At 63.9% G+C, this 899,344-nt stretch carries 883 protein-coding genes, 11 tRNA genes, 3 rRNA genes, 1 other RNA gene and 20 pseudogenes (2 of these 918 only partly in view); 470 read left to right on the forward strand and 448 right to left on the reverse strand.

The window, feature by feature from the left end; genetic code table 11:
• The 9 genes from NATOC_RS02650 to NATOC_RS02690 form a co-directional block, all read left to right on the forward strand.
• Positions 1-707 carry the end of an IucA/IucC family protein gene (locus NATOC_RS02650; protein ID WP_049888629.1) on the forward strand. 1,432 nt of this gene lie to the left of the window's left edge, so 707 of the gene's 2,139 nt are visible here — the last part of the coding sequence; its start codon lies off the left edge, out of view; the stop codon is at positions 705-707.
• Between the two features lie 73 nt (positions 708-780).
• Positions 781-1,983: a bifunctional phosphopantothenoylcysteine decarboxylase/phosphopantothenate--cysteine ligase CoaBC gene (gene coaBC / locus NATOC_RS02655; RefSeq protein WP_015319870.1), complete on the forward strand. Its 1,203-nt coding sequence runs from the start codon at positions 781-783 to the stop codon at positions 1,981-1,983.
• A 152-nt stretch (positions 1,984-2,135) separates the two neighbouring features.
• Positions 2,136-2,702: a hypoxanthine/guanine phosphoribosyltransferase gene (hpt, locus tag NATOC_RS02660; protein WP_015319871.1), complete on the forward strand. Its 567-nt coding sequence runs from the start codon at positions 2,136-2,138 to the stop codon at positions 2,700-2,702.
• A 202-nt stretch (positions 2,703-2,904) separates the two neighbouring features.
• Positions 2,905-4,842 carry an ABC transporter substrate-binding protein gene (locus tag NATOC_RS02665; RefSeq protein WP_015319872.1) on the forward strand — a complete coding sequence of 646 codons (1,938 nt, stop codon included), beginning with the start codon at positions 2,905-2,907 and terminating at the stop codon, positions 4,840-4,842.
• 45 nt (positions 4,843-4,887) lie between these two features.
• Entirely contained in the window at positions 4,888-5,844 is a 957-nt protein-coding gene (locus tag NATOC_RS02670) for an ABC transporter permease (protein ID WP_015319873.1), read from the forward strand.
• On the forward strand, positions 5,837-6,886 hold the full coding sequence (locus NATOC_RS02675; RefSeq protein ID WP_015319874.1) for an ABC transporter permease: 1,050 nt from the start codon (positions 5,837-5,839) through the stop codon (positions 6,884-6,886). The genes NATOC_RS02670 and NATOC_RS02675 overlap by 8 nt, the downstream gene beginning before the upstream one ends.
• Position 6,887: 1 nt before the next feature.
• Complete coding sequence (locus tag NATOC_RS02680; protein WP_015319875.1) at positions 6,888-7,973, forward strand: ABC transporter ATP-binding protein; 1,086 nt, start codon at positions 6,888-6,890, stop codon at positions 7,971-7,973.
• Entirely contained in the window at positions 7,970-9,346 is a 1,377-nt protein-coding gene (locus tag NATOC_RS02685) for an ABC transporter ATP-binding protein (protein ID WP_015319876.1), read from the forward strand. The genes NATOC_RS02680 and NATOC_RS02685 overlap by 4 nt, the downstream gene beginning before the upstream one ends.
• A gap of 39 nt (positions 9,347-9,385) precedes the next feature.
• Complete coding sequence (locus NATOC_RS02690; RefSeq protein WP_015319877.1) at positions 9,386-9,928, forward strand: hypothetical protein; 543 nt, start codon at positions 9,386-9,388, stop codon at positions 9,926-9,928.
• 51 nt (positions 9,929-9,979) lie between these two features.
• On the opposite strand, the gene NATOC_RS02695 is transcribed toward NATOC_RS02690, so the two are convergent.
• Entirely contained in the window at positions 9,980-10,849 is an 870-nt protein-coding gene (locus NATOC_RS02695; protein WP_015319878.1) for a hypothetical protein, read from the reverse strand.
• A 168-nt stretch (positions 10,850-11,017) separates the two neighbouring features.
• Here NATOC_RS02695 and NATOC_RS02700 point away from each other — a divergent pair, with 168 nt between their 5' ends.
• From NATOC_RS02700 to NATOC_RS02730, 7 genes are all read left to right on the forward strand, one after another.
• Positions 11,018-12,811, forward strand: a complete 1,794-nt coding sequence (locus NATOC_RS02700) for an ABC transporter substrate-binding protein (protein ID WP_015319879.1) — start codon at positions 11,018-11,020, stop codon at positions 12,809-12,811.
• A gap of 130 nt (positions 12,812-12,941) precedes the next feature.
• Positions 12,942-14,000: an ABC transporter permease gene (locus NATOC_RS02705; RefSeq protein ID WP_015319880.1), complete on the forward strand. Its 1,059-nt coding sequence runs from the start codon at positions 12,942-12,944 to the stop codon at positions 13,998-14,000.
• Positions 13,997-15,730 (forward strand): ABC transporter permease, encoded by a 1,734-nt coding sequence (locus NATOC_RS02710; RefSeq protein ID WP_015319881.1) that lies wholly within the window; start codon positions 13,997-13,999, stop codon positions 15,728-15,730. The genes NATOC_RS02705 and NATOC_RS02710 overlap by 4 nt, the downstream gene beginning before the upstream one ends.
• Positions 15,730-17,085, forward strand: coding sequence for an ABC transporter ATP-binding protein (locus NATOC_RS02715; RefSeq protein WP_015319882.1), 1,356 nt, complete (start codon positions 15,730-15,732; stop codon positions 17,083-17,085). The genes NATOC_RS02710 and NATOC_RS02715 overlap by 1 nt, the downstream gene beginning before the upstream one ends.
• Positions 17,082-18,422 (forward strand): ABC transporter ATP-binding protein, encoded by a 1,341-nt coding sequence (locus NATOC_RS02720; protein ID WP_015319883.1) that lies wholly within the window; start codon positions 17,082-17,084, stop codon positions 18,420-18,422. The genes NATOC_RS02715 and NATOC_RS02720 overlap by 4 nt, the downstream gene beginning before the upstream one ends.
• A gap of 2 nt (positions 18,423-18,424) precedes the next feature.
• Positions 18,425-18,859 (forward strand): DUF7555 family protein, encoded by a 435-nt coding sequence (locus tag NATOC_RS02725; RefSeq protein ID WP_015319884.1) that lies wholly within the window; start codon positions 18,425-18,427, stop codon positions 18,857-18,859.
• A 56-nt stretch (positions 18,860-18,915) separates the two neighbouring features.
• Positions 18,916-19,419 (forward strand): DUF7529 family protein, encoded by a 504-nt coding sequence (locus NATOC_RS02730; protein ID WP_015319885.1) that lies wholly within the window; start codon positions 18,916-18,918, stop codon positions 19,417-19,419.
• 177 nt (positions 19,420-19,596) lie between these two features.
• Here NATOC_RS02730 and NATOC_RS02735 read toward each other — a convergent pair.
• The 3 genes from NATOC_RS02735 to NATOC_RS02745 form a co-directional block, all read right to left on the reverse strand.
• A tRNA-Met gene (locus NATOC_RS02735) sits at positions 19,597-19,671 on the reverse strand.
• Between the two features lie 66 nt (positions 19,672-19,737).
• Positions 19,738-20,184 carry a GtrA family protein gene (locus tag NATOC_RS02740; RefSeq protein WP_015319886.1) on the reverse strand — a complete coding sequence of 149 codons (447 nt, stop codon included), beginning with the start codon at positions 20,182-20,184 and terminating at the stop codon, positions 19,738-19,740.
• 58 nt (positions 20,185-20,242) lie between these two features.
• Positions 20,243-20,509 (reverse strand): HAH_0734 family protein, encoded by a 267-nt coding sequence (locus tag NATOC_RS02745; RefSeq protein WP_015319887.1) that lies wholly within the window; start codon positions 20,507-20,509, stop codon positions 20,243-20,245.
• A 118-nt stretch (positions 20,510-20,627) separates the two neighbouring features.
• Here NATOC_RS02745 and NATOC_RS02750 point away from each other — a divergent pair, with 118 nt between their 5' ends.
• The 8 genes from NATOC_RS02750 to NATOC_RS02785 all read left to right on the forward strand — a co-directional run bounded on the left by NATOC_RS02750 (position 20,628) and on the right by NATOC_RS02785 (position 25,010).
• Positions 20,628-20,909, forward strand: coding sequence for a 50S ribosomal protein L44e (locus NATOC_RS02750; RefSeq protein ID WP_015319888.1), 282 nt, complete (start codon positions 20,628-20,630; stop codon positions 20,907-20,909).
• Between the two features lie 5 nt (positions 20,910-20,914).
• Positions 20,915-21,088 carry a 30S ribosomal protein S27e gene (locus tag NATOC_RS02755; protein ID WP_015319889.1) on the forward strand — a complete coding sequence of 58 codons (174 nt, stop codon included), beginning with the start codon at positions 20,915-20,917 and terminating at the stop codon, positions 21,086-21,088.
• Complete coding sequence (locus tag NATOC_RS02760; protein WP_015319890.1) at positions 21,085-21,885, forward strand: translation initiation factor IF-2 subunit alpha; 801 nt, start codon at positions 21,085-21,087, stop codon at positions 21,883-21,885. Before NATOC_RS02755 ends, NATOC_RS02760 begins: the two co-directional genes overlap by 4 nt.
• Complete coding sequence (locus NATOC_RS02765) at positions 21,882-22,061, forward strand: RNA-protein complex protein Nop10 (protein WP_015319891.1); 180 nt, start codon at positions 21,882-21,884, stop codon at positions 22,059-22,061. The genes NATOC_RS02760 and NATOC_RS02765 overlap by 4 nt, the downstream gene beginning before the upstream one ends.
• Before the next feature lie 6 nt (positions 22,062-22,067).
• On the forward strand, positions 22,068-22,838 hold the full coding sequence (locus tag NATOC_RS02770) for a proteasome assembly chaperone family protein (RefSeq protein ID WP_015319892.1): 771 nt from the start codon (positions 22,068-22,070) through the stop codon (positions 22,836-22,838).
• Positions 22,839-22,934: 96 nt separating this feature from the next.
• Positions 22,935-23,114, forward strand: a complete 180-nt coding sequence (locus NATOC_RS02775; RefSeq protein WP_015319893.1) for a hypothetical protein — start codon at positions 22,935-22,937, stop codon at positions 23,112-23,114.
• 80 nt (positions 23,115-23,194) lie between these two features.
• Positions 23,195-24,565 carry a flavin monoamine oxidase family protein gene (locus NATOC_RS02780; protein WP_015319894.1) on the forward strand — a complete coding sequence of 457 codons (1,371 nt, stop codon included), beginning with the start codon at positions 23,195-23,197 and terminating at the stop codon, positions 24,563-24,565.
• 247 nt (positions 24,566-24,812) lie between these two features.
• Positions 24,813-25,010 carry a hypothetical protein gene (locus tag NATOC_RS02785; protein WP_015319895.1) on the forward strand — a complete coding sequence of 66 codons (198 nt, stop codon included), beginning with the start codon at positions 24,813-24,815 and terminating at the stop codon, positions 25,008-25,010.
• A gap of 44 nt (positions 25,011-25,054) precedes the next feature.
• On the opposite strand, the gene NATOC_RS02790 is transcribed toward NATOC_RS02785, so the two are convergent.
• The gene (locus NATOC_RS02790) at positions 25,055-25,834 is read right to left on the reverse strand and encodes a DUF7839 domain-containing protein (RefSeq protein WP_015319896.1); all 780 of its coding nucleotides are present in this window, start codon (positions 25,832-25,834) and stop codon (positions 25,055-25,057) included.
• Positions 25,835-25,923: 89 nt separating this feature from the next.
• Between NATOC_RS02790 and artA the strand changes: the two genes are divergently transcribed.
• The 3 genes from artA (at position 25,924) to NATOC_RS02805 (ending at position 28,172) form a co-directional block, all read left to right on the forward strand.
• Entirely contained in the window at positions 25,924-26,919 is a 996-nt protein-coding gene (artA, locus tag NATOC_RS02795) for an archaeosortase A (protein ID WP_015319897.1), read from the forward strand.
• The gene (locus NATOC_RS02800; RefSeq protein ID WP_015319898.1) at positions 26,916-27,638 is read left to right on the forward strand and encodes a metallophosphoesterase; all 723 of its coding nucleotides are present in this window, start codon (positions 26,916-26,918) and stop codon (positions 27,636-27,638) included. Before artA ends, NATOC_RS02800 begins: the two co-directional genes overlap by 4 nt.
• A 69-nt stretch (positions 27,639-27,707) precedes the next feature.
• Complete coding sequence (locus tag NATOC_RS02805; RefSeq protein ID WP_015319899.1) at positions 27,708-28,172, forward strand: hypothetical protein; 465 nt, start codon at positions 27,708-27,710, stop codon at positions 28,170-28,172.
• Here the strand turns inward: NATOC_RS02805 and NATOC_RS02810 are convergent.
• The gene (locus NATOC_RS02810) at positions 28,169-29,458 is read right to left on the reverse strand and encodes an NAD(P)/FAD-dependent oxidoreductase (protein ID WP_015319900.1); all 1,290 of its coding nucleotides are present in this window, start codon (positions 29,456-29,458) and stop codon (positions 28,169-28,171) included. The two genes, NATOC_RS02805 and NATOC_RS02810, sit on opposite strands and share 4 nt — an antisense overlap.
• 129 nt (positions 29,459-29,587) lie before the next feature.
• On the opposite strand from NATOC_RS02810, the gene NATOC_RS02815 reads away from it, so the two are divergent.
• The 3 genes from NATOC_RS02815 to NATOC_RS02825 all read left to right on the forward strand — a co-directional run bounded on the left by NATOC_RS02815 (position 29,588) and on the right by NATOC_RS02825 (position 31,854).
• Entirely contained in the window at positions 29,588-30,379 is a 792-nt protein-coding gene (locus NATOC_RS02815; protein WP_015319901.1) for an N-acyl homoserine lactonase family protein, read from the forward strand.
• A 105-nt stretch (positions 30,380-30,484) separates the two neighbouring features.
• Positions 30,485-31,459, forward strand: a complete 975-nt coding sequence (locus NATOC_RS02820; RefSeq protein WP_015319902.1) for a DUF368 domain-containing protein — start codon at positions 30,485-30,487, stop codon at positions 31,457-31,459.
• Positions 31,460-31,659: 200 nt separating this feature from the next.
• Entirely contained in the window at positions 31,660-31,854 is a 195-nt protein-coding gene (locus tag NATOC_RS02825) for a cold-shock protein (protein ID WP_008421723.1), read from the forward strand.
• Positions 31,855-32,310: 456 nt separating this feature from the next.
• Here the strand turns inward: NATOC_RS02825 and NATOC_RS02830 are convergent, their stop codons facing one another.
• The 4 genes from NATOC_RS02830 to gatB all read right to left on the reverse strand — a co-directional run bounded on the left by NATOC_RS02830 (position 32,311) and on the right by gatB (position 36,775).
• Positions 32,311-33,828: an amidase gene (locus NATOC_RS02830; protein WP_015319903.1), complete on the reverse strand. Its 1,518-nt coding sequence runs from the start codon at positions 33,826-33,828 to the stop codon at positions 32,311-32,313.
• Positions 33,829-33,934: 106 nt separating this feature from the next.
• A complete protein-coding gene (locus NATOC_RS02835) occupies positions 33,935-34,945 on the reverse strand; it encodes an MBL fold metallo-hydrolase (RefSeq protein WP_015319904.1) in 1,011 nt (336 codons plus the stop codon).
• A gap of 74 nt (positions 34,946-35,019) precedes the next feature.
• Positions 35,020-35,178: a hypothetical protein gene (locus tag NATOC_RS22190; protein ID WP_015319905.1), complete on the reverse strand. Its 159-nt coding sequence runs from the start codon at positions 35,176-35,178 to the stop codon at positions 35,020-35,022.
• 100 nt (positions 35,179-35,278) lie between these two features.
• Positions 35,279-36,775 (reverse strand): Asp-tRNA(Asn)/Glu-tRNA(Gln) amidotransferase subunit GatB, encoded by a 1,497-nt coding sequence (gatB, locus tag NATOC_RS02840; RefSeq protein WP_015319906.1) that lies wholly within the window; start codon positions 36,773-36,775, stop codon positions 35,279-35,281.
• 185 nt (positions 36,776-36,960) lie between these two features.
• Between gatB and NATOC_RS02845 the strand changes: the two genes are divergently transcribed.
• From NATOC_RS02845 to NATOC_RS02860, 4 genes and pseudogenes are all read left to right on the forward strand, one after another.
• Positions 36,961-37,539: a LutC/YkgG family protein gene (locus NATOC_RS02845; RefSeq protein WP_015319907.1), complete on the forward strand. Its 579-nt coding sequence runs from the start codon at positions 36,961-36,963 to the stop codon at positions 37,537-37,539.
• Positions 37,536-39,758: an LUD domain-containing protein gene (locus tag NATOC_RS02850; RefSeq protein WP_015319908.1), complete on the forward strand. Its 2,223-nt coding sequence runs from the start codon at positions 37,536-37,538 to the stop codon at positions 39,756-39,758. The genes NATOC_RS02845 and NATOC_RS02850 overlap by 4 nt, the downstream gene beginning before the upstream one ends.
• A pseudogene (locus NATOC_RS02855) lies at positions 39,713-39,964 on the forward strand (cation:dicarboxylate symporter family transporter); the annotation flags it as partial. The gene NATOC_RS02850 and the pseudogene NATOC_RS02855, both read left to right, overlap by 46 nt.
• Positions 39,965-40,048: 84 nt before the next feature.
• Positions 40,049-42,088, forward strand: a complete 2,040-nt coding sequence (locus tag NATOC_RS02860; RefSeq protein WP_015319909.1) for a primary-amine oxidase — start codon at positions 40,049-40,051, stop codon at positions 42,086-42,088.
• Between the two features lie 9 nt (positions 42,089-42,097).
• Here the strand turns inward: NATOC_RS02860 and NATOC_RS02865 are convergent, their stop codons facing one another.
• The 3 genes from NATOC_RS02865 to NATOC_RS02875 form a co-directional block, all read right to left on the reverse strand.
• On the reverse strand, positions 42,098-43,114 hold the full coding sequence (locus NATOC_RS02865) for a PhnD/SsuA/transferrin family substrate-binding protein (RefSeq protein ID WP_015319910.1): 1,017 nt from the start codon (positions 43,112-43,114) through the stop codon (positions 42,098-42,100).
• Positions 43,115-43,198: 84 nt separating this feature from the next.
• The gene (locus tag NATOC_RS02870) at positions 43,199-45,316 is read right to left on the reverse strand and encodes an AMP-binding protein (RefSeq protein WP_015319911.1); all 2,118 of its coding nucleotides are present in this window, start codon (positions 45,314-45,316) and stop codon (positions 43,199-43,201) included.
• Positions 45,317-45,324: 8 nt separating this feature from the next.
• Positions 45,325-46,182 (reverse strand): SDR family oxidoreductase, encoded by an 858-nt coding sequence (locus NATOC_RS02875; protein ID WP_015319912.1) that lies wholly within the window; start codon positions 46,180-46,182, stop codon positions 45,325-45,327.
• A gap of 131 nt (positions 46,183-46,313) precedes the next feature.
• On the opposite strand from NATOC_RS02875, the gene NATOC_RS02880 reads away from it, so the two are divergent.
• The 4 genes from NATOC_RS02880 to NATOC_RS02895 all read left to right on the forward strand — a co-directional run bounded on the left by NATOC_RS02880 (position 46,314) and on the right by NATOC_RS02895 (position 52,082).
• Entirely contained in the window at positions 46,314-47,030 is a 717-nt protein-coding gene (locus NATOC_RS02880) for a helix-turn-helix domain-containing protein (protein ID WP_015319913.1), read from the forward strand.
• Between the two features lie 85 nt (positions 47,031-47,115).
• The gene (locus NATOC_RS02885) at positions 47,116-47,430 is read left to right on the forward strand and encodes a DUF7518 family protein (RefSeq protein ID WP_015319914.1); all 315 of its coding nucleotides are present in this window, start codon (positions 47,116-47,118) and stop codon (positions 47,428-47,430) included.
• Positions 47,431-47,491: 61 nt separating this feature from the next.
• Positions 47,492-51,073 (forward strand): chromosome segregation protein SMC, encoded by a 3,582-nt coding sequence (gene smc, locus NATOC_RS02890; RefSeq protein WP_015319915.1) that lies wholly within the window; start codon positions 47,492-47,494, stop codon positions 51,071-51,073.
• Entirely contained in the window at positions 51,066-52,082 is a 1,017-nt protein-coding gene (locus tag NATOC_RS02895) for a segregation and condensation protein A (protein WP_015319916.1), read from the forward strand. Before smc ends, NATOC_RS02895 begins: the two co-directional genes overlap by 8 nt.
• 52 nt (positions 52,083-52,134) lie before the next feature.
• Here NATOC_RS02895 and NATOC_RS02900 read toward each other — a convergent pair whose 3' ends face one another.
• The 4 genes from NATOC_RS02900 to NATOC_RS02915 all read right to left on the reverse strand — a co-directional run bounded on the left by NATOC_RS02900 (position 52,135) and on the right by NATOC_RS02915 (position 55,434).
• On the reverse strand, positions 52,135-52,746 hold the full coding sequence (locus tag NATOC_RS02900; protein WP_049888632.1) for a DUF7344 domain-containing protein: 612 nt from the start codon (positions 52,744-52,746) through the stop codon (positions 52,135-52,137).
• Between the two features lie 412 nt (positions 52,747-53,158).
• The gene (gene mtnP, locus NATOC_RS02905; RefSeq protein ID WP_015319918.1) at positions 53,159-54,013 is read right to left on the reverse strand and encodes an S-methyl-5'-thioadenosine phosphorylase; all 855 of its coding nucleotides are present in this window, start codon (positions 54,011-54,013) and stop codon (positions 53,159-53,161) included.
• 71 nt (positions 54,014-54,084) lie between these two features.
• Entirely contained in the window at positions 54,085-54,732 is a 648-nt protein-coding gene (locus NATOC_RS02910) for an HD domain-containing protein (protein WP_015319919.1), read from the reverse strand.
• Positions 54,733-54,738: 6 nt separating this feature from the next.
• Positions 54,739-55,434 carry a phosphoribosyltransferase gene (locus tag NATOC_RS02915; RefSeq protein ID WP_015319920.1) on the reverse strand — a complete coding sequence of 232 codons (696 nt, stop codon included), beginning with the start codon at positions 55,432-55,434 and terminating at the stop codon, positions 54,739-54,741.
• A gap of 127 nt (positions 55,435-55,561) precedes the next feature.
• On the opposite strand from NATOC_RS02915, the gene NATOC_RS02920 reads away from it, so the two are divergent.
• The 6 genes from NATOC_RS02920 to metG all read left to right on the forward strand — a co-directional run bounded on the left by NATOC_RS02920 (position 55,562) and on the right by metG (position 64,252).
• The gene (locus tag NATOC_RS02920; RefSeq protein ID WP_015319921.1) at positions 55,562-56,869 is read left to right on the forward strand and encodes a chymotrypsin family serine protease; all 1,308 of its coding nucleotides are present in this window, start codon (positions 55,562-55,564) and stop codon (positions 56,867-56,869) included.
• A 95-nt stretch (positions 56,870-56,964) separates the two neighbouring features.
• On the forward strand, positions 56,965-57,864 hold the full coding sequence (locus tag NATOC_RS02925; RefSeq protein ID WP_015319922.1) for a PhzF family phenazine biosynthesis protein: 900 nt from the start codon (positions 56,965-56,967) through the stop codon (positions 57,862-57,864).
• A 151-nt stretch (positions 57,865-58,015) separates the two neighbouring features.
• Positions 58,016-60,361: a phosphoenolpyruvate synthase gene (gene ppsA, locus NATOC_RS02930; RefSeq protein ID WP_015319923.1), complete on the forward strand. Its 2,346-nt coding sequence runs from the start codon at positions 58,016-58,018 to the stop codon at positions 60,359-60,361.
• Positions 60,362-60,473: 112 nt separating this feature from the next.
• On the forward strand, positions 60,474-61,571 hold the full coding sequence (gene mfnA, locus NATOC_RS02935) for a tyrosine decarboxylase MfnA (protein ID WP_281170493.1): 1,098 nt from the start codon (positions 60,474-60,476) through the stop codon (positions 61,569-61,571).
• Positions 61,571-61,897, forward strand: a complete 327-nt coding sequence (locus NATOC_RS02940; protein WP_015319925.1) for a hypothetical protein — start codon at positions 61,571-61,573, stop codon at positions 61,895-61,897. The genes mfnA and NATOC_RS02940 overlap by 1 nt, the downstream gene beginning before the upstream one ends.
• Positions 61,898-62,155: 258 nt before the next feature.
• Positions 62,156-64,252: a methionine--tRNA ligase gene (metG, locus tag NATOC_RS02945; RefSeq protein ID WP_015319926.1), complete on the forward strand. Its 2,097-nt coding sequence runs from the start codon at positions 62,156-62,158 to the stop codon at positions 64,250-64,252.
• A gap of 179 nt (positions 64,253-64,431) precedes the next feature.
• Here the strand turns inward: metG and NATOC_RS02950 are convergent, their stop codons facing one another.
• On the reverse strand, positions 64,432-64,719 hold the full coding sequence (locus tag NATOC_RS02950) for a GYD domain-containing protein (RefSeq protein WP_015319927.1): 288 nt from the start codon (positions 64,717-64,719) through the stop codon (positions 64,432-64,434).
• A gap of 118 nt (positions 64,720-64,837) precedes the next feature.
• Here NATOC_RS02950 and pyk point away from each other — a divergent pair, with 118 nt between their 5' ends.
• The 6 genes from pyk (at position 64,838) to NATOC_RS02980 (ending at position 70,758) form a co-directional block, all read left to right on the forward strand.
• Complete coding sequence (gene pyk / locus NATOC_RS02955) at positions 64,838-66,598, forward strand: pyruvate kinase (RefSeq protein ID WP_015319928.1); 1,761 nt, start codon at positions 64,838-64,840, stop codon at positions 66,596-66,598.
• Positions 66,599-66,644: 46 nt separating this feature from the next.
• Entirely contained in the window at positions 66,645-66,989 is a 345-nt protein-coding gene (locus NATOC_RS02960; RefSeq protein ID WP_015319929.1) for a DUF7312 domain-containing protein, read from the forward strand.
• Between the two features lie 62 nt (positions 66,990-67,051).
• Complete coding sequence (locus NATOC_RS02965) at positions 67,052-67,633, forward strand: membrane protease regulator (protein ID WP_015319930.1); 582 nt, start codon at positions 67,052-67,054, stop codon at positions 67,631-67,633.
• Positions 67,634-67,692: 59 nt separating this feature from the next.
• The gene (locus NATOC_RS02970; RefSeq protein WP_015319931.1) at positions 67,693-68,901 is read left to right on the forward strand and encodes an SPFH domain-containing protein; all 1,209 of its coding nucleotides are present in this window, start codon (positions 67,693-67,695) and stop codon (positions 68,899-68,901) included.
• Between the two features lie 90 nt (positions 68,902-68,991).
• Positions 68,992-70,059, forward strand: a complete 1,068-nt coding sequence (locus NATOC_RS02975; RefSeq protein ID WP_015319932.1) for an SPFH domain-containing protein — start codon at positions 68,992-68,994, stop codon at positions 70,057-70,059.
• A gap of 81 nt (positions 70,060-70,140) precedes the next feature.
• Entirely contained in the window at positions 70,141-70,758 is a 618-nt protein-coding gene (locus tag NATOC_RS02980) for a winged helix-turn-helix transcriptional regulator (RefSeq protein ID WP_015319933.1), read from the forward strand.
• Between the two features lie 56 nt (positions 70,759-70,814).
• On the opposite strand, the gene NATOC_RS02985 is transcribed toward NATOC_RS02980, so the two are convergent.
• Together NATOC_RS02985 and NATOC_RS02990 are read right to left on the reverse strand one after the other, a co-directional pair.
• Positions 70,815-71,051, reverse strand: coding sequence for a DUF7123 family protein (locus tag NATOC_RS02985; protein ID WP_015319934.1), 237 nt, complete (start codon positions 71,049-71,051; stop codon positions 70,815-70,817).
• 167 nt (positions 71,052-71,218) lie between these two features.
• Positions 71,219-71,749: a DUF84 family protein gene (locus NATOC_RS02990; protein WP_015319935.1), complete on the reverse strand. Its 531-nt coding sequence runs from the start codon at positions 71,747-71,749 to the stop codon at positions 71,219-71,221.
• Between the two features lie 206 nt (positions 71,750-71,955).
• Between NATOC_RS02990 and NATOC_RS02995 the strand changes: the two genes are divergently transcribed.
• On the forward strand, positions 71,956-72,936 hold the full coding sequence (locus NATOC_RS02995) for a transcription initiation factor IIB (RefSeq protein WP_015319936.1): 981 nt from the start codon (positions 71,956-71,958) through the stop codon (positions 72,934-72,936).
• Between the two features lie 48 nt (positions 72,937-72,984).
• Complete coding sequence (locus tag NATOC_RS03000; protein ID WP_015319937.1) at positions 72,985-73,689, forward strand: type I 3-dehydroquinate dehydratase; 705 nt, start codon at positions 72,985-72,987, stop codon at positions 73,687-73,689.
• An 18-nt stretch (positions 73,690-73,707) separates the two neighbouring features.
• Here the strand turns inward: NATOC_RS03000 and NATOC_RS03005 are convergent, their stop codons facing one another.
• Positions 73,708-73,941: a helix-turn-helix domain-containing protein gene (locus tag NATOC_RS03005; protein WP_049888633.1), complete on the reverse strand. Its 234-nt coding sequence runs from the start codon at positions 73,939-73,941 to the stop codon at positions 73,708-73,710.
• A 132-nt stretch (positions 73,942-74,073) separates the two neighbouring features.
• On the opposite strand from NATOC_RS03005, the gene NATOC_RS03010 reads away from it, so the two are divergent.
• Positions 74,074-74,283, forward strand: a complete 210-nt coding sequence (locus NATOC_RS03010; RefSeq protein ID WP_015319938.1) for a hypothetical protein — start codon at positions 74,074-74,076, stop codon at positions 74,281-74,283.
• Positions 74,284-75,145: 862 nt separating this feature from the next.
• Here NATOC_RS03010 and NATOC_RS03015 read toward each other — a convergent pair.
• The 3 genes from NATOC_RS03015 to NATOC_RS03025 all read right to left on the reverse strand — a co-directional run bounded on the left by NATOC_RS03015 (position 75,146) and on the right by NATOC_RS03025 (position 78,701).
• Complete coding sequence (locus tag NATOC_RS03015; protein WP_083866555.1) at positions 75,146-75,766, reverse strand: DUF1102 domain-containing protein; 621 nt, start codon at positions 75,764-75,766, stop codon at positions 75,146-75,148.
• Between the two features lie 502 nt (positions 75,767-76,268).
• Positions 76,269-77,486 carry a DUF5305 domain-containing protein gene (locus NATOC_RS03020; RefSeq protein WP_169330922.1) on the reverse strand — a complete coding sequence of 406 codons (1,218 nt, stop codon included), beginning with the start codon at positions 77,484-77,486 and terminating at the stop codon, positions 76,269-76,271.
• Positions 77,487-77,537: 51 nt separating this feature from the next.
• A complete protein-coding gene (locus tag NATOC_RS03025) occupies positions 77,538-78,701 on the reverse strand; it encodes a signal peptidase I (protein ID WP_049888875.1) in 1,164 nt (387 codons plus the stop codon).
• A gap of 415 nt (positions 78,702-79,116) precedes the next feature.
• Here NATOC_RS03025 and NATOC_RS03030 point away from each other — a divergent pair, with 415 nt between their 5' ends.
• Genes NATOC_RS03030 through NATOC_RS03040 form a run of 3 tightly spaced genes read left to right on the forward strand, consistent with a single transcriptional unit; the run spans position 79,117 to position 80,668 of the window.
• A complete protein-coding gene (locus NATOC_RS03030) occupies positions 79,117-79,686 on the forward strand; it encodes a DUF7344 domain-containing protein (RefSeq protein WP_015319942.1) in 570 nt (189 codons plus the stop codon).
• Complete coding sequence (locus tag NATOC_RS03035; protein WP_015319943.1) at positions 79,683-80,186, forward strand: hypothetical protein; 504 nt, start codon at positions 79,683-79,685, stop codon at positions 80,184-80,186. Before NATOC_RS03030 ends, NATOC_RS03035 begins: the two co-directional genes overlap by 4 nt.
• A gap of 50 nt (positions 80,187-80,236) precedes the next feature.
• Positions 80,237-80,668 carry a DUF7575 domain-containing protein gene (locus tag NATOC_RS03040; protein WP_015319944.1) on the forward strand — a complete coding sequence of 144 codons (432 nt, stop codon included), beginning with the start codon at positions 80,237-80,239 and terminating at the stop codon, positions 80,666-80,668.
• Between the two features lie 15 nt (positions 80,669-80,683).
• Here the strand turns inward: NATOC_RS03040 and NATOC_RS03045 are convergent, their stop codons facing one another.
• Positions 80,684-81,898: a 3-dehydroquinate synthase II gene (locus tag NATOC_RS03045; RefSeq protein ID WP_015319945.1), complete on the reverse strand. Its 1,215-nt coding sequence runs from the start codon at positions 81,896-81,898 to the stop codon at positions 80,684-80,686.
• 150 nt (positions 81,899-82,048) lie between these two features.
• Here NATOC_RS03045 and NATOC_RS03050 point away from each other — a divergent pair, with 150 nt between their 5' ends.
• The gene (locus NATOC_RS03050; RefSeq protein ID WP_015319946.1) at positions 82,049-82,723 is read left to right on the forward strand and encodes an HAD family hydrolase; all 675 of its coding nucleotides are present in this window, start codon (positions 82,049-82,051) and stop codon (positions 82,721-82,723) included.
• A 6-nt stretch (positions 82,724-82,729) separates the two neighbouring features.
• Here the strand turns inward: NATOC_RS03050 and NATOC_RS03055 are convergent, their stop codons facing one another.
• Together NATOC_RS03055 and NATOC_RS03060 are read right to left on the reverse strand one after the other, a co-directional pair.
• Positions 82,730-83,269, reverse strand: a complete 540-nt coding sequence (locus NATOC_RS03055; RefSeq protein WP_015319947.1) for a hypothetical protein — start codon at positions 83,267-83,269, stop codon at positions 82,730-82,732.
• Between the two features lie 45 nt (positions 83,270-83,314).
• The gene (locus tag NATOC_RS03060; protein ID WP_015319948.1) at positions 83,315-83,884 is read right to left on the reverse strand and encodes a SprT-like domain-containing protein; all 570 of its coding nucleotides are present in this window, start codon (positions 83,882-83,884) and stop codon (positions 83,315-83,317) included.
• A gap of 82 nt (positions 83,885-83,966) precedes the next feature.
• Here NATOC_RS03060 and NATOC_RS03065 point away from each other — a divergent pair, with 82 nt between their 5' ends.
• On the forward strand, positions 83,967-84,890 hold the full coding sequence (locus tag NATOC_RS03065) for a phosphorylase family protein (protein ID WP_015319949.1): 924 nt from the start codon (positions 83,967-83,969) through the stop codon (positions 84,888-84,890).
• Positions 84,891-84,901: 11 nt separating this feature from the next.
• Here NATOC_RS03065 and NATOC_RS03070 read toward each other — a convergent pair whose 3' ends face one another.
• The 5 genes from NATOC_RS03070 to trpC form a co-directional block, all read right to left on the reverse strand.
• Entirely contained in the window at positions 84,902-85,498 is a 597-nt protein-coding gene (locus NATOC_RS03070) for an HdeD family acid-resistance protein (protein WP_015319950.1), read from the reverse strand.
• A gap of 117 nt (positions 85,499-85,615) precedes the next feature.
• Positions 85,616-86,410 carry a 2-amino-3,7-dideoxy-D-threo-hept-6-ulosonate synthase gene (locus tag NATOC_RS03075; protein ID WP_015319951.1) on the reverse strand — a complete coding sequence of 265 codons (795 nt, stop codon included), beginning with the start codon at positions 86,408-86,410 and terminating at the stop codon, positions 85,616-85,618.
• Between the two features lie 24 nt (positions 86,411-86,434).
• A complete protein-coding gene (trpA, locus tag NATOC_RS03080; RefSeq protein ID WP_015319952.1) occupies positions 86,435-87,313 on the reverse strand; it encodes a tryptophan synthase subunit alpha in 879 nt (292 codons plus the stop codon).
• Positions 87,310-88,617 carry a tryptophan synthase subunit beta gene (gene trpB, locus NATOC_RS03085; RefSeq protein ID WP_015319953.1) on the reverse strand — a complete coding sequence of 436 codons (1,308 nt, stop codon included), beginning with the start codon at positions 88,615-88,617 and terminating at the stop codon, positions 87,310-87,312. Before trpB ends, trpA begins: the two co-directional genes overlap by 4 nt.
• The gene (gene trpC, locus NATOC_RS03090) at positions 88,614-89,387 is read right to left on the reverse strand and encodes an indole-3-glycerol phosphate synthase (RefSeq protein WP_015319954.1); all 774 of its coding nucleotides are present in this window, start codon (positions 89,385-89,387) and stop codon (positions 88,614-88,616) included. The genes trpB and trpC overlap by 4 nt, the downstream gene beginning before the upstream one ends.
• 96 nt (positions 89,388-89,483) lie before the next feature.
• Between trpC and NATOC_RS03095 the strand changes: the two genes are divergently transcribed.
• On the forward strand, positions 89,484-89,954 hold the full coding sequence (locus NATOC_RS03095) for an MGMT family protein (RefSeq protein ID WP_015319955.1): 471 nt from the start codon (positions 89,484-89,486) through the stop codon (positions 89,952-89,954).
• Positions 89,955-90,572: 618 nt separating this feature from the next.
• On the opposite strand, the gene NATOC_RS03100 is transcribed toward NATOC_RS03095, so the two are convergent.
• The 3 genes from NATOC_RS03100 to lonB are packed head-to-tail and all read right to left on the reverse strand — an operon-like array spanning position 90,573 to position 94,101.
• Positions 90,573-90,917, reverse strand: a complete 345-nt coding sequence (locus NATOC_RS03100) for a hypothetical protein (RefSeq protein WP_015319956.1) — start codon at positions 90,915-90,917, stop codon at positions 90,573-90,575.
• A 25-nt stretch (positions 90,918-90,942) separates the two neighbouring features.
• Positions 90,943-91,893 carry a CPBP family intramembrane glutamic endopeptidase gene (locus NATOC_RS03105; RefSeq protein ID WP_015319957.1) on the reverse strand — a complete coding sequence of 317 codons (951 nt, stop codon included), beginning with the start codon at positions 91,891-91,893 and terminating at the stop codon, positions 90,943-90,945.
• Positions 91,894-94,101, reverse strand: a complete 2,208-nt coding sequence (gene lonB, locus NATOC_RS03110; RefSeq protein ID WP_015319958.1) for an ATP-dependent protease LonB — start codon at positions 94,099-94,101, stop codon at positions 91,894-91,896. It abuts the gene before it with no gap.
• Positions 94,102-94,324: 223 nt separating this feature from the next.
• Between lonB and NATOC_RS03115 the strand changes: the two genes are divergently transcribed.
• Complete coding sequence (locus tag NATOC_RS03115; RefSeq protein ID WP_015319959.1) at positions 94,325-94,840, forward strand: nicotinamide-nucleotide adenylyltransferase; 516 nt, start codon at positions 94,325-94,327, stop codon at positions 94,838-94,840.
• A gap of 84 nt (positions 94,841-94,924) precedes the next feature.
• Positions 94,925-95,737, forward strand: coding sequence for an SAM hydrolase/SAM-dependent halogenase family protein (locus tag NATOC_RS03120; RefSeq protein WP_015319960.1), 813 nt, complete (start codon positions 94,925-94,927; stop codon positions 95,735-95,737).
• 11 nt (positions 95,738-95,748) lie between these two features.
• Here NATOC_RS03120 and NATOC_RS03125 read toward each other — a convergent pair whose 3' ends face one another.
• Both NATOC_RS03125 and thsA read right to left on the reverse strand, forming a co-directional pair.
• Complete coding sequence (locus NATOC_RS03125) at positions 95,749-96,096, reverse strand: HalOD1 output domain-containing protein (RefSeq protein WP_015319961.1); 348 nt, start codon at positions 96,094-96,096, stop codon at positions 95,749-95,751.
• A 79-nt stretch (positions 96,097-96,175) separates the two neighbouring features.
• Positions 96,176-97,720, reverse strand: coding sequence for a thermosome subunit alpha (thsA, locus tag NATOC_RS03130; RefSeq protein ID WP_049888876.1), 1,545 nt, complete (start codon positions 97,718-97,720; stop codon positions 96,176-96,178).
• Between the two features lie 358 nt (positions 97,721-98,078).
• Between thsA and NATOC_RS03135 the strand changes: the two genes are divergently transcribed.
• Positions 98,079-99,041, forward strand: a complete 963-nt coding sequence (locus tag NATOC_RS03135; protein ID WP_015319963.1) for a DUF368 domain-containing protein — start codon at positions 98,079-98,081, stop codon at positions 99,039-99,041.
• A gap of 16 nt (positions 99,042-99,057) precedes the next feature.
• On the opposite strand, the gene NATOC_RS03140 is transcribed toward NATOC_RS03135, so the two are convergent.
• Positions 99,058-99,957 carry a glycosyltransferase family 2 protein gene (locus tag NATOC_RS03140; protein ID WP_015319964.1) on the reverse strand — a complete coding sequence of 300 codons (900 nt, stop codon included), beginning with the start codon at positions 99,955-99,957 and terminating at the stop codon, positions 99,058-99,060.
• A 52-nt stretch (positions 99,958-100,009) separates the two neighbouring features.
• The gene (locus tag NATOC_RS03145) at positions 100,010-100,717 is read right to left on the reverse strand and encodes a class I SAM-dependent methyltransferase (protein WP_015319965.1); all 708 of its coding nucleotides are present in this window, start codon (positions 100,715-100,717) and stop codon (positions 100,010-100,012) included.
• Between the two features lie 269 nt (positions 100,718-100,986).
• Here NATOC_RS03145 and NATOC_RS03150 point away from each other — a divergent pair, with 269 nt between their 5' ends.
• Positions 100,987-101,268 carry a MarR family transcriptional regulator gene (locus NATOC_RS03150; RefSeq protein WP_015319966.1) on the forward strand — a complete coding sequence of 94 codons (282 nt, stop codon included), beginning with the start codon at positions 100,987-100,989 and terminating at the stop codon, positions 101,266-101,268.
• 36 nt (positions 101,269-101,304) lie between these two features.
• Positions 101,305-102,111 (forward strand): MBL fold metallo-hydrolase, encoded by an 807-nt coding sequence (locus NATOC_RS03155; RefSeq protein ID WP_015319967.1) that lies wholly within the window; start codon positions 101,305-101,307, stop codon positions 102,109-102,111.
• Here NATOC_RS03155 and NATOC_RS03160 read toward each other — a convergent pair.
• Complete coding sequence (locus NATOC_RS03160; RefSeq protein WP_015319968.1) at positions 102,095-102,358, reverse strand: hypothetical protein; 264 nt, start codon at positions 102,356-102,358, stop codon at positions 102,095-102,097. The genes NATOC_RS03155 and NATOC_RS03160 overlap by 17 nt on opposite strands.
• Before the next feature lie 122 nt (positions 102,359-102,480).
• Here NATOC_RS03160 and NATOC_RS03165 point away from each other — a divergent pair, with 122 nt between their 5' ends.
• The 3 genes from NATOC_RS03165 to treF all read left to right on the forward strand — a co-directional run bounded on the left by NATOC_RS03165 (position 102,481) and on the right by treF (position 105,645).
• Positions 102,481-103,194: a YkgJ family cysteine cluster protein gene (locus tag NATOC_RS03165; protein ID WP_015319969.1), complete on the forward strand. Its 714-nt coding sequence runs from the start codon at positions 102,481-102,483 to the stop codon at positions 103,192-103,194.
• A gap of 84 nt (positions 103,195-103,278) precedes the next feature.
• Complete coding sequence (locus tag NATOC_RS03170) at positions 103,279-104,043, forward strand: heptaprenylglyceryl phosphate synthase (RefSeq protein ID WP_015319970.1); 765 nt, start codon at positions 103,279-103,281, stop codon at positions 104,041-104,043.
• A 105-nt stretch (positions 104,044-104,148) separates the two neighbouring features.
• Complete coding sequence (treF, locus tag NATOC_RS03175; RefSeq protein WP_015319971.1) at positions 104,149-105,645, forward strand: alpha,alpha-trehalase TreF; 1,497 nt, start codon at positions 104,149-104,151, stop codon at positions 105,643-105,645.
• A gap of 108 nt (positions 105,646-105,753) precedes the next feature.
• On the opposite strand, the gene NATOC_RS03180 is transcribed toward treF, so the two are convergent.
• Positions 105,754-106,161 carry a TRAM domain-containing protein gene (locus NATOC_RS03180; RefSeq protein WP_015319972.1) on the reverse strand — a complete coding sequence of 136 codons (408 nt, stop codon included), beginning with the start codon at positions 106,159-106,161 and terminating at the stop codon, positions 105,754-105,756.
• Between the two features lie 108 nt (positions 106,162-106,269).
• Positions 106,270-108,009, reverse strand: coding sequence for a radical SAM protein (locus NATOC_RS03185; protein WP_015319973.1), 1,740 nt, complete (start codon positions 108,007-108,009; stop codon positions 106,270-106,272).
• Positions 108,010-108,219: 210 nt separating this feature from the next.
• On the opposite strand from NATOC_RS03185, the gene NATOC_RS22200 reads away from it, so the two are divergent.
• Complete coding sequence (locus NATOC_RS22200) at positions 108,220-108,378, forward strand: DUF7559 family protein (protein ID WP_015319974.1); 159 nt, start codon at positions 108,220-108,222, stop codon at positions 108,376-108,378.
• A 161-nt stretch (positions 108,379-108,539) separates the two neighbouring features.
• Entirely contained in the window at positions 108,540-108,983 is a 444-nt protein-coding gene (locus NATOC_RS03190; RefSeq protein WP_015319975.1) for an Hsp20/alpha crystallin family protein, read from the forward strand.
• Here NATOC_RS03190 and NATOC_RS03195 read toward each other — a convergent pair.
• The 7 genes from NATOC_RS03195 to NATOC_RS03225 all read right to left on the reverse strand — a co-directional run bounded on the left by NATOC_RS03195 (position 108,980) and on the right by NATOC_RS03225 (position 116,352).
• Positions 108,980-110,167 carry an NAD(P)/FAD-dependent oxidoreductase gene (locus NATOC_RS03195; RefSeq protein ID WP_015319976.1) on the reverse strand — a complete coding sequence of 396 codons (1,188 nt, stop codon included), beginning with the start codon at positions 110,165-110,167 and terminating at the stop codon, positions 108,980-108,982. The genes NATOC_RS03190 and NATOC_RS03195 overlap by 4 nt on opposite strands.
• A complete protein-coding gene (locus tag NATOC_RS03200) occupies positions 110,164-110,928 on the reverse strand; it encodes a creatininase family protein (protein WP_015319977.1) in 765 nt (254 codons plus the stop codon). Before NATOC_RS03200 ends, NATOC_RS03195 begins: the two co-directional genes overlap by 4 nt.
• A 405-nt stretch (positions 110,929-111,333) precedes the next feature.
• Positions 111,334-112,056 carry a hypothetical protein gene (locus NATOC_RS03205; RefSeq protein ID WP_015319978.1) on the reverse strand — a complete coding sequence of 241 codons (723 nt, stop codon included), beginning with the start codon at positions 112,054-112,056 and terminating at the stop codon, positions 111,334-111,336.
• Positions 112,057-113,185: 1,129 nt separating this feature from the next.
• A complete protein-coding gene (locus tag NATOC_RS03210) occupies positions 113,186-113,965 on the reverse strand; it encodes a DUF7388 family protein (protein ID WP_015319979.1) in 780 nt (259 codons plus the stop codon).
• Positions 113,966-114,091: 126 nt separating this feature from the next.
• Positions 114,092-114,682, reverse strand: coding sequence for an NUDIX hydrolase (locus NATOC_RS03215; RefSeq protein ID WP_015319980.1), 591 nt, complete (start codon positions 114,680-114,682; stop codon positions 114,092-114,094).
• A 4-nt stretch (positions 114,683-114,686) separates the two neighbouring features.
• Positions 114,687-115,184: a DUF7109 family protein gene (locus NATOC_RS03220; RefSeq protein ID WP_015319981.1), complete on the reverse strand. Its 498-nt coding sequence runs from the start codon at positions 115,182-115,184 to the stop codon at positions 114,687-114,689.
• A 40-nt stretch (positions 115,185-115,224) separates the two neighbouring features.
• On the reverse strand, positions 115,225-116,352 hold the full coding sequence (locus NATOC_RS03225; protein WP_015319982.1) for a glycosyltransferase family protein: 1,128 nt from the start codon (positions 116,350-116,352) through the stop codon (positions 115,225-115,227).
• Between the two features lie 129 nt (positions 116,353-116,481).
• On the opposite strand from NATOC_RS03225, the gene NATOC_RS21670 reads away from it, so the two are divergent.
• Positions 116,482-116,649, forward strand: a complete 168-nt coding sequence (locus NATOC_RS21670) for a hypothetical protein (RefSeq protein WP_157224580.1) — start codon at positions 116,482-116,484, stop codon at positions 116,647-116,649.
• A 5-nt stretch (positions 116,650-116,654) separates the two neighbouring features.
• Here NATOC_RS21670 and NATOC_RS03230 read toward each other — a convergent pair whose 3' ends face one another.
• Positions 116,655-117,842 carry a DHH family phosphoesterase gene (locus NATOC_RS03230; protein WP_015319984.1) on the reverse strand — a complete coding sequence of 396 codons (1,188 nt, stop codon included), beginning with the start codon at positions 117,840-117,842 and terminating at the stop codon, positions 116,655-116,657.
• A 62-nt stretch (positions 117,843-117,904) separates the two neighbouring features.
• A complete protein-coding gene (locus tag NATOC_RS03235) occupies positions 117,905-118,789 on the reverse strand; it encodes an SDR family oxidoreductase (protein WP_015319985.1) in 885 nt (294 codons plus the stop codon).
• A 154-nt stretch (positions 118,790-118,943) separates the two neighbouring features.
• Here NATOC_RS03235 and NATOC_RS03240 point away from each other — a divergent pair, with 154 nt between their 5' ends.
• Together NATOC_RS03240 and NATOC_RS03245 are read left to right on the forward strand one after the other, a co-directional pair.
• Positions 118,944-119,594 (forward strand): helix-turn-helix domain-containing protein, encoded by a 651-nt coding sequence (locus tag NATOC_RS03240; RefSeq protein ID WP_015319986.1) that lies wholly within the window; start codon positions 118,944-118,946, stop codon positions 119,592-119,594.
• Positions 119,595-119,648: 54 nt separating this feature from the next.
• A complete protein-coding gene (locus NATOC_RS03245) occupies positions 119,649-119,945 on the forward strand; it encodes a HalOD1 output domain-containing protein (protein WP_015319987.1) in 297 nt (98 codons plus the stop codon).
• A gap of 3 nt (positions 119,946-119,948) precedes the next feature.
• Here NATOC_RS03245 and NATOC_RS03250 read toward each other — a convergent pair whose 3' ends face one another.
• The gene (locus NATOC_RS03250; RefSeq protein ID WP_015319988.1) at positions 119,949-120,371 is read right to left on the reverse strand and encodes a DUF5791 family protein; all 423 of its coding nucleotides are present in this window, start codon (positions 120,369-120,371) and stop codon (positions 119,949-119,951) included.
• A 375-nt stretch (positions 120,372-120,746) separates the two neighbouring features.
• Between NATOC_RS03250 and NATOC_RS03255 the strand changes: the two genes are divergently transcribed.
• The 5 genes from NATOC_RS03255 to NATOC_RS03275 all read left to right on the forward strand — a co-directional run bounded on the left by NATOC_RS03255 (position 120,747) and on the right by NATOC_RS03275 (position 126,315).
• Positions 120,747-121,628 carry a coiled-coil protein gene (locus NATOC_RS03255; RefSeq protein ID WP_015319989.1) on the forward strand — a complete coding sequence of 294 codons (882 nt, stop codon included), beginning with the start codon at positions 120,747-120,749 and terminating at the stop codon, positions 121,626-121,628.
• A gap of 209 nt (positions 121,629-121,837) precedes the next feature.
• On the forward strand, positions 121,838-123,139 hold the full coding sequence (locus NATOC_RS03260; RefSeq protein ID WP_015319990.1) for a carboxylate--amine ligase: 1,302 nt from the start codon (positions 121,838-121,840) through the stop codon (positions 123,137-123,139).
• A 68-nt stretch (positions 123,140-123,207) separates the two neighbouring features.
• The gene (sppA, locus tag NATOC_RS03265; RefSeq protein WP_015319991.1) at positions 123,208-124,203 is read left to right on the forward strand and encodes a signal peptide peptidase SppA; all 996 of its coding nucleotides are present in this window, start codon (positions 123,208-123,210) and stop codon (positions 124,201-124,203) included.
• A 37-nt stretch (positions 124,204-124,240) separates the two neighbouring features.
• Entirely contained in the window at positions 124,241-125,530 is a 1,290-nt protein-coding gene (locus tag NATOC_RS03270; protein ID WP_015319992.1) for a DUF373 family protein, read from the forward strand.
• A gap of 59 nt (positions 125,531-125,589) precedes the next feature.
• Positions 125,590-126,315, forward strand: a complete 726-nt coding sequence (locus tag NATOC_RS03275; RefSeq protein WP_015319993.1) for a diphthine--ammonia ligase — start codon at positions 125,590-125,592, stop codon at positions 126,313-126,315.
• A 77-nt stretch (positions 126,316-126,392) separates the two neighbouring features.
• Here NATOC_RS03275 and NATOC_RS03280 read toward each other — a convergent pair whose 3' ends face one another.
• Positions 126,393-127,076: a helix-turn-helix domain-containing protein gene (locus NATOC_RS03280; RefSeq protein WP_015319994.1), complete on the reverse strand. Its 684-nt coding sequence runs from the start codon at positions 127,074-127,076 to the stop codon at positions 126,393-126,395.
• Positions 127,077-127,275: 199 nt separating this feature from the next.
• A complete protein-coding gene (locus tag NATOC_RS03285; protein ID WP_015319995.1) occupies positions 127,276-128,250 on the reverse strand; it encodes a sugar phosphate nucleotidyltransferase in 975 nt (324 codons plus the stop codon).
• 96 nt (positions 128,251-128,346) lie between these two features.
• Between NATOC_RS03285 and NATOC_RS03290 the strand changes: the two genes are divergently transcribed.
• Together NATOC_RS03290 and NATOC_RS03295 are read left to right on the forward strand one after the other, a co-directional pair.
• The gene (locus NATOC_RS03290) at positions 128,347-128,637 is read left to right on the forward strand and encodes a transcriptional regulator (RefSeq protein ID WP_015319996.1); all 291 of its coding nucleotides are present in this window, start codon (positions 128,347-128,349) and stop codon (positions 128,635-128,637) included.
• 135 nt (positions 128,638-128,772) lie between these two features.
• Positions 128,773-129,138 carry a DUF7344 domain-containing protein gene (locus NATOC_RS03295; RefSeq protein WP_015319997.1) on the forward strand — a complete coding sequence of 122 codons (366 nt, stop codon included), beginning with the start codon at positions 128,773-128,775 and terminating at the stop codon, positions 129,136-129,138.
• Here the strand turns inward: NATOC_RS03295 and NATOC_RS03300 are convergent.
• Positions 129,135-129,551 (reverse strand): Rieske (2Fe-2S) protein, encoded by a 417-nt coding sequence (locus tag NATOC_RS03300; protein WP_015319998.1) that lies wholly within the window; start codon positions 129,549-129,551, stop codon positions 129,135-129,137. The two genes, NATOC_RS03295 and NATOC_RS03300, sit on opposite strands and share 4 nt — an antisense overlap.
• 84 nt (positions 129,552-129,635) lie before the next feature.
• Here NATOC_RS03300 and NATOC_RS03305 point away from each other — a divergent pair, with 84 nt between their 5' ends.
• Both NATOC_RS03305 and NATOC_RS03310 read left to right on the forward strand, forming a co-directional pair.
• A complete protein-coding gene (locus tag NATOC_RS03305; RefSeq protein WP_015319999.1) occupies positions 129,636-130,718 on the forward strand; it encodes a saccharopine dehydrogenase family protein in 1,083 nt (360 codons plus the stop codon).
• A 77-nt stretch (positions 130,719-130,795) separates the two neighbouring features.
• Entirely contained in the window at positions 130,796-130,981 is a 186-nt protein-coding gene (locus NATOC_RS03310; protein ID WP_015320000.1) for a hypothetical protein, read from the forward strand.
• Positions 130,982-131,013: 32 nt separating this feature from the next.
• On the opposite strand, the gene NATOC_RS03315 is transcribed toward NATOC_RS03310, so the two are convergent.
• The 6 genes from NATOC_RS03315 to NATOC_RS03340 all read right to left on the reverse strand — a co-directional run bounded on the left by NATOC_RS03315 (position 131,014) and on the right by NATOC_RS03340 (position 136,588).
• Positions 131,014-131,367 carry a hypothetical protein gene (locus NATOC_RS03315; RefSeq protein ID WP_015320001.1) on the reverse strand — a complete coding sequence of 118 codons (354 nt, stop codon included), beginning with the start codon at positions 131,365-131,367 and terminating at the stop codon, positions 131,014-131,016.
• Positions 131,368-131,691: 324 nt separating this feature from the next.
• Complete coding sequence (locus NATOC_RS03320) at positions 131,692-132,558, reverse strand: aminotransferase class IV (RefSeq protein WP_015320002.1); 867 nt, start codon at positions 132,556-132,558, stop codon at positions 131,692-131,694.
• Positions 132,555-133,241 (reverse strand): anthranilate synthase component II, encoded by a 687-nt coding sequence (locus tag NATOC_RS03325; RefSeq protein WP_015320003.1) that lies wholly within the window; start codon positions 133,239-133,241, stop codon positions 132,555-132,557. Before NATOC_RS03325 ends, NATOC_RS03320 begins: the two co-directional genes overlap by 4 nt.
• A complete protein-coding gene (locus NATOC_RS03330; RefSeq protein ID WP_015320004.1) occupies positions 133,234-134,862 on the reverse strand; it encodes an anthranilate synthase component I family protein in 1,629 nt (542 codons plus the stop codon). Before NATOC_RS03330 ends, NATOC_RS03325 begins: the two co-directional genes overlap by 8 nt.
• A 114-nt stretch (positions 134,863-134,976) precedes the next feature.
• A complete protein-coding gene (locus NATOC_RS03335; protein ID WP_015320005.1) occupies positions 134,977-135,711 on the reverse strand; it encodes a helix-hairpin-helix domain-containing protein in 735 nt (244 codons plus the stop codon).
• 76 nt (positions 135,712-135,787) lie between these two features.
• Entirely contained in the window at positions 135,788-136,588 is an 801-nt protein-coding gene (locus NATOC_RS03340) for a shikimate dehydrogenase (RefSeq protein ID WP_015320006.1), read from the reverse strand.
• A gap of 103 nt (positions 136,589-136,691) precedes the next feature.
• On the opposite strand from NATOC_RS03340, the gene NATOC_RS03345 reads away from it, so the two are divergent.
• From NATOC_RS03345 to ftsZ, 4 genes are all read left to right on the forward strand, one after another.
• Positions 136,692-137,642 (forward strand): calcium/sodium antiporter, encoded by a 951-nt coding sequence (locus tag NATOC_RS03345; protein ID WP_015320007.1) that lies wholly within the window; start codon positions 136,692-136,694, stop codon positions 137,640-137,642.
• A gap of 52 nt (positions 137,643-137,694) precedes the next feature.
• The gene (locus NATOC_RS03350) at positions 137,695-138,162 is read left to right on the forward strand and encodes an NUDIX hydrolase (RefSeq protein WP_015320008.1); all 468 of its coding nucleotides are present in this window, start codon (positions 137,695-137,697) and stop codon (positions 138,160-138,162) included.
• A gap of 47 nt (positions 138,163-138,209) precedes the next feature.
• A complete protein-coding gene (locus NATOC_RS03355) occupies positions 138,210-139,529 on the forward strand; it encodes a D-aminoacyl-tRNA deacylase (RefSeq protein ID WP_015320009.1) in 1,320 nt (439 codons plus the stop codon).
• A 157-nt stretch (positions 139,530-139,686) separates the two neighbouring features.
• Positions 139,687-140,880 carry a cell division protein FtsZ gene (ftsZ, locus tag NATOC_RS03360; RefSeq protein ID WP_015320010.1) on the forward strand — a complete coding sequence of 398 codons (1,194 nt, stop codon included), beginning with the start codon at positions 139,687-139,689 and terminating at the stop codon, positions 140,878-140,880.
• 54 nt (positions 140,881-140,934) lie between these two features.
• Here ftsZ and NATOC_RS03365 read toward each other — a convergent pair whose 3' ends face one another.
• Positions 140,935-141,261 (reverse strand): 2Fe-2S iron-sulfur cluster-binding protein, encoded by a 327-nt coding sequence (locus NATOC_RS03365; protein ID WP_015320011.1) that lies wholly within the window; start codon positions 141,259-141,261, stop codon positions 140,935-140,937.
• A 162-nt stretch (positions 141,262-141,423) separates the two neighbouring features.
• Between NATOC_RS03365 and NATOC_RS03370 the strand changes: the two genes are divergently transcribed.
• From NATOC_RS03370 to NATOC_RS03385, 4 genes and pseudogenes are all read left to right on the forward strand, one after another.
• Positions 141,424-142,830 (forward strand): geranylgeranyl reductase family protein, encoded by a 1,407-nt coding sequence (locus tag NATOC_RS03370; protein WP_015320013.1) that lies wholly within the window; start codon positions 141,424-141,426, stop codon positions 142,828-142,830.
• 6 nt (positions 142,831-142,836) lie between these two features.
• Positions 142,837-143,643 (forward strand): annotated as a pseudogene (locus tag NATOC_RS03375) (RNA-guided endonuclease InsQ/TnpB family protein); the annotation flags it as partial.
• A 184-nt stretch (positions 143,644-143,827) separates the two neighbouring features.
• Positions 143,828-145,570: a gamma-glutamyltransferase family protein gene (locus NATOC_RS03380; RefSeq protein WP_015320014.1), complete on the forward strand. Its 1,743-nt coding sequence runs from the start codon at positions 143,828-143,830 to the stop codon at positions 145,568-145,570.
• A gap of 186 nt (positions 145,571-145,756) precedes the next feature.
• Positions 145,757-146,602 carry a DUF4397 domain-containing protein gene (locus tag NATOC_RS03385; RefSeq protein WP_015320015.1) on the forward strand — a complete coding sequence of 282 codons (846 nt, stop codon included), beginning with the start codon at positions 145,757-145,759 and terminating at the stop codon, positions 146,600-146,602.
• Positions 146,603-146,617: 15 nt separating this feature from the next.
• Here the strand turns inward: NATOC_RS03385 and NATOC_RS03390 are convergent, their stop codons facing one another.
• The 4 genes from NATOC_RS03390 to NATOC_RS03405 all read right to left on the reverse strand — a co-directional run bounded on the left by NATOC_RS03390 (position 146,618) and on the right by NATOC_RS03405 (position 150,678).
• Entirely contained in the window at positions 146,618-148,240 is a 1,623-nt protein-coding gene (locus tag NATOC_RS03390; protein WP_015320016.1) for a M48 family metallopeptidase, read from the reverse strand.
• Between the two features lie 192 nt (positions 148,241-148,432).
• A complete protein-coding gene (locus NATOC_RS03395) occupies positions 148,433-149,713 on the reverse strand; it encodes an amidohydrolase (protein WP_015320017.1) in 1,281 nt (426 codons plus the stop codon).
• Between the two features lie 69 nt (positions 149,714-149,782).
• Positions 149,783-150,253 (reverse strand): hypothetical protein, encoded by a 471-nt coding sequence (locus NATOC_RS03400; RefSeq protein WP_015320018.1) that lies wholly within the window; start codon positions 150,251-150,253, stop codon positions 149,783-149,785.
• Positions 150,254-150,342: 89 nt separating this feature from the next.
• On the reverse strand, positions 150,343-150,678 hold the full coding sequence (locus tag NATOC_RS03405; RefSeq protein ID WP_015320019.1) for an uS10/mL48 family ribosomal protein: 336 nt from the start codon (positions 150,676-150,678) through the stop codon (positions 150,343-150,345).
• A gap of 110 nt (positions 150,679-150,788) precedes the next feature.
• Between NATOC_RS03405 and NATOC_RS03410 the strand changes: the two genes are divergently transcribed.
• Positions 150,789-151,229: a bis(5'-nucleosyl)-tetraphosphatase gene (locus tag NATOC_RS03410; protein WP_015320020.1), complete on the forward strand. Its 441-nt coding sequence runs from the start codon at positions 150,789-150,791 to the stop codon at positions 151,227-151,229.
• A 140-nt stretch (positions 151,230-151,369) separates the two neighbouring features.
• Positions 151,370-152,428 (forward strand): DUF5787 family protein, encoded by a 1,059-nt coding sequence (locus NATOC_RS03415; protein ID WP_015320021.1) that lies wholly within the window; start codon positions 151,370-151,372, stop codon positions 152,426-152,428.
• A 40-nt stretch (positions 152,429-152,468) separates the two neighbouring features.
• On the opposite strand, the gene NATOC_RS03420 is transcribed toward NATOC_RS03415, so the two are convergent.
• Positions 152,469-152,969, reverse strand: coding sequence for a DUF5797 family protein (locus NATOC_RS03420; protein WP_015320022.1), 501 nt, complete (start codon positions 152,967-152,969; stop codon positions 152,469-152,471).
• Between the two features lie 63 nt (positions 152,970-153,032).
• On the reverse strand, positions 153,033-154,319 hold the full coding sequence (locus tag NATOC_RS03425; RefSeq protein WP_015320023.1) for an MFS transporter: 1,287 nt from the start codon (positions 154,317-154,319) through the stop codon (positions 153,033-153,035).
• A 114-nt stretch (positions 154,320-154,433) separates the two neighbouring features.
• Here NATOC_RS03425 and NATOC_RS03430 point away from each other — a divergent pair, with 114 nt between their 5' ends.
• Together NATOC_RS03430 and NATOC_RS03435 are read left to right on the forward strand one after the other, a co-directional pair.
• Positions 154,434-154,688 (forward strand): DUF5789 family protein, encoded by a 255-nt coding sequence (locus tag NATOC_RS03430; protein ID WP_015320024.1) that lies wholly within the window; start codon positions 154,434-154,436, stop codon positions 154,686-154,688.
• Positions 154,689-154,757: 69 nt separating this feature from the next.
• Positions 154,758-155,066, forward strand: coding sequence for a transcription factor S (locus NATOC_RS03435; RefSeq protein WP_015320025.1), 309 nt, complete (start codon positions 154,758-154,760; stop codon positions 155,064-155,066).
• Between the two features lie 242 nt (positions 155,067-155,308).
• Here NATOC_RS03435 and NATOC_RS03440 read toward each other — a convergent pair whose 3' ends face one another.
• The 3 genes from NATOC_RS03440 to NATOC_RS03450 form a co-directional block, all read right to left on the reverse strand.
• Positions 155,309-156,043, reverse strand: coding sequence for a methyltransferase domain-containing protein (locus tag NATOC_RS03440; RefSeq protein WP_049888636.1), 735 nt, complete (start codon positions 156,041-156,043; stop codon positions 155,309-155,311).
• Between the two features lie 3 nt (positions 156,044-156,046).
• Positions 156,047-156,436, reverse strand: a complete 390-nt coding sequence (locus tag NATOC_RS21570; RefSeq protein ID WP_015320027.1) for a nascent polypeptide-associated complex protein — start codon at positions 156,434-156,436, stop codon at positions 156,047-156,049.
• Positions 156,437-156,513: 77 nt separating this feature from the next.
• On the reverse strand, positions 156,514-157,002 hold the full coding sequence (locus tag NATOC_RS03450) for a PUA domain-containing protein (protein ID WP_015320028.1): 489 nt from the start codon (positions 157,000-157,002) through the stop codon (positions 156,514-156,516).
• 134 nt (positions 157,003-157,136) lie between these two features.
• On the opposite strand from NATOC_RS03450, the gene NATOC_RS22205 reads away from it, so the two are divergent.
• Positions 157,137-157,310: a hypothetical protein gene (locus NATOC_RS22205; RefSeq protein WP_015320029.1), complete on the forward strand. Its 174-nt coding sequence runs from the start codon at positions 157,137-157,139 to the stop codon at positions 157,308-157,310.
• Here NATOC_RS22205 and NATOC_RS03455 read toward each other — a convergent pair.
• Positions 157,307-157,804 carry a LabA-like NYN domain-containing protein gene (locus NATOC_RS03455; RefSeq protein ID WP_015320030.1) on the reverse strand — a complete coding sequence of 166 codons (498 nt, stop codon included), beginning with the start codon at positions 157,802-157,804 and terminating at the stop codon, positions 157,307-157,309. The two genes, NATOC_RS22205 and NATOC_RS03455, sit on opposite strands and share 4 nt — an antisense overlap.
• Positions 157,805-157,996: 192 nt before the next feature.
• Here NATOC_RS03455 and NATOC_RS03460 point away from each other — a divergent pair, with 192 nt between their 5' ends.
• The gene (locus tag NATOC_RS03460; RefSeq protein WP_015320031.1) at positions 157,997-158,440 is read left to right on the forward strand and encodes a hypothetical protein; all 444 of its coding nucleotides are present in this window, start codon (positions 157,997-157,999) and stop codon (positions 158,438-158,440) included.
• Positions 158,437-158,643 (forward strand): helix-turn-helix transcriptional regulator, encoded by a 207-nt coding sequence (locus NATOC_RS03465; RefSeq protein ID WP_015320032.1) that lies wholly within the window; start codon positions 158,437-158,439, stop codon positions 158,641-158,643. Before NATOC_RS03460 ends, NATOC_RS03465 begins: the two co-directional genes overlap by 4 nt.
• A 45-nt stretch (positions 158,644-158,688) precedes the next feature.
• Here the strand turns inward: NATOC_RS03465 and NATOC_RS03470 are convergent, their stop codons facing one another.
• Positions 158,689-159,513 (reverse strand): M48 family metallopeptidase, encoded by an 825-nt coding sequence (locus NATOC_RS03470; protein ID WP_015320033.1) that lies wholly within the window; start codon positions 159,511-159,513, stop codon positions 158,689-158,691.
• A gap of 413 nt (positions 159,514-159,926) precedes the next feature.
• Between NATOC_RS03470 and dapA the strand changes: the two genes are divergently transcribed.
• The 5 genes from dapA (at position 159,927) to NATOC_RS03495 (ending at position 164,156) form a co-directional block, all read left to right on the forward strand.
• Positions 159,927-160,850, forward strand: coding sequence for a 4-hydroxy-tetrahydrodipicolinate synthase (dapA, locus tag NATOC_RS03475; RefSeq protein ID WP_015320034.1), 924 nt, complete (start codon positions 159,927-159,929; stop codon positions 160,848-160,850).
• Positions 160,847-161,614, forward strand: a complete 768-nt coding sequence (gene dapB / locus NATOC_RS03480) for a 4-hydroxy-tetrahydrodipicolinate reductase (RefSeq protein ID WP_015320035.1) — start codon at positions 160,847-160,849, stop codon at positions 161,612-161,614. Before dapA ends, dapB begins: the two co-directional genes overlap by 4 nt.
• Positions 161,611-162,447, forward strand: a complete 837-nt coding sequence (locus tag NATOC_RS03485) for a 2,3,4,5-tetrahydropyridine-2,6-dicarboxylate N-succinyltransferase (protein ID WP_015320036.1) — start codon at positions 161,611-161,613, stop codon at positions 162,445-162,447. The genes dapB and NATOC_RS03485 overlap by 4 nt, the downstream gene beginning before the upstream one ends.
• A 493-nt stretch (positions 162,448-162,940) precedes the next feature.
• Complete coding sequence (locus tag NATOC_RS03490) at positions 162,941-163,690, forward strand: enoyl-CoA hydratase/isomerase family protein (protein WP_015320037.1); 750 nt, start codon at positions 162,941-162,943, stop codon at positions 163,688-163,690.
• A 55-nt stretch (positions 163,691-163,745) separates the two neighbouring features.
• Positions 163,746-164,156: a universal stress protein gene (locus tag NATOC_RS03495; RefSeq protein WP_015320038.1), complete on the forward strand. Its 411-nt coding sequence runs from the start codon at positions 163,746-163,748 to the stop codon at positions 164,154-164,156.
• Between the two features lie 23 nt (positions 164,157-164,179).
• On the opposite strand, the gene NATOC_RS03500 is transcribed toward NATOC_RS03495, so the two are convergent.
• Positions 164,180-164,644 (reverse strand): MaoC/PaaZ C-terminal domain-containing protein, encoded by a 465-nt coding sequence (locus tag NATOC_RS03500; RefSeq protein WP_015320039.1) that lies wholly within the window; start codon positions 164,642-164,644, stop codon positions 164,180-164,182.
• Between the two features lie 252 nt (positions 164,645-164,896).
• Between NATOC_RS03500 and NATOC_RS03505 the strand changes: the two genes are divergently transcribed.
• The 4 genes from NATOC_RS03505 to NATOC_RS03520 are packed head-to-tail and all read left to right on the forward strand — an operon-like array spanning position 164,897 to position 169,234.
• Positions 164,897-165,394 (forward strand): hypothetical protein, encoded by a 498-nt coding sequence (locus NATOC_RS03505; protein WP_015320040.1) that lies wholly within the window; start codon positions 164,897-164,899, stop codon positions 165,392-165,394.
• Positions 165,391-166,878: a UbiD family decarboxylase gene (locus NATOC_RS03510; RefSeq protein ID WP_015320041.1), complete on the forward strand. Its 1,488-nt coding sequence runs from the start codon at positions 165,391-165,393 to the stop codon at positions 166,876-166,878. The genes NATOC_RS03505 and NATOC_RS03510 overlap by 4 nt, the downstream gene beginning before the upstream one ends.
• Positions 166,875-168,281 (forward strand): UbiD family decarboxylase, encoded by a 1,407-nt coding sequence (locus NATOC_RS03515; RefSeq protein ID WP_015320042.1) that lies wholly within the window; start codon positions 166,875-166,877, stop codon positions 168,279-168,281. Before NATOC_RS03510 ends, NATOC_RS03515 begins: the two co-directional genes overlap by 4 nt.
• A complete protein-coding gene (locus NATOC_RS03520; RefSeq protein WP_015320043.1) occupies positions 168,278-169,234 on the forward strand; it encodes an MBL fold metallo-hydrolase in 957 nt (318 codons plus the stop codon). The genes NATOC_RS03515 and NATOC_RS03520 overlap by 4 nt, the downstream gene beginning before the upstream one ends.
• A 137-nt stretch (positions 169,235-169,371) precedes the next feature.
• On the opposite strand, the gene NATOC_RS03525 is transcribed toward NATOC_RS03520, so the two are convergent.
• The 6 genes from NATOC_RS03525 to NATOC_RS03550 form a co-directional block, all read right to left on the reverse strand.
• Complete coding sequence (locus tag NATOC_RS03525; protein ID WP_015320044.1) at positions 169,372-170,211, reverse strand: enoyl-CoA hydratase/isomerase family protein; 840 nt, start codon at positions 170,209-170,211, stop codon at positions 169,372-169,374.
• Positions 170,212-170,328: 117 nt separating this feature from the next.
• Positions 170,329-170,505 (reverse strand): PaaD-like zinc ribbon domain-containing protein, encoded by a 177-nt coding sequence (locus NATOC_RS03530; RefSeq protein WP_245549677.1) that lies wholly within the window; start codon positions 170,503-170,505, stop codon positions 170,329-170,331.
• A gap of 2 nt (positions 170,506-170,507) precedes the next feature.
• Positions 170,508-171,269 carry a Phenylacetic acid catabolic protein gene (locus tag NATOC_RS03535; protein WP_015320046.1) on the reverse strand — a complete coding sequence of 254 codons (762 nt, stop codon included), beginning with the start codon at positions 171,267-171,269 and terminating at the stop codon, positions 170,508-170,510.
• Positions 171,262-171,474, reverse strand: a complete 213-nt coding sequence (locus tag NATOC_RS03540) for a phenylacetic acid degradation PaaB family protein (protein ID WP_015320047.1) — start codon at positions 171,472-171,474, stop codon at positions 171,262-171,264. The genes NATOC_RS03535 and NATOC_RS03540 overlap by 8 nt, the downstream gene beginning before the upstream one ends.
• The gene (locus NATOC_RS03545; RefSeq protein ID WP_015320048.1) at positions 171,471-171,866 is read right to left on the reverse strand and encodes a metal-sulfur cluster assembly factor; all 396 of its coding nucleotides are present in this window, start codon (positions 171,864-171,866) and stop codon (positions 171,471-171,473) included. Before NATOC_RS03545 ends, NATOC_RS03540 begins: the two co-directional genes overlap by 4 nt.
• 1 nt (position 171,867) lies before the next feature.
• A complete protein-coding gene (locus NATOC_RS03550; RefSeq protein WP_015320049.1) occupies positions 171,868-172,788 on the reverse strand; it encodes a Phenylacetic acid catabolic protein in 921 nt (306 codons plus the stop codon).
• 309 nt (positions 172,789-173,097) lie between these two features.
• On the opposite strand from NATOC_RS03550, the gene NATOC_RS03555 reads away from it, so the two are divergent.
• Together NATOC_RS03555 and NATOC_RS03560 are read left to right on the forward strand one after the other, a co-directional pair.
• Positions 173,098-173,595, forward strand: coding sequence for a GNAT family N-acetyltransferase (locus NATOC_RS03555; protein ID WP_015320050.1), 498 nt, complete (start codon positions 173,098-173,100; stop codon positions 173,593-173,595).
• Between the two features lie 3 nt (positions 173,596-173,598).
• Positions 173,599-173,883, forward strand: coding sequence for a 2Fe-2S iron-sulfur cluster-binding protein (locus tag NATOC_RS03560; RefSeq protein ID WP_015320051.1), 285 nt, complete (start codon positions 173,599-173,601; stop codon positions 173,881-173,883).
• 312 nt (positions 173,884-174,195) lie between these two features.
• Here NATOC_RS03560 and NATOC_RS03565 read toward each other — a convergent pair whose 3' ends face one another.
• From NATOC_RS03565 to NATOC_RS23025, 4 genes and pseudogenes are all read right to left on the reverse strand, one after another.
• On the reverse strand, positions 174,196-174,807 hold the full coding sequence (locus tag NATOC_RS03565) for a GNAT family N-acetyltransferase (RefSeq protein WP_015320052.1): 612 nt from the start codon (positions 174,805-174,807) through the stop codon (positions 174,196-174,198).
• 120 nt (positions 174,808-174,927) lie between these two features.
• A complete protein-coding gene (locus NATOC_RS03570) occupies positions 174,928-176,586 on the reverse strand; it encodes an acyl-CoA synthetase (RefSeq protein ID WP_015320053.1) in 1,659 nt (552 codons plus the stop codon).
• Positions 176,587-176,658: 72 nt separating this feature from the next.
• Positions 176,659-176,925, reverse strand: coding sequence for a hypothetical protein (locus NATOC_RS22655; protein ID WP_049888638.1), 267 nt, complete (start codon positions 176,923-176,925; stop codon positions 176,659-176,661).
• Between the two features lie 44 nt (positions 176,926-176,969).
• A pseudogene (locus NATOC_RS23025) lies at positions 176,970-177,161 on the reverse strand (CoA transferase subunit A); the annotation flags it as partial.
• Between the two features lie 156 nt (positions 177,162-177,317).
• On the opposite strand from NATOC_RS23025, the gene NATOC_RS03585 reads away from it, so the two are divergent.
• The 10 genes from NATOC_RS03585 (at position 177,318) to fdhF (NATOC_RS03630) (ending at position 189,135) form a co-directional block, all read left to right on the forward strand.
• The gene (locus tag NATOC_RS03585; protein WP_015320054.1) at positions 177,318-178,562 is read left to right on the forward strand and encodes an ABC transporter substrate-binding protein; all 1,245 of its coding nucleotides are present in this window, start codon (positions 177,318-177,320) and stop codon (positions 178,560-178,562) included.
• Between the two features lie 86 nt (positions 178,563-178,648).
• Positions 178,649-179,518: a branched-chain amino acid ABC transporter permease gene (locus tag NATOC_RS03590; protein ID WP_015320055.1), complete on the forward strand. Its 870-nt coding sequence runs from the start codon at positions 178,649-178,651 to the stop codon at positions 179,516-179,518.
• The gene (locus NATOC_RS03595) at positions 179,519-180,598 is read left to right on the forward strand and encodes a branched-chain amino acid ABC transporter permease (RefSeq protein ID WP_015320056.1); all 1,080 of its coding nucleotides are present in this window, start codon (positions 179,519-179,521) and stop codon (positions 180,596-180,598) included.
• 1 nt (position 180,599) lies between these two features.
• The gene (locus NATOC_RS03600; RefSeq protein WP_015320057.1) at positions 180,600-181,400 is read left to right on the forward strand and encodes an ABC transporter ATP-binding protein; all 801 of its coding nucleotides are present in this window, start codon (positions 180,600-180,602) and stop codon (positions 181,398-181,400) included.
• The gene (locus NATOC_RS03605) at positions 181,384-182,145 is read left to right on the forward strand and encodes an ABC transporter ATP-binding protein (RefSeq protein ID WP_015320058.1); all 762 of its coding nucleotides are present in this window, start codon (positions 181,384-181,386) and stop codon (positions 182,143-182,145) included. Before NATOC_RS03600 ends, NATOC_RS03605 begins: the two co-directional genes overlap by 17 nt.
• A gap of 27 nt (positions 182,146-182,172) precedes the next feature.
• Complete coding sequence (locus NATOC_RS03610; RefSeq protein ID WP_015320059.1) at positions 182,173-182,700, forward strand: gamma carbonic anhydrase family protein; 528 nt, start codon at positions 182,173-182,175, stop codon at positions 182,698-182,700.
• Complete coding sequence (locus NATOC_RS03615) at positions 182,697-183,512, forward strand: enoyl-CoA hydratase/isomerase family protein (RefSeq protein ID WP_015320060.1); 816 nt, start codon at positions 182,697-182,699, stop codon at positions 183,510-183,512. The genes NATOC_RS03610 and NATOC_RS03615 overlap by 4 nt, the downstream gene beginning before the upstream one ends.
• 31 nt (positions 183,513-183,543) lie before the next feature.
• The gene (locus NATOC_RS03620) at positions 183,544-184,320 is read left to right on the forward strand and encodes an enoyl-CoA hydratase/isomerase family protein (RefSeq protein WP_015320061.1); all 777 of its coding nucleotides are present in this window, start codon (positions 183,544-183,546) and stop codon (positions 184,318-184,320) included.
• Between the two features lie 82 nt (positions 184,321-184,402).
• The gene (locus NATOC_RS03625; RefSeq protein WP_015320062.1) at positions 184,403-185,947 is read left to right on the forward strand and encodes an NADH-ubiquinone oxidoreductase-F iron-sulfur binding region domain-containing protein; all 1,545 of its coding nucleotides are present in this window, start codon (positions 184,403-184,405) and stop codon (positions 185,945-185,947) included.
• Positions 185,944-189,135, forward strand: a complete 3,192-nt coding sequence (gene fdhF, locus NATOC_RS03630; RefSeq protein ID WP_015320063.1) for a formate dehydrogenase subunit alpha — start codon at positions 185,944-185,946, stop codon at positions 189,133-189,135. The genes NATOC_RS03625 and fdhF (NATOC_RS03630) overlap by 4 nt, the downstream gene beginning before the upstream one ends.
• 99 nt (positions 189,136-189,234) lie before the next feature.
• Here fdhF (NATOC_RS03630) and NATOC_RS03635 read toward each other — a convergent pair whose 3' ends face one another.
• From NATOC_RS03635 to NATOC_RS03660, 6 genes are all read right to left on the reverse strand, one after another.
• Positions 189,235-190,041 (reverse strand): enoyl-CoA hydratase/isomerase family protein, encoded by an 807-nt coding sequence (locus tag NATOC_RS03635; protein ID WP_015320064.1) that lies wholly within the window; start codon positions 190,039-190,041, stop codon positions 189,235-189,237.
• Positions 190,034-190,924, reverse strand: coding sequence for a 3-hydroxyacyl-CoA dehydrogenase family protein (locus tag NATOC_RS03640; RefSeq protein ID WP_015320065.1), 891 nt, complete (start codon positions 190,922-190,924; stop codon positions 190,034-190,036). Before NATOC_RS03640 ends, NATOC_RS03635 begins: the two co-directional genes overlap by 8 nt.
• Before the next feature lie 73 nt (positions 190,925-190,997).
• A complete protein-coding gene (locus tag NATOC_RS03645) occupies positions 190,998-192,518 on the reverse strand; it encodes an amidase (RefSeq protein ID WP_015320066.1) in 1,521 nt (506 codons plus the stop codon).
• A gap of 57 nt (positions 192,519-192,575) precedes the next feature.
• Positions 192,576-192,953, reverse strand: coding sequence for a DUF7344 domain-containing protein (locus NATOC_RS03650; protein ID WP_015320067.1), 378 nt, complete (start codon positions 192,951-192,953; stop codon positions 192,576-192,578).
• A 95-nt stretch (positions 192,954-193,048) separates the two neighbouring features.
• Positions 193,049-194,455 carry an OB-fold domain-containing protein gene (locus NATOC_RS03655; RefSeq protein WP_015320068.1) on the reverse strand — a complete coding sequence of 469 codons (1,407 nt, stop codon included), beginning with the start codon at positions 194,453-194,455 and terminating at the stop codon, positions 193,049-193,051.
• The gene (locus tag NATOC_RS03660) at positions 194,452-195,624 is read right to left on the reverse strand and encodes a thiolase domain-containing protein (RefSeq protein WP_015320069.1); all 1,173 of its coding nucleotides are present in this window, start codon (positions 195,622-195,624) and stop codon (positions 194,452-194,454) included. The genes NATOC_RS03655 and NATOC_RS03660 overlap by 4 nt, the downstream gene beginning before the upstream one ends.
• Positions 195,625-195,732: 108 nt before the next feature.
• On the opposite strand from NATOC_RS03660, the gene NATOC_RS03665 reads away from it, so the two are divergent.
• From NATOC_RS03665 to NATOC_RS03700, 9 genes are all read left to right on the forward strand, one after another.
• The gene (locus tag NATOC_RS03665; RefSeq protein WP_015320070.1) at positions 195,733-197,184 is read left to right on the forward strand and encodes an aldehyde dehydrogenase family protein; all 1,452 of its coding nucleotides are present in this window, start codon (positions 195,733-195,735) and stop codon (positions 197,182-197,184) included.
• A gap of 62 nt (positions 197,185-197,246) precedes the next feature.
• Positions 197,247-198,404, forward strand: a complete 1,158-nt coding sequence (locus NATOC_RS03670; RefSeq protein ID WP_015320071.1) for an acyl-CoA dehydrogenase family protein — start codon at positions 197,247-197,249, stop codon at positions 198,402-198,404.
• A 43-nt stretch (positions 198,405-198,447) separates the two neighbouring features.
• Complete coding sequence (locus NATOC_RS21675; RefSeq protein WP_157224581.1) at positions 198,448-198,588, forward strand: hypothetical protein; 141 nt, start codon at positions 198,448-198,450, stop codon at positions 198,586-198,588.
• A gap of 617 nt (positions 198,589-199,205) precedes the next feature.
• The gene (locus NATOC_RS03675) at positions 199,206-199,970 is read left to right on the forward strand and encodes an aldo/keto reductase (protein ID WP_015320072.1); all 765 of its coding nucleotides are present in this window, start codon (positions 199,206-199,208) and stop codon (positions 199,968-199,970) included.
• A 314-nt stretch (positions 199,971-200,284) separates the two neighbouring features.
• Positions 200,285-200,728 (forward strand): DUF4870 domain-containing protein, encoded by a 444-nt coding sequence (locus tag NATOC_RS03680; protein WP_015320073.1) that lies wholly within the window; start codon positions 200,285-200,287, stop codon positions 200,726-200,728.
• A gap of 143 nt (positions 200,729-200,871) precedes the next feature.
• Positions 200,872-202,107 carry a diaminopimelate decarboxylase gene (gene lysA / locus NATOC_RS03685; RefSeq protein ID WP_015320074.1) on the forward strand — a complete coding sequence of 412 codons (1,236 nt, stop codon included), beginning with the start codon at positions 200,872-200,874 and terminating at the stop codon, positions 202,105-202,107.
• An 85-nt stretch (positions 202,108-202,192) separates the two neighbouring features.
• Positions 202,193-202,606 carry an SPW repeat domain-containing protein gene (locus NATOC_RS03690; protein ID WP_015320075.1) on the forward strand — a complete coding sequence of 138 codons (414 nt, stop codon included), beginning with the start codon at positions 202,193-202,195 and terminating at the stop codon, positions 202,604-202,606.
• Between the two features lie 87 nt (positions 202,607-202,693).
• Complete coding sequence (locus NATOC_RS03695; RefSeq protein WP_015320076.1) at positions 202,694-203,770, forward strand: M20/M25/M40 family metallo-hydrolase; 1,077 nt, start codon at positions 202,694-202,696, stop codon at positions 203,768-203,770.
• Positions 203,771-203,820: 50 nt separating this feature from the next.
• Positions 203,821-205,725: a PAS domain S-box protein gene (locus NATOC_RS03700; protein ID WP_015320077.1), complete on the forward strand. Its 1,905-nt coding sequence runs from the start codon at positions 203,821-203,823 to the stop codon at positions 205,723-205,725.
• 177 nt (positions 205,726-205,902) lie between these two features.
• Here NATOC_RS03700 and purB read toward each other — a convergent pair whose 3' ends face one another.
• Complete coding sequence (gene purB, locus NATOC_RS03705; protein ID WP_015320079.1) at positions 205,903-207,288, reverse strand: adenylosuccinate lyase; 1,386 nt, start codon at positions 207,286-207,288, stop codon at positions 205,903-205,905.
• A gap of 168 nt (positions 207,289-207,456) precedes the next feature.
• Here purB and purH point away from each other — a divergent pair, with 168 nt between their 5' ends.
• Complete coding sequence (purH, locus tag NATOC_RS03710; protein WP_015320080.1) at positions 207,457-209,094, forward strand: bifunctional phosphoribosylaminoimidazolecarboxamide formyltransferase/IMP cyclohydrolase; 1,638 nt, start codon at positions 207,457-207,459, stop codon at positions 209,092-209,094.
• Between the two features lie 384 nt (positions 209,095-209,478).
• Here purH and NATOC_RS22210 read toward each other — a convergent pair whose 3' ends face one another.
• The 5 genes from NATOC_RS22210 to carA form a co-directional block, all read right to left on the reverse strand.
• The gene (locus tag NATOC_RS22210) at positions 209,479-209,727 is read right to left on the reverse strand and encodes a HalOD1 output domain-containing protein (RefSeq protein WP_015320081.1); all 249 of its coding nucleotides are present in this window, start codon (positions 209,725-209,727) and stop codon (positions 209,479-209,481) included.
• A 56-nt stretch (positions 209,728-209,783) separates the two neighbouring features.
• On the reverse strand, positions 209,784-210,458 hold the full coding sequence (locus NATOC_RS20875; RefSeq protein ID WP_245549678.1) for a helix-turn-helix domain-containing protein: 675 nt from the start codon (positions 210,456-210,458) through the stop codon (positions 209,784-209,786).
• Between the two features lie 740 nt (positions 210,459-211,198).
• Positions 211,199-212,059, reverse strand: a complete 861-nt coding sequence (locus tag NATOC_RS03715) for a universal stress protein (RefSeq protein WP_015320083.1) — start codon at positions 212,057-212,059, stop codon at positions 211,199-211,201.
• Positions 212,060-212,150: 91 nt separating this feature from the next.
• Entirely contained in the window at positions 212,151-212,696 is a 546-nt protein-coding gene (locus NATOC_RS03720) for a hypothetical protein (protein ID WP_015320084.1), read from the reverse strand.
• 70 nt (positions 212,697-212,766) lie between these two features.
• On the reverse strand, positions 212,767-213,843 hold the full coding sequence (gene carA / locus NATOC_RS03725) for a glutamine-hydrolyzing carbamoyl-phosphate synthase small subunit (protein ID WP_015320085.1): 1,077 nt from the start codon (positions 213,841-213,843) through the stop codon (positions 212,767-212,769).
• A gap of 101 nt (positions 213,844-213,944) precedes the next feature.
• Here carA and NATOC_RS03730 point away from each other — a divergent pair, with 101 nt between their 5' ends.
• Entirely contained in the window at positions 213,945-214,358 is a 414-nt protein-coding gene (locus NATOC_RS03730) for an Lrp/AsnC family transcriptional regulator (protein ID WP_015320086.1), read from the forward strand.
• A gap of 6 nt (positions 214,359-214,364) precedes the next feature.
• Here the strand turns inward: NATOC_RS03730 and NATOC_RS03735 are convergent, their stop codons facing one another.
• A complete protein-coding gene (locus NATOC_RS03735; RefSeq protein WP_015320087.1) occupies positions 214,365-215,075 on the reverse strand; it encodes a CehA/McbA family metallohydrolase in 711 nt (236 codons plus the stop codon).
• Positions 215,076-215,128: 53 nt separating this feature from the next.
• Here NATOC_RS03735 and NATOC_RS03740 point away from each other — a divergent pair, with 53 nt between their 5' ends.
• Entirely contained in the window at positions 215,129-216,115 is a 987-nt protein-coding gene (locus NATOC_RS03740) for a diacylglycerol/lipid kinase family protein (RefSeq protein ID WP_015320088.1), read from the forward strand.
• A gap of 63 nt (positions 216,116-216,178) precedes the next feature.
• A complete protein-coding gene (locus tag NATOC_RS03745; RefSeq protein WP_015320089.1) occupies positions 216,179-216,745 on the forward strand; it encodes an NUDIX hydrolase in 567 nt (188 codons plus the stop codon).
• A 191-nt stretch (positions 216,746-216,936) separates the two neighbouring features.
• Here NATOC_RS03745 and NATOC_RS03750 read toward each other — a convergent pair whose 3' ends face one another.
• The 3 genes from NATOC_RS03750 to NATOC_RS03760 form a co-directional block, all read right to left on the reverse strand.
• The gene (locus tag NATOC_RS03750; protein ID WP_015320090.1) at positions 216,937-217,464 is read right to left on the reverse strand and encodes a CAP domain-containing protein; all 528 of its coding nucleotides are present in this window, start codon (positions 217,462-217,464) and stop codon (positions 216,937-216,939) included.
• 145 nt (positions 217,465-217,609) lie between these two features.
• A complete protein-coding gene (locus NATOC_RS03755; protein WP_015320091.1) occupies positions 217,610-217,909 on the reverse strand; it encodes a hypothetical protein in 300 nt (99 codons plus the stop codon).
• Positions 217,910-217,965: 56 nt separating this feature from the next.
• Complete coding sequence (locus NATOC_RS03760) at positions 217,966-219,006, reverse strand: zinc-binding dehydrogenase (RefSeq protein WP_015320092.1); 1,041 nt, start codon at positions 219,004-219,006, stop codon at positions 217,966-217,968.
• 93 nt (positions 219,007-219,099) lie between these two features.
• On the opposite strand from NATOC_RS03760, the gene NATOC_RS03765 reads away from it, so the two are divergent.
• Positions 219,100-219,642, forward strand: a complete 543-nt coding sequence (locus NATOC_RS03765) for a MogA/MoaB family molybdenum cofactor biosynthesis protein (RefSeq protein WP_015320093.1) — start codon at positions 219,100-219,102, stop codon at positions 219,640-219,642.
• Between the two features lies 1 nt (position 219,643).
• Positions 219,644-220,366 carry a 5-formyltetrahydrofolate cyclo-ligase gene (locus NATOC_RS03770; RefSeq protein ID WP_015320094.1) on the forward strand — a complete coding sequence of 241 codons (723 nt, stop codon included), beginning with the start codon at positions 219,644-219,646 and terminating at the stop codon, positions 220,364-220,366.
• 385 nt (positions 220,367-220,751) lie between these two features.
• Here the strand turns inward: NATOC_RS03770 and NATOC_RS03775 are convergent, their stop codons facing one another.
• The 4 genes from NATOC_RS03775 to NATOC_RS03790 form a co-directional block, all read right to left on the reverse strand.
• Positions 220,752-221,078 carry a DUF7126 family protein gene (locus NATOC_RS03775; RefSeq protein WP_015320095.1) on the reverse strand — a complete coding sequence of 109 codons (327 nt, stop codon included), beginning with the start codon at positions 221,076-221,078 and terminating at the stop codon, positions 220,752-220,754.
• Positions 221,075-221,992 carry a glutamine-hydrolyzing GMP synthase gene (guaA, locus tag NATOC_RS03780; RefSeq protein ID WP_015320096.1) on the reverse strand — a complete coding sequence of 306 codons (918 nt, stop codon included), beginning with the start codon at positions 221,990-221,992 and terminating at the stop codon, positions 221,075-221,077. Before guaA ends, NATOC_RS03775 begins: the two co-directional genes overlap by 4 nt.
• Complete coding sequence (locus tag NATOC_RS03785; RefSeq protein ID WP_015320097.1) at positions 221,992-223,638, reverse strand: CTP synthase; 1,647 nt, start codon at positions 223,636-223,638, stop codon at positions 221,992-221,994. The genes guaA and NATOC_RS03785 overlap by 1 nt, the downstream gene beginning before the upstream one ends.
• Before the next feature lie 130 nt (positions 223,639-223,768).
• Complete coding sequence (locus NATOC_RS03790) at positions 223,769-224,191, reverse strand: hypothetical protein (protein ID WP_049888640.1); 423 nt, start codon at positions 224,189-224,191, stop codon at positions 223,769-223,771.
• A gap of 130 nt (positions 224,192-224,321) precedes the next feature.
• Between NATOC_RS03790 and NATOC_RS03795 the strand changes: the two genes are divergently transcribed.
• Together NATOC_RS03795 and NATOC_RS03800 are read left to right on the forward strand one after the other, a co-directional pair.
• A complete protein-coding gene (locus NATOC_RS03795; protein WP_015320099.1) occupies positions 224,322-224,711 on the forward strand; it encodes a cyclophilin-like family protein in 390 nt (129 codons plus the stop codon).
• 52 nt (positions 224,712-224,763) lie between these two features.
• Positions 224,764-225,696, forward strand: a complete 933-nt coding sequence (locus NATOC_RS03800) for a hypothetical protein (RefSeq protein ID WP_015320100.1) — start codon at positions 224,764-224,766, stop codon at positions 225,694-225,696.
• On the opposite strand, the gene infB is transcribed toward NATOC_RS03800, so the two are convergent.
• The gene (infB, locus tag NATOC_RS03805; protein ID WP_015320101.1) at positions 225,697-227,496 is read right to left on the reverse strand and encodes a translation initiation factor IF-2; all 1,800 of its coding nucleotides are present in this window, start codon (positions 227,494-227,496) and stop codon (positions 225,697-225,699) included. It lies immediately after the preceding gene.
• Positions 227,497-227,673: 177 nt separating this feature from the next.
• Between infB and NATOC_RS03810 the strand changes: the two genes are divergently transcribed.
• On the forward strand, positions 227,674-227,919 hold the full coding sequence (locus NATOC_RS03810; RefSeq protein ID WP_015320102.1) for a PRC-barrel domain-containing protein: 246 nt from the start codon (positions 227,674-227,676) through the stop codon (positions 227,917-227,919).
• Positions 227,920-227,923: 4 nt separating this feature from the next.
• Positions 227,924-228,382, forward strand: a complete 459-nt coding sequence (locus tag NATOC_RS03815; protein ID WP_015320103.1) for an NOB1 family endonuclease — start codon at positions 227,924-227,926, stop codon at positions 228,380-228,382.
• Here the strand turns inward: NATOC_RS03815 and NATOC_RS03820 are convergent.
• Together NATOC_RS03820 and NATOC_RS22745 are read right to left on the reverse strand one after the other, a co-directional pair.
• Complete coding sequence (locus tag NATOC_RS03820) at positions 228,379-229,476, reverse strand: CPBP family intramembrane glutamic endopeptidase (RefSeq protein WP_015320104.1); 1,098 nt, start codon at positions 229,474-229,476, stop codon at positions 228,379-228,381. The genes NATOC_RS03815 and NATOC_RS03820 overlap by 4 nt on opposite strands.
• A gap of 106 nt (positions 229,477-229,582) precedes the next feature.
• A complete protein-coding gene (locus NATOC_RS22745) occupies positions 229,583-230,389 on the reverse strand; it encodes an RNA-guided endonuclease InsQ/TnpB family protein (RefSeq protein WP_245549679.1) in 807 nt (268 codons plus the stop codon).
• 129 nt (positions 230,390-230,518) lie between these two features.
• On the opposite strand from NATOC_RS22745, the gene NATOC_RS03825 reads away from it, so the two are divergent.
• Positions 230,519-231,175 carry a helix-turn-helix domain-containing protein gene (locus NATOC_RS03825; protein ID WP_015320105.1) on the forward strand — a complete coding sequence of 219 codons (657 nt, stop codon included), beginning with the start codon at positions 230,519-230,521 and terminating at the stop codon, positions 231,173-231,175.
• Between the two features lie 21 nt (positions 231,176-231,196).
• On the opposite strand, the gene NATOC_RS03830 is transcribed toward NATOC_RS03825, so the two are convergent.
• Together NATOC_RS03830 and NATOC_RS03835 are read right to left on the reverse strand one after the other, a co-directional pair.
• The gene (locus tag NATOC_RS03830) at positions 231,197-232,498 is read right to left on the reverse strand and encodes a hypothetical protein (RefSeq protein WP_015320106.1); all 1,302 of its coding nucleotides are present in this window, start codon (positions 232,496-232,498) and stop codon (positions 231,197-231,199) included.
• 54 nt (positions 232,499-232,552) lie between these two features.
• A complete protein-coding gene (locus NATOC_RS03835; RefSeq protein ID WP_049888641.1) occupies positions 232,553-233,701 on the reverse strand; it encodes an FAD-dependent oxidoreductase in 1,149 nt (382 codons plus the stop codon).
• A gap of 164 nt (positions 233,702-233,865) precedes the next feature.
• Here NATOC_RS03835 and NATOC_RS03840 point away from each other — a divergent pair, with 164 nt between their 5' ends.
• Entirely contained in the window at positions 233,866-234,336 is a 471-nt protein-coding gene (locus tag NATOC_RS03840; RefSeq protein WP_015320108.1) for a DUF5812 family protein, read from the forward strand.
• Here NATOC_RS03840 and NATOC_RS03845 read toward each other — a convergent pair.
• A complete protein-coding gene (locus tag NATOC_RS03845) occupies positions 234,333-234,674 on the reverse strand; it encodes a hypothetical protein (protein WP_049888879.1) in 342 nt (113 codons plus the stop codon). The two genes, NATOC_RS03840 and NATOC_RS03845, sit on opposite strands and share 4 nt — an antisense overlap.
• A 147-nt stretch (positions 234,675-234,821) precedes the next feature.
• On the opposite strand from NATOC_RS03845, the gene secF reads away from it, so the two are divergent.
• Entirely contained in the window at positions 234,822-235,700 is an 879-nt protein-coding gene (secF, locus tag NATOC_RS03850) for a protein translocase subunit SecF (RefSeq protein WP_015320110.1), read from the forward strand.
• Positions 235,697-237,319, forward strand: a complete 1,623-nt coding sequence (locus NATOC_RS03855) for a preprotein translocase subunit SecD (protein ID WP_015320111.1) — start codon at positions 235,697-235,699, stop codon at positions 237,317-237,319. The genes secF and NATOC_RS03855 overlap by 4 nt, the downstream gene beginning before the upstream one ends.
• Before the next feature lie 19 nt (positions 237,320-237,338).
• Here NATOC_RS03855 and NATOC_RS03860 read toward each other — a convergent pair whose 3' ends face one another.
• On the reverse strand, positions 237,339-238,349 hold the full coding sequence (locus tag NATOC_RS03860) for a sodium:calcium antiporter (RefSeq protein ID WP_015320112.1): 1,011 nt from the start codon (positions 238,347-238,349) through the stop codon (positions 237,339-237,341).
• A 71-nt stretch (positions 238,350-238,420) separates the two neighbouring features.
• The gene (gene rnhB / locus NATOC_RS03865) at positions 238,421-239,095 is read right to left on the reverse strand and encodes a ribonuclease HII (RefSeq protein ID WP_015320113.1); all 675 of its coding nucleotides are present in this window, start codon (positions 239,093-239,095) and stop codon (positions 238,421-238,423) included.
• A gap of 171 nt (positions 239,096-239,266) precedes the next feature.
• Here rnhB and NATOC_RS03870 point away from each other — a divergent pair, with 171 nt between their 5' ends.
• Complete coding sequence (locus NATOC_RS03870) at positions 239,267-241,378, forward strand: alpha/beta hydrolase family protein (RefSeq protein ID WP_015320114.1); 2,112 nt, start codon at positions 239,267-239,269, stop codon at positions 241,376-241,378.
• 12 nt (positions 241,379-241,390) lie between these two features.
• Here the strand turns inward: NATOC_RS03870 and NATOC_RS03875 are convergent, their stop codons facing one another.
• Positions 241,391-242,746, reverse strand: a complete 1,356-nt coding sequence (locus NATOC_RS03875) for a tRNA pseudouridine(54/55) synthase Pus10 (RefSeq protein WP_015320115.1) — start codon at positions 242,744-242,746, stop codon at positions 241,391-241,393.
• A gap of 113 nt (positions 242,747-242,859) precedes the next feature.
• Between NATOC_RS03875 and NATOC_RS03880 the strand changes: the two genes are divergently transcribed.
• The 3 genes from NATOC_RS03880 to NATOC_RS03890 all read left to right on the forward strand — a co-directional run bounded on the left by NATOC_RS03880 (position 242,860) and on the right by NATOC_RS03890 (position 244,593).
• Positions 242,860-243,969, forward strand: a complete 1,110-nt coding sequence (locus NATOC_RS03880) for a S1C family serine protease (protein ID WP_015320116.1) — start codon at positions 242,860-242,862, stop codon at positions 243,967-243,969.
• A gap of 228 nt (positions 243,970-244,197) precedes the next feature.
• Positions 244,198-244,401 (forward strand): DUF7511 domain-containing protein, encoded by a 204-nt coding sequence (locus tag NATOC_RS03885; protein WP_015320117.1) that lies wholly within the window; start codon positions 244,198-244,200, stop codon positions 244,399-244,401.
• Positions 244,402-244,404: 3 nt separating this feature from the next.
• On the forward strand, positions 244,405-244,593 hold the full coding sequence (locus tag NATOC_RS03890) for a hypothetical protein (protein WP_015320118.1): 189 nt from the start codon (positions 244,405-244,407) through the stop codon (positions 244,591-244,593).
• A 22-nt stretch (positions 244,594-244,615) separates the two neighbouring features.
• Here NATOC_RS03890 and NATOC_RS03895 read toward each other — a convergent pair whose 3' ends face one another.
• Complete coding sequence (locus NATOC_RS03895; protein WP_049888642.1) at positions 244,616-244,795, reverse strand: HVO_A0556 family zinc finger protein; 180 nt, start codon at positions 244,793-244,795, stop codon at positions 244,616-244,618.
• Between the two features lie 138 nt (positions 244,796-244,933).
• Between NATOC_RS03895 and trmY the strand changes: the two genes are divergently transcribed.
• From trmY to NATOC_RS03910, 3 genes are all read left to right on the forward strand, one after another.
• Positions 244,934-245,530 carry a tRNA (pseudouridine(54)-N(1))-methyltransferase TrmY gene (gene trmY, locus NATOC_RS03900; RefSeq protein WP_015320119.1) on the forward strand — a complete coding sequence of 199 codons (597 nt, stop codon included), beginning with the start codon at positions 244,934-244,936 and terminating at the stop codon, positions 245,528-245,530.
• A gap of 172 nt (positions 245,531-245,702) precedes the next feature.
• A tRNA-Pro gene (locus tag NATOC_RS03905) sits at positions 245,703-245,775 on the forward strand.
• A gap of 265 nt (positions 245,776-246,040) precedes the next feature.
• Positions 246,041-246,769: a hypothetical protein gene (locus NATOC_RS03910; protein WP_015320120.1), complete on the forward strand. Its 729-nt coding sequence runs from the start codon at positions 246,041-246,043 to the stop codon at positions 246,767-246,769.
• Positions 246,770-246,934: 165 nt separating this feature from the next.
• Here NATOC_RS03910 and NATOC_RS03915 read toward each other — a convergent pair whose 3' ends face one another.
• Positions 246,935-247,210 carry a PadR family transcriptional regulator gene (locus NATOC_RS03915; protein ID WP_015320121.1) on the reverse strand — a complete coding sequence of 92 codons (276 nt, stop codon included), beginning with the start codon at positions 247,208-247,210 and terminating at the stop codon, positions 246,935-246,937.
• Positions 247,211-247,437: 227 nt separating this feature from the next.
• Here NATOC_RS03915 and NATOC_RS03920 point away from each other — a divergent pair, with 227 nt between their 5' ends.
• Positions 247,438-247,992, forward strand: coding sequence for an NUDIX hydrolase (locus NATOC_RS03920; RefSeq protein WP_015320122.1), 555 nt, complete (start codon positions 247,438-247,440; stop codon positions 247,990-247,992).
• Positions 247,993-248,039: 47 nt separating this feature from the next.
• Here the strand turns inward: NATOC_RS03920 and NATOC_RS03925 are convergent, their stop codons facing one another.
• Positions 248,040-249,404, reverse strand: coding sequence for a hypothetical protein (locus NATOC_RS03925; protein ID WP_015320123.1), 1,365 nt, complete (start codon positions 249,402-249,404; stop codon positions 248,040-248,042).
• A 297-nt stretch (positions 249,405-249,701) separates the two neighbouring features.
• Complete coding sequence (locus NATOC_RS03930; RefSeq protein WP_049888643.1) at positions 249,702-250,973, reverse strand: midas domain-containing protein; 1,272 nt, start codon at positions 250,971-250,973, stop codon at positions 249,702-249,704.
• Positions 250,974-251,202: 229 nt separating this feature from the next.
• Here NATOC_RS03930 and tgtA point away from each other — a divergent pair, with 229 nt between their 5' ends.
• Complete coding sequence (tgtA, locus tag NATOC_RS03935; RefSeq protein WP_015320125.1) at positions 251,203-252,684, forward strand: tRNA guanosine(15) transglycosylase TgtA; 1,482 nt, start codon at positions 251,203-251,205, stop codon at positions 252,682-252,684.
• 74 nt (positions 252,685-252,758) lie between these two features.
• Here tgtA and NATOC_RS03940 read toward each other — a convergent pair whose 3' ends face one another.
• Positions 252,759-253,013, reverse strand: coding sequence for a hypothetical protein (locus NATOC_RS03940; RefSeq protein ID WP_015320126.1), 255 nt, complete (start codon positions 253,011-253,013; stop codon positions 252,759-252,761).
• Between the two features lie 100 nt (positions 253,014-253,113).
• Here NATOC_RS03940 and NATOC_RS03945 point away from each other — a divergent pair, with 100 nt between their 5' ends.
• Together NATOC_RS03945 and arcS are read left to right on the forward strand one after the other, a co-directional pair.
• Positions 253,114-253,527 carry a hypothetical protein gene (locus NATOC_RS03945; RefSeq protein ID WP_015320127.1) on the forward strand — a complete coding sequence of 138 codons (414 nt, stop codon included), beginning with the start codon at positions 253,114-253,116 and terminating at the stop codon, positions 253,525-253,527.
• A gap of 47 nt (positions 253,528-253,574) precedes the next feature.
• A complete protein-coding gene (arcS, locus tag NATOC_RS03950; protein WP_015320128.1) occupies positions 253,575-255,326 on the forward strand; it encodes an archaeosine synthase subunit alpha in 1,752 nt (583 codons plus the stop codon).
• A 112-nt stretch (positions 255,327-255,438) separates the two neighbouring features.
• Here arcS and NATOC_RS03955 read toward each other — a convergent pair whose 3' ends face one another.
• The 3 genes from NATOC_RS03955 to NATOC_RS03965 all read right to left on the reverse strand — a co-directional run bounded on the left by NATOC_RS03955 (position 255,439) and on the right by NATOC_RS03965 (position 260,228).
• On the reverse strand, positions 255,439-258,282 hold the full coding sequence (locus NATOC_RS03955) for a M14 family zinc carboxypeptidase (protein WP_015320129.1): 2,844 nt from the start codon (positions 258,280-258,282) through the stop codon (positions 255,439-255,441).
• Positions 258,283-258,526: 244 nt separating this feature from the next.
• Positions 258,527-259,432 carry an NmrA/HSCARG family protein gene (locus NATOC_RS03960; RefSeq protein ID WP_015320130.1) on the reverse strand — a complete coding sequence of 302 codons (906 nt, stop codon included), beginning with the start codon at positions 259,430-259,432 and terminating at the stop codon, positions 258,527-258,529.
• 235 nt (positions 259,433-259,667) lie between these two features.
• Positions 259,668-260,228 (reverse strand): GMP synthase subunit A, encoded by a 561-nt coding sequence (locus tag NATOC_RS03965; protein ID WP_015320131.1) that lies wholly within the window; start codon positions 260,226-260,228, stop codon positions 259,668-259,670.
• Between the two features lie 90 nt (positions 260,229-260,318).
• On the opposite strand from NATOC_RS03965, the gene NATOC_RS22215 reads away from it, so the two are divergent.
• Positions 260,319-260,456 (forward strand): hypothetical protein, encoded by a 138-nt coding sequence (locus NATOC_RS22215; RefSeq protein WP_169330923.1) that lies wholly within the window; start codon positions 260,319-260,321, stop codon positions 260,454-260,456.
• A gap of 45 nt (positions 260,457-260,501) precedes the next feature.
• Here NATOC_RS22215 and pan1 read toward each other — a convergent pair whose 3' ends face one another.
• The gene (pan1, locus tag NATOC_RS03970; RefSeq protein WP_015320132.1) at positions 260,502-261,719 is read right to left on the reverse strand and encodes a proteasome-activating nucleotidase Pan1; all 1,218 of its coding nucleotides are present in this window, start codon (positions 261,717-261,719) and stop codon (positions 260,502-260,504) included.
• A 125-nt stretch (positions 261,720-261,844) separates the two neighbouring features.
• Between pan1 and NATOC_RS03975 the strand changes: the two genes are divergently transcribed.
• From NATOC_RS03975 to rad50, 3 genes are all read left to right on the forward strand, one after another.
• Positions 261,845-262,114: a MarR family transcriptional regulator gene (locus NATOC_RS03975; RefSeq protein WP_015320133.1), complete on the forward strand. Its 270-nt coding sequence runs from the start codon at positions 261,845-261,847 to the stop codon at positions 262,112-262,114.
• Positions 262,115-262,237: 123 nt separating this feature from the next.
• Complete coding sequence (gene mre11, locus NATOC_RS03980; RefSeq protein WP_015320134.1) at positions 262,238-263,602, forward strand: DNA double-strand break repair protein Mre11; 1,365 nt, start codon at positions 262,238-262,240, stop codon at positions 263,600-263,602.
• Entirely contained in the window at positions 263,599-266,277 is a 2,679-nt protein-coding gene (gene rad50 / locus NATOC_RS03985) for a DNA double-strand break repair ATPase Rad50 (protein WP_015320135.1), read from the forward strand. Before mre11 ends, rad50 begins: the two co-directional genes overlap by 4 nt.
• A 6-nt stretch (positions 266,278-266,283) precedes the next feature.
• On the opposite strand, the gene NATOC_RS03990 is transcribed toward rad50, so the two are convergent.
• The 3 genes from NATOC_RS03990 to NATOC_RS04000 are packed head-to-tail and all read right to left on the reverse strand — an operon-like array spanning position 266,284 to position 267,526.
• Positions 266,284-266,769 (reverse strand): DUF7346 family protein, encoded by a 486-nt coding sequence (locus tag NATOC_RS03990; protein WP_015320136.1) that lies wholly within the window; start codon positions 266,767-266,769, stop codon positions 266,284-266,286.
• The gene (locus tag NATOC_RS03995) at positions 266,766-267,278 is read right to left on the reverse strand and encodes a DUF7322 domain-containing protein (RefSeq protein ID WP_015320137.1); all 513 of its coding nucleotides are present in this window, start codon (positions 267,276-267,278) and stop codon (positions 266,766-266,768) included. The genes NATOC_RS03990 and NATOC_RS03995 overlap by 4 nt, the downstream gene beginning before the upstream one ends.
• Positions 267,279-267,337: 59 nt before the next feature.
• Positions 267,338-267,526, reverse strand: a complete 189-nt coding sequence (locus NATOC_RS04000) for a DUF7331 family protein (protein ID WP_015320138.1) — start codon at positions 267,524-267,526, stop codon at positions 267,338-267,340.
• 119 nt (positions 267,527-267,645) lie between these two features.
• Between NATOC_RS04000 and NATOC_RS04005 the strand changes: the two genes are divergently transcribed.
• From NATOC_RS04005 to NATOC_RS04035, 7 genes are all read left to right on the forward strand, one after another.
• Entirely contained in the window at positions 267,646-270,372 is a 2,727-nt protein-coding gene (locus tag NATOC_RS04005) for a DNA-directed DNA polymerase (RefSeq protein WP_015320139.1), read from the forward strand.
• Between the two features lie 232 nt (positions 270,373-270,604).
• A complete protein-coding gene (locus NATOC_RS04010) occupies positions 270,605-271,513 on the forward strand; it encodes an ABC transporter ATP-binding protein (RefSeq protein WP_015320140.1) in 909 nt (302 codons plus the stop codon).
• Positions 271,514-271,574: 61 nt separating this feature from the next.
• Positions 271,575-273,005, forward strand: coding sequence for a Fe-S cluster assembly protein SufB (gene sufB, locus NATOC_RS04015; protein ID WP_015320141.1), 1,431 nt, complete (start codon positions 271,575-271,577; stop codon positions 273,003-273,005).
• Position 273,006: 1 nt separating this feature from the next.
• Positions 273,007-274,227 (forward strand): Fe-S cluster assembly protein SufD, encoded by a 1,221-nt coding sequence (gene sufD, locus NATOC_RS04020; protein WP_015320142.1) that lies wholly within the window; start codon positions 273,007-273,009, stop codon positions 274,225-274,227.
• Positions 274,228-274,290: 63 nt separating this feature from the next.
• A complete protein-coding gene (locus NATOC_RS04025; protein ID WP_015320143.1) occupies positions 274,291-275,061 on the forward strand; it encodes a hypothetical protein in 771 nt (256 codons plus the stop codon).
• 21 nt (positions 275,062-275,082) lie between these two features.
• The gene (locus NATOC_RS04030) at positions 275,083-275,577 is read left to right on the forward strand and encodes an ATP-dependent Zn protease (RefSeq protein ID WP_015320144.1); all 495 of its coding nucleotides are present in this window, start codon (positions 275,083-275,085) and stop codon (positions 275,575-275,577) included.
• 61 nt (positions 275,578-275,638) lie between these two features.
• Positions 275,639-276,070: a metal-dependent transcriptional regulator gene (locus tag NATOC_RS04035; protein WP_015320145.1), complete on the forward strand. Its 432-nt coding sequence runs from the start codon at positions 275,639-275,641 to the stop codon at positions 276,068-276,070.
• Between the two features lies 1 nt (position 276,071).
• Here NATOC_RS04035 and NATOC_RS04040 read toward each other — a convergent pair whose 3' ends face one another.
• From NATOC_RS04040 to NATOC_RS04050, 3 genes are all read right to left on the reverse strand, one after another.
• On the reverse strand, positions 276,072-277,844 hold the full coding sequence (locus NATOC_RS04040; protein WP_015320146.1) for a phospholipase D-like domain-containing protein: 1,773 nt from the start codon (positions 277,842-277,844) through the stop codon (positions 276,072-276,074).
• A gap of 33 nt (positions 277,845-277,877) precedes the next feature.
• Entirely contained in the window at positions 277,878-279,323 is a 1,446-nt protein-coding gene (locus NATOC_RS04045) for a HEAT repeat domain-containing protein (RefSeq protein WP_015320147.1), read from the reverse strand.
• A gap of 66 nt (positions 279,324-279,389) precedes the next feature.
• A complete protein-coding gene (locus NATOC_RS04050; RefSeq protein WP_015320148.1) occupies positions 279,390-280,121 on the reverse strand; it encodes a protein sorting system archaetidylserine synthase in 732 nt (243 codons plus the stop codon).
• Positions 280,122-280,337: 216 nt separating this feature from the next.
• On the opposite strand from NATOC_RS04050, the gene NATOC_RS04055 reads away from it, so the two are divergent.
• Positions 280,338-280,784 (forward strand): cupredoxin domain-containing protein, encoded by a 447-nt coding sequence (locus tag NATOC_RS04055; RefSeq protein ID WP_015320149.1) that lies wholly within the window; start codon positions 280,338-280,340, stop codon positions 280,782-280,784.
• Positions 280,785-280,853: 69 nt separating this feature from the next.
• A complete protein-coding gene (locus tag NATOC_RS04060; protein ID WP_049888880.1) occupies positions 280,854-281,441 on the forward strand; it encodes a DUF3179 domain-containing (seleno)protein in 588 nt (195 codons plus the stop codon).
• Positions 281,442-281,485: 44 nt separating this feature from the next.
• Here NATOC_RS04060 and NATOC_RS04065 read toward each other — a convergent pair whose 3' ends face one another.
• The 6 genes from NATOC_RS04065 to NATOC_RS04090 all read right to left on the reverse strand — a co-directional run bounded on the left by NATOC_RS04065 (position 281,486) and on the right by NATOC_RS04090 (position 287,555).
• Positions 281,486-282,127 (reverse strand): 30S ribosomal protein S3ae, encoded by a 642-nt coding sequence (locus NATOC_RS04065; RefSeq protein ID WP_015320150.1) that lies wholly within the window; start codon positions 282,125-282,127, stop codon positions 281,486-281,488.
• Positions 282,124-282,390 carry a KEOPS complex subunit Pcc1 gene (locus NATOC_RS04070; RefSeq protein WP_015320151.1) on the reverse strand — a complete coding sequence of 89 codons (267 nt, stop codon included), beginning with the start codon at positions 282,388-282,390 and terminating at the stop codon, positions 282,124-282,126. Before NATOC_RS04070 ends, NATOC_RS04065 begins: the two co-directional genes overlap by 4 nt.
• Positions 282,387-283,562 (reverse strand): hypothetical protein, encoded by a 1,176-nt coding sequence (locus NATOC_RS04075; protein WP_015320152.1) that lies wholly within the window; start codon positions 283,560-283,562, stop codon positions 282,387-282,389. The genes NATOC_RS04070 and NATOC_RS04075 overlap by 4 nt, the downstream gene beginning before the upstream one ends.
• Positions 283,563-283,565: 3 nt before the next feature.
• Positions 283,566-284,033 carry a 30S ribosomal protein S15 gene (locus tag NATOC_RS04080; protein ID WP_015320153.1) on the reverse strand — a complete coding sequence of 156 codons (468 nt, stop codon included), beginning with the start codon at positions 284,031-284,033 and terminating at the stop codon, positions 283,566-283,568.
• A 203-nt stretch (positions 284,034-284,236) separates the two neighbouring features.
• Positions 284,237-285,859, reverse strand: a complete 1,623-nt coding sequence (locus NATOC_RS04085) for a long-chain-fatty-acid--CoA ligase (RefSeq protein ID WP_015320154.1) — start codon at positions 285,857-285,859, stop codon at positions 284,237-284,239.
• 100 nt (positions 285,860-285,959) lie between these two features.
• On the reverse strand, positions 285,960-287,555 hold the full coding sequence (locus NATOC_RS04090) for a long-chain-fatty-acid--CoA ligase (RefSeq protein ID WP_049888881.1): 1,596 nt from the start codon (positions 287,553-287,555) through the stop codon (positions 285,960-285,962).
• Positions 287,556-287,600: 45 nt separating this feature from the next.
• On the opposite strand from NATOC_RS04090, the gene NATOC_RS20885 reads away from it, so the two are divergent.
• Together NATOC_RS20885 and NATOC_RS04095 are read left to right on the forward strand one after the other, a co-directional pair.
• Positions 287,601-287,945: a hypothetical protein gene (locus NATOC_RS20885; RefSeq protein ID WP_083866559.1), complete on the forward strand. Its 345-nt coding sequence runs from the start codon at positions 287,601-287,603 to the stop codon at positions 287,943-287,945.
• Positions 287,936-288,007 (forward strand) — tRNA-Ala (locus NATOC_RS04095). The genes NATOC_RS20885 and NATOC_RS04095 overlap by 10 nt, the downstream gene beginning before the upstream one ends.
• 220 nt (positions 288,008-288,227) lie before the next feature.
• Here the strand turns inward: NATOC_RS04095 and NATOC_RS04100 are convergent.
• The 5 genes from NATOC_RS04100 to NATOC_RS04115 all read right to left on the reverse strand — a co-directional run bounded on the left by NATOC_RS04100 (position 288,228) and on the right by NATOC_RS04115 (position 290,993).
• Positions 288,228-288,407 (reverse strand): hypothetical protein, encoded by a 180-nt coding sequence (locus NATOC_RS04100; RefSeq protein WP_015320156.1) that lies wholly within the window; start codon positions 288,405-288,407, stop codon positions 288,228-288,230.
• A gap of 76 nt (positions 288,408-288,483) precedes the next feature.
• Complete coding sequence (locus NATOC_RS04105) at positions 288,484-289,278, reverse strand: HFX_2341 family transcriptional regulator domain-containing protein (protein ID WP_015320157.1); 795 nt, start codon at positions 289,276-289,278, stop codon at positions 288,484-288,486.
• A gap of 45 nt (positions 289,279-289,323) precedes the next feature.
• Positions 289,324-290,256: a DMT family transporter gene (locus tag NATOC_RS04110; protein WP_015320158.1), complete on the reverse strand. Its 933-nt coding sequence runs from the start codon at positions 290,254-290,256 to the stop codon at positions 289,324-289,326.
• Positions 290,257-290,321: 65 nt separating this feature from the next.
• Entirely contained in the window at positions 290,322-290,489 is a 168-nt protein-coding gene (locus NATOC_RS22220) for a hypothetical protein (RefSeq protein WP_015320159.1), read from the reverse strand.
• The gene (locus tag NATOC_RS04115) at positions 290,490-290,993 is read right to left on the reverse strand and encodes an SWIM zinc finger family protein (RefSeq protein WP_157224583.1); all 504 of its coding nucleotides are present in this window, start codon (positions 290,991-290,993) and stop codon (positions 290,490-290,492) included.
• 171 nt (positions 290,994-291,164) lie between these two features.
• Here NATOC_RS04115 and NATOC_RS04120 point away from each other — a divergent pair, with 171 nt between their 5' ends.
• Together NATOC_RS04120 and NATOC_RS21685 are read left to right on the forward strand one after the other, a co-directional pair.
• Positions 291,165-291,410: a helix-turn-helix domain-containing protein gene (locus NATOC_RS04120; protein ID WP_015320161.1), complete on the forward strand. Its 246-nt coding sequence runs from the start codon at positions 291,165-291,167 to the stop codon at positions 291,408-291,410.
• A gap of 312 nt (positions 291,411-291,722) precedes the next feature.
• On the forward strand, positions 291,723-292,376 hold the full coding sequence (locus tag NATOC_RS21685) for a hypothetical protein (RefSeq protein ID WP_015320162.1): 654 nt from the start codon (positions 291,723-291,725) through the stop codon (positions 292,374-292,376).
• Positions 292,377-292,790: 414 nt separating this feature from the next.
• Here the strand turns inward: NATOC_RS21685 and NATOC_RS04125 are convergent, their stop codons facing one another.
• Positions 292,791-293,798: a tyrosine-type recombinase/integrase gene (locus NATOC_RS04125; RefSeq protein WP_015320163.1), complete on the reverse strand. Its 1,008-nt coding sequence runs from the start codon at positions 293,796-293,798 to the stop codon at positions 292,791-292,793.
• A 413-nt stretch (positions 293,799-294,211) separates the two neighbouring features.
• On the opposite strand from NATOC_RS04125, the gene NATOC_RS04130 reads away from it, so the two are divergent.
• Both NATOC_RS04130 and NATOC_RS21690 read left to right on the forward strand, forming a co-directional pair.
• Positions 294,212-295,195, forward strand: a complete 984-nt coding sequence (locus NATOC_RS04130) for a hypothetical protein (RefSeq protein ID WP_015320164.1) — start codon at positions 294,212-294,214, stop codon at positions 295,193-295,195.
• Between the two features lie 233 nt (positions 295,196-295,428).
• Positions 295,429-296,385, forward strand: a complete 957-nt coding sequence (locus NATOC_RS21690; protein ID WP_015320165.1) for a hypothetical protein — start codon at positions 295,429-295,431, stop codon at positions 296,383-296,385.
• A 93-nt stretch (positions 296,386-296,478) separates the two neighbouring features.
• On the opposite strand, the gene NATOC_RS04135 is transcribed toward NATOC_RS21690, so the two are convergent.
• From NATOC_RS04135 to NATOC_RS04145, 3 genes are all read right to left on the reverse strand, one after another.
• The gene (locus NATOC_RS04135; protein WP_049888646.1) at positions 296,479-297,186 is read right to left on the reverse strand and encodes a site-specific integrase; all 708 of its coding nucleotides are present in this window, start codon (positions 297,184-297,186) and stop codon (positions 296,479-296,481) included.
• A gap of 35 nt (positions 297,187-297,221) precedes the next feature.
• The gene (locus NATOC_RS22665; RefSeq protein WP_217255555.1) at positions 297,222-297,545 is read right to left on the reverse strand and encodes a site-specific integrase; all 324 of its coding nucleotides are present in this window, start codon (positions 297,543-297,545) and stop codon (positions 297,222-297,224) included.
• A gap of 91 nt (positions 297,546-297,636) precedes the next feature.
• On the reverse strand, positions 297,637-298,329 hold the full coding sequence (locus NATOC_RS04145; RefSeq protein WP_245549680.1) for a site-specific integrase: 693 nt from the start codon (positions 298,327-298,329) through the stop codon (positions 297,637-297,639).
• A 55-nt stretch (positions 298,330-298,384) separates the two neighbouring features.
• On the opposite strand from NATOC_RS04145, the gene NATOC_RS04150 reads away from it, so the two are divergent.
• From NATOC_RS04150 to NATOC_RS20890, 4 genes and pseudogenes are all read left to right on the forward strand, one after another.
• On the forward strand, positions 298,385-298,714 hold the full coding sequence (locus tag NATOC_RS04150) for a ribbon-helix-helix domain-containing protein (RefSeq protein ID WP_015320166.1): 330 nt from the start codon (positions 298,385-298,387) through the stop codon (positions 298,712-298,714).
• Entirely contained in the window at positions 298,711-298,887 is a 177-nt protein-coding gene (locus tag NATOC_RS22750; protein WP_245549681.1) for a hypothetical protein, read from the forward strand. Before NATOC_RS04150 ends, NATOC_RS22750 begins: the two co-directional genes overlap by 4 nt.
• 39 nt (positions 298,888-298,926) lie before the next feature.
• Positions 298,927-299,178, forward strand: a complete 252-nt coding sequence (locus NATOC_RS22755) for a hypothetical protein (protein WP_245549682.1) — start codon at positions 298,927-298,929, stop codon at positions 299,176-299,178.
• 198 nt (positions 299,179-299,376) lie between these two features.
• A pseudogene (locus NATOC_RS20890) lies at positions 299,377-299,730 on the forward strand (IS6 family transposase); the annotation flags it as partial.
• A 187-nt stretch (positions 299,731-299,917) separates the two neighbouring features.
• On the opposite strand, the gene NATOC_RS04160 reads toward NATOC_RS20890, so the two are convergent.
• Positions 299,918-300,826 carry a hypothetical protein gene (locus tag NATOC_RS04160; RefSeq protein ID WP_015320167.1) on the reverse strand — a complete coding sequence of 303 codons (909 nt, stop codon included), beginning with the start codon at positions 300,824-300,826 and terminating at the stop codon, positions 299,918-299,920.
• A gap of 807 nt (positions 300,827-301,633) precedes the next feature.
• Here NATOC_RS04160 and NATOC_RS20900 point away from each other — a divergent pair.
• Entirely contained in the window at positions 301,634-301,948 is a 315-nt protein-coding gene (locus NATOC_RS20900) for a PhiH1 repressor (protein WP_083866622.1), read from the forward strand.
• A gap of 315 nt (positions 301,949-302,263) precedes the next feature.
• On the opposite strand, the gene NATOC_RS04165 is transcribed toward NATOC_RS20900, so the two are convergent.
• The 4 genes from NATOC_RS04165 to NATOC_RS04180 form a co-directional block, all read right to left on the reverse strand.
• Positions 302,264-302,659 carry a PIN domain-containing protein gene (locus NATOC_RS04165; protein ID WP_015320169.1) on the reverse strand — a complete coding sequence of 132 codons (396 nt, stop codon included), beginning with the start codon at positions 302,657-302,659 and terminating at the stop codon, positions 302,264-302,266.
• Positions 302,656-302,859, reverse strand: a complete 204-nt coding sequence (locus NATOC_RS04170) for a DUF7557 family protein (protein WP_015320170.1) — start codon at positions 302,857-302,859, stop codon at positions 302,656-302,658. Before NATOC_RS04170 ends, NATOC_RS04165 begins: the two co-directional genes overlap by 4 nt.
• A gap of 105 nt (positions 302,860-302,964) precedes the next feature.
• On the reverse strand, positions 302,965-303,840 hold the full coding sequence (locus tag NATOC_RS04175; protein ID WP_015320171.1) for a hypothetical protein: 876 nt from the start codon (positions 303,838-303,840) through the stop codon (positions 302,965-302,967).
• Between the two features lie 134 nt (positions 303,841-303,974).
• On the reverse strand, positions 303,975-306,635 hold the full coding sequence (locus NATOC_RS04180; RefSeq protein WP_015320172.1) for a DUF1156 domain-containing protein: 2,661 nt from the start codon (positions 306,633-306,635) through the stop codon (positions 303,975-303,977).
• Positions 306,636-306,965: 330 nt separating this feature from the next.
• On the opposite strand from NATOC_RS04180, the gene NATOC_RS04185 reads away from it, so the two are divergent.
• The 4 genes from NATOC_RS04185 (at position 306,966) to NATOC_RS04200 (ending at position 310,668) form a co-directional block, all read left to right on the forward strand.
• Positions 306,966-308,054, forward strand: coding sequence for a thiamine pyrophosphate-dependent dehydrogenase E1 component subunit alpha (locus NATOC_RS04185; RefSeq protein ID WP_015320173.1), 1,089 nt, complete (start codon positions 306,966-306,968; stop codon positions 308,052-308,054).
• Complete coding sequence (locus NATOC_RS04190; protein ID WP_015320174.1) at positions 308,051-309,061, forward strand: alpha-ketoacid dehydrogenase subunit beta; 1,011 nt, start codon at positions 308,051-308,053, stop codon at positions 309,059-309,061. Before NATOC_RS04185 ends, NATOC_RS04190 begins: the two co-directional genes overlap by 4 nt.
• 3 nt (positions 309,062-309,064) lie before the next feature.
• Positions 309,065-310,096 (forward strand): NAD(+)/NADH kinase, encoded by a 1,032-nt coding sequence (locus tag NATOC_RS04195; protein ID WP_015320175.1) that lies wholly within the window; start codon positions 309,065-309,067, stop codon positions 310,094-310,096.
• Between the two features lie 62 nt (positions 310,097-310,158).
• Positions 310,159-310,668, forward strand: coding sequence for a VOC family protein (locus tag NATOC_RS04200; protein WP_015320176.1), 510 nt, complete (start codon positions 310,159-310,161; stop codon positions 310,666-310,668).
• A 16-nt stretch (positions 310,669-310,684) separates the two neighbouring features.
• Here the strand turns inward: NATOC_RS04200 and NATOC_RS04205 are convergent, their stop codons facing one another.
• Positions 310,685-312,490: a 2-oxo acid dehydrogenase subunit E2 gene (locus NATOC_RS04205; RefSeq protein WP_015320177.1), complete on the reverse strand. Its 1,806-nt coding sequence runs from the start codon at positions 312,488-312,490 to the stop codon at positions 310,685-310,687.
• A 263-nt stretch (positions 312,491-312,753) separates the two neighbouring features.
• Here NATOC_RS04205 and NATOC_RS04210 point away from each other — a divergent pair, with 263 nt between their 5' ends.
• Both NATOC_RS04210 and NATOC_RS04215 read left to right on the forward strand, forming a co-directional pair.
• The gene (locus NATOC_RS04210) at positions 312,754-314,658 is read left to right on the forward strand and encodes a 2-oxoacid:acceptor oxidoreductase subunit alpha (RefSeq protein WP_049888648.1); all 1,905 of its coding nucleotides are present in this window, start codon (positions 312,754-312,756) and stop codon (positions 314,656-314,658) included.
• Positions 314,659-314,661: 3 nt separating this feature from the next.
• Complete coding sequence (locus NATOC_RS04215) at positions 314,662-315,597, forward strand: thiamine pyrophosphate-dependent enzyme (protein WP_015320179.1); 936 nt, start codon at positions 314,662-314,664, stop codon at positions 315,595-315,597.
• A gap of 394 nt (positions 315,598-315,991) precedes the next feature.
• On the opposite strand, the gene NATOC_RS04220 is transcribed toward NATOC_RS04215, so the two are convergent.
• Positions 315,992-316,327, reverse strand: coding sequence for a hypothetical protein (locus tag NATOC_RS04220; protein ID WP_015320181.1), 336 nt, complete (start codon positions 316,325-316,327; stop codon positions 315,992-315,994).
• A 121-nt stretch (positions 316,328-316,448) separates the two neighbouring features.
• Between NATOC_RS04220 and lrpA1 the strand changes: the two genes are divergently transcribed.
• The 5 genes from lrpA1 (at position 316,449) to NATOC_RS04245 (ending at position 319,902) form a co-directional block, all read left to right on the forward strand.
• Complete coding sequence (lrpA1, locus tag NATOC_RS04225) at positions 316,449-316,877, forward strand: HTH-type transcriptional regulator LrpA1 (protein WP_015320182.1); 429 nt, start codon at positions 316,449-316,451, stop codon at positions 316,875-316,877.
• 110 nt (positions 316,878-316,987) lie between these two features.
• Complete coding sequence (locus NATOC_RS04230) at positions 316,988-317,647, forward strand: HAD family hydrolase (protein ID WP_015320183.1); 660 nt, start codon at positions 316,988-316,990, stop codon at positions 317,645-317,647.
• A gap of 50 nt (positions 317,648-317,697) precedes the next feature.
• The gene (locus NATOC_RS04235; RefSeq protein ID WP_015320184.1) at positions 317,698-318,177 is read left to right on the forward strand and encodes an SRPBCC family protein; all 480 of its coding nucleotides are present in this window, start codon (positions 317,698-317,700) and stop codon (positions 318,175-318,177) included.
• 54 nt (positions 318,178-318,231) lie between these two features.
• Positions 318,232-318,855: a nitrous oxide reductase accessory protein NosL gene (locus tag NATOC_RS04240; RefSeq protein WP_015320185.1), complete on the forward strand. Its 624-nt coding sequence runs from the start codon at positions 318,232-318,234 to the stop codon at positions 318,853-318,855.
• A 141-nt stretch (positions 318,856-318,996) separates the two neighbouring features.
• The gene (locus tag NATOC_RS04245; protein ID WP_015320186.1) at positions 318,997-319,902 is read left to right on the forward strand and encodes a DMT family transporter; all 906 of its coding nucleotides are present in this window, start codon (positions 318,997-318,999) and stop codon (positions 319,900-319,902) included.
• A gap of 1 nt (position 319,903) precedes the next feature.
• Here NATOC_RS04245 and NATOC_RS21695 read toward each other — a convergent pair whose 3' ends face one another.
• On the reverse strand, positions 319,904-320,119 hold the full coding sequence (locus tag NATOC_RS21695; protein ID WP_015320187.1) for a hypothetical protein: 216 nt from the start codon (positions 320,117-320,119) through the stop codon (positions 319,904-319,906).
• A gap of 393 nt (positions 320,120-320,512) precedes the next feature.
• Between NATOC_RS21695 and NATOC_RS04250 the strand changes: the two genes are divergently transcribed.
• Together NATOC_RS04250 and NATOC_RS04255 are read left to right on the forward strand one after the other, a co-directional pair.
• Positions 320,513-321,499 carry a ring-cleaving dioxygenase gene (locus NATOC_RS04250; RefSeq protein WP_015320188.1) on the forward strand — a complete coding sequence of 329 codons (987 nt, stop codon included), beginning with the start codon at positions 320,513-320,515 and terminating at the stop codon, positions 321,497-321,499.
• Between the two features lie 73 nt (positions 321,500-321,572).
• Positions 321,573-322,796, forward strand: a complete 1,224-nt coding sequence (locus NATOC_RS04255) for an iron-containing alcohol dehydrogenase family protein (protein ID WP_015320189.1) — start codon at positions 321,573-321,575, stop codon at positions 322,794-322,796.
• A 292-nt stretch (positions 322,797-323,088) separates the two neighbouring features.
• Here the strand turns inward: NATOC_RS04255 and NATOC_RS04260 are convergent, their stop codons facing one another.
• A complete protein-coding gene (locus NATOC_RS04260; protein ID WP_015320190.1) occupies positions 323,089-323,550 on the reverse strand; it encodes a hypothetical protein in 462 nt (153 codons plus the stop codon).
• A gap of 144 nt (positions 323,551-323,694) precedes the next feature.
• Here NATOC_RS04260 and NATOC_RS04265 point away from each other — a divergent pair, with 144 nt between their 5' ends.
• A complete protein-coding gene (locus tag NATOC_RS04265) occupies positions 323,695-324,696 on the forward strand; it encodes a zinc-binding dehydrogenase (protein ID WP_015320191.1) in 1,002 nt (333 codons plus the stop codon).
• 19 nt (positions 324,697-324,715) lie between these two features.
• Here NATOC_RS04265 and NATOC_RS04270 read toward each other — a convergent pair whose 3' ends face one another.
• From NATOC_RS04270 to NATOC_RS04280, 3 genes are read right to left on the reverse strand one after another with little or no spacing between them, the layout of a single operon-like run.
• Positions 324,716-324,979: a lipoyl domain-containing protein gene (locus tag NATOC_RS04270; protein ID WP_015320192.1), complete on the reverse strand. Its 264-nt coding sequence runs from the start codon at positions 324,977-324,979 to the stop codon at positions 324,716-324,718.
• Entirely contained in the window at positions 324,976-326,007 is a 1,032-nt protein-coding gene (locus NATOC_RS04275; RefSeq protein WP_015320193.1) for an alpha-ketoacid dehydrogenase subunit beta, read from the reverse strand. Before NATOC_RS04275 ends, NATOC_RS04270 begins: the two co-directional genes overlap by 4 nt.
• Positions 326,007-327,020: a thiamine pyrophosphate-dependent dehydrogenase E1 component subunit alpha gene (locus tag NATOC_RS04280; RefSeq protein ID WP_049888649.1), complete on the reverse strand. Its 1,014-nt coding sequence runs from the start codon at positions 327,018-327,020 to the stop codon at positions 326,007-326,009. The genes NATOC_RS04275 and NATOC_RS04280 overlap by 1 nt, the downstream gene beginning before the upstream one ends.
• A 138-nt stretch (positions 327,021-327,158) precedes the next feature.
• Here NATOC_RS04280 and NATOC_RS04285 point away from each other — a divergent pair, with 138 nt between their 5' ends.
• Both NATOC_RS04285 and NATOC_RS04290 read left to right on the forward strand, forming a co-directional pair.
• Positions 327,159-327,815 (forward strand): helix-turn-helix domain-containing protein, encoded by a 657-nt coding sequence (locus tag NATOC_RS04285; RefSeq protein WP_015320195.1) that lies wholly within the window; start codon positions 327,159-327,161, stop codon positions 327,813-327,815.
• Positions 327,816-327,900: 85 nt separating this feature from the next.
• Entirely contained in the window at positions 327,901-328,248 is a 348-nt protein-coding gene (locus NATOC_RS04290) for a DUF7344 domain-containing protein (protein ID WP_015320196.1), read from the forward strand.
• 10 nt (positions 328,249-328,258) lie between these two features.
• On the opposite strand, the gene NATOC_RS04295 is transcribed toward NATOC_RS04290, so the two are convergent.
• Positions 328,259-328,468 carry a hypothetical protein gene (locus NATOC_RS04295; RefSeq protein WP_015320197.1) on the reverse strand — a complete coding sequence of 70 codons (210 nt, stop codon included), beginning with the start codon at positions 328,466-328,468 and terminating at the stop codon, positions 328,259-328,261.
• A 113-nt stretch (positions 328,469-328,581) separates the two neighbouring features.
• On the reverse strand, positions 328,582-328,824 hold the full coding sequence (locus NATOC_RS04300; RefSeq protein ID WP_015320198.1) for a hypothetical protein: 243 nt from the start codon (positions 328,822-328,824) through the stop codon (positions 328,582-328,584).
• Positions 328,825-328,914: 90 nt separating this feature from the next.
• Between NATOC_RS04300 and NATOC_RS04305 the strand changes: the two genes are divergently transcribed.
• The 6 genes from NATOC_RS04305 to NATOC_RS04330 all read left to right on the forward strand — a co-directional run bounded on the left by NATOC_RS04305 (position 328,915) and on the right by NATOC_RS04330 (position 335,220).
• Positions 328,915-329,667 carry a prephenate dehydrogenase/arogenate dehydrogenase family protein gene (locus NATOC_RS04305; RefSeq protein WP_015320199.1) on the forward strand — a complete coding sequence of 251 codons (753 nt, stop codon included), beginning with the start codon at positions 328,915-328,917 and terminating at the stop codon, positions 329,665-329,667.
• Positions 329,664-331,133 (forward strand): small ribosomal subunit Rsm22 family protein, encoded by a 1,470-nt coding sequence (locus tag NATOC_RS04310; RefSeq protein WP_015320200.1) that lies wholly within the window; start codon positions 329,664-329,666, stop codon positions 331,131-331,133. The genes NATOC_RS04305 and NATOC_RS04310 overlap by 4 nt, the downstream gene beginning before the upstream one ends.
• A gap of 49 nt (positions 331,134-331,182) precedes the next feature.
• Positions 331,183-331,989: a 5'/3'-nucleotidase SurE gene (surE, locus tag NATOC_RS04315; RefSeq protein WP_015320201.1), complete on the forward strand. Its 807-nt coding sequence runs from the start codon at positions 331,183-331,185 to the stop codon at positions 331,987-331,989.
• Positions 331,990-332,315: 326 nt separating this feature from the next.
• The gene (locus NATOC_RS04320) at positions 332,316-332,711 is read left to right on the forward strand and encodes a helix-turn-helix transcriptional regulator (protein WP_015320202.1); all 396 of its coding nucleotides are present in this window, start codon (positions 332,316-332,318) and stop codon (positions 332,709-332,711) included.
• Between the two features lie 178 nt (positions 332,712-332,889).
• Positions 332,890-334,833: an aldehyde ferredoxin oxidoreductase family protein gene (locus NATOC_RS04325; RefSeq protein WP_015320203.1), complete on the forward strand. Its 1,944-nt coding sequence runs from the start codon at positions 332,890-332,892 to the stop codon at positions 334,831-334,833.
• 51 nt (positions 334,834-334,884) lie between these two features.
• Complete coding sequence (locus NATOC_RS04330) at positions 334,885-335,220, forward strand: hypothetical protein (protein WP_015320204.1); 336 nt, start codon at positions 334,885-334,887, stop codon at positions 335,218-335,220.
• Between the two features lie 140 nt (positions 335,221-335,360).
• Here the strand turns inward: NATOC_RS04330 and NATOC_RS04335 are convergent, their stop codons facing one another.
• Positions 335,361-336,197 (reverse strand): hypothetical protein, encoded by an 837-nt coding sequence (locus NATOC_RS04335; RefSeq protein WP_157224585.1) that lies wholly within the window; start codon positions 336,195-336,197, stop codon positions 335,361-335,363.
• Between the two features lie 350 nt (positions 336,198-336,547).
• The gene (locus tag NATOC_RS04340) at positions 336,548-337,333 is read right to left on the reverse strand and encodes a CHRD domain-containing protein (protein ID WP_015320206.1); all 786 of its coding nucleotides are present in this window, start codon (positions 337,331-337,333) and stop codon (positions 336,548-336,550) included.
• A 272-nt stretch (positions 337,334-337,605) separates the two neighbouring features.
• On the opposite strand from NATOC_RS04340, the gene NATOC_RS04345 reads away from it, so the two are divergent.
• Genes NATOC_RS04345 through NATOC_RS04355 form a run of 3 tightly spaced genes read left to right on the forward strand, consistent with a single transcriptional unit; the run spans position 337,606 to position 344,234 of the window.
• A complete protein-coding gene (locus NATOC_RS04345; RefSeq protein WP_015320207.1) occupies positions 337,606-339,786 on the forward strand; it encodes a PD-(D/E)XK nuclease family protein in 2,181 nt (726 codons plus the stop codon).
• Positions 339,779-340,768: a hypothetical protein gene (locus tag NATOC_RS04350; protein WP_015320208.1), complete on the forward strand. Its 990-nt coding sequence runs from the start codon at positions 339,779-339,781 to the stop codon at positions 340,766-340,768. Before NATOC_RS04345 ends, NATOC_RS04350 begins: the two co-directional genes overlap by 8 nt.
• Positions 340,755-344,234 (forward strand): ATP-dependent helicase, encoded by a 3,480-nt coding sequence (locus NATOC_RS04355; RefSeq protein WP_015320209.1) that lies wholly within the window; start codon positions 340,755-340,757, stop codon positions 344,232-344,234. The genes NATOC_RS04350 and NATOC_RS04355 overlap by 14 nt, the downstream gene beginning before the upstream one ends.
• 46 nt (positions 344,235-344,280) lie before the next feature.
• On the opposite strand, the gene aroC is transcribed toward NATOC_RS04355, so the two are convergent.
• Entirely contained in the window at positions 344,281-345,432 is a 1,152-nt protein-coding gene (aroC, locus tag NATOC_RS04360; protein WP_015320210.1) for a chorismate synthase, read from the reverse strand.
• Between the two features lie 178 nt (positions 345,433-345,610).
• Between aroC and NATOC_RS04365 the strand changes: the two genes are divergently transcribed.
• Positions 345,611-346,348: a hypothetical protein gene (locus NATOC_RS04365; protein WP_015320211.1), complete on the forward strand. Its 738-nt coding sequence runs from the start codon at positions 345,611-345,613 to the stop codon at positions 346,346-346,348.
• 249 nt (positions 346,349-346,597) lie between these two features.
• Positions 346,598-347,143: an FxLYD domain-containing protein gene (locus NATOC_RS04375; RefSeq protein WP_015320212.1), complete on the forward strand. Its 546-nt coding sequence runs from the start codon at positions 346,598-346,600 to the stop codon at positions 347,141-347,143.
• A 6-nt stretch (positions 347,144-347,149) separates the two neighbouring features.
• Here NATOC_RS04375 and NATOC_RS04380 read toward each other — a convergent pair whose 3' ends face one another.
• Both NATOC_RS04380 and NATOC_RS04385 read right to left on the reverse strand, forming a co-directional pair.
• Positions 347,150-347,362 carry a hypothetical protein gene (locus NATOC_RS04380; RefSeq protein ID WP_015320213.1) on the reverse strand — a complete coding sequence of 71 codons (213 nt, stop codon included), beginning with the start codon at positions 347,360-347,362 and terminating at the stop codon, positions 347,150-347,152.
• A 41-nt stretch (positions 347,363-347,403) separates the two neighbouring features.
• A complete protein-coding gene (locus NATOC_RS04385; protein ID WP_015320214.1) occupies positions 347,404-348,678 on the reverse strand; it encodes an alkaline phosphatase family protein in 1,275 nt (424 codons plus the stop codon).
• A 114-nt stretch (positions 348,679-348,792) separates the two neighbouring features.
• Here NATOC_RS04385 and NATOC_RS04390 point away from each other — a divergent pair, with 114 nt between their 5' ends.
• The gene (locus NATOC_RS04390) at positions 348,793-349,524 is read left to right on the forward strand and encodes a GNAT family N-acetyltransferase (RefSeq protein ID WP_015320215.1); all 732 of its coding nucleotides are present in this window, start codon (positions 348,793-348,795) and stop codon (positions 349,522-349,524) included.
• A 34-nt stretch (positions 349,525-349,558) separates the two neighbouring features.
• On the opposite strand, the gene aroA is transcribed toward NATOC_RS04390, so the two are convergent.
• Together aroA and NATOC_RS04400 are read right to left on the reverse strand one after the other, a co-directional pair.
• Positions 349,559-350,848, reverse strand: a complete 1,290-nt coding sequence (gene aroA, locus NATOC_RS04395) for a 3-phosphoshikimate 1-carboxyvinyltransferase (protein WP_015320216.1) — start codon at positions 350,846-350,848, stop codon at positions 349,559-349,561.
• Positions 350,849-351,260: 412 nt separating this feature from the next.
• Positions 351,261-353,033, reverse strand: coding sequence for a carbamoyltransferase family protein (locus NATOC_RS04400; RefSeq protein ID WP_015320217.1), 1,773 nt, complete (start codon positions 353,031-353,033; stop codon positions 351,261-351,263).
• A gap of 248 nt (positions 353,034-353,281) precedes the next feature.
• Between NATOC_RS04400 and NATOC_RS04405 the strand changes: the two genes are divergently transcribed.
• Positions 353,282-354,466, forward strand: a complete 1,185-nt coding sequence (locus tag NATOC_RS04405) for a M24 family metallopeptidase (protein ID WP_015320218.1) — start codon at positions 353,282-353,284, stop codon at positions 354,464-354,466.
• A gap of 164 nt (positions 354,467-354,630) precedes the next feature.
• Here the strand turns inward: NATOC_RS04405 and NATOC_RS04410 are convergent, their stop codons facing one another.
• From NATOC_RS04410 to NATOC_RS04430, 5 genes are all read right to left on the reverse strand, one after another.
• A complete protein-coding gene (locus NATOC_RS04410; RefSeq protein ID WP_015320219.1) occupies positions 354,631-355,680 on the reverse strand; it encodes an NAD(P)/FAD-dependent oxidoreductase in 1,050 nt (349 codons plus the stop codon).
• Between the two features lie 116 nt (positions 355,681-355,796).
• Positions 355,797-356,570 carry a DUF5518 domain-containing protein gene (locus NATOC_RS04415; protein WP_015320220.1) on the reverse strand — a complete coding sequence of 258 codons (774 nt, stop codon included), beginning with the start codon at positions 356,568-356,570 and terminating at the stop codon, positions 355,797-355,799.
• Positions 356,571-356,646: 76 nt separating this feature from the next.
• Positions 356,647-357,384 (reverse strand): 7-cyano-7-deazaguanine synthase QueC, encoded by a 738-nt coding sequence (gene queC / locus NATOC_RS04420; RefSeq protein ID WP_015320221.1) that lies wholly within the window; start codon positions 357,382-357,384, stop codon positions 356,647-356,649.
• Positions 357,385-357,400: 16 nt separating this feature from the next.
• The gene (locus tag NATOC_RS04425) at positions 357,401-358,177 is read right to left on the reverse strand and encodes a 7-carboxy-7-deazaguanine synthase QueE (protein ID WP_015320222.1); all 777 of its coding nucleotides are present in this window, start codon (positions 358,175-358,177) and stop codon (positions 357,401-357,403) included.
• A 1-nt stretch (position 358,178) separates the two neighbouring features.
• Positions 358,179-358,649 (reverse strand): 6-pyruvoyl trahydropterin synthase family protein, encoded by a 471-nt coding sequence (locus NATOC_RS04430; RefSeq protein WP_015320223.1) that lies wholly within the window; start codon positions 358,647-358,649, stop codon positions 358,179-358,181.
• A gap of 755 nt (positions 358,650-359,404) precedes the next feature.
• Here NATOC_RS04430 and NATOC_RS04435 point away from each other — a divergent pair.
• Positions 359,405-360,598, forward strand: coding sequence for a Cdc6/Cdc18 family protein (locus NATOC_RS04435; protein ID WP_015320224.1), 1,194 nt, complete (start codon positions 359,405-359,407; stop codon positions 360,596-360,598).
• Between the two features lie 175 nt (positions 360,599-360,773).
• Positions 360,774-361,463, forward strand: coding sequence for a competence/damage-inducible protein A (locus NATOC_RS04440; protein WP_015320225.1), 690 nt, complete (start codon positions 360,774-360,776; stop codon positions 361,461-361,463).
• Between the two features lie 16 nt (positions 361,464-361,479).
• Here the strand turns inward: NATOC_RS04440 and NATOC_RS23030 are convergent, their stop codons facing one another.
• The gene (locus tag NATOC_RS23030; protein WP_015320226.1) at positions 361,480-361,605 is read right to left on the reverse strand and encodes a hypothetical protein; all 126 of its coding nucleotides are present in this window, start codon (positions 361,603-361,605) and stop codon (positions 361,480-361,482) included.
• Positions 361,606-361,701: 96 nt separating this feature from the next.
• On the opposite strand from NATOC_RS23030, the gene NATOC_RS04445 reads away from it, so the two are divergent.
• The 4 genes from NATOC_RS04445 to NATOC_RS04460 all read left to right on the forward strand — a co-directional run bounded on the left by NATOC_RS04445 (position 361,702) and on the right by NATOC_RS04460 (position 368,245).
• Positions 361,702-362,808: an ATP-NAD kinase family protein gene (locus NATOC_RS04445; protein WP_015320227.1), complete on the forward strand. Its 1,107-nt coding sequence runs from the start codon at positions 361,702-361,704 to the stop codon at positions 362,806-362,808.
• Positions 362,809-362,912: 104 nt separating this feature from the next.
• Positions 362,913-363,944 carry a phosphate signaling complex PhoU family protein gene (locus tag NATOC_RS04450; RefSeq protein WP_015320228.1) on the forward strand — a complete coding sequence of 344 codons (1,032 nt, stop codon included), beginning with the start codon at positions 362,913-362,915 and terminating at the stop codon, positions 363,942-363,944.
• An 87-nt stretch (positions 363,945-364,031) separates the two neighbouring features.
• Complete coding sequence (locus NATOC_RS04455; protein ID WP_015320229.1) at positions 364,032-367,727, forward strand: bacterio-opsin activator domain-containing protein; 3,696 nt, start codon at positions 364,032-364,034, stop codon at positions 367,725-367,727.
• A gap of 173 nt (positions 367,728-367,900) precedes the next feature.
• A complete protein-coding gene (locus NATOC_RS04460; protein WP_015320230.1) occupies positions 367,901-368,245 on the forward strand; it encodes a hypothetical protein in 345 nt (114 codons plus the stop codon).
• A gap of 100 nt (positions 368,246-368,345) precedes the next feature.
• Here the strand turns inward: NATOC_RS04460 and NATOC_RS23035 are convergent, their stop codons facing one another.
• Positions 368,346-368,474, reverse strand: a complete 129-nt coding sequence (locus NATOC_RS23035; RefSeq protein WP_281170478.1) for a hypothetical protein — start codon at positions 368,472-368,474, stop codon at positions 368,346-368,348.
• Between the two features lie 30 nt (positions 368,475-368,504).
• Here NATOC_RS23035 and NATOC_RS04465 point away from each other — a divergent pair, with 30 nt between their 5' ends.
• From NATOC_RS04465 to NATOC_RS04485, 5 genes are all read left to right on the forward strand, one after another.
• Positions 368,505-369,281: a bile acid:sodium symporter gene (locus NATOC_RS04465; protein WP_281170494.1), complete on the forward strand. Its 777-nt coding sequence runs from the start codon at positions 368,505-368,507 to the stop codon at positions 369,279-369,281.
• 93 nt (positions 369,282-369,374) lie between these two features.
• Positions 369,375-369,560, forward strand: coding sequence for a DUF7525 family protein (locus NATOC_RS04470; protein WP_015320232.1), 186 nt, complete (start codon positions 369,375-369,377; stop codon positions 369,558-369,560).
• A gap of 69 nt (positions 369,561-369,629) precedes the next feature.
• Positions 369,630-369,854 (forward strand): DUF7123 family protein, encoded by a 225-nt coding sequence (locus NATOC_RS04475; protein ID WP_015320233.1) that lies wholly within the window; start codon positions 369,630-369,632, stop codon positions 369,852-369,854.
• 121 nt (positions 369,855-369,975) lie between these two features.
• Positions 369,976-370,410, forward strand: a complete 435-nt coding sequence (locus tag NATOC_RS04480; protein ID WP_015320234.1) for an SRPBCC family protein — start codon at positions 369,976-369,978, stop codon at positions 370,408-370,410.
• Positions 370,407-371,222: a carbon-nitrogen family hydrolase gene (locus tag NATOC_RS04485; protein ID WP_015320235.1), complete on the forward strand. Its 816-nt coding sequence runs from the start codon at positions 370,407-370,409 to the stop codon at positions 371,220-371,222. Before NATOC_RS04480 ends, NATOC_RS04485 begins: the two co-directional genes overlap by 4 nt.
• 212 nt (positions 371,223-371,434) lie before the next feature.
• Here the strand turns inward: NATOC_RS04485 and NATOC_RS04490 are convergent, their stop codons facing one another.
• The gene (locus NATOC_RS04490) at positions 371,435-372,136 is read right to left on the reverse strand and encodes a hypothetical protein (RefSeq protein ID WP_015320236.1); all 702 of its coding nucleotides are present in this window, start codon (positions 372,134-372,136) and stop codon (positions 371,435-371,437) included.
• A gap of 128 nt (positions 372,137-372,264) precedes the next feature.
• Between NATOC_RS04490 and NATOC_RS04495 the strand changes: the two genes are divergently transcribed.
• Positions 372,265-372,597, forward strand: coding sequence for a 2Fe-2S iron-sulfur cluster-binding protein (locus NATOC_RS04495; RefSeq protein WP_015320237.1), 333 nt, complete (start codon positions 372,265-372,267; stop codon positions 372,595-372,597).
• A 109-nt stretch (positions 372,598-372,706) separates the two neighbouring features.
• Here the strand turns inward: NATOC_RS04495 and NATOC_RS04500 are convergent.
• From NATOC_RS04500 to NATOC_RS04510, 3 genes and pseudogenes are all read right to left on the reverse strand, one after another.
• Positions 372,707-374,243: pseudogene (locus NATOC_RS04500) on the reverse strand (aldehyde dehydrogenase family protein).
• A gap of 143 nt (positions 374,244-374,386) precedes the next feature.
• Positions 374,387-375,103 (reverse strand): helix-turn-helix domain-containing protein, encoded by a 717-nt coding sequence (locus NATOC_RS04505; protein WP_015320238.1) that lies wholly within the window; start codon positions 375,101-375,103, stop codon positions 374,387-374,389.
• An 83-nt stretch (positions 375,104-375,186) separates the two neighbouring features.
• Positions 375,187-376,359: a M24 family metallopeptidase gene (locus NATOC_RS04510; RefSeq protein ID WP_015320239.1), complete on the reverse strand. Its 1,173-nt coding sequence runs from the start codon at positions 376,357-376,359 to the stop codon at positions 375,187-375,189.
• Between the two features lie 90 nt (positions 376,360-376,449).
• On the opposite strand from NATOC_RS04510, the gene NATOC_RS04515 reads away from it, so the two are divergent.
• On the forward strand, positions 376,450-377,859 hold the full coding sequence (locus NATOC_RS04515; protein WP_015320240.1) for a sodium:solute symporter family protein: 1,410 nt from the start codon (positions 376,450-376,452) through the stop codon (positions 377,857-377,859).
• A 79-nt stretch (positions 377,860-377,938) separates the two neighbouring features.
• Here NATOC_RS04515 and NATOC_RS04520 read toward each other — a convergent pair whose 3' ends face one another.
• Both NATOC_RS04520 and NATOC_RS04525 read right to left on the reverse strand, forming a co-directional pair.
• Positions 377,939-378,496: a hypothetical protein gene (locus NATOC_RS04520; protein WP_015320241.1), complete on the reverse strand. Its 558-nt coding sequence runs from the start codon at positions 378,494-378,496 to the stop codon at positions 377,939-377,941.
• Positions 378,497-378,578: 82 nt separating this feature from the next.
• Positions 378,579-379,391 carry a phosphotransferase gene (locus NATOC_RS04525; protein ID WP_015320242.1) on the reverse strand — a complete coding sequence of 271 codons (813 nt, stop codon included), beginning with the start codon at positions 379,389-379,391 and terminating at the stop codon, positions 378,579-378,581.
• 152 nt (positions 379,392-379,543) lie between these two features.
• Here NATOC_RS04525 and NATOC_RS04530 point away from each other — a divergent pair, with 152 nt between their 5' ends.
• The 3 genes from NATOC_RS04530 to NATOC_RS04540 are packed head-to-tail and all read left to right on the forward strand — an operon-like array spanning position 379,544 to position 382,182.
• Positions 379,544-380,767 (forward strand): DUF7544 domain-containing protein, encoded by a 1,224-nt coding sequence (locus NATOC_RS04530; protein WP_015320243.1) that lies wholly within the window; start codon positions 379,544-379,546, stop codon positions 380,765-380,767.
• A 56-nt stretch (positions 380,768-380,823) separates the two neighbouring features.
• On the forward strand, positions 380,824-381,966 hold the full coding sequence (locus NATOC_RS04535; RefSeq protein ID WP_015320244.1) for an acyl-CoA dehydrogenase family protein: 1,143 nt from the start codon (positions 380,824-380,826) through the stop codon (positions 381,964-381,966).
• A 3-nt stretch (positions 381,967-381,969) separates the two neighbouring features.
• Positions 381,970-382,182: a hypothetical protein gene (locus tag NATOC_RS04540; protein ID WP_015320245.1), complete on the forward strand. Its 213-nt coding sequence runs from the start codon at positions 381,970-381,972 to the stop codon at positions 382,180-382,182.
• 28 nt (positions 382,183-382,210) lie between these two features.
• Here NATOC_RS04540 and NATOC_RS04545 read toward each other — a convergent pair whose 3' ends face one another.
• The 4 genes from NATOC_RS04545 to NATOC_RS04560 form a co-directional block, all read right to left on the reverse strand.
• Positions 382,211-382,735 carry a DUF2062 domain-containing protein gene (locus NATOC_RS04545; protein WP_015320246.1) on the reverse strand — a complete coding sequence of 175 codons (525 nt, stop codon included), beginning with the start codon at positions 382,733-382,735 and terminating at the stop codon, positions 382,211-382,213.
• Between the two features lie 84 nt (positions 382,736-382,819).
• Positions 382,820-384,076, reverse strand: a complete 1,257-nt coding sequence (locus tag NATOC_RS04550; RefSeq protein ID WP_015320247.1) for a Glu/Leu/Phe/Val family dehydrogenase — start codon at positions 384,074-384,076, stop codon at positions 382,820-382,822.
• Positions 384,077-384,148: 72 nt separating this feature from the next.
• A complete protein-coding gene (locus tag NATOC_RS04555) occupies positions 384,149-385,030 on the reverse strand; it encodes an HpcH/HpaI aldolase/citrate lyase family protein (RefSeq protein ID WP_015320248.1) in 882 nt (293 codons plus the stop codon).
• An 82-nt stretch (positions 385,031-385,112) separates the two neighbouring features.
• Positions 385,113-385,766 (reverse strand): helix-turn-helix domain-containing protein, encoded by a 654-nt coding sequence (locus NATOC_RS04560; protein WP_015320249.1) that lies wholly within the window; start codon positions 385,764-385,766, stop codon positions 385,113-385,115.
• A gap of 211 nt (positions 385,767-385,977) precedes the next feature.
• Here NATOC_RS04560 and NATOC_RS04565 point away from each other — a divergent pair, with 211 nt between their 5' ends.
• The gene (locus tag NATOC_RS04565; protein ID WP_015320250.1) at positions 385,978-386,115 is read left to right on the forward strand and encodes a DUF7560 family zinc ribbon protein; all 138 of its coding nucleotides are present in this window, start codon (positions 385,978-385,980) and stop codon (positions 386,113-386,115) included.
• 55 nt (positions 386,116-386,170) lie between these two features.
• Here the strand turns inward: NATOC_RS04565 and NATOC_RS04570 are convergent, their stop codons facing one another.
• Positions 386,171-386,635, reverse strand: a complete 465-nt coding sequence (locus NATOC_RS04570; RefSeq protein ID WP_015320251.1) for a pyridoxamine 5'-phosphate oxidase family protein — start codon at positions 386,633-386,635, stop codon at positions 386,171-386,173.
• 54 nt (positions 386,636-386,689) lie between these two features.
• The gene (locus NATOC_RS04575; RefSeq protein WP_015320252.1) at positions 386,690-387,337 is read right to left on the reverse strand and encodes a helix-turn-helix domain-containing protein; all 648 of its coding nucleotides are present in this window, start codon (positions 387,335-387,337) and stop codon (positions 386,690-386,692) included.
• Positions 387,338-387,454: 117 nt separating this feature from the next.
• Between NATOC_RS04575 and NATOC_RS04580 the strand changes: the two genes are divergently transcribed.
• From NATOC_RS04580 to NATOC_RS04595, 4 genes are all read left to right on the forward strand, one after another.
• On the forward strand, positions 387,455-387,652 hold the full coding sequence (locus NATOC_RS04580) for a DUF7560 family zinc ribbon protein (protein ID WP_015320253.1): 198 nt from the start codon (positions 387,455-387,457) through the stop codon (positions 387,650-387,652).
• 79 nt (positions 387,653-387,731) lie between these two features.
• The gene (locus NATOC_RS04585; protein WP_015320254.1) at positions 387,732-388,103 is read left to right on the forward strand and encodes a helix-turn-helix domain-containing protein; all 372 of its coding nucleotides are present in this window, start codon (positions 387,732-387,734) and stop codon (positions 388,101-388,103) included.
• Between the two features lie 50 nt (positions 388,104-388,153).
• Complete coding sequence (locus NATOC_RS04590) at positions 388,154-388,753, forward strand: DUF420 domain-containing protein (RefSeq protein WP_015320255.1); 600 nt, start codon at positions 388,154-388,156, stop codon at positions 388,751-388,753.
• Between the two features lie 74 nt (positions 388,754-388,827).
• Positions 388,828-389,361 (forward strand): hypothetical protein, encoded by a 534-nt coding sequence (locus NATOC_RS04595; RefSeq protein ID WP_015320256.1) that lies wholly within the window; start codon positions 388,828-388,830, stop codon positions 389,359-389,361.
• A gap of 43 nt (positions 389,362-389,404) precedes the next feature.
• On the opposite strand, the gene NATOC_RS04600 is transcribed toward NATOC_RS04595, so the two are convergent.
• Genes NATOC_RS04600 through NATOC_RS04610 form a run of 3 tightly spaced genes read right to left on the reverse strand, consistent with a single transcriptional unit; the run spans position 389,405 to position 392,392 of the window.
• Entirely contained in the window at positions 389,405-390,646 is a 1,242-nt protein-coding gene (locus NATOC_RS04600) for a cytochrome P450 (protein ID WP_015320257.1), read from the reverse strand.
• A 40-nt stretch (positions 390,647-390,686) separates the two neighbouring features.
• Positions 390,687-391,460 carry an ABC transporter permease gene (locus NATOC_RS04605; protein ID WP_015320258.1) on the reverse strand — a complete coding sequence of 258 codons (774 nt, stop codon included), beginning with the start codon at positions 391,458-391,460 and terminating at the stop codon, positions 390,687-390,689.
• On the reverse strand, positions 391,457-392,392 hold the full coding sequence (locus NATOC_RS04610; RefSeq protein ID WP_015320259.1) for an ABC transporter ATP-binding protein: 936 nt from the start codon (positions 392,390-392,392) through the stop codon (positions 391,457-391,459). The genes NATOC_RS04605 and NATOC_RS04610 overlap by 4 nt, the downstream gene beginning before the upstream one ends.
• 158 nt (positions 392,393-392,550) lie before the next feature.
• Between NATOC_RS04610 and NATOC_RS04615 the strand changes: the two genes are divergently transcribed.
• The 4 genes from NATOC_RS04615 to NATOC_RS04630 all read left to right on the forward strand — a co-directional run bounded on the left by NATOC_RS04615 (position 392,551) and on the right by NATOC_RS04630 (position 395,326).
• Positions 392,551-393,504 carry a TIGR03557 family F420-dependent LLM class oxidoreductase gene (locus NATOC_RS04615; protein ID WP_015320260.1) on the forward strand — a complete coding sequence of 318 codons (954 nt, stop codon included), beginning with the start codon at positions 392,551-392,553 and terminating at the stop codon, positions 393,502-393,504.
• Positions 393,505-393,631: 127 nt separating this feature from the next.
• A complete protein-coding gene (locus tag NATOC_RS04620) occupies positions 393,632-393,877 on the forward strand; it encodes an antitoxin VapB family protein (protein ID WP_015320261.1) in 246 nt (81 codons plus the stop codon).
• Positions 393,874-394,263, forward strand: coding sequence for a type II toxin-antitoxin system VapC family toxin (locus NATOC_RS04625; protein ID WP_015320262.1), 390 nt, complete (start codon positions 393,874-393,876; stop codon positions 394,261-394,263). The genes NATOC_RS04620 and NATOC_RS04625 overlap by 4 nt, the downstream gene beginning before the upstream one ends.
• Positions 394,264-394,315: 52 nt before the next feature.
• Positions 394,316-395,326 (forward strand): aldo/keto reductase, encoded by a 1,011-nt coding sequence (locus NATOC_RS04630; protein ID WP_015320263.1) that lies wholly within the window; start codon positions 394,316-394,318, stop codon positions 395,324-395,326.
• A 59-nt stretch (positions 395,327-395,385) separates the two neighbouring features.
• Here the strand turns inward: NATOC_RS04630 and NATOC_RS04635 are convergent, their stop codons facing one another.
• The 5 genes from NATOC_RS04635 to NATOC_RS04655 all read right to left on the reverse strand — a co-directional run bounded on the left by NATOC_RS04635 (position 395,386) and on the right by NATOC_RS04655 (position 399,560).
• Positions 395,386-396,036: a phospholipase D family protein gene (locus NATOC_RS04635; RefSeq protein ID WP_015320264.1), complete on the reverse strand. Its 651-nt coding sequence runs from the start codon at positions 396,034-396,036 to the stop codon at positions 395,386-395,388.
• A gap of 69 nt (positions 396,037-396,105) precedes the next feature.
• A complete protein-coding gene (locus NATOC_RS04640) occupies positions 396,106-396,882 on the reverse strand; it encodes an endonuclease/exonuclease/phosphatase family protein (RefSeq protein WP_015320265.1) in 777 nt (258 codons plus the stop codon).
• Positions 396,883-397,003: 121 nt separating this feature from the next.
• On the reverse strand, positions 397,004-397,651 hold the full coding sequence (locus NATOC_RS04645) for a thioredoxin domain-containing protein (protein ID WP_015320266.1): 648 nt from the start codon (positions 397,649-397,651) through the stop codon (positions 397,004-397,006).
• Positions 397,652-397,701: 50 nt separating this feature from the next.
• A complete protein-coding gene (locus tag NATOC_RS04650) occupies positions 397,702-399,135 on the reverse strand; it encodes a heme o synthase (protein ID WP_015320267.1) in 1,434 nt (477 codons plus the stop codon).
• Between the two features lie 134 nt (positions 399,136-399,269).
• Complete coding sequence (locus NATOC_RS04655) at positions 399,270-399,560, reverse strand: DUF7111 family protein (RefSeq protein ID WP_015320268.1); 291 nt, start codon at positions 399,558-399,560, stop codon at positions 399,270-399,272.
• A gap of 87 nt (positions 399,561-399,647) precedes the next feature.
• Between NATOC_RS04655 and NATOC_RS04660 the strand changes: the two genes are divergently transcribed.
• Genes NATOC_RS04660 through NATOC_RS04670 form a run of 3 tightly spaced genes read left to right on the forward strand, consistent with a single transcriptional unit; the run spans position 399,648 to position 401,138 of the window.
• Positions 399,648-400,580: a DUF3267 domain-containing protein gene (locus NATOC_RS04660; protein ID WP_015320269.1), complete on the forward strand. Its 933-nt coding sequence runs from the start codon at positions 399,648-399,650 to the stop codon at positions 400,578-400,580.
• Between the two features lie 31 nt (positions 400,581-400,611).
• A complete protein-coding gene (locus NATOC_RS04665) occupies positions 400,612-400,908 on the forward strand; it encodes a PadR family transcriptional regulator (protein ID WP_015320270.1) in 297 nt (98 codons plus the stop codon).
• 20 nt (positions 400,909-400,928) lie between these two features.
• On the forward strand, positions 400,929-401,138 hold the full coding sequence (locus tag NATOC_RS04670; RefSeq protein WP_015320271.1) for a hypothetical protein: 210 nt from the start codon (positions 400,929-400,931) through the stop codon (positions 401,136-401,138).
• A gap of 9 nt (positions 401,139-401,147) precedes the next feature.
• Here NATOC_RS04670 and NATOC_RS04675 read toward each other — a convergent pair whose 3' ends face one another.
• Together NATOC_RS04675 and NATOC_RS04680 are read right to left on the reverse strand one after the other, a co-directional pair.
• A complete protein-coding gene (locus NATOC_RS04675; protein WP_015320272.1) occupies positions 401,148-402,293 on the reverse strand; it encodes an acyl-CoA dehydrogenase in 1,146 nt (381 codons plus the stop codon).
• An 89-nt stretch (positions 402,294-402,382) separates the two neighbouring features.
• Entirely contained in the window at positions 402,383-403,018 is a 636-nt protein-coding gene (locus NATOC_RS04680; RefSeq protein WP_015320273.1) for an SDR family oxidoreductase, read from the reverse strand.
• A gap of 163 nt (positions 403,019-403,181) precedes the next feature.
• Between NATOC_RS04680 and NATOC_RS04685 the strand changes: the two genes are divergently transcribed.
• Positions 403,182-404,228: a phytoene/squalene synthase family protein gene (locus NATOC_RS04685; RefSeq protein ID WP_015320274.1), complete on the forward strand. Its 1,047-nt coding sequence runs from the start codon at positions 403,182-403,184 to the stop codon at positions 404,226-404,228.
• Positions 404,229-404,469: 241 nt separating this feature from the next.
• On the opposite strand, the gene NATOC_RS04690 is transcribed toward NATOC_RS04685, so the two are convergent.
• Positions 404,470-405,324 carry a 3-hydroxyacyl-CoA dehydrogenase family protein gene (locus NATOC_RS04690; RefSeq protein WP_015320275.1) on the reverse strand — a complete coding sequence of 285 codons (855 nt, stop codon included), beginning with the start codon at positions 405,322-405,324 and terminating at the stop codon, positions 404,470-404,472.
• Between the two features lie 211 nt (positions 405,325-405,535).
• Between NATOC_RS04690 and NATOC_RS04695 the strand changes: the two genes are divergently transcribed.
• Entirely contained in the window at positions 405,536-406,324 is a 789-nt protein-coding gene (locus tag NATOC_RS04695) for a class I fructose-bisphosphate aldolase (RefSeq protein WP_015320276.1), read from the forward strand.
• Positions 406,321-407,196 (forward strand): class 1 fructose-bisphosphatase, encoded by an 876-nt coding sequence (locus NATOC_RS04700; RefSeq protein ID WP_015320277.1) that lies wholly within the window; start codon positions 406,321-406,323, stop codon positions 407,194-407,196. Before NATOC_RS04695 ends, NATOC_RS04700 begins: the two co-directional genes overlap by 4 nt.
• A gap of 80 nt (positions 407,197-407,276) precedes the next feature.
• On the opposite strand, the gene NATOC_RS04705 is transcribed toward NATOC_RS04700, so the two are convergent.
• Entirely contained in the window at positions 407,277-407,516 is a 240-nt protein-coding gene (locus tag NATOC_RS04705; RefSeq protein WP_015320278.1) for a hypothetical protein, read from the reverse strand.
• Positions 407,517-407,541: 25 nt separating this feature from the next.
• Positions 407,542-408,714, reverse strand: a complete 1,173-nt coding sequence (locus NATOC_RS04710) for a hypothetical protein (RefSeq protein WP_049888652.1) — start codon at positions 408,712-408,714, stop codon at positions 407,542-407,544.
• Between the two features lie 250 nt (positions 408,715-408,964).
• Between NATOC_RS04710 and NATOC_RS04715 the strand changes: the two genes are divergently transcribed.
• The gene (locus tag NATOC_RS04715) at positions 408,965-410,743 is read left to right on the forward strand and encodes an acyl-CoA carboxylase subunit beta (RefSeq protein ID WP_015320280.1); all 1,779 of its coding nucleotides are present in this window, start codon (positions 408,965-408,967) and stop codon (positions 410,741-410,743) included.
• 193 nt (positions 410,744-410,936) lie between these two features.
• A complete protein-coding gene (locus NATOC_RS04720) occupies positions 410,937-411,287 on the forward strand; it encodes a DUF5658 family protein (protein ID WP_015320281.1) in 351 nt (116 codons plus the stop codon).
• Positions 411,288-411,328: 41 nt separating this feature from the next.
• Here the strand turns inward: NATOC_RS04720 and NATOC_RS04725 are convergent, their stop codons facing one another.
• From NATOC_RS04725 to NATOC_RS04735, 3 genes are read right to left on the reverse strand one after another with little or no spacing between them, the layout of a single operon-like run.
• Positions 411,329-411,982, reverse strand: coding sequence for a PH domain-containing protein (locus NATOC_RS04725; protein WP_015320282.1), 654 nt, complete (start codon positions 411,980-411,982; stop codon positions 411,329-411,331).
• Positions 411,979-412,761 (reverse strand): PH domain-containing protein, encoded by a 783-nt coding sequence (locus NATOC_RS23165; protein WP_015320283.1) that lies wholly within the window; start codon positions 412,759-412,761, stop codon positions 411,979-411,981. Before NATOC_RS23165 ends, NATOC_RS04725 begins: the two co-directional genes overlap by 4 nt.
• A gap of 2 nt (positions 412,762-412,763) precedes the next feature.
• On the reverse strand, positions 412,764-413,225 hold the full coding sequence (locus tag NATOC_RS04735; protein WP_015320284.1) for a MaoC family dehydratase: 462 nt from the start codon (positions 413,223-413,225) through the stop codon (positions 412,764-412,766).
• Positions 413,226-413,479: 254 nt separating this feature from the next.
• Here NATOC_RS04735 and gdhB point away from each other — a divergent pair, with 254 nt between their 5' ends.
• Positions 413,480-414,754 (forward strand): glutamate dehydrogenase GdhB, encoded by a 1,275-nt coding sequence (gene gdhB, locus NATOC_RS04740; RefSeq protein ID WP_015320285.1) that lies wholly within the window; start codon positions 413,480-413,482, stop codon positions 414,752-414,754.
• Positions 414,755-415,090: 336 nt separating this feature from the next.
• On the opposite strand, the gene NATOC_RS04745 is transcribed toward gdhB, so the two are convergent.
• Positions 415,091-416,374, reverse strand: a complete 1,284-nt coding sequence (locus tag NATOC_RS04745; protein WP_015320286.1) for a Cdc6/Cdc18 family protein — start codon at positions 416,372-416,374, stop codon at positions 415,091-415,093.
• Between the two features lie 1,149 nt (positions 416,375-417,523).
• On the opposite strand from NATOC_RS04745, the gene NATOC_RS04750 reads away from it, so the two are divergent.
• The 5 genes from NATOC_RS04750 to NATOC_RS04770 all read left to right on the forward strand — a co-directional run bounded on the left by NATOC_RS04750 (position 417,524) and on the right by NATOC_RS04770 (position 425,245).
• Entirely contained in the window at positions 417,524-418,816 is a 1,293-nt protein-coding gene (locus NATOC_RS04750) for a P-loop NTPase (RefSeq protein ID WP_015320287.1), read from the forward strand.
• A gap of 316 nt (positions 418,817-419,132) precedes the next feature.
• Positions 419,133-422,642, forward strand: a complete 3,510-nt coding sequence (locus tag NATOC_RS04755) for a molybdopterin-dependent oxidoreductase (protein WP_015320288.1) — start codon at positions 419,133-419,135, stop codon at positions 422,640-422,642.
• Positions 422,643-422,658: 16 nt separating this feature from the next.
• Positions 422,659-423,867, forward strand: a complete 1,209-nt coding sequence (locus NATOC_RS04760; protein WP_015320289.1) for a 4Fe-4S dicluster domain-containing protein — start codon at positions 422,659-422,661, stop codon at positions 423,865-423,867.
• Between the two features lie 2 nt (positions 423,868-423,869).
• Entirely contained in the window at positions 423,870-424,658 is a 789-nt protein-coding gene (locus NATOC_RS04765; RefSeq protein WP_015320290.1) for a TorD/DmsD family molecular chaperone, read from the forward strand.
• A 218-nt stretch (positions 424,659-424,876) separates the two neighbouring features.
• A complete protein-coding gene (locus NATOC_RS04770) occupies positions 424,877-425,245 on the forward strand; it encodes a winged helix-turn-helix domain-containing protein (protein WP_015320291.1) in 369 nt (122 codons plus the stop codon).
• Between the two features lie 51 nt (positions 425,246-425,296).
• Here NATOC_RS04770 and NATOC_RS04775 read toward each other — a convergent pair whose 3' ends face one another.
• Positions 425,297-425,803 carry a GNAT family N-acetyltransferase gene (locus tag NATOC_RS04775; RefSeq protein ID WP_015320292.1) on the reverse strand — a complete coding sequence of 169 codons (507 nt, stop codon included), beginning with the start codon at positions 425,801-425,803 and terminating at the stop codon, positions 425,297-425,299.
• Positions 425,804-425,981: 178 nt separating this feature from the next.
• Here NATOC_RS04775 and NATOC_RS04780 point away from each other — a divergent pair, with 178 nt between their 5' ends.
• Positions 425,982-427,025: a twin-arginine translocation signal domain-containing protein gene (locus tag NATOC_RS04780; RefSeq protein WP_015320293.1), complete on the forward strand. Its 1,044-nt coding sequence runs from the start codon at positions 425,982-425,984 to the stop codon at positions 427,023-427,025.
• Between the two features lie 204 nt (positions 427,026-427,229).
• Here the strand turns inward: NATOC_RS04780 and NATOC_RS23345 are convergent, their stop codons facing one another.
• The 4 genes from NATOC_RS23345 to ribH form a co-directional block, all read right to left on the reverse strand.
• Positions 427,230-427,334 carry a hypothetical protein gene (locus NATOC_RS23345; protein WP_015320294.1) on the reverse strand — a complete coding sequence of 35 codons (105 nt, stop codon included), beginning with the start codon at positions 427,332-427,334 and terminating at the stop codon, positions 427,230-427,232.
• Between the two features lie 273 nt (positions 427,335-427,607).
• A tRNA-Gln gene (locus NATOC_RS04785) sits at positions 427,608-427,710 on the reverse strand.
• Positions 427,711-427,846: 136 nt separating this feature from the next.
• Positions 427,847-428,995, reverse strand: a complete 1,149-nt coding sequence (locus NATOC_RS04790) for a pyridoxal phosphate-dependent aminotransferase (protein ID WP_015320295.1) — start codon at positions 428,993-428,995, stop codon at positions 427,847-427,849.
• Positions 428,992-429,411 (reverse strand): 6,7-dimethyl-8-ribityllumazine synthase, encoded by a 420-nt coding sequence (gene ribH / locus NATOC_RS04795; RefSeq protein ID WP_015320296.1) that lies wholly within the window; start codon positions 429,409-429,411, stop codon positions 428,992-428,994. Before ribH ends, NATOC_RS04790 begins: the two co-directional genes overlap by 4 nt.
• A gap of 213 nt (positions 429,412-429,624) precedes the next feature.
• Between ribH and NATOC_RS04800 the strand changes: the two genes are divergently transcribed.
• The 18 genes from NATOC_RS04800 to NATOC_RS04885 all read left to right on the forward strand — a co-directional run bounded on the left by NATOC_RS04800 (position 429,625) and on the right by NATOC_RS04885 (position 448,188).
• Positions 429,625-430,788: a 5-(carboxyamino)imidazole ribonucleotide synthase gene (locus NATOC_RS04800; protein ID WP_015320297.1), complete on the forward strand. Its 1,164-nt coding sequence runs from the start codon at positions 429,625-429,627 to the stop codon at positions 430,786-430,788.
• Between the two features lie 15 nt (positions 430,789-430,803).
• A complete protein-coding gene (locus NATOC_RS04805; protein WP_015320298.1) occupies positions 430,804-431,436 on the forward strand; it encodes an AIR carboxylase family protein in 633 nt (210 codons plus the stop codon).
• A 341-nt stretch (positions 431,437-431,777) separates the two neighbouring features.
• Positions 431,778-432,191 carry an NADH-quinone oxidoreductase subunit A gene (locus NATOC_RS04810; protein ID WP_049888885.1) on the forward strand — a complete coding sequence of 138 codons (414 nt, stop codon included), beginning with the start codon at positions 431,778-431,780 and terminating at the stop codon, positions 432,189-432,191.
• Positions 432,188-432,895, forward strand: coding sequence for an NADH-quinone oxidoreductase subunit B (locus NATOC_RS04815; protein ID WP_015320300.1), 708 nt, complete (start codon positions 432,188-432,190; stop codon positions 432,893-432,895). Before NATOC_RS04810 ends, NATOC_RS04815 begins: the two co-directional genes overlap by 4 nt.
• Positions 432,892-434,544: an NADH-quinone oxidoreductase subunit D gene (locus NATOC_RS04820; protein ID WP_015320301.1), complete on the forward strand. Its 1,653-nt coding sequence runs from the start codon at positions 432,892-432,894 to the stop codon at positions 434,542-434,544. The genes NATOC_RS04815 and NATOC_RS04820 overlap by 4 nt, the downstream gene beginning before the upstream one ends.
• Entirely contained in the window at positions 434,541-435,626 is a 1,086-nt protein-coding gene (locus tag NATOC_RS04825; protein WP_015320302.1) for a complex I subunit 1/NuoH family protein, read from the forward strand. Before NATOC_RS04820 ends, NATOC_RS04825 begins: the two co-directional genes overlap by 4 nt.
• Positions 435,623-436,084 (forward strand): NuoI/complex I 23 kDa subunit family protein, encoded by a 462-nt coding sequence (locus NATOC_RS04830; protein WP_015320303.1) that lies wholly within the window; start codon positions 435,623-435,625, stop codon positions 436,082-436,084. The genes NATOC_RS04825 and NATOC_RS04830 overlap by 4 nt, the downstream gene beginning before the upstream one ends.
• 40 nt (positions 436,085-436,124) lie before the next feature.
• Positions 436,125-436,409 carry an NADH-quinone oxidoreductase subunit J gene (locus NATOC_RS04835; RefSeq protein WP_015320304.1) on the forward strand — a complete coding sequence of 95 codons (285 nt, stop codon included), beginning with the start codon at positions 436,125-436,127 and terminating at the stop codon, positions 436,407-436,409.
• Positions 436,406-436,867: a hypothetical protein gene (locus NATOC_RS04840; RefSeq protein WP_015320305.1), complete on the forward strand. Its 462-nt coding sequence runs from the start codon at positions 436,406-436,408 to the stop codon at positions 436,865-436,867. Before NATOC_RS04835 ends, NATOC_RS04840 begins: the two co-directional genes overlap by 4 nt.
• On the forward strand, positions 436,867-437,172 hold the full coding sequence (gene nuoK, locus NATOC_RS04845; protein ID WP_015320306.1) for an NADH-quinone oxidoreductase subunit NuoK: 306 nt from the start codon (positions 436,867-436,869) through the stop codon (positions 437,170-437,172). Before NATOC_RS04840 ends, nuoK begins: the two co-directional genes overlap by 1 nt.
• A 1-nt stretch (position 437,173) precedes the next feature.
• Positions 437,174-439,213 (forward strand): NADH-quinone oxidoreductase subunit L, encoded by a 2,040-nt coding sequence (gene nuoL / locus NATOC_RS04850; RefSeq protein ID WP_015320307.1) that lies wholly within the window; start codon positions 437,174-437,176, stop codon positions 439,211-439,213.
• On the forward strand, positions 439,210-440,739 hold the full coding sequence (locus NATOC_RS04855; protein WP_015320308.1) for a complex I subunit 4 family protein: 1,530 nt from the start codon (positions 439,210-439,212) through the stop codon (positions 440,737-440,739). Before nuoL ends, NATOC_RS04855 begins: the two co-directional genes overlap by 4 nt.
• On the forward strand, positions 440,739-442,268 hold the full coding sequence (locus tag NATOC_RS04860) for an NADH-quinone oxidoreductase subunit N (protein WP_015320309.1): 1,530 nt from the start codon (positions 440,739-440,741) through the stop codon (positions 442,266-442,268). The genes NATOC_RS04855 and NATOC_RS04860 overlap by 1 nt, the downstream gene beginning before the upstream one ends.
• 67 nt (positions 442,269-442,335) lie before the next feature.
• The gene (locus NATOC_RS04865; RefSeq protein ID WP_015320310.1) at positions 442,336-443,811 is read left to right on the forward strand and encodes a DHH family phosphoesterase; all 1,476 of its coding nucleotides are present in this window, start codon (positions 442,336-442,338) and stop codon (positions 443,809-443,811) included.
• A 43-nt stretch (positions 443,812-443,854) separates the two neighbouring features.
• Positions 443,855-444,661, forward strand: a complete 807-nt coding sequence (locus NATOC_RS04870) for a CBS domain-containing protein (RefSeq protein WP_015320311.1) — start codon at positions 443,855-443,857, stop codon at positions 444,659-444,661.
• A 64-nt stretch (positions 444,662-444,725) separates the two neighbouring features.
• Positions 444,726-445,463 carry an NAD(P)-binding oxidoreductase gene (locus NATOC_RS04875; RefSeq protein WP_015320312.1) on the forward strand — a complete coding sequence of 246 codons (738 nt, stop codon included), beginning with the start codon at positions 444,726-444,728 and terminating at the stop codon, positions 445,461-445,463.
• 46 nt (positions 445,464-445,509) lie between these two features.
• Positions 445,510-447,210: a methylmalonyl-CoA mutase family protein gene (locus tag NATOC_RS04880; protein WP_015320313.1), complete on the forward strand. Its 1,701-nt coding sequence runs from the start codon at positions 445,510-445,512 to the stop codon at positions 447,208-447,210.
• Between the two features lie 63 nt (positions 447,211-447,273).
• Positions 447,274-448,188, forward strand: coding sequence for a cation diffusion facilitator family transporter (locus NATOC_RS04885; protein ID WP_015320314.1), 915 nt, complete (start codon positions 447,274-447,276; stop codon positions 448,186-448,188).
• Here NATOC_RS04885 and NATOC_RS04890 read toward each other — a convergent pair whose 3' ends face one another.
• Together NATOC_RS04890 and NATOC_RS04895 are read right to left on the reverse strand one after the other, a co-directional pair.
• Complete coding sequence (locus tag NATOC_RS04890; protein WP_015320315.1) at positions 448,189-448,467, reverse strand: hypothetical protein; 279 nt, start codon at positions 448,465-448,467, stop codon at positions 448,189-448,191.
• A gap of 75 nt (positions 448,468-448,542) precedes the next feature.
• Positions 448,543-449,607 carry a polyprenyl synthetase family protein gene (locus NATOC_RS04895; protein WP_015320316.1) on the reverse strand — a complete coding sequence of 355 codons (1,065 nt, stop codon included), beginning with the start codon at positions 449,605-449,607 and terminating at the stop codon, positions 448,543-448,545.
• Positions 449,608-449,775: 168 nt separating this feature from the next.
• Between NATOC_RS04895 and NATOC_RS04900 the strand changes: the two genes are divergently transcribed.
• Both NATOC_RS04900 and NATOC_RS04905 read left to right on the forward strand, forming a co-directional pair.
• Positions 449,776-451,086, forward strand: coding sequence for a M28 family peptidase (locus tag NATOC_RS04900; RefSeq protein WP_015320317.1), 1,311 nt, complete (start codon positions 449,776-449,778; stop codon positions 451,084-451,086).
• Between the two features lie 50 nt (positions 451,087-451,136).
• Complete coding sequence (locus NATOC_RS04905) at positions 451,137-451,907, forward strand: NAD(+)/NADH kinase (protein WP_015320318.1); 771 nt, start codon at positions 451,137-451,139, stop codon at positions 451,905-451,907.
• A gap of 128 nt (positions 451,908-452,035) precedes the next feature.
• Here the strand turns inward: NATOC_RS04905 and NATOC_RS04910 are convergent, their stop codons facing one another.
• Together NATOC_RS04910 and nth are read right to left on the reverse strand one after the other, a co-directional pair.
• The gene (locus NATOC_RS04910) at positions 452,036-452,281 is read right to left on the reverse strand and encodes a hypothetical protein (RefSeq protein WP_015320319.1); all 246 of its coding nucleotides are present in this window, start codon (positions 452,279-452,281) and stop codon (positions 452,036-452,038) included.
• A gap of 88 nt (positions 452,282-452,369) precedes the next feature.
• Positions 452,370-453,053, reverse strand: a complete 684-nt coding sequence (gene nth / locus NATOC_RS04915; RefSeq protein ID WP_015320320.1) for an endonuclease III — start codon at positions 453,051-453,053, stop codon at positions 452,370-452,372.
• A gap of 106 nt (positions 453,054-453,159) precedes the next feature.
• Between nth and mvaD the strand changes: the two genes are divergently transcribed.
• The gene (gene mvaD, locus NATOC_RS04920) at positions 453,160-454,137 is read left to right on the forward strand and encodes a phosphomevalonate decarboxylase MvaD (RefSeq protein ID WP_015320321.1); all 978 of its coding nucleotides are present in this window, start codon (positions 453,160-453,162) and stop codon (positions 454,135-454,137) included.
• A gap of 91 nt (positions 454,138-454,228) precedes the next feature.
• Here mvaD and NATOC_RS04925 read toward each other — a convergent pair whose 3' ends face one another.
• From NATOC_RS04925 to NATOC_RS04935, 3 genes are all read right to left on the reverse strand, one after another.
• Complete coding sequence (locus NATOC_RS04925; RefSeq protein ID WP_015320322.1) at positions 454,229-454,543, reverse strand: hypothetical protein; 315 nt, start codon at positions 454,541-454,543, stop codon at positions 454,229-454,231.
• A gap of 241 nt (positions 454,544-454,784) precedes the next feature.
• Complete coding sequence (fen, locus tag NATOC_RS04930; protein WP_015320323.1) at positions 454,785-455,762, reverse strand: flap endonuclease-1; 978 nt, start codon at positions 455,760-455,762, stop codon at positions 454,785-454,787.
• Between the two features lie 78 nt (positions 455,763-455,840).
• Complete coding sequence (locus NATOC_RS04935) at positions 455,841-456,371, reverse strand: GNAT family N-acetyltransferase (protein ID WP_015320324.1); 531 nt, start codon at positions 456,369-456,371, stop codon at positions 455,841-455,843.
• Between the two features lie 110 nt (positions 456,372-456,481).
• On the opposite strand from NATOC_RS04935, the gene NATOC_RS04940 reads away from it, so the two are divergent.
• From NATOC_RS04940 to NATOC_RS23260, 3 genes and pseudogenes are all read left to right on the forward strand, one after another.
• Entirely contained in the window at positions 456,482-457,030 is a 549-nt protein-coding gene (locus NATOC_RS04940; RefSeq protein WP_049888653.1) for a hypothetical protein, read from the forward strand.
• Between the two features lie 67 nt (positions 457,031-457,097).
• Positions 457,098-457,373 (forward strand): amphi-Trp domain-containing protein, encoded by a 276-nt coding sequence (locus NATOC_RS04945; RefSeq protein ID WP_015320326.1) that lies wholly within the window; start codon positions 457,098-457,100, stop codon positions 457,371-457,373.
• A 348-nt stretch (positions 457,374-457,721) separates the two neighbouring features.
• Positions 457,722-457,874, forward strand: a pseudogene (locus NATOC_RS23260) (MBL fold metallo-hydrolase); the annotation flags it as partial.
• Positions 457,875-457,899: 25 nt separating this feature from the next.
• Here the strand turns inward: NATOC_RS23260 and NATOC_RS04950 are convergent.
• The 4 genes from NATOC_RS04950 to NATOC_RS04965 all read right to left on the reverse strand — a co-directional run bounded on the left by NATOC_RS04950 (position 457,900) and on the right by NATOC_RS04965 (position 460,500).
• On the reverse strand, positions 457,900-458,370 hold the full coding sequence (locus tag NATOC_RS04950) for a hypothetical protein (RefSeq protein ID WP_015320327.1): 471 nt from the start codon (positions 458,368-458,370) through the stop codon (positions 457,900-457,902).
• Between the two features lie 264 nt (positions 458,371-458,634).
• Positions 458,635-458,705, reverse strand: a tRNA-Gly gene (locus tag NATOC_RS04955).
• A gap of 98 nt (positions 458,706-458,803) precedes the next feature.
• On the reverse strand, positions 458,804-459,745 hold the full coding sequence (locus NATOC_RS04960) for a beta propeller repeat protein (RefSeq protein ID WP_015320328.1): 942 nt from the start codon (positions 459,743-459,745) through the stop codon (positions 458,804-458,806).
• A gap of 95 nt (positions 459,746-459,840) precedes the next feature.
• Positions 459,841-460,500 (reverse strand): class I SAM-dependent methyltransferase, encoded by a 660-nt coding sequence (locus tag NATOC_RS04965; RefSeq protein WP_015320329.1) that lies wholly within the window; start codon positions 460,498-460,500, stop codon positions 459,841-459,843.
• A gap of 168 nt (positions 460,501-460,668) precedes the next feature.
• Between NATOC_RS04965 and NATOC_RS04970 the strand changes: the two genes are divergently transcribed.
• The 4 genes from NATOC_RS04970 (at position 460,669) to NATOC_RS04985 (ending at position 464,526) form a co-directional block, all read left to right on the forward strand.
• Positions 460,669-461,136 (forward strand): DUF5793 family protein, encoded by a 468-nt coding sequence (locus tag NATOC_RS04970; RefSeq protein ID WP_049888654.1) that lies wholly within the window; start codon positions 460,669-460,671, stop codon positions 461,134-461,136.
• 84 nt (positions 461,137-461,220) lie between these two features.
• Positions 461,221-462,405, forward strand: coding sequence for an ABC transporter ATP-binding protein (locus NATOC_RS04975; RefSeq protein WP_015320331.1), 1,185 nt, complete (start codon positions 461,221-461,223; stop codon positions 462,403-462,405).
• Between the two features lie 101 nt (positions 462,406-462,506).
• On the forward strand, positions 462,507-462,785 hold the full coding sequence (locus NATOC_RS04980) for a UPF0058 family protein (RefSeq protein ID WP_008426477.1): 279 nt from the start codon (positions 462,507-462,509) through the stop codon (positions 462,783-462,785).
• A gap of 37 nt (positions 462,786-462,822) precedes the next feature.
• The gene (locus NATOC_RS04985) at positions 462,823-464,526 is read left to right on the forward strand and encodes a DUF7527 domain-containing protein (protein ID WP_015320332.1); all 1,704 of its coding nucleotides are present in this window, start codon (positions 462,823-462,825) and stop codon (positions 464,524-464,526) included.
• 51 nt (positions 464,527-464,577) lie between these two features.
• Here NATOC_RS04985 and NATOC_RS04990 read toward each other — a convergent pair whose 3' ends face one another.
• A complete protein-coding gene (locus tag NATOC_RS04990; RefSeq protein WP_015320333.1) occupies positions 464,578-464,883 on the reverse strand; it encodes a hypothetical protein in 306 nt (101 codons plus the stop codon).
• Positions 464,884-465,187: 304 nt separating this feature from the next.
• On the opposite strand from NATOC_RS04990, the gene NATOC_RS04995 reads away from it, so the two are divergent.
• The 3 genes from NATOC_RS04995 (at position 465,188) to NATOC_RS05005 (ending at position 467,507) form a co-directional block, all read left to right on the forward strand.
• On the forward strand, positions 465,188-466,600 hold the full coding sequence (locus NATOC_RS04995) for an adenylosuccinate synthase (RefSeq protein WP_015320334.1): 1,413 nt from the start codon (positions 465,188-465,190) through the stop codon (positions 466,598-466,600).
• Between the two features lie 92 nt (positions 466,601-466,692).
• Positions 466,693-466,887: a methytransferase partner Trm112 gene (locus tag NATOC_RS05000; RefSeq protein WP_015320335.1), complete on the forward strand. Its 195-nt coding sequence runs from the start codon at positions 466,693-466,695 to the stop codon at positions 466,885-466,887.
• 14 nt (positions 466,888-466,901) lie between these two features.
• On the forward strand, positions 466,902-467,507 hold the full coding sequence (locus NATOC_RS05005) for a DUF7524 family protein (RefSeq protein ID WP_015320336.1): 606 nt from the start codon (positions 466,902-466,904) through the stop codon (positions 467,505-467,507).
• Here NATOC_RS05005 and NATOC_RS05010 read toward each other — a convergent pair.
• The 3 genes from NATOC_RS05010 to NATOC_RS05020 form a co-directional block, all read right to left on the reverse strand.
• The gene (locus tag NATOC_RS05010) at positions 467,504-468,622 is read right to left on the reverse strand and encodes a DR2241 family protein (RefSeq protein ID WP_015320337.1); all 1,119 of its coding nucleotides are present in this window, start codon (positions 468,620-468,622) and stop codon (positions 467,504-467,506) included. The genes NATOC_RS05005 and NATOC_RS05010 overlap by 4 nt on opposite strands.
• Positions 468,623-468,624: 2 nt before the next feature.
• The gene (locus NATOC_RS05015) at positions 468,625-469,536 is read right to left on the reverse strand and encodes a CbiX/SirB N-terminal domain-containing protein (protein WP_015320338.1); all 912 of its coding nucleotides are present in this window, start codon (positions 469,534-469,536) and stop codon (positions 468,625-468,627) included.
• A gap of 110 nt (positions 469,537-469,646) precedes the next feature.
• Positions 469,647-469,994 carry a BsuPI-related putative proteinase inhibitor gene (locus NATOC_RS05020; RefSeq protein ID WP_015320339.1) on the reverse strand — a complete coding sequence of 116 codons (348 nt, stop codon included), beginning with the start codon at positions 469,992-469,994 and terminating at the stop codon, positions 469,647-469,649.
• A 93-nt stretch (positions 469,995-470,087) separates the two neighbouring features.
• Between NATOC_RS05020 and NATOC_RS05025 the strand changes: the two genes are divergently transcribed.
• Positions 470,088-470,693, forward strand: coding sequence for a class I SAM-dependent methyltransferase (locus tag NATOC_RS05025; protein WP_015320340.1), 606 nt, complete (start codon positions 470,088-470,090; stop codon positions 470,691-470,693).
• Between the two features lie 46 nt (positions 470,694-470,739).
• Entirely contained in the window at positions 470,740-471,492 is a 753-nt protein-coding gene (locus tag NATOC_RS05030; protein WP_015320341.1) for a DUF2797 domain-containing protein, read from the forward strand.
• Positions 471,493-471,541: 49 nt separating this feature from the next.
• On the opposite strand, the gene NATOC_RS05035 is transcribed toward NATOC_RS05030, so the two are convergent.
• The gene (locus tag NATOC_RS05035; RefSeq protein WP_015320342.1) at positions 471,542-472,174 is read right to left on the reverse strand and encodes a hypothetical protein; all 633 of its coding nucleotides are present in this window, start codon (positions 472,172-472,174) and stop codon (positions 471,542-471,544) included.
• A 303-nt stretch (positions 472,175-472,477) separates the two neighbouring features.
• On the opposite strand from NATOC_RS05035, the gene NATOC_RS05040 reads away from it, so the two are divergent.
• Positions 472,478-472,840 (forward strand): hypothetical protein, encoded by a 363-nt coding sequence (locus tag NATOC_RS05040; RefSeq protein ID WP_015320343.1) that lies wholly within the window; start codon positions 472,478-472,480, stop codon positions 472,838-472,840.
• A 51-nt stretch (positions 472,841-472,891) separates the two neighbouring features.
• On the opposite strand, the gene NATOC_RS05045 is transcribed toward NATOC_RS05040, so the two are convergent.
• Genes NATOC_RS05045 through NATOC_RS05060 form a run of 4 tightly spaced genes read right to left on the reverse strand, consistent with a single transcriptional unit; the run spans position 472,892 to position 478,182 of the window.
• A complete protein-coding gene (locus NATOC_RS05045; protein WP_015320344.1) occupies positions 472,892-473,734 on the reverse strand; it encodes a phosphatase PAP2 family protein in 843 nt (280 codons plus the stop codon).
• Positions 473,734-475,482 (reverse strand): ABC transporter substrate-binding protein, encoded by a 1,749-nt coding sequence (locus NATOC_RS05050; RefSeq protein ID WP_015320345.1) that lies wholly within the window; start codon positions 475,480-475,482, stop codon positions 473,734-473,736. Before NATOC_RS05050 ends, NATOC_RS05045 begins: the two co-directional genes overlap by 1 nt.
• 59 nt (positions 475,483-475,541) lie before the next feature.
• Positions 475,542-476,405, reverse strand: a complete 864-nt coding sequence (locus tag NATOC_RS05055; protein WP_015320346.1) for a phosphatase PAP2 family protein — start codon at positions 476,403-476,405, stop codon at positions 475,542-475,544.
• A 4-nt stretch (positions 476,406-476,409) separates the two neighbouring features.
• Positions 476,410-478,182, reverse strand: coding sequence for an ABC transporter substrate-binding protein (locus NATOC_RS05060; RefSeq protein WP_015320347.1), 1,773 nt, complete (start codon positions 478,180-478,182; stop codon positions 476,410-476,412).
• Positions 478,183-478,342: 160 nt separating this feature from the next.
• On the opposite strand from NATOC_RS05060, the gene NATOC_RS05065 reads away from it, so the two are divergent.
• Genes NATOC_RS05065 through NATOC_RS05075 form a run of 3 tightly spaced genes read left to right on the forward strand, consistent with a single transcriptional unit; the run spans position 478,343 to position 479,814 of the window.
• The gene (locus tag NATOC_RS05065) at positions 478,343-478,621 is read left to right on the forward strand and encodes a ribonuclease P protein component 4 (protein WP_049888886.1); all 279 of its coding nucleotides are present in this window, start codon (positions 478,343-478,345) and stop codon (positions 478,619-478,621) included.
• 54 nt (positions 478,622-478,675) lie between these two features.
• Positions 478,676-478,924, forward strand: coding sequence for a YhbY family RNA-binding protein (locus NATOC_RS20910; protein WP_015320349.1), 249 nt, complete (start codon positions 478,676-478,678; stop codon positions 478,922-478,924).
• On the forward strand, positions 478,921-479,814 hold the full coding sequence (locus tag NATOC_RS05075) for a mechanosensitive ion channel family protein (protein WP_015320350.1): 894 nt from the start codon (positions 478,921-478,923) through the stop codon (positions 479,812-479,814). Before NATOC_RS20910 ends, NATOC_RS05075 begins: the two co-directional genes overlap by 4 nt.
• A gap of 46 nt (positions 479,815-479,860) precedes the next feature.
• Here the strand turns inward: NATOC_RS05075 and NATOC_RS05080 are convergent, their stop codons facing one another.
• The 7 genes from NATOC_RS05080 to NATOC_RS05105 form a co-directional block, all read right to left on the reverse strand.
• Entirely contained in the window at positions 479,861-480,847 is a 987-nt protein-coding gene (locus tag NATOC_RS05080) for a Kelch repeat-containing protein (protein ID WP_015320351.1), read from the reverse strand.
• A gap of 112 nt (positions 480,848-480,959) precedes the next feature.
• Positions 480,960-481,273: signal recognition particle sRNA (gene ffs / locus NATOC_RS19490), an RNA gene on the reverse strand.
• A gap of 200 nt (positions 481,274-481,473) precedes the next feature.
• Positions 481,474-482,166: a DUF2270 domain-containing protein gene (locus tag NATOC_RS05085; RefSeq protein ID WP_015320352.1), complete on the reverse strand. Its 693-nt coding sequence runs from the start codon at positions 482,164-482,166 to the stop codon at positions 481,474-481,476.
• 91 nt (positions 482,167-482,257) lie between these two features.
• On the reverse strand, positions 482,258-483,901 hold the full coding sequence (locus NATOC_RS05090; RefSeq protein WP_015320353.1) for a potassium channel family protein: 1,644 nt from the start codon (positions 483,899-483,901) through the stop codon (positions 482,258-482,260).
• A 176-nt stretch (positions 483,902-484,077) separates the two neighbouring features.
• Positions 484,078-484,590 carry a hypothetical protein gene (locus NATOC_RS05095; protein ID WP_015320354.1) on the reverse strand — a complete coding sequence of 171 codons (513 nt, stop codon included), beginning with the start codon at positions 484,588-484,590 and terminating at the stop codon, positions 484,078-484,080.
• A 94-nt stretch (positions 484,591-484,684) separates the two neighbouring features.
• The gene (locus NATOC_RS05100; protein WP_015320355.1) at positions 484,685-486,931 is read right to left on the reverse strand and encodes a CDC48 family AAA ATPase; all 2,247 of its coding nucleotides are present in this window, start codon (positions 486,929-486,931) and stop codon (positions 484,685-484,687) included.
• An 87-nt stretch (positions 486,932-487,018) separates the two neighbouring features.
• Positions 487,019-487,390, reverse strand: a complete 372-nt coding sequence (locus NATOC_RS05105) for an Hsp20/alpha crystallin family protein (RefSeq protein ID WP_015320356.1) — start codon at positions 487,388-487,390, stop codon at positions 487,019-487,021.
• 115 nt (positions 487,391-487,505) lie between these two features.
• On the opposite strand from NATOC_RS05105, the gene NATOC_RS05110 reads away from it, so the two are divergent.
• Both NATOC_RS05110 and NATOC_RS05115 read left to right on the forward strand, forming a co-directional pair.
• Positions 487,506-487,805 (forward strand): DUF5798 family protein, encoded by a 300-nt coding sequence (locus NATOC_RS05110; RefSeq protein WP_015320357.1) that lies wholly within the window; start codon positions 487,506-487,508, stop codon positions 487,803-487,805.
• Positions 487,806-487,914: 109 nt separating this feature from the next.
• The gene (locus NATOC_RS05115; RefSeq protein ID WP_015320358.1) at positions 487,915-488,895 is read left to right on the forward strand and encodes a PLP-dependent cysteine synthase family protein; all 981 of its coding nucleotides are present in this window, start codon (positions 487,915-487,917) and stop codon (positions 488,893-488,895) included.
• 33 nt (positions 488,896-488,928) lie between these two features.
• Here NATOC_RS05115 and NATOC_RS05120 read toward each other — a convergent pair whose 3' ends face one another.
• From NATOC_RS05120 to NATOC_RS05140, 5 genes are all read right to left on the reverse strand, one after another.
• Positions 488,929-489,108, reverse strand: coding sequence for a hypothetical protein (locus tag NATOC_RS05120; protein WP_008426423.1), 180 nt, complete (start codon positions 489,106-489,108; stop codon positions 488,929-488,931).
• Between the two features lie 101 nt (positions 489,109-489,209).
• Positions 489,210-489,620: a CoA-binding protein gene (locus NATOC_RS05125; RefSeq protein ID WP_015320359.1), complete on the reverse strand. Its 411-nt coding sequence runs from the start codon at positions 489,618-489,620 to the stop codon at positions 489,210-489,212.
• 42 nt (positions 489,621-489,662) lie between these two features.
• Positions 489,663-490,274 carry an RAD55 family ATPase gene (locus NATOC_RS05130; protein ID WP_015320360.1) on the reverse strand — a complete coding sequence of 204 codons (612 nt, stop codon included), beginning with the start codon at positions 490,272-490,274 and terminating at the stop codon, positions 489,663-489,665.
• A 112-nt stretch (positions 490,275-490,386) separates the two neighbouring features.
• On the reverse strand, positions 490,387-491,241 hold the full coding sequence (locus NATOC_RS05135; protein WP_015320361.1) for a geranylgeranylglycerol-phosphate geranylgeranyltransferase: 855 nt from the start codon (positions 491,239-491,241) through the stop codon (positions 490,387-490,389).
• 41 nt (positions 491,242-491,282) lie between these two features.
• On the reverse strand, positions 491,283-491,474 hold the full coding sequence (locus NATOC_RS05140) for a hypothetical protein (protein WP_015320362.1): 192 nt from the start codon (positions 491,472-491,474) through the stop codon (positions 491,283-491,285).
• Between the two features lie 180 nt (positions 491,475-491,654).
• Here NATOC_RS05140 and NATOC_RS05145 point away from each other — a divergent pair.
• Positions 491,655-491,729, forward strand: a tRNA-Arg gene (locus tag NATOC_RS05145).
• A gap of 718 nt (positions 491,730-492,447) precedes the next feature.
• On the opposite strand, the gene NATOC_RS05150 is transcribed toward NATOC_RS05145, so the two are convergent.
• Positions 492,448-493,572, reverse strand: coding sequence for a tyrosine-type recombinase/integrase (locus NATOC_RS05150; protein ID WP_015320363.1), 1,125 nt, complete (start codon positions 493,570-493,572; stop codon positions 492,448-492,450).
• Positions 493,573-494,066: 494 nt separating this feature from the next.
• Here NATOC_RS05150 and NATOC_RS05155 point away from each other — a divergent pair, with 494 nt between their 5' ends.
• The 5 genes from NATOC_RS05155 to NATOC_RS05175 all read left to right on the forward strand — a co-directional run bounded on the left by NATOC_RS05155 (position 494,067) and on the right by NATOC_RS05175 (position 496,889).
• Positions 494,067-494,729: a hypothetical protein gene (locus tag NATOC_RS05155; RefSeq protein ID WP_015320365.1), complete on the forward strand. Its 663-nt coding sequence runs from the start codon at positions 494,067-494,069 to the stop codon at positions 494,727-494,729.
• Positions 494,726-494,977: a hypothetical protein gene (locus NATOC_RS05160; protein WP_015320366.1), complete on the forward strand. Its 252-nt coding sequence runs from the start codon at positions 494,726-494,728 to the stop codon at positions 494,975-494,977. The genes NATOC_RS05155 and NATOC_RS05160 overlap by 4 nt, the downstream gene beginning before the upstream one ends.
• Positions 494,978-494,988: 11 nt before the next feature.
• Positions 494,989-495,609, forward strand: coding sequence for a hypothetical protein (locus NATOC_RS05165; protein WP_015320367.1), 621 nt, complete (start codon positions 494,989-494,991; stop codon positions 495,607-495,609).
• Positions 495,610-495,681: 72 nt separating this feature from the next.
• Entirely contained in the window at positions 495,682-496,131 is a 450-nt protein-coding gene (locus NATOC_RS05170) for a hypothetical protein (RefSeq protein WP_015320368.1), read from the forward strand.
• A 332-nt stretch (positions 496,132-496,463) separates the two neighbouring features.
• Positions 496,464-496,889: a CBS domain-containing protein gene (locus NATOC_RS05175; protein WP_015320369.1), complete on the forward strand. Its 426-nt coding sequence runs from the start codon at positions 496,464-496,466 to the stop codon at positions 496,887-496,889.
• Between the two features lie 276 nt (positions 496,890-497,165).
• Here NATOC_RS05175 and phoU (NATOC_RS05180) read toward each other — a convergent pair whose 3' ends face one another.
• The 6 genes and pseudogenes from phoU (NATOC_RS05180) to NATOC_RS20925 all read right to left on the reverse strand — a co-directional run.
• On the reverse strand, positions 497,166-497,834 hold the full coding sequence (gene phoU / locus NATOC_RS05180; RefSeq protein ID WP_015320370.1) for a phosphate signaling complex protein PhoU: 669 nt from the start codon (positions 497,832-497,834) through the stop codon (positions 497,166-497,168).
• A gap of 270 nt (positions 497,835-498,104) precedes the next feature.
• On the reverse strand, positions 498,105-498,833 hold the full coding sequence (locus tag NATOC_RS05185; protein WP_015320371.1) for a magnesium transporter: 729 nt from the start codon (positions 498,831-498,833) through the stop codon (positions 498,105-498,107).
• A gap of 898 nt (positions 498,834-499,731) precedes the next feature.
• Positions 499,732-500,166: a universal stress protein gene (locus NATOC_RS05190; protein WP_015320373.1), complete on the reverse strand. Its 435-nt coding sequence runs from the start codon at positions 500,164-500,166 to the stop codon at positions 499,732-499,734.
• 60 nt (positions 500,167-500,226) lie between these two features.
• A complete protein-coding gene (gene mgtE / locus NATOC_RS05195; protein ID WP_049888657.1) occupies positions 500,227-501,252 on the reverse strand; it encodes a magnesium transporter in 1,026 nt (341 codons plus the stop codon).
• Positions 501,253-501,531: 279 nt separating this feature from the next.
• Positions 501,532-501,957, reverse strand: a pseudogene (locus NATOC_RS20920) (transposase); the annotation flags it as partial.
• Positions 501,958-502,229: 272 nt separating this feature from the next.
• Positions 502,230-502,414: pseudogene (locus NATOC_RS20925) on the reverse strand (IS6 family transposase); the annotation flags it as partial.
• A 229-nt stretch (positions 502,415-502,643) separates the two neighbouring features.
• Between NATOC_RS20925 and NATOC_RS05200 the strand changes: the two are divergent.
• Positions 502,644-503,444, forward strand: a complete 801-nt coding sequence (locus NATOC_RS05200; protein ID WP_245549684.1) for a tyrosine-type recombinase/integrase — start codon at positions 502,644-502,646, stop codon at positions 503,442-503,444.
• Between the two features lie 173 nt (positions 503,445-503,617).
• On the opposite strand, the gene NATOC_RS05205 is transcribed toward NATOC_RS05200, so the two are convergent.
• Both NATOC_RS05205 and NATOC_RS05210 read right to left on the reverse strand, forming a co-directional pair.
• Positions 503,618-504,499 (reverse strand): hypothetical protein, encoded by an 882-nt coding sequence (locus tag NATOC_RS05205; protein ID WP_015320377.1) that lies wholly within the window; start codon positions 504,497-504,499, stop codon positions 503,618-503,620.
• 179 nt (positions 504,500-504,678) lie between these two features.
• Positions 504,679-505,688, reverse strand: a pseudogene (locus NATOC_RS05210) (tyrosine-type recombinase/integrase).
• Between the two features lie 441 nt (positions 505,689-506,129).
• On the opposite strand from NATOC_RS05210, the gene NATOC_RS05215 reads away from it, so the two are divergent.
• From NATOC_RS05215 to NATOC_RS05225, 3 genes are all read left to right on the forward strand, one after another.
• On the forward strand, positions 506,130-506,810 hold the full coding sequence (locus NATOC_RS05215) for a nucleotidyltransferase domain-containing protein (RefSeq protein ID WP_015320378.1): 681 nt from the start codon (positions 506,130-506,132) through the stop codon (positions 506,808-506,810).
• A 2-nt stretch (positions 506,811-506,812) separates the two neighbouring features.
• Positions 506,813-507,307, forward strand: a complete 495-nt coding sequence (locus NATOC_RS05220) for a hypothetical protein (RefSeq protein ID WP_015320379.1) — start codon at positions 506,813-506,815, stop codon at positions 507,305-507,307.
• A 443-nt stretch (positions 507,308-507,750) separates the two neighbouring features.
• Positions 507,751-508,383 carry a hypothetical protein gene (locus tag NATOC_RS05225; protein ID WP_015320380.1) on the forward strand — a complete coding sequence of 211 codons (633 nt, stop codon included), beginning with the start codon at positions 507,751-507,753 and terminating at the stop codon, positions 508,381-508,383.
• A 4-nt stretch (positions 508,384-508,387) separates the two neighbouring features.
• Here NATOC_RS05225 and NATOC_RS05230 read toward each other — a convergent pair whose 3' ends face one another.
• From NATOC_RS05230 to NATOC_RS22230, 5 genes are all read right to left on the reverse strand, one after another.
• The gene (locus tag NATOC_RS05230) at positions 508,388-509,011 is read right to left on the reverse strand and encodes a MaoC family dehydratase (RefSeq protein WP_015320381.1); all 624 of its coding nucleotides are present in this window, start codon (positions 509,009-509,011) and stop codon (positions 508,388-508,390) included.
• Between the two features lie 88 nt (positions 509,012-509,099).
• Entirely contained in the window at positions 509,100-509,924 is an 825-nt protein-coding gene (locus NATOC_RS05235; RefSeq protein WP_015320382.1) for an alpha/beta fold hydrolase, read from the reverse strand.
• Between the two features lie 94 nt (positions 509,925-510,018).
• A complete protein-coding gene (locus NATOC_RS05240) occupies positions 510,019-511,596 on the reverse strand; it encodes a uracil-xanthine permease family protein (RefSeq protein ID WP_015320383.1) in 1,578 nt (525 codons plus the stop codon).
• Between the two features lie 162 nt (positions 511,597-511,758).
• A complete protein-coding gene (locus tag NATOC_RS05245) occupies positions 511,759-511,980 on the reverse strand; it encodes a hypothetical protein (protein ID WP_015320384.1) in 222 nt (73 codons plus the stop codon).
• Positions 511,981-512,045: 65 nt separating this feature from the next.
• Positions 512,046-512,210 (reverse strand): hypothetical protein, encoded by a 165-nt coding sequence (locus NATOC_RS22230; RefSeq protein WP_015320385.1) that lies wholly within the window; start codon positions 512,208-512,210, stop codon positions 512,046-512,048.
• Positions 512,211-512,435: 225 nt separating this feature from the next.
• Here NATOC_RS22230 and NATOC_RS05255 point away from each other — a divergent pair, with 225 nt between their 5' ends.
• The 9 genes from NATOC_RS05255 (at position 512,436) to gfo6 (ending at position 521,292) form a co-directional block, all read left to right on the forward strand.
• The gene (locus NATOC_RS05255; protein ID WP_015320386.1) at positions 512,436-513,752 is read left to right on the forward strand and encodes a cobyrinic acid a,c-diamide synthase; all 1,317 of its coding nucleotides are present in this window, start codon (positions 512,436-512,438) and stop codon (positions 513,750-513,752) included.
• An 81-nt stretch (positions 513,753-513,833) separates the two neighbouring features.
• Positions 513,834-514,754 carry a glycosyltransferase gene (locus tag NATOC_RS05260; protein WP_015320387.1) on the forward strand — a complete coding sequence of 307 codons (921 nt, stop codon included), beginning with the start codon at positions 513,834-513,836 and terminating at the stop codon, positions 514,752-514,754.
• A gap of 245 nt (positions 514,755-514,999) precedes the next feature.
• Positions 515,000-516,154, forward strand: coding sequence for an outer membrane protein assembly factor BamB family protein (locus tag NATOC_RS05265; protein ID WP_049888659.1), 1,155 nt, complete (start codon positions 515,000-515,002; stop codon positions 516,152-516,154).
• Positions 516,155-516,262: 108 nt separating this feature from the next.
• Complete coding sequence (locus NATOC_RS21705) at positions 516,263-517,453, forward strand: hypothetical protein (protein ID WP_015320389.1); 1,191 nt, start codon at positions 516,263-516,265, stop codon at positions 517,451-517,453.
• Positions 517,454-517,455: 2 nt separating this feature from the next.
• Positions 517,456-517,932, forward strand: coding sequence for a hypothetical protein (locus NATOC_RS21710; RefSeq protein ID WP_015320390.1), 477 nt, complete (start codon positions 517,456-517,458; stop codon positions 517,930-517,932).
• Positions 517,933-517,974: 42 nt separating this feature from the next.
• Entirely contained in the window at positions 517,975-518,730 is a 756-nt protein-coding gene (locus NATOC_RS05280; protein WP_015320391.1) for a hypothetical protein, read from the forward strand.
• Positions 518,731-518,754: 24 nt separating this feature from the next.
• On the forward strand, positions 518,755-519,720 hold the full coding sequence (locus NATOC_RS05285) for a hypothetical protein (protein ID WP_015320392.1): 966 nt from the start codon (positions 518,755-518,757) through the stop codon (positions 519,718-519,720).
• Between the two features lie 40 nt (positions 519,721-519,760).
• Complete coding sequence (locus NATOC_RS05290) at positions 519,761-520,189, forward strand: universal stress protein (protein WP_015320393.1); 429 nt, start codon at positions 519,761-519,763, stop codon at positions 520,187-520,189.
• Between the two features lie 35 nt (positions 520,190-520,224).
• Entirely contained in the window at positions 520,225-521,292 is a 1,068-nt protein-coding gene (gene gfo6 / locus NATOC_RS05295) for a D-xylose 1-dehydrogenase Gfo6 (protein WP_015320394.1), read from the forward strand.
• A gap of 670 nt (positions 521,293-521,962) precedes the next feature.
• Here the strand turns inward: gfo6 and NATOC_RS05300 are convergent.
• The 3 genes from NATOC_RS05300 to NATOC_RS05310 all read right to left on the reverse strand — a co-directional run bounded on the left by NATOC_RS05300 (position 521,963) and on the right by NATOC_RS05310 (position 524,125).
• Complete coding sequence (locus NATOC_RS05300; protein WP_015320395.1) at positions 521,963-522,724, reverse strand: IclR family transcriptional regulator; 762 nt, start codon at positions 522,722-522,724, stop codon at positions 521,963-521,965.
• Positions 522,725-522,803: 79 nt separating this feature from the next.
• Positions 522,804-523,397 (reverse strand): HD domain-containing protein, encoded by a 594-nt coding sequence (locus NATOC_RS05305; protein WP_015320396.1) that lies wholly within the window; start codon positions 523,395-523,397, stop codon positions 522,804-522,806.
• A gap of 5 nt (positions 523,398-523,402) precedes the next feature.
• Entirely contained in the window at positions 523,403-524,125 is a 723-nt protein-coding gene (locus NATOC_RS05310; protein ID WP_015320397.1) for an EthD domain-containing protein, read from the reverse strand.
• 188 nt (positions 524,126-524,313) lie between these two features.
• On the opposite strand from NATOC_RS05310, the gene NATOC_RS05315 reads away from it, so the two are divergent.
• Genes NATOC_RS05315 through NATOC_RS05325 form a run of 3 tightly spaced genes read left to right on the forward strand, consistent with a single transcriptional unit; the run spans position 524,314 to position 527,336 of the window.
• On the forward strand, positions 524,314-524,634 hold the full coding sequence (locus tag NATOC_RS05315; RefSeq protein ID WP_015320398.1) for an EthD family reductase: 321 nt from the start codon (positions 524,314-524,316) through the stop codon (positions 524,632-524,634).
• Positions 524,631-526,325: a thiamine pyrophosphate-binding protein gene (locus tag NATOC_RS05320; RefSeq protein ID WP_015320399.1), complete on the forward strand. Its 1,695-nt coding sequence runs from the start codon at positions 524,631-524,633 to the stop codon at positions 526,323-526,325. The genes NATOC_RS05315 and NATOC_RS05320 overlap by 4 nt, the downstream gene beginning before the upstream one ends.
• A 45-nt stretch (positions 526,326-526,370) precedes the next feature.
• Positions 526,371-527,336, forward strand: a complete 966-nt coding sequence (locus NATOC_RS05325) for an NAD-dependent epimerase/dehydratase family protein (RefSeq protein ID WP_015320400.1) — start codon at positions 526,371-526,373, stop codon at positions 527,334-527,336.
• Between the two features lie 64 nt (positions 527,337-527,400).
• On the opposite strand, the gene NATOC_RS05330 is transcribed toward NATOC_RS05325, so the two are convergent.
• A complete protein-coding gene (locus tag NATOC_RS05330) occupies positions 527,401-527,604 on the reverse strand; it encodes a hypothetical protein (RefSeq protein WP_049888660.1) in 204 nt (67 codons plus the stop codon).
• 89 nt (positions 527,605-527,693) lie between these two features.
• On the opposite strand from NATOC_RS05330, the gene NATOC_RS05335 reads away from it, so the two are divergent.
• Positions 527,694-528,968, forward strand: a complete 1,275-nt coding sequence (locus NATOC_RS05335; protein ID WP_015320402.1) for a M24 family metallopeptidase — start codon at positions 527,694-527,696, stop codon at positions 528,966-528,968.
• Between the two features lie 157 nt (positions 528,969-529,125).
• A complete protein-coding gene (locus tag NATOC_RS05340) occupies positions 529,126-530,133 on the forward strand; it encodes an LLM class flavin-dependent oxidoreductase (RefSeq protein WP_015320403.1) in 1,008 nt (335 codons plus the stop codon).
• 20 nt (positions 530,134-530,153) lie between these two features.
• On the opposite strand, the gene NATOC_RS05345 is transcribed toward NATOC_RS05340, so the two are convergent.
• The 8 genes from NATOC_RS05345 to paaA all read right to left on the reverse strand — a co-directional run bounded on the left by NATOC_RS05345 (position 530,154) and on the right by paaA (position 536,133).
• The gene (locus NATOC_RS05345; protein WP_015320404.1) at positions 530,154-530,585 is read right to left on the reverse strand and encodes a PaaI family thioesterase; all 432 of its coding nucleotides are present in this window, start codon (positions 530,583-530,585) and stop codon (positions 530,154-530,156) included.
• A 67-nt stretch (positions 530,586-530,652) separates the two neighbouring features.
• Entirely contained in the window at positions 530,653-531,894 is a 1,242-nt protein-coding gene (locus NATOC_RS05350; RefSeq protein ID WP_015320405.1) for an RNA-guided endonuclease InsQ/TnpB family protein, read from the reverse strand.
• Positions 531,895-532,038: 144 nt separating this feature from the next.
• Positions 532,039-533,322: a phenylacetate--CoA ligase PaaK gene (gene paaK / locus NATOC_RS05355; protein ID WP_015320406.1), complete on the reverse strand. Its 1,284-nt coding sequence runs from the start codon at positions 533,320-533,322 to the stop codon at positions 532,039-532,041.
• Between the two features lie 112 nt (positions 533,323-533,434).
• Positions 533,435-533,605 carry a 1,2-phenylacetyl-CoA epoxidase subunit PaaE gene (paaE, locus tag NATOC_RS22235; protein ID WP_015320407.1) on the reverse strand — a complete coding sequence of 57 codons (171 nt, stop codon included), beginning with the start codon at positions 533,603-533,605 and terminating at the stop codon, positions 533,435-533,437.
• The gene (gene paaD, locus NATOC_RS05360) at positions 533,602-534,021 is read right to left on the reverse strand and encodes a 1,2-phenylacetyl-CoA epoxidase subunit PaaD (protein WP_015320408.1); all 420 of its coding nucleotides are present in this window, start codon (positions 534,019-534,021) and stop codon (positions 533,602-533,604) included. Before paaD ends, paaE begins: the two co-directional genes overlap by 4 nt.
• Positions 534,018-534,872: a 1,2-phenylacetyl-CoA epoxidase subunit PaaC gene (gene paaC / locus NATOC_RS05365; RefSeq protein WP_015320409.1), complete on the reverse strand. Its 855-nt coding sequence runs from the start codon at positions 534,870-534,872 to the stop codon at positions 534,018-534,020. Before paaC ends, paaD begins: the two co-directional genes overlap by 4 nt.
• Entirely contained in the window at positions 534,872-535,189 is a 318-nt protein-coding gene (paaB, locus tag NATOC_RS05370; protein WP_015320410.1) for a 1,2-phenylacetyl-CoA epoxidase subunit PaaB, read from the reverse strand. The genes paaC and paaB overlap by 1 nt, the downstream gene beginning before the upstream one ends.
• A 2-nt stretch (positions 535,190-535,191) precedes the next feature.
• Positions 535,192-536,133, reverse strand: a complete 942-nt coding sequence (gene paaA, locus NATOC_RS05375) for a 1,2-phenylacetyl-CoA epoxidase subunit PaaA (RefSeq protein WP_015320411.1) — start codon at positions 536,131-536,133, stop codon at positions 535,192-535,194.
• A gap of 96 nt (positions 536,134-536,229) precedes the next feature.
• Here paaA and NATOC_RS05380 point away from each other — a divergent pair, with 96 nt between their 5' ends.
• The 9 genes from NATOC_RS05380 (at position 536,230) to NATOC_RS05420 (ending at position 547,550) form a co-directional block, all read left to right on the forward strand.
• On the forward strand, positions 536,230-536,868 hold the full coding sequence (locus NATOC_RS05380; protein ID WP_015320412.1) for a helix-turn-helix domain-containing protein: 639 nt from the start codon (positions 536,230-536,232) through the stop codon (positions 536,866-536,868).
• Positions 536,869-536,939: 71 nt separating this feature from the next.
• The gene (locus NATOC_RS05385; RefSeq protein ID WP_015320413.1) at positions 536,940-537,401 is read left to right on the forward strand and encodes a MaoC family dehydratase; all 462 of its coding nucleotides are present in this window, start codon (positions 536,940-536,942) and stop codon (positions 537,399-537,401) included.
• 420 nt (positions 537,402-537,821) lie between these two features.
• The gene (locus NATOC_RS05390) at positions 537,822-538,310 is read left to right on the forward strand and encodes a universal stress protein (protein WP_015320414.1); all 489 of its coding nucleotides are present in this window, start codon (positions 537,822-537,824) and stop codon (positions 538,308-538,310) included.
• 72 nt (positions 538,311-538,382) lie between these two features.
• On the forward strand, positions 538,383-540,359 hold the full coding sequence (gene acs / locus NATOC_RS05395; protein WP_015320415.1) for an acetate--CoA ligase: 1,977 nt from the start codon (positions 538,383-538,385) through the stop codon (positions 540,357-540,359).
• A 128-nt stretch (positions 540,360-540,487) separates the two neighbouring features.
• Entirely contained in the window at positions 540,488-542,734 is a 2,247-nt protein-coding gene (locus tag NATOC_RS05400) for a bacterio-opsin activator domain-containing protein (RefSeq protein ID WP_015320416.1), read from the forward strand.
• A 262-nt stretch (positions 542,735-542,996) separates the two neighbouring features.
• Positions 542,997-544,970: an acetate--CoA ligase gene (gene acs / locus NATOC_RS05405; protein WP_015320417.1), complete on the forward strand. Its 1,974-nt coding sequence runs from the start codon at positions 542,997-542,999 to the stop codon at positions 544,968-544,970.
• Positions 544,971-545,023: 53 nt separating this feature from the next.
• Positions 545,024-545,431, forward strand: coding sequence for a DUF4212 domain-containing protein (locus NATOC_RS05410; protein WP_015320418.1), 408 nt, complete (start codon positions 545,024-545,026; stop codon positions 545,429-545,431).
• The gene (locus tag NATOC_RS05415) at positions 545,428-547,092 is read left to right on the forward strand and encodes a solute symporter family protein (RefSeq protein ID WP_015320419.1); all 1,665 of its coding nucleotides are present in this window, start codon (positions 545,428-545,430) and stop codon (positions 547,090-547,092) included. The genes NATOC_RS05410 and NATOC_RS05415 overlap by 4 nt, the downstream gene beginning before the upstream one ends.
• A gap of 2 nt (positions 547,093-547,094) precedes the next feature.
• Positions 547,095-547,550, forward strand: a complete 456-nt coding sequence (locus tag NATOC_RS05420) for a universal stress protein (protein WP_015320420.1) — start codon at positions 547,095-547,097, stop codon at positions 547,548-547,550.
• A gap of 36 nt (positions 547,551-547,586) precedes the next feature.
• On the opposite strand, the gene NATOC_RS05425 is transcribed toward NATOC_RS05420, so the two are convergent.
• On the reverse strand, positions 547,587-547,802 hold the full coding sequence (locus NATOC_RS05425; RefSeq protein ID WP_015320421.1) for a hypothetical protein: 216 nt from the start codon (positions 547,800-547,802) through the stop codon (positions 547,587-547,589).
• A gap of 106 nt (positions 547,803-547,908) precedes the next feature.
• Between NATOC_RS05425 and NATOC_RS05430 the strand changes: the two genes are divergently transcribed.
• Together NATOC_RS05430 and NATOC_RS21715 are read left to right on the forward strand one after the other, a co-directional pair.
• Entirely contained in the window at positions 547,909-548,454 is a 546-nt protein-coding gene (locus NATOC_RS05430; protein WP_015320422.1) for a tRNA (cytidine(56)-2'-O)-methyltransferase, read from the forward strand.
• Positions 548,455-548,637: 183 nt separating this feature from the next.
• The gene (locus tag NATOC_RS21715; RefSeq protein ID WP_015320423.1) at positions 548,638-549,126 is read left to right on the forward strand and encodes a hypothetical protein; all 489 of its coding nucleotides are present in this window, start codon (positions 548,638-548,640) and stop codon (positions 549,124-549,126) included.
• Positions 549,127-549,431: 305 nt separating this feature from the next.
• Here NATOC_RS21715 and NATOC_RS05440 read toward each other — a convergent pair whose 3' ends face one another.
• A complete protein-coding gene (locus NATOC_RS05440; protein ID WP_015320425.1) occupies positions 549,432-550,091 on the reverse strand; it encodes an inorganic phosphate transporter in 660 nt (219 codons plus the stop codon).
• Between the two features lie 124 nt (positions 550,092-550,215).
• Here NATOC_RS05440 and NATOC_RS05445 point away from each other — a divergent pair, with 124 nt between their 5' ends.
• The 3 genes from NATOC_RS05445 to NATOC_RS05455 are packed head-to-tail and all read left to right on the forward strand — an operon-like array spanning position 550,216 to position 552,186.
• Positions 550,216-550,740, forward strand: a complete 525-nt coding sequence (locus tag NATOC_RS05445) for a transcription factor TFIIE subunit alpha (protein WP_008426300.1) — start codon at positions 550,216-550,218, stop codon at positions 550,738-550,740.
• Positions 550,740-551,411 (forward strand): DUF2110 family protein, encoded by a 672-nt coding sequence (locus NATOC_RS05450; protein ID WP_015320426.1) that lies wholly within the window; start codon positions 550,740-550,742, stop codon positions 551,409-551,411. The genes NATOC_RS05445 and NATOC_RS05450 overlap by 1 nt, the downstream gene beginning before the upstream one ends.
• A gap of 1 nt (position 551,412) precedes the next feature.
• The gene (locus tag NATOC_RS05455) at positions 551,413-552,186 is read left to right on the forward strand and encodes a DUF5803 family protein (RefSeq protein ID WP_015320427.1); all 774 of its coding nucleotides are present in this window, start codon (positions 551,413-551,415) and stop codon (positions 552,184-552,186) included.
• A 66-nt stretch (positions 552,187-552,252) separates the two neighbouring features.
• Here the strand turns inward: NATOC_RS05455 and NATOC_RS05460 are convergent, their stop codons facing one another.
• The 7 genes from NATOC_RS05460 to NATOC_RS05490 are packed head-to-tail and all read right to left on the reverse strand — an operon-like array spanning position 552,253 to position 559,103.
• On the reverse strand, positions 552,253-552,963 hold the full coding sequence (locus NATOC_RS05460; protein ID WP_015320428.1) for a DUF7289 family protein: 711 nt from the start codon (positions 552,961-552,963) through the stop codon (positions 552,253-552,255).
• Positions 552,960-553,427, reverse strand: a complete 468-nt coding sequence (locus NATOC_RS05465) for a DUF7266 family protein (RefSeq protein WP_015320429.1) — start codon at positions 553,425-553,427, stop codon at positions 552,960-552,962. The genes NATOC_RS05460 and NATOC_RS05465 overlap by 4 nt, the downstream gene beginning before the upstream one ends.
• Complete coding sequence (locus tag NATOC_RS05470; RefSeq protein ID WP_015320430.1) at positions 553,424-553,885, reverse strand: hypothetical protein; 462 nt, start codon at positions 553,883-553,885, stop codon at positions 553,424-553,426. Before NATOC_RS05470 ends, NATOC_RS05465 begins: the two co-directional genes overlap by 4 nt.
• Complete coding sequence (locus NATOC_RS05475; RefSeq protein ID WP_015320431.1) at positions 553,879-554,517, reverse strand: DUF7288 family protein; 639 nt, start codon at positions 554,515-554,517, stop codon at positions 553,879-553,881. The genes NATOC_RS05470 and NATOC_RS05475 overlap by 7 nt, the downstream gene beginning before the upstream one ends.
• Positions 554,514-555,002, reverse strand: coding sequence for a DUF7287 family protein (locus tag NATOC_RS05480; protein ID WP_015320432.1), 489 nt, complete (start codon positions 555,000-555,002; stop codon positions 554,514-554,516). The genes NATOC_RS05475 and NATOC_RS05480 overlap by 4 nt, the downstream gene beginning before the upstream one ends.
• A 1-nt stretch (position 555,003) precedes the next feature.
• Positions 555,004-557,043, reverse strand: coding sequence for a type II secretion system F family protein (locus NATOC_RS05485; RefSeq protein WP_015320433.1), 2,040 nt, complete (start codon positions 557,041-557,043; stop codon positions 555,004-555,006).
• Positions 557,040-559,103, reverse strand: a complete 2,064-nt coding sequence (locus tag NATOC_RS05490) for a type II/IV secretion system ATPase subunit (protein WP_015320434.1) — start codon at positions 559,101-559,103, stop codon at positions 557,040-557,042. Before NATOC_RS05490 ends, NATOC_RS05485 begins: the two co-directional genes overlap by 4 nt.
• Positions 559,104-559,216: 113 nt before the next feature.
• On the opposite strand from NATOC_RS05490, the gene NATOC_RS05495 reads away from it, so the two are divergent.
• Positions 559,217-559,981: an SDR family NAD(P)-dependent oxidoreductase gene (locus NATOC_RS05495; protein ID WP_015320435.1), complete on the forward strand. Its 765-nt coding sequence runs from the start codon at positions 559,217-559,219 to the stop codon at positions 559,979-559,981.
• A 333-nt stretch (positions 559,982-560,314) separates the two neighbouring features.
• Here the strand turns inward: NATOC_RS05495 and NATOC_RS05500 are convergent.
• Together NATOC_RS05500 and tatA are read right to left on the reverse strand one after the other, a co-directional pair.
• Positions 560,315-560,387, reverse strand: a tRNA-Arg gene (locus tag NATOC_RS05500).
• A gap of 14 nt (positions 560,388-560,401) precedes the next feature.
• Complete coding sequence (gene tatA, locus NATOC_RS05505; protein ID WP_015320436.1) at positions 560,402-560,728, reverse strand: twin-arginine translocase TatA/TatE family subunit; 327 nt, start codon at positions 560,726-560,728, stop codon at positions 560,402-560,404.
• A gap of 390 nt (positions 560,729-561,118) precedes the next feature.
• Between tatA and NATOC_RS05510 the strand changes: the two genes are divergently transcribed.
• The 3 genes from NATOC_RS05510 to NATOC_RS05520 all read left to right on the forward strand — a co-directional run bounded on the left by NATOC_RS05510 (position 561,119) and on the right by NATOC_RS05520 (position 562,839).
• Complete coding sequence (locus tag NATOC_RS05510; RefSeq protein WP_245549686.1) at positions 561,119-561,334, forward strand: hypothetical protein; 216 nt, start codon at positions 561,119-561,121, stop codon at positions 561,332-561,334.
• Between the two features lie 96 nt (positions 561,335-561,430).
• Complete coding sequence (locus NATOC_RS05515) at positions 561,431-561,910, forward strand: redoxin domain-containing protein (RefSeq protein WP_015320438.1); 480 nt, start codon at positions 561,431-561,433, stop codon at positions 561,908-561,910.
• 113 nt (positions 561,911-562,023) lie between these two features.
• Positions 562,024-562,839 (forward strand): HD domain-containing protein, encoded by an 816-nt coding sequence (locus tag NATOC_RS05520; RefSeq protein ID WP_015320439.1) that lies wholly within the window; start codon positions 562,024-562,026, stop codon positions 562,837-562,839.
• A 4-nt stretch (positions 562,840-562,843) separates the two neighbouring features.
• Here NATOC_RS05520 and NATOC_RS05525 read toward each other — a convergent pair whose 3' ends face one another.
• Complete coding sequence (locus NATOC_RS05525) at positions 562,844-563,062, reverse strand: helix-turn-helix domain-containing protein (protein WP_015320440.1); 219 nt, start codon at positions 563,060-563,062, stop codon at positions 562,844-562,846.
• Positions 563,063-563,177: 115 nt separating this feature from the next.
• Between NATOC_RS05525 and NATOC_RS05530 the strand changes: the two genes are divergently transcribed.
• On the forward strand, positions 563,178-563,372 hold the full coding sequence (locus NATOC_RS05530) for a XapX domain-containing protein (protein WP_015320441.1): 195 nt from the start codon (positions 563,178-563,180) through the stop codon (positions 563,370-563,372).
• A gap of 24 nt (positions 563,373-563,396) precedes the next feature.
• Here NATOC_RS05530 and NATOC_RS05535 read toward each other — a convergent pair whose 3' ends face one another.
• From NATOC_RS05535 to NATOC_RS05565, 7 genes are all read right to left on the reverse strand, one after another.
• Entirely contained in the window at positions 563,397-564,701 is a 1,305-nt protein-coding gene (locus tag NATOC_RS05535) for a 5'-deoxyadenosine deaminase (protein ID WP_015320442.1), read from the reverse strand.
• A 50-nt stretch (positions 564,702-564,751) separates the two neighbouring features.
• A complete protein-coding gene (locus NATOC_RS05540) occupies positions 564,752-564,937 on the reverse strand; it encodes a hypothetical protein (RefSeq protein ID WP_015320443.1) in 186 nt (61 codons plus the stop codon).
• Between the two features lie 64 nt (positions 564,938-565,001).
• Complete coding sequence (locus NATOC_RS05545) at positions 565,002-566,837, reverse strand: FAD-binding protein (RefSeq protein ID WP_015320444.1); 1,836 nt, start codon at positions 566,835-566,837, stop codon at positions 565,002-565,004.
• A 1-nt stretch (position 566,838) separates the two neighbouring features.
• Complete coding sequence (locus NATOC_RS05550; RefSeq protein WP_015320445.1) at positions 566,839-567,726, reverse strand: succinate dehydrogenase/fumarate reductase iron-sulfur subunit; 888 nt, start codon at positions 567,724-567,726, stop codon at positions 566,839-566,841.
• Position 567,727: 1 nt separating this feature from the next.
• Entirely contained in the window at positions 567,728-568,093 is a 366-nt protein-coding gene (locus NATOC_RS05555; protein WP_015320446.1) for a succinate dehydrogenase hydrophobic anchor subunit, read from the reverse strand.
• Position 568,094: 1 nt separating this feature from the next.
• Positions 568,095-568,523 carry a succinate dehydrogenase, cytochrome b556 subunit gene (sdhC, locus tag NATOC_RS05560; RefSeq protein ID WP_015320447.1) on the reverse strand — a complete coding sequence of 143 codons (429 nt, stop codon included), beginning with the start codon at positions 568,521-568,523 and terminating at the stop codon, positions 568,095-568,097.
• A 103-nt stretch (positions 568,524-568,626) separates the two neighbouring features.
• On the reverse strand, positions 568,627-569,727 hold the full coding sequence (locus NATOC_RS05565) for a succinylglutamate desuccinylase/aspartoacylase family protein (protein WP_015320448.1): 1,101 nt from the start codon (positions 569,725-569,727) through the stop codon (positions 568,627-568,629).
• 180 nt (positions 569,728-569,907) lie between these two features.
• On the opposite strand from NATOC_RS05565, the gene NATOC_RS05570 reads away from it, so the two are divergent.
• The 4 genes from NATOC_RS05570 (at position 569,908) to katG (ending at position 576,281) form a co-directional block, all read left to right on the forward strand.
• Entirely contained in the window at positions 569,908-570,660 is a 753-nt protein-coding gene (locus NATOC_RS05570; protein ID WP_015320449.1) for a GNAT family N-acetyltransferase, read from the forward strand.
• 215 nt (positions 570,661-570,875) lie between these two features.
• The gene (locus NATOC_RS05575; RefSeq protein WP_015320450.1) at positions 570,876-572,345 is read left to right on the forward strand and encodes an oligosaccharide flippase family protein; all 1,470 of its coding nucleotides are present in this window, start codon (positions 570,876-570,878) and stop codon (positions 572,343-572,345) included.
• Between the two features lie 69 nt (positions 572,346-572,414).
• Positions 572,415-573,758, forward strand: coding sequence for an ATP-grasp domain-containing protein (locus NATOC_RS05580; protein WP_015320451.1), 1,344 nt, complete (start codon positions 572,415-572,417; stop codon positions 573,756-573,758).
• A 339-nt stretch (positions 573,759-574,097) separates the two neighbouring features.
• The gene (gene katG / locus NATOC_RS05585) at positions 574,098-576,281 is read left to right on the forward strand and encodes a catalase/peroxidase HPI (protein ID WP_015320452.1); all 2,184 of its coding nucleotides are present in this window, start codon (positions 574,098-574,100) and stop codon (positions 576,279-576,281) included.
• A gap of 37 nt (positions 576,282-576,318) precedes the next feature.
• Here katG and NATOC_RS05590 read toward each other — a convergent pair whose 3' ends face one another.
• The 3 genes from NATOC_RS05590 to NATOC_RS05600 all read right to left on the reverse strand — a co-directional run bounded on the left by NATOC_RS05590 (position 576,319) and on the right by NATOC_RS05600 (position 580,118).
• Positions 576,319-577,548, reverse strand: a complete 1,230-nt coding sequence (locus NATOC_RS05590) for a hypothetical protein (RefSeq protein ID WP_015320453.1) — start codon at positions 577,546-577,548, stop codon at positions 576,319-576,321.
• 47 nt (positions 577,549-577,595) lie between these two features.
• Positions 577,596-578,186, reverse strand: coding sequence for a DNA-3-methyladenine glycosylase family protein (locus tag NATOC_RS05595; protein ID WP_015320454.1), 591 nt, complete (start codon positions 578,184-578,186; stop codon positions 577,596-577,598).
• 75 nt (positions 578,187-578,261) lie between these two features.
• On the reverse strand, positions 578,262-580,118 hold the full coding sequence (locus tag NATOC_RS05600) for an L-aspartate oxidase (RefSeq protein WP_015320455.1): 1,857 nt from the start codon (positions 580,116-580,118) through the stop codon (positions 578,262-578,264).
• Positions 580,119-580,271: 153 nt separating this feature from the next.
• Between NATOC_RS05600 and NATOC_RS05605 the strand changes: the two genes are divergently transcribed.
• From NATOC_RS05605 to NATOC_RS05610, 3 genes are all read left to right on the forward strand, one after another.
• Positions 580,272-580,808 (forward strand): metal-dependent hydrolase, encoded by a 537-nt coding sequence (locus NATOC_RS05605; protein WP_015320456.1) that lies wholly within the window; start codon positions 580,272-580,274, stop codon positions 580,806-580,808.
• Positions 580,809-581,026: 218 nt separating this feature from the next.
• Positions 581,027-581,170, forward strand: a complete 144-nt coding sequence (locus tag NATOC_RS21720; protein ID WP_015320457.1) for a DUF2080 family transposase-associated protein — start codon at positions 581,027-581,029, stop codon at positions 581,168-581,170.
• The gene (locus tag NATOC_RS05610) at positions 581,171-582,403 is read left to right on the forward strand and encodes an RNA-guided endonuclease InsQ/TnpB family protein (RefSeq protein WP_015320458.1); all 1,233 of its coding nucleotides are present in this window, start codon (positions 581,171-581,173) and stop codon (positions 582,401-582,403) included.
• 74 nt (positions 582,404-582,477) lie between these two features.
• Here NATOC_RS05610 and NATOC_RS05615 read toward each other — a convergent pair whose 3' ends face one another.
• The 6 genes from NATOC_RS05615 to NATOC_RS05640 all read right to left on the reverse strand — a co-directional run bounded on the left by NATOC_RS05615 (position 582,478) and on the right by NATOC_RS05640 (position 592,762).
• The gene (locus tag NATOC_RS05615) at positions 582,478-585,525 is read right to left on the reverse strand and encodes a type IV secretory system conjugative DNA transfer family protein (protein WP_015320459.1); all 3,048 of its coding nucleotides are present in this window, start codon (positions 585,523-585,525) and stop codon (positions 582,478-582,480) included.
• Position 585,526: 1 nt separating this feature from the next.
• Complete coding sequence (locus tag NATOC_RS05620; RefSeq protein ID WP_015320460.1) at positions 585,527-586,879, reverse strand: hypothetical protein; 1,353 nt, start codon at positions 586,877-586,879, stop codon at positions 585,527-585,529.
• On the reverse strand, positions 586,879-587,157 hold the full coding sequence (locus NATOC_RS05625; RefSeq protein ID WP_015320461.1) for a hypothetical protein: 279 nt from the start codon (positions 587,155-587,157) through the stop codon (positions 586,879-586,881). Before NATOC_RS05625 ends, NATOC_RS05620 begins: the two co-directional genes overlap by 1 nt.
• Entirely contained in the window at positions 587,157-590,630 is a 3,474-nt protein-coding gene (locus NATOC_RS05630; RefSeq protein WP_015320462.1) for a VirB4 family type IV secretion system protein, read from the reverse strand. The genes NATOC_RS05625 and NATOC_RS05630 overlap by 1 nt, the downstream gene beginning before the upstream one ends.
• On the reverse strand, positions 590,627-592,267 hold the full coding sequence (locus tag NATOC_RS05635; RefSeq protein ID WP_157224589.1) for a hypothetical protein: 1,641 nt from the start codon (positions 592,265-592,267) through the stop codon (positions 590,627-590,629). The genes NATOC_RS05630 and NATOC_RS05635 overlap by 4 nt, the downstream gene beginning before the upstream one ends.
• 117 nt (positions 592,268-592,384) lie before the next feature.
• Positions 592,385-592,762: a hypothetical protein gene (locus tag NATOC_RS05640; protein ID WP_245549687.1), complete on the reverse strand. Its 378-nt coding sequence runs from the start codon at positions 592,760-592,762 to the stop codon at positions 592,385-592,387.
• A gap of 358 nt (positions 592,763-593,120) precedes the next feature.
• On the opposite strand from NATOC_RS05640, the gene NATOC_RS05645 reads away from it, so the two are divergent.
• Both NATOC_RS05645 and NATOC_RS05650 read left to right on the forward strand, forming a co-directional pair.
• On the forward strand, positions 593,121-593,420 hold the full coding sequence (locus NATOC_RS05645; RefSeq protein ID WP_015320465.1) for a hypothetical protein: 300 nt from the start codon (positions 593,121-593,123) through the stop codon (positions 593,418-593,420).
• A 500-nt stretch (positions 593,421-593,920) separates the two neighbouring features.
• Positions 593,921-596,782 carry a restriction endonuclease gene (locus NATOC_RS05650; RefSeq protein ID WP_015320466.1) on the forward strand — a complete coding sequence of 954 codons (2,862 nt, stop codon included), beginning with the start codon at positions 593,921-593,923 and terminating at the stop codon, positions 596,780-596,782.
• A 419-nt stretch (positions 596,783-597,201) separates the two neighbouring features.
• Here the strand turns inward: NATOC_RS05650 and NATOC_RS05655 are convergent, their stop codons facing one another.
• The 4 genes from NATOC_RS05655 to NATOC_RS05670 form a co-directional block, all read right to left on the reverse strand.
• Positions 597,202-598,023, reverse strand: a complete 822-nt coding sequence (locus tag NATOC_RS05655) for a coiled-coil domain-containing protein (RefSeq protein WP_015320467.1) — start codon at positions 598,021-598,023, stop codon at positions 597,202-597,204.
• A gap of 151 nt (positions 598,024-598,174) precedes the next feature.
• Entirely contained in the window at positions 598,175-598,693 is a 519-nt protein-coding gene (locus NATOC_RS22765; RefSeq protein ID WP_015320468.1) for a hypothetical protein, read from the reverse strand.
• On the reverse strand, positions 598,693-599,004 hold the full coding sequence (locus NATOC_RS05665) for a hypothetical protein (protein WP_015320469.1): 312 nt from the start codon (positions 599,002-599,004) through the stop codon (positions 598,693-598,695). The genes NATOC_RS22765 and NATOC_RS05665 overlap by 1 nt, the downstream gene beginning before the upstream one ends.
• A complete protein-coding gene (locus tag NATOC_RS05670; RefSeq protein ID WP_015320470.1) occupies positions 599,005-599,298 on the reverse strand; it encodes a hypothetical protein in 294 nt (97 codons plus the stop codon).
• Between the two features lie 588 nt (positions 599,299-599,886).
• Between NATOC_RS05670 and NATOC_RS05675 the strand changes: the two genes are divergently transcribed.
• On the forward strand, positions 599,887-600,915 hold the full coding sequence (locus tag NATOC_RS05675; RefSeq protein WP_015320471.1) for a tyrosine-type recombinase/integrase: 1,029 nt from the start codon (positions 599,887-599,889) through the stop codon (positions 600,913-600,915).
• Between the two features lie 451 nt (positions 600,916-601,366).
• On the opposite strand, the gene NATOC_RS05680 is transcribed toward NATOC_RS05675, so the two are convergent.
• On the reverse strand, positions 601,367-602,884 hold the full coding sequence (locus NATOC_RS05680; RefSeq protein ID WP_015320473.1) for a hypothetical protein: 1,518 nt from the start codon (positions 602,882-602,884) through the stop codon (positions 601,367-601,369).
• 357 nt (positions 602,885-603,241) lie between these two features.
• On the opposite strand from NATOC_RS05680, the gene NATOC_RS05685 reads away from it, so the two are divergent.
• Positions 603,242-607,489 carry an Eco57I restriction-modification methylase domain-containing protein gene (locus tag NATOC_RS05685; protein ID WP_015320474.1) on the forward strand — a complete coding sequence of 1,416 codons (4,248 nt, stop codon included), beginning with the start codon at positions 603,242-603,244 and terminating at the stop codon, positions 607,487-607,489.
• Positions 607,490-607,522: 33 nt separating this feature from the next.
• The gene (locus tag NATOC_RS05690) at positions 607,523-607,753 is read left to right on the forward strand and encodes a hypothetical protein (RefSeq protein ID WP_083866563.1); all 231 of its coding nucleotides are present in this window, start codon (positions 607,523-607,525) and stop codon (positions 607,751-607,753) included.
• Between the two features lie 676 nt (positions 607,754-608,429).
• Here NATOC_RS05690 and NATOC_RS05695 read toward each other — a convergent pair.
• Both NATOC_RS05695 and NATOC_RS05700 read right to left on the reverse strand, forming a co-directional pair.
• Positions 608,430-610,253, reverse strand: coding sequence for a Xaa-Pro dipeptidyl-peptidase (locus NATOC_RS05695; protein WP_245549688.1), 1,824 nt, complete (start codon positions 610,251-610,253; stop codon positions 608,430-608,432).
• A 269-nt stretch (positions 610,254-610,522) separates the two neighbouring features.
• Positions 610,523-611,911, reverse strand: coding sequence for an ATP-binding protein (locus tag NATOC_RS05700; protein WP_015320476.1), 1,389 nt, complete (start codon positions 611,909-611,911; stop codon positions 610,523-610,525).
• Between the two features lie 871 nt (positions 611,912-612,782).
• Here NATOC_RS05700 and NATOC_RS22240 point away from each other — a divergent pair.
• Positions 612,783-612,923: a hypothetical protein gene (locus tag NATOC_RS22240; RefSeq protein WP_015320477.1), complete on the forward strand. Its 141-nt coding sequence runs from the start codon at positions 612,783-612,785 to the stop codon at positions 612,921-612,923.
• Between the two features lie 489 nt (positions 612,924-613,412).
• On the opposite strand, the gene NATOC_RS05705 is transcribed toward NATOC_RS22240, so the two are convergent.
• From NATOC_RS05705 to NATOC_RS05720, 4 genes are all read right to left on the reverse strand, one after another.
• Positions 613,413-614,759 carry an FAD-dependent oxidoreductase gene (locus tag NATOC_RS05705; RefSeq protein ID WP_015320478.1) on the reverse strand — a complete coding sequence of 449 codons (1,347 nt, stop codon included), beginning with the start codon at positions 614,757-614,759 and terminating at the stop codon, positions 613,413-613,415.
• Positions 614,760-614,776: 17 nt separating this feature from the next.
• Positions 614,777-615,019 (reverse strand): hypothetical protein, encoded by a 243-nt coding sequence (locus NATOC_RS05710; protein WP_245549690.1) that lies wholly within the window; start codon positions 615,017-615,019, stop codon positions 614,777-614,779.
• 139 nt (positions 615,020-615,158) lie between these two features.
• Complete coding sequence (locus NATOC_RS05715) at positions 615,159-616,016, reverse strand: DUF2250 domain-containing protein (RefSeq protein ID WP_015320480.1); 858 nt, start codon at positions 616,014-616,016, stop codon at positions 615,159-615,161.
• Positions 616,017-616,962: 946 nt separating this feature from the next.
• Complete coding sequence (locus NATOC_RS05720) at positions 616,963-617,802, reverse strand: hypothetical protein (protein ID WP_015320482.1); 840 nt, start codon at positions 617,800-617,802, stop codon at positions 616,963-616,965.
• Positions 617,803-617,917: 115 nt separating this feature from the next.
• Between NATOC_RS05720 and NATOC_RS05725 the strand changes: the two genes are divergently transcribed.
• The 4 genes and pseudogenes from NATOC_RS05725 to NATOC_RS05740 form a co-directional block, all read left to right on the forward strand.
• On the forward strand, positions 617,918-618,556 hold the full coding sequence (locus NATOC_RS05725; protein ID WP_015320483.1) for a hypothetical protein: 639 nt from the start codon (positions 617,918-617,920) through the stop codon (positions 618,554-618,556).
• A gap of 340 nt (positions 618,557-618,896) precedes the next feature.
• Entirely contained in the window at positions 618,897-619,148 is a 252-nt protein-coding gene (locus tag NATOC_RS20940; RefSeq protein ID WP_015320484.1) for an AbrB/MazE/SpoVT family DNA-binding domain-containing protein, read from the forward strand.
• Between the two features lie 7 nt (positions 619,149-619,155).
• Positions 619,156-619,536, forward strand: coding sequence for a type II toxin-antitoxin system VapC family toxin (locus NATOC_RS05735; RefSeq protein WP_015320485.1), 381 nt, complete (start codon positions 619,156-619,158; stop codon positions 619,534-619,536).
• Between the two features lie 85 nt (positions 619,537-619,621).
• Positions 619,622-619,918 (forward strand): annotated as a pseudogene (locus tag NATOC_RS05740) (hypothetical protein); the annotation flags it as partial.
• A 160-nt stretch (positions 619,919-620,078) separates the two neighbouring features.
• On the opposite strand, the pseudogene NATOC_RS05745 reads toward NATOC_RS05740, so the two are convergent.
• The 3 genes and pseudogenes from NATOC_RS05745 to NATOC_RS20945 all read right to left on the reverse strand — a co-directional run bounded on the left by NATOC_RS05745 (position 620,079) and on the right by NATOC_RS20945 (position 621,916).
• Positions 620,079-620,755, reverse strand: a pseudogene (locus NATOC_RS05745) (IS6 family transposase).
• 107 nt (positions 620,756-620,862) lie between these two features.
• Positions 620,863-621,327, reverse strand: a complete 465-nt coding sequence (gene lrp / locus NATOC_RS05750) for an HTH-type transcriptional regulator Lrp (RefSeq protein ID WP_015320487.1) — start codon at positions 621,325-621,327, stop codon at positions 620,863-620,865.
• 238 nt (positions 621,328-621,565) lie between these two features.
• The gene (locus NATOC_RS20945; RefSeq protein WP_083866564.1) at positions 621,566-621,916 is read right to left on the reverse strand and encodes a hypothetical protein; all 351 of its coding nucleotides are present in this window, start codon (positions 621,914-621,916) and stop codon (positions 621,566-621,568) included.
• A 581-nt stretch (positions 621,917-622,497) separates the two neighbouring features.
• On the opposite strand from NATOC_RS20945, the gene NATOC_RS05755 reads away from it, so the two are divergent.
• Positions 622,498-624,477 carry a primary-amine oxidase gene (locus tag NATOC_RS05755; protein ID WP_015320488.1) on the forward strand — a complete coding sequence of 660 codons (1,980 nt, stop codon included), beginning with the start codon at positions 622,498-622,500 and terminating at the stop codon, positions 624,475-624,477.
• A gap of 55 nt (positions 624,478-624,532) precedes the next feature.
• Here NATOC_RS05755 and NATOC_RS05760 read toward each other — a convergent pair whose 3' ends face one another.
• Positions 624,533-625,489 carry a transcription initiation factor IIB gene (locus tag NATOC_RS05760; RefSeq protein WP_049888887.1) on the reverse strand — a complete coding sequence of 319 codons (957 nt, stop codon included), beginning with the start codon at positions 625,487-625,489 and terminating at the stop codon, positions 624,533-624,535.
• Between the two features lie 390 nt (positions 625,490-625,879).
• On the reverse strand, positions 625,880-627,847 hold the full coding sequence (locus NATOC_RS05765) for an acetate--CoA ligase (protein ID WP_015320490.1): 1,968 nt from the start codon (positions 627,845-627,847) through the stop codon (positions 625,880-625,882).
• 390 nt (positions 627,848-628,237) lie between these two features.
• On the opposite strand from NATOC_RS05765, the gene NATOC_RS05770 reads away from it, so the two are divergent.
• A complete protein-coding gene (locus NATOC_RS05770; RefSeq protein WP_015320491.1) occupies positions 628,238-628,774 on the forward strand; it encodes an Rrf2 family transcriptional regulator in 537 nt (178 codons plus the stop codon).
• A gap of 144 nt (positions 628,775-628,918) precedes the next feature.
• Here the strand turns inward: NATOC_RS05770 and NATOC_RS05775 are convergent, their stop codons facing one another.
• The 3 genes from NATOC_RS05775 to NATOC_RS21735 form a co-directional block, all read right to left on the reverse strand.
• Complete coding sequence (locus NATOC_RS05775; RefSeq protein WP_049888888.1) at positions 628,919-629,890, reverse strand: deoxyhypusine synthase; 972 nt, start codon at positions 629,888-629,890, stop codon at positions 628,919-628,921.
• A gap of 230 nt (positions 629,891-630,120) precedes the next feature.
• Positions 630,121-630,252 carry a hypothetical protein gene (locus tag NATOC_RS23040; protein ID WP_015320493.1) on the reverse strand — a complete coding sequence of 44 codons (132 nt, stop codon included), beginning with the start codon at positions 630,250-630,252 and terminating at the stop codon, positions 630,121-630,123.
• A 155-nt stretch (positions 630,253-630,407) separates the two neighbouring features.
• The gene (locus NATOC_RS21735) at positions 630,408-630,584 is read right to left on the reverse strand and encodes a DUF5786 family protein (RefSeq protein WP_015320494.1); all 177 of its coding nucleotides are present in this window, start codon (positions 630,582-630,584) and stop codon (positions 630,408-630,410) included.
• 491 nt (positions 630,585-631,075) lie between these two features.
• On the opposite strand from NATOC_RS21735, the gene NATOC_RS05780 reads away from it, so the two are divergent.
• The gene (locus tag NATOC_RS05780) at positions 631,076-631,360 is read left to right on the forward strand and encodes a hypothetical protein (RefSeq protein ID WP_015320495.1); all 285 of its coding nucleotides are present in this window, start codon (positions 631,076-631,078) and stop codon (positions 631,358-631,360) included.
• A gap of 107 nt (positions 631,361-631,467) precedes the next feature.
• Here the strand turns inward: NATOC_RS05780 and NATOC_RS05785 are convergent, their stop codons facing one another.
• Positions 631,468-632,268 (reverse strand): IclR family transcriptional regulator, encoded by an 801-nt coding sequence (locus tag NATOC_RS05785; RefSeq protein WP_015320496.1) that lies wholly within the window; start codon positions 632,266-632,268, stop codon positions 631,468-631,470.
• 474 nt (positions 632,269-632,742) lie between these two features.
• On the opposite strand from NATOC_RS05785, the gene NATOC_RS20950 reads away from it, so the two are divergent.
• Positions 632,743-633,300, forward strand: coding sequence for a TATA-box-binding protein (locus NATOC_RS20950; RefSeq protein WP_015320497.1), 558 nt, complete (start codon positions 632,743-632,745; stop codon positions 633,298-633,300).
• A 916-nt stretch (positions 633,301-634,216) separates the two neighbouring features.
• The gene (locus NATOC_RS05790) at positions 634,217-634,627 is read left to right on the forward strand and encodes a TRAM domain-containing protein (protein ID WP_015320498.1); all 411 of its coding nucleotides are present in this window, start codon (positions 634,217-634,219) and stop codon (positions 634,625-634,627) included.
• 383 nt (positions 634,628-635,010) lie between these two features.
• On the opposite strand, the gene NATOC_RS05795 is transcribed toward NATOC_RS05790, so the two are convergent.
• The 4 genes from NATOC_RS05795 to NATOC_RS22775 form a co-directional block, all read right to left on the reverse strand.
• A complete protein-coding gene (locus tag NATOC_RS05795) occupies positions 635,011-637,056 on the reverse strand; it encodes a primary-amine oxidase (protein ID WP_015320499.1) in 2,046 nt (681 codons plus the stop codon).
• 417 nt (positions 637,057-637,473) lie between these two features.
• Positions 637,474-637,647, reverse strand: a complete 174-nt coding sequence (locus NATOC_RS21740) for a hypothetical protein (RefSeq protein ID WP_157224590.1) — start codon at positions 637,645-637,647, stop codon at positions 637,474-637,476.
• A 132-nt stretch (positions 637,648-637,779) separates the two neighbouring features.
• The gene (locus tag NATOC_RS05800) at positions 637,780-639,180 is read right to left on the reverse strand and encodes an amidase (RefSeq protein ID WP_245549703.1); all 1,401 of its coding nucleotides are present in this window, start codon (positions 639,178-639,180) and stop codon (positions 637,780-637,782) included.
• Positions 639,105-639,512: a nitrous oxide reductase accessory protein NosL gene (locus NATOC_RS22775; protein ID WP_157224591.1), complete on the reverse strand. Its 408-nt coding sequence runs from the start codon at positions 639,510-639,512 to the stop codon at positions 639,105-639,107. The genes NATOC_RS05800 and NATOC_RS22775 overlap by 76 nt, the downstream gene beginning before the upstream one ends.
• A gap of 255 nt (positions 639,513-639,767) precedes the next feature.
• Between NATOC_RS22775 and NATOC_RS05805 the strand changes: the two genes are divergently transcribed.
• The 3 genes from NATOC_RS05805 (at position 639,768) to NATOC_RS22250 (ending at position 641,428) form a co-directional block, all read left to right on the forward strand.
• Positions 639,768-639,983: a hypothetical protein gene (locus NATOC_RS05805; RefSeq protein WP_015320501.1), complete on the forward strand. Its 216-nt coding sequence runs from the start codon at positions 639,768-639,770 to the stop codon at positions 639,981-639,983.
• Positions 639,984-640,712: 729 nt separating this feature from the next.
• Positions 640,713-641,285 carry a winged helix-turn-helix domain-containing protein gene (locus tag NATOC_RS22610; RefSeq protein ID WP_174299195.1) on the forward strand — a complete coding sequence of 191 codons (573 nt, stop codon included), beginning with the start codon at positions 640,713-640,715 and terminating at the stop codon, positions 641,283-641,285.
• A gap of 2 nt (positions 641,286-641,287) precedes the next feature.
• Positions 641,288-641,428 carry a hypothetical protein gene (locus NATOC_RS22250; protein WP_169330918.1) on the forward strand — a complete coding sequence of 47 codons (141 nt, stop codon included), beginning with the start codon at positions 641,288-641,290 and terminating at the stop codon, positions 641,426-641,428.
• 44 nt (positions 641,429-641,472) lie between these two features.
• Here the strand turns inward: NATOC_RS22250 and NATOC_RS05815 are convergent, their stop codons facing one another.
• Positions 641,473-641,814 (reverse strand): cupin domain-containing protein, encoded by a 342-nt coding sequence (locus NATOC_RS05815; protein WP_015320502.1) that lies wholly within the window; start codon positions 641,812-641,814, stop codon positions 641,473-641,475.
• A gap of 90 nt (positions 641,815-641,904) precedes the next feature.
• Between NATOC_RS05815 and NATOC_RS05820 the strand changes: the two genes are divergently transcribed.
• From NATOC_RS05820 to NATOC_RS05855, 8 genes are all read left to right on the forward strand, one after another.
• On the forward strand, positions 641,905-642,801 hold the full coding sequence (locus NATOC_RS05820) for an ABC transporter substrate-binding protein (protein WP_015320503.1): 897 nt from the start codon (positions 641,905-641,907) through the stop codon (positions 642,799-642,801).
• 5 nt (positions 642,802-642,806) lie between these two features.
• On the forward strand, positions 642,807-643,808 hold the full coding sequence (locus tag NATOC_RS05825) for an ABC transporter substrate-binding protein (RefSeq protein WP_015320504.1): 1,002 nt from the start codon (positions 642,807-642,809) through the stop codon (positions 643,806-643,808).
• 3 nt (positions 643,809-643,811) lie between these two features.
• Positions 643,812-644,777, forward strand: a complete 966-nt coding sequence (locus NATOC_RS05830; protein WP_015320505.1) for an ABC transporter substrate-binding protein — start codon at positions 643,812-643,814, stop codon at positions 644,775-644,777.
• 2 nt (positions 644,778-644,779) lie between these two features.
• Positions 644,780-645,208, forward strand: coding sequence for a VOC family protein (locus NATOC_RS05835; protein WP_015320506.1), 429 nt, complete (start codon positions 644,780-644,782; stop codon positions 645,206-645,208).
• A 146-nt stretch (positions 645,209-645,354) separates the two neighbouring features.
• A complete protein-coding gene (locus NATOC_RS05840; RefSeq protein ID WP_015320507.1) occupies positions 645,355-645,972 on the forward strand; it encodes a class I SAM-dependent methyltransferase in 618 nt (205 codons plus the stop codon).
• 388 nt (positions 645,973-646,360) lie between these two features.
• Positions 646,361-647,236, forward strand: a complete 876-nt coding sequence (locus tag NATOC_RS05845) for a ParA family protein (RefSeq protein WP_049888889.1) — start codon at positions 646,361-646,363, stop codon at positions 647,234-647,236.
• Positions 647,233-647,703 carry a hypothetical protein gene (locus NATOC_RS05850; protein ID WP_015320509.1) on the forward strand — a complete coding sequence of 157 codons (471 nt, stop codon included), beginning with the start codon at positions 647,233-647,235 and terminating at the stop codon, positions 647,701-647,703. Before NATOC_RS05845 ends, NATOC_RS05850 begins: the two co-directional genes overlap by 4 nt.
• Positions 647,704-648,210: 507 nt before the next feature.
• Entirely contained in the window at positions 648,211-648,846 is a 636-nt protein-coding gene (locus NATOC_RS05855; protein ID WP_015320510.1) for a vitamin K epoxide reductase family protein, read from the forward strand.
• Between the two features lie 576 nt (positions 648,847-649,422).
• On the opposite strand, the gene NATOC_RS05860 is transcribed toward NATOC_RS05855, so the two are convergent.
• From NATOC_RS05860 to NATOC_RS05870, 3 genes are all read right to left on the reverse strand, one after another.
• Positions 649,423-650,637 (reverse strand): Cdc6/Cdc18 family protein, encoded by a 1,215-nt coding sequence (locus NATOC_RS05860; RefSeq protein ID WP_015320511.1) that lies wholly within the window; start codon positions 650,635-650,637, stop codon positions 649,423-649,425.
• A 706-nt stretch (positions 650,638-651,343) separates the two neighbouring features.
• A complete protein-coding gene (locus tag NATOC_RS05865; RefSeq protein WP_015320513.1) occupies positions 651,344-651,670 on the reverse strand; it encodes a TRAM domain-containing protein in 327 nt (108 codons plus the stop codon).
• 125 nt (positions 651,671-651,795) lie between these two features.
• Positions 651,796-653,322 (reverse strand): FGGY-family carbohydrate kinase, encoded by a 1,527-nt coding sequence (locus NATOC_RS05870; protein ID WP_015320514.1) that lies wholly within the window; start codon positions 653,320-653,322, stop codon positions 651,796-651,798.
• Between the two features lie 197 nt (positions 653,323-653,519).
• Here NATOC_RS05870 and NATOC_RS05875 point away from each other — a divergent pair, with 197 nt between their 5' ends.
• Positions 653,520-654,485, forward strand: a complete 966-nt coding sequence (locus tag NATOC_RS05875; RefSeq protein WP_015320515.1) for a transcription initiation factor IIB — start codon at positions 653,520-653,522, stop codon at positions 654,483-654,485.
• A 71-nt stretch (positions 654,486-654,556) separates the two neighbouring features.
• Here NATOC_RS05875 and NATOC_RS23265 read toward each other — a convergent pair.
• Positions 654,557-654,825: pseudogene (locus NATOC_RS23265) on the reverse strand (EamA family transporter); the annotation flags it as partial.
• A 681-nt stretch (positions 654,826-655,506) separates the two neighbouring features.
• On the opposite strand from NATOC_RS23265, the gene NATOC_RS05880 reads away from it, so the two are divergent.
• Both NATOC_RS05880 and NATOC_RS05885 read left to right on the forward strand, forming a co-directional pair.
• Complete coding sequence (locus tag NATOC_RS05880; RefSeq protein ID WP_015320516.1) at positions 655,507-656,844, forward strand: polysaccharide deacetylase family protein; 1,338 nt, start codon at positions 655,507-655,509, stop codon at positions 656,842-656,844.
• A gap of 70 nt (positions 656,845-656,914) precedes the next feature.
• Positions 656,915-657,136, forward strand: coding sequence for a DUF7130 family rubredoxin-like protein (locus NATOC_RS05885; protein ID WP_015320517.1), 222 nt, complete (start codon positions 656,915-656,917; stop codon positions 657,134-657,136).
• Between the two features lie 102 nt (positions 657,137-657,238).
• Here the strand turns inward: NATOC_RS05885 and NATOC_RS05890 are convergent, their stop codons facing one another.
• Positions 657,239-658,078, reverse strand: a complete 840-nt coding sequence (locus tag NATOC_RS05890; protein WP_015320518.1) for a VOC family protein — start codon at positions 658,076-658,078, stop codon at positions 657,239-657,241.
• Positions 658,079-659,171: 1,093 nt separating this feature from the next.
• On the opposite strand from NATOC_RS05890, the pseudogene NATOC_RS05895 reads away from it, so the two are divergent.
• A pseudogene (locus tag NATOC_RS05895) lies at positions 659,172-659,860 on the forward strand (site-specific integrase); the annotation flags it as partial.
• A gap of 139 nt (positions 659,861-659,999) precedes the next feature.
• On the opposite strand, the gene NATOC_RS05900 reads toward NATOC_RS05895, so the two are convergent.
• The 7 genes from NATOC_RS05900 to NATOC_RS05925 all read right to left on the reverse strand — a co-directional run bounded on the left by NATOC_RS05900 (position 660,000) and on the right by NATOC_RS05925 (position 667,264).
• Positions 660,000-660,830 (reverse strand): DinB family protein, encoded by an 831-nt coding sequence (locus tag NATOC_RS05900; RefSeq protein WP_015320519.1) that lies wholly within the window; start codon positions 660,828-660,830, stop codon positions 660,000-660,002.
• Between the two features lie 125 nt (positions 660,831-660,955).
• A complete protein-coding gene (locus NATOC_RS20970; RefSeq protein ID WP_157224673.1) occupies positions 660,956-661,963 on the reverse strand; it encodes a succinylglutamate desuccinylase/aspartoacylase family protein in 1,008 nt (335 codons plus the stop codon).
• A gap of 117 nt (positions 661,964-662,080) precedes the next feature.
• Positions 662,081-662,881, reverse strand: a complete 801-nt coding sequence (locus tag NATOC_RS05910) for an NAD(P)-dependent oxidoreductase (protein WP_015320521.1) — start codon at positions 662,879-662,881, stop codon at positions 662,081-662,083.
• Positions 662,882-662,966: 85 nt separating this feature from the next.
• The gene (locus NATOC_RS05915) at positions 662,967-664,313 is read right to left on the reverse strand and encodes an MmgE/PrpD family protein (protein WP_015320522.1); all 1,347 of its coding nucleotides are present in this window, start codon (positions 664,311-664,313) and stop codon (positions 662,967-662,969) included.
• A gap of 384 nt (positions 664,314-664,697) precedes the next feature.
• Entirely contained in the window at positions 664,698-665,117 is a 420-nt protein-coding gene (locus NATOC_RS20975) for a universal stress protein (protein WP_015320523.1), read from the reverse strand.
• Positions 665,118-665,159: 42 nt separating this feature from the next.
• A complete protein-coding gene (locus tag NATOC_RS05920) occupies positions 665,160-665,924 on the reverse strand; it encodes an IclR family transcriptional regulator (RefSeq protein ID WP_015320524.1) in 765 nt (254 codons plus the stop codon).
• A 134-nt stretch (positions 665,925-666,058) separates the two neighbouring features.
• Positions 666,059-667,264: an MFS transporter gene (locus NATOC_RS05925; RefSeq protein WP_015320525.1), complete on the reverse strand. Its 1,206-nt coding sequence runs from the start codon at positions 667,262-667,264 to the stop codon at positions 666,059-666,061.
• Positions 667,265-667,411: 147 nt separating this feature from the next.
• On the opposite strand from NATOC_RS05925, the gene NATOC_RS05930 reads away from it, so the two are divergent.
• From NATOC_RS05930 to NATOC_RS20980, 6 genes are all read left to right on the forward strand, one after another.
• On the forward strand, positions 667,412-668,209 hold the full coding sequence (locus NATOC_RS05930) for an SDR family oxidoreductase (protein ID WP_157224674.1): 798 nt from the start codon (positions 667,412-667,414) through the stop codon (positions 668,207-668,209).
• A 52-nt stretch (positions 668,210-668,261) separates the two neighbouring features.
• On the forward strand, positions 668,262-669,347 hold the full coding sequence (locus NATOC_RS05935) for a mandelate racemase/muconate lactonizing enzyme family protein (RefSeq protein WP_015320527.1): 1,086 nt from the start codon (positions 668,262-668,264) through the stop codon (positions 669,345-669,347).
• 287 nt (positions 669,348-669,634) lie between these two features.
• Complete coding sequence (locus NATOC_RS05940; protein WP_015320528.1) at positions 669,635-670,639, forward strand: Bug family tripartite tricarboxylate transporter substrate binding protein; 1,005 nt, start codon at positions 669,635-669,637, stop codon at positions 670,637-670,639.
• 97 nt (positions 670,640-670,736) lie between these two features.
• Complete coding sequence (locus NATOC_RS05945; protein WP_015320529.1) at positions 670,737-671,258, forward strand: tripartite tricarboxylate transporter TctB family protein; 522 nt, start codon at positions 670,737-670,739, stop codon at positions 671,256-671,258.
• An 85-nt stretch (positions 671,259-671,343) separates the two neighbouring features.
• On the forward strand, positions 671,344-672,855 hold the full coding sequence (locus NATOC_RS05950) for a tripartite tricarboxylate transporter permease (protein WP_015320530.1): 1,512 nt from the start codon (positions 671,344-671,346) through the stop codon (positions 672,853-672,855).
• A gap of 467 nt (positions 672,856-673,322) precedes the next feature.
• The gene (locus NATOC_RS20980; protein WP_015320531.1) at positions 673,323-674,630 is read left to right on the forward strand and encodes an MFS transporter; all 1,308 of its coding nucleotides are present in this window, start codon (positions 673,323-673,325) and stop codon (positions 674,628-674,630) included.
• A gap of 202 nt (positions 674,631-674,832) precedes the next feature.
• Here NATOC_RS20980 and NATOC_RS05960 read toward each other — a convergent pair whose 3' ends face one another.
• From NATOC_RS05960 to NATOC_RS05985, 8 genes and pseudogenes are all read right to left on the reverse strand, one after another.
• The gene (locus tag NATOC_RS05960; RefSeq protein ID WP_015320532.1) at positions 674,833-676,350 is read right to left on the reverse strand and encodes a tripartite tricarboxylate transporter permease; all 1,518 of its coding nucleotides are present in this window, start codon (positions 676,348-676,350) and stop codon (positions 674,833-674,835) included.
• Positions 676,351-676,905 carry a hypothetical protein gene (locus tag NATOC_RS05965; RefSeq protein ID WP_015320533.1) on the reverse strand — a complete coding sequence of 185 codons (555 nt, stop codon included), beginning with the start codon at positions 676,903-676,905 and terminating at the stop codon, positions 676,351-676,353.
• A 27-nt stretch (positions 676,906-676,932) separates the two neighbouring features.
• Complete coding sequence (locus NATOC_RS05970; protein WP_015320534.1) at positions 676,933-677,943, reverse strand: Bug family tripartite tricarboxylate transporter substrate binding protein; 1,011 nt, start codon at positions 677,941-677,943, stop codon at positions 676,933-676,935.
• A gap of 136 nt (positions 677,944-678,079) precedes the next feature.
• A complete protein-coding gene (locus tag NATOC_RS20985) occupies positions 678,080-679,588 on the reverse strand; it encodes an amidase (protein ID WP_015320535.1) in 1,509 nt (502 codons plus the stop codon).
• Positions 679,589-681,624: 2,036 nt separating this feature from the next.
• Positions 681,625-681,981 (reverse strand): annotated as a pseudogene (locus NATOC_RS20990) (transposase); the annotation flags it as partial.
• 54 nt (positions 681,982-682,035) lie between these two features.
• Positions 682,036-682,713 (reverse strand): IS6 family transposase, encoded by a 678-nt coding sequence (locus tag NATOC_RS05975; protein ID WP_015320536.1) that lies wholly within the window; start codon positions 682,711-682,713, stop codon positions 682,036-682,038.
• Between the two features lie 935 nt (positions 682,714-683,648).
• Positions 683,649-685,301: a WD40 repeat domain-containing protein gene (locus tag NATOC_RS05980; RefSeq protein ID WP_015320537.1), complete on the reverse strand. Its 1,653-nt coding sequence runs from the start codon at positions 685,299-685,301 to the stop codon at positions 683,649-683,651.
• Positions 685,302-685,431: 130 nt separating this feature from the next.
• On the reverse strand, positions 685,432-685,716 hold the full coding sequence (locus NATOC_RS05985) for a hypothetical protein (protein ID WP_015320538.1): 285 nt from the start codon (positions 685,714-685,716) through the stop codon (positions 685,432-685,434).
• A 1,040-nt stretch (positions 685,717-686,756) separates the two neighbouring features.
• Between NATOC_RS05985 and NATOC_RS06000 the strand changes: the two genes are divergently transcribed.
• Entirely contained in the window at positions 686,757-687,095 is a 339-nt protein-coding gene (locus tag NATOC_RS06000) for a transcriptional regulator FilR1 domain-containing protein (protein ID WP_015320540.1), read from the forward strand.
• A 103-nt stretch (positions 687,096-687,198) separates the two neighbouring features.
• Here the strand turns inward: NATOC_RS06000 and NATOC_RS06005 are convergent.
• From NATOC_RS06005 to NATOC_RS06035, 8 genes and pseudogenes are all read right to left on the reverse strand, one after another.
• Positions 687,199-687,477, reverse strand: a pseudogene (locus NATOC_RS06005) (hypothetical protein); the annotation flags it as partial.
• A gap of 6 nt (positions 687,478-687,483) precedes the next feature.
• Positions 687,484-689,019 (reverse strand): FGGY-family carbohydrate kinase, encoded by a 1,536-nt coding sequence (locus NATOC_RS20995; protein WP_157224592.1) that lies wholly within the window; start codon positions 689,017-689,019, stop codon positions 687,484-687,486.
• A 22-nt stretch (positions 689,020-689,041) separates the two neighbouring features.
• Positions 689,042-690,370, reverse strand: a complete 1,329-nt coding sequence (locus tag NATOC_RS22780; protein WP_015320542.1) for a class II aldolase/adducin family protein — start codon at positions 690,368-690,370, stop codon at positions 689,042-689,044.
• A gap of 72 nt (positions 690,371-690,442) precedes the next feature.
• On the reverse strand, positions 690,443-691,621 hold the full coding sequence (locus NATOC_RS21005) for an ABC transporter ATP-binding protein (protein WP_015320543.1): 1,179 nt from the start codon (positions 691,619-691,621) through the stop codon (positions 690,443-690,445).
• Entirely contained in the window at positions 691,621-692,691 is a 1,071-nt protein-coding gene (locus tag NATOC_RS06020) for a 2-hydroxyacid dehydrogenase (protein ID WP_015320544.1), read from the reverse strand. Before NATOC_RS06020 ends, NATOC_RS21005 begins: the two co-directional genes overlap by 1 nt.
• An 85-nt stretch (positions 692,692-692,776) precedes the next feature.
• Positions 692,777-693,649: a carbohydrate ABC transporter permease gene (locus NATOC_RS06025; RefSeq protein WP_015320545.1), complete on the reverse strand. Its 873-nt coding sequence runs from the start codon at positions 693,647-693,649 to the stop codon at positions 692,777-692,779.
• Complete coding sequence (locus tag NATOC_RS06030; protein ID WP_015320546.1) at positions 693,646-694,572, reverse strand: carbohydrate ABC transporter permease; 927 nt, start codon at positions 694,570-694,572, stop codon at positions 693,646-693,648. The genes NATOC_RS06025 and NATOC_RS06030 overlap by 4 nt, the downstream gene beginning before the upstream one ends.
• Before the next feature lie 27 nt (positions 694,573-694,599).
• The gene (locus NATOC_RS06035; protein ID WP_169330924.1) at positions 694,600-696,024 is read right to left on the reverse strand and encodes an ABC transporter substrate-binding protein; all 1,425 of its coding nucleotides are present in this window, start codon (positions 696,022-696,024) and stop codon (positions 694,600-694,602) included.
• A 214-nt stretch (positions 696,025-696,238) separates the two neighbouring features.
• Here NATOC_RS06035 and NATOC_RS21010 point away from each other — a divergent pair, with 214 nt between their 5' ends.
• The 3 genes from NATOC_RS21010 to NATOC_RS06050 all read left to right on the forward strand — a co-directional run bounded on the left by NATOC_RS21010 (position 696,239) and on the right by NATOC_RS06050 (position 699,987).
• Entirely contained in the window at positions 696,239-697,753 is a 1,515-nt protein-coding gene (locus NATOC_RS21010) for an FGGY-family carbohydrate kinase (RefSeq protein ID WP_015320548.1), read from the forward strand.
• Between the two features lie 151 nt (positions 697,754-697,904).
• Positions 697,905-699,056 carry a galactonate dehydratase gene (gene dgoD / locus NATOC_RS06045; protein ID WP_015320549.1) on the forward strand — a complete coding sequence of 384 codons (1,152 nt, stop codon included), beginning with the start codon at positions 697,905-697,907 and terminating at the stop codon, positions 699,054-699,056.
• A 148-nt stretch (positions 699,057-699,204) separates the two neighbouring features.
• Complete coding sequence (locus NATOC_RS06050) at positions 699,205-699,987, forward strand: IclR family transcriptional regulator (RefSeq protein ID WP_015320550.1); 783 nt, start codon at positions 699,205-699,207, stop codon at positions 699,985-699,987.
• Positions 699,988-700,331: 344 nt separating this feature from the next.
• Here NATOC_RS06050 and NATOC_RS21015 read toward each other — a convergent pair.
• Together NATOC_RS21015 and NATOC_RS06055 are read right to left on the reverse strand one after the other, a co-directional pair.
• Positions 700,332-700,926: pseudogene (locus NATOC_RS21015) on the reverse strand (IS6 family transposase).
• Between the two features lie 237 nt (positions 700,927-701,163).
• A pseudogene (locus NATOC_RS06055) lies at positions 701,164-702,511 on the reverse strand (hypothetical protein).
• A 451-nt stretch (positions 702,512-702,962) separates the two neighbouring features.
• Here NATOC_RS06055 and NATOC_RS06060 point away from each other — a divergent pair.
• Positions 702,963-704,651, forward strand: coding sequence for an ion channel (locus NATOC_RS06060; RefSeq protein ID WP_049888680.1), 1,689 nt, complete (start codon positions 702,963-702,965; stop codon positions 704,649-704,651).
• Between the two features lie 268 nt (positions 704,652-704,919).
• On the opposite strand, the gene NATOC_RS06065 is transcribed toward NATOC_RS06060, so the two are convergent.
• Complete coding sequence (locus tag NATOC_RS06065; protein WP_049888681.1) at positions 704,920-705,228, reverse strand: hypothetical protein; 309 nt, start codon at positions 705,226-705,228, stop codon at positions 704,920-704,922.
• Positions 705,229-705,849: 621 nt separating this feature from the next.
• Between NATOC_RS06065 and NATOC_RS06070 the strand changes: the two genes are divergently transcribed.
• From NATOC_RS06070 to NATOC_RS06080, 3 genes and pseudogenes are all read left to right on the forward strand, one after another.
• Positions 705,850-706,629, forward strand: coding sequence for a hypothetical protein (locus tag NATOC_RS06070; RefSeq protein ID WP_157224594.1), 780 nt, complete (start codon positions 705,850-705,852; stop codon positions 706,627-706,629).
• A gap of 43 nt (positions 706,630-706,672) precedes the next feature.
• Positions 706,673-707,347 (forward strand): IS6 family transposase, encoded by a 675-nt coding sequence (locus NATOC_RS21020; protein WP_015320552.1) that lies wholly within the window; start codon positions 706,673-706,675, stop codon positions 707,345-707,347.
• Positions 707,348-707,354: 7 nt separating this feature from the next.
• Positions 707,355-707,528: pseudogene (locus tag NATOC_RS06080) on the forward strand (HVO_A0114 family putative DNA-binding protein); the annotation flags it as partial.
• Between the two features lie 1,261 nt (positions 707,529-708,789).
• On the opposite strand, the gene NATOC_RS06085 reads toward NATOC_RS06080, so the two are convergent.
• Together NATOC_RS06085 and NATOC_RS22680 are read right to left on the reverse strand one after the other, a co-directional pair.
• Entirely contained in the window at positions 708,790-710,133 is a 1,344-nt protein-coding gene (locus tag NATOC_RS06085; RefSeq protein ID WP_015320554.1) for a cytochrome P450, read from the reverse strand.
• A gap of 30 nt (positions 710,134-710,163) precedes the next feature.
• Complete coding sequence (locus NATOC_RS22680) at positions 710,164-711,312, reverse strand: helix-turn-helix transcriptional regulator (protein ID WP_015320555.1); 1,149 nt, start codon at positions 711,310-711,312, stop codon at positions 710,164-710,166.
• A 112-nt stretch (positions 711,313-711,424) separates the two neighbouring features.
• On the opposite strand from NATOC_RS22680, the gene NATOC_RS06095 reads away from it, so the two are divergent.
• The 3 genes from NATOC_RS06095 to NATOC_RS06105 all read left to right on the forward strand — a co-directional run bounded on the left by NATOC_RS06095 (position 711,425) and on the right by NATOC_RS06105 (position 714,222).
• Positions 711,425-712,273: a geranylgeranylglycerol-phosphate geranylgeranyltransferase gene (locus tag NATOC_RS06095; protein ID WP_015320556.1), complete on the forward strand. Its 849-nt coding sequence runs from the start codon at positions 711,425-711,427 to the stop codon at positions 712,271-712,273.
• 406 nt (positions 712,274-712,679) lie between these two features.
• On the forward strand, positions 712,680-713,258 hold the full coding sequence (locus tag NATOC_RS06100; protein WP_174299197.1) for a hypothetical protein: 579 nt from the start codon (positions 712,680-712,682) through the stop codon (positions 713,256-713,258).
• Positions 713,259-713,412: 154 nt separating this feature from the next.
• Entirely contained in the window at positions 713,413-714,222 is an 810-nt protein-coding gene (locus tag NATOC_RS06105; protein ID WP_015320558.1) for a hypothetical protein, read from the forward strand.
• 278 nt (positions 714,223-714,500) lie between these two features.
• Here the strand turns inward: NATOC_RS06105 and NATOC_RS06110 are convergent, their stop codons facing one another.
• The 7 genes from NATOC_RS06110 to NATOC_RS21030 all read right to left on the reverse strand — a co-directional run bounded on the left by NATOC_RS06110 (position 714,501) and on the right by NATOC_RS21030 (position 719,968).
• Entirely contained in the window at positions 714,501-714,767 is a 267-nt protein-coding gene (locus tag NATOC_RS06110) for a hypothetical protein (protein ID WP_049888683.1), read from the reverse strand.
• Complete coding sequence (locus NATOC_RS06115) at positions 714,733-715,197, reverse strand: hypothetical protein (RefSeq protein ID WP_049888684.1); 465 nt, start codon at positions 715,195-715,197, stop codon at positions 714,733-714,735. The genes NATOC_RS06110 and NATOC_RS06115 overlap by 35 nt, the downstream gene beginning before the upstream one ends.
• A gap of 192 nt (positions 715,198-715,389) precedes the next feature.
• The gene (locus tag NATOC_RS22785; RefSeq protein ID WP_015320559.1) at positions 715,390-716,808 is read right to left on the reverse strand and encodes an HNH endonuclease; all 1,419 of its coding nucleotides are present in this window, start codon (positions 716,806-716,808) and stop codon (positions 715,390-715,392) included.
• A 336-nt stretch (positions 716,809-717,144) separates the two neighbouring features.
• Positions 717,145-717,702 (reverse strand): hypothetical protein, encoded by a 558-nt coding sequence (locus NATOC_RS21750; protein WP_157224595.1) that lies wholly within the window; start codon positions 717,700-717,702, stop codon positions 717,145-717,147.
• Entirely contained in the window at positions 717,699-718,367 is a 669-nt protein-coding gene (locus NATOC_RS21755) for a hypothetical protein (protein WP_015320560.1), read from the reverse strand. Before NATOC_RS21755 ends, NATOC_RS21750 begins: the two co-directional genes overlap by 4 nt.
• Positions 718,368-718,447: 80 nt before the next feature.
• On the reverse strand, positions 718,448-719,521 hold the full coding sequence (locus tag NATOC_RS21760; RefSeq protein ID WP_015320561.1) for a hypothetical protein: 1,074 nt from the start codon (positions 719,519-719,521) through the stop codon (positions 718,448-718,450).
• Between the two features lie 201 nt (positions 719,522-719,722).
• Positions 719,723-719,968 (reverse strand): MarR family transcriptional regulator, encoded by a 246-nt coding sequence (locus tag NATOC_RS21030; protein ID WP_245549691.1) that lies wholly within the window; start codon positions 719,966-719,968, stop codon positions 719,723-719,725.
• A 160-nt stretch (positions 719,969-720,128) separates the two neighbouring features.
• On the opposite strand from NATOC_RS21030, the pseudogene NATOC_RS23270 reads away from it, so the two are divergent.
• The 3 genes and pseudogenes from NATOC_RS23270 (at position 720,129) to NATOC_RS06135 (ending at position 722,949) form a co-directional block, all read left to right on the forward strand.
• Positions 720,129-720,428, forward strand: a pseudogene (locus NATOC_RS23270) (hypothetical protein).
• A complete protein-coding gene (locus NATOC_RS06130; RefSeq protein WP_049888685.1) occupies positions 720,425-720,790 on the forward strand; it encodes a hypothetical protein in 366 nt (121 codons plus the stop codon). The pseudogene NATOC_RS23270 and the gene NATOC_RS06130 overlap by 4 nt, the downstream one beginning before the upstream one ends.
• Positions 720,791-721,224: 434 nt before the next feature.
• Entirely contained in the window at positions 721,225-722,949 is a 1,725-nt protein-coding gene (locus NATOC_RS06135) for a hypothetical protein (protein WP_245549692.1), read from the forward strand.
• 752 nt (positions 722,950-723,701) lie between these two features.
• Here the strand turns inward: NATOC_RS06135 and NATOC_RS06140 are convergent.
• Positions 723,702-724,043, reverse strand: a complete 342-nt coding sequence (locus NATOC_RS06140; protein WP_015320563.1) for a hypothetical protein — start codon at positions 724,041-724,043, stop codon at positions 723,702-723,704.
• Between the two features lie 88 nt (positions 724,044-724,131).
• Positions 724,132-724,650, reverse strand: a complete 519-nt coding sequence (locus NATOC_RS06145; RefSeq protein ID WP_015320564.1) for a DUF7342 family protein — start codon at positions 724,648-724,650, stop codon at positions 724,132-724,134.
• A 1,430-nt stretch (positions 724,651-726,080) separates the two neighbouring features.
• On the opposite strand from NATOC_RS06145, the gene NATOC_RS22790 reads away from it, so the two are divergent.
• Positions 726,081-726,932: an SWIM zinc finger family protein gene (locus tag NATOC_RS22790; protein WP_245549693.1), complete on the forward strand. Its 852-nt coding sequence runs from the start codon at positions 726,081-726,083 to the stop codon at positions 726,930-726,932.
• 64 nt (positions 726,933-726,996) lie between these two features.
• On the opposite strand, the gene NATOC_RS21040 is transcribed toward NATOC_RS22790, so the two are convergent.
• Positions 726,997-727,242 carry a hypothetical protein gene (locus tag NATOC_RS21040; protein ID WP_394296439.1) on the reverse strand — a complete coding sequence of 82 codons (246 nt, stop codon included), beginning with the start codon at positions 727,240-727,242 and terminating at the stop codon, positions 726,997-726,999.
• Positions 727,243-727,417: 175 nt separating this feature from the next.
• Between NATOC_RS21040 and thiC the strand changes: the two genes are divergently transcribed.
• The 3 genes from thiC (at position 727,418) to NATOC_RS06165 (ending at position 730,387) form a co-directional block, all read left to right on the forward strand.
• Positions 727,418-728,842, forward strand: a complete 1,425-nt coding sequence (thiC, locus tag NATOC_RS21045; protein ID WP_083866569.1) for a phosphomethylpyrimidine synthase ThiC — start codon at positions 727,418-727,420, stop codon at positions 728,840-728,842.
• Between the two features lie 171 nt (positions 728,843-729,013).
• A complete protein-coding gene (locus NATOC_RS21765) occupies positions 729,014-729,157 on the forward strand; it encodes a DUF2080 family transposase-associated protein (RefSeq protein ID WP_015320457.1) in 144 nt (47 codons plus the stop codon).
• Positions 729,158-730,387, forward strand: a complete 1,230-nt coding sequence (locus tag NATOC_RS06165) for an RNA-guided endonuclease InsQ/TnpB family protein (RefSeq protein WP_015320567.1) — start codon at positions 729,158-729,160, stop codon at positions 730,385-730,387.
• A 13-nt stretch (positions 730,388-730,400) separates the two neighbouring features.
• Here NATOC_RS06165 and NATOC_RS06170 read toward each other — a convergent pair whose 3' ends face one another.
• Positions 730,401-730,826, reverse strand: coding sequence for a hypothetical protein (locus tag NATOC_RS06170; RefSeq protein WP_015320568.1), 426 nt, complete (start codon positions 730,824-730,826; stop codon positions 730,401-730,403).
• A 434-nt stretch (positions 730,827-731,260) separates the two neighbouring features.
• Here NATOC_RS06170 and NATOC_RS06175 point away from each other — a divergent pair, with 434 nt between their 5' ends.
• The gene (locus NATOC_RS06175; protein WP_015320569.1) at positions 731,261-731,518 is read left to right on the forward strand and encodes a hypothetical protein; all 258 of its coding nucleotides are present in this window, start codon (positions 731,261-731,263) and stop codon (positions 731,516-731,518) included.
• A 3-nt stretch (positions 731,519-731,521) separates the two neighbouring features.
• Here NATOC_RS06175 and NATOC_RS06180 read toward each other — a convergent pair whose 3' ends face one another.
• The 4 genes from NATOC_RS06180 to NATOC_RS06195 all read right to left on the reverse strand — a co-directional run bounded on the left by NATOC_RS06180 (position 731,522) and on the right by NATOC_RS06195 (position 737,624).
• Positions 731,522-734,041: a heavy metal translocating P-type ATPase gene (locus NATOC_RS06180; protein WP_015320570.1), complete on the reverse strand. Its 2,520-nt coding sequence runs from the start codon at positions 734,039-734,041 to the stop codon at positions 731,522-731,524.
• A 56-nt stretch (positions 734,042-734,097) separates the two neighbouring features.
• Positions 734,098-734,859 carry a helix-turn-helix domain-containing protein gene (locus tag NATOC_RS06185; protein WP_015320571.1) on the reverse strand — a complete coding sequence of 254 codons (762 nt, stop codon included), beginning with the start codon at positions 734,857-734,859 and terminating at the stop codon, positions 734,098-734,100.
• Positions 734,860-735,059: 200 nt separating this feature from the next.
• On the reverse strand, positions 735,060-736,385 hold the full coding sequence (locus tag NATOC_RS06190; RefSeq protein WP_015320572.1) for a lactate racemase domain-containing protein: 1,326 nt from the start codon (positions 736,383-736,385) through the stop codon (positions 735,060-735,062).
• A gap of 87 nt (positions 736,386-736,472) precedes the next feature.
• Positions 736,473-737,624, reverse strand: a complete 1,152-nt coding sequence (locus NATOC_RS06195; RefSeq protein WP_015320573.1) for an acyl-CoA dehydrogenase family protein — start codon at positions 737,622-737,624, stop codon at positions 736,473-736,475.
• Between the two features lie 115 nt (positions 737,625-737,739).
• Between NATOC_RS06195 and NATOC_RS06200 the strand changes: the two genes are divergently transcribed.
• Both NATOC_RS06200 and NATOC_RS06205 read left to right on the forward strand, forming a co-directional pair.
• Positions 737,740-739,716, forward strand: a complete 1,977-nt coding sequence (locus NATOC_RS06200) for a 3-hydroxyacyl-CoA dehydrogenase/enoyl-CoA hydratase family protein (protein ID WP_015320574.1) — start codon at positions 737,740-737,742, stop codon at positions 739,714-739,716.
• A 120-nt stretch (positions 739,717-739,836) separates the two neighbouring features.
• Positions 739,837-740,397: a HalX domain-containing protein gene (locus NATOC_RS06205; protein ID WP_015320575.1), complete on the forward strand. Its 561-nt coding sequence runs from the start codon at positions 739,837-739,839 to the stop codon at positions 740,395-740,397.
• Positions 740,398-740,442: 45 nt separating this feature from the next.
• On the opposite strand, the gene NATOC_RS06210 is transcribed toward NATOC_RS06205, so the two are convergent.
• The gene (locus tag NATOC_RS06210) at positions 740,443-741,594 is read right to left on the reverse strand and encodes an acyl-CoA dehydrogenase family protein (RefSeq protein ID WP_015320576.1); all 1,152 of its coding nucleotides are present in this window, start codon (positions 741,592-741,594) and stop codon (positions 740,443-740,445) included.
• 65 nt (positions 741,595-741,659) lie between these two features.
• On the reverse strand, positions 741,660-741,842 hold the full coding sequence (locus NATOC_RS23175; RefSeq protein ID WP_342664412.1) for a hypothetical protein: 183 nt from the start codon (positions 741,840-741,842) through the stop codon (positions 741,660-741,662).
• Between the two features lie 129 nt (positions 741,843-741,971).
• Here NATOC_RS23175 and NATOC_RS22795 point away from each other — a divergent pair, with 129 nt between their 5' ends.
• Complete coding sequence (locus NATOC_RS22795) at positions 741,972-742,175, forward strand: hypothetical protein (protein WP_245549694.1); 204 nt, start codon at positions 741,972-741,974, stop codon at positions 742,173-742,175.
• Between the two features lie 75 nt (positions 742,176-742,250).
• Here the strand turns inward: NATOC_RS22795 and NATOC_RS06220 are convergent, their stop codons facing one another.
• Positions 742,251-742,769 carry a helix-turn-helix domain-containing protein gene (locus NATOC_RS06220; RefSeq protein ID WP_015320577.1) on the reverse strand — a complete coding sequence of 173 codons (519 nt, stop codon included), beginning with the start codon at positions 742,767-742,769 and terminating at the stop codon, positions 742,251-742,253.
• Between the two features lie 212 nt (positions 742,770-742,981).
• On the opposite strand from NATOC_RS06220, the gene NATOC_RS06225 reads away from it, so the two are divergent.
• The 5 genes from NATOC_RS06225 to NATOC_RS06245 all read left to right on the forward strand — a co-directional run bounded on the left by NATOC_RS06225 (position 742,982) and on the right by NATOC_RS06245 (position 745,849).
• Positions 742,982-743,066: transfer RNA gene (locus tag NATOC_RS06225), tRNA-Leu, on the forward strand.
• Between the two features lie 165 nt (positions 743,067-743,231).
• A complete protein-coding gene (locus tag NATOC_RS06230; RefSeq protein WP_015320578.1) occupies positions 743,232-743,795 on the forward strand; it encodes a DUF420 domain-containing protein in 564 nt (187 codons plus the stop codon).
• A 44-nt stretch (positions 743,796-743,839) separates the two neighbouring features.
• The gene (locus NATOC_RS06235; protein ID WP_015320579.1) at positions 743,840-744,244 is read left to right on the forward strand and encodes a hypothetical protein; all 405 of its coding nucleotides are present in this window, start codon (positions 743,840-743,842) and stop codon (positions 744,242-744,244) included.
• An 80-nt stretch (positions 744,245-744,324) separates the two neighbouring features.
• Positions 744,325-745,209, forward strand: coding sequence for an SDR family oxidoreductase (locus NATOC_RS06240; RefSeq protein ID WP_015320580.1), 885 nt, complete (start codon positions 744,325-744,327; stop codon positions 745,207-745,209).
• A gap of 58 nt (positions 745,210-745,267) precedes the next feature.
• Positions 745,268-745,849, forward strand: coding sequence for a methyltransferase family protein (locus NATOC_RS06245; RefSeq protein ID WP_015320581.1), 582 nt, complete (start codon positions 745,268-745,270; stop codon positions 745,847-745,849).
• A gap of 3 nt (positions 745,850-745,852) precedes the next feature.
• Here NATOC_RS06245 and purF read toward each other — a convergent pair whose 3' ends face one another.
• Positions 745,853-747,325 (reverse strand): amidophosphoribosyltransferase, encoded by a 1,473-nt coding sequence (gene purF / locus NATOC_RS06250; RefSeq protein WP_049888691.1) that lies wholly within the window; start codon positions 747,323-747,325, stop codon positions 745,853-745,855.
• A gap of 348 nt (positions 747,326-747,673) precedes the next feature.
• Between purF and NATOC_RS06255 the strand changes: the two genes are divergently transcribed.
• Positions 747,674-748,033 carry a rhodanese-like domain-containing protein gene (locus tag NATOC_RS06255; protein WP_015320583.1) on the forward strand — a complete coding sequence of 120 codons (360 nt, stop codon included), beginning with the start codon at positions 747,674-747,676 and terminating at the stop codon, positions 748,031-748,033.
• A gap of 21 nt (positions 748,034-748,054) precedes the next feature.
• Here NATOC_RS06255 and NATOC_RS06260 read toward each other — a convergent pair whose 3' ends face one another.
• Positions 748,055-748,828, reverse strand: coding sequence for an MOSC domain-containing protein (locus NATOC_RS06260; protein ID WP_015320584.1), 774 nt, complete (start codon positions 748,826-748,828; stop codon positions 748,055-748,057).
• 65 nt (positions 748,829-748,893) lie between these two features.
• A complete protein-coding gene (locus NATOC_RS06265) occupies positions 748,894-749,403 on the reverse strand; it encodes a DUF6735 family protein (protein ID WP_015320585.1) in 510 nt (169 codons plus the stop codon).
• Between the two features lie 155 nt (positions 749,404-749,558).
• On the opposite strand from NATOC_RS06265, the gene NATOC_RS06270 reads away from it, so the two are divergent.
• Positions 749,559-750,209, forward strand: coding sequence for an HAD family hydrolase (locus NATOC_RS06270; RefSeq protein ID WP_015320586.1), 651 nt, complete (start codon positions 749,559-749,561; stop codon positions 750,207-750,209).
• A 7-nt stretch (positions 750,210-750,216) separates the two neighbouring features.
• On the opposite strand, the gene NATOC_RS06275 is transcribed toward NATOC_RS06270, so the two are convergent.
• On the reverse strand, positions 750,217-750,654 hold the full coding sequence (locus NATOC_RS06275; RefSeq protein ID WP_245549695.1) for a polyketide cyclase/dehydrase: 438 nt from the start codon (positions 750,652-750,654) through the stop codon (positions 750,217-750,219).
• Positions 750,655-750,736: 82 nt separating this feature from the next.
• On the opposite strand from NATOC_RS06275, the gene NATOC_RS06280 reads away from it, so the two are divergent.
• The 7 genes from NATOC_RS06280 to NATOC_RS06310 all read left to right on the forward strand — a co-directional run bounded on the left by NATOC_RS06280 (position 750,737) and on the right by NATOC_RS06310 (position 758,227).
• The gene (locus NATOC_RS06280; protein ID WP_217255556.1) at positions 750,737-751,279 is read left to right on the forward strand and encodes an AAA domain-containing protein; all 543 of its coding nucleotides are present in this window, start codon (positions 750,737-750,739) and stop codon (positions 751,277-751,279) included.
• A 625-nt stretch (positions 751,280-751,904) separates the two neighbouring features.
• Positions 751,905-753,376: ribosomal RNA gene (locus NATOC_RS06285) — 16S ribosomal RNA — on the forward strand.
• Positions 753,377-753,540: 164 nt separating this feature from the next.
• Positions 753,541-753,612 (forward strand) — tRNA-Ala (locus NATOC_RS06290).
• A gap of 224 nt (positions 753,613-753,836) precedes the next feature.
• Positions 753,837-756,759, forward strand: a 23S ribosomal RNA gene (locus NATOC_RS06295).
• 119 nt (positions 756,760-756,878) lie between these two features.
• Positions 756,879-757,000: ribosomal RNA gene (gene rrf / locus NATOC_RS06300) — 5S ribosomal RNA — on the forward strand.
• Together the 16S, 23S and 5S rRNA genes with 1 tRNA gene alongside form the textbook arrangement of a ribosomal RNA operon.
• Positions 757,001-757,153: 153 nt before the next feature.
• Complete coding sequence (locus NATOC_RS06305) at positions 757,154-757,954, forward strand: NAD-dependent epimerase/dehydratase family protein (RefSeq protein WP_015320587.1); 801 nt, start codon at positions 757,154-757,156, stop codon at positions 757,952-757,954.
• 54 nt (positions 757,955-758,008) lie between these two features.
• Positions 758,009-758,227 carry a DUF7535 family protein gene (locus NATOC_RS06310; RefSeq protein ID WP_015320588.1) on the forward strand — a complete coding sequence of 73 codons (219 nt, stop codon included), beginning with the start codon at positions 758,009-758,011 and terminating at the stop codon, positions 758,225-758,227.
• A gap of 231 nt (positions 758,228-758,458) precedes the next feature.
• Here NATOC_RS06310 and NATOC_RS06315 read toward each other — a convergent pair whose 3' ends face one another.
• Complete coding sequence (locus NATOC_RS06315) at positions 758,459-759,466, reverse strand: glutathione S-transferase family protein (protein ID WP_015320589.1); 1,008 nt, start codon at positions 759,464-759,466, stop codon at positions 758,459-758,461.
• A 204-nt stretch (positions 759,467-759,670) separates the two neighbouring features.
• Between NATOC_RS06315 and NATOC_RS06320 the strand changes: the two genes are divergently transcribed.
• The 3 genes from NATOC_RS06320 to NATOC_RS06330 are packed head-to-tail and all read left to right on the forward strand — an operon-like array spanning position 759,671 to position 762,604.
• Complete coding sequence (locus tag NATOC_RS06320) at positions 759,671-761,239, forward strand: Na+/H+ antiporter NhaC family protein (RefSeq protein WP_015320590.1); 1,569 nt, start codon at positions 759,671-759,673, stop codon at positions 761,237-761,239.
• Positions 761,236-761,511, forward strand: coding sequence for a DUF7513 family protein (locus tag NATOC_RS06325; RefSeq protein ID WP_015320591.1), 276 nt, complete (start codon positions 761,236-761,238; stop codon positions 761,509-761,511). The genes NATOC_RS06320 and NATOC_RS06325 overlap by 4 nt, the downstream gene beginning before the upstream one ends.
• A gap of 52 nt (positions 761,512-761,563) precedes the next feature.
• On the forward strand, positions 761,564-762,604 hold the full coding sequence (locus NATOC_RS06330) for a DNA methyltransferase (protein ID WP_015320592.1): 1,041 nt from the start codon (positions 761,564-761,566) through the stop codon (positions 762,602-762,604).
• Positions 762,605-762,738: 134 nt separating this feature from the next.
• Here the strand turns inward: NATOC_RS06330 and NATOC_RS06335 are convergent, their stop codons facing one another.
• Positions 762,739-763,401, reverse strand: a complete 663-nt coding sequence (locus NATOC_RS06335; protein WP_015320593.1) for a potassium channel family protein — start codon at positions 763,399-763,401, stop codon at positions 762,739-762,741.
• A gap of 159 nt (positions 763,402-763,560) precedes the next feature.
• Here NATOC_RS06335 and NATOC_RS06340 point away from each other — a divergent pair, with 159 nt between their 5' ends.
• Positions 763,561-764,958 carry an NCS2 family permease gene (locus tag NATOC_RS06340; RefSeq protein WP_015320594.1) on the forward strand — a complete coding sequence of 466 codons (1,398 nt, stop codon included), beginning with the start codon at positions 763,561-763,563 and terminating at the stop codon, positions 764,956-764,958.
• Positions 764,959-765,020: 62 nt separating this feature from the next.
• Positions 765,021-765,266, forward strand: a complete 246-nt coding sequence (locus tag NATOC_RS06345) for a glutathione S-transferase N-terminal domain-containing protein (RefSeq protein ID WP_015320595.1) — start codon at positions 765,021-765,023, stop codon at positions 765,264-765,266.
• A 37-nt stretch (positions 765,267-765,303) separates the two neighbouring features.
• On the opposite strand, the gene NATOC_RS06350 is transcribed toward NATOC_RS06345, so the two are convergent.
• On the reverse strand, positions 765,304-766,473 hold the full coding sequence (locus NATOC_RS06350; RefSeq protein WP_015320596.1) for an MBL fold metallo-hydrolase: 1,170 nt from the start codon (positions 766,471-766,473) through the stop codon (positions 765,304-765,306).
• 84 nt (positions 766,474-766,557) lie between these two features.
• Entirely contained in the window at positions 766,558-767,745 is a 1,188-nt protein-coding gene (locus tag NATOC_RS06355) for an MFS transporter (protein WP_015320597.1), read from the reverse strand.
• Positions 767,746-768,392: 647 nt separating this feature from the next.
• Here NATOC_RS06355 and NATOC_RS06360 point away from each other — a divergent pair.
• The 3 genes from NATOC_RS06360 to NATOC_RS06370 all read left to right on the forward strand — a co-directional run bounded on the left by NATOC_RS06360 (position 768,393) and on the right by NATOC_RS06370 (position 771,200).
• Positions 768,393-769,253 (forward strand): ParA family protein, encoded by an 861-nt coding sequence (locus tag NATOC_RS06360; protein ID WP_015320598.1) that lies wholly within the window; start codon positions 768,393-768,395, stop codon positions 769,251-769,253.
• Positions 769,250-769,630, forward strand: a complete 381-nt coding sequence (locus NATOC_RS06365) for a hypothetical protein (protein WP_015320599.1) — start codon at positions 769,250-769,252, stop codon at positions 769,628-769,630. Before NATOC_RS06360 ends, NATOC_RS06365 begins: the two co-directional genes overlap by 4 nt.
• Before the next feature lie 307 nt (positions 769,631-769,937).
• Positions 769,938-771,200 (forward strand): MFS transporter, encoded by a 1,263-nt coding sequence (locus NATOC_RS06370; RefSeq protein WP_015320600.1) that lies wholly within the window; start codon positions 769,938-769,940, stop codon positions 771,198-771,200.
• 8 nt (positions 771,201-771,208) lie between these two features.
• Here the strand turns inward: NATOC_RS06370 and NATOC_RS22615 are convergent, their stop codons facing one another.
• The 4 genes from NATOC_RS22615 to NATOC_RS06385 form a co-directional block, all read right to left on the reverse strand.
• Positions 771,209-771,361, reverse strand: a complete 153-nt coding sequence (locus NATOC_RS22615) for a hypothetical protein (RefSeq protein WP_174299198.1) — start codon at positions 771,359-771,361, stop codon at positions 771,209-771,211.
• Between the two features lie 148 nt (positions 771,362-771,509).
• A complete protein-coding gene (locus NATOC_RS06375) occupies positions 771,510-772,046 on the reverse strand; it encodes a cupin domain-containing protein (protein ID WP_015320601.1) in 537 nt (178 codons plus the stop codon).
• Positions 772,047-772,156: 110 nt separating this feature from the next.
• Positions 772,157-772,825 (reverse strand): helix-turn-helix domain-containing protein, encoded by a 669-nt coding sequence (locus tag NATOC_RS06380; protein WP_015320602.1) that lies wholly within the window; start codon positions 772,823-772,825, stop codon positions 772,157-772,159.
• Positions 772,826-772,963: 138 nt separating this feature from the next.
• The gene (locus NATOC_RS06385) at positions 772,964-775,165 is read right to left on the reverse strand and encodes a bacterio-opsin activator domain-containing protein (RefSeq protein WP_015320603.1); all 2,202 of its coding nucleotides are present in this window, start codon (positions 775,163-775,165) and stop codon (positions 772,964-772,966) included.
• A 164-nt stretch (positions 775,166-775,329) separates the two neighbouring features.
• Between NATOC_RS06385 and NATOC_RS06390 the strand changes: the two genes are divergently transcribed.
• A complete protein-coding gene (locus tag NATOC_RS06390; RefSeq protein ID WP_015320604.1) occupies positions 775,330-775,605 on the forward strand; it encodes a DUF7344 domain-containing protein in 276 nt (91 codons plus the stop codon).
• A 123-nt stretch (positions 775,606-775,728) separates the two neighbouring features.
• Here NATOC_RS06390 and NATOC_RS06395 read toward each other — a convergent pair whose 3' ends face one another.
• Together NATOC_RS06395 and NATOC_RS06400 are read right to left on the reverse strand one after the other, a co-directional pair.
• Positions 775,729-775,992: a HalOD1 output domain-containing protein gene (locus tag NATOC_RS06395; RefSeq protein WP_015320605.1), complete on the reverse strand. Its 264-nt coding sequence runs from the start codon at positions 775,990-775,992 to the stop codon at positions 775,729-775,731.
• Positions 775,993-776,110: 118 nt separating this feature from the next.
• A complete protein-coding gene (locus NATOC_RS06400) occupies positions 776,111-777,076 on the reverse strand; it encodes a transcriptional regulator (protein WP_015320606.1) in 966 nt (321 codons plus the stop codon).
• A 161-nt stretch (positions 777,077-777,237) separates the two neighbouring features.
• Here NATOC_RS06400 and NATOC_RS06405 point away from each other — a divergent pair, with 161 nt between their 5' ends.
• A complete protein-coding gene (locus tag NATOC_RS06405; protein WP_015320607.1) occupies positions 777,238-778,527 on the forward strand; it encodes a tRNA(Ile)(2)-agmatinylcytidine synthase in 1,290 nt (429 codons plus the stop codon).
• 24 nt (positions 778,528-778,551) lie between these two features.
• Here the strand turns inward: NATOC_RS06405 and NATOC_RS06410 are convergent, their stop codons facing one another.
• Positions 778,552-778,755 carry a VNG_1110C family protein gene (locus NATOC_RS06410; RefSeq protein WP_015320608.1) on the reverse strand — a complete coding sequence of 68 codons (204 nt, stop codon included), beginning with the start codon at positions 778,753-778,755 and terminating at the stop codon, positions 778,552-778,554.
• Positions 778,756-778,972: 217 nt separating this feature from the next.
• Here NATOC_RS06410 and NATOC_RS06415 point away from each other — a divergent pair, with 217 nt between their 5' ends.
• The 8 genes from NATOC_RS06415 (at position 778,973) to NATOC_RS06450 (ending at position 788,287) form a co-directional block, all read left to right on the forward strand.
• A complete protein-coding gene (locus NATOC_RS06415; RefSeq protein ID WP_015320609.1) occupies positions 778,973-780,088 on the forward strand; it encodes an OBG GTPase family GTP-binding protein in 1,116 nt (371 codons plus the stop codon).
• 66 nt (positions 780,089-780,154) lie between these two features.
• On the forward strand, positions 780,155-781,828 hold the full coding sequence (locus NATOC_RS06420) for a Na+/H+ antiporter NhaC family protein (protein WP_015320610.1): 1,674 nt from the start codon (positions 780,155-780,157) through the stop codon (positions 781,826-781,828).
• A gap of 48 nt (positions 781,829-781,876) precedes the next feature.
• Positions 781,877-782,671 carry a VOC family protein gene (locus tag NATOC_RS06425; protein WP_015320611.1) on the forward strand — a complete coding sequence of 265 codons (795 nt, stop codon included), beginning with the start codon at positions 781,877-781,879 and terminating at the stop codon, positions 782,669-782,671.
• Between the two features lie 95 nt (positions 782,672-782,766).
• Positions 782,767-783,516 (forward strand): phosphatase PAP2 family protein, encoded by a 750-nt coding sequence (locus NATOC_RS06430; RefSeq protein WP_015320612.1) that lies wholly within the window; start codon positions 782,767-782,769, stop codon positions 783,514-783,516.
• A gap of 5 nt (positions 783,517-783,521) precedes the next feature.
• Positions 783,522-784,139 carry a hypothetical protein gene (locus NATOC_RS06435; protein WP_015320613.1) on the forward strand — a complete coding sequence of 206 codons (618 nt, stop codon included), beginning with the start codon at positions 783,522-783,524 and terminating at the stop codon, positions 784,137-784,139.
• Positions 784,123-784,635, forward strand: coding sequence for a metal-dependent hydrolase (locus NATOC_RS06440; protein ID WP_015320614.1), 513 nt, complete (start codon positions 784,123-784,125; stop codon positions 784,633-784,635). The genes NATOC_RS06435 and NATOC_RS06440 overlap by 17 nt, the downstream gene beginning before the upstream one ends.
• Positions 784,636-785,150: 515 nt before the next feature.
• Positions 785,151-787,619, forward strand: a complete 2,469-nt coding sequence (locus NATOC_RS06445; RefSeq protein WP_015320615.1) for a BGTF surface domain-containing protein — start codon at positions 785,151-785,153, stop codon at positions 787,617-787,619.
• Between the two features lie 470 nt (positions 787,620-788,089).
• Positions 788,090-788,287, forward strand: a complete 198-nt coding sequence (locus tag NATOC_RS06450) for a hypothetical protein (protein ID WP_015320616.1) — start codon at positions 788,090-788,092, stop codon at positions 788,285-788,287.
• Between the two features lie 20 nt (positions 788,288-788,307).
• Here the strand turns inward: NATOC_RS06450 and NATOC_RS06455 are convergent, their stop codons facing one another.
• Together NATOC_RS06455 and NATOC_RS06460 are read right to left on the reverse strand one after the other, a co-directional pair.
• Positions 788,308-789,708 carry an FAD-dependent oxidoreductase gene (locus tag NATOC_RS06455; protein ID WP_015320617.1) on the reverse strand — a complete coding sequence of 467 codons (1,401 nt, stop codon included), beginning with the start codon at positions 789,706-789,708 and terminating at the stop codon, positions 788,308-788,310.
• 68 nt (positions 789,709-789,776) lie between these two features.
• The gene (locus tag NATOC_RS06460; protein ID WP_015320618.1) at positions 789,777-791,072 is read right to left on the reverse strand and encodes a TIGR00341 family protein; all 1,296 of its coding nucleotides are present in this window, start codon (positions 791,070-791,072) and stop codon (positions 789,777-789,779) included.
• A gap of 97 nt (positions 791,073-791,169) precedes the next feature.
• Here NATOC_RS06460 and NATOC_RS06465 point away from each other — a divergent pair, with 97 nt between their 5' ends.
• The 4 genes from NATOC_RS06465 to NATOC_RS06480 all read left to right on the forward strand — a co-directional run bounded on the left by NATOC_RS06465 (position 791,170) and on the right by NATOC_RS06480 (position 793,444).
• Entirely contained in the window at positions 791,170-791,457 is a 288-nt protein-coding gene (locus tag NATOC_RS06465; RefSeq protein WP_015320619.1) for a DUF357 domain-containing protein, read from the forward strand.
• Between the two features lie 174 nt (positions 791,458-791,631).
• On the forward strand, positions 791,632-792,609 hold the full coding sequence (locus tag NATOC_RS06470) for a transcription initiation factor IIB (protein WP_015320620.1): 978 nt from the start codon (positions 791,632-791,634) through the stop codon (positions 792,607-792,609).
• A gap of 141 nt (positions 792,610-792,750) precedes the next feature.
• Positions 792,751-792,930, forward strand: a complete 180-nt coding sequence (locus NATOC_RS06475) for a DUF7836 family putative zinc-binding protein (RefSeq protein ID WP_015320621.1) — start codon at positions 792,751-792,753, stop codon at positions 792,928-792,930.
• A gap of 277 nt (positions 792,931-793,207) precedes the next feature.
• Entirely contained in the window at positions 793,208-793,444 is a 237-nt protein-coding gene (locus NATOC_RS06480) for a UPF0058 family protein (RefSeq protein ID WP_049888693.1), read from the forward strand.
• Positions 793,445-794,090: 646 nt separating this feature from the next.
• Here NATOC_RS06480 and NATOC_RS06485 read toward each other — a convergent pair.
• Complete coding sequence (locus tag NATOC_RS06485; protein WP_015320623.1) at positions 794,091-794,552, reverse strand: DUF555 domain-containing protein; 462 nt, start codon at positions 794,550-794,552, stop codon at positions 794,091-794,093.
• A gap of 112 nt (positions 794,553-794,664) precedes the next feature.
• On the opposite strand from NATOC_RS06485, the gene NATOC_RS06490 reads away from it, so the two are divergent.
• Entirely contained in the window at positions 794,665-795,546 is an 882-nt protein-coding gene (locus tag NATOC_RS06490; protein ID WP_015320624.1) for a DNA-3-methyladenine glycosylase family protein, read from the forward strand.
• A gap of 35 nt (positions 795,547-795,581) precedes the next feature.
• On the opposite strand, the gene NATOC_RS06495 is transcribed toward NATOC_RS06490, so the two are convergent.
• Positions 795,582-795,836 carry a hypothetical protein gene (locus NATOC_RS06495; RefSeq protein ID WP_015320625.1) on the reverse strand — a complete coding sequence of 85 codons (255 nt, stop codon included), beginning with the start codon at positions 795,834-795,836 and terminating at the stop codon, positions 795,582-795,584.
• 95 nt (positions 795,837-795,931) lie between these two features.
• Between NATOC_RS06495 and NATOC_RS06500 the strand changes: the two genes are divergently transcribed.
• Positions 795,932-796,210: an acylphosphatase gene (locus NATOC_RS06500; RefSeq protein ID WP_015320626.1), complete on the forward strand. Its 279-nt coding sequence runs from the start codon at positions 795,932-795,934 to the stop codon at positions 796,208-796,210.
• Here NATOC_RS06500 and NATOC_RS06505 read toward each other — a convergent pair whose 3' ends face one another.
• Entirely contained in the window at positions 796,211-796,729 is a 519-nt protein-coding gene (locus NATOC_RS06505) for a hypothetical protein (protein ID WP_015320627.1), read from the reverse strand.
• A 75-nt stretch (positions 796,730-796,804) separates the two neighbouring features.
• Between NATOC_RS06505 and NATOC_RS06510 the strand changes: the two genes are divergently transcribed.
• Together NATOC_RS06510 and moaC are read left to right on the forward strand one after the other, a co-directional pair.
• On the forward strand, positions 796,805-798,232 hold the full coding sequence (locus tag NATOC_RS06510) for a bifunctional ADP-dependent NAD(P)H-hydrate dehydratase/NAD(P)H-hydrate epimerase (RefSeq protein ID WP_015320628.1): 1,428 nt from the start codon (positions 796,805-796,807) through the stop codon (positions 798,230-798,232).
• Positions 798,225-798,764 carry a cyclic pyranopterin monophosphate synthase MoaC gene (gene moaC / locus NATOC_RS06515; RefSeq protein WP_015320629.1) on the forward strand — a complete coding sequence of 180 codons (540 nt, stop codon included), beginning with the start codon at positions 798,225-798,227 and terminating at the stop codon, positions 798,762-798,764. Before NATOC_RS06510 ends, moaC begins: the two co-directional genes overlap by 8 nt.
• A 30-nt stretch (positions 798,765-798,794) precedes the next feature.
• Here the strand turns inward: moaC and NATOC_RS06520 are convergent, their stop codons facing one another.
• From NATOC_RS06520 to NATOC_RS06560, 9 genes are all read right to left on the reverse strand, one after another.
• Positions 798,795-799,484, reverse strand: a complete 690-nt coding sequence (locus NATOC_RS06520) for a TOBE domain-containing protein (protein WP_015320630.1) — start codon at positions 799,482-799,484, stop codon at positions 798,795-798,797.
• A gap of 37 nt (positions 799,485-799,521) precedes the next feature.
• Positions 799,522-800,286 (reverse strand): amino acid ABC transporter ATP-binding protein, encoded by a 765-nt coding sequence (locus NATOC_RS06525; protein WP_015320631.1) that lies wholly within the window; start codon positions 800,284-800,286, stop codon positions 799,522-799,524.
• Positions 800,286-801,002: an ABC transporter permease gene (locus NATOC_RS06530; RefSeq protein ID WP_015320632.1), complete on the reverse strand. Its 717-nt coding sequence runs from the start codon at positions 801,000-801,002 to the stop codon at positions 800,286-800,288. Before NATOC_RS06530 ends, NATOC_RS06525 begins: the two co-directional genes overlap by 1 nt.
• A 9-nt stretch (positions 801,003-801,011) precedes the next feature.
• On the reverse strand, positions 801,012-801,932 hold the full coding sequence (locus NATOC_RS06535) for a substrate-binding domain-containing protein (protein WP_015320633.1): 921 nt from the start codon (positions 801,930-801,932) through the stop codon (positions 801,012-801,014).
• Positions 801,933-802,203: 271 nt separating this feature from the next.
• Entirely contained in the window at positions 802,204-802,947 is a 744-nt protein-coding gene (locus NATOC_RS06540) for a beta-ketoacyl-ACP reductase (protein WP_015320634.1), read from the reverse strand.
• Positions 802,948-803,079: 132 nt separating this feature from the next.
• Positions 803,080-804,501, reverse strand: a complete 1,422-nt coding sequence (gene phaC, locus NATOC_RS06545; protein ID WP_015320635.1) for a class III poly(R)-hydroxyalkanoic acid synthase subunit PhaC — start codon at positions 804,499-804,501, stop codon at positions 803,080-803,082.
• On the reverse strand, positions 804,498-805,043 hold the full coding sequence (locus NATOC_RS06550) for a poly(R)-hydroxyalkanoic acid synthase subunit PhaE (RefSeq protein ID WP_015320636.1): 546 nt from the start codon (positions 805,041-805,043) through the stop codon (positions 804,498-804,500). Before NATOC_RS06550 ends, phaC begins: the two co-directional genes overlap by 4 nt.
• Positions 805,044-805,085: 42 nt before the next feature.
• The gene (locus tag NATOC_RS06555; RefSeq protein WP_015320637.1) at positions 805,086-805,571 is read right to left on the reverse strand and encodes a hypothetical protein; all 486 of its coding nucleotides are present in this window, start codon (positions 805,569-805,571) and stop codon (positions 805,086-805,088) included.
• The gene (locus tag NATOC_RS06560) at positions 805,568-805,888 is read right to left on the reverse strand and encodes an AbrB/MazE/SpoVT family DNA-binding domain-containing protein (protein WP_015320638.1); all 321 of its coding nucleotides are present in this window, start codon (positions 805,886-805,888) and stop codon (positions 805,568-805,570) included. Before NATOC_RS06560 ends, NATOC_RS06555 begins: the two co-directional genes overlap by 4 nt.
• 231 nt (positions 805,889-806,119) lie before the next feature.
• Here NATOC_RS06560 and NATOC_RS06565 point away from each other — a divergent pair, with 231 nt between their 5' ends.
• The 7 genes from NATOC_RS06565 to cdd all read left to right on the forward strand — a co-directional run bounded on the left by NATOC_RS06565 (position 806,120) and on the right by cdd (position 813,671).
• Positions 806,120-806,743 (forward strand): MaoC family dehydratase, encoded by a 624-nt coding sequence (locus NATOC_RS06565; RefSeq protein WP_015320639.1) that lies wholly within the window; start codon positions 806,120-806,122, stop codon positions 806,741-806,743.
• A gap of 43 nt (positions 806,744-806,786) precedes the next feature.
• Positions 806,787-808,154 (forward strand): phosphohexomutase domain-containing protein, encoded by a 1,368-nt coding sequence (locus NATOC_RS06570; protein ID WP_015320640.1) that lies wholly within the window; start codon positions 806,787-806,789, stop codon positions 808,152-808,154.
• A 103-nt stretch (positions 808,155-808,257) separates the two neighbouring features.
• Positions 808,258-809,310: a BMP family lipoprotein gene (locus tag NATOC_RS06575; RefSeq protein WP_015320641.1), complete on the forward strand. Its 1,053-nt coding sequence runs from the start codon at positions 808,258-808,260 to the stop codon at positions 809,308-809,310.
• A 7-nt stretch (positions 809,311-809,317) separates the two neighbouring features.
• Entirely contained in the window at positions 809,318-810,940 is a 1,623-nt protein-coding gene (locus tag NATOC_RS06580) for an ABC transporter ATP-binding protein (protein ID WP_015320642.1), read from the forward strand.
• Positions 810,940-812,166, forward strand: coding sequence for an ABC transporter permease (locus NATOC_RS06585; RefSeq protein ID WP_015320643.1), 1,227 nt, complete (start codon positions 810,940-810,942; stop codon positions 812,164-812,166). The genes NATOC_RS06580 and NATOC_RS06585 overlap by 1 nt, the downstream gene beginning before the upstream one ends.
• Positions 812,159-813,235: an ABC transporter permease gene (locus NATOC_RS06590; RefSeq protein ID WP_015320644.1), complete on the forward strand. Its 1,077-nt coding sequence runs from the start codon at positions 812,159-812,161 to the stop codon at positions 813,233-813,235. Before NATOC_RS06585 ends, NATOC_RS06590 begins: the two co-directional genes overlap by 8 nt.
• 46 nt (positions 813,236-813,281) lie before the next feature.
• The gene (gene cdd, locus NATOC_RS06595) at positions 813,282-813,671 is read left to right on the forward strand and encodes a cytidine deaminase (protein ID WP_015320645.1); all 390 of its coding nucleotides are present in this window, start codon (positions 813,282-813,284) and stop codon (positions 813,669-813,671) included.
• A gap of 15 nt (positions 813,672-813,686) precedes the next feature.
• On the opposite strand, the pseudogene NATOC_RS06600 reads toward cdd, so the two are convergent.
• Positions 813,687-814,431: pseudogene (locus tag NATOC_RS06600) on the reverse strand (glucose 1-dehydrogenase).
• 68 nt (positions 814,432-814,499) lie between these two features.
• Complete coding sequence (locus NATOC_RS06605) at positions 814,500-814,937, reverse strand: DUF488 domain-containing protein (protein ID WP_015320646.1); 438 nt, start codon at positions 814,935-814,937, stop codon at positions 814,500-814,502.
• Between the two features lie 58 nt (positions 814,938-814,995).
• Between NATOC_RS06605 and NATOC_RS06610 the strand changes: the two genes are divergently transcribed.
• Positions 814,996-815,820: a nucleoside phosphorylase gene (locus tag NATOC_RS06610; RefSeq protein ID WP_015320647.1), complete on the forward strand. Its 825-nt coding sequence runs from the start codon at positions 814,996-814,998 to the stop codon at positions 815,818-815,820.
• Here NATOC_RS06610 and NATOC_RS06615 read toward each other — a convergent pair.
• The 5 genes from NATOC_RS06615 to NATOC_RS22260 form a co-directional block, all read right to left on the reverse strand.
• Entirely contained in the window at positions 815,817-817,202 is a 1,386-nt protein-coding gene (locus NATOC_RS06615; protein ID WP_015320648.1) for an APC family permease, read from the reverse strand. The two genes, NATOC_RS06610 and NATOC_RS06615, sit on opposite strands and share 4 nt — an antisense overlap.
• A gap of 228 nt (positions 817,203-817,430) precedes the next feature.
• Entirely contained in the window at positions 817,431-818,195 is a 765-nt protein-coding gene (locus NATOC_RS06620; RefSeq protein ID WP_015320649.1) for a mechanosensitive ion channel domain-containing protein, read from the reverse strand.
• Position 818,196: 1 nt separating this feature from the next.
• Positions 818,197-819,021 (reverse strand): diadenylate cyclase DacZ, encoded by an 825-nt coding sequence (dacZ, locus tag NATOC_RS06625; RefSeq protein WP_015320650.1) that lies wholly within the window; start codon positions 819,019-819,021, stop codon positions 818,197-818,199.
• A gap of 332 nt (positions 819,022-819,353) precedes the next feature.
• Positions 819,354-819,438 (reverse strand) — tRNA-Leu (locus tag NATOC_RS06630).
• Positions 819,439-819,484: 46 nt separating this feature from the next.
• Positions 819,485-819,658: a hypothetical protein gene (locus NATOC_RS22260; protein ID WP_169330925.1), complete on the reverse strand. Its 174-nt coding sequence runs from the start codon at positions 819,656-819,658 to the stop codon at positions 819,485-819,487.
• A 244-nt stretch (positions 819,659-819,902) separates the two neighbouring features.
• On the opposite strand from NATOC_RS22260, the gene NATOC_RS06635 reads away from it, so the two are divergent.
• Positions 819,903-820,211, forward strand: a complete 309-nt coding sequence (locus NATOC_RS06635; RefSeq protein WP_015320652.1) for a transcription initiation factor IIB family protein — start codon at positions 819,903-819,905, stop codon at positions 820,209-820,211.
• Positions 820,212-820,326: 115 nt separating this feature from the next.
• On the opposite strand, the gene NATOC_RS06640 is transcribed toward NATOC_RS06635, so the two are convergent.
• On the reverse strand, positions 820,327-820,821 hold the full coding sequence (locus NATOC_RS06640; RefSeq protein WP_015320653.1) for a phosphopantetheine adenylyltransferase: 495 nt from the start codon (positions 820,819-820,821) through the stop codon (positions 820,327-820,329).
• Between the two features lie 126 nt (positions 820,822-820,947).
• Here NATOC_RS06640 and NATOC_RS06645 point away from each other — a divergent pair, with 126 nt between their 5' ends.
• From NATOC_RS06645 to NATOC_RS06655, 3 genes are all read left to right on the forward strand, one after another.
• Positions 820,948-823,206 carry an NADP-dependent malic enzyme gene (locus NATOC_RS06645; protein ID WP_015320654.1) on the forward strand — a complete coding sequence of 753 codons (2,259 nt, stop codon included), beginning with the start codon at positions 820,948-820,950 and terminating at the stop codon, positions 823,204-823,206.
• Between the two features lie 247 nt (positions 823,207-823,453).
• Positions 823,454-824,869 (forward strand): outer membrane protein assembly factor BamB family protein, encoded by a 1,416-nt coding sequence (locus NATOC_RS06650; RefSeq protein ID WP_015320655.1) that lies wholly within the window; start codon positions 823,454-823,456, stop codon positions 824,867-824,869.
• A 72-nt stretch (positions 824,870-824,941) separates the two neighbouring features.
• Positions 824,942-825,313: a 30S ribosomal protein S8e gene (locus tag NATOC_RS06655; protein ID WP_015320656.1), complete on the forward strand. Its 372-nt coding sequence runs from the start codon at positions 824,942-824,944 to the stop codon at positions 825,311-825,313.
• Positions 825,314-825,368: 55 nt separating this feature from the next.
• Here NATOC_RS06655 and NATOC_RS06660 read toward each other — a convergent pair whose 3' ends face one another.
• Positions 825,369-825,581, reverse strand: a complete 213-nt coding sequence (locus tag NATOC_RS06660; RefSeq protein WP_015320657.1) for a DUF7511 domain-containing protein — start codon at positions 825,579-825,581, stop codon at positions 825,369-825,371.
• A gap of 122 nt (positions 825,582-825,703) precedes the next feature.
• On the reverse strand, positions 825,704-826,699 hold the full coding sequence (locus tag NATOC_RS06665; protein ID WP_015320658.1) for a phosphate signaling complex PhoU family protein: 996 nt from the start codon (positions 826,697-826,699) through the stop codon (positions 825,704-825,706).
• A gap of 190 nt (positions 826,700-826,889) precedes the next feature.
• On the opposite strand from NATOC_RS06665, the gene NATOC_RS06670 reads away from it, so the two are divergent.
• The 5 genes from NATOC_RS06670 to phoU (NATOC_RS06690) all read left to right on the forward strand — a co-directional run bounded on the left by NATOC_RS06670 (position 826,890) and on the right by phoU (NATOC_RS06690) (position 831,728).
• Positions 826,890-827,864 carry a PstS family phosphate ABC transporter substrate-binding protein gene (locus NATOC_RS06670; RefSeq protein ID WP_015320659.1) on the forward strand — a complete coding sequence of 325 codons (975 nt, stop codon included), beginning with the start codon at positions 826,890-826,892 and terminating at the stop codon, positions 827,862-827,864.
• The gene (pstC, locus tag NATOC_RS06675; protein WP_015320660.1) at positions 827,861-828,871 is read left to right on the forward strand and encodes a phosphate ABC transporter permease subunit PstC; all 1,011 of its coding nucleotides are present in this window, start codon (positions 827,861-827,863) and stop codon (positions 828,869-828,871) included. Before NATOC_RS06670 ends, pstC begins: the two co-directional genes overlap by 4 nt.
• On the forward strand, positions 828,868-829,800 hold the full coding sequence (gene pstA / locus NATOC_RS06680; RefSeq protein WP_015320661.1) for a phosphate ABC transporter permease PstA: 933 nt from the start codon (positions 828,868-828,870) through the stop codon (positions 829,798-829,800). The genes pstC and pstA overlap by 4 nt, the downstream gene beginning before the upstream one ends.
• A gap of 254 nt (positions 829,801-830,054) precedes the next feature.
• Positions 830,055-830,927, forward strand: a complete 873-nt coding sequence (gene pstB, locus NATOC_RS06685) for a phosphate ABC transporter ATP-binding protein PstB (RefSeq protein ID WP_049888894.1) — start codon at positions 830,055-830,057, stop codon at positions 830,925-830,927.
• A 129-nt stretch (positions 830,928-831,056) separates the two neighbouring features.
• Positions 831,057-831,728: a phosphate signaling complex protein PhoU gene (phoU, locus tag NATOC_RS06690; protein ID WP_015320663.1), complete on the forward strand. Its 672-nt coding sequence runs from the start codon at positions 831,057-831,059 to the stop codon at positions 831,726-831,728.
• Here the strand turns inward: phoU (NATOC_RS06690) and NATOC_RS06695 are convergent.
• The 5 genes from NATOC_RS06695 to NATOC_RS06715 all read right to left on the reverse strand — a co-directional run bounded on the left by NATOC_RS06695 (position 831,722) and on the right by NATOC_RS06715 (position 837,344).
• Positions 831,722-832,105: a hypothetical protein gene (locus tag NATOC_RS06695; protein ID WP_015320664.1), complete on the reverse strand. Its 384-nt coding sequence runs from the start codon at positions 832,103-832,105 to the stop codon at positions 831,722-831,724. The two genes, phoU (NATOC_RS06690) and NATOC_RS06695, sit on opposite strands and share 7 nt — an antisense overlap.
• Positions 832,105-833,784, reverse strand: coding sequence for an FAD-dependent monooxygenase (locus NATOC_RS06700; protein ID WP_015320665.1), 1,680 nt, complete (start codon positions 833,782-833,784; stop codon positions 832,105-832,107). The genes NATOC_RS06695 and NATOC_RS06700 overlap by 1 nt, the downstream gene beginning before the upstream one ends.
• The gene (locus tag NATOC_RS06705; RefSeq protein WP_015320666.1) at positions 833,781-835,340 is read right to left on the reverse strand and encodes an electron transfer flavoprotein subunit alpha/FixB family protein; all 1,560 of its coding nucleotides are present in this window, start codon (positions 835,338-835,340) and stop codon (positions 833,781-833,783) included. The genes NATOC_RS06700 and NATOC_RS06705 overlap by 4 nt, the downstream gene beginning before the upstream one ends.
• 2 nt (positions 835,341-835,342) lie before the next feature.
• On the reverse strand, positions 835,343-836,206 hold the full coding sequence (locus tag NATOC_RS06710) for an electron transfer flavoprotein subunit beta/FixA family protein (RefSeq protein ID WP_015320667.1): 864 nt from the start codon (positions 836,204-836,206) through the stop codon (positions 835,343-835,345).
• A 268-nt stretch (positions 836,207-836,474) separates the two neighbouring features.
• Positions 836,475-837,344, reverse strand: coding sequence for a polymer-forming cytoskeletal protein (locus NATOC_RS06715; protein WP_015320668.1), 870 nt, complete (start codon positions 837,342-837,344; stop codon positions 836,475-836,477).
• Between the two features lie 123 nt (positions 837,345-837,467).
• Between NATOC_RS06715 and NATOC_RS06720 the strand changes: the two genes are divergently transcribed.
• Positions 837,468-837,671, forward strand: a complete 204-nt coding sequence (locus NATOC_RS06720) for a DUF5800 family protein (protein WP_015320669.1) — start codon at positions 837,468-837,470, stop codon at positions 837,669-837,671.
• Positions 837,672-837,754: 83 nt separating this feature from the next.
• Here NATOC_RS06720 and NATOC_RS06725 read toward each other — a convergent pair whose 3' ends face one another.
• Positions 837,755-838,321 (reverse strand): DUF7097 family protein, encoded by a 567-nt coding sequence (locus NATOC_RS06725; protein ID WP_015320670.1) that lies wholly within the window; start codon positions 838,319-838,321, stop codon positions 837,755-837,757.
• A gap of 103 nt (positions 838,322-838,424) precedes the next feature.
• On the opposite strand from NATOC_RS06725, the gene NATOC_RS06730 reads away from it, so the two are divergent.
• Positions 838,425-838,778, forward strand: coding sequence for a DUF192 domain-containing protein (locus NATOC_RS06730; protein ID WP_015320671.1), 354 nt, complete (start codon positions 838,425-838,427; stop codon positions 838,776-838,778).
• Here the strand turns inward: NATOC_RS06730 and hpt (NATOC_RS06735) are convergent, their stop codons facing one another.
• Positions 838,779-839,339, reverse strand: a complete 561-nt coding sequence (hpt, locus tag NATOC_RS06735) for a hypoxanthine/guanine phosphoribosyltransferase (RefSeq protein WP_015320672.1) — start codon at positions 839,337-839,339, stop codon at positions 838,779-838,781. It abuts the gene before it with no gap.
• Between the two features lie 246 nt (positions 839,340-839,585).
• Here hpt (NATOC_RS06735) and NATOC_RS06740 point away from each other — a divergent pair, with 246 nt between their 5' ends.
• Complete coding sequence (locus NATOC_RS06740) at positions 839,586-841,112, forward strand: (R)-citramalate synthase (protein ID WP_015320673.1); 1,527 nt, start codon at positions 839,586-839,588, stop codon at positions 841,110-841,112.
• Positions 841,113-841,213: 101 nt separating this feature from the next.
• On the opposite strand, the gene NATOC_RS06745 is transcribed toward NATOC_RS06740, so the two are convergent.
• From NATOC_RS06745 to NATOC_RS06755, 3 genes are all read right to left on the reverse strand, one after another.
• Positions 841,214-841,411 (reverse strand): hypothetical protein, encoded by a 198-nt coding sequence (locus NATOC_RS06745; RefSeq protein WP_015320674.1) that lies wholly within the window; start codon positions 841,409-841,411, stop codon positions 841,214-841,216.
• A 46-nt stretch (positions 841,412-841,457) separates the two neighbouring features.
• On the reverse strand, positions 841,458-842,879 hold the full coding sequence (locus NATOC_RS06750) for a 4Fe-4S ferredoxin N-terminal domain-containing protein (RefSeq protein WP_015320675.1): 1,422 nt from the start codon (positions 842,877-842,879) through the stop codon (positions 841,458-841,460).
• Between the two features lie 445 nt (positions 842,880-843,324).
• Positions 843,325-843,409 (reverse strand) — tRNA-Ser (locus NATOC_RS06755).
• Positions 843,410-843,535: 126 nt separating this feature from the next.
• On the opposite strand from NATOC_RS06755, the gene NATOC_RS06760 reads away from it, so the two are divergent.
• Entirely contained in the window at positions 843,536-844,486 is a 951-nt protein-coding gene (locus NATOC_RS06760) for an AAA family ATPase (RefSeq protein ID WP_049888895.1), read from the forward strand.
• Positions 844,487-844,612: 126 nt separating this feature from the next.
• Here NATOC_RS06760 and ppc read toward each other — a convergent pair whose 3' ends face one another.
• From ppc to NATOC_RS06780, 4 genes are all read right to left on the reverse strand, one after another.
• The gene (gene ppc / locus NATOC_RS06765) at positions 844,613-847,303 is read right to left on the reverse strand and encodes a phosphoenolpyruvate carboxylase (protein WP_015320677.1); all 2,691 of its coding nucleotides are present in this window, start codon (positions 847,301-847,303) and stop codon (positions 844,613-844,615) included.
• A 231-nt stretch (positions 847,304-847,534) separates the two neighbouring features.
• Positions 847,535-848,506: an electron transfer flavoprotein subunit alpha/FixB family protein gene (locus NATOC_RS06770; protein ID WP_015320678.1), complete on the reverse strand. Its 972-nt coding sequence runs from the start codon at positions 848,504-848,506 to the stop codon at positions 847,535-847,537.
• The gene (locus NATOC_RS06775) at positions 848,503-849,276 is read right to left on the reverse strand and encodes an electron transfer flavoprotein subunit beta/FixA family protein (protein WP_015320679.1); all 774 of its coding nucleotides are present in this window, start codon (positions 849,274-849,276) and stop codon (positions 848,503-848,505) included. Before NATOC_RS06775 ends, NATOC_RS06770 begins: the two co-directional genes overlap by 4 nt.
• A 2-nt stretch (positions 849,277-849,278) precedes the next feature.
• A complete protein-coding gene (locus tag NATOC_RS06780) occupies positions 849,279-851,810 on the reverse strand; it encodes a GcvT family protein (RefSeq protein WP_015320680.1) in 2,532 nt (843 codons plus the stop codon).
• A 303-nt stretch (positions 851,811-852,113) separates the two neighbouring features.
• On the opposite strand from NATOC_RS06780, the gene NATOC_RS06785 reads away from it, so the two are divergent.
• A complete protein-coding gene (locus NATOC_RS06785) occupies positions 852,114-853,829 on the forward strand; it encodes a formate--tetrahydrofolate ligase (RefSeq protein WP_015320681.1) in 1,716 nt (571 codons plus the stop codon).
• 6 nt (positions 853,830-853,835) lie between these two features.
• Here the strand turns inward: NATOC_RS06785 and NATOC_RS06790 are convergent, their stop codons facing one another.
• The gene (locus NATOC_RS06790) at positions 853,836-854,408 is read right to left on the reverse strand and encodes a hypothetical protein (protein WP_015320682.1); all 573 of its coding nucleotides are present in this window, start codon (positions 854,406-854,408) and stop codon (positions 853,836-853,838) included.
• Positions 854,409-854,530: 122 nt separating this feature from the next.
• Here NATOC_RS06790 and fdhF (NATOC_RS06795) point away from each other — a divergent pair, with 122 nt between their 5' ends.
• The 5 genes from fdhF (NATOC_RS06795) (at position 854,531) to NATOC_RS06805 (ending at position 858,271) form a co-directional block, all read left to right on the forward strand.
• The gene (gene fdhF, locus NATOC_RS06795; protein WP_015320683.1) at positions 854,531-856,666 is read left to right on the forward strand and encodes a formate dehydrogenase subunit alpha; all 2,136 of its coding nucleotides are present in this window, start codon (positions 854,531-854,533) and stop codon (positions 856,664-856,666) included.
• A 238-nt stretch (positions 856,667-856,904) separates the two neighbouring features.
• The gene (locus tag NATOC_RS06800) at positions 856,905-857,342 is read left to right on the forward strand and encodes a universal stress protein (protein ID WP_015320684.1); all 438 of its coding nucleotides are present in this window, start codon (positions 856,905-856,907) and stop codon (positions 857,340-857,342) included.
• A 75-nt stretch (positions 857,343-857,417) separates the two neighbouring features.
• Positions 857,418-857,588 (forward strand): hypothetical protein, encoded by a 171-nt coding sequence (locus tag NATOC_RS21775; protein ID WP_015320685.1) that lies wholly within the window; start codon positions 857,418-857,420, stop codon positions 857,586-857,588.
• A gap of 37 nt (positions 857,589-857,625) precedes the next feature.
• Complete coding sequence (locus NATOC_RS22265; RefSeq protein WP_015320686.1) at positions 857,626-857,781, forward strand: hypothetical protein; 156 nt, start codon at positions 857,626-857,628, stop codon at positions 857,779-857,781.
• 67 nt (positions 857,782-857,848) lie between these two features.
• Positions 857,849-858,271: a universal stress protein gene (locus NATOC_RS06805; protein WP_015320687.1), complete on the forward strand. Its 423-nt coding sequence runs from the start codon at positions 857,849-857,851 to the stop codon at positions 858,269-858,271.
• Between the two features lie 81 nt (positions 858,272-858,352).
• Here NATOC_RS06805 and NATOC_RS06810 read toward each other — a convergent pair whose 3' ends face one another.
• Positions 858,353-860,149 carry a BCCT family transporter gene (locus tag NATOC_RS06810; protein ID WP_015320688.1) on the reverse strand — a complete coding sequence of 599 codons (1,797 nt, stop codon included), beginning with the start codon at positions 860,147-860,149 and terminating at the stop codon, positions 858,353-858,355.
• Positions 860,150-860,442: 293 nt separating this feature from the next.
• Positions 860,443-860,748 carry a hypothetical protein gene (locus NATOC_RS06815; RefSeq protein WP_015320690.1) on the reverse strand — a complete coding sequence of 102 codons (306 nt, stop codon included), beginning with the start codon at positions 860,746-860,748 and terminating at the stop codon, positions 860,443-860,445.
• A gap of 281 nt (positions 860,749-861,029) precedes the next feature.
• Here NATOC_RS06815 and NATOC_RS06820 point away from each other — a divergent pair, with 281 nt between their 5' ends.
• The gene (locus NATOC_RS06820) at positions 861,030-861,896 is read left to right on the forward strand and encodes a methylenetetrahydrofolate reductase (protein ID WP_049888896.1); all 867 of its coding nucleotides are present in this window, start codon (positions 861,030-861,032) and stop codon (positions 861,894-861,896) included.
• A 4-nt stretch (positions 861,897-861,900) separates the two neighbouring features.
• Here the strand turns inward: NATOC_RS06820 and epsC are convergent, their stop codons facing one another.
• A complete protein-coding gene (gene epsC, locus NATOC_RS06825; RefSeq protein WP_015320692.1) occupies positions 861,901-862,758 on the reverse strand; it encodes a serine O-acetyltransferase EpsC in 858 nt (285 codons plus the stop codon).
• An 88-nt stretch (positions 862,759-862,846) separates the two neighbouring features.
• Here epsC and NATOC_RS06830 point away from each other — a divergent pair, with 88 nt between their 5' ends.
• The gene (locus NATOC_RS06830; protein ID WP_015320693.1) at positions 862,847-863,710 is read left to right on the forward strand and encodes a bifunctional 5,10-methylenetetrahydrofolate dehydrogenase/5,10-methenyltetrahydrofolate cyclohydrolase; all 864 of its coding nucleotides are present in this window, start codon (positions 862,847-862,849) and stop codon (positions 863,708-863,710) included.
• A gap of 10 nt (positions 863,711-863,720) precedes the next feature.
• On the opposite strand, the gene NATOC_RS21780 is transcribed toward NATOC_RS06830, so the two are convergent.
• Positions 863,721-863,885, reverse strand: coding sequence for a hypothetical protein (locus NATOC_RS21780; RefSeq protein WP_157224597.1), 165 nt, complete (start codon positions 863,883-863,885; stop codon positions 863,721-863,723).
• 290 nt (positions 863,886-864,175) lie between these two features.
• Here NATOC_RS21780 and NATOC_RS06835 point away from each other — a divergent pair, with 290 nt between their 5' ends.
• A complete protein-coding gene (locus tag NATOC_RS06835) occupies positions 864,176-864,631 on the forward strand; it encodes a hypothetical protein (RefSeq protein WP_015320695.1) in 456 nt (151 codons plus the stop codon).
• Here the strand turns inward: NATOC_RS06835 and NATOC_RS06840 are convergent.
• Both NATOC_RS06840 and NATOC_RS06845 read right to left on the reverse strand, forming a co-directional pair.
• Positions 864,616-865,308 carry an O-methyltransferase gene (locus NATOC_RS06840; protein ID WP_015320696.1) on the reverse strand — a complete coding sequence of 231 codons (693 nt, stop codon included), beginning with the start codon at positions 865,306-865,308 and terminating at the stop codon, positions 864,616-864,618. The genes NATOC_RS06835 and NATOC_RS06840 overlap by 16 nt on opposite strands.
• Positions 865,309-865,359: 51 nt before the next feature.
• Positions 865,360-866,625, reverse strand: coding sequence for a Zn-dependent hydrolase (locus NATOC_RS06845; protein WP_015320697.1), 1,266 nt, complete (start codon positions 866,623-866,625; stop codon positions 865,360-865,362).
• Between the two features lie 90 nt (positions 866,626-866,715).
• On the opposite strand from NATOC_RS06845, the gene NATOC_RS06850 reads away from it, so the two are divergent.
• Positions 866,716-867,183, forward strand: a complete 468-nt coding sequence (locus tag NATOC_RS06850) for a dCTP deaminase/dUTPase family protein (RefSeq protein WP_015320698.1) — start codon at positions 866,716-866,718, stop codon at positions 867,181-867,183.
• 9 nt (positions 867,184-867,192) lie between these two features.
• Here the strand turns inward: NATOC_RS06850 and NATOC_RS06855 are convergent, their stop codons facing one another.
• From NATOC_RS06855 to NATOC_RS06865, 3 genes are all read right to left on the reverse strand, one after another.
• Positions 867,193-869,181: a hypothetical protein gene (locus NATOC_RS06855; protein ID WP_015320699.1), complete on the reverse strand. Its 1,989-nt coding sequence runs from the start codon at positions 869,179-869,181 to the stop codon at positions 867,193-867,195.
• Between the two features lie 155 nt (positions 869,182-869,336).
• Complete coding sequence (locus tag NATOC_RS06860; protein WP_015320700.1) at positions 869,337-870,407, reverse strand: DMT family transporter; 1,071 nt, start codon at positions 870,405-870,407, stop codon at positions 869,337-869,339.
• Between the two features lie 167 nt (positions 870,408-870,574).
• Entirely contained in the window at positions 870,575-872,152 is a 1,578-nt protein-coding gene (locus tag NATOC_RS06865; RefSeq protein WP_015320701.1) for a long-chain-fatty-acid--CoA ligase, read from the reverse strand.
• A 158-nt stretch (positions 872,153-872,310) separates the two neighbouring features.
• On the opposite strand from NATOC_RS06865, the gene NATOC_RS06870 reads away from it, so the two are divergent.
• Positions 872,311-872,925, forward strand: a complete 615-nt coding sequence (locus NATOC_RS06870; RefSeq protein ID WP_015320702.1) for a universal stress protein — start codon at positions 872,311-872,313, stop codon at positions 872,923-872,925.
• A 54-nt stretch (positions 872,926-872,979) separates the two neighbouring features.
• Here the strand turns inward: NATOC_RS06870 and NATOC_RS06875 are convergent, their stop codons facing one another.
• Positions 872,980-873,603, reverse strand: coding sequence for a DUF7344 domain-containing protein (locus NATOC_RS06875; RefSeq protein ID WP_015320703.1), 624 nt, complete (start codon positions 873,601-873,603; stop codon positions 872,980-872,982).
• A 233-nt stretch (positions 873,604-873,836) separates the two neighbouring features.
• On the opposite strand from NATOC_RS06875, the gene NATOC_RS06880 reads away from it, so the two are divergent.
• Positions 873,837-874,238, forward strand: coding sequence for a MoaD/ThiS family protein (locus NATOC_RS06880; RefSeq protein ID WP_015320704.1), 402 nt, complete (start codon positions 873,837-873,839; stop codon positions 874,236-874,238).
• On the opposite strand, the gene NATOC_RS06885 is transcribed toward NATOC_RS06880, so the two are convergent.
• Complete coding sequence (locus tag NATOC_RS06885; protein WP_015320705.1) at positions 874,222-874,575, reverse strand: Htur_1727 family rSAM-partnered candidate RiPP; 354 nt, start codon at positions 874,573-874,575, stop codon at positions 874,222-874,224. The two genes, NATOC_RS06880 and NATOC_RS06885, sit on opposite strands and share 17 nt — an antisense overlap.
• 151 nt (positions 874,576-874,726) lie before the next feature.
• On the opposite strand from NATOC_RS06885, the gene NATOC_RS06890 reads away from it, so the two are divergent.
• The gene (locus tag NATOC_RS06890; RefSeq protein ID WP_015320706.1) at positions 874,727-875,815 is read left to right on the forward strand and encodes a radical SAM protein; all 1,089 of its coding nucleotides are present in this window, start codon (positions 874,727-874,729) and stop codon (positions 875,813-875,815) included.
• Between the two features lie 38 nt (positions 875,816-875,853).
• On the forward strand, positions 875,854-877,074 hold the full coding sequence (locus tag NATOC_RS06895) for an FAD-dependent oxidoreductase (RefSeq protein ID WP_015320707.1): 1,221 nt from the start codon (positions 875,854-875,856) through the stop codon (positions 877,072-877,074).
• 24 nt (positions 877,075-877,098) lie between these two features.
• Here NATOC_RS06895 and NATOC_RS06900 read toward each other — a convergent pair whose 3' ends face one another.
• The gene (locus tag NATOC_RS06900; protein ID WP_015320708.1) at positions 877,099-877,767 is read right to left on the reverse strand and encodes a type 1 glutamine amidotransferase; all 669 of its coding nucleotides are present in this window, start codon (positions 877,765-877,767) and stop codon (positions 877,099-877,101) included.
• A gap of 215 nt (positions 877,768-877,982) precedes the next feature.
• Here NATOC_RS06900 and NATOC_RS06905 point away from each other — a divergent pair, with 215 nt between their 5' ends.
• Positions 877,983-878,189, forward strand: coding sequence for a dodecin family protein (locus NATOC_RS06905; RefSeq protein WP_015320709.1), 207 nt, complete (start codon positions 877,983-877,985; stop codon positions 878,187-878,189).
• A 55-nt stretch (positions 878,190-878,244) separates the two neighbouring features.
• On the opposite strand, the gene NATOC_RS06910 is transcribed toward NATOC_RS06905, so the two are convergent.
• The 4 genes from NATOC_RS06910 to NATOC_RS06925 form a co-directional block, all read right to left on the reverse strand.
• Positions 878,245-880,083, reverse strand: a complete 1,839-nt coding sequence (locus NATOC_RS06910) for an acetyl-CoA carboxylase biotin carboxylase subunit (RefSeq protein WP_015320710.1) — start codon at positions 880,081-880,083, stop codon at positions 878,245-878,247.
• A 109-nt stretch (positions 880,084-880,192) separates the two neighbouring features.
• Positions 880,193-880,945, reverse strand: a complete 753-nt coding sequence (locus tag NATOC_RS06915) for a hypothetical protein (RefSeq protein WP_015320711.1) — start codon at positions 880,943-880,945, stop codon at positions 880,193-880,195.
• A gap of 205 nt (positions 880,946-881,150) precedes the next feature.
• A complete protein-coding gene (locus tag NATOC_RS06920) occupies positions 881,151-881,477 on the reverse strand; it encodes a hypothetical protein (RefSeq protein ID WP_015320712.1) in 327 nt (108 codons plus the stop codon).
• Between the two features lies 1 nt (position 881,478).
• Positions 881,479-883,023: an acyl-CoA carboxylase subunit beta gene (locus NATOC_RS06925; RefSeq protein WP_049888897.1), complete on the reverse strand. Its 1,545-nt coding sequence runs from the start codon at positions 883,021-883,023 to the stop codon at positions 881,479-881,481.
• A 156-nt stretch (positions 883,024-883,179) separates the two neighbouring features.
• Here NATOC_RS06925 and NATOC_RS06930 point away from each other — a divergent pair, with 156 nt between their 5' ends.
• A complete protein-coding gene (locus NATOC_RS06930) occupies positions 883,180-884,553 on the forward strand; it encodes a sodium-dependent transporter (RefSeq protein WP_015320714.1) in 1,374 nt (457 codons plus the stop codon).
• Positions 884,554-884,667: 114 nt separating this feature from the next.
• Positions 884,668-885,918, forward strand: a complete 1,251-nt coding sequence (locus NATOC_RS06935; RefSeq protein WP_015320715.1) for an ABC transporter substrate-binding protein — start codon at positions 884,668-884,670, stop codon at positions 885,916-885,918.
• A gap of 56 nt (positions 885,919-885,974) precedes the next feature.
• Here the strand turns inward: NATOC_RS06935 and NATOC_RS06940 are convergent, their stop codons facing one another.
• From NATOC_RS06940 to NATOC_RS06965, 6 genes are all read right to left on the reverse strand, one after another.
• The gene (locus NATOC_RS06940) at positions 885,975-886,679 is read right to left on the reverse strand and encodes an ABC transporter ATP-binding protein (RefSeq protein WP_015320716.1); all 705 of its coding nucleotides are present in this window, start codon (positions 886,677-886,679) and stop codon (positions 885,975-885,977) included.
• Entirely contained in the window at positions 886,679-887,521 is an 843-nt protein-coding gene (locus NATOC_RS06945; RefSeq protein WP_015320717.1) for an ABC transporter ATP-binding protein, read from the reverse strand. The genes NATOC_RS06940 and NATOC_RS06945 overlap by 1 nt, the downstream gene beginning before the upstream one ends.
• Positions 887,514-888,905, reverse strand: a complete 1,392-nt coding sequence (locus NATOC_RS06950; protein WP_015320718.1) for a branched-chain amino acid ABC transporter permease — start codon at positions 888,903-888,905, stop codon at positions 887,514-887,516. The genes NATOC_RS06945 and NATOC_RS06950 overlap by 8 nt, the downstream gene beginning before the upstream one ends.
• Positions 888,902-890,041 carry a branched-chain amino acid ABC transporter permease gene (locus NATOC_RS06955; RefSeq protein ID WP_015320719.1) on the reverse strand — a complete coding sequence of 380 codons (1,140 nt, stop codon included), beginning with the start codon at positions 890,039-890,041 and terminating at the stop codon, positions 888,902-888,904. Before NATOC_RS06955 ends, NATOC_RS06950 begins: the two co-directional genes overlap by 4 nt.
• 84 nt (positions 890,042-890,125) lie before the next feature.
• Complete coding sequence (locus tag NATOC_RS06960; RefSeq protein ID WP_015320720.1) at positions 890,126-890,848, reverse strand: SDR family oxidoreductase; 723 nt, start codon at positions 890,846-890,848, stop codon at positions 890,126-890,128.
• A 93-nt stretch (positions 890,849-890,941) separates the two neighbouring features.
• Entirely contained in the window at positions 890,942-891,442 is a 501-nt protein-coding gene (locus tag NATOC_RS06965) for a response regulator (RefSeq protein WP_015320721.1), read from the reverse strand.
• Between the two features lie 173 nt (positions 891,443-891,615).
• Here NATOC_RS06965 and NATOC_RS06970 point away from each other — a divergent pair, with 173 nt between their 5' ends.
• Positions 891,616-892,275 (forward strand): glycerophosphodiester phosphodiesterase, encoded by a 660-nt coding sequence (locus NATOC_RS06970; protein ID WP_015320722.1) that lies wholly within the window; start codon positions 891,616-891,618, stop codon positions 892,273-892,275.
• Here the strand turns inward: NATOC_RS06970 and NATOC_RS06975 are convergent.
• The 5 genes from NATOC_RS06975 to NATOC_RS06995 all read right to left on the reverse strand — a co-directional run.
• Positions 892,272-893,285 (reverse strand): HEAT repeat domain-containing protein, encoded by a 1,014-nt coding sequence (locus NATOC_RS06975; protein WP_015320723.1) that lies wholly within the window; start codon positions 893,283-893,285, stop codon positions 892,272-892,274. The two genes, NATOC_RS06970 and NATOC_RS06975, sit on opposite strands and share 4 nt — an antisense overlap.
• 72 nt (positions 893,286-893,357) lie before the next feature.
• Positions 893,358-895,382: a SpoVR family protein gene (locus NATOC_RS06980; RefSeq protein ID WP_015320724.1), complete on the reverse strand. Its 2,025-nt coding sequence runs from the start codon at positions 895,380-895,382 to the stop codon at positions 893,358-893,360.
• Entirely contained in the window at positions 895,375-896,706 is a 1,332-nt protein-coding gene (locus NATOC_RS06985) for a YeaH/YhbH family protein (RefSeq protein WP_015320725.1), read from the reverse strand. The genes NATOC_RS06980 and NATOC_RS06985 overlap by 8 nt, the downstream gene beginning before the upstream one ends.
• Positions 896,697-898,982 (reverse strand): PrkA family serine protein kinase, encoded by a 2,286-nt coding sequence (locus NATOC_RS06990; protein ID WP_015320726.1) that lies wholly within the window; start codon positions 898,980-898,982, stop codon positions 896,697-896,699. Before NATOC_RS06990 ends, NATOC_RS06985 begins: the two co-directional genes overlap by 10 nt.
• Position 898,983: 1 nt before the next feature.
• Positions 898,984-899,344, reverse strand: partial view of a PrkA family serine protein kinase gene (locus tag NATOC_RS06995; protein WP_015320727.1) — the 3' end only. Its footprint extends 1,712 nt past the window's final position; the window shows 361 of its 2,073 coding nt (coding positions 1,713-2,073); its start codon lies off the right edge, out of view; it ends in the stop codon at positions 898,984-898,986.

The raw sequence follows: 899,344 nt of genomic DNA on the forward strand, positions 1-899,344 counted from the left end.
GGCTCGTCCCCGAGGACGGGATTCCGGTGGTGGCCTCGAGCCTCGTCGCCGACCTCCCGACGACCGGGCGCCCGCTCGTCCGGGAGCTGCTCGAGCGCTACGGCGAGCGGATCGACGCGGCGACCGTCGCCGACGCGGCGCGCGCCTTCCTCGAGCGCTACGTCGCGGTCGTCGTCCCCGAGCAGCTGCGCCTGCTCTCGGCGTACGGCGTGGCCCTCGAGAGCCACCTCCAGAACAGCCTGGTCGTCTTCGACGGCCCCGAACCGGTCGCGACGCTGATTCGGGATCTCGGGGGCATTCGGATCCTCCGGAGTCGGCTCGCCGAGCGCGGGCTCGCGGTCGACCCCTACCCCGACTCGGACGTCGACGCCGCCGACGAGGCGGCCCTCTACCGGAAGCTCTACTACGCGCTCTTCCAGAACCACCTGGCGGAGCTCGTCGCGACGGTCGCCAGCGAAACGCCCGTCGACGAACGGGACTGCTGGACCCTGGTCCGCGAGCGGTGCGATCGGGCCTTCGAGCGACTGCGGGCCGAGGACGCGGCCTCGTCGGCGCGACTCGACCGCGACCGGGCGGCGCTGCTCGAGCAGCCGACGGACCACAAGGCCCTGACGGCGATGCGCCTGCGGGGCAAGCGCCACGAGTACGTGACCAGCCAGATCTCGAACCCGCTCGCCGCGGCTGGCCGGGAGCGGATCGTGCCGTGAGCCGAGGCCGTGGCTGTGGTCCCGTCGCGACGCCTCGCTACGCTTAACACACCCCGGGCGTGAATATCAGCCAATGCTGGAGGGAGTCAACGTCGCACTCGGGGTGACGGGGTCGATCGCAGCCGTCAAAACGGTCGAACTGGCCCACGAACTGCGGCGCCGCGGCGCCGCGGTTCGCGGGGTGATGACCGACAGCGCTCAAGGGATCATCCACCCCTGGGCTGTCGAGTTCGCCACCGAGAACGATGTCGTCACCGAGATCACGGGCAGCGTCGAGCACGTCGAGCTCTGTGGCTACGAAGGGTGGGCCGACGTCTTGCTGATCGCACCGGCGACGGCGAACACCGTCGGCAAGATCGCAGGCGCGGTCGACGACACGCCCGTGACGACCTGCGCGACGACGGCGCTGGGCGCCGACACGCCGGTCGTGATCGCCCCCGCGATGCACGAACCGATGTACGACCACCCCGGCGTCCTCGAGGCGATCGACACCGTTGAGGCGTGGGGCGTCGACTTCGTCGAACCCCGGCTCGAGGAGGGGAAAGCCAAGATCGCCAGCGAGGACGCGATCGCCGCGAGCGCCGCCCGCGCGGCCGGGACTCGTCCGCTCGCGGACCGCCATGTCGTCGTCACCAGCGGCGCGACGAGCGAGTCGATCGACCCTGTTCGCGTGCTGACCAATCGCTCGTCGGGCAAGACCGGGCGGGCGGTCGCCGAGGCGTGTGCGGCCCGGGGCGCCGACGTGACGCTGGTCCACGGCGTCGTCGGCCCCCACGCCCTCGAGACGGGCAGCGGCTCGGACTGGGAGTCAATCCCCGGGATCGACGTTCGCCGGGTCGAGAGCGCACGCGAGATGCTCGCGGCGACGGCGACGGCCTGCGAGGACGCCGACGCCCTGGTCTCGGTCGCCGCCATCGGCGACTACACCCTCGACTCCAGTCCGGAGAAGATCCGCTCCGGCCAGGAGCTGACCCTGGAGCTCGAGCCGACGCCGAAACTCATCGACGAGATCCGCGCGGATCACCCCGATCTACCGATCGTCGGCTTCAAGACCGAGACGTCGGGCGACGACGAGGCGATGGTCGACCGCGCCAGGGAGACCCTCGAGCGGGCCGACCTCGCGTTCGTGGTCGCGAACGACGCGAGCGTGATGGGGGCAGAGCGGACCCGGGCGCTGCTGGTCGAGGACGACGCGGCGCGGACCTACGACGGCTCAAAGACGGGGCTTGCCGTCGAGGTCGCCGACGCGCTCGCGGCCGAGTTCGGCGTCGCCTGATCGTCGGCTTCGCGCCGGCTCCGAGACGTCCTCGGACGTGCGGTTCGGTCACAGTGGTCGATATCGAACGGAGAGGCCCGAAACGGCCCGATCTCGGTCTCGGAGCCGACGTGTATCGTCAACTTTTACTCGCCCACCGTCTGACCCACGACATGGACCAGTTGAAGCGGTCGCTCCTCGAGGCGCCGATCATCGAGAAAGACGGCTACCACTACTTCGTCCACCCGATCAGCGACGGCGTCCCGAAGCTCGACCCCGGGCTGCTTCGCGAGATCGTCGTCCGCATCATCCGGAAGGCCGACCTCGAGGACGTCGACCGGATCGTCACGCCCGCGGCGATGGGGATCCACATCTCGACGGCGGTATCGCTGATGACCGACATCCCGCTGACGGTCATCCGCAAGCGCCAGTACGGCCTCGACGACGAGGTCGCGATCTTCCAGGAGACCGGCTACTCGGAGTCGGAGATGTACATCAACGACGTCCGCGAGGGCGAGCGCGTCCTCGTCCTCGACGACGTCCTCTCGACGGGCGGCACCCTCACGGCCGTCCTCGATGCGCTCGACGATATCGGCGCCGAGGTCATCGACACGGTCGCGGTGATCAAGAAAGCCGGCGGTGAGAACAAGGTCGCCGACGCCGGCTACGATGTCAAGACGCTGATCAACGTCGACGTCGTCGACGGCGAGGTCGTCATCGTCGACGAAGAAGGCGATTAACTGACAGGAACGTCCTCGGAAGATTGAAACTCCCGATACGTTCTCTATTCTTTCAAGGGGAAACAGTTCATTTCCAACGATCGTTGCCTATAGGATTCGGTTATGGACGCCCATGCGGTGAGATAACGTCGAATTAGACGGGGTAAGTATTGCACTGTCGTGAAGCAATACATATATATGTGTGTTTTACACATGAAGAATCATGGTGCAGGATCACAAGCAATCTTCCATTGACGTCGATCGGCGACGATTACTGCAAGGTGCTGGTGGGGTAAGTATCGCAGCGGTTGCCGGTTGTCTGGGCGGGGACAACGGCGACGAGGACGCGCCGATCCACGTTCGGCTGGAAGTCAACTCCGACAACGACGATCGGGTTCAGATGATCGACCTGATCTCGAACTCGCTGGAGGAGTCGGGCTACTTCACGACCGAAATCGAGACCTACGAGTTCAACGACTACACCCAGCGGGTGATGGACCCCGACTACGCCGAGAACGGCTACGTCCCCTGTATCGGGCTGTCGGGCACGTTCAACCCCGAGAGCTTCTGCCAGGCGCTTCACCACAGCGACAACATTGGGCAGTGCTGTAACTTAAACGGGATCAGCGACGACGAGCTCGACCAGATGATGGACGACGCTCGCTACGGTATCGACGTCGCCGACGACGACGAGGAGCGACGCGAGCGCTACGACGAGATCTGGGAGTACCTCGCCGAGGAACGGTACAGCTCGATCACGCACTTCGACCTGCAGGCCGGCGTGATGAACACCGACGTCCACGGGTTCCGACAGAACCCCTTCACCGAGAGCACGTTCGAATACGGGCTCTACGCCCCCCAGGACGAGGTCGTCACCTGGATCGACGAGGACGCCCATCCCGACGAGACCGACCTCTCGGACCTCGAGGAGGGTGGCACCCTCCGGGCCGGCCTCACCGAGGACCCCGAGCTGTTCGATCCGCCGTACACGACCGGCGCGAACTCGACGATCGTCCAGGTGCTGATCTTCGAGCAGCTGGTCGTCAGCGACAGCGAGGGGAACCTCTACCCGTGGCTCGCCGAGGACTACGAACTCGTCGAGAGCCAGGACATCGACCGGACCGACTACGAGGAGTACATGATCGAGGTCGACGCCGACGAGGAGGGCGTCCTCGACACCGACGAGCAGGTCGTCGTCACTCACCCCGAGGACAGCCCGATCGAGGACGATACGGTCCGGGTCCTCACGCCCGAACAGGCCGGCGAGGCCGTCGAGGACGGCACCTTCGGGATGCAGTTCCAGTACGACCTCCACGAGGGAATCGAGTTCACCAACGGCGAGGAGCTCACGGCCGAACACGTCGTCGCGACCGCCGAGCGCTACGAGAACTCCGATCTGGAGGCCCAGACCTACGACTCGCTTTTGTACGCCGAGGAGGTCGACGAGTACACCGTCAACCTCTACGCCCAGATTCCCGACGCCGAGGCCGAACGCGAGCTGCCGGGACTGTACATCCATTCGCTCGAGCAGGCCGACCTCGAGGGCGGCGAGCTCGACCCCGACGCGGGCAACGAGCCGATCGGGACCGGCCCCTACGAGCTCAGCGAGTACGAAGAAACCCAGTACATCGAGTACACCAAAAACGACGACTACTGGCTCGAGGAGCTCGGCCTCGAGAGCAAGGAGTGGTTCGACGGCTCCGAGGAGTTCCCGGACGGCCCCGTCATCGACGAACTCGAGTTCGAGATCGTCCCCGACGACTCGAGCCGCGCCGGCGCGCTCCAGAGCGACGAGATCGACATGACCTACGGGCTGGCCACCGACGTCCTCGACGACTTCGAGGAGGACGACGACTACGTCATCGACAGCGTCGAGGCCGGCGGCTACGAGTACATCCAGTACCCGATGCACGTCGAGCCGTGGGACGACGAACGGCTCCGCCAGGCGGTCAATCATCTCATCCCGCGCGAGGAGATCGTCGACAACGTCCTCAACGGCTGGGCGCGTCCGGCCTGGACCGACCTGCCGGAGCTCGCCGAGGAGAACGGGACGACCGACGCCGAGGCCCTCGAGGAGGACATCCGGCCCCGCAACGAGTACGATCCCGAAACCGCAGCGGAGTTACTCGAAGAAGTGATCGACGACTACGACCTCGAGTGAGGTCGCACCGGTATCCGTTCGCAGTGTTTGATAAATGATTTCATCATGAGTTTACGACGTTTCATACTGAAGCGACTGTTGTCGATCGTTCCGATCCTGTTCGGCGTCTCGGTGATCACCTTCGCGCTGGTGCATCTCACGCCGGGTGATCCGATCAGCCAGATGGTCGCGACCAACCCCCACGTGACCGCGGCCGACGAGGCCCAGATGCGCTCCCGGTACGGGCTCGACGGCCCGATCTGGGAGCAGTATCTGACCTGGATGGGGAACGTCCTGACCGGGGACTTCGGCGAGGTCATCAGCTCCGGCCAGGACGTCTCCTCGGTTATCATCGCGCGACTTCCCGAGACGATCGTCCTCGGGCTGTTCGGCTGGGTGTTCGGTCTCGTGATCGCGATCCCGACCGGGATCTACGCGGCCATCAACAAGGACCAGCTCGCCGACACCGTCAGCCGCTTCGTCGCGCTGTCGGGCATCTCGATCCCGAACTTCTGGCTCGGCCTGATGTTGATCCTGATCGGCGCGCTCTGGCTGGAGATCTGGACGGTGCTACCGCCCTCGCGCCTGCCGCTGTACCATCCCGAGATGCTGTTCTATCTGATCCTCCCGGGGATCACGATCGGGACCGCTGCAGCGGCGAGTATCATGCGCGTGATGCGGACCTCGATGGCCGAGGAGCTGAACAAGGAGTACGTCACCGCGGCGCGAGCGAAGGGGCTTCCCGAGCGACAGGTCATCCTCAAACACGTGCTGCGGAACTCGCTGATCTCGGTGGTGACGCTGGCGGCGACGCTGACCGCGAGCATCGTCGCCGGTTCGGTCGTCGTCGAGATGGTGTTCAACTGGCCGGGACTTGGCCGGGAGCTCATCCAGGCGATCAACCAGCGCGAGATCAACCTCATTATGGCGATCACGCTGTTTACCGGCGTGTTCATCGTCCTGGCGAATCTGCTAGCAGACATTCTGTACGCGGTTCTGGATCCGAGGATCAGATATGAGTAGCAAGGAACACACCGAACGCGGACGCATCCGAATCACCGGGTTCGACCCGGACCAGGTCCGGCAGCGCGATCCACTATCGGACTGGACCGAGGAGAGTGGCGGCGAAACCGAGGGCCGGCTCGAACGGGCCTGGAAACGGTTCAAGCGCAACCGCTCCGCGCTGATTGGACTGCTCGTGGTCGGCGTCCTCACCCTGCTTGCGATCTTCGCTCGCCCGATATCGGTGATGGGGATGACGGTCCAACCGTTCTCGATCGCACCCTACGATCCGACGGCGATCATGTACATGAACCCCGACTCGTCGGCGGGCGTCTACGACTCGCCGTCGCTTTCCCATCCGATGGGGACCGACGGCGACGGTCGTGACCTGTTCTCGCGGGTCCTGTACGGCGGCCGCTACAGTATCTCGATCGGCTTCATCGTCGTCGGGCTCAGCGCTACCTTCGGACTGGTATACGGGGCGATCTCGGGCTACTACGGCGGCTGGACCGACGAGATCCTGATGCGAATCGTCGACACCGTCTACGCGTTCCCGGGGCTGATCCTGGCGCTGATCATCGTCGCTACGCTCGGTGGCGGCTACTGGCAGCTCGTCGCCGCGTTCGCGATCCCGGGCTGGATCACCTACGCCCGCCTCATCCGCGGCGAGGTCCTGACGATCAAGGAAAACGAGTACGTTATGGCGGCGAAGGCGCTAGGTGCCCGCGATCGATCGGTGATTTTCAAACACATCGTCCCGAACGCGATGCCGCCGATGATCGTCTACGGGACGCTCAATATCGGGACCGTCGTCATCGGCGTTGCGGCGCTTGGCTTCCTCGGACTCGGGATGCCGCCGGGCACCGCCGAGTGGGGAACGATGCTCGACCAGACCCGGGAGACGCTCATTCAGGGGCCCGGCGGTTCGATCCCCTGGTGGGCGACTGTCTTCCCCGGCGGGGCGATCTTCCTGTTCGTGATGGCGATGAACATGATCGGCGACGGAGTCAACGACGCACTGGACGCCCAGGAAACCGGTATCGAAGGGCAGGGAGGTGGATAAGATGGCACTACTCGAAATCAATGACCTCACGGTGAAGTTCTACACGCAGGAAGGTGTCGTCACCGCCGTCGACGACCTCTCCTACCGCATCGAGCGCGGCGAGAAGTTCGGCGTCGTCGGCGAAAGCGGCGCCGGAAAGAGCGTCACCGCCCTCTCGTTGATGCGGCTCATCGAGAGTCCGGGTCGTATCGAGAGCGGCGAGATCCTGTTCAAAGGCGAGGACTTGCTCGCGATGAGCGAGGAGGAGATCCGGACGATTCGAGGCAACGAGATCGCAATGATCTTCCAGGACGCCCAGACGGCGTTGAACCCCGTCTACACCGTCGGCGAGCAGATCGCCGAGGCGATCCGTCACCACCTCGACTACGACGAGGCCGAGGCCCGCGAGCGGACGATCCAGTTGCTCGACACCGTCGGCATCCCCGAAGCCGAGTCGCGCTACTCCGACTACCCTCACGAGTTCTCCGGCGGGATGCAACAGCGAGCTGTGATCGCAATGGCGCTGTCCTGTGACCCCGACCTGTTGCTCTGTGACGAGCCGACGACGGCGCTCGACGTCACGATCGAGGCCCAGATCCTGGAGGAGCTCGAGGAACTCGCCGACGAGTTCGACACCGCGATTCAGCTCATCACCCACGACCTTGGTGTCGTCGCCGAGGTCTGTGACCGGGTGATGGTCATGTACGCGGGCAGTCCCGTCGAGAAGGCGCCCGTCGAGGAGCTGTACTACGACCCGAAACATCCCTACACGGTCGGGCTGATGAGCTCGATCCCCCGTGTCGGCGACGAGCGCGAGCGATTACAGACGATTCCGGGAACGATGCCGGACCTCGTCGAGCTCCCGCCTGGCTGTAGCTTCCATCCCCGGTGTCCGTACGCCGAGGACGTCTGCACCAAGCGCGAGCCGCCGCTGCTTGATCCCGAGACGGGCCGGGACGCGTCGGGCACGGACGCCGACCGCGCGGCCGCGTGTCTCGAGTACACCGGCGAGCTGCAGGAGGGGCTGGACTATTCCGTCGAGGTCGGCGACGGCCACGAGACCCGTACCGACGCGACCGCGCCGAACCCGGAGGGTGAACGACGATGACCCGGCCGGACGAGGAGCCGATCCTGCGGGCCGAGAACCTGACGAAGTACTACGACGCGAGCAGCGGATTCATCGACGGCCTGCTCGGCCGCACGAACTGGGTCAAGGCCGTTGACGGGATCGACCTCGAACTGTACGAGGGTGAGACGCTGGGCGTCGTCGGCGAGTCGGGCTGTGGGAAGAGTACGCTCGGCCGGTCGCTGTTGCGTCTGCTCGAGCCGACCGACGGCTCGGTCTACTACCACCAGCAGGTCGACGGCGGCGACCGACGCGAGGAAGTCGAGATCACCGAGCTCTCGAGTTCGGAGCTGCGAGATCTCCGCACCGACGTCCAGTACATCTTCCAGGATCCGTTCTCGAGTCTGAACCCACGGCTGACGGTCGGGGATATCATCGGCGAGCCACTGGACATCCACGACATCGCCGAGGGTGAGGACCGAACCGAACGGATCTACGAACTGCTCGAGACCGTCGGGCTCAGCCAGAGCCACGCCCACCGCTACCCCCACGAGTTCTCCGGGGGTCAGCGCCAGCGCATCGGAATCGCCCGCGCGCTGGCGGTCGACCCGGAGATCATCGTCTGTGACGAGCCCGTCTCGGCGCTCGACGTCTCGGTCCAGGCCCAGATCCTCAACCTGCTCGAGGATCTCCAGGAGGAGTTCGGCCTCTCGTATATCTTCATCGCCCACGACCTGAGCGTCGTCGAGCATATCTCCGATCGGATCGCCGTGATGTATCTCGGGGAGTTCGCGGAGGTCGGGACGACCGAGGAGGTGTTCTCGCCGCCCCACCACCCCTACGCCGAGGCGTTGCTCTCGGCGATCCCCGAACCGGATCCGCTCTGGCAGGGCGAACAGATCCTCCTGCCAGGAACCGTCCCGTCGCCGATGAACCCGCCCTCGGGCTGTCGGTTCCACACCCGCTGTCCCCGCATCATCCCGCCCGAGGACGTCGACCTGCCACAGGACGTCTGGCGGTCGATCGTCGACTTCAAGCTGCGGGTTCGGGGCGCGGAGGAGCTCGGGGCGATCACCGCCGTCGACGACGTCGATGACGAGGCGACCGATCCCAACGCGCTCTCCCGCGAGGCGTTCGCGTCCTCGGTCCGCGAGGAGTTCGGCCTTCCGGAGCCCGTCGCCGATCGGAGCGCCGAGCAGGCGTTGAGCGAGAGTATCGACGCGCTTCACGCCGGCGAGTTCGACGCCGCCCGCGAGCGCCTCGAGGAGGCGTTCACCTCGCCTTGCGAGACCACCGACCCCCACCAGGTTCCAACCGGCGAGACCCACGAGATCGCGTGTCTGCTGTACGACGACCGGTACGCCGAGGGCGAGTTCCGGACCGACGACGACGCGGGCGCCGTCGCCGACGACTGACCCCAGAACCCTTTAGTTTTCCTCGCCCCTGTCTCCGCTATGCGCCGGATCTACGAGTCCTCGGCCCTCCAGCGGGACGACGACGACCAGTTCACCCCGCGGGAACGAGAGACCGAACCCCAGTCGCTGCGGTCGATCGACAGCACCGGGCTGAGCCGGCGGCTCGTTCCGGCGTGGCTCTCCCACCGAGCGATCTCGGTCGACGTCTCGACGCCCCGATCGACCTACCCTGTCGACACCGCCGTCCCCTTCCGGGTGACGATGCGAAACGCGATGCCGTTCCCGATCACGATTACGACCCGGTCGCCGATCCCCTGGCACTGGACCGTCGATGGGCTCACCGACGCCGCCGAAATATCGCTTCACGATCCGCCCGCGGAGCCCCAGGGGTTCCGGTTCGACCGCGGCGAGCGAAAGCGGTTCACGAAACGATGGCACCAGCGCTTTCGCGTCGCCGACGACGAGTGGGAGGCGGCCGAGCCCGGCACCCACACGATCGGCGCCGGGCTGAACGTCGCCGACGCCGCCAAGAAGGGACTGTACGACGAGACGACGATTACCATCGAAGCCGACGACGCTTGATCCGGACCCCAACTCCGGTGGTCCCACGATCGCCGGGCGAGGACGCCGGTGCTACGGCTGGAACCCACCGCCCGTGCCGTGGTCGACGTCGTTCGGATCGAACTCGAGGAGCGGCTGGCCACAGTCCCGACACTCCAGTGCGTGGACCTCGTAGCGCTGACAACAGGACTCGACGGTGTCCTCGGTCAGCGAGAGCGGGCCGCCACAGGCCGGACACGCTCCGTGGAACGATCGCAGCGCCTCCAGCAGCTCGATCCGCTGGCCCTGGGGAACCTCGTGCCAGCGGTCCGTCAGTTCCGCGAGCGCCCGGTGGGTCGCGACGTCGGCCCGCAGGGCAGCCGTCGACGGCCACTTGTGGATCCGCCGTCCGATCCTTACGGCGGGGTACGGGCGGTCCTCGATCGAGACCGCGCCGGGCTCGATCCCGTACAGCTCGGCGACGGGCGCTGGCTCGAGGGGGTCGTCCGGGAGCGAGCGGAGTCGGTCGTCGATCAGCTCGGCGAGCGCCTCGGTGAACGCGACGTCTCCGTCCCGGGGCTCGACGGCGCCGACCTCGAGGAGAAACCGCTCGGGATCGACCGCCTGCTCGCGCTGGCGCTCGTACTCCGCGATCGTCTCGGTCGTCGCTTCCCGGTCGTCGCCGTCCTCGAGCGGGTGGGTGTCGAACCGCTCGAGGACGGCCGCCGGCAGATACCGCTTCGTTAGCGTCGGCGTTCCGGGAACGAGATACCCCCGCAGTCCGATCGCCGCGAGCGATCCCGCGAACGCGGCGACGCCGCCCGCCCGCGAGACCTTTCCGACGACGACGCTCCCCGCCGCAGCGAGGGCGACGTTGACGGCTGTACACGGCAGGCAGCGGTTCTCGCCGGTGTAGGCCGGCTTTCGGACGCGATCGAGCGTCTCCCGGATCGACTCTCTCATAGCTCTCGGTTGTGACGGGGCGGTCAAAAACGGGGAGGCTTCTCCGTTTCAGAAGCGACATAAAATACGGTCGATCTAATGCCGACAGATATATACAATAGCATTTTGTAACAGTTTTTCATGTCCGATAGTTCGGATGGTCAAGGTGTAGATCGGTCGCGTCGGAAGATGCTGGGGCTTCTCGGGGGAAGCGCCACCGTGGGGCTCGCGGGCTGTTCTGCTCTGCTCGATGGAGACGGGGGCGACGACGATGAGGTCGACGGTGGGGATCACGAAGTCGCCGAGCACGCCGACAAGGCACAGGCTGCCTGGGAGACCGTCGTCGAGAACCCTGGGCCGGACGAGGAAGACACCCGGAACGATGCCTACATCGAGATCGAGGAGGCCGTCAGGGACGACATGGTGTTGCTCCCGCTGTACCACAGCAAGGGCGAGCGCTGGTGGTACGACTACGTCGACATTCCGGAGCTGGGTGCGCTCGGTAGCCACCACCAGCAGTACAACGAGGTCGAGATCGACGGTGACGACGAGCTGAACCTTCTCAACAGCACGTTCGACGAGCTGGATCCGATCATGTCGACCGACACCGCGTCGGGAACGGTTATCAACCAGCTGTACGAGACCCTAACTCACTACCCGAACGGCGTCGCCGAGGTCGAAAACCAGCTCATCGAGGACGTCGAAACGTCCGAGGACAGCCTGGTCTGGACGTTCACCCTCCAGGAGGGGGTCCAGTTCCACGGCGGCGAGGAGCTGACGGCGGACGACGTCGTCTACTCGTTCCGGCGGCTGGCCGAGTCCGAGTACAGCGAACGGGCGAACTTCATCCTCGGGACACCCGACGGGCTTGGAATCGAGTACGAGGAGACCGATGACGGCGGCGTCGAACCGGACTCCCTGGGCGTCGAGGCCGTCGACGATCGGACCGTCGAACTGACGCTTCGCGAGCCGAACCCGGCGGTGCTCGACATTCTGACTTACGACGGGTTCGCGATCGTTCCGGAGGGGATCGTCGGCGACGTCGAGGGGTACGACGGCGAGGTCGACCACGACGAGTTCCAGACCGAGATGGCAAACGGGACCGGTCCCTTCGAGTACGACGAGTTCAATGTCGGCGAGGAGATGCGGGTCGTTCGTAACGACGACTACCACGGCACCGTTCCGAGCGTCGAGGCGGTCCACTGGGAGATCAACGAAGACCCCGAATCCATGTTCACTTACGTCATGGAGGGGAACGCCGACGTCTTCGAGAACAGCCAGATCCCCACCTCCCAGTACGACGCGGACCTGATCGACGCCGAAGAGGACGACATGGGCCGCGAGGTCGGGACCTACGGTCCGTTCGAGAACGACGAGGAAGCCAACTACCTCGCGGTTCCCGAACTCGGGACCTACTACTTCGCCTTTAACGTCACGAACGTCCCTCGTCCCGTCCGGCAGGCGATCGCGTACGTCGTCGATCACGAGGAGCTCATCGAGGACATCCTCGAGGAACGCGGATTCGAGGCCTTTAGCTTCACGCCACCCCGGATGTGGCCGACCGGCGACGACGGCTACGACGACTGGGTCGACGAGTGGCCCTACGGCGCCAACGAGACCGACATCGAAGGTGCCCAGGACGTCCTCGACGAGACGGAGTACACGGAGGACGACCCCTTCGAGCTGACGGCCTCGACCTACGAGTCCGCTCCCGAGTACGGCGAGATGGCCGAACTGATTCGACAGAAGCTCGGCGATCTGCCACTCGAGATCACCAACAACGAGACGCAGTTCTCGACGCTGCAGGACCGCGGCGAGGACGGTGACCTCGAGATGTACTCGCTGGGTTGGGTCTGGAGCTGGCCGGACGTCGCGTACGGTCACTTCGGGTTCGAACCGAAAAACACCGACACCTCCGAGATGCCGACCGACGCGACCGGCTACTACCTGGACTGGCAGGCGAACCTGGACGAACAGGCCTGACGGCTCGGCCACAGCCGTCGGTACTCCGATATTTCGAAGCGAAATGTTTAGATACCCTTAGTTGGGCAATTATTGATGTAAGTATGGGCGACTATCTTCGAAACGTGTCTCGGATTGTTCGTGGTGTCTCATGAGTCGGTGGGGATACTTCGTTAGACGGCTTCTGTTGTCGATCCCCGTCCTGTTCCTGGTGTTGACGTTCATCTTCGCGCTGTTGCGGATGGGTCCGGTCGATCCGGTCGCCGCCAGGCTCGGTCCAGAAGCGACCGGGGCGGAAGCCGAGCGAATGCGCGAGCGACTCGGTCTCAACGATCCGCTCTGGGAGCAGTACGTCGACTTCGTCACCGACTTCCTGGTTCTCGATCTGGGCCAGTCCTGGGTCGTGTTCGCCGGCTGGGATGTCTCGTCGATCGTGATAAACTCGGGGCCACCGACGCTCTGGCTGGGCTTCTGGGCGATCCTGCTCCCGCTGTTTATCGGCATCCCGCTGGGGTTCTACGCGGGGCTTCGGCCGAACAGCTGGGGTGACTACACCGCCTCGGTCAGTGGCATCCTCTGGCAGGCGATGCCGAACTTCTGGCTGTGTATCATCCTGCTTGCCGTGTTGCGCCAGACCCAGGGTGGCGGCTGGTTCGGCTTCGACTGGTATACGTTCGGGCCGGAGATCAGGAGTATCACCGGAACGCCGGATCTCGCCTTCCTCTCCTGGTCGAACCTGGTCGGTCCCGTTCCGTATCCGACCGGAGTCGACTGGGGGGCACTCGCCGTCGACATCAAACTCATCCTGCCGCCCGCGCTGGTGCTTGGCTCCGCGTCGATGGCGGCCGAGTTACGTATCGGGCGGACGGCGATCCTCGAGACGATCAACTCGAACTTCGTCGAGACTGCCAGAGCGAAGGGGCTCAAAGAGCGGGCTATCGTCTGGAAACACGTCTTCAGGAACGCGCTAATCCCGCTGGTGCCGGTCATCACCAACGAGGCGTTCCTGCTGATCGGCGGCTCGGTCATCGTCGAATCGATCTTCAACATCAACGGTCTCGGCAGGATCTTCTTCCTCGCGATGATCCAGGGTGATCTGCCGCTTGCCGGTGCGTTGCTGTTTATCTTCACGCTGATCATCATCTTCCTGAACATCCTGCAGGACTTCCTGTACACGATCATCGATCCGCGAGTGGGGTACGAACGATGAACACGAGAGCTACGACCGACGCGAGTGAATCGGATCCCGAAGAGACGCTGCTTCGCGAACGGGTCGTGGAGAACCCGGGCCCGGCCCTGTACTGGCTGGCCGGAGCCGCGGTGCTTGTCGCGCTCGAACTGGGACGTCTCGCCGGCTGGCTGACGGGGATCGGGTCGGCTATCGAGTTCGTGTTCGACATGATCGCCGCGATCCCCGGCTGGATCGCCGGCAACGTCGCCGACGCGACGACGCCGCTGGTCGGCTACCTCGTTAACGACGCGGTAACGCTGCTGTTGCTGTTCGGGATCGCCGCCGTGTTGCTCCGACTCGTTCCCTGGAGTCTCAGGGACCGGTTCGACGTCGGGACGCCACGAACGCGGGCCGTCCTCGAGCAGCTCGGCGTGACGGTCCTCCTGGCGGTCGTGCTGGTCGCGCTCCTGTTTACGCCGATCGGGGGACTCCTCAGAACCGCCGTCGTCACCCCCGTCGACCTGCTGTCGTCGCTTCCGTCGCTGACCAGCCACGAACTCATCTCGAATCAGGGCCACCGAACGCCCGACGGCGGGTGGGACGGAACCTTCCTCGGACTCTCGCCCGCAGTCGCGTGGGGCATTCGGGTCCTGCTCGTCTACGGCTATGCCTTCGCCGTCCTCGCCTGGGTCTGGAAGGGGTACAACGTCTTCCGCGATCACTACCGCCAGGCCGACTGGACGCCCCGGGACGACACGTTCGCCCGGTTCCGGAACCACTACTGGGGACTGTTCGGTCTGCTCGTCGTAGTGTTGTTCATCGTCACTGCTCTCTGGGCACCAGCCGTAAGCCCGGCCACGGCCGAGCAAAACATCTACTCGCCGTACTCCTACGAGGTACAGTACCTCGAGGACGGCGAGGTCGCCACGACGACGGTCGGGGACGCGAACCTCGGCAGCCAGTCCGACGGACAGAACACGATCGGGCCGATGAGCTACGACGACTACGATCGCTGGGCACCGTTTGGCACCACGCCGAACGGACAGGACTTGCTCACACACGTCGCCTACGGGGCCCAGACCTCGCTCGTGATCGGGCTGCTGGCGATCGGTCTGGGCGGACTGATCGCGGTCACGATGTCGCTGCTGACCGCCTACTACAAGGGTGCCGTCGACGTCCTGACCGTGGTCGCAAGCGACACGATCATCTCGATCCCGGCGTTCCTGCTGGTGATGATGCTGTCGGTGATCTTCGATCAGGGTGATCACGTCCTCGCGGAGCCGCTCAACGGGGGTGTGCTCCTCGGGTTGATCTTCGCGTTCGTCTACTGGCCCGGGATGTGGCGCTCGATACGGGGGCCCTCACTCCAGGTCGCCGAGGAGGAGTGGGTCGACGCCGCCAAGAGCTACGGCCAGACGCCGGCGAACACAATGCGTAAGCACATGGCTCCGTACATCGCCGGATACATCATGATCTACGGCTCGCTGCTGCTCGGCGGCGTTATCATCTTCACCGCCGCTCTCTCGTTCCTCGGCCTGGGTATCAACGCACCCACTCCCGAGTGGGGGCGGCTCATCAGCGACGGCGAGGCGTACGTCTCGACGTCGTCGTGGCACGTCGCGACGATCCCGGGACTGATGATCGTCCTCGTTGTCACTGCCTTTAACGCGCTCGGTGACGGGCTTCGCGACGCGATCGATCCCGAGACCGCAGCCGGCGACGCCAACACGGACGACACCGGTGCCGCGGCAGCCGGAGGTGGTGGCTGATGTCCCTCGAACAGTCCGCCACGGAGACCTCCGAGCGCGGAGAGCCGATCCTCGAGGTCCGGAACCTGCAGACCGCCTTCTTCACCGAGAAGGAGACGATCCGAGCCGTCGACGACGTCGGCTTCGCTATTCGACCAGGAGAGACCGTCGGGATCGTCGGCGAGAGCGGTTCGGGCAAGAGCGTCACCGCCCGCTCGATCATGGGGCTGGTCGACTCGCCCGGTCGCGTTCTCGACGGGAGCAGCATCCGGTTCTCTCATCTCGAGACCGTCCGGGAGTACGCCGAGGCGTTCCCCGACCGGACCGTCGACCTCGAGTCGCTGCGAGCCGAGTACGACCCGGTCGAGCTGTTCGACCGGTCGGACGTCGACGTCGAACCGACGGACCTCGGACACGAGCGAGCCAACGAGGTTCCCCTCGAGGACGTCGTGGCCGCCGGCTACGGCGACGTCCTCGGCGTCGACGGCGACGACTGCGTGTTCGTTACGGACGGCTCCCCGGCGTCGCCGTCCTCGATCGCGGAGGGGTTCGTCGAGCTCACGCGACTCAGCGGCGAGTCACAGCGACGCATGCGCGGTGGGCGGATCGCGATGGTGTTCCAGGATCCGCTAACGAGCCTCAACCCCGTCTACACGGTCGGCAACCAGATCAAGGAAGCGCTCCGTCTGCATCAGGGACTGCGCGGCGAGGCCGCGACGCGGGAGGCCGCCGAGCTGCTCGAGGACGTTGGCATCCCGGACGCCAGACGGCGGGTCAACGAGTACCCCCATCAGTTCTCGGGCGGGATGCGCCAGCGGGCGGTGATCGCGATGGCGCTGGCCTGCGATCCGGAGCTGTTGATCTGTGACGAGCCGACGACGGCACTCGACGTGACGATCCAGGCCCAGATTCTCGATCTACTCGCGGAACTACAGGAGAAGCGAGATCTCGCGATGATGTTTATCACCCACGACATGGGCGTCATCGCGGAGATCAGCCACCGCGTGAACGTCATGTACGCCGGCGAGATCGTCGAGACTGCGGGCGTCCACGACCTGTTCGCGGATCCGAGACACCCCTACACCCAGGGGCTGTTGCAGTCGATCCCGGGCCGACAGGAGGGTGATCGACTGCAGACGATCGAGGGGAACGTGCCGACGCCCAATCAGCCGGCGACGTCCTGTCGGTTCGCGCCGCGCTGTCCGAAGGCGTTCGAGGACTGCGAGGCGGTCCATCCCGTCTCCGTCCCCGTCGAGGAGGGAGCGACCGACCACACCGCGGCCTGTCTGCTTTACCCCGAGGAGCTGCCGACCGAGGAGGCGGTCGCCAGACACCAGCGACGAACCGACGCCGAAACTCGAGGCGATACCGAATGAGCCAGGAAGCGATTCGATCGGAGACCGACGCACCGACCGGAAGCGACGAGGAGACGCTGATCTCCGTCCGGGAACTCAAGACCTACTACGATGACGGCGGACTGTTCGGCGGGACGCCGGTCAAGGCCGTCGACGGCGTCAGCTTCGACGTCCGTCGCGGCGAGACGCTGGGACTGGTCGGCGAGTCCGGCTGCGGGAAGACGACGCTCGGCCGGACGCTGCTCCAGCTCGAGGAGGCGACTGCGGGCGACGTTCTGTTCGACGGGACTGACGTCACGACGCTTAGCGGCGACGAGCTCCACGAGTGGCGCCGGAACGCCCAGATGGTGTTCCAGGACCCCGAATCGAGCCTCAACGATCGGATGACGATCGGCGAGATCGTTCGCGAACCGCTCGACGTCCACGACTGGAAGACGCCCCGCGAGCGGCGCCAGCGGGTCAAGGAACTGCTCGCGACCGTCGGCCTCCAGCGCGAACACTACTACCGCTACCCCCACCAGTTCTCCGGGGGGCAACGTCAGCGGATCAGCATCGCCCGAACGCTGTCGCTCGAGCCCGACTTCGTCGTTCTCGACGAGCCCGTTTCGGCGCTCGACGTCTCGGTTCAGGCCGAGATCATCAACCTGCTCGAGGACCTCCAGGAGGAGTTCGGCCTGACCTACCTCTTTATCGCCCACGACCTCTCGGTTGTCAGACATATCTGCGACCGGGTCGCCGTGATGTACCTCGGAAACGTTATGGAGATCGGTCCGACCGAGGAGCTGTTCGCGAATCCCTCGAACCCCTACACTCACTCCCTGCTGTCGGCGATCCCCGAACCCGATCCGACGAGCGATCGCGAGCGAATCACGCTCCACGGGACGCCGCCGAACCCGCGGTATCCACCCTCTGGATGTCCGTTCAGCACCCGCTGTCCCGCCCGGATCCGCCCCGAGGAGTACCGGGATCTCGACGACGAGCTGTGGACGCGGCTGAACGCGCTGAAGAACACGCTCAACGAGCGCCAGCGGGCCGAGCTCTCGGTTCGCGAGCGCGTTCGCGCCGCGGTCGGGAAGGACACCCGTTTCGGATCGATCGACGAAATGTACGAGGACCTGTTCGGCGATCTCGAGATCCCCCCCGACGTACAGTCCACGCTCGACGAGATCGAAACCCACGCCCGAAACCACGACGAGGAGGACGCGATCACCGTCTACCACGAGGCGTTCGGCGCCGCCTGCGAGGCCGAGACGCCGGCGTACCACTCGACGGGCGAGGGCGGTCACCGCAGCTACTGCCACCGCCACACCGAGGAGTACCGGGATCCCGAGGCCGTCCTCGATCGCCGCCACCGGTGACGATGGCGGCACGCGAGTCGGCCGGGCGGCTCCGGCGGTGGGTCCGGATCTGGATCGACGGGCTCACCTACGCGCTTGCAGTCACGCTGTGTGCCGGCGTCGCGAGCGTCGTCGTCGGCGTCGCGACCGGGGGCGGTCTCGTGCGCGCGAAAGAACTCCTGTTTCTGGGCGGGTGGCTCCTCCTCGCGTACGCGACGTTCCGACTGTGGCCGTCCTCGCCCGAGGACGTCGCCTCCGAACGGGACGTCGACGGCGAGTCGATAGCCGGGGGCCGGCCCTCGACGCGGTTCCGACGGTTCGTCCGGGCACTGCCTCCCGCCCGGTGGGTCGCGATGCCACACCCGAAACGCCGCATGACGACGGCGACGAAGCTGTTGCTCAGCGGGGTGTCGGTCCTGTTGCTGTCGCTGGTGATGGAGGTCGGGTTCGGGATCTGAGCCGAGCCGTCAACGATCGGAAAAGAATTAACCGCCCGCTCTCCAGACCGTAGACTATGACCGACGACAGTCGCGCTGTCGACCCCCGACGTGACTCCAGCGGCGCGAGGACGGAGGCCTGGAAACAGACCCTCGAGGATATGCACGCGGTCGCCGACAGTCGACGCGACGAGGGATGGGACGTCCTGACGATCCCGGCCGCACAGACCGACACCGTGAGCCGCGACGTCGGCGAGGACGACCGGTTCGGACTGGTCCACGTCGTACCCGACAACTACGCCGACGAGTTCACCGAGACGTACGACGCGGACGCGTTCACCGAGTATCTGGCCTACGGCACCTCGATCGGCGGCTACGCGTATCTGGTCACGGAGCTCATCGATCCGTCCGCGGAGCGGTCGATCCTGATCGCCGGTCGGTACAACCTGGCGTTCGCGCGCGGGATGATCACCGCTGCCAGAGCGGAGGACGTCCTCTACACCCACTGGAAGACGATCGACGGGACGGATCTTGGTACGTTCGAACACGAGGAGTACGAGCCGTTGCTGCCGGACACCTAGGGCGTCCGCTGTGCCCGTCACCAGTTGGCTGCAAAGCGCCGAGAGTGCTACGGCTGTCGTTCGGGAGCTCGTTCGTAGCAAAACACGGCGGCCGAGAGAGTTAAACCACGCCGACGTCGGTTGTCCAGTTCAGACCTGCTATACTCGCCGCTTGCGAACTTGCTCGCGGCAAAAATATAGCGGGAGGTAGATTTGAACTACCGGTCTGCGGGTTATGAGCCCGCCGGAATCTCCTGGCTATCCCATCCCGCTACTTCTTCGTAACGCGGTGCACTAATTAAGGGTTGTGATTCGGACGCCGTATGTGGGTTTCTGCCGTCACCCCCTGTGGACCTTCCAGGTGTAGAGGCTCTCACAGGTGTAGTTGACGAAGAAGCCGATCCCCATCCCCACGACGTTCGCCGCCAGATACCAGACGTCGAAGCCGTAGACCAGCACAGTCAACACGCCAAGCGTCACGAGAAAGCCCGCGAACCGCACCAGGTTCGAGCGGAGAAAGCGCCAGCCAAGCGCCCGTCCCGTCCAGGCGCCGTGGCTCGCGAACGTCCAGCGTTCGTTGATCACAAAGATCACCGCGATCGCGAACTCCCAGGCGATCACCTTCGCGAGGACGGGCCCCAGAACGGTCAGCTCGACCAGCAAAACGAGGACGGCGTTGTCGACGGTCGCGCCGACGAGCCCGACGCTGGCGAACTGGGTAAACCGGGTCGCCGACAGCAGCGCCCGGGCGCGAACGCGAAGCGCCTCCGAGAGGGAGCCTGACATCGTCGGAGTCGAGGATCGCCGCGAGCACGACCGACACGTCGTCGACCGGTCGCTGGCGTTACAGCTCCAGGTCGGCCGTCGCGCGGACGACCTCGACGTCCTCGGCGTCGACGCGGTCGACGTCGAGGAAGTGGGGCGTGAAGTTTCGTCTCTCGAAGTCCTCGAACTCGTCCTGGGTGCCGACGGTACACCACAGCTGGACCTCCTCGGGGCCGTGCCACTCGCCGTTTCGGCTGACGCCGAAACAGACCACTTCGGTCCCGTCGTAGTCGACGATCGCCCCCTTCCGGATGCCGGGATCTCCGTGGATGATGAGACGCTTCATGCGGGTGCGTTCACGCGAGAGGGGATTAAACGCTTCGAAGGTCCGAGGAAGCGCCGACGGCGACGAACCAAACGGGTTTTAAACAGCGCTGTCTTAGCCCACGTCAAGTGAGCTAACGATGCAGATGCCACGCCGATTCAATACGTACTGTCCGCACTGCAACGAACACCACGAGCACGAGGTCGAGAAGTCCCGTACCGGCCGCTCCTCGGGGATGAAGTGGGACGCTCGCCGAACCCGTCGCAACACCGCGACGATCGGTAACTCCGGTCGCTTCTCGAAGGTGCCCGGCGGCGAGAAGCCCACCAAGAAAACCGACCTCAAGTACCGCTGCAGCGAGTGTGGCAAGGCCCATCTCCGCGAGGGATGGCGCGCCGGCCGAATCGAGTTCCAGGAGTGATTACAATGGCAGGAAATTTCTATTCAGTTCGCTGTGGTGACTGCGAGAACGAACAGACCGTCTTCGGCAAGGCCTCCTCGGAGGTCGCGTGTGCCGTCTGCGGAACGACGCTGGCGCGACCGACCGGCGGCAAAGCCGAAATCGACCACGAGATCCTCGAAACAGTCGAGTCACGATGAAATACAGCGGCTGGCCCGACACCGGCGAGCTCGTCGTCGGCAAGATCGACGAGATCGAGGACTTCGGCGTCTTCGTCGACCTCGAGGAGTACCAGGACCAGCGCGGGCTGATCCACATCTCCGAGGTCGCGAGCGGCTGGATCAAGAACGTCCGCGATCACGTTCGCGAGGGCCAGATCGTCGTCTGCAAGGTACTCGACGTCGACACCGAGTCCCAGCAGATCGACCTCTCGCTCAAAGACGTCAACGACCACCAGCGCTCGGAGAAGATCCAGCAGTGGAAAAACGAACAGAAGGCCGACAACTGGATGGCCCTGGCGCTCGGCGAGGACGCCGACGACGAGACCTACACCGCCGTCGCCAACGAGCTGATCGGCGCCCACGGGAGCCTCTACGACGGGTTCAAGCAGGCGGCGATCCACGGCGAGGAGGCCCTCGAGACCACCGATCTTTCGGCCGAGGAGGTCGAGGCGATCGTCGACACCGCCCGCGAGAACGTCTCGGTGCCGTACGTCAACGTCACCGGCTACGTCGACCTCGAGAACGCCTCCCCTAGCGGCGTCGACGGGATCCGAACCGCCCTGGAGGCCGCCGAGGGCAACGGCGAGGTTCCCGACGAGGTCGACCTCGAAGTTAGCTACGTCGGCGCCCCGGAGTACCGGATCAACGTCCAGGCGCCCAACTACAAGACCGCCGAGGCCCAGCTCGAGGAAAGCGCCCAGCGCGCGGTCGCCGCGATCGAGCAGGAGGGGGGCTCCGGCGAGTTCCACCGCGAGCGTCGCACCGACGACGAATGAAATCCGACATCCGGGTCTGTTCGGCGTGGCGCGACGCCCACGACCGCCCGGTGTACACCCTTTTGTCGACCTGTCCCGACTGTGGCGCCGACGCCGTAAACAGCGCGCCGGCACCGTTCGATCCCGAGGACGCCCACGGCGAGTACCGACGCGCTCTTAAACGTCGCAGTCGCTGATACGGTATGGACGAACTCGAGATCGACGCGGTCGCCGAGGCGGAGCTGGACGACCCCGTACTCGTCGAGGGGCTGCCCGGCGTCGGACACGTCGGCAGTCTCGCGGCCGAGCACGTACTCGAGGAGCTCGAGGACGAGAGCACGCTCGTGCGGCGGATCTACTCCCGGGAGTTCCCGCCGAAGGTGAGCATCGAGGACGGCGTCGCCGACCTGACCTGCGCCGAGATCCACGCCGTCTCGGTGCCCGACGGTCGCGACCTGCTCGTGTTGACCGGCGACCACCAGGCCCAGACGAACGACGGCCACTACGTACTGGCGTCGGCGTTTCTGGACGTCGCCGAGGAGTTCGGCGCGAGCGAGCTGTACGCGCTCGGCGGCGTCCCGACCGGCGAGCTGATCGAGGAGTACGCCGTCGTCGGCGCCGTCACCGACGAGTCGCTGATCGAGCCACACGAGGACGCAGGCGTCGAGTTCCGCGAGGACGAACCCGCGGGTGGCATCGTCGGCGTCTCCGGACTTCTGCTGGGACTTGGCGAACGTCGCGGGTTCGAGGCCGCCTGCCTGATGGGCGAGACGAGCGGCTACCTCGTCGATCCCAAAAGCGCCCGCGCTATCCTCGACGTCCTCGAGGAGCTGCTCGGCTTCGAGCTCGACTACGAACGGCTCGACGAACGGGCCGACGAGATGGAAGACGTCATCGGCAAGATCCAGGAGATGGAACAGCAACAACAACAGATGGACGTGCCGACCGACGACGACCTGCGGTATATCGGGTAGCGGCTTCGAGTCGGGTCCCGGGATCGGACGCCAAGCGGTGTGATCGCGGAAGATCCACACTCGCACTATATTTTTCTGGCCGGCGTAGTTCCGTACATGGCACACACCCCCGAACTCCCGGAAAAGTACGTCTGCGTCGACTGTCAGACGGTACACGCCGGTACGGTCGTCGAACGTACCGACGTCAGTCGCCGGTACGAGGCACCCAACGCGTGTGGCTGTTGCGGAGGAGTCGAGTTCGTCGTCGAGGTGGACTGGCCCCACGTCGACCGGTAGCGCGTTCCGCGTGTCGTCCCGGGTCGGCCGCGGACTGGGAAACCGCGAACGATATTTTCCCCCAGGTCCACGACCCACATATGGCTGACTCTCGAACGGTCGAGCGCTACGACGTCGGCGTCGTCGGGGCGGGACTGGCCGGACTGACGGCGGCACGGGAGCTGACCGAGGCCGGCCTCGACGTCGTCGTCCTCGAGGCCAGGGACCGGGTCGGCGGTCGGACGGCGGCAGGATCGCTGTCGACCGGCGACGCGATCGATCGCGGCGCGGAGTGGATCGGCGCCGACCACGACCGCGTTCTCGCGCTGGTCGAGGAGTTCGACCTCGAGCTGTGCGAGCAGTACGACGGGGGCACCGACCGGGTCGCCGTCGCGGGCGAGCTGTTCGACCACGAGAATCGGTTCCGGGCGCTCCCCGAGGACTCGGCCGCGGAGCTGCGGGAGGCACTCGAACGGATCGAGGAGCTCCGCCGGGACGTCCCCCTCGAGTCGCCCTCCGAGGCGCCCGACGCCGACAGGTGGGACGCGACCACCCTCGAGTCCTGGAAGCACGAGGCGATGGCGACCGAGGCCGCCCGGGAGGCGTTCGACGCGTTCGTTCGGGCCGAGTTCACCGTCGAACCGAACGCGGTTTCGCTGCTGTACCTCCTCGCGGCCGTCGACGCCGCCGGCGGACTCGAAGTAGACGAGGAGTCGGTCAGTGTCTTACAGGAGTACCGCCTCGCCGGCAGCACCCAGCAGCTCTCGCAGGGACTCGCCGACGTCCTTGGCGACGCGATCCGGCTGAACGAACCGGTCCGACGGATCGATCGACGCGGCGAGGACGTCACCCTCGTCTCCGACGACGAGAGCTACGCCGTCTCGGACGCGATCGTCGCCGTTCCACCGCCGCTGATCGGACAGATCGACCATGAGCCCGCGCTGCCCGCCCGTCGACGGGGACTGGTCCAGCGGATGCCGATGGGGGCGGTGATCAAGTGGGTCGCCGCCTACGAGGAGCCGTTCTGGCGCGAGGACGGCCTCTCGGGATCGGTGCTTTCGGCCGACGGGATCGTGACCGAGGTCGCGGACGGGACAGTTCCCGACGGGGAGCGGGGACTCCTCGTCGGGTTCGTCGCCGGGGCCGACGCCCTCGAATGGAGCGATCGACCGACGGCCGAGCGCAGGGAGCGAGTGCTTGACGAACTCGAGCGGTACTTCGGGCCGCGAGCGACCGAGCCCCTGGCGTACGCCGACGAGGCCTGGTCGAAAACCCGGTGGTCGACGGGCGGGTACAACGCCGCGATGACGCCGGGGACGCTAACGTCCTGTGGCGACGCGCTCCGCGAGCCCGTCGGCCGCGTCCGCTGGGCCGGCTCGGAGACCGCCCTCGAGTGGCGCGGCTTCATGGAGGGCGCGATCAGCTCGGGAGAGCGAGTCGCGAACGAAATTCTCGACGATCGCGGGGCTTGAGGAAGCTGACGTACCGATAGTCGGTAGTACGGGCTCTCTGGCGAAGGTCGAGTCCGAACGGAGGAGTTCGCGACGCATCGATTCGGGTCTCCCACGGATCCATCGATCAACCGGTAGTGGTGGTGTCGAAGCACGGAACGGGGAAGACGACGCCTCGCCGGTCCGCCTCCGCGGAAATCGCGAGCCCCGCGTGCGTCAGTCGGCTCTCGACCGACGGGCCTTTGATTCTCTCCGGAATGGTGCACGTATGGCAGCGAAAGGCGCTCTCGGAAGCGGTCTCGTTGCGTTCGTCGTTGCGGCCGCCGTCGCCGGCGCGGTCGGCGGGAAGCAACGCGGGCTGCGAATCGGCGTTCTGACCGGAGTCGCAGTGGCTCTGAGCACCTGGTTGTCCAGCCGCTCGAACGCAGCGGAAACCGACCTCACAGACGAAACGACCGCCGCGTGATCTGACGGGGTGAGTTGGAAGACGATGTGTCCTCCTCTCTACCGTTACCCCTCGAGGACCTCGTAGGAGACCGCTGCGTCCCGGAGCGTGTCGGTGACCCGACCGACCGCGTCGATCGTCGCGACGACGGCGACTGTGAGTCCTCGCTCGGCCGCGTCGGCCGCGACCTCGCCGACGGCGAAGGTGGCGGCGGGCTCGGCGTCGGCCTGCCGGCAGGCGACGACCGCCTCGACGCCCGTCGCGAGGACGAGGTCGGCGCCCGCACAGTGGTCAGTAACGGTCTCGGCGTCGACCTCGCGGCTGCCGCCCGCGCGAACCGCGGGCACCTGCAGGACGGTGACGGAGCCGGGCTCGAGGTCGATGACGCCCTCGAAGCTCGTGACGCCGACGTCGGTGCCGGCCTCGGCGTCGGTCGTCGCGACCCCCGTCGCCGGCCCGGCCTCGCCGGGCGCGGCGTGGAGGAGGCCGTCTTCGATCGACAGCGAGACGATGTCGCCCTCCTCGAGGTCGTCGGTCGCGATCGCGGTGTCCTCGCCCATCGCGCCCAGGACGTCCTCGGTGACGTGGTCGGCGAACCGCCGCACGTCGCCGGCGGCCTGAAAGAGCCAGTCGACGCCCTCCTTGGTGACGCGGTATCGGGAGCGGCCCTCCTTCTCGACGAGGCCGTCGTCGACGAGCTCCCGGATGTATTCGCTGACGGCCTGGCTCGTGACGCCGACTTCCTCGGCGATCTCTCCCTGGCTGACGGCGGGCTGGCGCTCGGCGATCTGGACGAGGATCCGAAACCGCGTCGCGGCCCGCTTGTTGTCGAGGACGTCGACCATACGGGCAGTTTCCGCCAGCACGGCAAAAAAGGTACGCAGTCACCGAGGCAACAAACTCATGCCGGACGCGTTCCTCGGACAGGACGATAATGTCGCCCTCCGTGCCGTCGGTCGACGTTCCCGGAGTGCTGGCGAGCGGTCCGACGTTCGCGTCGACGCTGCAGGGTGTCGTGCCGATCGACGCGCTGGCCTGGATCGCGATCGCCGCCTTCGGCCTCGCCCTGCTCGGTCGCCGGTTCGACGTCGCCGTCCCCGCCCGCCCGCTTGCGGGCGTCGCCTGGCTCCTCTTTGGCACCTACTGGCTGACGATGGTGCCGTACTACTACGTCGACGCCCAGAGCCCCCTCCAGACCGTCCTGGCGCTTGCTGCCCTGCCGCTGTGTGTTTACACCGGCTACCTGCTGTGGAGCGGCCGGGAGTCGCTGTTCGTGCTGACAAAGGCCGTCGCCCTGATGGGCCTGATCTACCTGCCCGCGGAGACGATCCCGATCGTCCGCCAGTGGCTGATCGAGACCACCGCGGTCCAGACCCACTACGGGATGGAGCTGCTGGGTCACAGCCCGGGGATCAACGAGGGCGTGAACGGGTACGAGAGCCGCTTCAACTTCGACTCCGAGGAGACGGCGACGGGTCGAACCACCTACATCGTCCTCGCCTGCACCGGGCTCGGGAGCATGGCTATCTTCGGCGGGCTGATCGCCGCGGTGGCGGCTCCCCTCCGACGAAAGCTGACGGCCTTCGCGCTCGCGATCGGCGTCATCTGGCTGCTGAATCTCGCCCGGAACGTCTTCATCGGCCTGGCGACCCCCCACGGCTGGTTCCAGCAGGACGTCGTCGTCTCCCTGATGACGACCTACATGGGTGCCGAGGAGACCCGGGTCTCCTATCTGGTCGCGCACAACTACATCTCTCAGCTGCTGGCCGTCGTCGCCCTGATCGGCGTCACCTACCTCGTCGTCAAGATCCTTCCCGAGATCCTCGACCCCCTTGAGGAAGTGCTGTTCGTGCTGACCGGGACCGAATACGACCTCGAGACGGCCCTCGATGCGGACGCCCGGACCGACGGCGGTTCCCGGGAGCCATGACCGACGCCGTCGATGTCCCCTTCGAACTCGACGACCGGGCGGTCTATTTCCCGCGCGCCGAGACGCTCGTCCTTGCCGACGTCCATCTCGGACGAGCGGCGTCCTCGCCGGTCGAGGCGCCACTTGGCGAGGCAACCGACGTCGCCGAACGGCTCGAGGCGCTGCTGGCCGCGCGGAACCCCGAGACGGTCGTGATCGCCGGCGATCTGTTACACTCGTTCTCCAGGATCCCCCGGGGCGTCGAGCGTTCGCTCGCCGAACTCGTCGACCGCGTCGAGGACGCCGGCGCGTCGCTCGCCGTCACGCCGGGCAACCACGACGCGATGCTCGCGTCGGCGTTCGACGGCGAGACAGCGTCGAGTTACCGGCTAGCGGACGAGGAGACGGTCGTCTGTCACGGCCACGAACGGCCGTCGGGGGCGACGACTGGGACGAGCCGGTACGTCCTCGGTCACGAGCATCCGGCGATCGAGATCGACGGCCGGAAGCGACCGTGCTTTCTGTACGCACCTCCGACGGCCGACCGGGCGGGGGTCCTGGTCCTCCCGGCGTTTACCCGCCTCGCGGATGGGCGGACGATCAATCGGCTCCGGTCGACGGATCTCCACTCGCCGCTGATCGAGAACCTCGAGGACTGCTATCCCGCCGTTTACGACGACTCGAGCGGCGAGGCGCTGTGGTTTCCGCCGCTCGGCGAGTCCCGTCGCTTCCTCGACTGACACATAAAATTCAGTGACTGTAACTGGAAGAAGACATATACCGATACGTTCAGATGGTTCGATATCACGATGGCCGAACGCGCGGACCCCCACCACGTCGCGGACCGACTCGTCTGTCCGAACTGTCCGGCGGACTATCCGACGCCGTTCTCGAAGCGCTATATTAGCTGCCGGCGCTGTGGCACCGAGTTCCTGGCTCCCGACGAGGCCCGCGACGAGGACGACGGAACCGAACCGGACCCCGAGAGCGGACACGAACCGATCCGCCGGACCGACGGCGGAGGCGCCGAACGGGTCGACGGACGGGAGAGCGCCCGACGAATCGATCGTCGACTCGATCGAGGAACCGTAGAAGGGGACGGAGACCGGATCGGACGCTCCCTGCGAGCGATCCGGAGGAGCGCTCCGGTGATCGCACTGGCGTTCAACGTCGCGGCGCTCTCGCTGTGGGGGCTCGGACTCGCCTCCTTCGAGATCGCCGTGCTGACCGTCCTGCTCGTGATGAACGGGGTCGCCGTCCAGGATCGCCTCTAGGCGACGTCCTCGAGGACGGCCCGTGCAGCCGTTCGGCCACTTCGTATCGCAGCCTGGATCGACGACCAGCGGGTGTAGTCGCCCGCCAGGTAGACGGGACCGTCGGGATCCCGCGGATCGGGCAGTCGCTCGTAGATTCCGGGTGGCTGGGCGAACTGAGCGAACTCGATTCGATCCGTGCGGCGGGGCTCGAGCGCGTCGAACCGTCGCTCGGGGTACCACGCCTCGAGGGTCTCGCGGGTGATCGCCGCGAGCTCGTCGTCGCTCTCCTCGCGCTCGCCCAGGTACGTCGCGCTGAGCAGTTCCGCGCCGTCGGGCGCGTACTCCGGGGCGACCGCGCTGTGGGGGACGACGTGGTTGGGTCCGTCCTTGGTCGCGTTCAACAGAAGCCGCTTTCCGGTCTCGAGGTCGGTTCCACCGGGCAGCTCGTAGTACTGAGTGACACAGGAGCGCGCGTCGGTCGGGATCGATTCGACGCCCGTTAGCTCACTGGCCGCGAGCGGGTCGGTCGCGACGACGACCGCGTCGGCGGCGTCCTCGCCGTCCGCGGTGGTCACCGTCGCCGACTCGCCGTTCGTCCCCTCGCTCGAGACGTCGGTCACTTCGGTCCCGAGCTCGATGCTGGCGCCGGCGACCCGCGCCTCCTGGGCGAGCTGGGCGGGGATCGCGGCCATCCCGGTTGCGGGCACGGCCACGCGGCTCGTCAACAGGGTCCGGAACGTGTACTCGAAGACCCGACTCGAGGTCGACAGCGACCGATCGAGACAGATCCCGCCGTAAAAGGGTGCGACGAAGTTCCCGATGAACCGATCCGAGAACCCTCGTTCGCGGAGATACTCCTCGATCGTCGTGTCCGAACCGGCGGTCTCGAAGATCGCCTCCGGATCCCGCCGTGCGAGTTCGGCGGCGAGGCGAGCGACTCGAAGCTTGTCACCCGTCGAGACCTCCCGGCTGGCGAGGGTCGCGGGCAGCGCCTTCGGCTCCCGGATCGGATCCGAGAGCGTCGATCGGCTCCCCGGTCTAGCGATACAGGCGCCGGGAGCGAACCGACGCAGGTCGAGGGCGTCGAGGTCCAGTTCCGCTCGGACGGCGGGGTAGGACGGGAAGAGAACCTGGAATCCGCGATCGAACCGGAACCCCTTCCGCTCGTGGGTCCACACCCGGCCGCCGACGTTCTCGGCTCGTTCGAACAACGTTACGTCTAGCCCCGCCCCGGCGAGATGTCGGGCGGCGACGAGTCCGGCGAGTCCGCCGCCGGCGACGGCGACTCGCGGCGTCTGGGTCATACCCCCTGGTTGGAAACCGAGACGGAAAGTCGTACCCGTCGCGGTAGCCGGCTCGAGGGGCGGCGATCGGAGTCTGCTCACGTCCTCCGATACCGGACAGCTATAACGGGTGCCGACCGTGGAGCCGGTATGGTCGACGCGACCCTCATGCCGATCGAGCGCGGCACGATCACGACCGACTTCAACCATGTTCTCGAGGGCCACACGGTGGGGACGGCCGACGACCCCAACCCCGAGGCGACGATGGGCGACGGCCCCGTCTATAACGTCGTGATCGATCACCCCGAGGCGACGATCCTCTGGGACACCGGCTCTCACCCCGAAGCCGATTCGGGTCACTGGCCAGCAGAGCTGTATGCCGCCTTCGAACACACCGGGCTCCGACCCCTCGAGGACGACCTCGAGTCGGCGGGGTACGTCCTCGAGGATATCGACTGCGTGATCCAGAGCCACCTCCACCTCGACCACGCGGGCGGGCTGTACGCTTTCGAGGGAACCGACGTCCCGATCGTCGTCCACGAGCGGGAGCTGAAACACGCCTACTACAGCGCCAAGACCGACGAGGGCGACGAGGCCTACCTCGCGGGCGACTTCGACCGGGACCTCAACTGGGAGCTCGTTCACGGCGACCGCGAACAGCGCTTTCGCGACCTCGAACTCGTTCGCCTGCCGGGGCATACGCCCGGTCTGCTCGGGGTTCGGCTCGAACTCGAGGACGCGGGCACCGTCCTGATCGCGGGCGACCAGGCCTACGTCCGGGAGAACTACGAGGACGAACACCCGATGGGCGGGAGTCTGCTGTGGTCCAAACGCGCCTGGTTCGAGAGCCTCCGGCTGCTCGAGGAGGAACAACGGCGCCACGACGCCACGATCGTCTGCGGGCACGACGAGCGGGATCTCGAACGGTTGCGGGAGCTGTAGCACACCGATCGTCGTTCCTGTCCGATCGTGACAACGAATTTGTAGTATCGGACAGTAGCGGTCGATGATGAACCGACGGTCGACGCCTCGAGGCCGATCCGACGGATGACGGACGAGCAGACTCGCTCCGCGAGGGACGGATCGTCGTCGCTTCGCGACTGGCTCCGGATCTACCTCACGGGGATCTGTATGGGCGGGGCCGATATGGTGCCCGGAATCTCGGGCGGGACGATCGCGCTCGTCGCGGGGATCTACGAACGGCTCGTCACCGCGCTTGCGGCCCTCGATCCGCGCGCGTTCGCGTCGGTTCGGTCGGCGCGAGCGGGCCAGCGCCGGCGACGGCTCGTTACGATCCTCGAGTCGATGGACGTCCCCTTCCTGCTGGCACTGGGTGCCGGTATCGCGACCGCCGTCCTCGCGGTGTCGCGGGTGGTTCCCCTCGCGTTCGAGCGGTATCCCGTCGCGATGAGCGCCTTCTTCTTCGCTCTCATGGCCGCCTCGGCGATCGTCATCTACCGGAGCGTCCCCGTCGAGACGGCGGGCCAGCGCGCCGTCGGCGTCGTCGGCGCCGTCCTGGCGTTCGGCGTCAGCGGCGTGACGGCCGCCGGAGGCGGCGGAAGTCTCCCGGTCGTGGTTCTCGCCGGCGCGATCGCGGTCTCGGCGATGGTGCTCCCGGGGATCTCCGGCGCGGCGTTTCTCTACGTTCTGGGCCAGTACCAGTACCTGATGGCGTCGCTGAACGACTTTTTGGACGCCGTCGCCGCAGTTCCCCGAGGTGGCGGCGTCGGCCCCGTAATCGACACCGGTCCAGTCATCGCCGCCTTCGTGGTCGGAGCCGTCCTCGGACTGCTGACGATGGCCAGGGCAGTGGCGTGGGCGCTCGACCGGTACCGCGTCGCGTTGCTCGTCTTCTTGGTCGGGCTGATGGTCGGCGCCTTGCGGCTCCCGATCGAACAGGCTGCCGCCGAGACGATCCCCCGGACGCCGGGACGGCTCGCCGTGGTCGTCCTCGCGCTCGTCGTCGGTGCCGGCGCGGTGTTCGTCCTCGATCGGCGGACGGATTCCCTCGAGTACACGTGACGATCGCTCACTGCCAAATCCGAACGGACCGAGTCGTTATGCACAGTTAGGCAGGTAACGGAGAGACAATCCATCTCTCGGATATCTATTCCCGGACTTCGGTCGGAAGCAGTGTGTGCTTCCTCTGACCGGGGAGAGATGATCATGGTACTGCCACTCTCGGAATCGTTATCTGTCTCCCTCCCATCCGTTTAGAAGCAATGGCAAACGGTAAGGTTGATTTCTTCAACGACACTGGCGGTTACGGTTTCATTTCGACTGAGGACGCGGACGAGGACGTTTTCTTCCACATGGAGGACGTTGGCGGCCCCGATCTCGAAGAAGGACAGGATATCGATTTCGACATCGAACAGGCCCCCAAGGGCCCGCGTGCGACCAACGTCGTCCGCAACTAACACCGAGTTTCAACCGTCGCCATACGGCGACGTGTGATTGACTCCATTTTTCGAACGCTACGCCCAGTAGCTGGCGCTCTCGTACTCTTTGAACTGCCGTAGAGAGAATCAAGCTGATGGGTGTGCTGAATGCACGCTGTGAGTCCAGCACGACGACTTCGGTTGTTTCACGCCGAAACCGGTAACCACTCGCTCAATACACGTGCGAACCGGGTAGTGCATACTGAGTGATAAGCACTCCTGCCTTTTCTTTCCACATATTTGGTACGATCGCCCGTATATATTTCCCATGTCCAAGTTATATTGCTATCTCTGGGTGATTGAGCATGTACAGCGCCGTCGTTTGTTAACTGATTTACATTCCTACGTGACGTGGGTTGTACGAGCGGTCTAGGCGATCCCACGAGCTGACTCCGAAGCGGTACCCGAAATCGAACACCGAGGACGCTCTCGCCGCTACGTTCCGGCTTCGCCCCGGGCCTGCTCGACCGCGTAGCCGGCGTTGAGTACTGTCGCGTCCTCGAACCGCGCGCCGACCAGCATCAATCCGATCGGGAGCCCGTCGACCTCGCCCGCGGGGACGCTGATGGCGGGGTGGCCGGTGCGGTTGAACGGCGAGGTGTTGGCCGGCACGTCGGTCTCGAGGAGCCGATCGAACGCGTCCCGGTCAGGGTCGTGTTCGGGCGCGGTCACGTCCGTCGTCGGCATCGCGAGGACGTCGTACTCCTCGAGGGCCGCGTCGTACTGTTCGGCCAGCTCGAGCATCAGGTTCATCCCGGCCGCGTAGTACCGGGAGTGGTAGCGGCTGAGGGTGTACAGCCCCTGGAGCAGCTTGAGCTTGAGGTTCGGGGGGAAGTCATAGCCCTGTGCGCGCTGGAACTTGCCGAAGGCCTCGACCCACGAGGTGCTGTACCAGGCCTTCCAGCCGTGGCCGATCCCCTGGCCCATCATCGCGGCCACCAGCCCCTCGTTCGTACAGATCTCGTGGATCGTGTCGGCGTCGGCATGCAGCGGGATCGAGACCTCCTCGACGGTCGCGCCGCGCTCCTCGAGGTGATCGATCGCGTCCCGGACCTGCTCGTCGACGCCCGGGTCGCCGTTGGGTTTGTCGAACCCCTCCTCGAGGACGCCGACCGAGAGCTCCGAGACGTCGCCGTCGAGCGCGTCCTGGTAGCGTTCGGTCGGGACGTCCGTCGGCCGCCGGAGGTGAGCCGCGTTGCTGCCGGCGATTTCGGTGAGCATCTCCGCGGCCGTCTCGACGTCGGGGGTCATCGGGCCCGGGTGGTCGATGGTGTGCTCGAGGCCGACACAGCCGGTGTAGGGAACCAGCCCGTAGGTCGGTTTGTGGCCGACGATGCCACACAGTGAGGCGGGGATCCGGATGCTCCCGCCCTGGTCGCTCCCGATCGCGGCGTCGACCTCGCCCTCGACGACCGCGACCGCGCTGCCGCCGCTCGACCCGCCCGCGAGGTAGTCGTCGTCGCGGGGGTTCGTGATCGGGCCGAACGCTGTATGGCCGATCCGGGTGACGGCCATGTCGTCCATGTTTGCCTTCCCGACGATATCGGCGCCGGCCTCGAGCAGCCGACTGACCACCGTCGCGTCGGCGTTCGGAACGTACCCCTCGACGACGTTCGATCCGCAGGTCATCTCGACGCCGGCGACCGCGACGTTGTCCTTGATCGCGACCTCCCAGTCCGACAGCGGCCCCTCCGCGTCGCCCTCGACCTCACATTTGGTGACCCAGGCGTTGTGTGGGTCCTCGTCGTCGTCGAGCCGGGTTCCCGGGCTCCGGGGCCGGGTTCGCGTGATCGGCCCGCGAGGCTCGGGATCGTACGCCTGGATGGTCTCGTACTCCTCGAGATTGTCGGTGAGCTGCTCGTGGTAGAACTCGACTTCGTCCGGCGTGAGATCGAGGAACAGCTCCTCGCCCAGCTCCCGGACGTCGTCCTCGGACGGCGGACGGATTGGCATACCCACCCATCACCGCTACAACAAAAAGGGATTCAGCATGACCCTGCGCAGTCGATTCCGTCGCGAGAGCCGATCGCGGGGAGCCACGGTCCGAGGACGCGACGAGCTAGACGAGCGCCTCGAGATCGGTCGGCCGCTCGAGCAGCCGGTACTCGCCGTCGTCGTACGCGACGACGTCCTCGTGGCGGAGGTGATCGAGGTGGGCGTAGGCCTCGCCGGGGCCGTGGACGATGTGGATCCCCTCGAGATCGCCAAAGAGGTGAGCGCTGACCGTCCAGGCGTCGGCTGGGCCGTGTTCCTCGAGGACGTCCAGGACGTTTCCGGTTCGCTCGCGGTGGTGGTCGAGGATCGTCCGCGCGCGCTCGGAGGGGTCCTCGATGGGATCGCGGTGGCCCGGCCAGACCCGGTCGTACTCCCGGTCGATAAACGACCGCAGCGTCTCGGCGTACTTCTCGAGGGGGCGCTCGACTCGAACGTCCGCGCCACCGACGTTGGGGGTGTAGACGGGGAGGACGGCGTCGCCGACGAACGCCTCTCCGCCGGTTCGTGAGGGCACGTCAGCCGCCGCTCCGCGGTCCGACTCCGCACCGTCGCGGATCTCGAAACAGCACAATCCAGCCGCGTGGCCGGGCGCGTGGACCGTCTCGAGGGTCGTCCCACCGACTTCCAGGACGGTTCCGTCCTCGATGGGGGTCGGTTCTGCGGGCAGCCCCTCGATGTGGACCGAGCCGTCGAGAAACGCGAGCAGCTCTTCGCGGGCGTCCTCGGGGAGCCCCCACTCCTCGAGCAGCGTCTCACGGCGGTCGTCGAGGGCGGCGACGGCCGCCTCGTCCTGCTCGACGAGGGGAGCGTCTGCCTCGTGGACGTACACCGTCGCGTCGCTCTCGCGTTGAATCTCGCCGGCCAGTCCCGCGTGATCGACGTGAAAATGCGTGAGCACGATATCGTCGACGTCGGCGAACTCGTAGCCCCGTTCGGCGAGCCCGTCCCGGAGGTCGGCCCGGATGTCGTCGGTCGCGACGCCGGTATCGACCAGCGCGAGCTCGTCCCCGTCGGCGAGGACGTAGGCGTTGTTCCGTCCCTCGAACTCCTCGTTCCCCAGCGTGATCCTGTCCATACGGGGGTGTCACTCGTCGGTCAGTGATAACTCGACTGGTACCGGAACCGTCGCTTCCGCCCCTTCGACGCGAGCTACGCGTCCCCGTCGGCGCCCGCCGCGGATCGGCCTTTCGCCGTCGGCAACCGTCGGCGCCGCGGCGACGTGACCGCGTCGCCCGCCCCCCGAATGCGCCCGTCGGGGTCCTCGACGGCGAGCCACTCGCGGAGTCGGTCGAGACCGGCTTGCAGCATACTGACGCCTTTTAGGGCAACGGCCAAAAGTGTTGTTGCAGCGACCGTTTCGAACGGTTCGAACGCCCTGACTCCCGGAGGACCGTTTGGGAACCAGATCTCAGTCGTCGAGCTCGGCCCGCAGCAGCTGGTTGACGTCGCCCGGATCCGCGCTGCCGCCGGTCTTTTGCATCACCTGGCCGACCAGGAAGTTGATCGCGCCGTCGTCGCCCGACTCGTAGTCCGCGACCGCGTCGGGGTTCTCCTCGACGGCCTCGACGACCGCCCGCTGGACCTCGTCCTCGCCGGTTTTGCCCAGCCCTTCCTCGGCGACGACCTCGTCCGGCGTTCGGCCGTCGTCGAGCATCGACCGCAGCACCGTCTCGCGGGCGTTTTTCGCCGTGATCTCGTCCTCGGCGACGAGCTCGACCAGGCGCGTGACCTCGTCGAGCCGCCCCTCGATGTCCGTAATCGCCATGTCGCGGTAGTTGAGCTCGCCGAGCAGGTTGTCCGCGACCCACGTCGCCGCCAGATCGGGGTCGTACTCGCCGGCGACGTCCTCGTAGAAGTCCGCGACCTGTTTCGTCGAGGTGAGCTTCGAGGCGGCCTCCTCGCTCAACCCGTACTCCGCTTCGAAGCGCTCGCGGCGGGCCGAGGGCAGTTCCGGGATCGCGATCTCCTCTTTCCAGCCCGAGACCCGCAGCGGCGGCAGGTCGGCCTCCTCGAAGTACCGGTAATCTTTCTCCTCTTCCTTCGAGCGCATCGAGACCGTGATCCCCCGCGACTCGTCCCAGTGGCGGGTCTCCTGCTCGACGGCCCGGCCACGCTGGATCGCGTTCTTCTGGCGGGTCTCCTCGTAGGCCAGAGCCTTCTGGGCGCCCTTGTGACTCGAGATGTTCTTGACCTCGGTGCGGTTGGCCGCGGCGAGCGCGTCCGGGCCGATCTCGGTGGCGTCCTCGCCCTCGATCTCCTCGGCGGGAATGATCGAGAGGTTGGCGTCGATCCGGAGGCTGCCGTCCCGCTCGGGCTCGAAGACGCCCAGATACTCGAGGACGTCCTCGAGTTCGGCCAGGAACGCGCGCACCTCGGCGGGGCTGCGGAAGTCCGGCGCCGTGACGATCTCCATCAGCGGCGTCCCCGCGCGGTTGTAGTCGACGAGCGTGTACTCCGCGGAGTCGATCCCGCCGCCACCGCCGACGTGTTGCAGACTTCCGGGGTCCTCCTCGAGGTGGGCCCGCTCGATGGTTACCGTGCGGCGGTCGCCCTCGACGCTGATCTCGAGTTCGCCGTCGGCACAGATCGGCTCGTCGTACTGGGTGATCTGGAAGTTCTTGGGCAGGTCGGGGTAGTAGTAGTTCTTCCGGTGGAAGCGGGTCTCCTCGGGGATGTCGGCGTCGATCGCCTTCCCGACCTTGACCGCGCCCTCGACGGCGGCCTCGTTGAGGACGGGGAGGGCACCCGGCAGGCCGAGACAGACGGGACAGACGTTCTCGTTGGGATCGTCGGTCTGGTCGGTCGAACAGCCACAGAAGATCTTCGTGTCGGTCTCCAGCTGGACGTGGACCTCGAGCCCGATGACGGTGACGAGGTCGCCCTGCTGGACGGTCTGGGCAGTCATTGACGGCGATTCGGGCCCGCAGGGGTAAAACGTAACGGGACGTCCTCGACGGGACGCCGACCGGCGACGGAAGGCGACGAACGCCGACCCCGGGCCGAACGGGCGCACGACACCGGGGCGGTTCTCCCTATCATATCACTTCTCTGAACATAATAGCCAAATGGACGCGGACGAACACCCAACTGATGAGCGTCGAATCTGTTCCCGCCGTCGAGCGGTTCGCGGCCGCGCTCGCCGACCTCGACGTCCCGATCACTCGCACGGCACCGACCGAAGAGGCGTTCGAGGACGCCCTCCGAACCGTCGTCGCCGAGCCCGATCCCGAGGCGGTCGTCGGAACACCCCTCCCGTTCGGGACGGTGTCGCTTCCCGGCTGGGTCGACGACGAGCCGACGCCGGCCGTCCTCGAGTCGGCGACAACCGGCGTCACCGCCGCGTCGCTCGGGATCGCGGAGTACGGCAGCGTCGTCCTCCCCGGGACGCCGGACGGATCCGAGCCGGTGAGCCTCTTTCCGGAACACCACGTCGCCGTGCTTCGGGAGCGTGATCTCGTCGCCGACATGCCGACGGCGATCGAGCAACTCGGCCCCCAGCTCCGGGACGGCGCCAGCGCGATCGTCGCGACCGGTCCCAGCGCGACCGCGGATATGGGGGCGCTCGTGAAAGGCGCCCACGGGCCGAAGGCGGTCCACGTCGTCCTGATCGAGGACGGCGCGACCGATTCGAGCGACGCGACGGACCCGATTGGGGGTGAGGACTCGTGAGCAGCGACGCCCGCGAGGCGAAGGCAGCCCGGATTCGACACCTCCTCGAAACCGAGGGTGACGCCGTCGAGGCGAACACGATCAAGTTCAACGAGGGCCGCTACGAGTCGGTCGCCGATCTCGAGGAGTACGAACGGCTGAAATCGGAGGCGCGCGCGATCAAGGAGGACGCGATCGAGCGGCTCCCGGAGCTGATCGAGGCGGTTCGGGAGACCGTCGAGGCGAACGGCGGCACTGTCTACCTCGCCGACGACGCGGCCGACGCGAACCGCTACATCCGCGAGGTCGCGGACAAGACGGCGGCCGACCGCCTCGTCAAGTCCAAATCGATGACCAGCGAGGAGCTCGAGGTCAACGAAGCGCTCGAGGCCGACGGCGTTGACGTCGTCGAGACCGACCTCGGCGAGTGGGTGTTGCAGGTCGCCGACGAGGCGCCCTCTCACATCGTCGCACCGGCGATCCACAGGTCCGAGGCCGAGATCGCCGAGCTGTTCAACGCGCAGTTCGATCCCGAGGAACCCCTCGAGACCGCCCAGGAACTGACGATGTTCGCCCGCGAGCGGTTGGGAGAACAGATCGCCGACGCCGATATCGGAATGACGGGGGCGAACTTCATCACGGCCGACTCGGGCTCGCTCGTGCTCGTCACAAGCGAGGGCAACGCCCGAAAGACGGCCGTCGTTCCGGACACCCACGTCGCCGTCGCCGGGGTCGAGAAGATCGTCCCCTCCGTCGAGGACCTGTCCCCGTTCATCGAACTGATCGGCCGCTCCGGAACGGGCCAGGATATCACCTCCTACATCTCCCTGCTGACCCCGCCCGTCGACTCACCTGTCGTCGACTTCGAGGACGCCGACGTCGCGTTCGCCGACCGCGACGACGACCGGGAGTTCCACCTCGTGCTCATTGACAACGGCCGCATGGCGATGCGCGAGGACGACCAGCTCCGGGAGACGCTGTACTGCATCCGGTGTTCGGCCTGCGCGAACACGTGCGCGAACTTCCAGTCGGTCGGCGGCCACGCCTTCGGCGGCGAGACCTACTCCGGCGGGATCGCGACGGGCTGGGAGGCCGGCGTCCACGGCCAGGACTCCGCGGCGGAGTTCAACGACCTCTGTACCGGCTGCTCCCGGTGTGTCGAGGCCTGTCCCGTCGAGATCGACATTCCCTGGATCAACACCGTCGTCCGCGATCGGATCAACCGCGAGGACGACGGCCAGTTCGACTTCCTCGTCGAGGGGCTCACGCCCGACGCGGAACCCGGCGGCGTCGACCTCCAGAAGCGGCTGTTCGGCAACTACGAGACGCTCGCGAAGCTGGGCTCCGCGACCGCGCCGCTCTCGAACTGGGCGACGACGCTCGGTCCCGTGCGCACGCTCATGGAGAAGACGGTCGGCGTCGACAGCCGTCGCCCCCTCCCTGAGTTCGAACGGCAGACGCTGGTCGACTGGTTCGAGGACCGCGGCCCGGGGGTCTCGGCCGCCGACGCCGAGCGCGAAGCCGTGCTCTACCCGGACACCTACACCAACTACATCGACGTCGAACGCGGGAAGGCTGCCGTCCGCGTCCTCGAGGCCCTCGACGTCCACGTCAGGATTCCGTCGGTTCCCGGCAGCGGCCGCGCGCCGCTCTCCCAGGGGATGATCGAGACGGCCGACGAGACGGCGAGCCGGGTGTACGCCGGCCTCGCGGAGCACCTGGACGCGGATCGCGACGTCGTCGTCGTCGAACCCAGCGACCTCGCGATGTTTCACAGCGAGTACGAGAAGCTGCTGCCCGAGCGCTCGTTCGAACGGCTTCGGGATGGGAGCTACGAGGTGCTCGAGTACGTCTACGGCTGTCTCGAGAACGGCGCCGAGGGATCGCGACTGCGAACCGGCGACCGCGGTCCGGAGCTGGCCTACCACTCCCACTGCCAGCAACGGACGCTCGGACTGGACCGGTACACGCGGGCCGTCCTCGAGCGCCTCGGGTACGACGTCCTCGAGAGCGACGTGGAGTGTTGCGGGATGGCCGGCTCGTTCGGGTACAAGGAGCAGTACTACGAGCTGAGCATGGACGTCGGCGAGCGGCTGGCCGCCCAGTTCACGACGTCCGAGGCGAGCGATCGACTGGTCGTCGCGAGCGGGACCTCCTGTGAGGACCAGCTCGAGGACTTGCTCTCCCGCGACGCGGTGCACCCGGTCGAGGTGCTCGATCCTCGATCCCGCCACCACTGACGTTCCCGCTCGCGGTGGTCGGGTTCGTCGCCGGCGTCGACCCCATCCTGGATCGGCTTCGGACGATGACCAACGTCACCGGCGACCTCGCGGTCACGACGGTCGTCGCCCACTGGAACGACGGGATCGACTTCGAGAGCGGATCGTGGGCCGATCCCACTCGCGGACTGGAAATCGGCGAGGAGAGCGCACCGAGCGACGACTGAGTTTCTGGTCGCTTTTTTTTATCCGTTCGTCGCCTGTCCCGACCCCTGAGGGTATAAACCGGGGCGGATCGTATGTGGGAGAGAATGTCTGTCGAAGATAGCGCCGCTGGCGGACATCCGCTGGATCCGCTAGCACCGTCCGAGATCGAACGGAGCTGGGAAGTCGCGACCGAAGAGCGCGGGCTCTCCGAGGACGCACGTGCGATCGAGATCACGCTCGCCGAACCGCCGAAGGCGGCGCTTCGGGCGTTCGAGGACGGCGACTCGAGACCGGAGCGACGGGCGCGGATCGTCATCCGCGACAAGGCGGAGGGGGCCTCCTACGAGGGGATCGTCTCGCTCGAGGACGACGCGATCGTCGAGTGGACCGAGATCGAGCGCGGCCAGCCGCGGATGATCGGCGAGGAGTTCGTCGAGGTCGAACAGACGGTAACAGCCGACGAGGAGTTCCGCGAGGCGGTGTGCCGACGGGGTGCCGATCCAGATCTGGCGATCGTCACGGCCTGGTCGGCCGGCTACGACTTCGTTCCCGAGGACGTCGACCGGAATCGGCGACTGGCACACGGTATCGCCTGGGTACAGGGCGACGCTGAGGACGAGGGTGCGGAGGCGTACAACCGACCGCTGTCGGGAATCCACGCGTGGGTCGATCTCGACGACCGCGAGGTGGTAACGGTCGTCGACACGGGCCCGAAAACGGAAGACGTCGTCGGGAACCTCCGGACGAGCTACTACCGCGAGGACAAACGCGATCTGCGCGAGGACCTCAAGCCGTACAACGTGGTCCAACCGGAGGGGCCGAGCTGGGAGGTCGACGGCCACACCGTCGAGTGGCAGAACTGGCACGTTCGAGTGGGGTTCAACCACCGCGAGGGGCTGGTGCTTCACGACGTCAGCTACGAGGACGACGGCGACGAGCGGACGATCCTCCGGCGGGCCTCCTGGCCGGAGGTCGTCACCGCCTACAACGACCCCGATCCCGACCACGACTGGAAGGCCCCCTTCGACGTCGGCGAGTACGGGCTCGGCCGACTGGCGAACTCGCTGACCGAGGGGTGTGACTGTCTGGGCTATATGCACTACTGGGACGCCGCGCTCAACGACGCCGACGGAAACGCGCAGGTGATCCCGAACGCGATCTGTCTCCACGAGGAGGACTACGGCCTCCTCTGGAAGCACTACGACTGGCGGGTCGGCGACCACGAGGTGCGACGCAACCGGCGGCTCGTGATCTCGTTTATCTCGACGATCGGGAACTACGACTTCGGGTTCTACTGGTACTTCTACCAGGACGGCAGTATCGAGGGCGAGGTCCGACTGACGGGATGTAACGCGACGGGACTGCTCGGCGAGGACGACCGGGAGACGGGGTACGCCGAGACGATCGGTCCGGGCCACAAGTCGATGCTCCACCAGCACGTGTTCAACTGTCGGCTCGATTTCGAGGTCGACGGCCCGACGAACACCGTCCGAGAGGTGAACCTCCGGGAAGTGCCCTACGGGCCCGAGGGGTACGATCCGACGCCCCACGCCGACGCCGACCGAGAGCACCTGAACCCGCACGGGAACGCCGCCTACGTCGACCGCACGCGGTTCGAACGGGAGTCCGAGGCCAAACGGCTGACCGACACCCACGCGGGTCGCTACTGGGAGATCGTCAACGAGGACGTCCGGAACGACGCGACGGGCGAACCGGTCGGCTACCGGCTGGTGGGCGGTGACGGAACGAACACCACGTTCCCGATGCAGGCCGGCTCCGGCGTGGTGAAGCGGGCGGGCTTCGCGAAAAAACACCTCTGGGTCACACAGTACGACGACGACGAGCGCTACGCCGCGGGTAAGTATCCCAACCAGAACCCCGGTGGCGAGGGGCTGCCGGCCTGGACCGAGGCGGACCGATCGATCGCGGACGAGGACGTCGTCGTCTGGTACAACCTCTGCCAGACCCACGTCTCGGTACCCGAGGACTGGCCGATCCTGCCCGCGAAGATGGTCTCGTTCAAGCTTCAGCCCGCCCACTTCTTCGAGGAGAACCCGGCGATCGACGTCCCCCCGGAGCACGCGATCAAGGACATCGAGCAGTGGTCGACCGACCGCCAGGAGTCGATGGAGCTCGACGAGTGAGGACTGCCCCTACTCGTCTTCGAAGTCCTCGAACTCGAGATCCAGCTCGTCGAAGAGCTCGACGACGAGCTCGTAGTCACTCCGGTCGGCCTCCTCGATGCCGGTAAACCAGAGCTCGTACTCCTCGTCGACGTCGTCGGGGATGAGATCCTCCTCCTCGGCGTCGAGCAGCGCTTCCCTGACGTCGTCGCGAACGGGCTCGTCCCAGTCGCTCCGGGCCGCAATCGGCGCTCGCGGGAGCGGATCCGAGACGGCGATCAGCTGCAGTTCCTCCGCCCCGTCCTCGAGTTCCGATCCCGCGTCCTCGTACTCCGCGGAGTGTTCGACGAACTCCTCGTGTTCGTCGAACTGCTCCTGGGGGATCTGCGGCGCGGAGGCGAACGCACCCGTCGCCGCGGCCGCGACGGTGTCGTCGTTGATCATCTGTTCGCGGGTCGTATCGTGGTCGTCCGCGGTCTGGATCTCCAGATCGTTCGCGTCACCCTGCGGGAAATCGCCGATGTCTAGCCCGGCCTCGCTCAGCATCATCGCCGGCGCGAGCGTTCCGCTGAACGACAGGAGTGCGCCGGTGGCCATCGTCTCCCCCGCGAGGTCGTCGATGCTCTCGATGTCGCTGTCCGGCGTGGTGATGATCGTCGAAAAGTACAGCGGCCCGCCGAAGGCCGTCCGCATCCCGAGGACGTCGGCGAACTCCTGGCTCCCCGGGAGCCCCGTCGGCGACGTATCCGCGATCTCGGCCTGGTTGGTGTTGAGCGCCTCGAAGGTCTCGACGTAGCTACCGGCACGGATGAGTTCGATATCGGCGCCGGTTTCGGCCTCGAGGTACTCCTTCATCGGGGTGTACTCCTCGACGATGTCGGTCTGTTCCTCCGCCGGATTGAGAACGAACCGAACCGGATCGTCGCTCTCCCTGCCGCCGCCGTCTCCCTCCCCGAGACAGCCGGCCAGTCCCGCGAGTGCGGCCCCGCCGGTCGCGGTCAGAAACGTTCGCCGAGTGTTGGTACCACGACGTGGTTGCTTCACCATATCTCGTACCGAGAGTTAATAATTATAAAACCAACGAGATTCGATCGCGAGCGATTCGTGACGGGTTTGCCGTTGATACTGGGCCTACCGCGCGTCCTCGAGGTCCTCGAGGGCTTCGGGGTTCTCGATGCTGCTCATGTCGCCCAGCTCCTCGCCCGTGTAGGTCGCTTCGATCGCCCGACGGATGATCTTACCCGACTGTGTCTTGGGGAACTCGTCGACGAACAGCACCTCTCGGGGACGGAACGGCTTGCCGAGCTCCTCGCCGACCTGTGCGCGAAGCTCCTCGCGGAGCTCGTCGCTTTCCTCGTGTCCGTCCTCGAGAATGGCGTAGGTGACGACCGCGGTTCCGGTCGTGTCGTCGGGAGCGCCGATCGCCGCGGCCTGGTTGACCGCCTCGTGGTCGATCAACGCACCCTCGACCTCGGCGGGGCCAACCTTGCGGCCCGCGACGTTTAAGGCGTCGTCGGCCCGCCCGTGGAGGAACCAGAACCCGTCCTCGTCTTGTTGGGCCCAGTCACCGTGGTTCCACATGTCCTCGAACCGCGACCAGTACTCCGTGAGGTAGCGCTCGTCACCCGACCACAGCGACTTGGTCATCGACGGACACGAGTCGCGGGCGACGAGATAGCCCCGTTCGTTCTCGTCTTTGATCGACTCGCCGGCGGCGTCGACGATGTCGATATCCATACCGAGGCCGGGACCACCCAGCGTACAGGGCTTGAGCGGCTCGGTCGGCATCGGCATCAGGAAACAGCCACAGATCTCGGTGCCGCCGGAGATGTTGATAATCGGGGCCTCGCCGTTGCCCACGTTCTCGTAGAACCACCGCCAGGATTCGGGATCCCAGGGTTCGCCCGTCGAACCCAGCAGGCGCAGCGAGGAGAGGTCATGGCCGGAGAGCCAGTCGTCTCCGTGCTTTCGCAGCGCCCGGATCGCCGTCGGCGAGATGCCAAACTGGGTCAGCTCGTGGCGGTCGATCATCTCCCAGAACCGATCCGGCTGCGGGTAATCGGGCGCGCCCTCGTACATGAAGACAGTACCGCCGAAGGTGTGGGTACCGATCAGCGTCCAGGGCCCCATCATCCAGCCGATGTCCGAGACCCAGAAGAACCGGTCCGAGGGCTTGAGATCCATCCCGAAGTAGACCTCCTTCGGACACTGGACCTGGACGCCAGCGTGGGTGTGGACGATCCCTTTGGGCTTGCCCGTCGTCCCCGACGAGTACAGCAGCATCGACTCCTGATCGGAGGCCAGCGACTTCGTCTCGTACTCGTCGGACCGACTCTCGACGGCGTCGGTCCACCACTCGTCGCGGCCGTCAGTCCAGGGAACGTCGCCGTCGTCCTCGCTTCCCTGCTCGCGGGCCTTTGGCCCGCTCGCACGGTCCGAGGGACGCTCAGCGTCCCTCGCTACTCGCTTTCCCGAGGCGCTTTGGGCCTCGCTACCGAGTCGATCGAAAACGATCACGTCCTCGACGTAGCCGGCCTCCTCGATCGCCTCGTCGGCCGACCCCTTGAGACGGACGGGGCTCCCCCGCCGGTAGAAGCCGTCGCCGGTAAACAGCACCGAACACTCCGAGTCGGCGATCCGGGTCGCGGTGGCGTCGACGCCGAACCCCGAGAAGATCGGCACTGCGATCGCGCCGACCTTGAAACAGCCGTAGAGGATCGCGGCGACCTCGGGAACCATCGGCATGTAGAGCCCGACCGTATCGCCCGTCTCGATACCCCGTTCCTCGAGGGCGTTTGCAACCTGGTTGGACTGGCGGCGCAGCTCGTGGTAGGTAATCTCACGAACCTCGCCGTCCTCGCCCTCCCAGATCGTCGCGACCTTGTTGCGCCGTTCCTCGTCGCGGGCGGCGTGGCGGTCGACGACGTTGTGCGCGAGGTTGAGTTCCCCGCCGGGGTACCAGTCGGTGAACTGCGGTCCCCCGCGATTCGCAGTTTCACCGTCGTCCCGAACCTCGTCGTACTCCTCGTAGAACTCGATTCCGAGATAGTCGACCAGCTCGTCCCAGAACCAGTTGACCCCGCTCTCGGGTTCGTTCTCGAGCTCGGTCGTCGTCCGCTCGATCAGCTCCTCGTAGTCGTCGATCCCGTACTCCCGCATGAACGCGGCGACGTTGGTCGATTCGACGAACTCCTCGCTCGGTTCGTGAACGACCTCGTCGACGTCTTCCAGACTGGTGTTTCCTCCCATCGTCACTCTCACTCGTAGGTTAGCGTCATACCCCCATCAAACAACAGGTCGCCACCGTCGAGGTGTCGGCCGAGATCCGAAAAGCCGAGGACGAAGAGGTTGCCGACGTCGATCGGCTCCATCATCTCCTTGACCCGGGACTGGCCGACCATCACGTCCTCGATCACCTCCTGGACGCTGATACCGCGTTGCTCGGCGGTGTCCTCGAGCTGGGCGGTCACGAGTGGGGTCTTCACGTAGCCCGTACTCACCGAAAACGAGCGGATCTTGCCGTCGCCCTCGGCGGCGATCGACTGGGTGAGCCCGCGCAGCCCGAACTTCGAGACGTTGTACGCGACCTTGTCGCTGGTGACGTAGTGGGCGTGGACCGACGCCATGTTCCCGACACAACCCTGTCCGTTCTGGGTGTCCCGAAAGTGGGGCATACACAGCTTCGAGAGGTAGATCGGCGCCCGAAGCATGATCCGGTGGAGCCGATCGTAGGTCTCCATCGGGAACTCCTCGATCGAGTCGATGTGTTGCATCCCCGCGACGTTCGCGAGGTACTTGAGGTCGCCGAGATCGGCGGCCTCGGCGACGATCCGTTCGATGTCGTCGTCGACCGTGAGATCGCCCACGATCGGGACGATCTCCCCCTCGAGGCCCAGCTCCTCGCCGCGAGCAACGGTCTCCTCGAGTCCCGTCTCGTCGATGTCCGTGATCGCGACCGTGAGCCCGTTGCCCGCAGCCGCCAGCGCGGTCGCCCGGCCGATACCCGATCCGCCTCCCGTGACCAGACAGACGTTCCGTCCGGTGAAGGCGTCGTCCGCGATGCGATGGATGTCCTCGTTGGTGATCGTTGGCGGACTCACCTGCTCCTGAGACATACCATGTAGCTGTACCGCAACCCGCTAAAGCGGCCCCGTTAACATATCAACAGGCACCGACCGTCGACGGGTCACGGGGCGACACAAATGCAAACGATTAATATTCTTATTATGCTATTCCGTCTCGTGCTATGATCGACCTCGACCTCGACATGCGGCAGTACGACTGCCCGTTTATCGACACGACCGACGACGTCGATATCTCCTTCTCGGCGGTTCAGTGGCAGCTCGACACCGACGCCGAGAAGCTCGAGACGCGCCTCATCGCGAGGGGGGACTCCACGGGGGCGCTGGACCAGGGGCTTCAGGAGCTTCAGTCACATCCGAACATGCGGGAGTGTTACATCCTCTCGAAGCGCGAGGACGTCGCCGAGATCGGAACGACGATCGAGCAGACCAACGCCATGCGGGCGATTCAGCGAAACGACGGCTACATCACCGGGCCGTTCCGGATCGAGGACGGCCGCGAACGCTGGCACGTCGGTTTCGACGACGACGAAGCCGAGGACCGAACGCTCGCGGAGCTCGAACGCCACAACGACTTCGCGGTCGAGGACCGGGATCAGTTCGGGCCGACGACGCTGTTCGACCTCCTCGAGAACTCCGACAGCGCGCGACAGCTGCTCGAGGGGTGTCGGTCGCTGACCGACACCGAGCGGGAGACCTTCGAGGTGGCCTCGCGGAACGGCTACTACGAGACGCCCCGCGAGACGACCCTCGAGGAGCTGGCCGACCACTTCGAGATCTCGAAGACCGCCGTCTCGATGAACCTGCGACGTAGCGAGCGGAAGATCCTCAAGGCCGCGCTGGGCGCGATCGAGGGGTTAGCGGATCGCGACGAGCTCTGATCGGGACGGCGGTCGCCGACGAGTTACCAGAACTGTGAGTTGTGTCTGACGTACGTTTATGGTTCCGGACCCTTCCCTAGAAGGTATGTCGAACAACCGCGTGGAGCAGCTCGAGTCGACCGTCGCCGAACTCGAGTCGACCGTAGAGGGACTGACGAGCGAACTTATCGAAGCGAAAGAACGAATCCGCGTCCTCGAGGCGGAGCTCGACGCGGACACGCCGACGCGCGTGCCGGAGCGACGCAGCGAGGACGACGCGGCCGCCGAGCCAGCCGAAAGCGAGAGCGCGGACGCGGAGCCGTCCGACGACACCGAGGCCGAGGAGACGGCCGCGGCAACCGACGAGGAGGCCGACGACGAAGCGGAAGACTCAGGTAGCGACGACATCATCGTCGCATAACCGCGCGACCGCACGCCGATCGAGCCGCGACGGCCGAGCCGACGGAGGATTCGAGAAGGGTATGTACATCAAGGCGCTCGTCTTAGATAATTTCAAGAGTTTTGGCAGGAAGACAAAGATCCCGTTCTACGAGGACTTCACGGTCGTCACGGGGCCGAACGGCTCCGGCAAGTCGAACATCATCGACGCCGTGCTGTTCGCGCTGGGGTTGGCCCGGACCCGAGGGATCCGCGCCGAGAAGCTGACCGATCTCATCTACAACCCCGGTCACGAGGACGGTTCGACCTCCGAGGGCCCCCGCGAGGCAGTCGTCGAGGTCGTCCTCGACAACTCGGACCGGACCCTCGAGCGCTCCCAGGTCGTCAACGCCGCCGGCAGCGACGACGTCGGCGACGTCGACGAGATCCGCATCCGTCGCCGCGTCAAGGAAACGGAGGACAACTACTACTCCTACTACTACCTGAACGATCGGTCGGTCAACCTCTCGGACATCCAGGATCTGCTCGCACAGGCCGGCGTCACTCCGGAGGGGTACAACGTCGTCATGCAGGGCGACGTCACCGAGATCATCAACATGACTCCCCACGCTCGCCGGGAGATCATCGACGAGATTGCCGGCGTCGCGGAGTTCGACGCCAAGAAGGAAGACGCCTTCGCGGAGCTCGAGACGGTTCAGGAGCGGATCGACGAGGCCGAACTCCGCATCGAGGAGAAGCGGGATCGGCTGGGCCAGCTCGAGGACGAACGCCGCGAGGCGCTTCGGTACCGCCGGCTGCGCCGCGAGAAAGAGGAGTACGAGAGCTACCGGAAGGCCAGCGAGCTCGAGGAGAAACGCGAGGAGCGAGACGTCCTCGAGGACGCGGTCGGCGACCTCGAAGACGAGCTCGAGGACCTCCGGCGAACACTGGACGAACGCCAGGGGACGGTCGTTCGCCTACAGGAGGATCTCGAGGATCTGAACGCGGAGATCGAGCGGAAAGGCGAGGACGAACAGCTCCGGATCAAAGGCGAGATCGAGGAGCTCAAGGGAGACATCTCGCGGCTCGAGGACAAGATCGAGGCCAGCGAGGACCAGATCGAGGCCGCCGAGTCCGACCGCCGGGAGGCGTTCGTCGAGATCGACCGCAAGCAAGAGGAGATCGACGAGCTCGAGGACGAGATCCGCGAGCACAAACTCGAGAAGGCGTCGGTCAAAACGGAGATCCAGGAGCGAGCGAGCGAGCGCGACGAGCTCGAGGCCGAGATCGAGGCCGTCGACACCGAGTTCGACGAGCTAAAATCCGATCTCGCCGAGCGCAAGGACGACCTCGAGGTGGCCAAAACCGAGCGCAACGACCTGCAGCGCGAGCAGGATCGCCTGCTCGATGAGGCCCGGCGACGCTCGAACGCCATCGAGGATCTCGAGGCCGAGATCGAAGCGAAACGCGAGGAGCTTCCCGAGCTCGAGCAACGGGAGTCCGATCTCGAACGCGAGCGACGGAAGGCCGAGGCGAACCGCGAGAACATCGCGGACGTCGTCGACGATCTGAAAGCCGAGAAGCGAGACGTCCAGTCCGAACTCGAGGACGTCGACGACGAGATCCAGTCGAAACAACAGGAGTACGCAGAACTCGAGGCCAAGGCCGGCGAGAGCGGCGACTCCTCGTTCGGTCGGGCGGTGACGACGATCCTCAACGCGGGGCTCGACGGCGTCCACGGCGCGGTCGCCCAGCTGGGGTCGGTGTCGGGCGAGTACGCGGTCGCCTGTGAGACCGCCGCTGGGGGCCGACTCGCGAACGTCGTCGTCGACGACGACGGCGTCGGCCAGCGGTGTATCGAACACCTGAAATCGCGCAACGCCGGGCGCGCGACCTTCCTTCCGATGACCGACATGCACGAGCGCCGACTCCCGTCGGCTCCGACCGACCCCGGCGTCGTCGGCTTCGCGTACGACTTAGTCGAGTTCGACGAGCAGTACGCCGGAGTCTTCTCGTACGTGTTAGGCGATACGCTGGTGGTCGAAGACCTCGAAACGGCCCGCTCGTATACGGGCGACTACCGGATGGTCACGCTCGACGGCGATCTGGTCGAAAAGAGCGGCGCGATGACCGGAGGCTCCCGGAAGGGATCCCGGTACTCCTTTACCGGTGGCGGCGAGGGCCAACTCGAGCGCGTCGCGAGCCAGATCACCGAGCTCCAGGACGAACGGGAGTCGCTGCGCGAGGAGCTACGGAGCGTCGAGGAACGCCTCGACGACGCCCGGGACCGCCAGACCGACGCGGCCGACGAGGTCCGCTCGATCGAGAACGAACTCGAACGGATCGAGGACGACCGGGAGACGATCCGGGAATCGATCGCCGACCGCGAGGACGAACTCGAGGAGCTGCGCGAGGAACGCGACTCGGTCGACGAGCGCATGACCGAGATCTCCGAGGAGATCGAGGAGCAAACGGAGACGATCGCGGAGATCGAGGCCGACATCGAGGAGCTCGAGGCCGAGCTCGAGGACTCGAAGATCCCTGAACTCACCGAACAGATCGAGGCCCTCGAGGCCGAGATCGACGACCGCGAGGATCGAATCGACGAGCTCGACGGGAAACTCAACGAGCTGGGCCTCCAGAAGGAGTACACCGAGGACGCGATCGAGGAGCTGCGCGACGACATCGAGGAGGCCCAGAACCGGAAGGCCGACCACGAGGACCGGATCGCCGAGCACGAGGACCGGATCGCACAGAAACGCGAGGAGCTCGAGGCCAAACACGAGGCCGTCGCGGAGCTCGAGGAGGAGCTGACCGAGCTCAAGGAGGACCGCAGCGAGCTCAAGGAGGAGCTCGCCGACGCCCGGACGAAACGCGACCAGCAACAGGACCGGGTCAACGCCGTCGAGAGCAAACTCGAGGACCGACGCGATCGGCTCGCGGACCTCGAGTGGGAGATCGAGAGCCTCGAGGACGAGGTCGGCGACTACGATCCCGAGGACGTGCCGGACCACGAGACCGTCCTCGAAATGATCGAGCTCCTGACCGCGGACATGGAGGCAATGGAGCCGGTGAACATGCTCGCGATCGACGAGTACGAGGAGGTCCGCGAGGACCTCACGGAGCTCGAGGAGGGGAAAGCCATCCTCGTCGAGGAGGCCGAGGGAATCCGCGACCGGATCGAACAGTACGAGACCCAGAAGAAACGGACGTTCATGGACGCCTACGAGGCGATCTCGGGACACTTCACCGAGATCTTCGAGCAGCTGTCGGAGGGGACCGGGTCGCTACATCTCGAGGACGAGGACGACCCCTTCGAGGGCGGGCTGACGATGAAGGCCCAGCCGGGCGACAAGCCGATCCAGCGCCTGGACGCGATGTCCGGCGGCGAGAAGTCCCTGACCGCGCTCGCTTTCATCTTCGCGATCCAGCGACACAACCCGGCACCGTTCTACGCGCTCGACGAGATCGACGCCTTCCTCGACGCCGTCAACGCCGAACGGGTCGGCCAGATGGTCGAGGAGCTGGCGGGTCGAGCCCAGTTCGTCGTGGTCTCGCATCGCTCGGCGATGCTGGATCGCTCGGAGCGGGCGATCGGCGTGACGATGCAACAGGACAACGTCAGCGCGGTGACCGGGATCGACCTGAGCGACGGGGACCACGACGAGGTGCCCGCGGATGACTAGCGGACCGAACGAGGACCGGACCGACCCGCGAGACCGCGGGGAGGACGGGTCCCGTTGTCCCGTGCGAACCGACGGCGGGAACACCGACGACGAGATCCCGCTCGACATCGCTGGCCACGGCGACCGCGACCGGGAGTCGGTGTTCGAGTTCGACGGCCTCGAGTCGGGGGAGGACGGCCCCGACCCGGTCGAGAGCGAGGACGGGGACGACGCGGAGGTCGAGCCCGTCGAGTTGCTCGTCCAGCTCGCCGAGGACGGCGAGATCGATCCCTGGGACATCGACATCGTCGAGGTGACCGATCGGTTCCTTGAGGCGCTCGACGACGTCGACCTGCGGACTTCGGGCCGGGCGCTGTTTTACGCGAGCGTCCTGTTGCGGATGAAAAGCGACGAGCTGTTCGGTCCCGACGAACCCGAGGAAGAGGAGCTCCCCCCCTGGGAGGCCCCCTTCGCCGACGAGAGACCGGCTCCGGAGTCGGGCGAGGAGCCGGCGTTCGATCCCGTCGAGGGGCTCGAGGCGGAGATGGAACGCCGGCTCGAGCGCAAACACGCCCGCGGGAAACCGGAAACGCTCGACGAGCTGGTCCGCGATCTCCGGGAGGCCGAGCGGGACACGTGGTGGAAAGACTCTCGGAGCTACGATACGAGCGACTCCCCGCGGGGATACGATCGGGGCGTTCAGGAGCTGAGCTATCACGCTGAGGATCAGTTCCGGGTCGACGACGAGCCGACCAGCGACGACGTCACGCATACGACCCACGAGGAGGATATCGAACGCGTGATCGACGATGTCGAGGCCGAACTCGAGTCCCGGTACGAGCGAGGACGCGACGAAGTGTTGTACGCCGAGATCGACGACGCCGGCGGCTCCCGCGTGATGACGTATCTCGCCGTGCTCTTTCTGTCACACCGTGGAACGATAACGCTCGAGCAGGACGAGCTGTTCGGCGATCTCTGGCTACAGCGGGTCGAGCCGGACGGCGATCGGGTCGAACCGGTCGCGAACTGAGCGGGCGGGGAAGGCGGGCGGCGACCCACTCACACGGACGAGAGAGAAGAGGTTACGACGCGGTGAGGCTGCTGGCCGACTCCTTGAACTGCGAGAGATTGGTCACGAGCGTAATCAGTGCGAACAGCGCCGTGATGATCGCCGCGAGGGCGACGCCGGGGATCGAGAGCAGGCCGACCGCGGAGGCGACCAGCAGGCTTGCGCTCGCCGCGACTGCGGTGACGTAGTACTCCCGTACCGCGCGGTCGTTTGCGAGCTGGGAGTCGAGTTCCCCGGTCCCCTTGTCGGTCGCCTCGATGTAGGGCGCGAAGATCTCGAGCTGGTCGGTCGGCTTGACGATTCCACGGGGCTGGTTGTATTCGACGACGCCTTCCTCGTCGAGTTTCGGCAGGTGGGACTGGTACAGGGGGATGTAGACCCGCTGGCGCTCGGTCGAGGACAGCTCCGCGATCGTCGTGTCGTTCTCGCGGGCGGCGACGTACTCGGCGACGTCGCGCATCTTGACGGGACCGTCCTCCTCGAGGAGATACCGGATCGTATCCCGACGTCGGTTCGTCTGAAGAAGGTGGAAGATATCGTCGCTGGAGAGCTCCGGCGTCTCGTCGGACTCCATCTCCTCCGCGTCGTCCGATGAGTGGGCTGAACGGTCAGTTTCGAGGGTCATGCTCTTCACTCCAACACTGGTATCCGAATACACATAAAACTTTCCGTGACAATCTGAATATCTGAACATATTTCTATAACTCGCCGCTCTATGGAAAATTAATGAGTTAAAAAGTGCACAACTGTTGCACTTCGTGATCGGCGATCGGTCGCCGACTGCCTTCCGAGCGTATCGTCGGGTAGCGTTCGTCTCTTACTCGAACGAAAGGGGGGATACAGTGATAGGGGTTGTTCCAACGATATTTGGTATGGTACTAGCTCGCAGGATTCGGATAGGATTACCATAACGACGGCTCTCACCGTCCGCTGGTCGATACCGAATCGAGAACTCAGTATCCGGTCGTTACGCTTCGGCTACTCGGTTGATAATGGACCGATTGTCGATCCAAAACCGTTCCAGCAGGCAAACGACTCTAGTCGAGGTACTCGCCGGCCAGCAGATCGACTCGCTCGCGGGTCTCCTCGGGGATCGCTTCAGAGGGCGTGTTGATCGTTCCCTCGAGGGCGTTCCAGGCCTCGCTCTCGAAGTCCTCGGGCATCGTCCGGATCGCGTGCTCGATGACGGCGTTGATCGACTCCTGGTTGGCCTCGGCGTTCTCGAGGACCTCCTGCAGGGTGACCTCGCTGTCCTCGTTCCAGACGTCGTAGTCCGTGACGCCCGCGACGGTCGCGTAGCTCAGCTCGGCCTCACGGGCCAGTTTCGCCTCCGGGATAGTCGTCATACCGACGATGTCCCACCCCTGGTCGCGGTAGAACTCGCTTTCGGCCCGGGTCGAGTACTGCGGTCCCTCGATGCAGACGTAGGTCCCGTCCTCCGAGACCTCGGCGTCGGTAGCCTCGCGTGCGGAGTCCGCGAGGTGGGCAGCGAGCGCCGGACAGTACGGCTCGGCGAAACTCATGTGGACGACCATCCCGTCGCCGAAGAAGGTCGGCGTTCGGTGTTTCGTCCGATCGTAGATCTGATCCGGAACGACGAGCGTCCGGGGCGGCAGGTCCTCGCGGAGGCTTCCGACGGCGTTCGTCGAGATGACACGATCGACACCGACGGACTTCAGCGCGTAGATGTTCGCCCGGTAGCTGGCCCCCGTCGGCGTGTGCTGGTGGTCTTCGCCGTGTCGCGGGAGGAAGGCGACCTCCTTCCCGCCGAGTTCGCCGAGGGTGACGTCCTCGCTTGGCTCCCCGTAGGGCGTCGAGACCGACTCCGTGGTGACGTTCTCGAGTGGCAGTGCCTCGTAGATACCGCTCCCGCCGATTACTCCGATCGTCATGAAGAACCGTCGAACCGGCGGGGACGTAAACGGTACGATACGAACGAATCGGGGTGACGGTCCGGGGGCGCTCAGTTCCCGTCGCTCGCTCGTGTGTCCCGCGCGGTTTCGTACCGTCGACGTGCGTCCTCGAACAGGACGCGGCCAACGTCGGTCCGGATCCGGGGCTCGGCCGTCGCGAAGAACTCGTCGAGGTGATCGTACTCGCGGAAGGCGTCGTCGGGATCGTCAGTCGGGTCGTACCGTCGCTCGCGTTCGTACCTGACCGCCTGCAGGCACATGTCGACGAGATCCATGTCCTTGACGAACCGCGCGACGTCGTCCTCGCGGCGCTCGTAGCGCTCCCAGAGGGTGCGTAGCTCGTCGCCGAACGGCTCGAGCAGCGCTGCGATCGCCGTTCGCTCGCGGCGTTCTTTCGTCTCCGGATCGACCGTCTCGGCGGTCGAGTCCGCGCGGGTCGGGACGTCGCCGATCTCGGCCTCGGCGAGATCGTGAACGACCGCCATCCGGAGTGCGCGATCGGGATCGATGCCCGCCGCGGGCGCGTAGCACAGACAGAGCAGCGCCACGCCCCAGGAGTGTGCGGCGACCGATTCGGGGTCCTCGACGCCGCGGAGCTGCCATCCCGTCCGGCGTTCGTCTTTGAGCGCGAGCGACCGGAGGACGGCCTCGGTACCGTTCGGAACGCCGGCCGTCCCGTCGCGGTCGGCGTCGTCCACGGTCGGCTACTCGACCAGCGTCCACTCGCCGTGGTCGACCATCTCGACGACTTCACGACGGTCCATCTCTCGCAAGACCTCCTGCAGGCGATCGGGCTGAGCGATCTCCATCTCCATGCGCTCGATGCCGTGGTACTCCGAAAGGTAGTGACGGAGCTCCTCGCTGGTGAACACGTCTTGGTCGGCTCGCTCCATCGCTCCCGAGATCAGGTCGACCATATCCTCGATGAAGTTCCAGGGGTAGACGACCCAGGTCCACTCCCCGAGCCGTTCCCCGATGTAGTCGGGTTCGTACTCGCTGGTCTGGAGGAGCTGGAGCGTCGCGGTGCGGACCTCGTCGGCACCCCGTTCGTCGACGTACTCGTAGGCTCGCTCGATCGAGCCACCCGTGTCGGCGATGTCGTCGATGATGAGGACGTCTTTCCCCTCGACGCTGCCCTCGGGCATCGGGTAACGAACGGTCGGCTCGCCGCTTTTCTCCGCGGTGCCAACGTAGTGTTCCATCTTCAGGCTCGTCAGATCGTCGAGTCCGAGGAAGTCACAGATACAGCGGCCCGCGAACCAGCCGCCACGGGCGAGCGCGACGATGACGTCGGGCTCGAAGTCGTCCCGTCGAACCTCGTCGCTGACGTCGCGACAGAGGCTGTAGATGTAATCCCAGTTCGTTATGGTACAGTCGAAATCGTCCGGTAGGTCGGACATCTGGTGGCCACCTACCCGAAGGAACTCGTCCCGTCCCCATAAGTGGGCCTGAATCGAGCGCCTCGGTGTGGGAAAAACAGCCACACACCTAAGGTAGTTCAGTACGAATGTGTTGTAGGTTCAACTTATGCCCACGACACAGGATTTCGAGTACCTGCTCGAGTGTGAGAACGTAATCGGCGTCGACTACGACGAGGACGCGAAGGAAGTTCGGGTGTTCGTCTCCCGGAAGGTACCGCCCGATACGCTCGAGGACGAGGACGACGTCGAGAAACGCGTTCGCGAGGTCGGCGACACCGAGATCACCGTCGACGTCGTCGACGCCGGCTACGGCGAGGAACGGCAGGGGTTCGATCCGCTGTCGACTCTCGAGCCGGTTCCCGAGGCCGCGGAGGGACGGAGCGACCGCAAACGGCCAGTTCCCGCCGGCGCGAGCGAGGCAAACGCGGCGCTGTCGGCGGGCACCGGTGGTCCCTACCCCGCGCGGGTCACGGGAGACGCCGAGGACGCTGTCTGGGACGAGGCGGTCGAACCCGACGACCTCGTCCGCCTCTCGAACAATCACGTCTACGCGCGCTCGAACGAGGCCGAGCTCGGCGAGTCGATCCTCCAGCCCTCACCCCACGACGGCGGCGACCGGGGCGACGAGGTCGGCGAGCTCGTCGGCTACGTTCCCATCGAGGACGGCGTCCGGGTCGACGTCGCCGCGCGATCCGCCGATCCGGAGCGAGAGTCCGACCGGTATCACGAACTCGACGAGGCGTGGCCGACGGGCGTTCGCCGGGACGGGTACGGCGAACTCCGCGGCGAGGCGCTGACCAAGACGGGACGGACGACGGGGGTCACGAGCGCGACCGTCGAGGCCACGAGCGCGACCGTCGAGGTCGAGTTCGGCGCCGAGCAGGGGACGGTGCGGCTTCGGGATCAGCTGATCACGGACTACATGTCCGAGGGTGGAGACAGCGGCTCGTCGGTCTTCTGCGAGGACGGCGAGCTCGTCGGCCTGCTGTTTGCCGGCTCGTTCCAGCAGACGATCTGTAACCGGATCGAGAACGTCGAGCGCCAGCTCGGAGTCGAGATCCTCCTCGAGGACGACGGAGACGACGAGAACGGGGACGACCCGGGCGACGGATCGGACGTCCCCGTCTACACGACCACCGTCGCGACCGATCTCGAGGTCGACCTCCAGACCGCCGTCCTCGAGCTCGAATCAATCACGTTCGACGAGCGGCCCCGACCGGGGGCGACCGTCGCCGCGACGGTGGTCGTCAAAGCCGACGATCCCGGCGAGTACTGGCTCGAGGCCGGCGGCGACCGCCGGACGTTCGACCTCGGGGACGCCGACCGCGAGCGCGAGATCGACGTCGAGGTTCCGATCCCCGAGGATTCAGGAGCGACCGCCACGGTTTCGCTCCGCGGCGGCGTCCTCGAGTAAGCGGCCGACGGCGGGGACAGTCCGTTCGGCGCGCCAACACCGTCCGAACCGGTGACGGCGATGGTTTGATACCGCGGCCGTTCGAGGCCGACGGTATGGAGACGATTCGGGTCCTGCAGGTCGACGCCTTCACCGACGAACCGCTGACGGGCAACCCCGCCGGCGTCGTCCCCGACGCCGACGGGCTCACCGACGACCAGATGCAGGCGATCGCCCGGGAGCTGGGGCTAAGCGAGACCGCGTTCCTTCGCTCGAGCGACGACGCCGACCGTCGAGTTCGGTACTTCACCCCCACGCAGGAGGTCGACCTCTGTGGCCACGCGACGATCGGCAGCTACGCCCACCTCTGCGACGAGGGGCTCGAGCCGGGGACGACGACCCTCGAGACGAACGTCGGCGTCCTCGAGATCGAGGTCGAGACCGACGGCACCGTCTGGATGACCCAGAACGACCCTCGGATCCGTGAGATCGAGGTCGGCTACGATCGGGTCGCCGACGCGCTCGGTGTCGAGGCGGCTGCCCTCGAGGGTGCCAGCGACGACATCCCGCTGGCGGTCGCCTCGACGGGACTCCCCTTCCTGATCGCCCCGATCACGTACCTCTCGGATCTCGGTGCGGCCGAGCCCGACATGAGCGCGATCGAAGAACTGACCGCCGACGTCGACGCGACCGGGATCTACCTCTTTACGTTCGACACGCTCGAGCGCGAGTCGACGCTGCACGGACGGATGTTCGCTCCCGGTGCGGGCGTCCCCGAGGACCCGGTTACCGGAACCGCAAGCGGCGCCGTCGGCGCGTACCTCGATCGGTTCGGTGCGTTCGACGACGACCTCCCAGAGGAACTGCGTCTCGAACAGGGCCACTACGTCGACCGTCCCGGAACCGTCTCGGTCCGGGTCGACGATCAGGTTCGGATCGGTGGTCGCGGCGTGACGGCTCTCGACGGTAGCCTCGTCGTTCCGGACGCCGAGGACGACGAGATCCTCGAGCCCTAGCCCGCCCATATCCCGGAGTGTTCCACAACTGGTCGCTCTCCTGACGTGCCAAAGTTGCCGTCGAGTCGGCAAACTCATTCGGCTACGAGTTGTGAATCGTGTGTTCCGTTCGCAACCTTCTTTAGCTGGTCGCGTGACGTTCCAGCTACAGATGGCTGTACTCTGGTTGGACGAAATCAGCGCCGGTGACCTCGAGCAGGTCGGCGGCAAGGGAGCTTCTCTGGGCGAGCTCACGGGCGCTGGACTTCCCGTCCCACCTGGATTCGTCGTAACTGCGGGCACCTACCGATCGTTCATCGAGAACGCGAACATCGACGAGGAACTGTTCGAGGCCGTCGACGTCGACGTCGACGACTCGAGCGCGCTCGCCGAGGCGGCCGAACGCGCACAGGACCTCATTCTCGAGACGCCGTTTCCCGACGAGCTTCGCGCGGAGATCCTCGAGTCCTACCGGCAGGTCGGCGAGGACGGCGAGGAGGCGTTCGTCGCCGTCCGCTCCTCGGCGACCGCCGAGGACCTCCCCGACGCCTCCTTCGCGGGGCAACAGGAGACGTTCCTGAACGTCACCGAGTCGGATCTGCTCGATCGCGTTCGGGAGTGTTGGGCCTCGCTGTTTACCCAGCGGGCGATCTACTACCGCCAGGAGAAGGGGTTCGATCACTCCGCGGTCAACATCGCGGTCGTCGTCCAGCAGATGGTCGACGCCGAGAAATCGGGTGTGATGTTCACGAGCCACCCCTCCACGGGCGATCCGACGATGATCATCGAGGCCGCGTGGGGGCTCGGCGAGGCCGTCGTCTCCGGCGCCGTCTCTCCCGACAACTACGTCGTCTCCCGCCAGGACCGCTCGGTCGACGTCACCGTCGCCGAAAAGAAGGTGATGCACGCCAAAGACGAGGAGACCGGCGAAACCCGCGAGATCGACGTGTCGGAGGCAAAACGGAACGCCCGCGTCCTCGCCGACGACGAGATCGATCGGCTCGTCGATCTGGGCGAGCGCGTCGAGGACCACTACGACACGCCCCAGGACGTCGAGTGGGCGATCCTCGATGGAGAGGTCTTCATGCTCCAGTCCCGTCCGATCACGACGATCGACGAGGGCGAAACCGACGTGGCCGGAAGCGGCGAAACCGGCGACATCTCGGCGGGGCTCACCGACGGAAGCGGCGTCCAGACGGCCGACAGCTCCAGGAGCGACTCCCGATCGGGGTCGGACGGTGCCGGCGACGTGCTAGTCGACGGGCTGGGCTCGAGCCCCGGCCGGGTCAGCGGCGCGGCTCAGATCGTCACCAAGCTCGACGAGCTCGACAAGGTCGGCGAGGGCGACATCATCGTCACCGAGATGACGATGCCCGACATGGTGCCCGCGATGAAACGCGCCGCGGGGATCATCACCGACGAGGGCGGGATGACCAGCCACGCAGCCATCGTCTCCCGCGAACTCGGCGTCCCTGCGATCGTCGGTACGACCAACGCCACTAGCGTCCTCGAGGACGGCCAGGTCGTCACCCTCGACGGCGACAAGGGCTCCGTCCTCGAGGGCGATACGGTCTCTCCCGAGGAGGAGGCCGAACCTGTCGAGGAGGTGCGCCCGCAGTCCCCCGTCAAGCCGATGACCGCGACCGAGGTCAAGGTCAACGTCTCGATTCCGGAGGCCGCCGAACGTGCTGCCGCAACCGGAGCCGACGGCGTCGGACTCCTGCGAACGGAGCACATGATCCTCTCGCTGAACCAGACGCCCGCGAAGTTCATCGAGGAGAACGGCGAGGACGCCTACATCCAGGAGCTCGTCCAGGGGGTCCGGGGCGTCGCCGACGAGTTCTACCCCCGACCCGTCCGGGTCCGGACGCTTGACGCCCCGACAGACGAGTTCCGCCAGCTCGAGGGCGGCGACGACGAACCCCACGAGCACAACCCGATGCTGGGCTACCGTGGCATCCGCCGCTCGCTCGACCGACCCGACGTCTTCGGTCACGAGCTCGAGGCGTTCCGCCGGCTCTACGAGATGGGCTACGACAACGTCGAGATCATGTTCCCGCTGGTCAACGACGCCGAGGACGTCTACCGGACCAAACAGCTGATGACCGAGGCGGGGATCGATCCCGAGAAGCGAACCTGGGGCGTGATGATCGAGACGCCCGCCTCCGCGCTTGCCGTCGAGGAGATGGCCGACGCCGGAATCGACTTCGCCTCCTTCGGGACCAACGACCTCACCCAGTACACGCTCGCGGTCGATCGCAACAACGAGCACGTCGCCGACCGCTTCGACGAGCTGCATCCCTCGGTACTCCGGTTGATCGGCGACGTCATCGAGACCTGCCGCGAACACGACGTCGACACGAGCATCTGCGGTCAGGCCGGCTCGAAGCCGGAGATGGTCCAGTTCCTCGTTAACGAAGGCGTAAGCTCGATCTCGGCGAACATCGACGCCGTTCGCGACGTCCAACACGAGGTCAAACGCGTCGAACAGAAACTGCTGCTCGATTCGGTGCGGTAAACTACCCTCCCCTACTCCCTCAGCGCATACGCGCCCTGTAGCGCTCCCGGTGGAGCCCGACCCTCGAAGACGGCCGTTCGGAAAGAACGCAACTACTAAGCGGCTGACCCGACTGCTGAGTGATATGCAAGCGGAGCCGCAGGCGTTCGACCGGGTTCTCTCGTCGATGTGTACGAAGCCGCACCCGGATGCACGCGATGCGGCCGAACGGTTTCTCGCGACGAACCCCGGCGATCCCGCCACCTACCAGCGGGTTGCCGAGCTCGAGGACGAGGCCGTCGCCCTGCTGGGCGAGGTCGCGGGCCTCGACGATCCCGCCGGCTACGTCGCAAGCGGCGGGACGGAGGCGAACATCCAGGCGGTTCGGATCGCCCGCGAGCGAACCGACTCGCCGCGGCCGAACGTCGTCGTGCCCGAGTCGTGTCACTTCAGCTTCCGGAAGGCCGCCGACGTCCTCGAGGTCGAGCTGCGGGTCGTGCCGACCGACGACGACCACCGCGCAGATCTCACGGCGGTTCGGGCAAGCGTCGACTCCGACACCGCCCTGGTCGCCGGCGTCGCCGGAACCACGGAGTACGGGCGCGTCGACCCGATCCCCGAACTCGGCGAGATCGCCGACTCGGTCGGGGCGACGCTCCACGTCGACGCCGCCTGGGGCGGCTTCGCCCTCCCCTTTACGGACTACGAGTGGCACTTCGGCCACGCGCCGGTCGACACGATGGCGATCGACCCCCACAAGATGGGCCAGGCCGCGGTTCCAGCGGGCGGACTGCTCGCACGCTCCGAATCGCTGCTCGATGAGCTCGCCGTCGATACGCCCTATCTCGAGTCGACCTCCCAGGCGACGCTGACGGGTACCCGGTCGGGCGCGGGCGTCGCAAGCGCCGTCGCGGCGATGCGGACGCTGTGGCCCGAGGGATACCGCGAGCAGTATGCCCGCTCGCAGCGCAACGCCGAGTGGCTGGCCGACGCCCTGGAGAAGCGCGGGTACGATGTCGTCGATCCGACGCTCCCGCTGGTCGCCGCGACGGTTCCCCGACCCACGTTCGAGGCGCTCCGGGCGGAGGGATGGCGCCTCTCCCGGACCGCGACGGGAGAGCTCCGGGTCGTCTGTATGCCCCACGTCACCCGGGAGATGCTGGCGTCGTTCGTCGCCGATCTGGATCGGCTCGAAGTGCGTGCGAGCGTCCCCGTCGTCGGCGACGACTGATGGACCGACTCGACGGTGTCACGCTCGTCGGCGTCCTCGTCCTCGTCGCGTCCTCGGCGCTGCTAGAAGGTGCCGTCGTCGCGGCGATGCTCGGTGGGTTCCTCCTGTCGCTGTCGACCTGGCGGCTCCACGGGGGTCGGCCCTGGGAGGCGCTTGCCTGGTTGGCGTGGGTCGTCACCGCCGTCTCAGTGGTTTTGCCCCTCGGAAGCGTGGCGTTTGCCGTCGTCTTCTTCGGATCCATGCTCGTCGGTCTCGGATTGCTGTTCGGCAGTCGAACCGATCTGTTGCCGGACGTCTGGACCATGGAGACAGCGCCGGGAGAGTGACTCGAGCGAGTTCGCGGTAGGTTTTTGGCGGCTCCGGGAGTATGCCCGAGTAGGATGACGGCGACCGCTGCGTACCAGGCTCGTTCTATGCGGATGCAGCGCTAGCGCCGTCCGGGAGGAGAGCCGCGAACCGCCGGTCATACGGTCGTCGCGCGGACTCGAAACCCGGCTACCCGTTCCGACGCCCGACGGATCGTCCCGTTCGAACGATCGACCGAAACCGGCGGGTTTTACGCCCGCCACCGACAGATCACAGATATGAGCAACGACGACTTTCCGACGGACAGTCCCGCGGTCGTGACCTGCGGGTTGCCCTACGCGAACGGCGACCTCCATATCGGTCACCTGCGGGGATACATCGGCGCGGACGCGTTCTCGCGCGCGCTCGAGACGCTCGGCCAGGAGACCGCGTACGTCTCCGGCTCGGACATGCACGGCACGCCCGTCGCGGTCAACGCCGAGCAGGCGGGCGTCGACCCCGCGGAGTTCGCGCTGGAGTGGCACAAGCAGTACGAGGAGACGTTCCCGAAGTTCAACGTCGAGTTCGACAACTACGGTCACACCCACGACGAGACCAACACCGAACTCACCACGGAGATCGTCCGCACCCTGGACGAGGAGGGGTACGTCTACGAGAAGGAGATCCAGGTCGCCTACGATCCCGACGCCGACCAGTACCTGCCCGACCGCTACGTCCAGGGGACCTGCCCGTACTGTGGCGCAAAGGCCCGCGGCGACGAGTGTGACGAGGGCTGTCAGCGCCACCTCGAACCCGGCGAGATCGAGGACCCGACGAGCACGATCACCGGTAACGACGCCGAGTACCGCGAGCGCACCCACAAGTTCTTCCGGGTCTCGGAGTTTTCCGACTACCTCACCCAGTTCCTCGACGGCCTCGAGGGAACCTCGAACGCCCGCAACCAGCCCCGCCAGTGGATCGAAGAGGGGCTCCAGGACTGGTGTCTCACCCGCGACATGGAGTGGGGGATCGACTACCCCGGCGACGAGGAGGAAGACATCGTCCTCTACGTCTGGGTCGACGCGCCCGTCGAGTACATCTCGAGTACGAAACAGTACAGCGAGCGAGTCGGGCCCGAGGAGTACGACTGGGAGCGCGTCTGGAAGGACGACGGTGAGATCGTCCACGTCATCGGCCGGGACATCATCCAGCACCACACGATCTTCTGGCCCGCGATGCTCGAGGGTGCCGACTACAACGCGCCCCGCGCAGTCGCCGCGACCGGTTTTATCACGATCAACGGGAAGGGGCTCTCGACGAGCCGCAACCGTGCGGTCTGGGCCGAGGAGTATCTGGAAGAAGGGTTCCACCCGGACCTGCTGCGGTACTACCTGACGACGACGGGCGGACTCCAGCAGGACGTCGACTTCTCCTGGGACGCCTTCCAGGAGAAGGTAAACGGCGAGCTCGTCGGTACGGTCGGAAACTTCTGGTACCGCTCGCTGCTCTTTGCCTACCGGAACTTCGAGGGGACCCCGGACGCGGACGTCTCCGAGGAGGTCCGGGAGCGCATCGAGGGTGCGATCGGCGACGTCCGCGAGGGGGTCAACGACTACTCGCTGCGAGACATCGGACAGGCCGCCACGCAGTTAGCGCAGTTCGGCAACGAGTACATCCAGCGCAACGAGCCCTGGAAGCTCACCAACGACGACCCCGAGCGCGCTCAGCAAGTGATCCGCGACTGCGTCCAGATCGCCAAGGCCGTCGCCGTCCTGTTCGAGCCGATCACGCCCGGGAAGTCCCAGCAGCTCTGGGAGCAGATCGGCGAGGACGGCGCGATTGCCGACGCCCACCTCGAGGACGCCCTCGAGGCCCCGCCCCGGAACTTCGCGGAGCCCGGTGAGCTCTTCGAGAAGATCGAGGACGACCGCGTCGACGAGCTAAACGAGAAGCTCGAGGAGCGCGTGGCTGCGGCCGGCGACGATGGGGACGAGGAAACCGAAAGCGACGACACCGATTCGGACGAATCCACGGACATGGCAGATACAGACACCGACGCCCTCGAGCCGTTGCTCGAGGACCGTATCGGGTTCGAGGAGTTCCAGGAGCTCGACATCCGCGTCGGGCGGATCGAGGCGGCCGAGGGGATCGAGGGCGCCGACGACCTCGCGCGACTCGAGGTCGACATCGGCTTCGAGACCCGCCAGGTCGTCGCAGGAATCAAGCAACTGCACGACCTCGAGGAGCTGCCCGGCGAGAACTGTATCCTGCTGGCGAACATGGAGCCCGCCGAGCTGTTCGGCGTCGAGTCGAACGGGATGGTCCTGGCTGCCGGCGAGCAGGCGGACCTGCTGACGACTCACGGCGATAGCGAGATCGGCGAGAAAGTTCGATAGCCCGCCGACGCTCTCGACGGCTGCTGTGTCCGCCGACGACCGCGCTGTGGCGTCGGTCCGTCCCTGTTCGCGGACCGATCAGCACCTTCCTGTCGGTGAGTATCGATCCCGCTCTCGCTGGTCGATCACAGTCCGGAAAGCGACGGTCATGTTCCGACGCAGCGATTCACCGTTCCGATTCAGACCTCGTCGACGAGGTCCGCGAAGTCGTCGGTATCCTTCAGCGCCATCGTCTGTGCGTCGAGTCCGTGGCGGTGTAGCGTCAGCGCGGCCTTGAACGCCGCCTCCTGATCGGGCGCCTCGAAGATGACCAGGAAGTCGTGCTCGCCCAGCATCGCGTAGGAGTCCTCGAGCGTGGTGTCGTGTTCCTCGAACTCCGTCCTGATCTCCCCCCAGATCGAGGCGAGTTCCTGCATGTTCTGGACGTCCCGATCGGTGAGCTCTACGACGGACGCGAAGGTAGGCATACCTGGAACGAGGCATGAGAGCCGGAAAACCGTTCCCGTGGCATATGATGGGGCGACTGTAAACTCGGGACCGAGTAAACCAAGCAGTTTTTTGACGGTGCTCGCGCTAGCAGACGGCATGAGAAACGCGAAGATCGTCTGTACTCTGGGTCCGGCCTCGGACGACCGGGGAACGATCGCGTCGCTCGCCGACGCAGGGATGTCCGTCGCACGGCTGAACGCGAGCCACGGCAGCCTCGAGGACCGGGCGACGCTGATCGACCGCGTGCGTGCAGTTGACGAGCAAAGCGACGACCCGGTCGCCGTCATGCTCGACATGAAGGGGCCGGAGGTCCGGACCGCACCGCTTCCGGACGACGAAACCGTCACCCTCGAGACCGGCTCCGAGATCGAGTTCGTCGAGGGCGAGGACGCCTCGCCCGACCGGGTCGGACTCTCCCTACCCATCGAGGAAGTCGAGGCGGGAGATCGCATCTTGCTCGACGACGGGCTGATCGAGACGACCGTCCTCGAGCGCTCGGCGGGCGTCGTTCGGGCCCGCGTCGACACCGGCGGTGAGCTCGGCGGCCGCAAGGGCGTCAACGTTCCCGGCGTCGACCTCGATCTCGACATCGTCACCGACTCCGACCGGAAGGACCTCGAGCTCGGCGCCGAGAAGGAAGTCGACTTCGTCGCGGCGAGTTTCGTCCGCGACGCCGAGGACGTCTACGAGGTCAGCGAAGTCCTCGAGGAGCTCGGTGCCGAGGATGTGCCGATCATCTCGAAGATCGAGCGGGCGGGTGCCGTCGAGAATCTAGACGAGATCATCGACGCCTCGTATGGAATCATGGTCGCCCGGGGGGATCTGGGCGTCGAGTGTCCGATGGAGGACGTCCCGATGATCCAGAAACGGATCATCCGCAAGTGCCACGAGGCGGGCTCGCCAGTCATCACGGCGACGGAGATGCTCGACTCGATGGTCCACGCCCGTCGGCCGACCCGTGCGGAGGCCTCCGACGTCGCAAACGCCGTGCTGGACGGCACGGACGGAGTCATGCTCTCGGCGGAGACGGCGATCGGCGACCACCCGACCGAGGTCGTCGACGCCATGGACAGCATCGTCCGCGAGGTCGAGAACTCCGAGGAGTACGCCGAAACGCTCGAGCAACGCGTCCCGACCGCGGGCGAGGCCCGGACGGACGCGCTGGCCCGGTCCGCGCGGTACATGGCTCGGGACGTCGGTGCCGACGCGATCGTCGCTGCGACCGAGTCCGGCTACACGGCGCTGAAGACGGCGAAGTACCGACCGGGGGTTCCGGTGGTCGCCTCGACGCCGAACGACGACGTTCGGCGTCGGCTCGCGCTCTCGTGGGGCGTGACGCCGCTGTACGCCCGCGTCTCCGACCAGGGGGCCGACGCCGTCGTCGAGAAGGCGGTCCAGGCGGCGCTCGACGCCGGCGTCGCCGACAGCGGTGACACCGTCGTCGTCCTCTGTGGGATGATGACCGACCTCGAGGGGGCCAACACGACGAACATGATGAAGGTCCACGTCGCGGCCGACGCGTTGACGACGGGTCGAGTCGTCGTCGAGGGGCGAACGACCGGACCGATCGCGCGTCTCCACAGCGGCGACCTCTCGACGATCCCCGACGGCGCGATCGTCGCCCTCGAGTCGGAGTTCGACGACGAGTTCGAGGGCGACCTCGACCGGCTCGGCGGAATCGTCAACGCCCAGCGGGGGATGACCGGGTATCCGGCGCTGGTTGCCAGGGAGATGGACGTGCCGATGATCAGCGGCGCCGACGTCGACGAGCTCGAGGACGGGGCGACCGTCACGCTCGACGCCGAGCGCGGCGTCGTCTACGGCGGCTCCATCGGCGATCGAACCGAACGGAACTGACCGCGTCGACCGCGGGTTTTTGACCGCGGCCACACAAGACGTCGGTATGGCAGGCGACGCCTCCGGTGATCGGCACGAGGGAGACGACGGGACGCGGGAGCGGTCGGCGAGCGGTTCGGCCGACGAGCACACGACGGTTCGGAACGTCCGCGACACCGCTCGCGCGACCGACGACGACCGGATCCCGATCGATCTCTCGAGCTACGACGCCGGCGCCGGAGCCGACGGAACGACCGAAACCGAGGACGAAGAAGACGACCCCTACGCGCCCGAGCCGAGCTCGACGCCGATCCATCCGGGGACCCCCTCCCTCGAGAGCGCCGTGTTCGTCCTGCTCGGCGCGGTCGCGATGTTGCTCGTGATCGCCCGCGTGGTCTCGCTCGTCTTCTGACCGACCCGATCCACCCCCGGGCCCACTAAACATTTAATCGCGGCGAGACCTTACGGTCGGACATGATCGAAGTTCTCTTCGAGAACGTGCCCCTCGTGTTGCTGGCGACGGGCCTCGTGTTGATGGGGCTCGAGGCGCTGTCGCCCGGGGCACACCTCATCGTCATCGGCGTCGCGCTCGCCGGGGCCGGACTGCTCGGGCTGTTGCTCCCGCTACCGGGCGGGCTGTTCGTGCTGGCGGCGCTTACCCTCGTTATCGGGATCGCCGCGACCTACGTCTACCGAGAGTTCGACTTCTACGGCGGGAAGGGGACACAACAGACGTCCGACTCGTCGTCGCTGGCCGGGACGACCGGGTACGCGACCGAGACGATCACCAACCGGGGCGGCGAGGTCAAACTCGACGAGGGCGGGTTCGCCCCCTACTACAGCGCCCGCACCGCCAGCGGTAGCATCGAGGAGGGCGAAGAGATCATCGTCCTCGATCCCGGCGGCGGGAACGTCCTGACCGTCGAGTCCCTCGACGCGCTCGGCGAGGACGAGATCGACCGCGCGCTCGCCAGGGAATCCACGACGCCGGAAGAGCCCGACGACTCGAGCACCGACGACTCGATTCGCGAACCCGAAACCGAGAAGTCCGACTGATCGATCGGGACATGTTGACTGGGGGAACGTTTTTCCCCTCACCGCCGTAAGATCGACGTATGGCGATCGAACTACTCCCACTGCAAACCGGCGGTGCATTGCTGTTTCTCGGTGCGCTCGTCCTCGTGGTCGTCGTCGCCGCGCTACTCAGCGCGATCGAGATCGTCGACGCCTACGAGAAACGAGCACTGACCGTCTTCGGCGAGTACCGCAAGCTGCTCGAACCCGGGATCAACTGGGTCCCGCCGTTCGTCTCGAACACCTATCGGTTCGATATGCGAACCCAGACCTTGGACGTCCCCCGGCAGGAGGCGATCACCCGGGACAACTCCCCGGTGACCGCCGACGCCGTCGTCTACATCAAGGTGATGGACGCCAAGAAGGCCTTCCTCGAGGTCGACGACTACAAGAAGGCCGTCTCGAACCTCGCCCAGACCACCCTGCGTGCGGTGCTTGGTGACATGGAGCTGGACGACACGCTGAACAAGCGCCAGGAGATCAACGCCAAGATCCGCAAGGAGCTGGACGAACCCACCGACGAGTGGGGGATCCGCGTCGAGAGCGTGGAGGTCCGGGAGGTCAACCCCTCCAAGGACGTCCAGCGCGCGATGGAACAACAGACCTCTGCCGAACGGAAGCGCCGTGCGATGATCCTCGAGGCGCAGGGTGAACGCCGCAGCGCCGTCGAGAAGGCGGAAGGTGACAAGCAAAGCGAGATCATCCGTGCCCAGGGAGAAAAGCAGAGCCAGATCCTGGAGGCCCAGGGTGACTCGATTTCGACGGTCCTGCGGGCAAAATCCGCCGAATCGATGGGCGAACGCGCCATCATCGATCAGGGAATGGAGACGCTCGAACAGATCGGCCAGAGCGAGTCGACGACGTTCGTCATGCCCCAGGAACTGACCTCGATGGTCGGCCGCTACGGCAAACACCTCTCGGGCAGCGACGTCAAAGAGGACGGCGACCAGCTCGAGAGCCTCGAGTTCTCCGAGGAGACCCGCGAGCTGATCGGCCTCGACGACATCGCCGAGATCATCGGCGAGATCGATCAGGAAGCCGAGATGGACGTCGAGGCGATGGAACAGGAGGCCCAGGCGATCAAAGAGGGCGAGGACCCGGCCGAGATCACGGATCCGGACGAAGTGATCGAGGAGATGGACCAGGAGTTCCAGCAGACCGACGGCGGGACGCCGGAGGCGACGGACGATACTGACACGTCCGCGACGGCGGACGCCGACGCCGCGACCGACGACACGAACGCGAACTAACTGGCTCGCCGCGGCGGAATTTCACCCGTTCTCGCATTAGCTATCAGTATAACGGAAACACTTTTAGAGTGTCAACTCACTGGTGGGCGTATGTCTCCGCTTTTCGTGACGACGGCTGCCGGACTGGCGATCGGCGCGCTGTTGATCGTGCTAGTGCCGATCGTGTTGCGAAGCAGTATCGTCGTCGTCGACGCCTACGAAAAGAAAGCCCTGACCGTCCTCGGCGAGTACCGCAAGCTGCTCGAGCCCGGAATCAACGTGGTCCCGCCGTTCGTCTCGAACACCTACAGCTACGATATGCGGACCCAGACCGTCGACGTTCCCCGCCAGGAGGCGATCACGAGGGACAACTCACCGGTAACTGCCGACGCCGTCATCTACATGAAGGTAACGGACGCAAAGAGGGCCTTCCTGGAGGTCGACGACTACGAGGGAGCCGTCTCGAACCTCGCCCAGACCACCCTGCGGGCCATCATCGGTGATATGGAGCTGGACGATACGCTCAACAGGCGCCAGGAGATCAACGCCAGGATCCGCCAGGAGCTCGACGAACCCACCGACGAGTGGGGGATCCGGATCGAGTCGGTCGAAGTCCGGGAGGTCAACCCTTCGAAGGACGTCCAGCAGTCGATGGAGAAACAGACCTCCGCCGAGCGACGGCGGCGAGCGATGATCCTCGAGGCCCAGGGCGAGCGCCGCAGCGCCGTCGAGGCGGCCGAGGGTGACAAACAGAGCGAGATCATCCGCGCCCAGGGCCAGAAGCAGAGCCAGATTCTGGAGGCCCAGGGTGACGCCATCTCGACCGTGCTGCGGGCTCGTTCGGCCGAATCGATGGGCGAGCGCGCGGTCATCGACAGGGGGATGGACACCCTGGCCGAGATCGGGCAAAGCGAGTCGACCACCTTCGTCATGCCCCAGGAGCTCACGTCGATGGTCGGCCGGTACGGCACCCACCTCTCGGGCAGCGACGTCGCCGAGGACGGCGACCAGCTCGAGAGCCTCGAGTTCGACGAGGAGACCCGCGAGCTGATCGGTCTCGACGACATCAGCGAGATCATCGGCGAGATCGACGCGGAGATCGAATCCGATTCCGAGCTCGACATCGAGGCGGAGCCGGATACGGACGAACCGATCGAACCCGCCACAAACACCGACTGACGGCCCGGAGCGGCCGATCCTACTGGGCGAGACGGAGCGAAACCTGTTTTACCGCGGATCACATTACGGACGGTAGACGTTATGACACCGTCCAAAGGGGTCGACGACGACAAACGCTCGACCCTCCGCCGGTTCGCCGCGCTCGGAGCCGCCGCGCCGGTGGCCGGACTCTCGGAGTCCGCGAGCGCCGACACCGGCGAGAGCGACGCCCGCGACGCGATCACGGGCTATCTCTCGACGACCCCCGGAGCGCACTTCTCGAAGATCCGGGACGACCTGCAGCTCGGCACCGGCGAGACCCAACATCACCTCCGTCAGCTCGAAGAGCAGGGTGTCGTCGAGCGCTACCGCGACGGCGACTACAAGCGGTTCGTGCCGGCCGACCGGTTCGACGACTTCGAGAAGCGCGCGCTTGGATACCTCCGCCGGGACACCCCGCGAGGGATGCTGATCGAACTCCTGCTGGTCCCGGAGTCGACGGCCGGCGACCTGGCGGACTCGCTCGGCGTCTCGGCGCCGACGGTGAGCAAGTACGCCGGCGAACTCGAGAACGCCGGCTTGCTCTCCCGCGAGGACGGGTACGCCGTCGAACGACCCGAGACCGTCCTCGTGTTGGCGGTCCGACACGCCGACTCCTTCGGCAACCGCGCGCGGCGGCTGGCGCGAAACGCCGATCAGTACGTCGCCTACGACGGGTAGCGAGATCGCTCCCCCCATCGTTTTCGAAAAAAGCGTGACTCGAGAGCGACGACCGATCAGAGACAGGTGACCTTCCAGGTCGTGCTCGAGGAGTAGCCCCACTTCTCGATCTCGATCCCCGAGTCGGCCCCCTGTAGCGCGGTGATGTTCGAGCCGACCTCCTTGGCCGTCATCCCCAGCTCCTGGCCGATGACGCGGGACTTGAAGTACGTCTTCGTCGCCGCGTGTTCGCGCAGGTACCGGAGGATCCGGCGCTGTTTGCTCGTGAGGTCGGTTGCCGTTGCGGTGCTCATACGAGCGCAGACGACGGGAACGCTCTTAGGGGGTTTGGTACGGGTAGTTAACTCCCTGCCGGCATGCGATTCTTCGCGGGAGTAAGACGAGAATACCGGGGGCGAAACGGGGTGTTGGTACGGCCGGTTAATCGGTCCGAACCGGCGACTGTCCGCGAAAGGAGTGATTAGCGACCGGCCTCCGACGCGTACTCGGAGGATAGCAGCGCTCCGACGCTGCAGGCGACCGCCTCGCCGAGGGCAGCGGTGCGGTCGGTGAGTCCGCCGGTGAGCGCGCCGGCGGCCCCGTCGGTCTCGGCGACCCCCTTCCGCCCGAGGACGTCGTCCATCACCGGGCCGAGCTCCTCGCCGTCCTCGATCCGGCGCGCGACCGACTCGGGAAGCCGCAGCGTCGGCCCGCCGCCCCGCTCGAGTCGGTTGCCGTCGGTCGCCGCGCTCCACATGATCAGCGAGAGCCCGGGGACGTCCTCGATCCGGGCGACGCCGCCTTCGAGACCGATCCCGTACTCGGCGTCGGCGTTCTCGAGGGCACGTTTCGCCCGGTTCTCGGCGCCCGTGACGGTTTCGGCGATCGACCGGGGCTGTTCGGAGACATCGGAGTCGACCGCGACCGGGATAACCGTCGGCTCGTACCGCGCGAGGGTTCGCTCGACCGCTTCGACCTTGACCGGGTTCGTGCTCCCGACTGCGACGTCCATACCGTCCTTTCGGATCCGGCCCGTTTGGAACTCTCGTTTCGTTTCGAGTCGTGAGTTCGGTCCTACACGGATTTTGACGAAAAACCCCGTCTCGGCCCCGAAAACGGGGGCGATTCCGAAACCATTAACTCCGGTGTCTCGCAACCAGGTAGGTAACAACTCCGTCCGGATTCTGCACGCGACCCAGCCGGGCAGTAGTCGCCACCATGACTAACGCATCACCGAACACGAGAGTCCGACGTAGCGAACACGAAACCAACGAGGAGACGACCGAGAGCGAGGACAGCGACGTCGTCTGTCCCGAGTGTGCCGGCCAGCTCGTCGTCGACGACGAGCACGGCGAGACCGTCTGTGAGGATTGTGGCCTCGTCGTCGAGGAAGACTCCGTCGACCGAGGACCCGAGTGGCGCGCCTTCGACGCCACCGAGAAAAACGAGAAGTCCCGCGTCGGCGCGCCGACGACGAACACGATGCACGACAAGGGGCTGTCGACGAACATCGACTGGCGCAACAAGGACGCCTACGGCAACTCGCTGGGCTCGCGCCAGCGCGAGAAGATGCAGCGCCTGCGCAAGTGGAACGAGCGGTTCCGCACCCGCGACTCCAAGGAACGCAACCTCAAGCAGGCGCTTGGCGAGATCGACCGCATGGCGTCGGCGCTGGGGCTGCCGACGAACGTTCGCGAGACTGCAAGCGTGATCTACCGGCGGGCTCTCGAGGAGGACCTGCTGCCCGGTCGATCGATCGAGGGCGTCTCGACGGCCTGCGTCTACGCCGCCGCCCGACAGGCCGGCGTTCCGCGCTCGCTCGACGAGATCGCCGACGTCTCCCGCGTCGAGAAAAACGAGATCGCCCGCACCTACCGCTACGTCGTCCGCGAGCTCGGTCTCGAGGTCCAGCCCGCCGACCCCGAGAGCTACGTCCCCCGTTTCGCGTCGGGACTCGAACTCTCCGACGAGGCCGAACACCGCGCGCGCGGACTGCTCCAGAACGCCAAGGAGAAAGGCGTTCACTCGGGGAAGTCGCCCGTCGGCCTCGCGGCCGCCGCAGTGTACGCCGCTGCACTGCTCACCAACGAGAAGACGACCCAGGCCGCGGTGAGCGATGTCGCCGACATCTCCGAAGTTACCATCCGGAATCGGTACCACGAGCTGCTCGAGGCCGAGGAAACCCTCGGGATGGCCTGAGTCGTCGGAACGACACCGTTTTTCGCCGCCCCGTTCTCACAATCGGCTATGGGCATCGATTTCGACTCGTTCACGCTTACGGCTGCGACCGCCGATCTCGCCGACGCCGACGAGCCGACGGCTCGCGAGCACGCCGACGCTGTCGAGTTTCGGATGGACCTGACCGACGACCCCCTCGAGTGCCTCGAGGGCTACGACGCTTCTCTCCCGATCATCGCGACCAACCGCGCCGCCTGGGAGGGCGGCGAGTGGGATGGTACTGACGAAGATCGGCTCGAGGTTCTTTCGGCGGCGACCGCGTTCGACGCCGTCGGCGCGATCGACGTCGAACTCGAGTCGATCCTCGCAGGTGAGGCAGAGGACGTCCTCGAGACCGCCCGCGAGCGTGACGTCTCGATCGTCGCGTCGAGCCACGACTTCGAGGGGACGCCGTCTCGGGGCGAGATGGTCTCGACGCTGACCGAGGCGGGCAAGTACGCCGACGTCGCGAAACTGGCCGTCACCGCGGAATCGAAAGCCGACACGATCGCGTTGCTGTCGGCGACCGAGCAGCTCGCGTACCACGGCGACAGGGTGGCGACGATGGCGATGGGCGAACTCGGCCGCCACACGCGGGCCGTGGCGCCGGTGTACGGCTCGAAGATCGGCTACGCGCCCGTCGATCCCACCGAGGCGACGGCGCCGGGCCAGTACGACCTCGAGACGCTCTCGAGGCTCGTGGCCGATCTCGACGGACCGACAGCGGAGAACTAAGCGGGCGGAGCTCGCTGCTTACGAGAGGCGGCGCTTCCAGCGCTCGAGCAGCGTCGTCCCGGAGCCGTCGGACGCCGCTCGATCGTCACCGATCAGATTCCGGTCGAGAACGCGCGCGAGGCGACGACCGTCCGCAGTCAACCCGACGCGTCCGCGTCCTCTGTCATATCGGATGAACCCCCCGTCCCGAAGCGTCCCCAGGTGGATCTGAATGATCGCCTTGTCGTCCGTCTGGCTCCGCTTGAACGCCACGAAGGAACGGTTAAACAGCCGAACAGTATCGGGTGAGCGCTAGCAGTGTGGTTCGACGACCCCGTACGGGAGGGGCGCGACCGGGCCCGGTAGAGCGGTCATACATATCTCTCTGAGGACCCAAACGAGCGTATGACGGGGGATACGCCGCTCGAGCGGGCCACCCGCTGGGAGCATGCCGACGAGAGCAGGTGTATCCCGTGTACTGTCCTCAGCCTGGCAATCGCAGCGGTGGCGGCGGTCGTCGTCGGCGTCGCCGTTCCGAGCGCCGGTATCGTGCTGTTCGTCGTCGCCGTGACCTGTGATGAATGTAGCGATCGGGTCCTCGAGTTCGGGGTCTGAGCCGTCATCGTACCGGTCGCGGCCCTGTGGCTGTCCTCGCGGGGCGACGGTGGCGGGGCTGCGGAGTACGATGACGCGGTCGACGCGGCGCCCGACCGAGTCGAACAACAGGAGCCGGGGATGGACCGCTGACCGCGCGACGCTGTCCCGTGCTCGCGCTGGTGGTCGCCCCCGCGTTCGTGGGTGGCTATCAAACGGTCGCACTGCTCTCAGCGTCCGGGGACGCAACTGGAACGTTCGCAACTGGGTCGGAGTCCGGCGATGAGGTTTCGGGGGTCGACACCGCTCTACAGAGATACAGCGAGAGTGCCTCGGGGCTTGACCCCGGGGAGAATCGCGTAAGCTATATGACGCATCCCACCGTATTGACGAGAACAGTTGCGACGTGGATTAAAGACCGTAATCCGAAGCAACTGCGCGCAGTTGCGAGGAATGCGACACCTCTCAAAACCCGCGTCCTTGACGTGGTGAGACGGGTGTTGTCGGGTCGTGGTGGAGCGACCGACCCCCACGGACGCACCGAGCGTTCGGGTGTTAATTCCAACCGACCCATTTCGGGAAGGTCGAGGGGAATTAAATTCGCCTGCGCCCACCCGTCCGTTTCTGGACGGCATGGGCAAAACGGTGAAGCCTCGGGGCTTGTCCCCGAGGTACTTCACCGAGCGAGCTTCCCGAGAAAAACGAGACCGATAGCAACGAGACCGAAGCGACCGACACGGTCACGACGAGTGGGGGTGGCGAGGACCTCAAGCCGATCCACGACGAGGAAAAACTCTCGACACTGACGGGAACGAACTCGAGACAAACGTCTGATATAGAGCAGAATTATAAAGTAGCGAGGGGCAACCGGACGTTGATAGTCCTACTCGTTCAGTTCGTCATCTGGAACTTCCTTGTTTGCCTCAGCGTCGTCCGGTGCGAGGTCTCTTGCAGCAGCCTCGTGATCACCGCCTTCCGGATTGTCCTCTCCAACAGCAACGATGATCATATCATTGACTAACTGTGCAGGATCGCTAGAATCGACTCCGAACGTATTGGTGAGCAACCCAACGTCCTCGTATTCGCCCACTTCAAGTGTCGTGGCCCAAAGCGGCGATGTGGTGCCACCGTTGAAGAGCCCGACGTTGCCCGTTTTTGGACCCACCAGGAAGACAAACACGTGGATTGTTTGCTTCCCCTGGTTACGAATCCTGAAGAGGTCCTTGAAGATGGTAACTGAATTGGAGTTGACCCCAGTGCCACCACCCTCCGTCTCATTGTCCTCGTCCATCCGGATTCGGAGATGGCCCTCATCTTCGTCAACGTAACTACTGTTAGGGCTGTCAGGAACCTCTTTGAGGCCGAGGTATGCATTTGCGTCATTAACGGCCCGAACACTCATCTCACGTGTAGACGTGACCGAACTGAACGCGCCCGTGCCGACAAGCGCACTTGCTCCGATAGCTGTACTCCCCGCACCGATCAGGAATTTACGTCGTTCCATCGTGATTCACCGTTATTGCGCGCTCGAGCCGCCGACCGCCCGTCGCTCGCCATCGTGGCGTCGTCTTCGAGCGCAGGCATTCTCCCCATGGACAGCACCCCCCTTTTGTATACACTGGCAGCAGATTCGGCATACCGGGCCTGTAGAGCGGTAGTAGTGTCGTGCAGGAGTCTCGTCGAAAAGTACGGGCGGTCAGGAGGTCTATAGCCGGGACGTACAGAGGCGAGTGGGGCGACCTGCAGTCCGGATCGGTCGCGTCCTCGCTCGAGCAAACTACCACAGGCTCTCCATGAAGGGCTGTTAACAACAATTGTGACTAACAGGTAGGTCCGATTGATGCAGCTTGAGCAGCACTCTCGAGCGTGCGACGGCCCGCGATCGAAGAACGAGCTATCCGAACCGTCGGCACGTCACGAGGACGCGAACACGGACAACGAGCGACCCCACTCCTCGATCTCCTGTTTCCCGTCACTCGAGCGAAGTAAGCAAAAGAGGACCGTCGCTACGAGCCGGAGTCGTCGCTGTCGTCCTCGAGGGCGTCTCCCCCCTCTCCCGATCCGTCACCGATCACCGTCGGCTCCTCGGCTTCCTGCGCGTCGGGTTCGAGGACTCGGTCCTCGTCCTCGCTCTCTTCATCCTCCAGCCCCTCGGGCGCGTACACGTACAGCGAGTCGTCGTCGAGGACGTAGTACCGCCCGTCGCGCTCGTCCTCGATCACGCGCCGATCGCAGTCGACGGCGACGTCGACGAGGTCCTCGAGGGTCGCGATCTCGATCCGCGAGCGCTCGCGGACGTCGGCCGGAAGCCGTCCTCGCGAGATCCAGTCGTCGAACGCCTCGCGCTTGTAGCGGGCGTCGATGCGCTCGAGTTCAGCCGCCGAGGGCGCGAGGGTCCCCTTTCGGCGGGCGACCCCGAGGACCCCGAGGGCCGCGACCGAGCAGATCCCGAGCAGGGCAAGGACAACAGAACTGAGCCCGCTAAAGCCAGAGCTCCCCGCAACCGCGACCGCTTCGGTTCGTTCCTCGGTCCGTTCCTCGGCCGCGGGCGCCTCGACCGTGTAGGTCGTGTCGTCGGGCTCGACGACCAGCTCGTAGCTGTCGACGCGATCGACCGACTCGCCGTCGATCGTCCCCTCGATCGCCATCTGCACCTCGACGACCGTCTCGAGCTCGCCCACGGATTCGTTGAGATCCTCCTGGATCTCCTCGGCCTCCGCAGCCGTTTCGGGCACGTCGACGCTGAACGACGTCGCCTGCTCCTCACCAGGCGCGAGGGACTCGGTCTCCTCCTGGGCGGTCGTCTCGTTGACCGCCCAGTGCTCGACGCGGTCGTCCTCGTCGTCTACGTCCTCGACCGAGCGGATCACGCGGTCGGCCTTGAGGACGACCGCGACGTCGCCGTCGGGCGCGTCGTACGCGTACGTGAAGGTCGCCTCGAGCTCGGGTGCGACCTCGGCGAAGTACATCGAGCGATCCGAGAGCTCGGTGCCGACCGGGAACACCTCGTTTTCGGCCTGGACGGTCGCGCTATGGTCGAAGCCGCCAGTCGTCGACCACGCCTCGACCGTTCGTTGTTCGAACTCCTCGTCACTATCGTCGGCGACCGCGCCGTAGGCGCCCCACCCCCCGAGCAGGGCGAGTGCGAGCAGGGCGACGACCACCACGACGAACCACTCGTCGAGCGCGGTGCGAAGCCGCACGCGCCGTCGGTCACTGATCACGGTCGATCCCCTCTCCGTTCGGATTGCTGTATCGATATCGGAACATGATTCTCAGTCGTTCAGACCACCCGGGGAACGCGATCTCGCTCGCGAACGCGTCCTGATCGTACCGGTGCCGATCAGGAGAGCCAGCGGCGCGACAATTATCCCCGTCAGCACCGCCGTCACCGACGCCATCGCCGCCCAGGGGTGGATCGCGTGCAGGGTCGCGATTATCGGCTCAGGCAACACCGCGAAGTACGTGCGTTCGCTCACGGACCGGAGGTAGTACCCCGTCTCGGGCGGCGCGGTGTAGGCGACGGCCGCCGTCGCGTTCTCGCCGTAGCCGAGCGTCGTCCGCTCGTCGACGGCGACCCCCTCGCTCGCCGGTTCGACGATCGTCACGGTCGGCAGGACGCCGCCGTTGTACAGCTCGTACTCGTGGCTCTCGGTCTCGCCCATCGGAATCACGTCGGGGCGATCGGAGTCGAACTCCGCGCTCACGATCCCCGTCTCGGTCGTCCCCGACATCGCGACCATCGTCGCCAGCGAGACGACGATCAGCAGCGCGGCCAGCCCGAGGACGAGCGTCCGCGCGTCGTACACGTCCTCGCGCGAGCGCTCCCGGTTGCGCTCGCGGGTCGCACCGCTCCATCGCTCGAGCGCGAGCGAGACACCGAGGACGACTAGGCCGAACGCGAGCAACAGAGACGACAGCCCCTGCGTGCCGAGTACGGCAGTCGTCCCGAGCGTCGACGCCAGCCACCGCTGGCTCGACTCGAGGCCGTTCTCGACGCCCATTACCGCCGTCCCGAGGTGCGGGATCGTCACTGGCTCGCCGTTCACCTGATGCGCCGTCGCGGCGACCTGGCCGTCGGTGACGACGGGTTCGCCGGAGTCCTGATCGGTAAACGGGTTCGCGTCGCCCTGGGTGACGTAGCCCTGCTCGGTAACCTCGACGACCCGGTGGGTCGTGAGTCCGCCGCCCTCGATCTCCTGGGCGTCGAAGACGATCACGTCGCCCTCCTCGGCCGGGCCGGCGACGGCAGACGGAACCGCGACGAAGCCGTCGCCGGTCTCGATCGTCGGCTCCATACTCCCCGTTTCGACGTAGCTGAGCGCGATCGGGATCCCGAGGACGTGTCCCGCGACGATCGCGAGCAACGCGAGCGCGGCGACGCCGATCGCGACGAGCGTGACGACACGCATCGGTCCCCCCTGCTGTCCTGTTCCCATCGTTCCCCTCGTCCGTCCGAACGCCCACAGCCGAGCGATCGGCCGTCCGGAATCGACCACACTCCGTCGGCCCCTTACTATAGGCACGTTAGGGAACGTCTGGCATCGTCTGCAGGTCGACAAGACGACCCTGAAGCGTCCCGACAGCGTCGCGAGGGTCGTCAAGGCAGCCTTGAACTGTAGTGGCAGTGTCAAACGGACCGACAAGTAGTGCCAGAACGTCGCTTCTATTCCTTCCACTAGAACTATCGGTGACGTGCTTCTATAGGCTTAGAAGCGCTTTTGACGGGTATCTGGAAAGAGTAGTATCCGTCGAGTGATAGCTACACTGTCAATAATAAAAACCATCGGTAGAGACGTGAGATGTACCTCGCGCTCACCGGGGGGTGGCGTCGGAGGTGGAAGGGGGATCAGAATGAGTGTCAGCAAGCTAGACGAGGAGGAGCTCGAGCCGGAGGAACTGAATCGAGACGAGGTCTTCGAGATGTTGAGCAACCAGCGCCGGCGCTGGGTGTTGCACTACCTGAAACAACAGAACGAGGACCGTGTCGACCTCCGATCGCTCGTCGACTCGGTGTCGTCCTGGGAGTACGAGACGCCTGCAGACGAACTCCCGTGGAAGAAACGCAAGCGCGTGTACACGTCACTGCGCCAGTCACACCTGCCACGGCTCGACGAGTCCGGCGTCATCGAGTACGACCGCAACCGCGGCGAGGTCGCGCTTACCAACGAGGCACGGAAGCTGCAGCTGTACCTCGAGTACGTTCCCGAAGACGACATTCCCTGGAGCCACTGCTATCTCGGTCTATCGGGGGTCAGCGCCGCCATCACGGCGCTGGCGTGGTATCCGGTGTACCCGATCGGGGAGCTCTCGGCCGTCGCGCTCGGCGCGTTGGTCACCGCGATGTTCGGCCTCTCGGCGGTCGTCCACACCTACCACTCGCGGCGGAACCGGATCGGCCACCAGGGGCCGCCGAAACGATGAGCGCGCGAGTCGGAGTCGGGCTGATCGTCGTCGCGATCGCACTGCTGATCACCGCAAGCGCCGGTGCGAGCGTCGCCTCGGTGGAGCGCCCACTCTCCGTGGAGGTCGTCGATGGTGACGAGGCGGGCGTCGCCGTCGAGGCCGTCGAGGCTGAACTGCTCGACAACGCCGGATCGGAGACCGCAGCCGAAAGGGCGGACGAGAACGCGACGGATGCGGCGCCACCACTGGGCGAACGAGAGCTGCTGGTCGTCACGAACCAGCTCGGCGAGGAGATCACAGTAACGGAGATCGAGGTTCCGGACGGAATCGACCAAGAGGACGCGTCGGGCTGGGTCGGCACCGAGATCGAGACCGGCGAAAACGCCACCCTCGAGGGAACGGTCGACTGCAGCGAGCTCGAGCCGGTGCCGGAGGTGTCCGTCGAACTCTCCGGGAGCGACGTCACGATCTCTCAGACAGTCGAACTCGCAGTGACGTGTCCGTCCGAATCGGTCTGACGAGAAACCGGAATGTTAACGGCGACAGTTCCCAACTGAACGGACGTACAATGACTTGGATCCGCGCGCTCGCGGCTGCCGGACTCTCCGTCCTCCTTCCCGGCGCGGGCCACGTATTTATCCGTGATTGGGTTCGTGGTCTCGCCTTTGGCGGTATCTTTCTCGCGTCGCTGGCGATCTTCCTCCCGCCGACCGACCAGATCATGGCCGCTGACTCGGTCACCGGAATGATCGGCGTCGTCACGACCGAAACCGACACGATAAGTCAGTTTGTCGTCTCGTTTATCGTCCTCTTCGCCGCGATCGACGCGACGTTTCGCTCGATGGGGTTCCCGCCGGGCTCGACCAACGGCGCCGATCAGGATGGCCCGAGCTGTCCCGAGTGTGGGAAACCGCTCGACGAGGACCTCACGTTCTGTCACTGGTGTACGACTCGACTCGAACCGGCCGAGCCCGAAGAAGAGGAACCGACGAACACGTGACGTCGGGCCGGGGCGTTACTTCTCGATAATACTTTCCTCGACGGCTTCCCCGAAGTGCCGCGCCGTGTCCTCGTAGTACAACAGGAGCTCGTCGCCGGCCTCGAGCTCGGTCACCGCCTTCCGCCCCTCGCTCGTGGGTACCTTGATCGTCTCGGCGTTCTGGAGCAGGGTCTCGACGCGATCGCCGTCCGCGGTCTCTAAGGCGATCCGGAACATCGGTCGCTGCTCGATTTTGACGCGGCCGACGATCGCCTCGCGGGTGTTGCCGTCGGTGTCGACGACCTGGACCTCGTCGCCGCTCTGTAGCTCCGAGAGGTACTTCGTGCCGCCGTCGGGCGTGCGGACGTAGGCGTGGACTGCGCCCGCGTTGACCCGGAACGGACGGGAGGCGACGTACGGCGATTCGGCGGTCTCGGCGTGGACGAAGACGAGCCCGCGGGCCATCGAGCCGACGAGCATCCCCTCGTCGTGTTCGAGCAGGGAGCCGGTGTCGACACAGACCCGGTCGGCGCTGCCGATCTGCTCGATATCGAGGACGTCGGCGTACTCCAGCTCCAGGGACTCGCGTTCGGCCTCGTCGCGCACCTCGACGGTACGGCGGATCTCGTCGGGGTCGTCCGAATCCAGCAACACGGCGTCGGCGCCGAGCTCAAGGGTCTCGAAGGCGGTTCTGGCCTCGTCGGCGGAGGTGACCCCCGCGACGAGTTCGGTCTCGTCGCCGATGCGTGCGATCAGGTTCTCCAGCGGGATGATCGTCCAGTCCTCGCCGACGACGATCGTGTGGTCGGCCTCCTGGGCGGCCGACTCGGCGAAGGCCTCGTACTCCTTTCCGAGGATGCGGACGTACGCGCCCCGATCCAGCTCGCCCTCGCGGCGCAGCGTCGAGAGATCGGCCGAGCCCGAGAGGTCGCCCGGAAGATCGATCGTTCCGTCACCCTCGCCGTCCTTGCCGACGACGACGGCGTCGGGTTCGGCGGTCGACTCCGGCTCCGATTCGGTCTCGGCCTCGTCGACGACGTCGACGTCGTCGACGTCGTCGACCAGCGTGACGTCCCCGTCGGTGCGAAACGCCGCGACGTTGATCTCGCCGAGTTCGCGGACGCGTTCGACGTCGTCCTCGTCGACCAGTACCCAGTCCGCGCCCGCCTCGAGCGCGGCCGTGATCCGTGCGCGGCGGGCGTCCCAGTCGCCGACGGCGTCGTCGGCTTTGACCCAGACAGCTCTCGTCATAGCTCGAGTCTCGAAGGGGAGTGGCTTGAACGTGGCGAATCCGACAGCAGTCGTGGGGATCGAAACTCCGCGTACGACACCAACTGTCACGTGCCACCATCTGTCGTGGTACGAAACGTTCAGAACGATCGACCCCGTACGAGGAGTCAGATGGCTGCCTACGACGCGATCTGTTTCGATCTCGACAGCACCCTCTGCGAGCCCACGCAGGATCCGGACGTCGTCCTCGAGCGGGCCTTCGAGGACGTCGACCGCGATCCCTTCTGTACGCCTGCCGATCTCCGCGCGGCCGTTCCCGAGGTGCCGACCGTTCAGACTGCCGAGCAGTTCTACACGGAGCTGTTCAAAGCAGTCGCCGAACGGACCGACGCCGACTCCGCACTCGCACCCGATCTGGCACAGCGGTATCTCGAGGTGCAGGATCCGACCGCCGTCCGGTTTCGCCCCGGCGCCGAGGACGCCCTCGAGTACGCCCGTGCCCGCGGACGGGTAGGACTCATTACGAACGGTGGCCGGAAGACCCAGATCCAGAAGCTGCGGGCACTCGGAATCGCGGACGCCTTCGACGTTCGGGTGTACACGGATCCGAACGCCGGCGTCTACCCGAAACCCGACGCCGCGCCGTTCGAGCGGGCGCTGGGCGCGCTCGAGACCAGCCCCGAGCGGGCGATCCACGTCGGCGACTCCCTGCGGGCCGACGTCGCGGGCGCCAACGCGATGGGGCTCGACTCGGCGTGGATCGATCCCGGGCGCGACGACGTCGCCCGCGAACACGAGCCGACCTACGAGCTCGACACGCTCGAGCGCCTCGAGTCGATCGTCTGATCGCGACTACGCCTCGGGCAGTAGATCGGTGTGGACGACCGCGCGATACCGGCTGTCGGTCGTCTCGCCGAGTCGAGCCAGTAGGGCGGCGACGGCGGGCATCGACTCCGGGAGTTCGAACTCGTCGTACCGCTCGTCGCGGTCCGTGCAGCGTTTGACGAACGCGCGGATCGCCTCGAACTCGGCCTGCTGGACGTAGACGACTCCGATCCCGTCGTCGTCCTCGGGAACCTGCTCGCGCCAGGTCTCCAGGACGCGTTCGACCGTCCCGCGGGCCTCCCGCTCCCGGTCGGCGACGGCGGTCGCGTCGGGACCGTCGCCGTCGAACAGCTCGTCGAATGTATCCTGGAGCTCGTCGGCGTTGTCGGCAAGCGACGGCGCCGCCTCGTCGGCCGCGAGCAGCGCTTCGAGCGCCTCGAGCTCGATCCGTCGGACGGCGACGGGGTAGACGAACTCGTGGTTCTCCTCGGGCAGCTTGTAGGAGTGGCCCTCGATTCCCTGTTGGCCCTCGCCCGACCGACCGAACATCAGATCGAGTAATCCCATGGCTGGACCTGTACTCGGTCTCCGGATAAGTGTTCCGCGCTCCGCTCACCAATCCTTGCCGAGCGCGGCCTTCGCGCCGCCGTACCCGCTCGCGGCGTTCCAGGTTCGGCCGCTGTCCGTGTGCTCGACCTCGAGGACGTCCCCGCAGTCGCCACACCGGTACCGGTCTGGCGCCTTCACCGGCTTCGACGCGCGATGACGCGTCGCCGTCCACGCGCAGTCGTCCGCGAGACAGCGGAGCACGTACCGGGGCTCGGTGAACGACCGACAGCGACGCGGCGCCTCGAGCCGGGCCGCAAGCTCGAGAAACCGCTCGCCGTGGCCCGACTCGCCGGTGCGCTGGAACTGCAGGGCGTGGACGAGCTCGTGGCGCACGCCCGCCGCGAACTCGGCCCACTCGTAGCGCTCGTAGGCCCGGCGGGCGAGGACGATCGTCGCCACCTCGCGATCTGCGTCCCACCGACACAGCCCCGCGCGGCGACGCGCCCGTCCCGACACCGCCCACTCGAGCGCGTCGAACTCGAGGGCGAGGTCGTGGTCGTCGATCACCTCGCGGGCGTGGATCCGCGCCCGGGCGCGGATCTCGTCGTCGATTGTCAGTGACTCCTCGATCACGGCTCGACGGACGACCCCCCGTTCCGAAACGGTTTCGACGCGCCGCCGGCAGGCCTTTTCCCCCACGCTGCGATCCTCGACCATGAGCAAACTCTCGCTGCCGACGCCGCGTCCCCTCGATCCGAACGACCCCGTCCGCCTCGCGGGGCTCGTCCTCGTCGCAGTTGCCGAACCGCCCCTTGACGAGCGCCGGCCCTGGATCGAGCGCGCCGCGATCGCCGACGCGCTGACCGTTCCGGGCGCCGACGCGCCGCTCTATCTCACCGACGACGGGATCGCGATTGCGACCACCGGAATCGGGAAAAGCGACGCCGCGACGACGACGGCCGCATTGCTCGCGACCCCCGGGCTCGACCTCGAGTCGGCGTACGTCCTCTCGGCGGGGATCGCCGGCGGTCCGCCGAACGGGGCCCCGCTGGGGTCGGTCGTCCTCGCGGACGCGGTCGTCGACTGGGATCGCAAACACCGCTGGGACGGCAGCGATGCTCCGGGCGAGCGGATCGACACCCTCGCCTACCGCCCGCGGGACTACGTCCACCACCTTGCCGATCGCGTCCTCGAGCCCGCGCTGGCAGCCGCCGAGGAGACGCCCCTCGAGGACGACCCCGAGGTCCGGGCCTACCGGGAGCGGTACCCGACGTCGCCCGACGCCGAGCCGACCGTCGCGGTCGGAACGACCGTCTGTGGCGACGAGTTCTGGCACGGCCCGCGACGCGCCGAGGAAGTGGCGTGGCTCTGTGACGCCTACGGCGTCGGTCCCTACGCGACGACCCAGATGGAAGACGCCGCGACGGCGACCGCCCTCGAGCGGTTCGGCCTGCTCGATCGGTACCTGAGTGTGCGTGCGGTCGCGAACTACGACCGTCCGGCACCGGGCCAGTCCGCTGCGGAGAGCTTCGACGGCACCGACGCCAGCCTCGCGCTGGCGATAGAGAACGCCGAGCGCGTCGGATCGACGGTTCTCGAAAAACTGCTCGAGACGGATCCGCTCGGGATCCGTCCGTAATCGGAACGCGGTCAGGCGCGCCGGGGTTCGGTCGCGCCAGCGACGTCCTCGTCGAGACGACGGCCGCCGTAGGCGACGGCGACCATCGAGAGCCCGGTCGTCAGGAGACTGATCCCGACGAGCAGTCCGATCGCCCAGGCCGCGTCGGCGGGGAAGCCGGCCCAGAGCAGCCCAGCGAGGACGATCGACGCCACTCCGCTGGCCGCGATCCACCCTCGTCCGCTGCCGTCGCTCATCCGCAGGCTCGCCGCGAGCTCCGCGATCCCCTCGACGAGCAGGTAGGCGGTTGCCAGGATCGTCAGACTCAGCAGTCCGACGATCGGATCCGCGAGGATGACGATCCCGGCGACGGCCGAGACGGCCGCCAGGGCCAGCTGCCAGAGCGACCCCCGCCAGCCGCGTGCGGTGAACGCGTGTCCGGCGTGGACGACTGCGCCGACGAGCAACAACGCGCCCACGAGGACGCCCATCGCGATTCCGGTCGCGAACGGAAGGGTCATCGCGAGCAGTCCGAGCAGTGCAACGACACCCCCCGCGAGGGCGAGCGTTCGCCAGTTGCGTCGCAGGGAGAACGCATCGGGTTCGGTGGAAGTTTCGGTTTCGCTCATACCGCTACTGAGTAGGCGCCGCGAGGAGATAGCGGTTGTTCACGAGCTGACAGTAACTCCGAAAACCGGACCGGTCGGCGCGTGAGAGGGTCGAGCGCAAGCGAGACGGACGACCGATCAGACCTCGAGTGCCAGCCCCGACTCGGTCAGCGCCTCGTCGACCGAGAGATCGTCGTGGACGATCCCTGCGACGGCCGTCGCGATCGCCTCTGGGTCCTCGTGCTGGAAGATCGAGCGCCCCATCGAGATCCCGTCGCCGCCGGCGTCCATGGCGCCCCGGACCATCTCGAGAGTGTTTCGGTCGGTGCCTCGCGAGCCGCCGGCGATGACGACCGGGAGGCGGGTCGACTCGACGACGTGTTTGAAGCTGTCAGCGTCGCCGCTGTAGCCCGTCTTGACGACGTCGGCGCCGACCTCCTCGGCGAGGCGGACGGCGTGGCCGAGCGACTCGGGGTCGGCCGAGTCGATTCCCGGACCGCGGGCGTAGGCCATCGCGAGGACGGGGATACCGAACCGGTCGGCCTTCGCAGTGATCTCCGCGAGCTGGCTGGTCTGATCGGGCTCGTAGTCCGAGCCGACGTTGATGTGGAAGGAGACGGCGTCGGCGCCGACGCGGATCGCCTCCTCGACGGTGCCGGTTACCCGTTTGTCCTGCTCGTCTGGGCCGATCGTCGTCGACCCGTTGAGGTGGACGATGTACCCCTTGCCGTTCTTGTTGTCGTGGACCCGCGGGGCGATCCCCTTCTGGGTGAGGACGGCGTCGGCGCCGCCGCGTGTCACGCCGTCGATCGTCGATTCGATGTCTTTCAGCCCCTGGACGGCACCCATCGTGATGCCGTGGTCCATCGGGACGATTACGTACGATCCGTCTGTACCGATCCGCTCGAGTCGTGCCTCGGTGCCTGTAGTCATTGCGAGTGTCTAGCAATCAGGTGGTTATGGCTGTTCTGGTTCCGGTACATCTACCCCGGCGCCGCGGACCGCGCCGCGTTTGAGCTCTGCCGCTTTGGCCTCGAGGGCGTCGGCCGCGGGGACGTCGCCCTCGCCGTGTTCGGCAATAATGTCGACGAGCGCGCTGCCGACGATGACGCCGTCGGCGCCGGCCTCGACGATCTCGGCCGCGTGGTCGCCCTCGCTGACGCCGAAGCCGACCGCCTTGGGCACGTCGTACTCCTCGAGTCGCGCGAGGCTGTCGTGGGTGGCGTTCGAGACGTCCGCGCGCGCGCCAGTCGTGCCGAGACGAGCCTGGACGTACGCGAAGCCCGAGATTTGGGACATAATCCGATCAAGGCGCTCGCCCTCGGTCGTCGGCGCGACGATGAAGACGAGGTCGAGCCCGTGGTCGTCACAGGCCGATCGCAGCGGGCCGGCCTCTTCCGCGGGCAGGTCGGGGACGATGATTCCGGAGAGCCCGACCTCGGCGGCGCGCTCGACGAACGGCCGAACGTCGGCTTCGTTCCGCGGTTTTGCCGCGTCACCTTCCGAGGCGCGTTGCGCCTCGCTTGGCCCATACTGGAGCAGCATGTTGTAGTAGGTCATCACCAGCAGCGGCGCCTCGGTCTCGAGGTCCTCGACCAGCTCGAAGAAGCCCTCGGGGGTCGTCCCTGCCTCGAGCGCGCGGTTGATTGCCGCCTGGATCGTCGGCCCCTCGGCGATCGGCTCCGAGAACGGCAGCCCCAGCTCGATCAGGTCCGCGCCACCACGGTCCAGGGCCTCGACGTACTCTTTGGTGTCCTCGAGCGAGGGATCGCCCGCGGTGATGTACGTGATCAGGGCGGGATGGTTCTCGCGGATGGCGTCCTCGATCTCGCTCACCGGTCGAACACCTCCACGTCCGGCGCGGCCTCGAGATCGCGCTTCTCGGTCTCCTCGAGGACGGTTTCGAGATCCTTGTCGCCCCGGCCGGAGACGTTGACGACGACGAGCTCGCCGAGCTCCTCGTGGTTCGCGTCTCGCGGCTTCGCCGCTCGATCATCCGCGGCGGGGCCCGCCGCGCGCTCCAGGTACCCGAGGGCGTGGGAGGACTCGAGCGCTGGGATGATCCCCTCGAGGTTCGAGAGGCGGTGGAAGCCGTTCAGCGCCGCCTCGTCGGGGACGCTGACGGGCGTCACCCGTCCGGTGGCGACGAGATGGGAGAGTTCGGGGCCGACACCGGCGTAGTCCAGTCCCGCGCTGACGCTGTGGGATTCGACGATCTGGCCCTCCGTACTCTGGAGCAGCTTGGTCATCGCGCCGTGGAGCACGCCGTCGGTCCCCGTCGACAGCGTCGCGGAGTTCGGCGCGACGCCCTCTGCCTCGTCGATCTCGAGGCTCGAGCCGCCCGCCTCGACGGCGACGAGGTCGACGTCGTCGTCGGGCACGAACTCGTGAAAGGCCCCGATGGTGTTCGACCCCCCGCCCGCACACGCGAGGACGCTGTCGGGGAGCTGGCCCGCCTGCTCGCGGATCTGCTCGCGGGCCTCGCGACCGATCACCGACTGGAACTCCCGAACCAGCTTCGGGAAGGGGTGGGGACCGACGATCGAGCCGATCACGTAGTGGGTTCGCTCGACGGTCGTCGCCCAGTCGCGCATCGTCTCGTTGATCGCCTCCTTCAGGGTGCCGCTGCCGGCGTCGACGGGATTTACGTCGGCGCCGTTCATTCGCATCCGGTAGACGTTCGGGCGCTGGCGGTTGATGTCGGTTCGGCCCATGTAGATCTCGCAGGGCATATCGAGGTGGGCCGCGGCCATCGCCGTCGCGGTGCCGTGCTGGCCGGCCCCGGTCTCGGCGACGATCCGTTCTTTGCCCATGTACTTGGCCAGCAGGACCTGCCCCAGCGCGTTGTTGAGCTTGTGAGCGCCGCCGTGGACCAGATCCTCGCGCTTGAGGTAGATCTCGCGGTCGTAGCGCTCGCTGAGCCGATCCGCGCGCTGCAGTGGGGTCGGTCGGCCGCCGAAGTCCCGCATCCGCTCGCGGAACTCGTCCATGAAGCCGTCCTCGTTCTCGAGGACGTAGCGTTCGAAGGCGTCCTCGAGCTCCTGGAGGGCAGGCATCAGCGCCTCGGGGACGTACTGGCCGCCGTACTCGCCGAACGTCGCCTCGCTGTCTCGGTCGCGGTTTCGTTCCGGTTTACTCATTGTGTTGTCTCCGTCAGTCGTCGCACGTTCTCGGTCACGTCGCTCTCCTCGCCGTGGTCCATGATCGCGCTGCCGACGAGCAAGGCGTCGGCGCCCGCCGCACGCATCCGCCGGACGTCCGCCGGCGAGGAGACGCCGCTTTCGGCGATCACGGTCACGTCGTCTGGCACGTGGGGCGCCACGGACTCGAACGTTCCGAGATCGACCTCGAGGCGCGCGAGATCCCGGTTGTTGATCCCGACGATCTCGGCGCCGGCCGCGAGGGCGTCCTCGAGCTCGTCGCGATCGTGAACCTCCACGAGCGGCTGGAACCCTCGCTCGCGGGCGGCGGTTACCAGCTTCTCCAGATCGTCCACGAACCGCGCGATGAGCAGGAGGAGGTCGGCCTCGACAGCGTCTAGCTGGGCCTCGCGGAGCAGGAAGTCCTTCCGCAACACGGGGACGTCGACGGCCTGTCGGATCCGTCGCAGGGCCTCGGGGGAGCCCCCGAAGTGGTCGGGTTCGGTCAGCACCGAGATCGCCGCCGCGCCGCCCGCGACCATCGCCTCGGCCAGCTCGACCGGGTCGTCCGCGCGTGTGCCCTCGGCGGTCGGGCTCGTCGGCTTTACCTCCGCGACGATCGGCACGCGGCCCTCGCGCTCCGCCCGGGCCAGCGCGTCGGGCAGCGATCGCGCGTCGACCGACACCCGCTCCCGGCCGTCGGTCGAGCGCTCCCGCGCGGCCGCGAGGATCTCCCGGACCGCGGAGTCGAGCTCCGTTTGAGAGGTCATTATTGTACATCGACGTACTGTTGTGTACATAAGACTTGCGTCCGTGGCGTCCGACCGACCGGCGAATATTCAAGCCCGTCGCCCGTATCGCCGTCCATGGAGGATGTCACCGACGCCGGGATCTACGCGCGGGAGTCGTCGTACCTCGACCGATACGTGCAGGTCGGCGTCGCGGGCGGACGGGTGTTGCGTGTCACGTTCCCCGAGACGCCCGAGGACGACGCCGAGGACGCCCACCCCGTCCTCGATCGGATCTTCGAATATCTCGACGGGCTCGAGGAGATCGCGTTCGACGACGTCCAGGTCGCGATGACGATGCCGACCGACCAGCGCGCGGTGCTCGAGGGGGTTCGGGAGATCCCGTACGGCGACCAGGTCGACGTCCGGACCCTGACACGGATGACTCCGGAGCTCGATCACGAGGACGATGCGGATCTGACGCTGGTCCGGACGGCGCTCGACAGCAACCCCGCACCGATTCTCGTCCCGGACCATCGGGTCCGCGACGGACCGAGCGCCGCGCCCCCGCCGATCGAGCAGAAGCTGCGCTCGCTCGAGGGGCTGTAGCAGTAGTTGGTACTACGTATTTTTATCAGAACGAGGAACTCGGATCGGCTGAATCGTTACGTAGAGCGTACTTAGCTATCGTCAGACAGTTCATCCTTTTTAGTGAAGAGAAGTATCGCTATTACCGCTCCGAAAACTGCATGAGACAGTCTAAGAGTGTTGGTATCGACCGTATCCGAAAACTGGGTTAACACGATTACGAAGGCAGTTCCATAGAGGACACACGGAACAATGAGATATACTGTGAGCGCCCTACTTCGTTCCATACCACTAGTTTTCATATGCTTATTCATGTACTCTTCGACAAGAGATATGTTTACTCTACTGATTGGTTCGTGGGCCACTATATGTAGCGGCTGTCGCTCTTGAGTACAATTGCGCTTGAAATGAACAGGCGTTACGCAGAGATGCCCACGTACCTTTTTCTCGTCGGGTTCGATCGCGTGGCTCGCTCACCACTCCTCCAAAAATCTACGCTAAAAAACCGCTCGCTCCCGATGGTCGCTCGCGGGTGCCGTACTTGAACCGCACCGCAGCGTTACCTGTTCCGCCTGTATGTGACACTGATGTCACAAAACATTCCGTGGGAATAATTCGTACTACTCTCTACTGGGATACCTAGCTGTTCCAGGCCGCGTAGATGTAGCACCCGATACCGGCATAGACCAGCAGCGTGCTCGCCAGATCGACGACCACCAGCCCGCTGGCCAGGTGCGCGAACTGGAGCACCCCGCCCGCGATCAGACAGACCGCCGCAGCCATCACCACCGACCGCGTCTTCTCGGCCTCCCCGTAGAGGATCGCGCCGATCCCGACCGCGATCACGCCGAAGGCAAACTCCGTCGCGAGCATCGCCAGCGCGTCCTCGGCGAAGGTGGCGTACGCGAACAGCGCGAAGTAAAGCAGGATTCCGTAGACGATCAACCGCCGCATCGACGCCGAGAGCTCGATCGTATCGCTCATACCCGACCCCAGCGGCCGGGGACCCTTAGCTTTCGAGGGTTCGGGCCCACTCGAGCTCGATCCCCTCGTGGACGACGAACTCGAAGGCATTGATCAGGTAGTGGGCAACGACGACCACCAGGAAGCTCCCGGTTACGATAAAGACCGCCGCCAGCACGAATCCGAGCAGTCCGGTGACGACGACGCCGACGTCGCCCTGCATCCCGTGACCGAGCGCGAACGCGACCGAGGACGCCACCGCGAGCAGCCACGGCGAGACTCCGAACCCGACCGAGAGCGCGCCGATCAGCGCCGCCCGAAACAGAAGCTCCTCGAAGACGGCGATCAGCGGGAGCACGCCTCCGAGCAGGGCGACCCACCCCCGCCCCGTGTCGGGTGCGAGCAGCTCCCGGAGCTGTTCGTCGTGGTCAAACCCCAGTCGCGTCGCGAGCGCGGCGCCGACCTCGTTGGCGAGATAGAGGACGATCCCGACTGCGGTGCCGACGATCAGCCCCGTTTCGAGGTACGCCCGCGAGAACTCGATCCCGAGCGCGTCGGCCGGCACGCCGGTGTAGACGACGGCACCCACCAACACGAGCGCGAACAGCCCCTGGGAAACCGCGACGTTGGCAAGCACCGCCCCCGTGGTCAACGCGTCGGGATCGATGCCGTCCTCGCGCGTCTGCGGACGCCGCTGTCTGTTCGGCTCGGTCGCGTCGGGTGCGACGTTCTCGTCGGGGTCGATCCCGCGGCGATCGGCTGCCGGCTCCGGCGCTGTCGGTGCGGTGTTCGTCGTCGCGGGTTCGCCTTCGGCGTCACGCTCGACGGCGTCGTCACGTTCACGCTCGGCGACCGACGTGTCGTCCGCGTCGCTGGAGTCGTCGGTGACGTCCTCGAGATCGATCTCGTCGAACGCGGACTGCGTGAAATGCGAGAGAACGAGAAGGACGATGAGGACGACGCCCGTGATCGCCGCGAACGCCGTCCAGCTGGTCATCTACTGGGGACTCGGGTTCGAGCCGCTGGCCGAGCCGACGGCCTGCTGGTCGAACGCCGATCCGGTGATCGACTTGAGCCGATCGACCAGCGAGTCCTTCTTGGGTTCGCCCATCAGGGCGACGTCCAGAACCTCGCTGATGTTCGAACAGGGGATGATCTCGATCATCTCGTCGTACTCGTCTTCGATCATCACGTCCTGCTCGTTCGCCTTGGGGATGATGACCTTGGTGCAGCCAGCCTTGGCGGCGGCCTCGATCTTGTGGGTGACGCCGCCGACCGGGAGGACGTCGCCCCGAACCGACAGCGACCCGGTCATCGCGACCGACTGGTCGACCGGAATGTCCTCCAGGGCGGAGATGACGGCCGTCGCCACCGTGATGGAGGCGGAGTCGCCGTCGACGCCCTGCTGACCGGCCTGGACGAACTGGATGTGGACGTCCTTCTCCGAGAGGTTGACGTCGGAGAACTTCTTGATGATCGCCGAGACGTTCTGGACCGACTCTTCGGCCATCTCCTGGAGTTTACCGGTGGCGATCACCTGGCCCTGGCCCTGGGCGGGTGCGATCTCGGCCATCACGGGGAGCATGATCCCCGAGTCCTCGCCCATGACCGCGAGGCCGTTGACGCGTCCCTCCATGCCGTCGTGAGTGACCTGGAGCTCGTAGTCCTTGCGCCGTTCGATGTAGTCGTCGGCGAGCTGTTGCTCGATCGAGCGCGAGCGGCCCTTCGCCTCGAGGACGTCCTCTCGGGTCGTGTGCTCGGCGTCCTCGGCTCGGGCGATGTCGCCGGCGACCCGAACCAGTCCGCCGAGGCTCCGGAACTCGAGGGTGAGATGCTCCTTGCGGCCCGCGCGGCGCTTGGCCTCGAGGATGACTTCCTGGACGGCCTCGCGGGTGAAGTGGGGGAGCCGCCCGTCGCGGTCGACCTCCTGGGCGATAAACCGGGCGTACTTCCGGCGCATCTCGGGGGTGTCCTCGATAGTGTCGTCCATGTACACCTCGTACCCGTACCCCTTGATCCGCGAGCGCAGGGCGGGGTGCATGTTCTCCATCGCGTCGAGGTTCCCCGCAGCGATCATGACGAAGTCACAGGGGACGGGCTCGGTCTGGACCATCGCGCCCGAGGAGCGCTCGGACTGGCCCGTAATGGAGAACTCGCCCTCCTGGATCGCCGTCATCAGCTTCTGCTGGGTGCGGACGTCGAGCGTGTTGATCTCGTCGACGAACAGCACGCCCTTGTTGGCCTTGTGGATGCCGCCGGGCTCGACCCGGTCGTGACTGGGCGTCTCCATCCCGCCGGACTGGAACGGGTCGTGGCGGACGTCGCCCAGCAGTGCACCGGCGTGGGCGCCGGTGGCGTCCTCGAAGGGCGCCTGGCGCTGGTCGCCGTTGTCGACGATCATGTTCGGCACCATCGCGTCCGTGCCCCGCGAGGTGTACCGGAAGATAAACCAGATGATACCCGCCGCGAGGATCCCGATCAGGATCTGGCCGGAGAGGATCGCGTACCCGACGACGATCGCGATGATGATCCACATCAGGATCGAGCGCATCTGGTTGCGCTTGCGGGCTTCTTCCTTGTGGGCGTCGATGATCTGTTCGCCCTTCCCCGCCGGAACCGTCCGGACCTTCGGCTCGTTGCCGTCGTCGGGGTTGTGGTAGACTAACACGTCCTGGAGATCTTCCTGGGGGAGCAGCTGGCTCATCGCCTTGGCCAGCATCGACTTCCCGGTCCCCGGCGAGCCGATCATCATCACGTGGCGCCGTTGCTTTGCGGCCTTGATGATGATGTCACGCGCCTCGTCCTGTCCGATGACCTGGTCGACGAGCCGATCCGGAACCTCGATGTCTGCCGTCGAGTCGATCTTGAGGCCGCCGAGCAGGTCGTCCTCGGCGTTTTCCTCGTCGATCTCGACACCGGGATCGACGTCAACCTCGCTGCCGAGGTCCTCGACCGTCTCGATGTCGTCCTCGTCGTCGGGTTCCTCGTCGAACCCGTCGGACGGACGTTGCTCGGACTCGTCAGGCCCCGATTCGCGGCCGAACTCCTCGTTCGACCGTTCGTCGGACTCGTCGGGCCGATCGCCGGACTCGGTCACTGGCGACCGATCCTCCTGGCGGTCCGGGACCTGCTCCCGTTCGGCCTCGCCGGGAGCGGCCTCAGATGTGCCTTCGGAGGAGTCGTCAACGTTCGTATCGTTACTCATAGAACTCTGTTCAGTACCTGATTCGAAGGGATTGCGACTGATATACTTTCCCCATGCGGATCGCAACGGGTAGTGCCGAAATCGGTAGCTACGGGGCTCGAAGCGCCCGATCGGTCCGGCGGGGACGGTGCCGACGTTCGCGATCGACGGTAAATACCGACCGTACGCCGACCCGCGAACGAACTACGCCACGCTTAAGCGGGATCCCAAAACAGTACTCGCCATGAGGGGGTTCTACATCGGTCGCTTCCAGCCGTTCCACAACGGCCACCGCAACATGGTCGCCCAGATCGCCGAGGACGTCGACGAGCTCGTTCTGGGAATCGGAAGCGCCGACGACTCACACTCCGTGCGCAACCCGTTCACTGCCGGCGAGCGGATCATGATGATCACCAAGTCGCTGGTCGACACCGACCTCGTGACCTACGCCGTCCCGATCGAGGACCTGGATCGGAACTCGGTGTGGGTGAGCCACGTCCGCAGCATGAGCCCACACTTCGACGTCGCCTACTCGAACAACCCGCTTGTCATCCAGCTGTTCCGCGAGGCCGACTTCGAGGTGCGCCAGTCGCCGATGTTCAACCGCGACGTCCTCGAGGGGACCGAGGTTCGCGAGCGGATGATCAACGGCGGCGACTGGGAGTCGCTGGTCCCGGAGGCCGTCGTCGAGGTTATCGAGGAGATAGACGGGATCGAGCGGATCCAGATGGTCAGCGGATCGGACTCGAACGGCGAGTAGCGCGACGGCATCCGACGACGACGCCCCGCCTCGTGACGTCCGCGAGCCGTATCCGTTTTCATCGACCGTGCCCTACCCCAGCCCATGATTACGCTCGCGTCAGACTTCGGAACGCCGTATCCCGCCGCGATGAAAGGCGTCCTGCTCCGGCGGGCCGACGCGCGACTGGTCGACGTCGGCCACGACTTCCCGCGCCAGGACGTCCGCACCGCGGCGTTCTGGCTCCGGGAGACGCTGCCGTACTTCCCGCCGGCGACCCATCTGGTCGTCGTCGATCCAGGCGTCGGCACCGACCGCGCGGCGATCGCGATCCGGGCCGGCGACCATGCGCTCGTCGGTCCCGACAACGGCGTCCTGGTTCCTGCGGCCCGGCGTCTCGCCGGCGACGAATCGCTCGAAACGTACGCGATCGACGAGCGTGCGCTCGACCCGGTCGTCCCCGCGGGCGAGTCGGCGGCGAGCTCCGGCGCCGGCCCGCGAAGCAACACCTTCCACGGGCGGGACGTCTTCGCGCCCGCCGCGGCCGCGGTCCACGGGGCCGACCGCGATCGGCTCGGCTCGCTCGCGATACTCGAGGACACCGACGACCGCGTCGAGCTCGCGTTACCCGAGGCGACAGTCGAGGACGGACGGGCCGACGGCGAGGTGCTGGTCGTCGACGATTTCGGCAACGTCGTCACGAACGTCCCCGGGAGCTACCTCGAGGGCCGCGAGCGCGTCCTCGCGAACAGCGAGCCCGTCCCCGTCGGCGATACCTTCGCGGCCGTTCCGGTCGGCCAGCGGCTCGCGACCGTCGGGAGCCACGGCTACGTCGAGCTCGACGTCAACCAGGGCCGGGGCGAGACGGCGTTCGAACTCGGGGTCGGCGACCGGGTCGTCCTCGAGCCCGAGTCGTGATCGCCGTCGGCTCAGTCGCTGTCGGGGAGTTCGATACGGAACTCGCCGGAGGCGTACCCGGTGACCGAACAGCGGGCAAACTGAAAGGAGACGCGTCCGCTCTCGAGACCGTGGCGCGCCCAGTGGGAGAACAACGCGTCGAGCGCGTCGGGATCGACCCGTCGCGACAGGGCCTCGAGCTCCGCCGGATCGGTTTCGAGGACCGCTCCGACGGCCAACACCAGCGCCGTGCTCGCTGACTGGGGCCCGTCGTCAGTCCACCACACGTGGTAGGTGTCGCGGTCCGCGTCGTAGTAGACGGTTCGGCCGGCCGCGTCGTCGATCGGGGTCAGCCGATCCGAGGGAGGTGAGACGGACATACTACAGCCTGTTCGTACATTATTCCTTAACTCTATCGTCAAAAATACAATTAGTTCGGGGAGAGATACGACTGCGACCTTACTCGGCGGCGATGACGTCGTCGATGCGGACGATCATCGTCGCGGCCTCGGTCGCGCTCTCGATGGCCTCGCGTTTGACGTCGGCGGGGTCGACGACGCCGTACTCGAAGGGGTCGTCGATGGTGACGGTCTCGCCGTCGGTGATGAGACCGGCGCGCTCGCCACCCTCGTGGGCCGCACGCAGGTCGACCAGGGTGTCGATCGGGTCCTGGCCGGTGTTGGTCGCCAGCGTCCGCGGAACGACGTCTAAGGCGTCGGCGAAGGAGGTGACCGCGAGCTGCTTGCGGCCCTCGATGCCGGCGGCCTCCGAGCGGATCTTGTCGGCGATGGCGATCTCGGTCGCGCCGGCGCCGGGGACGACCTCGCCCGAGTCGAGCGCCGTCGAGACGACGTCCAGGGCGTCGCCGATGGCCCGCTCGAGTTCGTCGACGACGTGTTCGGTGCCGCCGCGGACGAAGACGGTGACGGCCTCGGCGGCCGCCCCACCCTCGACGAACGCGAGATCGTCGTCGCCGTAGTTCTGTGCACGGACGCGGTCGGCCGCGCCGAAGTCCGCCTCTTCGAGGTCCTCGAGGGCGCCGACGCGGTTGGCGCCGGTCGCGGAGACGATCTGTCGGGCGTCGGAGTTACCGATGTTGTCGAAGACGAGCACGCCTTCCTTCGCGAGGTGGGCGCTGACGCGGTCGTCGACGTCGTCGGTCGTGAAGACGACGTCCGCACCGCTCTCGGCCAGCGTCTCGGCGTACCCCTGTACTTCGCTTTCCTCGGCGTCGATGGCCTGGTTGAGCTGGTCGATCGAGTCGATGGCGTACTCGGCGTCGATCTCGCCGGTGCGGACGCCGAGCTCGACGTCCAGTACGGCGATCGAGGCGTCCTCGACCTCGCCGGGCATCGAGTCGTGAGCGGCCTCCTCGTCGATGACGATGCCGGGGACGAGCTCGGTCGCGTTCGAGGACGCACCGATCTGGGTGTGGACGGTGACGTTGTCCCGGTGGACGCCGTCGTCGTCCTCGACGTGGCGGATGGCCTCGACGACCGTCTCGCCCAGCGACTCGGCGGTCAGGCCGCCGGTTCCCTTGCCCGTCATGCTGGATTCGGCGACCTGCTTGAGCACCTCGTCGTCGACGGTCTCTTCGCTGACCTGCTCGGCGATCGCCTCGAGGGCGATCTCGGCGGCCTCGTGGTAGCCCTCGACGATCGTCGTCGGGTGGACGTCCTGTTCGATGAGGTCCTCGGCCTCACCGAGCAGGTTGCCGGCGATCACGGCCGCCGTCGTCGTTCCGTCGCCGACCTCCTCCTCCTGGGAGTCGGCGACCTCGACGAGCATCTGGGCCGCGGGGTGTTCGATGTCCATCTCGTTGAGGATGGTCGCGCCGTCGTTGGTGATGACGACCTCGCCGCCCGAGTCGACGAGCATCTTGTCCATCCCGCGGGGGCCGAGTGTCGTCCGTACCGACTCGGCGACGGCCTTGCCGGCCATAATGTTCGACGACTGGGCGTCTCGGCCCTGGGTTCGCTGGCTGTCCTCGCTCAGAATAAACATCGGCTGTCCGCCCATGCGTTGCTGTTGTGCCATTGTGGATCCTCAGTAACCATGTCGTTAGCACTTCTATATAACTTTTTTGCTACCCGGCGCACTCCCGTCTTGCGATTTTCCCTGGTACTGGTCGACACACCCTCGCTCCAGGGGGAACCGGGCGCCGTCGCTTCCAGCATCGCCGATTCCGTTCGAAACGACGTCGCTGACCCCGTCGAACCGCCGAACCGGGGCTGTGTCGGGTTCGCATCCGCCGGACCGAGTGAGTCGATTTATGTCGGAGCCGAAACGTTCGCTACGTATGGTCGCGAAACGGGCGGTCGGTGCGCCGCCGTCGACGACGATCGGACGGTGACTCTCAGGTATGTTACACGCTCTCGAACAGCGGCTCGGACTGCGCCTCTCCGTGTTGCGGGTCTACTGCTACGGGCTCTGTATGGGGACCGCCGACGCCCTCCCAGGCGTCTCCGGCGGCACCGTCGCCTTGCTGCTTGGCTTCTACGGCCGGCTGATCGCCGCCGTCACCGCGCTCACGCCGGGCCGAGCGATCGACGTCCTCAGAGGGTACGATTCCGATCGACGAGGGCGCGCCAAGGAAGCGCTCCTCGAGATGGATCTCCAGTTCCTGCTTCCCCTCGGTGTCGGGATGGTCACCGCCGTCGCGCTCATCGCGGGCGCAGTTACGGCACTGGCGGAGTCGAACCCGATCGCGCTCTTTGGCTTTTTCATCGGGCTGATCGCCGCCTCCGCCGTCGTGCTCTTCCGGAGTCTCACCTTCGCCTCGGCCCGACACGCCCTCGCGGCCGCCGCCGGCACCGTCCTCGCCCTGCTGGTCGCGGCCAACGTCCTCCAGCTGCCGGGCAGTGGCGCCGTCCTGATCTTTCTCTCGGGCGGGCTGGCGATCAGCGCGATGATCCTTCCCGGGGTCTCGGGCTCGCTCATCCTGATCCTGCTGGGCCAGTACGTCTTCCTCTCCTCGGAGCTGACCGCCTTCCTCCAGTCGCTCCGGGATCTCGCCTTCGGCAACGGCAGCCTCGCGGGCGTCCTCGATCCCGGAACGACGGTCGTCGTCTTCGTCGCCGGCGGCGTCGTCGGCCTCGTCACGATCGCGCGGGTGGTCCGGTTCGCGCTGGATCGCCACCGGGAGCTGACGCTGCTCTTTCTGGTCGGGCTCATCGCCGGCTCGATTCCTGCGCCGCTCCACGAGGTCGCCGCCGCACACGCCCTGACGGGCGACGTCCTGGCACTGACCGCGGCCTGGGCGGTGGTCGGTGCGGTCGCGCTGTTCGCGCTCGATCGGCTCGCGGGCGGGTTCGATCCCGAGTGAGAACTGTACGCGTGGACTACCGGCGGTCGTAGATCCGAACCGCCCGATCGTGCCGAACCGACACCCCGTTGGGGTTCCGCCGGGTCGATCGGTCGGCGTATCGGGCTCGGACTCCGTCTTTGAGACCGACGGTGGCGTTCGTGACGACGTCGACGCCGTCGGAGAACCAGCCCGTCGGCGTCGCGTCGCCGGTGACGATTTCCCGAACTCCGGCGGCCCCGTCCCGGATCGCGCTGCCGACGGTCCGCCCGAGGACGGTCGGTCGGGGTCCGTAGTTCTTCCCGAGCCCGTAGGCCAGCGCTCGGTAGGTCGTCCCCCAGTCGGGGTCGGCCCGTCCCCCGTCGGCGCCGACGTCGCTGCGGGCGGCCATCGACGGCTCCCAGGCGACCTCGAAGCCGAGCCCGCCCACGCGGTGGGCGCAGTCGCGTGCGCCGTCGTCCTCGAGGTACTCGTCGAACCCATCCAGGGCCTCGAGCGAGGTGCGATCGAACGCGACGTTCCCCCCGTCGAACAGCGTCACGTCTCGGCCGGCGATCGATCGGCTGCGTTCGGCGCCGTCGGTTCCGTCGACGTCGCCGGTCGGGCCGGCGACGACGTCGGCGCCGTCGGCGACCGCGTCCGCGAGGGCGCCGTACCACCCCGGCTCGATCGCGTACTCGGCGTCGAGGAAGGCGACGATATCGCCCGTCGCCGTCTCGAAGCCGGCGTTACGGGAAACGTTGGGGTTTCGCTCGGAGATCTCGACGAGGACGTCGACGTCCTCGCGCTCGCGGACGACCCCTGTGGTGCCGTCGGAGGAGGGGCCGTTGACGACGACGAGCTCCGTCTCGTCGGGAGTTTCGGCCTCGAGCGCGTCGAGACAGGACAGCAGTCGCTCCCGGTCGTTGAGCGTCGAGACGACTACCGAGAGCTCCATACCGTATAGTAGCCGCGTCCGAGGATAAAAAGAGGGTGGGATTCGATCCCGACTACCTGACCCGGGTGTTCCAGTAGGAAACCGACGCGAAGTGGTCGGTCACCGGATGCCCGCCGACCGTCTCGTCGAGCGTGCGGATCGCGGTCGCCAGTCGGTTCGGGATCGACCGGTAGAGTCCGTACGGCGCCAGGAAGTCGTCCTCGACGTCGACCAGCGTTAGGTCGGTCTTCGCGAGCAACACGCTGACCTCGCTTTTCGAGTAGAGCCGCGATCCCATCGGTAGCGCCCAGTTGTAGACGCTGCGGGCCGAAAAGCGGTTGAACGTGTCGAAGACGATCTGGTCGCGCGAGACCCGGCGCATCTCCCGGAGGAACGCCTCGGGGTCGTCCGCCAGGTGGAAAAACCGCATCGCGATGACGGTGTCGAAGTGATCGTCCGGAAACGGTAGCCGTCCGGCGTCGCCCCGCAGGAACTCGAGGGTTCCCTCGAGGGTTGCCGACTGCGCTTTCTTGCGTCCCTGTTGCAGCATCGCCGCCGAAATGTCCAGCCCCACGACGTCTGCGCCGCGTTCGGCGAGCATGACCGTAAACCGCCCGGTACCACAGGCGATCTCGAGGACGTTGCGGCCCTCGACGGGCATGATCGCGTCGAGTACGGCCTCCTTCTCCCGGCGGTCGATCAGCTGTCCGCCCTGGGAGAAGCGCTTGTCGTCGTACTCGGCGGCGACGTCGTCGGCCTGGTACCACTCCTGTCCTTTCACACTGGCTCCAACTACAGCGGCGATGGGATAAAACGATACTGGAGTCGCCCGGGGACCGTCCGATATCTGACAGCTCCACACAGCACGGAAACGACGCCGATGGCGGCGCTGTCCGACGCGTTCGGTTCCTCGGCGAGCTGATCGGTCCGTTCGCGGGCGGACCCGTCGCTCGAGGGTGGTAATATGACGTCTAGACACCTTATACAAACTGGATTGTTCGTATCCACATATAGGGAAGCTTTACCACTACTGACTCCGCTGTGAGTGGTATGAGCATGAGTACCGCAGAGGAACGTGCTGCCGCTACCGAGGAGTCACTCTCCGACGAAGAGTACCGCGACCGCCTCCGTGACCTGCCTCCGAGCGCGAAGCTCGTCGCCAAGGTCCTCGAAACCGAATCGCCGCTCTCCCAGGGCCAGCTCGCCGAGGAGTCGCTGCTGCCCGACCGGACCGTCCGCTACGCGCTCAACCGCCTCGAGGACGTCGAGCTGATCGGCTCCCGGTACAGCTTCCGGGACGCACGCAAGCAGGTGTACTTCCTGAAACGGTAACGACACCTCCTTTTCCCTCGACCGTAACGTCCGCCTGTGAACGTCGTTTCCAGTGCCGTCTCCGTGCCGACCCGCGCGCCCGGCGGTGAGACCAACGCCTACCTGCTCGGCGAGGAGCCGTCGGTCCTCGTCGATCCCGCGGCCCGAACCGACGCGCTCGATGCCCTGGTCGCGGCCCGATCCGTCGACCACATCGTCGTCACCCACACCCACCCCGACCACGTCGGCGCGGTCGCGGCCTACGCGGCCGAGACCGACGCGACCGTCTGGGCGCGGTACGGCCGCACCGAGCGGTTCCGCGAGGCGACGGGAGTCGACCCCGACCGACAGCTCCGTCCCGGCACGACGATCGGTCTCGGCGACGAGCGGGTGCGGGTCCTCGACGCCCCGGGTCACGCGCCGGACCACCTCGCGTTCGAGGCGGGCGAGGACGGCCCGATCGTCTGTGGCGACTGTGCGGTCCGTGAGGGCAGCGTCGTCGTCGGCGCCCCCGAGGGCGATCTGCGGGCGTACCTGACGACGCTGCGTCGGCTCCGGGCGATCGATCCACCGACGCTGTACCCGGGCCACGGCCCCGTCATCGAGACTCCCCGGGAGACCCTCGAACGGCTCATCGCCCACCGGAACCGGCGTGAGCGACGCGTCCTCGAGGCAGTCGAGGACGGCGCGCGCACGCTCCCGGACGTCCTCGAGGCGGCCTACGAGAAGGATCTCTCGGGTGTCCGCGACCTCGCGCGGGCGACGGTACGAGCCCACCTCGAGAAGCTCGCTGTCGAGGACCGCGTCGAGTGGAACGGCGAGGACGTCGCAGCCACCGGATCGGGAGCTACTCGGTCGAGGTGAACTGGAACTCGAAGCTGAGCTGGTCTTCCGTTTTGACTCGGACGCCGCCGAACTCCTCGGCGATCTGTTTCTGGGCCTCCGAGCTCGGTTCGACGGTACACGCGACGCTGTTGTGGTTCGCGTTGTACTCGATCGCGGTGACGGTAACGTCGAACGCGAACAGCTCGGGCACCTCCATCCGAAGCCGTTCCCGGACGCGATCGATCTCGGTCTGGACGTCGGCCATCTCCTCGTTGAGCGTTGCCATGTGGTAACGTAGAACTCGATCGATCCTAACGGTTCGTTCCCGTTCGAGACGACACTCCGGTCTGTTGAGTAAAGGGAACTCCCAAGCGACCGGCTTTTGCCCCTCGAGGCGTACGAACTGGTGTGCAATCGCTTGAGTCCGAACTCGAGACCGCCCGCGAGCTCGCCGTCGACGACCTGGCCGACGCCATCGAGTCGATCGGTTTCGAGTGCACCCGCTGTGGCGCCTGCTGTACGGGACACGGCGACGAGGAGCATACGGCGACGGTGTTCCCCGACGAGGTCCGCCGGCTCGAGGACGCAGAGACCGCCTCGGTCGGAGCTGACGGAGGCGAGGACGACGCGGTCTCCGAGGCCGACGAGCGGGACTGGCGCGACGTCGCCAGACCGATGCCGTACGGACTCACGGAGGGCAAGGACGGCCTCGAGGGCGAGACCTTCGAGTGGGCGCTCCAGAACGACGGCTGTGGCGACTGTGCGTTTTACGCCGAGGACGACGACGGCGTCGGCGCCTGCACCGTCCACGACGACCGCCCGCTGATCTGTCGTACCTACCCCTTTAGCGTCGGACTCGCGGGCACGAGCCAGCCGATGGGCGAGGCGGTTGACGAGGAGGGTGTCGTCCGCGCCCACGAGTGTGAGGGGCTCGGCCGGGAGATCTCCCGCGAGGACGCCGAGGAGCTCGCCCGGACGCTGAAGGAACGCGCTGTTCGAGAGCTCGAGGAGGCGATCGGCGTCCGAGACAACTACGAGCCCGCCGATCCGGAGCCGGGCGAGATCGTCGTCCACGACTCCGAGGGAGCCAAACGGATCGACGGAACCTCTCTCGAGGACTAACCCGGTAGTGCCCGCGGACCCGTGCCCCGAGACGGCCGCGCCCGAGACCGACAGGATTTTGCGCCGACCGCGGGATCCGTGGCTATGGACATCGACTGGGACGCGATCAGCCACGTCACCAAGGTCGATCCGGCGAAACCCCTCCCGTCGGATCTCGGCGCCCTCGAGGGGACGGATCTGGTGCTCGTCGGCGGCTCTGACGACGTCACCGAGGCAAACAGCCTGGCTGCGATCGAACGGGTCGCCGACTCGTTTCCGTCGCTGCCGGTCTGCCAGGAACCCTACAGCTCCGACCACGTCTCCCGGGAGACCGTCGAGGCGGCCGACGCCGTCTCGATCCCCGCCGTCTACAACGGCGACCGGGACCACTTCGTGGGCAAACACCTCGAGCTGTTCACCGAGGTCGGAAAGAAACCCGACGAGCTGCTGGGCTCGAGCGTCCCGCTCGTCGGCGAACTGATCGCCTCGAAGGGCGTCGACGTAGTCGCCGAACTCGCGGACAAACTCGTCGGCGAAGGGTACGTCGTTCAACACCTCGACTCGACCGCCGCGGCCGTCTCGGGGGTCAACGCGAAGTACACCCCCGAGGAGGTCGCCGGCGCCGCACTGGCGACCGAATCGTTCTACGGCTTTCCGATCTTCTACGTCGAGTACTCGGGCACCTACGGCGGGACCGAAGACGTCGAGGCGGCCGCACGCTATCTGGAGGAAACGACGCTGCTTTACGGCGGCGGGATCGACAGCGCCGAGAAGACCCGCGAGGTCCTCGAGGCCGGCGCGGACGCCGTTGTCGTCGGTGATTGCTTCCACGACGACCCCGAGACGTTCCGGGAGACGATCCCTCGATAGGTCCTCCGTCCTCGCCGTCGTTCGGAACGAATCTCCGACGTTGATCGTTCTACGTAACGTTCGAAATCATAACCGAAATAAAACCGGTCCAGCTATCGCGACCGTATGGGCTCGCTTTCTTCGTACCCGCAACTCGCCGGAGAGCTCTTCGAGACCGTCCAGCTGTCGCGGACGCTCGAAGACTCGAAGACGTTCGTCGACGCGATCCCCCGCGGTGAGAGCGAGGCGATCAGGAAGCGCTTCGAGCAGCGACGCGGCGAGCCCGACTTCGATCTCGAGGCCTTCGTTTCCGACTCGTTTGCCCTCCCGGAGGATCCCGTCACCGCCGCCGACCCGTCGCGGCTCTCGATGGAGCGCTACATCGACGAGCTCTGGGAGTACCTCATCAGGGAGCCCGCCGAGGAGGTCGACGGAAGCACGTTGCTGTCGGTTCCGAGTCGGTACGTCGTCCCCGGCGGACGGTTTCGCGAGAGCTACTACTGGGACACCTACTTCACCGCGACCGGGCTCGCCGTCACCGGGCGGCTCGATCTCATCGACGAGCTCGCGGAGAACTTCGCGGCGCTTATCGACCGGTACGGCTGCGTTCCCAACGGAAACCGCATCTACTACTCGAGCCGATCGAATCCGCCGATGTTCTGTCACCTCCTCGACATCCTCGAGAACGAACGCGGGTTCGAGGCGGTCCGGCCGTACCTGCCGGCGCTTTGCCGCGAGTACGAGTTCTGGATGGACGGCCGGAGCGACGTCTCCGAGGACGACCGTGCCGTCCGACGCGTCGTCCACACCGACGACGGACCACTGAACCGATACTGGGACGATCGCGCGGCCCCGCGCGAGGAATCGTACCACGAGGACGTCGCACTCGCCGAGTCGACCGCGCGTCCGGACCGGGAGCTGTTCCGGGACGTCCGGGCGGCCTGCGAGTCGGGCTGGGACTTCAGCAGCCGGTGGCTCGCGGGCGACGAGCTGGCGACGATCCGGACGACCGAGCTGCTCCCGGTCGACCTGAACGCCCTCTGTTACGCCCTGGAGCACAACCTCTCGCGGTGGGAGCGGGCCCGCGGGAACCTGGGCGAGGCCGACCGGTACGCCCGGGCCGCACGGCGGCGCCAGCAGGCGATCGACGCCTCCTGCTGGGACGCCGAGGCGGGTTTTTACTTCGATTACTGCTGGACCGAGGAGCGGCGAACCGACAGCTGGTCGCTCGCCGCGGCGGTGCCGCTGTTTTGCGGGCTGGCAACCGAGGACCAGGCGGCCGCGGTCGCCGCCCACCTCGAGGAACGGTTTCTCCACCCCGGCGGGCTGGTGACGACGCTGACCGAGTCGGGCGAGCAGTGGGACTCCCCGAACGGGTGGGCGCCGCTGCACTGGATGACTGTCGTGGGTCTCCGCCAGTACGGCCACGACGAGCTCGCGGAGACGATCGCCGGCCGCTGGCTCGATCTCAACCGCGACGTCTTCGATCGCAGCGGGCTGATGCTCGAGAAGTACGACGTCGCCGGGGGCTCTGGCGTCGGCGGAGGCGGCGAGTACCCGCTGCAGTTCGGCTTCGGCTGGACGAACGGCGTCGCGCTGGCGCTCCCGGCACTGTTTTACTGAGCAGCGCCGCTCGCGGACCGACCCTTTCTGCGTACCGACGGCTCGAGCGGTTCGTCGCGACGGAGCGGACCTGGTTGGCGCGGTCCGTCGACCGCGCTCGAACCCCCCTCAGAACGTGTCTTCGATGATCTCGCCGACCGCGAAGTTCGACTTGACCTCGGTGATCTCGACTTTGACGCGCTCGCCGACCTCGGCGCCGGGCACGATGATCACGTACCCCCGCTCGACGCGGGCGATGCCGTCGCCCTGTTTGCCGATGTCCTCGATCTCGACGTACCGGGTCTCGTTGACGTCGACCGGCGGCTGGGGCTCGGACGGTGCGGTCTGGGGTTGGGACGCCGAGCCCGAGGCGTCCTCGGTTGCTTCATCACGAGAGATGAGTGCGACGCGGTAGACGTCACCGGCGTCGATATCGCCGGTTTCGACTTCCTGTCGTGGCACCTCGATGACGTACCGATCCTCCTCTTCCGAGACTTCCGTACTGAACAAACACAACAGTTTTTCAGATATTTCCACAGGTAGACCCTCGAGTGTGACTCTGCGTGCCGACCGTAATAGAACTACCGAACGACTACCGTGGTGGACCGTCCCAGTCCCGGGTCGTCTCGTCCGGCACAGAACCGGTCAGTCGGCGTGTTCGAGCGGCCGTGCCGTCGCGAACCCCTCGATATCGACCTCGCCGCCGAACTCGGCGTCGGCCACCGACTCGTAGGGCCGGTTGACGACGATGTCGCCCGCCGTCGAGTCGCCGATTCCCGGGATCGTCGTCAGCTCGTCCATCGACGCTGCGTTGAGATCCAGCGGGTACGGTACGCCCGTTACGGAGCGGTACCCGTGGTCGACGACCGCGATGTCGGTCGTCTCTCCGAGCGGACGCTCGCCGGGAATGCCAACGAGCAGCGGGTACGTGCCCAGCTGGCGGCCGAACGTCTTCCCGTCCTGGTGGTACTCGAGGTGGACGTCCGGCAGGACGGTGCCGCGGGGCGCGACCCGAGCGAGCATCGGGTTGTCGATCTCCTTGCGGACCTGCTGCTTGTAGCGCTTGAACAGTTTCTTGTGGTCGTTTGCAATCTCCGCACCCGTATCGCTCATCTCGGTGCCGTCAAACGACATCACCTGCCGGATGTTCACCCGGCGGAGCATGTACCCCTCGTCGTACACCCGGTGGAGAAAGTCGAGGTTGCGCTGGTAGGTCTCCTCGCGCTCGCCCTTGAGCCCGTGCAGGAGGTTGATCCCGGGTAGGAGCTTGGGGAGACGCGTCGGGGCGTCCTCGGCCGCACTCGCGTGGTCGGCGGGCTTCGGATCTCTCGGCCCTCCCGGCCTCCAGCCAGCCTCCTCGTTGACGATCTTGACGGCCTCGAAACACTCCTTGGCGGTGACGTTGAGGTTGTTCTCTTCCTGGACCAGCGGGTCGGCCGACTCGAGCCCGAACGCCGCGGTGTCACCGGGCGTGTTGTGCTCGGCGATGATTCGGATCCCCTCACGAGATTTTTCGGGCCACTCGACGATCGTGATGGGGTTCATGTTGTCCAGATGCAGCGTCTCGAGGTCGGGCGCGACCTCGCGGATCCCGCCGTACAGCGAGCGCAAGGCGTCGGGGTTGGGCGCCTCGCCGTCGCCGCCGTAGGCGAGGATGTCGGCCTGGCGGCCGATTCGGAAGTGTCTCACCCCCAGATCGGAGAGGGCGTCGACCTCGCCGACGACCGACGGCGGCGGGCGGAACGTCGGGTTGCCGTACAGCGGTTCGGTACAGAACGAACACCGGTAGGCACACCCTCGAGAGGTTTCGAGCTCGGCGATCAGGTACTCTGGGTGGTTGGGGTGTTGCTCGACGATAAAGGCGCCCTCCTGTGCCCACCGGGAGACTTCGTCGATATCGCGCATCCGGTTGTTGAACCCCTCGAGCCCGCTCTCGACGAGATCGTGGACGGCAGCCTCGACGTCACCCTTGGCGACGAAATCGAAGTCCAGATCCTGCCGTTCCGTTTCCGTGGCACCGGCGTTTTCCTCGCCGACGCCGAACTTGACGGGCCCGCCCATCAGGCTCGTTCCGCTTGCGGTCCAGGCAAGCTTGCGTACCTCGTCGGGCTCGGCGGGCGTGCCGCCGACGTACTTCCCGGGGACGGTCATCCCGCCCAGGTAGATCAGGAGATCGGTCTCGTCGACGTCGCGCCACCGATCGGGCTCATCGCGCAGTCCGTCGATCGTGTGGTAGGTGATCCCCTCGCGGGGGACGCCCGCGTCGACAAGCGCTCCCGCGGTGTAGCGGGGGTACGTCGAGATGTACGGCGGCACCCCGAAGTGAGCGGGCTCGTCGACGTAGCCGTCGACGATCGTCACCGACAGCGTCTCGGGGTCAGTCATAGCGGCAGGTAGCGCCTCGAGCGGTAAAACGGTGACTACACGAACGCCCTCCGCAGTCGCGTCGCGTTGTTGCGGCCGGCGACCTGGAAGCCAACGCCCTCCGCAGTCGCGTCGCGACCGCCGTCCCCGTTCGATCCCGCCCGAAATCCCCGACGCACCCACCGTGCCGTAACCCCGACGTTGATGGTCGTGCTGACGGTACGCTCTCGTATGCCACCGACCGAGGAGATCGTCTGCACCGCCGAGGACTGCTTTCTCGACCTCTTCGAGAACCACTACACCTACGACGTTCCCGAGGAGTTCGACGTCTCGGAGCTCTCCTGTCCCGTCTGTGGGGGGACCGACTGTCTGCGGCCCGTCGAGCTCTGATCGGTCGCTGTCGCCGCCGACCCATATTTTTCACGGGCACAATCACTAAGAGCGAGCCGATCGTACCGTTCGAACCTGACGATGACCAGGATCTCCCGACCGGTCGCCGCCCCGTCGTTCGGGCGTCCCCGTCCGAACCGTTCGCGTGGAGGACGGCGCCGATGAGCCTCTCGGATTTCGCGGGTGCGGTGAGCGCGGCCCTCTACCGACAGATCGGACGCGCCAACGGACGCATGCAGCGCCACCGCCCGCTCGCGGTCGACGTCCTCGAGGACGAGACCAGCTACCTCGTCGTCTTCGACGCGCCGGGGGCCGGCCCCGACGACGTCCAGGTCCGCTACCTCGAGGGAACCGTCAAGGTACAGCTCGACCGGTTCCGGCAGTTCCACGACGGCTACGAGATGCGGTTTCCAGGCCGCGGGATGGAACTGGAGGGCGAGGCCGAGCTCCCGGGTGACGCGCTCGTCGAGCCCGACGCGGGAATGGCAACTCTCACCGAGTCGGGCGCCCTGCAAATCGAGATTCCGAAGCGATCAGCCGTCGACGACGTCGATATCGAGGACACGACCGAATCCGGAACCGACGGGATCGCGATCGACGACTAGTTCTCCCGAAGCGACATTCCCTCGGCGACGGAAAACGCCTCGTCCCCGTCGAACCGCGTCGGATCGAACGCGTCGATCCCGTCGCCGCCAAGCACCTGGTCGGCAACGCGCTCGCCGATCGCGGGCGCGCGCATGAACCCGTGGCCCTGGAACCCGGTGGCGACGTAGAGCCCGTCCTCGAGTTCGCCGACCAGCGGGTCCCGGTCCGGCGTCGCCGTACACAGCCCCGCCCAGGCGCGAACGAGGTCGTCGTCCTCGAGGTGGATTCCCGAAACTCGGTGGTCGACGCGCTCGAGTAAGTCCGTCGCGAACCCCGGCGAGGCGTCGCGGTCGTACGCGTCGGGGTCGGCCTCGACGTACTCGGTGCCGTCGCCCGCCAGCACGCCGTCGGCGTGCGGCCGCAGATAGAACTCCGCGGTCGCGTCGTAACACATCGGCTCGGCGAGCTCGCAGTCGGCGACCAGCGCCTGGACGCGGTAGGGTTTCATCGCGATCGCAACTCCCGCGTCCGCGAGCAGCCGTTTCGTGTGGGCGCCCGCGGCGACGAGGACGCGGTCGAACTCGCGGCTGGCGCCGTCGGCGTCACGGACGACCCGTGTGGGATCGGTCCGAACCCGAACGGGCGTCTCCGGGCGCAACGTCGCGCCGGCGCCGTCGGCAGCGGCTGCGAGACAGGCCGTATACTCGGCCGGGTCGGTGTAGCCCGCGGCGCCGGCGATCCCCGCGACAGCGACATCGTCGGTTCGAAACGCCCGAAACCGCTCGGCCAGTTCGTCGCCGTCGACCTCGAGCGCGATCGTCCCGTTTTCCTGCATTCGCGTGATCTGGTCGCGAAGTGCCTCGGCGTTTCGTTCGTCGCCCTCCCGAGCGAGCCAGACGTAGGGACACTCGACGAACGGGAACGTGTCGTCGCCCGACAGCGAGCGAAAGCGCTCGATCGCGTCACTGCCGATCTCGGCGTCAAGCGGGTCGGCGAAGGCGTCGTAACAGACCCCCGCCGCGCGACCGCTCGAGCCGGCCGCGATCGTCCCGCGGTCGTACAGCGTCACGTCGGCCCCCTCCCGGGCCAGGTCGTAGGCCGCGGTCGCCCCGATCGCGCCCCCGCCAACGACGGCCACCTCGAGGTCCCGACCGCGCTCGGTGAAGGCGTCCGCACCGACCGCGAGCTCGGGCTCTCCGCTCATCGGCCATCACGAGGCCAGCAGGCCTCGAGCGGGCGCTCGGCGAGCCAATCGAGCAGCGCGTGGAGCCGATCCCGCCCGGTCTCGAACAGCTGCCGCCCCTTCTCGGGATCGGCCTGGGTCGGTCGCCCGACCGCGCCGCTCTCGGAGAAGTCGATCGTGTCGAACCCGAGGACGGCGCCGTGGATCGACTCGCCCCAGCGCTCGCTCGCGCCGGCCTCGGCGGCCTCGAGCGCGTCGGGTCGCACGAGGTCCTCGCGGAGGTGCCACAGCAGGCTCGACTCCGCCGCGTCGGCGTGGCCGCCGTCCTCGTCGAACAGCTCGTCGGCGAGCTCGTCGACGGCGTCCCACCAGTTCCAGGGCGGGGCGAACGCCGTTCGCTCCTCGCGCAGCCGACGGGCGGCCCGGCGGAGCGCCTCCGAGTTGCCGCCGTGGCCGTTGACTACGACGACCTTCCGGACGCCGTGGGCGGCGAGGCTCGAGATCGTCTCTCGGACGTAGTCCTCGAAGGTCTCCGGGCCGACGTACAGCGTCCCGTCGAACTGGCGGTGGTGTTCGCTGACGCCGACCGGCAGCGTCGGGAGGACGACCGCGTCCTCGCGGTCGGTCGCCGTGTGAGCGAAACCTTCGGCTGCCATGTGGTCCATCCCCAGCGGGAGCGCGGGGCCGTGCTGTTCGGTGCTTCCGACGGGAAGGACGGCGACGTCGGCCGCGTCGACGTCCTCGGCGGCCGCCGTCGTCGTCCGTTCGGCGAGCAATGTCATACCCGTCGGTGGGCGCCGGAGGAACTTATTTACACGGGGAAGAATCGAAAAAGAGAGCGGACGAAACCACTTGGGGTGGTCGAACGCGTCTGCCTGAGTGTGTGTGGTCGTAGTCACGTTGATACCAAACCGAGACACACCGCCGTTTCAGCAATTCTGGAAGACGACCCTCTTATCCCACCCACCACCGTTTCAGCAATTCCGAAAGGTAGACTGCTTGCCCACCCACCACCGTTTCGTGAATTATATCAGTAGATAGTATCACGTTTTCTTTCTTCAGGATCTTGTCTGAAACTCGCGTTACGTCCAGGAAAAGCAGGTAACGCCGCAACAATTGACTCCTTTGATAGCTGTCAAAAGAACCCTGCTGAATATAGAGGATGGATTCAGCACGTAGCTTTTGATTCACCACGTCAGATTGCCGTCTTCATCCCACTGACAAAATGGCGTCTCATCTCTCACGTAGAGTGCTTCAAAGCGTAACTCCTCATCAGAAGTAATCCACAGACCTTTCGTTGAAGCGTTTTCGTGGACGCGCCACGTTTCTTCGGTTGAGAGGTTCAATTCCGAGACTGCGAATTCTCCGGTATATTCTCCAAAATAGTCAGTATTGGAAACAGTAGTCTGACTCCTTGCTTCAATCTTGATCTGCTCATCTATGAGAACCGGGTCATCCAGCAATTTGCCTTCGCTATGTTCATGTTCGATCCGAATATCAATACTCACATCCTCCTTCAGTCGGTTCTTTACCGTCAGTTCTCTCCCTTCTCTGGGAAGCGTTTCCTCTACCTGAAGTTGACTCACTTCCCCGTCTTCTGTAACAGCAGGTTCGTAGTACGCACCACTGTCGGTAATATATGTCGTACCAATATCAATTAACTCCGGCAATAGTAGCTCGTCGGTGGTTTCGTATTTTCCCCCTTCAATCGCGGCAACCGTCTCTTCCTCAGCAGGCTCCGGCAACCGATTGACGGGTGCCCATTCGTGATCGCACACTTCATAATCGCTATACTTGACCTCATTATCACCGCTACTTGTGTTTCCACCATCCTGTTCATCATCGCTTAGACAACCAGCAACCACAGACGTTCCCAGACCTATGCTGGCGAGGAGTTTCCGGCGTTTCATATCAATAATCTTTCAACTACTGTGCAAGTACTTTCTGGTGTGATGATTTCTCAGTGCCTCACGTGTTCAGGATGAGGTCTGATACATTCGCGCTCTGTATTCAGCACGACTCTCTCTCTCTCTCTCAACATCTCGCCTTCCTGATGGAAGTATCCGCATTACGTACGCACGCTCTACGTAACGATCCGACCGACTCAGATTCACGATCCAGAGTGAATAAAAAACCGGACTACCAACTACTGTTACTACCGGGGACTGATTGAGCCCACCCACCTGCGTCTCCTCCCCACTCCATTTTCCGAGAGGAACGCTACTCGTGGGGTCGCGGCGGGAAGAAAACTCCGCGATGACCCGTCGAGAGAATCGTCTCTCACACCTCGGTTCATCACTGTACCACCCATTCGAGAACAGTGTGATTGGACCGCCGTCGTGCCATCTCTCTAGCTAGCAGACTCTATTCTATATTATATACAATACATTTATTAAAGATGCTGTGAAACCACAACCGAAGAGTACGTCGTCGTAGGATGACGCGGAGTACTGGTACTCCGCCACGAGAGTCGAAGATGCCCCTTCGCACACTTGTTCCGTTTTCCCGCCTTTCGCTCTTGGACAGTTGCTCTCAACTGTCCGCTCGATGGTTCACCCTTCCTTTCGATTGGACCAACATGGAGGTACCTCCACTCTTGTACCCGCCGGTATAGTCATGAACCGAAGTGCGTGCCGTGTTCCCAGTCATGAACTGAGGTGCACGCTTTGGACGAGAGGACTCTGCAGAACTCTCAGGTCGGGAATCATGGGGACTCTGACTTCACGCGTAGAACGAGTCTCTCGTCGGATGATGCTATCGAATTCAATATGTTGTATAATTGCTACTATCCTAATTATGAATATTGTTGTGGTCGAGCCTTCCTAAACAGAGGAAGAGTAAGTAACGCTGTGGAAGACATCGAGCGTAGCATCCGCAAGCAACCAACGGGAGCGAATGGCCTTTTTCATCGAAGTTTTTGCACCGAGTGGTTCCACGCTTCGCGCGGAATCCCGAGGCGGAAAAACTTCGGTTCGCATCTCTCCGTAACGATTCGCTGTCAGCAATTCTTGAGAACTGAGATCCGGAGACGGAACGGCGTTACTCGAGGACGCGATCGATCCCTCGCGCGGGGTAGCCGACGACGGTCGTCGCGCCGGCCTCCCGCAGGGCGTCGGTCTGCTCGTTGACCTCTCGTTCGGTGCCGACCAGCGCGTAGTCGTCGACGGCCTTGAGCAGTACCTCGCGTGCGCGCCCGGTAGCGCTCGCGTCGGTGGCGGCGTCCTCGGGGAGCGCGCGGGCGACGGGGCGTCGCCGGGCGACGTAGTCGCCGACGGCGTCGAGGACGGCGTCGTCGTCCTCGGCGAACACCGCGGGTGCGTAGACCGCGAGCTCGCCCTCGAAGCCGGCCGCCCGAAGCGCGCGCAGCTCGTGGGGGGTGGACCGCGAGAGCAGGTCGTACTGGGTCGCTCCGGTGGCCATCGCGATCCGTTCGACGCTTTCGGTGCCGACCCAGGCGTCGGGGTCGTCCTCGAGGGCGGCGCCCAGCCGGGGCGCGACCGCTCGCTCGCGTTCCTCGTCGGTGAGGTAGGCGGGGTGGCCGGCGACTAGCACGCGGCTCACGCTCGCGGGGAGTTCGGCAAGCAGTGAGTCGTCGCCGAGCGGATCGAAGCCGTCGGCCCGGACCGGGGTCGTCACGAGGACGTCGGCGTCGGCCGACAGCGACTCGAGGACGTGGGGCGCCGGGACGTGGTCCCGACCCTCGTAGTCGATCGCGAGCGTCTCGGCGGGGATCGATTCGGCTGCCGAGACCTCACATTCGGTGGGTTTCAGTGCGATGGCGTCCAGTCCGGCGCGGGCGACGGTGCTCGTGGTTAGCATTGGAACGTACTTCGCGCGACGAAAAGACGGCTACGATCGGTGCGGAACTCGATCACTCGTCTGCGCGATCATGGCCGTTCTGGGTGGGCCGCGAGCAAAAAGCTGACGTTCCGCGCAGGGCTTTCCTCACGGCGTCGAGCGGTCGATCCGCTCGGGGGCCTCGAACTCGGTGGTCAGCTCGAGCAGCTGGACAAGCATCCGTCCCGTCGCCCCCCAGACGGTGTAGCCGTCGACGTGGAAGTAGTGGATGACGATGTCGCCATAGTAGGGGTGCTCGCGGCGCTCGCACTCGTAGTTTTCGGGGTCGAGAAACCCCGACAGCGGGAGGACGACGATTTCGGCGACCTCGACCCCGTCGCGCTCGTACTCCCGGTCGGGGACCCGGGTGACGAAGGGGGTGACGGCGTACTCCGAGATCGTCCGGATGTCGTCGAGCTGGCCGACGACCTCGGTCTCGTCGGGCTCGAGCCCGATCTCCTCGTTGGCCTCCCGGAGCGCCGTCGCGAGGATCGACTCGTCTTCGGGTTCGGCACCGCCACCGGGGAAGCTCATCTGTCCAGGGTGGTTGCCCAGGTCGTCCGATCGGCGGGTAAACAGCAGGTAGTCCTCGTCGGCGCGCTCGATGACGGGAGCGACGACGGCCGCGTCGTGTTCCTGGTCGTCGATCCCGACGGGCGGGTGATCCGCGATCGGCGCGAGGTTCAGTCTCGGTCCCATCTGATCACTCGAGGACGTCCTCCAGGCGCGCGCGTTCGTCGGCGAGCTCGACGGGCGCCCAGGTTTCGACGTCGTAGCTCGCGTCGAGCAGCGTCTCGATACGGTCGTGGTCGCTGTCGGCGATCGCCTCCTCGGCCGTCGCGACGAACGACTCGCGGACCGTCTCCCCGAGGGCCTCGCGGTCGAACCGCCTGGGTTCGATATCGAGGATGTGGGGGACGTCCTCGGCGCCGTCGGGGACGGTCGGAAACGCGGTCGGGCCGGCGACCAGCAGCTCCTCGCCGGGCTCGACCCCGTCGGGAGCCGATCCTGCAGGAGGCTCGTAGGCGACGAGAGAGAACGACTCGAGGGCTCGATCGATCCGCGCCTCGAGGACGTCGGGATCGACCTCGCTGCCGCCGTCGCGAAACGCCGCCTCGGCGAGGGCCCGGTCCAGCTCGGCCCGGGTGAGCCCGCCGAAGAGGTCGACGACGCCAGCGAGTTCGTCGGCGGTCGCGTTCATACGCCGTCCAACGGACGGTACGCTGATAAAGGTTGAGAGGTCAGTCGCCGCCCGCGGAGCCGATACGGGGTTCGAGCCACGGTCGAGCCCGTTCGCGGACGAACTCGGGATCGATCGGAGCGTCGCGCCACCGGGGGAGTCGGCGGTCGGGGCCGGGCGGAGCGATCGCCTCGGCGTAGCGATCGAGCTGGTCGCGCTCGCCCTCGGGGTCGTACGCGAGCCCGTTGAACGCCGCGTCGGCCCGGTACTGGGAGATCAGCGCCCGACCCGTCTCCCGGTAGCGCGCTGGCAGGGTCTCGTAATCGGGATCGACCCCACCCGCCTCGAGGACGCGAAGCAGCTCCGCGCCGACCGTGTGGCTCATCCCTTCGAGTCCCGCCTCGCCGGCGACGGCACGGTGGTCGTGCTCGTGGACGCCGAGGTCGACCTGGGCGGTTCCCTCGAAGCCGGCGTGCTCGAAGGCGTCGCCGAGGGTCCCGACCTCGAGACCCCAGGTACGGGGCGGGCGAAGCTCGCGGGCCAGCTCGGCGGTCATCGCGAACTCGCCGGCCAGCGCGTACCGGAAGGCGCCGCAGTACTCGAGGATCGGCTCGTCGTGGCGCGCCGCGAGCGTCCGGACCAGCGGCTCGTAGAACAGCCGGAACAGGCGGCCGTAGAGCCGACCCCGCTCGACGCGCGCGTAGTACCCCTTCGAGAAGGCGAAGTCCATCGTCAGGGGCGCGAGCAGGCGACGGACGTGGTCGGCCCCGTAGCTTCGGGCGTCAGCGTCGTGGACGACGACGTAGTCGCCGGCCTCGGCAGCGGGGCCGAGCGCGAGCCAGACGTCCCGCCCTTTCCCCGTCTCGCCCTCGAGGCCGACGGCCGCGAGCCCGTCCTCGAACGTCGGCGCGTTACACCACAGCACCTCGATCGGCAGGGCAAACGACTCGAGCCACTCGCGAAAGGGACCGATCCGTTCGGACGAGGCCCGGACCGGGACGACGACCGCTGCGGGATCGAGCGCTTCGAGCTCGCCGAGGACGCGGGCCGCGGCGGGGCTCTCGTGTTCCCGGTCGGTCATCGGGACGACGACGGCCGTCTCGGCGACGGGGTCGTCCCCGAGGCCGTCGGGAAGTCCCGCGTCACCGAGATCGTGGAGCGTCGTGATCCGCTCCTGGACGTACTCCATCGATCAACTGTTGGAGCGAACCGATAAAACGGCCACGACTCCGGCGAGCCGGGCGCGGGCTCCCGTCGGGCCCACGGGCCGGCGCGAGCACCGCGTACCCTTTTGTCGGCCTCGGTCCCAGTGTGGCCCGTGACCGACGCGCTCGTCGACCGACTCGAGGACGACCCCGACGGAGCGCCGCGGATCGTCTCCCCGCCCGACGGGAGCGTCGACTACTGCTACCAGGTCGCGGGACGCGAGGGCGAGCGCTTCGAGTCCGGGGCGGCGCTGGCGGCGTTTCTGCGCGAGCGGGACTGACCGCACTACCGCCACTTGCCGGCCATCGCCGCGAACAGCCGCTCGTCGAACCCCTCCCGCCCGCTGCCGTCCTCGGTCTCGATCGCCTGGAGGTGGTCGACCGGAATCTGACCCCCGCCCATCCTGGCGTGGCCGCCGGCGTTGGCCATCGGAACGTCGCTGACGGCGTGGCGAAGCGTCTCGCCCATGTGGACCCGATCGTCGCGGGACCGACCCGAGACGTGGATCGTCCCGTCGTACTCGCCGTAGACGGCGACCGCGGTGACCCCTTCGAGCTGGAGCAGCTCGTCGGCGGCCTGGGAGATCGCGTCGACGTTGTCGACCGCGCCGACGTCGCAGACGGCGAAGGAGCCCTCGACCCGGCGCTCGGTGATCGCGCGGGCCTTCGTCTTGAGGACGTCGTCGCTGACCTGGGGGTTGGCGATCCGATCGAGGACGTCCTCGTCGATCCCATCGTAGAGGTATCCGCAGGCGTCGAACTCGGCCCACGAGCAACCGCGGGTCAGCCGGTTCGTATCCGACTGGATACCGTAGAGCAGCCCCGTCGCCAGCGCGGGCGAGAGCGCTGGTCCGGCCTCGCGTTCGGTCTCGCCGGCGAGGACGTCCAGTTCCTCGAAGTACTCGGCGACGATCGTCGAGGCCGCGCCGTAGTCGGTCCGGACGTCGGTGAACTCGGTTCCGGTGCCGTTCCCGGGATGGTGGTCGACGACGGCGACGGGTTCGACGAGCTGGGCTCCCGTGAACCCGCGTGGCGTGTTGTGATCGACGAGGACGACGGCGTCTGCAGCAAGCTCCGAGGCCGCCTCGACTCGCTCGAGGTCGAGTTCGAGAACGGTCCGAAACGCGCGGTTCTCCTGGTGGCGGATCTCCCCGGGGAACTGCAGGGTCGGATCGGTGCCGACCGACGAGGCGATCTCGGCGATCCCCATCGCACACGCCATCGCGTCGGGGTCGGGGTTGGGGTGTAACAGCACCGCGACCTCGTCGTAGCTCTCGAGCAGGTTCCGGAGCCGCACGCCGGGCGGTCGGCGAACCCAGCGAAAGAGCCACCAGCCGGCGACGGCGACGCCACAGACCGCAAGGACGAGTAGCGAGACCGCGAGCGGATCGAGCGATCGAACCGCCTCCGCGACGGGGTCGAGCGCGAGGACGGCGTCCCCGAACCCGTCGCCGTCGGCGCCTCGGCGTCGCATATCGCACCATTCCATCGGACCCCCAAGAACTTTCGCCCCGAACCCCCTCCCGTAGCCGGCCCCTACTCGCGGGCGGCGAGGACCTCGCGGTACCCCTCCCGGAAGGTCGGGTACGCCAACTCGTATCCCAGCTCCCGGAGCTTCGCGTTCGAGCAGCGCTTGCTCGTCAGGATCCGGCGGCGCGCCGTCTCGGAGAGCTCGTCGTCCTCGAGTCGCTCCGCTTTCGTCCGCTTGGGCGGTCGCTCGACCCCGGCCTCGTCGGCCAGCCAGTCGGCGAACGCCCACTTCTCGACGGGCTCGTCGTCGACGACCTGAACGATCTCGCCGCGGGCGAGGTCGTCCTCGAGCAGGTAGCGGACGGCGCCGGCGGCGTCGTCGCGGTGGATCATGTTCAGATAGCCCGCCGTAACCGGCCCCTCGAGGTAGCGATCGAGTCGGTAGCGGTCCGGGCCGTACAGTCCCGCGTAGCGCGCGACGGTGCCGTCGAACCCGTACTCCGCCGGGAGCTCGCGGGCGACCCGTTCGGCCTCGGCCAGCACCTCGGTCTTTGCGGTCGTTGGCTCGATCCGCGTCGACTCGTCGACCCAGTCGCCGTCGTGGTCGCCGTAGACGCCCGTCGAGGACGTGTAGATCACTCGGTCGGGCGCGTCCTCGCGCTCGCCGAACGCCGCGATCGCCGTCTCGAGCCCCTCGACGTAGATCTCGCGGGCGGCCTCCGCGTCGCGACCGCCGCTGCTGGCCGCGAAGACGATCGCGTCGACGTCGGGGACCGCCTCGAGCTCGCTCGGGTCGGTGAGGTCGGCCCGGACCGCGTCGATGCCGTCGTCCTCGAGCCGTTCGATACCGTCCTCGGAGCGACGCACCCCGATCGCCTCGTGCCCGCGCTCGAGGAGCTGGCGGCCCAGTTCGCGACCGACGTAGCCACAGCCGAGAATCGCAACTCGCATACTCCGTCTCGGGGCCGGGCGCCCATAACCGCACCGACGGCACCGGGGCGCGTGGCCCGATCGGGAACCTCGAACGACGACCGCCGAAGCTCCGGATGCGATCGGGAACCCGGCGTCGGAGAGAACCTATCCCGCTCGAGGTCGAAAAGCGGGTATGAGCTTCATCGTCGAGTTCGAGCTCTCGACGCCGGTCCTTCGGGAAACGGCGACCGCGAGCGCGAAACTCGTCATCGAGCAGGTGTACCGCTCGGAGGACGGCGCCACGAAACTCGTCTTCTGGGCCCACGGGGACGACCCCGAACCGATCGAGGCGGCCCTCGAGGACGACCGCACCGTCGCCGACTCCTCGCTGCTCGAGGTGCTGTCCGAGCGCCGGCTCTACAGCGCGGCGCTGAGCGACTGGGGAGCCGACCTGCTGATCTACCCCGAGGCCGCGGTCAACGATATCACCTTCCGCGACATTACCGTTGCTGGGGATGGGGAGACGCGGATCCGCGCCCGCGTCCCCTCCCGGGAGGCCCTCCAGGACTACCGCGAGAGCTGCCGGGAGCGAGATATTCCGTTCCGGCTGCAGCGGATCTTCGAGGAGTCCGACAGTGGTCGGGACTACTACGGCGTCTCCGAACGCCAGTGCGAAGCGCTGCTGACTGCCCTCGAGGACGGCTACTTCGACGTGCCCCGGGAGACGACGCTGGCGGCGGTCGCCGAGGAGCTCGACATCTCCGACCAGGCGCTGTCGGCACGGCTCCGGCGGGGGCAGGCGACGCTGCTCCGGAACACGCTCGTGACTGCCGACCCCACTTGAAACGTTGGCGCTCCAATCAGTGCCGTTTCACCGCTCCCGACGATACGGGAAGGTATGAGTTCGATGACAGCATCCGAGGAGACGAACCAGACACCGACGACCTACCAGGCCGACCCCGACCAGTCGCTCAGCCAGGCGGTCCTCGAGGCCGTCGGCGAGGCCACCGGCATCGACCAGCTCGAGCTGGCCGACGAGTACGGCCCGCTGTATCACGCGATCGATCCCTCGGCGCTGGACGCGTTGTTCCACGACCGTGCCGAGACCGACCGTCCAGTCGGCTCGGTAACCTTCGAGTACGCCGGCTACCTGGTCTCGGTCGACCGAACCGGACAGGTAACGCTGACGTCCTAACCGCTACATACGGCCGGCGATAACGTGTTGAAGGTGGACGTACTCCTCGAACGACATCGGCGCACGCCGTTCGATCTTCTGTTGAACCTCCTTGGCGTCGAGCTCCATTTCGAGGTGACTCTCGACGGCGTCGACGTCCAGTACCGCCGTCGTCATCCCGAGTAGCAGGTGTTCGCAGGCCATCGTCTCGATCGTCTCGGCGTCGGGCTCGTCGTCCTCGAGGGCCTGGATCTCGGCGGCGTCTGCGAGCGAGAGGTCGGGGGATCCGTCCTCGAGCAGCGCCTCGAGGACGGCCGGGTCGACGTCGGTTCGGTCAGCGGTGTCCTCAAGGCCGCGTTGCTCGACGATCGAGGCGAGCTGATCGTCGTACTCCGCGCGGAGGTCGGCCGGCGTCTCGGGGACGGTCGTCCGCTGTTCGTAGAACATACCCGACACCACAGCGGTCGGCCACAAGTGAATTGCCTTTCCGGCGGCGTCGATATTTATATCTCTCCTTCGTGCTCCCCGAACCGTTCGAGCTCGCTCCACGCGCCCCCTGCTAACGGTTTTCACGGGTTTGATGACCGGTACATTTAAATTATCGGCGGCAGTAGATGTGGGTACCAGAACGCCACCGGGGCGCGTATCGCTCGACGATCGATGACAGGAAATCTTATTCACCGAGGTTTCGCAGGTCGTGAGCGAACGCTGTATGCGGCGAAGCGACGAGCCGGCAACTCGCCGAACGCGCGGGTCGACGCCGGTGACGAGCCGCTTCGACCGCTCCCCGGTGCGGGTATGGCACAGAGGTTTGACTAACACATGGTAGACGAATCGAAAAACATCGAACTGACAGAGGACGACCTCGAAAACAACTCCAAAGGACAGCTCATCAAGAAGGCCGGACAGCTCCGAGATCGGCGAAACGAGCTGAACCAGATGGCCTCCGAGCGCGCTTCCGAGCGCGACGACCTCAACGCGAAGACTCGCGAGAAGGTCGACGAGGCCCAGGAGCACCGCGAGAAACGCGACGAGTTAAACGAGCAGGTCCAGGAGCACAAGGACAAGCGCAACGAACTCAACGCCGAGGCCAACGAACTGTTCGACCGCGTCGAGGAGCTCAAATCCGACATGGAGCTCGACGACGGGAAGGACCTCGAGGAGCTCGAGGAGGAGATCGAGCAACTCGAGTTCAAACAGCAGACCGAAGTCCTCTCGAGCGAGGAAGAGCAGGAGCTCATCGAGAAGATCGAGTCCAAACGCGAGGAGTACGAGGAGCGCAAGCAGAAGCTCGACCAGAACGAGGACTTAGAGGAGCTCGTCGAGGAAGCCGAGGAAGTGCGCTCGGAAGCCTCCAAACACCACCAGAAGGTCACGGAGCTTGCGGACAAGGCCCAGGAACACCACAACCAGATGATCGAGGCCTACCGCGAGGCCGACGACATCCGTGACGAGGCCGACGAGATGCACGAGAAGTTCGTCGAGGCCCAGGAGGCTGCCGACCGCCACCACGAGGACTTCGTCCGCGTCCAGAAGCGTCTGCGCGAGCTGGACAAACAGGAGGAAGAGGAGCGCAAGTCCCAGCGCGACAAGAAGAAAGAGGAGGCCAAAGAAGAGGCCGAGGAGATCTATCAGAAGTTCAAGGAGGGCGAGACCCTCGACACCGAGGACCTGATGAAGCTCCAGAAGACGGGACTGCTGTAGGCCGATTCGTCAACCTGTGTCTGCTGCCGTTCGTGTCTGTCGGTAGCGGCCGCGATTCTGTTCTCTCTTCGTCGCCGGGCCGAGCGCGTTTCCCAAAACCCCGGTAACCGCGACTTACAGCGCCGTTCGGACCGCATTCTCACGCGTCGAAATTGACCGGCGCCGGTAGTTCAGCAATAACAATGCGTCCATCTCGTGGCCCGACGTACATGCACGAGTCCAGCGCGGACGTCGCCGTCTTCGTACCCGGGATCGACGCCCCGAGTACGGTCGCCTGTCTTCGCTCCCTCCGTCCGCGGGGGATCCGGACGATCGTCGGCTCCGAGACCGCGACCACGCCCGGCGCGGTCTCGCGGTACTGTGACGAGTTCGTCCGCCTGCCGGATCCGGGCGAGGACCTGGCCGCCTACGGCGACGCCCTCCTCTCTGTTGCCCGTCGGCCCGACGTGAAGACGATCGTTCCGGTCCGCGAGGAGGACGTCTATACGCTCGCGCGCCACCGGGAAACGTTCGCGGCGTCGATCGCGACGCCGTGGCCGACGTTCGAGACGCTCCGGACGGTACAAGACCGGATCGAGCTGTTCGAAGCGGCCGATCGGGCCGGTGTCGCCGCCCCCGAGACCGCCCTCCTCGACGAGTGGGACGACTGGGATCGCGAGACGATCGTCAAACCACGCTACTCGGTCGCCACCCCGGAGTACCTCGGCCCGACGTACGATCGGGTCGCGGTCGGCTCGACGGCCTACCAGACCCCCGGGACGCCACCGAACGCGGCCGCGGAGATCGAGAGACGGGGGCATGTCCCGCTGGTCCAGGAGCGGGTCGCCGACTCCAGGGAGTACGGCTTCTTCGCGCTGTACGACCGCGGCGAGGCGGTCGCGACCTTCCAGCACTGCCAGCGCCGGGGCTGGGAGTACTGCGGGGGACCCAGCGCCTACCGCGAGTCGATCTACCTCCCCGAACTCGAGGCCGACGGCCGGGCGCTGCTGGACGAACTCGAGTGGCACGGGCTAGCGATGGTCGAGTTCCTGCGAGACCCTACCACGGGCGAGTTCAAACTGATGGAGATCAACCCCCGGTTCTGGTCGTCACTTCCCTTTACCGTGCAGGCCGGCGCGGACTTCCCGTTTTACTACTGGCAGCTGGCGGTCGACGAGCCGATCCCGGGGAACCCGACTTACGAGACGGGGCTGGGTGGCCACCTCCTTCGAGGGGAGCTGAGCTACCTCCACAGCGTCCTCGCCGAGGAGTACCCCGCCGTCGAGCGCCCCTCACCCTGGCGTGCCGCCCGCGATGTCGGGCTGTCGCTGGTCCGTCAACCCCGGTTCGACTACGCCGTTCGGGACGATCCGCTCCCGTTTCTGCGGGACGGGCTGAACGTCCTGCGGGAGTGGGTCGAGGACTGGACCGCTGACCCCGACGGTGAACTCCCCGCCGGGTTCGACGCCGACGGACGAGTCCCCGACGATGGGGACCCCGCCGACGCGCCCGGGGGCGTCACCGCCGAGTGACGACGTCGGATCGCCAATCCTTAACGGGGTTGCGTCGTCACTCACGGGTATGACTCGAGGTGTCCGGAGTGGTCAGTAGCGAAGGTATCGGTCGACTCGCCGTCCTCGCGGTCGGCGCCGCGGTGTTCGCCGCGATCGGCGTGGCGCTGTTCGTGCTCTATCCCGACACGCTCGCCGATCTGCTCGGCGTGCTGGTCGCGCTGGCTGTGGTCGTCCTCGGGGTCCGGATCGCGGGCTCAATCGCCGGCAGCCTCTTTCCGAACTACGACGTCGCCGAGGTCGCCGTCGAGGGACCGATCACCCGCGACGGCGGCGGCGGACGCTTTCCGTCGGGTCCGCGGTCGACGCCGGCCGACGACATCGTCGAGCAGATCGACCGGGCCGACGAGGACGACACCGTCGACGCCCTCCTGTTGAAGCTGAACACCCCTGGAGGCGAGGTCGTCCCCAGCGACGACATCAAACTCGCCGCCGAACGGTTCGACGGGCCGACGATCGCGTACGCGACCGACGTCTGTGCCAGCGGCGGCTACTGGATCGCCAGCGGCTGCGACGAACTTTGGGCGCGGGACGGCTCGATCGTCGGCTCGATTGGGGTTATCGGCTCGCGGGTCAACGCCAGCGATCTCGCCGACAAGGTCGGGCTCTCTTACGAACGGTTCGCCGCGGGGAAGTTCAAGGACGCCGGCAGCCCACTGAAGGAGATGGACGACGACGAACGGACCTACCTCCAGGGGCTGATCGACGACTACTACGAGAACTTCGTCGAACGGGTCAGCGAGGGGCGGGATCTCGACGCGGCGTTCGTCCGCGAGACCGAGGCCCGGATCTACCTCGGCGAACAGGCCGCGGAGATGGAGCTGGTCGACGAGCTCGGCACTCGCCGCGAGATCGAGGACGAGCTCGCCGATCGGCTCGACCGCGAGGACGTGACCGTCGAGGAGTTCGAGCCCGAGCGCCCATTGATGGCCCGCGTCGGCGGAGGCGCCCGGAGCCTCGCCTACGCCTTCGGCGCCGGGATCGCAAGCGTCGTCGGCGACCGCGAGTTCCGGCTGCGATTCTAGCCGTGGTTTTATCGTCGCACGGGATCGAACGCCTACCGTGACAACGCTGGTGGTCTGTCTCGACCGGACCGACGACGTCGGGCGCAAGACCGGGCTCCGGTCGCCCGTCGTCGGCTGGGAGGCAGTTCGCGCGCTGGTGACCGACGTCGGCCTCGCCGACCCCGAGGACTCCGGCGTCAACTCGCTGCTCGAGACGCTCCGGGTCGCCCAGGACCTCCGCGACGACGGCGAGGACGTCGTGGTTGCGGTCGTCTCGGGGGACCGCGAGTCGATGGTGTCGGCAGACCGATCGGTCGCGAGCCAGCTCGACGAGCTGATGGCGACTCACGACCCCGAGTCGGCGGTCGTCGTCATCGACAGCGCCGAGGACGAGCGGCTGGTGCCAATCGTCGAGAGCCGGGTCCGGGTCGACTCCGTCGACCGCGTGGTCGTCCGCCAGGCCAGAGACATCGAGTCGACGTACTACCTGCTCAAGCAGTTCCTGGCCGACGAGGAGCTGCGCCAGACCGTGCTGGTCCCGATCGGGCTGACGCTTTTGGTGTTTCCGATGCTCGCGTGGTTCGTCGGCCCCGCGGAAGGCGCCGCGGCGATCACGACCGTAATCGGCCTCTTCCTGCTCTACAAGGGCTTCAACGTCGACGAGCTCGTCACCGGGCTCGCCCACCGGGTTCGCGAGTCGCTGTACTCCGGGCAGGTCTCGGTCGTCACCTACGCCGTCGCGGCCGGGCTCACTCTCGTCGGGATCTTCGTCGGCGTGCTGGGCGTCTCGAACCTCGAGGACGCATCCGGGATCGCGCTCCCGGCGGTGCAGTTCGCCTTCGACAGCGCCCCCTGGCTCGCCGCGGCCGCCCTGACCGCGAGTGCCGGACGGCTACTCGACGAGGCGATCGGCGAGGAGCCGATCCGCAGCTCCTATCTCAACCTGCCCTTTATCGTCGTCGCCGTCGGGCTGGTCGTTCGGGGGTTCTCGGCGTACTTCCTCGAGCAGCAGGCGGCGATCGACTCGGTTCAGGTGCCCGCGATCGAGCTGGGCGTGCTCTCGATTGACAGCTTCGGAATCACCGCCGGCGAACGGCTGGCGGTCTACGTCCTCGGTGCGATCGTCATCAGTCTCGTCGGCGCCAAGGTCGCCGCGACCTTCAGCGGCGACGACGACCGAACCGTCCTCGAGGACGTCACGTCCGAGTCGGGGCTCACCGACGGCGGTCCCCAGGGAATCGACGAGTGGCGGTCCGACGCCGGGTCGGACGCGAACACGAACGCGGACGCCGACTCCGAGAACTCGACGCGCGACGAGGACGGATCGGGTCCCGACTACCCCCGGTAGCAGTAGCGGTAGCGCCTGGAACTCGTCACCCCTATAGTTCTCTCGGTCCAGGTGTCGGTATGAGCGACGCAGACGGCGCCTGGGTCAGTCTCTTCTCGGGCGGCAAGGACTCGGCGTGGGCGCTGTACCGGGCTCTCGAACGGGGGCTGAACGTCGAACGGCTCGTCACCGTCCACCCGACGGGCGACTCTTATATGTACCACGTTCCCGCGACCGAGCTGGCGGGACTGGCCGCCGAGAGCATCGGCATTCCGCTGCTGGAGGTCGAACCCGAGGACTTCGGAGCCGATACCGCGACCGACTCGAGTGTGCAGGGCGACGACGAGCTCGAACCCCTCGAGGCGGCTCTGCGGGAGCTCGACGCCGAGCTCCCGGGCGGGATCGCGGGCGTGACCGCCGGCGCTGTCGAGAGCGAGTACCAGACCAGCCGGATCGAGGCGATGTGCGAGCGACTGGACTGCGATCTGTTCGCGCCGCTGTGGCGCGAGGACCCCCGCGAGCTCGCCGACGCGATGCTCGCCGCGGGCTTCGAGATTCGGATCATCCGGGTCGCGGCCTACGGCCTCGAGGAGTCCTGGCTCGGTCGCACGATCGACGCGGACGCTCTTGCGGAGCTCGAGGAACTCAACCGGGAGTACGGCGTCCACGTTCTGGGGGAGGGTGGCGAGTTCGAGACGTTAGTCGTCGACGGCCCGCATATGGATCGTCGCATCGATCTCGCGTACGAGACCGAGTGGGACGGGACTCGCGGGACGCTGCGAGTGACCGACGCGCGACTGGAGTGAGCGTCCCGAACCGCGAGTGAGCGGAGAGAGCGGGTCCAGATTTTTCTCAAGAGGTTCGACCGAACGAAGGTGCTGTCCTACTCGGCCGGCATCGAGGACTCCCGCGGTCCCTGGCCCGGCGGCGTCACCGCCAGGGCGTTCTCGATCAGCGCCTGGTGGCCCCGCTGGAGGCGTTCGGACAGCGACTGCGGCGTGATTCCGAGCTCGTCGGCGACGTCCGCGAGCGAGACAGACTGCGAGGAGAAGTAGCCCATCTCCCAGGCGGTCACCAGCGCCTCGTGTTGTTTCTTGCTCAGCCCGTACTGGCCGACGCCCCGGGAGTGTGCGCGGGCGAACAGCTGCGTGAGCCGGTAGGGGACATCGAACTCACTGCAGTAGGACTGGAACTCGTCGAGACTCTCCCGATCGGTAAACCGCATTCGAAGCTCCCACTCGTCGCGGTGTGCGGACGCCTCGAGAATCGTCGCCCCGAGCTCCGTGTACGCATAAACAAGCGAGTCGACATCCGACGCCCACTCCCCGCGGTACAGCATCGAGCGCTCGTAGTCGTCGATGTGTTCGACGTTTCGGATCGACGGGTCGGCGTCGGTCGCGTGTTCGAACGCGCCGTGGTCGACGCCCGAGACCCACAGGTACGGCGTGAGCACCTCGTCGGCGGCGACGACGCGCTCGATTTCGATGACCAGCTCCGGTAGCGACCGGAGGGTCTCGTGGAGCGCGAACGCGTCGGCCGGAATACGAAACTCCCCGAACAGACTCATAGAACTTACTTTTCTCGCGGTGTCATAAGTGAACCGGGAGCCACCCCGCCGGCGCGTTCCGAATCCGTTCCCCGGATACCTGCCGGCGGAGATCGTCGACTCGCTCGAGGAGACGAAGGCCGAAGCCGAGGACGGCCCCGGACAGCTCCGGGAGCTGTCCGAGGATCCGAGCGGCGCGCCCGGGAGGCCGGGATCGCGATCAGTCGTCCGACCCGTTCGTGATCGTCGTGTGCGCGCCGATCAGCGCGCCGGCGAGATCCAGCTCCTCGATGCGAGTCCCCTCGTCGATGATCGACCGCCGGACGGTCCCGCGTTCGACGGTCGCCTCCGGGAAGATGACGGCGTGGTCGAGGTCGGTCTCGACGAGCGTGGCGTCGTCCATCACGTGGACGTTCTCGCCGATCGTCGCGTCCTCGAGGGTGGCTGACTCGGCGACCAGCGACTCGCCCTCGAGATGCCAGGCGACGGCCTCGAGGTAGCTCTCGGGGGTCCCGATGTCGAACCACGCCCCCTCGAAGGTGAAGGCGTAGGTCGGCTCGCGGTCCTGGAGCCACTGGACGAACCAGCCCGGCTCGTCGGGGTTGTTATCGCCCTCGAGGTAGGTGTCGAACAGCGAGAGCAACCCCTGCGGGAAGGCATAACAGGCGATCGAGACCAGCGTGCTGTTGGGATCGTCGGGTTTCTCCTGGAAGTCGACGACCCGATCGCCCTCGAGCTCGACCAGCCCGTAGGAGGTCGCTTTCTCCCTTGAGCCGACGTCGTAGGCCGCAAGCGTCGGGGCCTCCCGCTCGAAGAAGTCGTCGACGAACGCGGAGAGGTCGAAGCTCATCAGGTTGTCGCCCGCGACGACCAGCAGGTCGTCGTCGACGTCCTCGCGGTCGATCAGCTGGGCCAGCGCGCCGACGACGCCGAACTTGTCGTCTTCCTCGGTGGTCTCCTCGACCGACAGCGTCGGCTTCTCGAACTCGCTGTCGGCGAGGTGGGACTCGAACTCGGGGGCGAACCGCTCGTTGGTGCTGACGTAGACCTCGTCGATCCGGTCGTCGTCCTCGAGTTCAGCGAAGATCCGATCGATAACCGTGGCGTCGCCGATCGGGAGGAACATCTTCGGACGATGTTTCGTGATCGGCCACATCCGTGTCGCGTACCCGCCTGCAAGAACGACGGCTTTCATGCACCCGATTTCACCGACGCGACGTAAGTGGTTTGTCCCTGTACACCCCGACGGCGTCGGGAAACACATATGCCGGTCCGGACGATCCCCCTACGTATGCGGGAAGCAGACGAGACGACCCGACAGCGACTCGCCGACGCGCTCCGAGCCGAGCCGGCGACCCCGAGCGAGCTCGCGGTCCAGTTCGAGCTGACCCCGGAGACGATCGTTCGCCACCTCGAGCACGTCTCGCGGTCGGTTGAGGGCGGCGACGAGCAGTTTCTCGTCGCGCCCCCGACCTGCCGGGAGTGTGGGTTCGACGACTTCGACGAGCTGTTGAACCGTCCGTCGCGGTGTCCCGACTGCAAGAGCGAGGCCGTCGACGAACCCGCGTTTACGATCGAGTAGCCGGCGACGAACCGTCGCGTCGGTTTCGACACGCCTATCTGTCGCCGTGGCAAGGATCCGATATCGACGCCTCGAGCGGGCGGATCGCCGGTCCGCGACGGACGCCGCCGGCGCGGGGCCCGACGCAACATACGTATGTCCACCTCTGATTCCGATTCCGATCTCGACTCTCCCGGGCTCGCCCTTGCCGTCCTCGAGTGGCTCGAGGACCGCGAGGAGGGCCCCGAGGACGTCGACGCCTGTCTCGAGTTGCTGGCCGATCGGCGCCGCCGGCTGCTGCTCGAGGTCATGCGCACCTACGGCGAGGAGCTGACCCTCCCCGACGCCGCCGAGGAGGTCGCCGTCCGCGAGAGCGGCCGCAAGGTGACGGAGCTGTCGGCCGAACGGGTCGCGAACGTCTACATCTCGTTGTACCACGATCACATGCCGCGGCTCGTCGAGGCCGGCCTCATCGAGTACGACCAGGAGCGGGATCTGGTGCACCCGCTCGAGTGTCGCTAGAACTCGACGTTCGAGGTCGAGGTCAGATCGTCGCCGTCGTCGATCGGGCCCGGACCGACGAACTCGTACTCGTCGTCGGTCAGATAGACCGATCCGTCGGAGACGGTAACCTCGAGCGCCGAGAGGTACGCCCCCTCACAGGGGCCGAACGTACACTCGCCGGAGCCGGCCTCGAAGTACGCACCGTGGTTGGCACAGATCACCTCGCCGTCTCGCATCGGCGCGCCGTCGCCCTTGTCCAGTTTGATATGCGTGAAGTGCTGACAGTAGTTGAGCCAGCAAGCGACGTCGCCGTCCTCGGTCGCGACGAGAATCGCCTCCTGCTGGTCGCCCAGCTCGTCGGCGACGCGAAACAGAAACGTCGACTCCGCGGGGACGTCCTCGAGGGTCGTAATCCGCTGTGTAGCCGCCATCGATTCCCGGTTACGAGTCAACCGTCGTGAACGTTTCGAGACCGTCTGACGGAGTTTTAACAGGCCGAGTCCCCAACGGCTGCCATGGACTCCCTCCTCGTCTACGGCTCGTACGGCTACACCGGCCGGCTGATCGCGCGCGAGGCCGTAGCGCGCGGCGGTTCGCCGACGCTCGCGGGCCGGGACCACGACAGCGTCACCGAGCAGGCGGCCGACCTCGGCCTCGAGGGACGGGTGCTCGACCTCTCGGAAGGACCGCTCGAGGACGAGCTCCGCGAGTTCGACGCGGTGTTGAACTGCGCCGGGCCGTTCGAGCGCACCGCCGAGCCACTCGTGTTGGCCTGTCTCGAATCGGACACCGACTACCTCGACGTCACCGGCGAGTTCCCGGTGTTCGAACGGCTTCGCCAGTACGGCGAGACCGCCCGCGCGGCCGGGATCGGGATCCTGCCCGGCGTCGGCTTCGACGTCGTTCCGACGGACTGCCTGGCGGCGATGCTCCACGAGGAGCTGCCGACGGCAGATCGGCTCCGGCTAGGGATCAAAAGCGACTACGGCTTCTCGCCGGGGACCGCACGGACGTTCGTCGAACTCGCCGGCCAGGGCGGGGTCGTCCGCCGAAACGGACGCCTGCTCACCGTCCCTGCAGCCTACCGAAGTCGAAAGATCGACTTCGGCGACGGCCCCGAACACGCCGTGACGATCCCGATGGGCGACGTCGTCACCGCAGCCCACACGACCGGGATCGGCTCCATCGAGGTCTACGGCGCCGTCCCGGAGTGGAGCGAGCCGCTGCTGTCGGCCGCCGACTCGCTGCGCTGGCTCCTCGAGCGCCCGTCGATCGAACGGGCGGCGACCCGCGCGATCGACGCCTTCGTGGACGGTCCCGACGGGAAGACGCTCGCGACCGGCTCCGCGACCGTCTGGGGCGAGGTTGCCGACGAGGACGGCGGGCGCGCCATCGGGCGGCTATCGACGCCCAACCCCTACGCGCTGACGGCCGACGCCGCGGTCAGCGCCGCCGAGCGCGTCCTCGAAGACGGTCTCGAGGCCGGGTTCCGGACGCCCGCAACCGCGTTCGGCGCCGAGTTCGTCACGGAGCTTGCGGGAGTCGGACTGGACGTCCTCGAGTCGAGCGCGGCGTCGACGCTCGAGCCCGCCGACTGAGCGGGAGCGTCGGCTCGGGCGGAACGGAGGCCGTCGTTCCGAACGACTATTGGGTCTCGATCCGTCGGCACGACCCGATGGTCGCCCCGTTCGCTCGCACGGTCGTCGGCTGGACGCTGGTCGCGTTTCTCTCCATCTCCGTCATCGAACTCCTGTTATTCGGTCGGCTCGAGCCGATTCGCTACCTTCCGGGGGCGATCGGCGGCGGGATCGGGCTAACCGCCGCCGATCGGCTCGTCGGGGTTTCTCTTCCCCGAGTCTGATGACGCGGTTCGACCCTCCGGGCTCGCGGCTCTCAGGAGTTCGAATCGTCTGCCGACTCCGCGGCGCCCGTCTCGTCCGACTCCATGTACGCGCGAAACTCCTGGAACCCGTCCGACGTGGGCACGAGGACGTCCTCGCGAATACCACCCGAAAGCGCCCTGTATAGGTCATGGAGATCCTTGTAGTGAACCGCGACGACCGGGAAGTCCTCCGTCGTCAGGTCCCGTGCCTTCGCCTTCGTGACGCCCTCCTCCTTCGCCGCTTTGCGGGTGAGAAACGTCCCGACGACCCGGTTCTGGCCCGTCGCGTCGACGAGACACCAGATAACCCCGGGGACCGGATCGTCCGGTTCGACGCGTCTGTGGGGGACTTCGTCCTCACCCATCGTTCGGCTCACCTCTTCGTCTCCGGTCGTGTCCCCGGGATCGCTCTCGGACGCTTCGGTCCGACCGTCCAGAGCCGCGTTGCGGGACGCTCGCACGTTCGGGGGACGGCCGATCGCGTCCTCGGGTGAACGGATCCTGTTTTTCGGAGAGTCGCTCCCGACCCATCGCGTTCGAGAGGAAACAGTAGCGTCGCATCGGATCGTTCTGTAGTATCAGCCCCCTTCATACTATCCGTTTCGGCCGCTAATCTACGGCCATATCCCCAGTATCGGGTGTTTCTTTCCGATCGCCGTTCGCGGCGGGCGACGAGCCCGGAGAACGGCTCACCGGTAACAGCGTTCCTCGACGCGCTCGTCGTACAGCCCCGAGAGCCGCTCGGTCACCGGGCCGCCCCCGAGTTCGACCCCGTCGAGGACGTCGATCGGTCGCAGCTCCCAGGTGCGGTTCGTGAGGAACGCCTCGTCGGCTCCGAGGACGTCGGCGAGGCCGTACCGTCCCTCCTCGACCTCGATCCCTGCCCCCCGGGCCAGCTCGAGGACGGTCGCCCGGGTGATCCCGGGCAGGACGTCGGCGTCGGTCGTCGGTGTGTGGAGACAGCCGTCGCGGACGAAAAACAGGTTGCTCGTGGCGCCCTCGGCGACATCGCCCTCGACCGTCGAGAGCAGGGCCTCGTCGGCGTCCTCGAGTTCGGTCCGCGCGAGGATCCCGTTGAGGTAGTTGTGCGTCTTCGCGCCAGAGGGAAGCGCTGCGTCGGGGATCCGTCGGGTCTCGACGCTGCGGACCGTCGCGGGCTCGTCCCAGACGGGGTCGCCCTCGAGCCCGCCGCGGGGGAGCGGTTTGGCGTAAACGACGACCGTCGGCTCGACCTCGGGACGAGGGGTCAGCTTCCCGGGCTGGACGCCGCGGGTGATCGAGAGGCGGACGTAGGCGTCCACGAGGGCGTTCGCGTCGAGGGTCTCGTCGATTCTCGCCCGCAGGTCGCCCCCCGAGAGGCCGTGCTCCAGGGAGAGGGCCTCGCAGGTCTCCGCGAGGCGCTCGCGGTGGGCGTCCCACCCGAGGACGGAGCCGCCGTAGGCCCGTAGGGTCTCGAAGGCGGCGTCGCCGTACCGGAAGCCCCGGTCGTCGACGCTGACGGTCGCCTCTGCGGCGGGGACGAGCTCGCCGTCGACGTGGTACAGTCGGTCGCTCATCGCTCGCCCTCCGAGTCGGACCGCGAGGCGGCGAACCGACAGAAGTTCTCGATCATTCGCTTGCCGACCGACAGCGAGATCTCCCCGTCGGCGTCCTCGCCGGGATCGCGCGTGAGGATGCTCTCGGGGTGAAACTGCACGCCGAGCTGGGGTTTCTCGCGGTGGCGCACCGCCATCAGGACGCTTCGCTCGTCGGCGGTCCGGGCGGTCTCGACGAGGCTCTCGGGCAGGTCGCCTCGCTCGACGGCCAGCGAGTGGTAGCGCCCGACCTGGAACCGCTCGGGAAGCCCGTCGAACAGCCCCGAACCGTCGTGAGAGACCTGTGAGGGTTTGCCGTGAACGACGTGGGGTGCGTGCTCGACGGGCGCGCCCTCGGCGGCACACAGCGCCTGGTGACCCAGACAGACCCCGAGGATCGGGTACTCGGTCTCGGCAAACAGCGGGATCGAGATCCCGGCCTCCTGGGGCGTGCCGGGACCGGGCGAGACGACGATCCCCGTCGGATCGAGCTCGCGGACGTCCGCGAGATCGAGCTCGTCGTTGCGCCTGACGAGGACGGCGTCGGCGTCCTCGCTCCGGTTGCGGGCCGACGTCGCAGCGACCGCTTCGCCGACGTACTGGACGAGGTTGTACACGAAGGAGTCGTAGTTATCCACGACCAGTATTCGCGTTCGCTCAGTCATCGCCGTCACCTCCGTCGCGTGCCTCGAGGCCCATTCCGGCGCGCTCCCCGAGCGCGTCGTCGACGGCGGTGATCAGGGCCCGTGCCTTGTCGAGGGTTTCGTCGTACTCGCCGTCGGGATCGGAGTCGTGGACGATCCCCGCGCCGACCCGGAGGTGGTACTCCTCGGCCTGGCGGACGAGGGTCCGGATGATGATGTTCAGCGTCGCCCGCCCGTCGAAGCCGAAGAGCCCGACGCTGCCGGTGTAGGGGCCCCGACGGGTCGCCTCGAGTTCGTCGATGATCTCCATCGTCCGGGGTTTGGGCGCGCCCGTGATCGTCCCCCCGGGGAACATCGCCGCGATCGCGTCGGCGAGCGACCGATCGGGGCGGAGCCGACCGGTGACGTCGGAGACGAGGTGCATCACCTCCGAGTAGCGGTCGATCCGGCGGTACTCCTCGACTGCGACGCTGCCGTACTCACTTACCTTCCCCAGATCGTTGCGCTCCAGGTCGACGAGCATCGCGTGTTCGGCACGTTCTTTCTCGTCGGCGAGCAGGTCGGCCTCGAGGGCCTCGTCCTCCTCCGGGGTCGCTCCGCGGGGACGGGTGCCCGCGATCGGCTCCGTCCGGAGGAACGTGGCCTCACCGCCTCGCGGACCGCGAGACTTCGAGGACGTCTCGTTCGAGGCGGTTCCATCGCCTCGCCGTCCGTTCGCTGACTCCGGGGCGCGTGGCGCCCCGCGCTCGAGCAGCAGCTCTGGGCTCGCGCTCACCAGGTCGGCGCTGCGGAACTCGAGCAGCCCCGAGTACGGCGCGGGGTTGACCCGACGCAGGGCGTCGTAGGCCGCGACGGGGTGGACCGCGGCGGGCGCGGCCAGCCGCTGGGAGATGTTCGCCTGGAAGGTGTCGCCGTCCCGGACGTACTCCTTGACCCGCCGCACGCGGTCGGCGAAGGCCTCGCGGCCGCAGTCGCTCTCGAATGTCGCCTCGTCGGTCGCGACGGGCGGGGCGCCGACTTCGGGATCGCCGCCGAGACACGCCCGGGCGAGCTCGAGGGCCCGCTCCCGCCCCCGTTCGTAGGCGTCCTCGAGGTCGTCGCCGGGTTCGACGCGCGGACAGGCCGCGATCCGGAGCTCGGTCGGTTTGGCGTCGTCGGTCGGCTCCTCCCAGGCCGCCAGTCGGTCGTAGACGCCGACCTCGAGGTGGGGCAGGCCACGGTCGTCAACCGCTGACTCGGGGAGCTCCTCGAGTTCGCGGGCGATGTCGTAGGAGAGCCAGCCGACGGCGCCACAGGGGTAGGGGATCGAACACTCCCCGCGGGCGAGCGACTCACCGTCGAGGACGCCCTCGAGGGCGGCAAGCGTCGGGGACTCGCCGTCGGTTAGTCCGACGGCCTCTGGACCGACGGTGAGCCCGTCGACGGGATCGGTACCGAAGTACCCCCAGCCGGGCTGGCCGCCGGTGGTCTCGAGGTAGATGCCCCCGGAATCGTCGCGGGCTCGGCGGTACGCGAGAAAGGGATCGGAGACGTCGAGTCGAACGGTGATCGGAACGCGGACGGCCGTGGCGCCGGACGAAAACTCCTCGCGGACGGCGGCGCGAACGGCGTCGACCGCGGTGACGACGCGCGGATCGCTCATACCCCAGGGTGGGGCGTTGGCCTAATCAGTGTACGGTTTCGATCGGTTCGGGCGGCTGCAGCCGATCGATTCGGGTCCGTGCTGACCGGGTGGGCCCGGAGAAATCGGTCCGTCTCAGCGAACTTTCGCGCGGTCGATCCAGCCCTGGATGCGCTTCTCGGAGATTTCGGTCTCGGACTCGAGGACGGTGGCGTCGGCGTCGGCGAGCTCGGCGACGGTTTCGACGCCCGCGTCGGCCAGCCGGTCGGCGTAGGCGGGACCGATTCCCTTGATGACGTCGACCGGCTCGTCGGGAACCTCGGCGGAATCGGCGTCGTCGTCGGCTGCTGCAGTCGAGTCCTCCCCGTCGGACGCCGCCGCGGGTTCGGCCTCGTCGACGACGTCTTCGTCGACCGCGTCCTCGCTCTCGGCCGCGGGGTCGTCGGCCGGTTCGGGCTCGCTCGCCGGTTCGCTTTCGGCCACCGGCTCGTTCTCGGCTCCGTCCTCGTCCGTGTCGTCCGACTCGGCCGGATCCTCGAGCTCGACGTCCTCGGCTTCCGGCTCGGCGTCGTCGACGAGCTCCTCGTCCCGGACGCCCGCCTCTCCGGGTGCTTTCGATTCGGTCGGCGTCGCGTCCGACTGGGTGGGTCCCGTCGCCTCGGCCGGTTCCGCCGCCGTATGCGGAGAGTCGTCGGCCTCGGTCATCGACCCCGTCGACGCCGATGCCGTGGTTCCAGCGGCCGCCGACTCCTCGTCGGGATCGGCCTCTCGTTCTCGTTCGACCGTTACCCCGACGTCCCGGCTGTCCCCACGCTCCGGGTCAGAGTCGTCGAACCCCAACAGCGACTTCAGCTTTTGGAGGATTGCCATTAGCTGGATATAGTTGACTCACGGCACTTAAATTCGCCTGATACCCGAGCTGAACGACAGGTTCGGCGGCCGAACGCTACAGTCGCGAACGCAGCGCCTCGTTCATCTCCTCGACCGGGGCGGTTCGGTCCGTCCACAGCTCGAACGCCTCGACGCCCTGGTAGAGCAGCATCCACGCCCCGTCGACGGTCGTCGCGCCGGCGTCCTCGGCGTCCCGAAGCAGGCGGGTCTCGAGGGGGCGATACACCGCGTCTAACACCGCCAGCTCACCGTGGAGAGCCTCGGCTGGCACCGGCGTCGCGTCCTCCTCCATCCCGACGCTGGTCGCGTTGACCAGGACGTCGGCGTCGGCGAGGACGTCCCCGAGGTCCTCGAGACCCCGCCCGTCGGCGCCGGGAACGTCGGCGGCGAGCTCGCGGGCCGTCGAAGCGGTGCGGTTGGCGATCGTCACCGCGGCCCCGGCGTCCGCGAGCCCGAACGAGATCGCCCGCCCGGCGCCGCCGGCCCCAACCACGAGGACGTCGGCGTCCTCGAGGACGACGCCGTCCTCGCGCAGAGCCCGCAGGGCGCCGGCAGCGTCGGTGTTGTGGCCGGTCGGCTCGGGGCCCGAGAAGTCGATCGTGTTCACCGCGCCGATCCGACCCGCCAGCTCGTCGGGCTCGACGAACTCGAGGACGTCCCGCTTGAACGGGATCGTCACGTTCAGTCCGCAAACGCCGAGCGCCTCGGCGCCGCGGATCGCCGCCTCGAGCTCGTCGGGGGCGGGTTCGAAGGTGACGTATCGGGCGTCGATACCGAGTTCGTCGTAGGCCGCCTCGTGCATCGGCGGCGACAGCGAGTGACCGACGGGGTTGCCGATCAGTCCGTACACGTCCATGGGCTCACTCGCCGCGCGGCAGGGATAACCGGTGTGACTCCGGCAGCGTTTCCCACCGTCCGGTTCCGGGTCGCTTATCCGTCGTTCGCGAGTAGCGGTCGCCATGCTGTCGGAAACCGGGGTTTCGCTGCTCCTGCTGGTCGCCGGGGTCGTCGCGCTGTACGCCGGGGCCGAGCTGCTGGTCGCCGGTGCCGGTCGCCTCGCACTGGGAATCGGGCTCCGGGCGGCGACCGTCGGCGTGACCGTGATCGCGTTCGCGACGACCGCCCCCGAGCTGTTCGTCGCGACGATCGGCGCCCTCGACGTCTCGACCGACATCGGGCTGGGCGCCGTCCTCGGCTCGAACATCGCCAACGTGGGGCTGGTGCTGGGCGTCGCCGCGCTCATCAAGCCGCTGTCGGTCAGCGAGACCGTGATGAAACGCCACGTCCCGTTTATGGTGTTCGCGGCGCTGTTGCTCGCCGCCTTCGGCGTGAACGGCCGAATCGGACGACTCGAGGGCGCGATCTTCCTGCTGGTGCTTGCCGGATTTACCGCCTACCTGCTGTACTACGTCAACGCCGATCCGATGCCCGTCGACGAGACACCCGAGGCCGGCGACCGCGACGGGGTCTCGGCCCGGGACCTCGCACTCGTCGGTGGGGGGCTGCTCGCGCTGGTCGTCGGCTCGCGGTGGCTCGTCGCCGGCGGCACCGACCTGCTGCTCGAACTCGGCTTCTCGGAGCTGTTCGTCGGGCTCACCGTGCTGGCGCTTGGCACCTCATTACCCGAACTCGCCGCCTCCGTCGTCGGCGCCGTCCGCGGCGAGACGGGGTTTGCCATCGGGAACGTCGTCGGCTCGAACATCTACAACGTCCTCGCGGTGCTCGGGATCGTCGCGCTGATCACGCCCATCGAGATCGCCCCGAGCACGCTTCGGTTCGAGCTTCCGATGCTGGTCGGCTTTACCGTTCTCCTGGTCGCAATGATGGGGTACGGGCGTCGTCTCTCCCGGCTCGACGGCGCGACCCTCCTCGCGGCCTACCTCGGTTTCGTTTACCTGCTCCTCCCGTAGCACCCAAAAGATTTGGGAGTGGACTTTACGGAATACCCATTGTACGAAACGTATGAGCGAAACGGAAGAAACCACGTACGTCGGGAAGGCCTGTGCGTACATTACCCGGGAGACGGGCGAGTTGCTCGTCTTCGAAGGGCCGGGGCATGAAGGCCTGCAGATTCCGAAGGGCACCCTCGAGGGCGACGAATCCCCTCGAGAGGGGCTGTTCCGCGAGGTACGCGAGGAGAGCGGTCTGGCGACGCTGCAGGGAACGGACCACCTCACGACTGACATCTGGGTGCGATACCAGTCCCCGCCGAAGTACTACGTCCGTCATTTCTTCCACGCGACCGTCCACGAGCCCCGCGACAGCTGGACGCATACGGTCCAAGACGGCGGCGACGAGCACGGTGCCGAGTTCGAGTTCAGCTGGATCGAGCCGACGGGCGACCGCAAGTTCGCGCTGGATCTCGACGACTACGTCGGCCTGTTGCCATCCTCGACGGCCGGCCCCGATCGACGCGTCGCCTCCGACTGAGGGACGAAAGCGGAGGGTATTCGAGGCGCCGCCACCGAACGGTTCTCGTGATCGCAATCGTCGAGAGCCGCGCCGACAGCGCCTCCGTCCACATCTGCGAGCAGCTCCGTGAGCTCGCCGACTGGACCGAACGCGAGGACGACGCCCGTCCTGCGGGCGACGGCGGCGGCACGTACTACCGGCTCGAGGACGCCGAGCTGCGCTCGTTCGACGACCTCCACCTCGAGCTCGACCGTCCCGCCGAAGCCTTCGACTGTGACCCGGAGCTGCTGGTGTTTGCCTCCCGGCACTCGGGGGACACCGGTGCCCTGCTGACGGGACATTTCACGGGAAGCTTCGGCTCGGCCGAGTTCGGCGGCGAGGACGACGCCCTCGCGGCAGCCTGTCCGAACGCCCTCGCCCGGCTGCTCGCGGCCTTCGAGACCCACGCGCCCGAGGAGTACGAGGTCGGGATGGAGTGTACCCACCACGGTCCGAGCGACGTCGGCTGTCCGTCGCTGTTTGCGGAGCTGGGCAGCGACGAGCCCCAGTGGGCAGACCCTGACGGCGCCGCGGCCGTCGCGCGGGCGATCCTCGACCTCCGGGGGGTCGACGCCCACCGATCCAGGCAGGTCGTCGGCTTCGGGGGCAACCACTACGCGCCCCGCTTCCAGCGGATCGTCGAGGAGACCGAGTGGGCGGTCGGCCACATTGCCGCCGACTGGGCCCTCGAGTCGATGGGCCACCCCGAGAGCCACCGCGAGGTCATCGAGCGCGCCTTCGAGGCGAGCCGCGCCGAACTGGCGGTGCTCGACGGCGAGTGGCCCGTCCTCGAGGACGTCCTGGCCGACCTCGATCGCCGGATCGTCGGCGAGACCTGGCTGCGCGCGGTCGGCGATCGCTCGCTCGAACTCGTCGACGCAGTCGAGTCCGAGCTCGGTCGCGTCGCCAAGGGCGTTCGCTTCGGCGACCGCCGCGAGGACGCGTTCGTCGTTCGCGAGCTGCCGGCCGACCTGCTCGAGACCGCCCAGGGGATCGACCCCGACCGGGTCCGGAAGCTGGTCGAACGCCACGCGGTCGCCTTCGAGACCGAAAACGCCGGCAGCCGCGTTGGGAGCCGTGTCGCCCTCCCCGACTCCGGAGCGAAACGGGAGCTTATCGAGGCCGTCGCCGGCGTCCTCGAGGCGAAGTTCGAGACCGTCGCGGTCGAGGACGACGCCGTCGTCGCCGAGGAGCTGGCGTTCGACCCCGAGCTCGCCCGAACCCTCGGCGTTTCCGAGGGGCCGGCGTTCGGCGCGCTTGCGGACGGGGAGGCGGTAACGGTCAACGGCGAGGAGATCGACCCCGAGGCCGTCCACCGCGAGCGAACCCACCGGTTCGAGTTCTGACCGGTTCGATCCCGGAGGGAAGTCCTTGGTTGTTCGGCCGTGTCCGCCGGTCCACCCGTTCTCGAGTCGTGACACGTAACTCCGCCTTATCCCGCCTCCGGGCGCCTGACGTGTAGGGGAAAGGTAATTATGCTCCATCTACTACAGGCTCCCAGGAATGGACTCTCTTATCGAAGACGCGATCGACGAGGCCGAGAACGCGGAGGGGGACGTCCCCGACGCGGCGGGGTCGGACCGGTCGAGCGCGAACGCCGTCGACAACAGCGGCACGATGACCGACGACGAACTCGAGGACGTTCTGCAGGATCTGCAGACCGATATTACGGTCGTCGGCTGCGGTGGCGCCGGCGGCAACACCGTCAATCGGATGCACGAAGAGGGGATCCACGGCGCGAAGCTCGTCGCGGCCAACACCGACGTTCAACATCTCGTCGAGATCGAGGCCGACACCAAGATCCTGATGGGTGAGGACAAGACCGGCGGTCGCGGTGCGGGCTCGCTCCCCCAGGTCGGCGAGGAGGCCGCCCTCGAGAGCCAAGAGGATATCGCCGGCGCGATCGACGGCTCCGACATGGTCTTCGTCACTGCGGGACTGGGCGGGGGTACCGGAACCGGCTCGGCGCCCGTCGTCGCGAAGGCCGCCCGGGAGTCCGGAGCGCTTACCATCTCGATCGTCACCACTCCCTTCACCGCTGAGGGCGAGGTCCGTCGAACCAACGCCGAGGCCGGCCTCGAGCGCCTGCGTGACGTCTCCGACACGGTCATCGTCGTCCCCAACGACCGCCTGCTGGATTCGGTCGGCAAACTGCCGGTCCGGCAGGCGTTCAAGGTCAGCGACGAGGTGCTAATGCGCAGCGTGAAGGGCATCACCGAGCTGATCACCAAGCCCGGCCTCGTCAACCTCGACTTCGCCGACGTCCGTACCGTCATGGAACGGGGCGGGGTCGCGATGATCGGTCTCGGCGAGTCCGACTCCGAGGCGAAAGCCGAGGACTCGGTCAAGACCGCGCTGCGATCGCCGCTTTTGGACGTCGACATCTCCGGGGCGACCTCCGCACTGGTCAACGTCACGGGTGGCAACGACATGTCCATCGAGGAAGCGGAGGGCGTCGTCGAGGAGATCTACGACCGGATCGACCCCGACGCCCGCATCATCTGGGGGACCTCGATCGACGAGACCCTCGAGGGAAGCATGCGGACGATGATCGTCGTCACGGGCGTCGAGTCGCCCCAGATCTACGGCAACGGCGACGAGCAGCCGACCCAGCCCGAAGGCGGCTCCCAGGCCGGAGGCCGAGGACGTGGCCGTGGCGGCGCTCGCGGCGACGACGATATCGACTTCGTCAACTGATCGGCGGACGCGGTTCGCCGGACGCTTTTCGAGAATGCAGGATCGACAGCGCCGTCAGTCGTCGGCCCTCGCCGGTTCGCCGCCCGCGAGGTCCCCTTCGATGCTCGGGGGGTACTTTCCGCGCTCGAGTTTCAGATCCGACTGGGGGCGGGCCATGCAGGTCAGCGCGTAGTTCTCGGCTTCCTCCTCGGTAAAGCCTCGCGCTGCGGGCTGGGTGACTTCTCCCTCGACGATCTCGGCCGAACAGGCCAGACACATCCCGACCCGACAGGAGTACTCCTGGGCGATCCCCTCCTCGAGACAGCGGCTGAGGATCGTCTCCTTGTCCGTGCAGGTGATCGACTCCCCCGTACCGACGAACTCGACCGTGTACTCAGTCATACCGAACGGTACGGAAGACCGCACTAAAACTCTTTATTACATTTCGTGGCCGCCGCGCCGACGAAATCGACCGGCGCGGGGTCGTGCTCGTATATCGCGAGCCGGTCGAGCGAGGGCGTGCACATAAAACGTTTTCTTACCTCGCACTTCACACTGTCTTATATGAGTACGCAGGAGCAGTCGGCCGCCGATGCGGTCTCCAAGACTCGGTCGTCCGACGTGGTCGTCGTCGGCGCCGGAACCGCCGGCAGCTACGCCGCAGCGACCGTCGCGAGCGAGGGGTACGACGTCGTCCTCCTCGAGCGCAAGTCCGAGCAGGAGGCGGGCCACATCGCCTGCGGGGACGCCCTGAAGGGCGCAGCGGACTTCCCCGACGCGATCCCCAAGTCACAGCTCGAACCCGCCTTCACGAACACCGACGTCGACCACGGCCGCTTCGAGATCCCACAGGAAGACACCGTCCTCGAGATCCCGATTCCGGGAGAGCTGGCCGTCGTCGACCGCTGGGAGTACGGCAAGCTCGTCATCGAGGGCGCCGCGAAGGCGGGCGCGGAGATCCACTACGACACCGTCGTCCAGGACGTCACCCAGGCCGAGGACGGTCGGGTCACGGGCGTCCGGGCGGTGCGGAAGGGCGACCCCGTCGAGTACGAGGCCGAGGTCGTCATCGACGCCGCGGGCTCGCTGTCGGTGCTGCAGGATCACGTCGACTTCTCGGGGTCGACGTTCGACACCAACGTCAACTACACCCACTTCTGTTCGGGCTACCGCGAGGTCGTCACCGTCGACGACCCCGTGGAGTGGTCCGACGCCCTCGTCTTCAAGCCGACCGATCGGGCCGCGGGCTACCTCTGGTACTTTCCGCGGACCGAGACCGAGATCAACGTCGGCCTGGGGTTCCAGATGACCGAGCAGCCGATGCAACTCGTCGAGAGCCTGAAACGCGACCTCCGGAGCCGCCCGGAGTTCGAGAGCGCGCAGGTCGACGACAAGCTCGGCGCCGCGCTCCCGACGCGTCGGCCCTACGACTCGGCGATCCATCCGGGCTACATGGCCGTCGGCGACGCCGCAGGTCACGTCAACCCGACGACGGGCGGCGGGATCGCGGGCGCGGCCTACGCCGGCAAGTACGCCGCGGAGGCCGCCGTCGACGGGATCGAGGACGGTGACGTCGGCGAGCGAGCCCTCTGGGAGTACAACCAGCGTGTGATGGACCACTTCGGCGCCCGCTACGCTGCCCTGGACGTCTACAACGTCCTCTCGACGGCTGTCGACGTCGACGAGCTGATGGGGCTGCTCGCGGCGATGCCCGGCGACAAGCTCGCCGAGGCGCTGTACTCGGGCAGTACGGACATCGGAACGAAGCTCAAGCTCGAGGCGCTGCTCAAGAGCCGCGACCACTGGGGGACGATCTGGACCCTCTACAAGACCAAGCGCTGTGCCGACGACCTGCTCGACCACTACGGCAACTACCCCTCCCATCCGGGCGCGCTCGACAGCTGGCAGGACCGACGCGACGACCTGATGGACGCGGTTTACGAGACGACCGGGGCGGACCCGAAGTACTAACACCGACCGTTTACTTTCCACCGCGACCTGCCCGACGACGCCACCATCAAGACCGTCACTGTCAAACGCGAACCCACCGACAAGTGGTACGCCATCCTCGGCGTCGAAACCCCCGACGACCCACCCGAGAAGCCCGACGAGGTGACTGACGCTGTTGGTATCGACGTGGGTATCCTAAAATACGTCCACGACAGCGACGGGACCGCCGTCGAGTCGCCTGACCTTTCCGACGAACGCGAGCGGTTAGAACGCGCCCAACGTAACCTCTCGCGGAAGGAACACGGCTCGAACAATTGGGAGGAACAGCGCAAGACGGTCGCTCGACGCCACGCTGACCTGAAGCGCAAGCGTCGAGACTTCTTGCACAAACTCTCGGCGTACTACGCCCGCGAGTACGACCTTGTCGCGGTCGAGGACTTGGATACGAAAGGGCTGGTCGAGCTTCCGGACAACTCTCGGAACCGCGCCGGGGCCTCGTGGGGGACGTTCCTGCGAATGCTCGAATACAAGTGCGAGCGGGAAGGAACGTACTTCGTCGCCGTGGACCCCCGAGGCACGACCAAAGAGTGCGCGTCATGTGGCGTCGAGACGGACAAGCCGTTGTGGGTACGCAAGCATTCGTGTCCATCGTGTGGGTTCGAGGCAGACAGAGACGCGAATGCGTCGTGGAACATCCTTTCTCGCGGTCTCGAACAAGTAGGGGCGGGCTGTCCCGAATCAACGCCTGTGGAGACTGCGCTCCCTACGGGAACCCATTCGGTTCCTGCAAAGCGCGTCATCGAAGCAGGAAGCCCCGAACCGCGTCAGCGGTGAGCGAGTAGGGTGGGGAGGAAGTCACTCTGCGCGGTTGTTCGCGCTGACGGCAGCGTCGCTGCCCCACAGTGCGGCGTCCTCCCATGACTGACGTCGTGGGGGTTCGCGCTGTTCAGCGGGTAACCTCCTGCTACGTCCCGAACCGTCCCCGTCGCTTTTGGTCGCCCGTCGCCGGTGTCCGGGCATGGATACGACCGTTCGCCGTCGCGAGGTACTGCTGGCGAGTGGCGGCGCCGGAGTCGCGAGCGTCGCCGGCTGTGCCGACCGTTCGACCGAGGACGTCGGCGGCGTTGCGCCGGGGGAAGCACGGGCCGTCGTCTCCCAGCACCACCTCGCGACCGAAGCCGGGCTTGAGGTCCTCGAGGACGGCGGGACGGCCGCCGACGCCGCCGTCGCGGTCGCCTGCGCCCTGAGCGTCGTCGAGCCCTGGTTCTCCTCGGCGCTGGGCGGGGGCACCTGGGCGCTGTACTACGACGCCGACACCGACGAGGTGACCAGCCTGGACGGCGTCGGTCCCGCCGGGCTGGAGGCGACACCCGACGATTACGAGGACCGCGCCGACGAGGCGGGGATCCACCAGGCCGTCGTCCCCGGCGCCTGGGACGGCTGGATGCTGTGGCTCGCCGAGTACGGCGACCTGGCGCTACCGGACGTCCTCGAGCCGGCGATCGCGCTCGCCCGGGAGGGGTACCCGGTCAGCCCGGAGATGGCGGGCTGGCTCGAGGGCGAGGCAGAACTGATCGCGAACCGACCCGCGGCGGCCGAGATTTACCACGACGACGGGGAACTCCTCGGAGAGGGCGACACCGTCACCCAGGACGCGATGGCCGACACGTTCGAATCGCTCGCCGACGCCTACGCCGACGAGGACGACCGAGCGGACGGGATCCAGGCCGCACGGGACTACTTCTACCGCGGTCCGATCGCCGAGGCGATCGTCGACCACTCCGACGAGCACGGCGGCTACCTGACCCGCGAGGGGTTCGAGGAGTTCGCGGCCGAGATCGTCGACCCACTCTCGATCGAGTACGACGAGGACGTCGAGGTCTACCAGAACCCGCCAAACAGCCAGGGGATCACCCAGCTGCTGGCGCTGAATATCCTGAAGGAGTACGACCTCTCGGACCTCGAACCCGACGACGCCGACGCGGTCCATCTCCAGGCCGAGGCGATCAAGCTCGCGTTCGCGGATCGGTACCACCACGTCGGCGACCCCGACCGCGTCGCGGTCCCCGTCGAGGAGCTCCTCGAGGAGGAGTACGCCGCCGACCAGCGCGACCGGATCTCGATGGACGAGGCGATGGAGTGGCCGATCGACACCGGCCTCGAGGACGTCGAAGCCGACCACACCACGACCTTCCACGTCGTCGACGACGACGGCAACGCGGCGGCGGTGACGACCAGCCTGGGCGCGCAGTTTCTCGTCGTCGGCGACACCGGGATCCACATCAACAACCGGATGCGGATGCTCTCCGTCGAGGACAACGATCCGAATCGGCTGACGCCCGGGTACAAGGTACGACATACCTCGAACCCGTACATGGCGATCCGGGACGGCGACCCGTACGTGCTCGGCGGCGTCACCGGCGTCGACACCCAGCCCCAGGGCCAGACCCAGCAGTTCCTCCACGCCGTCGAGTTCGGGCTCGACGCCCAGGCGGCGGTCGACCATCCGCGGTTCGTAAGCACCGCCTTCCCCTCGACGGACTACCCCTACGACGCCGACGATACCCTTCAGATCGAGACCGAGTTTCCCGAGGCCGTCCGCGAGGAGCTCGCGGAGCGGGGCCACGACCTCGAGGAAGGGGTCGGCATGTTCGGGACCGGGAACGTGATCGTCCTCGAGGACGACGAGCTCCAGATCGGCGCCGAGCCGCGACACTCTACGGCCGAGGGAACGGTCTCGCGGACGGACGACTCGGGTTGAGCGTGTCCGGCTGTGTCGGACCGCGTGCCAGACTGGTGGGTCGGATCCCGTCGATGGGGGCAAACGCGCCCGCTCGCCTCGCCCGACGATTGATCCCGTCGACGGGGGCGGGCGAAGCCGGTGACCGTCCGCTTTCCTACGCTGTTAGGGACTATCGACAATCTCGTCGGATGACAACGGATGCCTATGTCGCAAGGACATACCCGAAGACGCGCGCTGACGCTGCTCGGAGCCACCGGAGCCGGACTGATCACGGCCAGTTTCAGCGGGACGAGCGACGACCACGGGGGAGACGACTACGACGACGATCACGAGGACGACCACGACGGCGTCGACGGGCTCGCACAGGTGCGGGCGGCCCACCTCTCGCCGGACGCGCCGAACGTCGACGTCAGCGTCGAGGGCGAGCCCGTCCTCGAGGACGTCCCCTTCCGCGCGGTCAGCGAGTATCTCGAGCTCCCGGTCGGCACCGCGAACGTCGCCATCGCGGCGACGGAAGACCCCGACACCGTGGTCTTCGACGAGGACCTCGAACTCGCCGAGGGCGCGTTCACGATCGCCGCGCTGGGCGAACTGAGCGGGGAGACCCAGCCCTTCGCACCGGCCGTCCTCGAGGACGACCTGAGCGATCCCGGCGAGGACGCCCGGGTCCGACTCGTCCACGCCTCGCCCGACGCCCCGGCGGTCGACGTCACCGCTGACGGCGGCGAGACGGTCCTGTTCGAGGACATCGCGTTCGGCGACGCCGGCGCGATCGAGGTTCCCGCGGGCGAGTACGTCCTCGAGGTGCGGCCCGCGACGGAGTGCAACGACGGCGATGTCGTCGCCGAGTTCGACGTCAGTCCGGCCGCCGGCACCGTCTACACGGCCTTCGCCGTCGGCTACCTCGACCCGGAGAACGCCCCCGCCGACGAGCCGTTCGATCTGAAGGTCGTCGCGGACGCGGAGGCCGACGAAGACGCGGCCGACACGGAGGCCGACGGCGACGAGGACGGAGCCGACAACCACGACGGGTACGACGAGGACGACTGATCGACTCGCGAGGGATCACCGATCGTTCGAGACGGCCGCCCGGAGGCGGTCGATTCGCTTTTCCGTCGACGGATGAGTCCCGAACACGCCTCGCTCGAGCAGCCGTTGCGTTCGATCGAAGAAGCGGTGTTTCTCCCACGGCGGCGGCACGATCGAGAACGCCGTTGTCGGCTCCCGACTCCGGAGGTCGGTCGACGGTCGGCGCTCGAGTTCCGCGTCCAGCGTCTCGAGGGCGCCGGCGAGCGCGGCCGGATCGCCCGTGATCGCGACGGCGCCGTCGTCGGCAGCGTACTCCCGTCCGCGAGCGACGACGGCGACGGCGGCGCGACCGAACCGGCTCGCGAGGATCGAAAGCGGCTCGAGGACGGGATTGAACCCGTACCGCCCGGTAGCCGCCCGCGCGACAGCGCCGGGGGTTGCAAGCGCTGTCAGTACCGCCGCGTCGCGGTTGGCCACGTGTGCGAGCTCGTGTGCAACCACGGCCTCGAGCTCCCGATCCTCGAGAGTGTCGACCAGTCCCCGCGAGAGGACGATCGTCGACGAGGACGGACGGTAGCCGACGGTGAGTGCTGCGGGCGCCTCGGTTTCCGCGAGCCGGAGTTCGGGAACCGGAACGTCAGCCTGTCCGGCGAGTCGTGCGACCGTGGTCTGCAGCTCCGCGAGGGCGGGATCGTCTTCCCGCGCGTCCGCGAGGGACTCGAGTTCGACCCGTTGCTCGAGGTTCCGGACGACGGCGGCCTCGCCGTCGAACTCGCTCCGGACGACGCTCGCGACGTGGCCGCCGACGAACGCTAGCGCGAGGATCGTGCCGACGACGGCGGCGATCGCCGCGGTCGACAGCGCCGTCGTCGCCACGGAGACGACGACGAGCCCGACGAGGACGCCGAAACCCGCGAGGATCACCGGCGGTGCGTCCTTGAGGCGGGCCGCGAGCCGTCGACGCTCGTCGGTGATGCCGTAGTACTCGTGTTCGGAATCGGATTCACTGTCGTCCTCCGCGCGGGCCACGAGGCGGGCGCGAACGTCGTCGAGGCGGTCGGGGACGATCGCCGCCGCGAGTCCGATCCCGACCAGCGCGATCACGAGGACGCCCGCGAACAGCTCCGAGACGGAGAAACTCAGGTAGCCGACCCCGAAGACGCCGGCCACGAGCCAGTTGCCGGCGGCGCTTCGCTCGAGGCGGTCGTCCGCGTCGCTCCTCGACCGGGTCCACTCCCGGGCGGCCCAGACGTACGATATCGTCAGGAGGTAAAAGCCCGCGGCGAGGACGAGCGCGGCGAAGACGGGTCCCGGAAGCGCCGCGCTGACGACGGGTGCGAGCGCCAGCGCGACCAGCAGCGACGAGAGCAGAAGGACGTACGCGGCGAACTCGACGACCCCCTCGGCGAGCGGGCCGGGACGGGCTGTGTCCGGGTTCGTCCGTGCGGTCCGGAGCGCCCGAAGCGCCCACTCGACACAGAGCACGGCGAGGACGGCAGCAACGACCGCGAGCACCGTCGCGACGGACGTCGACAGGACGGGCCCGAGGAGAGCGACCGCGTACCAGACGAAGCCGGCGATCGGCGCACCGACCAGCACCAGGCCGGCGACGGCGACGACCGCGACCAGCGCCAGCGAGAGCGTCGACGCGATCGCCATCCGCGCCCAGAGCGCCGGACGGCCGTGGCTCGCGGTCACGGCCCGCTCACCACCGGGAACCGTTCTCGGGGCCGATACGGCCGACGGGAAACTCGCGTGGCGGGTCGCATCGCTACCCGACAGTTTCGGTCGGCGAACCAAATAGTTCACCCTCCGGACAGGTACTGCTCCGCCCCGATCCGACCGGAGACGTCAGGGGCGGCTGTGGCCGAGCCGTTCGATAGCGCCCGCGACCGTCTCGATCCCGTGTCCGATGCTGTCCTCGTCGACGTCGAACGTCGAGGTGTGGTGGCCGCCGGGGTGGTCGGTGCCGACGCCGACGTAACACGCTAGCCCACCCTGTTGCTGGACTTCCCGCATCAGGAAGGTCGCGTCCTCGCTTCCCCCGAGCTGGTCGCGCTCGAGGACGTGCTCGACGCCCTCGACGCCGCCGGCGACGTCGGCGACGACGTCGACCAGCTCCTGGTCGCTCGTCGCGCTGGGCGCGTCGGCGCCGATCTCGAGGTCGACCTCGCAGTCGTGCATCTCGGCTGCGGATCGCATCACGCGTTCGGCCTTCTCGTACATGTACTCCATCAGCTCGGTCGTCTCGCCCCGGACCTCGGCGACGATGCGGGCCTCCTCGGGGATGACGTTTGCCGCGGTGCCGCCCTCGACGACGCCCGCGTTGATCCGGGTCTGGCCGTCGCTGTGGCGCGGAATGCCGTAGCAGTTCTGGACGGCCGTCGCCATCGCCTGGACGGCGTTGCGACCCTGCTCGGGGTGGCCGCCGGCGTGGGCCGGCTCCCCGGTGAAGGTGGCCTCGAGGTGTCGAACCGCCAGGAAGCCGTCGATCCCGGCGACGATCTCGCCAGTGGGGTGGTCCAGCCCGACGTGGAGCGCGAGCAGGTAGTCGACGTCCGCGATGTGGTCGCTTTTGGCCATCGACTTCCCGCCGCCGACGACCTCCTCGGCGGGCTGGAAGAAGACCTTCAGCGTCCCCTGAAAATCACTGTCCGCGATCGCCTCGAGGACGCCGACTCCGATCGTCGCGTGGGCGTCGTGGCCGCAGGCGTGCATCGCCTCGTCGTGTTCGGAGCGAAACCCCTCCGCGACGGGCAGGTGGTCCGGATCCTCGGACTCGGGCTGGGGGAGGCCGTCGATGTCGACCCGCAGCCCGACCGTCGGCCCCTCGCCGCGCTCGAGGACGGCGACGGCGCCCGTGTACCCGCCCTCGAGGTCGGTGAGGACGTCCTCGTCGGCGCCGTGGTCGCGGGCCTGCTCGTACCAGCTCTCGAGAGCGTCCTCGTCGGGGACGCCCATCCGGTGGTCGCTCGCGAGGGCCTCGGGGCCGACGTGGAGCTCGTCGAGGTCGAGACGGGACTGGAGCTCCTCGACGATCCGTGCGGTGGTGTAAAACTCCCGCCAGGCGGGTTCGGGTTTGCGGTGCAGCTCTCGGCGCAGCGAAACGAGGTCCGGATCGGTGGTGGACATAGCGCCGTATTGGAAGGGGTAGCTCAAAGCAGTGGCGGGTTTCGGTCGTCGGTCCGCGAGACGGCACCGTCAGTCTCGGGTCGGCTCCGAGTTCGCCGGCCGAGCGACCGGGGCCTCTAGCTCGCGGAGCGCCTGCGTGACCACGTGGGCCTGGACGAGCTTCCGATCCGACGGCGGGTACTCGGTGTCGCCGGCGAGGACCCGTTGGCTCTCCCGCCAGAACCGCTCCTCGATCGGTTGCTGGTCGGGCTTCTCGCGCGTGCGACCGGTAAAGGCCTCGAAGTCCGCCCGCAGATCGAACGACGCGCGGGCGACGTTGCAGCGAGGGAGCGGCGACAGTCCCGTCTCGAGGACGAGCTCCCGGACCATCTCCCAGTCGGACTCGCAGAAGTGGATCGACACCTCGCCGACGACGTCCCGCCAGGCGACGGCCTCGCTGTGTCGCAGCCGCTGGATGAGCCGTGGCGGGAAGTCGATCCGGCGGTGGATCTCGGGATCGTCACAGAGACAGCATGGTTTCTCGACTTTGCCCGTGTACATCGCTCGCCCCTTCGAGCGAACGGAGAAAAGCCCCTCGCTCGGACGGGCGGTTCCCGGTCGCTGCCTCCCGCTTCGTCGCCCGTCTGCCGTCAGTTCCCCTGGCCGGCGCCGTGGATCTGCTCGACCTCGGCCTCGATGTGGACCGAGTCGGGGAAGTTCTGTTCGGCGATGTTGCGCGCGAGGTTGTCGTGGCCGTGGATCTCGAGTTCGCGAGTGAAGACGGTGTAGGTCCACGACGAGAAGCGGCGGTCGTCGTCGCTGTGGAGGCGGGCGTGCTGGGGGACCGTCAGCTTCTCCGGGGGGTGGGAGTGGGGCCCCTTCAGCGCCGCGCCCTTGCGCTCGGCGGTGGATTTGATGTCGTCGACGATGCCGTCGAGTGCGGCTCGATCGCCGCTCTGAAGCGTGAGCCGGGTGACGAAGGTCATGCTGGTACTGTACAACTGTGAACGGTCAGCGCGTAAAAACCTGCTGAGATACGGCGCCGGCGGACGCACAGTCCGATATTCTCTTAACGTCGGGGGCGTTACTCGAGGTAATGGCAGTCGAAGCTACGAGCGCAGGCGCGATCCTCTTCCGCGATACGCGGGGCCGGCGCGAGTATCTTCTACTCAAGAGCCGCCCGGGCGACTGGGAGTTTCCGAAGGGCGGTGTCGAAGGAGATGAAGAGCTACAGCAGACGGCGATCCGCGAAGTAAAGGAAGAGGCAGGTATCGACCAGTTCAGACTACTCGACGGGTTTCGCGAGGACTACGACTACGTCTTCGAGGCGAACGGAAAGACGATCCACAAGACCGTCCACCTCTTTATCGCGAAGTCGTTCGAGGCAAGCGCCGAACTCTCGAACGAACACCGCGACCTCCAGTGGCGCGACTACGAGCAGGCGATAAACACCGTCACCCAGGACGGGCCACGAGAGATCCTCGAGGAGGCCCACGAGTACCTGGACGAGATCCTGGAGGACGAGGACGAAGCGTAGCCCCACGACGAACTGAACCGCGACGCGAGCGGCGGTCCGAAAGCTCCGGCTGTACTTCTCCCGACGGCCGATCGGCGCCCGCGCTCTCGACCCGCCGCCGGACCGCAGCGCACTTGTCTCCGATCGCCCTACGGCCGGCAGTGACGCGACCGCGAGCGACCGACAGCGAGTTCGCCTTCGAGCTGCGGAGCTGCCGGTGGGCCGAACGGGCCTGGCCGCCGGCCGAGGACGTCGAGACCGACCGCGCCGTCCTCGTCGCCCGCCAGCTCGGCACCAAGCGCCGACGCTGGGATACGATCGTCCTCGAGTGCGATCGGGAGGCCCTCGAACGCCGCGCGAACTTCGGCCCCGAACGCCTCGATAGCGACCTCTTGCACGTCGTCCGGAACGCCCCCGCCGACTGGCGCTACTACCGCGACGCGCTTCCGGATCCGGGCTACCCGTGGCGGTACGTCCGCGAGGCGATCCACGCCGCCGACGACCGGGGGATCCTCGAGACCCGCAAGTCGGGCAACCGGATCGAGATCCGCCGGGAGTGGGCCTACCCGGACTGGGTCGACCGGATCGTCGCGATCGAGAACAAACCGGACCTCGACGCCAGCGCCGCCCGGACCCTGGCCGCCCAGCTCGAGTACGACGTCGCGCTCGGGCTCGCCGACGAGGTCTGGGTCGCCACCCGGGCGACCGGCGAGCGGGTCGAACCCGTGCTGTTCGAGGACCTCCCTGTCGAGGCCGGCGTCCTCGCGCTCGAGCCCGCGTCGCTGTCGGCCGAGGTCGCGTGGTATCCCCGATCGCTCGCGGTCGACGAGCCCGGGACGCGCGTCCTCGAGCGCCCCGAGGGCGGTCGACGGGACGGGTCGGCCGCCCGGTTCGAGTACGTCCCGCCGGAGACGAAAGCCGAGAAACGGCTCGCGATCGCCGAACGGGCCTACGAACGGGGGTGGCGCTCGTTCGTCGACACGATGCGACCCGACTGCCGACAGTTCGCGCTTCGAGGCACCGACGGGAGCCAGCTGCGTCCCTACTGCGAGGCGAACGGACGCTGCCAGACGGCCGCGGAGTGTTCGGGCTCCTGCCCCGAGTTCGAGCCCGAACCGCCGAGCTGGCGGACGAAGGGGTGGCCCATCGAGGGCGGCCCCGGAAAACGGTGCAGACGGCTCCTCGAGGATCGGCGCCGCCGTCGTCGCCCCGGACTGTAGCCGCGGCGAGGGGTGCGGGTCGGGACGGGGCGCCGATCGCTCAGTCGGTCGTCGAGACCTCGAGCTCGTCGCGGTCGACGGCCAGCCGGAACGTCGGGACGGTGCGGTACTCGATCTCGACGACCCCCTTCCGGCGCAGGCTCTGGAGTCCCGCACGAACGTCCTCGGAGTCGGGGTCGACGTCGTAGGCGTCCCGGAGCTTGTGCAACACCGAGACGACGCTCTCGGACTCCTCGTCGGGCCCGGCGAGTACGTCGACGATTCGGGCCTGGAGCGCCGGCACTCGGATCTTGCTCGGAGTGCCGTCGTCGGGATCGCTCTCGACGCCGGGCTCGACATCGACGAGGTCGGCCGCCTCGCTCGTCGCGCGGATCAGACTGTTGTCGTCCCGGAAGTAGTAGTCGCCCAGTTCGTTCTCGAGGTACTGGTGAACCTCGCTGCCGCTTTCCAGTCCCCACCGGTCTTGCAGCTCCGAGTTCTTCGTCGGCTGTAGTTCCACCACGTCGGCCAGCCGTTCCCTGGCCTCGTCCGAGAGCGTCATCGTCCGGAGGTACGCGGATCCGATACTTTTGCGTTGTGTCCCGCCGCGACGGCTTCGGTTCGCTCAATCCCCGAGTACCGGCACGGGAGCGGTCGTCTCGAGGGTTTCCTCGACCTGGGTGTAGACGAGGACGGCCCCCAGTGCCGCCAGGACGGTACCGAAGGCGAAGGGGACCCAGAACCCGTACCCGATCAGCGCGCCCGAGGAGAACGGGCCGATCGCGATCCCGAAGCCGAAGGCCATCGTCAGCACGGAGAGCTTCGAACCGGACTCGCCGTCGCCGGCGAGATCCCCAGCCAGGGCGAGTGCCGGTGCGAACACCATCGCGCCGGCGATTCCCTGGACGAGACGGGCCAGGAACATCGCCTCGGAACTCGTGACGAGCCCCTGGGCCATCGTCGCAGGAACGAGTACCACCATCCCGGCCAGGATGAAGGGCCGTCGGCCGTAGCGATCGCAGGCCCGGCCGATCGGCGTCTGGAGGAGGATCTGGGCGAGGATGAACGCCGCGAACTGGAGCCCGAACCAGGTCGACCCCTGATCGAGGTGATCGTTGACCTGGGGCTGGATGGTCGCAAAGAGGGCGATCGCCGCTGCCATGAACAGCGAGACGACGCCGAGGGTGAAGATCGGATCGAGCAGGTTCTTGCCCGACGAATCGAAGACGTCGATCGAGAGGTCGGCGCCCGCGGTCGCGCCCGTCGAGTCGGGATCCGTGATCAGGATCGTCACCAGCAGGTAGCTCAGCGCGGCCGTGATCGCGGCGACGTAGAAGGCGGCGTCGAAGCCGCTGATCGACAGCCCGCCGGGAAGCGGGTAGGGGCCGGCGCTGACGACCGCACCGGCGGCGACGGGGCCGGCGCCGAACCCGACCAGTCGGAACGTGTTGTAGACGCCCATGTTTCCGCCCCGGTCGCCCGTCGTCGCCAGCTCGTTGACCAGCGCGACCGACGCGGGGATAATGAAGGCGACGCTGATCCCCTGGAGTCCGCGGATCACCAGCAGGGAGTGGTAGGTCTCGGCGAAGACGTACGCCAGGTTCGTCGCCGCGAGACCGCCCAGTCCCACCAGGATGAACGTCTTCCGGCGTCGCATCCGGTCGGAGAGCCGTCCCGTCAGCGGCTGGAAGGAACTGTTCAGAAAGCCAAACAGCGAGAGGATGATGCCGATGATCATCGACTCGCCGAGGCCGAACGTCGGCCCGCCGACGACGTCGTCGGCGATGTACAGCGGGATCACGATGATCAGAAAGGAGTTCCCGACGCCGTCGGCCATCCGCGCGAACGCGAGCGCGAGCACCCGCCTGTCGACGGCAAACTGCGCGAGAATCCACCGAACGAGACGCCGCATCGACTCGACGTGTGTGGCCCTCCCCGATTATCGTTTCGAATCGAAATGCCGACCGAGCTGACAGTCCGTTTCTGCTGCAGCGCACTACAAGACTTCGGCTCGCGTCTCTCGGGTATGGAGGAAGTCAAACTCAGTCGAATCGACGACACGTTCGAACGCCTCGAGTACCCGGTCGAGGCCGACGCGGCCGCAAGCGAACTTGAGGACGTTACCCTACTGTTGGCCGACGGCGAACGAAACCTGGGCGAGCTGATCGAACGGAGTACGAGCGATCGGTTCGCGTCGGCCGACGACCTCGAGACCGAACTGCACAACGTCTTGCCCCGGGAGGCCGTCGGCGAGCCCTACCAGTCGGAAGGAGAAGGGTAGCTCGCCACGAACGGGAGAGCGGTCCAAACGGGTCGCTTAAGTCACTCCGTCGACGTATGCCGGACAACGATGGAATTCTGCGACGAATGCGGCTCGATGATGAAAGCCGAGGACGGCACGTGGGAGTGTGGTAGCTGCGGGTTTACGAAACCGAAAGGCGACGCGGCAGAGTACACAGTTACGGAGGACCAGGAGGCAAGTGAGGTGATCGAGTCCTCCGAGGAGACGTCGCTGCCCGAAACCGACGCGACCTGTCCCGAGTGCGGTAACGACCGGGCCTACTGGTACATGCAACAGATCCGGGCGGCCGACGAGTCCGAGACACGGTTTTTCATCTGTACCGACTGCGAGTACAAGTGGCGCGAGGACGACAACTAGCGCTCTGAGAGCGTCGAACGAAGGGGGGTGGGGAGAACGGTGGGGGTCGAACGGCAACGACGCCTCTGACACCTGCGGTCGCCCCGTCGGGGCAACCGGCCTGCACGCCATACATATCGCTCCGAAGACAAAAGCCCGGTTCCAATATCGTTTGGTACGTCAGACGATCTCCTGTAACTGTTTCTCGCAGCGACTGGGCAGCGTCCCGCAGTCGCTCCGGAGATGAGTTCCAGCAGTCCGTCTCACTCGTTCCTGGCGAGGGTCAGGTACCCCGTGTGGCCGACCGGCGCCGTCGACGGCCGCGAGCCGCGGTCGTCGAACTGCATCTCCCGCTGGATCGTCTCCCGGGTACGGATCTCCGAGAGGTCGGCCTCGCGGGCGGCCGCGACGACCTCGCGGGTCGACTCGACGAACGGGCTGTAGACCGCGAGGAACCCGCCCTCGACGAGCAGCTCCGGAACGTGCTCGACGACGTCCGGCGCGTCGCCCGTATCGAGCGTGACGACGTCGAACGACGACGGCTCGAGCTCGCCGACCGAGTCGGTGAGATCGCCGGTACGAACGTCGACATCGTCGGCGACTCCGCCCAGGCGCATGTTCTCCCGGGCGACCTCGGCGAACTCGGGATCGCGCTCGTAGGTCACCACCGACGCGCCCGCACGGGCCATCAGCGCCGTCAGGACGCCCGTGCCGGTTCCGGTGTCGAGGACGCGGTCGCCACGCGAGATTCCGGTTTCGCCGATCACCAGACCGACGTCCCGGGGGACCATCGGGGCGCCCGTCCGCTCGAAGTGATGGAAGAGATCGGGCCCCCGGAGTCGCCGCACCCGGAACGCTTCGTCCAGATGGGTCTCGATGGTCGTGCCGGGCTCGACGTCCTCGGGCACCTCGAGGACGCCCAGATCGGTTCCCATCTCCTCGCCGGGCTCGACGAGGAACTCGCGGTCGCCACGAACCAGTAGCACGGGTCGGCTCACGCGTTACTCGAGAGCCTCGACCGCGGCGGCGAGATCGCCGTCGTGTTCCTCGAGAGCCTCACGGGCCTCGCTCTCGCTGACGCCCGTTCGGGTGGCGACGATCTCGACGTCGTCGTCGGGGATCGCGCTGCCGGCGTCCTCGCTGGCTCCGGCGCCAGCGGCGTCGGCGCCGCCGGCCGCACCGGACTCGACCTCCTCGGGCGAACCGATGACCTGGTAGGTCTCCTGGCCGCGGGCGTCCATCTTCGTGACCTCGGCGTCGTCGAAGACGAGGTCGTACTCCGAGGTCCGGATGATGACTTCCTCGGCGTCGACGTCCTCGACGTCGATTCCCATCTGTTCCATCATCTGTTCCATCTTGCGCGGGTTCATGCCGCCGCCTCCTCCGAACATACCCGGTACGTCGCCACCCGCAACCTTTTACTTTGTCGTTCGAGAGACGTCGAGCGTTCTGCAGTAGCCCAGCGACGTTAGCGCTCCGCGGGAACGCCCTCGCGGACGCTCACTGCCATTCCCGTCTCGAAGTCGCCCATCGCCGCGCCGTCGAGTTCGGCCGTCCCGACCGCAAGCACCTCGCCGCGCTCGTGGACGACGACGACCTCATCGCCCGGGCGGATCTCGGCGCCCGCATCGAGGACGAACTTCGCGAAGACGTTCTTCTCCTCGCGGACGAAGGGCTCGCTCTCGTCGTCGACGACGACCCGGTAGGCCGGGACGGGAAGCGCGTCGTCGAGGCGCCGTCCGCCCTCGATCCCCAGGGTGAACCGGCCGTCGGTTCCAAACGAGACCAGACGGCCGTCCTCGCAGTGGACCTGCTGGGGTCGTCCCGAGGACGTCCGCTTGATCGTCAGCGATTCGGTCGGCGGGAACAGACTCGCACCCGCGCTCGCCCCGAACTGGTAGTCGGCGATCGTCCGCAGCGCCGGCAAGCCCGCGTTTCCGTCGGCTGGATCGCTCATAGCCCGCGTTCGCCGCGGGCGGTCGAAAGCCCTTCGACCCACGGCGACGCCCGTCGTTCGTGGATCGGTGACAGCCAGTGTCCCGCGACTGTCATCAGGAGCGTTATATAGTCCGGGACCGACTGGACGATCGAATGGATTTCACGCAGATCGTTCTCGGACTGGTGGTGCTGGCCGTGAGCAGCCTCACCTTCGCCGGCCCGTCCGCACTCGACTCCCACGTCCTCGTCTACGCGCTGACGGGCGCGGCGCTGGCGATCGGAATGGGTGCGCTGTTCCTCGATCGCGCCCGCGACGCGCGCCCCTAGAGCAGGAACGTCTCGTGGCGCGACTCGAGGTCCAGAAACGAGTCGGCCTCCGCGATGAGCTCCTCGGCGGTCGAGGACTCAAAGGCCATTACCTCGACGCGGACGCCCTCGTGGCGCAGGTGCGAGCAGAGCCGCGAGAAGTCGCCGTCGCCCGTACAGAGCACGACCGTATCGACGTGGTTGGCAAGCGTCACCGCGTCCAGGCTCATCCCGACGTCCCAGTCGGCTTTCTTCGACCCGTCGGCGAACGTCTTGATGTCCTTGATCTTCGTCTCGAACCCGATGTCGACCAGCGCGTCGAAGAAGCTCTCCTCCTCGGGCGCGTCGGCGCGGATCACGTACGCGATCGCGCGCGTGAGCTGGCGGCCCTGGACCGCCTTCTCCAGTAGCGACGAGTAGTCGATATTCCGGCTGTGGAGGCTCTGTGCAGTGTGGTAGAGGTTCTGCGCGTCGACGAGGACGGCGACGCGCTGACCCGGGTGGATCTCGGTCATACGATATCTTGGGTCGACGGCACTTAAAAAGTCGTGCCGTTTCCGCCGGCGGAGCACCCGTTTCCGTCGCTCGTACTCGGACAGCGCTCTCCTCCGAGAGCGGACGTTCACGGTGACTGAGAGTGAGAACTAAGTACCGGTGTAAAGTACGCTTTACTGTAAAGGGAGCTTTCCATAGCTTCCTTCCCAGCTATGACCGAACCAACTACTGCGGAACGGGAAACCGCCGCACGACGGGAACAGTACAGGGAGTGGATGGGACGCTCGGTCGGCGTCGGGCTCGCGGGATTCTTCGCCGCGGTCGGCGCCTGGCTCTTCGTCGTCCAAAGCGACGTCATCCTGCTCGCGGGACTCGCACTCTACTACCTGGGGTTCGTCGGCTACCTCCTCGTCTGGGGGCTGACGTCCGTCGCACTGTTCGACGAGCGCGAGCAACGGATCGAGAACGAGGCGGGCGGGATCGTGGCGACGGTCACCATGATCGTCGTCATCTTCGGCGTTCCGGGAGACGTCGTCCTCGAGACGACCGGTCTGGTGGCGGTTCCGGACGCCGTTCGCGGCGCTATCTACGGCTACTTCCTGCTCGTCGTCGGCTACCTACTGGTGTACGGCTACGTGAGCAGACGCTACTCATGAAAAACGACCTTCGGCAGTACCGGGAGACCCGCGATCTGAGCCAGGCCGATCTCGCGGCGGCCGTCGGCGTCTCCCGACAGACGATCAACGCTATCGAACGCGAGCGGTACGATCCCTCGCTCGAGCTCGCGTTCAAGTTGGCCGCGTACTTCGACTGCCGGGTCGAGGAGCTGTTCGATCCGCGGTTGAACGGGACGGCGTAAGCGTCCGGATCGTTCGAAACGGCCGCAAAAACGAGTCGACGGACGTTAGCTACGCAGCTTCTCGATGCGCTTCTCGGTCGGCGGGTGGGTCGCGAACACCGTCTCGAGCAGTCCGCGCTCGGAGTTGAAGATACAGAGCGCGGCCTGGCCCTCGTCGATGGTCGACTCGCGGTTCTCGGCGCCCTTCGAGATCTTCTCGAGGGCTCGCGCGAGCGGGTCGCCGCTGCCGATATACTGGCGAGCGTCGTCGTCGGCGACGTACTCGCGGTACCGCGAGATGGCCATCACGAGGATCGTTACGAGCATCTGGGCGACCATCGAGAGGATCCAGCCGACGATGAAACCGCCGGGGTTGTCCTCGCCACCGAAGACGTAGACGAAGTAGACGGCGTAGCCGACCATCATCCCGATGGAGCTGCCGACGGTCATCATCAGGACGTCGCGGTTCTTGATGTGGGCCAGTTCGTGGGCGACGACGCCCTCGAGTTCGTCGCGGTCGAGCATCCGGATGAGCTCCTCGCTGACGACGACGACGCCGTTACCCTTGCGACCGGTTGCGAAGGCGTTCGGGACGCCCATCTGCTGGACCATCAGCTTGGGCTTTTTGATTCCCATATCACGGCTCAACGACTCGGTCATGCGGTGGATATCGGCGTACTGTCCCTCCTCGGGCATCTCCTCGGCGCCGCGGGTAGCCATCCAGGTCCCGAGCTTGTACTGGATGAACGGGAACGTGATCAGCAACGCCAGGACGATCGGCCAGGCGCCCATCCCCAGGAACGCGAGGCCGACAGCCCCCACGAACAGGTACAGCGCCGCCAGCAGCGAGCCGACGACGAACATTCGTACTTTCAGTCCGAAGTCTGTCATAGGCGTCGTTAGGGAGTCACGATGTATAAATTTCGCGGGATAATTCGACAGACGGCGCAGGGTGATCGAGCGTTCGCTCCGTCGCGGGAAGCGGTCGCCGAACGTGTCGAGAGCCGCTTCGATGCCGACGAGGACGGCTCTGGTCAGCGATACCGGAGAGCCCCGGGCGTCCACAAATACGAGAGAGAGCGAAATTCATAAGTCCGTCCCCGTCGCTGTTCCGCGTATGCCACGCACCGCTCGCGTCACCGACTCGGTTTCCGTGAGCGGAGCGAGCGCGGTTCCTTTCTCGAAAAAACGCGTCTGAACGGTGTGCTCGTGGCGAGCGTAGCGACCTCGTCTCGGGCGCGGTTCGGGCGCGGACCGGCTTCGCGGGATCGTTCGACGAACGACCGACCACTACGCAATCCACCATGACAGACACCATCGACCTTTCGGGCGTCTTCCCGGCCATGTGTACGCCCTTCGACGAGGACGAACAGATCGACTTCGAAACCCTCCGCACGGACGCCCAACGGCTCGAGGAGGCGGGCGTCGACGGGCTCGTTCCCGTCGGCTCGACGGGCGAATCGGCGACGCTGACCCACGACGAACACGTCGAGGTCGTCGAGGCGGTGATCGACGCCGTCGACGACGTTCCCGTCATCGCGGGCTCGGGCTCGAACAACACCCGCGAGGCCCTGGAGCTCTCCGAGCGCTCGGCCGACGCCGGCGCCGACGGCCTGCTGTTGATCTCGCCGTACTACAACAAGCCCGAGCAGCGCGGCTTCGTCGAACACTACGAGAGGATCGCCGACGCCGTCGACCTCCCCCAGATCGTCTACAACGTCCCCTCGCGGACGGGCCAGAACATCGAGCCAGACACGGCCGTCGAACTGGCGAGCCACGAGAACATCGCGGGCTACAAGGCCGCCAGCGGCGACCTGGGCCAGATCGGCGAGATCGCCGAACGGACGACCGACGAGGAGTTCGCTGTCCTTTCGGGTGACGACGCGCTGACGCTGCCGACGATCTCGGTCGGCGGCACCGGCACGATCAGCGTCTCGGCGAACATCGAGCCCGAACGAACGTGTGCGATGGTCGGGGCCGCTCTCGAGGGCGACTACGACCGGGCCCGCCAGCTCCACCACGAGCTCGGCCCGCTGTTCCGGACGCTGTTCATCGAGACGAACCCGATCCCGGTCAAGGAAGCCATGGAGATCCGCGGCTACGGCCCCGCCCGTATGCGCTCGCCGATGACCCGCCTCTCGGCGGAGAACCGTGACGTTCTCGAGGACGTCCTCGCCGACCTCGAGGACGAACCGACGGCGGTCGCAGACGCAGAGGCCAGTCCATGACGGTCGGGATCGGCGTCACCGGAGCGACGGGACGGATGGGACGGGAGGTCGTCGCGGCTGTCGCCGGTCGCGAGGACTGCGAGGTCGCGTTCGCGGTCAACCGCGACCCCGACGACGAGCGCGTCGACGGCGTCGAACTCGAACCCGCCGACCGGTTCGACGCGCTGCTCTCCGAGCGCGAGCCCGACGCCGTGATCGACTTCACCGGGCCCGAGTCGGCTGCGGACTACGCCCGGGCCTGCGCCGAGACCGGCGTCGCCTTCGTCACGGGCACGACCGGGTTCGACGACGGCGGGCTCGCGGCGCTCGAGGACGCCGGCGACGAGGTTCCGATCCTCCACGCGCCGAACTTCGCCCGCGGGGTCCAGGCGCTGGTCAACGTCGTCGGCCAGGCGGTCCGGAACCTCCCGGGGTACGACGTCGAACTCGTCGAGACCCACCACAACGGGAAACGCGACGCACCCAGCGGCACCGCGAACAGACTGCTCGACGAGATCGAGGCAAACGGCGACTTCGCCGGGCGTGCGCACGGCCGCGAGGGCGAGGCCCCCCGCGAGGACGGCGAGATCGGCGTCCACGCGCTTCGTGCTGGCAGTATTACGGGCGAACACGAGGTCGTCCTCGCGGGCAACGACGAGGAGGTCCGGCTCACCCACCGCGCCGAGGACCGAGGCGTGTTCGCGGCCGGCGCGGTCGACGCCGCGGTCTGGATCGCAGGACGGAAGGCGGGGAACTACGACTTTGCGGACGTGATCGACGAATGAGCACGCTCGAAAGCGAGATCGGCGAGCTGTGGGATCGCAAGCAAAACGGCGAGGTCGACGCGGCGTCGGCCGGCGAGGACGAACACGCGACCCTGGAGGCCTTTCTCGAGGCCCTCGAGGACGGCGAGGTCCGCGCCGCCGAGAAGTCGGGCGGCGAGTGGGAGGCAAACGAGTGGGTCAAGCAGGGGATCCTGCTGAACTTCGGCCTGCGCGAGAACGAGGCCTACGAGTACGGCGGCGTCGATCACTACGACGTCCTCCCGCTGCGCGAGACCGACGACCTCGGCGAGCGCGGGACCCGGAACACGCCCGACGGGACGACGATCCGACGGGGCGCCTACCTCGGGTCGGACTGTATCATGATGAGCCCGAGCTTCGTCAACGTCGGCGCCTACGTCGGCGACGGCACCCTCGTCGACTCCTGTGACACGGTCGGCTCCTGCGCTCAGATCGGCGCGGACGTCAAGCTCGGCGCGAACACGCTGATCGGGGGCGTCCTCGAGCCCGTCGAGTCGGCGCCCGTCGTTGTCGAAGACAACGTTTCGCTCGGTGCCGGCTGCCGGGTGACCTCCGGGTTCGTCGTCGGCGAGAACAGCGTCGTCGGCGAGAACACCCTTCTGACGCCGCGGATCCCCGTCTACGACCTCGTCGAGGAGGAGGTCGTCTACGGCGAACTGCCCGCGAACCGGCGCGCCTTCACGCGGTTCGTTGAGTCCTCGGTCAGCGACCACGACCTCTTCGAGGGCGGCGCCTACAAGCCCGCCGTCGTCGCCACCGACCTCGAGACCGAGACCCTCGAGGCCACCGAGCGCGAGGACGCACTGCGGGAGTAAGATCCGACCGCCGTTCCGTTCCCGATCTTTTCATCCGACAGACACCGGTTTCGCTCGTTCTTTCGAGAAGTAACAGGAGAATATATATCTAATTATACCGAGGGTAGTTCGATAAAGTGTCGGCCAAGGGGTTCGGCATCGAATGGGAAGTTGCTGAGCCATAGTCGGTTTATTCACTGTTTTAGCGGCATCTGGGGCTACTTCTGAGATTGAGCGTCCGTCCTTCTGTTACCGATCGCCAGCTGTGGCCACTACCTGGTTAGCCGCTATCTTCGGCTCGCATACCTTTATTCGCTCGATACACTGGATCTGGTCGATACTAACGAGTCACGTTTCGGGACGAGGTCGGAGATATACGGAATCCGATATAAGGTCCAAATGATATTCGATCCGATATGCGTTCGGACCTGCGTATCGTAGCCCGTCTCCTGACGAGCGCAGCCGCCGGAGCGAACATGAGAATCGTTATTGTACTCGACGCTGTCGCCAGCGTATGCGCATCGACGACGAGGACGGAGTGCGAACGATCACCTTCGATCGGCCCGAACAGCTGAACTCGTTTACGGCCGACGAAGCCAGCGAGCTGGCGGCGGCCATCGAGGACGTCGACGAGGACGAGTACGACGCGATAGTGCTCACCGGCGAGGGCGAGGCGTTCAGCGCCGGAGGCGACCTCGAGGCGATGGACGAACGCGAGGAGACGCCCAAGGAGTCCTACGAGCGGACGACCGAGACGCTGGGACGGGTCGTCGAGACCGCGCTCACCTCGCCCGTTCCGGTCGTCGCGAAGGTAAACGGTGACGCCGTCGGCGCCGGACTGGCGGTCACTGCGGTTAGCGACTTCGCCTACGCCGCGGAATCGGCCGCGTTTAGCTGTGCGTTCGTCCGCGTCGGGCTCGTTCCTGACACCGGCGGGACCTTCCTGCTTCCGCAACTGATCGGGCTCCGGGACGCCAAGCGACTGGCACTGACCGCCGAGTTCGTCTCCGCCGAGGAGGCCGCGGAGCTGGGGCTCGTCAACGAGGCCGTTCCGGACGAGGAGCTCGACGACGCGGTCGCCGACCTCCTCGAGACGCTCCGGGAGCGCCCGACCGCGACGCTCGGGCTCACCAAGCGGGCGATCCACGAGAACATGGGCCGCTACTGGCAGGAGGCGCTGGATCACGAGCTACTCACCCAGTCGCTGGCGTACGGAACGCCGGAACACGAGGACGGCGTGCGGGCGTTTCTGGAACGACGCTGAGACGACACGTCGCTCGATCACCTAGCTATTTGGCGTTCCGTGAGTATGTCTCGGTATGCCAACCGTACTGCTCGCCATCGACGACGACGAGTCACACGTCGAACGCCAGATCGAGACGATCGCCGGACTACCCTTCTCCGGCGAAGCGCTCACCGTGACGATCCTGCACGTCTTCTCGGAGAACCCCTCGGGTGCGTCCGTCAACCAGCTCAAGACCGCGCGACTCGCACGAGACCGGCTGGAGGAGGCGGGTCTCGAGACGACCTTCGCCGAACGGAGCGGGGATCCCGCTGCGGAAGTCCTCGAGCACGCCAAGGACGAGGCCGTCGAACTGATCTGTGTCGCCGGACGGAAACGATCACCGACGGGGAAGGCCCTGTTCGGCAGCGTCACCCAGGACGTGATCCTCAACGCCGAGTGTCCGGTACTCGTCGCGGGCGACCTCGAAACCGAGTTCGAGACGTAGCCGTCTGGAGCCGGCGAAAACTGTTAGCTCGGGCGACGCTCGAGCAGTTCGTGGTTCTCGAGTGTCAACACCTCGACGCCGTCCTGGTTCGTGACAGTAATCGACTCACGAACGACACCCGTCTCGGGGTTGCTTTCGGAGACCCGCGTCTCAGTGATCGTGGTCGCTACCGAGAGGGTATCCCCCGGTCGAACGGGTTCGTGCCACCGGACGTCGTCGATCCCGAGTCCCGCGACGACCGCCCGATCCTGTCGCACTTCCTCGACGAGTAGCCGCACCGAAAGCGAGAGCGTGTGATAGCCGCTCGCGATGAGCCCTTCGTACCGGCTTTCAGCGGCCGCGGACGGATCCGTGTGGATCGCCAGCGGATCGAACTGTTCCCCGAAGTCGGTGATCTCCTCTTCCGTAACCGTAACTGATCCGCACTCGATCGTCTCGTCGACCGGAACGTCCTCGAGATAGACGACATTCGCGTCGCTGTCACACATATCGCCTTCCACCACGCCGAAACTGATGTGTGTTACTATTAGGCCAGGAGCGTCGAGATCGGCCGATTCGAACAGTGCTTCGGATCGGTAGCCGCCTTATCCCGCAGAAACCACGTATGTGGCGAAGCGACACGATCTATTACCGCTACTCACTCGCACCACCCGTTGCGTTGCTCCGTGAGGACCGAGACTCCACTCGAGAAAGTTGAATAGAGTTTTTGTGATAGAGCCCCCTACTTACTGATAGCAAGTATGACAGGGAAATACATGACGTCCGAGAGCAACTTGCCGGAGAAGCCGGAGGGGGAGGAGATCCAGCTCCAGGTCAGCGACGAGCGGACCAAGGAGATCTTCAATATCCGGGCTCGCGTCGGTCGGGATCCGGACGAACTGAGCGATCCCGACCGGTTGACCGTCGTCAAGGGGCCACACGAGAACACCGAGGAGGAGTGGTACATCGACGTCCTCGAGACCGATCCGGACGACGGAATCGATAGGGAGCTACTCGAGGCGACGATGGCCTCGATGGAGGACAAGTCAACGGTCATCAACACCCGTTCGAAAGAGGTCAAGACGCTGCTTCGATATCTTACCGAAACGGACGAGTTCGAGTCGGTATCCGAGGCGAGCCGGACGATCATGCTGGAGTATCTCTCGGATAACTACGCCGATCTCGTCGAGGAGTACATCGACCTCAAGGTTCAATCGGAGCGGAGCGAGTTGGCCGACGAGCTGTACGATTACAAATGACTGCGGGTAGCCTCCGGCAGTACCTCCAGACGCTGGAGACGAGGAAGGATCTCCACCGGATCTCCGAACCCGTCTCCTGGAACCTCGAGGCCAGCGCCGTTACGATGCTCGCGAACACGGAGGACAGCCGGATCCCGCTGTTCGAGGACGTCGACGGCGCCCGACTCGTCGGGGATCCGTACCGGGGTAGCCAGCGACGGCCGTGGGACCGAATCGCGCTCGGGCTGGGGCTCCCGTCGGATCTCTCCTACGAGGAGTACTACGAGATGGTGATCGAACGGTTGAACGACCCGAAGCCGCCGACGACTGTCGGGACCGAGGACGCACCGTGCAAGGACGTCGTCGAGACCGGAGACGACGTGGATCTACTGGACTTTCCCTGGCCGTACATCCACGCGGGCGACGGTGGACGCTACTCGAATCTCCATACGCTGATCGCACCCGATCTCGACTCCGAGTGGGTCGACTGGTCGTACCACCGGTCGATGATTCACGACGGTGAGACCGCGAGCGTACTGTTGCTCGCCGGCGAGCAGACGCCGAACCTCTACTACTACAAGTACGAACAGCACGACGAGCCGATGCCAGTCGCGATCGCCATCGGCGTCGAGCCCGCGGTACAGTACACCTCCGTCATGTGGATCCCGACCGGACGAAACGAGGCCGAGTTCGCGGGCGGGCTGAAAGGGGAGCCGATCGAACTCGTCGAGTGTGAAACGAACGATCTTCGGGTGCCGGCGACGGCCGAACTCGTCATCGAGGGAGAGATCGTTCCGAACGAGCGCCGCGACGAGGGACCGTTCGGCGACTACTTCGGCTACGTCCACGGGCCACGGCGATCGATGCCGCTCCTGCGAGTGACGGGAATCACCCACCAGCAGGATCCCATTATTCCATTTTGTGTCGAAGGAACCGGCGTCGGTTACACCGAGAACACCACCAGCTCCATGGAAGTCGGCTGTGTCGGTCCGGACGCGACGCTTGGTCTTCGCACCGCCGGGTTCGACGTCGAGTGCTGTGCGCCCTGGAAGTCGACGCCACGAACGGTGTACACGATTGCGACGCCGTCGAACGACGACGGCTACCTCCATGAACTCGCGAATTTCATCTTTACGACCTGGGGAATGCTTCACGTCGACTTTTTCATCTTCGTCGACGCCGACGTCGATCCGCTCGATCAGCGCCAGGTACTCGAGGCGCTTGCGTTACACGCGGATCCGGACGAGGACTTCCACCAGTTCGGGGTCGAAACGATGCCGAAGGTGCCGCTGAACATCTACCAGACGCCGACAGAGAAGGGAGACGTCCAGACGGGAACCTCGAAAGCCAAGACCGCGAAAGCCTACATCGACGCGACCAGCGACGGCGACGGGACGCGAGACGACGACGTCGAGATAGAGTACCGCGCCCAGGAGATCCTCGAATCCGCGGGGGTTGACCCGGAGAAGCTCCCGTTCGTCGATCCCGGGGAGGGAGGACGATGACGACGCTCCGGCAGCAACTCGAGAGGCTCCGGGAGACCGACGACCTGGTCCCGGTTGCCGAACGGGTCCACTGGGACGCGACGGCTGCGTCGGTCGCCGCCGAAGCGACGCGACACAACTGTCCGGCGACGCTGTTCGAGGACACACCCGGCGAGGTACGACTCGCGAGCGGCGTCTTCGGCGGTCCCGATCAGTTCACGAGCCTCGATCGACACCCCTGGCAGCGAACCGCGCAGGCGCTTGGGTTCGATCCGGACTGTTCGTACGAGACGGTGGTCGAACGGCTGGCCAGCCGAACCACCGCCCCGACCGAGGGCTCGCCCGACGGAGAGCCGGATGCGACGCCTCTCGAGAACGTCGACCTCTACGGGCTGGGGCTCCCGACGAGCGATGACGGCAGCCCGCTGGTTTCCCTCGGGGTACTGGCAGCGACGCGGGACGGCGTCACGACCTGGGTGCCGATTCGGGGAGTCGCGCTGCGCAACGCGACGCTTCGCCTGGTGGTTCCCCAGGTAGCGGCCGACTGGCTCGGACCGCAGGCCGACGCGAGCGTCGTTCTCGGTGTCGGGGCCGTCCCGCTCGTGGCGGCGCTTCAGGGGTGGACACAGGATCGAATCACTCCCGACGTTCCCGGCCTGACTGCGGGCATCGGCGACGTCTCGATGGCGACCGTCGACTCGCGAACCGTCCCGTCGAGTGCGGACGTTCGAATCGACGGTGGGATGACAGTCGATCGGACGGCTCCCGAGCCGAGCGGACCGAAAGCGGCGTGGGAACGGTCCTGTGAGACGGCGGTGATCGACATGAGCGTCGATCGGATCGCGACCCGCGAGGAGCCGGTCGTCGCGTTCACGCCCCTCGGAGAACCGCTGACTGACGACCTCCATCTCGTGAGTCTCGTCGAGGCTGCACAGCTGTTCCGGCGAGTCAACAGCTACTGGGGCGTCTCACCCGTCGAGTGGATCCGACTTCCCGTCGAGTCGCGCCTCGGGCTCTGTATCGTCTCGAGCGAGATCCTCTATGCGGGGTTCGAGTGGCAGCTCGCGAACACGCTGTTTTCGTTCTCGAAGCTGTTCGACAAGGTGCTCGTTCTGGACGAGAACGCCGATCCGACGAACCTCGCGAGATCGATCGACGACATGTGGGTGAAGGCCCACCCCGGAAACGACTGGATCTTCAGCGAGCCGAACGCACCGAGCGCGACCGCGCCACGGTACCGACAGGACGGCGAGACCGGTTCCAGGCTCTATATTAACGCGACGTGGGACCCCCACTGGGACGAGGAGTATATCGCCCCCCAGGTCACCTTCGAGACGTCGTTCTCGGAGAACGTCAAGGAGGCTCTCGAGGAGCGATGGGAAGAGTTAGGGCTCGACGAACTCGTCGAATCAAACGACCGATGACAGCAATCGTTCGCGTTCCGGTCGGCGGCGGAACCCCTGAAGGAACGAACAGCGCGTACCTCCTGCCAGATCGGGGCGTCCTCGTCGACCCCGGTCCACCCTCCGAGCGAGCGTGGGCCGATCTCCGGGATGGAATCGGCGCCCACACGGCGATCGAGGATCTCGAACACGTTTTCGTCACGCACTGGCACATCGACCACGCCGGGCTGGCCCATCGGCTCGCGGACCGGGCCGGGGCGGCGATCCACGTCCACCGCGAGGACGCACCGTTGATCGGCGACTACGCTGACGCGCGAGCCAGCCGGCTCCGTCGGGACGAACGAACCCTGGAGCGGTGGGGCGTTCCGAAGTCGGTTCGCGAGTCGGTGATCGATCGCGACGAACCGTCCCCGCTTCCCGACGCGGCGCCGGTGAACCGACACGACGACGGTGATGTCGTCGCTGGCGTCGAGTTCGTCCACACGCCGGGCCACACGAAGGGACACGCTTCAGTTCGGATCGACGGGACGATCCTTCTTGGCGATCTGCTGTTGCCCACGTACACGCCGAACGTCGGCGGGAGCGACACGCGGCTCGACGATCCCCTCGGCGCGTACCTCTCCTCGCTCGAGCGCGTCGCGACCCACGAGGAGGGGGAGCCGGGTCACGGAACGACGATGTCGATCGACGAGAGCATCGCGGACGTGCGGCGCCACCACCGTGATCGGGCGGCGTCCTCGTTCGAAGCCATCGCCGCGGCGGACGAGACGGCGGTGACACCGTGGACGGTCGCGCGCCACCTGTTCGGAGAGATGGCAGGCGTTCACGCGAAGTTCGGCGCGGGCGAGGCGGCCGCACATCTGGCCCGGCTCGCCGAGTTGCGGATCGTCGAGCGGTGGACGGACGATCGCGGCCGAACGCGATACCGACCCGCTGTCGATTCGTATCCAGCCGAGCTTTCTCTCGGACGGTAACACTTCTAACGTCGCTCTTTCGGTGTGTGCGTCGGCGAAAAAACCGCTACGGATGAACTATGGGAGTGACACTTGGGACAGCTACTGATGGGCTGTCCCGAGCCGCGCCACGGGAGTGTCCCAGTCCGAGAGGTGCCTTACTCGCTGCCGGGGTCTTTCTCGCCGAGCTCGACGCCCAGGAAGTCGGGCTCGCGGTCGTTGAGGAAGGCGTCGACACCCTCCTCGGCGACGTCGGAGCCGAGCAGGCGGTTCTGCAGTTCGCGCTCGTGGGCAAGCGCGTCCGAGAGCGGCATCTCGAGGCCCTCGTTGACGGCCAGCTTGTTGTTGCCGACCGCGACGCTTGGCTTTTCGACGATCTCCGCGGCGAACTCCTGTGCTTTCTCCTCGACCTCGTCGGGCGGGTGGATCTCGTCGAAGATACCACGGCCGGTCGCCTCCTGGGGCGTGAGCGTGTCGCCCGTGATCATCATGCGAAGCGCCTCCGAACGGTCGATGTAGCGCGGGAGCAGCTGCGTTCCGGCCTCTCCTGCGATCATACCCAGGTGGATCTCGGGCATGCCGACGTTGTAGCTCTCGTCGTCGCCGATGTACCGGAAGTCACAGGCGAGCGCAAGCTCGAGGCCGCCACCCATACAGTGGCCGTTGACGACGGCGATGAAGATGGTGTCGGTCGTCCGCATCTTCATGATGATCTCCTTGCTCGTCTGGCTCGCATAGCCGACCTGACGGCCCGATTTCTCCTGAAGCTCCTGGATGTCGAATCCGGTCGAGAAGAATTTCTCGTTCGAGCTTCCGAAGATGACGGCGCGGACGTCCTCGTCGAAGCGGACGGCTTCGACCGCGCGCTGGAGGTCCAGCAGGACCTCGATGTCGTGTGCGTTTGCCGGCGGGCGGTCGAGACGCAGCTCACCGATGTGGTCGTTGACCTCCGTCGTGAAGTACTCTAGATCCAACTCGTCGAACGCTTTGAGTTCCATACAGTGTCCCAGTCACGCCCGCCACATATGAATGTTTTCATTATGTCCACTAATAAGGAGATATATTGGATATACTAAACTCTAATCGGGTGTTTTCACCCGCAGCGTTTGGTCTAACTACCGCCCAGTATCCGGATTTTCACCGTCGTACTTGATTCGCTCGAACACGGTGTTGCAGCCGTTGCAGTAGTACTGGGTCTTCGAGATCTCGCTCCCGAACGCCGATTCCCGTTCCGTATCGGTCGACTCACAGAACGGACACCGGACCGCTGACTCCGGAGCGTGGTCGGTCATCATCAGCTCAGGGCAAACTCCGCGTTGCGCTCACCGCGGAGCTGTTTGACGTCGTTCGCCGTGATCGCGTCCGTCCCGGTTCGTCGCCGGGTCTCGTTCCAGTCGTCGGCTGGTGCGTCCCAGTCGACGTCCTCGAGTGAGACGTCCGTCTCGGCGAACAGTTCGCGGTAGTGGTCGATAAACGCCGTTCTGATCTCCGAGATCGGACGATCCGTGAACCCGGCCTCGTACAGCGGATCCTCGCTCTCGTCGTAGCTCGCCGGCCCGATGAACGCAAGCGCCTGCGGGAGCGTCCGTTCCAGCGTCGCCTGCACCGTCCCGGGATCCTCCTCGGCCAGCGTCTCGAGGCGAGCGTCGTGGTACTCCAGGTGGAAGTACTCGTCCTCGCCCATCTTCGTGATCAGCCCCTCGAGGTCGTCCCGGTCGATCGCGTCGAGCAGGTACCACGCGGCTCGGTCGGCGGGGGCGATCGAGGCGACGTACTCGGTCCAGTCGCCGTCGATCCGATCGAGGCAGGCGGCGTTGGCGAACTCGTCCGGGTCGCGCTGGCCCTTGGTCCACTCGAGGTCCCGTCCCTGGGCCTCGAGCTTGCTCGCGAGCTGTCGGACGTGGCCGATCTCCTCCTGGGCCGCACTGGCGCCACCGATGTCGTCCTCGAGCGAGGGTCCCGAGAGCGCCCACTGGGCGTACCGGTGTCCCAGGACGAGCTTGGTGTCCGTGATCGCCTGGACGTAGTCGACGGCGGGCTCGGGCCACTCACTCATTGGTGCTCACCCCGACGGTCGGCTTCGGGTCGTTGCTCACTTGCAGGTAGTCGTCCTCGCGGACGACCGCGAGCATGTCCCAGTCTTCCTCGTCGAACGTGTTGTACGCGTACATCTTTGCTAGTTTATCACTCTTTGCGGTGACGTTGCCGATGTGTTTGATCTCGTCACCTTGGTTGATTCGTGCGAACACTTCGTACTTCATAGGCTGATTCCTGCTTCGCGGATCTTTTTGCGAACCGATTCCGTGAGCATGTCCTTCGACCAGACGGGATCCCAGACGACGTCGATGTCGACCTCGTCGACGCCGTCGACGACGGTGAGACAGCTCCGAACGTCGTTGTGGATCATGTCGTAGGCCGGACAGCCCATACAGGGGAACGACATCTCGACGGTGACGTGGCCGTCGTTCTCCGTGACGTCGTAGATCATCGCCATCTCGACCAGACTCACCGGAATGTGGGGATCCGGAATCTCGTCGAGGACGTCCCACAGCTCCCGCTCGAACGGCGTCGTATCGGCACGCCGTCCCTCGACGAACTCACTGGTCTGGGAGATGTCGGTCAGTTCGTCGCCGTTTCGCTGTGCGCTCGACATGTTAGACCTCGACCTCGAGGGTGCCGGACTGGATCAGGTTGACGTACTTCTCGTTGGCCGGTCCGCGGTCGCGCCAGCGGTCGATCGTGTCGGACCACGAGATCGGTTCGTCGAACCGCCACTCCTTGTTCGCGGCGTCGAACGCGACCGGGAAGTCGTACTCGAGGACGTACTCGTCGGCGTCCTCGTCGTAGTGGGCGGGCACGTCCAGATCGAGCTCGTTCATCAGCGGCATCGTCCGCGAGAGCCAGTCCTGACGGAGCTCGTCGTTGGACTTGCCCTTGATGCGGTACTCGAGCTGGTCGTCGTGTTTCTTCTTATCGTCGGGCATCCCGAACCACTCGACGCCGATCGGGAACATCCAGTCGACCGCCCCCTGGAGCTGCTGTTTGGTCTTCTCGCTGTTGTTCGCGAGCCGGCGCATCCACGTCTCGCCGTGGCGGAGGTGGAACTGCTCTTCCTTGCTGACCTTCGTCAGCGCGCGCTTCCAGGGCGCATAGGAGGTGTTCTCGTGAATGTCGCCCAGGAGCACGATCCCTGCGCGGTCGAACATCCCGTGGGCCGTCACGAGTTCGGCGAAGTTGTCGATATGCTGGTCGAACCCGTACGTGTTGCGGAACTCGTGGGGCTCGCGCTCGTAGATGAGTTCCTCGCGGTCCTCGCCGAGGTCCTCGAGCAGGCGGTAGGCGATGTGGCCGTGGCCGAGCTCGTCCTGGATCACGCTGATACACGACGCGCGGGCGTCCAGCGACGGCGCGTTGAGCGACTGGTCGTAGTACGCCGGCGCGCTCATCAGCTCGGTGTCGCCCGAGACCAGCAGGATCTGCTTGAGCGCCTTCTTGTAGCCGTCGGTCATCTCTTCGGTCGATTCGATCATCCGCCCGTTCTGGAGTTCTTGCTTGAACTGCTTTTCTGAGGGCATGGTGGTAATCGTCCATCTATCTCTTACTCGTCCAGGGTTATAATTGTTTTCTGTATACGCTCAGTGTATCTATCGGCGGTTTTGCGGGTGTTTCCGCGAAGCGGCCTCGCCTGTAGCCGCCGGAGTAAGCCGCTGCGGACCGCTCTGGATTTTGGTGTGACCGTATACGCCCCGACCGACGACTGGAACCCCCCCTCGATCAACTGCGGTTGTTTCCGACGAAGTATCGTGTCCTATACAGCCCGACAAATAAGCTACCCGACCGATACAACAGTGCCTTTTTTAGTAATCCGATCCAGATGGTAAGCTATGACGTACGACGTACGACAGGCGATCAGCGAGGACGGCGAGGACCTCCTGGAACTGTGGCACGGATTTACCGACCACCTCTCGGAGCACGACGACCGGTACCGCCACAAGGAAAGCGCCAACGATCGGTGGCTCCAGTACTTCGAAAACCAACTCATCGACTCGAAGTACGGGACGGTGTTCGTCGCCGAAGCCGAGGAGAGCGGCGAACTCGTCGGCGTCCTCGAGGCGCGGATCATGGGCAACCACCCGATCTTCCGCCTGCAGGATCACGGCTACATCAACGGACACTTCGTCAAAGAGGATCACCGAGGTGAGGGCGTCGGTATCGCGCTGCTGGAGGCCGTCCACGAGTGGTTCGACGAGTCCGATCGCGAGATCGACTTCTACCGCGTCGACGTGATCCAGGGCGACGACGACTCGGCTGGGTTCTACGAGTCCAACGAGTTCGAACCGGTCGAACACGTCTTCGAAAAGTCGATCGAATCGAACGGGTGACCCATGGTAGAGACCCACACAGTCGAGTTCGTCGACGAAGGTCGCACGCTCGAGATCCCGGAGAACCAGCCGATCCTGGAGGCGGCGGAAGAAGCGGGCCTGACGCCGCCGTACCAGTGTCGGATGGGGGTCTGTGGCGTCTGCTGCGGGATGATCGTCGAGGACGGCGTAGTCGAACAGACGGAAGGCATGTTCCTCTCCGATAGCGAGAAAGAGGAGGGATACGCGCTGACGTGCGTAGCAAAGCCCCGGTCCGATCTCCGGATTCGCACCGACGAGAGTCCCTGATCGGATAGTTTCGGAATTTCAGTACGTGTTTTTTCGAGTCCCCCTGTAGCCACGCGACTCGCTCGTTCTCGAGTAGCGTATACGTATACAGTATACGCTTCGAGCACCGCTCCCTCGGTCGGTCGACAGAAGGTTTACCTCCGTACCTATGTAAAGCAATCCGTTTACGAAAGTACAGATGTAACTACAGTCCGAACGGCAGGTAACTCCGAGCCAAGAAAGGTGAATGGGACGTATACACACCCCGTATCTGGAGGGCGATTACGTGGTGCGTATACACTCGTTTGGGAGCGGAAGCCGTAGTGGCGCGTCTCAGTCGCGTTCCGCGGGCGGTCGCTGCAGCCGTTCTGCGAGCGGGGACTGCAATTCTAGGCTCATCGACAGTTCGGAGAGTCCGCGCTCGACCACCTCGAACCCGATGTTCTTGTACACCGTGATCGCACGTTTGTTCCCGGTCGAGACCTCCAGCGCCAGCTCGTTGCCGTCCTTCTCGTCGGCGTAGGCGACGAGCTGCTTGAGCATCTCGGAGCCGACCCCCTCGTTCTGGTACTCCTGATGGACGTAGATCAAGAACTTCCACCTGTGGTCGACCGACTCGGACGGGACGACCGCAACGTGACCAATGGCCCGGTCGCCGTCGAACGCGACGAGGTTCCACCCCGTCGACGTCAGCTGGTCCAGCCAGCTTTCGATCTTCGACACGCCGTTGGGTGGCAACCCCATACTCCGGCTGTACTGATCGAACTCGTCGTACATTCGGACGAGCGGATCGAAATCGCCCGCTTCGTAGGATCGAACGAGGAGTGCAGCGCCGGTCTTGCTCTCGAACCGAGGACACCGCGGCGGACAGTACGGCGTCCCCCGACACTCGGAGTTATCCCACGCTGTACAGACGCCGGTCGCCTGGCTGTCGCTTGAGGACATACGAAACTGTTCCAGTGGAGACAGCATAACTACTGCGCCGAACATGTTTCGACGCGGCGAAAAGCGGGGTCGTGTCGGAGTAACGTCGGTGAGTCGGGGTTCGATCGCGGACGGCTTCGATCAGCTACTCTGTTCCTGCTCGCGAAGCTCGGTTCGGCGGATCTTTCCGGTTTCCGTTCGCGGGAGCGACTCCGTGAACTCGATCTCGCGGGGGTACTTGTACGGGGCGAGCGTGTTCTTGACGTGGTTCTGGATCTCGGTCACGAGCTCGTCGTCGGGAGTCGTCCCGTTCGATAGCACGGTAAACGCCTTCACGATCTCGCCGCGTTCCTCGTGGGGGCTTCCGACGACGGCGACCTCCGAGACGGCCTCGTGTTCCTCGATGACCGCTTCGACCTCCGGACCGGGGATGTTGTACCCGCTCGAGATAATGAGATCGTCGCTCCGGGACTTGTACTCGAGGCGGCCGTCCTCGCGCTGGACGTAGATGTCGCCAGGGATCGACCAGCCATCCTCGGTCGTCGACTCCACCTGTTTTTCGGGGCGATCCCAGTACTCGACGCCGGTCGGGCCACGAACCGCGAGTAGGCCGGATTCGCCGCGCTCGAGTTCCTCGCCGGTATCGGGATCGATGATCTTGCACTCGTAGCCCGGTACGGGGAAGCCGGTGGCGCTCGGGTCGATATCCCCGTCGTGGCAGTGGCTGATGAAGATGTGGAGCATCTCCGTCGTCCCGATCCCGTCGAGCAGGTTGATCCCGTACTCCTCTTTGAAGTTCTCGAACGTCGTCGGCGTGAGCGGTTCGCCCGCGCTGAGACCGACCCGGAGCGAGGAGACATCGTACTCCTCGGGACCGTCGGGGTAGTTCGAGAGGATTTGGTTGAAGCCGGTCGGAATCGAACACAGCACTGAGATCCCGTGGTTCTCGACAGCCTCGAGCAGATCGCCCGGGCTCGCGTCCTCGACGAGGCTCGTACTCGCGCCGAATCGAAGCGGGAACGTGACCAGGTCGCCGTAGCCGTACGCGAACGGGAGCGGCGGGTTTCCGCCGAAGACGTCCTCCTCGGTCGGCTCGATGCAGTACCGGGCGTACGTGTCCGCGGTCGCGAGGACGCTCCGGTGGCTGTGAACTGCGCCCTTCGGGCGACCGGTCGTCCCGCTCGTGTACAGCATCAGTGCCAGGTCCTCGCGCTCGGTTTCGTAGGCTTCGAGTTCGTCGTCGGCCGACTCGAGGAGATCGTCATAGCTGTGGTGGTCGTGGTCGACGCCGTTGCGCTCGGCGACGATGACGTCCTCGACGGTGTCGAGCTCCGGCAGCGCGTTCTCGACTTCCTCGAGAAGATCGTCGTAGACGACGACGGTCGTCGCCTCCGCGTTGTTGATGATGTAATCGAGCTCCTTGGCCCGCAGCAGCTTCATCGACGGGAGCGCGACGCCGCCGATCTTCTGGACGGCGAGACACGTTACGATCGCTTCCGGACGGTTCGGGAACCGGACGACGACCCGGTCGCCGGCCTCAACGCCGAGGTCCCGGAGCGCGTTCCCCATCCGATCGACCTGTTCCTGGAGCTGCTCGTAAGTGAACGTTCGATCCTCGAAGTAGATCGCGACGTTGTCGCCACGTCCCTCCTGAACGTGGCGGTCGACGAGTTCCTCTGCGACGTTGATTCGCTGGGGGTAATGGGCTTCCGGGGTCGGATGGATGTAATCCGGAGCGTTCGATTCGTCCGGTAGATACTCCTCTGGGACGTTCGGCTGCATGTACGAGTAATCCATCATAGCTTTAAATCATATAGTTATCGGTTCGTGCACTCGGGGATTGTTAAGGAAAAAACATTTCCGGGGGAGTAGCTACGTCCAGAACCCGTCCGGATCGAACGTTCGGACCAGTTCGAGTTCCTCGGACGTCGGCGCGGGATCGGTAACGACGACGCCCGCGCCGACGTCCTCGGCGGTTCGCAACGCCCAGGGAAAGTCGTCGAACACGTCCTCGACTTCCACGCCGGGATGGACGCTCCGGGGGTAGAGTTCGCCGGCGTCGTCGAAACCGAACGTCGCCTTCGAAGTGACGAGCGCGCTCGGCCAGCGACCGGTGATGGGTGGGCGCCGAACGGACACCCGACGACGCCTGTCACCTGCTTTCGAGTGATCGCGACGCGGCTGGGGTCGCTCTTTGCGACCGCAGGATCGACGATCTCCTCGACGATAACCAGAACGTCCTCGGCCGCGCCGACTGCGGGATCGACGGTCCCGGAGTTTCCCCAGGAGTGGGCGTCCCCGTCCGGACTCGCGCGCTGGACGTGGACGATTGCTAAGTCCGGTTCGATCGCGGGTACGAGAACGATTCGCTCGCCGTCGAACGGATCGGTCGTTCAGACTCTCTGTACGTACTGATGTTCACCGTAACTATTCAGTAGCAGCATATGAGATCAGCTGTCGGTCTCCGCAGTACCGTCGATATTGGGTCGCCAACATAAATTATAAATAGGGACAGAGCGCACTGATTGGATATGTCTGGCAAAGACGTGGGTAGCTCCCACAGTCATACGACCAGCAGGAGTTCCATTTCGAGGCGTTCGCTCCTCGCGAGTGGTGCCGCTGTCGGGGCAACGACGGCACTTGGAGGGTGTCTCAGCAGCCACGACGACGAACTAACGATCGGGTTCGCGCTCCCGTTTACCGGCACGTACGCGCTGCTCGGCGAGAGTATCGTCGCCGGGTTCGAGCTGTTCGTCGAGCAACAGGGCGGGGAGATAAACGGAGAGGACGTCGAGTTCGTCCGGCGGGATACCGAGGCCGAGACGAGCCGCGGCGTCGACGTTACTCGGGAGCTGTTGCTCGAGGCCCGAGCCGACGCCATCGTCGGTCCCGTCTCGAGTGCCGTCGCGATGGCGATGATCCAGCCGATCCAGACCGAATCGAGCGCGCTCTGGTTCAACGCGAACGCGGGCGACTACCGGGTGACCGCCGAGGGCTGTCCGAAGTACCACTTTCGGACGTCGTTCAACGACTGGCAGACGAGCGCACCCCTCGCGCAGTTCGTCTACGAGGAGATCGCCGACAACGTCTGCCTGGCGTACGCCGACTACGCGTTCGGCCAGAACTCGAAGGAGTTCTTCAAGGAGGCGTTCGAGGAACTCGGCGGCGAGGTCGTCGAGGAGGTGGGTGCGCCGCTCGGCACCGACGACTTCTCGCCGTATCTCGGCGACATTCAGGGGTCCGGCGCCGACGCCGTCTACTCCTTTTTCGCCGGGGACGACGCTGTCAACTACGTCAACGCCTTCAGCGACTTCGGCCTCGACGAGGAGATGGTACAGACCGGGAGCGGGTTCATGCTCGCAAACGACACGCTTCCAGCGCAGGGTGAGTCGGCGCTCGGAATGTACTCACTGCTTCATTACACGACCACACATGATACCGAACGTAACCGAGAGTTCGTCGAGAACTACGTCGAACTGTACGACGAGACGCCGAACGTCTACGCCTGCCAGGGGTACGACTCCGCACAGGCGTTCGCCGGCGCCGTCGAAGAAACCGGTGGCACCGATCCCGACGAGATGGCCGAGAGTCTCGTCGAAATGGAGTTCGACAGCCCACGTGGTGAGTTCGAGTTCGATCCCGAGACCCACGAGGCGGTCCAGAACCTGTACGTCCGGGAGGTCGTCGAAGCCGACGGTGACGAGGCAGTCGAAAACGAGGTCGTCGAAACACTCGAGGACGTCGAGGGGCCCGACTGGGGGTGTAGTCACCGGTAACATGTCGTCGCTCGACCGTTTCACTCCGACGGCGTTCCGACTCGCACCGACAGCCGAAAACCGATCCGAAGCGGGGGGTTCGTACCATGGTTGAGGCGGTGCTCCGTGCGACGCTTCTCGGACTCCAGCTCGGGATGACGCTGGCCCTGATCGCTGCCGGGCTGACGCTCATCTTCGGGATGCTCGACGTGATCAACTTCGCTCACGGCGCGTTGTACATGCTCGGAGCGTACTTCGGGACGGTGATCGCGGGCCAGTTCGGAAGCTTCTGGCTCGCACTGGTGCTTGCACCCCTGATGGTCGGTCTGGTCGGCGCAGCGATCGAGATCTTCTCGTTGCGTCCGCTGTACGACCGGAATCCGCTGTACCACATCCTGCTCACGTTCGGGATCGCGATCATGATCCAGGGGGCGATCATCCAGATCTGGGGGGCACAGTCGAGACAGATCCCGATCCCCGACCTGCTCTCGGGAACGGTCGCAGTCGGTCCGGTCAACTATCCTGTCTACTGGCTGTTCGTCCTCGCTGTCAGTACGACGTTGATCGGGCTGGTCTGGCTGGCGATCGAGCGAAGCGACCTGGGTATTCTGATGCAGGCGAGCGCTCACGACACCGAGATGGTCAGCGCGCTCGGTATCGACGTCTCGAAGGTGTTTACCGGCGTGTTCGTCTTCGGTGCGATCCTGGCCGGCATCGCGGGCGTGTTGCTCGGCGGCTCACGGTCGGTACATCCCGGGATGGGCTTTGGTATCATCATCGAGGCGTTCATCATCGTCGTCATCGGCGGCCTGGGCAGCTTCCGGGGCGCCGTCTACGCAGCGCTGTTGATCGGTCTCGTCACCGCCTACGGGGCGTTGATCGCGCCGACGCTGACTGAACTGTTCCTGTTCATCATGATGGCAATCGTACTCATGGCAAAGCCGAGCGGACTGTTCGGCACGACGGAGGCAGCATAGATGAAATCCGTAGTCGAGTTCTTCGACCGGAGCCAGGCGTCACCGACCGGAAACGAACTCCTCTCGGGACAGGGACGGCTCGCAGTGGTCCTCGCGATCGTCGTCCTCGCGTTGTTCGCCCCGATCGCGAACGCTTACGAGCCGTTCTGGCTGAACATGCTCGTCCGGATGATGATCTTCGCGCTGCTGGCGTTGAGCCTCGATTTCATCTTCGGCTACGCTGGTTTGCTCTCGTTCGGCCACGCGGCGATGTTCGGCGCGGGCGGCTACGCCGCGGCGATGCTCATCACCGACGTTACCGCGAACGCGTTGATCGTGCTCCCGATCGCGATGGTCGTCGGCGCGGTCGTCGCCGGTATCATCGGCTGGTTCAGCGTTCGGGCTCACGGGATCTACTTCGCGATGCTGACGCTGGCGTTCGCGCAGATGTTCTACGTCATCGCCTTTACCGATCTGCCAGCGACCGTCCTGGGACTGGAGTCGTTCACCGGTGGCGATAACGGCCTGTTCGGGATTCAGCGCTACGAGACGTTCGGGATCGACTTCACGTCGACGCTGCTGTACTTCTATCTGACGCTGGCCACGGTCGCACTCTCGTTCGTGGCCCTGCTCCGGCTCTCGAACTCCCCGTTCGGACGCGTCCTCCAGGGGATCCGCGAGAACGAGGAGCGGATCCAGTTCCTCGGGTACAACGTCCAGCGGTACAAGGTGCTCGGCTTCGCGCTCAGCGGCGCGTTCGCCGGGCTGGCCGGGGGACTGTACGTTCCGTTCCAGAGCGTTTCCCACCCCGGACTGCTTCACTGGATGATCAGCGGCGAACTCGTCGTCATGCTCCTGCTCGGCGGACTCGGGACGCTCTGGGGACCGATGCTGGGCGCTGGCCTCGTCATCTTCCTCGAGGAGCAACTCGCCGGCTTCGCGAGCTGGGAGATCATCCTCGGCGGGATCTTCGTCGTCGTGGTGATCTTCGCACCGCAGGGGCTGGCCGGTGCGATCGTCTCCGTTCGGAACGATCCAAAAAACGTCGTGACGAACGCGAAACGTGCGATCCGCAACTACATCGACAAGGTGAGGAAATAATATGAGCGAAACCGTAACCGCGACTTCGAGCGACGTATCGGAAAACGACGCGATCCTCCGGACCGAGGGCGTCACCAAGAAGTTCGGCACGCTGACCGCGATCGACGACGTCTCGATCGAGATCCCCGCCGACGAGATCACCTCGGTCATCGGGCCGAACGGCGCCGGCAAGACGACGCTGTTCAACCTCCTGACCGGAAAGCACGAGCCGACCGAGGGACGTATCGAGTTCCGGAACGAGTCGATCGGCGGACTCGCCCCACACACGATCGTCGACAGGGGGATCGTCCGCTCGTTCCAGATCACGAACTTCTTTGCCGACCTCAGCGCGCTCGAGAACGTTCGGATCGCCACACAGGCCCACTACACCGGGTTCAGCCCGGGCGATTTCACCAGACACCACGCCTCGCTGGAGGAGCCGATCGAGGACGCCCGGGAGGTCCTCGAACGCGTTCACCTGACCGACGTCGCCCACCGGTCCGCGGCGAACCTCTCGTACGGTCAGCGGCGCCACCTCGAGATCGGAATCGCGCTCGCGGCCGATCCGGAACTGCTGTTGATGGACGAACCGACCGCCGGAATGAGCCCCGAGGAGACCTACGAGGTGGTCGATCTCATCGAGACGATCGCCGAGGACGTCACGCTGGTCCTGATCGAACACGACACCGACATCGTGATGGAGCTCTCGGACCAGATCGCGGTGCTCAACGAGGGCGAGTTGCTCTCGTGGGGCAGCCCGGAGGAGATCAAGGCCGACGAGCGCGTCCAGAAGGCGTACCTCGGAGGTGGTGGCCGTGAGTGAGACGCCGGCCACCGGCCAGCAGGCGGCCGCCGAGGAGCTGATCGCGGTCGACTCGATAAACACCTACTACGGACAGAGCCACATCCTGTTCGACCTCTCGCTGTCGATCGATCGCGGCGAGATCGTCGCGCTTGTCGGCCGAAACGGGGCAGGGAAGACCACGACGCTACGGAGCATCATGGGACTTACCGCTCCGGCCGACGGCACGATCACGAAAAGCGGTGATCCGATCCAGGGGCTCGAACCGTACGAGATCCGCAAGCGCGGAATCTCGTGGGTGCCCGAGGAGCGCCGCGTGTTCGGTGGTCTCACCGTCGAGGAGAACCTCCGGCTGGCGGCCAACACCGGCGATCGAGACCAGTCCGACGAGTTCGGAGAGATCTACGACCGGTTCCCCCGCCTCGACGAGCGACGCGACCAGAAGTCGGGGACGATGAGCGGCGGTGAACAACAGATGCTGGCGATCGCTCGCGCTCTGCTCGGGCCGGAGACCGATATCCTCCTGCTCGACGAACCCAGCGAGGGGCTCGCGCCACAGATCGTCGACGACGTTGCCGAGATCATCCGAGAGCTCAACGAGGAATCGGACGTGACGATCCTCCTCGTCGAACAGAACGCCGAGATGGCCCTCGAACTCGCCGACCACGCCTACGTCCTCGAGAACGGACGGATCGTTCACGACTCGCCAGCGACGGAGCTACTCGAGGATCGCGAGGCGATGGAAAGTTACCTGGGGGTCAAATAATAACTTGTCGGCGCACACAGCGGGAGTATGCAACGCGCATTCGAAGGCACGACGCCGTCGATCGCCGACTCGGCGTTCGTCTCGGAGATGGCCTACCTGATCGGGGACGTCACCCTGGAGGAGAACGCAAGCGTCTGGCCGTTTACCTGCTTGCGAGGGGATTACGGTCCGATCTCGGTCGGGGAGGGTTCGAACGTGCAAGATTTCACGATGCTTCACGAGGCGACGGTCGGCTCCGGCGTCACGATCGGTCACAACGTCGTCATCGACCGGGCGACCGTCGGCGACGACGTCCTCGTGGGGATCTCGAGTACGATCCTGCCCGGCGCGACGGTCGGAGACGACTGTATCGTCGCCGCCGGTACGTTGCTTCGCGAGGAACAGGAGGTGCCAAGCGGCCACATGGCCTACGGCGCTCCGGCGGAGGTCCGTCCGCTCTCCGAGAAGCACCGCGAACAGATCCGGTGGTACTGCGAGGAGTACCTCGCCCTCAGCGAGCGATACCGTAATGACGGTTCGATCCGTGGCGACGGGTACGAGGACGATACCCAATGATAGCAGACACCGAACGCGTACACGAGGAGGTTCGAATCGAACACCTCGAGGAGTCAGGAATCGCCCGTCTCGTCATGGAGGAGGGAGACTCGTCGCTGAACACGTTTCGTCCGTCGAAGGTCGAAGCGATGGCGACGGCGGTCGAAGCGCTCGCCGGCGAGGTCGACTGTTTGATCGTCTACGGCGAGCCGGTGTTTTCCGCCGGGGCGGATCTGCGCGCGATCGAACAGCGACCCCAGGAGATGCGCTCGGCGAAGATCGACGCCATCGCGGCAGCGTCGAACCGGTTCATCCGGACCGTTCGGACGTTTCCGGCGCCGGTGATCGCGGCGGTAACCGAGGTCGCCGCCGGCGGCGGACTCGGGTTCGCGCTGGCGTCCGACCTGATCTACATGCACGAGGACGCCGTCTTCGACACCGCCTACGCGCGGATCGGGCTGACGCCGGACAACGCGACGCCGTTTTTCCTCGTGAAGACGATCGGGCCGTACAAGGCCCGCGAGCTGCTGTTCGACCCGCAGCCGATCACCGCGGCCGAGGCGGTCGAACTCGGCCTCGCCAACGGCTGCTACGAGACGCCGAGCGCGGAGTTCGTCGACGAAGTGACGAGGGATGCGACGAAGTACGCCGAGGGGCCGACCGAAACCCACGCCCGAACTAAGGAGCTCGTCGACACGGTGTTTGCGGGGCGGCTCGACGAACACCTCGAGCACGAGCGAACCGCGATTAAACAGATGAGCGACTCGAACCTCTTCGACGAGGGGTTGGCGGCGTTTTTCGCCGATCGCGAACCCGAGTGGGCGAGTCAGTAGAATCAAGACGGTTCCACTCGTCTACCGACGCATGACGTTCGACACGCTCGATGTTACCGTCGACGACGGCATCGCGACCGTCAGAATCGACAACGATCCCGTCAACGCGATCGACCAGGAGATGCGCCACGAACTCGCCGAAGCCGTCGACGTGCTCCGGGAGGATCGGGTTCGGGTCGGCGTGTTCGCCGGGAACGCCGACGTCTTCTCGGTCGGCGCCGACGTCGGTCTCTTCGAGACGGCACAGGACTGGACGACCGCCGAGTTCCGCTCGAACTCGCGAGTCCTCGGGCGGGCGTTCGACGGGATCGAGACGATGGAGAAACCGGTTCTGGCGGCGATCGAGGGGACCTGTGTCGGCGGCGGCCTCGAACTCGCGCTCGCCTGTGACGTCCGTATCGCCAGCCCCGACGCGACGCTTGGCTTTCCGGAGCACAACATCGGCCTCATCCCCGGACTCGGCGGCTGTTCGCGCTTCGTCCAGCTCGTCGGCCCGGGGACCGCCAAGGACCTGATCTTCAGCGGCGAGCTGATCGACGGCGAGCGCGCCCGCGAGATCGGGCTCGTCGAACGCGTCACGGACGATCCCGACGCCGCGGCACAGTCTTACGCGGAGTCGCTGCTCGAACAACCCCCACAGGCGCTTGGCCTGGCCAAGCGGGTTGTCAACGCCGCCCGCGACACCGACACCCAGACCGCGGGCGTCCTCGAGTCGCTCGCACAGAGTACGCTCATCGAAACTGCGGACCACCGCGAGGGACTCGACGCGTTCCGCGAGAACCGCGACCCCGAGTTCACCGGCGAGTAACCGAGCCGGCCACCCAACCACAGCTGCGTGCGCTCGGCGCGGAAAACAACACTTACACCGAACGACTCGAGATACGTAATCGATGGAGCGAAAGAGCGCGTTCGACGCCCGGGCGGTCCTTCGCATACCCGCGGGTTCGCGATCGATCGAGACGGACGCCGTACGTGTGAACGCGAGCGAGAACCGAACCCAATCGCCGTCGATCGTCGCTGTGGGTCCGACCGGGCTTGCAGCGCTTGATCCCTGCCTCACGGCGACACTCGGCGATCGAACAGCGTTTTTCGCCGATCCCGACCAGGCGTGCGCCGAGGACGTCGCCGAGTCGCTGGCACGGAACGAACTCCCGACGGCCGACGCGACGGCCGTCGTCGAACACGATCCCGGAGCGACGACGCTTCCGGGAGGCGAGGACGCCCCGTTCGCCGTCGGTCGGGAGCGGGTGGTAGGCGCCTGCGGATGGACTCGTCCGACCGCGATCGCCGACTACGCCGCCAGGGGGCCCGTCCTCGCCGACGGAGCCGGCGAGGCGCTCGAGCGAGCCGTCGCGAGCGGTCTCCGGGGGCGCGGCCGAGGTGACATCGCGTCGGACGACCCGGTCGGCGAGTACTGGGAAACGGCGGCGAGCGCCGACGGCGAGCCCGTCGTCGTCGTCCACGCCAACGAGGCCGATCCGCGCGTGAACGTCGATTCGCTGTTGCTCGCCGCGGATCCGCTGGCCGTCCTCGATCCCGCGGTCGCGGTCGCCGACCGCGTCGGCGCCTCGGAGCTGGTCGTCTACTGTAACGAGGACGCCGAGCGCGTCCACCGAACCGCGGCCGACGCCGCCGCGCGCCTCGAGGGAGTCGTCGACGGCGACGTCTCGATCGACGTCGTCGCCGGTCCCGACGAGTACGCGGCCGGCGAGCCGACGATGGCCCTCGAGGCCCTCGAGGGTGCGGAGCGGCTCGAGGCGCGACGCCGTCCGCCCGGTCCGGCCGAGTACGGACTGCACGGGCGTCCGACCGTGATCCACACGCCGCGAACGCTCGCGCAGCTGCGAGCGATCGCACTCGAGGACGCACCCGTCGGTGCCGACGACGACCCCGGAACGCGGCTGTTCGAGGTCGGCGGCGACCTCGCCGACTCGACCGTCCTCGAGGTGCCGACCGACGAGTCCCTCGCGACGGCGATCGAGCCGCTCGTGGTCGACGACCCCGTGCTGGCGTGTGTCGGCGGCGTCTTCGGCGGGCTAACCGAGACGCTCGACGTCTCCGCGAACGCGACCGACCTCGCGGCCGCGGGACTCGGCACGAACGGCGCGATCGAGCTGTTCGGCGAGGATCGCTGCCCCGTCGCGCTCGCGGGACGGCGCGCGGCGTTCGCCCGAGAGACGAACTGCGGCCGCTGCGTTCCCTGCCGCGAGGGAGCGACGCAGCTGACCGAGCTACTCCGGTCGACCTACGAGCGCGAGGACGCGATCGACGAGGCTCGAGAGCTGGCCCGCGTGATGGAGCGCTCGAGCCTCTGTGGATTCGGCCGGGACGCCGCCCGCCCGACGACGACGGCGCTCGAGGCGTTCGAGCCCGAGTTCGTCGCCCACGCGAACGGCCGCTGTCCCGCCGGGGAGTGCAACGGAGAGAACGCATGAGTTTACAGGATCACCGCCAGAGCCACCGCGACCGAGCCGAGGTATCGGACGAGCAACCGCTGCCGAGCGTGCCGGACGTCGACGATCCGCAGCCGGACACCCCGCTGACCGAGGAGTTCACGACGGGGACGGCGAACGATCCCGACCCCGCGGGCGCCGACGGCCGAACCACGGTCACCGTCGACGGACGAGCGGTCACCGTCGACGACGGCGCGACGATCCTCGAGGCCGTCGAGGCCGCCGGGGCCGACGACGACGTGCCCGCGCTGTGTCACTACGAGGGGAGCGAGGAGATCGGGCCCCGGAGCACCTGCCGGACCTGCGTCGTCGACACCGACGAACACGGGATCGTCCCCGCGTGTAGCCACCCCGCCGAGGAGGGGCTCGAGGTCCGAACCGACGAGGAGGAAGCCGCGGAGGCCCGGGATGTCAATCTCGATCTGGTGCTCTCGAATCACAACCTCCGGTGTACGACCTGCGGCCAGAACGGGCGCTGTGAGCTCCAAGACACCGCGATCGAGAACGAAGTCGAGGAGCCGCGCTACGGCGTCTTCGACGACCGCGAGGAGTACGAACCGCTCGACGACACCTCGCCGTTCATCCAGATCGATCGGAACAAGTGCATCCTCTGTAATCGCTGCGTCGAGGCCTGCAACGACGTCCAGGTCGAAGGCGTGCTCCGGATCGAGGGGACCGGCGAGGACACCCGCATCGCCTTCCAGAACGACGCCGAGGCGATGGTCGACTCGGCCTGTGTCTCCTGTGGCCACTGCGCGACGGTCTGTCCGACGGGGTCGATCACGGAGAAGGGACTCGCCGACAGCGCGACGCTGCCGGTTCCCGGCTTCACCCAGAAGAACTCCATCGGAAAGACCGTCGACCCCGAGGACGCGGGCGATCCCGTTGAGCCCGACGACAGCGAACTGTCGGGCGTCGCCGGCGTCATGGAGCGGGCGAAGCGACAAGCGACGGAGACGGTTCGGAACGCCGGCGAGCGCGCGCTCCTCGAGGCCGAACACGCCGGCGAGAGCGTCGCTGCGAGTATCCTCTCGGAGGGACAGATGTTCGACATCGCCGAGTTCGTCGCCGACCGTCGGCTCGACGATCTCGACGTTACCGAGACGACCTGTGGCTACTGCAGCGTCGGCTGCCGGTTCGACGTCTACACCGACGACGAGGAGGTGCTGGGAGTCCGACCGACCGACGCCGACCACGCCCCCGCCAACGACGGGTTCTCGACCTGCGTGAAGGGGAAGTTCGGCTACGACTTCGTCGACAGCGAGGACCGCCTCGAGCAACCGCTGGTGCGAGACCGTGAGAGCGGCGAGCTCCGCGAGGCCGGCTGGGAGGAGGCCCTCGAGCGCCTCGTCGACGGACTGACCGGAATCCGCGAGGAGCACGGCGCCGACGCGCTGGCCTGCTTTGCCTCCTCGAAGTGTACCAACGAGGAGAACTACCTGCTACAGAAGTTCGCCCGCCAGGTCCTGGGGACGAAAAACGTCGACAACTGCGCGCGGCTCTGTCACTCCTCGACGGTCGCGGCGCTGAAACAGACGGTGGGCTACGGCGCGATGACGAACCGCATCGAGGACGTCGCCAACGCCGACTGCTACCTGATCACCGGTTCGAACACGACCGAGAGCCACCCCGTGCTCGCCACCCGCATCAAGCAAAACGTCCGCGACGGCGCGGATCTGTTCGTCTTCGATCCGCGACGGGTCGGCATCGCCGAACACGCCGACCAGTACACCCGGGTCGAGCCCGGCTACGACGTCGCCTGGATCAACGGGTTGACTCGGTACGTCCTCGAGCACGACCTCCACGACGAGGCGTTCGTCGCCGAACGAACGAAGAACCTCGAGGAACTCCGGGAGAAGGTCGAGCCGTTCACACCCGCGGAGGTCGAGCGCCTCTGTGGCGTCGCGCCGGACGAACTCGCGAACGCGGCCGAGACGATCGCGACCGCCGACAGCTGCGTGTTCGGCTGGGCGATGGGGATGACCCAACACTCCCACGGCACCCAGAACGTGCTGGCGCTGGCGAACCTCGCGCTCGTCACGGGCCATATCGGCAAACCGAACTCGGGGCTCTCGCCGTTCCGCGGCCACAACAACGTCCAGGGCGGGGGCGGCGACATGGGCACGCTGCCAAACAGCCTGCCGGGCTACCAGCCCGTCGACGACCCCGACGTCCTCGAGGTCTTCGAGGAGGCCTGGGGCGACCGACCGCCGAGCGAGCCCGGGCTAACCGTTCCCGAGGTCTTCGATGAAGCCCACGAGGGCGCCGTCCGCGGGATGTACGTGATGGGCGAGAACCCCGCGCTCTCCGAACCCGACATCGATCACGCCGAGGCGGCGCTCGAGGAGCTTGACTTCCTCGTCGTCCAGGATATCTTCCCGACCGAGACCGCCGAACACGCCGACGTTGTCCTGCCGGCTGCAAGCTTCGCCGAAAAGGACGGTACGTTCACCAACACCGAGCGTCGGGTCCAGCTGGTCCGCCAGGCGCTGTCCCCGCCCGGGGAGGCCCGCCAGGACTGGCAGATCCTCCAGACGATCGCGAACCGGCTGGGCTACGACTGGAGCTACGACGCGCCCGCCGAGATCATGGACGAGATCAGCGATCTCGCGCCGATCTACGGCGGGATCAGCCACGAGCGCCTCGAGCGCGAGGGCGGACTGCAGTGGCCCTGTCGGGACGCGGACGATCCCGGAACGCCGTACCTCTACGACGAGGCGTTCAACTTCGACGACGGGAAGGCCCGGTTCGTCCCCGCCGACCTGGGGGAGCCCGGCGAGCTTCCCGACGAGGAGTATCCGCTGACGCTGACGACCGGGCGCGTCCTCTATCATTTCCACACGGGGACGCTCACCCGCCGCGTCGAGGGGATCATGTCCCACGTCGGCGAGAGCTTCGTCGAGGTCCACCCCGAGACGGCCGCCCAGCTCGGCGTCGCCGACGGCGAGGACGTCCGCCTCGAGTCCCGGCGCGGCTCGATCGAGGTGACCGCGCAGGTGACCGACCGTCCCGATCGGGGCGTCGTCTTCATGCCGATGCACTTCGCCGACGGCGCAGTCAACGAACTCACCCAGGAGACGTTCGATCCGATTAGCGGGATTCCGGAGTTCAAGATATCGAGCGTCCGGCTCGAGGCCGCAAGCGGGATGGCGACACCTGCAGACGACTAAGACGGCACCGAGAGCGGGCGGTTCAGTCGGGACGTCGCCGTCGCTTGCGGCTCAGAACGCGAAATCAGAAACGGAGGCGAGGACGTCGCGTCGCGTCGACTATTCGCCGGTGAACTCGGGGTCGCGTCCCTCGAGGAACGCCTCGATTCCCTCGTCTTTGTCCTCGGTGGCAAAGAGCTGGACGAACAGTTCCGCCTCGTAGTCGAGCCCCTCCTCGAGGCCGGTCCGGGAGCTGGCCTTGATCGCCCGCTTGGCGAACTCCAGCGCGATCGGGCTCTTCGCGGCCATCTTCCCGGCGAGTTCGTAGACGCGGTCGTCGAGGGCCTCGGCGTCGTGGACCTCGTCGACCAGGCCGATCTCTTTCGCTTCGGCGGCGTCGATCAGCTCGCCCGAGAGCACGAGCTTCATCGCCTGGCCCTCGCCGACCAGCCGGGTGAGTCGCTGGGTGCCGCCGCCGCCGGGCATGATCCCGAGGTTGATCTCGGGCTGGCCGAGCTTCGCGCCTGCTTGCGCGATCCGGACGTCGCAGGCCTGTGCGAGTTCACAGCCCCCGCCGAGCGCGTGACCGTTGACGCGGGCGATCACGGGGATCGAGGCGTCGTCGACGGTCTCGTACACGCGGGGTCGCTCGCTGGCCTCGCGCTGTTCGACGACGCCGCGGTCGGCGAACTCGGTGACGTCGGCGCCGGCGACGAACGCGCCCGACCCATCGCCCCCGGTGAGCACGAGGACGCGAACCTCGTCGTCGGCGTCGGCCGCGGCGACGGCCGCCTTGAGTTCGGTGCGGACCTGGCCGTTGAGCGCGTTGCGCGCGTCGGGGCGCTCGATCGCGACGGTCGCGACCCGGTCGGCGCGCTCGCCGACCTCGACCGACAGCAGCTCGTACTCGTCTTCGAGCTCACTCATCGTCCTCACCCCAGTCGCCGCTCATGCCGACGCGCTCGCCGTCCTCCCAGACGTAGAACCCCTCGCCGGACTTCTTGCCGAGGTTGCCCGCCCGGACCTTCCGGCGCAGCGTCTGCGGGGGCTTGAACCGCTCGCCGAGTTCCTCGCGGAGGTGCTCGGCGATGTGCAGGCGGACGTCGAGCCCGACGAGGTCGGTCAGCTCGAGGGGCCCCATCGGGTAGCCGTAGCCGACCTTCATCGCCTCGTCGATGTCCGCCGGGCTGGCGACGCCCTCTTCGACCATCCGGATCGCCTCCAGCCCCGTCGCGACGCCGAGTCGCGAGGACGCAAAGCCTGCCGTATCCCGGACCACGACGTCTTCCTTCTCGAGCCCGCGGACGTACTCGATCGCCGCCTCCTCGGTCCGGTCGTCGGTCTGCTCGGCGATCACGATCTCGACCAGGTCCATGATGTGAGGCGGGTTGAAGAAGTGCAGCCCGACGGCGCGCTCGGGACGCTCGAGCGCGCTTGCCATCTCGGTCACCGACAGCGAGGACGTGTTCGAGGCGATGATCGTCTCCTCGTCGGCCGCGTCCTCGACGTCGGTGAAGACGTCTTTCTTCAGCTCCATGTCCTCGGGAACCGCCTCGACCACCAGATCGGCGTCGGCGACGGCGTCCGCGAGGTCGGTCATTCCCTCGATCCGCTCGAGGGCCGCTTCCATCTCCGCCTCGGTGACCTTCTCCCGGTCGACCCCGCCCTGGAGGTTCTCGCGGATCCCCTCGAGGCCGTCCTCGACGAGGTCCGCTTCGATGTCCCGCAGAACGACCTCGTGGCCCGCCATCGCGGACACCTGCGCGATTCCGTGTCCCATGCTTCCGGCTCCGAGTACCGTGACGTGCATACGCGAATCCACTCGCGAGACGATGAAAAGTGTTCCCATCCCACCTCCCGTCCGTTCGGATCGGCGAGGGAGATCAGGCGGTCCAGTCGACGCTTCGCTCGAACGCACGGCCCGCCCGTAGCACGGTCGCGTCCTCGAACGCCTCGCCGACGAGCATCAACCCGACCGGGAGCCCGTCGCTCGAGCCCGCGGGTACCGAGAGCGCGGGATGGCCGGTCGCGTCGAACGGCGCGGTGTTTGCGAGCATGTTCACTGCCCGATCGAGGAGCTGGAGCCGCGAGGGGTTCGCGAGACGTTCGTGGGCCGTCTGGGGCGTCGTCGGCATCGCGAGGACGTCGACGTCGGCGAGGGCCTCGTCGTAGGCGGCCGCGAGGTCCAGCGCGAGGTTCCGGGCTCTGGCGTAGAACCGGCCGTGATACTCCTCGGCGAGGTACTCCCCGAGCGCGACCACGAGCTTGACCGTCGGCGGGAACTCGTCGGCCCGCTCCCGACGCGCCCGGCCGAACGCCGCCATCAGCTCGGCGTCGTAGTAGCCGTTCCCGAAGGAGCCGATCCCCTCGCCCGCGACCGTGGCAGTCGTCTCCTCGATGGCGATCCCGTTCCAGATCGCGAGCCCGTCGCGGTGCATCGGTACCGACACCTCGCGGAGTTCGGCGCCCGCGTCGGCGAACTCGTCGAGCGCGTCGCTGACGGTCTCGTCGACGCCTGCCTCGCTCTCCTCGCGGTCGAACCCCTCCTCGAGGACGCCGATCGTGAGATCGGCGGGGTCGGTTTCGAGGTCCTCGGCGTACGGCTCCGTCGGGACGGCGCCCTGGCGCGGGTCCAACCCGTCCGCACCGGCGATGGCCTCGAGCGTGCGGGCGCAGTCCTCGACCGAGCGCGCGAGGGGGCCGGCGTGGTCGAACGACCGGCCGAGCCCGACGATCCCGGTGTAGGGGACGAGCCCGTAGGTCGGCTTGTGGCCGACACAGCCACACCACGCAGCCGGAATGCGGATCGAGCCGGCCTGGTCGGTACCGATCGCGACGTCGACATCGCCGGTGACGACCGCGGCGCCTGACCCGCTCGAGGAGCCACCGGCGAGGTGGTCGGGGTCCCGCGGGTTCGGGACGGGACCGTAGGCAGACAGCTCGCCGCTGCCCGAGAACGCCATATCCTCCATGTTGAGTTTCCCGGTGATCGTCGCACCCGCCTCGAGCAGCCGCGTCGCGACCGTCGCGTCCGTCGAGGGCACGTACTCCGAGAGCACCGCGGAGCCACAGGTCAGCCCGATCCCGGCGAGGGAAACGCTGTCCTTCAGTCCGACGTCGTACCCCTCGAGGAGGGCGCTGCCGTCCGCGGCGCCGGATATCGAGCAGCGCCTGACGAAGGCGTTGTACGGGTTCTCGTCGTCGTCCGGGACGGTTCCGGACCGATCGGGGTCGGTAGGCGTCGTCGGTTCCGACGGCGAGAGCGCTGCGAGCCGCTCGTAGGCGTCCAGAAGCTGGGCGGCCGCGGCCGCGAGGTCCTCGCGTTCGTCGTCCGAGAGATCGACGTGGTGGACCGCGGCGTACCGCTCCAGTTCGTCCGGGGTCGGCGTTTGAGGGTCGTCCATACGTCATTCTCTCGCACGATACCGATAAGCACACCGATGGCGAGGCCGGACCACCGCTCACTCCTCCTCGAGCGCTCTGATCCGCTCGTACAGTTGCTCCAGACGCTCGTGGCCGTGGACCCGTACCGTTTGACTTCGGGAATCGTACTCGAGGACGCCGACGTCGGCCAGTCGCGGCAGATGTCGATGCCGGAGGTCCGCAGCGAGCACCTCCCGCTCCGGCCGTCTGCGCTGGCGCCGTTCTAGCTCCACGAGGACGCCGTCAGTGACAGCCTCGAGCGACGCGGTGGCTGCGTCGCGGTCCAGCAGGTACGCGAGCAGGCACCGTCGTCGCTCGTCCGCCAGCACCTCGAGGAGGGAATCGAGCGAGCGCGCCTCCGATCCGTGCGGGCTCCCCGAACTCGTTCTCCTGCGATCGTCACAGTCGTCTGTCATGTATCTCCGTGTACAACGTCTCCTGTTGCCGCGGTAAAGGCAGCGGTTTCGTCGGTTCTTGCAGCTGGTACGAACGGCCGAGCGGGTTCGGGGCGCTACTCGACCGGTTCGAACTTCACGCCGTACCGGGGCACCCCTTCCTGCGTGTAGATCTTCCGGATCGTCGTCCGGACCTCGTCGCCGACCGCGACCGACTCCGGATCGACGTCGGTGAGCTGGGCCGGCAGCGTCACCGTTCCGCCGTCGGCCTCGAGCTCGACGATCGCGACGGCGTAGGCGCCGTCTCGCTGTTGTAGCTCGGCGAACTCGGGCGGCGCGCCGCCCTGGCCGATGACCGTCACCGCGCGGGTCGTTCCGGTTCGAGCGGCTTCGACGGGCTCGAACTCGACGCGAGCGTGACACTCCTGGCAGGCGCCCTCGGGCGGGAAGCTGATCCCGCCACAGTCCGGACAGTTCCCGGCGACGAGCCGGTAGCGCTGGTCGAGCGAGCGCCGCCAGTTCGGCAGGCTCACGTTCGCGCCCCCGCCGGCGACCTCGCCGTCGACGACGTAGCCGCGCTCGCGGAGGTACGTCGCGTACTCGACGGGCTCGCCGTTCTCGAGGTCCTCGAGACCCGAGACGGGGAGGTTCCCCTTGCAGGCGAGCGCGGCTGCGGTACCGCCGCCGACGAAGACGCCGAGCGTCGCGTCGTCCTCGGCCTCGGCGAGGGCCGCGAGCAGCCCGATCGGCACCGTTGCCGCGCCGGCGTCGCCGATGCGGTCGACAACGGTTCCGGCCGCCACCGCCTCGCCGGAGACGGGGATATCGCCCGTGATGCGGTAGGGGAGCCCGCCGTCGGGCTGGTGAACCGCCGCGGCGCCGACGTCCTCGAGCTCGACCGCGAGCGACGAGGACGCCTCGGTGACGGCCTCGCGGACCGCCGTTCGCTCGTAGGTCGTGATGTCGAGCCCCTCGACGTTCCGGTCGCCCCGTTCGCGGAAGCGGACACCGGGCGCGTGGTCGCTGTGCCAGGCGACGTCCTCGATCGCGACCGCGGGATCGTCGTCGATCACGAACGCCGCCGCGCCGGCGCCGAGCGCGTGGTCGGCGTCCGCGGCGTTACCTTCGGGACAGTCCGAAGCCACGACGAGGGCGGGGCCGTCGGCGTCCAGTGCCCGCGAGAGTGCCTCCGCGCCGCCCGCGGCGTGCTGGGTGAGGGTCGCGCTCGCGACGTCCGACGGGAGCTCCAGCGCCCGCACCAGCTGCGGGACGACGTCGCCCTCCTCGAGGGGTGGGTTCGTCGTCGCGACCGCGATGGTCTCCAGCTCCGCGCGGTCGAGCGCGGCGTCCGCGAGGACGCGCCGGGCCGCCGCGATCGCCATCGTCAGCGCGTCCTCGTCGGCCGCCGGGACGGCTTTCTCCTCGACGCCCGAAGCGTGGTTCGTTCCCCACGCGGCCTCGACTTTCTCGCTTTCGAGTCTGAACCGGGGGACGTAGACGCTGCCCGCGACGATCCCCCTCATGCTTCCACCTCCTCGCGCTCGAAGACGTGAACGGTGACTCCGCCCCCGCTGCCGCCGACGTTGTGGGTGAGTCCGTACCGCGGGTCGTCGACCTGGACGTAGGCCTCGCCGCGGAGCTGCTTGAACGCCTCGACGACCTGCCCGGTTCCGGTGGCACCGATCGGGTGGCCCTTCGATTTGAGCCCGCCGCTGGTGTTGGTCGGCAGCTCGCCGTCGGGATCGGTGACGCCCTCCCGCAGGAGTCGGCCGGCCTCGCCGCGCTCGCAGAAGCCAAGGTCCTCGTAGGCCAGCAGCTCGGCGATGGCAAAGCAGTCGTGGACTTCGGCGAAGTCGAGCTCCTCGGGGCCGATCCCGGCCTCCTCGTAGGCGTCCTCGCCCGCGCGGACGCTGGCCGGGATCGAGGTCAGCGACTCGCGCTGGAAGAGCCCGACCCGACCGCTCGAGGCGCCGGCGCCGGCGACCCGGACGAGCGCGTCGCCGTACTCGCGGGCGACGTCCTCGCTGACCACGAGGACGGCGCTTGCGCCGTCGGTCGTCGGACAGCAGTGATAGAGGTTCAGCGGGTCCGCGACCGCCGGGGCGGAGACGGCGTCCTCGAGCGAGCACTCGAAGCCGAGGTGGGCCTTCGGGTTCTGTGCGCCGTTGCCGTGGTTCTTGACCGCGACGCGGCTCAGGTCCTCGGTGGTCGTGTCGTACTCCTCCATGTGGGCGCTTGCCATCTGGGCGTAGACGCCGGCGAAGGTGGTTCCACTCATCCGTTCCCACTCGGTCTCGCCGCTAACGCCGAGCCACCAGCGCGTGTGATCGGAGCTGGCGTCGGTCATCACCTCGTAGCCGCCGGCCAGCGCGACGTCGGCCATCCCGGATCTGACCGCGGTGACGGCCTGGCGGAACGCGTAGCCGCTGGCGGCGCAGGCGTTCTCGACCCGCGTCGTCGGGACGCCGTGGAGGCCGAGGTGTTCGGTCACGGCCGGCCCCGAGAGGCCGATCTGACGCCCGCCGACGCCGAGCGTGCCGAGGAACGCTTCGTCGATCTCGTCGGGTGAGAGGTCGCCGTCGACGCTGTCCATCGTCGCGTCGAACGCGTCGTCGAACAGCGAGAGGTACGATCGTTCGGGGAAGGAGCCGAACGCCGACTGTCCGGCACCGAGTATGTATGCGTCTCGCATGGAACGAACTATCTGCCGGGGTAACTTATAGCTACCCACCGCTGCCCGAGCGGCGAGGCCTGACCGTACCGGACGTTTTTTATCTGGATGTCCACAACCCACAGCCGCATGAGCTACGACGGTCCGACAGACCTGTTTATCGACGGCGAGTGGACCCCCGCCGAGGCGGGCGAAACGTTCGAGACCGAGGACCCGGCGACCGAGGAGCGCTACGCGACCGTCGCCGAGGGAGCGGAAGCGGACGTCGACCGCGCGGTCGACGCCGCGGCCGCAGCCGTCGAGCGCGACGCCGAGTGGCGCTCGCTGGCTCCCAAGGAGCGAGCCGCACACCTTCGCGCGATGGCCGACGCGATCGAAGACCGCAAGGACGAGATCGTCCAGGTCGAATCCCACGACAACGGGAAGACCCCCTTCGAGGCGACGCTAGACGTCGACATGGTGATCGACACGTTCCGGTACTACGCGGGCTGGGCCGACAAGGTCGAGGGCGACGAGGTTCCCGTACCCGGCGATCGACTGAACTACACCGTTCGCGAACCCGTCGGCGTCACCGGCCACGTGATCCCGTGGAACTACCCGTTCCAGCTCGCGGGTCGCAGCCTCGCGCCGGCGCTGGCCTGCGGGAACACGGCGGTACTGAAACCCTCGAGCACGACGCCGCTGTCGGCGCTGTACTACGCCGTCGCCGCCGAGGAGGCGGGGCTTCCGGACGGCGTCGTCAACGTCGTTCCGGGTCGGGGAAGCACCGCCGGCAACCGGCTGGCCGAACATCCCGACGTCGACCACATCGCCTTCACCGGCAGCACCGGGATCGGCAAGGGCGTCATGGAGCGAGCCGCTCAGAACGTCACCGGCGTCACCCTCGAACTCGGCGGGAAAGGGCCGAACATCGTCTTCCCCGACGCCGATCTCGATGACGCCGCCGCGGGCTGTCACTACGGCATCTTCATGAACGCGGGACAGATGTGCTGGGCGGGGTCGCGGCTGCTCGTCCACGAGTCGGTCCACGACGAGGTCGTCGAGAAGGTCGTCGAGCGTGCCGAGGGGACGCCGCTTGGCAGCGGGATCGACGACGACGGTCGGATGGGGCCGACGGTCAGCGAGGACCAGCAACAGGAAGTCCTCGACTACATCGAGACCGGGAAGGCGGAAGGCGCCACCGTCGCTACCGGCGGCGGCGTTCCGGAGAACAAGGACGTCGGCCACTTCGTCGAGCCGACGGTCTTTACAGACGTCACCAACGACATGACGATCGCCCGAGAGGAGATCTTCGGCCCCGTCCTCGCGGTCATCGAGTTCTCGGACCGCGAGGAGGCGATCGAGATCGCCAACGACTCGCCGTACGGACTGATGGCGGGGATCTGGACCTCGGATCTCGAGACCGCACACGGGGTCGCCGACCATCTGGATTACGGGATGGTGAGCATCAACGAGTTCCCGGTCACCCAGCCCCAGACGCCGTTCGGCGGCTTCAAACAGAGCGGCTACGGCCGCGAGCAGGGCACCGAGGCGATCCACGAGTACACCCAGACCAAGAACGTCAACGTCAACCTCGAGTAGCGGACCGCGGTTCCGACCGCCTCGAGAACTTTTATAGTGGTGTGTGCCGCGTGTAGAGGTGTATGACGCTTATCGAGAACGCCCTCTCCGAGGAGCACCGGGAGTTTCGCGACCGGGCCGCGACCTTCGCCGAGGAGGTCGTCGAACCCGAGGCCGAACGGATCGAGAACGAGGACGAGTTCCCACGTGAGGTGATCGAGGCCGCGGGCGAACGCGGACTGCTCGGAATCCTGCTGCCCGAGGAGTACGGCGGCGAGGGGTCGGACTTCCTCTCGTACTGTCTCGCGGTCGAGGAGATCGCCCGCGCCAGCGGGGCCGTCGCCGAGACGATTCAGGGCCACACGTTCGCTGCACTGCCGATCGCGAACTTCGGCACCGAGGCCCAGAAAGAGGAGTGGCTCGAACCGATGGCCCGGGGCGAGTCGGTCGGCGCGATGTTGCTGACCGAACCCGACGCGGGCAGTTCGCCGACCGAGCTGTCGACGGTCGCACAGGCGGACGACGACGGCGGCTACCTCATCAGCGGCGAGAAATCCTTCGGCACGAACGCGGGCGTCGCAGACGTCCACCTCGTCGTCGCGCGCAAGCGCCCCGCTCCGGAGGAGAGCCACGGCGTGAGCGTGTTTCTGGCACCGAGCGCCGACGAAGCCGACGGGTTCGAGTTCGACCGAACGGAGTTCATGGGGATGCGCGGCCACGTCACCGGCGATTCGACGTTCGAGGACGTCCGCGTCGACGAGGGCGCGCTGCTGGGCGAGGTCGGGCACGGCTTCCGCATTGCTATGGGTACGATCGACATGGCCCGGACCGGACTGGGCGCCATCGGGACGGGAATCGCCAGGGCGGCCTTCGAGGAGGCAGTCGACTACGCCGGCGACCGCGAGCAGGGCGGCCAGGCGGTCGGCGAGTACCAGGCGGTGCAGGTGCTGGTCGCCGACATGGACGCCCAGCTCGATTCGGCTCGCCACCTCGTCTACGACTCCGCGACGGCGATCGCCGACGGGGAGGGCAACACGCGCAAATCGAGCAAGGCGAAGTACGTCGCCAGCGAGGCCGCGGAGTTTGTCACCCGAAACGCGATCCAGATCTACGGCGGGAAGGGGTACCGGACCGACCTCCCCCTCGAGCGCTACTACCGGGACGCGAAGATCCTGAGCATCATCGGCGGCACGACCGAGATCCAGAAGACGACGGTCGCGGGCGAGGCGCTGGGACTGTAGCCTCGCCGCGAGACTTCTGTCCCGGAGCTCCGACACCGGGAGTATGAGCGAGGCCTCGACGCGCGGGAACGGCTGTACGAGCGCCGTGGTGGCGCGTAACGTTTCGGTGCCGATCACGAGCATCGTCTCGACGGGACGCAGATCCGAGGCCGACCGACGTCACCACGCTCGCGGCGCTCCCTGAGACGACGCTAGACCGGCACCGCCGAACGCGCGGTCGCTGTTCGGGCTGGCGATCGATCCGTAGTCACGAAGCGTATACGGGTATCGTATACGGCAGGGCAGAACCGACGATAGGACCCACTCCCGGCGACACGGCCGACGGCGACCAGCCCTCCCGTCGGATGAATTTTACAAGTATACGGATGTATTACGAGAGGCGTATACGGTATCTCTCGAGACGAACGACGACCGTCCTCGGACCTCCTCGAATAGCATCTTTTCCTGGTAGCTAGCTAAATATACCAGGATAGAAATATAACAGCGATATCTGTAGATGTTCGGTAGAAAACAGCCCTGACCGGGCGTTTTGTGTACATAGACCGTTCTACTCGCCCGAACCGCTCTAGTAGTTCGAGGCGTGGAACGATTGGATCGTTCGTTCCTGAAACTCCGATACAATTCCTATGGCGGCTTCTCGCGATCGAATAGCTGGAATCCGTGCCGTTCGAAGAACCTCATCCTGCTTCAGAGCTATCGTATTTGATAGTATCTTCTATTTGTTATGATTTTCGAATCCTCCGAGGACGGAGCGGTGACACGAATACGAGGACTCTTCCGGTCGCCCCGAGAACTCCCACTATGCAGCTTCCGCCGATCGGCCTCGGCACGATGGGAATCGAGGACGCCGAGACGATCGCAACGGCGCTCGAGTGTGGCTACCGACACCTCGATACCGCCCAGGTCTACGGGAACGAGGACGTCGTCGGCGAGGGGCTGGCCCGCAGCACGGTCCCTCGCGAGGACGTCGTCGTCGCGACGAAGGTGTGGGCCGACAGCCTCGCGCCCGGTTCCGTCCGCGAGACGACCGCTGAGAGCCTCGAACGGCTCGGTCTCGACGGCATCGACCTGCTGTACGTCCACCGTCCGATCGAGGCCTACGAGCCCGACCGGACGCTGCCGGCGTTCGACGAACTGTGCGACGAGGGCACGATCGGCGGCGTCGGGCTGAGCAACTTCTCGGTCGCCGAGCTCGAGACCGCCGCCGACGTCCTCGAGGCGCCGATCGCGGCCCACCAGGTCGAGTACCACCCGCTGTTCCAGCCCGTGGACGTCCTCGAACACGCCCGGGAGAACGAGTACCCGCTGGTCGCGTACTCGCCGCTGGCGAACGGCCGCGCGGGCGAGATCGACGCGGTCGTCGATATCGCGAGGCGCCGCGAGACCAGCCCCGAAGCGGTCTGTCTCGTCTGGCTGGCCGCCAAGGACGGCGTCGTCACGATTCCGAAAGCAAGCAGTCGCGAGCACCTCGAGGCCAACCTCGAGGCGCTGGAGCTCGAACTCGATGTCGACGAGCTCGAACGGATCGACGCCGTCGAGCGAACCGAGGAGCTGTTTCCGGAGTAGGAATCCGAAGACGACGGTCAACTGCGTGCGGTGGCGCGCGCTGGGCGGCGACGAGCGAACAGCGAGTCGGCGTTCGACGTTGCGCGAGGGATGAGTGAGTGGGGTCACGAACGAATCGGCTGGGGAGGACGTGGAGACCCTTGTGTCGACGAGACGTAGCACGCTTCCTTCGATCGCTCTCCCGGAGTTACGCGAACCGGACAGCAACGAACGAGTAACTCACGATTCGATTATCTGAATCGGCTGATTCGTTACGTAGGAAGGCGAACTGAGCAAGAAAAGATATACAGGGCGAGACAGGTCATCAAAATATAATGCCCTCTACAGCAACACTATCCGGCTCCGACCAATCCGAGAACCGTTCTTTAGGCGGCATTCTCGTCCACGTGTTGGCGCTTTTCACCAGTTTCGTTGGCCCTGCCATCATGTATGCCATCTCAGACCACGAATTTACGCGAGAGAACGCTCGAAACGCGATCAAGTGGCATATCTCCATTATTGTTCTGGCGGTTGCTGCGTTCGTGACAGGCTTCCTTGGTGCCGACGAAGTAACAATCAATGGTGAACCGACTGAACTACTGGCGGTACCGTCACCCCTCGATACAGTGTTTACCTTCATTGGAATTCCCTTGCTACTTGCACTGGTGGTCGCGGTTTTCGCTACATTCGTATTTGCTGTCATTGCCACACAGAAAGCGGCGTCCGGGTCAGCGTGGTCGTATCCCGGTTCGATTAATATCATCGAACGGTTCCGATAGTCGCTCTATTGAGCGGTGAGTTCTTGCCCTGTACGTAGCGGTGGACCACTAGCAATCTCAACTACCAGAACCGTTCTTCCGACTGCTGAGACACGGACGGCAAACCCAAACCCTTGTTTCGCCGCGGTCACTTGGACCGAACGATGACCGATCTCGCCGACTCGCCGGCCGTGCGCCGGCTCGCCGACTGGGACCACGAGCGACTCGAGGCCCTCGCCGACGAGCACGGCACGCCGCTGTACGTCATGGACCTGGACCGCGTCAAGGAAAACTACACGCGCTTCGCCGCGGCCTTCCCCGACGCCGAGGTCATGTACGCCGCGAAGGCCCACACCGGGAAGGCCGTCCTCGAGGCCGTCCTCGAAGCTGGCGCCGACATCGAGTGTGCGGCCTGGGGGGAACTCCAGCGTTCGATCGACGCCGGGGCGGATCCGAACACCCTGCAGTACACCGCCGTCAACCCGCCGGACCACGATCTGGATTACGCCGTCGACCTCGCCGAGGACGCGCCCGGGCTGACGATCACCATCGGCGCGACGGACACGCTCGAGCGACTCGCCGAGCGCGGCTACGACGGCCGGATCGCCATTCGAATCAACCCCGGGATCGGGACGGGCCACCACGAGAAGGTCGCCACGGGTGCGGACGCGAAGTTCGGCATCCCCTACGAGCGGGTGCCCGAAGTCGCCGACCGCGTCCGCGAGGAGTTCGAGCTCGTCGGGCTCCACGCTCACGCCGGCAGCGGCGTCCTGACCGAGGGGCTCGAAGAGCACTGCCAGGCGATCGAGCGGGTCGGCAAGATGGCTCGCCGCGTCGGCGACGCGGACCTCGAGTTCGTCGACGTCGGCGGCGGCTACGGCGTCCCCTACCGCGAGGACGAGGACCCCCTCGACCTCGAGAAGACCTCGAACATGGTTCGGGACGCCGTCGGCGAGCTGGAGGCGACGCTGAAGCTCGAGCCCGGACGCTACGTCGTCGCCGACGCCGGCCTCATCTTGAGCGAGGTGAACACGATCAAGGACGCTCCGGACACGACCGTCGTCGGGATCGACGCCAGCCTGGCGACGCTGATCCGCCCGGCGATGTTCGGCTCCTACCATCCCATGCTGAACGTCAGCGCGCCCGACCGCGAGCCCGAACCGGTGACGGTCGGCGGTCCGGTCTGTACCAGCGCGGACGTCTTCGCCCACGACCGCCCGGTCGCCCGACCCGAGCGCGAGGACGTCCTCGCGATCGGTAATGCGGGCTCGTACGGCTACGAGCTGGCCAGCCAGTTCCACTCCCAGCCCCGGCCCGCCGAAGTGGCACTGGAGGACGGCCAGTCCCGCGTCGTCCGTCGGCGCGAGAGCCTCGAGGACGTGACGCGGGTCGAACAGTAGCCCCGACCGCAATCGAAATCGGACTGTACGCCCATCCTACCGGTCCCCTGATAGCTTTAGGCGACTGGAGCCCGTCGATCGGCGTATGAGCACTGTGACCGATCGACAGTCGAGTCGAGAGACGAGACTTCCTATCCCCCGGGTGGCCGGACTCGCGGCGGTGGTCGGCGCCTGGATCTTCTGGTCGGGCGTCTTCCTGACGGGCTTTGGCTGGATCGTTACGAACAACGTTCTGGTCGGGGCCGTCATCGCCACGCTGGCGGCCTACACTGCGGCCCGTCCGACGGGCGGGCGGCTCCCGTCGCTCGCGGGACCGCTGGTGATCGCGATCCTCGGCGTCTGGACCGTGGCGGCGCCGTTTTTCTTCGGGATCGAGACGGGAGTCTTGTTCTGGAGCAACATCGTCGCGGGCGCGCTCGTGGCGGTGCTTGCGGTCGGTAGCCTCTACGGCGTGGTCACGGGAACGGGGACGTCGGCGAGCCCGGCGGGCCGTTCGTGAAGCGTCACCGTGCCGAACCGCGAACGCGGGGCTTATGGCCTGTCGTTCGGAACCTGTCGGTAGCGACGTACCGTCGCCCGACACCCTATGAGCTTCGATATCACCACCTTCCATGCCGAGGCCGTCCGCACCCCCTCCCACGAGGACGTCGGGGCGATGCGCGACCTGCTACTCGAGACGCTTCGCAAGGCCGGCCACGAGCCCGAGGTCGACGCCCGCGGGAACGTGTTGGCAACCCGCGGGGACGACGACGGCCCCCACTACGTGCTCAACACCCACTTCGACACCGTCGCCCCCCACGTCCCTTACGAGCGCGACGGCGACGTCGTCTCCGGACGTGGCGCCTGCGACGCGAAAGGACCCCTCGCCGCCCTGCTGGCGGCCTTTCTCCGCGTGGAGCCGACCGCGGGGCGGCTCACACTGGCGCTGACCCCCGACGAGGAGACGCTGATGACCGGCGCGGCCTCCCTGCAGGAGACGCTGTCGGCGGACGGCTACGTCGTCGGCGAGCCGACGGACCTCGACGTCTGTACCGCCGCCCGTGGACAGTGTGAAGGGACCGTAACGATCGAGGGGGAGGCCGGCCACGCGGCGAGCGTCCCCGCCGAGCGAAACCCGGTGTTCGGCGCCGCCGACGTCCTCGAGGCCCTGCGGTGTTACGACGAGGACGTCGGCCCGGACGCCGACCCGGTGCTGGGCGAGCCGAAGCTCACGGCGTCGGGACTCGAGGCCGGCGACGCGCCCAACCGCGTCCCGGAACGCTGTCGGATCACGTTCGACCGACGGAACGTCCCGCCCGAGACCAGTGACTCGTTTCGCGAGAATCTCGAGTCGCACCTCGCGGCGCGCACACCCGAGGGGCGCTCCGTTTCGGTCGAGCTGATCCGGCCCGACACCCCGTTCCCGGATCCGTTCGTCACCGACGAGGACGAGCCGCTCGTCCGAACGCTCGCGGACGCCAGTGGGGGAGTGGTTCGCCCCTTCGGGGCGGCGACCGAGGCTTCCTTCTTCGCGACGGACGCGCCGACGGTCGTCTTCGGACCGGGCGTGCTGGCCGACGAGGCGGGTGCGGTCGCTCACGCCGAGCGAGAGTACGTCCGACTCCCCGAGCTCGAGGCCGCGGCCGACGCCGTCGAACGGACCCTCGAGACGCTGCTGGGGTGAGCGTTCGGACATAACACTATTTGTCGTCGACGAGAAAGGGAAGATGTCAAATGAGTGGCGAGAAGGGGAACGGCGTGACTGTCAGCGGTTCCGAGCGCGACGGAGTTCGCGGGGCGCTGTCGCTGCGGGAGCAGGCGATGGACGAAGCTCCAGTGGGGATCCTGATTACCGATCCGAGTCAGCCTGACAACCCGATTACGTACGCCAACCAGGGGTTCGTTCGACTCACCGGCTACCCCCGTGAGGAGGCGGTTGGTCGGAACTGCCGGTTTCTGCAGGGGGACGAAACCGCCCAGGAGCCGGTCGACCGGATGCGGACGGCGATCGACGCCGGCGAGCGCGTCACCGTCGAGCTGTTGAACTACCGTCGCGACGGCGAGCCGTTCTGGAACCGGGTCACCGTCGCCCCGCTTTTCGACGGCGACGAGCTCACCCACTTCGTCGGAATCCAGCAGGACGTCACCGAGCGCAAGCGACGAGAGCGCGACCTCGAGCACGAGCGGGAGTTCGTCGAACAGGGACTCGACGTCCTGGACGACGTCTTCTACGTGATCGGAACCGACGGCCAGCTCCGGCGCTGGAACGAGCGACTCCGGACGGTGACCGGGTACACCGACGCGCAGATCGCCGAGATGGACGCCGTCGAGTTCGTCCCGCCAGCAGAGCGTGACCGGATCCGGGAGTCGATGGCGGAGACGCTGGACGGCGACTCCAACCCGATCGAGTCGGCGCTGCTGACCGCCGACGGCGAGCGGATCCCCTACGAGTTCACCGGCGCGCGACTGACCGGTCCCGACGACGACCTGATCGGGATCGTCGGCATCGGACGAGACGTCACCGAACGAACCCGTCGCCGGACCGTTCTCGAGTCGCTCCACGGGATCGCGACCGCGCTCCAGACCGAGGACTCGGTCGACGCCGTCTGCGAGCGAACGGTTGACGCGGCGGCCGACGTCCTCGAGTTCGACCTCTGTTCATTGCTGTTGCGTGAGGGCGAGTGGCTGGTGCCGCGGGCGACCTCGGCCGATGCCCCCGCGGACGGCAGCCGACCGATGCGGCTCGATCAGGGGCTTGCCGGCAAGACCGTTCGAACCGGAGAGTCCTACCTCGTTGGCGAAATCACTCCCGAGGACGATGTCGATCCAGCGAAGGAGTACTATCGGTCGGGCTTTAGCGTTCCCGTCGGCCAGGACGGCGTCTTTCAGGCGGCAAGCGCCGAACCGGACGCGTTCGACCGCCAAGACGTCGAGTTCGCCGAACTGCTCGTGAGCCACGCCGCAAACGCGATCGATCGGATCGAGCGCGAGGACGCCCTCGAGCGTCAGAACGAACGGCTCTCGGAGTTCGCAAGCATCGTCTCCCACGACCTCCGTAACCCGCTGAACGTCGCCACTGGGCGGCTCGAGCTCGCTCGCGAGGAGGGCGAGGACGACCACCTCGAGGCCGTCGAGCGGGCCCACACACGCATGGCGACGCTGATCGACGACCTCCTGGCGCTCGCCCGAGAGGGCGAGGCCGTCCTCGAGCCCGAACCCGTCGACGTCGCCGAACTCGTCGCCGACTGTTGGCAGACCGTCGAGACCCGGGACGCCGACCTCACCGTCGAGACTGATCGGACGATCCTGGCCGATCCGGACCGACTCAAGCGGCTGCTCGAGAACCTCGTCCGCAACGCCGTCGAGCACGCCGGGCCCGACGTGACCGTGACGGTCGGCGAGCTCGAGAACGGGATCTACCTCGAGGACGACGGCCCCGGAATCGCACCGGCCGAACGCGAGGCGGTCTTCGAGACGGGATACTCGAACTCGCGGGACGGCACCGGGTTCGGACTGGGGATCGTCGAGCGGATCGCCGACGCCCACGGCTGGACCGTTACTGCGACGGAGGGTGCCGACGGCGGGGCGCGCTTCGAGCTGACGGGCCTCGAGTTCGCGGAGTCGTCGTCCGGAGTGTGATCGCCGACGCCTACACGATGGAACGACTTACCACTGCGTCGAGATGTACAACAGGATGATCATACAGACGATCCCGATCAGAAAGAGCAGGACCGTCGCGATTTCCGGAAAGAGCGCCTCGAACATAGCCGAGGGTTCGCGGCCACCGCCCAAATCAGTACTGATCGGGGCGCGGTACTACTGGCGGGTCCCGACCAGGTCGTCGGCGACGCCCGTGTAGCCGGCAGGTGTCAGCTCGCGAAGCTCCGTCCGGACGTCCTCGTCGACCTCGAGGTCGTCGAACAGGTCCTGAAAGTCCGCGAGGGTCACGTCTCGCCCACGGGTGAGGTCCTTGACCCGCTCGTAGGCGTCTTCCTGGCCCTCCCGACGCAGAATCGTCTGGACGGCCTCGCCGATGATCTCGGGGGTGTCCTCGAGCTCCTCGCGAATCACCTGCTCGTTGGGAACGACCTTCTCGAGGCCCGCGGCGGCCTTCTCGTAGCCGATCAGACAGTGAGCGAGGGCGGCGCCCATGTTTCGTTTGACCGTCGAGTCCGAGAGATCCCGCTGGAGTCGCGAGGTCGTCACGTAGTCCGCGAGGAAAGTTAGATCGGCGTTGGCCTTCGAGAGGTTCCCCTCGCTGTTCTCGAAGTCGATCGGGTTGACCTTGTGGGGCATCGTCGAGGAGCCGGTCTCGCCCGCGACGGCCTCCTGGCCGAGGTAGCGATCGGAGACGTAGAGCCACATGTCCAGATCGAGATCCAACAGGACGTCGTTGGCGCCGCGGACGGCGTCGAACAGCGCCGCGAGGTCGTCACAGGGGTTTACCTGGGTCGTCAGCGGCGTGAACTCGAGGCCCAGCCCCGTAACGAACTCCTCGGCGAAGGCGGGCCAGTCGACGTCGGGGTAGGCCGCGACGTGGGCCGCGTAGGTGCCCGAGGCCCCGCCGAGCTTGCCCGCGAGGTCGTCCGCCGCGTCCCGAATCCGCCCCGTCGCCCGACCCAGCCGGGCCGCGTAGACGGCCAGCTCCTTGCCGAACGTCGTCGGCGTCGCGGGCTGGCCGTGGGTGCGAGCGAGCATCGGCAGGTCGCGGTGCTCGCGGGCCATCCCCGTGAGCGTCTCCCGGACGTCGTACAGGGTCGGCAACAGCACCTCGTCGACGGCCTCGGCGAGCAACAGCCGGTGGGCGAGGTTGTTGACGTCCTCGCTCGTCAGCCCGAAATGGATCCAGGGGCCGGCGTCGCTGCCCTCGGGAAGGCGATGTCGAACGAAGTACTCGACAGCCTTCACGTCGTGGTTCGTCGCCTCGAACTCGCCGTAGCCGTCGGTCTCGAGGGTCTTGATCAGTCGGGCGTCCTCCTCGGCGAAGTGTTTGTACAGGCCCCGCAGGTGTTCGCGCTCCTCCAGGGAGAGCGCTAGCGGTGTCGCCTCCAGCTCCGCGAGGGCGATCAGGTACTCGACCTCGACGCGGACTCGGGCCCGCATCAGCGCGGCCTCGCTGGCGTACGGCGAGAGTCGCTCCGTTCGGCCCGCGTAGCGGCCGTCGATCGGCGAGACGGCGTACAGCGCGTTGGTGTCGGTCATCGTTCCGACCCTTTCCAGCGCGGTGCAAAAACGTATCGAAACGGGGAGCCACGACTGTGCATACTTCGGAGGTTCGAAGCCGAAATACTGCCGTAGTAATCCTCGATTGTGCATAACTCGACGGCCGAGACCGCAACGGCTTTCCCCTTCGCGGTCAGGGATTCGACCATGACCAGAATCGCCGGACTGGCCGGCAACCGAGGACGGAACCTGTTGAACGTCGCCGACCGTCGCCCCGGCGGGGCCGAGCTGGCGGTCGTCCTCACCGACGACGAGGACGCACCCGTCCTCGAGGACGCGGCCGAGCGCGGGATTCCAACCGAGGTCGTCCCTCTCGAAGACGGAATGGGCCGTCGCGAGCACGAGCAGGCGGTCACCGAGGCGCTCGCCGACCACGCGTTCGACCTGGTCTGTCTGGACGGCTACATGCGGATCCTCTCGGATACCTTCCTCGAGGCCCAGCCGACAACGTTGAACGTCCACCCCTCGCTGCTGCCTGCCTTCCCCGGCACGGACGCCTGGGGCGACGCGCTCGAGGCGGGCGTCTCGGTCACGGGCTGTACGGTCCACGTCGTCACCGACGCAACCGACGCGGACGGCGAGGTCATCGAGACGGAGGTCGACGCGGGCCCAATCGTCACCCAGGAGCCGGTCCCGATCTACGAGGGCGACGACGAGGACCAGCTGAAGGAACGCGTCCTCTACGAGGGCGAGTTCCGGGCGTATCCGCGGGCGGTGAAGTGGTTCGCCGAGGACGCCGTCGACGTGGACCTCGAGGCGGGCGAGGTGACGGTCGACGCCGACGTCTCGAGCCCGGAGGACGCGGCCCACGACGGACTGCCCGCGCGGCGACTCGTCTCGAACGACCGCGCTGCCACGCTCCGGTACGGCGAGAACCCCCACCAGAACGCCGCGGTGTACGCCGACTACACCTGCGACGAGGCAAGCGTCGTCCACGCCGACCAGTTGAACGAGGGCGCGAAGGCGCTGTCGTACAACAACTACAACGACGCCGACGGCGCCCTGAACCTCGTCAAAGAGTTCGACGAGCCCGCGGCCGCGGTGATCAAACACACGAACCCTGCGGGCTGTGCGACGGCCGACACTCTCACGGCGGCATACGAGCGAGCGCTCTCGACGGATCCGATGAGCGCTTTCGGGGGTATCGTCGCCCTCAACCGGGAGTGTGACGCCGCGACCGCCGAGCTAGTGATCGACTCGTTCAAGGAGGTCGTCGTCGCGCCGGGCTACACCGAGGACGCCCTCGAGGTCCTCCGCGAGAAGGAGAACCTGCGGGTGCTGGACGTCGGCGAGATCGGGGCGTCGACCGAGCGGTTCACCGAGAAGCCGCTGGTTGGCGGTCGCCTCGTCCAGGAGCGGGACTTCCAGTCGATCTCGGCCGAGGACTTCGAGGTCGTCACCGAGCGCGAGCCGACCGAGGTGGAACTCGAGTCGATGGTGTTCGCCTGGCAGACGCTGAAACACGTCAAGTCAAACGGGATCCTCCTCGCACAGGGCACCGAGACCGTCGGCGTCGGGATGGGACAGGTCTCCCGGGTCGACGCGGTCCGGCTCGCGGCGATGAAGGCCGACGAGCACGCGGAGGGGAAAAACGCCGAGGGCGCCGTGATGGCCTCCGACGCGTTCTTCCCGTTCCCCGACGGCATCGAGGAGGCCGCCGAGGCGGGGATCGAGGCCGTGATCCAGCCCGGCGGCTCGGTCAACGACGAGGACGTCATCGAGGCCGCAGACGAGCACGGGATGGCGATGGCGTTTACCGGCCAGCGCAGTTTCCGCCACGATTAGCAGCCGCGAGCGAGCGAAGCGAGTGAGCGGATTTTTGGTCCAGATTTTTCGGCGAGTGGCGGACGAACGAAGTGAGGGAGCCCGAGTCGAAAAAGGTGGATGCCGCGATGGCGTTTACCGGCCAGCGCAGTTTCCGCCACGATTAGCAGCCGCGAACGGGGCTAGGTTTTTGCGCGGGCGCGGAACTGGAGACGCGGGCCGCGCGAACGAGAGCGTTTGAACAGCGGGATGCTGAACGTGAACGGAGGCTACTTTCCTGGCTCAGCTGAGGCCAGAACGGGAGTCCACGCTGAGTCTCACCGCTTTAGCGGTGGGTAGCTCAATCAGTAAGGCTGAAAAGCCAACAAATTTCCACCAGCTCTGTGTTGAAGTCGAACACCTGAATCAGAGCTCTCCCTGAAGTGGTTCTACTTCCACCTCTTCCCCCTGTACGACCACCTCCAAACCTGCGTATTCGAACGCCACTTGGGTGCCTGTTTCGGATCCATTAAAAAGCGTATTCAATGCGTCTGGATCCACGGATTCGTATAGTGGCGGGAGGTTCAGTGGGTCACTGTCGGTTGCTCCTGCTACGGCTTCGATTACAGCGATTACTGGCGTACTTTGGTTGTGCTCTACCAATCCCGTTGTCATCACTTGATAGTCGACCGTGGTCGTCCGTATTTCGCGGGCCTCACCCTCTTCGGTGTTTATATAGACCCTTCTTGGGCCAACGTCTGAAGAAGCAGTGTTTGCTGTCCACGCCGAAGACGAGTTGACAGAGCAGATGTAGAGATACCGAGTTCCTCGGCGACCTCATCCATCGTTGTCTCCCTCGGTATATGGAAATACCCTTTCTCGAGGGCAGTAAGAAGAGCCTCCTTTTGCCCGGACGTAATACCGTATCGGCTTTCAAATCCTCCGTCACTTTCCGACGGTTTTTCTTCGTAGAGGTTGAGTAATTCGAATCGGCGATCTCGTTCGAGACAGGCCTCTCGCAACCGCACAATGGCATCGCGTGATGGAAATCGAGCTAAAACCTCTTCCCGTTCAGCCGTCGCAGTAATACTAATAAGCGTTATGTCGTGTTCTACTGAAACTGAATGGACTGTTTGGCGCTGCCCCTCATCCGACAGCTTTAGCCGATAGAGACGTTTCTCCGGCAATTCGGTTAGGGAATCATAGCTATCGATTGTCGGATCCGCAGCGAGCGCGTTTTCAAACTTTTTAAAATCGCCTCCCGTTGCCCAGACGATAATCTTCCACGGTTCGTCACCTTTCGAACGGATGTCTTCGAAAAGCAGTTCCATCTCAGGAACGCGTTCCAGAGCAGCCTGTCCCGGCGGTGGACCTACTTCCGCTTTCCCTATAAGGCCCATCAGCATTCGACTGTGTCTTCTTCGTAGATAGAGTTTTCCTAACGTGGTATAAATATGTAATTTCCGTTGTTGAACATACTTTCTATTCTTCGTGCGAGAAATTGATAGATGATAGAGGAATTGTAAGCGCTGCTGGTAACGCTATCAGGAGTACGGAGCGCGATTGTCCCGACGATATCGAGTCCTCAAGAGGAACTTAGCGAGCAATCCAGTCAGCTCAGACTCGCGGCTGAATACTACCCCCGAATTAAAACGTTTGTCACTCACTGAGCTAAATTATATAAGAGGAAGATAACAAGCTTGTGAGGAACATCTCTCCCAGGCTCGTGGACATCGGGCGGACTTTGGGAAGATGTTCCTCAGCTTTCATTTTGGCACCCGATCGTCACGGGGGAGAGACGAACTTGAGAAGAACAGCGGACGCGGAGGGTCGGCTACCCAGGGGTTCACTCGTGGGTTTGTCGGTCGGCTCTCGCACTTGGTGGGCCCACACGGAAGCCCCCGCCACTGACGTTCCAATCGAGGACTTCCAACACGAGAGTCGGAGCGATACGTTCGACTCCCCGATTTCGAGGCTGGCTGACGGACAGTCCGTCCCATCGGCGCCCTCTGCGCCCGTGAGACGGATTGGATATCTCCACACGGAGTCAGCTCACGCTTCCGCACTTCCTCACCTTCGTTTTCGTGTCGTGTCGTCGTTGACACCGTTCGGTCGAACTGTGTCCGGATCCGAACCGCGAGTTCCCTCAGCGGAGCCGATCCCGCAGCCGCCGCCACAGCGCCTCCGGAACGGCCTGCGTTCGCTTGGCCATCAACACCGCGCCTTCGGCGTCGCGAGCGATCGCCTCGGGGACGTCTCCGACCAGCGCCCGGCGGAGAAACCCGCCCTCGGCCGCGCCGACGACGGTCACGTCGTGCTCGCCCGAGCGGTCGACGATCGTCTCGACGACCGACCCCTCGAGGACGTTCTGTGTGACCGATTCGACGGCACCCAGCGCGGGCGCGGTGCGATCGAGCAGCGTCCTCGCCTCGGCGACGGTCTCCTCCTCGCGGTCGGGGACGACGGTGACGAGTTCGATCCGGGCGTCGTGGGCGCGGGCCAGCGAACCCGCGGTTTCGGCGGCGAACGCCGTGTTGGGGCCGCCGGCGACGGGGACGAGGACGGAGGCGACGGCGTGGCGATCCCGATCGATACGCTTGACGAGGACGTCACACGGCGCGTCCGCCAGGACGTCGTCGATGTGGCTCCCCAGGACGACGTCCCGTCGGCGGGGGCGACCGCGCCAGCCAAGCAGGATCGTCGCGACGTCCTCGGCGTCGGCAACCCCGCGGACGCTCTCGGCGACGCTCCGGCCAAACTGGATCCGACCCGTCGCGGAAACGCCGTCGCTCCGGGTTCGCTCGACGGCCTCGTTGACCAGGTCCTTCTGATCGTCGACGTCGAACCGGCGTCGTGCCTCCCCGAGGGGGACCTGCATCGGAACGGTGACGACCGAGAGGACGAGGATCTCGAGGTCGCGATCGGTCGCGATATCGATCGCGGTATCGAGCAGGCGATCCGCGGTTTCGGGGTTGGCGACGGGAACGAGCAGACGATCTGCCGGCATGGCAACTATCCGCACCGTCCTCGCGCAGCGACAAGTAGCCTCTCCCAGCAGCGCGAGCGGGTGTTCGCGAGTCGGAGCCGGTCTCTTGCGGTCATCGGTCGCGGGAGCGCTCCTCGTCGACGAACGCCTCGCGGAACGCCTCGGGGAGGTGGCGGCGTTCCCACGCCCGTCGGTCCGTGTCGTCGAGCACTGCCGCCCAGACAGCCAGTACGGTCACGAATGCCCCGAGCCCGGGGAACACGATCAGCGCGGCGGTGAGAAGCGGCTCGAGGACGAAGACGCCGACGAACCGAGCGGTCAGGCCGGCGAGGTCGGGACCGAACAGGAGCCACCGACCGAGGAAGGGAGCGAGCAGGACGATCGCGAGAGGGTAGGCGACGGCGTTCAGGACGGGCCCGCCGTAGCCACGGATGAACGCGATCCCGAAGTAGGTCCAGACGGCGATCGAGCCGGCGACGCCGCCGACCCGCTGTTGGTCGACGCTCGTCGCGGGTGCCAGCACCGAGAGCTCGCCGTAGACCGCGCCGACAGCACCGAAGTACGCGAGCCAGAAGACGATCACGGCGCCGACGACCGTCAGCGCGTGCTCGAGACGGCGCTGGTGGACGAAACTCGCAAGGCCGAGCGGACGCTCCATCGGTCGAATCCCCGGGCCCGGAGCTGTTCAACGTTCCGGGTTCGAATCCCGACGGGCGAAACGACGTGTCTCAGTCGTCCGCGGGAACGGCTCGCTGGCTTCGGTCGCCGGCCATCGCGAGGACGTCGTCGAAGAAGTCGAGGGTGTCCTCGGGGCCGGGGTTGGCTTCGGGGTGGTACTGGCGGGTGAGGATGTCGTGTTCGATCCCGTCGAGCCCCTCGGGCGTGTCGTCGTTGACGTTGATCTGCGTGACCTCGAGGTGCTCGCCCGGCTCCGCGACAGCGTAGCCGTGGTTCTGGGTCGTCATAACAACGCGACCCGAGTCGAGATCGAGCACGGGCTGGTTGACGCCGCGGTGGCCGAAGGCCATCTTCTCGGTGCTGCCGCCGAGCGCCTCGGCGACGATCTGCTGGCCGAGACAGATGCCGGCGATCGGTGCCTCGCCGACGTACTCCTCGACGAGTTCGATGGTCGGCTCGAAGTTGACCGGATCACCCGGGCCGTTCGAGATGAACAGGACGTCGGGGTCGACGGCCGCGACGTCCTCGACGCCGGCGTCGTAGGGCAGGACGTGGACCTCGGCGTCGCGCTCGACCAGCGAGCTGACGATCGAGCCCTTCGCACCGCAGTCGATCAGCGTGACGGTCGCGCCGTCGTTGCCGGCGCCGTGGACCTCGGGCTCGTCGACGCTGACCTGGGCGCCGATCTCGGTGTGCTCGCTCATCTCCTTGCAGGCCTCCAGTTCGGCCAGGGCGTCCTCCTCGGAGACGTCCTCGCCGACGGCGATGCCGCACTTCATTGCGCCCTCGTCGCGGATGTCGGTGACGACCTCACGGGTGTCGAGGTGGTCCATGGCGGGAACGCCCTCGCTCTCGAGCCAGTCGGCGACGTCCTCGGTGAGCTCTCGGGAGAGGACGGCGCGGGGGTGAACGCGGTCGTCCTCGAACCGCTCCTCGCGGACGCCGTAGTTTCCGATCAGCGGGTACGAGAAGGTAAGGACCTGCTCCTCGTAGGACGGATCGGTCAGACTCTCCTCGTAGCCGGTGTAGGCCGTCGTGAAAACCAGTTCGCCACGGGCCGTTCCCGGAGCGCGACCACGGCCCTCGATCACGTGGCCACCCTCCAGCGCAACGTAGGCAGCTGTCATTACGAACTACGTATTGGATAACGGGTCATAAGTGTTGCCTTCGAAACTCAGTTACGAATTTCGTAATCGGTAAGTGCGGGTCGGTGGTACTCACGCATCTCATGGACGAGCTGGACCGACAGATCCTCGATACGCTGCGGCGGGACGCCCGGACGCCGTACACCGAGATCGCCGACGAGGTCGGGACGAGCGAGGGAACGGTACGAAACCGCGTCGAACGGATGATGGAGGAGGGGGTGATCGAGCGGTTTACGATATCGACCCATACGGGCAACGTCAAGGCGATGATCGAGGTCAGCGTCGCCGTCGACGTCGACACCAAGGTCGTCTCGGAACGGATGGCCGAGTGGGAGGAGGTCGATTTCGTCTGGATGGTCTCGGGCGAGCAAGACATCGTACTGGTCGTCGACGCCGCCGACACCCGCGGGGTCAACGACCTCATCACGCAGGCTCGCGACCAGGAAGAGGTCGTCAGCACCCAGACGCGGCTGATTCTGGACGAGCAGCTCGGTTGACGGCGGTCATGGATCGTCGGGCTCCGGAGGGTCGCCCACGCCGGGGGACGGATCCGACAGCAGTCCGTCGGGATGTTTCCGGGCATGAATCGTGCGGTAGAGCCGCCGCAGCGCGCGGTCGGACCGTCCAGTTGCGACTCGAGGCTCGACCCGGCCGTCCCGGATCGCCTCGACGACCGCCTCGGGTGTGAGCTCGGCGGCGTCGATCCGCGTGTACGCCCGCCCCGCCTCGAAGGGGTAGTGGGCGTCGCTGCCCCCGACCAGGGGCAGCTCGTGGCGTTCGGCCAGTTGCTGGACCAGTCGCTCGGTCCGGGGGTGTTTGCCGTTGATCTCGATCGCGTCGAACGGCAACTCATCGAGTTCCCTGATCGTGCTGTCGCGGTAGGGGTGAGCGACGATCGCCGCACAGCCCCGGTCGTGGGCCAGCTCGACGACCTCCGCGGGCGTGTACTCACCCGGCACCGTCTCGGCCGGCGGATCGGGGCCGACAACGAGGACGTGCCCGCGGGTCGTCGACACCTCGATTCCGGGGATCACCGTCACGCGCGCGGACGAAAACGGCGTGTAGTAGTCGTGGTTCGTCGTGGCGACGCCGTCGAGTCCGCGGACGTCGATCGCTCGTGCGAGCAGCCGGAACCCGTAGGGGTCGAACCGATCCCCGAGACGGCGATGGCCGTGGAAGAACCGCGTGTGAGCGTGGAGGTCGACAGCGAACATATCTAGGGAAACGTGAACTGGCCGTTTTGATCTTCTGACTCATAGCGCCACGTATGAACGGAGACGCCGAGCGAGTCGGACGGACGAGCGGACCGGACACAGCGCCTGACGCGAAGCACGTCGTCGTCTGTAACCCGGCAAGCGGAACCGAAGACCACGTCGATCAGGTCCGTGCGCTCGCCCGCGAGCGAGACTTTGTGGTTCGAATCACCGAACAGGAGGGGGATGCGGTTCGATTCGCCCGGGAGGCCGCGGCCGACGGCGCCGAACTCGTCGTCGCGTCCGGCGGCGACGGAACGATCAACGAGGTCGTCAACGGCGTCCTCGAGGCCGACGCGTTCGCGGAGACGACGCTGGCAGTCGTTCCGACGGGAACGGGCAACAACTTCGCGTCGAACGTTGGCGTCGACAGCGTCGAGTCGGCCTTCGAGGCGATCGATACGGGTCGGCGACGACGGATCGATCTCGGCACCGCGAACGGGCGGGCGTTCGTCAACTCCTGTGTGGGCGGCCTCACGGCGGAAGCAAGCGCCGCGACGACGCCGAGCGAGAAGCGACGGTTCGGCGTGCTCGCGTACGTCGGCCGAACACTCGAAACGATCACCTCGTTTGACTCCCTGCCGATCCGAGCAACGCTCGATCCGAAGCCCGAGGACTGCGGCGGGAGTAGCCGTCGCACGTGGACCGGCGAGGCGATGCTCGTCCTCGTCGGGAACTGTCGGCGCTTCGGCGGCACTGGCCACACCCAGGCCCACGTCGAGGACGGTCTGTTCGAGGTGACGATCGTCGAGAACGCCTCGACGACCGACCTCGTCGGCGAGGCGGCACTCGCGAGAGTGTTCGAGCGCGACGAGCGCCGTATCGTCCGTCACCGGGTGCCGTCGCTGACCCTCGAGAGCCTGCGCGACGAGCCGATAGAGTACAGTCTCGACGGCGAGATGCTCGCCGCGGAGACGCTCTCGCTGGAGACGACCGCGACGACGCTCGAGGTCGTCGTCGGCGATCGCTACCGGCCGGATCCAGACGTCAGCGGGGAGTGACACGGCTGAGACCGGACGGTCGGAGACGATACTGGTTTCAGGAGCCGCTGTGATTGTGTCGGTATGAGTACGCCACAGGACGAGGACGCCCACGAAAACGCACGGCAGGACGTGATCGCCGTCGACGAGGACGACACCGAACTCGAACTCGTCAACCGCCTCGAGGCCCACACCGGTGACGGGATCCGCCACCGGGCGTTTACCGCGCTCGTTTTCGACCGGGACGACAACATCCTACTGGCCCAGCGCGCGCCGGGCAAGCGCCTCTGGGGGACTCACTGGGACGGCACCGTCGCCTCCCACCCCGTGCAAGGACAGAGCCAGGAGGAGGCGACCCGCCAGCGCCTCGAGGAGGAACTGGGCGTTACACCCGACCAGTACGACGATCTGCGGATCACCGACCGCTTCGAGTACAAGCGCTACTTCGAGAACGCGGGCGTCGAACACGAGGTCTGTTCCGTCCTGAAGCTGACGCTGTCGGATCGCACGCTCGATCCCGACAGGGACGAGGTCGCCGGCCTGTTGTGGGTTCCCTACGAGCGACTCCACCAGAACCCCGAGTGGTACCGACAGCTCCGTCTCTGTCCGTGGTTCGAGATCGCGATGCGTCGGGACGTCCGTTCGGAGTAGTACCGAGGACGGTTTCGGATCTCGAAACTCGCCTTACGGTCGGCCGAACCGCGTTTGCCTGTCCGAACGCGGGTTAGCGGCGGCGTAGCAGTCGCCCGGTTCGTCGGGCCGTCCGGATGGGAACCGCTGTGAGCATCCGTGACGCTCCCGGGCCTCGAAAAACGAGTGGAGCTGTCGAGTGACGACGGCCCTCAGCGGCAGTTCGAGCCGAAGTTCTGGGTCACGTACAGCCGTCCGTCGTCGGCGACTGCGGCGCCGATCCCCTCGGCGGTCCAGGACGTCGAGAGAACGTTCCGGCGGTGGCCGTCGCTTCCCATCCACTGGTCGACGCTCCGTCGTGCGGCCGCCGTCGGTGACTCGTCGCTCGCGTAGTTGTACAGGACGTTCTCGGCCCGTCCCCAGCAGTCGACGTCGAACCGCTCGTACCGGTCGGTCATCGTCTCGCCCTCCGGCGAGGTGTGTGACAGGTAGCTGCGCTCGGCCATATCCTGGCTGTGGGAGGCCGCGGCCGCCGCGAGGTCCTCGCGGTAGGAGAGGGGGTCGAGCCCGTGCTCGGCGCGAACGGCGTTGACGCGGTCGTGGATCGCCGTCTCGACGGCGGCCTCGTACTCGCGGTCGCTCGCGGCGACCCCGCTCGCGCCGGCGGCACCGAGCGCGGCGCTTCCGGCAACGAGGGTAGCTGCGTTCCGTACGAACGATCGGCGTGTGTCGCGTACCATACTTACCCACCGATCGCTACTGGATATTTACTATATTCGAGCTAACATCAATGGGATAACCATAAGATTCGACGATAGTTGCAACTCGGAGAAAGTGGTGATGCGGCGGGACTGCGACGATCGATGGACCGGTGTCGCCGAGTTCTCAGGGCCGGGTCGTCGCCCAGACGGCCGTCACTGCAAGCAGGACTGCAGGGATCAGCGGCAGGACGATTAGCGCGAACAGGTAATCGGTCGCCGGGGGCCACAGCAGGATGATCCCGGGCGCGATGATGAACGCGAAAACGATGACGGCGACCAGCGTCCAGCCGCGCCAGTCGAACTCCCGGTCGGCCGTCTCGGGGTGGGCGGGCGTCTCGACCCAGTCGGCGTCGTCGCTGGTCTCCCCGTCGTCGTCGAACGTCGAGGGGTCGTGAACGTAGCCGCCGTCGTCGCTCGATGTCACGTCCGGAGCTTGCGAGCCGACCGCCAAAGCAGTCACGGTTCGTGGCCGTCGGCCGACTACAGCTCGCTGTCGGGGCGAACGGCGACCTTGCCAAAGCCCTCTCGGGACTCGATGATCTCGTGGGCGCGGGCGGTCTCGCTCATCGGGAGCACCTCGCGGATCGCGGGCTCGAAGGTGCCGTCCCAGACGAGTTCCATCACGTCATCGACCTGCCCCGGCGTGCCCATCGTCGAGCCGATGATCTGGAGCTGGTTCCAGAAGATCCGCGGGATGTCCGTCTCGGGGTTCCCGCCCGCGGTCCCCCCGCAGGTGACCAGCCGCCCGTTCTTCGCGAGGCTCTTGATCGAGTCCCGCCAGGTGCCCGCCCCGATGTAGTCGACGACGACGTCGACACCCCGGTTGCCCGTCTCGCTGCGGACCCACTCCGCGAAGTTCTGTTGCTCGTAGTTGACGACGTGGTCGGCGCCGAGGTCGCGGGCGTGCTGGAGCTTCGCCTCGGTGCTCCCGGTCGCGTACACCTCCGCGCCCGCGTAGTCGGCGATCTGGACCGCAGCGTGGCCGACGCCGCCGCTTGCCCCCAACACGAGGACCTTCTCGCCGGCCTCGATGTCGGCGCGGTCGATCAGCAGCCGCCAGGCGGTCTGGAAGACGAGCGACGTCGAGCCCGCGGTGACCCAGTCGACGTCCGCCGGGACCGGGATGAGGTTGTCCTCGGGGACCGCGGCGTACTCGGAGTGGACTCCGGGGACGTGCTCGCCGATCAGGTGGAAGTTGACACACAGGGTCGGATCCCCGCTCCGACAGAACTCACAGTCCCCGCAGTGAACCCCCGCGGTGACCGCGACGCGGTCGCCCGGCGCGAACCGGGTGACGTCCTCGCCGACGTCGTCGACGACGCCCGCGGCGTCGCTGCCGGGGACGTGGGGCATCTCGAGGTCCAGCGTCGGCAACCCACGGCGAACCCAGACGTCGAGGTGGTTCAACGCACCCGCCTTGACGTCGACCAGCACCTCGTCGCGGCCGACCTCGGGGTCGGGGTAGTCGCCGTACTCGATGACGTCGGTCCCGCCGTGCTCGGTTACTTTGACCGCTTGCATACACGCCATCCGACGGAAACGACCGGCATAACAGTTGGGCCGGCTTCGGTACGGTCCGCGATTCCTTTACCGCTTGCCCGCACAACTGCCGGTATGGAGATGACCGAGCCCGCCGACGAACTCCCCAGAATTGGCGTCGTCACGATCGCGACGGATCGATCGCTCAGTACCGACGCGGCCGGCGAGACGATCGAGGACGTCCTCGAGGAACGCGGCCACGAGGTACCGATGCGAGAACACGTTGGCTCGGACCACGACAAGGTCCAGTCGATCGTCTCGCGGATGATCGATCGCGACGACGTCGATCTGGTGGTCACGAGCGGGGCGACCAGCATCGAACCCGACGATATCACCCTCGAGGCGGTGCGACCGCTGCTCGACAAGGAGCTGTCGACGTTCGACGATCTGTTCGCGACGCTTTCCTACGAGGCCTTCGGCTCCCACGCCGTCGCGGCTCGAACGCTCGCGGGCGTTTCCGGTGGCGTTCCGGTGTTCTGTCTCCCCGGAAACCGCGACGCCGTCCGGCTCGGACTCGAGAAGCTCCTCCTGCCGGAGGCCGGGCATCTCGTCTCGCTGGCGCGGTCCGAGGCGACGGTCGCCGACCCCGGGATCGAAAAGGAGATCCAGGAGGAGTAGCATGGCCGAGGACAAACAGGCGATCCGCGAGCGGATCTGGGACGATCTCGAGGAGAGCGGCGTCGCCCGGTTCCCGTTCCCGCCCCACGGCCGGATCCCGAACTTCGCCGGCGCCGAGGAGGCCGCCGACAGGCTGGCCGACCAGCCCGAATGGGAGGCCGCAACGGCGATCAAGGCCAACCCCGACGCTCCCCAGCTCCCGGTTCGTCGCCGTGCGCTCCGGGCGGGCAAGACCGTCTACATGGCCGTCCCGCGCCTGCGCGACGAGCGGTGCTTCCTGAAGCTCGACCCCGACGTTCTCGAGGACTACGACGCGGCGACGACGGTCTCGGGCTCCTCCGAGCATGGCCAGCAGGTCGGCCCGGAAGCCGTCGAGGAGATCGATCTCGTCGTCTCCGGCAGCGTCGCCGTCACGTCCTCGGGCGATCGGATCGGCAAGGGTGAGGGGTACAGCGACCTCGAGTACGCCGTCCTCCGGGAGCTCGACCTCGTCGACGAGTCGACGACGGTCGCGACGACGATCCACGACCGCCAGCTGATCGCGGACGCGGTCGCGACCGGCGACCACGACGTCACGATGGATCTGCTGATCACACCCGAGACGGTCCGTCGACCGGAGCGTGGCTCACAGCCCGGCGGGATCGACTGGGAACTACTTTCGGACGAACGGCTCGAGGAGATTCCGGTGTTACAGCGGCTTCGGGACGGTCGACTCGAGGAGTAGGTCGCGAAGAGCCATACTGGGACACGATACGTGTCCCGACAGCAACGCAACGGTGACGCGGGCCGGTGCAGGGAACCCGCGTCACCCATCAAGCGGATAACGGTATGGCAATGTGGGGGAAGGGTGCTGTGGTGGGGTTGCTGGAAGTCACGGGTTGGCAGATCAGTGCCACTTGGTGGGGTCTGCCCGTCGACCTCCATCCGTCCATAGCGTCGGGAACCACTTGAACGGGGGAGTCGGTATAGCTGTCTTATATCGAATTCCCGCGGACTTAACTCGAGTTTATCCACACGAAACCGCGACGGAGACAGTTCACGGCAGCTGTACTGGTGGTAAGGTGTTGTTTCGACCCTGGTTGCCGTCGGTTCGATCCCCCGGAGACGGGTCAGCCGACCAGCTCCTCGGCGACCAGCGCCGCGTCCATCAGCTGCGGGTCGAGTGCCAGATCGAGCTGCCCGCGGACGAACTCCGGCACCGTCCGCTCGCCGTACGCGACCGTGCGAACGTCGTCGTTGAGGTCACAGACGATCGGAATCGTCGTCGCCTGATCGATATCGGTCAGCACGTACAGGTCCGCCTCGAGGACGCCCGCCTCCTCGAGGGTCGGTCGCGAGAGCACGCCGTTGACTCGAGCGACGTCGACGCCCTCGGCCTCGAGGGCGTCGCCGATCCCGTCCTCGTCGGGGCCGGCGACGATGGCCGTCGTGCTCATTCGTACTCGATGGTCGCGGGCGGTTTGTGGGTGACGTCGTAGACGACCCGCGCGACGTTCTCGTTCTCGCCGGTGATCCGGGACTGGATGCGCTGGAGGGTCTCCCAGTCGAGCTCCTGGGCGCGGGCGGTCATCCCGTCGCGGGATTCGACCGACCGAACCGAGACGACCCAGCCGTGGACTCGGTTGTCGCCTTTCACGCCCGTTGCCTTGCCGATCACCGCGGCCAGAGCCTGCCAGGGCTCGTACTCCTCGAGCTCCTCCTCGACGACATGGCAGGCGTGACGAGCGACCTCGAGTTTCTCCTCGGTGACCTCGCCGATCACGCGCACGGCGAGCCCGGGACCGGGGAACGGCATCCGCTCGGCGACGATCTCCTCGAGCCCGAGGTGACGTGCGACCTCACGGACCTCGTCTTTGTACAGATCGCGGACGGGTTCGACGATCCCCTCGAAGTCGACGACCTCCGGCAGACCGCCGACGTTGTGGTGGGACTTGATCCCGCCCTCGCTCTCGATTCGGTCGGGGTAGATCGTCCCCTGAACGAGGTAGTCCGCGTCCGCGTCTGTGGCCTCGCGCTCGAACTCCCGGATGAACTGTTCGCCGATCGCGGCGCGTTTCTCCTCGGGGTCGGTGACGCCCGCGAGCTTCTCGAGGAAGCGGTCTTTCGCGTCGATGACCCGCAGGGAATCCATGTAGTCGAACGTCTCGCGAATCCCATCGGTCTCGCCCTTTCGCATCAGCCCCGTGTCGACGTAGACGGGGGTGAGTTGGTCGCCGATGGCCTCGTAGGCCAGTGCGGCCGCGACGGAGGAGTCGACGCCGCCCGAGAGGGCGATGACCGCGTTCGCGTCGCCGACTTCGTTTTCGATCTCTTCGACTGCTTCCGGAACGAACGTATCTGTATCGACCATCAGTGGGTTGCCTCGGTTTCGGATTTGGTTCGATCGACCGCGGCCTCGAGCAGGCCCACGAATGGCGGGCTCGGCTGGCCGGGTCGAGACGTGTACTCGGGGTGGAACTGCGTCCCCAGGAAGTACGGATGGGTATCGAGCTCGAGGATCTCCATCCGGTTGCCCGCAGTCCCCGAGAACTGCAGGGGTTCGTCCTCGAACCGATCGAAGTACTCGGGGTTGACCTCGTAGCGGTGGCGGTGGCGTTCCTCACAGGACGTGTCGCCGTACAGCTCGTAAGCTAGCGTCTCGGGCTCGATCACCGTCGTGTGCTCTCCCAGCCGCATCGTCCCGCCCATATCCTCGACCTCGTACTGCTCGGGCAGGATGTCAATGACCGGGTGGGGCGTCTCCTCGTTCATCTCCGCGGAGTGGGCGTCCTCGAGCCCCAGCACGTTCCGGGCGTACTCGACGACCGCCATCTGGAAGCCGAGACAGAGCCCGAGGAACGGGACGTCGTTCTCGCGGGCGTACTGGACTGCCTCGATCTTCCCCTCGGAGCCGCGCATCCCGAATCCGCCGGGGACGATGATCCCGTCGACGTCGGCGAGCTGGCCGTCGTGACCGTCGGCGACGTCGCCGGCGGCCACCCAGCGGACGTCGACGTCGGCGCCCAGCTCGAAGCCGGCGTGTTTCAGCGACTCGTGGATCGACATGTATGCGTCCTCGAGATCGTACTTGCCGACCAGCGCGATGTCGACCGATTCGGACTTCTCGGTCGTGACGATCTCCCGCCACTCGTTTGCCCGCTGGCCCTCCGGCAAGGCCTCGCTCGCGAGTCCGAAGTGCTCGAGGACGTACTGGTCGAGCCCCTCCTCCTCGACCATCAGGGGCACCTGGTAGACGTCCTCGACGTCGGGGTTGGAAAACACCGCGTCGGTCGGAATGTCACAGAACAGCGCGATCTTTTCTTTCGTTTTGGGCTCGAGCCGGTTCTCGCAGCGCCCGACGATCACGTCGGGCTGGAGCCCGATCGAGCGGACCTCCTTGACCGAGTGCTGGGTCGGCTTCGTCTTCTGTTCGCCGTTTTTCGAGTACGGCACCAGCGTGACGTGGGTAAAGAGGATGTCGTCCTCGTCTTCCTCGTGAGCGAACTGGCGCAGCGCCTCGAGGTAGGGCATCCCCTCGATGTCGCCGACGGTGCCGCCGACCTCGACGATACAGACGTCGGTCCCTTCCGCCGCTTCACGAATGCGTCGCTTGATGTCGTCGGTGATGTGGGGAATGATCTGGACCGTCTTTCCCAGGTAGTCGCCGGCCCGTTCCTTCTCGATGACGTGCTGGTAGGTCTTCCCGGTGGTGATGTTGTGGTCGGAGGTCATATCGACGTCGAGGAACCGCTCGTAGTTCCCCAGGTCGAGGTCGACCTCCCCACCGTCTTCCAGAACGTACACCTCGCCGTGCTGGTAGGGGTTCATCGTCCCCGCGTCGACGTTCAGGTAGGGATCGACCTTGACCGCTGTCACGTCGAACCCGGCGTTTTTCAGGAGCCGGCCGGTGCTGGCGGCCGTGATCCCCTTCCCGAGCCCCGACATAACCCCGCCGGTGACGAAAATGAACTTGTTCCCCAGCGAGGGATCATAATGAGTGTCCGATTCCGTCGGCATACCGAGTGTCCGCGCGAACGGTTGAAAACGATTTCGGGAGCGGATCGTCCCCGACAGCCGCTGTCATTACCGCGCGTGACAGGTTCCGAGACTCCGAGCCGACGGTATGACTCGATACCCACGTGCGCGGCTACGGCTCCTCGTCCATCGTCGCCTTTCCCTGGGGATCGTCCTCCTTGGAGACCTTCCCCTCGGCTTCCTCCCCCGGATTCATGTCCTGGACCTCGACGATTTTGGCCTGGTCGACGTACTCGATCCCCCCGCCCATCCGAAGCTGGATCGTCCGCCCGGGGAGAGCCGGATCGTCCTCGTCGGTGGGTTCCTCGGGAACGGAGACGGCCGTCACCCCGTCGACCGAGACGTCCCGGCGCTGGATCGGATCGTCCTCGTACTCGATCGTCTCCCAGGTCTTGAGGTCGAAGTCGTCGATGTTCTCGCCGAAGTACTCCTCGGGCTCCTTGTCGACCGAGTCCTCGGTCTGGGACTCTCCGGTCGTCCGGTTGTCGTCGAACTGGACCTCCTCGTGTTTGTACTGCTGGAGATGAACAAGCACGTCAGAACCCACCACAAACACCCAGTTAATGATTGGAGTGGAAGGAGCAACCCCTTCATCAGTGTCGCCGGCCGCTCGACGATCTGTGGCGACCGATAGCTCGAAGGAACCCTCACCCGACTACTCCGGCATGGACTCCCGATCCGATCTCCGAGTCGTTGTCGGCGACCGCGAGCTGGTCGCGAGCTGGACGGACGGCGCGCCCAAGACCCGGGCTGCCCTCGAGGACGCCCTCCCCGTCTCGGGCGATGCAACCCGCTGGGGAGACGAACTGTATCTCTCTGCGTCGCTTGACGCTCCGCTCGAGGACGGCCGGGAAGTCGTCCCCGAGGGGGCGATCGCCTACTGGCCCGCGGGCGAGAAACTGTGTCTGTTCTGGGGGCCGACACCGGCGAGCGTCGACGACGAGCCCCGCGCTGCCGCAGCCGTCACCGTCGTCGCCCGCCTCGAGGAGACGGCACCGCTGGCGGATCTCGACGGCGGCGCCGAGTTGCACTTCGAGCGCACCGACGGCTTCTGACCGAACACGTCAGACACGTATCTTTTTGCTGGCACGCCACGTATCGGGAACCATGTCCCACGAACGCCGGCAGCCGGTCGCGAGCGCCGGACGGCCGGATCTCGGCTTCCAGGCCGCGTTCGGCTTCTACTTCGGGGTCGTCGCCGGCGGGCTCGTCGCCCTCGTCGGGCTGGCGGCCGACGTGACGACCGCGACGCTGCTCGGCACGATTCCGACCGTCGTCACCGCCGTCACGCTCGTCGGTCACGTCCTCGCGAAGCGGTCCTGCGGCCTTCCCGAGCGGATCGGCCGTCGCCGTCGTCTGCGACTGGCCTGCTATCTGCCGGCCGTGGCCTTCGCCGCGGCGGCTGCCGCGGCGAGCGTGACCCTGGTCGAGCCCACGTCCCGGTCCCTCGCGTTGCTGATCGGTTTTGCGCTCGTCCTCGGTGTCACCGCCTTCGGACTCGCGAGCCTGTGCCGAAACCGGTTCGTCCGGGCGGTTACTACTGACGAGCCGACGGCGACGTGGGCCTATCGACCAGCGGGGCTGCTCCACGCGGGAGGCGTGCTGGTCGCACTGTCGCTGGCGTTCGTCTTCGTGGCCGGTATCGTGAGTGTCGCTGCCGGAAGCGTGCGCGGGCTGTTCTGGATCGCGTTCGGCGCCGTCATGGTCATCTGGACGTGGGCTGTCGGCGAGGGTGACGACAGCGGCAAGAAGTACTACGGCAACCGATTCTCGCTTGACGTCGACCAACAAACCCAGCAGGGCACCCTCCGGGCGCACGAACGCGGCGTCCGTCACGACGTGGGCCGCTCGAAGAAGCTGATCCCCTGGGAGAAGATCGAGGACGTTCGACTCACCGAGGACGAACTCGTTCTCGAACGGCGCGTTCGAAACCTGCGCTGTGACCGGGAAGCGATCGACGACCCCGAGTCGGTGTACGAGACCCTCGAGGAGCTGCACTCGCGCGCCGAAAACCGAGGTCGAACCGCGGACCGACGGTAGCTACTTGCCCCAGAACGGGTCCCGGCTGCGCTGCTTGTCTAAGTACATGTTCAGTGCCTCGAGCTCATCGGCCGGAATCTCGTTCGAGAGCTCCTGTTCTAAGATCTTCGCGTGTTTCTCGGGCAGTTCGGTCCAGAGCTCGTCGTCCTCCTCGATCTGGCGGCCGACGGTGGGACCGTCGATGGCGACCGAGACGCGGTTGCCCGCGCGGGCCTCGTCGACGTCCTCACCCTGTTCCTGGATCCCCTTGATCTGGCCGACTCGTTCGGGCTCGTTCCCCTCGAACTTGACGACGTTCGTGTTGTTCTGGACCGTCCCGGAGTTTACCTCGACGCCGACGACCGCGGGATCGTTCTGCCGGAAGGTGTGATCGGGCAGGATCCGGAACCGTGCGGGGCGGACGATGTTCTCGAGGATCGTGTCCTGCTGGGCCCGCTCGAGCTCGTCGACGAACTCCTCGTACTCCTCGATCAGCTGGTAGATGACCTCGTCGGTAAAGACTCGGACGTCCTCGATCTCGGCTCGCTGCTCGGCGTCGCCCAGCACGTCGACGTTGAAGCCGAGGATCACCTGCTCTTTCTGTTCCTCGGCCGTCGAGGCGACCGAGACGTCACGCGGCGCGACGTCGCCGACCTCCGCGCGGACGATCGGGACCTCGGCTTCCTCCAGGGCGTCCGCCATCGCCTCCAGACTGCCGAGCGTGTCTGCCTTGACGACGACGCCGGTCTCCTCGGTGTCGACGGCGATGCTCGCGAGTTCGTCCTCGACCTCCGCGATGACGTCGGCGCGCTCGCGGTCGCGGACGACCCGGACCGGGGCGCCAGCGATCGCGTCGCCTAGATCGGGCGCGGCGACCTTGATCCCGGTCGCAGCCGACACCTCGTCGACCTTCTCGAACCGACTCTCGGTGCGGATCTCCTCGAGCGGACGGGGCTGGAGGAGCGCGCGTACGTCGGTGACGATCGGCTCGTTCGTGCCGCCGACAACGATCGTGTCGTCGGCCCGCAGCGTCCCGTCGTAGAGGACGAGGTCGACGGTCTTCCCGAACCCCTTCTCCTCTTTGACCTCGAGGACGGTCCCGACGCCGGGCCCCTCTACGTCGATCTCCATCTCCTCTTTCATGTAGCGCTGGGAGAGCCCCATCATCACGGCAAGCAGGTCCGGCACGCCCTCGCCGGTCATCGCCGAGACGGGGACGACGCCGACGTTGCGCTGGAAGTTCTGGACCCGCCAGTATAGATCCGCCGAGAACCCCTCGTCCGAGAGGTTCCCGATGATCTCGTAGAGGCTCTCGTCGAGCCGCGAGCGCACGCGGTCCGACTGGGCCTCGTAGGTCGCGTTGATCGGCGAGTCCTCGTTTGCGTTCCAGCCCGGAACGGTGTCGATCTTGTTCGCGGCGACGATAAACGGCGTCTGGGAGCGCTGGAGGATGTCCAGTGCCTCCAGGGTCTGGGGCTGGAAGCCGTCGTTGACGTCGACGACGAGGATCGCGATGTCGGCCAGCGCGCCACCCCGCGAGCGCAGCGTCGTAAAGGAGTGGTGGCCCGGCGTGTCGATGAACAACAGCCCGGGCAGGTCGAAGTCCTCGGGATCGACGAGCTCGCCGGCGATCGAGGAGATGACGTCCAGCGGCACCGCGGTGGCGCCGATGTGCTGGGTAATCGCGCCCGCCTCGCCCTCGATGACCGCGGAGCCGCGGATCTTATCGAGGAGGCTGGTCTTTCCGTGATCGACGTGTCCGAGGACGGCGACGATCGGCGTTCGCAGAGATGTGGGGTCGTGTGTATCCGAATCAGACATGGTGACCACCCGAGAAGGTCTTGGGTAAACCGTCCGTAGGACGGTAGTTAAACCCATCGTCACGGCGCTCGCCGCGGGGGTGAGACGACATGGAGCGATCGGCGCGGGCACGGCGCACGAAGACGCTCGGCCGATCCGCCCGTGGAGTTTAATAGCAACTAGTAAGTACGGGGTAGCATGAGCGAAGTGCTCGCCGAGAACCTCTCGGGGAAGTCCGTCATGGGTTCTGACGGGACTGAACTGGGAATGCTCTACAACATCACGACCGAGATCAAGTCGGGAACGCTCCACGACCTCGTCATCGAGCCGAACGAGGAGCTACCGAACCAGACCGTCGACTTCGACACCGACGACGACGGCCGGTTTCGCGTCCCCATCAACCGGGTTCGCGCCGTGAAAGACTACATCGTCGTTCAGCGCTAACGGTATGCACGTTCTCGACTCCTCGGCTTTTATCCACGACTATCACACGACCGAACAGATCGCGACGATTCCGCTCGTCCGCGAAGAACTCGAAGACGAGAGCGCCTATCGCTACGACGCGATGGAGGGCTCGGGGATGCACATCCACATCCCCAACGAGGACACGACCGAGAAGGTTCGTCGCGCGGCGAGCGAATCGGGCGATCTCGACGTCCTCTCCGAGACCGACGTTCGGCTGGTCGCCGCCAGCTTCGAGCTCGATGCCGTGCTTGTCACCGACGACTACGCGATGCAAAACGTCGCCGAGAAGCTAAACGTCGACGTCGAGGTGATCGCCCGGGAGGGGATCGAAGAGCAGCGCAGCTGGCGGTTCCAGTGTCAGGGCTGTGGCCGCGAGTTCGACGAGGAGAAAGAGCGGTGTCCGATCTGTGGCACGGAGCTGGCGCGCAAAAACCCGACCTAAACGACCAGGAGAAGCATCTGAATCGCGTTGTACGCGCCGTGGACAAGCGCCGGGACCACCAGGTTCTCGGTCCGTTCGTAGATGAATCCCAGCACCAGCGAGAGGCCGAACAACACGGCCAGGCTCGCGAGGATCTGTCCGGGACCCGCGGTCGCGTACGCGGAGACGTGGACGCCGGCGAAGATCACGCTCGTGACGACGACGGCGCCGTACCGCGAGAACGTCTCGTACAGCGACTTCTGGATGACGTTTCGGTAGAGCAGCTCCTCGAAGGGACCGACCACCAGCAGCATGCCGGGAACGATCACGACGAGCAGCTCGGGGTTCTGTTCGACCTGCTGGGTCGTCCCGTGGTCGGCGGTATCGACGCCGACGGCGGTCATCGCGATCGAGATCACGATCAGCGCACCGAACAGCAGGACCAGCCCGCCGACCGTCCAGCCCACCGTCCGCAGGCTCGGAACCTCGAGATCGAGAAACGACAGGTCGTACCCGCGAAACGCCATCGTAATCGCGGCGACGGCACCGAGTCCGAGCGCCGTCGAGAGATACTGCAGGAGCTGCCCCTGGACGCCGTCGAACCCGAGCAACGGGGCGAGGACGATACTGACGATCGCCATCGCAATCAGTCCGGCGAAACCGACCCCGGCCATCGTCGAGAACCGAAGCGTCCGTTCGATCAGGCCACGGGCCGATACTCCGCCGTAGTCGGCGGCGGCGACGCCGATCGAGCCGCCAGCCGCAGCGAACGCCAGAAAGAGTAGTGACACCGTTCCGTCGAGTCCCGGAACGGCAGTCGAGCCGGTGATCCCCTGGTTGAGCGCGTACCCGGTCAACAATACGACGCCCAGACTGGAGCCTGCGGCCAGGACGGCGCCCGACGCTGGAGCGAGCACGCCGTGACGACGGGTGAGGAAGGCGACGACGGAGACGACTGCGAGCGCCCCAGCCAGCTGGACAAACGGGTCCTCGACCCCGCCACGGACGGGAACGAGAACGGCGGCCATGGCGACGACTGCGGGAACGACGCCGAGCGACGGGACGAACGACTCGCCGGTCGCGTCCTCGTCACCGGCGCGTGCTGTCTCGGTCATACGCGTGTATTCGATCGGGCACTCATAGGGCCTCCGCAATTGATTACCGGCGTACCAACGTCGCCGCGCGACCACGTCGGTGAACGAAGAGGTGAACTACCCCACCCTACTGACTCGCGGTTATCGCCGCTCGTTTCTTGAGGGTGGGGCTTCCTGTGTCAACGACGGCACTTGCAGGAACCACGTCTCTAGACGAGCTAGAGCGTGACCCCGCAGCGTCCACGAGAACTCCGTTCTCGTGTGCCCCATCAGAACCGTCGGTTCTGAGGACGGTGCCAGTCTCAGCAGATCGTTCGAAAGGCGCTTTGCGCCTTTCGTGATCACGAGAGAGCGGAGCTCTCTCGAACGACGTTGATTCGGCCAGTTCCTGACCTACTCCAGAAGAGTCCTCAACCACTCCCAGTTCGACCAACCCAAGACGCTGCACTTCCAATACAGCGTTCTGGTCACGGTCTGTCTCGAACCCGCACGACGGACACGAATGCTCGCGCACCCACAACGGCTTCTCCGACTCGACACCACACTGGACGCACCGCTTCGTCGTTCCCTCTGGTGGCACACGGATAACGTGACAGCCGTTTTTCTCGCCGAAGCGTTGGAACGTTTGCAGTGTTTCGTACCATGACATCGACGCGATGTTCCGACTATTACCGTTCTGTTGCATCATGCTGCCGACGTTCAGGTCTTCGAGGAACACGGCGTCGTATCGTTGCGTGTATGCGTTGGCGAGAGCTTCTCGATACGCCTGACGCTTATTCGACAACCGCTCGTATGCCCGCGTTAAGCGGTGGCGTGCCTTGTTCCAGTTGTTCGACCCATGTTCCTTGCGAGAAACAGCTTGCTGCCGTTGCTCCTTGAGGACGGAGACTAACCCTGCAAAAGTTAACTGCCGGGATATGGAACCCACGCCCATGGATCGTGAGAGCGCACGACGACTCGAGCGCCGCGTCGGTCGGCGATCGGTAGCGAGCACTCGCCGAGCCGCGTCCGTCGGGAGCGCTCGCGAGTCTCGAGGCGGGACCGAACGCGGGGGGTGAGCGCGATGAGTTTCATCGCCGAGTACTCGCTGTCGAACCAGCCGATCATGCAAACCGTATGCCGGCAAGTACCCGAGGTGACGGTCGAGGTCGAGGACGAACAGCCGGACCGCCACGACGGCTCCCACCTGACCTTTCGGGCGATCGGCGAGGAGCCGGAGCTCGAGCGATTCTTCGAGAGACTGGCGGACGATCCGTCGGTCGAGGCGTTCGAACGGCTCTCGACGCTCTCGGAGCGGTGTCTGTTTCGCGTTCGGCTCACCTCCGAAGGGGAGCGGGGGATGACCTACGTCGACGCCGTCGAGTTCGGCGTCACGCTTCTGGACATCGAACTGCGAGCGGAACAGGCCCGCTACCGGGCGCACTTTCCGAGCCGGGAGGCGCTGTCGGCCTACCGGGAGTGTTGTGAGGAGCGGGATCTGGCGTTTTCGCTCCGTCGGCTCTACCGGAGCGAGGACGACGAGACCGCAAAGTACGATCTCACGCCTCGCCAGGCCGCAGTCCTGCGTCGCGCGCTGGAACGGGGCTACTTCGACGTCCCCCGGAACGTCTCCACGGAGGAGCTGGCCGAGGAATTCGAGGTCTCAAGCCAGGCGCTCTCGGCGCTGCTCCGGCGCGGCCAGCGGACGATTCTGCGGGATACGTTCGGTAACGAGGAGTAGGTTCGACCGTCTTGTGAATTGTTATCGTTCAACTCGAAGTTCGGTCTTCTCCGCGACGGCGTCGGCCTCCTCGAACTCGCCCCCGCCGAGCAGACCGCGAGTCGCCTTCTTGGCCCACTCCACGGCGGGCTGTTCGAACGTGTTGACGCCGTACAGCTCGCCGGCGAGGACGCAGGCCGCCTCCATCCCGTACAGCAGGCCCCCGAGCTCGTACTCGTCGACCCGCTCGAGTTCGATCCGGACGTTCGGTCGCCCCGCCGCGGCGAGACTGGCCTCCGTCGCCTCGAACTCCGCGTCGAGTAACTCGCCCAGCGTCGCGTCGCCGAGGTAGGCGAGGTCGTCGACCTCGGTGTCGGGGATCGCCCGGTCGTCGGTCTCGCGCGGGGTAACGAACGTGACGACCTTGTCCCGCGGCCCGGCGCGGTAGAGCTGGAGCTGGGAGTGTTGGTCGGTGACACCTAGGGCACGAAGCGGGGTCTGCCCGAGGTCGTCTTTCCCGAGACTCTCGGCCCACAGCTGGGCGAACCACTCCGAGTAGGTCTCGAGGGACTCGGCGTAGGGGACCATCGCGTTCATCCCCGCGCCCCGGGCGTCCAGCGCGTAGCTGGTCGCGCCGTAGGCGTAGGCCGGACAGTCGAACAGCGAGCCCGACAGGGTCTCGGCCTCGGCTGCAGCGCCCTCGAGCAGGGCCTCGAGGTCGTGGCCACAGACCGCGGCGGCGACCATCCCCACCGCGGAGAGCGCCGAGAAGCGACCCGGGACGCCGTTGGGCACCTTCAGCGACGGCAGGTCGTGGCGATCCGACAGATCGCGGAGGGGGCCGGACTCGCCCGTCGTCACGATCGTCCGCTCGGTCCAGTCGACGCCCGCGTCCTCGAAGGCCTCCCGGACCGTAAGGAAGTTCGCCAGCGTCTCCGCGGTCGTCCCCGACCGGGAGACGACGTTGATAGCGGTGTCCTCGAGGGGGAGCCGATCGAGGTGGTTCGAGACCCATTCGGGGTCGATGTTGTCGAGGGAGACGGCCTCGGTCTCGCTGTCGTCAGCGAGCGCGTTCGTGATCGTCGCCGCGCCCAGCGCGCTGCCGCCGATGCCGACAGTGAGCAGCGCCTCGGCGTCGGCGACGGGTTCGACGGTTCGGCGGATCTCGTCGGGGTCGGTTCGCCGCGGAAGGTTCAGCGCCTCGTAGCCGTGCTCTCCGTCGGCCATCCCGTCTTCGATGCGTTCGTGCGCGTCGGCGACCTGCTCGTCCAGGCGCTCCAGCGACTCGCGGGAGACGCCCGGCGAGGCGACCGACGCGAGCGCGTTACCGATGTCGACGTCCATGCTCGTGAGGGCACCCGCCTGCGGTAAAGGCGTTCCGTCACGCAGCGAAGCGGGTTAGGCCGCGAGCTCGCGCAACCGTCGCTCCAGCACCCGCTCGAGCACCGGCGTCGCGGTCAACAGCCCGTCCCTGATCGCACGGAGGAAGCGCGACTCGGCGAGGACGAATCGCTCCATCAGCGCGGCGTCGCGCTGGACGGCCCGAACCGGCTCGCGCCGCGTCAGGTAGTACTGATCGACCGCCGCGGGAACCGTTGCCAGACTCGCCAGCCAGCGCGAGAGCGCCCGCGCGTCCTCGAGGGCAAGCGCGGCACCCATCCCGGCGATCGGGTGGACGGCGTGGGCCGCGTCGCCGACGAGCGCGATGCGATCGCTCACCCACCGGTCCATCGAGACCTCCCGAACCGTGTCGGCGAACAGCTCGCCGCGTCGCCGCTCGAGGGTCTCCGGGAGGATCCATCCCAGATCGGAGAGGGCGCGCCGGAGCTCGGTCGTCGTCGGCTTCTCGTCGGCCTCGACGCCGCGTTTCGTCCCGACGTTGACGAGTCCGCGGTCGCCGATCGCGACGAGAAACGCCTCCGTCGACGGTCCCGAGACGCTCGTCATGACCTCGGGGAACGATCCGTCCGCGTCGGTCCAGAACGACCAGACCGCCGTCTCGCTGTGTCGGAGCTGCTCGCCCTCGAAGCAGTGCTCGCGCACCGCCGATCGAATCCCGTCGGCGCCGACGACGAGGTCGTACGTCCGGCGTTCGCCGGTCGTCAGCTCGACGGTCACCGCGTCCGGCTCCTCCCGGACGGCCGTCACCGTCGTTCCGAACTCGATTCGCTCGCGGGGGATCCCCACCAGCAACGCGTCGTGCAAGTCCGCTCGGTGGACCGCGACCAGCTGCGGGCCGGCTCCGATCGCCGGGAGCTCGAGCGTCGAATCAGCGCGGCCCGACGCGGTCCGGAGCCGGATCTTCTCGGGGGTGGTTCCGCGCTCGGTGACGTCCTCGAGGACGTCGAGGTCGTCGAGGACCGACACGCCGTTCGCCCAGAGCGAAACGCCGTAACCGATTCGTTCGAAGGCGTCGGCTACCTCGACGACGTCGTACTCGATCCCAGCCCGTTCTTCCAGGAACGCCGCGAGCGCTCCGCCGGCGATTCCGCACCCAACGACGAGGACGCGGGTCCGCTCCTCGCTCCCCGTGTCGTGTCGTGCCATGGCGTTCATCGATCGTACGACGAACCGCGTCCTGTGTCTTGGGGGTCCGGTACGCGGCGCTCCTCCAGATCGCCGTCTCCGCGACCGGTCGCGGCCGGGACGTCGCGAGTCACTCAGCGTCTGGATCCGAAACCCCGAAACCCGACAGGGCCCTACGAGCGGCCATGACCGAACGAACCGGAACCTTCGTCGTCACCCACGCCGAGGACGAGTCGGCCGTCGTCCGCGACGTCGAGACCGCACAGGTACACACCCTCTCCTCGAACCCCGGGCTCGAGGTTCACGACGTCCTCGAGGGGACCGTCGCCCCCGAGCCACCCCTGGAGGTCGCCTGGGAGGTCGTCGACGTCGCCGAGCGGCGGACGATCGAACTCGTCGACAGCGATCTGGAGCCGACCACCCACGAAAAGGAGCTCGCCGCTGGCGCCGAGGTCGGCGAACTGATCCAGGAGGAACGGGCTGGAACCGGCGAGATCCACGTTTTCAACCTCGAGTCCGATATCGAAGACGCCGCACAGGACGTCCTCGAGGACGAGGAGACGGTCGCGCGAGCCGCGCGGCTCGAGGCGGTCCGCGTCGAAGTGCGTCGCTCGGCCGACGACGGCGTGTTGAGCGTTCGGTACCTTCCGGACTAGCTGCTCGGTCCGCCCTTGCTCTGGACGCGCCAGCTGCCCTGGATGCCACAGGCCTCGCGGACCTCGTACTCGATCTCGGTGTCGTCGACGATCCGCGAACCGCCCGCGACGTCCTCGACCCGCAGCGGGACGTCGAGGGTGTTGCCACAGCAGCCGACGCCGACGAACTCCTCCCAGACGTCACCTTTTGTGGCGGTATCGCGCGTTTTCCGGAGGAATGCTCGGAACGAGGGTTTCTCGACCTGGAACCGACCCCACTCCGAGAGGTCTTCGGGATAGGAGACGACGATCCGCTGGGCAAAGGCGTCCCGTGCGGCGTCGGCCGGCTCCTCGACCATCGTGGACGATCGGGGTGTTTCGGCGGTCATACTCCGGCGTACGTGATCGAGGGATTTCAGACCGTCGTCGATCCCGCATTATTCTCACTATCGCACGGCGCAGAAATTAGGAAGGCTTACACGCCCCGACGGCCAGATGGGTGGTATATGGGGTATTTCGACGTACCGGAGATCGATTACACCCGGTACAGCAACCGCCAGCTGGCGGCGGTGCCGCTTGCGGTTCTCGGGGTCGCACTGCTCGTTCTCACCGGGTCGTTTCTGCTGTTCGGAACGCCGGTTCAGCTCGGAATGGACTTCGCCGGCGGGACGGAGTTGACGGTTCAGACGACCGCAACGGAAGGAGAGATTCCGGAGGCGTTCGAGGAGGAACCCGAGTCGGTCCAGTCCGTCGCCTCGGAGGAGAACCAGTACATCGTCCAGTTCACCTCGACCGATCAGGAGGCGTTGAGCGAGCAGGCCGAGGCGAACTTACAACAGGACGGGGACGCTGAAATCATCCAACAGGTGTCCTCGACGTCGGCGAGCTTCGGCGAGCAGACCCAACAGACCGCGCTGCTCGGGATCGCCGTCGCCTTCCTCGGGATGAGCGTCCTCGCGTTCGTGCTGTTTCGGACGTTCGTCCCCTCGATCGCGATCGTCGCGTCGGCGTTTTCCGACATCGTGATTCCGCTCGCATTCATGTCGATCGTCGGAATCCCGCTCTCGCTGGGGACCGTGGCCGCACTGCTGATGTTGATCGGGTACTCGGTCGACTCGGATATCCTGTTGAACAACCACGTCCTCCGTCGCAGCGGTGACTTCTACGAGAGCACTCACCGCGCGATGCGGACCGGCGTCACGATGACCGTCACGTCGATGATGGCGATGCTCGTGATGGGGGTCGCCGCGTGGCTGTTCGGCGTCGAGTTGCTGTCCTCGATCGGTATCATCCTCTTTGTCGGCCTCGCCGCGGACCTGATGAACACGTACATGCTGAACCTGAGCCTGCTTCGGTGGTACAAGTTCCACGGGGTGGCACGATGAACCCGATCGCGTTCGTCAAGGAGTACTGGCGGATCCTCCTGCTGGTGCTTTTCGTCAGCGTCGCGCTCGTCGCGCTGTTCGTTCCCGGCGGCGTCATGGACGACGACACGCTCGTCGAGGAGGAAAACGAGACCGTCAACGAGGGCCCGACGAACCTCGAGTACGGCCTCGGACTGGACGGCGGGACACGGATTAGCGCCCCACCCGTCGGAATGAGCGCCGACATCGATATCGAACCCGAACAGGAACGCGAGGTCGAGTCGACGCTCCAGGACGAGCTCGAGATCGACGCCGCCGACGCGATCGTCCGGTTCCACGAGGACGACAACCGCTTCACCGCCGAGGTGTTCGCCGAGGACGTGACCGCCGCGGAGTTCGCCGCGGCCCTCCAGGAGGCCGGCGTCGACGTCGACGAGGACGATATCAACGGCGAGGTCACCCAACAGACCCGCGACGAGATCATCCAGACGATCGAGCTGCGGATCAACGAGGCGGGGCTCTCGGGGGGGACCGCCTACCAGGAGGCGACCGTCGGCGACGGCTACTTTATCGTCACCGAGGTCCCCGGCATGAGTCCCGCGGAACTGCGCGAGATGCTCACCGAACGCGGTGACGTCCAGATCGTCGCCTACTACCCCGACGAGAACGGCACCCAGGCCAACGAGACGGTCCTCCAGGGTGAGGAGTTCGCCAACGTCGGTTCGGCCTCCTACGACGAGCAGCGCGACCAGAACTACGTTCCCGTCACCGTCGACGACAGCGAGGATGCGGACGGGTCCAGTCCCGCCGCCGACTACCAGGAGGCGATGAACGAGTACGGCTTTACCGGCGAAGGGGTCGGACAGTGTACGGTCCACGACCGCGAGGCCGGCGAGTTCGACTTCGACCCCGAGAACCCGCAGTGGTGTCTGCTCACCGTGGTCGACGACGAGGTCGTCGACGCCCACAGCATGAGCCCCGACCTCGGCGAGAGCATGGCCTCCGGGAACTGGGTGAACGATCCCGTCTTCCAGATGATCGTCCCGACCCAGCAGGACGCCCAGAACCTCGCGGTCAACCTCCAGTCGGGCGCTCTGACCGCGCCGCTCGACTTCGAGCAGGAACAGACGTTCTCGCTCGAGCCCGCGCTCGCGGATCAGTTCAAGACCTACTCGCTGCTGATCGGCGTCCTCTCCGTGCTGACCGTCAGCGGGATGGTCTACCTGCGATACAGCGATCGTCGCGTCGCCGCGCCGATGATACTCACGGCGCTGGCGGAGGTGGTCATCCTGCTTGGCTTCGCCGCGGCGATCCGCATGCCGCTGGACCTCTCCCACGTCGCCGGCTTTATCGCCGTCGTCGGGACGGGAGTGGACGACCTCATCATCATCGCCGACGAGGTGATGGACGAGGGCGACGTCAGCTCACAACGGGTCTTCGAGTCGCGGTTCCGCAAGGCGTTCTGGATCATCGGCGCCGCCGCCGCGACGACCATCATCGCGCTGTCGCCGCTTGCCGTGTTGAGCCTCGGCGACCTCCGTGGCTTTGCGATCATCACGATCCTCGGCGTGCTGATCGGCGTCCTCATCACCCGTCCTGCCTACGGAGACATCCTCCAGCGCCTGCTGACCGACAAGTAGGGTCCGTCGACGCCGCTTTTCACGTCGGAACGACGTTCGAGAGCCCGAGACTCTCGAGGACGAGCCAGCCGACGAATATCCCGTACGAACCCAACAGTAGCCAGGCCTCTCGCTCCGAGAGCAGCATATCGGTCCGGGCGATCGCGAAGAAGACGACCGTCGCGAGGACGAGAAACGCCATCATCGGGACGATGTGAGCGAACGTAATCGCAAGCGAGCCCGCGACCAGCACGCCGGCCGGAACCGCGACCAGCAGGTCGAAGACGTTGCTCCCCAGGACGTTCGCGAGACTGACCGACGGGCGATTCGCGCGGGCTGCGGCGATGCTGACGAAGACGTCGGGCACGCTCGAGCCCGCGGCGACGACGATCATCCCCCAGAGGAAGGCGGGGGTGCCGAAGGCGTCGCCGAGCCCGATCGCGGCCCGGACGAGTCCCTCGACGCCGACGACGATGACGACCAGCCCGGCCCCGAACCACAGCCAGGTTCGGCGACGGTTCACGGAGCGATCGGCCGCGATCGCGTCCTCGGTCGCGTCGAGGTACTGGGTGAACACGTAGAGCCCGTACAGCGCGAGGGGAAACAGCGCGAGCCACCGCGTGACCTCCCCCTGCAGTCCGGCCCCCTCGAGGGGGTAGTAGATCACCGCCAGCGAGAACGTCAACAGGAGCACGGCGACCGCGAGCATGTAGAACAGCGCCTCCTTGTAGACGAGCTTTCGGCTCGTTTCCATCTCTCCGGAACCAACCAGTACGGCGAGCCCCGGGATCACGAGCAGGTTGAAGACGGCCGAGCCGACGATCGCGCCGACGCCGAGTTCGAACTCGCCGTGGACCAGGGTCGCAAGCAGCACGCTCACCAGTTCGGGCATGCTCGAGCCGACCGCGGCGATCACCGCTCCCTGGACGACCGGGGGGACGCCGTAGCCGACCGCGAGCCGATCGGCCGCGTCCTCGAGCCAGACACTGCCCTTCCAGACGACGCCGGTCGCGACTGCAGCGAGGCCGAGCAGTAAGACGACATCGAGCACGACGTATCAGCTACGACGTAGGTCGGGACCGCGCATAAAACGGCGACATGCAGCCGACAGGGATCGATCCATCAGAACTGCCCGAGACCCGTCTGCTCGGCGTCGGCGAGGACGTCCGCACAGGTCGACCACGACTCGCGGGCGAAGGGCGGCAGCTCGCCGTGGTCGGCGACGTAGGACTCGAGGAACTCCCGCGTGGTCGGATCGCTCGGGTAGCCGCTGCCGACGGAGCCGTACTCGTCGGCCAGCGCGGCCATCGAGGCGTCGCGTTCGACCTTGGCGACGACGCTGGCCGCGCCGACGATCGGGTCCTCGTCGTCGGCGCCGTGTGCGGCCGTCAGTTCGAGCTCGAGGTCGCGTTCGGGCTCGCAGGTGTCGGCGACTCGCCGAGCGAAGCGGTCGGCGTCGGTGTCGCAGGCGTCACAGCGGCCGGACGCCGACGGATCGGCAGGAAGCTCGGCGGCCTCGAGGGCCCCTTCGATCGCCTCGGCGTGGGCCCTGACCGCCAGCGAGTTCATGTCGGTCTCGGGGTCGTCGATCAGGGGAGGCGTGATCTCGCTGACGCCGACGGCGATTCGGTCGTCCTCGCGCAGGGTCGCGTCCAGCTCCTCGCGGCGCTCGGGTGCGAGGCGCTTCGAATCCGCGATCCCTTCCGGGAGCGCGTCGGGCTCCGAAACGTGGACGGCTGCGGCGAACATCGAGCCCAGTACGGGCCCCTTCCCCGCCTCGTCGACGCCGAATGGCATGGCTCGACGATCCGTCGCGACCCGCTAAACCGTTTCGTTGTTCGAACACCGAATTCGTCCTCCGAATGCCATCTCGCCCGCGGTCGTCCCCCGAGACGGTCGAACAGCTCCTGCGAGACGGTTCCGGGTGGGCCCGCAACACATATTGCAGGTCGATGAAACGTAGTTGGCGTGACCGAACGAACCGAGCTTCCACTAGAAGCGTTTTACGACCTCGCGGAGATCACCGACGTCGCGGTCTCGCCCGACGGCGATCGGGTCGCGTTCACCGCGACCGAGTACGAACAGGACGCCGACGAGGCCGTCGCCTCGCTGTTCGTCGTTCCGACGGACGGCGCGAGGGATCCCCACCGGTTGACGACCGTCGCCGGCGCCTCGAGTCCGGCCTGGAGCCCATCAGGAGACGAACTCGCGTTTCTGGCCGCGCGAGAGACGGATGTCGAGCGGCGAGTCGGATGGCAGGATCGGGCGGCGGACGAGGACGACTCGAGTGCGCCGAACGGAGACGCGGAGACCGGTCCGGCGGACGATGATGCGAACGATTCCGGGTCGGATGACGAGCCGAAACGACAGGTGTGGCTGTTCGACCTCGCTCGAGGCGGTGACGCCCGGCAGGTGACCGACCGAGAGGAGGGCGTCGCGGAGTTCGACTGGAGCCCGGACGGCGACCGATTCGTGATCGCCGCGCGAGATCCGACCGACGACGAGCAAGAGTATCTCGAACAGGTGCGCGAGGGTGGCCCGATCGAGGCGACGCGCCTCCAGCACAAGGTCGACGGGACCGGCTGGACCGACGACGTAACGAGCTACCTGTTCGTCGTCGACCGCGAATCGGGCAAGTCCGAGCGTCTGGACGACGCCTACGGCGGCGGTGCGTTCCAGGATCTTACGGGGATGGAGCCCCGCTGGGGTCCGACCGACCGCATCGCCTTCACGTCGTGTCGACTCGAGCGGCCCGACGACACGCTGGTCCGGGACGTGTACACGATCGCTCCCGACGGCTCGGACCTGCGGCGGCTGACCGACGGCGAGTGGTCGTGTACGCGACCGTCCTGGCGCGAGGACGGGACGCTCGGTTTCGTCGTCCGCGATCCGGAGGACTGGTCGAAGCCCGACGAGGTCTACTACCACGACGGCGAGGAGCCGCGGTCGCTGACGGCCGACCTCGACAGGGGCGTCGCCCGCTCGGGAACGATCGACTGGGTCGAGGACGCGGCCTACACCCTCGTCGGCGACGAGGCCAGGACGAGGCTCGTTCGCGCCGGAATCGACGGCCCGGCCGAGCGAACCTTCGAGGCCCAGGGCGACGACCGGGCGATCCTCGCGTTCGACGTCGCCGACGACGGCTCGACGGCCGCGGTCGTGTTCTCGCATCCTCAGGAGGGGACGGACGTCCACTCGGTCGCGGTCGACGATCTCGGGGCGGACGAGCCGCCCGCGTCGCTCCGGCGGCTCTCCGCGGTCAACGCGGATCTCACCGACTCGTACCCGATGCCGGAGGCGCGCCGGGTCGAGTGGGAGTCCGACGGCTGGACCATCGACGGGGTCGTCTACCACGACCCGGAGATCGACCTCGAGGACGGCTCCCACCCACTCGTGGTGGCGATCCACGGCGGGCCCCTGTCCTACGACGAGCCGGTGTTCAGCTTCGCCCACGCGGCGCTGACGAGTCGGGGCTACGTGCTCTTCCGCCCGAACTACCGGGGCGGCACCTCCCGCGGACGGGAGTTCGCCGACGTGTTGCGCGGCCGCTGGGGCACTGCGGAGGTCGACGACGTCGTCGCAGGGGTCGAGGATCTCGCCGATCGGGGCTGGGTCGACCGCGACCGCGTCTTCGGCTACGGCTTCTCCTACGGCGGCATCGCTCAGGGCTACCTCGTCACACAGACAGACCTGCTGACCGCGGCCGCGCCGGAGCACGGCATCTACGACCTGCGCGCGGACTTCGGAACCGGCGACTCGCACAACTGGATGGAGGCCGACTTCGGCCTCCCCTGGGAGAACCCGGAGAACTACGACGCGGCCTCGGCCATCCTCGACGCCGGTGAGATCGATACGCCGCTGCTCGTGACCGCGGGTGGCGAGGACTGGCGCTGTCCGCCCAGCCAGTCCGAACAGCTCTACACCGCTGCGCGCAAGCAGGGGGTCGACGCGAAGCTGATCGTCTACCCCGACGAACACCACAACATCGGCGACCCCGATCGGGCGATCCACCGCCTCGAGCAGGTGCTAGCGTGGTACGAAACCCACGATCCGGGGGTCGAGAACCGAACGGATGGCTGATCGACGGTCGCGCTATTCGGTGCCGGCCCGGGGCTCGTCGCGGAAGTACGCCTCGAGTGCGAACGGCTCGTCCTCGCCCTCGACGCCGGTGACGTCGAGTGCCGTCACGTCGGCGTCGGTCCCGAGCAGGCCCGCCAGACTGGGTTCGGTGCGGCCCTCGTCGCTGCTGATGAGCTCCTTCACGTAGAGGCCGCCCTCGCCGTGGAGGCGGACCTCCGCCCGGGTGGGCTCGCGGAGGTCGCCGTCGATCTCGTAGACGGTGCGCTCGCGGGTCAGGCCCGCACGTCGGTGGTCGACCCGCTGGGGCGTGTACTGCTCGACGGTCGTTCCCGAGAGCTCCTCGAGTGCGGTCTCGAACGCGTCCTCGGCGACGGGATCGGCGAACTCGACGTCGGCGCGGTACCGTTTGCTCGCGTCGTGTTCTTTCACCCGTTCGACCATCTCGTAGGTCGCGAGTCGCAGCCCCTCGACCGCCACCGCGCCGTCGGCCGCGTCGTTGATCGTCGCTTCGAGCTCGGCGGGATCGGGGTCGCGACGCTTCGGCCGCTTGACCTCGAGGACGAACGGCCGACCCTCCTCGAGCATCCGGGCGTCGACGTCCTCCCGGCCCGCGCCGTGGAAGGTTCCCTCCTCGCCGTCCATCGCCGCGACGACGTGGGGACGGACGACCTGCTCGACGCTGGTGTCGTACATGTAGCCCGAGCCGCCACAGTAGTCACAGGGCTCCTCGCCGTCGTCGCCGAGCTGGACGCCGCTGCCGCCACACTCCCGGCAGGGCCACTCCGTCTGGGGGATGTCCCGCTCGAGCTTGCGGTAGCGACCGTAGACGAACGCGGGGTTGATCTGGACGTCGACCGCGTGGCTCGTGACCGTTTCGTCGGCGGCGAACTCGAGAGGGTCGAACGCCTCGAGGTCGACGACCGCGAGGACGTCCGGGCGATCGAAGTCGACCTCGGCGCCCGTTTTCGAGCCGACCCGGCGACCGACCTCGCGGTTCATCTCGCGTTTGAGCGACTCGCCGACGTCGGGCTCGAGACTCGCGTCCTCACGGAGGAGCCGATCGTTCTCCTCGACGAGCGGGGGGACGCGGGTGCCGACCTGGTAGGTGGCGAAGTCGACGCCCTCGAGCTCGTCAACGATCGTCTCGGCGATCGCGTCGAACGCGGCACAGTACCCCTCGCAGACCCAGCAGGCGTCGGGGTCGACGGGTTCGAAGTCGGTATCGTCCTCGATCGCAATCGTCGTCCGCAGTGCCCGCCCTCGCTCGGCGTTGGTCAGCCCGAAGCTCCGCTCGGCGAACGGACGGCCGAGACAGGAGTCACAGACCGATCCCGTCGAGAGCAGCGCGCGGGCGTCCTCGGTACTCATATGCGTCCACTCGGGAGGCCGCGGGTAACACGTTTTCCATTCGACGAATCGGAACGGATCACCGCGCCGGACCGTCCCACGAGGTTCAAATACGCTCGGTACGACCCGTCAGTATGGACCAGTATCGACCGAGCCGCCGCGGCGTCCTCGCGGCCGCGGGCGCCGGAATCGCCGGACTGGTCGCCGGCTGCGCCGAACCGCGAACCGAGAGCTCGATCGAGGGCGGCTCCGCCCACGAGATCGACCGCGAGAACCGCGCGGACGGATCGACCTACACCGACGTCTACGAGGGACTTATCGACTCGGTAACGCAGATTCGCGTCCTCGGGATCGAGAACCCCTACACCGAGGAGGAGGGCCAGGGACAGGGATCGGGGTTCGTCGTCGACGACGACTACATCGTCACCAACGAACACGTCGTCGCCGGCGGAACGGAGATCGATCTCCAGTACATCAACGGCGACTGGTCGGGCACCCGACTGCTGGGAAGCGACCGGATCAGCGACCTCGCCGTCCTCGAGGCCGACCACGTTCCCGAGGACGCAACCCCGCTCGGTCTCTCCGAGACCCGTCCCGTCGTCGGACAGGAAGTCCTCGCGATCGGCAACCCCTACGGGCTCGAGGGGTCGATGTCCGCTGGGATCGTCAGCGGCGTCGATCGGACGGTGCCGGCACCCCACGGCGAGTTTACCTTCCCGAACGTCGTCCAGACCGACGCGGCTGTCAACCCCGGAAACAGCGGCGGCCCGCTGGTCGATCTCGACGGGAACGTCGTCGGGGTCGTCAACGCCGGCGGCGGGGACAACATCGGATTCGCGATCTCGGCCGCCCTTTCCAGACGGGTCGTTCCTGCACTCATCGAGGACGGCGAATACGAGCATCCGTTCCTCGGAATCGCGCTCGCGACCGTCGATCGTTTCGTCGCCGAGGAGAACGACCTCGAGGAGGCGGCGGGCGTGATCGTCACCGAGACGATCCAGGAACCCGCGCTCGGCGCTCTCGAAGCCGCCGACGGGACGGTTGAACGGGGCGGAGAGCCCGTTCCGGTCGGCGGTGACGTCATCCGCTCGATCGACGAGGAGCCGATCCCGGACCGCCATGCGCTCTCGACGTACCTCGCACTCGAGACCAGTCCCGGTGAGACCGTCAGCGTCGAACTGCTCCGCGACGGCGAACCCCGGACGGTCGACCTGACGCTCGGATCGCGCCCGCAGCCGAACTGATCGGTGCCGCCACGGACCGTTCTTCGCTGCGAACGGAGCTCTCAGTGCCGGACGTATCGGATAACTGCTCCATACCTGTATTTGATAGGTACGTTCTTTTACAAGTGATTAAACGGACCGAAAGAGGTCTGAGGCCCACGCTACCGCTTCGGACCGAACGGTTAAATCCTCGATAACAATGGTGGGATCCGCAGTAGACGATACCGGCGCGACGGCCGCCTGTTCACCATGACTGACAACACACACGACGTCGATACCAGCCAGTCCGCTCTCGAGGACGCCAGCATCGAACTCGACAGCGTCACGATCCAGCACAGCGACGCTCCCAACGAGTGTGCGATGTTCCCCCGGGACGCGAGCGATATCGAACTGATGACGAACTGGATCGCCGCTCACGACGACGGGTTCGTCAGGCTCGAGTCGATGCGATAACCCATGTACGCCTGGAGTACCGTCACCGCGATCGGGTTCTGGATCGGGACCCTCCTCCCGATCGTCTACCTGCCGGTGTTTATCACCGGCATCGATTCGGTGCAAGCGCTGTCGCTACTGTTCGGTCTGCTGGTCGTTCACGCGCTCGCGCTGATCGTCGGTCACGGGTACGACGGATCCCGGATCCGGTGACGTCCGTCGGTCCCCGTAACGGTTACTCGGAGGGGCGCCAGACCTGCGCCTGTGGCGTCCCGCACTCGTCGCAGATCGCGGCGGCGTTGTCCTTGTACTCGCCGCGTTCGAGTTCGCCGTCCGAGCAGACCGGACACGGACGTCCCGCCAAGATCGCGAGCAGCTGCCGCTGATTCCCGACGCCTGACTGCGGTTTCGACATACTACCCATCACTGCCGCCTGTCGGAGGTGTAACAGTTCGCCCTGAGCATGCAACGTCCTGTTGCGAGCGAGGATGAGTTCGTCCCGTTCGGTGGTCGGAATCGCCGTCCCTATGACTTCGGCCCGCGTCGATCCGGTATGCGCCAGTTCGTACTCATCGGTCACGAGATTCCGACCGACCCTTCCTTTTCCCTCGACGACCTCGCGGGCGGGGCCGGACGACTCGACGCGCTCTGTCGCTCGATCACCGCGGCGTTTGTCACCTCTCATGGTATCCGCGAGGACGTCCGGGTTCATCTCGTCGCACGCGACGAGTTCACGATCAGCTTCGACGGGAGTGAGCTCAGGCGGCTCAACCCCGACGAGCGGAGCACGGCCGCGCTCGTCCGGAAGGCCCTCGAACACCGCGAGGAAGCGATCGGCGCGATGCCGGCCGAACCCAGCCCCGGCGTCGAGCTCTACCGCCGCGGGTTCGAGGCGACCCTCGAGGACGTCGCCGACGACGGAGCCGTCGTCCAGCTCCACGAGGACAGCGACCCGGTCACCGACGCCGACCCGCTCGAGGATCCGATCTTCGTCCTCTCGGATCATCTGGACTTTACGCCCGAGGAAGCCGAGTTGCTGGAGTCCGCAGCCGACCGACGGCTTCGGCTCGGACCCGAGCTCCTTCACGCCGACCAGGCGGTCACCGTCGCTCACCACTGGCTCGACACCGACGGCTACGAGCGGTTTTAGGTGGGTGTTAGCCGACGGTTGCGAACGTATCCCAGGACTTCGGAAGTTGATAACCGGTCCGAGCGGGAGCGATCGAGAGACGGGACCGAACGTGGCCTCGGGACCAGCATACAGCCGATCCGAGGCTCGCTTTCGGAAGCGTTAAACGAACGGCCATCCACAATCCAGTTGCGGGCCGGTGGGGTAGCTTGGTATCCTTCGGCCTTCGGGTGGCCGTAACCGCGATTCGAATTCGCGCCGGCCCACTTTTCCCCACGTTCGTCCTCGATAGCGACGGCCTTCGGGTGGCCGTAACCACGTTCTCACGAGCGAAGTGAGCGAGAGCAAGCGGGATGGGCGAAGCGAGTCCTCCGTGGGAGGAGGAATACAGCGCATGGGTTTGTCGGTTCGGTCCCGAGGTAAGGACGAGTCACGGCGGCCGCAAGCGAGGACGTGCCGTCCTCGTGGGGCGAGTCGTCGAGAGCGGTCGAAACCCAAACCGTTACTGGACTCGGACCCCTCGGACGGACGATGACCGACGCATTCGACGATGTCGTCTCGGCCGACAACGTCGCGACACGACGCGACGAGGTCGCCGCCAGCGTTCGCGCCCACGCCGGTGAGATGGCCCGTCAGCTGGCCGTCATCCAGGGCGGAGACTACGGCCAGCGAACCTTCGAGACTGCCGACGGGGAGTGGACGCTGAAGTACGAGGCCGGCGACGTCCAGTATCTCCGGTTCGAGCCGGGTTCGGGCTCGGAGATCTACGCCGTCTCGAGCAAGCAGCCGCCCGAGCCGGAGGCGCTCGAGCGAGCGCTTGCGGATTACGACGCGTTCGTCGAGACGTTCAACGAGTACGTCGAGTCGTTCGACGGGCTGTTCGACGACGCGGCCACGTCGTTCCCGCCGGTCGCGAGCGCGGCGGAGCTGGCTGCCGAGCGTGATCGCATCCTCGAGCGGATCCGGGAGGCCGCGACCGCGATGGCCCAGGAGCTCCACCGCTACGACGGCGAGTACGGCACCTACCGGACGACCGTCTCGGGCACCCGCTGGGAGCTGAAGTGGGACGGCGACGCGGTCTCTTACCTGCGGGTCGGCGGCTCGGACGGCACCTACCTGCTCTCGCAGTACGGCCCCGCGCCGGCGCCGGAGGTCCGTCGGCTCGTCGACGACGTCGGCGCCTTCGTCGAATCCTTCAACGAGGACGTCGCCGACCTCGAGGCCGACCTCTCCCGCGTCGCCTTCGAAACGACGCCGTAGGGTGTGCCTACGACGGACGCGACGGGCTGTAAGCTCCCCGTTCCGTCCTCGTCGGTGCGAGTCCCGACGAGCCCGCGGCTTCGGCGTCGGCCCTCCGATCGCGGACCGTCGCGGTCGCGTCGCTCGAGGACCGTCGTTTCCGGAAGCACCACAGGCTGGGCGGGGTCAGACGTCGACGTACTGGTCGACCCACTCCTGGCGCCGCTGGAGTTCGCGACGCCCGTTCGGCGTCAGAGCGTAGTAGTTCGTCCGACGGTCGAGCTGGCCCTTCTCGATGAGCTCTTTCTCGACGAGCGCGTCGAGGTTCGGGTACAGCCGACCGTGGGTGACGGGCTGGTCGATGTACTCGTTGATGTCGTCGAGAATCTCCTGTCCCGACGGTCGATCCTTCCCTGCGATGACGTACAGCAGGTCGCGCTGGAAGCCGGTGAGTTCGTCCATGGGGGTTCCTCTGAGTGGGGACGTTCACCCATTCGTGGCTTTGTTATACACTGAACAGCCGCGAGACTGTAGCCGTTAAGCGACGGATACATCCACCACTCGAGCCCGCGAGGACGCTCGCCCGGCGTCGGAACGAATCGCGCACGGTCGGGGAAGACACCCGGTTCGGGGAGCTCGTCTAGTCGCGTTGCGGGGTGTTTTTGATGCGGACGATCCTACGCCGAGGTATGTCGACCGATCCGCTCGCCTGGGAGACCCTCGAGGACCGAACATCGTACTCCTGTCCGGGATTCGACGTGATCACCGAGACCGTTCGGCTTCCGGACGGGACCGAAACCGAGTTCGACTACCTCTCGGAGCCCGCGAGTGTCTGCGTCCTCCCCTTTACGCCCGATGGCGACGTCGTCTGCATCGAGGAGTGGCGCCAGGCGGTCTCGCGGGTTAGTCGCGGCGTTCCCGTCGGGAGCACCGAACCGGACGACGACGACCTTGAGACTGCGGCCCGGCGCGAGCTCGCCGAGGAAACCGGTCACGAGGCCGACCGCATCGAGCCACTCGTGACGGTCGAACCGGCAAACGGGCTCGCGGACTCGGTTATGCACTTTTTCGTCGCCGACGGCTGCCAGCCGACGGCCGAGCAGCGACTCGATCACAACGAGAGCATTCGGGTCGCTCCGACGAGCTTCGCGGAGCTCACGGAGGCTGTCCGGGAGGGCGAGATCCGCGACGGTCGAACGGTCCTGGCGCTGTCGTACTACCGCTTGTTCGAGGACGGGCAGTAGCAGTTCCAGCCTCGACAAAAAAGTGACCGACCGGTCTCTCGCGCCGTTCAGGCGATAATCGAGAGCTCCTCGTCGTCGCCGTCGTTCTCGTCGTCCACGTCGTTATCCTCCTCGGGCTCGTCGTCGATCTCCTCGTCGAGGGCCTCCTCGAGTTCGTCCATATCGAGGGTGATCGTCTCGGCGGTCGAGTCACCGACCGTGAGCACCGACGCGGAAGCCTGCGTGACGACTTCGTCCGCGGCCTCGTCGTTCTCTTCATCATCGTCGTTGGCGATTTCGTCGTCCTCGTCGTTAGCGACCCCGTCGTTCTCCTCTTCGTCGTCAGCAATGTCGTCGTCTTCTTCCTCGACGTCCTCGAGGGATTCGATGGTCATCGAGTCGAACGTGATCTCGTCGACGTCGAACTGCTCGATGGTTAGCTGCTCGATCTCCTGTGTCTCGACCTCGTCGTCCTCGTCATCGACTACCTCGTCATCGTCGTCGTTAGCGACGTCGTTCTCTTCGTCGTCAGCGACATCGTTCTCGTCATCGGCGATGTCGTCGTTCTCGTCGTCAGCGACATCGTTCTCTTCGTCCTCGTCATCGTCGTCGAAGATACCCTCGAACCAGTCGCCGATCTGGTCGATAATGCCATCGTCCTCGACGGTCAGCTCGTCGATGTTCATCTCCTCGACGTCCATCGTCTCGATGGTGAGGTCCTCGACGACGAGTTCGTCAGCTTCCTCGTCGATCAGGTCGACGTCCTCGTCGTCAGCGACGTCGTTCTCTTCGTCGTCAGCGACATCGTTCTCTTCGTCGTCAGCGACATCGTTCTCGTCATCAGCGACGTCGTTGTCCTCGTCATCGGCAACGTCGTTCTCTTCGTCATCCATCATCTCATCGTCGTCGTTCATCTCGTCGTCAGCGACGTCGTTCTCCTCGTCGTCGGCGACATCGTTCATTTCGTCCTCTTCGAGTTCGAGGTCTTCCATCGTCACGTCCTCGAGTTCGAGCGACTCGATCTCGACGTCGGTAAGCATGAGTTCCTCACCAACGTCATTGTCCTCGTTAGCGATATCGTTCTCCTCGTCGTCGACGACGTCATTCTCTGCATCGTCGGCAACGTCGTTTTCTTCGTCGTCAGCGACGTCATTTTCCTCCTCCTCGACGTCGTTCTCCTCATCGTCGTCGAGTTCCGCCTCGAGTTCCTCTTCGTCGACGTTGAACTGTTCGACGTTGAGTTCCTCGATCGTCGCGTCCTCGACGGTAACGCTATCGAGGTCGAGTGTCTCGACCTGTACGTTCTCGAGTGTTACGCTCGTGTCTCCGGCGTCGCTCGTGCTTACGGACGCTCCGGCGAGGCTAGCTCCTCCCGAAAGAGCGACCATGAGTACGACGAACACCACGCCAAATTGCTGCAGTCGTGGGACCATGCACCTCGGCCTACAGCCAGACCGAGACTAAAGCGAGGGGACTGTTACATCATTATTTTCGGGAAAATATCGATTAGTGCCGGCGACGGACGGCCGGGCTGTGAGAGAAGAAAGTTAGTGGAAATCAGCCACTTTGTGGAGCAGAATCCTTGTTGTGCTTGCGATTGCTGCAATATTATTTCAGAGCAATGTGAACGAGAGCTTACCAGGATATTCGATCGGCGAAAAACGAACGACAGGTTCGATCGAGGACTCGATCGAACCGCGAACGGCGATCCGCGCTTGGGGCCGTCCCGATTAGCTCAGGATCGACGGCAGTCCGTCGTCGTTCTCGTCATCGTCGTTGAGCAGGCCATCGTCTTCATCTTCGTCCTCGTCGTCATCTAGCAGGTCGTCGTCATCCTCGTCGACATCATTTTCTTCAACGTCGTCGAGTTCGTCGGCGTCGGCGAGTGTGAGCGACTCGACGGTCGCGTCACCGATCTCGATCATCGACGCGGAGGCCTGCGAGATGGTCTCCTCGTCGTCAGCGACGTCGTTCTCCTCGTCATCGGCGACATCGTTCTCCTCGTCGTCAGCGACGTCGTTCTCCTCGTCGTTGGCAACGTCGTTCTCGTCGGCTTCTTCGACCGACTCGACGGTCATCGAGTCGACGTCGATCTCGTCGACGTCGAACTGCTCGATGGTGAGTGACTGCATCTCCTGGACGTCGTTGTTCTCGTCGTCGGCGACGTCGTTCTCCTCATCGTCGGTAACGTCGTTGTTCTCGTCGTCAGCGACATCGTTCTCGTCATCGGCGACATCGTTCTCTTCGTCGTCATCCACCATCTCGTCGTCAGTTTCCTCGTCGTCAGCGACGTCGTTCTCCTCGACGGTCAGATCGTCGACGGTCAGCTGTTCGACGTCCATCGATTCGATGGTGAGCTCTTCGATGGTGAGCTCGTCAGCGTCCTCGTCGAACACGTTCGTTTCGTCGTTCTCGTCATCGGCCATCATCTCGTCGTCAGTTTCCTCATCGTCAGCGACGTCGTTCTCCTCGTCATCCATCATCTCGTCATCATCCATCATCTCATCGTCGTCGTTCATCATCTCGTCGTCAGTTTCCTCGTCATCGGCGACGTCGTTCTCAGCGTCCTCCTCGAAGTCCTCCATCGTCACGTCCTCGAGTTCGAGCTGGTCGAGCTCGATATCGGTGATGGTGACCTCGTCGGCCTCCTCGTCGTCAGCGACGTCGTTCTCCTCGTCATCGGCGACATCGTTCTCCTCGTCATCGGCGACGTCGTTCTCCTCGTCGTCCGCTTCATCGGCGTCGTTCTCCGCATCGATAGCGTCCTGGAGTTCCTGGACGTCAGCGTCGAACTCCTCGACGTTTAGCTCCTCGATAGTCGCGTCCTCGACGGTAACGCTATCGAGTTCGAGTGTCTCGACCTGTACGTTCTCGAGTGTTGCGCTCGTGTCTCCGGCGTTGTCGGTCGCGCTCGTGGACGCTCCGGCGAGGGCAGGACCCCCCGAGAGAGCGACCATGAGTACGACGAATACCACGCCGAGTTGCTGCGGTCGTGAAACCATGCGTAACGGGGTACACCCAACCCGAGAGTAAAACGAGACGACTGTTACGCCATTATCGTCGAGAAAAGACTACTTAGAACCGTGCAACCGTCCCTAATCTCTCGTTCATCGTATCGCCTTCCGTGACCGTAATCGATACCGCCACTATCACGGATCGAGCACCGTCGACTACAAGGACGCCCGATCGCGGAACGGAACGTTTACCGACGCCCTCGCCAACAGTCGGTCGATGCGCGAGTGCTTCGAACTCCGGGACGTCGACGCCGGCGGCCGAATCGGCGAACTCACCGTCCCGCGTGCCGACGTGACCGTCGAAACGCCGGCGCTGCTGCCGGTGATCAACCCGAATCTGGACACGATCAGTCCCCGCCGGCTCGCCGAGGAGTTCGGCGCCGAGATCCTCATCACCAACTCGTATATCATCTACGGCACCGACGACGTCCGCGAGGCCGCCCTCGAGGACGGCCTCCACGACGTCCTCGATTTCCCAGGCGCGATCATGACCGACTCCGGCTCCTTCCAGCTCGCGGAGTACGGCGAGATCGACGTCACGACCGAGGAGATCCTCGAGTTCCAGCACGCGATCGGATCCGACATCGGGACGCCCGTTGACATCCCGACGCCACCGGACGTTTCCCGCGAGCAGGCCGAAGACGAGCTCGCGACCACCCAGGAACGCCTCGAGATCGCTGCGGACGTCGACACCGGCGAGATGCTGGTCAACGCGCCCGTCCAGGGCTCGACCTACCCCGATCTCCGGGAGGACGCGGGTCGCCACGCGGCCGAGACCGACCTCGACGTCTTCCCCGTGGGTGCGGTCGTGCCGCTGATGAACGACTACCGCTACGACGACATGATCGACGCTGTCGCGGGCGCCAAACGCGGTCTGGGCGCCGACGCGCCCGTTCACCTCTTCGGCGCCGGCCACCCCATGATGTTCGCGCTCGCGGTCGCGATGGGGTGTGATCTGTTCGACTCGGCCGCCTACGCACTGTACGCCCGAGACGACCGCTACCTGACGGTTCGCGGAACGCGCCACCTCGATGATCTCGACTACATGCCGTGCTCGTGTCCGGTCTGTGTCAGTCACTCGCCCGACGAGTTACGAGCGCTGCCCGACCGGGAGCGCGAGGAGGAGCTGGCCGCCCACAACCTCCACGTCACGTTCGAGGAGATTCGCCGCATCAAGCAGGCGATCCGCGCGGGCAACCTCCTCGAGCTGGTCGAGCAACGCGCCCGCGCCCACCCGACGATGCTCGACGGCTACCGGGCGCTGCTCGATCACGCCGACCAGCTCGAGCGCTCCGACCCGGTCTCGAAGGGCGCGTTCTTCTATACGTCCCACGAGAGCGCTCGCCGACCCGAAGTGCGTCGCCACCACCGGCGTCTCGAGCGGCTCGCGGTTCCCGACGCGCTCTTTCTCACCGAAGGGAGCACCGACGGCGGCGACGCGTACGACGACACCTGGCGGGTTCAGCCGCCGTTCGGACCCTTCCCCCGCGAGCTCTCGAAGAGCTACCCGCTGACCGCCGAGGTTCCCGACCGAACCGACCGCGGCGCGCTCGCGGCCGCGGCCGACGGCGTGGCCCGCCTCGTCGAGGACAACCCCGACACCGAGTTCGCGCTGGGCCACCGCGGGTGGCCAGCGGACGTCCTCGCCCGCGTTCCGGACCGCGTCGAACGGGTCGGTCTGTCGAGCGACGCGGAGTAGTACCTCCGTTTCCGATCCCGTTTGCGGTTTTGTTTACGTCCGAAAGGAACGTCGAGGCGACCGTGACTGCGGTCCTATCTCTCGAGTTCCTCGTCGATCGAGAGCCACCAGAGGTACCCCTCGCCGACGACCTCGTGACCTTCGAGCCGTCCGTCCTCGACCAGCGACTCGAGACGCTCGAGCAGCACTTTCGGAGGAACGTCGAACTCCCCGGCGAGATAGGTCGTGTTCACGACGGGTTTCGGCGCGGTGCGGATCGCCTCGACGATTCGGTCGTCGTCGATCGAGTCGACGCCGTCCCCCGGCTCGTCGCTTGACGGTGGCGACATACGGGCGGTACGGGTTCGGTCGAATTGAATCTGCGGGGGCACCCGGTGGCGATCGGACCGCACGGTACGGGTTTTTCTCCGTCGCCGGCGTACCGAGGGTATGCTTCGGCCACTGTTGCTCGTGTTCGCCGCGATCGAGATCCTCGTTCCCGCCCGACTCGTCGCCTGGGGCGAACGACGAGCCTTCGAGGATCCAAACGCCGGTCGACTGCGGCCGTGGACGCTCCCGCTGGCGCGACTCGAGGGCGTCGCCGCAATCTGGCTGGTCCGAAACTGGGGGGCCACCTGGTCCGGACTCAAACCGCTGTTCGGCGTCCTCGGGCTGCCGGCCGCCTTGCAGCCCCGGGCGTTTCTGGAGGTCGCGCTCGAGGCGGCATACGAGAACCCCGACGCGATCGAGCCGAAGCCGTGGGTCGTTCCCGCCACGCGCGTCCTTGGGTGCCTCTCCCTCGCGGTCGCGCTGTGGCCCGGACGGTCGGGATCGATGTCGGACGCTCGGACCGAGCGCCCGTAGCCGACGGCTATCGACAGCCTCTTTCGCGCTCCGGCGCGAGATGCGGTATGACCGACTACTTCGAAGTACACGCACGCGACGGGGCCGCGCGCGTGGGCGAGCTCCGCCTCGAGGACTCGCTGACGACACCCGCGCTCGTCGACGACGTCCTCGAGGACGCGGGCTCGCTGTGGAGCGCCGACCGTGCGGTACCGGAAGGTGACGACTCGCAGCTCACCGTACTCCCCCACCGCGGTTTCCCGGGCGGGACCGCCGAGGAGGTCAGGGAGTCGTTCGCCGTCGAGTATCCCGACGTGGACTACCCGAGCGTCGCCGTGATCTCGAGCGAGGACGCGGCCGACGAGGGGACCGACGCCTACGCCGTCTCGGACGTCCAGTCGATCACGGGCCACGGCGCGGCGCTGGTCGAGGCGACCGTCGACGTCCGCGAGGGGGTACCGACCGACACCGCCGTCTACTTCTCTGGCGTCGCAACACCCCGGAATGTCGCCGTGTTAGCCTACGCCGGCGTCGATCTCTTCGACAAGACCGCAGCCGTCGTGCGGGGAACCCAGGGGCGATACCTGACGACCGACGAGGCGTACTTCCTGGAGGACCTGGAAGAGCTGCCCTGCTCCTGTCCAGCCTGCCAGCAACCCCGCGAGGAGTTCACCCGCGAGGACTGCGTCGTACACAACGTCAACGCCTTGGAGGCGGAGCTGGGGATCGTCCGTCGGCGGATCCGCGACGGCCGACTGCGCGACTACGTCGAGGGGCAGGCCCGCCAGGACCAGTGGCTCACCGCCGCCGTGCGCGAGCTCGACTCGCAGTGGGGCTACCTCGAGGAGCGGACGCCGATCCTGCGGGACGCACAGATCGACGCCGCGACCGAGGACACCCTCCGCCGGGTCGAGATCCAGCGCTACGCCGACCGCGTGACGACCCGGTACCGCAACCGCTTCGACAACCCGCTCGTGCTGGTGCCCTGTTCGGCGGCGAAACCCTACAGCGAGTCTCAGAGCCACCGCCAGTTCCACGACGCGATCCAGTGGCGCGCCCACCTGGTCTCGATGACCAGCCCGATCGGGGTCGTCCCCCAGGAACTCGAGACGACCTACCCCGCCCAGCACTACGACACCGTCGTCACGGGTCGCTGGTCCGAGGACGAAAAGCGGTTCGTGAGCGCCGTCCTCGAGCGCTATCTCGAGCGTAACGACTACCCGTCCATCATCGCCCACGTCCCCGACGAGGGCTACCGCGACATCGTCGAGCGCGTCGAGGACGAACTCGACCTCGAGGTGACCTACACCGTCGAGGAGCACCCGACCGACACCGAGTCGCTGGCGAACCTCCAGCGGGCGCTGTCGGGCGAGCTGAAGTACTCGAAGCGCGAGCGCGAGCACAACACCGTCCGCGCGATCGCGGACTACCTGCTGGGCGACGGCGCGGGCGACGAGCTCTTCGAGGACATTCAGACCACGAGCCGCTACCCGAAGATCCAGGTTCGGGACCGCGAGGACACCCAGTTGGCGACGATGGTCCCCCAGTACGGCACCCTCTCCTTTACCCTCGAGGGCGCGAAGCGGTGGGTCGACAGCGACGCCCCGACGAAGCGCGTCGAGATCGACGGCTTCGTCCCCCACGGCAGCGTCCTCGCGCCGGGGATCGTCGACGCCGACGAGGAGATCCGCGTCGGCGACGAGGTCGTCGTCGAGGGGCCGAAGGCCTTCGGCGTTGGCCGCGCCGAGATGTTCGGCCGCGAGATGGCCGAGAGTACGCGGGGGATCGCCTGCGAGATCCGCCACGTCGAAGAGAAGTGACCGTCGAGTAGCGGTTCGACGGTCGTTCGCTCACGGAGAAGCCGATTGCTCGTGGGCAGGTACGTTGGGTCGATCCCGCTATACGAAAGAAATCGTCTCGATTGTGGGTTCGTCAGCCGCTCGAGGACTCACCGCGCGGTGTTCCGACGCTTGCAGCCAGCTCGCCGTCGACGTAGCGGCGCTGTTCCCCGCCGATCGCGTTGCAAAGCACCGTATGCCCCATCGTGGAGACGGCGTGATCGGCCATGCCGAACTGGTGGAGATACTCCTGGTTCGCCGGAGGCAGGATCGAGGCGATGACGTAAATCGTGCAGTCGCCGACGGTCAGCGTCCCGAGTCCGACTCCGGAGAGTTCGTCGTCTTCCGCCTCGTCTCCGAAGGTTCCGACGATGTGACCACCGGCAGCCTCGAAGGCGTCCTCGTCGACCGCGTACACGGGCTGGTCGTCCTCGTCGGGTGTGTATCCGACCTGCGGTGCCTTCCAGAGTTCGTGTTGGATCTCTCGTACCCCGTCGAGAAGCGGGTGATCGAGATCACGATCGTAGACGTTGACGAAGTCCAGACCGAACGAGTCGATGGCACCGTCGCCGATCTCCGCGGCGTCTCCGATCTCGAGTGCCCCTAGCAAGCGTACACCGGCGTCCGTGAGTACGAGGTCGCCGCCCGCCTCGACGAACGATTCGATAGCACGGACGTACGACGGATCGTCACAGGCCATCTCCCCGGACACGACCAGTGTATCGTACTGACGGTGTTTCCTGTCGACGAGGCCGCTGGTACGTACGTCATCGACCGACAGCCCGTTCACGTCGGCGTCCTCGACGAATTCATCGAGTTCGGCGAAGAACTCCATCGGGTTGGCCGAGTACTCGCGCTGATAGAATCCCATGATCTCTTCGGGGTCGAGATGGCCGTCGTCGCTGTCGATGATGACGACTTCGACGGTGATCTCTCCGTCACCGTCGAATTTGATCACCCACGTCCCCTCCGGGGGGTCGGAGATGTAGAACTCGGTGTTGCCGCTGTGACAACACTCCGAGTGACCCAGCTCGCCGACGTCGAGCTTGCGGACCACTTCTCCGTTCGGGTTCACGATTTCCACGACACCCGCCGCGTCGTCGTCGGGCTCTACGTGTACCGACAGACACCGCGTCTGTGGATGTACGGTTTCTTCGAGGCGACCGTCGAAACCCGGCAGGACTTCTGCCTGCTCCCGCGTGATTTCGACCGGCGTTTCGTGACCGGGGCCCTCCTCGTGATCCGGGCTCTCGTCGGTGTGTGTGAGGTCCGCCGACGACCGCGTGAGTTCGTCGGAATCCACGTAGGCGACGTCCCGACCCCCGGTGTGGACCGTCGCGTCGACATCTGCCGCAGTCAACTCGGCGAAGACCTCCATCTGGATACGGTACGCCGTCTCCAGGTGGCGGTGCATGTACGGGTACCACTCCTCGCCGCCGCCGGCGAAAACCATCTCCGGGACGACGGCGACGGCGTCGAGTCCACCGTCCTCGAGTGGTTGGCCGGCCCAGTCGAGCAATCCACCGGAGATGTTGTACCCCAGCGTGTCGTCGACGGTGCCGTAGTCGAACAGGTCCTGCAGCTCCTGGTCCGGCTCGTCGAACCAGTCTTCGAGCGCGCGCTCGACGTCAGCTTCGAATCCCTCGAATCCCAGTTCGGCCTCCATCCGCTCGCCGACCCGAACGTTGCTCTCCTCGAGGAGGTGAACGCCGCGGTGATCCCGCTGGGCGTTGGCTTCGAGATTCCAGACGAAGTCGAACTCCTCTCGCGTCCCCATCTGATGGTAGTCGACGAGATACCGGACGTTCTCGTACTGACGGAGGAACTCGACGGTCGCGATCGCGTCGGGAACGATATCGTAGTACTCCTCCGGTGCGTCCTCGGGTTCACCGGGGTAGTTGTTCGGATCGATCCAGCCGATCGTGGGATACTGACGGTTCGTGTCGTTGCTCGAGGCGTTGCCCCGGGTGAACTCGAGATACTCCGGATCGACCAGTTCTGGAAGCCGGCTGAAGTAGCCGTCCGGATTGACGAACAGGAACAGGATCGCGATGTCGTCGAGCAGCTCCGCCTGATCGGCCTCACCGGTCACGAGGTCCTCGATGTATCGCGTCCCGGTTTCCTCACCCGCTCGCTCGCGTCCGTGGATGTTGACCTCGTAGATCGCTTTTTCCTTCTGCTCGAACACGTCTCGATCCTGGACGTTGTTGGTTACCTCCGCGATAAACACGTCTTTCGGGTCGGTTTCGTCGCCGGTGCGGACGTTCTCCCAGCCGGGACTCTGCCCGACTTCGCGGAGGTTGATCCGATCCGGATACCGCTCCTGGAGATACGAGAGGCCCGCGTACGACTCCGCGTTGTTCATGTAATCGCGTGCGTTCTCGACGGCCGGGAACACCCGGTCGCTGTAGGTGTCGTCTTCGGGCCAATCGTCGAGTTTCCAGAACGGATTGGCGCCGATCGAGTGATCGATGTGCTCGATGCTGTCCGGATCGACGACGCTCTCGAACACGGTTTCGAGTTCCTCGGCGGTGAGGTAGGCGTGTGCCGCGGGAGTCGGGTCCTCGCGAGTAACCGCCTTCGGCGGTGCGCTGTCCGTTTCGATGTTCCATCCGGGCTCACAGAACTCGCTCCCGAAGGCCGATACGGAAGCGACGTCGGTGAACTCGAGAACGAGATGGACTTCGTACTCCTGGGGGGTCGCATTGACGGCAAACTGCGCTTCGGCCGTCATGCTGTCGTGAGTGACATCGCCGGAAACGACGCTCGGGAGCGCGAGGGCAGCGCCGGTCGCCGCTGCGACGCTGAGGAACGTTCGGCGGTTTACGCCCCCGTCCTCGAACGCGTCCGATTCGAGTTCTCTGGCCTCTCGGTACGTGTACCGCTCCGGATCGTCGTGCGATTCTCCCCGCTCGTTCCGTGATTTTCGGCTGACCATGATTTATCACTCCCAGTATGCCTGCTATTGGCACACAAGAATTACACCCATTGAATACTATTTAATCACTGGTCGTTTGCACGGAATTTCTGGCGACGGAGCATTCAAGTAGCTATCGGGCGAAGAGATTATTTCGGATTACTGGACCAATCAGTAGAGCGGTGGCATCACTCCGCTCGGTGTTCCGTGTCCCGAGTCGGATTGTCGGGAGCGGGCGATCGGTTCTGACCGATAGTCGGCCGAGCTACTGCATCGCCTTGACCCAGCCCGGAACCGACGCCATCCCTTCCTTCTCCTCCCAACCGTGTTCGCGGAGGTAGCGCTCGAAGTCGGTAAACTCGAAGCCGAAGCGGTCCTCGAGCTCTTCGAGATCCGCGCCGTAACCGACCTCGTTGAACCACTCGCACATGACGGTGAACTCCTCGCCGAAGGAGTCGTAGGCGTCCTCGATCGGGACGTGGACGGGTTCGACGTCCCGCCCTGTCACGTCCGCGAGGACGTCGGCTGCCTCCGACAGGGTGAGTTCGTCGCCCGCAAGCTCGATCCGCTCACCCAGGAACGCCTCGGGGTTCGCGAGGACGGTCGCGGCAGCCCGACCGACGTCGCCGGTGTCGACCATCTGCAGGGCAACGCCCTCCTCGAGGGGGAGCGCGATCTGGCCGTCCTCGACGACGTCCTCGGCGAAGGCCTCGAAGTTCTGGAAGAAGAACACGGGTCCGAGGACGGTTATCGGAAGCTCGAGGTCCTGTGCGTACTGGTCGATCTCCTGGGCCGAATCGAAGTGGGGGACGCCGGTGTCCGCCCAGTGGCTGCCGACGCCGCTGAGGACGAAGTGCTCGACGCCGGCCTCGCTCGAGACGTCCGCGAGGTTCTTGCCCTGCTTTACCTGCGCGTCGTACCCCTGGGTCCAGAAGTTCGTGACGGCGAAGACGGCGTCGACCTCGGCGACGTGTGGTTCGAGGGACGCTTTGTCGTCCAGGTCGCCCTCGACCATCGTTACGCCCCGCTCGGAGAGTGTCTGGGCCGTCTCGCCCGAGTCGTCTCGCGTGAGCCCGCGGACGTCGAACTCGGTATCGCTCTCGAGGAGGTGCTTGACGACGGCACCGCCCTGGTTGCCCGTCGCGCCGGTGACGAGGACGCTGGTGGCCATCTCAGTTCACCTCGTGTCCGTCGGCGGCGGTCGTCGGGACGGTCTTCGCGGTGACGTCGGTTCGTGGTTGCATTACGTTACCTCGTTCGCTGCGTAACCATATACGCGTTTGGCGACGCCGGAGATACCACGTAACACCGGTGTTATCGGGCGCCTCGTGGCCAGGGCTGTCGCTACTCGAAATCGGACTCGACAAAAAGAACGCAAACGCGAAACCGGCGGGGTAGGGGGTCGGTTACGCGCCGTTTCGTTTACAGATCTCGAGGAAGTTCTCGAAGATCTGTTCGCCCTCCTCGGTGTGGGCGACCTCGGGGTGCCACTGGACGCCGTAGAGGTCCCGATCGGTGTCGCTCATCGCCTCGACGTCGCAGACGTCGCTGCGGGCGGTCAATTCGAACCCCTCAGGTAGGGTCGTGACCTCGTCGGCGTGGCTCGCCCAGACCCGCGTCTCGGGGTGAAGGCTTCCGGTGAGGGGGTCGTCCTCGTCGACGATCTCGACGTTCACGTCGGCGTAGCCGCCGTAGTCGCCGCCCCCGACCTCACCGCCCAGCTCCTCGGCGATCAGCTGCATCCCGAGACAGATCCCCAGGACGGGGACGTCCCGCTCGAGGTAGTCGGCCGAGCGACCGATTCGATCCATGTCGGGGCCACCCGAGAGGACGACGCCGTCGGCGTCGACCTCGGCAGGATCGGTGTCGTTATCGATCAGTTCGGCATCGACGCCGAGATCCCGAAGCGCCCGTTGTTCGAGGTGGGTGAACTGTCCGTGGTTGTCCACCACAGCGATTGTCGTCATTACGACGGTATAGCCAGCCGGTCGGTAAAAGCGGACCGGAACCGCGAGTGCGTCGGTACGTTTATGAACGTTTCCCAGGTTCGTACCGATATGGCAGTCGATACGAGCGGGTTCGATCACCCCGCCTGGCTCACCGCGGGCAGTACCGTCGTCGGATACCTCCTCATTCTCGCCGTACTGACAGCAGCGCTGTTCGTGGTGCCGTGGCTCGTCTTCGCAGCGTTGTAGTCGAAAAAACCGAGCGCGGACGAGCCGACCCAGCGACGAGACGCCTTACGCGAACGTCTTCGAGACTTCCTCGGTCTCGTCGGTTTCGGCCTGGACTTTCTCCCAGGCGCCATGGAAGTCTTCCATCCGGATCTCGGTACGGTCGTCGCGGATGGCGAACATTCCGGCCTCGGTACAGATCGCCTTGATGTCGGCACCGGAGGCCTCCTCGGCCTCGGCTGCCAGCTCCGAGAAGTCGACGTCGTCGGCGACGTTCATACCGCGAGTGTGGATATCGAAGATGATCTCGCGACCTTCCTGGTTTGGCTTTGGCACCTCGATGAGGCGATCGAACCGGCCCGGCCGGAGGATCGCGCGATCGAGCATGTCGAAGCGGTTGGTCGCGGCGATGATGCGGATCTCACCGCGGTCCTCGAAGCCGTCCATCTCGCTGAGCAGCTGCATCATCGTCCGCTGGACCTCGGCGTCGCCGGAGGTCTTCGACTCCGTTCGTTTTGCGGCGATGGCGTCGATCTCGTCGATGAAGATGACGGCGGGCTCGTGCTCTCGTGCGACCTTGAACAGGTCACGGACGAGCTTGGCGCCCTCGCCGATGAACTTGTGGACCAGCTCGGAGCCGGCCATCTTGATGAAGGTAGCGTCGGTCTGGTTGGCGACGGCCTTCGCGAGCATCGTCTTCCCGGTCCCCGGCGGACCGTACAGCAAGACGCCGCTCGGGGGTTCGATCCCGACGTCGTCGAACATGTCGGGCTTCTCGAGGGGCATCTCGACGGTTTCCCGGACTTCCTGCATCTGCTCTTCGAGGCCGCCGATGTCCTCGTAGCTGACGTCGGGACTTTCGGTAACCTCCATCACGCGGGCGCGGACGTCGGTCTCGTTCGAGAGGGTCTTGACGATCGACAGCGAGTTGTTGACCGCCACCCGGGCGTCGGGCTCGATCTCCTCGCGCATCTCCTCGGTGACCTCGGTCAGCGCCTCCTGGTTGTTTCCGTGCTGTTTGATGATGACGCCTTCGTCCGTCATCTCCTGGACCGTGGCGACAAACAGCGGGGACTGCTTGAGCTTCTTGTTCTCGTGGGTAAGCCGCTCGAGCTTCTGCTGGTACTTGTTGTTCTCGGCGTTCGCGTCGAGGAGTTTGTCGCGCATCTCCTCGTTTTGGGACTCGAGAATCTCTAACCGATCCTCGAGCGCCTGGATTTTCTCCTGTTGGGACGCCTCGTCCTCGTCGTAGGGGAGGTCGACGTCGTCCACAGTGTCGCTCATCACTCGTGAGTTGGGTGTTGGCTCATAAGAGGCTTCGGGTAACTACAGCCGGCTCGGAATATTACCATAGGGCATTGATCGAAACAGAAAATATTATCTGGCCGTATTCGAAATGGGTGTGTACGATGAGTTCTCTAGAGTCGCCACAGCCCGAAACCACGAACCGCGGATCGTGGGACGATGTCCGCGAGCTCCCGCCGAGTGCGAAACTCGTCGCGAAGGTCCTCGAGTACAACGACACCATGACCCAACAACAGATCGCCGACGAGACGCTACTTCCGTCGCGGACGGTCCGGTACGCACTCAACCGTCTCGACGACGAGAACGTCATCGACTCCCGATTCTCGTTCTCGGACGCCCGCAAACGTCTCTACAGCCTCGACATCGAGTCGTAGCGGACCGCCGCTCGTTCTCGAAGCGTCCTCGCCGTCGGCGCGGTCCACTCGTTCGGTCGGTACGCTTCACTTTCAGTTCGGTCGCGGAATCCATTTAGGGGGCGGTAGCCAACGTCCCGACAGATGACGCGGGTGATACACACGGGCGACACCCACATCGGGTACCAGCAGTACAACTCGCCCGAGCGACGACGGGACTTTCTGTCGGCCTTCCGGAGCGTGGCCGAGGACGCGATCGACGACGACGTGGATGCGGTGATCCACGCCGGCGACCTCTTTCACGACCGCCGGCCGAACCTGGTCGACCTCCAGGGGACTGTCGAGATCCTCCGGGACCTCGAGGAGGCCGACGTCCCCTTCCTCGCCGTCGTCGGCAACCACGAGGGGAAACGCGACGCACAGTGGCTCGACCTCTTTTCTGATCTCGGGCTCGCGATCCGGCTGGGTGCCGAGCCGTACATGCTCGACGACGTCGCGCTCTACGGCCTGGACTTCGTGCCCCGCTCCCGACGCGAGAATCTCGAGTACGAGTTCGATCCGGTTCCCGACGAGGCCGACCACGCCGCGCTCGTGAGCCACGGGCTCTTCGAGCCGTTCCCCCACGCCGACTGGGACACCGAACGCCTCCTAACGGAGGCGACCGTCGAGTTCGACGCCGTACTACTTGGGGACAACCATCACCCTGACACCGCCGAGCTGGAGGGAACGTGGGTCACGTACTGCGGCTCCACCGAGCGGGCGAGCGCAAGCGAACGCGAGGACCGTGGGTACAACCTCGTCGAGTTCGAGCCCGGTGAGGAGCCGGCGATCCGTCGCCGCGGGATCAAGGCGACCCGCGAGTTCGTCTTCGTCGACGTCGATCTCGCCGAGGGCGAGGGCGTCGACCGGGTGCAAGAGCGGGTTCACCAGCACGACCTCGAGGACGCGGTCGTCATCGTGACCGTCGAGGGCGAGGGGAGGCCGATCACGCCCGCAGCCGTCGAGGAGCTCGCGCTCGATCGCGGCGCGCTCGTCGCCCGCGTCAACGATCGCCGGGAGCTGCCCGACGAGGACGCCGACGTCTCGGTCAGTTTCGCGAATCCGGACGACGCGGTCCGCAAGCGCGTCCGCGAGCTGGGGCTCAGCGACGCCGCCCGCGAGCTCGACCGCACGGTTCGAAACGACGACCTCGCCGACGCGAACGTCCGCGAGCGCGTCGAGCGACGGGTGCGGGAGCTCCTCGAGGACGACGACACCGCGTTCGAACCCGCTCCCAACCGGGAGCCGGACGACGCCGACACGACGGCGGTCGCGGCTCGGGAGGGCGAGACCGACGCCGACCTCGAGGAGTCCGCGTCCGCAGCCGACGGCGACGCGGACGACGACGACGCGAGCGCGGGCAAGGACGACGCGACCGATCCGTCCCCCGCGGATTCCGAGGCCGGTTCCGAGTCGGGATCGACGCCGAGTGCCGACAGTGAGTACGCCTCGCTGGGTGATTTCGAATGAGGGTCGAGCGCGTCCGCCTACGGAACTTCAAGTGTTACGGCGAGGCCGAGCTCGACCTCGACCGGGGCGTGACGATCGTCCACGGCGTCAACGGCAGCGGAAAGTCGACGCTGCTCGAGGCCGTCTTCTTCGCGCTGTACGGCTCGAAAGCGCTGGACGAGCGCACGCTCGACGACGTGATCACGACCGGGGAAGAGGAGTGTGAGGTCGCGGTTCGCTTCACCCACGACGGTCGCGAGTACCGCGCCGAACGCCGGCTCAAGCTACGGGGCGACCGCGCGACGACGACCAAGTGCGTCCTCGAGACGCCGACCGAGACGATCGAGGGCGCCCGTGACGTCCGCACGGAGGTCACCCGCCTGCTGCGGATGGACGCCGAGGCGTTCGTCAACTGCGCGTACGTCCGCCAGGGCGAGGTAAACAAGCTGATCCACGCCTCGCCGGGCGAGCGCCAGGACATGATCGACGACCTCCTGCAGCTGGGCGCGCTCGAGGAGTACCGCGAGCGCGCCAGCGACGCCCGGCTCGGGGTCAAGTCGGTGCTCGACGGCCAGCGGGAAGTCCTCGAGGATCTCCATGGACAGATCGAGCGCAAGGAAGCCCAGGACCTCCACGAGCAGCTCAACGAGCTCGAGTCGCGCCACGCCGACGTCGTCTCGAAGATCGATCGCTTCGAGTCCCAGCGCGAGGATGCACGCGACAGCCTCGAGACGGCGACGGACGTCCTCGAGCGTCACGAGGAGACCCGCGAGGAGCTGGCCGAGCTCGCCGAAGAGATCGAGACGCTGCGCTCGAAGATCGACGACACCGAGCGAAAGCGCGAGGACGCCGGACAGCGACTGCGCGAGCGCCGCGAGCGCCGCGAGGAGCTGACCGACGAGCGCGACGAGCTGCTCGCCGAGACCGACCTCGGAACGGACGACGCCGGGGTCGTCGAGAACCGTATCGAGAGCCTCGAGGACCGCGACGAGGAGCTGCGCGACGAGCTCGAGGACGCCCGCGTCGCGATCACGGAGCGCAAGGGGGGCGTCGAGCGGCTCCGCGAGGAGGCCGACCAGCTCGACTCCCGTGCCGAGACGAAACGCGAGGAAGCCGACGAGCTCGACGCCGAGCTCGAGGACGCGGTCGAATCGATCGAACAACGGGAGGCGAAACTCGACGAGCTCGACGCGGAGATCGACGCCGCTCGCGACGCGTTCGACGACGCACCGATCGCGTTCGGCGAGGCCGAGAGCTCCCTCGAGGACCTCGAGGACGACCGCGAAGAGCTCGTCTCGACGCACAACGACGTCACCGCCGAGATCAGGTCCGTCGAGAACGCGATCGCGGAGGGCGAACGACTGCTCGAGGAGGGGAAGTGTCCCGAGTGTGGCCAGGACGTGACCGACTCGCCCCACGTCGACGTCCTCGACGAGAAACGCGACCGGCTCGCCGAGCTCGAGGAGCGCCGCGAGGAGCTGACCGACGAGCGTGCCGACCTCGAGGAGCGCATCGAGCGCACCGAGGCGCTCCGCGAGGCCGAACGGCGGGTCGATCGGCTCGAGGAGAACCGCGAGAACGTCGCCCAGCTGGTCGCGGAGAAGCGAGACGCACTCGAGGAGCGCCGCGAGCAGCGCGCGGCGCTCCGGGAAGAGGCCGACGAGCACGAGCGCGAGGCCGAGACGAAACGCGAGGAGGCCGCCCAGCTCGAGGACGAGCTCGCGGACGCACGGACCGAGCTCGGGGAGATAAACGCCGAGCGTGGCGATATCAAAGCGGAGCTCGAGACGCTCCGCCGCGTCTCCGAGATCGAAAGCGAGCGAAGCGAGCTCGAACGCGAGCTGGAGAACATTCGGGAGCGACGGGCCGACTGGGAGACGATGAACGAGGAGCGTCGCGACCAGCTCGCCTCGAAACGTGAGCGAAAGCGCGAGCTCGAAAGCGAGTTCGACGACGAGCGGATCGAGCAGGCCCGCAGCGAGAAACAAAATGCCGAGGACTACCTCGAGCGGGTCGACGAGAAGCTCGCGGAACTCGAGGACGATCGCGACGAACTCCAGGGCCGAATCGGTGGCGTCGAGGAGAAAATCGAGGAGCTCGAACGGCTCCGAGAGCGTCTCGAGGCCGTCGAAAAGCGTTGCGAGCGGCTCGGCTCGCTGTACGACGAGGCCGAAACCCTCCAGACGACCTACGGCGAGTTGCGCGCGGAGCTGCGCCAGCGAAACGTCGAGACCCTCGAACGGCTGCTCAACGAGACGTTCGATCTGGTCTACCAGAACGACTCCTACGCCGCGATCGATCTGGACGGCGAGTATCGCCTGACGGTCTACCAGAAGGACGGCGAACCCCTCGAGCCCGAGCAGCTCTCGGGCGGAGAGCGGGCGCTGTTCAATCTCAGCCTGCGGTGTGCGATCTACCGACTGCTTGCGGAGGGCGTCGAGGGGACCGCACCGATGCCGCCGCTGATCCTGGACGAACCGACCGTCTTCCTCGATTCGGGACACGTCACCCAGCTCGTCTCGCTGGTCGAGTCGATGCGAGATCTGGGCGTCGAGCAGATCGTCGTCGTCAGCCACGACGAGGAGCTGATCGGCGCGGCGGACTCGCTGGTTCGTGTCGAGAAAGACGCCACCACGAACCGATCGCGGCTCGTGCGGGACGAACCGTCCGAGGCCGCGCTGCTGGCTTCGGAGTAGGGGGAGTCAGGAGTCGGCGGCGAACTCGCGGTCGTCGTCCGATCGCTTCGTGGCCGCCTCAGTGTCGGTATCCGCACCGACGGCTTCGAGGGCAGCCTCACCGTCGTCGGTGAGTCGGTACCCCCGTTCGCCGGCGACCTCGGTCTCGGCGATCAGCTCCGCGGCAGTCAACACCGTGAGCCGCCCGTGGAGGTCGCTCTCACAGCAGTCGTAGCCGTCGAGCATCTCGCGAACGCCGAGGGGGCCCCGTTTGCCGAGTTCGACGAGCAGTCCGAGCGCCGTCTCGTCGTGGACGGTCGTCAGCAGTGTTCGAACCGGATCGTCGACGGTCCGGGCGGCCGTCTCGAGGACGGAGGCGTCCTCGAGCTGTTCGAGGCGGTCGTTCTGGACGTAACACTCGTTTCCGGTTTCGGGATCGCGAACGAGACTCGCGTGCTCGGAGCGTTTGAGAAGGACGTATCGCTTCCCGGTGTCGTCTTGGACGGGTTTCATGATCGGTCGGGGTCGTCGCTCGATCGGTGTTCGGACGCCGGTTCCGAAGGCGTTTCGCCGGGTGATGACTGCACCGTGTCGTCGTCGTTCGCCTCGGCGCCGGTCGACGCGCCGTCGTCGCTCTCCGACGCCCGGTAGCTCCGGTAGCGGTAGCCGGCAAACCCGAAGAGGATGATGCCACCGACGATCAGGCCCACACTGTTCGTCGAGGGGCCCTCGAAGAGCAGGAACAGGATACCAAGCGAGAGCGCGAGGACGGCGGCGTTGACCACGAGAACGACCGCCCAGAACGTCTGTAACAGCTCGCTCGGGACGTCGGTCTCGGCGGGGACCCCGTCGGCGTCGGTCTCGATCTCGGAGCCAAACTCCGAGCGCAGGTCCGAGCCGAGACCGGATCCGGCGTCCTCGGTCGATACCTTCGGGATCGTCAGCGAGTCGCTGTCCGGGTCGTCCAGCTCCTCCTCGGGGTCCCACTCCTCGGGCTCGTGCTCGGAGCGATCGAACACCACACGTACGCAGACGGGGACCGCAAGGAAAAGGATTCGCGTTCGCGGGCCGCGTCCTCGGCTCAGACGAACTCCTCGAGCACGAGCGTTCGGTTCGTCTCGACCCACGCGAGGGGGTTCTCCGCGTCGTAGAACACCACGCCGTCCTCGATCTCGTAGGCCTCGACCGTCGCTGTGCCCTCAGGTTCGCTACTCGGTTCGCCTCGATGCGTCATCTCGTCGTCGTTGGCGCGGGTGGACACGTCGGTCACCTCGTTCCTTGCTATGTGTTACCACATTATATGTCTTGTTGCTGCACCGCGTTTTCTCCGGTACCGGTAGCGAACCGGGAATGGTGGGTTTTTAACCGACGGCGCCAAACTCCGGTACCATGACTGAGGCGGGCCAGAGCGGACTCGCGGATTTCGGATCCGAATCCGACACACCCAGCGATCGACCGGACGCGGAGGCCGCACACATCGCAGGTAACGGCGGCTCCAGCGCGGCCGACGTGATCGATGTCGTCGAGGAAACGCTCCCCGAACCGAAGGGAGAACTCGAGCTCGCCGTGATGCAGGTCGACTACACGATCGCCGGTTACGGCGACGACGAGCGACCGATCATGCACGTCTTCGGCCGGACGGCCGAGAACGAGCTCGAACACGTCCAGGTCGTCGGCTTTCGGCCCTACTTCTATGCGCCGACGGAGAGCCTCGAACGTCCGCCCGAGGAGGTCTACGACCGTCTTACCGGGAGCCGCGAGGAGGACCGAAACGGCGAGCCCTACGAGAGTATCCGTGGCGAGAAACTAACGAAGATCTTCGGCCAGACGCCCCGAGACGTCGGCCAGGTCCGCGACGAGTTCGAACACTACGAAGCCGACATCCTCTTCCCGAATCGGTTCCTGATCGACAAGGACGTCCGCTCCGGGATTCGAGTTCCCGAACGGCGCGCCGAGGACGGATCGCTGGTCGTCGAGAGCGAGGAGGTCGAGGCGGCCGAGGTCGACGCCGAGCCCCGTGTCCAGACGTTCGACATCGAGGTCGACGACCGCTCCGGGTTCCCCGAGGACGGCGAGGAGCCGATCGTCTGTCTCACCAGCCACGACTCCTACCGCGACGAGTACGTCATGTGGCTCTACGAGGCGCCGATCGGCGACGGACCGATTCCTGACGCGGTCGAGGAGTACGAGCCTATCGAGGGTCCGATCGACCACGAAGTGCGTCAGTTCGAGAGGGAAGAGGCGATGCTCGAAGCGTTCGTCGATTATATTCGTAAAACCGATCCAGATATTTTAACCGGTTGGAATTTCGAAGACTTCGACGCACCCTACCTCCTCGACCGCCTCGAGGAGCTTCAGGGAGGACACGACTACGACCTGAAGATCGATCGGCTCTCGCGGGTCGACGAAGTCTGGCGCAGCAACTGGGGCGGTCCCGACATCAAGGGCCGGGTCGTCTTCGACCTGCTCTACGGCTACCAGCGGATGGTCTTCTCCGAGCTCGACTCCTACCGGCTGGATGCCGTCGGCGAGTCCGAGCTCGGGGTCGGCAAGGAACGCTACGCCGGCGACATCGGCGACCTCTGGGAGGACGATCCGACCCAGCTGCTCGCGTACAACCTCCGGGACGTCGAGATCTGCGTCGAGCTCGACCGCCAGCAGGAGATCATCCCGTTCTGGGACGAGGTCCGCGCGTTCGTCGGCTGCAAGCTCGAGGACGCCCCCACTCCCGGCGACGCGGTCGACATGTACGTCCTTCACCAGGCCTACGGCCAGTTCGCCCTCCCCTCGAAGGGTCAACAGGAGGCGGGCGAGGAGTACGAGGGCGGGGCCGTCTTCGAGCCGATCACGGGCGTCAAGGAGAACGTCACCGTGCTGGACCTGAAGTCGCTGTACCCGATGTGTATGACAACGATCAACGCCTCGCCCGAAACGAGGGTCGATCCCGACGAGTACGACGGCGAGACCTACGAAGCGCCGACGGGAACCCACTTCCGGAAGGAGCCAGACGGCGTCAACCGGGAGATGATCACGGAACTTCTCGCCGAACGCGAGGAGAAAAAGAAACTGCGCAACCAGCACGAGCCCGGCACCCCCGAGTACGAGCAGTACGACCGCCAGCAGGGTGCGGTAAAGGTTATCATGAACTCGTTGTACGGCGTGTCGGGATGGGAACAATTCAGGTTGTATGACAAGGAAGCAGCATCCGCTATCACCGCCACTGGGCGCGAAGTGATCGAGTTTACCGAGACTGCTGCGAACGAGCTGGACTATCAAGTTACGTATGGAGACACCGATTCGGTCATGCTCGAGCTCGGGCCCGAGGTTTCGAAAGAGGAGGCGATCGAGCGATCCTTCGACATCGAGGAGCACATCAACGGCCGGTACGACGACTTCGCGCGCGAGGACCTGAACGCCGATCAACACCGCTTTCAGATCGAGTTCGAGAAGCTCTACCGGCGGTTCTTCCAGGCGGGCAAGAAGAAACGCTACGCCGGCCACATCACCTGGAAGGAAGGGAAGGACGTCGACGACGTCGACATCGTCGGCTTCGAGTACCAGCGCTCGGATATCGCGCCGATCACCAAGGAGGTCCAGCACCGCGTCATCGAGATGATCGTCAAGGAAGGCGACGTCGAGGGCGCCAAGGAGTACGTCCAGGGTGTCATCGAGGACGTCCGTACGGGCGAGGTAAGCCTCGATGACCTCGCAATCCCGGGGGGGATCGGCAAGCGGCTGGACAACTACGATACCGACACCGCCCAGGTCCGGGGCGCGAAGTACGCCAACCGACTGCTCGGGACGAACTTCCAGCGCGGGAGCAAGCCCAAGCGGCTCTACCTCGAGCGCGTCGATCCGGCCTTCTTCGAGCACATCGAGGACGAGGAGGGGCTCGACGCACGACGGGATCCCGTCTACGGCGCGTTCAAGCGCGATCCCGACGTCATCTGCTTCGAGTACGAGGACCAGATTCCCGAGGAGTTCGAGATCGATTACGATACGATGCTCGAGAAGACCCTGAAGGGACCGATCTCGCGGATCCTCGAGGCACTGGACGTCTCCTGGGAGGAAGTAAAGTCGGGCCAGGAACAGACCGGACTCGACCAGTACTGGTAGGCTGTCGCCACGAGAGGACGGCCGCCGTCTGCCGACGCCCGTTTTCTGCCCCCGTTCGCGACGAGCCGCGTCACTGACCGCCGTCAGGCCGTTCTCGGTCGGGTTGTGTCCTCGTGCAGTCGTCGTCCCCGGTTCCGGTTCGAGAAAATATTCTTCGTCATTCGAAACCGTATCCAACCGCATACGAAACCGTTATCAGGTAGACGACCCACGGTTCACACGACAGACTACTATGGCACGCCTCGAACTACGCAACCTGCACGCGGAAGTGGCGGACGGAGACGAGAAGATCCTCGAGGGCGTCGACCTCGAGGTAGAGTCGGGCGAGATCCACGCCCTGATGGGTCCCAACGGCTCCGGGAAGTCGACCTGTGCGAAGGTAATCGCCGGCCACCCGGCCTACGACGTCACCGAGGGAGAGGTCCTCCTTCACCTCGAGGACGACGAGTTCGGCGACGACGTCGAGATCGACGAGGACCAGCGCACCTGGAACCTGCTGGAGCTCGAGCCCAACGAGCGCGCCGCGCTCGGGGTCTTCCTGGGCTTCCAGTACCCCGCCGAGATCGAGGGCGTCACGATGACGAACTTCCTGCGGACGGCGCTGAACGCCAAGATCGAGGAGCGCGAGGAGCTCTTCGAAGACGAGGACGACGTCGAAGAGGAGGAGGAAGACGAAGGCTTCGAGACGTCGCCGATGGAGGGAGACGTCGACGAGGGCGAGGTCGGCGTCGCCGAGTTCCAGGAGATCCTCCAGGAGAAGATGGAGCAGCTGGACATGGACGAGCGGTTCGCCCAGCGCTATCTCAACGCCGGCTTCTCCGGTGGAGAGAAGAAACAGAACGAGGTCCTCCAGGCCGCCATCCTCGAGCCGTCGGTCGCCGTCCTCGACGAGATCGACTCGGGGCTCGACATCGACCGCCTGCAGGACGTCTCGAACGGGATCAACGCGCTGCGTGACGAGCAGGGCACCGGGATCCTCCAGATCACCCACTACCAGCGCATCCTCGACTACGTCGAGCCCGATCACGTCCACGTGATGCTCGACGGCCAGATCGCCAAAAGCGGCGACGCCTCGCTCGCCGAGGAGCTCGAGGATAAGGGGTACGACTGGGTCCGCGAAGAGGTCTACGGCACGGCGTAACCGAATCCGACTAGAACAACCGTAATAACGCTGCAGCCGTAAACACGAATACATACCAATCATGAGTTCCGAACAAGACCACCTCAAAGAAACCGACACCGAGGCGCGCTTCGAGTTCAAGAAGGAGCAAAACGCCGCCGTCAAGTCCGACAAGGGCCTGACCGAAGAGGTCATCCGCATGATCTCCGAGGACAAGGACGAGCCCGACTGGATGCTCGAGCGGCGTCTCCGCGCGCTCAAGCAGTACCAGAACATGCCGATGCCGACGGACTGGCCCGGTCAGCCGGACCTGACCGAGCTGGACATCGAGGAGATCGTCCCCTACATCCGCCCGGACGTCGACAAGCGCGAGGGCGTCGACGACTGGACCGAGCTCCCCGACGAGATCAAGGACACCTTCGACAAGCTGGGCATTCCGGAAGCCGAGAAGAACGCCCTCTCGGGCGTCGGCGCCCAGTACGAATCGGAGGTCGTCTACCAGAACATGCAAGAGCAGTGGGAGGAGAAAGGCGTCATCTTCATGAACATGGACAAGGCGGTTCAGGAGCATCCTGAACTCGTCAAGGAGCACTTCATGACGACCTGTGTCCCCCCGAGCGACAACAAGTTCGCCGCACTCCACGGCGCCGTCTGGTCGGGCGGCTCGTTCGTCTACGTCCCCGAGGACGTCACCGTCGAGATGCCCGTCCAGGCGTACTTCCGGATGAACTCCGAGGGGATGGGCCAGTTCGAGCACACGCTCATCATCGCCGAGGAGGGGTCGGAGGTCCACTACATCGAGGGCTGTTCCGCGCCGAAGTACGGCACCCACAACCTCCACAGCGGGGGCGTCGAGGTGTTCGTCGGCGAGGACGCCCACGTCCAGTACTCGACGGTCCAGAACTGGTCGAAGAACACGTTCAACCTCAACACCAAGCGCGCGATCTGTGAGGAGAACGGCACGATGGAGTGGGTCTCGGGCTCGATGGGCTCGAAGGCCACCATGCTCTATCCGTGTACGATCCTCAAGGGTCGCGGCGCGACGGACACCCACATCACCATCGCCTTCGCGGGCGAGGGTCAGGACATCGACACCGGCGCGAAGGTCTACCACAACGCGCCCGAGACGTCCTCGACCATCGAGTCGAAGTCGATCTCGAAGGACGGCGGCCGCACCAACTACCGCGGTCTCGTCCACATCGCCGACGGCGCCGAGAACTCCTCGACCGCCGTCGAGTGTGACGCGCTGATGTTCGACAACGAGTCGACGTCCGACACCATGCCGTACATGGAGATCGAGGAGTCGAAGGTCGACGTCGCTCACGAGGCGACCGTCGGCAAGATCGGCGACGAGGACATCTTCTATCTCCAGAGCCGCGGTCTGGACGACGACGACGCCAAGAAGATGATTGTCGCCGGCTTCATCGAGCCGATCACGGAGGAACTGCCGATCGAGTACGCGGTCGAACTCAACCGCCTCATCGAACTCGAGATGGAGGGGAGCCTCGGATAATATGAGCGCAGGAACGCAGGTACACGCCAATCTGACGGAGGAACAGGTACGCGAGATTTCCGACGAGCTGGAGGAGCCCGAGTGGCTGCTCGAGACCCGTCTCGAGGCCCTTGAGGCCCTCGACTCCCTCGAGATGCCCGACGTCATCCGAACGCCGGGTCGGGACTGGACGAACCTCCACGAGCTCGACTTCGAGTCGCTTGTCGATCCGCTGAACGCGGCGGAGAACAAAGACCAGGTCGGGCCCGACGAGGTCGAGGTCCTCCCCTGGAGCGAGGCCGTCCAGGAACACGAGGAGCTCATCGAGGAGCAGTTCGGCTCCGTCGTCGACCCCCAGGAGAACTACCTGACGGCGCTGTCGACGGCGCTGTTTAGCACCGGAACGGTCGTCTACGTCCCAGAGGGCGTCGACGCCGAGGACGTCACGATCCGGACCGAGCAGAACTCCAGTTCGCTGTTCAACTACACACTCGTCGTCACCGAGGAGTCGTCCTCGGTCACGATCCTGGAGCGCCAGTCGACCGGCGAGGAGCAGGACGAACAGTACTACAGCGGGATCGTCGAGGTCGTCGCCGGCGAGAACAGCAACGTCCAGTACGGCAGCCTCCAGAACCTCTCGGAAGAGGCGTACAACTTCGCCACCAAACGCGGCGACGCCGACACCTACGCGACGATCGACTGGATCGAGGTCAACTTCGGGACGCAGCTGACCAAGTCCGGCGTCTCGACGGAGCTCAACGGCGACGGCTCCGAGACCCAGATCGTCGGCGCCTTCTACGGCCACAACGATCAGCACTTCGACCTCGACGCGAAGGTCTGGCACAAGGCCGAGCACACGACCGCCGATCTGGTCACCCGCGGTGTCACCGACGATATCGCCCGCTCGGTCTACGAGGGCGTCCAGGACGTCGGCCGCGAGGCCTGGGACACAAGCTCCTACCAGCGCGAGAACACGCTGATGCTTAGCGACGAGAGCGAGGCCGACGCCTCGCCGAAGCTGATCATCAACAACCACGACACCGAGGCCAGCCACTCGGCGACGGTCGGCCAGATCGACGAGGAGGAGCTGTTCTACATGATCTCCCGTGGCGTCAACCCGCGGGCCGCACGCAACATGCTCGTCGAAGGGTTCTTCGTCCCCGTCCTCGAGGAGATCGCGGTCGACGAGCTCCGCGAGGATCTCGAGGGACTGGTCGCCACCCGACTCCGACAGCGCGACTAGCTCCGTCCGCGGTATCGTTCGTCTGACGAGCTTTTTTGTATCAAACCCCGCTACCGACGGGTGATGCGTGAACTGTCCGTCGCGTTCGACGCCGATACGCTCGCGACCCTCGAGCGGGAGCGACGGCAGCTCGGCTTCGAAAGCCGAAGCGCGTACGTTCGGTGGCTCGTCGGCCGCCGGGACGAGCTCGAGGACGGCGAACCCGGCCGCTCACTCTCCGCCGAGACCGAACGCGAGGACGGAGCCGACGTGACTGAACGCGGAGTCACGACCCGAGCGACCGAGTCCTCGTCGGCGACGGAAACCGAACTCGAGACCCTCGAACCCGCGGCGTCACTCGTTCCGGATCGGGTCGTCCGCGTCTCCGAGGACGGGGTCGGCGCTGACGCTGCCGTCCTCGAGACCGTCCAGATCGATCGGCTCGACGCGTTCTCTCGGCGAGCGGTCGCACAGACTCGCGATCGCCTGGATCGCACCGTCGAGACGGGACTCTCCTACCGATCGGCGACCGATCTCGACGGGGAGACGCCCGGCGCGGATCTCGTCGACCTGGAGTCGCTTTCGGTTCCGGGCCGTTCCGAGAACCGACGCGAGCAGCGACGGGCCGTCGCGGGTCGCGCCGTCGCCTTCCTGCGCGACGAGGGGCGGGCGAGGAAGGCAACGGTCGTCGAGGCGCTGTACGACGCCCACCCTGCGGGGTACGAGACGGCCGACGGCTGGTGGCGGTTTCTCAAGGGCGTCTTCGACCAGGTCGACGCGATCGAGGGCGGAGCTGGAAGCCGCGTCTGGCAGTACGCCGGCCGACCGAACGGAAAGATGCCTGAAGTTAAGTAGCACGCTCACCCACGAACTGGTATGAGTTTGGGACAGCGCGTCTCGAGCGACCACCAGCTCGCTCGGCTCCTCCAGATCGGCGTCGTTCTGGAGGAGGTAGTCGAGTCGCGCGCCGCCCACCACCTCGAGTCGCTGCCCGCCGACGAGCGCGAGGCGATCGACGAGGAGGTACGGGCGCTGCTCGCCGAGGCCGCCGAGGAGTCGGCCGAACACCGCGAGCGGCTCGAGGCGCTGGTCGACGATCTCGAGGCCGAAACCGTCGCCTACGAGGAGATCAACGCACTGGTCGACGCGCGATACGGGCCACCGGAGGACACCGATGGCGTGCTCTACGATCAGCTCTGTAACGAGGAGACCGCCTACAAGTTCTACGACGACCTGATCGAGGCGGTCGAGGCCTCGGACGCCGAGTTCGCCATCGACCGCGATCGGCTCCTCGAGACGCTGTACGGTATCCGCGAGGAGGAGCGGGAGGGGGTCGAAGAGGTAACCGAGATCATGGAGCGCAGAGCATGATCGGCGGCCGGAACGCGCGGCGACGCTCGGCGACCGACACTCACATCGACGGAGGACCGCGATGAACACTGCAGACCAGTATCTCAAGGCGATCTACCTCGCACAGCGCATCGACGACGGGCCGGCCTCGACCGGGACTCTCGCCGATCTGCTCGAGGTCAGCCCCGCGAGCGTCAACGAGATGATCGGCAAACTCGAGAGCAGGGAGCTCGTCGAGCACGAGAAGTACAAGGGGGCCAGCCTCACCGACGAGGGGCTCGAACGCGCCCACGACGCCCTGCAGACCTACTGTATCATCGAGCGGTTCCTCGCGAACGTCCTGGAGGTCGAGGAGTTTCGAGAGGAGGCCCACGCCCTCGAGGCAGTGATCGACGACACCGTCGCCGACCGGCTCGACACGATCATCGACCGTCCCGAGGAGTGTCCCGACTGTTTCGACCCCGAGGAAGACTGCTGTAAGTACCTCGAAGTCGGTCAGAGCCGCGCAGATTAGCTCACTCTGAGCCGAACTCCACGTACCGGTGGCCGACGACCGCCGCACAGACGAGCGCGACGAGGACGGCCGCCGAGAGCTCGATCGGTAGCGACCACGTCTCGCCGTCCCAGTCGTCCTCGAAGACAGCGGCGTAGTAGCTCGCCGCCTCCGAGCCGTGGATGGCGAGCAACACCTCGCGATTGTTCCGCAGCGAGTTCTCGGTCCAGTTGGCGCTGCCGACGACGGCGATCTCGCGGTCGACGACGATCCCCTTCGCGTGGATCTTCTCGAAGGCGTCGGTGTCGTCGACGAGTTCGACGTCGAGCGACAGCTCCTCCTCGTCGGCCGTGCGCTCGAGCTCCCGAGCCAGCGCCTCGTGGTCGTCCTCGACGTACCAGCTCGAATCGACCAGGATCCGCACGTCGACGCCCCGGCGCGCTGCCTCGACGGTCGCCTCGAGCAGACCGACGTCGTCGGCGATGCTGGCCTGCTTGATCAGGAGCTCGTCGTCGGCCCCGTCGATCAGATCCCGGAGCCGCGGCTCGGCGTTCTCCGGTGCGAGCAGTAACTCGACCGCCTCGATCGGGACCGTCTCCGGCTCGTGGCTCGTCGGAAACTCCTGTGGCGGCGCCCCGTCGTCCTCGACGAACGAGGCGTTCTCCCGGAAGCTCGACCCCGATACCGTATCCCGGCCGTCGAAATCGGTACGGAAGACGGCGGCCAGCTCGGCGGCGAGATCGGCGTCCTCGACGTGGACGCCCCAGCCGCGGCTCGACTCGCCGCCGATCCCGGCGGGTTTCCAGTTCTCGGTCGTGACGAGGACGTCGTCGTCCGCGACCGCGTACTTCGGGTGGTGGAACCGGTACCGCGCGCCCTCGCCGCCGAGGACCCTGACGTCGACGCCGCCGCGGTCGAGCTCGGCGAGGACGTCCTCGGTCGTCGACGGGACGCCGCCGACGGGGCCCGACTCCAACACGACGTTTACCTCGACGCCCCGTTCGGCGGCCGCGACGAGGTCGGCGGCGATCGCCTCGTCGGTAATCGTGTACCCCGCAAGCAGGAGCCGCTCGTCGGCCCCGCGGATCGTTTCTCGCGGCAGATCGGGGCTGTCGGGGAGGACGAACGGAGTGGCGTCGTCGACGTCGGCGGTTGCGACCGGACGACAGGTCGCGCCGCGGGGCCACCACTCGCCTCGGACGGGGGCGTCGGCGGTGCCGTGCTCGTCGTCCGGGGTGCGGTACCAGCGTTCGGCCGTCGAGGCGCGATCGTACGCCACGGCGTCGACCACCCCGTTGCCGTCCCGGAGCTCGAGTTCGTCGCCGTCGGCGGCGAGCCGAACCGTTCCCTCGAGTTCGAGGACGGGATCGTCGGTTAGCTCGCGGGTTTCCTCGGGGGCGGTCGTGAGGGCGACCCGACCGGAGACCGTCTCGTTCGGGAGGGCGGCGGTGGTGTGGCCGTCGGTGAGCGAGAGGTTCCCGAGGTCCGTGGCCGTGGACGTCTCGAGGACGAGGTACTCGCCGACGTTCCCGTAGGTGGTCGGGTTCGGGTACAGTTCGACGATCCGGGGTCGGGATCCGACGTCGGGGTCACGGTCCCCAACCGAGCCGTTCGGAATCGGGCAGGCGAGGTCGGCGTCGACCCCGTCGGACGGCTGCGTGTGTTCTCCGTGAGAATCAGCGACGCCCGGCTCGGGGGCCGCGCCGGCGCCGAACGCCGTCGCGAGCGGAAGCCCGAGGCCGGCAACGAGCACCAGCGTCGCGGCAAGTGCGAGCGCGACTCGTCGACGGACCATCGGTCCGTCTGGCCGCGGCTTCGTACCTAAAGGTCAGGCTGCGGGCTCGAGATCGGCGCGCTCGGCCTCGGCCTGGACGAGGTAGGCGCGGTCGTCGGCGTAGTCGGCGACGACCTCGAGGGCCTCCGCCGTGCTGATCTGGTTGAGTGCCCAGGCGGCGCTGGCCCGGACGCGGTCGGCGTCGTCGTCCTCGAGGACGTCGGCCAGGGGCTCGATGGCTCGGGTGTCACCGATTAGCCCGAGCGCGCGGGCGGCGTTGCTGCGGACCGTCGGGTCGTCGTTGGTGGCAAGCTCCTCGGCGATCGGTTGGACGGCGTCCTCGGCGCCGATCTCGCCCAGCGCCCTGAACGCGGGGCGCTGGAGCTGGACGTTCGAGTCGACGTAGTCGAGCAGCGTGTCGACGACCTGCTCGTCGTCGACGCCGATCTTCCCGAGGATGCTCATCGCCGTCGTATCCCGGCGGTTTGCCTTCTGGACCATCGGCTCGATCGCTTCCTCGGGACCCATCCGCTCTAGGGACTCCAGGCAGTGTTCCTCCATGAACTCCGAGCCAAGCGAGTCCAGCGCGAGCAGGATCATTTCGACGTTCCCGCGCTTCTCGTGGACCTTCAGGGCGTGCCACTCCGGCGGGAAGTCCTTGACGTGATCGAGCACGTCGTAAAAGCCCTCGCGGCGGAGCTGCTCGCGGACCTTCAGATCGGTCCACTCGGTGGCGTCGTCGACGTCGCTCTCGAACTCGTCAGTCGCCTCGAGCAGGGCGGCGATCGTCCCGGCGTCCTCGTCGGGGTCGAGGTCGGCGGCCTCGACGGCGTCGGTGACCTCCTCGAGCGTCGCCGCGAGCCGTTCGGGGACGCCTTCGTCCTCGTCGAGGACGTCCTCGCGGAGTTCGGCGCACTCGGTTGGCTCCAGGTCCTCGGGAGCCGTGACGGAGGCGCCGAGGAGGTCGTTCGTCTCCCCGAGGAAGTCGTCGACGGCGTCGATCAATTCCTCCTCGCCCTCGATCGTCCAGCGGGTGCCCGTGATCGTGCCGCTGACGCCCTCGATCTCGCCGATCACGTCCTCGGCGTAGGGGCCGCGTTGGTCCTCAAGGTCGTCCTCCAGCTCCTCGAGGTCGCTTTCGATCTCGTCGTAGCGGTCCTGGAGCTCCTCTTCGGGGTAGACGACGTCTTCCTCGTCATCCTCGTCGTCTTCCTCGTCTTCGGGAGGGTCGGGGATCTCGAGCCCCTCGAGCTCCTCGCGGAACGCCTTGAGCTTCGGCTCGACCTCGTCGAGATCGTCCTCGGTCTCGGCAGCCTCGAGCTCGGCATCGAACTCCTCGATCTGGGTCTCGAAGGCGTCGAGCTGGCCGCGGATCGCCTCGAGCTCGTTTGCGTCCTCGTCCAGGTCTGGCTCGTCTTCCGCTTCGACCTCGTTGGCAGCCTCCCGCTCGTCCGGCTCGTCGGCCGGCTCCTCGTCACCGTTCGCTTCGTCCTCGCTCATGGAATCACCCGGGGACGACACCGACGCGTGACTTCGTTCATACGTACTGATCGTGTCAGCACGTTCCTAAGCGTTTCCATGCAGGTCGGTTTCGGTCCGTCTGGGCTCGGGCCGCCAGTAGAGCCACGGGCTCAGCGTCATGTACGCGATTCCAAGCGTCAACAGGGCGTAGGGAAACGTTCGGCCCGCAGCCGTCGGGACGAGGATCGCGAGCGCGTGAACGACGCCCATGATGGCAGCGTCTCGAGCGAGCAGGTCGGGGTACCGGATCGGTGAGACCATCAGGTAGGTGAACGCAGCCGTGACCGCCAGGATGAGGACGGGGATCCCGGCGGGATCGCCGGCGAGGATCGCGGCGCCGATGATCGTCGCGGCCAGCGTCGTCTGAACGCCCTCGGTGTAGCTGCCGGTCGTGTCGTAGGCCGTGTACAGCCCCAGCCGGGTGACCGCCATCGCGACGAACAGCGCACAGATCGCGGTGACGACGAGCAGCTCGGCGGTGACGGCCTCGAAGCCGATCCCGAGCCCGTCGGTGACGACGACGAACGCGAGGACGGCGGGGGCGACCGAGAAGGAGGCGACGTCGGCAAGCGAGTCGAGGTACGGGCCCGCCTCGGTGCCGCCGTAGCGACGCGCGAGCAGGCCGTCGAGTCCGTCGGCGATCGCCGCTAGCAAGATCAGTCGTGCGGCGAGTTCGATGTCGACGAACGCGACGACGATCGCGACGAAGCCAAGCGTCGCGTTGGCGATCGTCACCGCGTCCGCGATACCCAGTCGTCCGACGAACCGCGGAAGCATACGTTCGATACGGGAGGCCGATACCTTACGTGTTTTCGTTTCGGCGGAATACTCGCTGATTCGAAGTGGCGAGTGTCCGCCCCCGTCGACTCCGACGTCCTCGATTCGAACGTCGTCGATGGGAGCTCCGCGGTTCGCGAACGTGTTCGCCATTGAGCCGCCCCGTTCGAGAATCGAACCGGGGCCGTTATACCGCGACCGTCCCAAGGCTCGCGCATGAACCGGCGCGTCTACCTCGCCGCCGTCGGAACCGGTGCCGCGGCCGGGCTGGCCGGCTGTACGTCCGTCCTCAGCGTATTCGACGATGACGACGACGGCCCGTGTGCCGGCGAGGACTGTGACATCGGCATGAGCCGCAACGAGTTCCTTCCCGAGACCTACGAGGCCAGCGTCGGCGAGACCGTCGTCTGGAAAAACACCAGCGGCGCCGACCACACCGTCACCGCCCTCGAGAATCAGATCCCCGAGGAGGCCGAGTACTTCGCCAGCGGCGGCTACGACGACGAGGAGACGGCGATCGACGCCTGGCACGAGTACCGCGGCGGTCGGCTCGGTACCCGCGACACCTACGAACACACCTTCGAGGTACCCGGCACCTACACCTACATCTGCGAACCCCACGTTAAGGGCGGGATGATCGGCGAGGTCGTCGTCGTGGAGTAGTCCCGGTTCCGTTCGCGGGACCGATCTTTCGTCGGGAGTGTTTTGCGCGAGCCGTTCCTCGAGTCGTCCATGAACGTCCGACAGGTCGTTCCGAAGGACGCGATTCCCAGCATCGACGCGCCGACGTTCGGCCCGGACCACGCCGGCGAGCCCGACGGCGAGGTGATCGTCCTCGAGGGGTCTCGGCCGAAAGCGTACCCGCTTCGCATCCTTCCCTATCACGAGATCGTCAACGATACGATCGCCGACTACTTCGACGGCGAGGGGTTCGGACTCGCGGCCCACCGCGGTACGGACGGCGAGCGGTCGTGGGATCGTGAGGACCTCGATCCCAAGACGGTCGTCCTCGGCGTGGCGTTCGAGGACGAGGCGCTCGGATTCCCCCTGCCCCGAGTCGAGGACGACGGCGGCGTCGTCCACGAGACCGTCGGCGGGACTGACATCGTCGTCCTCGCGACCGACGACGGCGTCCACGCCTTCGAGAACCCGGGCTACGAGTTCGAGCGAACCGACGACGGACAGGTTCGAGCCGACGGGACGACGTGGGACGGCGTGACGGGCGCCGCGGCGGACGGACGCGAACTCGACCGAGTGCCGGCGCGGCGGCTCTTCGCGTTCGCCTGGCGGGACGATCACGGCGCCGACGCCTTCTACTGAAAAATCGAGAGGTTTCGAGCCGCGAACCGCGGTCGACGGCTGCGTTACTCGTCGGTCGCGACGTCTTCCTCGTCGACGTCGACGGAGGTCGCTTCCTCTTCGGCGACTTCCTCGGGGTAGGCCTCGAGGGTCGTCTTCTGGATCTCGACGCGGCGCAGCGGGTAGATCGTCTTGGCCTCACCGTAGATCGCCGAGGAGAGCCGTCCCTCGACGATGCTGTCGATGAGCTCCTCGAAGGTCCGCTCGGCGGCGGCCTCCTCGATCATCTGGACCATCTGTTCGCGGATGGCCTTCTCCTGGCTCGCGTCGGCCTTTTTCGTCGTGAAGGCGACGGGCTGGACCTGGACGCGGTAGTCGTCGGTCGTCAGGATGGTGACGTAGGCCTCGATCTTCGAGGCACCGCGACGGACCAGCGAGCGCAGGTAGTCACGGGTCAGGGCGTGTTCCTGGAACTCCGTGTACGCCGCGTCGCTGCCGACGTCGGTGATCTTGAAGGTCAGCTTCGTGTTGTTCTCGCTGGCGTTGTCGGTCAGCTCGCCGAGCGTCGTCTCGATGGTTCGGTCGTAGACCTTTTCCGGTTCGTCAGCGGGGGTTTCACCGAGCTCCTTGCGGTCGAACTGCTCGGGAGCGTGGATGGTGTACCACCGCTTTTCCTGTTTCGCGCGTGAAACTGAACGTTCACTCATGATTCTGTGTTATCTGGGGTGTCGGACGCAGTGCCCGCGTCCGTCGGGTGTGTCTGCTGTGCGACCTCGAGCGCGACCGCGAGGTTGACCGCGTAGTCGTCGACCGTCGAGTGAAGCCCGGCGGTCGTCTCGCGTTCGATCCGCGTGACGACCGCGTCGGCCTCCGTCGTCGTCTCCATCTCGTCGGTGTTGTCGGGCGCGAGCGCCCGCGCGATCAGCTCCGGATCGTCGTGGGTCGTTCGGATCGTCGCCCGCCGACTCATCGGAACTCCCTCACTGTCGCGGTGATCGTCGACTCGTCCATATCCGGGTCGTACCGCAGGTAGCCGCGTCGCGGACCGTCGTCGTACGCGACGGCGTCGCCGGTTTCGTCGGCGAGCGTCCGCGCGATCGCCTCGATCGACACGTCGACGACGTCGGCCGCGACCAGGGCTGCCTCGCCGTCGCCCAGCGCCAGCACGGCGGGTTCGGGCGATCGGTAGGCGACCGCGAGCTCGGCGACCGTCTCGACGGGGCCGTCCTCGAGCTCGAGGACGACCAGGCCGTCGTGGCGACTCGCCGCGGCCGAATCGAGCGCCGCGTGGGCGTTACGGCCGTGCGTTCGCCAGGCCTCGAGCGCGGCTCGATCGACGCCGTGACCCATCCCGAGCGCGACGCCGGTACCGGGTTCGGTCCGGGCCGTCGCCGTCAGCACGTCGGCGTAGCCGCCGACGGTTGCAAACGGCGACTCGGGGGTCGCGTACGGCTGTAACGCCTGCCCGATCGCCTCGGCGCTCCGGTCGGTCGCGTCCTCGGCGCCGACCGTCTCGAGCGCGACCAGCGAGCCGATCGCGCGGCGGTCGTCGGTCCCGAGCGCGCCGGGTTCGGGGAGATCGAGCCCCGCAAGCGCGTCACTGACCGCGTCCGAATCGCCGGACCACGGCGCGCGAAGGCGGGTCGAGTAGGCGAGCCCCTCGACGGGATCCGCGGTCGGCACCGCGACGCCCGGGCGGGACTCGACGAGGCCGCGATCGCGTGCGGTCTCGAGGAGCCACTCGCTCTCACCGGCGCCGGGATCGCTCCCGGCCGCGACGAGCCCCGCGAGCGCGAGGACGTAGTCGGGCGTCTCGCCGAACTCGCGGACGAGTTCGACGGTCTCGAGCGTCGCTGCCCTGTCGGTCGCGTCGAGCCGGACGGCGTCGCCGTCAGCGTCGGCGCTTCCGACGACGATCGTCGCGTCGTCGGCCTCCGGCTCGGTGGCGCTCGCCCGCTCGGTGCGTTCCGTGACCGTGTGGCCGACGGTGACCTGGAACGGGGTTCCCCGTTCGCGGAGTGCCCGGGCGAGCAGCCCGGCTGCAGCGAGCGCGTCGCCGTCGGCGCGGGCGACGATACGAACGAAGCCCGCGCTCTCGAGGGGGGCGATCGACGCCTCGGCGGTTCGACCCTCGGTGGACATCGCTTACTCCTCGAGGATCTCGACTGCCACGTCGTAGGAGTACTGGAAGTCGGCCTCGAGTTCGTCGCCGCGGTAGTAGTCGACGAGGCGGCGAACCTTCGACTCGGTGTTTTGCAGGGCGCGTTTGTTCTGGTAGTCCTGGGGGTTCTCCTGGACGTGCTCGCGCAGGCGCACCGCACGCTCCATCAGACTGCGCAGGTCCTCGGGGATGTCGGCTTTCGCGTCGTTCTCCTCGAGGATCTCGGTGATCTTCTTTCCGGTCGCCAGCTTGACGTCCGGAACGGGCGTGCCCGTGACGCCCTCGTCACGCAGCTTGAGCCCGATCTGGCTGGGATCGTAGCCCTGCTCTGCCAGTTCGACGACGCGGGCTTCGATGTCGTCCGCGTCGACGTCGCTCCACTCCGGCGGTTCGTCTGCCGTCGGCTTGTCCGATCCGGACGAGCCGCGACGGCGGGTGTGCATTCGTGCCATTGGTGAGGATAGGAACCGCACTGACCGCTCGAGTGTTCGGCAGCCGGATCTCCGGCTGCCCGTGCACTTCCGCAATCCCAAGCTGCCCGAAAGGGTGGACAGCGAGTCGGATTTGCGGCCGTGCGCTTCCCACCGTCGCTACCGGGAGCAACGACTAAAGGGTTGCGTCCTGAGGCGGCCATCGGCCGCGCTCGCAGGAAGCGTCAGCCCTGTCCGACCATCGACTCCTCGTCCTCCCACTCCTGCTCGCGGAGTTCGTACTTCTGGATCTTCCCCGTCGCGGTCTTTGGCAGTTCGTCGACGAACTCGACGCGGTGGACGACCTTGTAGCCCGCGAGCCGTTCGCGGGTGTAGGCCGTCAGGTCGTCCTCGGTGACCTGCGGGTTCTCGGGGTCGCCGTTCGCGGGCACGACGAACGCCTTCGGCGTCTCGCCCCACTTCTCGCTGGGTGCGGGGATGATCGCGACGTCGCCGACGTCGGGGTGGTCGAAGAGGGCGTCCTCGAGTTCGATACTCGAGATGTTCTCCCCGCCAGAGACGATGATGTCTTTCTTGCGGTCCTGAATCGCCATCAGGCCGTTCTCGTTGACGACCGCCAGGTCGCCGGTGTGGAACCAGCCCTCGCGTTTGTCGTTGAACGCCGCCTCGGTCTCCTCGGGTTTCTCCCAGTAGCCGTCCATCACCTGGTTCCCCCGGACGACGATCTCGCCGATCGTCTCGTCGTCCCAGGGGACTTCGGTTCCGTCGTCGTCGACGACCTCGACCTCGGTCGCCAGCGGGGCGATCCCCTGGCGCTTCTTCAGCGCGAACCGCTCCTCGCTGTCCTCGTCGATCAGCCGCCGGGTCGCGGAGGTGCCGATCAGCGGGCCGGTCTCGGTCGCCCCGTAGAGCTGGCGGAAGTGCCAGCCGAACTCCTCCTCGACGGTCTCGATGATGCTCTCGGGTGGCGCTGCGCCGGCCGCGGTGACCCGCATCGGCGCGTCGCCCGTCGTCGGCACGTCGGCCTCCTCGAGGTACTCCTCGAACAGGGTGAGGACGGTCGGCGCACAACAGAGGAAGGAGACGTCTTCCTCGCGGATCTGCCGGAGGTTCGTCTCGGCGTCGGTCCCGCGGGTACAGACGTGTTTCGCGCCCATCCCCGTGATCGCGTAGATGTGCCCCCAGCCGTTGACGTGGAACATCGGCAGCGTCCAGAGGTAGACGTCGTCGTCGCTGATCTCGTGGTGGATCGTCACCAGCTGGGCGTGTAAGGACTCGGTCCGGTGGGTCCGCATGACGCCCTTCGGATCGCCCGTCGTCCCCGAGGTGTAGTTGATCGTGATGACGTCGTCCTCGTGCATCTCGGGGCGGTCGTAGTCGGCGTCGGCCTCGCCGATCAGCGCCTCGAAGTCGAGCCACTCGCCGTCACAGTCCTCGAGGGCGTCGGCGTCGGTCGCGATAAAGGTCTCCGTGGGCACCTCGTCGCGAACGGCGTCGATCTTGTGGGCGTACTCGTAGTCCGCAACGACGGCGTCGACGCCGGCGTCGTCGAGCATGTACGCGTAGTCCTCGGGGGTCAACCGGTAGTTCAGCGGCGTATGGACCGCCCCGAGCTGCATGATTCCGTAGGCCGACTCGAGGTGGTAGTGTGTGTTCGGGTCGAGTACTGCGACTCGATCGCCCTTTTCGATGCCCCGCCCCTGGAGTACCGAAGAGAGCCTGTCGGCGCGGTCGCCGAACTCGGCGTAGGTGTAGCGGTCACCCGTCGTGGCGACGATAGCCTCCTCGTCGCCGTAGTACTTGCGCGCCCGGTCGAGAAAGTCGGTTACGAGGAGCGGAACCTCCATACACGTGGTCCTTGAGTATCGTTCATTATACTCCTTGCGGATGGGTCAATCGGTGCCAAGACCGAAACCCGCCTGCGGGAGGTGGACCGAACCGGCTCGCTTACTGCTGGCCGACGCGTCGCTCGGCGTCGTCCCAGTACTGCTCGCGGAGCTCGTACTTCTGGACCTTCCCCGTCGCCGTCTCGGGGAGATCCTCGACGACCTCAACGCTCGTCGGCTTCTTGTAGCCCGCGAGGTGATCCGTGACGAAGTCGACGATCTCCTCCTCGGTCGGCTCGGCGTCGGCTCCGGGGACGATCAGCGCCTTCGGCGTCTCGCCCCACTGCTCGCTCGGAACGGGGATCACCGCGGCCTTCTGGACGTCCGGGTGGTCGTAGAGGACGTCCTCGAGCTCGATGCTCGAGATGTTCTCCCCGCCGGAGATGATGATGTCTTTCTTGCGGTCCTGAATCGCGACCATCCCGTCCTCGTCGATCGTCGCGAGGTCGCCGGTGTGGAAGTAGCCCTCGAGGCGCTCGGAGAAGGCCTGTTCGGTCGCGTCGGGTTTGTTGAGATAGCGATCCATCACCTGGTTCCCCCGGACGACGATCTCGCCGATCGTCTCCCCGTCGCGGGGGACGTCCTCGCCGTCCTCGTCGACGACACGGACGTCCGTACACAGCGTTTCGGCGCCCTGCTTGACCTTGAGCTCGCGCCCGCGCTGGGCGAGCCGTCGCGACGAGTTGCTGGTCGCGATAATCGGTGCCGTCTCGGTCAGCCCGTAGATGTGGATAATCCGCCAGTCGAACTCGTCCTCGACGGTCTCGATGGTGGCGGTCGCGGGCGCGCTGCCGGCGGTCGCGATCCGGACGTCGCACTCGCCGGTGGTCTCGACGTCGTGTTCGTCGTGGTACTGGATGAGGGAGTTGAGCACCGTCGGCGCCCCGCACATGAACGTCACGTCGTACTCCCGAACCCGATCGAGGACGCCCTCGGCGTCGAAGGTGCGCTGGCAGACGTGGGTGCCGCCGGTGCCCGTGATCGCGTACGTGTGGCCCCACCCGTTGCAGTGAAACATCGGCAGCGTCCAGAGGTAGACGTCGTCGTCCCGGATCTCCATGTGTTGGTTCAGCACGAGGGCGTGCCAGTGTTCGGTGCGGTGGGTGCGGACGACGCCTTTCGGGTCGCCCGTCGTCCCCGAGGTGTAGTTGATGCTGGCGTCGTCGTCCTCGCTGATGTCGGGCCTGTCGGGCTCGTCGGTCGGCTGGTCGGCGAGGACGTCCTCGTAATCTTCCCACTGGCCGTCGATCTCGTCGGCACGGTAGCCGACGAACGTCTCGGCGGGGATCGAGTCCCGAATCGGCTCGATCTTGTCGGCGTAGTCGTAGTCGGCGATCAGGGTGGTCGCGGCACAGTCGCCGAGGATGTACTCGTACTCGTCGGGCGTCAGGCGGTAGTTCAGCGGGACGAACACCGCCCCCAGCTTGTTCGTCGCGTACAGCGTCTCGATGAAGTAGTGGGTGTTCGGCGCCAGCAGGGCCACCCGGTCGCCCCGCTCGACGCCTCGCTCCGCGAGGGCGTGAGCGAGCCGGTTCACCCGCTCGTTGACCTCCGCGTAGGTGTACTCGGTGCCGTCGTGGGCGACGATCCCTGTCACGTCGTCGTAGAGGTCGACGGCCCGATCGAGGAAGTCCGTGGTCCGCATTGCCGTTTTCATGGTGTCCATTCACAGCCAATGGCAGTATCTGCCTAATCTTTTGTCATGGACATGATCGCCTGCCGGCGGTTCGACCGACGCGACGGTTCGAGGAGCCGTTTCGAGCGACTCTCGAGGACGGGAGCGCGAGGACGAGCGGGGATCGAGGCCGAGGACGTCCTCGACGGCGACGGCAAGCGCTGTCTCGAGGACGGGGACAGTCTCGAGGTGGTGGGGACGTCCTCGGGAGCGACGGCACGGCGAGACGGCGCGATCGGATCGACGACGTACGCTCGGACCGACAACGAGGTTCGGGACCACGTACCGTGTCCTGCCCCGGCGCTGTCGCCCGATATCGAGGGGTTTATACCGGTGTGTACGAAACGAAGAAGTGCAGGCGAGGGCTCGTAGATCAGTGGTAGATCACTCCCTTGGCATGGGAGAGGCCCCGGGTTCAAATCCCGGCGAGTCCATACCCCTACTACGTTCTTCCCAATCGCTATACGGCGCAGGGTACTATATAACTATCTGCCGCTGAGAGGGTTGTGAGTTGCTGTACTTTACCGGCAAGATAGCGCGTCGTGAGTTGATGTAGGATGATACAGTTGGGTCTGCCGTATGGCGGTTTTCGGCATTGGAACGCTTCTGGTGGTTCACGCGCTCGGGGCTGCGTGGAGAAAGAATGGCGATGTTCTACTCTGAGCTTTCGTCTGGCCCGTTCTGCGTCCACGACCAACTGTAATACTGCTCGGGGTCTTCTTCTTTCATCATCTCCGCGAACTCGGCGTCGTTTTGTGCTAACTCCGACCAGTACGGGTCGTAGCCGGCGCGCATCCAATTCGAGTCCTCGTCCTCCTTATTTTTATCACACATCTATCGTCCAATCCTGTAATATGTGTTTTTGCGGTACGTAAGCCAAATCGAAACACTTCAGAAGCTACGGTCTTGCTCAATCTTCGGTTTCTATCCGGTCAACTGCATATCGAAATGCTCGTAGCGCGTTCTCGCCGTCTTCGGTTAGTGTGACGTACTTTTTACGCCCAATCTTCTCGATTTCAAGATACTCTTTCTCTTGAAGCGGTTTCACGACATGTCTATCTAACAATCTATAATATCCCTTCTCCGTCGAGGCTTCAGACTCGATGATGAAAGGGAACTCTTGGTCTAATGCAAATTCGATTAGTTCCTTTTTGCTGACTCCCCGGTAGCGCCCATTAGCCTCCTCTGTCGTCCTCTCATCGATAAATGCGAGGAAAGAAATGTGAAAGTCAGAGGGGCGCTCAATTGGGTATCGTGGAAGCTCAAAAACTTCTGCTACCTCATCGTGGAGTGGCTCATCAGGAATCCGTGATTTCTCTGGTTTGTATGACGGTCGGGCATAGATAGGTCGTGCGCCGGTTGCCATACACGCAATCATTCCCGCGATTGCAGTTATTTTACTTCCGGCGGAGAGGTTGACAAACACCTCCTCGTTGGAATAATCCATAATCGCTTTCGATATTGTTCCGAGGGTGTCATAGAGGTCGAATATATCACACGAACGCTTATCAACCTCGATACGGTCGTTTTCTTCTAATTCTGCCAGAAATTCCTCTATAAATTGAACTGTATGGTCACTATCTCGGTATTCAATTGGGACAACAATATCTGCTTTCCATTGAAAGATGGGCTCTTTTAATCGAGCATATTCAAATCCGAGGGGGAAAATATGAACTCGATTACTGACTGGCGGTGCGTTATTCATGGAGCAACCTACACCTCTTGCAGTAAAAATAGTTCGTTACCATCGTTACCCTTTTCGAGCCAATTGAAAAAGTAGCGCAGCTATCATAACAACGGTCAAGCCGATAATGTCGGTCAGAGAGAGGGTTTCATCAAGAAACACCCATCCCAAAATGGCTACCTGTGCCAACATTGTATTGTTGATAACGCTGGATTCCGTTGCAGATAGCGTCTGTAATGTCCGATTCCAGAGCGTGAACGCGAAGGCCGTATTGATAACTGCCAGCCACAAAACGATGAACCAGCTCTGGAGACTTAATGGTGGTAATCCTTGTACTGCTACTCCCGTTCCAAGAAGGATAGCCGACCCGAATCCCATACTGACCGTCGTTACAGCCACCGCAGATAACGTTCCGTCGCGATTTGCATCCCGTCCGAGAATCGAGGCGAGAGAGTTCGAGAGGAGCCCAACCGCCATAATACCGAGTCCGATTAGCACAAAGGTTCCGAAATCAAACGGATAAAAATAGATTACAACCCCGATAAACAAAATCCCCATCCATGCCCATTGCCGGCGCGATGCTCGCTCACCGAGCAATGGGATGCTGAAAATAGCAACAATAACAGGGGTAAATGTCAAGAACAGGCTAACGGTGGCCGCTTTGAGGTACTGAAGCGCGACGAATTGCGCTCCCTGAGTGACAGCATACATGAAAAGGCCGAGTATTAGAAGAACGCCAAAATCTCTGCGATTCAGCCTACGGACAGACTGATATCCTCCATTATGTAGAAAGAGTGGGAACAGTACGACTGCCGCTATCCCGTACCTCAATCCTGCGAACGTCAGCGCAGGTATCTCCTCAAGTCCGATTTTGATTAGAACATACGAGGACGACCACAAAAGGGTCACAAACAGCGCCTCAAGAACAGCCCGAGTATGCTTTGAAACGAAGGGAATCGAACCTCTTATCTTTCGTGCTGTGTCCTGCCAACTTGTCATCACCGGAAAACAGCGGTCGAAGTTAGTAACGTTATATCCGTTACTATCGTTACTGTTGAATTACTTTATTCATCTCTGTCGAGAAGGGCCGCGCACTCCTCATGCAACCCCGCTGCCGTCCGTCGGTCGCTCGTGTGCCGGCTCTCGTCACGGACGGCTTCCTGACTCAGGTCGTAGATGAGCGCGAGTTCGCGGAGGTCAACCACCAGTAGCGCCTTCGGTGACTCCATCATTTACTCGGCCTCCCCGTCACGAAAGCACGGCCAGCACGGAAAGCCACCTTCACGGGTGCAATCACACTCTGCCGGTTCCTCGGTCTCGGCGGGAACGCCCCCGTCAGCTTGGAGCTTGTCTGCTGCCGTGTTCGCGGTCTCGACGGCGTCGGGGTCGGGGTCGGTGTCGGACTTCGGGGTCTCGCAGGCCACCGCCGCGTTCAGCACGGTCGGGCCGCCGATGGCTGCCAGCGCAACGCGGTGCTTGCAGGCATACTCCTCACTGAACTGGTCTGCCGGGCAGTCGCATTCGACGGGGACGGGCCGACCATTCCGCACCTCAACCCCGACCACGTAGGCGTGGTCGTCTTTCAGGTAGCCGTAGCTCGCGTTCGTGACCTTGACTTGGTGCGGGCCAACCACCGTAAATTCCCACGACTCCCACGCCACGCGCTTGGCGGTCTTCTTGCCGAAGTTGAGTTCGTCAACGATGCTCTTTTCGCCGCTGGTTTCGATAGCTTCCATTGCTTCTCTCCACGGAGAAGCCGGCTCCGGGTGCTGCAACACCCGGACGCTTTCACACATCCCGAGGGAACCGTGCTTCTCTACCAGTTACCACGTAGTAAGAGGTGATAAAGCTACCTCCTTTTACCACGTAGTAACAGGAGTTAAGCCGCTGTACCTCGAAATCGGGATATGGAACGCGAGCGCGATGAGGGCGGGAGATACACCGAGCAACTTACTCTTGAGAGTGTGCTGGAGGTCTTCGAGTTGGCGGAGGTTCCCGTCTTGACTGCGACCGAAGTAGCTGAAGAACTCGGGTATTCACGTCCTGCCGCATACCACAAACTGGAGGAGCTTGTTGAATCCGGCGAGTTACACAAGAAGACAGTCGGAGCGCGGGCTGTTGTCTACATACGGCTGAATGATGGCACGAAGTAGACGAGAAGGGGGGCGGGTTAGTACACGGTCAGGCAGGGGTGGGGGGCTCTATGACCGTCGTTACCCTCACAGAATTTTTCGGAATCCGCTCTCGCGTTAGGGTCTCGAAGCCGGCGAGAAGGCGGGGGAGACGAAAGTATGATTTGCCATATCTCGGCATATTAGGCGTCTATACTTGCTCAAGCGCAACAGCTAAGCTCTCAGACGTTGTCTAATCAATGAGAAGCACGGACTCTGAGCTGCCGTGACCTTTTGCGGGGAATATCACGCCACTTACTCAGAGAGTTCTTCGTGCATCTCAGGTGACAACATATGAGTGACTACTCTAATCCTGAAGAAATCAACTGGACGTATGATGACGATGGACGTATCTCGTGGGAAAAAACTTCCCTTCAACCGAATCGGACATATCTCGACCTCGATAGAGAAAAAGAGGACGTGAAGGCGCGGAATATTCCATACAAGATGACTGCGCCGGCATGGCAGCGTCATCCGCCCTTCCCGAATTACAAGCGCCTAAATCTGTATAACGATGGCACATGGGTCGGAAAGTTCGAGGACAACACATTAGCGAACGAGAAAGAAAAGTGGCACGCTCGCCAAGCAGTTGCTACTCAAATCGGACTGACCGACCTGCAACTTCAGCGGGTGCATGGGTATGGGATTCGGAAGGCAGCGAGAATCCGAGGGCTTCGGAGCGAGGTCGTCTATCTCTGCTTGTGTGGCATCGTCTGCTACGAGGACGGAGCAAGAACACATCCGAACCACAAACCGCGTGACCCGTGGTTCGAGACTGTACGAGAATCCGTCGGCGTGTCAGAGAAGGAATACAGGAGGTGGTATGGAAAGCTATGCAATCGGTTGGATATTACGCTCCAACAACGACGAAAACCGCCCGCAGCACCGACTGCACCTCAATGGTGGAGCCTCTGGAATCAAACCGCTTCCGAGGGAGCGACGGCCTGAGAGGCCCTTTATATAGATTGTTGTATACTAATAAGTGTAGGAGAGAGACCAACGAAACCTGTCAATCAGGCCTACGAGTTCGTCGGGAAGGTCGGTGACTGATGAGAGCAAGGTCGAAAACCTCGTCGGAACCACCTACCCACCGAGTAGCAGTCAGAGACGACCAGCCTCCAAATCGGTTTCTCGCTCTGGTGGATTGGTGTAGGCGGGGTTCCCGTCCACTTCGAGTTCTACCAATTACTGTTGGCCCTCCGTATGGCTCTCACACGGCCCGTGACTGCCGCTGGCTCATTCCAGAATGCTCCGAGGGTATAGATTGTACGTTGGTTACTCAAAGCCGCGATATGGGGCTTATAGGCGGTCGGAGAACAGGGGCCAAGGAAAATAACTGCGGGTAATAAAATATTGTATATTTTAGAACTTATCGAGACTCCGTCGTCTCCGTCGCTGGAGTTCCCGCTTGTCCCCCGTGTCGTAGTGCTTCTTCAGCACTTCTCGGCTCACGTTCGCCCGACCAGACACGTCCTCAAGCTCGGCGTCGTTGTTCAGGAACCGCTGGATTGCCCCGCGCCTTCCCGCGTGGGGAGACCGCGACGACGGGCACTTACTGGCTCCGTGGTGCGTTCGAGCTTCGCACTCGCTCACCTTCACGTCGTGCGGGCACTCGTTGGAGTACCAGCAGGGCCGAGTCATCACGTAGAAGTTCCGCTGTAGCGCACCCTTCGAAATACGGCCTTGGCTGGTGGCTATCAACGGTTCTCGCCCGTATTCGTCTTCGACGGGCGGGCGGTGGTACTCCAGCCACGTCTCGATAATCTCCGTGGCCTCGTCGTTGAGCGAGATAATCCGCTCGCCCTTCTCCTTGTTCTTCAGCGGCGTTCCCGCGTGGGGCCTGTGAAGAACGTGAAGCTCCGGGCCGTCAGGGCCATAGGTGAAGTCCTGCACGTCGAGCGCCCGGAGACTACCGGAACGGCACCCGGTGTGCCACACGAGGTAGAATATCAGATGCCGTCGGTCGGCGTACTCGAACTTCTCCAGATAGTCGAGAATCGCCTCGGCCTGCTTCTCGGTCACGCGCTCGTCGCGGGCCTCGTCCTTCCCGGCCAGTTGGGGCGAGATGATTTTGTCCGCGATACCCTCGGGGACGGCGTCGATGCTCTCACAGAACTGCATGAGCCGGCGCACGCGGTCGAGGTCAGTCTTCAGCGTGGCGGGCTTGACATTCTGTTTCCGGTCTTCGGCGAAGTCGGACACCAATCGGCCCGTCATCCGGTTCATGTCGCTGACGTTCTGCTCGTCCAGCCACTCGATGAATCGGTCGAGCGAGTACCCGTACTCCTGTAGTGTGTTCGCGGAGTATTCCGATTCGTGGTGGTTCAGGAATCTGTTCTTGGCTTCCCGTGGTGACATTGACTCTGTCATTTGCGTTCGCACCTGTGTGCGGGAAGAAGGGTTCGGGGGTCGGATGCCGGCATCTGGCTTCTTCCTCCTGCGGTGTGCAATCGCCCTTGACAGCACGGGAGGGTGGTGGAGAGGCCCCGGGTTCAAATCCCGGCGAGTCCATATTCGTTCTACTCGGACGCTATTCGACCGATAGAGCAGGGTTTCGTGTTTTCCGACTTATACCCCTGAACTCTGATTTGGGCGATTTGAACTGAGTCCTCGGAAAGGGACTCGTTCTCGATTTGATTGTGGGTTGACTCGCCGGGCGAACCCGTCCGTCGGTTTTTCATATTGGACAACCCCGGGGATAGAGAAATAGCTTAGTTCTCGGCTGGAAGTGAAAACGCTTCATCGGAGTCATTACATAACAAGGTTACAGACTGTCCGTGGTAATGGGAAGGTGGCCTGATCGTTCAACTGTGGTAATAGCAGTCATCGTAGTGATAGTAGCAATAGCGATCATCTCGGTGACTATCGGACTATATCTGGAGTTTGGCGATTCGGGATTACAAGCCGCTTCAGTCATCGTTTCCGGCTTTCTCAGTCTCGCTCTTGTGGTGCTCTACTACCAGCAGTACTCTACTCAAAGCAAACAAACGGATCTCATGGAAGACCAGCAGTCCGTTCAGAAAAGGCAGACGGACATCATGGAGGAACAGCAATCTATCTGGGAAAAACAGGCTGAGATTCTGGATCAGCAGAGATCAATCCAAGAGACACAAAATGAGTTGATCGAACGCCAATTTGAGTCGGATGTGAAATTTGCAGGCCCGGTCGCTGCTGACGGAAATAATGTCTATATCAAACTCCGAAATGACGGACCGGGTGCTGTGGGATTTATACGGCTCAAATGTAAGATCAAGAATAATACAGACGGATCAACAGTGATCGGACCGGGGTACGTACAACTCACCAGTATTGAAGACGGCAAGTCTCGGTTACCCCCTCTCTCTGCTTCTGAGATGTTCAAAGCGCGTATAGGATTCCCACCAGAGAGAGAGTTTGGAACAAAAATAGACTCTTACGAACCAAGGGTTCAAACTTATGATAATATGCGGTCGTTTAGCAGCATATTGGAAGAGGTAGCTGCAGAAGTTAGGAATCAGTGTTTGCTATGTTTAACAGTCGAAATAATTGACGAGAGGGGGAAATTAGATGAGGAGACTAACAATGAGCTCACGATTGAACAACCTATTCGAGTTCCACATTACCTCTCGGATGCTGTAGAAAATGGCAATGTTCGGGATGTTCCCACACAGAACCTAATAGAAGGTCTCCCTGAATCCCCTCGAGAGATCCATCCTGTCGAGAATATCTTACAGTATCAGCATCTCATTGATGACGAGATAGAATCCGAAGCGGACAGCCAACACTGATGAAAACTACAAGCTATGCTATGTCTTGATGTCGGCCGACTATTCTTACCTTGGACTCCGGCTAAGCGATAACCTTGTCGAGAGAGGCTCAGATTCGTCCGAGAACGATTCCTCGGGAGACACTATGATAGTCCGGACTCGCCTGAGGAGCCTGAGATAGCCGTCTTTGGACCCGGAAACAAGAGTAGTGAGTCGGAGCCATTACATAATCCGGCTTCAGAATGTAGCTGGTAATGGGAAGCTCGCCTGATCGTTCGGCTGTAGTTAGGTGGGTCTCAACGGCCACCGTAGGGTTAGCAGTTCTTGGAGCTATAGTAGCGATCGTTTCTCTTCCTTTCGTGTACCGGGAATTCGGAGAAGCAGGGATTCAGGCATCCTCAGTTGTCACCACCGGACTCCTCACTCTCGCTCTCATCGTTCTGTACTTTCAGCAATATTCCACTCAAAGTAAGCAAACGGATCTGCAGAGGTCGCAGAAAGAAATTATGCAAGTACAGTATGAACCGCAGATACGAATTCATGGTGCTACGTTTACAGAAACAGAGGTTTCGTTGGTGTTATCAAACGGAGGAAACGGCTCAGCAGAGAATATTCGTATAAGATGCGATCTTCTCGTCAATTTTGATGATTACGACGATCCGGAATATGCTCGAATGGAGCAACACAAATATGAGTTAGATGATTATGATTATGAATTAGCGCCTGCTCCGTCCGGTCTGAGAAGGCACAGAAATACCTCTGCAGAGGGCATTAGTTACCGGGATGCTATTGAGACGGTCCAAGGAGGATACTTAGACTCTGACAATACAGTAGTACACTTCAAAGGGATTCCCCAAGTAACGGAAATTCGGAGTTCTGAACATAATACAGGAAAGCCGCTTCCTGAAGTTTTGAACCAACTCTATAATTCTGGTGTAACATCGGTCTCCATCTATCTAACATTGGTTTGCAATGACCTGAAAGAAGAGTCCTTTTCTTTCTTTGTCTACGGTGCTCGGAATATAAAGTTGGATGGAAGTTTTGAGTCCTTTGAAGCTTTTGAGACATTTAACAGAAAAGAGGAGGGATGGGGTCAAACTCGACTACCAGAAGAAATCCAGAAAGAGGTAGATGGGTCATCAGAGAACCCTCACAATCCATATGAGTATTTCGCTTGTGGGCCTCAGTTATCCGATTTAGAAGGAACATAGACTGATAGCGAAAACAGCTGAGAACAGAAGCCAGCAGTCTTAGAATCGATTGCAGTAGTTAGTCGTTTATCCTGAAACGACGGGAAAAGAGAGCTACAGGTTATTCAGGAACTCTTTCCGTCGCTCCCGCTTCTCCGATTTGGTTCCCTTATCGTAGTGCCGATCAAGTACCTCTTGGCTCACATCGGCTCGATCACTCACAGCTTTCGCAGGCCACCCGTTGTTCCGGTGGTAGGTGATCGATCCCTTTCGGATGGCGTGAGGAGACACCGATGAGAGACACTTCGAAGCGAACCTACTGTTCGCTGCCTCACACTCTTCCTGATCTCTCTCATGAGGACACTTATTCAGATAGTGACATGGGCGAGTGACCCGGTAGATGTGATTCCGGATCGTTGTGTCATGTGCCCTCCCTTTCTTAGTCCCGATGAGCGGCATACGTCCGTTCTCATCCTCCACTTGAGGATGATTCATCTCAAGATAATCTTCGATCACGGTAACGACTTCATCGTTGAGATTGATCTCCCGCTCTCCCTGTGTTCTGTTTTTCAGCGGCGTACTTGATCTGTGAACGGCTTCGATGTAGTTCTCCGATCCACTGAAGTCATCTACATCGAACGCTCTGAGCGTACTTGTGCGGATTCCTGAGTGCCATAGAAGGAGGAAAATCACATGGCGAATAGTGGCGTACTCGTACTTCTCGAGGTAAGGAAGGATCTTCTCAGCTTCCTCAGGAGATAGCATCGTATCGCTCACATCCTCTTTGAATCCGAGGTCCGGTAGCTCGAGTTTCTCGCTCAAACCCGGAGAGACAGCATCGATGGACTCACAGAACGCTAAGACTGTCGGACGGTCCCGAGTTGATTCTTGAGAGTGACGTTATTCACGTCCTGAGAGCGCCATATCTTGTGCTGGTGTAGATTCCGTCCGGTGAGATCGTTCATGTCATCTATCCCTTCTTCCTCACACCACTCGAGGAATCGCTCAAGCCGATACTCGTGGTTCTCCTTAGAGGAGGGAGAGAGGTCTGTTCTACCGTCAAGGTAGGTCTGTACGGCTTCCGTCGGATGCATCGGTTCTAACGTGGTCATGGCTTCCACGGAAAACCGACGGTAGCAGGCCTGAGGAGAGGCCCCGGGTTCAAATCCCGGCGAGTCCATACAATTCTGGAGTTTCAGGAGTTGTAATACCTGAATTTCGTATTTGAGCAATCAGCGGTTGACGCTGATTGCCGTCACTGGACTCCTACAGTTACTCGATGAAGTCGCGTCGCTGTTCCATCTTCATTCGGTCGGTTCGTCGATCATAGTGGTGTTCGAGCCCTTCCGATGAAACGTCACATCGATCGCTGACGATTCGTTCCGGAACGCCCTCTCGGAGCTGATGGGTGATCGCACTGCGTCGGATAGTATGAGGCGAGAGACTGCTGGGACACTCCGAGTAGTGTTCGTACTCGCGTGCCTCACAATCCATCGGCTTGCGATCATGGGGACAGTGCCCGACTATACAGGGCTGAGTAAGACGGTAGATCTCCGTGCGGATCTGACTGGCACTCAATCGCCCCTGATCGCTCGTTACGAGCGGCTGCCGTCCGTGTTCGTCAGCAACATCGTGTCGGTGGAACCGGATGTATTCGTCGAGGACGTCGCAGTAGTAGTCGTCGAGTGCGATTGCGCGCTCAGCTGGTTGCTGATTCTTGAGTGGCGGCCCCGTTTCGGGACGATGCCGGAGCCAGAAACACTGCTCTTCGGGCTCGTAGTCATCGAGATCGATCGCACCGAGACTTCCGAGTCGAATCCCTGTATGCCAGCGGATCGCGACGAGGACGTGGTCGCGGCTCGCACGCTTGTACCGCTCGAGATAGCCGATGATCGTCTCGGCCTGCTCGGAATCGAGCAGTTCGTCACGTGCGTCCTCGTTGCGGCCAACTTCGGGAGGCTTCACGCATTCCCGACTCGGCGCGAACACCTTTATTGGTCTGTGCTACTATAGTATTACCATGAAGTACGCCAACGTCAGCGTCAAGTTCCCCGAAGAACTCGATCGGGAACTCGAGCAGTTCCTCGAGGAGACGGGCGTCTACACGAACAAAAGCGAGTTCATTAAGGAGTCAGTCCGTCGTCACCTGATCGAACTGAACGACGAGCCGGCGATCGCGGCGCTGCGCGTCGAGCAGTTACTCGCTCGCGCCGAACAGAATTCAGTGAGCGACGACGAACTACACGCCCGGCTCGACGAGCTTCGCCAGCACGTCGACGAAGCGGAAGTCGCGGACGCGATCGAAGCCGCTCGCGAGGACGCAGCCGACGAGTACGTCGATCACGCGTGAAGATCCTCGATACGAACCTCTGGGTTTTCGGAACGCTCGGGACGAACGACCGGGCGGAACGGCTCCTCGACGACATCGAACGGGGCGAGACGGTGTCGGCGATCAATGCGTACATGGTACAGGAAGCACTCAACGCGTTCGATCGCACGCCCGGCCTGACAGCGAGGGAATGAGACGAGCTGCAGACGCTGTTCCTGACCCGTCTCACTCGGATGACCGGGCTGATCGAAGCCCCCTCGAGTCGCGATTTCGCCGACTCGCTACTCGATGAGCGTCGAGCGAACGTTCAGACCCAGCTCCTCGCCAGAATTACCGGTGTTCAGCCGAAAGATATCCCGATCGTCGTCCTCGCGTTCGAACATCGCGACCGGGAACCGACGATCTGTACCAACGATGCTGACTTCGCTGCGTTTCCTCCAGCCGAGCACAACCTCCCGGAACTCGCTCTCGAGTACGTCGGCTGAAGTCCTGCAACCTCTCCGCGCTTGGTACTAGGTATCACCCAGCTATGCCAGTTCGAGAGCGCGCAGATCGGGGATCCAGGGGGCCGACGCTCGCAGCTCTCGTCGGTACGATGCGGAGAACGGTGCTAGTCGGGGCGGAAAACCGGACAGTCCCAAGTACAGTTTCGGTTCCCTCGTAACGCTCTCAGCCCGTCGTAGTTCTGGCTGTACGCGGCTATTAATCCTCAGACGAACGAATTCTTGCATGCACGGCTCTTTATGACGACTACAACAGCACTGACGCAACGATTCTTGGGAGAGCTTCGTGAGAAACACGACGTCGAGGACGCCGTGTTTCTCGTCGATCATGCCCAGCATCTAGCAACAGCACTCCAGCGAACCGGGCTCCGATTTCGACCCGAACGACACGGAAATCGGAATGCTGTCGAACGTGTCTTCAGAAAGGTGAAATAACGTACCTCTTCGTTCAGTGATAGCTTCAGTTACGTCGATCCAACAACCGCCGAAACGTGGTTACGAGCCTTCGCCGTTTGGTGGAACTCGCTTAACTAAACACGATGGACAGTTGTCGTCCACAGACACTACTGTATCGACTGTCTTCGACGTTGACCGCCGATGACCGCTCGAAAAACGGACCAACCGCTACCGACCCCATCAAACAACCGCTGTCGGCTGCAATGCCGATATTCAGGCGAGAGATGGGACCTCTCTCGAGGGACAGATGAACGTGGGGACGCCCCTATCCGTGGACGGCAGCTGTCTCCGGATCTGTCGATGGACGCTGATCTGAACGAGTCCCCTCTCCCGGAATTGCCGCGTCGTCGGGGAGGATCACGCGCCGTTCGGTATACTCGAGGCCGTTCTTTCGCTCGGTGGCTCGCCGCACGCCGAGCCGGTTCTTCGAGAGGTCGAGGATCGCGTCGATCGTCCTCGAGACGAGTTTCTTTGCGTAGCTCTCGCTAACACCGGACTCTTTCCGTCGGATCCAGTGTTTGAGTTCGCTTGCGGAAACGTACTCGGCGATATCCTTGCAGCCTTGCTTCCAGGGATTGTCACCGACGCTCGGATCGGCGCGGGCCTGCCAGAGCTTCGCGGCTAGTCGCATCGGGAGGGAATTTGCCGCTGAGCGACGCATGTCTTCGTCCATCCGTGCGAGTTGCTGGATCGGAAGCAGGTCACCGTAGGCGAGCGACACGCCACCGCCGCGCTCGAGCGGGTCGGCACTCTCGGGCAGTCGATAGTAGGCGTTTCCGTCATCCTTTTCGATCCGCTCGAGGCGGCCGTCGACAACATCGATCGTGTGTTCGTCGACGTTGTCCGCGTGGAGGTGGGCACCTTTCTCGAGTTCTCGGGACTGGAGTTCGGTGATTCGTTCCTTGTTGGTATTGGCCTTGTTGAGCGCTGCTTCGGCGAGGTTCTCGAGACGATTACAGTCGGCCTCGAGGTCCGCGACGCGCGTCTCGAGGACGGCGACGGTGTCGGTGAGTCGATCGCGGTCGTTCTCGAGTTGCTGGATACGGTCGTCTTTGCGCTCGAGTTCGGTCTCGAGTTGGTCGAGACGTTCGTGGAGGGACTCGAGGTCGCTTCGGGACGGCTGGTGCTGGTTGGTTGACGAGGCGTCCATCTCGGTGGGTATGTCTGCTGACATCGATCGGGAGGGGAGGCAGGACTGGCTAGCGAGCGATACTGGCCGATCGTGACCGTCGGAGACCGCCTGCTGGCACGCTGGCCAGCGCAGCAGTAAGCAGAGCAGTCGTAGGCGAGGACGGAACACAGTCCGTCGGCACGGGGAGCGCAGCGTCGTGACTGGCTCACCTAGTCGCGTCGCCGTCCTCGAGACAGCTGCCCACTCAGTCGTCGGAGTCCCCGGAGTGGCTGCCACTATGGCCCTGCGAAGTAGCCGCCGGATCGCCCGGTAGGGCCGTTCATGCGGGCGGCAAAGTCCTGACAGTGGGAGCCGTCGTGCGTGACGGCCACTTTCCAGTTCGTACAGCCCGACGTGTCACAGGAAGAGAGCACGTGTCCGTTCACGGGCCCGGCTGATCGTCTCGAGCCTGTGCGTCGATCGTCGTGGTCACCGCGGCTGCCCGACCGCTCGTCCTCTCGTTGCGGATGTCGGTTCCCACAGTGCGAATCGTAGTCGTCCGGATCCGCACCGCAGGCGCAGCGAGCGTCAGATCTTTTGACCGGTGATGCCTCTTGCCGTCTGTGGGGCGTGGTCCCCACGGAAGCTTCGGAATTCATGCGTTGGGTGACGGAGCTACCTTCTGGGCGGCGTGCCAGCGCCGCCCGGTCTCACGTACCGACAAGAGTCATCTTCAGGCGAGTCGGTAACTCCTTACTATCACAATCACTCGAATATTGCATAAATGCAACGGTTAGGTATAGTCAGCAAATCCAGTCTTTATCAGTAGATTCAGTGGTATTAGGCACCTCTATACTGAAATAGGATATGATGCGATTATCTGGGACGTGGATGACGATCTGGGATGACCGCATTCTCGAGATAATTCGAAAGGAGGATGCAGGTCGGGTTGGCGATCTCGCTGAACGAGATGCGATCCGTATTTCTCAGTCCTCGGTTTCCCGTCGTTGCAAGAAATTAGCTGAAAACGATCTGCTCCAGCCGCTTGGGAACGGTGTTTACACGATTACCGGGAAAGGGGAAGCGTATCTTAACGAAGAGTACGACGCTGAGAACGATATCTTCCTGAACGGAAACGGTTCAAAAGACGGTCCAACTGCAAGCGAAACCTCCGAATTGCGATGAGCCAAGCTGGTGTCGTGCTCGAGGACTGGATACTCGAGCACCTCGAAGGGGGTTTGTAGTCAACCCCTCGATAGATGGAGCAGGTTATTGGATCCAATGCCTCTCGACGGGGGATCCAAGAGCGGTGTCGAATGTTCGCTCTGCCTGATCTCACTATGCCAGTGATCACCTTCTGTACGAGATTACGAGGAGCAGGCAGGAGTATCCCGGGAGTGATCACGACAGCGAGAATTTTCCCCGACCCTCACACAACGAAATCGGCTACCAGTAGCCGCGATAGCCGCATAGGGAGTGGTGTGCCGAGTCGTTGGCAGGTTAGGCCTCCCGAAGGTTCGTCACGTCCATCGTCTCCTCGAGTGCCGCCGTTTGGAAATCGGAGTCGGCGACGACGAGCCGGTCACCGGTCGAGCGAGCGGTCGCCGCGATCATGAGATCCCGAACGGCCATCCGTTCGACGTCGGCAAGCAACCGGTCCTGTAATTCGGCGGCCTCGAGTGCGATCTGCTCGTTGAACGCGAGCGCACGAACGCCCCCGAAGCGCTGGCGCTCCTCTCGGAGATCCGTCTCCTCGTGGCCGAGTGTCCCCGCGAGGACTTCGTAGACACAGATCGAGGACGTGAGATACGGCGTCGATTGGGATTCGACGTAGGCCACGGTATCGTCGACCCCTTCGAGCATGTCGATGATGACCGACGAATCGAGGAACGTCATCGCTCGAAGCTGTCTCGGGAACGGTCGATAGCGTCACGGGCTCGATCAGCGGTGTCCGAATCCCAGGAGCCGACGGCGATCGGCTCCTCGTCGCTCGCCAGTCGCGCCAGTAACTCGTCGGAGCTCTCGTCGTCGCGCTTCAACCGGTCGAGTTTCTCTTTCGTCTCTTCCGAGACGCGAATGGACGTACTCACGTGCATGCATTGTGTATGCAAGAAGGGATCCCTTTCGCCGGGCACGCGGGGTACGTGTTGCGAGGACGCCGCTGAGAGATCACTGCAATTCCGCCGGGATCTGTGCCCGTCTCACTCGGGTTCGAGTTCGACGGTCAGCTCGTGGTCGCCGTCGTGGGTGTGCTCGACCGTCGTCGGCTCGTAGTCGGAGTGGTCGATCTCGATCGAGTACTCGTTTTCGTAGATCAGGTTGTAGTGGTAGCCGTCCCCGCCCGTGATGCCGGTGAACTCCAGCGGAATGTCGGCCTCGTGGGGCTCGCCCTCGCCCCTGACGACCGCGCCCTGGATCGGGTCGCCGTCGGGGTCGACGGCCCGGAGGACGAGCTCCGCGTGGTCGGGCTCCTCGGCTCCAGTCGGGTCGTCGTCCTCGGCGGAGTCGCCCTCGGCGGAGTCGTCCACCACGACGTCGAGCTCGACGGTAACCTCGCTCGGACCGTCGTGGCTGTGTTCGATCGTGGTCCCCTCGTAGTCGGGGTGGTCGATCTCGATCGTGTACTCGTTCTCGTAGATCCGGTTGTGATGGTACCCCTCCGATCCAGTCACGCCCGTGAACTCGAGGGGGATGTCGGCCTCGTGGGGCTCCCCCTCGCCGACGACGAGCATCGCCTCGGCCGGCTCGCCGTTGGCGTCGACGACCCGAAGGGTGAACTCCGACAGGTCGGGTTCCTCGACTTCCGAGTCCTCGTCCGCCTCCGAATCGTCCTCGTCGGGTTCCGAGTCCTCATCAGACTCGGGCTCCAGTTCGTCCTCGTCGGTGTCGTTCTCGTCGGGCTCCGAACCGTCGGCCTCGGGTCCGTCCTCGTCGGGTTCCGAATCATCGGCTCCGTTCTCGGAACCGTCGTCCTGGCCGTTCGACGCCGAGTCGTCGTCCGTACTACACCCCGCGAGGACTGCCGTCCCGCCCGTCGCGACAAGCACTCGCCGTCGGCTCCAGCGGTTGTAGCTCATGAGTAGCTCCGGTTGCGAACGGTTTCGTCACTCACGACTAAAATCGTGGGATTTCCGGACGGTCGCGTCGTCCGACGCGTCGGCGGGTACCGTCGTCCCGCGTCCGCCTGTATATCGTCGACCCACGTCGCAACTCAGCCGAACTCCTCGAGACCCCGCTGGGTATCCGACCGATCCCGGACGTAGTCGGCGATTTCGGCGTAGGCGTCCTCGTTTTCGATCTCGGCCAACTGTTCGAGAGCCGCGATCGCGCCGTCGTCGGTCCAGGGGCCGAACTCCCGAACCAGGCGGTCGGTCTCGGCGAGGTGGAAGAGGTAGTGGGCCCTGTCCACGGCGAGGGGATCGTCCTTCTCCTCGATCAGCTCGACGCGGTCGCTCGGCGCCACTACCAGGAGCTGCTCGCCGTCCCGCTCGAGAAGTCCCTCCGCGACGAGATCGTCGACGTCGACCGCGCGCCGTCGGAGGTCCTCGCGCAAGGTATCGGCCGCGATCGTCCCCCCGCGACCCAGGACGGTGGCCAGGTAGACGGCGGTCGTCGGCTCGGTCGCCTCGCTCAACAGCCGAACCCGTTCGCTCAGCAGTCGCTCGACGACGACGTCGCGGATCGTCGCTATCGCGTCGTCGACCGAGACGCGCTGGCCGTCGCGGGTCACGTTCGGGTAGTGCTCCGAAAAGGCCTCAAGGCACGTCCCCATCGCGACGGCGAAGACGTCGCCCCGCGCGAGCCGCGGTCCGTCGGCCTCGAGTCGTTCGATCGCCTCGCTGGCTCGGTCGTGGATCTCCTCCAGGAGGGTCTCCCAGCGCACCGCTTCCGGCTCCTCGCGGCGGGAGCGACAGACGACGATCACGTCGTACTCGATGCTGTCCTTGTTATGGATGTGGGTGCTGCCGCGCATCTCGCCGCGGATCGGATGGACCGCCGTCACCGTGAACCCGGCCTCGAGGACGGCCGTTAGCACCGTGCTCCAGCCCGCGGTCTCGGTATGGTGGAACGTAAACGCCATGACGCCGTCGTCTTTGAGCGCACGGTTTGCCTCCTCGAAGACGCTCGTCAGTCCCGCAACGAAGTGCTCCTCGTCGCGGTAGGTCTCGACGCTGTCGGCGCTGGCAGGGTCGCTGACGACCTCGCTGGCCTTGGGCGTGCGCTCGGGGGCAAACTGGTCGTACTCGTCCTCGAGGACCTGTGTGAGCCAGACGTAGTAGAAATCCGCCGTCTCGGCGTACATGACGTTGTCGAGGTAGGGCGGGTCGGTGATGACCGCGTCCACGCTGTCGTCCGCGACGGGCAGCTGCTCGGAGCTGCCACACCGCAGGAAGACGTTCCCCTCGCTACCGAGGTCGGCGGGGTCGTCGACGAGGCGGCCCTCGATCTCGCCGACGCCGTTTTGCTGTTTCGTCTCGCCGTCCTCGACGTACTTCTCGTAGGGGTTCCGACAGAACTCCTTGCCGGCCCGCATCTTCTCGAACGCCGTCGAAAACGTCGCGGCGCCCTCGCTGGCGCCCCAGACGTTGTTCTCGACCGGCGTGTGGCGGGCCGTGATCGTGTGGCGCTTGTACAGCCCCTGGATCTTGTTCTCCGAGCTGTGGTACTCGCAGAACATGTTGTTGAAAGCCAGGCTGTCCGAGAACGCGAGCAAGAGAAACTCCCTGACGTTGCGGTCCTCGAGATCGGCGATGGCCGCGAGCAGCTTGCCGAGACAGAGCAGCTGGCGGTCGTTGAACATCTGGTCGTACCGCTCGAACCCGTACTTCCGGGCGCGGTCGGAGCTCCCCCGATAGCGCTCGGTGGTGGGGATCGGCAGCGAGTCGCGCGTCTCGGCCAGCTCCGCCTGCGCCGTCGCGAACAGCTCCCGATCGAACGAGCTCGCCGGTTTGTACCCTTTCTCGCCGCTCTCCGAACAGTAGTACTCGACCGCGTAGAGCGCGCGCTCGGGTGCCCCGTACCGGTCGACGGCTTCGACGATCGACATTCCAGTGCCCGCCTCGCAGTGCGGACAGGTGTAGCTCCCGCCGTCGACGGTCCCCGCGGTCTCGGGGACGAACTCCCAGGAACAGTCGGGACAGGCGGTCTCGGTTCGGTAGTCGTCGGTCTCGAAGACGTGCCGGCAGCCGGGACAGACGACGATATCGCGGTCGTTCGCCGCGGATCGGGCCTCGGCGAGCCGGTAGTCGTTGAAGAGGGCGACGGGCTCTGCACACTCCAGGCAGGGAACCTCGTTGACCCAGAACTGGTACATCGACGCCGCGCGGTGGTCGTCCTCGCAGTCCGGACAGTCGGTGCGGTAGTAGTCCCGGATCTCGCGGCCGACGGTCGCCTCCAGCTGCTCGAAGGCCGCGTCGAGGACGTCGAGGTCGACGGGTTCGACCTCCTTTTTCACGACGAACCACGCGACGGGGTTTAGCTCGCTCCCGATCGCGGTACAGCCCAGCCGGAGCGACTCGACGACGCTCGTCCCGCCGCCCATAAAGGGGTCCAGGACGGTCTTCCCGTCGAAGTCGACGTCCTCGAGGTAGTACTGCCAGAGTGCCTCGGGGTCGTCCCAGTCGATCTTCGGGAGGCCGTCGTCCTCGCCGAGGGTTGACTGGCGCGTGCCGGTCACGCTCAGCTCCCGGTCGGCGAGCGAGTACAGCACCATCGTCCGGAACACGCTACCGAGGCGACGTGCCCACCACTTGTGCATCGTGTAGACGGGTCGGTAGTAGCGCTTCGCGTGGGCCTCCCGTTCGGCGATCTCGTTGACCCGATCCGTCGGGAACGTGAGCTCGATCGGTCGCTCGGGCTGCTCGTCGGACATGAGCTACCGAGTGACGGATCCGAACCGAGGACGAACGATCGACAGTCGCTCACGACGTCGGGGGACGGCACGGGCCCGTCCCGCGGTCGCCGTCCTCGGGCGCATGTGGGATTCGGCGAGAGTCATACCGTAGGTTCGACAGCTGGGACACTTCACCCTTTCTACAGGCAGACCACGTGTGTTTCGCTGCCGGTCCGCGAGGCGAGGTCTCGGAGCGAGCGATCCGAGCTCTGGGTCGACCACCGATATCGGCGATCCGGACGCTTCGGTGGTACCGGTTCGTGGTGGCTGCTAGCACTTATTGTGGATGTCGTGTAATCCTAACCTGCCATGGGAGGATTTGACATAGAGACGGAAGCGGGACGACGGGAGGCGTTGCGACGAATGCTGACGATCCGCGCGTTCGACAGCGAGGCCGGAGATCGGTTCGCGGACGGCGAGATCCCCGGCTTCGTTCACCTCTATATCGGCGAGGAGGCGGTCGGCGTCGGCACCTGCGCCGCCCTCGAGGACGACGACTACATCGCCAGCACCCATCGCGGTCACGGCCACTGCATCGCGAAGGGGCTGGATCCGAAGTACATGATGGCCGAGCTGTACGGGAAAGCCGAGGGCTACTGCAACGGCAAGGGTGGCTCGATGCACATCGCCGACGTCGACGCGGGGATGCTCGGCGCCAACGGGATCGTCGGCGCGGGACCACCGCTTGCGACCGGCGCGGCGCTGTCGATCGACTACCAGGACCGCGACCAGGTCGCGGTCGGCTTCCTCGGGGACGGCGCGGTCGCCCAGGGCCAGGTCCACGAGGCGATGAACCTCGCGGCGACGTGGGATCTACCGGCGATCTTCGTCATCGAGAACAACCAGTACGGCGAGGGGACGCCCGTCGAGGACCAGCACAACGTCGACAACCTGAGCGACACCGCTCAGGCCCACGACATCCCGGGGCTGACCGTCGACGGGATGGACGTCACCGCGGTCGCGGAGGCCGTCGGCGAGGCCCGTGCCCGCGCCAGGGCCGGCGACGGGCCGTCGCTGATCGAGGCCGAGACCTACCGCTACCGGGGCCACTACGAGGGCGACGAGGAACCCTACCGCGACGAGGACGAGATCGAGCGCTGGAAGGACCGCGACGCGATCGACTCGTTCAAACAGCGGCTGATCGACCGGGGTGAGCTCACCGACGAGGAGTTCCAGGAGCTCGAGCACGAGGTCGAGGCCGAGATCGAGGCGGCGGTCGAGTACGCCCGGGAGGCAGAGCCGCCGGCGCCCCACGAGGCCTACGACGACATGTTCGCCGAGACGCCCCCCGAGATCGAGCGCTTTGCGACTGCCGCGCGGACCGACGGCGGTGAGCGAATCGACGATTCGCGATCCACACCGGATCGTTCGCGATCCGAGGGAGGTGAACGACAATGACTGCCCAGACCGAACGCGAACTCGAGACCGAGACCGAGACGATGACCGTTCGGGAGGCCGTCCGCCAGGCGCTGCGCGAGGAACTCGAGCGCGACGAGGACGTCTACCTCATGGGCGAGGACATCGGCGTCTTCGGGGGCGTCCTCGAGGTCACGAGCGGTCTGTACGACGAGTTCGGCGCCCAGCGCGTGCGGGATACGCCGATCAGCGAGGCCGGCTTCATGGGCGCGGCGACGGGTGCGGCGGCGACGGGCACCCGCCCGGTCGTCGAGCTCATGTTCTCGGATTTCGCGGGCGTCTCGATGGAACAGATCATGAACCAGATGGCGAAGATGCGCTACATGTTCGGCGGGAAAGCCGAGATGCCCGTCACGGTCCGCACCACCGAGGGCGGCGGGATGGGCGCCGCCAGCCAGCACTCGGGGACGATCCACACCTGGATTAGCCACTTCCCCGGGCTGAAGGCCGTCGCACCCGGCACCGCCGCGAGCGCGAAGGGGCTGACGAAGGCCGCGATCCGGTCGGACGACCCCGTCTTCGTCTTCGAGAACAAGATGATCTACGAGCAGGAGGGCGCGGTGCCGACCGACGAGGAGTTCACGATCCCGATCGGCGAGGCCGCGATCGAGCGCGAGGGCGAGGACGCCACGGTCGTCGCCACCCAGCGGCTGGTCGGCGAGTCGCTCCAGACCGCCGAGAGCCTGGCCGAGGCCGGCGTCGAGGCCGAGGTGATCGATCCCCGGTCGCTGTACCCTCTCGACACGGAGACGATCGTCGAGAGCGTCCGGAAGACGGGACGGCTCATCGTCGCCGACGAGAGCCCGCTGTCGTACGGCACCCACGCGGAGATCATCGCCCGCGTCCAGGAGGAGGCGTTCTTCAGCCTCGACGCGCCGATCCAGCGGGTCGGCACGCCCGACACGCACATGCCGTTTAGCACGCCCCTGGAGCAGGAGGTCCTGCCGGACGGCGACGACGTCCGCGAGGCGATCGAGCGGGTGACCTGAGCGGTGGATCGTGTCGGCCTGGTCGTCAACCCCGCCGCCGGGCGCGACATCCGGCGGCTCACCGGCGGCGCCAGCGTCGTCGACGACTACGCGAAGCGACGGGTCGCCGACTGCGTCCTCGAGGGGCTGACCGCGGTCGCCGACCCCCTGGCCGTCCGGCTGATGCCCGACCGGTCCGGGATCGCCGACCACGTCCTCGAGGAGGCGCCCGACGAGCTCGAGGCCGCGGCCCTGGAGATGTCCGTCGAGAATACGGCCGCGGACACGCGTCGAGCGGCCGCGCAGTTTCGCAAGCAGGGAGTCGGCGCCGTCGTCGTCCTCGGCGGGGACGGGACGACCCGCGACGTCGCGAGCGAGATCGGCTCGGTTCCGGTCGTCGCCGTCTCGACGGGGACGAACAACGTCGTCCCGTCGGCCGTCGACGGCACCGTCGCGGGCGTCGCCGCAGCGCTGCTCGCGACCGACGTCGTCCCGGCTGCCGACGTCACCGAGCGCCACGGCGTCGTCGAAGCACGGGCCGAGACCCCGAACGGCGAGCGAAACCTGTCCGCGCTGGCGGCCGCCGAGGTGTCCTCGCGGTCGTTTATCGGCTCGCGGGCGCTGCTCGATCCCGGCGACCTCCGTGGGGGCGTCGTCTCGCGGGCCCACCCGGGAGACATCGGCCTCCCCGCAGTCGCCGGAGCACTCGAACCCGTCGCCCCCGCCGCGCCCGGCGGCGTGGCGCTCCGGCTGACCGATCCCGAGGACGCCCCGCGGACCGCGCGGGCGACGCTGGCACCCGGCGTGGTGGCGACCGTCGGGATCGAGTCGTGCGAGCGTGTCGAGCCCGACGACCCGGTTCGGTTCGAGGTTCCGGACGGCGTCGTCGGCGCCGACGGCGAGCGCGAGCTCGAACTCACGGATACGACCGTCGAGTTCCGGGTCCGCGCCGACGGCCCGCGGCTGGTCGACGTCGACGCCGTCCTCGCGGCCGGGAGCGAAGCGGGCGCGTTCGTGATCGAGAGGGCCGACCACCCGCCCGCTCGGGAGGACTGAGACGGCGAGCGGTCGCCCGGGACGAGCCAAAACGCTATCTTCCCGGCCGTCGACGGCATGGTATGGTTGGTGAAGACATACCACAGATCGGCGTCGAGCTCCCCGAACTCTCGCAGGTCGCGTTCGTTGTCGAGGACATAGAGGACGGGATAGACCGGTTCGACGGACTGCTCGGGATCGGTCCCTGGGAGATCCACCGGTTCGAGCCGCCCGCAATGACCGACCGGACCTTCCGGGGCGAGGACGGCGAGTTCTCGATGCTGCTCGCGCTCGCACAGCTCGGGGACACGATGATCGAGCTGATCGAGCCCCTCGAGGGGCCCAGTATCTACACCGAGCACCTCGATGAGCACGGCGAGGGGCTCCACCACGTCGCCTGCTTCGCGTTCGAGGACCCTCACGCCGTCGTCGAGGCGTTCGAGGACGCGGGGATGCCGGTGCTCCAGAGCGGGAACTACGAGGGCGTCGAGTTCTGGTACGTCGACACCGCGGACGAACTCAACGGGACGATCTTCGAGACCGCGGCGAACGTCGAGTCGCTTCCTGAACCCGACGCAACGTACCCGGAGTGAGCGATCCCAGCGACCCTTAGAGACGCTCCCAGGAGAGCTCCAGCGACAGGTCCTCGCGAAGCAGCTGCGAGACGTGACAGCCCCGCTCGCCGAGATCGACGATCCGCTCGAGCGTGTCGTCGTCGGCGTCGCTCTCGAGGCGAATCGTCGCGGCGAGCTGCTCGACGGCGCCGTGCTCGGGTTCGGCGTCGGTCGTGACGTCGATCTCGCCGACTGCGGCGTCGCGCTTTTCGGCCTGGAACCGAACCGAAAGCGAGAGGCAGGCCGCCAGTCCGCCGAGGAAGACGTCGACCGGGGTGGGACCGGTCTCCGAGCCGCCGGCGTCCTCGGGCTCGTCGTAGGACCACTCGAACGAGCCCGCCTCGATCCGGCCGGCCATCCCTTCGGGATTAGAGGCGGTGACGGTTCGGCCGGGCATCTCGGTTTCGGTCCCGTCCGCGCGGTCGACGTCCTCGGGGAGCAGCGACCACGGCTCCTCGACGCGCTCGATCAGCGTCTCGAGGAACCTGGCGGCGTCAGCGCCGTCGACGACCCGGTGGTCGAAAGAGAGGTCGAACGGGAGGTGACGGCGCCACTCGACCCCGTCGTCGGGGTCCCGCGTCGGTCGTTCGGCGACGGCGTCGACTCCGAGGATCGCGACCTGGGGCGGATTGATAACCGGATCGAACGACTCGACGCCCAGCACGCCGAGGTTCGTCACCGTGAACGTCCCGCCCCGCAGGTCGTCCATCGTGTACTCGCCCTCGAGGGCGGCCCCGACGAGCTCGCGGCGCTCGCGTGCGACCGTCTCGAGGGACTTCTTCTCGACGTTCCGGAGCACCGGGGCGATGAGCCCCTGTTCGATGTCGACGGCGACCCCGAGGTTGTGGTCCGCCCAGAGGCGGTGGGTGTCGTCCTCGAAGGTCGCGTTGAACGCGGGATGGTCCTCGAGAGCCGCCGAGACCGCGAGCAGGAGGACGTCCTGGACGGAGACGTCGGCGTCGAGGACGTCGTTCGCGGCGTCGGCCGCGGCGAACAGCGCCTCGGCGTCGGCCTCGCGGTGGGTCGTGACGTGGACGGCCTCGCGGTAGCTCTCGCCGAGCCGCGAGGCGATCGTGCGGCGCATCCCGTCGAAGGGCCGCTCCTCGCGGAGCGTTCGTCCGGCGTCGTCGACCGATTCGGCCGCACGCTCGACGTCGTCCTCGGTGACCGATCCCTGGTACCCCGTCCCTTCGACGGTCGCGAGGTCGACACCCAACTCCTCGGCGCGCTTGCGGGCCCGCGGAGAGGCCTGGACCGCCGTCGCTACGCCCTCGTTGGTCTCGGCCGCACGCTCGACGTCGTCCTCGGTGACCGCGCCCTGGTACCCCGTCCCCTCGATTCCCTCGAGCTCCACGCCGAGCTCCTCGGCCCGTTTCCGTGCGCGTGGCGAGACCTTGCCCGTGTCGGCGGCCGCCCCCGCCCCGGTCGCCGCCTCCGAGGTGGCACCGTCGGTCGCGGCTTCGGCACCCGAGTCCGCGTCCGCGGTCGCAGCAGGCGTCTCGCCGGCGTCAACGTCCTCGAGTTCGGCCTCGACCTCGGCCTCAAGGTCGCCGATATCCGCGTCGGCGGGAGCGACGATCCCGATCGGCGTCCCGGGCGGCACCGACTCGCCCGGCTCGAGGTAGGTTCGCCGGAGGACGCCGTCCTCGCGGGCGTCGATCTCACCGATGCTCTTCTCGGACTCGACCTCGGCGACGAGTTCACCCTCTTCGATCGTCTCGCCTTCCTCGACCGCCCACCCCAGCAGCTCCCCGCGTTCCATCTCCAGCCCGAGCTTCGGCATCTTGATAACATAACCCATGACCCATGATCGCACGACGAGCGAATAAAGCGTATCGGTGGCCGGGCCCGGAGCCGTCAGCGGTCGAACGCCGACGGACCGCCCGCCCGGTACCGGATCGTTCGTTATTTGTCGAATCGAACACTGGTAACGACCGCAGAAGCTCCTCCTAAATTGGATGGTTGTACATTCTTCACGATAGATGCATGGCAATCTATAGCAAAGGCTTTAGGCACGGTGAGACAAAAATTCGGATACGGCTGGCCACCTGGCCACTGATTTCAATGAGCGATGACGAACTCATCTGGCGAGTCTCAGGCGGTTCCGGAGACGGGATCGACTCGACGAGTCAGAACTTCGCGAAGGCGCTGATGCGCTCGGGGCTCGACGTATTCACACACCGCCACTATCCATCGCGGATCCGTGGCGGCCACACCTACGTCGAGATCCGGGCCGCAGCCGACGAGGTACAGTCACGGGGCGACGGCTACAACTTCCTCCTCGCGCTCGGGGACTCCTTCGCCCGGAACCCCCAGGAGGAAGCCTACTACGGCAACGAGGAGATCAAACCCCTCTCGGAGAACCTGGACGAACTCCGCGAGGGCGGTGTCATCGTCTACGACGAAGGGCTGCTCAGCGAGGACGACGTCGAAGAGCTCGAGTTAGAGGAGCGCGCCGAGGAGAACGACTGGCACGTCTACCCGGTCGACCTGCGCGGTCTCGCCAAGGAACACGGCCGCGAGGTCATGCGAAACACCGCCGGTATCGGCGTGACGGCGGCGCTGCTCGACATGGATCTCGAGCACATCGAGGACCTGATGTCCGACGCGATGGGCGGGGACGTCCTCGAGTCGAACCTCGAGATCCTCCACGAGGCCTACGAGATGGTCGACGACGACTTCGAGACGACCCACGACCTGCGCGCCCCCGAGGGGGACCACGACACCGAGCAGGCGCTGCTGTCGGGCTCGAACGCGATCGCCTACGGCGCGATCGACGCCGGCTGTCGGTTCATCGCCGGCTACCCGATGACGCCGTGGACGGACGTCTTCACGATCCTCAGCCAGAACTTCCCCGATATGGGCGGCGTCTCCGAGCAGGTCGAAGACGAGATCGCCGCGGCCGCGCTCGCAGTCGGTGCGAGCCACGCCGGCGTCAAGGCGATGTCCGGCTCCTCGGGCGGCGGGTTCGCGCTGATGAGCGAGCCGCTCGGCCTCGCCGAGATGACCGAGACGCCGGTCGTGCTCATCGAGTCGATGCGCGCCGGTCCCTCGACGGGGATGCCGACCAAACCCGAACAGGCCGACCTAGAGCACGTCCTCTACACGAGTCAGGGCGACTCCCAGCGCGTCGTCTTCGCGCCGGGTAACATCGAGGAGGCCTACGAGCAGACCCGACTGGCCTTCGACATCGCCTGGGACTACCAGATTCCGGCGATCGTCATCTACGACCAGAAGCTCTCGGGCGAGAACAAGAACGTCGACGTCGACTTTTTCGACCGCGAGCCCTCGCCGGATCTCGGCTCGACGCTGACCGAGGAGGAACTGAAGGAGGCCGCCCACGACGCCTCCGGGAAGTTCAAGCGGTTCGATTACAAGGAGGCGACGGACGGCGTCGCCTCGCGATCGATCCCCGGCCAGAAGGGCGGGCGCTACCTCGCGACCGGCAACGAGCACTCGCCGGTCGGTCACATCAGCGAGGACCCCGACAACCGCGTCTTCCAGATGGAGCGACGCCTCGAGAAACTCGAGCAGATCCGCGCGGAGCTCGACGAGGAACGTGACTCCACTCAGACCTACTTCGGGCCGGAGGAGGCCGACTACGGGATCATCACGTGGGGCTCCTCCCAGGGTGCCGTCGAGGAAGCGATCGAGCGCCTGAACGAGCAAGGCCACTCGGTAAAGGGCATCAGCGTCTCCGATATGATGCCTTTCGCCGAGACGGAGGTCACGGAGTTCCTCGAGAGCGTCGACGAGGCGATGGTCGTCGAGATGAACGCCACCGCGCAGTTCCGCGGCCTGATCCAGAAGGAGCTGGGTCGGTTCGGCGACAAGATGACCAGCCTCCTGAAGTTCAACGGCAACCCCTTCGAGCCCGCCGAGATCGTCGAGGGCTACGAAGTCAACCTGGCCGACGAGGACCGGCAGCCAGAGGCACAGGTGCGAATCGAACCCGCTGCAGGTGACTGAACAATGAGTGCATTCAACGCAATCGGTGAGGAACGAGAGATCGACCGGGACGAGTTTACGCCCGGTGTGGAACCGCAGCCGACCTGGTGTCCGGGCTGTGGCGACTTCGGCGTACTGAAGTCGCTGAAGCAGGCACTCCCCGAACTCGGCAAGAACCCGGAGGAGGTCCTGACGGTCACCGGAATCGGCTGTTCCGGCAAGCTCAACAGCTACCTCGACACGTACGGATTCCACACGATCCACGGCCGCTCGCTGCCCGTCGCCCGCGCGGCGAAGCTGGCCAACCCCGAGCTCGAGGTCATCGCCGCCGGCGGTGACGGCGACGGCTACGGGATCGGCGGCAACCACTGGATCCACTCGGCCCGCGAGAACCACGACATCACGTACATCGTGTTCAACAACGAGATCTTCGGGCTGACGAAGGGCCAGACCTCGCCCACCAGCCCGAAGGGCCACAAGTCCAAGACCCAGCCCTCCGGCAGCGCGAAGACGCCGCTGCGACCGCTGTCGACGTCGCTGAACGCCGGTGCGAGCTACATCGCCCGCACCGCCGCGGTCAACCCCAACCAGGCAAAGGAGATCATCAAGGAAGCCATCGAACACGACGGCTTCGCCCACGTCGACTTCCTGACCCAGTGTCCGACCTGGAACAAGGACGCCCGCCAGTACGTCCCCTACATCGACATCCAGGACTCCGAGGACTACGACCACGACATGAACGACCGCGCCGAGGCCGCCGAGATCATGCGTGAGACCGAGGACGTCCTCAACGAGGGGACCGTCCTGACGGGTCGGTACTACGTCGACGAGGACCGTCCGTCCTACACCGAGGAGAAAAAGGCCGTCGGCGAGATGCCCGACCAGCCCCTGGCCGAGCGGTACTTCGACGAGGACGCCGAGTGGGAGCGCAGCTACGACCTGCTCGAGCGCCACAAGTAGACCGACACCCCGAGCGATCTTTTTCGAGGTTGTATCCGAGCCGACAGAAATATCGTTCGAGAGGGTGACGTATCGGGTATAGATCCGGCTCGACGGTACCGGCTCTCGATGCTCGTCCTCGGGGGCTGTGCGTTCGTCTACGGGGGCGTCGGGTTCGTCCGTGACGGATGGGTGGCGCGATTCCGGGGCCCGGGCGAACGCTGCTCGTCGCCGGCGGCGCCGTGACCCTCGTCACCTTCGCGACCGGAATCGACGGGACGGAAGCGGAAACCGCCAGACAGAACGCCGGAATCGCTACGTCGGGGCGTCGATGGCCGCGGTCGGGACGGGGGTGGTCCTGCTCGGGACGGTCCTTGGAGTGTTCTGAGCACGCTCCGGTCTCGCTTCGACTCGCTCACTCCATCGCGTCGTCGTCGTCCGGCTCGTACCCCCACCCCTGCGCGAACCGCTTCGTGAGCGAGCTCAGGACCAGCAGGGCGACGAGCAGACCGCCGAACGCCGTCGAGGAGAACCCGTACAGCAGCTGGTGGACGCCGTAGGCGACGGTCGCCAGTCCCATCAGCAGGGCCGTCGTCCCGGCCCGTCGCGAGACGTAGTCGGGATCGACGTCCTCGTCGTAGTGAACGTGCAGATCGGCCCGCCCGCCGAACGCGATCAGGACGGCGGGGGCGAGGATGACGAGCCCACAGCAGATCCAGAACGCTCCTAGCAGGACGTTCGCGTCGACCATCGACGGCCATCGGCGGAGCGAGCGAATAAATCCGGCGATCGTTCGACCGGAAGCTTCACTCATGGGAGCCGACGTTTTCGAATACAAAAGTTATTTTCCGCCCGGAGCAAAACTATACCGTATGAGCACCCAAGCGACGGAAGACCGCATCCTTGCGGTCCTCGAGGAGGACGCACAGGCGTCCTACGCCGAGATCGCCGAGCGGGCCGACGTCTCGAAGCCGACGGTTCGCAAGTACATCAACCAGCTCGAGGAGGAGGGGGTCATCGTGGGCTACTCGGCCGACGTCGACCCGAAGAAGCTCTCCAGCCAGACGATCGCGTTGGTCGGGCTCGACGTGGCCAGCGAACGCTACGTCGAGGCGACGAAGACGATCAAGGAACTCGAGGAAGTCGAGGCCCTCTACAGCTCCAGCGGCGACCACATGCTGATGGCCGAGGTCCGCGCCGAGGACGGCGACGCGCTCGGCGAGATCATCTCCGAGGAGCTGCTCGAGATCGAGGGCGTCACGGCCGCCCACCCCTCGTTCCTCCAGGAACGGCTCAAGTAACGGCCTCGAGTGCACCGTCGGCTCCGTCGCTTTTCGCCGTTCGCCCTGCTACGTTCTCCCGACTCACCCGGTCCGTCGGATCAATATGCGCTCGGCGCGTAGCTGCCGCCGTGACCGAGACGATACTGCTGGATATGGACGGCGTCGTCCTCGAGGGACCGGGGACGCCGCAGTCGGTCTACGACCGCGCGGCCGACACGGCTGCGGCCGAGCTCGGGCTTGAGCCGACGGACCGACAGCGTGCTGATCTCCGCGCCCACGGCTACGAGACCGTCGAGTCCGCCTGTTGCGCTCTCGGCGCGGATCCCCGGGAGTTCTGGCGGCGAAAGGAGGCCGCGGCCTCCCGGCTCGCAGCCGATCGAATCCGTTCGGGCGAGCGGGCCCGCTACGAGGACGTCGCGGCCCTGGAGTCGCTCGCCGAACGGGCGACGCTCGCGCTCGTCAGCAACAACCGCCACGAGACCGTCCGGTTCGTCGCCGACCACCTTCCGGTGCCGTTCGCGGCCGCCAGAGGACGGGATCCCACGCCCGAAGGGTTCTGTCGTCGCAAACCCGACCCCCATCTCCTCCGGGAGACCCTCGACGAGCTGGGGATCGAGGCGGGGCTCTACGTCGGCGACCGCGAGACCGACGTCCTCGCCGCCGAGGAGGTGGGCCTCGAGGCCGCCTACCTCAGACGCCCCCACAACGCCGACGTACCGCTGCCCGAGGACGCGGCCTACGAGATCGAGTCCCTCGGGGAGCTGGGCAACGTCCTCGAGAAGCGGTAAGCAGCGGCCGATAGGCGCGCGCTTTTCCCCTCGACGCCCCTACCGAGGGCATGGCCACCTACGAGCGCGAGACGCGCGTCGACGCGCCGCTCGAGGACGTCTGGCAGTTCTACTCGCGAGTGTCGGGGCTCGAGGCGGTGACGCCGGGCTGGATGGGACTGACCGTCGACTCGGTCGTCGGTCCCGACGGGGAGCCGGAGCCGGGCGTCCTCGAGGCCGGCTCGCGGGTCACGCTGTCGACCCGCCCGTTCGGCGTCGGACCGCGCCAGCAGTGGACGTCGGTGATCACCGAGCGCGAACGGGCCGACGGGACGGCCTACTTCCGCGACGAGATGGTCGACGGCCCGTTCGAGCGGTGGGTCCACACCCACGCCTTCTACGGCGACGGCGACGAGACGCTCCTGCGGGACCGCGTCGAGTACGAGCTCCCGCTGGGTCCGCTCGGCAGGGCGGCGACGCCGTTCTCGCGGGTCGGCTTCGAGACGATGTTCCGGGCTCGTCACCGGCTGACGAGGGACGAACTCGAGTAGCCGATCGACGGACGAACCACGCCTGTTTTGATCGCGGCGTCGCTACCCTGCTCTATGAGTTCGCACGATCGCCGACCGGTCGCTCGCCGACGGCTACTGGGCGTCCTCGGCGCGGGCGTTTGCGTCGGCACCGCGGGGTGTCTGGACGATGACGACGGTGACGACGATGGCGACGGGGACGGGGACGAGGACGCGGACGACGGCGAACACCCGAACGCGCCCCACATCGAGGAGTCGGGCGACAACCCCCTCGAGTTCCAGCAGAGCCAGAGCTGTGTCGTCTGTGCGATGACGCCGACGGACTACCCCGACTGGCACAGCCAGCTCGCCCACGAGAACGACGAGCGGGCGATCTTCTGTTCCTCGGGCTGTATGACCGCCTACCTCGCCGACGTCCCGGTCGACTCGGAGATCGTCGGCGCCTGGACGGTCGACTACGAGACCGGCGACTTGATCGACGCCACGGAGGCCCACTTCGTGATCGTCACCGACGAAGACGGCGTCGACGACGAGGTGATGGGGCTGAACCCCCGCGCGTTCGCCGACGAGGACGACGCCCTGGACTACCTCGAGGAGTGGGACGCCGAGGAGCTCACGGCGGACGACGTGGTCGGCTTCGGCGAGATCGACGCCGACGTCGCCTCGATCTACCGGGACGGGCGGTTTCCGGAGAGTTGAGCCAGTTCGAGCCCCGCAGACGGCGAGCACGAACCGCGCCGCGAGGACGGTCGGGATCGGTGCCGACTTCGAGGATCCGACAGCGGCCCCGCTGAACGGGCACCGGAAGGCGTTTGTGCCGCTCACGTATTGTGACACGACGTGAACGGGTACGGGTCCGATCTCGAGGTGACGCCGCTTGGCGCCCTCGCCTTCGCGATCTTCGCTGCGAGCACGAGCGCCATCCTGGTGCGCTGGAGCGGTGCCCCCAGCTCGGTCGCCGCCTTCTACCGGGTCCTGTTTACGACGGCGATCGTCGCGCCGATCGCTCTGGTGTGGTACCGCGAGGAGTTCGCCCGCCTCTCGCGGCGGGATCTGGGGTTTGCGATCGTCGCCGGCGTCGCGCTCGCGGTCCACTTCGCGGCCTGGTTCGAGAGCCTGAATCACACGAGCGTCGCCGCCAGCGTGACGCTGGTCCAGACCCAACCCATCTTCGTCGCCCTCGGTGCAGCGCTGGTGCTGGGCGAGCGCGTCAACCGCGAGACCGTCGTCGGCATCGTCGTTGCCCTGCTCGGGGCGACCGCGATGTCGCTTGGCGACGCCGGCGAGGCGCCGATCTCGGACGCGACCATGTACGGCAACGCGCTGGCCGTGCTCGGGGCCGTCACCGTCGCGGGCTACGTCCTCGCGGGGCGGTCGATCCGGCAACGCGTCTCGCTGTTTCCGTACGTGACCGTCGTCTACGCGGCCTGCTCGCTGACGCTCGCGCTCCTCGTGGGCGCGCAGGGCCACGCGTACCTCGCGTACCCCCCACGGGAGTGGCTGCTCTTTCTCGGGATGGCGATCGGTCCCGGCATCTTCGGGCACACGATCGTCAACTGGGCGCTGAAACACCTCGAGTCGGTCGTCGTCAGCGTCACCTGGCTGGGCGAACCGATCGGCGCGACGCTGCTGGCGCTGGTCTTGCTCGCGGAGGTCCCCGACGCGATCACGGTCGGCGGCGGGCTCGTCGTCCTCGCGGGCATCTACGTGACGACGATCGAACGGGAACGGCGCCGGAGCTCGTAGCTCACTCCGAGAGCGTCTCGAGGTAGGCTCTGCCGTCGTCGGTGATCACGTAGACGCCGCCCGAGATCTGCCGGACGTGACCCTCGGACTGGAGCTCGTAGCAGCGTTCGGTGATCGTCACGGGGTGGGTCTCGAACTCGTCTGCTAGCGTCACCATCTCGGCCGGTCCCCGCTCGGCAAGCGTAGCTAACAGCGCTTGATCCGAGCAACCTTGCATGTGTGCTATTACCTCACACAGCAATAAGGAATATAAGGATTTCGACGCGGACGGCGATCGCTCGCGCCGCCACGGGCGGCAGCCGTTCTCCGAAGCGAATCTGATCGGTAGCTAGCTCCTCCCGAGCTAGGTTATCGTCGTCGCCGTCGTAGCTCGTATCGGTGAGTCAGCGATGGCCACGAGAGAAGAAACAACGAGAGAGCGCGTCGAGCCTACCTCGCCGCTGCTGGACGTCATCACGAACGAGGTGCCGGTCGTCACCCGACTCGAAATCGAGTGAGACACCGTCTTTCGGAACGACCTTTTTCGACGGCCCTACCCCGGTAACGTCGCCGTCACCGCGTGACACCACCGTGAGGGAAGCGTCTCAAGGACCGAGCTCGTAGCGGCGGTATGGCACCCGAAACCCCCGGCCTCCACCACGTGACCGCGATCGCGGGCGATCCGCAGCGCAACGCCGACTTCTACGTCGGTACGCTGGGACTGCGCCTCGTCAAGCGGACCGTCAACCACGACGATCCCGGCACCTACCACCTCTACTTTGGCGACGGGGAGGGGACGCCCGGGACGAACGTCACCTTCTTTCCGTGGACCGACGAGGGCCGTCCCGGGCAGTTCGGCGCGGGTCAGACGAAGACGACCGCCTACCGCGTGCCGTCGGCGTCGGTCGACTACTGGCGCGATCGCCTCGAGTCGCGGGGCGTCGCGGTCGACGTCGCGGAGCGGTTCGGCGAGACGGTCCTCCGGTTCGAGGACCCGGACGGGATCGAGTTCGAGCTCGTCGCCACAAGCGAGGCGCATTCGGTCTCGGACAGCGCGAGCGGCGGCTCGAACGCGACGCCGTGGACCGACGGCCCGGTCCCGACCGACCACCAGCTCCGGGGCTTTCACGGCGTGACCCTCGCGGTCGACTCGATGGCGCCGACCGCGGCCGTGCTGACCGACGTGCTGGGGTACGAGCTCGCGGACGAGGCCGAGGGCCGACGGCGCTATCGGAGCGCGGCGGGCGGTCCGGGATCGATCGTCGACCTCGTCGAGACCGACGCCGGACGCGGTCGGATGGGCGTCGGCACGGTCCACCACGTCGCGTTTTCGGTCGCCGACGTCGAGGAACAGGCGGCGTGGCGCGAGGCCTTCGCCGACCACGGGCTCTCGCCGACCGAGGTGATCGACCGGAAGTACTTCCGCTCGATCTACGTCCGCGAGCCCGGCGGCGTCCTCGTCGAGATGGCGACGACGGGCCCCGGGTTCGCCGTCGACGAGGACGCCGCGGAACTCGGCTCCGAGCTCGTTCTCCCCGACCACCTCGAGGACGAGCGCGAGCGGATCGAGGCCCAGCTGCCGCCGTTTGACGGGCCGACCGTCGACGCGGACGACTGAGCCGGGCCGCACCGCGACCGGGCCGGCTGACGCCGCTGGTCCTTTTTACTGCGATCCCGTCCTACGGGGAGCCATGACCGCACCCGACGCGACGACGCGCGATCCGGCCTTCCGGTTCGAGTACCACCCCGCGACGATCAGGTTCGGCGCGGGCTGTGTTGACGATCTCGCGGACGAACTCGAGCGACGCGGCCTCGAGCGCGCGCTGGTGGTCTGTGGCTCCACTGTCGGGAGCACGCCCGACGTGATCGACCCAGTCCGCGAGGGGCTGGGCGATCGGCTGGCTGGCGTCTTCGACGAGACGACGCCCGACAAGCGCCTCGGGACCGCCTTCGACGGGCTCGATCGCCTCGAGGACGCCGGCGCCGACGCCATCGTCGCCCTCGGAGGCGGGAGCAGCCTCGACGTCGCGAAGACGATCGCCGTCCTCGCGGGGAGCGACCGCCCGCGCGATCGGATCGCCGAGGAGTTCGCCCAGACGGGGACGATCGACGTCCCCGACGATCCGACACCGATCGTCGCGATCCCGACGACGCTGGCCGGCGCCGACCTCTCGACGGGCGCCGGGATCACCGCCGCGCCCGACTCGGGGCTGGTCGACGAGGAGCTCGGCGGCGGGATCTCCGACCCCGGGCTGATGCCGACCGCGGCCGTCTACGACCCCGAACTGGTCGCAACGACGCCGGACTCGATCCTCGCGGGCTCGGCCATGAACGGGTTCGACAAGGGTCTCGAAACGATCTACGCGGCCGACGCGACCCCGGTGACCGACGCGACGGCCAGGCACGGCCTCGAGAAACTCGAGGACGGACTTGAGGCGTTCGGGCAGGGCGAGCGCGACCGCGAGGTCTACGAGACGCTGCTCGAAGGACTCGTCCTCGTCCAGTACGGGATCTCCCGTCCCGACGGAACGACGCTGTCGGTCGTCCACGCCTTCGGCCACGGGCTGCGGGACGCCTACGACCTCCAGCAGGGGGTCGCCCACGCCGTCGTCGTCCCTTACGTCCTCCGCTACCTCTTCGAGCACGAGGACGTCGACGCGCGGGCCGGGCTGCTCGCGAACGCGCTGGGGGTCGGCGAGGCCGCGGACCACGGCGCCGCGGTCGTCGACCGGGTCGCGACACTGCGCGACGAGCTCGGCCTCCCCGCCCGCCTGCGGGACCTCGAGCCCGTCACGGACGACGACTTCGCCGCCGTCGCGGAGGCGATCCTCGCCGACGGCTTCATGGCCAACGCGCCGCCGGGACTGGACCCGACCGCCGAGGAGATCGAGGACGTCCTCGAGAAGGCCTGGTAGTTCGTCAGTAGCTGGGAGTACGCGTTCTCTGTTCGGGCGAGTCGGAATAGCTCGAACTGTTACGTAGAGCGTGCGTATGGAACGGAGCGGGTCGGAGAAGCGTACGCCGAGCGAAGCGAGGCGTTTCACCGACGGCGAGCCTGACGGGCGAGCCGTCGGCCTTTTTTCATCGAACTTTTTTGCCGGGGGTTGAGGCTGACGCCGAAGGCGTCAGCCGATGCCCCCGGTAAAAAAGTTCGCTGTACGTAACGCGAGTTTCGTTCGAGAGTGCGAACTGTGCTACTATCTACTGCTATCGCTCGAGGTCGGCCGACGCGGGCGGTTCGACGCCCCGTCGTTGCGGTTCCATCCCGTCGTGGAGCGGCGAGACGAGCCTGAGCAGGGAGACGACGAGCACCGTTGTTCCGGCCGCGAGGACGAAGAGGACGGTCGGCGCAGCGAGGTGGACGACCTCGAGGACGGAGAGTCCGAACCCCCCGGTGGCAAGCGAGACGACGGTCCAGCCGCCGAGCTCGTCGGGGACGGCCGCGAGCAGCCACTCCCGGAAGAGGATCGCGTAGGCGAACCCGGCCCAGACGCCGACGGCGAGCGCGAGCCAGCTCTCGCCGGGCGCGAGCCCGCCCAGATCGCCGGCCGCGAACCAGGCGAACAGCGGCAGTCCGACGAGCAAGACGAGGAACTCGCCCACCCGTCCCGACGGGGTGATCCAGTCGCCGTCCTCGTCGCGGCACCGGTCGAGCGGGGTCCGCGTCATCACTCGTCGGTTCGACGACGACCAGGTTGAATGTTTCCCGCACCGACACCTCTCTCGGCGACGGACCGCGAACCCCCTCGCATACCAGCACGCCTCTCCGGAAGCGCGGGATACTCCGGTCCGGAGCCCGTCCGTCGAAATACGATGAGCGAGATGACCGCCCACGTGCTCGAGGAGTACGGCGATCCGGACAACTTCGCAGAGACGACCGTCGAGGTCCCCGATCCCGGCCCGGAGGAGATCCGCGTCGAGGTCGCCGCGACCAGCCTCAACCCGGTCGACTACAAGATCCGCCGGGGCGACCTCGCCGATATCGGTCCCGAGATGCCCGCCATCTTGCACTGTGACGTCTCGGGGGTCGTCGACGCCGTCGGCGAGGACGTCGAGGACTTCGAGGCGGGCGACGAGGTTTACGGGATGCCCGGCGGCGCGGGCCGCCAGGGCGCGCTCGCGGAGTACGTCGTCGGCCACGCGGGGACGTTCGCACACGCTCCCGAAGCGATTTCGCTCGAGGAGAGCGCGGCCCTGCCCGTCGTCGCGCTGACCGCCTGGGAGATGCTCGCCGACAAGACGACCGTCGACATCGACGAGGAGGTGCTGGTCTACGGCGCCAGCGGCGGCGTCGGCCACATCGGGGTGCAAGTCGCGAAGTGGTTCGGCGGCGAGGTGACCGCGACGGGCTCGAGCGACGCCAAGCTGGAGCTGGCGGCGGAGCTGGGCGCCGACGCGACCGTCGACTACACCGAAACAGACGTCGAGCGCTACGCCGCCGAGCACGCCAGCGGCGACGGGTTCGACACCGTTTTCGACCCGATCGGCGACGACCACCTCGAAACGGCGTTCGAGGCGGTGCGGCCGTTCGGGACCGTCGTCACGACCGAATCGAGCGCGGCCGGGGAGCTCGACCTCTCGCCGATGCACATGAACTCCCTCGAGCTCGGCGTCGTGCTGGTCATCCTCCCGGTGATACTCGGCGAGCGCCAGGAACGGATCGGCGAGGAGCTCGCCGACATCGCGGCGCTGGTCGACGACGGCGCGGTCGAACCGCATATCGACAAGCGGTTCGGGTTCGACGAGGTTGCCGACGCCCACCGCCTGGGCGAGGACGGCGACTTCGTCGGAAAGCTGCTGCTGGTCAACGAGTAGGTCCCGTCGACCCCCGCTGTCAGCCGGGGGCGACGTAGGCGAGGACGTCTCCGGAGCTGATCTCGTCGTCCTCGTCGCGTTCGACCGCGACCAGCTCCCCATCGGCGGGGGCGGGCACGTCGACGCTGACTTTCTCGACCTGGATCTCGCAGATCGCCTCGCCTTCCTCGACGTGTCGGCCCTCCCGGGTGAACCAGTTGACGACGACGCCTTCCTCCTCCTCGACGTCCTCGGGCCAGGCGTCGCTCGCGGCGACGGCGACGCGGTCGTCGGTCCCGCTCATGCGTCGTGGGCGGAGCGAACCGCGCTCTCGATGTCCTCGCTATCCGGAACGACCTCGTTTTCCATCGGGCGGGCGTACGGCAGCGGCACGTCCGGCACTGCGACCCGCTCGACGGTCTCGAGGTCGGCGAGGCCGCCCTCGGCGACGCTGGCGATTATCTCGCCGGTGACGCCGTAGGACTGGTAGTCCTCGTCAACGACGACCAGCCGGCCCGTCTTCGCGACCGACTCGCGGATCGTCTCCGTGTCGAGCGGTACCAGGGTCCGGAGGTCGATCACCTCGGCGTCGATCCCGTCTTCGGCGAGGGCGTCGGCGGCCTCGAGCGCCCGGTGGACGTGCAGACCGAGCGTGACGACGGTGACGTCTTCCCCCTCGCGTTTGACGTCGGCGCTGCCGAAGGGGATGGTATACTCCTCCTCGGGCACCGGCGTCTTCGGCCCATCGGGGGCGGGCAGCCAGCCGATCCCCATCAGGCGCTTGTGGAAGAGGTAGACGACGGGGTCGTCGTCCCGGATGGCGTTGTGCATCAGCCCCTTCGCGTCGTAGGCCGTCGAGGGAACGACGACCTTCATCCCCGGCAGGTGGGCGAAGGTGCCGTACAGCGTCTGGGAGTGCTGGGCGGCGTCGTTGTACGTGCCCCCGACCGCGGCCGTCAGCACCATCGGGACGTTGACCGCCCCGCCGCTCATGTAGGTGTTTTTCGCCAGCTGGTTGTAGATCTGGTCCATCGCGACCCCGAAGAAGTCGACGAACATCAGCTCCGCGATGGGGCGCATCCCCTCCTGTGCGGCGCCGACGGCCGCCCCGAGGTAGGCCGTCTCGCTGATCGGCACGTCCATCACCCGATCGCGGCCGAACTCCTCGAGCAGTCCCTCGGTGCTGTCGAAGATGCCGCCGTAGTCGGCGACGTCCTCGCCCATGTAGAAGACCTCGTCGTCCTCGCGCATCTCGTGGGCGATGCCCTCGACCATCGCGCGGCTCATCGTCAGTTCGCGCTCGACCGCCTGCCGTCGTTCCTCCTGGGCCATCAGTCGTCACCCCCGGCGAGTTCGTGGCTCGGCTCCTCGCTCGTCACGCCCGACGGCGGGTTGACGAAGACGTCCTCGTAGGCCGCGTCCGGATCGGGCTCGGGCTGCTCTTTCGCCCACTCGATGGCCTCGTCGACGCGCTCGCGGGCGTCCTCGCGGATCGTCTCGAGCTCGTCGTCCGGGACGTCCTCGTTCCGGAGCTCGTCGGCGAGCCGCTCGATCGAGTCCCGCTGCTCGGCGGCCGCGACGTCCTCGTCCGGGCGGTAGCTCTCGGGGTCGCCCATGAAGTGGCCCATCCGCCGGTGGACCTGCACCTCGAGTAGCGTCGGCCCGTTACCGGCTCGCGCCCGGCCGACGGCATCCCTCGCGGCGTCGTAGACCGCCGTCGCGTCGTCGTAGTCGACGCGGACGCCCGGCATGTCGAACCCGCCGGCACGCTGAGAGCCGTCGGCGACGTCGGTGACCCGTTCTTTGGGCATGCTGATCGCCCAGTCGTTGTCCTCGATGACGAAGACAACGGGCAGCTGCTGGACGGCCGCGAGGTTCAGGGACTCGAGGAAAGCGCCCTGGCTGATCGCCCCTTCACCGAGGTAGGCGACGGCCACGCTGTCCTCGTTGCGCTTTTTCGCCGCGAGCCCCGCGCCGACCGCGGGCGGACAGCCCTGGGCGATGATGCCGCTGCAGGCAAAGCCCGCGTCGGGGTCGAACAGGTGCATGTGACCCCCTTTCCCGCTGCTCAATCCGGTCTCCCGGCCGAATATCTCCGCGGTCATCCGTTTCAGATCGACACCCTTCGCGATCGCGACGTGGTGAGGACGGTGGGGTGCCGTCACGGTGTCGTCGTCGCGCAGGTGTTGGCAGACGCCGACGGCGGCGGCCTCCTGGCCGGCCGCGAGATGTAACTCGCCGGGGATCGGCCCGGCCGAGATGTCGAACGCCGGCTGTTTTCCCTCGAGGTACTCCTCCTGGAGCCGTTCCTCGTAGTACCGTGCCGTCACCGCGTCCTCGAACATTTCACGTAACTCGCTAACAGCCACCATGATGTACGCTACCACTATCGAGGCGAATTGACATATAGGTAGCGTCCGTCGAGCCGCCGAAACCGCAGGAGACGGCAGACAACGTATACTCGGGCGCACGAATACGATCGCATGAGCGTCATCGTCGAGTTCACCATTGCAACCGAGGAGTTCGTCTTCGGTTCGGCGCTCGAGACGGTCGAGCACATGGAGATCGAACTCGAGGCGATCGTCCCCGTCGGGGGGCAGGTCGTGCCGTACTTCTGGGCGACCGGGGAGGGGTTCGAGGCGTTCGAACACCACGTCGGCTCGGACTCGGATATCGAGAGCATCAGCCAGATCGATCGGCTCGACGGCACCGCGCTGTACCGGGCAGTGTGGTCCAGCGGCGCCGACGGACTCCTTCGAGGACTCGCCGAGACGGAAGCCGTCGTCCTCGAGGCGATGACGACGGAGGCGGGCTGGTACTTTAGAGTCCGGTTTCCGGGCAACAAGGAGGTAAAGCGCTTTTCGGAGTACTGCACCGAGCGGTCGATCTCGATTCGCGTCGGTCGGGTCCACCCGCTCGCAGAGGCCTCGCGGGCGGGGCGGCGCTTCGAGCTCACGCCCGGTCAGCACGAGGCGATCGTCCTCGCCGTCCGGCGCGGATACTTCGAGGTGCCGCGAGAAACCGATCTCAGCGCGATCGCCGACGAGCTGGGAATCTCCCAGCAGGCCGCCTCCGAGCGCGTCCGCCGTGGCGCCAACGCGGTGCTTCGGGCCGCCCTCCCGATCCCGCGGTCGGAGTGAGCGACTCTCGACCCGGTCCCGCTATAAACTGGTTGTCGTAACTACCCGACGTTGGAAATCGAACGACGCTCTTGTCCGAGTTGCGATGGCTCCCAACCACGACGTCTCCGACGCGGTCGACGGTCTCCACGACGTCTGCTCTCACCGGACTCGGCGACGGCTCCTCCGCGTGCTCCGGACGCGCTCCGAGACGACGCTCGAGGACGTCGCCGCGGAGCTCGCCGAGGGCGGGGACGACACACAGGCTCGAGAACGAGCCCGGATCGAAGTCGCGCTCTACCACTGTCACTTGCCGAAGATGGCGGACCGGGACGTGATCGAGTACGATTCCGAGAGCGGGAGGATTCGAACGACAGAGGCCACACGCGTCGCCTGGAGGCTGCTCCAAGCGCGAGAGGAAGCGATTCGTTCGAACCGCGACGACGACCGGTGATCGACCGGCGCTACCGGAGGCCGGCGATCACGAGGACGATCCCTAACAACGCCCCGACCACGACGAGCCCGACGCCCGTGGCGCCGATCATCTCGGCCGACGTCCAGCCGGTGATCTGCTCCTCGTAGAGCATCGCTCCCGCCGAGACGACCAGCGAGAGTCCCGCGCCGAAAATAGTCGTCGCCAGATCTACGCCGAACGGGTTTCCGATATCGACCATACCGACGGTGGACTGTCGGCGCGGATACGGTTCGGGCCGTCTCTCGCAGACGCTATTTATATCCTGTTGAGCGATCTTTCAGCGCGGACGAACGAGACCGTCGACGGGTCGCGTCAGGGTTCGTCCTCGTCGTCGCGCTCGTCGGGGCCGCCGCCAGTCTCGTTTTCCTCGTCGATCGGGCCACCGCCCCCGCCGTTGGAATCGTTCGCTTCGTCCGGGTGGTCGGGCTGTTCGTCGTCGCCGTTGCCGTCGTCGTCGCCACAGCCGGCCAGCGCGGCCAGCGAGCCGACGGCGGCCAGGCCGGTGAGTCGCATCGCGTCTCTGCGTTCGAGGGTCGACTGTGAGTCCTCGGTCATCGGATACGTCGAGGTTCTCGACTCGTGGGGATAGCCCTCCTGCTTGCGGGATCGAACGCCTTTTGCGACGGGGTCGGGTATATTTCCCCGATGGACGTACTGATCGTCGGTGCGGGCGCCATGGGAACGTGGTTCGGCGACGCCGTCGACGCCGAGGTCGCCTTCGCCGACGTCGATCCCGCAGCCGCGACCGCGGCCGCGAACACCGTCGGGGGTGAGGCCGTCCCCCTCGAGGACGACACGACCTACGACGTCGTCTGTATCGCGGTGCCGCTCTCGCACGCCGACGGGGCGATCGCCGACCACGCCCCGCGGGCCGACGCGGCGATCGTCGACGTCTCGGGGGCGATGGTCGACCCGCTCGCGGCGATGGCCCGCCACGCCCCCGACCGCGAGCGCGCGAGCCTCCACCCGCTGTTTGCTCCCGAGCGGGCGCCCGGCTCGATCGCCGTCGTCCGCGAGGACGCGGGGCCGACGATCGAGACGCTGCTCGCGGCCCTCAAGGACCGGGGCAACGAGCTCGTCGAGACGACCCCGCAGGAACACGACGAGGCGATGAAGACGGTCCAGTCGGCGACCCACGCCGCCGTCCTGGCGTTCGCGCTGTCGGCCGAGGACGTTCCCGAGGGGTTCGAGACGCCGGTCTACGAGGAACTGCGCGCGCTCGCACGGCAGGTGACCGCGGGGACGCCGCGGGTCTACGCCGACATCCAGGAGGCGTTCGACGGCGCCGAGGCCGTCGCCGACGCCGCCCGGGCGCTCGCGGAGGCCGATCACGACGAGTTCGAGACGCTGTACGCCGAGGCCGCACGCAAGCTACGCGAGGAGGCTGATCAGGAATGACCGACCAACGCGAGGCGATCCGTTCGAACGCGAAGTACCTGCGAAACGTCCGCCCGATCGACCCCGAGGAGATCTGTGACTACGTCGAGGGCAACCCCCACCCGGCGGTCGTCCGCCAACACCTCCGGGAGGAGGCCGTCTCGCTGGGCCTGCTCGAGCGCGAGGACGGCACCTTCGTCCCCGTCGACGACGAGCCCGTGAGCCCACGCCGGGGGCCGGTCGAACGCTTCCCCGCCCGCTACGAGGAACGACTGGAGGACCTGCTCGTCGACCGGTACGGCGTCGACTGGCACCGCGACGCAACGGGCCAGCTGCTTCGGTCGACGATCCGTCGGTTCAAATCCCGCTACCTCGAGGGCCGTCCCGTCGAGTACGACGACGACGTCGCGGCGGGGTACGCGATCTATCACCTCCCGGGCTACTACGCCGCAATCCAGTACGCGCTCGACGACCTGGCCGAGCGGAGCCTGCTGGACCGGGAGCTGCGCGTCCTCGATATCGGCGCCGGGGTCGGCGGCCCCGCGCTCGGGCTCTGTGACTACCTCCCCGACGACGTCGTCGTCGACTACCACGCGATCGAACCCAGCGCAGCCGCCGACGTCCTCGAGGGGTTGCTCGCGGAAACGGGTCGGAACGTCCACGCGACGATCCACCGCGACCCCGTCGAGGACGTCGACCTCGGCGCGCTCGGCGGCGACGACGGGTTCGACCTCGTCCTCGCCTGCAACGTACTGAGCGAGGTCGCCGATCCCGAGGCGGTCGCCCGCTCGGCGCTTTCGGCGCTGACGCCCGACGGGACCTTCCTGGCGATGGCGCCTGCGGACAAGAACACGAGCGTCGAGCTCCGGGCGCTCGAACGGGAGCTCGAGGGGACGACCGTTCCCGGGGCGGCCGGCGAGAGCGAGGACTCGGACCGGGAGGTCACCGTCTACGGCCCGACAGTCCGGCTCTGGCCCGGGGCGACGCCGACCGACCGCGGCTGGTCGTTCGACGTCCGGCCCGATCTGGCGGTGCCGTCGTTCCAGCGCCGACTCGACGAGGCGACGCCGGCGGACGACGACGACCACGCCCCCGGCGAGTTCGTCAACGTCGACGTCCAGTTCTCCTACTCGCAGCTGCGCCTCGACGGACGGCGCCGCGTCGAGATCGCCCTCGAGACCAGCGACTGGGCGAAGCTGGCCGAGACCGAGCGCCACGTCACCAACCGGATCGATCTGGCCGCGGCGAAGCTCAGCCGCTCGCTGTCGGACGCGGGCGCGAACCCCCTGTTCAAGATCAGCGACGGCAGCGAGGACGTCGATCACTACGCCGTGCTCACCCGGGAGAGCGCGCTCAACCGTGCGCTGCTCGAGGCCGACTACGGCGAGGTGCTCACGTTCGAGGGCGTCCTCGCGCTGTGGAACGACGACGAGGAGGCGTACAACCTGGTCGTCGACGAGGAGACGGTCGTCGATCGGATCGGATAACGGTGCTCGTTCCGGAGCGCTTTTCGCGACCCCGTTCGAGGACGCCGACATGAGCGAGCCTCTCGAGATCCTGTTGACCAACGACGACGGGATCGACAGCACGGGGATTCGGGCGCTGCACGACGCCCTCGCCGAGCACGCAAACGTCACCGTCGTCGCGCCCGCGAACGACCAGAGCGCCTGCGGGCGATCGATCTCCCACGCGGTCGACGTCCGGGAGCACGAGCTCGGCTACGCCGTCGAGGGGACGCCCGCCGACTGCGTCGTCGCGGGACTCGCGGAGCTGGGTCCCGACCCCGACCTCGTCGTCGCGGGCTGTAACGAGGGGGCCAACCTCGGCGAGTACGTCCTCGGGCGATCGGGGACGATCAGCGCGGCCGTCGAGGCCGCCTTCTTCGACGTGCCGGCGATCGCAACCTCGCTGTACGTTCCGCTCGGGGACATCACGTTCGACGAGATCGACCTCGAGCCCGCCGACTTCGCCGAGGCCACCCGCGTTACCTCCTACCTCGCCGAACACGCCCTCGACGCGGGCGTGTTCGACCACGCGGCGTACCTGAACGTCAACGTCCCGCTTCCGGACACGGACCCGGCCCCGGTCGAGATCACCAGACCCTCGAAGCGCTACGAGATGGACGCCGAGCGAAACGGCGACGCCGTCCACCTCACCGACCGGATCTGGGAGTCGATGGATCCCGAGACAATCCCCGATCCGGAAGGGACCGATCGGCGTGCCGTCGCCGAGGGGCGGATCAGCGTCTCGCCGCTGACGGCGCCTCACTCGACGAACCACCACGAAATTCTCGAGGCACTGGCCGAGACCTACCTCGAGACGGTCGCAACAGCCGACGACTGATACGGTTTGCTGTCCGTCAGTTCCGGCGCGACCGCGACTCGAACGGCGGTTGCGCCGGGAGATCGTTACAGTAATCCGTCTGACTCCCGCCTCGTCGATCGAGTCAACGAATCAAGGGACGGCAGGACGTTCGATCGCAGCGACTACGGGGATAGCGCGATCGACCGGGTAGAACCGGCTTGCGCTTCGCAAGGACGGTGCTATTCTACCGGGATCGCATGAGCACGAATCGAACCCGACAGCAGACCAAGTATATAACGGACCGGACACAACTACACGGTAGACCAACGGTCAGGCAGCGCTGCTCTCAGCGGAGGAAATCAAAGATGGGATTTAATACGCTCTGGACACGACTCTCGTCGCTCTGGTCGACAGAACCGACCGACGACGACGAAACCGATTCCGAAACCGAATCGGTGACAGAATCGACCGCGGAACAAGAAAACGAGACGTTGAGCTACGCCGAACAGATCGAGTACGGGACCGACGACCGACAGCTGGCCGACGACGACAAGGTGCTCCGACTGCTCGTCAAACGCGGCGGGCGCGTCGACGAGTCGGCCGTCCTCGAGGAAACCGGCTGGTCGGAACAGCACCTGCGCGAGGTCGTCGACCGGATGGAAGACGAGGATCAGGTCAGCGCGATCACGGTCGGTCAAAAGCGAGTGATCTGTCGGCGCGGGTTCGAGCCGAAGGGGTACCGTTCTCACCTCAACGAGTAACTGTCGTTCGACGCGACTGTCCGCTCTCACGCTCGCGTTCGAGCGTGTCATCCGTCCTCGAACCGACGACGTCCCGTCACGGGGTTTTCTCCACGACAGTTCCCGTAACCGATACCCGTTACGCTAACACGGCAACACCTAACACGGGTCGGCACGAATGCACTAGTCGAACGTTACAATGACCGAGATCGGCGGATTCCAAGACAACGTGGCACGTATCGACCTCACCGACGGTGAGGTAAACTACGAGGGGATCGACGAAGAGGACGCACGAAAGTATATCGGGGCACGCGGACTCGGCGTCAAGTACGTCTTCGAGAAGGGAGCCGACGTCGACCCGCTCGGCCCAGACAACCTGCTCGCGTTCATGAACGGCCCGCTGTCGGGCACACAGGTGACGATGAGCGGCCGGATCGCCATCTGTACGAAGTCGCCCCTGACCGGGACCGTTACGGACAGCCACCACGGCGGCTGGTCGGGCGCCCGGCTGAAGTGGGCCGGCTTCGACGGCCTGCTGTTCGAGGGGCAGGCCGACGAACCGGTCTACGCCTACATCGAGGACGGCGAGGTCGAGCTCCGTGACGCCTCCCACCTCTGGGGGAAAGGCGTCCACGAGACCCGCGACACGATCGAAGAGGAGGTCGACGGCCAGTACGGCAAGAACCTCTCGATCATGGCGATCGGTGACGGCGGCGAGAACCAGGTCCGGTACGCCTGTATCATGAACGAGGACGACCGGGCCTCCGGACGGGGCGGGACGGGCTGTGTCGCCGGCTCGAAGAACCTCAAGGCGGTCGTCATCAAATCCAACACGCAGATGCCCCAGCCTGCGGACCCGGAGACGTTCAAGGAGGGCCACCAGCAGGCGATGCAGGCGATCACCGAGTCCGACGTCACCGCGCCCAACGAGGGCGGGCTCTCGATGTACGGGACCAACGTCCTGATGAACATCACCGAGGAGATGGACGGCCACCCGACGAAAAACGGCGAGTACACCTCCTCGCGGTCCTACAACGAGGCCGAACACGACGGCGAGGAAGTCCTCGACGCCGAGCGGATCAGCGGCGAGAACGTCCGCGAGAACATCCTCGTCGACGAGCCGACCTGTCACTCCTGTCCGGTCGCCTGCAAGAAGGAAGTCGAGGTCGACGTGATGCACAAAGGCGAGGAGATGAACGTCCGGATGGAGTCGTTCGAGTACGAGTCCGCCTGGGCGCTCGGAACGAACTCGCTGAACGACGACCGCGACAAGATCGCGGTGATGATCGATCGCTGTAACGACGTGGGGATCGACACCATCGAGGTGGGCAACATCCTCGCGATGGCGATGGACGCCACCGAGGAGGGCTACCTCGACGACCTCGAGGAGGGTGTCGAGTGGGGCGACGCCGAGGAGATGATCGAGATGATCGAGCGCATCGCCAACCGCGACGGCGAGCTGCCGGACCTGCTCGCGGAGGGCCAGGCCCGGTTCGCCGACGCCGTCGACGCCCACGACTGCCGACTCGACGTCAAGGGCCAGGCGATCGCGGCCTACGACCCTCGCTGCATGAAGGGGATGGGGATCGGCTACGCCACCTCGAACCGCGGCGCCTGCCACCTGCGCGGCTACACACCCGCTGCCGAGATTCTGGGCATCCCGGAGAAGGTCGACCCCTACGAGCACGAGGGGAAGGGTGAGCTCACCGCCGAGTTCCAGGACCTCCACGCCATCTCCGACTCGTTCGACATCTGCAAGTTCAACGCCTTCGCCGAGGGGATCGAGGAGTACGTCTCCCAGTACAACGGGATGACCGGCTTCGACGTCACCGAGGACGAGCTGATGGAAACCGGCGAACGCATCTACAACCTCGAACGATACTACAACAACCTCGCCGGCTTCGACGGCGACGACGACTCCCTGCCAGAGATCTTCCTCGAAGAGGGCGAGACGCCCGGCCAGGGCGCAAGCGAGGGCGAGTTCTGCGAACTCGAGGAGATGAAAGAAGAGTACTACGAGCACCGCGGCTGGGTCGACGGCGTCGTCCCAGACGAGAAACTCGAAAAGCTCGAGATCGAGATCGGCCCCGGAACCGGCGTCAGTGCCGGCGACAGTGGTGCTGCGGCGCCGAGCGACGACTAACGACCGAAACCGTTCGCGACCGCCGATTTTTCGCGGCCCCGTCTTCGACCAATGACCGACACCGAACTGCCGCGTCTCGCCGAACTCGACCCGTTAGCTACCCGACTGCTCGAGCATGCCGCCGCCGAACTCGAGCCCGCCCGGACGACCCTCGAGCTAACGGGATACGCCGACGGCGACTACGAGCTTCGGGCTTACGAGACCGTCTCGATCCGCTCGGCTCCCGACGGTGACGGGGACGTCTGGGAGCGGATCGAGATCCGGTACAACCGCCAGCTCGAGTGGATCCAGCGCTGTCACTACCGCGAGAACGATCGGGGTCGGTTCGACGAGACGGTTACCGACCTCGAGGCCTATCCGGACCCGACGACCGTCGCCAACGAGTGAGCCGACCGTCGGTCCACGTCCTCGCGGTGTGACGTCGTATCGGCGACAGAAGACGCTACTCGGACGGCCGAGAGAACGGCGTTATTCGTACAGTTGCGCAAGAAAGAGAGCGGCAACGACCCGAGAGCTGCTGGCTGGGATCAGCAGTAGCAGCTCTTCTTCTTGTCGTCGTGCTTGTCGGTCTTCTTGTCGTCGTGCTTGTCCGTCTTGTCGTCCTTCTTGTCGTCCTTCTTATCGTCGTGCTTGTCCGTCTTGTCGTCCTTCTTGTCGTCCTTCTTATCGTCGTGCTTGTCCGTCTTGTCGTCCTTCTTATCGTCGTGCTTGTCCGTCTTGTCGTCCTTCTTGTCGTCCTTCTTATCGTCGTGCTTGTCGCACTTGTCCGACTTCTCGTCAACCTTGTCGGCGAACTTATCGGCGAACTTGTCCGTCTTGTCGTCCTTGTCCGCGTGCTTGTCGGTCTTCTTATCGTCGTACTTGTCCGTCTTGTCGTACTTGTCCGCCTTCTCCTCGTACTTGTCCGCTTTGTCCGCGTACTTGTCCGCCTTCTCCTCGTACTTGTCCGCCTTGTCAGCGTACTTGTCGGCTTTGTCCGTGTACTTGTCCGCCTTCTTATCGTCGGCTTTGTCCGTGTACTTGTCCGCCTTCTTATCGTCGGCTTTGTCCGTGTACTTGTCCGCCTTCTTATCGTCGGCTTTGTCGTCCTTCTTGTCCGTCTTGTCGTCAGCTTTGTCGTCCTTCTTGTCGTCGTGTTTCTCGTCGGCTTTGTCGTCAGCTTTCTCTAGTTTCTCTTTGTCGACGTCGTCGTCGACTTTCTCGTCGGCTTTGTCGTCGTCCGTCGCGATCACACCGGCACCACTAACGACGGCGACCGCCATCATCAGTGCCATCACGAGCGCGATCGAGCGTTTCGATATGTTCACCATGGGTATCTCCGCACACCCGCGGCGGCTATCGGCGATCCACCGCTCCGGGTGCACACGAGCAGCTAACTATCGATCGGATAGTAAGTATCTGCCAGCTACTCGTTTTCAACCGGTGCCGAACCTGTAGCTCTACACCTCCACTTCCCCTTACATTCCGTGGGGCGATCGTTTGTAGCGACAAACAGTTCCGCAGCCGTGACTTCATCGACAGTCGATACGCCTGGGAAGCCACTCTCGGCTCGCTGTCCGAATCACACCGAGGACGTCCGTCGTCAGTTCATGACCGTCCAGTAATCGGTACATACACCTCACGAGGACGTCAGGGTGAGCAAGACAGTCGTCGTCGCCGAGCGCCACGAGGGGCGGGGCGAGCGCGTCGTCGACGCGGCTCGCTCCGTCGGCGACTACTCGTCGTCGGGATCTTCGGGGGCACCGTAGACCGTCTCCGTTTCGTCCTCGCGACCGTCGGCGGATTGCTCGGTGTCGTCGTCCTCGGGCGGGTCGTCGGTTTCCGTCTCGGCGTCGTCGTCGGGATCCGCCTCCGCCGTCTCGTCGTCGCTCTCTTCCGCACGGTCTGCCTCCGACGCCTCGTCGGTCGACTCCGTCTCGGGGGCCGATTCGGCGATCGGCTCCGCCTCGCGGCTCGAGTCGGGGACGATTCGTCCGCGGATCTCTCCCGTCGGACAGGACTCGGTGGCCACGGTGACGTACAGCTCCGTTTCGGTCAGCGCGGTCGCGACCGCCTCGAGATCCGTTCTGTCAGCAGCGTCGAGGAGGTCAGTTACGGGAAGCGTCCCCTCCGTGAGCGTCCCGTCGAACCGACCCTCGATATCGTCGGTCGACGCCGCGTGGGAATAGAGCTGGACCAGTTCGTGGCCCGCCTCGTCCTCGGTCCCGTAGCGGATCTCGACGGCAGTCGGGTCGCAAAGCCACTCGACGTCGACCGAGTAGCGAACCGTCCGCGCCTCGAGGTCGAGTTCGAACGCGGCGGTTCCGCTGGCGTTCGTGTCGACCTCGCGCGGAATCTCCTCGTCGGTCATCGCCGCCGAAAACGCCGTCGGCAGCTCGTCGGTACCGTCCTCGTCGTGTTCCTCGGCGTCCGCACCAGCGGTCCCCGCCGCGAGTCCGCCGCCGATAGCAACGCCCGTCGCCTGTAACACCCGTCGTCTGGATCGAAGCTCGTCACTCATGCGTCGTTGAACTACTCTTGAGTACGTATTTCCCCAGACCCGATAAATTCATTTTACGGAATAGTTTGAATTTCATAAAATCCAATACAATTCGTACGAGAACCCGACTAGGGGTTTGGTGCGGAGTCCGGGTGGGCACCGTCGCCTAGTACGTCGTCGCCCTGAGAGTAGCTCACGACCGAGACGGCGTCGCAGCTCTGATTCGTCGGCATCGCGACGAACATACCGCCATTTAAATACGTTTGCGACGCGAGACGACGATACCAACCAGCATGACGGCCCAGACAGATTCCCCGGGCGGAACGCTCCATATTCTCCCGTTCGACGGCGGGTCGCTCGCTGCACGCGTCGCCGACATCTATGCGGACGCGTTCGACGCCGGCAGAGAGCCGGAGGATATCTTGGTGCTCAAACGGCTTCCGACCGGCGTGCCCGAGTTCACTGCCGACCTCCGCGAGCAGGCCGACCTCCAAACTCGGCCGAACGTCAAGTCCCTCCCTCGCCACGCGACGACGGTGCTCGAGGAAGCGCGGCCGGACGCGACCCGGCTCTCCTACGAGGAACGGATCGAGTTTCTCGCGCGGATCCTCGACGGCTACAACTGGTCCTCGTACTTCGAGGGGGCCAGCGATCACGACTCCTTCGGCCGCGACGTTGGACAGCTCCTCCTGGAGGCCACGTGGCAGGGCGGGTTCGACGTTCCCGAGGACGGCGGCGAGTACGACGACTATCTCCGGGAACTCGAGGCGGTAAACGAGTTCTTCCACGAGAAGCTACGAGAGCGGGGACTGATCGAACAGGCGGAGACGATCTCGGAAGCGATCGACGCACTCGAGCGGCCGTCGGTTCGTGAGCACATCGAGCGGGAGTTCGACGTCGTGGTCGTCGTCGAGTTCGAGGAGTGTTCCCCGATCGATCGCCGCTACCTGCACGCGCTCGCTCACAACGCCGAGCTGATCTGCGTGGCCGAAGAGCACGCGAGCATCGAGCGGCTCCGGACGGAGTCCGGAAGCGTTCGTCAGCTCGCTGCGGGACTCTCCGTCGTCGATCACACGACCGACGGCGCCGAGACGGCGGTCTCGATCCCGACTCCGGAATCCGAATCGGCCGGACGGGCGTTCGGCAGATTCCTCGCGACGGGGACGTGCGACGATCTCGAGGGAACCGCCCGCCAGATTCGTACGACCACGCTCGACGGGCAGGTCGAGGAGGTCGCTAACGAGATCGAACACCTCCGTCGGAGCCGCGGGTGGGAGTACGACGAGTTCGCGGTGTTGCTGCGGACGATCGGTGACCCGATGCCCCGCGTGCGGCGGATCCTCCGGCACTCGGGCGTTCCGACCGCCTCCGCCGGGGTCAGCGGCCTGGCACAGGACCTCGCCGTCCGGGAGCTCCACGCGCTCGCCCAGTATCACATCGACGGTCGGGAGCGAGCGTACGAGCTGCTCGAGTCGCGGGTTCCGGCGTTCGACACGGAGCTGGTGGAAGACTGCGTCGTTCGAAACTCCATCTCGAAGAGCCTCAAGCGGTGGATCGTCACCACGGATCTCAAACGCCGCATCGCAGCCGACTCTTCGGATATCGACGCGAGAGAGCAGTTCCAGAACGTTTCCCGACTGCTTTCGATCGCCGAGTTCGTCGACGCACAGGACATCCTCGACAACGACTGGACGCAGTTCGCGACGATGCTCGAGCGCGCGATCACCTACGACGCCCCCTACGCACACACCGCCGAGGTGAACGTCCCCGAAGGCGGCGTTACCGTCGGCGACGTCGGGATCGTCAAAAACGACAGTCGGAAGGCCGTGTTTCTGCTCAACGTCGTCGACGCCGAGTACCCCGGCACCGAAACGCTCTCGCCGCTGTTTCCGACCGCCTGGATCAAGCAGATGGAGGGGTATCCCGCAGTTACGAACCCCACCGCCGAGGACGTCGCGGCGACCTACGCGACGGCGTCCGAACCCGACGGAAACGAGTTCGAGCGCTACTACGATGAGCTGGCGCGCCGCCAGCTCGCGATCGGGGCCCGAGCCGCCGAGGACGTCCTCTACTTCTGTACCTACCGCCGGGCCGACGGCTCGATGGGTCGGCTCCAGCACCGATCGCGGTACCTCCACGAGATCGAGTCCCACCCCTCGCTGACCCTCGAGGAGGTCGAGGGAGCCGGCGTCGATCGGGACCTCCACACGCTCGGCAGCGCCTCGAGCGAGATCCTGGCCCAGCCCTGGACCGAACTCGAGCGGATCCAGGCGGAGGCGAGCACGGGCGGCGAGGTCGCCCTCGAATCCGCCGAGGAGACCCTGGCCGCCATCCAGGCCGTTCTCGAGGAGGGCAACGACGTCGACCCGCGGTTCGAACGGGCCGTCGAGACGCAGTTCGACTTGGCCCGCGGCGCGATCCGACCCGAGGTCGACCGAACGCGCGGTCCCGAGGAGGTGGTGGACGATGACTGACCGTCGAACGGACGAACACGGCGACAGCGCGGGAACGAACGACGCCGACGAGCCGCCGGTCGTCACCGCGAGCCAACTCGCTACCCACGTTGTCTGTCCCCGCCAGCACGAGTTCGAATACGATCGCCCGATCACGCCGCGGGCGACCAGCGACGACAGGGTCCGTCGACGACGACGCGAACTGCTGCGGCGATCGATCGTCGCCGGCCTGCAACTCGAGGACGTCACCCCCGACGAGCGCGTCGCCGCCGCACTCCGTCGGCTCGATCGGCTGTGGACGTCCTCGGAGGCGTCGTACCTGGCCGACGAACAGGCCCAGTACGACGAGCAGGCGATCCGGACAGCGATCGAGCGCTATCTCTCGACCGACGGCCACGACCACGCCGAGGACGTGGTCGACACCGACGTGACGGTCGGGTACGAACGTGATGGGATTCGATACGAGACTACTGTCGACGCCGTCACGAAGCGCGACGGACAGTATCTCGGTATCAAGTACCTGCCGGATATGAACGGCGTCCTACAGGTAACGTGGTACGACAACAACGTCGAGCGATTTCACAACGGTGAGGGGTACTATCCTCGACAGATCGGAAGCTTCGTCGAGGCGGGGGTTGCGATTCAAGGACTCATCAACGAATACGGGCTTTCACCAGACTACGACTTCGCCTATACTGGGCTGCTCGAAACGACTCGACCGGCGTACGAATCGACAGGCGAGATCCACGTCGAGACTGAACAGCGCCGCTTCAAGAGCGCGTTCGAAACGGAGCGAGACGAACTCAACGAACTGATCGAGGACCGTGCCGACGCGATCATAGACGGAAAGACCGATCCCAAAGACTGGCGATTTAGCCGCATAGCCGAGAGGTCTTGTAAGTACTGTGCGTATCGCGATGGGTGTCCGGATTGGATGGAGTCGGAGATGTCGTTTACGGATCGACGACTGAGCGAGAAAGACGGGGGCGATGACGGTGACTGACAGAAACGGCGCTGAAAGCGGGCCGTCTGGATTGGAACCGACATCGGCGACGGAAGCCGACGCCGAGGACGTCGTCCCCAAGGGCAACCAGCCCGCGGTCATCGAGGCTACCGGCGGCGCCCACAAGGTCGAGGCCGTCGCGGGCTCGGGGAAGACGACCACGATGGTGTTGCGCCTCGAGGAGGAGATCCGGGAGCGCGACACCGCGCCGAACCGCCTGCTCGTGTTGACCTTCGCCAACGAGGCTGCCCACGCGGTTCGAGAGAAACTGCGCGACGTCCTCGGTCCGGAGGACGCGTTCGACGTCGACGTCTACACCTACCACTCCTTTAGCTACCGGCTCCTGCGGGAGTACGCCTACTACATCGGCGTCTCACCGGAGTTCGAGCTCGTGACCGACGAGGATCGCCCGCAGTTGATCGAGTCGGTCTACGACGAGATCGACGTCTCGTTCGTGGCGCCGGGATCGCCCGCAAACGGCGGCACGCACGAGGGAACGTTCCGGTCGCTGAAGGGATTCATCGAGGCGATGCGCCGCGAGGACGTCGCCCCCGACGAGATTCGCGCGTACCTTCCGTCCGACGAGGAGCTGCGCGAGTTGCTCTCGCTGGTCGACTCGCTGGGCCGAATGGCGTCCGATCTGGTCGACGTCGACGCGAACGACCTCATGTGGGACGCGGAAGCGCTGGCGGACCGCTGTGAACGGCTCGCGATCGTCTACGGCGCGAAAGCCGACGAGTTCGACGGCGCCGGCAGGGTACAGAGTGCCGTCAGCGACCACCTGAACGCGATGTGCGAGACGGCCACGGCGCTGGCCGAGTACCTCCACACTGCGGACGACCTCGAGTGGCAGGAGTACAAACTCCCGCAGGCGATCTTCGGCGACGATACCGGCGGCGGTCTCGGTGCCGTCTCCCAGACGCCGATGGGACGGCTCGAGAACTACGTCCACATGCTCCGGCGCTCGCGGGCGTTCGTCGGCGCGTACGAGGCCTACCTGGCCGAACTCGACGCCCGCGACGCGTTCGACTACGACGAGCTGATCCACCGGACCGTCGAGCTCCTGCGAGACGAGGACGTCCGGGACGACGTCCTCTCGGAGTGGGACGCCGTCTACTGCGACGAGTTCCAGGACACCGACGAGTCCCAGCTCCGGCTGGTCGAAGAGCTTCGCGACGAGCTCGAGATCATGGTCGTCGGTGACAGCGACCAGGCGATCCACGAGTGGCGCGGCCAGGATCCGGAAAACATGTCGAATCTCCCCGACTCGTTCGAGGAGATCGATCTCGAGACGAACTTCCGGTCGCGACAGCCGATCCTCGATCTGGCGACGACCATCGATTCGGCGAAAGACGAGATCGAGGCTCACCGCGATCCCGCACCACCGAACGTCTTCAAAGTGAACAGCGAGGGGATCGGCACCGCCGAGCAGGTCAGCACGTCGATCTCCCATCTCCTCACCGGACGTTTCGAGGACGTCCCGGCGCGGGAGCTCTCCGACGTCGCCGTCCTCGTTCGCCGGAACGAGGACGTCCGCAGGATTGCAGCCCAGCTCGACCGAGACAGCGTGCCGTACGCGCTGTCGAACGAGACGACGGAGGGGCTCGGCCAGGGTGTGCGGACCGTCCTCTCGTACTTCCGGATCCTGGTCTCACCGGAAGACGACGTGAGCTGGCAGCGGGTCCTGCTCCATCTCTACCGGGTTCCCGAAGCCGATGTCGACGCGTTGCTGGCCGCCGGCGAGACGGTTCCGGAGGGGTACGACGCGGTTCGGGAGTCGGCGCTCGCGGCGCCCGACCGGGTCGCCGAGGCGATCGCGGAGTACGAACGGCTCGGCGACGTCGCGACCACCCACTCGATCTCCGAGCTCTACCGCCACTTCAAGCGGGAGACCCGCGTCGAGTGGTTCCTCCGGGAGACCGACCGCGAGGCGTTACACAACGTCGACCGGCTGATCTCGTCGTTCAGCGATAGTCCGGTCCAGTCGGGGCTCTCCGAGGAGTTCGTGGGCTACCTCGAACGGCAGGCACACCTGCTGTCGACCGACGACGGCGCTGCGACCGAGACGGGATCCCAGTCCGAGGACGCCGTCGACATCATGACGATCCACCAGGCGAAGGGGCTGGACTTCGATACCGTCCTCCTGCCGTATCTCACCGAGGAAGAGTTCGGCCACATCACGCTCGCGAACTACCAGCGAAAGCTCTACGGCTACGACGTGCTGGTCGAGGACGTCAAGGGCGAGCTGTCCGATCCGCTCCGTGCGGACTGTAGCGACGACCAGATCGCCGAGGAGTGGCGGATCCTCCACGTCGCGCTCACGCGGGCGAAAGAGCACCTCTTCCTGTTCGGGAACGACGCCTCTGACGACGATCCCGCACCCGCGATGCTAGACGCGCAGCTCCCCGGTGCCGAAAGCGAGACGCCGATCGAGTGGTCGTCGGAGGGGCCGCGGATGCGGGTGTGGGAGGCGTTGATGGACGGCTACGACGCGATCGAAGCGGAGACCCCCGACGCCGTCCGCGACTACACCGACGTCGTCAACCGGGGCGTCGACGAAGACCCCGGCACGATCACGTACTACCAGCGCGAGCTCTCGACGGCGGAGGCCCTCGAGACGCTGCTCGAGTTCGCCGACGACGTGGCTGCGGGAACGCTGGCCGACGAGGCAGCCTCCTCGCAGTTCGCCGACGCCCCGCTCGGCGAGAGGGTGGCCCGCGAGCTAGCACGGCAACACAGCCACACGTCGCTCGAGGCGGCAAGAGCCTGCGAACGAAAACACGTCCTGGATCACGTCGTCGGCGCGTTTCCGGATCCGCGGACAGACTCCGAGGCGGAGGTCACTCGAGCCGACGTCGGGACCCTGTTTCACGACGTCGCCGAACTCGCGTACTGGCGAGGGTACGACGGACCGGCGGAGTGGAAGGAGGCGTGTCGGTGGCTCGCCCGCAGTGACGACCGGTCGGCGGCCCTCGAGCCCGCGCTCGAGTGTATCGATCGGTACTTCGAGACCGAGGCCGCAGCGTGGCCCGTCGTCGTCGCCGAGCTCCCGATCGAGCTGGACGGGCTCGCTGTCGACGGCGACGTGACCGGGTACGTCGACTCGGTTCGCGAACACCCCGACGGCGGGCTCGTCGTCCTCGATTACAAGGCGACCCGCGCCCGGAAATCGATCGAGGAGAGCCACCAGCTCCAGCTCTACGTGCGGGCCTGCCAGGAACGGTTCGACGAACCGGTGACCCACGCCGGCTACGTCTACGTCGGGGAGGCCGGCCCCGACACGCAGCTGTTCGAGGCCGCCGAACTGGCCAAGATGTGGGAGTCGCTGCTCGAGGACGTCCGGAGTGCAGAGCGGTCGGCGTTCGAGAACTACACGCCGGGACCACACTGCGAGTACTGCAGCCACCGGTCGCTTGGCTGTGCGCCCGACGAGTTCGCGGACGCGGACGACCACAGCCTCCGGTAGGGTGTCGCCGTCGGCGTCGAGTCGAAGACGACCGTTCGATCTCCCGTTACTCGTTGTTGGGGTTGCTCGGGTGGTAGTCGGTGTCGTACTCGCCGGGCTGGTCGTCGACGCGGTCGGGATTGATCCGACCCGACAGCAGCATGAAGTCCACGAGGGTCAGCGCGAGCATCGCCTCGACGACGGGAACGCCCCGCGGCGGGAGGACGGGATCGTGGCGGCCGATAACCTGCTCCTCTTTGAGCTCGCCGGTCTCCCAGTCGGCCGTCTGCTGGCTCTTGGGGATCGAGGTCGGCGCGTGGAGGGTGACCTCGCCGTAGATCGGCTCTCCCGAGCTGATCCCGCCCTGAATGCCGCCGTGGTCGTTCTCGACGGGCGTCGGGTTCCCATCGGAGTCGAACTCCCAGTCGTCGTTTCGCTCCTTGCCCGTCCACTCGCGGGCCTCGCGGCCGAGCCCGAACTCGAAGGCCGTCGTCGCGGGAACGGCCATCATCGCCTGGCCGAGCCGCGCCGACAGCGAGTCGAACCGGGGCGCGCCCAGTCCGACCGGGACGCCCTGCGCCTCGAAGTAGATCGAGCCACCGATGGAGTCGCCCTCCTCCTGGTACTGGGCGATCAGCTCCTGCATCTGCTCGGCGGTTTCGGGGTGGGCACAGCGGACGTCGTTTTCCTCGCTGTGCGCTTTGATCTCCTCGAAGCTCACCTCGGGCGCCTCGATATCGCCGATCTGGTTTACGTGAGCCTTGAGCTCGATCCCCTCCTGCTCGAGGAGTTTCTTCGCGATGGCGCCCGCGGCGACCCAGTTGACCGTCTCCCGGGCCGAGGAGCGGCCGCCGCCACCCCAGTTGCGGGTGCCGAACTTCGCGGAGTAGGTGAAGTCGCCGTGGCTCGGCCGAGGTGCGGTGATGAAGGGTTCGTACTTGCCCGAGCGGGCGTCCTTGTTCTGGATCACCATTCCGATCGGCGTCCCCGTAGTGTAGCCGTCCTGGATCCCCGACTTGATCGAGACGTCGTCGGGCTCGCCCCGAGAGGTCGTGATCATCGACTGGCCCGGCTTGCGTCGATCGAGGTCGGCCTGGATATCCTCCTCCGAGAGCTCGAGGCCAGCGGGACAGCCCGAGACGGTACAGCCCATCGCCTCCCCGTGGCTCTCGCCGAACGTGGTCACCTGGAAGAGGCGACCGAAGCGGTTGCCGTTCATTGCCACTCTCTCGGTAGCGCGCGTACTTATGGGTGCAGGATTGGCGCAAGTTCGATCGGGCCGATCGCTCGAGCGACGTCCTCGATCCGGTTCGCCGACGCGAGGACGCGATCGCCGACTCCCGTCGTTCGCTGGCAGCTGCAAATAGTTTCATACTTCTTGAGTGTATCGTCTTCGTATGGGTGGGACGTTACGAGATATGGGTGACCGGACGACGCCTGCCGAGTGTGCCGCGATCGAGAGTCGACTACCAGCGTCCGTACGAACGGGGTCCGATCGTGACCGCGAACACGTCTACTGGCACGTGGTGCTCTCGCTCAGGCGGTGGATAAACGGAACCGAGGACGTCTCCGAGGCGACCGTCGAGCGACAGCTTCGGCGCTCGATACGGCGCGACCTGCGGCGGCTGGGACATCCGTCGGCGGCCGGCTCGATCACGCGGCCGAAGGAAACCGACTACTGCGACGTCGTCGTCGACGAACGGATCGGTCTCAAGGTCGTGCACAACCTGACCAGCCGATCCAGAGAGTGGATGCACAAACAGCTCCGTTCGCTACTCCGGGAGTATGACTACCTGATCCTGTACGGACACGGGATCTCGCCGGAGACGATCGACGTCTGGCGGCAGTTGAAACGAACGCTCACCAGAGCGGCAAGCGACGAGCGACGGTTCCACGCGATCGGGACGATCCGCTGGGGAAAGCATCGGACGGCGACCGAGCCAGCCGTTTCGCGGGCGCGTCGCTGGTCGGTCGCTCTCGGGCCAGTCACGGTCGTCGGCGCCGTGACCGCCACCTTCGCCGCAGCCGGGACCGTGGGGGCGGAAGCGCCGATAGCGGTGGTCGTCCTCGGGTCGGCCGCCACGGCGGTGTTCGTGGCACTGCTCGCGAGCCGTTTCGTGGATCGGTCGTCGTGAGCCGATGTCGGCACCGCGTGCGTGCCATCGAGTTTCGGCAGGCGTTCCGATCGAGAAGGGGTCGCCTACGACAGGGATCGAACCGAGGACGTTATGGGGACCGCTCTCGCCGTCCCGAGCCGATCGAGAACGGGTGCGATCTCGACGGGCCGATAGGCGCAGCGTACGCCGACGGTTCCCGTTGCGAGCGGTTCCGAACCGATAGATAGGCAGCGTATACTCAACTCGTCGAACGCGATACGCTCGCTCATGCACAGACGAACGGTGCTACTTGGAACGGGCGTTGTGAGCTCGGCCGTCCTCGCGGGCTGTGCCACCGAGGACGAAGCCGACGAGACCGGAGCCGACGACGCGGACGACGACGCCACAGCTCCCGACGAGAACGGCGACGACAACGGCGTCGACGACGAGGACGCGACGGACGACGAAGGCGAGGACGACGCGGACGACGAGGAGCCCGAAACCGACGCGGACGGCGACCTCGAGGAGCGCATCGAGGACGAGCCGCCGATGGAGGGGCTCGCGGTCACGGACCACGAGCTCGTCGAGGACGACCTCTCGGCGACCGTCGAGGGGATCGTGGCCAACGAGACCGGCGAGGACCTCGGACCCGTCGAGGTTGGCGCGGTCTTCTACGACGCGGACGGCGAGGTGGTCGACGAGTCGGTGACCAGCACCTCCGAGCTGGAGGACGGCGAGGAGTGGGCGTTCGGAATCATGAGCGTCGCGGACGACGTCACCGGCTACGCGGTCGACGTCGTGGCCGCCGAGCCGATCGAGCGCTCGCCGATCTGAGACCCATCAGTCGGCGAGGTAGTATCGATTGTAAATCGCCAGCAGTCCGACGAAGACGGCGACGAACGCGGGCACCGCCACGGCGTAGGCGAGGACGCCTTCGAGCCCGCTGCGGCCGACGATTGTCGTCGTCGCCAGCCCGGTAAGCAAAACGGCAGCGACCAGATACAGGAAGTTCCCCAGGTACGGCGGGTCCTCGCCCGCTCCGGGTGCGCTCATGCGCCAACCAGGCGAAAGCGACGGCATATGTTTTCCCCCCGCTATCGGCCCGCGCGCAGCGCGTCGAGCCGCGCCGCGGCCAGCGGCACCAGCATCTCCTGGTCCGTGAGTCCGCCGTGCATCCCGATCGAGTCCATCTCCGCCCACCAGAGTCCGCGGTTCCGGTGGACCGCGATCAGCTCGCCACAACGCCGTTCGAACAGCGCGGACGGCTCGCCGGGGCCGAACAGCCCGCACTCGAGGGCCTCCTCGCGGGTGAACGTCCGTCCGTCGAGGTTCGCCTCGACGATCCCGCGGGCGTCCTCGAGACGGTCGGGACGGACGTGAAAGTGGACGTTGCGGGGGCTGCCCGTCGGTAGGCGCGGATCGCCGTCCGCGCCGCGGCGAAACGTCTCGCGCAGCGACGGCCACGCCTCCCAGTCGGTCATCACGACGTTCTCATCTGGGGCGGTGTCGACGATTCCGTGATCCGCGGTCACCACGAGCAGCGTCCGTTCCGCGAGCTCGGGATCGAGCCGCTTGATCAGTTCGTGTTGCAGGCGCTCAAGGACGGCCGCGAGGTTCTGTCGGTAGCGCTCGGTGCCGGTTCCCTCGGCGTGGGAGATCGCGTCGATCGTCGGCTCGTAGGCGTAGACGTAGGCCGGATCGGCCGACACCTCGAGGGCACGCCGGATCGACAGCGCGAGGTCGGTCGCGGTGTCGTACCCGACCCGGGTGGCGCCCGCGGTCGTCGCGCGGGTGTACCCCGACTCGACGAACTCGGCGGGCTGGATCGCGTACGTGTCGATCCCCGCCCGCTCGGCCCGCTCGTAGATCGACCGCCCGGTACACAGCTCGGTCGCCGACGACGACGGCGAGACGTCCGCGAGGGGATCGCCTTCGAGGGTTCGAAAGGGGAGCGTCTCGACGATCCGCCCGGCCGACTCGAGGTACTGGAACCAGCCCAGCAGACCGTGTTCGACGGGTACGGAGCCGGTGCTTACCGTCGTCAACGCCGCAGCGGTCTCCGAGGGGTAGATCGTCGTCAGCGGCGCCACCGTCCCGGCGTCCTCGAGCCGGCGAAGGAACGGGTGGGCTCCGCGGTGGCGCTTCCAGTGCTCGTAGCCGAACCCGTCCAGCAGGAAGACGACGACGTTGTCGACATCGGTCGCGACGTCCCCGAGGACGTCCTCGGGTAGCCGTCGCTCGAATCCGTCGGCGAGGAGGGAGAGGGCCGTCTCGGGGACGTTCGCGACGCAGTATTCATCGTAGTCGGGGACGACGACGCCGTCCTCGGCGGTGCGCTCGCGGAGTCGCGACTCCAGGGACGCGCGCATACCGGTTCCGACGCCCCCGTGTGAGATAGTACCACCGCCTGGTCGCGCCGACGCCGGTAGGGGTGTGTTACTCAATGCCAAGGACTATACTCGTTCCGCGCGATGACATCCCGTATGCGCGCACCCGAGCGGCCGACGTTCGAAAGCGAGGCGAGCAAGACGATCTACCAGTACGTCGAGCGACACGGGACGGCGGCGCGACACCGGATCCGGGAGATGACGTCGCTGTCGCCCGAGGAGTTCCGGTCGGAGCTCGAGGGGTTGGAGTCCAAGGGCTACCTGGAGGAAAGCGGCGGGACGGTTCGGCTCGCGCTCGACGTCGGCTCGGTCGAGGAGTACGAGACCGACGCGGAGACGTACCTCATCCGTCCCGGGCGGAACCGGGACTTCGACGGGCTCGTGGAGACGATCCGCGAAGTGACCTCGAAGGAGTCGTACGTCGTCGCCGAGAGCGTCGCCGAACAGCTGCTCTACGAGGACGCCGTCACCCGCCACAACACCGTCGAGTCGCGGGTGTTTTTCGTCGCCACGATCGACGACGAGGTCGCGGGCTGGGTCCACCTCGATCTCCCGCAGGTCGAGAAGCTCCGCGAGACGGCCCAGCTCACCGTCGGCGTCCGGCCCGACCACCGCAGGCGCGGCGTCGGCGACGCCCTGCTCACCCGCGGGGTCGACTGGGCGGAGGCGAACGGCTACCGGAAGGTGTACAACAGCGTTCCGGCGACCAACGACGAGGCGCTGGCCTTTCTCGAGGGTCACGGCTGGAACACCGAGGGGATCCGCCGAAACCACTACACGATCGACGGCGAGTTCATCGACGAGGTGTTGATGGCCTACACGTTCTGAGCGCGCTCGATCGTCCGAACCCGGCGAGCCGCGCTCAGTCGTCGCGCTCGAGGGCAACGCCCAGCTCCTCGAGGACGTCGAAGAATGTCGGGAACGAGACGTCGACGTGTTCGGCCCCTGCGATCGTCGTCTCGCCGTCGGCGACGAGCCCGGCGAGGGCCAGCGCCATCACGATCCGGTGGTCGCCGCGGCCGTCGACCGCGGCGCCCTCGAGGGTCGACTCGCCGCCGTGAACGGTTAGCGACGCCTGCTCCTCGGTCGTCTCGACGCCCAGCGTGCCGAGCTCCTCGGCCATCGCGCTCACGCGGTCGGTCTCCTTGTAGCGGACGTGCTCGGCGTCGACGATCCGGGTGTCGCCGTCGGCGACCGCCCCCAGCGTCGCGATCGTCGGCAGCAGGTCGGGCGTGTCCTCGACGGAGACCTCGATCCCTTCGAGATCCCCCGCGGCGACGTCGATCGTTCCCGCCTCGCGGTCCCAGTCGACGTCGGCGCCCATCGCCGAGACGATCTCGACGATCGCCGTGTCCCCCTGGGCGCTCGGCCGGGCACCCTCGATCCGGACGCCGTCGTCCCCGGCGATCGCACCCGCCGCGAGCAGGTACGAGATCGAGGAGAAATCGCCGGGAACGCGGTACTCGCCGCCCGCGGGCTCGTAGCGCTGCCCGCCTGCGACGGCGAACCCGCGCTCGGTCTGCTCGGCCGCGACGCCGAAGTCGTCGAGGACCTCGAGGGTGATGTCGACGTACGGCGCCGACTTGAGCTCGGTCTCGAGTTCGATCTCGAGGCCGTCCTCGGTGACCGCGCCGGCCATCAGCAGGGCCGTGATGTACTGCGAGGAGACGTCCCCCGGAATCGAAACCTCGTCGCCCGAGATCGGCCCGGTAACCACGAGCGGGGCCTGGCCGTTGCCGCGGGTGCTTTCGGCCTCGCCGCCCAGGTCTGCGATCGCCTCGAGCAGCGGCCCCTGGGGGCGGCTGCGCAACGATTCGTCGCCCGTGAGAACGGTCGTGCCGTCGGCCAGTGCCGCCGCGGCCGTCACCAGCCGCATCGTCGTCCCGCTGTTCTCGCAGTCGATGACGTCGGCCGGAACGCCCGGCTGGCCGTCGAAGCCCGTAATCTCGAGTGTGTCCTCGTCACGGTCGACGCTCCCGCCGAACAGCGAGACGGCGTGGGCGGTCGCCTCCGTGTCGGCGCTCCAGAGCGCGTCGCGGACGGTCGTCTCCGAGGCGTAGCCGGCCGCGAGGATCGCGCGGTGAGTGTAGCTCTTCGAGGGCGGCGCTCGCGCCCGTCCCGCGACGCGGGACGGGGTGATGGTGACGTCCATACTGGTCCTGGGTAGGGGCGCCCTATCACGGTACCGATGGTGGCCGTATTGCAGCCGCGCGTCTCCGAGCGATCGGACGGTCCCTGGAGAGCTCGAGACGACGACCGTACTGGCGACGTCGGCGCGCGAAATATCGTCGCGGTACTCGAAAGGCACCGAGACGCGGCCCGTCCCCTCGTCGTCGGTCAGCGCCGTCGGCCGGAGGATCGTCGCGTCCAGCGAGGGAGTCGTCGGCACAGCACCTGGCCACCCGGTAGGGGCGGATCGCCTCGGGATCGGCCAGCGGTTCGCTGGCCCGGGAGGCCCTGCACATCACGGCGTCGTCAAAAGACGCTGCGGTCGGCGAACCCCGGGCGAACGGGTTCGAGTGAGCGGGCCCCCGTCGTCGAGGCGCGCCGCAGACGCGGCGTGGTCACTCGCTCGCCGTTCCGGCCACGGCGTCGCCCTCGAGGACGTCGTCGAGCCTCTCGACTTGCTTCTCGACGACGACGTCCTCGAGAACGAGGACGTCCAGCCCCATCCCGTAGAAGTCCTTGATCGCCTCGGTCGGCGTGTTGACGATCGGTTCGGCGTGGTCGTTGAAGGAGGTGTTCAGGAGGACGGGGACGCCCGTGATGGACTCGAACTCGGAGAGCAGCCGGTGGTAGCGGGGGTGTTGGTCCTCGCGGACGGTCTGGGGTCGGGTCGAGTCGTCGGCGGGGTGAAGCACCGCCTCGAGCTCGTCGACCTTCTCCGGGCGGACGTCGAAGGTGTCGATCATGAAGGGTGCGGGCTGGCCGTCGATCAGGTACTCCTCGGCGGCGTCCTCGAGCATCGAGGGGGCGAAGGGGCGCCACTCCTCGCGGTGTTTGACGTACCTGTTGACCCGATCCCTCGACGCTTCCGTCCGGGGGTCGGCGAGGATGCTCCGGGCGCCGAGCGCCCGCGGCCCCATCTCCATGCGCCCCTGGAACCAGCCCACGAGGGCGCCGTCGGCGAGCCGCTCGGCGACGTAGGCTTCGAGGTCGTCGGGTTTCCCGTACCGGATCTTGTTGGTCTCGAGCAGCGACTCGATCTCGTCCGTTTCGTACTCGGGGCCGAGGTAGACCGTCGTCTGGGGCTCGACGGCGTCGGGACGGCGATCGAGCCAGCCGGCGCCGAGCGCGAGTCCGGCGTCGTGGGCCACCGGCTGGATGAACGTGTCGTCGACGGCCTCCAGCTCCCGCACGTGCTTGTTGAGCTTGCAGTTCAGGGCGACGCCGCCGGCCAGCGCGACGTCGTTCGAACGGCAGGCGCCCAGGTAGGCCTCAACGATCTCACAGACCGTCTCTTCGAGGAGCTTCTGGGCGGTGTGGGCGAGATCTTTCTCCCACTGGTCGAACTGGCCGGGACTGTCGTTGCGCGGCCGGGCGAACGCGTCCTCGAGCTTCTCGACGCCGTATCCCGTTCCCCAGCGCTTCGTCAGCGGCGTGACGTCGTAGTCGACGCCGGTGTCGATCAGCTCCCGCAGGGTGTGTTCGATCTCGGGGCGGCGCTCGCCGTAGGGCGCGAGCCCCATCACCTTCCCCTCGCCGTTGAACATCCGGTAACCCAGGTACTCCGTGATGATCGCGAAAAAGAGCCCGAGACTGTTGGGGTGCTCGTAGGTTCGGACCCGCGCCAGCCCGTCGGGGGTTCCCCGCCAGATCACCGTCGAATCGTACTCGCCTTTCGCGTCGATGGTCAGGATCAACGCGTCGTCGAACCCCGAGGGGTGGAACGCGCTCGCCGCATGACAGCGGTGGTGGGAGCGACAGTCGACGGGCGGCACCGGTGTCCCGATCGACTCGAGGCGGGTCTCGACCTGCCGGGTCGGGAAAAAGCGGCTCCGGATCTCGTCGACGACGGTCTCCTCGAGGGCCGACACTTTCCTGGCGATCCCGGGGGCGCTGACCGCGTCGCTGACGTAGTGGCGTCGGATTCGGGAGCGAAGCTGGGGATCGTAGGGGAGCAAAATGCGATCGAGATCGGGGAGCTCGAGGTCGCGATACTCGAGACAGGCGCGGATCGCACGCTCCGGAAACGTGTCGACGGCGTGTTTGTCCCGCGTCAGCCGCTCCTCCTCGATGCCAAACACCGGTCGACCGTTTTCGAAGAGGACGGCGCTTGGATCGTGCTGACCGTACAGTCCGATCGCGGGTTTGCAGGCGAGAATATACGAACTCATTAGCGGGGACTCGTTCACTTACTCCGTGAAGAGGGGTCAAAACGTTCCCGAAAAGTATCTCGTTTATCGGAACCGGGGCGGTCTGCGAGGGGATCTGGCCGGGCTCTCGATCTCCTCGGCTGGACTCGTCCAGGTCGTCCTCATCTCCGCGGGAACGGTACCGATTCCGTTCTCGGTGCGGTCGCACCTCCGGTCCCGACCGGTTGCAACCCACGCAATTATGTGCGGGGGTTCCCCAACCACCCGACATGGAAACCGATCTCGATCCCTTGCGGTCCGTCCTCGAGGACGAGGGTCACGACGGCTACCTCATCAGTGACGACGACTCCGACTCCGACCAGCGGTACGTCTCCGGGTTCACGGCGCCCGACGCCTATCAGACGCTCGTAACCGCGGCCGGCGAGGTCCACCTGCTCGTCTCGGGCCTAGAGTACGGCCGGGCGCAGAAGGAGGCCGACGCCGACTCCGTGAGCCGACGGGCCGCCTACGACTATCAGGAGCTGGTGGCCGAACACGGCTCCTACGAGGGCACCCTGCGAACGATCGCCGCGTTCCTCGCCGACCACGGTGTCGACTCGATCGCCGTCCCGCGAAACTTCCCGACGGGGACCGCCGACGGGCTCCGGGAGCTCGGTCTCGAGGTCGCGGTCGAGAGCGAGGACGTGGTCGAGGAGATCAGGTCCCGGAAGACCCCCTGGGAGACGAACCAGATCAGCGCGACCCAGTCGGCCAACGAGGCCGCGATGGCCGCCGCCGAACGGCTCATCGCCACCGCCGAGATCGAGGACGGCGCGCTCGTTTTCGACGGCGAGGAGCTGACCAGCGCGCGCGTCAAAGAGGAGATCGAGATCACGCTGCTTCGCCACGGCTGTGGGCTCGACGAGACGATCGTCGCCTGCGGCGCCGATGGCGCCGACCCGCACAACCGCGGCAGCGGCACCCTGGAGGCCGGGAAACCGATCGTGATCGACATCTTCCCGCGGGACAAGGGGACCGGCTACTTCGGCGACATGACCCGCACCTTCGTCCGCGGCGAGCCGACCGCGGAGGCGAAACGTCGCTACGAGGTCACTCGCGAGGCGTTCGAGACTGCCCTGGAGACCATCGAGGCCGGCGTCACGGGCGCGGCGGTCCACGACGCGGTCTGTGACGTGATCGAGGACGCCGGCTACGAGACGCTGCGAAGCGATCCGAGCGCCGACATTGGCTTCATCCACAGCACCGGTCACGGCGTCGGGCTCGACCTCCACGAGCAGCCGAGCCTCTCGCCGACGGGCGAGGAGCTCGAGCCGGGCCACGTCGTCACCGTCGAGCCGGGGCTCTACGACCCCGAGGTCGGCGGAATCCGTATCGAGGATCTCGTCGTCGTCACCGAGGACGGCTACGAGAACCTGACCGAGTATCCGGTCGCGTTCGAACCCCGGGCGAACTGAGGAACTCGCGCCGCCACGAAAATTCAGGTATGTTTACCCAGAAAGTATTTATTATTCGTATATCTATGAAAAGATAGCCGGGATCGATCACCCCCCACAACCGCGTCCGGATCGCTGGTACGCCGTCCCGGCTGAACCACCCCCTCTTCCCCCTTTCTCAACCGTCAGCACCGACAGTCAGCGGCGATCCGCTCGCCGACCTCGAGACCGCTTCGCAGTGCCGCGTGGATCCGTCCCTCGCCGACGGTCCAGTCACCGACACAGTACAGCCCCGTGGACTCGGCTCGCACCAGCGGTTCGCTCGGCGCGCCGTCTTCGGGAATCGCATAGCGCCACCCCTGGTGGTCGGTCCAGTCGGGTTCGGTGAGACGGTCGTCCTCGAGCAGTCCGGCAGTCACGGCGGCGAGTTCGGCGAGATTGCGCTCCGGATCGCGACCGTCGTTGGCGACCGACCACTCGTGGTTGGCCTGGACGATCAGTAGCGACTCCCCGTCGGGGACGTGGCCCGGTTTGCACTCCTCGCGGCTGATCCAGCCCACCGCGTGGTCCTTGTCGGTGTTGACGAGCGCGTAGTAGGGCCGATCGAGTTCGAACGGATAGTGGTAGACCCCGGTCCAGACCCGACGGTAGGAGACGTCTTCGAGCGTCGCCACCAGCGAACCGCGCCACCCCGCGTCCCACGAACTCGCCTCGAGTATCGCGGCCGTCTGAGGCGCCGGCGGGTTCAACACGACGACGTCGTACGGTCCCCACGGGTTGCCCGCGGCGTCCTCGAGGGTCCACGTTCCCGCTTTGTCGTCCCGCACCAGGCGCTCGACGCGGGTCTCCCGGTGGATCGTCGCGTCGGTGCGAGCGAACAGCCGCTTCGCGAGCTGGGTGAGTCCTCGCTCGTAGCTCCACTTGTGGTCGTCGGCGTCCCGACCCGGTTTGATCTCGCCGTCGCGGTCGAACGTCCAGACGGGGTCGGTGACGTCGACGAGCCCGCCGGTCGGGAGCTGCTCCGTTACCAGCTCGACGATTCGCTCGTCGGCGGCCTTCAGATAGTTCGCGCCGTAGTCGTAGACGAGGCCGTCCCGCCGTCGCGTCGCGGCTCGCCCACAGAGCCCGCCCGACTTCTCGAGTACCGTCACCGACGTCTCGGCGGTCGCGTCCTCGAGGGCGAACGCCGCGGCGGCCGCGCCGGCGCCGGCGCCGACGATTCCGATCCGTTCCATACGCGGCGTTCGAGGTCAGTCCTGAAGTACCCTCCCGCAGCCGGCGCGGATTGCCGGCTCGTCGCCGAACCGTTTCCTGCCGGGTTCCGCCAGCGGGTAGCAACGCAGCGATTGCGCTACTGACGCCCGTCGCTCGCAGGCCGGCGTGCATCGGACGGACGATCGCGACGCGCCGCGAGCCGTCCCCCGACGTACCCGCCGAGCGCGCCGAGGACGCCGGCGAAGGCCACGACGAACAGCGCCGACAGGAGCAGGGTCGCGCCGACGACGACGGCTTCCCCGGTCTGGCCGACCGTCAGCAGTCCCGAGAGCACGCCGCCCGCGACGAAGACGAGCATCGCCAGCACCGGTATCGCCGGGAGCAACCCCGCGAGCGTGCCGACGCTGACGGTCCGATCGGACTCGGCGCGCTCGAGGTAGCCCGCCAGCGCGCCCCCGAACGCCGGCGAGAACGGCAGGAACGACAGCGCGACGGTGACGACGGCGCCGAGGACGGCGTAGGTTCCGTACGAGCTCGCGGGTTCGCCCGCCTCGCTCCGACGGCGGGTGCGTCGTCTCGCGACGAGGTAGCCGACGGCGGCCAGCACCGTTCCGACGCCGACGAGCGCGAGCCCCGTTCCGGTCCAGGAGACGACGGCGTCGGCCACCGCGAGTGCCTCGGCGTCGGTTAGCTCGGTCGTGCCGACCGTCACCGTCACCGCCTCGTCCTCGATCCCCGCGGCGAGCGCGTCACGATCGACGAAGACGAGGACGGCGCTTCCGGCGACGAGCGCGAGCGTGCCGACCAGCGCGACGATAACGGCGAGAATCCAGTCGACGAACGCCGGCAGCGGTCGGTCGGCGGTCGAACGACCCTCCCGATCCACCCCTTCGGTCGGTGTCGATCCCATACGGATAGTATGCGGTGTGGTACCTTATATCTGGGTCCGGCGAGGAACGCGGCGCGAACGCGGTTTCGGCCGATCGCTACGTCGACGCGTCCTCGCGATAGGAGGGACGCTCGTCGTACGCGATCGGGTCCCGGACGTCCAGTCGCTGGAACGCCTGCAGGCGGTAAGCGCAGGCGTCGCAGGTGCCACAGGCCGGTTCGTTCTCACGGTAGCAGCTCCAGGTGTGCTCGTAGGGTACCTCGAGTTCGAGCCCCCGCTCGGCGATGTCGGTCTTCGAACACTCGACGAACGGCGCCTCGATCGCGATCTCGGCGTCGGGTTTCGTACCGACGTCGACGACCCGCTCGAAGGCCTCGAAGAACTCGGGTCGGCAGTCGGGGTACCCCGAGAAGTCCTCGCTGTGGGCGCCGATGAACACCGCCTCGCAGCCGTTGGCCTCGGCGTAGGAGACCGCCATCGCCAGCAGGTTCGCGTTCCGGAACGGGACGTAGGACGTCGGGATCTCGTCGCTTTCCATGTCGGCGTCCTCGACGTCGAGTTCGTCGTCGGTGAGACTCGAGGCGCCGATCGCCGAGAGGTGGCCCGTCTCGATCCGCAGGAAGTCGGCGGCGTCGAACGCGTCGGCCAGCCGGCGGGCGCACTCGAGTTCGCGCTCGGCAGTGCGCTGGCCGTAGGAGGTGTGCAAGGCGTAGATCTCGTAGCCTCGCTCTCGGGCGACGGCGGCGGCGGTGGCGCTGTCCATCCCGCCCGAAAGGAGGACGACGGCGCGTTTCTCGTTCGGTTCGTCGGTCGTCGGCGTGGTGTCGTCGGTCATCGTGTGGATCAGTTGACTACGTTTCGGGGGCGTCGTTCCAGAGGTCGACGTGCAGGCGGGGCGTGTACCGGAACCCGTACTCCATCGCCAGCTCGGCGACGCGCTCGCGAGTCTCGGCGAGGCGCTCGCGAGTAGCACCCTCTGGCATCAGGAGCACGTCCTCGTCGTGGATCGGCTCGCTCGTAACTCTACGGAGGTCCGCGAGCAGCCCGCGGATCTCGGGCATGTCGTCGGCGTCGGTAACGACGAACTTCAGCTGGAACGCGTAGTCCTCGACGAGCGCGGACAGCGCCTCGAGATCGATGCGGGCGTCCTCGTGGCGCTGGGCCCACTCACCCTCTCCTTTCGGGTCGCGGTCGGCGGTGGGCGTGGAGCTCTCGAGCTTCGGGCTGATCGAAGCGAGGTCGATCGGCGCCTCGCGGTGGATCGTCCCGTTGGTTTCGACGGTGGTGTGGTACCCGCGCTCGTCGAGGGTTTCGAGGAGCGCGACGCTCTCCTCGTGAAGCAGCGGTTCGCCACCCGTGAGGACGACGTGGTCGGCCGGGTGGGACTCGATCTCGGCGACGATCTCCTCGAGGCCCATTCTGGCGTGGGTCGGCTCCCAGGAGGTGTGATAGGAGTCACAGAACCAGCACCGCAGGTTACAGCCGCTGGTGCGGACGAACACCGACGGGACCCCGGCGAGAGTTCCCTCGCCCTGCAGCGAGTAGAACAGCTCGTTGATCGGGAGCCCCTCCCCGCCCGGATCGCGGTCGGCGACACACTCGCGGTCCGGAGAGTCGGAGACGGGCATCTCAGACCCCGCCGCCCCCGCAGAGTTCGCTCGTCTCGTTGACCTGGACGGCGACGTCGGTCACGGTCTCGGGGAGCGCCGCCGCGAGTTTCTCCTCGAGGACGACGCTCATCACCTCCGCGGTGGGCGGGTGCTCGAGGACGACGACGCCGTCGGCGTCGCCCGCGTCCTCGAAGGCCTCGATCAGGGGGTCGCCCCGCTCGAGCAGGAACATGTGATCCCACTCGTCGATTACCGCAGTAATATCGCCCTTGTCGGCGACCCACCCTTCCTCGGTGAGTTCGCCCTCGATCCTGACCGACACCTCGTAGTTGTGGCCGTGCGGGCGGGAACACTTGCCGTCGTGGTGGAGCAGTCGGTGGCCGGTGCTGATCCGGATCGGCCGATCCCGACCGATCTGAAGGACCCGACGGCTGCCGACGACGTCGGCGTCGGCGTCGGCGTCCTCGCGAGTGGAGAGCGTCTCGGTCATACTGGGATATTCGTAGCCGAATACTTAGGGCGGTCGGTCCGTCCTCGGGCCGACGGATCAAACGTGAGAAGAGTACGTTTCCGCTGTTCTTCGCTCCCTGGTGGAGGGGGGAGAGTACATTTCCGCTGTTCTTTGTTCTGCAGTGGGTGTGAGAGAGTACGTTTCCGCTGTTTTCGCTCCTTGGTGGAGGTGAGAGAGTACGTTTCCGCTGTTCTTTGTTCCGCAGTGGGTGTGAGAGAGTACGTTTCCGCTGTTCTTTGTTCCGCAGTGGGTGTGAGAGAGTACGTTTCCGCTGTTCTTTGTTCCGCAGTGGGTGTGAGAGAGTACGTTTCCGCTGTTCTTTGTTCCGCAGTGGGTGTGAGAGAGTACGTTTCCGCTGTTCTTTGTTCCGCAGTGGGTGTGAGAGAGTACGTTTCCGCTGTTCTTCGCTTCACGAGCGTAGACAGTATCCTATCAAATGCGAATCTTTATAGTGAATTGTTGGAAATAAATCCCGTATTGGGTTTTCCAGGGAGCAAAGGGAAAGAATTGACCGACCGCGACCAAGGTCCTGCTCCGTATTTCCTTGAGCGGTTCGAGTATGCGTCTGACGGACGCTCTCCACTACTCTCAGTCCTGCTATCCCACACCTTTCGCGGAGCCGAGAACAGCGGAAATATACTCTCCCTCTTCGTATAAAGAATCTCGAACAGAGGAAACAGAGGAAACAGAAGAAACCCGGTGATTTATGTAATATGGGGTGAATACCTGACGCAATGACCAAGTCTAGAGATAACCCACTCATGGATTTTGGAGACAGTGTCTTCACTAATCGGGATGCACTATCCGAGTCCTACGAACCTGATCGGCTCCTCGAGCGAGACGAAGAGATCAACGAGTATGCAGCCGCACTCCGGCCGGTAGTTGAGGGTGACACGCCAGACAACATCATGGTGTACGGTACGACTGGTGCAGGAAAGACGGCGGTCACTCGATACATGGCCGAGATGACGGATGAAGCGTGTGAAAACAACGGAAATGTACTCTCTATTGCCGAGCTGAATTGCAACGAGATGTCCGCATTCAAGGTCGTTCGGACACTCGTGAACATGCTGCGGGATGACGGCGAGAAGAATTTTCCCGCCCGTGGACTCTCGACACGAGACGCTCTTGACGCCCTCTACGAAGAAATCGACTCTCACAAAGGGACGTTTCTGCTGATCCTTGACGAGATCGACCACATCGAAAACATCGATACGCTGTTGTACGATCTGAGCCGGAGCCAGTCGACCGGTCGACTCGAAGACACCAAAGTCGGTATCATCGGTATCTCGAACGACTACACTTTCCGAGACGTACTTTCGGCAAAGACGAAGGGCTCATTTGCTGAAATCGAGATCGATTTCAAGCCCTACACTGCCGACGAACTCGAGTCTATTCTTTCCGATCGGGCGACTGTCGCGTTCGCCGATGGTGCCATCTCCACCGAAGCGATCCGTCTTTGCGCTGCGCTGTCAGCCCAAGATAGCGGCAACGCACGCCAAGGGCTCGATATCCTTCGAGCTGCCGGAAAGACCGCAGACGATCAGAACGACGACGCCGTGACCGTTGAGCATATCCGAGAAGCACAGGGAAAGATCGAGCGCGGCAACCTCAAGAAGCGGATCGGCAATCTTACCGTTCAACAGCGGCACATTCTCCATGCGCTCGCTCTCCTCGAAGCCGACGAGAAGACGCCTGCGAGAACAAAGGAAATCTACTCTCTCTACGAGCAGGTATGCGACCAATCTTCGCTAGATCCCCTGTCGACTGTGAGAAGCGTCCGTGATCATCTCGACGAGCTGTCGATGCAGGGATTCGCTGATCAGATCACTCGGAACGAGGGGCGTTCTGGCGGCAAGTATCATGTCTACGAGTGTTCGATGCGCTCCGATCTCGTGCTCTCGACAGGCCCGCGGGACAGCTACTGATTTTCACGAGACGTCGGCGAGGCGGAACGGTTGTCGCCTCGTCTCTGGTTGTGAGCCGTTCACACCAGAGTCGACGGCAAGTATTGTGAGTCGATGAGGGGTTCTTCGTCTGCGATCGAAGCTGGGTCGACAGGTCGGCGAGACGCATTTCAACTGCGGGTTCGAAGTCACGGGTATGAACGCCGCGGTCGTGACGGTCGGAGACGAACTGCTCGCCGGACGGACGACGAACACCAACGCCACCTGGCTCTGCGAGCGCCTCGCCGAGCGCGGCGTTACCGTCGAACGGGTCACGACCGTCCCTGACCGAATCGGGGACATCGCGACCGTCGTCGGCGACTACAGCGCGGCCTACGACGCCGTCCTCGTCACGGGCGGGCTCGGCCCGACCCACGACGACGTGACGATGGCGGGGATCGCCGCAACGTTCGATCGCGAACTCGAGACCGACGAGGACGTCCTCGAGTGGCTCGAGGAGCACGGCTACTCGCGGGCGGACCTGACGTCCGGAACCGCCGAGATTCCCGCGGGCGCGCGGCCGCTGCACAACGAGGCGGGGGTCGCACCCGGGGCCGTCTGCGAGAACGTCTACGTCCTCCCCGGTGTCCCGGGCGAAATGCGGGCGATGTTCGAGTCCGTCGCCGACGAGTTCGTCGGCACTCGGACGTACCGGAAGACGGTCGTCGCCGACGAACCCGAGAGCGCGCTGCTCGATCGCTTCGAGACGCTACGTGAGGAGTTCGACGTCGCCGTCGGGAGCTACCCCGGCGAGTCGGTCAGGGTCGAGCTCTCCGGACCCGACGAGGAGACGGTCGCGGCGGCCGAAGCGTGGCTCCGCGAGCGGGTCGAGACGGTCGAGGAGTGAGCGCTTCCGAGCCGTTCTACCGGTAGAGGTACGCGACCCAGGCGACCGTGACCGCGAGACTCACTAGCAGTGTTCCCCAGCCTGCGATACCCATCGGCAGCGTCGTTTCGGCCTCGAGCACGATGGCAAGTAGTTCGTTCATAGGTCGCGGTCGGTGCCGATCCCTCTTAATTGTTCAGAAAGCGTGTCGTTCGGTGGAAAGCCACACGGCTTTTGTCGGCGCCCCCGAAGAGCCGCTATGGACACGATCGGCGTCGTCGTCAACCCGATCGCCGGCATGGGCGGGCGGGTCGGACTGAAGGGGACCGACGGGAAGGTTGCGGAGGCACGCCAGCGCGGCGCGACCACGCGAGCACCCGAACGAGCGCGACAAGCCCTCGAGGTGCTGGCCCGCGAGACCGACGGGCTGACGGTGTACACCGCCGCGGGGCCGATGGGCGAGGACGCGGCCCGGGACGCCGGCTTCGACCCCGCGGTGGGGTACGACCCGTGGGCGGAGTTGGCCGAGGGGCCGCCCGAGGATCCCGGCGAGGCCGAGACGACCGCGGCGGACACGCAAGCGGCCGTCCGCGAATTTCTCGAGCGCGAGGTCGACCTCGTCCTCTTCGTCGGCGGGGACGGGACGGCCGTCGACGTCGCCGAGGTGCTCGAGGACGGCGACGGCGAGACGCCGATGCTCGGCGTGCCCGCAGGGGTCAAGATCTACTCCTCGGTGTTCGCCGTCACGCCGCGGGACGCCGGGCGGATCGCGGCCGGGTTCGACGCGGTCGAACCCCGAGAGGTCAACGATATCGACGAGGACGCCTACCGCGAGGGCGAGGTCCGGTCGGAGCTGCGGGCGGTCGTCCCGGTGCCCGTCGCGCCGGACGTCCAGTCGGGCAAGCAGGTCTCCGGCGGCAGCGTCGACTCGCTGGCCGCGGGCTTCGCTCGCGAGATCGAAGACGGCCGCACCTACGTCTTCGGCCCGGGCGGGACGGTCGGCGCGATCGAGGCCGAGCTCGGGATCGACGCCTCCCCGCTGGGGGTCGACGTCTGGCGCGATGGCGACGTCCTCGCGACCGACGCCACGGAGACAGAGATCCTCGACGTCCTCGCGGAGCCGGCGACGATCGTCGTTTCGCCGATCGGCGGACAGGGATTCGTCTTCGGTCGGGGCAACCACCAGCTCTCGCCCGCGGTTATCCGGCGAGCCGACGAGATCGCGGTCGTCGCTGCCGACGAGAAGCTAGACGGGATCGACTCGCTCCGGGTCGACACCGACGACGACGCCGTAGACGAGGAACTCCGGGGCTGGATGAAGGTGCGAACGGGGCGGTTCACGACCCGACTCGTGAAGGTTGTTTAAGGTAGCCCGGATATTCGCCCCGATCGGAGAACAATATTACCACTAGTGCCGAATATAATGTGTGTATAGTCAGGATTAAGGCGCACTCTCGCCTACCCCCTGCCATGGAAACGCGGAAAGTCCAGCGGCTCGGTCCCTCGACGCTCGCGATGACCCTCCCCGCGGAGTGGGCGGGCGAACACGACGTCGAGAAAGGCGACGAGGTGACGATTCGAACCAGCGGCAAGGGAACGCTGACGGTGATGCCCGAATCGGCGAACACCGAAGAGACGGAGGCGACCATCCACGTCGACAACCTCGACGCGCTGGCCGTCGAGCGCGCGATCGTCGCCCAGTACGTCCTCGGGCGGCGCGTCATCCGCATCCAGCGCGAGGACGGCGCGCTCGACTCCGAGCACATCAACGCCGTCTACCAGGCCGAGACCCAGCTGATGGGGCTGGGCGTGATCGAGGAGACCCCGGAGAACATCTCGATTCGCTGCTCGGTCGATCCCGAGGACTTCACGCTCGATAACCTGCTCGAGCGCCTCGAGCGAACCGGCAGCACGATGCGCGGCGAAGCGATCAAGGCCCTCGCTCACGGCAACCCCGACCTCGCTCAGCGGGCGCTGAACCGCGAGCGTCAGGCGAACAAGATCTTCGTGCTCCTGTTGCGGCTGATCTTTACGGCCTACCAGAACCCCAACCTCGCGCGGGCGGTCGGGCTCAACAGCGGCTTCCCGCTGATCGGCTACCGCTCGATCGCGAAGAACCTCGAGCTGACCGCCGACAACGCCGAGGACATCGCCGACATCGTCATGGAGACCGAGGGCCACACCCTCGACGTCGATAGCGCGATCATGCGCGACATTCGCGAGCTGAACGAGATCGTCGACGAGATCACCGCGCTGGCGGTCGAGGCCGCCGTCGAACGGGATTACAACAAATCTAACGAAGTCCGGGCGCTGTTCCACGAGATCGCCGACCGCGAGGACGAGATCCTCGCCGAGCTGCCAGAGATGGCAAACGAGGACCTGCTGCGGGTGCGGGAGGTGCTGGTTGGTCTCCAGCAGACCGCCCAGTACGCGATGCGAAACGCCGAAATCGCAGCGAACCTCGCGCTCAACGAGGAGTCCGAGCACACGACGATCCACTGATCGATTCGGCCGCCGGTGGGATCGGCGCCACCGGCTTTCCGTTGACGGAAACCTTTTATTCGGCCCTGGCGAGTTCCCGCCAACGCAATGAGTCCGTCAGCCCCGACGCCGACCACGGTCCTCGAGGCGTTCGATGCGCTCGCGGGGCCGGGGACGCCCCTGACAACGACCGAGGTCGCCGGCGAGTTCGACTGTACGAACCGGACGATCTACAACAAACTCGACGCGCTCGCCGAGGACGGGCCGCTCGAAACGAAGAAGGTCGGTTCCCGCGGCCGAGTGTGGTGGCGACCGTCGAGTGATCCGTACCGGGCCGACGGGAGAGCCAAACCCGAACCTGCCGAAGCGTCGGGTCGCCGGCTGTTCGAGAACACGGACGACAGCCCGCCCGAGACCCCGGAGCCGGACGGCTTCGATCTCGCCGCGGACGCCACGGTCCGCAGTGACGGACGCCAGCGAGCCGAAAAGCAGGTGGCCGAACTATCGCGCGAGAGCCCAGAGCAGTATCGCGCGCTGTTCGAATCGATCGACGAGGGGTTCTGTGTCGTCGAAACGGCCGGCGACCGAGCGGAACCGGCCGAGTACCGCATCGCTGAGGCGAACTCCGCGTTCGAGGAGCTAAGCGGTCTCGAGGATCCAGTGGGAAAAACCATCGGCGAGATGGACGTGGCCGTCGACCGGTTCTGGGACGAGCGGTACGATCGGGTGGCCCGCACCGGAGAGACTGTCCGCTTCCAACGCCGGATCGAGGACGTCGGAGGGTGGTTCGAGGTGTGTGTGGCCCCCTTTGGCGACCGGCAGAAGCGACGCGTTGCGATCCTGTTCGACGACAGTACCGAGCGCAAGCGGCGAGCACAGTTGCTGGCCGAACAGCGGGAGCTCCTCGAGCGGATCGCCGCGGGAGCTCCGCTCGAGGCGTGTCTCTCGGAGCTGTGTACCGCCGTTTCGCGGCTCGGCTCGGGCGTTCGGGCGAGTATTCTGCTCGCCGACGACGACCGCGAGGCGTTCCAGTGCCCGATCGCTCCGGACCTCGAGTCCTCGTGGGACGAGGGACTGGCAGGCGCCCCGATCGACGATCTCATGCTGGGCACGTGCGGCGAGGCGGTGTTTCAGGGAGTGTCCGTCACCTGCGAGAACGTCGCCGACGACGACCGGTGGTCGGAGGAGTGGCGGGAGCTGTGTCTCGAAAACGGCGTCCGTGCGGGTCGTTCCGAGCCGCTCCGCGGACCGGACGGCACTCCCGTCGGGTCGTTCATGCTCTGTTTCGACGAACCGCGGACGCCAACCGAGTGGGAGCAGCGGCTGGTCGAGTTCGGCACGCACGTCGTAGAGATCGCGCTCGAACGGGAGCGATCGCGTTGTGCGCTCCGCGAGAGCGAACGGCGACTCGACGCGTTCGTGACCACGACCACCGACATCACCTACCGCATGAGTCCCGACTGGACCGAACTGTACGAACTCGACGGCCAGGGGTTCATCGCCGATACGGACGACCCGTTCGACTCCTGGCTCGGCGAGTACATCCCGGAAGACGAGCAAGAACGCGTCGGGGATGCGATCGACGAGGCCGTCGAGACCGGGAGCAGCTTCGAGCTGGAACACGAGGTCCTGCGGGTTGACGGGACGCGAGGATGGGTCCACTCTCGAGCCGTCCCGGTCCGCGACGAGGACGGCGAGATCACCGAGTGGTTCGGGACGGGGACCGACGTGACCGAGCGCAAACGGATCGAACACGAGCTCCGCGAGAGCGAAGAGCGGTTCCGGGCGATCGCGAACCTCGTCCCCGATCTCATGTGGAGTAACGATCCGACCGGTTCGGTAACCTGGTACAACCAGCGGTGGTTCGAGTACACCGGTAAATCGCCCGAGGAGGCTACCGGAGACGGCTGGCTGGACCCCGTCCATCCCGCGGATCGCGAGCGATCACTCGAGACCTTCCGGAACGCCGTCGAGGCGGGGGAACCGTTCCAGCGGGAACACCGTATCCGCCGCCACGACGGCGAGTACCGCTGGTTTCTCGTTCGAGCACGCCCGGTCGAAGACGACGACGGAACGATCACCCACTGGTTCGGTACGGCGACGGACATCCACGACGAACACGAGACGCAAGCGTCCCTCGAGCGACTCAGTGCGGCGAGCCAGGAGCTGATCGACGCCGACAGCGGGGAGATCGCCGATCACGTTGCAGCGCTCGCCTGCGAGATCTTCGGCGCCGAGCACGCCGCGCTGTGGCGGTACGACGAGACCACCGGCGATCTCGAGCGCTACGACGACCGAATCGAGGCCGGACCGGACGTCGACGCCGTCGCATACCCCGACGATCTCTTCGAGATGGCCTGGGACGTGTTCGTCGGCGACGAGGTCGTGGTTGCTCGCGATCCATCCGTTTCCGAACCGGCCCCCGACGTACTCCCCCTCCGGAGCAAGGTCCTGATTCCCCTCGGGCGACATGGGGTGCTCTGTGCCGGCTCGCCACACCCCGACGGGATCGACGAGCGAACGATCGACCTCGCCGAGACGGTCGGGGCGACCGTCGAGTCGGCGTGGGACCGCGCCGAGGGCGAACGCCAACTCGCGAACCGGAACGAGGAACTCGAGCGACTCGACAGCCTCAACGCTCTCATCAGGGGGATCGACCGGGCGCTCGTGGACGCCGACAGTCGCGAGGCGATCGACGGTGCCGTCTGCGAGCGCCTCGCGGAGTCGGAGCGCTACGAGTTCGCCTGGATCGGCGATCGCGATCCCAGGACGGGCGCGATCACGCCACGGGAGTTCGACGGCGTCGACCGAGGCTACCTCGAGACACTCCCGTTCGGCGCCGACGAAACGCCGCCTGACGAGGACCCGATCGCCGAGGCAGCACGAACGGGCGAGCTGCGGATCGTCTCGGACGTCGCCATCGACCCGCGAGCCGCCTCCTGGCGGGAGACGACCCTCGATCGGGGAGGCCGCTCGTGTATCGCCATCCCGCTGGTCTACAACGGCTCGCAGTACGGCGTCCTCGCGGTGTACGCCGACCGGCCCCAGCCGGACACACACGACCACGCCGTGTTCGAAGAACTCGGACGGACGATCGCACACGCGCTCAACGCCGTCGAAACCAAACGAACACTCCTGACCGATAGCGTAATCGAGTTGACGATCGACGTCCGGGATGCCGACAGCGTCCTCTCGCGGTTCGCTCGGGAGGCGGAGTGCGAGATCGAGTTCGAGGGGCTCGTCCCCCAGCAGGCCGAGACCGACCGCCTGTTCTTCCGCGCGGCGACGGCCGATCCGGAGCCGATTCGGAGCGCCGCGTCTCGGATCCCCGCCGTCGCCGAGATCGATCCCCTCCGAAGCGAGGACGGCAGCTTCGAGTTCGAGGCCGCGATCACCGGACGAACCCTCGCGTCGAACGTCGTCGAGAACGGGGGGATCGTTCGGTCGCTGACTGTCACCGACGAGACGACGCTTCTCGTCGTCGACCTCCCCGCGGCAGCGAGTGCCCGAACGTTCGTCGAAACCCTTCGGGAGAAGTATTCCCGTACCGACCTCGTCTCACGACGGACTCGGGACCGTCCGATCACGACCCGGCAGGACCTCCGGAACGCGCTCGAGGAACGGGTCACCGACCGCCAGCGGGAGGTCCTCGAAACCGCGTACCGGAGTGGGTTCTTCGAATCGCCGCGTGTACGGACGGGGCGAGAGCTGTCCGAGACGCTGGATATCACGCAGCCGACCTTCTCGCATCACCTCAGGGAGGCCCAGCGTCGTCTCTGCGAGGTGGCGTTCGAGAACGCCTGATCGGAAGCGCCGTCGGCGCGTCCCCGGCAGCATCGCGGAGCGGACGAGGGCGCACATCGCGGAGCGGAAGGGGCGCTTCGGACCGCTGATCTAGATGGTTCAGTTTTCGTTCGTCGGCTATCTAGATAGTTCGAAACCAGGCTTTCGTTCGAAGCACGCCCATCGCGGAGACAATGATCGACAACCGCACCGACCTCTCCGGCAGTCTCTCGGCGGACGAAGCCTTCGAACTCCTTTCGGACGGGAATCGTCGGGAACTCCTGCTGGCGCTGCTCGACCGTGATCTGCGGGTCGGTACCGACCCACAGCTCTCTGTGGACACCATCGTCGAGTCGGGGAATCGGGAGTCCGAGCTCTGTCTGTACCACGCACACCTACCGAAGCTCGAGTCGGTAGCGGTTATCGACTGGCAACGGGAAAGAGACGAGATCCGAACGGGTCGGCGGTTCGACGAGCTCCGGCCGCTGTTGGAGCTCCTGCGCGATCACCCGGATGCGGTCCCGGGCGAGTTCTCGTAGCTGCCGCGAGTTCCCGTCGTCGATCGCGGACGACGGGCACGATCGATCATGTTAAATCTACGAGCGAGTCGCTTGAAAAGATTCATACACGTCCATTCCATTACTCGCCGCCATCGTCCGACTCATCGCTCGTCTCCGGAACGCGGTTCGATCGCAGCGCACCCTCCTCGTCGTCATCGGGGCGACGTTCGCCGGGGTTGCGTTCCCGGCGCTTTCGGCCCCGCTCCAACCGCTGCTCCCGGCACTCGTCGCCGGACTGATCTTCACGGGGTTCTACGGGTTCAGCGTCGGCGAGGTCGCAGGCCAGCGCGTCTCGACACCGGTTGTCGTCTCGCTCGCCTGTCTCTATCTTCTCGTCCCGATCGCGCTGTATCCGCTGGCCTCGGTCGCGCTCTCCGGGGAGATGCTGCTGGGCGTGCTCATCGTCCTCTCCGCACCGCTTGCCGCCGGGAGCTCGATCATCTGGACGCGACTGAGCGGCGGGAACACGGTCCTGACGACCGTCGTCGTTCTCGCCTCGATGGGGCTCGCACCGCTCGTGATGCCCGCTCTCATCGCGGTGCTTGCGGACTCGGCGGTCGAGGTCTCCGCGACCGAACTGATCGTCGAACTCGCCGCGATCGTCCTCGCCGGGGGCGTCCTCGCGTACGTCGTTCCCGAGGGATCGGTCTCCGAGGGGAAACTCGACGGGTTCTCGGTCGCGACGATCGGCGTCCTCATCTACGCGGGCGTCGGGGGTTCGACCCTCTCGGTCGAGGCGACCCAGCTCGCGGTCGTCGGCGGGATCGCGGTCGCCACCATCGGACTCAGCGCAGCGGTCGCGTACGGGCTGTACGCCCGTGGGATGCAAAGCGACGACTGTGTCACCGTGCTGTTCTCGAGCTCGATGAAAAACATGAGCGTCTCGGTGATGGTCGGTGCTGTCGTCGGTGGCGGAACCGTCGTCGCCAGCATCACCGCTTTCTACGTCGTCCAGCAGGTCGTCAGCAGCTCGCTGGTCCGTCACCTCGACGCGTCGGTTCCGAGCGGCTCGTGAACCGACCAGACTAGGTCCGACCCGAGCCGCAGTTGCAGCCGTCGCCTTGCGCGAATGGATGCAATTAAGGGGCCCTGTTCAGAACCCTCGAGCATGGCTGAACATTCGGAGTCGACGGATAAGGGTCTGGGACTGGCGATCGCGCTGGGCGCGGTCGCGACGATCGGCGCGGGCGGAATGCTGGTCGGCGCCCCCGACATCGAAGCCGCCTGGGGGTTCGCCGGGGCGATGCTGTTTAGTGCGCTGGCGGTCGTCGCTATCCACCTCTATTGGGACTAACAGTCCGGATCCCGTACCGACGGCGCCGCCTGGGTTTAATACTGCCGACATCGTAAACCGAGACGGACGATGACGGACTACTCCGACGAAGAGCAGCGGATTCTCTCGTACCTTCGCGAGAGCGCCGCCCGCGGCGAGCAGTACTTCCGGGCGAAAAACATCGCCGACGCCATCGGGCTCTCGTCGAAGCAGGTCGGCGCTCGTCTCCCCCATCTCGCCGAGAAATCCGAGGACGTCGACATCGAGAAGTGGGGCCGGGCCCGGTCGACGACCTGGCGGGTCACCGTCAGCTGAGATGGGCCGCTGTCCCGAGTTCCCGAGCAGCTGCGTGCCGTCCCCGGTCTTCGGAACTGACGGACAGTCGTTCGTACGAGGGTTCGTGGTCTTTTTACCCGCGAACGCCTCAGGTAGTGGCATGACTGTACGCGTCGACCGGTCGTTCGAGGTCGCGGCGCCGCCGGATCGGGTCTGGGAGTTCATCTCGGAGCCGGAGAACCGCGCCCGGGCGATCAGCGTCGTCCGGGAGTACTCCGTGGACGGACCGGAGGGTCGGCAAGCGACCTGGCAGGTAGAGCTTCCGATCCCGCTGGTCCGCCAGACGGTCGCCGTCGAAACCGAGGACGTCACCCGCCGTCCCCCCGAGTACGTCAAGTTCACCGGACGGTCGAAGGGGTTAGACGTTACCGGCGAACACCGGATCGTCGAGACCGAGACCGGGAGCCGCCTCGAGAACGAGTTCGTCGTCGACGGGAAACTGCCTGGCGTCGAGAAGTTCTTCAAACGGAACTTAGACGAGGAGCTCGAGAACCTCCGTCGGGCGCTCGAGCGGGAGCTGGAGGGATCGCCGTGACCAGCGGAGTCGAGCTCGCGCTGGCCCAGCTCGAGATCGAGGCCGGCGACGTCGAGGGCAACGTCGAGCGCGCGCTCACGGCGGTCGAACGGGCCGCCGACCGGGGCGCCGACCTGGTCGCGCTGCCGGAGCTGTTCAACGTCGGCTACTTCGCGTTCGAGCTCTACGAGCGCCGCGCGGAGCCGTTCGAGGGGGAGACGTTCCGACGCCTTCGCGAGGCCGCCGCCGAGCACGGGATCGCCGTCCTCGCGGGCACCATCGTCGAGGACCTCGCCGAGACCGAGACCGTCGAGACCCCCGCCGACGAGGGGCTGGCCAACACCGCCGCGCTGTTCGACGCCGACGGCGAGTTGCAGCTGGTCTACCGGAAACACCACCTCTTCGGTTACGAGTCCGCCGAGGCGGAGCTGCTGGTTCCCGGCGAGCGGATCGAGACCGCCTCGATCGGCGGCGTAACGATCGGCGTGACGACCTGCTACGACCTGCGGTTCCCGGAGCTGTACCGCGAACTGGTCGACGCTGGCGCCGAGCTGCTGGTGATCCCGAGCGCCTGGCCCTACCCCCGGATCGAGCACTGGGAGACGCTCTCGCGGGCCCGCGCGATCGAGGACCAGTGTTACGTCGCGACCGTCAACGGGGCCGGAGAGTTCGAGGACGCCACCCTGCTGGGACGGTCGACGGTCTACGACCCCTGGGGCGTGACGCTCGCTTCCAGCGGCGACGACCCGGCCCTCGTGACGGCCACAATCGAGCCCGAGACGGTCGCCGACGTCCGCGAGGAGTTCCCCGCGCTCCGGGACCGCCGACTGTAGTCGAGCTCGACCGCTGTTTTTTTATCCACCGACGGCATTGTCTTCGATGCCGGTTACAGGCGCTTTTCACGTCAGACCGGCACTGCGCGTCGCTCCGGCCGCGCTCGCTCGATTCCCGGGATCGAGCGATCCCACTCCCGTCGGCTCGCCTTCGTCCACGCCACTCCTTTCGCCCACGCCTTTCGCTACCCGTCTTCGACTCGAGCAGCTGGTCACCGTTTCTCGAGGACGACCCGCCACTGGACGTCGCCGTACCGGGCCGCGGCGACCGTCCACGGCGTGCCGACGGTCGCTTCCCGAAGCCGATCGACGCTGAACAGCCGAAACAGCAGCGTCCGACCGACCGCGCCGTCGTACTCACAGTGGTACACTCTGTAGGCCAGCCCGGGCGCGGCGTCCTCGCGGTAGCCGAAGACGTCCACGGTCGCCGCCAGCTCCGGGGCGTAGTTGTCGAGGACGGCGGTGGCGCCGGGGGTCGTCACGAACGCGAGATCGGTGAGGAACTCCCGAACGGCGCCCATCGAGCCGGCCAGTCCGACCTGCGTGCCGATCGCGTGGGCCGACCGGAACCGATCGTGATCGAACGCCGCCCGGAGCGAGAACATGTCGGCGAGCCTGGCGTCCTCGACGCCCCGGTCCCGCATGAGCTCGACGAGCGGTTCGCTCACCTCGATGGCGACGGTCTCGAACCGCCCCTGGTAGTAGACGGCGTCCCGCCCCGCGCCGGCACCCATATCGAGCAGCGGGCCCTCCAGCCACGCGTCGCGCCAGGCGTCCTCGTCGTGGGCGCCGAAGTACCACTCCTCGATGGCGTGCTCGCGAGTCGCCTCGCCGTCGCGATCGAGCAGCGGCGCCGTCCGCTCGTCGCGGTAGTGGTCGCGCACGGCTCGACCGAACGGATCGTGGTCCGTCATACTGTGTGACGCACTTTCAACTCTCGTAAGCGTGAGTGAGAGTTGGTACCGAGGAATGAGGAGGTTGAAACCAAGGTCCGTGGTGTATGGTCGCAAACATCTTTTGTCCCGCGCCGCGTACGAAGCCCATGCCGACGGTTACCTACGAGGCGGAGGAGATCGACTGCGAGGACGGCGCGATCCTTCGGGACGTCCTGCTCGAGGCGGGGCTGTCGCCGCACAACGGGCGGGCGGCCCTGCTCAACTGCCGGGGCCACGGAACCTGTGGCACGTGCGCGGTGGAGATCGACGGCCCCGTAAGCGAGCCGACGACGCGCGAAAAACGCCGGCTCTCGGTGCCGCCACACGATCCCGACGGCGGGCTGCGACTCTCCTGTCAGACGGAAGTACAGGGTGATCTGGCCGTCGAGAAACACGGCGGGTTCTGGGGACAGCACCGAGCGGAGTCGTCCCGCGACTAGCGTCGGCGCGTGACGGCCGCGACGGTCGCTGGCTCCCCGGCGTCGTCACCGTCCCCGGGTGCGAGAGATATGAACGTCGTCGAAATCGGCCGACGGCTGTGGACGCCGCTCAGTCGTCGCGAGTGAGGATGTCCGCGGACAGTCCCTGGGCCATCTCGATATCTTTGGAGTTGTTCATCGTCCAGGCGGTGCGCTCGGTGACGGCCTCGATGGCCTCGCGGGCGCTGGGGTAGCCGTTGCCCGACTTCTTGACGCCGCCGAACGGCAGCTGGACCTCGGCGCCGATACACGGCAGATTCGCGTACGCCAGGCCGATCTCGGCGTGGTCCCGGAAGTAGTTGATCTGGCGGTAGTCCTCCGAGACGATCGCCCCCGCCAGCCCGTAGGGAGTGTCGTTGTGGATCTCGACCGCGTCCTCGATGTCGCCCGAGTACTCGAGCAGAGCGACGTGGGGGCCGAAACACTCCTCTTTCAGACAGCGCAGGTCGGTGTCGTACTCGATCTCGTAGACAAAGGGACCGACCCAGTGGCCGTCCTCGTGGCCGTCGGGAATCTCGTCGTCCTCGAGCTCGAAGCGGTCGACGAGGACGTCGGCGCCCTCCTGGCGCGCCAGCTCGTTGTGTTTCTCGATCTTCTCGAGGATGCTGGGCCTCGATGGCCGGTCCCATGAACGTCGACTCCTCGAGGGGGTCACCGACGGCGACGTCCTCGGCGATGTCGACGAACCGCTCCGTGAACTCGTCGTAGATCTCCTCGTGGACGATCAGGCGCTCGCTCGAAACACAGCGCTGGCCCGTCGTCTTGAACGAGGACATGATCGCCGAATGGACAGCGATGTCGAGGTCCGCCTCCTCGGTGATGACGATGCCGTTCTTCCCGCCCATCTCGCAGGCCGCGAGCTTGCCGGGTTCGCCGCCGACCTTGCTGGCGATCTCCTGGCCGACCTCAGCCGATCCCGTGAAGAGGACGGTGTCGACGCGCTCGTCGTCGGTGATCGCGGCGCCGGCGTCGCCGTACCCCTGGATCATGTTGAAGACGCCGTCGGGGATGCCCGCGTCCTCGAACATCTCCGCGATGATCTGGCCACACCACGGCGTCTGCTCGGCTGGTTTCCAGACGACCGTGTTCCCCTCGACCAGCGCGATCGCCATGTGCCAGAACGGAATCGCGACCGGGAAGTTCCAGGGGGTGATACAGCCGATCACGCCCCGCGGTTTCCGGCGCATGTAGGCGTCCTTGTTCGCGACCTCGCTGGGGACGACGTCGCCGTGGGGGTGGCGGGCGTTGCCCGCCGCCCACTCGACCATGTGCCAGGCCTCCGTGACGTCGGCTTTCCCCTCGCTGATCTCCTTGCCACACTCCTGGCTGACGATCTCGCCGAGCTCCTCGTGGCGCTCGCGCAGCTCGTGGTAGATGTCCCAGAGGTACTCCGCCCGGTCGATGTAGGACAGATCGCGCCACTCCTCGAAGGCCTCGTTTGCCTCCTCGAGGGCGGCGTCGACGTCCTCGGCGGTCCCGCGCCGGAACTCCGCGAGGGTCTCGCCGGTGGCCGGGTTCTCGCTGGCGAACGTCTCCGAACCGTTCCCCTCGGTCCACTCGCCGCCGATGTAGTGCTGGTACGTTTGCGTCCCGGTTTGCTGCGACATAGTCGAACGTTACGCTCCGAACCCATGTAAGCCCCACCGATCATGGTCCCCCCTCCCCTCATCTCCGATCGCCGGCGGAGTCGGCGCCGGTGTTCGGAACAATGTCCCGTTTCGGGTCGCCCGAGCCGCGCGTCCGACGCCCGCTACGGATCCAGTAGCTTCGACTCCGCCCGCCGCAGGTGCTCGAGCAGCGTCGACTTCGCGATCCCGAGGTCGTCGGCCAGCTCCTGGGTCGTGGTCTCCCGTGGCCACTCGTAGTAGCCGGTCTCGCGGGCGTGCTCGAACGCCCGCCGCTGTGCCGCCGTCAGCGTATCGAGGCGCTGCTCGCGGGTCGACCGATCCTCCGAGGACGTGATCGCGGTCACCGTCACCTCGGCGCCGGTCTGGTCGCGAACGTCGTCCAGCGAGGACTCGATCGCCGAGCGATCCCCGGCGAACCGGAGCTGCCAGCGCTCGCTGCCGTCCTCGATGCGAACCGGTGCGCTGTGGACGAACCCGTGCTCGAGTAGCGCGGGACAGATCATCTCGTCGGGATCGTACTCGAGGAAAAACTCGCGGACGACGTTGCCCGGCGCGTTGCGGGCCCGACCGAACCGCTCCTGGAGTTCGAACAGGTCTCCCGCGTGTTCGGAGTCCCGGATCGCCTCCAGCAGCCGCTCGACCTCCGCGGACGTCTCGCCGAACGCCGTGAACAGTCCGGTGACCGTCCTCGGACCGCCGCCGTCGGTTCGGGGCGAGTTGTAGACCGCGTGAGCGAGCACGCCACCTCCCGTCCGGTCGGTCGCTTCGATCGCCCAGCAGTCGGGGTGCCAGAGCTCGAGCGTCAGTCCGACGCTCGACGGCTCGCCCTCCAGACTCATGTGGAATCCTCTCTCAAGGATCGGCTTCTATGTTGTGCTCGACGGCCAGCAGCGAGAGTGTATCGCAGACTCCGCCACTCCGACTACACGATCAGGCTCTCGAGGTCGCGGGGATAGTACGTGAGCGTCTTCGTTCCGTCCTCGGTCACGAGCACCGTATCGGAGTGGCGGAATCCGCCCAGGTCCGGCATGTAGAAGCCGGGCTCGACGGTAAACAGCTCCCCGGAACGGATCTCGCCGTCCTGATCGACGTCGAGGAACGGCCGTTCGTGGCCCTCCATCCCGATGTTGTGGCCGACGTGGTGTTGGGTGTACTTCGCAACACCCTGTTCTTCGTAGTAGTCGACGACGGCCTCCTCGACGGCGGCGTATTCGACGCCCGGTTCGATCGCGTCGATCGCGATCTCCTGGGACTCCCGCATGATCTCGAAGTACGTTCGCTGCTCGTCGGAGACCTCGCCGACGAACATCGTTCGCTCGAGTTCCGTCGTATAGCCGCCGACGTTGGGCTTGACGATAGTTACGATGTTGTCGCCTCGTTCGATCCGCGTCGTTTGGTCCATGCTGTGGGGAAGCTCGGTAACCTCGCCGGTCGTGAACAGACACTGCATCGGGTTCGCCCACGAACGCATTTCGTAGCGATCGCCGAGAGTATCGAGCATCGTCTTCACCGCGTCGGCCTCGACCTCCGCGCGAACTTCGATCGGCCGCCGTCCGACCTCGATCCGCTCCTGGAGGAGACGGTGCCCGAGGTTCGCCCAGACGCTCGCTTCCCGGATGAGTTCGACCTCCGCGTCGCTTTTCGTCTCCCGCATGTCAGTGATGTAGTCCTCGACGCCGACGTTCGCGGGAACCAGCTCCGAGAGTGACGGCCCGGCGTACCCGTTTCGGGACGGGCTCCCGTCAGAATCGACCGCGACCGTCCCATTCGCGAGCCCGAGTCGCTTGCACATCTCGGCGACGCGGTCCATCGGATCGTCCTGCGGGTACTCGAAGTACGTCGTCACGTCGTCGATCGGGAAGTCCTCCCGCGAGGCGTGTTCCTGTTCGAGTCGTGGAACGACCGCTTCGACGCGCTCGTCAGTAACGCCGAGCGCAACCGGTCGTTCGGTCGGAAGGTGATACATTCCGCTGATGTAGTGAATATTCAACGCTCCGAAAAGGACGAGCCCGTCGTAGCCGTCCTCCTTAGCGCGTTCGACCAGCTCCCGTTTCCGATTTCGATGTTCCGATTCGGGAATCGCGAGATTTTGCATCGGTTGACACCAGACGGCTCTCGGTATTAAAACCGGATCCGTCGAACGTTCAGTGGTGTATTTAAGTAGGGCGTGTCGAATTTCCACCACATGGCAGTCGAAGCTAACGCAACGTTGCTCTACATCGTCGTCGGCTACCTGATCGTGATGCTCGGCGTCGGGGCCTGGGCCTACGGGAAGACCGAGACCGCCGAGGACTTCATGGTCGCCGGCCGGAGCCTCGGCGCGGTGGTCATCGCGGGAACGCTGATGGCGACGTGGATGGGCTCCGGGACGGTCACCGGGGGCGCAAACTCCATTGCGTACGACAACGGGTTGTGGCCCGCGCTCCTCTTCGGAACGGCTGCACTCATCGGCATCGGGATCCTGAAAGCGCTCGCGCCCCGGATCCGCGGGTTCGACAAGCTGACGGTTCCCGAAATGATCGAGGAGGAACTCGGGCGAGAAGGCCGTATCATTAGCCTGGTCGTTATCGCCTTCGCGTACGTCGGCATCGTCTCCTACCAGTTCATCGGCCTCGGGTTCGTCCTGAACGTCACGACCGGAATTTCTGTCACGCAGGGGACGATCATCGGGACGGTCGTCATCATCGCGCTGGCAGCGATGGGCGGACTCATGTCCGTCGCGTACACCGACGCGATCAGCGCCTTTCTGATGCTGATCGGACTCGTCGTCGCCGTCCCGTTCGTCGTCCTCAACGCCGGTGGCGTCGAGGGGATCGCGGCGAACGTCCCCGAGACCCACTTCGATGCGCTCGGGAATCTCTCTTTCCTGCAGTTTTTCGCGCTGTGGGCCCCTCCGCTCCTGTTGATTCTCGCCGACCAGAACATGTACCAGCGGATCATCGCTGGCGAAAGCGACGAGGGAACGAACACCGGGTTGATCGCCTGGTTCGTCGGGGTTGCAGCGGCCATGACGCTCGTTCCAGTGATCGCGTTCGCGTCGAGAGCGATGTTTCCGGAACTCGATCCTGGGATGGCGCTGATCGCGACGACGACCGAGATTCCGGTCTGGGTCGGTGGCATTCTCCTCGCGGCCGCGGCGGCGTTTATTATTACAACCGGTAGCTCCTACCTGTTGTCCGCCTGTACGAACCTCTCGCAGGACCTCTACAAGGGGTTCATCAATCCGAACGCCTCGGACCAACGGGTCTTCTGGCTGACGCGGCTCTTCGTGATCGTGCTCGGCGTCTTTGCGTTCGTCCTCGGACAGTACTTCCCGACCATTCTCGAGGTCCAGATGTATTCGTATACGGCCTACGGTGCTGCGATCACGCCGCCACTCCTGGCGATCTTCCTGATGCGTGATCGGCTGACGAAGCGCGGCGGTCTCACCGGAATGATCGTCGGTGCGCTGCTTGCGGTGACGTGGGATACGGTACTCGCGAGTCCCTACGGACTGGACGCGGTGATCGTTGCCGCACCCGTCGGTGGACTGCTCATCGTCGCCGTTAGCTATCTCACAACCGACACGTCGACTCCGACCGCGAGTCGTACCTGACGGAAACGACAGCCCATCGAGAACTGCAGGGTTTCCGGACTGAACACCCCGAAACGAGTGTTCTACACTCGAGGGTCCGTCACCGGTCTTCTTTTTCCCCGCGATCCTTCGTCACGGTCCGATCCCCGTGGGGTGGTGCCTCCTCGGTGTCCGGGTGGCGTTCGTCGCCGGCTTCGTCCATCTCCTCGGTTTCGGGCTCGAGGGCCTCGCCGGAGCGGCCCTCCTCGTCCGGGAGGTCGTCGGCCGGTTCCGTCCCCTGTCCGACCTCGCGCTGTTCGCCCCACGATTCCGACTCCTCGCCGGTGCTCTCGTCGCGTTCGATCACCGGCTCGCTCTCGACGTCCTCGACGTCGTCGGCGTTCGCAGCGGCGTCGGGTTCCGCGCCGCCGTCGTCGCCAGCCCGCTCGAGCTGAACCGTCCCGTCGGTGATCCCGCCGATATCGTCCTCGCCGAACGAGACGGTATTCTCGGCGTCGTCGACGTTCTGGCCGAGTGCACCTCTAAGCGCATCGGTCGCGTCGGGGTCGCGGTCGATCTCGGCCGTCGCTCCCTCGACGGAGGCGACGACGCCGACCCGCTCCCCGTCCGCAGTCTCGACTGGTTTGCCGACGTCGTCCTCAGTGAGTTGGGTTCCCATAGGCACACTAGCGGTGAGCGGGAAAAACGGCCAATGCCTGCACTCGCGGGGCCGCGGAGCCGTCGGTCGGAGACCCCGCTCGTCAGCGCTGACGACCCAGATCCGCCGCCTTCTCGATCTCGCTTCGCAGCGTCGTCGAGTCGAACTCGTGGTCGGGCCGCAGCCGGACGAAATCCAGGAACCGACGCGCCGACAGCAGCGTCTCCGGATCGTACACCGAGAGGGCCGCCGACACAGCCTCCCGGGGTCCGAGCCGTGGTTCCAGTACCGCGAGCGCACAGGCCAGGTCGTAGGCGGTCGTCTCCTCGACCCTGTCGGCGTGGACGCTGGTCGCGTCGATGAAGTAGAGCTCGCCGCCGCGAAGCAGGATGTTCTCGGCTCGCAGGTCACCGTGGGCCATGTCGTGGTCGTGCAGCGTCGCCAGCATCTCGAAGAGCTCGCCAGCCTGCGCGGCGACGACCGCGTCGGAGGTCTCCCCGAGCGTCTTGAATTCCGGGAGGTACTCGAGAACGAGGACGCCCAACCCGTTGACCTCGAAGGCGTCGATCGGGCGGGGCGCGTTGATGCCGATCTCGCGCATCCGTCGGGTCGCCTCGTACTCGTGTTCGACCATCTCTCGGGGCGTGTCGAACCGGTCGAAAAACCCCTCGGTACCCGAGGAGAAGGCGCCGACGTTGCGCCCGGTCGTCAACAGGGCGTGGACCAGCGCGTTCTGCCGGGAGACGATCTTGACGAACCACTCCTCGTCGATGACACACGGGGTCGACAGCCAGTTGTCGGCCTCGAGGAACTCGACGCGGACGTCCTCGCGGCCGTACCGATCCGCCAGCGTCCGGACGACGCGCTCGATGCGGTTCCACTCGACGGTTCCGCGAGCGAGCTGGCGGATGTCCATACCTCGAACGGAGGACGCATAGCGTTAAATGCCTCTCGAACTGTCGCCGTCGAGACCTGTTCTCGGGGCGGCTGTCGGGCGTCGACGCCGGTCGCGGCCGGACCGTCGGAACAACATTATTATCAGCAGTGCTACGGTACGATTCGGTATTCATGGACGCTGTCGACGATCTCGGCGACGCGATCGACGCGACGCGGAACTTCCTGACGCCAGTTCGAGCGGGGCTGTGGCTTCGGCTGGCGATCCTCGCGCTGTTCGTCGGTGGGTTCGGGAGCGGAGCCCAGTCAGCTCTGTCGGGTGACGCCGGTCCGATGGCCGAGCAGGCGCCTGGCCCCGGCCTCGAGGACGTCCCCGAAGAGGCGCTGCTTGCCGTCGCCGTAGCGGTCGGCTTCCTGCTTCTGTTGTGGCTCGGCTACGCGTTCGTCGCGGCTATCATGGAGTTCGTCTTCATCGAGTCGCTTCGCTCCGAGGACGTCCGCGTGCGACGGTACTCGAACGCGAACGTGGGGCGCGGGATCCGGCTGTTCGGGTTTCGGGTGGCGCTGATCGCCGTCGCCGGGGTCGTCGGCGCGACACCCGTCCTCCTGTCGATCTTCGGGGTCGGGACGATCGACGGCGGGACGGCCGCGGTCGGCGTCGCCGCCCTGTTCGCGACCGGCGTCTACCTCGTCTACGCCGTCGTCAACCGCTTCACCTCGGAGTTCGTCGCGCCCGTCATGCTGCTCGAGGACCGCGGGGTGCTCTCGGCGTGGCGTCGGTTCTGGGGCACGTTTCGGACGAACTGGCTCGAGTACGTCGTCTACCTCGTGCTCGTCTGGATCATCCAGGCCGCAGTCGGGATCGCCGTCAGCATTCTCACGCTGATCGCCGGGATCGTGGTCGCGATCCCGTTCGTCGTCCTCGCGGTCCTGCTGTTCACCCTCGGCGATATCGGCGCCGTCCTCGCCGCGGTGGTGTTGCTCGTCGCCGTCCTCGGGTTCGTCCTCGTCGCGTTGCTGATCCAGGTGCCCGTCGTCTCCTACTTCAAGTACTACGCGCTGTTGTTGCTCGGGGATACGAACGCCGACCTCGATCTAATCCCCGACCAGCGGGCGTCGATCCGGGCCGACGGCGGCGAGGATGCGTTCGAGTCCGGTCGATCGGAGTCGGGCCAGCCAGCCGGGACGGAACGGGACCGGGAATCGGACGAGCCCGAACGCGACGAGAACGATGCGAGCGATGAGAGCGACTGGACGGACGACTACGGCTGGAACGACGACGAGGACGAGATCGACGACTGGGACGACGTCGGCTGGGGTGAGGAGAACGACCGTGATCGCGACGATCACGCGGACGGTGACGACGCCGAGGACGACGACCGGGACCGCAGCTGGTAGCGTAGTTGATCATTTTTCCGGAGCGTTTATTCCGGGGCCCATGGCAAGTATTGCACATGGAGTTCGAGCTACCGGACGAACACCGGATGATTCAGGAGACGGTCAGGGAGTTCTGCCAGGGTGAGATCGAGCCGATCGCCCAGGAGATCGAGGACGAACACCGGTTCCCCGAGGATATCTTCGATCAGCTCGCCGAGCTGGATATGATGGGCGTTCCCATCTCCGAGGAGTACGGCGGGCTCGGTGGCGACACCTTGATGTACTCGCTGGTCGCCGAAGAGATCGGCCGGGTCTCGGGCTCGGTGGGTCTTTCCTACGTCGCCCACATCTCGCTGGCCTCGAAGCCGATCGAGCTGTTCGGTACCCCCGAACAGAAGGAGCGCTGGCTGCGCCCGCTCGCGGAGGGCGAGTACATGGGCGGCTGGGCGCTGACCGAACCCAGCAGCGGCTCGGACGCCTCCGACATGGACACCGTCGCTGAGAAAGACGGCGACGAGTGGGTCATAAACGGCACCAAGCAGTTCATCACGAACGCCTCCGAGGCGGGCTCGGTGCTGGTCAAGGCCGTCACCGACCCCGGCGCCGGCTACGACGGGATCTCGACGTTCATCGTCGACCCCCGTGAGGACGACGGGTTCGAGGTGACGACGATCTGGGACAAGATGGGACTGAACGCCTCCCCGACCTGCGAGATCCAACTCGAGGACGTCCGCTTGTCCGAGGATCGCCTGCTCGGCGAGGAGGGCGAGGGGTGGAACCAGACCAAAAAGACCCTCGACGGCGGCCGGATCTCGATCGCGGCACTGTCGACGGGGCTGGCCCAGGGTGCCTACGAGCACGCCAAGGCCTACAGCCAGGAGCGCGAGCAGTTCGGCCAGCCGATCTCGGAGTTCGACGCCGTCCGCGACAAGGTCGTCGACATGCACCGCAAGACCGAACGCGCGCGCTTGCTCACCCATCAGGCGGCCTACCGCTACGATCAGGGCGAGCCCGTCACCCGCGAGTCGGCGCTGGCGAAGCTAGACGCCAGCGAGGCCGCCCGCGAGGTCGCCGAGGACGCCGTTCAGGTGCTCGGTGGCTATGGGTACACGACCGACTTCGCGCCCCAGCGGTTCTACCGGGACGCCAAGCTGATGGAGATCGGCGAGGGAACCAGCGAGATTCAACACCTCGTCATCGGCCGCGAGCTCGGACTGTAGGCGATGCTCGCGATCGCCGTCGGCGTCGTCTTTCTGACGGTCGGGCTCGTCGGGGTCGGGTACGCGCCCGCGATCGTCGAGGCCCAGCGCCGGGAGGGGATGACGCCGTTCGATGACAGCGAGCTCGAGGAGTCGGATCGGGTGACGGTGACGCGGGCTACCGGCGCCGTCGCCGCCCTGATCGGACTCGCCTTGCTCGGCTACGGACTCGTGTAGGGACCGCCGTCGAGTCGCGTCGATCGAATCAAAAACGTCGGAACAGTCCGAGGACGGCCGAGGCCGTCGAACGATCGGTACGCTCCTCGACACGCTCCCGGTGGGCCCGCGTCAGCCGCGTCACGACCGCGTAGCTCGAGATCGACAGCACCACGGCGATCAGCACGTTGCCGACGAGCAGCTGTCTGATCGCGGCGCCGGCGACCTCGGTGAGCGAGCCCTCGGCGAGCGCCGCGGTCGTCTCGTCCGGGCGGAGCGAGCCGGTTCCGAGGGCGACGCCGCCGAGCTGGTAGCTCGCGACGTAGACGGCCGGCTTGATGACGGGGTTGAGAACGGCGATGGCGGCGACGACGGCGGCCTTACTGATCCAGGACTTCCAGGCCGCGAGCCCGGCGAGCAGGCCGACGCCGAGCCCGCCCGAGGGAAGCGCCGTCACGAGAATGCCGATCGCGAAGCTCAGTCCAATCTCGTGGGGCGTATGTTCCTCGCGGAAAGCGGTCGTCAGCTTCCCGCGGACGCGGTCGCGGTACCGGGCGAGCCGTTCTCGGATCACGCTCTGTGGATCGGTCCGTCCGGCCGGACAAAAGGATATCGACGCGCGTCTACCAGTCTCAACACGGGGCGATGTCCTCGGTGATCAGGGGAAGCTCCCGGCTTCCTCGAAGGCGCCGGCGACCCGCTCGATCGCGACGACGTACGCTGCGGTCCGGGGGTTCTGAATGTCGTTCTCCTCGATCGTCTCGACGAGGGCGTCGAAGGCGTCGACGATGTGGTCCTCGAGCTCCTCGTTGACCTTCTCTTCCGACCAGTAGAACCGCTGGCGGTTCTGGACCCACTCGAAGTACGAGACGGTGACGCCACCGGCGTTCGCGAGGATGTCCGGGATCACGAAGACGTCGTCCTCGGCGAGGATGGCGTCGGCCTCCGGGGTGAGCGGGCCGTTGGCGGCCTCCGAGACGACGTCGGCCGAGACGTCCTCGGCGAGGTCGGCGTCGATCGCGTTCTCGAGGGCCGCGGGGATCAGCAGGTCGACGTCCAGCGTCAGGACGTCCTCGTTGGTGAGTTCCTCCTCGCTTTCCTCGTAGCCGACGATGCTGCCGGTCTCGTTTTTGTGTTCCTTCGCGGCGACCGGGTCGAAGCCGTCGGCGTTGTAGATCCCGCCGCTAGAGTCGCTGGCGGCGACGACGGTCGCGCCCATCTCGTCGATCAGCTTCGCCGCGATCCAGCCGGCGTTCCCGTATCCCTGGACCGCGACGGTCGCGTCCTCGAGGTCCTTCTCGAGGTAGTCGAAGGCCTCGCGGGCCGCGATCACCGTCGAGCGCCCGGTCGCCTCGACGCGGCCCTCGCTGCCGCCGCTGGCGAGGTTCTTTCCCGTGACGACGCCCGGCTCGGTGGTGTTCTCTAAGGTCTCGTAGGTGTCTTTGATCCAGTTCATCTCCCGCTGGCCCGTGTTCACGTCGGGGGCCGGGATATCCCGGTCCTCGCCGACCAGCGGGCGCAGCTCTTTCGCGAACGCACGGGTGAGCCGCTCGAGTTCGGCTTCGGAGTAGTCGCTGGGGTTGACGACGATCCCGCCCTTCCCGCCGCCGTAGGGGATGTCGACGGTCGCACACTTGTAGACCATCCAGCCCGATAGCGCCTTCACCTCGTCGCGGTTGACCTCCGGGTGGTAGCGGATCCCCCCCTTGTAGGGGCCGCGGTCGCCGTTGAACTGCGAGCGGAAGGCTTTGAACCGCTCGAGCGAGCCGTCGTCGCGCTCGATGGTGAGGTTGGTCTCGAGGACGCGCTCGGGATGTTTGAGCCGCTCGAGGACGTCGTCGTCGACGTCGAGGTAGGCGGCAGCCTCGTCGATCTGTGATTGGAGACTCTCGAATGGGTTCGCCTGCCCGGTCATAAGAGGTATGTTTCGGCGACTGGTGGATAAACGTAGCGAATACCAGTCACAATTTAATGCGTCTGAGATATTTTAGGACGTTTTAGGTCCTTTGTCGAATTCGGCCGACACCTCCGCTCGCTCCAGGATCCGCTCGGCCTGAGCGATCAGCGGCGCGTCGATCATCTCGCCGTCGACCTCGAAGACGCCCCGTCCCTCCGTGTCGGCCTCACGGGCGGCCTCGAGGACGCGTCGGGCCCAGTCGACGTCCTTGGCGTCGGGGGTAAAAGCCTCGTTGATCGGTCCGACCTGCGCGGGGTGGATCGCGAGCTTGCCGTCGTACCCCAGCTGCACCGAGGTGGCCGCGTCCTCGCGCAGCCGCTGTTCGTCGTCGAAGTCGGTCACCAGCGTGTCGATCGCCTCGACCTCGCGGGCTGCGGCGACGAGGACGACCCGCTGGCGGGCGTAAGACACCTCGGTCCCGTCCCGGGTCCGGGTCGCGCCGAGATCCGCGGCCAGATCCTCTGCCCCGAAGACGAGCGCGTCGGTCGCGTCGGCGGCGGCGATCTCCGGGGCTGCAAGCACGCCCGCGGCGTTCTCGAGCAGCGCCAGCACGGGACGGGTGAGACCCCGCTCGGCGAGGCCGTCGGCCAGCTCGCGGACGTCCGCGGCCGTCGTCGCCTTCGGGAGCATGACGCTGTCGAGACGAAGCGAGTCGGTGTCGGCGCCCGCGAGCGCGTCGAGATCGCGCTCGATCGCATCGGACGTGGCGTTGACCCGAACGCAGACCTCGGGCTCGGGTTCGAACGTGGGGTCGGCAAGCACCTCGCGGACGGCCTCGCGGGCCTCGTCCTTGCGACCCGGGGAGACCGCGTCCTCGAGGTCGAACACGATCACGTCGGCGCCGGCGTCGGGCGCCTTTCGGAGCATCTCCGGACGGTCGCCCGGCGTAAACAGCAGACTTCGGCGTACCATACCTGCGTGTGTGCGGACCGACACTGTGAATGTGGGGGTCCGATCGTGTCGCCCCGTCTCCGACCGCGGCGTCGCGACGGAGTCAGGCCTCCAGAATCGAGTCGAGGAGTTTCGTCTGGGCGGCACCGAGGTGTTCCGAGAACGTCGACCGTGAGATCCCGATCGCCGCGGCGACGTCGCCCGCGTTCGCCCGCTTCGGGTACTCGAAGTACCCCATCTCGTGGGCAGTCTCGAGAACCTCCCGCTGGCGGTCGGTCAGCTGACTCCGATCGACAAGCGCCAGGTCGGCCGACTCGTCCTCGCCGGTACGCAGCAGCTGCTGGAGCTCGACCCCGTCGAACCGCTCGCGGAGCCGCCCGACGATCGCCGACAGCGTCTCGACGTCGGTGGCGCGGACGGTCAGATACAGCGCCCCTTCTTCGGCCCGGATCGACGAGACCGGCGTTCCCTCGACCTCGACGAGTTCGCAGGCACAGGCGTCGTCGATCGGTCGGTCGAACCGGTAGACGTCGCCGTGTTCGTTCGAGGAGATCCGGGACAGCTCGACCCCAACCACCTCGTCGTCGAGCGGTGTCGGCTCGCCCCCGATCGAGAACTCTTCGACCGGTGGTGCCTCCCCGCCTACGGGCGAGGACCGGGAAACGTCCTCGATCGACTCACCGGTAGCGCTCGTGGCGCGGGCGACCGGACAGTTCTCCGGGTCGGAAAGGACGACCGTGGCAGACAATCCACTCATACCCGATCGTTCGTTACGGACCCGCATTACTTCGGCCGTCGGTTCCCATCCCATGAAAAGAAGGGGAGAGCTTCGGGTCCACGCGGTCGGATCGGACGGTCCCCCGCGGCCGCGGTTCGAGCCGAACTCGACATTCTCTTAAACCTACCCGGATATGTTGGAGGCGACGACTTCCCTACCGCGAGCCAGCGTTTACAGGAGCACACGAGGAATGTCCGAATACGAGTTCACCTGCCCGGACTGTGGGCAACAGATCGAGGTCAATACGCCGGTTCGAGAGGCGACGCTGTCACACGGCTGTCCGGTCTGTGGCGCGTCGGTCTCGCAGGAACACTTCGCAGAACAGTGAGACGGGCCGCGGGTCGGATTACCGACACCGAGACGCATCACCGACGGACGGTCGGCTACTCCTCTCGTTCGATCTCGGTCCGTCGACCGCTTAGCTCCGACGGCTCGAACTCGTAGAGCTTGATATCGAGGTTCTCTTTCGAGTCACCCCAGATCTCGAACAGCGGTCGTCTCGCCTCGCCGTACTGTTCGATGTGGGAGGCGGTGAGCTCCGACGGATCGATCTCCTCGAGCGAACCGACCGCGACGACGCTCCGGTAGGTCTCCCCGCCGTCGGTTTCCTCGTAGACGACGAGACGAGCGTTCGGCGACGAGGCGAGGAACCGCCGCTTCTCGCTTTCGGGCGTCGAGACGAGACGCATGTAGAAGCTGCGATGGTCCGCGTCGTAGCCGTACGAAATCGGGATCGCGTACGGGCTCTCGCTTTCCTCCTCGGCCAGCGCCAGAACACCCGTCTCGTGGCGACTGAGGAACGCGTCGATCTCGTCGGCGGTCATCTCGGTCTCCTCGGCAAGTGCCATTGTCGTATCTCGTGGCTTCCGGACACTAAACTACTTCCGTTCTTGCGACTGCACCTACGCGTCGGCCTCGAGGACGTCCCCAAGGAGTTTTCGCTGTGCCGCGCCGAGGTGTTCGGTAAACGTCGACTGGGAGATGCCGAGCGTTTCGGCGATCTCCGTGGCGTTCGCTCGTTTCGGCCGCTCGAAGTAGCCCATCTCGTAGGCGGTCTCGAGGACCTCGTACTGGCGGTCCGTGAGCTTCCCACGGTTGACGAACACGCGCTCCTCTGGGGCCCCCGACAGCGGCGGCTGGAGGAGACTCCGAACGTCGACGCCGGGAAACCGCTCGCGGAACTCGTCCATGATCGCCTGGAGCTGGTCGAACCCGTCGGCGTGAAAGACGAGCGTTACGTCCCCGTCGGTCGCTCGGTAGCGGTGGACTGGGCAGTCGTACGCACCCAGACACTCGCAGGGACAGTGACTGTCCTCGCCGTGGGAACACCGATAGAGGTTGGTCGTCCCGTACGAGAAGACGGGACCGGTGACCGCGTCGTCGAACTCGACGTCGACGTCCGCCAGAAACTCTGTCGTCGATCCCTTCGTTCCGCAGGCGACGCTCGTCGAAACCTGATCGATCGTCGTCCCGGTTTCCCGTGAAAACCGCGCGATCGGGCAGGCTTCGGGGGAGTCGATCGTGACGGTGGCGCGAATTCCCGACGACATAGATACTACAGACAGCTTCGAGCTACGGTATATTTAAAGTGGGTAGCCGAGTGCCGATATTCCCAGGCCCTCGGAACGAGAGTCGGTACCTTATGGGACGTCGTCGTAGTATGCAGTATGAGTCCCCCCGAAACCGTGTGCTTCGTCTGTCCGGCCTGCACCCGGTCGATCGAGGTCACCGAATCCGTGCGTGAGGCGTTGATCGAGAGCGGGTGTGTCATCTGTGGCACGGACGTGGACGACGATGCGTTCGACCAGGAGTCGGCGACGTCTCGAGAGGACGGCGTGGCGAACGCCGAACACAAGCGTGCGTGACCATCCATAGCACGGGGTTATAAAGGGGCCCTGATATCGGTGGTCCACACTGGTGGCCCTCCAGTGCCCACGGTGTAGTATGAGCCAATCGCTGACGGGAACGCCACGAACGTACAGGACGGAGACACTCGCAGACGAGCCGCGGATCGTCTCCGAGGAAGACGACGTCAGGTCGATTCTCACCGCACTCAACGACGCCGACTGCCGAACGATTCTCGAGGAACTCGGCGACAGCGACGCCTACCTCTCGGCTTCGGAGCTCTCCGATCGCTGTGACGTTCCGCTCTCGACGACCTACCGCAAGCTCGAGCTGCTCGAGGACGCCGACCTGCTCGAGGAGAAGCTCCGGATCCGTCAGTCGGGCCGCCACGCAAGCGAGTACGATCAGCGCGTCGACGGCATCCGGATCTCCGTTGACGGCGAGGACGGGGTCGCGCTGGAGCTCTCGTAGCGGCCGTCGAAACGGCAAGACAGATAGGCGGGTGCTCCTAACCTCGAACGATGGCAACCGCCGACGCGAGAGAACGACTCCGAGAGCGGCCGATCGGCGTAACGATCCTGTTGACGGTCGTCGGCTACGGACTCGTCATCGGAACCTTCATCGCGGACATTCCGATCTACCCCGATCTGACGAACGCACAGGTCAACCTGTTCACCCACGCGATCGCGGTGATCAACTCCGTGACGACCGTACTGATCGTCGCCGGCTGGTACTGGATCCGTGCGGGCGAGATCGACAAACACCGCGCGGCGATGACGGGCGCGTTCGCGACGATCATCCTGTTTCTGGTCGTCTACCTGATTCGGGTCGGCGGGGGCGGGACGAAGGAGTTCGTCGGCCCCTCCCCGGAGTACGAGCTCTACCTCGCGATGCTGGCGATCCACATCGTGCTCTCGATCGTCGCGGTGCCGGTCGTGTTGTACGCGCTGATCCTGGGCCTTACCCACACCCCGTCCGAACTTCGGGAGACTGCTCATGCACGCGTCGGCCGCATCGCCGCTGGAAGCTGGGTCCTGAGTCTCGTGCTGGGCGTCGTCACCTACCTCATGCTCAACCACATCTACGGCTACGAGTTCGCGATGCTCGTTCCGATTCTCTGAGGGCGTCCGCCCCGTGGCCGCGGGCTCGTACCGTCGGGGCGTAGCTTGGTATTCCCGGCGACCGTACGCTCGGTATGAAGCTCCGAGGCTCGCGCTCCCGCGAGGACGTCGCGGCGTTTCTCGACGACCGATCGATTCCGATCAGACTCGGCTGTCGAACCCCCGCGGACCACCCATGGATGGTATCGTTGTGGTATCGCCGACGAACCGTCGAGACGGGACCGACGGGCGACGGCAGCGGTGACGAGGGCGACGGCAGAAGCGCCGAAGACGACGAAGGGAACGGAGCTGCCGACGAACACGACGGCTGGGTCCTCGAGTGTGCGACCTCGGCCGAGGCTAACGTCGTCGACTACCTCCAGGAGACCCCCGCAATCTCGTTCGAGGTCTCGACGAACCGTCCGCCGTACGCGGGGGTTCGCGGCCGGGGCGAGGCGTCGATCGAGCCCGATCCCGAGAAGGCGGTGCTGCGGGACCTCCTCGAGCGCTACCTCGGCGGCACCGACTCGGAGCTCGCACGGACGCTACTGCGCGAGGATCGCGAGGAGGTGACGATCACGATCGAACCCGCTGTCGTCTACGGCTGGGACTTTTCCGATCGGATGTAGACGCCAGCCCGGCGGGGATTCATCCTCGCCGTCCGCGACCCGCTCAGCGCTCGGCCGCACGCTCGTACCGGATCGGCAGCGATTCGACGCCGTAGACCAGCGAACTGCGAACCGGCTGCAGATCGGTGTCGACCGTCTCGATCGTCGCGGTTCGGGCACAGAGCTCCTCGAAGGCGACCCGCGCCTCGAGGCGAGCCAGCGACGCGCCCAGACAGTAGTGGGTCCCGTGGCCGAACGCGAGGTGCTGGTTGGGCGATCGGTCGGGAACGAACGCGTCCGCGTCCTCGAACTGCCGTTCGTCCCGGTTCGCGGAGCCGAGCCAGACGACGAGCCGATCCCCCGCTTCGATCTCTGCGTCCCGGAGCGTCACGTCCTCGGTCGCGACGCGGGACATCGCCTGAACCGGGGCCCGGTAGCGCAGCGCCTCCTCGATCGCTCGACCGATCGCGTCCGGCTCCGCGCGGAGATCGTCGAACAGCTCGTGGGCGTCGAAACAGCGGACGGCGTTCGCGATGAGGTTCGTCGTCGTGATGTTGCCGGCGATGAGCAACAGCATACAGGTTCCGAGCGCTTCCTCCTCCGAGAGCCGGGAGCCGTCCTCGAGCTCCCGGGTAACGATCTTCGTCATGAGATCGTCCTGGGGCGACTCGCGGCGGTCGGCGATCATCTCGAAGAAGTAGTTCGCCATCTCCATCTGGGCCTCCCGCTGTCGCCGGGCGAACGCTTCGCTCTCATCGTCCGCGCTCGAGGACTCGACGAGCGTGTCCGACCACCGCTTGAACTGGTCGCGATCCTCGGCGGGGACGCCGAGCAGCTGGGCGATGACGACGACGGGAAGCGGGTACGCGACGTCCTCGACGATGTCCAGTTCGCCCCGGTCGTCGGCAAGCGCATCCGAGAGCAGGTCGATCGCCAGCTCGCGGATCTCGGGCTCGAGCTCCCGGAGCGCCCGCGGTTCGAACGCGTCGTCGACGACGCCGCGAAGCTCGTCGTGGCGGGGCGGATCCTGGAAGAGCATCGTCTCGAAGAGCAGCCCCTCCTCGGGCCGCTCCGGTTCCTGGAAGTCGTCGGCCAGCCGCGGGTTCACCGAGAACGTCTCGTCGTCGTCGAGGACGCGCTTGACGTCCGCGTACCGAAAGACATCCCAGGTTCGACGGTCCGGATCGTACCGGACGGGTGCGTCCTCGCGCATCTGTCGGTACCAGTCGAACGGTTCGAGCCACGCTTCTCGGGACGCGAGCTCGTCGGGAAACACCTGCAATCCCTGTGGATCTGCGCTACTCATGGGTACCGGACCACGAGGACGGACAAAACGTTCGGGGTGGTCAGTCGGTCGTCGGGATCGAGCGGGCGCCGAGCGCGAAAAAGACTACCGCGAGGACGGCGAGGATCCCGAGGTTCGCCAGCGCGGGATCGACCCCCGCAATCGCGGACGTCGCGGCGTTGGGATCGGTCGCCGCGCGCACCCCGCGGGCGAAGTACGTCAGCGGCGAGAGGTTCACGAGCGGTTCGAACCAGCCGGGCAGCTGCTCGAGCGAGATGAACGTCTCGGAGAGAAAGAGCAGCGGCAGCCCGATCGCGTTGCTGGCGGCGACGGCGCCGTCCTGGGAGTCGGTGTAGCTACCCAGCATCGCGCCAACGCCACAGAAGCAGACGACGCCGACGAGGATGTACGGCACCAGCAGCGGCGAGAAGGCGATCTCGGCGCCCGTCAGGACCACCACGAGCGCGAGGATCAGCAGGCTCGCCAGCCCGATGATGACGGCGTTGACGACCGTCTGGGCGAGCAGCCACTCGGCTCTGGTCTGGGGTGTCGTCGCGAGCTTCTCGAAGCGACTCCCCTCGCGGTGGCGCGCGACCTCGCTGCCCAGCCGCGACAGCGGGGTAAAGAGGACGACCACGGCCAGATAACCCGGGACGTAGTACGCCGGGGGCTCGGCGAACAGTCCGCCCCCGCCCGGATCAGTCCGGACCAGCGCGCCGAAGATGACGATCAGGATCACCGGAAAGAAGAAGGTAAAGAAGACCGCGGTCCGGCGACGGACAAAGGCCCGCCAGCCCGCGGCGGTCTCGGCGCGGACGCGACCGAGGCGGCTCACGCCGTCTCACCTGCGGGGGCGAGTCCCGCGCTGTCGGTCCGCTCGAGCTCGGTCCGATCCGCCAGCTCGAGGTAGACGTCCTCGAGGTCGGGCTCGGCCCACGAGAGCCCGGAGTAGTCGATCCCCCGATCGGCGAGGTAGTCGACGACGCGGCCGATCTCGGCGGGGGAGACCTCGCGGACGACGACCGCACCGTCCCGGGACGCGACGGGAAACGGGAGGTCCTCGAACGCGGCCGGCTCGGCGGGCGTCTCGATCGTCAGTCGGCTCGAGCCAGCGTGGTCGGCGACCAGCCCGGCGGGCGTCCCGCGGGCGACGAGCTCGCCGTCGGCCAGCAGCCCGACGCGGTCGGCCAGGCGCTCGGCCTCGGCCATGTCGTGGGTCGTCAGGAAGACGGTAGTTCCCGCGTCGGCCAGGTCCTCGATCAGCCGCCAGACGGTCCGCCGACCCGCAGGGTCGATGCCCGTGGTCGGCTCGTCCAGAAAGAGGACGTCGGGGTCGTTGACCAGCGCGGTGCCGACACAGACCCGGCGCTGCTGGCCGCCCGAGAGGTCCTCATACCAGGTGTCGCCGGCGTCGGCCAGCCCGACGTCAGCCAGCACGGTCTCGGGATCGCGGTGGTCGTCGTACAGCCCCGCGTAGTAGGAGAGCAGCTCGCGGGCGGTGAGCCGACCCGGCGGCGAGAACGACTGCGGGAGCACGCCCAGACGGTCGCGGTCGACGGCCGTCGGCGCGGCATCCAGAACGCGCGCGCCGCCGGAATCGGGGTCGGTCGTCCCGGTGAGCGCGCGGACGAGGGTCGTCTTGCCCGCGCCGTTGGGGCCGATGAGCGCGAAGACCTCGCCGCGCTCGACCGACAGCGTCACGCCCGCCAGCGCCGTCGTCCCGTCGTATCGTTTCTCGAGTCCCTCGGCAACGACCGGGGTGTCCATGCGGATCGCTATCGGCGCGGCCGGCGTAAGGGGTTCGATTTCGGCACCGACGCGATCGACGATAGTCGTTTGCGTTTGCGTTTGCGCTTTTGGAAGCGACTCGCCTCTTGCTTTCGCAGGGCCAACGGTTAGACGCACGTTCGTGGTACCACGGGTAGATGGTACAACTCGGATACACGCTCTCGAGCGAGGAACACGAGCCGAACGAACTCGTTTCCATCGCACAGCGGGCGGAAGCAGCCGGCTTCGATTTCCTCTCGATCTCGGATCACTTCCACCCGTGGGTGCCGGCCCAGGGTGAGTCCCCGTTCGTCTGGTCGACGCTGGGCGGGATCGCGACCGCGACGGACGACATCGAGGTCGGGGTCGGCGTCACCTGTCCGACGACCCGGATCCATCCGCTCAACGTCGCTCACGCGGTCGCGACCGTCGACGAGATGTTCGGCGACCGGTTCACGTTCGGGGTCGGCACGGGCGAGAACCTGAACGAACACGTCACCGGCGAGCGCTGGCCCGAACACGACGTCCGTCTGGAGAAGCTCGACGAGGCAATGGACGTGATGGAACAGCTCTGGACCGGCGAGACGACGAGCCACCACGGGAAACACTACACGGTCGAGAACGCCCGCCTCTACACCTGCCCCGACGAGCAGCCGACGACGATCGGGAGCGCGTTCGGCCCCCAGACAGCCCGGTGGGTCGCGGACAACGCCGACGGGCTCTGGTGTTCCGGACCGAAGGAGGAGCCGGTGGAGGCCTACGAGGACGCCGGCGGCGACGGGCCGAAGTACACCCAACTGCACGGCTGTTACGCCGACACCGAGGACGAGGCCGTCGAGACGATCTACGAGTACTGGCCGAACGGCTCGGTTCCGGGCGAGCTCGGCCAGGAGCTCCCGATGCCGGCCCACTTCGAACAGGCCGCCCAGATGGTCGAGAAGGAGGATATCGCCGAGTCGGGGACGACGACCAGCCCGGACCCGCAAGACCACATCGACAGCATCGAGCAGGCGATCGACGCGGGCTACGACCACGTTCACTACCACCAGGTCGGCCCCGACCAGGAGTCGGCGATCGAACTCTACGAGGAGGAAGTGCTGCCGTCGTTCTGAGGAGCGTTCGAGGTGTCCGACCGTCGGGTCGCCGACCGACGTTCCGTCCCGCTGCTCGCTTCACTTCCGATCCTTTGGGTCGGGTGACGACAGCTATTTTGCGTACACGTACGTACACAGTTTTGGGATGGGAACGAAAACGATCTCGCTCGCCGACGACGCCTACGAACGACTCAAAGCCGAAAAGAGGGAGGGAGAGAGCTTCAGTGACGTCGTACGCCGACTGACCGATGGCGTCACTCTCGAGGAGTACTACGGTGCGCTGAGTGACGAGACGGCGGACGAACTCGAGGAAATCATTACCGACCGACGAGCGGAGCGGACGAAAGACCGCCGCGCTCGTGTCGAGCGAATCGCGGACGCCTTCGAATGATACTCGACACGTCGTTTCTCATCGACGTACTTCGGGGAAACGAGGAGGTGGAAACGACCGTCCAACGGATCGATTCGGCCGGCTCTGCGCACGTGAGTACGGTGACCGTAATGGAACTCTGGGAGGGTATTCACCGCTCGAGCGCGTCCGAGCGCGAGCAAACGGCGGTCGAAAACCTGCTCACCGACGTCCGCGAACTCCCGTTCGATCGCGACTGTGCGATGACCGCCGGCGAACTGAACGCGACGCTAAGCCGAGCAGGAACACCGATCGAGGATCCCGACGTAATGATCGCTGCGACCGCGCTCGTTCACGACGTTCCCATCGTGACGAACAACGTCGATCATTTCGATCGGATCGACGAGCTCGATATCTTGACCTACTAGATCGAACTTTCGCAGCCCAATCCGTTTTACCGCTCCAGTGAAATCCTCGAGCATGGAGTACACGACGCTCGGTAACACGGGCACGACCGTCTCGCAGCTGTGTTTCGGTACCTGGCGGTTCGGCCGCTCGACGGGCGACCTCGAGAACGAGACCGACCACGAGGAGGCCCGCGAGCTGCTCGATGCGGCCTGGGACCACGGCATCAACTTCATCGACACCGCGAACGTCTACGGGGATCCCAACGGCACCAGCGAGCAGTGGATCGGCGAGTGGCTCGCCGACCGCGATATCGACCGCGAGGACGTCGTCCTCGCCTCGAAGGTCTACTTCCCGTTCGACGGTCGGGGCGAGCCGGGGCCGAACGACTCCGGGCTCGGCCGCAAACACATCCGCGCCCAGATCGAGGGAACCCTCGAGCGGCTCGGCACCGACTACCTCGATTGTTACTACATCCACCGCTGGGACGAGGACACCCCGATCGAGGAGACGATGGCGGTGCTGACGGAGCTCGTCCGCGAGGGAAAGGTCCACTACCTGGGCGCCTCGACGATGGCCGCCTGGCAGCTGACGAAGGCGCTGTGGACGAGCGACGCCGAGGACCTCGCGCGGTTCGACGTCACCCAGCCGATGGTCAACGCCACACATTACGACGCCGTCGGCGACTACCTCGACGTCTGTGCCGACCAGGAGCTTGCGGTCTGTCCGTACTCGCCGCTGGCTGGCGGGTTCCTGACGGGCAAGTACGAGCGCACCGACGACGGCGGCGTCGAGGCGCCCGACGGCTCGCGGGGCGCCCTCGACGACATGTTCGAGGACCTGTACGCGACCGACCGCGCCTGGGACGTCCTCGAGGCCGTCGAGGACGTCGCCGACGAGCTCGACGCCTCCCCTGCGCAGGTGTCGCTGCGCTGGCTCGTGGAGCAGGACCGCTTTACCTGCGTCCCGATCGTCGGCGCGCGCTCGCCTGATCAGCTCGCGGAGAACGTCGGCGCGGTCGAACTCGAGCTCAGCGACGAGCAGTTCGAACGGATCGACGCGGCACGGACGGCCACTAAGGACTAACCTCCTCAAACCGGAGTCGTAGGCCTTCGCGCTGCATCCGTGGAAACGAGCACGAGCGTTCAAACGAAGCGAAAGACACTCGCGAGCAACACGACGAGGAGCAAGACGGGGACGACCCTGAGCGCAACGTTTCGAAGCGGGAGTAGCCGCGCCTTGTTCGACCAGTTGACGAACGAGCTTCCGATCTGAACGGGGCCCAAGATATCGCGCCGCCGCAGGGGTTGAGACGCCGCGACCGCGTCCTCGAGCCACTCGTAAAACGGCCGGAGATCCGGGTGATCGATGCTCGATCGCGTCAGCTCGACGTTGAGTTCGATATTGTACTCGAAGGCGACCTGCGTGATGTTTCCGGAGCCGACGATACACGTCGGGTTCGGGCCGTCGCGCAGGTAGAGCTTCGCGTGAAGTCCCTTCGGCTGTTTGTACAGCTGTACCTGATCGTGGTCGTCGAACGACCAGAGATCGTGAGCGATCCGGGCCGAGAACTGGTCCGACGCGGGACCGACGATCGCGATCAGCTCGTTGTCTCTGGAGCGCTCGAGAAACGAAACGATGTCATCGCGAATCGAGAGATATCCCTGATAGGTGAAGTAGCCGCTGACCAGATAGATCGTCCCGTTGCCGGTAAACAGCTCGGAGAGAGCGTCCTGAAACCGTCGGTCGGAGGAGTCGGTCGCTAGAATGCCGACACTCGATTCGGCTTCGATCATACCACTAGTGGTATTTTTACTTCCGATACTATTGAAATATCGGTATCGTTTCAGCTCCCCGGGAAGCGGTTAGCCGGTCGTCTCGAGGACGATCGGTCGGTGATCGGACAGCTGTACGTCGAGGACGTCACACCGCTTGACGTCGATCGACGGTGAACAGCAGAACAAATCGAGGCTGCGCGAGTCGACGAACAGGTCGTCGAGCGGCCGCGACGGAACGGTTTCGCCGGGAACGCGAAGCTCGAGTCCTGTCTGGTCGGTGAAGTCGGCCAGCGCACCGTTCTCAGCGAAGGTGTTGAAATCACCGGTAACGACGACGTCTCGGTCGTCGGTTCGGCGCGCGATTAGCTCCGAGAGCTGGTCGAGCTGGCGGGCTCTGCTTCGCGCGCCGAGCGAGAGATGAACCGCGAACAGGACGGTGTCGCCGAGGTCAGCCTCGATGACAAGCCGTTTTCGCCCGGTGGCGAGGTAGTGTGTCGACACCGCCGAATCGAACCGCGAGAGGACCGCGTTGCCGAGGTGACTGTAAAACGGCAGCGACTCCACGATCGTTCCCTCGCCGTACTTGTTCGCAGCGGCGCCCTCGTAGGAGAGATTCCGCTCGCGAAGTGACTCAACGAGCGTCCGAAACTGGCTGTCCGTAGCCGTCCGGTGAGAGCCCCGATCGACCTCGAGCAGCGAAACCACGTCGGGTCGCTCGCGGTCGATGATCGACACGAGTTGCTCGAGCTTCCGGCGTTCGATTTCGGTATCACCGAGCAGCGAGGTTATCGGCGGCGGGACGTACCCCCCGAGAACGTTCTGGTATCCAAGCAGGTAGCCAGCGTTACAAGTGAGGATCTTCATGCGAGACGAACTGGCCGAGAGCCAGATATCGCGCATTAGCACTGGACCGATATGAGCGTTTCACCGCTTTTCGCTCGGCGCGAACCGTCTCGGGACTACACCGTGACAGTGACAGTTCGGCTCAGTCGGCGTCTTCGACCATCGCGACGATCTCGTCGGCGTCGAGCGGATCCTCGACCTCCTCGTCGTTGACGAACACCGTCGGCGTACGGTCGATCCCGCGATCGTCAGCAGCCTCCCACTCGGCCGCCAGCGTCGGGTAGTAGGTCCCCTCCTCGAGGGCGTCCGCGACGATCGATGGATCGACGTCGGTCTCCGCCTCGGCGATGGCGACCAGCTCCTCGTCACCTGGCGTCCCCGCGTCCATCGCGAGCCCCTTGTAATCGAAGAACTGCCCGCTCGGCTCGTCGTCGGTTCCCGTCGCCGCCTGGACCGCGCGGGCGGCGTTTGCCATCGGAACCGAGCGCTCCTCGTCGGCCGGGAGCGGGAAGTCGTGGTGGCGGTAGGTCGCCGTCTCGTCGTCGAGGACGCGAGCCTCGAGCTCGGGGAAGACCGTTGCCTGGAACTCCTGGCAGCTGGGACAGGCGAGGTCTTCGTAGACGTCGATACTGACGTCGTTCGAACCGATCGTCGGCGTCGACAGCTGGTCGGGGTCGGGATCGACGCCGTCGAGCTCGTCGGGGAGCGACGCGCCGAACAGCGCCGTACACCCCGCGAGCGCGACCGAGCCGGTCGCGGCAGTGAACGTGAGAAACGAACGGCGGTTCATTCGCCCGAACGTAGGTAGTCGGCCCTGTTATCGGTGACGTTTCGACTCGCTCAGAACAGCGGCGTCGTCACCACGAGCGCGTCGACGAGGATCGCGACCAGCACCGCCCCGAGGAACGCGTTCGAGGCGTGGAAGGAGCGAAACGCCGCGTCCTCGGTCTGCTCGAAATGAAGCTGGACGGCGGTCCACAGGAAGATCCCGCCGAAGACGACGACCGTCGCCGCGTAGAGTGCGCCAAGCCCGGTGATCCAGGCCAGCGCCACGGTTCCGGCGAGCGTCGCCGCGATGTAGTAGACGATGTGTTTCCGGGTCTCGGTCTCGCCGCGGACGACGGGCATCATCGGGAACCCGCCGCGGGCGTAGTCGTCCTTGTACGCGAGCGCGAGGTTGTAGAAGTGCGCCGGCGTCCAGAGGAAGATGACACCCGCAAGCGCGAGCGCTGGAAGGCCGATCTCGTTGGTGACTGCGGCCCAGCCGATCAGTGCGGGCAGCGCGCCTGCGGCACCGCCGATGACTGTGTTCTGAACGGTGTTAGGCTTGAGCAACAGCGTGTAGACGACGCTGTAGAAGACGATCGCGGCCAGCCCGAGCGCGGCCGCCAGCGTGTTGATCGTCAGGAAGACGGCCATCGACGCCGCCGAGAGGAAAAACCCGAACAGCAAGGCGTTGCGAACCGGAACCAGCTCGGTCGCCAGCGGCCGATCCGCGGTGCGGGACATCTTCTGGTCGACGTCCCGCTCGAGGACGTGGTTGAACGTTCCCGAGGCGCCGATCGCGAGGACGCCACCGCCGAGCGTGGCGACGATCGTCGCGGCGTCGAGCGCGGGGCCGGCGGCCAGGGCCATCCCCGCCGCGGCGACGAGACAGAGCAGCCACATCAGCCGCGGCTTCATCATCTTGAAGTACGCGAACGCGGTCAGACGGGCGCGGGCGAGGCGGCTCTCGGGCAGCGTTCGGCCGCCCTCGGGGGTCGGCTCGGGATCGATCGGGTCGGGCGACTCGATGGCGTCGTCCTCGCTGCCGGTCGCGAGCTCGAGGTCCCAGGCCAGCGCGAGGACGATCGCCGTGAAGATCACGACGCCCAGCGCGAGGTGGAGGCCGGGAACGATCGCGGCCGGACCCAGCGTCGCGGTCGCGGCGCCGACCCCAACCTGGACGACGTAGAGGACGGCGCCGACGAGCAGGGCTGCCGTAACCCGGCCCGAGGCGGTTCCGAGCAGGGCGGCGACCGTGGACGCCGCCACGAGCAGGCCGACGACGACGGCGGCAATCCGGTGACCCCAGGCGATCGCCAGGTCGGTCTGGCTCAGGGGATCGACCGGCGCGTGACAGAACGGCCACGTCGAACACGACGTGGCTGCGTTCGTGATCGAGGTCGTGGCACCGATGATCAACAGCAGATAGACGCCGAGCGCGGTCGCTGCAAGCAGTGCTGAGAAGCGACGCCGCGTTCGAATCGGACGGGGGAACGAGTCGGTTGCCACGGCTACTCTCGTCTACACCGTTCGACTCGGCGTATTTAGGGTTCCCGCTTTTCCCGCCCGCGATCCCCGCTCCCCGGAACGTGCGATCGGGGAACCGAACATCTCCAGTCGGCGCCGCGTCGAAGCCCCCGACGTCACATTCCCATATCGGCGGCCGCATCGGGAATCGGAAGCTTGTGCGGCGAGACCCCCAGCAGCTCGCCGACGTGATCGAGCGCCATGTCGAACCCGTAGTAGCGCTCGAGTTCGTCACCGTCCGGCGTCGGTCGCACCTTCAACATCGCGTACCCCTCGAGGTTCTGGGCGACGGTCGCGGTGCCCCCGGCACCGTCGGTCCGTTCGAACGAGAGGCGTCGCTCCCCGTCGGTTTCCTCGTAGCTGGCGGCGATCCCGTCGGCTTCGGCGGTTCGGTCCTCGTCGGTCATACCCGTTGCTCGAAGGCCGACCACCGGGAAGCTGTCGGTTTCGGCGACACCGACACCCCTTTGCCCGCACTCCCGCGAAAGTGAACCGTGGCAGCCGCGACGTCGGAGGGAGTCACACCGGACGAGGACGCCGTCGAAGAGCCGATCGAGACGGTCCGGCTCACGCGGTCGGTCGCCGCCGGGCTGGTCCTCGTCTCGGTCGTCGGCTTTTTCGCGTCGGTCTACGCGTTCGGCGCCGTCCTCGCCGCGAGTTATGGAACCAGTCTCGAGCCGATCGTCCTCTCGGCAGACGCGCTCTCGAGCGGGCGGCTCCTGCTTGGCGCCGTCGGACTGGGGCTGCTCTCGGTCGTCGCCCACGAGCTCCTCCACGGGCTGTTCATGGCCCGCTACGGCGACGCGCCGTCCTACGGCGTCGGCGTCTCCCTGATCTTTCCCTACGCCTACGCCCGCGGCGACGCGAGCTACGGGCGCAACCAGCTGCTTGCCGTGCTGCTGGCACCCCTCGCGATCGGGACCGCCGGGGGCATCGTCGCGATGGCGATCTTCCCCTCTCCGGTCTGGATCGTTCCGCTGGCGGTCAACGCCGCCGGCTCGGTCGGCGACCTCTGGATGGCGCTCGCGCTCTGGCGGCACCCCGCGGACGTTCGGATCGGCGAACATCCGCGGCCGAACGCCCGCGGGTTCGGTATCTACGCTCCCGACTCCGAATCCGATCCCAACGACACCGTCGAGAATCGGCGACGACCCCTGGCCGACTTCCTCTCACGGACGCTCGCGGGAACCGCCGTCGTCGCAGTCGCGCTCGCGGCGCTCCTGAGCGGGCTGGTCTTTCGCTCGCTCGCGGTCGGCACTGGAACCGTCGTCGTCGACGTCGGCCCGTGGACCCTGCTTCGCCACGAACTCCACACCGGCGTCGTCGTTCTCGAGATCGGGGCCGGCCCCCTCACGGTCCTCGCGGTCGGGGGCGGGCTCGTCTGGGCGCTGGTCGGAACCGTCTGGGACGTCCTCGGGAAACCGTAACGCTCGAACGGATCCAGGTCGACGCTCCGGTATGAGCAAGTGGCTTCGGAGCGGTCGCCGTCGGGATATCTGTTTCCTGCTTGCGGCCGAGGACGAACTGCGCGGCCAGCGGCTCAAGTCCCGGCTCGAGTCCCACTACGACGATCGGCTCGAGCCGAAGTCGTTCTACGGCTCCCTGTCGGCGCTGGTCGACGCCGGGCTCGTCGAGAAGCGGACGGAAGGTCTCCACGACGTCTACGCGCTGACCGAGGCGGGCAAGAAGCGGGTCCGCGACCACGGCGAGTGGGTGCGGGAGTGTCTCGAAGGGACCCCCGAAAAAGACATGTAATATCGGCTGAATGTGCCGTTATGACCGACCGACGACTGCACCGAAAGCTGAACGCGATCGTCCTGCTGCTGGTCCTCCTGACGGGCGCTGTGTTCGGTATCGCTACTGTGTTCGCTCCGGCAGCGCTGCTTGCTGCGGGTCTGGGTACCGTGATGATCGGCGCGATACTGATCCCCTACGCAATGAGTTCTCCCGACGGGAACGCGGAGGCCGAACCGAGCGCCGAGTAGCGCTTTTGGCTACTCGTTGAGGACCTGCTCCCCGATCGTGTTGCGCAGCACTTCGCTGGTCCCCTCGTAGATCTCGTTTAACTTGGCGTCGCGGTAGAACCGCTCGGCGGGGAAGTCCTTCGTGTAGCCGTAGCCGCCGTGGATCTGGATCCCCTCGTTTGCGACCTCGCGGCTCACCTCGGAGGCGTACAGTTTGGCCTGCGCCGAGGCCTTGATGTAGTCCTCGCCGCGGATCTTCTTGTCCGCGGCCTTGTGCATGAGCAGCTTCGCGGCCTGGATCTTCGTGTCCATGTCCGCGAGCTTGTGTTTGATCGACTGGAACTCGCCGATCGGCTGGTCGAACTGCTCGCGCTCGGTGGCGTACTCCCGGGCCTCGTCTAAGGCCGCGCGGGCGATGCCGACACCGCGGGCCGCGATGGTGATCCGGCCGCCGTTCAGGGTTTTCAGCGCCTGGACGAACCCCTCGCCCTCCTCGCCGAGCAGGCGGTCCTCCGGAATTCGGAGGTCGTCGAATCGGAGTTCGGCGGTGGGACAGCCCTTGTCGCCGAGCTTCTCCTCGGTGCCCTCGACGATGAACCCGTCGTCCTCCTCGGGACGGACGACGAACGACGAGATGCCCTTGTTGCCCGCGTCGGGGTCGGTCTTGGCGAAGACGGTGACGGTGTCGGCGACCGACCCGTTCGAGATCCAGAGCTTGCCGCCCTCGAGGACGTACTCGTCGCCCTTCTTTTTTGCACTCGTCTCCATCGCGGGCACGTCGCTACCCGCGCCGGCCTCCGAAAGCGCGAACGCGCCGACGTCGCGACCCTCCGCCAGCGGCGTCAGGTACTCCTCTTTCTGGGCCTCGTCACCGAACTCGTAGAGCATGTTGCCCGCAAGCGAGGTGTGGGCGGCGACGACCGTTCCCAGGCCGCCCGAGCCCCGCGAGATCTCCTCGAGGCCGATCGCGTAGGAGTGATAGTCCAGTCCGGCGCCGCCGTACTCCTCGGGGAACGGCATCCCCATCAGGCCCAGCTCGGCCATCTCGTCAACGAGGTCAGCTGGGAACTCGTCGTCGTGATCGATCTCGCTCGCGACGGGGACGACCTCCTCGTCGACGAACTCCGAGACCATATCCCGAATCTGGCGCTGCTCGGCCGAGAGTGCGAACTCCATACGCGAATATTGCGAGGTTGATTATTTATGATTGTCTCTTGACCGACCGGGCGGCAGTCTCGACGCACGGTCCGGTCGCAGTTCCCCCGTTAGCTCGAGCCGAGCCGATCGAGGACGCTCTCGATCGGCTCCTGGCCCGACAGGAGCTCGAAGGTCTCCCCCACCAGGGCGTCGCGATCGAGGACGGCGACGAGGACGGCGGCGACGTCCTCGCGGGGAATATCGCCCGAGCCGAGCTCGAGGTCCGAGCCGACCCGGATCTCGCCGGTGCCGGGTTCGTTCGTCAGCTCTCCTGGTCGAACGATCGTATGATCGAGCGGACTCCCCCGGAGGTACTCGTCGGCCTCGGCCTTCGCGATCAGGTAGTCCCGGAGCGGCTCGGGGCCGGCCTCCGGGTCGTCGGCGCCCATCGAGCTGAGCATCACGAACCTGTCGGCGCCCGCCTCGGCCGCGGCGTCGATCAGCCGGATCGCGCCGTCCCGATCGACGCCGAAGACGTCCTCGCCGCCCGAGCCGGCGGCGAAGACGACGGCGTCACAGTCCTCGACCGCGTGGTCGACGGACTCGGTCAGGTCCGCGACCACCGCCGTCGCGCCAGTTTGTTCCATCTCCTCGACCTGGGAGTCGTCGCGAACCATCGCCCGAACCTCGCGATCGCTCTCGGCGAGCCGTTCCGTAACGTGTCGGCCGACCTGTCCGTGAGAACCCGCAATCAGTACGGTCATCGTTCCGACTTCACAAGCGAGACGGGAAACTGTTGGCCCGTTTGACGCCGGGATTGACAGGGCGTGCGAACCGAAACGATCGGTTCGTCGGGACGTCCCAAACGGAACAACGCGCCGCGACCGCGGCGCTTTTCCGGGATGAAAACGAAAGGATATCGAGTAGATGACAACGGGCCAGCCTGAAACAAACCTCGGTACCGACCTCGAGTGGTGTTACGAGGCGGTGCACGGGGTCTCGCGGACCTTCTCGATCACGATCGAGCGCCTCGACGAGCCGATGGCGAGACATATCTGCCTCGGCTATCTCCTCTGTCGCGTCGCCGACACCATCGAGGACGCGGGTCACATCCCTCCCGAGACCCAGACCGAACTGTTGAACGCGTACGATCGCCTGCTGGATCCGGCCGACTCCCTCGAAGCCGAGGCGTTCATGGCCGAGGTCGAGCCCTGGATCCCCGACGATCCCGACGCCGACTGGGAGGTCGTCGCCGAGACGCCCCGCGTGCTGCGTACCTTCGAGGCGATCGACGAGGAGCCCCGGGAGATCATGCGCGACCCGGTCCGGGAGCTCGTCGACGGGATGGCGATGTTCACGGACCGGTACGCCGACGAGGGTGGACTGCGCCTCCAGACCCTGGAGGAGCTCGAGGAGTACTGCTGGTACGCCGCCGGCACTGTCGGCACCCTCATCACGGGGCTGGTCGCCCGCAGCGCCTCGCCCGACCGGGCCGAGGAGATGCGCAAGAACGCCCGCTCTTTCGCCCTCCTCCTGCAGCTCGTTAACATCGCCAAGGACGTCGAGAACGATTATCACGAGGAGAATAACGTCTACCTCCCCGCGGAGTGGCTCGCCGAGGAAGACGTCGACGTCGACGCCGTCACCGCCGCGGACAACCAGAGTGGAGTTACCAACGTCATCCAGCGAGTGACCGGTCGCGCCGAGCAGTACCTCGACGACGCCCACCGCTATCTCGAGGTCGTTCCCGAGCGTCACGGCAACCGGCTCTCGGCGTGGGCGATTCCCTACCTGCTCGCGGTCGGGACGATGCGCGAGCTCCAGGAACGACCCGAGGACGTCGTCCGCGAGGGCGACGTGAAGATCTCGCGCGCGGAAGTGTTCGCGGTCATCCAGCAGTTCGAGGACGGCGTCTCCCGGGCCCAGCTCCGGGAGCTCCGCAAGGAGATGGCCGAGAAGCCGCTCCACCACTGACGGCCCGACCCGTGCCGCGGTCACCGATCGCGGCTCCACCACCGTGCTGTCTGTGTCGGTCCGCGAAGCGCTCGCCGATCCCGCTGGCCCGGTTCGCGAGCGTCCTTCTCGTCTCTGTTCCCGTCGACGCCTACCGGAGCGTCGCGGGTATCCGTCTCGAGAACGGTCTCGTCTCCCCAAACTGGCCGTCGACGGATCCGTCGAAAAACTGCCGCGTCGGAGCGCGTTCGGCTCGCGACGGTTAGTCGTACTCGTAGAACCCCTGGCCCGTCTTCTTCCCGAGGTCGCCCGCCTCGACCTTGCGCTTGAGCAGGTAGGCCGGTTTGTACCGGTCGCCCAGCTCCTCGTGAAGCGTCTCGGAGGCGTGGAGACAGATGTCGAGGCCGATGTGGTCGGCCAGCGTCAGCGGCCCCATCGGAACGTTCGTCCCCAGCTCCATCCCCGCGTCGATGTCCTCTTTCGTCGCGACGCCCTCGTCGTAGGCCCGGATGCCCTCGTTGATCCAGGGCATCAGGATTCGGTTGGTGACGAACCCGGGTTTGTCGTCGGACTCCCAGGTCGTCTTTCCGAGCTCCTCGGCGACGTCGTGAGCCAGTTCGGTCGCGGCGTCGGTCGTCTTCTCGCCGACGACGACCTCGACGCCCTCCATGATCGGCACCGGGTTCATGAAGTGCAGCCCGATCACGCGCTCGGGACGGTCGAGCTCGGCGGCGATCGTCGTGATCGAGAGCGTGCTCGTGTTCGTCGCCAGCACGACGTCCTCGTCGCAGACGTCCTCGAGATCCGCGAAGATCTCCTGTTTGACGTCCATCTCCTCGAGGGCGGCCTCGACGACGAGGTCGCAGTCGGCGAGCTCGTCGATCTCGGTCGTCCCCTCGATTCGCTCCTGGATGCGCTCGGGATCGTCCTCGAGGGCGTCCCGGTCCGCGAGCCGTCCGAGGCTGTCCTCGATCGTCTCGAAGCCGCTTTCGACGAACTCCTGGTCGATGTCCCGGAGGACGACGTCGTAGCCGGACGTCGCGGCGACCTGCGCGATCCCGCTGCCCATCGTTCCTGCGCCGACGACGCCGATCCGATCGATCTGATCGCGTACCATACGCCCGCCTTCACTCATCGACGCCGTAAACGTGCCGATCGACCGTGTAGGTTCGACGCTCGACTGGCCGGAACTGTCTTATCTGTGATGGTTGGAAGCAGGAATAGTACTCGAGTGCCACCGACCGAGAGCGTCGCTTACTACGACTGTAAGTAATTTATATCAGGCAGACCATCAGAGATATATACCGACACGGTGGACCGTCTAACAGATGATTCCGATCGACGACTCTCCGATCGTTCGCGACGGCAAGTCACTGATCCTCGCGATGGACCACGGGCTCGAGCACGGCCCGGTCGACTTCGAGGACGTCCCGGAGAAGCTCGACCCGTCGACGGTGTTCGAGACGGCGACCCACGACGCGGTCTCGGCGATGGCCGTCCAGAAGGGGATCGCGGAGGGGTACTACCCCAGCTACGAGGACGACGTCAACCTCCTGTTGAAGGTAAACGGAACCTCGAACCTCTGGATGGGCGAGTACGACTCGGCGGTGAACTGCTCGGTCGACTACGCAGCCGAACTCGGCGCCGACGCCATCGGCTTCACCCTCTACGGCGGCTCGAACCACGAGGTCGAGATGGCCGAGGAGTTCCGCGACGTTCAGGAGCAGGCCCGCGAACACGACCTGCCCGTCGTCATGTGGTCGTACCCGCGCGGTCAGGGACTCAAGAACGACACCAAGCCCGACGTCATCTCCTACGCGACCCGTCTGGGCCTCGAGCTGGGCGCCGACATCGCGAAGGTCAAATATCCCGGGAGCCCCGAGGCGATGGAACACGCCTGCAAGGCCGCCGGCGATATGAACGTCGTCATGAGCGGGGGCTCGAAGACCTCGGACTACGAGTTCCTCTCGACGGTCGAGGCCGCCATCAACGCCGGCGCGACGGGGCTGGCCGTCGGCCGTAACGTCTGGCAGCGCGAGGACCCCACCCAGCTTCTCGACGCCCTCGAGAAAGTCATCTACGAGGAGGAGACGGCCGACGCCGCCCTCGAGGAATGAGTGACACAGACGACGACCACGAACAGGTCGTCGACGAGGTGATCGAGACGATCGCGGGGTCGGCAAACGAGATCAGGCGGGGCCTCGTCGGCCGACGCGAGGACGCCGACGCCGAGAACCCAAGCGGCGAGACCCAGGCCGAAGCCGACGTCTGGGCCGACGACCTGCTGGCCGATCGCATCTCGTCGATCGACGGCGTCTGCCAGTACGCGAGCGAGGAGCGTCGGGAGACGATCGACTGCGGCGACGACGACGGCCTCTCGGTCGGCGTCGACCCGCTCGACGGCTCCTCGAACCTCAAGTCGAACAACACGATGGGGACGGTGTTCGGAATTTACGACGAACCCCTTCCCGCGCCGGGAACTGCCCTCGTCGCCTCGGGCTGGATCCTCTACGGACCGATCACGACGATGGCGCTCGCCCGCGACGGCACCGTCAAGAAGTACGAGCTCACGAGCGACGATCGCACTCTCGTCGACGACGACGTCGTCCTCCCCGAGGACCCGCTCGTCTACGGCTTCGGCGGACGCGTCCCCGACTGGCACGCCGATTTCGAGGCGTTCGTCCGTGAGGTCGAATCCGACGACTCGCTGAAGCTCCGCTACGGCGGCGCGATGATCGGCGACGTCAACCAGGTGTTGACCTACGGCGGGATCTTCGCCTACCCCGCCCTCGAGGACGCCCCCCGCGGGAAGCTCCGGCTGCAGTTCGAGGGGAACCCGATCGCACACCTCATCGAAACCGCCGGCGGTAGCTCCTCGGACGGGACCCGGTCGATCCTCGAAGTCAAGCCGGACGAGCTCCACGACCGAGTGCCGCTCCACGTCGGCAACGACGAGCTGATCGACCGCCTCGAGGACGTCCTCGAGTAGGGCTCCGTCGGATTTTTTGAGGCGTCCGGGCGAGCGAGAAGTCGTTCGAACCAGTCGTCGACGGAAGACAAGCGGCGCGGTCAGGATCCCGACGTCGACCCACCCCACCAGGCGGTGAACTGGACGTAGAGTCCGACCCCGCCGAGCAGAAGGGCGTAGAACAGCCACCGCGGCCAGTTCGTCGAGAGAAACAGCAGCGTCAGAAACAGGACCCAGAGACCCACGACGAGCGCGTCGAGGACGAGACGGGTACCGACGCCGACGACCGCCGCGAGGCTGGCGAGGACGCGGCGGGGCCGTGAGCGTCGGTCGTCGGACATCGCTGGCGTGGTGTCGGATACCATCTCAGAAGTGATAACCGTACTGCTCGGTGACCCGGTAGGCCGCGACCCCCCAGACGTAGCTCTGGCCGGGCCACCAGGTGCGGGCGTTGTTGAACCCGGCGACGAGGACGTCCTCGGCCTCGCCCTCGGGATCCGAGTAGTAGCTGACCGAGCCGCTGTCGCCGTCTGTCAGGTCCATCTCGCCGCCCCAGCGGATCTGACCGCGCCGACAGAAGTCGTCAGTGAAACAGGTCACGGCGTCGAACCCCTGGACGCGCCCGGTCGTATGGCCCGTCAGCGCGCCGACCTTCTCGAGGTTCTCGTCGCGAGCGATGAGGTCCGCGAGCCCCCAGCGGGTGAGCTGGCCGCGGACACGAACCGGTTCGGGCGCGTCGATCCACGTCGACGGCGAGAGCTCGCCGTTGGGCTCGATAGCGGCGACGTCCTCGACCGGATAGGCGCTTCTGACCGGACCGAGCTCGACGGGTTCCTCGGACGAGACCGGAAGCGACAGCGACGCGCCGGCGACGTCGTCCTGTTCCTCGAAGGCGTGCTCGGCCGTCACGAAGTACTCCTGTTCGTCCTCGGGGTCGAACAGGGCAGGCCCGAGCGTCGCGAGACTCGAGGGGGTCTCGCAGGCGATCCCTGCGGGAACGCGACTGGCGGTCACTGACTCGACCATCCGCGGTTCGTAGTGGTCGGAGTTGTCCTCGACCGCGTCGACCTCGAGGACCGAACGGAGATCCAGCGAGACGCCGTCGCCGAGCTCGCCGATCGTCTCCCGGACCGAGTCGAGGTCACCGGAGACGCCGACCGAGACCGCAGCGCCGCCGTCGTCGTAGCTCTTGGGGACGACCGCGCTGCCGAGATACCCGGTGAACGCCACCCGGGAGAGCCGGTCGTTCAGCTCGATGGCCTTCTGGACGGCCGCGTACCAGTCGGCGGGGACGTACTCCGTGCGTTCCTCGAGCGACCAGGGGTCGTCGGGATCGCTTCTGACGAGTGCGGTGACGACCGGGACCTCGTCGTCGTCGGCCGCCAGGAAGTCCTCGACGCCGAGGAAGTGAGCCATTCCGACCGCGTACCCGCCGGTAACGAGAGTGCGAACGAACTCGCGGCGATCCATTCCCTGCTCTACCCGATCGCGGATCGAGGCGAGTCTGGTTGCGGAACTGGAACGGGTCGCGTCGGACATGCTACGGATCTATCGAGCGCTGGGCTCCGTCGTACTCCCCGGGAACGCATAGCTAATCTTCACGTACACCCGTGGGTTCGGCAGTTACTACGTGGTTGGGCTAATTAGAGCATACCGGTTCTGCCTGCAGGTGCTACACCGGTTTCGGACTGTGACAGTCATCGAACGTGGCGTTTCGACGTGGTCGCTGATCTGATCCCGCCGCCCGCGAGTGAAAACGGTTTTGGGACCCCCCGTCGCAATTTTTGTCATGAAAGTTCGTATCACCGAGACGGCGTCCGACGACGAGGCAGCCGCGATCGCGGCCGCGCTGGCCGAGCACGTCGGAAACGATGTCGAGGTGTACGTCGGCGACGAGGACGAACCGGCAGCGACCCACGAGGAACCGCCCGAATCCGAACCGACGGCGGATCGGTCGGCGGACGATCGAACCGCGGAGTCGCTCGGCCCAACTGACCGCGAAGAGCTGCTGTGGGAGGAGATCGAGGACATTCTCGAGGGCGGGCCGAAGAAGTACCGCGAGCAACTCGAGGACGGCGAGAAGCTGTTCGTCCGGGATCGACTCGACCTGTGGTTCGGCGGCGACGACGGCGACCTGCTGTTCGAGGACGGAAAGTTCGCGGCGTTTGACGACTGGCACCCCCGCGGAGCCGACGCCGACGAGGAGACCGACGATCGGCTGCCGGCGGACGGGCTCATCACCGGCGCCGCGGAATTCGAGGGGCGGGACGTCCACTTCATGGCCAACGACTACACCGTCAAGCGCGGCAGCATGGCCGCAAAGGGCGTCGAGAAGTTCCTTCGAATGCAACAGCGGGCGCTGAAGACCGGCCAGCCCGTGCTCTACCTGATGGACTCCTCGGGCGGACGGATCGACCAGCAGACGGGCTTTTTCGCCAACCGCGAGGGGATCGGGAAGTACTACTACAACCACTCGATGCTCTCGGGTCGGGTGCCCCAGATCTGCGTGCTCTACGGCCCCTGTATCGCCGGAGCGGCCTACACGCCCGTCTTCGCCGATTTCACGATCATGGTCGAGGGGATGTCCGCGATGGCGATCGCCTCCCCGCGGATGGTCCAGATGGTCACCGGCGAGGACATCGATCTCGAGGAGCTCGGGGGGCCCGCGGTCCACGCCCGCGAGTCGGGGTCGGCGGATCTGGTTGCACGGGACGAGGAACACGCCCGCGAGCTCGTCGCCCAGCTGATCACCTACCTCCCCGACAGCGCCGACGAGAAACCGCCGAAACAGGAGCCGAAACCCCCGGCCGCCTCTCCCGAGGGGATCGACGCGATCGTGCCCCAGGAGCCGAACAAGGGGTACGACATGACCGACGTCATCGATCGCGTCGTCGACGACGGGTCCTACTTCGAGTTACGGCCCGACTACGGCGAGGAGATCATCACGGCCTACGCCCGGATCGACGGCCGCCCCGTCGGGATCGTCGCGAACCAGCCGGCCCACCGCGCGGGCGCGATCTTCCCCGACGCCGCCGAGAAGGCCGCGGAGTTCATCTGGAAGTCCGACGCGTTCGATATTCCCTTGCTCTATCTCTGTGACACGCCCGGCTTCATGGCCGGCTCGCAGGTCGAGCAGGAGGGGATCTTAGAGCAGGGCAAGAAGATGATCTACGCGACCTCGTCGGCGACGGTGCCGAAACAGACCGTCGTCGTCCGCAAGGCCTACGGCGCCGGGATCTACGCGATGGGCGGCCCCGCCTACGACCCCGAGAGCGTCATCGGGCTCCCCTCCGGCGAAATCGCCATCATGGGCCCCGAGGCCGCGATCAACGCCGTCTACGCGCGCAAGCTCTCGGAGATCGACGACCCCGAGGAGCGCGAACGCCGCGAGCAGGAACTGCGCGAGGAGTACCGCGAGGACATCGACGTCCACCGGATGGCCAGCGAGGTTGTCATCGACGAGATCGTCCCGCCGAGCACGCTCCGCGAGGAGCTGTCGGCCCGCTTCGCGTTCTACGAAGGTCTCGAGAAGGAACTCCCCGACAAGAAACACGGCACGATCCTGTAGTCGGTCCCTGTCGTTGCGAGTCGCCGTTGCGCTCCGGGCTGCTCGGTCTGTAGGAACGCGGCGTTCGGGATCGGCAACCGTTTAGCAGGCACCTATCGAGTTCATATCGCTGGCATAACAAAATCGCTCTCGCCCGTCGAGGTTACACGCTCCCGCGGGCGCGAGGACCGGTTCGACTCCGGTCGGGGGTCTCATGGGTGTCGACCAGGGACGGGCCTCCCAGTGGCTCCCCGACGAGATGTCGCCGAGGACGCTCGAGCGCGCGCTCTGGCTGCTTGTCGCCCTCTCGCTGGTCGGCGACGTCGTCACGACGTTCGTCGGGCTCCAGCTCGGGCTGGCCGAGTCGAACCCGATCGCCAGAAACGTGATCTACAGCCACGGGCTGACCGGAATGCTCGCAATGAAAGGTGCCGCCGTCGGCGTCGGCCTCGCCTGTCGGCCCCTCCTCCCGCAGGCGTACCGGATGATCGTCCCCGCCGGGCTCGCGGTCCCCTGGACCGTCGCGGTCGGGATCAACCTCTACATGATCTCGCAGGTCGTCTGAGCGGGCACCGACCGCGAGGTCAGCGTCGTTTTTCCGGATCGTCAGCGATCTTCGCACGGGTCGGTCGCGTCCTCGATCGTCACTCGCCAGTTCCGAACCTCGTCCCGAACCGCCTCCCACTGCGCTCGCGTTCCGGGGATCTCACCGACCGCGTCGCCCGTCGCGGCCCGCTCGAGGACGCGCCGGACGACAAGCGGGTCGTCGATCGAGCGAAACGCCAGCGTCGATCCGCTGGCGGTCTCGACGGCGACCGTGCCGGCATCGATCACCGTCTCGATCGCCCCCTGAGTAACGGTCGTGTTCTGGGTCCGTTCGAGCGCGACCGCACGCACTGAAACCCCGAGGACGCCCCGCCTGATCGCCACTCGACGATCCGTGATCACGAACGCCGTCCTGGCGACCCGAACGTAGCGCCACAGTGGCAACGCCGAAAGCACCGGGAGCCAGCCAAGCGCCAGCGGCGAGAGCCACCCGACAGCGACGGCGACGGCGATCCCAGCCATGCCGAGGACGGCGACCGCCAGCCAGGGGACCACCGTCTGGATCCGCGGGCGACCGTGCCACCGGACCGTCTCGTCGTCCGCGAGCGCAAGCCAGGCGTCGATCCGCTCCCGGTCGGTCGGCTCGTCGACTCCCGGGTGGGTGTCGGCCGCTGGATCCGAGTCGGGGTCGGAATCGGACGTCGCGGTCGTCATCGGCGGGATCGCTCGTCGTTCGTTGCGGGTCCGTCCCCGGGCGACCGCTCCTCGGGCAAGTCCGTTTCGGGGACGTCCTCGTCGGTCGCGATCGAGTCGCCCGGCGGTCGCTCCCGACGAACGGGTGATCGCCGCTCCGACCCGGACCGTTCCGTCCCGGAGTCCGGTTCGCGCGTGGACTCCGAATCGGGGCCAGGATCGGGTTCGGGCAGCCGTTCGCCCTCGATCGTCGGCACGTCGCCGCGTTCGTCCTCGACCGCCGCACCGTTGCTCTCCTCGAGGAGCGTGCGGATCGCCCGCAGCTCGGCGAGGATCTCCTCGAGGACGTCGTCCTCGCCCCGATCCGGGTCGCGGTGGCTCGCAACCTGTTCGCTGATCCGTTGCTGGACCGTCCGTGGGTCGGTGACCGATCGGAAAGCCATTTCGACGCCGGCCCCGCCCGCGGTCGTGAGCTCGACGGTACCGTAGCCGAAGGCAGAGCCGAGCGCGGACTGACTGTAGGAGATGTCCTGAACTTTCTCGTGGTCGATACGTTTGACGTCCCTGGAGAGCACGCCCGTCTTCCTGTAGATCGCCTCGTCGGTGATCACGTAGTCCGTGTTGCGAACGCGGAGATACTCCCCGACGATGATGAGGATCCCGATCAGCACGATCGAGAGGGGGATCCCGATCGCGAGCGTCGGCACCAGCGTACGGCGATCGGGGCCGCCGGCCCAGACGATCGTCTCGTCGTCCTCCAGCGAGAGCCACTCGAGGGCGTCCTCACCGGAGGCCGACATCCTCACTCCGCCTCCGCGTGCTCGCGTTTCAGCGAGAGAACGGTGCGATCGAACTCGCAGACGAGTTCGTCGTCCTGGTTGAACGCCTCGACGCGCATCGTGACGATCCCGCGCTCGCCGTCACTGGTCTCGCGCTTGTCGGTTACCGTCGACTGGACCCGGATCGTATCGCCGTGAAATACGGGCTGTGGGTGTTCGACGTTGTCGTAAGAGAGGTTCGCGACGATCGTCCCGTCGGTCGTCTCCGGGATCGAGATCCCGACCGCAAGCGACATCGTGTAGAGCCCGTTGACTAGCCGGTCGCCGAACTGCGTCTCGTCAGCGAACTCCGCGTCGAGGTGGAGGGGCTGCTGGTTCATCGTCATATCACAGAAGCGCTGGTTGTCGCTCTCGGAGACCGTCCGTCGGCGCTCGTGTTCGATGGTCTCGCCGACCTCGAACTCCTCGTAGTACAGTCCCGTCATGGGTTCGACCTCCACGAGATCGTACAAAAACGCGTCGGGATCTCGAGACGTCGACTGCAGGTGCCATACCGAGAACGCGGGACGTCGGGATCGAATCGAAGCGGGCGCTCGACCGTTCGTAGTTGCAAGTATTGCTCGAATTAGCCCGAAGTGACAAGGGTTATTGTTCGACGCACCGATCAGTCGGATCGAGCCTGCACTGCGATCCGGGTCGACGGCTCGTCGATCCGTCGCGGTACAGCAACCGTCTCACAATGACAACAGCCGAACCCACAGCGGAATCCGAACCGGAAAGCGCCGTCGAAACCGCCCGCCGTCAGCTCGAGCGCGCGGCCGCTCACCTCGAGGTCGACGACGGCGTCGTCGAGCGGCTTCGCTATCCGAAGGACGTCTACCGGGTGACGATTCCGCTCGAGCGCGACGACGGCACTACCGAGATGTTTACCGGTTACCGCGCCCACCACGACAGCGTTCGGGGGCCGTTCAAGGGCGGACTGCGCTACCACCCGGGCGTCACCGAAGACGAGTGCGTCGGGCTCTCGATGTGGATGACCTGGAAGTGTGCCGTGATGGATCTCCCCTTCGGCGGTGCGAAAGGCGGCGTCGTCGTCGATCCCAAGGAGCTGAGCCGGGGCGAGAAGGAACGGCTCACGCGACGGTTCGCCGAGGAGCTCCGCCCCGTGATCGGGCCGATGAAGGATATCCCCGCCCCCGACATGGGGACCGATCCACAGACGATGGCGTGGTTCATGGACTCCTACTCGATGCAGGTCGGTGAGACGACGCCGGGCGTCGTCACGGGGAAACCGCCCGTCATCGGCGGCTCCAAGGGCCGCGAGAAGGCACCTGGACGCAGCGTCGGGATCATCACCCGGGAGGCGATCGACTACTACGACTGGGAGCTCGAGGACACGACGGTCGCGGTCCAGGGGTTCGGTAGCGTCGGCGCCAACGCGGCCCGCTACCTCGACGAGCGCGGAGCGACGATCGTCGCGGTTTCGGACGTCGACGGCGCAATCTACGACCCCGACGGGTTCGACACGAACGACGTCGAGGATCACGACAAGACGCCGGGGATGGTCTCGACCTACGACGCCCCCGAGACGCTCTCTAACGCGGAGCTACTGGAGCTCGATGTCGACGTGTTGATCCCGGCCGCGGTCGGGAACGTGTTGACCGCCGAGAACGCCAGAAACGTCCAGGCCGACATGATCGTCGAGGGCGCGAACGGTCCGACGACGTCGGCGGCCGACCAGGTCTTCGAGGACCAGGGCGTCCACGTGATCCCCGACATCCTCGCGAACGCCGGCGGTGTGACGGTGAGTTACTTCGAGTGGCTCCAGGACATCAACCGCCGTGCCTGGAGCTTAGAGCGGGTCCACGAGGAACTCGAGACCGAGATGCTTCGAGGCTGGAACGCAGTTCGTGAAGAGTACGACACCCGCGACGTGACCTGGCGAGACGCTACCTACCTGGTCGCGCTCTCGCGAATCGCGGAAGCCCACAACGCTCGCGGTCTGTGGCCCTGACAGTCGTCGACGAGCCGCTATAGCGGCAGGTATGGGCCGGACCCACACCCCTCGTTCAGAGTGAAAGATTTGTGAGAGAGCCCTCGCCCCCTTTTCCGTCGTCGGTCGACTGTCTTCGCTCCGTCTCGGCTCTCTTCGCTCCGTCTCGGCTCTCTTCGCTCCGTCTCGGCTCTCTTCGCTCCGTCTCGGCTCTCTTTGCCTTCATCGATTGATCGATCGAGTCACTACAAGGACGTCGAGCGACGCGAACCGCTACGGAACCGTCGAGAGGCTCGAACCGATACGAGAACGTCGAGAAGCTCGGATCAATACGGGAACGTCGAGAACCGCGAATCGCTACGAAAACGTCGAAAGATCGACGCGGCCGCGGGTCGAGCCGTCGGTGTCGGTGAGTTTGTCGTACGGCGGCAGCTCTCCGAGCGAGTCGTCCCGCCGAACCGCCTTGACGATGTGTTTCGGATCGGTCACCAGCCGGTGGAGAAGGTAACTCCCCTGAGAGCGACCACCACCCGTCTTCTCCGACTCGATGACACCCAGGAACGCCTGCTCTTTGAGCTGGCGGTAGAGGCCGTTCTCGGTGATCGGATCGGTCGCGACCAGCTCGCAGATATCGGCGTAGCGCTCGTAGATCTCGCGGGTCTTGTAGGTCTCGCGATCCCCAGTGACGATACAGCTTGCCAGCGCGTACAGTGCCAGCTTCGCGTGGACGGTCGCTCCGCTGGTGAGCTCCTCGATCCGATTGATCTCGGCGACCTCCTGGGCCTGCTTGATATGACGTTCCGAAACCGCTTCCGAGGTCGTCCGACGGGCGAGCTCGCCGGCCTCCTTGAGGATCTCGATTGCCTTGCGCGCGTCGCCGTGTTTCTTCGCCGCCAGCGCCGCACAGAGCTCGATCGTTCCGTCCTCGAGGACGTCGGGCTGGAAGGCGTCCTCGCGGTTGCGCATGATCTCTCGGAGCTGGGCGGCGTCGTAGGGGTGGAAAAACAGCTCCCGGTGGCCGAAGCTGCTGTCGATGCGCTCGTCTAAGGTCTCGCGGTACTGGACCTTGTTACTGATCCCGATGACACCGATGTAGGTGTCGGTCTTGCGTGCCTCGCGGGCCCGGGAGAGCTGCATCAAAATGTTGCTGTTGTCGAGCTTGTCGATCTCGTCGAGGATCACGATCACCGAGTCGAAAAACTCCTCGAGGATCGACCAGATGTGCTGGTAGTACTCCATCGTTCCGACCCCGCGGACCGGGATGTGGTCGTCGTAGCTGGTCTGGTCGGCGAGACTGAGCGCCAGCTGGCGGGTCGCCCGCGTCTCGGTGTTGGCCTCCGAGCAGTCGACGTAGAGGACGTCGCAGTCGATCTCGTTGTCCTCGGCAGCGTCCCGGGCTCGCGTCGCGACGTGGCGGGAGATGAGGCTCTTCCCGGTCCCGGTCTTGCCGTAGATCATTACGTTGTTCGGTGGGTCGCCCCGCGTGATCGCCCCGATTTCGGCGGCGACGGACTGGATCTCGTCGTCCCGACCGACGATCCGGTCCTCCTCGGGGACGTGGCCGACGTGCAGGAGTTCTTTCCGATTGAAGATCGGATCCTGCGACTGGAAGAGAGGATCCCCACCGGCCTGTTCGGTCATATTCTCCCCTTGGAGAGTTATCTAATAAAGCTATGGAAGGTAGCTCAGACTGATAACGAGTGGGCAACAGCCCTGAACCGGTACGTTTCGAGGATCTGCCGTCTCGCCGTCTCGAAACCGGATGCAGACTGAATACGACCCGACGGTCGATGGTGACTGGCTGGTCGGCAGGGATCGTCGACTCGGGAGGGACTGCCAGTTCGGTTCGGACTGCGGGGTACGGTCGCCACCAGTCCGGTCGGCCCGTCGAGTACGATCACTACCGAGCCGGACGGTTCGTCCGGACCGACACTGTCGTGACTACTCATCCACCCCTTCATCTCTCCTACCCCACCCCACCCCCACCCCTCGTTCAGACTGAAACGGCCCGAGAAGGTGGGGGGTGGGGGTGGGGCGGGGGTCCGAAGGTGGATCGAGACCGTGGTACTTCATTCGCGCACAGAAGACAGACGTATTCCAGATATCCGATAGAGAGATTCCAGACGTCCGATAGAGCTTCCATCGTTGTTTGGCGCCGTCGATAGCAGCCGGGTGTACTGCCTGTGGAAATCGAATGGAAATCCAACGTGGTGCGAGAATTGACAGGAGGGAAAAGCTCGGAACGACGCTCTCCGAGAGGAAACGCCTCATGGTCAACGCTGCCGTGATTTGGCAGTTTCTCGACTAATCCCTCACACACTGCTCCAAGGCCTACTAGCTAGTATTATATCTTATGGTATAGGTAGTAGCTTCCTATACCACAGTTATAATAATATACAAAATATCCAAATGTGTTGTTTAGTGTTACCTATCTAGATCTAGCTCTTTCTAGGTTACTAGCGGTCCAGCCGCTCAGCTCCTCGAATACGCGGCTTCGTCCCTGTCGAGGATTTCCCTTCCTTCCCTTCCCCCTCCCCGGGGTGGGGATTCTCGTTCGGCCGTTTTCACTCTGAATCGGGGGTGGGGGTGGGAAGGGTCGTCTCGAGACGGATCCGCCGCTTCTCCCCCCCACACCCAACTCAGAGTGAAATCACCACCCACTCCGTCGCTCGATCTCGCTTCACTCTGAACGAGGGGACCGAGTGCCAGGATTCCGATACCGAGCGAGCGTGTTCCCAGGCCCTGGGAAGAGCCGCCGGGTGAAAGACCATCCGTTCCGAACTGACGCCTATGGAAGACGAGACACCGCGGACCGACGAGGAGATCAAACGCGCAGTCATCGACAGAACCCGAGAGGTACAGCTGGCCGACGGTGACCCGGTCAGCGAGCAGCTCCTCGAGGACGTCTCCGTCGAGGACGGGGTCGTCACGTTCACGGTCGTCTTCGATCGGCTCAACCGACGGTTGAGCGAGCGCCTCTCGGATCAACTCCGGGGTGCAGGCCTCGCGACCGAGGGGATCGACCACGTTCGGATCGAGGCGACCGACGCCGAGGCACCCGAGAGCGGTCTTCCCGTGACGGGTGTCGACTCGCTGATCGCGATCGGCAGCGCGAAAGGCGGGGTCGGCAAGACGACGATCACCGCCGCGCTCGCGCGGGCGCTCAACGAGTCCGGACTCGACGTGGCGGTCTTCGACGCGAACGTCTACGCGCCGGACATCCCTGACCTGCTGGGTGCGGAGGGACCGGTCCAGAACACGCCCTCGGGACGGCCTAAGCCGATCGAGGCCGACGGAATCGAGGTCGTCAGTCTCGATCTGATCGCTGAGGACGGCCCCGTCGCCTGGCGCGGCGCGATGGTCCACGACGTCCTGAAGGACCTGCTCGGGGACGCGACCTGGGACGACCGGGACGTCCTGCTGGTCGATCTCCCGCCGGGGATCGGCGACGCCGTCTACACGATCGTCCAGCAGGCACCGCTCGACGGCGCCCTGCTCGTCAGCACGCCGACCGACGCCGGCGTCCGGGCGACCGAGCGCACCGGCGCGTTGTTTACCGCCAACGACGTCGAGACGATCGGCGTCGTCCCGAACATGACCGCGACGGGAGCCGAGTCCTCTCCCTACGAGGGGGATGGACGCGAGCTCGAGGACGCGATCAACGAGGAGGCGATCGCGTCGATCGACCCCGTCCCCTTCGACTCCGCGCTCCGGACGCCGACGGCGTGTTCGTTCGGCGAGGACGGCTCGCCCGGCGAGCGGGCGGTCGCCGCGCTCGGCGAGACCGTTGCCGAGTTCGTCGCGGGCCGCGGCGGGAGTCGGGCGCCCGCGGACGCGATCGATCTACGCGGGCTTCCGCCCGAGACCTGTAAGCGACAGGCGATCACGGAGCTGGCCGTCAGTGACGGCGAGCTCACGCTGCTCTGTCGACACGACCCCGAGGAGCTGCGTGAGTCGATCGAGGAGACTCTCGCGTCCGACGGGAAGCGACTCGACCGGGTAGACATCGAGGATATCGGTCAGGAGGGCTGGGTCCTCGAACTCGAGACCGAGCTACTCGCGCGGTCGGAGCCGCTGGCCTGAGTCATCGACCCGATCTGATCTGGCTCGATCCCACGTTTGCGTCCTCGATTCGGACGCTGTCCGGAACGGTTTTCGAACGATCCGAAACGGTGTCTCGTTCCATCTTCCTCACCCCGTTATAAACTCCCCGCTATACCGTGGTTTCCGGGCCGTTCGTACCCATTCGGTGGGAACAGACGTGTCTGGTTAAAGAATAGCCTCCCAACGGTATCCTGTATGAAACACGGACAATCGGAACCCACGGAACGCCATCCGTGCCGGGCAACGACTGCACCGTCCGTCGGCTCTCTCCGGGCGACGGTTACGGGGTGGTACCATGGCTGAGGACGACGCCGGCATCGAGATGACCCGCCGCGAACTCGGCGCCGCGGCGGCCGGGGTCGCCGGTGCCTCCGGACTCGGTCTGCTTGGTTACCGACGGCTCTCGGGTGATGCGGACGAGACGGCCGAGGACGGCCCGATGAACCCCCTCGAGGAGTATCCGAACCGGGAGTGGGAGGAACACTACCGCGACGTGTGGGAGCCCGACGACTCCTACATGCTCACGTGTACGCCCAACGACACCCACAACTGCTACCTCGAAGCATCCATCAAGAACGGCCAGGTTACCCGCCTCGGTCCCTCGATGAACTACGGCGAGGCGACGGACCTGGACGGCAACCAGGCGACCCAGCGCTGGGACCCCCGCGTCTGTAACAAGGGTCTGGCGATGATCGAGCGGTTCTACAGCGACCAGCGAGTCCAGGCCCCGATGGTTCGAGAAGGGTTCAGACAGTGGGTCGAGGACGGCTTCCCCCGCGAGGACGACGGCTCGATGCCCCAGGAGTATGCCAACCGCGGCGAGGACGACTGGGTCGAGATGGAGTTCGACGAGGCGTACGAACTCGCTGCGGAAGCGATCTACAATATCGCCGAAAACTACAACGGTGACGCGGGCGCACAGCGGCTCCTCGAGCAGGAGTACGACGAGCGCGTCGTCGAGGAGACCGAAGGGATCGGCACGCAAGTGCTGAAGTTCCGCGGCGGGATGCCCCTGCTCGGGATGATCCGACTGATGGGGATGTACCGCGTCGCGAATCAGATGGCGCTGGTCGACCAGCACATCCGCGATGTCGACGAGACCGAAGCCGTCGGCGGCGTCGGCCTGGACAACTACTCCTGGCACACTGACCTGCCGCCGGGACACACGATGGTTACCGGCCAGCAGACCGTCGACTTCGACCTCGTGAACGTCGAGTACGCGGACCACGTCATCCTCGCGGGGATCAACTTCCTGACGACGAAGATGGCCGACTGCCACTGGCTGACCGAGGCCAGACTCAAGGGCACGAAGGTCACCGGCGTCTTCACCGACTACAACGCGACGGCCTCGAAGTGCGACGAACTGGTCGTGCTCCGTCCGGCGACCGACTCCGCGCTGTTCCTCGGTGCGGCCAAGATCATCATCGAGGAGGAACAGTACGACGAGGACTACGTCCGTCGCTTTACCGACCTCCCAATGCTCGTCCGCATGGACGATAAGTCGCTCCTGCGTGCGAGCGACGTCGTCGAGGGCTACGAGCCCGCCGACCTCGAGAAGACGATGGTCGTCGAGGACGACGAGGACCGACCCCGGGAGGGGACGACCGAGGTCTGGGAGAACGTCCTCACTGAGGACCTTCGCGACGAGTGGGGTGACTTCGTCGTCCGCGACGAGGAGAGCGGTGAGCTCGAGCCCGTCACGCGCGACGAGATCGGTGACGACTTCGACGTCCCGGCGAGCCTCGAGGGTAGCTTCGAGGTCGAGACCGTCGACGGCGAGACCGTCGAGGTCCGTCCCGTCTTCGACTTGATCAAGCAGCACCTGATCGACACCTGGGACGCCGAATCCGTCGCGGAGGTCACCGGTAGCTCGCCGGAGGCCGTCGAGAATCTGGCCGCGGACGTCGCGGACAACCACGAGAAAACGCTCATCCTCACGGGGATGGGACCGAACCACTACACGAACCAGGACCAGAAGGACCGCGCCGTGTTCCTGCTGGCCTCGCTGACGAAGAACGTCGGCCGCCACGCCGGCAACGTCGGCAGCTACGCAGGTAACTACCGTGGCGCATACTTTAACGGCCGCGACCAGTGGATCTACGAGGATCCGTTCGATCCCGAACTCGATCCCGACTCGGACGTCGACATCCGGAATACGACGACGGCCCAGTCGGCCCACTGGTACTCCAACGGCGACCGTCCGCTAAAGATCGAGGGCGAGTACCACATGGGTGACTCGCATATGCCGACACCGACGAAGCTGCTGTGGGTGTCGGGTTCGAACTCGATCCTGGGCAACGCGAAGGGTTCCTACGATATCATCGAGAACATGCTTCGTAACGGCCGGATCGAGGCCTTTTTCACCAACGAGTGGTGGTGGACGGGGACCTGCGAGTACTCCGATATCGTCTTCCCGGCCGACTCGTGGGCCGAGCACAACATGAACGACATCACGGCCGCGGTGACGAACCCGTTCGTGATGGCGATCCCCACGACCGAGATCGACCGGATCTACGATACCCGTAACGACGCGGAGATCTACGCGGGCGTCGCCGAGAAGCTCGGCGAACTTCTCGACGACGACCGGTTCGAGGACTACTGGGCCTTTATCAATGAGGAGGACACGGCCCGGCCGTACCTCCAGCGGATCATCGACCACTCGAACACCGTCAAAGGGTACGACATCGACGACATGCTCGACGAGGCCCGCGACGGGACGCCGAAGCTCATCCAGACCCAGACGTACCCGAAGAAGGTCGGTGGCCGTCAGGCCGTCGACGGTGACCCCTGGTTCACGAAGACCGGTCGGATGGAGTTCTTCCGCGAGGAGGAGCTGTTCACCGAGGCCGGCGAGAACATCCCGCTCCACCGCGAGCCGATGGACGGGACGTTCTACGAGCCCAACGCCATCGTCTCCGGCGACGATCACCCGATCATCGATCCCGAGACCCCGGAGGACTTAGACTGGGACGAGGATCGCCGCGACGGCGACGCCCGACAGGTCCGTAACCGGATCTACACGCCGGAGGAGCTCACCGACACCGAGCACCCGCTCAAGGAGCTCGACGAGGGGTACGACTACAGCTACATGACACCGAAGTACCGCCACGGTACCCACACCTTCGCGAACTCGCTACCGAACATCGCGGTCTGGTGGGGTCCCTTCGGCGACATGGAGCGCCACGACGAGCGCAAGCCCTACTACGGCGAGGGGTACGTCGAGATGAACCCAGAGGACATGGAAGAGGAGGGCTTCAACGACGGCGACTACGTCTGGGTCGACGCCGACCCCGAGGACCGGCCGTACCGCGGCGCCGACTCCGAGGACGAGGACAACTACGCCCGCGCGAAGATGCGCGTTCGTAGCCAGCCGGCGATGCCACGGGGCGTCACCCGCAGCTGGATGAACCTGAACGGCGCCTCCCACGGTACCGTCGAGGCCCACAACGACGAGGACGGCGACGGGATGGCGGTCAACGAACAGACCGACTACGCGTCGCTGTACCGGCAGGGGAGCCACCAGAGCGCGACCCGAACCTGGTTCCGGCCGACCCTGCTGACCGACGACATGGCCCGGAAGAACTACGGTGGGCAAAACATCGACGTCGGCTTCGAGATGGACGTTCACGTCGCTAACGGCGCGCCAAAGGAGTCGTTCGTCAAGATCGAGAAGGCCGAGGACGCGGCCCACGAAGAGGACGAGGAACAGTGGATGCCCGACCGGAAGGGAATGCGACCCGCGGGCGAGGACGAATCGATGGAAGAGTACCTGAGCGGTAACTTCGTGACGACTTCCGACGACTAACACAAGGTGATTACAAATGGCTGAAGTATACAACTGGCAGATCGGACGCGAGATGGAGTACCCCTACGCAGAGTCCCGACCGGAGAAGCAGTGGGGGGCCGTCTTCGACATCAACAAATGTATCGCGTGCCAGACATGTACGCTGTCGTGCAAGACGACCTGGACCCACGGCGAGGGCCAGGAGCACATGTTCTGGAACAACGTCGAGACCAAACCCTACGGCTCCCATCCCATCGGCTGGGACAAGGAGATACTCGAGGAGCTCGGCGTCGGCGAGTGGACAGAACAGGACGGCGAGTACGTGTACGAGGGAGACACGATCTTCGAGGCCAACGACGTCGACTGGGAGGATATGGAGCCCGACGACGATCCCCAGAACATGCACGGCGAGGGGATCGAGGGCTACCTGCCCGACAGCGAGGACTGGGCCTACCCCAACCTCGGCGAGGACGAGCCGGCCGGCGAGCAGTTCCAGGCGGACACGCATATCTCGGAGGATCAGGAGACCCACCCGATGTGGTTCTTCTACCTCCCGCGGCTGTGCAACCACTGCTCGTTCGCGGGCTGTGCCGGAGGGTGTCCGGTCCAGGCGGTCTACAAGCGCGAGGAAGACGGGATCGTCCTGATCGACGAGGAGAACTGCGAGGCGTACCAGGAGTGCGTTCGGGCCTGCCCGTACGGCAAGTCCGTCTTCAACACCGAGAAGAACGTCTCCCAGAAGTGTGTCGGCTGCTACCCGAAGGTCGAGGAAGGGCTCGTCCCGCAGTGTTTCGAGAACTGTCTGGGCAAGATCCGCCAGCACGGCTGGATCAACCCGCCCGAAGAGGCCGACTCCTCGAACCCGATCGACTACCTCGTCCACGACGCCGAGGTCGCGCTGCCGCTGTACCCCCAGCTCGGCCTCGAGCCCAACGTCTACTACATTCCGCCGATCAACGTCCCGGACGATTACCTCGTCCAGATGTTCGGTCCGCGGGTCAAAGAGGCCAAGGAGACCTACCAGGCCGCCCGTCGCGGCGACGAGGAGTACCGCAAGCTCCGCGGCCTGCTCCACCTGATGGGGTCGACCGAGTGGCGCGTCGAGGAGTTCGAGGTCACCGACGAGGAAGCCATCGGCTACGACGAGGACGGCTCGACGGTTGCTCGCGTCCCGATGGAGGAACCGCAGTACGAACGCGACCTCTACGACGAGGAGAACGACGCCTACCGGCTCGACATCACGTAACCATGACCGCAATCACTCACGTTCACCGCGCACGACTGTACAAGCTCGCCTCGATGGCGTTCGACCGCCCCGACGAGCAGTTCGAGGAGGCACTGCTCTCGGGAACCTTCGAGCAGCAGCTGCTCGAGTCCGCCGAAGCGCTCGGTGGTGAGGACCTCGAGGAACACGCCACGACGGTAGCCGAGGCGGCACCGTCCGACGAGGACGGCATCGACGACCTCTACTCGGACTGGGCCACGCTGTTTGGTTTCGAGGAAGGTGGAAACATCTCTCAGTACCAGATCGAGTACAGTCCGGGAACGCTCGTCACCAGTACGGATGTGCTGGCCGACATTTCGGGCTTTTACGGCGCGTTCGGCCTCTCGATGGACGAGGGGAACCGCGATCGCGTCGACCATCTCTGCATCCAGCTCGAGTTCCTCTCGCACCTGGCTCTGCAGACGGCCTACCTCGAGAACGAGGGCGACGAGACCGGTGTCGAGGTCGTGACCGACGCCCAGGGGAGCTTCCTCGAGGACCATCTCGGACGCTGGACCGGACGGTTCCGCGAGACGCTTTCGGAGGACGCCGACATCGAGTTCTACCGAGCGCTCGCGTCAGTGGTCGACGTGCTCGTCGCCGACGACACCGACCGGTTCGACGTCGAACCGAAGGAGTTCGACGAGACGCAGCCCTCGCCCCTCGAGGGACTTAACGACGGAGAGGGTGACTTCCGCTGTGGGACCTGTGGTGCGACGCCCTCGGGATCGACCGCCGAGATGCCGATGGGTGACCGAAAGGGTCCCTACTAACTATCCGTTCAGTTCCATCCGATCTCGCGTTCTTTCGATCCGAGTCACCTTCGAGCCCGGCTCCAGCTCGACCGTTTGCCGACGGCACGCGGACCGGCTCCGAACCCGAGATGGTTCACGGATTTTCCCGTCCGTCTTCACTCCCCGTTATAAACGCCCCCGTATATTTTGGGCGTCAATTGGTACGAATCCCACCAAAAGAAGGGAGTAGAACGACGATGTCCGCGACGAACTCCACTACTGATTCCGCTTCCCCGCTATCGACCGAGACCAACGCCGACACCGGCACCGTCCTCGCGGCCCTCGAGGACGGCGATTGCCGAGCGATCCTCGAGGCGACGGCCGACGAGGCCCTGACCGCCGCCGAACTCGCGAGCCGCTGTGAGATCCCATCCTCGACAGTGTACCGCAAGCTTGAGCTGTTGACCGACGCCGGCCTGCTCGAGGAGCGAATCCGCATCCAGATGGGTGGCAAACACGCCAGCGAGTACTGCCAGTGTTTCGACGAGATCTCGATTTCCGTGTCGGATATCGACGGCGTATCAATCGACGCTTCCGGGGCGGGATCGAGTGCGCTCTCCGACTAATACGACGCTTCTTTGGCCGTCGAGCGACCGAACCGCGTTATCCCACTCGGCTCACAGAACGAGTTCCATCTCGTGTTCGCCCCGTCCGCTGGCGGTCGTCTCGAACCCGGCCGACCAGTAGAGGTTCATCGCGATCCGATTGCTCCGGGAGACGGTCAGCCAGACGTGGCCGACCCCGTTCTCCTGTCCCTGGCCGAGCAACCCGCGGATGAGCTGGGTTCCGATTCCCGCGGCCTGGTACTCCGGCCGGACGAAGATCGCCAGTTCGTACAGCTCGCCGGAGGGCACGAGCACTGCGTGGCCGACCACGTCCTCGCCGTGGCGCGCGATGGTGTTGAGCCCCTTCTCGAGTAGCCCCTCGAGCCACTCGCGGGTTCGGGAGTCGGATCGAGGTGGCAGTCCCTGCGATCGCGACGCCTCCTCGAAGTGGCCGTACATCTCGACGAGCGGGTCGGCGTCGCCGTCGTAGGCTTCGACCGTTATCGTTCGGCCCTCGTTGTCGTCGGCCGTCGTCGGCGGACGCGGGAACCGCGGCTGTTGGTCGGGCGGGAGGGTCATATGGAGTCTTCGAACCGGACGTTCCTAAGCCTGTCTCGTGTTCCTGGTAACTGGGAGCGATGGACGGTCGTCGTCCGGGATGAGAACCAGTATCGAAGGATGTGACCGGCACGCCCGGGTCAAAACCGGCGATTCGCTCGCGTCACGGTTTTGCCGCTTCGGCCCGGACGTTCGTCCGATGAATCGACGCCAGTTGCTCTCCGCGGGCCTCGCTACTGCCGGAGTCGCGACGGTCGCCGGGTGTTCCGGTACCGACGACGCCGGCACTGGGGGCTCGTTTCCCGCCCTCGACGTTCCGGCCTACGCCGACTGGATCCCCGAAGCGAGCCGCGACGACGCGGGCGCGTTTTTCGCTCACCTCGATTGGACGAGCCTCGGGGGGTTCGACGAAGACGACGGGCCCAGAACTGACGGCGAAGAAACCGAGGCGCTCGTCGAGGACGTCCCGATCCTTGGACTCCCGATGTACGGCGGTCTGATCGCCCCGTTCGCGGTGTTCGGAATCATGTTCTACCCGTTCTCCGGCGAGATCCTCCCCGACGACGAGCGGGAGATCGACGGGATCGCGACGGAGTCGATGACCTGGACCGAGGACGCGATCGTGTTCCGCGGGGAGTACGATCCCGAGCTGTTCGTCGCCCGGTACTCCGAGGGGTTTGAACAGGTCGACGAGCGCGACGGGTTTACGGTCTACGTCGCCCCCGAGGAGCTGGCCTACGCCGTCTCCGAGGACGCGGTGGTCGTCGCGATCCAGCCCGGCGACGACGACGTCTACCGTCCCGAGGACGTCGTCGACAACGCGCTCGAGCGAACGCTCTCGACGGTCGACCGGATCGTCGACACCGACGACGGCCGGTGGCTCTTCGAGACGACCGGCGACGCGGCGATGGCGTTCGGCGTCTGGGACGCCGACGACGTCGACGCCGTTCTCGATCCGGCCGAGAAGATCGACACCGGCAACGAGCCCGAGGCCGAGATCGAACTGGGCGACGATCCCGTCCTCGACGGCGCCAGGGGTTTCGTTACCAGCCTCGTCGTGTCCGCCGAGGACGGCGAGCTGCTCGAAACCGAGGCTCGGTTCTCGGGGCTCTACCCGGAGGACTCGGCCCCACCCGAGGACGTGGTCCGGGACCGGCTTCTTGCCGAAGACGTCTCTCATGAGATCGTCCTCGAGGGGGATCGAGTCCACGCGTCGGCGACGTTCGAGGAGCTGCCGTCGTAGGCTGGTCGCGCCGCACGCTGGCGAGTGGCCGTATCGCGAGTTCGCAGGCTGGCGCTCACGGGACCACTTCCGAGAACCGCGGCTGTTGCTCGACGCGTATTGTTAGGCGATAATAACGTGATCCCGACTGGATCCGAACCGCCGGGATAGTTCGCGTTCGTGGACGCCGCTCCCGTCGGTCGACGATCGGTGCGACGGGGCGGCTCAGTACCCGAGCTCTTTGCGGTGTTCCTGCAGGGAGTGTTCCTCGAGGTCGTCTCTCGAGTCGAACGTGTCCTCGCGGATCGGGCACTCGTGGTTCCCAGACATGGGCGATATTCGTGCCCGCCAGCGGGCAATACTTCGGCCCTTCGTGTGCTGCCGCTTGCGGCGTCTCGGGTTCGTAGTACGACTGGCCGCCGTGCGGTGGTGGCCTTCGCTTCGCGCTGCTCCCCAATTCGGACCGGGAGAGTGGTTTATTTCAGCTACCAAATTTAGAAATATAGTCTCGGGCGGATTCGAACCGCGAGGACTCGATCCTCTCGTCCTCTGGGTTCGAACCGACGAGGATATCTGCTGCTCACGAATTTATTCGCAGCAGGATAGTCCCGGGCGGATTCGAACCGCCGTCGTGGGCTGTCTTCCGTGACGGACTGAACCGAACACGTCCAAAGGCCCATATGATTGGCCACTACACCACGGGACTTCTCACGTCGTTCGAAGCTCCCGCGTACCTCGCGATTCCTTCGGAACCGCTTACTACTGCGGGACTTCACTCGCAGGTTAGACTCCCGTCGCACAATAGTGTTACTTTTCGTCGCGAGGTACTCGGTCGAGACTGACTAGAGGTATCCTTCGTCGACCAGTCGCTCGATACCCTCCTGCAGTCGCTCCTCGCTCGCGGCGTAGGAGATCCGGGCGTAGCCCGGCGTGCCGAACGCGCTGCCGGGAACCGTGGCGACGTGGGCGTCCTCGAGCGCGCCCTCACACCACTCCTGATCGTCCTCGTCGACGGGCAGCATCATGTAGAACGCCCCCTCGGGGACCGCGACGTCGACACCGTGGCCCTCGAGCAGGTCGACGACCAGGTCCCGACGCTCGGCGAAGGCGGCGACCATCTCGGCGACGGCCTCGTCGGTGTTCTCGAGGGCTTCGACGCCGGCGTGCTGGACGAAGTTCACCGCCGAGGACACCGAGTGGCTGTGGAGCTTGCCGGCCTGGTCGATCAGCTCCTCGGGGCCGGCGAAATAACCCAGTCGCCAGCCGGTCATCGAGTACGCTTTCGAGAAGCCGTTGACCGTGACGGTGCGGTCTTCCATCCCCTCCAGGGTCCCCAGACTCGTTGGTTCGACGCCGTAGGTGATCTCCTTGTAGATCTCGTCGCTGATGACGGTGATATCGTGCTCGACGGCGAGGTCGCGCACGCCCTCGAGCGCTTCGTCGGAGTAGACGGCGCCCGTGGGGTTCGACGGCGAGTTGACGATCAGCAGCTCGGTCTCGTCCGACACCGCGGCCTCGAGGTCCTCGAGGGCGGGCTCGAGCTGGAAGTCGGTTTCGGAGAGGTCGACTCGCGACAGCGAGCCGCCGGCCATCTTGACCATCGCCTCGTAGGAGACCCACGCGGGATCCAGGAGCACTACTTCGTCGCCTTCGGCGACCAGGGCCTGGACGATCTCGTAGAGTGCCTGCTTCGCTCCGGGCGTGACGATGATCTCGTCGGTACCGTGCTCGAGACCGTCATCGGCGAGCTTCTCGGAGATCGCTTCGCGCAGTTCGAGGATCCCCGCCGAGGTTGTGTAGCCGGTGTGGCCGGCGTCCATCGCGTCCTTGCCGGCCTCGACGACGTTCTCGGGCGTGGGGAAGTCGGGCTCGCCGACCGAGAGGTCGACGACGTCGGCGCCGTCGTTCTCGAGTTCGGTCGCGAGCGCGGAGATGGCAAGCGTTGCGGACGGTTCGACTCGGGTCAGGCGGTCGGTGAATTCCATCGTCATTGTTGGGTAGCTTCCGGCAGCTCGGCGACGAGATCCAGCGCGCCGTCGACTGCTTTCGCCGCGTTGTCGACCCGTTCGCGGGCCTCCGCGGCGGACATGCCGGGGCCGGTGACGCCGAGCGTTACGGGAGTGTCACGCTCGAGACTGACGTCGGAGAGTCGCTGTGCGGCCGCGTCGGTGATCACCTGGTCGTGGTCGGTGTCGCCGGTGATGACCGTGCCGATCACGGCGACGGCGTCGACGTCCTCGCGGCGAGCGAGTCGGTCGGCCGCGAGCGGGGCGTCGTAGACTCCCGGAACGCGAACCGTCTCGTACACCTCGGCGCCGGCGTCGTCGGCGGTCTCGCGGGCAACGGTCTCCATCTGCTCGGTGATCTCTCGGTTGAACTCCGCGACCACCAGTCCGAGCGTGGTCATACTCGAGCGGTCGGGTGGGGAGTTCAAAGAGGTACCGTTCTCGGCGGACGTCGCGGCTTCTGCGACGAGGACGCGACCTCGTTGTTGACCGCAACGGTCAGTCGGTGGCTGCCCGCTCGAGTACTCACGAACGTGCTGATCGATACCGGGACTTCGTCGCTAAATCGACAGGATTGAGAATACTTAAACGACGGCCCGTCCAACCCACGCCCGATGACGACGCTACGGACGCCGGGGCCGACCCTCGGCGTGGTCGGTGGCGGACAGCTCGGACGAATGCTCGCCGAGGCGGCCGCGCCGCTTGGCGTCGAGGTCGTCGTGCTCGATCCGACGCCGGACTGTCCGGCCGCGCCCGTCGCGCGTGACCAGATCGTCGCCGAGTTCGACGACGAAGCCGGCATTCGGGAGCTCGCCGCGCGGGCCGACGTCCTCACCTTCGAGATCGAACTGGCCGACCAGGACGTCCTCGAGCGGGTCAGCGAGGACTCGGGGACGCCCGTCCACCCCGATCCCGCGACCCTCGAGACGATCCACGACAAGCTCGTCCAGAAGCGAACCCTCGAGGACGCGGGCGTTCCCGTCCCGCCGTTTCGGGCGGTCGATGGTCCTGACGACGTCCGCGAGGCGATCGACGACTACGGCGCGCCCGTCATGCTGAAGGCCCGGACTGGCGGGTACGACGGTCGCGGAAACGTCCCCGTCGAGTCGAAAGCCGACGCGGCCGAGGCCCTCGAGTCGGTCGCCGGCCCCGCGATGGTCGAATCGTTCGTCGACTTCAAACGGGAGATCTCGGTGATCGCGGTCAAGGGCGACGACGAGACCGCTGCGTTCCCGATCGGGGAGAACGTCCACGAGGACGAGATCCTGCGGGAGACGATCGTTCCTGCGGGCTCCGAGGAGGCCGTCGAGCAACGAGCCCGCGAGGTCGCCGAGGACGTCCTCGGGGTGATGGAGGGACGGGGCGTGTACGGGATCGAACTCTTTGAAGCACCCAACGGCGACGTCCTGCTCAACGAGATCGCCCCCCGCCCGCACAACTCCGGCCACTGGACCATCGAGGGCGCACAGAGCTCGCAGTTCGAACAGCACGTCCGTGCGGTGCTTGGCTGGCCGCTGGCCGCGACCGACCTGCGCTCGCCGACGGTGTCGGTGAACCTGCTCGGCGACGTCGATAAGTCGCGAGACGCCGAGCTCCGGAACGTTGACCGCGTCCTCGAGACGCCCGCGGCGAACCTCCACTGGTACGGAAAGCGACAGGTTCGGCCGCTGCGGAAGATGGGCCACGTCACGCTCGCCGGACGCGAGGGCGAGACGACCGAGGAGTTGCTCGAGACCGCCCGGGAACTCGAGCGTGCCGTCACGTTCACGTCGGAGTAAGCAACACTGCCTACCATGAGCGACACCGTCGAGGAGCTGATCGACCGCCTGCACCGCGAAGCCGACCAGGATCGCCCGGACGCCGAGACGCCCGACGTCGGGATCGTCATGGGCAGCGACTCCGACCTCGAGGTGATGTCGACTGGTGGCCGTCGCCGCGGCGCTTACGACGCCCTCGTCGACGAACTCGGTTTCGAGGAACAGACCGACTACGAGACTCCGCCCGAGGCCCGGTTTACCTTCGAGACGTACGTCACCTCCGCCCACCGCACGCCGGAGCTGATGACCGCCTACGCCGAGACGGCCGAGGACCGCGGGCTCGAGGTGCTGATCGCGGGCGCGGGCGGCAAGTCCGCCGACCTGCCGAATATGACCGCCTCGATCGCCTACCCGCTGCCGGTGATCGGCGTTCCGGTCCAGGAGAAGTCCGTCGACAGCGTCATCGGGATGCCGACTGGCGCGCCGCTGGTCGCGGTCGACGCCGGCAAGTCGTTCAACGCCGCACTCTCGGCCGCCCAGATCCTCGCCCGTCGACACGAGCCCGTTCGAGAGCGACTCCTCGAGTATCACGAGCGCTTGCGAGACGAAGTCGGCGCGGTCTCACGCCGGCTTCACGACGAGGGAACCGCGGCGTTCTCGGAAGAGTGAGCTGACTGACGCGGGAGCGCGTGGGAAACGCCCTCTACAAGTAGAGCAGGGCGAGTACCGGGATCGTTCGAGAGAGCTTTGCTCTCTCGTGAGGACGAGGATCGGCGATTCTCGAACCACTTGCCCCGAGGTAGTTCACTGCAGTCGGTCGACGAATACCCGTTGGACGTCCCTCGGCTGTCGATCGGACCGATTCTTCGTGACGAACGGGGTAGTCGTTGTGCTGACGATCGTTTGCGGGCGTCCTCGCGCGACGAAAACGGATGCTGGTGCTCCTACGGGCCGAAACGGGAAGAATCACCCTTATATGCGTGGACTCTGAAGCCTCGAACGTTATCGAGATGAATGACTGGATCGCTATCGGCGCGCTCGCGCTCGTGGGACTGCTGATACCGCTCGGGATGATGGCGGTATCGTACCTCCTGCGGCCGAGCGTCCCCGAAACGAGCAAACGTGCCACCTACGAGAGTGGCGAGGTGCCGACCGGCGGGACGCGCATCCGATTCAATATCCAGTACTACATGGTTGCGCTTCTGTTTCTCGTCTTCGACATCGAAACCGTCCTGCTGTTTCCGTGGGCGGTCGTCTACCAGGATGCGCTCGCAGCCGAGGAGTACGGACTCGTCCACGCCCTCGGTCCGATGGTCGCGTTCGTCGTCATCCTGCTGATCGGCTTCGCCTGGGCGTGGCGAACCGGTGCCGTCCAGTGGGCGAGGACGCAGGAACAAGTCGAAGCTGGAGCTGATCGATCATGAGCAGCGACAAACCACGGCAAGACATCTACGAGAGTACCGCTCCGTCGACCGACACTCGCGAGGCACGGATGGGGGCCGGTCCCGACGACCGATTCAACTCGAAGCTTCGGGAGGCGTTCGGATCGACCCCGTTCATCCTCACGAAGTTCGACCAGTTCATGAACTGGGTTCGGGGGAACTCGATGTTCATGCTACAGTTCGGGATCGCCTGCTGTAGCATCGAGATGATGCACACGTACGCGATCAAACACGACCTCGACCGGTTCGGCGCGGGCGTTCCCCGAGCCTCGCCGCGCCAGGCCGACGTGATGATCGTCCCGGGAACGATCGTCTCGAAGTTCGGGCCCCGGATGAAGCGGGTCTACGACCAGATGCCCGAACCCAAGTTCGTCGTCGGGATGGGGTCGTGTACGATCTCCGGGGGGCCGTTCCAGGAGGGATACAACGTGGTCAAGGGAGCCGAGGAGATCATTCCCGTCGACATCCACGTTCCCGGCTGCCCGCCCCGACCGGAGGCGCTGATCTACGGCGTCGCCAAACTGCAAGAACGGATCCGCAACGGCGAGACCTCGCCCGTCGTGGTCAAACCGTACGAACTCGAACAGTTCGGCGACCTGCCGAAGGACGAACTCGTACAGAAACTCGCGGACGACATCGACGAGGACGATCTCGTCATGCGGTACAACTGGGCTGATTCACCATGAGCACGGGCGTCGAACGAGAGGCACGGGAGCTCACAGAGGACGAACTCGAGGCGTTGATCGGTGATCGTGCGCTCAGACGCGACGATCACCTCAACGCGCCCGGCTTCGTCATCCGCCCGGACGATGTGCAGGACGTCCTGTTCGATCTCCGGGACCAGGCAGGGTTCGATCACCTCTCCTGTCTGACCGCACAGCAGTACGAGGACCGATACGAGTCGATCTACCACCTCCGGAAGTACGCCGACCCGACCCAGGAGGTGTCGGTCATCGTTCCGACGAGCGTCGACGACCCGGTCAGCCAGAGCGCCGAGCCGGTCTACCGGACCGCCGACTGGCACGAGCGGGAGGCGTTCGACCTCGTGGGGATCGACTACGAGGGACATCCGGACCCGCGCCGGATCCTCCTGCCCGAAACCTGGCAGGGCCACCCCCTCTCGAAGGACTACGATCAGGAACAGCCCCAGGTCGTCACCCTCACCGAGCACGCCAACCCGATCCAGCCCGACCACCACGACGAGGAGTCGGACACGATGTTTCTCAACATCGGTCCCCACCATCCGGCGACCCACGGCGTGCTCCACGTCAAGACGGTGCTCGACGGCGAGACCGTCGTCGACATCGATCCCGACATCGGCTACCTCCACCGCTGCGAGGAGCAGATGTGCCAGCAGGGGACCTACCGCCACCAGATCATGCCCTACCCCGACCGGTGGGACTACGTCTCGGCCGGCCTGTTGAACGAGTGGGCCTACGCCCGCACGGCGGAGGATCTGGCCGACATCGAGGTCCCCGAGTACGCCCAGATCATCCGAACGATGGGCGCCGAACTCTGCCGGATCGCCTCGCATTTCCTGGCGCTCGGGACCTTCGCGCTGGACGTCTACGGCGACTTTACCGCCGTCTTCCAGTACGCGTTCCGCGACCGGGAAGTCGTCCAGGACATCCTCGAGGACCTCACCGGCCAGCGGCTGATGTTCAACTACTTCCGGCTCGGGGGGGTCGCCTGGGACCTGCCCGAGCCCCGCGAGGAGTTCTTCGAGAAGACGCGGGACTTCCTCGACGGCCTCCCCGCGAAGACAAACGAGTACCACAATCTCCTCACCGGCAACGAGATCTTCCAGATCCGGTGTAACGACACGGGCGTCCTCGAACCCGAAGTCGCCAAGTCCTACGGCTGTACGGGCCCCGTCGCTCGCGCCTCGGGAGTCGACTACGACCTCCGGCGTGACGACCCCTACGGCTACTACGAGAACCTCGAGTGGGACGTCATCACCCGCCAGGGCTGTGACAACTACGCCCGCGTTCTCTGCCGGATGGAGGAGGTCGAGGAGTCGGCAAAGATCATCGAGCAGTGTCTCGACTTACTCGAGGACTGGCCCGAGGACGACCGTGAGATTCAGGCCAACGTTCCCCGGACGCTCAAACCCGATCCCGACACGGAGATTTACCGGGCCGTCGAGGCCGCGAAGGGCGAGCTGGGCATCTACATCCGGTCGGACGGTACCGACAAGCCGGGCCGGTTCAAGATCCGCAGCCCGTGTTTCCACAACCTCTCGGCACTTGAGGAGATCAGCGAAGGGGAGTACATCCCCGACCTGATCGCCTCGCTCGGAAGCCTCGATATCGTGCTCGGTGAGGTGGATCGATGATCGAGGGGCCGTTCCTCCAGACCGGTGATACCGTGTTGCTCCCCGAGCGGCTCGGCGACCTGCTCGGCCTGGATCAGTTCGGGCTCGCCGGTGAGCTACTCGCGGCGTTTCTCGCCGCCTTCATTATCGGCAATCTGATGCTGGCGATGACCGGCGTCGCCGGCCCGTGGGCGAAACGGAAGATCACCGCCGCGTTCACGGACCGGATCGCCGTCAACCGGCTCGGGCCCGCCGGCCTGTTTATCATCGTTGCCGACGCGGTGCGACTGCTCTCGAAGGAAAACATCATTCCCGAGAACGCCGACCGCCCGGCCTACGACCTCGCGCCGATCGTGGTCGCGTCCTCGGCGCTTTTGGGCTTCGCGGTGATCCCGATGGGAAGCGGGATCCACCTCGCCGACCCCGAGGTCGGTCTGGTGTTCGTCTTTGCGGTCGCCGGCATCGCGAGTCTCGGTCTGGTGATGGCCGGCTACTCGTCGGCGAACAAGTACTCGATGCTCGGCGGATTGCGTGCGGTCGCACAGAACGTCGCCTACGAGATCCCGCTCGTCGTCACCGGGATGTCGGTCGTGATCTTCACCGGCTCCCTGCAGATGAGCGAGATCGTCGCCGTCCAGAACCAGCCGCTGGTCGATCTCGGTGTGGTCGCGATCCCGCAGTGGTTCGCGATCGTCAACCCGTTCGCGTTCGTGTTGTTCCTGGCGGCGAACTTCGCGGAAGTCGGTCGCAACCCCTTCGACACGCCGGAGGCCCCGACCGAGATCGTCGCGGGATATCAGACCGAGTACTCCTCGGTCTACTTCGTGTTGATGTATCTCGGCGAGTTCCTGCATATCTTCCTGGGCGGGGCGATCATCGCGACGATCTTCCTCGGCGGCCCCGCCGGACCCGGCCCCGAGGCGATCGGGATCGTCTGGTTCATCATCAAGATCTGGGGCGTCTTCCTGCTGACCCAGTGGATGCGGTCGGCGGTGCCCCGGGTTCGGATCGATCAGCTGATCGAAATCGGCTGGAAGGGACTGCTCGTCCTTTCGTTTGCCAATCTCATACTGACCGCGGTAATCGTGGGGATCATCCAATGATCGGACTACTCAAATCGATGGCAACGACGATGAAACACGCGTTAGACGGCTCGACGTTCACCGTCGAGTACCCCGAAACCGCGCCGGACGTCTCGCCGCGCTTTCGGGGAGTCCACAAGTTCAGCCAGGAGCGGTGTATCTGGTGTCGCCAGTGCGAGAACGTCTGTCCGAACGATACGATCCAGATCGTGATGGACGACCAGCGCAACGGCGAACAGTACAACCTCCACATCGGACAGTGTATCTACTGTCGACTCTGCGAGGAGGTCTGTCCAGTCGACGCCATCCTGCTCACCCAGAACTTCGAGTTCACGGGCGATACCAAACACGATCTGGTGTACAACAAAGAGCAGCTGAAAGCGGTACCGTGGTACAAGGATATCGATCCGCTCGAGTCACGCGAACCCGACCGGGGTGCGTGGATCGGCGAGGGTGACGGAGAGGTCGATTACCAGTAATCGGGCCGCCCGTCCCGAGAACGGGCAGACACATCCAACAATGACATACGAGCTGATCGCGTTCGCGCTGTTCGCGTTCGTCACGCTCACCAGCGCGCTCGGCGTCGTGTTGCTTGCCGATCCGTGGCACTCGGCACTGATGCTCGGCGTGACGCTGGTCAGCGTCGCGGTGTACTACGTGATGCTGGCGGCGGAGTTCGTCGCCATGATGCAGGTCCTCGTCTACGTCGGCGGAGTCCTCATCCTCATCACGTTCGCCGTGATGCTCACCCAGCGCGAGGAGCCGGACGCGGAAACCGAGTCCGACGAGGTGGTACAGACATGAGTAACAGACCCCAGCTCCGGCTGGGCGAGTCGCTGGTCCCGGGCGTTCTGGCCGTCGCGCTGTTCGGCGCGATGGCGATGATCGCGCTGAATACGGGCTTTGCCGACGAAATGGTCGGCTTTCCGGACGGCATCTCGGTAACCTCCGAGATCGGCTACGCGCTGTTTGACTTTACGGCCCTGCAGTCGACCGAGGGATCGATCGGCAACACCGAGCCGTTCCTCGCTTCGTTCCTGCTCATCGCAGTCGTTCTGGACGCCGCGCTCGACGCCGCGCTCGTCCTCGCGAAACGCGAGACGGAGGGCCAGCCCGTCGCTCCCCTCGCGAGCGTTACCGGGTCCGGTCCGGGAACGACGGGCAGCGACCAGATCGCCGCGGCGGACGGCGGCGACCTCGAGCGCGGGTCGCGCTCGGAGTCGACGGAGTCGACCGACGCCGAGGACGGAGGTGACGCCTGATGGACGTCCCTATCGAGTACTTCGTCCTGCTGTCGATGGCGCTGTTTTCCATCGGCCTCTTTGGCATTCTGACGCGTCGCAACGCACTGATGTTCCTGATGTCCGTCGAGATTATGGTCAACGCGGCGAACATCAATCTGATCGCGTTCGCACTGTATCACGGTAACCTCACGGGACAGGTGTTCGCGCTGTTTGCGATGGCGCTTGCCGCCGCGGAGGTCGCGATCGGGCTCGGGATCATCCTGGTGTTGTACCGTAACTTCCGTGACGTCGACGTCACGGTTCCGACGACGATGAGGTGGTAAGATGGAAGGGTTATTCGACTACGCACCGGCGATCGCGCTGTTCCCGCTTGCGGCGTTCGTTATCGCTCTCGCCTTCGGGCCGAAGCTGCCCAAGAAGGGGGCGATCCCGGGCATCGTCGCGACGGGTGGCTCACTGGCCCTCTCGCTTGCGATGCTCGCGGCCGTCGCGGGCGGCGAAGAAGGATACTACCACGAGACGCTGTTCACCTGGGCGGCCGGCGACGCCGCCGGCGAGATCGGCACCGACGCCATCGAGTTCACGTTCGGCATCCTGATCGATCCGCTGGCCGCGCTGATGCTCGTGATCGTCTCGCTGATCGCGTTTCTCGTTCACGTCTTCAGCCTTGAGTACATGAACGCCGAGGGCGAGACCGGACTCCCGCGGTACTACGCCGGGCTCGGCCTCTTTACGTTCAGCATGCTCGCGTTCGTCTACGCGGACAACCTGCTGATGGCGTTTATGTTCTTCGAGCTGGTGGGGCTGTGCTCGTTCCTGCTGATCGGGTTCTGGTTCCGCACCCGCTCGGCGCCCTCGGCCGCGAAGAAGGCGTTCCTGGTCACCCGCTTCGGTGACTACTTCTTCCTGATCGGGGTCGTCGCCATCGCCGCAACCTTCGGCACGCTCCAGTTCGCCGGTGACGATTCGTTCGTCGCCGCGGCCGAGACGGCAATCGACGACGGCGGCCAACTGTTCGGTTTCGACGCCGAGACTTGGGTGACGATCACCGGACTGCTCGTCCTCGGCGGGGTCATCGGGAAATCCGCCCAGTTCCCGCTTCACACCTGGCTGCCCGACGCGATGGAGGGTCCCACCACCGTCTCCGCGCTGATTCACGCGGCGACGATGGTCGCGGCCGGGGTCTACCTGGTCGCCCGGATGTTCGGCTACTACGCCCTCTCGCCGACGGCGCTTGCGATCATCGCCTTCGTCGGCGGTTTCACCGCGCTGTTTGCGGCGACGATGGGCGTCGTCAAAGACGACATCAAGCAGGTGCTGGCGTACTCGACGATCAGCCAGTACGGCTACATGATGCTCGGGCTCGGCGTCGGCGGCTACGTCGCCGGGGTCTTCCACCTGATGAACCACGCCTTCTTCAAGGCCCTGCTGTTCCTGGGGGCCGGCGCCGTCATCATCCTCATGCACCACGAACAGGACATGTGGAAGATGGGCGGCCTGAAGAACAAGGCGCCCGTCACCTACTACACGTTCCTCGCGGGCGCGCTCGCGCTCGCCGGGATCATTCCGTTCTCGGGCTTCTGGTCGAAAGACGAGATCCTCTACGACGCCCTGATCGTCGGCGTCGAACAGCCCCTGATCATGGCAGCCTACGCGATGGGACTGCTCGCCGTCTTCTTCACCGGCTTCTACACCTTCCGGATGGTGTTCCTGACGTTCCACGGCGAACCCCGCTCGGACGTCGCCGAGGACCCACACTCCGTCGGCTGGGCGGTGAAGTTCCCGCTCGCGTCGCTTGGTGTCCTCGCGCTGGTGGCCGGCGTCGCCAATCTCGCGCCGGTCGCGAAGCTCACCGGTGCGGAGATCGAGTTCCTCAACGAGTGGCTCAGCGGCGGCGTCGAGGGAACGACGTACGCTGCCTACACCGACGCGCTCGCGGCGGTCTACGACACCGGCTACATCGGCACCGAGTCGACGACGGTGCTGGTCGCGGCGGGACTGTCACTGCTGCTTGCCTTCTCGGGTGCCGGACTAGCCTGGAAGCTGTACAACGTCCCCGAACCGGTCGCCCACAAGGAGCGACTCGGGAACGTCCGCGAGACGATCGAGTCCAACTACTACCAGGACGAGTACCAGGTCTGGCTCGCCGAGGGGCTGACCCTGCCGCTGTCCCGTGCCGCGGATCGATTCGACCAGACCGTCATCGACGGGACCGTCGATGGCGTCTCGTCGGTGAGTCTGTTCGGTAGCGACCGCGTCAAGCGGATCCAGACAGGCATCGTGACCAACTACGCGGCGTTGATCGTCGCCGGGTTCATCGCCTTGCTTGTCGTCCTCGGCGTCCTCGGAGGGTGGTTCCTATGATGATCGAAGCACTTCTCGCGGTTACACTGATCGGTGCACTGGTAACCTTCGTCGCGCCGAATCGTCTCGCCGGTAAACTGGCCTTCGCGATCAGTCTGATCCCCGCCGGGCTCAGCCTGTGGATGTTCTCGGCGTTCGACGGCAGCGGGAACGCCTTGCTCGACGGCGAACTCGCCTTCGAGTCCCAGTACGAGTGGATCCAGCTGGGCGAGTACACGATCTCGTGGCTCGTCGGCCTCGACGGCATCAGTCTACCGCTTGTCGTGTTGACGACGATACTGACCTCGCTCGCGATCATGAGCTCCTGGACGCCGATCGACGACCGCGAGTCCCAGTTCTACGGGCTTGTGCTGTTCATCGAGGCGAATCTGATCGGCGTCTTCGCGGCGCTTGATTTCTTCGTCTGGTTCATCTTCTGGGAGGCCGTGCTGATCCCGATGTACCTGCTTATCGGTGTCTGGGGCGGCCCACGCCGGAAGTACGCGGCGATCAAGTTCTTCGTCTACACGAACGTCGCCTCGCTGTTGATGTTCGGTGCCTTCATCGTGCTGGTCTTCAGTCTCGGCGACGCCGTCACGAGCTTCGCGCTGCCGGAGGTCGCGACGGCGATGCTAAATGGCGGGCCCGAGGCGTTCATGGGCGTTGCAGGCTCGACGATCGCCGCGGCGGTGTTCGTGGCGATGTTCCTCGGGTTCGCCGTGAAGGTCCCTATCGTCCCCTTCCACACCTGGCTGCCCGACGCCCACGTCGAGGCACCCACGCCCGCCTCCGTGCTGCTGGCGGGTGTGTTGCTGAAGATGGGGACCTACGCTTTGCTGCGGTTCAACTTCACGATGTTCCCCGATCAGGTCGAAGCCTACGCGGTGCCGATCGCGGCGATCGCGGTTATCAGCGTCATCTACGGTGCGATGCTGGCGCTGGCCCAGACCGACCTCAAGCGAATCGTCGCCTACTCCTCGGTGTCGTCGATGGGCTACGTCATCCTCGGGCTGATCGCCTACACCCAGTTCGGGGTCGGTGGCGCCACCTTCCAGATGGTCAGCCACGGGCTGATCTCCGGCCTGATGTTCATGGCCGTCGGCGTCATCTACAACGCGACTCACACCCGGATGGTCACCGACATGTCCGGGATGGCAGACCGGATGCCCGTCGCCGTCGGCATCCTCGTCGCCGGTGCCTTCGGCTACATGGGGCTGCCGCTGATGAGTGGCTTCTTCGGCGAGTACGCGATCTTCTTCGGCGCCTTCGGCTCCGGGCTGCTCCCGTACTCGCAGGTGTTTACCCCGCTGGCGATGTTCGGTATCGTCATCGTCGCCGGCTACCTGCTGTTTGCCCTCCAGCGGACCGTCTTCGGACCGTACCACCTGGAAACCGACTACGATGTGGGCCGCGCGCCGCTGCACGACGTCGCACCGATGTTCGTGCTGCTTGGCATCATCATCGCCCTCGGCGTCGCGCCCGAACTGATCTTCGAGATGATTACCGACGCAGTCGATCCGATCCTGGAGAACGGAGGTGAGCTGTGATGGCGGTGTTCGAACTTCCCGACTGGGCCGCCCTCGCTCCGGCGTTGATCCTCGTGGCGACGGCGCTCGCGCTGTTCGTCATCGACAGCATCAACCCGCACACGAGAAACCGCTCGCTGCTGGCAGGGACGACCGCCGTCGGCTCGCTCGCGGCACTCGCCGTCGCGGTCTGGTTTATGCTCGCCGGCGTCGGCACTCCGACAGCCGAGGGTGGCCGCGGCGTCGTCGAGCTGTTCGGCGGCCAGTTCGTCGTCGACCAGATGGCGCTGTTCTTCATGACCGTCGTCTCGGTCGTCACCGCACTCGTCGCCGTGGCGAGCTACGACTACATGGCCGACCACGCCTACCAGGCCGAGTACTACTCGCTGATGATGCTCGCGGCGACCGGGATGGCCACGATGGCCGCCGCGAACAGCCTCGTGACCATCTTCATCGCTCTCGAGCTGGCGAGTCTCCCTTCCTACGCCCTCGTGGCGATCCTCAAGAACAACCGCGGGAGCGTCGAGGCCGGCCTGAAGTACTTCCTGATCGGCGCGCTCTCGTCGGCGATTATGGTTTACGGGATCTCGCTTGTCTACGGTGCGACCGGGCACCTCCAGCTCGAGGCGATCGCTGCCAACCTCGAGGGTGCCGGCGAGTACGGCGGCCTGCTTGGACTGGGGATCTTGATGCTGATCGGCGGTTTCGCGTTCAAGACCGCCAGCGTCCCCTTCCACTTCTGGGCGCCTGAAGCCTACGAGGGTGGGCCCGCACCGGTGGCCGCGTTCCTCTCCTCGGCCTCCAAGGCGGCAGGCTTCGTGATCGCGTTCCGCGTGTTCACGACCGCGTTCCCGATCGAGCCGACGACTGCCGTCATCGGCGTCGACTGGACGGTCGCCTTCATCATCCTCGCGATCGTCACGATGACACTCGGGAACTTCGCCGCAGCGACCCAGGACAACGTCAAGCGGATGCTCGCGTACTCTTCGGTCGGCCACGCCGGCTACGCCCTGATCGGGCTCGCCGGTCTCTCGGCCGACGGGGGCGAGATCGTGATGGGCGCGGCGATGATGCACCTGCTGGTCTACGGCTTCATGAACACCGGTGCCTTCCTGTTCGTCGCGCTCGCGGAGTACTGGGGCGTCGGCCGCACGTTCGAGGACTACAACGGACTCTCGAACCAGGCGCCGGTCGCCTGCTTCGCGCTCGGTATCTTCATGTTCAGCCTCGCCGGCATCCCGCCGCTGGGCGGGTTCTGGAGCAAGTACTTCCTCTTTACCGGCGCGATCGAGGCCGCGGCGGCAAACAGCGCCATGTTGGTCGTCGCGGCTGCGCTCGTGGTAAACAGTGCACTCTCGCTGTACTACTACGCGCGACTTGTGAAGGCCGTCTGGATCGAGGACCCGGTCGTCGACCGGGACACCCTCACACAGCCGACGGGGCTGTACGCCGCGATCGTCGTCGCTGCCGTGCTGACCGTCGTTGCGCTGCCGGTGTTTGGCCCGATCGCCGACGCGGCACAGCAGGCCGCGACCGTCGCGATCAGCTAACCGCCGGGTCCGGTTCGTCCTCTCCAAGCCGGTAGCTTTTACCCGACGGGGTTGCAAGCCGCACCGTATGGTTTTCCGGCTCGTACTCGGGTGCGGAACCGTCGGTCGCCAGACGATCACACAGCTCCCCGAGTGCGACGGCCGGCTGCTGGTCGTTACCGAGGACGACCAGACCGTCGAGACGCTCCGCGACGAGAGCGTTCCCGCCCGTGAGGGGGATCCGACGGCGCCCGAACTACTTGCAAGCGTCGACCGACCGGAGCTCGTTTTCGTCGCTGGCGACCGCACCGACCGCAACCGACTCGCCCTCGAGCGGGCCCGGGAGCGGTTTCCGTCCGCGACGATCGTCGCCTACCTCGGGGGGAAGCCGACGCCCGAGGACCGCGCGGCGTTCGACGAGCTCGCCGACCGTGTGATCGACCCCGAGCGGGCGCTTGGCGACGCCGTCCTCGAGGCGACGACGAGTGCACCCGCCGACGCCGCGATCCGGCTGCGGCAACACCTCCAGGGGATCGACGGCCGCCTTGCGGTCGTGATGCACGACAATCCCGACCCCGACGCGATCGCGAGCGCGGTCGCGCTGGCCGGAATCGCCGAGTCGGTCGGCGTCCGGGCCGACCCCTGTTACTTCGGCCAGATCTCCCACCAGGAAAACAGAGCGATGGTCAACGTCCTCGGGTTGGACCTGCGCAATCTCGAGCCCGGGGAATCCCTCGAGGAGTACGACGCCTTCGCGCTGGTCGATCACTCCAGACCGGGCGTCAACGATCAGCTTCCCGAGGACCTCCACATCGACGTCGTCATCGACCATCACCCGCCCCGCGGTCCGGTACCAAGCGACTACGTCGATCTGCGGGAACACGCCGGTGCAACGAGCACGGTGTTGACCGAGTATCTCGACCAGTTCGGCTCGGCGTTCGATCGGGCGACTGCGACGGCACTGCTGTACGGTATTCGAGTCGACACCGACGAGTTCACCCGGGAAGTGTCCTCGGCGGACTTCGAGGCCGCGGCGACGCTGTGGCCCCACGTCGATACCGACGTCCTTCGTCGGATCGAACAGCCCTCCCTCGAGGGCGAAACGCTGGATACGATCGCTCGCGCGATCAAGAGCCGGGAACAGCGCGGCTCGGTCGCGGCAGCCAGCGCCGGACGGATCGGCGACCGCGACGCGCTCCCGCAGGCGGCAGACCGGCTGCTCACGATGGAGGGTGTCGACACGTCGCTGGTGTTCGGGTTCATCGACGAGATGGTGTTCGTCTCCGCACGTTCTCGAGCGAGCGACGTCGATCTCGGCGAAGCGCTCCGGGACGCCTTCGACCGGATCGGGAGCGCGGGCGGCCACGCCGACATGGCTGGGGCCCAGCTCGAGATCGGCATCCTCGGCGCCGCAGACGACGACCAGGTCGACTCGATCGTCAGCGTCGTCGAGGAAGTCATCACCGATCGGTTCTTCGAGGCGATCGAGACCCAGCCCGGGACGCCCGTCGGCTCCTACACCCAGACCAGCGAGGTGCTGTTCGAACTCGAGGACGGGGAGTGACCGCGACGGCAGTGCTTTTGGACCGGGGTCGCGTTGGTCCAGTATGGACGTTGCGTCGGATCGGACCAAGCCCCAGGTCGAAGACTACATGACCCGCGACGTGGCGACGGTCTCGCCGGAGACGACCGTCGGCGAGGTCGCCAACCGGATCGCCGAGACCGACAACCACAGCGGGTTCCCCGTCTGCGAGCGCCGGCGCGTGGAGGGGTTCGTCAGCGCGCGTGATCTGTTGTTGGCCGACGACGGCGACCCCATCTTCAAAGTGATGACGACGGATCTGCTCGTCGCCCACCCCGAGATGAAAGTGACCGACGCCGCGCGGGTGATTCTTCGCTCGGGAATCCAGAAGCTGCCCGTCGTCGACGACGCGGGCAACCTCGTAGGGATTATCTCGAACGCCGACGTGATCCGCAGTCAGATCGAGCGTGCGACGCCCAAGAAGGTCGGGAAGCTCGTCAACACCCTGGAGCAGATCCACGACGTCGAACTGCGCCAGGAGCGACGGACGGTCCCCCTCGCCGACCTCACGCCGACCCAGGGACGAGTCTACGCCGACGAGCTCGAGGGGCGACGGTACGAACTCGAGCACGGCCTGGCCGAACCTCTCGTCGTCATCGACAACGCCGGGACCTTGCTGCTTGCCGACGGCCACCACCGCGTGCTGGCGGCCGACCGCCTCGAGATCGACGAGATGGACGCCTACGTCATCGTCATCGATCAGCCGATCGACCTCGGGATGGCCCGCACGGCGAAAAAGGAGGGGCTCGAACGGATCGACGACATCGAGGTCGTCGACTACGCGCGCCACCCGCTGGTTCAGACGACCGAACGGCTCCAGTCGGAGAAGTAGGGCGAACCGTTCGCTCCGTTGATCACTGGTCAGGGTTTTCCCGCTCGGCCGAGTACGCGATCCGATGACCGATGACAGTTCAACGCGCGTACTCATCGCGGGCGCGAGCGGCGACACTGGGACGGAACTGCTCGCCGTGCTCCGTCCGACGGATCTCACCGTCCGCGCAACGACTCGCTCGCACGCCAGCGTCGATTATCTCGAACGGCTCGGCGCCGACGACGTCCTCGTCGCCGATTTCTTCGAACCAGGCGACGCGGTCGCAGCGGTCGAGGACTGTGATCTCGTCTACTGTGCGCTCGGGACGCCCCCCAGCTACCGTCACACCATCGGCGGCAAGCTGGTCGATCGAACCGGGGTCAGCAACCTCCTGACGGCCGCCGTGGGCGAGGACGTCTCCCACTTCGTCCACCAGAGCGCGATCGGCGTCGGGAGCTCGAAGGCGGGACTCTCCGTGCCGGCCAGGCTGGCCCTCCGGGGCTCGCTGAAGGCAAAGGCCGACGCCGAGACCGCGATCCGTCGGTCGGGGATCGACTACACGATCCTCAGACCGGGACGGCTCACGAACGAGCCGCCGAACGGCGATATCGTCGTCGGCGAGGGTGGGGATTCGGTCGCCGGTTCGATCCGCCGGACCGACGTTGCCCGCGTTATGGCCGCAGCGCCGTTCACGCCGGCAGCACGAAATCGGACGCTCGAGGTCGTCAACCGTGACGGGCTCTCCGGCTCGCCGAAACGGGTCGTCGACGTCGACTGGGCGTTCGACCGGGTCAAGGCCGACCGGGATCGGATGCGCCTGTAGAGGACACCCGGAATCCTTAATGGATCGTCCGGCAAAAATTACGATCATGTACGACGATGAGGATCTGGAGTCGATCCAGGAGGCCAGCGAGGAGTGGACCGAAGAGACGCTCGAGCCGACGCTGGAGGCCCACGGCGAGCGCCAGGATCGGTTCGCGACGGTGTCGAACCTCGAGGTCGATCGGCTCTACACGCCCGAGGACGTCGCCGACCTCGACTATCTCGAGGATCTCGGATTCCCCGGCGAGGAGCCCTACACTCGGGGCCCGTATCCGACGATGTACCGCGGACGGACGTGGACGATGCGCCAGTTCGCCGGCTTCGGCACCGCCGAGGAGACCAACGAACGGTTCCACTACCTGATCGACGAGGGTCAGACCGGGCTGTCGGTCGCGTTCGACATGCCGACGCTGATGGGGCTGGACTCCGACGACCCGATGAGCGAGGGCGAGATCGGGAAGGAGGGCGTCGCGGTCGACACGCTGCGGGACATGGAGATTCTGTTCGACGGGATCGACTTAGAGGAGATCTCGACCTCGTTTACGATCAACCCCTCCGCGCCGGTGATCTACGCGATGTACGTCGCACTGGCCGACCAGCAGGGCGTCCCCCGCGAGGAGATCCGCGGCACCCTCCAGAACGACATGTTCAAGGAGTTCATCGCCCAGAAGGAGTGGGTGATCCCGCCGGAACCCTCGCTGGAGCTGGTAACGGACACGATCGAGTTTTCAACCGAGCAGACCCCGAAGTTCCACCCCGTCTCGATCTCGGGCTATCACATCCGCGAGGCCGGCTCGACCGCGGTCCAGGAGCTTGCCTTCACGCTGGCGGACGGCTTCGGCTACGTCGAGGACGCGATCGATCGCGGGCTCGACGTCGACGACTTTGCCCCTCGCCTCTCCTTTTTCTTCAACTGCCACAACTCCTTCTTCGAGGAGATCGCGAAGTACCGGGCGGCTCGCCGGATCTACGCCCGGGTGATGGACGACTGGTACGACGCCGAGCGTGCGGAGTCGAAGCGACTGAAGTTCCACACCCAGACCGCGGGCCAGTCCCTGACCGCCCAGCAGCCGCTGAACAACGTCGCCCGCGTGACGATCCAGGCACTAGCGGGCGTCCTCGGGGGGACCCAGTCGCTGCACACCAACAGCTTCGACGAGGCGCTCGCTCTGCCCGGCGAGAAGGCGGTACGGGTGGCGCTTCGCACCCAGCAGATCATCGCCGAGGAGTCCGGCGCCGCCGACATCGTCGACCCGCTGGGCGGGAGCTTCGCCGTCGAGGCGCTGACCGACGAGACCGAACGGCGCGCGATGGAGTACATCGAGGAGATCCGCGAGATGGGCGACGGCTCGGTCCGTGACGGCATCCTCACCGGAATCAACGAGGGCTACTTCCTCCGGGAGATCCAGGAGGCCTCCTACGAGTACCAGGAGCGGGTCGAACGCGGTGAGGAGGTCGTCGTCGGGGTCAACGAGTACACCATCGAGGAAGACACCAGCCCCGATATCCTCCAGGTCGACGAGGACACCGCCGACCGCCAGCTGAGCCGGCTCGCGGACGTCAAGGCGGACCGCGACGACGACGCCGTCGAGGACGCCCTCGACGAGCTCCAGGGGGCGATCGATCGCGGCGAGAACACGATGCCGTACATCGTCGACGCCGTGAAGGCCTACGCGACGATGGGCGAGATCATGGACGTCTTCGAGGCCGAGCACGGCGCCTACAGCGAGCAGATCGGGCTGGCCTGAGCGCCGTCCGGCCGCCCGACGATTCCCCGCGTTCTTAGTGGTGCGCCAAGAGATGGCTACCGAATGGTCTCGACGCGTGTCGTCGTCCTCGTCTCGCTGGTCGCGAGTACTGCGATCGCGATCGCGAAGTTCGTCGCCTATCTGCTGACGGGCAACGTGAGCATGCTGAGCCAGACCTACTACTCGCTCGCCGATGTCGCCAACCAGGGGCTGTTGTTGCTTGGCTTCCGGCTCAGCGAGGAAGGCGCGAGCCGCAAACACCCGTTCGGCCGCGGGAAAGAGCAGTACTTCTTCGCGTTCGTCGTCACCGTGCTCCTGTTCGGGATCGCCGGCTTCGCCTCGGTCCGGGAGGGGTACGCCGCGCTCGAAGCCGGCGGCGGAGCCGCCGACGTCAACGTGACGATCAACTACGTCGTCCTCGGCGTGGCGCTGCTCTTCGAGTCCTACGCGCTGTACACCTCCTACGGCGGGATGCAAACCGAGCGCGAGGCGAAGGGGTTCGGCTCCATGTTCGAGACGTTCCGTCGTTCCAAGGACCCCTCGTTGCTGACCGCGGCCACGGAGAACTTCGTCGCGGTCGTCGGCGTAGGTGTCGCGATCCTCGGGATCTACCTCACCGACCGCACCGGCGCGGTCGTCTACGACGCGGCGGCGAGTATCGTCATCGGACTCCTGTTGATGGGGCTGGCGCTGGCGCTGGCCTGGGAGAGTCGCAGTCTCATCGTCGGCGAGGGCGTGACCCGTCGCGAGCGGATCGCCATCGTCGACGCGATCCGCGCGGTCGAGGACGTCGAGGAGCTGCTCGATCTGCGGACGATGCATCTGGGTCCGGAGTCGGTACTCGTGGCGTGTGACGTCCGGTTCCGGCCGGATCTCGAGACGACTGAGCTCGAGCGAACGGTCGACGCCGTCGAGGACGCGATCCGGGAGCAGGTCCCCGAGGCCGACCGGATCTACGTCGAGGCCGAGTCGGTCTGATCAGCTGTCCTCGAGGCGCGAGATCGACGCGAACACGAACGCCAGCGTCACCAGAAAGACGCCGACGGCCACGCCGGCGTACAGCGCCCCCGTCGTCGGCGAGACGACGAACGTGATCCCGAGGACGGTGACGTCCTCGAGGGCGGTCCCCACCGACAGCGCGTATCCGAGCGCCGCGCCGACGGCGGCCGACGCGGCGACGGTGGCAGCGAGGAGCCCGAGCAGCGAGGTCGGGATCCACCGAGAACGGCGAGTTCGGCGATCCGATTCGGTAGTCACGCTCGAGGGTTGGACGGGGCGGTATACAGGAATACTGGTTCCGATCGGCGTCGGCGAAACGGCGGCGTCGCCCGCTCAAACGTCGCGATCGATGACGAACTCCGTGAACTCGCGGAGCTGGCGTTCGATCTCGGGATCGAACCCGAGGCCGTCGATCTCTCCGCGGGCCTGGGCGGCCAGCTCGAGGGCGTGGTCGCGGGCGTACTCGATGCTACCGGCCTCCTCTAAGATCGACAGCGCCTCGCCGATCTCCTCGTCGGTGTTCTCGTCGGCCTCCAGAATGGCCTCGAGCCGACGAGCCGTCTCGGGGTCGCTCTCTTCGATGGCGTGGATCACGAGCAGGGTCTTCTTTCCCTCGCGGACGTCGTTACCGAACTCCTTGCCGAACTCGCCGGCCCGGCCAAGCGAGTTCTCGACGTCCAGGATGTCGTCGCCGATCTGGAAGGCGACGGCGGTCAGCTCGGCGTAGCTGGCGACTGCCTCCTCGACGTCGGCGGGCTGATCGGTGAGAATCGCCGCCAGCCGGGCGACGATCCGCCCCAGACAGCCCGTCTTGCAGGCACACATCTCGAGGTACTGCTCCGGCGTGACCCGCACCTCGCTCTCGTTGTGCCAGCAGATGTCCATCCCCTGGCCGAGGTGGGTCCGATTGAGCTCGTCCATCAACATATCGTACGCGGCCAGCCGCCGATCGGCCGGCAGGTCGGTCTGTTCTCGGGTCAGGATCTTCAGGGGCAGGAAGTACATCGCGTTGCCCGCGTTGAGCGCGACGTCCTCGTCGAAAACGTGGTGTAAGGCGGGCTCCCCCCGACGCATCGCGGCCTCGTCCTCGACGTCGTCGACGATGATCGTCCCGTTGTGCAGGATCTCCGGAATGCAGGCGTAGTGCAGGTACTCCTCGGGATCCTCTCCGAACGCGTCAATAAAGACCAGAAACAGCACGGCTCGCCACCGTTTTCCGCCCCGATCGAGCAGCTCCCAGAGCGGGTCCGACAGCGCCCGCTGGATCCCCTCGGGATCGTACTCGTAGGTTGGCTCACCGAAGAAGTCCTCGAGGTACTCCCCCTCGACCTCGCGCGGTACGAGATCGGCGATCGCCTCGTCGATGGCCGGCCGCCACTCGCCAAGCGTCTCCCGCATACCACCTCCGAGAGGGAGCGGAGTGAAAAAGATTCAGTTCTTCGTGTCTGCCACCGTTCGTGGAGGGTCGCGCTCGACGGACTACCGCACCGTGACGAACTGTCAGCCAGTACACCCGTCGCCGCCGAAGCCGATACCGTTACACGGCGGCGGGGAGACGATGTGGGCATGAGTACGTGGATCGGCGACCTGTTTACCAGTGACGTCGGATGGACCCACCTCGAGGACCTGGTCGACATCGGGAACCGGATGGCCGGCAGCCCGGGCGAGCGCGAGGCCGCCGAGCTGACCCGCGACGTCCTCGCGGACATCGGCGCCCGGAACGCCCGCCTCGAGACGTTCGAGATCCAGGGATGGACTCGCGGCGAGAGCTCGATCGCCGCAGGCGAGACGAGCCAGGACTGCATCGCGTTGCCGCGCAGCCCCGCCGACGCCGTCGAGGCACCGCTGGTCGATCTCGGCTACGGCCTCCCCGAGGACTTCGAGGACGCCGACCTCGAGGGGACGATCGTCATGGTCCGCAGCGACATTCCCAGCTACGCGGATCGGTACGTCCACCGCCGAGAGAAGTACTACCACGCCGTCGAGAACGGCGCCGTCGGCTTCGTCTACCGTAACCATGTCGAGGGCTGTCTGCCGCCGACGGGCAGTGTCGGGACGAAGGCGGACCCGATCGGCGAGATTCCGGCCGTCGGGGTCTCGAGCGAGGTCGGAGCACGGCTGGCTCGTCGGTTCGAGGACGAGCCGATCGAGGTCACGGTCGACGCCGACGTCCACGACGCCGAGAGCCAGAACGTCCACGCCGAGCTCGGGCCCGACACCGACGAGCGCGTCCTTGTGACGAGCCACCTCGACGCCCACGATATCGCCGAGGGAGCCCTGGACAACGGCGCTGGGACCGCGATGGTCGTCGAACTGGCGAACGCGCTGGCCGAGCGCGAGGACGAGCTCGAGACCCGCGTCGAGTTCGTCGCCTACGGCGCCGAGGAGGTCGGGCTGGTCGGCTCGAGCTACCACGCCGACGAGGTCGACCACGACGCGATCGCGGCGATCGTCAACAACGACGGCGTCGTCCGGGATCGCACCCTCGAGTTCACGACCCACGGCTTCGACGAACTCGCAGACGCCGTCGAGGCGGTCGCCGATCGGTACGAGCACCCGGTCGACATCGTTCCCCGACTCGGGCCACACAGTGACCACTGGCCGTTCGTCCAGTGGGGCGTTCCGGGCTACCACGTCATGTCCACGTCCGGCGACGTGGGTCGCGGCTGGGGCCACACCTTCGCGGACACCCTCGACAAACTCGAGCAACGCGACCTGCGCGAGCAGGCGATCCTCCTGACCGACCTCGTCGTGGAGATGGCGAGCGAGGACTGCACCGTCGAACACCGCTCGCCCGACGAGATCGTCGCCGACCTCGAGGCCCAGGATCTCGCCGAGGGGATGAAAGTCACCGGCGACTGGCCCTACGACGGGTAGCGAGCGCTCGCAACCGTACCCTTTTGATCGGGCCGCGTCAACGTCGAGGTATGGACGACGCGTGGGAACCGCCGGACGAGAAGCCCGTCGTCGGCGTCGTCGGGCACGAGGACGCCGACCGCGGGCCGTCCGTCGCCGAGACGCTCGCAGACGTCCTCGGAACGGAGGGGCGGCTCCGCGAGGGCTCGGCTGCGACGCGTTCCGACGGCGACCGCTCGCTGGTGGTCGCCGTCGGCGAGGCCGCGGTCTCGACGGCCGTTCGCGGGGGCGTCGACGCGCCCGTCCTTCCGGTCGGCGAGGTCCCCGGCCTCGAGACGGTCGCACTCGACGATGTCGGGGTGGCTCTCGAGGCGGCGCTTTCGGGTGACGCGCGGCTGTGCCCGCAGCCAATCCTTGAGGCTCGGCTGAACGGCCAGCGCTACCGCGGACTGTTCGACGTCTCCATGGTGACCGCGGAGCCGGCCAGGATCTCGGAGTACAGCGTTCGGACCGACGGCGAGCTCGTCGACTCGGTCCGCGCGGACGGCGTCGTCGTGGCGACGCCGGCGGGCACCCACGGCTACGCGGGAGCCGTCGACGCGCCCGCGCTCTCGCCCGCGCTCGAGGCGGTCGCCGTCGCGCCGATCGCCCCGTTCGCGACGCGCGCCCGGCAGTGGGTGGTTCCGAACGAGGGGATCGAACTCCGGGTCGAACGCGACGAGTGCTCGATCACGCTCGTCGTCGACGACCGAGCTGTCGGTTCCGTTCCAATCGGTTCGTCCGTCGGGATCGGCGTCGACGGGCGACTGCGGATGCTGGTCGTTCCCTCCGGGTGCCGATAACGAGTCTGATTCACCTCGAGCGATGGTGTTCGTGGCGTTCCGTCTCGGGCGACGCAGTCGTCACTATCCGATCGACGAGCGTCGAGCGTCGAAAACGACGGGCGGCAACGTGAGGACTGCGGGAACGGTTAGCTCTCGAAGGGCTCTTCGTCGCGGTGGTTGTCCGGGTTGACGTGTTCGCGGGCGTCGTCCTCGCGGTCGTCCGATTTGTGTTCGATATCCTGGCGCCGCTGTTCCTCGTCCTGTCGCTCGCGGGCTTCCTGCTCTTCCTCGGTCAGCCCCTCCTCGTCCTCGTCTTCGGCGTCGGTGTCCTCGTGGGTCAGCTCGACGTCCCGCCCGTGCTCGTCCTTGCCGCTCTCGTTGTTGTCGGACATAGTGATCTCATCTCCGGCTTGACACGGATCGAGAAAAGACGTTGGGCTTGCAACGGACGGCGACGATCGGTCGGCTCCGGCGATGCGGCTACCAGGGCTCGCCGGACGCGAGGTCGATATCGCTGTCTCCTTTCTCCGAGGGACAGATATCCGCCAGCACGCAGTCGCTACAGTCGGGGTTGCGGGCCGTACAGACCGCCCGGCCGTGGTCGATACAGAGGTGGGTGAACTGTTGCCAGTACCCCTCGGGGACGATCTCCATTAGCTCCTGCTCGATCGCCTCCGGGCGTTCCTCTTCCGTGAGCCCGAGTCGCCGGGAGAGCCGCTGGACGTGCGTGTCGACGACGATCCCCTCGACGACGTCGTGACCGTGCTGGAGCACGACGTTGGCGGTTTTCCGCCCGACGCCCGAGAGTTCAGTCAGCTCGTCCATCGTGTCCGGCACCTCGCCGTCGTGTTCCTCGAGGATCGTCTCACAGGAGCTCTTGATGTAGCCGGCCTTGCTGTTGTAGTAGGTGATCGAGTTCAGATCCTCGGCGAGCTCCTCCTCGTCGACGGCGGCGTACTCCTCGGGCCCGTCGTACTTCTCGAAGAGATGTTCGGTCTCGGCGTTGACCCGCTCGTCGGTACACTGCGCCGAGAGGATCACCGCGATCAACAGCTCGAGCCGATCGGAGTACCGCAGCGAGATCGTCGAGTCGGGGTACTCGTCCTCGAGTCGGTCGACGACCTCGGTGGCCTGGCGGTCGGGGGTCTCGAGAGGGGTTCCCATTACGCTGGGCTTTCGACGGAGTCCATTTCAGGGGTTCGGTTCGGGGCGCAGACGGCACACACCCGGATGTCGTGGGTTTTAAGCTCGCTTCAGCCGGCTATCCGGTATGAAAGCGACCGCGATCGCCCACCCCATCCAGGGACTCGTCAAGTACCACGGGATGCGCGACGACGAAAAGCGCCTGCCGTACCACGACAGTATCAGCCTCTGTACGGCGCCGAGCCACACGAAAACGACCGCCGAGTTCTCCAGCGAGTACGACGCCGACACCTTCGTCGTCGACGGCGAGACCCTCGAGGGTCGGGCCGCAGAGCGGGTCGACAGCGTCCTCGCGAAGGTCCGCGAGCGGGCCAACGCCGACCGCGCCGACGAGCCGGTGCGCCTCGAGAGCGAGAACAGCTTCCCGACGAACGTCGGGCTGGGCTCTTCGTCCTCGGGCTTTGCGGCCGCGGCGATGGCACTCTCCGAGGCTGCGGGTCTCGAGGCCGATCTGGAGACGGTGTCGACGATCGCCCGCGTGGGCTCGGCCTCGGCCGCCCGTGCGGTGACCGGATCGTTCTCCCAGCTTCACACCGGACTCAACGACGAGGACTGTCGCTCCAGGGAGATCCCCAGCGACCTCGACGAGGACCTGCGGATCGTCGTCGGACTCGTGCCCTACCACAAGGAGACCGAGGACGCCCACGACGAGGCCGCGGACAGTCACATGTTCCAGGCGCGAAACGCCCACATCCACGGCCAGATCGCCGAGATGCGCGACGCGCTCCGCAGTAACGACTTCGAGCGGACGTTCGAACTCGCCGAGCACGACTCGCTCTCGCTGGCTGCGACGACCATGACCGGGCCGTCGGCGTGGGTCTACTGGCAGCCGGCGACACTCGAGATCTTCAACACGGTCCGCGAGCTGCGCGAGGAGGAGGAGATTCCGGTCTACTTCTCGACGGACACCGGCGCCAGCGTCTACGTCAACACCACCGAAGAGCACGTCGACCGGGTCGAAGCGGCTGTAAGCGACTGCGGCGTCGAGACGATGGTCTGGGAGGTCGGCGGTCCGGCACGGCTCGTCGACGACCATCTGTTCTGATCGGCCGTTCGCTCCCGCCGATCCGTGGCTACCGCTGGCGAGGACGGCGTCGGAAAGAAGCGGGGAGGCTACGCCGATCGCACTCGTCGGGTCACCAACGAGGCCGCGCGACGCTCATCGCTCGCAGCGCCGCGATGACGAGGATCAACGCCAGCACCGCCACCGCGAGCCACTGTCCGGTCTGGGTCGCAAGCGCCTCGCCGACCATGCCGAGGAGGTCGGCGCCGACCGCTTGCCCGACCGCGAACAGGACGACTGCGAGGCCGACGAGGATGACGGCCGTCTGGACGACGGTCGACGCCATCCACGCCCCGGGAGCGAACCGGGAGCCGCGCGGCTCTTCCTCCGGCGGACGACTCTCCTTCGGCTCGGAGCGTGACGTGCCGCGTTCGGTCTGGTCGGACATAGCGATTACCCCGGGGACGGCTACCGCCAGCTCACGGATTATTATGGCTCAGGTAAGCCCGGTCGCCGGGCTGGACGGTCGCGGGCTATCCGATACCTAACGAAAGATTGTCCGTCTTGCGACTGTACCGATCTCGATCACAGCGAACGGCGTCGTCCTACTCGCGGCGGTGCCGTCGGCGAAAACGACCGTTCGACTGACAAAACGGAACGGGTCAGCTCGCTGCGGGCGTCCGCGCCGCCTACGTCCAGCGGTCCAACCCCGTCTGCGTGGCGTGTTCCTCGATGCGCTCGAAGCTGCGCTCGACCTCGTCGGCCGCGACGCCCCACTCGTCGGTGACGTACGCACGGGCGTCCTCGAGGTCCGGTTCGAGGCTCGTCTCGAAGCTGTAGTCGTCGGTGACGTCGGGGTCCCGAAACAGCTGGCGGACCCGGTCGCCGTACTCGACGGTGTCGCCGCGGGCCTCCAGGACGCTCCAGAGGTCGCCGTGTTCGGTGATTTCGCTGATCGCCGTCTTCGGCCCGATCCCCGAGACGCCCTCGTTGAAGTCCGTCCCGATGAGGATCGCGGCGTCGATCAGCTGCTCGAGGGTCAGCTCGTGGCGCTCGAGGGTCGCCTCGAGGTCCATCAGCTCCGGATCGCCCTTGCTGGTCAGCTGTCGCAGCGTCAGCGGCGCACCGAAGAGCAAGGCGTCGTAATCCTCCGAGCCGACGTAGTCGGCGTCGCCGCGCTTGACGATGTGGGCGGCCTGTGCCTCTCCCTCCGCGGGCGCCTCGACGACCGGAACGTCGAGTAGTTCGAGCAGTTCGCGGCTGGTCTCCTGGATCGTCGGCGTCAGCCGCTGGGTCCGGGACTCCAGCTGAGCGATGGCGACCTCGTCGCCCTCCTCGCGGGCGGTCTCGAGCTGCTCCTCGTAGCTCCGGCGCTGCTCGCGGCGGGACTCGATCTCGTCCGCTTTCAGCTGGGAGGGACCGCCGTCGAACACCATCACCGGGGTGACGTCGTGTTCGAAAAAGCGCGCGACTCCCTGGACGATCCCGATGAGGTTCGCGACCTCGGTACCGTCTCCGGTGGTGTACTTCTCGCTTGCGGTCCACTTGACCGTCGTCGTCAGATACCGGTAGAGCCAGTTGTGGGCGTCGACGGCGATCGTTCCCTCGATCTCGTCGAACGGCACGTCCTCGATGACCGCGATGTCACGCAGCGCAGCGTTACCCATTGTGGGACCTTGGGCGCGTTAGGATTTGAATCGTTGGCTTCCGAGACGTCCCTTCCCGGACCGAATCGAGGACGCTTCTCAGCCGTCGGACGGGTCCTTGCCGCGGCGAGCCTCGAGAAACGCCTCCTCCTCGGTCGAGAGATCCCGCTCGCGAAACTCCGCGAGACCGCCGCGGTACCGCTCGCCCCTCGAACGGCCGTCTCTCGCCTCGTCCGCGGGGTACTCGAGGACGAGTTCAGCGATCCCAGTCCGCTCGCCGGTGTAGCCAAACCCCGCCCGGTACAGCGCCTCGTAGGCGAAGGGGTTGTTGACCGCGATCCGCAGCCGATCGTACCCCCGCTCTGTCGCGCGGTCCCGAACCAGGCCGACGAGCTCCGGGCCGATCCCCTCGCCGCGGCGGTCGCCCGCGACCGTCACGTACCGCAGCCAGAGGGTCGCCTCGTCCGTGCGGTCCTCGTTGAATGCGATCGCCGCGACGAGGTCATCGCCGTCGCGCGCGACCGCCTTGCCGGTGTTCGTCATGACGAACTTTCCGGCGTAGCTGAACCGCTCGTGGTCGAGGCGCAGCTTCGGTCCGTCCGGCGGCCAGCCGAGCAGTTCGTACTCCACGGATGACCGTTCGTCCACGTGGGTACTAAGGCTCACGCCTCGATCGTCCCGGGATGGTGGCCCGTTCCGGGGGTCCCTTTTTGGCGTTGTTCGTGGGAGCACGCGACGCTATGAGCACCGAACGAAGCGAAACGACGGTAGCCGACGTCGGCGGCGTCGGCTGGGTAGTCGGCGGCGCGGTGGGCGGCGCGATCGGTTCGATCGCGTTCGGCGCGATCCTCTGGCTTCTGGATCCGGCCGTCGTCGAAATAACGATCCCGGAGTTCTACGGTCTCGAGCCCGTCGGCGCCGTCGGCTGGGGGATCCACGCCGCACACGGGATCGTTCTCGGACTGCTGTTTGGATTCCTCGTCACGCGCGACCCCATCCTCAGGACGCTCCGGATGACCGTCGATACCGACGCGCTCTCGCGAACGGACGTCTGGATCCGCGTCGTTGGCGCCGGGTTCGTCTTCGGCCTGGCGATCTGGGCGATCCTTCCCGTGATCGTCCTTCCCGTCTGGGCCGACACCCTCGGCGCCGGCGGGGCCGGCGAGTTCCCCGCCTTCGCTGCGGAGAGTCTGCTGGGACACGTGCTGTTCGGCACCGTCCTCGGGCTGGTCTTTGCAACGGTGGTCGATCTCACCGATCGCGTGGCCGCCGTTCCCGCCGCGTCGTAGTCTCCGATTCCCACGATGGCGAATTCAACGGGCGAATTTTTCTGGTGTCGGCACCTCGTTAGAGGTGATGACAGACGAAGAAGACCACGAAGAGGAACTTCTCGAGGCAGAGCTCGACCAGTCGCCCGACCAGGCCGCCGACTGGCTGCGAAATCTCGCCGACGAGCTCGAGGACGGCGAGGAGCTGACCGTCTCGACCGACGACGACTCCGTGACGGTCGCGCTACCCGAGGACAACCTCGAGTTCGAGGTCGAACTCGAGCGCGAACCAGAAGACGACGAGTACGACGAGATCGAGCTGGAGATCGAGCTCGAGTGGCTCGTTCCGAGCGACGAGGAGTAACCGATCGCTTCGTTTTCCCGAGCCGTTTTCACGCCCCGTTGCACGTCGCTCCCCAACTCCGTTCGTTTCGAGCAGTGTCGACGCCGGGAAAAGCACGCGAGAGCCGACGGCTGCCGGCTCTCACGGTGCCGTCGCTGCTGGGGAACTCGAAGTGGTTATGAAGAGGTGGGAGCTCGTAACTCCGCACTCGGAGAGATGGGCCGTTGTCCGATATCTTTGGCCCCAAAACAGATTGGTTCCGTTCGCTCGGCCGAAACGAGCGTAGCGCCACGTCCGCCGATTTTCGGACCACGGCGGACGTGCGTCGACTCGGGCTGACCGTCGAACGAAGAGACGCTGCGGGACGGGATCGACCGGGCTGGGCTCGATCCGACCGATATCGATCGCGTCCTCGTGACCCACTACGACGCCGACCACGTCGGCGCCCTCGGAAGACTCTCGTCGGAACTGGACGCGCCGGTTTTCGTGCACGAACTCGACGCGCCGTACGTCGCCTCCGAGGCGACGATCCCCAAAATGAGGCCGTTCAGAACCGGTTCCGCCAGCGCTCGCTCCGGATCACCTCGTCTTTCATCGCCGAGCAGTGTTCCTTCGCGCGCTCCTCCTCGAACTCGTCGGTTAGATCGTCGACGCAGGACTTCCAGGAGCCCCCGATCGACGACCAGTACTCGAGGACGCTGTCCCGATCCCAGCCCTCGGGCAGACCGTCAAGCCCGTTGACATCCTCGTCGACGACCTCGGTCAGCGCCTCGTCGTCGGTCTCCCGGGTCGCGTCCTCGTCCTCGAGGTCGCTGGTCTCGAGCGCCGAGGCGCGGTAGACCGCGGAGCCAACGTCCTCGAGGCCGACGACGTACGCGGGCTGGTCGTCGCTCGCGGAGACGTCGGTGAGCTCGTCCCCTTCCTGGGGGAACTCGACGGAGTCGGTCAGGACGGCCGCGACGACGCCGCGACCGTTGGGCGTGGCGACGACGTCTCCCTCCTCGTATCTGGTACCCATATCGGCTCTCTGACTGCCGATCCGGTAGGATCGCTGCCGGGAGTTGCAAGGGCTCTCGAGTGGACGCGAGCGCGGGTGTCCGAGTGGTGCGTCCGCTACTCGGGTAGCGTCCTCGGGAGACGGTGCGGACCGGGGAGAGAAGGCGCGGACCGGGATTTGAACTACGCGAAGACGGTCGCGCTCGCTTCGCTCGCGCGCTGCGTCTTCTCTACTTCAAATCCCTCGTACGATTTCTGCTGCTCGCGGGATTGCTCGCAGCAGAAATGCGCGGACCGGGATTTGAACCCGGGCCATGAGCTTGGAAGGCTCAGGTCCTACCACTAGACCATCCGCGCGCACTCTCCGGTTTTCGCTCCTGGTTTAAGGCTATTCCGTTTCAATCCGAGGACGGTTCCGCCGCGTCTCGACCGCCGCCCGGACGGTCGAGTCGACGCTATCGCTCGAGGACGTCCCCGCCGGCGCCGACGGCGATATCGACGTCGCCGCGTGCGATCGCCTGCAGGTTCTCGCCGGTGGGCGTCTGGGTGCGCGTCCAGTCGCCGGCGTCGTACTCGAAGATCGTGCCGCCGCCGCCGACCGCGTAGCCGTCGCCGTCGTCGGTGTCGACGTCGAAGAGATCGGCGTCGCCGAGGCTCTCGGGTACCCACTGGCTGCCGTCGTACTCGAAGATCGTCGCGTTACCGCCGCTGACCGTGACGTCGTCCGAGCCGTCGCTGTCGAGCCCGTAGAAGGTGACGTCCGCGTCCTCGATCCCGATCGGCTCCCAGGTGGTGCCGTCGTCGGTCTCGTAGACGCGGCCGTTGGTATCGACGGCGTGGCCCGAGCGGGCGCCGTGGAACTCGATCGCGGGGATCCCGGAGCCGCTGCCCGGAACGTCGTCCTCCCAGCTCCCCTCCTCACCGTTCTCGAAGCTGTAGTGGATCGACCCGGAGTCGTCGGCGACGTAGACGTCCGCGTCGCCCGCGGGACCGGTGACGGCGACGTCGTTGAAGTTCGCCGTGATATCGTTCGGTGCGGACCGATCGACGAGGTTCCCGGTCGTCACGTCGTACTCGCCGATCGCGCCGCTCGCGCCGACGAGCCAGAGCCGCTGCCCGTCGTCGGTGACGGCCGCACCGAACAGGTCGTTCCCGTTCCCGGTGGGGCCGCCCTGCAGGACGACCTCCCAGCCCTCCGCGCGGCGTTCGACGACGACGCCGCCGTCGCCGACCGCGTGTGCGTTGGTCGCCGTGTGGGCGACGTCGTGAAGCGTGCTGTCGACCGGTGTCTCGACGGACGTCCAGCCGTCCTCGCCGGCGGTGACGGCGGGAACGGTAGCTGCGGCGAGCGATGCGCCTGCGAGTTGCAGCGTCGAACGACGAGTGAAACGCGCCATAGCGCACTCGGGAGTTCGAAGCGTGATTTTCATAAAAGCAGGACATTATTTTTACTGCCCAGTAATTGTGGGAAACGATGCGGGGAGCGTGACGATTATCGCCCCGTCGGTTTCCCGCCCGCGACGGTCGCGTAGCAGTTCCCGCTCGAGAGCTCCCACTTGAGGACGTCGAGGTCGCTGTCGGCGAGGTCTCGCTCGAACTCCGCGGGGTCGTAGATGTGGTAGAACCGATCGACTGGCTCCCCGCCGGGGAGGGTCCACTCGACGGTCGTATCGAACCCCTCGTCCTCGTCGAACCGATCGTGGGCGGTCGACCAGGCGCTGACGAGCGCGCGCCCCTCGGGAGCCAGCACGCGCGCAAGTTCGTCCAGGCTCGCCAGCCGGCTCGCTCGCGTCGGCAGGTGGTGCAGCGTCGCGACGTAGACCACGACGTCGACGGCGTCCGCGGCCAGGGGGAGAGTCGCAGCGTCGCCCTGCACTAGCGAGACGTCGAACTCGCGTTCGCGGGCCCGCTCGCGCCCGGTCTCGAGCAGGCCGCGGCTGACGTCGAGACCGATCGTCCGTTCGACGCCCGCGTCCTCGGCCAGTAGCTGGGCGTGACGGCAGTTTCCACACCCGAGATCGAGCCCGACGGCCCGCTCGCCCTCGAGCTCCCTGAGAAACGACTCGACCTCCGGCCAGGCGTACTCCCGGGTTGAGGCGAAGTGGGTGGCGATCCGGTCGTAGGTGTCGCGAATGGCCTTCCGACGGTCCATCTCGGTCGGTTCGAGCACGCGAGCGGGCAAAAGGCGTTCGATGAGACGACCGGTCGGCGACACCGACTACGTTTGCCCACGCGAACCGCGTCCGCCAACCGATCTATCGAACTTCCGATGTGTTTTGCGTTACGTTCATACGGCGGGAGTGCCAAGCGACGGTACGGAATGAGGCGTGAGCACTTCACACTGGACGTTAGCAATGTCGACTGGGTCGAGACCGACGGCGAACCGGCGAAACCATCGGTATCGATCGACTTCACCGGCCCAGCGACGGATCTCCGCGAGCGCCTTACCGGCTCGGACGGCGACGTCCTCGAGGCGAGCGAGACCGACGCAGCCCTCCGTCTACAGGGGCCCCTCGGCAAGGACACAGACGGCGTCGTGAGCCTTGCCAACCGGACGACTGGCGAGTTCCTCCTCGAACTCAACGAGGACGCCGACAACGTCCTGCGGTTTATCCGCGCGGCGCGGGGGTACGGTGAGGACAAAACCGACGACGGTCGGTACGAGATCGAGATCCTGTTCGACGGCGAGGAGTTCATCAGGTACGATAAGGAGACCTTCCTGGTCTACGACGAGGATGGAAACCTCCTCCGCCAGCATAGTCTCATCCCCAGCGGCATCGAGCTCTAGCCAGCGGCTGGGAATCGACCGGCAGTTATAAGTGTTTTAGGGACGCCTAAATCGAATGTACGCCGGCACACGCCGGAAATCGATATGGCGAACGGACAACTACTCACGTCGGCGACCGACGAAGCGCAGTCGAGAACTCCATCTCCAGAGCCGGAGCCGGAGTCGGACGAGGAGACCGTTCTCGAGCTCGAGGACGTCGCGAAACGGTACGGTACCGAGGACGTGATCTCGGAGCTCTCGCTGTCCGTTCGTGACGGCGAGATTCTCACCCTGCTGGGCCCGTCGGGCTGTGGCAAGACGACCACGCTGCGCCTGATCGCGGGACTGGAGCGACCCAACGCGGGCGCGGTCCGACTCCAGCAGACTCCGGTCGCGGGCGAGGGTCGGTTCGTTCCACCCGAGGAGCGCGGAACTGGTGTCGTCTTTCAGGAGTTCGCGCTGTTTCCCCACCTCACCGCCCGCGAAAACATCGCGTTCGGACTGCAGGAGTGGGCCGAACCCGACCGCGAGGCCCGCGTTGCGGAGCTGCTCGAGCTGGTCGGCCTCGAGAACCACGGCGAGGACTATCCCGACGAGCTCTCGGGCGGCCAGCAACAGCGGATCGCGCTCGCCCGGTCGCTGGCGCCCGAACCCGAGATGCTGTTGCTCGACGAGCCGTTTTCGAACCTCGACGTCGACCTGCGCGTCGAGATGCGCGAGGAGGTTCGTCGGATCATCAAGGAGGCGGGCGTCACCGCGGTTTCGGTGACCCACGACCAGGAGGAGGCGCTGTCGATCTCCGATCGGGTCGCCGTGATGAACGACGGCGACATCGAGCAGATCGACACCCCCGAACAGGTGTTCCAGCAGCCCGAGTCGCGGTTCGTCGCGGGCTTTCTGGGCCACGCCAGTTTCCTCTCCGGGGAGGTCCGGGGCGACCACGTCGACACCGCGCTCGGTCGGGTCCTGCGGGACAACGTCAACGGGCTCGCCCACCAGTACGACGGCACCACCGTCGACCTGCTCGTCCGTCCGGACGACGTGACCGCCTATCCGGCCGCAGAGACCGACGCCGCGGCCGACGGCACCGTCGTCTACCGGCGCTATCTCGGCCCGACCGTGCTCTACCGCGTCGAACTCGACACCGGCGAGACGATCGAGTGTATGCACAACCACTCGGATCGGATCGACCTGGACGAACGCGTCGCGGTGCGGGTCACTGCCGACCACGAACTCGCCTGGTTCCCCGCCGAGCAGCGCGACCGGACGTCCGCGGCTGCCGACGACTGACCGACAGCACCGATCCGTTCCGCCCGATTTTCCGGCGACGCGGCGGTTTTGCGACGCGTCGCCACACAATGCTTAAACCGAAACCGTCCCTACGGACGGGTATGCACAAGGACGAACTCCTCGAACTCCACGAAGAACTCGTCGTAATTATGGAGTACTTCTCGGAGCGCGAGGAGGTCGACGAGGAGTTGTTCGATCCGTACCGCCAGCTCGACGTCGATCCCTCGCACGTCCACAAGTCGAAAAGCGAGCACAAACACGCCGTCTTCGTGCTTGGCAACGCGTTAGCGAAGGCGATGAGCGAGGACGAGTTCTCGAGTGCCGGCCGGATCGGCAAGCGCATGAAAGAACTCGCCGAGGACGCCGAGTCGAAGATATAGACGAAACGTATTTGTCTCGGATCCTGGTTGTTCATGCATGGACTCGCGCACGCAAGAGCGCGTCGAACGCTGGGACGCTCGCCCGTTCGACGGTGATCTCCGCGCGCTGGCCGGAGCCGATTTTTCCGGTGCCGTCGCCGACGACGGTAGCTGGCTGTTCCTGCTTGGCGGGCGCATCGTCGGCGTCGTCGACGGCGCCCCAGCGGAGTTCGCGGGCGGCTCGGGGACGGTCTACGAGGCGCCCCACCGTGCGCTTCCGTTGCTCTGCTCGATGGAAACACAGCGTGACACACCCCGCGGGACGTACTACACGAACGAGACGCCCCTCGAGGAGGTCGATCGCACCCTCCAGGAGGGATCGTTCACGGGCTTTGTCGAACTGAGCGAGAACGTCCACAGCGGCGACTACTATCTCGTTTACTACGGCGGCCGCCGGATGGCGATCGCCTACGTCGGCAACGCCGAACGTCTGCTCGTCGGAACGGAGGCGTTCGAACGGGCGGCCGACGAGGTCGGCATCTACGAGGTCGTCGACGTCGACATCGAGGTCACCGACGTCGACGAGCTGGCCCTCGCCGGGCGCGACGCCGAACCTGCGACACGAACGGACGGCGACCTGGAGCATGCCGCAAGCGCCGAAACCGCTCGGGCGACCGCGAGCTCGGCGTCGGTAGAGTCGTCCTCGGATACGGCCGAGGCGACGTCCGGAGTGGATCGTTCGGACGACGGCGACGAGCCCGAATCGACGATCCAAGACGAACCCGCGTCCCGAGACGAGGCCGACGACGCCACAGCCGAGTCGACACAGTCGTCCGGGACGACCGAGCCGGAGCCCGACGCCGACCGCGCTCCCGAGAACGCGTCCGGGCCGGCGGCCGTCGCGTCCGAGGACGAAGACCGCACGAACGAGCTGGAGACGCTTCGAACCCGCAATCAGGAGCTGTCAGCGACCGTCGACCGACTCCGGTCGCGGGTGCGAACGCTCGAGTCGGAGCTCGAGAGCGCCCGTGCGGGCACCGAGCGGTCGGCGCCCGGCCCCGACCTCGATCTCGACGAGGCGCTCTCGCAGACGAACCTCTTCGTTCGGTACGACTCCCGGAGCCAGCCGACCCTCGATACGGCCCATGAGAGCCACGTCGACCGCGCGGAGGTCGACGCGAACCTTCGCCTGGAGTACCACACCCAGTTCGACGACGTCGGCGCCACCGTCGACGGCGACCCCTTCGAGGACGTCCTGGCCGAGACGATGGCGTTTCGGTTCCTCGAGTGGCTCACGACGGAGCTGTTCTTCGAGATCCGCGACACCGGCCGTGCGGACGCGCTCGGCGAACTCTACGAGGGGATCTCGCGGATCGATCGCGTCGAGCTCGACTCCTCGATCCCGATCGAGGACGGCGACCGGGAGGCCGTCGCGTTCGACGTCGTCGCCTACGACAAGATGGGGAATCCACTGCTGGTCGCGACGCTGAACGACTCCCGGGAGCCGATCCCGCGGGACGTCCTCGAGGGTGTGGCGACGGACGCCGCGGCGGTCGCCCGCCGTCACTCGGAGCTTGCGGCCGCGCTCGTCGTGACCCGGAGCTACTTCGAGCCCGGGGCGCTCGAGGTCGTCGAGGAGGCGACGAAAAGCGGCTTTCTCAGCCGCGGCTCGCGGCTGAGCTACGTCAACAGTCCGGGCTACCACCTCTGTCTGGCGGAGCTGCGATCCGCGGGCTTTCACGTGACGGTTCCGGAGCTCTGAGATCGGAACTACCGCTGGCGCCCTCGGGAACGAAACGACGAAAAAGAGAGACTACCCTTCGATCTCGGCGGCGTCTTCGATCTTCATCCCCTCGAGCTTGTCGACGATGTCGTCAATCTTCCCGTCGAGGTCGTCGACGAACTCCGCGGTGCGTTCGGTCTTGATCGCACCCTGGCTCGAGGGCTCGATGAGGTTCTCCTCCTCGAGGACTCGCAGAGAGTACCGGACCTTGTGGTGAGGGTATCCCGTCTCGTTCGACATCTTGACGATCCCGATGGGCTCGTTCTCGATAACCATCTTCAGGACCTGCAGATGACGTTCCAACATATCGACTTCCTTCTCAAGTCTGTCTATCATGGCATTTGTTAACTTGTCTTTGGACCCTTTAAAAGTTACTCTCCGCGAGTGAAACGACCACTCTCAACCATGTGTCAATTCCTGTCAGTAGTTAACGCTTCCGGTCGCACGTGCATGCAGGGGGGTCGCCGTCACGAACGGATTCGTCACGCCGAATCGGTTCGGCCAGGCTGCGGTTGCACGGAGCTGGTCTCACACCGGCGCTGGATGCCGATTAGTATCCACGTCCGTGAACATCTCCCCCCGTCGATCGTCCGCACAGACCGTAATCTGTTTATCGACCGGGCAAGAATCCGCCGCTGTTATGACCGTCACCATCGTCGGGTCGCAACTCGGCGACGAAGGCAAGGGCGGGGTCGTCGATCTCTTCGGCGACGCCGCCGACGTCGTGGCCCGGTATCAGGGCGGCGACAACGCAGGCCATACCGTCGTTCACGACGGCAAGAAGTACAAGCTGTCGCTCGTCCCCTCCGGGGCCGTCCGCGGGAAGGTCGGCGTGCTCGGCAACGGCTGTGTCGTCAACCCCGAGACACTGTTCGACGAGATCGACACGCTCCGCGAGCGAGGACTCGAGCCCGACGTGCGGGTCGCCGAGCGAGCCCACGTCATCCTCCCGTACCACCGGGCGCTGGACGGGATCGAGGAAGACGAGAAGGAAGACCTCGCGGCCGGCACCACCAAACGCGGGATCGGGCCGACCTACGAGGACAAGGCCGGACGGCGCGGGATCCGCGTCGGCGACCTGCTCGACCCCGATACCCTCCGGGAACGCCTCGAGTACGTCGTCCCCCAGAAGCGAGCGATCGCCGAGGACGTCTTCGAGGCCGACACCGGCGAGGCGTTCGACGTCGACCACCTCTTCGAGACCTACCGCGAGTACGGCGAACGGCTCCGCGAGGAGGGGATGACCGTCGACTGCGGCACCTACCTCCAGGATCGCATCGACGACGGCGATAACGTCATGCTCGAGGGCGCGCAGGGTACCTCGATCGACATCGATCACGGGATCTACCCCTACGTGACGTCCTCGAACCCCACCGCGGGCGGAGCGACGGTCGGCACCGGACTCGGCCCGACCGTCGTCGGCCAGGGCGAGGTCATCGGCATCGTCAAGGCCTACCTCTCGCGGGTCGGCACCGGTCCGCTGCCGACCGAACTCGGCGGCGTCGAGGACCAGACGCCCGAATACGATCCTAGCGAGGCGCAACGCGCCTCGGAAAACCGAGCGGCGGAGCCGCGAGGCGACGCGGGTGCAAGCGAGGACGAGGAAGAGCTCGCCACCTACATCCGCGACGAGGGCGGGGAGTACGGAACCGTCACGGGCCGCCCGCGACGGGTCGGCTGGCTCGACATGCCCATGCTGCGCCACGCCGCGCGCGCGAACGGCTTCACGGGACTCGCGATCAACCACATCGACGTCCTCGCGGGGCTCGACGAGGTTCAGGTCGGTCACAGCTACGAGCTCGAGGGGGAGGAGGTCCTCACGATGCCGCCGACGACGGAGAAGTGGGGCGACTGCGAGGCGAACCTGCGATCGTTCGACGGCTGGGACGACGTCGACTGGAGCGCGGTCGCCGACGAGGGGTACGAGGCGATCCCCGAGAACGCCCGCACCTACCTCGAGTACGTCGCCGACGAGCTCGAGGCCGAGATCTACGCGGTCGGCGTCGGTCCGGGCCGCGAGGAGACCGTGGTCGTCGAGAACCCCTACGAGTAGCGGTTCGGAACCGGACCCACCATCGCGAGAACGCCGTCCCGTCGCCGCGGCGTTCCCGAAGCCTTTTGCTGAATGCGTTCGCCTGTCGTAGTATGAAGGAGTCGCTGCTGGAGATCCTCTGTTGCCCACTCGACAAACACGATCTGGAACTGGAAGACGCCGAGTACGACGGCGACGAGGTCGTCGACGGAGCCCTCGTCTGTACCGAGTGTGGCGAGCGCTACCCGATCGAGGACGGGATCCCGAACCTGCTGCCCCCGGACATGCGCGAAGAGTCCCCCGCCTGAACGTTTCCTGAACCGTGTTCACCCCAGCGGTCACCGTCCACGTCAACCGCGGTTCGCCCGAGCGCCTCGAGGCAGCGACCGCTACCTTCGAGACGGCCGAGCCGTTCACCCTGCTGCTCGAGGGCCACGACACGCCGACCCACGTCCACTGCCGGCTCGACGAGAACCTGGCCCGCGTCGCCTCGCTGCCCCAGTCGAACTACTACGTTGAGGCCGACGCGCGGACGCCGGTCCCGATCGACATCGACCCGAGCGCCATCGACGACCCTGTCCAGGGGTATCTCGAGGTATCGACGGGGTACGGTGCCGAGTCGGCGGCGATCGCCGTCACGATCGAGCCCGGGCCTGACAGGGTCGAGGTCGACGAGTCCCTCGCCCAGCCCAACCGCTCGCCGACCGAGAACACCCGGTCGGCGGAGTCATCGAAGCCGCTGTTCGAGGACGTCGAGCTGCCCGGCGGTCTCCAGCCGACGACCCTCGCTGCGCTCGCGCTCGGCGGGGTCGCGCTCGTCCTCGCACTCGCCGTCGCCGCGATCGCCGGCGGCACGACTGCCGTCGCCGTCTTTGCGATCGTCGCCGTCGCCGTCGTCGCCGCGGTCGCGGTCCGTTTTCGCAACTAGTTCTCCCGTTCGACCGTCTCGAGGCCGCCGTCCTCGTCGAAGCGCTTCGCACGGAGGTACCGCGCACGGTAGCGGTTCGCGCCGTCCCCGACGTCGGCCTCCCGGATCTCGTCGGTGCGGCCGTCCGCGACGGCGTCGATCAGTTCCGAGAGCTGGTTGCGCTCGCTCGTCGTCAGCTCGAGTTCGTACGTGCGCTCGTCCTCGGACTCGAGGATCGTCCACTGGCGGGCGGCCGCGATCACGAGCGAACAGGGCTCCCGGCAGGGGAACGGCCCCTCGCCGCCCTCGGGGGCGAGCGCGTCGCCGTCCTCGTACTCCCACTCCCGGCGGCGCAGACACTGGGAGTCGACACAGCAGGCCTCGGCCATCCAGTCGACGGCCTCGCGGGGCAGCTCGTCGATTACGTCGTAGATCCCCGTCTGGCGCGTGGCCGTCTCGGTCCAGTGGTCGACGTCGAGCTCGCCGCGCAGCTCCCGGTACCAGTTGGCGATCGTCGCGGGGTAGAAGAAGTCGACCGCCTCGACGAGCTCGCGGCCCGTCAGCTCGGGAAAGACCCAGCCCGAGCGCAGCGAGGGGGCGGTTTTCAGCGGTCGGTAGCGGCCGTCCTCGTCGTTCGTCGCGAGCTCGCGGGCCTCGCGGGGATCGTCGTGAGTCTCGAGCTCGCCCCGAGGACGGTCGGCGTCGTCGACGTGGCGAAGTTCGTAGCCGCGCTCGTCTTCCGCGAGCAGCTCGGTCGTAACGAGTAGCTCGCCCCACTCCCGCTCGATCCCGTTTGCAAGCGCGTCGTAGCGGGCGGGAACGTCGAGGGGATCGCCTTCGATCGTCCGGTGGTCGATCGTCGCCGCGGCGATCGGCGCTCGCTCACACCACCGCAGGAAGGCTCGCCGGGCCGTCCCCTCGCCGCCGATCGCGTCCCAGTAGCGCCAGTTCGAGACGTACCGCGGGTGCGTGTCGAGGACGTCTCGCAGTTCCGCGCCGTCGAGGCCCGTCCGTTCGGCGTCGGGTGTCTCGAGGACGTACGTGCCGTCGCTCGCCTGCTCGAGGACGAACCCGTCGAACGCGAGGCCGTCCTCGGTCTCGACGGCGGCGAGCAGGTCGGATGGCGAGTCGGACACGGTCAGTCACCCGCCCCCGCGCTCGGTCCGCGCTCGTCTCCGCGTTCGCTCCCGCCGGCGAGGGCCGTCGCGTCGCGAACGCGCTCGCGGGCGTCGCCGACGGCCGCACCCGCGTCGGCCGCCCGTTCGAGGACGACGTCGGCCATCAACCCCTCGGTGCCGACCGCGCCGGCGTACCAGATCCGGTGGCCGTCGACCTCGGCCGGGACCTCCCAGCCCAGCCGGTAGTCCTCGGTCAGTCCCATATCCTCGGGGATGTCCTCCTGGGTGTGGTAGCCGTCGGCGATAAACAGCGGGACGACGACCACGTCCTCGGTCTCGAAGAACTCAGTAACGTCGTCGACCTCCGGCTCCTCGTCCATGAACAGCGCCTTCACCTCGTCGAAGCGGTCCCGCTGGCGGACGCGCTCGGCGTGGTACTCGACGGCCTTCGCGGAGTTCGCGTTGCGCTCGGTGCCGTGGCCGACGACCGCCAGACCGAACCCGTCTCCGACGTCTGGATCTTCGGTGACGCTTTCGGCCCGCTGGACGATCACGTCGGTCATCGCGTCGTGGGTGCCGACGGGACCGCAGTAGTGGATCGTCTTCCCGACATCGGTCGCCTCGAGAGTGGCGTGGGAGGCGTCGGTGCCGTCGGAATCCCACTTCGCGGGATCCCAGTCGTCGAGGCGCAGCTCTCGGGGAATGACCTGCTCGGTGAAATATCCCTCGCTGATAAACAGGGGCACGACGAACACGTCCTCGGACTCGAGAGTGCGGATCACCTCCCGGAAGTGAGGCTCTTCCTTCCAGAAGGCCTCGCGAACCTCGTCGAACGCTTCGGTCTCGCGGACGGTGTCGGCGTGGGCGTAGGTGGGGTCCGATGCGTTCGGATTCAGATGCGACCCGTGGGCCGCGACGACCAGCGCTTGCATGCGCGGCCGTTAGAAGGGGTCCCGTTTAGGGACTTCGCTGGGGGCACGGGTCGCCGACGTTCCGGACGACTCGGGCGACGACCCGTCGAGTGCGAGCTGCGAGCGGTCGGCTACGGCACTGTGACGTCGGTCCGGGCCTCGCACCTGCCCTCCTGGGCGCGCAGCTCCGCGACAGCGGTGTACTCCCCCGACCGGGGATTCTCCCACTCGGCCTCGTAGGTCGCCGTCTCGTCGGGGGCGATCCGTTCGGAGCTGATCATCTGGGCGAACATTCGGCCGTCGGTGTAGCGCCAGACCTCCCGTCCCTCGTCCTCGACGACGAACTCGGCCTTGCAGGCGTCGGAGAACTGGAGCTCGACGGGATCGGTGCCCTCGTTCGCGACGGTAAACTCGAACCGAACCGCGTCCGTTCCCGCGCCGGACGATACCTCCGCCTCGAGTCGTCCCTCGAGTGCCATACTCGCCTCTCGGCCTGCTCGCCGTATAGTTCTTCAGCCGGCAGCGACCGATTTGAGCGGAACGCCTACCACCGAACGGAACCGAGGACGGACATGGATCCGTTTCGAAACACGAGCCAGCCCGACTGGGACTGGTGGGGAAAACTCTGGCCGACGCCGGGGGCGACGCTTCGCCGGCTCGGCCTCGACCGCGGAACGTCCCTCGCCGAGGTCGGCTCGGGCAACGGCTACTTCGCGCTGCCGGCCGCCCGGATCACCGCTCCCGCACCGGTGTACGCCGTCGACCTCGAGGGCTCGCTCCTCGCCGAACTCGAGGAGCTCGCGGCCCGACAGGAGATCGAGAACGTCCGACCGATCCGCGGCGACGCGCGGGAACTCGATCGGCTGCTCCCGGAACCGATCGACGCGGTCCTGCTCGCCAACGCCTTCCACGGGATCGCTCCCGAGGATCGAGCGACGGTTCTCGGGGCCGTCCACGACTCGCTCCGGCCCGGCGGGACGTTCGTCGTCGTCAACTGGGCGGATCGCCCGCGCGAGGAGACGACAGTCGACGGCGAGACCCGCGGTCCGCCGACCGAGCTCAGGGTCGGTCCGGAGGAAACGCGCGAGGCGGTCCGCGAACACACTGATCTCGGGTTCGATCGGGCCGTCGAGCTCCCCCCGTACCACTACGGGCTGGTCTTCGAGCGCGAGCGGTAGCCCGCGGAGCAGTACGCCTATCCCTGTTCGCCACTAACCCCGCGGCGTGCAACTCGTCGGGTACGAGCCGAGCGGACGGGGGTCAGCACTGGTTGTCGCCGACGGCGACAGCGTCGAGGACGTCCCGCTCGAGTCCGGCACGGAGCTCTCCTACGTCCTCGGCTCGCGGCGCTGTGCGGGGACGATCGACGACGGCGAGCACGTCGCCTGTAACCGCTCGACGGCGCCGTACTGCGAGTACCACACGAGCACGTGGGTCTGTGCCCGCTGTACGGGCGACTGTCTCAAACCGGAGATGGACTGCTACCAGGAACACGCCGTCTACGTCGCCGCCTTCGCCCCGGACACGTTCAAGGTCGGGGTCACCAAGTCCCGGCGCCTCGGGACCCGCCTCCGCGAACAGGGCGCGGACCGGGCAGCCCACGTCCACACGGTCTCGAACGGGCGAATCGCCCGCGAGCTCGAGGCCGAGATCGCCGACTGGCTGGTCGATCGCGTCCGAACGCGCCCGAAGGTCACAGCCCTCGCCGAGACGGTCGACGAGGACGCCTGGGAGGCGGTTCTGTCGGAGTTCGACGTCCTCGACCGGTTCGATCTCGACTACGGCCTCGACCTCGAGACTCGCCCCGTCCGGGAGACGATGGCCTCGGGCACCGTCGTCGGCGTGAAGGGGCGACTCCTGGTCCTCGAAACGAGCGGGACGACCTACGCTGTCGATATGCGCGACCTCGTGGGCTACGAGATTGCGGAGGGGGAGACGAGCCGGAACCTCCAGTCATCGCTTGGCTCGTTCGGTTGATCGGGCCCGACTGTCGTACTCCGACGTGGCGCTTTGCTCTCGAGAGCGGTCAGTACTCCAGCTTCGTGTCGCCCGTCTCGCCCCAGCGCTCGAGGCGGTCGTCCTCGACGTCGTAGTCGATGTCGTAGGGCGTTCGCTCCGTCCACCCCTCGCCGGTCAAGTGGCTCGTGACAGCCGTAGCCGCCTCGCCGTAGCGGTCGCCCCGGTGGAAATGCGAGGACGTCAGATCGACCACGTCGAGGTGGGCGTGGATCGCGGCCCGGTCGTCGTCGACGCGCCAGACGTGGACGTGCTCCCAGCCGTCGCTCAGCTGCGGCCGTCGGTAGGAGGCGTCGGGCGAAACGAGTTCTTCGGCGTCGCGGTCCCAGGCCTTCGCGGTTGCGTCGGGAAGCACGGGCGTCCACTCGAGGTTGCCCAGTCCGGTGAAGGCGTCCTCGACTGCCTCGAGCGCCGACGCCGAGCCGTCGGCGCGGGCGTGGAGGTTGATCGGCAGAGCGGGGTGCCACTCGCCGTCGTCGTTCGGTTTGTACAGACACAGCGGGTAGTCGTCCTCGCCGTCGCGGTCGGCGTCGACGACTGCGTCGGTCGGTTCCGCGCTCGCGCTCGTACTCGCGACGGTGCCGACGGCGACCGCGCTCCCGGCCCCGGCGATCACTTGCCGTCTGGTGGGTTCTCGATCCATGGACGATCACCGGCGTTCCGGGTCGACTGCGTCGGTTTCGAGAGCGGCGTTCGCTTGCACGCCCTCCCTTTCGGAGACGTCCGATAGAAGGGTTCGGCCTGAATGTTCGTGGCTCGGTCCTCGCGGACGCAGCTTCCGGTCGGAGACCGGTTCCCTCGACGGGGAACGCCGTTTCGCGAGCAGGGTGGGCTACGGGTTCGGCCTCGGACACGAAGCAGCCGACAGGCTCCACAGTGCCAGATAAACGCGTCGGCGGTCGGGAACATGGCAATCCTTTTCCGCTGCGCTACGGAACCGGAAGGTATGGCTGACGAAAACGAACCCGAGGACGCCGGCGACGAGGGCGAGGAGAAGTCCTTCCGAGAGCGAGTCGAGGAGATCCGCGAGAAACGCGCCGAGGAAGGCGAAGGCGAGGGTGAGCCACCCGAGAGCCCGTTCGGCGGCGGCGGTGGCGGCCCCGGCGGCATGGGCGGGGGTGGCGGCAACCCGTTCGCACAGATGATGGGCGGCATGATGGGCGGCGGCCCCGGCGGCGGTCCGGGCGGTCCGGGCGGCCAGGACGAGAGCAACGAGGAGCTTGTCCGCGAGGTCCGACAGCTTCGTGACGAGATGCGCGACCAGACCCGCGCGCTGAAGCGCATCGCCGACGCGCTCGAGGACCAGTAACCGACCGCTTTTCGACGGTTTTTCGAGAGCGACAGCTGGCCGTTCGTCCCGTCAGCGCCACCGCGAGAACGGGAGCGGGTTCCGAACGTCGAACCGGTCGGCCAGCGACCAGCGCCCGACGAGGACGCCCGCGAGCTTGACGCAGACGTACGCGAGGACGATTCCTGCGACGACGTCGATCGCCCAGTGGATCCCGAGATACATCGTCGAGATCGCGACGCTGATCGCGAGCGGGATCGCGACGATCGCCCACCGCGGGTAGACGTCCCGAGTCTGGTAGGCGAGGACGCCGACGGTGGCGGCAAGCGAGGTGTGCAGCGAGGGGAAGACGTTGGTGTTGCGGTTGACCTGTCGGGTGAGGTGCTGGTAGCGCGGGTAGGTGTCGTACATCAGGGCGTCGACGAGCTCGGGCATCATGTTCCGGGGGCCGTAGGCGATGACGAAGGTGTACAGCACCAGCCCGAGCACGTAGTTGAGGGTGTAGGCGGTCAGCAGCTCCCGCAGCGGTCGCGTGTTCGACAGCGCGAAGTACGCGACCACGGGAAAGACGAGCAGGAAGACGTAGCCGTAGATGTAGACGAACGAGAAGACGGCCGTCAGCGCCGGCGTCTCGTAGGACTGCAGCCAGAGGATGAACTGTCCCTCGATGTCGTAGATCGCCCAGGTGAGGTTCCAGCCGATCATCCAGGAGAGGTCGGGAACGACCTGCCTGGCGACGCTGTTTGCCAGCAGGACGACCGCGAGGACGACCGTGATCGGGGTGGCCGCACGCAGCCTGGCGAGCCACTCCCGGCGCGTGTCCCGAAGCCGGTAGCGGCCGACGACGACGCCGATCCCCAGCAGCGTTAGCAGGCTGACGACGACCGCGAGCTGAACTAGCACCTGAACCAGCATCAGCGTCTCACCCGGAGCGTGCCGTCGTCGTAGTTGAAGCCGGCGTCCTCGAACGCGTCGACGGCGGCCGCGACGTCAAGGTCGCCGTCGGTACCGAAAAACGGGGTCGCCGGATCCTGCCCGTCCCAGGCGAGCTCCGCGGGGGTCCACTCCTCGGTGACCGGCGTCGCGGTCGGCGCGGCGTAGCCGTCGAAGACGTCCTCGGCGATCCAGGCCTTGTCGATCAACCGCGCGACGAGCCGACGGAACCGCGGGTTGGCGAACGGGGCCCGCCGCGCGTTGAAGCCGAGGTGGTAGAACCGCCAGGACGGCGACTCGAGGATCGCCGTCTCCGGGTCCGGCTCGACGTCGTCGAGGACGTACGTCTCGAGGGGGGCGCTCGTGACGTCGGCGTCGTCGCCGGTCACGAGCTCGATCGCCGACGTGCTCCGGGGGTCGATCCCCACCCGGAACTCCTCGACGGGCGGTTCCGGCAGGGCGACGTCCTCGCGACGGGTGAAGTGGTCGTCGAACCGCTCGAGGGTGAGGTGTTCGCGTTCGGTCCGGCTCTCGAAGCGGAAGGGGCCGCTGCCGATCGGCGGGACGTTGTCGGTCGTGATCGCCTCGGTCGTCCCCTGGGCGACGCGCACGCCCGGGACCGTCGCGGACTCGGCCCGTTCGGTCCAGACGTGTTCGGGAAGGATCGGAACGGTGAGGGCCCGTTCGGCGACGGCCTCGCCCGCGTCGAGCTCGAGTTCGAGCTCGAGTTCGTCGTCGACGTCGATCGCGTCGACGGCCGCCGCCAACCCCCTGTACCGGGGCGGGGGCGACGTTCCTTCCTCGTCCTCGAGTTCGGTATCTTGCAGCAGTCGGTAGGTAAACGCGACGTCCTCGGCCCTGACGGGTTCGTCGTCGTGGAACCGACAGTCCTCGCGCAGCCGCACGCGGAGGGTGCCGTCGTCGTAGGTCCAGTCCTCGGCGAGCCAGGGTTCGATCTCGCCGTCGCGTTCGGTCGCCAGCGAGTCGTACACCAGTTCGAGGAACGGCTCGTCGTCGCGGTACTCGGCCGTCAGCGGGTTGAGGTTCTCGGAGGGGCGCGCGTCGGTGTGGGCGGTCCGCAGCCGCTCGACGTCCGACCCGGGCTCGAGTTCGAGATAGCCGAGCCGGGTCGCCGGGTGGGCCTCGCCCCAGCCGTCGAAGCGGTCGGTTCTGACGAAGCGGTGCTCCTCTGGGACACAGATCGGAACGAACGGCTGCTCGCGGGCGACCGTCTCGAGCAGGTCGGCGACGATCGCCTCCCGCTCGTCGCCGTCGGCGCGGCGCTGGTCCTCGAGCAACTCGTCGACCTGCATGTTCGCGTAGCCGAAGGGGTTCTGCCAGCCCGATTCCTCGGCGTACCGCGAGTGCAACGCCTCGTAGAGAACGTCGGGATCGGTGCCGCCGGGGTGGACGCCGACGGAGAGATCGAACTCGTGGTTGATCAGGACCGCCCGCAGGTACTCCTCGTTCGAGCGCATGTCGATCGCGACGTCGACGCCGACCGCCTCGAGGACGTCCGCGATCGCTCGCGCCAGCCGGATCCCCTCCCGGTCCCCGTCCGCGGGGCGGGTGACGATCGTCACCGAGAGCTGGTCGACGTCCTCGCGGTTGACGACGGTCCGGACCTGGCGAACGCAGCCGCTGGTCGCGACGGCGAGCCCGGCCGCGCCGGCGAGAACCGACCGCCGGCTTCGGGGCCGATCGGTCGGCGCCGTGTCCGCTTCGGTCATTCGGTGGATACCTTCAGTTCAGCCAGTCGCGATATAACAGTATTGCGTTGCCGATCGGTTCACTCTCGGTCGTCCCGATCCGGCAGTCGGCGAGCGACGTCTCGTCGAAGTTCGGCGATCGATCGCCGGCCGACGAGGACGTTCGAGAGCCAGACGGAGCCCACTGCCAGCGCGAGCCCGGCGACGACGTCGATCGCCCAGTGGATCCCCAGGTACATCGTCGAGAGCGCGACGCTGACCGCGAGGACGACCGCGATCGGAAACCACTTCGGGTAGCTCGAGCGCGTCTCGTAGGCGAAGATGCCGACGGTGGCGGCAAGCGAGGTGTGCAGGGAGGGGAAGACGTTGGTGTTGCGGTTGACCTCGCGGGTGAGGTGTTGGTACTCGGGGCTGTTGTCGTACAGCATCGTCACCGTCAGCTCCTCGGGCATGACGTTTCGCGGCCCGTAGGCGATGACGAGCAGGTAAAACGCTAGGCCGATCACGTAGTTCAGCGAGTACGCCGTCAGCAGCCGACGGAAGGCCCGGGTGTCCGACAGCGCGAAATACGCAATTCCAGGGAAGATCAGCAGGAAGGCGTAGCCGTAGACGTAGATGAACGAGAAGTACGCCGTCAGCTCCCCGGTCGCGATCGACTGGAAGACGAGGACGAACTCCCCCTCGAGATCGTAGAACGTCTCGGTCATGTGGACCCCGATCCGTTCCGAGATGCCCGGTCCGGCCTGTCGCATGACGCGGTTGAGCCACAACACGACGAGCAACACCGCGAACGCGGGTGCCGACGCCCGAACGCGGGGTCGCCACTCACGGACCGTCGCCACGAGGCGCTCGCGGCCGACGAACGCCGCGACCGACACCACGAGCAGGAACGCGACGACAGCGGCGACCTGTGTCAGGACCTGCGTGAGGACCTCGGCGTACATCGGGTTACAGGCGGAGCCGCCCCTGGTCGTCGTACTGGTACCCTGCGGACTCTAACGCCGCCCTGGCGGTCTCGACGTCGAGATCGCCGTCGGAACCGAAAAACGGGGTCGCCGGATCCTGGCCGTCCCAGCCCAGCTCGTCGGGCACCCACTCCTCGGGCAACGGCGCCGCGGTCGGGGTCGCGTGACCGTCGAAGATCGCGTCGACGATCCAGGACGGATCGAGCAGTCGTGAGACGATCCGTCTGGCGTGGGGGTTGCTGAACGGTTCGGCCCGGGTGTTGTACCCCACGTGGTAGAACGTCCGGGACGGCGCGGCGAGGTGGTCGACGTCGGGCTCGTCCGGAACGGAATCGAGCGCGTGGGCCTCGAGCATCGACGCCGTGAAGTCGGCGCCGTCGTTGGCGACGCGCTCGATCGAGGACGCACTGCCCGGATCGATCCCGAACTGGAGTTGCTCGACGCCGACCGCAGGCAGGTCGACGTCCTCGCGACGGGTGAAGTGGTCGTCGAACCGTTCGAGAGTGAGGTGCTCGCGCTCACTGTTGCTCTCGAAGCGGAAGGGACCGCTCCCGACCGGCGGGACGTTGTCCATCGTGACAAGTCCCCACTCGCCTTGCGTGGCGGTAAACGACGTCGTGTCCTCGGCACGGGACCGGATCTGGTCGCGCCACCGGTGTGCCGGAAGGATCGGGACGGTCAGTGCGCGTCTCGCGGCCTCGACGCCCGCAGCGAACCCGAGGCGGAGCTCGCGGTCGTCCTCGACGTCGACGGTGTCGACGGCCGTGGCGTGACCCCGGTACCGGGGCGGTGGTGACTCGAACTCGGCCCGACCCAGCGACGTGTCCTCGAGAAAGCGGTAGGTGAAGGCGACGTCCTCGGCTCTGACGGGTTCGTCGTCGTGAAACCGGCAGTCCTCCCGGAGCGTGATCCGGGCTCTGGCGACGTGGTCGTCGTCCGCGTCGGCGCGTTCTAGCGTTACGTCCTCGGCCAGCCAGGGGACCAGTTCGCCGTCGTGTTCGGTCGCCAGCGAGTCGTAGACGAGATCGATCGTCGACCCGCGTTCACGCAGCGTCGCCGATAACGGGTTCAGGTTCCGTGAGATCCGGGAGTCGGTGACCAGCACGCGCAGCCGATCGACGTTCTCGGCGGGTTCGAGCCCGAGGTAGCCGTGACGACTCTCGGGGTGGTCGGCGCTCCAGCCCTCGAAGCGATCGGTCCGGGCCACGCGGTGTTCCTCGGGAAAGCAGATCGGATCGAAGGGTTTCTCCTCGGCCAGCGTTTCGAGCAGGTCGGCGACGATCGCCTCCCGCTCGTCACCGTCGGCGCGGCGCTGGGCCTCGAGGGCGTCGTCGAACGGGATGTTGGCGAACCCGAACGGGTTCTGCCAGCCTGCTTCGTTCGCGTACGCCGAGTGCAGCGCCTCGTAGAGGAAGTCGGGATCGAACCCGGCGGGGTGGCGTCCGACGTAGAGATCGAAGTCGCGATCGATCAGTATCGTCTCGAGGAACTCCGATCGCGAGCGCATGTCGATGGAGGCGTCGACGCCGACGTCCTCGAGGTTGGCCTCGAGTTCGCGGGCGATGCGGACGGCTTCTCTGTCGCCGTCGGCGGGGACCGTGGTGATCGAGAGGGCAAGGCGGTCCATCTCCTGGTCGACGGCGCTCTCGACGCGATCGACACAGCCACTCGTCGGGAGGACCAGGCCGGTCGCGCCGGCAGCCAGCACCGCTCGCCGGCTGACGCCGTCGCCAGGATCGGTTGAGTCACAATTCATTCCGCTCTGATGATCAGATTCGGGACAGCTACATAACAATCTTCTGTTCTATGAGGCCGATAAATCGGACGGGAGAGGCGCTATACACTCCATAACACCCGTTTCATTCTATCTCGATCGTTCCGTAACATCAATGTGGAGACGGTCGAAACACGCGGCCGTGACCGTCGCCGCCGAGCGGATCGACCGACTTCACGAGCTGGCTCGAGCGGCGGCCGCGGACGGCGATGACGACCGCGCTCGATACTACGTCCGGCTCGCGCGACGGGTCGCAGAGCGGAATCGGCTCGCGTTACCCCGGGAGTTCCGTCGGTTCACCTGTGACGCCTGTGACGCGTACCTCCGACCCGGGCGAAACGCCCGCGTCCGAACCCGCGGGGGCCACGTCGTCATCACCTGTGACTGTGGCGAGCAGGCACGATACCCCTACGAGCCGTAACCTGACCCGGTCCGTTTGCTAAGATTCAAACGGGTTGCGTTGTTATGCGGTGATATGGATACCGAAGAGCGCAAGCGGCGAGCTCACGATCTCGATGTCACCGTCTGGGTCGGCAAGAGCGGTCTCGAGGCCGTCGTCGACGAACTTGACGACCAGCTCTCGAACGCCGATCTGGTCAAAGTGAAGTTCCTGCGAGCCGCCCGTGCCGGGGATCCGACCGAGGAGCAGGCAGCCGAACTCGCCGACCGGGTCGATGCCGAACTCGTTGACACCCGCGGCCACACCGCTGTTTTCTACCGATGACGGCCGAAGCGACGCTCGTCCAGCTCGGAGGGATCGACGCCCTCGAGACGGCGACCCTCGTCGGTCTCGCGATCACGGGACTTCGGTTCGTCGTGGCGTTCGTCGCCGTCGTCGCGATCGGACGGCTCGCCGTTCTGCCGCTGGTAAACCGCGCGTTCGATCAGCGCGAACTCGACGAACACGTCCGAAATCCGCTGTTGATGCTGACGCGGTTCGGCGTGCTGTTCGTGGCCGTCGCGGCCGCGTTCGGGTTCGCCGGCTTCGAGAACTTCCTCGTTTCCCTGGCCGGGATCGCCGCGGCCGGGGCGCTCGCGGTCGGGCTGGCGATGCAAAACGTCATCTCGAACTTCGTCGCGGGCGTGTTCATCTACATCGACAAGCCGTTCCGGATCGGCGACTGGATCGAGTGGGACGGCGGCGACTACGCCGGCGTCGTCGAGGACATCAGCCTCCGTGTTACGAAGGTTCGGACCTTCGACAACGAGCTGCTGACGGTCCCGAACTCGGCGCTCACCGAGAGCGTCGTCAAGAACCCGGTCGACGGCGACAAGCTCCGGTTGAAGTTCGTCTTCGGAATCGGCTACGACGACGACATCCAGGAGGCGACTGACATCATCGTCGAGGAGGCAAAGCGCCATCCCGAGATCATGGACGAGCCCGAGCCGGCCGTTCGCCTGACCGAACTCAACGACTCCGACGTCGGGCTGCAGTCCCGGATCTGGATCGCCGACCCCTCGCGGGCCGACTTTGTCCGCACCAAAGGCGAGTTCATCACGGCGGTCAAACGCCGATTCGACGAGGAAGGGATCGACATCCCCTACCCCGTCCGTACGCTCGAGGGCGGGCTCGAACTCGAGGACCGACAGGCGGTCGGCCAGGCGGCCGAATAACCGACGCCCCGGGCGGCAGACGGGATCGCAGCGGTTCTCTCGTTCTTCACGGTTCGTAGACAAACGTCCGGTCGCTCCAGGCCGTCGCTGACAGCGCGCCCTGTCGCCACGCGCCGCCGACGACGTAGAAGGCGCCGTCGTAGGAAACGGCGGTCGGTCCGTGTAGCGAGAGCGGGAGCTCAGGTACGGTCGTCCACTCCTCGCCGTCGAAGACCTCGTGGCTGTCGGTCGTCCAGCCCGTGACGACCGCGGGGTCCTCGCCCCCGCCGAGGTGGAACCGGCCGTCGACGACGGTGCCGGCGGTGCCGCTTCGCGGCGTCGGTGCCGCGTCGATCGCCTCCCACGCGTCGGCGTCGGGGTCGTAGGCCTCGACGGTCGGGTCGTTGTCGCCGTCCCAGCGCCCGCTGACGGTGAGGACGCGGTCGTCGAGGGCCCCCGCCGCGAGGTGGTCCCGCGGCGTCGGGATCGGCTCGCCTCGGTCCCACGTCTCGCCGTCGAAGATCAGCACGTCGTGGCTGTCGGTCGTATGCCCCCCGACGAGGTACAACCGGCCGTCGTACGCGACGAGTTCGTGGCCCCACCGTCCCTCCGGCAGGGGGCCGCGTTCGGTCCACGCGTCGGCGTCGGGATCGTACTCGAAGACGTGGTCCTCGGGCGGATCGTCGAACTCGCGGTTGCCGCCGACGACGTAGAGGACGTCCTCGATGGTCGCCGCCGCGTGGTGGTTCAACGGTTCGGGCATCGACGCCGCGTTCTCCCACTCGTCGGCGACGGGGTCGTAGATGTCCATTCGGTCCGTCGTATCGCCCAGTCCCGTCAGTCCGCCCGGGACGTGGATTCGGTCCTCGAGGACTGCGCCGTTCATCTCGCCGCGTTCGGTTGGCATGGTCGCGCGCTCGCTCCAGCCCTCGCTGTCGTCGACCGGAGCGGGCCGGAACGCCCACGCTGTCGCGCCGCCGAGCGCGAGCAGGCCGCCGCCGGCGATTGCGCGCCGCCGCGTCAGCAGGGTGCGGTCGCCGTCGTCTTCGCTCACGTGTGAACGGTCGACGAACTGAGTGAAAGTCGTTGTCGCTACCGAACCTAACGGTCGGTGGGCGCGACGCGTCACGGCGCCGTGGCTCACGGAACAGGTGAAATGAAGTATGAGTGTGGAGAGCCACGGTTGCCCGGCGTTCCGGCCGGGGGAATCCCGGTTGCCTTCTCCACCCCGCGACCCGTCGAGCGACAGGTGTCCGGCGGTCCACTGCTCGCTTCCGCGCCTGATGGGCTGTCGCCGGCTAACCACGATGGGACGTCCCTGCGGACGGCCACCGTAGACCGCTGTCCCCGACGGACGAGGCTTCTCTGTTGGCTCCCGGGGCCCCGGCCGGTCTGACCGGACGCCCGCGGCGTTCGGTCCCCGCTAATGACCATAGCGCGGGTTACGAGCAGGGCCAAACTGCCCGACCTATCCATTACTCCGTAGGGGGTTGGAACTTAAGGACCTTTCGTCTCGAGCACCGCCCGAGAACCGCTCGAGGGAGCGACGATCGCGGAACGGCTCGTGGTTGCCCAGTCGATCGTTATCGCAACCGTCCCATACGGTTTCCTGTCCGTCAGTTCTGGCGCAACCGCGACCCGGGCGATGGTTGCGCCGGGAACTCGGTGCAGCAATCCGTATCAGTCGATGTCGCCGTGGTCGGCCTCGCCGGACTCGCCGCGCTCCTTCGACGAGAGCGGTACCGCGAGGACGAGCAGGGTCGCGTAGTAGAGGGCGACGGCGGCGGTGACGAGGGTGCCGCTGACGCCCGGAAGGGTGGCACCCTCGAGGAACGTCTCGTCGGGGTTGAACGCCCAGACGTGAAACACCCAGCCGACGAGCATCGCGGTGATAAGCGGGAGGTACACCCGGCGAAGCCGGTGGCTGAACGCACCGCGGTAGCTGATATTTCGTTCGGGCTCGCGGTAGTCCCGACTCAGCTCCGCCCGCCACGCTTCGCGTTCGATACCCTGGGAGGGATCGAGCGCGTTCGCGAACAGGTTCTCCTGAATCACCCGGACCCGTGAGCGCCAGATGTCGTAGTCGCGAAACCGTCTGGCCTCGATGAACAAGAATACGGTTCCCATAATGAGTCCGGCGAGGATCACCGCGTGGGAGACCTCTCCGGAGAAGGCGTAGGCGACGATCGCCGACATCACCGTCACGGCCCAGTTCGTCGTCGTATCAAGTCGGTCGCGCCACTCGACCATCCGCTCCATCTCCCCGCGGTAGAGGTGGGCCGCGACCGAGCCGAGGCCGGTGCTCTCATCGACCATCTCGCGGCCGATCTCTGCCTGCTCCGGATCCTCGGGATCGAACTCCGAATCGCCCATACCGTCCGTACGCTCCCGAGCGGGATCGCTGTTCGTACCGTCCCCGACCCGTGACTGTCAGTCGCGGCTGCCGTCGCCACGGCCAGTGCGATCACGACTCCTCGTCTGCGTACGTCTCCTGAAACCGATCGATCTGTCCGTCGGTTCCGGCGATCACGATCGAATCACCGCGCTCGAGACGCGTTCCGTCGACGTCGGAGTGGTACTCCCCGTTTCGCTCGAGGCCGACGACGATACAGTCCGTCTGCTCGCGGACTGTCGCCGTCTCCAGTTTTGAGTCGACGAGCCCCGGAGCAGCGAGCTGTCGCAACCGGAGCTGGTCGCCAAGCGGCATCACCTCCCGTTCGAACGCCCGCAGCGCGATCATCCGTCCCGCGACGTTCGGCAGGGCGAGGACGTGATCGGCACCCGCCGCTCGCAGCGCTCGCAGGCTGTCCGTGGTATCGGCGCCGACGATGATCTCGGCGTCCGGATGCAGGGCGTCCGCGGTCAGCGTTACCAGGACCGCGTCGTCGTCGCGTTCGACCGCGATGACGACCGTCCCAGCGTCCTCGATTCCGGCCGCAAGCAGCGTCTCCTCCTCGGTTGCGTCGCCAACGACGTCGACGATCTCGTCGTCCTCGCGGTCGACGACGGTGGTCTCGAGCCCGGCGCGTTCGAGAGTGCCGGCGGCCGTCCGCCCGACGAGTCCGGCGCCGACGACGACGACCGGCTCCTCGGTCGTCCGGTACGGGCTCCCAGGGGAGCCGGTCCGGTCCGCAACAGCCTCGAGTGCCGATTCGGTACCGGCGATCAGCAGCGAGGTGTTCTCGTCGACGTGGACCTGCTCCGAGAGCTCGGTAACGAAATCCCCTCGGACCCACGCGCCAACGACGGTCGCGCCGGTCTCCTCGAGGGACTGCGTTTCGGCCATCGTCTCGTCGAACAGTTCGGCGTCGGCATCGACGTAAAACTCGGTGAGATCGAGGCCATCGCCGAGCGTGATCTCCCCTTCGGGTGCGGGGGCGATCACCGTTCTGATCCGATCGCCCAGCGCCTTCCCGAGGCGGTGTTTCGGCGAGAGCACCTCGTCGACGCCGGCGTACCGGAAGTACCGCGCCCGCGAAGGGTCGGTGACGAGGACGAAAAGAGCGGCCCTCGGATCGCGGCTCTCGATCGCGAGTACGGTGGCGACGAACTCGCGTTCGGTCGCGTCGACGACGACGGCCGTTGCCTCCTCGAGTCGTACCGCCTCGAGCACGCGGTCGTCGTCGGGTTCCCCGTACAGTACCGCGAGCCCGTCCTCGTGAAGCCGCTGGGCGCGATCCTCGTCTCCCTCGAGGATCACGTACGGCGTTCCGTCGGCCTCGAGCTCGTCGACCAGCGTGTCACAGAGTGCGGTGTAGCCGACGACGACGACGTGATCCTCGATCCGGTCGATCTCCTCGGGCGGCGACGGCTGAACGAGCGTCTCGAGCCAGGGGACGACGAACTGCGGGATCGCGACGGCGATGTAGGCGATTCCGGTGACCTGTACCAGCAACACCAGCGCGGTCATCTCGAGAGTTGTCCAGGGAGCGTCCTGGCCGTACCCCGTCGTCGTCATCGACTGGACGACGAGCTCGAGGGACTGGTACCAGGTCCGGGATTCGCCCTCGTAAACGGCCATCCCCCACCGGTAGGTGAGCGTGTACAGCGCGATCAGAAAGAGGAGCGAGCCGACGTACACCGCCAGTCGCCGGGTGAGTTTTACCACGACCGTTCACCCGTGGCTCGTCTAGAGAGGGCGCGACCGGGGCAGCACACGCGAAGCATACGGGACCGATCACTCCAGGGAATATCGTTCTTGCCCGCTGAGACGGATCGGCCCGGCAGAAGACTCTCGAAGCGCGATTCGCTTTCGACCTCGAGGACGTCGAACGGCGACGGAGATCAGTCGCTTTCGGCGCCGCGAACCCGGGTCAGGACGTTTCGCTCCCGGAGTATCGTGACGACAGCCCAGCCGAGAACGATGACCTCGAGCGCCAGCACGACCGGGTGGAGCGTGTGCGTAATGTCGGTCACGGGGAGAACGATCGTTACCGTCTCGAACGCCTCCCGCTCGCCCGGGGGCGGCCCGAGAAAGAGCACGTAGTACGGCGTCGCGGAGAGCCCCTGGGTCGTCGCCACGTTCAGGAAGTCGGTCGCGATGTGGACCAGCCAGCCAAGCGACAGCGCCGCGCCGCGACGGCCGAACAGGCGCGTGAGAACGAGTCCGGCGGGAACGGCGACCGCGATCGAGTGGGCGACGGTGTGGGAAAACGGCGTCAGGCCGAGCCAGTAGAGGGGCCGATCGACGAGGTCGGGAAGCGCCGAGCCGACGACGAGGTACGCGATCGGAAACCGCGTGTAGACGCCCAGCAGGTACCCCATCGCCAGGTGCGTCGGAAAGGTAAGGTGGAGCATCGTGGAGGCGACTACGGGATCGCAGGCGCTCGCGGGACTTCAACCGTCGGTGCGCAATCGAACAGGAGAAATCGAACCGGTCGGGTCGTGTCGATCAGGCCACGTCGTTCGGGCCGAACTCGTCGACCCCGCCCGTCTCGAGTCCGGACTCGAGGTCGGCGACCGCGTCGGGCGCGATCTCTTCGAGCGCGCGCTCGAAGTGGTCAGCAGTGAGTTCGATCGCCTCGACGTCGGAGTCCTCCCCGGTAGTCTCGCGTTCGACGTGTTCGCGGACCGCGATCGTCGCGGCCTCCCGGCAGACGGCCTCGATGTCGGCACCGGTATAGCCCTCGGTCTCTTCGGCTAGCGTATCGAGGTCGACGTCCGCGGCCAGCGGCCGGTTCTGGGTGTGGATCCGGAAGATCTCACGTCGGGCGTCCGTGTCTGGCTCGCCGACCTCGACGTGGCGGTCAAGCCGGCCAGGCCGGAGCAGGGCGTCGTCGATCAGCTCCGGCCGGTTCGAGGCCGCGACGACGACGACGTCCTCGAGCTCCTCGAGGCCGTCGAGTTCGGTCAGCAGCTGGGAGACGACCCGCTCGCCGACGTTGGAGTCGCCGCTCCCGCTGCCGCGTTTGGACGCAATGGCATCGATCTCGTCGAAGAAGATGATCGTCGGGGCGTTCGCGCGGGCCTTCTCGAAGACCTCGCGGACCCCCTTCTCCGACTCGCCGACGTACTTGTCGAACAGCTCCGGCCCCTTGACCGAGATGAAGTTCGACTGGGACTCGTTCGCGACGGCCTTGGCGAGCAGCGTCTTCCCGGTGCCCGGCGGCCCGTGTAGCAGGACTCCCTTCGCGGGGCTGAGACCGACCTGCTCGTAGGCGTCGGCGTGTTCCATCGGCCACTGGATCGCCTCGCGGAGCCGTCCCTTCGCCTCCTCGAGCCCACCGACGTCCTCCCAGGTGACGTCCGGGACTTCGACGAACACCTCCCGCATCGCCGAGGGTTCGACCCCACGGAGCGCGCTCCGGAAATCCTGTGCGGTGACCTCGATTTTCTCGAGGACCTCGGCGTCGATCTCGTCGGCTTCGAGGTCGAGTTCGGGCCGGAGCCGACGCATGGCGGTCATCGCCGCCTCCTTCGCGAGGTTCTCGAGGTCGGCGCCGACGAAGCCGTGGGTGTTCTCGGCGAAGCGCTCGAGGTCGACGTCCTCGGCCAGGGGCATGCCGCGGGTGTGGATCTGGAGGACCTCCTCGCGGCCGGCGGCGTCGGGGACGCCGATCTCGATCTCCCGGTCGAACCGACCCGGTCGACGCAGGGCGGGGTCGATCGCATCGACGCGGTTCGTGGTGCCGATGACCGTGATCTCGCCGCGGTCCTCGAGGCCGTCCATCAGCGAGAGCAGCTGGGCGACCACGCGGCGCTCGACGTCGCCCTGGACGTCTTCGCGTTTGGGCGCGATCGAGTCGAGCTCGTCGATGAAGACGATCGCGGGCTCGTTCTCGGCGGCCTCCTCGAAGATATCTCGAAGCTGCTCCTCGCTCTCGCCGTAGTACTTCGACATGATCTCCGGGCCGGAGAGCGTCACGAAGTGGGCGTCGACCTCGCTGGCGACCGCCCGCGCGATGAGGGTCTTCCCGGTTCCCGGCGGACCGTGGAGCAACACGCCCTTCGGGGGCTCGATGCCCAGCGTCCGGAACAGCTCGGGGTGGCGCATCGGCAGCTCGATCATCTCGCGGACCTGCTCGAGCTCGTCTTCCAACCCGCCGACGTCCTCGTAGGCGACGTCCGGGCTCTCGATCTCGCTTCCGTCCTCGATCGGTCCGTCGGCCTCGATCTCGAGGCGGTCAGCGTCGCGCTCGACGAGTTCGACGTCGGTCCGGTTACCGACGACAACCGTGTCGCCGGGCTCGGTGTCGACGACGGTGATCGGCAGGCGGCGACCCGAGCGACTCGAGAGCAGCCCGAACCCCAGCGACACCGAGAGGGTATCGCCGGGGCTGACGGCTCGCTCCGAGAGCTTGTCCTGCAGGTAGGATCCGATGTCGCCTTGAATGCGGACGTTCTCCGGAAGCGCGACCCGTACTCGCTCGGCGGGTTCGACGTTCGCGGGCTCGACCGAAACCGGGTCGTCGATTCGGGCGCCGACCGCCTGCCGCAGCTCGCCGTCGATCCGGACGATCCCGTGACCGACGTCCTCGGAGCGACCCGGCCACACGCGGGCGATCGCGCGTCCGTCGCGTCCCTCAATCGCGACGAACTCGCCGCTCGAGACGCCCATCTCTTTCATCGTCTCTCGGTCGATCGATGCGAGTCCACTCCCAGCGTCCTTTCGCTTGAGTGGTTTGACTCGGAGTCGCATGGTAACGAATGGGACGAAAAACGACCGCGTTACGCGGTCACCGGTTCGCCGGCGGATGCCGGGTAGCGATCCGCTTCCGACGACCGCTTACTCACCCTCGAGGGGAATCTCCTTTCCGCGGGTGTCCGGTGCCGCGGTCGGGAGCGTCACCTCGAGGACGCCGTTGGTGTACTCGGCACTGATCTCGTCGTCGTCGACGGTCTTGGGGAACCGGAACCGACGGTGGTAGGTCTTCTTCCGTCCGCGATCCTCATCGACGTGTTCGGCGGCGACATTAAGGACGCCGTCGTCCCACGCCAGGTCGATCTCCTCGTGTTCGAACCCTGGCATGTCGATCGTGAGGACGAACTTGTCGTCCTCCTCGTACAGTTCGTAGTCGTCGCTTCCGCGGTCGCCGAACAGCTGGGACGGCATATCAAGGCTCTGTGTCCAGGTGCTTGCGGTCGGTCGGAGCACCATGGGTGATTCACCTCGCGTGCAGTAGATGATTGCGTGCGGTTCGTAATAAGTATTTCGCCAATAGGGGTGGCCCCGAGTGAAAAGGACCAACTGGAAGCACCTCCAAGAACCACCTATGGGACTTGGAAGCACTGCAAAGAAGCTCCAGGGGATGTCCGAACGCGCCGAAGCGCTGTACAAGCAGGTACAGGAGCTCCAGCAACGGATCACCAACCTCGAGGAGGAGGTCGACGACACCCACGACACCGTCAACCGGATAGACCACCAGCTGACCGAACAGCGCGAACTGCTGCTCGCGATGGCCGAACAGCAGGGGATCGACGGCGAGGAGATCCTCGCTGACACCGCGATCGACCAGGCCGAACTCGAGTCGGATGACGAGCCGGCCGAACCTGGCGAGACGACCGCCGAGTAGCCGAGGTCGCGTTCCGTCGATTCGATTTTCCGCCCGAACAGTGGCGAAACCGCCCTCCGGAAACGGGGGATAGCAAGAACTAACAGTGGGGGCAACATTTGCCAGCACGATGACGACCCACGAGCGACCGGTGGACTCGGTGCTCGAGACGATCGGTCGGACGCCGCTCGTTCGCCTCCAGGAGAGTCCGGGCGACGTACAGATCTACGCCAAACTCGAGTCGTTCAACCCCGGCGCGAGCGTCAAGGACCGAATCGGCCGCTACATGCTCGAACGGATGCTCGAGCGGGGCGACCTTCCCGCCGGCGGGACGGTGATCGAACCCACCGCCGGCAACACGGGGATCGGCCTCGCGATCGCCGCCCAGCAGCTGGGTCTCGACGCGATGTTCGTCGTTCCCGAGCGCTTCAGCGTCGAGAAACAGCAGCTCATGGACGCCCTCGGCGCCGAGGTGATCAACACCCCGACCGACGACGGGATGGGTGGGGCGATCGACCGCGCCCACGAACTCGCCGCGGAGCTAGACGACGCCGTCGTCCCCCAGCAGTTCTCGAACCCGCTGAACACGGAGGCCCACTACGAGACGACCGCGCCGGAGATCTACGAGGCCCTCGATGGGGAGGTCGGCGCGGTCGTCGCCGGCTGTGGCACCGCCGGGACGCTGATGGGGCTGGCTCGCTACGCCCTCGAACACGACGACTCGACCCACGTTGCCGCCGTCGAGCCCGAGGGGTCAGTGTACGGCGAACTGCTCGAGGACGACCGCGAGGAAGGCGAGTACAAGATCGAGGGGATCGGCACTCACGACCCCTCGACCAACGAGCTGTTCGATCCGGAGCTGGTCGATGCGGTCCACGCTATCTCCGACCGGGCGGCCCACGAGGAGCTCGCCCGGCTCGCCCGCGAGGAGGGCCACCTGGTGGCCTCGAGCGCGGGCGCGGCGAGCGTCGCTGCCGAACGGGTCGCTCGACGGATCGACGAGGGCGACCTCGAGACGCCCCACAACACCGTCGTCACGGTGTTTCCCGACTCGAGCGAGCGCTACCTCTCGAAGGGAATCTACCGCTCGTTCGAGGAGTGGTCGTCGTGACGATCCCAGCCCACCACCCTACCACGTAGCCGGCTACTGGTAGAGCTTCTTGGCGTCGACGACGTCCAGGGTCTCGTCCTGCTCGGCCTCCCAGACCCGCACGACGAGATGCGCCTTGCAGTGGTACTCCACCATTTCCATCCCCGTCCGCTCGTTTCTGAGCACGAGCTGGCAGGTCCCCTCGTTCGAACAGTCCCCGGACCGGTCACACATTACCTTCCCGTATTCCTCTGGTCGGTAAGTCTTTGTCGGTGGTTGGGGATTCTGCAGCCACCAACAGCGTCGCCCGCGAGGCGACGGAATTCGGGCTCCGGTCAGGCGACGTGCCGTCGGTGCTCGACCTTCATACACCGGTCCTGAACGACGGCTCGGCCGCTCTCCTCCGCGCGAGCGGCGGCCTCGTCGTCGCTGATCCCGAGCTGGGTCCAGATCACCGGGACGTCCTCGCGCTCGAGAACATCGTCGACGATCCCCGCGACCTCCTCGCTGGGACGGAAGAGACAGACGACGTCGATCTCCCGATCGACGTCCGACAGCGAGGCGGCGGCCGGCCGATCGAAGATCTCCGTGGCGTTCGGGTTGATCGGGATTACGTCGTACCCCTGCTCGAGGAGGTACCGGGGCACGTCGTGGGCGGCCTTCCCGGGCGTGCTCGAACAGCCGACGACCGCGATCGTCTCGTACTCGAAGATCTCTCGGAGTCGGTCGGCGTCGGTAACTGGCATACCCGTCCTAGCGGGGCCGAACGTAAACCTCGTACGGCCCGATCAGCGCGCGAGCCCGGTCGTCCGGACCGTCGGCTCGCCGTCCTCGGCGGCTTCGACCTCAACCAGCCCGTCGAACAGCTGTTTGAGCGTGTTCATCGTCTGCTCGTCGTGGGCCGTCGCGTCGATGACGTAGACCCCCAGCGCGTCGGCGCTCTGGAGGCGACCCGTAAAGACGTGGAGGAACCGAAACACCGTCTGCAGATCGCCGTAGGTCAACAGCGTCGAGACCGACGATAGGAGCACGCGGTTCCGGGCCAACTCCCGATCCTCGTAGAACTCCTGGAGAAACGCCGAGAGCTCGACTCCGATGCCGGTCATGTCGACCGGCGAATCGGCGTAACTGACGCGGGGATCGTCTTCGGCAGTTCCGACGCCGCGTTGCTCGGTTACACAGTCGACGATCCCGACGTTCGCCTCGTCGGGAAAGTGCGGGAGCAACGTCTCGGCGCCGTCTTTCGTCGACACGACGATCGTTCCCTCCCCACGGGCCGCTCCCGCCTTCAACACGTCGAGCGCGAGCTCGTGTTTCCCCGTCAGCGGCGGTCCCGACACGAGGACGTTCGTCCCGGGCTCGACTTCGACGTCCGGCCCGACGGTAGCGAGATCATACATAGCTGCTGGGCATCCGGTGGTACGCCCCCTCGAATCGCACGACGCGAGCGTTCGATAGGAAGATCGACCAACCTACGTATAGTACTTTTGATCCTCCCGATCTTCCGCCCGATCAGACGATACCGCCGGTTACCTCGACCGCGCGTCCGAGGATGAACGCGACGGCCGCGAGGAACATTCCGTACTTCAGCCTGGACTGGCCGGCCGCCGGGTTCCCGAAGCTCTCGTAGGCCGCGTACAGCATGATCGCGTTCGCCGGAACCACCGCAGCCAGATAGACCGCGCCGAACTCGTCGAGGACGTACGGCAGCGGGCTCGCCAGGACGGCCGCGACCAGCAACGCGGTGGCGACCCACAGCGCGGGCCGTTCGCCGATCGCGATCGGCAGCGTGTTCAACCCCTCCTCGCGGTCGCCCGCGACGTCCTCGACGTCCTTGATGATCTCGCGGGTCAGGGTCGCGACCCCGGCCAGGAGAAAGAGGACGGCCGCGGGGCCGATCTCGCCGACGGCCGCGGCCCCGAACAGGAACGTGCTCCCGACGAGGTAGGCCACCAGCGCGTTGCCGAGCCCGGGCAGGCCCTTGAACAGCTCCGTGTACGCGACCAGCGCGACGAGGTTGATTGCCGCGATTGCGATCGCCAGCCAGGGCAACAGTAACGCGAGCACGACGGCGGCCCCGAACAGCACGACACTGAACGCGAGCGCGCCGCGAGGACTGACCGCACCGCGCGGGATCGCCCGCTCGGGCTGGTTGATCCGATCGATCTCTCTGTCGAAGTAGTCGTTGATCGCGTTCCCGCCCCCGACGGCAAGCCCCGTCGCCGCGACGGCCGCCGTCACCTCGACGGGATGGTTCGTCACGCCACCGGCGACGAACGCGCCGATAAACGTCAGGACGCTCGCGGCGATCACGTTCACCGGCCGTGTCAACTCGAGCACTCCCCGGAGCGTCTCCCCCGCAGTCATACCCCGATCTGCTCAGGCAGCGAGGATAAACGGTCCGATCTCTACCGCCACTCCTCGAGATCACAGAGATCCGCGTCGGCGACCGAGAGCCAGGCTCCAGCCCGCTCGTCGGCGTCGGCTTCGAGGGGAACCGCCATCCAGACGTCCTCGTCCTCGTCGCCGCACAGCTCGAGGGGCTGGCCCTCGGACGATTCGTCGTCGACGCCGGATTCGGGCGACTCGTGTACCGTCATATCCGTGTGTATGGCCTTCGGGTATAAAGAGGGCTCGAGCCGATTGCCAACAAGTGGGAACGCGTCCTCGTCGACCGCGGGTTGGCGGTCGTAGGTGCGTCGGTCGTAGGTGTGACGACGCGTCTCGCGGCAGCGAAAAATCGAGTGACTTATACGGAGCCGACGGGAACGAACGGGTGAGGGCGCTTAGCTCAGTCTGGACAGAGTACTTGGCTTCGGACCAAGCTGTCGCGGGTTCAAATCCTGCAGCGCCCATCACATTCTGTTACGGTCCACATCCGACAGACGGCGTCGGGTTCCTTTTAATGACCGGGGCCGTGGTCCACGTTGATTTCATCACGGACTGTTACGCGGGTCCGTCCCCTCCTGTGATTCCGTACATCCAACTTCCACGGCATCCTACATAGAAGCCCGTATCCCTCCACGACCTGCTACTATAGCAATTGAAAGAAACCAGCGAACGAGAACTAGCATCGACCTTGTGATTGTCTTCAATGCGGCCCGTCCGACAATGACCAGTAGTTGGTAATACAATTTTCTTTACTCAAAGTAAAGCATGAAACCCGTGTTACGTACAGGTAAAAGACTGAGCGGTGAGGTTGTTGTCATTCACATCCTCACATAGCATCTATGAAGGCCTCAGATTAAGAGTCAGGAGATGCCCGACGGGGAGAGTGAAAGAGCGGTGGCCCAGTGTACGTCCTGTGGGTCGGCCTATGCTGCCGAAATATGGTCTGATGGGACGGTCCAACCTATTGGAACAAAAGATGGCTGTCAGTGCGGTTCAACCGATTTCCAAGTTATCGAAGATTCCACTGACACTACTCCAAAAACGGACACCACTGATTGACGATTAATGGTCAGTTCGCACCTCTACGTAACGATTCGACCGAGTCAGATATAGCACCAGATCTGAATAGAGAATCCCGTGTTTCCAACTACTGCTGTAGAACGGTTCAGGAGCGGTGGCGCGTTAAATGTAGCCGTCGTCGCTTCCTCGCTTCTCCCGGACTTCCTCCAACAAGTCTCTGTGGAGTTTGCGCCGCTCCTCTTCGGATCGCTCATCGTAGTGCTTCTCGATGATCTCTTCTGAGACATCACACCGCTCGCTGACCACCGACTTTGGGAGACCCAACCGCCGGAGCTGTGTGATATGGCCGTGCCGCGCTGCATAGCTGGACTGGCTTGATGGGCACTTGCTTGCCTCGTGCTTCTTTTGTGCTGCCGAACATGCATCGATCTGCTTCCCGTGCGGACAGTTTTCGGTCACCGCACACGGGCGACTCCATTCGTAGAAATACAGCCGCATCGCCGTTTTCGATAACCGGCCATGCCTCGACGTCAACAGTGGATCCCGTCCATGCTCATCAGTCACGGATTCCCGGGTGTCTTCGATGTAGTCGGCGAGGACGGTGGCGACTGCCTCATCAATCGGGATTTCTCGCTCGCTGTTCTGCCCATTTTTCAACCGGGTTCCCTGGTCTGGCCGGTGCCGGAACGCCAGATATGGGGCATCTCCGAGGTGGACATCGGCGACGTCCAGTGAATGGATTGCTCCGGGGCGTCGGCCGGTCCGGCAGTGTAGCAGCCATACCACGTGTTCGCGGCTGGCATACCGGTATGTTCCGAGGTAGTCCAGAATCTCCGTGACCTGCTCCGGTGCAAGTTCGATGTCGCGGACCCCGGTATCCGGCCCGAGGTCTGGGATCAGTACGGTCTCTGTCACCCCGGGCCGTACCGCGTTGATTGCCTCAAGGTACCGGAGGAACGATTGAAGTAGATACATTTCATCCCGCATCGTCTTCACTCCCAGTGACTCCACCGCGTCCGTCGCCTCGTCCCGCCGCCATACCCGATACTCGTCCACGAAGCGGCCATCGATATCGTTCAAGTCCTCGACTCCCTGGATCGCACAGAACTCCACAACGTAGTCCAGCTTGCGGCGGTACTCGTCAACGGTCCCTGGCGTGAGTTCGGATGCACGCCGGTCCAGATACCGGTCAACACCCGCGGACGGTGCAAGCGGCTGAAGCGACGGCGATCTTTCCCGCAGCAGGCGGTGAAGCTCGTCCCAGGGAGGCTCCTCTTGACGAGACATGTGTTCGCGGACTACTGGTCCGGTACGGCAGCCAACCCGAAAAGTGGCTCATTCCGAGATACCTCTCGGCAGCATCGATACCGCCGCCGGGAATCGGTACAGAGTTCTCGGATAGGGACGGCTCTGACGGTCCTGTTAACCGCGCGACAATCGCCACCATCGTGGCGAATTGCGACTCCTATACTACGACTGAAATGTCTCAAGGCGATAGCCGTCGTTTCTTCCACTTGTCCTCGGAAGCCCGAGGACGGTGACACCGATGGCAGGTGAATACGGAACCAGTTACAGCAAGTTCGAGTACGACTACGGGACGCATCGCTACGTCAATCCGTACCACGAGGAGGAAGAGTACGACTGCGACCTCCTGGACATCTGATCCAGAGGCCATCCGGTCGTACTTTCCAGATTGACTGATCAAACACCTTCCCTCATATTTTGGGAAAAACCATGTCCGTGAACTATCAGGACACGCCGGGACCGTACCGCTACGAAACATGGCCCGACCGGTCGGGTTGCCCGCACTGTACGCCTCGCCGTCGATGCTGGCGGCACCGCAAGACCAGTCGATGATCAGCATTCCACTCCACACAATGTTCGTTTCATTGGTGTTCTCGAACGAACTGTTCGTCGCCATTCTTCTCCTCAGTACGGCTGTTATCTTCCTCGCACCACGGTGGATGGCTGCCACCGTCTACGGCGGCGTTGGGAGCTGGCTTATTATTTCCAAGCTTACGGCGGTCACCTCTGGAACAGCTACCGAACAGTTCGTCGTCATGGCCCAGATGCTGCTCTGGCTCCTGCCTGGTATCATCCTGCTTGCCCGCACCGTGTTCGAACCTGTGGATGCCGATCACACTACCCCTGGCATGAAGGACCCACGCTGGATCGTCAGAACCGTCGAATTCCTCGGACGACTGCTCGATGGCCCGGCCCCACCACAGCACCGGGGCGGGCACCAACCAGACCCAGATCCCGGCAACGAACAACCGCCGATGCCGCAGCCACCCGCACCAAACGGTCCCGTGGACCACGAGCAGGACCCGTCAGATGACGACCATACCGGGCCGATCGACGTAATGCGGAACGATGTCCAATGGCTTGCCGGTGTTCTCGCCCCGGGGTCTGACCGTCGCGACGATGACACGGACCGACCATGAATCCGACAGAACCTCAGCTCCGTGACTGTGGCCACGTCGGGCAGATGGCGGGGATCTGCCAGTACAACGGCTGTGCCAAACAGCTGTGTCCGTACTGTCTCCAGCAATGCGAGACCTGCGGTCGCATCCTGTGTCCAGCCCACCAGTACTGGCGAGACGGCGGCCGCCGCGTCCTCTGTGAGCCCCACAACCGTGCCTACCTGATCAGGACCGTTGTCCGCTACGTGCTCCCCGGCATCCAAAACTAACGAACAATACAATGACCAACGATACACCATTCGACCGCACCGATACCTTCGAACAGACCGAGCAGACCCGGGTCGGGGAACGCGGCAGTCCCGTCCTCGAAGAAGAACGGACCGCGACCGATCTCGCGTCCCTGACCGAAACCACCGAACAGACCGCTGTTGCCCTGTGCACCTGTGGCGCACCGTACACTGCGGCCCCGGAGGTGCATCGCTGCGTCCAGTGCGATGCCCTGGCCTGTCCCCGGTGCGTGCTTCGGTTGCACCGCCGCCAGTACTGTCCCCGCTGCGCCGAACACGTCTACGAACTGGACAAACGGGTGTTCCTGTCCCTGCTGTTCCTGCAGCAGGAGGTGATCGCACTGGAGGATCTCCTGCAGGTCGAGACCGTTGCCGAGGCCCCCGTCGAAATCGCGGTGGATCATGCGGCCACCGTACTCACCAACAACAACTACGTCGATACCGACACCGGGACCCTCACCCCAGACGGCCAGGAAGCCCTCCATGTCGGCAAACAGCTGTACGGGGAAGACGGCGACGTCCAGTCCGTAGTCCAGCAACTCCGCGTCCAGGACGTTTCCAACACCGACAGTCCCTCTCCCACGCTCTACGATCAGCTAGCTCCCGGACCATGACTGGGTGCACATCGTACACGGCGTGGAAACACCATCCACTGGTAAAACACTCGGTTCCCCAGCCGGCCCGGTATGGTTAACACAGCGGCTATCCCGTCGAAGTTACAGGACCGGGCCCAGTGGGTCTGCTGGCGGATCGTCCACCGTAACAATCGCCCGGCCAAGATCCCGATCGACCCCGGAACCGGCAACTATGCCACCGTCACCGATCCGGCGACCTGGACCGAGTACTCCACGGCACAGGACTACTACCACTGCGAGGACGTGGACGGACTGGGGTACGTGTTCACCGCGGACGGACCATACGCCGGTGTCGATCTTGATGACGTCCGCAACCCGGACACCGCCCTAGTCGAAGAATGGGCGCTCGATGTGCTGTTGACACTGGACTCCTACACCGAACGCAGCCCCAGCGGCCGCGGCTACCACGTTCTCGTCGAACGCTTGACGTATACAACGTTTTATTTCAATCTTGGTGCAATGCCTCTCGGCTGGCGCGTGATTATCAGACATCACGCCTGAGGAGAAACTTGAAAAGTTCCTCCTGTTCAGCCCCAAATCCGGTTTTCAGGATGTTTTTTATATACTTCTCCAGTCCGAGATCCTGCCCAGGCCCCAGGAACTGTATGTTCCAAGCCTTGATTGGTGACCCATTACACGATCACCTGCGCGTGTAACTTAACCTGGATACGCTTACAACGGCCTAGGCTCTGTTGAAATCCTCTTCTTTGGACACTTACTTCCACGAAATAACAATGCCCTGCACCTGCACATGTAACATTAAGTATGGATGTGATTGGCACGAAATCGACATGCCCTGTGAGCTTTATTTTCCTCGCTGCTGGCCTCTATTCATGGCTCAACCCACACTTCACGCTATCAGTAGCGAGCAGACGGTGAGTGTCAATGCGGGGGCAACCGTCGATCAGGTGATCACTGAAGTACGGGAGTTTACACCTGTTGATGACGGCGTTTCCGTCTATTATGTCTACGTGCGAAACAACGGGGAACTCGTGGGCGTCGTCTCGATGCGGGAGCTACTGAACGCAAAGGGCAGCGATCCAGTCTCCGAGATCATGACGGTCGATCTCGTGACCGTCACCACGTCGGACTCGCTCCAGCACGCGGTTCATCAATTCACCGCAAACAGGTTTGCCGTCCTTCCCGTCGTCGATGAATCGGGGCAGTTCAGCGGCGTCCTCAGAGCGAATGACGTCATCGACGCTCTCGACGAACAGACGACCAAGCAGATCCTCAAACAAGCAGGGCTCTGTCTGTGAATGAAGCCCGGAGATACCAGAACGGCATCTCAGACAGTATTTTGTCGGGCAAACGACGGTGACGTGAACGGGTGATCTGCGACCGACGGTTTCGGCGACGCTGCCGAACAGAACGTGTATGGTTCCCCGTTTGCCGGACTACGCTTACAATGTGACCACATCGTTCGCGTCAACATAGCAAAGATCGATTAGCCGGAAGTTCGGCTTCAGCCGTCACTGTTTCGGTGCGTGGCATAGGTTGCATTACACAGGTGCCTAAAACCCAGTGAGGTGATTTTATTCGAGGAGACTGTCGTCCCCGGTCGCCATATAGACCGTCCGAGCGGCGACGTTGGTCGCGTGGTCAGCGACCTGTTCGATGTCAGTGACTGTAAGCAGCAACCGGAGCACGTCGTCGTGGTACTCGTCGGGATTGACGGCCTCGGTGTCGAGGGTGATCGTTTCGCCGAATATCTGTCGGCTCGCGTGGTTTGCGAGCTGATCTATCTGGTCGTCGCGGGCGATGATTTCTCGACATGCGTTCGTGTTGGCCTCTTCGAAGGCGTCGATTGCATCGGCGACCATCGTCGCACTCTCCTGAGCCATCGATGGAATATCGACGTCAGTGTCCATCGCCGGGAGGCCGGCTTCCGTTCGCTCGGCAATCTTCACCGCGATGTCACCAATACGTTCGAGTTCGGTGCTAATCTTGAACGACGCGGCGACGAACCGAAGGTCGCCGGCAACCGGTTGTTGAAGTCCCAGCAGGTCAATGCATTTGCGTTCAATCTTGAGATAGCGCTCGTTTATTCGTTCTTCGCTTTCGATGACTTGGCGGGCTAACTCCGTATCGTGGTCAGCGAGGGCTGTTACAGAGCGGTCGAACTGCATGTGGACGAGCTCGCCCATCTCGATAACCCCCTTACGGAGCTTTTTGAGTTCTTGTTGGTAGCTTTCTCGTGCCATTGTGTCGGTTTGTGCAATTGATTCGATGGAATGATCAAAACTGTTGGTATGATCTTTCAGTATTGGGCTACACCAAATGTGATCGTCAGTAGCGCCAAGGCAGACGGATCTCACTATGTCGTGCCCATCTGATACCGGCAGAACAGCCATCAGGATCAGTGTTCAGCTGGTGCATATTCACGACGCTATCAGTGGTGAAACGCCACCCCCGAATAGGTCGGCGGGGTGCGTTACCCCAGAAGCCGGCTTCGAAGAGGTACCGGCTATCGCTTACAGCGCACCTGGGAGCAGCCAGATCGCCAGGCCGAAGTAGATGAGCACGGCGGTAAGGTCTTTGAACGTCGTCACGACGGGGTCGGAAACCGCAGCAGGATCGAATCCCAGCTTGTGTGCGACCCACGGAATCAGGTACCCAAACACACTGGCGATCGTACAGACCGCCACCAGGGCGGTGAACAGCACCATCGACAGCGCTGCGTTACCCTGCCAGACCAATGCGATGGTTGCGGCGATGCCACCGATAATGAGACCGATGACGAGTCCAAAGACTCCCTCTCGGGCAAGATGTTTCACCGCATTCTTGTCATCGATATGACCGGTAGCGAGCCCACGCACGAAGATTGTGGACGCCTGGGTCCCGACGTTGCCACCCATGTCCATAATCACCGGGACGAAAATGGCCAGCAGCGCGATCTCGGCTGCTTCCAGTGACCCTTCAGCTCCACCAATAACTCCGCCGGCGAGCAGGCCGCCTGCCAGTGCAACCAGCAACCAGGGAAGGCGGAGCCAGATTTTCTTTGGGAGTGACGAGGTGAGAATGAGTTCACTGCGCGTCAGCTCTGCGTCCTTGATATTCTCACCACGAATGGCGATCCCGCCACCAGTGGTCTTGGTCCCGGTATCCGTGACTCCGCCGTCCGGACGCAGTTCCGCATCTTCGTTTGCTGTCGATTCTTCGGTCTCGTTCTCGAACTCGTCTGCGGGTGTTTTAGCAGTCATAGTGTTCCTCCTGAGCTGGCGAGAAGACGCCGGAGAACGCGCTGTCGAGCAGGCTGCGAATTTGTTCTTCGAGAGTCGGGATTGTGGAGCTCTCCGCGCTGTTCAGTTGTGAGTGGTGATTGGATTCCCACATACGGTTTGGGATGGGAAGTTTTCCGTATTAAATACAACGATTTAGTATTTGAAATAAATACGCGAGGGGTGCCCTACAGGGCGGACGCGAGGCCCGCTGAGGGCGTACAATGGGGCGGCTCTGCCGTTCAGCGGAGGTGGTCAGATCGACATCGCAGCAGCCGCGTGGCTCTTCGTGTCACCTCCTACCCGATCCAACATGTCCGGGGTAGCAGTCGCTGGCAAAGCTGGACACGTCGCTCAAGAGACATTGGTTACTCTGGAACGACGTGTCTGTGGTCGTGACTTTCAGATCCGAAGGCGTGCTCGATCCGCAAGGAAGCGGCTTGCTCAGCGTGCCTTGCGTTCTCCATATCGGTTCCTCCGTTCAGACCCGCAGAGGACGCCGGCAAAGGCGCTGTCGAGCAGGCTGAGCACTAGTTCGGAAAGAGGCTGGCCACGGATATCCCTGATAGTACTGCCACTCTGATTCGTCTCGAAAATTGCGTCTTGATTACGCATACAGCCGAATACGGTTTTCCAGCGACCATTAACGTTTTCATGACGAGACCATGTTGTGGTAAAATGTCACGCAATACGTTCCCACACACTGTTGGGCGATTCTCACTACACTCATCTTTGGTCCATGAGACAGCGCATTTCTCGGCGTCGTGTAGGCCAATGACGTGGTCGATGCACTCATTGAACTGAAAACTAAGTAAATTCCTTAACCAAGCGGGTTCTGGCTGTTAGCGAAGCCCAGAATACCAGAACGACATCTCAGACGTCACTCGGTCGGGCGAACGACGGTGACGGGAACGGGCGATCTACGAACGACGGTTTCGGAGACGCTGCCGAGCAGAAAGCGGGCGATTCCCTGTTTTCCGTGACTCCCAATTACGATTTGGCTCACATCGTTTGTCTCCGCGTACCTAATGATCGTTTGAGCAGGGTTTCCGGCTTCGATTTCAGTGACAACGGATACCTCATCAGGGAGTGTTTCGCGGGTTGTGCCAAGGATGTGTTCACCCTTTTCGCGTTCGTTCGAAAACTCGTCATCTTGCGTGTAGCCGGGATAGGCCCGCTTTCGGCTGTAATCGACCATCGGAATTATCACGTACAATAGAGTCAATGAATCGTCTGGAAACTGTTCGGAGGCGTACTCAGCGGCGCTTTGAGCCGCCGGCGATCCATCGACCGGGACGAGAACGCAGTCGGTCATATGTTCCCCTTTGACGCGGATGACGAAGAAATCGAGGGCACACCGCGACAAGCGGTGTCCTTACAGCAGTTCGGCGAGCAGAACTGTCGCAAGTCCGAAGTAGATCAGGAGCGCAGTAACGTCTTTGACTGTGGTGATCAACGGGTCGGATGCTGCCGCCGGGTCGAAGCCGAGTTTGTGCATCAGCCACGGGATGACGTAGCCGACGACCGAGGCGACAATACACACAGTGAGGAGGCCGACGAAGACGACCATTGCCAATTCGAACGCGTACGGCTCGTCGATCTGCCAGATGTAAGCGGCGGCAGCACCGACCGAACCGATCATTAGGCCAATGAGGAACCCAATAAAGCCTTCGCGCAAGAAATGTTTGACCGCGTTCCGATCATCGATATGACCGAGTGCAAGCCCCCGTACGAAGATCGTCGAGGCCTGCGTCCCGACGTTCCCGCCCATATCCATGATCACGGGAACAAAGAAGGCGAGCGCGACAACGGCTTCGAGGGTGTCCTCGTAGGCTTCAATAACGCCACCTGCGAGGAGCCCGCCTGCGAGTGCGACCAACAACCACGGCATTCGGAGCCGGAGGATGCGTGAAATCGACGATTCGAGGATGGCGGAACTACGCGAGACTTCGACGTCGGTGAAGGTGAAGCCGGCGCTCTTCAGGATGTCCTCGGTTGCTTCCTCTTCGACCACTTCGAGCATCTCCTCGGTGCGGATGATCCCCTCCAATCGCCCGCGGTCATTGATGATCGGGAGGGCAGAGAAGTCCGTATCGGCTAACTCATGTGCAACGAGTTCGGGATCTGCCTCCTCGTTGATTGTAATGAGATCCGTCTCCATGTGATCGGAGACGAGGTCGTCTTCAGGGGCGTTGAGCAGCTCCCGCATCGACATAACACCGACGAGTCGGTCGGCGTCGTCAACGATGTACAGGTAGTAGACGGTCTTCTCTTCGTCTTCCGGTTCGAACTCTCGGAACTTGTCGATCGCTACCCCGATGAACTCGTCGTCTTTCACAGCGACGTATTCTTCGTCGGCCACCTCACCAACTTCGTCGGCGTGAAACTCAGCGTCCTCCATACGACTCACCTCGGATGTGCGACCGAATGACGCCCGCAAATTCGCCCTCAAGGAGGGCGAGAACGAGTTCTTCGAGTGTACGACCGCGCTCACGGGTTGCTTCTTTAACTGGCGTTTCTGCGTGACGCGTGGAATGGTGTATTTCCAGCATACACAGACGGGTTTTTAATTGGTACAAATATAAGTTATGTGGGCATAGTACCGCTTGTGATTAAATGACGTGGAGAGAGTAGCGAATCTCTCATGCTGAAACGATACATGTGCTTCCGGTACTGATAGTTAGAGGGCTCGGTCGAGATTGTGGATGAGGCACGCAAGGCCGAGTTCTCGAAATTGCTTCCACCAGCGTCGTGAACGGACGAACGCACCGTATTTACGCTTGAGTCGAAAGTTCACCGTTTCGCTCTGGTACCGTTGGACGTAGAGGTCTGAATCCAGCCGAGTGTTCCACGCTTTTTACAGTGATGAGAACTCACGGTGTTTGATGAGTGGCCGAATCCTGTTCTCGCAGGCCGTTGCTCGAATCTGCTGATCGTCGTAGCCTTTGTCTCCAAGAAGAACATCAACTTCAGCCGTGTTGCGGTTGATGAGTGAAGGTGCGATCTGTGTATCGTGCTTGCGGGTCGTTGTAATGTGGAGATCAAGGACAGCGTTCGCTCTGGTATCGACTAAGAGTGTGACTTTCAGTTGCTGAATCGTCAGCCTCGTTGAATACCGAGAAGGGACCCACGATTTCAAATGGACCAACGATAGCTAGTAACGAAAATTAGTACAGCGGGATGACTTCATTTGTTGCACGATCAAACCAGTAAATTATCGATTCACTATCTGTGTCTGCTGATCAATCTATCTTCAGATGTGGTTCGTACCCTTCCTGAATACTAATCCACTTGTTCCATCCTGCTTTTATTCCTTGTTCTTGTGAGAACCCCTTCAAATGATCAGCCAATTTCTCTGGCTCATCCCAATGAGAATATCGGCTGTAGATCGGCCTTGTGAATCAGTTATGAACGGTCGATCGAGCTCGATCAACACCGAATATCTCGAGAGCTCGAACAGTATTCGAAAGCAAGAGTCCAGCAAGATGAAGCTGAATACTGAGCTTCATCACCAGTCGCGGTGTTGCTTCTCGCTCCACAAAATCCAAGTCGAACTGGCCGATACTAGGAGTGAGACGTGCGTTTTCGGGCGTGAATTACTCAGAAAACGCACGTCTCACTCCTTCAACCTTATCTGAACACCACCACTCGCACCGATCAAGACTCGGCTTCTTTGTCGACTGGTGTGACGACTGCAGGATCGAAAACCTCAACGACATCACCGCCCGGGATCTCCACGAGTACCGTGTCTGGCGACGGAAGGATCTCAACGTTACCAGCGAGAAGACTCAGATGGACACGCTCCGTGTCTTCTTCGAGTGGTGCGAGACCATTGACGCCGTCCAACCTGGACTATTCAAGAAGATCAAGTCGCCCGTGATCCCCGACGGCGGGAGCGTCGACGATACGGTCATCCATACCGATGAGGCCAACGAGATCCTCGAGCATCTCGGACGGTACGAGTACGCCACGGTCGAGCACATGGTCTGGCTCATCCTGGCCAAGACGGGCATGCGAATGGGCGCAGCCCACGCGCTCGACGTCAAAGACTATCGCCCCGGCGAGGAGCAGCCACACCTGAGTATCGTTCACCGGCCGGAGACCGCCACTCCCATCAAGAACGGACGGAAGGGGGAACGCCCGGTCAGTATCGAGCCCGACGCCTGCGAGATCGTCGACGATTATCTCGAGCAGCGACGACCGGACGTGACGGACGAGCACGGACACGACCCGCTGCTCGCATCTCAACAGGGGCGTCTCTCCAAGTCAACTATTCGGAGATACGTCTACAAGTGGTCTCGTCCGTGTGCAGCCGGTCAGCGGTGCCCTCACGATCGGAATCCGGAGGAATGTGAGGCTGCGACCGACCTCGACCAGGCGTCGAAGTGTCCGTCCAGCGTGACGCCACATCCGATTCGACGCGGGTACATCACTCGACTCCTGCAGGCTGGTGTGCCCGTGGACGTCGTGAGCGATCGGTGTAACGTCTCACCAGCTGTCATCGAGGAGCACTACGACGTGCGAACCGAGGACGAGAAGATGCGACAACGGCACCAGGTCCTCCGAGAGACGCTGGGTAACGCCGATACTTAGTCTTCTATGATTGCAACCCCTACACCACCGGTGGATTTATGACTCCTAGTGAGCGACCTAGAGGTATGACCCTCGAAGACAACATCCGAGAATTAGAGCAGCGTCTCGGAATGAGCCGGAGCGAGGAAGTGGAAGAGACCGGCCGGACCGTCGCTCGTCTTCAGGACTGATGCTCATCCGAGCTCTTTGAGTTCGTCCGCGAACTCGTGTTTTGTGAGTCCGTCAGTATCGAGTAACTCGGTCATCCCCGCACGTCGAACGGCTTCCTCAGTAAATCTGATCCACAATTCTTCGTGCCGTTCTGCGTACCGTCTCCACCGCTCACTTCGCTGGAGATCTAACTCGTACTTCTCGAGAGGGATTTCGATATCGTGCTTTCGCACGAGCACGTCGCAACCGAACTCCTCGAGATACTTGAACCGGCCACCTTTTCGCCGAACCGTCAACAGTCGCTTGGATTCGTTAATGTAGTCGTTTACCCACTCCATCCAATCGTACTCGTCAGATCCATCGGGCTGTATCGCCGTCTCCGGCATCGAGAAATCTGGATTGACTCGTCTGAGGTAGAGCTGGCTCATCCCGATACCCGTTCGATGGTTCGCGTTGGGAAGCGCGTGCTTGAGGATCAAGTTCGATACCAGTCGCCCCGCCACTTCGACCGCTGTTCCGTTCCAATCGACCTGGTTGAGCGCGGGTTCGATTTCTTCGGCCGCGATGTCTTTGTACGCCTGTACTTGCTTCCCTTCTTCCTCGTAGTTCCCCTCCAGAACGTTTCTGAAGACGTCGATCAGCCTGGTCGCGATTACGCTGTTCGCCGACTCCATCGAGTCGATGTATTCGACGAGATCGTAGTCGATTTCGTCCGCAGCCCCGCTCGCCCCGGACGCGGTATAGACGACATAGACGGTACGATCTAACTCGTACGCCTCGACCTTGACCGATTTGTGTCCCTCGTACCCGACCACGCGTTCCCCTACGTCCTCCAGATCAGGGCTGACGAAATCCACCGAGAACTGTTTGTCCAGTTCGTGGTGGTAGCGGACTCGGTTTACCATCTGGTTACTGGCTATACGTGCCCTCCCTAGTAATCACAACGATCCATAACTGTCTATGACGCCAGTGCGTCTTCGGAACGGCACGATCGGTTAGCTGTCGGATCGACCCTACAGTTCACGATCGAGATGGCTCCGACCGTCCTCAGCGAAAGACGAGAGTAGTTTTTTGAAGATGTGCTTCAGATGTTATCCAGATACTGCCGACGTTGTTCCATCTTCTCCTTTTTCGTCCGCTGGTCGTAGTGCTTCTCGATCACCTTAGTGCTCACGTTGGCCCGATCGCTGACGGCCGTCTCCGGGACATCGCTCGTCAGGTGGTGCGTGATGTTGCCGCGCCGGATCGCGTGCGGACTAACGCTCGACGGACACTTCGAGAGGTGATCGGCTCGAGTCGCTTCGCAGTCGTCCGGATCCCGTCCGTGCGGACACTCCTATCCGTACTGACACGGCTGCGTATACCGGTAAGCGTACGCTCGAATCGCCGACTTCGATGTCCGCCCCTGCAACGTCGTAGGAGCGGTTCACGATCGTGCTCGTCGGTCACGTCTGGCCGACGGTCTCGAAGCCAGTCGTCGAGGAGCATACACAACTGGCCGGAGAGTCCGACGAGACGCTCGCCGCGAGTGCCGTTTTTGATCGGCGTCCCCTCGTCGGGCCGGTGAACGACCGCTACGTACTGATCCTCGGACGAGTAATCGTCCACATCAAGCGCGTGGGCCACGCCCATTCGCATCATCGTGTGCCACAGCAACGCCATCGTCACGTGGGGGAGTGAGGCGTACTCGTAGCGCTCGAAATAGCCAAGTGCCGCCTCGGCGTCCTCGCTATCGAGCATCACTTCCCGGACGTTGTCGCCCGGGCGCAGGTCCGGCGACTGGATCTTAACATGGAGCTCCGGATCGACTGCGTCGATGGTTCCGAGCCACCTGACGAACACCCGGAGGGTGTCCATCTGCGTCTTTAGGGAGACCTTCGAGAGGTCGCCGTTGTTTCGGCGCCAGAGTCGGTACTCGTGGATCTTCCGTCCCGTCAGCTCGTTCAGGTTGGTGATCTCCCGGTCGTCGCACCATCTGATGAAGTAGCCGAGACGCGACCGGTGCGACCGAAGCGTCGCGACCGCAACTTCCGTCTCTTTCTGGTCAAGGTACAATTCGAGCGCGGTCTCAGGATCGATTGGTTCGAGTGTCATGGTTCGCTCGGATGCGAACCTCACGATGCCTACAAATCGAGATATTGAACGGTGGTCTAGGCGGTTGTATCTGCGAGAAACCGGTGTCTTACCATTCTTCTCGCAATCTGATCTATTTCCTGCAGCGCCCATGATTTTATACACTGCAGTAATGCCAGAAATCGATAGACGGCGTCGACTTTCCGCCCATTTCAGCCACCGCACGCCATGCGCTGCATTTCGTGAGGCCACCGCACGATCTCTCCTCGAACCGGTGTCTGTAGGTATCGGGGCTGATCGCAGGAGCGTCTCACTGACGACTTTGACGTATTTGCGAGCGTATTCGAGCGCGCCAGCTATGTCGTCTAGTCCGTGACGATCGATGTCGCCGGGCTGGCGATCGCCTCAACCAACTTCAGTGTGATCCAAACTATTTTCATAGTGTGCAAATAGTTGCAGAACATGCAAACCACGAAAGTCCTCTTCGATTTCCCGTTTCCGGAGGAGCGAATTTTCCGGTACCAGGCGATGCAGGATATCCTTCACCACCTCGCGAACAATCCCTTCGAAGAGTTCACACAGCAGGAACTCGCATCGATCACAGGTGCGGACGTATCGTCGATTTCGCGTTCGGTCGACCTTCTCGACAAACTTGGTGTGATCGCAGTAAGTGAACAACGCCCCGCCCGCATTACGATCGACATGGATCATCTTCAGCGCCCGGATCCCGTTTTCATGATACCACAGTCCGAATTTCGCAAGCCAGTCCAAGCCTATCTCGATGAACTCGAGACGTGCATCCGGGAAAGCGATGAACTCGACGAACTTGCTGAAGCCGTTCTCTTTGGGAGCGTCGCTCGCGGAACAGCAGACCGCCGAAGTGACATCGATCTCCTCATCATCGTTGACGGCGACCTCACCTACGGACGGCGTATTTGCACGTCCCTCGCGCGTGACATCGAGGAGCAATCGTTCGATGGCCACCGGTACGAGTTCGAGGTCCTTGTCGAAACGCCGGACACCGCCGTCTCTCACGGAGGAGAACTGAAAGAGATCTTCGACGAAGGGCTGGTGCTCGACCGTTCCGACCAACTACAGAAGCTCCGGCAGAACATCTACACCTCGTCAGGAGGTGGTGCGTAGAGATGCCGATTAACCACGACGACATCGAGCCGGAGCTGTCGAACGCACGGGAAACGTTCCGTCGTGGTGGGCAAACTCCCGAGGAGGGATTAGACGTCTCGAGCGCCGACCTTCTCCAACTTCGAAAGGCATGTCGACTGCTCTCCGGAGCAGAGCGATTACTCGAAGACGAATATTATACGCTCGCGATCGAGGCCGCCTTTATATCGATCGAACGAACGCTGCTCTTCTGGCTGCTTACCGAGGGGCACCACGATCCATCCCAGCCGCCACAATCACACACCACCGCGATCAACCGAAGCGCCGAAGTTGGATTCCTCACCGACGAGGTTGCGACCGAACTCGAAGATCTCTGGAACGAAAACCGGGCGCACACGTACTACCAGGACGGGATGACCACAGATGATCGTGCAGATGCCATGGTCGCGCTCACTAACGAGATCCATTCACAGATCGTCAACCTCGTTGGGCAGTCTCACGAATGTATCTGTGAGTGATTTCGGCGAAAATACGACGAGAGATAGAATCAACTACAGATCACCACAGCCAGGATGTCGTGGTATAATCTGTCCAGGTACTCTCTCCGCTGTTCCATTTTCTTTCCCTGTGCGTTGGTCGTAGTGCATCTCGATTACCTACTCGGAGACGGTTGCTCGATCGCCGACTGCCTTCATCGGCCAGTCTTGTTGGATCGGGCGCGTGATCTCACCGCGACAAAGTGCATGTGGGCTCTTGCTCGATGGACACTCCGAAACACGTTCGTATTCAGTCGCTGGATAGTCGTCGATCTCACGTTCATGTGGACACTCTCCAGTCCGAATGCATGGCCGCGTATACCGATACTAGTCTCCTCGAAACGTCGTGACGACAGCTACCGAGATAGCTGCGAGGAACGTGGGGTATCTCAACGCCTTTGTGCGTCGATCCCTCGAACGGGCGTATGACCGAGCGCAGCGGCTTCGATCCCGACCGTCGAACCGTTCTCGGAACGACGGCCGGGGTACTCGCGGTCGGCGCGGCCGGCTGTACCGCCCTCGAGGACGACACCCATCCGCAACTCGAGGAGCTCGACGTCGGTGCCCTCCAGGAGACGGTCGCCGAGCAGTCCGAGGCCGGCGACGGTGCGGTGACGCTGGGGGTCGGGTTCGCCGATGACAACCTCCCGATCACGAGCGAGCTCTACGAGCCGAACCCGGCGGCCGAGATCAGCGACACCGAGCAGTACGACACCCAGGAGCTGTCGGAGATCGACCTCCTCGAGGAGCCCACCGAGGAGCTGCCGACGATCGATACCGACGAGATCGAGCTGTACGCCCTCGAGCTGTCGCCGGGCGAAACCCGAACGATGGGGCTGACGGTCCGCAGCGACGAGGACGTCGGCTTCGACGCCCATCTCCCCGAAGGGGAGCCGTACGACCCCGACGATGGGCTCGTGCTCAACTGCTACTGTATCGACGAGGTGTGGAACGTCCCGGCGGACGGAACCTGGACCCGCGTGATCGAGATCGGACTCGAGGACGGGATCGAGGATCCGGAATCGGCTGCGATGGTGTACGGCGTCTTCGAGGAGTAGTCGGCTACTCGGGTTCGTCCTCGATCAACACGACGGCCTCGCCGTCGACGACACGGTCATCCTCGGAGTCGACGGTCGTTCGGAGCCGGTACCGACCGCCGCCTAACTCCTCGACGATCTCGCAGTCGGCAGTGATCGTTGAGCCGATCTCGACAGGTCCCTGGAACTCGAGGTCTTGGGAGAGATACACCGTCAGCCCGGGGAACCGAGCGAGCGCCGCGCTGATGGCGCCGGCGACGAGGGTTCCGTGGGCGATCGAGCCTCCGAAGCGGGTCTCCTCGGCGAACTCCTCCTCGAGGTGGAGGCGATTGGTGTCGCCCGAGACCTGCGCGAAGGCGGCGACGTCCGCGTCGTCGACGGACTTGGTGAACTGTACGGTGTCGCCGACCGACAGCTCCGCGAGACTGTCGGTCGAGCGTTCGGTTGTCCAATCGGTGTCGCCGTAGCTGACTTCCGGCACCGCGGGTTCGGTTCCGCTCGACTCGTCGGCGGACTGTAGCCCCATCGCGGCCAGCATCGCGCTGTTGGCCTCGGCGTAGCTGTTGATGACGTGGCGCGAGATGGTTGCCCAGCGTTCCGGAGTCGGTACGACGTCGGTTGCGTCGGTGGGGATCGAGTTCGAGCTCATGGGGTTTCGGCCGTAGCTTGCGTGTGTGTACCATCCCCACCCTCTTGACAGCACTGCTTACCACTCCGAGGTCGAGACGGTCACGCGATCAGTACCCTCGCTCCTCGAGGAAGGCCGCGGCGGCCTCGTTGAACGCCGTCGGGCGGTCCTGGTTGACGAGGTGACCCGAGTTCTCGAGTTCGAGCCACGCGCCGTCCTCGACCTCGGCGGCGATCTCGCGGCTCTGCCGTTTGACCGGGGGTGCCTCCTGGTCGCCGTGGACGACGAGCGTCGGCGTCTCGACGTGGCTCAGTTCGGGCGGGTCGAACCGGTAGAGCGCGTTGAAAATCTTCCGGTACTCGGCGGAATCGACCTCACCGACGGCCTCCATCGCTGTCTCTCGGACTTCGGGCTCGACCGAGAGCCACCGCTGACCCGTCGTCGCCCGGATCGAGGTCAGCATCGAGCGAAACGTCGCCTCGGGCCCGGTCATCGATAGCGAGGCCGTAAGCGCGGGCATCGGTGAGAGCAGCGGCTTCGCTCCGGGCGGGAGTTCGACGGGTGGCATCGATCGAACGGCCCCGCCGAGAATCGCGCCCGCCGCGCGGTCGGGGTGGCGGTCGAGGTAGTTCTGGACGACCATCGAACCCAGCGAGAGCCCACAGAGTACCGGTTCCTCGAGGTCGAGGTGATCGAGCAGCGCCTCGAGGTCGTCGGTAAAGAGGTCGATCGAGTACTCGTCGACGTCGGTCACGCCGGTGTTGCCGTGACCGCGCACGTCGAGGGTGATCGGGCGGTGTGTCGAGTCGAACCGGTCGACCTGGGGCTGCCAGGCGCGGCCGTTCTGCCAGCCGCCGTGGACGAACACTAGCGGCGAGCCGTCGCCGCAACTGTCGTACCACAGCGTCGCGTCGTCGAGCGAGAGTTCTGCCATGGTCCGTTCTGTGCTCCCTCGGTTATAGGCCTGTCTCCAAATCGCTACGTATCGCGGGCCGACGACTGCGGCCCGACTCTCGGGTCGGCGACGGCTACTCGCGGCCGGAACCCACCCACCGATCCCAGAAGCTATCGAACTCCGCGTCGTCCTCGGTGAGACGTTCCCACTGGGCGAGACCGCGTTCCTCACGGGTACCGGGAATGGTGTTGTCGAGGACGAGCGCAGCCAGTCCGCCGACGGCCATCCCCGTCGAGCCGATGATAAACACCGAATCGACGAGCGCCTGTGCGGTCGCCTCGATCCAGACCGCAGCCGCGGTATCGGCGACGAGGTCGGCCTCGATCAGCGGAGCGATCGTCGACGCGAGATCGATCGCCTCCCGGAACGCGATCGGGTCCGCGAAGTTCGCCATATACTCGGGGATCGCGAGGCCGACGAACAGCGCGAAGCCGACGACGAACACGTTCCGCGAGGACTCGAGGTCGACGTGTCTCAGGTTCGCGATCCCGACGGCGACGATCTGGGCGAACATCGCGACGAACAGCCCGCCGACGATCGGATCGGGGATCGTCGCGATCAGCTGGCCGAAGTAGCCGATAAAGCCCGCGACGATCATAACCGCGGCGCCGATCTGGACGACGTACCGCGAGGCCACGCCCGTGAGCCCGATCGCGCCGACGTTCTCGGAGTAGGAGGTCGACCCGCCGGTCCCCATCACGCCCGAGAAGACGTTCATCAGCCCCTCCATACCGATTCCGTGGTTGATCCGTCGCTCGCTTGGTGCCGCCGACCCGGTCAGGTTCGCCACCGCGTAGTAGTCGCCGATGCTCTCGACGATCGAAGCGAGGACGCCCGCGAACATCCCCACGATAAATGCGGTCGTGAACTCGGGGACGCCCCACTGCAGCGGGTGGATCGGCAACAGCGGGTCGACGTCGGTGACGTCGCCGAGCGGGACGTGACCCGGGTGGCCGCCGCCGAGGACGCCGGTCGCCGAGAGGGCCGCGGCGACGACCCAGGCGATGCCGATCGCCAGCAGGACGGGATACAGTCTGAACGCCCGGTGTCTGAGCTCGAGGTACTGCGAGAACAGCAGGATCAGCCCCAGGGTAAACCCCAGTAGCAGCCAGCTCTGGTCGGTAGCGGTGATCTGGTCGGCGTCGAACAGCGCCAGGCCGATCAGGGCGATCGTCGGCGCGATGACGACCGGAGAGAGGTAGCGACGGAGCTTCCCGACCAGGCCGAAGTACCCCATCGCGACCTGGACCGCCGCGGCGACGATGATCGCTCCCTGAAGCTGGAGCAACGCGGCCTGCCAGTCGGGCTGGCCCTGGACGCCGCCCGCGGTCACGACCGCGATGACCGCAAGCGCCGGCGCGAGCATCGAGAAGGGCGCCCCCTGGACGATCGGGTACCGGTTCCCGAAGGTCGTCTGGGCCAGCGTCGCGATCCCCGAGACGACGAAGAACGTCCCGATGAACTGGGCCGTGACGTCCTCGGGCATCCCCATCGCTCCGGCCAGAATCAGCGGCACCGCGATGTTGGCGCCGACCATCGTCAGGTAGTGCTGGATTCCGAGCACCGTCGACTCGCCAAGCGGCGGTCGGTCCTCGATCCCGTACTCGATCCCCTCGGCCCGCTCCCGGTCGACCGCGTCGTCGTCGGTCATCCGTCTCTGTTGGATAACGCGGCAGCCGGCTCAAATGGGTATTGATCCGGATCGTCCGACTCCTTCGGTCGGAAGCCTGTCACGCGGTCTGCCGTACACGCCCCTCGAAACGAGCTCAGAGACGGTCACGGATATGCCGTCGCTGACCGACGGCGACCCGTCTCACTCCTCGCCGATCGGCTCGACGCGGAATACGTAATCGTCGTACGCCCCGTCGAGATTCGTCGGGCTCTCCTCGTCGGTGTGGGTCCGACAGAGGGCCGCCTCGGCCTCGACGGCACCTTTCCCGGTCTCCTCCTGGTAGCGCTCGAGGACGACGAACGCCGCGGGCTCGTCGCAGTCGCGCCGGTGGCACTCGCCGTCGGTCGCTGTCTCCTCACTCATACGGTCCCCTTGTGGGGAGGCGACAAAACGCTGTGGTCGTCGCTCGAGCGGAAGCGTCCCGGAGGTCACTCCTCGTCGTCCTGCTCGTGGAGGATCGTCGACACGGTGTCCGAGACCTCCTCGAGGGCGACCGCGTTCGTCTTCCGGAGATCGCCGTCCTGTGCCTCACTGAGGTGTCGGACCGCCTCCCGAAGGTGGTGCTCGGTCTCCTCGTTTCCGTTCTCGGTCATGGGGACCAGCAGCGGGCGTACGAACCTGAAGCTGTTAAGCTCGTCGCCGATCGACTCCGGACTGCGTCGGTTGTGTACGGCGTTCCGTGGCGCCCACTCGACGCGACGACGCGAGCGTCCTCGCGCTCCCACCTCCCTCGCCACCGACGGATTCAAGTCTGGTTGCGGTAACGCAATCATAATGATCCGAGGCGAACGACCGACGCGCCGTTCGGGGGCCGAGCGATGAAGGGGTTCGTCCTCGGCGGCGTCAGCTCCGGCGTCGGCAAGACCGTCGCGACGCTGTCGGTGATCCGGGCCCTCGAGGACGCGGGCCACGACGTCCAGCCCGCGAAGGCGGGGCCGGACTTCATCGATCCGAGCCACCACGAGGCAGTCGCGGGACGGCCCTCCCGCACGCTCGACCTGTGGCTCTGCGGCGAGGACGGCCTCCGCCGGAACTACCGTCGCGGCGAGGGCGACGTCTGTGTCGTCGAGGGCGTGATGGGACTGTACGACGGCGACGGCTCGAGTACGGCGATGGTCGCCGAGGCGCTCGACGTTCCCGTCGTCCTCGTCGTCGACGCCAGCGCGGGGATGGAAAGCGTCGCCGCGACGGCCCTCGGCTTTCGCGAGTACGCCGACCGGATCGGCCGCGACGTCGAGGTCGCGGGGATCGTCGCCCAGCGGGCCCACGGTGGTCGCCACGAGCAGGGGATCCGGGACGCGTTGCCCGCCGACCTCGAGTACTTCGGTCGGATCCCGCCGAGAGACGACCTCGAGATCCCCGACCGCCACCTGGGACTCGAGATGGGCGAGGAGGCGACGCTGCCCCGTGCGGCGCTGCGGGAGGCCGCCGAAACCCTCGAACCGGAACAGCTGGCCGCGGTCGCCAGCGAGCCTCCCGCGCCGGCGTCCTCGCCGGAACGTCCATCGCGCCCAAGAGCCGTCGACGCTCGCGTCGCGATCGCCAGCGACGCGGCCTTCTGTTTTCGGTACCCCGCGACGATCGAACGCTTTCGCGAGCGCGCGGAGCTGGTGACGTTCTCCCCGGTCGCCGACGATCCGGTTCCCGACTGCGACGGCGTCTACCTCCCCGGCGGCTACCCCGAACTCCACGCGACGGAACTTGCGGGCGGCGACACCCTCTCGGAGCTCGGCGAGCGAGCCAGCGAGGGGCTTCCCGTCTTCGGGGAGTGTGGCGGGCTGATGGCCATGTCGCGGTCGCTGACGACCGCCGACGGCGAGCGCGCCGAGATGGCCGGGATTCTGCCGGCGGACGTGACGATGCACGACCGCTACCGGGCGCTCGACCACGTCGAGCTCGAGGCGATCGACGGCACCCTGACCGCCCGCGCCGGCGAGTCAATCCGAGGCCACGAGTTCCACTACTCGAGCGCCGACGTCGACGGCGACGCCCGCTTTGCCTTCGAGACGGTCCGGGGTGAGGGAATCGACGGCGAGCGCGACGGCCTCGTCGAACACGAGTCGCTCGGCACCTACGCCCATGTCCACCCCGAGAGCGGGGCGTTCGACCGGTTCCTCGAACTGCTCGGGGACTGAGACCGATCGGTATCTCGTCGGACGCGTCGCCGTCCTCGGACCGTCCTGTCGTTTGATGACAATTGACGCGAATGGATGGGTATGGACGCGCCGACGCCGATCGCCGTCATCCTGCCGACGACGGGGTGGAACGACGTCTGCGAGCAGATCGCCGACCAGCTCCAACCGGACGACGAACTGCTCGTCGTCTGTGACGAGTTCCACGAGTCGGTCGCCGATCGTGCCGAAGCCCGTGACGGCGTCCGTTCGATCGTCGCGGGCGAACCCGAGGACTGCTCCGGGAAGGCCAACGCGATCGCGGCCGGGATGGAGGCTGCCGACGCCGAGCGGATCGTCTGGACCGACGACGACTTCTCCCACCCGTCCGGCTGGCTCGAAAAGCTGCGGATCGACTACGACCGCCGAGGGCCGACCTCCGAGCTGCCGGTGTTCGTCGGTCGGGACCCGCTTGCCGCGGTGCTCGAACCGACCCACGCGATCAGCGGAACGCTCGCCGTCTCCCTCGCGAACATCCCGTGGGGTGGGTCGCTCGTCTTCGAACGCGACGATCTCGACGACGAACAGCGGTTTCTCGACGAGCTTCGACAGACGGTAAGCGACGACGGCCTCCTCTCGGAGCACGTCGAGTTCACGACGATCAAACGGCCACGCCACGTCGAAATCGGCGGTTCGACCCGCGAAACTCTCGAGAACCAGGCCCGGTTCGTCAAGATCGTACGATACCACGATCCGACGGGAACCGCCGCTCAGGGGATGCTTGCGGCCGTGTTGACCGTCGCCTGCCTGCTGTTTCCGCTGCCGATGCTCGCACTGACGACGCTCTCGATGGCCGCGATCTACGCCGCGTTCGGCATCCACCGGTGGACGTTCCTCGCGGCCTACCCCGTGGCGCTGGCGGCGATCCCCCTGCTCGTCTACGGGCTAGCACGTCGAACGTTCGTCTGGGGTGGGCGACGCTACCGATGGGACGGGAAGTTCGATGTCACGATCGAACCGCTCTAACAGCTTTCCCCGTCGAACCCAGGTGCTCGTGCCCTGTCTCCTGAAAGCAAACTTGTCCTACGACAACCAAAATTGTTTTAGTATCGACCATCCATCCCTCGGACGATGATAGCTGCTGTCTCGCTCGGCGAGCGGGTCGGGCCGCGGACCCGCGACGTCGGTCGATCGAAACGTTCGCTCGAGGACTCGACCGGGCCGTGCCCTGCGATCTGCGGGACGGGTTTCGAAGCGGCGGAGGCGCGAGCGTGAGCGGAACGAACACCGGTCCGGAGGCGACGTTTCGACGGCGGTCGCTGGGCGAGACCGATCACCGATCGGCGCCGTGCCTCGCCGTTGCTGGCGTGTTCGTCGTCGTCGCTCGGCGGGACGGCACCGTCACGGCCTTCGAGGACGACTCCCTCGAGTCCCGGTGGACGACCGCCACCTCGGGCCGGATCCACGAACTCGCCGTCTGCGGAGACGTCGCGGTCGTCGCGACCGGCTGCGAGGGAACGGCGACGGTCGCGGCCTACGCACTCGAGGACGGCCGTCGTCGCTGGCAGTACGACGTGTCACCGCCCGACGGCGACGACGTCGGGGCCTCTCGTGTCGTCGCGCTCGAGGACGGCGCGACCGATCGGCTGTACGCGGCCGTCCGTCGCGTCGGCGACGGGAGACGGTCGGGGACCGTCCTCGCGTTCGACCGCGACGGGCGGGTCCGCTGGCGCTACGGGACCGACGCCTCGCCGGTCGCGCTCGCCGCGACCGAGCGGGGCGATCGGCTGGCGGTTGGCTACGATCGCTGCCCGGGCGCCCACGACAACGGGTTGGTCGTCCTCGAGACCGATGCCGGCGAACTCGCCTGGACCTGGGATCCCGGAACCGCGGGCGACCGCCGCGTGAGCGACGTTGCGTTCGACGGCGACACTGTCGCGGTCGCGAGCTGTGGCGACGGCTGTGGCTACCTGCTCACGGACGGCGGTGCCGAACGCTGGCGAGTCCCGTTTGGAACCGAGGACGGAGCCAGGGCTCCGACCCATGCGTACGCCCACGACGGCCGAGCGGTCTTTGCCGTCGAACCCATCGAGCACCGCGACACCGACCACCGAATCGTCGCTGTCGACGGCGACGGCGGTGCGCTGTGGACCGCTTCCGGACGGGGCCGTATCGACGGATTCGCGACGAACGGCGACGTCCTCGTCCCCCGTCCCGTCGGGGCCGACGTCGACACCCACGCGGTTCGTCGGTTCGTCCTCGAGACCGGTTCCGCCGAGGACGTGAGACTCGACGGAACCGTCACCGCCGCGACCGTCGGCGAGGGGACGATCGCGGTGATCGAACGCCGCCGTTCGTTCAGTGACGGGGAAACGACGCGCGCCGAGGACACTCTCCTCGTCGGAGCAGTCATGCAGCAGGACTGACTCTATCACGGGAACGGTTCGGTTCGTCGCGTTCCGTCGAGACGAGTCGACGGTCGCATACGCAAGGCAAACCACCACAACGGACACTCTCGTCTGTTTTTCCAGATAATGACAGAGACGAGAGAGTACGATGACTCGGCGGAGCGTTCGGATTCAGCGGACGACCGACCGGGCTTTCGTTCGGCACTGACCGACGACGAAGGTCGACCACGCCGCGTGATGACCGACGGCGGAGAGGAAGAAGCTGAGGAAGAGGAGGACGAGGAAGCCGAAGAAGACGAGGAAGCCGAAGAAGACGAGGAAGCCGAAGAAGACGAGGAAGAAGCTGAGGAAGAGGAGGACGAAGAAGCCGAAGAAGAGGAGGATGAAGACGAGGAAGAAGGTGAGGAAGGGGAGGACGAGGAAGCTGAAGACGAGGAAGAAGCTGAGGAGGACGAAGAAGCCGAAGAGGACGAGGAGGAAGCTGAGGAAGGGGAGGACGAGGAAGCTGAAGACGAGGAAGAAGCTGAGGAGGACGAAGAAGCCGAAGAGGACGAGGAGGAAGCTGAGGAAGGGGAGGACGAGGAAGCTGAAGACGAGGAAGAAGCTGAGGAAGAGGACGAAGAAGCCGAAGAGGACGAGGAGGAAGCTGAGGAAGAGGACGAAGAAGCCGAAGAGGACGAGGAGGAAGCACCCGTCGGACACGAACAGGGCGCTGAGGAGTCCTACGAGGACGACGACGCCACGAACGTGCTCCACCTCGATCTCGATGGACTGTTCCTCGACCTGCTGGGTCTCGAGGTCAACCTGGATCCGGTCGTCCTCAACCTGTCGGCCCGGCCGGGAGAGGGGAACCTGCTCGGCAACCTGCTGTCGGCGGTCTCCGGACTGCTCGACGGCTCCCAGGAGCTGCTGGGCGGCGTCCAGTCGCTGCTCGAGCGACCGGCCGAGGCGCTCTCCTCGATCGTCGACCGCTCCCAGGAAGCGCTCGCCTCCCTGGTGAGTAGGCCACAGGAGTTCGTTAGCGAACTCCTGGGCGGCGACGAGGAAGACGAGGAGGGTGATGAAGACGAGGGCGACGAGGCCGAAGACGGCGAGGACGAACAGGGCCGGATTTCGTCCGCGGCCGGGGCGGCAAGAGAGCGGATCTCGTCCGCGATCGAGACGATGACCGACAGTCTGCGCGGACTGATTCCGGATCTCCCCGTCGAGGAGTTCATCGCCACGGTAGTCCGTGAGATCCTCCAGGCGCTGATCGACCAGCTCGAGGGCGACGAAGAGGCCGACGACCAGAACGGCAACGCGGAGGCGAGTGCATAACAATGAGTGAAGCATCCGAGTCACTGACGGAACAGATCGACTACGACAAGATTACCGAGAGCCTCGAGCTCGACGACCTCCTCGAGGGAACCCAGTGGGAAGACGAGATCGACGAGGACGAGCCCCTCGGCGAGACCCTGGGAGGACTGATCGGTGCGATCATCGGTCGGAAGATCGGCGAGCAGGTCGGACAGCGGATCGGCGAACTCGTTGTCGAGGAGTTGCTGAGCGCCGACGAGGACGAAGCCGAAGATGGCGAAGACGAGGACGAAGCCGAAGATGGCGAAGACGAGGACGAAGTCGAAGATGGCGAAGACGAGGACGAGGAATCGGAGGGCGAGGACGAATCGTCCGACGGTGACGACGACGGCGAAGGGGACGAGGAGGACGAAGCCGAAGACGACGAAGGTGAGAACGAGGACGAGGAGACGGACGAAGCGGACGACGGGAACGAAGACGACGAGGACGGAGGAGAGTAGTCGTGGTGCCGAGTTCTCTACCAGCGACTCGAGGTGAGCGCGATGAGTGAGGACTCCGGACTGAAACAGATGGTCACCGACGAGGTCACCGAACAGGTCGACGTCGCCGATCTGCTCGGGGACGGCGACCTCAAGGACAACCTCGACGGCGGCGAGGTCGGTGCGGCCGTCGGCCGCCAGTTCGGCGAACAGCTCGGTCGCGAGATCGGCGCGACGGTCGGTCACGACGTCCAGGACACCCTCAGAGAGGGGCTCGAGAGCGGCAAGAGCCTCCGGGAGCTGCTCTCCGATCTCGTGGAGGCGATCCGCGCAGCGATCAGCAAGGCGATCGGTAACGTCCTCGGACAGGACGTCCTCTCGTCGGCGACCGGCGCGTTGACGGACGGTGAAACCGAGGCCGAGGACGACGAGTCGCCGGAAGCGGACACCGAGGACGAAGCGGACGAAGAGTTAGACGAAGACGAGCCGGAAGAAGCGGACACCGAGGACGAGTCGGAGGAAGAACCCGAGGACGACGACTCCGACGCCACAGACGAGGAGGCCGACGAAAGCGACAAGGCCGACGACGACGAACCCGAAAGGGAGGAGCCCGACGAGCCGTCGGTCGAAGAGCTCGAGGACCTGCGCCAGGAGACCCTCGAGGACTTCCTCGGCGTGATGTCCTACCAGGATCTCCAGTCGGTCGCCAAGGACGTCGGCGTCAAGGCCAATCTCAGCCGCGAGGAGATGACCGACGGGATCATCGAGGCCGTCGCTGACGACGACGCCGGGGCCGACGATTCGGACGACTCCGAGTAGCCTCACCGCTACCCCCATCCGACCATGACCGACGAACTCTACGACCGTATCACGGAGATACTCGACGACGCCAGCACGGAAAGTGGCGCCCTCGCCGTTCCAGACGAGGACGACGGCGCCGACGACGACCTGCTCGAGCTGGCCGAGGAGGCGGCCGACATTCTCGAGGAGACCGACCCCAAGGAGCTGCTCGAGGCGGTCGGACTGGGCACCCTCGAGGACGGTACCGAGCCCGAGACCGTCCCGGAGGCGATCACCGAGGGCAAGCCCGAACACGTCGAGGAGCTCCAGCGGCTGGTCCGGCTCGCGAAGCTCGCCGACCGGTCGGAGGAGGACGAACTCGGCGACGTGATCGCTGGACTCCGCGAGGCGACCGGCGAGGACGGCGATGCCGACTCCGAAGCCGATGACGAGGAAGAGACGGACGACGAGGACGCCGAGAGCGAGGGAGATGCAGACGATGAGGACGCCGAAAGCGAAACGGACGACGACGCGGACAGAGATGACGACGAGGCCGCGGACGAGGAGTCGGCGGACGCGAGCGACGAACTCGAGGATCGCCTCCGGGACGCCGTGGGTTCGTCGTTCGAGGAGTTCGGCGCCGACCTCGAGTCGGTTCGGGACCAGCTAGAAGCGGCGGCGGGTTCCGACGACGGGTCGGACGAGGCCGAGGAGGAAGAGGGGCTCCTCGAAGCCGCCGACGACCTCCTGGACTCCGAGGACGAGGACGACGAACTCCTCGAAGCCGCCGACGACCTCCTGGACTCCGAGGCCGAGGACGACGAACTCCTCGACTCCGACGACGAAGACGAGGAGGAGGCGGACAACGATGAGGACGAAGACGACGAGGACGATGGCCTTCTCGGCTCCGACGAGGGACTCGGCTCGAGCGAGTCCTCCCGCCACTCGACGATGGCGCCACCGCCCAACGAGCGGGCGGACATGAACGCGGTCAAGCGCCACTCGACGATGCCGAAACGAAACCGGTAGCGGTCCGTATCTCTTTGACGCTTGCTCGCGTAGCTCCGGTATGTACGATTCGATCCTCGTGGCGACCGACGGGAGCGAAGCGGCCTCGGTGGCGGTCGAACACGCGATCGACCTCGCGAGCGGACTCGGAGCGACGCTGTACGGCGTCGCCGTCGTCGAGACCCGAACCGAGTACGACAACGCCATCGTCGATCCCGACGAAGCCGAAGACCACCTCTGCGAGCGAGCGGAGGCGACACTGGCGTCCCTCGAGGAGCGAGCCGCCGGGGCCGACGTCCCCGTCGAGACGGCGGTTCGGGTCGGGGTCCCCCACGACGAAATCGTCACCTACGCCGACGACTGCGGCGTCGACGCGATCGTCGTCGGCGCCCGCGGCCGCTCCTCGTTCAAGGGCGCCCTGCTCGGCAGCACCGTCGACGCCGTCGTCAGGCTCGCAACTCGCCCGGTGCTGGTCGTCGGTGACAGGTGAGGAGTTTTGTTCCTCCTTCGAGTACCCGTTCGTGAATGCACGACTGGATCGACGGCTACGACGAGCGAGACTGGCAGACTACCGAGGAGGGAACCGTCCGCTACGCGCTGATCGGACTCGGCTGGTGGACCGTCGACGTCGCGATCCCGGCGATCGAGCACTCGGATCTCGGGGAGGTGTCGGTGCTGGTCAGCAGCTCGACGGAGAAGGCGGAACGGCTCGCCGCGGAGAACGACGTCGAGCGCGGAATCAGCTACGATCAGTATCACGACGGGGCGGCGAGCGACGCCTACGACGCCGTCTACGTCGGCACGCCGAACGCCTTCCACCTCGAGTACGCCGAAACCGCCGCCGAGCTCGGCAAGGCCGTCCTCTGTGAGAAGCCGATGGAGGCGACCGTCGAACGGGCCGAGCGACTGGTCGAGGCCTGCGAGAACGAGGTGCCGCTGATGATCGCCTACCGGATGCAGACCGAACCCGCGGTCCGACGGGCCCGAGAGCTCGTCGAGTCGGGCTTCCTCGGCGAACCAGTTTCAGTCTACGGCGCGAACGGCCAGCCGCTGCTCGAGATGAACCCCGATCACGACCAGTGGCGCCTCGACCCCGACCTGTCGGGGTACGGCACCTCGGTGATGGATCTGGGAATCTACTCGATCAACACCACCCGATACCTGCTCCGGCGGGAGCCGGTGAGCGTCGCCTCGCGCATGTCGTCTCACCACGTGGCCTTCGCCGACGTTCCCGACGAGCGTGCGTCCTCGTCGCTGCTGCTCGAGGACGACGTCCACGTGATCACGACCTCGAGCCAGCGGGCCCACGAGGACACGCACCTGAAGCTCACCGGAACCGAGGGGACGATCGAGCTCGATCCGGCGTTCCACGGCGAGGCGACCCTGAAACTCTCCCGTAGCGCCGTCTCGGTCGAGGTCGATCACGGCGAGTTCGACGCTCAGCGGGAAGTACGGGAGGTATTCGACTACTTCGCGGATCGCGTGCTGACCGACGCCGAGATCTATCCCGACGGTCGCCACGGTCTCGTCGACATGCGGATCATCGAGGCGATCCACCGGGCCGCCGAGGAGGGTGAACCGGTCGAGCTCTAGGGTTGGCTGGGGAGCTCGTAGCACGCTGCGTAGAAGATATCAAATTTAGAGAGAAAGACCGATCTATATAGTTCTATATCTCATCCCACAGAAGTGGGATCGATTTCACGAAGTAATACCTCGAATTCTCCATCGAACGTCGTATTTACGGTCCTGAGACGTCCCTCCAGAGAAGTCGATCAACAGTAGGTAGAATGACGCCATGGGGAACGTGAGAAAAGCTGAGAGCCGCTGAACCGGGCCATATAACGCGGAAAACTCCTATAGAATATAGAACTCGTGAAATTATATAGATATTGTGGCTCGGGGATAACAGTCTATATCCTGATATCAGTACTATCGATTCGAAACGAACCGTTCATCGCCAGGAAGCGCAGTCTCGGTCGAGCAACCCGGCCCGACCGAGACGACGCGGGGAATCCGTCGATCCCGAATGCGGCTCTGACAGGGGAGGAAGTTCGCGAACGGTAGCGCTGACCGATGGCGTTCGAACTGCGGAAACAGCGATCGGTTGATCGTGGTAGCCGTCCTGCCCTCCAATAATTTATACAGATGTATGGGTGTAATAGATTTGAGGTCGCTCGAACGTCCCTTTCGAACAGGAAGCTCTTCTCGCCCGTGCGTTCGAAAGAGCCGAACGGAGGTGCGACGATTGCGCAGCGCCCCGTCGCTACCCGTGGGCGAAGTTGATCTCCACCTCGTTGGTCGCGCCGAGCAGCAGCGCCGGGAGCTCGTCAGTTAGCCGGTCGCCGCGCAGCCGGTTGGCCGGTCCCGCGACGCTAATCGCGCCGATCGCGGTCCCGGACTCGTCCCTTATCGGCGCGCCGACGGCGTGTACTCCTCGAACCGACTCCTCTCGGTTGAAGGCGTACCCCCGCTTGCGGATCGTTGCTAGCTGCTCGGCCAGCTCGCTGCGGTCGGTGATCGTCCGATCGGTCGTTGCAGCGAGTCCCCGCCGGTCGACGATTTCCTCGACCCGTTCGTCGGGGAGATTCGCGAGGATCGCCTTCCCCGCGGCGAACTGGTGGAGCGGGGTTCGCTTGCCGATACGGGCGTGGGTTCGCACCGAGTGGCGTCCCTCGGCGCCGTAGATGTGGACGCCGACCCCGTGCTCCTCGATCACACACCAGACCTTCTCGTCGGTTTCGTCGGCGAGTTCGTCGACCTTCGGCTGGACGAACTCGTACAGCGGATGGCGGTTCCGGACGTAGACCCCGTAGTCGAGAAAGCGCATGCCGATGCGGTAGGTATCTCCGTCCCGGACGAGCAGCTCCCGGGCCTCGAGGGTCTTGACGTGGCGATAGACCGTGCTCTTCGCGAGCCCGAGCTCGTCGGCGATCGCGGTGATTCCGGCGCCGTCCCGTCGTTTCAGGAGGTCGACGATCTCGAACGCCGTGTCGACGGTTTCGACCGGTCTGTGTCCCGATTCCATACCGAACCCACCGTGCGGACCTCCAAAAGCATTGTTCCCGTTATTCGAACGGCGCCGTCTCGCCGGCAGCGTCGCCCAGCTAGGTGGTCTGGGAGTACTCTTCGATCCACTCCTGGAGCGTGATTCCCATCGTCGCCTGCGTGATCGCGTTCGAGGACGCCGAGTTTGCGCTCTTGACGAGCTCCGCTTCGAGGGTGCGCGTCGGCACCTCCCCGAAGAAGTGGGGGATCGCCCGCTGGACGGCGAGCGGACAGCCGACCTCGTGGGCCAGCGCGTACCCCGAGATGGAGTGGGGAATCTCCTCGCTGACGTACCGCGGGTCGGGATCGTCGAGGAGCGTCTCGTCGACGTGAGCGGGGTACTCGTAACACTTCCCGACGTCGTGGAGGAGACACGCGGCCGCGATCGTGTCCGTATCGGGGTCGGCGCCGTGGAACGTCCGCTGTTCGGCGGCGCTCTCGAGCGCGATACGGGTGACTCCGCGGACGTGCTCGACGTTCGTCACCTCCTGGATGTTCCAGGCGTAGGGGACGTCCTCGATATCGCGCCAGCCGCCGCGTTCCAGCCCGAGCACCCACGCCTCGACGACCCGCTCCCGGAGGTCGTCGCTCTCGATGCGCTCGAGTTCGGGGAACGCGTCACGGACTTGCTCGCCGAAATCGACGTCTGTCATCGCGATCAGCGCTCGTCCTCGCGCTTGACGAGTCGTTCCCGCCCGATGAACCGGGGGCGCTCGCCGATCGCGAGGAAATTGTCGACGTCCTCGCGGGCTTCCCTGGCCGTCCCCTTCTCTGGGTTGTAGTCCCGCGACCCTTCGCTGCCAAGCGCGTCGTACAGTTTCTCGACGTCCTCGAAGTAGAGCTCGGCGACGCCGTCGAACTCGGCGCTTTCGGGATCGGTCGGGGCGACCGTGTTGTACTTCACGACGCCGTCGATCTCGCGGGCGATCGGGGTGTGTTCGGTCTGCCAGTAGTCGACGAACTCCTCGTGGCTCATCCCCTCCTTCCGGACGAGGAAGGCGGAGTGTTTGTAGAGCCCGTCCGTGTCGCCGTCGACCTCGTCCTTCTGGACGGTCTCCTCGCCGATGATCCGGGGTCGCTCGTCGATGGCGAGGAAGTGTTCGACGTCCTCGCGGGCTTCCCTGGCCGTCCCCTTCTCGGGATCGTAGTCCCGCGACCCCTCGCTGCCCAGCGCGTCGTACAGTTTCTCGACGTCCTCGAAGTAGAGTTCGGCAAGCCCGTCGAACTCGGCGTTTTCGGGGTCGGTCGGCAGCACCTGCTGGTAGCGAACGACGCCCTCGATCCCGCGGGCGATCGGGGTGTGTTCGGTCTGCCAGTAGTCGACGAACTCCTCGTGGCTCATCCCCTCCTTCCGGACGAGGAGGGCGACGTGTTTGTACATCGGAACGACGGTTCTCCGCACAGACAAATAAAGCATGAGGGGAGTGACCGTTTCCCACTGATGGGACCATCTGTCGGCTACGAACGGTATCTCGACCGTAGCTCTCCCACCTACGGATGAGATTTGTGGGGTACGAGACCGTACCGCACCGATAGAACGAAGTCGAGGGATCACGACGGTACGGCTGCATGATCAAACAGGTCGAGTTTCTGGTTCGCAGAGACGAGTACGATCACGAGGAGTTCGTCGAGTGGTGGCAGGGCGACCACGCCGACCTCGCGCGCGACCTGCCCGGACTGAAACGCTACAGCACGTCCGTTCCGACGAACCCCGAGGCCGTCGCGTACGACGGCGTCCTCGAACTGGCTTTCGACGATATGGCAGCGCTCGAGGACGCCTTCGACTCCGAGACGGGCCAGGCAGTCATGGCCGACGCAGCCGACTACATCGATTTCGACGCCGGCGAGCGCATGATCGTCGAGGAGACGGTTCACGTCGACGAGAGATGACGACCACCGCCGCCGCGATCGTCGAGACCCTCGAAGCGCTCGAGGTCGAGTACGTCTTCGGCTACCCCGGCGGGCGCGCGATCGAGCTGCTCGAACACGTCCCGGACTCGGAGATCGACCTCGTCCGACCCCGCGACGAGCGCGAGGCCAGCGTCATGGCCGAGACCTACGGCCGACTCACCGGGAATCCGGGAGTACTCACGGGGCAGGGACCGTGGATCGGCAGTCTGGGGCTGATGGGCCAGCTGGAGGCCCGCCTCGGCTCCTCGCCGATGGTCGTGCTCACCGAGGCCTCCGAACGGGGCGAGTACTCGACGCTGGCGCCGTACCAGCAGGCCCGCGGGGATTACGGGGGGTTCAGTCTCCCGAAGATCCTCGACGGCGTCAGCAAGGAGTGGTGGTTCCCCCGGACGCCGACCGAGACGCTGCGAAGCGTCCAGCTCGCGTTCAAACACGCCGTCGCGGGCCGTCCCGGTCCCACGGCGGTCGTGCTGGACGGGGACGCGATCACCGACGCGGTGCCCGACGACCCGACCCCGCCCGCGTGGGAGGCGAGCGAACAGGTCCGGAGCTGGGACGCCGCGCCGACCGCGACAGACGTGGCCTCGGCGGCTGAAGCGTTCGAGGACGCCGACCGACCGGTAATCGTCGCGGGCAACGGGGTCCACGCCGCCCGAGCCTACGACGAACTCGCCGCGGCCGCCGACGCCTACGACTGCGCCGTCGTCACCTCCTACCTGGGGAAGTCGACGTACCCGGAGACCGACGACCGCGCCGCGGGCGTCATGGGCTCGTTCGGCCACGAGGGTGCCAACCGGGTCGTCAGCGAGGCCGACGCGTTGCTCGTGGTCGGCTGCCGACTGAACCCGATGGACACCAACTGGCAGGCGCCCGACTTTATTCGTCCGGGGGAGCAGACGATCGTCCACGCCGACGTCGACGCCCGCAACGCCGGCTGGGTCTACCCCGCGGATGTGGGACTGATCGGCGACGCGAAAGCGAGCCTCACGGCGCTCGCCGAGGCCGGCGGCGCCGAGAACGGCTGGGCGCTCGAGCGAGCGGCCCAGGCCCGGGAGTGGTTCACCGCACCCGAATGCGAGGACGACGCGGCGCCGATCAAGCCCCAGCGCGCAGCGACGGAAATCCAGGCCGTCGTCGACGAGGACACCGTTGTCACGGCAGACTCCGGCAACAACCGGTTCTGGCTGCTGTACTACCTCCAGACGCCCGCGGTTCGCACCTACTTCGGCAGCGGCGGCGTCGGCGGGATGGGGTGGGCGAACCCGGCGGCAGTGGCCGCGGCGCTTGCCACCGAGAAGGACGTGATCGCCGTTGCGGGCGATGGGGGGTTCTCGATGACGATGAACAGCGTCGAGACGGCCGCCGAGTACGGCGTTGCACCGATGTTCGTCGTCCTGAACGACACCAGCCTCGGGATGGTCCGCCAGATGCAGGGCGAGGACGAGATCGCCGGCGTCGAGTTCCACGACACGGACTTCGTGGCCGTCGCCGAGGCGTTCGGCGCGGTCGGAACTCGCGTGACCGCTCCCGACGAGTTCGCCGACGCGCTCGCCGAGGGGAAGGCGGCGGACGTCCCCCACGTCCTCGACGTGCGAATCGACCGCGAGGAGGAGATGGCGGAGACGCTTTCGTCCTCGTTCTACGAGTCGGTCGGGGGGCTCCACGAGTAATCTCACCGCGAACTTATACGTGAACGATCGACATACCACGAACACATGAACGACGACACAACGGTACTGGTAACCGGCGGCACCGGCTTCATCGGTTCCTACGTGGTACAGGAGCTGCTCGAACACGACCGCGACGTCGTGGCCTACGACCGCTCGACGGAGACGGAGATCCTCGAGAAACTCGGCGTCGCCGACGAGGTCGCGGTGCGACGCGGCGACGTCTCCGAACCGACCGACATGATTCGTGCGGTCAAGGAGACGGGGGCGACCCACGTCATCCACCTCGCCGCGTTGCTGACGACGACCGCCCGGGAGCACCCGCGGGCCGCGGCCGAGGTGAACATTATGGGGACGAACACCGTCCTCGAGGCCGCCCGCGTCCTCGACGACCAGGTCGAGCGCGTCGCCTGGGCGTCCTCGGCGGCGGCGTACGCCCCGCCGCATAACTACGACGCCGAGTGGGTCGACGAGGACGAGCTCCTCTATCCGGAGACGCTCTACGGGGCGACCAAGGAGTACAACGAACACCAGGCACGGGTCTACCACGAGGAGTACGGACTCGACCACGTCGCGCTCCGGCCGACGGTCGCCTACGGGCCCTACCGCGAAACCGGTGGATCGGCCTTTCTCGCGAACATTATCGAGAAACCCGCGCTCGGTGAGTCCTACAGCGTCGAGTACGGCGACCAGGCGATCGACTGGCAACACGTCGAGGATATCGCCCAGGCGTTCCGGAAGGCGGTCTTTACCCCGGAGTCGGAGCTCACCCAGCGCGTCTACAACGTCCGCGGCGTGCTGGCGACGGTCCGTGAGGCCGCCGAAACCGTCGAATCGATCGTGTCCGACGCCGAGGTCGAGGTTTCCGACGACGGCGAACTTCCCTGGACACAGAACCTCGACATGACGAAGGCACGGGAGGATCTCGGCTACGAGCCCGAGTACGACCTCGAGTCGGGCTTCCGGAAGTACGTCAACGTGCTTCGCGAGGAGGCGGGGCTCGAGTCGGTGTAGTCGCTCGGGTCGAGCGACCGGACACTGATCGTCCGCTCCTTTCGAGCCGGATCAGCGGTCGAACTCAGTCCGGGACGTCGATCGGCGCGTCCTTGCGCTCGAGGATCCCGTGGATCTCTTCGCCCTCGAGGAGATCGACCAGGCTCTCCTCGCCGGCTCGGTAGGAGGCGAGCTCCGAGTCGCTCAGGTAGGTTTCGATCTCTTCGTCCTCGAGGAGTGCTTCGAGGGTGTCGTCGACGTCTTCCGGATCGTAGCCGGGAACTGGCATGCGATAGCACATGCCGTCGACGCTCTTATACTATGGCGTCGACACCCGCCAGCGGTACGGTTTAGTGGATTGCACTGATATGTCACCCCATGACGTTCCATGAGCGCGATTACATGCAGGGGACGCTGGGAACCCAGGCCGTCGACTGGGAGGAGCGGATCAATACCCAGCGGCTGCGCGAGGAGCGCAGGGAGCGGGCGCTCGCCCGGCTGCAGGAGACCGACCTCGGCGCGATGTTGCTTCTCTCGGATCCGAACATCCGGTACGTGACCGGGCTGGCGATGACCGGCGGGAGCGGCGCGGACCACTACACGCTGCTGACCGAGGACGGCGATATCGTCCACTGGGATACCGCCGACCACGCGAGCAACCAGCGGGCGAACTGCCCCTGGCTCCACGACATCCGGTACGCCTGCCCCGGTCTCGGCAACGTCCCGCGGGCTTCGGGCAGTCCCTCCGCCCGGCAGTTCCTGTTGTCGACGATGGCCGAAACGGTCCACGAGGCCATGGAGGAGTACGGCGTTGCCGACGAGAAATTGGGGATCGACGTCGGCAACCGGAGACTGCTCGAGGCCTTCGAGGACCGCGGGGTCGAGACCGACCACGGAACGGCCCAGTCGGTGATGGAAGACGCCCGGAAGATCAAGACCGACGAGGAGATCGAGTGTCTGCGACAGGTCGCGGCGATCTGCGAGGCCGGCTTCCAACGGATCACAGAGTCCGCAAGGCCGGGAAAGCGCGAGAACGAGGTCTGGGGCGACGCCGTGCAGGAACTCTGGCGCCACGGCGCGTTCGTCGGCGGCGGCTATCTTACCTCGGGGCCGAACACTTGGCCGAAACACCAGGCCAACACCACCGATCGGGCGATCCGACCCGGCGACCTCGTCTACGCCGATTTTTACAATATCGGCTACCTGGGCTACCGGTCGTGTTACTACCGCACGTTCTCGATGGGCGAGCCCACCCAGGAACAGCGGGAGGCCTACGAGACCGCTCGAGATAACCTCTACGACGTCCTCGAACGGATCGAACCCGGCGCAACGACCGACGAGATTGCGCAGGGATTCCCGGACATGGAGGGCGAGCATGCCGACTACTACGACGCCGACGAACACTGGCAGCTGACGACCAACCACTGGGCCCACGGGCTCGGTCTACAGCTGTACGAGGTGCCGCTGATCTGGCGAGGACTCTCCCCCGACCATCCAATCGAGATCGAGGAGGGGATGACGATGGCCGTCGAGACCCAGGAGCCTGCCGGTCGGCAGGGCGTCCGCGTCGAGGAGATGGTCGTCGTCCGATCGGACGGCGTCGAGATCCTGAGCCAGTGGCCCGTCGAGGAGATCACTGTTATCGACTACTGAACGCGCTGTAACGTCTGCCGGCCTCTGTACTCGAGGTAGCATGCGTCGCTCGTTTCGACAACTCGCTCAACGGCGGTAGAGTGACTCACATCGAACCGGAGTCCCATCACTAGCTGGTTCGCCAACAGTTATGCCGAGTCCCGGTGATACGGTGAGTATGAAACTCGGGACCGGCCTGTTCACCGCCCAGCAGCGGCCCGACGACGACCGCGAGCCCAGCGCGCTGTATGACGAGCTCCTGGGGCTGACCCGCGAGATCGAGGACGCGGGACTGGACAGCGCGTGGGTGTCCGAACACCACTTCGAGGCGGACGGCTACCTCTCGGGAACGATGCCGACGCTGGGGGCGATGGCCGCCGAGAGCGAGGAGCTCGAGATCGGCAGCTGCGTCGCGCTCGGGCCGCTGTACGATCCGATCCGACTCGCCGAGGACGCGGCGACGGTCGATCTCCTCTCGGACGGGCGGCTCACGCTCGGGCTCGCCATCGGATCGAACCCGCGGGAGTTCGACGTCTTCGGCGTTCCGCGCGAGGAACGCGCCGAGCGCCTCGAGGACCTGCTGTCGTTCCTGCGGGGCGCCTGGAGCGACGGCTCACTCGAGTACGACGCCGACTTCCACGACGTGTCGACCGACGTCTCGATCACACCGAACCCCGTCGACGGGGACGTCCCGGTTATGCTCGGCGGCGCGGCCAAACCCGCGGTCCGTCGCGCGGCCCGGATCGCGGACGGCTGGTGTGCTCCCTCTGCGCTATCGGTCGCGGACGTCCGGAAGCGCGTCGAGGACGTCCGTCGGGTCCGGAACGAGGAGGACGCCTCGGGCGAGTTCACGATCTACGTCCTCCAGCACGGCTGGGTCGGCGACTCCCGCAAGGACGCCTGGGAGACGATGCGCGACGGCTACTTCTACCTTCAACGGCGGTACGCGGAGATCTTCTCGGGCGACTCGGTCGACGAACTCGACGAGAAGCGCAAACAGGAACTGAAGGAGCAGGCGATCTTCGGCACGCCCGAGCAGGTCCGCGACGAGCTCGAGACCTACCGCGAGGCGCTCGGCGACGACGTTCACTTCATTCTCCGGACGTACTACCCCGGCGTCGAGACCGAGGCGACGGTCGACTGCGTCCACCGTCTCGGCGAGGAGGTCGCGCCGGAGCTGCGATAGCCCGACTGCAGGAAACGGCGTTATCCTGTCTTGTACACGCCGCGGGCGTCCGCGATCAGCGTTCCGACGGCTTCGCCGTCTTCACGGGACTCTCTCGGAGTCTCGCTGTCGTCTTCCGCCGCGTAGACCTCGACGTCGACGGTCCCGACGTCGCCCCCACAGCGCACCACGTCGGCCTCGGCGTAGAGATCGCCGGTCCCCGCGCTGAGGTAGTCGATGCGCATATCGATCGTCGGGACGGGCTGGTCGACCAGCGAGACCAGCGCCGCGCCGCCGACGGTGTCGGCCAGCGTGAACGTGACGCCGCCGTGAGCCATCAACTCCTCGTCGTTCCAGGAGAGCTCCTCGCGCATCTCGAGGCGTCCCTCGGCGCGACCGTCGGCACACTCCGTGAGCTCGATTCCCAGCAGGGACGCAAAGGGCATCCCCTCGAAGAACGCTTCGATATCCATGCAACACGGTGCCGTACGAATCCCATTGAATGTTACCCCGCGCACGGTGGCGCGGGGAATCCTGCTCTCACGAGGGCAGGCTTCCTGTTTCGATGACGTGACTTGCAGAGACCTCTCGAAAGTCATCGGCGTCCGTAGCGGTCACAGTCTCCACAGGCGTTTCTTCGGGCCATCCCAGTCCTAACTCAGCAAAGCCGCGCTTGAGGACGTTCATCGCCGCGTTCGCGTCCCTGTCCGTCTCGAATCCACAACTCGGACAGGAGTGTTCACGAATCCAGATGGGCTTCGCTGTCTCCACACCGCACGATGCACATTCTTTGGTGGTGCCTCGTGCTTCGACCTCTACGACGTGCGTCCCGTACAGGTCGGCCTTGTAGTCAAGGAGGGTAATGAACTGTCGCCACGCCGCGTCCTGCTTGTTCCGAGCGTTCCCATCCTCTTGAAGCATTCCAGCGACGTTGAGGTCTTCCACGAACACGGCATCGTACTCTTTGACGAGCCACGTCGTACTCTTGTGCTGGTAGTCCAGCACTTTCCGCTTGATGTGACGCTTGACCTTCGCCACTTCTCGGCGGTGCTTCTCGTAGTTGTTTGACCCCTTCTCCTTGCGAGACAACTTGCGTTGTTCGCGGCGCAATCGCTCGTAGTCGTCTTCAAGATCGAGCCAATCCACGGTCTTGCCATCGCTGGTGTGGACGTAGTTCTGGATGCCGAGGTCAATTCCGACGCTGTTACTCGCGTCCAGCGAGTCACCGTCGGGTTTCTCCGGTAGGCCAGCTTCGTCGGTTTCCAACCCGAACGAGACGAACCACTCGCCGGTCGTCTCCTTTTTGAACGAGACTTCTTTGATGGTGGCGTGGTCGGGAATCGGACGGGAATACCGGATTTTCACCCACCCGATTTTGCTGAAGCGGACGTAAGCGTAGTTGTCGTGGCCCCTCTTTTCATCGAGGTCGAAACCAGACTGGTTGTACGTCACGCTTCGGTACTCGCTGGGTGCTTGCCGCTTGAGCCGACCGACGGTGTATCCCTTCTCTTTGAGTTCGCTGAGGACGGTGAGGTTGTGGTGGAAGCGTGCGACGGTGGCTTGCGCGGCCTTCGAGTGTAGTTCACCGAATAGTGACCACTTTTGCTTCCACTCGGGAAGCTTGTTGTTCTGGTCGTATTCACTCGGTTTGTCGTCCTGTGGGCTGTTCTGGTAGTCCCAGCGGACGTGGTTGTAGAGTTGGCGATGAACGTCGAGATGGTGTTCCAGTCGCTCCGCTACCTCTTGTGTCGGGTAGGCGCGGTAGCGGTGACTGTATTCCATCGCTGTCTGTTGGGTAGAGATATGTTTACTTAATGGATTGTGTCACGAGTTGTCGGCTTCATCCCCGACCACGGTGGGTCGGGGTATTCGCCTCGGTGACCAATATAAAAGTAACAGGCCGCTCCGATTTCCGGCGCGAGCGCGTCAGCGGTGATCGTAGACGCGCTTGACCTTCCCCACCTCCGTCCGCTCGATCGTATCGTGCTCGACCAGCTCGAGGACGTCGGGTCGGATGGAGAGGACGTTCGTCAGCCGGTCGAGGACTGCCTCCCGGAGCGACTCCCGGTCGCCGTCGAACCCCGTCGTCAGCTCGACGGTCAGCGCCATCCGATCCAGTTCGTCCTCGCGGGAGAGATCGATCCGGTAGTACGGCGCCACCGCGTCGAACTCGAGGACGACGTCCTCGATCTGGCTCGGATACAGGCTGACCCCCCGGACGACGAACTGGTCGTCGGCCCGGCCCGTAACGCTGTCCATTCGGGCCGTCGTTCGGCCACAGCCACACTCGTCGGTAGTGAGCGAGGTGAGATCACCGGTTCGGTAGCGCAACACGGGGAGCGCTTCCTTCGACAGCGAGGTCAGTACCAGTTCTCCCTCCGCTCCCTCCGGGAGCGTCTCGCCCGTCTTCGGATCGATCACCTCGGGGTAGAAGTGGTCCTCCCAGACGTGCATCCCGTTCTGGGCCTCGCGACACTCGACGGCGACGCCGGGGCCGATCAGCTCCGAGAGGCCGTAGTTCTCGATCCCGACCGCGCCGAGCCGCTCCTCGAGTTCCGCGCGCATCGGTTCGGTACAGGGTTCGGCGCCGTACAGCACCGTCGAGAGCGGCAGCTCGCGGGGATCGACGCCCATCTCGTGGGCGGTCTCGGCGAAGTACAGCGCGTACGACGGCGTGCAGGCGAGGACGTCGCTCCCGAGGTCGCGGGCGAGTTCGACCTGTCGCCGGGTGTTCCCGCTTCCCGACGGGATCACCGTCGCGCCGAGCTCCTCGGCCCCGGCGTGGAACCCCAGGCCACCGGTGAAAAGGCCGTAGCCGTAGGCGTTCTGGACGGTATCGCTCGAGTCGATCCCCGCCGCGGCCATCGAACGGGCCATCACCTCGTCCCACAGCTCAAGGTCGCGTTCGGTGTAGCCGACGATCTTGGGTTTGCCCGTCGTGCCCGACGAGGCGTGGATACGCAGGAGCTCGTCGTCGTCCACGGCGAAGAGGCCGTCGGGGTACTCGTCGCGGAAGTTCTCCTTCGTCGTGAACGGCAACAGCTCGATGTCCTCGACTGACTGTACGTCCTCGGGCGAGATTCCGGCCTCGTCCAGCCGTTCGCGGTAGAAGGGGACGTTCTCGTAGGCGTGGGCGACGGTCTCGTTGAGCCGCTCGGCCTGCAGCTCACGGCGCTCCTCGCGGGCGGCGCGCTCGGTGGTCCCTGCCATGGCTCGTCCCGAGTCCACGACACCGAATACCAAAGCTCTTGGCTCCCGGTCGTCGACGAGCGTGGACGCTCACACGTCGACGGCTGCGGAGCGGAAAACGAACGGCCGCTCGCTACTCGAACTTCTCGAACGGTTGCTCGCAGGCGTTGCAGTAGTGCATCGACCGACAGAGCGACGGCCCCTTCGGGTGTTCGCGGACGGTGTCCGTCGACTCGCAGTACGGACACTCCGCGCCCGCGTCCTCGCCGCCGGTCGTGACACTCGGGTCCCGGCTCCGTCTCATATGCTCAGTCCGAACTCCCGGAGATCGTCTTTCCCCTGCTCGGTCACCATCTCGATCGTCCACTCGGGGCTCCAGACGAGCCGCACCTCGGCGTCGTCGACGTCCTCGACGTCGGCCGCCGTCTCCTGGACCTGCTCGGTGAGCATGTTTCTGGCCGGACAGCCCGAGTAGGTCAGCGTCATGTCGACGAGCGCATATCCGTCCTCGACGGTCACGCCGTAGATCAGCCCGAGGTCGACGACGCTGATCGGCATCTCGGGATCCTCGATCCCGTAGAGGGCCTCCCAGACGTCGGCCTCGACGCCCGTTGCGTCCTCGCCGGTTGCCGGCAGTTCCTCGGCGCCCTCGCCCTCTCGGTACTCCGTGTACGCACACGGCGTCGCGTCCGCGTCCGGATCCGGAATCTCGCTGCTCATTCTGGTTTGTCCATGATTTTGGTGGTCTCGCTGCGTCCAAGGTCGCGGTACGTGTGGGTGAGTTCGTCGTGGAGGTCGAACCACGCGTCGGTGTGCCCCCCATCCCGGCCGCGCTCCTCGGGGAGCATGTCTTCGGTGATCTCGAACGTGTCGTCGTCGACCTGCGCGCTGACCGGGGGTTCGAGGTCGAGGGACTCGAGGGAGGGCACCACGATCGAGAGCCACTCCTCGCCCAGCTCCTCGAGGGTCGCGTCCCGTAGCCCCAGCTCGACGATGTCGTCCTCGACGTCGGGGTCGACCGGTTCGAACAGCGTCAACGCGTACGGGAACAGCCGATCGAGGGCGTCCTGCAGGCGCTCGTGACCCTCGTCGCCGTCGGCGAGCCGCTCGACCCAGTTCTGGGCGTGTTCGAGGTGGTACTCCTCCTCGCTTCGGATCTTGCCGACCCGGTCGGCGATTTTCGGGTACGCCGAGTCCTCCAGCGCCTCGAGCCGGAGCTTTTCGGCGGCGTCGTAGAGGTACGATCGGAGCACGGCGTCGGCCCAGTCCCCCTCCTCGAAGGGGCGCTCGACGAGCGTCGCGTGGCGGAAATCGGCGGGATCGCGCTCGTAGATCAGCGCCTGTTCCTCGAAGCCCAGATCCTCCAGCACGTCGTACCACAGCCGCGCGTGGCCCAGTTCGTCCTGGGCGTTGTTCGCCAGCGCGAGATCCGACTCGAGGGTCGGCGCGCGGACCTGCCACTCGGTGTAGCGCTCGGCCAGCACGAACTCGTCGTCCGCGAGCCGCTTCAGCAGCGTCTCGAGGGCGTTGCGCTCGCGGGCGTCGAGCTTCCCGGGGTCCAGCGCCGCCATCAGTCGTCACCCCGCTGTCGCTCGGCGGTCGCCTGTTCGTCCTCGCTCTCGACGACCTCGCGGGCGTCCTTCCCGCTGGTGTTGTAGGCCGTCGCCCACCGGTAGCTCTTGTCGGTCGTTCCGCCGAAGGCGACGTCCTCGGTGTCGATTTCGCCGATCTCCTCTTTGGGGACGACCCAGAGGCTGTTCGTCGGTTTCCGGCGGCCGTGCTGGATCGCGGCGAACTGCGTTGCCATCTCCCGGTCGGGCGCGTGAACGTTCCCACAGTGGGTGTGGTAGTTGCCAGCTTTCTCCTGGCGGAACACTTCCCAGATCATGGTCAGTCGGCCGCCTGCGGCGCCGTTCCGCCGGCGGCTGTGGCGTCGTCCTCGATCGTGTCACGAACCCACTGAACGGCCTCCTGGGCGCGTTTGCGACCGTTGATCTGCCCGAGACCGGGCTCGTAGTCGTTCTTCGCGATCGTGAAGAACTCGTCCCAGTCGAGGTCGTTCTCCTCGACCGCGTAGGTGCCGTCCTCGCGCTCGCGGATGCGTGGCTCGTCGGGGATCTCGAGGCCGTACTTCCGGGCCTTCGGGATGTACTGGTCGAGGAAGGCGTCCCGGAGTTCGTCGTTGGACTGCTGTTTGAGCCCGACCGAGGCGGCGAAGTCGTGGTGGGTGCTCTTGTCGTCGGTCGGCCCGAAGAACTGGATGATGCGGGGCCACCACTCCTCGAACGCCTCCTGGGTCCGTCGCTGTTCGGCGCGCGACCCGGTCATGAGTTCGCGAAGGATGTCCTCGCCGTGCTTGACGTGAAATCCCTCCTCGAAGCAGACCTTGTCCATCGCGTGAGCGTAGGGCTCCCAGCTGGTTCGGCGAAGCGTCGCCTGCCGGCGCATCGCCGCCCCGTCGACGAAAAACGAGATCATCGGTATCTCGACCCAGCTCTTCAGCGGGTAATGGAAGCAGTTGAGGAACTTCCCGTCCCCGTTCGCGAGGTCGTCGATCATCTCGTCGCGGCTCTTGACGCCCAGTGACTCCGCGGCGCGGTACAGTAGCTGGGCGTGACCGATCTCGTCCTGGACCTTCGCCGAGAACGCCAGCTTCCGGTCGATACTCGGCGCCTGTCGGATGAACGGGCGCTCGAGGTACGCGCCCATGATCTCACTGTTGGCGTGGAACTCGATCATCCGCGTTGCTGCCTCCCGATACTCCCGCGGAAGGTCGTCCGCGGGGCTGAACTCCCGTGGCCCCGCGCGTGCTTTGACTGCGTCAAGATCCATAGTTCATTATAAAGAACGATAGTTCTACCCTTAGCAGTTGACCGCTACATAACGGGGTTTTAAATAAGGCACGAGTTAATCATGTCACAGTCTCGCATGATCGACGACTGTCTCGCCGTGGAGTTTCGGGTTCGAAACGACGACTGCCCGCTCGCGGAGGCGAGTCGTGACGTCGGCGTCGAGATCGACGCCCGGGCGCCCCAACGGCGCAGCGACGGCTACGATCTCCTGCAGTTTCGCTCGACGAGGACGGACCGGCTCACGACGCACCTGGACGAGGACGATCGGATCTCGCACCTGTACGTCTCCCGGACTGACGGTCGCTCCCGGTACCGGTGTCTCTCGAAACAGCCCTGCGTCGTCCGACGGCTGATCGACGGCGGTCTCATCGTCGAGACCCTGCGATACCGCGAGGGGGAGGCGCGGATCTTCGGGACCGTCGTCGGGCGCGACGTACTGAAAGGCGTCATGGAGGCGGCGGGCGAGACCGTCGGCGTCAAACTCGAGCGGGTCTTTCCCCTCGAGTCGGAGGTCACGGAGTCGCCCGGTCAGCGGTGGGAGCTCACGCCGGCCCAGGAGGAGTGTCTCCGGACGGCCCTCGAAGCGGGCTACTTCGAGATTCCGCGACGGACCAGTTCTGAGGCGGTCGCCGCCGAGCTCGGGATCAGCAAGTCGGCGTTTCTCGAGCGGCTCCGTCGAGCCGAGGCGGCGCTGTTCGAACAGATGTTCGGGTAAACGGTTGCTTTCCGTTTCGACCGGCGATTCTCGCGGTAACTTATTTATGATACGGTTTTGATGAGTATCGTATGGCCTACAGCTACGAACCGCACTACTTCGAGGACTTCGAGGAAGGCCAGACCTTCGAGAGCGTCGGCCGCACGGTAACGGAAGCCGACTTCGTCATGCACTCGGCGCTCGCGGGAGACTGGACGGAACTCCACACCAACAAGGAGTACGCCGAGGACAGCCCCTTCGGCGAGCGGATCGCCCACGGACCGATGACGTTCGTTCAGGCGACCGGGTTCGTCTACCGGACCGGGATCGTCGAACGGACCGCCTTCGCCTTCCTCGGGATGAACTACATGGATCTGCCGAACCCGGTCTACATCGGCGATACGCTCTCGCTGGAGATCGAGGTCACCGAGGTCGAGGACACCGCCAGCCGCGACGACGCCGGACTGGTCGTCCTCGACACGGAGATGACGAACCAGGACGACACCGTCGTCTTCCAGGGCGACATGAAATTCCTCATCAAAACCGCCGAGTGATCGCGGCGGTCTCGATCGGGATCGAAGATTTCTCTGCTACTATTTCATACCAACCATTCGAGATGCGACAGTCAGACTGTTTTGCCATCGGTAGATCGAACTCCCGGCATACCAGACCAGTTAGCGTTGTACCCGGCGGTCCGGATCCAGCCGTATCCGAGGCAAATCACTGGCGCCGAACTCGGTATCTGTCTGTCTGTGGGAGTCTGGCGTGGCTTCGACGGAGATCTCTGTGACGAACTGGAAAACTCTACAGAGTGATCTGTTAACTGGTACTTATCCGAAAGCATAACCTATCCGATTGGTAAAGCGACACCGCGATTCGGCGGCTTCGTCCCCGGCCGGCCCGGACGACACCGTCGTTTCGATCGGTTGTTCGAGACCGAACATTTACTGTCGCTCTCAGTGTGGGTAGGCGTAATGTCACTGCTCGTTCCGTTCGACGGTTCGGTGCTAGCCCGCAAGGCCCTCGAGCGCGCCTCGACGTTCGGCGACCTCCTCGAGGAGGAACTCGTCGCCCTGACCGTGATCCCCGACGACGAGGACTACGCCCGCGACAGAGGCTGGATCAGCGAGGGAGAGCCGTTCGATCCCGAGGCAATCGCCTCGGGGATGCAACGACGCGTCGAGGACGTCGCGCCGGAGGCGACGTTCCGTGTCGAGCGCGTCACCTCCGACGAGCCGACGGCGACGGCGACGACGAACGTGGTTCGGGAGATCAGACGGTTCGCCGGCGAGCTCGGCGCCAGCGTCGTCTTCATCGGATCGGAGAACGCCGGCTCGGTGATCTCGCCACAGTCCAGCGTCGGCAGTCCCGTCGCCAACGACCACCGCTACGACGTCTACGTCGTCCGCCACTCCGAGTCCGAGGCCGGCGACGTCGAGGACGTCGACTCCGTGCGGTCGTAGCGTTCCGTCCCGACTCCGCCTGCCGATCGGAGGAACGTTTATTCGCTTGAACGACCTCGGGTCAACCAAGACATGGTCGACCGCAACGGGTGGGACGCCGACGCGTCGGTGCCGGCGGGACCATCCCACGACCCGCCCGCGTCGTTCGTCGAACAGGCGAACGTCACGGACGAGGCCGTCTACGAGGCGTTCGAGGAGGAGTGGCCCGACTGCTGGGAGCGGGCGGCCGACCTGCTCTCCTGGGAACGACCGTACGACGACGTCCTCGTAGACGACGACGCCCCGTTTTACGAGTGGTTCTCGGGCGGTCGGCTCAATGCCTCGTACAACTGTCTGGATCGACACCTCGAGGCGGGCCGGAAGACCCACGCGGCGATCCGGTGGGAGGGAAAACGCGGCGAGCGCGAGACCTACACCTACCAGGATCTGGCAACGGCGGTAAACGAGTTCGCGGCGACGCTGTTGGATCTCGGTGTCGAGGAGAACGATATCGTCACGCTGTATCTGCCGATGATCCCGGAGCTACCGATCGCGATGTTGGCCTGCGCGCGGATCGGCGCGCCCCACTCGGTGGTCTTTGCGGGGCTGTCCGCGGACGCGCTGGCGACCCGGATGGACGCGGCCGACAGCGAGTATCTGGTGACCTGTGACGGCTACTATCGCCGCGGTGACGCCTTCAACCAGAAGAGCAAGGTCGACAACGCCCTGATCTCGCTCGACCAGGACGTCGAGACCGTCGTCGTCGATCGGCTCGGCGACGACCTCCCGCACGTCCTCGGCGAGCGGGAGTACGACTACGACGAACTGGTCACAGCCCACGCCGGCGAGACCGTCGAGCCGGTGACCCGTAACGCCGAGGATATGCTGTTTCTGATGTACACCTCGGGTACCACGGGCGAGCCGAAAGGCGTCGTCCACACGACGGGCGGCTACCTCGCACACGTCGCCTGGAGCTCGCGGGCGGTGCTCGACATCAAACCCGAGGACACCTACTGGTGTGCGGCCGACATCGGCTGGATCACGGGTCACTCCTACATCGTCTACGGCCCCCTCGCGCTGGGGACGACGACGGTGATGTACGAGGGCACCCCCGACTACCCCGATCGGGATCGGCTCTGGGAGATCGTCGAGAAGAACGCGGTCGACGTCTTCTACACCGCGCCGACCGCGATCCGGGCGTTCATGAAGTGGGGCGAGGAGTACCCCGAGCGCCACGATCTCTCCTCGCTGCGCCTACTCGGAACCGTCGGCGAGGCGATCAGCGCCCGGCCGTGGCGCTGGTACCGCGAGCATATCGGCGGCGGGGACGCACCAATCGTCGACACCTGGTGGCAGACCGAGACGGGCGCGATCACGGTCTCTACGTTACCGGGCGTCGACGCGATGAAACCCGGCTCCGCCGGCCCCGGCCTGCCGGGGATCGACGCCAGGGTCGTCGACGCCGACGGCGAGGACGTCGATCCCGGCGAGACGGGGTATCTCACGATCGCTCGACCGTGGCCCGGGATGGCCCGCACCCTCTACGACGGCGACGACCGCTTTCGCTCCGAGTACTGGAGCCAGTTCTCCGATCCCGACGACGGTCGCTGGTGGTACTTCAGCGGCGACGCGGCGACGATCGACGAGGACGGCTACATCACCGTCCTCGGTCGGGTCGACGACGTGATCAACGTCTCCGGGCGCCGGCTGAGCACGATGGAGATCGAGAGTGCGATCACCGGCGTCGACGGCGTCGTCGAGGCCGCGGTCGTCGGGCGCTCGGGTGAGGGCGGCGGCACCGAGATCTACGCCTACGTCAGCACCGAGGCCGACTGCGAGCCTGACGCCACCCTCCGCGAGCGGATCGTCGAGGGTGTCGAGTCCTCGATCGGCCCTATCGCTACCCCCGCCTCCGTGGTGTTCACGCCGGAGCTTCCCAAGACCCGGTCGGGCAAGATCATGCGCCGCCTGCTCGAGGACGTCGCGAACGGCGACCAGCTGGGCGATACGAGCGCGCTGCGAAACCCCGAGATCGTCGGCGAGATCCAGACCGAGATCCAGACCGAGTAGTACGGTTCGCGATCACGAGAATCGCGAAACGCACCTCAGTGCAGCTAGGCTGGATCAAGACCGAGTAGCCGTCGACTATCCGACCGATCCCGATACAGTTATTTTCGCTCACCCAAAACACTCGAAGCGTGAGTCTCGAGGAGCCCGAATCCGCGTCCGCCACGCTCTCCCGCGAGGAGTACGAGTCGCTTCTCGACGCCGCCGAGACCTACCGGGAGGCGCTTGTCGTCCGCTGTTGTGGCGAGGTCGGGCTCCGGCCGACCGATCTCGCGTCGGTGACCCTCGCCGCCATCGATCAGGTACGAACCGATCCGCCTCGCTACCTGCTTCGCCTCCCGGAGTCGCGGGTCGCGTACCTGCCGACCGAGATCGAGCGGGAGCTGCGGCGGTACGCCCGGAGCAACGGGATCTCGAGCGACGAGTCCGTGTTCTCGGTCTCGGCTCGACGGCTCCAGATGCTCGTCGCCGAGGTCGCCGAACGCGCGAGCGAGCGGTTCGACGACCCCGTCCTCGAGTCGGTCTCGACGGAGGATCTCCGGCGATACTTCCTCGAGACCGCGCTGACCGACCACGGGATCAACCCGCTGGTCGTCAAACGCGTCGGCGGCTGGAGCAGCTTCGAGGCCCTCGAACCCTACCTCTCGAGTCCGACCGACGAGGAGATCGTCGAGGAGTTCGCTACGGTCGAGGCCGGACCGGGGACGCGATCGGGCGGCGAGCGCGCGGTCAGCGACGGCAGCGTCGTTCGATCCTTGCTCGCGGCAAGCGACCGCTGCGGACTGGTTCGTCTCGATCCCGACGGCTACGTCGACCGGTGGAACCGCAGCGCCGAGTCGACGTTTGGCTACCGCGCCGGCGAGATCGTCGGCACCCACGTCTCGGCGCTGTACGCCGACGAGGCGGTCGAACGGGGGCAGCCCGATCAGACGCTGACCCGGGCGCTCGAGGACGGCGGCTACGAGGGCGACTGCTGGCTCGTCCGCGAGGGCGGAAGCCGATTTCGCGCACTCGAGCTCGTCACGCCGCTGCGCGACGAGCGACACCGCCTCCAGGGGTTCGCACTGCTGGTCTGTGACGTCTCCCGGTACCAGGAACGGCTCGAGGAGGCTCGCTCGGTCCGCGAGGACCTCGAGCGGGTCCACAACGTCGCCGCCCGCCACCGGGCGCTGACGGACGCGTTGCTCGAGGCGACCAGCCACGAGGAAGTCGAGACCGCGACCTGTTCCGTCCTCGCGGACGGTCGGACCTACGACGCCGCCTGGATCGATCGGACGACCCACTCGGACCGCCACGGCGGGTGGCGAACGGCAAGCGGGCTCGAGGCCGAGCAGGTCGATCGGCTCGTTCCCGAGGGGTGGAACGAGCCGGGGGCGGCGGCACCCGGTCGTCGTCCGGACGACGACTACGGCGCGATCGGGTCGGAGCTCGAGGATCCGGAGGCCGGAACCCCCGAATCGGCGGGGCCACGAACGGTCTCGGTCGCGACCGGAATCGAGGCGACGATCGGCGACGGGGACGCCTTCGCGGGTCGTGTCGCGGCCGTCCCGATCTGGTACGGCGACACGGTGTACGGACGGCTGGCGGTCGCGACCGAGCGCGCGGCCGCGTTCGACGAGCGCGAGCGAGCCTGGCTCGGGACGATCGGTCGGCAGGTCGGATACGCGATCGCCGCGATTCGGCGCCGAAACCTCCTGCTGTCGGATCGGGTAGTCGAACTCGAGTTCGTCTGCCGGGACGAGGACTCCTTTTTCGTCGAGACGAGCCGTCGACTCGACTGTCGCGTCGAACTGGACTCGCTGGTGCCGCTGTCGGACTCGACGCAGCTGTACTACGTCCGACTGGAGGGAGCGTCGCCGGCCGATGTCTTCGAGCGCGCGGAGACCGATCCGGGGATCGACGACTGTCGGCTCATCGAGACCTACGAGGACGCCTGCCGGCTCGAGTTCGTCGTCGAGGGCTCCTCGCCGACGCTGACGTTGACCGAGTACGGCGTCACCGTCCGCGAGGCCCGCTTCGAGGAGGGGACCGCGACGATCGTCGCCGAGTGTGCGGCCGACGCCGACATCAGGACGATCGTCGCCGGGCTGCGCTCGGCGTTTCCCGACTGCGAGCTGGCCGGCAAACGCGAGACCGAACGGCCGGTCCAGACCGGACGCGAGTTCCGGGAGGGGTTAGAGGAGCGACTGACCGACCGCCAGGAGGCCGCCCTGCGGGCCGCCTACTCCGGCGGGTACTACGACTGGCCCCGGGAGAGCACTGCCGAGGAGATCGCCGACGCGATGGGCGTCTCCTCGCCGACGCTGCACAGCCACCTCCGGAAGGGTCAACACGAGCTGTTACGGACCTTCTTCGACGACCCGACGGCCGACGAGTAGCCGCGAGCGACCGCGGTCGACGATCGACGAACGGATCCACGACGCCGACCTAGGTCTTTAGCCCTCCGTCGGCTTCGTGGACCGTCCCGGCGACGATTCCCCCGTCGCGCGCCCGAATCGGGACCGCTGACCGCCGCTATTTCTGTCCGATACCCCCGTCGATCAGTTGGCTGCCTGTCACTGAACCCCCTGTGTTCGGGGGTCGTTTTGTACAACTAGAGGCGGGCTTTACTATGGCTGTTGTACACTGAGTGGTTGTACCATGTCACAGGACGACGTCAGTCTGGAGGCACGGCTCGAGGAGCAGGATACCTTCGAGCCGCCCGAATCGTTCGTCGAGCAGGCGAACGTAACAGACGAGGGGATCTACGAGGAGTTCGAGGAGAACTGGCCGGAGTGTTGGGAGGGTGCTGCCGATCTGCTCTCCTGGGAGCAGGAGTACGACACCGTTCTCGACGAGGGGGGCGCACCGTTCTACGAGTGGTTCACGGGCGGGGAGCTCAACGCCTCGTACAACTGCATCGACAGACACGTCGAATCGGGCGACGGCGACAGAACCGCCGTCGAGTGGGAGGGTGAACTCGGCGAGACCCGTTCCTACACCTACGAGGAACTCCTCGAGGAGGTCCAGGCCGTCGCCGCGACGCTCCGGGAGCTCGGCGTCGAGGAGGACGACGTCGTCACGCTGTACATGCCGATGATCCCGGAGCTGACGGTCGCGATGCTCGCCTGTGCCCGGATCGGCGCACCCCACTCGGTGGTGTTCGCCGGCTTCTCCGCGGACGCGCTCGCGACGCGGATGAATTCGTCCGACAGCGAGTACCTGATCACCGCCGACGGCTACTACCGGCGCGGCGACAGCCTCGATCATCTCTCCAAAACCAACGAGGGTCTCGAGGACGTCGAGCACGAGACGGCGACGATCGTCGTCGACCGGCTCGGCGACGACCTCGATCACTCCCTCGCGGACGGCCAGCACGACTACGAGGAGCTGGTCGACGAGAACCGCGGCGAGACCGTCGAGCCGGTAACCCGCGACGCCGAGGACATGCTGTTCCTGATGTACACCTCGGGGACGACGGGCCAGCCCAAGGGGGTCAAGCACACGACCGCGGGTTATCTCGCCTACACGGCCTGGACTTCCCAGGCCGTCCTCGATCTCGAGCCCGGCGACACCTACTGGTGTTCGGCCGACATCGGCTGGATCACGGGCCACTCCTACATCGTCTACGGTCCCCTCGCGCTGGGGACGACGACGGTGATGTACGAGGGCACTCCCGACTACCCGGACAAGGACCGGTTCTGGGAGATCGTCGAGAAAAACGAGGTCGACGTCTTCTACACCGCGCCGACGGCCATCCGCGCGTTCATGAAGTGGGGCAAGGAGTACCCGGAGAAACACGATCTCTCCTCGCTGCGCCTGCTCGGGACCGTCGGCGAACCGATCAACCCCCGCGCCTGGAAGTGGTACTACAAACACATCGGGGGCGAGGAGTGCCCGATCGTCGACACCTGGTGGCAGACCGAAACCGGCGGGCACATGATCACCACGCTGCCGGGCGTCAACGAGATGAAGCCCGGCTCCGCCGGCCCGGGTCTCCCCGGCGTCGACACGCGGATCGTCGACGCGCAGGGCGAGGAGGTCGACGCCGGCGAGGCCGGCTACCTCACCGTCCAGAAGCCGTGGCCCGGCATGCTCCGGACGCTCTACCAGAACGACGAGCGGTTCATCGAGGAGTACTGGGAGGAGTACTCCGACCCCGACGCCGACGAGTGGGTGTACTTCCCCGAGGACGGCGCGAAGATCGACGAGGACGACTACATCACCGTCCTCGGTCGGGTCGACGACGTGATCAACGTCTCCGGTCACCGGCTGGGAACGATGGAGATCGAGAGTGCGATCGTCGGCGTCGAGGGCGTCGCCGAGGCCGCGGTCGTCGGCGGCGACCACGAGGTGAAAGGCGAAGCCGTCTACGCCTACGTCATCACCGAAGACGGCTACGAGGGCGACGACGAACTCGCCGAGGAGATCGTCGAGGGCGTCGTCGACGCCATCGGTCCGATCGCAAAGCCGGAGGACGTCGTGTTCACGCCCGAGCTCCCCAAGACCCGCTCGGGGAAGATCATGCGTCGCCTGCTCGAGGATATCGCCAGCGGCAACGAACTCGGTAACACGTCGACGCTCCGGAACCCCGAAGTCGTCGACGAGATCGCAGCGCAGGTACAGGACGAGTAGTCCTGTCCCTTCCTTTCGTAATCGACTACCAACCACCAGAATGACGCGTTAATATGACAGAGAATACCACTCAAGAAACGGACGACGCCGTCGAGACCGACGGTGGCGTGAAAACCGAGGCGTACCTCGACAAGGAGATCAACATCTTCAAACCGGCGACCCCGTTCATGCGGGATCACCTGAAGGTGATCTGGATCTCGTTTGCCGCGTGGGTCCTGGTCGTCTTCGGACCGACGACTGCCACCGTCCTCGCACCGGATCTGATGACCGAAACAACGATCCTCAACGGGTTCCCGCTGCACTTCTTCCTGGCAGCGATCTTCACGCCGCTTGCCGCGCTGTTGCTGTCGGTCGGCTACGCGATGCAACGCGACCGGCTCGACACCAAGTACGGCATCTCCCACGAGAGCGAGGAAGAGACCGACTCCGGTACCGTCGCTGCCGACGGAGGTAACGAATGATCGAGGCTATCGATCCGATCGTCCTCCAGGAGACGGCGCTGGACGTCGGTGAGTTCAAGCTGATTCCGGCGCTGACAGTCGTCGCGATGCTGGTGTTGTTCCTCGGCGTCGGCTACTTCTTCCGAGTCGCCGCCGTCGACGAACTGTGGGTCGCCGGCCGCTCGATCGGTTCGATCGAGAACGGGATGGCGATCGGCGCCAACTGGATGAGCGCCGCCTCCTACCTCGGCGTCGCCTCCCTGATCGCGCTGTCGGGGTACTTCGGGCTGGCGTACGTCGTCGGCTGGACAACGGGGTATTTCATCCTGCTGATCTTCCTGGCCGCGCAGTTCCGCCGGTTCGGGAAGTACACGGCGCCCGACTTCGTCGGCGACCGCTTCTACTCCGACTGGGCTCGGGGCATCGCGGCGTTTACGACCCTCGCGATCGCCTTCACCTACGCGATCGGCCAGGCAAGCGGGATGGGGCTGATGGCCCAGTACATCTTCGGGATCTCCTACGAGGTCGGCGTGATCGGGCTGATGGCCGTCACCATCGCCTACGTCGCCCTCTCCGGGATGCTGGGGACGACCAAGAACATGGCGATCCAGTACACCATCCTGATCATCGCCTTCACGCTCGGGCTGTACGCCGTCGGCTGGACCCAGGGCTGGTCGACGGCGCTGCCGTACCTCGAGGCCGGACCGCAGGTCGCCGAGGCCGCCAGCATCGAGGCCCAGTTCGTCGAGCCGTTCGCGAACGCGAGCTACTACGCCTGGATCGCGCTCGCCTTTAGCCTGATCGTCGGTACCTGCGGCCTGCCACACGTGCTGGTGCGGTTCTACACCGTCGACAACGAGCGAACGGCCCGCTGGTCGACCGTCTGGGGGCTGTTCTTCATCTGCCTGCTGTACTGGGGAACGGCCACCTACGCGGCCTTCGGTGGGCTGCTCTACGACAGCGAGGTCACCGGCGGCGACGGCTTCGCCCAGATGCTCGGCATCGAGGCCGACGCGCTCGTCGTGTTGACCGCACAGCTCGCGGATCTCCCGACCTGGCTCGTCGGGCTGGTCGCCGCCGGTGCCGTCGCTGCGGCGCTGGCGACGACCGCCGGACTGTTCATCACCGCCTCCTCGGCGGCCGCACACGACATTTACACCAACCTCTACAAGGAGAACGCGACCCAGCGCGAACAGATGATCGTCGGCCGCTCGACGATCGTCGGCGTCGGCGTCCTCGTGGCGCTGATCGGGCTCAACCCGCCCGCGCTGATCGGCGAACTCGTCGCGATGTCGTTCGCGATCGCCGGCACCGTCTTCTTCCCGGTGTTCTTCCTCGGCCTCTGGTGGGAGAACACGACCCGGGAGGGAGCCCTCGCCGGCATGCTCATCGGCATCGCCATCTCGTTCGGCGCGATTCTGAACGACACCGCGATCCCGATGTACACCGGCGTCGAGGAAGCCGTCATCCCCGGGCTGGCGACGTGGGTGCCGGGAACGTCCTCGGCGCTGGTCGGCGTGCCGGTGGTGTTTGGCGTGATCATCGTCGTCTCGCTGATCACGGACGAACCGCCCCAGCACGTCAAACGTCTCGTCCGCCAGTGTCACAGTCCCGAACCGATGAGCAAGATGGAATCGGCCGAAGACGCCGCCGCTGATGGTGGCACTCCCGCAGACGACTAACCATGTACGATACAATACTCGTCCCGACCGATGGAAGCGACACCGCCGAGTACGCGGTCGAACACGCCGTTGACCTCGCCGAGAAGTACGACGCCGACATCCACGCGCTGTACGTCCTCGACACGAGCGCGATCGACGTCAGCCTCGGCACCGAGCAGGTCGACCGCATCCAGCAAGGCCAGTTCGAGGATATGCCCGAGCTCCAACAGCGAGCCAACGACGCGACCGGCGCTGTCGCGTCGAGAGCCGAGACCCACGACATCGACGTGACCGAGGCGGTCGTCGCCGGACAACCCCACAAACAGATCAACAGCTACGCGACGGACAACGATGTCGACCTGATCGTCATGGGATCGGCGGGCCGCAGCGGCGTCCGACGGGCCCTGCTCGGTAGCGTCGCCGAACGGACGCTGCGCTCGACACAGATTCCGGTGTTGGTCGTCGATAGACAGGACTGACTCGACAGCGGTTCGCCACGTTCGTTTTCGTCGTTCTCACCGATCGTCCGTCGCTACCTCGAGGCTCGTGACGAACCCGAAGTACGCGACGATTCCTGCGAGCATGAGCATGTAGTACGCCCAGGTCGGTCCCTCGAGGACGCGAAAGATGATCTCGACCATCGTCACCCAGCCGATGGCAAAGACCAGATCGACGAAGATCCCCCATCGCTGTTCGCGTGCGTCCTCGAGCCACTCGCCGATGTTCGTCATCGGACGGAGGGTTCCGTCGGCGCGTCGAAAAGTCTGCCGCTGTCGGTCCAGTGACTCTTACTGGCAAAGCGAAACCCCCTAACCTCGTCCGGGACTGAACTGCGGTATGAACGAGACAGCCGAGGTCGCCGTTCTCCGGCTCGGTCACCGCCCCGGCCGGGACGAGCGGATGACGACCCACGTCGGGCTGACGGCGCGTGCGCTCGGGGCCGACCGCGTCTGGATCCCCGACAACGCCGGCCAGTCCCTCGAGACCGTCGCCGACATCACCGACCGGTTCGGCGGCCCCTTCGAGGCCGAACTGACCGATTCGCCACAGGCGCTGATCCGGAACTGGGAGGGGCGAGTCGTCCATCTCACGATGTACGGTGAGCGGATCCAGGACGTCGAGGACAAGATCCGTTCGGCCCGGGAGGACGACGGGGAGCCGCTGTTGGTTGTCGTCGGCTCCGAGAAGGTTCCCTTCGACGTCTACGAGGCGGCCGACTGGAACGTCGGCGTCACCAACCAGCCCCACTCCGAGGTAGCGGGGCTTGCGGTGTTTCTCGACCGGCTGTTCGAGGGTCGCGAACTCGACCGCGAGTGGGTCGACGCCGACCGCGAAGTGATCCCGATGGAGACGGGCAAGCGCGTCGAACCCGTCGAAGAATAGAGCAGCCCTGTCCCCCAGAGGATCGTCAGTACGGAGCCCGAGTAACCAGCCACAAGCCTTCCGCGAGTCATCTACACGACCGGTATATTCACGGAACGGTGTATGTAAGCATCCATAGGGACGTTCCTCGTTCCGATCACCCCCATATCTTTTACCCCCTTCGGAAAGTTGTTGATAGACAACATGAATCGACGACACGTTCTCGGCAGTGTCGGTATCGGCATTCTCGGCGCGGGGTGTACGGGAAGTGTGGTATCTTCCTGTCCTGACCCGGATATAGACGAGGAGTTGGCTTACGAAGCACGCAACGCCGAGCAATTCACAGATGGAGAGGAGACAATACTGGTTACGTCTCCCGACGACGTTGGGCGGTTCAACGAGCGACTAATGGATATTCAGGATGAGGGGTGGGTTCGGGAAACCGACTTCCGAACCGAATTCGTTCTCGGAATTCAGGCCACGACATCCAGCGAATCGTCGGAGATCGAATCTCTTGGTGTCGAACGGGTGGACTCGAGCGAGGTTCGCGCGTACACCTGCATCGAGAACCGGGGTCGAACCGACGACGCCGCACCGCATCCGATTCTCCTTCGTGTTGTTCACGACGGCACCGTACCAGAGGATGTGTCCGCCATTCACTGGGAAGACGGCGACGAGCGGACGATCGAGTAGCGACGAGCGCCCAATCTTCGGTCGGGGTACGACGAGTGAGCAGACGCGGATCGAGAAGTGATTTTTTGATGGAGGTGGTCGCTGCGACGGCGGAGCGCTCGAGGACCGCTAAATGATCCCGCTGCCCCATAGAATCGTCAGTACGGAGCCGAGAATCCCGAGCAGTCCCGCGATGAGTCCCTTCCGCGAATCGTCCATACCGTCGCGTGAGACCGCAGTGGTATATGCTTTGTCTCTGTTGGTGTGGGGGGTGAATTTATCTCTGGATTCGGTGCATGAAGCGACGTCTCGCGAGGACGGGGCACCTATCGCCGGAGCGAGCCCAAGAGTCTCAGCGGTCGAAGCAGGCGGCCACCGACCGCCCGAACGACCGATCGAGTCATCGCCGTCGTCCCGGTCTCGGACTCGTCGAGGACGTAGCCCGTCCCGACCCGCTCGATCGGCCCCGAGTCGCCGACGGTCTCGAGGACGCGTTCGAAGTCCTCGTTGGGCAGCCCCGTTCGATCCTGCAGTTCCGCGCGCGACAGTGGGCGGTCGGCCTCGCGAAGCTCCCGGAGGACTGCCCAGCCGTGGGCCGAGACCAGGTAGTACTCCGCCTCCGAAATATCCTCGTCGGGTTCGCTCGAGCGGTCGATCCCGAGACGAAGGTCGTACAGCGAGTCAAGACAGAGCCACGCGGCGACGGCGGCGAGGACGCCGAAGACGACGGCGCCGTCACCGATCGCGAGGGACGCGAACACGAGGACGCCGACTGCGCCGAGAACGGCCCCCGCGATGGCGTCCGGATACCCGCGTGCGGTACAGACGGCCCTGAGCGCGGCGATCCCGACGAGCCCTGCTGGAATCGCGATCACCGTCCCCGCAGAGAGATCCGCCAGAACGGCGAAAACGGCGAGGACGGCCGTGACTCCGAGGATCGCTCCCGGGTCGAGCTCGTCGCCCATCGCCGCTCGAAACGACGTCATCGGTCGGTCGTACGTCATATCAACCCATATACCTTTGTGAGTCGCCGGGATTCGAACCGGAGCCGTCGGCTCGGTACGGCGTCGCTCAAAAGACTTAATGGGCCGATCGCGCTACGTGTAGGCAATGGCTTTTGAGGACCTGCTCGAGGATCCGGTCATCCAGAAGTACTTGCACGAGCTGGTCGGTCCCACGGGGATGCCCGTCGCGGCGGCGCCGCCGGACGGGGAAGTGACCGACGAGGAGCTCGCCGAGGAGCTGGATCTCGAGTTGAACGACGTCCGGCGCGCGCTGTTTATTCTCTACGAGAACGACCTCGCCAGCTACCGCCGGCTGCGCGACGAGGACTCGGGCTGGCTGACCTACCTCTGGACCTTCGAGTACGACAACATCCCCGAGAACCTCGAAGAGGAGATGTACCGGCTCCACGACGCCTTAGAGGACCGACGCGAGTACGAGCGCAACCACGAGTTCTACCTCTGTGAGATCTGCTCGATCCGCTTCGAGTTCGGCGAGGCGATGGACTTCGGATTCGAGTGTCCCGAGTGTGGCTCGCCCGTCGAATCGATGGACAACGACCGCCTGGTCGACGCGATGGACGACCGCCTCGACGCCCTCGAGGACGAACTGAACATCGACGCGGACGCCTGATGGTCACACTCGCAACCAAACTCTACGTCGAAGGCGACGCCCGCGAGCGGTCGCTGGACTCGCTTCGCTCGCTGATCGGCAACGAGATCGGCGAACTCGACGTTGCGTTCGAGCTGACGGTCCGGGACGACGACTTCCCCGAAGTCGACCTCGAGGGCGAAGACGCCGTCGTCGCGGGCAACGTCCTCCGCGAGGAGTTCGGCGAGATCGTCCCCGAGCTCGAAGCCGGCGAGACCTACGTCGGGACGCTCGACTCCTGGAGCGACGAGGGGTTCGTCCTCGACGCGGGCCGTCCGGTCGAGATTCCGGCCGACGAAATCGGGCTCGGCCCCGGCTCGCCGACCCAGATCCGCGATCGCTACGGCCTCGTCCAGCACCTGCCGATGCGGTTCGTCTACCGCGAGGACGACCCCTCCCGACTGGCCGACGAGGAGCGCGATCGCCTCTACGAGTGGACCCGCAGTGACGGCCGGCTCAACGTCAACAGCGCCACCCGAGCCGAGGTTCGGGCGACGCTCAACCGCGCGGGCCACGCCCAGGACTACGTCACCGTTGAGCGTCTCGGCCTGCTCGAACAGAGCGTGATCTGTACCGAAGGAACCGATCCACCGGGGCTGCTCGCGAGCGTCGGCGAGTACCTCCCGGCGGAGCTGCGGTGTGTCGTTCCCTAGCATGAACCGACGGCTCGCTCTCGCGGTGATCGCGGTCGCGTTGCTCGCGACGACGGCCGGCTGTTCGGCGATCTTCGGCGGCATCTCCGACGAGGAGCTCGACCGCGAACAGGAGTACGACGACCTACAGGACAGCGACGCCGACGTCGCCGTCGACATCGAGGGCGGCTCCATCATCACCAGCGGCGAGTTCCGCGCGGTCTATGACCTCAACGAGACCGAGGAGCTGTCGCTGTACCGCTCGAGTTTCTACACCGAGGACGCACTCGACATCCACAGCGTCCGCTACTGGTATCCGAACGGAACCGAGGTAACCGGCTCCGACCTCGCGATCGACCAGGGTCGCTCGAGCACCGAGGTCGAAGTGCCGGACGGCAACGGCACCCTCGCCTTCTCGGGTAGCGCCGGAGGCCGAACCTTCCAGCTGCCGGCCTACGTCTCCGGCTCCTACGAGGTGACGTTGCCCGAGGACTACCGAACCTCGAACTTCCTGTTCGGCGACGTCAACCCCGGCGGCTACGAGCGGGAGGTGATCGACAACCGCGAGCAGCTGGTCTGGGACGACGTCGACAGCACGATCTCGCTGCGGTACTACCAGACCAGGGATATACCGCTGTTTGCCGGGCTCGTCGGCACCGTCGTCCTGCTTGGCGGTGGCGCGATGGCCTACTACTACCGGAAGGTCAAGAAGTTAAAGGAGCAACGCGAGGAGATGGGTCTCGACGTCGAGATCGAGGACGACTCCGACGACGGCCCGCCGCCGGGAATGAAGTAGTCCGGCGTCGCCCTCGGCCGAACCACCGCCCACACCCGCGGTCCTTCACCGTCCGTTTTTCGTCCGTCAGTTCGCGATCGAGACCGTCGTGACCGTCAGTCGCAGGCGGTCCGCCTCGCAGTCCTCTAGATCGGCCGCGGCGGTCCGCCACGCCCGCTCGTAGTCGGTCTCGACGACCGTCATCGACACGGCGTCCTCGACCGCGTAGCTCTCGACGGTTCGGTCCTCGACCCGAGCCGTTACCACCGCTTGCCCGCCCGTCCGGACCGTCGGGTCGGCCGACTCGACCTGGACCAGCGAGACCGTCGCGGTCCCGCCGCGACAGCTCACGGGCGGTCGCGTTCGGAACCGACTGGTTTCCTCGTCGGCTCGAACCACCGCACCGCCGTCGTAGGCGACCGTCTCGTCTCCCGACCGGTAGGCGACCGCTCCCAGCTCGATCGGATCGCCGACGGGATCACCGTCGACCACGAGGCCGAGCTCGGTCCCCCCGCCGACGGTCAGGCTGCCGTCGCCGAGCGGGACGACGCCGCTTCGGCGCTCGAGGCCGGGGTTCCGGGCGAGATCCTCGAGCTCGGCCGCGAGGCTCGTCACGCCCCGTTCGGCCGTTCGGAGCTGCTCGGCCTCCCGGTGGTCGTCGACGATCCCCAGCCCCGCGACCGAGAGGACGGCGACCGATCCGAAAACGAGCCCAAAGACGAGCACGAACGAGAGCAGTTCCGAGACGGCCCTGTCGTCGGCTCCGGACCGCCCCGACCGATCCCGGTTCCGGATCACGCCTCGCTCACCTCGAGTGCGAGCCGTCCGTCCGCGGCGACGACCTCGAGGGGACCACCCGGGACGGTTCCCGTCTCGAGGACGGCCTCGGTTCGGATCGGGACGACGACCGCGTCCTCGAAGCCGTGTGCCGTCAGCCGGAGACAGCCCGTCTCGCCCGGGCGCCCGTCACACTCCTGCCGGAGTTCGACGTCGTACCCCGTCTCCACGACCGTCCGTGGCGCGTCGACGCGGACGACGGCTGCGTCTCCGTCGCCGGCGACACGATCCGCGGCCTCGATCTCGCCGGCCAGCTCCTGTCCGACCGTCTCGAGCGAGCGCTCGGCGGCCCGTTCAGTTTCGGCCTCGAGCACGGCTCCGGCGCCCGCCAGCAGCGTCGCGAGCAGCGCCGCCGAGATCCCGAGCGCGAGGACGTACGTAATCGTCATCGAGACGCCCCGCTCCGCGCCGTGGCCGTCGATCACGGTCCGCCCTCCGGACAGCCCGCCTCGATCGATCGCGTTCGCTCGGCGTGCCGATCGGGGGCGTCGCTCGTCACCCGAACGGTCGCGCGATCGACCGCGGCGGTTCCGTCGCCGCCGCGCTCGAGGACGACGTCCTCGAGCTCGATCGTCGTCGCCGTCGATCGAACGGCGCCGTAGCCGGCCGCGAACGCCTCGAGATCCGTCTCGACGGTCCGCTCGAGCGTTTCGGGATCGGTCGTCGCCGATCGCTCGTTCGCACGTACGAGCAGACAGCCGATCCCGCGCTCGAGTTCGGCCTCGACGACCGCGTCCGGACCCGTCCCGGGCGAGGACGCGGTTCCGATCGTCCCGACGGCGGCGACGAACCCGAGCACGACGATCGCGAGCGCGACGGCCCCGAGGACGAGGAGCTGTCCGCGGTCGCGGGGCGTTCGCTTACGTCCGATCGGATCTACCATACGGTAACCCGCACCTCCACGACGGCGTAGACAGCGCCGTCCTCAGCGGTCGGCGTGATCGGGTACCCACGGGTCTCGTGGGCCGTCTCGAGGTCGATCGGATCGCCCGCGGTCAGGCGGTCGTCCGCGAACAGCGTCACCGCGTAGCTCGCGGTGACGGCCTCGGTCGACGGCGACTCCTGATCGACGAGCACCGTCGAGTCCTCGTCGCCTCGAGTGACGAGCTCGACGTTGTAGCTCCGGTCGCGCTCGGCGAACCGCGCCTGCAGGATCTCTCCGAGGACGGACTGCTCCGCGAAGGCGTCGACCCCGTAGGTCCGCTCGTCGCCGTCTCCCGCGGGCGGACGGTCGGTGCCGTAGAACGCGCTTTCGTTCGGCTCGGCGCTCCCGTTCCACGCCGTCGCGTCGCCGTGCCAGTTCCGTACCGTCGCCGAGAGCCCGTCGTCGCCGGCGACGACCAGCGCGTCCCGGGTCTCCTGCTGGAGCTGGGACTGGGTCTGGGATCCCCGGTCGTCGATCCCGTGGGGTGTGACCGCCGCCGACTGGGCCGCGATCAACAGCGCCGTCAGCAGGATCGTCGCGGCGACCGCCCCCTCGAGGGCATACGCCTGGCCCCTGTCGGGTCGGGTCACGTCCGGGTCACCTCCACGACGAGCCGATAGGCCGGATCGTCTGCACTGTCCTCGAGTTCGATCGACGAATCGAGCGAGACGATTCGGGCTGCGCTCGCCGCGGGTCGGCCGTCGCGGTCGGCCGGTTCCGTCGCGAGTTCGAACCCGCCGTCGGCGAGCTCGAGCTCCCCTCCGTCGAGTCGCTCGAGGCGGACGTCGACGCCGTCGTCCGCGATACCAGAGGGTCGGTCGCGGTCGCCTCCCTCGGTGCCGACGGCGGCGACGAACCGCTCGCCGTCGAGCTCGCCGTGGGTCGCAAACTCCGCGACGAGCCGATCAGCGATCCGTTCGGCCCGCTCGCGCTCGGCCTCGGCAGCGTCCGACGGCGCCGCGAGCGTTGGGAGCGCGGCAAAGACGAGCGCGACCGCGAGCAGGAAGATACTGATCCCGACCGCGAAGTCCTGGGCCGTCTGTCCGCGATCGGTCGCCCGGAAGTCGCCAGCCACGCTAGCTCACCACCGTCCAGCCGACGAGCGCCACCGTAGCCAGCCCGATCGCGTACTTCAGCCCGCTCGCGAGAGCGCCGTTCCGGACGTAGCCACAGAGCATCCCCGAGACGACCGCCTGCAGCGTCACCGCGTGGAACAACAGCAAGCCGAGGACGTCCGTCCGAACCCCGCCGTCGGCAGCCGGGCCGGCGCTCCCGCCCGTCGCTCCGAGCTCACCGACGCCGGACCCGGCCATCGAGTCGAGGAACCGCGCCTCGAGGATCGCGATCACGGCGAACACCGTCAGGAACGTCATGACGATGACCACGACCTGCATCCGGGTGCGGGAGCGACGTTCGCGCTCGAGTTCGTCGTGGATCTCGCTCGTCCGGGCGGCCGTCCGCAGGACGGGCGCAATCCGGTTCGACGCCGCCTGGCTCTCCGCGATCAGCCGCGTCGTCCTCGCCAGGAGGGGCAGCCGGTAGGCGTTGGCGAACTCGACGAGCGCCCGTTTCAGGGTCGTTCCGTAGTCGACCTTCCGTCGGATCCGCGCGAACTCGCGGCTCAGTTTCCCGGTGCCGGTCTCGGCGACCGACTCGATCGACTCGAGCAGCGTCAGCCCCGTCTCGTTCGCACTCGAGAGTTTCCACAGCTCCTCCGAGAGCGTCTCGCGAACGGCGACGCGGTGACGACGGTTCCACTCGTGGGCGACCGCGAGCGGTCCGCCGACGACGTACAGCGGGAGGTAGGCGTAGAGGACGGTTCCGGAAAGTGGTCGCTCGACCAGTCCGCTCCAGGTCGTCGGTGCGGCTCCGCTCGCGACCGCGACCCCGAGGACGGCAAGCGACGCGGGAACGGTAAGCGCGAGGGTGTAGCGGGGGTTGTCCCGGAAGAAGACGTGGGGTCGACGAAGCGCCGTCGCGATCCGGTGACACCGCTCGCGGAACGCGATTCGATCGAAGACGGCGTCCTCGCGCTCGCAGCGCTCGAGGACGTCCGGCTCGAACGCCCGCCCTCCGTCCTCGTTGCGGGCCCGCCCGTCGCCGGTATCGAGCGCGAGCGTCCCGTCCCCGGGATCGTCGTGAGTGACCGTCGAGATCAGAACGAGGAAGGCGATTCCGATCAGCGGCACCAGCCCGTAGACGGTCAGGTACAACACGCCGTCCGGAACGGCGGCGTTCGGCAACAGCTGCATGACGACCGTGACGATGAGCAACAACAGCGGGAACAGCGAGAGGGTCATGTACAGCTCTCCGAACAGTTCGAGCGTCTCGAGGGTGCGTTTCTGCTCGGCGTTCGCGGCTCGCTCGAGTTTCGTCCGTTTCTCCTCGAGGAACCGCTCGACGTCGCCGCCGCTGTCGACGACCGAGAGCAGATCTGTCAGGAACTTCGAGAGGTCGTCGCTGGGTGTCTCCCGGGCTCGGCGGCGGATCGCGGTCCGGTAGTCGCCGTCGGCGTACGTCGCCTCCCGGTGGATCGTCCGGAACTCCCGGGCGACCTCGCCGTAGGCGTCCTCGGCTCGCGCCGTCGCCGCGACGATCTCAAGACGGTTCAGCCCGCCGACTGACAGCGCATACATAAACGAGACCGTGTCGGGAAGCAACATGTTGATCTCCCGTCTGCGGGCCCCGGCTCGCATGTAGGGGCGGCCTACCACCGTCCCGAACCCGGCCAGAAACCCGATCGAGCCGAACGCGAGACCGGTTGCGGCGACGAGCGACGGAACCTTGAGCGTCTCGACGACCCCGACGACGGTTCGGTTCGGAAGCGGGACGCCGACTACCTCGCCGACGTCGACGAACCCGGTCCCGAACAGCCCGTAGCCGACGACGACGCCAAGTGCTGCCAGCCAGAGGCCGGCGACGACGCCGATCCCGACCGCTCGCGAGAGATATCGCTCGACGGGAACGGCGATCCGGGCCTTGGTGAGCGTTCGTTCGAGGCGGGCGACGAACCGGCCATCCTCGGCGAGTCCCTGCGCGTACAGCGGGGAGAGCCGGTCGCCGATCCGAACGCAGAGCGAGCCGGTTCCGGGAAGCGACTCGCCGTCGTGACTCATTCGGCTGCCTCGCTTCGATACCGGTCGAAAAGCGACTCCTCGGCCCGATCGAGTACCGTCGCCGCTGTGCGTGCCGTCTTCGCCGACGGCTCCGGGCGGGTAACGCGCTCTTCGATCGCCGGATCGACGTCGATCGAGACGCTCTCGAGTCCTCGGAGCGCGGGAAGCCGCGCCTCCAGCTCGCCGTCGGCGATCGCCGCGAGGATCGTTTCCGGCTCGTTCATGTACGCCTGGAGGGTCGCGGCGACGTCGGCGTAGCCGTCGATCCCGTTCGCGACGAGGGCGGCGAGGACGGCCCGGCGCTCGAACAGCTCCTGTTCGAGGCGACGCTCGCTCCAGCCGCGGTCGAACGCGATCTCCTCGAGAACGTTCGAGGCGCCGACCCGTCGGAAGTCGTCGCTTTCGGCCTCCCAGCGGTAGACGTCTTCGACGTTGATCTCGTCGCGCTCGGAGTCGTAGCGGTTGATCTCGGTCAGCGCCCGGTTCCGCCGGACCGTCGCCCCGTCGACGCGGGTCTGGGTCTGGACCGCGACCAGGTCAAGCGCCGGGAACATCGTCTTCGAGACGTCGATCGGCGCCGTTGTGAACCGCTTGAGCACCTCGTCGACGGAGTCGGCGTGGAAGGTCGTGTGGGTGGTGTGGCCCGTCGACATCACCTGGAACAGGGTCCGACCCTCCTCGCCGCGGACCTCCCCCATCACGATGTGGTCGGGACGTTGCCGGAGCGTCGCCTCGAGCAGGTCGAACTCGTCGACCGCGTCCGCGCCGTCGTCGGCGAACGAGGGGCGGGTCACGCTCGCGATCCAGTTGCGCTGGGGCAGCTCGAGCTCGCGGGTGTCCTCGATCGAGACGACCTTCGTGCTTGCGGGGATAAACAGCGAGACGGCGTTCAGGCTCGTCGTCTTCCCCGAGGCCGTCCCGCCGGCGAACAGCAGGCTCTTGCGGTTCTCGATCGCGAGCCAGAGCAGCGCCATCTGCTCGAGTGAGAAGGTGTGCCAGTTGACGAGGTCGATCGGCGTGTACGGAACGTCCGTGAACTGGCGGATCGTGTAGTTGCTGCCGTGATCAGAGACCTCCCGACCGAGGGTCAGCTGGGCCCGGGATCCGTCGGGCAGCGTCGCGTCGACCTGCGGTCGGCGCTTGCTGATCCCCGCGCCCGAGCGCTGGGCGAGCGAGACGACGAACTCGTCGAGCTCGTCCGTGCCGTGTCGAACGTTCGTAACGAGCTGTTCGTACTCGGTGTGGTAGACGAACACCGGCGACTCGTAGCCGTCACAGGAGATGTCCTCTACCGCGTCGTCGCGGGTGATTCCGTCGATCCGCTCGTAGCCGACGAAATCCCGAGTCAGGTAGTACCGCAGCTTCGCGACCTGGCGGTCGCTCAGCGCCGCCGAACCGGCGGCGAGGACGGTCCGGCCGGAACCGGCGTCGACATCGGTGCCGGCGTCTTCAGGTTCGATGTCGTTTCCACCGCCGCCGACGGCCCCGAGCGCGCTCGCTACCCGCGCGACCAGTCCGACGGGGTCAGTCGTCGACTTCCCGACGAGTCCGTACCGCTCGAGCAGGTCCTCGAGTTCGGACTCGACGACCCGTCGTCGACCGTGCTCGCCGTTCTCGGAGGTTTCATCGTCGGCGTAGGCAATCGACGTTCGCAGCCGCTCGGCCAGCACCGTCCGGAGCTCGCGCTCGGTCGGCGTCAGGAACGGCTCGACCAGGTAGTACTTCCGTTCGTTCTCCCGTTCGGAGCGAAAGACGACGACGAAGGCGAAGGGCTCGTTCACCCAGTAGCGGTCGAGCTCTCGAAGGTGTGGCTTCTCCGCGTCGGGAACCGCCCGCTCGAGATCGGCGCGGTTCGCGACCGTCGGTGTCCCGTCGGCCCGCGTAAAGAAGGCGTCCTCGTCGAATCCCTTCCGAACGGAGACGGTTCGGTCCTCGGCGATCGACGCGACCTCCAGCCCGCTTCGGGCACCGGCCGCGAGTCGGTCCCCGAGGACGGCGTCCCCTGACTCGTCGCTCGGACGCCGACGCCGCCCGGTCGTTCCGGTGTCGTCGGTGTACATTGCCCATGCCTGGTCGTCCGATGGTACAAAAACTCGAGGCCGACGGTCACCGATCCCGGTCGGGCCTGTCGCGAGGAAAGAACTACCCGGTTCGGCCGTCCTGCTACGAGACGATGCAGGATCCCTTCGACCTCTCGGATCGAGTCGCGCTGGTAACTGGCGGCGGCCGCGGCATCGGCCGGGCGATCGCGCTTGGGCTCGCAAACGCCGGCGCCGCGGTCGCTCCGTCGGCCCGATCGACCGACGAGATCGAGACCGTCGCCGACGAAATCCGCTCGGCGGGCGGTGACGCGGTCGCCGTTCCGGCCGACGTCACCGATCCCGACGCCGTCGCGGCCGCGATCGAGCGCGCCGAGGACGCGCTCGGTCCCGTCGACGTCGTCGTCAACAACGCCGGCATCAACCCCGACGGTGCGCTCGGTCGTCCCGAGGACGTCCCGGGCGAGGAGCTCGACCGCGTCCTCGAGGTCAACCTGCACGGTGCCTACGAGGTCACGCGCGCGGCCGCCGAGTCGCTTCACGAGACCGGCGGAGCCGTCGTCAACGTTGCCAGCGTCGGGGGGCTTGTCGGCCTCCCCCGTCAGCACCCCTACGTCGCCTCGAAACACGGGCTGGTCGGACTCACGCGGAGCCTCTCGCTGGACTGGGCGCCCGAGGTTCGGGTCAACGCGGTCGCGCCGGGGTACGTCTCGACGGAACTGACCGCGGATCTCGAGGCCGATCCGGAGCTTCGGGACTCGATCCTCGAGCGAACTCCCCTCGAGCGGTTCGCGGAACCTGCCGAGATCGCCGGTCCGGTCGTCTTTCTCGCGAGCGACGCCGCGAGCTACGTCACCGGCGAGGTCCTTGCCGCCGACGGCGGGTGGACGGCCAGGTGAGCGCGTCCCGGGTCTGGTACGGTCGTCAAACCGTCGTTCGTTCGAGCGACGCGATTCCCGCACTTGTCGGCGAGCGAGTAGATAACAAAGTAGTGCTGTAGAGAGTAGAATAAAACGGATGTGGGGTAACGAGAAGGATTTCTTTATCGACGTAAATGGTGTGGACGACGTCGCGGGTTCGAGAGCCGGGGCGCGCCGAGCCGTGGTTCCTCGGGGCAGCTGTTTCGGTTCGCGTCGGCTCGCCGTAGGAGGGGAGTGTGCCCCCGGAGTGTCGTTGCTCGAGACGAGGAGTGGCGTGGTCGAATCCCGTGCCCGTTCGCTCGTCGTGCAGAACGGGCGTGGCGGGATTCGAACCCACGATCAGAAGGTTAGGAACCTTCTGCCCTCTCCGCTAGGCCACACGCCCCGTCGAGAAAAGCGCTAGTTCGGTTCCGTGTCGGCCTCGGTCTCGTCTTCGGAGGTAACCGGCTCCGTGTCGACGAACTCGTCGTCGGTGTCGCCAAAGTCCTCGTCGCCGAACTCGTCGTCGCCGTCGAAGTCGGCGTCCTCGTCGAACCCCTCACGCATTTCCTCGAGTTCCGTTTCGACCTTTTCACGCCCCTTCTGGAATTCGCCCATCGCCTCGCCAGTCGACCGCGCCAGTTTCGGGATCTTGTTCGCCCCGAAGAGCAAGATGGCGATGAAAAGGATGATCAGTAGTTCCGGACCCCCTGGAATAGGGGCAAACAGCGGTGCGATTTCTACCATCTCTATCCGTGGCTTACGGGCTGGCAATTATAACCTTTTTGGACCGGACGGTAAATCGCCACTCCTGGCGGCTAGAGCGGCCAAACGCCTGCCAGGGACGGCAGAAAGCCCCGACTCGACCGTCTCGAAGACACTCATGCCAGCCGATAGCTCTGGCCAGGTGGATCCACAAAACGTACTCGCCTCGCCTCGATTCGTACTTCGAATCCGTGTTCATTGTACTGTCGTCGTCGGGTTCCAACCGATCCGTTGCGTTCGCCAACAAGTATATATGTAAGAATTACTGATAGTAAGGTAAGATTATGGTAGCGGGGACGATCGTCGACGGTTCGCGAACGCACGAGGCCCGATCCAGGGTACCGGAGACGAGGAACCGGGACGGTGATCGACGTGGGTAAGTCGATCGTCCTCGAGTGGACGCCGCTGAACGCGTGCCGCCGCCGACTCGTCTTCGAGCCCCGGGATCTCGGCGGCTGGACCCGAACCGAAGCGGAGCGACGGGACGACGAGTGGCAGATCGTCGATCAGGAGATCGTCACCCACGTCGAACTGGATAGTTCGGGACCCGACGACACCTCGGGCATAACGACCTATCGCGGTCCCTAGCGGAACGTTCGCATCTCGTCGCTTCGATCCGTCGCCGAACGATCTCGTGTTCCGGGAGCGAAACTGTCTTTCCGGTCTGGGCGTAAGTCGGGGGCGATGGTAGATACCGGAGACGCTGCACCCGACTTTACCGCACCGCTCGCGAACGGGGATGTCGACTCCTTTACGCTCTCTGAGCGCCTCGAGGACGAGGCGCCGATCGTCCTCGCGTTCTTCCCCGGCGCGTTCACGGGCGTCTGCACCGACGAGATGTGTACGTTTCAGGACCGTCTCTCGGCGTTCGACGACGTCGACGCGACGGTGTACGGCGTCAGCCGTGACACCCCGTTCGCCCAGAACGAGTTCCGCGAGCAAAACGACCTCGAGTTCGGCCTCATCAGCGACCTGAACAAGGAGATCATCGCCGACTACGGCGTCGAGATGGACTTCGACGACATGGGCGTCTACGGCGTCGCCAAACGCTCCGTGTTCGTCGTCGACGCCGACGGCGAGATCACCTACGCGTGGGTCAGCGACGATCCCGGCGTCGAACCCGAGTACGCCGAGGTCGAGGACGCCGCTGCCGACGCGGCCTGAGGGGGTCTGTTAGAAGTCAGTTCCGGACCGTCCCGCAGTCGCTTCGGGAACCAGTGCTCCCGAAGCGTACGAGCACCCGCAGTCCTTTTTAAGCCGGATCGCCTCGTCCGGATATGAGCGACTCTTCGACCGACGAGCAGGCGGGCCGTCTCTACGTTCCCACTGCGGATCATCACTTCCCCGACGAAAAGGTCAACCGCGTCCTCGAGTTTATCAAGGAAGACGAGGAGATCCAGACCTACCTCGAGGCACAGAACATCAACGCCGTCGACCGAATGCGGTACAACGACCACGGCGAGAAACACATCGAGATCGTCCGTAACCGCGCGCTTTGTCTGTACGATCTGTTGAAGGCGGGTGACGTCGAGTTCAACGGTGCCGCCGAGCAGGGTCTCGAGGAGGCCGACGAGGCGGTGATCGTCGCGCTCGCGGCGACGCTTCACGACGTCGGCCACGTCGTTCACCGCGACCAGCACGCCTACTACTCGATCCCGCTCGCCGCGGACATCCTGGAGCGGGTACTGCCGGAGTTCTACGACGTCGCCGAGACCGTCCGGATGAAGGGGGAAGTGCTTCACGCGATCCTCTGTCACCACACCGCCGAGACCCCCCTGACCACCGAGGCCGGCGTCATCCGCGTCGCCGACGCGCTAGATATGGAACGGGGTCGCTCCCGTATCCCCTACGAGCAGGGCGGTCGCGGCATCAACACGCTCTCGAGCCAGGCGATCAGTCACGTCTCCCTACAGGAGGGCGACTCCCGCCCGGTGATGGTCGAGATCGCGATGACCAACGCCGCGGGCGTCTACCAGGTCGACAACCTGCTGAAGGCGAAGCTCCGGGATTCGGGGCTCGAGGACGAGATCCGGATCGTCGCCGTCAACACGAACGAGAACCACGAACAGCTGGTCGAACGGATCGAGTTGTAGCGGGTCAGGCCAGCCGGTAGCGGCCCTCGACCCGTTCGACGTGCTCGCGCTCGCGAAGCGTCCGTGCGACCGAGAGGAAGGTCCCTTTCTCGATGCCGAGCGCCGTACAGATCTCGTCGGCGCTCGCGTTCGGCCACTCCCGCAGGTAGAGGTAGATCAGCTTCGCCTGTGCCGAGTCGAACTCCTCGGGGATCGAAACCGTCGGTCGCGAGTCGAGTTGCATACTCGTCCGTCCGGGGTTCGACGATATTAAAATTGAGTATCGTCGATCGTCGAAAAACGGGACGATCCACGAGCGAGTCAGGATCCTTTTACTGTCGCCGTTCGTCCCGGGCGGTATGAATATTCAGCTCATCGTCCTCGGTCTGCTGACCGGTACGCTCACCGGGGCCTTCTTCGCACTCGTCGACGTTCCGATCCCCGCACCGCCCGAACTGCCGGGCCTAATGGGGATCGTCGGTATTTACTTCGGCTACAAACTGGTCGAGGTTTCGGGTGTGAGTCTGAACGTCCTCGAATCGATCGGACTCTAACGTCGACTGTCGAACCCGGTATCGTCAGGGAGCGACATCCAGCCCGGCGGCGAACTCCCGGGCCCGCTCGCGGATCGCTCCGGCGTCGGCGACGAGGACGTCGCCGTCGCGCTGGAGGACCTCGCCGTCGACCATCGTGAAGGTTACGTCGTCGCCGTGTGCGGCGAAGGTGAGGTGTGAGAGGACGTCGTGGATCGGCGTCGCGCGCGTCAGCTCGGTCTCGAGGCCGATCACGTCGGCCTTCCATCCCTCACGGAGCTTCCCGACCCGTTCGAAGCCGGCGGCTTCGGCGCCGTTTACCGTCGCCATCTCGAAGACCGTCCGTGCGGGCAGGGCCTGGGGTTCGAGCCGATCGACCTTCTGTAAGAGCGAGGCCTGACGCATCTCGGTGAACGGGTCGAGCGCGTTGTTACACGGCGGCCCGTCGTTGCCCAGCGCGACGTTGATCCCGCGATCCAGGTAGTCGAGCACCGGCGCGACGCCGCTGGCGAGTTTCATGTTCGAGGACGGACAGTAGGTGACGTTGGTACCGGTCTCGGCGAGCACCTCTCGCTCGCTCTCGTCGGTCCAGACGCAGTGGGCGAGCACGACGTCCTCGCCGGTGAGGCCGACCTCGTCGAGCCAGTGGACGTTCCGGCGACCGGTTTCGTTCTCGACGGTCTCGATCTCGCCGCGGTTCTCGCTGGCGTGGGTGTGGATCCGGACGCCGTCGTAGGCGTCCGCGAGCTCTCGACTCCCTCGGAGACAGGACTCGGTACAGCTCACCGCAAACCGGGGAGTGACGGCGTACTGGATCCGCCCGTCCGCCGCGCCGTGGTAGCGCTCGATCAGCCGCTCGCTCTCGGCCAGGGCGTCGTCGGTGTCCTCGAGCAGCCCCGGTGGGGACTCCTTGTCCATCAGTACCTTCCCGAGCCGACCGCGGACGCCGAGTTCGCGGGCGGCCTCGAAGGCCTCCTCGGCGTGGGCGACCGAGAGGTGGTCGATACAGCTCGTCGTCCCGCTCTCGATCAGCTCGAGATACCCCAGCTCGGCGGCGGCGCGCATCTCCGTCGCCGAGAGCTCGGCCTCCATCGGCAACACGTACTCGAAGAGCCAGTCCAGCAACTCGGTGTCGTCGGCGATCCCGCGTCCGAGACTCTGGACCGAGTGGACGTGTGCACCGACCGTGCCGGGCATGAGCACGTCACACGAGTGGCGCTTGTGGTCCGGGTACGTCTCGAGACAGTCCGACCGCTCTCCGACGGCGACGATTTCGTCGTCCTCGACGACGACCGCACCGTCCTCGATCACGGTGTCGGCGTCGGCGACGACGGTTCCCGTCAGCAACATTTCCGCTCTCGGTAGTTCGCCCAGCGGCTTATCGTTGTGGATCTATGCGCTCAGGAGCGAAGCTTCATCGACGCCACCGACAGCCCCCACCCGAAGCAGATCAGCAGCGCGAACGTAAGGTAGCCGACGCCGAGAGGTAAAACGAGCACCGGCAGCGAGTCGGCGAACAGGTAGCCCGCCAGAATCAACGCCGGCACGAGAACGAGGTTGATACGGACGAATCGCTCGATTCCCATGTGTTCGAGCTCAGTGGGCCCGAACGGATAGCGCTGCTGGTTTTTGCGCGATCGACACCGGCGGTCAGTAGCTGCGCACCTTCGGCTCGTAGGTCTTCTCCTGACCCTCGAGGATGACGGGCCGATAGAAGATGTTCGGCTCGCCGTCGTCCCACGAGATCAGCGTGTGCTTGAGCCACTCGTCGTCGTCGCGCTGTTGGTTCTCCTGGCGCCAGTGAGCGCCGCGGAACTCGTTGCGCACCAGGGCACCCAGCGCGATCGTCTCGGCGACGTCGATCAGGTTGCGCGTCTCGTAGGTCTGCTGGAGGTCGGTGTTGAACGTCCGGGACGGGTCGTCGACGTAGACGTCCTGGTACTCCTGGCGGCACTCACGGATCACACGCAGGGCCTTCTCGATCCCATCCCTGGTGCGGAAGACGTTGACGTAGTCGGTCATCGCCTGCTGGAGCTTCGCGCGGATCTGGGCGTGCTGGACGCCGTCGTCTTTGTCCATCAGGTGATCGACGCGGGCCCGTTCCTGCTCGACGGCACGCTCGAGAAGGCCATCGGCCTCGGTCGTGACGCCGCCGTCCGCGGCGACGCCTCCCGTAGTATCGATGCCGGCACTGCCGGGCGTCACCGGGAGGTCGGCGTCCTCGTCCTCGACGTCGTCGCCGTACCCCGTTCGGATCTTGGCCTCGCCTAAGTCCTCGCCGGCTGCGTGGCGACCCGCCCGCTTGCCGAAGACGATCAGCTCGGGGAGTGCGTTCCCGCCCAGCCGGTTGCCGCCGTGGACGGAGACACAGGCACACTCACCGGCCGCGTAGAGCCCGCTAATGTTTGTCTGGCCGTTCTCGTCGACGTCGATCCCGCCCATCGCGTAGTGCTGGCCGGGTTTGACCGGCATCGGCTCGACGAGCCCGTCGACACCCTCGAAGTCCTCTGCGAGGTGCAGAATGTTTTCGAGGCGGCTGAGGATGCGCTCCTCGCCGAGGTGGCGCATGTCGAGGTGGACGTACTCGTCCTCGACGCCCCGTCCCTCGCCGACCTCGGTGAGCTCGGCGCGGGCGACGACGTCGCGGGAGGCGAGCTCGCCGGAGTTGTTCGCGTACCCGTGCTCGAACATGAACCGTTCGCCCTTCGCATTGTAGAGGATCCCGCCCTCGCCGCGGACTCCCTCGGAGATGAGGACGCCCGTTGACGGCAGCGATGTGGGGTGGAACTGGATGAACTCCATGTCCTCCAGCGGTGCGCCGGCCCGGTAGGCCATCGCGTGGCCGTCGCCGGTACAGGAGACGGCGTTTGTGGTGTGGTCGAACGCCTGGCCGGGACCGCCCGTCGCGAGGACGACCCCGTTGTTTGCCTTGAACCCCTCGACGTTGCCGGACTGGACGTCGTAGGCAACGACGCCGTGACAGGATCGGTCGTTCGGGTCGGCGGCGTCGTCGGTGACGAGATTCATCACGTACCACTCGTCGTAGACCTGGATCCCGCGTTTGACGACCTGCTCGTACATCGTGTGCAGCAGGTGGTGGCCGGTCTCGGCACCGGCGTAGGTCGTTCGTGGATACGAGAGTCCGCCGAACGGCCGCTGGGAGACGCGTCCGTCCTCCTCGCGGGAGAAGGGCATTCCCCAGTGTTCGAGCTGCATCGTCTCCTCGGGCGCGTCTTGGGCCAGCGTCTCGACGGCGGGGGCGTCGGCGAGGTAGTCCGACCCCTTCATCGTGTCGTAGGCGTGGAGTTCCCAGTCGTCACCCTCCTGGAGGGCAGCGTTGATCCCGCCCTCGGCCGCGCCGGTGTGGCTGCGGACCGGGTGGAGTTTCGAGACGATCGCCGTGTCGGCGCCCGCCTCGTGCGCTGCGATTGCGGCCCGGAGGCCGGCGCCGCCGGCGCCGACCACGATAACGTCGTGTTCGTACATCTTACCAGAACTTCAGGTTCTTCTTGACTGCCTCCCGTTTGAGCTCCTGAATGTGCTCGGTCAGGGGGATGTCTTTCGGACACACCTCGGTACAGGAGAACTGGGTCTGGCACCGCCAGACGCCGTGTTCCTGTTCGAGGATGCGGAGTCGGTGCTCCTTGATCTCGTCGTCCTCTCGGTCGTCCATCGCGAACTTGTAGGCCTTGTTGATCGCCGCCGGGCCCAGATACTCGTTGTCGCCGGCCGCGATGTTACAGCTGGACATACAGGCGGCACACCAGATACACCGCGAGGACATCTTGATCTTCTCGCGGTTCTCGGGGCTCTGGCGTTGCTCCTCGAGGTCGGCCGTATCCGGGGTGTCCTCGTCCTGGAAGTACGGCTCGACGGCGTGCATCTGGTCGTAGAAGTGGTCCATGTCGACGACCAGGTCCTTGACGACCTCCTGATGCGGAAGCGGTTCGATCCGGATCGGCTGTTTGAGCTCCGAGATCTGGGTTTTGCAGCCGAGCTGCTGTTTGCCGTTGACGAAGAAGGCGTCGGAGCCACAGACGGCCTGCCGACAGGAGTGACGGAAGGTCAGCGAGGAGTCGAACTCGTCGCGGGCGTACATCACCGCGTCGAGGACGGTCATCCCCTTCTCGAAGGGGACGTAGAAGTCGTCGAAACGGGGTTCCTGTTTGCCCTCGACCTCGGGGTCGTAGCGGAACACCTTGAGGTGTACCGTCTCACCCTCGACGTCGGACTCGTCGACGGCCTCGTCCTGGGCCAGTCCCTGCTCTTTTTCCTTGAGTCGCTCCTGCTGTGGCGACTCGGCACCCCGCATCTCGGGGTCTTCCGGTGCTTCCTGCGATTCGGGTTCTTGCGGTTGTTCCTGTTGCGTACTCATGTTAGGTCCACCCCGCCATGGCGACTGCGACCCAGATACCCTGGACGATGAGTGCGATTCCGGCCAGCACGAGGACCGCGAGGACGACCTTCTTGGGCGTTCCCTCGAGTCCCTGGTTGACCAGGGCGTTGTAGACGCCGTTGACGCCGTGGAACGTCCCCGCGATCAGGAACAACACCATCGTCAGGAAGTATCCAACGTTCTCCATTCGGGCCTGCGTACCCATGAAGGTGACGTCGGCCGCGTGGTTCACGAAGTGCAGCTGGAAGAAGTGAAACGCCAGCACGACGATCAGAAACGCCGCGGTAACCCGCTGGAGGAACCAGTTGGTACCGCCCCGCGTGAAAGAGGAGTAGCGTTCGGCCATCTTAGATCGCCACCCCGTCCATGAACGTCGGCACGCTCGCGACGGTGATGATGCCGGTCAACACCAGCGAGGCGTAGAAGCTCTTGTCCTGTGCGGTGAGGCCGATTCCGAGATCGACCATCAGTAGCCGCAGCCCGTTCAGGATGTGGAAGACGGCGACGGCAAGCAGGCCGACTTCGAGCACACGGATGATAAACAGCGACTCGAGACCCTGGATGGTCTGGGTGTAGACGTCCTCGCCCTGTGGGATCAGCGCTGGATCGCCGCTTGCGGCGCCGATGGCCGTACTCAGCACGGCGATGTGGGTAAACAGGTAGCCGATCAACATCCACCCGGTGAACTTGTGGAAGATCCACGCCCACATTCCGGCCGAGAACTCCTTCCAGCGACCGAAGTCCTCGATGAGACCGCGATTGTAAGACTGACTCATACGCTCATCTGGACGGTTTGACCGTGACCGTATAGAAGTTACCTTTATCGGCTGGTTTACCGGGTTCCAAATTCCACTCCCTCGAGCCGTGGTCAGCGACGGCTCACATCGGGAGCTGGGACCGCGAGCCGGTTCTGGATCCCGTCCGGTCGTTTTCGAGAGCCGTCCGAGTATCGGGCTCGAGGCCAACCAGATGACAGAGCGGGTTCCCCGGGTAGACGACCGGGTTCTCGAGGACGCCGACGATCAGCCCGGTGAACGGCGCCTCGACGGTGACGATGTCCTCTTTCTCCTTGAACGGGTTCGTGATGGTACAGATCACGTCTCCCTCCTCGACGAGCGATCCGCGGCCGTGTTTCATGTCGACGATCCCGCCGGCGTCGGCCCGGAGCCAGGTCTTCTCGTCGTCGCTGTCGATGACGGTCCGCCAGCCCGGCCAGTGGACGGCCGCGCCCGGATGGAGGCCGAACTCCGCGAACACGCTGGCGACGCCGGTGAGCGCGCGGTCGATCAGCCGCCGCTGGAAGCGGTGGGCCTCGCCCATTTCGATGGTCACCGTCGGAACGCCGGCGTCGGTCGCCTCGCGACGAAGGGTGCCCGACGGCCCCTGGCCCGCGATGATGACGTGGGAGCTGAACGCACAGGCGACCCGTGCAGCGCCGGGGTCGTCCATATTCGCCCGCGCGTGAAGCATGTTGGTCCGTCCTCGGGTCGAGGTGTGGAAGTCGATCCCGAAGTCGCAGGGCTCGATGAAGTTCGTGAAGATCCGGTGGGCCATCCGCCTGGCGCTGGTCGACCCCTCCCGTCCCGGGAACGATCGGTTGAGGTCCCGATCGTAGATCGGCAAGTACCGTTCCTGGGCCAGAAAGCCGGGAACGTTCATCACCGGCAGACAGACCAGCGTTCCGTGGAGTTCGGCGTGATCCCAGTCGTGAGCGACCTCACGGACGACTTCGATCCCGTTGAGTTCGTCGCCGTGTGCAGCCGCCGAGAGAAACGCCGTCGGCCCGGGATGGTCCCCGTTGATGATCGTCACCGGAATCCGCACGGGATCGCCGAGATACGTCTCGCTGATTCCGTACCGAATGTTTGCCGACTCACCGGGATCGACCCGGCCGCCGTCGTACGTAAAGACGTCGTCGTCGATCGCCGGCGGATCGGACGACTCTCTCGAGTCGTCGTCCGCCGCGTCGTTACCGCTCATAGTTGCTTCTGGAGCGGCACCCTCGTGAATCTTTGTTCGTCGTCCGGGGTCGGGTTCGGGCAGCCACGAACCGTCTTGGGGACCACCGTTGTAGCGTCCGTCCGAAATCGCCCGCGAACGTGCCGAGGTCAGTGTGATTCAGGGCATGAATTTTGTATGCGCGAATGGTACGGTACAGCCATGGAGATTCGCGAAGCGACAGACGCCGACGTCGAGACGATCCGTTCGATCGCAGACCGTTCGCTCTCTTCGACTTACACCGACTTCCTCGGCGAGGAGACGATCGAGGCAGCCATCGAACAGTGGTACGGCGAAGAGTTCACCGAGGAAATCGATGACGACCACTCGCTGATCCTGGTCGTCGAGCGCGACGACGAGGTGATCGGGTTCTCCCACAGCGAACTGGTCGGTCAGCAGTACAGCAACGGCCAGCTGCTGTGGCTCCACATCGATCCCGACGCCCGCGGCGACGGCATCGGCGTCCGGCTGCTCGTCCGGACCCGGGAGAAGCTCCTCGACGACGGTGCCGACCAGGTCCAGTGTTTCGTCCTCGAGGACAACGAGGGCGGGAACACGTTCTACGAGAACCACGGGTTCGAACAGGCCGATCAGCGCGAGGTCGAGATCGGCTCGGAGACGTTCACCGAGAACATCTACGTCGAAGGCGAGCTCGAAAGCGGCGACGAGTGGACCGCCATCGACGAGCGCGAGATCGACGACCAGACGGTGTACGTCAGCTACGGTGACGCGGACCGAGGGTCGAAGGCCCCGTTCTACGGCGCTTACGAGAGCGAGGGCCAGGCCGACCGGTACGGCTGGCTCTGTGGCAACTGCGATTCGATCGACAACGCGATGGATACGATGGGGCGAATCGAGTGCAACGCCTGTGGCAACCGCCGCAAGCCGACCCGCTGGGACTCCTCGTACCTGTAACGGTTCGGTGACCGCGCCAATTGCCCCACTCCGCCAGTAGGCTCCCCCTACCGTCGGTACCGACGGCTCCGAGCCGCCGGCGTCGGATTCCAGCGCGCCGTTTCGTTCCTCGTCTCGGAGTTGTCTCCGCATTACAATTACGTCCTCGCTGGTCGTCTTCTGCGAGTCGCGGTCCGTCCCCGTTCGGTAGCACGGCGTCCGACGACCCCTCTAGCATGAACAGACAGGAGCACATCGTTCGCGGGTTCAAGGCGACGCTGGTCTCGCGGGCGGTATACATGGTTTCGAGCGCGCTGTTGATGCTCGTCCTGGCGCGCTTTCTCCTCGATCCAGACGGCTACGGCGCGCTGTACTGGGCGATCGGCGTCCTGGCCGTGATCCAGCTCGTCGCCGATCTCGGACTCGGGAAATCGGCCGCACGATACTTCTCGGAGTACAGCGAGCGGGACCCGGGCCAGATCCCCCATCTGATCCGGACGACGCTGGCGCTGAAGCTCACGTTGCTCGCGATCGTTACGACCGCCCTTCTGGCGTTTCACGAGCAACTCGCCGCGGCACTTGGCGATCCCGGCGCCGCCCCCTTCCTGGCAGCGGGTGCGCTTTATATCATCGCCTTCTCGTTTAGCACGACCTCCCAGATCGCGCTCCAGGGGTTCAACCGCCTCGAGTACAGCGCGGCGATCCAGGCGATCAGTGGCGTCGCCCGCCTGGTGTTTGCGGTTGCGTTCGTCGTCCTGGGGATGGGTGCGCTCGGCGCGCTGTTTGGCTACGTCGTCGGATACGCCCTCTCCGCGGCCGTCGGGGTGACGATCCTGTACCTCGAGTACTACGCCCGGTACGAGCCCGCCGAGCAGTACGAGCCCGGACTCGCCCGGCGCCTCGCCGAGTACAGCGTTCCCCTCACCGCCACCCGCAGCGCGAACGTGATCGACAAACGTATCGACGTCGTCCTCGTCGGCGTCTTTTTGACCCCCGCGGCGGTCGCGTTCTATCAGCTGGGGAAACAGATCGCGGACTTCGCGCTCGCGCCCGCGGAGGCGCTCGGATTTACGATCTCCCCGAACTTCGGCGAGCAGAAAGCCACCGGACAGCTCGCGGACGCCCGGGGGATCTACGAGACGTCGCTGACGAACGTGCTTCTGTTGTACGTTCCCGCGGCGGTCGGACTCGTGATCGTCGCCGAGCCGTTCGTCACGATGGTGTTCGGTGCCGACTACGCCGGGGCAGCGCCCGTGTTACAGATCCTCGCGGGGTTTATCGTCCTGCAGGCGATCACGAACCTGACGAGCGATAGCCTGGACTACCTCGGACGGGCCCGTTCCCGAGCGATCGCCAAGGGGGTGACGTCGGTCGCGAACTTCGGGTTGAACCTCGTGCTCATCCCGACCCTCGGCGTTGTCGGCGCCGCCGCGGCGACGGTCGCGACCCACACCGTCTACGTCGCCGTGAACCTCTATATCCTCCACAGTGAGCTCTCCCTGCGGCTCGAGCGGCTCGCACGAACGGTCGTTCGTATCGGCGCCATCACCGGCGTGATGGCCGTCGCTGTGTTGCTCGTAACGCCGCTGATATCGAACGTCATCATGCTGTTCGTCGCGATCGGGCTCGGTGCGGCCACCTGGTGGGTCCTCGCGGTGACGACCGGGATGATCGACGTCCAGGAGGTTCGGTCGGTGATCTCCTGATCCGGACTCCGGCTCCGACGCTTGCCATCGCTCACGAACGCTTATCAGTACCGTTGGTCTCTATCCTGTATGGCTGTTTCCGATTCCGTCACCGTCGGCGTACTGAGCCTTCACACCAGTAAGGAAACCAAGGCGATTCTCAACGCTGTCGAGGAACTCGGCCACGACACCGAGTGGCTCCGCGCCGAGAACACCGCCGTCAGCGTCGCCGACGGGAGCGCTACCCTCGAACCCGCTGTCGACGTTATCGCCAACCGGATGCTGCTATCGAACACGGAACAGCCCTGCGAGGAGCTCGGCCTGGCGAACACCGTCTCAGGGCTGGTCCCGATGCTCAACGAGCCCCAGTCGGTGCTGACGGCGATCCACAAGCTCTCGACGGCGACGGCGCTCGCAGCCAACGACGTCAGGGTCCCCGACGTGACGCTTGCCCTCGGTAACCAGACGCTCAACGCGGTCCGATCCCGGTACGGCGAGGAAGCCGTCTACAAGACGGCGATCGGCACCCACGGCGGCGGAACCTGGAAGGTCGGCCCGGACGACCCGATCAACGCGAAGGTCGGCAATCGATACGCCTTCCTCCAGGAGCTGATCGACCGCGAGGACGCCCGCCACCGCGACGTTCGAGTTTACGTCGTTGACGGGGAGATCATCGGGGCGATGTACCGCTACGCGCCCGACAACGACTGGCGGACGAACGTCGCCCTCGGAGGCTCCGTCGAGAACGCGACCGACGATCTTCCCGAGACGGCCCGCGAGATGGCTCGCCGAGCCAGCGACGCCATCGGGCTCGATTACGCCGGCGTCGATCTCGTCGAGGGCGACGAAGGCTGGTTCGTCCTCGAGGTCAACCCGACCGCGGGGTTCAAGGGGCTGTACGAGGCGACCCAGGTCAGCCCCGCTCCCTACATCGCCAAGCTCGCGATCGAACGCGGCGGCGGCGAGGTCGACGAGGACCGCGTCGCGGAGCTGTCAGCGGTGCTCGACGACTCCCGGCCGTCGGCCCAGCCGGCGGACGCGTCGGCGTTCGACGGGGAGCCGGCGGTGATCGGCTACACCGAGGAGGTCGTTCTCTCGGGGACCAGCGGCTCGAAGACCGTCCTCGCGAAGTCCGACACCGGAGCGACCCGGACGAGTATCGACACCTCGCTGGCGGCCGACATCGGCGCCGGTCCGATCAAGTCGATCACGCGGGTCAAATCCGGCAGCAGCAAGACCTCCAAGAGCCGTCCCGTCGTCGACGTCGTCGTCGGCGTCGGCGGCAACCAACATACCGTCACCGCAAGCGTCGAGGATCGCAGCCACATGGACTACCCCGTCTTGCTTGGTCGGGACATCCTCGAGAACTACCAGGTCGACGTCAGTCGACGGATCGATCGCGACGCACAGGACAGACCCGAAGAGGAGGAGTGACCCACCCGTGAGCGGGCGGTTCGAACGGCTCGATTGCCCCACGACGTAGCGAGTCGCGACTTCGTGTGACCCCGGGACGCTTCTGCGGGACCGAAACATCCACTGCCGAATCACCGCTCGAGTCGCCGCCGACGGACGGCGACCACGATCTCGAGAAACCGGTCTCGCCGTGCCCGTCGAAAGCCGGCGTTAGCAGTGGGTGCAACTGCCATGAGGTAAACTCGCAAAGGGCCCATCGACGAGAGAAGTTCGCAAATGATAAAGATCGATTGGGTGCGAGCGAAGAGTTCCTTATCGGATTAGGTAATCTTAATACGCGAAAGCCACAACCGTACGACGATGACAAGGTCCAACCAAGAGTGGTGGCCGAACAAGCTCAACGTGGAGATCCTCGATCAGAACGCCTGCGACGTGGGTCCGATGGGCGAGGACTTCGACTACGCCGAGGCGTTCGAGGAGATCGACTACGAGGAGCTGAAGTCGGATCTCGAGGACGTCATGACCGACTCCCAGGAGTGGTGGCCGGCCGACTACGGTCACTACGGGCCGCTCTTTATCCGAATGGCCTGGCACAGCGCCGGCACGTACCGAATCAAAGACGGTCGTGGTGGCGCCTCGGGCGGCCGACAGCGCTTCGCGCCGCTTAACAGCTGGCCCGACAACGCGAACCTCGACAAGGCTCGCCGACTGCTCTGGCCGGTCAAGCAGAAGTACGGCCAGAAACTCTCGTGGGGCGATCTGATCGTCCTGGCCGGGAACGTCGCTCTCGAGTCGATGGGGTTCGAGACGTACGGCTTCGGCGCCGGGCGCGAGGACGAGTACCGCTCCGACGAGGCCGTCGACTGGGGTCCCGAGGACGAGTGGGAAGCCTCCGAGCGCTTCGACGAGGACGGCGAGCTCCAGGGGAACCTCGCCGCCACCGTGATGGGGCTGATCTACGTGAACCCCGAGGGTCCCGACAGCGAGCCCGATCCGGAGAAGTCTGCGGAACGGATCCGGGAGTCGTTCGGTCAGATGGCGATGGACGACGAGGAGACGGCCGCGCTCATCGCCGGCGGCCACACCTTCGGGAAGGTCCACGGCGCCGAGAATCCCGACGAGCACGTCGGTCCCGAGCCCGAGGCGGCCCCGATCGACCAGCAGGGGCTGGGCTGGGAGAGCAGCCACGGCTCCGGGAAGGGCGCCGACACGATCACCAGCGGGATCGAGGGCCCATGGAACACCACGCCGACCCAGTGGGACACGAGCTACATCGACAACCTGCTCGAGTACAAGTGGTGGCCCGAGCGAGGTCCCGGCGGCGCCTGGCAGTGGACCACGCAGAACGGCGAACTCGACGAGGCCGCCCCGGGCGCCGAGGATCCCGCAGAGAAGGAAGACGTGATGATGCTGACGACCGACGTCGCGCTCAAGCGTGATCCCGACTACCGGGAGATCCTCGAACGCTTCCAGGACAACCCCGACGAGTTCCAGGACGCGTTCTCGCGGGCCTGGTTCAAGCTGATCCACCGGGACATGGGGCCCAAAGAGCGGTACCTCGGTCCGGAGGTTCCGGACGAGGAGCTGATGTGGCAGGATCCGATCCCGGACGCCGACTACGAGCTGATCGACGAGGACGACGCCGCCGAGCTCAAAGCGGAGCTCCTCGACTCGGAGCTGTCGGTCTCCCAGCTGGCCAAAACCGCCTGGGCGTCGGCCTCGACGTACCGCTACGGCGACAAGCGCGGTGGCGCGAACGGTGCCCGTATCCGCCTCGAGCCCCAGCAGAGCTGGGAGGTCAACGAGCCCGACCAGCTTGAGACGGTGCTGTCGACCCTCGAAGAGATCAAAGAGGAGTTCAACGGCTCGCGATCCGACGACGTGCGGGTCTCGCTGGCCGACCTGATCGTCCTGGGCGGTAACGCGGCCGTCGAGCAGGCGGCAGCCGACGCCGGCTACGACGTCGAGGTCCCGTTCGAGCCGGGCCGAACCGACGCCTCCCAGGAACAGACCGACGTCGACTCCTTTGAGGCGCTCAAACCCGTCGCGGACGGCTTCCGCAACTACTACAGCGACGAGGCCGAGCGATCCCAGGAGGAGCTGCTGGTCGACAAGGCCGACCTCCTGAACCTGACGGTACCCGAGATGACGGTGCTCGTCGGCGGCATGCGCACACTGGGGGCCACCTACCAGGATACCGACCTTGGCGTCCTCACCGACCAGCCGGAGACGCTGACCAACGACTTCTTCGTGAACCTGCTCGACATGGACTACGAGTGGGAAGCGTCCGACGAGTCCCAGGACATCATGGGCTGGGAGGCGACCCCGGAATCCGACAACGACCAGGTGTTCGAACTGCGCAACCGCGAGACGGGTGAGGTCGAGTGGACGGCGACCCGCGCTGATCTGATCTTCGGCTCGAACTCCCGACTCCGCGCCGCTGCGGACATCTACGCCTCCGAGAACGCCGAAGAGAAGTTCGTGCAGGACTTCGTCGACACCTGGAGCAAGGTCATGCAGCTCGACCGCTTCGACCTCGAGTAACCGCTCCAGCCTCGGTTCGTCGCTATTTTTTCGCCGCCTACGCGTCCTCGGGCTCCGGCCGAACGACCAGCTCGTCGTCGGTAATATCGCCGATCCGCGAGCGTCGGACGGGGCGGTCGTCGTCGCGCTCGAGCCAGTTCAGCTTCGCCTTCAGCCGATCCGCCAGCCCCGGCTCCGGATCGACGTACGCGGTATCGCCCTCGACGGCGGTGACGATCCCGATCCGCTCGTCCGACTCGTCGACGACGGTTTTTCCCACGTCGTCGTCGTCGAGCTCGCGCACGATCGGCTCGGTTCCGGGGACCGGTTCACCGGTCGCCGTCGTCTCGGCGTCCCCCGCTCTCGAGTCGACCGTCTCGTACTCCTCGGGGTCGACGAGCTCGCCCTCCAGCACGTCGCTGTCGAGAACCTCCGAGTCGAGCACCTCGGTGTCTTCGAGCGCGAACCGTCTGCGGATGCGTTCCTCGACCCGCTCCTCGACGGTGCGGCGCTCGAGCAGCTCGTTTCGCACGAAATCGCCGTCGCCATCGACGTCCTCGCTCCGGGCGAGCTCCCTATCGACCGACTCGGCGGTGTCTTCCCAGCGCGGAACGGCCTCGAGGACGGACCGTCGGACGCTCTCGGAGTCGGCCCGTGGCTCGCCGCGGTCGATGTCGACATCGACGACCTCGCTTTCGACGGTGTAGCGTTCGACCGCCGCGATCGTCTCGAGGCGCGACTCGTCTGCCGTCACCGCGACGACGTCGTCGCCGACGAACTCGGTGTCGACGACCGCCCGCTCGAGGAGTTCGGACTCGACCAGCTCGCGGTCGACGATCTCGCGGTCGACGACCTCGCTCTCGACCGTGTCCCGTTCGACGACCCGGCTCTCGCTCTCGACGTCGCTCTCGACGACCTCGGTCGTCACCGTCTCGCCCCGGCGGAGGGCGTCCTCGAGCTCGCTTCGTTCCCGCGAGGCCCGCTTGAGGGCTCCCTCTCGCTCGAGTACCTCGAACTCGCCGAGTTCGCCGGGCTCGTTCGTCGGCTGGCCGTCGCGGTAGAGAACGACCAGCTCGTCGTCCCGGAGCCGCTCGTCGAACGCCGCCCAGGCGTCCGCCGCGTCCTCGTCCGCGTCGAGCTCCTCCCGTCGAGCGAACGAGTAGCCGTGTCCTTCGCCTCCGTGGGTCGAGACCGGGACGGCATCGCGTGACTCCGCCCACTCGCGGATCCGCTCGGGATCGGTCGTCAATCGTCGTTCCCGCACGTCGGATGTCGTATCGTCCGCCATACGGCCGTTGGCGCCCGGCCGACGCTTCAGCCCGTTGCCGGCGTCTGCTACTCCGACTCGTACTCCGCCCAGATGTACCGCGTCGCGACGCTGCGGTAGGGACGCCAGTCCGCGGCGATCTCGCGCATCTCCGCGCGGGTGAGCTCGTCGCCGTCGGCGTAGAGGTTCTCGATCCCGCGCCGAACCGCCAGGTCACCGAGCGGAAGGATGTCGGGTCGTTCGAGGACGAACAGGAGGTACATCCGTGCGGTCCACTCGCCGATACCCCTGATCTCGGTGAGGGCGTCGACGACCTCCGCGTTCGTCTGATCGGCGAACCCCGCACGCGTGTAGTCGTTCTCCTGAAACGCCCGGGCGGCGTTGCGGACGTACTCGACCTTGCTCGGTGAGAGTCCCGCGTCGCGCAGCGCCGCCTCGTCGGCCGCCAGGACGCTCTCGGGTGTCACCTCGCCGTCGAGGACGTCGAACACCCGCTCGCGGATGGCGGCGGCGCTCGCGGTCGAGACCTGCTGGTTGATAATCGAGATGCAGAGTCGCTCGTACTCGCTCCAGTCCGGTTCGACGTAGGGGTCGTGCCGGTCGACGAGCTCCGCCATCACGGGATCTTGGCGGAGTACGGGGGCTGCCTCATCTATCATGCGCAGTGATCGGATGCGAAACACGGTGCCGGGGGCGCATATGCGTCTCGCTTGCGCGGGGACGACAAGGCGGCGTCACTCGAGGTGGTGGTAGTCGAGTTCGTATCCTTCCTCGAGTGCCTCCCGAACCGGCTCGCTCGGCTCGCCGACGCCGCGGCGCCGAATCGAGAGGTCTCCGTCGTCGACCGAGAGGACGAGGTTGACACGCCAGTCCGTCGCCGTCTCCGGGTGGTCGGTCCGATAGTGGGCTCCTCGGGATTCGGTTCGCTCGAGGGCCGTCCGGAGCAACGCTTCGGCGACGGTAAGGCTAACGGAGAGATCGACCGCGTACTCGAACGACCGCGAGGTGCGGTCGCCGTCGATCCTGAGCTCCGCCGTTCGCGCACGGAGCTCGTCGAGGCGATCGAGCCCTTCGCGGAGTCCCGCCTCGTCCCGGAGGATCCCCGCGTGCTCCCACAACAGTTCGCCGAGTTCCTCGAGGATCGCCTCCGGAGTGTGCTCGCCGTCGGCGGCCGAAAGTCCCGCGAGCGCCCGGAACTCCCGCTCGGCGAACGCGCGCTGTCCGTCCTCGACGGTCGGCTCGCGGTCGTCGGGGATCACCGCGCTTGCGACGTACTCGCCGATGAGCTTCCCGATCGTGACGGTTTCGGCCAGCGAGTTGCCGCCGAGGCGGTTCGCGCCGTGGACGCCGGCGACGGCCTCGCCGACGGCGTACAGCCCCTCGACGCCGGTCTCGCCCGTCCGGAAGTCGATGTCGACCCCACCCATCGTGTAGTGGGCCGTCGGTGCGACCTCCATCGGTTCTGCAGTGATGTCGACACCCAGCGACTCGAAGCGCTCGACCATCGACGGGAGCCGGTCGCGAACGTAGTCGTCGTCTCGGTGGGAGATATCGAGGAAGACGCCGCCGTTCTCCGTTCCTCGTCCCTCACGGACCTCCCGAGCGATCGCCCTGGCGACGACGTCGCGGGCGTCGAGTTCCATCTGGTCGGGCGAGTATCGTTCCATAAACCGCTCTCCCTCCGCGTTGTAGAGCCGCCCTCCCTCGCCGCGGACCGCCTCGGTCACCAGGCGGCCGTCCCACTCTTCGCCGTAGCGCTCGCCGACCATTCCCGTCGGGTGAAACTGGACGAACTCGGCGTCGAGCAGCCGGGCGCCGGCCTCGAGCGCGAGCGCCTGAGCGTCGCCGTTGTTCTCGTCGTCCCGCGAGGAGTGGCGATCGTAGAGCGCGGAGAACCCGCCTGCGGCGACCACGACGTGCTCGCTCCGGAAGAGCAGGCCGCGACCGGTCTCCATATCGAAGCCGATGGCACCCGAGACGCGCTGACCGTCCGAGAGCAGCCGCGTGATCATCACGTTCTCGCGGTAGGGGATCTCGAGTTCGCGGGCACGGTCGATCAACGTCTCGAGCATCGCCTCGCCAGTTCGATCGCCCACGAAACACGTGCGGCGGTACGACTGGGCGCCGAAGTACCGCTGGTTGATCTCGCCGTCATCGGTACGGTCCAGCGGCATCCCCCACTCCTCGAGTTCACGGATCCGATCCGGCATATGCCTCGCCGTCAGCTCGACGGCCTCGGGATCGTTCAGGTGATGGCCCTCGTTCAGCGTATCGGCCGCGTGGACGGTCCAGTCGTCCTCGGAGTCGAGCGAGCCGAGCGCGGCGTTGACGCCGCCGGCCGCCCAGGTCGTGTGGGCGTCGCCGTGGTCGCGCTTGCCGATCACGAGCGGCTCGACGCCCGCCTCGGCGAGCGCGATCGCGACGCGTGCTCCCGCCGCTCCGGCGCCGATGACGAGCACCGGCGTCGTGACGATGTCGTACTCGATCCCGTCAGCCGCGGTCTCGTCCGCGTCCTCGAGACGGCGTTCGACGCCACCGAGCTCGGCCGCGGGTACCGAACTGTCGCCTTCGCCGCGTGGTGTTCGAGCCATACTCTATCTCGGGGCCGAACCGGTTTAGGTGCGTCACCGAACGATGCAACCACCGTCAAGAACGCCTGAAACGCCGCTCCTGTCCCGATCCTGTCGGGGCCGGATGTCGACGGCCGACCACTTACCACAGTCGCTGCCGTAGTGGATGGTCGGATGCAACCCGTCGTCCACCTCGCGGTCGGCTATCTCTGTTACGCAGCGTACGCCCGCTGGCGTCGTGACGACGTGCCCGCCGAGACGCCGGCGCTCGTCGCGATCGTCGGCGCGGGACTCGCGGATCTGATCGACAAACCGCTTCACGCCGCGGACGTCGTCCCCGTGGGACGGACGATCGGCCACTCGCTGCTGTTTGTCGTCCCGCTCGTCGCTGTCGTCTGGCTGCTGGCACGGCGTCGGGACCGCGAACTGCTGGGGGTCGCCTTCGCGATCGGTTACGGCTCGCACATCGCGACCGACATCCCCTGGCACGTCCTCTCGGGCGACTACGACGAGCTGGGCTTTTTGCTGTGGCCGATCACCCACATGCCCGAGTACTCCGGGGTCAAACCCCTCGGGACGGTTCCCGGCCTCGGCATCGAAGCAACGACGCTGTGGCTCGAGGCGGTCATCCTCGTCGCAAGCATCGGGCTCTGGATAGCCGACGGCTACCCGGGGACGGCACCGATTCGGCGGGTAGTCCGTCGGTCGTGACGTGATCGACGCTTGCGGCTGAGACCACACGACAGCCCAATTACCTAAAATCAGGCGCTAAGGCCCCGTCCTCAAGGAGCAACGCAGGGAGCGAAGCGACCGAGTAGCGCAGTAGGGCGGGGATACAGCGCCGTCATCGTCTCACATACACCCTGCAACGACCGGCCCACAGGCCTACCGACGCGTTTATCAGTTCCGACAATGTATCTACATCGTACATGGAACAGTTCACAATCAACGGCCACGAAGTCGTGGACGGCGACGTGAAAGCCACAGGTAACGGCGCTCACGTCTACGTCCCGAAACGCTGGCGTGGCGCGGACGTGAAAGTCGTCCGTACTTCTGACCCCGACGACGAATAGATGAACTACAACTACAGGTATCAGCTAAACCCGTCTGACGACCTCCGCGAGCGATTCGCATGGACTGTCGATACCTGTAGGCAGGTCTACAACCATTTCCTCCACCGCCTCAACCGCCACGACGATACGTCGTCGTCGTACTCCGAGCAGAAGCGTCTGCCGGACCTGAAAGACTGGTGGAATGACCTGCGAGACGTTCACTCGAAGGTGTTGCAGAAAGTCGTTCAGCGGTTGTACGACAACCTCTCGACGCTCAACAGCCGGAAGCAGAACGGCTACAGCGTCGGGGAGTTGAAGTGGAAAGCACCGGGCGAGTACCAATCGTTCACCTACAGCCAGTCCGGCTTCAAACTCAAAAACACGAGTGGTCGGACCCGACTGTGGCTCTCGAAGATTGGTGACATTCCCATTACTTTCCACCGCGACCTGCCCGACGACGCCACCATCAAGACCGTCACTGTCAAACGCGAACCCACCGGCAAGTGGTACGCCATCCTCGGCGTCGAAACCCCCGACGACCCACCCGAGAAGCCCGACGAGGTGACTGACGCTGTTGGTATCGACGTGGGTATCCTAAAATACGTCCACGACAGCGACGGGACCGCCGTCGAGTCGCCTGACCTTTCCGACGAACGCGAGCGGTTAGAACGCGCCCAACGTAACCTCTCGCGGAAGGAACACGGCTCGAACAATTGGGAGGAACAGCGCAAGACGGTCGCTCGACGCCACGCTGACCTGAAGCGCAAGCGTCGAGACTTCTTGCACAAACTCTCGGCGTACTACGCCCGCGAGTACGACCTTGTCGCGGTCGAGGACTTGGATACGAAAGGACTGGTTGAGCTTCCGGGCAACTCTCGGAGCCGCGCCGGGGCCTCGTGGGGGATGTTCCTGCGAATGCTCGAATACAAGTGCGAGCGGGAAGGAACGTACTTCGTCGCCGTGGACCCCCGAGGCACGACCAAAGAGTGCGCGTCATGTGGCGTCGAGACGGACAAGCCGTTGTGGGTACGCAAGCATTCGTGTCCGTCGTGTGGGTTCGAGGCAGACAGAGACGCGAATGCGTCGTGGAACATCCTTTCTCGCGGTCTCGAACAAGTAGGGGCGGGCTGTCCCGAATCAACGCCTGTGGAGACTGCGCTCCCTACGGGAACCCATTCGGTTCCTGCAAAGCGCGTCATCGAAGCAGGAAGCCCCACCCTCAAGGAGCGAACCGCGTCAGCGGTGAGCGAGTAGGGTGGGGAGGAAGTCACCGTCCGTGGAGGGCATGAATCGTCCAGCTCGGCAACGCAAACACCCGTTGCTGTAAGTCAGACGTCGGTCCAGGACGTCTCCAAGCCGCCGTTCTCGTTGGCATCATCCTCGCTGTCGTGCTCTTCCGACTGCTGTTCAGGATCCGGCTGAGGCTCTGGCGTTTCGGGCGCAGGTGCGGGTTCCTCAGGTTCCCGAAGCGGCTCCACGTCCGGCGAACCGTCGCTTTCGTCGTCAGCAATCCTCGCGTCAGACTTAGGCATACCAGTCTCAACGCTACCGGTCGAGCCATCTAGCCAGGCCTCGATCGGAATCGCCTCTTCGGAATCGACGTCAAACATGAGCAGCTCAGTCTCACCCTCGAGGTCACGGTCGTCGTTCGGCACAATAGCGATCCGGAACGCCTCGGGATCAGGAACCGAATCGTGGCCGTACTCGCGGAACATCGCCTCGGGAATCACGGGCTCGTAGATATACGTCCACTCGTCGGTGAGAGGGCTCTTCGCACCGTACTTCCGTTCGACGTCGCCGTCACGTTCAACGACGTAGTTGGTGTCCTCGGGATCGTAGTGAACAGTCGCCGGCGCGTCGCTGGGATCGCGCTTCCGGTAGTCCTCGGGCCCATCGAACCGAAGGTAGGTCTCGTCGGTGTCCCGGTCGCGACAGACAATCGTTCCGTCCTCAAGCTCGACCCACTTTGTTGAAGCGTCGCCTGGGACAATCGCGAGCTTCTCAATACCGGTATCGTCACCGGACAGCTCGAGCTGCCCACGAGTGTAGAACTTCCGGGCGACTCCTGTCGGTGTCCGTACCGATACAAACGGATCGCTACCGTCGGCACCGAAGATTGACGCAAGGCGCTCGGCGTTGTTCGTCAGCCCATCGTCGCCACCGTCACCGACGACGAAAAGCAGCTGTTCGGGACTCGGGGCCTTCGCCGCGTTCTTGATCGGGCCGCCGGGCTTCGAGAGTCCCTTCGACTCCGCTTCAATATACAATGTATCCGTTCCCGAGAGCTCGAGGACGTCGGGGTACTCTTCTTCAAGGCGCGAGCGAGCGATCTGCTCGCGCTCGTCGTCCGAGAGGTCGCCATCAGGGACGATCGATGGCGGGACCTCACCGACCGCGTCGGGTAACTCATCACCGTCTTGGGTCGGTAACTGCATCTCGTACCCAGACCGTGTCCCCCACTCGTAGACCTCACGAAGCATATGTCGGTGCTTGCTCTTCCCGCCTGATCCACCCGAGCCAGTCTCGAGACCGATCTGACCGCGACCCTCGGGTGTAACCGTGATCTCCAGCCCATCGCTCGTACTCCGCTGCTCGAGAGCACCAACCGCCTCAAGCCGTTCAACGATATTCGAGGCCTGCGTATACTCGAGGCCAGTTGCGTCGGTCACTGCCTGCTCTGCGGCGGGTGTCTCGACCGAGTCAGACTTGGCACGGATCGTCTCGTCGTAGATCGCCTTCAGCGCTGTCTGAGCAGCTTCGACGTCGTCGACATCCATCGGTTCCTCGACGTCCGCTTCGGTGTTCTCACGGCCAGCTGCGTCGGCTGCCTCCGACTGTCCAGTGCCGGTAAAGAACAGATCGTCCAGGACCTCCCGCCCGGACTGGCGTTCGATCCCATAGCGTTCGGTCGACTGTTGGATCAGCTCGAACGCGTCCTCGATCGAGTGCAGCGGCGGGTATGGTGGCGTCAGTTTCGCCATGAACGAGTCGTCCTCATGACGCAGCTTCGTTTGAGCGTGATAGTCGGGAATCTGTGTCAGGTCCTGTGGATCCTTCCCGCCGAACCGATCGGACAACGCTCGAGCTTCGTCGGGTAACAGCGGATTCAGCGAAACTAGCGTGTTACAGTTCGAGAGAATCGCCTGTTGAGCCTCGGCATCCAACTGATGGAGCGTCTGTGTCGCCAACAGCAATCCAAGCTTCTTCGACCGGGCTTTCGTGAGCATCTTGTCGATCTGTGACGCCTCAGTGAGGACGTCGTCACACTCGTCGATCATCAGGAAGTACGGGTCGTAATCCCCGCCGGAGGTGTTCGCCCCTGCAAGCTCGCGAACCTTCTTCTCCGAGGGATTGATCCGGTCGTTCACACAGGTCCAGACGCGGCGCATGACCGCCGTCGCGACCATCCGCTTTGCTTCACCCGGAAGGTCGTTCTTGCAGATGATGATCTTGCCCTCGTTGACTGCCTCCGCGATCGAGACATCGGACTCACGTTGAGCGAGAATCTGGCGCGTGATCGGATTCTCTACCCAGTCCTTTAGCCGACCGACGAGTGCGTCGAGCTCTTGCTCAGTCAACTCCTCAGCGATCTGTCGCGTGTAGACCTCGAGGAACGCGATGTCATCGTCGTCAGCCGACGCAATGAGATCCGCATACTGTCTCCGATTTTCCTCGTCAAGCAACGCGTAGTATAGCTCGAGTGGCGTGAACTCGAACTCGTGGCGAATCATCCCTCGGACCATCGTCTTCATCACACGGTCCATCCGGTTCCCCCAGAAGTCGCCAGCCTTCAACAGCTCCTTGAAGTCGTCGACGATCCCCTCGATCTCCTCGTCGAACCCAGTCTCGTCGGGATCGTGGTAGGTCTCGAAGAGGTTGAACCCGACCGACTTGTCCAGGAAGTCGTCTCCCGGTGCGATGTAGATCACATCGTCCCAGCGGTCTTCCGGCACCCGCCGAAGCAGATCGTAGATATCGTCACCCTTCGGATCGATGATCGTGACGCCGTGGCCGCCGTACATCAATGCGACGGCGTCGTTGTACATCTTCGTCGTCTTTCCGGTCCCAGTTGAGCCACCGTAGAAGACGTGTCGAAAGAGTCGATCAAACTCGACCGGCACCTCGCGACCGGAGCTCTCCGAAACGCCGATCCAGAGTGGCTGTCGAGGTTTGGCTTGTGCGTTCTCGATCATCGCTCGAGGCCACGCGCCGGCGTAGGTTTCGACCTCTTCTTCGACCGGATCGTAGCGTTGTATGGCCCACTCCTTGTTGTTAATCAAAACGGGACTTTTCGGGTCGTCCTCGCCCTCGATCCGAGCGCCAAATTTCTCGAGCTCTTCGACTGGTTCGCCGTCGTCACCGAATGGAAGACTCATGCTATGCGGACACCTCCTGCTCTCGCTCAGAGCCGCGGTCGTCTAGTTCGCGATCGTCATCGGACTCCTGGCGACCGGCGTCGACTCCCAAATCGTCGTACTCCTCGGGATCGGTCCAGGTCGCCGGGATGTCGTACTCCCAGTGGTCGGCGTCCTCGAACTCGACCGACCGACGCTCCTTCTCCCAGGGAACCACCCCAGCGTCGTGGAACTCCGAAAACCGTGGCGCGTTCGCCGGGACGTCGCCGGCGTGAGACGTCAGCGACCAGTCGACGTCCTGCGTGTTGATATCGTCGTTCGGGATATGGATCAGCCCCGCAGCGCCGCGGACACCCATGATCATCTTCCGATCGGCCCGAACGCGCCCGTAGGCTCGCTTCAACTCGGCCAGCAGTGGCTTGTCGTATAGCGGAACGACCTCGAAGCCTTGCTCGGTCTTGCTCTCGTAGTAGCCGTCGAACTGTTGGGCCGTCTCGGCAACGCGCTGTACCGCCGACTCGGGATCATCAGAAACACCGATGATCCGCAGGTTCAGCCGGAATCCCTTCTCGCCGCGCTGTTCGCGAACGATGTTTGAGGCCTGCTTGTCCTTGTTCGACGCCTCCCGCTCCTCCCCGACGATTTCGTACTTCTCGGGGAACAACTCGTACTTGAGTGCATGGAGGAACGACTCGTCTTTCCGCGGACTCTTGAGCTCGTCAGCGATATCGTCAATCGAAGACGACAACAACCCGCCCTTCCACCAGTCGGCCGGGGCCGGCTCGAAGATCGTCTGCACGGAGAGATCAGTCTCGGTATCCGACTCCCGCTCGCCAATCATCTCCGCGGTGATCGAGCCGTAGGGGTCGTTCTCGAACCCCTCGATGTCCATGTGCTTGATCGGATACAGGTGCTTCCCATCCGACCGCTTCCGGAGCCGAAGGTAGGCACCGGCAACGTAGCGTCCCTCTTCCAGCGGCAACAACGCCGGCCGGTCGTGCTCTGATACATCAATGTGAGCATCAGGGTAGAACGTCTCGAGCTGGCGCTGCATCTGCTTCTGGGCCTCGGTCGTCGCCATCACCCACTGGAAGCCGACCAGGCCGTTGATGTAGCGCATCTCAAAGGAATGAGTCGGCCCATCAGCCGATCCGAGGACGCCGCCGCGACCGGGGTTGTGGACGGCCGTCAGCAAGTCGATCGCGTCCTTCGGCCCGCCGCCGTCTTTGCTCGGTTGCACCGCGATCGACTTGCGTTCCGGGAGCTCGCCGTACAGCTGCTCAATCAGCTCCGGCGTAACCTCGAGAGCCTCGTAGCCGTCGCCAAGACCGAGCTTCTGCTTCGTGGCACACACGGTCCGCTTGCCAAGCCCCATCAGACATCACCTCCGCGAAGGTGCTCGGCAAGCGACCACGGGAGATCACGGACAACGAGCCCAATCACGGCGATGAGACCGATAACATAGAGGCCAACCAGCGTGCGGATGACGTTCCGCAGTCCGGTTTCATAGACCTGCACGGTCGGACCAGAATGCACACCCGTGTAGAGCAGTGCCCCACACACGGCGAGCACAGCGGCGCTAATCCCAACGACAAACCCGGCTGCGTATCTCGTATCCGGTCTGATCTGGATCGAATCAAGAGTGCCCCACATCAGGACCACCTCCAGTCACAGATGTCGTCGTACTGCTGTAGATACGACTTGTAGTCCTCGCCGTGCTCGGATGGATCGTACATCAGCGCGACCGCCTCTCGCGGGTTCTGATCGTGGTCCATCCGGACGCGACCAGGGTAACAACCCTCGTCATCAACCCGGAGCAGCACCTCGGAGAACCCATCAGCAAGATTCCCTTTTTGGAGGTTGTCGATCAGCTCCGCTTCATCACTCGAGAGCCCCAGCCGCTTGCCCCACTGCTCGTTCATCCCCTCTACGTACTGGTAGAGCTCCATCGACGAGAGTTCGAGCATGACCTCAGCATTATCCGTCAGATGGACATTGCCCTCGCCGTCGGTGCCGAAGAAGTCCTTATGGCTCTGTGTGCCGGCGCCAATCGACAGATCCCAGTGGCGGTGGTGGCGGTACTTCTGTGACAGCGACTTCACCGTCATGTCGTCACGCAGCAGGTAGTGGAACTCGTCGGCGAAGATCATCCCCGGTTCCGGGCGCGCTTTGACCTCATTGTACAGCAGGTCCAGCAACAGGTGCATCATGAGCCCGCCGCCCTCTTCGTCACCCTCCTTGAGCTGCAGGTCGGCGTAGACGAAGTCCGTGTCCTCGAGATCGACCTCCGTTTGGTGAGCGAGGTGCTCCAGGTGGCCGCCCTCGCGGAACGGCTCGACGTGGTTGTTGATCACCGTCGTCGCCTTCTCCTCGCGATCACGGACCTGGCTCTCGTTGTCGGGGTCTTCGACGTACTCGGCGCCGTCGCTCGACATCTCATTGACGATCTCCATGACGTCGGTCATGGTCGGCGGCTCGCCATCGTAGCCCTCCTGGCGACGGTACTCGGGGTCGTGGGTCTTCGGATCCTCAGTGATCCCCTTCTCACGGCCCGCCTGCTTGAGCGCCTTCGTCCAAATCGCCCGGTACTCCGAGAAGTCGAATCCCTGCATCTTGTAGTAGAGCTCGAGGAAGTCAAGTCCCGAGTCAAGCCACTCACGGTACGGGGCCTCGTGGCCGATCGCGTCGAGCTTATCCTCCGGCGTCGGCTTGATGTCGAACGGGTTGATGTACGTCGACCCGACGACGATCCGCTCGCCGCCGAAGATCTCCTGCAAATTAGCGAACTCCTGGAGCGGATCGATCACCGCCACGAACGAATCGGGGTTGTCGACCTTGTAGCGCCAGAGGTACTGGCTCGAAGTCACAGTCTTGCCGGCGCCGGTCTTACCGACGATCACCCAATTGTACCCCGCGTCACGTTTGTACACGTCGACAGCCAGCGGTTCGTTGGTCGCCATGTTCTCGGCGATCTCCACGCCAGAGGGCTCGTGGAGGTTCGTCGTCGTCCACGGGTTCATCGCCGCCAGCGCCTCGGATCGGACCTTCACCTTCTGATCGACCCGATCCTGACACGCCGGCGCGATTGTCTGGTGGCCGATATCGTGGTTCTGCCGGAGGACCGAGACCTTCGCGCTCATGTCCGACATCTTCGCTCGAATCGAGCGGATCGCCCGCTTGAGCGCATCCGGGTTGAACGATCGGACCTCGATATAGGTTTGGGCTTCGAACATGTCGTGCTCGCTCTGCAAATACGAGTCAAGTGCCGCCTGCGTCTCATCCGCCTCATCCCGGTACCGGCTCGCGAACATCTCTACCCGCGAGTCCTTGACCCGCTCGTACTTCTTTCGGAGCGCGTCGGCGTAGTCCTCGAGCTCCTGCTCGGCCCTGTCCTGGTCGACAGTCTCGATGTGGGTCGCAACGTTCGTCTGAACCTCAGCGTCATCGAACTGGAGAATCGGTTCGAGGAACCCTTCGGGTGGATCCTTCGGGTAGCTCGAGATGAACAGCGTTGCTGCGTAGACCTCGCCGTCGATTTGGAGGTGATCACCACCGCCGTTCATCCAGGAGCGCTCGATCTCTTCGGGAGCCAGCAGCGAGATGTACTGTTCTTCGAGTTCTTCATCGGTCAGCGCGATGTCAGCACTGCCCGGACTCTCTGCCGGTGCCGGGTCGTGCGATACCGAGGACGTCGGTTCGTCAGCCGCCACGCCCCCGTCGGTAGCAGCCTCGGACCGCTCAGGCGAGGACTCTGCCGAGGGATCCGGACCGGTGTTCTCTGCGTGCTGATCGGCGATCGCGAGCTGATTGTGGCGCCGCGACAACGTCGTCCGCGGGTCGCGATCGGCTTCAACATCCAGATGAGCGTAGGTCACGTCGTACTCCGGATCGGACACCTCGCCGGTTTCGACGCCGTCCTCAGTGACCTGTGGCGTCGGAATCGGGTTCTGCCGGACCAGCGACGTGTAGTCCGCGTGGGCGTAGGCATTGGCTGCCTGGTAGTGATCCGCCGCCACCTGCGACAGTTCTTCACTCGGGATTGGGTGTCCGCTGACGTCCTCGAGGCGCCGGATCGAATCACTGATCGTGTCGAGTCGGTCCTCGAGGAGCTCGATCATCTGCGGGATATGCTCGCCCGCTTGCTTGAGCTGGTGGACCTTCCAGTGGGTGTAGAAACGGCCGACGATCGGGACCGACGTCAGCCCACCTTCGACATCGTCCTCGGTCACCACGTCACCTGGCTCGACCTCCACGATCAGGTAAGGATCGACAGTGTACGTCGACAGATCGTACATCGAGACGACGTCGGCTCGCTCTCGACAGAGATCCGCGAGCAGCTTCTTCCCGAAGTCGAGCTCGGTGTAGTCGACCTCGCCAGGCGGAGCTTCGCCATCGGCGGTCGTGACGATTGCCTCTTCGCGCTGGGTGTAGCGCTCGATCCGAGGCGTGTAGTCGACCATCCGCATGTACTCGGCGATCTGAATATTCCCTTTGACCGCTGTATCGAGCACTTTCGCGTAGAAGCGCGACTGTCGCTCCCACTCCTCTTCGCTCGAGGTCACCATGTTCGCCGGCGAAATACGCAACGCGCCGACCACACGACCTTCGTCGGTCTCGACTGCCGGCGTCCCATGGTAGGCTTTCGTAAACTGGACAAAATCCTGACTTCGTACTGGACCCTCTGATCTGTCATCTGGAGAATCTGGACCGCGGACTGACGACAGCAATCGAAGCCCTGCAAGGGGAATTGACGCTGCCGCCCCGAGCAGCGAGTCGTTCGTTGGCTGTTCAATACCAGAATCATCGGGGTTCCTATCGAAGAGCATGATTGGCTGTTGTGAAAACGATCGGAGGACTGTCTCGGCGTAGAACTGAGCGGTCATCCAGGGATCCTTCGCGACGATAAAGCCGAAGCCGGCGATTAGCCAGGCGAACGCCACGAGGTAGGTAAGCGTCCCCAGCGTGCCGCCGATCAGCTGCCGGCCGACGAACCAGATCATCGCCGGCGGCGCGACCGCCGCGAGGACTTCCATCTTGCTCATCCCGAGGACGACCTGATCGCTCGTCCCGGTGTGGATTACTTTGTGGTCGATACCATCCGAATCGCTGGTACTGTTGTCGCTCATTTGCGGTAGTGGTCTAACTGCTGACGGGCCCGGCTAGCCTGCTTCGCGTTCCGAGCGCGATTTTCTCTCTGTTTCGCCGCTTTTCGACGCTGGTTCGGCGTGACGCCGGTCCCGTCTGTCGAGTTCGGGGGAGATCGCGACGACGTCCTCGAGGTCGACGTTGAGCCCGACTCCGAGGACTGACCGCCGTCGGTCCGAATCGGTCGACGAGAGTTGACAGACGATTTCGCGCGCTGTGCTGCCGCCTTCGACCGGTTCGCCGCTGCGGCGCCAGCCTTCGACCCACCACGCTTGAGACGTTCCTTTGCCGATCGAGTCCGGTCGCCGCCGAAGACCGACGCCGGACGCGGCGAGGGTGCGTACTTCGAGATCGCCGAGGACGCGGTCCCGACCGCAGCCCCACGCATCGAGAGGCCGATCAGGAAGAACGACCCGCTCACTGCGAACGGGATCATGACCGCAAGCGCGAAGATCCCGAGCGTAGCGACGAAGTTGAGCAGGTCCCACGGAAAGAGCTGCCAGCCAACGGCGTTTGCGAACGCGAGCAGCACCGCTGTCGGAATGTTCATGACCAGCAGGCCGTACCACTGCCAGATGAAGAACGAACCGACCTGCTTCACCCGACGGTGGCCGCCCCAGTAGGCCAGGATGAAGAATATCGGCAACACGGCCGGGTAGACGAACAGGAGGACGTGCCGAGTCGCGTGGATCAACGCCAGGGAAGCGCCACCGACCCAGCCCTTGAAATACAGGATCAACGCACTCGCCACGCCACCGGAGTACGTCGTCACCTCGGAGTCAAGGACGTCCTCGCCGTCCGGGAGGAACAGCTGTGTCGCTGCGTCGCTCAGCGCGTGCAGCAGCGTCGCGAACTCCCAGATTGCGACAATCATCAGGACGACGAAGACCCCCGACGCGAGTATCGAGCCGACCTTCCGGCGTGTAATCGCTGTGACCGCTGGAGCGACCAGCATCAACAGCGCCAGGAGGAACATGATCGACATCGCCATCGGCATAACCAGCCCGAGGTAGATCTCTTCGTAGACCGTCACGTAGTTCTCCGACGCGAAAGCGTCGTATTGGCCGGCCTCCGTGTTCGCCGGCGTCTGCTCACCTTCCTCGATGGCTTCCGGCGTGCCGAGGATTCCGAAGGCGCCGTCGTTGTTGATCGTCGGTGTCCCGAGTGCCTGGTTGAAGACCTCCTCGACGAACATCGTCATAGCCGACGCGAACATCTCGGTCAGCCGCTCCCAGACTTGCTCGGCAGCGTCGGCAGGGTTCAGCGCGCTACTCGCGGTGTCCCCGATCGTGTCGGTGATCCCGCCACCTAGGGGCGATCGGCTGTCGCCTTCCAGTTGCTCCTGTGCTTCGGAGAGCTCCTGGTATTCCTCCGGCGTGATCGTACCGTTCTCGAGATCGTCCTGAGTGACGCCGTCGACTGACTCTACGGCTTCAGGATCGAACCCGTCGCCATCGGTCTCGTTCTCCTCGAGGCTGACGTCGTCACTGGGACCGAAGTCCGAATCACCCGATGCACCAGTTTCATCGTCTTCGTCGTCGGCCTCGTCGGTATCGTTCCCTGGCGGACTCCAGACACTCACATCCTCGTCATCGACGTCCTCGGTCTGGAGTACCACACCGTCCGGCGCCAGGCCGGCGTCAGCAGCAGCGAGGCCTGGTACAGCGAGTGCTCCCGCAGTACACAGCACTGCGACAACGAGGATGATTCGGAGAAGTTTCATGGAGTTAAAGAGTTAGACGAACGGCGAGCAGCCCTCTCCGACGCCGGGACCGTCGGCGTAACCGAGAGCGATGTCGATAAACTGGACGAAAAAGATGAACGCAATCACACCGACGATCGGGCCGACCATCATCAGGCTCCCAACCGCCGTCGATCCAGTGAACAGCGGGACCGCCCGGAGGACGAGTCCGAGCATGAAGATCACGAACAGCGCCCCGAGCAGGACTTGCCAGGCCATCATCTGGACGTCGAAGATCATGAGCCCAAAGCCCTCCCCACAGATGTCCGTCCCATCGTCCTGTGCCGCCACCGACTGGGAAGCGACCAGCGAGACGGCCCCCATGAGGACCGTCGCTCGAACCGGTGTGAGCAGTCGGCGGTGAATCGCCATTGCCGACCTCTGGCTCTGGTTTTCTCTGAGTTCCTCGAGTTCCAAACGACTCTCGTGGGCCGACCGCAGGACCCACAGCAAGAGCTTCTGCAACAGTATACGATTCTTACTAGCATCCGAATCAGGTGTGTGTCCAGTCATCGTCTTCCTAACCGATGAAGCCCCACAGGTATAACCCATCTCAAAGCACGTCATTAGTGAGGCTTCTCTAGTTGTTATTCGATCTTAGACAATAAATCCATCCCTCATTGGCACCGCTTCAACAACTAGTCTTTTATATAATAAGAGTCAACTCAGCGTATCCTGGTATGCACCATAGCAAATTCTCACCCTCATCCATTGGGTACAGGAAAGTACTATGACGAGCACTGACAACGAAGACGATCTCAAATCGGTTAACATCGAGGTCCCGGGTGCCGAGAAGAAGCGATACGTCTCAGTCGACATGCCTCGCGATCAGTACGAGCGGCTCGACGAACTCAAGAGTCGGAACGGACTCACTTGGCGCGGGCTTCTTATGCATACCCTCCGCAGCCTCGGTTCGTTAGAACCCGACGGGGGGAGTCAGTACGAACAACTGAACGAGACACGGCAGCGCCACGGATTTACCTGGAAGGGGATGCTCCTGTACGCTGCTCGCGATCTCGAAGACAACTGACCAGCACTCTCTTCCGACACTACGAGAGGCCGAACCCGACACCGAGGATCAGGAGAACCATCCAAATTACGCCCCCTGAGACACGCCGGAGCGCACCGTGGTTATGTGGATCCCCACTGAGAACCCAGATAGCCACACCGCCTGCAGTGAGGGTGAGCGCTGAAAGAAGTTCGGATGACACAAACGCTGCGTAGGCGGCGAGGAACGTCAGCACTGCGGTGAACCTCGCAGCAGCGGCGTTAGATCGTGTGAGTAGTCCTGGCATTTTCTATGACCCACAGTATAGTCTCACTCTATAAAGATATTTTCCACACAGAGAGCTAACAGTAGATAGTAGCACGATCGCTTTAGGATGTGAATCTGAACTGGTCGGTTTGTTACGTGCAGATGCGCACCTCACTTCTAGTAGTTAACAATACTAGTAGAGATTACTGCAAGTTTTAATTAGAACGGATGACTCTTAGACCTGAATCTTCTCATGTATAGATGGACTTGTCACTATGAAGAGTTCACGGCGTGAGGTTCTTGGTACTATTACGACAGCAGGAGTTGTGGGGTACGTATCACGAAGTAACACTGCTTCCCAAGAGGAGACAAATCAGAAAATTGGTTTTCCACTGGAATTTGCATGGGACACAGAATTTAGTGGCGTATCACATCACGTCAGTCGTTCTGAGGAAACGGTGTTTGTTGGAGTTGGCAGGGAGTCTATCGATGATCAGATCATCGCGCTTGATTTGATGTCAGGGAGGGAACAGTGGACAATTGACGTGTCCTCTATAGTTGGTACTCCGATTTATGATTCCGACAGTAACTACGTCTTCACTTCTGTCGGTAATGCTGTTGCTGCGTACGATTACGACACACAGGAGCAGGTCTGGCAAACTCAGCTTCAATACGAAACTACATATTACATAGTTCATCCTTTCGAAGATTTCGTGCTTGCGGAAAATTACGAGATTGATACACTGGGAAGGGACCGGTACGAGTACAGACATAGCCAACTTGTTGCACTTGACAAATCGACCGGGGAAATCAAGTGGCGTATCGAGAGCCAAACACGGTTGATTCTAGTTGGAGAAACCGATGATACGCTTTATTTGAGCCAGGGCGCGGACGTGTTTGAGACTGATCCGTATCAGCCTCTTGAACTGACACCAGAAATCACTGCCCTCGACAAGGAGACTAAAGATGAACGGTGGACAAGCCCCCCGCTTGAGGACTTTGAAACCATCCTAGATGGTTTTGACCAAGGAATCGTCTGGTTGGCTACTAATGGTCGTGCCTCAGCCCTTGACAGCCAGACTGGTGACACCTACTGGGAAACTCAACTCACGCCTGCCACTCCATCATCTGTTGGGCAAGCCGGACCATATGGATTTGTTCTAGATGAGTCTGATACCATCACCGCTTTTGCAGCTAGTGATGGAGAGATTGTGTGGCAACAGTCATACGAGGAAAGTAGTGGCCAGTTCGCGGTCACAGAGGATACGCTAATCAATCAAACAGATAGCGGATTTCAGTGCATTGATACAGTGACGGGCGAGGTGATTGATACCTATAGTATCGTTGGGCCGGTAGAAACGGTCTATGGAGACGTCGAGACGGTTGCAGTTCAAACAGAAAGTGGTATTCATCTGTATCATGGGCAGCGATACCTGACAGATTCTGCACTAGACGATGCACGGGGTATTGGTCTTTTGCACGGATCAGTCCTAGCCACTGTATCTGGATATGGAGAAAAACTTACCGCGGCGGAAATCGCGTTTGAAGAACGACAATACTCACGCGCACAGGAGCTTGCAGAGTCGGCAGAACGCCGAGGTCGACTCATCACCGGTGGGGCAGGGATAGCAGTTCTAGGGCTTATTGGAAGCATTGGTGCTGGCACCTATCGCCATCTTCAACGACGGAAGTACTGGAATCAGATTCAGACCGACTACGAAACTACGGTCAAGAAAGCCGTCACCCTCCAAGATACACTCCCTGAGTATAGCGATGCGGTAGAACATCGGATTGAGGACGGGGCCCCAGACCAGTATGAATCACTCGATGATGCCCGTCAGGCTGTCACTGACCTCGACAGATTTCTCGAGGTACTCGACAACTACGCAACTGTCAGAGACCAGATAACTGAATTGCAGAAGAGCACCGACTGTGATATCTGGTACGTCATCAACCAAGAAGAGAGACTCACTGTGGAACCATCGACACCAGTCATTGGTCTGGACCAGGATGTCGATCGACTGCAAACCATCGTCGAGGCTACCGCCGAAACTCTCCGGCAGAAAACAAAGGTCGAACAACAGGCCGCAGAGGTCGGTAGTGCTGCTGACGACTACGACTGGATGTCGGCAGTAGATCAGGCTGAGCAGGCGCTTCGAGAAGGGGATTTGGACCAGATACGGGATGCACAGGAATCGCTCTCGACAATTAACACGACGCTGGAGATGATTGAGCAGCGACAGCAGTTGGTCGCCCGAATTGACTCCGAAGGCCGGGTCGCAGGAATCAATCAACTACAGCTCCAGAACCGCATCGAAGCAGAGCCGTATCCAGCTGATGTATCGGGGGCGGTTGACCGAATGGAAATCTACGATGACCTGGTTACATGTATCGAACGGATAGCGGTAGTTGTCCGGTGGGAAAGCAGGGTGGCAACAGATGATATTGTTGATAATATTAACAGTCAAATAGAGAAAAATGAACCGGACTCAGATCTGCAAGCGAAGATCGCCGAACAAGTCAACGAACTTGAAACGCTTCGCGAAGCAGCTACTCAAGCCTACGATGCTCTCGACGATCTTTGTTCGGCACAGGATAGTCAGCAGACAACCCCTGAGGTAAATGAGCTAGAAACGGAGTTACACAAGGCGCTTGTGGCGGGGGATGCCGAACAGGTAGACGACATCAGTAAACGCCTCCAGTCTATGGTAGATGCGACGTGGGAACTTAACGATGTGATCGAATTTGACTGGCAGGAATTCGAGAACTTAGTCGCCCGGCTGTACGAAGACAAAGGATATGACACGAGAGTGACTCAGCGGGCAGATGACCGGGGTATCGACATCATCGCAGAAAATGGACAAAATCAGCTTATCATTCAGGCTAAACGCCATAGTTTCGGGAATAACGTGGGGCGTCCTACTGTTCAAAAAACAATAGGGGCATTATCCGGAACCTCTGCTAATATGGCCGTTATTGTCACGACTGCGGGGTTCACTCAATCCGCGAAAGAAGAAGCTGGGCGTCACATAGGACGTATCAAACTGGTGAACGGGCCACAGTTGATAAGTGAATTAAACAAATCACATCTGACACCGGTTGCCTACGAAACTCTACAGTCTGACGGCCTGCCATGATTAGTTTCATGTTTCTCTATTCAGGAGGGTGTTCTTAACAAATTCTATATATATAGATTAATTATCAATTATCTGCTTGCCCTGTACGGAACGATTGCTCGACTAATCTGGTCGGTACACCTCAATGGCTGTGTTATGTAGGATTGCGAACCTAACGATGTGTGTTTACAGAAAAGACAGGCTAAGTGCCTCGGGGCCTGACTCCGAGAGGTTCGCAGCCTTGGCTTAGTCACACCCGTTGTGAGGACGAAGGTGAACGCGACCGCCGAATCTGTGTTATTCACACTGCTACTACTTCTGAAACAGGAGGCTCCTCCTCATAGTTGTCACTAGAAGAGACAGCGACGTCGACTGGGAAGTCGACGACCAGGTTCGCTCGTGTCTGTCTTCCTCTCTTATTGGGGCCTATCTTGTCGTTCTCACGCGGTTCCGGCTGTTGGCTTGGTCACAACAGGTGTGACGCCACCAGCACTCGGTGCACCATCCTCGAGGAGATCGAGGTGACAGTACCGGTCCTCGAGCAGACCGGTTGCGGTCTCGCGATCCATGGTCAGAATTTCCTTGGACGGTTGCTTCGGGCTCACCTGTCGTGTTCGTTCTTCGAGGTCCGAGCCACCGAGATTTTGCATCGCTTCCCAGACACGCGTGATGGTCGTGCCATGGGGCTGTTCACCCATGATTGCGATTAGGGCCTGGCGCACGTCCTCGCGAGTGAAGAAGACGCCATCACCGGTCGTGCGTTTGGTCGCGAACTCTTCCCACCGTTTCGCGACCAGTAGCGCCCGGTAGGTGTTCTGTTCGCTACGATCGTCGACGAACCGTTGTTTGACCTTGTACTGACGGCAGTTCGCGAAGAAATCCAGCGGGCTTGTCGACGGCTCGACGTCGCCGGGCAGCTGTGCCGTCTCACTAGCGGTGTCGGCACCATCGTCCTCTTCGATAGTGGCTTCGATCTGGCAGGCTTTCGCGCTGGCAGAGCGGGCGATCTCCTTTGCTTCCTCGGCCCGTGATTTGGCCTGGGTGGCGTTTTTCGCGAGGTCCTTGCGGGTCTGATCGTTCTCGTCGAGTCGCTCTTCCAGATCGTCGATTCGTTCCTGCTGGGTTTCGACCTGCCGTTCGAGCGTCTCCTTTTCGGTCTCGAGTTCGTCGACTCGCGAGCGGAGTGTTCGTAGTTCCTTGGTCAGGGTCTGGATGATCGTCGACTGTGCGTCGCTGTCGGAAGTCGTGTGGTTGGAAGACATCGAGTTAGTGATCGCGAAAAATCGCTGTACGAACGATACGCGTCGCTGTGCGGCCACTGTGGTCGGTCGGCTTGGCAGCCGGGACTCCGGACACGGTGGAGTCCCTCCACTCGCGGGCTGCTGGCGGAGTGACCGACATTGAGTGCCGTGCTTAGTCGGCGTCGGTCTGGGTGGCCTGTTCCTCGGAGCTATTGATGTCAGCCCCGTCCGGAGTGCTCATCGGTGATCGATGGCTGTCGAATCCGTTGAGACGTGGTGGCAGGGTCTCGATCTCGACCCCGTCCGTCTCCGCCGGCTGGGTAGTTGGAGGGACGTCCTCGTCGGTCTCGAGTGCGGACTGGCTCTCGGCAGGTTCACTCGCGTCGCGCAGCTCCGGTTCAAGAACGACCAGCTCGGTCTCTTGCGTGGCCAGATCAGTCTGGGTGCCGAGCCGGCACGTCACTAGGAGCTCCGTACAGCCAAGCGTCGGGCCGGTAATCGCGCTGGGATCACAGCCGGCGCAGTAGGCACGGTGAACCGTCCAGTGGTCGCTGTCGGCTGGCTTCGAGACCAGGACGGTGGCGACGTCGCCCTCGTAGAACTCGTAGTCACACCACTGGCAGTGGGTGGCGCCCTGAGTACCGACAGGCAGTCCCGCGGGCAGTTGCGCGGGCGTAGCCTCGAGCAGCATTAGTCGTGGCCTCCGTGGAAGCGGGTGACCAGTTCGAGACGGGCCCGTGGAATCGGTGCGATAATGAGTTCCGAAACGCTGGGCGCCGTTGGATTGGGGTAGGCGACCCGGAGGATTTCGCTGGTGGGGTCGTACTCGGGGTGGACGTCGGCACTGGTCGCGGGCCCCATCCCGATCGGGTACTCGTTGGCGGGGATCTCCGTGTGTTCGAGGACGAGCAGCGTCTGGGTGGGCATCTCGCGATCGCGGACGTGGTCGCCGACGCGCAGGCGCGGGCGGTCGTCCGGCGTGGTGGTGTCGCTCGAGGCCATCTAGATCGCCTCCGCCGTGGTGAGCGAGTCCGCGAGCGTCTTGTAGAGGTGCTGGGTCGTGAAGCCCCGCTGGGTCTGAATGTAGTCGATCCAGTCGTTGATCGATCGGTTGAGGGCCGCGAGGTCGTAGCGGTAGGTGCGGTCGGCGTTGTGGATGACGTGGATCGTTTCGTCGGTCGTTCGGTAGATGTGGTGTGCGTCCTCGGTGTCGACGCCGACGAGAATGTAGTCCGGTCGAGGGTCGGTACGACTGCGAGCCGAAACCGTTTCGGGTGTGCGTGGTTGAATTGACATTGGTCTTGCCACAAGACCGAGGTCGGCTGTGCCACCAGCCGGCCAAGAGTTTCTCGGCGACCCTCGGTCTGTACTTCACAGTTCACGCTCCAAGTGTATAAAAGTATGCAACCATACATGCATACATTAATTGTGCTACGTGAGACACGTAGATGTATGGTGGCGGAGACAAAATCATCGGCCATGTCCGAGTACACGAGCATTAGGGTTACTACGGAACTTGCTGATGAACTATATGAGCGAAAGTCTCGAGGTGAAAGTTATGAAGACGTCATTTGGCGGCTACTGGAGGAAGAAAATGAGGAATAGTCGGCTTTATTGAAATCATTCACTATTAATATCAAAAATAAATAATTTCCATCACTCTCAAGAAAGCAGTTGGGATCAGCTACTATACGCAGATATCCCTTCGAAGACCTTGGTTAAAATCAGATTTAACCATGGGTGTTTAGGAGGGGCGACGCTGTACCCCACAGACGAATGCCTACTCCGACTGATCGACGGCCTAACTCTCAGGGTTCCGCCGTCCGAGAAGCGGTCTCTCGCTATCTCGAGCGCTCGATCAAATCCGACGGCTCGAAGGCGACCATGCGGCCAGCACTTGAGCGATTCGCTGCGTTCTGCCAGCGTGAGGGAATCGACGAGATTCGCGAGCTCGAGGCGGGCGACCTTCGGGAGTTCGGGTATATGCTCCGTGAGGGTCAAATCGACGGCGAGATTGCGGCGTCGACAGCAAACACGTACTTCGCGTACGTGCGGGCGTTCCTCTCCTTTTGCGTTCGTGAGGAACTCCTTGATGCGAACCCAGCGAAGACCAATAAGGCGACTGAGTACCTCCCAGAGGATACAAACGACTCCTCGAGTCAGTTCTGGACACCGGAACAGCGTCAGGCGATCGTGAACTATGCGACTAAACGCGTCGATATGGCGAACGACGGCACCATCCGAACCGATCCGTTGACGGCCTCGCGAGATCGGACGATCGTAGTATTGCTTGCGGAGACTGGCGCCCGAGGTGCGGAGTTGTTCGACGACTCCAAGGACGAGAAACGTGACGGCATTACCTGGGGCGACGTCGACCTCGAGAACCATGTCCTGTCCGTCTTTGGAAAGTCTCGCAATCGCGAAGAGGTTCCGCTACCGAAGGCTGCTCGCGACGTCCTCAAGCGCCACCGCAGGTACACCGATCCGTCGACTGACGAGTGGCCGGTGTTTCCGACCGGCCAGTTTCAGTCGAAACACGGTGTCCTTGAGGATGAACTCGGTGAAGATCGACTATCGAAGGCGTTTGAGGAGAGAGGCGATATGTCGAAGACAGACGTCCTTGACAATCTGCTCCGTGAGCACGAGATTGCACCGCCGTCAATTTCCAAAGAGGGTGCACGGCGAGTGATGAAACGCCTCACAGACGAGGCGAACATCGAACTCGGCGACGGACACGAGTATCTCAAGCCCCACGGCGCACGTCGTGGACTCGGCGCCGAACTGTACGCGCTCGGTGAATCCGAAAAGGCCCAACAGGTATTGCGTCACAAATCGATTGAGACGACTCACGAGGCCTACAGCGACCTCAAAACGAAAGACCTTGCTGAGTCAATCGATGAGATTCGGGAGTAGTCCTTACGAACTCTTTATGTATATTGTCCGTTCGGAACTATAGCTAAATGGTGCGAACCCTTTTTATACCGTGTTGAATACGTGCTGAGTCACAGTTAGAGAGGTTCACAGTGCGGCTCTATGTTAGAGGGACGAACACCGACCACTCTACGAAACTGTCGGGACCTCCTCTTTATATACTAACTATTTGTCGGGTACAATAATCCTACGTGCTCACAAATGAGCGTTAGAGAACTGCGGTAGAACTAATTTAGGAGCACTGTCGTCTATACATAAGGATACTGTCTAGTTGAGCCAGTCTGAGAAATGAACAGGTCGTTGAGTGAATCGGTGAGAATGCTCGTAGACCTGCTCAGCGAGAGCTACGACGCGGATTTAGAAGAATGTTGGGAGAACGAGCAGACATCTGTCAGTGGCTAAAATTCTTCACGGATCTGTGCTGATTTCACGCTTAAACTGATTCCACATATTCGAGTTCTAAATTACCTTCTAAATATTGTATCCCTTTCTCAGTTACTTTGAATACACCTTCAGAACATTCTTCTACCACATTTATTTGCTCAAGCAGTTGGATTCGATCTTTTACATACTCTTTTTGGTAAGGTAACTCATCAGTCACAACTTCTTCCTTACAATCATCTTTCTCTCGGATCAGCTGAACAATGTAGTAATCTCCAATGTGTTCTGCAGACCGAATATTCTCTACTGTATGTAAAGTTTGGAAGAACAACCAGATTAGCTTAGCCGATAGGATCTCATCATCGGAGAAGTCGGTGTTCTTGCCATGAAGGATCTCCACACGTTGCTGCCAGAGAACACTGGCATAGTAGCTCCTGTAATCATCCTCAATCGCAGGGATGTGTTGAGGACTTCCCTCTCCTTTCGCTACAATCGTCACTCCTGTGGGATCGTCTTCCTCCGTGTAAAGCCCGAGTTCTACAGCTGCATCTATGAAGATACCATCTAATTGAGAAAGCAGCGTTGGGATCGAAAGAGCATATCGACCTTCTTGATGTGCATCTAAAGCTTCGTCGACGATAGGCTGGCGTTCCGAGTACTCGTCGAAGGTGGCGAAGTACTCTTTGAAGTCTTCTATGTCGTCCTCGTCTTGAAGCTGTGCCGCAAGCAATTCAGCTGCTGCCTCATTTCCCTCTTGTTTATAAACTTCGAACAGATCCAAGAAAACCCCGAATTTTACGTCTCTAAGCCATTTGAATTCGAAATCAGATTTCTCTATCTCTTGGTACTGCTCCCCGAGTTCACGCAACGGCTCGAGGGTTTCCGCAAACATATTAGAAAAATCGAAGAGATGGTCAGGAAAGAGATCTTCCGGCTTTACTACTGGTGTCAAGGTTTCCATTACCATTTGGTTGTAGTCCGGTAGAGCGAATGAGAGTTGTTTGGCGACACTTTCTGTCGAGAAGTTCAAAGCGGGTTGTACTGCTTTTGCCATCGCGGAGAGTCCAGGATCAAAATCGAAGTCCTTCATTGCCTCCGCCATCGGATTCGGCGGGTTCGCAGGTAGTTCTTGATCCAGATCAACGTTTTCAAGACTGATTTCTCTGAGCCGTGAGCCTATGTATGCTCGAATATCACCCTGTGCTTCTTCGATTGTTCGATCATTTTTGTCCGCCAACTCCTCAATAGAGGATCCGGTGAAGTACTGAATCCCCATAATAGAGGCTCGGCCAGCTACCTCTCCTTCGCCTTCTGTAAAAATTGCTGTATAGATGGAAAGCAGCTTTCTGGATTCCTCTTCAGTGATCCCGAGTTTATCGGTGACCTCTTCAACGGCTTCTTCTGGAGTGTTAGCACTTGTTTCTCGGAATGCCGAGCCTACCTCTCTTACCTTTCTACATTGTTCGTACTCTATTTGTTCCAGATTCTCCTCTCGGCGTTCCTCTGCGATCCGCTTGAGTTCTTCAGCACTGCTAATCACTTCTTCCTTAGAGAGGTCTTCATCAGTCATCTAGTTGGACGAAGTGTTTTGACCGGATCTACTTGGCTTTAATCAGAAGGATTGAAGCTATGTAGAGTAATTAAAGAATTCTGTTTAACGACGTCGACATTCTCCCGGATAACCTGATAGCGAATCCATTGACGTCGAATGCGATGGATCACGGCGAGCGTCATTTCGGATAGAAACGCCTGATTGCGCTTTGTTGATAGATCGGCGCGCAGTCCCTGTAATCGAACACTTGCCTGCTTACAGGGTGAAAATGAGTCTTGTTCTTTAAGCTACCCTACCAACCGAGACTATCTTTGTTGATAGGGCCAGTCACCGACACCTATTAGGTGATGTCATGGGCTGGTTCATACATTCAACATGAGTCAGGTAACTCTCTCTGAACGACCCTATACAAATTCGAATCTCTTCTCCGGCCACTATCTCGATGAACGGATTTCCTATCGAGATGAATGGGACTGTGATGAAGAGGCTCTCGAAGCATTAGAGGAACTGCAGACGCTCTACAATGAGGAACAGCAGCTGGTATCGGGATATCGTGAGGATGCACTAGTCGACAATTGGATCGACAAAGTCCTCGAGGTACTTGGATTCGGGACAAACGTCGAAACTACCCTTCCTGACGGGACCGGATACGTTGATACACTTCTCTTTGAAGATACTGAGGCCCGCCGAGACGCCGCAACAGTCTATCTGGATACCGAGGACACAACCGATCTTTTCCAGGGAGGAGTAGGTCTCCTCGAAGCCAAGCAGTGGGGTGCGGATTTCAGCCAACGATTCAGTGAACAACGTCCGTATCGAAACGCTTCCCACCAAATCAAACACTACCTCGAGCGTACTCCCGAGAACATCCAATGGGGGATTCTCACGAACGGGAAGAAATGGCGACTCTACGGGACGAAAGACTACGAAACACAGACCTACTACGAGGCTGATCTCCCGGAACTCCTCGAGCACGGCAGTCTTGAGGCCTTCAAGTACTTCTATGTCTTTTTCCGACCGGAAGCCTTCCAGGGATACGGAGAAACTACGTTTCTCGATACGGTCTGGTCTGAAAGCGAGACCGTAGCGCAAGAGCTCGGAGAAGATCTCCAAGATAACGTCTTTACAGCCCTTCGAGTCCTCGGACGCGGCTTTGTCGAAACCAACGACCTCGATATTGATCCCGACGATGACGAGGAACTTGACCAGCTCAAAGAGCAGTCACTCGTCCTCTTGTATCGGCTCATGTTCGTTCTCTACGCCGAGTCCCGCGGACTAATTCATCCTGAAGGGAAAAAGGCAATCACGGACTATGAGGAGAACTTTAGTCTCGATGAACTCCGGCTCGAAATACACGACGAAATAGGCGAGGTCGACAACGACTTTGACACCTACAGTGAGTACTCGACCTCGATGTGGAGTCGCCTCGAGGACCTGTTCCGATTAATTGACGAGGGCGAGGAAGATTTGGGAATCCCACCGTACAACGGCGGGCTCTTCAACCGAGAGAAACACAAGTTCTTGTCGAACCACGAGGTCAGCAACCGTTACCTTGCTGAGGTTATCTATCGAATCTCTACGACCGAAAACGACGAAGGACGGTACGTTTTAGCCGATTATGCTGACCTGGATACCCGCCACCTTGGAAGCGTCTATGAAGGGTTACTCGAGCACCAGTTCCGGATCGCTCCTGAGGACTACGCCGCTGTCGCTGAGGACGGCGGACAGGTTTGGAAGCCCGCAACGGAGGTATCAGTTGCTGACGCCGTCGAGACAGTCGACGAAGGCGGGCTCTACGTCGTCAACGACGAGGGAGAACGAAAAGCGACGGGAGCGTACTACACTCCCGACTACGTCGTGACCTATATCGTCGAAGAGACGGTCGGCCCGCTGATTGAGGAGATCCAGAAAGACCTCGAGAATCAAGGCTTTGAGCCTGGAACTCACGAATATCTCGGAGCGTTCTACAAGCGGGTTAAAGACCTAAAGATCCTTGACCCAGCGATGGGGAGTGGACATTTCCTCACTCGAGCAACCGAGTATCTCGCTCAACAGGTCATGGAAGAGGTTCGCGAGCTCGAAGGAGCGACTGCCTTCGACGAACAGAGAGTGCGTCGTGACGTCGCCAAGGAATGTATCTACGGTGTCGATCTGAATGGGATGGCCGTCGAACTCGCCAAGCTTTCAATGTGGCTCGAGACTCTCGCCGCGGATCAACCTCTTGCGTTCCTTGACCACCATCTCAAGGCAGGGAACTCGCTGGTTGGGTCCGACATCACTGAGGTGTTGTCGAGTGATACAGAGGACAACGGTGGCCAGCTCACCCTACAGCAAGCGCTAGCCCGCGTTCGCCAGGAAACCCTCGAGCATGTTATGGATCAGATGCAGGAATTGCTCGAGATCGACAACGAAACTCTCGAGGACGTCAGGTCAATGGAGGAAATCTACGACGCGGTTCGAAGTGATCCATTCTATCAGCGCCTGTTCGACCTCACGAACGTCCATACCGCGGAACGGTTCGATATCGAGGTTCCGGAGGGGGCTTATGAACGGATGGCACAGGCGATCGACGACGAAGCTGAGTGGGCCGCGGTCCAGGAGGAAGACTGGTTCCAGACTGCGCAGGCAACGAGTACTGAGGAAGAGTTCTTCCACTGGGAACTTGAGTATCCGGAAGTATTTTTCGATGAGGATGGGGAGAAGCGTGAGGATGCCGGATTCGATGCGGTGGTCGGGAACCCACCGTACGTTACATTCCGTGATACCCCCGAAAAAGATCGTGATTACTATCGGAACGAATATCAAACCTTCGAGATGAAGGGCGATGTATACGTACTATTTACTGAGAAAGCGACCGACATTCTGAGAGAAGGCGGATACACAGCATATATTATTCAGAACAAATTCATGAGGGCAGGATATGGGTCAACGCTCCGAAAGCGAATTTCTGAAGAGGAAACATTGCTTTCAGTGATCGACTTACATGATTCTCCTGTATTCGACGTCACAGCGTATCCAATGATACTGGTGAGACAGCGCTTAGATGCAAAATCAGATCATCATGTACAGTGGAAGGATGTGCGAGTAGATACGAAATCTGAAATTGAAGCGGCGCTAGATAATGTGGAATTCCCCCGAGAGATACGTCAAGATGAACTTGGTGCTGGATTCTGGCATTCATTTGCTGGCACCAACTCATTTGATCGGGAGATAGTTGAACTAGGTGAATTGTGTAATCAAATTGGGAAAGGGGCGGTATCAGGCGATACATCAGTATATTTGGTATCAGATGAAGAAATACAGGATCACAACTTAGAAGAAGAGTTTGTAATCCGCGTCCTTCGGGGTAGTGATGTAGACCGATATGATATCAGCTCAGAAGACGAGTTATCAAACTTAATATATCCATATGAAATAAGTGAAGATGGCACGCCAGAACCAGTATCTGAGGAGAAAATACCGAATATACTATCATATCTTGGAAACCACCGAGAAAGTCTCGAAGAAAGAAAGAATTATGGAGAGCGACTGATCGATCAGGGATATGAATGGTATGAACTTACATACAAAGCACCTGGGATGCTGAACGAGAAAATCGTCTTTCCGGATATTTCTCCAGAAAACCGATTTGCGCTCGATAGAGAGGGTGAATTTGCGTGTTTAGATACAATCTATTATCTTGTCCGTAATCAGAATGATTTTGGATATCATTCACAATTCATAACTGCAGTACTCAATAGTAGTCTTCTCAATACAATCTTCGGTAACATATCCCCCCAAGTCCGCGGTGGGTATCGGCGGTACAAAACACAGTATGTTGAGAACCTTCCTATCCCCTACATTGAATTTGAACACGACTCTCAAAACGAACCTGAAATTGAAGCGTTGAAAAATAGTGTCGATGAGTACCTATATGCGGAATCTACAATACCCAGTCTCACCGACTCAGAGCCAATAGCGTTGCACGATATACTCGTCTACACTGCGGATGAAATTGAACAACTGATTAAGAAACAAAAATCATTGAACCTCTCTCTGTTAGATTACTTTGGTTCCTACAATGATGGGTACACACTGGCAGACATCGGCTTCGCCCAACCTCCAGCAGGTGCCGGCGACTCAATTCTCACCGATACCGCCGAGGACCGTGAAAATCTCCGAATTGGTGACGTGGAAATAGATCGTGAGTCACCCACATCCCTCGAAATCCGCCTCACTGCCCGCTACAAACCTGAGGACGAAGAAGACTATGAAACCGATCGCTGGGGATACACCGAAACCAAACCCTTGCCGGCACTCAATATTTCAGAACTCTCCAAAACTGAGGCCGACTTGGTCGAGGCGTTCGTCCCTGTCGCTATTAACGAAGCCGGCGGGTTCGCGAACTTCCGCGAGACGGCTACCAAGACCAACTCACTCGTGGACCGACTCCGGAAGCTCACTCTGCCCGCTATTGGCGAGGTCCAAGAAGGTCTCGAAAATTACCTTGAGACAAAAGCTCGAGCGGAAGAACTCGCGGAAAAGATTGAGAAAACAGATCAGTTAATCGATGAAATTGTCTACGAGCTATACGGCCTAACCGAGGAAGAAATCGAGATCGTAGAAGAAACCGTTGACCAATAACGACTCTTAAGGCCGACAGAACCAATCTGAGCTATGACTCGCCGCTTTGATACCGGGGATCGTGTTCGAATTGATATTCCAGACAAGGCAGATCCTGATTTTGAGCAGTACCATGACCGCCGTGGTACGGTCATTGGAACACTATCCGATGCTGCAGGAACAGAAACAGGTGACAAACGAGACAGCATTCTCTACCGAGTACAGTTCAGTGACGGCGAAAAAATGGACTTTCGTTGGCGTGATCTAAGACCGACAGAACGTTGAAATAGCAGTATTTTGCTCTTCAGAGAGACGTCACTCAAGGGACGCCGTGGTTGGCTCTCCGATGAACAGCAGAGATTTTGCAGTTGGTCACGCCCTATTTTATACTTCATATGTCTCACCGCCAGTCGTTCATACTGATCGTCACGGAAAGGGGGATTTCCGTGACACCTGATTTCCCCTGTTCGTAGGAATTAGCGGAACCCTCGTTGTAATACTAACACAGCGAGTTCTCATTCAAGCAATTCGGCAGCGTATTTTTCGTTCTCGAAGACGGGAAACAGATCACCCTGTAAAGCAAGAATCCCGTCTGCTGTGGGCTCACTGTCCCATCTGTTCCCTGTACGTACCGTTCGTCGGGTAGTCGAAGAGATATGTGAACCGTTCTCTAATACCTTCTATACGGATTTGCTTCTCGAAAGTACCGGCACTGTCGTCATCCAGGGCTTATCAACGAGATCTTTTTCAGAGCCAGGACAGCCTCCGCTACTGAACCGAAAACACGAGAGAACGGCTTCCCGTCATAGCTCTACCTTGTGGCCAGAACCACTTAAAGAACGAATGCTAAAAGGCCGATATCGTTTGTGTGAACTCAGAGTTGACCCACTCCCGATGACCGGAAAATCGGCTCCGAAATCACCACAACAAGCGGGAGCGGACACTATAGTTAGACCGGTTTTTAGTTCGAGAGCGCCGCCTCAAGCGCCGACTCGCCGCCGACGACCGGAATCCGAACCGAGCTTCGGTTGAGGTCAAGCGTGATCTCAACGCGGGTCTCTGGCGGCTGCATCATCCCCTTCCCCGGATCCGTCGAAGCTAGCATGATTCCGAGGCGAGTGCCCGCTTCGAACACGCGATCAGTCGCCTGCAGGTCGAACTCAAGATGGTACGGACGGTCTGGTGGATGCAGCGCGAACGTCTCGCTCGGCGACTTTCTGTTCTGGGGGTTCATCCAGCCGCGGTTGACGATCTCGGCGTTGCCGTCTTCGTCATACGCTACGAGCGCGGCAGAAACGTTCGCGGCGGGTTCATCGAACGACAGCGTTAGTTCGGGGAAAACAGTTCCACTGACGCGAAGATCCTCCTCGAGCGGATCGGTCAAATAACGTAGTCGGTGCTCGGATTCCTCGGCATCCGCGTGAGTCTGAAGCCCAGTTCCGGGATCGTCGACGAGCGATTCAGTGACGGGTTGGCCCGTTGGCGTCTCGAGTGAGAGTCCACCGGTGGAACGGCCACCTGGCTCGAAGGTGACGTCGACGTGCTCGGCATCGGGATCCGGCCAGTCGGCGTACTCGACCAGTTCGTCGTTCTCGCGTTCGATAACCGCCGTCGACTCGTCCATTACGCCGTTGTCGACGCCGAACAGCCAGTACGTGAACCACTGATTCATCATGTCGATCCAGGTCTCGACGTGGCGACCAAATCGGAGGAAGTCACCGTGACCTTCCTGGTGGAGCCATACCTTGTACGGTTTGTCGTGAGCCCGAAGCTCGTCGACGAGTTTGGCGGCATTACTCGTCTCAACGTTGAAGTCGTAGATGCCGTGACAGACGAGGACGCCGCAGTCGACGTTCTCGACGTCGGGGAGGTAGTTTCGTTCGTGCCACCAATCGTTGTAGTTACCGGTCGTACGGTCCTGGTTCTGTTCGACTGCGTCGCGGGCCGGATCGCAGCGTTCCCCATTCTCGCGGCTCATGATGAAGTCGAAGAGCCCGCCCATGTCCAGTGTCGAACCGACGTGGCCGTTCGCTCGGTAGTAGTCGTACCAGTTCGAGATGGCGACCATCGGGATAATGGCCTCCAGCCCGTCGACGCCGGTCGTGGCGACGCCGTTGGCGAGTGTTCCGTTGTAGGAAATTCCGAGCATCCCGGTCTTCCCGGTCGTCCACGTCGCCTCGACTGTCTCGCCACCCTCGCGCAGGTCGTAGGCATCGGCCCGACCGTTCAGCCAGTCGATAACCGCCTTGATCCCCGCAATCTCGTCGGGGCCGCCGACGTCAGGACAGCCCGTCGATTGCTCGGTCCCGATCGAGGCGGGATAGGCCCAGATGAACCCACATTGCAATAGCTCCTCTTCGAACTTCTCTGGGCCGATGTTCGGGCCCTTCCGTCCAGTAAACTCCGCGAGGTGGGAATAGTCGTCATACACTTTCCGCGAGCGCGCGTCTACACTTTCATCGAGATCCCGTCCCGGTTTGTCGGGTTCGTACAACTCCTCGTCGGACGGATAGCCGTACGCGGGCTGATCTTCGCCGTAGTACGGGCTTGGTTCCATAACGACTGGGAGCTCGAGATCCTCGCTTTCAGTCGAAGCGGGACGAGCGATTTCGACATGTACTCGATCCGGTTCGCCCGTTCCGTCCGTATCCAGCGGTGTTTCCACCCAGTAATCCTCCCTGATCACGTCGTCTTCGGCAAAAACCGGTTGGGCGAGCCCGTCCTCGAACGTCGGCTCGGTAGTACCAGTGGCTGACGCAGATGTCGCGGCACCGGTTGCGACCACGCTGGTCGCTGCAGTGTGCGTTAGAACTCGACGTCGGGTAAGTCCCTTAGTGAAGGGGTATGACCTTTTGTCTTTTCTTTGGGACATCTCATCATTAGTAGGAGCCCAGTGTGAGTTAAAAAATAACTATCTTATCTAAATTTGATGTGGGAAGTAAGATATTTAAATAATGCATGATGATTCGACCCACTCAGTGCCAGTTACGGATCCTTCTAGGATATCAAGAGTCGGTTGGATTGGAGCCCTCTTCGCTTGTAGATGGTCTCTTACTACCGTGAGAAGAGAAGACGGAGATCCTCTAAATCGAAGAGTGTCCAATCGCTGCCAAGGTCGTTTTCGAGTCCATCGACAAAACCGCTTTTTGAGAAGAGCGCAAACTGTTCATCTCGATTAGGTGATCCCCATCGAACGTTCTCGGTCTTCGACCGAAGGTCGTCTACGAGTGCGTGCCCAACTGGCTCATTGGTCCATTTGCACTCGGCAAGGAGAATCCGATCATCACCAGGAGCGAGGCCAACGATATCGATCTCGGTTTCCCCATACCACCATGGTCCAACCTCCGAGTATGGTTCGAGATTCTCCTGCCGGATCCCTTCCCAGATCGCTTCCTGACAGATATCCTCAAATGTCCGTGCAGTATGAGTCGAAAGATTCGGTTCGATCGTTCCCTCGAAAACGACTTGTGGTGCTTCTTCGATACTCGAGCGATTCGGCTCGACGAAGCGAAACCAGAATCGAAGGAACTCGTCGGCGACGTGATAGCGCGAGCGCTTCGATTTCTTCGCAGACGCCGTCACGGGGATTTTGCGGTCGATGAGCCGGAGTCGGCGGAGTGTCTGGAGATATTTCGAAAGCGGTCCCGAGTCGATTCCTGTTGCTCCGGAAATTTCATTCGGTGTTGTATGACCAAGCGCGACGGCTTCGAGGATGCTCATGTATCGAGCCGGATTCCGCAGCTCCGTTCGCAAGAGAAACTCCGGTTCGTTGTAGAGGACGGCCGTTGGCGAAAGAATCCGTGTTTGGATGTTTGTAGCGAGTGAGTCGTCGTAATCAAAGAGCGTGAGATACATCGGTGTCCCACCGGTGACCGAGTATGATCGAATTGCATCTCCGATATCGTATCCGATGGCTTCTCTGGCCTGCTGAAATGAGAACGGCTGAAGATCGAGCTGTCCCGTTCGCCGACCGTACAGTGGACTTTCGTGACCAAGCACCTCTGATTCCATCGTACTCACGCTCGAGCCACAGAGAACGAGCATCGAATCTGTGTCCTGGAGGTGTTCGTCGACAAACGACTGAAGATACGATGGGAGTGAGTCGTTTTCGTCGACCAAATAGGGGAATTCGTCGATAACCACCACGACGGTATCCGTCGCGAGCTTCTCGCCAAGGTATTCGAAGGCATCGTCCCAGCCATCGATTCGGGGGATTCGATCGTCGAAAGCATCTGCGACTTGTTCGACGAATTTCTCCCGCTGACGGTGTTCGGCCTCTTGGGCTGCGAGGAAGTATATGTGGTCGTGTCCAGAGCAGAATTCTTTGAGCAGCGCTGTTTTCCCAACTCGACGTCTGCCATATACGACAGAGAAGGCATGACCGGATGATTTGAAGGCGGTGTTTAATGCGGTGAGTTCGTCATCTCGGTCGTAGAATGTCATACGCTACATAATGATTACTGAGGTAATGACTTACCTGTTTTGCCTTTCGGAGCTGGAATTACTAAGCAAACGATCTCGAGAACTACCCTCGGTAAACAGCGAGAAAATCTTGTCCGTTAGAGTGCATCAGTTCGATGACTGAGTCGGTGCGGCGCCCGAAATTGAACGCGCTTCTTGTCGCTACTTATCATGCGTACGTTGTGAGCCAGCATATTTACCCTTTCTCGTGTGTACAGTGTGAGTCTGACCGGGATCGTGTTGTGATTTTCCGCCCGACGGTCGACAGATACACGATACGCTTCGGGGTCGCGAGTTCAGGCTTGAGCTCACCCAGGGATAGAATCGAGAAAGCAGGACGTTGATAGCAGGTCACAGACTCGAGTTGCCGAACTGTTACGTGAAAATGCCCACGTACCTTTTTCTCGTCGGGTTCGCTCGCGTGGCTCGCTCACCACTCCTCCAAAAATCTACGCTAAAAAGCCGCTCGCTCCCGATGGTCGCTCGCGGGTGCCGTACTTGAACCGCACCGCAGCGTTACCTGTTCCGCCTGTACCTAGCACACCTGTACCGATCATGAGGTTGTCTCCTTAACCAACAGCGGGCAATAGAGGGGGATTCTGTTGGTTAACTATGCGCGGTAGTAAATCAAGGGTCAAACGGAACTCGGTTGCTACAGAGTTGTGTGAGAAAGCGGCTGCCGCTCAGGTGGTGGCCTATCAAAATGACTTGGTTGTTCTCGATAGATGCTATCGTTGTGAGTGGAGCTACTACGTACAACCACGAACCAACCATCGCCTGCTCGAGTAAATAGCGCAGTAGAGGAGAGGAGCCGCTGGGATACCATTAAGCAGTTCACGTTGAATGTTGTCATATGGCATACCAACTACGGTGTGATCGGTGCACACTCGATCAGGCGTTTACGGACTGGGCCGACGCGAACCAGGCTGCAAGCACCCATGAGGCCGACAATCCAACCCACTGGGTGACCATCTTAGAGGGGCAGCCGGCGTGACTGGCAGTGCACAGATCCATTCAGCAGCCCATCCAATAGAATTTTTGTGAAAGTAGCTTCGTTGGAGCTGGTTCTATGATGCACTTCGACTAGAAGTAACGATATTCTAGGGCCGAGATCAACTCAGTTCGAACGAGGAGCTAATCGAGTGGGTACGAAAACGTATGAACGCTATCGTGAGCAATTCGTTTACTCAGGTGGTCCCTCTATACTGAAGCCATGATCTAGACTTCCATTCTGGTTACGTTGGTCCTGCCCTCGGTCCTAGCGTTTCGCTGGCGTCATGAGAACTTCCACTTGGTTCGTCACCACTGGAATCGGCGACGTTACTCGAACAAGGCGTCCGCTTGCTTCGAGGTTCGCCTTCTCGTGCTACGCAGCGTTCACCGATGCACTCCGGCCAGCGTGGGAAACGATGGCAGCAAATCTGGGAGCGTCGTCAGCGACCGCTGTTGGGCTCGCCGATAGTCGGTACCTACAATTAGCCAATCACAGTGTTGGACGGACTACGCGCCACATAATACTGGGTCGGAGGAGCAGCATTGGTGGCTGCTCAAGCCGAAACACGCGATAGAAGGCATCAGTCAAGACGCCGTCGGAATGCGCCTGTTGGATCAGGCGCGAGGTATACCGGTTGAAAATATCGGTACCGGTGGGTTTCGGGCCCGACGTCTGCGGGAATTTGAAGTCAGCGCCGACTGCGATTTTCCAGACCGAATCAATGATCTCTGCTGTCTGATTGAAAAATCGCGGTGCAAGGCGCTCAAGCCCATTCACGGCGAGCGCGTGATGCAGTACCAGTGCATCCAGCGTCGCAACGGACATGCCCTGGCCATAAATCGGATTGAAACTCGCAATGGCATCGCCAGTAACGAGTAGCCCATTCGGAAAATGAGCGAGCGCCTCAAAGCGGCGGCGAATACTCGAGGGGAACGGATAACAATGGATCTCATCGGATACCCAGCGACGGCTCGTTACGAGCTGTGCGAAGTTGGGAATCGGGAGACTCTCGGCGAACTCGATAACGCCACGTTCGTTCGTTGGCACATCATCGCCATGGATCCCCTGAAAGATGACCTCCCACTGATCGTTCTCGACGGGAATCGCAGCCCCACCGCGGGTCCGGGGCGGTGTAGGCGGCACGAATAGCGAATAGCGAGCGCTCGGTTGGCGTTCGACACGAATCGTGCCGTACGTCACGTCGACAGTGACCTTGTCAACCTCCGGTGCCGTGTACCCGTTTGCGTTCAGCCAAGCTGGCGTGCGGCTCGTCCGTCCGGTTGCATCGACGACGAGATCGGCGGAAAGTGACGTTTCGGTCCCGTTTGCGGTCCGAAAGATAATCCCAGTAACCGCATCGTCCGTCACGATATAATCGAGAAACTGGCATCTGCCGCGCTGTTGTACGTTGACGAAGGTAGCGATCTGTTGCCGAACGGCATGCTCAAAGAGGGCTCGTGTGGCACAATACATCGGAAGGCGCGCCGGCCCATCGGCGAGGAAATCCCCGCGCGCGTAGTACTGCATATCTGTCGCTGCGTCGATCATCAGTCCCCCGGCGGACAGCAGGTGTTCACCGAACCCAGGAAAGAAGTCCTCTAGCGTCGCTCGTCCCGCTTCCAGCATGACGTGTGGATGGGCGCTCTGTGGGACGCCGTCCCGTGACTCGGGTTCCTCCGGCAGCGGATCCCGCTCGAGCACGACGACTTCATCGAACCCGTCAGCTAAGACGCGTGCTGCACAGAGCCCGGCCATACTTCCGCCGAGCACTACGGCTCGATCACCAATCGTGGTGATACGATCGGAGCTGTATCGTTCTATATTTTGTAATGTCATTCTATTCGATCACATTGCTACCGTTGATCGTCTACGTCTTCTTCAACGATAGTGATGTCCTCAAAGTAGTCGTCCAGGACTTCGGTACGTTCCATCGCAAGTGGCGGCGAACAGTAGTCCTCCTCGATCCAGACTGCCTCACCGCTCGCTGGATCGAACCGCGCATCCTCCAATGCTCGTGTCATAGCACGTCCGAACGGATCCATCGCTTCGATCTCTCCAGTATCGAGCCGTTCGCGTAATTCGACGAGTCGATCCACCTTCGGGCGAGCACGCACAAGCCGATATGCCATATCCAGCAGTACGCATCGCTCGGTAATCAAGTCCTGGCCGCTGTCGCCTGCTATTCGGACTCCGCTGGTTTCGAACCGTTATGTAACCGGTAGTACGTACGGACGATCAGTGACTGTCAAGCTGTCCATCCTCAACCGCTTCAAGCACGTCATCCCCGGTTTCTGTCGCCATATAGTACATCCGGTCCGCTGATCGACCCTCGCCATCAACCGGCCCACTATCGCACTGCGCGACAAGTCCTACACGTCGAAGTACCCGGCAAAGGTGCCTGACGTACTCGAACTCCGTCCCCCACTCTGCAGCAATCGCACGCGGAGAGTCCGGACCAGTGTGGGCAAGTCGCTGGACGATCGTTCGTCCATTCGGCAGGTGGCGTAAGACGTTCACCTTTCCCTCCCACTCAGAAAGGAATCGCAGAAGGTGATCTCCCTTCCGTGATAACCGGTAGTAGGTGTGGTGCTGGCGAACCTCGTCAGCTAGCTTCGCCTTGACTCGACGTTGCTTGACGGTTCCAGATTCGACGCGTTCAAGCAACCCTGATTCCTCCATTTCCTTACACAGCGTTCTAATCTGGTTCCGTTCTGCATCAAGGTGTCCGGCAATCGACTTCGGGTAATTCCCCTCGACAGCATCGAGGTGATAGCAGATCAGATATGCAACCGGGTCTGTCGGAAGTGGATCCAACTGATCAGCGATTTGTTGTCGTCGTTCACGTTCAGCTTCGAGTTCAGCAACTTGGTCATACCGCGTTTGAGCGTTCTCCGCTGGATTCACGTGGAGATCAAGCATGACGTCGATCTCCTCACCATGCGGCGTTTCGAGTGTCATCTCGATTTCTCCCGTCTCCCAGTGTTTCCCCTCCTCGTTGCGTGCCCGTTCCAACGTCTGCTCAACCTTCTGGTAGCGAGTCATAATTGTGTCCGCCTCCAGTTTGAGCTGCTCAATCTCCGATTGGGAGACCATCGTTGCTTGTCTACTTACTACCGCGCTGGTTGTTTGAACCCACCTGTTTGAGCACAACGTTCCCAATTAGTCCTCACTCGTTCTGGAAGTCCAGGTACCTTTCTAATATCTCTGGGTTCAATACTCTCCGAGCAGACTTTTCACCGGTTAATCAAAGAGCTGCCTACTAAAGGGATCTATTGGATAGCCAGGTTGTGATTTGCTCCCTCTATCTTCAGCGTCAAGGGATGCTACAGAACGGATCTCACAGCTACTATGTGGTGCTCGGGCTCGTAGAGCGTGCGAACTAAACAATGATCGCAGTGATAGCTAATTCTGACTCCTTGAAATCTCGTTCAGAAAGCACCTCACCGGATCACTTATCCCCTTGACCCCGCTGATTGCCCTATGGGAAGTGGGTCATCAGAAGCGGAAATATTGCTGATAGAAGACAACCCGAGTGATGTTCTCCTCATCAAAGAAGCCTTTCTCAGACGGCAACATCGCTAACACACTCAACACAGTTACTGACGGTCAAGCAGCACTCGATTTCATTAACCAACAGGGAGAATACGAGGACGCACCAGACACGATGAGTATAGTCAAATAGAAATGGCGTCCAGTACTGATTCCTCGACAGCGGTCGACGAAGAAGTTCGCCGGCTGTACGAGCGATATCAGTCGGCCGAAAGTGACGAAGAACGCCATGAAATAGCTCTTGAAATGGGGAAGCTTGACGGACGCCGTCATGCCGATATTTATGCGGCCCTTGAAGACGAGTAACCCCAACTTCGACTACATTCCGTATTTCTAACACCGGGATAGAACACACATGTCGGGATGGTTTCGACCCCTTAGCCTGGAGCAAATCACAGACTCATTCTCGTAGAAGGGATCCGCGAACATATCGATAAACGCCTGCTCATTCGCTCCCGCGACCAGAAAGGTACGTAGTCCGTGAATGCGGCTACTCGTCGCAGAACATCCCTACATCAAATTCAGTTTCCCATTGCGGGCGTTCTGGCCCCGGCATCTCATCAGCATGATCTCGCAGTTCGGGCATCGTCGTCCAGGGGTGGCACTGGGTCATTGCCTCAAACCGTTTAAAGAAGCTCAGATGGACCCAGCTATATTCGGCGGGTGGCTCATCAATGTTGTTTTGACGCTCTTTAATGAGATCGGTGAGTTCTCGCTCGTTGATGTCGATGCCTTCCTCTTGTGCGACTGTCAGCAGTGATGCGATTTCCTCTTTCTTCTTCTCGGCAACGCTGTGCTCATTATCAAGATGATCGAAGTCAGCGTAGTACACCGCCAGAGCAGCCTGAATGACGTCTTCTCGTGTCTCCAGACTATCGCGGGTGAGGCCAGTATAGTCGCGCGGGAACACGAATGTCTTATTCACGAAGAGTGCTCTGACAACCCCGAGTTCCGGGCTCTCACCACCGCTTTCCTTCTCGTAGACACCAGCGATGTAATCTGCTGCCTCACCGAGGAGGTTGATCTTGATGTCGAATTCGGGGACTACTGCAGTGTCCAGGTTGATCGTATCCCCGAGAACGATCGATTCGGCGTTCGTTGGCATGTTGAGGCAGTTAGCGAACTCTCGAAGGCGTTGCCCGTACGCGCCGCGGTAGCTTCCAAGAACCAGGTAGCTACTATTGGCTTGCTCGAACCGGGGAAGCTCTTCGTTCATATAGCGGACGACTTCGTGGTAGTCCCCCTGCGGTGGGGAGCTAATTCCTTTAAAAATACGGTTGACAGCCCGGTAGATGGCGTATGAATTGCGTGGAACGCGTGGGCCGCTCATACTACTGTCTACAGAAGTGTTCGTCTTAAGCGTTCATATTCGAGTTGGGAAAGTTCCATCATTCCCAACTTGCCCGTCCCGAACAGTTACGTGAGTGGAGACGAAATAGACACGTATGAGTAATAGTGTGGGGGGCGCAGGAAATCCGGTCGGCGGCGAAGCAGACCCATTTGGCGGTGACGATGTTATGCCGATCGAGAAACAGCGACGGGCACACCAATTCCTCACGCAGGAAACCCGCTACCACATCATCCAAGCCGTGCTTGGGCATCCAACGTACCTGGCGACACTCGACGAGCTCGAATACCTCGTGCCCAAGAATCGCTCCACTATCCGGGAGCATCTTGACCGGCTCGCAGAGAAGCAGGTGATGGTGAAGTACAAATACCGTGGAGATGAGACCGAGCGTAACGAACCACGGGAATTCTGGGGGTTCACCAGTTACGGGATCACCCTCTTAGAGGAGTACAGCTACCTCCGCTACGTCCCGGTTCTGCGTGCCCTACAGGAAAATCTCTATCTGACCGAAAAAATCGAACGGCATCAGAATGCACCGCGACCAGAACTGCCAGAAGATGTCAGTGAAGCCCTCAAAATCCCTGAAGTAGACGACGAAACAGAGGCCATTATCGATGACACGCTCGCTGTCCGGGAGCGCGGTGGTGACCGGCTCTTCGATGCTCCCCCTATTGAACCGGATGAAGACGTTGAAACCGAACCCGGTGCAGACCGACCTCTCGACGAACTCTTCTGATCTTCTGGCTGCTCGTCGTCTACGACCTGCAACGTGAGACAGCGTTACTCGAGGAACAAGCCGAGAGTAAGATCAAGATCCTGCAGGCCGCTGAACTCGAGAACCAATTAGCACAGGTCCTCGAGCGAAAATTGTGATTCGATGGCCGCCTTGGGAAGGGTGAACATCCTCCCCGACCTTAAGGGGTGGGACCTCCCCCAAACCGCCTGTGAAGACGCTAGAAGTATACTACGAGGATCCGTGACCGAGGATGCTATGGACATCCTCGAAGGCAAATCAGGGGAATCTAGCAATAACAGTGGGAATATTTTTGCCCGTTCCCGCGGTAGTAGAGGATACGATGAGCAAAACGGCAGAGGCTGACGATCGAGGACGAATCGTTATTCCTCACGAAATCAGGGAGAAACACGGTGATCGATATCGCGTCGTCGAACTCAAAGATCGGATTGAGCTCATCCCGCTCAAAGAAGATCCCATCGAAGGCCTTCGCGATGCTGTCGGTGATGCCTTCGATGAGAAATCGATCGAAGAAATCAAACAAGAGTCACGCGAGGCTGCTCAAGAAGACGCCATCAACGAAGCGAGTAAGTAACAGCCAAATGATCTATGCTGACACCGACTTCTTTATTGCGCTCGTGAAAGACGACGATTGGCTCCAGGAGCGCGCAGCGACAATTGCACTCGAAAACGAAGGAGAGATCTATACCTCGCGGGCGACGCTCCTTGAACTTCTCATGATCTCTGATCGATTCGAATTCGATCGAATGGAAGCGCTCACCTACGCACTCGAAATTGCATCCATTGCCGAAGATGAAGACGTTCTGTTCCAAGCCGCAGACTACATGGAACAAAATGGACTCACTGCGTTTGATGCATATCACGTCGCCTACGCAGATGAGGATCCGATCATTTCCTCAGACAAGGCATTCGACGATGTCACGGGTAATCGAATTGCAATAGAAACAGAGTGTGATACGTAGGAGAATCCCGGAAGAACGGGATCAGTGACGCTACAGACGTCAGTTATGGTGGTTTGGGCTGTTATAATAGCATCAGTAGCTTTTCGACCGTGATCACGAGTATCTAACAGTCGAAGTTAAGAAGAACAATGAGGATACGATCCGACGCGTGATCAAGGAGACACTCGAGTACCTTGCCTTCCTGCGGTGTAACGACGGGTTCGTCTTCAGGAACGAGGACGATGAAGAGTACTTTGGCGATGGCTGGAACGGCTTACTCGTCGTGCAGGATTTGCCCGAGGAAACGGCTTCTCTGGAAGAGCAGGCCGAGAGCGAGATCAAGATCTTGCAGGCCGCCGAACTCGAGGAGCAGCTAGCACAGGTCCTCAAACGGAAATTATGAGTCCGAACTCAGTGACGCATTGAACAGAGCAGCAACACTCACCACAATCTACTTTGCTCTGTGGATAGTCTCGCTATCCACGGATAACAGTAGTATCCATCAGTCTGTCTGGCTCTGTTGAAACCTTCTAATAGTGATACAAACAGTCTGCTGGCACTGTCTAGTTGAGCACCTCGTCGGCAGGCGTCCGTCCATCAATCGATTGATTCGATCTCTGATGGTTGCAGTAATGCACGAATTCCTCAATCCATTCGCGTGCGCTCGCCCGACTGCCCACCCAGGAGTTATGAAAACGGTCGACTCGCATTTTGAAGGTATGAAACCACTTTTCGATGAGGTTTCGGTCAGTGTAGTTCACCCGACCGTTCAGCCCTAATCGAGCAAGGGCAGTCCGATAGCCGAATTGATCGACGAGAATACAGCCTCGAAGAGATCGTGTTTCTCACGAAGTCCATGCAGAAACGCAGCCGCCGGATCGGTGCCATGCCGACCAAATAACGCGACATCGAGGATTAACTTTGACTCAGTGTCTATTGCAGCGTACATCCAAGACCACTCGCCGTTAATCTTGACACCGGTCTCGTCAACCGCGACCCGCTTCGGCTTCGCCTCAGGCGGGTCGCATTCGCTGTCAGCCAGCCGATGTACCCAGTTCCAGACCGCTCCATGAGACCGCTCAACGCCTAATTCAGCGAGAATCGTTGTTGTCTCTCGAAGCGAACAACCGGTCTGATGGAGGTGGACGGCGAACGTCCTGACAGGCGTCGCCGTCCGCTCGTTCTCCCAAGATTCTTCGAAATCCGTGTCGTCGCTCTCGCTGAGCAGGTCTGCGAGCATTTGATCCAACGAACTCAACGACCTGCTCACTTCTCAACCTGGCTCAACTAGACAGTGCCCGAAGTACTATGTCCCTAGATAGGAGCGAAAACTGCCACGCTTCTAACTTACTCTTCGTCTTCAGTTTCGAGTTCGAACTGCACGTTTTCGGCAACGTTATTCAGGACGATACTAGTATTCGACTGCTTGATATCCGGATCGGTAACCAGCGCCTTGATCTGATCGTTCATGTCATCGGTATCTTTGAACTTGCCGATAGCGATGATGTCATAGTCGCCAGTCACTTCGTAGACGGACATCATCTGGTCATGGTCCTGTAATGTCTCTGTGATTTCACCGAGTGCACTGCCTTCGACTTTAAGCTGCATTACCGCGGTGACGTCGTAGCCAAGAGCGTCGTAGTCGACAATCGGCGTATAGCCCTTGATAACGCCCTCGTCCTCGAGGTCGGAGAGATGGTTCGAAACTGTCGTCACCGAGACGTCAAGGTCTTCAGCGAGACTCCGTAAGCTAGCGCGTCCGTCGCCAAGGAGCTCGTTCATTAGTTCCGTATCCAGGTTTTCGTAGGTCATTAGATAATACAGCACAAGCTCCGTACTAGAAGTTTACGAATGTCCATACTCCCCTCAACGATTTGATCTAATATCAGTAACAGAGGCCGTACTTCTGAGGACTGACTTCTACCTCCGGATTCGTCAATCGATTCCGCAACGCCTTCCACTTTGATATCCAATACACCGTCTTTGAGTAATCATTACAGAATTTCGAAGAGGGTAGAACCAAAATTCGGCTACAGCGGGGAGATTCCGCTTAAGATTGATTTTGAACCTTGTCTATTTTGCACTGCATACATAAATCGTCAGCAAAGCACGAGACACTGTCATAGGGACAATCATATTCCTCGACATCAACTGATTGCCTGCGTTTTTCCTGCCGCCAAGCAGTTACCCAGTCGTCGATATCCATATCGGCAGATGTGAATACGACGTTGTCTCGGTCTACGATCTTTGCTGCTGTAACGGAGTATTGGTTTTCTTTGACGACTTCGATTGCGTCTTCGTATGAGGAGCAGTTGATTTCCTCCACGCCAGATTGGTCATCTAAAAGGCGAACAGTAATTGAGCCATCGTATTCTTCTGTCGGATCTAGCCCTGTGGTCATAGTCGATAAGCTTGGAATAGCGTCTAAAACCTTGGGATAGGGCATTTTCCTGCTAAGTCACCGCCCCATATATTCGAGTCTAGATCTTGACGCACCTAGTCCGATCTGAGGACGCCCCTAAGTGCTGTCGGCGACACCAGCACTTCCCGCGTACGGGTGACTCACTCCGGTCGACTCGAATGTTACTGGCGACTATCGGCTACTCGAGCAATCGAACAGCCCACTCGGAGTGTGTCCAGACTCACCAGCGATTGCGCGGCTAGAACCATGCAACTCGACTCACCTCCGGGTCGACGTCCTCGAACGCATAGCTCAACTTACAACCACCAGAGACCGAATCAATCACCGGATGAACGAACGGCAGCCGACAAAGTGCTCAATTAGACGGTGCTATGTGCCTATATTTAAATACGTCATCATATTCATTATATTCGTGGATGAAGCCTGCATAACTTACTGATGTGTGTTAAGCTCGAGAGTTCTTTCTCTATTAGTTATATATACTCGGATAACCTGAACACATGAAGTGTATACAAACCAACCGAAACAGTGTTATATCATAACGTGTACGTTGGTATCGTATGGCACAAGTAGAAGCTCCGGCGGTCGACCATCCGCTCGACCCACTAACAGCCGAGGAAATTGAAGCCGCTGCCGACATCTTCGAGGCAGAAACGGATCTCGATGGCGAGATCAAATACCACAACATCACGCTCGCAGAGCCACCGAAACCCAAGGTAAAGGAGTTCGAACCAGGGGACACGTTCGATCGAAAGGCGGCGATCGTCGCGAGGGAAGACGGCGAGACGTACGAAGCGACGGTTTCACTCGCTGAGAACACCGTTCTCGAGTACGAGCACCTGCCGGACGTCGAGCCCGCGGTGATGCCGGAAGAGATCGAGGAAGCTCGCGAGATCGTCAAAAACGATCCCGAATGGCGAGAGGCGGCGGCAAAACGCGGCGTCGAGAATTTCGATCTCGTTATGGTTGACCCCTGGTCGGCCAGCGGGTTCGAGCCGGAAGAGCACAAGGGGAAACGTCTCTGTCGGGCGCTCTCGTGGATCAAGACGAGCGAGAACGACAACGGTCGCGCGCGGCCGATCGAGGGACTGTTCGCGTTCGTTGACCTCGACGAGATGAAGGTCGTAGAGATCGAGGACAACGGCGTTCCGGACGAGGACAGTCCGCTGCCACCCGAGGACGCGGACTACCGGGCCGATAGAGTCGAGACGAGAGACGACTACGAACACTTAGACGTCGTCCAGCCCGACGGCCCCAGTTGGGAGGTCGACGGGAACAAGGTCGAGTGGCTCGACTGGGAGTTGCGCGTCGGCTGGACCGCTCGGGAGGGACTCGTCTTCCACGACGTCAAGTTCAACGACGGCGACGAATCGCGACAGGTCCTTCATCGTGCATCTGCCTGTGAGATGGCTGTTCCCTACGGCGATCCGGACCCAAACCACTCCTGGAAGAACGCCTTCGATATCGGCGAGTATCACGCCGGTCGAATGGCCAATCAGCTCACTGAAGGCTGTGACTGTCTCGGCGTCATGAAGTACTTCGACGTCGAGATGAATACTATCGAGGGTGAGGCCGAGACCCTCGAGAGTGCAATTTGTATGCACGAGGAAGACGACGGCATCCTCTGGAAACACACCGAGGAGCGCAAACCCCACACTGAGGTCCGACGACGCCGCCGACTCGTCATCTCCTTTATCGCGACGGTCTACAACTACGATTACGCCTTCTACTGGTACTTCTATCCCGATGGTGGCATCGAGGCCGAAGTCCGCCTGACTGGCATCGACTCGAACGGCGTTGTCCCAGCCGACGAGACTGCCGAAGACACCTACGGCCAGTATGCGATCGTCGCGCCCCAGGTGAAGGCTCCGATTCACCAGCACTTCTTCAACTTCCGACTTGACTTCGACATCGACGACAGTTCGATGCGGGCCTACGAGGTACACAACGAACCGACAGGTAGCGAACGGGATCGGAAGAACGGCTTCCGGGCAAAGGAGACACTGCTGGAGCGGGAGAACGAGGCCCGACAGGATATCGATCCAAACCGAGGACGCTACTGGCGGATCGCCAGCAGCGAGACCGAAAACTCCTACGGGCGGAGCTGTGGCTACAAGCTCGAGCCCCACACCAACGTCTCGGCGCCGATGAAGCCGACTTCGAGCTACATGCGCCGTTCGGGGTTCATTCAGAACCATTTCTGGGTGACGCCGTACAACGACAGCGAGCGGTTCGCCGCAGGCGACTATCCGAACCTCAACGACGACACAACCGGACTGACCGAGTGGACCGAAGAGGATCGGTCGCTCGTCGACGAGGACCTCGTTGTCTGGTACACCCAAGGGGTCAATCACGTGCCTCGGGCGGAAGATTGGCCCGTTCTACCGGTCGAGATCGCGAGCTTCCACCTCAAGCCAGAGGGGTTCCTCGACAGCAACCCCTCGATCTCCCTGCCGGCCGAGCCGTGTCACACCGAGCACGACATCACTAGTCCCGACAACGGTTCGTCCGGCGACGACTGCTCGTCTGCCGACGACTGAGTGACCGATTTTCGGCTCATATACTATTCCTCAAACGTGGTGACTAGACGGGATCTCAATAGACGTCTAGCATCTCGATTTGTTCCTGATACCGGTTGCGAATGGTGACTTCGGTGACTTGAGCTACATCTGCGACGTCTTTCTGTGTCCGCTTCTCGTTGCAGAGCAACGTAGCAGCATAGATAGCGGCAGCAGCAAACCCTGACGGACCTCTTCCGGAGAGTAATGGATCGGCCGTTTCGTCGATGATTTCCTTGGCTTTCGTTTCGACCTCCTGAGAGAGGTCAAGCTTCGAAGTAAAGCGGGGCACGTACTGCTTCGGATCGATAGGAAGCAATTCGAGACCAAGTTCGTTCGAGATATATCGATAGGTACGGCTGATCTCGATTCGCTCGATCCGTGACACCTCCGTGACCTCCTCCAATGAACGTGGAATGCCCTCTTGCCGACAGCCGGCATACAGCGCGGCTGTGGCCACACCTTCGATTGATCGTCCTCGAATCAGATCTTCCTGCAGTGCTCGTCGGTAAATCACACTTGTGACCTCACGAACTGCCTTTGGAACACCAAGCGCACTCGCCATACGTTCGATCTCGCTGAGTGCGAACTGCAGATTTCGCTCACCGGCATCTTTCGTCCGGATGCGGGTTTGCCACTTCCGGAGTCGGTTCATCTGCGAACGCTTCTTCGAGGAAATCGAGCGTCCGTACGCATCCTTGTTCTTCCAGTCGATCTGGGTAGTGAGTCCCTTGTCGTGTATCGTCTGGGTTGTTGGAGCACCGACACGCGACTTATTCTGTCGTTCCTGGTGGTTGAAAGCACGCCATTCTGGACCTGAATCGATCATGCCTTCTTCGATGACGAGTCCACAGTTCTCACAGATCCGCTCACCCGGACTAGGATGTTGGACTACGTCACTTGATCCACATTCGGAGCATGTGGAGAGAGTTGTTTCGGCCTCGGATTGCTCCGTTTCTTGCTCCTCGTCACGGAGTCGAACAGACCAGACCATTGCTATTTGATAGTAGCGCCACAGAAGCATAAAGTTTGAATACGGGACGAACTGGACAAACTGTGTCGGTTGTGCCAGAAGGCCGTAGTGAACCGCCTCGGAGGCAAGTGGTTCGAGACGGCTCCAGCGCTCGTTAGCAAGCGAGACCGAAGGTCTTGCGGACCCAGGGAGTGGGTAGACCGGTGCCAACGACACCGTTCGTCACCACGAGACGCCAACACCGTCTCGTACGATTTCGCTCCGCTCAGTCACGAAAACAGGAAGTTTCGAACTATCTCGAGGCACTCAGCCTACTCTGCCTGTAGAAAGACACCAGTTGTCAGCAGTGGTGGAATTGCTCGGGAGCGGGTCTATATCACCCTTGCGACGGGGGAACGTTGTTCGGCGCAGTCAGTGCTCATTCCATACTGTGTTGAGTTCACCGACAATTGCTGGATTTCTGAGAGAATCGCTGTCCGAATGTGGCCTCGCGTTGACAACATGTTCGAGGACGCGGTACATCGTTTTCCCAGAATAGGTTTCGGGTAGTTCGGGCGTGAATACGATGGCTGTCGGCCGGGCAAACTCGCCGATCCGTTCAGCAACCGTCTCTGTAATCGTTTTCCGAACGGAGTTCCGATCCTGCGGTCCCTGTGTGAGCGTTGCGAAGACACAGAGAGCGGTGTCTCCACCGGATCTCTCGGCAACTGCAGCGGCTTCGGTAACGCCATCGACGGTCGTAATCGCAGCTTCGAGTTCGGCGGTTCCGAGCCGACGGTTTCCGATCGTGATCACATCGTCGTCACGGCCGATGATCCATACATCGCCGTCATCGTCAATGACGGCTTGGTCACCAGTGAAATACCGCCAGCTATCGGCTCGGGGATCCGAGAAGGTTTGCCAGTATTCCGCAAGAACCCAGTACCAATCGCTCTCGAGAGGAGTGAGCATCGACGGCCAAGGACGGACGATCGTCAAATAGCCGGGTTCACCCGGTGGAAGCTCCTGTCCGTTCGCGTCTACGATCTCGATTTCAACTCCTGGTAGTGGTTTGCCAACCGATCCTGGCTTCATCTCGTCAATTCCTGGGATGGGTGAGAGGAGAACGCATCCGGTTTCAGTCTGCCACCACGTGTTGACGATCGGACATTGCCTTTCGCCGACGTGAGTATAGAACCACTCCCAGGTATCTGGCCCAATTGGCTCACCGACGGTCCCCAATAGCCGTAGCGATGAGAGATCATGGGCTGCGGGAAACGATTCGCCCCACTTCATGAAGGTTCGAACGATTCCTGGGGTCGTGTAGAAGACCTCGACGCTGTTTTGCTCGATCACCTCCCATGGACGGTGTCGATCCGGATAGTGAAGACTGCCCTCTACGAGGACGACGGTCGAACCCGAGAGAAGGGGTCCATAGACGACGTAGGAGTGCCCAGTAATCCATCCAATATCAGCCGTACACCAGAGTGAAGTTGCTGACGAGAGATCAAAGACGGTCTGGGCCGTCCAGGCGACACCCGCAAGATAGCCTCCGGTTGCATGAGTCATTCGTCGTGGATCGCCAGTTGTCCCCGAGGTATGGATATGGAAGAGTGGATCGGTTGCCTCCCGCGAGACTGGTGGTACGTCCGTGCCACTGTACGTTTCGACGAGAGACTCATAGTCATACTGGTCGTTAGTAAGAGTCGTATCGTGACTCTTCCCTAGCCGATTCACAACAAGCGTCGGAATAGATTTCTCGAGCGAGGCGAGTGCTGCATCGGCCTTCCGTTTCTGGTTGATCACGGCTTCGTCACGGAAACTACCATCGCAGGTGACAAGCGCTTGTGAGTCGATATGCCGCATGCGCTCGACGAGTGCGTCGGGAGCGAAACCAGCGAAAACAACGTTGTGAAGCGCCCCGATACGAGCACAGGCGAGCATTGTAATTGGCAACTCTGGAAGTTTTGGCAAATAGAGCGTGACGACGTCACCTTCTTCGACGCCGAGATCTCGAAGAGCGGCCGCAACAGCTGACACCTCGCGATAGAGATCGTAGTAAGTGTATGTTCGCTGCTCTCCTCGTTTGCCCTCCCACCGTAGTGCGACCTGATTTTTCTGAGTGGAGATATGGCGGTCGATACAGTTTGTGCATGCATTCAACGTACCATCGACGAACCATCGGTAGAAGGGCGCGTCCTCGTCGTCGATGAGCGTACTGTACGGGTCGTCCCATGCGAGTAGCGACGCGGCATCCTCCCACTGTCTCGGCCACTCTTCGTTCGGGTGACCACTAGCAACGAGATCTGTTACGTTCGCATCACGAAGAAACGCTTCTGGGGGCCAGTAGCGATCCGCTGGGATATCGAGGAGCGATGGCACAGCTCTCGTTTCGTCCATAGATACCAACTTCGATACCGAGACACCTGTATATTCTGCTCATTGTCACCATATGTCCTTATAGTTGAAATCCGCTAACGAGCAGTGAGAACGATGAGGCCCTTCAGGAATAGAGAGTTGCTAGAGCGACCGACGAGTGAGCAATTAGTGAAAGTTCTCAATTCTCGCTCACGGCTGTTGGCAAACCTACTAATCCGATCACCGTCCCGTCAACCGCAAGCTCGAGCCCGCCCAGTTTGATTCGACAGCCAAACCGCCGCCCAAGACCGATACCGGTGGAGTGAACATAATGTCTTTCTGAGTAGTATGAACGTCACGGGAAATCTAAAAAGAAGCGAATCCACGTTTGCTATTCAACGGACTTAAGCAGAGTGCCCACCAAGTTCGAATATGCCGTCGATTGAGCTCACAGCAAACCAGAAGATGGTTCTACGTACGCTGACGAATCTCTACAAGCAATCTGATGGCACAGTCAAAGGTGATGATATCGCCGATCAGGCCGATCGTAACCCGGGGACAATACGTAACCAGATGCAGAGTCTAAAATCGCTCCAACTGGTTGAAGGGATCCCCGGGCCGAAGGGCGGTTACAAGCCGACAGCGGCAGCCTATGAAGCTCTCGGAATCCAGCAGATGGACGAACCAGCTACGGTCTCACTCAAACACGAAGGTGAGTCTGAAGAGACTATTATCGAAGGGATTACCCTTTCAAGCGTTCATCATCCTGAGCTTTGCCGAGCAGAGATCCATATTCAGAAAACGATCGACGGCTTCCAGGAAGGCGAGCCAGTCAGCGTTGGCCCGACCCCGCTCGCAGAGCTCACGATCAAGGGAGTCGTCGACGGGAAGGACGACACGAACAACGTTCTTATACTCCAGATTGACGAGATGGTTACAGAAGCGACAGGCGAAACCCCACGACTGTAACCATGGCTGAAGCCGTCACTGCCGAATTCGTTCACTCAGCTCCGTTTTCTCAGACGTCCACTTCGCCTACTATGTGAACCCCATTCCTTCAGAATTACGCTGGTAACACAGCTATCTCGTCTCAAACGTATACTGGTCCTCCTGTCAGTGAGCAAACGCGCCCGCCACTAGCAGAGGAAACACGAGCGTCGCCTCTGCTTCCACCTGTGTATAATTCGTTTCGTCATTCTTGATCTTCCCCCATGATACGGCTTCGTTTGGCGGCGCTCCGGAGAGGGATCCATCACCCTCCATTCCAGTCGATATATATACGACGTAGTCCGCGCCGCCGCGGAACAGATTCGTCATGATCGCGTGATGTTTGGGAACGCCGCCACCGACCGCGATGAGCCCCGTCCTGTCCGCGAGCAATCCGTCCTCGATGAGCGAATCGTAATCGTCCAGAATTTCGATTCCGACCTCCGAATCGTACCCTTGCCGATAGTAGTAGAGAAAGTTGCCGACCTCGGCGTCCGTCAGTGCCGGACAGTAGACCGGCACGTCGTTCTTCGCGGCCTGATTCAGGACCGAATCTTCGTCCTCGAGCGTGTGGCCGAGCTCACGGGCGAAGGCCGTCGGCGTTCGAACCTTCTCCTCTGCGAAAAAGTCGTCGAAGAAGTCGTAGAGGTACTCTTCCAACCAGACGTACCGGTCGGAGGGAACGAAGATGTTTCCGAGTCTGTTGATTCCCCGGTCGCGAAGCGAAGCCTCATCAGCGTCCCACTCACCCAGCTTGAAGGGTTTCGCCGTCTTGATGACGTCCTCCGTCAGTGCTCCGGAGGTGGTGATAATGACGTCGACGTACCCCTCACGAACGAGATACGCAACGGTCTCACGCAGCCCAGACGAGATGATATTCGAGGTAAACGTCAGATAGACCGTGGCATCGTCTTCCTGCATCTGCTTGGCAATCCCAATGGCTTCTGCGAGCTGCGTGGCCTGGAACCCCGTGGTCTCGTAAGACGAGAGCAGTTCCTCGAAGTCAAATTCGCCACGGAAGTCATATCCTTGGACGTCTGGCGTATCTAGCTCTGTTTCGCTTCCAGGAACGACGTGATCATGAGAGTCGTCGGTCATACCGTACAATTGTGTGGTGACCATTTTGAATGACTCGGGATCGATCGGAGCTAAGATCACGACACTATCATCGGACGCAAACAAAAGTACTCAGCAGACGTCTGCTTGTGGTCAGTGGTTCGTTCTGTGGTAGAGAGGGCCGGATTCTGTACCGTGAACGGAATTACTCTCTATCCACCGACGGTAGCCAGAACGGGAGTCCTCGCTGACTCCAATCGCCAGTGGGTGATTCAAACCGTCCCATTCGTGATCAAGAGGAGCGTGAACCCGGCAATAACGACGACTGCGAGCCAGGAAAAGAAAATTATCGCTGCTTGCTTGCCAGTGAGCTGGTCGCCACTAAGGACTCTGTCGAGCTCCATGATCGAAGGTAATGAGCCAGCAAGCATAAACGGTTTGGTATCTATCTGAGAGGTTCGGACGGTATCCAGACCGACTAGTGAAGCGCGTATATCGTCCACAGACGATGGAGTCGCCCGTAATTAGGACGATCACGTATATCTGGCTCCAAACTCCACTACTCCTCTGACTTCATCTGCTGTAAGCTTCTGAGGAGGTCCTCGGTTGAGACGTTCTCTTCAAAGATTACCTTACCCTGGTATTCGGTAGGCTGATCTTCGGAACGAGAGTCCACTTCAGAGATTGCTTGCTCACGGCGCTCGTACTCGCTCTGATCATAGTTGCCCATTCCCATACAAGTGGTAGCTTGGCGAGCAAAGATAATCAAGATATTGGCTGCTGAAGTGGCTACTCGTTGATCTAGTGGTTACTTATAAAACAGCAGTATAGCTGTAATATATCGTTCCAGCTACTGACAAGCATATCTGTCGGAGACGACCCCCAGAGCTGGTCTCCAGGAGGACTTTTTGACGACACACGGTGTGTTTACACCCGTACTTTTGTATAAAATGTGCTGGCCGTCGGTCAGCGAGTAATATAAAAGGACACTATATTCGAACGAAGGGAAACGGTAGTGAGCTAACAAACGGGGTGCCACCAAGACGCTACAACCGAGGGATATTCAGCCAGTCATTAGTGAAGCGAAATGGAGAATAGATGATAGTAGTAAAGATTCCGAGGACGGAATACTCTCGTCTTTTCGTCGGTCCGAATGTAATGAGAAGAGCATCAAACTGGTTGAGCTGAAATCAGAAATTCTTAGAGCCACAATCCCTAACGAGAGGTATGGCCGAACTCAACCCGATCGCGAAACGGATGCACAACATCAGCCCCGATCCCATTGAACTCACGTTTGACGATGGGAGAAGTGCGATCTTCACTCTTTCAGGTGCAGAGTTTTTCCAGCAAGAATTCCAAGCAGAGGGTACCTGCAGGGACGACGACGCAGCGTATCGATTCATCTCGAGCAGCGATAATGAATCGGTCCTTGTTGGACGACAGGGATCGAACGACTCTGGATGGACGAACGTCGGTACGGTTGTTGAGGCGAGTAAGGTCAAAAACGAATAGGAACGCTGCGCTCCAGAAGCCGGGTTCCTCCAATATAGTGCTATTTTAGAACGGGTGCGGTACGACTCCAGTCTCGGTCATACCCCGGCAAATCGGGAGACAGATCGCTACCGGAAACCGTCCATATACGTTTCCTCGATCGCCGTTTCTAGGTCCTCGACATGGTTTCTGAGAAGAGTAGGCAGTTCGTCAATAAATCGTTCGCTCGAGAATCTGTACTTCGGCCCGATAATAGCGATCGCACCCAGAACACTTCCATCGGGAGTCTTTACCCGCCTTCCGACCTCGCGTAATCCGTCTACATACTCTTCGTCGGTAAATGCGATGCCTTCCTCGCGAATCCGCTCCAGTTCATCAAAAAGCGTCTCCCGATCCGTAATCGTCTGCTCGGTCTGTGCTGGCAGTCCCCACTCGTCAAGGACGTCCTCGACATGATCGTCGGAGAGTTCAGCAAGGATCGCCTTCCCAGTCGCAACGTTGTGAAGATGATAGTAGATGCCGGCGGAGGTCGCCATATTCGGTGCGTGTTGCTCCTTGACGGGAAATTGGCTATCCTGATGGAACGATTCGTGCACCAGAATTCCCCGGTTATTATTCCGGACGACGAATTCGACCTCTTCGTCCGTCTGGTCGGAAATCTTATTTACGGTATTTTTGGCTAACATATACGCCCTCTTTCGCGATCTCGCGTACTCCCCGTGATTCAGAAATCGTAACCCGATATGATACTGTTCCCCCTCTCTTGCGAGGTACCCGTTTTCGAGAAGTGTTCTGAGATGCACGTGAATCGTACTTTTTGCGATCTCTAATTCGGTAGCCAGCTCACTCGCCGTTGCCCCACCCAGATTCTGAATCGTATTTATTATCGAGAGTGATCGTTCTGTTGTTTTCGCCGTTTGTTTCCCCATATCTTCTGCTCTACCTGCTGGGACATATATGTACGGCCATCCTGTCCTATTAAGTACTGTTCGGTGGACGCATCACGCTTCGGTACCCCAAGAGAAATACCACTCGAGAATTACGGAAGCGGTCAATCCGCATTTGAGAGTCTGAGACCACCATCGATGAGTCTTGATTGGGGTAGCCGATCCGACCGCTCAGTCCTACTCTGGAGATGGGAGTTCGATAGCCATCTTGATCGGTGAGAAATTCGGCCTCCGAGAGATCCACTGGAATGGGGGACGGCGATCTCCCCATCCAACCCATTCTCCACGAGTTTGGTGGCTACCCTCGTTACAGAAAGCAAAAGCCGTGTGACTTCGCCCCTAAACCGCCATAACCAGGGCCAAGGCTCAGCCAAAGACTCCCAGTCACCACGATAACGTTGTCTATTACGTACGATTCAAAATACAGAAGGCGGAATGTCACTCTATAAGTACTAGATGACTGATCCCACAGACACCATTACTATCGAAAACGTAGTCGCCTCAGGCGATACTGGACGGGAGTTCGATCTCCAGACACTGGCCGAAGACCTCGACAACGCACAATACGATCCGAAGACGTTTCCAGGTATTGTCTACCGCATAGATGAGCCGAAATCTGCTGGTCTGATATTTCATACGGGGAAAGTCGTCTGCACCGGATCGAAGAGTGTCGAAGATATCAACAAATCAGTCGAGTCTATTTTCAATGCGTTCGAACGTCTAGGAATTTCAATTGAAGAAAACCCCTTCACTGTCCAAAATATCGTCTCATCAGCGGATCTGGGATACTCTCTTAACCTCAATGCTGTTGCTGTCGGTTTAGGGCTAGGACAGATCGAATACGAACCTGAACAGTTCCCTGGACTCGTCTATCGGCTTGACGAACCGGACGTCGTTGCATTGCTTTTTGGGAGCGGAAAGACTGTCATCACTGGCGGTACGGAGGTCCAAGACGCAACAAATGCTGTTAACGTTATTGCCTCAAAACTCGAGGACTTAGGACTTAACTCCTGAATGGATCAACAGGCATGTGATGACTGTCCATACTACAACACTAGAGGTCAAATATACCCATTCAATTATTATTGGGGATAATACGGACTACTGCCTGCTTTCGAAGTTTCAAATAGACTATCTTATAATTATCTATAGATGATAGATAGATGGGAGTATAAGATACACATCACTACATATTCATGTAGAGTATTTGATGGAAACGTCAAGAGCACCACAGCAGGAACCGACCTTCAAACATGGAACGATACCCGCGATCTGCCATCGAGCTCTAAGCACGACGCTACTCCCGATTCTTGTTCTCGAGTTGCATAAACCCTGACAGTTTCAACATAGAGAAATGCCGTTTCGCTTTCTCTTTGATAGATCTATATGAATAACGATACGAGACTGTTCACAATATCGGTATAAGGTTTTTCTTGATGAGAGTCTGTATAGATAATACTATAGTTCTAGATGCCCCGTTTTCACCTGGAAGATAGCTAACGAGTAGACCTGTCCTGCTGCTCAGAGGAAGGAGCATTGTCTTGAACCTGTCGTCGAGAGTATTAGTGAACGTTTTCCCACTGACGTCCTTCCACGACTGCAGTCGTGTGGTTCTCGTCACAGACGTGGTCTCATGGTTGGTGAGGGTCGCGGATTCGCTTTCTCCGCGTCCGAAAGCGACCCGCGTTGTGGGTCGCGCCAGTGCGACCGCCGGACGAGGGCGCGGCTTCATCTACCCCGTTAGGGTGTGTATCCTTCCCTCGGCCTCGGTACGCGAAAGTACGGTTCGAGGTCGCGTCAAGCTTGCGCGCTTCATTCCACGACTGAAGTCGTCGGCTTTCGCGCTGTTCAGCAGTAATGTGGATATACGATTATCATTCGCTGGACTAAAGGTGCTGCTCAAGAGTCTGGTAAAGAAGAATCAACGCTCATGGAGATTTCTGAAAAGCTACTGTGTGTATTTACCGCTAAGGTCGAAGAACAGGACGATACATACGTAATTGAGGTCCCCAAACGCGAACTCAATGTTGGCGATGTAGAATTAGCGGAAGGGTATCGGACAGCGCTCTTTCCGTCTCGCTCGTCGGATCGAGGCGACCAGTCGGGGCAGACGCGAGAGTCGTCCAGGGCCCCACATCCTGAGCCACCGGCCACGGAGGGAGAAACACGGACTGTCGAGATCGAGAACACTGGAGAACAAGGGGATGGGATTACTCGTGTCGAACGCGGTTACGTGATCATTGTTCCCGAAACGACACCGGGAGATCGTGTCAAAATCAAAGTCACCGACGTTCAGGAGAACGTGGCCTTCGCCGAGGTCCTCGAGCACGAGGACACGTAGTACGAGTCGATTCAACTACCATCTTTCCGGAGGGAGCTGATGGGAGAACCGGACTTCGAGAACGACCGCTTGGTATGGGCAGTCAGCCACCGATCACGACGGCTGGGTTAGACGAACTCCCGTGAAGTGGCAGCGTCCGTAGTTGCGAACCCGGGACTTCCACTGCTCGGGATTCCTGCGTTACCGTGACGCGTCTCGACCGCATCCCAGAACGTGAAGCGTTCTGGGGGCGCCTTTAGGCGCAGAAGGGTATCAAAGAGGTCTATTCAAGAGTTATGACGATTTGATACGTTTTAAGACAGCCTCGACAACAAAAGCGCCCATCAATGTCGGAATCGGTAACTGTCGAGCCAGCCACTGGCAGCCCACAATGGGTGCATGCTTCAGTCATCGTCTGATTCGGATCCGGCAACAGTGTCGGGATCGTCGTATTTTTGTTCTCGCCGAGCATGGATATCTTTGATCGCGTGTTCCGGTGGAACATCGATGGCCGGGTTCTCACTGAAGAAGTTCACTGGCTCCAGCTTGAAACTCGCCGGATGGACGGGCAAGACCGGCCAGTCTTCGGGGCGGTCGACGTGGTTGACACCAAGGGTATACCATAGCACGATATCCTCGCCATCGAGCGAGCGATCCTGCTGGGTCCACTTCGGGAGCCCGTCACCACCGGGATTCTGATTCGGATACTCCCCCGCCGGGAACCGCTCGTCATCCCGATGTGGCGTTGCCCAGAGATGATAGGCGATATAGCCAGCCCGCTCCATAACGCTGGACTGTTGTTGGGCCGCCGCCTCAACGTTCTCTCCGGGAACGAGTTTGTAGCCGACAGGCTGATCGAGTCGATTCGTATTCTCAACATGCTCGACTTGCCAGTATCGACCCTTCAACGAGTTAATTAGTTCTCGTGCTTCTTTCTCGGTTTCGAGCGGTGTTTTGTCCGCATAGAAGGCTGCTCCTGTCGGGTTGATATCATCGACCGCTTCCTCGCCATCCCATTGAATCTGTTTGTTCGGCCCCTTCGGGACTGGCTGGTTTTGCCGTCTGTACAGACGGTTTTTCTCGCCGCCGACTTCCATATCAATCCGGAAATTGAAGAAGTGCTGGTGGACCATCCCCTTAACATTCGGTGCCAACATCTCGTAATAGCCCGACGTGGGATCCTCGTCAGAGTCAACGAGACCATTGCTGTTGATCCCCGTTAACCGAACCTGTGGCTCGATCGAGCCGTCCTGATAGAAGTACCAGTTAAATTCGTAGTCGTAATTCCCCACGGTGGCGACGAACGAGACGACGAGTCGCCTGTTCCGCCTCACCTCGGAGTTTTCGGTCCGCCAGTTCGTATGTTTCCAGAGAGTGCCATAATCCTCCTCATGGACACAGATGGCGTTCGGGACGACGTTTACCTCACCATCGACGTCGTTCATCACCGCGTCGAAATAGTACATATGACCGAGACAGTCACAGCCCTCAGTCAGCGAGTTCGCCAGTCTCCCGATATTGTACTCACCAATGTCACCAGCGTTCTTCCAGTTGTGATTGGGATCCGGATCGCCGTACGGAACGTTCATTTCTGCAGCCGATGCACGGTGGATAATCGGTCTGACCTCACCGTCGTCCTCGTAGCCGATATTGTAGAGAACGAGCCCTTCGCGTTTTGTCCAGCCAACACGGAGATGCCAGTTTTGCCACTCGATCTTTCGCCCGTCGATCTCCCAGCTCGGACCTTCCGGTTGGTCGACGTTGTATGGCCGCAGATCGTCACGAAGATCCCGATCCTCCTCACGGTACGGTGCGTCCTCGAGGTCGGAGACGACATCGTCTACCTTTGTACCCCGGTCGAGGACTTTTACGACTGCCATCTCATCGAGATCGACCCATGCATGGAGCCCGTCCAGGGGTCGCGCATACCCGTTGTCTGTCTCGCTGGTTCGGATCCACGACATCGCATGGGCGAGCCGACGGTTTCGGTCGACGTTCTCGGGAACGAGATGGTGACCGACCGACCACGGATCGACGATTGCGAGGTCGAAATTCTCGACGCCTCGCTTGCTTGCAGCTTCTCGCCACTCCTCGTTGTTTTTGACCGTCTGTTCGCACTCATCGAACTCTGCAAGCGTGATAGACGGTTGAACGTCAGGCCGCTCCTCTATCGAAGTGAGTTCTTCAGTGTCAAGTGAAACGACGGCTTCGTAGTTCGTCTTCTCATTGCTGTCTCGAAGGATCACGAACGCTTTCCGTTCTATTTGCGTATCGTTTTTCTCGAAGTCTTTGATCTCGCGCTTCGGTGGTTCCTCGAGTACGATCTTTATATACCGATACCCCTCATCGATTGTTTGTTCAGCTTCGAGGATTTCGCGCGCCTGATGGATCTCTTCGGCCGTCAATGGGTCGTACGGATGATCCACCGTTGTTGTGGCTTCTGCCGTCATGGTCCTTGGCACCACACACCATAATATATAGTTTTGGTACACTTCGCAGCTATGGTCCAGTCCGTTGGTAGTGAGGAGTGATACAGTGCTACTTGGAGGTCAGTCTGATACGATCTCGCTCCCTAGTTGCCGGCGATCGTGACAGCCCGAGCCCACGCGGCCCTACGCAACTTCGGATCGGCGTTCTCAAACCCACAGCTCGACGACTCAGCGCTGCAATGCCCACACGTTGTCCTCGAGTGCTGCGTCTGCGTCATCCAGTAGTGGCCCTGGCCGTGATGCCATCCTCTCCGCCGTAAGCGACGGGATTTTCTCCTCGCAACCACGACCCACACACTAGCGGTAGTTTACGCTACCGAACTGGGTAGCAGGAGAGAACGACTTCCGGTCATAGCTCTACCTTGTAGCCAGAACAACTTAAAGAACGGATACTGGATGTTCGGTCTTCTCGAACGTAGAGTTGACCTCGCTCTCGGCGGCCGGAACCGAATTAGTGGACGGCAGTTGACCCCAGTGGGGGAACCCCACGGCTGTAGCCGTGTGGAGGATGTCAGTGTTGAGACGGTCAAAGATCAGGGTCTGGACGTTCATATCAAGGCACGCTCCACTCAGACAACGGCTCGGGGATAAACACCAACCGAGGTCCAAGCACCGTGATTCCGATTCGAAGGCAACGATAACGGCCCTACGAACCGCCGGCTAACGCATCCCGAACAGCCGTACTCAGACCGCAGGATACCGATCCGTCCACGGGCGGGCTCGTTCAATCGCTCCAGCGACACTCAGTATATCGGTTTCGGCAAACCGTCTCCCAACGATCTGTAGTCCGACGGGGAGGCCATCGTCGGTGAAGCCAGCAGGCACCGAGGCCGCAGGATGGCCCGTCAGGTTGAACACCCACGTCAGCATCGCGTCAGTCGGGACACCCATCACCGACTGGCCGTCGATCTCCGTCGGGTAGCCGTCAGCAAGGTGTTTGCTGTACGGTGGGACGGTGAGCGTCGGCGTCACGAGGACGTCATAGCCATCGAGGGCGTTTTCGATGCCGTCGTACGCGGCAGTTCGGGTGACGTTCTGCAGTCGCTCGGCGGTGGCGTCGGTCCCCGCTCCGAGTGCGATCGTCGAGCGGACGGTCTCCGCGACGTCTGCCGTCTCGAAGTCGATCTCGTACTGTTCGGCGAGTTGCTGGGCGAACGAGCTGAAAAAGACGCCAACCTGCTCGACGTACGCCATCGACAGCTCCTCGTACGGTGGGAGTGACACGTCAACGGTATCGACGGTCGCACCAGCAGTCGCGAGGTCACCGACGGCGGCGTCGACCGTTTCACGCACCGCCGGCGCGATCGGTTGGAGGTCCAGGTTCGGGCTGTATGCGACGTCGAGATCGGCTGTCGACCGATCGGTCGCCGCCACGTAGTCCGTTTTCCGGCGAGGCACGCTGAACGGATCTCGTCCGTCCTGTCCAGCGAGGACGTCGAGAAACACGGCGACGTCCTCGGGAGTCCGAGCCATCGGACCGCCGACGAAAAACGGCGAATGCGTACTAAAGCCATCGCTCGAGACCCGCTCGGGGACGAGGCCGAACGTCGGCTTCAGACCGATGACGTTACAGCAGGCGGCGGGGACTCGGAGCGACCCGCCGATGTCCGACCCGGTTGCGAGTGGGACCGTACCGACCGCGAGTGCAGCTGCCGAGCCGCCGGAAGAGCCCCCAGCGGATCGGTCGTGGTCGAACGGTGTCGGTGTTGCGCCGACGATGCGGTTCTCCGTCTTGATGGTGTGGCCGAGGGCTGGTGTACTGGTAGTACCGACGACGATTGCGCCGGCAGCCTCCAACCGTTCGACCGCGATCGAGTCCTCGTCGGCGACGTTGTCCGCAAGCGGTGCAAGACCCATCGTATTCCGAACGCCGGCTTTCCGGCTCCGAAGATCCTTGATCGCAACCGGGACACCGTGAAGCGGACCGAGATCCTCGCCACGATCGGCCGCCCGGTCGGCCTCGCGAGCCCGCTCACGGGCCGAGTCCTCGAGGACCGTAATGAACGCGTTTAACTCCGCCGTCGCTTCGATTCGTTCCAGCGCCGTTTCGACGAGATCCAGAGCGGACAGCGTGCCGGTACGCATCGCCGTTGCGAGTTCGCGGGCCGACCGTCCCCGAAGTGCTGACATGTGTCGGTGATATAGGAGAGAGGGAGATAAAGACTCGTGTCGGCTGCCGGTTCCGATCGGTGGTCGAAACGGACCGTTCGTGGAGTACCCTCGTCGAGCAGTTCGTCCCACGTGAGCACCGTCCCGCCGTGCGCGTCGGCGAACGCGGTCGCGTCGTCACGCTCCGAGAACGGAACGGGCGTCTCTCCGCTCGGCGTTCTCGCGTCGCTTCCGTGAATGCACCACGCGTCCTCGCCGTCGGTACAAGACGGAGCCGTATCGGGTATCGGATGCCCGTCCTCGGTCAACTACACCCACCGCGGCGAGGATCCCGATTCCGAGGACGACTCCAACCAACACGACGTGCCGACGAGTCCGGGATACGGATCGAACTCAGGGAGTATCGTACGTACACCGTCTGGTACGTCCTTCGAATCGGGCGACCAGTGGATCAGATCGGCGCCGTTGGAAGTACGATACGTTCGGAGCCGTCGGAGACTATTATAAATGGTCTCGAGTTCAATGCAGAGTCGACTTCGACGATCACGACCATAAGGGAACAAATGGAAAATTCATCTGTCGGCGAGTCGACGGCCGATTCCGACGCCGACTCCGGACCGCGAAAGGTCGCGGCGATCTGTACCGCCTGCGGAAAGGCCTACGCCTCCGAGGAGCACCCCGACGGAACGGTTCGACCGATCGGTCAGCGGACGGGCTGTGAGTGTGGCGCAACTTCCTTCGAAGTCGTCGACTCGGCCGAAACTGCGTTCGACGACTGACGGGAAACGGAGCCCGATTTTCCGGATCGGTTCGAAACGGAGCGGCTGGCATCAGGACCCGAGGACGGAACGCGAAACAGGGGGTGTTCGATCGGCGGCGGGTGTTCGGCGAACGCCTGATGGGATACCCGGCCGGACGGGTGATCGATGGTAGCAACGGACACGGCCGAATCTTCGGCAGCGACACCGCGACGGTGAACGCTGCTCGCGGCGATGAGCACGCTTGTAGGGGCAGCGCTAACGGGGGCTGCAACAACACAGCAAGGCGGCAGCCAGGTCGAAACGAGAGGCTGCGGCGACGAGAACTGACGCCGGAGGACTGGTCGACCGGGGCGATGACCGTTCGAGCGTGTGAGAACGACAGCGGCGAGGTGACCTTCGACGTCACTGGCTCCATCTCTCCGGAGCGATACGTACAACTCCTCCCTCGAGCGAGACACTGTACGTAGCGGCGGGCCAGCAGCGAACCTGCTGGTTTGCCGGACGGATCATCGAGCTCGCGTGCTCGAGTTCCGCGCTCAATATCGGGATCACCCACCGGGGTTGATCCCGGCTTCGTCCGACGGTCGACGGCTCCCGACGCCCTCGCCGGTCCCCATCGCGTCCCAGCCCCGAGAATGCGTTGTCGTCCGCTCGATAGAACAAGTTTTCAGCCGACTGTGTTCAGATCTTGTTGAATACACTGAACTAGATCGGCGGAGAGCCTATTGATGGAGGGTGAGTCCACAAATGTCCACTACAGCCGGCGTCAGCGGGATGGGCTTTCTGACCCAGTCACCTGTGCGAATCCGTATCCTCCGGGCGCTGTACGACATAGAGGAGATCCGAAAGCGCGAGCTGAAAGATCGGTTCGATACGTCGCGGGTGACGGTCCGGCGAAACGTGAACGCACTCGAGGAGCGTGACCGAGCAGCGGTGTCTGGACGGCGTTGTGAGATCACGCCACTCGGCGAACTCGTCGTCGAGGACGTCCTCCCGGCGTCCTCGAGTGATCCGTACGCGCCAGTGAACTACCACATCGAGGCGCTGACACACGGCGAGCGAGTCCGGTGTCTGCTGCCGGCCGTCGGACTGTCGACGATGACGGTCGCACGCGACGATATTGACGCCACAGAACCGAACGACGGAACCGACAGCGAGGATCCCGACGGTCCACCCGAGGACGACACTCCGGACGGATCGACCGACGAACCGTCGATCGGGGACGACAGGAACGGGCTTCCCGACGACGCACCCGAGGAGACGGCGACGCCAGCCGACCCCCCGGGGCGATTCGGAGCCCGGAGAGGGGTGAGGACGTGAGCATGCTCGACGTTGTCCGAGAGCTACTCGCCGATAGCGACGTCGTGCTCTACGAGTGTCGGCGATGCGGGGCGACGTCCTCGAGGCGGATCGATGAGTGTCACCGGTGCGAGTCGGACGAGATCGTCCGATACGAGTGGTAGGGCGTCGTCCGCCCTTATCGACGACGAGACACAGAGACGGTCAATTACGCGTCGCCCCAGTCGGGCCGTTTCCGTGGCGGCGCGAGGACGCCGATTCCGATCGCGGGCTCGGACGAGCGGTTCTCGGCGCCGTGGCGCTCCCGGCTCGGAAACCGATAACAGTCGCCGGGCGCGAGCGTTACCTCCTCGCCGCCGGCCGTCGCGACCAGTCGTCCTTCGAGCATGTAGCCGATCTGTTCGTTGTCGTGCTCGTGAACGGGAAGCTCGGCCCCGGGATCGATACGCCAGAGTTTTACGCTCGCTCGCTCGCCGATCGCGAGATCCGCGAGGTACACCCCGTCGCTAACCTCCTCGAACCCCGCCTCCTCGCTGTTCGCTTTTTCCATGCTATCACACCACGTGACATATGTCCACAATCTCCCTTATAAAAGTTGATGAGAAACGTTTATTAGTGGAGTCGTTATCATTGTGTCTGCATGCCAGAGAATAACACTCTTAATCTGTTTCACCTCCCGTTCTCGTTCGTGCTCCCACAGCGGGTGGCGGTCGAGCGGGGATACTTCGAGGAGGAGGGGGTCGACGTCGACCTGATCGAGCGGGATAGACGCTCCGTCGAGATCAAGTACATTCCCGCCGAGGAGACGCTAACCGGCGACTACGAGGTCGATCTCTACCCCGTCTGCAAGTGGGAGAGTCTGAAGCGAACGTGGGGGATGGGAGACGGGAAGGTCGTCGCAAACGGGACCTTCGCCGACCAGCCCTACACCGTGTTCACCCGATCGGAGACCGCCATCGAGTCGCCGTCCGATCTGGCCGGCGTCGAGGTCGCCGTCAACCGCCGCACCGGCCAGGAGTACACCGCGATGCGAGCCCTCGAGGAACACGTCGCTCCCGAGGACGTCCACCTCGTCCACTACGGGATGCCGACCGACCGACTGCGGGCGCTACGGGACGAGGAAGTCGACGCCGTCACGCTGCTGGATCCCCAGTCGACGCTGGCCGAGCAGCTGGGATTCGAGCCCGTCCTCGAGTTCGAGAACCACATGGGGATCGTCGGTGGCGACGCCGTCGACACCGAACTGCTCGAAGCGTACGTCGCGGCCTACACCCGCGCCGTCCGTGACATCAACGCCGATCCCGAGTCGTTCCGGGAGGAGTACCTCGAGATGCTCGAGAAGGACGCCCAGGTCGCACCCGATCTCTTCGAGGACGTCGACATGGACGCCCTCCGAGAGCAAGTGACGGTGCCGCGCTACGAGGTGCCGGACCTGGCCGATCGTGAGGATCTCGGGACGCAGCTCGAGTGGATGAAAGAGCGCGAACTGATCGACGACGAGGCCGAGATCGACGCCATCGTCGCCTCGCTGGGGTGATCAGGATGGCGGAATCCACTACCGTCGACATCGAGAGTCAGCAGGCCGAACTCGACACCTACCACGACGAGCCGGGCGATCGACCCGTCCTGCGGGCCCGCTTCGAGCACAACGGGAGTCCACGGTACATGCTGTACACGATCAAACGGCTCGGGCTCGATCACGAGCACGGCTTTCATCTCGACGTCCAGCTCGTCTCGGATTCCCTCGAGGGTGGCGTCGAGACCGTCGAGGCCAAACTGCAAGAGGGCGACGCCGACCTCATCGACATCGACTACATCTCGACGGCCCGCGAGCGTGCCGACGGGGCGCCAATCGTGGCGATCCACCCGTACGGACGGACCGTCGGCGGGCTCGTCACCCCCGAGGACTCCCCGATCGAGGACCTGACCGACCTCCGGGGGCGTCGGATCGGCGTCGTTCGCCGCCTCGACAAGAACTGGATCCTCGTGCGGGCCGCCTGTCGGGAGCGCCACGGGTTCGATCCCGACGAGGAAGCGACCCCCGTCGAGGCGGGCTCGAAGGTCGAACTCACGCGGATGCTCCGGGACGGCGAGGTCGAGGGGGTCCTCCAGTTCTGGCCGATCGTCCCCGAGATCACCGAAACGGGACCCTATCGGGAGGTGTTGCCGATGGCCGAACTCGTCCAGGATCTCTCCGAGACCGATCGGAAGCTGCCGATCTCGACGTTTCTGACCAGCGAACAGTATCTCTCGGAGAACCCCGACGCAGTACGTGGATTCAAGGGTGCCTACCGGGACGCCGTCGACCGACTGACGAGCGACGACGAGCTCTGGGAGGACATCGGCGAGCGCCTGATGTACGAGGACGACCCCGAGATCGTCCGAGCCGTCCGGGACGGCTGGCGGGAGATGGTCGTCGCCGACTGGGACGCGGAGACGATCGACGGTATGGATCGGCTGTTCGACCACCTGCTCGAGGTCGCGGGCGCCGACGCGCTCGGCGTCGATCACGTGCCGGACGACATGTTCCGGCTGGAGGTGTGACGGATGGAGCCACTCACCTTCCAGCTCAACTGGGAACCCAACGGGTTCCAGGCGCCGTACTTCCTCGCTCGCGAGCGGGGGTTCTACGAAGAGGAGGGGCTGGACGTCGCCTTCCTCGAGGGCCACGGCTCGCCGTTCGCCGCCGAGCAGGCGGCCAAGGGAGAGGCCGATATCGCCCTCGCCGGCGCCAGCGCCGTCCTCTCGGTACAGAGCCAGGGTCACGACCCCCTCGCCGTCGCGGCGGTGACCGCGAAGACGCCGGCGGCGATCTACACGCTCCGGGACGTGTTCGGTGAGCCCCTCGAGGAGCCCGAACAGCTGGCCGGACGCACCGTCGCTCCCTCCGCGACGAAGACCAGGATTCTGACCGCTCAGCTCCTCGAGGACGTCGGCATCCGCGAGGAGGTCGACCTGCTCGAGGTCGATCCCCACACCCACCACCGCGTCCAACATCAGGTGCTGGACGGCAGCGTCGACGCTGCCGTCGGCGTCGTCACAAACGGGTTCGAACTCGAGGACGAACACGATCGGGTCGCCGATGAGCTGCCGATCGGGAACCACCTGCCCGTCTACGGGATGACGCTGGTCACCAACCCCGCCTTCGCCGACGAGGAGTCAGCTACCGTGAGCGCCTTCCTCCGGGCGACCGCCCGCGGCTGGGCCGAGGCGACGGCCGATCCGGAGGCTGCGATCGACGCCCTGGTCGCACGGAACGCGACCCTCGAGCGACGACGCCGGATCGAGCGCGAGAAGTTCGAGACGGCCGCCCGGGACCTCCAGTTCAGCAGCCACCTCGAGGACGCCGGCTGGGGGAACCACGACGGGGAACGCTGGCGACGCCTCGCGAGCGCGCTCGCCGAGACCGACCTCCTCGAGGGCGAGATCGATCCCGACGCCGCCTGGACCAACGACTACCTCGATCCGGACGCGCCAGTCGTCCGGGAGTACGCAACGCGGGTGAACACCTGACGATGGACGCCGTCGATCACATCAACGTCGACGTCGACGACCTCGAGACGGCGTACCCGTTCTACCGCGACGTCCTCGAACTATCGGTTCGGCGACCGCCCGAGGAGTTCCACGGCGAGCACGCGATGTTTACGGTCGGCGACACCGTCCTGACCCTCGTCGAGACGGGACGGGCCGACGGCTGGGCGTCCTCGGACCTCGAACACCCGCTGGACAAGGCCCACCTCGCGTTCGAGACCGATCGGGCGAGCTACGAGGAGTACGTCGACGAGCTCGACGGCCAGTTCCCGAACCAGGGGCCCTACGACTGGGACGAGTTCGAGGGGTTTTACTTCCTGGACCCGGACGGAAATCTGCTCGAAGTGATTACCTACGACCCGCCGGACGGCGAACGCGATCGGCCGTTGCTTACCCACGACGATGTCGCTTGAATGCCGGGCGAACGGCCGGAGCACGTGGCTCGTACGTCGACGAGGCGTGTCGGAACGGGGACGACGGGTGTTCGAGGACGGCCTGCACCTTCCGTTCGGAACGAGCGATCGGGGATCCCAAGGTCACGCGGTCTGATAGGGGCCGTATGACCGACGACCGCAGTCGCTGGAACGAGAAGTACGGCGATCCGGAGTTCGAGCTGCCCGAGGACCCGATTCCCGAGCTCGAACACTGGATCGAGACGCTGCCGGACGGCCGCGCGCTCGACGTCGCGACCGGGACCGGTCGCAACGCGCTCTATCTCGCCGAGCGCGGGTACGACGTCGAGGCGGTTGACGTCTCCGACGAAGCTCTCGAGCTGGCACGGGACCGAGCCACGAAGCGGGGCGTCGACGTCGACTGGATCCGCACAGATCTCCAAGAGTTTGAGTGTGAACGCGGTGCCTACGATGTGATCACGGTGAGTTTCTTCGCCGCGCTCGAGCACCTGCCGGAGCTCAAAGAGGCGCTCGCGCCAGGCGGGGTCCTGGTGTACGAACACCACCTGCGTTCGGCCGACGACGTCGAGATCGGACCCTCGAGCGATCGCTACCGGTACCGCTCGAACGACCTCCTCCGGTCGTGTCTCGATCTGACGATCCTGCACTACGAGGAGCGCGTTCGCACCGTCACTGACGGCACCGCAGCGGTCGTGACGATGCTCGCGCGAAACTCGAGCGGCGGAACGCAGTCGTACCCCGATCTCACAGAACGGCGCGACTGACCGTCACGACGAACGGCCCGGCGTTCTCGTCCGATTCGGATGCGGTAGAGAGATGTGCCAGACACACAGCGGAGAGTCTTAGATAAGAACCTTAGATGAGAGTGTTAGATGAGAGTATCAGATAGGTGCCCCAGAGAAATATCTTGGAAAGGAAACATGGATGGTGGCAATGTAAGCTACCAGGGCGCGCTAGCCGAAGACTCACCAGTTCTACCGGGAAACGGTGCAAGCGTCGCCAATAGAGACGGGGAATCAGCGTCGCAACCAAATTCGGGTAAGAGCCTTAGATAAGAGTCTTAGATAAGATCACCACCTGCGTAACGTACCTGTCAATCATAGACTAGTTGTCTGACGTACTTTCATAGCTATGGAGTGTCTCCGAGAGAGTATGCTGTCGTATACGGTTTACTCCGAGGCAGGGGGCGTCGGAAAGTCCTCGCTGGCGGCGAACCTCGCCGTCGCGCACGCTCGAGCCGGACTCGAGGTGCTGGTCGTTCCACTGGACCCCCAGGATGGCGATCTCAGTCGACTGCTCGGAGTCGATGAAGGGCGATCGGATCAAGACGTCGACAACCTCGTTCGTCACCTCGTCGATAGCGGGAAGGGATCGTTCGACGAACTGGTTCGATCCGCCGAGGACGTCGACGTCGTCCCGGAGCACAACATGCTCTCGGATCTCTCGAATCACCTCGCCCGCGAACAGCGGAAAGCCGAGGAGCTCGGCGACGCGTACAACATCTACGCGCAGCTCCAGCGGGTGCTCCGGGAGGGAGACGTTGCCGACGAGTACGACGTCCTGATCTGTGATCCGCCGGCGACCGAGTCCGATCACCTCTACAACGCGATCTACGCGACCCGAAACCTCGTGCTTCCCGTCGAGCCGAGCGCGAAGGGGCGGGCCTCGGTCGACGGCCTCGAAGAACTCGCGAGCAACTTCGCCGACCAGATGGGAATCGAGGTCGGCGTACTGGCAGCCGTGCCCAACGGGTTCAAACGGACGAACGATCAGGCGGAGCTGATCGAGGAGATCGAGTTCCCCACTCCGGAGATCATTCCCGACCGGACCTCGCTGATGGAGGGCTGTTGGAAACAGCAGTGTTCGGCGTTCGAATTCGTCCGCGAGCATCGTGACCGTCGCCGCGAGTACGAACTCGAGACGCTCGCACAGTTCGATCGGCTCGCCCGCTACCTGGAGGTCCAGGCCGGGATCGACGCGCCTAACCCGCCGGAGCCGGGTGCGCTCGAGGAGGTGCCGACGGCATGAGTGGGTTCAAAAGCGGCGCGAGCAGCGACGATCCGTTCGGTACCGAGACGGAACCGGAGGACGGAAAGGAAGCGGACGAATCGACCGACGCCCAAGCCGAGGCCGGACCGTCCTCTGAAGACGACACGAAGCCGTCGACGTCGGACTCGGGGACGGAGTTAGAATCACGATCGACCGCGGACAGCGAGTCGCACACCGACGACGGAGGAGGGGCCGCGCCGGCAAACGGCGGACTGCCCTGGATCTACAGTCGGGACAGCATCTCCGACGACCGCCCGAAGACGGTTCAGCTCCACCTCCAGGAGTCGACCCTCGATCACCAGCGCGAGACCCGCCGGAGTCTCGAGAGCGAACTCGGCGAGTCGGTCAAGAAAGCCGACCTCCGGGAGGCTGCACTCCTCGTGGGTATGACCCGAACCGACGAGGTCGCGGACGTCCTGCGCGAGTGGGGGTACGACTTCGGGTGAGAGCACGATCGTCGGAGGTCCCGATTCCGAAGCGGTCGAACCCCGAGACAGAAAGGATCGAGAAGCGTTCTATCTGATCAGAAGGAGATCGGCCCTCGGAACGATACACCGTATGATGCGATATGGAACCGTCACGAGTTCGACCCACAAACGCTTTGATGGTGAGGTCTGCGACGGTTAGGTAGCGAAGAGTTGGCACAGTCTCCGCGTTTGTATCCGCTTCTCCCCGTGTCTATTCGATCTTTGTCACAGCTATCTTGTTCTCTTCCAGCAATACCAGGACCGGTCGTTTCCGTAAAGGCGTCATCCATCTCGGACACTCCTCCACAGCGTTCAAAAACGCGGTATCATGGCTTCGATAGCTCTTTGATTCTCCGGGTTTAGGTATGAGTCCGATCGTCACCCGCTCTGTGGAGGTCACTCTGAACCGACACCAATTGGGGTCGCCGCATTGAATTGGGATTTATGCGCAATACTTTTATGGTGGCGCCACCAAGTCAGTCTTGTATGTCGACCGAAATACAAAGCCCCGTAGCGTTCGACTACGAATGGGAGTACTCGCCACGAGTAACCACTCTGTTCGGTCTTTTCGCGTTCGTTGCTGTCCTTGGCTGGTTAGTGACAGTCGCCCTCACGGCCATTCATCTGTTCGCGATCCCAGCAATACCACCGGACGCGCCGGTCCAGGGAAGTATCGAGGTAATCACCAGTCCGTGGGCATACGTCCTCGGAATCCCGCTCGCGACCCTCGGTGGATTCTACTACCTGACGACGATCGGGTTCGCACTCTGGTGGTTCGATACCCGACACCCGCTGCTCATCAAAATCCTGACGCCGATTACGGCGAGCGGCGTCGTGTTCTCGGCGTACTTCGTCTACCTGCAGCTGGGCGTCATCGGCGAGATCTGCCCGTTCTGCATGATGTCCGCAGCGGCGACGGTCATCCTGTTCGCTCTCGAGTTGCTGATCCTGCAAAAGAGCACGACGCCGTCGCTGTCGAGCATGGGTAGCGACCTCGGGCGCGTCCTCGGGGGAACGAACTACGCCGTCGTCCTCCTCCCGATCCTCATGGGGCTGGTCACGATCGCGGCCCTGTTCATGGTGCCGTTGCTGCCGCTCCCGGAGGTAGTTCCGTTCGCCTGAATTTCCTTGCTATTCGGGATCGTTGTCTCGTCGAGACGGCGTGTACCGTCGGTAGTGGATTCGAAGTACTGAGAGTGAGTGAGTTTCGAAACGCCGAAAGAGAGGTCCGATCCGCGACGACACCGTTCGTCCTCGTTTCGGTACGAGAGGACTCGGATCGTACGCCGGAATTCTGTCGCAAGCGGACGAGATTCCGACGGTTCGGTCGAACACACCTCGTTTCCGGTGAAATGAAGTCTACCTATTGAGCGCCTGAATCCAATAAAGATTGGTGTCAGATCGAGTTTCACCGGAATTCCGGTGTGTCCGACCGAAGTGTGTCGGACTAAGCGAGACACTGTCTTTCCGGTGGAAATCGGGGCGAGTGGGGAGGAACCAGCAGTAGAACAGCTGTGTTCGTCGATTACGCGAGCAAAGATTCAGAGGAGATCTAACGCCATCCCTGGAACCGTACGGACGGGAGAGATACACCACGTTTCCGGTGAACGACCCACACCACGTTTCCGGTGAATCAGGCGCCTTTCGTCGCAGAAACGGCCGGACCACTTACTTCCGAACGGAACGGCAGTTCGAGAACTACTCAACCGTGTCCTCGAGGACGTTTTTGACCACTTCGGGGTCCTCGAGGAGGGTGTGTTCGGTGTAGCTTCCTTCGGCGCTCCCACCGCTGTGGCGCGTCTGTTCGAGAATATCGAGAAACGCGTGCTCTTTGAGCAGATCGCGAACGCGACGAAGCGAGAGGGCGTCGGTTCCCTCCTGACGACAGATCTGTTCGTAGACGTCGTAGATGCGCGTCGTTCTGAACCCGCTGTTCTCGACGCCGCCGTCCTCGCGTTGCTGGTCGAGCGAGAGCACTGTCAGCGCCTGGAGGACGTACCGCGAATGGGGCGTCGAACCTCGGATGAGTTCGCGGAACCGATCGATCTCAGCGCGCTCGCGCGCCTGGACGACGAACTCCTCGCGAACCGTTTCCGTCCCTCGCGTCTGTGCGATCTCGCCGGCGTATCGAAGGATGTCGATCGCCTTGCGTGCGTCGCCGTGTTCGCGGGCCGCCAGCGCTGCGGCCCGCGGGATCACCGCGTCCTGGAGGACGCCCTTGCGGAACGCGTCGCTGCGTGCGGTCATGATCTTGTTGAGCTGACTCGCGTTGTACGGCGGGAAGACGAACTCACGCTCACAGAGGCTCGATTTGACCCGTTCGTCCATCCGATCCTTGTATTTGATCTTGTTACTGATCCCCATGACGCCGATCTTGCAATCGGTTACCTTTCCCGCCTCGCCGGCCCGGGAGAGTTGCATCAGGATTGCGTCGTCCTCGAGTTTGTCGATCTCGTCGAGGATAATGAGCGCGACGTCGTACTCCTCGTTGAGCAGACGCCAGAGTCGCTTGTAGTAGGTCGCGGTGCTGATTCCCTTGTCTGGAATGTAGATATCGGTCTCCTCAGTGTTGACCGAGCTTGCGATCGTCTGGACGGCTTGGGTCTCGGTAGTGTCCTGTGCGCAGTCGACGTACGCGAAGACCGCGTTGATGTCCTCTTCCTCCGCGGTTTCGACGAGCCGTCTGGAGATATACTTCGCACAGAGGGACTTTCCGGTACCGGTCTTTCCATAGATCAACACGTTGCTCGGGCTCTGGCCGAAGATTGCAGGATTGACGGCGTTGGCGAGGTGACTGATCTCCTCGTCCCGCCCGACGATCCGGCCCTCGTCCGGAAGGTGGCTGATTTCGAGGAGTTCCTTGTTCGTGAAGATCGGATCCTCCCGGACGAACAGATCATCGGACTCCGGCATTGATTCAGACACCGTGTTTCCGGTGAATCGACTTGAGGGTTTCGGCGTACGGAGTCTTCCGGCCGCACACACACACCACGTTTCCGGTGAAATCGGCTCCGAAGGTGGGTGGGGTGGAGAAGAAACGGGGGTTGTCACGAGCACCGATCCAGATATACGAGGAAAGAACCTGAGGCGCAGGTGAATTCGAGGAGATGATCTAAACGTGAGAGACGGTGAATTCGGCTCGAAGCGACGGCTCTTCCAGTGACCAAGGTCACTCCTTTTAGAACGTGATCTAAGCAATGGACTTTATGCACTACTACCTAATAAAACCACTAGAAGTACGGATAGAGATGTCTATAATATACAACAGAAATCTCCTGGTAATCGTCGCCAAATACGTCCTCGACCCCCTCCTTCTCAACCCGTTTCACCGGAAACGCGGTGTGTGTGTGCGAACCCGATCTCCCTTCTTTCGGGTCCTCTCTTTGACCCGACTTTCATGCTACTGACTGTACTGACTGCAACGTGTTACTGACGGCAACGTCTCTCAAACGCAGAGGTCTCTTGAGCACGCAGTACAGAATCAAATTGAACTGTCGTGATATTTGCAACTTTTGACCACTCGCGAGAAGTCGTTGATCTTTGACCGCTCACGAGAAGCCGTACTATTCGTCGTGAGTTTCCCTGCCCCGACTCATTCAGTCGCGAACTCAATTTTCAGTCACGGGTTCGCTTCGACGAGCTCCGCCTCGCCGTAGGTCTCGTCAACGGTCGTGACGCGGACCGTCGCCTCGATCGCCGCGATATCAGCCTCGAGAAAGAGTACGAATCCGTCCTCGGTCTTACAGACGAGCGTCCCGTCGGCCTTCTCGTCGACGATATCGACGGTCACCTCGTCGCCAGGTTCGGGTTTTCCGCCGAGGGGTTCTCCGCATCGCCAACACTCGGCGTCGTACTCCGCGGACCCTTCGGGCGCGTTACTCGCCCCGCATCGGGGTGCGTCGCACTTGATGAACGAATCGTGTTGTCCCGGTTGATATCGTCCCACACCGCCATCGTCGCTACCGTCTCTCAAAAGCGTGCCGCTCGCTTGCTCCACTGGAATCGCACGGCACCGACGCAATTCGGCTGCGTTCCGTTCGTTCGCCTTCGTTCGGAGCGTCCATTGGATCGCTACCGTGTCGCCACTGAATCGCTATCGTGCCCGAGGACTCGCCCCAACGCAGCCCGTCGTTCCCAGATCGGCTGCATATCGCGACGCGTTCGGCGGTAGTGGTCGTACAGCTCGTCGTACGTTGCTGCGACGTCTCCATCGGGTCTATAACGCTGCGCTATTTCCCCGAGTCGAGAGTCGGCTTGCTCGAGGGAGGGTTCGATTTCGAGCCCAACCGCGAGCAGCGTCGCTGCACCCTTCGCTGCGGGATACTCCGCTTCGGGGACGAGTAACTCGACCCCAAGGCAGTCCGTGAGCAGATCACACCAGAACGACGAACGGCTTCCGCCGCCGGTGAGAAACACCCGGTTCGGCGCTTCAGGGAGGTGTTCGAGACAGTCTCGAACCGCGAGACTGAGCCCCTCGTAGACGCTGCGGACGACGTGGGAACGATCGTGTCCCGGCTCCAGTCCGACGAATCCGGCGCGAGCGGTCGGATCGGTAAACGGTCCTCGCTCCCCGGTCGAACTGAGATAGGGGAGAAAGAGCACCCCTTCCGAACCCGCGGGTGCCGACGCGGCGATCGGTTCGAGGACCTCGATCTCGTCGTCTTCGAGGATCTCCTCGCACACCCACTCGAGGCTCGGTGTCCCCGCATTCGAGCCGATCGCGGTCGTCCACCGGTCCCCGATTCCGAACGCCATCCCGATCCCGCGGTCACCAACCCCGGGAGACTCAGTGATCGTCTGGGTGAACAGCGACGTGCCAAGCGAGACCACTCCGTCGCCCGGTTCGACCGCACCGGCACCGACTGCCGAAGCGGCGACGTCGATAGCTCCAGCCACTACGGGCGTCCCTTCGGGAAGTCCCGTCCTTGAGGCGGCGTCGCCCGCTACCGTACCAACGACGTCTGTTCCCGACCGGATCTCGGGAACGAGGACGCGGTGCTCCGAAATACTCGCACTCTCGAACACCGTCGGGTTGAACTGTCGGGTCTCGCGATCGAGAAACGGCACCGTGGCTTCGGTGTAGTCGGTCCCCTGGACACCGGTTAGCTCGGCGACCAGCCAGTCCTTACACGAGAACGCGGTCGTCGCCCGTTCGAGCGCCTCCGGTTCGTGCTCGTCGAGCCACGCGAGGACGGGAAGTGTCATCCCAGGGTAGACGGGAGATCCGCACGCGCTGACCAGCGCGTCCATCGTGCCGTCGTTTTGCCACGCCTCGATAATGGGGGCAGCTCGACTGTCCGACCACAGCACGGCGTTTCGTACCGGCTCCCCGTCGCCGTCGATCAGCCAGCAGCCGTCGCCCTGTCCCGTGACGCCAATTCCAGCGATCTCGACGTCCTCGTCGAGCGCCGCAACCACCCGCTCGATCGTGTCGGCGACACGGTTCCATACTCCTCTCATCTCTTGTTCCGCCCATCCGGGTTCAGGATGGGTAACCGATTGCGTCTCCGTCGCAGCCGCGAGGACGTCACCGTCGGTGTCGTATGCGACGGTCGTGACGGCGGACGTCCCGGCGTCGATTCCCAACAGCGCTCTCATGGATTCGTCGACGGCCGGGCGACTATTGAATTCCTCCGGTTGATCGGAGCGCTCAACTACATAACCGTGCTATCGAGTGTTTTCCGTCCGGTTTGTGGCCGTTTCGGCGCTGATAGATAGCTCACCGTTCGGCTCTGTCTCGGATGCGGACCACTCCCAGCGCTTAACCTTCTCGGGCGACTCTCTCTACTCGACCGATGAAACGTCCGACCCGCCAGAAACAACGCGACGAGCAAACGAAGAACAACGAGACTGAGCAGGAGGGCGTTCGGGCGTGTCCCGAGTGCGAGTCGACGGCGCTCGTTCGAAGCTCGGACGGCAGCGAAGTGAGCTGCGAGGACTGCGGCCTCATCCTCGAGGAGGAGGGAATCGATCACGGTCCGGAATGGCGCGCGTTCAACCAGTCGGAACGGGACAGCAAATCCCGCGTCGGGGCGCCGACGACCCAGACGATGCACGACAAGGGATTGACGACGACGATCGACTGGAAGAACAAAGACGCGTACGGACGTTCGCTGTCCTCGGAGAAGCGCAGCCAGATGAGCCGGCTCCGAAAGTGGCAGGAACGAATCCGAACGAAAGACGCCGGCGAACGCAATCTCCAGTTCGCGCTCTCCGAGACCGATCGGATGGCCTCGGCACTGGGTGTCCCGCGTTCGGTGCGGGAGGTGGCAAGCGTCCTCTATCGCCGCGCGCTCGACGAGGACCTCATCCGGGGTCGATCGATCGAGGGCGTCGCCACGAGCACGCTGTACGCGGCCTGTCGTATGGAAGGAATCCCGCGATCGCTCGACGAGGTTGCGGCGGTCTCGCGGGTCGATCGGATGGAGATCGGACGGACGTACCGCTACATCTCCCAGGAGCTCGGTCTCGAGATGGAGCCGGTCGATCCAAAGAAGTACGTTCCGCGGTTCTGTTCCGAACTCGACCTTCCGGAGGAGGTCCAGCTCAAAGCGAACGAGATCATTACCACGACTGCCGAGCAGGGGATGCTCTCGGGGAAATCGCCGACCGGATACGCCGCGGCCGCGATCTACGCGAGCGCGTTGCTGTGTAACGAGAAGAAGACCCAGCGGGAGGTCGCCGACGTCGCGCAGGTGACCGAAGTCACGATCCGCAACCGTTACCAGGAACAGATTAGCGCGATGGGGATCCACGACTAGCGGCTCGGCCGACTTTACCTCATCTAAACCGGGCCCCACCACGGATGTACGCGAATCGGTAGCCCTGTCCGTCAGAGCACGAGGAGCGTCACACCGAGGACCGCCAGTACGGCAGCGACGAGTCGGATACGGAAGTAGCGCTCGCCGAGCAATACGCCGCCGAGGACGACGGCGACGACCAGTTTCGGGACGTCTGCCCTGATCCGGTCGGCGGGTTCCGAACCGCGCTCGGGAGCAGTACGATCGCAACTCCGGACAGAAGCATCGGTACCCAGAGCGTTTCCGGGATCGCGAACTCCTGTAAGGAAACGCGTTTCCCGAGGTCGCTAACTGTTTGACATCCTCCTCCGCGTTCACGCGGAGGAATCCTGAGCGCTGGAGATTTCAGGTTTGCAGTCTCACCGAACCCCAGTACGGTGAGAATCCGTGTGGGGTTCACGGACTGTGGCGGGTGGGACTGCTGGGAGTGCCAGGCCCCCGATACTCCTACCCTCCGTCGTGTTCAGACTCCCGGAGTTGTTTTCGCCTCGCGGGAGTCCGGCAGACTTCAACGGACTCAGAGTTACTTTCGTCGGGCGTACACCAGCCAACTCCGCGACCGATTCTGTGAGAATCGGGTGGTCATCGACTAGTTCCAATTACTGTCTGATTGCTTGGGACGGACAGGCCGCCATTGTAGGACTGGAGGGAATCGGTCCATTCCCAGCTGATTCCTACCCATACGTAGGATTGATTCCCAGTTGTCGGATTCGTCTCCTTGTATCTCTGATAACGCTCTCAGACGAACGCTGCGATGATCGCAAACCCCAGACCGGATCTATCGCTTGAGCAGAGGACTCCCCGGATTAGTAACCACTCGATAGCCAGCAATATTGAAACATCTATACGTAAACATGTATGATAAGGTATGAGAAAATTCGAGTCATATTTCGGCTACCAGACCTTTAGCTCCGGATCAACTCAGAAAGATAGTATTTTATGACTGTATTAGTATTGTTACTATGCTCAATCTAGATCAACGATGACAGAGAAACCAAACACGCGACGACGCTTTCTTGCACTGTCAGGATCGGCAACGCTTGCAGGACTTGCCGGCTGCACCGACCGACTCGACTTGGACGCGTCCGAGGACGACGAGACCGGATCGTCGAACGAACCGCGCTCCGAAAACGACGAACAGGGCGAGACCAACAGCTACGAGCCGCCGACGCTGACAGTCGAAACTGAGTACGACAGCCGCGAGGAGTTCCGCCAGCCCGGGGAGTCGTTCGACGACTTCGAGGACCTCGACGTCTGGGAGACGATCGAGGGAACTGCGGAGCCCGACGAGGACACGGTCTTCGACGGCAGCCAGAGTCTCAAACTCACTGCCGAGGACGGGGAGAACGTCATCGTCGAGCGGTCGATCGAGACGGCGGACCTGACTGACTACGAGCTTTCCCTCGCTGTTCGCACCTCGACCCCGTCGAACGTGGCGATCGATATCCGTCTCGTCGACATCTACGGCGGGTACGCCCACCACCAGCTCCGGAGCGTCACCTACCGCACGCCGGATATCGGTTGGTTCCGGACGAACCCGGGCGTCTTCGAGGAGAGCACGACGCCGCTCGAGCGGGACGTCGTCGACGAGATCCAGCTCATCGTCTACAACACCGGTGACGCGGAGGTGTGGGTCGACGATCTCCGTCTTCACGAAAAACCCGAGAAGGGGTACGTGGTGCTTTGCTGGGACGACGGCTTCGCGGATTTCTACGACACCGCGAGCCCGCTGCACGACGCGTACGGCGTCAACGCGGTTCAGGCTGCCGTCAGACAGTGGACGCGCGGGCAACGCGACGGGGTTATGACTACTCAGCAGCTCCTGGAACGCCAGGAGGCTGGCGACCAGATCGTCGCACACGGCACCCATACCCACCTCGCGGAGATGGATCCGGAGTCACTCGAGGATAGCCTCCGACGGGACAAAAACTGGGCCGTCCAGAACGAGTTCGAGGGCGGTCACTACATCGTCTACCCGCACAACAGCTTCGACCAAACTGTACTGGACGTCGTCTCCGACTACTACTACGCGGGCGGATTCAACCAGTCGGGCGACGTCAACCTCACCGGCGTCCACGGGTTCGATCCACTCGTTCTGCCACGCACGATCGGCCACGACCTCGATATCTCGATGCGGTGTGTCGACCTCGCCGCCCGACACCGTCAGTGTTCGATCCTGAACTTCCATGCCTTCGATCTGGACAATACCCTCGACGAGAACGAGTACGAACGACTGCTCGAGCACATCGAGAGCAAGGGTGACGATCTCGAGGTGATCGACTTCGACGACCTCTGGACGATGCGACGAAACGGTCACTAATCGGGGACAATCCGGATCGCTCTCACTAGTGGCACGGTTTAACAACCCACGAAACGTACTACCGGTCGGCATGAGTCCCGACCAAACCCCCCCGTCGGCCGAAAACGAACTCAGAAACAAGGAAGAAACCGAGATCCCGATTGGCGAACCCCCCGAGCCCGACCGGCGCGGTCACAACATGTGGCGCTGTGGCGAGTGCGGGGAGATGGGCCGGTTTAGCGAGACTCTTCCCGACGAGTGTCCCGCCTGCGAGAGTCCGAAGGAGGAACTGTTCTACTGGGAAGAGGATTAATCGCCCTCCCCGTTCGATCCGTCGCGTCCGCTCGAGGAACTCGGTCCGACTCTCGATGCATCCGCGATGGTCGTTCCGGTCGGTGCCGTCCGACCGCAGACGTCATTCGGTACGGAACCGGATCGAAATCCCGTCAGGGCCTTCGACCTCGAATCCTTTCTCCTTCGTTTCGACCGCGATTCCCCGCTCTCCGAGTCCTCGTCGAGCTGTCTCGAGTGCCGTTTCGTCGGGGAGGACGAACTCGAACCACGCTACTCCCCGACCCTCGGCCGGTCGCGATCGTCCGTTCCAGACGTTGACGCCGAGATGGTGGTGGTAGTCACCCGCGGCGAGAAACAACGCTTCCGGGACCGCCGTCTGGACGACCAGTCCGAGTGTGTCAACGTAGAACCTGCGGGCCGTCTCGAGGTTGGTCGTCTCGAGGTGAACGTGACCGACGACCGTTCCGGCGGGGACGCTCGCGGCACCGTCCGATCGCGCTTCGATTGCCCCGAGATCGAGAGGTCCCGTTCCGATCCGTACCGTCCCGTCGTTTCGTCGGGGCCACTCAGCTCGCGGTCGATCGGTGTAGATCTCGACGCCGTTGTCCTCCGGATCGGTCAGGTACAGGGCCTCGCTCACGTGGTGGTCCGAGGCTCCATCCAGTTGCCACCGATCGCGAACCCGCTCGAGCGCTGCACCCAGCGCGGTCCGTGAAGGAACTTTGAACGCATTGTGGAACAGTCCGGCGCAGTTCCGTCCTCGCGGCGCCGCGTCCTCGTCCGAAACGAGGACGAGTAGCGTGGTTTCGCCGTCGCCGAGCTCGGTCGTCGTCTCGTCGCGAGTCAGAACCTCGAGACCGACGACGTCCCGGTAGAACTCGGTCGTGTCGTCGAGGTCGGCCACGACCAGTGCGGTGCGGCCGATCCGTGCGGTGTCGGGTAGGGTGGGTTGAGTCGCCATGTGGTTGATAGTAGCTAGTTGTTAGGTGCTATGTACCTTGGCTGATCGGCACATAATGACGGAGTTGAGCAAAGAGCATTCTCTCGACGTCGGTGTTACTTTCGGCCTCGATAACCGTCGAACGACGCTACGGCCGTCGAGAACTCCCTATCGCGAGTTTTCGGATGACGGACGTAGGCGTGGGCTCGATGGACACTAATACGAGCGGTGGTCTCGTTGGTTCGAACCGTTCTACACAGCAGTATGCGTAGCTTTGTACTGCTTTCGGCGGCCCAGAGTCGTCACTTCTAGGATAGCTCCGTACTGATAAAATCTCGATCCTATATTTTGAATGATATGATGGTGCGGGATTCTGTGTTCTCGTAACGAATCGGAGCTCCTGGTCGTGGAGTACAGCTTTAAAACATTGAAAGAGATTCCGCTCCCGGCTCGAATGAGGCTCGAACTGGAGGAAATCGATGGTTTCTGGTTCAGGAGGTGACTCCTGGTAGCGCCGATATACGAGTCTGATCACTGTTTCATCGACTGCGACGTGATGGCTGCTGTCCGTTCGTCAGCCGTCGGTCGGTTTTCTGTACTACTATGACCAGCGTACCTGTCTTACATCTAAATAATATGACATGTAGAAATGAGAGATTTAGACGGTGCTGGATACTCATGTCGGCCTTTATAACTATATGTATTATTTACAAAGTCTATTCGATTTAGTCCCACACTATTTACTTCTTTTTCGGTAGCGCTACCTGACAGAGTCACTGTTTTCCCGAAACTTCGCTGCTAATCGGCGTTTCGATCGTGAGTTGGTGTTCGTGAACCGGTTCTTTCCGGGAGAGCGGGGAACGTATATCGAGAGCAGGGACTCGTTCGGTGAAACACCACTATCCGATCGCTGGTGATATTCTATATCGCTTTATTTGATTCATGATGATTCCACATGCCCATTCGCTCTATATTGTGTATTTTGGTTGTCGAGAGCGGGACAACTAATTACATGATAGTTTTTAGTGAGTGTCATGAGTAGCAAATCGTACGAAAATGACACTCTTAGAATTACCACGGGCCGGTGGGAACGGGCTGCTCGAGGCGATCTCGCGTGGGTAGCGAGCAGATCCAGTGGTCGCACAAATCTTTCGAGGAACTCCGCGAGTTCTGGAACACCGAGATCGAACTCGAGCTGCAACGTGCTGGCCACGACCTCGAGAAGAAGCCCTCCTACCAAGACCTACTCGACGTCGGCTACGGCGGACTCACCTACACGCTCCGAGAGCACCATGTGATGACTCTCTCAGAGTTTCTCGAGTCTGTGGGCTATGTAGAGGGATCTGAGGAGGGCTATCCATGGGGAATTGCTAACGAAACCACTATTGAGGAACTCGAGTCGTTCTCCGAACGCTCGAGCGCCGACAAGGACTTGCTGACACCACAGTTGCAACGAAACGCTCACGGCTTGCGACCTACGCGCAGCTGTACGACGAGCTCCACGGCCAGGCCAACCTCGTGGACCGGGTTGTCGACACCGCCGAACGGGCTGCCGAAATTCGACGTCTCCTCACAGTGTTTGATGAACTCGACGCCGATCTCGGAACTGACGCCTCGAAGCAACGGTATCTGAGCGACGTCAACCAGTTCTACAGTTATCTCGAGCACCGGGCGATCGCCGCTTTCAACCCGGCCTCGAGAATTAGTGAAGAATACAACTGGAACCGTGAGGAGAAAGACAACCAGCCGCTCTCGAACGAGGACGTCCGGCGGCTATACGGGGCTGCCGAGAGTCCTGAGAAATGAGTTAGCATGAATGGGGTTAGCAGCTAGTTGTGAAAAATGTTGGAGATCGAACACCGACCGATTGAGAACTTCGTGTGCTACTATAACAATATGTCGTCCGTTTCTATGTTGGTCTCTCGAACCGATCAGCTCCCTCTCAGTCGGTGTTCCAGACCTGTTTCGGCATTGGTAGTCCTTCCCAGAGATCTGGTTCCAACGGCTCGTCAATATCAATCTTGAGTTCGTTTTCGAGAATCCATTCGAGTTGACGAACATGCTGGCCGGCATGCCAAGTAGTCCGCTCAAGGAATTCGTGCTTTGTCGGTTCACCCCAGAATACGTCCGCTGTCTCGCTCCAGTCACACATCTGGCCCGGATCTTCGAACCAATCGTCCAGCCGGCCTTGTACAGACTGACCGTACGTCGACAGAGCGACTTTCGAGTAGTGATCCCAACAGTGCTCCATTCGGGGAACGCTGTCCATCGAGACACCTGCCTCGTGCATAAGGAAAACATCGGTAAGCGAAAAAATATGCTGGACGAGATCAGCGTAACTACGTGGCCGGTTCGGAATGTGGGTCTTGAGCTCGCTCTCGGGTAGTTGTTCGAGATACTGGTGAGTAGTGTTCAATAGGATGTCGAGTCGACGACGGAGTTCCTCAACCGGCAATGGTTCGGCATCATACTCGATGCCAACGAGATTTGCAATCTTCTTGAGGTCCTTACCGTCAGCCCACTCATCACCGCGTTTAACGACTGGCACATGTTCCGGGAGTCCGAGTTCAGCCATTTCGTCGATGATTTCTGGATCGACGCCTCGTACTCCGATAGCGGCTTCGTCGGCGGGATCGGAGGTCGTATTGTCCCCCTGAACGACGTTGTGGGACACGAACGATACGTCGTTGCGTTCGAGAAACTCTTTGACACGGAGACAGCTGGTACAGCCAGTTGCCCAGTAGAGGTGGATTTCAGACTCGGTCACAGTCATACGGTGACAAACCGTTTCACAGTAAGTAAACCTATTCAAGATAATTTGATACGTCACAGCGCATCTACTCGGTTTACATCAAGTAACTCCGATTTAGAGGAGACGGTGAAACGGTGAGATAAATATCAGTATTCGTCGATATTCGTCCCTACTGAACAGACGTATTCACCACTTGCGACTTGTGGAAGACGCCGGCACCGCCAGAAAATACCGCTTTCGTCCGCGACGACCTCTTCTTTTGGAGCACCAAACAAGTCTGTGACGGTAAACAGCGTTTCCCTGCGAGAGACTCGCTGTCCAAGTTCCTTCTCGAATTGAACGAGGCCGCCCGCAGGTGCACTATAGTAGTGCATGTCGTTCGCTCGCACCTGTGGTTTCGTTTCCGACTGACCTGTGAGAAAGTCATATGTTTGAAGAACATTGAAGACACCCTCGACACCCACCCGAATGCTCTCTTTATCCCAGCCTACTGCACCACCGAGTTCGGGATCAATTGTCGGAATCCCGTCGTTCGGTGCGACTCGTGCTAACTGACCACGGGGACCCTTCTTGTCCATGATATGCCCGCATCCGAAAGCCCTTGCAAGTTTAAGACACTGATCATGAAGCCGATGTTTCGAGCCACAGCGGACGCGCGTTTCGTGGACCATCTTGCTTGTCGATGCTTGGTGGAGGTCAAGAATGAGGTCTGCGTTAGAAGCGATGTCGTAGGTAGCGTAAGCGATGCGTTCGCTCGAGCTTCCGGCTTCGTTACCTCTATATGCTCTATTGATCTTAGTATCATCAATTGGATTCCGGTGTTCGGCCACCTGAAAGCCATAGTAGTTAACGATCCCAACGATCATTATTGCGCCCGAGAGTTTGCTGGGATCGAGTTGCGGGACAAGCTGGTGGACTACTCCAACACCGTTGAGTTCGTCACCGTCACTCGCCGCCTGAATATACAATGTTTTCCCGCTTTCCGTGCCGTTAATCACGACGACCGGGAGCTCAACGGGGCTCCCGTCTCGAGCTTCTCCAACGCAGAGCGTTCCCACATCGATTTCGCCCGGATTTGCCTTCGCGGTCCCTACTTGTTTCCTATCAGTGACACTACTCCTTGAAAACCTCTGGGTTCGCGAGGTATTCCTCATCAACTGATTGGCCTTCGAGCACTCGGCGGACATTTCGAGCAGTTGCCACAAGCATCCGTTCACGCGTTTGGACAGTCGCCCCCGCGAGATGTGGTGTCGCAACCACATTCTCATGGTTCAGGATCGAGGAGGCCGGATCTGGCGGCTCTTCGTGAAGACGTCTAGTACAGCGCCACCAATCGCGTTGGTCTCAAGAGCGTTTTGGAGAGCTACCCAATCGATTACGGCGCCCCGAGAGGTGTTCACCAGCAATACGTTATCGTCGAGTAGTTCGAACGCGTCATCGTCGATCATGCCCTCCGTCTCCTCAGTCAAGCGAACGTGAAGACTAACGATATCGGTGTTGGAGAGTAATTCCTTGAGCGACACCCGCGTTCCGTTAATGTTATTAATGCGCTCCTGAGAGACATACGGATCCGCGACGAGGAAGTCAACGTCAAACGGTTTGAGCCGCCGCGCTGTCTCGTATCCGGCGGCACCAAGTCCGACAATACCGACCGTCTTGCCGCGCAGTTCGGTTCCCCACCAAGCTTCTGAGCGCCAGCCGCCGTCAAGGAGGTGGTTTTCAGCGGCGTGGAATCGCCGCGCGAGACTCACGATCGCACCTACCGTGAACTCCGCGACGGCGACGCCGTTCATTCCTGGCGTGTGGAGAACTGCGATGTCGTGTTCGGTCGCAGCATCGATATTAATGTTATCGATTCCTGATCCGGCCTTACCGATCGCCCGGAGATTTGGTGTGGTGTTGAACAACTCTTCCGTATAGTCGTTCTCAGAGTGGACGAAGAGTCCATCAGCGCCCCCGACTCGCTCTTTCAGTTCGGGCGGAGAATATCGTTGCTTCGGTTCTCGCTGTACTGAAAGATCTCCAAATTCATCGATAACACGATCAACTGATCGAAATGCTACGACGTTCATATACCCTAATCATCGAATACAAGAATTAATGTTTTGGTCGACTCGCCGGATCCGCCTGAACCGATTCCGTCCGCCGAACCGGTAATTATTCGATGTAGCTGACGAATTTATCGAGTTCCGTGTCCTCGAGATTCTGAATCGCGGTGTCCAGTGCCTCTGCATCTGATTCCGAGAGACGGGATTCAGCACACTCGTAGAACTTCCGGTCGAGACGCTGTTCTTCGATTGGATTGTTCGGGCTACCTGGTGCGTATCGGATCTCCTCGCGGAGTTCCGTTCCATCGGTCTTTGTCACCCGAACGACTGCGCCATATCCTGCAAACTCGTCGCCGAATAGGTTTGACTCGAATGCGCGGGAGACCTTCTGGATCGTCTCCTGCGTTTCGGGTTGCTGCACATATTCATCAGTGAATTCGTGAATTCCGGCTCGACCCTCTCGGAGGATCGAGGCCAGACAGAATTCGATGGAGAACTTCGCCTGCAGTGCGTCGTTAGGCTGTTTATGATGGAGCATCTCTGAGGCAGCCTCTTCAAGCGTGACAACGACGGACTCGACGTTTACAGGCTCAAGGTCGTGTTCTCGAGTGAGGTTACGCATCGCGTCCATTGCAGCATGGGTGATGACACCAGAGGGATACGGTTTGAAGCCGATATCGAGGACACCCCATTCCTCGAAGAGATCTTCAGTGATCTCTTCGGGGTCGTAGCTGTCGTCGATTGTCATCACGCGATTGTAGCCGATGTCTCCCTCGAAAATTTCCGAATCGGCGGTGAATCCGTTCTGTGCGAGTAACACCGCACGGACACCCATCTCAGCCGCGTGACCAGCATGGAGGGGCTTTGTCATCGTCCCGAAATTCTTCTTCAGTGCCGAAGAGAGAGAGGCAACGATCCCAAATGCGGTCGAAACCTCCTCCGCATCGAGATCCTGTATCGATGCAGCGGCGCCGGCGGCTCCAAAGGAACCGGCCGTTCCCGTGCTGTGCCAGCCGTTCTGGTAATGCTCCGGATACGTACTGTGGCCGACTCGATACGCGACTTCACAGCCAGCGACGTATCCGGTCAGCAACTTTGTCGTCGAAGCGTTAACTTCCTCTGCCGCCGCTAGCGCTGCAGCGAATACGGGGGATGTCGGGTGAATAACAATAGACTCAAACGTATCATCGTAGTCGATGGCGTGACCGAACGCGCCATTTGCAAGTGCTGCAGCAGGCGCAGACTTCGCGTCGCGGTGAAACACCGTTGCGTCACCGTCTCCGTACTGTGTATCAATGTAGTTGTAGATCGTGTCGCCAACCTCGTGGTGGGAGCCGTATAGTGCAACGCCAATATAATCTCGAATTGCGGTCTTTGCGTGCTCAGTCGCTTCCGACGGAATATCGTCATACGTAATCGTCTCTACGTATTCAGCTAGCTCTTGGGTTTCTCCCATATATAGTATGATTTGGATGGGGGGACTTAGATATTGCGGTAAGATTACCACCAGGATGGTCGCTGAACCGAGTGCCCGAATTCAGAATGGGTGCTGCCGAGAGCCACCCATTCAGGCTTCCTGATCTTTGCATTGGCACGTTCGTCTATAACGAACAACGTTTGCTTTTGTTGAGGTCAGTAATTGGGCACCTATCATTTACATTAGTACTGTTGTAAGTTAATTCTTATATATCTTATATTCTATTCTATAATCTAGATACGCTAGGGTTGGTTTACAAAAGTACATTTGTATAGAAGTCGGGTTCTGGGGTAGCACTACACGTTAACAGTGGATACTCCCTGCACGATAGTTGAGAGCGTGTGTTCGTTCGTTACGAACGAATCAAGAGGTGCTTTCGGTGCGAACGGTTACGACTGTCGACTCAACGTTCAACAACAGTGACTGGGTAATACTCCCAAAAACCGCCTTGCCAATCGGAGAGCGTTTCCGACCGCCGACGACAAGATATCGTGCTTCGGTCTCCTCAGTGTAGTTCTGGATCTCTCCTGCTGGCGAGCCAATCCGACCGACGGGTGTAAACTCCTTTGTTTCTAACGACGCGATGTCTGCCGCGATATCCCGAGCAACCTCGAGAGTAGGACGCGAACCAGGTTCGTCTGCCGCCGCTCCCTCCTCAAGGCTGTCTCGATCCAGTACGTGAATGACGTGCAGTTCATCATTAAACGCGTCTGCGAGAGCTGCTCCTTCCGCAATCACTCGACGGTCGCGTTCTGTGTCTTCTACAGCGGTAACAATCGTCATCACCAATTATATCTCATCCGTCCCTAAAAAGCCTACTGCCATTCAAGAGTACTCAATCTTGATTTCGAGTTCGTTCGCCGTTCCAAGGAGAGTGTTCGGGAGTTCCTCCTGAAACCAGTCTTTCTCCATCCGGTGGCGGGGGCCAGAGACGCTGAATGCCCCGACCACTTCTCCGTTTGCGACGACCGGGACAGCGATTGCCCAGAGTCCAGATATTGACTCTTGTTTGTTGATGCTATAGCCGCGCTCGCGAGTTGCCTCCAGTTCGTCAAACAGTTCATCGGTATCTGTAATTGTCTGATCGGTCTCCTGAGGAAGTCCCCACCGGTCGATAATCTTCTCGATGCGCTCCCGGTCCATTCGGGAGAGAATTGCTTTTCCGCCTGCACTAGAGTGGAGATAGCGAAGTTCGCCACTCTGTCGATTTGCCTGTACGGCTCGCTCCCCAGCAGCGGTATATAGGTAGATTGCCCGCCCATGTTCTTCGATAAAAAACTGTGCGCGCTCGTTAGTGGTTTCCGCGAGCTGCTCGACCATCTGTTTGGCCAGGCCGCTCCACTCACGTCGCTGTCTCGCGTACTCACCGATCGTCAGGAACTTCAAACCGACGTGGTACTCCCCGTTCTCTTTGATTACGTATCCATTGTTGTATAGCGTCGACAACTGTTGGTGGACCGTGCTCTTCGCGAGATCGAGTTCTGTAGCGATTTCGGTTACTTGAGCACCGTCCTGCTTCATGAGGACGTCCACTATCTGAAACATATTTGTGATAGTTCTAATCTCCCGCGACGGCGTTTGTTCGTTCATAACGAACCGTAGTGGCTGGACACTCTTGAAGGTTATTCTGTTTGCGGTCACATTGGATCGAATACTATTGAGTTGGAAACTGAATCGACAAAAAGCGAGCTTTATGACTGACACGCAATGTCGGTGAATCCGAACTACCGAAGGAATACGAGTAATACAGCGCCGATTAGGATAATTCCGGCAATTGAGAGAAACGCTGCCACAAACCCCGCATCATCGGAGATGTACCCAACGATTGCTGGGGAGAGTGCCCCGACACCGGTCATACCCGTCCTGATCATCCCAAATGCACTGCCGCCGACGTTTTCGGGAATGACGTCCATCAGATAGGAGTCGCGGACAGGGCGAAACCCGTGGAATCCGATCCCTGCAAGTACCGTTATCGCCACCAGCGTGAGAAGGGAGTCAACGATGATTAGAGAGAGAATTGCCACGAACATCAGCGCAAATAGTGCGAACGCGACGGAGATGCTGTCCCGTCGGTCGCTGATGTCGCCGGTCGCAGTCTGACTAATGCTCGCAATAAAGAGTATGCTATAGAGTATACTGGCGACACCACTCGACACCCCCTTCTCTGAGGTCAGGAATAGTGGAAAAAATGCAGACAGTGCATTCCATGAGAAGGTGAACGCCATTGCTACCGCCACGAAAATGAGTAGTCGACGATTTCTGAACACCGTTCGAAAAGTCTTGAAGATTGACTCGTTTGAGTCGGTTGACGATTCCTCGTCGGTTATAACGCCGCTGGTTCGAAGTTCAGAATCCCGTCGTACAGTCACGTAAAACAACCACCCTAATACCAATGAGACGACTGCCCCGAGCACGAAGACGTTTTGCCACACAAAGAAGCTCATCAGCGCGACAACGGCTAACGGTGCTAACATTCCGCCAAACTGGCCGACCGTATCCATAAATCCTAGCGCAAGTCCGGTCCGTTCTTTATATCGCTTCGAGAGCAATGGAATTGCGACGGTCTTGTGAGGGCCCGTTCCGAGACCGATCAATACGGCACCAGCGAGTATCAAGAGAAACGATTGGCCTGTCGCGACGAGTGCCGCTGCACCGGAAAAGACCACTGCCCCGCCGATGATGACACGTGGCTCGCCAATCCGGTCGCCAAGAACGCCGGCTGGAAACTGCATGCATGCGTATCCGATCATCAGTGCTGTGAACAACATACCGGTTTCCGTGTTCGAAACACCATACGTCTCTTGAAAAGTCTCGAACAGCGGCGGAAAGACAAACCGAAGAAACTGGACCATGAACCAGAGCAGCGAAACGATTACCACGACGTTGTAGACCCGAGCAGTGTCCACTACTGCCGAGAGTCTCTTTTCCATTGCGTGATATCTGCCAGATATTGTAATGATGGTTGTGGATCCGGATACATCCTCCGTTATCAGATTTGGCCATTTTAATATTGAAGACGCAACATCGAACCGCCACCGCCAGAGGTATACTCTAGCAGTATGTATCCGCACCTGTTGATGAACCTCGAGTTAACCGACAGAACAGCAATCGTCGCAGCATCGAGTAGCGGACTCGGATACGCATCTGCACGTCGTCTCCTCGAGGAGGGAGCGAATGTTGCAATCTGCTCGCGGTCGAGTGACCGGGTCGAGTCTGCGGCAGAACAACTAGCCGACGAAACTAACGTCAGTTCGAATCGAATTTTGCCAGCGGTGTGTGATATCACTGAACGGGATGATATCGAGGACTTCGTCGAAACGACAGTCGAGACGTTCGGTTCGCTGGATATCCAGGTGAACAATCATGGCGGTCCACCAGCCGTAACCTTCGACGAGGCGACCGAAGAGCAGTGGGAAAAGTCACACGAGGGGGTGATCTCGAGCAACCGCTGGATGGCGCAAGCGGCGTTACCCTATCTTCAGAAGAGCAACATTGGTTCGCTCCTTGTTGTCACCAGTGCGTCTGCTCGTGAGTCTCCAAAAAATCATGCGATCTCGAACGTATACCGCCTTGGCCTCTATGGGTTAGTAAAGACAATTTCACGCGAGTATGGTCCCGAAGTACGAGCAAACGCGATTACACCTCGGTTTGTGATGACAGATCGGATCGAGTACAAAATCAAGCGACGGGCCGACCACCGGGAAATTTCCGAGGAAGAGGCACTACAGAGTCGCGTCGAGGAAGTCTCGCTTGACCGACCTGGTGATCCTGAAGAGTTTGCGGACGCTGTCGCATATCTTGCCTCCCCGCGCGCGAGTTACGTGACCGGTGAGATTCTGAGCGTCGATGGGGGCTGGAGCCGGTTCGTGCTGTAGCATCCCAAACCGATATTTATATTACGGGCACTGTTCAGTATCCACATGCACTATGGAAGTCACCGATATTGAGACAGCCGTACTTGGTAGTGCTGTCGACGCTGCGTCGCTTCCTGCGCAGGTCGGCGCACGGGAACTCGAGATTAGCTCCGTCGTTGTGAGAATTCACACCGACGAGGGAATCACCGGTCTAGGTGAATCGTTTTACCGATCGGAGGAAAACAACCACTTCCTCGCGGAGTCTATCGAAGCAATGGGTCGGCATGTCATTGGGAAAGATCCCCGTGACATCAAGGCAATCTGGCACGAACTCTATCTGCACGTCAAACGCGCCGGTGCCTACGGTGCATTAAGTGCGATCGACGAGGCACTGTGGGATATTGCCGGCAAGAACGCCGGTCTTCCCGTCTACCAGTTGCTCGGCGGCCAGACCAGTGAAGTCAACGCGTACGCAACGTTCCCTGCTGATAAGACAGCGGACGAACTGACCGAATACGCTGAGTGGCTCTCGGCCAAAGGGTTCGAAGCGATGAAGATCGGTGCTGGGTTCGGAATTGAGGAGGATCGAAACCGAATCAAGACGATCATGGATGAGATCCCGGATGATTTCGGACTGGCAATCGATGCGAACACATCCTACAACGTTACGGATGCACGCGCCGTTGCAGAGACCGGGAGCGAATACGAGATTGAGTGGTTTGAAGAACCCATAGCACATACAGACATTCAAGGGCAGGCGGAGCTAAACAAGTCCGTCGAAGTACCCATCTCGGGATATCAGACACACACTCCCCACTATCCCGCTCTTGACCACCTGAAAGCCAACGCCCTTGACATCTATCAGCCGTCACTCGACTATGTTGGCGGAATCACCGGTGCGACACGTGTTGCCTCGCTTGTCGAAGCGTTCAACAAAGAAATGGTCCCCCACGCGCTTGGACCGGCAATCAATTACGCCGCGAGCCTTCACGTTGCGGCGGCGAGCCGCCAGTGTGAACTTATTGAGTTTGCAGTTCTCGACGACGATGTCGACGATCCTGGACGCTACATTGCCGGCCCATACGTTGAAAATCAGGACGCGATTACGTGCAGGATGGTGGACGAATCGATCCACCGAGTGAACCGGGCCTCGGCGTAACTATCGACGAAGACACCTTCGAGGAGTACCGCATCGACTAACGGCTGCCACCTTTTACTCCTGTTTCTTTCGTCGGGTTAACTGAAACTGCACTGGCTATTGTTGTGCGATTATGGGAGCTGGTTTATTGTCCAACTAATATTTACAAATATAGAAAAATAAAATATTTTATACTTATTATCAATATTTAAGTGGCATACATCTGTGATCATATAAATAGTTAATTATAAATGCGTGTTCTTCTAACCATGTATTGAGTTATGAAGCCACAGGGACGCCGAGACTTCATGAAAGTTGCAACTGGTAGCGTAATCGGATCTTCGTTGCTCGCAGGGTGTTTAGGAGACAACGGTGCTGGAGACTACCCCCCCTCGACAATGACCTTCGTTAACGCGTATTCCGAAGGAGGCGGTGTGGACACCAATATGAGAGAAATCCAGCCATACCTGGAGGAGGAACTCGACACCAATTTCGATATCGAGTACCGCGACGGTGCCGGGACCCGTGTCGCCGCAAATACCGTCGCTCAAGAACCCGAACTGCACTCGATCGGCGGAACCCTCTCGCCGGCAACACCTGCTGCAGTCGCGATTGATGAATACGAGGGTGATGAACTGGAATTTACACTGGATGATATCCGTCCAGTCGGCACGATTTCAGAAGAGGCAGCGGTCATTCGTGTCCGGGAAGATGAAGATCGATTCACAACGATCGAAGAACTTGTTGAGTATGGCGAAGATAATCCCGGTGAACTTACTGTCGGCTCTTCTGGACCGACTAATCGAAATGTGCTCTCAGTCATTCAGCTAATGGAAGAGACTGATGCTGAATTCCAGATTGTTCCGTACGACGGCGGTGGTCCGACTGAGACGGCTCTCCTTCAGGAGGAAATTGATGTCGCTGCTCGATCCGTCTATAATAGCGCGGACGTCAATGATGAGACATTGTGTCTCACAATTTACGCCGAGGAGAACCCCGAACCGGACCTTACGGACGATGCTCCGCCAGTCAACGATGCGCTTGGTACGGACATCGATTATGATCCCTCCAACGGGATCCAGTTCTACTTCGTATCCGCAGACGCTGCTGATGAGTATCCCGACCGGTTCGATACGGTTGTTGATGCACTTGAAGCCGCTATGCAGAATGATGAGTACATTGAAGACCTAGAAGAGATCGGTGAGGAAGACAAGGTCTTCCACAACGGTCCGGATGAGACAGAAGAGATTCTGGAAAATGCATATGAAACATACGTCGAATTTGCACCGATGTTCGACGAATATGTGCAGTAATGATTTGGAACTCTGATCGTATCGTTTACCCCTCGTTTCCGAATCAACTCCGTGTATTGGATTTCGAAGGCTTAAACAGCACGGGTGACAGGAAGATATGGCGATGACTCAATCAGAGGAAGATGAAGCGGCTGAGGAGGAGTCTGCACCATCGACAGCGTTCGTTGCACTTGTTCGACTGGCCTTTCCGACTGCAGTACTGCTTCTGGCAGTGCTCTACGTTGAGAACACCTATGGACGGATCGGTACTGATAACCTCTACTACCCATACTTCATCGTCGCGATGATATTCCTGTTTGTTATCTCAGTATACGTTAGCGAAATCAAACATCTCTATAATCACGGCGCGGAGGACGAATTCATCGAGAGTCTTAAGAAATCTTATTCAGAGTGGAAACGTTCCATTGGCTTCGTCATTGCTGGCGCCGCGTATTTATCGATGATCAACGTACTCGGATTCTTCATCTCCTCGTTCCTGGGGATGATTGTAATCATGCTGATCGGTGGTCTTCGTGACCCGAAAATGATCGTCGGGGGTACCATTACGACGCTAGTGCTCGTATATGTACTATTCATAACCATTATGGGAATGAATCCACCAGAAGGTATGTTGATATGAGGAAAGCAACCTATCCACAGTACTACTTCGACTGAACAATGCAACAACAAGAAAATCACCCTATCAAGATTGACGGTGAGTCACAATGGCAATAGAGCACATCCCAGAGGCATTAGGCGTGCTGTTGACGGTCGAGAATATCGCGTTCATCTGTATCGGTGTGATGTTTGGAATGTTGGCCGGGTCCATCCCTGGATTTACTGGGACAAATACGGTCGCGATCGCGCTGCCGTTTACACTCGGAATGACCGCCGAAATTGCGCTGGTGTTCCTAGCAGCGATCTATATTGGAGCAAGCTATGGTGGTGCGATTCCGGCTGTTCTGATCAACACGCCAGGTACGGCTGGTGCGACCGCGACGGTGCTTGACGCTTACCCAATGTCCCAGAAAGGACAGGCATCGAAAGCTCTCGGAATATCGATCTTGGCTAGTGTCATCGGTGGATTCTTTGCCGCCTTCATTGTCCTCCTACTCTTGGGTCCGATCGGTGACTTCGCGTTCATGTTCACGAACCGTGAAATTTTCGTCCTCGGATTATTTGGGCTCGCAGCCGTTGCCGTAGCGATCGGGGACAACTTCAGAAAAGGGTTAGTCTCCGGTTTCGCGGGACTATTGATCGCCGCGATGCCTGTTGACCCGACGACAGGACAGCGACGACTCGATTTCGGGTTCTTCGAACTGTATGATGAAGTTCCATTCGTTCCGGTTGTCGTTGGACTGTTCGCAATTTCCGAGCTATTCTATCTCATCAACAAGAAAGCAATCAGCGAAGATACGGAACTCGATACCTCGTATGGACAGATTATTGATGGGTTTAAATACGTGATTTCGAAGCCTATTGACCTCGCACGAGCGATGATCATCGGCCTCAGTATCGGATCAATGCCGGGTGCCGGGACTTCCGTAGCTAATTTCGTCAGCTGGGGGACGGCGAAGTCAATGTCCGATAAACCTGAACAGTTTGGTGAGGGTAATCCCGAAGGTGTGATCGCCTCAGAGGGTTCTAACAGCGCAGTCACGGCCGGGTCGCTCGTTCCCACGATCGCTCTTGGTATCCCTGGAAGTGGGACGACTGCAGTTATGCTCGCTGCCCTCCTCCTTCACGGTGTACGACCCGGGCCTGAGTTCATGCAGGACTTCGCGCTTGAGGCTAATATTATCATCCTCTCGCTGTTCATTGCGAATATAGTCTTGCTTATATTTGCATTCGCCGTCTCGAAGTATCTTGTTCGGATCGTCACGATGCCTGCGAACGTTATTGTGCCAGCGATACTGGTACTCACTGTTATCGGGGCATATGCAATGCGTAGTAGTGTTTTCGACATTTGGCTAATGTTCCTCTTCGGAATCATCGGGTTCGTAATGCGTGAGAACAACTACTCGCTCATCCCGTTAATCCTGGGTGTCATTCTCGGTCCGATCATTGAGGGTGCTTTCCTCCGCAGCATGTTGGTCAGTGGCAACGATCCAACGTACTTCTTCGGCAGCGGGCTTGCGATCGCACTCTGGATCGCGCTTGTACTGACCTTCGTGAGCAGACCGCTGTACAACATTGTTCGAGGCATTGTTGAATCTCGAACCAATCTACTCAACTGACTTCTGATGCTCTCAGCTAAAATCATCAATATTTATTATAGGGAGACTAGTACTGGTCTTAGGAAAATCTAATAGTACTCAGATAAAAGTGGACAATGACAAATAATATAGAAACTCAGATCGCGGTAAACGCGTTCACCGGAGTGTTCCTGCTTTTAGCTGGAATAGCGACTTTTTTTATGGAGGAAAACATAGTAGCAGCATCGATTATCGTCCTTGTTGCAATCTTTTTCCTTACGCGTGCATTTGCCCAGCGACGAATGATATCAGAATGAGTAATCTAACCGAAAAGGACGGTTAGATAAATTCGCTAAAGCGATTATATATCGGTAGCTACTTTTCCTCGTATGTAGAATATTTATGTGATGAAGAATAGGAAAGGGAGTGCAGGGATGTTATCGTTCGAAGTTGGTATGTATATACCGATACCGATGAATTTGATATTTAAATAAAACTTCTAGAAAATAATGTTCGGACTGAGACGTCAAGAGCTACTTTTCGCAGCGATCATTTCATCTGTACATGCCGTTCAACATATCTTCTACCGCCTTGTCCCTCCCCTGATACCTGTTCTTGCCGTTGATATTGATGCACCGCTTTGGCAGCTCGGTCTGCTTGTAAGTATCTACATGTTCGTTGGAGGTCTCTTTCAGGCCCCATTCGGTATCCTTGCAGACCGCGTTAATCGACAATACATTGCTAGCGCTTCGATCAGTGCAATGGCGACCGGATACGTAATTTTCTCACTCTCACCGATATTTGGGGCAAGTCTCCCCCCGATCGAATTGTTTGGCGACGTGTTTACCGGTCCATTTCAACTCATGGCGCTAGCAATGATTGTCGCCGGAATCGGATACAGTGGAATCCATCCAGTCGGCTATCCATTAATCACAGCTAATGTCTCGTCGGATAGCAAAGGAAAAGTACTTGGAATGTGGGGAAGTGCGTCCAAAATTGGTGACGCTCTCGCTCCAATCCTTATTGGTGTATTTATTTTATTGTTTTCCTGGGAATTAATTCTCCTGAGTATTGCTGTGCTAGGGTATGGATACGCTATCTGGCTGTTTGTCTACCTCTCCAACTCGCAGTTTGATACTCAACCGCCAAGAGCCAACAAAACCGACTCGAGTGATGGGATTGTGAGTGAACTTTCTCGAGCCGACTCGCGCCAGTTTTTGTTTCCAGTCGCGATACTGCTTGCCTTCTTTTTTGCGATCCTGTTCGCAGGAAATGGATTGCTGGCATTTGCGCCAGTATTTGTTACGGACGTATATGGTATTTCGCTCTCAATAGTCGGCATTTCTCTTCAGACAGAGTCGGTCGCAAACTTCTACTTCGCACTTCTATTGCTTAGTGCCACAGTATCGCAGCTTGCAACCGGTACCTTCGCAGATTGGTTTGATCACCGGACTGTAATCGTCATACTTTTAACCATCGCGACAATTTGCTTCGTGACATTAGCATTTTTCACCTTATCACCAGTTCTGCTTGCGATCGTCTTCGTTGTTCTCGGTGGTAGTCTATATGGCCTCAATCCAGTGCGTGATGCCCTTATTAGTAACGTCTCACCGGCGGACTATGAAGGACGAACATTTGGATATGTTTACACTGTCGCACTTATCGGTAGTTCGGCGTTTCCGGCGGCAATTGGATATATGGGTGATATAGTCGGGATTCAATTGAGCTTCATCTTCCTAGCAGTTGGAACCTTGCTCGGACTTGTAGCTATTCTCCCATTATATAGTACGAAAATATACAAGAAGGGGAACCAGTAATTATAATAAAAAGTAGTATGGAATATAAAATGATGCCCACGGCACTGCTAGATTGAGGTTGAACTGAACGGAGTTTTTGAACAAAGTTGGAAGATGCTGTTCGAAGAACTCCAAGTGGACATAACGGGTTCTTCTAATGAGGTGTTTTGGATATTCCTTGGGAATCGAATTAGAGATGGTTTTGAACGGAAATAATGTCCGGCTATTCCTCAGAGAGGTTTTGATCCATCGCTTCGTCCCCATCCTCTTCTGCAGAGTGGAGGTACTCCTTCAGTATCGGACCAAGGAGGACAAGAAGAGTCAGTATCACAAGCAAGAGTGAGAGTGGTCGGGTAACGAAAATAAGCCAGTTATCTTCGAGCTGAAGCGACCGAAAGAGGTTTTCTTCCGCGATAGGTCCGAGAACTGCCCCTAAGATGAATGCAATAATCGAATAATTGTGACGGACCATGTAGTATCCCATGATCCCAAACGCGAGGATTGCGGCTACGTCGAACCAGTTCCGGTTCAGCGTGAATGCGCCCAGAACCGACAGCACGATTACGATTGGAATGATAATACTCGAGTCGATCTGCGTGATTAGACTGAACCGCGTGATCAGCAGTAATCCGACTGCCAGAATAAGGAGGTTGCCAATAAAGATAGCGATGAAAAAGGAGTAGGTGACATGGAGTTGACTGGCGAACATGTCCGGTCCGGGACGGAGACCGTGAAGAATGAGTCCGCCGAGTAACACGGCAGTCGATCCGCTCCCGGGGATACCGAACGCTATCGTCGGGACCAAAGAGCCGCTCACAGTTGGATTGTTTGCACTCTCGGTGGCGATCACTCCACGGAGATCACCGTCCCCGAACTTCCCATCGGTGTATGTTCGTACCGCTTCAGCATACGAGACGAACGTTGAGGTTGTAGCGCCGGCACCCGGGATCATGCCGATAAATAAGCCGAGCAATCCCGATTTCGTTGTAAGGACTGGATGATCAATAACAGACTTTACGCCTGTTTTGATGTTACCAGTAACGGTAACGTTGCTGCCGGCTATTTGCTGCTGCTGGGACAACTTGATCATCTCTGCAACAGCGAACAGCCCGATCAGAATCGCTATGAAATCAATACCATCGTATAGTCCCATCTGGTCGAAGGTAAACCGAGGAGTAGGGGTCATAATCGCGAGCCCAACTGTCGATATCATGAAGCCGAAAGCGCCGGCCACGATCCCCTTGATCGGCGCACCTTTAGTAACGACTGTGATCAGGGCGATGCCAAGCACGGCGACGAGAAAGTATTCGGGGGAGCCGAATGATCGAACGATCGGAATGAGAACCGGCGTTAGAACGATAACAACGAGTGCTCCGAGGAATCCCATCAGTGCCGATGCCGTCGCGGAAATCGCGAGCGCATCCTTTGCGCGTCCGGCCTTCGTAAGCGGGTACCCGTCGAGCGTCGTAGCGGCGTTACCTGCGTCTCCAGGCGCATTGATGAGGATTGACGCGATGCTTCCGCCGTACATACCACCGCTGTAAATGCCGATCAGAAATATAATTGCATTGTGAGGTTCCATACCAACCGTGAGTGGGAGTAACATCGCCATTCCGATCGGTGCTCCAACCCCCGGAATTGACCCAATAATAATCCCTAACAGGACGCCAAAAAAGACCAGTCCGATTGTCGGCCAGGCAAATACGAGTTCGATACCGGAGAAAAACGCGTCGAGAGCCATTTAGATTCCACCTCTGTTCAAGATTTCACCTTGGTCAAACGGAATATTAGCCAGTTCCATGAATAGGAATACAAACAGAAGCGAAATAACGCCCACGAGGAGTGCGATCCGAAGAGATTGCTTAAACCAGAGTGTGTAGAGGACAACAAATAGTGGTGCAACAAATAACAAGCCAACGACGTATCCGCTCAAAATGAAGGCACTCGTGAGCAGTATCGTGAAGGCTTTACTGCTAATGCTCACGCCGAATTCGTCGGCCAGGGTTTGTTTCTCCGAGGCGTTCCGAATCTCCTCGCTGGCGTTGGCTTCCTTGTCATATTCTCCGGAGCTATCCGTGATATTAACGTCTGTATTGACAAGCATCTCCAGTGGGCCAGGAAGCCGGTCCCCCAATAAAATGAGCGCCGATCCGACGACGACGATTCCACCCATTAGCTGTGGGAAGAGGGCGGCTTCTGTCGCGTAATTCTCCACCCAGGGAATTAGTAAAAATATTGATCCAACCATCAACATCATGAATACCAACATATCTTCGGAGTCTGTGTTACCTATCATAGTAAAACTGTGGTGGCCCGTACCTGATTATCCTTCGTACTCCTCGACAAGTTCGACGACGTTATGATTTTCGTACTCCTCAAAGATTTCTTCGAAGTGTTCTCCTGTGGCGTCAATTCCCTCGTACATCAAGGCGTTACCTGTTTCTTCTTCCCATTCCTCTGCCTCGTCCGTCTCAAGTGCGTTCTCCATTTCTTCCGCCAACGTTTCGCGGACATCTTGCGGCGTCTCCGGCGGGGTGAACAGCGTTCGGTTGATGCCGTTTACCCAATCGTAATCTGGATAGCCTTCGTCTTCGACAGTCGGCGTGTCGGGAAATGTCGGACTCCCGTCTGTGTGTAGCGTAACGAGCGGGTAGACGTCGCCTGCTTCGACTGCAGAGAGCGCACCGGCATCCGAGCTGATCCCACACGGAACCTCACCGGACGCGACTGCTTCGTTGATCGCGGCGGAGCCGTCGTAACTGATCAGTTCCTCCCATTGCCAGTCGTATTCGTCGTCTTCATGAGCAAGGAGCGTGAAGATGTGCGGCGGCGAACCAGGCGACATCACGCCGACGTTCGACCACTCACCTGTTTCGTATCGCTCAAGGAGATCATCCAGTGATTGGATTTCTTCCTCGTACTCGGCGTCGACGACGAGGACGCGCGCCGAGAAACCGAATTGACAGACCGGCTCTAGGTCGCGCTGATCAATGCCGGGATCTTCCATCATCTGGACGCCGACTTCCGTTGGCGGATCAATCCCGATCGTAGTGTGTCCGTCAGGCTCCGAATTCAGAACCTCCGAAATTGCGTTCATTCCGCCCGCCCCCGAGATGTTTTCGATAGAGAGCTCGGCGTCCAATTCATCTGCGAGGAGCGGCATAACACCTCGAGCGTAAGTGTCGTTCCCCCCGCCCGGGTCATAAGGAGAGACGTGTGTGATCGTTTCAGTTGGGAACTCTCCGTCGTCCTCGCTACCTAGACATCCGGCAATACCAGTTGCTGCACCACTAGCAAGAATTGCTAGCAATCCTCGTCTGCCTGTCTCTAACATAGACACCAAACTCAACTTCGTCCTAACACTTATAACTTTATACTTTAGATTTGTTCTTTACGCTAATATTGTATGATAAAATATTTATTATCATGAGCTACGCCCTGAGAGTGTCGAGAAATGGGGCGACCAGCGCCTAGCGGATCACGTCGAGAACGCGTTTCGATATGCTGAGCAACTGCTTTTCGCTGAACGCGCTTCCCATGAGCTGCATTCCGACGGGAACGCCCTGTACTCGTCCGTTTGGTACCGTGATCGCCGGAAGTTTCGTTACGTTCGCCGGATGAGTGTTTCGAGCGTAATTATACCCGGGATCGGTTGCCTCGGAGAGGCGTGGGGCAATTATCGGTAACGTCGGCAGGAGAAACACGTCAACCTCTTTGAGCGCCGCTTCAAACTGGTCACACAATTGCTCTCGTGCTTTCTGAGCGTACATATACAGACCCCCGTGTTCATTATTGACAAGATGTGCACCAGCTAATAACCGGGCGCGATAATACCAATTCACTTGCTGTCCGAATGCTTGAGATCGAGCAGCAAAGGCCTGCTGATAGGACGGATCAACGTTGCCTAAACGCCGATAGTCTGCAGCTGCGTCACGCCAGTGTGCAGCAAGTTCCGCATAACTGAGAGCGTATTTAATTGGACCGGATAATTCAAAATCTTTTATGGAAATACGACTAATCTCGGCTCCATTATCGCTTAGCCGGTCGATTGCAGCTTCTGTCTGATGGACGATTCCGGACATTACCTCCTGTTCTGCTGTACCATGACCAAGTCCTTCCTTAATTACACCGATTGTCGTGTCCTCTAACGATACTGCGTTATTTAATGCCTCTACGTACCCGCCTACTTGATACTCTGGTTTCGCTGCGGCCACCATGCTTGCAGCGTCATCTGGATCCCGGCCGGCTATCGCCTCAAGCAGGGCGGCGCACTCTTCAACCGTCTTTGCCATCGTTGCAACATGGTCGAGGGTGTATGAGTTTTCGATAATGCCCGAAGTCGGAACGAGCCCGTACGTGGGTTTTAATCCAATTATTCCACAGTGTGCAGCTGGCATTCGACCAGAACCACCGGTATCGGCGGCCAGTGAGACGTCAACCTCGCCAGTGGAGACGGTAATTGCGCTCCCACCAGACGATCCGCCTGGAATTCGCTCTGGGTCATCAGGATGTGTCATTTGCCCGTTGTTCGATATGGCTCGTGCGCCAGCACCAAACTCATCAAGGTTCGTTTTGGCCGTTATCGATGCACCTGCTCGTCGTACACGTTTGATAACAGTTGCATCAGTCTGGGGAATATATCCCTGCAACGCCGCCGACCCAGCTTCCATTGGGATCCCCGCGACGGAGATGTTGTCCTTTACGCTAACGGAGAGGTCCTCAAGCAAGCCATTGTGATCAGCAGTTGGAGGGACCTCACACCGCGTAATAATGCTATTATGCGAATTATCGGTGGCGGTTTTCCATGTTCGTTCACCAACCGTTTCCTCACTTTCCCTCTCAACAAACGATTTGACTTCCGCTAATCCCTCTAAATTACTGTTCACTTGGTCTCGAATATTGCTCAGTTCGTGATCCGATACACTGATTCCGAACTGATCCGCAAGCTTTCGTACCTCTTCGGTAGATAACTCACTCATCCTTCGAATAAATAGTATATCAATTGGTATATACCTTTTGTTCAAGCAAGTGACAAATATATAGAGCTGATCGTCGAGAACCAAACCAGGATAGGAAAGTACTATTTGACCCCTTCATGGCGTGGCTATTCGAGAAGATTTGCTACGCACTCTGAATCGACTTAGGACCCGTGGAATGTTCCGAGCAGTCACGAGCATTCGCTTGCGCGTCTCAACCGTTGTGTCTGCGAGGAGCAGCGTCGAGACTACGTTATCCCCGTTGAGGATCAGATTATTCGATTCAATGTTTCCTCGTGAAAGACGTCCAGCGCAGTCTCGTCGATCGAATCCGTCTCGACCGCTCGTCGGAGCTCCACCGGGTCAAAACAGTTCCACGAGCGGGAACTGAGTGGCGTCGATCTCGTTGATTTGCTCGTCCGAGATGTATAGATCGATGACGAGGAGATCGACGACGCCGACAGTCTTATTTCGCAACTCGGTTCCCTACTGCGCCTCGACCCGCCAGTCCCCTCAAGCAGATGATCCTCTGGGGCGTGGAACCTGCGGGCCAGACCCACGATCCCGCTGACAGTAAATTCGGTGACGGCACCGTCGTTTATCCGGGACTATACAGCACTTTCCCAGTATTCGTCACAGATATTGTCGATAGTCCATGCACCCAAAAGCAGTTTCATCGACGTCGTGATCTAATTCGTACAACGCGACACTGGCGAATCCCGAATCGGTGTTTTTGCGTGGTCGATTTCTTCGTCAGGAACGTTAGAGTACGTCGTGGACGCTTCATACTCAAATAATTCCTGTGCTTCACCCGTTTATCATCGAACTTCATGAAAAACCTTAGCTATCTGGTTGCAGCGCGTCTGTACCTTCGATAATTCGCCGGAATATCCACTGATCGTGACACGGTTGCGGTCGTCCTGATCAACCTCGGTCAGGCTAGTTCCCCGATCTTGTTCGTCTATGACGAACCTATATCCAACATGCTTTATCGAAAGCTGGATGATCACTGCCACTGATTTACAATAGTACTTTTGTAACATATGCCGACATACCCCCGGCAACTAATACTTATTAGCCATCTCTTAAACTAATCACACATCACATTCTGAAATCGAGTGTTCGTTCGCTACGAACCGAATCCATCACTCGCCGTCAATCGACTGACCGGTAACACCCAATTATCGCCGTTTGATAACTTCTTCTCTCGTCTGACGCGACACTTCTTATTATTGGAAGCTAGTATGATTTCCCTCCAACAGTTGCAAACACTCAATTTGTCCCGAGTTCGTTTGCCATTCTGGGCAGGTGATTGGGAATTCCTCGTAGAATCAGTCCGCCTCTATTCGGCATCGAGGGGAGACACCGCACACGCCGACAACTTCATTATTCGAGATGATTGGCGTCCTGATCGCCCAGAAATCCGATCTCGATTCTTGCTTGTATCTACGCTCGCGGGTATCTTCTAGTTCAGCTAATAGTTTGTCGCGATTGGTGATCCTCTCCTCGGTTTCCGCTGATAGCCCTCATTGGTCGATGACTTCCTTGATTCGCTCACTTTACTGTTTTGGCTTTCACGGCGCCTTCGCCGGTAGCCACATACAAATAGATTGCTCGGCCCCGCTCCTTGATGAAGAACTGTATACGTCCGTCGGTCCTCTCCGCGAACTATAACTATTTGTTTGGCTACTCCGTTCCATTCGTGCCGCTGTCTCACGTACTCGCCTATGATGAGGAACTTCAAGCTGACGTGGTACCCGCCGTAGGACGTACTGCTCGTTGTACCTGATTGTCCACTACTGGTGCAGCGTACTCTTCGCAAAACCAAGCTCGATGGCAATCTCTACTATCTGCGAACCGTCGCGGTTTATGAGGGCCTCGGGAATTCGGAAGATGGTGTTGAGGGTTCGGATTCCTTGAGCAGACGAGCGTTCGTTCATAACAAATGTCTGTGTGGCGGTGCCTCTCAATCTTCCCTTGTTATTTTCATATCTCTACTAATTTGTTAACTGGTAGCTATAGTAGCGCTATAGTAGTCTTTAGAAATAATTACTCACTTTTGGTACAGAGATTTGATCAAGAGCTGTATCGATCGTTGTTGTGGGGTCGTTGAGTGAGTCAAAGAAGCGGTTGCTAAGTGCCGCTTGGAGTTGTCTCCAGCACTCTTCGACAGGATTTAGTTCTGGCGAGTACGCTGGTAATGTCACGAAGGCGAGGTCGTCACGGGCCGCCAGGTCCGTGACGGCCGACGCCTGAAAATACGGCGCTCCATCCAGCACGATAAGCAGATTATATTTAAGCTCTTTTCATAATGCAAGGATGAAATGTTCTGCGTGTTCGACGGTGACGTACTCTTCGAACCGAGCGAAAAAGCGATCACCGAGGACGGTGATTGCTTTTTCTTGGTTTGAAAAGTCGTAACTGGTAGGAATAGCAAATATTGGCACTGTCTAGTTCTGCACCTCCTCGATCGGCGTCTTTCCGTCGAGAGCTTGGTGCGGTCTCTGGCGGTTGTAGTAGTGCATGAATTGTTCAAACCATTCGTATGCACTCGCCCGACTGCCCACCCACGAGTTATGGAAGCGGTCGATGCGCACTTTGAGGGTGTGAAACCACTTTTCGATGAGGTTTCGCTCGGTATAGTTGACCCGACCGCTTAACCCTAATCGAGCAAGGGCAGTCCGATAGCCGAATTGATCGACGAGAAATACGGTGTCGGAGAGATCGTATTTCTCGTTAAGTCGATGCAGAAACGCAGCTGCCGGATCGGTTCCGTGCCGACCAAACAACGCGACATCGAGAATCAGCTTCGTTTCGGTGTCTATTGCAGCGTACAGCCAAGACCACTCGCCATTGATCTTGACAGCGGTCTCGTCAATCGCGACCCGCTTCGGCTGCGCCTCAGGCGGGTCGCACCCGCTGTCAGCCAGCCGATGTACCCAGTTCCAGACCGCTCCGTGAGAGCGTTCAACGCCTAATTCAGCGAGAATCGTTGTTGTCTCCCGAAGTGAACAACCGGTCTGATGAAGGCGGACGGCGAACGCCCTGACGGGCGTCGCCGTCCGCTCGTTCTCCCAAGATTCTTCTAAATCCGCGTCGTAGCTCTCGCTGAGCAGGTTTGCGAGCATCCTAACCAATTCACTCAACGACCTGCTCGTTTCTCAAACTGGCTCAACTAGACAGTGCCTACAGAGATAAAACATTCGTAATGTTATTTGATTGGTAGGGTATATGATCGGATATTTACCAGTATAATCTAATTTGAGGTCTAAGTTATAATCGCCCTTAGACGAGTTCCCTATCTACTCAGAAAGCTCCTCTCCCGCTGCTCGAAGACATTCGATGCGACTACGTTATGCGAATAGGTAAGCTACGGACCAAATCTATAGCCCCCTCATCCCGCGGTGAGTAGAACGTGTTCCCGAAGGAGGAATGCCTATGGGATCTCGAGGGACTGTTCGACACTCCCGTGGTCACGCGCGAGAATCGATTCGGCGGCATCGACGAGTTGGTCGAAGTTCGTCCAGACGAGGCAATCAACTTGGCGCTGCAAACGACTGCAGCACGATTAGATGGTTATCTCCCTATCATCGATATGCCGCTACAGAGCGTTTCACCCCAAGATCGCGTCTGTGGCGATGTTTCCACCTTCTCCCCCACCCCACTTTCACAACAGCTAAAATACAGTGTAGTTCAATTTCCCCGGTGGCCTCCCTATACGACAGGGCCGTGTCTCTGGATGGTACATGGGTGCTATGGCCAGTGCTCAAGATACCCTATACAGGGACACCAGTAGAGTGGGCTGCAGGAACGGAAAACGATCAAGAACAGACTACGATCGCTTTATTCTTTAAGTGGTTCTGACCACAAGGTAGAGCTATGACGGGAGGTCGTTCTCGCATAATTCTCAACTCGGTAGCGTAGACTACCGTTATTCTGTCAAAGCTGGAGCTACTACTGGGTGGAACAGACGATAGCGGACGACGTGCTCATCACGTCGTTGAGCCGATCGGGTTATGAGTTTGAGAACGTCGATCCAGAGCTGAGTCGGGTCGCGTGTAATCTACGACTCGTCTCTGTAAATCTCGACCTCCCCGGACTGATTGTCGTTATCTTGGACGCTGATACTCCAAGTCGAACCGTCTCCAGAGATCGCTCCAATAGCCGGACCGATATCGTATGAATTCTCCCAGATAAGGTTACCACTGTCGACAACGGCTATCTCGCCGTTGCCTCGATCTGCAACGAGCACACGGTCTCCGTTGTCGCTGACGCTTACATCCTCAGCACCCCAGAAACCAAGCGATGCTGTCCATTGTTCATCGCCGGTTTCAGCGTCAACAGCGTGGAGGGTTCCATCCCCTTCTGACGTGACAATCGTGCTGCCATCCGACGAGAGGTAGACCCAGCCACCATACGAATCAGTTTCCCAGACGACGTTGCCCTCGAGATCAAGAACGATCGTCTTGCCATCGTCAGTTCCGGCGACAACCAACTCACGCTCGCTGTCGATGTTGACCGAAATCACATCTTCGTCAGTTTCGTGAGTCCATTGCTCGGCGCCAGTGCTGTCGTAGAGTTTGACGCCAGCGGATCCATAGCGCTCGATATCATCACCTGAATAACGACCGGCACCGACAGCCACGTAGTCTCCCTCATCTGTGATAGCAACAGTCTGTCCGACAGATTCGCTCAGGTCTGTTTCCCACTGGATCTCACCATTCGCTGAAGCAGCAACAGTGCCGGGACCAGTGATTGGTGAGGAAACAGACGCAATCGTTGTCCCATCTGCAGTGGCATCGAGATCCCATAATTCGGGGTGCTGGAGAGCCGGCCCGTCGTCCTCGGTTAGGTCGAGTGAGCCGTACATATCAGCATCCATCCAGCCAACGGTACCTGTGGTTCCGTCTTCAGATACTTGGAGATGAGAGACACTGCGGTCAGCTCCGAGATTGATGACGTCGCCGTCTCTCTGCTCGTCGTATACCATTACGTTCCCGTCACCGAATCCGAAGAGGACGGTCTCACCGTCGGGTGAGAGGCCTGTAACGAGGCCAGAGGTGCTATATGTCTCGCTAGCCCGCTGCTCGATGCCCGAACTCGAGTCGTCATCAGAACTGTCGTCGGCTTCTGTGGGTTCCGACTCGAGTGTGATAGTCACTTCATCATCGCTTTCGATCGTCACATCTGTACTTCCGCTTTCGTAGCCGTCGGACTCAGCATTGACTGTAATCGATCCGCCTTCTGTCTCGAACGTTGCTTGGCCGTCCTCGTTCGTCTGCTGATCGTCACGAGTGTCGAAGATTATCGCATCGTCATGGACGAACTCTACATCGGCATTTTCGATCGGGTCGCTATTCTCATCGACGACCGTCACAACGACGGTATAGTCGCCTGACTCTTCGCCACTGGCTTCAGCGCTATCTGCCGAGGATTGTGTCTCTTCACCCCCACCACCAGCCATGAGCAGACCCCAGATTACGAGTCCATACACACCTGCAACGGCACCTGCTTTCACTCCACCGCCGGCGGCTATCCCTGGTAGTGCTGTTAGCTTATTAGCTGTTCCCCGCCAATTCGTGCCGACGATGATGCCAAGCACGATCGGGAAGAAGACAAGCGCAAATAATCCCAAGATTAGGTACCCACTCCCCACTGCGACATTTCTCCCGGTTTTGTTCGGCTTCATGCCCGGGATACTATCCGCGATTTCCATACGCTGATACTAGTGCGGCAGATGATAAGATTGCTGGAAAGAAAGTCACCTCTGATAGTGAGAGATATGGTATCCATTTGGCTGAGCGGCTGCGGAAACGACTACCTTACCAGACTGGGTCCTGCAGGTATCAGAGCACCTCCGCCAGTGGACTTCCAACGGGCTCGCCGTCGCCTCGAAGCCGCAGGCCGTTGCGGCGGTCTTTATGGTCGGTACCGGATGTCCGATACTGGAGGACCTCAAGCGCGCGATCACGTTTCCGCTCGAGTTCGTCGACAACCTCCGTCGGGATGTCGCCGGCGCTTTCGAGGAGTGTTTCGAGCTGGTGCTTGCGGTCGAGTGCCGCGTTCGCGGAGATCGGGTCGGGTTCGTAGCCGGCGACGGCGTCAGCGACGTCCTCGTGAGTGCGCCGCATTAGCTCTCACGCCCCCGAAACGACAGCCGTCCCGGTGACTGACGGTGCTTCGACCGATCGACTCGAGCGCCTCACGACCACAGTCGCGGCACTTGTGGTATCGCTCTCCGGTTGGCTCTCCATACTTGTCGAACTCTGGGAACGGACCGTCCCACGGATCGGCCTCGCCGTCCTCGAGAATCTCGGCGTCAGTAGCAGCCTTGCGAACGGTGAGTCCGCCGTCGATCGCGGCCACACGCTCGCTCGAGGTGTCCTCGGTCTCGTCAGTATCGACGGTCCCGACATGCTCACCAAGGTCCGGGTCGACATCGATTCCGGCGTCGGTCGGGATCGGACGAATGCCCTTGGTGATATTGGAGGAAGGCGACAGTTCGGTCTGATTTGGACGCTGTCTTGTCGTTCTGGACCGGTTCCCCGATCGCAAATCCGTGCCCGACGACAAGGAACGGGACCTTCTGCTCGCTTCCTAGTAATCTGCGCTCTTGAGACGTGACGATCCCGTCTTCGAGTTGACGGTGCTAAGTCTATGATATCTGTAGTGCTTCTTCGATTAGTTCGATGCTCTCGACTGTACTGGTGATCGCTGGGACAGCTGGTTTGATCTCACCACCGGTGTAGAAGGCGAGATAGTTAGATGGTTTGAACGAGTGACTCAGCTGGCAGAAGTACAGACCGTCGGTAGTGCATTCGGTCCAGACTTTGCGAGCGGCAACGACGAGGACGCGATCGTCGCGATCACTCACGAGATCTTCCTCGTAGAGGAAGCGAACGAGTTCTCGAAGGAGGAATGCCTCTCGTTCGGTGGGGATCTCGAGCGATTGTTCGGCGCTGCCGTGGTCTCGTGCTAAGATCGATTCAGCGGCATCGACGAATTTGTCGAAGTTCGTCTAGACGAGGCGGTCGTCGACCGGCTCCGATCGCTCATCGAGCGGTTCCCGGAATCTGAACTCGAATTCGATCTGCGCGCGCTCGCGGATGTGATGATCGGCATCTCAGAGTCGGCCGATCCGTAGGCGCCGGTGAACCGCCATATCGAACACATGGAGACCGCGGATCGGTTCCGAACGCTGCTCCCGGCGGTAGATCTCCCGGCGATGACAGTCGCTCGCGACTGTGTCGTCGAGGCGGACAGCCAGCACGAGATCGTCGTGAGAAAGCGCCTCGCGCGGACGGTCTTGGACCGCCGGGGCTACCGCAAACTGGTCGAGGAGATGCTCGCGTCGGGCAACTGTGAGCTGTCCGTCTCTGAGCGAGAGATCTCCCCCGAGGCGGTTCACGAGAATAAGTCTGTGATGAGTCGAGAAACCAAATGTACGGCGTGTCGACCGGTTCTCGGTGAGATGCGGCTGGAGTGGTTTGAGGGCCGACCCAGCAGTTAGCTGTGCTTGGTTTGTAGAATACTATATTTAATATAGCACTCATTCCACCGGGTTGATTTCACACACAGTGCATAGTACCCCTCCCCTCACAGCAACTAGCCACTCACAATTTTCGTTTGAGGACCTGTGCTAGCTGCTCCTCGATTTCAGTGGCCTGCAGGATCTTGATCTCGCTCTCGGCTTGCTCCTCGAGCGAGGCTGTCTCTCTTTTGAGATCCTGCACAACGAGTAGGCCGTTCCAACCCGAGCCGAAGTACCCCTCTGTATCGCGTCCAAAGACGTACTCCTTGTTGAGACGCAAGAAGGCGAGATACTCGAGCGTCTCCTTGATCCCGCGCCGAATCGTGTCCTCGTTGGCGCTGTTTTTGAAGCTGACTAGTAGTATAGGTTATTCACTGGATAGAGACTCCCAATTAGATACCATGGAAGCTCGTTGCTGCCATGGTTTTTCCAGAGCAGCTGTTATTTCAGTATATGTCTCATAGAGAGCATCATATTGATGTGTATGACCGGAATTAGGGCGATAGATCTTGTCTATTCCAATCATTTCGCTAGCTGCAATTTCAATATTTTCATAGAACCCATTAGCAGTCGCAGCTAATATTGCAGCTCCCTTTGCACCCATTTCTATTCCTGCTGGTATGATAACTTCTGTATTAAGACAATCTGCGAATGTTTCACACAGCAGGGTTGATCGTGCCCCACCACCACATAACCTTATTTGATTTGTCTTATCGGGTAGCTTTTCAGAACAATCCCGTAGTGATAGTGAGAGACCTTCATAGACAGCTCTTAGAAGATGAGAGCGATCATGAGATGGATTCAGACCAGTAAACCCAGCTCTTGCATTTGGGTCAACGAACGGTGCTTTCTCACCGGCAGTACTTAGATACGGATGATAGATTACCCCTTCGGACCCAATAGGTGCGGAGCGAGCGAGTGATTCGACGGTTTCGAAGGATTCACCTCCTGCGATTGTTTTACGTACCCAATCGAGATTTGGCGTACCAGTCATTGCTCCCATTGCCCGAAGGCCCATTCCATTAATACCAAGTGCGAGTGTATATCCAACTGGTGGAGGACTTTTGTTCGGGGATTGGAGAATGTTCTGTATCTGAAGGGTCGTTCCGGCAACTACAGAACAATCTCCTGGTGTGAGTGCGCCACTTCCGAAGGCTGAAGCAGCAACATCAACGACACCGGTGACCACTGGTGTCCCCTCTGGAAGTTCTGTCTTCGCTGCTGCACTGGGTGTTACTTTTCCTGCGATCGCAGTCGGTGATTTGATCGATGGTAAAAGGTCTTCAAGAGATGGTAGAGTGATACCTTTCGGTAGTTTGGAAACAAACTCCTCAGTAACCGGATCATAGTTAATAAGTGATAATTCGGTTGGTTCACTTGCTAGCTCACCGGTCAGATTATATCGGATCCAGTCTTTGCATCCCAGTAAGGTATTAGCTGTTTTGAGCGTCTCCGGTTCATTATTTTCAATCCACTTTAATATCGGAAGAGCCAATCCAGAGAAGACACCGTAGCCAAATCGCTCAAATAAGTCATCATATATGTTATTCTTCCTCCAGTTATTGACTATATCTGACGCTCTTCCGTCGTTCCAAATGATTGCGTTTCGAACTGGACTTCCTTCCTCGTCGACAAGCCAACATCCCCCTCCCTGTCCAGTCACAGCAACTGCGGCGATTTTACTACTTTCTGGAATTGACCTAACTGTTTCTTTGATCGTTTCAGTTGTATGTGCCCATAACAAATCCATATCTTGCTCGGCCCAATCTGGATTTGGTTTTGTAACGGGATTCTCTCGAGAGCTATGGACAAGTTCTGTCCCATCAGTTTCGAAAGCTGCTGTTTTGATAGCGGTTGTGCCAGCATCGATACCTATTAAAATATCACTCATTTCTGGATGCACGAAAAATCTCGAGGGTTCTTATTTAGCTCTGCTGACCGTAATCCGCGAATCGCTCGGTGAGAGTTTTGATCTCTGTATCCGCGAGAATCTTCGGCTCACCGACACTGCGGGCTTGATAGTGGATACGGGCACAGTATTCAGTCATCAACGCTATCTCATATGCTTCTTCGACCGACTCACCAATAGTGATTACACCATGGTTCCCAAGTAGACAAGCGCCATATTCGTCTCCGAGAGCTTCAACAGCCAGCTCACCAAGAGCCTCAGTTGCTGGCGTTTCGTAAGCGGTCACAGGTACTTGATCGCCAGCGAATGCGATTAGGTAGTGCGATGCTTCGATTGGTTCTTGGAGGCTAGCAAATGTGCTCGCATACGGAGAGTGAGTGTGAACAACTCCGCCTACGTCCTCACGTGCACGATAAATTGCAGTATGCATCGGTGATTCGCTCGAGGCCGGTAGCTTGCCTGCAACTTGCTCACCCTGAAGATCGACCAGGGGTACTGTTTCGGGTGTGATTTCTTCGTAAGGTACACCCGAGGGATTTATCGCGACCTCCTCACCGTTTCGCGAACTAACGTTTCCACCTGTTCCTTTCGTTAAACCATCTTCGAGCATTTGTCGTCCAAGCTCGCTGACGGCTGCTCGTTCGGCTTGGAGAGCGTCGCCAACTGGAACTTCAGTAGCTTCGTCTTGGCTATCGGTGTGTTCTCCATAGTGCTCAAATATCTCGATCAATTCGGTTACAGCCTCGTTAGATAGGATCTCTGGCTCACCTACTGAGATCGCTTGATAGTGTATTTGCGCACAATATTCGACCATCATCGCGACCTCGTAGGCCTCATCAACGGTCTCACCGACTGCAAGTACACCGTGATTTTCGAGCAGACAGGCATTGTATTCTTCGCCAAGTGTTTCTAGGGCCGCTGTGGCTAACTCGGCAGTTCCATATGTTTCGTAAGGAGCTACCGGTACCTCATCACCGATAAACGCGATAAGATAGTGCGAAGCCGGAATTGGTTCGCCCATGCTTGCAAATGTACTCGCATAAGGTGAATGAGTATGAACTACTCCACCGACATCTGGCCGTTCACGGATCACGTCAGTATGCATCCGGAACTCACTCGAGGGCTTGGATTCACCCGCAATATGATCCCCTTCAAGATCAACAACAGGGACATCTTCAGGCTCAATCTCGTCGTAAGGCACTCCAGATGGACTAATTGCGACGTGATTTCCGTTGCGCACACTGATGTTTCCGCCAGTTCCCAGTGTGAGTCCGTCTTTGAGCATTCGCTGTCCAAATTCACTGATCTTCGTTCGCTCCGTATCGAGTTTCGCTTCTGGTGTCATGAGTTGTGGATTATGGTCGCGTTCTTGTGTTATGGTTTGACGGTACAGTCTTCCAGTCAATATTGGATTTTCTTACATCTTTGGAGCTGTTACACCAAAATCATGAAATGCATCTGGACCGGTTCCTTTTGATTTGAGGGTTTGGCCGTTTGAGTCGAATAAGTGAAGGTCAGATGGATCAAACGTGACTATCACCTCCTCTCCTGGAGAAGGATGGAAGGTAGGATCAGCACGAGCGACCCAGTTTTCGTCCCCTAACCGAATCGTGAGGAAATTGTCACTGCCCATTGGTTCGACGACGTCAACAATCGCACGGATCGTGTGACCAGTGTCTATGTCACGTTCGTCAGTAACCTGTAGATCTTCTGGCCGGATACCTACCGTAACCGATGTCTCTGGGTCGAGGTCTGTCCGTTCAACGATTAACTCATTGAGTTCGTAAGTCAACTGATCTCCACCTTTAGCAGTATCGAGTAGCTTTGGGGATTCCGTGTTCGTTACTGTCGCCTCTATGAAGTTCATCCGTGGCGAACCGATGAACCCTGCAACAAACTGGTTTGCTGGGTGATCGTAAACTTCGTTTGGTGATCCGACCTGCTGGAGATTACCATGATTCATCACAGCGATACGATCCGCCATTGTCATTGCCTCTGCCTGGTCGTGTGTGACATAGATCGACGTCACGTCCAGATCACGTTGGAGTCGAGTGATTTCTGTCCGCATATGAGTTCGGAGTTTTGCGTCAAGATTCGACAATGGTTCGTCGAACAGAAATACTGCCGGCTCACGAACAATTGAGCGCCCGAGAGCAACTCTTTGTTGCTGGCCACCGGATAGCTCAGCTGGAGTATCTTCAAGCAACTCTTCAATGTCCATCATTTCAGCGACTTCTTCGACTCGTTCTGCGATTTCGGATTTCGAGAGATCGCTTGAATACTTTAGCCCGAAACCGATATTCTCTCGGACGGTCATATGCGGATACAGCGCATAGTTTTGGAATACCATTGCAATGTCTCGATCTTTCGGCGCATCATCGTTGACGATACGTCCGCCGATCGAGATGGTACCCTCGCTTATATCTTCGAGACCTCCAACCATCCGCAACGTTGTTGACTTCCCACAGCCGGACGGTCCTACGAGCACGAGGAACTCCCCATCTTCGATCTCAAGATTCAGATCCTCGACGGCTACGATACGCTCACCTCTTGGATCATACACTTTTGTGACGTCCTCAAGTGTAACTTGAGCCATTAGTCATCACCTCTCAATTCCGGTAGTTGAAGTACCGAATCGTCGGCAATGTGCTTTGGTTCCTCACCTTCGAAAATGGCCTCAATATCGTCGACTATCATTGTTGAGTGCCGGTTGATCACTTCCTCTGCTGCGCCAGCGAGGTGTGGCGTCGTAACGACATTTTCCAATTCGAGTAGCACGTGATCTTCTGGAAGAGGTTCCTCATCGTAGACGTCGAGTGCAGCACCTCGAAGATTGTCAGACTTAAGTTGCTGGATCAGTGCATCCTGATCGATGATAGCACCTCGGGCTGTATTGATGAAGAAGGCAGTTTCCTTCATCAGAGCGAACTCGTCGGACCCGATCAGTCCGCGGGTTGCATCCGTCACTGGGACGTGAACAGTAACAAAATCAGACTGTTCACAGAGCTCATCGAGATCGACCTTGGTAACGTCATCAGGCATCTCCTCTTGCGGGATGAATGGATCCATTGCGAGGATGTCGACGCCGAATCCTCGTACACGTTTTCCCACTTCTCGACCAATATCACCGAATCCGACGATACCGACTGTCTTGCCCTCGAGTTCGGGGCCCTTTAGCTCGGCGTACGGTGATCCCTTCGCGACCCCCCAAGTAACGTCTTCCCGTTCACCGCCAGAAGCTGAATCGGTGACTGGCTCCCCTGTATAGGTGCCAGTATGGAGGAGATGATGTCCATGGGAAATATGACGCGCAACATCGATCATGAGTCCAATGGTGAAGTCAGCTACGCTGACAGCGTTGCGTCCTGGGGCATAGAGAACTGGTATGTTACGCTCGGAGGCAGCTGAGATATCCACGTTGGCGTCTGGACCACCACGTGGGCACGCGATAAGCTCCAGTTGTTCTGCAGCATCGAGGACTTTTTCCGAGACTCCCTCGAATCCGACGATTAACACGTCTACGTCCTCTATTGCCTCTATTAGTTCTGACTCGGAAAGTCGTTCGTCACGCTCGGCAATGGGCTGATAGTCGACCTCCAGACCGAGGTCCTCTTTGAGTCGCCGTCTGTTCTCCTTATCTACGTTCGCGGTTACGAGTGCTTTCATGAGTGGTAATCTGTAGTATTGTTTGTCTGATCGGTGCTCTCAACGCATCCAGGGATTGTTGGACAGGATCCTTGCAGACTGGTTATCACTCCTTGACCGCCCCCATTGTCATTCCTTCGACCAAGTAATCTCTGATCAGAAGGCTGATGATAATCACCGGGAGTACGGTTACGGTACCCGCTGCACCAAGCATTCCCCAATTGATTGATGTGTAACCGAGTGCGTTCTGAATCTCGAGAGGTGCAGTACGTACTCCTCCATCCAGTAGTACTAATGCAAGCTGGAAGTCATTCCACGAGAAGATCAGCCCGATGAACGCCGCTGCAGCGACACCCGGCATAATGAGCGGTAGCACTACTGCACGGAATGCCTCGATTCGGTTACATCCGTCAACCATTGCTGATTCTTCGAGTGATTCCGGTACTTCATCGATGAATCCCTTGATTATCCAGATCATCAGTGGTAATGTCAACAGGAAATGGACGATAATCAGTCCAAGTCGTCCTCCTGTAAGCCCAATTCTCGTATAGAACACATATAAAGGTACGAGAAGGGCTAGCGGAGGAATCATCCGGGTTGAGAGAATATAGAAGCTGAAGTGGTGCGCTGCTGGGACATCGAGCCTTGAGAGACTGTACGCTGCTGGGACAGCTAGTAGCAAGCTCACTGAGACAACGGTTACCGAAACAATAGCGCTGTTCAGCAGGTAGCTATGGAATTCACCATCAAGGAACAAGTCTTGGTAGTGCGCGAATGTGATTTCGACAGGAACCAGTTCCACCTCGACGATCGAATCGTGGGTCTTGAATCCCGTTATAACCATCCAGTAGATCGGGAATAGCATCCAGATACTAACGATGAGCCCGATCATGTACTTGACTGCTAGTTTGGCTACCGCAACCGGGTCAGCCGTCAACCGTTCGAACGCACCGGCTAACCGTCCACTTTGGATACTCATTGGATGTCCACCACCTTGAATAGGCTCATTGTCACCGCAATTGTGATGACCAGCAGGATGATTCCGACTGTTGCTGCTGCTCCGCCATCGAGATTAACGAACGCAAGGCGGTAGACGAACACGTTGAGGATCTCAGTAGCAGTACCAGGACCTCCTTCAGTTACTAACCAGATGTAATCGAAGGTCCGGAAACTCTCCATCAGTCGGAAGACGGCAGCGATTGCAACGAAGTATTTGATCTGTGGTAGAGTGATATGCCAGAAGATAGCCCACGAAGGTGCACCGTCAACGCGGGCCGCTTCGTAGAGTTGCTGGGGTACTGAGAGCAATCCTGCGAAGACGATCAACACAACGAGGGGCGTCCATTGCCAGGTGTCGATCATCAGAATCGTGAACATCGCCATACCACTACTCGATGTCCAAGCAGGAGCGGAGAACCCGAGTGACTCAATCATCACGTTGAGAATTCCGACCTGCCCGTCGAGCATCATCCTCCAGACTAACCCGGTTGCAACCGGTGTCATAACCATTGGAATGATGAAAATCGTCCGGACGATCGGACGCCAGGTCTCAGTCAGGGACTTCAGATAGACTGCAAGCGCAATGCCAAGTACTAGTTGGAACGTTACGCCACCACCCGTGAAGATCACCGTACGCCAGAGTGAATTTTGGAATCGGTCACTGCTTAGGATCTCTACGTACTGGCTCACCCCAACCCAATTATGATCGGGAGCTGCGAACGGCCAGTCGTGCGCACTCATCCAGATGCCCTGCAGAAACGGATACAGGGTCAAGAACGCGAGCAAAGCAACGGATGGGAGTAGAAAGACCCACTTTAGCAGATCCTTGCTGATGTCGAGTCGGTTTAGCAGTGGCTCCCGACTGGACGTCTCGGATTTAGCTGCTTTTTGCTCGTGGCTCATTTGACTGGACTTATGTGAAACTGTATGTCACTCAATGTACTCCTCTGGGATATCTTGGGCATACTCGGTTATTTCGGAGGCAGCTGATGATAGCGCCTCTTCTGGACTACTCTCTCCAGTAACAGCGGAGTTCATCGCAAGGGCAGCCTCGGACATGATATCCATGTTCTGTGGTGTATCAAGCGGTACTGCTGGCGGATTGGATGGGACCATATCTAATCCCTGAGTATGGGCTTCGACCCAAGAGTCCTTGATTCCGTGTTCCTCCCACTCGTCTTGATCGAACACGTATCCTTCACGCGCCCAGCCGTAACTCTCTGCACCTTCCCATGCCCTGATCGATGACAGTAGATTTGCTTCTCGACTGATCGAGAACTGAATGAACAACCAAGCAGCCTCAGGATTCCTACTGTATTCACTGATCCCGAGAGACCAAGTCCATGGTGCAGCGATCTGTTCGCCGTCTGGGCCAGGAAGTGGGGGGATCCATTCCGTCCGTTCAAGTTGTTCGTCGTCCCAGACACCAATCGCACTTGGTGTATGGAGAGCCATCGCAACATCGCCCTCGCCCATAGCTAGGTTCGAGCGATACCAGTCGAAGTTGCCGATATCATCCGGTCCGTAGCTCATCAACTCCGAAAAGACCTCAAGTGATTCAACCCCTTCTTCGGAATCAAGACGGGCTTCTCTCTCTTCGTAGTCAATCCACTCGGCACCGTAGGACCGAAACATGGTCGCCCAGTTCGCTGTGGAGAGCGGATCAGTACTTGCTCGTGATGCAATTCCCATCCGATCGGTCTCGTCGGATTCATCGATCGTTCGGGCCGCTTCTACTAATTCTTCGTAGGTCTCTGGTGGATCGATTCCGAGTTCATCGAACGTTGGTTCGTCGTAGGCAATGGCACCATAAGCCTCCACGCCGAACGGCATACCGACCAGAGCCTCTTCTTCTCCGTATGTTAGTGAATCGATGATCCCATCAGAGAAATCATCCATCGCGAACCATTCTTGGTCGGTCAGTTCGGGGTCCTCAAGATATTCGTTGAGGTCTTTCACCCACTCTCCATGGTAGTAATCCGCACTGGGCCAGAGACCAGTGAAGAAACCATCGAAGTTTCCACTTTGGTTCTCGAGGTCAAGAACGACACGCTGCCAGAGTTCATCTTCGGGAAAAGTCTGGAACTCAAGATCCATCCCAGTGAGTTCCTCGAAGTGCGGGATGAAGTTCTCCATCAGATCAGTGAAGGCATGTTCGTTCATCCCGAAGACAAGCGTCTCTCCCTCAAATTGCTGCCAATCGATGTCGGCTTCTTCTGCATGGGAGACAAGACGATCCCCCCATTCATCAATTGAATCTTGATCGTCTTCATCACCAGCATCGTCGGCAATGCAACCTGCCAAGCCGATGGTCGTTGATGCGCCAACTGCTTTTAGCATATTCCGTCGGTTCATATTTCTTCCATTTTCTCTGGACATTCTACCACCTTTGGTCGGTACAGGATGACATACTATCAGCTACTGGCAGTAGCTGTCATATGCTCCCTGTGAGCGTCCACCATCCTCTTTCGTATCTATCTATAATAATTCTTCGGTAGGTAGATCGCGATATACTGACATTCTTTAAACATAGGTAACTTTTATAAAGGATTGTTTGCAATGTCATGGCATGGAAGAGGTACTCATAGGTGTTGATGCCGGAACGACGAATATCAAATCAATTGCCATGGATCCAAGTGGCAGCCAACTCTATGTCGCGTCTCGCGAGAACCCAGTACAGACACCGGCTGAAAGATGGATCGAACAAGATATGGAGACAACCTGGCGCCTGACTGCGGAGACCATCCGAGAAGTGGTTGAGCAAATACCTGACTCACGACCGATTTTGGGTGTTGGAATCACTGCTCAGGGTGATGGGTGTTGGTTGATCGATGAGAACGGCGAGCCAGCTCGAGACGCTATTCTTTGGTCAGATGGTCGTTCATCAGAGATCATCGAAGAATGGATCGAATCGGGCACAGCTGCGTCCGTTACTGATATCTGTGGTAGTGATCTCTTTCCGGGATCGACTCTCTCGATCCTAGCTTGGCTTGCTGAACAAGAACCGAACGTCCTAGACCGGGCTGACACTATTTTCTATTGCAAGGATTGGCTTAAGTACAGGCTCACAGGAACGCGAACAAGCGACCCAAGCGATATGTCGATGCCGTTCCTCGATATCGAAAGCGGAACTTACGCAAAAGATGTCTTTGAGATGGGCGGGGTTGGTGATCTAGAAGCCTTACTTCCGCGGATCGCAAACCCAAGTGAAATTGTTGGTACGGTCACAGAGCCAGCAGCTAAGACGACGGGGTTACCAACCGGAACACCCGTCGTCTCGGGTGCACTCGATATTGTCGCCTGTGCTTATGGTAGCGGAGCAGTAGAACCAGGGGATAGTTCCTCAGTTGTCGGTACCACCTCTTTGAACCAGACGATACTTGAGGACCCGCCTCTTGATACGGACGGAACTGGCTTCTCGTTCGCTCTTGGAAATGGACAGTACTCACGGGCTTTAGCGAGTATGGCCGGAACACCCAATCTGGACTGGGCCTTTGAGGAGTTTACTGATAACGAAAAATATCAAGACGTCATTCCACGGTTAGAAGAGATCCCGATTGGATCTGAAGGAGTTTGCTACCATCCTTATCTCAGCGTATCCGGAGAACGAAGTCCATTTCTCAAGACAAACGCTAGGGCAAGTTTCCTTGGACTTTCTCCTGATCACACGAACGATCATCTTCTCCGTGCAGTCTATGAGGGAGTTACGCTCGCGATGCGTGATTGTTATGAGCATATGCCGGGGGATCCTGACCGGATTCTAATGAGTGGTGGTGGTGCTCGGTCTGATTTCTGGTGTCAACTCTTTGCCGACTGTCTTGACACCCAAATCGCGGTTCCTAAGGGTGATGAGTACGGCGCAAAAGGGGCTGCACTGCTCGCTGGTGTAGGAAGCGACATCTACGAAGATCTTGAATCAGCTGTTCGGAAAACAACGAAAATTGAACGCACCTATGAGCCAGTCCCCGAAAACACCCAGCAATACAATATCTGGTATGACCACTTTCGATCCAGCTATGAGTCGCTCTTCGATGTCTGGGATGATCGCAGTCGCTCGATGACGGAACTTGAGCGTTGTCGGTGACCACCTTCTCCATCCATAAGTGATATATTGGGTAGCTGTAGACGGAGAAATTGTTGGAAGATCCACTAGAAGACGGACTAACATACTAAGTTATTCCCATTGACCACGAGATAGAACAACACACAAGTCTCTCGGGTTTGTATCTCGTCGCATGCACGTCACTGGATACGAACTCTACGAAGTTCCCCCTCGTTGGGTCTTTCTCAAGATCGAAACTAGTACTGGCCTCATAGGGTGGGGAGAACCAGTTGTTGAAGGCTATGCAAAGACTACGATGGCTGCTGTTGAAGAGCTTATAGACAACTATCTAATCGGGAAAGATCCGCTCGAAATCGAACGTCACTGGCAAGCAATGTACCGTGGGCGCCACTTCCGAGGAGGGCCTATTTTAATGAGTGCTATTTCTGGTATCGATCAGGCACTCTGGGACATCAAGGGGAAACACTATAACGCACCGATTTATGACCTCCTCGGGGGACGAGCTCGGGATCGGATCAAGGTATACGATTGGATTGGTGGAGAAACTCCCTCCGAGATACGGTCTTCTGCGGCTGATGCTATCGAAAATGGCTATACAATACTGAAGATGGCTGCAGTCTCTCAGATGAATTGGATTGATTCACCAGAAGTCGTCGAGGTCGCTCGTCAACGCCTTGCTGCCGTGCGCGATGAAGTCGGTCCGGGTGTCGATATTGCCGTCGATTTCCGTGGCCGAGTAAGAAAAGCGATGACAAAATGGCTCGCATCAGAGCTGGATCCATATGATCCGATGCTCTATGAAGAGCCATTGCTACCGGAGCATTTCGATATGTTGGCAGAGGTCAGAAACTACACGAAGACACCACTGGCATCGGGTGAACGGCTGTACTCTCGGTGGGATTTCAAGCAGTTGCTCGAGAGAGATCTTGTCGATGTTATTCAACCAGACCCTTCTCACGCGGGGGGTATTACCGAAACGAAAAAGATCGCCAATGCTGCAGAAGCAGTCGATGTCGGCGTTGCTCTGCATTGCCCACTAGGCCCAATCGCGTTTGCTACTGGCATTCAACTCGATACAGCGATTCCGAATGCGTTTGCTCAAGCCCAGTATCTCGAAGTTCACGAGCCAACTGACAACGATCTTCTAAATTACCTTCGTGATCCAACCGTATTTGGATTCGAGAACGGCTACGTCACACCCTTGGAGGAACCTGGGCTTGGTATCGAAATCGATGAAGAATATGTCCAAGAGCAGAGTGAACTACAAATAAACTGGCAAACGCCGATCTGGTATCACGAAGACGGAAGTGTCGGTGAATGGTAGTCTAAAATCCGACCATATTCTATTTCAATCTTATTTTAGATGAAATCAAGCTGATAGCCATGAGCTGATGAGAAGACTATACTATATCGGAGTGAAATTTTTCGGAATCGGGGAACATTTTTAGGGGTACGAATTGTGTGGTGACTATATGAGACACACCACCGAACCACCCAAGAAGGACACTCCGGTGAAAGCAACGGCCACCAGTCTTCAATTGTTAGAGGTACTAATGGAGCTGGAGGGAGCGACCATCTCAGAACTCGATGATCACGTAGATCTCTCGAAGAGTACCATCCACAATCACCTCGAAACACTCGAGATTCTCGGGTTTATCGTGAAAGATGGATGGGTGTACCGAGTCAGCCAGCAAACTTCAAAACTAGGAGCACATGCAAGAAGGCAAAATCCCCTATTTGAACACGGACGAGACGAAGTTCGTCGGCTTGCTAAGGTGTCCGGTCTCGTCGCGAACATCGTTGTACTAGAGAACAACCACGCGATCTGTGTCTATACTGCAACCGGCAAGCAGGATCACGACGAAGTGGTCTACGTTGGCGAAAAGTTGCCACTCCATTGCACTGCAGCTGGGAAAGCACTACTATCGACATTCGACGAGGAGGAAGCCGAGGCACTACTTGACCAGATCGATTATCCAGAGTACACGGATAACACGCTAACCTCGATGGATTCATTACTCGATGAACTTCAGTCCATTCGCTCGAAGGGCCTCGCTTTTGATAGACAAGAATGGAAGCCAAACCTTCGGTCAATTGGAACAGCGCTTACTGGACCAGAAGATGAATTATTGGGCGCTATCTCGGTCATAAGCAATGCACAGTCTATGACGGGAAAGCGATTCCAACAGGATGTGCCCGGTCTCGTCATCAGTTCATCGAACGCTATTTACAATACTATCCGGTCAGAGGAATAGACTATATATTATTCGGCTATGGCGAACTTTTTCCTTAAGGAAACAGCCATCCTACCTCCAAACGACAAGTTAGACACTGATGTGACCAGGAGATTTGTCACTTATTACACTCATGCTCTTGTAACCATATTTTCTTGGTTTGAAGAAGCCCTCGGGATGAGCCACAGAACGATCTGTTTAGAACCTATTTACACCTGTACACTCGTAATAATCTCAGGGCAAATCGATACGTTTGTTTCACAGTTAGTTTACACTCTCCACCGCTTTCGCCGTCTGAAGCGCCAATGAGCCCGTTTCCAGTATTACACACGCTGGTTCCGTAGAAAGAGTATACAGCATCGTGTTTAGTTAAGCGAATTCCACCAGACGACGAAGGCTTGGAACCACGTTTCGGCGGTCGTCGACTCGACGTGGCTAAAGCTATTGCTAGACAAGGGGTTCGATGTTTTATCTCCTAAAATACATATTTGACAGCGTTTCGATTTCCGTGTTGAACGAGACGAAATCGGAGTCCTACTCGTTGTAGTGCAGTCGCTAGATGCTGGGCGTGATTGACGAGAAACATGGCGTCAACGACATCGTGTTTCTCACGAAGTTCTCGGAGAAACTATTGTGTTAGTACCGCTGTAGTAGTCGCAAAGATCCTTACATGCATGAATTCGTTCGAATGAGGATCGACGGCAGCGTACAGCCAGAACTGCTGACCATTGATTCGGATCATCGTCTTGTCGAGCGCGGCGTGATCCGGACTCGCACCGCTGGCGGGCTGTAGATCAGCCTGTGCACCCAGTTGTGGACAGCCTTTCGAGACTGTTTGATACCAAACCTCTCTGGTTTAGAGATGGTATCTGAAAGAAATAATTCTACAAGATGGGACCGAATACTCAGTTCAATCAGCCGGCGCAGTGTCCGCTCTCGCTCCACAAAGTCTAATTCGATTCAGTCGCTACAACCACCGGGGCGAGCGATTTTTCGCCATGACTAGCTGAAAATCACTCCACCTCATCCTTCATCCATAACTAAACACGACCGTTAGACCTGGCCGAGGAGTTTTGAGAGTCACTCGGTGGTGGGTTGTGCTTGGCTTATGGAATACTATATTTAACAGAGCACTCAATCCACAGGGTTGGTTTCATACTTAGTGCATAACACCCCTCACTCGGAGCAGCTATAGAATCACAATTTTCGCTCGAGGACGTGCGCTAACTGCTCCTCAAGTTCGGCGGCCTGCAAGACCTTGATCTCGCTCTCGGCCTGCTCTTCCAGAGAAGCCGTTTCCTCGGGCAGATCCTGCACGACAAGTAAGCCGTTCCAGCCATCGCCAAAGTACTCCTCATCGTCCTCGCTTCCGAAGACGAAGTCGTCGTTACACCGCAGGAAGGCGAGGTACTCGAGTGTCTCTTTGATCCCCGTTCGAATCGTCTTCATGTTTGCACTGTTTTTGACCTCCGTAATCAGGTACTCTCGTTCGGAGGACCCTTCAGGCCGAATCTCGAGGACGATTAGATCCGGTCGACCGGTGTGGGTCTCGAAATTCCGTTCCGGGAAGTAATTGTCTGCGACGGTCCGAGCCACGGTTTGGACCCTGTCACTCCGACTGAGATGGGTTTTCGTCGTATCGGGTTCCGGGATGAACGAGAGGTTTCGATCGCTTGCTGATCGGTCGTGATAGAGAACCAGCTCACCGTCGCCCTCCATCCGGGCGATCTCTTGAGTGCCCGACGTGATCGTCTTGAATTCGAAGCGGCCGTCCTGGAGCTGCTCGAGCGTCCCGATGAACCGGAAGAGGACGAACAGTTCGAACAGCGTGTCCTCGTCATCGGGCGTGATTGCGGTCTCGTCGAGCAATCGCCGGAGCTGGTCGGGGTTGCCGTCGAATAGCTGCTGGCGTGTCTGCAAGAGTGCTGCAGCCTCTCGATACAGTGGCTCGCGGGATTGGGCAGCCTCGTCGAGCATCCGCTCGGTCGGTTCGTACGGGCGGAGGTCCTTGATCCGTCGCACGTGGACGTTGCGCTCGACGATCCGCTGGAGGCTGGTCTGCCAGGGGCCCGTTCCACGTACTCCGGACCCATTCGTAGTCACCGCGGAGATACTCGTCGGCTTCTCGAAGCGTCTCATAGACGACTGCGAGGACTTTCTTCAGTACCAGGTTCTCTCCATTGTCGTAGTCCTCAGTCCGGTTATCACAGACGAACAGCGACGTGTCGGCAGGGTTCTCGGAGTAGCGCTGCTTGAGTGTCGCTCCCCAGTTGATTCTGCCGTCGACAGTGCCACGCCGCGTTCGAGAGACAGTCCGCGTCTCGGTTGTGATCTTGCGGATGCGTTTGGGCAGTTGTTCGACGAACTCGATGACCTTCGGGAGCAGTACGAAGTGCAGATCGAGGAGGAGTTCATACTCCTCGAAACGCTCGTCGAGTCCCTGTGGTTTGAGCGAGCGGGCGAGTTCCTCTTCGGGGAGGACGCCGTGCATGACATAGGCGAGGACGTCCTCGGTGAGCTGGTCCAGCAGGTCTTCTCTATTCACCGGTCGTGATCTGGACGTGGAGCATGTCTCGAGCTGTTCGATCGAGTTCCGCGGTGTTGGTGTGGCGGACGTCAGCGATTTCCTAGATGATTCGTTCTTATTTCGGTACCCACCTCGAACTGAACTGCGGAAGATGAAGCTGATCACGACCTGAATGAGGTGTGTTCGACCGGATACCGGATGTTGAGCGATGTATGAGTTACTTCAAAACTACTATAAAAGGTCTGAAATATCGTCATCTTCATAATGTCGGGGCCGATATTTGAATCGGATATGAGTGGGATGATTTATCATGGACTCTGATACGTGTGAGTATGTAACTGAAATAACGAAACAGGGAAATTGGCACGGAACTCATCCACCCAAATTTCCCAAGTGGAGATGCCCACACCAACCATTAGGACTAGACGCTGAAAAACAATATTGCGTCTTTCATATTGATCCTGACAAGTTGCCGGATGAGGTCGACGAATTGAAAGCATTACGCCAAGCTCTCAACGACGCTGGCAACAGTCCACGCGATGACCGACCGGAGCATCGAGGGCAGTTCGTTGGCGCAAAGTTTGGAGCAATCCACCTCTTTGGCTTTCCTATTGAGGCGACTGAGGACTATGACATCAGATTCGACCACGCCCGATTCCACGGAGAGAACGCTGATCTCCGGTTCGTAGGCACGAAATTTGCCACTTCCGGACAGTACCCGGTATCGTTCTACGGAGCAAAATTCATCACCGAGGGAGACTGCGACATATTGTTCGACGGCGCGAACTTCATTACGAAGGGAGACGGCGACGTATTGTTCGAAGACGCGGAGTTCATCACTGAAGGCGACGGTGACGTGCGGTTCAAGGACGTAGAGTTCGCCACCGAGGGCAACGGTGACGTGCGGTTCAAGGACGCGGAATTCATCACCAGGGGTGACGGTGATGTGCGGTTCGAGGACGCGGAATTTGATGGCAATACCTTCTTCGAGGATGTAGATTTTGATGCAACATCACGGTTCGTTGTCTCGCAGATTGAGAGGACTGCGATGCTGTCGTTTGAGGGCGCCGACTTCTACGAGCCTTTCTTTTTTAACGTAAGTAACGATATCCAAGATATTTGTGGCGACCTCGATTTCTCCTACGCTACATTCCACGATGAGGTTGATTTCCGTAGTGACGATGACCGGTCAACCTCTCACTCCTCTCCGGCTGGACAATGTCCAACGTTCAGCTTCAACTCCGCCGATTCCGTCGATTTTAGCAATACAAAGTTTATCAAGAGTGTTGACTTCAGCGATGCAAATTTTCCGGCTGACACTACATTTGATGGGGCACGACTGTCAGGTGCGAATTTCGTTGAGGCAGATCTATCGGGTGCGTCACTCGAACGGGCCCAACTTAATCGCGCGGAACTGTTAGGAACGAAGCTGGTCGGTGCGAAACTCTACGGGGCGTTGCTCGGAAACGCCCGCATCGACCGTGAAACGAGAATCTGGCCTGAAGCACAGTCACTCCGGAGGATCAGCGGGTTCGGCAAGTCTCCGGTAGATGGCGGTGTCTGGCGGCGGTTGCGAGCAGGTTGGCGGGGCGGCCGTGTCCCGTATTGCTGTTATGACCCGCGCTACTGGGGCCCATCTGGAACCGCTTGCGATTCGGAGAGGGATATGCAAGAACGACTTGAGAAAGCCGCGGAAATGTACGGGACCGTCGAAACAGTGGCCCGTGACAACAGCCTCCCGAGGCTAGCGAGTGAGTGTTTTCTCGGCCGAAAGGATGTTCAACTCCGACAGTACTGGCTGAAGGACGATGACGAGGAGCGCCAGTGGTTAATGACAATTCAGTCGTTCATTCCGAGTCTGGTGGCACGATACGGCGAGAGTCCATGGCGCGTGCTTGGGACTGGGACATTCATCGTCTTGGTCTGTGGGTTGGCATACTGGGCGTTTGAGTTGATCGAACGAACAGGAGAGACCGGGGGTTCCGCGACATTACTGGAAAGTATCTATTTTAGTTCGCTAACGTTCACGACGCTCGGCTATGGCGATTTCAGGCCGGTCAACAGAGCCGGCCAGTTTCTCGCCGTCGCTGAGACGGCGATGGGCGTAATTCTGCTCGCCATATTGGTTTTTGTGTTCGGCCGACGAGCAACACGGTGAGGAGTGATGGCCAGCACTAGGGGCGAAGCTCCGTCGCTGGCATCTGTTTCCATGTAACAGGTGAATCGGATTTCGATCAGGTAGGTTTATTTTCTGAGTACATCCTCGTATACAGCAAGGGTCTTGCGGGAGAACAATGCTTTATGACAGCCTAACATCTCCGTTCGTGCACTCCCCGAATCAGCAGTGTCCGGCAACGTTGAAGCCGCCTCGCTCGCCGTGACATCCGACTAGAGCGGGGATCGGCTCGATACTCAGGGTAATCACTTCAGAAGAGGATGTGCGCGACGTCTAACAGCCCGGAATGATCGACGCCAGAGATCGGACAGGTGTGATCGAATCTCGCGAGCACGAACTCTCGAAACTCCGAGTCGATGGCCCGTGTTTCGACTGTCGTCTCGTAGGTGGCCGCGGTCATCGAATCGCCTGAATTTGATAGGGTCGACGCAGCGGTGTCGGTCCAGCTCTCGATAGCGTCGTCGGTGAACCGTCGCCCCGCATCGGCGAGCGAGTATTGATCGCCGTCTTTCCAAACGAGTTCGAGGGTTCGCAGCCAGTTCACGCACTGGGGTGCCATGTTCAGGCTCTCGGGATTCCACCCCAGTGCAGAATGCGTGTTGAATTGCTGCCGGCCGATTCTTCGATCGTCATGGGACCGGTCGAGAGTGCATATAATAGGCTTCGTAACCCGATATTCCGTCGGCACATGATTTCGAGAAATGCCTCGGTCGAACGAACCCGCTGTACCGTTCGCCCTCAGGACCGAACGTCCAGATTCCATCATTGGTTGCGAGAAATCCGACGTCTTCGAGGTACTCGACGCGGCGCATGATCGAGTTCTGGCTCGAGACACGGGCGAATCGGCTGCGATTCCAGTCGACAAGTTTGTCAGTCGTCGGTCAATGTTCGCCGACGTATTCGATGATCGAATCGAGCGTCTCGACGTAGTTCGTTGCGCCGCCGAACATCGGAACGATTGACCGAAGCCGTTCTGGTGGCATCGATGGCCCACAATGATCGTCGGTTCATTTCGTCCTTTTGGTAGATCGCTGGAAAAGAGGGGAAATTCAACCGACGTAGAAGACCGACCGATACTGCATCACGATTGAGATGATTCGATCACCTCCAAAATAAAGTACCTACTGTACGAATTGACGATAAGAGATTACGTGCGTTCGATCGTAGAGTGGAGGATGACATGACCGATATTGTAGGTTGTCCAGTAGAGACGTGTTCGTTCGAAGGACCGGTGTCAGAGGTAGTCGACCACATAATGGAGAGTGACGATGATACACACACGTGGGAGACGCTCGGTCACGAAGACGCCGAAGAGTTCTGTCACACGATTCACCTTGAGGAAGGTCGACGATTACAGGACGAAGCGAAGGAGGCGAGAAACCTCGGCGAATTCGACGTAGCGATTGAGAAACTGGAGGGAGCACTCCAGCATTTCCAGCGGATGAAACTATTTTCGGCAGAAACTTCGTCCATCGAAAACCGCTGCCGAGAGGTACTGAGAACGATCGACGAGATCGAAACCGACGAACAGGTGCAGGTGATTGATGATCTCGTCGATGAAGCCGAGAACGCTATCGACGACGGTGACGAGGCGCACTTCGATGGTGACACTGAGGCTGCAGCACAGGCGTACGAAACGGCGATCGGCGCGTTAGAGGAAGCTCGAACGCTGGCGATCGAACTGGTACCTGATAGGGTGGCACAGATCGATCGAGAACTGAGCAGCGTTCGAGTAAGGCAACAGAGCCTCGACCTATCCGCGTCTCATCGGACGATCCGCGAGTTCGTGGCTGAAGCCCGCGATCACGCGGCAGCGGGCAACCGTGCGTTCCAGAACTCGGAGTACGAGGCTGCGTTAAAGGAGTACGAAGACGCGAGGGATCGGTACGAATCGCTTGCTGACGTTCTCCAGGAGTTCTCGTTCGACGAACCGACGGCTGACCCGGCACCGTCTAGTTAGCGCAGTTTGAGAAGTGAGCAGGTCGTAGAGTTAGTTTGGATCAATGCTCGCAGACCTGCTCAGCGAGAGCTACGCGGCGGAATTTGATGAATGTTGGGAGCGTGAGCGGACGGCGACGCCCGTCAGGGCGTTCGCCGTCCGGCTCCACGCGACCGGTTGTTCGCTTCGAGAGACACAAGCAATTCTTTGCTCACTCGGCGTTGAACGCTCTCATCAAGCAATCTGGCACTGGGTACATCGGCTGGCTGACAGCGTACCAGACCCGCCGACGGCGCAGCCGTCGCGGGTCGCGGTTGATGAAACCGCTGTCAGGATTAACGGCAACCGATCTTGGATGTACGCTGCAATAGACCTCGACACAAAACTCATCCTCGATGTCGCGCTCTTTGGACGGCGAGGCACCGATCCAGCTGCTGCGTTTCTGCATGGACTCGCTGAGAAACACGATCTCTCTGACGCTGAGTTTCTCGTCGATGGTGCTGGCTATCTGACTGCCCTCCATCAATTAGGATTGAGCGGTCACCTCGACTATGTCGATCGAAACCACATCGAAAAGTGGTTTCACACCCTCAAAATGCGGGTCGACCGCTTCCATAACTCGTGGGTGGGCAGTCGGGCGAGCGTCAGAGAGTGGCTTGAGAAGTTCGTACACTACTACAACACACAGCGACCGCATCAGTCACTCAACGGACAGACGCCAGTGGAGGTGCTAAACTAGACGGTGACTTGATCGGGATGTGAAGAATGTCTACGAGGAACTCAGTCGGCTCGCCCAGCTGGGCATCATCTTCTTCGAGGAAGACGGCCAGAGTAAGCGCCCTGTCGTGTGGTTCGGCGAACTCATCATTAACCTCCCGTTCGATCCAGAGGCTGGCGACACGGCTGCTGCCGCGCCGTGACATCCCCCCTGAGGACACTCCCGAATTCGCGGTCCATATTTTCCGTTCGCTGGTTGATCGGCCAGCCTACTCAGCAGCTGCGACGCGAATCTTTCAGCCCAAGAATCTTCAACCGACTCGAGAAACTGATTCGGTACTTCACGCATTAGCCGGATCACCGTACACCGCTGCTCAAGCACTGCAGCAACTCGCCGGCGAAACCGAACACCGAGAGCTCCGACCGGACGAACTCCGCTATGCGCTGGGAACACTCGAGCCTAAGCAGTTGCTTTCAGATCTCTCACCGGCAGTTGGCCGAATCGTCCACACGCTTCTCACAGCCGAAAGTCGACTATCACAGTGTGAACTTGCCGATCAAGCGGACGTCTCGCCACGGATGGTCCGGAACTACCAGGATCGACTCGAGGCACTCGACCTCATCCGTGCCGACGAGAGTGGGTATCGGCTGGCATTGTCGTTCCAGACAGCTACTGAACGCCGTGATTCCGTTATTCCGGCTGCCCTCGAGGAAAACCAAATACTGCTCGATATAGTCGATTCACTCTTTGAAATGTTCCTCCCGCCAGATCGCTACGGCGATCCCAATGATCCGCTTGGAAGTGCGCTGCTGGCCACCGGATCCGTTGTGATTACTCAATCGTCCAACTATTGGTCCCTGGCTTCGGGTTGCTGCTGCGCTCACACCGATAGATTGCCTTGGGAGCAAGCGGGTCCTCAAGTTAGGCTCACCGCTCAGGCAGCAATCGCTTTGTCGTACAACTTCGTAGCAGTTGGATCCCGTTCGATCTCCAATCTGCCACCACACTCAGTTAACCAACACGACCTCGTCTACTGTCCCTGTTTGTTGGTTAATCAGGTAATCTCATGATCGGTACAGATGTGCCATGTATAGGTCAAACACACTCCGTTCGAAGAGGAAGCGGAATTGTGCTGTTCACATGCGAGCCCTTCTTCTACTCAGGGAACGATCATTTACAGCTAGTCATAATGGCCTCGAAGCAACATACAGAGAAGGTCCGCATTATATGCGTAGAGTGCTCCTTTTCGAGGGTGGTTACTACCAAAGGAGACAAATCTGCCGAAGTGATTAGGGAACACGGCCAGGAAACAGGCCACAAGCTCACTGCTGAGCAACTTGACGACGTTGAGTGAGCACTTATCACGTAGCGATTCAACTAATCCAGATTCAGAACCACAACTGAATCACGGAATCGTACTGCCTTCTACTGCTAGGAGAGCGTGCTCTGGTCTACGGTCTGAATCAAGATCGCTGCTGAAGCCGCATCGGAAGACCGTCTTTCGCCTGAATCGTGATTGCCGGATCGAGCGTAACCGTTGAATCCCCTTTCGTCCACTCCGGGCTCCACTGCTGCCCAATCGTCGCTAACACTACCATCGCTTCCAGCCGAGCAAACTCCCGACCGATACACGTTCGACGACCACCACCGAACGGAATGTACGCGAAGTCGTGGCGCTCCTCGATAGACTGCTGTTGCCACCGCTCGGGTCGGAACGAGAGCGGATCATCGTAGAAACGCTCGTCGCGATGAGCCGCGATCACTGACAGGTGAACCTCCTCGTTTGCTGGAAGGCAATAGCCGTCGATCTCGATCTCCCGTGTTGTCTGCCGAGGGATCGTGTGTACCGGTGGATACAACCGTAACGTCTCAGTCACGATACGACGTGTGAGGTCCAATTCACCAATTGTCTCCTGAGACGGCGGTTCACCACCTAGTACAGCCTCAAGTTCATCGTGAAAGGCGTCCCGAAGAGCCGGATTCTTCGCCAGTGCGTACCAAGCGAAGCCAAGTGTTGCAGCAGTCGTTTCGTATCCGGCGAACAGCATCGTAACCATTTGGCCTTCGACTTCTTCCTTGCTCAGATGGCCCTGTTTTTGAGCGTCCTGAAGTTTCGAGAGTACCGTTTCGTTCTCCAGATCCGAAGCGGTACTTTGCTCGGCTTCAGCTTCGTACTTCGCGAGAAGACGTTGAGTTTCCTCACGAAGCCGTTCCGAGGATTGGTTGAACGTACGCCGTGCCGGTGTTGGAATCCAATTTGGGAGGAGCCACGACGTCGATACAAACCACTTGTTGAGACCATCCGAGGCAGCACGAAGATCCGCACCCTCTCCAGGGGCTAGGTCACGTCCAAAGAGCGTCGCAAAGAGAATTTCGAAGGTGAGATCTTGCATCTCTGATTCGAGGTCACGAACCTCACCTGCTTCCCAGGTACCGATCCGTCGCTGCGTTGCTTCGACCATCTTGTCGGCATAGCCGTCAATTCGGTCTCCATGGAACAGCGGTTGGAGGACGTTCCGTTGTCTGCGCCACTGATCGCCCTCCGTCGACAGCAGCCCGTTCCCAAACGCCCGCTGATAGTCTGCAGTCTTCCCAAATGAATCGACATCGGTGACGAGGGCCTGCCGAAAGTGCTCGGGGTGGGCGAGGACGCAAATCTCGGCACTCGGGAATGTCATTCGATAGCAATCACCGCATTCGTCTGTCGCACGGTCAATAAGAGCGAACGGATCTCGAGCAAAATCGAGAGCGTGACCGAGGATTGGATGACCAGAAGGACTCGGAGGGAGTTCAGATTGAGGTGTCATGATAGTTCGTTCGCCGAGCGGTTGGTAAATTCATTGGGAGTTCGATTCCTGCGTAATGGAAGCAGTTTCAGTCACACGAGAGGGGTCCATCGGGTCGACAGATTGCTCACGGTAGCGTTCGTACTTTTTCGTAGCCCATTCGACCAACTCATCGTTTGAACTGACGATCATGGCGACATGGTTCCCGTCACCGACTTCATTGTATGCACCAATCGCCACCTTCCGATCATCGTAGAGTCCAATCCCAAGTGTTAGTGAATCCTCGAGGCAACGCAGTGTGTAGTTATCACGCTTTGAATTATCCAGCAGATAGTGGAGATCTTCGTTCTGAGCAATTCGTTCGTAAACGGTGCTATCAACAATCGGCTCCACCGCCAGCCCTAGTCTGGTACTTTGATAATACGTTTTGAACAGGGTTGGTTGAAATACGGAGGTTAGGATACGGAAATGGCGGGTGCGAAAATCACGGAGTTTGAGAGCTGCCTCAACCACGAGACCCGGAGAGGCGGGTTTAGAGAAGACAAGTTCTGCATCTGTGAGCGCGTGTGTAGGGAAATTCGCGAACTCTGTCGAGAGGCGTTGTAGAAATGGTGCTTTGGCGATTACCTGTTCGCTTTGCTTGAGTAGCTTCTGGTACGCAAATAGGGCCTCCTCACCCCTTGTTGTGAGACGATACCCCTTTGGACAGGATTCGCACCATCCGTACTCCTCGAAGGTTTGAAACGTACGCCAAATCGTTGCACGACCCGGTGAATCAGCGCTCGCGTTCGCAAGCTTATGGGGTCCTCTCGGGCCTGTTCTGAGCGACCGAAGGAATCGGAGTGGTCGAGGTGATCGAGAAAGGAACGCGAGCTGTTCTCGAGTAATTGTCTCGAGACAGTCTTCAACCAATTCAAGAGCGAACTTTCCGCTATAGGTGAGGACATAGTGATTGTCTGCGTTTGAATTGACAAAGGCACACTCCTGGAATTCAGTGATATACTCAGACGCTGTTTTACGGGATACCAGCCCGCGATCCGCTATCATCGAGGGAGTTACTGGCTCGTTATCGATTATCTGTAAAATATCAAATCGGGCTGAATCAATGTATTTGATTATGTTTTCACGGATAACATCTTGGCTTCCAGTTATTGGATTTGTAACGACTTGCTCTTCGCATTCCTCATTTTCCTGCATCATATTCAACAATTTAAGCGATATTCTGAAAATTTCTTTTTTGACGGGTACTATTGAAAGTAGCGATGAGGGCGGACTTCGCCTTGCTTTTGACTGAGGATTTGAGATAGTGACTATGTCGGTAGTGGAGGGTGCTCGTGGCGTAGTAGAACTTACTCGACCGGTAAATGCGATCGTCGCCGGAGTTCTAACCTTTACTGGAGCGTTTGTGGCCCACGGAAGCGATGTTGTCGGTAGCGCAGAACCCGTTCTTACCGCAATCCTTGTCACTGTTCTGGCTACGGCCGCAGGAAACACCATCAACGATTATTTTGACATCGAGACGGACCAGATCAACAATCCCGACCGGCCGATTCCTCGAGGGGCAGTTTCCCCAAGGACTGCTCTCGTCTCGAGCATTGTTCTGTTTGTCGCAGCCAGCGCACTGGCACTTGTCCTACCGTTGCTCGCCACCGCGATTGCTCTCCTGAATATTGCCCTTCTCATCGCATATACGGAGATTTTCAAAGGACTGCCAGGAGTGGGGAATGCAGTAGTGGCGTATCTTGGTGGGAGTGCATTTCTCTTGGGAGGCGCAGCAGTCGGAGATATCGCCGCCCCTGGTATCCTGTTTTTGCTAGCAGTGTTGGCGACCTTCAGCCGTGAAGTGATCAAAGACGTCGAGGACATAGAGGGGGACCAGCGAGAAGAGATTACCACCCTTCCCCTCGTTATCGGAGAGAAACACTCGCTCACTCTCAGTGCAGTTTTTCTCTGCGTTATGGTCGTTATTACGCCGGTTCCCTATTTGCTGGGTGTACTGGGAGTAATCTACCTCGTTCTCATGATCCCGGCGAATGGCGCGATACTGTATGCTGGGTACCTTAGTTTTGATGACCCCAAAGCAGGGCAGTCCATCCTGAAATACGGAACATTCCTCACAGCTGCGGCCTTCATCGTCGGCCGCGCGACTATGATTTCCTAACCCTCTCGATTATAGGATTACTAATCAAATTTCTTACCTGTGTTTCACGGGAGGTAACAGTGTAACCTCCGGTGAAATGATAACCCTCGCGGAGAGACGAACGTAGTGGGAAGGCGACAAGCAAGGCTCGAGAACGTTACAGCGTCGAAAGGGAAGAACCCTAAGCAATTCTTTCCTTTCGGCCAAAGTATAATAAGCGTTGTCCCGAGACCAGCGGCAGCACTGTCTCGATCGATGGGAGGCGGGTGCTGCGTGAACAGTCACGTGGACGAACGCGACAAGCTTTGGTACGACGGTACCGGCCGTCAGCGTTCAATTCGGATGCATGAATGTACACCAATCCATTACAGGCAGCGGACGATCCTAGAGTTGGACAGCAGAACGGAATCAGTAATCTGAGCAAAGAGTGGTTCTCGACGTCGACCACCCAGACTCGAAACAGAAGTCAGCGAGTCCAGCAATAATGCTTCTTGAGACTACTCCAGAGCAACTTCTCGAGGGACTCACTGTCGGAACCCAAGGTAGTGCTCACTGCCAGTGGTGTAACCACGAGTTCGACGAAAGCGATCCCATCATCATCTTGTTCACCCAGCCAGCCGACTCCGATCACTGGGCGGTCCACAGAACCTACTGCACAACGTGCAATCCCTCGACGATTGCCGGCCCCATACTTGGCTGTACGAAACTGCTCGCTCGGTGTCGGCTCGGCACGAGTGCCGAGCTCGCGATGCAACAAACGGAACTGATCGTCCTCGAGCCCAAGTTGATCGACTCGAGTGAACCCTTCGAGAGCCAGTCCGCTCTCGAGACTGACGAGGACGCAGACCCAAACACGGGCACGCAGTCTTCGGCTTCAAGCTCGGACGGAGTTGAGATTGAGACACTTCCGCCTCGTCTCAACACCGACGCTACATACCGCCACTCGGCGACTGACTCCAGCGTTCGATCCGAGGAGCAACCCGTCCCAGACGGCGGCACCGAATAACCCAACTCCTCGATGTCGGATACCGAATCTACGGTCAACGAGTCTGGAGACTCCACCGCTTCCGGAGCTACTCTTGAACCACAGCCGTCCGACTACAGCAGACACAGCGGCGCGTATCGCTCACTCATCGACGTTTCGCGATCATGGACTTACGATGTCTACTGAAGACACTACTACCGACAGCAACGGCGCACAGTCTATCACTATCCAGACGCTGACAAACGAACTTCGGGCACTCCGAAACAGAGTCGAAAGCCTCGAGACGGAAAATAAGGTGCTTGAGCGCCGCGTCGAAACGCAGTCAGACCGAATCGAGGAACTCGAGGAGCGCGTCGACAAGAACGACCAAGTCCGAACAGATCTCGCACAGAACACTAACGAGGCAACATCGGTGGCCGAAGAAGCGAAGGAGATCGCCTGCTCTGCCAGCGCGAAAGTCTCCCAGGTCGAAGCTAACAATGAAGGCGAGAGCAATGAGGCGACACAGCTGCCCGATGAAATCGAGCCCTCGACGAGCCCGCTCGATTTCTTCGCAAATTGCCGCCCATACAAGGTCAGGAAGCGCTTCGTCGACGAACGGAACGAGCAAAACACGTACCGAGCGCTACTTGTCGCGAAACGCTGGGACGAATTCGCAACCAAGCGAACGACTGGTGATGGTGTGTTCTTTACTCGTGAGGACGTGCGCCAGGCCCTGACTGCAATCATGGGCGAACAGCCGCATGGGACGACTATTACGCGCGTCTGGGATTCGATAGTGGAGCTTGGTGGCGGAGATCTCGAGGAACGAACACGGCAAGTGAGTCCAAAGCAACCAGCAAAGCAGATTCTGGCGATTGACCTCGAGACTGCAACTGGATTGCTTGAGGATCGGTACTGTCATCTGGATCTGCTCGAGGAGAGTGCAGCGAGTGCCGGTGGCGTCACACCCGTTGTGACCAAGCCAACAGCCGGAACCGCGTGAGCACAACGAGAAAAATCCAAGTAAAATAGGACCACGGACAGAACCGGACTTGGTCGTCGACTCGAGAGTCGACGTCGCTGTCTTTTCTAGTGACAACTACGAAGAGGGACCTCCCGATTCAGAGGTAGTAGCAGTAGGAATAACACAGATTCGGTGGTTGGGCTCATATCCGTCATCACAACGGGTGTGACGAAGTCAACGCTGTAAAACATAGAGACCGTATCACAATCAGGTTGATTGATAGAACTTGAAAAAGCTGTTCTCAGTGGGTTGCTCGATTACTCCATGTCAACAGAAAACTCACCGTCTGCGACGACAGCAACATAACCAATACCATCGTGTCTAAACGTTGTTTCGCCGCCGTACTCCCCGATTTCGTTGAACACGAGTTCACTACCAAAGGAGCCCTCGAGTGGGTAGACATGGACCTGGAAATTGCTATCAGCCGAGTGCGATCCATTCGCGACGTGTGAACCACCGAACTCGAAGGGACCGAACACTTCAGGCCCGTCACCACTCACGGACTGCGGGAGGCTGTCCCCCACTACTCGCGCGTGGCTGTCGGATCTCGATACTCCAGTCACCGTCGGCTTCGACATCAAGCCGATAGGTTCCGGCATCGATGAGGGCCGCCGTCTCGCCGTCATAGCTGCCGATCTCGTTGACGAACAGATCGTCGAATTCCCCACCGACGAAATGTACTTGGAAGTTGCTCTCGCCGGAGTGTGATGCATCGACAACGGTTAGCCCACCCTCGATCTCGACTCCATCATCCACGGTTGCACCAGAGCCGCTGAACGATTGCGTCTCAGGTTCCTCGACCTCGGACGCGGACTCTTCGTCCTCGGATTCATCCTCGACATCTTCTCCGTTGGCGTCGTCAACTTCGCCCACGTCGTCGGCCTCGTCGACGTCATCAGTCGAATCGTCGCCATTGCCACCACGTATCGGCAGCGTCAGCCGACGCCTCTGCATCTTCGTCCGGATCCATCGCAGCTGTGCATGCTCCGAGCAGAATAATTCCCCCCACACCACCGATTGCCTTCCGTCGCGTTAATTTCACCATCGTGTGTTTGATATCGCTGACAGTATTACCACTCTGGGGGTAATATCATTTTCAGTGTCTAATAATCTCTCTTATATTCGGTGTGAGAGTAGTTAATTGTGCTATGGTACGGGAACTTGGGGTGTAGGTTGAAGCTGTATTTTACTCAAGTTTGTTTTTCTTCCTGAATGATTCAGTTTCCCCTTCTCGGCCCTCGAGATAAGTTCCTGATTGAATTCGTCACCATCCTTCCCATGATGAACTCGCCGATGGCAGTTCGGGCATAAAGCAACGACATTATCAGGATGATCAGGGCCACCATCGCTACGACGGTACAGATGATGCACCTCTAGGTACGGCTCACCATCCTTGCCAACGAACGGCGCTTCGTTCCCACAGCCTTGGCAAATGCCATCAGCGACACGTAGTGCGTATTCTCTAACGGCTTCTGATCTGGTGTATCTGGTTCGCGTCGTTTCGACGGTTGTCTGTTGGGTAGCACCTCCGTCAGTTGTCGCTGCTCCCTTCGCTCTCTCGTAGAGTTCATCTGTATCGACTGCATCCAAATTGGAAGCAGTGAATTCGACGTCATTCGCTACTGGCTCGAGTTTGAAGCGGATCGCTTTGCGGCGATTTCCGTCTGTGTCTGGAAGCTGCTCTTCGAACCAATCGACGCACTCGAACTGTCCGAGGTAGGTTACGCTCCAGGCTTCGTCATTGTTCTCGAACAAGTGGATTTCACGGCCGTCTTCCGTATGGTCGCGAATCGCCTTATTCCCACCCGTCATCTCCATATCGCCCGTTCTGCCTTCGCCGGTGTAGATGAACGTATCGCCGCGAAATTCGTCTTTGTAGCCGTGCTCCATTCCAGAGTCGCCTGTGAAGAGGAAGACGTAGGGATGGTCAGCGGAGGGCGCAATTCCACGATATCGCGCTCCACCATACTCTTCATGGAGTTCGACGCGATCGTATGTACTGCCGACCTCGAGATCATCGATCGTTGGCTTCTGGTCGGGTTTTTGGCGGAGTAGTTGCCTTCCGAAGGGGGTTAGTTCGTATCGGTCGGTAGCCTGCTGTTTCTCAATCGCACCGATTGCTTGGAGCCACTCGAGATGCCTACCGACGACTGCCTGTGGGAGTTGGTATTCTGGGTACGCCTCCTGGAGGCTCGCCTGAATTTCCGCTGCGGTGGTCTGTTGGTTGTCGAGTGTCTGTAGAATCGTCTCGAAGCCGGCGACGTTCTCGAGGAGTGCTTCGAAGACGAGTTCTGGATCGCCAGTCTCTGCGAACGCTGTTCCGCGAGGTGTGGTTTGGTACTGATCTTCCTGGAGCTCGAGGAGGTCGATCGAGCGCTGGAAGGCAATGTACTTCTCAATAGTTGATTCGCTCTCTGCAGATGTATTTGATTTGAGCCAGTCTCTGAGGGTTGGTTCAGCGGGTTTGGTAGCATCGACGAACTCGAGCATGGATTGTAGATTCTCGAGTCGCTTCTCGATGCTCCCAAAGAAGCGATCGGTCGTTATCCGGCCGTCGTTTGTCATAGTAGTAGATACTACATTAATGAGTTGAAGAATTTTTGTGTTTATTTAAACATTGCATACAAGACTGTCCTAATCACAAATGTGGTCTTCCGTATATGGTCTAGCTTTTCGGGTTAATATTCTGGAGCAAATCTCGTAAGGAGAGGTTCACTTGGACTCGCTGCGGTGACGTGGCAATAGCCTTTAGATAGCGCGGTCTGACTCGCACGGCAATTTTGTGGTTCTGAACGGCTGCTTGAGTGTGAACGTGCTCAGAGAAGAGGCTGACAACAACAACAAGACCCCCAAACGCAGCCGAAGTTCGAGATAGTCATAATTTATCTTATACTATAGCCATTATCCATTAACCGATATTTGACAAACATCTATGTTGTGGAGTTTGTCTACTATTTCTAATGGTCTTCTACTTCCCTGGTTAGTTTCGCTAGAATTGGGTACTAGTTTGAGAGTTAGCTCAAACCTTTGTATCTTTGAATGACATGTGACAGCTATATCTTGGTCATAATTGACTGGAGTATACTGTTCAATTCCAACAGTATAACCATCTATATCAAATGATAAGTATACTTCCTCATGATGATCAGGTACTTTGAAGAGCAAATCGACCTCTACTTCGCCATTGCTTGCATCAAGTGAACTTAGGCTTTTTAATTTTATCTCATTGTTATGTTGATCATAGGTGAACACATCAATACCCGGGATCATCTTTTTTGCAGTGAACAAGGCTGCTAGAATGGCTACGAGTGAAACCGCGATTATAAATGGTATGTCGTATCCTTGGTATGAAAAATCGATCTCTCGACTTAGCAGGGATATGATAGCCACTACTAAGCCAGCAGAGTCTAGTGGAATCCACTCAAAGAATCGAGTTACTCTTTCCTTTTCCAAACTCATCCGTTATATATAGCTTCTTTTTCAAATATTTGGAGAGCATATTCAAACTGCTCTTTTGTACCACTTATAGATAAAATATTCTGAGAATATATTATATCAAATATTCCTTCATAGTTGAAAACTAGTTCAGCTCTTTTTACCCTTTGCTTTCCAATTACATTCTCTGGTGGGATATTATCATATGAAACTGCTATTTTCCCCTTCTGGAGTACCTGTCCATTTCCCATATCGGTATTATCTGATCGAATCTTTACCTTGATTTCACGAATCTCATAAGATGATTCTATAAAATTCCATATTCCGGTCATCGATATTCCGCAGCCAGGTTGGATAGCTATATCATCTGCCAATAACTTTCTGAGTTCAAAAAGCACCTGCTCCCCCAAATTATCTCTTCGGCCAGGGTCCAGTATAAACAGTTTTGACTCAGTTCGGAAAGAAAAATCCATAGAAATTGGAGTCGGCTCTCCACGTGGCGGATAAAGCAGATACGTAAATGCGCCTTTGATGATTTCTTGGCCGGTGAAGGGGTATTCATTTTCCGCTAAGCGAGGTTCAGCGAGTTCAGACTCTATCTTAACATCAGTGATCTTCTCACTGGAGACATGTCTCAGAGCCTCCCTCCAACTTTTTGATTTTAGTGTGGCTCGCCGAACTTCGCTCATCCTACTGTATTCCTACTTTGAGGGCCAAGGTCTAGACCCTTTCGGCCTATCGTTACTTTTGTCTCTACCTCACTACCCATTTACAGATCCCATTCGCTATTATTGTCTCCTCGTTTATCGCAATATTCGCGTCTTAGTATTTCAGATATGTTATCTAATGTCATTCCATGTGCTTGGCAAGTATCAAACAAGTCCAAGAAAAAAGTATATGGCGGATACTTGTTCTTTGGGTCCAAGTTGTTCCAATATTTCTCTAGTTCAACTAGTTCGTTGAGGAACCTTAGAGAGAGAGACATCCTTCGAGTATTGTTTGACTTTTTTATAGACTTTGCAGAAGATTTGATATGGACTTTGTCAATTTGTATCTTTGATTTGATTGTATTGTCGCCCATTGCAAATCCTCCTTCGATCATTTTCAGCGATTTATTTTGTAATATTGCAGATAGAAGCGGGGGAGACTCGATGAGTTGGGTCGTGTCGCCCACTATATTATTACCGCCCCATACGTCTGTGTTTCCAGTTACACTAGCATCAGTAAGTGTATCTATTTCTATTGCGGACCCGGGGAGATCTGTTCCATTATATTGATGTGAAAATAACCAAAGAAGAAAGTCCGCATGGAAAGAAATTGATTGGAATTTCGAAAACCGCGAGGGTTGTTGTGGACTAACCGCAGTACCCCCATCACTTGCTATATCAGCATCTAATATAGACGAAGTATACTCGATAGCTTCTGTTACATCATCTTTTGCACCCCGAAAGTACATATAATTTGGATAGATCCAATAAATATCAGCATCCTTTATGATTGGTATTTCTACTTTCTGTAGTTCTTTTTTGCCACTCAAATATCCATCTTTCTCAATTCTATCTTCATATAAAAACCGGAGGGAAATCAGCTGGCCTGCTAATTCTTCTAGCTCTCCAGAAACGCTATCGTCATCTCTAATATAATCACGGAGTGGTATTTTTTCGACCCCTCTATCAGATTCTCTTTTAGTATCTTCGAATTGACCCAGATCAGCTAGTAATTCTGCTTCAGCCTCTATAAGTCCTCTCCGGTATTTGGAATCTACCGCTAGATCTGTTTCGTAGATCCCATTAAATATGAGATACCCCTGGTAGTCGAATTTCTCCTCCTCCTCCCCGCTCATAGCTTGATGATAGTGTGTATAGAGACTACAAAAAACCACACGTTATCTATACATATATTGTCAAAAACATCATATAGTGCTTCGGAAAATATTATTTTAAAATACTTTCAAATTATTTTGTATTTCCTATATTGGGGTGGCGTATGATTTTGGCTCATGAGAGTTGACGAGGTTCTAAATTCGACAGTACCTGCGACTTAGTCAAGTGCTTTCATCTCGAGGATCCTCCACAAGCTCGTAGAGCCCCTCATATACCTTACATGCATTACCGTGCTCTACAAGTCGACCAAGCCGGTCGCGAACATACTGAAGACTGTAACCAGTTTCGTCAGCAACATATGGCGCAGTAACACGCCCCTCATTCAGCATATCGAGTAACGCTTCATCAGCTGGTCCAAGATCGTCCTCCTCGAGCATGATGTCTTGGATCGTAGTTATTGCGCTCATGCCTAAAGGGACGGTGGCTTTAGACATAAGCCTTGTCCCATTATCCTTAGACCCTAAGGGTTAAGTGCGTATGCCCTCTACTGTAGAATAAGCACGGGACGCCTCGGAAAACTCTGAGGCCGGTGGTGGCACACCGACCCCGTGCTGGCCTTACCAGCATATGAGTATACAACCGCACTCCCCCGAAACCGTTTCGGCTCGCAGTCGCACTGACCACCGACCGGACTACATTCTCGTCGGCATCGACACCGAGGGCGCACACCACGTCTACCGAACCACCGACGAAACCGTCCACGTCATCCACAATACCGACCGAACCTGACGCTACAACCTCCAAGCGCACAACCAGCGCATCTACGACTGGATCGAGTACGTCAAAGCCGAACGCGGCTTCGCAACCCAACACCTCTACTCGAGCTTCTCCGCTGCATTCCTCAACTCTAACGGTGACGACCAATGAGAGTCGCCACCACCCCCATGCAACTCCTCGAGGGATTCCCAGTCGGTCCCCAACCCACTGCGTGCCAACACTGCGGGGACACCCTCCAGGAAGGCGACCACGCAACCGTCTTTGCCGCCCGCCCAGCCGACGCAGACCAGTGGGCGATCCATCGCCCCTACTGTCCGACCTGCAGTCCCGACACCATCCGCCATCCAACAGTCGGCTGTACGGAACTCCTCGCGCAGTGCCGACTCGGCACCCGCGCTGATCTGGCCACCCAGCAGACCCGGCTGGTCGTCCTCGAGCCCGAACTCCAAGACTCGAGTCCACCGACCAACAGGGCCACCGATCCACGGGCAATGCCCGTCCCAACCCGGTGAGCGCTCTGCCACGAATTCGCGCCGACAGCTCGTGAGCCACTGCGCTCGGCTGTCCGCACTCTACACACTCGCTAGGACTCGATGGCACCCCACCCCACTCACCAGTCAGCACACCCCCAGCGAACACTCCCACTCGAGGTGGGCCCACCGTGACCGACGCGGGACTCACTCCGACACAGCAACCGCCACTCTCACCAGCGGCCACCCTCGAGATCGACACCGATCCCGTCTCCGAACTCTGAACACAGCTGTTCGACCACCAGTCGATTCGAGACCGATTCATTCGCGCCGTCCGCCAGTTTGCCGACGACCGGACTGTCTCCGAGTGCTACGAGGCCCTCGAGAAACAGCAGATCCCCTACTGGCTGCGCTCGCGAATCTTAGACGTCGCCCGTGGCAATCGACGGGAAGCCTGGCGACTCGCCGCCGATCTCGTGCCGAACCTCGGGCAAGGCCATGCGAGTCTCAAGGACCTGTTCGCAACTGCCGAGTTCTTCGCCACCAACGCCTCCAATGAACAGCCACCGACACTCGCAGTGACGATCGACCGTGCGTTTGAGGACGCACCACGACGCAAACGTGAGTCGATCTGCCGCCTGCTAGCTGTCCTTGCAACGGGCTTCGACGTTCGAGTCATCGCGAGTGGCCGCACTCAACACTGGCTCGCTCGAGAGCACCGCGAAGAGCTGCCCGGCGTGAGCGAGTGGCGAGAGACACACCACCCGAGTGGGGACCAAGTTGAGCAAGCACTCGAGGTACTGGACCCGAACGGTCGGAAGGTCGAACTCCTCCGACAGCTCGCGGATGAACCCGCCCAGACGATCTCGAGACACGCACTGCGAGCAATGCACGACGTCGACCGCAGTCGGATCTCCCAACTGCTGGTCTCCGAGCAGAGCTCGCTCACCGAGCTTGGACTCATCGCCGAGTTTGGGCCTGCCGATGATCGGACTGTCGAGTTGCTCGAGGCTGGCCGACAGCTACTCGCCACGCTGGACGCCCAAGTCGGCCGGCAGCAGGAACTGACCGAGGCCGTGAGCGACACCGGAACATCCTGCACACAGTGCCGTGTAACCCCGCGTACACGAGGGGAGGGGGGTGACGGCAGTACAGACAGCAACCCCTACCAGACAGCCTACCTCGACCGTCCAGGCCATGCCGGTGCCGTCGGCTGTGGGGAAGATGGCGACATTACCCTTGTCGAAGCGCCGTTCGAGGACCAGACAGACGCTCCAGACCACACTCGATATGTGAGCTTCGACGGCGATCGGGAGAAAGCCGTGATCGCGGTTCGAGCGAGCGGGCCCCTGCAGTACGTGGTGAGTCTCGCGACAGCGTTAGCCTCTCCCCGTCTGGTCAACCGAGTCCTCACCGATAGTCGCCTCGAGTCTCTGGAGGATCCGCCGGCGATTCTCCGGGATGCTCGCTGTATTGGTGGACTCTCCGATGAAGCCCTCGAGGATCCCGAAATGCTCCGAGAGGCGTTCATCGAGTGGGGTACCGAGCTCGAGGATCTCACGGCGAAGCTTTCGGCCGGCGAGTACGAGGATCGTAATCGATTCCGGAGTTCGATCATGCGGTCGGCGCACGGGCTCGCCGGGTCGCTCGTCCATCTCTTCGATGCTCTCGAGATCGACGTCACTCGCGAACTCCGAGTGCCGGCTGGGCTCGACGCGAACTCGCTGAAGGAACTCGCGACCTCGATCGGTATTTCGACGGCAATTCAGTCGAAATACGGTGCGTTCGCCTGCTACCGGCAACTGTTCGAAGCTCGAGAGAAGAAGCGACAGACCGCACTCTCGCCAACAGTCGATGCGGACGACCCGCTAGGGACGCTCATTGGATCTCTGGTCGTTCGTGGGCAAGACGTCCACGACTCCAACCAAAGCTCGAGCACTCGCTCGAGACGCCAGCAGCGCTCGTTGAAGACTCACCCGAATTCGCAGTCCGTGTTTCCCTTTCAGAGGTCGACCGGGCCGCCTACGCAGCGGCTGCGACGCGAATCCTCCAGGCCAAGAACCTCCGACCAACTCGAGAGACCGTTTCGTTGCTCCATGCACTGGCTGGTTCGCCGTACGCCACTGCTCGAGCACTGCAACAACTCGCCGGCGAGGACGAGAGACGAGAACTCCGGCCAGATGAACTCCGCTATGCTCTAGGAACACTCGAGCCTGCGCAGTTGCTCTCCGATCTCCCATCGACGGTTGGCCGAATCGTTCAGACGCTTCTCACCGCTGAGAGTCGGCTCTCACAACGTGGGCTTGCCGACCGAGCGGACGTCTCGGCACGAACGGTCCGGAACTACCGGGATCGACTCGAAGCGATCGATCTCATCCATGTCGACGAGAGCGGGTATCGACTAGCGTTGTCGTTCCAGACTGCCACTGAGCGACACGATCCCGTTGTTCCGACCGTTCTCGAGGAGAGTCAGACGCTACTCGACGCGGCCGATGCATTGCTCGGAACGGTTCTTCCACCCAATCGCTACGGCGACCCCGACGACCCACTTGGGAGTACGCTGTTCTGGCCACCGGGTCCATCGCGACTACTCGAGCATCCAACTGTTGGTCCCTGGCTTCGGGTTGCTGCTGCGCTCACAGCGATAGACTGCTTTGGGAGCAAGCGGACCCTCCAGTTAGGCCCACCGCTCGAGCAGCAATCGCTTTTTCGTACACCCTCGTAGCAGCTGGATCCCGTTCGATCTCTGATTTGCCACCACGCTCAGTTAACCAACACGTTTGGTCTTTTCAGGCAGTAATGAGACAAGCATGACGGAACGACCGTCCACACCAAAGTTTCAATCCTTTTTCAAGATGGTGGCGGTCTCTTTCTCAATGAAAAGACCAAGTCTCTCTACCGTCCCTCTCTGTTGGTTAATCGTGGTCGTTGCCGGCGACACCTCCGCCTACTGTTACTGCTCCCACAGCGTCTGGATGCGTTCCTCAATCCGATCGAGGGCGAGGCGGCTCACGTCACGATGGTCGGCCGGCCACTGGGCGTTTTCCGCGTCGGTCCGGCTGGCGTCCGGGGGCGGGTGGAAGTGATCGCGAGAGTTGTGCGCGTTCGGGTGCCGATCCCATCGACACGCCCACGCGCCGTCCCGCCGCTCCTCCTGATAGTGGAAGGTGAAGTCGTCGTTGCGATACCAGCGAATCTCAAAGCGAGCAGACGCCTCGTTCGGGTAGTAGTCGCCGGACAGCACGACACGAAGATGCAGCTTCCCCTCCTCGACGATCTCCGCCGACTCGAACATGCGGTGCCCGACGAATCGGGACCGAATTCGCTCCAATACCGACCGGTCTATCGGTGCGGGACTCGCACCGTCATCTGCCGGAACCATCTCAGCTGTGCGACGAGGCCGTCGAGCCGGCGACTTTTCTCCGGGCACGTTCGTGGAGGCGACGCTCCTCGATGACGGTAGCCCAATCACCGAGTTCCGTGTACACCTCGTCAACCCCTTCCGCGTCGAACTCAAGGACGTTGACCTCTGAGGGCGAATCGACACCATAGTCGTCGCGATACTCCGCAATCCGATCGGTCAGCTCCGACACACGGGCTTGCAACTCGTCGACCGTGTTCTCCTGGGCCAACTCGTTGACTCGCCGCCATTCAAAGTAGTCGTCGTTGCGCTCGTACCTGACCGGTCGGCCCTCGTGTCGGATGATGATCCCAAGGTCTGCGTAGAAGGACAGATGTGTCCGTGCCGACTCTGCCGAGCAGTCCGCCCGCTTGGCAATCTCGGTGGCCGTCATCGGTTCTCGAGCGTGCAGCACTGCCCCGTACACACGCTGTTTCGTGTCCTCGGTTTCGAACGGTCTATCGAACGGGGGCGGGCCATCGCGGCGAGCATCGTTTGTCATACTCCCACCAACGAGAGTAGCGTATATATTTCTATCTATAGCCAAAATATATTGCTTAGATACCTGAGCTCAGAGACCACGTCGCTGGGGACACTACGCTGGAACAGATGTGCCACGTACAGGCGAATCTGATACCGCTTTAGCGAAAAAGCACTGAGCAGACCTGCGTAGGCTCAAGCGATCGCTCGAGACGCCAGCAGCGCTCGCTGAGGACGCTCTCAAGCTCGCAGTCCACGTCTCCCATTCCACAGTCGATCGGATGGCTTATACGTTGAGAAGGCGCAATACCACGTCGTTCACGGCGTAGATACGCGCCGTCGCTCGGTGTCACGTTCCACCGACGATAGCACATCCCTGAGTTTCCATCCGTAACGTTCGAACTGAAAGTCTACTTACATGAAAGTGCGGTCAGGTTGGAACGGAGCGGATTCCGAACGACCTTCGGAGGCGGTCTATCCGCCACCCAATAAGACAGTATCCGAAACACCGACGCGGTGAACACGAATCCTTGAAGGGTTCGTCTCGTGCCCGTCGGTCGAGCAACCCCACGATACCTCCGAGTCCGTTGAAGTGTCAGCGATTCCCTGCTGGCAAAAACAACAGATGGGAGTCAACGACACCAAGGATAGGAGTAACGGCGGTTTGGCACCGCCAGTCAGCCACCGACCACGATGGCTGTGTTAAACGTGTTCCCGTAAAGTGGCGGAATCCGTGGTTGCAAACCTGAAACTCCTACCGCTCGGGATTCCTGCGTCTTCAGGCGCAGGAGGATGTCAACGATACGCTTGGTCAAGGCTAGGAGGTATACTTGGAAGACTCTATGGGAACTCGTCTCGTTCTTTCGACCAACTGTGCCTACGTTTGGCCGAACAGAATCTGGGAAGTGGCACATCGTCGGTCCCGATGGGTGCCGATATGGACGAGCCTTCGCTGACGAAACCGAGAACGTGCCAGACGAGTCGGTCACAGCAACAGATATTGTTGCCTATGACCCACCCGACTCGCCAGGAAACAGCCAATCTTGTCCAATATCACTCTCCAGAGGAGAAGGGTCCCTTCTGCAGGGCGAAAAAGAGACTCAGCGTCTCGTTCTGCCATCCACTGTTCGCGAGAGTGACTCTGAACTGTGTCGTTCCTGCCGGTTGCAACTACAACGCCACCAGAAGCGGCGATCACGAGTCATCCCCCAGCTTAAGCAAGTGACGCCGATTCGAGACGGTGACTGGAATACACTCGAGCAAGATACGAGACGCCCCTGTGATTGGTGTCGGGCTCATGAGTTCACCACCTGGCACACTGATGAACTCAACTGTACAGTTTGTCCAGCCTGTGGCCGACTCTTCGAGACACCATTCGGGGAGCCAATTGCCGAAAATCAGCCAGAAGCTAACCGCTTGCCGAATACTCCAACTGAACCAGTTACACCGATCGTGTTTGGAACAGCACTCTCAGACTACGATCCAACCGAATTGGTCGGGAGCAATCGACCGCTGATCAAATACCGCGACAAGCACAAATATGCTGAGCTGGTGCTCGAACTCGAGCGGACTGGCCATGGGTTCTCAGCCGAGGGTATCACTGCACTCGACGAGATTCGCTCGAACTACGCCAACCGAGTCGCTGATGACAATACACACCAGACTGGTGTCACACTCGAGGTCGGTGTGACTCCACGAACGATAACGATCAAGGGGATATTCCCCGAGGATAGCTCGTCAATGATTGGATCGTGCTGGGAGATCGTGAGCGATCCGGACAAGTGGTTCCCGATCGGATGGCCAAAGCAAGGATGGATCCACCGCCGGTCAGCTGATCCTGAGATCCCTGGAGATGAGCCAGTCGTAGATGCGTTTCCCCGCCTTCAAACACAAACACCAGCTACCTCAGTTGACCTTGAGACGCTGCGACAAGTGACCGAGCCAGGCCGCTATGAGCGAGGAAGCCGCTACTATGAACAAGGCTCAGTAACCGGTATCGAGTCCGTCGACGATTCTCTTCAGGCGACAGTCGAGGGTAGTCGTCCATACGAGGTCCAAGTCACTCTCTCAGAGGGGAGCTACGTTAGCGGTCAGTGTAGCTGTCCAGATGATACAGTCCCCTGCAAGCATATCGTCGCTGCCGTGTTAGCTAGCGGTGATATCAAAGCCGTCGGCGATGGTCAATCGATAGAGGCTCTTCTGGAAGCAGCACCCACCAAAGAGCTTCGAACCGTGCTTACCGAACTCGCGGACGAGGACATACGAGTGAGGAAACGCATCTACGAGAAGCTTGGTGAAGACTGACTGTAGTACCGAAGCAACGGCTTGTTCTCCGCGCTCTCAAGCCAAATGATGGAACAGCCATAGACTACTCAGCCTGGAACTTTTGGACAGGACCGGATTCGGTGAGGTCCTCGATGCGAGCCTCGGGTTCATCAATTTCCTCGCGGAGTTCAGTAGCTTCAAGACCATCATTAGACGCCAGTTGGTCTTTGAGTCCCTGCAATTGCGTTTCCTTGTGCCCCTCATCGACAGCCGCTTTCCGGACGTACTCGTGGGCTTCGATCTCATTCGTGTTGATGAGAACAGATATCGGCTGGCGTTGCCGGTCCAAACGACCATCGAACGCCGCGATCCCATTGTACCGACCGTTCTCGAGGAAAACCAGACGCTACTCGACGCAGCTGATGTATTGCTCGGAATTGCTTAATGATATCTCACTAATTCGTCTTGTCAGATATACCTCCTTCCCACAATTTATATTACTGAGTGGTATTACTAGGTTATCAATGCCAGAGACACAACTTCAGCAGGCCCGTGCAGGAAAAATCACCTCCGCTATGAAACGAGTCGCTGAGCGAGAAAACTGCAAGCCAGAGACGGTGAGAAAACAGGTCGCCAACGGTCAGGCAGTTATCCCAACCAATCACAGCCACGAATCCCTTGACCCGATGATTATCGGGCGAGAGTTCTCAACGAAGGTTAACGCAAATATCGGTAACAGCGATACAACTAGTGACATCAAGGGAGAACTGCAGAAGCTCCATACAGCTGTTCACTATGGTGCAGACACCGTTATGGACCTTTCGACAGGTGAAAGCCTCGATCAGATCCGAACGGCAAATATCGAACACTCACCCGTTCCAGTCGGGACGGTTCCAATCTACGAAGCAGTGAAGCGTGCAGAGAATCCTACTGACATTACTCACGAGTTGTTACTCGAGATCATCGAGAAACAAGCAAAGCAGGGAGTCGATTATATGACGATCCACGCGGGCGTCTTGATGGAACATCTGCCGCTGACTGATGACCGCAAGACCGGTATCGTGTCGAGAGGAGGCTCGATTCTAGCCCAGTGGATCGAGGAAAACGGGATGCAGAATCCCCTCTACGCTAAGTTCGAGGAAATCTGTAGCATCTTCGCAGAGCACGATGTAACGTTTTCGTTGGGTGATGGCCTTCGGCCAGGCTGCCTAGCGGACGCAAATGATGAGGCCCAATTTGCCGAACTCGAAACACTCGGTGAACTCACCCAAACGGCATGGGATCATGGTGTCCAGGTGATGGTTGAAGGACCAGGCCACGTTCCACTGGATCAAATCGTGGAAAACGTCGAACGACAGCAGGAAGTCTGTGATGGGGCCCCATTCTATGTTCTTGGCCCGCTGGTCACTGACATCGCACCGGGATATGATCATATCACAAGCGCGATCGGTGCGACCGAAGCTGCTCGAGCCGGAGCTGCAATGTTGTGCTACGTTACACCGAAAGAGCACCTGGGCCTCCCGGACAAAGAAGATGTTCGAGATGGGCTCGCAGCGTATCGAATTGCTGCTCACGCTGCAGATGTTGCAAATGACCTACCCGGAGCACGAGATTGGGATGACGCACTCTCGGAAGCGCGCTACGAGTTCGACTGGCAGCGACAATTCGATCTTGCGCTCGACCCCGAACGCGCGCAAAACTCCCATGATCAGACGCTACCAGGAGACAACTACAAAGATGCTCGATTTTGCTCGATGTGTGGCGTCGAGTTCTGCTCGATGCGAATCGACCAAGATGCACGAAATACGGATGGTGAGATGACTACAATCAATGACGAAACAGATCTTGGTTCGTCGCCTGCAGCAGACGTGAACCTCCCCCCAGTTGGGGTTCATGATACCAGTCGTGTTCCCGACGAAATCGAAATTGATGGCGTGACATTTACCTAAAATCAGGCGGCTAAGGCCCCGTCCTCAAGGAGCAACGCAGGGAGCGAAGCGACCGAGTAGCGCAGTAGGGCGGGGATACAGCGCCGTCATCGTCTCACATACACCCTGCAACGACCGGCCCACAGGCCCACCGACGCGTTTATCAGTCCCGACAATGTATCTACATCGTACATGGAACAGTTCACAATCAACGGCCACGAAGTCGTGGACGGCGACGTGAAAGCCACAGGTAACGGCGCTCACGTCTACGTCCCGAAACGCTGGCGTGGCGCGGACGTGAAAGTCGTCCGTACTTCTGACCCCGACGACGAATAGATGAACTACAACTACAGGTATCAGCTAAACCCGTCTGACGACCTCCGCGAGCGATTAGCATGGACTGTCGATACCTGTAGGCAGGTCTACAACCATTTCCTCCACCGCCTCAACCGCCACGACGATACGTCGTCGTACTCCGAGCAGAAGCGTCTGCCGGACCTGAAAGACTGGTGGAATGACCTGCGAGACGTTCACTCGAAGGTGTTGCAGAAAGTCGTTCAGCGGTTGTACGACAACCTCTCGACGCTCAACAGCCGGAAGCAGAACGGCTACAGCGTCGGGGAGTTGAAGTGGAAAGCACCGGGCGAGTACCAATCGTTCACCTACAGCCAGTCCGGCTTCAAACTCAAAAACACGAGTGGTCGGACCCGACTGTGGCTCTCGAAGATTGGTGACATTCCCATTACTTTCCACCGCGACCTGCCCGACGACGCCACCATCAAGACCGTCACTGTCAAACGCGAACCCACCGGCAAGTGGTACGCCATCCTCGGCGTCGAAACCCCCGACGACCCACCCGAGAAGCCCGACGAGGTGACTGACGCTGTTGGTATCGACGTGGGTATCCTAAAATACGTCCACGACAGCGACGGGACCGCCGTCGAGTCGCCTGACCTTTCCGACGAACGCGAGCGGTTAGAACGCGCCCAACGTAACCTCTCGCGGAAGGGACACGGCTCGAACAATTGGGAGGAACAGCGCAAGACGGTCGCTCGACGCCACGCTGACCTGAAGCGCAAGCGTCGAGACTTCTTGCACAAACTCTCGGCGTACTACGCCCGCGAGTACGACCTTGTCGCGGTCGAGGACTTGGATACGAAGGACTGGTTGAGCTTCCGGGCAACTCTCGGAGCCGCGCCGGGGGCCTCGTGGGGGATGTTCCTGCGAATGCTCGAATACAAGTGCGAGCGGGAAGGAACGTACTTCGTCGCCGTGGACCCCCGAGGCACGACCAAAGAGTGCGCGTCATGTGGCGTCGAGACGGACAAGCCGTTGTGGGTACGCAAGCATTCGTGTCCGTCGTGTGGGTTCGAGGCAGACAGAGACGCGAATGCGTCGTGGAACATCCTCTCTCGCGGTCTCGAACAAGTAGGGGCGGGCTGTCCCGAATCAACGCCTGTGGAGACTGCGCTCCCTACGGGAACCCATTCGGTTCCTGCAAAGCGCGTCATCGAAGCAGGAAGCCCCACCCTCAAGGAGCGAACCGCGTCAGCGGTGAGCGAGTAGGGTGGGGAGGAAGTCACTGTCGGTAGTCCGCGATCCCCTCGAGAAGCAATAGCCCACAGAACAGTCCGAGAGCGACCGCCAGGGAGAACAGGCGGGGGATCCCTTCGAGCGCAGACGAGACGGCGATCCCGCCGACGCTGACGAGTACCACGACCAGTAGCGTCCCGAACAGACGGTGTTGCCGAAAGGCCTGGTCGGCCGATCGGCCGAACGTCGTCCGCTCGAAGACGAACCGGAGTACACCGACGAGGACGACACCACCGAGGAGGCCAGCGACTATCTGCGCCGAGAACCACGTCGACGCGTCGAGTCCGATCTCCGCGACGATCAGGGCGAGGAAGGCGACGGACACGCCGTACCGGAGCACCGAGGTCCCGGAACTGACGAGTGGGTGTTTTCGCAACGCCGTTCGAGTTCCGTCGCTGGTGTCGTCCGCCATTATCGTATACTCGATCTATCGACACAAAAACATTAACAGCCGATAGCAATACAGCTCGGTGACCAGAGCTGGTTGCAAAACTCGTGTTACGTACAACTTCGGTGAAAAAGGCCGGCGGCTCGCCAACGGGGCTCGCCGTCGGTGAACCCCCTCGCTTCGCTCGGCGTCTGCCTCTCCGTCCATACGCACGTCTGACTTCCTCCCACGACTGAAGTCGTGGGTGTTCTCCTCGAACCTCTGTAACGAACCAGATAGGTCGGATCCCGCAGTCAAACAAAGCAACCACGTTCGCAGCTACCGGTGTTCCAGCCGAAAACGCCTCGGTGCGTCACCGCGCTCCTGTTCGGGAACTGGATCCGAGACCAAGTACCGATTTCCGGCGCTAACGAGTCGAACAACAGTTTTCTTCACCGGCTCCGTGTCTTCGGGAACGGATGCAAAGTGACGACGACACCTCCCTCGACTACTACCTGAGTCGACGGTGGCTCCGGGATCAGGTAGCCGTCCTCGCCCTCGTTTTCGTCGGCGTCCTCGTCGTTCAGTGGTTCGGCCTCCGACTCCCGGATCTCGGTCCGTTCTCGGCGGCACCGCGCGGCCCCGCGGTCCTCCTCGTCGCCGTGCTCGTCGTCGGGATGTGGCTCGTCCTCGCCGTCGTCGGTGCGATCGGACTGGTTCGCTGGCTCCGAGGCTGACCCTCAGCCGGCGAGTTCGTCCGCATCTGGCGTTTCGGGCTCGACGCCCGCCAGCCGCATCGCGTTGCCAGTCACACCGAGGCTCATCCCCATGTCGCCGATGACGACCGCGTGAATGACGGTCACGATCCCGAACGGCGCGCCCGCGGCGAGGACGGCCTTGACCGCCAGGCTCGACCAGACGTTCTGGCGGATGACGCCGTTTGCCTTCCCCGAGAGCTCGTAGAGGTAGGGGAGGCGAGTGAGATCGTCGCCCATCAACGCGACGTCGGCGGTTTCGAGGGCGGTGTCGGTCCCCGCGGCGCCCATCGCGATCCCGACCTCGGCGGTCGCGAGCGCTGGCGCGTCGTTGATCCCGTCGCCGACCATGGCGACGCGGTTTTCGCCGTGTTCACTCTCGAGGTTGCGAATCAGCTCGAGCTTTTCGTCCGGTAACAGCTCCGCGTGGTACTCCTCGATCCCGACTTCGGCGGCGATCGCACGGGCAGTCCCCTCGTTGTCGCCGGTGAGCATTACGACGCGGACGCCCTGTTCCTGCAGTCGAGAGACAGTCCACTCGGCCTCCGGACGGACGCGATCCGCGACGGCGACGACGCCGATCGGGCCGTCCTCGGTGCCGACGATTACGACGGTCTTGCCCTCGGCCTGGAGCTCGGGAACGACCTCGTTGAGGACGTCCAGGCAGGCCTCGCGGTCACACTGCGGTTCGGGCTCGTACCCCATCGATTCGAGACTCAGTCCGCCGTCGGTCGTCGCGTGGGTGTGCTCGAGGTCGGCCAGCCTCTCGAAGAGGTCGGGTTTGCCGACGTAGTGGGTGGTGCCGTCGACGTCGGCGCGGACGCCCTTCCCGGTGAGCGCCTCGAACGCGGAGACGTCGTGGTCGTCGGGCTCGACCCCGCTCTCCTCGGCGTAGCCGACGATCGCCTGCCCGATCGGGTGCTCGCTGCGGCGCTCTGTGGCGCCGGCTCGACGGAGGATCTCGTCCTCGCTGGCGCCCTCGAGCGGGATCACGTCGGTCACCGAGAGCTCGCCCGTCGTCAGGGTCCCGGTCTTGTCGACCGCGAGGACGTCGCTCTCGCCGACGGCCTCGAGGTGGCGCCCGCCCTTGATCAACACGCCGTTTTTCGCGGCGCTGGTGATCCCGGAGACGACGCTCACCGGCGTCGAGATCACCAGCGCGCAGGGACAGGAGATCACGAGCAGCGTCAGGCCGACGAGAAACCAGTAGCTCCAGGACGCCCCGAACGCAAGCGGCGGGAGGATCGCAGCCGCGGCCGCGAGGACGACGACGATCGGCGTGTAGACGCTCGCGAAGCGGTCGATAAACTGCTCGCGCTCGGTCTGCTCGCGCTCGGCGTCCTCGACCATACGGACGATTCGGGCGATCGTCGACTCGTCGGCCTCGCTCTCGACGTCGACCTCGAGGTACCCTGACTCGAGGATCGTCCCAGCGTAGACCTCCTCGCCCGGTTCCTTGTCCTCGGGAACGCTCTCCCCGGTAATCGGCGACTGGTCGACCGCGCTGGAACCCTCGCGGACGGTGCCGTCGGCCGGGATCTTCTCGCCCGGACGGACGACGACGCGGTCGCCGATCGCGAGCTCGTCGGCCGGAACCGTCTCCTCGGAGCCGTCCTCGCGGCGTACCGTGGCGGTATCCGGCGAGAGGTCCATCAGCTCCCGCAGGGAGTCCCGGGCGCGGTCCATCGAGAACCGCTCGAGTAGCGCCGCGACCGAGAACAGCACCGCCAGGATCGCCCCCTCGAAAGGGTGGTGGGCCGCCACGCTGGCGACGATCCCGACGCTCATCAGGAACTCGATGTCGAGGCTCCGGTTTCGCGCCGAGTAGTAGCCGTTCCGCAGGATGGGCGTCCCGGCGACGACGACGGCCGCAATAAAGAGGAGATGCGAGCCTGCGTAGGTCCTGCCTGCGATCGTTCCGAGAGCGGGATCGAGTGCGGGAAGAGCGAACTCGAGGCCCATCCCGACCGCCACGAGGACGGCGCCGATCCCCGTTCCGACGGCCCGGCGACTCCGCCAGACCGCCGCCGGGTCGGCGATCACATCGTCGCCGTCGCCGATCGGCGTCGCCTCGTACCCCGCGGACTCGATCGCCTCGACGACGGTCCCGGTGTCGGCTCCCTCGCCCGTCGCGACGGTCACCCGACCGGTCGCGGGACGGGTCTCGACCTCGCCGACGTCCTCGAGGTCGGCCAGCGCGTTCTCGACTTTCGTCGCACAGGAGGGACAGTCCATCTCCGGGACGGAAAGCGTGAGCTCCGCGGCGGCGTCCTCGACCGCGTAGCCGGCCGCGCGGACGCGCTCGCGGATCGACGCCTCGTCGGTCCGGGTGGGGTCGTACTCGACGACGAGGCGGCCGCTGGTTACGCGGGGATCGATCCCGTCGATCCCCGCGAGGCGTCCGACGCTGTTTCGCACCTTGGTCGCACAGGAAGGACAGTCCATCTCGGGAACCTGCAACTCGAGGGTGCGACTCGAGTCGGACGGGGCGACTGACTCGGTCATCACTCGTACGTAGTCGGTCGGCCGGGATACGGGTTATTTGGCGTGCGCCAACTTCCTCAGAGCGCCCCCTCCGAACCGGACGCCGCCAGCGCCTCGAGGGACTCCTCTCGGCCGACGAACGCGCTCGCGAGGGCGGCTTCGGCGCGACGAAGACGGTAGGAGAGCGTCGAGCGCGGCACGTCGAGCTTCTCGGCGAGCTCCGAGAGCTCGACCCGGCGAGGCGTCTCGTAGTAGCCGTGCTCGACGGCCGCCCGAAGCGCATTGCGCTGCTCGGTCGGTAGCGCGTCGTCGGCGTCGTCGTCGCGGCGGTCCGGATCGAGCTCCGTCAGCCGCAGCATCTCCATCCCCGTACACTCGCCGACCTCCTCGCCCAGGGCGTCGAAGAAGTCGTGGATCGGCGCGTCGCTCGCGAGGACGATCCGCCAGCGGTACCGTCGTCCCTCGCGGTAGGTCTCGAACAGGAGCCCGTCGCCGAGGTGTTCGAGCGCGACGTGGGGAACCGACGTGCAGGCGTCGGTGCGATCCCAGTAGGTGTAGACGACGAGCTCGTCGCTCGAGCGATCGAGGATCTGTGTCTCACAGTCGGCGCCACAGTCGTCCTTGACCAGACAGTCCGCGAAATACTCCGCGTTCGCGTAGGCGTCCTCGAGCGCTTCCAGCGCCGCCGGGGGTCCTTCGGCGTGGTCGACCCGCCAGAGGCTGTCCTCGGTGGCGTGGTACGACAGCGACCTGATCGACGCCTCCGGATAGTCGCCGAGGACGTCCGCAACCGGATTCGTCCCCGGTTCGTACTCGAGGGCGAAGACGAACTCTCTCATGGGCGTCCTAGGGGGTCGGGCGAAAAAGGGTTCCCGGTCGTTCGCGTCGGAGGCCGAAACCGCGAACGGCCGGAACGATCGACGGTCCGAGCGACCGACGGCCGTGACCGACGAACGAGGAGACCGATTCGGATCAAGATGACGGTGACACCGACTCCGACAGCTGAGACTTCCCCCGCCGCCCGTCCGCAACCGCCGACTCAGTCCGGCGAGGACGCCGCGAAGTTTCCGTCCTCGTCGAACTCGACCGGGGACGGCTCGCTCACGACACGAAGGTCCTCGCGTTCGCGTGCGGCCTCGATCAGTGGTGCCGAGGCGTAACACCGCTTCAGGCGCATCGTGTCGGTCACTCTGAGGACGCGGGCGTCCTCGCCCGGAACGGGACCGATCGTCCCGAGGCTCGCGACCAGTCCCGCTCGGTCGGTCTCGACCACGGGCGGGAGCCGCACTCCCCGGACGGTGCTTGCGGTGATCGCGTTGATAAGTGACTTCGACCAGTCAAGCCCCGCCAGCACGTCGCGGTGGGCGAAATCGGCCTGCCCCATCCCCATCGCGTTCCCCTTGGTCTTCTCGGTGAACCCGCGCGCGAAGACGCGCTTGATCTCGGCCGTCTCGGGTTCGGGCTCGTTGATCGTGAAGTGGCGCCGCCCCGTCACGTTGGTGTCCATCCCCTGCCCGCTGACGTCTTTCCCCAGCTGGTCGACGACGAGGACATCCAGCTCCTCGAAGGGGAGCTTCGGCATGAGCTCCCAGGCCAGCTCGAGCAGCTCCGATTCGCGTTCGAGAAAGCCCGACGGCGGGACACCCTCGATGTGAGTCGTCTCGTCGTGCTGGTCCTCGACGATCGCGACGCCGCCGGCGACCGGGAGCGCCGCGAGGAGCTGGCCGGTGATCTCGGGGAGCATGTTCCGCAGGCTCCAGTCGACGGCCCAGTCGTGGGCCATCTTCGCGCCGCGCTGTTTCCCCATCCCGATGACGAGCATCTTCGAGAGTCCGCTCTCGACGTCCCCGCCGAAGTCGGTGTGAGGTTTGATTCGGTTGACCGGGACGATGGCGTCGGCCTCGACGGCGTGGGCGTCGGCGTACACCGGAACCTCCCGCTCGGGCGTCTCGCCGACCGTGACGACCTCCATCGTCGCCCGGATCTCACACCCGACCGTCTCCTCGGTGACCCCCAGCGTCGCGAGCTTCTCGCGCTGGCCCTCGGCGGTCGCCCCGCCGTGGCTCCCCATCGCCGGAAAGACGAACGGCTCGTACCCTCGCTCCCGTAACCCGTCGACGACCCCGCCGACGATCTCGGGAAGGTTGTCGATACCGCGGCTCCCGGCGCCGACGGCGACCTCCCCGCCCGTGGGGACGTCCTCGAGCTCGAGGTCTCCGACCGCCGCGGCCGCCTCGTCGGCGACGGATTCGGGCGCGATCGGATCGGTCTCCCAGCGCTGCTCGAGGACGCCCATTTCCGGGAGCGCGACGTCCCCGCATGCGGTTCGGACGGTCGACTCCGCTACCGTGAGATCATCGATCATGCACGACAAGTGCAGGGAGAGGGAGAAAAGCGTACCGAGGGTTCGGGTCGGCTGACGGTCGGCGGGTAGACGGTGTTCTCGGAGCGGTTAGAAGCCCTTGCCGAGCATCTCGCGGGCGATGACGTTCTTCTGGATCTCGCTGGTTCCCTCGTAGATCTGGGTGATCTTGGCGTCGCGGTAGAACCGCTCGACGGGGAAGTCGTTGACGTAGCCGGCACCGCCGTGGATCTGGACGGCCTCGTCGGCGACGTCGACGGCGACCCTGGAGGCGTACTCCTTGGCCATCGAGGCGAGCTTGGTGATGTCCTCGCCTTGGTCGACCTTCCAGGCGGCCTTGTAGGTCAGATTGCGTGCGGCCTCGGTGTCGGTCGCCATCTCGGCGAGCTTATGCTGGATCGCCTGGAACTCCGAGATCGACTTGCCGAACTGCTCGCGGTCCTGGGCGTAGTCGAGGGCCGCGCGGGTCGCACCCTTCGCGATGCCGACGCCCTGGGCGGCCACGGCCGTTCGAGTCTCATCGAAAAACTGCATCTGTTGCATGAACGCGGCGTCTTTCGTTCCGACGAGGTTCTCCTCGGGGACCCGAACGTCGTCGAAGATGAGCTCGGCGGTATCGGAGGCTCGAATGCCGAGCTTGCCGGTGATCTTGTCGGCCTCGAACCCGTCACGGTCGGACTCGACGATGATCTGGCTGAAGCCGTTGTACCGACCCTCGGCGTCGGGGTTGGTCTCACAGAGCACCACGAAGAAGTCGCCGATGGTGCCGTTGGTGATCCACATCTTGTTGCCGTTGATAACCCACTCGTCGCCGTCCTTCTCGGCCTGTGTCGAAACCGAGGAGACGTCGGATCCGGTGTCGGGCTCGGAGATCGCCGCGCCCGAGATCTTCTCGCCCATCGCGACGGGTTCGAGGAACCGTTCTTTCTGGTCTTCGGTTCCGAAGTTCATGATCGCCTCGCAGCCAAAGGAAGTCGAGACGATCGAGAGTGCGATGCCGGGATCATAGGAGAACAGCTCCTCGGTGATGATCGCGGTGTCGAGGATCGAGTAGCCGGCGCCACCGTACTCCATCGGGATGTAGGGACCGGTCAGCCCCATCTCGGCGGCCTTGTCGATGATCTCGTGGGGATACTTCTCTTCCTCGTCGTACTCGCCAGCGACGGGAACGATCTCGTTTTCCGCGAACCGAGTGACCTCGTCGCGGATCTGTTGTTGCTCTTCGGAGAGGCCGAATTCCATGGACGATAGTTATCTACGGTCCGGTAAAGATGTTTGTAACCGGAAATAAACAGAATTGTAGTTTCATTTACTAGAGAGGGAAACGTTCAAACGGGTCCACATTGCATACGATACTATGGAGATCGACGATATCAACACCGTTGCAGTTCTTGGAGCAGGTAACATGGGTCACGGTATCGCGGAGGTCGCCGCAATGGCCGGCTACGACGTAAACCTGCGGGACATCAACGAGGAGTTCGTCCAGGACGGGTACGAACAGATCGAGTGGTCGCTGAACAAACTCGCCGAGAACGACCAGCTCTCCCAGGAGGCAGCCGACGACGCGCTCGATCGGATCACGCCGCTGGTCGACATGGAGGAAGCCTGCGGGAGCGCCGACGTCGTCATCGAGGCGGTCCCCGAGAAGATGGAGATCAAGAAGGACGTCTACTCCGAGCTCGAGGACGTCGCCCCCGACAACGCGATCTTCGCGACCAACACCTCGAGCCTCTCGATCACCGACCTCGCCGACGTCACCGAGCGACCGGGCCAGTTCTGTGGCATGCACTTTTTCAACCCGCCGGTGCGGATGCCGTTGGTCGAGGTCATCTCGGGCGCCGAGACCGACGAGGAGACCCTCGACGGTATCGAGGCCCTGGCCGAGGACTTCGACAAGTCGCCGGTTCGGGTCCACAAGGACTCGCCCGGGTTCATCGTCAACCGCATCCTCGTCCCCCTGATGAACGAGGCTTGCTGGCTCGTCGAGACCGACGAGGCGACCATCGCCGAGGTCGACTCGACGACGAAATACGAGATGGGGCTGCCGATGGGCAGTTTCGAGCTCGGCGACCAGGTCGGCAACGACGTCAGCTACCACGTGCTGGAGTACATGCACGAGGTGCTGGGCGACGCCTACGAGCCGTGTCCGCTGCTCGAGCGCAAGGTCAAAAACGAGGAGCTCGGCAAGAAGACGGGCAAGGGGTTCTACGACTACGAGGACGGTGACGGCGCCGACATCCCGACCGACGAGGCCTCCGAGCTCGTCGAGAAGCGACTCGTCGCCACGATGGCAAACGAGGCCGCCAAGCTGATCGGCGGCGACGTCGCCCCGCCGGAATCGATCGACGAGGCGACGAAACTCGGTGCCGGCTTCCCCGACGGTCCCGTCAAGCTGGCCGACGAGTTCGGTCTCGAGAACGCACTCGAGGCCCTCGAGGACGCCTACGAGGCGACGGGCCACGAACGCTACGAGCCCGCCGACTACCTCGCGGAGCGTGCGAGCGAGGGCGGGTTCTACGAGAGTGGCGAGGACGGCGACGGCGACCTCGAGTTCGACGCGATCCGGATCGAGTACCCCGGCGAGATGGTCGGCCACATCGTCCTCGACCGCCCCCACCGCATGAACACCATCAGCGAGGGACTGCTCGACGAGCTCGAGGACGCGATCGAGCTACTCGAGGACGACGACGAGGTGCGCTCGATCCTCCTCACCGGCGAGGGCGACCGCGCGTTCTCCGCGGGAGCGGACGTCCAGAGCATGGCCGCGGGCGGGGCGGATCCGGTCGCGACGACCGAGCTCTCGAAGCGCGGCCAGGACATCTTCGGCGCGCTCGAATCCTGCGAGATGCCCGTCGTCGCCGGCATCGACGGCTACTGTCTCGGCGGCGGGATGGAGCTGTCGATGTGTGCCGACCTCCGGGTCGCCAGCGACCGTTCGGAGTTCGGCCAGCCCGAACTCGACCTCGGCCTCATCCCCGGCTGGGGCGGCACGCAACGGCTCTCCGCGATCGTCGGGGAAGGCCGCGCGAAGGAGATCATCCTCACCGCCGACCGCTTTGAGGCCGAGACGATGGAAACGTACGGGTTCGTCAACGAGGTCGTCGACGGCGAAGAGCTCGAGGAACGCGCACTCGAGCTAGCGACCGAGCTCGCCGGCGGGCCGCCGATCGCCCACCGCTACGCCAAGCGCGCGATGCTCGCCGGCCGCGACGACACCGACGCGGGTCTGGCCTATGAGTCCTCGGCGTTCGGGCAGCTGATGGCGACCGACGACCTGATGGAGGGGATCACGGCGTTTATGGGCGACGGCGAGCCGGAGTTCGAAGGGAAGTAGCGTCGCTGGCTCCCTTCTCGCCGGGCGACGCCTCCGCGTGACCGGTCGCGAGATTTATCACAGCGAGGAACAATCTACAATCCGTGGCTGTAATCGATGATGGGAACAAAGGGCGATTCTATGCGTAACGAGGGACGCGTGCTCGTCGTCGACGACGAGTCTCAGCTCGCGGATCTCTTTGCGACCTGGCTCGCGCCCGACTGGGAGACCGAGACGGCCTACGACGGGTCCACCGCACTCGAGAAGCTCGATGACTCCGTCGACGTCGTCATCCTCGATCGCCGGATGCCGGGCCAGTCCGGCGACGACGTCCTCGAGCGGATCCGCGAGGAGGCGTACGACTGCCGCGTCGTCATGGTCACGGCGGTCGACCCGGATTTCGATATCATCGAGATGGCGTTCGACGACTACCTCGTCAAACCCGTTTCGAAGAACGAACTCCGCGACGTGGTCGAATCGGTCGTGAACCGTTCGGCCTACCAGTCGGCGATTCGTGACTACTACGCGCTCGTCTCGAAGAAAGCGCTCCTGGAGTCGGAGAAGGACGACTCCGAACTCGCCGACAGCGAGGAGTACCGGCAACTCTGTGACCGAATTGACGAGCTAGAGGGCCGTCTCGACGAGACGGTCGAGGACCTCTCGACTCACGACGACTTCGTGAGCGTCTTCAAGGATCTTTGAGCGTTACCTACCGCTGCCTCGGCCGCCCCGTCCGAAACGGTCGTCTCAGGGAGCTTGCCCGTAGATCAGGTTTCGCTGGACCTCGTTTGCGCCCTCGTAGATGACCGGGACCCGGGCGTCACGGTAGACCCGTGCGATCCGTCGCTCGTCGAGGATCGATCGCCCACCGTGAAACTGCATTCCCTGCTCCGAGACGTCGACGGCCGTCTCGGTTGCGGCGGTCTTCGCCAGCGCCGCCCAGTAGCCCGCGTGGTCGTTGTTCGCGACCTTCTCGCACGCGCGCCAGGTGAGCGCCCGCGCGCTCTCGAACCCGATGAGCATATCCGCGAGGCCGTGCTGGACCGCCTGGAACTCGTTGATCGTGCGCCCGAACTCCTCGCGGTCGTGGCTGAACTCCCAGGCTTCCTCGATGGCGGCGGCGGCGATCCCGAGCCCGTGTCCGGCGACCATCACACGACCGTGGTTGAAAAAGTCCGCGAGCATCATGAACCCGGTTCCCTCGTGACTGATCAGGTTCTCCTCCGGGATCCGGCAGTCGTCGAAGGTAATGTGGGCCTGCTTGGAGGCTCGCATCGCCATCTTCTCGGGGATGTGCTCGGCCTCGTACCCCTCGGCGTCGGTCGGGACGATGAACATCGAGTGGTTGCCGTATCGATTGTCCTCGTCGTCGCCCGTCCGAGCATAGAGGGTGATCCAGTCGGCTTCGACCCCGTTGCCGATCCAGTATTTCTCGCCGTTGATGACGTACTCGTCGCCGTCTTTCTCGGCGCGGGTCTGCATCCCCGCGAGGTCGCTTCCCGTCTCGGGCTCCGAGACGGCGAGCCCCGAAATCTGGTCGCCCTCCGCGACCGGGCGGACGTACTCCTCGCACTGCTCGTCGGAGCCGTACTCGTACGTGATCTCGCAGCCGAAACTCGCCAGCTGTAGCGTCAGCGCGATCCCCGCGTCGGCCCGGTAGAACTCCTCCGTGAGCGCGAGCAGCTGCGGGAGATCGAGCCCGCGTCCGCCCCACTCCTCCGGGATATCCTGGGCGACGAGACCGGCTTCCTGGCCCGCCTCGAGGATATCGTGCGGGTACTCGCCCGCCTGGAAGTACTCCTGGGCGTTGGGTTCGATGTGTTCACGAGCAAACTCGCGGGCTTCGGTCTTGAGGTCGTGTGCGTGCTCCGGGACGATACTGGGATCGAGAAGGTTCACGTTTCAGTTTTCGGAGGGAGTCACCAAATAATCGACGGCCCACCGTCGGCCTCGACCCGACGTCCTCACCGATTCGACGGGACGATTTCGTCGGTCGAAACGTCCGTCCGCCGCCCCAGCCGACGGATGTCCCAGGCGACGTCGGTAACGACGTGAACGTAGAGGACGGCCCCGGTCACGACGGCAAGCGGGACGCTCGCGGGAACGAGAACGGCGACTGCGAGCCCGGCCAGCAGCAGGTGACTCAACAGGCGAGAGAGCGCGCCGACGTCGCCGCGCTCGAAGATCCGACCCTGGTCGGCGATCGCGGCGACCGGATTGTCGAGACAGAACCGCAGCGAGTCCCACGACCCAGTCTTGTATCGAGCGATAACGAGATGATCGAGATCGACGGCGACACCGAGAACGGTGCCGTAGGCGACGACGCCGACGGTCGGGACGGCCCTCCCCGCGAGGTCGACCGAGCCAACGGCGACCGCGGCGACGGTGGCGACGACGAACGAAACGATCGCGTGGTGGATCGAATAGATAAGTGTTCACCGACCGTGGCTCACGCGCTCCAGCAACTAAACGGGCCGTGAACCAGCCCTCGTTGTCCGTCGACTCCCCACACCGTCACGCGAACGGGGTGAAACCGGCGACGCGGTCTCGACGCGTCACTCCGCGAGGGTAATATCGAGGTGTTCCTCGAGAGCCTCGATCAGCCCGCCGCCGACGCCGGCCTGGGTTGCCCGACCCTGTTCGACCGCAAGCAGGTCCGTTTCGGGAACGCCGAGCTCGTCGGCCAGCTCCTCGCGCTGGTAGCCGGCGTCCCGTCGGGCCTCGACGACCACCGAGCCGTACTCTGAGACGAGATAGGGGAGGGGGTCGTCGTCGTAGCTCGTTCCCTCCTTCTCCCAGTGTTCGGAGTCGCCGTCCCAGATCGGATTGGCCTTCGCGACGTTCTGGGCCGCCTTCTGTTTCCGGCTCGGCCCGTCGTCCTGCTGGCCTCGCGAGCCGGAGTCGTCACGGCTGCCGGTGCGTTTCTGTGCGTCGTCGTGTGGCGCACAGTCCGGACAGACCTCGAGTTCGGCGCCGGCGACCTGCGCGCGTCGCAGCGAGTCGCTTTCGGTCCCACAGAGTTCACAGCTCGTCCCGCCGCCGCCGGAGGACGAACCGGTCGAGTACTTAGCCATACCGAACGTTGGGTCTTGCCACGTTTTAACTTTTACAGGGACCGGCGTCGTCCGGGAGCGGTCCCACCATCGGATCGGAACCGTCGACCGCCCCTCCGACGAGACCCGTCAGCTGTCGGGCGATTCCGTGTGACCGCCCCGCAGGCGTCGACCCAAAGGAAAGGGCTTTTATAATCACGCTGGATACGATTGAGTGCAGAAAGAGAACGCGAGCGTGGGTAGCCAAGCTAGGCCAACGGCGCAGCGTTGAGGGCGCTGTCCCGTAGGGGTCCGCCGGTTCAAATCCGGTCCCACGCATCGCACGGGTGGACGATGTCCACCACCAAGATGCAGGTGATCTCCCTTCGAGGACATCACCCACGCACAATCCTTCGGGAAACAACACTCGAGAGCGACGGCGCCGTCGCTCGAGTCACGTCGCCGGACAGCAATCCCTTTCTCCGTACAGTCGAACCGCTGGGTATGGAGTACGTCCCCCGAGAGCGGGTCGGATCGCTCACGGCCGTTCTGAGCGTCGTCTCGCTTGCGGTCGTGTTCGCGGCCGCAGGCGGACAGGTTCCCCAGACCGCGGTCCCCGACGCGCCCGAGTGGTTCCTGGAACTGATCCCGCATCTCAACGTCGCGATCAGCGCGGCGGCGATCGGAACGATCGCGATCGGCTGGCGTGCGATCCGCCGAGGACGGATCGATCGCCACCGGGTCGCGATGCTCGCTTCCTTCGGCCTGTTCGTGGCCTTCCTGACGCTGTATCTCTACCGGCTGATCGCGACGGGCGGCCCCCAGGAGTTTCCGGGTCCCGACACGATCTACCAGTTCGTCTACCTGCCGACGCTTGCGATCCATATCCTGCTTGCAGTCGCGTGTATCCCGGTGCTGTACTACGCGCTGTTGCAGGCGCTTGCGTACCCGGTCACGGAGCTCCCCGAGACGAGTCACGCCCGGTTCGGACGCGTCGCGGCGACGCTGTGGTTGATCTCGTTCTCGCTCGGTATCGTCGTCTACGCGCTGTTACACGTCGCGTACTGACCCGCGACCGACGGCTTTTCGTCCGTCCGGACGTAGGTTCGCTCGTGCAACCGAGCCGAACGGCAGTTCGGAACGCCGTCCTCGTCGGCGGGGCGTTCCTTCTGGCCACCGGGATCATCACCGGGCTCGTTCCGACCCCGCTGTTCGAGCGGATGGTCCCCCGGACCGCGCTCGACTACACGTTTCTGGCTCTGACTGCCCTCCTCGCCGGCGCGTACGTCCTCCAGCGCTCGTCGCTCGAGGACTGCGACGGCGACCGCTGTGCGTACGGCGGCGCGGCCAGTGGCTTTTTCGCCGTCGCCTGTCCTCACTGCAACGCCGTCCTCGTCGCGCTGTTCGGAAGCTCGTGGCTCGCCACGTACGTCGACCCGATCCGACCGCTGTTCGGCGTCCTCGCGATCGGGCTGCTGGGGGGCGTCCTCTACGCGCGCCGGAACTCGAGCGGCTGAGGACCCCCCCCACTCGAGCGTCGCGTCTGCCTTCACTCGCAACGGACACGTCCAACAGTCGGCCGCGGATAGGAAGAGCCATGACACGCGAGCGAGCGCGCGAGAAGGCCGAGGAGATCGATCCCCAGGAACAGGACCGACGTCCCGGTCTCGAGACCGAGATGGAGCCCCCGGCCGAGTTCATCCGCGACGACTACGAGGGCAGCGGCAAGCTCGAGGGGGAGGTCGCGATCGTCACCGGTGGCGACAGCGGGATCGGCCGGGCGGCCGCGGTCCACTTCGCCCGGGAGGGCGCCGACGTCGCCGTCCTCTACTACGACGAGGACGAGGACGCCGAGACGACCGCGGAGATGGTCGAAGCGGAGGGCCAGGAGAGCATGACGCTGGACGGCGACGTCGGCGACAGCGCGTTCTGTCGGGCGGCCGTCGAGGAGGTCGTCGACAAGTTCGGTGACCTGGACGTGATCGTCAACAACGCGGCGACTCAGGTCGTCAAGACCGACTTGACCGACATCTCCGACGAACAGTGGGAGGAGACGTTCGCGACGAACATCCACGGCTACTTCTACCTGACCAGGGCGGCGCTACCCCACCTCGAGGACGGCGATACGATCGTCAACACGACCTCGATCAACGCGTTCAGAGGGAACGAGACGCTCGTCGACTACTCGACGACGAAGGGTGCGATCGTCGCCTTCACGCGCTCGCTGTCCCAGCAGCTCGCTCCCGAAGGGATCCGTGTCAACCAGATCGCGCCCGGACCGATCTGGACGCCGCTGATCCCCGCGACGATCGGCCAGTACGATCCCGAGATGGTCGCGGAGTTCGGACAGGACGTGCCGATGGGCCGCCCAGGCCAGCCCAGCGAGCTCGGTCCGGCGTACGTCTATCTGGCCTCCGAAGACTCCTCGTACGTGAGCGGCCAGACGATACACATTAACGGCGGTTCGATCGTGGGCGGGTAGCTTCGAACCGCAGCCGGAGCCGGTCAACCCTTATTTTTCTCGCAATGGATCGTCCCGTATGCTCGGGTCAGAGTCGATCTCGCTCGTCGCTTTCGGTCTCGTCGTCGCCGTCTGGATCGTCGCGGACTGGACCGTCGCCCTCCGTCACGGGCGAACGGTCGACGGCTCGCGGGATCGCGGCTCGAAACACGCCATCGGCGCGGGCGTCGCCGGGGGCGTCCTCGCGGCTGTGCTGTTCTCGCAGGTCGCTCCCGGTTTCGACGTTCCCGCACCGACCGTCGCGTTCTGTCTCGGGCTGGGGACGATCCTGCTGGGCGTTCTCGTACGACAGCACGCGGTGCGGACGCTCGGGGACGGGTTCGATCTCGAGGTAACTGTCGCCGAGGACGACGTCGTGATCGAGTCGGGTCCGTACCGGTGGGTACGCCACCCCTCCTACACGGGCGGACTCCTGTCGCTGGTCGGCGTCGGCGTCACCGTCGGCAACTGGCTGAGCATCGCGGCCGCGCTCCTGGCCGGGCTGGCGGGATACGGCTACCGGATCCGCGTCGAGGAACGAGTGCTCCGGGACGTCCTCGGCAAGGAGTACGCTACCTACGCCGAGCGAACGCCGTACCGTCTGGTTCCCGGACTCTGGTGACGATCAGTCGTCGGCGCGCAGCGTCTGTCCACCGATCTCCGGACGGGAGACGTCGCGATCGGTCGCTTCGTCCTCGATGTCGTAGGGGTACTCGCCCGTGACACAGCCCAGACAGAGGTCGCTGCGCTCGGCCCCGAGGACGTCGGCGACGGCGTCGGTCGAGAGGTAGGCGAGGCTGTCGGCCTCGATGGCTGCGCGGATCTCCTCGGTGTCTTTGTCCGCGGCGATCAGCTCCTCGCGGGTGGCCATGTCGATCCCCATGTAACAGGGGGCGACGATTTCGGGCGCGCCGATACGGACGTGGACCTCCGTGGCGCCACAGTCCTTGAGCAGCTGGACGAGCTGGGTGGAGGTCGTTCCGCGGACGATCGAGTCGTCGATGACGGTGACGGTCTTACCCTCGATCGTCGATTTGATCGGGTTGAGCTTCAGCCGCACCGCGCGCTCGCGCTCGTCCTGGGTCGGCATGATGAACGTGCGGCCGACGTAGCGGTTTTTCATCAGCCCCTCGGCGAACTCGACGCCGTCGTCGTCCTCCGGACGGGGTTCTCCGTCGGGAGTCGTCTCCCCTGCGGCCTCGGCGTAGCCGGAGGCGAACGCCCGTCCGGAGTCGGGGACGGGCATGACGACGTCGGTCTCGACGCCACTTTCGGCCCAGAGCTTGCGCCCCAGCTCGCGGCGGGCCTCGTAGACGAGCGTGTCGTCGATGACGCTGTCCGGGCGCGCGAAGTAGACGTGTTCGAAAAAGCAGTGGGCGGTGTCGTCCTCCTCGACCAGCTGGTAGGAGTCGAACCCGCTCCCGTCGGCCTCGAGGACGACCAGTTCGCCGGGACGGACGTCCCGGACGAGTTTCCCGTCTAGGGTGTCGATCGCGGCCGACTCGGAGGCGAGAATGTAGCCGTCGTCGAGCTTCCCGATACAGAGCGGGCGGTTCCCCTGGGGGTCGCGCACGCCAAGCACCGTGTCGTCGTGGCTGATCGTCAGCGCGTAGGAGCCGTGGATCCGGCTCATCGTGCGCTTGACCGCGCGGACCAGGTCCTCCTCGAGCAGGTTGCGCGCGAGGTCGTGAGCGATGACCTCGGTGTCGCCGTCGCTGGTGAAGGCGTGGCCGAGGGCGGCGAGCTCGTCGCGGATCTCGTCGGCGTTGACGAGATTACCGTTGTGGGACAGCCCCAGCGAGCCGCTCTTGAACGAGACCGAGAACGGCTGTGCACAGGACGTATCGAGCGAGCCGGCCGTCGGGTACCGGACGTGGCCGATCCCCGCCGAGCCGGCCAGCCCCTCGAGGTCGTCCTCGTCGAAGACGTCACCGACGAGTCCCCTGTCGACATGGCTGTGTTGCTGGAAGCCGTCGTGGGTGACGATCCCCGCGGACTCCTGACCGCGGTGCTGGAGCGCGTACAGCGCGTAGTACAACGGTCGAGCCGCGTCGCGACCGTCGAGCGCGACGCCGACGACGCCGCACTTCTCGGTCATTCCTGTTCGCCGGGGAGTCTCGCCCCGCCCATCAGTCATGGTCGACCGTAGCGTCCCGCACGGACAAAAATCCCCGTGTTTGTGCCGTCCATAACCCATCCCATCCAATCCGATATCCACATTCGTGCATAATCGACCGAACGCACGGCGGTACGTCCCTCCGGCTCGGTCCGAGGACGAGCGTCGCCGTCCTCGGTTCGAGGACGTGCGGAGAACGCTTCCGACCGCTGTCTCTCCGACTCGTCGTACACTGCTGATGGCGACCGAAAGGTGTTAACGGGGAGCTACCCCAATCGGAACTACGTGAGCGGGCCGCGTCGAAACGGTGGCGCGCTCTGTAACCCAACCATGGTATCCGAGATCCCACCGGAAGACGTCAAAGAAAAGCTCGAGAACGAGGACGTCCAGATCGTCGACATCCGTCCGGAATCGGAGTACGAGCGGGGTCACATCCCCGGCGCGATCAACATCCCGATGTCCAGGCTGGCCTCGGAGATCGACGAGTACGACTGGGGCGACGACGTGGTCGTCGCCTGTCCGATCGGCCAGAGCTCCGTCCAGGCCGCCCGGCTCATCGGCAGCTTCGAGGACGTCGACGGCGACGCCGTCGCGAGCATGGCGGGCGGCTACAGGGAGTGGGAGTACGACCTCGAAACGTCCGCCGACGGCGAGGCCGAGGCCGAGATCGAGACCGAATCCGAGGCCTGAGCGCTCCAGTTTTTCCGTCGGCTACTCGTCGACGATCTCGACCGAGTCACCCGTCCGGAGCGTCCGCTCCCGATGGCGCTCCGGGACCGCCGCGATGAGCATCAGCGTGTAGTAGTGGTCGAAGGCGTCCTCGTCGGCCCACGCGGGAAACGTCTCGCGGCGTCGCTCGACGAAGCGTTCCCGGAACGCCGGGTTCGGCTCGCCCGTCTCGGGATCCCGCTGTGGAACGACACAGCGCCCGCAGGGTGTGACGCCGTCGAACCGGACGTCGCCGGCGAGAAACGAGGGGGCGTCCGCGCCGACGAATCGGTCCTCCCAGAACGGCTCGACGCCGGCGACCTCGACGTTCGCCCGCATCCGCCGACGGACGCTCTCGACAGTCAGCCCGTCGAACCAGTTGGCGACGGTCTCGAGGGTGGCCGTGCTGATCACCGACGGCCCCATCTCGCGACGATCGACGAAACCGAGCGAGCGATCGCGCTCGAGGCTCAGCTCGAGGCCGAAGACCTCGCCGAACCAGTCGGCCGCCCTCTCGGAGTCGTCGTCGAGATCGAACCGCCGTCGTTCTCCGTCGGCGGTTTCGACCGTCAGCTCGCCGGTCTCGTGGTCGAAGTCGGTTTCGAGGTCGTGGACCCGCGCGGTTCGCTTTCCGTTGACGACGTCGCCGTCCGCGTCGACGAGCCTGAACTCCCTGTCGCGAGCGAGCGTCCCGCCCGCGAGGAGTTCGGCTCGCTCGACCTCGATTCCGTCGAGTCCCTTGATCGGGTACACCCGAAGTCGCTCGACTCGTGCCATTACCGACATCTGGGGCGCAACCGGTATATACGGTCCCGTTCGTTCGCCGCCCGACATCGCGGGGCTCACTGCGAATGGTCGCTCCTCCTCCCGTGGTACGCGTACGGGACGCCCTCGTACTCCGTCCGGAGCCGTCGCTCGAGGTACGCCCCGGCCGTCCCCCGGTCGAGCTGTCCCATCTCGAGGACGTCGCCGAGGACGGTCTTGGTCGCTCTGACCCAGAGCCGGAACTTCCGGTCGTCCTCGCCGGGCGCCACGTCCACGATTGCGCCGCGGTCGCCGCTGCGGTCGTCGGCGCCGTCCCACTCGAGCCAGACGACCCGGTAGGGGTCGACTCCGCCGTCGATGCCGACGAGATAGAGCGCCTCGTACCGGCGGGGATCGAGGAAATCGGTGCGGATCCGGTCGCGACTCACTGAGTCCGCAATCAGTTCGGAGTCGACGGCACCACCGGCGAGAGGGGTTCGCTCGCCGAGCCGATCGACGAGTTCGAGCTTCGCACCGCCCCAGTGGCTGTGGCGCAGATCGTAGAGTCGATCCGGGCGCTCGTAGGCGACGAGGGCTCTATGTCCCATCGTCGATCCCCCGGAGTCCTCGCGTCTCGTCGGTGGTCCACGCGTCGGTCTCCATCGAGCGCTCTGGCCGCGCGTCCGTACTTCAATCTGCGGAACGCGACGCCCGATTCCGGCGCAACCGAGAAAACGCTGGGGCCGCTAGCTTCGGGAACGGAATGGCCTACGACGCATTCGTCTTCGACAACGACGGCGTGCTCACGCGCCCGACCGATCGGACGGTCCTGACCGACGCGATCCACAGGGCGTTCGAGGACGTCGGCGTCGCGGAGCCGACGACCGAGGACGTCGAGACCCTGCTCGGACCGACCGTCGACTCGCTGTGGACGGTCGCGTCCGCGTACGATCTCGAACCCGCGACCCTCTGGGAGGCCCGCGAGCGCGCGGCGATCGAGGCCCAGCGCGAGGAGCTGGCCTCCGGCCGGAAACGGCCGTACGACGACGTCGACGTCATCGAGACGCTCGAGGCGCCGACGGCGATCGTCAGCAACAACCAACACGAGACGATTGGGAACGTCCTCGAGCACTGCTCGCTCGCCTCCTTCGACACCTGGTACGGCCGGGAGCCGACGCTCGCCGGAATCGAACGCAAGAAGCCCGAACCGTACTACCTCGAGCGGGCGATCGAGGAGCTCGGTGTCGAGAACCCGATCTACGTCGGCGACAGCCGCGTCGACGTCGCCGCGGCCGACGCCGTCGGGATCGACACGGCGTTCGTCCGTCGGGACCACCGCCAGGGGTACGAGCTGCCGACGGCACCGACCTACGAGATCGAGTCGCTCGCGGAGCTGTCCGACCTCCCTCGGTAGGCCGGGATTAGGCCCGCGTCCGTGACTCGGATCGCTCCCTGATCTCACGCAGTCCTCGAACTCCCGTCCGAGCCGTCGCTCGTCGAACAGTACGGGGACGAGCGCGCCCCTCGCGGTCTCGCGCTGGAGGAGCCTCGTCCGTCTTCCGCCGTCGATCGGCTCGAGGTGAAACGTCGTGGTGGCTGTCGAGGACGCGGGGGACGCTGACCCGATCGAGTCGGACGAGCCGTCGGTTCTCCTCGGCGATACGGAGCTCCAGCTCGAACACCGCGCGCCCGATCCTGGTCGGCGGTCGATCGGCCCGAAGCCGGTCACCGACGACCGGTACCGCCTCGAGCGATCGGTCGAGAGCCGTTCGTCGGGTTCCGTACTCGGGTTCCAGAACCACGCTCCAGACCGTTTCCGGCGGTGCGTCGATCTCCTCGAACCGCTCTAGCTGATTCATGGTGCTGTGTCTCTTTGTAAGTCGATGACAGTATCGATTGCACAGCGGCGCCGCTTCGCCGACGGTTCGTAGCTATGTTGGTGTGCAACCCGGATCTCCAACGGGACCGATCCGCTACGGCTGTCCAACACTGTCGACGGTGCTGGTTCACGGACTCGAAGAGGAAGGTCCCGGCGACGTCGTCGGCGCGCTCACCGGCGAAGCCGACGTCGATTCGGACCGGATCGGCGAGATCGAGATCGACGGCGAGGAGGCGCTGGTCGCCGACTACGCCCGCACCTTGCTGGAGGCGGGTCTCGAACCGGAGGAGCCCGTGATCATCTCGCCGTACAGCGATCAGGTACACCGTCTCGAGAACGAGCTTCCGGTCGACGGGCTGGAGATCGACACCGTCGACGGCTTCCAGGGGCGGGAGAAGGAAGCCGTCATCGTCTCGCTGGTCCGGAGCAACGACCGCGGTGCGGTCGGCTTCCTCGAGGAATCCCGCCGGTTCAACGTCGCACTCACCCGAGCCCGTCGGAAAGCTGTCGTCGTTGGCGACAGCGACACGGTCACCGAGGTAGATGTCCTCGACGACTTCCTCGCGTACGTCCGCGACCGGGGAACGGTCGTCGACGCCGTATAGCTTCGGGAGCCGGTCGCGACTCTAGCGACGGCCCGACGCGCAGCCGACGTCCTCGGAATCTCTTCTCACGGGTTTGTGAGACACTCCCGGTGAGGGACGCGTTCGACGTGCTTATGTATTCGCCGGGCACTCGTCACTAATGCGAACGACGCGGCGCATCCGCGTCCCCTTCGACCGTTTCCCGGTACGGAGGTAGACACGACATCCCGTCCTCGATTCGGTGCCGACCGGCACCGATCGATGACCCCTTTACATATCGAGGGGTCGTTCAGTCTAGGAGCTGATCGGTCCGCCGGATACGATTTTCCGGCCTAGGTCGATCCGACGGCCTTAAGTGTATACGGGGATTCGGATGTGATGTGATCGACGAGGCGTCTCGCGCCTCGTTGACTTGGACGATTCGGCTTCGAAGGGGTTAAGTACCCCTCGACGCTTATGAATACGTCCGAAGGAAATGAGGATCCTACCCCTGCGGTCCGCCGTACAGATGGGATCTGATGTGAGCCTTGGTAGTTCGGTGACGCCCGATCGGTCTGCGATCGCGGCCGATCCGAACGTGGACCCATTCAAGTGAGTGTGATTCGATTCATACTCCGCCAACCTCCCCCACTTTGGGGGAAAGAGCACTCCGGTTGATCCTGCCGGAGGCCATTGCTATTGGAGTCCGATTTAGCCATGCTAGTTGCACGAGTTCAGACTCGTAGCAGATAGCTCAGTAACACGTGGCCAAACTACCCTCTGGAGGGGACCAACCTCGGGAAACTGAGGCTAATTCCCCATACCGCTCGACGCCTGGAACTGGCGCGAGCCCGAAACGCTCCGGCGCCAGAGGATGTGGCTGCGGCCGATTAGGTAGACGGTGGGGTAACGGCCCACCGTGCCAGTAATCGGTACGGGTTGTGAGAGCAAGAGCCCGGAGACGGTATCTGAGACAAGATACCGGGCCCTACGGGGCGCAGCAGGCGCGAAACCTTTACACTGCACGCCAGTGCGATAAGGGGACTCCAAGTGCGAGGGCATAGAGCCCTCGCTTTTCTGCACCGTAAGGTGGTGCAGGAACAAGTGCTGGGCAAGACCGGTGCCAGCCGCCGCGGTAATACCGGCAGCACGAGTGATGGCCGCTCTTATTGGGCCTAAAGCGTCCGTAGCTGGCCAGGCAAGTCCATCGGGAAATCTCCCCGCCTAACGGGGAGGCGTCCGGTGGAAACTGCCTGGCTTGGGACCGGAAGATCCAGAGGGTACGTCCGGGGTAGGAGTGAAATCCCGTAATCCTGGACGGACCGCCGGTGGCGAAAGCGCTCTGGAAAGACGGATCCGACGGTGAGGGACGAAAGCTCGGGTCACGAACCGGATTAGATACCCGGGTAGTCCGAGCTGTAAACGATGTCTGCTAGGTGTGCCACAGGCTACGAGCCTGTGGTGTGCCGCAGGGAAGCCGTGAAGCAGACCGCCTGGGAAGTACGTCCGCAAGGATGAAACTTAAAGGAATTGGCGGGGGAGCACTACAACCGGAGGAGCCTGCGGTTTAATTGGACTCAACGCCGGACATCTCACCAGCATCGACAGTAGGAGTGACGGTCAGTGTGATGAGCTTACCAGACCTACTGAGAGGAGGTGCATGGCCGCCGTCAGCTCGTACCGTGAGGCGTCCTGTTAAGTCAGGCAACGAGCGAGACCCGCACTCCTAATTGCCAGCAACACCCTTGTGGTGGTTGGGTACATTAGGAGGACTGCCAGTGCCAAACTGGAGGAAGGAACGGGCAACGGTAGGTCAGTATGCCCCGAATGTGCTGGGCAACACGCGGGCTACAATGGTCGAGACAGTGGGATGCAACCCCGAAAGGGGGCGCTAATCTCCGAAACTCGATCGTAGTTCGGATTGCGGACTGAAACTCGTCCGCATGAAGCTGGATTCGGTAGTAATCGCCGTTCAGAAGACGGCGGTGAATACGTCCCTGCTCCTTGCACACACCGCCCGTCAAAGCACCCGAGTGAGGTCCGGATGAGGCCCCTTCTGGGGGTCGAATCTGGGCTTCGCAAGGGGGCTTAAGTCGTAACAAGGTAGCCGTAGGGGAATCTGCGGCTGGATCACCTCCACAGACCGGGACCACCCCGACGGGGTGGCCCACCAAACTCGTGGCGCGTTGCGCCACGCAGTCCACGTTCGGTCCGCGCCCATCACGGGCCGACCGGGCACCCTTGAACTACCGAGGCTCACACCATCTACGCTCTCTACGGGCCACATCCGGCCTGTAGAGAGTGGGCCCATAGCTCAGTGGGAGAGTGCCTCCTTTGCAAGGAGGATGCCCAGGGTTCGAATCCCTGTGGGTCCATGATTGCGGAAGCGATCGAAGATCGTGTCCCTTAAGTGGGACAGGCACTTTCGATTCAATCCGAACGCAAACCGATGCACCAGCCCGCGCAAGTGTGGCTGGGAAGGGTTAATGCAGGCCAGCCGTCTACTGGCGTGCAGATGAGACCGTGTGTACGTGTAGTCCAGGCGTCCACTGGACCCGTTCCCGGGTCACTACACGGTTGCTTTGCAACCCTGATCCGACGAACGTGGCTACTGTGCCAGCTGGTGGATCGCTCGGCTTGAGAGCTGAAGACGGACGTGCCAAGCTGCGATAAGCCCAAGGGACTCGCACGGAGGGGAAGAACTTGGGATCTCCGAATGGGAATCCCCTCGCAATTGCTTCGCGCAATGGGGAACGCCGGGAATTGAAACATCTTAGTACCGGCAGGAAAAGAAAACGCAACGTGATATCGTTAGTACTGGCGAAGGAACGCGACATCAGTCCAAACCGAAGCCCCTACGGGCAATGTGGTGTTCGGACTGACGATCACTTCCCGACACTCGACACGAAGTCTCCTGGAACGGAGCACGAAACAGGGTGACAGTCCCGTACTGTCGAGCAGTAAGGAACGAGTCAGCTCCAGAGTATCGGGGGTTGGATATCCCTCGAGAATCTCGCAGGCATCGACTGCGAAGACTAAACACTCCTCAAGACCGATAGCGAACAAGTAGCGTGAGCGAACGCTGAAAAGCACCCCGAGAAGGGAGGTGCAATAGGGCGTGAAATCAGTTGGCGATCGAGCGACGGGGCTTAGAAGGTCCTCTGCAAAACGAACGTAGCGCGAGCTACAAGTAGGACGCAGCGGAAGCCGAAGTTCCGTCGTACGTTTTGAAAAACGAACCAGGGAGTGTGCCTGTTTGACGAGTCTAACCTGATCATCAGGGAAGGCGTAGGGAAACCGACAGGGACCGCAGCGCTTTGCGTGAGGGCCGCCGTGTTCAAGCGCGGGGAGTCAAACGGGCACGACCCGAAACCGGATGATCTAGACGTGGGCAAGATGAAGCGTGCCGAAAGGCACGTGGAAGTCTGTTAGAGTTGGTGTCCTACAATACCCTCTCGTGACCTACGTCTAGGGGTGAAAGGCCCATCGAATCCGGACACAGCTGGTTCCGACCGAAAGATGTCGAAGCATCACCTCCGCCGAGGTAGTTCGTGAGGTAGAGCGACGGATTGGGGGACCGCACTCCGAGAGGAGTGCGCCCCCCTGTCCAACTCCAAACTTACGAACGCCGTCGACGCGGGGAGATCGGTGCGCGGGGTAAGCCTGTGTACCGTAAGGGAGACAACCCAGCGCCGGGTTAAGGTCCCCAAGTGTGGATTAAGTGCGATCGAAGGTGGTCTCAAGCCCTAGACAGCCGGGAGGTGAGCTTAGAAGCAGCTACCCTCTAAGAAAAGCGTAACAGCTTACCGGCCGAGGTTTGAGGCGCCCAAAATGATCGGGGCTCAAATCCACCACCGAGACCTGGCCGCGCCCCCCATAGGGGCGATCGCGTAGGTCGGCGTTCTGTTCGGGTGGAAGCACGGTCGAGAGATCGTGTGGACCGTTCAGTAACGATAATCCTGGTCATAGTAGCAGCGTTAGTCGGGTTGAACCCCCGACGGCCGAACGAGTAAGGGTTCCTCAGCAATGCTGATCAGCTGAGGGTTAGTCGGTCCTAAGTCTCACCGTAACTCGAATGAGACAACAGGGAAACAGGTTAATATTCCTGTACCAGTGTGAACTCAAAGCTGACGCTTTGGGGCCGCCGCTGCCGGGCCTTCGCCCGGTCGAACAGTCGAAATTCGTGGAAGCCGTAATGGCACGAAGCGAACGAATGACTGGATAGCGCAAGAGCGGTCAACCCAGAGCCCGTGAAAAGGCGATCACACTGTCCGTACCGAGATCCGACACAGGTACTCATGGCGGCGAAAGCCAAGGTCTGTCGGGAGTAACCGACGTTAGGGAATTCGGCAAGTTAGTCCCGTACCTTCGGAAGAAGGGATGCCTGCCCCGCAATGGGGCAGGTCGCAGTGACTCGGGCGCTCCGACTGTCTAGTAACAACATAGGTGACCGCAAATCCGCAAGGACTCGTACGGTCACTGAATCCTGCCCAGTGCGGGTATCTGAACACCCCTTACAAGGGGACGAAGGACCCGTTAACGGCGGGGGTAACTATGACCCTCTTAAGGTAGCGTAGTACCTTGCCGCTTCAGTAGCGGCTTGCATGAATGGATCAACGAGAGCGCCACTGTCCCAACGTTGGGCCCGGTGAACTGTACGTTCCAGTGCGGAGTCTGGAGACCCCCAAGGGGAAGCGAAGACCCTATAGAGCTTTACTGCAGGCTGTCACTGAGACGTGGTCGCCATTGTGCAGCATAGGTAGGAGGCGTTACACAGGTAGCCGCGCTAGCGGCTCACCGAGCCAGCATTGAAATACTACCCGATGGTGACTGCGACTCTCACTCCTGGCGGAGGACACTGGTAGCCGGGCAGTTTGACTGGGGCGGTACGCGCTTGAAAAGATATCGAGCGCGCCCCAAGGTTTCCTCACCCGCGTCGGAGACGCGGGAAAGAGCGCAAGAGCAAACGGAAGCCTGACAGTGTCCGGCACAACGACGGACGCTGACGCGAAAGCGTGGTCTAGCGAACCAATCATCCTGCTTGATGCGGGAGATTGCTGACAAAAAAGCTACCTTAGGGATAACAGAGTCGTCACTCGCAAGAGCACATATCGACCGAGTGGCTTGCTACCTCGATGTCGGTTCCCTCCATCCTGCCCGTGCAGAAGCGGGCAAGGGTGAGGTTGTTCGCCTATTAAAGGAGGTCGTGAGCTGGGTTTAGACCGTCGTGAGACAGGTCGGCTGCTATCTATTGGGGGTGTAATGGTTCCTGACGGGAACGTTCGTATAGTACGAGAGGAACTACGAATGGGTGCCACTGGTGTACCGGCTGTTCGAAAGAGCACGTGCCGGGCAGCCACGCACCACGGGGTAAGAGCTGAACGCATCTAAGCTCGAAACCCACCTGGAAAAGAGGAACCGTCGAGATCGCTCGTAGAAGACGAGTTCGATAGACTCGGGGTGTACGCGCCAAGGCAACGAGGCGTTGAGCCCGCGAGCACTAACTGATCGAGCCACACATTCATATTCGCATTCGGATCACAGTGCCCGGAAACGGGTCCGGACGCAAACTGGACTACACGTACATTACGGTCGTTGACCGATTAGGGTTTGACGACGGTTCGACTCCGTCGATCGGCATTACGGCGGCCACAGCGGCGAGGTGCCTCCCGTACCCATCCCGAACACGGAAGATAAGCTCGCCTGCGTTTCGGTCAGTACTGGAGTGGGAGACCCTCTGGGAAATCCGATTCGCCGCCACCACTCATACTGATTCACGCCCGCACAGCGCCCGCTGTGTGGGCGTTCCGTATTTATAATACACAGCTGCCAGCTTTGGCGGTAGTCTGCTTCGGTTGATCCGAACCGGAACGCGCTGGGCTGTTCTATTTCCTTCCGGACGGGCTACGGCTGGGCATGACTAACATCGCAATCACTGGCGCGTCCGGTAGCGTCGGGAGGGAAGCGATTGAGGCGCTTTCAGACGCCGAACTGACGCTGTTCTCTCACAGCGAATCCGAGGACCTCGAGACGACGCCGATCGAAATCAGCGATCGCGACGCGGTGTTCGACGCTCTCGAGGGACAGGACGTCGTGATCCACCTTGCAGCGAACCCGGATCCGCGCGCGGAGTGGGATGCGGTTTCCGAACCGAACATCGAGGGAGTCTATAACGTATATGCGGCCGCAGTCGAGCACGACCTCGAGCGGGTCGTATTCGCGAGCTCGAATCACGCCGTCAACATGGAGAATACCGTCTCGCCGACGCGTCCGGAATCGACGAGCGGTCAGCCGAAGGTCGTCAGGCCGGACGAACAGTCTGATCCCGACACCTACTACGGCGTAACGAAGGTTTTCGGCGAGGCGATGGGACAGTACTACGCGAACCGACACGGACTCGACGTAATCAACCTGCGGATCGGATGGCTGCTCACCCGCGACGGGCTCAGGGACGTAGTCGCTAACCGGGACGGTGCGGGTGAGCGGTACGCTCGCGCGATGTGGCTCAGTCCGGATGACTGTCAGCGCGTCATCCGTGCGGCAGTGACGCGGTCGCTTCCGGAAACACCGCTGACCGCCCACGCTATTTCCGACAACAGTGATCGGTTCCTCTCACTGTCGGAGACAATGCTCGAGCTCGAGTATCGGCCACAGGACGACGCTGCGGCGGTTCTGGACGAGGACGAAGCTGCGAGAGACGGGCTCGAAACCGCCTGATCGATCGGTTACGAGACCGAAAGATGGAATACTAGACCGGTTCTATAACGACGTATGAAGGTATCCGAGTCGACGGGCTACGGACCGAACAGCCAGATGTCGCTGTTTGGGTATGTCGTCGCGTTGCTCATCGTGTTGGTTCTCCTCCCGCTGTTGCCGGTGTTCGTCGTTGGGTGGCTCATCTGGCGGGCGTTTTTCGCCGAGGACGAACAGGGAAACTTCGAGCAGTGGCGCAGCAGCCGCGAGCCACGACAGCCCCCGAGCGGCTCCTGAATCCCGTAGCGGTCGTCTCGCAACGACCACGGGTCGGGTGACCGCTGGCACTCGTGTTAAATGTTAGCTGTAGTCGCGGGTGGGAAGCCCCGCCCTTAGCGAGTGAAGCGAGCAGGGAGTGGGTACGTCGACCGCGCGAATTTATTGTTCGACAGTTCTACAGGTAGCACAGGGCGAGTGCATCGGAGCTTGACCCCAAGGCGATTCACAGTAGCGCCATCGCAACTCGTCTCAGTCGTTCGTGCTTACCGCCTCGAGGGCGGTCGGCGGTGTGCCGGGAAGCTCGTCCCGGTCGTGGGGAGCGTCGAACGAGAGATCCGGTCCGCGGGCGACGATTCGGTGGGGGTTCACGTCGGGATGGGTCGTGTAGTAGTGGTCCTTGATATGGTCCATTCGGACGGTGTCGGAGACGCCCGGCGTCTGGTAGAGATCGCGGAGGTACGGCCACAGGTTCTCGTAGTCGCGGATCTGCCTGACGTTACACATGAAATGTGTGTGGTAGACGTTATCGAACCGAACCAGCGTCGTGAACATCGCGATATCGGCCTCGGTCAGTCGGTCGCCCGCGAGGTAGCGTTGGTCCTCGAGGACGTCGTCCCAGTGATCGAGTGCCGCGAAGAGGTCGTCGATCGCCTCGTCGTAGGGATCCTGTTTGGTGGCGAAGCCGGCCCGGTAGACGCCGTTGTTGATGGGTTCGTAGATCGCGTCGATGATGCGGTCGACTGTTTCCCGGTAGCCGTCGGGGTAGAGATCGACGTCCCGCGAGGTGACCGCGTCGAACTCGGTGTCGAGCATCCGCATGATTTCCTTGGACTCGTTGTTGACGATGGTATCGGTCCGTTTGTCCCATAGCACCGGAACTGTCACGCGGGCAGTGACGTCGGAATCCGCGCGGACGTACAGTTCGCGGAGGTAGTCGGCGCCGTGGACGTCGTCGGGCGTACAGCCGTCCTTCTCGGGAGTGAACTGCCAGCCGTCCTCGCCGCGGTACGGGTCGACGACCGAGACCGAGATCGCGTCCTCGAGACCCTTGAGCGCACGGGTCACGAGCGTCCGGTGGGCCCACGGGCACGCGTAGGAGACGTAGAGGTGGTAGCGTCCGGCCTCCGGCTGGAATGTGGCGTCGGGATCGTCACGGATTCGGTTCCGAAACGTCGTCTCCTGACGATCGAACGCGCCGTCGTCGTTCGTCGTTTCGTAGGCGTCGGTCCGCCACTCGCCGTCGACGAGCATGTTCATACCGTTCCTAACGGCCGAGCGGTACAAAGACTCTCGCTAACATCGATGTTACCGGTCGCAGCAGCCCGTGACGGTCGCGAGGCGGCGTCGACACGTTACTGCTATCGAGAAAGAACGCCAAAAGCGTACAGCAAGCGGTATCGTTCGGTACCCATTCGGTAACATTTACTTCCCGCCGTTTGGATAGTACTGTCGTGTGTTACGATGAGCACTGATAACGGTGGACCGGACGAGTCGGGTCCGACTGAGTCGTTCACCCAGGCTGACGACGACGAGCCGCGTATCACGTTCTACGGCGGTCGCGGGATGAGCGCGATTCCGATCGCGTTTTTTATCCTCTGGGCGATCGCACAGACCGCACTCTGGCGGATCTCCGATACGAGTGGACTGGTCGTCGGGATCCTGATCGGGCTGATCCTGGGAATGTTCTTCGTCCGTGGCGACTGGAAGACCTACGCGAACACGATCTTCGAGGGGATGACACAGCCGGTCGCGGTGACGGCGATCGTCGCCTGGATCTGGGCGGGGATGTTCGCAGAGATCCTGCAGGACGGCGGGTTCGTCGACGGACTGGTCTGGCTGGCCGACGTCGGCGGAATCGGCGCGACGCTGTTCCCGGCGATTACCTTCGTTCTGGCAGGGCTTTTCACGACCGGGATCGGAACGGGATACGGCGCGGCGATCGCGTTCGTCACGCTGTTTTTCCCGGCAGGAATTCTGCTCGGGGCGAATCCGGTGTTGATGTTCGCCGCGATCCTCTCGGGGGCGATCTTCGGCGACAATCTCGCTCCCGTCAGTGACACGACGATCGTCAGCGCGGTGACACAGGACTCGGACATCGGGGGCGTCGTCGCCTCCCGGTTCAAGTACGTAATCATCGCCGCGGTGCTTGCGTTCGTGGGCTACATTATCGCCGGCCAGTTCATGGGCGGCCTCGAGATCGGCGGCGACGCCCGGGAGATCCTCGTCGCCCAGAGCGAACCCATCGGGCTGATCCATCTCGTCTCGATGGGGATCGTGATCGGTGCGGCGGTCGCCGGCCGTCACATCGTCGAAGCGATCTCGTGGGGAATCGTCGTCGCGGCCGCCTTCAGCCTCGCGCTGGGGCTGATGTCGGTCGGCGATATCGTGATGTTCAACGCTCCCGAGGACGCGCCGGTCGCCGAACCGCTCGAGTTTCTGCCGGTGTTGACGATCGTCGAAGACGCCGACGCGGTCGGCGTCGGGGGCAGTCTCATCGACGGCGCGGCCGGCTTCTTCGAGCTGGCAATTCTTGTGTTGTTGATCATCGCAGCCGCACAGATCATGATCCGCGGGGGTGCCTTCCAGTTGATCCTGGATTGGTCGATCGAGAACCTCGCGACGAACGTTCGCAACGCCGAGCTGACGATGGTCGGTTCCTCGGCGCTGATCAACGCCGTCATCACGATCAACACGGCGGCGGAGGTTGCGATCGGGCCGTACATCTCGAAGATCGGCGAACGGTTCAACCTGAACGGCTACCGGCGGGCGAACATCCTCGACGCCCAGACCGCGGCGCTCGGGTACATCTTCCCGTGGTCCGGCGGCGTCCTCGCCGGATTCACGGCGATGCAGGATCTCCCCGGTGAGTACGACTGGTTCACGACGGAGATGCTCGTGACGCCGATCGACGTCGTTCCGTTCGTCTTCCAGGGGTGGCTGCTGGTCGCGGTGTTCGTCGTCGCAGCGATCACCGGGTTCGGACGTGAGTACATTATCGATCGCGAGAGCGAGGAGGTGGCACGACTATGAGTCTGTTCGAGAAGTACCTCAAGGGATGGCGCTTCCGCGAGACGAATCCGTCGCTCGATGAGGGTGACGTGATCGACGTCTTCATCGCGGAGTCGAACAGTTCGACCGACGGACACGTCTACATCGGTGACACGCACCTGATCGTCGAAGGTGCGGGCCCCGAGACGGTCGAGAAACGCGTTCGAGTTCGGGTGACCGAGTTCGACGACTCGACGACGACCGGTCGCGGGGAGTTCCTCGAGATCGTCGGCGAGAGCTCCTACACCAGCTAACGACCCACGAACGCGCTTTTAAGTACTCCGAGCGACCACTCGGGGACGTGTTATGGCCGACGGGGACCGCCATCGACAGAGCCGACTGGTTACGGACGACGACGGCGCGTTCGACGCCGAGCGGGCCCAGGAGGAGTCGCTACCGATCGAGGACGGCGAGGTGATCGACACCGACGAGCTCGCCGACCACCAGCGCTACGTCGAGGGACGTGGCGTCTACGACGAGCGCAACCGCGTCAACGACCTCACCGGCAGGGAGTGGAAGTACGCCACGAAGTCGGTCATCGACGAGCGGTATCCGCCGGACGTCCAACACGAACTGCGAAGCGAACACGGCGGCCAGAAACCACCGCGGCTCTGTGCCGAGCTGATCGGACGGTTCAGCAAGGCCGGAGAGACGGTGCTTGACCCGTTCGCCGGCGTCGGCGGCACCTTGCTCGGAGCAAGCTTCTGCGAACACGAGGGGACCGGGCTCCGGGAGGCGATCGGCTTCGAGCGAAACGAGCAGTGGGTCGAACTCTACGCGGACGTCCTCGAGCGCGAGAACGAGCAGCGGCGGGCCCGCGGCGAGGCGCCTCTGGCCGAACAGGAGCTCCGGTGTGGAGACTGTGCCGACCTGATCGAGGACGTCCCTGACGACAGTGTCGACCTGCTGTTGACTGACGTTCCCTACTGGAACATGGACGAGCTCGAACAGACCCGAAACGAGGCCGCGACCCGCGAGAGCAAGCTCGGTGCGTTCGACGCGGCCGAAACCGACGGTGCCGACGGTGACGCCCCCGGCAGGGGAGAGACGACGACCAAGGCGGCATGGCTCGAGGACATGGCCGCGAAGTTTGATCGGTTCGCCGACGCCGTTACTCCGGAGGGACACGTCGTCGTCTTTATCGGCGACATGTACCGCGACCAGTCCTACGAGTTCCTCTCCGCGGAGCTGGCGCGGGCGATCGAGTCGACCGCGCCGCTCGTCCTCGCAGCGAATCTGGTCTGGTACGATCCGACGAAAGACCTCCACGTCTACGGCTACCCGTTCTCCTTTGTCCCCTCGATGGTCCACCAGAACGTTCTGGTGTTTCGACTCGAGAAGCAGTAGTGTGGCTGTGTCAGCCGCCCGTCTGACGTGGTTTTATTGGTGAACCCGTTGTCGGACTCGACGGGCGCGTCGATACGATACCCCATCCCATCTCGAGCGCGTCCACGGCTCTCTGCGCCGCCCCGTTTTTTCGCTCAGGCCGACGCTGGAAGCAGCATCGCCCGGAGTTCGTCGACGCGATCGGTCTCGGCGACGACAGCGACCTCGTCGCCGACGTCGAGTTCGGTCCCGGGAAGCGGAATCGTCAGGGATTCGCGAGCGCGACCGTGAGCGTAGATCCGCGCCGACTCCGGCAGATCGAGCTCGCTCATCCGCTTGCCGACCGCGGGAGAGCCCTCCCGGATCTCGAGGACGGTCAGCTGGAGGTTCGCGGCGAGGTCGGCGACGACGTTGAAATCCCCTCCAAGCATGGCGGTCTTTGCGCCCGCGGCGCCGAGCCGTTCGGGGTAGATGATGTCGTCGACGTCCTCGGCGTACTTCTCGTAGATATCCTCCCGGTAGTCCTCGTCGATCCGCAGGACGGTCCGGCAGTCGTGGTGGTTGCCCACCATACAGGCTGCGAAGTTGACGTTGAGATCCGGGGTAAAGGCCCCGATTGCGTCGGCCTCGTCGATTCCCGCCTCGAGTAACACCGCCTCGTCGGCACCGTCGCCCTCCACGGTGTCGAACCCGTCGTTCGTGGCCCGTTCGATCCGGTCGGAGTCGTCGTCGACGACGACGAGCTCGTGGCCCTCCTCCGTGAGGATGCGTGCCGTGTGCGAGCCGACTCGGCCGTATCCCACGATGACAAATCGCATGGTAGTCGGATACGTGCTCGGGGGACAAATACGTTCGTTCGGAGCGGCCGCGACGGTTCGTCGGTCGAGGCGACGTCCTATCCACGCTCGTGTATACTAATCGGCGACCGGAGACGGGAACGTTTAACTGAGCCGTATGGGTATGCTCGACCATCCAACATGGGGGTTTCCGACCGGATCGCGGCGTACTTCGGGTTCGATGAGTACGACACCAGCCTCGAGACGGAGTCGATTGCGGGGCTGACGACCTTCCTGGCGATGTCGTACATCATCGCCGTCAACCCGGCGATCCTGAGCGAGGCGATCGATATCGAGGGGTACAGCAGCGTGGAAGTCTTCCAGATGATCGCGGTCGCGACGATCCTCGCGTCGGTCGTCGGCACGCTGGTGATGGCGTTCTGGGCCAACCGGCCGTTCGGGCTCGCCCCCGGGATGGGGCTGAACGCCTTCTTCGCGTTTACCGTCGTTGTCGGGCTCGGCGTCCCCTGGGAAGTCGCCCTCGCGGCGGTGTTCGTTGAGGGAATCATCTTCATCGCGCTGACAGCGGTCGGGGCGCGACGCTACATCATCGAGCTGTTTCCCGAACCGGTCAAGTTCGCCGTCGGCGCCGGGATCGGCGTCTTCCTGCTCTTCCTCGGGCTGCAGGAGATGGAACTCGTCGTCTCCGATCCCGAGACGCTCGTCTACCTCGGTAACGTCGCGACCAGTCCCGTCGCGGCCGTCTCGGTCGTCGGCCTCGCGCTGACGTTCGTGCTCTACGCCCGCGGGATCCGCGGTGCGATCGTCCTCGGGATCGTCGCGACGGCGCTTTTGGGCTGGCTGTTGACCGTCGCCGGCGTCGTCGCTCCCGGCGTCCTCACGCCCGATCAGGACATTCAGGTGCAGTACGACTTCACGCCGCTTTTCTCGGGGTTCCTTGATGGGTTCGGCATGATCGCCGAGGACCCGCTCGTCTTCGGGCTGGTCGTGTTCACGTTCTTCTTCGTTGATTTCTTCGATACGGCGGGAACGCTCATCGGTGTCTCCCAGATCGGCGGCTTCCTCGACGAGGAGGGAAACCTCCCGGAGATGGAACGGCCGCTGATGGCCGACGCCGTCGGCACCACCGTCGGCGCGATGGTCGGCACCTCGACCGTGACGACGTTCGTCGAGTCCTCGGCCGGACTCGAGGAAGGTGGCCGAACCGGGTTCACCGCGCTCGTCGTCGGCGCGCTGTTTGCGGTGTCGCTGGTACTCGTTCCGGTGATCGCTGCGATTCCCCAGTACGCGACCTACGTGGCCGTCGTCGTCGTCGGGATCATCATGCTCCAGGGGGTCGCCGACATCGACTGGCAGGCTCCCGCCTGGTCGATCTCTGCCGGACTGACGATCACGATCATGCCCCTGACCGCCTCGATCGCGAACGGGCTCGCCGCCGGGATCATGAGCTATCCGATCATCAAGACCGCCGTCGGCGAACGCGAGGACGTCTCGCTCGGCCAGTGGGCGCTCGTGGTCGCGTTCGTGGTCTACTTCGCTGCGTACTTCGCGACCGACGCGGGGCTGCTCGCGTTCTGAGGGGTTCCGGCAACGCCCCTGTCGACCGGTGGCCTCATGGGCGTGCCGCCACTACCGCAGGTATGTCCGATATCACGCTGTATGAACTGCCGGGCTGTCCGTTCTGTGCGAAGGTACGAACGAAACTGGACGAGCTCGAGCTCGACTACGACGTGATCGAGGTCCCTCGCTCTCACGAGGACCGCACCGAGGTCGAACGCGTCAGCGGCCAGACCGGAGTTCCGGTGATCACGGACGAGGCCCAGGACGTCGAGGGAATGCACGAGAGCGACGACATCGTCGACTACCTCGAAGAGACGTACGCCTGATCGCTCGTTCGGCTCTTTCGTCCCCCGATCGGAGTCATCAGTTCGCCGCGCAGTTGTTCGGCCCCAGCTCCAGCTCCTCGACGTCGTCGCCGGGCTGGCGTTTGCCCCAGTTGATCTGCTTGATCTCGTTGTAGTTCGCCGGCTCGTCGGCCAGGCTCTCGACGATCGTCTCGACGAACGCTTCCTCGTCACCCTCCTCCACGTAGCCCAGCAGCTCGTTCGTGGCCTCCTCGCGGAGCTCCCCGAGACCGGTCGCCAGCGGCCGAATCGATTCGTCGCTGAAGTGGCCGGGGAGCACGACTCGATCGTCCCCGAACTCGGTTAGTCGATCGAGACTCTCGAACAGTTGGCTCGAGGCCGCTCGGATCGCGTCCTCGTCGCCGTCTCGCGGGTCCCCCGCTCGACTGGTCGCGCCGCCTTGTGTCGCGCTCTCCTCGAGGTCGGGACGGCCGACGCTGCGGAGAAACAGCGTGTCCCCCGACAGCAACGCGTCGCCGAACGTAAACGAGACGCTCCCGGGCGTGTGACCCGGGGTGTGGACGACCTCGAGCGATCGGCCCCCGACGAGGACGGTATCACCGTCCTCGAACTCGGTCAGTCGGTCGAGCTCGCCGGCGTCGTCCCCGTGGAGGTAGTAGGGGACGTCGAGTTCGCCGGCGAGCCGTCGTGCACCCGAGACGTGATCGGCGTGGGCGTGGGTGTCCGCGACGCCGACGATTTCGAGGTCCCGTTCGTCGGCCTCGCTCAGGTAGTAGTCGACGTACTGGCTCGGATCGACGACGACGGCCGCGTTTCCGTCGTGGACGAGATAGGAGAGACAGCCCGTCCCGGGGCGGATGATCTGGACGACGCCGTCGACGTCCTCGATCTCGGAGGCGCGGTGGACGCGGCCCCAGCCGTTCATCCCGTCGTCGACCGACTTCGCGTCGAATCCGCGCTCGCGCAGGAAGTCGGCGGCTCGCGCCGACGTGATCCCGGCGACACAGACGATCGCGATCTCTCGATCCGCGGGGAGGTCCTCGAGATTGTCCTCCAGCGTGGAGTAGTCGTGCTCGAGCAACTCGTCGTAGATCGGCAGGTTCGTGCTGTCCTCGATCCGCCACTCCTCGTAGTCGTCCTCGTTTCTCACGTCGAGGACGAAGAGATCCTCATTACCCTCGTCGATGCGACGTGCGACCTCCGCGGGGTCGAATGCGGTGTTGCTCATACATCACAATATTGTGAATCGTTGCCTCTTAAATCCGCTGCACGAAACCGCCACCAGCGGGCTGGGGCGAGAACGCGAAATCAGTCAGTACTCGAGCCCGAGCAGCGAGTTGAGCGCGAGCGCCAGCCCGACTGCCCCGAGCAAGGCAGCGAGAAAGCCAAAGGAGACGGCCCAGCCGAACAGATCTGCGAGGACGCCGACGACGACCGAACCGAGGGCGGCGACGATCATGTAGACGGTGCGAACGAGTCCGAAGCCGGCGTTTTGTTCCTCAGCGGAGAGTTCCTGCAGGAATCGGGGCATCAGCGCCGCTCCGAAGCTCATACCGATCCCCACGAGGACGACCCCCACGCCGATCGCGAGCGTCCCGGAGGTCGCGATCAGCACGCCGAATCCGGCGACGCCAGCCAGCATACAGATTCCGATCGCACTGTCCCGACCGATCCGATCGGAGAGGGCGCCGACGCCGATCTGGGCGAGACCCTGCACGACGAAGTACGCCGAGAACAGCGCTCCCGCGAGCGTCGTGGAGGCGCCCTGGTGTTCGATGAGAAACGTCGGCAGGAACGAGGCGGTTCCCTGCCAGGCGAACTCGCTGACGATCGCGACGAACAGCGTGAACGCGATTGGCGGGCGCGAGAGCAGTTCGACGAGGGGGCCGACCTGCAGTCGGTCCCGCAGCGGCGTCTCGGGTCGGCGCGGCTCCGTGGGTCGGATCTTCCAGGCGAAGAGGACCGTCGAGGGGATCCCGATCAGCGCGACGGCGGCGACCGCGACGCGCCACCCGAACCGGACCGCGAGCCAGGCAACGGCGACGGGGGTCACGAGCCCGGCGATCGTCGCACCGGTGTTGTGGACGCCGACGGCGGTGCCGACGTTGTCGTAGGTGCGAGCGAGCAGCGTCGTCGCGACGCTGTAGTGGAGTCCCGCGACCGCGCCGAGCAGGATCGTCGCGAGGAAAAACAGCGCGAACGCGGGCGTGACCGAGACGGCGAGCGCCGCCAGCGTCGAGCCGCCGACGGCGACGAGGATGATCAGCCGTTCGCCGTAGCGGTCGGCCAGAATTCCGCTTGGGTACTGGGAGAGGCCGTAGGCGAGCCACATCCCGCTCAGCGAGAGCCCGACGACCGCGTTCGAGACCGCGAACGTCTCGACGACGTCGGGGATGATCGGGCTGATCGCCAGCCGTCCGACCATCGTGACGAAGAACGCGAGCGTACACAGCGCCAGCACCGTCTCCCGATACCGCCAGCGTGTCGAAATCGTTCCCAACTCGTTTCGGTCGAAACGCGTCCGGACACTTATCGGAACCGATCCGATTCACCCCACGAACGACGCCTTCGATCGAACGGTCGCGGGGCCTTCCGGGCGACGGTCGGTCGGTTTCCCCGGCCATCGAACCAGCGGTTCGGAGTCCAGAGTGTCGGAGTTTGGCCGAGTGACAAACAAAAACGAAGGTGATTCGACCTTCACTGCTTCAGAGAGAACAGTTCATGAAGTGGTTCATCTCTCGCTACCCACCTATTATCATAATTATGACACAAATGGGCGGAAACAATCTATCGTAGCGAAAGTTGTCACTCAGAGCTAAGCTCACCAGAAGAGTATATACCGCCGCTATCCAATCCCGTCAGGGCCGAGACAAAGCAAGAGAATCTCCGTTATTTCCCCAGCAGGGACTGGTGGTGACTCTCCAAGATGCACGTCCACCCACGACCGCAACAGGAGGTTTGTCAATCGCCACACGTTGTACATCAGGGAGTCGTAGGTACCGTTTCGATATAGCAGTATCTGGTTCACCGAAGACGTCCGCTGATCGAGATACCGACTGGCAACGCGAACGGAGCCGAACCGCCGTCGCGTTTCCGTCTGACGTGCTTTTATATTATCTGCAAACGCTTGCGCAAACGGACACGTAGATGGCAGTCAGCACCAACCGAGCCGCGACCTTTCTCGACAAGGGTGGTACCGGAAAGACGACCTCCGCAGCCCACCTCGGCGTTGCGCTCGCCGAGACGGGCGAGGACGTTCTTCTCATCGATCTCGCAGGCAAGCAGGGCGACCTGGCGAAACACTTCGGCGTCTGGTCGGACGTACAGACCGAGATCGACGCCGACGACGACTGGCCGAACATCTCGACGGTGTTCGCCGAGGAGTGGGACCAGATCGCCTCGAAACTGGGCGACGCGGCCGTCGACAGCCTGATCGTCGAGACCGACGAGGGCGTCGACCTGATCCCTGCCCACCCCGGGCTCGACTCGCTGGACGCGGATCTCGGCAACATCGACGACGCCAGGGAACGATACTCCCGACTCGAACGCTTCCTCGACGAGTACATCGACGGGCGCTACGACACCGTCCTCATCGATCTCCCCGGACTCACCAACAACGTCACGTACAACGGTCTGTGGGCGACGCGCAACGTCGTCGCGCCCGTCGAGATGGGTCCCTTCGAGAGCGAGCAGGCGACGGCGCTAGAACGGGACCTCGAGAAGATCGACGACCAGTTCGGCGTCGACGTCGACCTCGCGATGATCCTGCCGAACAAGGTCGACACCCGGACGAAACTCGCCACCGAGTACCTCGAAGGGTTCGGTGAGGAGTACGAGGGTGCCATTGCACCCGAACACGTCCCCGCGAGCCAGGACATCCGGAACGCCGCCGACGAGGGCCGAACGGTGTTCGCCCTCGAGGAACCGTCGACGACCGCCGAGCGCGCTCGAGAGGCCTTCCTCGAGAGTGCTGCGAAACTGCAGCAGCGACTGGGTGAGTCCCGATGAGCGACGAGCTCGAGGAGCTGCGCAAGAAGACCGAACGGGGCGACCGAAACGACGAGATCAGGTCCGAAGCCGACTCGGCGTTCGTCGACGAGCTCGTCGACGCGATCGAGGCCGTCGACAGCGGCGCCCGTCCGAAGACTGTCGCCGTCCGCGACCAGCCCGTGGCGGCGCTGCTTGCCGCCCTCGACGAGGACGACGCCGAGATGACTGCGGTCGGCAACGCACTCGAGTCCTCGCTAGGTCGGGAGCGCTCCGAGGAGTTCGATCGCAGCGAGATCGTCCGGCTGGCCGTCCGCGTCGGCCTCGAGACCGCGACGCCCGAGAAGAGCGAACAGCTCAGCGACGCCGTCGGACGCCACGCCCAGCGGAACCTGTAATCGTTTTCGATTCCGTTTGCATTTTCGCTTGCGGAGTCAGTTGCGGTATCGTATACGAAATCGTTTCTGCCCTATCGTTCTCGGCACTCTCTCGCGTGTCCGTGGCCAGAGACCGCGAACGGTGCGGGTGGTCGTCCGGTCTCGAACCGCTCAGATCGTCCTCGCGACTGACTGTAAACTACATTTCGCTTGATAGAGCCCTCCGACGAGCGGGACCGAAACCGCTTTGAGTACTAACTGACTAGGCAGTCAGGATGGGAGACGAACGGCTCGAGCGAACGCGCCCGAGGACGGAAACGGTGTCCGAATGAGCCGGACCCTGTCGCGAGCGATCGATCGACTGCGCCGGGAGGACGGCCGGTACCTCGTCATCGGGTCGGTGATCCTCAGTACCTTCTTCATCGGATTCGGTGGCGGGGTGATCTTCCCGATCCTGCCGAATCTGGGCGTGCTATTGGGAATCTCGCCGTTCATGGTCGGCGTGATCCTCAGCGCGAACCGGTTCTCGCGGCTGGTGGCGAACGCGCCCGCGGGCGTCCTCGTCGATCGGATCGGGACCCGGAAACCGTTCGTCGTCGGGATGTTCGTCCAGGGGTTCGCCACGTTCGGTTACGTCGTCGCGATCGTCGCGCCCGCCCCCGAGGCGTGGTTTCTGAGCGCCCGGTTCCTGTGGGGCGTCGGCAGCGCGCTGGTGTTTGCGACCGCGTACACGATCGCGGCCGACGTCAGCGACGGCGGCTCCCGGGGAACCAGCATGGGTCTCATCAGGGGCGGCGTCCTTTTTGGCGTCCCGGCGGGGATGGTCGTCGGCGGCGTCGTCAGCGAGCTCGGCGGGGAGATCGCCGCCTTCCTCCTCGCGACGGTGTTCGCGTTCGTCGCCAGTGGCCTGGCGTACGCAACGATCCCGGAGACCCACGTCGAGGGCGGGGCTCGCGAGGCGGTGAAGCCGTGGGACGTCGACGTCAGCGTGCCGGCCGTAACGGTCGGATTGATCAACTTCGCGGTGCTGTTCGTCTACTTCGGCGTGCTGTTCTCGACGCTGGTGCTGTTTCTCGGCGAGAACGACATCGGTCTGCTCGGACTGGATGCCCAGGGCACCTCCGGGCTGTTCATGGCGATCACCGTCGTCACCGCGGGGATCTTTATGTTCGTCGGGGGGTACGTCAGCGATCTCCGGGAGTCCCGCGTCCCGGTGTTGCTCACGTTCCTCGGGGTCCTGTTCGTCGGCTTTCTCCTGCTTGGTCTCTCCGACTCGGCGGGCACCCTCGCAGTGGCCTGTCTGTTCATCGGGGCCGGACAGGGCGGGACGAGCGGTCCGATGATGGCCCTGCTGGGCGATCTCACCGCCGACGACCGTATGGGCCGAGCGGTCGGGACGAACAACGTCCTGGGCGACGTCGGCGGCGGCGTCGGGCCGATGGTCTCGCTTCCGGTAACCGAAGTCGTCGGCTTCGCACCCGTCTACCTCGCCTGTGCGGCGTTGCCGCTGGTCGCGGCGACGGTGCTTTTGGGCGGCGTCTACCGGGAGACCGGCCAGTTCCTTCCGGCGACCGAGATTCCGAACCTGTAGCCCAACCGTCAATCCCGACGCGCTCGCACCGGCTGGTCACGTTCGGCGCTCGAGAGCTGGGGCTCTCGCGGCTCGTCCCGCGGTCGCTCCTCGAGCCGGCTGGGGCGGAGCACGCGCCAGGCGACGCCGGGGCGAAGCAGCGAGGACGACGGTTGTTGCATCAAGAGCACGTGCAGGAAGGCGTCGGTCAGCGTACTGTCGTGTGGGCCGTCCGAAAGAGCCGCGAGAGATAGCGGTCGAAGACGGCTCGTCCATGCGGGTTGGCGGCTCCGCCACCGTCGTACTGCGGACCGGTCGCGAGAGTCACGGTCAGCAGTCGACCGGTTCGACCCACTCGGTCGCCGGTTCGCCGTCGGGGATCCCCAGGAACGTGACGGAGGCGACGGCGCCGTCCTCGCTGTCGGCCTTGTGGATATGGCCCGGATCGATCCAGGCGTCGCCGGCCTCGTACGTCCGCGAAACACAGTCGTCCTCCATCGTGTGGTCGATCTCGCCCTCGAGCATCCTGACGATCGACATCCCGGGATGGCGGTGCCAGCCCGAGCGCGCTCCTTCTTCCCAGACGGCCTCCGCGAGGACGACCGTCGACGCGTCCTCGAGGTTGACGGTGATGGGGTCCTCGGCGTCGTCGTAGGTCACGTCGAACGTCGCGGCGACCTCGTCGGGAAACGGCGCGTGTTCGGCAACTACCGTTACCTCGAAGCCGTCGGGTTCGTCGACGTCGGTCTCGTCCTCGTCGTCTGCGGTCGCCGAGGCGCTCAGCGCGATCGCACCCGACGCGGCGGCGCCGGCTTTCAGCACCGTTCTGCGGGAGAAATTCCCGAGTGAACTGGTGTTGGTACCCATACCTTTCGGTCGGGTGCAAGCGAGAGATAGCTATCCCGTGCCCGTTCTGCGGCGGTCGGTGGGTTCGCAACTACCGATGATCGGTCACCCGCTGCACGGACGGCGATCGGTTACTCCCCCGGGTCGCCGTCCTGACCGATGACGACGGTGTTCTGGACGAGGCTTCGGTGGGCCCGTCGGAGCCGTTCCGAGAGCGCCTGGTGGGAGATGTCGATCTCCTCGGCCAGCGCCATCATGTCCGCTTCGCGGGGGATCTGGTAGTAACCGCGTTCGAAGGCCATTTCGAGGGTATCCTGCTGGTCGTCGGTGAGCCCGAATCGCCCCTGCCGCCCCTCTTCGAGGCTGTAGACGGAGTGAAGCGTGAATCGAATCCCGTTAGACCGACAGTAGTCGTTCGTCCGCGAGAGGCTATCCCGGTCCGGAAACAGCAGCCGGAACTGCCATCCGTCGGCGTCACCGGCTGCCGAGAGGACGGTGCCCTCTTCCTCGACGAGCATCTGAACGAGCGCGTCGACCCGACGAACCCAGTCCATCTGATAGAGCCGTTCCCCGTCGACGTCCGCGAGGAGCTGTACGTTGTCGACGGTCTCGTCGCTCTCGAACGCCGCCTCGATCCCCTCGAGATCGGGTGCGTCGACCCAGAGAAACGGCATGACCTCGCCGTCGGCGTTCGCGACGATCCGTTCGCCCTCGCACTCGAGCCCCTCGATGTCGTCGATCGTCTCCTCGAGGACGAACTCCGCCGGCGAGAGTTCGATCTCCGCGACTGTCCCTCCCATACCCTCCGGTAGGAGCGAACCGCCTTGGATTCATCGGACTCGTCGTTCGCGAGCGAGGCGGATAACGGACGAAAACGTACTTCGATTCGTAGACGTTTGCGCAAACGCCTCCGCAAACGTTATCGATAACGATTCCGTTTACGACCGGTTCGCGGGTTCTTCCGGGGCCGAAAACAGCGACTCGAGGACTTTCAGCTCGGCCGTCCGGAGGTGCTGGTGGAGCGTCGGCGGTGCGATATCCAGCGACTCGGCGAGCTCGGTCCCGGAAGTCTCTCTCGGCCACTCGAAAAAGCCCGCGTAGTAGGCGGCCGAAAGCACGGCGTGTTGTCGATCCGTGAGATCCGCCGCGAGACGGCGCTGGATGGGCCGAGGATCGTCCGCGGGCCGGATGATCTGGCGATGACAGCGCAGTTCGGCGTCCGGAGAGGCCGACTCGACCGTCTCGACGACGCGCTGGACGTCGACGCTCGGCGCGAGGTGAATCGTCACCCGGTAGTCGCCGTCCTCGATCACGGCGTCGTCGACGTACCCGTTCCGGGACGCGACGGCCGACAGTATCGGGGGATCGGTCACCCGGAGCTCGAATCCTGTCGGCGTCGCCTCCGTGTGGAGCGTGATGTCCGTCGGCCCGGGTAGCGCCCCGGCGAGCCCGCGGACGGTTTCGATCGCGTCCGGCGTCGCGGTTCCGTAGACGAGAAGCTCGCCGTCACCGATCGGGATCGTGTGGTCGAAGGTGATCGTTCCTGCCGTCTCGGTCGGAACGTCGAACGCCGAACCGACGTCCCGGATCCAGAACTCGAGCTCGACGAGGTCGTCGCCAAGCAACGCACGCTTGCGTTCGGTGGCGGCGATCGCGTGACCGATGATGTCGCCGAGCTGCGTAATTCGGTGCCCTTCGGGTCCTTCGAAGGCGTTCGGCCGTTCGGCGTAAACGTTCAACACGCCGTAGAGTGCACCTTCGTGAGTGATCGGGATCGCCGCGGACGACCGAACCCCGTAGTCCCTGGCTCGGTCCCGCCAGGGGTCGTACCGGGGCTCGTCTCCGAGCCGCTGCATCGTCTGGACCTCGCCCCGACGGAGCGCTCGACCGGTCGGCCCCCAGCTTCGCTCGTCGTCCGGATCGACCGAGATCGTGACGTCGTCGAGATACCCCTCGACCCCGGCTTCGGCCCGGACGTTCACCGTCCGAGTCGCGGCGCCGACGTCGCCGATCCAGGCGAACAGGTACGACTCCGAGTCTGCGAGGTGTTCACAGACCGTCGTTTCGACGTCCTCGCGAGTCGGCTGACCGATGATGGCGTGGACGATCCCGTTTGCGACCTCGCCCAGACTCGTCACCGCCGCGAGCTGCTCGCGCTGGCGCTCGAGTTCGCGCTCGTCCTCAACACGGTCGGTGACGTCGCGAACGACGCCGACCCGTCCGGCTTCGCCGTTCGCAAGCTCGAGCCGATCGAGACGGCTCTCGACGGGAACCGACTCTCCGTCGGCGCCGTACAGCGACTCCTCGGTAACGGCGACGCGTCGACTCCCCGCGTCGAGTTCGGAGCGCGGCGTCCGAGACCGTTCGTCGAACACGAGGGTCGCGCGAGCTCCAAGCAGTTCGTCACGGTCGTATCCGGTCATCGAAGCGAACGTGTCGTTGACGAACGCGAACCGCCCGTCTCCGTCGAGGACGTAGATCCCGTCGTCGACGGTTTCGACGATCCGTTCGTACCGTTCGAGCGTTCGCTCGCGGATCTTCCGTTCCGTGATGTCGGTAAAGTAGACCGAGAGTCCGGATTTGGAGGGGTGGACGATGTCCCGATACCACCCCTCCAGCGGCGGGAAGTAGGCCTCGACGGAGTTGGGTTTCTGGCGTTTCATCGCCGTTCGGTAGGTCGTCTCGAACGGCGTGTCGACCAACCCGGGGGCGACGTCCCACAGCCGCGCTCCCAGCGGATCCGCCACGTCCTCGTCGATCATCTCCGCGGCGACGTCATTGTAGTAGCTGAGCCGCCACTCGTCGTCGACCGCGAAGAACCCGTCGCTGATCCGTTTGATCTCTGCTTCGAGCCCGGATCGGGGAGTGCCGTGTCGTTGACGGTCCCCGGCCGCCTCGGTACTGTCGCCTTCGGGCGGCAGCCACCAGACCCGGGCGCTCGCACCGACGCGTTTCGTCCGGAGTTGGTCTCGCTCGGCGAGTCGCTCCAGTCGGGCGTACACGCTTCGTCGGCCCAACTCCAGCCGTTCGGCCACCTCCGTCGTCGTTCGTGGCTCGCCCGAGCCGTCGAAGACCGCAAGCGTCTCCCGTAACGCGTCGGTCAGTTCGTCCATCGGTTCGTGTTCCTCGGTCCCGTCCATCAATCTTCCGTCGACGGAGTCTTCCGACCGCAACCGATCCCAAATTGCGATCGGAACCACGGTTATCGTCGTTTCACTGCAGAGTGTACCTAACAGTTTTTGCCCGCCGCTTACGGTCGAACAACCACTCGGCCGACGTATCGACAACCGATTCCGATCAGGCAATGACAATCGAGACGACGGCGGCGTGCCACGACCGACTGACGGAGAACCGACACCGACTGACACTCGAGGCGCTGGCGGCCCTGACCGTCCCAGCCGGTCTCGAGGAGTTGGCCGCGGCGGTCGCGGAACATGACGACTCGTCGATGACCGTCGAGCGCGTCGCGATCGAACTGCACCACGCCCACCTCCCCCGGATGACCGACAATGGCGTCCTCGACTACGACCCGGAGCGACGCCTGGTCGAGTCGGTCGCGTCCTCGATCGACGCCGACTAGGGATCGGGCGCACCGGTGGGTCGCCGGCTTTGCGGGTGCTTCTAGACCGTTTCCGTTTACGCAAACGGAAACGTATTCGTTGGACGACCGTTGCCGATCCGAATCACTGAGATCGATCGACGCTCACGACGTCGGCCCTTCGGAAACGGTGATCTCGCGAGTCTCGTCGAACGGAACGGTAACGTAGTAGCCGGCGTAGGAGAACTCGACACCGCCTCGCTGCTGGCGGTCGATCTGGGGCGGTTCGAACAGTGAGTCGAGCGCCTCCGAGTCGATGACGCGGTGAAGCGAGGGGAGATTCTCCGGTTCCCGGTCGGTCCGTTCCGCGACCCGTCTGACGATCTCGACGCTCACGGTGTCCTGTCCGCTCGGGCTGGCACCACTCATATGTTCGTCTGCCGATGCGACCGCTATATTTAATTATTGCCGATAATTTCACAGCTCCAGGAGTTAGTTCGTCGGTATCAGGCAATCGATCGAACGACGAGGACGCGATCGCTCGCGCTCAGGCCGCTTCCTCGTGTTCGGCCCGTTCCCGAATCACCGCGCGGAGATCGTCCGCGTCGCGGAGTTCCTCGAGCTCCTCGCGTTCGACGAGGGCGGTGCCGTCGACGGAGTCACGCTTCGCCCGGTCGACGACGTACACCGACTGAGACCGGGTCACCTGCCCGATCGAACTCATGATTCGGGCCCGCTTCTCGGCGGCCTCGGTGAACTTCGAGTGACCGGTGAGGACGACGCCACTGTCGTCTTCGTCCTCGCTGACGGCCTTGAACGGGGAGCGGACGGTCGGGTGGACCCGGTAGCCGGCCCGCGTGAAGACGGCGACGACCCGTTCGTCGGTCGGATCGGCGTCGGGATCCTCCGGGGTCGACTCGCTCTCGTGGACGTCGTCGGCGCCCTCGAGGACGTCGACGGGGCTCGTGAGGGAGGCGTCGAACAGGTCCTCCAGCGCCATCGCGATCTCGACGGAGGCGTTCATCCCGTCCTCGTACTTCGAGACGGTTCGTCGGGAGACGCCGAGCTGGCTGGCGAGCTGTCCGAGGCTCAGCTCGCGGTCCTCGCGTTCGTCGGCCAGCAGGTCGCCGTCGATGTTGACGTACAGTCCCCCGGGTGCCGCGTAGATGAGTGGCGGGACGTCCTCGATGAAGAGGTTGTACGCCGTATCGGGGCTGAGAACGGGAACACCGTGGCGGAAGTAGGTGACGTCGGGTTTCAGATCCTCGTCTCGGCTACGCAGTCCGATCACCAGCGGCGTCGCCTGCAGGTAGGTCCCCAGGCGCCGCATCTCGTGACCGGTCTCCTCGTTGAAGGCGTCGATGTTGCCCAGGATCTTCACGAGCAACAAGTTGTCGCCGCGGCGCGCCGCGACGTCGAAGCTCTTCGGACGGATCGCACACCGGTCGCTGACCACGAATCCCGCGTCCTCTAACATCGCGGTAACGTTGCCGACCAGTGCCGAGCGGGACATAGGGGATTGTAAGTGAGTCCATCTATATGAGTGTTGTCCCGCCGATCCCCGGGTGCAGGGTGGCGATTCGCCGACCGATCGGGAGGTACGCTTTTATATCAAAAGACGCCTCAGCGGCGGGATCCGAAGGTAGTTATCCGCCGATCCGGTACCGTCGACCGATGACTGTCGTCGGGCTCGACGATACCGACTCGCGGGAGCGAGGGATGTGTACGACCTACGTCGCCAGGACGATCGCCGTCCGTCTCGAGCGGGCGGGTGCGTCAGTATCGCGGCTGGTGCTCGTCCGGCTCAACCCCGCCGTCGAGTACAAGACTCGGGGTAACGCCGCGCTGGCAATCCACACCGACTGCGATCCCGGCCGGGCTCTCGAGATCGCCCGCGACCGCCTCGACGTCCTCGCGGAGACCGCCGACGAGCGGACCCACCCCGGGGTAGTCGTCGCCGACCACGATCCCGACGAGGCGCCGGAGACGGTGAGTCGGTTCGCCCGACGGGCGATCCGAACGCACCTTGAACGGACCGACGCGACGGCGCTGATCGATCGTCACGACTACCGGTCGTGGCACGCGGGCAACGGTCGCGGCCGCATCGGCGCCCTGGCCGCGATCGGCGCCTGGCGCGAACTCGCAGACTGGACTTACGAACACATCTCCTATCGGGACTCCGATCGGTGGGGAACGACCCGCGAAGTCGACGCCGAGAGCGTCTTCACCGCGGCTGACCGGGGTTACCCCGAGGTCTGGGATACCGTCGATCGCGAGGAGGGAGAGACGGTCTGCGTTCCACACGCGCCGGGCCCGATCCTGTACGGGATCAGGGGCGACGATCCCGACGCGGTCCGGGAGGTCGGCGATCGGATCGAGAGCGAGCCCGTCGACGCGAGCCAGCTGTTCGTCACCAACCAGGGGACCGATGTCCACCTTCGGGAGGGTCGACTCGCGGACGTTCGGGACGGACGGGCCTACCGTCTCGACGGCCGGATCGCGAGCGAGCCCGAGACGGTCCGAGGCGGGCACGTGTTCGTGACCCTCGAGGCGACGGACGACGACGAGAACGGCGAGTCGCTGACCCTCGAGTGTGCGGCCTTCGAGCCGACCAAGCGGTTCCGCGACCGCGTCCGGGCGCTGCGGGTCGGCGACCGACTCACCGTCTGCGGCGAGGTCTCGCGGGGAACGCTCAAGCTCGAGAAGTTCGCCGTCCGTGCACTGGTCACCACCGAGCGGGTCACGCCGACCTGTCCCGACTGTGGACGAACGATGAAAAGCGCGGGCCGAGACCAGGGGTATCGCTGCCGTGACTGTGAGACGAGCAGCGCGGGGAAAGAACGGGTGCCGCTCGAGCGCGAACTCGAGAAAGGCTGGTACGAGGTGCCGCCCTGTGCGCGCCGTCACGTCGCGAAACCGCTGGTTCGAGGCGGGTTCGACGCGCCGATCCATCCCGAGCGGTAGCCGCGACGGGCGTCCTCGGGGCGCCTACTCGACCGCGATCCCGCGTCGAGTGAGGAACTCGCTGACGTCCTTGATCTCGACCGGACTGCCGACGATCCGACAGCGGTCCTCGTCCTCCGGAACCACGGTAACGGTAAACTCCTCGTCGAGTCGTGGCTCGATGGACTCGACCGTCTCGCGGGGGAGCACGATCTGGGTACTATCGCGCAACTGCGACGGTTCCGGCATTGATTGGCCGGAGCTACTGCCGCCGAAGGGATATGCGTGTCGACCTCTCATCGTCGATCGTTCCGAGACCGGGTGGTAGTACTCGGTGTTTTCGACGACCGGGATCGTATGCCGGGACAACGGGAGACGGAACGCGACACTTCCGGGCCGACGAGGACCGTCGCACGCGGGGTCGCATGGAAAGCGTTTTTCGGTGCGACCGGTTGAGTACAGACAAATGGGGCTCGAGGACGATATCGAGGAGATCGAAGAGGAGATCGCCAACACGCCCTACAACAAGTCGACCGAGGCCCACATCGGTCGGCTGAAGTCCAAGCTCGCAGAGAAGAAGGAGAAGCTCGAAAACCAGCAGTCGGGCTCAGGGGGTGGTGGCGGCTACTCCGTAGAGAAACACGGCGACGCGACGGTCGCGCTCGTCGGCTTCCCGAGCGTCGGCAAATCGTCGTTACTGAACTCGTTGACCAACGCCGAGAGCGAGACGGGCTCCTACGAGTTTACGACGCTCGACGTCAACCCGGGAATGCTCAACCACCGCGGGGCGAACATCCAGCTGCTCGACGTCCCCGGACTGATCGAGGGGGCGGCGTCCGGGAAGGGCGACGGCCAGCAGGTGCTGGCGGTCGTTCGCAACGCCGACCTGATCGTCTTCGTGCTCTCGGTGTTCGAGATCGACCAGTACGACCGCCTCCAGGAGGAGCTGTACGACATCAACATCCGCGTCGACGAAGAGCCCCCGCGGGTGACGGTCCGTCCGAAGATCAAAGACGGGATCAAGATCACCTCGAGCGCCGACCAGGACTTAGACGAGGAGACGATCTCGGACGTGTTGCGCGACCAGGGCTACGTCAACGCCGACCTGAACCTCCAGGAGAACGTCTCGATCGATCGGCTGATCGACGGGCTGATGGACAACCGAGAATACATCCCCTCGATCACCTGCGTCAACAAGGTCGATCTGATCGACCCCGACTACAAGGAGCAGGTCGACGACCAGCTCCGTGAACGCGGGCTCGACCCCGAGGCGGAGGTCACCTTCATCAGCGCCGAGGCCGAGAAGGGACTCGACGCGCTCAAAGACCGCATCTGGGAGAACCTCGGGCTCATCCGAGTGTACATGGACAAACCGGGACGGGGCGTCGACTGGGAGGAGCCGCTCGTGATCGAGGAGGGCTCGACCGTCGGCGAGGCCATCGAAAAACTCGGTGGCGAGATGGAAAACCGGTTCCGCTTCGCCCGCGTCAGTGGCCCCAGCGCCACCCACGACGAACAGCAGGTCGGCACCGACCACGTCCTCGAGGACGAGGACGTCCTGAAGCTCATCTTGCGCCGGTAGGAGGTCGCTTCGGAGCGATCGCTCCGATGAATCAGAATTATCAGCGTCGACGGCATCGACACAGGTATGTCTGAGTTCGGGATACTATCGCTGCTACCGCCGTTGCTGGCGATCGTGCTCGCGGTCGTCACGCGGCGACCGATGCTCTCGCTGTTTCTCGGCGTCTGGTCGGGTGCGATCATCTACACCGAGAGCCTCGGCATCGGACAGACCTTCGACTGGATCGTCGGTGCAATCATCGCCGACGAGGGCTTTCACGTCCAGATCCTGCTGTTTACGATCCTGCTCGGCTCGGGCGTCGCGTTGATCTGGCGGCTCGGCGGTGCGACCGCGGTTCGTAACTGGGCGACCAGCCGCCTCGAGAGCCAGCGTACGGTCGGGTTAACGGCATGGGTGCTGGGGATGCTCATGTTCTTCGACGACTACGCCAACACGGCGATCGTCGGCTCCACGATGCGCGAGATCTCCGATCAGTTCCGGATCTCCCGGGAGAAGCTCTCCTACATCGTCGACTCGACGGCCGCGCCCGTCGCGACGATCGGGCTCTCGAGCTGGGTCGCCTTCCAGCTCTCGCTGATCGCGGGCGCCTACGAGGACCTCGGCGTCGACGGCGAGGCGCCGACGGCGTTCGAGACGTTCGTCTGGTCGATCCCGTACAACACCTACGCGCTGCTCGCGATCGCGATGGTTGGGATCGTCGTTTACACGCGACGGGACTTCGGCGAGATGCTCGACGCCGAACACCGCTCGTGGAAACGCGGGCTCGTCAGCCGCGAGGACGCCACCCCGCTCCAGGAGGTCGAGAAGGACCTCGGGAAGCCGATCGACGACCGTCCGATGCTGCGGACGTTCTTCGCGCCCGTCGTCGTCCTCATCGCGGTCACCCTCGCCGGCGCCTTCTGGACCGGGTACGAGGCCTGGACCGCCGAGCAGGCCGAGGAGGGGGCGCCGACGGCGATCGGCGCCGCCGCCGAGGAGGTGGGGCTGATCCAGGTCCTCGTCGATATCGTCGGCGCCGGGGACTTCGCCGGCGCGCTCGTCTGGGGCTCGTTCGCCATGGTCGTCGCCGCGATCGCGATCGGCGTCGTCTACGACCTCTTCGACGTCGGCGACGGCGTCGACACCGTCATCGACGGCTTCCGGCTGATGGCGACGGCGGTGACGATCCTCGTCCTCGCGTGGGCGATCAGCGACGTCGCGGAGGCGCTCGGCACGGGTGACTTCGTCGCGGGGTACGTCGGCGACGCCATCCCGCTCGAGCTGCTGCCGATCGTCGTCCTGTTCGTCGCGGCCTTCGTCGCGTTCACGATGGGATCGTCGTGGGCGACGATGGGGATCGTCACGCCGATCGCGATCCAGATCGTCTACGAGCTGACCGGCTCGTTCGACCTGATGCCCGTCGTCGTCGGCGCCGTCTTCTCGGGAGCGATCTTCGGCGACCACACCTCGCCGATCTCCGATACGTCCGTGCTGTCCTCGACGTTCACCGGGGCGGACCTGATCGACCACGTGCGCACGCAGTTTTACTACGCCGCGACCGTCATGACCGTCGTGGTGGTCTGTTACCTGCTCTATGGCTACCTCGGGCTCTCGCCCGCGATCTTCCTGCCGATCGGGCTCGGCGTCCTCGCCGGGCTCGTCTACGGGCTCTCGGAGCTCGACGCGAGACGCAAGGGCGTCCGACCGATCGCCGCCGAGGCCGACCGCCCCGAGGACGGCTCGTCCGACGACGCCGAGTAGACCGCCGGCTTCGCCACGCTTTTGAGATTTCCCGGCGTTGGTCCGGGTATGGACGGTACGCTCGATCACGTCATGCTTCGCGTCGGCGATCTGGAGGAGTCGCTGGACTGGTACCAGACCCACCTCGAGTACGAGGAGAAAGACCGCCACGAGGGCGACGGCTTCACCATCGTCTACCTCGGCCCCGAGGAGATGGGTGAGGACGAGGCGATGCTCGAGCTTACCCACAACGAGGGCGAGGACGTCGAGCTCGGCGACGCCTGGGGTCACATCGCCGTCCGCGTGCCGGAGGGCGAACTCGAGGACCACTACGAGCAGCTGATGGAGGAGGGCGTCGAGGACTATCGCGACCCCGAATCTTGTGGCGGCCGATACGCCTTCGTGACGGATCCCGACGGCCACGAGGTCGAGATCGTCCAGCGCGATCCCGAGCAAGGCGGGACCTGGTCGCTGGATCACACCATGATTCGCGTCGAGGACGCCGACGACGCACTCGGCTTCTGGACCCGCAAGTTCGAGTACGAACACACCGGTCGCTGGGAGTCGGATTCGTTCGCGAACTACTTCATGAAACCCGAGGACGCCGGCGAGGAGGCGATGGCCGTCGAGCTTACCTACAATTACGACGGCCGCAGCTACGAGTTCGGCGACGCCTGGGGTCACCTCTGTGTCCGCATGGACGACCTCGAGGACGACTGGGACCAGCTGATGACCCGCGAAGCGGAAGACTACCGTGACCCCGAGAGCAACGACAACATGTACGCCTTCACGAAAGACCAAGACGGCCACGAGATCGAGCTGCTCGAGCGCGATCCCGACGCCGACTCGCTGTTCCCGTTCTGAGTCGCAGGCTCGATTTTTCGACGAGAGCGATACCGCGAGCGCAGGCGCGCGATCGAAACGCGAACCGTTTCCCCGCTCCCGTCCCGCCCTGAAATATGAGCCGCAGCGTCGGCGCGACCGAACTCCTCCGCGAGTTTCTCCCCGAGTGGACGACGCTGCTGTTCGTCGCGCTCTCCTACCCTGGGAAGCTGACGCTGCTTGTCCCTGTGCTCGGACTGTTCTACCTCCAGGACGTCGGGCGAACGCTCCGGACGGGAGTCCCCGATGGGCGAGCGCTCTGTTCCGAGCGGACCGCGTACGTCCTCGCGGTCGCGCTCGGGGGGCTCGCGTTCGTCGTCCTGATCAAGGGCGCGTTCGCGCTTCCCCGCACCGACCCCAGTCTGCACGCGGTGTCCTCGAGCGAGCACGGCTTCCCGAGCGGCCACGTCATGGCGGCGGTGAGCACCTGGGGTGCGTTCGCGTTGTGGACGACCCGTAGCACTCGCGTTCGGCGGCTGCTCGCTGCCAGCGCGGTCGTCGCCGTCGTCGGCTTCGCCCGACTCGCGCTCGGCATCCACTACCTCGTCGACGTCCCCGCCTCGGTCGCGTTCGCTGTCGCGTACCTCGGCGCGATCGCCTGGGTCGCTCGCGGCGACCCCCGACGGGCGTTTCTCGCGGCAATCGTGATCGCCGTCCTCGCGGTCCTCGTCGACGCCGCCAGCACGCGGGCGCTGCTCTCCCTGGTCGGCACCGTCGGCGCCGTCGTCGGCTGGCGCGTCCTGGAGGCGCCGCCGGTCCGTCGGCGGCTCCGGGCGCGGTTTGGCGGAGAGAGCACAACGCCTATGTCCGACGGCTCCCGCGGATGAACCGAATGACGAAACCGGAGCCGTTCGGTCAGGGCGTTCGCGTCCTCGCGATCGTCGCCCTCCTCGCGGCGCTGGCCGGGCTCGTGGTCTGGGCGGGTGCCAGCCCCGCCGAACCGATGGAACAGGAGCCGCCCAACGAGGTCGAGGTCGAACCCGACCGCGGCAGCTACGTCGGCGAGGACGTGATCCTCGGCGGCGAGGTCGTCGAGACCGACCCCCTCGTGATCGCGACGCGCGCGAGCGGCTACGGTCAGTTTACGATCCTCGTGGACGGCAAGACCGATCGAAACGTCGAGGGCGACCTCGAATCGGGCGACCAGGTGACGACCTACGGGACCCTCGAGGACGAGGAGACGCTGGCGGCCGAGCGGGTTACGGTCCAGAACCCCTCGGACACCCGCTACATGATGCTCGTCTCGCTTGTGGGCGGGCTGCTGGTCGTCGGGCGCGTCCTCCGGGACTGGCGGTTCGATCTCGGCCGCCTCGCGTTCGTTCCGCGCGACCGTGCACGCCCGCGTAGTGACGACAGTAGCGATTCGGCCCTCGGATCCGGGTCCGGGAACGCCCGTGCGCAGTCCGACGACGGCCTGGAGGCGCCCGCGGGAGGTGATCGCGGTGGCTGACGTCCTCACCCACGTGCTGGCGGGCTACGTGCTGGGAATGGTGCTTGCCTTCCGCTACGACTGGATGGGGCCGGCCCACGTCACGATCGTCATGGTCGGCGCGCTCGCGCCCGACTTCGTGAAAGCCGAGATCTTCCTGCCCGACGGCCTAATGCAGTACCTCCTGGGGATCCCCTTCTCCTGGGCGCCGTTGCACACGCTCGGCGGAACGATCGTCCTCGGGCTGTTGACGGCGCTGTTGCTCGCGCCCGAGTACCGCCGGCAGGCGCTCGTGCTCTTTTTGCTCGGCGCCGCCTCCCACCACGTGCTGGACGTCGCGCTCATCACCCCGTCGGGGGAGGCCTACGCCGTCTTCTGGCCCCTGCTGGAGTATCGTCCGCCCGCGGGCGGGCTCTACCTGAGCAGCGACCGCTGGCCCGCCGTGGTCGCGGGACTTGCGTCCGTCGCGGTGTGGGCGCTCCACCGGTACCGCGGTTCTCGAGACGAAATTCCGTAGGTCGTGGTTGCTCGGCTGGGACCGCTTTGTTCGAGTCGTTTTGGTTCGGATGGGGTGTCCGGTTCGAGTGAGACGTTCTGGTTCGAGTCGGACGTCCTTGTTCGAGTCGGACGTCCTCGGGGTATCGCGGGGTCGACTGCGTGAGTTCGATCCGAGTTTGCCGCTCAGAGTTTGCAATATCGGAGGAGGCTGAAGTAACTACATAGCTGAGTCTGGGTTACATCTATTCTATACTCATAACTAAGAAATACGTACGCTAGAGAAGTAGACTCAATAGATTCGTACTTTCCAATAACAGCTCACTCAGAGACAAAACTGCTCCGAAAATCAAAATACAGGCACTCTAGGACGGAATCGGATATATTGGAAAGTAGAGTGGTCGGTCAGAAAGCTTATTACACACTTGCCAAAAGAGGCGATTACCCCTACCCGGGGCGAGTCGGCTGCGACACGGCTGATGGTTGACTCGCTCTCCGCTCGATCGCACGCAAACCAACCCAACAAGACAACAACAAATGACAAGCGAAACTTCATTCCGCGAAAAGGGACGTGCAGTGTTCCTGGCCGCGCTGATGGTTATGTCTGTTTTCGCCATGTCCGCAGCGTTTGCGGGCGGGGCGGCTGCAGAGGAGACCGAAGACGTTCCAGACGAAATAGATGCTGACCGCTACTACGAAGACCTGGATGCCCTCAGCGATGACGGCGTCTTAGTCGGACAAGAGATCGCTGTCGGCGGCTTCGATGAAGCCGACGGTGCTGAGATCCGCGAAGGATTCGCGGGCAGTGACGGCGACACCGTCGACACCTCGAGCGTCGAAGAGGTCGAGATTGACGGTGAGGACGTCGGCGTCGTTACCTTCGAGACAGACGACCTCGAGGACGATGACGCGTACCACGTTTACGTCCACGGTGAGTACCTCAACGACGAGGACGAGCTTGAGGAAAACCTGGAAGCAACCTTCTGGGCATCTGACGACGTCATCACCGTTGAGTTCGACGACGACTCCGTCGAACTCAACGACGACTCCGACGAGGCCACCACTGACCTTATCGTTGACACTGACCGCGAAGAGGTCGATGTCTACGTGAGCGGTGAACTCGGAAACGAGTCCGTCGACGATGACGACCTCGAAGCGATCTTCGGGGACGACCTCAATGCCGATGACAACGAAGTCCTGATCGAGGGCGTCGACTCGAACATCGAGGCTGACTTCTCTGACCAGAGCTCCGGCGACTACGAGTTCACGGTCGAGGTCGCTGACACGACGGCCGAGGATACGGCTGAGATCACGGTCGACGAGCCGGCCGATGTTGACGCTCAGTTCGACGAGTCCACCTACGAGCAGAACGTCGGTGACGTCGCCGAGTACGAAATCGAACACACCGGCACCGACAACCTCACGGTCGAGATGACCGACGAGGAAGAGTTCTACAACGCCACCATCGAGATCGAGGGCGTTGAGAACGAGGACAACGTGACGGTGCAGTACAACACGTACTACGCGGGTCAGGAAGACCATAGCGGTGACGACGTCGTGACCGTTCTCGACGACGAAGGCGACGAGCTGGCTGTCGAGGACGTAACTGTCACGGAGGAACTCGACGGTGACGAGAGCGACACCCTCGACGAGGGTGAGCGCCTCCTCCCCGGTGACTACGAGCTTGAAGTCATCCCGGCCGTTGCGGACGACGAGGATGAACTCGACGAAGAAGAAACTGACGCCGCGGTCCTCCTCCTCGAGGAGCGATCGACCGGTGACATGAACACGTGGGCCCTCGCGGGTGACAACTTCGATGCCGAGGACGTTGAACTCGAGGACATCGAAGACTCCGCAGTCTCCACCGACTCCGTTGCTGACGAGGACCTCCTCGTTGTCGGTGTCGAAGCGTCCGGTATCTACGGCTACGCGATCGATGACGGTCAGTGGACCGATGAAGGCGACGTCGAACTCGACTTCACCGACACTGACGAGCCACGCTACGGCGACGCTGACGAATTCAGCCTCGAAGACGGTGACGAGGTCATCGTTGACGAGGACGAGGACCGATTCTTCGTCGTCGTTGAGGCAACCGAGGAGTACATGGACGTTGACGAGACCTGGGACGTGACGTTCACGGTCGAAGACGGTAACGACTACGTTGACGACGACGAGACCGCTGACGCCCAGATCAACATTGAGGAAGCCTTCGTCGAACTCGTCGGCGACCAGGACGAGGACGACCGCTTCCAGATCGAAGCTGACAACGAGTCCGAGCTGACCGCCGAGACGAACCTCGCGCCCAGCACGGACGGTGACTTCCGCCTCCGTACGACCTCCGAGGTCTACACCTCCGACGCCGAGGTCGACGGTGACGGCCTGCTGACGACGACCTTCGACCTCAGCGACCACGAGGACGGTGACGAGATCCGAACCCTCCGCGTGAACGCTGGCGACGACAACCAGGCTGAGGCCGAGGGTGTCTTCGTCTCCGCTGCTGACGACGACGAGGAGATGAAGGACGGCTTCAAGATTGACGCCGACGCTCCGTCCGAGGTTACCGTTGACGACGACGCTAGCCTCGACGTGACCGTCGTGAACAACAACGACGAGGCCGGCACCGCGACGCTCGAGGCCACCGTCGGTGACGAGGAGTACACCGAGGAGCTCGAGCTCGACGCCGGTGACTCCGTGACCGAGTCCTTCGACTTCGACACCAGCGAGGAAGCTGAGATCGACTGGTCCGTCGAAACCGGTGACGACAGCGACTCCGGTACGCTGACCGTCAGCGACGAGGACGCGGCGAACGGTGAGAACGGCGCCAACGGCGAGAACGGTGCCAACGGCGAGAACGGTGCCAACGGTGAGAACGGCGCCAACGGCGACGACGCCAACGGTGCTGACGACGGCGAGGACGACGACGAGACCGTGCCCGGATTCGGTGTCGCCGTCGCCATCGTCGCTCTGCTCGGCGCCGCCATGCTCGCGACCCGCCGCCAGAACTAACGCCGACTAACTACCGGACCTCGTCCGGCTCTTGCGATTCGCGGTTTTCCATTTTTTGGACGTCACGCCCCGAAGTGGCGACGCTTCACAGGATGGTGAGTCCAATTCGTCGGGCAAAAAGTACGGGCTCGATCTATTGCGGTAGCTGAAAATAGCGTACTGGGACTTTTGGACACACGGAATTTCCACGCCCTCCCCAGCCGATTCGCTCGATCGCGTCGCTTCCTCGGTCATCCCTCATACGGCATCGGCGATCGGTTCTCGCTATCGCTCGAACCGATCGCCAGCGCGCGCCACCACAGCGTGACTCGAGGGGGCCCGGAGACGAGGCTGGCTCCCGCTCGTGCGATCGGTTACCGAACGCGGACCGGGCAGTGAACGCCACGCAATTCTAACTCACGCTCGCAGAGACTGACTGGGGCCTCAAGCCGACCAGTACGCTCAAGCCGTCCTCGAACCCACACCCGACAATGAACGAGACGGGCGAAACGATGAGCGATCGGGAACGGACCGCGAAGGCACTCGCGGTCGGACTTGCCTGTGGGGTCGTCATCGCCGTCGGTTTCGTCGCCGTCTTCGACGAGCTCCTGCTCGGAGCCTCGTCGGGACTGACTTTCGGCGTCGTGATCGCGGCGCTGTTGGCGGATCGCTGGGAAAACAGCTCCTGACTCGAGAACGGCCGCTTCGATCAGTCGTCGGCCGCGACGGTCTCGGTCTCGGCGCTCGACTCGGCCCGCTCGACGTCCTCGAGGTACTCGTCGACGTCGAGTGCGGCCTTGCTGCCCATGCCCGCGGCGGTGACGGCCTGCTGGTAGTGGTAGTCGACGACGTCGCCGGCACCGAAGATACCGGGAACGTCGGTCTCGGTCTGGCCGCCGCCGTCGCCGCCCTGGGTGCGCAGATACCCCTCGTCGTCCATCCGAACGCCCGTTCCTTCGAGGTACTCCGTGTTCGGCGTGTGGCCGATCGCGTAGAAGACGGCGCCGACGTCGAACTCGAACTCGTTCGTCTCGGGGTCGTCGAGTCGATCGGTCGGGTGGCCCTTCTCGTTTTCGACCAGCGTAACGTGATCGACGCCCTCCTCCTGGGAGCCGTGGATCTCGACCAGTTCCGTGTTTTTCATGATCTCGATCTCGCCGTCCTCGACCTTTTCGTGGACGCGGTCGACCCAGTACTGTTCGGCGCGGAACTCCTCGCGGCGGTGGGCGATGTAGACGGTGTCGGCGAACTTCGTGAGGAAGGTCGCCTCCTCCATGGCGGCGTCGCCGCCGCCGACGACGAGCATGTCCTCGTCGCGGAAGAAGGCGCCGTCGCAGGTCGCACACGTCGAGAGCCCGTAGCCCATGAGTTCGTCCTCGCCCGGGACGCCCAGCGTCCGGGCCGAGGCGCCGGAGGCGGCGATCACGGCGTCTGCGGTGTAGACGTCGCCGTTCGTGAGCTCGACGCGGAACGGCCGCTGGTCGGCGCCACCGGAACGGGGCGCGTTCTGGGAGTCGACGCGCTCGACGCTCTCGATGATCCCGTTTTCGAGCTCGGCGCCGAACTGCTTGGCCTGCTCTTTCATGTTGTTGACGAGCTCGGGGCCGCCGATCCCGTCGGGGAAGCCGGGGTAGTTGGCGACGTCGGTAGTGAGTGTGAGCTGGCCGCCGGGCTCGTCGCCCTCGATGACGAGTGGATCGTTGTCGCCCCGTCCCGCGTAGATCGCCGCGGTGAGGCCGGCGATCCCCGTGCCGGCAATGATCAGTTTGCGGTGTTCGACGGCTTCGGCGGCTGCGCCGCCTTCGTCTCGATGCCCCGTCGGCGCATCGCTCCCACCGTCGGTGACGAGCCCGAGCTTCTCGTCGAGTTCGCCAGTTTCGTCGAGGGCGCTCGTCTGGTCCCAGCCGCCGATCAGTTCGTCGTCGATGAACACTTCGGGAGCGGTCTTGCGGCCGTCGGCGCGCTCGACCATCTCCTCGAACAGTTCGTCGTCGCCGGTGACGTTGTAGGTCTCGTACTCGACGCCCTTGCTGTCGAAGAGGTCCTTGGCCTTGTCACAGTAGGGACACTGATCCTTCGTATAGATCTCGACGCGTGGCTGCTCACTCATACCCCGTTGTTAGGAAACTGGACCTAAACCCCTTGCGTTCTCGGCACCGTTCGGGCCGTACAACCGGTCTATCCGTCCGCAGCCGCTCCCTCGATAAACTCGAGGATGACGGACACCTCGTGATCGGTCTGGGCCTCGAGTGTGGCCTCGATGGTCGTCGCAAGGTCGGGGTACGGGACGTCGGCCGGGCGCCGAACGACAACGGTCACCCCTGTCTCATCGCTGATCATCCCGCTGTCGTAGAACTCCGTCTCGAGTTCGACCAGTTCGAGCTCCTCGTACTCGTCGTCGTCGAGTACTGACCGAACTTCGTCGTTGACCTCGCTTTCGAAGGCGACGTGCTGTCCGAGCACGACGCCGGAACCGGCCAGCACCACGACACTGATGAGTGCCATGACAGCGACCGTACCGAGCCGGTCTTTGGTGACGTTCGCCCGGAGGTTGCCGCGGGTCCACCCGTCTGGCCGATAGCCGAGATACCAGAAGACGACGAGGCCAGCGAGCAGGATCGACGTGGCGTTGACCGCAACCAGAACGAACGCGCCGATCGCGACGCCGATGTGCCCCCAGGCGAGCCCGATTCCGACCGCCGCGGCTGCCGGGATGAGGGCGGCGGCAATCATCACGCCGACCAGCGAGACTGGAATCGCCGTCGCGAGGCCGAACGCACCCGCGGCGCCGGCACAGACGCCGACGACGAGCGCGAGCAGCCCCGGCGAGATTCGGTTCTGTACCTGCTCGATCGCCGTGATATCGATGGTACCCGGAACGACGCCGCCGGACCGGACCAGCCAGGCGAACGCGAACGCCCCGAGCATGGCGACGATCAGTCCGACCACCATCGCCGACACACCGTCGACGAACATTTGGCGGTCGTCGAGGACGAGGCCGACGGTCCCGGTCAGGGCCGCGCTGATCTGGGGTGCGATCACCATCGAGCCGACGACGATCGCCGGCGAGTCGAGCAGTAACCCTGCTGTCGCCACGATCGCGCTCAGCAGGGTCATGACGTAGTAGGTGACCGGTCCCGGCGTCATATTCAGCGCCTTCGACCGGATCTCCGCTCTGGAGATACTGTCGTCCTCCTCGCGACCGTTGACGAACCGTTCCTCGAGTTCCTGAATCCGCGGCGTCCGAGCAGTCTCGATCGCGGAGACGACGATGAACTCGTCCTCGATACCGACCTCACGAAGCGAGCTGAGGACGTGGTCGACGGCCTGTGTCGGGACCGGAAGCGTGACGAGTTCGGCGTCGACGTCGTCGCTACACTCACTGGTACGGACGTAGTCGAGCCCTTCGTCGTCGAGAACCCGCAGTGCGTCGTCCCGTTTCTCATCGGGAACGAGCACCTGGAGCAATCGCATCCACCACTCGTCTCTTGGCCACGCTCAAATGCGTACCGTTGTTCGGTTGGGACGTCCTCGGCGACGCACTTACGGTTCCGAGCGACGACGATCGGGTATGGCCGCTGACCTCGAGGAGAAGACGGACCGGTACGGCGAACTGCTCGCGGAGGCACTGGAGGCGGCGACGGTCGCGCCGCCGCCGGAGACGCCGATGGCAGACGCCGCCGAGGACTGCTACGAGATGGCTACCTCCTACCTCGAGGACGGGCGCCACTTTCGGGAGCAGGACGACCCGGTGAACGCACTCGCGTCGTTCTCGTACGGTCACGCCTGGCTCGATGCAGGTGCCCGTGTCGGGCTGTTCGAGGTACCGACGGACGGCCATCTCTTCACCGTCGAGTAGCCGGATTCACGATGATTAATCACTATATAGCCGAAACATATATAATGGTAAACCCGATTAGTTTATAAGGTAGGCGAAACCTTTATATGCGTTACGGTCTTACAATATGTTAGCTGAGGCGACCGGGGTTCTTCTGGCACTCCCACCCGGTAGCCCCGAGTAACCATCCCAACAATGACTGACAACATCCGAACCTACACCCGAGAGGACGAAGCAACGACCGAGGAGGAAACCCAGGCGGAACAGGGTGAGAAAGAACAGTGTCCGGAGTGTGGCGGTCGGCTGATCTCGGACACCGAGCACGCCGAGACGGTATGCCAGGACTGTGGACTCGTCGTCGAGGAAGACGAGATCGACCGCGGTCCCGAGTGGCGAGCGTTCGACGCCGCCGAGAAAGACGAGAAGTCCCGCGTCGGCGCCCCGACGACGAACATGATGCACGACCAGGGGCTGTCGACGAACATCGGCTGGCAGGACAAGGACGCCTACGGCCGCTCGCTGTCGAGCCGCCAGCGCCAGAAGATGCAGCGGCTGCGCACCTGGAACGAGCGCTTCCGTACCCGTGACTCCAAGGAGCGCAACCTCAAGCAGGCGCTCGGCGAGATCGACCGCATGGCCTCGGCGCTCGGACTCCCCGAGAACGTCCGCGAGACCGCTTCGGTGATCTACCGCCGGGCCCTCGAGGAGGACCTGCTGCCCGGCCGCTCGATCGAGGGCGTCGCCACCTCCTCGCTGTACGCGGCCGCCCGCCAGGCCGGCACTCCCCGCAGCCTCGACGAGATCTCGGCGGTCTCGCGAGTCGACAAAATGGAGCTGACCCGCACGTACCGGTACATCATCCGGGAGCTGGGACTGGAGGTCAAGCCCGCCGACCCCGAACACTACGTCCCGCGGTTCGTCAGCGATCTCGATCTCTCCGACGAGACCGAGCGCATGGCCCGCGAACTGCTCGACTCGGCCCGCGAGGAGGGCGTCCACAGCGGCAAGTCGCCAGTCGGTCTCGCGGCTGCCGCGGTGTACGCCGCAGCCCTGCTCACCAACGAGAAGGTCACCCAGAACGACGTCAGCGAGGTCGCCAGCATCTCCGAGGTTACGATCCGGAACCGGTACAAGGAGCTGCTCGAGGCCTCCGATTCGGCAGCACCCGCCTAACGCGGCAGTTGGGAGCTGGTTCTCGGCGTTTCCTTTCGTTTCGAACGTTCCGAAGAGCTGACGGCATGGGTTCGGCCCCTTCGCCTGACCCGGAATAAGACTGCGACAAAGCTTTTCATCTCTAGTGTGAAACGATGTAGCATGGACGAAACGACCGTTCAACTGTTGTGTCCCGAGTGTGCCAAGGATTGGCAGGTTTCTCCCGGCGAGCTACCCAACTCCACGGAGATGTTCCACTGTCCGAACTGCCACGCGTCCCGACGGACTGCCGAGTTCACGCGAACCGATCGCGACCTCCAGACGCTGAAGCAGCTCGGCTAGCCGGAGTCCGACTCGCCATTCGAACTCTCTTTTCGGCAGTACATTCGTCCAATTATGAATGTTTAGTACTCGGGACAGAACGTGAGTGAAACTGAACAGAAACGGATAGTTACGCGGCTAACCGATCGTTGTAGCTGCTCCCTTCGTGGGGTTTCACGCGAGTAATACCAGCGTTCGTTCCGGTCTCGAACGTGATAGGCGGTCGATTTCGGTCGAGATCTGTGCTAACGCGACTCAAGATAATAATATAACCCTGCAGCGATAGGAATGCATGGTTATGAAGAAACAGGAGCTCATTCACCTTCACGGCCTTCTTGCGGAAGTATCGAACCAGTGCGCGGAGTGGGACAACTGTCAGATCGACCTCGAGGAGTACGAGTCGCGCGGTATCCGACCGACATCGATCCACAAATCCAAGACCGACCACAAGGCCGCCGTATTTGCCCTCGCCGGCGGAATCACGACGAACATGCGCGAGGACGAGCAGGAAGCCGTCGCCGCTACTGCAGACTAGTTGTCAGGACGTCTCCTTCGATCGCTACGTTCTACTGGCAAGACCGTTCTCCGTCCGTCGATTCAGCTAAAGTGACGACAACTGGACGGAACAATCCGAGTTACACGAGGGACAGGCGAAAGCCCACGGCTTCAGTCGTGGGACGAAGCGGCCACCGCTGACACAAACCACGCGTCTCAGCCTGCCCGCATCACCCACGCAATCTGCAACGACAGAGTCATACGAATCACTGCAGCGTTTTACGTAGCCATGCGACATGTTGCTGCGGGGAACCCGCTCACGCTCAAGCCGGCTACGAGTGGGTCTCAACACTCACACACCTTCACAACCCAACCAGCAGTATGGTTGGCATGTCATCCGACGACCCCCTATCGTGGTTGGAATCAGAGGGCCAGGCCGATGGCGCGGCCCACTGTCCACGGTGCTTGACGCCCGTGGGAGCCACCTCGCACTGCGAGGGGCTACGCTGAGTGAATAGCCAAGACCACTACAATCCTCGATTCGAGGACTGAAGCCGGGTCAGTAAACCCGCAAGTTCACAGCCGGTGGCGAGCCCGCATTGTGCCGGGCTGTGACGCCCACGGAGGAATCCCACGGCTTTAGCCGTGCGGAGGATGTCAATCGACGAACCAGATACCGGTTCCCGTTACTCGACGAGGTCCTCGAACTCGGGGAGGATCTCGTCGTCGTCTGTGTCTTGGTCACGCGTTGTCTCGCCCCCATCCGAATCCGTCTCCGTCGACTCCGTCTCGTCGTCTTCGTCGTCTTCGTCGTCCTCGATCAGCTCCACTTCGATCACTTCGAGCGGGATGTTTTCGAGGCGCTGACCGATCTCCTTGCGGGCGATTCGGGAGGCGTGTTCTTCGCGCTCGACGTTGAAAACGGTCATCTCGAGTTCGAGCGCGACCAGCGCCTCGTCGGCCGCGATAAACGCCGGGGGGAGCTCCTCCCCCTCTGGCGAGGTTCGCTCGCCCATGTTGATCTCGACGTAGTTGAGGTCAGGGTTCAACATCTCGCCGGTCTTCGAGATGGCGATGCGGATCGCCTCGTCTTCCGTCTCGACGTCGAACACCGGAACGGCAGCCTCGACGACAACCCTGCAGTTCATACGGAAACGTACCGTCGCATACAGTATCAAGGTTCGCCCCAAGCACCCGTCGATCGCGATCCACGAACCGGCTCCGAAAGCCCCAAGCCGTCGCTCTCGAAGGCAGGGACAGATGCACTCCGGCGAACTCGACCTCGAGGCGCTGTCCGGCGGGCTCGATCTCTACCGCACCCTCGAGAGCGGACAGACCTACCTCTGGCGGCGAACCGACGGAGCGATGTACGGCGGCGAGCCGGCACCCGAAGCGTGGTACTACACCGTCGTCGACGGCGCCGTCGTTCGCGTTCGGAGCGAGGACGGCGTCCTCGAGTGGGAGGCCTCGATCGCTGCCGAACCGCTCGTTCGCCGGCTGCTCCGGCTGGACGACGATCTGGAGGCGATCGTCGCGGCCGCGCCCGACGATCCGCTGTTAGACGAGGCTTACGCGGCCTACCGCGGGATGCGACTGATCGACGATCCGCCGTTCGGGACGCTGATCTCGTTTATCTGTTCGGCCCAGATGCGGGTCGATCGCATCCACGACATGGTCTCGGCGCTGGCCCGCGAGTACGGCGAGCCGATCGCGTTCGACGGGCGGACGTACCACGCGTTCCCGACGCCCGAGCGGCTCGCGGCGGCCACAGCGGACGAACTGCGCGAACTCGGGCTCGGGTACCGCGCTCCCTACGTCGTTCGCACCGCGGAGATGGTCGCCGACGGCGAGGCCCACCCCGAGGTGGCTCGCGACCTTGAGTACGAGGACGCCCGCGAATATCTGAAGCGGTTCGTCGGCGTCGGCGACAAGGTCGCGGACTGCGTGTTGCTGTTCTCGCTGGGGTTCGACCAGGCCGTCCCGCTCGATACGTGGCTCAAGACGGCGGTCGAGGAGTACTACCCCGACTGCGACCGGGGGTCGTACGCGGCGACCTCGCGGGCGCTTCGCGAGCGGTTCGGGGGCGAGTACGCGGGCTACGCCCAGACCTACGTTTTCCACCACCTGCGGACGCGGGAGTAAGCCGGCGTTCCGTTCACAACGTTTTCAACGGTTCATTACTCGCGTTGCTCGTAATCCTCCCGCCCGGTAATCGCCCAGTACGCCTGCGAAACGATCGTGATCACGAACACGACGGACAGTCCCGCGGCGACGTACAGCGCGATCGTCTCCCCTAGCAGGTATCGGGTTAGCGCCCAGGCTGCGAGGACGAACAGGATCGCCCCGCCCAGTAATTCGAGCAGCTCCCGGACGGTCGCACGGCTCGTCGAGACGTCGAGATACTCGTCCTCGATGCGTTCGATGGGACCCATCTGCCGGGAGGTTGTCGCCGGAGGGTTCTTTCGGTGTCGCTTCGTCCCGCGAGCGGACGGCTGGATTTTTCCCGGTCGCCGCCGACGCCACGCACATGACGGACCGAACCCGCGCACACGTCTTCGTCACCGGCAACGTACAGGGCGTCTACTACCGCGCGACCACCCGCGACACGGCCCGTGAGGAAGGCGTCGACGGCTGGGTGAAGAACCTCGAGGACGGGCGGGTCGAGGCGGTGTTCGAGGGCCCCGAACCGGCGGTCGAGTCGATGATCGAGTTCTGCCACGAGGGGAGTCCGGCGGCCGACGTCGAGGACGTCGAAGTCGAGTACGAGCAGCCCGAGGGCGAGGACGGGTTCGAGATCCGGTACTAATCAGTCCTCGGTACGGACGTCCGAGCCCGCGGCGTCGAGGGACGCTTCGAGCCACGGCGGCTCCTCGGTGTGAGCCCAGGTGGCCCACTCGGCCTTTTCGCCGGCGTAGTACGCCCGGTAGGCCGCGACGGGATCGCCAGGCCGTTTGTACTCGTCCGGCATCGCCTGCGGGCGCGGCGTCGGCTCGTCGGTGGGAAAGACGATCTCGTCGGGCTCGATCCGTTCGATCACCGTCCAGCTGGCGTGATCGTCGTCTTTCTCGTAGCGCTCGACGAACTCCGCGTTGAGCGCCGCGGCGTGGTCGCGCAGGCGTAGCCAGTTCGCTCGTGACTCGGTCGCCCACTCGGTGACGGGGTGGCCGGTGTGGGTTGGAGCGTAGAGAAACGCCCGCTCGTAGCCGTTCTCGCGGGCCGCGGTACACAGGACCTGCGCGGCCTCGAGCAGCAGCTTGTTGACGTGCTCGTCACAGTGGTAGCGGGCGGCGAGCCGGGAGTCCTCGTCGAGCCAGAAGACGTTCACGACCGGGGTTGGGACCCGACCTGATTGAGCGTTTCGTCCGCAATCTTCAACGGCGCGCCCCGCGAACGCACGGCCATGATCACAGGCGAGCGGATGGCCGCCGTCGACGAGAACGCCGCGGCGCTTGGCGTCTCGCAGAAGCAGCTGATGGAATCCAGCGGCAACGCGGTCGCGCGAGCGGTCCGCGAGACCGCGGAGCCGGGCTCGAGCGTCGCCGTCGTCGCCGGACGCGGAAACAACGGCGGGGACGCGTTCGTCGCGGCCCGCTTTCTCGACCGCTACGACGTCACCACGCTCCTGCTCGGACGCGCCGAGCGCATCGGCACCGAGATCGCCCGCGAGAACTGGGATGCCCTGCAGGAGGCGGGCTACGAGACCCGGGAGATCACGGACTCGAGCGGGTTCGAACTCCCCGACTGCGACGTCGTCGTCGACGCGATGCTCGGTACCGGCATCAGCGGCGACCTCCGCGAGCCAGCCGCAACTGCGGCCGAGGCGATCAACGCCGCTGACGCGACCGTCGTCGCCGTCGACGTCCCCTCGGGGTTCGACGCCGACGCCGGCGCGGTCGCCGACAACGCCGTCGAGACCGACCGAGTCGTCACCTTCCACGACACGAAACCCGGCCTCGCGGACCTCGATTGCGAACTCACGGTCGCCGACATCGGCATCCCCGCCGCGGCCGAGCGGGACGTCGGCCCCGGCGACGTCTCCCTCGCGGAGCCCGAGGGACGGGACGGCCGGGCCTACGTGATCGGTGGGGGGCCCTACACGGGCGCGCCAGCGCTGGCCGCCCAGGCTGCCCTGCGAGCCGGCGCCGAACTGTCTTTCGTCGCGGCGCCCGACGCCGTCGCCGGTGAGATCCAGGGGTACGCCGAGGACCTCATCGTCCAGCCCTACGAGAACGAGATCCTCACGCCCGAGATCGCCGAGGACCTCCTCGAGACCGCGGCCCAGTACGACAACGTCGTCGTCATCGGCCCCGGGCTGGGTACCGACGACGCGACGCTCGAGGCCGCGCGGCGGTTCCTCGTGGAGTACGAGGGTCCCGCGGTCGTCGACGCCGACGCCCTCAAGGTCGTCCCGGAGATCGAGACCGACGCGACGCTGGTCTGTACGCCCAACCGCGGCGAGCTCGCCCGGATGGGCGGACCCGACACCGACGACCTGGCGGCCGTCGCCGACGAGATCGAGACCTTCGCAGCCGAGCTGGGCCACGTCGTCCTCGCGAAGGGGGAAAACGACGTGATCACCGACGGCGAACGGACCCGGATCAGCCGCTCGGGGACCGTCGGCATGAAGGTCGGCGGCACCGGGGACACGCTCGCGGGGATCGTCGCTGCCCTGCTCGAGGACGCCGAGCCGATGGACGCCGCGGCCGCGGGGGCCCACGTCAACGGACTCGCGGGCGAACGGCTTGCCGACCGCCACGAGGAGGGCTTTCTCGCCTCCGAGCTACTCGAGGAGCTTCCCGCGGTCCTGTGGGGTGATCGCGATGTCTGACGATCCGTCTCCCGCCGAGGGGACGAACCCGGATCCGCGAAGCGACGAGGATCCCGGCGCCGACGAGCTGACCCACACCACCGACGAGGGCGAGGTCCAGATGGTCGACGTCGGCGACAAACCCGACAGCGAGCGCCGGGCGGTCGCCGTCGGCGAGATCCGCCTGCAGCCCTCGACCGTCGAGGCGATCAGCGAGGACGCGGTCGGGAAAGGCGACGTCCTCGCGACGGCCCGCGTCGGCGCGATCCAGGCGGTCAAACACACCTGGGAGACGATTCCGATGTGTCACCAGATTCCGATCACGAACGTCGACACCGCCTTCGAGCTGGGCGAGGATCGGGTCGAGCTTGAGGTCGCCGTCGAGACCACTGGGAAGACCGGCTGCGAGATGGAGGCCCTCGAGGGGGTCACGACGGGGCTGAACGTCGTCTGGGACATGGTCAAGGCCGTCGAGAAAGACGCCGAGGGCCAGTACCCCGACACGGGGATCGAGAACGTCCGCGTCCTCGAGAAGGAAAAACGACGGCGCTGAGAGCGCCGCCGTCGGGCGACTCGGTCGCCCTCAATCGATCCGGATCGCTCTGGCCGCGGTCGCCTTGAACGAGGCCCGGATCGGCTCTCCGACCGCGACGTCGAGTCGCTCCGCACTGGCGTTGGTGATCAGCGCCTGGAGCTCGGCGTCGTCGCCGAGCCGAACCGTCACTCGCGTGATCGTCTCGCCGGCTTCCAGCTCCTCGACGACGCCCGTAAACTGGTTTCGGAGGCTCGTCTCGTCCGCTCGGAGCGACTCCTCGGGGTTCCCCAGCACGACCGCGTCGGAGCGGACGGTGACCTGAACGTCGGTCGCCCCGTCCGGGACCAGTGCCACGATCGGCCCGACCGCCGTCTCCACGGTCGCCAGCTCGCCGGTTCGGTCCCGAACGGTCCCCGCAAGGACCGACTCCGTCGCCTGCGCGACGCCGTCGAGCTCGGTCTCGTGTCGGGTGAACTGGCGACGCAGCTCGTGGGCGGTCTCGGTGAGCTCCGTTCCGCCGCCGCCGCTTCCACCCCGCCGGCGCTCCGTGAGCTCCCCGACGGCGTTCTCGAGTTCGACGAGCCGTCGCTGGAGCCAGGCGTACGAGCGCCCGAGCTCGTCGGCCGCCCGCTGCAGGGAGCCGTACTGGTCGATGGCGTCGAGCATCTCGATGTCGCGTCGATCGATCGTGACGCCGTCGGCGGCCAGCTGCGTACTGTATTCCTTTTCGATCGTCATTTTCGGCTGGAAAGGCGGCGTGAGCCGCCGTCACGGCTCAGTATATCAGTTCCCCGTCGATAAACTTCCGGGTCCGATCGTCGGTCGGACTCTCGAAGACGCCCTCGGTCGGGCCGACCTCGATGATGTCGTTTTCCAGAAGCACCGCGACCCGATCCGCAACCCGCTCGGCCTGGTGCATGTCGTGGGTGGCGATCGCCACGCCGATCTCCCGGTCGCGAGCCTTGAGGACGGCGTCCTCGATCAGCGCCGTGTTTCGCGGATCGAGATCGGAGGTCGGCTCGTCGAGCAAGAGGACGTCCGGATCGTACGCGAGCGCGCGGGCGAACGCGACGCGCTGGGCTTCGCCGCCCGAGAGCGACGCAGCGTCCTGGTCGACCTTCTCGCGCAGGCCGACGGTTTCGAGGGCCTCGATCTCGGCGCCGGTGCCGTTCCGTTGGCCGACGAGATCGGCGAACTCGCGGCGAAGGCGGTCGGTCCAGGACTCGCGGACCCGCAGCCCGTACTCGGCGTTGCGTCGAACGCTCGCGTCGAACAGGCTCGCCTCCTGGAAGACCATCCCGATCCGACGCCGAAGCTCGAGGCGTCGCCGTTCGGAGACGGTCCAGACGTCGGTGCCGTCGTACTCGACGGCTCCCCGGTCGGGAGCGTCGAACAGCGCGAGCAGCCGCAGGAGCGTCGACTTGCCGACGCCCGACGGGCCGATGATCGCGACGACCTCGCCCGGGGTGACCGAAAGCGAGACGTTCTCGAAGACCGGTTCGCCGTCGTAGCCGTGGTAGATATCGCTTGCCGTGAGCATTATCGGTACCCTCCGTCGTCGCTTCCCAGTCGAACGACGATCGCGTTGACGAGCAAGACGAGGACGACGAGGATCGCTCCGAGTATCATCGCGGTCTCGAAGCGGCCCTGGCGGGCCTCGAGCTGAATCGCGGTCGTCAGCGTCCGAGTGTAGGACTCCCCGTCCGCGCCGGCGATATTACCCCCGACGATGAGCACGGAGCCGACCTCGCTGATCGCCCGGCCGAAGCCGGCCAGAAGCGCCGTCGCGATGCCGTACCGGGCCTCCTTGATCGTGACGAGGGCGACGTCGAACCGCGTGCCGCCCATCGCGTAGGCCGCGTCGCGGACGTTCTGTTCGACGCTGCTGACAGCGGCGAGGCTCACGCCCGTGATCACCGGCGTTGCGAGGACGAACTGCGAGATGATCATCGCCTCAGGGGTGAAAACGAGGTCGAACGATCCCAGCGGTCCCTCGTTCGAGAGCGCAAACAGGACGACGAGGCCGACGACGACGCTCGGGAACCCCATCCCGGTGTTGATGATCGAGGTGACAAGCGCCTTGCCACGGAACTGCTTGAAACCGATCAGCAGCGCCACCGGGAGGCTACACAGCGTGCTCAGCGTCACGGCGACGAGGCTCACGTACAGCGAGACGCGGACGATACTGCGGATGTAGTTCCACTCGAAGGGGAACTCGGCGAGCAGTGCGAGGTGTGTCGCTTGGTCGAGTGGCATCGATCCGGCTCAGTCGTCGGGCTCCCAGTCTTCGGGGACGTACTGCTGGAAGTTGGGCTCTTCCGAGATTGCTTCGGGGAAGAACAGCTGTTCGTCCTCGACGGTGTACTCCTCGATGATCTCCTGGCCCTCGGGACCCGTCAGGTAGCCGATGTAGGCCATCGCCAGATCGTACTCGACGTCGTCGTGAACGCCCGGGTTGACGGCGACGATCCCGTAGGGGTTCGCAAGCAGCTCCGTGCCGCCCTCGATCGGCCCCTCGACGTGGATCTCGAGGTCGATCTCTGACTGCATCGAGAGGACGGTCCCCCGGTCGGCGAGCGTGTAGTCGCCGGTCTGATCGACCTGCGTGATGACCTCGCCCATCCCCTGGCCGGCCTCCCGGTACCACTCGCCGAACTCGTCGACGCCGGCGGCCTCCCAGAGCTCGAGTTCCTTCGTGTGGGTTCCGGACTCGTCGCCCCGGGAGACGAACGTCGCTCCCTCCTCGGCGATCGCGACAAACGCCTCCTCGACGTCGTCTCCGCCGCCGATCCCGGCCGGATCGTCCGATGTACCGACGACGACGAAGTCGTTGAACATGAGATCGCGGCGGTTCACGCCGTAGCCGTCCTCCATGAACTCGTCCTCGAGCGACCGGGCGTGGACCATCACGACATCGGAGTCGCCGCTACGGCCCGTCTCGAGGGCGGCGCCCGTTCCCTGGAAGACGGTGTCGACGGTGACCCCGTACCGGTCCTCGAACGGCGCGTTGAGTTCGTCGAGCAGCCCCGTGTCGTACGTGCTCGTTGTCGTCGTCAGCGTGAGCGTTTCCCCGCTGATCTCCGGATCGTCGTCGCCGGCGTCCTCGTCGCTGCTGAGGCAGCCGGCGAGGCCGATCGTGGCGCTCCCCCCGACCCCCGCGAGCATTTTGCGCCGATGTATCGCCATAGATACTACGTCGAACGCTCCATATAAATCGATTTCGGAGAGCAGTTTACTCGATGGCGATATGGCGCGAGAATCCGCTCTCTTGTAACTGAATTTGGTTACGGGTCCGGAAGGTGCGCGACGCTACTCGAGTACGCTATCCGGATCGCCCGAGAGACGCTTCTGTCACGCAGTAGCGAGGACGTAGTCGCAAACGCATGCGGAAACGCAAACGTATGGGATCTCGAAGGCGACGGCTCCGGTGGGTACCCCGAGAGAACGGTGTTACGGCCTAGAGGTCCATCCCGCCGTTGACGTCGATTACCTCGCCCGTGATGTACGAGGACTCCTCGCTCGCCAGGAAGCGAACGACGGCGGCGATATCCTCGACCTCGGCCAGCCGCTCGAGGGGGATCCCCGAGATGATCCGTTCGAGGACGTGGTCGGGAACGCCCTCGACCATGTCGGTCCGGGTGAACCCGGGGGCGACGCAGTTGGCCGTCGAGCTGCCCTGGGCGAACTCCAGGGCGATCGTCCGAGTGAACCCGAACATCCCGCTTTTCGCGGTGGCGTAGTTGGCCTGTCCGAAGTTGCCCTGCTTGCCGACGACACTCGAGATGTTGATGAGCCGCCCCTCGTCGGCGTTCCAGATGTCGTCGTAGAACGTCTGGGTGCAGTTGAACATCCCGCCGAGGTTGACGTCCATCACGCGATCCCACTCCGCGCGGGACATCTCGGTGAACTGCTTGTCGGCGGTGATGCCGGCGTTGTTCACCAGTACGTCCGCCGGGCCGAACGCGTCGTGACAGACCTCGCGCATGTGCTCGACGTCCTCGGGGACCGCGACGTCGGCCTGGGCCGTGACGGCCTGCCCGCCCGCGTCCTCGATCGCCTCGACGGCCTCGTGTGCGGCCCCCTCCGACGACCGGTAGTTGATGACGACGTTCGCACCCTTCTCGCCGAGGTGTTCCGCGATTCCGCGTCCGATCCCACGCGCCGATCCCGTGATGACACAGGTACGTCCCTCCATGGACATCGTTACCCTATACTCCACCACCGATTGTTATATAACGACCTGTCGAGTTTCATCCAATACTGTGTCGAATAAAAGATGAAGCGGTCGGCCTGGTGGCCCGGATGACCGGTTCTCGCGGCGCGTCGACGGCCGCTACCGGTCGGCGGCCTGCTCGATCCAGTCTTCGAGGCGGGCCGCGGCGATCTCGGTTTCCTCGGCGAGCTCGTCGGCGTCGGCCTCGGCGAGCTCCTCGAAGGTGGTGATCCCGACCGCGGCGAGGTCGTTCGCGTAGGACTGTCCGACGCCGTCGAGTTCGGTCAGGTCGTCGACCTCCGTCTCCTCGAGGGCGTCCTCGGAGAACTCGTCGAGTCCGGTCTCGTCGCCCTCGACGTCGCCGGCCAGCCCCGCGTCGGGCTCGTCAGGTTCGGGCGTCTCGGGTTCGGCGTCGGGCTCGTCAGGTTCGGGCGTCTCGGGTTCGGCGTCGGTCTCGACGGTCGAGCGGGCCTCGAACCAGTCACAGACGTCGGGCCAGAGCTCGGCGTGGCTCCGGGAGGAGACCGACATCCCGATGTGGCCCGTCGCGAACTCCATGACCTCGGTGTCGTCGGAGGCGACCGACTCGTTGAACGGCTTCGAGGCACCCGGCGGGATGAGGTGGTCGTACTCCGCGACGATCTGTAATACGGGCATGTCGATGTTCGAGACGTCGACTTCCTCCCCGCCCAGCTCGAGCTCGTTCGCGACGAGCTTGTTCTCCTGGTAGATGTCGCGGATGAACTCCTCGTAGGCCTTCCCCGCGACGTCGATCCCCTCGTCGAGCCACCGCTCCATCCGGCCGAAGTTCTCGACGAAGTCCTCGTCTTCCATGTTGTCGTAGAAGCGGACGTACTTCGTCACGTTGTTCGCGACCGGATCCATCAGCGCAAAGCCGATGTCCAGGAACTCGGCGGGAACGTTGTCGAAGGTCTCGGTGACGGTCTCGGGGTCGTAGTAGTCCTCGCTACCCCACAGCTCGAGGACGCCGCCCTCGCCCGCAAAGCAGAGGCCGGCGGCCATCAGGGCGAGGTTCTCGACCTTCTCGGGGTGCTGGGCGGCGTACATGGCCGACATCGTCCCGCCCATGCAGTAGCCAAGCACGTTGATCGAGTCCTGGCCCGAACGCTCCCGGACCTCGTCGACGCAGTTGTCGATGTAGCGGTTGACGTAGTCGTCGAGGCCGAGCTGGCGGTCGAGCTTCGAGGGCTCGCCCCAGTCGATCAGGTAGACGTCGAAGCCAGCCTCGAGCAGTGTCTGGACGACCGAGCGGTCGGGCTGGAGATCGAGGATGTAGGGTTTGTTGATCAGCGCGTAGACGATGAGGATCGGGATGTCGTGTTGCTCCTCGGTCTTTGGCTCGTAGTGGAGCAACTGGAGCTTGTTCTCCTCGTAGACGACCTCGCTTGGCGTCTGGCCGACCGCGACGTTCTCGAGGGTTTCGGTGCGATCGGGTGTGACCTGGGTCTTCTCGGCGAGATCGGCGGCACCCTCCCAGGCCTGCCGTTGCATCTCCAGGGCTGTCGTGTACGGATTCTTCATTGCTCCTCGAGGTGGTCGAGAACGCGGTCGAGTTTCTGCTCGACGGCGTGCTGTCGGCGCTCGAGCTCGACGAGCCGGTCGCCGACCTCGACGACGTCGCTCTCGGTCGGGAAACCAAGCGAGCGCAGCGTCTCCTCGGCGGCCTCGTCGGCCTCCTGCTGGAGTTCGAGGACGTCGCCGACGGTCTCGCCGGTCATCTTCGCGAAGGCGGTCGTCGACATGACCTCCTTGAACGCCTCGTTTGCGGTGTTGAGCCAGACGTCACGGAACTCCTCGATCTCGACGTCCTCGCCCTCGAACTGGTCGTTCATCCGTTCGACCATCTGCTGGGAGGCGTTCATCCAGGCCTCGTAGGCGCGGGCGTAACCCTCGACGCCGTCGGAGAACTCGGCGTCGTCGCTCATCTCGCCGACGGTTTCGGCCCAGCTCTCGACGAATCGGGCCTGGGCCTCGACGTTGTTCTCGAAGGCCTCGAGGAACTGCTCGTTCCACTGTTCGGCGAACGCGTTCCAGTTCTGTGACTGCGGCGGTGTGTCTGTCATTGTGTGGGAAAATTGGGGCGTGTGATCAAAAGGCTATGGTCGTTACGCCGAAACGTCGAACTCCTCGGCCACGGCGTCGACGTTCTCGGTCATCGCCGACACGTTCTCCTCGGTCTGCTCGTGGGCCTCGAGGACGGCCTCGAAGCTCGTGTCGACGACCTCGGCGTAGCTGGCGGCGAACTCGTCGTAGGCGGCCTCGGACTCCCGGAGCGCCTCGGCGACGGCCGACAGCGACTCCTGCTGGGCCTCGGTCATCGCGTCGACGTTCTCCTCGAACTGTCCGCGGAACTCCTCGAGGTCGAGGCCGTCCTCGGGCAGCGACGCCTCGACGGCGTCGAAGTAGGCCTCGACGGCGCCTTTGGTGAACTCGGCGTTGGTCTCGACGGCCGAGTTCGAGGACTCGACGGCGTCGACGACGGCGCCGATGGAGGCCTTCTGGGCCTCGAGGGCGTCGTGGGTGAGCTGCTGGCTCTGTTCGATGGCGGTGCGCTGTGCGGTGAACATGGCGGTGAGTGGGTTCTGAGTCATGAGTTTTCCTCTCGGTTGCGTTTGACGGGAACGACGATCGTCTGGACGATATCGCCCTCTTCGATGTCGAGGGCTTCCCGTTCGGGTTCGGGAATACTGATCCGACCGCCGCTCTGGACCCGCGCCTTGAACGTCGCCGTCCCCATGTTCATCGGCCCGAAGCTCGAGGCGCTCTCGAGGGGGTTCGCGGAGCCGGCCTCCAGCAACTGCTTCAGCATCTCCTGCTGGGATTCGGCGACCTGTTCGCCGGCGCTTTGCATCTGCTCGGCGAACATCGACGGTGGGAACCAGGGCGATCGGTCGGAGTCGTCCGTCATCAATACAGTCAACACGCTCCGGACGGATAAACGTTTCCGCTGCATACCATCGAGTGCCATTGAGTGGTTTCAGTTGCATATTAGGGGCTATCGTCGCCCCCTCGTGTGGTTTTCCGCCAAACCCGCGTCGCGGTCGGACGAAAGCGTCGGTTACCGCTCCGTCGTCTCCGCGGATAACCGCGCATTGTGTAGCCAAAGACGTATAATGGGTTCGTCCCTATGCGAAAGTAGATGTCCCACCAGAACGCCGGCGAGAACGGCTTTGGCGCCCTGGCAAACGCCTGGTCGACAGCGACCAGATCGGTCCTCCGGAGCGCGACCGCGGCCAACCGCGCCGCCGTCGCCGCGATGGGTTCGACCGAATCGAGCGACGACTACTCCGACGCGTCGGTCCCTTCTCTCGAGTTCGCCGACCCCGACTGGACGTTCGAACGCAGCGTCGAGGACCCGACGGCGCTTGCCCCCGGCGACAACGTCACCTTCGAGAAGGAGCTATCCGACGAGGACGTCCGCGCGTTCGCAGAGATCAGCGGCGACACGAACCGGCTCCACCTCGACGAGGAGTTCGCCGCCGACACCCGCTTCGGCGGCCGCATCGTCCACGGCACGCTCGTTTCGGGACTGATCAGCGCTGCGCTGGCACGGCTGCCGGGGTTGACGATCTATCTCTCCCAGGATCTCGAGTTCGCCGGTCCCGTCGGGATCGGCGATCGGGTTTCGGCCCGCGTCGAGATCGTCGAGGACCTGGGCAACGCCCAGTACCGCCTCGAGACGGTCGTCCGAGACGAGAACAACGACACGACCGTCGTCGACGGTGAGGCCGTCGTCCTGATCGACGACCTCCCCGAGGCGTAACACGTTCGAGTCGAATAAGTAGCTCCTCGCGGAACGGCCCACCATGACACTGTTCGGGACCGCGGGGATCCGGGGCCCAGTCGAGGACGTATCGCCATCGCTTGCGCTCTCGGTCGGTCAGGCCGCGGGCGAACCCGGTACCACGTTCGTCGTCGGCCGCGACGGGCGCGAGACGGGACCAGCGCTCGCCGCGGCGATGGAGGCCGGCCTCGAGAGTGCCGGCGCCGACGTTCGTCGGGTCGGCCGCGTGCCGACGCCGGCGCTTGCGTTCGCGTCCCGGGGACGACGCGGCGTGATGCTCACCGCGAGCCACAACCCGCCCAGCGACAACGGGATCAAGCTGTTCGTCGACGGCGTCGAGTACGACAGCAACGCGGAGGCGCTGATCGACGAACAGGTCAGTGCCGAGGAGTCCGGACTCGCCAGCTGGGAGGCGTGGGGCCGCTCGGAGCGGGCCGACGTCCTCGGCGAGTACCGCGACGCCGTCGCGGACTACGTCCGAACCAGATTCGCCGACCGGGCCCCGCTCTCGGGGCTGTCGATCGCGGTCGACTGCGGGAACGGCGTCGGCGCGCTGGCGACCCCGCAGGTTCTCGACGCGCTCGGCGCCGATGTCGTCGGCGTCAACGCCACCGTCGACGGCCACTTCTCCGGCCGGGAGAGCAAGCCGACCCCCGAGACGCTGACGGAGTTCAGCGAGTTCCTCGCCGAAGGCTCGTTCGACCTCGGGCTCGCCCACGACGGGGACGCGGATCGGCTCGTCGTCCTCGAGCCCGACGGCTCGGTCGTCCACGAGGACACCGTCCTCGCGGTCGCGGCCGAACACTACGCGGCGGGAAGCGACGTCTCCGATCCCGTCGTCGTCACGACGCCAAACGCCTCGGCCCGGATCGACGAGCGGGTTCGGGAGGCCGGCGGTCGCGTCGAGCGGGTCCGTCTGGGTGCGCTCCACGAGGGGATCGCTCGGGAACGCGGGCGGGCGGACGAGAACGCCGCGGTCGTCTTCGCGGCCGAGCCCTGGAAACACATCCATGTCCCCTTCGGCGGCTGGATCGACGGCGTCGCGAGCGCCGCCGTCGTCGCCGCGCTCGTCGCCGAGGCCGGAGACGTCGCGAGCCTGCGGGAGCCGGTCACGGAGCGTCCCTACCGGAAGGTCAGCGTCGACTGCCCCGATCGTCTCAAGGCCGACGCGATGGCCCGGCTCGAGTCCGAGCTTCCCGCAGCGTTCCCCGAGGCGGGCGTCGACACCGACTACGGCGTGCGCCTCGAGTTCGCGGACGCCTCGTGGTTGTTGGTCCGTCCGAGCGGTACGGAGCCCTACGTTCGGCTCTACGCCGAGAGCGACGAGGTCGACGAGCTCGTCGCGGAGGGGCGGTCCGTTATCGAGACGGCGATCGAAGCGGCCCGCTGAGAGTCGTCGAACGTAATTAACGATCAGCGTAGATACACGACTGTCCAACCTCGAGCAGTATTTCGTACCATTTAACCCACCTTCGTGGACTAGCAGTACCACGATGGCACGCGAAAGACGGGAGGTTCTGCGCGCGGCCGGGGTAACCGGCTGTGTCGCACTGGCCGGCTGCGTCAGCGGGTTCGACGAGGCCGGCAGGGATCCGGACGTCAACGTCGGGGTGGTCTACGCCTCCGGCGGCCTCGGTGACAACTCGTTCAACGACATGGCCCAGCAGGGCGCCATGCGGGCCGAGGAGGAGTTCGACGTCCTGTTCGATCAGGCCGAGCCCGAGTCGGAGGGGGAGTTCGACGGCACGCAGCGGAACTTCGCCGAATCGGGGCGGTACGATCTGATCTGTTGTATCGGCTACGCACAGGAGGGAGCCCTCGCCGAGAACGCCGCGGCCTACACCGACCAGGAGTTCATCATCGTCGACTCGGTCGTCGAGGCGCCCAACGTCCGAAGCTACGTCTTCGACGAGCCCGGCGGCTCGTTTCAGGCCGGCCACCTCGCCGGCCTGCTGACCCAGACGGAGTTTTCGGCGGGCGACGGCTCGACCAACCCCGACGAGTCGGTGGTCGGCTTCGTCGGCGGGACCGAAACGCCGCTGATCGAGTCGTTCCACGCCGGCTTCGCGGCCGGCGTCGAGTACGTCGACCCCGACATCGAACTCCTCTCGAGTTACGTCGGGGAGTTCAACGACACCGCGGCCGGCCAGGAGACCGCACGCCTGATGTACGATCGGGGCGCAGACGTCGTCTTCCACGCGGCCGGCCGCACCGGCATCGGCGTCTTCCAGGCGGCCCAGTCGGAAGGACGGTTCGCGATCGGCGTCGACGACGACCAGTCGGTCAGCGAGGACGACTACGCCGACGTCATCGTCGCGAGCATGGTCAAACAGGTCGACCGGGCGGTGTTTACCGCGATCGAGTCGGCCGTCGAGGGAACGTTCGAGGGTGGCGAGGTCGAGGAGCTCGGCCTCGAGGACGACGGCGTCGACGTCGTCTACGGGCAGTCACTCGGCGACGAGATTCCCGAGGAGATCAGGGCCGAGCTCGCGGACTCCCGCGAGAAGCTCATCGACGGCGAGATCGACGTCCCGGGGGAGCTATGAGCCAGCGATGACCGGAACAGACGCGGCCGCAAGCGACGTGCGGACCGACGAGGAGCTCGCGGTTCACCTCGATGGAATCACCAAGCGGTTCCCCGGCGTCGTCGCCAACGACGACGTCGACCTCCGGGTCGAACGCGGGAACGTCCACGCGCTGCTGGGCGAGAACGGGGCCGGCAAGACGACGCTGATGAACGTCCTCTACGGGCTCTACGGACCCACTGAGGGACGGGTGATCGTCGACGGTCAGGAACGGTCCTTCGACAGGCCCCGGGACGCGATCGACGCCGGCGTCGGGATGATCCACCAGCACTTCATGCTGGTCGAGACGATGACCGTCGCCGAGAACATCGCGCTTGGCAACGAGCCCAAGAAGTGGGGCGGGCTCGCCGTCGACCGCGCGCGCATCGACCGCGAGATCCGAGATCTCTGCGATCGGTACGGCTTCGACGTCGACCCCTCGGCGACGGTCGCCGAGCTGAGCGTCGGCGCCCGCCAGCGCGTCGAAATCTTGAAGACGCTGTACCGGGGCGCCGACGTGCTCATCTTCGACGAGCCGACGGCCGTGCTCACCCCCCAGGAGGTCGAGGACCTCTACGGCGTCTTCGAGGCCCTGACCGAGCGCGGGAAGACGATCATCTTCATCACCCACAAGCTCGGCGAGGCGACACACGCCGCCGACGGCGTCACCGTCCTCCGTGACGGACGGGCCGTCGCGAGCGTCGAGCCGACCGAGACCACCCGCGAGGAGCTCGCGGAGCTGATGGTCGGCCGGGAGGTCCTGCTGGAGGCCGACAGCGATCCCGTCAAAACCGGCGACCCCGTCCTGGCGACCGCGGACGTCACCGTCGAGGACGACCGCGGGGTCAAGGTCGTCTCGGGGATCGACCTCGAGGTTCGGGCCGGCGAGGTCGTCGGGATCGCGGGCGTCGACGGCAACGGCCAGAGCGAGCTGATCGAGGCAATCACGGGGCTACGAACGCCGGACGGCGGAACGGTCCGCTTCGACGGCGAGGACGTCACCGACTGGTCTCGCCGTCGCCGGATCGAGGGCGGCATGGCCCACGTCCCGGAGGATCGCCACGAGCAGGGGCTGGTCATGCCGTTCGATCTCGTCGAGAACGCCGTGCTGGGCAGCCAGCGCTCGGCGCGGTTCGCCCGGAACGGACGCATCGACTGGGCCGACGTCCGGGACCACGCCGAGGACGTCATCGAGACCTACGACGTACGCCCGCCGACCGCCGACGCCGACGCCGAATCGTTCTCCGGAGGGAACCAGCAGAAGTTCGTCGTCGGCCGCGAACTCGAGCGCGATCCGGAGCTCGTGGTCGCGACCCACCCCACGCGGGGGGTCGACATCGGCTCGACCGAGTTCATCCACGAGCGGCTGCTCGACCTCCGGCGGGAGGGGAAGGCGGTGCTGGTCGTCTCCTCGAACCTCGACGAGGTGCAGGCGCTGTCGGACCGGCTCGCGGTGATCTACGAGGGCGAGTTCGTCGCTGTCACGGATCCCGACGACGTCACCGAGGAGGAGCTCGGCCTGCTGATGGCCGGGGAGCGACCGGACGAGGGGACACAGCCCGCGAGGGCAGGCGGCGCCGACGCCAACGCCAACGCCGGAGGTGAGCGCTGATGCGCGAGGACTTCGAACGGCTGCTCGAGCGACTCGTCCACGCGTCGGTGCTCGAACGCGTCGCGATCAGCGTCGCGGCGCTGCTGACGGCGATCCTGCTCGGGGGCGTCCTCGTGTTCGTTTCGGGGGCGTTCGCGACCTGTCGGGCGGGGCTCGACCTCGCCGGGGCGACGTTCTGTTACAACCCGATGCAGGTCTACTACGAGCTGTTCCTCGGCGCGCTGGGACACCCCCTCGAGGGCGGCTGGGAGCTGCACAACTACAACCTCGCGACGACGCTTCGCCAGACCACGCTGTTGATCTTCGCCGGGCTGTCGGTCGCCGTCGCCTTCCGGGCCGGGCTGTTCAACATCGGAACCCAGGGCCAGCTCGTCGTCGGCGGGCTGACGACCGCGGTGACCGTGCTGTTCGCCGCCTCCTACCTCCCCGGCGGCTTCGTCGGTACCGTCCTGTTGGTCCCGATCGGCGTCCTCGCGGGCGCGGTCGGCGGGGGGTTCTACGGGGCGATCCCCGGCGCGCTCAAGGCCTACGCGGGCGCCAACGAGGTCATCACGACGATCATGCTCAACTTCATTGCCGTCGGCGTCACCTCGACGCTGCTGTCCTGGCGGTTCCAGGATCCGGCGAGTGACAACCCCCAGACCCGGGCCATCCCCGAGTACGCGGAGATCCCGAACCTGCCGCTGGTCGGGTTCAGCCCGCGGATGAACTTCTCGCTGCTCGCGCTGGGCTTCGCAATCGCGCTCATCGTCGGGATCGCCTGGCTGCTCGCCCGGACCGCCTTCGGCTACGAGCTGCGGACGACCGGGGTCCAGCCCGCTGCGGCCGCCTACGGCGGCGTCGACGAGAAGCGCATGACCGTCGCGAGCATGACTCTCTCGGGGGCGCTGGGTGGTATCGCCGGCGCCTTCTGGGTGCTGATGGAGCACGGCCGCTGGCTCGAGAACGTCCCCGACATCGGGTTCGACGGGATCGCCGTCTCGATCCTCGCGGGGAACAACCCGCTCGGGGTCGGCGCCGCGGCGTTCCTGTTCGGCGTCCTCGACAGCGGCGCGAGCTCGATCAACACCGCGACCGACGTCCCGCCCGAACTCGTCGGCATCCTCTCGGGGACCATCATCCTCTTCGTGGCGATGCCCGAGTTCTTCCGTATGATCGGGCGACGCTACGTCGACGTCGAGGAGCCGGAACCGGCCCGGTCGACCGGAGGTGAGGTCGATGATTGAGCTTCCCTCCCGACCCGATCGCCGGAGCCTGCTCGCCGGCCTCGGCGTCCTCGCGGCGCTGTGGATCGCCGCCGGCCTCGCGTTCCCCGACTCCTGGGCCGGCGCCCTGCTCTCGATCGCGGCCAGCCCGAGCACCCACACCGCGATGTTGCGCCTCGCCGTCCCGATCGCGCTGGCGGCCATCGGCGGTATCTTCGCCGAGAAGAGCGGCGTCATCAACATCGGGATCGAGGGACTGCTGATCGTCTCGGCGTTCTCGGCGATCCTCGTCACGTTCTGGCTCGGCGCCGGCGAGTCGACGCTGGCGCTCTCTCATCACTGGTGGGGCTTCGCCGTCGGCGTCCTCACGAGCACGCTCTTTGCCCTCCTCTTTGCGATCGTCTGTATCGATTTCAAGGCCGACCAGATCATCGCCGGTCTCGCGGTCTGGCTGATCGCGCTGGGGCTGGCGCCGTTCGCTTCACGGATCGTCTTCCAGAGCCCCAACACCGCGGGCGTCGGTCGCTTCGAGAACGTCACGATCCCAGTGCTCTCCGAGCTGCCGGTGGTCGGCTACCTGCTGTTCGACACGCCCCCGCAGGTGTATCTCATGCTCGGGGCCGCCGTCGCGGGCTGGTACCTGCTCAACCGGACGTCGTTCGGCCGCTGGGTCGTCGCCAGCGGCGAGAACCCGAAGGCGCTAGACACCGCGGGCGTCGACGTCCGGCGGGTGCGGTACACCGCCGTGCTCCTGTCGGGCGTGTTCGCCGGCCTCGGCGGCGCCGGCTTCGCGCTCGGCCAGCTCGGCACCTTCGCCGGCAGCGGCGAGACCGCCATCGGCGGACGAGGGTTCATCGCGATCGCGACCTACCTCTTTGCGAACTACCACCCGATCGGCGCGCTGTTCGGCTCGTTCCTCTTCGCAGGCCTCGAGTCGGTCCAGATCCAGCTCCAGAACCTGGGTTACGCCGTCCCGACCGAGCTCATCCGGACGGTGCCGTACGTGACGGTGATCGTCGTCCTCGTCTTCGTCGGCAAGACCCGGCTTCCCGAGGCCGCCGGCGAGGCCTACGACGGCGACGAGGACTGAGCCCGCGGGTCGGTGCCTTCTTTGACCCGCTCGCAGTAGCGCCCGTATGGACGAGCTGATCGACGCCGCCCGCGAGATTCAGGCCGATGCTCACGTCCCCTACTCGGAGTACCGCGTCGGCGCCGCTCTCGAGACCGAGGACGGTGAGGTGTTCGTCGGCTGTAACCTCGAGAACGCCAACTACAGCAACAGCCTCCACGCCGAGGAGGTCGCGATCGCCGAGGCCGTCAAGAACGGCCACCGCGAGTTCTCCAGGCTCGCGGTCAGCTCCGACCGTCGGGACGGGGTCACGCCCTGCGGGATGTGTCGCCAGACGCTCGCGGAGTTCTGCGACGGCGACCTTGTCGTGCTCTGTGACGAGGGCGACGACGCCGTCACCGAGTACACCCTCGAGGAGCTGCTGCCGAACACGATCACACAGGAGACACTCGAGTAGCGACGAGTCGACCGGTCACCGCGCCGTGAAGCCGCCGTCGATGGGGTTGGCGGTGCCCGTAACGAACGAGGACTCGTCGGAGCTGAGCCAGACGATGGCGCTGGCGACCTGCTCGGGCCGTCCCATTCGACCGAGCGGTTGCATTCCGACGAACTGCTCGATCTCTTCGTGGTCCTCCTCGGCCGCCCGTTCGACCATCGCCGTCCCGATGACTCCGGGACAGACCGCGTTGACGCGGACGTCGGCCGAGGCATACTCCGTTGCAGCCACGCGTGTCAGTCCGACGACCCCGTGTTTGCTCGCGGCGTACGGCGCCGCCCCCGCGGCGGAGAGCCCCGCGATCGAGGACGTATTGACGACGGCGCCGCCACCGTTGGCGGCCATCTCCTGCAGTTCGTACTTCGTGCACAGCCAGACGCCTTTGCGGTTGATCTCGAGGACCCGGTCCTAGTTGGCCTCGGTCTGCTCGGCGGTCGGATCGTCCTCGCCTTCGATACCCGCGTTGTCGAGACTCCCGTACGCGTCGACGGCGGCCGTAACCATCGCCTCGACGGCGTCCGGTCGGTTACGTCGGTCTCGACGAACGTTGCGGCTCCGCCCGCCGACTCGATCTCCTCGACGACCGCTCGTCCCTCCTCGGCGAGGACGTCGGTGACGACGACGTTCGCGCCTCCCTCGCGAACCGCAGTGCGGTGGTTCTCCCGATCCCGGACGCGCCCCCGGTCACGACGGCGGTCTTTCCATCCAGATTATACGATATATGGTACCTTTCCACAAGAATCGCGGCAAAACGGCAGGGTGGTTCTCGACGCGCGGGGACAAACGCGATCACCGCGACGACGATTCCTCGAGTCGTCCCCGCAGGATCGTCCGATGACACCGCTTTTTCTCGGTGTTTTCGTAACAGACCAGCGCCAGCGACTCCCCGTCGGCGAGTCGGTCCGTGAGCTCTTCGAGGGCGGCTTGTGCGTCGGCCGACCCCTCGAGGTGGCTGCGGTAGCGCTCGCCGAAATCCACCCGATCCCAGGCGGCGTTGTGCGCCCCCTCCTCGCAGAGGCCCTGCATCTTGAGATCGTCCTCGGCTGTTCGGACCGCCTCGAGGAGGTCGGCGGGCGGTCCCAGTTCGGGGACGTTCTCGTCGACGGCAGCGGAAAACCACGGCGCAGGTTTCCGGACGACGCCGACCAGGGTCGCCTCGGGGGGCAGATCCGCCAGGTCGTGCTGGAGCGCGGCGACGTAGGTGTCCGCGAGCGTGCCGTCTGCCATACCCGGGCTACGGGAGCCCGGCATTTATATACACCGCGAGCGCGAACCGCGGAGCCGAATGCCGGGAGACAGCGAAGATCCGAACGCGGACGTACAGTACCACCTCGAGGTCGCCGCCGAGGACGTCGCCGACACCGTCCTCCTGCCGGGCAACCCCGAGCGGCTCGAGGTCATCGTCGACTACTGGGACGACCACGAGATCCGGGCTCACCACCGCGAGTACCGCACCGCGACGGGCAGCTACGAGGGGACGCCGATCTCGGTCACCTCGACGGGGATCGGCAGTCCCTCCGCGGCCATCGCCGTCGAGGAGCTGGCCCGTGTCGGCTGTGAGACGTTCATCCGCGTCGGCTCCTGTGGTGCCGTCCAGCCCGAGATGGACGTCGGCGACCTCGTGATCACCACCGGCGGCCTCCGCCAGGAAGGCACCAGCGACGAGTACGTCCGCGAGGACTACCCCGCCGCCGCGGACCACGAGGTCGTCAGCGCGCTGATCGCCGCCGCCGAGCGGCTGGGGTACGACTACCACACCGGCGTCACGATGAGCGCCGACTCGTTTTACGCCGGCCAGGGACGGCCCGGGTTCGAGGGGTTCGAGGCCGCCGGCTCAGAGGACCTGATCGAGGAGCTCGCCGCCGCGAACGTCAAGAACATCGAGATGGAGGCGAGCGCCATCATGACACTCGCGAGCGTCTACGGGCTGCGTGCGGGCGCGGTCTGTACGGTGTACGCCGACCGCCAGGGCGGGGAGTTCAGCACCGAGGGCGAATCCCGAGCCGCGGAGACCGCGACGCTCGCGACCCACCTGCTCGCGAGGATGGACGAGAAAAAGCGGGAAGCGGGCGTCGACCGCTGGCACGCCGGACTCTCGCTCGAGGACTAACCCTCCGGTTCGAGCTGCTCGTTCTCGTGGAGCCGTTGCATCCGTGTCTCGAGGTCGATCCCGCGCTCGCCGAAGTACCACAGTCGAGCGCGGTAGAAGGCGTAGCCAAGCGCCATCCAGCCGACCAGAACCGCGACCATCGCCGGGAGCTGCGTCGAGACCAGCACCCAGAGAAACGCCGCCGAGGCGACCGCGCCGACGGCCGTGACCTTGAGCAGCCACGGGGGGAGCCTGTACAGCGAGTACTCGTAGCGATCCGGGAACTCCTCGGGAAGCCGCCAGAGCGCGACGCCCGAGACGGCAAGTCCGAACAGGATCGTCAGCGAGAGCGCGACCGACAGCGTGACCGTTCCGGGTGAGATCGGCGCGACGAGCAGCGGCGGCACGCCCAGCAGGAGAACGGCGACGTACGGCGAGTCGTACCGATCGTGGATCCGGGCGATCGAACCGGGGATGATGTCGTCGCGCCCGGCTCGCATCAGCAGCCGCGAGTAGGCGGTGTAGGTCATGTTGATCGACGTCAGCGCCCCCATCGCGGCGGCGACGAGGACAAGTGCCGTCAGCGCCGTCGGGACGTTCTCGATCGAGACCTGCGCGACGGCGGCGTCCATCCCGCCCAGCAGTTCGTGGTTCGTCGTCCCGACGAGGACGGCGACGAGGCCGACGAGCAACGAAAGCGAGACGACGGCCGACAGCGCCAGCACGCGGGGGATGTTCTTCGCCGGTTCTTTCATCTCCTCGCCGAGTTCGACGACGAGCCGGAACCCCCGAAGCGGAAAGTACAGCGAGACGACCGCGACGATGACCTCGCCGCCGCCGTAGGGAAACAGCGGCGTGTAGTTGTCGACGTCGATCGCGAACGCGCCGGGAACGATAAACGCGAGCATTCCGACGACGATCAGCGAGACCATTAGAAACTGGACGACCGCGACCATCTTGATCCCGAGAACGTTTAGCACGATGAAGGGGAGCAACAGCCCGTAGATCAGAGCCAGCTCGGGGATCGCGGGAACGAACGGGACGGTGTCGGCGACGAAGCCGGCGTACTCGGCGAACCCGAGTCCGATGAACAGCATCCCCGCCCAGACGCCCGGAATGGTGATCCAGGGCAACAGGAATCCCCAGAACGGGCCGACCAGTCGTGAGGCGTAGACGTAGCTGCCGCCGGCGACCGGGATCGCGCTCCCGAGCTGCAGGGACATGAGGATCCCGAACCCGAGCGGGAGCATCGCGAGCCCGAGCGCGATCAGCACTCCCGGACCGGCGTCGCCGGCCAGCGGCCCCGGTAACACGAACGCGCTCACTCCGATGACGTTGCCGATGATGAGCACCGTCGCGCCGACGAGCCCGACCTTGGAGTCGATTATACCGTGGTTCGACATTACACACCAAACTCGCCTGCTGTTTAATAAATATGTGTGTACCGATAACGGTGTTTTGTAATTCGGGATATTTCGCTTACAGTACTATTGGAGGTACTGCTCTCGGCGCGGACCCGCCCACGGCCGTCTCGAAACGAACGCGGCACTGACGAGGTTCGGACCGCTTCTCGCGACACGATCGCCGTTACCGTGGTTCGGGGCTCGACAGGACCACGCTCCCTCCCCCGCCTACTCCCGAACGCGGACGATCCCATTCTCGAAGACCTTCCGGTTCGGGACGATGTACTCCTCGGAGTCGTCCTCGATCTTCGTGACGAACAGATCGACCTCCTGGACGATCCCGGTCTGGTCGCCGATCCGAATTCGGTCACCGATCCCGTAGGGCTGGTTGAGAAGCAGGTAGATTCCGGCCGCACTCGAGACCAGAAAGTCCTGAAACGCGTAGGTGCCGACGAGAACGACTCCCGCAGCGTAAACGGCGAGTAGAATCAACAGCGCGAGAATGTGGACCCCGATCTGTCCAAGCGCGATAATCAGGGCGACATAGAGGACGGTGTACTTGACGACCTTCGGGATGACCGCTACCTCGGGGAGCTTGACGCTGCGGAGGTACTCGCTGACGACCAGCTCCGACTTGTCGGCGACGATGAAGCCGACGATCATCACGAGGACGGCGACGAATACCTGCGGGATGAACTCCGTCACCCGAAGCCAGAACGCGTCGGTGTCCAGCAGCTGCGCGATGTGGATCGCGGTCAGGACGGCGATGCCGTAGATGAACCACGCGCTCAGCCGGGCGACGATCTCGACCGTCGAGGTACCGAGCGACTGTGCGGTTCGCTCGAAGGGCGTCCCCTCGACGGCTTCGGGGACACCCGAGGCCGTCAACAGCTCCTCGTTGAGTCGGCCGACCAGGTAGCCGATCACGACCCCGAGGATCAACACCGCCGTTGCTATCACCGCCGGCTCGTCGATGAGCGTCTGCCAGTCCATGTTAGTACGCCTCCGGATCGACCTCCAGGATGATCTCACCGGCCTTGAACGCCCGGACGAGACCGTCGCTCTCCGAGAGCACGATCGAGATCGCGTTCGTGTCCCGGGTGATCGCGCCGCCGGCCATGTGGCGGGCGCCTAACCCCTTCGGAATGTCGACCCCCTCGGCCGAGGGTTCGAGGTAGCGGTAAGCCGAGACGATCTTGCCCGCATCGGAGATGACGAAGGCGCCGTCGAGCCGTGAGAACTCCTTGAGCATCACGTTCACGATCGGGTCGCCGACGTGGACGTGGGATTTCTCGAAGGGGTTGTACGACAGCGGCCGGGACTTGTTCATCACCTTCCCCGCGTCGCCGACCACGAACAGGGCACCGACGGGTTTCCCCTTCTGGCCCTTCTGTCCCAGCTCGATCGCAAGCTCCAGTACCGACTTGACGACCTCCGGATCGGCGCGCGAGCGGGCGAACAGATCGTAGATGCCGGTGTGGTTGTCCGCGTCAGCCCGCACCCGCGAGACGGTGTCGATGTCGTCGCTGAAGACGCTCGTCGCACACGCCAACGTGTCGCCGTCGTCGATGATGTCCTGGTCGAGCGCACCCTCGAGTCCGAACCGGATCCGATCCGAAATGTTGTCGAACTCGAGTGGAAGCTCGACGAACGTGTCCGCGCCGACGTCGTTTTCGGTGCCGACGACGATTACCTCGACCGCGTCGTCTTCGTCCTCGAGGTCGGCGAAGCGCTCGTAGTAGGAGCCACTCGGTGAGAACAGCGCAACGCCGTCGACGCTCGAAAAGAGGTCCCCGAAGACATCGTCTAACCCGGCCATTGCTCATACAAGCCGCTCCCGCGCGAATAAGCGTTGTGGACTGTCTGACGCCCATCTTGCCAACGTATACCACAGATAAAAAACCTCCTCGTCGGATCGGATCCCAGCGACAGCGAGACGTCTTCATGGCGGATGCAGGGCAGGGCTCGGTCGAGTCCTCGTGGCGATTGGGTCCCGGACGAGTGCGTCCTCGCGGAACGTCGGAACAGGACGCGCGAGACCGGGTTCGGACCTCGCCGAGACAATCGCTCTCGCTTCGCTCGGGCGCTGTGACTCGTCTGATTCGAATCCTCGTCGTGATGCTTCTCCTCGCGGTAGTGCTCGGAGAAGCATGCGCGGGACCGGATTCGAACCGGCGGACCCCTACGGGACAGCGTCCTAAGCGCTGCGCCGTTGGCCTAGCTTGGCTACCCGCGCTCGTTCCCTGGTTTTCGCGAGCCGAGTAAGAACCTGTCGATCCGGCTCACTCGTGTTTGACCGGCTCCTCGGGCGACCAGTCGGGCGGAACGATGAATGTGACGTGTTCTGCGTCGCGAAGCTGGTGGAGTTCGGCCGCCTGCTCGGCCAACGACCGATCGCGATAGGGCATCTCGAGACCGCAACCGGTACACACCAGCTTGCATGTTGGTTCTTTCATGGAGCGTACGAACCGCCGACTCGGTCGGAGCGACGGGCGTCGACTCGGGGTTCGAGAGAGCGGTGCTTTAGTAGTCGTGTCCTAGTGAAATCCGCAGCGAACGGCCAGTTCGGTGAGTCGTTCGTAGCTGAATGTTGCCGTGCCTAGCCGGCTATTGGGAGCCGGACCGATCCGTTCGTTCGGGATTACCGTCACCTCGTGTACGGGCCGTAGGTTTATTCCCGGCGGCCGGATACGAAGACGCATGCACAGCGCCCGGGATCGCGTCGAGTACGACGCCTGGCTCCAGGAACTCGAGCAGGCCGCCGACCGGCTGGAGCTGTCGAGCGAAGCCCGCTCGTGTGCGACGGAGCTGTTCCTGCTCGACGTGCCGGAGGCCGACCGATCGAAGCGAGCGACGCTCGCGGCGAGCCTGTATGCGGGGTCGCTGGTCGCAAGCGACGGTCGCACCCAGGGGGAGGTCGCGTCGGCGACCGACGTCTCCCGGCTCTCGATTCAGTCACGCTGGAAGGAACTCCTCGAGGACGCCGGACTCGAACCGCCGCGGTGGTAGTAAGGACTGTTTCACCGAACCTGCCACGCGTAAGTGTACGATATTGTGGCCGAAACCGGAGCGAACGATCGGATCGCTGATCAAAACTCGGAACGACGTTCCGTGTCGCCGACAGTTAGTGGTGTTCCTGCCGCTCGGGATCGTCGCCGTCCTCGAGGACGTTGCCGTGCTCGTCGATCTCGCCGCTGACGATCCGTGTACTCGAGATAATGTCGCCGTCGTCGGCCAGCGCGTGGGGGATGACGATGATCTCGAGGGGGTCGTGGCCGCGCTCGTGGCGGAGCTCGTTGATGCGTTTACCGCCCTCGATCGTCTCGGGCGAGACGACGAGGTAGTCGAACTGTGGCTCGGTCGCGATCCCCGTCGACTCCTCGAGCTTCCGGACCTCGAACGCCCTGTCGTGTTCGGCCGCCAGCGGCTCGAGCTCCTGTTCTAGGTTCTTCTTTCGCTCCGCGAAGGAGTTGACGTGGCGTTCGACGTGACGAGTCTTCGGTGCGAGCTCGTCGCTCGTGAGTCCGACGGTTACGTCCCCGAGTTCGAACGCCCGTTCGAACAGCCGTCGGTGGCCGTCGTGAACGGGGTCGAACGTCCCACCAAGCGCGACGTCCATACCGAATCCACTGGGGCGGCGCGTATAAAACGGTCGACTCCGTCAACGCTCCGTCCCGCCGGTGTTCGACGATCGTCGATTGTGCCTTTCGCATTGTTTTTAGTGGTATCCCACAGTGGCACGGGTATGGGACTCGACGAGGACTCACTGGAGTACCACCGGGCGGATCCCCCGGGGAAGATCGAGATATCGACGACGAAACCGACGAACACCCAGCGGGATCTCTCGCTTGCGTACTCGCCGGGCGTCGCCGCGCCGTGTCTGGAGATCGCCGAGGACGAAACCGACTCGTACTCCTACACGGCGAAGGGGAACCTGGTCGGCGTCGTCTCGAACGGCTCCGCGGTACTGGGGCTGGGCGACATCGGCGCTCAGGCCTCGAAGCCGGTGATGGAAGGGAAGGGGGTGCTGTTCAAACGGTTCGCCGACATCGACGTCTTTGACCTCGAACTCGACGAAAACGACCCCGAGGAGTTCATCAACGCCGTGCGGATGATGGGTCCGACCTTCGGCGGGATCAACTTAGAGGACATCAAGGCGCCGGAGTGTTTCACTATCGAGGAGCGGCTGGGCGAGGAGATGGACATCCCGGTCTTCCACGACGACCAGCACGGCACCGCGATCATCTCCGGGGCCGCGCTCGTCAACGCTGCCGACATCGCGGGCAAGGACCTGGAGGAGCTCGAGGTCGTCTTCTCCGGTGCGGGCGCGAGTGCGATCGCGACCGCCCGGTTCTACGTCTCGCTCGGCGTTCGCAAGGAGAACATCAGGATGTGTGACTCCTCGGGAATTATCACCGAACGCCGCGCCGAGGGCGGAGACGTCAACGAGTACAAACGGGAGTTCGCCCGGGCGCTGCCCGAGGGCGACCTCGCGGACGCGATGGAAGGGGCGGACGTACTCGTCGGGCTCTCGGCGGGCGGAATCGTCTCCCAGGAGATGGTCCAGTCGATGGCCTCCGACCCGATCATCTTCGCGATGGCCAACCCTGACCCCGAGATCGGCTACGAGGAGGCCAAAGCCGCCCGCGAGGACGACGTTATCATGGCGACGGGGCGGTCGGATTACCCCAACCAGGTCAACAACGTCCTGGGGTTCCCCTTTATCTTCCGCGGAGCGCTCGACGTCCGCGCGACCGAGATCAACGAGGAGATGAAAGTCGCCTGCGCCCGCGCGCTCGCCCAGCTCGCCCGCGAGGACGTCCCTGACGCCGTCGTCAAGGCCTACGGCGACGAGCCACTGCAGTACGGGCCCGACTACATCATCCCGAAGCCGGTCGATCCGCGGGTCCTGTTCCGGGTTGCGCCCGCCGTCGCCGAGGCGGCGATGGAAAGCGGCGCCGCCCGCACCGAGATCGACCTCGACGAGTACGAAGAACAGCTGGAAGCCCGGCTGGGCAAGTCCCGCGAGATGATGCGGGTCGTCCTGAACAAGGCCAAAAGCGACCCCAAGCGGGTCGCCCTGGCGGAGGGCGAGAACGAGAAGATGATCCGGGCGGCCTACCAGATCCAGGAGCAGGGGATCGCGATGCCGATCCTGATCGGCGACGAGAGCGAGATCCGCCAGACCGCCGCGAACCTCGGGCTGGACTTCGAGCCCCAGGTCGCGGATCCGTCCGTCGGGGACTACGAGGCCTACGCCGAGCGGCTCCACGAGCTGCGCCAGCGCAAGGGGATCACCCGAACCGAGGCGGGCGAGCTCATCGAGACCGACTCGAACTACTTCGGGAGCGTGATGGTCGAACAGGGTGACGCCGACGCTCTGCTGACCGGGCTCTCGTATCACTACCCCTCCGCGCTGCGCCCGCCCTTGCAGGTGATCGGCACCGCCGACGACGTCGACTACGCCGCTGGCGTCTACATGCTCACGTTCAAGAATCGGGTCATCTTCATCGCCGACGCGACGGTCAACCAGGACCCGGACGAGGAGGTCCTCGCGGAGGTGACCAAACAGACCGGCAAGCTCGCTCGCCGGTTCAACGTCGAGCCCCGCGCGGCGCTGTTGTCGTACTCGAACTTCGGCAGCGTCGACAACGAGGGGACCCGCAAACCCCGCCGAGCCGCAACCCAGCTCCAGAACGATCCCGAGGTTGACTTCCCGGTCGACGGCGAGATGCAAGCCGACACCGCCGTCGTCGAGGACATCCTCGAGGGGACCTACGGCTTCTCCGAGCTCGAGGAACCCGCCAACGTGCTGGTCTTCCCGAACCTCGAGTCGGGCAACATCGGCTACAAGCTGCTCCAGCGACTCGGGGGCGCCGAGGCGATCGGACCGATGCTCGTCGGGATGGACGAGCCCGTCCACGTCCTCCAGCGGGGCGACGAGGTCAAAGACATCGTCAACCTCGCGGGCGTGGCGGTCGTCGACGCCCAGCAGGACGAGTAACACCCGCGAACGACCGGAGGGAGTGAGCGGCTCTTTTTTGGTCGAGATTTTTTGCGTGAGTGGTGGCGAGTAGAACGAGCCACCCGAACGGAAAAAAGGTCGGTCTAACCTCGCGGGCGTGGCGGTCGTCGACGCCCAGGAAGACGAGTAGTCGAACGATCGAGTCGCCTCGCGGCTCTCGCGTCCGCGAACACGAGGACGGACACCGAGATTCTTTTGTGGTATCGATCCCTCGAATTTTCACAGCATGACAGATCGATCCGCGTCCTCGTCCACGAATACCGCCGCGGCGACCGACTCGCGCCATCGCAGACGGCTCCTCGGTGCCGTCGGCGCGGCCGCGACCGCGGGGCTCGCGGGGTGTACCCTGTGGGACCCGTCCGAGGACGACCCCGAGACGAACGCCGATCCGGACGTCGCCGAGGGCGTCTCGACGTACGCGACTCACCCGGACGACGACGTGACCATGTTCCGTCGGGGGCTGCGACGGCTCGGCTACTATCCCGACGAGACCGTCCCCGACGCCGTCAGCGTCAACTGGTCGTTCCCGATCAACAACGTCGGCCACACCGCGGCGAAGTCGAGCCCGCTGCCGACGCCCGACGGCGAGACGATCGTGATCGCCGGGGACACCGGGTTCGTCCACGGCGTCCAGCCCTCGGGGGAGCCCCGCTGGCTGACCGAAACCGGCGCGACCGATCTCGGCTTTCACGGTTCGCCGGCGATCGTCGACAACACCGCCTACATCGGCGGTTACGACGGCGACCTGTACGCGATCGACGTCGAGACCGGCGAGATCGTCTGGCACACTCCATCCCACGAACTCGAGGGGACGCTGGCGATCGGGTCGAGTCCCGCCTACTACGACGGGACGCTGTACGTGATCGCCGAGTACGGTAGCCCCTCTTCGGGTGCGCTGTGGACGTTCGACGCCACGACGGGCGAGCCGACCTGGCACGACGACCGCATCTGGGGCCAGCCCCACCCCTCGCCGACCGTCGACCTCGAGACGGGACGGATCTGTGCGGGGTCGAACGACGGCGTCGTCTACTGCTGGGAGTTCCCCGACCTCGAGTTCGCCTGGGAGTTCCAGACCGGGGGCGAGGACGGCCCCGACGGCGAGGAACGGGCCGACGGCGAGTTCAACCTCGGCGCCGAGATCAAGGGAACGATCGCGGCCCACGACGGCTACGGCTACGTCGGCTCCTGGGACGAGCAGTTCTACTGTATCGACCTCGAGGACGGCACCGAGGAGTGGGCCTTCGAGTTCGAGCACCGGTCGATGGCAAACCCCGCGCTCGACCCGGAGGAAGACGTCGTCTACACCGGGAGCAACGACGACCACGTCTACGCGATCGACTGTGAGACCGGTGACCAGCTGTGGGCGACCGACGTCAACGGCTCGATCATCGGCGCGGTGACCGTCACCGCGGGCTCCGTCCTCGTCGGCTCCTACGACTCGCACCTGTACGCGCTTGATAAAGAGACCGGGGAACGGCGCTGGCGAGTACAGAACCGCGGCCACGTCACGAGCGCGCCGGTCCCCCACGACGATCGGATCTACTACGCCGAGCGGGGCGTCTTCACGAACTACTGGGACGACGACGCCGAGACGATCCTCGAGGAACCGGGCCACGCTTACTGCCTCGTTCCCGACGAGTGACCCGCAGCTGGGCGAAATCGCGGGGCGATCCGAAAGCGTGGATTCAAGTATCCGCCGGAACGTTGTCCGAGTATGCAAGACCAGGGACGCTCTACGCGCAAGCGAACCGGTGGCCGACTGAAGAACGTCCGAAAGCGCCGCAAGAACGAGCTCGGTCGACTCCCGACCGAGACCCAGGTCGGCGAGCCCCGGTTCCGGGTCGTCGACGTCCGAGGTACCGACACGAAGACTCGCGCGCTCGCGACCGACGTCGCGAACGTCAACGACGGCGGCGAGACGATCACCGCCGAGATCGAGGACGTCGTCGAGAACGACGCCAACCCCAACTACGTCCGACGGAACATCATCACGAAAGGCGCCGTCATCGAGACCTCCGAGGGACAGGCCCGCGTGACCTCCCGTCCCGGTCAGACCGGCCAGGTCAACGCCGTTCTTCTCGACTGAATCGCGGCTACTGAACTGTTTCTGCTGCCACGACTCCAGCGAGCCGTTAGGCCGGTCAGCGCCACTCCTCGAGATCGACGAACGCGCTCGCGTTCGCACTCAGCCACACCGTCGGCTTCCGCTCGTCCGGACAGTTGGCGGGGGAGACCGTTCGACGATCGTCTCCGCCCTCGTCGGCGACGACCGCGGCGTCGAGGAGCGGCGTCGAGGATTCGGAATCAGTCGATCGATTGCGGTTCGGGACGTCCTCGGTCGAGCGTCCTCCCATAGTCGTTGTGACGTCGAATCGACCTATATCGGTTGCTAGTTGTGCTATTGAGGGGATCGTACCCGTCGCGAGACGACCGTAGGGAGCCGTACCCGGGACGGGTCAGGGCCGAATCGAACGGCTCAGGGCCGCGGTGCGGCCTTCTGGAGGGCCGTCTCGGCGATGTTGCCGCCGTAGTCGGCGCTTCGAGACAGCGAGTCGACGATCAGTCCGAGCGACTGGGCCTGGACGGGTTCGAGGTCCCGGAGGATGTCGTCGATGTAGCGGGTGTGCTCGTCGATCTCGAGGACAGCCTCCCGGGCCGCGTGGCCGAGCCGGTTGGCCTCGTCGGTCTCCTCGGCGAACAGCGCGTCCATCGCCTTCTCGAGGACGTCGGCGGCGTCGGTCCGCAGGGCGATCAGCGCCTCGGCGACGTCCTCGGGGATCGCGTCGAGCTTGAGCGCGAGATTGGAAATTTTGGCAGCGTGGTCGGCGACCCGCTCGAGCTGGCGGGCGCTGGAGTGAAAGTCGAAGCAGTCCTCACGGGGGACGCCGAGCTCCTCGGCTGCCCGCGGGGAGCGAAGCGTCGCCCGGAAGATCCGGGAGACGACCAGCCAGAGCCGATCGACGTCGTCGTCGCGTTCGATCACGTCCTGGGCGATGTCGTCGTCGTTCTCGACTAGGGCGGTGACGGCGTCCTCGAGCATCGAGGTCGCGATCAGGCGCATCCGCGAGACGGCGTTGACGATCGACAGCTCGGCGGAGTCGAGCAAGTCCTGGATGACGACGCTGTCGGTCGTCTCTTCCAGGACCTCGACGCCGACGAGGCTCTGGGTCGCGTCCCGGATCGCGCGGCGCTGGTCGGTCGTGATCCGTCCCGCCTCCAGACGGATGATGTCGAACCCGCTGACGTACATCGTCATCACCGCCCGGGTGAGCCGCTCGCCCTCGAGGTCGGAGACGTCGAGGGTCCCCTCCTGGCGGTCGGTCTCGCTCGCGGGCGTCAGTAACAGCGAGTCGTCCTCGGGGTAACACTCGACGGTCGTGCCGGCGCTGACGCCGTTCTCGGTCGCCCACGATTTCGGCAACGAGACGGTGTACGTAGAGCCGCCGGTTACCTGCACCTTGCGCGTCTCCATACTCCTGGGTTTGGCTTTGACCGTATAAACGACACCGGTCTATAGAGGCGTCGTCGACCGGGCCTCGGTCGCGATCCCCGTCGCTCGTTGCGCTCTGTGGGTTCGCTGACACTGGGAACCGATGTCGAACATAGAGATATATAGAAAACATAGTAGGGTACTTAGACGCCATCGACTATAGAGTCACCCGATGGGCAACGACCCGAGATCAGGTTCTGACGGTGCGATTTCTCGCCGTCACGTGCTGCTCGGCGCTGCCAGCGCGGGGCTGGTGGGAACGGCTGGCTGTCTCGTCCGCGGCCAGGACAGCGGTCTCGAGGGTGAGATCGTCGTCGACGGCTCGGACACGCTGTTACCGAACAGCGCCGCAGTCGCGAGACAGTTTCAGTGGGAGAACAACCAGGTTCGCGTCTCGGTCAGCGGCTCCGGGACGGGAGCCGGGTTCCAGAGCCTCTGTCGCGACGAGATCCACCTCGCCGACGCGAGTCGCGAGATCTACGAGGACGAGGAGCAACTCTGTGAGGGAAACGGCGTCGAGTGGCTCGAACTCGAGGTCGTCATGGACGGGATCGCGATCATGAAGAACCCGGACAACGACTGGTGTGAGTCGCTCACGACCGAGGAACTGAGCGCGCTCTGGGAGAGCGGGTCGGACGTCGAGACTTGGAGCGACCTCCGCGAGGAGTGGCCCGACGAGGAGATCAGCTTCTACGGGCGGGACTCGGCGTCGGGGACGTTCGACTACTTCACCGAGGCGGTCAACGGCGAGTCGGGCAACATCCGCTCGGATTACACCGGGACGGCCGACACCAACATGATCGTCCGCGGCGTCGAGGGCAACCCTTACGCCGTCGGTTTCGGCGGTGCCGGGTTCTACTACGAGAACGAGGACGACGTCGACCTGATCGCCATCGACGACGGCGACGGACCGGTCGAGCCGACCGCGGAGACGATCGAACAGGAGACGTACACGCCACTGTCGCGGCCGATGTACGTCTACGTGAACCTGCAGGAACTCGCCCGCGAGGAGTTCCGCGATTTCATGCGGTTCTACCTCGAGAACACCCAGGAAACCGCTCTCGACGTCGGCTTTTACGCCATTCCCGACGAAACCCGCGAGGAACAGCGGGAGCTACTCGAGGAGTATATCGGGAGGTACACATGAGTTCGGAACCGGTCGACCTCTCGAGGACGGGCAACGACGTCGGGACGCTTGGCGACCGGGTCGCCCGGTACGCGTTCTTTGCCTGTGCGCTCGTAACGGTGCTGACGACGGTCGCGATCATCCTCGTGCTCGTTAACGGTGCCGTCGGCTTCTTCCGTGAGGAGACGCTCGTCGACGTCCTCGGGAGCGCGTTCGCGGCCGACTCGATCGGTGGCGTTCTCGATGCGTTGCGCGACGGCCTCGCCGCGCAGGTGACGCTCGTCGAGTTCCTCACCGGGACCGACTGGTCGCCGCTGATCGAGCCGACGAGCTACGGCGTTCTCCCGCTGGTCTGGGGGACGCTCGTCGTCACCGTCGGCGCCGCGATCATCGCGGTTCCGGTCGGGACGCTCACCGCCATCTACCTCTCGGAGTACGCCGACGAGCGCGTTCGTCGCACCCTGAAGCCGATCCTCGAGATCCTCGCCGGGATCCCGACGATCGTCTACGGCTTCTTCGCGCTCTCGTTTATCACGCCGATCATCCAGTCTATCTTCCCGCAGACGGGGACGTTCAACGCGGCCTCGGCCGCAATCGTCGTCGGCGTGATGATCATCCCGATGGTCTCGTCGCTGTCGGAGGACGCGATGAGCTCGGTCCCCGACTCGCTTCGCAACGCCGCCTTCGGACTCGGGGCGACCAGATTCGAGGTGTCGACCCAGGTCGTCGTCCCCGCCTCGTTGTCGGGGATCCTCGCCGCGTACGTCCTCGCGCTCTCGCGGGCGATCGGCGAGACGATGGCGGTCGCGATCGCGATGGGGATGTATCCCCAGATCTCGGCGAACCTTCTCGAGGAGATGCAGACGATGACCTCCTATATGGTTCAGGTCGGGATCAGCGACGTCTCGGTCGGCTCGGTTCAGTACCAGAGCCTGTTTGCTGTCGGATTGCTGTTGTTCGCGATGACGTTCGCGATGAACGTCTTTAGCATGTGGATTCGGTCCCGGTACCGGGAGGAGTACCAATGAGCGCTGATACCGACACGACGTTCGATTTCGAAGGATCGTCGATCGCACGCAAGCGACTCTACGGGCAGATCTTCCTCGGGCTGTGTATCTCCGCGGCGATGGTCGGCATCGTCGCCCTGATCGCCCTGCTCGCGGACGTGCTCTACGAGGCCTGGGGCTGGCTCACCTGGGAGTTTCTCACCCACCCACCGTCGCAGGTACCGGAACACTTCATCCCCGAGAATTACGGGAACCTGGAGACGGGTCCGGCCGGAATCTATCCCGCAATCGTCGGCTCGATCTACCTGATCGTGCTGACGGCGGTGTTTACCCTCTTCTTGGGGGTCGGCGCGGCGATCTACCTCGAGGAGTACGCCCCTGACACCCGCCTCACGCAGTTCATCGAGGCAAACATCACGAACCTGGCGGGCGTTCCTTCGATCGTCTACGGGCTGCTCGGGCTGGCGATGTTCGTTCGGGCGCTCCAGACCGGAGCGAGCCTGATCGCCGGTGCGTTGACCCTGACGCTGCTTATCCTGCCGATCGTCATCGTCTCCTCCCAGGAGGCGCTCAGGGCGGTTCCGGATTCGATGCGTCAGGCCTCCTACGGCACCGGTGCGACGAAGTGGCAGACGATCCGCAACGTCGTCCTTCCGGAGGCGATCCCCGGTATCATGACGGGGATCATCCTCTCGCTGTCGCGGGCGATCGGCGAGACGGCTCCGATCCTGATGGTCGGTGCGGCGTCGTCGATGTTCGCTCCGCCGGAGCTGACCGATCCGACCGGTGCCTTCAGCGCGATGCCGACGACGATCTTCGACTGGGTGACGCTACCCGACGCGGCGTTCCAGCACGTTGCCGCGGCCGGGATCGTCGTCCTGCTAACGATCCTCCTGTTGATGAACGCGGTCGCGATCCTCGTCAGGAACCGGTACGATCGGCGGGCCTGATTCGAATCTCTATACCGCCGTTGTCCTCGAGAACCGCTCGCTTCGTCCGATACCGCTCGAGAGATCGCGAGGACTATAGCGCTATATAGAAGACATAGTATGGTATTTAGGGGTGCCGTCCCTTCGCTGACGTGATGAGCGACGAGACGAGCGACCGGCGAACCGGGCTGCGATCGACGCTCGCGTCGGTCGGCTCCGACCGCGGGCGTTTCGCAATCGGTAACTTGCTCAGCACCAATGCCGAGACAACCGGTATGACTGCAAACAGCGGGTCCGAAGCGGTCGAGACGACACCCGAAGAGACGGCGCCGGCCAGCACCGGATCCGGAGCCGAGATGCCAAGCGCCGACGAACCGCTCGGATCGCCGCGTGTCGACGACGCGATCATCGAGTCTCGGAACCTCGATGTCTTCTACGGCGACACGCAGGCCCTGCAAGGAATCAACATGGACATCCCCGAGAAGCAGGTGACGGCACTCATCGGTCCCTCGGGCTGTGGGAAATCCACCTTCCTGCGGTCGATCAACCGGATGAACGACCTGATCGACGTCGCCCGCGTCGAGGGAGAGCTGTACTTCCACGGGAAGGACATCTACGACGAGGACGTCGACCCCGTCGCCCTGCGCCGGAAGATCGGGATGGTCTTCCAGAAGCCAAACCCCTTCCCCAAGTCGATCTTCGACAACGTCGCCTACGGGTTGCGCGTCCAGGGGAAAGACGACGACGTCGAGGAGAAGGTCCATCAAGCGCTCGAGCGAGCCGCCCTGCTGGACGAGGTCGAGGATCAGCTAGACGAGAGCGGCCTCGACCTCTCGGGCGGGCAACAACAGCGGCTCTGTATCGCCCGTGCGATCGCGACCGACCCCGAGGTCATCCTGATGGACGAGCCCGCCTCGGCACTGGACCCGGTCGCGACCTCGAAGATCGAGGACCTGGTCGAGGAACTCGCCCAGGAGTACACCGTCGCGATCGTCACCCACAACATGCAGCAGGCGGCCCGCATCTCCGACAAGACCGCCGTCTTCCTCACCGGCGGGAACCTCGTCGAGTTCGACGACACCAACAAGATCTTCGAGAACCCCGAGAGCGACCGCGTCGAGGACTACATCACCGGCAAGTTCGGGTAGTTCCCTCGCTGGCAGTCCGACTTTTCGTTCCTTTCGGAGACGAACGTACCCGCTACGATCCGCCGACCCCCCGTACGGCCGGCTCACCCGAGCACAAGCTATATCTTCGCCCGCACGGGTGGCTGAACCATGGCCAGAAAGTCGTATCAGGAGAAACTCGAGGAGCTCCGCGAGGACGTCCTCTACATGAGCGAGGTCGTCATGGAGCGGCTCCGCATGGGACTCTCCGCGCTCGAGCAGAAGGACACGGAGCTCGCGGACGAAGTGATGGAAGGCGACAGCGAGGTCAACGAGCTGTACCTCGAGCTCGAGCAGGACTGCATCGAGCTGCTGGCACTCCAACAGCCCGTCGCCAGCGATCTCCGCTTTATCGCCTCGACGTTCAAGATCATCACCGACCTCGAACGGATCGGCGACCTCGCGGTCAACCTCGGCGAGTACACTCACGACGCCGAGCACGACCGGTTCCCCGACGTCGACATTCAGGCGATGGGCGAACTGACCCTCGAGATGGTCGAGGACGCGATGATCGCCTACGACACCGAGGACACCGACGGCTGTCGGGAGCTCGCCGAGCGCGACGACGATATCGACCAGTTCGCCGAGCGAGCCAGCGGGATCGTCGTCCGGGATCTGATCGAACGGGAACTCGACTCCCCCGAGGAGGTCGAGCGGATCCTCCAGGACGTTTCGCGGCTGCTGTTGACGATTCGGGACCTCGAACGGGTCGGCGACCACGCAGTCAACATCGCCGCCCGCACCCTCTATATGGTCGAGAACGACGACGAACTCATCTACTGATCGGCGCCTGCCGTTCGTCTTCGTCGCTCCGGAACGCCCGTCAGCAGCTGGGCCGTGTCGACGACGTTTCTGGTCTCGAGCAACAGCTCGGCGGCCTGCCGGACCGTGAAGTCGGCCTCGAGTTCGACCCCGTAACACCGCGTGTAACACTCGAGCCAGTCGTTCATCGCCCGCTCTATGGCCGCGAACTCGGCCGTCGAGAACGCGACGGGCCGTTCGCCGGTCCGGGCCTCGACGTACCACCAGATCGCCTGCCCCGCCCCCTCGCGGAGGTACTCGCGGGCGGCCTCGGTGTCAGCGTCGGCGAGTTCGACGGCTGCCCGGTCGCGTTCGGCCTGCCGGGCGAGCGCGGCGATCCTGGATCCGTACCGGCTCATCAGCCTTCGCGGAACTCGACGCCCTTCCCGCCGCGGGGGTGTTCCCACTCGGTGTCGGCGACGATCGCGCAGGTGCCACACTCCACGCAGGGCTGGGTGTCGAGGCTGACGAGGGTCTCCTCGTCGCCGTTCGTCTTCACCCGTTCCGTGCGGTAACAGCCCCCGCCGAACTCCTCGGCGCTGACGGGACAGGCGTAGACCGCGGCTCCGCTGGCCTCGACCGATTCGTCGCGCAGTTCGATGTGGGGGTTCCCGACGTCGGTGTCGTAGGTGAGGTCGCCGATCCGCTCCTCGAGGCTCGGCGGCTCGGCGTCGTTCTTCCAGCGGATGCTCTTCCCGCGAGCCTCGCCGATCACCGTCGGCAGCGTCGTGTACCCGGTGCGGGTGTCGGGCAGCATCGACACCAGGAACGGCGAGTTGTACGCCCGCTCGAGGACGCGGTCGGCCACCGGGTTCCCGAGCGCGACGCGACCGAGCGGGGACTCGAGGACGCGATCCACCGCGTTCGTGACCGTCTCGCGCTCGCCGACGGGTCGGGTGAGCTCGTACTGTTTGGGGCGGAGCTTGGCCATCGTCCCCGAGTCCGCGAGCAGTTTCGCATAGCGACGTCCCGCAGCCTCGGGGTCGGCGTTACCCCGCGTGATCGCGAAGGCGTCGGCCGCCAGCGCCCCGGCGGTGACGGCGTGGTTCATCCCCTTGATGATCGGGCCCTGGGCCTGCATCTGGCCGGCAGCGTCCCCGACCAGCACCAGGCGATCCCGGTAGGGGTCGCGGTGGGCGACCTTCTTCGAGTCGGGGACGAGCTTCGCGGCGTACTCCCGCTCGTCGTAGCCGTCGCCGATCCAGTGGGCCATCACGGGATGGGTCAGCAGGGCGTCGAGCAGCTCGTGGGGCTCGGCCTGCTGGGCGACGAGGCTGTCGAGGTGGAAGACGGTCCCGATCGACAGCGACTCGGCGTTGGTGTACAGAAAGCCACCGCCGCGGACGTCCTCGAAGAGGTCGCCCGAGAACAGGTGGGCGACACCCTCCTCGTCGTCGATCCCGAACCGATGGTTGACCGCCTCGGGATCCATATCGACGACCGCCTTGACACCCTGGAACCACTCGTCGGGTTCCTCCCAGTCCATGAGCCCTGCCTCACGGGCCAGCTCGGAGTTGACGCCGTCGGCGGCGACGATCAGGTCGGCCTCGATCGGGTCCAGTTCGTCGCAGGTGACGCCGACGATCTCTCCCTCCTCTCGGAGGAGGCCGTTCACCCGCACGTTCGTCAGCACGCCACCGCCCGTCTCGCTGGTCTTCTCGTGAACCCGTCGCTGGAGCCACGAGTCCATCTTCCGGCGGAGCACGGCGTCACACCAGTCGGTGTCGTGCTCGTGGAGGTCGGTCAGGTCGTAGGTCTTGACCTTGTCACCGGCGATGTTGTGGATCCGGTAGTCGGTGACGGGACGTTCGGCTGCCTTCTCGCGGAAGCCGTCGAAGAGATCGTCGATCGTGTAGGGGGCCGAGTCCTCGGCGTAGATCAGCCCGCCGGAGACGTTCTTCGAACCCGCCTCGACGCCCCGCTCTAAGACGAGGGTCTCGACGCCGTGTTCCGCGAGTCTGGCCGCGGCGGCCGCGCCGCCGGGACCGCAGCCGACGACGACCGCCTCGTAGTGTTCGTGCTCGCTTCCGGCGCTCATCGGTCCTCACCCCCGCTCCCGTCGGCGACGGCCTCGAGTCGGGTTTCGCCGGATTCGACGGCCTCGGTCAGCCGGGGCAGCACCTCGAACAGGTCGCCCTCGACGAAGTAGTCGCTGAAATCCCGGATCCTGGCGTCGGGGTCGGTGTTGATCGCGACGATCGTGTCCGACTCGTCCATTCCGACCTTGTGCTGGACCGCTCCGGAGACGCCCGCGGCGATGTAGACGTCGGGCGCGACGACCTGTCCCGTCTCGCCGATCTGGCGTTCCTCCTTCGAGTACTCCTCGACGTGGCCCTCGAACTGGTAGGCCGAGGTGACGATCCCCCGCGTGATACCGAGTTCGGCGTCCTCGAAGGCGTCGACGAGGTCGAGTCCCAGCTCCATCCCGCGGGTAGGGTCGTCGGCGATCCCCCGACCCAGACAGACGATCACGTCGTGTCCGGTAAGGTCGATCCCGGCCTCGAGCCGGTCGTGCTCGGTGATCTCGACGCGGAACCAGTCGTCCTCGAGCTCCATGTCGTGTTCGATCACGAGCCCCTCCCGGTCGTCGTCGGGATCCATCGGCTCGAAACTGCCGGGAATGATCGATGCACCCTGCGGGTGGAAGTCCCGGCTCGGATTGTCCAGACAGAGGATCGTCGAGTACTCGAACCCCGAGAAGTCCGGGCGCTTCATGTGCAGGACCTTCTCGAAGGTCTTCTTGACGCCCGGTTCACCGGTCTTGACCGGGTTCGACACCTCGTTCTCCTCGATGTAGAGGTCCGAACAGTCCGAGGCGAGTCCGGAGTCGAGTTCGGCCTGGACCTTCGCCGAGAGGTCCCGTCCGTTGTTCGTCGCCGGGAACAGGATATAGCGGGGCTCGTCGTACTCGCGCCAGTCCGTGCTCTCGATCGTCCCCTGTCCGCGGGCCATGTGGGCCGCGATCTCGGTGTAGGGCTTGTGCAGGAACCGTTCCAGCCGCTGGTCGTCGTGGTAGACCGCGACGTCGGCGCCGTAGGCGATCGACTCCTCGGCCAGATCCTCGCAGTCCTCGCCCATCAGGAAGGCGACAACGCGCTCCTCGCTTCCATAGTCTTCCTCGAACTGGTCCATCAGCTCCCGGGCCTTCCCCAGCATCTCCCGCGAGACTTCGAGCAGCTCTCCCTGCTGGGTCTCGCAGAACACCCACATGTCGGCGTACTCGCCGCCGTCGAGCGCCCGGACGTGTTTCTTGTCCCGCGTCGGGTGAGAGAGCTCGTCGTCTTCGTCCTCCTCGTCACCCTCGCCGTCGTCCGCGTCCTCGTCGACCTCGTCTACCTCTTCGCCTTCCGCCTCGTCGCCGACGTCCTCTTTGGTCTCCTCGTACTCGCCTTCCGTCTCGGTTCCCTCCTCGACGCCGTCGCCGCCCGTCTCGCCGAGCTCCTCGAGGCGACGGTGGATCGCCTCGCGGGCGGTCTTGCGGTCCTTGCTCGCCTGTTCGGCTTCCAGTACCGCCTGCAGTTCGTCGACGTCCTCGAGGGTGTCGAGCTCTTCGCCCAGTTCCTCGGCCGTGTACTCGTCGGGATCGAGTGCCATCGTCAGTCACCCCCCGCGAACGGCTGTAGCTCCTCGAGGACGGGCTCCATCGCCGCCCCGTCTGCGGGATCGATCATCGTCGCCTCCCGCTCCGAGGGCGCCTTCGGGATCGGGTCGACCGAGGAAACGATCGTCGGCGAGCCGTCGAGGCCGATGTAGTCGGGATCGAGGTTCAGGTCGACGTGATCCCACGTCGTCAGGTGCTCGTCGTGCTCGGCGGCCCGCTCTTCGGTCTCGGATCGGAGGCGCTTGTGAGTCAGCCGGTGGGCGGCCTTTCGGTAGGTCGGCTCGAACTCCGGGTCGGTGACGACCGCGCAGGGAAGGGGTGCCTCAACGGTTTCGATCTCGTCGACGTCACCCTCGACGAGTCGCTTCGCCCGCAGTCGGCGCTCGTCGGGATCGATATCGAGCGCGATGACGTGGGTGACGATCGGCCAGTCGAGCGCCCAGCAGGTCTGGGGACCGGTCTGGCCGGTCTCCCCGTCGGCGGTCTTGAAGCCCGCGAAGACGAGGTCGACGTCGGCGACCTCCTCGCGGTATTTCTCGATCCCGGAGCTGACGGTGATCGCCGTCGCCCACGTGTCGGAGGCCGCGAGCTCCCGGTCCGACAGCAGGTAGCTGTCGTCGGCGTACACCGACTCCATTGCCTCCTGCAGGACGTCGCCGTATCCTGGCGGTCCCATGCTCATCGCGCTAACGTGGCCCCCGTGGCGCACCCGCGTCTGAAGCGCTGCCTCGAGCGCGAACGCGTCGTTCGGGTTCATTACCGTCGGCGTCTTCCCCCGTTCCAGGTGGCCGTCCTCGTCGAAGGAGACTGCCCCCTCCGAGAAGTCCGGCACCCCTTTCGTCAGTACGATCGATCGCACGATCTCACCCCTCTTTGGTAGTTGATCACTCGCACCATTCTCGACTGGTCCTAACGGAGCTGACACTATTAAGAATGCGGGGTCGGAATCGCCGGGAGAGAGACCGGTCCGAAACCCGTCCGAAACGACGGAAACCGTTCGGTCGAGGCGTTCGACGCCACGTGGAACGGTCGGCTCGTCGTTCTCAGTCGAGCGAGTCGCGATAGACGAACTTGTGAAGTACCGGGGGACAAGTGGTTCGAGAATCGTCGATCCTCGTGATCGAGCCCTACTCGAGATCGCGCTCGGTCGTCCGCATCGTGATCTCCCCGTCGGCCCGGATCGAGCCGTCGACCTCGGCGCCCGGACCCAGCTCGAGGTCGTGACAGGAGACGTCGCCCAGGATCCGCGCCCCGGGCTCGACGACGACGTCGCCGCTGCGGGTCGTCAGATCGCCGTGGATGCGGGTTCCCTCGCCGACCGAGACGTCCTCGCGGGCCCGCAGGCTGCCGAAAACGTTGCAGTCCTCGCCGACGTCGATCGACTCGGCGCGGATGTTACCGTGGAGCCGACAGCCGTCGCCGATCGTCGCGGGCGTCGAGACCCGCCAGGCGTCGTCGCTCACCGTCGCGTTGCGGGGGACGATCAGCGGGTCGGGAGTCGGCTCCGCGTCTTCGTCTTCGTCCTCGTCGTCGACGAGCTGGGAGACGAGCCGCTGGGCGGCGTCCTCCTCGCCGATCAATAGGAGCTGTTTGAGGTAGACGAACAGAAAGACGATCGTCGGCATCGGGTTCCGGATGACGATCCAGCCGTTGGCCTCGAACCCCTCGTCGATCTCGACGTCGTCACCGATATCGAGGTCGCCGGCGACTTTCATCTCGCCGCCGATGTGAACGCGCTCGCCGATGTAGGCGTCCTGGCCGACCAAGACGTTGTCGGCGACGTCACACCACATGTCGAGCCGGCAGTCGGCCTCGGCCTCGATATCCCCGCCGAACTCGACGCTCTCGCCGGCGAGGACGTTCCGGCCGCGGACGCCGAACTCGACGGTCGAGCGGGCGCCGACCAGCACGTCCCCGTCGGTCTCGAGGGCGACTTCCTTGGCTTCGGTCCCGTCGGGGACGACGAGTTCGTCGAGCGGATCCCTGCGAAACGCCACGTTCGCAACCAATACGAGCGCCGGGTAATAAATCTCGCGCGATTCGGCCGCGGGCGCTGCGGCGGTCGAGTGCGTGCGACCACAGGCGTCCGGTTTTTATCGGGGGATCGCCTACGGTGGGGTATGACGACGCTTGCGTTCGACGACGAGGGTGTCGACGTCGTGTACGAAGGCACCGAGTTTCGCCTCGAACGGGAACTCATCGAGGAAGCCACCGAGAAGTCCTACTACGACGTGACCGACCACGAAGTGCTGAAGATCGTCGCCGAGCAGCCGAACCTGCAGGGCGAACCCCGCCGCGTCGGCGACATCCTCCCGAAGAACTGACGCGTTCGGCGCCGATCGCGTTGCGGGTCCTCGCGGCGTCCGCGTTTCGACCGGCAGCGACGGATACCCGTCGGCAGCGACGGCTACCCGTCGTCTCCGTAGCGGGTTGCCGCGGATTCGAACCCCAGCTCCGCCCGCTCGCGACTCCGTCGGCCCTCGAGTTCGGCGATCGCCTCCGGATCCGGGCTGGCGTCGTCGTCGATCCGCGCCCACGAGGAGTGGACCTTCGAGTGACACCACCGACAGAGATAGACCGTGATCTCGTGGGAGAGCTCGTCGGTCCCCGCGTCGGCGTCGCCGTCCTCGCTTGCCGAGTCGGTCTCGTCGGCGTACGAGAGGTGGTGCTCCTCGAGCAGCGGGCGCTCGTCGTCGTGGGCGAGTCGCCTCTCCTCGAGGCCACAGCGGACACACTCCCGGTCGCGGTTTCGCGACCGGAAGTGGGGACAGTCGGCCGGTGTCTCCTCACGATCGGGGTCGTGGACGGGACAGGCGTACTTCTCGGCGGCCCGTTCGCGGGCGAACGAGGGATCGGCGTCGGGACGCTCGAAGGCGTACCGACACCGCCCGTCGTCCGTGCAGTGGTCACAGACGCCGGCGAACGCGTAGGGGTCGTCGACGCCGACGGACGTTCCTCGCGGCGTTTTCTCCATCGCTGTCCCGTTGGCGAGCGCGACGTTTCAACCTCTCGCCGATTCGAACTCACCGCTCGAGCTCGACGGGAAGCTTTTGTCCTCGCAGCGGGCACTCGAGGTCGTGCGACTGCGCCATCATCCGCAAACCGGCGCCGCCCGCCAGCTGGCCGCGACCGTTGAGACGGCCGACTCCGCGCTCGCTCAGCTCCGCGGACTCATGTTCCGCCGTTCGCTACCCGACGGATACGCGCTGGCGTTCCGGTTTGGGTCGGTGCGGTCCCGCGACGTGCACATGCTGTTCGTCTTCGTCCCGCTCGACGTGATCTGGGTCGTCGACGGCGTCGTCGAGCGCGTCGAACGGCTCCGGCCCTGGCGGGGGATCGCCCGCAGCGAGGCCGACCTGCTGCTCGAGCTGCCCGCCGGAGCGGCCGACGGCGTCGAGTCCGGCGACGAGCTGGTCCTCGAGCCGACGTGACTACTCGACGATCTCGAGTCTGCCGTCGACGACCCGGACGTCGAACAGCGCCGTCACCGATCTATCGAACCCTTCGCGATCGCGGTCGATCCGTCGGAGGACGACCGCGACGTCGACGAGCTCCGTGCCGACGTCTTCGAGAGCCGTACAGACGGCCTCGATCGTGCCTCCCGTCGAGAGGACGTCGTCGACGAGGATGACCCGATCGCCGGCCTCGACCCCGTTCAGGAAGAGCTCGCTCTCGCCGTAGCCGGTCTCCTGGTGGATCGCGACCTCGTCCGGGAAGCCGTAGGAGCGCTTGCGGACGACGACGAACGGGACACCGGTCGCCGTCGAGAGCGCCGTGGCGTGGTGGATCCCCATCGCCTCGGGCGCGACGAGGACGTCGACGTCCTCGAAGTCGATCCGTTCCCGGAAACCGTCGACGACGGCCTCGAGGACGTCGGGTTCGACGAGCGGAACGCCGTCGGTGACGCCGTGGACGAAGTAGTCGTAGCCGTCGCGGTCGACGACGGGCGCCGCGCGGAGCGACCGTGCGAGCGGCTCCAGCGTAGGGTCCATGGCCTTGCTACGGCAGGGTGCCCGATGGTCGTTCGGGTCCGTGCGTCGTTCGAGTCGTGCGTCGAGGGGTGACACCGACGGGGCGGGTGCAGATGGTGCCGTGACCGGCGGGGTTAAGTCGCTCTGTCCGAATAGACTGTGGTACGATGGCACGAGATTCGTTCTCAACGCCGGAGTCCGAGGATAGAGGAAGTCGGGGCAACCCGGCTGGGCGCGAAATTCCAGGGCGGAAATAACCCTTCCTTCGTGACTACGACTCCGGAGCAGACGATCGCAGCCGACCGTACAGTGCGCCTTCTCGATACGACGCTTCGCGACGGCGAACAAGCCCCGGGTGTCTCGCTTTCGCCCGACGAGAAAGTCGAGATCGCCCGTGGGCTCGAGCGAGCCGGCGTCGCCGTCATCGAGGCCGGCAGCGCCTGTACCGGCGCGGGCGAACGACAGGCGATCTCACGGGTGACCGATCTCGACCTCGACGCCCGCGTGACGAGCTTCTGTCGGGGGATGAGAGGCGACGTCGACCTCGCGCTCGAGTGTGACGTCGACGGCGTCCATATCGTCGTCCCCGCCAGCGACCGCCACGTCGAGGGGAAGGTCGGTACCTCCCGCGAGGACAACCTCGCGAAGACGGCCGACCTCGTCGAGTACGCCACCGACCACGACCTGTGGGTCGAGGTCATCGGCGAGGACGGCTCCCGGGCCGATCTGGACTACCTCGAGGAGCTGATGGGGACGGCTCTCGATGCGGGCGCCGATCGAACGTGTTTCGCCGACACCGTCGGCCATACGGGTCCCGAGCGCACCGCCGAGGCCGTCTCCCGGCTCGCCGAGCTCGGCCCCGTCAGCGCCCACACCCACGACGATCTGGGTCTGGGCGTCGCGAACGCGATCTCGGCGGTCTCCGCGGGTGCGGATCTGGTCCACTGCACCGTCAACGGACTCGGCGAGCGGGCCGGTAACGTCGCCCTGGAAGAGGTCGCGATCGCGCTGGCACACGTCTACGACGTCGAGACCGCCGAACTCGAGGAGCTGTACGACCTCGCACAACGGGTCTCGCGGGCAACGGGCGTGCCGCTACCGCCGAACAAGGCCGTCATCGGCGAGAACGCCTTCACCCACGAGAGCGGGATCCACACCGACGGGACCCTGAAGGACGACAAGATGTACGAGCCCTACGCGCCCGAGACGGTCGGGCGCGAGCGACGGCTCGCACTGGGGAAACACACCGGGCGAGCGGGCGTCACGGCGACCCTCGAGGAACACGGCGTCGAGGCCGACGACGACGAGGTCGCCGAAATCGCCACCCGCGTCACCGAGCTCGGTGACCGCGGTCGCCGCGTTACGGACGCAGACCTGCTTGCGATCGCCGAGGACGTCACGGGCGACGACCGCGAGCGCGTCGTCGAACTGCTGGACCTGAACGCGACCAGCGGGGGTGCGGTCCCGACCGCGAGCATCCGCCTCGCGGTCGAGGGCGAGGAGCGGGTCGCCAGCGGCACCGGCTCCGGCCCCGTCGACGCCGCCGTCTCCGCGGTTCGGGAAGCGCTGGGTTCGATGGCCGACGCCGAACTCGAGTCCTACCACGTCGACGCCGTCACCGGCGGGACCGACGCCGTCGTCACCGTCGAGGTGACGATGGTCCGGGACGACCGCTCGGTCACGGTCGCCCGCAGCGAGGCCGACATCACGCGAGCTAGCGTCGAGGCGATGGTCGACGCGCTCGATCGGCTGCTCGGACGGGACACGCAGCCGCTCGCACCGGCCGACGACTGAGACGGGCTGCCGTCTCGAGTAGCCGGCGCGACCGCAGGACGGCCCGTAGGCTCCGGAACCGACGGACAGTAGTCCGTGCGAACGTCGGCACGACTCTGTTTTCAGTGGAAGAGGTGGCGATCGAGCACGCCCCAGGGGTTGAACAGGTAGACGCCCGCGAGAAAGAGTGCGAAGACGAGCACGAACAGCTGGAGTACCGCGTCGATCCCGAGCGACGTCACCGGGTACAGCATGTACGCGATCAGCGCCGCGACGGCGATCCACAGCGTTCCGACCGCGACGCGCTGGCGGAGTTCCATACCGGGAGATTCCCCTCGAGCAGTATGAAGCCCTCGAAGGCCGTCCTCACAGCGAGAGGTCGGTGTCACCGACCGTCCCCTCGTCGAGGACGTCCTTGCGATTGTCGACCTGACCGACGTCGTCGTAGGCGACCGGTCCGGGAACCTGCTCGGCGTCCGGCCCCGGCTCGTTGCCGATGTAGAGAACGTTCGGCTGGGTGTTGTACTCCTCGAGCAGCCTGAACGTCGAGTCGGCGGTGCCGTACTCCCCCTGCAGGAGTCGCTCGGCTTCCTCTTCGGTCAGGCCGTCGTCGTCGTCCTCGTCGGCGGGCTCCTCCTCGCCCTCCAGGATCGCGATGGCGTCCTGGAGCTCCTCTTCGTCCGGGTCGTGCTCGATAGCGCGGGCGAGCGCGACGTTGTCGGCGTACTGCTGGGGATCGCTCTCGGGATCGTTCATGTCGCCGAACTGGATCGCCCCCGGCGGGCAGGCGTCCTCGCAGGCGGTGGTGCCGACCATCTCCTCGCCCATCTGGCCGTCCTGACGAGGGGGATCGAAGACGCATTTCTCCATGACCCCGCGCGGCCCCCGGCCGCTGACCCAGCGATCGCGCTGGTCGTACATCATGTCCTCGTCGAGTTCGTCGGAGGGTGCGTCGGTCTCGGGCTCGCCCCACTGGAAGTAGTTGACACCGTAGGGGCAGGCGACCTGGCAGTACCGACAGCCGATACAGACGTCGTAGTCAGTGAGTACGAGCCCGCCCTCGTCGCGGGTGTGTCGGGCCGTCGTCGGACACACCTTCTCGCAGGGCGCGTCGGTACAGTGCTGGCAGGGCCGGATCAGGTAGTTGAAATCCCGCGTCCCCTCGAAGTCGTCGGCGTCGGGCGACTCGACGATTCCGTCCTCGTAGGCGATGATATACATCCAGTTGGCCCCCTCGTTCCAGTTGTGCTCCTGGTTGCACGCGACCACACAGGAGAGACAGCCGTCGCAGGTCTCGAGATCGAGGGTCATCCCCCACTGGGTCCCTTCCTCCTCGTCGGCGCCCGGTGCACCCGCCTCCTCGTCGTCATCCTGAGCGGCGAGTGGCTCCCCGCCGTCGTCGGTGCTCGCCCAGGCGCCGAACCCGACGGCCGCGGCGCCGGCCCCCATCTTCTTCATCGTCTCGCGACGGGAGTCCTCGCCGTCGCCGCCGAAGCGCTCGAGCATTCCTGAAAGCGTCCCCTTCGCCTCCTCCCTGGCGTTCTCGTAGGCCTCCTTCGTCGGCCGCCGGTCCTCGCCGAACTCCTCGAGGACGTCCTCGTGATACTTCCCGTGGAACTCGGCCTCCGAGAGCTCACCTTTCGTGACCCGCATGGCGTCCTCGGCCATCGCCATCCCGAGATCCGCGTCGTACTCGGTGTCCTCGAGCATGGCCCGGAAGTCCTCCTCGGCGGCGTCCCCGAGGGGGTGGAACGGATCGCTCCCGAGGCCGTCCTCGTCGGAGCTCATTGCGGTCGCTCACCTCGTCTCGTCGCCGGGACTGTGTTACTGTTTGACACCATGTTCGTTCGGGGATCCCTCCCATAGCTGCGGAAATAAAGCGGTTCCCTGCGAGCGATGGCGACTCATATCAGGGGTGGGGATCGGTAGGAACGTCGAACGGTCGTCGAATCGGGACGGTATCGGGAGGAGAGTCCGAGAGTCGCGACTGGTGTGCGTACCGCTCGAATACTGCATACCGCCACAAAAGCGCCGAGGTTGTCTTGCAGCAACGGATAGCTCGCGCCGCTACGCGTCGCTCAGCGGTTTGTTGCTACAAAAGCGCCGAGAGGGTGATTTGAACCACGGTCGTTTCGCTCGCTGTGCTCGCTTCACTCCCTGGTTCAAACTCCGCTGTATCGTTTTCGGCAGCACAGACGACTCGCTCCGCTCGTCGTGTTGTGCTGCTGAAAAGCGCCGAGAGGGAGATTTGAACTCCCGAGTCCGTGAGGACAGCAGATTTCGAATCTGCCGCCTTGGCCGGGCTAGGCTATCTCGGCTCACTCCTACCTACCGCGGTGACGTTTTTATCGGTTTCGAATCGTCGCGCCGTCTGGGAATCGATGGCGTACGAACGTGACAGTCGAGGGGAAAAGCGTTTGCCCCGCGCCTCCGAGGTCGACGGCATGGACGTCACCCAGGCAAGCCGCGAGTGTTCGACCGTCCTCGAGGAGATCGGCAACGCCGTCGTCTGCGATCGCGACTTCCTTGAGGACGTCCTCGTCGGCGTCGTCGGACGGGGTCACGTCCTCCTCGAGGACGTTCCCGGCACCGGCAAGACGCTGACGGCCCGCAGCGTCGCGACGGCGCTCGGGCTCTCCTTCTCCCGGATCCAGTTCACGCCCGACCTCCTGCCCGCGGACGTCACCGGCACCCACGTCTTCGACGAGCGCGAGCGACGCTTCGAGTTCGCCGAGGGGCCGATCTTCGCCAACATCGTGCTGGCCGACGAGATCAACCGCGCGCCGCCGAAAACCCAGGCCGCCTTGCTCGAGGCCATGGAGGAGGGTCAGGTCACTGTCGACGGCGAGACCCGCCAGCTGCCCGCCCCCTTCTTCGTCATCGCGACCCAGAACCCCGTCGAGCAGGAGGGCACCTTCCCGCTCCCCGAGGCACAGGTCGATCGGTTCCTGATCAAGACGTCGATGGGGTACCCCGACGCCGAGGGTGAGGTGGAACTGCTGCGACGGCGCGCGAGCCGGGAGGCGGGGAGCCCGACCGTGGAGACGGTCCTCGAACCGGAGCGGGTCGACCAACTCCGGGCGGTTCCCGAGGCGGTCCGGGTCGAGCCGGACCTGCTCGAGTACGTCGCGACCGTCGCTCGCGAGACCCGCACCGACGGCCGCGTCGAGGTCGGCGTCTCCCCGCGTGGCACCCAGCGGCTGTTCGAGGCCGCCCGCGCGTACGCGGCGCTGGTCGGTCGGGAGTACGTCACGCCCGACGACATCAAGCGGGTCGCAGAGCCCGTCCTCGCTCATCGGCTCGTTCTGACTCCCGACGCGACGGTCAACCGGGTCGAAAAGGGCGCAGTCGTCGCGGACGTCCTCGAGAGCGTTCCGGTGCCGACGGTCGACTGATCGGAGTCGCACTCGGACTGTACCGGTTTTGCAGGCTGTCGAGGCGAATGCCCGGGGCTTGACCCCGAGGCGGTTCACCGCCTCGGTCGGTCGACGGCGTCTTCGGAACGGTGTCGGGCGGGACGGCTACCCCGTGTTCTTCATCCCCGCCGCGATCCCTTTCACCGTCAGCCGCAGGGTGCGCTCCTCGATGTCGGTGCGGTGGGTGCGATCGAGCAGGTAGACCTGCAGCAGGTTCAGCGGGTCGACGTAGGGGTTTCGTCGCTCGAGGTTCTCGCCGAGCCAGTCGCGGGTGTGAAGCTCCTCGCGCCCGCCGATCGTCGTCACCAGCTCGGCCGCACGCTCGTACTCCTCGCTCAGCCGCGGGAAGAACCGATCGCGGAGGTCGGCGTCGGCCATTCCCGCGTAGGTTTCGGCGATCTCGAGTTCGGTCCGGGACAGCGAGAGCGCGGCGTTGTCCAGCGTCGTGCGGAAGAACGCCCACTCCTCGTACATCTCCTGGAGGGTCTCCTCGGAGCCGCCGTCCTCGAGGTAGGCGTCGATCCCCGTCGCCAGGGCGTACCAGCCCGGCAGGATACACCGCGACTGGGTCCAGGAGAACACCCACGGGATCGCCCGCAGGTCCTCGACGGTACGCTCGCCGGATCGCGAAGCAGGTCGCGAGCCAAGATCGAGGTCCTCGATGACGGTGATCGGCGTCGCCTGCTCGAAGTACCGGACGAACCCTTCGCTCTCGAGGAGGTCGCGGTACTCTCGGCGAGCGGTGTCAGCCATCGTCTCCATCGCTTCGATCCACTCCTCGTCGATGTCCTCCTCGGGCTGCTCCTCAGCGTAGAGCCGGGCCCGGAGCTGGGCGTTTAACATCTGCTCGATGTTTCGCTCGGCGATTCGGGGGTTGGCGTACTTCTCGGCGATCGCCTCGCCCTGCTCGGTGAACTTCACCTGGCCCGTCACCGTCGAGTTCGGTAGCGCCAGCAGCGCCTCGTTCATCGGCCCGCCGCCCCGCGAGATCGACCCCCCGCGACCGTGGAACAGCCGCATCGTCACGTCGTGATCGTCACAGATCTCACCCAGCCGACGCTGGTTCTTGTACAGCGACCAGTTCGCCGCGAGGAAGCCGTTCTCCTTGTTCGAGTCGGAGTAGCCCAGCATGATCTCCTGGGTGTCGTTGCGGGCCTCGAGAGCCTGCGCGTAGGCCTCGTTCTCGAACAGCGTCCCCATGATCCGACGAGCCCCCGAGAGAGCGTACTCGGTCTCGAGCAGCGGGACGATGTCGATCCCGCAGTGTTCGGGCAAGGAGACGACGTCGGCCTGATCGGCGAGAAAGAGGACCTCGAGGACGTGGCTTGGCTCCTCGGTCATCGAGATCGCATAGGTGTCGATCGCGTGGACGCCGTACTCGGTCTGCCAGTCGCCGAGCTCGTCGAACAGCGTCAGCACACGGGCCGAATCCTCCGAGAGCCCCTTGGTGTCTTCCAGATCGATCACGGGCTCGTCCTGGAGGACCGCGTCGGTCAGGAGCTCGACCCGTTCGTCCTCGTCGAGGCCGTGGTAGTCGATCCCCTGCCGTTCCAGCGCCGCGGCGATGGCGTCGGTGTGTTTCTGCTGGTGGTCCCGCAGGTCCATGCTGGCAAGCGAGAAGCCGAAGGTGGCGACCTGCCGCCGGATCGGGTCGACGTGGCCGTCGACGACGCTTCCGGCGCCGTTGTTCCGCAGGCTTCTGGCGACGAGTTCGAGATCGTCGAGCAGCTCGTCGACCTCCTCGTAGCCGCCCGGCCGGACGTCCCCGACCCGCGACAGGCGCTCGCGCATGAGTTTGAGCTTCTGGCGGTAGGGCTCGCCGGGGTACCGGTTTTCCGCGGTACGGGCGCTGCCGGGCAGCAGTTCCCGGTCGTCCTCGAGGCCGGCCTCGAACTCCGGGCCGACGTCGATCCGGCTGCCGTCCTGGCTCAACACACCCGAGAGACGCTTGAGCTGGGTGCGGTACTGCTCTAAGACGACCTCCCGCTGGCGCTCGAGGGTGTTCGCGGTGACCTCCGGGGTCACGTAGGGGTTGCCGTCCCGGTCGCTGCCGGCCCACGAGCGGAACTCGAACAGCTTCGGAATCTCGAGGCTGTGGCCGACCTCCTCGTCGATCGCGTCCGCGAGCTCGTCGTAGACCTCGCCGACGACGTCGAACAGCGTGTTCTCTAAGTACCACTGGACGTTGCGGGCCTCGTCGGCGACCTCCGGCTGCCGTTTCCGTACCTGGGGGGTCTGCCAGAGACTTGTCACCTCGGCATCGATATCTCGCCAGACCTGACCGCGCTCCTTGTCGGTCAGCAGTCGCTCGTCGAGCGTCTCGAGGTGGGTCGAGATCGTCCGCAGCTTCGATTTGACCGTCTTGCGCCGGGCCTCCGTCGGGTGGGCGGTGAACGTCGGCTCGATCAGGACGTCCTCGAGGACCTGCTGGACCGTCTCGACGTCCGTTTCGGCGAGTTCGGCCGCGGCCGTCTCGAGGCTGTCCTCGAGGGTATCCTCCTGGGAGCTGGTTCGGATCGAGCGGACGCGCTCGCGTTCCTCGGCGAGGTTGATGAGCTCGAAGTACGTCGTGAAGGCTCTGGCGACGATCCGCTGCTGGTGGGGCGAGAGGTTGTTGAGTTCGGTCGCGAGCGGGTCTCGCGACTCGAGCTCGCCCGAGCGGTAGTCGATCGCCGTCGTCCGACAGGATTCGACCGTCTCGAACGCCCGCCGCGAGGTCTGGTCCTCGAGGACGTCGCCGAGAAGCTCGCCCAGTTCGCGGACGTCCTGGCGGACCGTTCTGTTATGCAGTGTCATACGCCACCGTACGCACTACGGCTTAAAAAGGTCCGTACAGCCCCGAAGGCTTGCCTCACACATCTTTTTCCCTGATGGTCTCGGGCGGACGATCGGCTTCTGTGAACCGTCACGCTCCGAGCGCAACCGAGAGCAGTCGGAGTTCCGACTGCTCGTGGATCGGGGAGTCCGTGACCGTCGAGCGATCCGTGACGCCCGGTACAGGAGTGTACTGCCCCACCGGGAGGGCCGTCAGTCGGCCTCCCGGAGCGCCTCGTTCAACGCCGGCACGACCTCGTGGAGGTCGGCGACGACGGCCCAGTCGGCCTTCTGGACGATCGCCGCCTCGGAGTCGGTGTTGATCGCCAGGATCGAATCGGCACCCTTGCAGCCGACCATGTGCTGGACGGCGCCGCTGATCCCGCAGGCGATGTAGACGTCAGGGCTGATCTTCGCGCCCGTCTGGCCGACCTGGTCGTCGTGGGGGCGCCACCCCTCGTTGACAGCGGCCCGGGAGGCCCCGACGGTTCCACCCAGCAGCTCCGCCAGCTCCTCGAGCTGATCGTAGTCCTCGGCGCTGCCGACGCCTCGTCCCCCGCCGACGACGACCCGGGCCTCGCCCAGCGGGATCCCCTCTTCGTCGCCCGTCTCGACGCGGTCGAGCTGGACCGCGAGGTGTGCGTCCTCGAGATCGGGTTCGAACGCGGAGACGGTCGGCTCGGTCGCGGACGACGCGGGTTCGGCCGGGAACTCGTGTTCGGCGGCCGTCAGCAGCTTTCGCTCGCCCTCGAGGCGGGCGTGCTCGATCAGGCTACCGCCCCAGCGGTTCCGCCGGAGCTCGTAGGCGCCGTCGTCGACCTCGACTTCGAGACAGTTCGTCGCCAGCGGCGCGTCGAGTTTCGCGCCGACGCGTGCGAGGACGTCGTGCCCGCGGTCGGTTCCCGGACCGACGATCGTCGCTGCCCCGCGGTCGTCGGCGAGCTGGACGACGCTCTCCGCCCACGCGTCGGGCGCGTAGCGCTCGAGGCGGTCGTGGGCAACGTGGTGGAGCTCCGCGACGCCGTGGGCGCCGAGGACGTCGGCCAGCGCCGCGGCCCCGTCGCCGAAGGCGACGGCCGCCAGCGCCCGGTCCTCGGCGTCGGCCAGCTCGCGGGCCAGCGCCAGCGCCTCGAGGGAGGTCTCCTCGGGCGCCCCGCCGTCGTGTTCGACCAACGCGAGGATCATACGACCTCGACCTCTTCCTCGAGGACGGCGACGATCTCCGGGACCGCCTCGGGCCCCTCGCCCAGCACCTCGGCGGGCGAGTCGTCGGTCTCGGGCGCTTCCAGGCGGACCTTCTCGAGGCCGTCCGTTCGGGGCTCGGCCTCGGGTTCGAGGCGCTCGATCTCCTGCTGACGGGCCTGCATCTTGGCCCGCATCGAGGCGTAGCGGGGCTCGTTGAGTCCTTCCTTGACTGTCACGACGGCTGGCAGATCGAGTTCGTAGACCTCCTCTCCGCCGGAGATCTCGCGTCTCGCGATCGCCGTCCCGTCCTCGACGTCGAGGTCCTTGATCCCCGTGACACAGGGGTAGCCGAGCGCGTTCGCGACGCGGACGCCGACCTGGTAGTTGGCCGCGTCGGCCGACTCGTTGCCGAACAACAGCAGGTCGAAGGCGCCGTCCTCGTCGGCGACCCGTTCGATTCCGTCGGCGAGCGCGTCCGCGGTCGCCCGCGGGGACCACTCCGCACCGTCGGTCTCGAGCAGCGTTGCCTCGTCGGCCTGCATGGCCAGTCCCGTCCGGAGCTGTTCCTCCGCTTCGGGCGGGCCGAGGGTAAGGACGTGGGTCGAGCCGCCGTGAGTCTCGACCTTCGCGACGGCCTCCTCGATCGCACACTCCTCGTGGGGGCTCATCGTAAACCCCAGCCCGCTCGTGTCGATCCGTTGCTCGTCGTCGGTGAGGACGATCTTAGCGCCCGTGTTCGGGACGCGTTTGATACAGGCGAGTACCTTCATGGTTAGCTCCGGATGCGGTCGTTTGCGGGGTCGAACAGCGGCTCGCTGCCGGCGACTTCGACTTCGACGGGGTACTGCTGGCCCATGTACTCGACCGCGAGCTCGCGGCCCTCCACGGCGTACTCCGGTGGAAGGTACGCCATCAGGAGGTGTTTGCCGACGGTCGGCCCCGTCCCCGCGCTGGTCACGTAGGACTCGCGACCCTCCTCGTCGACGATCACCTCGCCGTCGTCGTCGAGGACGGGCTCGCCGCCGAGCATGAACCGGCGCTCCCCGTCCTCGGGCGCGTGGTCGGCAACGGAGAGGGTACACAGCGTCGCCGCGTTCTCGGTCTCTACGGCCTCGGCGTAGGCCTCCTTCCCGACGAAGTCGGCGTCCTTGACCCCGTGGAAGGTCAGGCCCGCCTCCGAGGGGTCGTACTCCAGCTCGAGCTCGTGACCGTAGAGGCGGTACCCCTTCTCCATGCGGCCGGTGGTGCCGTAGACGCCCATCCCGACGGGGCGGATGTCGTGGTCCGCGCCGGCGTCCTCGAGCAGCTCCCAGAGCCGTCGGCCCTGACCCATCGGGGCGTAGAGCTCCCAGCCCCGCTCGCCGACGTAGGAGAGCCGCATCGCCCAGGCGTCGATCTCGCCGATCGTGAGCTCCCGGGCGGTGTACGGCGGGAACGCCTCGTGGGAGACGTCCTCCTCGGCGACAGACTGGACGACCTTGCGGGCCGTTGGCCCCCAGACGCCCAGCGTACACAGCGACTCGGTGTTGTCGATCATCGTGACGTCGGCGTCCTCGGGGATGTGACTCCCGAACCAGGCCCGATCGGAGCCCGCGGCCGCCCCGCCCGTGATCAGCCGGAAGTGATCGGGGCCGATCCGGGCGATCGTCAGATCGGAGACGAAGCCGCCGTTTTCCGCAAGGATCGGCGTGTACACCGTCTTCCCGACGTCGACGTCGATCCGGCCGACGGCCATCCCCTCGAGGAACTCGCAGGCGTCCTCGCCGACGAAATCGAAGATGCCAAAGCCCATATCGCCGACCATCGCGACCTCGTCGCGCATGTGGAGGTGTTCGGCCAGAATAATGGGAGACCACCACCGCGAGTCCCACTCGTTGGGCCGTTCGAGCCCCTCGAGATCGTCGGCGTAGCGCTCGAGGAGGTCCTCGTTTGACTCGTACCACTGGGGCCGTTCCCAGCCCGCGGCCTCGAAAAAGCGCGCGTCGAGTTCGTCCTGGCGGTCGTAGAACGGACTCGTGCGCAGCGGGCGGGAGCTCTGCCACTGCTCGTGGGGGTGGACGATGCCGTAGATCTTCTGGAACCCCTCGTGGGCGCGGTTCTTGACGAACTGCCTCGAAGTGCCGTACTCGTAGAACCGGTTGACGTCCGAGCCGTGGAGGTCGATGTCGGACCAGCCACGAGTCATCCACTGGGCGACGGCCTCGCCGACGGCGGGTGCCTCCTTGATCCAGACCGCGGCACAGGACCACAGCCCGTCGACGTCCTGTAGCGGCCCCAGAAGCGGCGCCCCGTCGGGGGTGACCGACAGCAGGCCGTCGATCTCGTGGCGGACGCCGGCCTCGGGATCGTCCAGCAGTTCGGGAACGATCTCGAGGGCGTCGTGCATCGACTGCTCGAACGCGTCGTCGGTCAGCGGCGGCTGGGTCGGCGACAGCGGCGCCTCGTCGATCGAGGGGATCTCGTCGACGTCCCAGAGGATCGGGCGGTGCTGGTAGGAGCCGACCTCGAGGTCGTTGCCGTGCTGGCGCTCGTACATCTGGGTGTCCATATCCCGGACAACGGGGAAGGAGATCTCACCCTCGTACTCCTCAAAAAAGGAGATCGGACCGACGCTGACCATCTGGTGGACCGCCGGCGTCAGCGGGATCTCGGCGCCGGCCATCGCGGCGATCTTCGGACTCCAGAGCCCGCAGGCGATGGCGACCTCGTCGGCCTCGACGGTTCCCCGGTCCGTCTCGACCGCGGTGATCGCGCCGTCCTCGACGTGGAGATCCAGCACCGTCGTATTTGGCGACACCGTCAGCCCGCCGTCGGTGTACTCTTCCGCGCGGGCCCGCATTACCTCGCCGGCCCGTAGCGGATCGCAGGTCCCCGCACCCGGGCTGTAGAAGCCACCCTCGATGATGTCGGTGTTGACGTAGGGAACCATCTCCTCGATCTCCGCGACCGAGAGCATGCGTCCGGGCTCGCCCCAGGCCTTCGCGGACTGAACGCGCCGTCGGAGCTCTTCCATGCGCTCTTCGGTCCGGGCCACCTCGATCCCGCCGCTGTTCGTGAAGGTGTCCATGTCCTCGTACTGCTCGATGCTCCGGCGGGTGAGGTGGGTCATCTCCTTGGAGTGCTCGACCGGCATCAGGAAGTTCGACGCGTGACCCGTCGAACCGCCGGGATCCGGCAGCGGTCCCTTGTCCAGCAACAGGATATCCTCCCGCCCCTGTTTCGCGAGGTGGTACGCGAGGCTGTTGCCGACGATCCCCGCGCCGATGACGACCGTCCTCGCACTCGAGGGGACGGCGTCGCTCATCCACGCTCACCTCTCTCGAATCCGTCCGTCCGTCTTCCGTTCGGATACCAATCCCCTCTCCTGTGTGTGTTGTTATCTCCCATACTACGTTCAGTGTCGTGTCAACGATATCCAGGATATTAAATTCCCGTAGTAGCCGTGAGAACGTCGGGTTACGGCCGAACCGGTTCGGCCCACACCCCCCACGTTATTATCGCTGACGAGCGAGGCGTCGGCCGAGCGTCGTCGAGGGCGGTGGGCGTCGTATCCGGAACAATACATGTGAGCTAACACTTATCACCGGTTCGAGAAAACGTATGCTAGATGACTGATTCGAACCAGGACGGGAGGATCCCGACCGACTACGAGATCGCACAGAACGCCGAGAAGCGTCCGATCGACGACGTCGTCGAGCCGTTCGGACTCGACGCCGAGGACCTCGAACTGATCGGCGAACACAAGGCGAAGGTTTCCTTCGACGCGATCGAACGGCTTCGCAGCGAGCGCTCCGAGGACGGAAAGCTCGTCCTCGTCACCGGGATGACGCCGACGCCGCTGGGTGAGGGGAAGACGGTGACGACGGTCGGACTCGGCCAGGCGTTCAACCGGATCGATCGGGACGCGCTGATCGCGATCCGGGAGCCGTCGCTGGGACCGGTCTTCGGTGTGAAAGGCGGCGCCGCGGGCGGCGGATACTCCCAGGTGCTCCCGATGGAGGATATCAACCTCCATTTCACCGGCGATCTACACGCGCTCACCTCGGCGCACAACCTAATTTCGACGATGCTCGACAACCACATCAAGCAGGGCAACGAGCTCGACATCGCCGTCAACTGGATCAACTGGCCCCGCGCGATCGACATGAACGATCGGGTGCTCCGGGAGACGGTGGTCGGTCTGGGCGGCGAGGTCACCGGCGTTCCCCGCGAGGACGGGTTCATCCTGACCGCGGCCTCGGAGATGATGGCGGTGCTCTGTCTCGCCGACGGTATCGAGGACCTCAAGGCCCGGATCGGTCGGATCATCGTTGCCTACGCCGAAGACGGCGAGCCGATCACGGTCGACGATATCGGTGCGACCGACGCCGCTGCCATCCTGTTGAAGGACGCACTCAAGCCGAACGTCGTCCAGACGATCGAGGGGACGCCCGCGTTCGTCCACGGTGGTCCCTTCGCGAACATCGCCCACGGCACCAACTCGCTGATCGCCGACGAGGTCGCGGCCCACCTCTCGGAGTATCTCGTCACCGAAGCGGGCTTCGGGTCAGATCTGGGCGCCGAGAAGTTCATGAACATCGTCTGTCGGTTCGGCGAGATGGAGCCCGACGCGGTCACGGTCGTCGCGTCGGTACGGGCGCTGAAGTACCACGGCCAGAACATGTGGCCGCCGAACCTCGAACAGTTAGAAGACGAGGACGTCGCGGCCGTCGAGCGCGGGCTCGAGAACCTCGATAAACACGTCGAGAACTTGCGAAAGTTCGGCGTTCCCGTCGTCGTCGCGCTCAATCGGTTCCCCGACGACAGCGACGCGGAGGTCGAGGCGGTTCTCGACCACTGCCGGGAGGACCTCGAGGTGCGGGCAGCGGAGTCAACGGTGTTCAGCGACGGCGGCGAGGGTGGCGTCGACCTCGCCGAGAAACTTGTCGACGCAGCCGAGACCGAGTCGTCGTTCGAGCCGCTGTACGACCTCGAGATGTCGATCAAAGAGAAGATCGAGGTTGTCGCGACCGAGATCTACGGGGCCGACGGCGTCGAGTACCACAGCGACGCCGAAACCGACATCGAACGGCTCACCGAGCACGGGTTCGACGACGTCCCGATCTGTATGTCCAAGACCTTCCACTCGCTGAGCGACGACGCCAGCCGCAAGGGCGTCCCCGAGGACTGGACCCTCGAAGTCAACGAGATCTACCCCTCGGCGGGGGCCGGCTTCCTCGTGGTGTTGACCGCCGACGTGCTGACCCTCCCCGGGCTTCCCGAGGAGCCCGCGGCCGCGAACATGGAGCTGCAGTCCGACGGAAGCATCGACGGCCTGTTCTGAGCGGGCTCACTCCCGCGTTTCCGATCGGTATCCGAGCAGCCACAGCGCTCGGTAACACGTCCACAGCTCACACTCACACCGCTCGGCGAGCTCGCGACAGCGTTCGAGGTAGCGCTCGTAGTCGGACGCTTCGGGCGGTTCGGGATACGGCGCCTCGAGCTCCCCGTGCTCGCGAAGCACCGCCCACTCCCGGGCGCTCATCACCAGGTATCGCTCCGGTTCGAGGAACTGCAGAAACGCCGTCCCCACCGGGACGTCGACCCCCGAAAGCGCCGTCAGCGCCTCGAGTTTTGCGGCCGTCGACTCGGCCTCGAGGGCGTCCTCGACCGCCGTCTCGAGGGCCTCGTACTCGTTGTCGCCGAACCGTTCCTCGGCGGCGCGTCGGTCCGCGTCGGGGTATCGCCCGAGGAAGCGCCGGAAGTACCACTGGACGATCCACTCGACGTCGCGCCGGCCGTACGTTCCCTGCCGCAGCGTCGTGGGCAACAGCTCGCGGTGTTCGTCTTCGACGGCCGCGAGGGGCTGCTCATCGGGGTACTCGTCGGCGAGGGTCTCGACCGTATCCGGGGAGAGCGCCATCGACGATCGGTTGTGCGGCAGAGAGTGTGAACGTTTTCCTCACCGTCGTGGGAGAAACGTTCATACCTCGTCGCGCAAAACGTGATACCATATCATGGGCAACTTCCGCACAGGTGATTCCGATGGCGACTGAGGAGTCGGAGCCGGTAAAGACGATCTGTCCGTACTGCGGCGTCGGCTGTGGAATCCAGGTCAACCAGGGCGAAGAGCCCGGCGACGTCCAGTTCATGCCGTGGGGTGATGCGCCGGTCAACGAGGGCCGGATCTGTATCAAGGGTGGCGCGGCGACGGAGGTCGTCGACCACGAGGACCGACTCACCGAGCCGCTGATCAAAGAGGACGGCGAGTTCCGCGAGGCCAGCTGGGCGGAGGCTTACGACCGCATCGTCGACGAACTCGAGCGCATCCGCGAGGAGTACGAGCCCGACGCGATGGGCTTTTTCGGCTCCTCAAAGACGATGAACGAGGAGAACTACCTCCTCCAGAAGCTCGCGCGACGGTACGGCACCAACAACGTCGACAACTGCACCCGGATGTGTCACGCCTCGACGGTGTGGGCGCTACGGACGAGTCTGGGCGCCGGTGCGATGACAAACAGCATGGCCGACCTGGAGGAGTCGGCTGACGTCTTCTGGATCCAGGGCGCGAATCCCGGGGAGCAACACCCGATTGCGAACAGCCAGTACTTCCGGCAGGCCGTCCTCGAGGGGGCGACGGTGATCCAGGTCGACCCCCACGCCAACAAGACGACCTCGTCGTTCCAGATCGACGAGACGGACCGCCACCAGCACCTCCAGCTCGAGCCGGGGACCGACATCCCGCTGTTGAACGTCGTGATCAAGACGATTCTGGAGAACCACGAGGACGACCCCGACGCGGGCTGGATCGACGAGGAGTTCATCGAGGAGCGAACGGAAGGGTTCGACCACCTCAAGGAGACGCTCTCGGAGTTCGACAAGGAGGAGGCCGCCGAGCAGTGTGGCGTCCCGCTCGAGGACATCGAGCTGGCCGCCGAAAAGTACGCGATGGCGAACAACGCGGCCATCTTCACCGGGATGGGGATGAGCCAGCACACCTGCGGGGTCGACAACGTCCAGAACGAGATCAACCTCGCGCTGATCACGGGCAACCTCGGCAAGCCGGGAACGGGTGTCAACCCGCTTCGAGGCCAGAACAACGTCCAGGGGACCTGTGACGTCGGTGCGATGCCGAACGTCCTGCCGGGCTACCAGCTGGTCGACGACGACGAGGCCCGCCAGTCCGTCGAGGAGGAGTGGGGGTTCGAGGTGCCCGACGAGCCCGGACTGACGAACGTCGAGCTCTCCCACGAGTTCGGCAACTCGGTGAAGGGACTGTACGTGATGGGCGAGAACCCTGTCGTGAGCGAACCCGACGCCAACCGGGTTATCGAGCGCATTCAGGACCTGGAGTTCATGGTCGCACAGGACATCTTCATGACCGAGACGGCCGAGTACGCCGACGTCGTCCTCCCGGCGACGACCTGGGCCGAACGCGGCGGCACCGTCACCAACACCGACCGCCGGGTCCAGCGGATGCGCGGCGTCGATAAGGTCCACGAGAACACGAAACACGACCTCGAGATCCTCATGGAGGTCGGCAGCCGGCTGTTCAGCGAGGACGAGTTCCGCTTCGAGGACGAGGAGGCCGTCTTCGAGGAGCTCCGGCAGGTCTGTCCGAGCTACTACGGGATGACCTACGAGATCCTCGGCGAGGAGGGGATCCAGTGGCCCTGTTACGAACTCGGTGACGAGGGCGACCAGTACCTCTACGAGGACAGCTTCGACACCGACAACGGCCTCGGGCAGATCGAGGGTGTGACCCATCAGCCCCCCAAAGAGACTCCCGACGAGGAGTATCCGCTGATCCTGACGACTGCCCGGCTCGAGGAACACTACAACACGGGGACGATGAGCCGTCGCTCGCCGACGCTGAACCGCCAGACCCCCGAGAACTTCGTCGACGTCCACCCCAACGACGCCGAGCGCTACGGGATCGAGGACGGCCAGGACGTCGTCCTCAAGTCCCGGCGTGGCGAGATCACCGTCGAGGCCCAGGTCACCGACGCGATCAAGGAGGGATCGGTGTGGACGACGCCACACTTCGCGGCCGCCTCCGCCAACCGTCTCACCAACGACGTCCTCGACGAGCGCGCGAAGATCCCCGAGTACAAGGCCGCGGCGGCCGAGATCGAGGTCGGTATCGAGCCGGCCGACTCGGAGGCGCCGGCCGACGACTGAGACGGGCTGGTATCCCGTTTTGCCGGCACGACCACCGCCCGACTCGGGCTCGTTCCGGGGCTGACGTCGGCGGTCCACGCGAGCCGGTCGCTTCGAGTGGCTCGTGACTTCACCCACGACTGAAGTCGTTCCTCGAATCTCTGTAACGTCCGCGTTGTGTCCTGTGCTGTATGGTAACAAAAGCAAGGACTATATGAGTGACCCGCCATGTTCCGGACGAGGACGAGGACGAGTACACATGTACGATAACGTTCTGATCGCGACGGACGGCAGCGACGAGGCCGAGGGAGCTATCGACCACGGCCTCGACCTCGCCGAGAAGGTGGGTGCGAAGGTACACGTGTTGTACGTCGTCGAAACCAAGGCCAACTACATCCTGACGGTCGGGCTCTCGGACGACGAGCTCCGGTCCTACCGGAAGTACGGCGAGGAAGTCGTCACGAGGGTGATCGACCGGGCGTCCGAGCGCGGCCTCAGCGGCGAGGGAGTTATCAGAACCGGCCGGCCGGCCGCGGAGATCGTCGACTACGGTGCGGAGAACGACGTCGATCTCATCCTGCTGGGAAAGCAGGGCCACGGCGCGATCGATCGCCACCTCGGGAGCACTTCCGAGAAGGTCATCCGGATGGCCGACACGCCCGTCACCGTCGTCGCCGGCGCCCAGTGGACGAGCTAGCCCGACGGACGGCTCCCGTTCCGTCGTCGAACCGTCACCGTTGAGTCGCTCGCAATCGAACCGGCGTCCGAAACGATGTCCCGAACTCCACGAACGTACCTTCGGCTGTTCCTGCTCGGGGGTGGCGTCCTCGTCGGCGCTAGCGGACTGCTCGGTGGGGACACGGTCCAGCTACTCGTCGGCGCCGCCGCCGTCGTCCTCGGCGCCATCGGACTGCTCGCCGAGCGACGGACGTCCTCGGAGTGACGATACCCCTAAGTCACGTCCGTACGGTGCAGTCGGTATGTCCAGATTCGTCGCGATCGCCGCCACGATTCTTGCCGTAGTGTTTGCCGTCGCGAGTCTGCTCCTGTTGCTCGCGGGACGGCACTTCATCGCGGGCACGCTGCTGACGTTCGTGGCGTTCGCGATCTACTTCCGGGAGATCAACGTCGAGTGAACGACGACCGTGCGTCCGGGACCCAAACTATTTGCGCCAGTCCTCCGAAGGACGGCGTGGAACGGGAATGCTAGACAGGATCCTGATCGCGACGGACGGCAGCCGGAAGGCGTCGGCGGCGATCGACCACGGGCTGGAGCTCGCGGAGACGTTCGACGCAGAGGTGCACGTGGTCTACGTCGTCGAGACGAAGGCCTCGTATATCCTCAGTATCGGCGCGAGCGAGGAGGGTCTCGAAGAGTACCGCCAGTACGGACAGGAGGTCGTCGACGAGGTCGTCGATCGCGCCGATCGCCGCGGACTCGAGGCCGTCGGCGCGGTCGAGTCCGGAACGGTCGCCCAACAGCTGCTCGAGTACACGGACCGCGAGGACGTCGACGCGGTCGTCATGGGCGAACGCGGACGGGGAACCCTCGAGCGGTATCTCGGATCGAACGTCGAGAAGGTCGTCCGGCTGTGCTCGAAGCCGGTGACCGTCGTTCGCTCGTAGCGACACCGAGGGCCCGTTGAACGGGATGTCCGGAGCGAAGTGACCGGGACCGGTCGCTCCAGAAGCCGGCTAGGACCCCTTTCAGTCGTCGCCGACGTCGACGACGGTGCCGTCTCTGGTTCTGACGTGTGTGACGAGGTCACCGGTCCGGCTCCTGACGACGATCTCGTCTTCCTCCTCCAGGTTCTCGATTAGCTCGGCGAACTCGTCGGACTGAAGGGTTCTGTACTCTCGTCTGAGCCCGGTCAGCACGGCGTACATCATAAACAACAGGATAAACGTAAACGGTAGCCCGCTGGCGATCGCCGCCGCCTGCAGCGCCTCGACGGCCGCGTCGCCGCCGGCGATCAGCAGCGCCGAGGCGACCAGCCCCTCCGAGGCGGCCCAGAAGACCCGCCCAGCCGGGGGCGTCTCGTGTTTCCCGCCGGTGCTCAGATGTTCGAGGACGAGCGACCCCGAGTCCGAAGACGTCACGAAAAACGTCGTGACGAGAACGATCGCGATCACGGAGAGGATCAGCGTCCCCGGCATCTGCTCGAACATCGCGAACATCGCGACCTCCTCGCCGGTTTCGAAGACGGGGTCGCTGATCGCGCCCGCCGTCGCGTCGTTCAGCTCGAAGTTCAGGGCGGTTCCACCCATCGCCGAGAACCAGGCGAACGAGAAGATGACGGGGATCAGGAGCACGCCGCCGACGAACTCGCGGACGGAGCGCCCCTTCGAGATCCTGGCGATGAACATCCCGACGAACGGCGACCAGGAGATCCACCAGGCCCAGTAGAACACCGTCCAGTCGACGAGGAAGTCACCTTCGCCCTCGCCGCCGGGCCCGTAGAACTCCGAGCCCTGGAAGTAGTGGTCGTCGAAGGTGTTCCCGAAGAAGGAAAGCTCGAAGAAGTTTCCGAGGTAGCCACCGATCCCCTGTGGCAGGGCGCCGAGGACGAACAGGGTCGGCCCGAGAACGAACACCGAAATCAGCAGGATCAACATCAGCGTCAGATTCAGGTTGCTGAGCCGTCGGATCCCTTTGTCGAGACCGAGATAGACGGAGATGATCGCGAGCCCGGTAACGAGGCCGATGATCGCCACGGCGACCCAGATCGAGTCGGGAACCGCGGGGAACACGCCGACCTCGTCGCCGAGGAACGTCAGTCCGGCATTGATCTGTAACGCCCCCAGTCCGAGCGAGGTTACGAGGCCGAACAGCGTCGCGAAGATGGTGAAGATGTCGATGAGGTGGCCCGGCCAGCCGTAGATCCGATCGCCGAGCACCGGGTAAAACACCGAACGGAAGGTTAGCGGAAGCCCCCGATTGTACGAGAAGAAGGCGAGTCCGAGCGCGACCAGCGCGTAGATCGCCCACGGGTGGACCCCCCAGTGGAACAGCGACACTGCGAGTGCGACCTCACCGGCGCCCTCGGTTCCCGCCTCCGCGCCCAGATGTGGGTCGAAGAGGTGAAACACCGGTTCGGCGACGCCGAAGAACATGAGGCCGATCCCCATCCCGGCGCTGAACAGCATCGCGACCCAGGAGATGTCGCTGAACTCCTTCTCGCCGTCGACCCCGCCGAGGCGGATCGAGCCGTACTTGCTGATGGCGAGATAGATCATGAAGATAATGAAGCTGTTCGCCGCCAGGATGAACAGCCAGTCGAAGTAGTCAGACACTGCAACACGGGTCTCCTGGTAGACCGTCCCCGCCTGGTCGGGAAACACAAGCGAGAGAACGATAAACAGCACGATCAACCCGCCCGCGATGAAAAACACGGGGGGGTTGATGTCGAAGCCGTACCCTTGCCAGTTCCTGTCGCCCGGTTCTCGGTCCGTCTCCGCGTGGAAGAGTTCTCCCTGGATACCGCTGTTGTCGTCGTCTGCCATAGTTACCCTCCGTATGCGTTCCGCCCGCCGTCGCTCCGCACGAAGTCGTCTATCGGTCCTGTTCCGAAGCGGCCGTTCGTGACGCGATGCCGGATCGATCTCTCCGTCCCGGCTTTCCGGTTCGTTGCGGCGACGAATTTCCGTGCGAACATATCACGAATGATATTGACTGTCAATCACAGTACGTCGATTGCCTGCAGTTCGGTATATAGTTTTGGTAAATATCCGTGTACGTACTGGAGGAACGTTCCGTCGGATAGACCTTTCGACCTAGGTCCACCAGTTTCGGCCGTTCATCCCCGCAGCCGCGCGAGGACGGCCCCGATCCGGGCCGGCGTCGCCAGAACGGAGAGCACGAACGTCGCGACGGCGAGCCCGAACGAGACGGCTGCGACGGCCAGCAAGATGGGTGCCAGTCCCGCCAGAACGGGGATCGAGAGGACAGTCATCGAACAGACGACCACCAGGAGAAACCCAAGCGAGACGCGTATCCCGGTCTGGCGCGGGTTGAACCCACAGCCGGGACAGCCTTCCTCGCTGCCCTCGAGTTCGTACCCGCACCGCTCACAGCGTGGACTCCCCCCCGTGCTCGGACGCATGGCCTTCCCTCTCGGCTCGGAACACTAAAAAGCAGTACTCCGTCCGGTCCGTCGACTGACGTCGGTCGGACGCTCCCGCCCGGGCGGTCGAAGCCGAGGACGGTTCCACGACGTTCTCCGGAACTGTCCGATCGAGGTTCGGAACGTCCGCTGTCGGTCGATTTATGTGCTCCCGACCGCATCTGTATGCTAATGGCTGGCAAACCGTACTGTCGATTCGGGTGCCGTTCGTCCTCGCGACCGACCGCCGTCGGGACCCGTTCGGGGTGAGAACGCGGCTCATGTCGGGCGACATCCAGTCGATACCGACCGCCGAGGGGATGGTCGAGCTGCTCGCGGAGCCCCGTTTCGAGCTGATGCCGTTCGAGAGCATCGACGAACAGCTCGGTCATCTACCGGAGGGATCGGAGATCGCTATCACTACCTCCCCGACGCTGGGACTCGAGGCGACGATCGAGTGGAGCGAACGGGCCAGCGAGCGCGGCTACGAGATCGTTCCCCACGTCGCCGCCCGCTACGTCGAGGACCGGGACCACCTCGCGGAGATCGCCCGTCGGCTTACCGAGGCCGGCGTAACGGATATTTTCGTCCCGGGCGGGGATCGCGAGGAGCCGGCCGGCGAGTTCGAGTCCGCCTACGAGCTGCTGGTCGCGCTCGAGGACCTCCCCTACGAGTTCGCGGAGATCGGGGTCACCGGCTACCCGGAGGGCCACGCCTTCCTCGACGACGAGACGCTGGCCGCAGCGATGAACCGAAAGGAGCCGTACGCGACCTACGTCGTCACCCAGCTGTGCTACGATCCCGACGCCGTCCTCGAATGGATCGACGAGATCCGCACCCGTGGCATCGATCTTCCCGTCGAGGTCGGTATCCCCGGCGTGATGAAGTACCAGCGGCTGTTTGGCATCTCGAAGAAGGTCGGGGTCGGCGACTCCGTTCGCTTTCTCAAAAAGACAAGCGGAATCGTCGGCTTTCTCCGCCAGCTCGTCGGCTCCAGAGGGACGTACTCGCCGGACACGCTGCTCGAGGGGCTCGCGCCGTACGCGACCGACCCCTACTACGGGATCCGCGGGGTCCACATCTATGCGTTCAATCAGGTGCCGGACCTCGAGTCCTGGCGGGCCGAGACGCTCGCAAAACACCGCTGACGGATCAGCCGTTTCGCTTTCGCTCCTGGTCGGGGTGTTCGGAGACGTACACGCTGGTGTGATCCGGAATATCCTCGGTCACCCAGGAGTTGGCGCCGATGCTGACGTGATCGCCGACACTGATCGCCCCCAGCACCTTCGTTCCGGCCCCGATCACGACGTTGTCGCCGATGTCGGGGTGGCGCTTGTACCCCTTCTTCAGTGTCTTCTCGTCGTCTTCTGCCTCCTCGAAGTGTAACGCCCCGAGGGTCACGTCCTGGTAGAGCCGGACCCAGTCGCCGATCGTCGCCGTCTCACCGATCACGACGCCCGTCCCGTGGTCGACGAAGAAGTAGTCGCCGATCCGGGCCCCCGGGTGGATGTCGATCCCGGTGATCGTCTTCGCGTACTCGGTCAGCTCCCTGGCGTACTGCGGGGCGTCGGCCTCGTAGAGGCAGTGTGCGACCCGCTGCATCGCGATCGCCTGCAGCCCGGGGTAGGAACGGACGATCTCGACGACCGACCGCGCGGCCGGATCGCCCTTGTAGGCGGCCTCGACGTCCTTCTCGAGGGTCCGGCGAAGTTCCGGCAGCCGATCGAGGACGTCGGTCGTCGTCGCCTCTGGATCGGGCTCCTCGTAGGCCCGGAGCCCTGCCTCGTAGTGGGTCCCGAGCTCCGTGAGCGTCTCTCGGACCGCCGACTCGTCTTCGAGCAGCTCTCGAGCGTTCCAGCAGCCTGGAAACAGGAGCCGCCTGAGCAGCGCCAGCTCCGGGCGCCTGTCGTCCTCCGGGAACGGTGCCGACGAGTCCGGTCCCCTCGCGGCGTCGGTGTCGTAGGTCTCGCGGAGTCGTTCGGCGGCGTCCCCCGTGTACTCGTATCCCATGGTCGAGTAATCGAACGGGACGACCAAATGCTTTCCAGCCGCTCGAGGACGACGAACGCTACAAGGCGGTGGTCGACGAAGGGCGACTATGTCGCCGGAACTGCTCCACGGGGAGCCGGTCGCGACGCCCGTCCTCGAGCGCACTCGCGACCGGGTGCGATCGCTCCGAGAGGCGGGGACGACGCCGACGCTCGGAACGGTACTGATGAGCGACGATCCGGCCGACGAGCGGTTCGTCGAGCTGAAACACGAGCGCTGTGCCGATGTCGGAATCGCCACCCGCGACGTTCGCGTCGAGCCCGACGCGCCTGCCGGCCGCCTCTACCGGGAGATCGAGCGACTCTGTGAAACGCCGACGGTCGACGCCGTCTTCGTTCAGGTGCCACTTCCCGATCACGTTCCGCTGGCGGCGACGCGACGGCGGCTCGATCCCGCCGCGGATGTCGACTGTCTCCACCCGACGAACCTCGGACGACTCGTCGCCGGCGAGCCGCGATTTCTCCCGGCGACGACGGCCGCGGTGTGTCGGCTGCTGTCGGCCTACGAGTTCTCGGTCGCGGGCGCCGACGTCGTCGTCGTTGGACGCTCGGGTGTGATCGGGCGACCGCTTGCGAACCGACTCCTGGATCGGTCCGGCGGAAACGCCACCGTCACGGTCTGTCACTCACGGACGGCGGCACTCGAAGCCCACACCAGTCGTGCGGACGTCGTCGTCACTGCAGCCGGCGTTCCGGAACTAATCGATGGCTCGATGCTCGCCCCGGAGGCCGTCGTCGTCGACGTCAGCGCGAACCGACGACCGGCGGGCGGCGTCGTCGGCGATGTCGACTTCGAGAGCGCGAGCGAGCGCGTTTGTGCGATCACGCCCGTCCCCGGCGGGGTCGGTCCGGTGACGCTCGCGATGCTCGTCAAGAACGTGGCCCGAGCCGCAGAACGGAGGGTAAACGGCTGACACGGCGGAACTACCGGTTCGTCTCCTCGGGATCGCGGTCCGCTCGGATCCGTCCTCGCGGACCGAGCAGACGCTCGAGCCGGCCGATAACGCGATCGAGGGCCGTCGTCGGCGTTCCGGGCAGGTAGTAGTCGGTGCTGTGTCGGTCGTTCGATTCGATGCGGTTTCGACTCATGTTCGTCACTCGGAGCGCGATCGGATTAAAAATTATGTATTGTACAGAAAGCGCCTCGATATCAGAACTAACGTTTCCCATATCCCTACTCTGTGGACGTTCGCTCCGCAAACCCCCCTTTCAGCGAAGAATATCAATGGTGGTTATCGGTCCCGAACTGCCGAAACACAGCGGAGCCAGCGCTCGGAGCCGTGCCGATCTCGACTGTTATACAGCTCGGGCCACGGGTACCCGACATCGGGGATAGCCAACAGGTATTTGTACGATCGAGTGTTCCACCCAGGAAAACGGTGCTCGACGTGATTCCGACAGTTCATCGCTCAAAACGGCGGTTACTCGCCGCCTCGGTCGTCCTCTTTACCGGTGCCGGCGCGGCGACCGCGGGAGAAGTCGGTCCCGCGGCGACCGCCGGCGCGACCGTCCTCGCGGTCGGTGGCGTCTACGCCGTCGCACAGTACGCCGATCGGGTCTCCCGGCCGACGCTCGCTCGGCTCGCGCTCGGCCTCTGGATCGCCTTTCTCGGCGTCGCCGGACTCCACCTCGTCGGCCTCGAGACCGTCGCCGGCGCTGCTCCCGGGCCGACGGCCGCAGGCGTCCACTCGCTGTCGGCGCTGACCTGGACGTCGCTACTGTTGTCCTGTTCGACCACCGTCTTCCTCGGCTTCCGCGAGTACGCCAGCTCGGGTGCCGACGTCTCGGACGAACAGATCCTCGAGGGAGAGAGCTCCGACTACTCCACGCGGTAGCTCACCGCGATCCCCTCGCCCAGCGGGAGCACGACCGTCTCGAAGGCCGGATCGCGGGTCACGCGCTCGAGGTAGGCCGCGATCCCGCGGGTGTGTTCGTTGGCCGACTCGGGGATCGACCACTCCCCGTTTCCGTCCGCCTCGCGCTCGACGATCTCGAGCAACGTCTCGAACTCGATCGGTCCCGCGGTGATCGCGTTGTCGGCGACGACGACGCCCCCGACGGGCACCTTCGGTCGCACGGCCTCGAAGGCCTCGACGTAGCGGTGCTTCTGGTGGTCGATCAGCGTCACGTCGAACGGCCCCGCGTACTCCTCGATCGTCTCGAGGGCGTCGCCGAGTTCGTAGCGCGCGCGGTCGTCGTACCCGCCTGCGGCCAGGTACTCGCGTGCCAGCTCGAGTTCGTCCTCGTCGACCTCGGTGAGGACGACCTCGCCGTCCGCGGGGAGCGCGTCGGCGAACCAGTACGCCGAGTAGCCGTAGCCCGAGCCGAACTCGAAGACCCGCTCGGCACCGACCGCGCGGGCGAGAAATCGCAGAAAGCCGCCCACTTCGGGACCGACGTGAGGAAAGTCCGCCGAGCGGGCGTACTCGTCCATCTCGCGCAGCGTCTCGTCGGGCTCCGGGCCGACCGCGCGAACGAACCGCTCCATCTCCTCGCTGAGGACGTCGACCATACCCGTGCCTGGGAGCCGTGCCACCAAAGCGTTCTGGGAACCGGTTATGCCCTACGTCCCGTCGGCGCCCGCGAGCTCCGCGAGCGCTCCCGCCAGCACCCGCGTCGCCGTCGCGCAGTCCTCCCAGTCGGTCCACTCGTGGGGCGTGTGCGAGAGCCCGTCCTCGGAGGGGGCAAACAGCATCCCCGCGTCGGTGACTCGCGAGACCCGCATCGCGTCGTGGGCCGCCCCCGAGTGCATCTCGAGGACGTCGATCCCCGCCCGCGAGCCGGCCGTCTCGAGGGCGTCCCGGCACCGGCGATCCATCGGCGCCGGCTCGATGTCGATCTCGCGCTCGAAGCTCGTCGCGACGCCGCGGTCGTCCTCGAGCCGCTCGAGGGTCGCCGTCGCCGTCTCGAGGATCGCCTCCATCGTCTCGTACTCGACGTCGCGCACGTCGACCCCGAGCTCGACCGCGCCGGGGACAACGTTCGTCGCGTTCGGGCGAACGGTCCCTTTGCCGACGGTCGCGACGGCCGTCCCGTCGCCGGCCGCGGCGCGCTCGCGGCCCGCGGCCTCGAGTTCCAGCACGAATTCGCTGGCGGCCGCCAGCGCGTCCGTTCGCTCGTCCATCCCCGTCGCGCCCGCGTGGTTCGCCTCGCCGACGATCTCGGCGGTCGCGTGGGCGATCCCCGTGATCGTCGTCACGACCCCGACCGGAACGCCCCGTTCCTCGAGGCGGGTGTCCTGCTCGACGTGGAGCTCGAGAAAGCTGTCCCACTCCGCGGCCGCGAGGACGCCCTCGCCGCGGTAGCCGATCGACTCGAGCGCGTCCTCGAGAGTGGTGTCCTCACCGTCGGTCGTCACGAGGGCGTCCTCGGGACTCCGGCGCCCGGTCGCGACCGAGGAGCCGAGCATCCCCCCGCCGAAGCGGGTCCCCTCCTCCTCGGTGAACGAGACGACCGTAATCGGGCGCTCGAGGGTCGTCGCGAGGTCGCTCTCCCGTAGCGTCCGGACCGCCTCGAGGGCGCCGTACACTCCCAGCGGCCCGTCGAAGATCCCGCCCTCGGGAACCGAGTCGAGGTGGCTCCCCGCCGCCACCGGCGCGGTGTCGGGATCGGCGTTTGCGGGCACCCAGGTCGCCGCGATGTTGCCGACGGCGTCGACCGTGACCGTAAGCCCCGCGTCCTCGCAGCGCTCGACGAGCCGGTCGCGGGCCTCCCGGTTCGCCGCGGTGCCAGTGAGGACGGTCCGTCCTCGGCCTATCTCGGCGTCGATCGCCCCGAACGCCGCGTTCGCCTCGATGTCCCTGCGGAGTCGCTGCCTGTCGATCTCCATGGGGCGACGGTTTCCCCCGACGGTACGATACCGTTTCGCTCTCCCCGGGCGGCAGATTTTTTGTCGCTCGGGACCGTCGGTTCGACCGATATGAGCGACGACCACCCGCTCGCCGACGCCGTCGACAACCTGGTGTACGAACCGGTACAGGTCCACGATCGGGGTATCGATCTGACGGTGAGCGCGATCTACACGGTCGCCGCGCCCGGCAGCCTCGACTTCGGCGGGGACGAGCTGGCCGACGCCGACCTCGAGCCCGTCGAGACGACCCGCCGCGATCCCGACGACGAGTACGGCTGGTGGAACCTCGAGGGCGGTCGGTACGTCGTCCAGCACAACGAGTTCCTCACCGACCTCGCGGACCCCCTCCTGCTCCAGCCGAACAACGAGCTGCTGGCCCGGGGCGGTTCCCATCCGACGGTCCAGGTCGACTCCCACCTTCCTTTGCTCCCGCTGTCGGTCCCCGACGGCGGGCTCGAGATCAAGGAAAACGCCCGGATCTCGACGCTCGCGCCAGTCGGCGACTCGTTCGATATCGGCGCGGTCGAGGAGCCGTAGCGTCGGCGATCAGCCGTCGACGGACGAGGGGCCACAGAACCGCACGTCGCCGTTGTCGTACAGCGTCGCCTGTGTCGTCCGACAGAGCCGTTCTTCGCTCGGATCGGCGACGTATCCGGGGCCGGCCTCGCTCGAGAAGTAGGTCGCGTCCTCGGACTGGGTCGTTCGGTAGACGACGTAGGCGTGCTCGGTGACTCCGTCCTCGGGAAGGGTCGCCGACGTCGTCGAGGGGAAGGCCCCGGTTCGCTCGAACACCGTCTGGTAGGGATGGTCGGTGTGAAGGCGCTGTTCCGGACGGATCTCGCTACCGGCGGGAGAGCCGGTCATCTCGCCGACCGTATCGACCGCGGCGAGCTCCGACTGATCGTAGGCCAGTCGCTCGTGTTGCTCCGAGAATACGGGGTTGTCGGGGTTGCCCTCGGCGGCGAGCAGCATGCCGCCCGGGTACAGCACCGCGACGAGCAGGAGGACAACGACGATCGGTGCGGGGGAGAGATCCCGGCTCAGCGTCCGGAGCCCGATCGCGGCGAGGATCGCCATCAGCGCGTAGAGAAACGCGAACCACCGCGTTGGGATGAAGTTCCGGATCCCGAACATCGGGAGCCCGAGGACGAAAAAGAGCATGATCCCGGTCCCGAGCAGCAGTGTAAACACCGACTGTTCGGCGCGTCGGCGGTGAACGACGTACAGACAGCCCACGAGCGTAATCCCGAACAGGAGCAGAAAGCCGAGTTCGTTGACGTAGGGGACGACGGCGTCGAGCAGCGTCGTCTCGGGCTCCGGGACGGCCGCTCCGTCTTCGTCCGACCCGCTGGTGGACGCAAGCGAGAGGAACCCAGCGCTCTCCGCGAGGGTTTCGCTGAACCAGCCGAGGACGGTTCCCAGGAACGACCCCTCGCGAAACGGCGTCAGCGACCAGACGAAGATCGAGAGTCCGAAGTTGAAGACCAGCAGGCCGATCAGGTTCACCGGTTTCGTCGCCCGGGAGACGGCGCCGTCGACCTGCGTGAGTCCGAGCGGGTCGGCCGTGAAGACGACCTGTGCGAGAAACGCGGCGCCGAGCAGGACCAGGACGATAAACGTCGAGACCTGGTGGGTCAGGACGACGGCGACCGAGAGCAAGACCAGCAACGAGAAATCGCGGCTGGTGTACTCGGTGCGCATCACGCGAAGCAGTGCGTAGACGATCGCGAGGAAAAAGACCAGCCCCATACTGGTCGGGATCAGGTGGATCCCCCACGTGACGGTGTAGCTGCCGACCGAGAACGCCGCTGCGGCGAAGGTCGCCCACCGGGCGGGAACGAGCAGATCTGCCGCAGCGTAGACCGCGAGGATCGAGAGCGGCATCGCGACTCCCACCGAGAGGTAGAGCCCGGCCCGCAGGGAGACGTCGTAGACCAGTGAAGACGCGACGACGAACAGGTGGAAGAACGGAGAGGCGAAGTGTTTGTCGTAGTCGATCGCACCCAGCGATCCCTCGGCGGCGATCGCCCGGGAGAGTTCGGTCATGTGGGTCCAGACGTCGATCCCGACGTACCCCGGGGTCGCGTACAGCGCGGTAAACCGGAAGACGAACGCAAAGAGGACGAGCTGGAACAGGACGAGTCCGCGGTGGAAGTCGCGGTCGCTCGTAAACAGGATCTGACCGAACAGCAGGGTTCCGACGGCGCTCGAGACCGCGAAAAACAGCGGCGTCCGCGCGCCCTGCAGGACGGTAACGAGGATCATCACTGTCATTCCGACGGTTACGACACTGGGCAACGCCATCGCCGCCGATCCGGACAGCGTCGGCAGCGTTCGTTCGTCCTCGTTTTGACGGACGGCGAGCAGGTACAGCACGCAGCCGAGGCCGACGACGATCGGAATCGTGGTGATGTAGATCTGGGAGGCGAAAAACCGGAGCGGAAACAACACTAGCGCGACGATCAGCCCGGCGATCGCCGCGGTCGTGTCGAGCCGAAGCGACTGCAGCCTCGACAGCGACATTCCGGATAGCATGAGATTCTACCTACGCTACCAGATCGGCGAATAATAATCTTGTTGTCGTTTGCACCGCTCGTGCGACTCGAGATCTCGTCGGACAACCGCCGACGGCGTGGATTCCGCTCCAGCCGCGAGCCGATCGGATCGCTACCCCGTCGCGGTGGTCCGACTCAGTCGTCGGCTACCGGGTGGGAACTGCCGCTCCGGTCTGTCCCGGGACCGCTGGAGGGACCATACCCCTGCCCTGTTCCGACCCGGGAGCGCTCGGCGGGGACGTCCTCGAGGACGTACTCGTTGCCCCGAACGCGAACGGTTCCGGTCGCGGGCCGGCGTCGCCGGGCGCTCCGGCCGCGGACGAGCCGCCAGAGGGGACGGATCTGACAGAGGGCGAATCCGACGGCGATGAGGCCGAAGCCGACCACCATCGCGGCCGTGATCGCCTCGCCGAGCAACGCCGCGCCGAACACCGCCGCGACGACCGGCGTCGCGTAGCTGACGAGGCTCGCGTTGGTCGGGCCGACGCGCTCGAGCAACGAGAAGTACAGCAGGAAGCCGCCGACGGTCGAGACGACGCCGAGGTAGGCGATCGCCGCGAGCGCCGACCCGTTCCAGTCGACGGTCGAGAGCGTCTCCATCGGGTGTGCGAGGCTAGCGGCGTGGAGGATTCCCGCGCCGACGAGCATCGACCAGGCCTGCAGTGAAACCAGCGGCAGGGTCCGCGAGAACCGCTGGGTGAGCACGGAGCCGAGCGCGAACACGATGGCCGCGCCGAGCAGGAGCGCGACGCCGGCGAGCCGACCGCCGAGGGAGCCCCCGGCGGCGGCGATGGCGACGACGCCGACGAACCCGATCGAGAGACCGAGGACGTCGGTCGCTCGGACCCGGTGAGCCGGCAGGACCGCGAGCGCGATTGCGGGGGTGACGATCGGTGCGAAGCTCAACACGATCGCCGCGACGCTGCTTGAGACGTACTCCTGTCCGAGGAACAACAGCGCGAAGTGGACGCCGATCAGGAGGATACCGGTCGTCAGTACGAGCCAGACGTCGTCGCGGTTCCGCGGCCACCATCGGGCGCGGCTCGCGACGACCAGCGCGAAAAAGACGAGCGCGGCGGCGTCGAAGCGAAACGCCGCGAACAGCAGCGGCGGCAACGAGTCCAGTCCGATCTCGATGGCGGTAAAGCCCGATCCCCACACGATAGCCAGCAGTCCAAATAGGAGTACATCTCTTGTGTTCGTCATTTGCACCTTGCGCCCACCCGCAGGAAAGGCGACAAAGGGAGTACGACGACGTAAAATAAAGGACTTTCGAGAATAGTGATATCACCTCTCACCGAAACGTATGCGGGAGGCGAGTTCGGCCTCGAGCGCCGGCCGTCACCGCGGAGTCCGGAGCTGTCCCCGGACCGCTACTCGGCGGCGCCCTCCTCGCGCTCGCGGAGTTTGAACTTCTGGACCTTCCCGGTGGTCGTCCGGGGGAGTTCCTCGACGAACTCGACCTCGCGGGGGTGTTTGTACTCCGCGAGATTCCGCAGGCAGTACTCCCGGATCCCGTCGGTTTCGACGCCTGCGTCGGGAACGGGGACGACGTACGCCTTCACTGTCTCGCCGCGGCGCTCGTCGGGGATCCCGACAACGGCCGCGTCGGCGACCGCCTCGTGCTCGAACAGGAGTTCCTCGACCTCCCGCGGGTAGACGTTGTAGCCGCCCGTGACGATCGTGTGCTTCTCGCGGTCGACGACGTAGAAGAAGCCGTCCTCGTCGTGGTACCCCAGGTCGCCGGTGTGGAACCAGGTTCGGCCGTCGACCTCGGTGAACGCCTCCGCAGTCGCCTCGGGCAATCCGTAGTACCCCTGCATCACGTTCGGCCCGGCGACGACGATCTCGCCGGCGACCTCGTCGAGCTCCGCCTCGTCCTCGTCGAGCGGTCCCGCCTCGACGGGCGGTACCGTCTCGAACGTCTCGTCGACGACGCGCGCGTCGACGCCGGGGACGGTCCGTCCGATGCTGCCGACGCGGCGCCCGTCGACCGGGCTGTTGAAGTGAGTGATCGGGCTCGTCTCGGTCAGCCCGTACCCCTCGTAGACCTGCACGTCGTACAGCTCCTCGAACCGCCGGAGGACCTCGACGGGAATTCCCGACCCGCCGACCCCACACAGACGCAGCGAGGAGAGATCGAACGACTCGGCGTCGGGCTGGTTGACGACATCGTTGTACATCGCCGGCACGCCGTGCATCAGCGTCAGCTCTTCGTCCTCGACGATCGAGACAGCCTCCTGGGCGTCCCACTCGGGTACCGCGTAATAGGTCCCGCCGCCGAACAGCGTCGCGTTCATCACGACGGTCATCCCGTAGATGTGAAACAGCGGAAGGACGCCGAGCTGTTTGTCGTCCGGGCGGATCCCGTCCGGGACGAGCTCGTTTGCCATCCGCGCGTTGGACTCGAGGTTGCGGTGGGTGAGCTGGACGCCCTTGGGCTGGCCCGTCGTCCCGCTGGTGTAGGGCTGGACGGCGATGTCGTCGTCGGCGCGCTCGGCGATCTCGGGAGCGCCGGGCTCGAGGAACTCCTCGAAGGGCGTCGCCCCGTCGGACTCCCCCTCGCCGACGCTGACGACGTGTTCGACGTCGGTTTCGTCCCGGACCGCTTCGACGAACGGGACGAGGTCGGCAAGCGCGACGACGACCTCGGCTCCGCTGTCGGCAAGCAGGTGACCGATCTCGCGGGCCTTGTACTGGGGGTTCATCGGGACGACGACTCCGCCCGCTCGCAGCGTTCCGTGGAAGGCGACCACGAACGGCGGGACGTTCGGCAGGTAGATCGCGACCCGGTCGTCCTCGCCGATCCCGTGGGCCTCGAGCGCGGCGGCGAACGCCCCCGTCTGCCCCCAGAACTCCTCGTAGCTGGTTTCGTTCTCCCGGAACCCGATAGCCGTGGCGTCGCCGCGTTCGCGGACGGTCTCCGCGACTGAATTGACAAGATTTGCCATGTCTCACGACAACGTTTCCGTCTACCGTAAAAAGTATTTACACTGTTCAGGGAATTTCAATCCCAGTTACCGTAGCTAAACTCAACCGGGCCACCCGCGGCGACCCGTCCGATCGGCAGCCAGGAGTATTTAGTCCCACCGGCCGAACTCTCGGGACGATGTACCAGCACGTCCTCGTACCGACGGACGGGAGCGACGGGACTCGACGAGCGATCACCCACGCGTTGACGATCGCGAACCGCTTCGACGCAACGGTACACGCGTTATCGGTCGTTCCCGAGGGACCGCTGGGCGCCCTCGAGGATCGGGCCGACGTAACTGCGGGGGCCCGTCGAGCCGTCGAGCGCGTCGAGCGTGAGGCAACGCGCGACGGGATCCCGGTTCGGACCGCAACCAAGACTGGCGTTCCCCACGAGGTGATCCTCGAGTACGCCGAGGACGAGGGGATCGACATGCTCGTCCTGGGAACCCAGGGCCGAACCGGGCTGGACCGGGTACTGGTCGGCAGCGTGGCCGAACGGATCGTCCGGCTGGCGGACGTTCCCGTCGTGACCGTTCGCTTGACCGACGAGATCGAGATCGAGGACGCGGCCGAGGCCGAGCGGATCGCCCGCGAGCGGGCGGCCGAGGAGGGGTACAGCCAGCTCTCGCTCCGGGAGACGCCCTACCGGACCAGCGGCACCTGGACCGTAACGCTCGAGAGCGACGGTGAACTCGTCGACGTCGACGTCGACGCGGTCGCGGGCACCGCTCGGATCGTCGAAACCGAGTAACCGAGACCGGAGGACGGTCCGCAGAAGGAAACACCCACCCTGTCGTTTTCGGGACTACTCCGCGCGGGAAAGCGACGGCGCGTCACTGTCGCCGAGCGTCAGCGCGAACCGGGCGGTGGCGATCGTGCCGAGGACGAACCCGGGGATCGCGACCGCGCCGAGGACGGTCGCCAGCAGGAGGCTGGTCGCGGCTGCGGTCACCGCGGCGTAGGTACCGATTGCGGAGGCCAGGAGCAGGCTCGCGCTGGTTACCGCGAGGACGGCGTCGCGGCGCTCGAGCGTGTCCGCGGGCTTGCGCTCGGCGTCGGTACCGGGGAGTTCGAGGTACGGGCGGAACAGTTCGAGCGTCTCCGTCGGGCGGACGACCCCGCGGGATTTGTTGTACTCGATGATCCCTTCCGAGTCGAGTTTCGGGAGGTGGGACTGGTACAGCGGGATGTAGACGCGCTGGCGCTCGGTCGAACTGAGTTCGGCGACGGTAGTGTCGTTTTCTATCGCGGCGACGTACTCGGCGACGTCGCGCATCTTGACGGGCTCGTCGTGTTCCAGGAGGTACCGGATCGCGTCCCGCCGACGGTTCGTCTGGAGAATGTGGAAGATGTCGTCGTCGGAGAGTGACACCGCCTCCGTCTCGGCGTCCGCAGCGGGGTGCGGTGGGTGGTTCGTCTGGAGGGACATCGTTTGCACTCAGACACAGCAATTATCCCTACATAGTCTTTTTCTTCTTTTTCCTAGGCTAAAATACTGTTTATTCCTTATTACACGATGAGCGAACGTCACTATTACTGTAAGAACGGTCACTAGGGATCCTGCCGGCTGGTGATTCGTTCCGGACGGTCGCCCACGACGAGAAACAGAAGCCGAACAGGTTCGGGAGCGACTGTTTGTTTGCTCGGCCCGTCCGTTCGACTATGACCGCAGAAACTACTGCCGCAGTCGACCAGCAGGTACGGACGACGACGGTCGACGTTCGCTGTACGGGCCACGTCCGTGACGCCGTCGGTACGTCGGACCTCGAGTTCACGTTCGAGGGGACGACGCTCCGGGAGTTCCTCGAGGAGTTCTTCGCGGCGTACGACGTCGAGGAGATGCTCATCGCCGAGACCGAGGCCGACGCGACGGCCCGCGGGTGGGCTCCGGTCCCTGACGAACTGCCGGGAACCTGGCGGAAGAACCCGGAGGGCGACCAGACCCGTCCCTACGCCCGCGTCTGTATCAACGGGCGGTTCAACGAACACTTCGAGGGGTTCGAGACCGAACTCGAGGACGGCGATCGGGTGGCGCTGATCTACCCGTTTATGTTCTGTTGCTAGGCTCGCCGACGCCGGGCGTCCCCTCGGTCTCCTCGTAGACCCGCGGCTCCCGTGTGTCCTCGCTGGCGGTCCCGTCGGCCGCGTTGACTCCGTCCGTCCCGTCCTGGGCCGAGTACCGCACGACGTCGGCGGCCGGACAGAGCCAAATGTCGACCGCGTACCAGCCAAACAGCCGCGAGGCGCGTTCGTGGGCAGCGTCCTCGTCGGGCGCGACAACCGTCCCGACGTAGCTCAGCGACTCGGTTTCGGCGTCGCGGACGAACACCTCCCACCGGGGCGTCGTGCTCGCGCTCGCACGTTCGTTTTCGACCTTCGAACGGATCGGCTTCTCGACCATGCGAAACCGGTCCGAGGGAACGCCGAAGATCGTTTCGCCCGTTCTCGGGACCCTGGAATATCGCTCACAGAGACGAACGTGTTCCGTCCGGTTCTCGCCGTCCGAGAACTGGCTGGGAGGGATTTGGCTTTGCCCACGGCAGCTGTAGCTAATGCACCACGTCGACACGTCCGAGCGACCGGTCGTGCTCATCTGGGAAGTTACCCAGGCCTGTGACCTCTCCTGTGACCACTGCCGGGCCGACGCCCAGCCCGACCGCCACCCCGACGAGCTCTCGACCGCCGAGGGGAAGCGGCTGCTCGAGGACGCGGCCGCGTTCGGGGAGGGCCAGCTCGTGGTCCTCTCGGGCGGGGATCCGCTCGTCCGGGACGATATCGCGGAGCTGGTGGCCTACGGCGACGAGCTGGGGCTGCGGATGACGATGACGCCCAGCGGTACCCGTTCGCTGTCGACCGGGCGGATCGAGGCCCTCGCCGACGCGGGACTCAAGCGGATCGCCGTCAGCCTCGATGGGGGCTCCGCCGAGGGCCACGACGCCTTCCGCGGCGAGACGGGCAGCTTCGCGGAGACGCTCCGGGCCGTCGAGGACGCCCGCGAGGTCGGCATCCCCGTCCAGGTCAACACGACCGTCTGCCGGGAAACCGTTGGCGAGCTGCCCGCGATTCGGACCCTACTGACCGAGCTCGGCGCCGTGATGTGGAGCGTGTTCTTCCTGGTTCCGATCGGTCGGGGCCGCGTCCTCGAGCCGATCGATCCCGCCGAGGCCGACGCCGTGATGCGGTGGCTCGCCGCGGTGGCCGACGAGGAGCCGTTCGGGCTCAAGACGACCGAGGCGCCCCACTACCGCCGCGTCCTCGCCCAGCGAAGCGCGGACGTCGACTCGAACTCGAACCCGGGCGGACGAGCCGGCGTCATCGCGGGCGACGGCTTCGCGTTCGTCAGCCACACCGGCGAGGTCTACCCCTCGGGCTTTCTCCCGCAGTCGGTTGGCTCGGTGCGGGAGCGTCCCGTCCACGAACTGTACCGCGAGGCGCCCCTGTTCCGGAAGCTCCGGGACCGCGACGGGCTCAAAGGGAAGTGCGGCGCCTGTCCATACCGGACGATCTGTGGCGGCAGTCGCTCGCGGGCGTACGCCCACGCCGGCGATCCACTGGCGAGCGACCCGCTCTGTCCGTACGTTCCGTCGGGGTACGACGGTCCGCTCCCCTGGGAGCGCGAGTCGTCGACCCCTACGGCGTGAGGTGAAAGGCATGTCCGTCCACGGCCCCTGGTAGCGGTATGGACAACCGAACCGACGTCCTCGTCGTCGGCGGGGGCGCCACCGGTACCGGAATCGCCAGGGACCTCGCCCTTCGGGGCGTCGACGTCACCCTCGCCGAACGGGGCGGGCTCTCGGCGGGCACCTCCGGGCGCTCACACGGCCTGCTCCACAGCGGTGCCCGCTACGCCGAGGCCGACGAGCCCGAGGCCCGGGCCTGTCTCGAGGAGAGCCGTACGCTCACCGAGATTGCGGGTGCCTGCGTCAGGGAGACCGACGGACTGTTCGTCCAGCTGAGCGAGGACGACCCCGACTACTTCGAGGCCAAGCACGAGGCCTGCGCCGAGGTCGGGATCGAGACCGAAGTCCTCGACGGCGAGACCGTCCGCGCCGAGATCCCGGATCTCAGCGACGACGTCGAGCGGGCGATGCGGGTCCCCGACGGCGTCGTCTTCCCCTCGCGGCTGGTCGCGGCGAACGCGGCCGACGCCCGCGAGCACGGCGCCGAGATCCTGACCCACGCCCCGGTGACGGACATGCGCCGCGAGGACGGCCGGATTGCCGAGGTCGAGCTCGGCGGTGAGGTCGACGGGACGATCGAGCCGACGTACGTCGTCAACGCCGCGGGACCCTACGCGTCGTCGATCGCCGAGACGGTCGGCGCGACAGTGGAGCTCCGTCCGACGCGGGGCGTGATGGTCTCGGTCGACTACGACCGCCTCGAGCCGGTGCTCAACCGCTGTCGGGATCCCAACGACGGCGACATCGTCGTCCCCCACGACGACGAGGTCGTCCTCGGGACGACCAGCGTCCCCGTCGACGACCCCGAGGAGTACGAGCGGGCCGACTGGGAGATCGAACGCTCCGTCGAGGAGTGTGCGAAGATGCTGCCGGCCGTCGCCGACGCCGCCCACCTGCGGACCTGGTGGGGGGTCCGTCCCCTCTACGAGCCCGAGGAGGCGGCCCTCGGCGCGCGCGGAATCTCGCGGGGCTTTCACCTGCTCGAGCACGGCGAGGAGGGCGTCGACAACCTCGCGACGATCGTCGGCGGGAAGCTAACCACCTACCGGAAGATGGCCGAGGCGACGGCCGACCTGGTTTGCGAGCAGCTCGGCGTCGACGCCGACTGTGAGACCGCGACCCGACGGCTCCCGGGCGCGGACGATCCCGAGCGCCTCGACGCCCTGGTCGCCGAGTTCGACGGACAGGGACCCACCGACGAGGACGTCGTTGGTCGCTGAGGACAGTCGGGGGCGCGGATCGAGCTACGCCGTTCGCTCGGCGACGAGCCGTTCGAAGTTCTCGAAGACGCGCTCGGCCGAGACGTCCGCGAAGGAGAACTGGCGGGACTCCCAGCCGAAGTCAGCGGCGAGGCGGTCGCGGACGGCGGCGGTGATCTCGGGGTGGAACTGGACGGTCCACAGCGGGGCCGATCGGTGGCGCGTGCCGAAGACGGGAGCGTGGTCGGCCGCGGCGATGACCGCCATCCCCTCGCCCGGTTCGGTGACGGCGTCACCGTGGACCGCAGGGACGACGGGATCGACATCCTCGAACAGCGGGTCGTCCGCGAGGTCGGTCTCGACGAGCGTCGCGGTCGTGCCGACCTCCTCGACGGTCCCGCCAAGCGCCGCGTTGGCTACCTGGTGACCGAAACAGACCCCGAGCGTCGGGATCTCCCGTTTGACGAGCTCCCGAACCAGCGCCTCCTGGTCGGCGATCCAAGGGCGACTGTCGGCCTCGTAGACGGCCGCCGTGCTTCCCGTCAACACGACGCCGTCGGCGTCCTCGAGCGGTGGTCGCTCGCCCCCGACGAAATCGACCTCGACGGCGTCGGGAACGCGGGCGGCGACGGCGTCGCAATGATACTCGCAGTCGGGATCGACCTCGTTCCGAACGACGTAGAGTGTCGACGAATCTGCGGTGGAGGTGCTCATTCGTACGCCAGTAATTCGAACGGACGCCCATAGCGGTAGTGATCGCGGATGTTCTTGCGGCATCCGGGATCCTGGGCCGCGCTCGCGTTCGCCGACGATCGGACGACGTCCTCGTCAGGCGGTGATCGGCACCACTGGGCCGCAGGGAGGTCGGCGAGGAAAGCGACCCCACCCCCCAGCTATATCCTCTATAATGGTGTCAGTTACCACGCACCATGGCTGAAACTGTCAAGGTAATTAAACTCGTCGGTAACTCGAGCGAGTCCTGGGAAGACGCCGCACAGAACGCGCTCGACGACGCCGACGAGACGCTCGAGAACATCAGTGGCATCGAGGTCGATTCACAGACGGCGGACGTCGAGGACGGAGAGATCCAGCACTACCGAACCACCGTCCACGTGTCGTTCGAACTGCAGCGATAGCGCGTCGGCACACACTCGCGGCCGACGCGACGCCGGCTGTGTCGGCGTCCGTCGGCTACTCGATGACGACCAGCACGTCGCCCATGTCGACGCTCTCGCCTTCCTCGACGGCGATTTGAGAGACGGTGCCGCCACGGGAGGCGACGATGTCGTTTTCCATCTTCATCGCCTCGAGGACGACCAACACGTCGCCCGCGGCGACCTCGTCGCCCTCTTCGACCTCGACGCCGAGGATCGTCCCCTGCATCTCGGCGTCAACGGTCTCGCCGTCGCCCTCGATCTCGGTCTCGTCGGCGTCGGTCCCGCCGGCGGGCTCTGGCGGGCCGCCGGCCTGGGCCTGTGCCTGGGCGCCGCCGTCGCCGGCCGCGATCGCGGGCGCGCCGTGTTCCTCCAGGTTGACGTCGAAGCGCTTGCCGTTGACCTCGACGGTGAACTCACGCTCGACGGCGTCGTCGTCCTCGCCGTCGGCGCCCGTATCGTCGCTGCCCCACTGCTGTTGGGCCTCGGTGATCCGGCTCTCGTCGAGCTCCTCGTCCAGGTACTTCGTCGTGTGGGTGCTCTCGACGAACCGCTCGTCGGAGAGCATCAGCCGGTGGAACGGGATGATCGTCGGGATCCCCTCGATCTCGTACTCCCGCAGCGCCCGCAGCGAGCGCTCGAGACACTCCTCGCGGTCCTGGCCCCAGACGATCAGCTTCGCGATCATCGAGTCGTAGTCGGTGACCAGTTCGTCGCCCTGGGCGAGTGCGTCGTCCATTCGGACACCGATCCCGCCCGGCGGATCGTACGTCGAGAGGGTGCCGCCCGTCGCCGGCGCGAAGTCCTCAGCGGCGTTCTCGGCGTTGATCCGGAACTCGATGGCGTGGCCGTCGATATCGACGTCGTCCTGGTCGAAGTCGACCGTCTCGCCGGCGGCGATCTTGATCTGGCGCTTGACGATGTCGAGACCCGTGATCTCCTCGGTGACGGTGTGTTCGACCTGGATCCGGGTGTTGACCTCGAGGAAGTAGAAGTTCGCGTCCGGTCCCAGGGGACCGTCCCGATCGAGGTCCTCCTCGACGAGGAACTCGACGGTTCCGGCGTTGGTGTAGTCGGCGGCCGCGACGCCCCGTCGGGCGGCCTCACCGATCTTCTCGCGGAGCTCGTCGGTCAACGCGGCGGAAGGACCCTCCTCGATAACCTTCTGATGGCGGCGCTGGAGCGAGCAGTCCCGCTCGCCGAGGTGGCGAACGTTGCCCTCGCCGTCGGCGAGGATCTGGACCTCGATGTGGCGCGGATTCTCGAGGTAGCGCTCGAGGTAGACCGAGTCGTTGTCGAAGTACGCCTCGCCCTCCCGCTTCGCGCTCTCGAGCTGGTCTTCGACCTCGCTTTCGTCCCAGACGACCTTCATCCCGCGACCGCCGCCGCCGCCCTCGGCCTTGATGGCGATCGGGTAGCCGTGCTCCTCGCCGAAGGTCTTGACCTCCTCGGGGTCGGTGACGGGATCGGTCGTCCCCGGAACGATCGGAACGTCGGCCTCGCTCATGATCTTCCGGGCCTTGGTCTTCTCGCCCAGCGACTCCATGGCCGAACTCGACGGCCCGATCCAGGTGATCCCGTCGACGTCCTCGACCTTGCTCGCGAACTCGGCGTTCTCCGCGAGGAAGCCGTAGCCCGGATGGATCGCGTCGGCGTCGGCCTTGCGCGCGGCCTCGATGACGCCCTCGTGATCGAGATACGAGTCGGCCGCGCGGGCCGGGCCGACGTTGTATGCTTCGTCGGCGTACCGGACGTGCCCCGAGTCCTTGTCGGCCTCGGAGTAGATCGCGACGGTTCCGACGTTCAACTCCTCACAGGCCCGCATCACCCGAACGGCGATCTCCCCGCGGTTCGCGACGAGAACCTTCCTGAACATTTCTGCCAGAACCGTCACGGGGCGCCTACCTTACTTTTTCGCAACGAATCGGTCAACCGGAGAATTGATTTCAGTTGACAGGTCGCGGACGTAACGACCGGAGATCCCGTCAGTCGCCGTACTCGTCGTCGATCTCCTCGTGAGCCTCCTCGAGCCACGGCGGCTCCTCAGGTCCGGTGTCGGCCGGCTCCAGGGAGAACTCTTCCTCGACGGTCGTCCGATCCGTCGCGAGGACGGACGCCTCGTCGTCGGGCAGCATACCCTCGAGCGCGTACGCCTCGAGATAGCCCTCCTCAGTGAGGATGAGCGTGAACGACACCGACTCGTAGCTCCCGAGGTCTTCGGTGACGCCCTCGAGGACGTACGGCTCGCTCGAGTCCTCTTCGACCGCGACCGAGTCGACGGCGTCGTAGGCGTTGTCCAGCGGGATCGGCGGCGACGGATCGACCGACTGCTGGCCGCTGATATCGTAGGCGATCGAGCCGGACTCGTTGTGTCGCACGAGCGGCGTCTCGGGCTCGATCCACTGGTCGTACTCGACCGTCTCGGTGTCGTCCTCCAGCACTGTGCGCTCGCGGGCCGGCGAGCCACCCGGCGCGACGACCTGCGAGACGGTCTCCGAGCCGACGACGGCCCCGTCGTCGGTGACCGTTCGCTCGAGTTTGGTCCGGTGGGCCCGGTCCTCGAGCTGGCTGCGGTGCTCGTTGACCAGCAGGTGGGAGTCCGTCACGCCCGACTCGGTGAGTCCGGGTGCCAGCTCGCGGTCGCCGCCCTCGTCGTCACCGTCGTCACCGACGAGTCCGCCACAGCCCGCGGTCACCACGACGAGGCCGCCCGCGAGCAGCGCGCGCCGTCCCCTCATTCGACGTCGGTTCGGTTTCGCTCGCCCGTCCGACGCGATCCGATCCGTCCCGCAGGATGTAGTATCATGGCTGACATCTCTACTGGCGGACGCGTCACGCGTCGGAGGGATAGTTCTACCGGCGAGAAGCGGTTTCGCTGCGAAGTCCGTCGCGTCGCTTCGCGACGCGCGCCGAAAACGAGAGGCCCGTCGGTTCGAGCGCCGCTCAGAACCGGTCGGTTCGCCCGGCGGCCGACCAGGGATCTGTCGGCGCGTCGAGGGGCACACGGACGTCGCGTCGCTGCTGGGTGCGCACGCGGCCGGCGAACGCCCAGCGACGGTCCTGCCAGGTCGCCTCCTCGTCGGCCGCGGCAGCCGCGGCGGCAAGCGCCTGGTCGTGGAGGTGAGCGCCGATCGCGGCGACGATGGCTGCGGCCTCCTCGTCGTCGGCGTCGTCGGGCAGCTCGATGTCGACGCCTTCCGGGAGCGCACCCAGCGGATCGGGAGTGACGTCGGTACCGGCGTCGGCGTTCGACTGGTGCTGTGCGGTCATCTCAGAGCGGGATGTTGCCGTGTTTCTTCTCGGGGTTGTCCTCGCGTTTCGTCTCGAGCATCTCGAGGTCGTCGATCAGTCGCGGGCGCGTCTCGGTCGGGAGGATGACGTCATCGAGGAAGCCCTTGTCCGTCGCCGTGTAGGGGTTGGCGAACTCCTCGCGGTACTCCTCGATGAGCTCGTCCCGGAGCTCGTCGGGGTTTTCGGCCTCGGCGAGCTCCTGACGGTAGAGGATGTTGACCGCGCCCTGTGGCCCCATAACCGCGATCTCGGCGGTCGGCCAGGCGTAGTTGACGTCGGCGCCGAGGTTCTTGGAGGCCATCACGCAGTAAGCGCCCCCGTAGGCCTTGCGGGTGATGACCGTCAGTAGCGGCACCGTCGCCTCGGAGTAGGCGTACAGTAGCTTCGCGCCGTGGCGGATGATCCCGCGGTGTTCCTGGTCGGTCCCGGGCATGTAGCCGGGGACGTCGACGAAGGTAACGATCGGGATGTTAAACGAGTCACAGAAGCGGACGAACCGCGACCCCTTCATCGAGGCGTCGACGGTGAGCGTGCCGGCGTTGACGCGGGGCTGGTTGGCCACGAGTCCGACCGACCGCCCGTCGAGGCGACCGAAGCCGACGACGATGTTCTTCGCGAAGTTCTCCGCGACCTCGAAAAACGAGCCCTCGTCGACCACGCTGTCGATGACGTTGGTCATGTCGTAGGGTTTCTGTGGGCTGTCCGGGACGATCGACTCGAGCGCCTCGTCGCGGCGATCCGGATCGTCCCACGGGTCGACCCGCGGCGGGTCCTCGACGTTGTTCTGCGGGAGGTAGGACAGCAGCCGCTTGATGTCGTCTAAGGCCTGCTCCTCGCTCTCGCAGGCGAACTCCGCGACCCCGGTTTTGTCGGCGTGGGTCATCGCTCCCCCGAGCTCCTCGTGGGTGACGTCCTCGCCGGTGACGGTCTTGGTGACGCCGGGGCCGGTGATGTACATGTGGCTCGTGTCCTTCACCATGAAGATGAAGTCGGTGATCGACGGGGAGTAGACCGCGCCGCCCGCACAGGGACCCATGATCCCCGAGATCTGGGGAACGACACCGCTCGCGCGCTGGTTGCGCCGGAAGATCTCCGTGAACCCGGCGAGGCTCTTGACACCCTCCTGGATGCGCGCGCCGGCCGAATCGTTGAGCCCGACGATCGGTGCGCCGACCTCCATCGCCATGTCCATCACCTTGCAGATCTTCTCGGCGAAGACCTCGCCCAGCGAGCCCCCGAAGACTGTAAAGTCGTGGGCGAAGACGAAGACGGTCCGTCCGTTGACCTCGCCATAGCCCGTGACGACGCCGTCGCCCGGGATCTTTTTTTCTTCCATCCCGAACTGGCTGGTCTGGTGGGTCCGGAGCTGGTCGAACTCCGTGAAGGTCCCCTCATCGAGGAAGTAGTCGATCCGCTCGCGGGCGGTCATCTTCCCCTTGTCGTGTTGTTTCTCGATTCGGTCTTCGCCGCCGCCCTTTCGCGCTTCCTCGCGGAACTCCTCGAGTTCCTCGATGCGATCCTCCATCGTCATGCCGAGAGCACCTCCGTCGGTTCCATACGGCGATGTGTGATGACCAATAGGAAAAGAATTCCGTAACCTGCCACAATTGATTAGGACGATCCGGCTCGCGAACTGATCTCCACGAAAAGTTATATATGACTGCCTTTTAAACTGGGGGATATGGTACAACGTGAAACATGGGCCACGAGGACAGGGTTCATCCTCGCCGCGGTCGGCAGCGCGGTGGGACTGGGGAACATCTGGCGGTTCCCGTTCGTCACGGGTGAAGGGGGTGGGGCAGCGTTCCTGCTGGTCTACCTTCTGTTTATCGCATTGGTCGGCTTTCCGGCGATCCTCGCGGAGTTCGTCGTCGGTCGGAGGACCGAGCGCAACCCGGTCGGGGCGCTAAAGGAGTACGGCGGAGGGATATGGACGTATATCGGCGGCATCTTCATTGCCACCGGGTTCATCATCCTCTCGTACTATAGCGTCATCGCCGGCTGGTTTATCCGGTATGCACTCGAGGGGTTCCGGGGAAGCTATGCCGACCACATCGCGAACTACGATGGCGACCCGGAGGTCATGTTCGGCGCCCTCTCGACGGGGCTGGACGCGTTCATCCTTCACACCGTATTCATGGTGCTGACCGTCGGTATCGTCGCGCTCGGAATCCGTCGGGGGATCGAGCTCGCGGTGAAGGTGATGGTACCGGCGATCATCCTCCTGCTGGCGGGGCTTGCGGTGTGGGCGTTTACGCTCCCGGAGGCGAGCGGCGGTTACGCCTACTACCTCTCGCCCGATTTCGGCGTCATCGCCGACAACTGGGCCGACCTCCTGCCGGCCGCGGCCGGCCAGGCGTTCTTCACCCTCTCGCTCGGGATGGGTGTGATGATCACCTACGCCTCCTACCTCGGCGAGGACCGTAACCTCGCTACCGACGGCGTGACGATCATTGGGTTCGACACCGGGATCGCCTTCCTCACCGGGCTGGTCGTCTTCCCGATCATGTGGGCCGGCGACATGACCGATCCGGGCGAGGGCGGTCCCGGCGAGATCTTCGTCGCGATGACCCAGGCGTTCGCCGACATCGCGGGCGGACAGTTCCTCGGTCTGCTGTTTTTCGCGACGGTCTCGATCGCCGCGCTCTCGAGTGCGATCTCGCTACTCGAGGTCGTCACCTCCTACGCGATCGACGAGGTAGACCTCGAGCGCTGGCAGGCTGCGGTCGGGATGGGTGGGGCGATCTACCTGCTTGGCATCCCGGTCACGTACGACCTGATCTTCCTCGACCTGCTCGACCTGTTCGCCGACGCCATCCTGCTCGTCTTCGGTGCGCTCATGCTGACGATCCTCGTCGGCTGGATCGCTCCGAAGGTCGCGATCGACGAACTCGAGAGGGGGATCGGCGACCTCGACGGGCTCGGCCAGGCGTGGATCTGGGCGATCCGCGTTCCGATCCTCATCGTGCTCGTCGTCTCGCTGTACCTCGGTGTCGTCGACTACGCGGAGTTCCTCACCGGACCGTTCGCGGAGTGGATCGACACGAACCTGTAGCGTAGCCACACTGCAAGCAGCGCTCCGACGATTCTTTCGACGACTGCTTCTTTCGAGAGAAGACGTGTTGTCGCTCGCGGAAACTCTTTATATCGGGACGTGGGAACACACACCATGGTAGGGGAGACCAACAGAAGGCGAGTACTGGGGGGAATCGGCGCTGCAGGAACGATCTCGCTCGCGGGCTGTCTAGACGCCCTGGAGGCCGGAGACGAGGACGGAAACGGTGACGAGGACGTCGACGCGATGGTCGGGATCCTCCAGCCCGAGTCGGGAGATCTCGGCGATCTGGGGACACCGATCGCCGACGCCGCCGAGCTTCCGGCGATCCAGCTCGAGGACGAAGGTGCCGACGTCGAGATCGACGTTCGACGCGAGGACACCGAGACGACCCCGGACGTCGGGGTCAGCCGTGCCGAGGCGCTGCTCGACGCCGGCTACCCGGCGGTGACGGGGGCGGCGGCCTCGGACGTGACGATCACCTGCGCGGAGGACGTCTGGTACGACAACGAGGTCGTGGCGATCTCGCCGGCGAGCACCTCGCCCGACATCACGGACATGCCGGGCGACTACCTGTTGCGGACCGCCCCAAGCGACGAGTGGCAGGGCGACGCGATGGCCGAGATCGCCGTCGACCAGGAGGGCGCCGACTCGATTGCCACGATGTATCTGAACAACGACTACGGCCAGGGGCTCAACGACGTGTTCGTCGCGGGCTGTGAGGATCGTGGCGCCGACGTCCTCGAGGAGGTGCCGTTCGAACCCGAACAGCCATCCTACGACTCCGAGCTCGAGAGCACGGTCGGGGAGGGCCCCGACCTGCTGATGGTCGTCGGCTACCCGGAGAGCGGCCAGGTCATCTTCCGGGACTTCTACGACGACTTCGACGACGGGACGACGATCCTCGTCCCCGACGGGCTCATCGATCAGTCGCTCCCGGGCCAGGTCGACAACCCGATGGAGAACGTGATGGGGACCGCCCCCGGCGCGGGCGGCGACGGGGCGGAGTTTTTCGCCGACCTGTACGAGGACGAGTACGGCAGCGCGCCGAGCGTGTTCAACGCCCAGGCCTACGACGCGACGGCGGTGTTGATCCTCGCGACGCTCGCCGCCGGCGAGATCGACGGCGCCGCGATCGCCGAGCACGTCCGTGAGGTCGCGAACCCGGACGGCGAGGAGATCACCCCGGAGACCCTCGGCGAGGGGGTCGAGCTGGCCGCCGACGGCGAGGCGATCGAGTACCGCGGCGCCTCGGGTCCCGTCGAGTTCGACGACGCCGGCGACCAGGTCGCGGTCACCTACGAGATCGGCCGTTACCACGAGGACGGCTACGACGTCGAGGACACGGTCGAGTACGAGGCCTGAGACGGGCCCTCCGCGGTGACGGTTTCGGACTGTGCGAACCGCTCGGCGAGCCCCGGCTACCCGCCGAGGAAGTCCTGGCGCACCTGCTCGTCGCGCAACAGCGCCTCGCCGCTATCGACGTAGCGGTTCTGCCCCTGGACCAGCACGTATCCGCGATCGCAGCGCCGCAGCGCCTCCTTCGCGTTCTGCTCGACCAGGAGAACACCGGTTCCGTCCTCGTTGATCCGATCGATCCGGTCGAACATCTCGTCGACGAGGTCGGGCGCCAGTCCGGCGCTTGGCTCGTCGAGCAAGAGGAGGTCAGGGTCCAGCATCAGTGCCCGCCCCATCGCGAGCATCTGGCGCTGGCCGCCGCTCAAGTCGCCTGCGGTCTGGTTTCGACGCTCCCGCAGGATGGGGAACCGGTCGAAGATCCGCTCGAGCCGGTCCTGGGGGACGTGATCCAGGATGTAGGCGCCCATCTCGAGGTTCTCGATCACCGACAGCGACGGGAAGATGTTGTCGTTCTGTGGGACGTAGCCGATCCCGGTCGTGATGATCTCCTCCGGACGATAACCGCTGATCTCCTCGTCGGCAAACTCGATCGAGCCGCCCATGTGAGTGGTAAGTCCGAACACCGACTTCATCACCGTCGACTTCCCGGCGCCGTTGGGGCCGACGATGGCGACGTACTCGCTATCGTCGACCGTGAGGTCGACGTCCTCGACGATCTGGAGGTCGCCGTAGCCGGCGTCGAGCCCGTGCACTTCGAGTGTCGTCATCAGACCTCACCTCCGAGGTACGCCTCGATCACCTGCTCGTTGGCCGTGATCTCCGCGGGCGTCCCCGAATCGAGGACGGCGCCCTGGTGCATCACGATCACGCGCTCGCAGTTGTTCATGATGACGTCCATGTCGTGTTCGACGATGAGGAAGGTGTACCCCCGATCGCACAGGTCGTGGATGTGGCCAAGCAGCTTCTCCTGAAGCGTCGGGTTGACGCCGGCCATCGGCTCGTCGAGCATGAGCATCTCCGGCTCGGTCTGTAAGGCCCGTGCGAGCTCCAGGAGCTTCCGCTGGCCCCCGGAGAGGTTCTTCGCGTACTCCTCGGCCAGGTGATCGATCTCGAACAGTTCGAGCGTCTCCCAAGCTCGCTCGCGCAGCTCCCGCTCCTGTTCTAACACCTCGCTCCGGAAGTACGGCACCACCGACCGCCACAGCGACTCGCCGACCTGTCCTTTCGGCGCGAGCATCATGTTCTCGAGGACGGTCATCTCGGGGAGGCCGCGGGCGATCTGGAACGTTCGCACCAGGCCGCGGTTCGCGACCCGGTGGGGCCGGTCGCCGGTGATCTCCGTCCCGTCGAAGGCGACCCGTCCCCCGTCGGGTTGGTGGACGCCGGTGATGCAGTTGAACGTCGTCGACTTTCCGGCGCCGTTGGGACCGATCAGCCCGGTGATCGACCCCCGTTCGACCGCGAAGCTCGCCCCGTCGACCGCGACGATGCCGCCGAACCGCTTCTCCATGTTCTCGACTTCGAGGATCGCGTCCTCGAGGTCGCGCTCCGTGGACGTCGACTCGTTTACCGCGCGGTCGTCGGACGCCTCGGTCTCGACGTCACTCATCGTCCGCACCTCCGTCGGTCCCGGCGGGGCCATCGTCCTCGGCCGATCGGCCACCGTCCGCGACCGCGCCGCGGCGACGCAGGTCGACACCGGCCGCGATCTCCTTGCGGTGGCCGAGCAAGCCGTCGGGGCGTTTGATCATGAGGAGGACAAGCACGACGCCGAGGACGATGTACCGGACCTCGTCGGCCTGCTGGTAGAGCACGTACCCGATCAGCGCCGCGGGGTCGCCCGCGCCGAGCTCGGCGAAGGCGCCGTAGGCGGTTCGGGGGAAGTCCGTCCCGAGGTTCGCCCGGACCATCGTCCGGACGAACCGCGGCCCCTCGAAGATAACGGCCGCGAAGACGAACCCGCCGAGGACGCTCCCGGTGTTCGACCCCGCCCCGCCGACGATCAGCGCGACGAAGACGTAGAAGGTGATCAGGGGCATGAAATGGTCCGGGCTGATGTGGGTTCGGCTGCCCATCCACAGCGTGCCGACAAGCCCCATCAGCGCACAGCCGACCGCGAACGCCGCGATCTTGGCGCGGTCGGTGCGTTTGCCAAGCGACTTCGCCGCGAGTTCGTCCTCCCGGATCGCCTTCAGCACCCGACCGAACGGGGAGTGGGCGATTCGGGTCAGCAGGACGTAGAAGGCGATCACGAACAGGATCAGGACGAGCGTGTAAATTCCACGCTCCAGGACCGACGACGCGATTCCGACGGCCTCGCCGAGCAGGATGAGGACGTCGCCGACGGCGCCGACGATCGGCTGATCGAACAGCCAGCCGACGACGCTGTCGACCGGGGTCGCCCTGATCCCCTGGCCGCCACCGGTGCCGTAGGCCGTGTCGCCGATCTGGCGGAGGCTTCGGGACTGGACCGAGAGCCGGACGATCTCGGAGAACCCGAGCGTGACGATCGCGAAGTAGTCGGCCCGGACCCGCAGCGTCGGAATCACAAGCACGAGTCCGGCGATTCCCGCGGCGACCATTCCGAGGACGACGCCGACCGGGATCGGGAGTCCGAAGCCGGCCGGTGTGCCGTCCGGCGAGGCGACGGCGATCGACATCGTGTAGGCGCCGATCGCCATGAAGCCGGCGATGCCGATGTTGAACATCCCAGTGTACCCCCAGTGGAGGTTCAGCGCCAGCGCGCCCAGCGCGAAGATCGCTCCGAAGTAGGTGATCGACTGGATCGTGCCGACCGTCGCGTTGACGCCGGCACCCGACAGGACGCCGACGAGGAAGAATCCGACGTAGGTCGCGAGCACGACCTTCACGATCAACAGGAGGTCCGACCGCCACTCCGGGCGGATCATCGCGGTCGGCTCGTCGGTGCCGTCGTCTCCGGGCACGTCTGCAGTGTCCGTTTCGGGATCACCGTCGGGATCGGCGCCGCTCATGCCGTCTCAACACCTCCGAGCAACCCGTCGGGTTTGACGATCAGTATCAGGATCATCAGCGTAAACGCCGCGATCTCGTTCAGGTCGGCCGGGATCCACACCAGCGAGACGTTGATGGTGAGCCCGATCACCAGCGAGCCGACCAGCGCCCCGTAGATCGAGCCGATCCCGCCGAGGATCACCGCAGCGAAGATCAGAAGCAACAGGAACCAGCCGATGTTGATCGAGAACTGGCCCCGGTCGAGGACGATCAGGTAGCCCGCGACGCCCGCGAGCCCGGCGCCGATCGTCCACGTCGCGAAGATCACCCGCTCGGTCGGGATCCCGGTGATCAGGGCGAGATCCTTGTTGTCGGCCATCGCCCGCATCGCCGTCCCCAGCTTCGTGTACTGCAAGAGGAGGTGGAGCCCAACGATGAGCCCGACGGCCGTCACCACGAGCGTCAGCTCGTGGAGGTTGACCCGTTCGAAGGGGAGCCAGGGGGGGACGTCCTCGAGGATCGGCGCGCTCGCGGTCGCGGAGTGGGATTCGACGGTCCAGAACACCGCGATGAGATAGCGCAGGGCGAGCGCGACGCCGACGCTCGCGATCAACAGCGGGATCCCGCCCGCGTCGCGCATCCGCCTGTAGACGAGCCGGTCGATCGCCAGCGCGACGGCGACGGTCAACGCCGCGGCCGCCGCGAGCCCGATCAGGATCGCGACCGGCGAAGCCAACACGTTCATCCCCAGCTCCCCGCCAGTCGGTCCCGCTGCCGTCGGGCTAAACAGGACGAGCTCCCCGACGCTGTAGACGCCCCAGCCGCCGACCACCCACGCGACCGCCCAGCCCGAGAACGCTCCGGTCGTCACCAGATCTCCGTGCGAGAAGTTGGCAAACCGGAGAATACTGTAGGTCATCGAGAGCCCGATCGCCGCCAGCGCGATGTACAGCGAGTCGACCAGTCCGTTCCAGGTGTACCGCCACAGTCGTCCGAACGCCAGCTCACCCGTCGCGATCCGCCTGACGAGGTCCAGCAGGAGGACGGCGATCCCGAGAACGATGAGCAACGCGAACAGCTCCCGCCCCGACGAGAGCCGCTTCCGTGTCTCGTCGATCAGTTCCGAAACAGTTCCACCCGTGTTACCAACACCCATATCACGTTGAGAGATTACGTCCCCGACTAAATAGTTCACGCTACGTGTTACCGAGGAACGAACAGTAACGGTCCACCGAGAACGCTACGCTTCGCCGTACACCGGGACGGCCGCGCCACTCGTCACCGTCGCGCCGTCGCTGCAGAGAAACGCCAGCATGTCCGCGATGTCGGCGGGATCGACCCACGTTTCGTGATCGGCGCCGGACAGCATCTCCCGGTTCATCGGGGTATCGATCACGCTCGGCATCACGCAGTTCGCCCGGACGACGCCCTCGTTCTCCTCGGCCAGCGTCTCGGTCAGCAGTCGGATCCCGGCTTTCGTGATCCGGTAGGGACCGTCCCCCTCGCCGCCCTCGAGCGACGACCGGGCGCTGACGCTGACGATCGACCCCTCCGACTCCCGGAGGTGTGGTAAGGCGTGTTTCGAGGCGAGAAACGCCGTTTTCAGGTTGACGTCTAACAGGAGTTCGAACTCCTCGAGATCGGTCTCCTCGATCGGCTGTCCGCCCTGCCAGGTGCCGGCGATATTACAGAGGTGATCGATCCGTCCGTGGTCGTCGATCACCGTCTCGACGAGGGCCGCGACCGCGTCCTCGTCGGTCAGATCCGTCTCGTAGAAGTGGGTTCGGTCGTCGGGGTCGAGCAGGGCGTCCTCCTCGTCGGGTTCGACGACGTCGACCGCACAGACCGTCGCACCGGCGCTCCGGAAGCGCTCGACGACCGAACTGCCGAGGGCACCACTCGCGCCGGTGACGATCGCGACCGTGTCGGTGAAATCGACGTCGAACGAGGTTTGTGGACTCATACCGCTCCATCAACGGCCACGGTGATCAATCTCCGCCCGGAAACGGCACAGGCGTAGCCCCCACCGTCGACGAGTGTGCGCCCGAGGCGCGACTCAGAACCCGTGGGGTGGAAGCGAAACCCGTTGGAACCAGAACCGCTCGATCGCGCCGACGATCGTCTCGAACTCGTCGGGATCCGACGGCTTCGCGAGGAAGGCGTTCGCGGCCCGTTTGTAGCTCTCGTTGACATCGGCTGTGGCTTCCGAATCCGTCAACACCAGCACCGGCAGCTGAACCAGCGTCTCGTCGTTCCGGATCGTCTCGAGGAGCTCGAACCCGTCCAGGTCCGGCAGCTCCAGTGTCAACAAGACGAGGTCGGGGGCCAGCGTCGAGTCCTCGATACGCTCCTCGAGATACTCGAGTGCTGCCTCGCCGTTCGCCCGCACGTCGATTTCGGTCTCCGTCGAAATCGCCTCGAACGCCTCTCGAGTCCGCCGAGCGTCGTCCGAGTCGTTCTCGATCAACAATACCCGGGTGCGGTTTTCGGAGTCGACGTCAGCCGTCGACCGCTCCAGGGCAGTGGACTCCCGGGCCGAGAACTGTTTACTTTCCATAATTTCTCTACTCCAAGACTATATGTATATTCTAACTATATAAGCTTGTCCACCATTCATACTTGATCTATACTACTATCCATATGAAAATAAATGTTCGGGCTCGGTTAGCCCGTCCCGGTGCCGCAGCGATCCCACAGGCTCAAGCCGTCTCCGGACGACCACCCACTCGAATGCGCCTGATCGCTCACCGAGGGTTCGCCGCGACGGCACCCGAGAACACGATCGCCGCGGTCGAGGACGCGGCCGTCGCCGCCGACGCCGTCGAGTTCGACGTTCGGCGCTGTGGCTCGGGCGAGCTCGTCGTCGTCCACGACGAGACGACCGACCGCGTTACCGGTGTCGACCACACGGTCGCCGACACCCCGCTCGAGGAGCTGCAGTCGCTTTCGGTGCTTGGAACCAACGAGCGGATTCCGACCCTCGAGGAGATGCTCGCGGCCGTTCCCAATCACCTCGAGATCAACCTCGAGATGAAGGCCGACGGGATCGCTGCCGACGTCCTCGAGGCCGTCGCGGACGTCGAGAACCGGGTCGTCGTCACCTCCTTCCTGCTTCCCGAACTGCGGGCGATCCGCGAACTCGATCGCGAGCAGCCGACGGGGCTGCTCGTCAGCCGACGACTCGAGACGCCCGTGACGACCGCCGTCGAGCTCGACTGTGACGTACTGGGAGCGAACTACTGGCGCTGCGTGACGACGCAGGTCGTCAGGCGGGCGAAAGCCCTCGATCTCGAGGTTCACGCCTGGGCGATCGAACGCTGGACGACCGCACGGCTGCTCGGGCTGTTCGGCGTCGACTGTATCTCTGCGGACCGACCGATCCAGCTCTAGGAGAGTTCGCCACAGGCCCACGCCGCCCGGTCACGGACGGTCGGCTCTGGATCCCCGGTCGCGAGCGTCGAGAGTCGCTCGCGGGCCTCGGTGACGTCCCCGTGGCCGAGTGCGGTGCAGGCACTGGCGCGAACGTAGCGGTGGTCGTCCTCGAGCAACGCGAGCAGCTGCGAGCGCACCGGCTCGACGACCGACGGCTCGACCGCGGCGACGCGGCCGAACGTCACCGCGGCGTTCGCGCGGGTCTCAGGGTCACCGCTCTCGAGGGCCGACCGGAGCCGCGGACACGCCGGTTCGACCCGCTCCGGGTGGCGGTGGGCCACGTCGGCCAGGCAGCCGACGGCGTTGCGCCGGAGCTCTGCGTCCTCGCGGTCGGCGAGCTCGACGGCGTGGTCGAGGAACACAAGCGAGGACAGCTCCGCCGTCGAACGGCCGAGCCGTCCCAGGACGGACAGCGCGGCGACGGCGCCGTCGTCGGGTTCGGGGGCCACCGTCTCGGTCAACAGCGAAAGCGCGGGCTCGAGGGCGTCCGGGCGAGCCCTGGCGACGTGGGCCATCGTTCGGATCCCGTGGACGTCGCCGTCTCGGGCCTCGGTGAGGTCAACGATCGCGGGCACGTGCTCGACGACGGCGGTCGGCCGTTCCTCGGTTACCGCCGCAAGGCATCGCAGCAGTTCTCCCGCAGTCGGCGACTCCTGGTCGTCGGCTGCGGCCGCGACGATCGCGTCGGCCGAGGGCGCGACGTCGGAGGGTGCCTCGGCGGCGAGCTCCGCCAGGGAGTACGCGACCGCCTCCCGCAGCTCGAACCCGGGGTCGGAAAGCAGCTCCCGGAGCTTCGGCACCGTCGGCATGTACGTACACGGCTCCTCGTCGACGCCGTCCCGAACTCGGCGAACGGCGTCCCGTCTGGTCTCCGGATCCGTCGCGTCGAGCTGGCTCAACACCAGCGGCAGATCTACTGCCTCAGATCGCTGCTGCTGCTCGACGGCGGGTCCCCCATCCCGGTCCATCTCGTCTACCCTATATCTGAAAATCGATAAAAGTGTTACGACTGTCCGTCGCTCGTGAGTGCGGCTCTCGCCCTATGCGAGCCACTCCTCGGGCTTGGTGTCGTAGTCGACGTCGTCGGCCGCGAGGTGTTCGACCTCCTCCCAGGGGACGTCCTCGATCGTGACCTCGTCACCATCGTACCGGAGCAGCTTGCCCCGCTCCTCGGGTTCCGGCTCGCGGTTGCGCCGTTTCGCGACCTCGACGTCGTGTTCGTCGACCTCCTTGACGATCGTCAGCAGGTTCACGGGCCGTCCCCAGAGCTCGAAGATCCGCTTTACCGTCTCGCGAGCCTGCCCCAGGTCGAGCATGACGCCGTTGTACTGGTGGCCTAACAGGAGCTCGTTGGCGTTGTTGTAGTTGCCGTCGTACACTGCGATCGTCGGCTTCCCGAAGTTGGTGAACTGCAACAGGAGCTTCTTCTTGACGTCCTCGGCGGCGTCGCTGGCGACGTGGAACTGCCCCGTCGCCTGGGAGTGTTCGTAGGTGAAGTAGTTGTTCTCCGTGATGAACTCCTGGGTCAGGAACTCGTCGAGGAAGGTGACGTCGTTGTGGCTCTCCCGGACGTCGTACATCCGGTCCCAGCCCGCGGTGAACTCGACGTCGGCCAGCGCCTCCTCGACGCTCTCGTAGCGCTCGTCGTCGAAGAGGTACCGACCGATCCGCTCGAGCTCGTTCTGGTTCACCCGGGCCAGGAAGCCGCGGTGCTGGCGCTTGACCAGTGAGTAGTGTCGACGGGCCAGCCCCTCGTAGGTAAGCACCTTCCAGGGGTAGCGATCCACGTCGATCTCGCCCTCGCGGGCGCGTTCGAGAGCCTCGTGGTCGACCCACTCGTCGGGGAGCTCCTCGAGCTCGGCGAGCCCGTCGGCGTCGACGCTCGCGAGTGCCTCCGGCGGCTCGAGTGTCTCGAGCACCGCCTCGAAGTCGACGACGTCGGTCAGGTTTCGCCAGGAGATCCCCTCGACCCGGAGCAGCCGCTCGAGGACTTCCCGGCGGTTGGTCGTGTTCTCGACGTACTCCCATAGCTCCAGCCCGAGGCTGTAGGGGTTGAGCCCGCCCGATCCGAGCACCTTCGCCATGTGGTCGGCGTAGTTGACGAACTCGTCGTCGCCGGCGAACCCCTCGTCGGTCATCATCGCCGACTCCCAGTAGGCGGCCCACCCCTCGTTCATCACCTTCGTCATCTTCTGGGCGGCGAAGTAGTACGCCTCCGCTCGCATCATATCCAATACGTCGCGTTGCCAGGGCTCCATCTCGACGGCCCGCTGGGCGTCTTCGTCGTACTGCTTGCCGTGCTCGCGGACGAACGAGAGGACGTCCTTCTGGGGCTCCTCGGGGAAGTTCGAGGGGACGTCCTCGCCCTCGAGTTTCTCGAGCCACTCGTCGTCGAACACCTCGCCTTTGATCTCCTCGGAGAGCCCAAGCTCGTCGAGTTTCTCGGCGACGTCCTCGTCGATCTCCTCGACCGGGCCGTCGACATCGAGCCGTCGCTCGAACACCTGATGTTGATCGATGTTGTCCTCCAGGGAGAGACAGTGGTCGATCCACTTCTCGACCTCGGCGCGGTCGATCTCGGGATCGGACATGTACTCGTCGATCGCCCGGGCGTGGCGTTCGAGCATCGCCGCGGCGTCGACCTCCTCGTCGGACCGCCCGCTCGTAAAGAGGCCGAACCACTCGTTGTTCGCGAAGAAATCGGAGTGGGCCTCGACGTGGGTGATGACTGCCTTCTGGTCGGCCAGCGTGTTCGACTCCTGGAGGAACGCGTGGGCGGGGTTGTCGTTGTTGACGATCTCGAAGGCCTTCCCGCCGCCGTACTGGCCCTGCTTGCGTTGTTTGTCGTACTGCATCCCCCACCGCCAGTGGGGGTACCGCGACTGGAACCCACCGTAGGCGATGAGCTCGTTCATCTCGTCGTAGTCGACGATCCAGTAGTTGACCGGGTACGGCTCCAGCCCGAGCTTCTGGGCGAGGTTGCGCGCCTCGCGGACCGGTTCCTCGAGGTCGGTCGCGATCGCCTGTTTGCGGAATCTGTCCGCGTTCGAGTTCGAGTTACGCATCGGTATCATCCTCCGTGCTGAGGATCTCGTAGATCGCGTCGGTCACGTCGTCGGCACCGTTGACGTACGCCACCGCGACGTCCTCGGCGTCGCGCCCGAAGTGCCGTTCGAGCTCTTCGGCGTGGGTGGCATTGATCGCGTTCCCGCTGGGCTGGGTCTCGACGTAGGCATGCAGGTTCGCGGGGATCTTCTCCATCAGCGGGATCACCTGTTCCTCGGTGTCGTTGCTCGAGTTCTCCGAGTCACCCGCCGCGAAGACGTAGCGGTTCCAGTCGCTCCAGGGGTACTCCTCGAGCAACTGTTCGGCGAGTTCGTACGCGCTCGAGATCTTCGTCCCGCCGCCCGACCGAATGCCGAAGAACTCCTCGCGGTCGACCTCCCAGGCCTCGGCGTCGTGGGCGATGTAGACGAACTCGGCGTTGTCGTACTTCCCCGTGAGATACCAGTCAAGCGGCGTGAACGTCCGCTCGACGAGCTCGCGTTTCTTCTCGCGCATCGAGCCCGAGACGTCCCGGATGTTGACCACGACAACGTTTTTCTCCTTCTCCTCGATGATCTCGGGGTAGCGGTAGCGCTCGTCCTCGCGGCGGAACGGGACGTGTTTGATCCCCTCGCGGCGGATCTTCTGCTGGACGCTCTCGCGTTCGACGTTTTCCTCGAGCTCCGCGACCGAGCGCCAGGTGTCGAGCTCGTCGGCCGGGATCTCGTCGTAGGCGTCTTCGATCCAGGCCATCGACACCGGCAGGTTCTCGCCGCGGGCCCACTCGAAGACGTCCCGGGGACCAAAGCCTTCGACCTTGCAGACCTCCCGCAGGAACTCCTCGTCGAAGTCCATCGCGAGCTTGCGCTTGAGCCCCTCCTTGAACATTCGCTCGAAGTCGAGCGTGCTGTCGGGGCCGGTGCGGGTGAGGTCGGTGAAGGGACCCTCCTTCTCCTCGACGACCGTCTTCCCTTTCGGCTCTAAGTCGAGCCCGAGCTCCTCGTCGAGTTCCTGGGCGAACTCCTCGGGGTCCATCTCGTAGTACTCGTGTTCGCCGCCCTCCTCGCCGGGTTCGTCGCCGTCGCCGTCGTCACCGTCGCCGTCTCCCGGCTGGGGCTGCCCGACCGGCTGCCCGACGTCGGGCGTGTCGCCGTCGCCCTGGCCGACGCCGCCCTGGTCGCGCTGATCGTACTCGAACTCCGGCAGCGAGACGATCTTGACGGGGATCTGGATCCCGTCCGGGCGACCGCTACCGAGATCGCCGTACTTGATGAAGTCGGCCAGATCCTCGCGGCGCTGTTCGCCCACCTCTCGGAATCGTTCGAGATCGTCTCTCAGTCCCATCGGTAGCTCACCTGTCCCATAACGTGTCTGCTGGTCAGTTCGGCCGACGCCGCCGAGTAGTCGAACTGCTCGACCATCGTCTCGATCGTTCGCTCCTTGACCGACTCGGTCTCGGTCCCGCTCGGCGGATCGTCCCACTGGCGCGGGTCGAAGTCCTCGAAGGTTCGCTCGACGTCGTCCCAGTCGTGGCTCTCGAGGACGGACTTGATCACCGGGATCGCGGTGAGGTCGACGTCCTGGACCGAGAAGTCGTCGTCGCGGTGTTCCCAGGCGTGGCGGTTCAGCGAGGTGATCACCTTCTCGCGTCGGAAGTTGCGCACGCTCTCTCTGGGCATGTTCCCCTCGTACTCGGCCTCCGAGAACCGGCCGAGGTGTTCGACCTCGAACAGCTTCATCTTCAGCGGATCGGGCTCGACGCGCTCGCCGCGGTCGTTGTACAGGGGTTCGTCGGTCTCCCAGGCGTAGACGTGTTCGACGTACTCGGCGACAGTCTCCTCGTCGACGCGTTTCTCGTGCATGATCGCCTCGATGACGTCGCTCTCCTGCTGGTCGAAGACGTAGTTTTTGACCGGGACGACTCGGTTCTCGAACTCCGAGCGCTCACCCGTCGAGAACACGGGCGCCTCCGAGAGCCCCTCGGCCATCGCGTTGAGGACGTCCCGAGGCATGACGACGTCCTCGACGGCCAGCTCGGAGTGGTGGCGATCCCGGTCGGTCTGAAGGAGTTCGGCGAGAGTGTCCCGCGTGTAGGTGACGGGGATCCCGCCGTCGCCGTCGTCGCCGTTGTCTGCAAAGTCGAACTCCTCTTTCTCGCGTCGGGTGTCGCCCTCCTGGAGGTAGCCCTGGTCGAAGATCAGGGCCTTGTCGACGAGATCCAGCCCGTTGGGAAGGTCCTCCTCGTCGAGCCGGGTGACGACCGCGTACAGCGCCGCGGCCTCGATCGCGTGGGGGGCAAACTCCCGCTGGCGGGGGTTCCCGTCTCGATCCTTGACCGTCACCGCGACCGGCTCGCGGATCCGATCGGCGAGATCGAGGTAGCTCTCGGCCTCCCAGACGGTCGTTTCCGCTGTCAGTTCGCGGCGGATCAGCTCCGTCTCGAGGCTCAGGTTCGTCAGGTAGCCGAACTGGTGGCGGTCGAGTCGGCGCTTGAGTGCCTTCAGCGGATCCATCCCGTTACGGTCGGCGTGCTGGTTGAGCTGGGCCTCCAGATCGGGGTTCGAGATAATCAACATCTGCGTGTCGACGTCCATCCCGATCCCCTGGTCGAGTTTCACCGACTGCTCGTCGGGGACGTTCAGTAGCTTCTGGAGCAGGTCGGCGTGCTGGGCCGCGTCCTCGACGATCGTGAGGACGCCGTTGCCCTGCGACAACACGCCGTCATAGCTGAACGCCTGGGGGTTCTTCCGCCCCCGGGAGTCGAGTTCCTGGAGCATCCCGTGCATCCAGGAGCCGACGAGTCGCTCCTTGGGACGGCCGTCGTCCTCACTGTGGAGGACGCCGACGCCCTGGCCGATGTCGACGACGTAGTTTTTCACGCGGAGGTGCTGGTCGTCGGCGATCGTCGAGAACAGCTCGTCTTTCCCCTCCCGGCGGTAGTGTTCCTCGAGGTAGTCGTAGGCCTCCCGGGAGAACGGGTCGAGCTCGGCGTCGACCCGAACGGGGACGTGGTCCTTGAGCTCGTCGTTCAGCTCCTCGAGCAGCTCCGCCCGGACGTCCTCGGGGAACACGGATAGCGGGTGGGCCTGGACCGGGCTCTCGTACCAGTGGGTGTCGTCGGTCGTCGTCGAGTCGGTGCCGTAGCTCAGCCCGCGCTCCTCGACGTCGGCGGTGGTGACGTTCCACTCGACGGTGTAGCGCCGTCCCTCGGGGGTCTTCGAGTACTCGCGCAGGCCGTTGACCAGACAGCGCTTGAGCTCCGACTTGCCCGTCGCCGTGGGTCCCTCGAACCAGATGATCTTCTCGTCTTTCGCCCGCCCCGCGGCGATCGACCGGAGGTCGTCGACGAACCGATTGAGAACCTCGGTGTTACCGAGGATCGCGTGCTCGCCGTCGTTGTGCGGGTCGTCGAAGAAGCGGTAGCGCTCCTTCTCCTCGCCCTCCTCGACCACGGTGCGAGTGCCGGCCGCCTCGATCGCCTCGAGCAGGTACTTCGAGGCGTGGGAGGCGATCGTCGGGTTCGCAAAGATCCGATCGACGTAGGACGCGATATCCATCGGCTCTTCGTAGGTCTCCTCGAGGGTGCGGTCGGCCGCGCCCACGTAGTCGCGTTCGGTCATGTTAGTCTTCCATCTCGGCTTTGGCGACCTCCGCGCCGGCGAACTCGAGGACTTCCTTGGCGCCCGACTCAGAGTACCCCTGTTCCATCAGCGCGTCGATCCACGAGGAGCGCTCGTCGTCGTCGAACTCGTTGGCGCTGACCAGCGCGGAGAAGTTGATGTTGTGCTTCTTGTCCTCCCAGAGCTTGCGCTCGAGGGCGCGGCGCAGCCGTTCGTTGTCCTGGGGGTTGAACGCCTCGCCCTCGCGGGCCCGGCGGGAGACCCAATTGCTCACCTCCTGGCGGAACGACTCCTTGCGGTCCTCGGGGATGTCGAGTTTCTCCTCGACGCTGCGCAGGAAGGTTTCGTCGGGCTCCTGCTCG

The sequence above is a fragment of the Natronococcus occultus SP4 genome (assembly GCF_000328685.1).
Classification (GTDB): Archaea; Halobacteriota; Halobacteria; order Halobacteriales; family Natrialbaceae; genus Natronococcus; species Natronococcus occultus.

Bases quoted from the DNA above. Each gene is read 5' to 3' on its own strand.
- NATOC_RS02760 (WP_015319890.1), top strand. From the start codon at position 21,085: ATGAAATACAGCGGCTGGCCCGACACCGGCGAGCTCGTCGTCGGCAAG.
- NATOC_RS04165 (WP_015320169.1), bottom strand. From the start codon at position 302,659: ATGACGTTCCTCGATTCGTCGGTCATCATCGACATGCTCGAAGGGGTC.
- NATOC_RS06965 (WP_015320721.1), bottom strand. From the start codon at position 891,442: ATGGAAAGTAAACAGTTCTCGGCCCGGGAGTCCACTGCCCTGGAGCGG.
- NATOC_RS03300 (WP_015319998.1), bottom strand. From the start codon at position 129,551: ATGGCGGCTACACAGCGGATTACGACCCTCGAGGACGTCCCCGCGGAG.
- NATOC_RS03590 (WP_015320055.1), top strand. From the start codon at position 178,649: ATGGTTGAGGCGGTGCTCCGTGCGACGCTTCTCGGACTCCAGCTCGGG.
- NATOC_RS03885 (WP_015320117.1), top strand. From the start codon at position 244,198: ATGACTGACAACACACACGACGTCGATACCAGCCAGTCCGCTCTCGAG.
- NATOC_RS06820 (WP_049888896.1), top strand. From the start codon at position 861,030: ATGTCGGGCGACATCCAGTCGATACCGACCGCCGAGGGGATGGTCGAG.
- NATOC_RS23040 (WP_015320493.1), bottom strand. From the start codon at position 630,252: ATGGAGCTCGACAGAGTCCTTAGTGGCGACCAGCTCACTGGCAAGCAA.
- NATOC_RS03690 (WP_015320075.1), top strand. From the start codon at position 202,193: ATGAGCACTGTGACCGATCGACAGTCGAGTCGAGAGACGAGACTTCCT.
- NATOC_RS05980 (WP_015320537.1), bottom strand. From the start codon at position 685,301: ATGGAAATCGCGGATAGTATCCCGGGCATGAAGCCGAACAAAACCGGG.
- NATOC_RS05550 (WP_015320445.1), bottom strand. From the start codon at position 567,726: ATGAGTACGCAACAGGAACAACCGCAAGAACCCGAATCGCAGGAAGCA.
- NATOC_RS02970 (WP_015319931.1), top strand. From the start codon at position 67,693: ATGGCGATCGAACTACTCCCACTGCAAACCGGCGGTGCATTGCTGTTT.
- NATOC_RS02895 (WP_015319916.1), top strand. From the start codon at position 51,066: ATGACTAGCGGACCGAACGAGGACCGGACCGACCCGCGAGACCGCGGG.
- NATOC_RS06910 (WP_015320710.1), bottom strand. From the start codon at position 880,083: ATGTTCAGGAAGGTTCTCGTCGCGAACCGCGGGGAGATCGCCGTTCGG.
- NATOC_RS03315 (WP_015320001.1), bottom strand. From the start codon at position 131,367: ATGGGTGAGGACGAAGTCCCCCACAGACGCGTCGAACCGGACGATCCG.
- NATOC_RS06550 (WP_015320636.1), bottom strand. From the start codon at position 805,043: ATGACAGACACACCGCCGCAGTCACAGAACTGGAACGCGTTCGCCGAA.
- NATOC_RS05720 (WP_015320482.1), bottom strand. From the start codon at position 617,802: ATGAGCGGCCCACGCGTTCCACGCAATTCATACGCCATCTACCGGGCT.
- NATOC_RS06880 (WP_015320704.1), top strand. From the start codon at position 873,837: ATGACCGCAGAAACTACTGCCGCAGTCGACCAGCAGGTACGGACGACG.
- NATOC_RS05095 (WP_015320354.1), bottom strand. From the start codon at position 484,590: ATGCTCCACCTTACCTTTCCGACGCACCTGGCGATGGGGTACCTGCTG.
- NATOC_RS03975 (WP_015320133.1), top strand. From the start codon at position 261,845: ATGAGTTCTCTAGAGTCGCCACAGCCCGAAACCACGAACCGCGGATCG.
- NATOC_RS06070 (WP_157224594.1), top strand. From the start codon at position 705,850: ATGACCGATATTGTAGGTTGTCCAGTAGAGACGTGTTCGTTCGAAGGA.
- NATOC_RS03775 (WP_015320095.1), bottom strand. From the start codon at position 221,078: ATGAGCACGACGGCCATCGTCGCCGGCCCCGACGAGGACGGGATCGGC.
- dacZ (WP_015320650.1), bottom strand. From the start codon at position 819,021: ATGGCCGGGTTAGACGATGTCTTCGGGGACCTCTTTTCGAGCGTCGAC.
- NATOC_RS03700 (WP_015320077.1), top strand. From the start codon at position 203,821: ATGAGTGGCGAGAAGGGGAACGGCGTGACTGTCAGCGGTTCCGAGCGC.
- NATOC_RS06395 (WP_015320605.1), bottom strand. From the start codon at position 775,992: ATGAGTGGTGCCAGCCCGAGCGGACAGGACACCGTGAGCGTCGAGATC.
- NATOC_RS03070 (WP_015319950.1), bottom strand. From the start codon at position 85,498: ATGAGCGAAACCGAAACTTCCACCGAACCCGATGCGTTCTCCCTGCGA.
- NATOC_RS02940 (WP_015319925.1), top strand. From the start codon at position 61,571: ATGGACCGACTCGACGGTGTCACGCTCGTCGGCGTCCTCGTCCTCGTC.
- NATOC_RS04350 (WP_015320208.1), top strand. From the start codon at position 339,779: ATGACTGACCGTCGAACGGACGAACACGGCGACAGCGCGGGAACGAAC.
- NATOC_RS05445 (WP_008426300.1), top strand. From the start codon at position 550,216: ATGGCTTTTGAGGACCTGCTCGAGGATCCGGTCATCCAGAAGTACTTG.
- NATOC_RS05320 (WP_015320399.1), top strand. From the start codon at position 524,631: ATGACGACCACCGCCGCCGCGATCGTCGAGACCCTCGAAGCGCTCGAG.
- paaD (WP_015320408.1), bottom strand. From the start codon at position 534,021: ATGAGCAGCGAGATTCCGGATCCGGACGCGGACGCGACGCCGTGTGCG.
- NATOC_RS04705 (WP_015320278.1), bottom strand. From the start codon at position 407,516: ATGTCCGACGACCGACGCTCACGGCCCCGCCGCGTCCTCGCCAGCCTC.
- NATOC_RS02750 (WP_015319888.1), top strand. From the start codon at position 20,628: ATGCAGATGCCACGCCGATTCAATACGTACTGTCCGCACTGCAACGAA.
- NATOC_RS06875 (WP_015320703.1), bottom strand. From the start codon at position 873,603: ATGTCCCTCCAGACGAACCACCCACCGCACCCCGCTGCGGACGCCGAG.
- NATOC_RS06575 (WP_015320641.1), top strand. From the start codon at position 808,258: ATGGCACGCGAAAGACGGGAGGTTCTGCGCGCGGCCGGGGTAACCGGC.
- NATOC_RS05230 (WP_015320381.1), bottom strand. From the start codon at position 509,011: ATGAGCTCGAACTCGATCCCCACCGACGCAACCGACGTCGTACCGACT.
- NATOC_RS03040 (WP_015319944.1), top strand. From the start codon at position 80,237: ATGACTTGGATCCGCGCGCTCGCGGCTGCCGGACTCTCCGTCCTCCTT.
- NATOC_RS06720 (WP_015320669.1), top strand. From the start codon at position 837,468: ATGACGACGCTTGCGTTCGACGACGAGGGTGTCGACGTCGTGTACGAA.
- NATOC_RS04210 (WP_049888648.1), top strand. From the start codon at position 312,754: ATGAGCGATGACGAACTCATCTGGCGAGTCTCAGGCGGTTCCGGAGAC.
- NATOC_RS06400 (WP_015320606.1), bottom strand. From the start codon at position 777,076: ATGTCCCGCTCGGCACTGGTCGGCAACGTTACCGCGATGTTAGAGGAC.
- NATOC_RS05920 (WP_015320524.1), bottom strand. From the start codon at position 665,924: ATGAACGAACAAACGCCGTCGCGGGAGATTAGAACTATCACAAATATG.
- gdhB (WP_015320285.1), top strand. From the start codon at position 413,480: ATGACAACAGCCGAACCCACAGCGGAATCCGAACCGGAAAGCGCCGTC.
- NATOC_RS06305 (WP_015320587.1), top strand. From the start codon at position 757,154: ATGACTAACATCGCAATCACTGGCGCGTCCGGTAGCGTCGGGAGGGAA.
- NATOC_RS06535 (WP_015320633.1), bottom strand. From the start codon at position 801,932: ATGGCGATACATCGGCGCAAAATGCTCGCGGGGGTCGGGGGGAGCGCC.
- NATOC_RS05525 (WP_015320440.1), bottom strand. From the start codon at position 563,062: ATGCAACTCGACTCGCGACCGACGGTTTCGATCCCCGAGGAGTTCGAC.
- NATOC_RS05440 (WP_015320425.1), bottom strand. From the start codon at position 550,091: ATGACGTCGTTTCGAGCGGCGATGGGCGACGAGCTCGACCCGGGAGCG.
- NATOC_RS05515 (WP_015320438.1), top strand. From the start codon at position 561,431: ATGGTAGATACCGGAGACGCTGCACCCGACTTTACCGCACCGCTCGCG.
- NATOC_RS22785 (WP_015320559.1), bottom strand. From the start codon at position 716,808: ATGACAAACGACGGCCGGATAACGACCGATCGCTTCTTTGGGAGCATC.
- NATOC_RS20970 (WP_157224673.1), bottom strand. From the start codon at position 661,963: ATGAGGAATACCTCGCGAACCCAGAGGTTTTCAAGGAGTAGTGTCACT.
- NATOC_RS03540 (WP_015320047.1), bottom strand. From the start codon at position 171,474: ATGAAGTACGAAGTGTTCGCACGAATCAACCAAGGTGACGAGATCAAA.
- NATOC_RS04010 (WP_015320140.1), top strand. From the start codon at position 270,605: ATGGCACGCCTCGAACTACGCAACCTGCACGCGGAAGTGGCGGACGGA.
- NATOC_RS05960 (WP_015320532.1), bottom strand. From the start codon at position 676,350: ATGGCTCTCGACGCGTTTTTCTCCGGTATCGAACTCGTATTTGCCTGG.
- NATOC_RS02900 (WP_049888632.1), bottom strand. From the start codon at position 52,746: ATGACCCTCGAAACTGACCGTTCAGCCCACTCATCGGACGACGCGGAG.
- gfo6 (WP_015320394.1), top strand. From the start codon at position 520,225: ATGCACGACTGGATCGACGGCTACGACGAGCGAGACTGGCAGACTACC.
- NATOC_RS04600 (WP_015320257.1), bottom strand. From the start codon at position 390,646: ATGAGTAGCGCAGATCCACAGGGATTGCAGGTGTTTCCCGACGAGCTC.
- arcS (WP_015320128.1), top strand. From the start codon at position 253,575: ATGACCGACTACTTCGAAGTACACGCACGCGACGGGGCCGCGCGCGTG.
- NATOC_RS04630 (WP_015320263.1), top strand. From the start codon at position 394,316: ATGGAGTACACGACGCTCGGTAACACGGGCACGACCGTCTCGCAGCTG.
- NATOC_RS05820 (WP_015320503.1), top strand. From the start codon at position 641,905: ATGCCAGAGAATAACACTCTTAATCTGTTTCACCTCCCGTTCTCGTTC.
- NATOC_RS03055 (WP_015319947.1), bottom strand. From the start codon at position 83,269: ATGGGATTACTCGATCTGATGTTCGGTCGGTCGGGCGAGGGCCAACAG.
- NATOC_RS03720 (WP_015320084.1), bottom strand. From the start codon at position 212,696: ATGGAGCGTCCGCTCGGCCTTGCGAGTTTCGTCCACCAGCGCCGTCTC.
- NATOC_RS06105 (WP_015320558.1), top strand. From the start codon at position 713,413: ATGTCTACTGAAGACACTACTACCGACAGCAACGGCGCACAGTCTATC.
- NATOC_RS06095 (WP_015320556.1), top strand. From the start codon at position 711,425: ATGTCGGTAGTGGAGGGTGCTCGTGGCGTAGTAGAACTTACTCGACCG.
- NATOC_RS04495 (WP_015320237.1), top strand. From the start codon at position 372,265: ATGCCGACGGTTACCTACGAGGCGGAGGAGATCGACTGCGAGGACGGC.
- NATOC_RS21685 (WP_015320162.1), top strand. From the start codon at position 291,723: ATGAGTGACTACTCTAATCCTGAAGAAATCAACTGGACGTATGATGAC.
- NATOC_RS02715 (WP_015319882.1), top strand. From the start codon at position 15,730: ATGTCCCTCGAACAGTCCGCCACGGAGACCTCCGAGCGCGGAGAGCCG.
- NATOC_RS03840 (WP_015320108.1), top strand. From the start codon at position 233,866: ATGACCGAACGAACCGGAACCTTCGTCGTCACCCACGCCGAGGACGAG.
- NATOC_RS06890 (WP_015320706.1), top strand. From the start codon at position 874,727: ATGCACCACGTCGACACGTCCGAGCGACCGGTCGTGCTCATCTGGGAA.
- NATOC_RS20900 (WP_083866622.1), top strand. From the start codon at position 301,634: ATGCGATTATCTGGGACGTGGATGACGATCTGGGATGACCGCATTCTC.
- NATOC_RS03505 (WP_015320040.1), top strand. From the start codon at position 164,897: ATGACAGGGAAATACATGACGTCCGAGAGCAACTTGCCGGAGAAGCCG.
- NATOC_RS03210 (WP_015319979.1), bottom strand. From the start codon at position 113,965: ATGCTAACCACGAGCACCGTCGCCCGCGCCGGACTGGACGCCATCGCA.
- NATOC_RS22780 (WP_015320542.1), bottom strand. From the start codon at position 690,370: ATGACACCAGAAGCGAAACTCGATACGGAGCGAACGAAGATCAGTGAA.
- NATOC_RS06605 (WP_015320646.1), bottom strand. From the start codon at position 814,937: ATGGCAGACGGCACGCTCGCGGACACCTACGTCGCCGCGCTCCAGCAC.
- NATOC_RS06410 (WP_015320608.1), bottom strand. From the start codon at position 778,755: ATGCCGGAACCGTCGCAGTTGCGCGATAGTACCCAGATCGTGCTCCCC.
- NATOC_RS06035 (WP_169330924.1), bottom strand. From the start codon at position 696,024: ATGAACCGACGGAATATGCTAAAAGCAGTTGGCGCATCAACGACCATC.
- NATOC_RS05430 (WP_015320422.1), top strand. From the start codon at position 547,909: ATGAACGAGACAGCCGAGGTCGCCGTTCTCCGGCTCGGTCACCGCCCC.
- NATOC_RS05535 (WP_015320442.1), bottom strand. From the start codon at position 564,701: ATGTTGCTGACGGGAACCGTCGTCGCCGACGCCGACACCGTGATCGAG.
- paaA (WP_015320411.1), bottom strand. From the start codon at position 536,133: ATGGATCTTGACGCAGTCAAAGCACGCGCGGGGCCACGGGAGTTCAGC.
- NATOC_RS03015 (WP_083866555.1), bottom strand. From the start codon at position 75,766: ATGGAACGACGTAAATTCCTGATCGGTGCGGGGAGTACAGCTATCGGA.
- NATOC_RS02755 (WP_015319889.1), top strand. From the start codon at position 20,915: ATGGCAGGAAATTTCTATTCAGTTCGCTGTGGTGACTGCGAGAACGAA.
- NATOC_RS06255 (WP_015320583.1), top strand. From the start codon at position 747,674: ATGGTATCCGAGATCCCACCGGAAGACGTCAAAGAAAAGCTCGAGAAC.
- NATOC_RS03410 (WP_015320020.1), top strand. From the start codon at position 150,789: ATGGCAGTCGAAGCTACGAGCGCAGGCGCGATCCTCTTCCGCGATACG.
- NATOC_RS05310 (WP_015320397.1), bottom strand. From the start codon at position 524,125: ATGTACAAACACGTCGCCCTCCTCGTCCGGAAGGAGGGGATGAGCCAC.
- NATOC_RS04595 (WP_015320256.1), top strand. From the start codon at position 388,828: ATGAAGCTCCGAGGCTCGCGCTCCCGCGAGGACGTCGCGGCGTTTCTC.
- NATOC_RS02765 (WP_015319891.1), top strand. From the start codon at position 21,882: ATGAAATCCGACATCCGGGTCTGTTCGGCGTGGCGCGACGCCCACGAC.
- NATOC_RS03170 (WP_015319970.1), top strand. From the start codon at position 103,279: ATGGACATCGACTGGGACGCGATCAGCCACGTCACCAAGGTCGATCCG.
- gatB (WP_015319906.1), bottom strand. From the start codon at position 36,775: ATGACTGCCCAGACCGTCCAGCAGGGCGACCTCGTCACCGTCATCGGG.
- guaA (WP_015320096.1), bottom strand. From the start codon at position 221,992: ATGGTCGATACAGATACGTTCGTTCCGGAAGCAGTCGAAGAGATCGAA.
- NATOC_RS03390 (WP_015320016.1), bottom strand. From the start codon at position 148,240: ATGGCGATCGCGTCGACGCTCTCGCTGGCGCTGGTCGCGGTCGTCGCC.
- NATOC_RS04990 (WP_015320333.1), bottom strand. From the start codon at position 464,883: ATGATAGACAGACTTGAGAAGGAAGTCGATATGTTGGAACGTCATCTG.
- NATOC_RS04530 (WP_015320243.1), top strand. From the start codon at position 379,544: ATGGACGCTGTCGACGATCTCGGCGACGCGATCGACGCGACGCGGAAC.
- NATOC_RS06900 (WP_015320708.1), bottom strand. From the start codon at position 877,767: ATGAGCACCTCCACCGCAGATTCGTCGACACTCTACGTCGTTCGGAAC.
- NATOC_RS05925 (WP_015320525.1), bottom strand. From the start codon at position 667,264: ATGGAAAAGAGACTCTCGGCAGTAGTGGACACTGCTCGGGTCTACAAC.
- NATOC_RS02810 (WP_015319900.1), bottom strand. From the start codon at position 29,458: ATGACCCAGACGCCGCGAGTCGCCGTCGCCGGCGGCGGACTCGCCGGA.
- NATOC_RS05815 (WP_015320502.1), bottom strand. From the start codon at position 641,814: ATGGAAAAAGCGAACAGCGAGGAGGCGGGGTTCGAGGAGGTTAGCGAC.
- NATOC_RS05620 (WP_015320460.1), bottom strand. From the start codon at position 586,879: ATGGGGCTTGGCAAGCGGACCGTGTGTGCCACGAAGCAGAAGCTCGGT.
- NATOC_RS02825 (WP_008421723.1), top strand. From the start codon at position 31,660: ATGGCAAACGGTAAGGTTGATTTCTTCAACGACACTGGCGGTTACGGT.
- NATOC_RS06860 (WP_015320700.1), bottom strand. From the start codon at position 870,407: ATGACGAACACAAGAGATGTACTCCTATTTGGACTGCTGGCTATCGTG.
- NATOC_RS05015 (WP_015320338.1), bottom strand. From the start codon at position 469,536: ATGCAAGCGCTGGTCGTCGCGGCCCACGGGTCGCATCTGAATCCGAAC.
- NATOC_RS03195 (WP_015319976.1), bottom strand. From the start codon at position 110,167: ATGAGCGGAGAGCCCGAGCTCGCGGTCGGTGCGGACGCCTTCACCGAG.
- NATOC_RS03660 (WP_015320069.1), bottom strand. From the start codon at position 195,624: ATGCGAGACGCATACATACTCGGTGCCGGACAGTCGGCGTTCGGCTCC.
- NATOC_RS04035 (WP_015320145.1), top strand. From the start codon at position 275,639: ATGAACACTGCAGACCAGTATCTCAAGGCGATCTACCTCGCACAGCGC.
- NATOC_RS02680 (WP_015319875.1), top strand. From the start codon at position 6,888: ATGGCACTACTCGAAATCAATGACCTCACGGTGAAGTTCTACACGCAG.
- NATOC_RS04415 (WP_015320220.1), bottom strand. From the start codon at position 356,570: ATGGGATCGACACCGACCGAAGGGGTGGATCGGGAGGGTCGTTCGACC.
- NATOC_RS05155 (WP_015320365.1), top strand. From the start codon at position 494,067: ATGGCCCGACCGGTCGGGTTGCCCGCACTGTACGCCTCGCCGTCGATG.
- NATOC_RS04725 (WP_015320282.1), bottom strand. From the start codon at position 411,982: ATGACGACCGCGACGTCCGATTCCGACCCCGACTCGGATCCAGCGGCC.
- NATOC_RS20985 (WP_015320535.1), bottom strand. From the start codon at position 679,588: ATGAGTGAGTTATCTACCGAAGAGGTACGAAAGCTTGCGGATCAGTTC.
- NATOC_RS06815 (WP_015320690.1), bottom strand. From the start codon at position 860,748: ATGCGTCCGAGCACGGGGGGGAGTCCACGCTGTGAGCGGTGCGGGTAC.
- NATOC_RS05875 (WP_015320515.1), top strand. From the start codon at position 653,520: ATGAAACGTCCGACCCGCCAGAAACAACGCGACGAGCAAACGAAGAAC.
- NATOC_RS03125 (WP_015319961.1), bottom strand. From the start codon at position 96,096: ATGTCCGTCTCACCTCCCTCGGATCGGCTGACCCCGATCGACGACGCG.
- NATOC_RS05785 (WP_015320496.1), bottom strand. From the start codon at position 632,268: ATGGGGAAACAAACGGCGAAAACAACAGAACGATCACTCTCGATAATA.
- NATOC_RS05605 (WP_015320456.1), top strand. From the start codon at position 580,272: ATGCAACCCGTCGTCCACCTCGCGGTCGGCTATCTCTGTTACGCAGCG.
- NATOC_RS05615 (WP_015320459.1), bottom strand. From the start codon at position 585,525: ATGAGTCTTCCATTCGGTGACGACGGCGAACCAGTCGAAGAGCTCGAG.
- NATOC_RS06495 (WP_015320625.1), bottom strand. From the start codon at position 795,836: ATGGGTCCCATCGAACGCATCGAGGACGAGTATCTCGACGTCTCGACG.
- NATOC_RS05805 (WP_015320501.1), top strand. From the start codon at position 639,768: ATGGAAAATTCATCTGTCGGCGAGTCGACGGCCGATTCCGACGCCGAC.
- NATOC_RS04620 (WP_015320261.1), top strand. From the start codon at position 393,632: ATGGGAACGAAAACGATCTCGCTCGCCGACGACGCCTACGAACGACTC.
- lrp (WP_015320487.1), bottom strand. From the start codon at position 621,327: ATGACCTACGAAAACCTGGATACGGAACTAATGAACGAGCTCCTTGGC.
- NATOC_RS05075 (WP_015320350.1), top strand. From the start codon at position 478,921: ATGACGGCCGAAGCGACGCTCGTCCAGCTCGGAGGGATCGACGCCCTC.
- NATOC_RS04840 (WP_015320305.1), top strand. From the start codon at position 436,406: ATGAGTAACAGACCCCAGCTCCGGCTGGGCGAGTCGCTGGTCCCGGGC.
- NATOC_RS06230 (WP_015320578.1), top strand. From the start codon at position 743,232: ATGGAGTACGTCCCCCGAGAGCGGGTCGGATCGCTCACGGCCGTTCTG.
- NATOC_RS05975 (WP_015320536.1), bottom strand. From the start codon at position 682,713: ATGCTCGCAAACCTGCTCAGCGAGAGCTACGACGCGGATTTAGAAGAA.
- NATOC_RS02875 (WP_015319912.1), bottom strand. From the start codon at position 46,182: ATGTCTCAGGAGCAGGTGAGTCCGCCAACGATCACCAACGAGGACATC.
- pstA (WP_015320661.1), top strand. From the start codon at position 828,868: ATGAGCGCTGATACCGACACGACGTTCGATTTCGAAGGATCGTCGATC.
- NATOC_RS03400 (WP_015320018.1), bottom strand. From the start codon at position 150,253: ATGTACACGGGCAAAGTCGAGAAACCATGCTGTCTCTGTGACGATCCC.
- NATOC_RS04860 (WP_015320309.1), top strand. From the start codon at position 440,739: ATGGCGGTGTTCGAACTTCCCGACTGGGCCGCCCTCGCTCCGGCGTTG.
- NATOC_RS05200 (WP_245549684.1), top strand. From the start codon at position 502,644: ATGGACACGCTCCGTGTCTTCTTCGAGTGGTGCGAGACCATTGACGCC.
- NATOC_RS06360 (WP_015320598.1), top strand. From the start codon at position 768,393: ATGGCAGTCAGCACCAACCGAGCCGCGACCTTTCTCGACAAGGGTGGT.
- NATOC_RS03560 (WP_015320051.1), top strand. From the start codon at position 173,599: ATGGTAGAGACCCACACAGTCGAGTTCGTCGACGAAGGTCGCACGCTC.
- NATOC_RS04060 (WP_049888880.1), top strand. From the start codon at position 280,854: ATGAACGTCCGACAGGTCGTTCCGAAGGACGCGATTCCCAGCATCGAC.
- NATOC_RS03875 (WP_015320115.1), bottom strand. From the start codon at position 242,746: ATGAGTACCGAGGACGCCCGCGCGCTGCTCTCGACGGGATCGGTCTGT.
- NATOC_RS05150 (WP_015320363.1), bottom strand. From the start codon at position 493,572: ATGTCTCGTCAAGAGGAGCCTCCCTGGGACGAGCTTCACCGCCTGCTG.
- NATOC_RS04400 (WP_015320217.1), bottom strand. From the start codon at position 353,033: ATGAGTTCGTATATTCTCGCCTGCAAACCCGCGATCGGACTGTACGGT.
- NATOC_RS04830 (WP_015320303.1), top strand. From the start codon at position 435,623: ATGATCGGACTACTCAAATCGATGGCAACGACGATGAAACACGCGTTA.
- NATOC_RS05770 (WP_015320491.1), top strand. From the start codon at position 628,238: ATGCCGTCGATTGAGCTCACAGCAAACCAGAAGATGGTTCTACGTACG.
- NATOC_RS04250 (WP_015320188.1), top strand. From the start codon at position 320,513: ATGGCACCCGAAACCCCCGGCCTCCACCACGTGACCGCGATCGCGGGC.
- NATOC_RS04050 (WP_015320148.1), bottom strand. From the start codon at position 280,121: ATGCTTCCGCGGTTCGTCGGACGACTGGGTATCGCGGACGCGGTGACG.
- NATOC_RS21570 (WP_015320027.1), bottom strand. From the start codon at position 156,436: ATGTTCGGAGGAGGCGGCGGCATGAACCCGCGCAAGATGGAACAGATG.
- NATOC_RS02835 (WP_015319904.1), bottom strand. From the start codon at position 34,945: ATGGACAGGATCACGCTGGGGAACGAGGAGTTCGAGGGACGGAACAAC.
- NATOC_RS06115 (WP_049888684.1), bottom strand. From the start codon at position 715,197: ATGCAGAGGCGTCGGCTGACGCTGCCGATACGTGGTGGCAATGGCGAC.
- NATOC_RS06670 (WP_015320659.1), top strand. From the start codon at position 826,890: ATGGGCAACGACCCGAGATCAGGTTCTGACGGTGCGATTTCTCGCCGT.
- NATOC_RS04470 (WP_015320232.1), top strand. From the start codon at position 369,375: ATGGCTGAACATTCGGAGTCGACGGATAAGGGTCTGGGACTGGCGATC.
- NATOC_RS03680 (WP_015320073.1), top strand. From the start codon at position 200,285: ATGCCCTCTACAGCAACACTATCCGGCTCCGACCAATCCGAGAACCGT.
- smc (WP_015319915.1), top strand. From the start codon at position 47,492: ATGTACATCAAGGCGCTCGTCTTAGATAATTTCAAGAGTTTTGGCAGG.
- dgoD (WP_015320549.1), top strand. From the start codon at position 697,905: ATGCACGTCACTGGATACGAACTCTACGAAGTTCCCCCTCGTTGGGTC.
- NATOC_RS04480 (WP_015320234.1), top strand. From the start codon at position 369,976: ATGACTGTACGCGTCGACCGGTCGTTCGAGGTCGCGGCGCCGCCGGAT.
- NATOC_RS03730 (WP_015320086.1), top strand. From the start codon at position 213,945: ATGGACGAGCTGGACCGACAGATCCTCGATACGCTGCGGCGGGACGCC.
- NATOC_RS02690 (WP_015319877.1), top strand. From the start codon at position 9,386: ATGCGCCGGATCTACGAGTCCTCGGCCCTCCAGCGGGACGACGACGAC.
- NATOC_RS05135 (WP_015320361.1), bottom strand. From the start codon at position 491,241: ATGACTGCGGGGGAGACGCTCCGGGGAGTGCTCGAGTTGACACGGCCG.
- NATOC_RS21675 (WP_157224581.1), top strand. From the start codon at position 198,448: ATGAGCGAGGCCTCGACGCGCGGGAACGGCTGTACGAGCGCCGTGGTG.
- NATOC_RS03655 (WP_015320068.1), bottom strand. From the start codon at position 194,455: ATGAGGGGGATCGTCGCGGGCAGCGTCTACGTCCCCCGGTTCAGACTC.
- NATOC_RS03835 (WP_049888641.1), bottom strand. From the start codon at position 233,701: ATGGCACGACACGACACGGGGAGCGAGGAGCGGACCCGCGTCCTCGTC.
- NATOC_RS06610 (WP_015320647.1), top strand. From the start codon at position 814,996: ATGCCGGGAGACAGCGAAGATCCGAACGCGGACGTACAGTACCACCTC.
- NATOC_RS03095 (WP_015319955.1), top strand. From the start codon at position 89,484: ATGGAGGATGTCACCGACGCCGGGATCTACGCGCGGGAGTCGTCGTAC.
- NATOC_RS02980 (WP_015319933.1), top strand. From the start codon at position 70,141: ATGACACCGTCCAAAGGGGTCGACGACGACAAACGCTCGACCCTCCGC.
- NATOC_RS05795 (WP_015320499.1), bottom strand. From the start codon at position 637,056: ATGACGGCAGAAGCCACAACAACGGTGGATCATCCGTACGACCCATTG.
- NATOC_RS03075 (WP_015319951.1), bottom strand. From the start codon at position 86,410: ATGACTACAGGCACCGAGGCACGACTCGAGCGGATCGGTACAGACGGA.
- NATOC_RS05225 (WP_015320380.1), top strand. From the start codon at position 507,751: ATGACCGAGCGCAGCGGCTTCGATCCCGACCGTCGAACCGTTCTCGGA.
- NATOC_RS02885 (WP_015319914.1), top strand. From the start codon at position 47,116: ATGTCGAACAACCGCGTGGAGCAGCTCGAGTCGACCGTCGCCGAACTC.
- NATOC_RS06845 (WP_015320697.1), bottom strand. From the start codon at position 866,625: ATGGAGATCGACAGGCAGCGACTCCGCAGGGACATCGAGGCGAACGCG.
- NATOC_RS02685 (WP_015319876.1), top strand. From the start codon at position 7,970: ATGACCCGGCCGGACGAGGAGCCGATCCTGCGGGCCGAGAACCTGACG.
- pan1 (WP_015320132.1), bottom strand. From the start codon at position 261,719: ATGAGCGACACTGTGGACGACGTCGACCTCCCCTACGACGAGGACGAG.
- NATOC_RS05170 (WP_015320368.1), top strand. From the start codon at position 495,682: ATGGTTAACACAGCGGCTATCCCGTCGAAGTTACAGGACCGGGCCCAG.
- NATOC_RS04525 (WP_015320242.1), bottom strand. From the start codon at position 379,391: ATGGACATCCGCCAGCTCGCTCGCGGAACCGTCGAGTGGAACCGCATC.
- NATOC_RS05600 (WP_015320455.1), bottom strand. From the start codon at position 580,118: ATGGCTCGAACACCACGCGGCGAAGGCGACAGTTCGGTACCCGCGGCC.
- NATOC_RS06760 (WP_049888895.1), top strand. From the start codon at position 843,536: ATGGACGTCACCCAGGCAAGCCGCGAGTGTTCGACCGTCCTCGAGGAG.
- NATOC_RS05495 (WP_015320435.1), top strand. From the start codon at position 559,217: ATGCAGGATCCCTTCGACCTCTCGGATCGAGTCGCGCTGGTAACTGGC.
- NATOC_RS05705 (WP_015320478.1), bottom strand. From the start codon at position 614,759: ATGACATTACAAAATATAGAACGATACAGCTCCGATCGTATCACCACG.
- NATOC_RS06380 (WP_015320602.1), bottom strand. From the start codon at position 772,825: ATGGGAGGGACAGTCGCGGAGATCGAACTCTCGCCGGCGGAGTTCGTC.
- NATOC_RS06655 (WP_015320656.1), top strand. From the start codon at position 824,942: ATGCAAGACCAGGGACGCTCTACGCGCAAGCGAACCGGTGGCCGACTG.
- NATOC_RS04685 (WP_015320274.1), top strand. From the start codon at position 403,182: ATGACAACGGGCCAGCCTGAAACAAACCTCGGTACCGACCTCGAGTGG.
- NATOC_RS06445 (WP_015320615.1), top strand. From the start codon at position 785,151: ATGACAAGCGAAACTTCATTCCGCGAAAAGGGACGTGCAGTGTTCCTG.
- NATOC_RS06325 (WP_015320591.1), top strand. From the start codon at position 761,236: ATGAGTCTGTTCGAGAAGTACCTCAAGGGATGGCGCTTCCGCGAGACG.
- NATOC_RS03650 (WP_015320067.1), bottom strand. From the start codon at position 192,953: ATGACAGACGACTGTGACGATCGCAGGAGAACGAGTTCGGGGAGCCCG.
- NATOC_RS04700 (WP_015320277.1), top strand. From the start codon at position 406,321: ATGAGTGACACAGACGACGACCACGAACAGGTCGTCGACGAGGTGATC.
- NATOC_RS04615 (WP_015320260.1), top strand. From the start codon at position 392,551: ATGGTACAACTCGGATACACGCTCTCGAGCGAGGAACACGAGCCGAAC.
- NATOC_RS04310 (WP_015320200.1), top strand. From the start codon at position 329,664: ATGACCGACCAACGCGAGGCGATCCGTTCGAACGCGAAGTACCTGCGA.
- NATOC_RS04455 (WP_015320229.1), top strand. From the start codon at position 364,032: ATGAGTCCGTCAGCCCCGACGCCGACCACGGTCCTCGAGGCGTTCGAT.
- NATOC_RS06375 (WP_015320601.1), bottom strand. From the start codon at position 772,046: ATGGGTACCAACACCAGTTCACTCGGGAATTTCTCCCGCAGAACGGTG.
- NATOC_RS06915 (WP_015320711.1), bottom strand. From the start codon at position 880,945: ATGAGGGGACGGCGCGCGCTGCTCGCGGGCGGCCTCGTCGTGGTGACC.
- NATOC_RS06240 (WP_015320580.1), top strand. From the start codon at position 744,325: ATGACACGCGAGCGAGCGCGCGAGAAGGCCGAGGAGATCGATCCCCAG.
- NATOC_RS05350 (WP_015320405.1), bottom strand. From the start codon at position 531,894: ATGGAATACAGTCACCGCTACCGCGCCTACCCGACACAAGAGGTAGCG.
- NATOC_RS06530 (WP_015320632.1), bottom strand. From the start codon at position 801,002: ATGCCACTCGACCAAGCGACACACCTCGCACTGCTCGCCGAGTTCCCC.
- ppsA (WP_015319923.1), top strand. From the start codon at position 58,016: ATGGCTGTACTCTGGTTGGACGAAATCAGCGCCGGTGACCTCGAGCAG.
- infB (WP_015320101.1), bottom strand. From the start codon at position 227,496: ATGTCTGATTCGGATACACACGACCCCACATCTCTGCGAACGCCGATC.
- NATOC_RS21705 (WP_015320389.1), top strand. From the start codon at position 516,263: ATGACAGAGACGAGAGAGTACGATGACTCGGCGGAGCGTTCGGATTCA.
- NATOC_RS04130 (WP_015320164.1), top strand. From the start codon at position 294,212: ATGGGAAGGTGGCCTGATCGTTCAACTGTGGTAATAGCAGTCATCGTA.
- NATOC_RS04775 (WP_015320292.1), bottom strand. From the start codon at position 425,803: ATGACCCTCCCGCCCGACCAACAGCCGCGGTTCCCGCGTCCGCCGACG.
- NATOC_RS22210 (WP_015320081.1), bottom strand. From the start codon at position 209,727: ATGACAACGGGATTGGTAGAGCACAACCAAAGTACGCCAGTAATCGCT.
- surE (WP_015320201.1), top strand. From the start codon at position 331,183: ATGAGCGAGCCTCTCGAGATCCTGTTGACCAACGACGACGGGATCGAC.
- NATOC_RS04925 (WP_015320322.1), bottom strand. From the start codon at position 454,543: ATGTCCGACCAGACCGAACGCGGCACGTCACGCTCCGAGCCGAAGGAG.
- NATOC_RS04640 (WP_015320265.1), bottom strand. From the start codon at position 396,882: ATGAAGATCCTCACTTGTAACGCTGGCTACCTGCTTGGATACCAGAAC.
- NATOC_RS05655 (WP_015320467.1), bottom strand. From the start codon at position 598,023: ATGTCTTCCAACCACACGACTTCCGACAGCGACGCACAGTCGACGATC.
- NATOC_RS02770 (WP_015319892.1), top strand. From the start codon at position 22,068: ATGGACGAACTCGAGATCGACGCGGTCGCCGAGGCGGAGCTGGACGAC.
- NATOC_RS06140 (WP_015320563.1), bottom strand. From the start codon at position 724,043: ATGTTCGAGTCGGCGGAGATCGTCGAGGAGGGGAAGCTGCATCTTCGT.
- hpt (WP_015319871.1), top strand. From the start codon at position 2,136: ATGGACCAGTTGAAGCGGTCGCTCCTCGAGGCGCCGATCATCGAGAAA.
- NATOC_RS05340 (WP_015320403.1), top strand. From the start codon at position 529,126: ATGAAACTCGGGACCGGCCTGTTCACCGCCCAGCAGCGGCCCGACGAC.
- NATOC_RS03405 (WP_015320019.1), bottom strand. From the start codon at position 150,678: ATGACCTTCGTCACCCGGCTCACGCTTCAGAGCGGCGATCGAGCCGCA.
- NATOC_RS04710 (WP_049888652.1), bottom strand. From the start codon at position 408,714: ATGTCCGACGCGACCCGTTCCAGTTCCGCAACCAGACTCGCCTCGATC.
- NATOC_RS06165 (WP_015320567.1), top strand. From the start codon at position 729,158: ATGAACTACAACTACAGGTATCAGCTAAACCCGTCTGACGACCTCCGC.
- NATOC_RS02730 (WP_015319885.1), top strand. From the start codon at position 18,916: ATGACCGACGACAGTCGCGCTGTCGACCCCCGACGTGACTCCAGCGGC.
- NATOC_RS05045 (WP_015320344.1), bottom strand. From the start codon at position 473,734: ATGCTGGTTCAGGTGCTAGTTCAGCTCGCGGTCGTCGTCAGCCTGCTA.
- NATOC_RS04570 (WP_015320251.1), bottom strand. From the start codon at position 386,635: ATGGCACTTGCCGAGGAGACCGAGATGACCGCCGACGAGATCGACGCG.
- NATOC_RS03585 (WP_015320054.1), top strand. From the start codon at position 177,318: ATGTCTGGCAAAGACGTGGGTAGCTCCCACAGTCATACGACCAGCAGG.
- NATOC_RS04205 (WP_015320177.1), bottom strand. From the start codon at position 312,490: ATGGGTTATGTTATCAAGATGCCGAAGCTCGGGCTGGAGATGGAACGC.
- NATOC_RS03185 (WP_015319973.1), bottom strand. From the start codon at position 108,009: ATGACTGACCCCGAGACGCTGTCGGTGACGATCGTCGACGGCTACGTC.
- NATOC_RS02670 (WP_015319873.1), top strand. From the start codon at position 4,888: ATGAGTTTACGACGTTTCATACTGAAGCGACTGTTGTCGATCGTTCCG.
- artA (WP_015319897.1), top strand. From the start codon at position 25,924: ATGTCGCCCTCCGTGCCGTCGGTCGACGTTCCCGGAGTGCTGGCGAGC.
- NATOC_RS04810 (WP_049888885.1), top strand. From the start codon at position 431,778: ATGAATGACTGGATCGCTATCGGCGCGCTCGCGCTCGTGGGACTGCTG.
- NATOC_RS05755 (WP_015320488.1), top strand. From the start codon at position 622,498: ATGGCACAAGTAGAAGCTCCGGCGGTCGACCATCCGCTCGACCCACTA.
- NATOC_RS05215 (WP_015320378.1), top strand. From the start codon at position 506,130: ATGCAAACCACGAAAGTCCTCTTCGATTTCCCGTTTCCGGAGGAGCGA.
- NATOC_RS03570 (WP_015320053.1), bottom strand. From the start codon at position 176,586: ATGATGGATTACTCGTACATGCAGCCGAACGTCCCAGAGGAGTATCTA.
- NATOC_RS03460 (WP_015320031.1), top strand. From the start codon at position 157,997: ATGACCGAACCAACTACTGCGGAACGGGAAACCGCCGCACGACGGGAA.
- NATOC_RS05645 (WP_015320465.1), top strand. From the start codon at position 593,121: ATGACGAGCACTGACAACGAAGACGATCTCAAATCGGTTAACATCGAG.
- NATOC_RS04880 (WP_015320313.1), top strand. From the start codon at position 445,510: ATGTACGACGATGAGGATCTGGAGTCGATCCAGGAGGCCAGCGAGGAG.
- lysA (WP_015320074.1), top strand. From the start codon at position 200,872: ATGACCGATCTCGCCGACTCGCCGGCCGTGCGCCGGCTCGCCGACTGG.
- NATOC_RS06510 (WP_015320628.1), top strand. From the start codon at position 796,805: ATGATCACAGGCGAGCGGATGGCCGCCGTCGACGAGAACGCCGCGGCG.
- NATOC_RS06130 (WP_049888685.1), top strand. From the start codon at position 720,425: ATGAGAGTCGCCACCACCCCCATGCAACTCCTCGAGGGATTCCCAGTC.
- NATOC_RS06750 (WP_015320675.1), bottom strand. From the start codon at position 842,879: ATGAGCTCCGACGAGGACGGCCTCGGGAGCGATCCGTTCCACCCCCTC.
- NATOC_RS05260 (WP_015320387.1), top strand. From the start codon at position 513,834: ATGGACGCGCCGACGCCGATCGCCGTCATCCTGCCGACGACGGGGTGG.
- NATOC_RS03530 (WP_245549677.1), bottom strand. From the start codon at position 170,505: ATGACCGACCACGCTCCGGAGTCAGCGGTCCGGTGTCCGTTCTGTGAG.
- NATOC_RS22240 (WP_015320477.1), top strand. From the start codon at position 612,783: ATGGCATACCAACTACGGTGTGATCGGTGCACACTCGATCAGGCGTTT.
- NATOC_RS03330 (WP_015320004.1), bottom strand. From the start codon at position 134,862: ATGAGCGATCCGCGCGTCGTCACCGCGGTCGACGCCGTTCGCGCCGCC.
- NATOC_RS04255 (WP_015320189.1), top strand. From the start codon at position 321,573: ATGACCGCACCCGACGCGACGACGCGCGATCCGGCCTTCCGGTTCGAG.
- NATOC_RS05530 (WP_015320441.1), top strand. From the start codon at position 563,178: ATGAATATTCAGCTCATCGTCCTCGGTCTGCTGACCGGTACGCTCACC.
- NATOC_RS03230 (WP_015319984.1), bottom strand. From the start codon at position 117,842: ATGCGACGCCGAGGCGCCGACGGCGACGGGTTCGGGGACGCCGTCCTC.
- NATOC_RS03920 (WP_015320122.1), top strand. From the start codon at position 247,438: ATGTCGACCGATCCGCTCGCCTGGGAGACCCTCGAGGACCGAACATCG.
- NATOC_RS06480 (WP_049888693.1), top strand. From the start codon at position 793,208: ATGAAGAAACAGGAGCTCATTCACCTTCACGGCCTTCTTGCGGAAGTA.
- NATOC_RS04175 (WP_015320171.1), bottom strand. From the start codon at position 303,840: ATGAGCTACAACCGCTGGAGCCGACGGCGAGTGCTTGTCGCGACGGGC.
- NATOC_RS05125 (WP_015320359.1), bottom strand. From the start codon at position 489,620: ATGCCAGTTACCGACGCCGACCGACTCCGAGAGATCTTCGAGTACGAG.
- NATOC_RS05830 (WP_015320505.1), top strand. From the start codon at position 643,812: ATGGAGCCACTCACCTTCCAGCTCAACTGGGAACCCAACGGGTTCCAG.
- NATOC_RS04375 (WP_015320212.1), top strand. From the start codon at position 346,598: ATGCACAGACGAACGGTGCTACTTGGAACGGGCGTTGTGAGCTCGGCC.
- NATOC_RS04115 (WP_157224583.1), bottom strand. From the start codon at position 290,993: ATGGAAGCTATCGAAACCAGCGGCGAAAAGAGCATCGTTGACGAACTC.
- mgtE (WP_049888657.1), bottom strand. From the start codon at position 501,252: ATGGAGGACGCTGAGTTTCACGCCGACGAAGTTGGTGAGGTGGCCGAC.
- NATOC_RS05765 (WP_015320490.1), bottom strand. From the start codon at position 627,847: ATGGACGAAACGAGAGCTGTGCCATCGCTCCTCGATATCCCAGCGGAT.
- NATOC_RS21710 (WP_015320390.1), top strand. From the start codon at position 517,456: ATGAGTGAAGCATCCGAGTCACTGACGGAACAGATCGACTACGACAAG.
- NATOC_RS05930 (WP_157224674.1), top strand. From the start codon at position 667,412: ATGAACCTCGAGTTAACCGACAGAACAGCAATCGTCGCAGCATCGAGT.
- NATOC_RS04100 (WP_015320156.1), bottom strand. From the start codon at position 288,407: ATGTGTGATAAAAATAAGGAGGACGAGGACTCGAATTGGATGCGCGCC.
- dapB (WP_015320035.1), top strand. From the start codon at position 160,847: ATGACGGTCGGGATCGGCGTCACCGGAGCGACGGGACGGATGGGACGG.
- NATOC_RS06145 (WP_015320564.1), bottom strand. From the start codon at position 724,650: ATGACAAACGATGCTCGCCGCGATGGCCCGCCCCCGTTCGATAGACCG.
- NATOC_RS03240 (WP_015319986.1), top strand. From the start codon at position 118,944: ATGAGCTTCATCGTCGAGTTCGAGCTCTCGACGCCGGTCCTTCGGGAA.
- paaB (WP_015320410.1), bottom strand. From the start codon at position 535,189: ATGATCTGGGAAGTGTTCCGCCAGGAGAAAGCTGGCAACTACCACACC.
- NATOC_RS04805 (WP_015320298.1), top strand. From the start codon at position 430,804: ATGAGCGACACCGTCGAGGAGCTGATCGACCGCCTGCACCGCGAAGCC.
- NATOC_RS06645 (WP_015320654.1), top strand. From the start codon at position 820,948: ATGGGACTCGACGAGGACTCACTGGAGTACCACCGGGCGGATCCCCCG.
- NATOC_RS04430 (WP_015320223.1), bottom strand. From the start codon at position 358,649: ATGACCGAGACGCTCTCCACTCGCGAGGACGCCGACGCCGACGCCGAC.
- pstC (WP_015320660.1), top strand. From the start codon at position 827,861: ATGAGTTCGGAACCGGTCGACCTCTCGAGGACGGGCAACGACGTCGGG.
- NATOC_RS06905 (WP_015320709.1), top strand. From the start codon at position 877,983: ATGGCTGAAACTGTCAAGGTAATTAAACTCGTCGGTAACTCGAGCGAG.
- NATOC_RS04550 (WP_015320247.1), bottom strand. From the start codon at position 384,076: ATGACCGGGCAGGCGAACCCATTCGAGAGTCTCCAATCACAGATCGAC.
- NATOC_RS05335 (WP_015320402.1), top strand. From the start codon at position 527,694: ATGACGTTCCATGAGCGCGATTACATGCAGGGGACGCTGGGAACCCAG.
- NATOC_RS02695 (WP_015319878.1), bottom strand. From the start codon at position 10,849: ATGAGAGAGTCGATCCGGGAGACGCTCGATCGCGTCCGAAAGCCGGCC.
- NATOC_RS04535 (WP_015320244.1), top strand. From the start codon at position 380,824: ATGGAGTTCGAGCTACCGGACGAACACCGGATGATTCAGGAGACGGTC.
- NATOC_RS06745 (WP_015320674.1), bottom strand. From the start codon at position 841,411: ATGGAACTCCGCCAGCGCGTCGCGGTCGGAACGCTGTGGATCGCCGTC.
- NATOC_RS06175 (WP_015320569.1), top strand. From the start codon at position 731,261: ATGCAAAGTGACGACGACACCTCCCTCGACTACTACCTGAGTCGACGG.
- NATOC_RS04765 (WP_015320290.1), top strand. From the start codon at position 423,870: ATGACCGCAATCACTCACGTTCACCGCGCACGACTGTACAAGCTCGCC.
- NATOC_RS02790 (WP_015319896.1), bottom strand. From the start codon at position 25,834: ATGGTCGACGTCCTCGACAACAAGCGGGCCGCGACGCGGTTTCGGATC.
- NATOC_RS04235 (WP_015320184.1), top strand. From the start codon at position 317,698: ATGGCCACCTACGAGCGCGAGACGCGCGTCGACGCGCCGCTCGAGGAC.
- NATOC_RS03285 (WP_015319995.1), bottom strand. From the start codon at position 128,250: ATGAAAGCCGTCGTTCTTGCAGGCGGGTACGCGACACGGATGTGGCCG.
- NATOC_RS20940 (WP_015320484.1), top strand. From the start codon at position 618,897: ATGAGCAAAACGGCAGAGGCTGACGATCGAGGACGAATCGTTATTCCT.
- NATOC_RS04720 (WP_015320281.1), top strand. From the start codon at position 410,937: ATGGGTGTCGACCAGGGACGGGCCTCCCAGTGGCTCCCCGACGAGATG.
- NATOC_RS03930 (WP_049888643.1), bottom strand. From the start codon at position 250,973: ATGGTTTCACGACCGCAGCAACTCGGCGTGGTATTCGTCGTACTCATG.
- NATOC_RS02740 (WP_015319886.1), bottom strand. From the start codon at position 20,184: ATGTCAGGCTCCCTCTCGGAGGCGCTTCGCGTTCGCGCCCGGGCGCTG.
- dapA (WP_015320034.1), top strand. From the start codon at position 159,927: ATGACAGACACCATCGACCTTTCGGGCGTCTTCCCGGCCATGTGTACG.
- NATOC_RS03385 (WP_015320015.1), top strand. From the start codon at position 145,757: ATGTCGCAAGGACATACCCGAAGACGCGCGCTGACGCTGCTCGGAGCC.
- NATOC_RS21750 (WP_157224595.1), bottom strand. From the start codon at position 717,702: ATGAGTTTGGAAAAGGAAAGAGTAACTCGATTCTTTGAGTGGATTCCA.
- NATOC_RS02950 (WP_015319927.1), bottom strand. From the start codon at position 64,719: ATGCCTACCTTCGCGTCCGTCGTAGAGCTCACCGATCGGGACGTCCAG.
- NATOC_RS06970 (WP_015320722.1), top strand. From the start codon at position 891,616: ATGCGCCTGATCGCTCACCGAGGGTTCGCCGCGACGGCACCCGAGAAC.
- NATOC_RS04080 (WP_015320153.1), bottom strand. From the start codon at position 284,033: ATGGCACGAATGCACACCCGCCGTCGCGGCTCGTCCGGATCGGACAAG.
- NATOC_RS03830 (WP_015320106.1), bottom strand. From the start codon at position 232,498: ATGGACGTCGACATCGGTAACGCGCTCGCGTCGGTCGCCTCGCCGGGC.
- sufB (WP_015320141.1), top strand. From the start codon at position 271,575: ATGAGTTCCGAACAAGACCACCTCAAAGAAACCGACACCGAGGCGCGC.
- NATOC_RS03010 (WP_015319938.1), top strand. From the start codon at position 74,074: ATGACGGGGGATACGCCGCTCGAGCGGGCCACCCGCTGGGAGCATGCC.
- NATOC_RS03380 (WP_015320014.1), top strand. From the start codon at position 143,828: ATGGATACGACCGTTCGCCGTCGCGAGGTACTGCTGGCGAGTGGCGGC.
- NATOC_RS05735 (WP_015320485.1), top strand. From the start codon at position 619,156: ATGATCTATGCTGACACCGACTTCTTTATTGCGCTCGTGAAAGACGAC.
- tatA (WP_015320436.1), bottom strand. From the start codon at position 560,728: ATGGTAGAAATCGCACCGCTGTTTGCCCCTATTCCAGGGGGTCCGGAA.
- NATOC_RS03940 (WP_015320126.1), bottom strand. From the start codon at position 253,013: ATGTCGCCACCGTCAAGCGACGAGCCGGGGGACGGCGTCGACTCGATC.
- NATOC_RS03490 (WP_015320037.1), top strand. From the start codon at position 162,941: ATGCGCATCGACGACGAGGACGGAGTGCGAACGATCACCTTCGATCGG.
- NATOC_RS05945 (WP_015320529.1), top strand. From the start codon at position 670,737: ATGGCGATGACTCAATCAGAGGAAGATGAAGCGGCTGAGGAGGAGTCT.
- mtnP (WP_015319918.1), bottom strand. From the start codon at position 54,013: ATGACGATCGGAGTAATCGGCGGGAGCGGTATCTACGAGGCACTGCCA.
- NATOC_RS05880 (WP_015320516.1), top strand. From the start codon at position 655,507: ATGACAGAGAAACCAAACACGCGACGACGCTTTCTTGCACTGTCAGGA.
- NATOC_RS02805 (WP_015319899.1), top strand. From the start codon at position 27,708: ATGGCCGAACGCGCGGACCCCCACCACGTCGCGGACCGACTCGTCTGT.
- NATOC_RS02845 (WP_015319907.1), top strand. From the start codon at position 36,961: ATGAGCGTCGAATCTGTTCCCGCCGTCGAGCGGTTCGCGGCCGCGCTC.
- sdhC (WP_015320447.1), bottom strand. From the start codon at position 568,523: ATGAGTCAGTCTTACAATCGCGGTCTCATCGAGGACTTCGGTCGCTGG.
- NATOC_RS04445 (WP_015320227.1), top strand. From the start codon at position 361,702: ATGGACACGATCGGCGTCGTCGTCAACCCGATCGCCGGCATGGGCGGG.
- NATOC_RS21740 (WP_157224590.1), bottom strand. From the start codon at position 637,647: ATGAACGTCCAGACCCTGATCTTTGACCGTCTCAACACTGACATCCTC.
- NATOC_RS03370 (WP_015320013.1), top strand. From the start codon at position 141,424: ATGAGTACGCAGGAGCAGTCGGCCGCCGATGCGGTCTCCAAGACTCGG.
- NATOC_RS03955 (WP_015320129.1), bottom strand. From the start codon at position 258,282: ATGGTCAGCCGAAAATCACGGAACGAGCGGGGAGAATCGCACGACGAT.
- NATOC_RS22250 (WP_169330918.1), top strand. From the start codon at position 641,288: ATGCTCGACGTTGTCCGAGAGCTACTCGCCGATAGCGACGTCGTGCTC.
- NATOC_RS03255 (WP_015319989.1), top strand. From the start codon at position 120,747: ATGGTAGACGAATCGAAAAACATCGAACTGACAGAGGACGACCTCGAA.
- NATOC_RS05300 (WP_015320395.1), bottom strand. From the start codon at position 522,724: ATGGAATCGGGACACAGACCGGTCGAAACCGTCGACACGGCGTTCGAG.
- NATOC_RS05175 (WP_015320369.1), top strand. From the start codon at position 496,464: ATGGCTCAACCCACACTTCACGCTATCAGTAGCGAGCAGACGGTGAGT.
- NATOC_RS06830 (WP_015320693.1), top strand. From the start codon at position 862,847: ATGTCGCCGGAACTGCTCCACGGGGAGCCGGTCGCGACGCCCGTCCTC.
- NATOC_RS03565 (WP_015320052.1), bottom strand. From the start codon at position 174,807: ATGTCCTCAAGCGACAGCCAGGCGACCGGCGTCTGTACAGCGTGGGAT.
- NATOC_RS05970 (WP_015320534.1), bottom strand. From the start codon at position 677,943: ATGTTAGAGACAGGCAGACGAGGATTGCTAGCAATTCTTGCTAGTGGT.
- NATOC_RS06590 (WP_015320644.1), top strand. From the start codon at position 812,159: ATGATTGAGCTTCCCTCCCGACCCGATCGCCGGAGCCTGCTCGCCGGC.
- NATOC_RS05610 (WP_015320458.1), top strand. From the start codon at position 581,171: ATGAACTACAACTACAGGTATCAGCTAAACCCGTCTGACGACCTCCGC.
- trpB (WP_015319953.1), bottom strand. From the start codon at position 88,617: ATGAGTAAACCGGAACGAAACCGCGACCGAGACAGCGAGGCGACGTTC.
- NATOC_RS05205 (WP_015320377.1), bottom strand. From the start codon at position 504,499: ATGGTAAACCGAGTCCGCTACCACCACGAACTGGACAAACAGTTCTCG.
- ribH (WP_015320296.1), bottom strand. From the start codon at position 429,411: ATGACCACGCTCGGACTGGTGGTCGCGGAGTTCAACCGAGAGATCACC.
- NATOC_RS03340 (WP_015320006.1), bottom strand. From the start codon at position 136,588: ATGGACGTGTACGGACTGATCGGCAACCCCGTCGGTCACTCGCTGTCG.
- NATOC_RS06270 (WP_015320586.1), top strand. From the start codon at position 749,559: ATGGCCTACGACGCATTCGTCTTCGACAACGACGGCGTGCTCACGCGC.
- NATOC_RS03435 (WP_015320025.1), top strand. From the start codon at position 154,758: ATGGAATTCTGCGACGAATGCGGCTCGATGATGAAAGCCGAGGACGGC.
- NATOC_RS02925 (WP_015319922.1), top strand. From the start codon at position 56,965: ATGGAGACGATTCGGGTCCTGCAGGTCGACGCCTTCACCGACGAACCG.
- NATOC_RS04005 (WP_015320139.1), top strand. From the start codon at position 267,646: ATGACTGAGGCGGGCCAGAGCGGACTCGCGGATTTCGGATCCGAATCC.
- NATOC_RS02870 (WP_015319911.1), bottom strand. From the start codon at position 45,316: ATGGGAGGAAACACCAGTCTGGAAGACGTCGACGAGGTCGTTCACGAA.
- NATOC_RS05855 (WP_015320510.1), top strand. From the start codon at position 648,211: ATGTCGACCGAAATACAAAGCCCCGTAGCGTTCGACTACGAATGGGAG.
- NATOC_RS06650 (WP_015320655.1), top strand. From the start codon at position 823,454: ATGACAGATCGATCCGCGTCCTCGTCCACGAATACCGCCGCGGCGACC.
- NATOC_RS04950 (WP_015320327.1), bottom strand. From the start codon at position 458,370: ATGGGTACCAGATACGAGGAGGGAGACGTCGTCGCCACGCCCAACGGT.
- NATOC_RS06455 (WP_015320617.1), bottom strand. From the start codon at position 789,708: ATGAGTGAGCAGCCACGCGTCGAGATCTATACGAAGGATCAGTGTCCC.
- NATOC_RS03925 (WP_015320123.1), bottom strand. From the start codon at position 249,404: ATGGTCCCACGACTGCAGCAATTTGGCGTGGTGTTCGTCGTACTCATG.
- NATOC_RS05520 (WP_015320439.1), top strand. From the start codon at position 562,024: ATGAGCGACTCTTCGACCGACGAGCAGGCGGGCCGTCTCTACGTTCCC.
- NATOC_RS03520 (WP_015320043.1), top strand. From the start codon at position 168,278: ATGACAGCAATCGTTCGCGTTCCGGTCGGCGGCGGAACCCCTGAAGGA.
- NATOC_RS03880 (WP_015320116.1), top strand. From the start codon at position 242,860: ATGGACCAGTATCGACCGAGCCGCCGCGGCGTCCTCGCGGCCGCGGGC.
- NATOC_RS06785 (WP_015320681.1), top strand. From the start codon at position 852,114: ATGACTGATTCGAACCAGGACGGGAGGATCCCGACCGACTACGAGATC.
- NATOC_RS03160 (WP_015319968.1), bottom strand. From the start codon at position 102,358: ATGGCAACGCTCAACGAGGAGATGGCCGACGTCCAGACCGAGATCGAT.
- NATOC_RS05410 (WP_015320418.1), top strand. From the start codon at position 545,024: ATGACAGAGAATACCACTCAAGAAACGGACGACGCCGTCGAGACCGAC.
- NATOC_RS06020 (WP_015320544.1), bottom strand. From the start codon at position 692,691: ATGAAAGCACTCGTAACCGCGAACGTAGATAAGGAGAACAGACGGCGA.
- NATOC_RS02975 (WP_015319932.1), top strand. From the start codon at position 68,992: ATGTCTCCGCTTTTCGTGACGACGGCTGCCGGACTGGCGATCGGCGCG.
- treF (WP_015319971.1), top strand. From the start codon at position 104,149: ATGGGCTCGCTTTCTTCGTACCCGCAACTCGCCGGAGAGCTCTTCGAG.
- NATOC_RS22615 (WP_174299198.1), bottom strand. From the start codon at position 771,361: ATGCAACAACCGTCGTCCTCGCTGCTTCGCCCCGGCGTCGCCTGGCGC.
- trmY (WP_015320119.1), top strand. From the start codon at position 244,934: ATGCGCCAGTTCGTACTCATCGGTCACGAGATTCCGACCGACCCTTCC.
- NATOC_RS05580 (WP_015320451.1), top strand. From the start codon at position 572,415: ATGGCTGTTTCCGATTCCGTCACCGTCGGCGTACTGAGCCTTCACACC.
- NATOC_RS04505 (WP_015320238.1), bottom strand. From the start codon at position 375,103: ATGAGTCTGGAGGGCGAGCCGTCGAGCGTCGGACTGACGCTCGAGCTC.
- NATOC_RS02830 (WP_015319903.1), bottom strand. From the start codon at position 33,828: ATGCCAATCCGTCCGCCGTCCGAGGACGACGTCCGGGAGCTGGGCGAG.
- NATOC_RS04110 (WP_015320158.1), bottom strand. From the start codon at position 290,256: ATGACAAGTTGGCAGGACACAGCACGAAAGATAAGAGGTTCGATTCCC.
- NATOC_RS06570 (WP_015320640.1), top strand. From the start codon at position 806,787: ATGACACTGTTCGGGACCGCGGGGATCCGGGGCCCAGTCGAGGACGTA.
- NATOC_RS02815 (WP_015319901.1), top strand. From the start codon at position 29,588: ATGGTCGACGCGACCCTCATGCCGATCGAGCGCGGCACGATCACGACC.
- NATOC_RS04835 (WP_015320304.1), top strand. From the start codon at position 436,125: ATGACATACGAGCTGATCGCGTTCGCGCTGTTCGCGTTCGTCACGCTC.
- NATOC_RS03895 (WP_049888642.1), bottom strand. From the start codon at position 244,795: ATGTCGAAACCGCAGTCAGGCGTCGGGAATCAGCGGCAGCTGCTCGCG.
- NATOC_RS05035 (WP_015320342.1), bottom strand. From the start codon at position 472,174: ATGGATCGAGAACCCACCAGACGGCAAGTGATCGCCGGGGCCGGGAGC.
- NATOC_RS05025 (WP_015320340.1), top strand. From the start codon at position 470,088: ATGGATCCGTTTCGAAACACGAGCCAGCCCGACTGGGACTGGTGGGGA.
- katG (WP_015320452.1), top strand. From the start codon at position 574,098: ATGACAAGGTCCAACCAAGAGTGGTGGCCGAACAAGCTCAACGTGGAG.
- phoU (WP_015320370.1), bottom strand. From the start codon at position 497,834: ATGGCACGAGAAAGCTACCAACAAGAACTCAAAAAGCTCCGTAAGGGG.
- NATOC_RS04345 (WP_015320207.1), top strand. From the start codon at position 337,606: ATGACGGCCCAGACAGATTCCCCGGGCGGAACGCTCCATATTCTCCCG.
- NATOC_RS22260 (WP_169330925.1), bottom strand. From the start codon at position 819,658: ATGAAAGAACCAACATGCAAGCTGGTGTGTACCGGTTGCGGTCTCGAG.
- NATOC_RS21010 (WP_015320548.1), top strand. From the start codon at position 696,239: ATGGAAGAGGTACTCATAGGTGTTGATGCCGGAACGACGAATATCAAA.
- NATOC_RS05625 (WP_015320461.1), bottom strand. From the start codon at position 587,157: ATGTGGGGCACTCTTGATTCGATCCAGATCAGACCGGATACGAGATAC.
- NATOC_RS05630 (WP_015320462.1), bottom strand. From the start codon at position 590,630: ATGAGCGACAACAGTACCAGCGATTCGGATGGTATCGACCACAAAGTA.
- NATOC_RS05140 (WP_015320362.1), bottom strand. From the start codon at position 491,474: ATGACGGTACACGAGTCGCCCGAATCCGGCGTCGACGACGAATCGTCC.
- NATOC_RS03000 (WP_015319937.1), top strand. From the start codon at position 72,985: ATGGGCATCGATTTCGACTCGTTCACGCTTACGGCTGCGACCGCCGAT.
- NATOC_RS05000 (WP_015320335.1), top strand. From the start codon at position 466,693: ATGAAGGAGTCGCTGCTGGAGATCCTCTGTTGCCCACTCGACAAACAC.
- NATOC_RS04580 (WP_015320253.1), top strand. From the start codon at position 387,455: ATGAGTCCCCCCGAAACCGTGTGCTTCGTCTGTCCGGCCTGCACCCGG.
- NATOC_RS06245 (WP_015320581.1), top strand. From the start codon at position 745,268: ATGCTCGGGTCAGAGTCGATCTCGCTCGTCGCTTTCGGTCTCGTCGTC.
- NATOC_RS06925 (WP_049888897.1), bottom strand. From the start codon at position 883,023: ATGGAGGATCGCATCGAGGAACTCGAGGAGTTCCGCGAGGAAGCGCGA.
- NATOC_RS04325 (WP_015320203.1), top strand. From the start codon at position 332,890: ATGACCGAGATCGGCGGATTCCAAGACAACGTGGCACGTATCGACCTC.
- NATOC_RS05640 (WP_245549687.1), bottom strand. From the start codon at position 592,762: ATGGCGATTCACCGCCGACTGCTCACACCGGTTCGAGCGACGGTCCTC.
- NATOC_RS04815 (WP_015320300.1), top strand. From the start codon at position 432,188: ATGAGCAGCGACAAACCACGGCAAGACATCTACGAGAGTACCGCTCCG.
- NATOC_RS04870 (WP_015320311.1), top strand. From the start codon at position 443,855: ATGGACGTTGCGTCGGATCGGACCAAGCCCCAGGTCGAAGACTACATG.
- NATOC_RS03845 (WP_049888879.1), bottom strand. From the start codon at position 234,674: ATGGTCGAGGAGCCGGCCGACGCCGCACGGGACGCCTTTGCCCAGCGG.
- NATOC_RS03150 (WP_015319966.1), top strand. From the start codon at position 100,987: ATGAGCATGAGTACCGCAGAGGAACGTGCTGCCGCTACCGAGGAGTCA.
- NATOC_RS03820 (WP_015320104.1), bottom strand. From the start codon at position 229,476: ATGACCGAGACAGCACGCGCCGGTGACGAGGACGCGACCGGCGAGTCG.
- tgtA (WP_015320125.1), top strand. From the start codon at position 251,203: ATGCGCGAGTGCTTCGAACTCCGGGACGTCGACGCCGGCGGCCGAATC.
- NATOC_RS05455 (WP_015320427.1), top strand. From the start codon at position 551,413: ATGAACCGACGGCTCGCTCTCGCGGTGATCGCGGTCGCGTTGCTCGCG.
- NATOC_RS23165 (WP_015320283.1), bottom strand. From the start codon at position 412,761: ATGTCGGCCTCCGGTGAGGACGCCCTCGAGTGGCTCTCGCTGGAGGAC.
- NATOC_RS05885 (WP_015320517.1), top strand. From the start codon at position 656,915: ATGAGTCCCGACCAAACCCCCCCGTCGGCCGAAAACGAACTCAGAAAC.
- NATOC_RS21755 (WP_015320560.1), bottom strand. From the start codon at position 718,367: ATGAGCGAAGTTCGGCGAGCCACACTAAAATCAAAAAGTTGGAGGGAG.
- NATOC_RS05775 (WP_049888888.1), bottom strand. From the start codon at position 629,890: ATGACCGACGACTCTCATGATCACGTCGTTCCTGGAAGCGAAACAGAG.
- NATOC_RS06340 (WP_015320594.1), top strand. From the start codon at position 763,561: ATGGGGGTTTCCGACCGGATCGCGGCGTACTTCGGGTTCGATGAGTAC.
- rnhB (WP_015320113.1), bottom strand. From the start codon at position 239,095: ATGCCATTCGGCGTCGACGAGGCGGGGAAGGGGCCCGTACTGGGCTCG.
- NATOC_RS04280 (WP_049888649.1), bottom strand. From the start codon at position 327,020: ATGTTCGAGGACGCGGTGACGGCACGGTACTACGAGGAACGGCTCCAG.
- NATOC_RS05290 (WP_015320393.1), top strand. From the start codon at position 519,761: ATGTACGATTCGATCCTCGTGGCGACCGACGGGAGCGAAGCGGCCTCG.
- NATOC_RS06425 (WP_015320611.1), top strand. From the start codon at position 781,877: ATGGACGGTACGCTCGATCACGTCATGCTTCGCGTCGGCGATCTGGAG.
- NATOC_RS05185 (WP_015320371.1), bottom strand. From the start codon at position 498,833: ATGACTGCTAAAACACCCGCAGACGAGTTCGAGAACGAGACCGAAGAA.
- NATOC_RS04160 (WP_015320167.1), bottom strand. From the start codon at position 300,826: ATGTCAGCAGACATACCCACCGAGATGGACGCCTCGTCAACCAACCAG.
- NATOC_RS05565 (WP_015320448.1), bottom strand. From the start codon at position 569,727: ATGAGCGGTAACGACGCGGCGGACGACGACTCGAGAGAGTCGTCCGAT.
- NATOC_RS06220 (WP_015320577.1), bottom strand. From the start codon at position 742,769: ATGGCTAAGTACTCGACCGGTTCGTCCTCCGGCGGCGGCGGGACGAGC.
- NATOC_RS02860 (WP_015319909.1), top strand. From the start codon at position 40,049: ATGTCTGTCGAAGATAGCGCCGCTGGCGGACATCCGCTGGATCCGCTA.
- NATOC_RS04770 (WP_015320291.1), top strand. From the start codon at position 424,877: ATGTCCGCGACGAACTCCACTACTGATTCCGCTTCCCCGCTATCGACC.
- NATOC_RS03555 (WP_015320050.1), top strand. From the start codon at position 173,098: ATGACGTACGACGTACGACAGGCGATCAGCGAGGACGGCGAGGACCTC.
- NATOC_RS20875 (WP_245549678.1), bottom strand. From the start codon at position 210,458: ATGCTGATGGGCCTTATAGGGAAAGCGGAAGTAGGTCCACCGCCGGGA.
- NATOC_RS05425 (WP_015320421.1), bottom strand. From the start codon at position 547,802: ATGACGAACATCGGCGAGTGGCTCGAGGACGCACGCGAACAGCGATGG.
- NATOC_RS06195 (WP_015320573.1), bottom strand. From the start codon at position 737,624: ATGGAATTCGGCCTCTCCGAAGAGCAACAACAGATCCGCGACGAGGTC.
- NATOC_RS04365 (WP_015320211.1), top strand. From the start codon at position 345,611: ATGGGTGGGACGTTACGAGATATGGGTGACCGGACGACGCCTGCCGAG.
- NATOC_RS04985 (WP_015320332.1), top strand. From the start codon at position 462,823: ATGGACTCGCGCACGCAAGAGCGCGTCGAACGCTGGGACGCTCGCCCG.
- NATOC_RS03190 (WP_015319975.1), top strand. From the start codon at position 108,540: ATGAGCCTCTCGGATTTCGCGGGTGCGGTGAGCGCGGCCCTCTACCGA.
- NATOC_RS06800 (WP_015320684.1), top strand. From the start codon at position 856,905: ATGTACGATAACGTTCTGATCGCGACGGACGGCAGCGACGAGGCCGAG.
- NATOC_RS04970 (WP_049888654.1), top strand. From the start codon at position 460,669: ATGAGGCGTGAGCACTTCACACTGGACGTTAGCAATGTCGACTGGGTC.
- NATOC_RS06180 (WP_015320570.1), bottom strand. From the start codon at position 734,041: ATGACCGAGTCAGTCGCCCCGTCCGACTCGAGTCGCACCCTCGAGTTG.
- NATOC_RS22755 (WP_245549682.1), top strand. From the start codon at position 298,927: ATGACCGGGCTGATCGAAGCCCCCTCGAGTCGCGATTTCGCCGACTCG.
- NATOC_RS04390 (WP_015320215.1), top strand. From the start codon at position 348,793: ATGCGCGCACCCGAGCGGCCGACGTTCGAAAGCGAGGCGAGCAAGACG.
- NATOC_RS02880 (WP_015319913.1), top strand. From the start codon at position 46,314: ATGATCGACCTCGACCTCGACATGCGGCAGTACGACTGCCCGTTTATC.
- NATOC_RS04475 (WP_015320233.1), top strand. From the start codon at position 369,630: ATGACGGACTACTCCGACGAAGAGCAGCGGATTCTCTCGTACCTTCGC.
- NATOC_RS05965 (WP_015320533.1), bottom strand. From the start codon at position 676,905: ATGATAGGTAACACAGACTCCGAAGATATGTTGGTATTCATGATGTTG.
- NATOC_RS06315 (WP_015320589.1), bottom strand. From the start codon at position 759,466: ATGAACATGCTCGTCGACGGCGAGTGGCGGACCGACGCCTACGAAACG.
- NATOC_RS04450 (WP_015320228.1), top strand. From the start codon at position 362,913: ATGGAAACGCGGAAAGTCCAGCGGCTCGGTCCCTCGACGCTCGCGATG.
- NATOC_RS02785 (WP_015319895.1), top strand. From the start codon at position 24,813: ATGGCAGCGAAAGGCGCTCTCGGAAGCGGTCTCGTTGCGTTCGTCGTT.
- NATOC_RS03595 (WP_015320056.1), top strand. From the start codon at position 179,519: ATGAAATCCGTAGTCGAGTTCTTCGACCGGAGCCAGGCGTCACCGACC.
- NATOC_RS04220 (WP_015320181.1), bottom strand. From the start codon at position 316,327: ATGGTCGACGCGAACGTCCTGCTAGGAGCGTTCTGGATCTGCTGTGGG.
- NATOC_RS06810 (WP_015320688.1), bottom strand. From the start codon at position 860,149: ATGGCAGACGACGACAACAGCGGTATCCAGGGAGAACTCTTCCACGCG.
- NATOC_RS03745 (WP_015320089.1), top strand. From the start codon at position 216,179: ATGAGTACGCCACAGGACGAGGACGCCCACGAAAACGCACGGCAGGAC.
- NATOC_RS06885 (WP_015320705.1), bottom strand. From the start codon at position 874,575: ATGGTCGAGAAGCCGATCCGTTCGAAGGTCGAAAACGAACGTGCGAGC.
- NATOC_RS03205 (WP_015319978.1), bottom strand. From the start codon at position 112,056: ATGAAACGCCGGAAACTCCTCGCCAGCATAGGTCTGGGAACGTCTGTG.
- NATOC_RS04900 (WP_015320317.1), top strand. From the start codon at position 449,776: ATGAGTACGTGGATCGGCGACCTGTTTACCAGTGACGTCGGATGGACC.
- NATOC_RS06955 (WP_015320719.1), bottom strand. From the start codon at position 890,041: ATGGGTGTTGGTAACACGGGTGGAACTGTTTCGGAACTGATCGACGAG.
- NATOC_RS03695 (WP_015320076.1), top strand. From the start codon at position 202,694: ATGAGCTTCGATATCACCACCTTCCATGCCGAGGCCGTCCGCACCCCC.
- NATOC_RS03395 (WP_015320017.1), bottom strand. From the start codon at position 149,713: ATGTCCACCACCGATCCGGACCTCGTTTCGCTGCGCCGAGAGCTGCAC.
- NATOC_RS06780 (WP_015320680.1), bottom strand. From the start codon at position 851,810: ATGAGCGACGCCGTCCCCTCGAGTGCGAGGACGGTCGTCATCGGCGCG.
- NATOC_RS05540 (WP_015320443.1), bottom strand. From the start codon at position 564,937: ATGGGAATCGAGCGATTCGTCCGTATCAACCTCGTTCTCGTGCCGGCG.
- NATOC_RS06190 (WP_015320572.1), bottom strand. From the start codon at position 736,385: ATGATCGATGATCTCACGGTAGCGGAGTCGACCGTCCGAACCGCATGC.
- NATOC_RS05950 (WP_015320530.1), top strand. From the start codon at position 671,344: ATGGCAATAGAGCACATCCCAGAGGCATTAGGCGTGCTGTTGACGGTC.
- NATOC_RS05040 (WP_015320343.1), top strand. From the start codon at position 472,478: ATGGCTGACGAAAACGAACCCGAGGACGCCGGCGACGAGGGCGAGGAG.
- NATOC_RS06705 (WP_015320666.1), bottom strand. From the start codon at position 835,340: ATGGCACTCGATCCCGACGAGTACACGGCCGAGGAACTGGGCGAAGAG.
- NATOC_RS03115 (WP_015319959.1), top strand. From the start codon at position 94,325: ATGAGGGGGTTCTACATCGGTCGCTTCCAGCCGTTCCACAACGGCCAC.
- NATOC_RS04410 (WP_015320219.1), bottom strand. From the start codon at position 355,680: ATGGAACGGATCGGAATCGTCGGCGCCGGCGCCGGCGCGGCCGCCGCG.
- phaC (WP_015320635.1), bottom strand. From the start codon at position 804,501: ATGAAGAATCCGTACACGACAGCCCTGGAGATGCAACGGCAGGCCTGG.
- NATOC_RS06460 (WP_015320618.1), bottom strand. From the start codon at position 791,072: ATGCGATTGCTCCAGGTGCTCGTTCCCGATGAGAAACGGGACGACGCA.
- NATOC_RS04625 (WP_015320262.1), top strand. From the start codon at position 393,874: ATGATACTCGACACGTCGTTTCTCATCGACGTACTTCGGGGAAACGAG.
- NATOC_RS04540 (WP_015320245.1), top strand. From the start codon at position 381,970: ATGCTCGCGATCGCCGTCGGCGTCGTCTTTCTGACGGTCGGGCTCGTC.
- NATOC_RS05835 (WP_015320506.1), top strand. From the start codon at position 644,780: ATGGACGCCGTCGATCACATCAACGTCGACGTCGACGACCTCGAGACG.
- NATOC_RS02990 (WP_015319935.1), bottom strand. From the start codon at position 71,749: ATGGACGTCGCAGTCGGGAGCACGAACCCGGTCAAGGTCGAAGCGGTC.
- NATOC_RS04980 (WP_008426477.1), top strand. From the start codon at position 462,507: ATGCACAAGGACGAACTCCTCGAACTCCACGAAGAACTCGTCGTAATT.
- NATOC_RS03235 (WP_015319985.1), bottom strand. From the start codon at position 118,789: ATGCGAGTTGCGATTCTCGGCTGTGGCTACGTCGGTCGCGAACTGGGC.
- NATOC_RS04150 (WP_015320166.1), top strand. From the start codon at position 298,385: ATGAAGTACGCCAACGTCAGCGTCAAGTTCCCCGAAGAACTCGATCGG.
- secF (WP_015320110.1), top strand. From the start codon at position 234,822: ATGGGGTATTTCGACGTACCGGAGATCGATTACACCCGGTACAGCAAC.
- NATOC_RS05280 (WP_015320391.1), top strand. From the start codon at position 517,975: ATGAGTGAGGACTCCGGACTGAAACAGATGGTCACCGACGAGGTCACC.
- NATOC_RS22765 (WP_015320468.1), bottom strand. From the start codon at position 598,693: ATGCTGCTCGAGGCTACGCCCGCGCAACTGCCCGCGGGACTGCCTGTC.
- NATOC_RS04520 (WP_015320241.1), bottom strand. From the start codon at position 378,496: ATGGGAACCCAACTCACTGAGGACGACGTCGGCAAACCAGTCGAGACT.
- NATOC_RS03465 (WP_015320032.1), top strand. From the start codon at position 158,437: ATGAAAAACGACCTTCGGCAGTACCGGGAGACCCGCGATCTGAGCCAG.
- moaC (WP_015320629.1), top strand. From the start codon at position 798,225: ATGTCTGACGATCCGTCTCCCGCCGAGGGGACGAACCCGGATCCGCGA.
- NATOC_RS04435 (WP_015320224.1), top strand. From the start codon at position 359,405: ATGACCAAGTCTAGAGATAACCCACTCATGGATTTTGGAGACAGTGTC.
- NATOC_RS22610 (WP_174299195.1), top strand. From the start codon at position 640,713: ATGTCCACTACAGCCGGCGTCAGCGGGATGGGCTTTCTGACCCAGTCA.
- NATOC_RS02775 (WP_015319893.1), top strand. From the start codon at position 22,935: ATGGCACACACCCCCGAACTCCCGGAAAAGTACGTCTGCGTCGACTGT.
- NATOC_RS05255 (WP_015320386.1), top strand. From the start codon at position 512,436: ATGAAGGGGTTCGTCCTCGGCGGCGTCAGCTCCGGCGTCGGCAAGACC.
- NATOC_RS06170 (WP_015320568.1), bottom strand. From the start codon at position 730,826: ATGGCGGACGACACCAGCGACGGAACTCGAACGGCGTTGCGAAAACAC.
- NATOC_RS04780 (WP_015320293.1), top strand. From the start codon at position 425,982: ATGAATCGACGCCAGTTGCTCTCCGCGGGCCTCGCTACTGCCGGAGTC.
- NATOC_RS04265 (WP_015320191.1), top strand. From the start codon at position 323,695: ATGAGCGAGATGACCGCCCACGTGCTCGAGGAGTACGGCGATCCGGAC.
- NATOC_RS23345 (WP_015320294.1), bottom strand. From the start codon at position 427,334: ATGTCTGGGAACCACGAGTGCCCGATCCGCGAGGACACGTTCGACTCG.
- NATOC_RS03760 (WP_015320092.1), bottom strand. From the start codon at position 219,006: ATGCAAGCGGTCAAAGTAACCGAGCACGGCGGGACCGACGTCATCGAG.
- NATOC_RS04905 (WP_015320318.1), top strand. From the start codon at position 451,137: ATGGACGACGCGTGGGAACCGCCGGACGAGAAGCCCGTCGTCGGCGTC.
- NATOC_RS03770 (WP_015320094.1), top strand. From the start codon at position 219,644: ATGGCCGAGGACAAACAGGCGATCCGCGAGCGGATCTGGGACGATCTC.
- NATOC_RS22665 (WP_217255555.1), bottom strand. From the start codon at position 297,545: ATGGACTCGCCGGGATTTGAACCCGGGGCCTCTCCTCAGGCCTGCTAC.
- NATOC_RS06865 (WP_015320701.1), bottom strand. From the start codon at position 872,152: ATGGCAAATCTTGTCAATTCAGTCGCGGAGACCGTCCGCGAACGCGGC.
- paaC (WP_015320409.1), bottom strand. From the start codon at position 534,872: ATGGCGGCGCTGGACCCCGGGAAGCTCGACGCCCGCGAGCGCAACGCC.
- pyk (WP_015319928.1), top strand. From the start codon at position 64,838: ATGAGAAACGCGAAGATCGTCTGTACTCTGGGTCCGGCCTCGGACGAC.
- NATOC_RS05115 (WP_015320358.1), top strand. From the start codon at position 487,915: ATGACGACCCACGAGCGACCGGTGGACTCGGTGCTCGAGACGATCGGT.
- NATOC_RS04690 (WP_015320275.1), bottom strand. From the start codon at position 405,324: ATGGTACGCGATCAGATCGATCGGATCGGCGTCGTCGGCGCAGGAACG.
- fdhF (WP_015320063.1), top strand. From the start codon at position 185,944: ATGAGTTTACAGGATCACCGCCAGAGCCACCGCGACCGAGCCGAGGTA.
- NATOC_RS03960 (WP_015320130.1), bottom strand. From the start codon at position 259,432: ATGGCCACCAGCGTCCTCGTCACCGGCGCGACGGGCAACCAGGGCGGT.
- NATOC_RS04820 (WP_015320301.1), top strand. From the start codon at position 432,892: ATGAGCACGGGCGTCGAACGAGAGGCACGGGAGCTCACAGAGGACGAA.
- NATOC_RS03290 (WP_015319996.1), top strand. From the start codon at position 128,347: ATGCGGGAAGCAGACGAGACGACCCGACAGCGACTCGCCGACGCGCTC.
- NATOC_RS03620 (WP_015320061.1), top strand. From the start codon at position 183,544: ATGACGTTCGACACGCTCGATGTTACCGTCGACGACGGCATCGCGACC.
- NATOC_RS02700 (WP_015319879.1), top strand. From the start codon at position 11,018: ATGCTGGGGCTTCTCGGGGGAAGCGCCACCGTGGGGCTCGCGGGCTGT.
- NATOC_RS06990 (WP_015320726.1), bottom strand. From the start codon at position 898,982: ATGACCGAACGCGACTACGTGGGCGCGGCCGACCGCACCCTCGAGGAG.
- NATOC_RS04170 (WP_015320170.1), bottom strand. From the start codon at position 302,859: ATGCACGTGAGTACGTCCATTCGCGTCTCGGAAGAGACGAAAGAGAAA.
- aroA (WP_015320216.1), bottom strand. From the start codon at position 350,848: ATGGACGTCACCATCACCCCGTCCCGCGTCGCGGGACGGGCGCGAGCG.
- NATOC_RS03610 (WP_015320059.1), top strand. From the start codon at position 182,173: ATGCAACGCGCATTCGAAGGCACGACGCCGTCGATCGCCGACTCGGCG.
- NATOC_RS05890 (WP_015320518.1), bottom strand. From the start codon at position 658,078: ATGGCGACTCAACCCACCCTACCCGACACCGCACGGATCGGCCGCACC.
- NATOC_RS06205 (WP_015320575.1), top strand. From the start codon at position 739,837: ATGCGTAACGAGGGACGCGTGCTCGTCGTCGACGACGAGTCTCAGCTC.
- NATOC_RS06435 (WP_015320613.1), top strand. From the start codon at position 783,522: ATGACGAAACCGGAGCCGTTCGGTCAGGGCGTTCGCGTCCTCGCGATC.
- NATOC_RS05305 (WP_015320396.1), bottom strand. From the start codon at position 523,397: ATGACAGACGTCGATTTCGGCGAGCAAGTCCGTGACGCGTTCCCCGAA.
- NATOC_RS22745 (WP_245549679.1), bottom strand. From the start codon at position 230,389: ATGGGCGTGGGTTCCATATCCCGGCAGTTAACTTTTGCAGGGTTAGTC.
- NATOC_RS05380 (WP_015320412.1), top strand. From the start codon at position 536,230: ATGATCGACGACTGTCTCGCCGTGGAGTTTCGGGTTCGAAACGACGAC.
- NATOC_RS21690 (WP_015320165.1), top strand. From the start codon at position 295,429: ATGGGAAGCTCGCCTGATCGTTCGGCTGTAGTTAGGTGGGTCTCAACG.
- NATOC_RS04355 (WP_015320209.1), top strand. From the start codon at position 340,755: ATGACGGTGACTGACAGAAACGGCGCTGAAAGCGGGCCGTCTGGATTG.
- NATOC_RS06185 (WP_015320571.1), bottom strand. From the start codon at position 734,859: ATGAGAGAGTTCGTCTTCGCCCTCGAGTACGAACCGGGGACGAATCCG.
- NATOC_RS05120 (WP_008426423.1), bottom strand. From the start codon at position 489,108: ATGTGTGACCGGTCCGGGGACTGTTCGAACGAGGGGACCTGCCAGCTC.
- NATOC_RS03275 (WP_015319993.1), top strand. From the start codon at position 125,590: ATGAGCGACGCAGACGGCGCCTGGGTCAGTCTCTTCTCGGGCGGCAAG.
- NATOC_RS05680 (WP_015320473.1), bottom strand. From the start codon at position 602,884: ATGACTGATGAAGACCTCTCTAAGGAAGAAGTGATTAGCAGTGCTGAA.
- NATOC_RS03045 (WP_015319945.1), bottom strand. From the start codon at position 81,898: ATGACGAGAGCTGTCTGGGTCAAAGCCGACGACGCCGTCGGCGACTGG.
- NATOC_RS05235 (WP_015320382.1), bottom strand. From the start codon at position 509,924: ATGGCAGAACTCTCGCTCGACGACGCGACGCTGTGGTACGACAGTTGC.
- NATOC_RS05595 (WP_015320454.1), bottom strand. From the start codon at position 578,186: ATGATAGATGAGGCAGCCCCCGTACTCCGCCAAGATCCCGTGATGGCG.
- NATOC_RS04070 (WP_015320151.1), bottom strand. From the start codon at position 282,390: ATGAGTCGGCGGGCGACGATCCGAACGACCCACGACGATCCGGAGCTG.
- NATOC_RS05845 (WP_049888889.1), top strand. From the start codon at position 646,361: ATGCTGTCGTATACGGTTTACTCCGAGGCAGGGGGCGTCGGAAAGTCC.
- NATOC_RS04290 (WP_015320196.1), top strand. From the start codon at position 327,901: ATGGCTCCCAACCACGACGTCTCCGACGCGGTCGACGGTCTCCACGAC.
- NATOC_RS06475 (WP_015320621.1), top strand. From the start codon at position 792,751: ATGGACGAAACGACCGTTCAACTGTTGTGTCCCGAGTGTGCCAAGGAT.
- NATOC_RS20975 (WP_015320523.1), bottom strand. From the start codon at position 665,117: ATGACGATTGTTACCGCTGTAGAAGACACAGAACGCGACCGTCGAGTG.
- NATOC_RS05050 (WP_015320345.1), bottom strand. From the start codon at position 475,482: ATGACCGAAGCGGACACGGCGCCGACCGATCGGCCCCGAAGCCGGCGG.
- mvaD (WP_015320321.1), top strand. From the start codon at position 453,160: ATGAAAGCGACCGCGATCGCCCACCCCATCCAGGGACTCGTCAAGTAC.
- NATOC_RS04995 (WP_015320334.1), top strand. From the start codon at position 465,188: ATGACCGTCACCATCGTCGGGTCGCAACTCGGCGACGAAGGCAAGGGC.
- NATOC_RS04610 (WP_015320259.1), bottom strand. From the start codon at position 392,392: ATGGACACCCCGGTCGTTGCCGAGGGACTCGAGAAACGATACGACGGG.
- NATOC_RS05985 (WP_015320538.1), bottom strand. From the start codon at position 685,716: ATGCGGCGCACTCACGAGGACGTCGCTGACGCCGTCGCCGGCTACGAA.
- mre11 (WP_015320134.1), top strand. From the start codon at position 262,238: ATGACGCGGGTGATACACACGGGCGACACCCACATCGGGTACCAGCAG.
- NATOC_RS06565 (WP_015320639.1), top strand. From the start codon at position 806,120: ATGTCCCACCAGAACGCCGGCGAGAACGGCTTTGGCGCCCTGGCAAAC.
- NATOC_RS06580 (WP_015320642.1), top strand. From the start codon at position 809,318: ATGACCGGAACAGACGCGGCCGCAAGCGACGTGCGGACCGACGAGGAG.
- NATOC_RS04240 (WP_015320185.1), top strand. From the start codon at position 318,232: ATGAGTTCGCACGATCGCCGACCGGTCGCTCGCCGACGGCTACTGGGC.
- NATOC_RS21765 (WP_015320457.1), top strand. From the start codon at position 729,014: ATGGAACAGTTCACAATCAACGGCCACGAAGTCGTGGACGGCGACGTG.
- NATOC_RS06895 (WP_015320707.1), top strand. From the start codon at position 875,854: ATGGACAACCGAACCGACGTCCTCGTCGTCGGCGGGGGCGCCACCGGT.
- trpC (WP_015319954.1), bottom strand. From the start codon at position 89,387: ATGACCTCTCAAACGGAGCTCGACTCCGCGGTCCGGGAGATCCTCGCG.
- NATOC_RS06695 (WP_015320664.1), bottom strand. From the start codon at position 832,105: ATGAGCCGGTACGGATCCAGGATCGCCGCGCTCGCCCGGCAGGCCGAA.
- NATOC_RS05915 (WP_015320522.1), bottom strand. From the start codon at position 664,313: ATGGGAGAAACCCAAGAGCTAGCTGAATACGTAGAGACGATTACGTAT.
- NATOC_RS04560 (WP_015320249.1), bottom strand. From the start codon at position 385,766: ATGAGTGGATTGTCTGCCACGGTCGTCCTTTCCGACCCGGAGAACTGT.
- fen (WP_015320323.1), bottom strand. From the start codon at position 455,762: ATGGGTAACGCTGCGCTGCGTGACATCGCGGTCATCGAGGACGTGCCG.
- NATOC_RS06420 (WP_015320610.1), top strand. From the start codon at position 780,155: ATGTCTGAGTTCGGGATACTATCGCTGCTACCGCCGTTGCTGGCGATC.
- NATOC_RS04885 (WP_015320314.1), top strand. From the start codon at position 447,274: ATGGTCTCGACGCGTGTCGTCGTCCTCGTCTCGCTGGTCGCGAGTACT.
- NATOC_RS03990 (WP_015320136.1), bottom strand. From the start codon at position 266,769: ATGAAACCCGTCCAAGACGACACCGGGAAGCGATACGTCCTTCTCAAA.
- NATOC_RS05060 (WP_015320347.1), bottom strand. From the start codon at position 478,182: ATGAATTGTGACTCAACCGATCCTGGCGACGGCGTCAGCCGGCGAGCG.
- NATOC_RS05940 (WP_015320528.1), top strand. From the start codon at position 669,635: ATGAAAGTTGCAACTGGTAGCGTAATCGGATCTTCGTTGCTCGCAGGG.
- aroC (WP_015320210.1), bottom strand. From the start codon at position 345,432: ATGAACGGCAACCGCTTCGGTCGCCTCTTCCAGGTGACCACGTTCGGC.
- NATOC_RS05935 (WP_015320527.1), top strand. From the start codon at position 668,262: ATGGAAGTCACCGATATTGAGACAGCCGTACTTGGTAGTGCTGTCGAC.
- NATOC_RS04125 (WP_015320163.1), bottom strand. From the start codon at position 293,798: ATGACAGAGTCAATGTCACCACGGGAAGCCAAGAACAGATTCCTGAAC.
- NATOC_RS06985 (WP_015320725.1), bottom strand. From the start codon at position 896,706: ATGGGACTGAGAGACGATCTCGAACGATTCCGAGAGGTGGGCGAACAG.
- NATOC_RS02960 (WP_015319929.1), top strand. From the start codon at position 66,645: ATGGCAGGCGACGCCTCCGGTGATCGGCACGAGGGAGACGACGGGACG.
- acs (WP_015320417.1), top strand. From the start codon at position 542,997: ATGTCACAGGACGACGTCAGTCTGGAGGCACGGCTCGAGGAGCAGGAT.
- NATOC_RS06345 (WP_015320595.1), top strand. From the start codon at position 765,021: ATGTCCGATATCACGCTGTATGAACTGCCGGGCTGTCCGTTCTGTGCG.
- NATOC_RS05160 (WP_015320366.1), top strand. From the start codon at position 494,726: ATGAATCCGACAGAACCTCAGCTCCGTGACTGTGGCCACGTCGGGCAG.
- NATOC_RS03510 (WP_015320041.1), top strand. From the start codon at position 165,391: ATGACTGCGGGTAGCCTCCGGCAGTACCTCCAGACGCTGGAGACGAGG.
- NATOC_RS22190 (WP_015319905.1), bottom strand. From the start codon at position 35,178: ATGCTGCAAGCCGGTCTCGACCGACTCCGCGAGTGGCTCGCCGTCGAG.
- NATOC_RS05415 (WP_015320419.1), top strand. From the start codon at position 545,428: ATGATCGAGGCTATCGATCCGATCGTCCTCCAGGAGACGGCGCTGGAC.
- NATOC_RS03625 (WP_015320062.1), top strand. From the start codon at position 184,403: ATGGAGCGAAAGAGCGCGTTCGACGCCCGGGCGGTCCTTCGCATACCC.
- NATOC_RS05555 (WP_015320446.1), bottom strand. From the start codon at position 568,093: ATGGCCGAACGCTACTCCTCTTTCACGCGGGGCGGTACCAACTGGTTC.
- ftsZ (WP_015320010.1), top strand. From the start codon at position 139,687: ATGGACTCTCTTATCGAAGACGCGATCGACGAGGCCGAGAACGCGGAG.
- NATOC_RS06920 (WP_015320712.1), bottom strand. From the start codon at position 881,477: ATGACCGCACAGCACCAGTCGAACGCCGACGCCGGTACCGACGTCACT.
- carA (WP_015320085.1), bottom strand. From the start codon at position 213,843: ATGACAGCTGCCTACGTTGCGCTGGAGGGTGGCCACGTGATCGAGGGC.
- NATOC_RS06850 (WP_015320698.1), top strand. From the start codon at position 866,716: ATGAGCGACGACCACCCGCTCGCCGACGCCGTCGACAACCTGGTGTAC.
- NATOC_RS04790 (WP_015320295.1), bottom strand. From the start codon at position 428,995: ATGACGATGGAATTCACCGACCGCCTGACCCGAGTCGAACCGTCCGCA.
- NATOC_RS06275 (WP_245549695.1), bottom strand. From the start codon at position 750,654: ATGAATCAGCTAGAGCGGTTCGAGGAGATCGACGCACCGCCGGAAACG.
- NATOC_RS05690 (WP_083866563.1), top strand. From the start codon at position 607,523: ATGACTCGCCGCTTTGATACCGGGGATCGTGTTCGAATTGATATTCCA.
- NATOC_RS06980 (WP_015320724.1), bottom strand. From the start codon at position 895,382: ATGCGTAACTCGAACTCGAACGCGGACAGATTCCGCAAACAGGCGATC.
- NATOC_RS03825 (WP_015320105.1), top strand. From the start codon at position 230,519: ATGAGTTTCATCGCCGAGTACTCGCTGTCGAACCAGCCGATCATGCAA.
- NATOC_RS06405 (WP_015320607.1), top strand. From the start codon at position 777,238: ATGACTGTCGTCGGGCTCGACGATACCGACTCGCGGGAGCGAGGGATG.
- NATOC_RS05085 (WP_015320352.1), bottom strand. From the start codon at position 482,166: ATGGGCGATTCGGAGTTCGATCCCGAGGATCCGGAGCAGGCAGAGATC.
- NATOC_RS03245 (WP_015319987.1), top strand. From the start codon at position 119,649: ATGAGTTCGATGACAGCATCCGAGGAGACGAACCAGACACCGACGACC.
- NATOC_RS21020 (WP_015320552.1), top strand. From the start codon at position 706,673: ATGCTCGCAGACCTGCTCAGCGAGAGCTACGCGGCGGAATTTGATGAA.
- NATOC_RS04340 (WP_015320206.1), bottom strand. From the start codon at position 337,333: ATGAGTGACGAGCTTCGATCCAGACGACGGGTGTTACAGGCGACGGGC.
- NATOC_RS02865 (WP_015319910.1), bottom strand. From the start codon at position 43,114: ATGGTGAAGCAACCACGTCGTGGTACCAACACTCGGCGAACGTTTCTG.
- NATOC_RS04895 (WP_015320316.1), bottom strand. From the start codon at position 449,607: ATGCGGGAGACGCTTGGCGAGTGGCGGCCGGCCATCGACGAGGCGATC.
- NATOC_RS06260 (WP_015320584.1), bottom strand. From the start codon at position 748,828: ATGGCACGAGTCGAGCGACTTCGGGTGTACCCGATCAAGGGACTCGAC.
- NATOC_RS02820 (WP_015319902.1), top strand. From the start codon at position 30,485: ATGACGGACGAGCAGACTCGCTCCGCGAGGGACGGATCGTCGTCGCTT.
- NATOC_RS06775 (WP_015320679.1), bottom strand. From the start codon at position 849,276: ATGAAGGTACTCGCCTGTATCAAACGCGTCCCGAACACGGGCGCTAAG.
- NATOC_RS03420 (WP_015320022.1), bottom strand. From the start codon at position 152,969: ATGACGCTCTCGGACGAGGCCAGGGAACGGCTGGCCGACGTGGTGGAA.
- NATOC_RS04585 (WP_015320254.1), top strand. From the start codon at position 387,732: ATGAGCCAATCGCTGACGGGAACGCCACGAACGTACAGGACGGAGACA.
- NATOC_RS21780 (WP_157224597.1), bottom strand. From the start codon at position 863,885: ATGAGTCGAAACCGCATCGAATCGAACGACCGACACAGCACCGACTAC.
- NATOC_RS06960 (WP_015320720.1), bottom strand. From the start codon at position 890,848: ATGAGTCCACAAACCTCGTTCGACGTCGATTTCACCGACACGGTCGCG.
- NATOC_RS03890 (WP_015320118.1), top strand. From the start codon at position 244,405: ATGTACGCCTGGAGTACCGTCACCGCGATCGGGTTCTGGATCGGGACC.
- NATOC_RS02915 (WP_015319920.1), bottom strand. From the start codon at position 55,434: ATGTCCGACCTACCGGACGATTTCGACTGTACCATAACGAACTGGGAT.
- NATOC_RS04875 (WP_015320312.1), top strand. From the start codon at position 444,726: ATGACCGATGACAGTTCAACGCGCGTACTCATCGCGGGCGCGAGCGGC.
- NATOC_RS02725 (WP_015319884.1), top strand. From the start codon at position 18,425: ATGGCGGCACGCGAGTCGGCCGGGCGGCTCCGGCGGTGGGTCCGGATC.
- NATOC_RS04670 (WP_015320271.1), top strand. From the start codon at position 400,929: ATGACCGACCGACGACTGCACCGAAAGCTGAACGCGATCGTCCTGCTG.
- NATOC_RS04975 (WP_015320331.1), top strand. From the start codon at position 461,221: ATGGCGAACGGACAACTACTCACGTCGGCGACCGACGAAGCGCAGTCG.
- NATOC_RS04025 (WP_015320143.1), top strand. From the start codon at position 274,291: ATGCGTGAACTGTCCGTCGCGTTCGACGCCGATACGCTCGCGACCCTC.
- NATOC_RS03430 (WP_015320024.1), top strand. From the start codon at position 154,434: ATGGAGGAAGTCAAACTCAGTCGAATCGACGACACGTTCGAACGCCTC.
- NATOC_RS22215 (WP_169330923.1), top strand. From the start codon at position 260,319: ATGGCAGTCGATACGAGCGGGTTCGATCACCCCGCCTGGCTCACCGCG.
- NATOC_RS05470 (WP_015320430.1), bottom strand. From the start codon at position 553,885: ATGGTAGATCCGATCGGACGTAAGCGAACGCCCCGCGACCGCGGACAG.
- NATOC_RS04300 (WP_015320198.1), bottom strand. From the start codon at position 328,824: ATGACCGAGGACTCACAGTCGACCCTCGAACGCAGAGACGCGATGCGA.
- NATOC_RS03915 (WP_015320121.1), bottom strand. From the start codon at position 247,210: ATGGACGAACTCACCGGCTTCCAGCGCGACCTGCTGTACGTCATCGCA.
- NATOC_RS03295 (WP_015319997.1), top strand. From the start codon at position 128,773: ATGTCCACCTCTGATTCCGATTCCGATCTCGACTCTCCCGGGCTCGCC.
- NATOC_RS06500 (WP_015320626.1), top strand. From the start codon at position 795,932: ATGACGGACCGAACCCGCGCACACGTCTTCGTCACCGGCAACGTACAG.
- NATOC_RS05315 (WP_015320398.1), top strand. From the start codon at position 524,314: ATGATCAAACAGGTCGAGTTTCTGGTTCGCAGAGACGAGTACGATCAC.
- NATOC_RS04755 (WP_015320288.1), top strand. From the start codon at position 419,133: ATGGCTGAGGACGACGCCGGCATCGAGATGACCCGCCGCGAACTCGGC.
- NATOC_RS06000 (WP_015320540.1), top strand. From the start codon at position 686,757: ATGGAGACCGCGGATCGGTTCCGAACGCTGCTCCCGGCGGTAGATCTC.
- NATOC_RS06310 (WP_015320588.1), top strand. From the start codon at position 758,009: ATGAAGGTATCCGAGTCGACGGGCTACGGACCGAACAGCCAGATGTCG.
- coaBC (WP_015319870.1), top strand. From the start codon at position 781: ATGCTGGAGGGAGTCAACGTCGCACTCGGGGTGACGGGGTCGATCGCA.
- NATOC_RS06640 (WP_015320653.1), bottom strand. From the start codon at position 820,821: ATGGACGTCGCGCTTGGTGGGACGTTCGACCCCGTTCACGACGGCCAC.
- NATOC_RS05685 (WP_015320474.1), top strand. From the start codon at position 603,242: ATGAGTCAGGTAACTCTCTCTGAACGACCCTATACAAATTCGAATCTC.
- NATOC_RS06320 (WP_015320590.1), top strand. From the start codon at position 759,671: ATGAGCACTGATAACGGTGGACCGGACGAGTCGGGTCCGACTGAGTCG.
- NATOC_RS06385 (WP_015320603.1), bottom strand. From the start codon at position 775,165: ATGGACGGGACCGAGGAACACGAACCGATGGACGAACTGACCGACGCG.
- NATOC_RS04385 (WP_015320214.1), bottom strand. From the start codon at position 348,678: ATGCGCGCGTCCCTGGAGTCGCGACTCCGCGAGCGCACCGCCGAGGAC.
- NATOC_RS04735 (WP_015320284.1), bottom strand. From the start codon at position 413,225: ATGACGGGACTGTACTACGAGGAGTTCGAGGTCGGCGAGACCATCGAA.
- NATOC_RS06790 (WP_015320682.1), bottom strand. From the start codon at position 854,408: ATGGCGCTCTCCCCGGATACGGTCGAGACCCTCGCCGACGAGTACCCC.
- NATOC_RS21735 (WP_015320494.1), bottom strand. From the start codon at position 630,584: ATGGGAATGGGCAACTATGATCAGAGCGAGTACGAGCGCCGTGAGCAA.
- NATOC_RS04745 (WP_015320286.1), bottom strand. From the start codon at position 416,374: ATGACCGAACAGGCCGGTGGGGATCCTCTCTTCCAGTCGCAGGATCCG.
- NATOC_RS05715 (WP_015320480.1), bottom strand. From the start codon at position 616,016: ATGGTCTCCCAATCGGAGATTGAGCAGCTCAAACTGGAGGCGGACACA.
- NATOC_RS20945 (WP_083866564.1), bottom strand. From the start codon at position 621,916: ATGACCACAGGGCTAGATCCGACAGAAGAATACGATGGCTCAATTACT.
- NATOC_RS03450 (WP_015320028.1), bottom strand. From the start codon at position 157,002: ATGAGCGATCCAGCCGACGGAAACGCGGGCTTGCCGGCGCTGCGGACG.
- NATOC_RS04695 (WP_015320276.1), top strand. From the start codon at position 405,536: ATGATTCCGATCGACGACTCTCCGATCGTTCGCGACGGCAAGTCACTG.
- NATOC_RS04515 (WP_015320240.1), top strand. From the start codon at position 376,450: ATGGCAGTCGAAGCTAACGCAACGTTGCTCTACATCGTCGTCGGCTAC.
- NATOC_RS03485 (WP_015320036.1), top strand. From the start codon at position 161,611: ATGAGCACGCTCGAAAGCGAGATCGGCGAGCTGTGGGATCGCAAGCAA.
- NATOC_RS06840 (WP_015320696.1), bottom strand. From the start codon at position 865,308: ATGGTCGACGTCCTCAGCGAGGAGATGGAGCGGTTCGTTCGCGCGGTC.
- NATOC_RS04215 (WP_015320179.1), top strand. From the start codon at position 314,662: ATGAGTGCATTCAACGCAATCGGTGAGGAACGAGAGATCGACCGGGAC.
- NATOC_RS03550 (WP_015320049.1), bottom strand. From the start codon at position 172,788: ATGCCCTCAGAAAAGCAGTTCAAGCAAGAACTCCAGAACGGGCGGATG.
- NATOC_RS03675 (WP_015320072.1), top strand. From the start codon at position 199,206: ATGCAGCTTCCGCCGATCGGCCTCGGCACGATGGGAATCGAGGACGCC.
- NATOC_RS04510 (WP_015320239.1), bottom strand. From the start codon at position 376,359: ATGCAAAATCTCGCGATTCCCGAATCGGAACATCGAAATCGGAAACGG.
- NATOC_RS05675 (WP_015320471.1), top strand. From the start codon at position 599,887: ATGCGGCCAGCACTTGAGCGATTCGCTGCGTTCTGCCAGCGTGAGGGA.
- NATOC_RS04200 (WP_015320176.1), top strand. From the start codon at position 310,159: ATGGTTGGTGAAGACATACCACAGATCGGCGTCGAGCTCCCCGAACTC.
- NATOC_RS22680 (WP_015320555.1), bottom strand. From the start codon at position 711,312: ATGATGCAGGAAAATGAGGAATGCGAAGAGCAAGTCGTTACAAATCCA.
- NATOC_RS03105 (WP_015319957.1), bottom strand. From the start codon at position 91,893: ATGACCAGCTGGACGGCGTTCGCGGCGATCACGGGCGTCGTCCTCATC.
- NATOC_RS05840 (WP_015320507.1), top strand. From the start codon at position 645,355: ATGACCGACGACCGCAGTCGCTGGAACGAGAAGTACGGCGATCCGGAG.
- NATOC_RS05870 (WP_015320514.1), bottom strand. From the start codon at position 653,322: ATGAGAGCGCTGTTGGGAATCGACGCCGGGACGTCCGCCGTCACGACC.
- NATOC_RS03810 (WP_015320102.1), top strand. From the start codon at position 227,674: ATGAGCGAAGTGCTCGCCGAGAACCTCTCGGGGAAGTCCGTCATGGGT.
- lonB (WP_015319958.1), bottom strand. From the start codon at position 94,101: ATGAGTAACGATACGAACGTTGACGACTCCTCCGAAGGCACATCTGAG.
- NATOC_RS06725 (WP_015320670.1), bottom strand. From the start codon at position 838,321: ATGGAGAAAACGCCGCGAGGAACGTCCGTCGGCGTCGACGACCCCTAC.
- NATOC_RS03785 (WP_015320097.1), bottom strand. From the start codon at position 223,638: ATGCCGACGGAATCGGACACTCATTATGATCCCTCGCTGGGGAACAAG.
- NATOC_RS06365 (WP_015320599.1), top strand. From the start codon at position 769,250: ATGAGCGACGAGCTCGAGGAGCTGCGCAAGAAGACCGAACGGGGCGAC.
- NATOC_RS03325 (WP_015320003.1), bottom strand. From the start codon at position 133,241: ATGACTGAGCGAACGCGAATACTGGTCGTGGATAACTACGACTCCTTC.
- NATOC_RS03615 (WP_015320060.1), top strand. From the start codon at position 182,697: ATGATAGCAGACACCGAACGCGTACACGAGGAGGTTCGAATCGAACAC.
- NATOC_RS03670 (WP_015320071.1), top strand. From the start codon at position 197,247: ATGACGCTTATCGAGAACGCCCTCTCCGAGGAGCACCGGGAGTTTCGC.
- metG (WP_015319926.1), top strand. From the start codon at position 62,156: ATGAGCAACGACGACTTTCCGACGGACAGTCCCGCGGTCGTGACCTGC.
- NATOC_RS06450 (WP_015320616.1), top strand. From the start codon at position 788,090: ATGAACGAGACGGGCGAAACGATGAGCGATCGGGAACGGACCGCGAAG.
- NATOC_RS03965 (WP_015320131.1), bottom strand. From the start codon at position 260,228: ATGACGACAATCGCTGTGGTGGACAACCACGGACAGTTCACCCACCTC.
- NATOC_RS05590 (WP_015320453.1), bottom strand. From the start codon at position 577,548: ATGGCGGACGATACGACATCCGACGTGCGGGAACGACGATTGACGACC.
- NATOC_RS03200 (WP_015319977.1), bottom strand. From the start codon at position 110,928: ATGACATTGCTCGCCGAACGGACGACGACGGCGGCCGCCGAGGACGTC.
- NATOC_RS21715 (WP_015320423.1), top strand. From the start codon at position 548,638: ATGAATCGACGACACGTTCTCGGCAGTGTCGGTATCGGCATTCTCGGC.
- NATOC_RS03225 (WP_015319982.1), bottom strand. From the start codon at position 116,352: ATGGAGTACGTCCAGGAGCGGATCACGACGCTCCACGATCTCGGTGAC.
- NATOC_RS06485 (WP_015320623.1), bottom strand. From the start codon at position 794,552: ATGAACTGCAGGGTTGTCGTCGAGGCTGCCGTTCCGGTGTTCGACGTC.
- NATOC_RS05570 (WP_015320449.1), top strand. From the start codon at position 569,908: ATGGAGATTCGCGAAGCGACAGACGCCGACGTCGAGACGATCCGTTCG.
- NATOC_RS03050 (WP_015319946.1), top strand. From the start codon at position 82,049: ATGGCTGCCTACGACGCGATCTGTTTCGATCTCGACAGCACCCTCTGC.
- NATOC_RS04270 (WP_015320192.1), bottom strand. From the start codon at position 324,979: ATGAGCGGGACCGACGACCGCGTCGCCGTCGCCGCGAGCGACGCCTGG.
- NATOC_RS04330 (WP_015320204.1), top strand. From the start codon at position 334,885: ATGACCGACACCGAACTGCCGCGTCTCGCCGAACTCGACCCGTTAGCT.
- NATOC_RS04565 (WP_015320250.1), top strand. From the start codon at position 385,978: ATGTCCGAATACGAGTTCACCTGCCCGGACTGTGGGCAACAGATCGAG.
- NATOC_RS05545 (WP_015320444.1), bottom strand. From the start codon at position 566,837: ATGTACGAACACGACGTTATCGTGGTCGGCGCCGGCGGCGCCGGCCTC.
- NATOC_RS06085 (WP_015320554.1), bottom strand. From the start codon at position 710,133: ATGACACCTCAATCTGAACTCCCTCCGAGTCCTTCTGGTCATCCAATC.
- fdhF (WP_015320683.1), top strand. From the start codon at position 854,531: ATGGCGACTGAGGAGTCGGAGCCGGTAAAGACGATCTGTCCGTACTGC.
- purF (WP_049888691.1), bottom strand. From the start codon at position 747,325: ATGACCGAGAAGTGCGGCGTCGTCGGCGTCGCGCTCGACGGTCGCGAC.
- NATOC_RS22205 (WP_015320029.1), top strand. From the start codon at position 157,137: ATGGATTTCACGCAGATCGTTCTCGGACTGGTGGTGCTGGCCGTGAGC.
- NATOC_RS06465 (WP_015320619.1), top strand. From the start codon at position 791,170: ATGGCCGCTGACCTCGAGGAGAAGACGGACCGGTACGGCGAACTGCTC.
- NATOC_RS04425 (WP_015320222.1), bottom strand. From the start codon at position 358,177: ATGCCCGTCTCCGACTCTCCGGACCGCGAGTGTGTCGCCGACCGCGAT.
- NATOC_RS06540 (WP_015320634.1), bottom strand. From the start codon at position 802,947: ATGTCCATGGAGGGACGTACCTGTGTCATCACGGGATCGGCGCGTGGG.
- NATOC_RS02780 (WP_015319894.1), top strand. From the start codon at position 23,195: ATGGCTGACTCTCGAACGGTCGAGCGCTACGACGTCGGCGTCGTCGGG.
- NATOC_RS02800 (WP_015319898.1), top strand. From the start codon at position 26,916: ATGACCGACGCCGTCGATGTCCCCTTCGAACTCGACGACCGGGCGGTC.
- NATOC_RS03795 (WP_015320099.1), top strand. From the start codon at position 224,322: ATGGACTCCCGATCCGATCTCCGAGTCGTTGTCGGCGACCGCGAGCTG.
- NATOC_RS05650 (WP_015320466.1), top strand. From the start codon at position 593,921: ATGAAGAGTTCACGGCGTGAGGTTCTTGGTACTATTACGACAGCAGGA.
- NATOC_RS03600 (WP_015320057.1), top strand. From the start codon at position 180,600: ATGAGCGAAACCGTAACCGCGACTTCGAGCGACGTATCGGAAAACGAC.
- NATOC_RS03310 (WP_015320000.1), top strand. From the start codon at position 130,796: ATGGTCGCCCCGTTCGCTCGCACGGTCGTCGGCTGGACGCTGGTCGCG.
- NATOC_RS04655 (WP_015320268.1), bottom strand. From the start codon at position 399,560: ATGACCGACGAGGACCGAACCGCCGAAGCCGACGGGATCGCCGCCAGC.
- NATOC_RS06330 (WP_015320592.1), top strand. From the start codon at position 761,564: ATGGCCGACGGGGACCGCCATCGACAGAGCCGACTGGTTACGGACGAC.
- NATOC_RS06525 (WP_015320631.1), bottom strand. From the start codon at position 800,286: ATGCTCACGGCAAGCGATATCTACCACGGCTACGACGGCGAACCGGTC.
- NATOC_RS06050 (WP_015320550.1), top strand. From the start codon at position 699,205: ATGAGACACACCACCGAACCACCCAAGAAGGACACTCCGGTGAAAGCA.
- NATOC_RS04275 (WP_015320193.1), bottom strand. From the start codon at position 326,007: ATGGCCCAGGAGGAACGACGGCAGGCGGTCGAGCGCGAACTGACGATG.
- NATOC_RS04825 (WP_015320302.1), top strand. From the start codon at position 434,541: ATGATCGAGGGGCCGTTCCTCCAGACCGGTGATACCGTGTTGCTCCCC.
- NATOC_RS04085 (WP_015320154.1), bottom strand. From the start codon at position 285,859: ATGGAGGTTCCGCTCCTCGTAACCGACTTTCTCGACCGGGCGCGCAAG.
- NATOC_RS03220 (WP_015319981.1), bottom strand. From the start codon at position 115,184: ATGAACGCGACCGCCGACGAACTCGCTGGCGTCGTCGACCTCTTCGGC.
- NATOC_RS02920 (WP_015319921.1), top strand. From the start codon at position 55,562: ATGCCCACGACACAGGATTTCGAGTACCTGCTCGAGTGTGAGAACGTA.
- NATOC_RS21695 (WP_015320187.1), bottom strand. From the start codon at position 320,119: ATGCAAGGTTGCTCGGATCAAGCGCTGTTAGCTACGCTTGCCGAGCGG.
- NATOC_RS05490 (WP_015320434.1), bottom strand. From the start codon at position 559,103: ATGTACACCGACGACACCGGAACGACCGGGCGGCGTCGGCGTCCGAGC.
- NATOC_RS02710 (WP_015319881.1), top strand. From the start codon at position 13,997: ATGAACACGAGAGCTACGACCGACGCGAGTGAATCGGATCCCGAAGAG.
- NATOC_RS06560 (WP_015320638.1), bottom strand. From the start codon at position 805,888: ATGACGGACGACTCCGACCGATCGCCCTGGTTCCCACCGTCGATGTTC.
- NATOC_RS02985 (WP_015319934.1), bottom strand. From the start codon at position 71,051: ATGAGCACCGCAACGGCAACCGACCTCACGAGCAAACAGCGCCGGATC.
- NATOC_RS06470 (WP_015320620.1), top strand. From the start codon at position 791,632: ATGACTGACAACATCCGAACCTACACCCGAGAGGACGAAGCAACGACC.
- NATOC_RS05330 (WP_049888660.1), bottom strand. From the start codon at position 527,604: ATGCCAGTTCCCGGCTACGATCCGGAAGACGTCGACGACACCCTCGAA.
- NATOC_RS06490 (WP_015320624.1), top strand. From the start codon at position 794,665: ATGCACTCCGGCGAACTCGACCTCGAGGCGCTGTCCGGCGGGCTCGAT.
- NATOC_RS21720 (WP_015320457.1), top strand. From the start codon at position 581,027: ATGGAACAGTTCACAATCAACGGCCACGAAGTCGTGGACGGCGACGTG.
- paaK (WP_015320406.1), bottom strand. From the start codon at position 533,322: ATGGCAGGGACCACCGAGCGCGCCGCCCGCGAGGAGCGCCGTGAGCTG.
- nuoL (WP_015320307.1), top strand. From the start codon at position 437,174: ATGGAAGGGTTATTCGACTACGCACCGGCGATCGCGCTGTTCCCGCTT.
- NATOC_RS03365 (WP_015320011.1), bottom strand. From the start codon at position 141,261: ATGACTGAGTACACGGTCGAGTTCGTCGGTACGGGGGAGTCGATCACC.
- NATOC_RS04590 (WP_015320255.1), top strand. From the start codon at position 388,154: ATGGCAACCGCCGACGCGAGAGAACGACTCCGAGAGCGGCCGATCGGC.
- NATOC_RS05285 (WP_015320392.1), top strand. From the start codon at position 518,755: ATGACCGACGAACTCTACGACCGTATCACGGAGATACTCGACGACGCC.
- NATOC_RS06415 (WP_015320609.1), top strand. From the start codon at position 778,973: ATGGGGCTCGAGGACGATATCGAGGAGATCGAAGAGGAGATCGCCAAC.
- NATOC_RS05420 (WP_015320420.1), top strand. From the start codon at position 547,095: ATGTACGATACAATACTCGTCCCGACCGATGGAAGCGACACCGCCGAG.
- NATOC_RS03280 (WP_015319994.1), bottom strand. From the start codon at position 127,076: ATGAGTCTGTTCGGGGAGTTTCGTATTCCGGCCGACGCGTTCGCGCTC.
- NATOC_RS03665 (WP_015320070.1), top strand. From the start codon at position 195,733: ATGAGCTACGACGGTCCGACAGACCTGTTTATCGACGGCGAGTGGACC.
- NATOC_RS06975 (WP_015320723.1), bottom strand. From the start codon at position 893,285: ATGGACCGGGATGGGGGACCCGCCGTCGAGCAGCAGCAGCGATCTGAG.
- NATOC_RS03765 (WP_015320093.1), top strand. From the start codon at position 219,100: ATGGAGATGACCGAGCCCGCCGACGAACTCCCCAGAATTGGCGTCGTC.
- NATOC_RS03535 (WP_015320046.1), bottom strand. From the start codon at position 171,269: ATGAGTGAGTGGCCCGAGCCCGCCGTCGACTACGTCCAGGCGATCACG.
- NATOC_RS03135 (WP_015319963.1), top strand. From the start codon at position 98,079: ATGTTACACGCTCTCGAACAGCGGCTCGGACTGCGCCTCTCCGTGTTG.
- thsA (WP_049888876.1), bottom strand. From the start codon at position 97,720: ATGTTTATTCTGAGCGAGGACAGCCAGCGAACCCAGGGCCGAGACGCC.
- NATOC_RS05800 (WP_245549703.1), bottom strand. From the start codon at position 639,180: ATGCGTACCGGCACGCTGTCCGCTCTGGATCTCGTCGAAACGGCGCTG.
- NATOC_RS06350 (WP_015320596.1), bottom strand. From the start codon at position 766,473: ATGAGCAACACCGCATTCGACCCCGCGGAGGTCGCACGTCGCATCGAC.
- NATOC_RS05780 (WP_015320495.1), top strand. From the start codon at position 631,076: ATGGCCGAACTCAACCCGATCGCGAAACGGATGCACAACATCAGCCCC.
- NATOC_RS06430 (WP_015320612.1), top strand. From the start codon at position 782,767: ATGAGCCGCAGCGTCGGCGCGACCGAACTCCTCCGCGAGTTTCTCCCC.
- NATOC_RS05240 (WP_015320383.1), bottom strand. From the start codon at position 511,596: ATGACCGACGACGACGCGGTCGACCGGGAGCGGGCCGAGGGGATCGAG.
- NATOC_RS05665 (WP_015320469.1), bottom strand. From the start codon at position 599,004: ATGGCCTCGAGCGACACCACCACGCCGGACGACCGCCCGCGCCTGCGC.
- NATOC_RS04945 (WP_015320326.1), top strand. From the start codon at position 457,098: ATGACAGACGAAGAAGACCACGAAGAGGAACTTCTCGAGGCAGAGCTC.
- NATOC_RS20885 (WP_083866559.1), top strand. From the start codon at position 287,601: ATGGACATGATCGCCTGCCGGCGGTTCGACCGACGCGACGGTTCGAGG.
- NATOC_RS21760 (WP_015320561.1), bottom strand. From the start codon at position 719,521: ATGAGCGGGGAGGAGGAGGAGAAATTCGACTACCAGGGGTATCTCATA.
- NATOC_RS06660 (WP_015320657.1), bottom strand. From the start codon at position 825,581: ATGGGAGGACGCTCGACCGAGGACGTCCCGAACCGCAATCGATCGACT.
- NATOC_RS22795 (WP_245549694.1), top strand. From the start codon at position 741,972: ATGATCGAGATCGACGGCGACACCGAGAACGGTGCCGTAGGCGACGAC.
- NATOC_RS04675 (WP_015320272.1), bottom strand. From the start codon at position 402,293: ATGGAGTTCGCACTCTCGGCCGAGCAGCGCCAGATTCGGGATATGGTC.
- NATOC_RS04715 (WP_015320280.1), top strand. From the start codon at position 408,965: ATGAAAGTTCGTATCACCGAGACGGCGTCCGACGACGAGGCAGCCGCG.
- NATOC_RS03750 (WP_015320090.1), bottom strand. From the start codon at position 217,464: ATGGTACGCGACACACGCCGATCGTTCGTACGGAACGCAGCTACCCTC.
- NATOC_RS03320 (WP_015320002.1), bottom strand. From the start codon at position 132,558: ATGAGCGACCGACTGTACCACGTCGACGGCGAGCTCGTCCCCGCCGCA.
- NATOC_RS02705 (WP_015319880.1), top strand. From the start codon at position 12,942: ATGAGTCGGTGGGGATACTTCGTTAGACGGCTTCTGTTGTCGATCCCC.
- NATOC_RS06665 (WP_015320658.1), bottom strand. From the start codon at position 826,699: ATGGAGACGCGCAAGGTGCAGGTAACCGGCGGCTCTACGTACACCGTC.
- NATOC_RS22220 (WP_015320159.1), bottom strand. From the start codon at position 290,489: ATGATGGAGTCACCGAAGGCGCTACTGGTGGTTGACCTCCGCGAACTC.
- NATOC_RS04440 (WP_015320225.1), top strand. From the start codon at position 360,774: ATGAACGCCGCGGTCGTGACGGTCGGAGACGAACTGCTCGCCGGACGG.
- NATOC_RS05850 (WP_015320509.1), top strand. From the start codon at position 647,233: ATGAGTGGGTTCAAAAGCGGCGCGAGCAGCGACGATCCGTTCGGTACC.
- NATOC_RS04260 (WP_015320190.1), bottom strand. From the start codon at position 323,550: ATGACGCGGACCCCGCTCGACCGGTGCCGCGACGAGGACGGCGACTGG.
- NATOC_RS06940 (WP_015320716.1), bottom strand. From the start codon at position 886,679: ATGACGACACTCGAAGTGCACGGGCTCGACGCCGGCTACGGCGACCTC.
- NATOC_RS05110 (WP_015320357.1), top strand. From the start codon at position 487,506: ATGGGACTTGGAAGCACTGCAAAGAAGCTCCAGGGGATGTCCGAACGC.
- hpt (WP_015320672.1), bottom strand. From the start codon at position 839,339: ATGGACCCTACGCTGGAGCCGCTCGCACGGTCGCTCCGCGCGGCGCCC.
- lrpA1 (WP_015320182.1), top strand. From the start codon at position 316,449: ATGAGCACCCAAGCGACGGAAGACCGCATCCTTGCGGTCCTCGAGGAG.
- NATOC_RS05575 (WP_015320450.1), top strand. From the start codon at position 570,876: ATGAACAGACAGGAGCACATCGTTCGCGGGTTCAAGGCGACGCTGGTC.
- NATOC_RS05760 (WP_049888887.1), bottom strand. From the start codon at position 625,489: ATGGTCTGGTCTGTTCGACTCCGTGACGAGGAGCAAGAAACGGAGCAA.
- NATOC_RS06390 (WP_015320604.1), top strand. From the start codon at position 775,330: ATGACAATCGAGACGACGGCGGCGTGCCACGACCGACTGACGGAGAAC.
- sufD (WP_015320142.1), top strand. From the start codon at position 273,007: ATGAGCGCAGGAACGCAGGTACACGCCAATCTGACGGAGGAACAGGTA.
- NATOC_RS03030 (WP_015319942.1), top strand. From the start codon at position 79,117: ATGAGTGTCAGCAAGCTAGACGAGGAGGAGCTCGAGCCGGAGGAACTG.
- NATOC_RS03350 (WP_015320008.1), top strand. From the start codon at position 137,695: ATGAGCGAAACGGAAGAAACCACGTACGTCGGGAAGGCCTGTGCGTAC.
- NATOC_RS03455 (WP_015320030.1), bottom strand. From the start codon at position 157,804: ATGACCGAGATCCACCCGGGTCAGCGCGTCGCCGTCCTCGTCGACGCG.
- NATOC_RS04460 (WP_015320230.1), top strand. From the start codon at position 367,901: ATGATCGACAACCGCACCGACCTCTCCGGCAGTCTCTCGGCGGACGAA.
- NATOC_RS02995 (WP_015319936.1), top strand. From the start codon at position 71,956: ATGACTAACGCATCACCGAACACGAGAGTCCGACGTAGCGAACACGAA.
- purB (WP_015320079.1), bottom strand. From the start codon at position 207,288: ATGACCGACACCAACGCGCTGTACGCCGTCTCGCCGATCGACGGCCGC.
- NATOC_RS04185 (WP_015320173.1), top strand. From the start codon at position 306,966: ATGGGAGGATTTGACATAGAGACGGAAGCGGGACGACGGGAGGCGTTG.
- NATOC_RS20980 (WP_015320531.1), top strand. From the start codon at position 673,323: ATGTTCGGACTGAGACGTCAAGAGCTACTTTTCGCAGCGATCATTTCA.
- NATOC_RS06855 (WP_015320699.1), bottom strand. From the start codon at position 869,181: ATGCTATCCGGAATGTCGCTGTCGAGGCTGCAGTCGCTTCGGCTCGAC.
- NATOC_RS05020 (WP_015320339.1), bottom strand. From the start codon at position 469,994: ATGGCACTCGAGGGACGACTCGAGGCGGAGGTATCGTCCGGCGCGGGA.
- NATOC_RS06370 (WP_015320600.1), top strand. From the start codon at position 769,938: ATGAGCCGGACCCTGTCGCGAGCGATCGATCGACTGCGCCGGGAGGAC.
- NATOC_RS04380 (WP_015320213.1), bottom strand. From the start codon at position 347,362: ATGAGCGCACCCGGAGCGGGCGAGGACCCGCCGTACCTGGGGAACTTC.
- NATOC_RS03495 (WP_015320038.1), top strand. From the start codon at position 163,746: ATGCCAACCGTACTGCTCGCCATCGACGACGACGAGTCACACGTCGAA.
- NATOC_RS03545 (WP_015320048.1), bottom strand. From the start codon at position 171,866: ATGTCGAGCGCACAGCGAAACGGCGACGAACTGACCGACATCTCCCAG.
- NATOC_RS03815 (WP_015320103.1), top strand. From the start codon at position 227,924: ATGCACGTTCTCGACTCCTCGGCTTTTATCCACGACTATCACACGACC.
- NATOC_RS20910 (WP_015320349.1), top strand. From the start codon at position 478,676: ATGGATACCGAAGAGCGCAAGCGGCGAGCTCACGATCTCGATGTCACC.
- NATOC_RS04855 (WP_015320308.1), top strand. From the start codon at position 439,210: ATGATGATCGAAGCACTTCTCGCGGTTACACTGATCGGTGCACTGGTA.
- NATOC_RS04030 (WP_015320144.1), top strand. From the start codon at position 275,083: ATGAGTTTGGGACAGCGCGTCTCGAGCGACCACCAGCTCGCTCGGCTC.
- NATOC_RS05900 (WP_015320519.1), bottom strand. From the start codon at position 660,830: ATGACTGTGACCGAGTCTGAAATCCACCTCTACTGGGCAACTGGCTGT.
- paaE (WP_015320407.1), bottom strand. From the start codon at position 533,605: ATGAGACGGAGCCGGGACCCGAGTGTCACGACCGGCGGCGAGGACGCG.
- NATOC_RS04295 (WP_015320197.1), bottom strand. From the start codon at position 328,468: ATGGTCGATATCGGAAACCCGTTCGGCGTAGATCTGGCGACGACTATT.
- NATOC_RS04865 (WP_015320310.1), top strand. From the start codon at position 442,336: ATGGTTTTCCGGCTCGTACTCGGGTGCGGAACCGTCGGTCGCCAGACG.
- NATOC_RS21775 (WP_015320685.1), top strand. From the start codon at position 857,418: ATGTCCCGAACTCCACGAACGTACCTTCGGCTGTTCCTGCTCGGGGGT.
- NATOC_RS05700 (WP_015320476.1), bottom strand. From the start codon at position 611,911: ATGACATTCTACGACCGAGATGACGAACTCACCGCATTAAACACCGCC.
- NATOC_RS03335 (WP_015320005.1), bottom strand. From the start codon at position 135,711: ATGGCAATCCTCCAAAAGCTGAAGTCGCTGTTGGGGTTCGACGACTCT.
- NATOC_RS04090 (WP_049888881.1), bottom strand. From the start codon at position 287,555: ATGAAAACGGCAATGCGGACCACGGACTTCCTCGATCGGGCCGTCGAC.
- NATOC_RS06950 (WP_015320718.1), bottom strand. From the start codon at position 888,905: ATGAGCGGCGCCGATCCCGACGGTGATCCCGAAACGGACACTGCAGAC.
- NATOC_RS04180 (WP_015320172.1), bottom strand. From the start codon at position 306,635: ATGTCCGACGAGCAGCCCGAGCGACCGATCGAGCTCACGTTCCCGACG.
- NATOC_RS04285 (WP_015320195.1), top strand. From the start codon at position 327,159: ATGAGCGTCATCGTCGAGTTCACCATTGCAACCGAGGAGTTCGTCTTC.
- NATOC_RS05345 (WP_015320404.1), bottom strand. From the start codon at position 530,585: ATGGATATCGAAGCGTTCTTCGAGGGGATGCCCTTTGCGTCCCTGCTG.
- NATOC_RS05385 (WP_015320413.1), top strand. From the start codon at position 536,940: ATGGCCTACAGCTACGAACCGCACTACTTCGAGGACTTCGAGGAAGGC.
- NATOC_RS06870 (WP_015320702.1), top strand. From the start codon at position 872,311: ATGTACCAGCACGTCCTCGTACCGACGGACGGGAGCGACGGGACTCGA.
- NATOC_RS04055 (WP_015320149.1), top strand. From the start codon at position 280,338: ATGAACCGGCGCGTCTACCTCGCCGCCGTCGGAACCGGTGCCGCGGCC.
- NATOC_RS03025 (WP_049888875.1), bottom strand. From the start codon at position 78,701: ATGGGAACAGGACAGCAGGGGGGACCGATGCGTGTCGTCACGCTCGTC.
- NATOC_RS03260 (WP_015319990.1), top strand. From the start codon at position 121,838: ATGCACGAGTCCAGCGCGGACGTCGCCGTCTTCGTACCCGGGATCGAC.
- purH (WP_015320080.1), top strand. From the start codon at position 207,457: ATGACCAGAATCGCCGGACTGGCCGGCAACCGAGGACGGAACCTGTTG.
- NATOC_RS04665 (WP_015320270.1), top strand. From the start codon at position 400,612: ATGAGCAAGTGGCTTCGGAGCGGTCGCCGTCGGGATATCTGTTTCCTG.
- nth (WP_015320320.1), bottom strand. From the start codon at position 453,053: ATGGGAACCCCTCTCGAGACCCCCGACCGCCAGGCCACCGAGGTCGTC.
- cdd (WP_015320645.1), top strand. From the start codon at position 813,282: ATGGACGAGCTGATCGACGCCGCCCGCGAGATTCAGGCCGATGCTCAC.
- NATOC_RS05105 (WP_015320356.1), bottom strand. From the start codon at position 487,390: ATGGTGCTCCGACCGACCGCAAGCACCTGGACACAGAGCCTTGATATG.
- NATOC_RS05190 (WP_015320373.1), bottom strand. From the start codon at position 500,166: ATGACCGACTGCGTTCTCGTCCCGGTCGATGGATCGCCGGCGGCTCAA.
- phoU (WP_015320663.1), top strand. From the start codon at position 831,057: ATGGCCAGAAAGTCGTATCAGGAGAAACTCGAGGAGCTCCGCGAGGAC.
- NATOC_RS02745 (WP_015319887.1), bottom strand. From the start codon at position 20,509: ATGAAGCGTCTCATCATCCACGGAGATCCCGGCATCCGGAAGGGGGCG.
- NATOC_RS04105 (WP_015320157.1), bottom strand. From the start codon at position 289,278: ATGAATAACGCACCGCCAGTCAGTAATCGAGTTCATATTTTCCCCCTC.
- NATOC_RS03715 (WP_015320083.1), bottom strand. From the start codon at position 212,059: ATGCCGGCAGATCGTCTGCTCGTTCCCGTCGCCAACCCCGAAACCGCG.
- NATOC_RS06700 (WP_015320665.1), bottom strand. From the start codon at position 833,784: ATGAGCGCCGGAAGCGAGCACGAACACTACGAGGCGGTCGTCGTCGGC.
- NATOC_RS22200 (WP_015319974.1), top strand. From the start codon at position 108,220: ATGCCACCGACCGAGGAGATCGTCTGCACCGCCGAGGACTGCTTTCTC.
- NATOC_RS04635 (WP_015320264.1), bottom strand. From the start codon at position 396,036: ATGATCGAAGCCGAATCGAGTGTCGGCATTCTAGCGACCGACTCCTCC.
- NATOC_RS04645 (WP_015320266.1), bottom strand. From the start codon at position 397,651: ATGAACCGCCGTTCGTTTCTCACGTTCACTGCCGCGACCGGCTCGGTC.
- NATOC_RS05165 (WP_015320367.1), top strand. From the start codon at position 494,989: ATGACCAACGATACACCATTCGACCGCACCGATACCTTCGAACAGACC.
- NATOC_RS05245 (WP_015320384.1), bottom strand. From the start codon at position 511,980: ATGAGTGAGGAGACAGCGACCGACGGCGAGTGCCACCGGCGCGACTGC.
- rad50 (WP_015320135.1), top strand. From the start codon at position 263,599: ATGAGGGTCGAGCGCGTCCGCCTACGGAACTTCAAGTGTTACGGCGAG.
- NATOC_RS22230 (WP_015320385.1), bottom strand. From the start codon at position 512,210: ATGACCGAGAACGGAAACGAGGAGACCGAGCACCACCTTCGGGAGGCG.
- NATOC_RS04960 (WP_015320328.1), bottom strand. From the start codon at position 459,745: ATGGCGCGTTTCACTCGTCGTTCGACGCTGCAACTCGCAGGCGCATCG.
- NATOC_RS05485 (WP_015320433.1), bottom strand. From the start codon at position 557,043: ATGAGTCACGACGGCGAGTCGCTTCCCGGAACCGGCTCGCTCTGCGTT.
- NATOC_RS04120 (WP_015320161.1), top strand. From the start codon at position 291,165: ATGGAACGCGAGCGCGATGAGGGCGGGAGATACACCGAGCAACTTACT.
- NATOC_RS03100 (WP_015319956.1), bottom strand. From the start codon at position 90,917: ATGAGCGATACGATCGAGCTCTCGGCGTCGATGCGGCGGTTGATCGTC.
- NATOC_RS04320 (WP_015320202.1), top strand. From the start codon at position 332,316: ATGGGATTTAATACGCTCTGGACACGACTCTCGTCGCTCTGGTCGACA.
- NATOC_RS06200 (WP_015320574.1), top strand. From the start codon at position 737,740: ATGGAGATCGACGATATCAACACCGTTGCAGTTCTTGGAGCAGGTAAC.
- NATOC_RS06335 (WP_015320593.1), bottom strand. From the start codon at position 763,401: ATGCGATTTGTCATCGTGGGATACGGCCGAGTCGGCTCGCACACGGCA.
- NATOC_RS04555 (WP_015320248.1), bottom strand. From the start codon at position 385,030: ATGGTACGCCGAAGTCTGCTGTTTACGCCGGGCGACCGTCCGGAGATG.
- NATOC_RS03035 (WP_015319943.1), top strand. From the start codon at position 79,683: ATGAGCGCGCGAGTCGGAGTCGGGCTGATCGTCGTCGCGATCGCACTG.
- NATOC_RS06555 (WP_015320637.1), bottom strand. From the start codon at position 805,571: ATGACTCAGAACCCACTCACCGCCATGTTCACCGCACAGCGCACCGCC.
- NATOC_RS06615 (WP_015320648.1), bottom strand. From the start codon at position 817,202: ATGTCGAACCACGGTATAATCGACTCCAAGGTCGGGCTCGTCGGCGCG.
- NATOC_RS03120 (WP_015319960.1), top strand. From the start codon at position 94,925: ATGATTACGCTCGCGTCAGACTTCGGAACGCCGTATCCCGCCGCGATG.
- pstB (WP_049888894.1), top strand. From the start codon at position 830,055: ATGACTGCAAACAGCGGGTCCGAAGCGGTCGAGACGACACCCGAAGAG.
- NATOC_RS05130 (WP_015320360.1), bottom strand. From the start codon at position 490,274: ATGTATGATCTCGCTACCGTCGGGCCGGACGTCGAAGTCGAGCCCGGG.
- NATOC_RS04490 (WP_015320236.1), bottom strand. From the start codon at position 372,136: ATGACGGACCACGATCCGTTCGGTCGAGCCGTGCGCGACCACTACCGC.
- NATOC_RS04910 (WP_015320319.1), bottom strand. From the start codon at position 452,281: ATGTCCGACAACAACGAGAGCGGCAAGGACGAGCACGGGCGGGACGTC.
- NATOC_RS05790 (WP_015320498.1), top strand. From the start codon at position 634,217: ATGGAGATTTCTGAAAAGCTACTGTGTGTATTTACCGCTAAGGTCGAA.
- NATOC_RS03425 (WP_015320023.1), bottom strand. From the start codon at position 154,319: ATGCGGCGTCTCGTTCGGTGGATTCTCGCGCAGTTTGCCGTCGACAGG.
- NATOC_RS03945 (WP_015320127.1), top strand. From the start codon at position 253,114: ATGCTTCGGCCACTGTTGCTCGTGTTCGCCGCGATCGAGATCCTCGTT.
- NATOC_RS05910 (WP_015320521.1), bottom strand. From the start codon at position 662,881: ATGAACGTCGTAGCATTTCGATCAGTTGATCGTGTTATCGATGAATTT.
- NATOC_RS03525 (WP_015320044.1), bottom strand. From the start codon at position 170,211: ATGGAACTCAAAGCGTTCGACGAGTTGGATCTAGAGTACTTCACGACG.
- NATOC_RS03250 (WP_015319988.1), bottom strand. From the start codon at position 120,371: ATGTTCTACGAACAGCGGACGACCGTCCCCGAGACGCCGGCCGACCTC.
- NATOC_RS06030 (WP_015320546.1), bottom strand. From the start codon at position 694,572: ATGAGCCACGAGCAAAAAGCAGCTAAATCCGAGACGTCCAGTCGGGAG.
- NATOC_RS05220 (WP_015320379.1), top strand. From the start codon at position 506,813: ATGCCGATTAACCACGACGACATCGAGCCGGAGCTGTCGAACGCACGG.
- NATOC_RS05860 (WP_015320511.1), bottom strand. From the start codon at position 650,637: ATGCCGGAGTCCGATGATCTGTTCGTCCGGGAGGATCCGATCTTCACG.
- NATOC_RS03735 (WP_015320087.1), bottom strand. From the start codon at position 215,075: ATGTTCGCTGTCGACCTCCACGCTCACACGCGGTTCTTCCACGGCCAT.
- NATOC_RS03635 (WP_015320064.1), bottom strand. From the start codon at position 190,041: ATGAGTGAGCTCGAAGACGAGTACGAGCTGCTGTCGGTCGAGGTCGGC.
- NATOC_RS03345 (WP_015320007.1), top strand. From the start codon at position 136,692: ATGCTGTCGGAAACCGGGGTTTCGCTGCTCCTGCTGGTCGCCGGGGTC.
- NATOC_RS04045 (WP_015320147.1), bottom strand. From the start codon at position 279,323: ATGAGCGAGGACGAAGCGAACGGTGACGAGGAGCCGGCCGACGAGCCG.
- NATOC_RS02665 (WP_015319872.1), top strand. From the start codon at position 2,905: ATGGTGCAGGATCACAAGCAATCTTCCATTGACGTCGATCGGCGACGA.
- thiC (WP_083866569.1), top strand. From the start codon at position 727,418: ATGCCAGAGACACAACTTCAGCAGGCCCGTGCAGGAAAAATCACCTCC.
- NATOC_RS06585 (WP_015320643.1), top strand. From the start codon at position 810,940: ATGCGCGAGGACTTCGAACGGCTGCTCGAGCGACTCGTCCACGCGTCG.
- NATOC_RS05325 (WP_015320400.1), top strand. From the start codon at position 526,371: ATGAACGACGACACAACGGTACTGGTAACCGGCGGCACCGGCTTCATC.
- NATOC_RS06520 (WP_015320630.1), bottom strand. From the start codon at position 799,484: ATGACGATCGAAAAGGAATACAGTACGCAGCTGGCCGCCGACGGCGTC.
- NATOC_RS03470 (WP_015320033.1), bottom strand. From the start codon at position 159,513: ATGACAGACTTCGGACTGAAAGTACGAATGTTCGTCGTCGGCTCGCTG.
- NATOC_RS05825 (WP_015320504.1), top strand. From the start codon at position 642,807: ATGGCGGAATCCACTACCGTCGACATCGAGAGTCAGCAGGCCGAACTC.
- NATOC_RS03910 (WP_015320120.1), top strand. From the start codon at position 246,041: ATGACCGACGCATTCGACGATGTCGTCTCGGCCGACAACGTCGCGACA.
- NATOC_RS05725 (WP_015320483.1), top strand. From the start codon at position 617,918: ATGAGTAATAGTGTGGGGGGCGCAGGAAATCCGGTCGGCGGCGAAGCA.
- queC (WP_015320221.1), bottom strand. From the start codon at position 357,384: ATGACCGACGACACCACGCCGACGACCGACGAACCGAACGAGAAACGC.
- NATOC_RS04800 (WP_015320297.1), top strand. From the start codon at position 429,625: ATGACGACGCTACGGACGCCGGGGCCGACCCTCGGCGTGGTCGGTGGC.
- acs (WP_015320415.1), top strand. From the start codon at position 538,383: ATGGTCGACCGCAACGGGTGGGACGCCGACGCGTCGGTGCCGGCGGGA.
- NATOC_RS06265 (WP_015320585.1), bottom strand. From the start codon at position 749,403: ATGGGACATAGAGCCCTCGTCGCCTACGAGCGCCCGGATCGACTCTAC.
- NATOC_RS06945 (WP_015320717.1), bottom strand. From the start codon at position 887,521: ATGAGTGACGTCGAGACCGAGGCGTCCGACGACCGCGCGGTAAACGAG.
- NATOC_RS06065 (WP_049888681.1), bottom strand. From the start codon at position 705,228: ATGGCACCCCAGTGCGTGAACTGGCTGCGAACCCTCGAACTCGTTTGG.
- NATOC_RS03500 (WP_015320039.1), bottom strand. From the start codon at position 164,644: ATGTGTGACAGCGACGCGAATGTCGTCTATCTCGAGGACGTTCCGGTC.
- NATOC_RS03140 (WP_015319964.1), bottom strand. From the start codon at position 99,957: ATGGAGCTCTCGGTAGTCGTCTCGACGCTCAACGACCGGGAGCGACTG.
- NATOC_RS06635 (WP_015320652.1), top strand. From the start codon at position 819,903: ATGCACAGCGCCCGGGATCGCGTCGAGTACGACGCCTGGCTCCAGGAA.
- NATOC_RS04760 (WP_015320289.1), top strand. From the start codon at position 422,659: ATGGCTGAAGTATACAACTGGCAGATCGGACGCGAGATGGAGTACCCC.
- NATOC_RS03640 (WP_015320065.1), bottom strand. From the start codon at position 190,924: ATGCACGTCACGGTACTCGGAGCCGGAAGCATGGGACACGGAATCGCG.
- NATOC_RS02720 (WP_015319883.1), top strand. From the start codon at position 17,082: ATGAGCCAGGAAGCGATTCGATCGGAGACCGACGCACCGACCGGAAGC.
- NATOC_RS06770 (WP_015320678.1), bottom strand. From the start codon at position 848,506: ATGATCCTCGCGTTGGTCGAACACGACGGCGGGGCGCCCGAGGAGACC.
- NATOC_RS22265 (WP_015320686.1), top strand. From the start codon at position 857,626: ATGTCCAGATTCGTCGCGATCGCCGCCACGATTCTTGCCGTAGTGTTT.
- NATOC_RS03740 (WP_015320088.1), top strand. From the start codon at position 215,129: ATGAACGGAGACGCCGAGCGAGTCGGACGGACGAGCGGACCGGACACA.
- NATOC_RS05390 (WP_015320414.1), top strand. From the start codon at position 537,822: ATGTCACTGCTCGTTCCGTTCGACGGTTCGGTGCTAGCCCGCAAGGCC.
- NATOC_RS21005 (WP_015320543.1), bottom strand. From the start codon at position 691,621: ATGGCTCAAGTTACACTTGAGGACGTCACAAAAGTGTATGATCCAAGA.
- NATOC_RS04305 (WP_015320199.1), top strand. From the start codon at position 328,915: ATGGACGTACTGATCGTCGGTGCGGGCGCCATGGGAACGTGGTTCGGC.
- NATOC_RS02965 (WP_015319930.1), top strand. From the start codon at position 67,052: ATGATCGAAGTTCTCTTCGAGAACGTGCCCCTCGTGTTGCTGGCGACG.
- NATOC_RS04575 (WP_015320252.1), bottom strand. From the start codon at position 387,337: ATGTCGTCGGGAATTCGCGCCACCGTCACGATCGACTCCCCCGAAGCC.
- NATOC_RS03065 (WP_015319949.1), top strand. From the start codon at position 83,967: ATGAGCAAACTCTCGCTGCCGACGCCGCGTCCCCTCGATCCGAACGAC.
- NATOC_RS04965 (WP_015320329.1), bottom strand. From the start codon at position 460,500: ATGGACCGTCGGAAGGCCATTCGCGACACCTACGACCGGATCGCCACC.
- NATOC_RS04750 (WP_015320287.1), top strand. From the start codon at position 417,524: ATGGAAGACGAGACACCGCGGACCGACGAGGAGATCAAACGCGCAGTC.
- NATOC_RS04075 (WP_015320152.1), bottom strand. From the start codon at position 283,562: ATGTCCACCGAGGGTCGAACCGCCGAGGCGTCGATCGCCCCCCTCGAG.
- NATOC_RS06930 (WP_015320714.1), top strand. From the start codon at position 883,180: ATGGTACAACGTGAAACATGGGCCACGAGGACAGGGTTCATCCTCGCC.
- NATOC_RS04680 (WP_015320273.1), bottom strand. From the start codon at position 403,018: ATGACCGTACTGATTGCGGGTTCTCACGGACAGGTCGGCCGACACGTT.
- NATOC_RS03305 (WP_015319999.1), top strand. From the start codon at position 129,636: ATGGACTCCCTCCTCGTCTACGGCTCGTACGGCTACACCGGCCGGCTG.
- NATOC_RS03800 (WP_015320100.1), top strand. From the start codon at position 224,764: ATGTCCCACGAACGCCGGCAGCCGGTCGCGAGCGCCGGACGGCCGGAT.
- NATOC_RS04940 (WP_049888653.1), top strand. From the start codon at position 456,482: ATGAGCACCGAACGAAGCGAAACGACGGTAGCCGACGTCGGCGGCGTC.
- NATOC_RS03515 (WP_015320042.1), top strand. From the start codon at position 166,875: ATGACGACGCTCCGGCAGCAACTCGAGAGGCTCCGGGAGACCGACGAC.
- NATOC_RS05055 (WP_015320346.1), bottom strand. From the start codon at position 476,405: ATGTACGCCGAGGTCCTCACGCAGGTCCTGACACAGGTCGCCGCTGTC.
- epsC (WP_015320692.1), bottom strand. From the start codon at position 862,758: ATGGGATACGAGTACACGGGGGACGCCGCCGAACGACTCCGCGAGACC.
- NATOC_RS04190 (WP_015320174.1), top strand. From the start codon at position 308,051: ATGACTGCCCAGACCGAACGCGAACTCGAGACCGAGACCGAGACGATG.
- NATOC_RS06620 (WP_015320649.1), bottom strand. From the start codon at position 818,195: ATGGACTGGCAGACGCTCATCGACGAGCCGGCGGTGATAGCAACGGCG.
- NATOC_RS02675 (WP_015319874.1), top strand. From the start codon at position 5,837: ATGAGTAGCAAGGAACACACCGAACGCGGACGCATCCGAATCACCGGG.
- NATOC_RS04065 (WP_015320150.1), bottom strand. From the start codon at position 282,127: ATGAGTGAACGTTCAGTTTCACGCGCGAAACAGGAAAAGCGGTGGTAC.
- NATOC_RS06935 (WP_015320715.1), top strand. From the start codon at position 884,668: ATGGTAGGGGAGACCAACAGAAGGCGAGTACTGGGGGGAATCGGCGCT.
- NATOC_RS05670 (WP_015320470.1), bottom strand. From the start codon at position 599,298: ATGTCAATTCAACCACGCACACCCGAAACGGTTTCGGCTCGCAGTCGT.
- NATOC_RS03645 (WP_015320066.1), bottom strand. From the start codon at position 192,518: ATGGACGACCCTCAAACGCCGACCCCGGACGAACTGGAGCGGTACGCC.
- NATOC_RS03855 (WP_015320111.1), top strand. From the start codon at position 235,697: ATGAACCCGATCGCGTTCGTCAAGGAGTACTGGCGGATCCTCCTGCTG.
- NATOC_RS23030 (WP_015320226.1), bottom strand. From the start codon at position 361,605: ATGAACGAACTACTTGCCATCGTGCTCGAGGCCGAAACGACGCTGCCG.
- NATOC_RS06025 (WP_015320545.1), bottom strand. From the start codon at position 693,649: ATGAGTATCCAAAGTGGACGGTTAGCCGGTGCGTTCGAACGGTTGACG.
- NATOC_RS03215 (WP_015319980.1), bottom strand. From the start codon at position 114,682: ATGGGACCGAGACTGAACCTCGCGCCGATCGCGGATCACCCGCCCGTC.
- ppc (WP_015320677.1), bottom strand. From the start codon at position 847,303: ATGACACTGCATAACAGAACGGTCCGCCAGGACGTCCGCGAACTGGGC.
- NATOC_RS20950 (WP_015320497.1), top strand. From the start codon at position 632,743: ATGACTGATCCCACAGACACCATTACTATCGAAAACGTAGTCGCCTCA.
- NATOC_RS06805 (WP_015320687.1), top strand. From the start codon at position 857,849: ATGCTAGACAGGATCCTGATCGCGACGGACGGCAGCCGGAAGGCGTCG.
- nuoK (WP_015320306.1), top strand. From the start codon at position 436,867: ATGGACGTCCCTATCGAGTACTTCGTCCTGCTGTCGATGGCGCTGTTT.
- NATOC_RS05450 (WP_015320426.1), top strand. From the start codon at position 550,740: ATGGTCACACTCGCAACCAAACTCTACGTCGAAGGCGACGCCCGCGAG.
- NATOC_RS04405 (WP_015320218.1), top strand. From the start codon at position 353,282: ATGGAAACCGATCTCGATCCCTTGCGGTCCGTCCTCGAGGACGAGGGT.
- NATOC_RS05100 (WP_015320355.1), bottom strand. From the start codon at position 486,931: ATGCGACTCCGAGTCAAACCACTCAAGCGAAAGGACGCTGGGAGTGGA.
- NATOC_RS21030 (WP_245549691.1), bottom strand. From the start codon at position 719,968: ATGAGCGCAATAACTACGATCCAAGACATCATGCTCGAGGAGGACGAT.
- NATOC_RS04040 (WP_015320146.1), bottom strand. From the start codon at position 277,844: ATGGTCCGTCGACGAGTCGCGCTCGCACTTGCCGCGACGCTGGTGCTC.